The organism is Serratia sp. SSNIH1 (assembly GCF_002935055.1).
Lineage (GTDB): Bacteria > Pseudomonadota > Gammaproteobacteria > Enterobacterales > Enterobacteriaceae > Serratia > Serratia nevei.
The window spans coordinates 4031080-4953825 of record NZ_CP026383.1; the positions used below are offsets into that span (position 1 = coordinate 4031080).

Below are 922746 nucleotides of genomic sequence, written 5' to 3' on the forward strand. Positions count from 1 at the left end.
CTCGCAGAAGCTGCCGCAGCGCCTGCTGGACGCGGTGCGCTGGCATCTGCGGCACGGCGGTGACTATAGCGGGCTGGCGCTGGGCGTGGCGGGCTGGATGCGTTACGTCGGCGGCGTCGATGACGCCGGTCAGCCGATCGACATTCGCGATCCGCTGGCAGACGTGTTGCAACAGACGATCGCCGCCACGCCGGACGATCGGCGGCGCGTAACGGCGCTGCTGGCGCTGAAATCGGTGTTCGGCGAAACGCTGGCGGCGCATGCGGCGTTTACCGAAGCGGTAACGCAAGCCTATTTGTCGCTGCGCGATCGCGGGGCGCGTGAAACGGTGAAGGAGTGGGTGATGCGGTGAGGAGCCTGCAGGGCCGAGAATAACCATGCCGGCGTAACGTTACGCCGGCATGGCGGAACGACTTAACGATAAACGACCGTCATAACAGCGAGCTTCTTCTGTTGGTCTACCCACTTCATTTCGGTTGTGCCTAGATTTAGCGGAAGTTCTTTGCGTGTAGTATCAAAACCTGACAACGCTTGCTGGGCCTGATAACGCTGGCCGTTGCGGTAACATTGCGTATTCGCCTTAGAATCTGCAATATTGACCGTGCAAGGACTTTCAACGATAGAACCGACGAAGCGAATTACCCCGCCGGCCACTCCTGCATGACTCACTGCCGTCCATGAAAACAACATTCCTACGATCAAAAATAACCGAAAGGTATTCATGGCAACCTCATTTTTAGTTAAGCCAATTTAACCATAGAGGATCTTGTTAGGAATAATCGCAAGGAAAGGGACGCAATTTGATCGTTAATCGCGTCATTAACAATGTAAAAACAAGCTACTAACAAAAGTTAACCGCATCTAATACAGGGTTTTATCTAAGAATTTTCTTGCTTTGAAAAGTGGCTTTTGCCGGTTGAAAAGCGCAGGGTGACGTGCAAAATTTGCGAGATAGAGCACAAATTAAATTGCGGCCGCTTCATCGACAAGGCAGCGTAACTCATTTATTAAGCAAGTTAATTTTTACACCAGGAATTATTAATGACCAAAACCAATTTGATTACCGGCTTTCTCGGCAGCGGTAAAACCACCACCATCCGCCATTTGCTGGCTCATAAGCCCGACCAGGAACGCTGGGCGGTACTGGTCAACGAATTCGGCGAGATCGGCATCGACGGCGCGCTGCTGGCGGACAGCGGCGCGGTGCTCAAAGAGATCCCCGGCGGTTGCATGTGTTGCGTTAACGGCCTGCCGATGCAGGTGGGCTTGAATATGCTGCTGCAGCAGGCCAAACCGGACCGGCTGCTGATCGAGCCGACCGGGCTCGGGCATCCGAAACAAATCCTGTCGCTGCTGACCCAGGAGAGCTATGCCGGCTGGATCGATTTGCAGGCCACGCTGTGCCTGCTGGATGCCCGCCAGCTCAGCCAACCCCGTTACCGCGACAACGAAAACTTCCGCGATCAGCTGGCCGCGGCCGACGTTATTTTGGCCAGCAAAAACGATACCTATCAGCCGGAAGACAGGTGGGCGCTGGAAGCCTGGAGGGCGCAAGATCCGCTGCAGCGGCCCTGCTACACCATCGCGCAAGGCCAAGCGGATGTCGCGCTGTTGTCCCTCCCGCGCACGAATCGTGCAGAATTACCGGACGCGCAGCATCATCATGGTCAGGCGAAAACGCAGGGGCTGGCGGCGCTGCGATTGCCGGAGCACGCCCGCTGGCGGCGAGCGCTGAACGAGGGGCAAGGCTTCACCAGCTGCGGTTGGATTTTTGACGCCGACACCCAGTTCGACACCGTCGGCTTTATGGAGTGGGTACGACTCGCGCCGGTCGAACGCGCCAAAGGCGTGGTGCGCATTCCCGAAGGCACATTGCTGATCAATCGTCAGGGGCAGGATCTCAACATCGAAACCCGCCCGCTCGCGCCGCTCGACAGCCGGATTGAACTGATCCACAGCGAAAATACCGACTGGAACGCCCTGCAATCCGCCTTGTTTAAGATTCGTTTAAGTTAAACCCCGTACCGTTGCCCCCCGGTTGTCGCAGGGCGGCCGTGTTTTGTTTCGTTTTCATTTTTTCAACAGGTTATGTCATGACACGCCGCAATTTACCCTTCATTCTCTTCTTCAACTTACTGGGCGTTGCGCTGTTTCTGTCCTGGTTCCTGCCGGCCAATCACGGCGGCTGGTTTACCCTGGATTCGGCGATTTTTTTCTTCTTTAACCGCCATCTGGCCACCGACCCGGCATTTTTGCATCTGGTCGCCATCACCAATAACCGCGCGTTTGATGTCATTTCGCTGCTCGCCATGGGTCTGCTGTATCTGTACTTCTACCTGAAGCAGGACGCCGCCGGCCGCCGCCGCCTGGTGATCACCGGCGTGGTGATGCTGCTGACCGCCGTGGTGCTGAATCAGCTTGGCCATCTGCTGCCGGTGAAACATCCGAGCCCTACCCTGACCTTCGACAATATCCATCGCGTCAGCGAGCTGACCGGCATCCCGACCAAGGACGCTTCCGGCGACAGCTTCCCCGGCGACCACGGCATGATGCTGATTATTTTTTCCTGCTTTATGCTGCGCTATTTCGGCCGCGGTGCCTTCGCCGTCGCCCTGCTGATTACGCTGGTCTTTTCATTACCACGCGTGATGATTGGCGCCCACTGGTTTACCGATATCGCCGTCGGTTCGCTGTCCGTGGTGCTGGTAGGCGCCAGCTGGGTGCTGATGACGCCTTGCAGCGACTGGATTGTCGATCGGTTGAATCGCCTGTTGCCCGGCAAGCACCGCCCCGGCCAACCATAACTTGCGTCTATGACTCATGCCGGGAGGCCCACGCCTCCCGTGCTCTCCCCCCCGCAGCGCGCAAAATTTCACCGCCGTCCGTTAACCCTTTTGCAACCTGATTTCACGCCAGATTCATACATCGGACAATTGGCGTTTTTTATATGAAGATTTACATTATGTTACATCACAAATTCATATAAAAAAGACGGCAAAAAGGCTCGCAATCCCCTATTTGTTCCGGTAATCTCAGATGCGTTTGTGCCTGGTTTAAGTCGAATCAGTATGGAATCCGATAAAAATGTGCGTTCTCGCACGTTTTCAACGGTAACTGGTTGTCGATGCAACAGGTGCGGACTAGGCTCGTTCCGTTTGGCATTTTTCAGGTAGCGACTTTCGTCGTTAAGGACTTCAAGGGAAAACAACAACAATGGTCAAATCTCAACCGTTTCTGAGATATTTTTTGCGGGTAGTCCCTGCAATTGCCGCGGCGGTTATGCTGTCAGCGTGCAGCTCGACTCACACTTCGAACTTGAATAACGCACAAACTGAGATGCGTGCAGTTAATGACAAAGACGGTCTTTTACTGCAAGCCTCTCAGGATGAATTCGAAGCAATGGTCCGCAACGTTGACGTCAAGTCAAAGATTATGGATCAGTACGCGGACTGGAAAGGCGTTCGCTACCGCTTAGGCGGTGACACCAAGCGCGGCATCGATTGCTCGGCGTTTGTGCAGCGTACCTTCCGCGAACAGTTCGGCATGGATTTACCGCGCTCTACCTATGAACAGGAAGATCTCGGCAAGAAAATCCAGCGCACCAAGCTGCGCGCCGGCGATTTGGTGCTGTTCCGCGCCGGCTCTACCGGGCGCCATGTCGGCATCTATTTAGGCAACGATCAATTCGTTCACGCCTCCACCAGCAGTGGTGTCATGATTTCCAAGCTGACCGATAACTATTGGGACAAACGTTATCGAGAAGCGCGCCGGGTGCTGACCAGCGGCTGACGGCGCATCGCCTTGAAGATTCTGAATACCAAACGAGCGATAAGCGCCGCCTACGGGCGGCGTTTTTTTTGGCGGTTGAACAGGTTCCCTCGCGCCTGGTCCCTGGCTTATCGTCACCTATCCCCGCTTAACGCCGCCGCACGCCATTATTTTGATAAACTGTTGGCAGGAAATCACGCCCTCGAGGAAAAACTCGCCTATTATCGTCAGATGACGGTAACGGCGCCCCGGCGTTATTTAAAACGTTTCCGCTTAGAATAGGCGCATTATATTTCTGTCGGCGACGCCGCGTATTTAAACGGCGCCGCCGGTTGGTACGGGATAAAAAGGCAAAAATGAAAAAAAAGCCGTTGGTACAATCCATTAACTGGCTGTGCATCCCCCCTGACGCCCTGTTGCAGAGGACTCGGTTATGGGCTTGAAAAGGGCTTTCGCCCGCAGCGTCTCTCACCGACAGCGCAGCCTGGCTAAAAGCGGCGTCGCCGCTCTGGTATTTTTTACGCTATTCACCGCGGTCACGCTTTCTTTGATCAACCACCAGCGCACGCAATATCAACATAAAGTCGAAGCGCGTACGCAAAAGTTCACGCTGGGTTATATCTCGCACCTGACGGCCGTGATGCAGCAAATGATACCGCTGCTGGACAAGCCTTGCCTCTCCAGCCAGTCGGACATTACCTACCAGGCAGCCTTTACCAGCGGCGTGCGCACCTTCCTGTTGGTGAAAGACGGCTACGCCTATTGCTCCTCCGCCACCGGCGACATAATGCTGCCGATGAAAAACCTCTATCAGGACATCGACTGGGATCTGCCTTTGGATCTCAAGCTGCAGCAGGGCACGCCGATCGTGCCAAATAAGCCGGCGGTTGCGGTTTGGCTGCGGCATCCCGGCGAGCAGGCCACCGGCATCCTCGCTACGCTGGACATCGATCTGATGCCCTATCTGCTGTTCACCTCGCACGACGAACAGGCGCCGGGCATCGCCATCGTGATGGGCAATCGCGCGCTGACCACCTTCAGCCCGAACCTGATGCCGATCGATCAGCTGCCGAAAAGCAAGGCGGATAACCTGACGCTGCCCAATCTGCCGTTGACCATCATGTTCTACAACGAGAAGCTGACGCCCAACGACATTCGCCTGACGCTGTTGGGCAGCCTGGTGCTGTCATTGATGATCGGCGTACTCTGCTACTACATGCTGCTGCTGCGGCAAAGCCCGGAGCGCGCACTGCTGCGCGGCATCAAGCGCAACGAGTTCTTTATCGAATACCAGCCGGTGTTCCACACCGACAGCAACAGCATCGGCGGGCTGGAAGCGCTGATCCGCTGGCAGCATCCGATCGAGGGCCGCATCCCGCCCGATGTCTTTATCCCCTACGCCGAAAGCAACGGGCTGATCGTGCCGCTTACCCGCCAGCTGTTCAGGCTGATCGCCGAAGATGCGCCGCAGCTTGCCAAAGCGCTGCCACGGGGAGGTAAAGTCGGCCTCAACATCTCCCCTGCCCACCTTAGCGCACCGTCGTTCCACCAGGACGTGTATGAACTGTTGGCGCAGCTGCCGGGCGATTACTTCACGCTGGTGTTTGAAATCACCGAGCGCGGCATGGTGGAAGAAGAGAGCGCGCTGGCGGAGTTTGACTGGCTGCACAAACAGGGCATCGAGATCGCGGTAGACGATTTTGGCACCGGGCACAGCGCGTTGATCTATCTTGAGCGCTTCACCATGGATTACCTGAAGATCGACCGTGGCTTCGTCAACACCATCGGCCAGGACACGGTCACCGCGCCGGTGCTGGATGCGGTGATCTCGCTGGCGAAAAAGCTGAAAATGCTGACGGTGGCCGAAGGCGTCGAAACCGCCGAGCAGATGCAGTTCCTGCAAGAACACGGTGTCAACTTCATGCAGGGATACTACTTCAGCAAGCCGCTGAGCATCGACAATTTCGTCGCCTACTGCAATGCTCATCAGGTCTTTGATTATCAGGCAAAAAAATAGTTAATCTTTAAGCATCTTTACCCTGCGCTCACCCGAAGAATGTTATGCTGGGCGCAGGTTGTACTTTATTCCACAGCAGGAGCTTACCGTCCGATGTCCGTGCGCATTTTCGCTGCTCTGGTGCTCTCGGCACTGAGCTTCGGTCTGCAGGCCGAAGCCCTCAACGAAAGCTACGCTTTCGCCCTTCTCGGTGAACCGAAATACGCCACCGACTTCAGCCATTTCGACTACGTCAACCCGGCGGCGCCCAAGGGCGGCGACGTGCGCCTGGCGGCCATCGGCACCTACGATAACTTCAACCGCTTCGCTACTCGGGGCGTGCCCGGCGAGCGCACGGATCAACTTTACGACACGCTGTTCGCAACGTCCGACGACGAACCCGGCAGCTTTTATCCGCTGATTGCCGAATCGGCGCGCTTCCCGGCCGACATGCGTTGGGTGGAAGTGGATATCAACGCCCGCGCGCGTTTCCACGACGGCAGCCCGATCACCGCCGCCGACGTGGCCTTCACCTTCAGCAAATTCATGGCCGAGGGCGTGCCGCAGTTTCGCTCCTACTACAAAGGCGTCACGGTCAAAGCCATCTCTCGGTTGACGGTGCGCATTGAATTCCCGCAGCCGAACAAAGAAGCGATGCTGTCGTTATTCGGCAGCCTGCCTATTCTCCCGGCCGCCTTTTGGCAAAACCATAAGCTCAACGAGCCGCTCAACACGCCGCCGCTGGCCAGCGGCCCGTATAAAATCGGCGATTATCGCCTCGGCCAGTACATCACCTATCAACGGGTGCGCGACTACTGGGCCGCCAACCTGCCGGTGAACCGCGGCCGCTATAACTTCGACAGCATTCGCTACGATTATTATCTGGACGATAAAGTGGCGCTGGAAGCGTTCAAGGCCGGCGCTTACGATTTCCGCATCGAGCCGTCGCCCAAGAGCTGGGCCACTCAGTATCAGGGCGGCAACTTCGCGCGCAACTACATCATCAAACAGGACGAGACCAACCAGGCGGCGCAAAACACCCGCTGGCTGGCGTTCAACATCCAAAAACCGCTGTTTGCCGACCCGCGCGTGCGCGAGGCGATCACCCTGGCTTTCGACTTTAACTGGATGAACAAGGCGCTGTATTACAACGCCTATCAACGCGCCGACAGCTATTTCCAAAACACCGCCTACGCCGCCCGCGGCTATCCGGACGCCGCCGAACTGGCGCTGCTGGCGCCGCTCAAAGGCCAGGTGCCGCCGGAGGTGTTCACCAGCATCTATCAACCGCCCGCCTCCGACGGCAGCGGCAACGATCGGCAAAATCTGCTGAAGGCGACCCAACTGTTGAAAGAGGCCGGTTGGGTGGTCAAAAATCAAAAGTTGGTCAACGCCAAAACCGGCCAGCCGTTCGCCTTTGAGCTGATGCTGCTGAGCGGCAGCAACTTCCAGTACGTGTTGCCGTTCCGCCACAACCTGCAGCGGTTGGGCATCGATATGGCAATCCGCGAGATCGACGCCTCGCAATATACGCGCCGCATGCGCGAACGCGACTTCGATATGATGCCGACGGTGTACATGGCGATGCCGTTCCCCACCGCCAATTTACGCATCATTTGGGATTCGGAGTACATCAACTCCAGCTATAACACCCCCGGCGTCAAAGACCCGGCGGTCGACAGCCTGGTCAGGCAAATCGCTGAGCATCAGGGAGACGAAAAAGCGCTGCTGCCGCTCGGCCGCGCGTTGGATCGGGTGTTGACCTGGAACCGCTACATGCTGCCGATGTGGTACTCCAACCACGATCGCTACGCCTATTGGGACAAGTTCTCCACGCCGCCGATCCGCCCGGCCTATGCGATCGGCTTCGATAACTGGTGGTACGACGTCAACAAGGCGGCGCGTTTACCGGCTCAACGGCAATAAGGAGTCGGAATGGCGGCCTATCTGATACGCAGACTGTTACTGGTGATCCCCACGCTGTGGGCGATCATCACCATCAACTTTTTTATCGTGCAAGTTGCCCCCGGCGGCCCGGTCGATCAGGCCATCGCCGCCATTGAGCTGGGGCATGGCAGCGGTTTTGGCGGCGGCGGCGCAGGTGAGGGCCTGGGGCATGCCCGGGCGGGCATCGCGGCAGGCGACGGCCAATACCGCGGTTCACGCGGCCTGGATCCGGAGGTGATCGCCGAGATCACAAAACGCTACGGCTTCGACAAACCGCTGCACGAACGCTACTTCACCATGCTGTGGAACTATATGCGCTTCGACTTCGGCGACAGCCTGTTTCGCGGCGCTTCGGTGATGCAGCTGATCGGCCAGAGCCTGCCGGTCTCCATCACGCTGGGCCTTTGGAGCACGCTGATCATCTACCTGGTGTCGATCCCGCTCGGCATCCGCAAGGCCGTCCACAACGGCAGCGCGTTCGATACCTGGAGCAGCACGCTGATCATCATCGGCTACGCCATTCCGGCTTTCCTGTTCGCCATCCTGATGATTGTACTGTTCGCCGGCGGCAGCTACCTGGACTGGTTCCCGCTGCGCGGCCTGGTGTCCAGCAACTTCGACACCCTCTCGTGGCCGGCGAAGATCGCCGACTACCTGTGGCACATCACCCTGCCGGTGCTGGCGACGGTGATCGGCGGCTTCGCCACCCTGACCATGCTGACCAAGAACTCGTTCCTCGACGAGATCCGCAAGCAGTACGTCACCACCGCCCGCGCCAAAGGGCTGGATGAGAAAAAAATCCTCTACCGCCACGTGTTCCGCAACGCCATGCTGCTGGTGATCGCCGGTTTTCCGGCCACCTTTATCAGCATGTTCTTCACCGGCTCGCTGCTGATAGAAGTCATGTTCTCGCTCAACGGCCTGGGGCTGCTGGGCTACGACGCCACGCTGCAGCGCGACTACCCGGTGATGTTCGGCACGCTGTATATCTTCACCCTGATCGGCCTGCTGTTGAATATCCTCAGCGATATCACCTACACCCTGGTCGATCCGCGCATTGACTTCGAGGCCCGCCAATGAGCCGCCTTAGCCCGATCAACCAGGCGCGCTGGGCGCGTTTTCGCCGCAACCGCCGCGGCTACTGGTCGCTGTGGATCTTCTTGGTGCTGTTCACCCTGAGCCTGGCCGCCGATCTGATCGCCAACGACAAACCGCTGTTGGTGCGTTATGAAGGCCGGTTGTACCTGCCGTTTATGATTAACTACAGCGAAACCGCCTTCGGCGGCGAGCTGAACACCGAAGCCGACTATCAGGATCCGTTCGTACAGCAGCAGATCGAACGGCACGGCTGGGCGGTTTGGGCGCCGATCCGCTTCAGCTACGACACCATCAACTTCGCCACCGAGGTGCCCTTCCCCTCGCCGCCTTCGCGCCACAACCTGCTCGGCACCGACAGCAACGGCGGCGACGTGCTCGCTCGTGTTCTGTACGGTTTTCGCATCTCGATGCTGTTCGGCCTGGCGTTGACGCTGTTTTCCAGCCTGATCGGCGTGTGCGTCGGCGCAACCCAGGGGTATTACGGCGGGCGTTTAGATCTGTGGGGGCAACGCTTTATCGAAGTGTGGTCGGGCATGCCGACGCTGTTTCTGATCATTCTGCTGTCGAGTATCGTCCAGCCCAATTTCTGGTGGCTGCTCGGCATCACCATCCTGTTCGGCTGGATGAGCCTGGTGGGGGTGGTGCGCGCCGAATTCCTACGCACCCGCAATTTTGACTACATCCGCGCCGCGCGCGCCATGGGCGTACCGGATCGGGTGATCATGTCCCGCCATATGCTGCCCAACGCCATGGTGGCGACGCTGACCTTCCTGCCGTTTATCCTGTGCGGCTCGATCACCACCCTGACGTCGCTCGATTTCCTCGGTTTCGGTCTGCCGATCGGTTCGCCGTCGCTCGGCGAGCTGCTGCTGCAAGGCAAAAACAATCTGCAGGCGCCGTGGCTCGGCATCACCGCCTTCCTGGTCTTGGCGGTGCTGCTGTCGTTATTAATCTTTATCGGCGAAGCGGTGCGCGACGCCTTTGACCCCAGCAAGGCGCATTGATATGGCCACTCCTTTGCTCGCTATTCAGGATCTCAGCATCGCCTTCCGCCAGGGCGACACCGTCACGCCGGTGGTCAACGAACTCTCGCTGCAAATCGCGCCGGCGGAAACGCTGGCGCTGGTGGGGGAATCCGGCTCCGGCAAAAGCGTCACCGCCCTGTCGATACTGCGCCTGCTGCCCGCGCCGCCGGTGGTTTATCCTGCCGGCGATATCCTGTTCAACGGCGACTCGTTGCTGCATGCGCCGGAAGCGGCGCTGCGCAAGGTGCGCGGCAATCAGATCGCGATGATCTTTCAGGAACCGATGGTGTCGCTTAACCCGCTGCACACCATAGAAAAACAGCTCGCGGAAGTGCTGATGCTGCACCGCGGCCTGCGGCGCGAAGCCGCGCGCGCAGAGATCGTCGAATGCCTGGAGCGCGTCGGCATCCGTCAGGCCAAAAGCCGGCTGCAGGATTACCCGCATCAGCTGTCCGGCGGTGAACGCCAACGGGTGATGATCGCCATGGCGGTGTTGACCCGCCCGAAACTGCTGATCGCCGACGAGCCCACCACCGCGCTCGACGTCACTATCCAGGCGCAGATCCTGACGCTGCTGCAAGAGCTGAAGCAGGAGATGGGCATGGGGCTGTTGTTCATCACCCATAACCTGAATATCGTGCGCCGCCTGGCGGACAACGTGGCGGTGATGCGTCAGGGGCGCTGCATAGAGCAAAACGGCCGTGCGCAGCTGTTCAGCCGGCCGCAGCATCCTTACACGCAGCAGCTGCTGGCCGCCGAGGACGTCGGTGAACCGCTGCCGCTGCCTGCTGCGGCCAACGGGCGCCCCGGCGACGAGCGGCCGCTGCTCAAGGTGGAAAATCTGCAGGTGCGCTTCCCCATCCGCCGCGGCCTGCTGCGCCGCACGGTGGATTATCACTATGCATTGAAATCATTGAGTTTCGAGCTGCGCGCCGGGGAAAGCGTGGGGCTGGTGGGGGAATCCGGCTCGGGTAAAAGCACCACCGGGCTGGCGCTGCTGCGCCTGTTGGCCTCACAGGGCGCCATCTGGTTCGACGGCGAACCGCTGCACCCGCTCACGATGAAGCAGATGCTGCCCTACCGCAGCCGGATGCAAATCGTCTTCCAGGATCCCTACTCCGCCCTGAACCCGCGCCTGAACGTGCAGCAAATCATCGCCGAAGGGCTGGAAGTGCACCAGCGACTTAGCGCAGAGCAGCGGGAACAGCGCGTGATAGAAGTGTTGCAGGAAGTCGGCCTGGATCCACAGCTGCGCCATCGCTATCCCACCGAGTTTTCCGGCGGGCAGCGCCAGCGTATCGCCATCGCGCGCGCGCTGATCCTGCAGCCGCAGCTGCTGATCCTCGACGAGCCGACCTCTTCGCTGGATAAATCGGTGCAGGCGCAGATCCTGACGCTGCTGAAATCGCTGCAGCAACGCCACCGGCTGGCTTATCTGTTCATCAGCCATGACCTGCAGGTGGTGCGTTCGCTATGCCACCAGGTCATCGTGTTGCGACAGGGAGAAGTGGTTGAACAGGGAGACTGCCGGGCGATTTTCGCGGCGCCCGCCGCCGACTATACCCGTCAACTGCTGCAGTTGGCGGATTAGCGGCGAATGCTAGAAGGGGTATTGCGCGCTGAGCGGCTCGGCGATCGCGGCGCCGACGTTTTTCAGGCGGCACATGGTGGCGCTCTCGTCGCTGCGCTGCACGAACAGGCAAGGCTCCCCTTCCCATTCGACGATCGCGCAGTCGACCTGAATCTCCTGCAGCGACAGATTGAGCTGTTGCATTACCTGCCAGGCCTCGGCCCCTTCATGGCTGAGTAACTTCAGCCCTATCAGGTTGTTATCTTCGTCTATTCCGTTAAACGGAATCGGTTCTACCTTTACGCCGGTGAAACCGGATAGCCAACGATAACTTTGCGGCAAGCGATGCACTACCGAAAGTTGGATATTCTCCACATGAAATCCCTAGATTGAAAAGGTGAAACACTTTTACCTGACAGGGTTACTAAGTTATAGCCGCTGACTCCCGACTCTGCCGCGCACAAATGTTATTTAAATGTAAATTTTGCCGCTAGCCATTAACCAGACCCCGTGCTTGCCGATGCCGTGCCATTTTTTGGCGCGCCGTGCGGTGTTATTTCACGGCATTTTGCGACTCAGCTCGCATTTTTGCGTTATATGTAACCCTTTCGCGCAGCGATCTCAACTCTTTTTTCTTGCAATGCGACTACTTTTCCGTCGCCATATTTTTACAATGAAGAAACATTTGGCCCACCACGTTAGCGCAGCCTACCCTGCTAATGCCTTGATTTACATCAATCCTAATACAAACCACCCGCCGCGCTCAGCCGGCAGAACGCCGCGCCTCCCGGGGAATAATGGGTGGTGCGGCGACGGAGTTTTTTAACAAAAAGCACACAGATGAGAAAATGGCCAATTGATTAGCTTACGTATATTTAGCAACAAAATTTTCATTGCCAGTTGCACCCTGAAATGGCATGGCGCAACCCTATGACGATGCGGGGCGACACGCCCCGAATCGGGAGAACGTCAGGCCGCGCGATCGCGCGGCCGGCTGGCGTAAAGATAAAACAGCACCGCCACGATGCTGCACAGCGCCATTGAGGTAACCATGGGCCACGCGCTTTTACCCGGCGCCATCGACAGGACCGCCCCCACCAGCGCGCCGATGCTGAAGCGCAACGTGCCGGCCAGGGAAGACGCGGTGCCCGCCATATGCGGGAAGTCATCCAGGATCACCGCCATGGCGTTGGAGGAGATCATCGAGATGCACCCCAGATAGACCGCAACGCCGATCACCAGCGCCCAGAAGCCCAGGCCGACGGCGCTCACCGCCACCAGCCACAGCCCCATCGCCAGCTGTACCAACAGCCCCAGCTTGAACATCTTGACCGCGCCGAACCGCCGCACGTTGCGGCTGTTGATCAGCGTCGTCAGGAACAGGAAGACGATGTTCAGCGCAAAATAGTAACCGAAATGCTGCGGCGAAACGTGGTTCAGTTCGATGTAGACGAACGGCCCGGCGCTGAGGAACGAGAACATGCCCGCAAACGAGAAGGCGCTGGCGAGCATGTAGCTCAGCACCCGCTTATGGCGGAACAGCGAACCGAAGTTGCCCAGCGTGGTGCGCAGGTGGAACCGCTGTCGCCGCTCTTTCGGCAGCGTCTCCTTGATGAACAGGGCCACCAGCAGTGAACCGATCAACGCCGCGGCGCCCATGGTCCAAAAGATGGCGTGCCAGCTGAACCACAGCAACAGCGCACCGCCGATCATCGGCGCCAGCAGCGGCGCGATGGTCATCACCAGAATGACGAACGACATCATGCGCGAGAACTCATCCTTGGTGAACATATCGCGCATCAGGGCATTGATCACCACGCTGGCGGCCGCCGCCGCCAGGCCATGCAGGAAACGTAATCCGATCAGCTGATCGATCGACTGCGCCATGGCGCAGGCGCAACCGGCGATGGCGAAGATCAGCGTTCCCCACAGGATCACCGGCTTGCGGCCGAGGCTGTCCGACATTGGCCCATAGAACAGCTGCCCGAAGGCAAAGCCGAGCATATAGGCGCTGAGGGTCATCTGCACGCTGCCGGACTCGACGCCAAACTGGGCGGCGATCACCGGCATACTGGGCAGGTACATGTCGATGGCCAACGGCATCAACATGGACAACAGGCCCAGAATGAAAATCAAACCGAGATGAGAGGTTCGGTTCTGTTGCACGTTCCACGACTCCTTAATCGGCCGCAATCAATGATCGGTTTTCAGTCCTGCAGGTGCGGCGCGCCCACGCTGGCGATCTCTTCTTCGGTCAGTGGGCGGTATTCGCCCGGCGCCAGATCGTCATCCAGCACGATGGCGCCGATGCGCTCACGGTGCAACTCGATCACCCGGTTGCCGACGGCAGCGAACATCCGCTTCACCTGGTGGTAGCGCCCTTCGCTGAGGGTCAGGCGCACCACGCGCGCGTCAACCGGCTCCAGCGTCGCCGGGCGCGTCAGGTCTTTCTCGTTGTGCAGCTGCACCCCTTCGGCGAAACGCTGCGCGGTGTCTTCCGCCAACGGGTGCTCCAGCGTCACCAGATAGGTTTTCTCGCAGTGGTGGCGCGGCGACGTGACGCGGTGCGACCACTGGCCGTCGTCGGTCATCAACACCAGCCCAGTGGTGTCGATATCCAGCCGTCCGGCGGCGTGCAGCTTGTACGCGACCGGTTCATCGAGAAAATACAGCACCGTCGGATGATCGGGATCGTCGGTGGAGCAGACGTAGCCCTGCGGTTTGTTGAGCATGAAATAGCGCGGGCCGTTCTGCTGCTGCAGAGGATTGCCGTCGAACGCCACTTCTTGCTCCGGGGTCAGTTTGATCGCCCCGCTCTTCACTACCTCACCGTCCACGGTGACGCGTTTAGCCCGAAGTTCGCGCGCGACCAGCGCACGGCTGATGCCTAACTGCTGAGATAAAAACTTGTCCAATCGCATGGGATCTGCTTTGCCTGTCGTTGTTATGATCGCATTGATCGTATTGCCAAAATATGACGCCCGCCGTTGCACCGGGTGCAAATGGCAGGTTCAGGGGGGGAATCGCGTGGGGGAACAGCGATTGCTGTCACACGAGTATAGCGGCACAACGCGTTGCCCGACAGAGGTAATTTTCACGCTCCTCGCACCGCGCGCGCACAGAAGGCATAATAATAGAAATTTTTCGGCTGTCCGGGGAGTAGAATGTCACGGTTTCTGTGGGAGCAGCGGTGACAAAGCCGCTTCCCGACGGCCCATCCCAACCCACGGCGTTCATTTATGGCCTTTACCCTACGCCCCTACCAACTGGAAGCGGTCGAAGCCACCATCAATCATTTCCGGCGGCATCCCGAACCGGCGCTGATCGTGCTGCCGACCGGCGCCGGCAAAAGCCTGGTGATCGCCGAGCTGGCGAAGCGCGCCCGCGGGCGGGTGCTGGTGTTGGCGCACGTCAAGGAACTGGTGGCGCAAAACCACGCCAAATACTGCGCCTACGGCCTGGAAGCGGACATCTTCGCCGCCGGCCTGCAGCAGAAAGAGAGCGCCGGCAAGGTGGTGTTCGGCAGCGTGCAGTCGGTGGCGCGCAACCTGCCGCTGTTCGACGGCGCCTTTTCGCTGCTGATCGTCGATGAATGCCACCGCATCAGCGACGACGACGACAGCCAGTACCAGCAAATCATCCAGCATTTGCAGAAAACCAACCCGCAGCTGCGGCTGCTGGGGCTGACCGCCACGCCCTATCGCTTGGGCAAGGGCTGGATTTACCAGTATCACTACCACGGCTTCACCCGCGGCGACGGCGCCAGCCTGTTTCGCGACTGCATCTACGAGCTGCCGCTGCGCTATATGATTAAGAACGGCTTCCTGGTGCCGCCTGAGCGGCTGGACATGCCGATCGTGCAGTACGATTTCAGCCGGCTGGAAGCCAGAAGCAACGGCCTGTTCAGCGAAGCGGATCTGAACCGCGAGCTGAAGCGGCAAAACCGCGTCACGCCGCACATCATCAGCCAGATTGTGGAGTACGCCGAAGACCGCAAAGGGGTGATGATCTTCGCCGCCACCGTCGAGCACGCCCGCGAGATCCACGGCCTGCTGCCGACCGGCGAGGCCGCGCTGGTCAGCGCCGAAACGCCGGCCGCCGAGCGCGATGCGCTGATCGAGGCGTTCAAACAGCAGCGTCTGCGCTATCTGGTCAACGTCGCGGTATTGACCACCGGCTTCGACGCGCCGCACGTCGATCTGATCGCGATCCTGCGCCCGACCGAGTCCGTCAGCCTGTATCAGCAGATCGTCGGCCGCGGGCTGCGGCTGGCGCCCGGCAAGGAGGATTGCCTGATCCTCGACTACGCCGGCAACCCGCACGACCTGTTCACGCCGGAGGTCGGCGTCAGCAAGCCGCACGGCGACAGTCAACCGGTGCAGGTGTTCTGCCCGGCCTGCGGCTTCGCCAACCTGTTCTGGGGCAAGTGCACCGAAAACGGCGACATTATCGAGCACTACGGCCGCCGCTGTCAGGGCTGGCTGGAGGACGACGACGGCCACCGCGAGCAGTGCGATTACCGCTTCCGGTTCAAGAGCTGCCCGCACTGCGGCGCGGAGAACGACATCGCCGCGCGCCGCTGCCATCAGTGCCAGGAGGTTCTGGTCGATCCCGACGACATGCTGAAAGCGGCGCTGAAGCTGAAAGACGCGCTGGTGCTGCGCTGCGGCGGCATGGAGCTGCAAAGCGGCCGCGACGACAAGGGCGAATGGCTGAAAGCCACCTATTACGACGAGGACGGCACCAGCACCAGCGAGCGCTTCCGCCTGCAGACGCCGGCGCAGCGCAAAGCGTTCGAGATGCTGTTCCTGCGCCCGCATCAGCGCGCGCCGGGCGTGCCGTTCGCCTGGCACACCGCCGCCGACGTGCTGGCGCAACAGCAGGCGCTGCGCCATCCGGATTTCGTGGTGGCGCGCAAACGCGGGCAGTTTTGGCAGGTGCGCGAGAAAGTGTTCGATTATCAAGGCCGTTTCCGCCGCGCCAATCAATTGGCCTGAGCCAACTGTCCCCAACCTGGGCAGGTTTTCGTTGCCCTGCGGGCGGCTTTCCGTTAAAATGCCGCGCGCTTTACCTGGGCCTGCCCAGCGTTAAAGCGGGTTTCCGAACTTGCTACTTGGGTCGCCTGTAGCAGGGTAAATTTTCTTTTAAGAGAAAAAACAATGTTCACTATCAATGTAGAAGTACGTAAAGACCAGGGTAAAGGTGCGAGCCGCCGCCTGCGTGCAGCAAACAAATTCCCAGCTATCGTTTACGGTGGCAAAGAAGCTGCAGTTTCCATCGAATTGGACCATGATTCTGTTAAGAACATGGAAGCTAAACCAGAATTCTACAGCGAAGCAGTAACTCTGGTTATCGACGGTAAAGAAACCAAAGTTAAGGTTCAGGCTGTACAGCGTCACCCGTTCAAGCCAAAACTGGCTCACATCGACTTCGTTCGCGTTTAATCGCTACGTTTTCGAACCTTTCGGGACGCCGAAATAAAGAACGCCGCAATTGCGGCGTTTTTTATTGTCTGCGATTCGGCAAGCTTACTTGCCGCTGCCGGTCCGGCGCTGCAGCTGATCGCGCAGGTTCGGCGGCGTGCCTTTGATGGTCAGCGTGTCGGTGGCCGCATCCCAGAAAATGCGCTCGCCCAGCAGCATGGCGTCGAAGTTCAGGCTGATGCCGCCGCCGCTGCCGGCGAATTTGGTCAGCTGCCGCAGCGTGCCGCGATCCGCCGGGAAGCTCTCTTCCAGCTCATACCCTTGCTCGCTGGAGAACTGCATGAAGTCTTTCTCACCGACCGGCGACAGCTCCTGCGACAGCGCCTGCAGTTCAATCTCTTCGCCCGCCTGCAGCTGTTCGTTGCAATAGCTGTACACCTGCTGGCGCACCGACTGGCGCTCGTTCTTGTCCAGCTGCGCATCGGCGCAATAGTCGTCTACCGCCTGCAGCAGCCCGCGGTTTTGCGCCTTGGTGTCCAACCCTTCGGACGCCGCCAGGAAGTCCATGAAGAAGTCAGCGACCTTGCGGCCCACGCGCCCGCGCAGGAAGGTCAGGTAGCGGGTCGATTCCGGGTTGGTTTCCCACTCGGTCAGATCGATGCGCGCAACGATATCGGCGTTGTTGATGTCCAGATAGTGCGTGGTGTTGATATCCAGCTCTTCGTTGACGCGCATGCTGTTACGGCTGTTCAACACCGCGATCAGCAAGTACTCCACCGCCAGATAGCGGTATTGGCCGAACAGTACCACGCCGCCTTCGGCGAACGGATACTTCGCCAGTTCGTCGCGTAAGCGGCCGGTCGCCGCGCGGCTGAAGGCCAGAAAGTCTTTATCGTCCTTGCGGCAGGTGCGCAGCGCTTCCGCCAGTTCGCTGCCTTCGTTGAACAGGCCTAAGGCCTTGCTCTTGGCGCTGTAGACGCGATGCAGTTCCGCCATCATTTCTTCCACCGCCGCGTTGGTGGGAAGCAAGGAATCGCGCAGCACCACGTCCAGCGTTTGCTCGTCGCGTTTCACCAACTGATGCAGAGCGATCTGGTCGATATCCAGACTCATGGTAAATCCTCCTGTTCTTTAGGCGCGTATTCAAACACTGAAGGCCCCGCCCTGCAATACTAAAAAACCGCGGCAAACCGGAAAGGCGCAGCGAGGGGCCGCCCCGGCGCGGGCAAACGATTTCCCGAATGACAGGAAGTGATAAAAGAGCGGAAAATCACTGTCCTATACGGTAAGATAGGGCACTTTGCAGATTACTAAGCGCAATTTTATGCCACAATCATCCCGTTACAGTGACGAACACGTTGAACAACTGCTCTCAGAGCTGGTCAATGTTCTGGAAAAACACCATACCCCCACCGATCTTTCCCTGATGGTGCTGGGCAACATGGTCACTAATTTGATCAACACCAGCGTTGCCCCCGCGCAGCGGAAAACCCTGGCAAGATCGTTCGCGGAAGCCCTGCAGGCTTCTGTCCGTGAAGATAAAGCGCATTAATATTGACTTATGGTGACAAACCGTCAGCGTTATCGTGAAAAAGTCTCCCAGATGATCAGCTGGGGGCACTGGTTCGCCTTATTCAACATTCTGCTCGCCCTTGGGCTGGGTAGCCGCTACCTGTTTGTCACCGACTGGCCCGCTTCCCTGCTGGGCCGCGTCTATGCCCTGGTCAGCCTGCTGGGGCATTTCAGCTTTATCGTGTTCGCCGGCTATTTGCTGGTGATCTTCCCGCTCACCTTCGTGGTGATGTCGCAGCGGCTGCTGCGATTTATTTCCGCCACGCTGGCCACCGCCGGGCTCACGCTGTTGCTGGTCGACAGCGAAGTGTTCTCCCATTTCCACCTGCACCTCAATCCGGTGGTGTGGGATCTGGTGGTCAACCCGGACCAAAGCGAGCTTTCGCGCGACTGGCAGCTGATGTTTATCTGTGTGCCGGTGATCTTCCTGGTGGAGATGCTGTTCGGCACCTGGAGCTGGCAGAAGCTGCGCAGCCTGAATCGCCGCCGTTTCGGCAAGCCGCTGGCGGCGCTGTTTATCAGCGCCTTTTTCGCGTCGCACCTGATTTATATCTGGGCCGACGCCAACTTCTATCGCCCGATCACCATGCAGCGGGCCAACCTGCCGCTCTCGTACCCGATGACCGCGCGCAAGTTCCTCGAAAAACACGGCCTGCTTGACCAGCAAGAGTATGAGCGCCGCCTGGTGCAACAAGGCAACCCGGAAGCGGTGGCGGTGGAATATCCGCTCAGCGATCTCAGCTACGGCGATAAAGGCAGCGGCTATAACCTGCTGATGATCGTGGTAGACGGCATTCGCGCCAAAGACGTGGCGCAAGACATGCCGGCGCTGACGCGCTTCGCCCAGGAAAACGTGCGTTTCAGCGATCATTACAGTTCAGGCAACCATGCCGATACCGGGCTGTTCGGCCTGTTCTACGGCATTTCCCCGACCTATCTGGACAGCGTGCTCGCCGGGCGCAAGCCGTCGGCGCTGATCAATGCGCTCAGCGATCAGGGCTACCAGCTGGGGCTGTTCTCCTCCGACGGCTTCAACGCCAGCCTGTACCGTCAGGCCCTGTTGACCGACTTCTCGCTGCCGACGCCGGCGCCGCAAAGCGACGCGCAAACCACGCAGCAATGGCAGCGCTGGCTGACGGATCAGGGCGATAAAGAGCCGTGGTTCTCCTATATCAACTTCAGCGGCGCCGAGCCGGCCGAAGGTGCCAAAACCCCGGCGCCGGCCGACTTTATCCAGCGCTATCGTACCGGCGCGCAAGACGTGGACGCCCAGATAGCCCGGGTGCTGGACACCCTGAAACAGCGCAGCCTGCTGGACAAAACCGTGGTGGTGATCACCGCCGAGCACGGCGTCGAATTCAACGACAGCGGCAAAGGCCAATGGGGGGCCGGCAACGGCTTCAACCAGGCGCAGCTGCAGGTACCGTTGGTGATCCACTGGCCGGGCACCCCGGCCCAGACCATCAGCAAGCTGACCGGCCATAACGACGTGATGCGCACCCTGATGCAACGGTTGCTGCACGTGAAGACCGCGCCGAAAGATTATTCGCAGGGCGAAGATCTGTTCACCGCCCAGCGCCGCAACAACTGGATCGCCACCGGCGATGGCAATCAGCTGGTGATCACCACGCCGACGCAGACGCTGATGCTGGACAACAGCGGCAACTATCGCGTCTACGATCACAACGGCGATGAAATAAAAGACGAGAAACCGCAGCTTGCTCTGTTGCTGCAGGTGCTGACCGATGTAAAACGCTTTATCGCCAACTAACTGCTTAAAACTAAAGCAATCAAGTGGCGAGGCGCTTGCATTAACATCGGGAATCGGTAGTATGAATTTTCATAGCGTCGGCATGTAGCGCAGCCTGGTAGCGCACCGTCATGGGGTGTCGGGGGTCGGAGGTTCGAATCCTCTCATGCCGACCAAATTTAAGAAAACCTGCTGTTACAGCAGGTTTTTTTTCGTCTGCACACTGAGAGGATGAGAATCTCCGAAGGAGGTTTGAGCCGAGCGCAGTGAGACCACGTTGCTTTAGCAACGGCCCGCAGGGCAAGCATCGAAGATGCGCATAATCCTCTCATGCCGACCAAATTTAAGAAAACCTGCTGTTACAGCAGGTTTTTTTTCGTCTGCCGTTTACGCGGAAAGTTTGACGATCGCCGCTGGAATGCCCTGGCGCACCGCCGCACCGGTTACCCAATCCAGCCAGGTATTCGGCACTTCGCGCGTCGGATCGGCAAAGCCCAAATCGTTAAGGTTGATGCCGGCGGCGATGCGCTCATCCATCGCCAGCGGTTCGCCGTCCAGGTAGTGCCGGCTGGCCCCCATCTCCCGGTGGCCGTAGCCGTGTTCCACCGCGATCACACCGGGCATCACCCCCGCCAGCAAACTGATCTGCGCCTCCCGGCTGCCGCCCGGCGTACTGATGCTCACCCAGTCACCGTGTTGAATGCCGAAACGCACCCCGTCCGCCGGGTTCAGGGCCACCAGGTTCACCGGCTTCACGTCGTGCAGGCGCCGGATCACCGCGGTGGAGCTGCTCATCACATTGGATTTGAAGGACATCAGCCGCAGCGGCCACTGCCGCTCAGGGTAGAGCTCTTCCACCGCGCGGCCGTCCGACAAACGCGCCGGGTAACAGGTGGGACAGCCGCTGAAACGCTCGCCGGTGATCGCATGGCGATGCTTCGCCACTTCCGCATTCCAGATCTGCAGCGGCTTCTCCCAACGATTGCCCACGCTACCGTCGCGGCGGCCGCTGTCATGATCGGCGAAGCGGCCGCCGCGGCTGTAGATAAACGCCACGCGGTCGATTTCATCGGCGCGCAGCGTCTGCGCAAGCTGCGGCAACAAGCGATCGACGCCGCACAGCGCCAGCTCTTCCGCCCTCGCGGCCGGTACCGCCGCCTTGCCGGCAAACGCCACGTTGGCGGCGGCGCGCAGATAGTAATCCTCGGCGCGGTTGAGCGGCAGCAGCCCGCCCTGGCCGTCGCCGATCGCGCGATCGCCGAACCCCGGCAGCGCCAGGCGTTTGGCGACGGCGATGCAAAACGCCTCCATGGAAATCGGCTGCCCTTGCGCCGTTTTCGCGGTCGCCGGCGTCACTATCGGCCAGCGCGCGGTAGTGGCCTTGCTGGCGACGCCGCCCCAAGGGGCGCTGAATCCCCAGCTCTCAAAGTTATGGGTATCCGGGATGATATAGTCGGCCAGCGCCGTCGTTTCGTTGATAAACGCATCGATGGCGATAAACAGCGGCAAACGCGCCGGATCTTTCAATCCTTCCTCCGCCACGCCGCGCAACCCGGCGATACCGTACAAGGGGTTGGTCATGTTCGAGATCCAGGCCTTCAGCCCGTACGGATACCCCGCCAGCGCCGACGTCAGCAGCTCGGTCAACTGCCCGGCGACGAACGGATACCAGGGCGCCCTGGCCGGCCAGGGTGAAACGCCCGCCGCCACTTTTTCGCGGTATTCGTCGGAGGTTTCATAGGCGGCCTTGCTACGCGCGATATTCAGCCCTTTCGGTTTTACCAGGCCGGGAAAATCGACCAGGTTATAGCGCGGCCCCTCGGCGAAGCCGTTGAATTTACCGCCGCCGACGAACACTCCACCCTCCAGGCTAAGGTTACCGACCAACACATTGAGCATCATCACCGACCAGGTATTGTAAAACCCGTTTGCCGCCATCATCCCGCCATGGGCGACCACCGCCGCCTTGCGCCCATGGGCGGTAAAGACCTCGGCCAGCGCCGCGATGCGTGCCACCGGCACGCCGCATTCCCGGCTGTACGCCTCCGGCGACAGTTTATCGGCGGCCTCTTTCAGACACTGGAAACCACTTTTCACCGCCACCTGCGCGCCGTCGTGCAGCGTCACCGTGCGGGTTACCCACAGCTCGGCGCGGTCGCACGCCTCGGCCGGCACCAGTTCCCCCGCGCCGTTGACGACCACCGGCGACGCTGACTCGGCGCCGTTCAGATGGGCCAGCGTCAGATGCTGCCCCGCCAGCGGGTGCTCGCTCTCGGCGATCACCAGATGCGTGGCGTTGGTCCAGCTCTTCTCGCCGGCACGCTGCATGGCGGCCTCCGACGGGATGGCGAGATAGCCGGCCTGATAACGCCGGTTGTCGAGGATCCAACGGATCATCGCCATCGCCAGCGCCGAGTCGGTGCCCGGCAGCACCGGGATCCAATGGCCATGATCGTCCGCCAGCGTGGTGGTCAGCGGCAGCGCCGGCGCCACTACCGCGTAGCGGAACTCGCTGCGTAATCTGGCGCTGGCCAGCTGCCGGGCCTGCCGCTTGAACGGGTTGCCGGACTGCGCCGGCGAGGTGCCCATAAACAGCGCGAATTCGACCTGTTCCCAGTCCGGTTTCACGTGCGGGTTCTTGTCCAGATCGTTCATCAATGCACCGGAGCCGGCACGGTAGGCCAGCCCACAGTAAGCGCCGTGCGCGCTGAAGTTTTTGCTGCCGAAACTGTTCTGGGCGAAGCGCCGCAGGAAGCTGTCACGCCCGTCGTCACCGGCATTGGTCACCAGCAGCTGGTTGGCTTTCGGCCCCAGCCCCGGGCGCCGAACGTCGATCGGTGTTTCCAGATCGCGGATCGCTCGTAGACCGTCCACATGCCCCTCGCCGAACAGATCGCCCCCCTCCACCACTTCAGCGATAAGCTGCTCAAAGCTGATGCGCTGCCACTTGCCCTCGCCGCGCTTGCCGACGCGCTTCATCGGCTCCAGCACGCGCAGCGGGCTGTAAAGCCCCTCCAGCAGCGTGGCGCCGCGCGCGCAGGCGGTGGAACGGGCGTCGAGGCCGCTTTCGCCGCCCAGCTGCGCCAACGCGTCCTGCAGCGGCAACGCCGAATCGACGTGCCGTTCCTGAGACAGCGGATGATAAGGGTTGCCGGCAATGCGCAATACCCGATCGGTCTGCCTGTCCACCCGTACCCGCACGCCGCATTGCGTCCAGCAGCCGAAACACTGGGTCATCGAGATGGCCTGCTGCGGATTGCCTTGCCATTCCGGCACTGCCCGCCCTTCGGGCTGCAGCGAGTTGCCGTTGATGCGATCCAACGTCACCCGCCCTGAGGTGCCATGAATCAAGCCGTCGATCGCCCGTTTGGCGACCTCACGATAGCTCAGGCCAAAAGCGGACAGCCCGCCGAAGGCCAGGCCCACTTTCAACCACTGACGCCGGGTGAGTTTAGCCATGTTGTTTTCTCCGCAATAAAAACGCCTGTGCTTCACGCACCATGATCATTAACGCCAGCCACAGCCCGAAAGTGCCGACGATCGCCAGCAAACCGTCGGTACCAAGCGGCAGGCTATAGGGGGAATAAGACGCGTTGTATTTCGGCACGGTTTGCACTTCGATCAACAGCGTCCAGCGCATCAGCCAGCTTAGCCCCAGTGCGCCGGCCACCAGCAGCGGCGCGCCGCCGCGCGGCAAACGTCGATAGGCAGCCCAGGCGGCGCATGCCAGCGCCAGCCCCCACAGTGCGATCCATCCCGCGGCATACTGGCGCGCCGTCGCCTGCGTCTGCAGCCAGTGGCGTACCGCCGCGCCGGATAGCGTATCGCCGCACACCCACAGCAGGATCGCACCGCCGAGCAGCAACAGCGTCAGCAGTGTCCCGCGCGCCAGCAGCGCCTGCAGGCCGGGCCGTTTGCGCATCGCCAACAGCAACAGGGCCAAGACCGCCTGCAGCGCGCTGAGGAACATCACGATCGGAAATCCGTAGCTGAACCAGATGGGGCGGGCGCGCACGACGGAAACCTCACGCCCGGTGTACAACAGCAGACCGATAGCCACCAGCGCGCAGGCGGGCGCGATCCCACGCAGCAGCGCAACCGGTCTGCCCGTCAGCCGCGTAAATTCGATCGCGAGAAACCACAGGCCAAGCAGCAAGGTAAACAGCGGCAAGAACAGCGCGCCCCACGGCATCCACGACCAGGGCGTTGGGTAAGCGTAGAAATGCCAAAAGCGGGCGGTTTGATGCAGATCGGCGGTTAACGCCAGCGGCGCGGTGATGGCGCACGTCAGCCCGAGAAACAGCGCCATGCGCTCCAGATGCGCGGCGTTATCTCCACCGCGCCAGCGCCACACGCAGGCCAGCAACGCGGCGCAGGCGGCGATGCCGATAAAGAAGAAATATTGCACGGCCCACGGCAGCCAGCTCACCGCCTGCGGTTGGCTCAGTACTTCTGCGATCATTAGTTGGCGGCTCATCGTTCCTCCCCCCATAAGGCGACCTGCGCCCGCCCCGGCAGCGGCGTGACGAAGGCGTCATCCAACCCCAGATAAAAGACGTGGGGCGCGGTTTGGTTCTCCGGCTTGAGGACTTTGATCTCGGCCTCATGGCGCCGCAGCAGCTTGCTCAGCCTGCTGTGCGGATCGCGCATATCGCCGATGATCCGCGCCCCGCCCACGCACGACTCCACGCACGCCGGCAGCAATCCCGCTTCCAGCCGGTGCACGCAGAAGGTGCATTTGTCCGCCGTTTGGGTGGCGTGATTGATAAAACGGGCATCGTACGGACAGGCCTGCACGCAATAGGCGCACCCCACGCAGCGTTTGTTGTCGACCACCACGATCCCGTCCTCGCGCTGGAAGGTGGCCTGGACCGGGCATACCGGCACGCAGGGCGGGTTGTCGCAGTGGTTGCACAGCCTGGGCAGCAGCACGTTGGTCGCTACTTCTTCCCCTTCGAGGCTGACCTGGTACTGGTTTACCGTGGTGCGAAACTCCCCGTGCGGCGTCTGGTTTTCAATGGCGCAGCTCACGGTACAGGCCTGGCACCCGATACAGCGCCGCAGGTCGATCAGCATCGCATAGCGTCGGCGAACATCCCCCTCGCGCCGCGTCGGCGCCCACGTTAACCCGGCTTCCGCCATGGGGATCAGCGAAGCCCCCGCCGTCAACACGCCCAGCCGCTGCAAAAACTGCCGTTTACCGAAATCCATGCGCCTCTCCCACACCCTGGGCATCACCCCGATCACGCTATTGATGCCCGTTAGATGAATAAACAATGTCGATGATTTACAGTGTAAAAATGGCATTGGGCTCAGCTCTATTGTGGTTAACCACATACCGAACCTAACGTTGATCTAAAACAAGTGACGGCAGGCAGATTGCCCATCAGGAGGGGCCGTGAAGGTCGTGTTATTACTGCTGCTCAGTCTCGGCTGGGGGATGGCGGCACAGGCGGGCGAGTGGTCGGTCGGCGTGCTGGCGATGCGCGGCGATGCAGCGACCGCGCGTGAGTGGCAGCCGCTGATCGACAGGCTCAACGGCAGCGTCGGCGGTGAACACTTCCGCCTACGGCCGCTCGATCTGGCGCAGATGCGCGAGGCGGTCAATCGGGGCAGCGTGCAGTTCGTGGTCACCAATCCGGCGCAGTTTGTGCAGCTGAACAGCCACTATCATCTGCGCTGGCTGGCGTCGTTGCGCGCCGCCAACGGCGACCGGGCAACGGGCAACATCATCGGCAGCGTGATTCTGGTGCGGCGCGACAGCGGCATTACGACGCCGCAGGCGCTGATGGGCAAAACGGTGGGCGCCATCGATCCGCAGGCCTTCGGCGGCTATCTGACCGGTTATAAGGCGCTCAGCGACGCCGGCATACGGCCCGAGCGCGATTTTCACCTGCGCTTTACCGGTTTCCCTGCCGACGCCCTGCTCTATCTGTTGCGCGAACGCGCCATTCAGGCCGCCATCGTCCCGGTCTGCCTGCTGGAGAAAATGGATCAGGAAGGCCTGATCAATCCGGCGGATTTTCGCCCGCTGTTGCAACAGGCCGCGTCGGTTCCCTGCGTTACCAGCACGCCACTTTACCCCAACTGGTCGTTCGCCGCCCTGCCCGGCCTGGATAACTCACTGGTGGATGCGGTGGCAAGGGCCTTGCTGACCGCACCGCCGCAGTCGCCCTTCCTGTGGGGCGCACCGGCCTCGACCAGCGAGGTGGAAGCGCTGCTGCGCGCCGTCAATCAACACCCGGAACAGCGGCGGCTGTGGCTGGATATCAAGAGCTGGCTGATCCAGCATCAGACGGCCGTCGGCCTGTCGCTGGCGGTGCTGGCGCTGTTGATCGTCAACCATATCTGGATCGCGCTGCTGGTACGCCGGCGCGGGCGACAGCTGCTCCATGCCGGAGAGCAACTGCGGCGACAGGAGCAGGCACTGGAGAACGCCAGGCAGCTGAACGTGCTGGGGGAAATGGCCTCCGGCTTCGCACACGAGCTCAATCAACCGCTGGCGGCTATTCGCCACTATGCGCAAGGATGCCTGATCCAACTGCGCAAAACGGACGCCGGGCATCCGTTGCTGGGGCCGCTGGAAAATATCGACCGACAGGCGCAGCGCGGCGGCGAGACGATTCATAACCTGCGCCAGTGGGCACAGCCCACCGCAGAGGCGATAGACCAAACGCGCTGGCAGCCCGCTGCGGTAAGCGAAACCGCCGAGCGGGTGTGGGCGCTGCTGCGCCTGACGCAGCGCTACCCCGACCTGACGTTGTTCAACAACGTGGCGCCTTCGCTGACGCTAACCCTGCCGCCGGCGCTGCTGGAACAACTGCTGGCGAACCTGCTGCTGAATGCGGCGCAGGCCGGGGCCAATGCCGTCTGGCTTTCCGCCGCCCAGAGCGAACGGACGATCGAGTTGCATCTGCAGGACAACGCGGGCGGCATGACAACGCCCGGGCTGGAACAGGCTTTTCGCCCCTTCAACACCACCAAAGCCGGCGGCATGGGGCTGGGGTTAGCCATTTGCCGGCGCCTGGCCCGCTATGGCGGCGGCGAAATCCGCCTGGCTAACCGCCCCGCCCCCGACAGCCGCAATGGGCTGTGCGTAACGCTGCATTTCATATTGACCCATGAGGAAAACCATGTCGCTAATTCATCTGGTGGACGATGACGTCGCCGTCACCGACGCCTGCCATTTTTTGCTGACCAGCCTCGGCCACGACGTGCAGTGCTGGAATGACAGCACCGACTTTTTGGCGCAGGCCGACCTGTTTCAGACCGGGCTCGTCTTGCTGGACATGAGGATGCCGAAACTCGATGGGCACCAGGCCTATACTGAGCTGCGCCGCCTCGGCAGCACGCTGGCGGTGGTGTTCCTGTCCGGCCATGGCGACGTGCCGATGGCGGTGGAGCAGATGAAGTACGGCGCGGTGGACTTCCTGCAAAAACCGATCGCCGCTGAACCGCTGATCGCCGCCCTCGAACGCGCGCACCGGGTTTCGGCCGCAGCCTGGCAACGCCATGAAACCCTCGGCCGTTACCGCACGCTCACACCGAAAGAACGCGACATCGCACAGCTGGTAGGGCGAGGCATGATGAATCGGGAAATGGCGGAGCGGCTGAATATCGCCCTGCGCACCGTGGAGGTTCACCGGGCGAAAGTGATGGAGAAAATGCAGGCCGCCAGCCTGGCGGAATTGGTGATTCAGCTGCAGGCTCTGCCGCCCACGCCCCGGGAGTGAACGCATCAAGCCCTCATCAAGTTAACGTCCCGTATTCCTCTTCCCATGATTGACACAGCGCGATCCAGGCAATATATTCATTAGAAACATTAATGGATTACGGTAAAGTCATCTTTTCTCAATCAACAGGCCATCAGCATTCTTCGCAAAACCCAGCGTAGCGCTTTCGCCTTCAGGAACCCGTGAGGGAAAGGAGAGGCGTTGCCTTGAATAAAGAGAAACGATGGCCATGCGACATGGCTCAAGCATCATTGCGCCACTATCTGGCCGCTTGGTTGACGTTTTAAATAAGTATGGATTATGAATAACAGAAGAACACGGACTAAATAAGGAATAAAAATGCAAGGAAATCTCAAGCTCTATGGCCTTTTTGTTGGCCTGACGGTGACCATTATGATCACCTGCGACACGTTGGTTTATAAGGTCTTTGATATCTATGGTTTTAAAATAACGGCCAGCGGCATTGTATTCTCCCTGTGTTTCTTGATCTCCACATTGCTTACTGAGGTTTACGGCTATAAATTGTCGGTCAGAGCAATATGGATCATGGTCTTCTGTCAAAGCTTATATGTCATAATACTTAATCTCTCAGCCGCTATTCAGCCAGAAAACAACGATATCGCCACACACTATTATTCTTTGTACCACGAATTCTGGCGAGTCATGATCGGCACCTGGGTGTCCGTTCCGGTCGCTTATTTCGTCAATGGCTTCATTATTTCAAAGATGAAGATTATCTTCTCCGGCAAATACTTCTTTATCCGATATATTGTGGGCTCCATGTCTACACAGGCCGCCCTGTTGCTGACAGCCTATCCGATCAGTCTTTCAGGAAAATATACCTTCATGGAGTTGGTTAACATCATAAGTACAACCTGGTCTTATAAAGTTGTCGTCTCCATTGTCTTACTGCCGCTCGCCATCGCCTTAGTCGAGTGGGTGAAGAAGATAGAAAACACCGATCACTATGATTGGGGCACCTCATACAATCCATTTAAGTAATATCAACAGGGTCTCGCATGAAAGTAATTCAGATTAGCGACATACATATTATGCCTAATGAAAGCGCGCTGGCTTCGAAGCATCTTGCTAATTTCGACAGGGCCATTGACTTCATTAACGCCAATGCCGATAAAATCAATGCCGATTTAATCATTGTGACGGGTGACATCTCTCATGATGGCGATATCCCCTCTTATGAGCGCTTCTTTAAGATAATGAACCGCACTTCCTTACCTTTCTATTTTTTCCCAGGCAACCACGACAACAAAAAGAACCTGGACGATGTAGCCCGTAAACAGGGCGGCAGCTATGATATAAACTCGTTTGAAGATGACCAATGGCGCCTGCTCAGCATCGACTCGGTGGTTGATAACGAAGATTTCGGCAGGATCTCGACGCAATCGCTCGACATGCTTGAAAAAGCCATCGTCGCAAGTGGCAATAAAAAGGTCGCCGTCTTCTTGCATCATCACCCTATTCCTGTAGGCACCCCGATTGTTGATAGCTGTATGTTAAACAATGCTGAGGAGCTTTTGAGCCTCTGCCAACGATTGAACGTTAAGTTTATCGGCTCAGGCCATGCGCATACGTTATTCCAAAGAAAGCTGGGGGAAACCTTAATCTCTGTTTCCCCGGCAATTTGTTCGCAATGGAAAAACGGCACAAGCGATGTCAGCAGCATAGACAACTCGGCTTTCAGCGTAATTACGTTCGATGAGCATATTCACGTCGAACCCTGGTTTATTTAATCAACGTCAGTATTGTTTTTTTAGACTTGTCGCTTTTCTTTGCATTTTTCAAAGAGGCAGAGAGTGCTCTGCCTTCTTTTACCCCGGCATAAAAGGCTATTTTCGTCGCATCCAAGGACTCGGTTTTGTCGACAAGATCGCGATCCTTTAGGAAATCCGCCCCCGATATTGATATCGAGTCAACGTCGTTTTTCAACGTCCACATACAGTTTCTTTTTTCTTCATGAATCGACAGTTTGGCCGAGGCGATTTTTATTTTAGACTCAGTCTCGGCGATAAAAGCGATGTCTTTCGGGTTAACGTGCCTGAGAAAATCGCCCTCGATGAGTTGCCCCCAGTTTTTTTTCACGAAAGTATGGGTGCCAAACTCTTTGAAAAGCCAATATCCATCCGCCGTTCGGATCACGCTGCGATCTAACGTATAGAGGTAACTGGGAGAGTATATTTTTCTTAGCCTTCTCATTATGTTAAATAAACCCATTTATTTCAGCCTCTTTATCGTTTTCACCAGAACACCGACGATCGCATAATCGCTATAGGACTTCACGCTGCTATCTGAATCTAATGAGATATTTGTAAACAACAAGTCGTCGTCAGAAACAAAAACTCGCCTTAAGCATATTGGGTAATTTTTCAGCTTAACAAGGACGATGTCACCATCACAAAATGGCTCCTTGAGGGAGATCACACAATACGTTCCACGGTCTAATTCAGGCGACAGTGAATTATTCGTTATCTCTGCCACAAACAGCGAATCGTCCGTCATGTCATCGACTTCCGTCGTATAGGTATCTGCCGTTCTGACCCTGTTGGCCAGAAAACGCTCTACATCGCTGTAGCTAATGAGCGGCAGCGATCTCACATTGTGTTTGGCCTCCCCTGTGACGCTTAAATCCTTGTCAGTCAGCTCCCCTACTTTTACGCTGAAAAATTCACCAATGGACGCAAGCGTGGCGATCGTGGGATTCCCCACCCCTTTCCTCAGATTATTGATGGTGGCAATACCTATCCCTGTTTCGCTGCTCAACCGACTGGCGTCAATCCCGTGCATGCGCATGAGGTAAGTGAGGTTTTCGCCTATCATTTTCAATGACATACCATTTTCTTCTGATATTTTAATGTTGTTTGGTTGCATTATAATGTTTTAAACCTATACTTTAGCTTCGTTAAAGTGAATTAAAAACATTAAACCACTTACAAGGTGGCCATGACAATGATCCTGAGCGAGCGACGGACGAAAAACACAGAAAAATTATTGTAATAAAATGATCTTATTGCAAATCATCTTTCTTGATGAACGTGACTGGTTTTTATTGAAATGATTCATTTTACTTATAAAAAGCTATCTAAGCAGGCTAACTCATATCCCGTTCATCAAGCTTAAGAGGCGATTTACAACGCCCGGGATATCTTCATCGCATTCACGCCATAGCTGCCGCGGGAGGAACTAAAATACTGATCATTAACCTCGCAGCAATTTAGTGCAAGAAAGCCCACCTGGAGAGCAAACCGCATCCCGGTTTAATTTTAAACGAAATGAGATGAGTGCCTTATTCAGCGCTCATAGAGCGACTAGTGCCCAACACTCGGGATTTTTTCTCCGTCAGAACGCGAAGACGCTGCGTCAGCGCCCGTAGCGCCGAGTTCCGGCGCATACCTGCGTTGAGCAACATTATGCCAAGAACGGCGACCAGAAAGGTGGCGCCGGGCCTCCAACACCAGGGAGCCCCGGCCCGACGCCACCGCCTTACGTACTGATTTTTAAGGGAGAAAAATGCAGACTGCGGGAATGATCACGCCCTTTGAAGATTCACGCGCGAAGTGAGGAGGGAAAATGCAGGCCACTGGCCAGACGTAAGAAAATGATGCAGTGGGCAGGCTTGGCCGCCCGCTGCGCAAGCAAGAATGAATGAACGCCTCATACAAAATTGCGCCTCCCTCTTGCCAACCCGCCTTCCTCAGGCCAGAATACTGTACATTAAATCAGTATTTACAGGTGAGTCATGTTTGTAGAATTAGTGTACGACAAGCGCAACGTCGCTGGGCTACCCAACGCCGCCGAGATCATTCGCAACGAGCTGGAAAAACGCGTGCATGCGCTGTTTCCTGAAGCCGAAGTGCGCGTAAAACCGATGCAGGCCAACGGCCTGAACTCCGACGCCAGCAAAAGCGATCGTGAGAAGCTGAACCGAATGTTGGAAGAGATGTTCGAAGAAGTGGATCAGTGGCTGGTCACGGATATTTGACGGGCAGTAACGCTATTGACTCCCACTCAGCGGGAGTTTGCCGGGCGGAACGGGCCGCGTGTTTGCCCGAGCCTCTCGGTGATAATGCCGGCGCCGATGCAATAGGCGGCCAAAAACCTACTGCACCGGCATTTTACCTGGCATCCACTTTATTTATGAAACCGCGTTGGTTTCCGATGACACGTCATCGTTTGATACCAGCGCGTCCGGCGGCAACACTTCCACCTCTTCACGCGCCGGCATGGCGAGGCGCAGATCGATCCAGCGCCCTTCCGGGATATCCATCGGTTCACCAGCTACAATCGCAGCAGTGTCAATGTCAAAGCGGCGTTTGCTGACCTTCACATAGATAGTGCCATCCTTGCCGGTGTTAGCTGAGACAAAGCACAGGCGATTGCCGTTCACGTCCTGCGGCACTTCGATGTTCCAGCCCTCTTCCGCAAAACCTAACGCGCCGGTGACTTTGTAAACGCCAACTGAAACACGTTCAGCTGATACCCCCTCGGCTTCACCGTTAACAGCCGCATAGCCTGACAGCGTAAATCCATCCAGGTAATCATCAGCCATCTTTTCCGGCGCGCTGGAAAGTCTGATAATCGGCGAAGCTTTCTTGATAAAACCGTTTGAGTCTGTTGTCGTATTCTGATTAGTCCAGGCATCGATAAACAGCACGCGGGCATCAGATGCAGTCGCGGGAATATTCGCTGGCAACACCTGCACATTTGAAAATGAGACATCGCTGATATTGGCGTGTCGGCTTGGCAACAGGAATGCGCCGGTATCACTCGAAAACTGGTCTACTCGGCAATAAAGCTCAACAGTAAGCCCATCAGCTAACGTGTTCAACTTCGCTTCTTTAATTGTTCGATTATTTGCACCATACAGCGTATGAATAACAGCATTACTAAGGCCATCTTTATTCGTGTTACCTGTTTTAATGGTAACGAACTGAACGCCTTGCTGTAACGGACTTCCGTTATATAACGAGCCGCCAATGATAATAAAGCCAATGGTTTTGCCATTCGAAGTATCTGAAAATTTAACTGTGATTTTCATCCATGCATTATTACCAACAAATGCTGACGTGAATCTATCATAAATACTTGTTGACAGAACTCCTTGGGCAGCATCGGAGGCAACTTTTGCCCCCGTCCCCCCCTGCGAGATACTAAGCGCTGTTTTCAGGCCAGACAGTGATGTAATGTCTGAGTTAGCACCACTCTTTGCTGCATTCGCTAAAGTGGCCGACGCATTATTTTCACTGATTTTCGCGGCCGCGGCTGATGCTGCTGATTTATCTGCTGATAATGCAGCGTCAGCGCGCAAACGATCGACGGTTTGCACAATCTCCGGGGTAATGTCACTTTCACCTGGACGGCGAAGGAAATCATTGAGCGTGCCGGGCAGGGAATCGGTATAGACCTCTATGGTACCTACCCGTTCCGGCTGAGAGCCGTAAACAGACACAATGACTTCGTATGCACCAGGCTCCACAGATAAGGAGTATTTACCGCCGTCATCCGTCACCGATTGGGACTTTGCCAAATTCAACACCGTAGACGATGTTTTAATCGAGCGCATAGTGATAGTTACGCCAGAGCGGGGATCGCCATAAGGCCCCTTTAATAAACCGCTGATTAATGCCATCTTTTATTTCTCCAGTAATGATTTAATTAACTCGTCCTGATGGTCGATTCGCTCAGTTAACTTAGTGATTAGTTCTTGCTGTTCCTGCACCGCACCAGTTAGAACTGAAATTAACGGGAGGATATTTATACCCATTGGATTTGTTGGTGTTTCTTGATCACTGTCTTCTGGGAAAACCTCACCATACGCCCCCTCAGGAACAACCTCAGCTACCTCTTGCGCTATAAACCCACGCTGGGCAGTGGAATCGTTCCACACCCCAATATTTTTATAACGGAACGTTACTGGCCGTAACCTCATTGCCATGGCAAGGTTATCACTTGCCGTTTCAATTTCTTTTTTTATGCGCTCGTCAGATGCGTTAAATGCGACTGAACCTACCATAGTTGCATCTACCCACGCCTCTAATTGAGAATTGGCATTCCAGAAAAAGTTAAATTGATTTGAGTTATACCCGCCATTAACTCCATTCCTACAAGAATACGATCTTGCTCTAAATTGATGAGAGCATGTGAGTTTATCAGCAGAATCACAAATCAACCGAACGGAGTAGTCAGCTTCACTATTTTGGTAATGGAAATCAATAAACGGTAAAGCACTTGAAAGCTCCATGGCCGCATGCCAGACAGTATCTTTTTTTCCCAACTGCAAGTTATTTCTTGCAGTCTCTTTGTCTTTTAAATCACTCAAATTATCTGACTTCCCTAACTTACCATCCGTAGTCTTTGCTACGGTATTTACATCGGTCCTTAATTGCTCAAGCTGCCCCCCCGTAGCTGCTCCATGCCGGGCCGGTAAACGAGCTGCCATCCGGTAATGTCACCGTAATGTTTCCGGTGCCGCTGAATACCTGCTGCCAGTTGTTTTTATCAAGGTTCAATCCGCGTAACGCTTTCGCCGTCTCTGCGGCCAGCTGGGCGGTAATGGTGTTCATCGCGTCACGCGGTACGGCATACCACGCGGCTCCTGCCTGCGTTGGGCCATCATAGGCTTTGATCAGCGTCGCCTGTGTGGCGCTATCAACGGTTTTAACCGGTAGCGTATAGGTGACGCCGCCGACAACGCTCACGATGAAATCACCGGCTTTCAGTTCGGTATTGAATGCCGTCCCCGTGCCTTTCACTACGGCGGAGTTGTTCGTTAGGGTAAGAGTGCCTGCTGGCATAAAACCTCCTGATATCTTATTAATTGTTAGTCGTGAAACCTATTATTCCCTTTGCGAAAAACCATTACGGAAATAGGCCCATCATTTCCCCAAAATTGCCCTGAAGCGGCTCCGGTTATCCCAAATTCCATATCAACAGTTCCGTACGGTGGAACATCTACAACAATAGATGAATCATAGCGATTACCAGAAGAAGCCCTCCCTCTGTAATATGTTTTTCCATTAACATTTATATATACCCACCCACTGCTACCCGCTGTTGTTCCAGTATATAAAGCGGGGTTTGTAACAATCAAAACTGACTCATACGGTAAGCCACCGGTAAAATATCTGTGTTGTGCCCCATTAACGCCGAATACCTCTATCTTCCCCCAGGAGCCGGCTGAAACCACATCACCCACTATATTTTCAGCATAAACAGTACCTTTAACAGTACAATTTTCATTGATAATTACGTTATTCAACACACCGTAATTAGCATAAACATCCCCTCTAACGGTTACATTTTGGAACTCTGCGTAACCATCTTTTCGTATGGACCACCCCATCATCCCTGGAATGTAATTATTCGAGCTGATGTATTCTCCAATTTTTGAATTGGTTATCGACGCATCCTTAATAAAGGCATCGCTGATAAACACCTGGCCGTTAACCACAGCGAACGGCGAGTATTGCGTGTCGTCGCTGCCGCTCATCAGCACGAACTGATTGGCGTTAAAGCCCACGCGGGTGGTGACCGGCCTGCCGTTTTCCGCCAATACCGCGATCGACATGCCCGCGTTGTAGAAGGTGCCGTTCACCCGCACGCCCGCTTTCAGCGTATGGATGGCCGTGGCGCCGTCAGCGTCTACCGTCGCCGTCAGTTTGTCTTCCAGCACCGCCGCTACGTCGTCAATCTGCGCCTGCACCTGGGTTTTCATCTCGGCCAGCCCGCGATCGACCTCCGCGATGGTGGTTTTCACCACCATGATATCGGCGCGCACCGTGCCGTACTGCGCCCACTGGTGATCCACCGTCGCGTTGTTGGCCAGCGCATTCTGCAAGATGGCGTCGATGTTGGTGTCGATATCGCCCACCAGCCGCTCGCCGTCTTTCGCGGTCAGGAGATCGTCGCCGATGCTCTCCAGGTAGTCACCGGCGTCCGCGTTCGCCTGCCCGGCGGCCCAGCCCGTCCAGTCCCCCTGATTGCCGGTGCGGTCTTGCAGCCGCGCGCGGAACCAGAACTCTTGCCCCGCCTTAAGGCCGGTCATGGTATGGGTATGCAGCGGATACGGGATATCGGCCAGCAGCATCGCGTTATTCCCGGCGGCGTTGTCCGCATACTGAATTTCGGTTTTCAGCGTATCTTCAGCGCCGGACGGGAACGCCCAGTCGAGCTGAATGCCCCACAGCAAAGGCGATGCCTTGAAGCCGACCGGCATCGGCGGCTTACCCTCTTTGCCCTTGAGGTAGGTTTCCATCGAGGTCGCCCAGATGGACGACACATTGCTGGCATTGATGGCCCGCACCCGCACCCGATAACGGCCGGCGTAAATGCCCGGCACCTCGAAACCGAGCGCCGAGGTGCGCGACACCGACACCCAGTTGCCGTTATTTTTGCGCCATTCGGCCTCATAGGCGATGGCATTTTCAACCGCACCCCAGGCGGCGCGCAGGGTGGTAATGGCGATACCCTGGCTCACCGAGGAGTAGCTGTCGATGGTGATGTTTTTCGGCGGTGCCTGCACGCCGGGCGGAATGATGGAAATCGGCCGATCGTCGATACGCGCGCCGGTATCGATGCGGGCGTACTTGTTCGGATCGTGTTCCGCCGCGTTGACGGTATAGGTGTTGTCACCGTTATCGGCGATGCCCACCACGCGGTAAAGCTGCACCGCCAGATCGTCCGCGTCGATGGACCAGGCCGCCTCCGGCGCCGGCGCCTCGCTGTAGGCGGTGGTGACGGTCACTACGCGTTCATTCACCGCCTGCACGGTGCGCGCCTGCGCCCGGCCGGAAGGCAGGTTGACGATCAGGCGATCGCCGACTTTGGCGCCCGGCTTCCTGTCCAGCGTCAGTTTACGGCCGTCCACGCCGCTGAGGCGCCCACCAATCACCCGCCCGGCCAGCATCTGGTCCGCCACGCCGACGATATGCCCCGGCATGGGGATCATGCCGTCCAGCCCCACGGAGAAGCTGACCGTGCGATCCTTGCTGTTGGTCAACAGCGCCCAGCGGCCGCGGCGGTTCGCTTCGCTCGGCGTGGTGCAGCCGATGGCCGTCAACTCGGTCTGGTTCACGTCGTAGCGGCGCACCAGATCGCTGTCGAATACCGCCTCTATCGCATCGGCGTAATGGTTGCCCGGATCGGACCAGCTGACCATCGCGGTGCTGTAGCGGGTGCGCTCACTGGCGGACGAGTAGGTAAACTTGCCGTCGATGACGTTGGCGCGGGTGTAGGTGAAGTCCATATCACGCGGCATGTCCGCCAGGGCGACCATTTGGTTTTGCCCCCAATAGGTCATGCCGCGGAAAATGCCGGCTAAATCGCTCAGCACCGTCCAGGCCTCTTCCCGCGACTGCAGATAAACGTTGCAGGTAAAGCGCGGCTCCATGCCCTCGCCGCCGCGCCCATCCGGCACCGGCTGATCGCAATACTGCGCGATACGATACAGCTCGGACTCGGAAACCTGGGAAGCGTCGATGCGATCGCCCAGGCCAAAACGCTCGGCTAAAATAATGTCGTAAAACACCCACGCCGGGTTATCGCTGTAGGCCCACTTAAAGCCGCCGCTCCAGATACCGGTATAGCTGCGCGTTTGCGGATCGTAGTTGTCCGGTACGCGGATCAGGCGGCCGCGCGGTTTGCAGCTGATCTTCGGGATGTTGGGGAACTGCTTCGAGTCGAACTCCACGTAAAGCAGCGCGGTGTTCGGGTAGCGCAGCTTGGCGTCGATGATTTCGGTCAGCGCCTCGATATTCATACGGTCGGCGATCCGGGCGCTGTTGGCGTTAGGCGTCAACCGACGCACGCGCAGCTGCCATCCCGTGGTGGCCTTCGGCAAGTTGATGCGGTGCGAGCGTTCATACAGCGAGGTGGTTTTATCGTCGATCGCCGCCGTTAGCACCTCCTGGTAGCTGCCGCCGTCGGTCGCCACGTCGATGGCATACTCGATGCGATAGCCGTTGACGTCGCCGTTGTCCGCCTGCTTTTGCAGCATGGGCCACCCCAGACGCAGGCGGACGGCGGAAAGTTGCAGGTTCGCGACGGAACGCACCCACGGCGCGCCGCTTTTCAGTTCGCTGCCGACCGAGATCTCATTCTCAACGGCGGGAATGCCCTGGATATATTCCTGCGCCTGCGAACCGGGGCGGAATTCCCAGCGGAAACCGGGAAAGTTTTCCGTTCCGTCGCTGCTCAGCACCGGCGTACCGTCAACAAAAATGTTTGTGCCATCCAGCCCGCCGGCAAACTCCCCTTCGCCCAATGCGAACAACATCTTCGCTCTGGCGATCGACTGAATGCTGTCCGGCGATTCTACCGGCGTGTGGCCGCCACCGCCGCCGCCTTTTCGCCCACGGATCATGTTCTGTGCCATATTTCGCCCATAAAAAAAGCCGCTATTGCGGCTGTCTGTTCAAACGGATGATGGTTATTGCTGGTCTTCGGTATAAATGCCTGCGGAGATAATCGCCCCGCCAATTTCACGCGTGCCGTACAGCACGCCGACGGGGTTGCCCTGCGCCGTGGTATTGACCGGCCCGCCAAAGGCATAGCTCGGTTTATTTTCCGGGCCTTGCCGCATGCGCAGCCCGCCCATTTGCGGGGAAAGCATTTGGAGAATGCCACCGAGGGCCATGGAAGCACCAGCCATCGCCGCCATGCCCGTTCCCCCACCCGCCGCAAATGCCCCCATGGCACCTGCCGCACTCCCCGCTGAAACATACATAGCCACGGCAACCAGCGCCACACCCAGCACGGTCTGGAATAAGCCCGCGCGCTTGCTCCCAATCACGACGGGAACAAGGTGAATCTCTTCCGTCCCTTTGGTGAGCTCCAGCTCATCCTGCCCGACATTGCGTTTACCGACGAAAATAGAAAATGTCAGGCCGCGTTTGTGCGCCTCAAGCATGTAGCGTTCAAAGCCTGGAAGCAGATTTTTCATCGCATCGATCGCTTTTGGCACCGTTGGCGCCCGATATTTAAATTCACGGCCGAAAACCTTAATCATGGGACCATGAAAACGAATGGTTCTGAGAGGAATATCAATAAAATCCATACAGCCTCCAATAAAAAGCCCCACTAGAATGGGGCTATATATTTACTTGCGGGCGCTATTTATTATTATTTTACATTCGCGCTTATTAAGTTCAATACCACCTAGCGCTGTGGTTCCATTTTTACAGTCTGTTGAAAGTTTTCTAATACTCAACGCACCATATCTATCACCTTTTGCATCAAGTAGTTCGTTAATTTTTTTTGAGTCTGACGTATTATATTTTTGCTGAGCATCCATTAATGCCATAAACCAAGCCCACTTCCTTACATACTCACCAAGAATTGGATCTTCGTCTATTTCTTTATGATGACTAAGATATGCATCCAGTGTAGTTGCATTAGCAAAAAAAGAAGTCATAAAACACAAAGCCAGCGCAGAGATTATTTTCTTCATTACCCTTTTCCTTAAGTTGAAAAGTGGAATGATAGCATCACATCAGGGCTTTGTGGCGCAACACCTTCACCGTTCGCTCCTTCCAGTAACCGCCGTAAGGCACCCGCTGGCTGAGCATGCCGTACATATGGTGCAGCAACAGGCCATCTGCCAGCAGAATGCCGGCGTGGTTGGCCACCGGCGCCGAAACCTGCATGATCGCCATATCTCCTGGCTGCGGCGAGCCGCCAAACTCGCGAAAACCGCACGCGTGCCAGTTATCCAGATAGCGGTTTTCACCCCGTTCCCACCACGGATAATCAACCCGATAATCTGGCAACGCCAGGCCGTGCTCCTGCCGGTAGTAGCTCATGACCAGCCCCCAACAATCGGTATGCCCCAGCACGAACTGGCGGCCCACCAGCGGCAGTTCGCCGCGCGGCAAGAGGGTGCGCAAATCTCCCTCCGGCCAGCTGGCGATCGCCCAGGGCAACTCCATCGCGTCGCACTGCGCCTTGTCCAGTTCACTCGGCTGCGTGGTGGCGTCCGGGTGGCTGTGCACAATGAGGGTGATGGTGCCCCATTCGGCAGCGGCCACGTAGTCTTCCGGCGCCAGATGAAACTGCTCGGTGGGATTGTCCGCCAGGTTGCGGCACGGGAAATAGCGCTCCACGCGGGACTTTTGCGCCACCACGCCGCAACATTCGCGCGGATACTCGGCCCTGGCGTGCGCCATAATGGCCGCCGCGGTTTTTTCTTTCATGCTCGCCCCCTACTGCCGGATTAACGCCGCGCCGGGGAAGCCGCCGAACGGCAGCGGCTCGTGCTCGCCAAAGCGTTTTTGGCAGTCGCTCAGCAGCCCGCCGCAGCGATCTTGGCTCGGGTCATCCACCGGATTGCCCTTGTCGTCAAAGTAACGGCTACCGGCGTAATCGCAGCCCTTGCCGGTGCGATAGCCGCCGCGCGAGCACCAGGTGCACAGGCTGTGGATTTGCCGGGTCGGAATGCGCAATCCCCGCAGGTCCGCCGGGCTGGAGAGCTCGAATTCCACCGCCTCGTCGCTTTCCGTCGCCTTGCGATCGATGTAGAACACCTGCAGCTTTTCCTGCAGCGGATCGGCCGAAGAGTTCCCCTGCGGGAAGTTGCGGGCATCAAGGTAGTGCACCAGCGTGTCGTGGATCCGCACCTTGGCCTGCGCCATGTCCTCAAACTGCAGGCAGAGCGCGCTGATCAGGCCATTGATATTGGCGACCGACAGCTTGGGCGCATTGCCCTGGCTGTCGGCGGAGATCTCCAACCCTTCGACGCTAAACGGCCACGGGCCGTATTCCTGCCCCTGCCACCAGACCGATTTCGCCAGCAGTTTGGTTTCATCACCACCGGCGGCAGCCAGCTCTTGCGGCGTAAAAGGCAGGGTATCGCAATGAAAGCGCAGAATATCGGCGCCAAATCGGGTGCCGTCTACCTCAATCAGGCGGATGCGGTTGCCCGGCTCCAGCTTTTGCAAATCTGAATTCAGCATCATCTCCCCCCGGTTAAACGTGGAAGGCCTCGGTAAACGTGGCCGTCAGTGAATAGTTGTCCCCGCCCATGGCGACCGGCTTATAGCCCTCGCAGCGGTACAGGCCGGGAACCTGAGTTGGTGGCGTCCATTGGAAGGACTTCACCCCGTGATGGTTTTCCAGAAAGACGATGATCGGCGTGATGTAGTCATACTTGCCGACAAAGGTCAGATCCCAGGAGCGCACGATCGGGTTAATGCCGTCGCCGGAGACCTGCGCATAGCCGTCGCCAAACTGCGCCTTTCTGACGCGAAAACGCATATCGCCGGCGGCATTGACGCGCGCCGGAAATTCAAATGTCTGAATGCCCATTACATCCCCTTGATTGCTTTCCAAATCGGCTGGCCCGGCATCAGGTTGCGGTTGATCACCTTTTGGCTTTCCTGCGCGGCGATATTGCCCATCTGTTTACCGAACTCGCCCCATCCCGGATCGGCCTGCGAACTGACGTTGCCGCCGTTCTCGATGGTGATGTAGACATTCGGCGCCGCCGCAGGCTGCTGGCCGCCGCCGATCGCCCGCACGCCAAGCGAACCGTCCGCGCCGCGTTTGAGCGGCATGATGGCCTCCGGCCCGGCTTCGCCCATTAAACCGGCACCTCTGGCGAACGCGAACAACGTGGGATTGCTGACGATCTGGCCGCTGAATGCGCTCAGCGAGGGCGAGGCGTATACGCCGCCTTTGGCGTTGGGGACATAGCCTTGCCAACCGGTCGGCATGCCCATCGCGCCTGAACCGGCCGCGCCCGCGCCGGCGCTTGCAGCCCCGCCCAGCAAGCCGCTGCCGATATTCATAAAGGTGGAAAGAATGGTTCTGGTCAACAGCGCCTGCATCGCCAGATCGATCAGTTGCTGGATGATGGACTGCGTCATGGAGGTCATCAAACCGAGCATGCTTTGCTTAAAGTTTTGCGTCCCGGTCAGCAGATCGAACATCATGCCGGAGGTCCGTTCCCGCGTCATATCCACCAGCCCCAGCGCCATCTTGTGCACGCGGCTCTGCCCGCCGAACAGGCTCAGCGCCTGCTGATACTGAGCGTCCGACGATTCTTGCGTCGCCGCCTGCATCAGCTGTTCATAGCGCTGTTTATCCAGAATGCCTTGCTGGTAGTAAGCCTGGTATTGCGCCTGCTGCTGCACCAGTTGGTTGTTAAGGCGAGCGACCGGATCCACATCACCGGCAATGTTCATACGCGGCGCGGCAAGCGCATCGGTTTCAGCCTTCAACCGCTGGCGCGTCGTTTCTTGCTGCTGCATCCGGCTGGCGGTGTGGTACTCGCGTTCGGTCAACAGCCGCCCGTCATACAACGCCTTCAGCTCCTTGCCAACCTCTTGCTCTTTACGCACCGCCGCCTGCCCTGGCGCGTATTGTTCAGCGAGCTGTTGCCGCTGCCGCTGGTACTTCTCGGCGTTCAGCGCCATCGCACGCTGCACATCGGCCTGCCCGGCACCGGCCGCCTTGGCCGTTGACGCCAGCTTGGCCTGCGCACTTTGTTCATCCTGGGTGATTTTTTCGAGGCTGCTCAGATGCGCCTGCTCGATTTCCTGACGCAGTTGTTGGTACTGATCAAGAGCCTGCTGCTTGCCGTTATCGCTAAAAATACGACCGACAGGAGTGACGCTTGCTTGATGGCCCTTAGGCTTATCAGGTTTGGTCTCAACATGGCTGTCGTTGCCATTCTGTGCATTGACGGCGTTGTTTCGCCGGAGCCGGATCGCTTTCTCACCCTTAATGATATCTTCCAACTGCGCTTGCAAGGCGTTTCGTTCTTTCCTCACCTCTTTTGGATCAGAGTAGAGGAATCCCAACATCCCTTTGCTTCGGCGCTCTAAGAGAGCAAGTCGGATATCGCTACTACGCGCCAGCTGGTTCTCGATCTTGGCTTTTTCCTCACTGAGCGTCTTTAACTGATCGTCGAAGGTATCAATTTTGACGGCGAGCTTTGCCTTGGAGAGTTTACTGAGATCTTCGCCCGTCTCGGCCGCCACATCTTTCAATGCCAAAGCCGACTCGCGGGCCAATTTGTTTTGCTCATGGAAGTACAGCATCGCCAACCCCGCCTGGATGGCGACACCGATCGGGCCGCCAAGCGCACCCAGCGCGATGTTGGCGACGCGAGAGGCAGAACCGACGCCGGCCGTCGCCTGCGCCGCCCCGCGCGCCGCCGCCGCCTGATCGCGCCAGGCCGCCGCGCTGTCATTCAGGCCGCCGGCCAGTTTCAGCATCTCCTCCGCGCGGCTGCCGCCTTCGCCGGAAGCGCTGCTCGCCTGGCGGGCCGCGTCGTCCAGCTGCTTCATCTGCGCCGTCGCGGCGACGGTGATGGACGCAAGTTCGGTGAGCGCCTGTCCATACTGGCGCGAGGTGGCGGCGAGCCCCTGCAGCGATAGCTCGACGCCGGCCAGCCCCGCCAGTTTCCCCGCCAGGCCGCCAAGCGTGCCGCCGATGCGTTGATACGACTCGTCGGTCTTCTTCGCATCCTGCTGAGCCTGGCGGTTAAATTTGGCGGATTGTTCTCCGGCGGTACGGTAAGCCGCCGTCAGTTTGTTTTTAAAGTTGGTGTCATTCAGTTGCAACCCGACGACCAACTGTGCGGTATCAGCCATTTCCCAGCACTCGCATAACGTCAGCACACTGCATATCAATACTGCTTTGCGCGGGCTGACCGGATTGATGAACGGGGGCACTCTCCGCCGCATCGGCCGTCATGCCTTGCAGTTTGAAGTATGCCCGCCAGTGATTCAGAATGTGCGCCGGCAGCGCGGCGATCTTGCGAGGATCCGACTCACCCCAGCGATCGGCCAGTTGGAACACCAACATCAGCCAGGGCGAGTCAGTCAGTTTTTTTCCGCTTCCTCCAGGCTGCCGACCGCATGGCGCTTAACGGTGCCGATGGCTTCGACCAGCGTCGGGTTGTCGTGCGCCGCCAGCAGATCGTCTACGCTCGGCAGGGCGCCGGCCGGGATGCGTTTGCCGTCCGGCGTCATCAGGCAAGACAGCAGCAGCTGCACGTTGAGCTGCGCGGCTTTGTTCATGTCGCCGCTGTCGATGGCGGCCTTCATGCCGTCTTCGTTTTCCTGCAGTTCCGCCGCTTTCAGGCGGCGGATAAAGGCTTTGGCGCCAAAGATCTGCGTTTCGATCACGTGGTCGTCGGATTTCAGCAGCGCCGCTTTCAGCGCTTTCAGATCGTATTTCTCAGTCATCGGTTTTTCCTTGTTCATATCATGTGCTCTGCATGAAGAAAATTGCCGCAGGCCACATGGCCCGCGGCAGAAGCGATCGCGTCGAGCGCCCTCAGGCGTTAACCCAGCGCGATCGTCGGTTCGTCACACCTTCGGGGTAACCGAGCCCCAGGTGTTGCTGTTTTGCTTGCCCTGAACGGTAATCTGAATGACTTCACTCGCCGGGGCGGTGATCTCATTCATTTTCCAGCCGGACAGCGACAGGATGGAGGTGGAAGTGCGGCCGTTCGGCAGCTCGACGTAAAACTGTACCGTTTCGCGCTTGTCCGCCGCATTCAGCAGCGCCGCGAAATCGGCGTTGGACGGATCGTCGATGAAACCGATGGATTTCTCCGCGCCTTCCGGCAGGTCGGAAATAAACTGCTTGGCGGTATCCAGCAGCGTGGTGCAATCGACAAAACCGCCGGTTTGCCCCATTTCACCCACCGCTTTACAGTTGGTCAGCGCCTTCATGGCCGTGGGCGCAGCCCCAACGGTGCCCCATTTGACGATAGTGCCGGCAGGCAGCATGGCGTATTCTGGCGAAGTTTTATCAGCCATAGTTTTTCTCTCTCTTTTTTGATGAAGGATGGTAGCGGTCGCTACCGGTTTTCGATGCCATAGCGGACGTTAGCCGCCAGGATGCGTAACACTTGGTGCTTATGGTGATCCAACGCAGGGCGAATAAACGGGGCGGCGGCTTGCGTTGCCGTGCCGTACTCCTGCGCCAGGGCTCGGTGGTAATGCTGTTTACTGGGGCCGACGCGCAACGTCACCGCGTTCCATCCAGCAACGGCCGGGCGTATCGCGATGCCGGCGCTCAGCGAGGGTTCGCTGTTTGGCGCCCCCCGATCGGCACACTGCCGCATCGAGCCAAGGACCGGGGCCAACGCGGCGTGGCCGGCTTCCGGCAGAATGTGGCTGGTGACCTCGCGCCGAATCGTTTCCAACCGGCGAGTCAATTCCGCCATGCCGGAAACCTTCATGGCGATCACACCGCCACCTCGGAATGCGTGATGAGGTAATCGCGCGCCATCCGATACTGAACGCGGTTATCCGCCAGGGGCGTGGCGCTCTGCAAAAGGGTACTGCGCGTGACCGCCTGTACCGGCCATTGACCGATATGGCCATGCCGAACCCCTTCCCAGGCATTCAAAACCGCCTTATCCAGAGCGATCAGCCGGGAGTAATCGTCGATCACGTACAGCACGATCTGAAAACGGCTCTGCACCAGCGAGCTGTCAACCAGACCGGTGTTCACTTTCAGATCGCTGATCTTCTGATAGGTCACGCCTTCTTGCTGCGAATCCGGCAAGATCAGCGGGTAAGCCGCCAGATGGGTTAGCGCGGCCAGCGAGCGTTGGATTTCATCTTCAATCATTCGGGCAAGGTCTCCGTCGTTTTGAGGGGGGAATCGTTGTGCAGACGTATTCGGGCATCAGGACAGAAACAGCGCGCGTTCCGCCGCGCGCCGGGCAACCAACCCATCGAGCCGCACGCCGCCCGCATTGACCCATCGACCGAACTGGTCGGCCGCTCCCTGCCAATCGCCGGCGTTCAACCGGCGCAGCAGCGTCGAGTTCTCCAGCGCGCGCAGGCCCAGATTATAGGCAAAGCTCACCAGCGCATCGAACTGCCCCTGCGTGATCGTCACCGCCACCCGCCGTTCGACGCCCTGTTCGAATTGGGCGATGCCGCACAGCAGCAAATGCTCGGCCGTTGCGGCATCGATCGCCATGCCGGCACCCACTTTTCGTCCTGCGACCGGCTGGGTCCAACCGTAGCCGATGGTCCAAACGCCGACCGAGTCCTGATAAGCCTGCAATCGCAAACCTTCGAAACGCTTGATCAGCGCCATGCCATCGTCACTTATCTTCATGGTTTCCTCCTGACGCTTTATTGAGAAATCGGCGTTCCAATGCCTTGATCAGCGATGCTCCCGACCATCCCGCCATGCCACATACGCCGCCCATCACCTCCGAAGGCCAGTCGTAATGCAGCGCAATCATCACCATGGTCAAACCGGCGAAAATAGAGACGAACAGCTGCAAGAACAGCGTCCTCCAGCTAAAGGTTTCGCCGTTCAAGACCTTGAAGGAATAGCTGGCGATCGCCCCCAGCAGCGTCATGCCGAAAGCAAGCAGCATTGAAAGGATGTTTGGTTCATTTTTCCAAGGCATAATCATCACCCTCCCCTTGCCGGGGCATAGCCCGATCTTCGGGAGTCATGGAAAAGAGCCGCTAAATGCGGCGCTTCTCCCCGTCATTCCTGTTCCATTTAAAAAGCGGCCATTTACGCTGTTGAAGCTCTGCTGAGCCTGGGCAGATAAATAAGATTGCGCTGTTTTATAAAGAAGAGGGATTAGCCTCCCGTCGTGGTCATTCAACGACAGTCATTATTCAGTGAGTGATTGACCGTTTTGACAAGGAGGCTAAAAATGAAAAACCCCGCCAGAGCGAGGTTTATCTATCGTGCGGCGGCGCCGGCAACAATTCAGTTTTATCAGATTACCGGCTTATTTGCGTACGCGTGAGTCCTTTATGATAAAAAAATAAAACCCCGCCGGAGCGAAGTTTATCTATCGTGCGATGGCGCCGGCAACGACTCAGTTTTAGCAGATTACCGGCTTATTTGCGTACGCGTGAGTCCTTTATGATAAAAAAAATAAAACCCCGCCGGAGCGAAGTTTATCTATCGTGCGATGGCGCCGGCAACGACTCAGTTTTAGCAGATTACCGGCTTATTTGCGTACGCGTGAGCTTTTTATGATAAAAAAAATAAAACCCCGCCGGAGCGAGGTTTATCTATCGTGCGGCGGCGCCGGCAACGACTCAGTTTTAGCAGATTACCGGCTTATTTGCGTACGCGTGAGCTTTTTTTAATTATGGCGACGCGCAAGATATTTTACTCGCCCTTGCTATTCCTTATGTCATTAGGAGGCGAGAAATAAACTCTCTTCGATTTCAACGGCAGCCTTTTCAGCGATCCATACTCAACGTTATATCCAGCATCGCCAGGCATCCACCGATAAATCCCTCCGCCGTTTGCATCTCTTTACGTATCGTACCGTCTGAACATTTCCTTTTCAGGGCAATCTTGCGCAGAGATATGCCATAAACATGGTGGGCAATGATGAGATCGAACTCTTCGGGTTTGTATTTCTTCAATCTGCCCACGCAACCGTCGATCACCAGGCCGTCATCATCGCAGCAGGAGAGCTCGCCATTCGATTTATAGGACAACAGCCCTTTGAACCCGGCGGCAATGGGGGAATAATCAATGCCGCTGTTATCCCTGGCCCATACGCCCCATCGCTCCAACACTTCATTCATATCTCTCATGCTTCCACCTCCTTTGGGCGTTTGCCACATCGCCAGGGCTCCATGTCGCTTACCGACGTCGGTCGAGCCATTGTGCTGCTCGGCGTACTCGCCGAGGAATGCCGCACCAAATACTGTATAAATAAACAGTATCAAGTATACCCAGAGGTATCTTTTTTTCAATAGCGAAAAGCCATTTACCTGCAGCTAAATTTAGGTACGATGGCCTCATGAAAAACGAGCAAAAATTGCACCTGCAGGAGATGCGGCGAGAGCGCCTGATCATCCTGATCGACAACCTCGGCGTCGGGGGCCAAAAGCGCCTTGCCGAGGCGCTCGGCATTGCCGCTGACTATGTCTCTCGCCTGCTCTACCCGCCGGGCAAGAAAGGAAAAAAAGGCATCAGTGGCGATATGGCGCGAAGGATTGAGCAGTACTTCGCCGTGCAAATCGGCTGGCTGGACGGCCTGGAGCAAACCGGGCTACGCCCCGCCAGGAAGAAGGCCGCGCAGGCCCCAGGTAAAACGCTGCCGCTGTTGGCATGGACACTGCCGTTGTCTCACGAACAGCTGAACAAAGGGACGGTCGTCCACTACCCGGCGATGGTGCAGTGCAGCGCTCAGGCCTACTGGCTGCCCGTGCGGGATGACACGATGAGTGGCTCTACCGGTGCCAATTACCCGAAGGGCGCCTTGATACTTGTCGAACCCGCTGCGGCCGGGATTACCGAGCTCGTCTCCGGCGACAAGGTGATAGCGAAACGCTGCAACAATGCTGAGCTCACCTTTAGAAAGTATGTTGAGGAAGCAGGGCATCGATGGCTTAAGGGGAGCATGCCGGATTGCCCGGCGCTGAATGCCGATGAGTACGCGATTATCGGAGTGGTGCTTGGCGCCTGGCTGCCCTAGCCCCGTACACGCCGCGTTGGGAACGGCATAAAGCAAAAAACCGCCAACCTTGCGGCTGGCGGTTTTTTTGGCACTCAGGGTGCCGATACTGCTTTATCATGGTGCCGGCTACCGGAATCGAACTGGTGACCTACTGATTACAAGTCAGTTGCTCTACCTACTGAGCTAAGCCGGCTGAATTTGGCGGAAGGACAGAGATTCGAACTCTGGGAGCTGTTACACTCGACGGTTTTCAAGACCGTTGCCTTAAACCACTCGGCCATCCTTCCAATGGGCGCTGATATTAGCGATACCGTTATGAAATGTCTATCGTTTTCATGAAAAAAAATGGCACAACCGGTGCAGTTGCCTAAACTTCAGGCCTTAAACGCTTAAAAAATGAAAAGCCCCGCGCAAGCGAGGCTTTTTGGGTCGGCCGAAACGCGATTATTTCGGCTGAGAATCGTAGTCTGAACAGGTTTGATAGCCCTTGTTCATGACATGGCCCGTGTCGTTGTAGCTGACAAAGTACGTTTGCACTTTGCCGTCGCGCGGCGCCACCGCATAGGTGTCGCAAGTGCCCTGCGCATGAACCAGCGTGGCGGTGGTCGACGGCGGACCCGCGATAGCCCGCACCTGTTGCTTGGTCATCCCTACTTTGACATCGCTGACCACCGGCTCATTGACATAGCTGGCTGCACGATCATAGGTGGTACAGCCGGCAAGAATGGAAAATACCGCCGCAGTGCCGACGGCCAAAACCAACTTCTTCGTCATAGCTTGTCCTCTTGGAGTGCGTTTGTTGTCCCCTAAGTCTAGAAGTGGAAAGGCTTTTCTACAAATTCACCTTTGTCGATCGGTGCGCTTTTTCTCACTAGCGGCCATCGCGGGCGCGACGTCAGATTCAAAAACCGAAATCGCTCAGGGCCGGGACATCGTCCGGGCGCCGGCCGAGCGGCCAATGAAAACGCCGATCCTGTTCGCGGATCGGCATGTCGTTGATGCAAGCATGGCGGTTGATCATCAGCCCCTCCTGATTGAACTCCCAGTTTTCGTTGCCGAAACTGCGATACCAGTTGCCGGAATCGTCGCGCCATTCATAGGCGAAACGCACCGCGATGCGCGCGCCATCAAACGCCCACAGTTCCTTAATTAGCCGATACTCCAACTCTTTCGCCCATTTGCGTTGTAAAAAACCGACCACCGCTGCGCGGCCGTCGACAAACTCCGCGCGGTTACGCCAATGAGTATCGAGGGAATATACCTGCGATACGCGTTCGGGATCGCGACTGTTCCAGGCATCCTCCGCCAGCCGCACCTTCTCGATGGCGGATTCGCGGGTAAAAGGCGGCAATGGGGGTTTAATGCTCATGTTCATCTCCTGAGTGAAGGCATGTAGACAACTCTGTCTACAATATTACGCTAGCGCATGTAGACAGAGTTGTCTACAATCAGTCGGAAATAGCCCAGGAGAAAATGATGACCGCCGATCTCAACGCCTTGCCCGCCCGCCAGCGCATCCTGCTGACGGCGCACGATCTGTTTTATCAGGAGGGGATCCGCGCCACCGGCATCGATCGCATCATCAAGGAATCTGGCGTAACCAAGGTGACGTTTTACCGCCATTTTCCCAGCAAGAACGACTTGATTACGGCGTTTTTGGCCTATCGCCACCAGCAGTGGCTAGCTTGGTTCAGCACAGCGTTGGCCAGGCATGTGGCGCAAACCGGCGGGTTGCTGGCGGCGCTGGCGCCCTGCCTGGCGGAATGGTTCGACGATCCGCGCTTTCGTGGCTGCGCGTTTATCAATACGGCGGTGGAACTTGCCGACCTGCTGCCGGAAAGCCTGCACATCGCCAGCCAGCATAAGCGACAAATGGCGGACGAGCTGGCACGTCACCTGCCCGCCGGCCCACAGCGGGAACAGCACTCAGCGATGTTGGCAATGCTGATCGACGGCGCCATCGTCAGAGTGCAGATAGAGCGGCAACCGCAGGCCGCGCTGCAGGTGCTGAATGCCACGTTGGACATGTTGGCGCAAGGCGGGTTCGATCAGTAATTGGCCCAAATGCCCGGCGTCACCAACTCCAGCAGATGAGCGTCGGGATCGCGAAAATAAATGCTCTCTCCGCCGTGTTCCCAGCGCATCCGCCCCTCTATCTCCACGCCGTTGGCCATCAGATGCCGTTCCCAATGCGGCAGTTGGTCTTTCGCTACCGCCAGCCCGATATGCGCCGGCCCCACGCCATCGTGCGCGGGAATAAACCCGGTCGGATAGTGCGCCCCGCGCAGCGAATCGCCCTCAATAAACAGCAACAATACGCTTCGATCGCCGACGTTATAGGCGCGAAACCGTTCGTTGGCGACCATCGCCGGCAGTTGCAGCACCTCTCGATAAAAAGCGTCCGCGCGTTCAATATCGCTGACGTACAGCACCGTTTCGATCACCTTGTCGATCTTGAGTTCCATATCACCTCCGCTCTGTTTGCTGTTCTGACAGCGTAGGCCCAGCGGGGGAGATCCGAAGCGCTTCCCGTGCCGACAACGGATCAATCCGTGCTTTACAGGCAAAAAAAACGCGGCCCGAAGGCCGCGCGATGACGTTCACACTGAGGTGCTTAGAACTGGTAAACCAGGCCCACGGCCACCACGTTGTCGGTGTTGATACCGGCAGCTTGGGTGAAGTCGTTGTTATCCAGCAGGTTGATTTTGTAGTCAACATAGGTGGACATGTTTTTGTTGAAGAAGTAGGTCGCACCCAGGTCGACGAATTTGACCAGATCTTCATCACCGTAGTCCTTGCCGTTACCGGCGCGGCCCAGATCCTTACCTTTGGTTTGGTTATAACCCACGAACGGACGCAGACCGAAGTCGAACTGGTAGTGCGCGTAGGCTTCGAAGCTCTGCGCCTTGTTGGCGTAACCGAAAGCATCGCTGGTAGAGCTACCGAAGCGCGCCGCGTTGTAGGACTGGGTGAACATCACGGCCAGGTAGGTGTCGTTGGCGTCATATTTCAGGCCACCGGAGTAACCTTCCGCCTTGTCGCCGCGGCCCATGATGTTTTGATAGCCGCCACCGCCGTTCTGCTCGCTGGTACGACGAGAGTTGAAGAAGGCACCGGCGGCACTGATGCCGTAACCCATGTCATAGCTCATCGACATGCCGTAGCCTTCACCGTTTTGGCCCAGGACATCACGGCCGTTGTTGGTCTCTTCAGCGCTGCCGTTCTTACCCTGATACTGCAGGGCGAAGTTCAGGCCGTCAACCAAACCGAAGAAGCCGTTGTTACGGTAGGTTGCCAGGCCGCTGGAGCGCTGGAACATGAACTGGTCAGCGCCGTAGGTCGAGCCGTCGAACTCAGGCTGCAAGTCGGTGTAAGCCGCGACGTCGTACAGCACGCCGGTGTTACGACCATAGTCGAAGGAACCGTAGTCGCCGAATTTCAGACCGGCGAAGCCGTAACGGGTGAAGTTCTTGTTGTCCTGGTTTTCAGCATGGTTCAGGTTGGCCTGATATTCCCACTGGCCGTAACCGGTCAGCTGATCGCTGATTTGCGTTTCGCCACGCAGGCCAAAACGCATATAAGACTGATCGCCGTCCGCGCCATCATTGCTGGAGAAATAGTGAAGACCGTCGACTTTACCGTACAAATCCAGTTTATTACCGTCTTTGTTGTAGATTTCCGCCGCGCCTGCTGTGCCTGCAACCAGCAGTGCGGGTACCATCAGAGAGAGTACTCGAAGTTTCATCGTTATTATCCTCGTTAATTATGTCGAGCTACGGCCACTGCCCTTTTCGAGCATTATTAGCACGACTGTGCATTACCATTCTGGTAACAAGGGTTATATTAATCCAGAAAGAAAATGATACCAAGTATCCGATAGTGTTTCATTGTAATTAATAAAGGTTTCAAAATGTAAATACGCGCGAACTTTCACAAAACCTTACAGACAAACAAAATAAAGCACTTAAAGACAAAGAATAGATTAACTGATAAAAAATCATGTAGTTATACATATCTTTAAGAAAAAAAAGGCAACCATACAATTAGGCCGGGCAATAAGCACATTGTGCCAAAACGCTGTCCGCACGCAGCCGCTATAATCACCTCGCTATCATCATTATTTTCATTATTACCTTCATTATCCGAAGATAATTTCAGCATTCCTTTAACCGGCTTCTGGCCGGTTTTTTATTTCCCCCCACACTCTCCTCACAATTTCAGTTCGTACAAATAGCAAGCAAATAAATAACCTCATGATATAGTTTCACTAATTCACCTCCGCACTAATTGCTAATCTTTTCTGTTATTTTAGTCTATAAATTGAGCTTGCTTTTCATTTCGTGCTTTATCCCGTCCGTTATTTCTCGCCGCAGGCATAATTAGCCGCGGAGTTTCACTTCTGATAGCCTGAAAAAAAGCTCACCCTCAGCGAGTAAAGTTATGATGCCCTTTCAACCCGACGTGCTGTGGCAGCGGCTGCAAAGCTCCCCCTTCCGCGCCCGTTTCCGTTTAAATGCCAAAGACCAAACCTACCTCGACGACAAGGGATTGCCGCTGATCCTCAGCCATGCCCGCGATTTCATCGACCGTCGCCTGGCCGCCGCCCATCCTAAAAATGACGGTAAGCAAACGCCGATGCGCGGCCACCCGGTGTTTGTCGCCCAACACGCCACCGCCACCTGCTGCCGCGGCTGCCTGGAAAAGTGGCACGGCATACCGCAGGGTATCGCGCTCGACCAACGGCAAAAGGCGTATATAGTCCAGGCGATCGCCCTGTGGCTGGTGCGCAGAGGCGGTGCCAGAGAGGAACCAAACGCGAATCTTTTCGACCCGGATCGCGGATTGTGATAAAAACTGTCAGTAACTTTCGCCACTCTTTTGACCCAAGATCCTGACGCTTACATGACAGCCACCTTGTGCAATGAACAGCAAACGCCCGGCGTTCCTCAACAGATCGCCACCCGCCTGGCCTTTTTCGTCGCCGGTCTTGGCATGGCCGCCTGGGCGCCGCTGGTGCCCTTCGCCAAAACGCGCATCGGTATCGATGACGGCTCGCTCGGCCTGTTGCTGCTCTGTATCGGTGCCGGTTCCATGCTGGCGATGCCGCTGACCGGTTTCCTGACCGGCAAACTGGGCTGCCGCGCAGTGATCCTGATGGCGGGGCTCGGGTTATGTATCGATCTGCCGCTGCTGGCGCTGATGGATTCCCTCGGCGGCATGGCCGTGGCGCTGCTGCTGTTCGGGGCGGCGATCGGCATGATCGACGTGGCGATGAACGTTCAGGCGGTGATCGTCGAACGCGCCAGCGGCAAGGCGATGATGTCCGGTTTTCACGGTTTCTTCAGCATCGGCGGCATTGCCGGCGCCGGTGGCGTCAGCGCGCTGCTGTGGCTGGGCCTGACGCCGCTGCAATCCACCCTGCTTACCGTACTGGCGGTGATAGTGCTGCTGGCACTCGCCAGCCGCCATCTGCTGCGTGAGAGCGGCGCCGACGACGGCGGGCCGATGTTCGTCTTGCCGCGCGGCTGGGTGATGTTCATCGGCATCCTGTGCTTTATCATGTTTCTGGCGGAAGGATCGATGCTCGACTGGAGCGCGCTGTTCCTCACCACGCTGCGCGGCGTCGAGCATAGCCAGGCCGGCCTGGGCTATGCGCTGTTTTCCATCACCATGACGCTCGGCCGGCTCAATGGCGATCGGGTGGTGAACTCGCTGGGCCGCTACCGGGTGCTGCTGCTGGGCAGCCTGTGCGCCGCACTCGGTCTGAGCCTGGCCATCGCCTTCAATCACGCCACCGTGTCGCTGGTCGGTTTCATGCTGGTCGGCCTGGGCGCCTCGAACGTCGTGCCGATCCTGTTCAGCGCGGCGGGCAACCAGCGCGACATGCCGGCCAATTTGGCGATCGCCTCCGTCACCACCGTCGGCTATGCCGGTATTCTGGCCGGCCCGGCGCTGATCGGCTTTATCGCTCAGTTTTCCAGTCTGACGGTGGCTTTCGCCTGCGTAGCCGCCCTGCTGTTGGCGGTAACCGCCAGCGCCAAGGCCGTCACTCGCTGATTCAGGAATGCGCAGCCACTATGCAAAATAAACAACTGACCATCAGCTCCAGCAACATTACCCGCTGCTTCCTGCTGTTTATCGTGCTGCTGACGATCGGCATTGGCCTGTATGGTTACAACTACACCAACGCCTGGCTGGCGGAAAAGAAGTACACGCTGAACAGCATTGCCGGTTCGCTGCAAAAGCGTATCGATACCTACCGCTATATGACCTACCAGGTCTATGACAAATTCGGCAATGCGCCGGCACAGAACAGCGATCCCGGTTTGCAGGAAACCCGCCTGCGGCCCGACGTCTATTATGTCGAAAAGCCGCACAAGAAAACCGACGCGGTGATCTTCGGCAGCCATGACGAGAACACGCTGGCAATGATCGCCAACATCTCGGACTACCTGGACACCCGCTGGGGTGCCAAGACCGAGAACTACACCATGTATTACCTCAATGGCCAGGACAACAGCCTCAGTCTGATCACCACCCAGCCGCTCAAAGAGCTGGCTTCACGCTTTCGAGAGAGCTACCTGACCACCTCGGCGGACGAACGCCGCGCCGAGATGCTGCAACAGGCCAACATGCTCGACGAGCGCGAGAGCTTTTCCGATCTGCGCAAGCAGCGTTTCCAGAACGCCTATTCGTTCTCGATTCGCACCACCTTTAATCAGCCGGGACATCTGGCGACGGTGATCGCCTTCGACTTGCCGATCAACGACATCATTCCGGCCAATCTGGCCCGCGCCAATTTCCTGCTGCTGCCGGACGATGTCGATCTCGACGACAGCGCCATCCCGGCGGAAACGGCTCTCGGTACCCATGCGACGATGAGCGGTGGTTGGGTCGAGTTCAGCGCCGCCCTGCCCAATGCGCCGCTGAAGGTGGTGTATCGCGTTTCGGCCATCAATCTGGCCATCGATCTGCTGCGCAACAACATCTGGCTGATCGCGATCAACCTGCTGCTGCTGGCGCTGTCGATGCTGAGCATCTATTTTATCCGCCGCCAGTACATTCGCCCGAGCGAAAACATGGCGGTGGAGCTGGAAGCCGAGCGCGCGCTGAATCAGGAGATCGTCTCCAGCCTGCCTTCCGGCCTGCTGGTCTACAGCTTCGCCAACAATACGGTGATCGCCAGCAACAAAATCGCCGAACACCTGCTGCCGCACCTCAGCCTGCAAAAAATCGCCCATATGGCCGAACAGCATCACGGGGTGATCCAGGCGACGGTCAACAATGAAGTGTATGAAATCCGTATCTTCCGCAGCCAGCTGTCGCCGGACACCTACCTGTTCCTGATGCACGATCAGGATAAAGAGGTGATGGTGAACAAGCGGCTGCAGCAGGCGCGGCGCGAATACGACAAGAACGTTCAGGCACGCAAGCTGATGCTGCACAACCTGGGCATCGAGCTCAATCAGCCGGTACGCCAGATGCACGATCTGGTCGAGCGTCTGCGCGACCGGCCGGATGAGCAGCAGCAGCAGGCACTGCTGGGCCAGTTGACCGCGGAGTCGGCTTCGGTGCTGGGTTTGATCGATAACATTACCCTGCTGACCCGGCTGGAAACCCAGGACTGGCAGCCTACGCGCGAACCGTTCAACCCAGCGGCAATGGTCGACGAGTTGCTGCTGGAGGCCCTGCCTGCCCTCAATCAGAAGGGGCTGGCGCTGTTCAAACATTTCCAGCTGGACGTCGAGCAGAACTATATCGGCGACGCCAACGCGCTTCGCAAAGTGATCGCGCTGCTGGTGCATTACGCCATTATCACCACCGCCTGCGGCAAGATTTCGCTGGTTGTCGACCATGAGCCCGAGCACCCGGATCGCCTGATTTTCCAAATCAACGACACCGGCTCCGGCATCTCCAACGAAGAGATCAGCAACCTCAACTATCCCTTCCTCAGCCAGACGCTGGTGGACCGCTTCAACCACGGTTCCGGGCTCACCTTCTTCCTGTGCAACCAGCTGTGCAAAAAGCTTAATGGCCAGTTGGACATTCGCAGCAAGGTGGATATCGGCACTCGCTATACCATTCGCGTCGCCATGGAGATGGAGAAAAAAGAGCCGCAGGAGCAGGAAAAGCTGCTCGACGGCGTCACCGCCCTGCTGGACGTCACGTCGGATGAGGTGCGCGGCATCGTGACCCGCCTGCTGCAGGCCTACGGCGCCGACTGCCTTGTCGCCGAAGATCGCGCGGTCAACCGCGATTATGACGTGCTGCTGACCGATAACCCACAACGCGCCGATGACTACACCCTGTTGTTGGCGACCGATGAGCCGGGCTGGCAAGCGCTGGATAAACGCTACATTCGGGTGAACTATAATCTGAACGGCGCATTAATCGACGCCGTGATGATGCTGATCGAACAGCAAATGGCCGCGCTGGAACAGGAAGAAAGCCCTCTTTCATTGAGTTCAGAAGATATCCAACTCTATGAAAAACAATTGAAATCAAGTGATTACTATGGGCTGTTTGTCGATACAGTACCCGACGATGTCAAAAAACTGTATACTGAGGCGGGCAGCAGTGATTTCAATGCGCTGTCACAAACCGCACACCGCCTTAAAGGCGTGTTTGCCATGTTAAATCTGCTTCCCGGCAAGCAGCTGTGCGAATCGTTAGAACAGCGCATCGCAGAAGGTGATGCGCCCGAGATCGAGAATAACATCAGTCAGATTGATTTTTTCGTCAGCAGACTGCTGAAGCAAGGTAGCCAACAACATGAATAACCTGAACGTAATTATTGCTGATGACCATCCTATCGTACTGTTTGGCATCCGGAAGTCACTTGAGCAAATTGAATGGGTGAATGTCGTTGGGGAGTTCGAAGACTCAACCGCACTGATCAACAATCTGTCCAAGCTGGACGCCAACGTGCTGATCACCGATCTGTCGATGCCGGGTGACAAGTATGGCGACGGCATCACGCTGATTAAATACATCAAGCGCCACTATCCGCAGTTGTCGATCATCGTGCTGACCATGAACAATAACCCGGCGATCCTGAGCGCGGTATTGGATCTGGATATCGAAGGCATCGTGCTGAAACAAGGCGCGCCGACCGATCTGCCGAAGGCGCTGGCCGCCCTGCAGAAAGGCAAGAAATTCACGCCGGAAAGCGTCTCTAAACTGCTGGAGAAGATCAGCGCCAGCGGCTATGGCGACAAACGCCTGTCGCCGAAAGAGAGCGAAGTGCTGCGCCTGTTCGCCGAAGGTTTCCTGGTGACCGAAATCGCCAAGAAACTCAACCGCAGCATCAAAACCATCAGCAGCCAGAAGAAATCGGCGATGATGAAGCTGGGCGTCGAGAACGACATCGCCCTGCTAAACTACCTCTCCTCCGTCAGCATGACGCCGTTGGACAAAGACTAAAGCCCGCCTCGCGGCAGGTTAGCACCAAACAGGCACGGCACTCGCCGTGCCTGTTTGCTTTTCAAGCCTCGCTGCGGCTGTAGCGTACCCGTTGGCTGTAGTAAGCCAGCGTCTGTTCCAGCGTCTCCAGCGTGACCGGTTTCGACAGGCAGTTATCCATACCCGCCTCGAGGCAGCGCTGCTTCTCTTCCGCCAGCGCATTCGCCGTCACGCCGATCACCGGCGCGCTGAACTGCATCTGTCGCAGTTCCTGCGTCAGGCGATAGCCGTCCATATTCGGCATATTGACGTCAGTCAGCACAATATCGACGTGGTGCTGTTTCAGCACGCCGAGCGCGTCGACGCCGTCGTTGGCGGTCACCACCTGATACCCCAGCGATCCCAGCTGATCGGACAGCAGGCGACGGTTGATCGGATGATCGTCAACCACCAGCAGATGAATATCGCCGTTGTCCGCCGCGCTGGCCTTGGCGGGCACCGGCAGCTGCACCAGCGCCTCTGCCGCGCCGCTGCCGACGCCGAACAACCGGTTGAGCAAGCTTAGCGTTTCTCGCGGCGTGGAGGTGCTGTGCATCCAATAACCCGGCCGGGTTTCCAGCGATGGGCCGATATGTTCGGTAGAGAATTGGATCTGAGCCAGCAGCGGCGTGTCCAGCATCAGCGGATGATCGCTGAGCATCACCTCTCCGGCGGCGGTCTCTTGGCCGTCATAGCGCTGGATATCGGCGCCGTACCCCCCCAGAATCGCCATCAGGTAACTTTCCAGCCGCTGATTGCGGATATCCAGCCACAGCCGACGGCCCTGCCAGGTATCGCTGGCCTGCGGGATGGGGAACTGAGCGTTGAACAGCGGAATGCGGATGCTGAACAAGCTGCCCAGACCCGGTTCGGACTCGACGGCGATATCGCCGTCCATCAGGTTGATCAGTTTCTCACAGATAGCCAACCCCAGGCCGGTTCCCTGGAAATGGCGCTGCACGCCGGTGCCCACCTGGAAGAACGGATCGAACAGGCGCGAAATTTCCTTCTCCGGAATACCGACGCCGGTATCGCGTACGCTGAACTCCAGATAGCTGCCGCGGGTGCAGACCTGCAGCACGATACAGCCGGTATCGGTGAACTTGATGGCGTTGTTCACCAGGTTGGAGAGCACCTGCTGCAGCCGCACCGGATCGCCGAAAATGCGCTCCGGCACGTTCTGTTCGATAAAGCAGTACAGCCCCAGACGTTTCTTAACCACCAGCGGCAAATAGTTGCCGGCGATATGGGTGATCACCTCCAGGCAGGAGAACTCGCGCGGTTCTATCTTCAGCTGCTCGGACTCGATTTTGGAGAAATCGAGAATATCGCTGATGATTTTCAGCAGCAGGCCGGAAGAGTTGTTCATCGCATTGACCAGCCGATCGACCCCCTGCGGCAGCGCCTTGGTTTGCAGCAAATCGAGGTTGCCGATAATGCCGTACAGCGGCGTGCGCAGCTCATGGCTGACGGTGGCCAGGAACATCGATTTGGACTGGCTGGCCTGCTCCGCCGCCGCCGCCATCTCCTGCAGCGACTCTTCCATCTTCACGCGGGCGCTGACGTCCACCAGCACGCAAATCGCCACATCTTCGTTACGGTAGCGCGAGTGGACAAAGCTGATCTGCAGGTTGTTGTTGTTGCTGGTCATCACATCGACGAAATTCGCCTGCTGTTCGCAAATGATGCGCGTAATGCGATCGCGATCTTCGTGGGTCAACAGGTTGATGTAGTTGTGCGCCAGTTCGTTACTCAGGATATTGGTGCCGTCGCTGATGCGCAGGATACAGATGCCCACCGGTGCCGAAGCGACGATCTTGCGGTTGAACTGCTCGTGCTCTTCCAGGCGAAAGGCGTTGTCCTCCGCCGGCAGGAACATTTTACGCTCAAACAGCCACGCCAGCGTGAACAGCACGATGGCCGACAGCAGGTTCAACAACAGCGCGTTGAGGATCAGCATTTTGAAACGTTCTACTACGCTTTTCACCGGCAGCGCATAGACGATGCTCAGCGAAGAAGGCGGCAGCACTTTCTTCAGGATCAGATCGCGATAATTGTCGACATAGCCGAAGTAGGCGTGCTCTGCGGGATAGCTGTTGAGCGAAGCGGCATAGCGATCGCCGTCCGCCAGGCGCAGCACCGGCTCGTTGTTCTCATCCAGCAGCGTGACGCCGATCGGCAGGTTGCCGGCGGTAACGAAATCCTCCAGCCGAACGGTCTGTTCGATGCCCAGCAGCGCCTCCAGCTTGTTGCCGATATAAATCGGCGTCAGCACATACAGATAGCCGACGTCCGGCCGCTGCGCGCTGGGGCTGATCCAATACAGGTTGTTGTCTTTGTCCAGATTCTTGGCGTTGCGGTATTTCAGAATGCGCTCGTGCAGCGACTTCAGCACGTTTTCCCGATTGGCGCTCGCGTTGCCGCCGCCGAACTCCGCCATACACAGGCTGTCGCCGCCGATGAAGAACACCCGGTTGAGATCGTAGGCCGCCACGAAGTTCTCTTTCCAATACTGGATCAGGCCGCTCAGCGAATCGAGCGAACTGCGGTAGGTGGTGCTCAGCGTGCAGTTGGACTCCGGATACAGCGGAAAGAATTGCGGCGGGCTGCCCTTGCCGGGAAACACGCCGCTGAACATGTCAAGGCTGCTGACCGACCCGTTGAGACGGTTCTCCGCCATATACTTGATGTCGCGGATGATGTCGGCGGAATGGCGGATGTAGCCCTGCGCCTGATCGAAGTTGAGGTTGTAGTCCTGCCGGATATCCGACTCTTTCTGATGCAGGATATTCAGAATATAAAAGGTGGTGAGCAGCGCTCCCAACGACCACAGCAAAATCGCCAGCACCCGGAACAGATAGCGGGATATCTTCAGCGTAGTTCGAAAAGAGGCTAAGTATTTCAATCGGATACCATACGAAAGTCAGTGGCGGTGCACGCATTCGCCGGCGCGGCAGCCGGCGGCTCGGTGCGCCAATTAAACCATATAACTGAAAAAGGGCCTAGCATCGCTGCCAGGCCCTTCTGTCTCAGTGCATTAGGGTGTCGGCATGCCGACGCCCTCACCTTGCTTTAAACGTTGTCGTCGTCCATCGGCTCAGCCGCGTCGTCGCCATCGTCCAGCGGCGTGGTGTCTTCTTCCACCGCTTCCGCCCCCGGTTCCAGGCTGTCCAGCTCTTCGTCTTCCACCGGCTCGGCCACGCGCTGCAGGCCGACGACGTTTTCGTCTTCCGCCGTGCGGATCAGCGTCACGCCCTGGGTGTTACGGCCCACCACGCTGACTTCCGAAACGCGGGTACGCACCAGCGTACCGGCATCGGTGATCATCATGATCTGGTCGCTGGTTTCCACCTGTACGGCGCCGACCACCTGGCCGTTACGCTCGCTCACCTTGATGGAGATAACCCCCTGGGTGGCGCGTGACTTGGTCGGATATTCGGTCACGGCGGTGCGTTTACCGAAGCCGTTTTGCGTCACGGTCAGGATGTCGCCTTCACCGCGCGGCACGATCAGGGAGATCACGCTGTCGCCTTCGCCGAGGTTGATGCCGCGCACGCCGGTTGCGGTACGGCCCATCGAACGCACCTGCGTTTCCGGGAAGCGTACCACTTTACCGTTGGCGGAGAACAACATCACTTCATTGCTGCCGTCGGTCAGATCGACACCGATCAGTTCGTCGCCCTCGTTGAGGTTGACGGCGATGATGCCGGCGCTGCGCGGACGGCTAAACTCGGTCAGCGCGGTTTTCTTCACGGTACCGCTGGCGGTGGCCATGAACACGTGGCGCCCTTCTTCATACTCGCGCACCGGCAGGATAGCGGTGATACGCTCATCGGCTTCCAGCGGCAGCAGGTTGACGATTGGGCGACCGCGCGCGCCACGGCTGGCTTCAGGCAGTTGGTACACCTTCATCCAGTACAGGCGGCCACGGCTGGAGAAACACAGGATCGTATCGTGAGTGTTGGCCACCAGCAGGCGATCGATAAAGTCTTCTTCTTTAATACGCGCCGCAGATTTGCCTTTGCCGCCGCGGCGTTGAGCTTCATAGTCGGACAGCGGCTGATACTTCACGTAGCCCTGATGAGACAGGGTCACCACCACGTCTTCCTGGTTGATCAGGTCTTCGATGTTGATGTCGGAAGTATTGGCGGTGATCTCGGTGCGGCGGCCGTCGTTGTACAGCTCTTTGACTGCCACCAGCTCTTCGCGGATCACTTCCATCAGGCGCTCTGGGCTTTCCAGAATAAAGATCAGCTCGGCGATAAAGTTGAGCAGTTCTTTATATTCGTCCAGCAGCTTCTCGTGCTCCAGGCCGGTCAGTTTCTGCAGGCGCAGATCCAGAATCGCCTGAGCCTGCTGCTCGGTCAGGTAGTATTTGCCGTCGCGAATGCCGAACTCCGGCTCCAGCCACTCAGGGCGGGCGGCGTCGTCACCGGCGCGTTCCAGCATGGCGCTGACGTTGCCCAGATCCCACGGCTGCGCCACCAGCGCAACTTTCGCTTCGGCCGGGGTCGGCGCACGGCGAATCAGCTCGATGATCGGATCGATGTTGGCCAGCGCGATGGCCAGCGCTTCCAGAATATGGGCGCGGTCGCGGGCCTTGCGCAGTTCGAAGATGGTGCGGCGGGTAACCACTTCGCGGCGGTGACGCACGAAGGCTTCGAGGATGTCTTTCAGGTTCAGCAGCTTAGGCTGGCCCTGATGCAGCGCGACCATGTTGATGCCGAAGGTGACCTGCAGTTGCGTCAGCGCATACAGGTTGTTCAGCACCACTTCGCCGACCGCATCGCGTTTGACTTCGATCACGATGCGCATGCCGTCTTTATCGGACTCGTCGCGCAACGCGCTGATGCCTTCCACGCGCTTTTCTTTCACCAGCTCGGCGATCTTCTCGATCAGACGCGCCTTGTTCACCTGATACGGGATCTCGTGAACGATGATGGTTTCGCGCCCGGTCTTGGCGTCGGCTTCCACTTCCGCGCGCGCGCGCAGGTAGACTTTGCCGCGCCCGGTGCGGTAGGCCTCTTCAATGCCGCGGCGGCCGTTGATGATCGCCGCCGTCGGGAAGTCCGGACCCGGGATGTGTTCCATCAGCCCTTCGATGCTGATGTTTTCATCGTCGATATAGGCCAGGCAGCCGTTGACGACTTCTGTCAGGTTGTGCGGTGGAATATTGGTGGCCATGCCCACGGCGATGCCCGACGAGCCGTTGACCAGCAGGTTCGGGATCTTGGTCGGCATGACGGCCGGGATCTGCTCGGTGCCATCATAGTTAGGCACGAAGTCGACGGTTTCTTTTTCCAGGTCCGCCAACAGTTCGTGAGCAATCTTGGACATGCGCACTTCGGTATAACGCATTGCCGCGGCGGAGTCGCCGTCGACGGAACCGAAGTTACCCTGGCCGTCCACCAGCATGTAGCGCAGTGAAAACGGCTGGGCCATACGCACGATAGTGTCGTAAACCGCGCTGTCACCGTGTGGGTGATATTTACCGATCACGTCCCCGACGACACGGGCCGATTTCTTGTATGGTTTATTCCAGTCGTTACCCAGTACGCTCATCGCGTACAGAACGCGGCGGTGAACCGGCTTCAGTCCATCACGAACATCTGGCAGCGCACGTCCGACAATAACGGACATCGCATAATCCAGATACGAGTTTTTCAACTCGTCTTCGATGTTTACCGGTGTGATTTCTCTGGCAAGGTCGCTCATGGAGCTGCTATCCCTCTACTAATGATTCATCTGCCCGCTGCCATAGTGGCAAAGGTGTAAAACTATATCACAAAGCACGCTTTACGGGAAAATAACCGCCGCTGTTTCACGGAAATTGTGCAGATAAGTGCGCTAAAAACGCATCGGCGCAGACGATGCCGCGCCGGAACATGTATAATCCGCGCAACGAGAACAAGGAGCCAGACAAGCCCATGAACGCAGAATCATCCAGCCGAGTGCAAAACGTTGACCACCAGGAAATCGCCAAGTTCGAGGCCGTCGCCTCCCGCTGGTGGGATCTGGAAGGCGAGTTCAAACCGCTGCACCGCATCAACCCGCTGCGCCTGAACTACATCATGCAGCGCGCCGGCGGCATTTTTGACAAGCAGGTGCTCGACGTGGGCTGCGGCGGCGGCATTCTGGCGGAAAGCATGGCGCGCGAAGGCGCCAAGGTCACCGGCTTGGACATGGGCGCGGAGCCGCTGCAGGTCGCGCGGCTGCACGCGCTGGAAAGCGGCATGAACGTCACTTACGTGCAGGAGACGGTGGAAAGCCACGCTCAGGCCAACCCACAGCGCTATGACGTCGTCACCTGCATGGAGATGCTGGAGCACGTGCCGGATCCGGCCTCGGTGGTGCGCGCCTGCGCCCAGTTGGTGAAACCGGGCGGCCATGTGTTCTTCTCCACCATCAACCGCAACACCAAAGCCTGGCTGATGGCGGTGATCGGCGCGGAGTACGTGCTGAAGATGGTGCCGCAGGGCACCCACGATCATAAGAAGTTCATTCGCCCTTCCGAACTGATCGGCTGGGTCGACGGCACGCCGCTGCGCGAAAAGCACATGATCGGCCTGCATTACAACCCGATCACCGATCATTTCAAGCTTGGACGCAACGTTGACGTGAACTACATGGTGCACACCCAGCACGAAGGCTAAGCGTTGTAAACCGCGCCGGCCCTGCATTACCGGGGGGCGGCGCCGGCGGAGTATTCGGAAAAATACCTAATTTCCGCGACTTCGATCAAAATAGCCGTTGTAAACAGTTTTTTAGAATATTAAATCAGATCAATATGCCGTTTTTTTCTAACGTTTAATAAAGCGCCAAACGATCGGTTTTTTCAGTTTTTCAGTAAAATCTGATCGCGCTTATTGACAAGCTTGTCGCGCCAGTCACGGCGCGCGCTTCGCGCGGCAAGTTACATTTCACCCCCAAGTTATCCACAAATTAGGCCGGTTTTGTTCACTTGCAAACGCCGTTTTTTCTCACTATCTTGTTACCTCACCGACATACAACCCCTATATATAGTGTTTACATACTGAGCAGAGCGACTACACTTCTGCTTAGGGGCACCATACGGACAGGTAAAACACCACATGAACCAAAGTCTGCTTGTAACTAAACGCGATGGCCGTAAAGAGCGCATCAATCTCGACAAAATCCACCGGGTCATCGATTGGGCCGCGGAGGGATTACACAACGTCTCGGTTTCTCAAGTAGAGTTGCGTTCACACATTCAGTTTTATGACGGCATCAAAACCGCCGACATTCATGAAACCATCATCAAAGCCGCAGCCGATCTGATCTCCCGCGATGCGCCGGACTATCAGTACCTGGCCGCTCGCCTGGCGATCTTCCACCTGCGCAAAAAGGCTTATGGCCAGTTCGAACCGCCGAAGCTGCACGCCCACGTCACTCGCATGGTCGAGATGGGCAAATACGATAAGCATCTGCTGGAAGACTACAGCGCTGAAGAGTTCGAGCAGATGGATTCCTTTATCGATCACTGGCGCGACATGAACTTCTCCTATGCCGCCGTCAAGCAGCTGGAAGGCAAGTATCTGGTGCAGAACCGCGTCAGCGGCGAGATCTACGAAAGCGCCCAGTTCCTGTACATGCTGGTGTCCGCTTGCCTGTTCTCCAACTACCCGCGTGAAACTCGTCTGGATTACGTCAAACGTTTCTATGACGCGATTTCCACCTTCAAGATTTCGCTGCCTACGCCGATCATGTCCGGCGTGCGCACCCCAACCCGCCAGTTCAGCTCCTGCGTGCTGATCGAGTGCGGCGACAGCCTGGACTCCATCAACGCCACCTCCAGCGCCATTGTGAAATACGTCTCGCAGCGCGCCGGCATCGGTATCAACGCCGGCCGCATCCGCGCGCTGGGCAGCCCGATCCGTGGCGGTGAAGCCTTCCATACCGGCTGTATTCCGTTCTACAAACACTTCCAGACCGCCGTCAAATCCTGCTCGCAGGGCGGCGTGCGCGGTGGCGCGGCAACGCTGTTCTACCCGATGTGGCACCTGGAAGTGGAAAGCCTGCTGGTGTTGAAAAACAACCGTGGCGTTGAAGGCAACCGCGTGCGTCACATGGACTACGGCGTGCAGCTGAACCGCCTGATGTACCAGCGCCTGATCAAGGGCGAAGACATCACCCTGTTCAGCCCGTCCGACGTGCCGGGGTTGTATGACGCGTTCTTCGCCGATCAGGACGAATTCGAACGCCTGTATACCCAGTACGAGAAAGACGACAGCATTCGCCAGAAGCGCGTAAAAGCGGTTGAGCTGTTCTCGCTGATGATGCAAGAGCGCGCCTCTACCGGCCGCATCTACATCCAGAACGTCGACCACTGCAATACCCACAGCCCGTTCGATCCGCAGATCGCGCCGGTACGTCAGTCCAACCTGTGCCTGGAAATCGCCCTGCCGACCAAGCCGCTGGAAGACGTCAACGACGAAAACGGCGAGATTGCGCTGTGCACCCTGTCCGCCTTTAACCTGGGCGCGATCGACAGCCTGGACGATCTGGAAGAATTGGCAACCCTGGCGGTGCGCTCGCTCGACGCCCTGCTGGATTATCAGGATTATCCGATCAAGGCTGCGCACCGTGGCGCGATGGGCCGCCGCACCCTGGGCATCGGCGTCATCAACTTCGCCTATTACCTGGCGAAGAACGGCGTGCGCTACTCCGACGGCAGCGCCAACAACCTGACGCACAAAACGTTCGAAGCCATTCAGTACTACCTGCTGAAAGCCTCCAACCGTCTGGCTCAGGAACAAGGCGCTTGCCCGTGGTTCAAAGAGACCACTTATTCGCAGGGTATCCTGCCGATCGACACCTACAAGAAAGACCTGGATGCGGTCTGCAACGAGCCGCTGCACTACGACTGGGAAACCCTGCGTAAAGAGATCCAGGAAACCGGTCTGCGCAACTCGACGCTGTCTGCGCTGATGCCGTCGGAAACCTCTTCGCAGATTTCCAACGCCACCAACGGCATCGAGCCGCCGCGCGGCCACATCAGCATCAAGGCGTCGAAAGACGGCATCCTGCGCCAGGTGGTGCCGGAGTATGAGCGTCTGAAAGACAACTACGAGCTGCTGTGGGAAATGCCAAGCAACGACGGCTATCTGCAGCTGGTGGGGCTGATGCAGAAATTCATCGACCAGTCGATTTCGGCCAACACCAACTACGATCCGACCCGCTTCCCGGGCGGCAAGGTGCCGATGAAGCAGCTGTTGAAAGACCTGCTCACCACCTACAAGTTTGGCGTGAAAACGCTGTACTACCAAAACACCCGCGACGGTGCGGAAGACGCCCAGGAAGATTTGCAGCCTGCCAAGGCCGGCGATGACGACTGCGAAAGCGGCGCCTGCAAGATCTAAAGTTTGACCTAGCGGGCCGGAATTTTCCGGCCCCTTCATTTAGCCACGTTACGATGGATTCAGGCTTATGGCTTACACCACTTTTTCTCAGACCAAAAACGACCAGCTGCAAGAGCCGATGTTCTTCGGCCAGTCGGTAAACGTTGCGCGTTTCGACCAGCAAAAGCATGAAATCTTCGAAAAACTGATCGAAAAGCAGCTCTCCTTCTTCTGGCGCCCGGAAGAAGTTGACGTCTCCCGCGATCGCATCGATTACCAGGCGCTGCCGGAGCACGAGAAGCACATCTTCATCAGCAACCTGAAGTATCAGACGCTGCTGGATTCCATCCAGGGCCGCAGCCCGAACGTCGCGCTGCTGCCGCTGATCTCGATCCCTGAGCTGGAAACCTGGGTGGAAACCTGGTCGTTCTCCGAGACTATCCACTCCCGTTCCTACACTCACATCATCCGCAACATCGTCAACGATCCGGCGCTGGTGTTCGACGACATCGTCACCAACGAAGAGATCAAGAAGCGCGCGAAAGACATCTCCGGCTACTACGACGATCTGATCGAGATGACCAGCTACTATCACCTGCTGGGTGAAGGCACCCACCAGGTGAACGGTAAAACCGTCACCGTCAATCTGCGCGCGCTGAAAAAGCAGCTGTACCTGTGCCTGATGAGCGTGAACGCGCTGGAAGCGATCCGCTTCTACGTCAGCTTCGCCTGCTCCTTCGCATTCGCCGAGCGCGAACTGATGGAAGGCAACGCCAAAATCATCAAGCTGATCGCCCGCGACGAAGCGCTGCACCTGACCGGCACCCAGCACATGCTGAACCTGATGCGTTCCGGCGCCGACGATCCTGAAATGGCGGAGATCGCCGAGGAATGTCAGCAGCAGTGCTACGATCTGTTCGTGCTGGCCGCCCAGCAGGAGAAAGAGTGGGCGGAATACCTGTTCCGCGACGGCTCGATGATCGGCCTGAACAAAGACATCCTGTGCCAGTATGTGGAGTACATCACCAATATCCGCATGCAGGCGGTCGGCCTCGGTCTGCCGTTCGAAACCCGCTCCAACCCGATCCCGTGGATCAACGCCTGGTTGGTGTCCGACAACGTACAGGTAGCGCCGCAGGAAGTGGAAGTGAGCTCCTACCTGGTTGGCCAGATCGACTCGGAGATCAACGCCGACGACCTGAGCGACTTCGAACTGTAAGCAATGGCGACGCCAATCGTAACGCTGCGCGCCGCCGGCACGCAGCTCTCCTGCCCTAACAGTGAAAACTGCCTGCTCGACGTGCTGGAACTGCACGACGTGCAGGTGGAGTACCAATGCCGCTCCGGCTATTGCGGCGCCTGCCGCCTGAAGCTGGTGAAAGGCGAAGTGGCCTACCGCCAACAGCCGCTGGCGTTTATCAACGCCGGCGAAATCCTGCCCTGCTGCTGCATGCCGCTGACGGATATCGAGCTGGAAATGTAAAGTCGGGTGCCGGAAATCGCGCCTGGAGACCAGAAGGCGGGGTTGCCCCCGCCCTAGGATTACCCCTTCACCTCACACGCCAACCTGATCAGGATAGTGATATTTTCCTGGTAGATTTTCAGCTCGCACAGCGAGTCTCTTATCATCCAGATAAATAACAAAACCGTAATACATACAACGGCTAGCGAGTGAAACACATACCTTAAGCGCATGCTTGCCTCCTTGCTGTGAAGGGGCTACCATACCGGTGTCTAGGCGGTATGTGCAGCCCCATTCTGATTGAGAGTCAGTCTGGGGCTTTCATCTATCCGCCTTGTCACACAATGCCCAAGACGAACAGTCTCAAGCACCCGTCAAGAGAGTAACAGCATTCCCCCGGCGCGAATATCCCCTATAACATTATGATTAATCAGGGATATATAACCGTCACAAAAGCATCTCCTCCCTCATCCCCGGCCTGATTAGCGCCCCTTTCCCGCCAATGTGGAAAAATAACGCGCCGGGGAATCGCCGAAGGCTTTACGAAACATGGCGATAAAATTGCTCGGCGAGGCATACCCCAGCGCCTCCGCAATCTGCAGCACCGTTTCGCCTTCGGCCAGCTTCGCCAACGCATATGACAACCGAGCCTGCTGACGCCACTGGGCAAAACTCAGCCCCGTCTCGCCGATCATCAGCCGCCGCAGGGTACGCGGCGACATCGCCCCCCATTCAGCCCACGCCTCCAGTGAACGTTCGCTCCCCGGCTGCGCCAGCAAGGCCTGCAGAACGCCGGCCAGGCGCGGATGGGACGACATCGGTAAATACAGCGGCTCCGTCGGCGCCAGCCGTATCTCGTCACGCATCACCTGCGCCATACGCTCCTGCTCCAGGGTAAGCGCGCTGCGTTTGTCCCAGCCTTCCGCACGCTGAGCCAACGCCTGCAGCACTGCGCTGATGCCGATAACGCAAGGTGTATTCGACAGATCGTTGCAGGCCTCCGGCGCCAGCAGCAAACTCCAGCCGCTCAGCGCGCCGCAGACCTGCACCCGGTGCTGCGTCGCCGGCGGGATCCAACCCGCCCGCTGAGGCGGAAGCACCCAGTCGCCCTGCGCCGTGCGTACATGCAGCAAGCCGCTTTCAACGCACAGCAACTGCCCTCGCACATGCTGATGCCAGTCGTATTCGCGCGTGCCCAACCGATACTCCCGGCCTGCCGCGTCGCGGCCGCCAAGGGCGATCAGCCAGGGGCCCGCCGACCATTCGCTGCAGTCAGCGTCGAGGGCATGAAGGTTTGCATTCATATTGGCCACTAATCACTATTTTTAGTCCAGATACCGTTATACCAACCTTTTCCTGCGCCGACATAATGAAATGCTTCCGGCCGCGACCGTCTGTGGCCACTGACTCAAGAGGGAACATGATGACAACACTCAGCATTGGCATTATCGGCGCCGGGCCCGGCGGCCTGTGTCTGGCTCAGGGACTGCGCCGCTTCGGCATCCACGCCACGGTGTTTGAACGCGACACCACACCGCAAGCGCGCGATCAGGGCTACCGGCTGCGCATCGATCCGTCGGGCCAGCAGGCGCTGGCCGCCTGCCTGCCGCCGGCGCACTACCGGTTGCTCTGCGCCGGCAGCGCGCAAAACAGCGGCGAGAGCAATCTATGGGATCCGCAGCTTGCCCCGCTCACCGGCCGGCGCCCCGAGCACTGGTTGCCCTCCAGCCAGCGCCAAACGCAAGAACCGGGCGGCGATCTCGGCATTCATCGCCAAACGCTGCGCGAGATCCTGCTTGCCGGCCTGCAAGAGCGGGTGCGTTTCGGCCATACCTTGCGTGAATTTGCGCAGACGCCGCAGGGCGTGGAACTTCAGTTCGCCAACGGCGAACACGTGCGGGTCGATGTGCTGATCGCCGCCGACGGCGTCAACTCGCTGGTGCGGCGGCGCTGCCTGCCCAAGGCGGGCCCCGAAGACAGCGGCGCGGTCACCCTCTACGGCAAAACGCCGCTCGATGCGGCGACCCGTGCCCAATTGGCCCCCGAATTGCTGCGCGGCGTGTCGGTCGTCTTCGCCGACGGCTTGTCGCTGGTGATTGAACCGATGCGCTTTCAGGCGCCCATGGCGCAGCTGGCAGCCGACTATGCGCCGGATTGCCCCCTCACGCCGGTCGACGACTATCTTTATTGGGCCTGTATCGGAACGGCTGAACGGCTCGGCGGGCCGGCGCGGGCGGAAGGAAGCGCTGCGCTGCAGGCACGCGTAAGGCATATCTCGCAGGGATGGGCCCCCGCTTTGCAAACGGCGTTAGCGCTGGCGGATCCCCTGTCGCTCAGCGTGCGGGCGGTGCAGGTCACGAAGGCGATGCCGGTGTGGCACAGCGAACGCATCGCCTTTCTCGGCGACGCCGTGCATGTCATGAGCCCGGCGGGTGGGCTCGGCGCCAACACCGCGTTGGCGGACGCCGCCAGCCTGGCGACGCATCTGGCGCAGGCCGGCAGCGCCGCGCAGGCACTCAAGGACTATGGTGCAGATCTGCAAACGCGGGGCGCGGCGGCGATACGCCTTTCACGCCTGGCGTCCGAACGGCTGCAGCAAAACCGTGACGCCGGCGACTCAGCGCCATGACCGTCACTCGATAATTTCCACCACCTCCAGCCAGGCGTTTTTACCGCACGCCTGGCCCCCATTAAGCCAGCGGCGCAGCATATCCAGCGCCAGCATCGCCACCGACTCCTGCCGCAGCCGCAGGCCGTGGCGCGACGCCCGATAACGCACCGTCTGGCCAATGCCGCCGCGCGGCGTATGCAGCGCAATGCTCACCTGCTCGTCGCGCATGGCGCTGACCGCCAACGCCAACGGCGCACCGGTCAATTCCGCCAGCGAACGGGCGCGCGCCAGCGTCGTTTCCAGCGTTTCGATGCAGTGCGCCGGCAGCAGCTCGCCCCCCGCCAGCGGCGCCCCTTCGCTCTGCAGCTGCAGATTGATCAACCCGGCGCTGAACTGCTCGCTCAACGCCAGCTTCAGCCCTTGCTGATTCAGACGCTGCGTCAGCGTCGCCGGCAACCCGGCGGTGCCTTCAAAGATGCAGTTGTCCCCCGCCACCTCGCGCACGCGTCGCCAGGCCTGCTCCATTTCCACACGCCGGCTTTCCGGCCCGGTCAGCTTCAGCTCGATAATCGGGCTGGATGAGCGGTAGCCCAGCACCACTTCCGGCGGCAGCGGCATGCCATCCAGCTCGGCGGCCAGATCGCTCTCGGAGGTGCCGAAGGTGGTCAGGCGCAGGCACAGCGGCGGCGCCGGCAAGGTGAAGCGCTGGCGCAGGCGCGGCACGATCTGCTGTTCGACCATCACTTTGAATTCCGACGGCACGCCGGGGGTGAAGAACATCTGACATTTGTTCAGCTGCAGCGCAAACCCACAGGCGGTGCCTACCGGGTTATCCAGCATTTCCGCGTTGGCCGGGATCTGCGCCTGCTTGCGGTTGGAAGGGGCCATCGGCCGCCCGCGCTCGGCGAAATAGGCTTCCATGCGCGCCAGCCAGTCGGCCCGTTCGACCAGCTCTACGCCACAGGCTTTCGCGGCGGCCAGCGCGCTGAGATCGTCGCTGGTCGGCCCCAGGCCGCCGTTGACGATCAGCACATCGGCGATATGGCTTCGTTCCTGCAGGATCTCGATCAACGCAGAGAGGCTGTCCCCGACTGTTTCACGCCCGCTCATCGGCACTCCCTGCTGGAACAGGTAGTCCGCCAGCCAGGCGGCGTTGGTATCAATAATTTGCCCGTGCAGCACCTCATCGCCGGTGCTGAGCATCTCCACCCTTAACATTGATCTCTCCCACATTTTTTGGTCATTCCACTATAGAAGCCCGTAAATAACTTTTCACTAGCCGCCTGCGGATAATTTCAGCCATGGGCCCGTTCCTCATGCGCCATGCAGCTCGCCACAATGTAAACATTTCTGTACACCATGCGTAACGTCGGTTTGACACAAATTAGGGCTTCCACTATCCTGCCATCCTCATAAATCGTTACCTATAATTTTCAAAATCTTTCGGCTGGTAGAGAAAAAACGTGAAGAATCGCACTCTTGGCAGTGTTTTTATCGTGGCGGGCACCACCATTGGCGCCGGGATGCTGGCGATGCCGCTGGCGGCAGCCGGTGTCGGCTTCGGCGTCACGCTGGCCTTACTGGTCGGGCTGTGGCTGTTGATGTGTTACACCGCGCTGCTGCTGGTGGAGGTTTACCAGCATGAGCAGGCGGATACCGGTCTGGGCACGCTCGCCAAACGTTATCTCGGCGGCGGCGGCCAGTGGCTGACCAGCTTTAGCATGATGTTCCTGATGTACGCCCTCACCGCCGCCTATATCAGCGGCGCCGGCGAATTGCTCGCCACCAGCATCAGCCAATGGACGTCGCAGGACTTCCCGGTGTCGCTCGGCGTCCTGCTGTTCACCCTGGTGGCCGGCGGCGTGGTGTGCATCGGCACCCACTCGGTGGACTTGTTCAACCGCATCCTGTTCAGCGCCAAAGTGGTGTTTCTGGTGGTGATGCTCGGCCTGATGTTGCCGAATATCCACCAGACCAATCTGATGACGTTGCCGCTGGAGCAAGGCCTGGCGTTATCGGCCATTCCGGTGATCTTCACTTCATTTGGCTTCCACGGCAGCGTGCCGAGCATCGTCAACTACATGGGCGGCAACATTCGCAAACTGCGTTGGGTGTTTATCATCGGCAGCGCCATCCCGCTGATCGCCTATATCTTCTGGCAGCTGGCGACGCTGGGCAGCATCAGCTCCGACACCTTCGTCGGCATTCTGGCGCAGCAGGCCGGGCTGAACGGCCTGTTGCAGGCGGTGCGCGATGCGGTGGCTTCGCCGCACGTTGAACTGGCGGTGCACCTGTTCGCCGACCTGGCGCTGGCGACCTCGTTCCTCGGCGTGGCGCTCGGGCTGTTCGATTTCCTGGCCGACCTGTTCAAACGGCAAGACAACGTGCGTGGCCGCCTGCAAACCGGCGCCATCACCTTCCTGCCGCCGCTGGCCTTTGCGCTGTTCTACCCGCGCGGCTTCGTGCTGGCGTTGGGATTCGCCGCCATCGCCCTGTCGGTGCTGGCGCTGCTGTTGCCTTCACTGCTGGTGTGGAAAACCCGCCAAAAGCATCAGGCGCAGTATCGCGTCTGGGGCGGTACGCCGGCGCTGGCGCTGGTGTTTGTCTGTGGGGTAACGGTGATCGCCATCCAACTGGGCATCGCCAGCGGCATGCTGCCGGCGGTGGGGTAAGCCAGGCAGAAAAGATAAAGGGGCCTGAAGGCCCCTTTTTCGCAGCGTCAGAAGCTCAGACCGACACCGACATAAGGGCCATCGGCCAGGGTGTTGTCGCGACGCCCGTCTTTGCCTTCCATTTGCATGTAACGGTAGCCCACGTCCACGCTCAGCGGACGGAACTTCCAGCGCAGGCCGCCGCTGGCTTCGTTATAGGCCTTCACGCCGCTGGTGAAAGAGTCAGGGGCAAAGTAACCTTCGCCGTGCAGGCTGAAGTAACGGTTAATTTCCCACTCCAGGCCGCCGCCCAGCGCCACCGCCCCGCCGCTCTTCCCATCTTTCGGGCTGAGGTACAGCGCTTTGGCGCCCACAGTCGCCGTCAACGGCCCCAGCGGCACGCCGAAGTTCAACCCCACGCTGCCGACGTTACCGTCGTGGTCGCTGCGCGCCCAGTTGCCGGTCAGGCCCAGACCTGAAGAGCCGGTGCTCATGCCAACGCCCAGGTTGGTGTAGTGTTGCCCGGCTTCGCCCGACACGCTGATGGCGTTCGCCGCGCCGGTCACAAACAGCAATCCTGCCGCGCACGCGACCCAAGTCTTTTTCATCATCTTTCCCTCTGGTTTGTCATCCGTACCGAATGATCGAATCAACGCAAAATAATAACGTCATGAGTCTATACCAAAGCGCAATGAGTATTTAAGGGATAAAAGCGAAAAAATTCTTCAATAATCAAATAAATGTAAAAATTTGCAAACAAAAATCCTTATTCGTCAAGGCGATGCCAACGATAACCGAGACCTATTTGCCGGCGCTCGGCAATAGGGCTACAACTAGTAGTGGCTTTGACCAAGGTCAGGGGAAGAAGCCCCGCCAAAGGACTATGCTGATGAACGCTTAAACCGCCCGAGTCTTTACTTAACTGCACTACGATAAGGAGCAAGTGATGAGCAAGAAAGGACTGACCACCGCAGCCGGCGCCCCGGTTGTCGATAACAATAACGTGATCACCGCGGGCAAACGCGGCCCGATGCTGTTGCAGGACGTGTGGTTCCTGGAAAAACTGGCCCACTTCGACCGCGAGGTCATCCCCGAGCGCCGCATGCACGCCAAAGGATCCGGCGCCTACGGCACCTTTACCGTCACCCATGACATCACCCGCTACACGCGCGCCAAGATCTTCTCCGAAATCGGTAAGCAGACCGACATGTTTATCCGCTTCTCCACCGTCGCCGGTGAGCGCGGCGCGGCCGACGCCGAACGCGACATTCGCGGTTTCGCCATGAAGTTCTATACCGAAGAAGGCAACTGGGATTTGGTGGGCAACGATACGCCGGTGTTCTATCTGCGCGATCCGCTGAAATTCCCCGACCTTAACCACGTGGTGAAACGCGATCCGCATACCAACCTGCGCAACCCCGTCTACAAGTGGGACTTCTTCTCCCACCTGCCGGAATCGCTGCACCAGCTGACCATCGACTTCAGCGATCGCGGCATTCCGAAATCCTACCGTCACATGCACGGTTTCGGCAGCCACACCTTCAGCTTTATCAATGCCGCCAACGAACGTTTCTGGGTGAAATTCCACTTCCGCTGCGAGCAAGGCATTGAAAACCTGATGGATGAAGAAGCAGAAGCGATCATCGCCAAGGATCGCGAAAGCTCACAGCGCGATCTGTTCGACGCGATCAAACGCGGCGACTTCCCGCGCTGGAAGCTGCAAATTCAGATCATGCCGGAACACGAAGCCTCGCAGACGCCGTATAACCCGTTCGATCTGACCAAGGTGTGGCCACACGGCGACTATCCGCTGATCGACGTCGGCTATTTCGAGCTGAACCGCAACCCCGACAACTACTTCTCAGAGGTTGAGCAGGTAGCGATGAACCCCGCCAACGTGGTGCCGGGCATCAGTTTCTCACCGGATAAAATGCTGCAGGGCCGTCTGTTCTCCTATGGCGATGCGCACCGTTATCGCTTGGGCGTCAACCACCACCAGATCCCGGTGAACGGCGCCAAATGCCCGTTCCACAACTACCATCGCGACGGCGCGATGCGCGTGGACGGCAACAGCGGCAACGGCGCCACCTACGAACCGAACAGCTTCGGCCTGTTCCAGGAGCAGCCGGACTTCAGCGAGCCGCCGCTGAGCATTGAGGGCGCGGCCGACCACTGGAATCATCGTGAAGACGACGATTACTACAGCCAGCCGCGCGCGCTGTTCAACCTGCTGAGCGCCGAAGAGCACCAGCGCATGTTCACCCGCATCGCCGGCGAACTGTCGCAGGTGCCGGAACACATCCAGCGCCGTCAGGTCGAGCTGTTCACCAAGGTGCACCCGGACTACGGCGCCGGCGTCGCCAAGGCGCTGGGGCTGAAATAACCCCCTGCAGCCATCCGCTCAGCCGCCCTTTCGGGCGGCTTTTTTATGCCTGAGAGAGACGCTGCGCCACCCACTGCTGCAACTGGCGGCGCGAAATCTTGATGCCGCCGTTTTTCAGCTCGTCAGGCAGCGGAAGCAATGCCGTCGGGCGTTGGAAATTGGCGAGCTTATCCTGCGACCAGGCGAGCAGCGTCGCCAGCGACAGCGACGGATCGCCGTCGATCACCGCCACCGGCCGCTGGCCGAACTCGGCATCCGCCACCGGCACCACAAACGCCTGCGTGATCTGCGGATGCGCCGCCAGCACGCGTTCGATATCCTCCGGCTGCACCCCTTCACCGCCGCTGAAGAACAGGTTGTCCAACCGGCCGAGAATACGCAGTTCCCCCTCGGCCATCGCGCCGCGATCGCGGGTCGCAAACCAGCCCTGTTCATCGGCCAGCGGCTGCAGATGCCCATGACGCCAGTAGCCGAGCGCCAGGCTCTCGGCGCGGATCCAGACTTCTTCGTCCACCAGTTTGATCTCGCGGCCGCCGAGCGGCAGGCCAACGCCCGGCCGCGCATCGGCGCGCTTGGCGCACACCGTGGAAGCCAGTTCGGTCAAGCCGTAGCCGCACCAGCAGCGGATCCCCGCCTCCTCCGCCCGCTCGGTCAGTTCCACCGGGATCATCGCGCCGCCGAGCAGCACCGCCTTCAGCGTCATGCCCGCCAGCGGTTGCGCCAGCAGCCGCCACAGCTGGGTCGGCACCAACGAGGCATGCGTGCATCCCGCCAACGCCTCGTTCAGCGGGTGCATCTCGCGCACCGCCAACCGGGCGCCCGCCGCCAGCCAGCGCCAGACAATGCCCTGTCCGGAGACGTGAAACAGCGGCAATGACAGCAGCCAGCAATCCTCGCGCTGAAACGCCATCAGCTCCAACACCCCGGCGGCGCTGGCCAGATGGTTGGCGTAGCTGTGCGCGGCCGCTTTCGGCATGCCGCTGGAACCGGAGGTCAACGTCAGCGTCGCCAGACGCTGCGCATCCCACGTCGGCAGGTCTGGCCAACGCGGCTCGGTCGACGGCGGGGTCAATCGAATCACGTCTTCCGGCAGCGGCGGCAACGAGTCCGGGCCGAAGACAAAGGTCATATCCAATTCCGGCAACAGCTGCGCCAGCAGCGGCGTCGGCAGGGCGGGATTGAGCGGCAACAGACGTGCGCCGCACTGCAACAGCGCCAGATAGGCCAGCAGTAGTGGATAGCTGTTTTTACCGCACAGCGCCACGCCGCAGCCCGGTTCAACGCCCTGATGCTGGAAATCCGCCGCCAGCTCATCCACCTGGCTTTGCAACGCCAGCCAGCTCAGCGGTTGTTCGCCGAGCATCAGCGCCGTCACCTGCGGCTGAGTGCGCGCCCAGTGTCGCCACGGCCAATCGTTCAACGGCGCCATAGGCACTCCAACGCCGAGACATCCAACAGCGGCAACGCGCTGCCCGGCCACGGGCGCAGCACCTGCGCCTGCATCAACCCCAGCGTGTCCAGCCCCGGCACGGTGTCCGGCGTCAGCCAGCGGGCGATGCGCGCCAGCTGGGTTAACCCCAGGCTGGACTCGATGCTGGAACTGATCACCGCCGTCAGCCCCGCCGCATGCGCCTGCGCCACCAGCGCCTGGCAGCGCGCCAGGCTGCCGACCAGCGTCGGTTTGATCACGATGGCTGCCACGCCCGGCTCGGCCTGCACCACAAAGTCCGCCTCACGCACGCTCTCATCCCAGGCGATGGCAATGCCGGTCGCCCGGGCGAAATCGCGCGATTCATCACGGGTCTTGCAGGGCTCTTCCAAAAAGGCGATACGATCGCGCCACGCCGGGTTGACGTATTTGGCGAAGCCGTCGGCTTTGGCGCGGGTCCAGCTGCGGTTGGCATCCAGCCGCAGCCGAAGATCCGGCAGCGCCTCCAGCAGCACGTTGACGATCATGCCGTCGCGCACCGCTTCATACAGCCCCACCTTCACTTTCGCGACTTTCTCGCCCGGCAAGGCGCTCAATATCTCGAACAGCTCGTCCGGATCGCCGGTGCACAGCGGCGCCTTGCGGAAATCCGCCCGCATCGGCAAACGCTGCTCCAGCTCGGCCTGCGCGCAGCTAATCCCAAAGGCCACCGAGGGCAGCGTGCTGTCATCCGGTTCGTTGCCCGCCAACCAGGCCTGCAGCCAGTCCAACGCGGCCTGTTCGGCCTGCCCCGACGTTTCCCGGCTGAATTCCGGCAGCGGCGCGATCTCGCCCCAGCCTTCACGCTCGCCCTGACGCAGCTGCACCACCCATCCGTCACGCGTTTTCAACCGCTGATTGCGCAGCACCACGCCCGCCTCCATCGGCAGGCTGTAACGGTAAAGCGCCGCGCTGCGGTTTACCCCGCTCATTACGGGTTACGCTTGAATTTGCTGAAGTCCGGCTGACGCTTCTCGTTGAACGCGTTGCGCCCTTCCTGCCCTTCGTCGGTCATGTAGAACAGCATGGTGGCGTTGCCCGCCAGCTCCTGCAAACCGGCCTGGCCGTCGCAGTCGGCGTTCAGCGCCGCCTTCAGGCAGCGCAGCGCCATCGGGCTGTTCTGCAGCATTTCTCGGCACCAGCGCACCGTCTCTTTCTCCAGGTCGGCCAACGGCACCACGGTATTGACCAGGCCCATGTCCAACGCGGCAGCGGCATCGTACTGGCGGCACAGGAACCAGATTTCGCGCGCCTTCTTCTGGCCGACGATGCGCGCCATGTAAGACGCGCCCCAGCCGCCGTCGAACGAGCCCACTTTCGGGCCGGTCTGGCCGAAGATGGCGTTATCCGCCGCGATGGTCAGATCGCACATCATGTGCAGCACGTGTCCGCCGCCGATCGAATAACCGGCCACCATCGCCACCACCGGTTTCGGGCAGGTGCGGATCTGGCGCTAGAAGTCCAGCACGTTGAGGTGATGCACGCCGCTGTCGTCGCGATAGCCGCCGTAGTCGCCGCGCACTTTCTGATCGCCACCGGAGCAGAAGGCCTTATCGCCGGCGCCGGTCAGAATAATGACGCCGATGCCATCGTCGTAACGGGCGTTGGCCAGCGCGTCAATCATCTCTTTGACCGTTTGCGGACGAAACGCATTGCGCACCTGCGGCCGGTTAATGGTGATTTTGGCGATGCCGTCGGCGGACTTGTGATACAGAATGTCTTCGAAATCACCGGTGCAATCCTGCCAGACGATGGCGGCATACAGCTGTTCTTCATTCGGATAAAGCATGTTCGGTTCCTTTAACCAGGGTTAACGAGAAAGGTCTGCAGCTCGGCGACGAAATCCTGCGGATTGGCCAGATGCGCGTTGTGCCCGGCCTGCGGCACGATGCGCAACGGCAACCCGGCGTCGCGCGCCAGCCGTTGAAATTTGGGGTCGTTCTCACCGCACAGCACCTGCAGCGGCATGCTCAGTTGGCGCAGCTGCGGCGCCAGATAGGGCTGCCGCCCGAGCGACGTGGCTTCGAGCATGTCGGCGATCGCCGGGCCGCTGTTGACCGAGCGCGCGGCGATCAGCGCCTGACGGTGCACGTGGCTAAGCTCTTTGAACACCGGCTGCTGGTACCAATCCGCCAGGACCTCGGCGATCGGCTCACTGCGAAAACGCGCCGCCCACAGCGCATCCTGTTCGCAGCGCCGGCGGCGCTGCTCTTCGTCCTCCAGCCCCGGGTTGCCGCCCTCGACGATCACCCCCTGCAGGCCGGCATGGCGGCCGTGGCAGGCGTGATACATGGCGATGCGCCCGCCGAGCGAGTAGCCCACCAGCCAATAACGTTCGATATTGCGCAGCTGCAGCGTGGCGGCGATCTGCGCGCTGATGTCGTCGAAGCCGCGGCAACTCACCGCCACGGAATCGCCGTGGCCGGGCAGATCGATGGCCAGCGATGGCCATTCCGGGCAGCGTGCGGCGATCACCCGCCATTCATTGTTGTTGCCAAGCAGGCCATGCAGCCACACCAGCCACGGGCGGCCCGCTTCGCCCTGTTGCAAAATTCGCGTCGCCAGCATCATTGCACCGCCATCTGTTGCACCAGGTATTGCAGGCTTTCGGCCCCCGCGCTCGGCGTCACCTGCAGTTCGATAAGCGTGGCGCCGCCGCGCCGCCAGCCTTGTTCAACCGCCTGTTGCAGCTGGCTCCAGTTCTCCGGCCGCGCGTAACCCAGTTGGAACATCGCCGCCGCGTGGCTGAACTCGACGTTCTGCGGCATGCAGTAAAAGCGCTGACGATCCTCTTCCGGCGTCGGCAGCAGCGAGAAAATTTGGCCGCCGTTGTTGTTGACGACGATCAGCACCGTCGGCGCCGAGCTCTGGCGCAGCAGCGCCAGCGCATTGAGGTCATACAGAGCGGAAAGATCGCCCACCACCGCCAACGTCGGTCTGGCGGTGGCGCGCTGCACGCCGGCGGCGGTGGAGATCAGGCCGTCGATGCCGCTGGCGCCGCGGTTGCTGAATACCGGGTAGGCGACGGGCAATGGCGTTAACGCGTCGATCAGTCGCACCACCAGGCTGTTGCCGAGAAACAGCTGGCCGTTCACCGGCAGCAGTTCCGGCAGGCGGTGCGCCAGCTGCGCTTCGCCAAAGCTATCGTGCAGATGCGTGGATGCCGCCGTCAGCGCCTTATCCGCCAGCGCGGCCAGCCCGGCGGCCCACGGCGCGCGCGGCTGTGCCGGGTGCTGCGCCAACCACTGTGCCACGCCGGCGCGCAGGCGCCGCCCCCGGTGCTGGGCCGGATCGAGCCGCCCCGGCAGCTCGTCGATGACCCAATACTCTTCGGGCCGGCACTGCGCCTGCCACTGCAGCAGGCGTTTGCCGGTCAGGCTGCCGCCGAACTGCACCACCAGTTGCGCATCTTGCAGTACGCGCTGCGCCTGCGGATGAGCGAGCCACAAATCGGCGCAGGGCAGCGGTTGCCCGGTCTGCGACAGCACGTCGCCGATCAGCGGCCAGCCCAGCGTTGCGGCCCATTCGGCCACCTGAGCGCCCTCTTGCGCGCTCAGGCGCCCGGCCAGCACCACGCCGCGTTTCTGCCGCCAGAAGAACCAGTCCGGCTGCGGCAATGGCGCCGCATGCCTTTCGCTTTCCTGCAGCCACGGGCGATCGCTCTGCCACCAGTCGCCCAGCGCGGCGGACCAATCGGCATAGTGACGTTCGTCGCCGCCGTACAGCGGCTCGGCGAACGGGCAGTTGATGTGCAAAGCGCCGTGCTGCAGGCGCGCCATCGCGCTGTCGACGCTGGAGGCCAGCCACGCGGCCGGAATATCCGGGGTAGGACGCGGCAGCTCGATCGCCAGCGTCGGGTGGCTGCTGTAGAGGCCGTTTTGACGGATCGCCTGATTGGCGCCGCAGTCGATCAACTCCGGCGGCCGATCGGCGGTGAGAAACACCAGCCGCTCACCGGTCAGGCCGGCTTCGATCAACGCGGGATAAAGGTTCGCCGCCGCGGTGCCGGACGTGACGATCACCGCCACCGGCTCACGCGCCGCCTTCGCCAGCCCAAGCGCCAGATGGCCGAGCCCGCGCTCATCAAAATGGGTATGACAGATAAACGATCGGTTGGCCGCAGCGGCCAGCGTCAGCGGCGTAGAGCGCGATCCCGGAGCGATACAAACATGCCGTACCCCATGGCGGGCCAGCGCCTCGAGCAGCACAGCCGCCCACCGGCGATTAAAAACACTTGTCGACATAGTTCGCTCACAAGTCAGTTAGCAGAGATCGTCTCCGGCGCAGCCGACGGACGCCGCGCCTGTAGTTACGCTCTGTATTATATGAGGTGTTATTTTCACGGCTTTTGCGCCAGCGCAAGAACGCCGTATATCCCTGGGTGTTTACACCAGATAATTATTTGATTTAGAACAAAAAACAAACAATAAAAACACAAACACTTTACACTTGCGGCGGCGCCGGCTCAATCCGTCCATACAAAAACAAGGGAAATAGAGGCGCTCCGACGACGGCTAGCGGGAAGTATAGGCGGGATAAGGGAAAACCAGCGGGGAAACAGCGAGATGAACAACACAGTCTGCAGAAAAGCACGAGGCGACCTACGCCGCCCCGATGCCGTCATTTATTTACGGGCCAGCAGCAGCCCCAGCACCAGCCCGACGGTGGCGCCGATACCTACGCTGTGCCAGGGTTTATCCCGCACGTAGTCGTCGGTGCGGTGCACCGCTTCTTTGGCGCGCGCGTAGTAGGATTCACCGGTGTTCGCCCAGCGCGCCTTGACCTCACTCAGCGCCTGCTCGGCGTGCGACTTGATGTCGACGTAAGCCTGATCCGCGCGATCGCCGGTGTATTGCAGCACTTCTTCCAGCGTCTCGGTCAGCATTCTCAGATCGTCATCCAGCGTAGTTTGCTCAGCATCCGTATGTCTTGCCATCGTGAGATCTCCGTGGTTGAAAAATTAAGCGTTCCTACACTATAGACAAGGATCGCCGCCTGCGGCCATCAGACTTTTACCCTAAAACACCAATTGCACCTTGGCGGCCTGGCGCTTATCGCCGGCAAACTCCAGCGCCTGCGCCAGCTGCCCGCTGGCGAACTCCGCCGACAGCAACGGCAGCGGATCGACCACGCCGTCGGCCAGCCACGCCACCGCCAGCGCAAACTCCGCCACGAAGCGGAAGGATCCGAGCAGGTTCAACTCCTTGGCGATCAACAACATCAGCGGGAAATCGGGGAAGCTGCCGCCCATGCCCACCTGCACCACGGTGCCTTTGGCGCGAGTGATCTCCAGGCAGCGCTGCAGCGACTGCGGGTGCCCCGCCACTTCGAAGGCGACGTCGAAATACCCCTTGTCCTGCTGATAATCGCTAACATCGTCGTCCGCGGCATGCAGGCACCGATCGGCCCCCATTTGCCTGGCGATCGCCAGGCAGCGTGGGCTGAGATCGGCACAGACAATCTCGGCGGCGCCCAGCGCTTTCAGCGCCGCCACCAGCAGGCAGCCGATCGGGCCGACGCCGGACACGAAGACCTTTTTTCCCGTCACGTCGCCGGGCTGTTTCGCTGCGTGTATCGCCACCGCCAGCGGTTCGGCGAACACCATCACCCTGTCGTCGCAATCGGCGCCGTAAGGGACACACTGCGCGCTATCCACCACTTTGTATTGGGTAAAAGCGCCGTCAACGTGCGGAAAATACATCGCGCTGCCGAAAAAACGCATCTCGACGCATTGATTGCTTTGCTGCGCCAGACAGTATTTGCACTGCCCGCAGGGTTTGCTGGGATTGAGCGCCACCTTCTGCCCGACCGGCAGCTGCGGTGAATCGCTGGCGACCACCTCGCCGATCACCTCATGGCCCAGCACCATCGGCTGACGCACCTGAAAATTGCCGACCTTGCCTTCCTGAAAGTAATGCAGATCCGAGCCGCAGATACCGCCGCGGCTGATTTTCACCAGCGTTCCCTGCCCCCGGTAATCCACTTCTTGCGCGATCACCGCCACGTCTCGTTTGCCATTGACCACGCAGGACTGGGTTTGAATTTTCATCTCAAGACTCCACGAAAAAAGGTTACACCGCCGCCGACATGCCGCCATCGACAAACAGCAGCTGCCCGTTGACGAAGGCGGAGGCGTCGGCGGCCAGGAACACCGCCGCGCCGATCAGCTCCTGCGGATCGCCCCAGCGCGCGGCGGGCGTGCGTTGGGTCAGCCAGGCGGTGAAGGCCGGATCGTCGGCCAGCGCCTGCGTCATCTCGGTTTTGAAGTAGCCGGGGGCAATGCCGTTAACCTGAATGTTGTAGCGCGCCAGCTCCACGCACATGCCGCGCGTCAGCATTTTCACCGCCCCCTTGGACGCCGCATAAGGGGTGATGGTGTCGCGGCCCAGCTCGCTTTGCATCGAACCGATATTGACTATCTTGCCGCGCAGGCGCGGCACCATGTAACGCGCCACGGTCTGTGACACGATGAATACCGCTTTCTGGTTGACGGCGATGATGTCGTCCCAGTCTTGCTCCGGGAACTCGGTGAAGGGATGACGGCGCTGGATGCCGGCGTTGTTGATCAAGACGTCTATCGCGCCGATGTCCGCTTCGATGCGGTCGATGGCGGCATGCACCGCCTGGGAATCGGTGACGTCGAACGCCGCCGCATCGGCACGCAGCCCCTCTTCGCGCAGGCGATCGGCGGCGTGCCGGGCATGTTCTTCGGTGGTGGCGTTGACCAGAATATGTGCGCCTTGCTGCGCCAGGCCGCGCGCCAGCAGAAAACCGATGCCGCGCGAGGCGCCGGTGATCAAGACGATTTTATTATCCAGAGAAAACAGGTTGTTCATGGTGATTCCCGGCCTTCAGGCCTCCAATCGGACAGGCCTCTATCTCAGCCGATTGTTACCGGTAAAAACGTGATGGAAATCACTGAAAATCATGTTACGAAACCCTGTTACCCTTAACGTGATCTCACGCAGGCAGCACGCGGGTAAAAATCATCTATCCAATTGAAAAGTGGCTACTTTCAATAGAGGCGCATTCATTGTTATCGCCAAATCGATTTGTTAACATACCGCCATCCGCCCTTGCCGCACCGCCCGTGAAGGCCACCGAATGAAACACCCCCGCGTTACGCTACAGGACATCGCACAATTGGCCGGCGTGACCAAAATGACCGTCAGCCGTTTTCTGCGCACGCCGGAAAAAGTGGCGGCCGACACCGCCGAACGCATTGCGCAGGTCATGCGGGAGCTGAACGTCACAGATGCCGATACCGCACAGGCCGGCAGAAAACCGCGCATCGGCGTACTGATCCCCTCCTTCAACAACCAGATCTTCGCCGACCTGCTGGCCGGCATAGAATCCGTTACCCAAGCGCGGGGTTACCAAACGCTGGTGGTGAACTACGATTACAGCCCGCAGCGGGAAGAAGAACAGATCGCACAGCTGCTGAGCTACCCGATCGCCGGGCTTATCCTCACCGACTCTGCGCATACCTTGCGCACAGAGACCTACCTCGGCGCCGCCAAAATCCCCCTCGCGCAGGTGATGGATCTCGACGCGCCGCCGGGGCGGATTGCGGTGGGATTTGATAATGAACAGGCGGGGTATGACATGACCGAAGCGCTGCTCGCCAGCGGCAAACGCCATATCGTTTACTTTGGCGCCATGTCGGACGCACGCGACAATAAACGCTATCGGGGCTACTGCCGCGCCATGGCGTCTCAGGGGCAAACGCCGCGTCAGATCGCGCCGCATCGGGTCTCTTCGGTTTCGATCGGCGCCGACATGCTGGCGATGGCGCGCGAACGTTACCCGCAGCTCGACGGTATCCTGTGCACCAACGACGATCTGGCGGTGGGCGTGTTGCAGGCCTGCCTGCGCCTCGGCGTGCGCGTGCCGCAGGAGGTTGCGTTATCGGGATTTCACGGCCTGGATATTGGCCAGGCGACCACGCCGAGCATCGCCAGCGTGATCACGCCGCGCTTTGACATGGGGAAAACCGCCGCCGAAATGCTGCTGTTGCGGATCGCGGGCGAACCTTGCGCCGAGCGCCACGATCTGCATTACCGCCTCTCACTCGGCGGCACCGTTTGAGCCGGCATTCGGGCCGATCGGCGGCGTAGCGCGGGCTTTTTCGCTGCGCGCCGCCCACCACAGACCGCTGTTTTTCATCGCATAGCCGAACAGCAGGCCCACCAGCAGGGAAAGCGTCACCAGCGGCCAATCGCCGCCGCCGGCGAAGGTCGCGCAGGCGCCGATAAAGGTGCCGGGCACAAACCCCAGCCACTGCTGTTTGGCCTGAATGCACATCAGGAATGCCACGACGCCGGTCAGCAGATACCCCAAGAGATTCCACTGCGGCGCCAGTTCGCTGCCGTGGATGATCGCCATTGCCCAGAAGACGCCGCTGCAGCAGGTCAACGCGCCGATCACCAGCCCTTTCAACCCACCCTGCGGGCAGGCGAAATACGCCGTGCAGCCGAGAAAACCGGCCCAACCGATCAGCCCCAGGCTGACGGCAACCCAGCCCCACACGCCGGAGAGGATCCCGGTAGTAACGGCAATGGCGAAAAGAACGTTCATAAAGTGACCCGCGGCAAAAAGAAAGCGCGCAGTTTACCCGAAAACAGGCCAATTTATGCGATACAAATCACATCATAAATGTAATTAAAGAATTATTAATTATAAAAAATAGATATCCATCACAAAATAATTAGCGAGGGAATCCCACCCGGGACGTCTTCCATGCCAGCAACAGGCACACTGCGCTGCTGCTCAGGAACAGCAAATGAGTCGCCTGACGCAGATCGACGCGATCGACCACCACGCCCAGCAAGATAGGCACCCAGTTGGCGATATAAGCGATAACGTAAAACAGCGAAAGCAAACGCGCATGGCTGGTCGGCGGCGAAATCAGATTCACCAGGGTCGCGCTGCCGACGAAAATGGCGCCGTAAGCATAGCCGGCTACCACCAGCCCCGCCGCCGCCAGCCCCAGGGAATGCCACTGGATCGCCGCGGCGAATACCACCGCCGCCAGCACCTGCGCCAGGCAACCGAACAACAGCGAATGACGGGCGTTAAGACGGCGGCTCAGGATCTGGCTGATACCGGCGATCAACAGATACACCGCAATGGCATAGCCAAAGACGCCCCGCTGGTACATGCCTAACAGCGTTTCCGCCACGCTAGGGCCAATAGCCAAAATGCTGGCGGCCAGGGCCCAACAGATAAACAGCGCCCCGGCACAGACATAGAATTTACCGCCGGTGATACGCAGACCATCAAGCAGCGAGCTTTTTTCTGTCGCAGCCGGCGCAGCATGGGGCGGCGCCGTAACCACGCCACGCGGCCACGAGAACATCACGCCCAACGCAGCCACGGCGGCAATGACCATGATGAAAACGAACGGCAGCGTCGTGGGATGAAAACCGGTCTGCAAAGCGATGCCGCTGAAGATCGGGCCCAGCGCCAATCCTGTGGTAAAGGACAACGTGGCGATCAACGCGGCGTTTTTACCGCCGTCTCGTGGCCCAAAACGCACCAACGCGATGTTTGCCGCACCGGTCAATGCCCCGGTGCCCACCCCGGCCAACAGTCGCGCCATGAGCATCATGGCAAAGGTATCAGCCCGCGCGAACAGCAGCGCACCGCTCAATACCACCAGCAATGCCGGCACGATCATGCTGCGCAAATCCTTCACTTTTCCGGCCAGATTGCCGACGCCGAACAAAGCGATCAGCACGCCGGCGGCGTAGGCGCCGTAAACGACGGTCAGACTGACGGAGCTCAGTGCAAACTGCTGCTGATACAGCGGATAAAGCGGCGTCGGCGCACTGCTGTTCAGCAATGCCGACATCAAGGCCAGCGCCAGGAACAATAAAATGGTCCTGCGCGACGCCTGAGCATTTTGCGGTGCCGCGCTCTGGGCGGCGGTATTTTCTGACATGCTTCAACTCCCAAAGTCGGCAGGCGGCGGCCTGCCATCGATATCTTTTCTCACCCGGCCTGCCGGGAACGGCGCTTATCATAGCGTTGCGGCAAAGGGCGAAGTATCGTCAAGAATGAATCACCCTGATGCATTCTTGCATCACCGGAGAAATAACCGCCGATGAGCAGGCCGTTAACCGTCTTTCTCTCCCCACGGGCGGAACAACACTTTATGATAGAAACCGTTGTCGTTCGCCCGCACCGGCCCGAGCCCCACGGCGCCGACAAATCTGCAGAGAGGAAATGGCATGATGAATTGGGACGACGCGCGCTTCTTTTTGGCCGTTGCGCGCTGCGGCACGCTACGCAAAGCCGCCAGCCAGCTGCATGTCGATCAGGCGACCGTCGGTCGACGGCTGTCCGCTTTCGAAGACGCACTCGGCTCCAAGCTGTTTATCCGCACGCCGAAATCCTTCGCCCTCAGCCCGCTGGGGGAGGAAATGCTGGCGGACGTGATGAAGATGGAAAATGCGGTGCAGGCGATCAACCGTAAAGCCGCCAGCGGTGACGAAAGCCTGTGTGGCAACGTGCGCATCGCCACCACCGACACCCTGGCCGAAGCCTTCGTGATGCCGGCACTGCAAGATCTGCGGGAACGCTATCCGGCCATCACCGTCACGCTGCTGACGGCGGTCAACATCGCCGATATTTCTTACCACGGCGCAGATCTGGCGATCCGCGGTGCCCGTCCCGATGACGATGAGCTGATCATCAAACGGTTAGCCACCATCGAAATGGGCCTGTATGCCACCCAGCACTATTTGGCGCGGCGCGGCATGCCGGTCAGGGGCGAGCAGCTGCGCGGCCACGATCTGCTGATGTTCCCGCGCGAGCTGGTGCCGCGACACTGGAACAATTTCTGCGGCGAGGCCCTGCACGAGCCCAACGTCGTGCTGCAATGCAATTCGCAGCTGCTGCTGCGCTCCGCCACCCGCAGCGGACTGGGCATCGGTCTGCTCTCCGCGTTTTTGGCGGACAAAGACCCTGAGCTGGTGCGCCTGTTCCCCGAGAACAAAGACTGGGTGGATATCTGGCTGGTGCTGCATCCCGATTTGCAACGTGCCGCCCGCGTGCGCGCGGTGGTGCAGGCGCTGGAAACGTCGTTTAGCGCCCATTACGGCTGAGTGCCGTTTCCCCATAAAAAAAGGTCGCCGAAGCGACCTTTTTACCGTCTGAAGCGTTATCAGAACGTCGGCTGAGCCATCTGCACCAGCGAAATCAGCGGCTGCGGATAGACGCCCAACAGCAGCACCAGCGCGGCTGAAATCAGCACCACGACGCCACCGGCGGTCAACGCCCAGTTGTTCGGGGTATCGCGCTGCAGCGATTCCGGCGCGCTGAGGAACAGGCTGACGGTCACGCGCAGGTAGTAGTACAGGCCGATGGCGCTGCCTACCACGACTGCGCCGGTCAGCCACCACAGGTGTGCGCTGACGCCCATCGCGATCACGAAGAACTTACCGATAAAGCCCAGCGTCATCGGGATACCGGCCAGCGACAGCATCATCACCGTCATCACCGCGGACAAAATTGGCTTATGCCAGAACAGACCACGGTAAGAGAACAGCGAATCCGCATCCGGGCCGCGGTACGGGCTGGACATCAGGCTGACCACGCCGAAGGCGCCCAGGCTGCTGAACAGGTAACCGGCCAGGTAAACGCCGGCGGTTTCCAGCGACAGCTGGTGGGTTTGCACCGCAATCAGCGCCACCAGCAGGTAGCCCAGGTGAGCGATCGACGAGTAACCCAGCAGACGCTTGATGTTGGTCTGGCTGATGGCCATCAGGTTACCGAACAAGATAGAGCAGAACGCGATGATCGACAGCACCATGCGCAGCGCTTCGTTGTCGGCGGCCGGGGCATACAGGAACAGACGCATCACGACCGCGAAGATCGCGATCTTGCTGGCGGTCGCCAGGAAGGTCGAGACCGGCGCAGGCGCGCCCTGATACACGTCCGGCGTCCACAGTTGGAACGGCACCAGCGACAGTTTGAAGCCCAGACCGACGATCATCATGCCCATGCCGGCCAGGATCAGCGGCTGGTGCATCATGTTTTCCTGCAGGCTCTTGCCGAGGCCGGCCAGCGACAGATCGCCGGATTCGGCATACAGCAGCGCCATGCCGAACAGCAGGAACGACGACGCGGCGGCGGACAGCAGCATGTACTTGATGGCGGCTTCCAGCGGGCGCTTCTGGCGGTAGGCATAGCCCACCAGGCCGAACAGCGGCAGCGAGATCAACTCGATACCGATGAACAGCGAAGCCAGATGGTTGGCGCTCGCCAGCAGGATGCCGCCCATGGCGGCGATCAGCACCAGCAGGTAGAACTCTTCGCGGTTATCCGGATAGCCGACCAGCCACGGATACGCGAAGGTGCAGGTCGCCAGACTCGCCAGCAGCACCAGCCCGGTGTAGAACATCGAGTAACCGTCAACCCGCAGCAGCGGGGTGACGTCCATTGGGCCTGCCTGGCCGACAAAGTACAGCGAAAGCAGCGCCAGGTTGAGACCGATCACGGTCAGGGTGGCGTTGATAAAGTGGTCGCGTCGCCACGCAATGCCTAGCATCACAACCACCACCGTCAATCCGACGATCAACAGCGGCAGCAGTGCGATCAGTTGTTGAGGAGTTATTGTCATGGCGAATTACGGCCTTGTTGTTGAAATTGCTGAAACTGACGAACCAAACCAGTGTTGCACGTTGCTCATCGCCGCGTTGGAAGTATCCAGAATCGGCTGCGGGTAAACCCCCAGCAGAACCAGCAACACCACCAGCAGTAGAATGATGAACAGTTCGCGCGCGGTCATGCCCTGCAGCGGCTGGTCGGATTTAGGCGCACCGTAGTAAGCGCGCTGCATCATGATCAGCGAGTAAACCGAAGCGAACACCAGACCGAAGGTAGAAATCACGGTGATCACCGGCACCACCTGGTAGCTGCCGAACAGAATCATGAATTCGCCGACGAAGTTACCGGTACCCGGCATCCCCAGCGTGGCCACGGCGAAGAACAGCGACAGCGCAGGGATGAACTTGATACGCCCCCACAGGCCGCCCATCTGACGCATGTCGCGGGTATGCAGACGCTCATACAGCTGGCCGCAGATGATAAACATACCGGCGGCGGACAGACCGTGCGCGATCATCTGGATCACCGCGCCCTGGTAAGCCAGTTGGCTGCCGGTGTAGATGGCGATAAGCACGAAGCCCATGTGCGAGACCGAGGTATAGGCGATAAGACGCTTGATGTCGGTCTGCGCGAATGCCATCCAGGCACCGTAGAAGATGCCGATCACGCCCAGCCACATAGCGATTGGCGCAAACTCGTGCGAAGCCTCAGGGAACAGCGGCAGGCTGAAACGCAGCAGGCCGTAGGCCGCCGTTTTCAGCAAGATGCCCGCCAGGTCGACGGAACCTGCGGTCGGTGCCTGGCTGTGCGCGTCCGGCAACCAGCCGTGCAGCGGCACCACCGGCATTTTCACCGCGAAGGCGATGAAGAAGCCCAGCATCAACAGATATTGCACGTTGTGGGACATCGGCGTTTGCAGCAGGTCTTCGTAATCGAATGTCCACACGCCGGTCGCGTTGTAGTGCACAAACACCAGGCCCAGGATCGCAATCAGCATCACCAGACCGCTGGCCTGGGTGTAGATGAAGAACTTGGTCGCCGCGGTGATACGGGTTTTACCGTCCGACGCCTTGTGGCCCCACAGCGCGATCAGGAAGTACATCGGCACCAACATCATTTCCCAGAAGAAGAAGAACAGGAACATGTCGATGGCGAGGAACACGCCGATAACGCCGCCCAGGATCCACAGCAGGTTGAGGTGGAAGAAGCCCTGATACTTCTGGATTTCACGCCAGGAACAGAGGATCGCCAGCACGCCCAGCAGACCGGTCAACACCACCATCAGCAGCGACAGACCGTCCAGCGCAAGGTGGATGGAGATGCCGAAGCGCGGGATCCACGGCAGCAGGAATTCGCTCTGCCACTGCGGAATGCCTTTCGGCGTGGTCAAGGTATAGCCGCCCTGCATCCACAGCTGCAGAGAGAGCGCCAACGTCAGCCCCATTGCGATCAGCGCTATCCAGCGCGGCACCTTAGTACCGAAGCGCTCAAGCTGCCAGCACAGCAGACCGCCGATAAAGGGGATAAGAATTAGCCAAGGTAATAGCATGGCGTTTTGTGTCCCTTATACGAATAATTTCAAACTTTGTACGTAGCGCCTGCCCGGCGCTACGCCCGAAAAATGCGTCTGTTTAAATTATTCAATTAAACCAAAATCAACAGAGCCAATACGACCACTGCACCCACACCCATAGACGCTATATACCAACGCACCTGGCCGTTCTCGCTCACCGTCAGACCGCGGTTCCCCCAGCGGGAGAAGACGGCCGGCAGGTTCATCAGCGAGTTCAGCGGATCGCGCTGCAGCAGCTTCGCAATGCCCAGGTACGGCTTGACGAACACTTTGTCATACAGCCAGTCGAAGCCCCAGGCATGGAACCACCAGGTCGAGAAGAAACGTCCCGGCGCGCTGTTGGCGATGCTGTTGACCAGGCTGCGTTTGCCCAGCCACAGCGCGGCCGCCAGCAGAATGCCGACGATAGCTACCACGCCGGAGGTGATTTCAAGCGTCAGCACGCTGCCGTGCGCCAGCTCGGTCGTATCCGGCAGCACGCCCTGCAACGGCGGCACGATCATCGCGCCGACGAAGGTGGACAGCACCAGCAGAACCAGCAGCGGCAGGTGGTGAGTGATGCCTTTACCGGCATGCGCTTTGATTTTCTCTTCGCCATGGAACACGATGAAAATCATACGGAAGGTGTACAGCGAGGTCATGAACGCACCGACCAGGCCGGCCACCATCAGGTTGATGTGGCCGTTGGCCATCGCGCCCGCCAGGATCTCATCCTTACTGAAGAAGCCGGCCGTGACCAGCGGCAACGCAGACAGCGCCGCGCCACCCACCAGGAAGCAGACGTACACCAGCGGGATGCTCTTGCGCAGGCCGCCCATCTTGAAGATGTTTTGCTCGTGGTGGCAAGCCAGGATCACCGAACCGGACGACAGGAACAGCAGCGCCTTGAAGAACGCGTGGGTCATCAGGTGGAAGATCGCCGCGTCCCATGCCTGCACGCCCAGCGCCAGGAACATGTAACCGATCTGGCTCATGGTGGAGTAAGCGAGCACGCGCTTGATGTCGGTCTGCACCAGCGCGGCGAAGCCGGCCAGCAGCAGAGTGACCGCACCGACGATGCCCACCAGGTGCAGCACTTCCGGCGCCATCAGGAACAGGCCATGCGTACGGGCGATCAGATAGACGCCCGCGGTCACCATGGTCGCCGCGTGGATCAGTGCGGAAACCGGGGTTGGGCCCGCCATCGCGTCCGCCAACCAGGTTTGCAACGGCAGCTGCGCCGATTTACCGACCGCGCCGCCCAGCAGCATCAGGGTCGCCCAGGTGATGGCCGTATCGCCCACCGCCAGTTTCTGCGGTGCCAGGATCATCAGCTCGCGGATATTCAGCGTGCCCAGCTCGTTGTAGAGGATGAACAGTGCGAACGCCAGGAACACGTCGCCCACGCGGGTCACGATGAAGGCTTTCATCGCCGCCGCGCCGTTGGCCGGATCTTTGTAGTAGAAGCCGATCAACAGGTAGCTGCACAGGCCCACGCCTTCCCAACCCAGATACATCAGCAGCAGGTTGTCCGCCAGCACCAAGACCACCATGCTGGCGATAAACAGGTTGGTGTAAGCGAAGAAGCGCGAATAGCCCTCTTCACCGCGCATGTACCAGGAAGCGAACATGTGGATGAAGAAGCCGACGCCGGTGACCACCGACAGCATGGTCAGCGACAGGCCGTCCAGCACCAGGGTCACGCCGATATTGAAGTTGCCGACGGCCATCCAGGTCCACAGGCTTTGCTCGAACAGCTGCACGCCGGCGGCTTTCTGGGCGAAGAAATCCATCGCCACATACACCGTGACCAGCGCAGCCAGGCCGATAGAGCCCACGCCGACGGTAGCCGCCGTGTTCTCAGACCAACGGCCGCGGGAAAATGCCAACAGCAGGAACCCGATCAGCGGTAGCAGAATTGTTAAATATAATAGGTTCATCCGCGCATCTCACTGACAGTATCAATATTCAGGGTATGACGACGACGGTAGAGCTGCAGCAGCAGCGCCAGGCCGATACTGGCCTCGGCTGCCGCCAGGCTGATCGCCAGGATGTACATCACCTGACCGTCCGCCTGGCCCCAGTAGCTTCCCGCCACGATAAACACCAACGCCGCAGCGTTGATCATCACTTCCAGGCTGATCAGCATAAACAGCAGGTTGCGGCGCACCAGCAGCCCGGTCAGCCCGAGCACAAACAGGATAGCCGCCAGGATCAGGCCGCGTTGAAGAGGGATCATGCTTGCTCCTCCGATTTTCTTCTCGCCATTTCGCTACTCGCCGGCGCGTTGCTCAGCACCTCGCCAGGCTTGTGCTCGCGGCCGATATGGAAGGCGACAACCAGACCCGCCAACAGCAGCATTGAAGCCAGCTCAACCGCCAGTACGTAAGGCCCGAACAGGCTGATGCCCACCGCCTTCGCGTCGACCATCTCGCCGCTGACACCCTGGTCGGATACGCTGCGGATCGCGACGATCAATACCACCAGCAGCGCCAGCGACAACAGGCCAGGCCCGATCCACACCGTCGGCTTCATCCAGTCGCGCTCTTGCTGCTGCACGTTGCCGAGGTTCAGCATCATCACCACGAACACGAACAGCACCATGATGGCGCCCGCATAGACGATGATTTCCAACGCGGCGGCAAAGTAGGCGCCGAGCGAGAAGAAGACTGCCGAGATCGCCAATAACGAGACGATCAGATACAGCAGCGCATGCACAGGGTTGGTATGGGTGATCACGCGAATCGTCGCGGCCACCGCAATCAAACCTGCCAGGTAAAATGCAATTTCCATGCTTGCTGGCTCCTTAGGGCAACAGACCTTTGACGTCGATCGGTTTGGCTTCGTTTTCGGCTTCGCCTTTGGCTTTGCCGTCAATCGCCATACCGGCCATCCGGTAGAAGTTATATTCCGGATATTTACCCGGCCCCGAGATCAACAGATCTTCTTTTTCGTACACCAGATCCTGACGCTTGTACTCACCCAGTTCGAAATCCGGCGTCAGCTGGATAGCGGTAGTCGGGCAAGCCTCTTCGCACAGGCCACAGAAAATGCAGCGCGAGAAGTTGATGCGGAAGAACTCCGGATACCAACGGCCGTCTTTCTGCTCCGCTTTTTGCAGCGAGATACAGCCGACCGGGCAGGCCACCGCACACAGGTTACAGGCGACGCAGCGCTCTTCGCCGTCCGGATCGCGCGTCAGCACGATGCGGCCACGGTAGCGCGGCGGTAGGTAAACCGGTTCTTCCGGATACATCTGGGTTTCGCGCTTGGCGAAGGCATGCATGCCAATCATCCAAATGCTGCGCACCTGGGTGCCGAAACCAACCACTAACTCTTTCAATGTCATGGTTTATTCACCCCTTATTGAGCGTTGTACAAAATGACCGCGGCGGTTGCCAGCAGGTTCAGCAGCGTCAGCGGCAGGCACACTTTCCAGCCGAAAGACATCACCTGGTCATAACGCGGACGCGGCAGCGAGGCGCGGATCAGGATGAACATCATCATGAAGAAGGCCGTTTTCAACGCGAACCAGATGAATGGCGGCAGGAACGGACCCTGCCAGCCGCCGAAGAACAACGTCACAATCAGGGCGGACACGGTGACGATACCGATGTATTCCCCCACGAAGAACAGACCGAACTTCATGCCGGAGTATTCGATGTGGTAACCGTCAGCCAGTTCCTGCTCGGCTTCCGGCTGGTCAAACGGGTGACGGTGGCACACCGCCACGCCGGCGATCGCGAAGGTCACGAAGCCGAAGAACTGCGGAATGACGTTCCAGACGTGCGCCTGGGATTCAACGATGGCCTGCATGTTGAACGAACCCGCCTGCATCACCACGCCCATCAGCGACAGGCCGATGAACACTTCGTAGCTCAGGGTTTGCGCGGAGGCACGCATCGCGCCCAACAGCGAGTATTTGTTGTTGCTCGACCAGCCGGCGAACAGCACGGCGTACACCGCCAGGCCGGCCATCATCAGGAAGAACAGAATACCGATGTTGAGATCGGACACCGCCCAGGTCGGGCTGACCGGAACGATGGCAAATGCCAGCAACAGGGAAGTAAAGGCGATCATCGGCGCCAGGGTGAAGATCACCCGGTCGGAGAATCTCGGCACCCAGTCTTCCTTGAAGAACATTTTGATCATGTCGGCGACCAGCTGCAGCGAGCCGCCCCAGCCTACGCGGTTCGGTCCGTAACGGTTCTGGAACAGGCCGAGCAGGCGGCGTTCGCCGAAGCTCATTAACGCCCCGCACGCCACGACCACCAACAGGATCACGACCGCTTTAAGTACGGCGATCAGAATGTCGATCACCTCAGGGGTAAACCAGCTCATCGTGCCGCCTCCCGCAGATTGTCTACCTTAGCACCCACCAAGATCGGCGGGATCCCTGGCAAGCCGAGCGGCAAACCAACCTGGCCCTGGGTCAGGGTTTCACTCAGACGCACCGGCAGACGCAGGGTCTGGCCCGCACAGCTGAACTCCACCAGGCTGCCTGCGTTGACGCCAAGCGTCGCCGCGTCGGCCGGGTTGACCATCACGTAGGCTTCCGGCATGCGCTGCTGGATCACGTGAGAGCGCTGCGACATTTCATCGCTGCCGAACAGGTGGTAGTAAGGCGCGACACGCCAGCCGTCGTTCGGATTGAAGGCGGCTGGTACGCGGTCGAAGTAACCGAGGCTGCCCTCCCCCGCTTCGATCAGGCGCACGCCCGGATCGCCGTGGCGCAGTTTGCCGCCCACTTCGGCCTGGAACTTGTTCCATGCCTGCGGTGAGTTCCAGCCTGGCGCCCAGGCGAACGGGATCTGCTGACGATCGGCCAGCGGGCTGTTGTTCCCTTCCATCGAGAAGGCGAACATGGTGTCTTTATCCTGCGGCTGACGCGGCTCGTGCACGCTGATGTTGGCGCGCATGGCGGTACGGCCGCTGGAACGGTGCGGCGAACGCGCCAGCTTCTGACCGCGAATGCGGAAAGTCGCGTCCGGCGCGGCATCGACGATGCCCTGCAGCTGCGGCAACGCGGCGACGCAAGCGGCAATCACGTCATCGAGCTGGGTCCAGTCCACGTGGCGGCTGGTGTAGGTGGAGTGCAGCGAGTGCATCCAGCGCCAGCTTTCCAGCATCACGGTGAACTGATTCTTCTTGGCGTCGTCGTAGTAAGCCGGATCGTATACCTGGAAGAAGCGCTGCGCGCGGCCTTCCTGGTTGATCAGCGTACCGTCGCTCTCGGCGAAGCTGGCCGAGGAGAGGATCAGGTTGGCTTTGTCCATGATCGCGGTGCGCTGGTGGTCGGCGACGATCAGGTTGTTGACCTTGGCCAACGCTGCATCCACCTGCGCCGCCGGCGCATGACGATAGAGATCGTTTTCCATCACGATGGCGGTGTCGGCTGCGCCGCTCGCCAGCTGTTCCAGCGCCTGATCGAGCGAACCGCCGCCGATCATCGCCAGGCCCATGCTGTTGGCTGCGCCCGCCACGAAGGTGATGCCGACATCGGAACCGCGGCCCTTCAACGCTTTAGCGATGTTGGCCGCCGCTTCGATGATGGCTTCGCTGCCGGCGTTGCTGCCGGTCACGATCAGCGGTTTGCGTGCGCCGGTCAGCGCCTGCACGATGATATCGACTTTCTTGTTCAGGCCTTCAGCCAGATCGTTGACCGCCGGCGCCGCGCTGTCCAGCGCGTGAGCGATGGCGAAGCCGAAGCGCGCCTGCTCGTCCACCGGCGCGCGGTAGTTCCAGGCGGCGATGTCGTCCAGACGGGTGTTGTCGACGTTGGTGGTGAACAGCGGGTACTTGGCGTGCTGACCGATGTTCTGCACCGCCGCGATCTGCCAGTCGGCCACGCGTTGCGCCGCCGCCATCGCGCGGGCTTTCCCCTTGACGGCCTGGCGCACGGACAGCGCGATACGCGCACCGGTTTGCGTCAGGTCTTCGCCCAGCACCAGCACCGCGTCGTAATCTTCGATCTCACGCAGCGCCGGCGTATGGACGCCGCCGTTTTTCAGCACGTTCAGCATCAGCGCCAGGCGTGATTGCTCCGCCTGAGCGATACCGGTGTAGTAGTTCTCGGCGCCGACCAGCTCGCGCAGTGCGAAGTTGCTTTCCAGGCTGGCGCGCGGGGAGCCGATGCCGATGGTTTTCTTCGCCTGACGCAGGATGTCCGCCGCGCCCTGCATCGCCTGCTCGGCGTTCAGGGTGATCCAGTCATCGCCGCGCAGCTGCTGCGGTTGACGCGGACGATCTTTCTGGTTGACGTAGCCGTAACCGAAACGGCCGCGGTCGCACAGGAAGTAGTGGTTCACGCTGCCGTTGTAACGGTTTTCGATACGGCGCAGCTCGCCATAGCGTTCGCCCGGGCTGGTGTTACAGCCGATGCTGCACTGCTGGCAAATGCTCGGCGCGAACTGCATGTCCCATTTACGGTTGTAGCGTTCGGAGTGCGTTTTGTCGGTGAATACGCCGGTCGGGCACACTTCCACCAGGTTGCCGGAGAACTCGCTTTCCAGCGTGCCGCTTTCCGGGCGACCGAAGTAGACGTTGTCGTGCGCGCCGTACACGCCGAAGTCGGTGCCGTCCGCATAGTCTTTGTAGTAACGCACGCACCGGTAGCAGGCGATGCAGCGGTTCATCTCGTGCGAGATAAACGGCCCCAGCTCCTGATTATTGTGGGTGCGCTTGGTGAAGCGGTAGCGGCGGAAGCTGTGGCCGGTCATTACCGTCATATCCTGCAGGTGACAGTTACCGCCTTCTTCACAGACCGGGCAATCGTGCGGGTGGTTGGTCATCAACCACTCGACCACGCTTTCACGGAACTGCTTCGCTTCACCGTCATCGATGGAGATGAAGGTGCCGTCGGATGCCGGGGTCATACAGGACATCACCAAACGGCCGCGCGTATCTTCCGCGTTTTGGTATTGCTTTACCGCACATTGGCGGCAAGCGCCGACGCTTCCCAGCGCCGGATGCCAGCAAAAGTAAGGAATATCAAGGCCGAGGGAAAGACAAGCCTGCAGCAGGTTGTCCGCTCCGTCTACCTCATACTCTTTGCCGTCTACATGAATCGTAGCCATAGTCAGCATGCTTCCAAGTGGCCTGCCTTGCGGCAGGCGTTAATCAAAAATTCTGGCCGTGTTCGGGCGAGTCGGCTTACCAGCGCTGCTTCAGCAGATTGTTCGGCTGAATGCCGCCAATCGCATGGGCATTGCCGAAGTGCTGCACGGCGATGCCCGCCTCGAACTCTTCACGGAAATATTTAATCGCGCTTTGCAGTGGCTCTACGGCACCTGGCGCGTGGGCGCAGAAGGTTTTGCCCGGGCCGAGGGAACGGCACAGCTGTTCGAGGGTTTCGATATCCCCCGGCTGCCCTTCGCCGTTTTCCAACGCACGCAGGATCTTCACGCTCCACGGCAGGCCGTCTCGGCATGGCGTACACCAGCCGCAGGACTCGCGGGCGAAGAACTCTTCCAGGTTACGCACCAGCGGCACCATGCCGATCTCGTGGTCTACCGCCATCGCCAGCGCGGTGCCGAGACGGCTGCCGGCTTTGCCGATCGCGCCGTATTCCATTGGCAGATCGAGGTGATCGGCGGTCAGGAAGTCGGTCCCCGCGCCGCCCGGCTGCCAGGCTTTGAAGCGCAGACCGTCGCGCATGCCGCCGGCGTAGTCTTCCAGGATCTCGCGCGCGGTGGTGCCGAACGGCAGCTCCCAGACGCCCGGATTTTTCACCCGGCCGGAGAAGCCCATCAGCTTAGTGCCTTTGTCTTCACTGCCGGAGATGCCGGTGTACCACTCCACGCCGTTCGCCAAAATGGCCGGCACGTTGCACAGCGTTTCGACGTTGTTGACGCAGGTCGGCTTGCCCCACACGCCGGCGCTGGCCGGGAATGGCGGCTTGGAACGCGGGTTGGCGCGGCGGCCTTCCAGCGAGTTGATCAGCGCGGTTTCTTCGCCGCAGATGTAACGGCCGGCGCCGGTGTGCACGATCAGCTCGAAATCGAACCCGGTGCCGAGAATGTTCTTGCCCAGATAGCCGGCTTCGGTGGCTTCCGCGATGGCGCGACGCAGGTGCGCCGCCGCTTCGATGTACTCACCGCGAAGGAAGATGTACCCACGGTAGGCTTTCAGCGCGAACGCGGAGATCAGCATGCCTTCCACCAATAGGTGCGGCAGCTGCTCCATCAGCAGGCGGTCTTTATAAGTGCCCGGCTCCATTTCATCGGCGTTACACAGCAGGTAACGGATGTTCATGGATTCGTCCTTCGGCATCAGGCTCCACTTCAAACCGGTGGAGAAGCCCGCGCCGCCGCGTCCCTTCAGCCCGGAGTCTTTCACCAGGCTGACGATCTCGTCCGGTGCCAGGCCTTTGAGGGCCTTTTCTGCGCCGGCATAGCCGTTTTTGCTGCGGTACTCGTCCAGCCACAGCGGCTGCTTATCATCGCGCAGACGCCAGGTCAGCGGATGCGTTTCGGGAGTGCGTACAATGTGCTTGGTCATTGATACTGCTCCAGTAGCGTCTCGATATCTTCAGGCTTCAGCTGACTGTGAGTGTCCTCATCAATCATCATGGTCGGCCCTTTATCGCAGTTGCCCAGACAGCAGGTCGGCAACAGCGTGAAGCGGCCATCAAAGGTGGTTTGACCCGGCTTGATGTTCAGCTTCTTCTCGATAGCGGCCTGAATGCCCTGGTAACCGGTGATGTGACAGACAACGCTGTCACAATAACGGATTACGTGACGTCCTACTGGCTGACGGAAAATCTGGCTGTAGAACGTGGCCACGCCTTCTACGTCGCTGGCGGGGATGCCCAGCACTTCCGCGATGGCGTAAATCGCACCGTCCGGAACCCAGCCGCGCTGCTTCTGCACAATTTTCAGTGCTTCGATGGAAGCGGCGCGCGGATCCTCGTAATGGTGCTTTTCGTGCTCGATCGCATCACGTTCTTCCGCGCTCAGTACAAATGCATCAACGCCGCTCTGAGGAGCGGCTGCGTTGATGGGCTCGAGCGCATCATTGACTGCGTGATTGTCTTTTTGATCATGCATAGTTAGCGGTCCACATCTGACATTACAAAATCGATACTACCCAGATAGACGATCAGGTCGGAAACCAGGCTGCCACGGATGACCGATGGGATCTGCTGCAGGTGCGCAAAGCTCGGCGTACGTACCCGGGTGCGGTAGCTCATGGTGCTGCCGTCGCTGGTCAGGTAGTAGCTGTTGATCCCTTTGGTGGCTTCAATCATCTGGAATGATTCGTTGGCTGGCATCACCGGGCCCCAGGAAACCTGCAGGAAGTGGGTGATCAGCGTTTCAATATGCTGCAGCGTGCGCTCTTTCGGCGGCGGCGTGGTCAGCGGGTGATCGGCCTTGAACGGGCCTTCCGGCATGTTGTTCAGGCACTGCTCGAGGATGCGCAGGCTCTGGCGCAGCTCTTCCACCTTCAGCATCACGCGGGTGTAGCAGTCGCTGGTGCCGTCGCCGACCGGCACTTCGAAGTCGAAGTTCTCGTAGCCGGAGTACGGACGCCATTTACGCACGTCGAACTCGACGCCAGTGGCACGCAGGCCGGCGCCGGTTACGCCCCACTCCAGCGCTTCTTTGGCGTTGTAAGACGCTACGCCGATGGAACGGCCTTTCAGGATGCTGTTCTTCAGCGCCGCTTTCACGTAGGAGTCCAGACGCTTCGGCATCCAGTCGAGGAATTCACGCAGCAGGCGATCCCAGCCGCGCGGCAGATCGTGCGCGACGCCGCCGATGCGGAACCAGGCCGGGTGCATACGGAAACCGGTGATTGCTTCCACCAGATCGTAGATTTTCTGACGGTCGGTAAAGGCGAAGAACACCGGGGTCATCGCGCCGACGTCCTGAATGAAGGTGGAGATGTACAGCAGGTGGCTGTTGATGCGGAACAGCTCGGACAGCATCACGCGGATGGTGTCGACGCGCTCAGGCACCTTGATGCCGGCCAGCTTCTCGACCGCCAGCACATAAGGCATTTCGTTCACGCAGCCGCCGAGGTACTCGATACGGTCGGTGTACGGAATGTAGCTGTGCCAGGATTGACGCTCGCCCATCTTCTCGGCGCCGCGGTGGTGATAGCCGATATCCGGCACGCAGTCGACGATCTCTTCGCCGTCCAGCTGCAGAATGATGCGGAACGCACCGTGCGCGGACGGGTGGTTCGGGCCGAGGTTGAGGAACATGAAGTCTTCGTTCTCGGTACCGCGCTTCATGCCCCAGTCTTCCGGCTTGAAGGTCAGCGCTTCCATCTCCAGATCTTCTTTCTGCTTGGTCAGCACGAAAGGATCGAATTCGGTGGCGCGCGCCGGGTAGTCCTTGCGCAGCGGGTGCCCTTCCCAAGTCTGCGGCATCATGATGCGCGACAGGTGCGGGTGGCCGTCGAAGGTGATGCCGAACATTTCCCAGGTTTCGCGCTCGTACCAGTTGGCGTTCGGGAACACCTTGGTCGCCGTCGGCACGTGCAGGTCTTTTTCAGACAGCGCCACCTTCAGCATGATGTCGCGGTTGCGTTCGATGGAAATCAGATGGTAGAAAACGGAGAAATCCGCAGCGGGCAGGCCGTCGCGGTGGGTGCGAAGACGTTCGTCCACGCCATGCAGATCGAACAGCATGACATACGGCTTCGGCTGTTTTCTCAGGAACGTCATTACTTCCAGCAACTGGTCAGGTTTAACCCATACCACGGGCATGCCGGTACGGGTGGCCTGAACAGTAAAGGCTTCCGGCCCAAAACGGTTGCGCAGTTCGCCGATCACCGGGTCGTCAAGGTGATCTCGGGTCTGCCAGGCAGGCAAGGCGTCGTGCGTCGTCAAATCTGTCATAATTTTTTTTCACCACACTAAAGGGTTATTCGCCGCAAGTTTCACTTTTCGCTGTGTTAACCAATAGCGCACTAAGATGGACGTTAAATGAACGTCTTAAATCTCGTCAGGCGTCCGGAGGTTGGTCACCGCGATACGCTCGCCGTGTTTACGCTCTCTTTCAGACTGCATATTGGCGCGGTAAACGCCCTGATCGCCGACAACCCACGACAGCGGGCGACGTTCTTTGCCGATGGATTCCTGCAGCAGCATCAGCGCTTGCATGTAGGCTTCCGGACGCGGCGGGCAGCCGGGAATGTACACGTCGACCGGCAGGAACTTGTCCACGCCCTGCACCACGGAATAGATGTCGTACATGCCGCCGGAGTTGGCGCAGGCGCCCATCGAGATCACCCACTTAGGCTCCAGCATCTGCTCGTACAGGCGTTGGATGACCGGGGCCATCTTGGTGAAACAGGTACCGGCCACCACCATCAGGTCAGCCTGACGCGGGGAGGCGCGCAGTACTTCCGCACCGAAACGCGCCACGTCGTGAACGGCGGTAAACGACGTCACCATCTCCACGTAACAGCACGAAAGGCCGAAGTTATACGGCCAAATAGAGTTTTTACGCCCCCAGTTCACCATGTCATGCAGCGCATGTTCGAGTTTACCCATGTAAACCGTGCGGTGGACCTGTTGTTCCAGGGGATCGGCGACGATCTCCTGTTTTTGCAGGGGATAACGGTCGTTCTCACCGTTCGGGTCTATGCGGGTGAGCGTATAGTCCATCTTAATGCCTCGCTGTTACTGCGGATGACTGTTGGTGTTAGTGATCGTGCTCGGTTTGCTGCGGCGTTGGGAACGCGCCGGAGTCCAATCCAACGCGCCGATGCGCACCAGATAAACCAGACCGGCCAATAGCACCAAAATGAAAATGGCGGCTTCGATAAAGCCTACCCAACCGCTCTCGCGAACCGAGACCGACCAGGCATACAGGTATAAGGCTTCAACGTCGAAAATAACGAAGAACATGGCCACCAGGTAGAACTTGGCGGACAAGCGCATGCGCGCCGTACCGACCGAGTCGATGCCTGATTCAAACGGGGTGTGTTTGGCGCGCGCCCGGGCTCTCCCACCCAAGAAGAACGCACCCAGCAGCATTAAGCCGCAAAGCCCGATAGCCACGACGAGAAATACGGCGAGCGCCCAGTGATGAGCGATAACTTCAGTGGTTGTTGACATACTCTATGCTTACTCATCAAAAGTGGCGTCGATCGCGCTGCTCTTGTCACCGGCAGTTAGTGCGCCACATCGATTTAAGGGAAGGATAAATAACCACACAAACAAACTGCTTTTACAGCGAGTTAGGCAGCGTTTTTCTGTGGGCTTTTTACTCCTTTCTATAACCTTTTGTCAACTTTGACAAAAGTATCTACACACTAGTTTACATACGTATCATTTGATTAACATTTGATGCGCCAGGGGCTGGCTAAATCGTGTCAGTTAATTTTTGTGTAGAAACAGATAGATATAAACCAACGTGCACATTTCAGTTTTACTATACCATTGTCTCAGGAATTCCCTGTTCTTCCACTCACTACCTAGGGGTATTTTTTTGATCCAGGACACGTTTTCAGCATAAATCCTCAAAAAAAGTGTGGCCCTTTAACAATTTTCCTCAAATTAAGCCGCAAAAACGGCCGCTATAAGCTAACAAAATAACCCTGCTATTACCATGCCTTTAACCCATTCAATCTTATTGCTCAAAAAACAAACTCAGCGTCTTAAACCCGGCCAAACTCTCTTTTCAGTGACGCTTAAAAGTTAATAAAACAGCCAACTCATAACAAAATCTTCATTAAATCCCTATAACAGTAAAAATAGCCAAAAAAAGGGCAAAAAAAACCTCCGCCGAAGCAGAGGTTTTCATCAGAGCTAACGCCGCGGCGTTATTCTTCTTCGTCCACCAGGCTGGCGTCATCCTGATCGCCCTGGAGACCAGCTTCCGCGCCGTTGAAGCCATAACCGTCATTGCCGCCCTGCATTGCGCTGAAGATGGCCATCGCCAGCTCATTGCTGCACTGCGCGTTTTTGCACAGCGCATACTGGGTATCCGGCAGCGGCGGCAAACCTTCCACCGCCCCCAGCACCCGCAGATCGGGGCTCATCATCTCGATCGGCCGCGCGGTCACGCCCAAGCCGGCCTTACAGGCCGCCCGCACCGCGGACAGCGTGGAGGCGACGTAGGCGATACGCCACGGGATACCGGCTTCGTCCAGCTGCTTGATCGCCAGCGCACGGAACGGGCTTGGCTCATCCATCACCACCAACGGGATCGGTTCGCCCGCCTGATAGTGGTAATCGGCGGCGCAGTACCACAGCGTCGGCGATGTGCGCAGCACGATATGCGGATGTCCGGCCGGATCGGCCGTGGTCACCGCCAGCTCGATCTCGCCCTCTTCCAGCAGATCGACCATCGTCGTGCTGCGCTTTACGCGCACGTCAATGGCCAGCTTCGGATAGATGGCGGTCACGCGGTTCAACAGGAAAGGCAGAATGGTATCGGCGGTGTCGTCGGAAGCGCCGATGGTCAGAACACCTTTAATATTGTTGTACATCAGCGAGGTACAGGCTTCGTCGTTAAAGCGCAGGATCTTCCTGGCATAACCGAGAAGCTGAATACCATGCTCAGTCAGGAGTTTGTTACGCCCATGGCGGGCAAACAGTTCTTTGCCGACCAGTTGCTCTAATCGCTGCATTTGTTGACTGACGGCTGATTGAGTACGGCATACGGCAACCGCCGCCGCCGCAAAGGTATTCAAATCAGCAACCGCAACAAAGGTTCTTAGCAGATCGAGGTCGAGATTAAGTATCGGACGATTTGCAGTTGTCATAGTGTATTCTTCACTTTTTTAAATTCTAATTTACGAACTACTACCCTGGTGTGTTTCTCAGACGCCGTTGAAAAGGACGGAGCCTGTTATGACAGTACCCCACTCATAAGTGGAGGGCAAAAAAATTACTTATGATTCGTTACCTCTATCGCTTTTTAAAATGCGATCTATCGATGGTGCTTATAGAACGCGGGGAGCTGAATACCGGTGAAAAGGGAACCCCCCCACCGAACCTGAGATTTTACTCATTCATACTGCCTAATTTCCACTCCATTCGTGCTACTGAGAACCCTTATCAACCGGCGTTCAGACTGCATTACAGAGCAAAAAAGATAAATAATTAACGATACCGACTTCGTGTTACCACTCAATGAATTTAATAAATTCAATCAGTAAGATTTTTGCTTTAAATAATAATCCTATAACCACATAAACAATGCTTAAGATAAAATATAAAGTAAAGCTAATGTAAATATGTCATTTTTCTTAGTGTGGTGCGCTAACTGACTCCCCGCTATCAGACAACTCCGGTATTATCGTTCCTTTACAGTTTATTGAAGCCTATTCTCCCTTTCGGCTTATCAGTTCACTGCTGCCGGCCGCGATCGCCGGCACGTCGCGTTTATCGAGGCGGGATTTTACAGAACAAAACCCTAGTAAAATTATAGTTCATGAAATTATGAACCACAAAATAACTTTACCTTTGCTTATCATAACTAAAATCCCCCGTTACGACATGCATTTGCACCAAAGGCGTGCAAAACCCTTCAAAAGCAACTACGCCAGGAGTACATTGGGCGGGTTGCGGCGTCCCACGGTAGGAGCGCCCCTATCCCAGCAAAAGGCTCAACTTTTTATGTCCCCCATTGAGAAATCCAGCAAACTGGACAACGTCTGCTATGACATTCGCGGCCCGGTGCTTAAAGAAGCTAAACGTCTTGAAGAAGAAGGCAACAAAGTCCTGAAACTGAACATCGGCAACCCTGCCCCGTTCGGTTTCGACGCCCCGGACGAAATCCTGGTCGACGTGATCCGCAATCTGCCCACGGCGCAAGGCTACTCCGATTCCAAAGGCCTCTTCTCGGCGCGTAAAGCGATCATGCAGCACTATCAGGCGCGCAACATGCGTGACGTGACCGTTGAGGATATCTACATTGGCAACGGCGTCTCGGAGCTGATCGTCCAATCCATGCAGGCGCTGCTCAACAGCGGCGACGAAATGCTGGTGCCGGCGCCGGACTACCCGCTGTGGACCGCCGCGGTATCGCTGTCCGGCGGCAAGGCCGTGCACTACCTGTGCGATGAGCAGGCCGGCTGGTTCCCGGATCTGGACGACATCATCAGCAAGATCACCCCGCGCACCCGCGGCATCGTGATCATCAACCCGAACAACCCGACCGGCGCGGTTTACAGCAAAGCGCTGCTGGAACAGATCGTCGAGATCGCCCGTCAACACAACCTGATCATCTTCGCCGACGAGATCTACGACAAGATCCTGTATGACGAAGCCGAGCACCATTCGATCGCCGCGCTGGCGCCGGATCTGCTGACCGTGACCTTCAACGGCCTGTCGAAAACCTACCGAGTGGCGGGCTTCCGCCAGGGCTGGATGGTGCTGAACGGGCCGAAGAAGCACGCCAAAGGCTATATCGAAGGGCTGGAGATGCTGGCTTCGATGCGCCTGTGCGCCAACGTGCCGATGCAACACGCCATTCAAACCGCGCTGGGCGGTTATCAGAGCATCAGCGAATTCATTCAGCCCGGCGGCCGCCTGTACGAACAGCGCAACCGCACCTGGGAACTGCTCAACGACATTCCGGGCGTCTCTTGCGTAAAACCTCAGGGCGCGCTGTACATGTTCCCGCGCATCGACGCCAAGCGCTTCAACATCCACGACGACCAGAAACTGGTGCTGGACCTGCTGCTGCAGGAAAAAGTGCTGCTGGTGCAGGGCACCGCGTTCAACTGGCCTTACCCGGATCACGTGCGAATCGTCACCCTGCCGCGCGTAGACGAACTGGAAATGGCGGTCGGCAAGCTGGGCCGCTTCCTGGAAGGTTACCACCAGTAATCGCCTGGGGCGCAGCGCCTTGCTGCGCCCTTCTCTCATTGCCCGGTTGCAAAATTCGCCGTCACTGCTTCACAATGGGGCCCTCACTTGCCGTTAAAGAGAGCACCATGAGCCAGAGCCATTTCTTCGCCCATCTATCCCGCCTGAAACTGATCAACCGCTGGCCGCTGATGCGCAACGTGCGTACCGAGAACGTCTCCGAACACAGTCTGCAGGTAGCTTTCGTCGCCCACGCATTGGCGGTGATCAAGAACCGCAAATTCAACGGCAACCTCAACGCCGACCGCGTTGCGCTGCTGGCGATGTACCATGACGCCAGCGAAGTGATCACCGGCGACATGCCGACGCCGATCAAGTACTACAATCCGCAGATCGCCCATGAATACAAGAAGATCGAAAAGATCGCCCAGCAAAAGCTGCTGGACATGATCCCCGCGGAGCTGCGCAACGACTTCCGCACCATTCTCGATGAGCACTACTACAGCGAAGATGAAAAGCAGGTAGTGAAGCAGGCAGACGCACTGTGCGCCTACCTGAAATGCCTGGAGGAACTCTCTGCCGGCAACAACGAATTCACCCTGGCCAAGGCGCGGCTGGATAAAACTCTGGAACAGCGCCGCAGCCCGGAAATGGACTACTTCATGGACGTGTTCATTCCCAGCTTCAGCCTGTCATTGGACGAAATCAGCCTCGACAGTTCGCTGTAATCCCGCCGGCGCAGCCTCGCTGCGCCGTTAAAAGCCGTAGAGCCACGGCACCACAATCACGCTGACCGCCATCACCAGCAGAGTGAACGGCACGCCGAGACGCACGAAATCGCCGAACTTGTAATTGCCCGGCCCCAGCACCAGCGTGTTGACCGGTGAAGAGACCGGCGTCATAAAGGCGGCGGACGCGGCGATGGCGATAATCATCGCGAACGGGTATGGCGAGACGCCCATTTCGCGCGCGGCGGCGATGGCGATCGGCGCCATCAGCACCGCCGTCGCGGTGTTGGAAATAAACAGGCCGATGGTGGCGCACAAGACGAACAGGCACAGTAGCATCACGCGCGGCCCCGCACCGCCGGCGACGTCCATCAGCCCGCTGACGATCAGATCCACCCCGCCGGTCTTTTGCAGCGCCTGTGCAAACGGCATCATCCCGACGATCAAAATGATGCTCGGCCAATGAATCGATTTATAGGCGCTCTCCATATCGATACAGCGGAACTTGCCCATCAGCAGACAAGCGATCAGCGCCGCGATGGGGTTGGGGATTTCGTCGGTCAACATCATTGCCACCATCAGCGCCAGGCAAAACAGCGCGTGCGGCGCCTGCGTGATGGCCGGTGCCACTTCGTCCACCTCGGCCGGCAGGTTGAGCACGATAAAGTCGTGGGTTTTGGCCTGCAGCTGACGGATCGCCTTCCAGTCGCCGATCACCAGCAAAATGTCGCCCAGCTCCAGCGGCTCGTCCACCAGCTTGCCGCCCAGCGTCTCGCCGTGGCGGCGGATGCCCACCACGTTGAGATCGTAGCGGCTGCGGAACGCCGCTTCGCGCAGGCTTTTGCCCAGCAGCGCCGAGTCCGGGATCAGCGACACTTCCGCCATGCCGACGTTGCGCGACTGTTCAGAGAAGTAATCGCCACGCAGCACCATCGGCTCCAGCCGCTGTTCGCCGCAGAATTCGCGCAGATCGACCTGGCTGTCCGACATGTCGATCAAAAGAACGTCGCCCTCGCGCAGCTCGGTGCTGCCGGAAGCGCTGACCATCACCCGCCGGAAGCGTTTCCAGCGCTCGATGCCCACCACGTTGGCGCCATAGCGCGCACGCAGGTGCAATTCATCCAGCGAACGCCCGATCAGCGGCGAATCGCTGCGGACAGCCAGCCGCCGCGCGCGGCCGGTCAGCTTGTAGTCGCGGATCAAATCGCGGAAGGTGCGGCGCTGCCAGTCATCGCCGGCTTTGCCCGTTTCACCGCTGCCCAGCCAACGCCGGGCGATCAGCATGTAGCCGACGCCCAGCGCCAGCACCACCAGGCCAATGGGCGTCACGCTGAAGAAACCGAAACCATGGATGCCTTCACGCACCAGTTCGCTGTTGACCACCATGTTGGGTGGCGTGGCCACCAGCGTCATCATGCCGCTGATCAGCCCGGCGAAGCTGAGCGGCATCATCAGCCGCCCCGGTGCGATCTTCATTCTGGCCGTCACGCTGAGCACCACCGGGATAAAGATCGCCACCACGCCGGTCGAGCTCATGAACGCCCCCAGCCCGGCGACCGTGACCATCAGCAGCATCAACATTTTGGTTTCGCTGCTGCCGGCCACTTTCACCAGCCAGTCCCCCACCTGATAGGCCACGCCGGTGCGCACCAGCCCTTCACCGATCACGAACAGCGCCGCGATCAAAATCACGTTGGGATCGCTGAAACCGACCGTCGCCTCCTGCAGGCTGAGCGTGCCGCTCAGTACGAAGGCGATAATCACCAACAGCGCCACCACGTCCATGCGCAGCTTGTTGGTGGTAAACAGCACGATGGCAATCAGCAGTAAACTCAGCACCCACAGTAATTCGCTGTTCAAAACGGCCTCATCCGGCAAATGTCCAAGGGTCTAAAAAATAGCATAAAAAAACCCCGCCGAAGCGGGGTCTAATCAATTAGGGTGAAGATAATGCCGCTCAGGCCAGCCGGCGAACGATTGCGCCCTGCGCCGTTTTATCGACGGCGATCTGCGCCAGCGAATCCAGCCGCAGGTCGACCTGATCCAGCTTCGGCGCATCCGCCGGCGCGTTGACCGCAATCACCTGGCAGCCCGCCGCCAGGCCGGAGAGAATGCCGGCCGGCGCGTCTTCAACCACCACGCACTCGTGCGGCGCAAGCCCCAGGCGCTCGGCGCCCAGCAGATAGGCGTCGGGCTGTGGCTTACCGTGTTTAACCTGCTCGGCGGTGATGAACACCTCCGGCTGCGGCAAACCGCCGGCCTGGCGGCGAGCGCCGGCCACCGGCACCGAACCTGAGGTGACGATCGCCCAAGGGATACCGAGCGCGTTCAGGCGCTCCAGCAGCGCAATCGCGCCCGGCAGCGCGCGAACGCCGTCGGTATCCTGCGCTTCGGCCTGCTCCAGCAACTCGAACTCGCGCTGAATTTCCGCTTCGCTTTCGCCCGGCATAAAGTGGCGCAGAGAAGTAATGGCCTGTTTACCGTGAATGAAGTCCAGCACCGCTTGCGGGTTGACGCCGCGGCGCTCGGCCCAGTGCGTCCAGGCGCGCTCTACCGCCGGCAATGAATCCACCAGGGTGCCATCAAGATCGAACAGAAAACCCTTACACTCCACAGAAAACCTCTTCTTAATCAAGCATTGATGATTTGCGCTATCTCAACGGCGCTCAGGTGATACTGGCGCGGACAGGCCAGCCAGATCGCCAGCATACGCTGGTATTTTTCCCACATTTTGGTCTGGGCGTTGAAACCATGGCTGCCGGAATCGAAGTGAGTATAACGCCCCTCGGTGCTGACCAGGAAACGCACGTAGCTCAGGTAGCGCGCTTCGGTGGCGGCGTCGAAACCGAGAAACGCCAGGCGGCGCTCGTCCAGATCCTGCTTCTCTTTCAGGTTGCCCCAGGAAACCTGCAGCGCATGGTGCATCTCCATCACGTTGATGATGGTGCGGCACACCTCTTCGCTCAGTTCGCCGAAGTCGCGATCCAGTTCGCGCATTTGCAACCCGAAGCCGCGTTCGACGATGGTTTGCAACCGGCGATAACGGTCGCCGTTGTCCGGATCGAGCAGGGTCATCATCTTGTACTGGTTCGACAGGATCAGCCGCTGGGCGTTGGTCATTTCCATCAGGATTTCCTCATTTCTGTGTGATGGCGGGAGCATCGCACAGCGCAAGAACGCAGGAAATCACAACTCGACCGTTCTTTGATTTAAACCGGGGTTATTGACGCTTAGACGAAAAAGGCCGCATCAACGCGGCCTTTTCTCAGTTACAGATCGTCGAGGAAGGTTTTGTCCAGCTGCTTGAAAGCACGCTTGAGCAGATCGGCCAACGTCTGATAGGTCGGCGTGCCTTCGAGCGGCGCTACCGCCTGCCCGGCTTCCGTCAGCTTGTTGCGCACCTCATGGAACCATTGCAGCAGCGTCGGCGGCAGCGGCGTAACAGAACGGCGCCCCAGCCACCACAAGCCCTGCATCGGCAGACTGCAGGCGAACAGCGCGGTGGCGATCGCCGGGCCGAGCTGGCCGCCCAGCGCGATCTGCCAGGTCAGCGTGAAAATCGCCAACGGCGGCATGAAACGGATAGCGAAACGGGTGGCACGCGCAACGCGGTTCTCCGGAAAGACCGGTGCCAGACGTTTGTCTGACGGCCAGGTTTTCATATAATGCTGCCCGCGCTGGAAGACCTGAAACCAGCTTACGGAACCGGACGGTTTGCTCGTCATTGCGTACCTCAACGTCACGTAAAGAAACTAAAAGCGTGCTGCCAGAGCCCATACTAAAAAATTTGAAGCTTTAAATTTATTTTGTGTTTGCACCGGGCTATCGGTATCCTAAGCCGGCCTTGTGGCCGGTAGAAGATGACGTAAATTTTGTCAACTTTTAGCCCTATAAAAATCAAGATTATTTAAACCGCAGAGAAATCATCGGTTTTTCCATCATCCTGTGATTTGTGCACTTCACATGATGTTAATCATAAATGTCATCGGCACTATGCGCTACGCTTGTTGTCTGATTGACGATTAATTCACCACGTGTTTTCGATTTTCTTTTAACAACACGACTATTTAAGTAGGTACTTCCATGTCGAGTAAGCTAGTACTGGTTCTTAACTGCGGCAGTTCTTCTCTGAAATTCGCCATCATCGATGCCGTTAACGGCGACGAATTCCTCTCCGGTTTGGCCGAGTGTTTCCACCTGCCTGAAGCGCGCATCAAGTGGAAAATGGACGGCGCCAAACACGAAGCTGCCCTGGGGGCCGGCGCTGCACACAGCGAAGCGCTGAACTTCATTGTTAATACTATTCTGGCACAAAAACCAGAGCTTTCTGCGCAGCTGACCGCTATCGGCCACCGCATCGTGCACGGCGGCGAGAAGTTTACCGCTTCCGCCGTGATCAACGACGAAGTTCTGCAGGGTATCAAAGATTCCGTGCCGTTTGCACCACTGCACAACCCAGCTCACCTGATCGGCATCGCGGAAGCGCTGAAATCCTTCCCTAACCTGGCCGACAAGAACGTTGCCGTGTTCGACACCGCGTTCCACCAGACCATGCCGGAAGAATCTTACCTGTACGCCCTGCCGTACAGCCTGTACCGCGACCACGGCGTTCGCCGCTACGGCGCACACGGCACCAGCCACTTCTACGTGACTCAGGAAGCCGCGAAGATGCTGAACAAGCCGGTAGAAGAAGTGAACGTGATCACTTGCCACCTGGGCAACGGCGGTTCCGTTACCGCAGTGCGCAACGGCCAGTGCGTTGACACCTCCATGGGCCTGACCCCGCTGGAAGGCCTGGTGATGGGCACCCGCAGCGGTGACATCGATCCGGCTATCATCTTCCACCTGCATGATTCTCTGGGCATGAGCGTTGACCAGATCAACAAGATGCTGACCAAAGAATCCGGCCTGCTGGGCCTGACCGAAGTCACCAGCGACTGCCGTTACGTTGAAGACAACTACGACAGCAAAGCCGACGCCAAACGCGCCATGGACGTGTTCTGCCACCGTCTGGCCAAATACGTCGGCGCCTACAGCGCCCTGATGGAAGGCCGTCTGGACGCGGTGATCTTCACCGGCGGCATCGGCGAGAACGCCGGCATGGTGCGTGAGCTGACCCTGAACAAACTGGGCCTGCTGGGCTTCGAAATCGACCACGACCGCAACATGGCCGCTCGCTTCGGCAAATCCGGCGCCATCACCAAAGACGGCAGCCGCCTGGCGCTGGTGATCCCGACCAACGAAGAGTTGGTCATCGCGCAGGACGCATCCCGCCTGACCGCGTAATGCTCTCAAAACACCGTCAGCCCAGGCTGACGGTGTTGTTTTAGCCTCATGTTAATCGTGAAGAGGACTATTCTGTGTCACGTACTATTATGTTGATCCCCACCGGCACCAGCGTCGGCCTGACCAGCGTCAGCCTGGGTGTCATCCGCTCCATGGAGCAAAAAGGCGTTCGTCTGAGCGTGTTCAAGCCTATCGCTCAACCGCGCACCGGCGACAACGCGCTCGACCAGACCACCACCATCATCCGCAGCAACTCCACCATCCCGGCGGCCGAACCGCTACGCATGGACTACGTTGAGGGCCTGCTGAGCTCCAACCAGCAAGACGTGCTGATGGAAGAGATCGTGGCACGCTACCACGAGAACACCAAAGACGCGGAAGTGGTGCTGATCGAAGGCCTGGTGCCGACCCGCAAGCATCAGTTCGCCAACGCGCTGAACTACGAGATCGCCAAAACCCTGAATGCCGAGATCGTCTTCGTGCTGGCGCTGGGCAACGACTCCCCGGCGCAGCTGAAAGAGCGCATCGAACTGGCACGCACCAGCTTCGGCGGCAGCAAGAACAAAAACATCACCGGCGTGATCATCAACAAGCTGAACGCACCGGTCGACGATCAGGGCCGCACCCGTCCTGACCTGTCCGAAATCTTCGACGACTCCACCAAAGCCAGCATCGCCCACGTCGATCCTGCGCAGCTGTTCGCCAACAGCCCGCTGCCGGTTCTGGGCTGCGTGCCGTGGAGCTTCGATCTAATCGCCACCCGCGCCATCGACATGGCTCGCCACCTGAAGGCCCGCGTGGTCAATGAAGGCGACATCATGACTCGCCGCGTGAAGTCCGTGACCTTCTGCGCGCGCAGCATCCCGCACATGCTGGAACACTTCCGCCCGGGCTCTCTGCTGGTAACCTCCGCAGACCGTCCTGACGTGCTGGTCTCCGCCTGCCTGGCGGCGATGAACGGCGTGGAAATCGGCGCCATCCTGCTGACCGGCGGCTACGCCATCGACGAGCCGATCAAGAAGCTGTGTGAACGCGCCTTCCAGACCGGCCTGCCGGTGTTCATGGTCGACACCAACACCTGGCAGACCTCGCTGAGCCTGCAGAGCTTCAACCTCGAAGTGCCGGCGGACGACCACCAGCGCATCGAGAAAGTGCAGAACTACGTGGCCAGCCACATCAACACCGAGTGGATCGACTCGCTGACCGCCACCTCCGAGCGCTCACGCCGTCTGTCTCCACCGGCGTTCCGTTACGAGCTGACCGAGCTGGCGCGTAAAGCCGGCAAACGCATCGTGCTGCCTGAAGGCGACGAGCCGCGCACCGTGAAAGCGGCGGCCATCTGCGCCGAACGCGGCATCGCGGAATGCGTGCTGCTCGGCAACCCGGACGAGATCCAGCGCGTCGCGGCAGCGCAAGGCGTTGAGCTGGGCAAAGGCATCGAAATCGTCGATCCGGTCGCCGTGCGTGAAAACTACGTGCCGCGTCTGGTTGAGCTGCGCAAGAGCAAAGGCATGACCGAAGTGGTCGCGCGCGAGCAGCTGGAAGACAACGTGGTGCTCGGCACCCTGATGCTGGAACAAGGCGAAGTCGACGGTCTGGTCTCCGGCGCGGTTCACACCACCGCCAACACCATCCGTCCGCCGTTGCAGCTGATCAAAACCGCGCCGGGCAGCTCGCTGGTGTCCTCCGTGTTCTTCATGCTGCTGCCTGACCAGGTACTGGTCTACGGCGACTGCGCGATCAACCCGGATCCGACCGCCGAGCAGCTGTCTGAAATCGCCATCCAGTCTGCGGATTCCGCCGCGGCCTTCGGCATCGAGCCGCGCGTAGCGATGATCTCCTACTCCACCGGCAACTCCGGTGCGGGCAGCGACGTCGAGAAAGTGCGCGAAGCGACCCGTCTGGCGCAGGAAAAACGCCCGGACCTGATCATCGACGGCCCGCTGCAGTACGACGCCGCCATCATGGCCGACGTTGCCAAGTCCAAGGCGCCGAACTCACCGGTAGCCGGCCAGGCGACCGTGTTCATCTTCCCGGATCTGAACACCGGCAACACCACCTACAAAGCGGTACAGCGTTCCGCTGACCTGGTCTCCATCGGGCCGATGCTGCAAGGCATGCGCAAGCCGGTGAACGACCTGTCGCGCGGCGCACTGGTTGACGATATCGTCTACACCGTTGCGCTGACGGCGATCCAGTCTTCCCAGGCTGACGCTGCCGCCAAGGCGTAATTCATCGCCAAACGAAACAAGGGCCGGCATTGCCGGCCCTTGCTATTTCATTCATCCCTTCTCTCGCTTTATTACTCCGCGCTGGCAATAACCTGCAAAATCTGGCCGTCGCTGATTTTCAGCGAGAAACTGCGCTGCCAGAAACGTTTGGAATCTGCATCCTGAGGATCCACGGTACTGATTGCCACGGTGTATAGCGCATTGCTCTCAAATGCCTTGAACGAGTATGGGATACATTGGCCGGGCGTAATCGTCTCAACGGGCTTCGGTGGTAGAGTGGTCCTGCGCCAGAGCTCATGCGTTTGACTATCCAACCGTTGTTCAATAGCGATGCTGACCAGACTGAACCTGCCACTCTGTGTTGAGTAGGTTTGCGGTAAGATCATTTCCCCGCAGCGTAATGTCCGCAGCGTAAAAACGTTGCTTTTCAAGGATACAGCCACTGAGCAACATCATCATGATGAGGGTATAGATTCTTCTCATTTCAGGTTTCCCTGTCGGCAGGAGTATTAAGAAATCCTTTCAAAACATGCTCATAACGGCTTTTCAAATCAGGACCTATAATACCTTGCATCAGTTTCACCTCAAACCACCGTTCTTTGCCATAACGAGAAAGGATGAAGTAATCTGCAAGAAGGCTGGCTTATGCCTCCATACCATAATCAGCTAAGGAGTAGTAATCAGGCAGCGAGTATTTATAAGTTACCGCCCAGCTCATTATTCCCCGCAGCCGGACGTTCATCCCCATCTGATACTGCCATACGTGGGCCATTTCATGCATGAACCACCATAGGTAGCGCGTTGTTTCTGTGGAAAAATCTTCCCTGAAGTGTTTTTTAGGCCAATAAAGTTCACCATTAGGCGTAACGGCCGTTTCCTCATTCTGCAAACCAAACGGGAAATAGCTCGCGTTATGCACTTTAACAAGACTGTAGTCGATGGCATTTTTATAGAGAAAACGGGATAGCGTGATCTCGCCTGGCGTCAGCCTTCTGAACGAGCCTCTTGCTGTTATCATTATTCACACTATGAATATAACTTATTGTATTTATTAGACTGTTTTTATTATCTCTTTTTACCCAAGCATTGACTATCTATTATCCATTAAAAACAAAAAGCCCCCTAAGGGGCTTCTCAGTTGATAACGTATGAGTCATAACTCAGATACTGGGCAGGAAGGTATGTGCTTTATACATAGCACCAGACCTCATTCGTTACAGCAGTTGTTATTGACTCGAGAACTGCTTTTGCAGCAACTGCCCGGCGGCCTCCAGGATATGCTCGGCGGTCAGGCCGTACTCCTGCTGTAGAAATGCCTGGGTGCCCACCTGGCCGTAACGCTCCTTCACCCCCACGCGCCGCATCGGTGCCGGGCACTCTTCCGCCAGCACCTCCGCCACCGCCGATCCCAGCCCGTTATGAATGCTGTGGTTTTCACAGGTGACGATGCGCCCGGTCTTGGCCGCATAGGTTTTGATCAGTTCACGGTCGATAGGCTTGAGGGTGAACATATCGATCACCGCCGCGCTGACGCCCTGCTGCGCCAGCATCTGCGCCGCCTTCAGCGCCTCCGCCACCATGATGCCATTGGCAATCAGCGTAATGTCGTCGCCGTCGCGCAGCAGGTTGCCCTTGCCGATGGTAAAGCGCGAGCCCTCCTGGTAGATGCGCGTCGCCTGCTTGCGAATGGTGCGCACCCAGTAGAAGCCGCGCAGATCCATCAGCTGACGCAGAATATCGGCGAACATGGTGGCGTCGGTCACCTCCAGCACCACCGAATGCGCCAGCCCGCGCACAATGCCCATATCCTCGAACGACATGTGGGTGCCGCCGTTGTGGCAGGCGCTCACCCCGGCGTCGGAGGCGATCACCTTGACGTTGTTGCGCTGATAATCCAGCGACATGAACAGCTGATCGAAACAGCGGCGGCTGGCGAAGGCGGTAAAGGTATGCACAAACGGCACCCTGCCGGTGAGCGACAGCCCGGCGGCGACGCCGATCACGTTGGCCTCCATGATGCCGCAGTTGATCACGTGCTGCGGGTGATCCTTGTGCACGCCGTCCATCGCCATCGAGCTCATCAGATCCGCCTCCAGCGCGATGATCGGCGCGCCCGCCTCAATCTGCCGACGTACCGCGCCGGCGTAGACTTTGCGCATTTCGACGGCGTCGTTTTCCAACTGCGTCACTACGTTAAACATGGGCGGCCTCCAGTTCGGCGATGGCTTTTTCGATTTCCTGCTGCACGTCCGGCGTCAGGCGCAGGTGGTGAGAGTTCGACAGGTTTTCCAGATAGGCCACGCCCTGCCCTTTGATGCTGTCGAGCACGATCGCCAGCGGCCGCTGTTCGCCGCCGCGCGCCGGCGCCACCGCCGCCAGCAGCGCCGCGATGTCGTCGCCCTTGATGGTCTGCACCTCAAAGCCGAAGGCGCGGAACTTGGCGGCCAGATCGAACGGTTGGATCACCTCGTCCAGCGCGCCGTCCAGCTGTTGCTTGTTGTAATCGATGAACAGCGTCAGGTTGTTCAGATTGTGGTGGGCGATAAACTGGAACGCCTCCCAGCACTGCCCTTCGTTCAGTTCCCCGTCACCGAGGATGCTGAACACCCGATTGCGGCGCCTCGCCAGCCGATGGGACAACGCCATGCCGGCGGCGATCGACACGCCCTGCCCCAGCGAGCCGGTGGTGGCGTCCACGCCACGCGTGCGCAGCCGGTCCGGGTGGCTCGGCAGACGCGTGCCGTTCTGGTTAAGGGTCTTCAGCTCCGCCAGCGGGAAGTAGCCCTTGATCGCCAGCGTGCTGTACAGCGCCGGGCCGGCGTGCCCTTTCGACAGCACGAAGTCATCGCGCTCCGGCCAGTCCGGATCCGCCGGATCGATACGCATCACGCTGCCGTACAGCACCGCCAGCGTCTCCACCACCGACATGCAGCCGCCGTAGTGGCCGAAGCCCAGCCCGGTCAGCGCTTTCAGCGTTTCCAGGCGGATCGCCCGCGCCAGGGTATGCAGCTCTTCAATTTCCGTTTCGCTCGTTGTGTCGTTCATCAGTCTGCCCTCGTTATTTCTCGACGCGGTCAGCGGCCGGCGCGCCTTTGCGTTTTCCCAGGAAGTTATGCGCCACCAGCAGCGCGAACACGGCGACGATCGCCAGCATGATCATCTCCTTCGACATAAAGCGCGCCATATTGCCCAGCAGGATGCCGATCGCGCCGAAGTCGGCGTCGGAGAAGGTGGTGTTGGCAAAGCCCAGCGCCCCCAGCACCGGCAGCAGCAATACCGGCAGGAAGGTGATCAGCAGCCCGTTGGCAAAGGCGCCCAGCATCGCGCCGCGCCGCCCGCCGGTGGCGTTGCCGAACACCCCGGCGGTAGCGCCGGTGAAGAAGTGCGGCACCACGCCGGGCAGGATCAACACCATCTTCAGCTGCCCCAGCAGGAACAGCCCGGCCAATCCGCCAAGGAAGCTGAACAGGAAGCCGATCAGCACCGCGTTGGGGGCATAGGGATAGACCACCGGGCAATCCAGCGCCGGCCGCGCATTCGGCACCAGCTTTTCCGAGAAGCCGGTGAACGCCGGCACAATTTCCGCCAGAATCAAACGCACGCCCTGCAGGATGATGAACACCCCGGCGGCGAAGGTGATGGCCTGAATGATCGAATACACCAGGTAGTTCTGGCCGCCGCTGAGCTCGCTTTCCACATAGGCCCGCCCGGCGCAGATCGCCAGGATCAGGTAGATGACGATCATGGTCATCGAGATCGAAATGGAGCTGTCGCGCAGGAAGCTGAGGTTTTTCGGCAGGTTCATCTCCTCGGTCGAGCGCGAGTTTTTGCCCACCTTCGAGCCGATCCAGCCGGACAGCACGTAGCCCAGGGTACCGAAGTGACCGAAAGCGATATCGTCATTGCCGGTGATGCGGCGCATATAGCGCTGGGCGATCGCCGGGAAGAACGCCATCACCAGCCCCAGGATCAGCGCGCCGGTAAACACCAGCTGCACGCCCTCGAAGCCCGCCACCGTTAGGATGATGCCGATCATGCAGGCCATGTAGAAGGTGTGGTGGCCGGTCAGGAAGATGTATTTCAGCCGGGTGAAGCGTGCCACCACGATATTCGCCACCATGCCGAACGCCATGATCAGCGCGGTGGAGGCGCCGTATTTCTCCAGCGCGATGGAGACAATGGCTTCGTTATTCGGAATGATGCCCTGAATATTGAACGCGTGTTCGAACATGCCGCCCAGCGGATTGAGCGACCCGACCAATACCGTGGCGCCGCCGCCCAAAACGATAAAGCCGAGAATGGTTTTTACCGTGCCTTTCACCACGTCGGAAAACGATTTTTTTTGCGCCAGCAAACCGATCAGCGCAATAAGCCCGACCAGTACCGAAGGCACCTTTAATATATCCACCACAAACTTAAGCGTTTCCTGGATAAACATATCCACCTCGCCAATCGTTTTATTCAGATGATTGAGTGGGCTTCGAAGTAAGCGCGCAGCTTGGCTTCCAGCTCATTAATGTCGATGATGTTGCTGATCACCACCAGCTGCTCGGCCGGTACGCTGGCGCTGTCGGCGATGTCTTTCGCCATCACGAACACGTCGGCGGCGCCGGGGGTGGCGGACGACAGATCGGAGTGTTCGACCTCGGCCGCCACGCCCATCTTTTTCAGCACCTTTTTAATGTTCATTTCCACCATAAAACTGCTGCCGAGACCGGAACCGCAAATCGCCATGATTTTCATAATATCCACCTGTTGAATTTAGCGTATAGGGTAGCGCCGCCGGTCATATTCCCGGCGTTGTTAGCATTAATAGTGTTCCTGGTGATTAAGCGTTAATAGCGGGCGATAATATCCTCGATTTGCCGTTTATCTTTGGCGTGAAATAACGCCTCCATGGCCTGATTGTCTGAAAATAATTCCGCCAGTTGCGAAATCAATTCGATGTGGCTGTCGCCGTCGGGCGCCGAAAGCATCACCACCACCTGAACCGGATCGTTATCCGCGGAATGAAAGTTCACCCCCTGATGGATCTTCAGCAGCGATAATCCCAACGCGTTGGCGCCCTCCTCCGGCCGGGCGTGCGGCATGGCGATGCCCGGTGCCAGGACAAAGTAAGGCCCGAGCTTCTCCTGCTGATGAAAGATGGCCGTCAGGTAATTCGGCGTGATCACGCCGTCTTGCAGCAGCGGCTGCGCACTCAGCGTTACCGCCTGGCGCCAGTCCTCCACCCGTTCGCACAGCTGTATATGATCGGCGGTCAGCCACTCTTTCAGCACGTTACCCTCCTAAAGGTTGATGGTTTCGGCCGGTGATTAATTCACCGACGACGGTAAAACTTTAATCAACCCCTCCCGGCCACACAGTGATGGATATCACAAAGATAGCGCTACCAAAGCGCTATCATGCAGATCTGTGATAGCGCTATCAAAACGCCGCGCCGCGGCATGGCGTTAACCACAATTTTTTCTCGCTCTTTCGGGTAACGGGGTAGAATGTGCCGCATACGGGGATCGTCGAAGCCGCGCCGTCGGCTTCCCGCCCTCACCATTTTTATGCGCCGCGCGCGCATTTCAGTCGGGATTAGGCATGTCGATCGGTAAAAAACGACGCAGCACGGGCAGGGTGACGTTGGCTGACGTAGCGCAGCTGGCAGGCGTCGGCACCATGACGGTGTCGCGCGCGCTGCGCACGCCGGAGCAGGTTTCAGACAAACTGCGCGAGAAGATTGAAGCCGCGGTGAGCGAACTGGGGTATCTGCCCAACCTGGCCGCCAGTTCGCTGGCGTCGGCCTCGTCCTACACCATCGCCATGGTGGTGCCCAGCCTGTCCGAATCCGGCTGCGCCGAGATGTTCGCCGGCCTGCAGAAAGTGCTGCAGCCGGCCGGTTATCACATCATGCTGGCGGAATCGCAGCATCACCTCGAACGCGAAGAGAAGCTGCTGGAGACCCTGCTCTCTTACAACCTGGCGGCGGCGGTGCTGCTCAGCGTCGAGCATTCGCAAAACACCCGCAACGCGCTCATCGCCGCCAACATTCCGGTGGTGGAGATCGGCGCCGTGCGCGCCGATCCGATCGACATGAGCATCGGCATCGACTACGTGGCGGCCATGTATCAGCTGACGCAAACGGTGATCGCCAGCGGCTACCAGAACATCGGGCTGCTGTGTGCCAATCAGGAACAGTGGATCTTCCAGCAGCACCTGCAGGGCTGGCACAAGGCGCTGCTGCGCAACCATATGTCGCCGCATCGGGTGATCAACGCCGCGCAGCCCGCCAGCTTCAGCACCGGCGCGCAGCAGCTGCCGGAATTCCTGCTGGCCTGGCCGGAGCTGGACGCGCTGGTGTGCGCCTCGGACGAACTGGCCGGCGGCGCGCTGTATGAATGCCAGCGGCGGCGCATCAAGGTGCCGGACAATCTGGCGGTGGTGGGGTTCGGCAACAGCGAGTTCAGCCGAGTCTGCCAGCCGCCGCTGACCACCATGACCATTCCGCATCGTGACATCGGCATTCAGGCCGGCCAGGCGCTGCTGGCGCGCTTGAACGAGCAGCCCTGGCTGCCGGCAGGCTCCCTGCCCGCCACGCTGTGCCGCCGCGACAGCTGCTGAACCCGCGCCATAAAAAAGCCGGTCGATGACCGGCTTTCTCACGCGTTGGCGTCTCAGTGGTTGTCGAGCGGCTTACCGTAATCCTGTTCGTTGTTGCGCGTCAGCCACAGCGACAGCGCCTTCAGCGAATCCGGAGTAAACTCGTCGCAGCGCGCGGTGATCTCTTCCGGCGTCAGCCAGCACACCTCGGCCACTTCTTCTTCCTGCAGCGCGAACGGGCCGTGCGATACGCAGCTGAACAGCGCGCCCCACACCCGGCACTGCTCTTCTTCGAAGTAGAACAGACCGTGTTCGGCGAAAGGCACACCGGCGATGCCCAGCTCTTCTTCCGCCTCGCGGCGCGCCGAATCCAGCACGTTTTCACCGCTTTGCACTACGCCACCCGCCGTTGCGTCCAACCAGCCCGGGTAGAGGTCCTTGATCTCGGTGCGACGCTGCACCAGAATTTTTCCCATCCCATCATGCACCACAATATAGGTAGCACGATGACGCAGCCGCTCCGCCCGCATCTGTTGACGACTGGATTGCGCGATCACCTCGTTTTGCTCGTCGACGATATCAACCCATTCGGTATCTGCAGCCTGACCCTGTTCCGCCATCCTCTAAAACCTTCTATTTTGGCGCGATGCATCCCGCGCGCTGGTTAATCAATGAGTGTTTTTCAAAGATTTTTATTGTGTGTGTATAAATTAGTGCGTTTAGCGTGTTAACGCCACTTCCGCGACGACCTTGCCGTCGTCGAGCGTCAGCACGCGCAAAGTGCCCCGATCCAACATGCCGTAGCTGGCCGGAAAGCCCCCTTTGGGAATGCTGACCGAGCCCGGATTGAAGCAATAGATCTCACCCTGCCGCTCCGCCTGCGGCAGATGCGTATGGCCGTAGGCCAGGACGTCACCGCGGGATAACGGCGGCAGTGCCGAGGGATGATAAAGGTGACCGTGGGTCAAAAACAATCGTCTTTTTTGCAGTAAAACCTGTTGCCAGGGCGCCTCGATGGGAAACGTCAGCAGCATCTGATCGACCTCGCTGTCGCAATTGCCGCGAACGGCGATGATCTTGTCGCTATAGCGATTCAATCGTTCGGCAACCTGAGCGGGCTGATACCCGGCCGGCAGCGCGTTGCGCGGGCCGTGATTCAGCAAATCACCCAGAAGAATCAACCAGTCGGCGCCGTTTTGTTCGAACAATTCCAGCACGCGTTCGGTGGCCGGCAGCGAGCCGTGGATATCCGAGGCGAACATCAGCTTCATAACCTTGTCCTATAGAGGGAAATAAGCGCCATTTTACCGCGCCGGCGCCGTGCGGCAAACCGCCGCCCGCCCCGGTGGAGAATTGTGATCCAACCGCGCAGATAGCATCGGACGAATCCCACATAGCCTGCTATCCTTAGCTGCTATTGTTGGATCTCTGATATACCTTTGTGCGCGGCGAAGACCGCAGCAACGTGTAATGAATTACAGATCACCTTACCGCAGGAGGCAACATGATTGACCTGTATTACGCGCCTACTCCCAATGGTCACAAGATCACCTTGTTTTTGGAAGAGGTCGGCTTACCCTACCGTATCCATCGCGTAAACATCAGCGCCGGCGAGCAGTACAAACCGGACTTTCTGAGCATTTCTCCCAACAACAAAATCCCGGCGATCGTCGATCAGCAACCGGTGGACGGCGGCGCGCCAATCAGCCTGTTCGAGTCCGGGGAAATCCTGCTGTATCTGGCGGAGAAAACCGGCAAGCTGTTGAGCAAGGGCCTGCGCGAACGCGCCGCCACCCTGCAGTGGCTGTTCTGGCAGGTGGCCGGTTTCGGGCCGATGCTCGGGCAGAATCACCACTTCAACCACTACGCGCCGCAGCCGGTGCCTTACGCCATCGAGCGCTACCAGCTGGAGACCAAGCGGCTGTACGGCGTGCTGGAAGCCGAACTGCAAAAACACCCGTACCTGGGCGGCGACAACTACAGCATCGCCGATATCGCCACCTACCCGTGGGTGGTGTCGCATCCGCGCCAGCGCATCGATCTGGCGGATTACCCGGCGGTGCGCAACTGGTTCGAGCGCATCAGCAACCGCCCGGCGACCGAGCGCGCCTATAAGCTGGCCGAACAGGGCTAAGCCCGCCCCTCGACTCCCCGCCGCCGGGGAGTCACATCGCCCCTGCGTTATCATTTCCCTACTTTCCGTGTATTCTGAACGCCAATAATCAGACCTATGGAGAATCTCTGATGTCTTTCAGTCAACCCGACGCCGTTATTCGCATTAAAAATCTGCGGTTGCGCACGTTCATCGGTATCAAGGAAGAAGAAATCAACAACCGACAGGACGTCCTGATTAACGTGGTGATCCACTACCCGGCGGACAAGGCACGCAACAGCGAAGACATCGCCGACGCGCTCAACTACCGCACCATCACCAAAGCGATCATCCGCCATGTGGAAGATAACCGTTTCGCGCTGCTGGAAAAATTAACGCAGGATGTGCTCGATATCGTAAAAGAACACGCCTGGGTGACCTATGCTGAAGTGGAGATAGATAAACTTCTGGCCCTGCGCTACGCCGATTCGGTCTCCATGACCATGAGCTACCGCCGGGACTAACTCAGGGAGGTCGACCATGCGGATCCTGATCACCGGCGCAACGGGATTGATAGGCAGCAGCCTGACGGCCAGGCTGCTGGCGCTTTCTCACCACATTACGGTGCTGACGCGAGACGAACGGCGAGCCCGGGCCAGGCTGGGCGACCAGCCGAGCTATTGGCAAACGCTGGACGACAGGCAGTCGCTGGATGACTTCGATGCGGTGATCAATTTGGCCGGCGAACCTATCGCCGACAAGCGCTGGAGCGCACAGCAGAAACAGCGGCTGTGCCATAGCCGCTGGGATCTGACCGAGCGGTTGGCGCAGCTTATCAAGGCCGGCAGCACGCCGCCCGGCGTGCTGATTTCCGGTTCCGCCGTCGGCTACTACGGCGACCAGGGACAGGCGGTGGTCACCGAAGAGGAGCCGCCGCACGACGAATTCACCCACCAGCTGTGCCAACGCTGGGAAGCGCTGGCGCTGCAGGCGCAGAGCGGCGCAACCCGCGTCTGCCTGCTGCGCACCGGCGTGGTGCTGGCGCCACAGGGTGGCGCGCTGGCTAAAATGCTGCCGCCGTTCCGCTTCGGGCTGGGCGGCCCGATCGGCGACGGCCGCCAATACCTGCCGTGGATCCATCTCGAAGACATGGTCAACGGCATTATTTATTTGCTGGATCACGCCACTCTGACCGGCCCGTTCAACATGGTCGCTCCCTACCCGGTGCATAACGAGCAGTTCGCCGCCCAATTGGCCAACGTGCTCGATCGCCCGGCGTTTCTGCGGGTGCCGGCGTTCGTCATGCGTTTGTTGATGGGGGAAGCGGCGGTGCTGGTGCTCGGCGGCCAGCGGGCGGTGCCGAAGCGGCTGGAGGAGGCCGGCTTCCACTTCCGCTATCTGGAGCTGGAACAGGCGCTGGATGACGTGATTAATCAGCGGGCCGAAGCCCGCTGATCTGAAGTTACTTCAACGCGCCGGACAGGAACTGCTGCAGGCGCGGGCTTTTGGGGTTGCCGAACAGCTCGGCCGGCGGCCCCTGCTCTTCAATCAACCCTTTGTGCAGGAAGATCACGTGGTTGGAAACGTGGCGCGCAAACTCCATTTCGTGCGTCACCACCACCATGGTTTTCCCCTCCTCCGCCAGCTTCTGCATGATACGCAGCACCTCACCCACCAGCTCGGGATCCAGCGCCGACGTCGGTTCGTCAAACAGCAGCACTTCCGGCTCCATCGCCAACGCGCGGGCGATAGAAACACGCTGCTGCTGGCCGCCCGACAGGTGCACCGGGTATTTGCCGCGCGCCCGCTCATCGATGCCCACCTTATCCAGATAGCGCACCGCGCGCTCGTGCGCTTCGGCCTTGCTCAGCCCCAGCACCTGCACCGGCGCCTCCATCACGTTCTCGAGCACCGTCATGTGGCTCCACAGATTGAAATGCTGGAACACCATGGTCAGGCGGGTGCGCAGCAGCTGCAGCTGCTTCTTGTCGAACACCTTCAGCTGGCCGTCTTTGTCGCGCACCATGCGAATGTCTTCGTTGTTCAGGCTGATCGAGCCTTCGCTCGGCTTCTCGAGGAAGTTGATGCAGCGCAGAAAGGTGCTTTTGCCGGAGCCGGAGGAGCCGATGATGCTGATCACATCCCCGGCGTTGGCCGCCAGCGAGACGCCCTTCAGCACTTCGTGGTCGCCATAGCGTTTATGCAGTTCCGTGACGGCTAATTTATTCTCAGACATGGTTTTTCTTCCCGTCATTTATCAGTGACTAACGTGTGCCATCCAGCGTCTTTCAGCCTTGCGGAACAGGCTGATTAACACGTAGGAGATGATCAGGTACAGCACCGCCGCAATGCCGAAAGCGTAAAACGGCTGATAGGTCGCGGCGTTGATGTCGCGCGCGATCTTCAGCAGATCCGGCACGGTGGCGGTAAACGCCAGCGCGGTGGAGTGCAGCATCAGGATCACTTCGTTGCTGTAAGCCGGCAGCGCGGTGCGCAGCGCCGAAGGCAAAATGATGCAGCGATACATCTTGAAGCGCGAGAAACCGTAGGCGTTGGCGGCCTCGATTTCACCGTGCGGCACCGAGCGGATGGCCCCGGCGAAGATCTCGGTGGTATAGGCGCAGGTGTTGAGCGTCAGCGCCAGGATGGTGCAGTTGAGCCCGCTGCGGAAAAACGCGTTGAGAAACTCGCTGCCGCGCACGATCTCAAGGCTGTACATGCCGGAGTAGAACACCAGCAGCTGCACGTACAGCGGCGTACCGCGAAACACATAGGTGTAGAGCCACACCGGGAAACGCACCCAGCGGATGGAAGAGACGCGCGCCACCGCCATCGGGATCGCCAGCAGCCCGCCCATCACCACCGAGGCGATCAGCAGCCACAGCGTTACCGCCACGCCGGTGAAGCGGTAGCCGTCGCTCCACAGCAGCGACTGCCAATACTGTTGCAGGATCTCAATCATAGCTCGGCCCTCTTGACGCCCAGTGAGTAACGCCGTTCAAGCCACAGCAGCACGCCGTTGGAAACGGTAGTGAAGATCAGGTAAACCACGCCGGCCACGATGGCGAAGAAGAACGGCTGATAGGTGCCTTTCCCCGCCAACTGCGTGGCTTTCACCACGTCGTTCAGGCCGAGGATCGACACCAGCGCCGTCGCCTTCAGGATCACCTGCCAGTTGTTGCCGATGCCCGGCAAGGCGAAACGCATCATCGCCGGGAACAGAATGCGCCGGAAGATCTGCGCGCCGCTGAAGCCGTAGGCCGTCGCCGCTTCGATCTGCCCTTTCGGCACCGCCAGATAGGCGCCGCGGAAGGTCTCGGTAAAATAAGCGCCGTAGATAAAGCCGAGGGTAATGATGCCGGCGCCGAGCGGATCGATATCGATCTGCGCGAAGCCCAGCAGCATGGTGATGTTGTTCAGCGCGATCTGCAAACCGTAAAAGATCAGCAGCATCAGCACCAGATCGGGCACGCCGCGGATCAGCGTGGTATAAGCGCCGAACAGGCCGGAGATAAAGGGGTTATGAGACAGTTTGCCACCGGCGCCGATCAGACCGATCACCACCGCCAGCACCACGGAACTGAGGGCCAGCTCCAACGTCACCAGAGCCCCCTCGAAAATCAGTTGGGAATAGCCTTGCAGCATCTACTTCACCCTGTGGTCTAGGATCCGAACCATCGGGGCCGGCGCACCGGCCCCGCAGTCACAGCATGGAACGGGAAGCGGATTACCCGCCGTAGACGTCAAAGTCGAAGTACTTTTTCGCGTATTTGTCGTAGGTGCCGTCTTTACGCATCTCGGCGAAGGCTTTGTCCAGCGCCGCTTTCAGCTCGGTATCGGTCTTGCGCAGCCCCATGCCGGTGCCGACGCCGAAGAACTTGTCATCCTTCACCGATTCGCCGGCGAACGCATAGTCTTTGCCCGGCGGCTGTTTCAGGAAGCCGTCGCTGCCCGCCACTTCATCCTGGAAAGCAGCATCGATACGGCCGGAGGCCAGGTCGGCATAAGCCAGATCCTGATTCTGGTAAGGCACGACGGTCACCCCTTTCGGCTGCCACATGGCGTTGGCGTAGGCTTCCTGGGTGGTGCCCTGCAGCACGCCCACGCTCTTGCCTTTCAGCGCTTCGGCGGTCGGCAGCAGCTTGGAGCCCTTCGGCGCGATCAGACGCGCGTTGGCGGCATACAGCTTGTCGGTAAAGGCGATTTCCTGCTGGCGTTTTTCAGTGATGGACAGCGAAGAGATAATGGCGTCAATCTTCTTCGCCTTGAGGGATGGGATCAGCGCATCGAAGTCGCTCTCCACGAAGGTGCATTGGGTATTGATGCGTTTGCACAGCTCTTTGGCCAAATCGATGTCAAAGCCAACCAGCTCGCCTTTGGCGTTTTTGGATTCAAACGGCGCGTATGTCGGATCGGTGCCAATCTTCAGCGTGGAAGGAATGGCGGCAAAGGCGCTGCTGGCGGCGCTCAAAGCCAGAACTAACGGCAAAATCAAAACCCGCTTTTTCATAAATTACCCTCAAATTGATTTTTTTGATGCCACTACGGGCATTACTTTCCCCACCAAATCAATTTGCAGTAATCGTGCCACATTCGGTGCTACGGGCGGAGGGAACGGCTCCGGCCTTCACAATACTGTTTCCTGGGACGATAACCGCAAAATTAAATCGGCCGGTCGGGGCCGCGCCACTGGCAGCCGCGACAAGGCGGCGCCATGAAACAGTGAGCGTGATGAAGTGGGATCATTATGGTGCATACTCCGCCCTAATTCAGTGCGGTGTTGCACAAATGTACCAATTTAGGGACGAAACTGTTAATTAACACCCTGCCAGCGGGTGAACAGGTCGGTCGGCAGTTCGATATCAAACTGGTCGATCACCCGATTAACGGTCTGATCGATGATGTCTTCCACGCTTTTCGGCTGGTGGTAAAACGCCGGCACCGGCGGCATGATCACCGCCCCCATCTCCGCTGCCTGGGTCATCAACCGCAGGTGCCCCAAATGCAGCGGCGTTTCCCGCACGCACAGCACCAAACGGCGGCGCTCTTTGAGCACCACGTCGGCGGCCCGGGTCAGCAGCCCGTCGCTGTAGCTGTTGACGATGCCGGACAGGGTTTTGATCGAACAGGGCAGGATCGCCATGCCCAGGGTCTTGAAGGAGCCGGAGGAGATGCCGGCGGCGATGTCGCGCGCATCGTGCACCACATCGGCCAGCGCCTGCACTTCACGCAGGCTGTACGGCGTTTCCAGCGCCAGCGTCTGTCTTGCCGCGTTGCTCATCACCAAATGGGTTTCCACCTCTGCGACGTCGCGCAAAACCTGCAACAGGCGCACGCCGTAGATAGCGCCGCTGGCGCCGGAAATGCCGATGATGAGTCGTTTCATGGAAAATGGCCTCTGCCGTAAAAAGTAAGATCAGGCAGACTTTGCCGCAATGGCGAGGGATAAGCAAGTCAGAGGAGCAAGGTGCACCGCCGCAGACGCGGCGATGCACCCTGAGGGAGCAACGCAGGCGGTTAGCCTTCGTTATGCAGTTCCAGATTTTCCGCTTCGGTTTGCCCCCGCAGCGCCTTGGCGTCGTCGCTGCGCAGCGACTCCAGGTATTCCAGATAGCTTTGGTCGACGTCTTTGGTCACGTAGATGCCGTTGAACACCGAACATTCGAACTGGGTGATGTCCGGGTTCTCTTCGCGCACCGCTTCGATCAGATCGTCCAGGTCCTGGAAAATCAGCCCGTCGGCGCCGATGATCTGGCGGATTTCATCCACTTCACGCCCGTGGGCGATCAGTTCGTTGGCGCTCGGCATGTCGATGCCGTAGACGTTCGGGAAGCGCACTTCCGGCGCGGCGGAAGCCAGGTACACGCGCTTGGCGCCCGCTTCGCGCGCCATCTCGACGATCTGTTCCGACGTGGTGCCGCGCACGATGGAATCATCCACCAACAGCACGTTCTTGTCGCGGAACTCGGCGCGGTTGGCGTTCAGCTTGCGGCGCACCGACTGGCGCCGCGCCTGCTGGCCCGGCATGATGAAGGTGCGGCCGACGTAGCGGTTCTTCACAAAGCCCTGGCGGTATGGCTTCTCGAGAATGCGCGCGATCTCCAGCGCGATGTCGCAGGAGGTTTCCGGAATCGGGATCACCACGTCGATGTCCAGATCTTCCCACTCGCGGGCGATCTTCTCACCCAGCTTCTGGCCCATGCGCACGCGGGCGCTGTAGACCGAGATCTTGTCCATAAAGGAGTCCGGGCGCGCGAAATAAACGTATTCGAACAGGCACGGGTTGGTTTTCGGGTTCTCCGCGCACTGGCGGGTGAACAGCTGGCCCTTGGTGGTGATGTACACCGCTTCGCCCGGCGCCACGTCGCGCAGGAACTCAAAGCCCAGGGTATCCAGCGCCACGCTCTCGGAGGCCACCATGTACTCGCTGCGGCCATCCTCCAGCGTGCGCTTGCCGATCACCAGCGGGCGAATGCCGTTCGGGTCGCGGAACGCCAGCAGGCCGTGGCCGATGATCATCGCCACGCAGGCATAAGCGCCGCGCAGTTGCTGATGCATGGCGGCGACCGCGGTAAAGATGTTGTCGGCCTCCAGCGGGTAGTGCGGGAAGCGGTCCAGCTCGCTGGCCAGCACGTTCAGCAGGATTTCCGAGTCGGAGGTGGTGTTGACATGGCGGCGGCCGCTTTCGAACAGATTTTGGCGCAGCTCATGGGCGTTGGTCAGGTTGCCGTTGTGGGCCAGCGTAATGCCGAACGGCGAGTTGACGTAGAAAGGCTGGGCCTCAGAGGCGCTCGAGCTGCCGGCCGTCGGGTAACGCACATGGCCAATGCCCATGTTGCCCTGCAAGCGTTGCATATGGCGCGCCTCAAACACATCCTTCACCAGGCCGTTGGCTTTACGCAAACGGAACCCGTTGTGGGCGTCAATGGTGACGATGCCTGCGGCATCCTGGCCACGGTGCTGAAGCACCGTCAGCGCATCATAAATCGACTGGTTTACCGGCATGAAACCGGCGATACCGACAATACCGCACATGTTGTCTTTTCCTCATCAGCGCTACCGCCCCGGCAATTGGGTCGGCAAGAAACTCGACGTGCTCTGCAGGTAGTCAAAGAACCACCTGATGACGTAACTGAACTGGGGAATGAGCTGCGACTGTTTCCAGTCGGCGCTTTGTGAGAAGCCGGTAAAGGTGTCCAGGAAGAACAGGATCGCCGCGACGATCAACACTCCGCGCAGCGCGCCGAAGCAGATGCCCAACACGCGGTCGGTGCCCGACAACCCGGTTTTCTCTACCAGTGAGCTAATCACATAGTTAACAATAGCCCCTACGATCAAGGTCGCGATGAACAAAATCGCGATCGCGATGCCGTTTCGCACCAGTTCATCTTCAAAACGAGTGAAATAGACCGCAAGGTAAGAGTAGAAATGGCTGGCAACAAAAAACGCACATCCCCATGTCACAAGTGACAATGCTTCGCGAACAAACCCTCGGATCAGGCTCACCAGAGCCGAAAATCCAATCACCGCTATAATGACGTAATCAATCCAGACCATGAACTATTCCAATGATGAATCGCCCCTGCATCCAATTCGCGGCGAATTCTAACAGAAAAAGAAAACGTTTGCGTAGGGGATTTCCTACCACGTTACAAATAAAAAGCGGCGATCAAAAAATTCCCAATCGCCGCGCCTACATAGGTGATTTCGCCTGTAAAAGGCGCGGTTTTTCTCGCTTTCTCTCCACAACTCCTTAATTCAGGGGCGCATCGTGCTGCGCCCCTGCGGGGTTTAACGGCCGTACGGCTTCACCTGCCCGCTCAGCCCGCTGATCGAGTTCAGCGACGGCAGCGCCGCCTGCAGCTTCTGCTTGGAAGCGTCCGGGCCGACGTAGATGCGGGTGATCTGCCCCTGCACCGGCGTTGACGGCACGGTAAAGGCGCGATAGCCCGAGAGGCGCAGCGAGGCGACAATCTCGTTCGCCTTGGCGGCGTTTTTCAACGCCCCGAGCTGCACGACATAGGCTTGTCCAGCCGGCGCTTTTTCTTCCGCCGGTTTCGGCTGCGGTGCCGGTTCAGGCTTCGGCGTCGGTTCAGGTTTCGGCTCCGGCTTCGGCGCCGGCTTCACTTCCACCGGCTTCGGTTGCGGCGTCGGCTTCGGCTTCACTTCTACCGGTTTGGTTTCTACCGGTTTCGGCTTGGGCTGCGGCACCGGTTGAGGACGCGTTTCGACCGGCGGCGGTGCCACCTGCGTCGGCTGCTGAGCAGTCTGCCGCGCCGCCTGTTGCGCCGCCGCTTCGTTGGCCGCCTGCTGCTCGACCAGCGCGCCCGCCCCTTCCGGCGGCTGTGCCGGCAGTGGCTGCGTCACCGGCGGCAGCACGTCGTTCTCTTCGACATCGCCCGCCTTCGGCACCAACGGAATGGCCGCGAATTCATCCTCGTAATGCTTCTTTTTGCCGTCCAGCAGCCCTGGCAGGATGATTACCCCCAGCGCTACCAGAATCACGGTTCCGACCAGTCGGTTCTGAAATTTACTCGCCACTCACACTCCCCGCATCTCGTCTAACGCCGCCATCACCTGCGCCACGGTGTGGAACGATCCACAGACGATCACAATATCCTGTTTATCAGCATCCTGCATAGCCTGCCGCCAGGCAGTTTCGACATCATTAAAGCGGCGCGGTTCCGTCAGATGTTGCGCCAGCTGTTCGACGCTGGCGCCGCGCGGCCCGTCGAGCGGTGCGCAGTACCATTCATCCACCTGCTCGCTGAGGCAGGCCAGCGTGCCGGCGATGTCTTTGTCCGACAGCATGCCCACCACCGCGCGCACCTTGCCGCCGTCGCGCGGCAGTTTGGCCAGGCGCCCGGCCAGATAGCCGGCGGCGTGCGGGTTGTGCGCCACGTCGAGGATCAGCGTCGGCTCCCGCCGCACGATCTGGAAACGCCCCGGCAGTGTCGCCTGTTGCAGCCCGGTGAAGATCGCGCGTTCGTCGATTTCCAGTGGGGAGCAGTTCAGCGCCGCCAGCGCGGTAGCGGCGTTGGCCAGCGGTACATTCGGCGTCGGCAGATCGGTCAGCAGCGTGTCGCCGCCCTGCCACTGCCAGCGATCTCCCTGCTCGCTGAAGCTCCAGGCTTCGCCGCGGCGATACAGCGGCGCGCCCAGCGTTTCGGCAACCTGACGAATGCTGTTCGGCATGTCGGGTTCGCCCACCACCGCCGGCTTGCCGCTGCGGAAAATGCCGGCCTTCTCGCGGCCGATGCTTTCGCGATCGTTGCCCAGCCAGTCGGTGTGATCGAGCGCGATGCTGGTGATCACCGCCACGCTCGGATCGACGATGTTTGTGGCGTCGAGACGCCCGCCCAGCCCCACTTCCAGGATCACCACGTCGAGCCGCGCCTGTTTGAACAGCTGCAGCGCCGACAGGGTGCCGAATTCGAAATAGGTCAGCGACGTTTCGCCGCGGCCGGCTTCAATGGCGGCGAACGAGCGGCTGTGCTCCGCTTCGCTCAGCTCTTCCCCCTGAATGCGCACGCGTTCGGTATAGCGCACCAGATGCGGCGAACTGTAGACGCCGACGCGCAGGCCGGCGGCCAGCAGAATGGCTTCGAGGGTGCGACAGGTGGTGCCTTTGCCGTTGGTGCCGGCAACGGTGAACACCGTGGGAGCGGGGGTCAGTAAATCCAGATGTGCCGCGACGCGCTGTACGCGCTCAAGGCCGAGTTCGATCGCCTGGCTGTGCAGACGTTCCAGATAATAAAGCCACGAGCTCAATGGCGACGTGGCTTGGGGAATTCGGTGGTTTTGCATGAGTCCCATCACTGAACTTGGGTTCATTAATCCATCAGGGCACCACCCTCACCGCGGTAAAGGCGATGCGCTTCGTGACTGCCGCCAGCCTGCAAACCGCAGCGAGAAGGGCTGCGGCCGGCAGGGAACGGGCATCAGCCGTCACTTAGCCACAAAGTGGCGGCTGAACCCGGGCGGGATCCGTCTTTGCCTCAGGCGTCGGCCTGCTGCTCCGGCTCAATGACCGGCGCGGCCTCATCGAAATGCGGCTGCGGCTGGTTGGTCAGCTTGGACAGAATGCTCGCCAGCGTTTGGCGCATTTCCGGGCGGCGAACGATCATGTCGATCGCGCCTTTTTCGATCAGGAACTCGCTGCGCTGGAAGCCCGGCGGCAGTTTCTCGCGCACGGTCTGCTCGATCACGCGCGGGCCGGCAAAGCCGATCAGCGCTTTCGGCTCGGCGATGTTGATGTCGCCCAGCATCGCCAGGCTGGCGGAGACGCCGCCCATGGTCGGGTCGGTCAGCACGGAGATGTACGGCAAGCCGCGCTCCTGCATTTTGGCCAACGCCGCGCTGGTTTTCGCCATCTGCATCAGCGACATCAGCGCCTCCTGCATGCGCGCGCCGCCGCTGGCGGAGAAGCACACCAGCGGACAGTTGTCCTCCAGCGCCTGCTCAACCGCACGCACGAAACGCGCGCCAACCACGGAAGACATCGAACCGCCGATGAAGGCGAATTCAAAGGACGCCGCGACGATCGGCATGCCGTACAGCGTGCCCTTCATCACCACCAGCGCATCTTTCTCGCCGGTCGCTTTCTGTGCGGCGACCAGACGATCTTTATAGCGCTTGGAATCCTTGAATTTCAGAACGTCTTTCGGCTCCAGATCGCTGCCCAGCTCCACTTCGCTGCCTTCATCCAGCAGGGTATGCAGACGCGCGCGCGCGCTCATACGCATATGGTGGTCGCACTTCGGACACACTTCCAGATTACGCTCCAGCTCGGCGCGGTAGAGAACCTGGCCGCAGCTGTCGCATTTGGTCCAGACCCCTTCAGGAATGCTCGCCTTACGGGTTTGTGTGATATTGCTCTTGTTAAGAATTCGTTCAATCCAGCTCATCGATGACCTTTCTGTTTGAACCTGGCACACGCCAGTCCGCTGTTCATGCTTTAACAATCCCCCCGAAAACACCCCAATGAAAAAATGCCCGTTCGCGGCGCGGCAAGCGCGGCGACTGAGGCATCGGCTTCAGGGTTGTTCGCAGGAACAGACCATAATGTCGCTCATTAAACCATATCGGCCCGACGCTGTGGACAAAAAACTGGTCGAACCGACAGGTTGAGCGATGTTTTTATTGTTTTTGCTGGCGGGCGGCGGCGCGCTTGTGGCGCCAAATTTCAATCACGCCCGGCAGAATCGAAACGATGATGATCCCGACGATCAGCAGTTTCAGGTTCTCCTGCACCACCGGCAGATCGCCGAACAGGTAGCCAGCATAAGTGAAGAGCAGCACCCAAACCAGTGCGCCAATCACGTTGTAGGCGGCGAAGTGGCGATAGGACATATGCCCCATACCGGCGACGAACGGCGCAAAAGTACGCACGATCGGCACGAATCGCGCCAGAATAATCGTTTTCCCACCGTGTTTCTCATAGAACTGGTGCGTCTTGTCCAGATAGCTGCGGCGGAAAATTTTCGAATTCGGGTTGCTGAACAGCTTCTCGCCGAACAATCGCCCGATAGTGTAGTTCACCGCATCGCCGAGGATCGCCGCCACCACCATCAACGCCACCATGGTGTGCACGTTCAGATCGTTGGTCGGCAACGCCGCCAGCGCACCGGCGACAAACAGCAAAGAATCCCCCGGCAGGAACGGCGTCACCACCAGACCGGTTTCGCAAAACAGGATCAGGAACAGAATAGCGTAGACCCACATGCCGTATTGTGCGACCAGTTCGGCCAGGTGCACATCAATATGCAGAATGAAATCAATAATAAACTTGATGATGTCCATAAATTCTCTCATTGATGCCGGGTGTTTCAGTCACCCGGCAGAAGCACAAGGGAGCGACGCTTTCAGGCGTGCCGGCGTTTAATCGTCGGGCAAAAACAGCGGCCCCATCGGCGGTCGCGGTAGACCAAAGTGGTCAGGGTAATCCACGGCAACCAGATACAGCCCCTCGGCTCGCGCCGTCGCCGCCGCCAGGTTGCGATCTTTCAGCGCCAGCAACTCGGCCATCCAGTTCTCATCCTGATTGCCGCAGCCGATCTCCATCAGGCTGCCGACGATGTTGCGAACCATGTGATGCACGAAGGCATTCGCCTTGATATCTACCACAATATATTCGCCGTAGCGCGTAACCTTAACGTGTTTTACGCAGCGCCACGGGGTGCGCGACTGACATTGCACCGCGCGGAACGAAGTGAAGTCGTTTTCGCCCAGCAGCGCCTGCGCCGCCCGATGCATACGATCGGCGTCCAGCGGGTGATAAAAATGCGTCACCCCCTGTTGCAGCACCGCCGGCCGGTAGCGATGGTTGAAAATAATATAGCGGTAGCGGCGCGCGGTGGCGCTGAAACGCGCGTGAAAATCGTCGGCGACGGGGCTTACCCAACGCACCGCGATATCCGGCGGCAGATGGGTGTTTACCCCCATCGTCCAGGCGGCGTCCTTGCGGCGCGCGGTGGTTTCGAAATGCACCACCTGCCCGGTGGCGTGCACCCCGGCGTCGGTACGCCCGGCGCACAGCACGCTAATCGGCGCATCCGCCACCTTGCTCAACGCCTGCTCCAGGCGTTGCTGCACGCTGGCCACTTCTTGCTGCCGCTGCCAGCCGTAGTACCGGCTGCCGTCATATTCGATGCCCAGCGCAATTTTCAGCGTCGGCTGAACGGGCGAGACCACCTCAGACATCAGTACATCTGCTCCTGCACCAAACGCTCGGCGGTTTCGATAGCCATCAATGCGCCGCCGAAGCGCACATTGTCCGCGACCGTCCAGAACTGCAACAGCTCGGGGATGCCGTAATCGTTACGCAGACAACCGATGCTGAGCGCATCGCTGCCGGAGGCGTCGGTGACCTGAGTCGGGTAATCGTCCTCTTCGCTCAGCTGAATGTCCTCGACCTCTTCGAGCTCGCTGCGCGCCTCTTCGGCGGACAGCGGGCGCAGCGCTTCCAGGTGCACCACCTGCGCGTGGCCGTAAAACACCGGCGACTGAACGCAGCTCACCGAAATCGGCAGCCCTTCATCCTGCAGCACCTTGCGCACCTGATCGACGATCAGGCGTTCTTCGCGCACGCTGCCCTGCTCGTCGGCAATCAGCGGCAACAGGTTGAACGCCAGCTGCTTGCCGAAAACGCCTTCCTCGGCCGGGATGCCGTTCAGCAGGCGCGCGCTCTGGCCGGCCAAGTCGTCCACCGCCACCTTGCCGCGCGACGATACCGACATCAGCGTGGTGACGTGCAGACGCGACAGCCCCGCCTGTTCGGTCAGCGGTTTGATCGCCGTCAGCAGCTGACTGACCATGCTGTCGGCCACCGCCACGATATTGCGGTTGCGGTAATCCGCCAGCACCTGCGGGTTAACGCCCGGCACCACCAGCGGCACATCCGGCTCCATGGCGAACAGGCCGCTGGTGTCGATCACCAGGCAGCCCATGTTGCCGGCTTCTTCGGCATAGCGCGCGGAAGCTTCGCTGCCGGCAACGAAGAAGGCCAGCTGCGCCTGTGACCAGTCGAACTCTTCGGCGTTTTGCACCAGAAGAGACTTGCCGTTGAAGCGCACATTGGCGCCCGCGCTGCGTTCGCTTGCCAGAGGATAGAGCTCACCCACCGGGAACTGGCGTTCCTGCAACAATTCCAGCAACGCTTCACCTACCGCGCCAGTGGCGCCGAGCAGCGCGATATTCCAGCCGTCAGACATCGGGTTTTCTCCAGAGTATTTCATTCATAAAAGCAGACGGGCAGTGCAACCACCGCCCGATAATCTTTGCCGCTCACTGTAGCGGCGTTGGCTTAAGACAACCTTACGCGCTATGCCACGCTGAAACCCAGCTTGCCGAGCAGCTCGGCGCTGGCGCTGTCATCGCATTGCACGGCCAGCGACGACCACTCGCGGCGTTCCTGATAGTGCTTGCGCAGGCGATCGAATTCGCCCGGTTGCCCGGCGACTTTGCGCAGCGGCGCATCATCGCGGCGCACATCATACACCAAGTGCATCAATCGTTTTAACCGCGCTTCATCCAGCGGCCCGTTGAGGCGGATCTGGCTGAACTCCGGCACCGGCAGCAGCGAGGCCAGCGCCACCTGCTGCGGCTGCCCCAGATGGCGGCTGAACGCTTCGAACACCTGAGTGGTGCCGCGCGCCTTGCCTTCCAGCGTATACCCGGCGATGTGCGCAGTGCCGATATCCACCCGCGCCAGCAGCGGCAAGGAGAGATCCGGCTCCGGTTCCCACACGTCCAGCACCGTGCTCAGCTTTTTGCCCTTTTCCAGCACCTGCAACAACGCGGCGTTATCCACCACCGGCCCGCGGCAGGCGTTGATCAGAATGCGGTTGTCCGGCAGCGCCGCCAACAGGTCGGCGTCCGCCAGATGCAGCGAATGGTATGGGCCGGATTTATTCAGCGGCGTATGGAAGGTCAGCACGTCGGCCTCGGCCACCAGCTTCTCCAGCGGCCAAAACTCCCCGGCGTCGCCGCGATCGGCACGCGGCGGATCGCACAGCAGCGTGCGTACGCCCAGCGCTTTGAGGCGCGCGTCCAGGCGGGAACCGACGTTGCCCACGCCGATGATGCCGACGGTTTTATCCCGCAGATGGAAGCCATCGCGTTCGGCCAGCAGCATCAAGGCAGAGAACACATACTCGACCACCGCGATAGCGTTGCAGCCCGGCGCGGCGGAAAAGCCGATGCCCTGCCGTTGCAGCCAGGCGTCATCGACGTGATCGGTGCCAGCGGTGGCGGTACCGACAAAGCCGATGCGGCTGCCGGCCAGCAACGCTTCATTGACCTTGGTGACCGAACGCACCATCAGCGCATCGGCATCCGCCAGCGCCTCACGCGGGATCGGGCGGCCCGGCACAGCCTGCACGTCGCCCAGGCGGCTGAACAGCTCGGCCGCGTACGGCATATTTTCATCAACCAGAATTTTCACTGCGTTCTCCGACGGTTTACGGCTATTTGTCTGCGAAATAGTGTGCCACTGAATCAGGCACGGCGAAAGCGCTCAGGGGTGGTGCCGGCGATCTGCTGGAACATGACGATAAACGCCGACGCGGAGCTGTAGCCGACGTCCAGCGCCACGTCCTGCACGGTCTTGCCCTGCTCGAGCAGCGACACGGCATGCAGGAAACGCAGGCGCTGGCGCCATTCGCTGAACGACATGCCCAGATCATGCTGGCAGCGGCGCGACAGCGTGCGCTCGGTGGTGTAGACCCGAGCCGCCCACGCCGCCAGCGAGGTGTTGTCCGCCGGGCAGTGCTCCAGCGCTTCCAGCACCGGCGCCAAAAATTTGTCGTCCGACGACGGCAGATAGGTTTGCTGGCGCGGCGACAGGCGCAGCTGATCGATCAGCACCTGGCACAGGCGCAAATCCTCTTCCGTTTGCGGAATGTACTGCTTGCGCGCATAGAAATCCTCGGCGATAGCGCGGAATATCGGCGTCACGCTCACCAGGCAAGGGTCGGCCGGCATGCCGGCACACAGCGCCGGCGTGATGTCCACCATGCGGCACTGCGCCAGCCGCTGGTTATAGCAGGAGTGTTCGATGCCGGCCGGCGCCCACAGCACGAACTCCGGCGGCGCCAGAAAGCGCTGCCCGCCGATGCGCAGCACCATCACCCCGGCTTTGACCCACATCAACTGGCCCCAGGTGTGGCTGTGCGGCTGGAATTCGGTGCGCGCGTTGAACTCCTCGCAGCGGAACTGCACCGGCTTCGGCGCTGGGATCAGCGACTCGGGGAAATGGCGGATTTCTGGCATGGTTTCGTCCCGTGATTTGTCTTGTTTACGCCGATTTTTGTCTGGATATCGCTATATATGATAAACCGGACACGCGTAGACTAGCCAGCATGTTGGACGTCATTGAGAATAATTATCATGAATATGCTTTTCCCGCTGTTGGCCGTGCTGATTTGGTCGATTAACGCCGTCGTCAGCAAACTCTCCGCCACCGCCATCGATCCGGCGGCCATCTCGCTCTACCGCTGGCTGCTGGCGTTGATTGCCCTGACGCCGTTCGTGCTGCCGGGCGTGCTGCGCAACTGGGCGCAGGTGCGCGCCAACTGGTGGAAATTGATGATCCTCGGTTTGCTGGGCATGGTGCTGTACCAAAGCCTGGCCTATTACGCCGCACACAGCGTCAGCGCGCTGTTTATGGGCATCATCGTATCGCTGATCCCGCTGCTGACCATCCTGATTAGCATCGTACTGCTGCGCATTGCGCCAACCGTCGGCGTGCTGCTCGGCAGCATACTCTCCTTCTGCGGCCTGATCTGGCTGGTCAGCGGCGGTCAGCCCGGCGTGCTGCTGCAGCACGGTATCGGCAAGGGGGAATTGATGATGCTGCTCGCCACCGCCTCTTACGCGCTGTATGGCGTGTTGACCAAACGCTGGGCCATCGCGCTGCCGAACTGGCAATCGCTGTACGTGCAGATCCTGTTCGGCGTGCTGCTGCTGCTGCCTAATTTCCTGATGGCGCAGGATGTCGGCTTGAACGGCCATAACCTGCCGCTGGTGCTGTTCGCCGGCATTCCGGCTTCGATCATCGCTCCCTTCCTCTGGATCCAGGGCGTGATGCGCCTGGGCGCCAACACCGCCTCGATCTTTATGAACCTGGCGCCGGTGTTTACCGCCGCTATCGCCGTGCTGTTCCTGCATGAACAGCTGCACGGTTACCACCTGATCGGCGGCGGCATCACCCTGCTGGGCGTTATTCTGTCGCAGCGGCTGCGCACGCCGCTGACGCGTAAAGCCAAAGCCCCGGCGGCCGACGTCGAATCCTGCAAAGAACAGGCTTAAGGCAGCAGCCTGAAACGCACCCGCACCAACAGGCCGCCCAGCGCGGCGGAGCTCAGCAGCTCCGGGCGGGTGCCGTGATACGCGGTGATGTCCTTCACCAGCGCCAGCCCCAGGCCGGCGCCCGGCTGATCGCCCACGTTGTCCAGCCGATGAAACGGCTGCAGCGCCAGCGCCTTGTCCTGCAAGGCGATGCCGGGGCCGCTGTCTTCAATCTCCAGCACGCCTTCCCCTGACGCCTGATCCTGAGTGAGGCGCGCGGTCACCACGCCCTGGCGCGGCGTGTATTTCAGCGCGTTGTCCAGCAGGTTGGCGCACAGTTCGGCCAACAGCAGCGGTTCCCCCGCCACCTGGCACGCCGCCTCGCCTTCAAACCCGAGATCGATCTGTTTACTGCGCGCCTGCGGCAAGCGGGAAAAACAGGCGTCGCGCAGCACCTGCGCCAGATTGACCGGGTGCAGCTGGCGCTCGGCCTGGTGCTCGCTGGCCTTCAGGCGTGAGAGATGCAGCAGGCGGTCGGTCAGCGCCACGGTATTATCCAGCGTCGTGCTCATCGCCTGCAGGCTTTCGCGCCACTGCTGCGGCCGGTCGCTGGCCAGCGCCACCCCGACCTGAGTCTTCAACACCGCCAGCGGCGTGCGCAGTTGGTGCGAAGCATCGGCGCTGAAACGCTCCTGGCGCGCCACCATCAGCCGCAGCCGTTCGATATAGCGATTGAACGCCACCAGCAGCGGCTGCATCTCTGACCACGGCAATACCCGCGGCAGGGGCGTCAACTCGCCCGGATCGCGCCGCAGCATGATGCCGGAGAGCTTGCGCATCGGCTTCAACACCCGCTTGAGCAGCGCGAACGCCAGAATCAGGGTTAACACCACCACCGTGCCCTGGCTCAACAGCGCCGCGATCATCATCTGTCGCGCCAGGTAACGGCGCGACTCCAGGGTTTCCGCCACCAGAATGGTCGCCATGCCGCTCACGCCCGACTCGTTGATCGGTTGAAACAGCGCCGCCACGCGGATCGCCCGGCCTAGGTATTCCGCATCGTAAAAATGCACCAGCGCCGGGTAGAGCGTGGAGCGCGGGATATGGGGCGGCAAAGGCGGCAAATCGTCATAGCCCGAAATGCTTTTCCCCTGCGGCGAGATCACCTCGTAATAGAGCTGGTCGTTCATGTTGCGCTCGAAGCTGTCGAGCACCACATAGGGCACATCGACCGCCAGTTTGCCGTCGCGCACCACCAGCCGCTCCGCCACGGTGCGCGCCGACGCCAGAAGCGTGCGATCGTAAGCCAGGGTGGCGGCGCTCATGGCGCTGAAATAGTGGGTGTAGATCGAGATGCCGCCCAACGCCACCAGCGGCAGGCCAAAAAACAGCAGCAGTTGATAGAACAACGAACGCGGCGCGTTAAACCACCGCATTGCACCGCTCCAGGCTGTAACCCAGACCGCGCAGCGTGATGATTGCCACGTCGCTGCCCTGCAGCTTTTTCCGCAAACGGTGTACGTAAAGCTCAATGCTCTCCGGATTGGCCTCATCGGACAGCGTAAACACCTGCTCAAACAGCTGCTGCTTGGCCACCGGGCGGCCGCGGCGGTGCATCAACGCGGTCAACACCGCCAGTTCGCGCGGCGTCAGCGCCAGCGGCTTGCCCTCCAGCAGGAAATAGCCTTCGTCGTGATAGGTCAACGCGCCATACTGCAACGCCGGCTGCGCGGCGCCGACGCTGCGGCGCAGCAGCGCCCGAATGCGCGCTTCCAGCTCATCCAGTTCGAACGGCTTGGTGAGGTAATCGTCCGCCCCCAGATTCAGGCCCTTCACCCGATCGGCCACGTCGGTGCGCGCCGTCAGCAGCAGCACCGGCAGATCCTGCCCGCGCTTGCGCAGGCGCGCCAGCAAATCCAGGCCGTTCAAACGCGGCAGCGCCACATCCAACACCGCCAGCGCATAGCGTTCGTTGAGCAACAGATGATCGGCCGCCACGCCGTCCGGGGCGACGTCGACGGCAAAGCCGGCGCCGGTCAGCGCCTTTTGCAACCAGTGAGACAGCTCGGGGTGATCTTCAACCAATAACAGTCGCATGTTTCCATTCCATTGATTTACCTGAACAACCTGACGCCGATAGCGTGCTTGTTAACAGGTCGATAACAGAGAATGGCATGGAAAATAAGGGGATAAAAGAGTGCCGCGCCGCCAGTTTTGGGAGCTGGCACACAATTATGCATATGGAGCGCGATCGCAGGCCGGTATCAGCTCAGCGGAACGGGGCTGTCGGCAACGGCAATGTCCAGCACCGGGCGCAGCTTGTCGGCGGTAAACGGTGAAGACACCAGCACGGAGCGATTGTTGGCGGCAAACACCAGATCGATGCCGGTCACGCAGGCGGTCATCTGGCAGGCATACTTTTCACCGTAGGCATTGACGAAATGCAGCTCAAATACGCCAATATCGGCACGCAGCCGCTTTAAACGACACTGCCCGGTTTCACCGGTCATCTCTGCATAGACCTCCGGCAGCCGTTTAATCGCGCACACTTTGGCGCTGTCCCTGCCACCAAACAATTTCCCTAACGAAAACATATTACTGCGTCTCTATTCATTTTATTGCTCATGATTCTATCGCGAGAGCAGAACCGCAAACCTGATATTACGCAGGATTTTGGCCGGTTTTGCCCCCTGTTCTTCTCTTCCTTTCTATGGTAGTGCACCCGCTCTTCGCTCGCGACAAGCGACCCCAATCACAGACTGGAAACTTTTCCGGCCGCTGAAAGGTAAATGAAAGGTTGTTGTTTTAACAATCCTGCAACCGCACCCGGCGGGATTTCACAACCAGAACAATACCGAGGGCAAGTCACAATGAAAAAAATAATGACCCGTACCTTTACCGCCGCCGCCCTGCTGCTGGCGGCCAATCAGGCCTTTGCCGTGGAAGCGCCCAAACGCACCGAATGCATCGCGCCGGCCAAGCCCGGCGGCGGCTTCGATCTGACCTGCAAGCTGATTCAGGTGTCGCTGCAGGACACCAAGGCCATCGATAAGCCGATGCGCGTCACCTATATGCCCGGCGGCGTCGGCGCAGTGGCCTACAACGCCATCGTCGCGCAGCGCCCGGCGGAGTTCGGCACCGTGGTGGCCTTCTCCGGCGGCTCGCTGCTCAATCTGTCCCAGGGCAAGTTCGGCCGCTATAACGTGGAAGACGTGAAATGGCTGGCGGCGGTCGGTACCGACTACGGCATGATCGCGGTGCGCGCCGACTCGCCTTACAAAACCCTGAAAGATCTGATGGACGCCTTCCAAAAAGATCCCAACAGCGTGGTGTTCGGCGCCGGCGCCTCCATCGGCAGCCAGGACTGGATGAAAACCGCGCTGCTGGCGCGCGAAGTCGGCGTGGATCCGCGCAAGATGCGCTATGTGGCCTTCGAAGGCGGCGGCGAGCCGGTAACCGCGCTGCTCGGCAACCATATCCAGGCGGTCTCCGGTGACCTGAGCGAGATGGTGCCTTATCTGCAGGGCGACAAGATCCGCGTGCTGGCGGTGTATGCCGAGCAACGTCTGCCGGGCCAGCTGGCCGACATTCCAACCGCCAAAGAGCAGGGATACAGCCTGGTGTGGCCGATCATTCGCGGCTTCTACGTCGGGCCGAAAGTCAGCGATGAAGAGTATCAGTGGTGGATCGACACCTTCCAGAAAATGATGGCGACCGACGAATTCAAGCAGCAGCGCGATCTGCGCGGCCTGTTCGAATTCAACATGACCGGCAAAGAGCTGGACGCCTACGTGAAGAATCAGGTTGCCCAATACCGTGAGCAGGCAAAAGTATTCGGCCTGGCCAAATAACCGCAGGGGAAAACCATGAGCGATCGTATTTTTGCCGGTTTCTGGCTGCTGCTGTGTATCGGCGGGCTGTTCATCGGCTGGGGCATCCAAAGCGAATATAGCTATGAACCGCTGGGGCCGCGCCCGTTCCCGCTGGCGATCCTCAGCCTGATGGCGCTGTGCGCAGCCCTGCTGTTGCTGCGCCGCCCGCAGGCGGTGGAGTGGCCGCACAACAAGGTGCTGCAGCGGCTGCTGGTGCTGGTGATCACCCTGGTGCTGTATGCCTGGGGCTTTGAATGGCTGGGTTTCCCGCTGGCGACCGCGCTGCTGACGTTCAGCATCGGCCTGCTGTTTCAGGCCAGCCTGCCGGCGGCGGCCATTTCCGGCGTCGTCATGGGTGCAGCGCTGTATTACGCCTTTGACCAACTTCTCGATGTCACACTGCCGCTCGGCGCCTGGCTGAGCTAACGGGAGCGATGATGGATACCTGGATGTATTTGACCCAAGGGTTCGAAGTGGCGCTGGTGCCGCAGAACCTGATTATCGCCCTGATCGGCTGCTTCGTCGGCACCATCGTCGGCCTGCTGCCGGGCCTCGGGCCGATCAACGGCGTGGCGATCCTGCTGCCGCTGGCGTTTGCCCTCAAGCTGCCGGCTGAATCGGCGCTGATCCTGCTGGCGACGGTGTATATCGGCTGCGAGTACGGCGGGCGCATCTCGTCGATTCTGCTCAACGTGCCGGGCGACGCGGCGGCGATCATGACCGCGCTGGACGGCTACCCGATGGCGCAGCAGGGGCGCGCCGGCGTGGCGCTGTCCATCTCGGCGGTCAGCTCGTTCGTCGGATCGATGATCGCCATCGGCGGCATCATCCTGTTCGCGCCGCTGCTGGCCCGCTGGTCGCTGGCCTTCGGCCCGGCGGAGTATTTCGCCCTGATGGTGTTCGCCATCGCCTGCCTCGGTAGCATGATGAGCCAGAACCCGCTGAAATCGCTGCTGGCGGCGCTGATCGGCCTGGGACTGGCGACGGTGGGCGTTGACGCCAACACCGGCGTTTACCGCTTTACCTTCGACAGCGTGCACCTCTCCGACGGCGTACAGTTCATCGTCGTTGTAATCGGCCTGTTCTCGGTCAGTGAAATCCTGCTGATGCTGGAGAGCACCAGCGCCGGGCAAAAGCTGGTGCGTAAAACCGGCCGGTTGCTGTTCAACCGCAAAGAGGCGGCGCAGTGCGCAGGCCCTACCCTGCGTTCGTCGGTGATCGGCTTCTTCGTCGGCATTCTGCCGGGCGCCGGCGCTACCATCGCCAGTGCGCTGACCTACATGACCGAGAAGAAAATCAGCGGCAACAGCGACACCTTCGGCAAGGGCGACATCCGCGGCGTAGCGGCGCCGGAAGCGGCCAACAACGCCTCGGCGTGCGGCTCGTTCATTCCGATGCTGACGCTGGGGGTGCCGGGTTCCGGCACCACGGCGGTGATGATGGGCGCGCTGACGCTGTACAACATCACCCCCGGCCCGGCGATGTTCACCGAACAGCCGGATATCGTCTGGGGGCTGATCGCCGCGCTGCTGATCGCCAACGTCATTTTGCTGATCATGAACCTGCCGCTGGTCGGCCTGTTCACGCGCATGCTGACCATCCCGCTGTGGTTCCTGGTGCCGGCGATCGCCGCGGTGTCGGCGGTGGGGGTTTATGCGGTGCACAGCACCACCTTCGACCTGCTGCTGATGGTCGGATTGGGCGTGTTCGGCTACATCCTGCGGAAAATGCACTTCCCGATGTCGCCGCTGATTCTGGGCTTCGTGCTGGGTGAGATGCTGGAGCAAAATCTGCGTCGCGCGCTGTCGATCAGCAACGGCGAGTTCGGCATTCTGTGGAGCAGCAGCATCGCGCAAACGCTGCTGGTGCTGGCGGTCGCGGTACTGGCGCTGCCGCCGCTGCTGCGCCTGATGCGCAAACGCCGCCAACCTGCGGCCGAGGCCAAAGCCGAGTAACGCGAAACGGGCGGGGATCCCCCGCCCGTTGTGTTTAACGGCGTAGGGCCGCAATTCCCCTTTCCAACGCCTCGATATCGTCATCGGCGAGCAGGGGCAGAATCACCGCAAAGTCCGCCTCGGACAAGTCATAGAGGCGCAAGGCAAGCAACCGCACGATAACCTCCGGCGTGAACCGCCAACGGATAAACCGCGCGGGGTTACCGCCGACGATGGCATAAGGCTCAACATCGCCGGCCACCACGCTGCCGGCGGCGACGATCGCCCCCTCGCCTATCGAGATTCCCGGCATCAGCATCGCCCGCATGCCGATCCAGCAACCGTCGCCCAGCCGGGTATCGCCTTTGGGGCGGTACGCCTGTTTGATGGTTGCCATAAACGGATACAGGCTCAGCCAGTCGATGCGATGGGTATGGTTGCCGCCCATCAGGATCACCGCTTCGGCCGCGATGCACACGTAATCGCCGATCAGCAGGCGGTCTATGTCGCCCAGCGGCTGCCATTGCCGGCTGACCGCGTCGCCGTGCAGATAGCGCACCACCGAGCGCTCGAAGCTGTTATCCCAGCAGTCGCTGTAGTAGCTGTGGGTGCCTTTGACGATTATATTCGGGTTGGTCACCGTCTGATGCAGCAGCTCGGTTTTGGACCAGTGTTTTTCGGACATGGCGTATTCTCTTGTTACGGGAATAAAAGCCACGGAACGGAATGTCTGTGGCCGTGTTGTCGTTCACTCAACACGGCCATTCAAGCGATAAGCGCTCGTTTCAATCTCGGGTTATTCATCTTACGGTCTCTCTTGCGAGGCGTAATGGTAGCCTATCACGCCTCGGCGGTCTTGCTTTTCAACAGCAGCACCCCGCCCATCACCAGCGCGCTGCCCAGCAGCTGCAGCTGATTCATGCTTTCCCCCAGCAGGAAATAAGCGATCACCGCGGTGAACACCAACTCCAGCGACAGGATCAGGTTGGCCACCGCCAGCGGCAGCGTTTTCAGGCTGATGTTATACAACCCGAAGCCCAGCAGCGTCGGCCCGGCGGCCAGCGCCAGCAGCAACAGCCAGCCGCTCCACTGAATGCCCTGTGCGCCGTGCGACAGGAACCACAGGTCGCCGGCCATGCCGTGGAACGCCGCCAGCGGGAACGCCGTCAACGCCGCGTTGAACGCCAGCTGGTACAGCGCCGAAAAACCGAACACGTACAGAATAGTGTTCCACACCGGATAGCCGCGTTCGCTGGCCACCCGCCCGCCGAGGGTATACAGGGTATAGCCGATGCCCGACAGCATCCCGACCAGCAGCCCCAGCAGATCGAAGTGGCTGTTCCCCATGCTGTCGCCGTTGCTGACCAGGAAGCAGCCGCCCAGGCTGATGGCGATCACCAGCAATTGGCGCAGCGTCAGGCGTTCGCTGTACATCACCCAACCGAGGAACACGGTAAAGCCCACCGAGCAGTAAGTCAGAATGGTCGCCACCGACGCGCCGTTCAGCGCCACCGACAGCGTCCACAGGCTGTTGAACAGCGCCAGCAGCAGCCCGTAAAGCGCGTAGAACACCACCTGTTCACGGCGCAGGCGCGCCCACTGCGGTTTTACCAGCAACAGCAGCGGCAACAGCACCAGCGCCACCAGCGCCGCGCGCCAGAACGCCAGCACAAAGGTCGGCAGGTGATAGTACTCGGTCAGCGCGCGGATGATGATGGCGGTAAAGGCCAGCAGCATGGCGCTGATAATGGCGATGACGTAACCCTGGTGGCTGCCCTGAAAGAGGCGCGCGCCGGGCAGCGCCGGCCGGGCGGAAACGCCTGACGGTAATGACATGAGATCCTCGGAGAAATGGCGACGTAAATGCTCAGGCGGACAGTGTAACGCGGCCATTTTTTCTCACTATAGCCACTTTACGGCGTTGTCATGCAGGCCACTTTTCTGCGCTTGAAGCCCTGTTGACATGAGGTATAGTAAAAACCTCTCTCCATAACCGGGCCAATTTCGCATGCACATCCCGTTGGATCGCGAGCAGGACGTTCCGCTCTATTTACAGATCGAAGAAGCGCTGCGGCGCGCCATCCTCACCGGCGTGTTCGTCGATGGCGACAAACTGCCCTCGACGCGCACGCTGGCGGCCGAACTGGCGGTCAGCCGTTTAACGGTGGATAACGCCTACGCCGAACTGGCGGCCAAGGGCTTTTTGCATCAGCGGCGCGGCAGCGGCGCCTATGTCGCGCACCCGCAAGCGCAAGCGCGCCCGGCCCGGCCGAGCTGCGATGCTCCATTCCCGCTGGAGAGCTTCACCACCCTCACCTCACGGCTGGACGGCTACGCCGACGCCCCGCTGCCGGAGGGGCTGATCAACTTCGCCGCCGGCGTCGGCAGCCCTAAGGTGTTTCCGCTGGAGGCGTTTCGCAAAGTGCTGCTGTCGGTGCTCAGCCGCCATGCGGAAGAGGCCTTCAGCTACGGGGAATACTGCGGCTACTACCCGCTGCGCGATACGCTGAGCCGCATCCTCAGCGCGCAGGGCATCCCCACGCAGGCGGAACAGGTGCTGATCACCAACGGCTCGCAGCACGCCATCAGTCTGGTGGTGCAAAGCCTGCTGGCGCCGGGCGATACGGTGATCGTCGAAGAGCCGACCTACGCCGAAGCGCTGGGCCTGCTGCGCCAGCACCGCATCAATATCGTCACCGTACCGGGCGATCGCCACGGCATGCGGGTGGATTTGTTGCCGGAGTTGTTAGAACGCCACCGCCCTAAACTGATCTACACCATCCCCAATTTCCACAACCCGACCGGCCGCTGCCTGAGCGAGGCGCGGCGGCGACGCCTGCTGGCGATCGCCCAACAGGCCGGCGTGGTGATCCTGGAGGACGACTTCGTCGGCGATCTGCGTTACCAGGGCAAACAGCTGCCGTCACTGCGGGCGCTGGCGCAGCCGGGCGCGGTGATCTACGTCAGCACCTTCTCCAAAATGCTGCTGCCCAGCATGCGCATCGGCTATCTGGTGGCGGACAGCGAACACTATCAACGTTTCGCCAGGCTGAAACACGTCGACAGCTTCACCAGTTCCAGCCTGATCCAGCGGGCGCTGGACGCGTTCGTCACCGTCGGCCGTTACGACAAACAGCTGCGGCGCGCCGGGCGCGTCTACCGCCGCCATCTGGAGGTGATGATTGATACCTTGCAACGGCGGCTGCCGCCGGGGTGCCGCTTCGAAACGCCGCAAGGGGGCTTGTTTATCTGGCTGACGCTGCCGGCGGCGGTGACCACCGCCGAACTGATGCCGGTCGCCTGGCGGCACGGCGTGACCTTCGCACGCGGCGAATGCTTTTATGCGCAGGAACAGCTGGGCGCGCACGGCCTGCGGCTGAACTTCGCCGCCAACTCGCCGCCGCAGATTGAAGAAGGTATCGCCCGGCTGTGCCGGGCGATTGAGGAGGTGATAACGGAGAAAAACGCCGGTTAGACGGCGGCCCACCACAGCCGCAGCTTCATCCCCCAGTAGCTGGTCCAGCCGGTGGTACTCTGCACCACCTTGCCCTGCGAGACCACCACGAAGGTCGGCGTCACGCCAATCTGCCACTGCGCCGAGAGCGTACCAGCCGGATCGTTGACCACCGGCAGCGCCAGCCGTTTGCGCGCCAGCCAGTGTTTCACCTGGGTATCGTCGCCCGAGCGCAGCGCGACGGTCAGCACGTTGCCGCCCGCCGCCTGCAAACGGGCGACGTCCGGCGTAGTGAAGCGGCAGACGCCGCACCAGCTGGCCCAGAAGTAAACCAGCAGCGGCCGCTCATGGCTGAGCTGCGCCAACGACACGCGCTCGCCGTCCAGCGTGGTCAGGGTCTGAGCATCGAAGGCCGGCGGCGCCTGCGGCGCGTTCAGCCAATCCATCACCGTCACCACCGCCAGCGCTATCAGCGCCAGCAGCAGCAACTCGCGCCCCCAGCGCTTGAGCTTAGCCATGGTTGGCCTTCGCCAGCTGCTGCTTCACCATCGCTTCCAGCTCTTCATACGACACCGCCCCCGGCAGCATCCGATCGCCGATCAGCGTCGCCGGCGTCCCCTGCACGCCCAGCTGTTCCGCCAGCTCCATATTGGTGCGCAGCGTGGTCATGCTCTGTTCGCTGGGCGCCACCGCCTTGACGCCGGTTTTCTCTTGCGCGGCGGCGATGCTGGCGTTGTCGTGGAAGCCCTTTTTCGCCATCAACCGCTGGTGCAGGGCCCAGAATTGATCCGGGTGCTGTTGCCAGGTGGTGAGCGCCACGCGCGCCGAACTGACTGAGCTTTCGCCCTTGAACGGCAGCAGCTTCACCACCAGCGCCACGTCCGGGTATTGCTTGACGATCTTCTCCAGCATCGGATCAAAACGCTTGCAGTACGGGCAGTTATAGTCGGTAAAGGTCACCAGCGTCAGTTTGGCGTTGGCGGCGCCGAGGCGCGGGCTGGCCGGATCCTGGTACAGCGTTTTGGCGTTCTGCTTGATAGCCTGGCTGATTTGCTGGCCGGCGGTTTGCTGCTGCCAGGCGTCCACCGCCTGCGCCAGAATGTCCGGGTTGGACACCAGCGTTTCGCGGATCATCTCTTTGATACGCGCCTCTTGCGCCGGGGTGAAAGGCTCGACGGCCCACACCGGGGCGGCGATGATCATCAGTAAAATCAGTAGTTTTTTCATTGTTCGGTTCCTTTGGCATGGGAAAGGGTTTGCAGCACGGCGTCACGGATCAACAGCGGGGATAACACCTCGCCGTCCGGGCTGCCGGGGCCATAGATTTGGTTGAAAGGCACGGCGACGCTGCCGCGCTTTTGCAGGAAGGCGCTGATGTCGGCCGACGGGCGGCTCCAGTCGCCGCGCAGCGCAACCACGTCGTCGGCGCTCAGCGCGCGCTGTACGTCATCGCGCAGCAGCACATTGAATTTGTTGGCTTTACAGGTCACGCACCAGTCTGCAGTCACGTCGACGAACACCCGCTTATGCTGGGCGAGCGCCTCGGTAATCGCCTGTTCGCTCAGCGGTTGCCACTGCACCCGATCCTGCAACGGCTGGTGCCACAGGCCGGCGGTCAGCGATCCGGCCAGCAAGGCCACGCCCGCCAGCACCAACGTGCCCGCAGCCAGCTTGGTCGCCAACCGTGCGCCCTGCTGACGCCACACCGCCAGCAGCAACGCCAGCAGCGCCAACGCCCCCAGCCACAGCGTGGCCTGCACGCCGATATGATTGCTCAGCAGGCTCAGCAGCCACAGCGACGACGCCAGCATCAGCAGCCCCATTGCCAGCTTGACGGTATTCATCCAGCGGCCGGGGTGCGGCAAGCGCAGCGCCAGCGATGGCCAGGCGGCGATCAGCAGCCACGGCAGGCTCATGCCGATGCCGAGCGCGATGAACATGCCCCACAGCACCGGCAGCGACGCCGCCAGCGCGAAGGCCACCGCCGTGCCGAGAAACGGCGCCGAGCACGGCGTCGCCAGCAGCGTGGCGAACGCGCCCTGCCAGAAATGGCCGCTCAGACCGTGCCCATTATGGGTGGCCAGCGACGTATTCAGATCGGACGAGAGGCGCAGATGGAACAGGCCAAACAGGTTGGCGCTGAACAGCAGCGTCACCAGCACCATAAAACCGATAAACCATGGATTCTGGAACTGAATGCCCCAGCCGAGCGCATGGTTGCCGAGCCGCAGCAGCGTCATCAGTAAGGCCAACGCCATAAACGAGGCGACGATACCTAACGACGACGCCAGGAACTGCAAACGCACGCTGCGCCGATCGCGCCGTTCCACCTGCAGGATAGAGCCGAGCTTGATGCCCAGCACCGGCAGTACGCACGGCATCAGGTTGAGGATCAACCCGCCCGCCAGCGCCATCAATACCGCCTGCCATAGCGGGAATGCCGCACCGGCGGGCGCGGCCAGCGGATCGCCAATCGGCAGCGTAATCTGCTGCGCCATGCCGCCGTCGTCGATCACCAGCGTCAGCGTTTTGCCGCGCAGATCCGGCGCCGCATCGCCCCAGCCATCGCTGACCGGCACTCGCGCCAACAGCTGAGCGCCGTCGGTCTCGACCTGCGGCTTGCCGAGATCGGCATCCGCCAGCGTATCGAAGAACAGCGCGGGCTGCTGCCAGCCGGCGGCGCGTTGGGCGGAAATCTGCAGCTCGCCGTTGCGGTAACCGGCCTCGACGCTCTCCGCCACCCCGGCGGCGATCGGCACCTGCCCCATTGCCTGCGCGAAGTCGTGGTTAAACTGCGGATCGTTCGGCGTCGTCAGATCCAGGCTGAACGGGTAGTCGGTCAGAATGCAGACGTTGCTGCAGGTGGATAGCGTCAGGGTTCCCGCCAGCGGGCCGGATACCAGGCCTGACATCACGATCGGCAGCGTAACCCGATCGTGATAGCCCTGGGTGGAAATGCCGGCCACCTCGAAACGCTGCGGCGTCGGCCAGTGCCAGGTCGCCGGCGGCGGGTTGCCCTGCCAGACGATAGCCGGCGCGATGCCGCCTTCGCCTGGGGAACGCCAGTAGGTTTTCCAGCCCTTTTGCAGCTCGACCGACAGCAGCAGGCGGGTCTCCCCCGGCTGTGACGTGTCGGCACGCAGCCGCACCTTGGCATGATCGTTGGCCGGATTTTGCAGCCAGCCGCTGTCCGCCGCCTGCAAAGCAGGCAGCCACAGCATAAACAGGCAAGCGCAGGCCAGCCTGATAATTTTCAACATGTTAATTCTCCATAAATGATTAATTCACCGCGAAAAACGGGCGATTAACTCATTCACGGAAAACGCATAATCGAAGGTGCACCCTGAGGGTGGGCGGTGAAATGGCGCGAGGAGGAGGAACACGCAGGCGCGCGGCAATGGTCGGCGCCAACAGCGCCAGCAGCAGGCCCAGCCCGAACAGTACGGTTTCGAACATCACCGGCGGCGCGGCCAGCAATGACTTGGCGCTCAGTTCACAGGGCGTCGGCTGCGCTTCGGCGGCGGTATCACTGGACTGAACGGCGGTGGCCGCCGGGATCCCCAGCGTTTGCTGCAGCGCATGCAGGCCCGCCATGCGCTGGGTCATGCACGTCAGCACCACCAGGCAAGCCAGGCATAAAAACCATTTTGCAATCCGCTGCCGTTTAACCATGCCATCCTCATGTTCGGGTCTGGGGTTATCTTAGCGACGCGGGCGCGATTAGCAACGTTTTGTCGGTAAAGAAATGTCTGAGCGGCGGTATTGATGGCGGCGATTTACAGGTATTATAGAGGGTAAGCCTGCGCTTTTCGCCGGGTACGATGATGATTCTCTCCTCCAGGCATTCTGCGGGGATACACAGCGAAGGACTGGTGATATGCAACCTTTGAGTGGGCCGGGCACCCCAATCGCCGGCGAACGCCCTCCCTCCCCGGGCAAAACGGCGGCCACTGACGATCAACCCCTTTCTCCGGCACAGCGCACGACGCTGGAAAAGCTGATCGTGAAAATCATGACGCTCAGCCCGGCAAAATCGGCGGAGATCTGGGCGACTCTGCGCCACGATCTCGGCGCCGACAACGGCGGTGAACTGCTGGCGCGCCATTTTCAACCGGCGGAACAGCTGCTGCAAACGCGCCTGACGCAGGCGCAGCAAAACCACGCCGGGCGCCAGCTGTTGCAACAGCTGGCCGAATTACTGCCGCAGGGCAACAACCGCCAGGCGGTCAGCGACTTTATTCGCCAGCAGTTCGGCCACACGGTACTGAGCCAGCTGAGCCCACCACAGCTGCAGCAGGTGCTGAATCTGTTGCAGACCGGCGGCCTGACCATTCCTCAGCCGCAGCAAACCGCCACCAGCGATCGCCCGCTGCTGCCCGCAGAGCATCAAAGCCTGCAGCAGCAGGTCACCAAACTTAGCGCGGCCACCGGTGAAGCGCCGGCTAAAATCTGGCAAACGCTGTTTGATCTGGCGGGCGTGAAAACCAACGATCCGCTGCCGGCGCGCCACTTCCAGCTGTTAAACCAATTCTTGCAAGTGAAGGTGGCCCTCAGCCCGCAGAGCGCGCCGACGCTGAACAATCTGCTGGCGGCACTCAAGCAGCCGGCGGACGAGCAAGAGCTGCAGCAGATGAACGACTATTGCCAGGCGCGCTTCAACTGCGGCGCCAATGCGCCGCTGACGCATCCGCAAATGAGCGACGCCATTCATCAACTGTTTGCCCGACGCCTGGAAAAAGCCGGCCAGGCTCAGGCTATCGTCAGCCACCCTGTCGATCCGCAGCCGCTGCTCAACCCGCTGATCGCTGCCCTGCCGCTGCCGCTGCAAAAAGCGCTCAGCAAACCTGCCGTCGCGCTGATCCTGCTGCTGTTGGCGCTGGCCGTCGTGCTGGCGCTGGTGTTTTAACGCTTCAGGCGCAGCCGCAATCCTCAACAGCCGCCCGATTGCGCAACGATCCCGGCTGTTCGCCGATGGCCAACGGATGGCCGTCGCGCAGCCAGAAGTCCAGCCCGCCGATCAGCTCCTTCACCCGGAATCCCAGCTTCGCCAGCTTGTAAGCGCCCTTGGTGGAACCGTTGCAGCCGATGCCATCGCAGTAGGTCACATACACTTTTTCGCGATCCAGCTGCGCCGTGCCGGCTTCATCCATCAGGCGATGCGGCAAACTGAGCGCACCGGGAATATGCCCGGCGGCGTACATCGCCTCCGCGCGGGTGTCGATAACCACCACCCCGTCCACGCCATTGCGCAGATCCTCCGCCACGTCCCAGGCATCCGCATAGCGGCTCAGTTTGGCCGCCAGGTAGGCCAGGCTCTCTTCCGGCGCCGCCGGAGGAAAAGCCAGCACCAATGATTCTTTCGACATACCATTCACTCCCGTGCATCAAGACAGATGACAATAGTGCCCCATTTTGGTCTTATGATTGATACCCATTTCCCAACCGTGATAAGACCCATTATGCAGCACTCGCTGGTCACGTTGTTTCAGCAATCGCCCCACACCGCCGGCACGCTGCGCGATCGCCTGTGCGGCGCATTGCGGCAGGCCATCCACCAAGCTGCATTGAGCGTTGGGCAACGCCTGCCTTCCAGCCGGGTGCTGGCCAGCGATCTGGGCCTCTCGCGAGTGACCGTCGAAGCGGCCTACGGTCAGTTGGAGGCGGAGGGGTATTTGCAGCGCCGCGTCGGCCAGGGCACCTTTGTGGCGATTATCATCGCCAAATCACCGCCGCCGGCGACCGCTGCCGGCATACCGCGCCTTTCGCAGCGCGGCCAACAGATCGTACAAACCGGCGGCTGCCGCGAACCGCAGCAGCCACGGGCGTTTGCCGCCGGCTCGCCGGATCTGCGTGCGTTTCCGCTGGCCTTGTGGAAGCAACTGACCGCACAGCGCCTGCGGCTACAGGGAGAAAGCCTGCTGCGCTACGGCGACCCGCAGGGCTATTTGCCGCTGCGTGAAGCGATTGCCGCCCACGTCAATCAAACGCGCGGCGTGATCTGCGATGCACGGCAGGTTATCGTGCTGACCAGTTCGCAGCAGGCGCTGCAGCTGATCGCCACGCTGCTGCTGGACAGCGGCGACAGCGTCTGGATGGAAGAGCCGGGTTACACCGGGGCAAGAAACGCTTTTATCAGCGCCGGAGCCGCCCTGACGCCGGTCGCGGTGGACGGCGACGGCCTGCGTGCTGACCCCTCCTTGCCCGACCCTCGTTTGATTTATCTGACGCCCTCGCACCAATACCCAACCGGCGCAGCGCTCAGCCTGGCACGCCGCTTGGCGCTGCTGGCGCTGGCGGACAGGCAGCAGGCCTGGATCGTCGAGGACGATTACGACAGCGAGTTTCATTACGACGGCCTGCCGATACCGGCGATGCAGGGCCTGGATCGCCGTGGCCGGGTGCTGTACCTCGGCACCTTCTCCAAATCACTGTTCCCTTCGCTGCGGTTGGCGTACCTGATCGTCCCGCCTACGCTGGTTGACGCGTTCGTCACCGCGCGCACGGTGTATGACGGCCACAGCGCGCAGCTGATGCAGGCGGTCACCGCCGAATTCATCCGCCAGGGGTACTTTGCCGCGCATATCCGCTACATGCGCCAGCTCTACCGCAGCCGGCGCGATGCGTTGCTGGCGGAAGTTCACGAAAAACTCGGCCACTTCGCCACGCCCGCTCCCGCCGCCGGCGGCCTGCAGCTCAGCGTCTGGCTGCCGCCCGGCCAGGAGGCGGCGCTCAGCCGACAGGCGCAGCGGCTCGGCATCCTCACGCCCGGGCTGACGGCGCAATACCAGACGGCGCAGACGCAGCGCGACGGCTGGCTGCTGGGCTTTTCGGCCCTGACGCCGGGCGAGATCCGCAGCGCCGTCGAGCGGCTGGCGCAGATTGCCGTAGCTTAGCCCGGCCCCAACGGAATGCCGACCGGCTTATTGCTCGGTCAGGCGCATTTCCGCCACCAGCGGCAGGTGATCGCTCACCGCCGGCCAATGCACGCCGTTCCAGTCGCCGCTGGCGTTCGGTACCGTCAGGCTGTCCAGATGCCAGCGCTGCGCGTTGCCGGTGAAGAGGTAATCCACCTTGATCTCGGCATTTTCCGCCGGCCAGCTGCGGCCATCCTGCCCGTTAGGCATGATGTCGTTCCAATAGCGGCTCAATTCCAGCCAGGTCACGCTGCCCGGCACATCGTTCATGTCGCCGAACAGCAGCTTGATACCGCGCACTTCGATGGTGCGATCGTTCAGCTCCCGCACCTGATCCAAGCGCATTGTCGGATCTTCCTTGGTATCGAGATGAGTGTTGAACAGGGTGATCGGCGCCGGGAACTCCGGCACGTCGACCTTGGCGCTGAAGGCGATGCGCTGTTCGCGCTGGCCGGACGGCAGCGGATAGATCACGGCGTCGTGCAGCGGATACCTGGACAGAAACGCCAGGCCATATTCGCCGCCGTCGAAGTCGATCGCCCGGCCGAACACCGCCTGCATGCCGGTCAGCTTCGCCAGCTCAGCCGCCTGATCGACGCGGCCGCTGCGGGCGGTGAGCTTATCCACCTCTTGCAGCGCCACCACGTCGACGTTCATCGCGCGAATCGCCTTGGCGATGGCGGTCATGTCGCTGACCTTGCCGGCGGCGATATTGAAGCTGGCGACGCGGATCTTCGGCGCCTGTTCCAGTTCGTAGGTTTTGTTTTTCAGGCCGCCCAGCGCGCTGGCCACTTCGCGGCTGTTGGCGTTGCTGTTGGCATGCCCGGTGTCGGCAGAGGACCAGGCGCTGGGAGAGAGGCCAAGGGACAGTAAGGTGATAAGCAGAGCGTGACCGGTGTGCATGAATTCTCCTTGAGGAACAGATAAGTGTTATGTAGGCGCTTCCCGGCCCACAGCTAACACCGATTTTGCCGCAGAAACCTGCGACGATTTCCTAGTTTCACCGCTATTTTTTGTTTCTGCGCGATGCTTCGCATTCTGGCAGTTTACGCATTGCACCGTTGGACAAACGGCTGATTTCGTTTTAAAACCGGTAGATTGCCAACCGCGAGGAGTTCCGATGACCAGCCCGATTGCCGAACAGCTCACCGAACGTTTCTTCCGCTACCTGGCGGTGACCAGCCAGAGCGACGCCGCCGCAACCACCCTGCCCAGCACGCCGGGGCAGCATGAGATGGCGCAGCTGCTGGCGGAAGAGCTGCGCCGGCTCGGCCTGGCCGACGTGCAGATAGACGACCACGCCACCGTCACCGCCCGCAAGCCCGGCACCCAACCCGGCGCGCCGCGCATCGGCTTCATCACCCATATCGACACCGTGGACGTCGGCCTGTCGCCCGAAATTCGCCCGCAGCGCCTGCGCTTCACCGGCGAAGATTTATGCCTGAACGCCGAGCAAGATATCTGGCTGCGCACCGCCGAGCACCCGGAGATCCTGCCCTACCGGAACGAAGAGATCCTGTTCAGCGACGGCACCAGCGTGCTGGGCGCCGACAACAAGGCGGCGGTCACCGTGGTGATGACGCTGCTGGCCAACCTGACCGCCACCGATCGCCACGGCGATATCGTGGTGGCGTTCGTGCCGGATGAAGAGATCGGCCTGCGCGGTGCCAAGGCGCTGGATCTGCAGCGTTTCGCCGTCGATTTCGCCTACACCATCGATTGCTGCGAATTGGGTGAAGTGGTTTACGAGAATTTCAACGCGGCGGCGGCGGAGATCCGCATCGAAGGGGTAACCGCCCACCCGATGTCGGCGAAAAACGTGTTAATCAACCCGATACGCATCGCCAACGACATCATCAACCGATTCGACGTGCAGGATACCCCGGAACACACCGACGGACGCGAGGGCTATTTCTGGTTCACGGATCTGGCCGCCAATGCCAATCAGGCGACGCTGAAGGTGTCGATTCGCGACTTCGATCGCGCCACCTTCGAGGCACGCAAAGCCCGCCTTGAGGAGACGGTGCGCCAGGTGGCGGCCAGCTATCCACGCGCCAACGTCAGCTGCAGCATCAGCGACATCTACAGCAACATCAGCAACGCCATCGGCGAAGATCGGCGCGCCATCGATCTGATCTTTGGCGCCCTTGCCGCCCACGGCATCCCGCCGAAGGTGATCCCGATGCGCGGCGGCACCGACGGCGCGGCGCTCTCGAGCCGCGGCATCCTGACGCCCAATTACTTCACCGGCGCGCATAACTTCCACTCGCGCTTCGAGTTTTTACCCGTCAGCGCCTTCGTGAAATCCTACCAGGTGACCCGCAGCATTTGCCTGTTGGCCGCCCGGCAGAGCGGCAATCAGAGTTAGCTCAACAGCCAGCCGACCAGCGCGGCCCACGCCAGCAGCGGCAGCGAGTAATAGTGGAAGCGCAACCAGATCTTGCGCTCCCCCGCCATGCGCAGCGCAATCAGGTTGGCGAGCGAGCCGACCGCCAACCCAAAGCCGCCGGCATTAACCGCATAGGCCAACTGCGCGCTGGCGGGCACATAGTTGAGCAGCAAAATGGTGGCCGGCACGTTGCTGACGATCTGCGACAGCCCGACGCCCAGCGCGTACACCCCGCCGTCGCTGAGCCCGGCGATCGCGGCAAACGCCGGCTGGAGCGGCGGCAGGCGGGTAAACAGGCCAACATCGATAAACATGGCGGCGAACACGAAAATCAGGCTCCAGTCGATCTGCAACAGCACCCGGCGCGCCAGCAATAAAAAGCCGGCGAACACCGCCAGCAACCCATACAGCGGCAGACCGATATCCAGGCACAGCAGGAAGACCGCATACAGCCCCACGCAGCTCAGCAACAGCGGCCGTTGATAGGGGTAGCCCTCGGTATTCGGCGTTTTCACGATGTCGCGCGCCGGGAAGCTGAACCAGGTCAGCGCCAGCAGGCTCAGCATCATCGCGGCGCCAAACGGCGCCATCTGGCCGATGAAGCCGAGGAAAGAGAGGCCGGAGCGGCTCCACAGCAGGATATTTTGCGGGTTGCCGATCGGCGTCAGCAACGAACCGGCGTTCACCGCCAGCGCCTGAAAGATGATCAAACGGCCCACCGGCAGCGCCGACAGTTTTTTCAGCGTGATGGTGAGCGGAATGACGATAAACAGCGCCACGTCGTTGGTCAGAAACGACGACAACAGCGCGGCAGAGAACACCAGGAACAGCGCCAGCCGCCGTTCGCTATGCAGCCGGTTGATAATCTTGCGGCCAACGAAGTCGAAGTAGCCGCTGACCTCAACGCCTTTGGTCAGCAGCATCAGCCCCAACAGAGTAATGAGGGTGCGGCCGTCGATAAACCCGCCCAGCGCCGCCATCGGCTGCGGATGAAAGGCGAACATCGCTACGCCGGCCAACAACAGCGCATGCAGGAAACGGTCTTTGACAAAGGGATGGATAAGCCGGGAAATGGCGGTTGAACTCATGGTGGCAGCTTGAAACCTCAGCGAGAAGCATGAGCGAGACGTTAGCTCAGGCGCAGCCACAACGCCAGCAAAATGCTATTTTACCTTTATCCGCTTTCCATTTGCCGCGCTTTACTTTATTTGTAGCGGCTTTCTCGTTTTCAAAGGACATGTTATGGCTTCCCTGTTCGCCAAAGGGGCGTTGCTCAGCGCCTTATGCGCCCTGCTCGCCGCCTGCGACGATGCCTCCTCCCGCCCGCAAATCGATATCGACGGCAAGACCATGGGCACCTTCTACAGCGTTAAAGTCAGCGGTGACGTCGCGATCGGCAAGCAAGAACTGCAGCGGCAGATCGACGCGGTGCTCGAACGGGCCAACGACGATATCTCCACCTACCGCGCCGACTCGGTGCTGTCGCAATTTAACCGTAGCGCCAGCCTCGAACCGCAGCCGATCCCGCGCGGCATGGCGGACATCGTGCTGATGGCCCAGCGCATCGGCCGCGATACCGGTGGCGCCATGGACATCACCGTCGGCCCACTGGTGAACCTGTGGGGATTCGGCCCCGACAAGCATCCGGTCAAGGTGCCGGAACAGGCGCAGATCGACGCGGCGAAGCAGCGCATCGGCCTGCAGCACCTGAAGCTTATCAGCGACAATCGCGGGGAGTGGCTGCAAAAAGATCTGCCGGACATGTATGTCGATCTCTCAACGCTGGGCGAAGGCTACGGTGCCGATGAACTGGTGCGCCTGATGAACCGCAACGGCATTACCAACTACCTGGTATCGGTCGGCGGCGCGGTCTCTTCACGGGGCGTCAACGGCCAGGGCAAACCCTGGCGAGTGGCGATCCAAAAGCCGACCGACCGTGAAAACGCGGTGCAGGCGCTGGTGGATCTGCACGGTTACGGCATCAGCACCGCCGGCAGCTACCGCAACTACTTTGAACAAAACGGCCAGCGCTACTCCCATGTCATCGATCCGACCACCGGCAGGCCGATCAACCACCGACTGGTTTCCGCCACGGTGATCGCCCCTACCGCGCTCGAGGCCGACGGTTGGGATACCGGCCTGATGGTGCTGGGCACGGAGAAAGCGTTGAAACTTGCCGAAGAGAAAGGGCTGGCGGTCTACCTGATCAGCAAAACCGACGACGGCTTTAGCGCCGTGATGACGCCGCAGTTCAAGGCGTTTTTGGTGCAGTGAAATAAAAAAGGTTCATCGCGCTTTACCGGGGAACGCTGCTTTGATTTTCAGGAAGAAGTAAGCGTTATCCCGGTATCCATAGGCCATCCGCTTCATCACTTTTATCTTATTGTTCATCCCTTCCAGCACGCTGGTATTCAACCTGTGTCTGGCACTCGCGATGATGCCACCGGCATACCCTTTCAGTTTCTCGGCGAAGTGTTGCAACGCCTTGATTCCGCTTTCCTGAGACTGCCTGTACCAGCTTACCCAGCGTCTCTGCGCCTCTTGTTCACTCGGGGCGTACCACAGTTCTTTCAGCGCTGTTTTCATCAGCCAGACCACATTCAACGGCTGATTCGCCTCCAGCAACTCCGTGAGCTTTACCTCATGCCCTTCGGGCAGGTTTTCGGGGTTGCGCAGCAGCAGCCAGCGGCTGCGTTTGATGACCTGACGCGATTTTGGGTTATCACGGAGTTGATTGGCCTGGTCGACGCGGACCCGGTCGATAACCTCCCGGCCATACTTTGCCACCACATGGAACAAGTCATAGACCACTTCCGCCTGCGGGCAGTGATGCCTGACCTCCAGGTCTAACGCCGTATTCATATCCATGGCGACAGACTGGATAGCGGCACAGCCTTCAGCGCCCAGCCAGACGAAGAAGGGGCGGAAGGCCGCTCTGCTGCGGCCTTCGCCCACCCACAACACTTGTTGCGTATCCGCATCCATCACCACGGTGGCATAACGATGTCCTTTGAACAGGGCGAACTCATCCATCACCAGACGGCGGAGGGTATGGCGCTGCGGCTCTGTCCGTTCCCGCAGCAGACGCCGGTAGTCGATATTCTTGACCGTATGCCAGTGCAGGCCGGTGAGTTGTGCAACGTGCTTAATCGGCAGTAAACGGACCAGTGACTCAACCCATACGGATAGTGTCGTGGTATATCTCTGGCGTTCAGGCAACCAGCTGATTTTTTCGGTGGTGACCCCGCAATGGGGGCAACACAGGCGCCGGACGGGGACGTTGAGCCAGACGACCCAATCGAGCAGCTGGCGTTCACGCACTCGGCGGAAGGAAACATCATGCACAACAGGCACCCGCCGTTCACAGCGCCGGCAACAGGGCATGACGGCAGAATCAGGCTGGAGCTGGATAAGCAGGGAGTTGGCAGAAGGATGCGAGAAGGAATTGACGATAAAGCCTTCCCAGAACAGGGAGCAAAGGTTAGCATTCATAGTGACGGCAGTTTTGAAGGTTTAGGGTGTGTTTTGGCGAATACAAACCTAAACGTTCTGACTGCCGTTTTCTATTGGTTCACGCTAAAGCGCGATGAACCATAAAAAAGCCCGGCACGCAATGGCCGGGCTGGTTGCATGCGCCCGCAGGCGCCGCGCCGATCACTTGGTCAGCGCGATGATGCCGAGGGTCAGACCGGCCACTGCCGCCGCGCCGCCGGCGATCGCGCCCGCGGTTTCCCAGTTATCCTGAGTGGTGCCCTTCATGCAGGTGTTGGTGTGCACCAGACGCCCCTGGTCATCGTAGACCGGAACGCAGGGAGAATCGGTGGCGCATCCGGCCAACACGGCCGACAGTAACCCAACCGCAATTAACTTTTTCATACTTCTTGCCTCAATGTTCGATCACTTTAGAAAGCCACGCCGAGCGATAATCACGCTACCTGGCTATTGTATGCCCAACGCGTGTAATGGCGAGGTAATGATGTGTCAGGGGATGTGATTTGGGAAAACTCCGAGCGCTCGCCCGGCGGGCTTTGAACGGTAAAAAGCCCGCGAAAACGCGGGCTTGATGGAGAGATGAAGCTCAGGCGGAATTATTTTGCCAGTTTGCGCATCACCAGGGTGGCGTTGGTGCCGCCGAAGCCGAAGCTGTTGGACATCACGGTGGTCAGCTCGCGCTGAGTCGGCTGAGTCACGATGTTCATGCCGGCCGCCTGCTCATCCAGGGTTTCGATGTTAATGCTCGGCGCGATAAAGCCGTGCTCCAGCATCAGCAGGCTGTAGATCGCTTCCTGCACGCCTGCGGCGCCCAGCGAGTGACCGGTCATCGCCTTGGTGGAGGAGATAGCCGGGGTATTGTCGCCGAACACTTCACGAATCGCGCCCAGCTCTTTCACGTCGCCTACCGGCGTGGAGGTGCCGTGCACGTTGATGTAGTCGATAGGCGCATCCAGATCCTGCATCGCCATCTTCATGCAGCGCACCGCGCCTTCGCCCGATGGCGCAACCATGTCGGCGCCGTCGGACGTTGCGCCGTAGCCAACGATTTCTGCGTAGATGTGCGCACCGCGCGCCAGCGCGTGCTCCAGTTCTTCAACCACGACCATACCGCCGCCGCCGGCGATGACGAAACCGTCACGATCGGCGTCGTAGGTGCGGGAGGCTTTTTCCGGCGTGTCGTTGTACTTGGTGGACAGCGCGCCCATCGCGTCGAACTCGCAGGCCATTTCCCAGCACAGCTCTTCGCCGCCGCCGGCGAACACGATGTCCTGTTTGCCCAGCTGGATTTGCTCAACCGCGTTACCGATGCAGTGTGCAGAGGTCGCGCAAGCGGAGCTGATGGAGTAGTTTACGCCGTGGATTTTGAACGGCGTCGCCAGGCAGGCGGAAACACCGGAGGCCATGGCTTTGGTGACCACGTACGGGCCAACCGCTTTCAGGCCGCGCGGGCTGCGCATCGCATCGGCGCCGAATACCTGGAAACGCGGAGAACCGCCGCCGGAACCGGCGATCAGGCCCACGCGCGGGTTGTTTTGATACTCTTCTTCCTTCAGGCCGGAAGAAGCGATCGCTTCTTGCATCGCCAGGAAGGCATAGATGGAAGCATCGCTCATGAAACGCACCGCCTTGCGGTCGATCAGGCCGGTCGTGTCGAGCTTAACTTGCCCCCATACGTGACTACGCATGCCGGAATCTTTCAGTTCCTGGGAGAAAGTGATCCCAGAACGTCCTTCCTGCAGGCTCGCCAGGACCTCCTGCTGGTTATTACCAATGCTGGAGACAACTCCCAGGCCAGTAATCACTGCACGTTTCATTCAATACCTCTTCCACTATTTACCTACGGGATTTTGCATCGCACTTTAGCGTACAGATGTAAGCCGAACAAGTCCGATCAGCGTTTTTCAGCTTTATTGTTGTCCAGTTTGCGCCAGGGCGCCAGCGCCGTTAGAATTCGCGGCATCCCTTGAATTTCGAGCTATTGACCGTGAACCACGCCCCCATCCAAACCGCAACGCTAACCTGGAACGAACAGGGTACACCTGTTTCGAAACAGTTTGATGACGTCTATTTTTCCAATCAGGATGGGCTGGAAGAAACCCGCTATGTCTTCCTGCACGGCAACCGGCTGCCGCAGCGTTTCGCCACTCACCCGCGCCCGCTGTTAGTGGTGGCGGAAACCGGATTCGGCACCGGGCTCAATTTCCTTACGCTGTGGCAGGCCTTCGCGGGCTTCCGCCAGGCCGAGCCGGATGCTGCACTGCAACGCCTGCACTTTATCAGCTTTGAAAAATTCCCCCTGCAGCAGGCCGATTTGGCGGCGGCGCATGCGCGCTGGCCGGAGCTGGCCCCCTATGCCGACGAGCTGCGCGCCCAATGGCCGCTGCCGCTGCCGGGCTGCCATCGTCTGCTGTTGGCCGAAGGCCGCATTACGCTCGATCTGTGGTTCGGCGACGTCAACGAACTGCTGCCTCAGTTCGACGCCAGCATGAATAACCAGGTCGACGCCTGGTTTCTCGACGGCTTCGCACCGGCCAAAAATCCCGACATGTGGACCGAGCAACTGTTCGCCGCCATGGCGCGTTTCGCCCGGCCGGAAGGCAGCTTCGCCACCTTTACCGCCGCCGGCTTCGTGCGCCGCGGCTTGCAGCAGGCCGGGTTTCAGGTCAACCGTTGCAAAGGCTTCGGCCAAAAACGTGAGATGCTCGCCGGCGGTCTGCCGGCCGATACGCAGCCTACCCCCCACCCGGCGCCCTGGTATCGGCGTCCGGCGGCGGACAACACCGCCGACATCGCCCTGATCGGCGGTGGCGTCGCCAGCGCGCTCACCGCGTTGGCCTTATTGCGGCGCGGCGCCAGCGTCACGCTGTACTGCGCCGACGAGCAGGCGGCCGAGGGCGCTTCCGGCAACCGCCAGGGGGCGATTTATCCTCTGCTGAACGGCAGCGGCGACGCGCTGGAGAGTTTCTTCAGCGCCGCGTTTCCCTTCGCCCGTCGTCAATACGACACCCTCTTGCAACAAGGCGTCACCTTTGATCACCAGTGGTGCGGCGTCAGCCAGCTGGCCTACGACGAAAAGAGCGGGGCCAAGATCGCCAATATGCTGAAAACCGACTGGCCGCCGGCGATGGCGATGGCGGCCGACCGCAAGACGCTCAGCGAACTGTGCGGCGTCGATACCGGCTTTGGCGGCATCACCTACCCGCAGGGCGGCTGGCTCTGCCCGGCCGAGCTGACGCGCGGCGCTCTCGCGCTGGCGCAGCGGCAGGGTCTGGTCTGCCGCTACCGGCACGACGCGCAGGCGCTGGCGCGTGAAGAAAACGGCTGGCGTATCGACTTCACCCACGGCGAAAGCCACCGCCATGCGACGGTGATCCTGGCCAACGGGCACCGGTTGGCCGAGCTGGCGCCGACGCAAGTCCTGCCGCTGTACTCGGTGCGCGGGCAGGTGTCGCACATTCCAAGCTCGCCGGCCCTCGGTCAGTTGAAACAGGTCTTGTGCTACGACGGCTACCTGACGCCGGTCAATGCCAACAACGGCCAACACTGCATCGGCGCCAGCTACCAGCGTGGCGACACCGCCACCGACTACCGCGAGCAGGAGCAACAGGAAAACCGCGAGCGCCTGCTGCGCTGCCTGCCGGAACAGGCCTGGCCACAGCAGGTGGACGTCAGCGCTCATCAGGCGCGCTGCGGCGTGCGCAGCGCCACCCGCGATCATCTGCCGATGGTCGGCGCGCTGCCGGACTATCAGGCCACGGTGACGCAGTATCAGGATTTGCAGCGGCAGAACCAGCGTGGCGAAACCGTCGCCGAGGCGCCGGTCTATCCCGGCCTGTTCGCTATCGGCGGGTTGGGATCGCGCGGGCTGTGCTCGGCGCCGCTGGCGGCGGAAATTCTGGCGGCGCAGCTGTTCGGCGAACCGTTGCCGGGCGATGCACGCCTGCTGGCGGCGTTGAATCCGAATCGGATGTGGATACGAAAGCTGCTGAAAGGGCGTGCGGTTTAATTCATGAATGAGGGGCGCGGTGATGCGCCCCGGCATGGCGGTCAAGCGGCAGGCGTGGCGGCCTGATAGAGGTTTTCCCACATGCCGCGCACCAAGATCTGATCCGGCGGCGAGAGTTCCCCGGCGGCGATCGCCTTATGCAGGCTCTCTTCCACCCGCGCTTTCAGCGCTTCGGCAGTGTGCTCACCCTGCTCTTCCGCTTCGGCCACCGCCAGCGTCAGATGACCGCGCAGGTAGCCACCGGCAAACAGTTCATCATCGCTGGCGTGCTCTACCATGTCATCAATCAGCGCCAAAATGCGCGCTTCGAATTCTGCGATCATCAAATTTCCTCATTAAATAGCGGGCTGTGGCGTCAGTTGAGATCTTCCGGGTACGGAAAATGCTCGGCCGCCAACGGTGGCGTATTGTAGAACGATTGCAACGCCTGAATAAAGCGCGCAGGCCGTGTGGGTATTCCCTGCTCCAGCAGCGCCAATACCCGGGCGCGCACCTTGCGCTGGAACGCGATACGATCCGGCTCGCAGTCGCCGTTCAGGTTGTCGCAGCTGACGTTGAACGGGAAACCGGCCGCCACGCAGAACATCCATTCCAGCGCCTGCGGTTTGATCTCTACCGCTTCGAATTCACTCTGGGTTTGCGCGTCGCGCCCGTCCGGGCAATACCAGTAACCGAAGTCCACCAGCTGGCGGCGCGCTTCGCCGGCGATGCACCAGTGCGAGATTTCGTGCAGGCCGCTGGCGTAGAAGCCATGGGCAAACACGATGCGGTGATACGGCAGTTCGTCGTCGGCCGGCAGGTAGATAGGCTCGTCGTCGCCCTTCACCAGGCGGGTATTGTAGTCATCGCTGAAGCACTGATTGAAGATCTCGATCAGCTGTTCATAACGATGACGGGTCTGCATGTCTGACATAGAAACTCTATAACCACAAAAATAAAGAGGCCATTATACCCGATAAGACAGGGTGCGTAAGCAACGCCCCCTCTTCATCTTTAACCGTGCACCAAGGCGGTCAACCACTGCTGAATTTCCGGGCCGTGATTGTCGTACAGCAGCTTGAGGCTCATCACCAGCGAGACGATCACGATCATCGGCCGAATCAGCTTCTGCCCGCGGGTCAGCACCATGTGCGCGCCCAAACGCGCCCCCAGCACCTGCCCCACCAGCATCACCAGACCGATGCTCCACACCACCTTGCCGCCGATGATGAACAGCGCCAACCCGCCGACGTTGGAGGTGAAGTTCAGCACCTTGGCATGCGCCGTAGACTTGGCGAGGTTAAAACCGCACAGCGTCACATAGGCCAACGCGTAGAAAGACCCGGCGCCGGGGCCGAAGAAACCGTCGTAAAACCCGACGCAACCGCCGGCCACCAGCCCAAACGGCAAGGCCCCGAGGCGGCGTTGACGATCTTCCTCACCCAGCCGCGGCATCAGCAGGAAATAGAGGCCGATGCCGATCACCAGCAACGGCAACATCTGCCGCAGCAAATCGGCGCGCATATGCTGCACCAGAATGGCGCCGGCGATCGAACCGATCAGCGTCAGAAATATCGTCAGCTTTTGGTCGTTGAGGTTCACCGCGCGCCGACGAATAAAGTACAGGCTGGCGGAGAAGGAGCCGCCGACCGACTGCAGTTTGTTGGTGGCCAGCGCCTGCGCCGGGGGAACCCCCACCGCCAGCAGGGCCGGTACCGTCAGCAACCCACCGCCGCCGGCGATGGAGTCGATAAACCCCGCCAGCAGCGCTACCGCAAACAACACCCCGAGCATCTCGGGGCCAATGACAAACCAGTCCATGTGTTATTCCGCTGAGAAATGGTGATCCAGCAATGCCTGACAGGTCGGCGGTAACGGCGGCGGCACGGATTTGCCCGGCTTGGCGTTAGGCTGATGCGGCACGAACCAGCTCGCCAGTTCGGCGCCGCAGCCGTCACCCGGCGGCGGCGTATCCTGCTCCTGGCACTCCAGGCTGCCGGCCGGGCAGCGCAGGCGCACGTGCATGTGCGCACGATGGCCGAACCACGGGCGCACCTTGTGCAGCCAGGCGCGATCGGCGCCGGCATCCAGGCACAGGCGCTGCTTGATCGCCGGGTTGACGAAGATGCGCGTCACCTCCGCGTCCTGCGCCGCCAGCTTGATCAGCGACTCAATTTGCGGCTGCCATTGGCTGGCCACCACCTGTTTGCCGTCCCCTGATACCAGGTCGATCGGCTGTGGTTTCAGCAATTGCTGCGCGCTCCAGCGTTGGCGCGGCAGCTGCAGCCAGATGTCGACGTCGAGCCCCGACTGGTGGCTGGCGTGGCCGCTGCTGAAGCGGCCGCCGGCCGGCATCGCCATGTCGCCGATCAGCACCGTGCCCAGCGCTTTCTGGTTCGCCTGGCTGCTGAGGCGCTGAATAAACGCCAGCAGATCCGGGTGGCCGAAATAGCGGCGCTGGTCGGTACGCATCACCTGGTAGTTCGGTGAGTTCAGCGGCAACGGCTGCGCGCCGATGATGCAGCCGTTGGCGAAACCGCCCACCGCCTGTGGCGCGCCGGCCACCGGGTGATCGATTTTCTGCCACGGCGTCAGCGCCATGGCGGAGGCGGAGGCCGTCAGGGCCACCAGGCCCAACATCCAGTTTTTCATGGCGATTACCAGCGAGGCACGTCGGAAACCACATCACCGTTTTGCGCACGCTGGCGCAGCAGGTGATCCATCAGCACGATCGCCATCATCGCTTCGGCGATCGGCACGGCGCGGATACCCACGCACGGATCGTGGCGACCGCGGGTGACCATTTCCACCGCTTCGCCCTGGCGATTGATGGTGCGGCCCGGCACCATGATGCTGGAGGTCGGCTTCAGCGCCAGATGCGCCACCACCGGTTGGCCGCTGCTGATGCCGCCGAGAATGCCGCCGGCATGGTTGCTCTGGAAGCCTTCCGGGGTGATTTCATCGCGGTTTTCGCTGCCGCGTTTGGTCACCACGGCGAATCCGTCGCCGATCTCCACGCCTTTCACCGCGTTGATGCTCATCAGCGCGTGCGCCAGATCGGCGTCGAGGCGGTCAAATACCGGCTCGCCCAGGCCAACCGGCACGTTTTCTGCGATCACGCTGACCTTGGCGCCGATGGAGTCGCCCTCTTTTTTCAGCGCGCGCATCAGTTCGTCCAGCGCTTCCAGCTTGTCCGGATCCGGACAGAAGAACGGGTTCTGCTCGACCTGATCCCAGTCTTTCAGCTCGCAGGTCACGTCGCCGATCTGCGCCAGATAGCCGCGTACCTGTACGCCGAACTTCTGCTGCAGGTATTTCTTGGCGATAGCGCCCGCCGCGACGCGCATGGCGGTTTCACGCGCCGAAGAACGGCCACCGCCGCGATAGTCGCGCAGGCCGTATTTCTGTTCGTAGGTGTAGTCGGCATGCCCGGGACGGAACACGTCTTTGATGGCGCTGTAGTCTTGCGAGCGCTGATCGGTGTTCTCAATGATCAAACCGATGCTGGTGCCGGTGGTCACGCCTTCGAATACGCCGGAGAGAATGCGTACCTGATCCGGTTCGCGACGCTGGGTGGTGTAACGCGAGGTGCCCGGACGACGGCGGTCCAGATCGTGTTGCAAATCGGCTTCGGTGAGCGGAATGCCGGGCGGCACGCCGTCGACGATACAACCCAGCGCCACCCCGTGAGATTCACCGAAGGTGGTGACGCGGAAAATCTGCCCAATACTGTTTCCTGCCATCACGGCTCCTTACCGTTAGTCTTTTATTGTTATGAGGCCCGCCGTGCGGGCCCTGGAAATGCGGTTTAGCTGCGGTAGAGGCTGAAGTGTTCCTTGCAATCCACCAGCTGCTGTTTGGTCAGCATGAACACGCCGTCGCCGCCGTTTTCGAACTCCAGCCAGGTGAACGGAATGTCCGGATATTGATCCATCAGGTGCACCATGCTGTTACCCACTTCACAAATCAGCACGCCGTCGTCGGTCAGGTAGTCCGGCGCGCAGGCCAGGATGCGGCGCACCAGCTTCAGGCCGTCGCTGCCCGCCGCCAGGCCCAGCTCCGGCTCAAAGCGGAACTCCTGCGGCAGATCGGACATGTCTTCCGCATCGACGTACGGCGGGTTGGTGACGATCAGATCGTACTGGATCGCGGGAACGTCGCGGAACAGATCGGAACGGATCGGGATCACCTGGTGTTCGACGCCGTGCGCCTGAATGTTGCGCTCGGTCACCGCCAGCACCTCACTGGAGATGTCCACCGCGTCCACTTCCGCCTCCGGGAAAGCGTAGCCGCAGGCGATGGCGATACAGCCGCTGCCGGTGCACATGTCGAGGATATGGCGTGGCGGGTGTGGGATCAGCGCGCTGAAGCGATCGTTGATCAGCTCGCCGATCGGCGAACGCGGCACCAGCACGCGCTCGTCGACGTAGAATTCCATGCCGCAGAACCAGGCCTTGTTGGTCAGGTAGGCGACCGGGATGCGCTCGTTGACGCGGCGGATCACGCGCTCAACGATGCGATGGCGCTCGCTGGAGGTCAGACGGGCGGTGTGCATGTCCTCCGGAATATCCAACGGCAGGAACAGGCTTGGCAGCACCAATTGCACCGCTTCGTCCCACGGATTATCGGTTCCGTGACCATAGTAGATATTGGCGGCGTTGAAACGGCTTACCGTCCAGCGCAGCATATCTTGAATGGTGTGCAGTTCGTTCACTGCTTCGTCGACGAAAATTTTGTCCAATTTGCCCTCCGGCAGGCGCTGTGTTTCATGATTTAGCCGCATAGTTTGCCATGAAGCCCGCGACAAATCACGCTTGCCCCTCGCGCTTTTCACTCTGGCCCGAGTTTTGCGTCGACAGCGCTCATTCACAAGGTAAACTAGCGAAATAAACGATTTCCGGTGAATGAAGCATGAAGAACAAGCCCCCTCTGAGCAAAGACGAACAACAGCTCTTCAGAGAGTCGGTGGCGGGCGCGAAAAAGCTGCGCCAGGACACCATCGTCCACCGCCCGCCGAAACCCAAGGTCAAACAGATTGCCCCGCAGCGGCTGCTGCAGGAGCAGGTCGATGCCAGCTATTATTTTTCAGATGAATATCAGCCGCAGCTGGAAGAAGAAGGCCCGACGCGCTACGTGCGCCCCGGCAGCAGCCCGTATGAGCTGAAGAAGCTGCGACGCGGCGATTATTCGCCGGAGCTGTTTCTCGATTTGCACGGCCTGACCCAGCTGCAGGCCAAGCAGGAGCTGGGGGCGCTGATCGCCGCCTGCAAACGCGAACACGTGCACTGCGCCTGCGTGATGCACGGGCACGGCAAGCACATTCTCAAACAGCAAACGCCGCTGTGGCTGGCGCAGCATCCCGACGTGCTGGCGTTCCACCAGGCGCCGAAGGAATGGGGCGGCAACGCCGCCATCCTGCTGTTGGTGGAGCTGGCCGAGTAGACCCGCAGAAACGACTCAGGGCGATGTCAGACATCGCCCTGAGTTTATTCCGCACCGCATCCACGGCTCACACTTTGGCCATCACCTGCGACGGGCTGACCTGCCATTCAAACTTGCCGTAACTGCCGTCCGCCGGCAGATCGACGTTGGCAATCGCCGAGGTCGCAAACATCGGCGGGCACTCGCCCGGGCACAGTTCGGCCACCAGATAGCCCACCAGCGGCAGGTGCGACACGATCAGCACCGAGCTCACCCCTTGCATCGCCAGCGCCTGCAGATAGCTGCCGACCTGTTCGGCGTTGCCGCCCGGCGTCAGCTCAGGCAGCACTTCTTCGCCCTCCGGCAGCGTCAAGGCTTCACGCACCGTCGCCAGCGTCTGTTCGGCCCGCAGGTAGGGGCTGACCAGCACGCGTTCAATATCTACAGACTTGGTGTTCAACCAGGCCGCCATCTGACGGGACTCGTCGCGGCCGCATAGGGTAAGGGGCCTTACCGCATCGCTGGCTGCCTCGAGCGCCGCCTCTCCGTGACGCATAATCAAAACTTGCATATTGCACCGCTGTTGTTGACAAAGTAACGCTATACAGAAACGCCGTGCGTGCTGTACCGCCGAGTTTTACAACCCAAAGCCAAAGCTTTAAAACGATAACGCGCCGTCTCTTTATGGCGGCCGGGCATTTTGCCTGAAAGTTTGCGTAAAGAAAACGCTGTTTTTTACAGCAATCCTCCCCGGGCAAACCTAGATTGCTCACAGAACAATCAATTCAACGGGTTAAATTTTAACCTTGCCGCCATGAAATTTATTGATGGCGGTCAAGCTAACTTACCGCTGCCTCCGCCTCGCTGTACAGCCTCACCGGCTGACGCTGTTGCAAGGAGTGATGGCGATCACAACGCGGCCCTGTTGCAACTATAGTGCAAATCGGGCCGCCCTGCGTTCAGCTCCCCAGCGGGTAAAAGCGCTCGCCCTGCTGCGCCATGCGCTGCAAGCGTTCGCACGGGGCGAAGTGTTCGCCGTGCTGCTGACGCAGGTAGTCCAGCGTCTTTACCACTTTCTCGGCGCCGAGCTCGTCCATATAGCGGAACGGGCCACCGAGGAACGGCGGGAAGCCGATGCCGAACACTGCGCCGACGTCGCCGTCGCGCGCGCTGCGGATCACGCCTTCGTCCAGGCAGCGCGCCGCTTCGTTCAGCATCATCATCACGCAGCGTTGAGCGACGGTCGCCGGCAGCATGTGCGCCTTCGGCGTGACGCCGAGCAGCGTATACAATGAGGTATCCGCACGTTTGCGCCGCTGCCGCTGCTGCCCTTCGCTCGGGTAGAGATAGAAGCCGCGGCCGTTCTTGCGCCCTTTGCGCCCGTCTTTCAGCACCGCATCGAACGCAGCCGGCGCAGCGAAGCGCGGCCCCAGCGCCTCGACCAGTACCGGGATGATCTTGGTGCCGACGTCGATGCCCACTTCATCCAGCAGGGTGATCGGGCCGACCGGGAAACCGAAGTCCACCAGCGCCTTGTCCAGCGACTCAATCGGCTCGCCTTCCAGCAGGCAGCGCGCCGCTTCGTTGATGTACGGCGCCAGGATGCGGTTGACGTAAAAACCGGCGCTGTCGCCCACCACGATGGCGGTCTTGCCCTGCTTGTGCGCCAACGCCACGGTGGTGGCGATGGTCTCTTCACTGGTGCCGGCGTGCGGGATCACTTCCACCAGCGGCATCTTGTCCACCGGGCTGAAGTAGTGCAGGCCGATCACCTGCTGCGGCCGCTGGGCTTTTTCGGCGATGCGGCCGATAGGCAGCGAGGAGGTATTGGAGGCGAACACGGTATGCGTCGCGCAGTTTGCTTCGACCTCGGCCACCATCTGCTGCTTCAGCGCCAAATCTTCAAACACCGCCTCGACCACGATATCCACCTGTTCAAAGCCGGTGTAATCGGTAGAGCCGGAGATCAGCATCATCTGTTTTTGCCGCTCGGCCGGGCGCATGCGCTTGCTGCGCACCCGCTTGCCGAGCACGTCCCAGCTGTATTTCAGCGCGTGATTGATGCCGGTTTCATTGATGTCTTTGATACGAACCGGCAAACCGCCGCGGGTGGCGGTGACGCAGGCGATGCCGCCGCCCATCAGACCGCCGCCGAGAATGCCGACGCGGTGCAGGGCGCGCGGCTGAGCATTGCCGCCCCGCTCTTTTTTCAGCGCGGTGGAGGCGAAGAACAGGCTGCGCAGCGCCGCCGACTGCGGCGTCATCGCCAGTTCGCCGAAGGCGCGCGCTTCGGCCTCATAACCGCTGGCGCTGCCGTGATCCAGCCCGGAGCGCACCACCTGAATGATGCGCTCCGCCGCCGGGTAGTTGCCGTGGGTTTTCGCCAACGTTTTCTTGCGCACGATGCTGAACAGCAGATTTTTGCCCAGCGGGCCGTTGAGCAGGCGATCCTGCCACGGCAGCTCGCGCTGATGTTTCCAGCCCTGTTTCACCCGCTCGATAGCGGTCTGCAACAGAATCGACTGCGGCACGGCGTCGTCCACCAACCCCATGCGCAGCGCCTGGCGGGCGCGAATGTGCTTGCCGGTCAGGATCATGTCCAACGCCTTGGCGGCGCCGACCAGGCGCGGTAGGCGCTGCGTACCGCCGGAGCCCGGCAGCAGGCCCAGCTGCACTTCCGGCAGCCCGAGCGCGGTTTTGTCATCGAGCGAACAGACGCGGCCGTGGCAGGCCAGCGCCAGTTCCAGCCCACCGCCCAGGCAGGCGCCGTGAATGGCCGCCACCACCGGCACCGGGAACGCGGCGATCTGCGCCAGCGTGCTCTGCCCTTTCTTGGCCAGCGTTTCCGCCTCTTTGGCGCTGGTGCAGGCGGCGATCATGGTGATGTCGGCGCCGGCGATAAACGAGTCCGGCTTGCCGGAAACGATCACCAGCCCTTCCAGCGCGGTATGCTGTTGCGCCCGGATCAGCACGTCGTTCACCTGTTCGACGAACTCGGCCTTGAGCGTGTTCACCTTGTCGCCCGGTACGTCGATGGTGATCACGCCGATGTTGTCGGGGCGAATCGTCAGCTGAAAGGCCGACGGTTTGGCGCGCTGTTCATGCAATGCGTTTTCAAAGCTCATCATTCCACCTCCACGATCATCGCGGCCCCTAACCCGCCGGCGGCGCAGGCGGTGGTCAGGCCCAGCCCGCCGCCGCGGCGTTTCAGCTCATGCAGCGTCTGGGTGATCATGCGCGCGCCGGTGGCGGCGAACGGGTGGCCATAGGCGATGGAACCGCCCAGGACGTTGAATTTGTCCATGTCCACCTCGCCGATCGCCTGGCTGCGGCCAAGCTTCTCGCGGGCGAACTCTTCGCTGGCGAACATCTTCAGGTTAGCCAGCGTTTGCGCGGCGAAGGCTTCATGCATGTCGATGAGCGTCAGATCGGCCAGGCCGATACCGGCGCGATCCAGCGCCAGCGGCGTGGCGTAGGAAGGCCCCAGCAGCATGTCTTCCCACACGTCGATGGCGGCGAAGGCGAAGCTGCGCAAATAGCCCAGCGGCTGCAACCCCAGCTCTTTGGCGCGCGACTCGCTCATCATCAGCACCGCCGCCGCGCCGTCGGTCAGCGGCGTGCTGTTGGCCGCAGTAACGCTGCCGTGCTTGCGATCGAACGCCGGCTTCAGCTTGGCGTAGGACGCCAGGCTGGAGTCTTTACGGATGTTGTTGTCTTCAGAAAGCTGCGCGCGGTAAGGCGGTACGTAGGCGGTCATCACCTCATCGCGCAGCCACCCCTGCTGCCAGGCCTTGGCCGCCAGCTCGTGGGAACGGTGCGCCAGCGCATCCTGCGCCTCGCGGGTGATGCCGTGGCTCTTCGCCATCTGCTCGGCGGTATCGCCCATGCGCAGCCCGGTGGAATACTCCGCCACCGCAGGCGGCACCGGCATCAGATCGCGGAATTTCAGCCGGCTGAACAGCTTGAGACGCTGCGACAGCGTGCGCGCCTTGTTGACGTCCACCAACGTGCGCGCCAACGCCTTGCTGACGCCAATCGGCAAGACGGAAGAAGAGTCCGCCCCGCCGGCGATGCCGACGCTGATGCTGCCGGCCATGATGCTCTCCGCCACGTTGGCGATCGCCTGGAAGCTGGTGGCACAGGCGCGCGACACGCTGTAGGCGTCGGTATGGACGCTCATGCCGGTGCCCAGCACGATTTCACGCGCGATGTTCGGCGCCTCGGGCATTTGCACCACCTGGCCAAACACCAGCTGTTCGATAAGCTGCGGATCGATACCGCTGCGCGCCAACAGCTCGCTCACCGCCGTTTTCCCTAAATCCACCGCCGGAATGCCGTGATAGGCAGTCGCCTGTTTGGCAAAGGGGGTACGCAGTCCATTCACAATCGCAATGCGGTCACCATGACGGGTCACCAACGGCAGTGCCTTACTCATAAATGCTCCTGAAGAAAATAACGTCAGCGCAATGGGCAGAAAGAGGTCTGACCTGATGAGGTCATTGTTAACCAAACGGTTACATTTGGCAAACCGGCAGAGATCAAAACTGCGAGCAGGCGCACTTTCTATCGGGGGGCGATGTAGGGAAGGCAATCCCCGACGCGCGGCAGGCGGCGCCGGGGGTAAAGCGGGGATTAACGCAGGCCGAGCTGGAAGATCAGGGTTTCCGCCTGGCAGGCGAAGGTGAAATCGGCCTCCAACTGCACGCCGCCGTCAACCGGTTTAATGCTACTGCTGATGTCACAAGGGTCGGATTCTACCGCGCGCGCCTTTTCGCTCAGGGCGGCCAGCATGGCTTCTGCATCTTGTTGATTGCTGAACACCTGACTGTAGGATGCGGTGCAATCGGTGTTATCCATCACGGTGCCGACATCCACGCAGCAACACGCGGCGGTTTCCTGGGCGCTGCATTTATTAATTGCATCTGACATGATTGGTTCTCCTCAAGGGCCTCGGTTATCAGCCCAAATTGCCGTTTTACTCACCGGCACAAAGCCACAAAATTCTGCAGGTATTTTACGCTTCCGCGCCGGCAATCACTAGCACTTACTTTTACTGGGTGTTTTAAGTGATGGAAATCACAAATAAAAATGAGCGTCTGCTAAGGAATGGTAAGAATTTTGTTATTTACCGCCGGCTTTTTGTTAAGCAGATCTCTTTTTTGATATCAGGTTGGAAATATTTCAAAAACAAACTTGCAACAATTTCACAGGTCAGACCTATACTTCAGCCACTGGTCTGATTTGTCTGAACGATAACGGACCCTACAATCCCGCGCTCCTTGTTACCTTGTGTAACATAGTTTAAATAATAAACACATAATGAGGTTTTGGTCATGAGCCAGAAAAACCTATTGACTAAATCAGCTCTCGCAGCTGCAGTGGCAATTATTTCTTCAAACGTGTCTGCCGCAGGATTCCAGCTGAATGAGTTCTCATCAGCTGGTTTAGGACGTTCGTATTCTGGCGAAGGCGCCATGGCCGATACGGCGGCCTCCGCGAGCCGCAACCCGGCGTTGCTGATGATGTATACCCGCCCGGAACTCTCCATCGGCGCGGTCTTCATCGATCCGGACGTAGACATCACCGGAAAATCCCCTTCCGGCGCCAGTCTGGATGCGAAAAACATCGCGCCAACCGCCTGGGTGCCGAACCTGCATTATGTTCACCCGATTAACGATCAGTTCGCCGTAGGCGGCTCGGTCACCAGCAACTTCGGTTTAGCGACCGAATTCAATAACGGCTACACCGCGGGCGCTTACGGCGGTAAAACCGATCTGCAAACGCTGAACCTGAACCTGAGCGGCGCTTACCGCCTGGATCAACACTTCAGCTTCGGCCTGGGCTTTGATGCCGTCTACGCCAAAGCCAAACTGGAACGCTACGCCGGTGAGCTGCCGAAGCTGCTTGCCGGTCAAGGCCTGCAAACCGGTAAATTGACGCCTCAGCAAGCCGGGATGATCGCTCAGATCCCTGGCGATACCCAGATTTCTCACCTGAAAGGCGATAAGTGGGGCTTCGGCTGGAATGCCGGCCTGCTGTACGAAGTGGACGAAAACAACCGCTACGGCTTCACCTATCGTTCTGAAGTGAAAATCAAGTTCGACGGCGACTACAAGAGCAGCCTGCCGGCGCAGTACAACCCAATTACCCAGGCGCTGGGCGTTGGTTTGCCGTGGGGCACCAGCGGCAGCACCATCCCAGGCTCACTGGATCTGCACCTGCCGGAAATGTGGGAACTGTCCGGTTACAACAAAGTGGCGCCGCAGTGGGCCATCCACTACAGCCTGGCGTACACCAGCTGGAGCCAGTTCCAGGAGCTGAAAGCCACCGGCAGCAGCGGCCAGACCCTGTTCCAAAAGCATGAAGGCTTCCGCGATGCCTACCGCATTGCGCTGGGTACCACTTACTTCTACGACGACAACTGGACCTTCCGCGGCGGCGTCGCCTTCGATGACAGCCCGGTGCCGGCACAGAACCGTTCCATCTCCATTCCGGATCAGGACCGCTTCTGGGTCAGCGCAGGTACCTCTTACGCGTTCAACAAAGACGCGTCGGTCGACGTCGGTGTGTCCTACATGCACGGCCAGAAAGTCACCATCAACGAAGGCCCTTACACCTTCAACTCGGTGGGCAAGGCCTGGCTGTACGGTGCCAACTTCAACTACCGCTTCTAATCTCACTTGAGAAAGAAGCCAAAGCGCCCCACGGGGCGCTTTTTTTTGCCCGTCGCTTGCCGCCGGCATAAAAAAACCCGCCTGACGGCGGGTTTTCATTGGCGTAACGCCCGTGATTACTGCGAGTCGATGTCGTCCAGCTCGCCCTGAATCGCCTTGGCGTTCGGGTTCTCTTCCGGCTTGAGCGAGCCGCCGTTGGCGATGAAATCGTGGCGCTGGAAGTAAGCTTCGCGCACCATGATGTAAGGATCGGAAGAGTTGCGCAGCAGACCATCGGAATCCAGCAGCTGGGCGCGGGTTTCGATCCCCTCGACCACCCACTTGCCCGCCGACATCCAGAAGGTCAGGTAGCTCAGCATCGGATACAGCGTATCCGCAAAATCGCCGCCTTCGTCACGCAGCGTGAAGCTGCCGTAGCCCGGCAACATCACGTACGGGCCGTAACCCACATCGTAATGGCCCAGCGTGCTGCCGAAGCGGTTCGGTTCTTCGCGCGCCAGTTTCGGGTTGGCCATGCCGGCCACGTCGATAAGGCCGCCCATCCCGAGCAGGGTATTCAGGAAGAAACGGTTGAAGTGGATCATCCCGCGGTAAGGATCGCCCTTCAGGAAGGCGTTGACCATGCTGGCCGGCTCTTCCAGGTTGGAGGTGAAGTTGCTGATGCCGTTACGCGCCGGCATCGGCACGTAGTCGCGCCAGGCCACCGCGACCGGGCGCAGGATATAAGGATCCAGGACGTTGTAGTTGAAGTCGAACATCGTCCGGTTAAATCCTTCCAAAGGATCGGAACGCCCTTGCGGATCTTTGTCTGGCGCGCTGGCACAGCCCACCAGTAATACCGTTGCGAATGCCACCCCAGTCAGGCGAAAGTTCATATTTTTCTCCATAAAAACACGTTCGGTCTTATTTTTCAGGGACCTGCTTGTTTATCTGAACGCTAACCTGCTCTTTACCGCTGAATGTCTGCAGCGAGCTTTCGCCGAACCAGTCTCCCGGCTGCGGCGTGGCCAATCCGTCCTGTGAGAGGCGCACACGCACCTGCACCTGATGCTGTGCCGAGAGTAGACGCTCAGGCATCATGGCGTTGCTGTCATCCAGAGAGAAAGACAGCGGAAAACGGCTCAGCGGCAATTGTTTTACCGCCACCGGCACCGGGCTGACGCCGTCGGTAACCGAGATGACCAGCGTCCCCTGCGTCGGCAGGGCTTTCGCCGCCTGCGGTGACAGCGAAACGGTCACATTCAGTTTAACAGTTTCTCCGCCGGCCTGGGCTTTTGCTTGTGCAATGCTGCGCTTTATCACTTCCGCGCGCGGATCGTTGGCCGGCAGCAGCTGCAGCATCACCTGCCAGGCGCCTATCGCCTGCTTGAAGTCGCCCTGTTCGAAGGCATTGAATGCCAGCAGGCTCAGCACCCGCGGATCGCCGTGATTTTCCGCGATCATACGCCGCAACAGCTGCGTCGCCTGCTTGTTATCCTCCGGATCGTTGGAGCGCGTCAAGACCTCAGCATAGCCGAGCCGCACTTCCAGACTATTCGGATCCAATTGATAAGCATGGGCAAACGCCTGCGTAGCGGTGGTGGCGTTGTTCAGCGCCATACCGACCCGCCCCAGCATCATCCAGTCGTTGATGTTGCGATCGTCCTGCTGCAGCGCGGTGCGCAGCCCCAGCCCGAGGCGGGCGATCTCTTCCATGCTCAGCGGTTTGGCGCGCTCATTGGCGACGCGCTCGCGCAATTCCGGCATTTGCGCCTGCACCAGGCGCCAGTCCAGCACCTGCGCCAGTCCGCCGGTTTTCAGATAAAAGCCAACGGTCACCGCCAGCAATAACAGCACGCCCGGCACCAGCGCCCAGCGATTGATCGGCTTCGCCTGCGCCGCTTGCTCGACGGGAATGTCGTTCAACAGATTCTGTTGCAGCTCTTTCACCAGCTCCGGGCGCTCGGCCACCACGCCTTGCTGCTCGTCCTGCTCCAGCTCGCTGAGGCGATCCTGATAAAAAGCCTTGTTCAACGCATCGCGCGTGGCGGCGCTCTGCTTGCCGTGGCGCATCGCCGGCACCACCAGCAACGCGGCGGCGCCGGCCAGCAACACGCAAATAATCAGCCAAAAAGCCATTAGGGTTTCTTCCTGTCAGTCTCTTGCAACAGCGCCGCCAGGCGCTGCCGTTCCCGTTCGGAGAATTCATCGTCCACCGCCGCGCCAGGCCGGCGACGGGTGCGCAGGATCACCACCGCCCCGCCGATCAGCACGAACAGCAGCGGGCCGATCCACAAGATCAGCGTCGCCGGCGTTACCGGCGGCTCGTAGGTGACGAAGTTACCGTAGCGCGCCACCATGTAATCGATGATCTGCTGCTTGCTTTGCCCCTGCATCATCAGCTCGTACACCTTGGTGCGCATGTCGGCGGCGATGATGGCATTGGAATCGGCAATGCTGTTGTTTTGGCATTTCGGGCAGCGCAGCTGTTCGGTCAACTCGCGATACTGCTGCTCCTGCTCGACGGAGTTGAAGCGATAGGTATCGATCGCCGCGGCGGCGCTCCAGCTCAGCAGCGCGGCGCACAGCAGGACAATCAGCCTCATGCCTCACCCCCGTACTTTTTATACAGCGGCAGCACTTCCTGCTGCCAAACGCGCTCGTTCATGTCGCCGGCGTGGCGATAGCGAATAATCCCCTGTCCGTCGATAAGGAAGGTCTCAGGCGCGCCGTAGACCCCGAGATCCAACCCCAGCATACCGTCGCCGTCGTACAGGCTGAGGGCATAGGGATTGCCGAGGGAATTCAGCCAGGTCACAGCCTTGGCACGATCGTCTTTATAGTTCAGGCCAACCACCCGCACGCCGCGCGCCGCCAGCGTATTGAGATACTGGTGTTCCGCGCGGCAGGTCGGGCACCAGGTGGCCCAGACGTTGAGCAATATCGGCTTGCCGTCGCGCAGCACCGCCTGATCGTAGGTTTTGCCGGGCTGATCCAGCGATTCCAGCCTGAAGGTCGGCACCGGTTTGCCGATCAGCGCCGATTCCAGCATGGTCGGATCTTCGCCGCCGGCGTTGCGCGTCAGTTGCACCATCAGCGCCGCCACCAGCAGCAGGAAGAGGACCAACGGGATAAACAGCAGCTTACGATTCATGGTTGTGCCTCCAGCTTGCCTTCGCGCTTGAGTTTTTTGCTCATGCGGTAACGCGGGTCGAGGATGCACAGCAGGCCGCCGATCGCCATAAAGACGCCGCCGAACCAAATCCAGCGCACGAAGGGTTTGTAATACAGGCGTACCGCCCAGGAGCCGTCCTCCAGCTCCTCGCCCAGCGCCGCGTACAGATCGCGGCTGAAACCGCCGTCGATCGCCGCTTCGGTCATCATGCTGCGCGCCACGCTGTAGTAGCGTTTCTCCGCGTGCAGCGTCGCCTCCGGCTTGCCGTTGCGCGTGACGTCGATGATGCCGACGCCGCCGCTGTAGTTCGGGCCGCGAATGTCGTGCACGTCGCGGAACACGAAGTGATAGCTGTGAATATCCACGCTGTCGCCGGCCTTCATCCGCACGTCGCGCTCCACGCTGTAGTTCTGGCTGAAAGCGATGCCGATCACCGTCACCGCCACGCCGAGGTGGCCGAGCACCATGCCCCAGTGGCTACGGGACAGCTGGCGCAGGCCGCGCCAGAAACCGTGACGGTGGGTAGCGCGCTCATGCAGCTCCATCAGCGTCAGGATGATCACCCACAGCGCCATGATCAGGCCCACGACCGTCATGCCGGCGATGCTGTCCTGCAGCAGCCACGGCAGCAGGATTGACAGCACCAGCGTCGCCAACAGCGCCACGCCGAGGCGGCGCCACAGCTTGCTCGGCTCATCGCGGCGCCAGCGCACCAGAGGCCCGATGCCCAACAGCAGCGCCAACGGCGCCATCAGCCAGGTGAACATGGTGTTGAAGAACGGCTCGCCGATCGAGATGCTGCCCAGCCCCAGCTGTTTGTGCACCAACGGCAGCAGCGTACCCAACAGCACCACCAGCATGGCGGCGATCAGCAGCACGTTGTTGCCCAGCAGGAAGGTCTCGCGCGAGAAGGTCTCGTGCTGCACCCGGCTGCGCACCTGACCACCCTTGACCGCGTACAGCAGCAGCGAACCACCGATCACGATCACCAGATAGGCGAGGATAAACATGCCGCGCGCCGGATCGGAGGCGAAGGAGTGCACCGAGACCAGCACGCCGGAACGCACCAGGAAGGTGCCCAGCAGGCACAGCGAGAAGGCGGTGATCGCCAGCAATACCGTCCAGGCTTTGAACGTGCCGCGTTTCTCGGTCACCGCCAGCGAATGCATCAGCGCGGTGCCGGCCAACCACGGCATAAAGGAGGCGTTCTCCACCGGATCCCAGAACCACCAGCCGCCCCAGCCCAGCTCATAGTAAGCCCAGGCCGATCCGAGCACGATGCCGAGCGTGAGGAACACCCAGGCCGCGGTGGTCCACGGGCGTGACCAGCGTGCCCAGGCGGTGTCGAGCCGGCCGGCCATCAGCGAGGCGATGGCGAACGCAAAGGCGACCGAGAAGCCGACGTAGCCCATATACAGCAGCGGCGGGTGGAAGATCAGGCCGATATCCTGCAGCAGCGGGTTGAGATCGCTGCCGTCGATCGGGAAATTCGGCAGCGTGCGGGTGAACGGGTTGGAGGTCATGATAATGAACAGCAGGAAACCGGCGGTGATCATCCCCATCACCGACAGCACCCGCGCCACCGCATCCTGCGGCATCGCCCGGCTGCACAACGCCACCGCCAGCGACCAACAGCTCAGCAACAGCACCCACAGCAGCAGCGAACCTTCATGCGCCCCCCAGGTGGCGGCGATGCGGTAATACACCGGCAGTTGGGTATTGGAGTTGGTGGCCACGTAGGCGACGGTAAAATCGTTGACCACGAAGGCGTGCACCAGGCACAGGAACGCCAGCGCAATCGCGGCGAACATGCCGTAGGTCAGCGGGCGGGCGACCGCCATCATACGGCTGTCTTGCCGCGCCGCGCCCCACTGCGGGTAAATGCTCAGCAGCAGCGCGATCGCCAGCGCCAGGCACAGCAGAAAACTGCCCAGTTCCGGCATCATGACTTGGCGCCCTCCGCCTGCGGCGCGTTATACGCTTCCGCCGGGCCTTTGTGGTTCTCTTTCATCGCGTCGGCCACTTCCGGCGGCGTGTATTTCTCGTCGTGTTTGGCCAGCACTTCGCGCGCATTGACCACGTTGCCCTCGCCCAGCACGCCCTGCGCCACCACGCCCTGCCCTTCGCGGAACAGGTCCGGCAGAATGCCGGTGTAGGTCACGCCGATCGCGCCGCGCGCGTCGTAAATCTTGAAGCTGACCTGCAGCGTATTGGGATCGCGTTTCACCGAGCCCGGCATCACCATGCCGCCGATGCGCAGCCGCTGGCCGACCTCGGGCTTCTCATGATTTTCGCCCTTGCCCTGCAGGATTTCACCCGGGGTATAGAACAGATCGATGTTGGAGCGCAGCGCGTACAGCATCAGGGTCGCGGTCAGCGCGATGCCGATCAGCACAACGATCGCCAGATAAAGGCGGCTTTTACGACGTGGATTCACAATGATTTCTCCCGCGGTGCGGCGGATTTTTGTTTTGATTGTTGCGCATGGCGAATGCGCCGCTCGCGCGCCTGACGGCGGCCGATCTCGGCGAGCAACTGCCGCCGTTGCCAGACGGTGTGCGCCACCAGCCCCAACAGCGAAATCAGCGTGGCGGCGACCGCCAGCCAGACATAGAAGGCGTAACCGCCCATGGCGAAAAACGCCGACCAGGAATCGAACGCGGCATTCATGACTGACGCTCCTTATTCACCAGCCCGGCGACCCACGGGCGCTGGCGCTCCTGGAACAGGATCAGATTGCGCAGGCGCATCAGCGTCAGCGTGACGAACAGCAGCAGGTAACCGAGGATCGCCCAGCGCAGCGGGGTGCGCATGCTTGGCGCGATAGACTGCTGCATATTGGTCGAGCCCTGATGCAGCGTATTCCACCATTCGACCGAAAAATGGATGATCGGGATATTTACCACGCCCACCAGCACCAGAATCCCGGCGGCGCGGCCCGCCAGACGGCGGTCTTCAAAGGCGTTGTACAGCGCGATGACGCCCATATAAAGGAACAGCAGCACCAGCTCGGAGGTCAGACGCGCATCCCACACCCACCAGGTGCCCCACATCGGCTTGCCCCAGGCGGAGCCGGTCACCAGCGCGATAAAGGTGAACACCGCGCCGATCGGCGCCATCGCCGCCACCACGGTATCGGACATTTTCATCTGCCACACCAGGCCGATAAACGCCGCCACCGCCATCGAGGCGTAGATACCCATCGACCACATGGCCGCCGGCACGTGAATATAAATGATGCGGAAGCTGTCGCCTTGCTGATAATCCTTCGGCGCGAAACCAAAGCCCCATGCCCAGCCAAGCAGCAGGCAGGCCGCCGCCGCCAGCCCCAGCCAGGGGATAAAGCGGCCGCAGACGTGATACAGCCGTTCAGGCCGCGCCAGTTGATGTAACCATTTCCACATTGTCGTCAGTGCTCACGGTAATTTTTATGCGTCGGCCGCCCCGAGCGATCGAAACGGCGAAAATCTTCTGCGGGGTACGCTCTTGTCGGCCTTGCCCCGTCTGTTCATTCAATACGTTAGCTAGTGCACGCTCACTCGCAGCGCCGCCGCGGTGGCAAACGGTGCCAATGTCACGCTGCCCGCCAGCATCGCGCCGAGTATCGCCAGGTAACCGTCGATCGGCATGCCCATCGAGGCGGCGTCGATCGCGCCCGTGGCGAAGATCAGCACCGGGATATACAGCGGCAGCACCAGCAGGCTGAGCAGCACACCCCCTTTGCGCAGGCCGACCGTCAGCCCCACGCCGATAGCGCCGATCAGACTCAGCGTCGGCGTGCCGAGCAGCAGCGTCCCCGCCACCGCCAGCCAGGTCTGCATATCGAGCGACAGCAGCAGCGCCACCAGCGGCGACAGGATCAGCAGCGGCAGCCCCGTCACGACCCAGTGAGCACACACTTTGCCCAGCACCGTCATCGGCAGCGGCGTCGGCAGCAGCAACAGCTGCTCCAGCGAGCCGTCGAGGAAGTCGTCGCGAAACAGCCGCTCCAGCGACAGCAGCGAGGCCAGCAGCGCCGCCACCCACACGATGCCCGGCGCAATGCGCGCCAGCAGCTGCGGCTCCGGGCCAATCCCCAACGGAAACAGCGTGATCACAATCAGGAAAAACCACAGCGGGTTGACGATCTCCGAACCTTTACGGCAGGCGATCTTCAGTTCGCGGCGCACCAGGGTCAAAAACATCACAGGCCCCCCGCGTCATGTTCCGCCAAACGAACTTTACCTACCGTTTGGCTGACGCCGGCCAAATCCTGATGGGTGGTCAACAATACCATGCCGCCCCGCTGCGCATGTTGTTCAAAAAGGCTAATCAACTCAGCTACGCCCTGTTTGTCGATCGCCGTCAGCGGCTCATCGAGGATCCACAGCGGCGCCGCGCTGAGCCACAGCCGCGCCAATGCCACGCGCCGCTGCTGCCCGGCGGACAGCTGCGCCACCGGCAGATCCTCGTAACCCACCAGCCCCACCTGCTCCAGGGCGCGCCAGATGGCCGGATGATCGGTTGTGCCGCGCACCGCTTGATAAAACTGCAGATTTTCGAAGGGCGTCAATACGGCTTTGATGCCGGGCTGATGGCCGATAAACAGCAAATCTTGCTGGTAACCCGCACGATCGCGCAGCGTGCTGCGCCCGCGCCAGCACACCTCGCCGCCGTCCGGCCGCGCCAGGCCGGCGAGAATGCGCAGCAAACTGGTTTTGCCCGCGCCGTTCGGCCCTTCTACCTGAATGATATCGCCCGGCTGAACTGAAAAGCTTAGCTCGCTAAACAGGATGCGCTCATCGCGCACGCAACTCAGACTTTTGGCTTCCAGCATCGGGGAACTCATATTTTTCTTTGGGATAGCGAATCATAGCATAAGCCTTTCCCCGCACGCAGCCCGCGGCGGGCGCGCCGACGAGCCAATATGGCGAGCAGGATCAAGAATGCGTGGAAAAAATCGGCGGATTTTAACTCTTGTTACCTTTTTCTGTATTTCGCCGCATTTGGGCCGGGCAACTACGCTTAATGACGTGAACTCACCCTTAATGAGCAGGAGCGACAGCATGAGCGAGCAGCAGCGCCAGGAGCACGAGCCGGATGAGACGATGCAGGTAGAGAGCGAGGAGCAGGAACAGGGCAAGCGCGAAATCGAAGTCAGGGAAGAGAATCTGCCGTCGCGCGCGGCGGCGGTGCATGAACAGATCCGGATGGAAGGCGAAAAAGAGCTGGAGCGCGACGGGCTGGCGCTGCTGTGGTCGGCGATCGCCGCCGGGCTGTCGATGGGCGCCTCGCTGGCGGCAAAAGGCATTTTCCACGCCCGCCTGCCGGACGATCCCAGCCGCTTTTTCATCGAGAACCTCGGCTATACCTTCGGTTTCATCATTGTCATCATGGCGCGCCAGCAGTTGTTTACCGAAAACACCGTCACGCCGGTATTGCCAATCATGCATAAGCCCACGCCGCGCAACCTGCTGATCCTGCTGCGCCTGTGGGGTGTGGTGCTGCTCGGCAACCTGATTGGCACCGGGCTGGCGGCGCTGGCGTTTACCCATATGCCGCTGTTCGACGCCGAAACGCGCGGCGCTTTCGTCAGCCTGGGCGAAGAGGTGATGCGCCATACGCCGGGAGAAATGTTCGCCAACGGCGTCCTGGCCGGTTGGATCATCGCCACCATGGTGTGGATGTTCCCGGCCGCCGGCGCGGCGAAAATCTGGGTGATCGTGCTGATGACCTACCTGGTGGCAATTTGCGATTTGACCCATATCGTGGTCGGTTCGGTCGAGATCCTGTATCTGGTGTTCAACGGCGCGATTGGCTGGCAAGAATTCATTTACCCGTTCGCTCTGCCGACGCTGGCGGGCAACATCATCGGCGGCACCTTTATCTTTGCGCTGATAAGCCACGCGCAGATCCGCAACGATTTGTGCGCCAAAAACCAGGCCGCGCGTCGGCAAGAGGAAAAGCGGCGCCACGGCGGGGAAAAACCGTGATCGCGGTCGGTTAGCCGAGGAAATTTCGGCGTAAAATGGCGAGGTATTGAGCAAACGCGCCGCTAAGCGCTTATTCTGCGGGTAAAAAAAGGTATAATGCCCCGGCAGCTTCGGTTGCCGGTCCGCAGCGTCCCCGTAGTTAAACGGATATAACAAGCCCCTCCTAAGGGCTAGTTACTGGTTCGATTCCAGTCGGGGACACCATTCTTTCTTATCACGCTATTCCTCATCCTCTGCACCTGCAATCCGCCCCTTTTCCCTGTTCAGGTCCGATTGTCGCCGAGCGTTATAATTGGCATCAATTAAAAAACTTAATATCCGTCGGCGTTGAAATCGTCGCCGCCAGCCTTCTGGCCTGCAACTCGCCCTTTTCATCATCGAAATCGAACAGCGTCACGCTATTGGTGAATACATTCGTCACATAGAGATGGTTACCGCCAGCATCGAAAGCGAGCGCACGCGGTTCAATGCCGCCGGCCTCATAGCGCGTCGGCACGCCTGGCAGACCGTCCCTGCCTATTTTTAATACCAGCAGGTGGTTATCGGTGCCGCGATTGGTGGCAATAAGATATCTGCCGCTCGGGCTCAGGGTAATGGCCCCACCGCTTTTCGCCTCCGCCGAATCGAGGCCGCCGTTCAGTTTCACTTTCCCTTGCCGCGTCAATCGATTGTCGTTAACGGCAAACGCCTCTATCTCGCCCGCCATTTCGGTGATGACATAGGCATAGTCGCCTGCCGACGAGAACACCATGTGCCTTGGGCCGGCGCCGGGCGCAAAGGCGACATCGCGCGAAGCATCTGCCTGCAACGGCTGCGCGTTATCCGAACGATAGCGGTAGGCGTGCAGCTTATCGCCACCGAGATCCGCCGCGTACAGGTATTGGCCATCGCGACTGAAGGTGGTGGAGTGCGCATGCCCGCCTTCCTGGCGCCCCTGCACGATGCCGGAGCCGGGCGTAAACGGATAATGCTGTACGCGTTCCCCCAGCCTGCCGTCGCTGCCAATCGGCAATACCGTCACCCCCGCGCCGCCTTTGGCGACGGAGTAGTTGGCGACCAACAGAAACTTGCCGTCCGGGCTGAGGGTGGCATGCGTCGGCTGCCGACCCGCGCTGCTCACCGTATTCAGCACCCGCAGGCTGCCAGCCTGGTCTATCGCCAAGGCGGTCACCGTTCCCGCGTCCTCCTCATTGGTGGCATAGGCGAAGCGGCCATCGCGGGATGTGACGATCCACGACGGGCTTTTCATTTTAATGGCATCGAGCAGCGTTAACGTGCCGTCGCCATTAACCGCCAGACGATAGAGCCCTTCACTGCGGCGTATCGGCTTCTGCACGGCCGGCGCATCCGGAATATGGGTCCAGGTGCCGACTAACGCTATTTGATGCTGTTCCCGATTATTTGCCATCGCATTTCCTGAAAACATGGAGAGCGTTAATGCCAGCGCTAATTGAATAGCCTGCCTGCCCAAACCTTTAACGTTCACTCTGCCAAAGGCAGGCAACGTTAAAGGTAGCATAAAGAGCGCGCGGCGGTGTTTATTAATCGAGCCAGAGGATTTTTCTATACTCATGATGCCTCCTTTCCTCAACACTACGCCACAGGAATAAGTATATCGACATTGATGATCTTACTGTTTAAATGCTCGTGCCTGTATAATTCGATGAAAAAGCTCTCCCTCATTTTGACATTGATAGCCGGCAGATGGGCGTCATAGATACCCTCAAAAAAGGCAATATACTCAGGCAGCTCCCCTATAAAGGGAATGACAATATATTTTCCCATGGGTATATAGAAGTTAAATATGGAATGAAAAACCTCTTGCTCCTTGCCGTTGGCATGCGGCCGCCCCCCTTTTCTTTTTTCTACGCTATAAGCCCTCCCATTTTTACTGAGCCATTTATCATTCGTCTGGGTAATGTCACTGGCATCTCTGTACTTCCTGACGGAGTGGAAAATCAATGCCTTGTACTGCTTCAACATGTCGATATCATCCGGCAAGACCGTATGATAAAAATAGGGTTTATTGTCGCTGCCATACGGTGGGATCTGGGTGGAGAAATCCCATCCCCGGCTGTTCCTAAAGCTGTTGGGCGTTTCGCCAAAGAAACGTTTGAATGCCCGCGTGTAGCATTGCTGAGATGCAAACCCGGATGCCAGGGCGACATCCAATATGTTACCTTGATGCTGTTTGAGCAAGACAGCGGACCGGCTCAGCTTTCTATTCCTGATATAAGTCCCTAACGTAATGCCAAAATAATGTTTAAATAACCGCTGTAAATGCCATTTAGAGTAACCCGAGACAATGGAAACCTTCTCAACGGAAAGCCCCTCTATAATATTTTTCTCCATATACTCCAAGACCTGTACAAGAATATCCTTTCTATAATCCATGAGCGCTCCCTGCCTTTATAAAAATCGTGTCCTTTTTATTAAAATCGTTAACCTCTCAAATCAAGTCATTAAGATTAATCCTAAAAAAAATCACCCTGTCAATGCAATTTTTACGGCATAGGAAAAGTCATCATATAAATAACTGAAAATGATCATGTTATACAAATACGCTTGCGAAAAATCCGTGAATAAAAAATGCGCCAAGCAAAGTGCATCCATTAAAGATGCATTTGCCCCGCCAGGGTGAATCACACTTTATGTTAATTGTTTTATCTTAAAGTGTTTTTTTACGTTCCACGGGCATGGCCGAATAGGAATTTCATCATCAAAAATTAAATCGTGTTTTATTGTTTGGCCGGTTGATAAAACTATTGAGCCGAATACGAAAAAGTATGAACGGTGGCGAAGGAAGATGCGGCGGATAAGCGCAAGATCTTAACCTCGGGCCCGATAATCACAGATCGTCATTGCAAGTTTCTTTTTTATCTTCTCCCGCACGGTGAAGAATCGACGTTTCAACAAACCTTGTTCGATGCCCTATTTTCCCTCCATGTCAATTGGCTCGCCACTGGTGCCCCGCTGAACCGCCTCCCCTTCCCTCGTAACAGTACCGCGTCTGCTTGTGCCACGCTTTATTGACCAAGCGCAGCAAAAAGCCCGGCTCGCAAAGCCGGGCTTTTCATTCACGGACTGATCAATCAGCCAGGTTGTCGATCTCTGCGGACCTGTGCTTACGCAACAGATACAGCAGCAAAGACACCCGCCGCTCGGTGCGTTCCGGGGTATCCGGCGGCAGGTTGTAGCGCAGGGTATAGCGCTCGTTGTTCTCGTTGCAAAAATCGATAACGAGTACGGGCGCAGAGGCCCCGGCTACTTTTCGATAATTCAGCGAAATGCACGACAGGTTTTTTTTCATCTCAACTTACCGCGAGGGTGCGGCGGGTTGATTCGGCAATTCTCCCCACGCCGGCGCTCAGCGCGGCGCCCAACAGCAGCACCAACAGCGACCCCCATGCGGCGCGCGACAGCTGTTTAGCCGCTTCATCGGCCGCTTCACGCGCTTTCTGCTCGGCCTCAGCCTTGAGTTTCTCTACTTTCTGCACCGCCTGCTGATAAGCCTGAGCGTAGTTATCGACGATTTGGCTCGCTTCATCACGGCTCTTGCCGGTGCGCGCCGCAACGATATTCACCAACGCATCCTTATCGGCCGCGCTCAACGTCGGCTCGCCGGACTGCTTGACGCGGTCGAACCACTGCTTGAGCTCGGAGGCGGCCCGCGCCGGATCGGCCGCCGCGTCCATGGCCGATTGCTTGCCGTCGGCGGTCGCCCTATCGGCCTTCTGTTCCAACCGAGCCGGATCCAGTTCCGGCTTGCCGGTCTGCTTGAGCGTGGCGTTCAACTGGTTTTCCAGGCTTCCCCAGTCAAGGCTGATGCCCTTTTTATCCAGCTGTTGCTTGAGGCCTTCGCCCACGTTTGGCGCTGCCGCCGCCAGGCCGCTGCCCGCCAGCGAAAGCCCTTTGCCCACCGCGCTACCCGCCAGCCCCACCACGCCACTCGCCAATGAAACCACCAGCCAGGTGGTCAGCAAGGTGGTGATCGCCCAGCTCAGCAGGCCATGCAAGCCGCCGCGATTCGGTGCGGTGCGGCCGGCGACGAACGCGCCTGCGGCCAGCGAGGCCAGCGTTGAAACCAGCAGCCAGATCCCGGTGCCGGTGCCAAAGCCGCTCAGCGGGTTGCCCTTTTGCATCATATCCACGGCCTGGGCACCGACAGCCGTACCCAGCACGCTGAAGATCAGATAAGTCACCAGCGCCACGGCACTCCCGGCCAATATCGAGCCCCATGACACCTGAAACGCAAAGCGATTTGATTCATAGACAGTGGTCATCGTTGTTCCTTATATTTTCTGGACAAGTGATTGCACGCGCGGCGGATAACCGCGCAGACAAATCCAGTCTGCCGCGCGGCGCTGTCGGCCGTCCCGGTTCATTTGCGCCAGAATGACTAGTGCATTCACACCCTGCGAATACGCACGTTATGCACTAAGCTGCTCAGCGAGTAGCGTAACCCGCGGCCCCCGTGTCAGAGGCCGCTCCCCCTTCTGTCTAGCGGAGAGCACATGAACCCATCCGTCCTGGCCAGCGAAACCCACCGCGGCCACCTGCAGCAAATCATCTCCGGCTTGTCCGACGGCGTGATCCTGACGGATACCGATCAAACGCTGCTTTGGGCCAACGAAGCCGCGTTGGCCATGCATGGCGTGAGCCACCAGAAAGCCTTGGGGGCCAATGCCGCCGAGTACGCGGCGCGGTTTGCCCTGCGTTATCGCAACAATCACCCGCTGGCGCTGGAACAATACCCGCTGAACCGGGTTGCCGATGGCGAGACCTTCACCGATGTGGTGGTGGAAGTTCGGCAGGTCGACGATCCGGACAGCTTCTGGGTGCACCGCCTGCGGAGCCTGATTATCACCGATGCGCAGGGGCAGCCGGAGCTGCTGGCGCTGATCCTGAGCGACGCGACGGAGTGGGCCAGCGCCGAACAGCGCTTTGAAAAAACCTTCAACGCCAATCCGGCGCCGGCGGTCATTTGTCGGCTAAGCGACCTGCGTTACGTCAAGGTCAATCAGGGGTTCCTCGATATGACCGGTTACCAGCGTGAACAGGTTATGGGGCGTTCGGTCTATGAACTCGACGTATTGGAACAGGCTGAGCACAAAGAGCTGGCGATTCAGCGCCTGGGGGAAGGCGCAACCATTCCGCAAATGGAGGCCGAGCTGAAACTGCCCGGTGGCGGAAGCAAGCTGGTGGTGGTTGCCGGCCAACCGCTGGACATCAATGAAGACGACTGCATGCTGTTCACGTTTACCGATCTCGAACCCCGGCGTCAGGCGGAATCGGCGCTGCGGGAAAGTGAAGAGCGGTTCGCTAAGGCATTTCGCCTGAGCCCGGTGCCGACGTTGTTGTGTACGGCGCACGAGCGGCGCGTGCTGGACGTCAACGAAGCCTTCACCCGCACCACCGAGTACGACGCCGAAGCCTTGATCGGCAAAACGGTCGATGAGATCCAATTTATTGACGATCCCGAGGCGAACCGCCGTTTGTTTGCCGCGCTGGAAAAAAGCGGTAACGTCGAAGGGCTGGACATCCGGGTGCGCAAGAAAGGGAGCGAGTCGATCGACTGCGTGGCCTCGGCGGATGCCATCAGCATTCACAATGCGCCCTGCTACCTGCTGGTGCTCATGGACATTACCGAACGCAAACGCTCGGAGCTGGAGCTGGTGAGCGCCATCGAAGAAGTGATGCAGGACGCTTCCTGGTTCAGCCAAACCTTAATTGAAAAACTGGCCAACGTGAAAAGCATCAACCGGCCCGATCAGACCGGATTTAACGCCAGCGATCTCACGCCGCGCGAGCGCGATGTGCTGGAATTGATTTGCGAGGGGCTGCCGGACAAGAAAATCGCGGCGCGCCTCAATCTGGCGCTCAACACCATTCGCAATCATGTCGCGACGGTCTATTCCAAACTGGGCGTGCATAGCCGCAGCGAAGCCATCGTCTGGGCCAGGGAGCGCGGGCTGTTTACCGGCGGGCCGGCCACCAGGAACGGCAAGTAGCCTGCAAATGCACTATCCTTACCGATGCAAACGCCCCTTATAGGCACAAAGTGAAGTGCATAACATGGAGGTGCAAATGCAGGTTTTCGCCCTGTGCGGAAGCCAAACGGATCGAACCTTAGGAGCGCATCATAATGAACAGCGAAAAAGCCAATGGCATGATGGAAAAAGTGGCGGGCAAAGCGCAGGAAATGGCGGGCGACGTCACCGGAAACGAACGTTTGCAGGCTGAAGGCGCCACGCGCTATGCAGCAGGCGCGCTGCAAGAAAAATACGGTGACGCCCTGAGCTGCGCCGGCAGCATGATGAAGAAAAACCCCCTCGCCGCATTAGCCCTCATTGCCGGCGCTGGCCTGTTGGCCGGCCTGCTGCTGCGCCGCCGTTGATGCGCGCCGACCAGCACACAGTCTTTCCCTGAATGCCGCGCTCGGAGGGTCACCACCGGGCGCGGTTCTTCGCGGCCAGGAAATAAAGCCGGGTGAGATGAGCGACCTTATCGATTTATTCAATCAGTATTTATAGAAACCTATGGCTCGCCTTTGTTTCAACGCAGGAAAAATTTCTTCCATACCCTATCTATCACAACGTCCGAAAATTATGACCTCGGCCATTTCACCCCACGTTCGATCATCATTTTTTTGATGGTCAGACATTCGTCATTATACTCCCCGCCTTCTTTGCTGCTTTTTATTTCTTTACTGACCATCTCAACTAAGGAAACGCCTTTCTTATTTATGGGGTTAGGATTAGCGCCGTTATTAAGAAGATACTTAACATTATCAAATGATGAATACCTAAAAGCATCCATCACCACGGTTTGGCCAAGAATATCTCTTGCTTCTAAGTTCGCACCATGTGCAACCAGAACCTTCAGGGTTTCTGAGTTCCTGGCTTTTGACGTTTGAAATATGATAGGTAACTCGTCTACCTTGCCCCGAGCATCTGGAGACAATCCCCCATCAAGCAATGCCTTTAACCAAATACCGTTGTCTAATTTTGCCATCCATTCAGCAGGACTGGCACCGCCATTGGGGCGAGGTTGCAGTGGATCGGCTCCGGCCTTTACCAACTCGGTCGCAATCTGCAGCCGTTCCGGCGTGGCATTGTCATGAGTCGACGTCGCCAGGGCATAAAACAATAATGTCATATCGTGTTCACCGGAGCTGTTCAGATCCGTCTCTTTCGCCAACCGTTTGATGTCGCCGATATTCCCATCGCGGATAGCCTTAGCCAACACAAGCTGTTGACCTGTAAAGTAACCTTCTGGCGGCAAGTCCATTTCTTTCTCCTTACATCCGGTTGTAAGCATCAATCCAATCGCGATGAACAGCGCTGCGAACACGTTAAAAACTTGTCTCATTAAGCTACTATATCCTGTGACCGATTGTGGCGATATCATCGTCTTTTTCCTGTTCGATGCAGTCTATCACTTGTTGGATGCCATGTCGGTCACCCATATTGCCCACACCGCCATCAAGCGTGTGTTTAACACCAACGGCATCCGGCAAATGCGACGATAATTTTTCCTTCGCGGCCAATAACGCAAGGTTGCCATTAACGTCGATAAAATCTTGCCTGAGATCGACTTCCTGTAACCTCGTCAAAACTTCGCCCTTCACCCGGTAGGCGTTGATAATATCTTCACGGCCCACCAAGGAACCGCCATACTTTTCCACGGTACTCGAATTCAACCCCGCGGCATTAAATGTCCACCCTGGCTTACCGCTAGCAATGGATGCAGCAGAAGCCAAACCGCCCCCCAGAGAATGCCCTGAAATATCGATTTTTGTTGTAGAGCCATCTAATCTTTTACCTATAGCAACAGCCTTTTTATAATATTCAGAGTCAGCCCCCCGACCTTGATTGAAATTATTCGTCCAGTCTTCCAGATTTTTTATCTCCGGCAGTTCACGATCGATAAATAGCTTCTTCGCTGCATTCAATTTGCCATTAGGGAGCTCAGGCATTCTTGAACCGCGAAAGACGACTGTCGGATTCATATCATCGCCAAACACGGCTCTATCAGGTGCATAAATTCTCGACAAAAAGTTTGCTTCGATCTCATTATCAAAAAGCATGTCCCTGCGAAGTTCCAATTTTTCCAAAAAACCGCCGTCATTACTCACATCCCGCCATCCTTCCGGCACGCCAGGCGTAGCCGCCAACGGATTGGTCGTGTTATAGACATTCTGCGCCAGCTTGGCCTTTTCCACCGCGACGTTATTTTGCGCCAGGCGTTGCGCCGCAATCCGCGCATCCGGATAGATACTTCGCTCCCCCCGACCAATCAGATATTTTCTCGCCTGCCAACGCTCCTGTTTGCTCATTGGGCGAACGACCTCTTTGATGACGGTAAGGCTTGAGCCAACGGCGGCGGCCACCGCCTGCATCAGCGGCGGATTTTTAGCGGTGTTTTGTCTCGGGGGCAAGGAAGTTGGTTTAGGCCTGGCGGCGTATCGGCTGATCATCTCTTCATAACGTTGAATTATACGTTCGACTGGGTACTGCGGCGGCAATACACTGCCGGGATAGCGCTGCAGGCGCCCTTGCGCATTGATGAAAAACGGATATTTGACGGGGCTCCAGGCACCGATACTTGCATCGACGGCCAGCAAACTGCCGCGTTTTAGTTCATCAAACACGCCGCGCTTCATGCCGCTATCTTCCCGGTAACTCGATACGCCAATACCGGACTGCGTATTGCGCGTGATAGTGTGCCTGCTCGATATCGACGACATGGACGAACCGCCGAACAGGTAATGTCGCTCCAGCTCATAACGCGCATCGGCGGGATTGAGGATGCGGGCGAATTTCTCCGGCGCCAACGATTCCGACATAAAATAAATCAACTGCACAATGGCCTCCCTTCGGCTTGCTACTGGCTTTCCCTTCGTCTGTCAGTGAACGTCACTGGACGAGCCAGTTTTTCATCATACCTACTGATCTACTTGACCGATACGTGCGTAAGAAATAACGGCCTTATTTTTCACCGTTTCTCCTTCTACGTCACATTTATCTTTAACAGGTTTATGTCAGACCTCGTCAATTTCTAATTTCAGTCTGCCAGCAGACAAGTCATTTATCGGTTCATGTTATCTCATCATCTTAATCCTTAAAATCTATGACGGTAATCAGTAAACAGGGCCCTGATATATAACCTGAACATATTAATCAACTTGGGTTTATCACTCATACCATTAAGTGTTAATATTGGCGCATTGCGCGCACGGAGAAATAGCATGTTCCCCAGTAAAAAACATTCACAGCGGGCCACCCCGCTGACCAGCTATCAATTTTCCCGGCTGCATACTTTCGAATGCGTCGCACGTCATTTATCTTTTGCGCTGGCGGCGCAAGAATTGTCGATCACCCCCAGCGCCGTAAGCCACCGCATTAATCTGCTCGAAAAGGAGTTGGGCTTCCTGCTATTCCAGCGCTTTCATCGCAGAATTACCCTGACGCCGGAGGGCGAGCGCATGCAATGGGCGCTGGACAGCTCCTTCAACACGCTGAACCAGGAAATTCTGGACATCAAGAATCGCGAGCTGACGGGGACGTTGACCCTCTATTCGCACCCCTCTCTGGTGCAATGCCTGCTGCTGCCGCGCATCGGCGACTTTATCGCCCAGCACCCCACCATTCACCTCAACATTCTGACCGGGCAGGAGATCATCAACCTGGCCAACCGCGGCGTGGACTTGGCGATGTACTTCGGCAAACTGCCCTCGGGGCGGCATCTGGACGAGGCCTTTATGCAGGAATCGATGGTGCCGATCTGCACGCCACAGTATGCCGCCGCACATAGCCTGTACGATGCGCCGGAAAACCTGGCCCACTGCACGCTGCTGCACGATCGCTACAACTCCGGCGAAGACGAGTGGCAAACCTGGTCGCAACACTTTGCGCTGGGGCTGGATACCGACAGTAAAAGCATGGAGTTCGACCGCTCCGATCTCGCGGTGCTGGCCGCCACGCGGCACCTTGGCGTCGCCATGGGGCGGCTCAATCTGGTGCAGGACTGGATCAAAAGCGGCGAGCTGATCATTCCGTTCACCGACATGACCGTGCCCTGCGAGCATTGCTATTTTACCTCGACCATCTCCGAGCGGCAGTGGCCGAAAATCCTCGCGTTTAAGCAGTGGATCATGAAAATCGCCCCTCTGGTCTGATGGCCAGAGGGTTAGCGCTCTATTTTGGGGGAATAAGAAAAATGCAGCGCGCAGGCGTAGAGCCGACCGGCCTTTGAATAAGAGATATATTTGCGGTTTTTATCCCAGGTAAGCAGGGAATTATTGGCAAAATAATAAACTTCCAATCTCCTCCCATTAGCCAACCTCGACCAGCCTCGGCTTCTTATCACGGTAAAATCACCGTTATCGCTGAGCGTAATCAGCGGTACGCCCCAGGCATAGCGGGATATTTGCAGCTGAATAATGAATTGGCTTTCGCAGCTTATTTGGTAGTTCTGTACATCAACATCCATAATTTATATTTTTGGTGCCACCCTTCGGTCAAAATAAATAAGATAAGAACAACTCACCACGATTAATCCCAGCACGATCAGCACGGCCCCCAATACAAACTCAATTTGCAACGGCTCACCGAGAATGACGCTCCCCGCCAGGATACCGAATACCGGCGTCATAAAGGTGAGAATGCCCAGCGAGGAGGCCTGATAGCGACGCAGCAGCGAAAACCAGATCAGATAGCTGAAAAACGACACCACCACGGTCTGGAACAGCAGGCTGTACCAGGCCACCGGGCTCAGGGTGAAATGCAGGTTTCCCGTCGCCAGCGCCGGCAACGACAACAGCACACAGGCGCCCGTCAACTGGCACAGCAGCGTCTGTTTGGCCGGGCACTCCGCCAGGCGCGTGGTGCGGATCACCAGGGTAGAAGCTCCCCAGGCGATCCCCGCCAGCAGGCCGTAGAGATCGCCTTTCAGCCGTTCTGCCCCGCCGTTTTCCACGGCCATGCCCGATATGGCCAGCACCACGCCGCCAAAGGCGATGAGCATGCCCAGCCACTGCACCGGCGACAGGCGCTCTTGAGGAAGGAGAAAATGCAGGCCAAGGGCGGAAAACAGCGGCGCAGTGTACAAAAACACCGCCATATGTGAGGCGCTGGTGTAACGCAGCCCTGCGGAGACAAAAAAGAACTCCAGCGCGAACAATGCCCCCACGCTCAAACCGGCGCACAGCGTGGCGCGATCCCAGGTGAAGCGCTCGCCGCGGCCGCGCGCCAGCAGGTAAACCGCCAGCGCGGCGAGACCCGAGCGAATGGCGATTTGCAGCACCGCCGACACATCCGGCTCGGCGGCCTTGATTGCCACCTGTTGCATTCCCCAGATGGCGCATAGCATCACCATCGCGGCGGCAGCCCTGACGTCGATTCCGATTCTCGCATTCATAATAGGGTTCTCGCCACCGTGAGAATAATAACGGGCAACCGTCGTATTATTCTTTATAAACCACGATTTCCTGATAAAGCTTAATAACCTCACCATCGCTATCGACAGAGTCGGTATATTCCGTTTGCTGCGCCAAATGAATCACCTTCCATCCTTTGCGCGCTAATTCAGGGATCGTCAGGCGCCCCACGCCGCGGCAGGTGAACAGGGTGTCATCCGACAACCCAAGCTTACTAACCTCTGCGTAATCATAAGCTTGAGAATGACAAACGTGCGACTCCGCCGCCATCGCCGGCAGTGAAAACAGCCCCACTAACAACATTAACAGGTTTCTCATGGCGACCTCCCAATCGCTTATTCATGCCGGCCGATTACGCAGACAAAGGCTGACGTTAATACGCCGGTGAAAGGCTCAAATTAATTATCTCTTGCACGGATGAAATTACAGGCTGGCGCCGGTGACTGACAAATGAAAAATATAAACCTTGGCGTTAAATGAATTCATCCGAATCGAGAAACATGAACAGCGGCCCTTTGCACCGCACGGAATGGTCAAAAACCGGCCAATAATTAGCAAGAAAAGTAATTATTTATGCCCCTGTTTATGTTACAAATGCCGCCCGCCGCTAAAACACCAAAAAAAACCGTCAAAATGCGCATAAACGCAGCGTTATGCGCAAAACATCGGCATGGCGGCGCTGATGGGGCGGTCATACATAAAACAGGGATAACACATGGCAATGAAATTGCGCGTATTGACTCAAGCGGTGGCGCTGGGTCTGGCGATCGGCAGCGCGTCCTTCGCCGCTCAGGCGGAAATCACCCTGCTGAAGCAGGATCCGCAGGCCGGCGATCCGCTCAGCCGCCTGAACTTCACCGTTGGCGGCAGCATCCGTCCGCAGTTCAACAACATGACGGGCGACGGCGACAAGGGTTCCTACAAGCGTAACGGCTTCGACGGCGGCACCCGCTTCCGTTTCGCGGCGGACTACTACCTGTTCGACGATATCAGCTGGATCAGCTACTACGAGCTGGGCGTGAATATTCCGGCGCTGTTCGACTGGGATCATCACTATGCCGACGGCGCGAGAAACACCAGCCGCCGCATGCTGTACACCGGCCTGAAAAGCAACACCTGGGGCCAGATGACCTTCGGCCAGCAGAACAGCGTTTATTATGACGTGGTGGGCGCCAAGACCGATATCTGGGACTACGACATGTTGGCCCAGGCGCCGGGCAACGGCATCAACGGCGACTACGACGGCTCTTACCGTTCACGCAAAATGCTGAAGTACAAGAACCGCTTCGGCGATGCGGACGTTTATGCGTCGTACCTGTTCAGCGACAGCGACTACCTGCCGGGCAACGGCCTACGCTATAAGCGCAAAGGCGGCGGCTCACTGGGCGTGGATTACCACATCACGCAGGATCTGACCTGGGGCACCGCCTGGAACTACACCCGCGCCGAAATGCGCAACCCGTCCACCAGCGGCAGCAAGAGCTACGATCAGAACATCGTCGGCACCGCCCTCAGCTGGAAACCGGACAACTGGACCCTCACCTTCGGCGGCGGTTACTACCACGACTTCCTGACCACCAAGAAAGCCGACGTCAACAATTACTTCGCCGGCGATGCGTGGGGTATCGAATACCTGGCCGGTTATACCGTGCCGGTTGGCCAGTACGCGGTGAAATCGGTGATGCCGTACTTTATGGGCGATCGCCTGGAATACGTCACCGGTCGCAACTACCAGCGCATCGACAACGGCCTCGGGGTTACCGTACAGTTTGACTACGGCTTCCGCGTTGACGTTGAGCACGTGCTGACATCGAGCACCGACAACCTCGGCGATATGACCGTGGTGCGTCTGCGCTACGATTTCTGATGCTCAGAACGTAAAAAAGGCCGCGCAAGCGGCCTTTTTCGTTTATGGACGCAGCGTCAGAAACCGCCGCGCGCCGAGCGTCCTACCGCTTCGCCCAGCTGCCATACCGCCATGGCGTAATGGGTACTGTGGTTATAGCGGGTGATGGTGTAGAAGTTCGGCAGGCCGTACCAATACTGGTAGCCGGTGCCGACGTCCAGCCGCAGCAGGCTGGCTTCCTGGTTATCCCCGAGCGAACCCTGCGGGCTCAGGCCGGCTTCCGCCAGCGCGGTGACCGAGTAGCGGGTCTTGAAGCCATTTTCCAACCCCGGCGCCTGGCCGTTGGCCTGAATCGCGACCGGCTCGCCTTTGGACCAACCGTGCGCCTTGAAGTAATTGGCCACGCTGCCAATGGCATCGACCGGATCCCACAGGTTGATATGGCCATCGCCGTTGAAGTCGACCGCATAGCTCTTGAAGGAAGAAGGCATGAACTGCCCATAGCCCATCGCGCCGGCGAAGGAGCCGCGCAGTTCGAGCGGATCGTCGCCTTCGGTGCGCGACATCAGCAGGAAGGTTTCCAGCTCACCGGCAAAGTAATCGGCGCGGCGCGGGTAGTCGAAGGCCAGCGTCGCCAGCGCATCGATAATGCGGGTTTTACCCATTACGCGGCCCCAGCGGGTCTCCACGCCGATAATCCCCACGATGATCTCCGGCGGCACGCCGTACACCTGCCAGGCACGCTGCAGCGCATCCTGATATTGATTCCAGAACACCACGCCGTTTTGCACGTTATCCGGCGTGATGAACTTGTTGCGGTAGCGCAGCCAGGAGCCATTCGGCCCGGTTGGCCCCTGCGTCGACGGCGTCGGCGCCTGCCTGTCCATCAGCCGCAGTACCGAATCCAGGCGCCGTGCCTGCGCCAGCACGTCGTGCAGCTGCTGCCGATCAAAGCCGTGTTCCTGCACCATCTTATCGATAAAGCGCGCGGTATTCGGGTTATTGGCGAAATCACCACCCAGCGGCGCGCCGCTGTGCGCCGGGCTCAGCAAAAAGCCGCCCTTTACCGGGGTGCCCTGCGGCGTAGCGGTGGGACTGGGTTTCGGCGTGCTGCTACAGGCAGCAAGCAAGGTAATCAGCGGTAAAAGCGCAACCAGGTGACGCATCGGATATCCATATAACCATGCAAGAGATAAGTGGGAGTTATGTTAATGCATTGTTCGGCGCGAACAAACTGGATTATGTCGCCAATTACCGCGTCAGGTAGCCAAACGTGCCAAATTGTGACGTTTTGCACGGTGAAAGGACGCCCGGTGCGGCCGCGCGGAATCTCAACCGCGACTAAATGAGAAAAATTATCACCTTGACGCCCCCTTTTACCCCGATAAAATGCCCGGCTGCTTGCCATCCGGCTATCGCCGCAATGATCACGACAATGGACTGTAATGGAATCTCTCGGACAACTCGCCAAAGATCTTTACCGTGGGCGCATCTCGCGCAAACCCTTTGTTTTCTCGCTGGCGATCTTCGCCGTTGGCATCGTGTTGCTGTCGTTTCTGTCGACCTACCTGGATAAAAACCATTTTCGCGCCCATGCGCACGGTGATACCGAGGAATTCGTCTCGGTATTGCTGTACCTGCTGTGCATTATGGTTTGGGCGCTGTTCTGTTTCGGCCTGGTGACGTGGTTTATGGCCAAAACCGCGTTTCGGCTCAACGATATCGGCCTGCCGGGTTGGGCGCTGGCCGTGGCGTGCTATGTTTGCTCGGTGCTCAACAACTACTCCCCCGGCCCGGTGGCGCGCTGGCTGCCGCTGTTCAGCCTGGCCGTCATGATCTGCGCCCTGCTGTTGCCGCCGGGCGGGCTGCGCCGCAAGCCGGACGGCAACGCTGACGACTAACGCAGCTGCACCACCTTGTTCGCTGCCGGTTCGGCCGCCGTCAACCTGCCGCTGACCTGGCTGATGCCGCCGCCGCTGTTATGGGACACCACGGCGATCGGCAAACGCCGCAGCTGCCGGGTCAGCTCCGGCGTGATATAGCCGATGTGGGTGTTCTGTTGCTGTTTCCGCCAGCGGCCGGCCGCCCTGCGGCGGGAGAAATACTGGTTGTATTTGGCCCAGGCGATCAACGTGACGGCATTGAACAACGCCACAATGATATACAGCGAGATCACCTCCAGCAGCGACAGGGCAGAACCCACCCCGTGCTGATCCATCACCGATATCAGGCCGCGGCTGAACAGATAAAGGAAGCCGCACCAGGCGAAAAGCGTCAGCAGGCTGTCTACCACGCGCGGCAGCAGGCCGCGTTCGGAATAAATCAGGACGTCCGTCATTCTTTGATCCTCCCAATGCCCCGATCGGGGCTGATCCAGCGCGCACGCCCGCGCCGAGCTTTCAACATCACTTTGGAAAACGCCACCAGCGTGGTCAGCAGGCTGAGCAGCCAATACACCAACGGATACCAGATGATCCAGAACAGCGAGCGGCCGAAGCCCTTCTCATAGCGCTTCTCCAGCAGCAGGCTGACGGTGAACTGCAGCAGGCACACCACACCCAGCACCAGGCCGGTAAACGCCGGCGTCAGCAACGAGTGAATGCGGATGCCCTCCGGCAGCGGCACCGCCAGCCCGACCAGGAAAATCAGCACGCTGACCAGGTAAGTGAACGCCCACAACGTAGAGAGGCAATACTCGGCGAACAGCAGCCACATATGCCGGTGCTCCCAGGCCCACAGGTTGCGCAGATTCTTTAAAAACACCTCGGCGCCGCCCTGCGCCCAGCGCAGGCGCTGCTTCCACAGCCCGCGCAGGGTCTCCGGCATCAGGATCCAGCACAGCGCCCGCGGTTCGAAGAAGATAGCCCAGTGCTTGAGCTGCAGCTTCCAGCTGATGTCGATGTCTTCGGTGATCATGTCCTGGCTCCAGTAGCCGACATCGGTAAGCGCTTGCTTACGAAACGCGGCCACCACGCCGGAGATGGTGAACAGGCGGCCATAGACGCGCTGCGTGCGCTTGATAAGGCCGATGATCGACGAAAACTCACCGACCTGGATGCGGCCGATCAGCGTGGAGCGCGTGCGGATGCGCGGGTTGCCGGTCACCGCGCCGACGTGCGGATTGGCCAACAGCGGCGCCACCAAATAGGCCGCCGCATCGCGATCCAGCAGCGCATCGCCGTCGATGCACACCAGAAACTCGCTGCGCGCCGCCGCCGCACCCGCCTGCAGCGCGATCGCTTTGCCCTGATTTTGCGCCAGATGGATCACCCGCAGGCGGGGGAACTCCAGCGTCAACTGATCCAGCACCTCGGCGGTGTCATCGCTGGAGCCGTCGTTGATGGCGATCACTTCGATATTTTCATAGCGCTGCGCCATCGCCGCCGAAATGGTTTCACGCGCGTTCAACCCTTCGTTGAAACAGGGGATCAGCACGCTGATCGACGGATTGCCCGGCAGCACCGGCGCGGGCATGTCCGGGCTCCAGCGCCAATGGCGCTCGCGGTGCAGCCAGAAATAGATACCACCGGCGATCCAGATACCGGACATGAACAGCGGCCAGAAAAACACGAAGTTGAGCAGCACTTCGCCGGTAAACAGCAGGACGATGCCGAAAGGCACGCTCAACACCAGGCACAGGATAAATAAGGCAATTAAACGATCGGTCATGGCAGTGGGAACCAGGCTGAGGACAACACCGGGCGAACGGCATCCAGCTTAGGCCGATCGTCGAGGAAGTTGTCGGGGTAATAACCAAAGCTCTGAGCGCCATTGCGCTGCAGGCGACGCATCCATTCGGCCAGCAGTTGACCGTCATCCAGGCTGATCCGGCGCTCCTTGCGCCAGTCGACGGCCTGCAACTCAAACACCGTTTTATCGAGCGCGCCGGGGTAAGCGGCCACTTTGCCCACCAGTTGATCCAGCCAGCGGCCGCTGTCGGCGCGCGACACGTTTTCCATCAGCGGCATCGCCATCGGCGCCACCCAGTCGTAGGCCTGCAGGAAATCCGCCAGGTTCTGGCCGAACCAGGCTTCGCTGGCGGGATCGAGCACCGGCATCGCATAGATGTTGCGCGCGGTTTGCACCTGCGGGCCGCGGATCGCCCGCACCCGCTCGGTCAGCGACTGGGTAAACGCGATCAGCGCCCGGCTCTTGAAGCGCGTCCAGCGCGCCATCTGCTGCGGATCCTGGCGTATCGCCGCCACCGAATCGGCGAAGCCGGCCTGGCGGTAGGCCGCAACGGCGTCGGGGCCGGCATCTTCGAAGTCCGACAGCAGGGCATCGTCGTGGAACAGGATCCCTTTAAAGGTGGCGTGCGCCGCCAGATCCTCGTAGATCTCACCGATGCGCTGGCGCGCCACCGGGTTGAACGGCGACAGGCGGCGGTACTGCTTGTCGTCTACCGACAGCTGCCCGCTTTGCGGATCGAGGCGCTGCACGCGCGGCACGTCAGATCCCAGCTCGAACGCCAGCACCGGCATCCAGGCATACACGGCCACGCCGGTGCGCGAAGAGAGCTGCCAGGAGACCCGGTTGAACAGGTCAGCCTTCATCGGCAGCCAGCGGTTGGGGAAATAGAGCTCGCGCACGTTGCCGTCGCCTTTTGGATCGGCGAACGCCTGCAGGAAAACGGTATTGATGCGCAGGTCGTAGATGCGCTGGATCAGCTTGTCGAGATTTTTGGCCTGCTGCTGCGGATCGGGATCGTAGAGGTAGTCGAGATCGACGTGCGCCACCCGCATGATCTGCCGGTTCTGTATCTGCGTCAGCTGCTGGGCGAAGCTCGTCAGCGACGGGTTGCCGGCCACCAGCATGCGCGGCACGTTTGCAGGCGCGTTGACGTCTCCCAGCCCGTTCTCCAGCGTCAGCGCCATGCGGTAACCGTGCTTGCGCGCGATGTCCAGCGCCACGCCGCCGGCCGCGCCGTACGGCCAGACCCACACGCGCGGCGCCTTACCGGTGGCGGCGGTGATGCGCTGAGTGATCAACGCCACGTCCTTCTCGATGCGTTGGCGATATTCCGCCTCGCTTTCGTAGCGGCCCCGTTTGGCGTCATACAGCCGATTGGCGACCGCCGGTTCGGTATTGCCCTGCGGGTTGGCGATGCCGCCGTAATGCGACGCGTAGGTGTGCGCGCCGATCTCCACCAGCCCGGAGTCCGACACTTCCCGCACCTGCTGCCAGGTGAGGAAGCGATCGCGCGGCGTCATCAGGCCGCCGAAATCGACCGGCTTGCCGGCCGGCGCATCCAGCCAGACGCCAACCGGCGCCAGCACCGCCGGCCAGTTGTAGGCCTTCAGCAGCGGAAAGACCCGGCTGTAGAAGCTGCGGTAGCCGTCGTCGAAGGTCAGCAGCACCGCCTTGTTCGGCAACGCCGGGCCGCCGTTTTGCGCCTGCAGGATCTGCTCGACCGACACCGGCTGGTAGCCGTTTTGCTTCAGCCAGGCGAACTGTTCGTTGAGCGCGCTGGTGCGCACCGACATGTAGCGCTGGTCCGCCGCGCCGTCTTCCACGTCATGATACGCCAGCACCGCGTAACGGTTGGCCGGCCAAGGACGTTCCATCGGCCCCACGGGGCGCTCCGCCGGCGGCGTGAAGCGCGGCACGTCCGCCTGGCTGCAGGCGGTGGTCAGCAACACGGCCAACACGAAAAACGAGGATCGAATAAGCATGATTATTCCTTTAAAAACGATAATTCAGATCAAACGTCACGCCGATGTTCCGCTCGCGTTTGCCGTCGTACGGATGCTTCTCAAACTGCAGCATCGCGCCGGCGTCCAACACCCCGCTCCAGCTGATGCGCTGGCCGTAACCCAGCTGGGTGATCGGCTTGCGCGCATAGTCCCGCTGCCAATAGCTGCCGGCACCGGCCTGGAACTGCTGACTCCACTCGGTCTGATAATGGCGATACAGGGTGTGATCGAGCGTTAACGACGGCAGCAGCGTGAAGTCGCGCTTCGGGTTGTAATACGGCACGTTCTCCTGGCTGTTGCGGCTGCCGGACAGCGTCAGGTTCATGTCCAGCCGATAGCGGGCGCCGGCGAGCAGCCGTTGCCGCCCTTCCAGGCCGTATTCCAGCCGGTTGTTGCCGTCCGAGAAGTGCGAAGGCGCCACGCTGGCGCGCAGCTCGCGGCTTTCGTTCTGCAGCCAACGCAGCCACAGGTTGCCGCCGTTGGCGCTGATGCCGTTGGTCAACGCACGCAGCGGCGTCTCGGCCGACAGGCGCGCCACCGAACCGCCGAGGCGCCATTGATCATTCAGGTCATACCAGGATGAGAGGCGCAGGCCGAGCTCATTGCCATGGCCGTAGTTGCGATTGGCCACCTCGGCCTCCAGCCACAGATCGCGCGAGCGCCACTCGGCGCCGGCGCTGAGATCGCGGTTGATGCCTTTGCCCTCGTCGAACTGGCCGGTGTTGAATCCCCAGCCGGTGAACAGCCGCCAGTTGTCGTCGATCGGCGGCGAATAGAGCGCAGCGTGAATGCCAAAATCGTGGCTGCCGCTGACCGGCCCGTCGGAATCGATGCCCTGATTGCCGCTGATGCGCAATTCAGACATGTGGTGAATGCGGCGCGAACGCTCGAGCTGCTGAGCGGCGACGCTTTCCGGCGCGCGCTGGATGACATCGTCGGCCAGCAAATCCAGCTGGCGCCACTCCTGCAACTCCTGCGCGACATAGCCCTGCTGGATCTCCAACGGCAGGCTGCGCGGCTCCAACCCTTCCACCTGCTTCAGCTCATCCTCGGCGCGACGCGGCCAGCCGCGCGCCAAATAAACGCTGGCCAAGGAGATGCGCAGACCCTGATTGCCCGGCGCCGTTCGCGCCAGATGGGTCAGCTGCCGTTCGGCCTCGGCCAGATCGCGTTGATAAACCCGCGACTGCGCCAGCAGCGATTGGCCGACCAGCCAGTCATCGTTGTAGGCCAGCGTCGGCAGCTGGTAAAGGCGGGTCGCGTAGGGATAGCGCTGGCTGACGCGCTGTGCCAGCAACGCCGCCTGATCGATGCGTTCGTTCTCCGCCTGCGCGTAAAACAGATCGGTTTCGTCTTCGGCGGTCACCGCCTGCGGTGCGGCGGCGTTCAGGCGGCCGAAAATGGCCTGCGCCTTGTCCGGCTGCTGCAGATAGAGGTAGGCGGACGCCGCCCAGCGCTGGGCATAATCCGGCACCGTACGCCCTTCCGCCTGCAGGGTTTGATACTCGCTCACCACGTCGGCCATTCGATAACGCGCCAGCAGCGCACCCAGGCGATCGATACGCGCCTGTTGGCAGCTGTCCTGCGCCTCCGGCAGCGGCCGCCACTGCGTCAGCAGTTGGTCATAGCGCGCCAGCGCGCGGTCGGCGATGACGAAACGTTCCTGTTCGCCGCGAGCATCGATAAACGACAGCCGCACCAGTTCGGCGGCTTCATCCGCCTGCAGGCGCCGCTGCTGAGCGGGCGGCAATGCCAGCCCCTGGCTTTCACGCAGCGCCGGATCCGCGACCCGATTCGCCGCCAGCTGCGTCACGTAATAAGCCTGAATTCCGGTGTCGGACGGCGCCAGCGCACGAGCATGAGTGGCGTTTTCCAGCGCCGCCCAGCTGCGGCCGGCGGCCTGGTCCACATAGGCGCGCGTCAGATACCACGTCGCCGGCTCCAGCAGCTTCTCCGCTTTTGCCGCTTCCGTTTGCGCCTGCACATCCTGCCCGGCATCCGCCAGCGTCATCACATAGCCGCGCTGCAGACCGCCGTCGGCGGGAGCGAGCTGCAACGCCGCACGCCACAGGCGCAGCGATGGTTGCCACTGCTTCAGGTTGCGATAGGCGCGGGCCACCGTCGCCAGACTGGCGCTATCCCGCTGCAGCGCAGCGCCGTCGGCACGCCAAAGCGCGACCACCTCTTCATCGTGGCCGGCCCAGCCGGCCACCTGGATATAATCGGCTCGCTGCTGCAGGCTCAACCCCTCCTGAGCGCGCCGCTGTGATAAATACGCCAGCACCGGCGCGGTATCACCCGACCTGGCCTGACGGATCAGCGCGTCATAGCGTTCATCCGCCAGCGCGGCGGCCGGCAGGGATAAACCGATAAACAGCAATGACGCCGCATATTTGGTGGCGTGGCGTTCGGTAAAGCGTAATGAACGCGAGTTAACTTTAGGCACGAGGTATTCCTTTAATCCGTGAGCTGCTGTCCTGGCAAAGTGGAAATGCGAGCAGGCACCCGAAAAATCGGCTAAGGCCGTCGGGTAATAAGCATGGAGTAATGAATATTTCTGTCTGGCGCACGCTTAAATAGAATCGAATGCGCCTTTGCCTAAAAAGAGTATTTTATAAATCTGCCGATGAATACCGCAGCCAGGTGATATCTGAATGAAAATGGAATTTCACAATTGTTAAAAAGTGAAATAATAAAAATTAAAACCATAAAAATCATAAACATGAGATTTTGTCATGATCAATATTCTTATCTTCACCCTTTCGTGTGAAATTGTATAAAAACCGACGTGATATTTGATTTCAATTCTCATTATCAATCATTAATGGGGATATTAATCCAAGCACCTAATTAAATAATCTTTCTTCCCGCAAAAAATAATGAGAATATTGCTAACAATACAATTAAATTTGCCTGCTAATAATTATTGCTTTCAATTTAAATTCCCCCACGGCTACGTTCATGCTGGCTATCTCCCGGGCATGCCGTCACAATAGCGCCTCATTCAGGCTTCAATCAGGGATTGCCATGTACAGCCACTACCCCGCCCATTACACCTTCGATAGCGACAGCGACGCCTGGCAGATCGGTTTCCACGACTTCCCCGAGTGGCAATCGGCCTGCTATAAACGCGAAGACGTCGAGCTGGAAGCGCAGGAAAGCCTGCTGGCCGCCATTACCGCCGCGATGGACGAAGGGCTGCCCCTGCCTGCTCCTTCCCCGCTGCAAACCGATGACTTGAGGATACACCTGCCGGCGCTGGTGGCGCTGAAGATCGAACTGCACAACGCCATGCTGCGCAAAAACACCGGCAAAGCGGAGCTGGCACGCAAGCTGGGATTCAACGGCGGGCAAATGGAGCGGTTGCTGGATCTCGGCTACGCCTCGAAGGTTGAGGCGTTGGAGCAGGCGCTGTATCTGCTGGGCTACGAAGTGCGCGTGACAATAAGCGAAGTTTGCCAATAAGTTAGCGGCAGGTAAGCGAAATATTATCCGATGGGGCTAAATTTTCCCCATTGTGCGCCGATATGATCGTTACCTAATCACTTGTCGCAACAACGAAGGCTAAAAATGGAGTGGAGTCGCCGTCATATTTGGGCCGTTATTCTGCTGTCTTGTCTCGTTTTTTGGGCCATTTTGGTGACCGGCATCAACGCCGTCGCTTGAGCGCCTGCTACCGCATTGCAATACCTAACGCTTAACGTCGCCCATGACTGAGTGATATCAGCCATGGGCGATGAAACAAAACCCCGTGCAGGCCTAAAGACCTAATATAAAAATATGATTTAATATCAATCAATTATCAATTAACCCTAAGCCTTCTTTCAATAACACGAATGATTACCGGGCTGACTATAAACGTAATAACCAAGCAGCCGATAAGTAGCGCTATACCTACAAACCCCTCAATATCGCGTTCACCGAACAAGTTTGCTGCTTTTATCCAAAATGCACGCTCCCCCTGAGTCGAGGGGTCTGAAGGCCTCGCAAGCAAAAATGTCAGTATATAAATGCCAGCCCCTATCAGAAGTTTAATCCCTATTGGGACACGTCTGCTTTCCATTAAGAATGACCTCAATCGTTCCATAAGACATCAGGCCGTTAACTAACCTGACTGGCCGGGTAGAGACTAATGCCTGACGAATAGCTAAAAAGTCAGTCCGATGCTGCAATGTAATACAGCCCAAAGAAATACCTAAAGGGCCTGATGGATGCAAACGGTAATTTCCCCGTTTTACCCCATTGATCCATGTATAGTCGTCAATTTTGCCATCTTCACGATAGAGGGCAAACCACTCATATTTGATAACCGGTGTCGATGTCGGCCACGAATAGAAATCATGAAGATCGGTTCTCAACATTCCTTTCCAGCCGCCCGTTAGCCTGTTGACGATGTGATAACGGCCCTGAGGGATTGGGCCATTGTCAGGAACAGCCACGCAACCGGCTTGGTTACGATATATTCCATTGCCCGAGTAAGCCAGAAAAGTGCCAACACCGTATATGAGTAAAGGGGAGAACTGAGCATCATTAACGATAAACTCTCCATGTAGCGGCATAGGTAAAACTCCTTTTTACCGTTCATTAGTATAAAATTCGCACAAACACAAAAATCATCTACCGAAAAAGAATACCTGCGGCTATCGTGGGTCAGAAATTTGGCCTATCCCGACTTAAAAAGCGTTATAAAACAGTCTTCACTGTGCAAAAAACAGCCGAAAATTGTGATCAAAAACACAGTATTGAAATCAGACCAGTATTGAGAGTACATTAGCGCCGATCCTGTCGCGGTTCGGATTTTACCTCACGGAGCATGAGGCGCGACAACCGGACAACCCGTACGTGGGGCCGTTGTTCTTTCGCTTGGAAGAACCCGCCCGACAGGCAGGTTGCCCATAAAACACTCAGCACAACAATCGGGATCATTGCTGGCGAGGACTCCAGACAGGAGTTGTTCAGTGAAATATTTTTTGATGGGCGTGTCATTCATGCTGGTTGCCTGGGTTGGCACCTTCATGTTGATGGTTGCCTGACAGCAGCCTGACCAAGAACACAGCCAAAGGGACGCGCAAGCGTCCCTTTGTCGTTTCGGCTTGCGATCATTTGCCCGGCATCATGCGACGCAGGGTGTCGTCCTTGCGCAGATAATGGTGATACAGCGCCGCCAGCGCATGCGCGCCAATGATAAAGTAGCCGATGTTTGCCAGCGTCTCATGAACCGTTTTGACCAGCTTGCGCATCACCGGATCCGGCGTCACCCACTGCGGCATCGGCCAGCCCAGCAAAGACCACGATTTCCCGCCGTAGGCCAGGGTTAACATGCCCAACAGCGGCAACATCAGGAAGACCACGTACAGCAGCCAATGGAAAATCTTGGCGCCTACCTCCTGCCATTCCTCCAGCGGTGGCGTGGTCGGCGGCGCCGCGTGGAAAGAACGCACCGCCAACCGAATCAGCATCAGGGCAAAGACCGATACCCCAAAGTTGAAATGCAGATTTTTGACCATCGGCGCCCACGCCTCCGGCACCGAATCTTTCAACAACATCGCCGCATAGGTGAGGATCACCATCAACAGCGTCAGCCAATGTAAAACGATTTGCGATCGCGCGTAGCGGTTGCTCATACACTCTATCCAAAAAATAAAATTCAGCGTAGTTGAGCATAATGGGGAAATGATGAAGAAAACCTTGGGACGGAAAAAAATAAGGCCGGGCGAACGCCCGGCCTGACAGGATTATTTGCCGCTGCCGGCCTTGCCCGGCTTCAGCAACCCGTCCGCACGGAACATCGCCTTGATGCCGCGCACCGCCTGGCGGATACGGTCCTGATTCTCGATCAGCGCGAAGCGCACGTGGGTATCGCCGTAGTCGCCGAAGCCGATGCCCGGCGAGACGCAGACCTTGGCCTCCGCCAGCAGGCGTTTGGCGAACTCCAACGAACCGAGGTGGGCATAAGGCTCGGGAATTTTCGCCCACACGTACATCGACGCCTTCGGATTTTCCACCATCCAGCCGGCCTCGTGCAGCCCCTTCACCAACACGTTGCGGCGCTGCCGATACTGCTCGGCGATATCGCGCACGCACTGCTGATCGCCTTCCAGCGCGGCGATGGCCGCCACCTGCAGCGGCGTAAAGGTGCCGTAATCGTGATAACTCTTGATGCGCGCCAGCGCGCTGACCAGTTCAGGATTACCGACCATGAAACCGATGCGCCAGCCGGCCATGTTGTAGCTTTTCGACAGGGTGAAGAACTCCACCGCAATGTCTTTCGCCCCCGGCACCTGCATGATCGACGGCGCTTTCCAGCCGTCATAGACGATATCGGCATAGGCCAGATCGTGGATCACCAGCACGTTGTACTGCTTGGCCAGCGCCACCACCCGCTCGAAGAAATCCAGCTCCACGCACTGCGCAGTCGGGTTGGACGGGAAGCCGAGGATCATCATTTTCGGACGCGGAATGGTTTCCCGAATGGCGCGCTCCAGCTCACCGAAGAAATCCACGCCGTCCACCAGCGGCACCGAACGCACCTGGGCGCCGGCGATCACCGCGCCGTAAATGTGGATCGGGTAGCTGGGGTTCGGCACCAGCACGGTATCGCCGTGATCGAGGGTCGCCAGCATCAGATGCGCCAGCCCCTCTTTCGAACCGATGGTGACGATGGCTTCGCTTTCCGGATCGATATCCACCTGATAACGATCGGCATACCAGCGCGAAATGGCGCGGCGTAGGCGCGGAATGCCGCGCGAGGTGGAATAACCGTGGGTGTCGTCGCGCTGGGCGACGGCGCACAGTTTTTCCACGATGTGCGGTGGCGTCGGGCCGTCGGGGTTCCCCATGCTGAAATCGATAATATCCTCGCCGCGACGGCGTGCGGCCATCTTCAGTTCGGCGGTGATGTTGAATACGTAAGGGGGAAGGCGTTCAATGCGCGTGAAACGGCGCTGTGGACTGTTATCAGCCATAGGGGATTCCTCGATAGACGTTAGCGCCCGGACCGTCCGAGCGACGCAGGCCAGCGAACTGACCGAATATCGAACATAGCGCAGCGCCGACGAGCTTGTCGATACCCGGCGCGATATTTTTATTTGCCGCCCTGAAACTCCGCCGCCAGCAGCCCGAACAGCCAGTCGTCGCACCACTGCCCCGCCAGACGGAAGTTATCGCGCAGCGTGCCTTCCAGCTGAAAGCCGCACGATTCCAGCAGGCCGCGCGAAGCGAGGTTGCCCGCGGTCACGGTGGCGGTCAGCTTGTGAAAGCCGCAGGCGTTCACCGCAAAATCCAGCACCGCCCGCAGCGACTCCTTGCCATAGCCCTTGCCCTGCCCGGCAGGCAAACTCCCGTATCCCACTTCCGCCTGCCGATACGGCACCCACTGCGGGCGAAAACCGGTAATGCCCACCGCCTCTCCGCTGTGCTTCTCACGCATCACCAGGCACAGCCACTGCTCGCCGTGTTTGTCCCAGGCCGGCAGCCGCTCCTCGAACCGGGTGCGGATCTCCGCTTCGCTGCGCGGATCGGAGATGTAACGGATCACCTCGGGATCTTGGTACAGGCGCAAAAACAGCGGCCAATCCTCGACGGTTATCGACTGCAAACTCAGACGTTCAGTGACCAGCTTCATAAAATCTCCGAAAAACGAAAAGAGGAACTTACGAATGAAATATATCTCTTTATTTTCCCCGATTGGTTGCCGATAATCATTCACGTTAAAACTACAAAACCATAACGTCTTGCCCGATTCCCTACAACCGCTCGCCGCAGTCACTCACGCGGCACGAGGAGAACACCATGGCCTCTTTAGTCATCGACGATATTCCGCAGACGATCGTTAACGTCAAACGCCAGCTGCGCCAGGCATTGCCGAACTACCGCGACGTATTTCTGGCGCTGGAAGAGAACATCCGCAGCCAGGTCGAACAGATCCGCCGCGAGCTGGCCGCCGGCCACAATCCGGTGCCGCAGATCGACGCGGAAGATATCCTGCAGCAGCGCGTCAGCGAGCAGCAGATAGCGCTGATCAAACAGCGCGGCGCCTGCGCCATTCGCGGCGTGTTTCCCCGCGCCAAGGCCGAGGGCTGGAACCGGGAAATCGGCGACTACCTTGAGCGCAACAACTTCGTCGAGCGGTTGAAAAACGCCGCTGAAGACAACTATTTCGGCAAGCTGGCCGCCAGCAAACCGCAGATTTACGGCATCTATTGGTCGAAACCGCAGGTCGAGGCGCGGCAGGATGCGCGCATGCATGCGGTGCAGGTGTTCCTCAACAGCCTGTGGGCCACCGAGAGCAACGGCAAACAGCATTTCGATCCGACCCGCGTCGCCACTTACGCCGATCGCACCCGCCGCCGCCCGCCGAACTCCTCGTCGCTGGGCCTGTCGCCGCACGTCGACAGCGGCACCATCGAGCGCTGGCTGGACGAAAACTTCCGCTATGTGTATCGCTACGTTTTCTCCGGCGACTGGCAGCAGTACGATCCCTTCGCCGCCGACGGCCGCACCGAGGTGCGCGAGATAGCCTCCCCGGCGGTCTGCTCGATGTTCCGTACCTTCCAGGGCTGGACGGCGCTGACGCCGCAGCGCACCAACGCCGGCACGCTGAACCTGGTGCCGATCGCCAACGCCATGGCCTATGTGTTGCTGCGCGCGCTGCAGGACGACGTCGCCGACGACGATCTGTGCGATGCGGCGCCGGGCCGCGCGCTGTCGATCTCGGAAAAGTGGCATCCCCTTTTATTAAGTGGGATTTCCCCTATTCCCGATCTGGAGCCGGGCGACACGGTCTTTTGGCACTGCGATGTGATCCACGCGGTGGAGAACGAGCATAACGGCGAATTCGACAGCAACGTGATGTACATCGCCGCCGCGCCGGGCTGCGAGAAAAACGATGCCTATCTGCAGCGCCAGCTGCCGAGCTTTATCGACGGCAGAACGCCGCCGGACTTCGCCCCCGACGACTTCGAGGTGGATTTCGACGGCCGCGCCACCGCCGACCTGCTGACGCCGCTGGGCAAAACGCAGCTCGGCATGGGCTGATCCCCCCGCCCGTGGCGCGCGCCACGGGCCCCTTTCGCTGTGGTATACTGCCGCCATCCGTAGGCCGCAGCGAGAACCCGTCGTGCACCCTTTTTTTGAAATGCTGTTGGCGGTGTTTGATCGCGCCGCGCTGATGTTGATCTGTCTGTTTTTCCTGACCCGCACCCGGCTGTTCCGCCAACTGCTGCAAAAAGAAGACCATACGCCGCTCGAGCTCGGCATCGTCACGGCGATCTTCTCGCTGTTCGCGCTGTTCAGCACCTATTCCGGCATCAACGTCGAAGGATCGCTGGTTAACGTGCGCGTCATCGCCATTATGGCCGGCGGCATCCTGTTCGGCCCCTGGGTGGGGATCGTCACCGGCATTGTCGCCGGGGTGCACCGCTATCTGATCGACATCGGCGGCATCACCTCGGTGCCTTGTCTTATCACCAGCATCATCGCCGGCATCAGCGCCGGCTACATCAACCTCAAGGTGAAAAAAGAGCAGCGCTGGCGCGCCGGCATCGTCGGCGGCATGCTGTGCGAATCCCTCACCATGCTGTTGATCGTGCTGTGGGCCAAGCCGACCGAGCTTGGGTTGGACATCGTGTCGCAGATTGCCCTGCCGATGATCCTCGGCACGGTGTGCATCGGCCTGATCGTGCTGCTGGTGCAAAGCGTCGAGGATGAAAAAGAGGTGATCGCCGCGCGCCAGGCCAAGCTGGCGCTGGATATCGCCCACAAGACGCTGCCCTATTTCCGCAACATCAACAGCGAATCGCTGGCCACCATCTGCGATATCATCCGCCAGGACATCCGCGCCGACGCGGTGGCGATCACCGATACCCATCAGGTGCTGGCCTACGTGGGCGTAGGGCGCGAAGCCTATCCGATCGGCCGCGAAGGGCTGAGCCGCGTCACCCGCGAAAGCATTCGCCACGGCAAAATCATCATCAAGAACAACCTGGAAAACCCGGCGGCGCCGCAGATCCATTCGCAGCTGGTGGTGCCGCTGTGGGAAAAAGGCGAAGTGACCGGCGCGCTGAAAATTTACTACTGCCACGCCCACCAAATCACCAACACGCTGAAGGTGATGGCGGTCGGGCTGTCGCAGATCATCTCCACGCAGATGGAAGTGTCCCGCATCGAGCACCTGCGCCAGATGGCAGATAAAGCCGAAATGCGCGCGCTGCAGAGCAAGATTAACCCGCACTTCCTGTTCAACGCGCTGAACGCCATCTCTTCCTCTATCCGCCTGAATCCGGACACCGCGCGCCAACTGATCATTAACCTGTCGCGCTACCTGCGCTACAACCTGGAGCTGAACGACGAACTGATCGATATCCGCAAGGAGCTGCATCAGATTCAGGACTATATCGCCATCGAACAGGCGCGCTTCGGCGCCAAGCTGACGGTGATTTACGACATCGACGACGACGTCTCGGTGCGCATTCCGAGCCTGCTGATCCAGCCGCTGGTGGAGAACGCCATCGTGCACGGCATCCAGCCCTGCAAGGGGAAAGGGGTGGTGGTGATCGCGGTGAAAGATCAGGGCGATCGGGTGAAGATTTCGGTGAAGGATACCGGCCACGGCATCAATCAGGAAACCATCGATCGGGTAGCGCGCAACGAGATGCCGGGCCACAATATCGGCCTGCTCAACGTGCACCACCGCGTGTCGCTGCTGTACGGTGAAGGGCTGCATATCCACCGCCTGGAGCCAGGCACCGAAATCGCGTTCTACATCAGCAAAAACGGCGGCAAGCTGCATCAGGAAGCGAGCACGCCGCCGGTCGGGGAGGCCTCATGAAAGCCATTATCGTGGAAGACGAATTCCTCGCGCAGGAAGAACTCAGCTACCTGATCAAGAAACACAGCAATATCGATATCGTCGCCAGCTTCGAGGACGGCCTCGACGTCCTGAAATACCTGCAAACCCATCAGGTTGACGCCATTTTCCTCGACATCAACATCCCGTCGCTGGACGGCGTGCTGCTGGCGCAAAACATCAGCAAGTTCGCGCATCGCCCTTCGATCGTGTTCATCACCGCCTATAAAGAGCACGCGGTGGAAGCGTTCGAGATCGAGGCGTTCGACTACATCCTCAAGCCCTATCACGAGGCACGCATCGTCACCATGCTGCAAAAGCTGGAGGCGCTGCATCAGCGCCCCGCCGGCGCGGCGGAACCGACCAGCGCACCGAGCCGCGGCAGCCACAGCATCAACCTGATCAAAGACGAGCGGATCATCGTTACCGACATCAACGACATCTACTACGCCGCCGCCGATGAAAAGGTGACGCGGGTCTACACCCGCCGGGAAGAGTTCGTGATGCCGATGAACATCACCGAGTTTTATGGCCGGCTGCCGGAAGAACATTTTTTCCGCTGCCACCGCTCTTACTGCGTTAACCTGTCGAAGATCCGCGAGATCGTGCCCTGGTTCAACAATACCTACATTCTGCGGCTGAGCGATCTTGAGTTTGAAGTGCCGGTCAGCCGCAGCAAGGTGAAAGAGTTTCGCCAGCTGATGCGCCTGTAAGCGCTTACCAGCGCGGGCCGGGACGGTAGTAATAGCCGGGCGGTGGCGGCATGCGGTAATGCGGCCGGTCGCGCCAGTCGCGCGGCGGCGGCCCGTAGTAAATCACCCGTGGCGGCGGGCCATAATAGTACCCGCGCGGGCGTTCATACCGGTGGTGATCGGCCCACCAGCGCGGATCGCGCCAGCGATAGCCGTCCCAGTAGTGGCCGCGATTGTCGCGATCGCCGATATGCAACGACAGGCCCGGCACGTTCACGCCGATGGACACGTCGGCCTGGCTCGCCAGCGGCAGCGCCAGCAGCGCGGCCAGTAACAACAGCGTTTTTTTCATTTCATGGACTCCTGCAGAGCGGACCTCGTCCGATCGCAGATAACATAGTCCCGCGCTCATCGCCGCTCTATAGGCGCAATGCCGATTTACGCCTTTCAGACGCATCCTTCACAATTTCACCACAATCATTCACCGGCAGTTAACAATAAATCGTTGATATCTTTGATGTAGATCACGTGCCACCCACGGCATTTCACGCGCTTTTCGGTGCAAAAACGGCAGCTCACGCCGCATAACATGCATTTCATTCCTTCCGCCGTGCAACTCATTCCCGATCCGCCGCCCGCCGGGGGGGGCGGCCATATAATAAGCCCATACCGCGGGAACAAAGCTTCACCCCGCAAATTTCAGCCAGCGGCTCACGCCCGGCAACGCACACACAGGAAGGAGACCGGCCATGAACACCAAACCGGCAAATCGCAGCTTAATCGTTCTCGGCACCATCATCTGTCAGATGGGCCTGGGCACCATCTACACCTGGAGCCTGTTCAACCAGCCGCTGGTCGACAAGTTCCACTGGGGACTGGCGGACGTCGCCACCACCTTCTCCATCACCAGCTTCTTCCTGGCCTTCGCCACGCTGTTCGCCGGCAAGCTGCAAGAGCGCTTCGGCATCCGCAACCTGACGCTGTGTTCCGGCATCCTGGTCGGCCTGGGCCTGATCGCCAGCGCCCACGTCAGCTCGCTCGACATGATCTACCTGCTGGCCGGCGTGGTGGTGGGCTTTGCGGTCGGTATCGCCTATATCTCCACCCTGTCCAACCTGATTAAGTGGTTCCCGGCCAACAAAGGCCTGATTTCCGGCATCTCCGTCGGCGCCTTCGGCAGCGGCAGCCTGCTGTTCAAATACGTCAACGCCGCCCTGATCGCCGACGTCGGCGTTTCCGGTGCCTTCTTCTACTGGGGCGCCATCGTGATGGGCCTGATCGTCGTCGGTTCCCTGCTGCTGAAAGAGCCGGTGCTGGCGACCAACGCCGCGCAGCAAGGCGCCAACGGTCTGGGCAACGACTTCAGCGTGCGCCAGATGCTGGCCACCAAAGAAGCCTACCTGCTGTTCACCATCTTCTTCGCTGCCTGCATGAGCGGTCTGTACCTTATCGGCATCGTGAAAGACATGGGCGTTCAACTGGCCGGGATGGATTTGGCCACCGCCGCCAACACCGTGTCCGCCGTCGCCATCTTCAACACCGCCGGCCGCATCATCCTGGGTACGCTGTCCGATAAAGTAGGCCGTATGCGCGTCATCAGCTTCACCATGCTGGTTACCGTGCTGGCGATTGTCGCGCTGAGCTTCATGACCCTGAACCACACGCTGTTCTTCATCTGCGTCGGCGCGGTAGCCTTCTGCTTCGGCGGCAACATCACCGTGTTCCCGGCGATTGTCGGCGACTTCTTCGGCCTGAAGAACCACAGCAAAAACTACGGCATCATCTACCAGGGCTTCGGCCTGGGCGCGCTGGCCGGTTCGTTCGTCGCCAAATACTTCGGCGGTTTCCACGCCACCTTCATGGTGATTGGCGTTCTGTCCGCCGCTTCTCTGCTGATTACGCTGTTCATCAAAGCGCCGAAGGCAGTGGAAGCGGAAACGGCAGAAACCACCCAAACGGCGGAGCTGGCCAAAGCCTGATACCCCGCGAAAACGACAAGGGGCGCAACCTGTGGGTTGCGCCCCTTTTTTATGCCCCAATTCTGAGCTTACAGGTGCATGCCCAGCGTCTGGCGCAGATGCGCACCGGCACCCAGCAGGCCCGGCTGGCCGTGCGTTATCATGAACACCGGGATTTCGCGCACATAGTCGCGGAAGCGCCCCTTGTCTTCGAAAGCGGCGCGGAAGCCCGAGGCCTTGAAGAATTCCATAAAGCGCGGCACGATGCCACCGGCGATGTACACGCCGCCGAAGGTGCCCAGATTCAGCGCCAGGTTGCCACCGAAGCGCCCCATGATCACGCAAAACAGCGACAGCGCGCGGCGGCAGTCGATGCAGCTGTCTGCCAGCGCCCGCTCGGTGATGTCCTTCGGCTCCCATTTCTCCGGCAGGCGGTTGTCCGCCTTGACGATGGCGCGATACAGATTGACCAGGCCCGGCCCGGACAGCACACGCTCGGCGGAAACGTGCCCCACTTCCGCGCGCAGCACCTCCAGAATGATGTCCTCTTCTTCGCTGTTCGGCGCGAAATCGACATGGCCGCCCTCGCCCGGCAGGCTGACCCAACGGCGATCGACGTGCACCAGGTGAGCAACGCCCAGCCCGGTACCGGCGCCATACACCGCAATCGGTTTGCCCGGCTGCGCATCGCCGCCGCCAAACTGCAGCACGTCGTCCGACGAGAGCATCGGGATCGCCATCGAGACGGCGGTGAAATCGTTGATCACTTCCAGATGGCTCAGCCCCAGGCTGGCCTTCATTTCTTTGATCGAGAACGCCCAGCTGTGGTTGGTCATCGCCACCCAGTCTTCGGTCACCGGGCAGGCGATCGCGATACAGGCGTCCTGCACCTCGATATCGCACGCTTTCAGGTATTGGCGGATCACCGCCTCCAGGCTGTCGAACTCCAGGCCGGAATAGGTTTTCGCCTGGGTAATCTCACCCGTCGCAACAGTGCACAACGCCAGGCGGGCATTGGTGCCGCCAACATCACCTACGAGGGCATAGGTCATTGATTTCGTCTCCGCAAAATGAAAAATAAAAAGCTGCCCACACTGTAAAATCCTGCTGCAAAAACAACAATCACCCGCCTCGGATCTGCACCCCAATAGCGATCCGGATCACAAAAAACGTTTCAGCTGGCCTGCGGCGCCGCGTTTTGAAACAAATTGCGGCAAAAAACGCCCCCCGGCGACTGTTAACCGTCATCGACGCCGGGCAATATCAATGCGTGCCTGCGCGCCGATAGTCTGGCAAGCTGTGGCCACTGCTCAACCACCCGCTCTCCCTGCCCTGCCGGGAGGCATCGACAAGGGATTATCCATGCTGCATCCGCGCGCCAATGCCATGTTGGCCTTTGCTTTGCCTGCGCTGATTATCGGTTCCGCTTCCAGTCTGGTGCTGCTGTTGGTGATGAAAATTGCCGCCGCACTGCAGCAATTACTGTGGGTGACGCTGCCCGATGCGCTGAGCCTGGGCGCCCAGTCGCCCTGGTGGCCGGTCGCGATGCTGACGCTGACCGGCGTGGCGGTCGGCCTTATCGTGCGCTATATGCCGGGCCACGCCGGGCCGGACCCGGCGACGGAATCGCTGATCGGCATGCCCCTGCCGCTCTCCGCCCTGCCGGGACTGGGGTTGGCGCTGATCGTCGGCCTGGCCGGCGGCGTCAGCCTGGGGCCGGAGAACCCGATCACCGCCATCAATATCGCGCTGGTAGCGGCCGCCGGTGCGCGCCTGCTGCCGAAGGTGCCGCGCATGGACTGGATCATCCTGGCGGCTGCGGGCACCATCGGCGCGATGTTCGGCACGCCGGTCGCCGCCGCGCTGATCTTCTCGCAAACCCTGGCGGGCAATAACGAAACGCCGCTGTGGGATAGGCTGTTCGCCCCGCTGGTTGCCGCCGCCGCCGGCGCGGTCACCACCCAGATGTTCTTCGTGCCCAATTTCGCCCTGCAGCTCGACGCCTACAATGTAACGCGGCTGTCGGACATCTTCAGCGGCGCCATCGTGGCGCTGATCGCCATCGCGCTCGGCATGGTGGCCCTGTGGTGCTTCCCGCACGTTCACCGCCTGTTCCATTCGATGAAGAACCCGGTGTTGATGTTAGGGCTGGGGGGCTTTGTGCTGGGCCTGCTGGCGCTGGTGGGCGGAGAGATTACCCTGTTTAAAGGGCTGGATGAAATGAAGCGCCTCGCGGCAGACGGCAGCTATTCGGTGCCGGCGCTGTTGACCATTACCCTGACCAAGCTGGCGGCGCTGGTGATCGCCGCCGCCAGCGGCTTTCGCGGCGGGCGTATCTTCCCGGCGGTGTTCGTCGGCGTGGCGCTGGGGCTGATGCTGCACCAGCACGTTCCCGCAGTGCCGGCGGCGATCACCGTCTCCTGCGCCATCATGGGGCTGGTGCTGGTGGTCACGCGCGACGGCTGGCTCAGCCTGTTCATGGCGGTAGCGGTGGTGCCGGATCTGCAACTGCTGCCGGTCTTGTGCATCGTGATGCTGCCCGCCTGGCTGGCGCTGGCGGGCAAACCGCTGATGCTGGTGAATCGCCGGCAGCCGCCGCACGACGATTAGGCCAACGCGAACGCCGCGGCGGCGCGGGCGTGGATCGCGGCGGTGTCGAACACCGGCACCGACGCATCCCGCTCGCTCACCAGCAAGCCTATTTCGGTGCAGCCGAAAATAATCCCCTGCGCGCCCTGCTGCTCCAAATCGCTGATGATCCGGCGATACTCGTCGCGCGAGGCATCGCGAATTTTACCCAGGCACAGTTCGTCATAGATGATGCGGTGTACGATGTCGCGATCGGCGCTGACCGGCGTCACCACGTCGATGCCGTGCAATTCCTGCAGGCGGCCGCGATAGAAGGTCTGCTCCATGGTAAAGCGCGTGCCCAGCAGCCCGACGCGGCGAATGTTTTTTTCCCGCACCTGCAGCGCCGTGGCATCGGCGATGTGAATCAGCGGCAGGCCGCTGGCCTGCTCGACCGCCTCCGCCACCTTGTGCATGGTGTTGGTGCAGATCACGATAGCTTCGGCGCCGGCGGCGCGCAAAGCCACTGCGGCGGCGGCCAGCAGCCGGCCGGCGCCGCCCCAATCGCCCTGGTGCTGCAAGCGTTCAACCTCCTGAAAATCGACGCTGTAGAGCACGATTTTGGCCGAGTGCAGCCCGCCGAGGCGCGCCTTTACCTGCTCGTTGATGGTGCGGTAATAAGGAATGGTGGATTCCCAGCTCATACCACCCAGCAAGCCCAACACTTTCATCATTCGTTCCTCAGCATTTCCGACGATCCTCTGACCTTACCTGAGAATCGCCGGGCTGACGACGCCTTATTTGGCGCCGGAATTGATCGGCTGGCGCGCTTCGAACCAGCGCTGGCGCAGCGTGTCGTACAGCCAGTTATAGGCCATGGTGTACGGCAGGAAGAACAGGAAGAAACCGATTTCCAGCATAAACGCCTGTGCCCAGGAGATGCTCAGCATCCAGGCGGCGATCGGCACGCCGATCAGGATAAAACCGGCTTCAAAGCCGACGGCGTGCAGCGCACGCACTTTCAGGTTACGCACCACCCGGCCGACCGGCCACAGGCGGTCGAACACCGTGTTGTAAACCATGTTCCACAGCATCGCGACGGTGGAGAGCATCACCGCCAACGCACCGACCTGCACCATTGAGCGGTTCAGCAGCCACGCACCCAGCGGGGCGCAAACCATCACGGCGATGGCCTCGAAACCGACGGCGTGGACGATACGTTCAATGAGAGACTTGTTTTGCAGTTGCATACATCACCTTTTTTCAACAGTTGTTGCGAAAGCCAGGTGATTATCATCGTTTTTTCGGGTAGGTTAAAAATAGGTTCCATCGATAAAGTAGATAGGTTATGCACTATTCTCCGGAAGCGCTGCATGCGTTTGTCGAAGCCGCCGCCCTCGGCTCGTTTTCCGCCGCCGCGCGCAAGCTGCGCAAAAGCCAATCCACCGTCAGCACCGCCATCGCCAATCTGGAGGCCGACCTGGCGCTGACGCTGTTCGATCGCAGCGCGCGCCAACCGGTGCTCACCGCCGCCGGCCGCAAGGTACTGGGGCATGTGCAGGCGATCCTCGCGGCCAGCGAACGGCTCGATGCCCTGAGCATTCAGCTGGCGGGCGAGGTTGAACCGCGCCTGAGCATGGTGTTTTCCGATACCTACCAGCCCAAACATCACGATCGGTTGATGCAGCTGTTCGAACAGCGCTACCCGGAGATTGAGCTGGAATGGATGATCGCCGAGGAAGGCGACGTTATCGATCTGCTGCAAAGCGGCCGCGCGCATTTGGGCATGGTGGAAGTGCAAAAAAGTTATCCGCCGGATATCGCCTTCTCCCGGCTGCCTGAGCAGACCGGAATGGGGCTGTTCGTCGCCCATCAGCACCCGCTGGCCCAGGTCGCCGCGCCAACGCCGGAGCAGCTGTCCAGCATCCGCCAGCTGATCCTGAATACCTACACCGGCGCCGAAGCGGCCAGACAGGGTGGCCTGGTCTGGTCGGCGCCCAGCTATCTGCTGTTGCTGGAGATGGCGGAACAGGGGTTCGGTTGGGCGGTGCTGCCGCACTGGCTGGTGCAGCAATACGGCCACGGCAAACTCACCCAGCTGCGGCCGCGCGGCTGGCCAAAACTGATTTCGGTGGATGCGGTCTGGTCCAAACTGACCCCGCCGGGCCCGGCGGGGTTCTGGATGCTGGATCGCCTGCTGGGCGATACCCAGCCTTAAGCGGCGGCGTTGCGTGCCTGAATGGCGCGCGAGACGGTATCGAGCAGTTCCGGCATGTCCATCTTCGGCAGCATCACTTCGATGAAGGCCAGCCGATCGTCGTCCGCTACCTCGCGTAGCGCCTGGCGCAGTCCGTCCGGATCGCTGACCCGCAACGTCTTCACCGGCCGCTCGCCGGCCAGCGCCGGCGGCAGCTGCGTCCAGTTCCAGCGCGCGATGTCGTTATAACGTTGCTCCGGTCCGTGGATCGCGCGCTCGATCGTGTAACCCTGATTATTCAGCACGAAGATCACCGGCTTAAGCCCGTCGCGCAGCATCGATCCCAGTTCCTGTACGGTCAGCTGCGCGGCGCCGTCGCCGATCAGCAATATTGCCCGCCGCTGCGGTTCGGCGGTCTGTACGCCGAACGTCGCCGGCAGGGTATAGCCGATCGATCCCCATAGCGCCTGCACGATCAGGCGGCAGCCACGCGGCAACGTCAACGCCGCCGCGCCGAAACAGGCGGTGCCCTGATCGGCCAGCACGATATCCCCGGGCCGCAGGAAATCCTGTATCTGCCGCCAGAAGGCGTGCTGATCCAGCCCTTCCCCATCGGTTTCCGGCAGCGTCGGGCGGACGATCGGCGGCAACGGCCAGCGTGACGCCAGCGACAGGCTCAGGCGGTGCAGCGCCTGCACCGCCTCGCGCATCGGAATGCGGCTAAAGCGCTGCCGCCCGACCCAGGCTTCGAACGGTTGAATGTCGATGCATTTTTCCACCGGCAAATGATGCGTGAAACCGGCGGTAATGGTGTCGGTCAAACGCACGCCGACGTTGATCACCACATCGGCGTTTTCGATAAGCTGTTTCACCGCCGGATCGCTGGCGCCGCCGCAGTAGGTCCCGACAAACCCGGCTCGGTTCTCATCCAGCACGCCTTTGCCAAGCAGCAGCGTAGCGTGCGGAATGTCGACCGCCTGCAGCCACTCGTCCAGCGCCGCTTCGGCACCGAAGCGATCGGCCAGGAAGTCCGCCAGCAGCGATACCCGCCGCGCCGGCAGCAGCTTTTCGCGCGCTGCGGCGATAAATGCCTGCAATGCGCTGCGCGACAGTTTGGCCTGACGCAGCATCAGCGGCGCCGGTTTGGCCGACAGCGGCGCTTGTGCGACGTCGCTGGGCAACATCAGGTAAACCGGGCGATGCTCCAGCAAGGCGACGCCGATCAGGCGGTCTATCTCCACGGCGGCGTTGTCGGCGGTCAGGTCGGCCTGTGCGACGGTCACCTCTTTGGCTATCCGGGCGAAGTGGGTAAAGTCGCCATCCCCCAGCGAATGGTGCAGCAAATCACCGGCGCGCTGGGCGCGCTGCGCCGGCGTGCCGACCACGTGGATCACCGGCAGGTATTCGGCGTAACTGCCGGCCACCCCATTCAACGCGCTCAGCTCCCCCACACCAAAGGTGGTGAGCAGCGCCGCCGCCGGTTTGCAGCGAGCGTAGCCGTCGGCGGCATAGGCGGCGTTCAGCTCGTTGGCGCAGCCTACCCAGGTGATTTGCGGATGAGCGAGAACGTGATCGAGGAATTGCAGGTTGTAATCCCCCGGCACGCCGAAGAAATGACGGATGCCAATTTGGGCCAGACGATCGAGCAGATAATCGGCCACCGTATAGGTCTGAGTCATGATCATCACCTGTCTGCAGCTGGAGCGATTATCTTAAGTATCGAAGATACCGTTCAAATTTCGAACAAACGCTCCTGCCTCGATCGGCAACCTGGCGTTACATGCCGGCGCTGTGATCGCTCCCCCGGCAGCGCGGTGTGAAAGCGTATACACTCAAAGCACTTCACCTCCCGCCGACAAGGATAACCATGTCCTACCAAGCCTCCCCTACGCGTTATCAAGATATGGAATACCGGCGCTGCGGCCGCAGCGGGCTGAAGTTGCCCGCCGTCTCGCTCGGGCTGTGGCACAACTTCGGCGACGCCACGCTGTACGACAACGCCCGCGGCCTGATCCGCTGCGCCTTCGATCGCGGCATTACCCATTTCGATCTGGCCAACAACTACGGCCCGCCGCCCGGTGCCGCCGAGGAAAACTTTGGCCGTATTCTCAACGGCGATCTGCGGGCCTGGCGCGATGAGCTGATCGTCTCGTCCAAAGCCGGTTACACCATGTGGCCCGGCCCCTACGGCGATTGGGGCTCGAAAAAGTACCTGGTCGCCAGCCTCGATCAGAGTCTGAAGCGCATGGGGTTGGAGTATGTGGATATCTTTTATCACCACCGGCCGGATCCGGACACGCCGCTGGAAGAAACCATGGCGGCGCTGGATCTGCTGGTGCGCCAGGGCAAAGCGCTGTATGTCGGCCTGTCTAACTACCCGGCCGAACGCGCGCGGCAGGCATTCGACATTCTGCAACGGCTGGGCACGCCGTGCGTGATCCACCAGCCGAAGTATTCTATGTTGGAACGCACGCCGGAGGCGGGATTGCTGGGCACATTGGCGGAGCATGGCGTCGGATCGATCGCCTTCTCGCCGCTGGCGGGCGGCCTGCTGACCGACCGCTACCTGCACGGCATCCCGCAAGATTCCCGCGCCGCCAGCGGCAGCCGCTTCCTGCAGCCGGAGCAACTGACCGCCGAACGGCTGGACAAGGTGCGCCGCCTCGATGCGCTGGCGCGGCAACGCGGGCAGAAGCTGTCGCAAATGGCGCTGGCCTGGGTGCTGCGCGGCGATCGCATCACCTCGGTGCTGATCGGCGCCAGCAAGAATGCGCAGATAGAAGACGCGGTGGGCATGCTGGCCAATCGCCACTTCAGTGAAGAAGAGCTCGTACAGATCGAACAAATCCTATTGTAATCGCTTACAAACACCGCCGCTCCACCGAGCGGCGATCCCCCAGAAAAATCTCAAATCTCGGCCTGCGGCGCCGTTTTCAGAGTGGCTCTCAGATTCAACCCTACGCGCCGGCGCTATGATGCCGATATTGCAGCAAAAATAACGATAAGGCCGCTTTTTAAACTGATGAACGCGCTTCATAAAGTGATTAACGGCCAGGCCGCGCAAGCGGAAAGGAGAAGTCATGTTTAAACCTCTGCTCTTGGCTGCCATCTTGGCGGCGACGGTGTTGCCCGCCGTACAGCAGGCTCACGCCGAAGGGCTCAGCATCGATCTGATGCCGGGCGTTTCATTGCGCATCGGCGATCAGGACAATCGCGGCCGTTACTGGGACGGTTACGACTGGCGCGATCGCGACTGGTGGCAAGGCCATCAGGGACGCTATCTCGGCGATCGCAGCCCGCGCGGCTATTACTGGGATGGCTATCGCTGGCGCGACCGCGACTACTGGCGCAAATATTACTACTCGCGCGACGGGCGCTATTACAAATGCGACCATCATTGCGACAAGCATTACTGGAAGAAAGAGAAAAAACACCACCATGATCACGATCGCGATCGCTGGCGTCGCCACGGCGATGACGACCGCGATTAACGACAACGGGCCGGCGCAACGCCGGCCCGCACTGTTTTCGCCTACAGCACACTGCCGATCAGCAAGTAACCATTCAACCCCACCACCACCAACACGATCAGCTTGCCCAGGTTTTGCACCACGGGGCCGTTAACCATCTCCCCCATCAGCGCCCGATTGCCGGTGAAAGCCAGCAGCGGCACCAGCGCCAGCGCAATGCCGAAGCTGAGCAGCACCTGGCTCAGCACCAGAATGCGCGTGGCGTCCATCCCCAGCATGATGACGATAAACGATGGCAGCATGGTCACCGCGCGGCGCAGCCACAGCGGGATATGGAAATGCACGAACCCTTGCATCACCACCTGCCCCGCCAGCGTACCCACCACGGTGGAAGAAAGACCGGCGGCCACCAGGCTCAGGCCAAACACGGTGGCGGCAGCTTGCCCGAGCAGCGGTTGCAGCGTCAGATAGGCCACGTCGAGATCGGCGATGCCGCTGTGGCCGCTGAAATGAAACGCGGCGGCGGCAGTGGCCATCATCGCCAGGTTGACGAAACCGGCGATGGTCATGGCGACGGCGACGTCGACTTTGGTGGCGGCATAGCGCTCCGCCTTATCATGCTCACCGCCGACTTGGGTGAGCGACGAATGCAGATAGATCACGTGCGGCATGATGGTGGCGCCCAATACCCCGGCGGCCAGAAATACCGCATCGCCGTTAGGCAGATCGGGCAGCGCCATGCCTTTCAGTAGCGGCGCGAGCTGCGGCTGGGAGAACGCCAGCTCGACGATATAAGCGGCGGCGACGAACAGCAGCAGGCCGCCAATCACCAGCTCCAGCGGCTTTTGTCCGCGCTTTTGCAGCATCAGAATTAAAAAGGTGGCGATGCCGGTCAGCACCGCGCCCTGCAACAGGGAAACGCCGAGCAGCAGCTTGAAGCCGATCGCCGCGCCGATAAACTCGGCCAGATCGGTCGCCATGGCGATGATCTCCGCCTGCACCCAATAGGCCCACACCGCCGGCCGCGGAAAGCGATCGCGAATATGCTCGGCCAGGTTTTTCCCGGTGGCGATGCCCAGCTTGGCGGACAACAGCTGGATCAGCATCGCCATCACGTTGGCCCAGACCACCACCCACAACAGACTATAGCCGAACGAGGCGCCGGCCTGGATATTGGTGGCGAAGTTACCGGGATCGATATAGCCGATAGCGGCGATGAAGGCGGGCCCCATCAGCGAGAGTTTGATTTTTCTGGCGGAGCGACCGGAGGTGGTTTCAACCACGCGACTGTTCAGCATATGTTGAACCCTTACTGAAATTACGTTTATCTCCACTCTATATAAATGATAATAATTATCAAGCGCATTTAGAGTGGTAAAACTTATCTCTGCAATAGCCAACATTAACGGTTTTATCGAAGGGTTCAGCGCGGAGCTTGCCGATTTCCGTGCTTTTCTGATGGGGTTTGGGCTGCAATACCCCTGAAAGACAGGTTAGCACAAGAATACGAATTTCCTATTGCTGCTTTAACGTCTTGATTTTTTATGCTTTTGCGCAACACTTTAGGAGAACTCCCACTATGATTTTCCATATTTGCAATAGAAGTCTCGTTTTTAAACGTAGCGTTACATAAAATGACAGCCGAAATTCAGCCTGCCTCAAATTTGGAGCAAACATGTCCCATATTGCGCACTTTGCGTTGGCGATAGTGGTGGTGGCGATCCTGGCCCTGTTGGTGTGCCGCGATCGTAAAAGCATCCGCATTCGCTATGTTATTCAACTACTGGTTATCGAAGTACTGCTGGCCTACTTTTTCCTGCATTCGGAAGCGGGTTTGGGCTTCGTAAAAGGATTTGCCGCGCTGTTTGACAAACTGCTCGGGTTTGCGGGACAAGGGACTGATTTCGTATTCGGCGGCATGGGCGACAAAGGCCTGGCGTTCTTCTTCCTGAAGGTGCTGTGCCCGATCGTCTTCATTTCGGCGCTGATCGGTATTCTGCAGTACATCAAGGTGCTGCCGTTCATCATCCGTATTATCGGTACCGTGCTGTCGAAAGTGAACGGCATGGGCAAGCTGGAGTCGTTCAACGCCGTCAGCTCGCTGATCCTGGGCCAATCCGAAAACTTCATCGCCTACAAGGATATCCTGGGCAAGATGTCGGAAAAGCGCATGTACACCATGGCGGCGACCGCGATGTCTACGGTGTCCATGTCCATCGTCGGCGCCTACATGACCATGCTGGACGCCAAGTTCGTGGTGGCGGCGCTGGTATTGAACATGTTCAGCACCTTTATCGTGCTGTCGCTGGTCAACCCGTACGACACCAATAAAGAAGAAGAGCTGCACCTCGGCAACCTGCACGAAGGCCAGAGCTTCTTCGAAATGCTGGGTGAATATATCCTGGCCGGCTTCAAAGTAGCGATTATCGTTGCCGCGATGCTGATCGGCTTCATCGCCCTGATCGCCGCGCTCAACGGTGTGTTCAGCGCCATCTTCGGCCTGAGCTTCCAGGAAATCCTCGGCTACTTCTTCTATCCGTTCGCCTGGATCATGGGGATTCCTAAACACGAAGCCCTGCAGGTTGGCAGCATCATGGCCACCAAGCTGGTTTCCAACGAGTTCGTGGCAATGATGGAGCTGCAGAAAGTGTCTGCCGAACTGTCGCCGCGCAGCCTGGGGATCCTGTCGGTGTTCCTGGTGTCCTTCGCCAACTTCTCCTCCATCGGCATCGTGGCCGGTGCGATCAAGGGCCTGAACGAACACCAGGGCAACGTGGTGTCGCGCTTTGGCCTGAAGCTGGTGTACGGCTCTACGCTGGTCAGCATCCTTTCCGCTTCCATCGCGGGTCTGGTACTGGGCTAAGCCTCGAACCGACTGCGATAACAAGGCGCCTGCGGGCGCCTTTTTTATTATTTGCCGCGCCTCTCACCTCTGCGCTGGGAAGAAATAAATCTCAGCCCCTGTTGGCATGCCAAATCATAAAGCCTTACTTGCAGTTTGTATAAAAAGAAAACACGCTAAAAAACGAATACCTTAGTTTTTAGGGCGTACTTTCCATTATATCGGTAAAATTGAACGCACGTTATTGTGAAGAAGAATGTTCACTAGCGGCTAATGATAAGATGCATCCTTACTCTGAACCGACTTTTAAAAATAAAGGCTAGTTGCTCGAATCCGTTAAAAACGCTGTGATTTCCTCAGAAATAATCGGCGACGCATTATAGTAAGAATCAACACTTTCCACGACCACGATTTTCTTGTTATCTTCACTTGCAGTCCAACATGGAACCACCGCCAAAGTCCCTTCCACATAGGAAAATGAAGAGATAATGGTAAACAACGAATCCGAAATGATATCTAACTTTCTGCGGTCGATGTAGGCACCGATATCTAAGCTTCGCGTCAAAAACTCCGCAGACTGAGGGACATGAATATCTCCTCCTACTCTGACGATCTTGCCATCAACAGAAGGGACAATCCACAAATTGAACTCCCTTTCTGTAATCATCATAGGCGAAAGCAGATTACCCACAGAGTGGGAAAGATAATAATCTCTAAATACCCGATTAACGGCAGGGCACACCTCGAAGGGTGAAACTATCTCATTGATATTATAGCCATTTGTAAACTTTATGACCGTGTCGTACATGCGTTTATTTTCATCAAAAAAAATCACGCCACTCTCGATACTGTTCAAGTCGCCAATATTTTTGTTTCTAAACACATTGACACTGGTAAAGAAAGCCAGCTCATCCTGAAAGTAGGAAAAAATTTCTGCCGTATTTAGCAAAATGGAATCATAACTCACAAAAACAGATTTGTTTTTACAGTTAAGGAAAGAGGGAAAATTGATGGATTCATCATCTCCGCCGTTTTTCACTTCATAGGGTAGATCATGCTGTTCATAGAGTCTCGCGAGGTGAGGTATTTCAGATCTTTCGACGATGCGAACCATCTTTTCTTTTCTGCCGAACTCACCGCTGGAGGAAAGAATGAACTTTTCCCACATCCATTGCGACTGGGTACATAAACGGCTGAGGCGTTGGTTATTTTCATGAATGCGTCGCCACAGACAATGATTTCCAAATGAAGTTTTGAAGTCGTCATAATCTCTGTCATCAAGGAAGAAATCGACGGAAATTCCTTTTCTGGCGCAAGCCAGCGCCGTCATCGCCGCAGTTACCCCACCGCCACCCACAATTGCGATATTTTTATTTTTTTTCATGGATAACCTCATCCAGCCGTAATGAAATAATGACAATAGTTTCTTCAAGAAAACAGCACCAATGTCAATAGATACCAACAACAAACATTAATTAGCACATTAACTATTTCGCGATTAATCAGAGAATAAAACTATTAACATCGCTAAAATTTGATATAAATTCACACCATTACAGCATAAAAAACTATTTACATAGAATTATACACCAAAAACACAGCCATAGCCGCCCTTAACGACTGACAATTTTTTTTTCATGTAGACTGAATTTCATTAACAACAGCACACGAAATGCGCAACACAACTAGCACAAAACACCATTTAAAAAACTAAAATCAGTTTTTTAAAGAAATCTAACATTAAAATCATGGTATCAATCACCAGAAAAGGGGGGTATTTAACATCTATTTACACATGATGGCACAAGAGTTGAAAACGTATAATTTACATACAGTTATAACACAAGGATATTTATATGAATAAGTACATGCTGAACTCATTGCTGCTTGTCGGTGTTCCTTTGGCGATGACCACCATTACCAAGGCTGCCGCGGCGGACGGCACCATTAATTTCACCGGCAATGTCACCGATCAAACCTGCACCGTAGTCGCCGGCAGCGCCAACCAAACCATTCCGATGGGCAACATCAGCGCCAAAGCATTTAAAAGTGCTGGCGATACCGCCCTGCCGACAAAGTTCAGTATTGCTTTAACCAGCTGCCCTGAAACGGTGACAAAAGCGTCGGTAAAATTCGACGGGACATATGCACAAGGCAACTCGACATTGTTGTCACTCAATTCAGAAAGCGGTGTGGCAACGGGTCTTGGCGTAGCCCTCTATGAGGCTGACGGCACCACGCAAATTCCTATGGCTTCGTTTTCTAATGCGCAGAGCGTGCAGAAAGACATCAACAACGTCTTTACCTATGTCGCTAAATATATGGCGACATCGGATAAGGTCACGGTCGGGCCGGCTAATGCCACGACACAATTTAGCATTTCATATAACTGATAAAAACAGCCTGTCAGGTCAGCAAATATGGCTGGCCTGACGGCAAAAAACATCAAGGACGCCATAATAATGAAGCTAAGTAAATATTCTTTGCTGGCAATAGTCTTTTTTTCATGCGGCGCATCGGCAAGCGTGACGCTAGCCGGTACACGTATCGTTTATGAAGAAGATAAAAAAGAGGCAAACATTTCCGTCACCAACCAGGATCACAATAGCCCGGTACTTATTCAAACTTGGGTAGAAAGTTTCTCGCCTGAAGATAAAAAAGAGGTTCCATTTGTTGTCACCCCGCCATTATTTAGACTGGAACCAGAACAGGATAATATCATCAGAGTCATTTATTCTGGAGGAAATCTGCCACAACATAAGGAATCGATATATTGGCTGAGCGTAAGATCAATACCCTCAACCAAAAAATCAAAAGAAAACAAGTTGCTCATTACCGTACAAAATAAAATAAAGCTATTTTATCGCCCCAAAACCCTATCAAGAGATGAAGCCATAGATGCCTACAAAAAAATTCATTTCTCATTGAAAGGAAAGACCTTAGAGGCAAAAAATCCGTCACCGTTTTACGTCTCCTTTTACTCAGTAAGCATTGATGGAAAAGAGGTAAAGGAGGTCGATATGATCGCGCCACAAAGCACGAAAAAATGGCTATTGCCACAGGAAGCTCATGGTAAAGAAATAAAATGGCAAGCCATCAATGACTATGGGGGAGTGACCCGTGCGATAAGCGCACCATTATAGTATTTGCCAGGGGATGCGAAAATGACGATGAATAACAAGGCCACCAATAAAACATCGGTGCTGTTTTTTTGTGTTCTATCTTCACCTGCGGTTTTAGCTGAAGACTACTTTGAACCCTCAGCGCTGAACAGAGATTACCAGACCATAACTGACTTATCCCACTTTAATAGTGCGCGCAGTCAATTGCCTGGTGAGTATTGGGTTGATATCTATTTGAATAATGTATTTTTCGCTAATAAAAAAGTGTCTTTCTATTATGTGGATGGTACTTTGCAGCCCCGAGTCTGTCGCAGCGCTCTGGTTAACCTCGGTGTTCGCATGGACAAACTGGAAGTAAACAATGACACCGACCTTGCCTCAACGCCTATCAGCAAGATTATTCCCGGCAGTCAGGCCAAGTTTGATTTTAATCGACAACGATTGGATTTAAATATCCCGCAGGCTTATATCGAAAATCTTCCTCGAGACTGGGTTAACCCCGCACTTTGGGATGATGGCATTCGCGCATTTTTAATGGATTACAGTTTTAGTGGTACCGAGTCATGGAAAACGAAAAATAAAAAAGATAATGGAAATCAATATTTAAACTTGCGCAGTGGTTTTAACTATGATGCCTGGCGCTTCAGAAACTACTCTACCTATTCAAACCAAAGCAGTACTAAATGGAAAGGTATCAACACCTATGCCGAGCGCAGCTTTCGGGACAGCAAAAACACGCTGACCATTGGCGATAGTTCAACATCGGGCGACGTTTTTGACAGTTTTCAATTTCGCGGTCTGAAATTAGCAAGCGATCCCAGCATGTGGCCCGACAGCCAGAGAGGGTTTGCCCCAACGGTTAGAGGTATAGCGCAAAGCAATGCTGAGGTCACTATAAAACAAAATGGCTATATCATTTATCAAACACATGTACCTGCGGGAAGTTTTGAAATAACGGATATCTACCCCACCACCTCCAGCGGTGGGCTGCATGTGATCATCAAAGAAGCCGATGGCTCAGAAAGGAGTTTCTTCCAGCCTTTTTCCTCTGTCCCCATCATGCTCAGGGAGAACATGATAAGAAATGAATTCACAATGGGGGAATATCGCTCTGCGCGAAGCGCTAACCAAAAGTATAAGTTTCTACAGGCATCGACGATTTATGGCCTTAAAGATGATAAAACACTCTATGGTGGCGCCATTATTTCGGAAAAGCACCAGGGAATTTCTGCCGGCATTGGCAGCAGCCTGGGGCATTTCGGCTCCGTCTCTGCCGATGTCACTCACACCAAAAGCCGATTAGCCACAGGGCAAGATCGTAAAGGACAACAATACCGTATCCAGTACGCAAAAAATATTGAAGCAACGGGTACCAACTTTACGCTGGCCGGCTATCAATACTCGACGTCTGGCTACTTAAGTTTCTCGCAGCTCAGTGATATGAATGCCAACATTGAAAGAAACTGGCTGGCGCGCGGCGTGAAAAAAAATCGGCTGGTTCTCAATATTAATCAGCCTATCCGTGATTTCGGCAGTCTATACATCAATGGTTACCAACAAAACTATTGGCACAGCGATGCCGTTGAACGAAATTTTCTCATGGGATTTTCCACGAACCAATCTGGAGTGAGTTACAATATTGGATTGGGCTACAACAGCGGCCGCTATACGGACAAGCCCGACAAGATCGCCACGCTTAACGTCCAGATTCCGTTAAGCAAAGGGCAATCAAACAGCTGGATGAATTATACCTCGAGCAAGAGCAGCAAAGGCAAACTCAATCAGCAATTAGGGCTAAGCGGTACCGCACTGGAAAATAACCAGCTCAGTTATAACGTCTCTGCAGCTCAAAGCGGTACTCGTGACGGCTATTCTGGCAACAGTTCGGCTTATTATCGCAGTAGATATGGTGAAATAGGCGCCGGATACAGCTTTGATAAAGATGTGCAGCGAATAAACTACAGTTTACGAGGCGGCGCCGTGGTTCATCGAAACGGCATTACACTATCCCAATCGCTGGGTGACACTATTGCTTTAGTCGAAGTGCCAAATGCAGACAATGTTGAAATCATCAACAGTACCGGTGTCACCACAGATTCGCGAGGCTATGCCGTGGTGCCTTATATCAACAGTTATCATAAGAATCGAATTAATTTAAACCCGCAGTCCTTTGATGACTCAGTAGAAATAGAGAACAATAGCCAAACCGTCATCCCGACGAAAGGCGCCATTGTTGTCGCCAACTTTGCATCTAACATAGGAAACCGAATTATTTTCAAAGTACATCATCGTGGGACGGAAATTCCTTTCGGCGCCGTTGCCACATTGCGCGGCGACCCAGCGAAATCAGGTATCGTCGGCAATAATAACGCGGTCTATATGAGCGGCATGCCAGACGCTGGAACAATAACATTGCGTTGGGGAGCGGGAGGAAGCTGCCAGGGAAGTTACAGTATAGAGCCTAACGATTCTGCCTCAAGAGTTAAGCAGATTAGCTTGCAATGTGAATAAGATAAACACGACAAATCACTATCGCTTGCTTTATTAAATTTTTAGAGCATGGTAGCCCGTAATAAGCAGATTAATAAATCATTTTCGAGAGAATAATCGCCAAAGGACATCAGCATGACGACATCAAGGCTAATCACAGCCGCACATATCGCCAAAACAGTAAGCATTCTGATCTTATTATTTTCCTGTTCAGCCAGGGGAGATGGTGATTGCCGTGCAATATGGCACAATCCACTGCGCATCGAGCAATCCGGCATTACCGTCACGGCTGGCGCCAAAATAGGCGATCTTATCGGCCAGGGAGAATCTTACTTTTCAGTAAAATTACTGGAAAATAACACGGGATTCTCCTTGGGTGAGCGAGGCGACTTGGTTATGCAGCCCTTCTCCGATCTGACTGCGACAGATTTAAAGTACAATGGTATCACTGTCTATCAAACGAGTTGGAAGGGCGTCGGCATTGCCATGTCGCTTAATGACAAACCGGGCCTCATCGAGTTCTATGGTCCCCGCGAGACGCCTGTCGGCTATATCCTGGGCGCTAACTTTAAACATTATCTGATCAAGACAGGCGATATACAGCCTGGCACCATGCCCTCGTTTGCGCCTTTCTTTTTCAACTATACCTGCTTAAGAGCCTCAAATGCCAGGAGATTGGGCCACGTTTATTATCCTGCCGTCAATATTGCCGTCGAGGGCTGTCGCCTGAACACACCCTCGAAACAGGTTATTTTAGACAAGGTTAATCGGCGGGTATTTTCCGGTCCTGGCAGCGTGGCCGGGAATACTCCCTTCAACATCGCTCTGGAGTGTAATGCCAACACAAAAGTTGATTTGGAAATACGCGGGGAAACGGTTAATGGCCTTCATCAAGTCTTGGCGATTACCCCCTCAAAAGAGTCCGCCACCGGCGTGGGCCTACAGATTCTGCACAACGGCGTTCCCTTTGAACTGGGCTCCGCGGCCAACGTATTAAACGAAACATTAATAGGGATAAATGAAATCCCACTCAGTGCGCAATATTACCAAACTGAAGAGAAAATCACGCCGGGAGAAGTCAATGGCATCGCTCATTTCACCGTCTCATATCGCTGATTTTAGTATTGTTATGACGTGCCAAGACGAAACCGGACAGAATAGCGGCAACGTCTAGCGAGGGTATCAAGGAAAAATTTTGCGTAAAAGTAGCGGACAAAGGCAACTAAAAGGATATAAAGCAAAAAGCCGACCCTAAGGTCGGCTTTTTAAATGGTGGTGGAGCTAGACGGGATCGAACCGTCGACCTCTTGCATGCCATGCAAGCGCTCTCCCAGCTGAGCTATAGCCCCACAAAAGTGGTACGCGTTGACCGGCGTTACGGTATCCCCAACCTTGCTGAGAAGAAGGTTGGTGGAGCTAGACGGGATCGAACCGTCGACCTCTTGCATGCCATGCAAGCGCTCTCCCAGCTGAGCTATAGCCCCGTTCCACAATCACTTTGTGCTGTGAACGGGGCGCATAATATGAAACCCGCTCAAAGCTGTCAACGGCTAAATTGAATTCCTGAATCAAGCGTTGAAAAAGCCGCCAAATCAGCATGTTTGGCGCCAAAAAATCATCACTTTGTGCAGAGTTCATCCATTTTGCGCGCTACATCTCAAAATGGCAAAAGACCCTGTATATCACGTTGATTTTTAATTAACGGAATGTTAGCGAAATGCGCTTGAGTCGGGCTCCCGAGCGGCATAGACTGCCCGCGCCATAAACTTTATTACTATAAACCGAGTCCGTCATGTCTTTGCATTCACCAAAAGAAATCGCCGCCCTCGCCGTTCAGGCCGGGGTAAACAAAAGCCGCGCCCCTCTCGCTAATCTGCTGATTCTGGGCTTTCTCGCCGGCGCCTTTATCGCCACCGGCTTTCTGCTGGATATTCACGTCATCGGCACCCTGCCGGCCGAATGGGGCTCTTTCGGCGCCCTGTTGGGTGCCGCGGTGTTCCCTATCGGCCTGATCCTGACCATTCTGGCCGGCGGCGAACTGCTGACCGGCAACATGATGACCTTGCCGATGGCCTGGTTCGCCCGTGAAATCCCCGCCATCGCCGTGCTGCGTAACTGGTTTTGGGTCACCCTGGCCAACCTGGCCGGCAGCCTGGCCGTCGCCTACTTCTTCGGCCATTTGCTGGGTCTGACCGAAGGCGCGTTCTTGCATAAGACGCTGGCGATCGCGCAGGCCAAAGTGGATGCGGACTTCCTGCACGCCTTCATTTCCGGCGTCGGCTGCAACTGGCTGGTGTGCCTGGCGGTGTGGTTAGCCTTCGCCAGCAAGGATGTGCCGGGCAAAGTGATCGGCATGTGGTTCCCGGTCATGGCTTTTGTCGCCATCGGCTTCCAGCACGTCGTGGCGAATATGTTCATCATCCCGGCGGCCATCTTTGCCGGCGGCATGGGCTGGGAGCAGTATCTGCCCAATTTCGTCGCGGTATTTCTCGGCAACGCGCTGGGAGGCGCCGGCTTTGTCGGGCTGATGTATTTCCTCGCCTACCGCCCGGGGCTGCCGGCTAGCGAGCAAGCCTGACGCACCGCCATGAAAAAAGCCCCGGGATCGCTCCACGGGGCTTTTTCTTTAAGGCGTAACAGCGAATCAGGCTTGCGCTTCGCGCTCGGCAATGTAAGCCAGCGCCATGTCGATGCGCTGCAGTGAACGCTTCTGGCCGATCGCATGCACGGTCACGTCCATACCCGGCGACTGGCCGGCGCCGGTCACCGCGACGCGCAGCGGCATGCCGACTTTACCCATGCCGACACCCAGCTCATCCGCCGTGCCCTGAATGGCGTCGTGCACGTTTTCCGGCGTCCAGACGGTGATGGCGGCCAGCTTGGCGCGCACCGCTTCCAGCGGCTGACGCGCCACCGGGCGCAGGTGCTTCTTGGCCGCGTCGGCGTCGAACTCGCTGAAATCTTCGTAGAAGTAACGGCAAGACTCCGCCATCTCTTTCAGCGTCTTGCAGCGCTCGCCCAGCAGCTTGACGATGTCCTTCAGTTCCGGCCCGTTGCGGGTTTCAATGCCCAGTTGCTCAACGTGCCATGCCAGATGCACCGCCACTTCTTCCGCCGGCATATGGTTGATGTAGTGGTGGTTCAGCCACTGCAGCTTCTCGGTGTTGAACGCGCTGGCAGATTTGTTGATCGCTTCCAGCGTGAAGAACTCTTTCATCTCGTCGATGGAGAAGATCTCCTGATCGCCGTGGGACCAGCCCAGACGCACCAGGTAGTTCAGCAGCGCCTGCGGCAGATAGCCGTCGTCGCGGTACTGCATCACGCCCACGGCGCCGTGACGTTTTGACAGCTTTTTACCGTCGTCGCCGAGGATCATCGACACGTGCGCGTATTCCGGCACCGGCGCGCCCAGCGCTTTGAGAATGTTGATCTGGCGCGGGGTGTTGTTGATGTGGTCTTCGCCGCGGATCACATGGGTGATTTCCATGTCCCAGTCATCGACGACGACGCAGAAGTTATAGGTTGGCGAACCATCGGTGCGGCGGATGATCAGATCGTCCAGCTCCTGGTTGCTGAATTCGATCGGGCCGCGAATTTTGTCGTCGAAAATCACCGAGCCTTCCTGCGGGTTGCGGAAGCGCACCACGTGCGGCTCGTCGTCGGTGTGGCTGCACTGGCTGTCGCGGCAGTGGCCGTCGTAACGCGGCTTCTCGCCGTTTTCCATCTGCTTCTCGCGCAGCGCTTCCAGACGTTCCTTGGAGCAATAGCATTTATAGGCCGTGCCCTGCTCCAGCATTTCGTCGATGACCGCGTTGTAGCGATCGAAACGCTTGGTCTGGAAGTACGGGCCTTCATCCCAATCCAGGTTCAACCAGTTCATGCCATCCATAATTGCGTCGATCGCGTCCTGGGTAGAGCGTTCCAAATCGGTATCTTCGATACGCAGAACGAACTCACCGCCCGCATGGCGGCTGAACAACCAGGAATAAAGTGCGGTACGCGCGCCGCCGACGTGAAGATAGCCGGTCGGGCTCGGTGCAAAACGGGTTTTGATTTTCATTGGGTTCACTGCCTTATTACGCAACGCGTGTCGGCGATGGCCGACGATTGCTCGGAATTGAAAAAAGAGTGGACGACATTGTATCACCACGCGCTAATTCCTCAACGCCGACACGATATTGCGCCGGTCGATTTCGCGCGTTTTGCGGCGAGTTTCGCATAGCGTTGCGCAAAGAATCGGCGCCGTTGGCGATAATTATCGCGCCCTGCCTAAATTTGCGGCGAACGATTGAAATCATTTTAAAAACCGTTGACTCACTTTGAACTATCCCTATAATGCGACTCCAACAAGACGGGGCGATTAGCTCAGTTGGTAGAGCATCTCCTTTACACGGAGGGGGTCGGCGGTTCGAGCCCGTCATCGCCCACCATCTTGTTGAGTAAAAATGAGAACGAATGAGGGTGATTAGCTCAGTTGGTAGAGCATCTCCTTTACACGGAGGGGGTCGGCGGTTCGAGCCCGTCATCACCCACCATCATTCTCTCGTTTAGCAGTACTTGGAAGTCCTGAAGTGGGTGATTAGCTCAGTTGGTAGAGCATCTCCTTTACACGGAGGGGGTCGGCGGTTCGAGCCCGTCATCACCCACCACTTCTGCGGGTCGTTAGCTCAGTTGGTAGAGCAGTTGACTTTTAATCAATTGGTCGCAGGTTCGAATCCTGCACGACCCACCAATTCAGAAAAAAGCGCCTTTTGGCGCTTTTTTCGTTTCTGCCGTTCCCCCCTCTTCTTCTTTATCCAGCCACCGCGTGCTGAGATACGAATGGTTATCATTTTGCCGGCTTGAATGGTAAATTAGCGGGCATCCACCACGCAGCCAATCCGCCGCCGGATTGATACGCCTTAGTTCAAGGAAAGAAAGAGCCCGCTCATGACCCTATCCTTACGCCAGCTGTTCTTTGCATTTATCGCCACTTCCAGCCTGCTGCTCAGCGGCTGCGGTCCGGACGACAAGAGCGACGGGCAGAAACCGTCCGCCCCCGCTGCCGACAGCAGTTGGCCGCGCACCATCGACAGCGCCAAAGGGAAGTTCACGCTGGAAAAACCGCCGCAGCGCATCGTGTCCACCAGCGTCACCATCACCGGCACGCTGCTGGCTATCGACGCCCCGGTGGTCGCCAGCGGCGCCACCAGCCCGAACCCTCTGGTGGCCGATAAACAAGGCTTCTTTACCCAGTGGAGCGAGGTAGCCAAACAGCGCCACGTCGAACGGCTGTATCAGGTGGAGCCCAATGCCGAGGCCGTCGCCGCCGCCGCGCCGGATTTGATCGTCGTCGCCGCGACCGGCGGTGATTCGGCGTTGAAACTGTATGACCAGCTGTCGGCCATTGCGCCGACGCTGGTGCTCGATTATGGCGACAAAAGCTGGCAACAGCTGGCCAGCGAGCTCGGCAAGATCACCGGCCATGAAGCCGGCGCCAAACAGGCGGAAGATCGTTTCGAACAGCGCGTGGAGCAAGTGAAGCAGGCGATCGCGCTGCCGCCGCAGCCGACCACCCCGCTGGTGTATGCCGACAACGGCCGCGAGGCCATGCTGTGGACGCCGGGGTCAGCCCAGGGCAAGCTGCTGACCCAGCTCGGCTTCCAGCTGGCCACCCCGCCGGAAAGCGCCAAAGGCAATGCCAGCATGGGTAAACGCCATGACATCATCCAGATCTCCGGCGAAAAAATGGCCGAGGGACTGAACGGCAAAACGCTGATCCTGTTCGCCACCAACGAGCGTAAAGTGCAAGAGGTGCTGACCAACCCGTTCCTCAAACATCTGGAGCCGGTGGAACAGCGGCACGTCTACGCCGTCGGCAACGACACTTTCCGTCTCGATTACTACAGCGCCACCAACATGCTGAACCAAATCGAACGGCTGTTCAAAAAGCCCTGAACCACGCCGTCGGCAGGCCAGCCTCCTGCCGACACTTTCCGCAAGCGTGGCGATCCTTCACATCCAATCAATTGAAATATCAATAGTTATTAACATCATGAATGCAAAGTACCGCCGAACCGGCGGGTGCATTCAGACGCAAACTCGTGCTATATTAGCGCCCCTCGTGAACGCAAATAACAATGAGAATAAAAATCATAAAGGAGTTACCGGTGTGAACGTACCCACTCCGACTGAGCGGACGCTTTCGTCCGCACCGCACGCAGCTTACGCCAGTGGCTTCAAACGCATCGCCGGGTTCGGTATCGGCACGGCGCTGTTGCTGCTGTGCATCATTGCCAGCCTGATGCTGGGTTCCAAAGCCATCCCCTTCCATACCGTCTGGCTCAGCCTGCAAGGCGCCGCGAGCGGTTCCGACAGCACCATCATTCTCAACGCCCGGGTACCCCGCACGCTGGCGGGCATCTTGGCCGGCATGGCGCTCGGTGCCGCCGGCGCGCTGATTCAGGCGTTGACGCGCAATCCGCTGGCCGATCCCGGCGTGCTAGGCATCAACGCCGGCGCCAGCTTCGCCGTGGTCATCGGCATCATGTTTTTCGGCGCGGCCACCACCGAAAGCTATATGGCCTACGCCTTCGTCGGTGCCGCCCTCACCACCCTGCTGGTCTACCTGATCGGCACGCTGGCGGGCGGACGTATCAACCCGGTGCGGCTGACGCTGGCCGGCGTGGCGATCGGCGCGGTGTTGCTCGGCATCACCACCGGGCTGTCGCTGATCGATCCGCAAACCTTCGACCAACTGCGCTTCTGGCAGGCCGGTACGCTGGATATCCGCACGCTGTCCACGCTGCCGGTTACCGCCCCCGCCATTTTGCTCGGCTGCCTGCTGACGCTGCTCATCGCCCGGCCGCTGAATACCATCGGCATGGGGGAAGACCTGGCTATCGCGCTCGGCGCACGCGTGGTGCTGACTCAGGTCGTCGCGGTGATCGCCATCACGCTGCTGTGCGGTGCGGCGACCGCCACCGTCGGCCCAATCAGTTTCATCGGCCTGATGGTGCCGCATATCGCCCGCTGGTGGGTCGGCCCCGACCAGCGCTGGATCCTGCCCTACTCCATGCTGCTGGCGCCGATTTTACTGCTGTGCGCCGACGTGGTCGGCCGTTTGCTGGCGGCCGGTGAGCTGCGCGTTTCCATCGTGGCGGCCTTCATCGGCGCGCCGGTGCTGATCTGGCTGGTGCGCCGCAAGAAAACGCTGGGGGGGCTGTGATGAGTCTGCCCCACACATTGCATATCGGCCGCCCGGACGGCGTCATCAACGGGCGCATGCCGCTGCGCCTGCTGTTGGTCAATATTTCACTGCTGGCGTTGTGCCTGGCGATGGCCGTTGCCGCGCTGTGCTACGGCACGCTGCAGCTTTCTCTGGAACAGGTCTTTGCCGCGCTCAGCGGCGAGGCGCCGAAAAATCTGGTCACCGTGGTCACCCAATGGCGCTTGCCGCGTATCGCCATGGCGCTGCTGTTAGGCGGCGCACTCGGCATGAGCGGCGCCATCTTCCAGTCGATTATCCGCAACCCGCTCGGCAGCCCGGACGTGATTGGCTTTAACATGGGGGCTTACACCGGCGCGCTGATCGCCATCACCCTGTTCAACGGCGGCTATTACTACATCGCCGGCGGTGCGCTGGCCGGCGGCATTCTCTCCGCGCTGGCTATCTATCTGCTGGCCTGGCGGCAAGGCATCGCCGGCTTCCGGCTGATCATCGTCGGCATCGCCATCAGCGCGGTGCTGGTCTCTACCAATACCTGGCTGATCATCACCGCCTCGCTGGAGCGCGCCATGGACGCCGCCATGTGGCAGGCCGGTTCACTCAACGGCATGACCTGGCAGAAAGCCCAGCCCGCCACGGCGTTCATCGTGCTGGCGGCCGCGGCCGCGCTGCTGATGGGCAAACGGCTGCAGCTGCTGGAAATGGGCGACGACACGGCGCGCGCGCTGGGCGTGAACGCCGAAGGCAGCCGGCTGTGGCTGATGCTGTTCGGCGTCACCCTCACCGCCGCCGTCACCGCCACCGCCGGGCCGATTTCCTTTATCGCGCTGGCGGCGCCGCAGATCGCCCGCCGCCTGGCCGGACAATCCTCGGTCACCCTGACGTCCTCGGCGCTGATGGGCGCGACGCTGCTGCTCGGCGCCGACGTGGTGTCCCAACATCTTTTTGCGCCGATCCAACTGCCGGTCGGGGTCGTGACCGTCTGCATCGGCGGCCTGTACCTGATTTGGCTGCTCATCCGTGAGGCCCGCCGATAATGAAAAGTGATAACGCCATGAGCCACCGCCTGCACGCCTCGCACCTGAAGCTGGGCTACGACAATAAAATCATCGCTGACGATCTGAGCGTGGCGATCCCCGACGGCGCCTTCACGGTGATCGTCGGGCCGAACGCCTGCGGCAAATCGACGCTGCTGCGCGCCCTGTGCCGTCTGCTGAAACCCAGCGCCGGCGAGGTGATGCTGGACGGCAAAAACATCAGCAGTTTCGCCACCAAAGCGCTGGCGCGCGAGCTTGGCCTGCTGCCGCAAACCTCGATCGCACCGGACAGCATTACCGTGGCAGACCTGGTGTCGCGCGGCCGCTATCCGCACCAGAGCCTGCTGAAACAGTGGACGCAGGCCGACAAACAGGCGGTGGAAGCCGCCATGGCGGCCACCAACGTCAGCCAACTGGCGGATCGAAGCGTCGACGAGCTGTCCGGCGGGCAGCGTCAGCGCGTCTGGGTAGCGATGGCGTTGGCGCAGCAAACGCCGCTGCTGCTGCTGGATGAACCGACGACGTATCTGGACATCGCGCACCAGATCGAGCTGCTGGATCTGTTCCGCCAGCTCAACCGCGAGCGCGGTCAAACCTTGATCGCGGTGCTGCACGATCTCAACCACGCCTGCCGCTATGCCGATCACATCATCGCCATGCGCGACGGCAAGATCGTGGCGGAAGGGAAACCGGCGGAGATCATCACCGCCGAACTGGTCGAGCGGGTGTTCGGCATGCCGTGCATGATCATCGACGATCCGCTGTCCCACACGCCGCTGGTGATCCCGCGCGGCCGCTACCACTGCGACGCGCCGCAGGCATGAAAAAGGCCGGGTTAACCCGGCCTTTTCGTTACCTCTCCAGCGACACCTGTTTGAAGATGTGTTTGCCGAACGGGTCGATTTCGTAGCCTTTCACTTCCTTGCGCACCGGTTCGAAGATGGTCGAGTGCGCGATCATCAGCGCCGGCATCTGATCGTGCATCATCACCTGCGCCTGCTGGTACATCGCCACCCGCTTGGCGTGATCGTTCTCCTCGCGCGCCTGCAGGATCAGCTGGTCGAACGGTTTGTAGCACCATTTCGCCGAGTTGGAGCCGCCGAGCGAAGCGCAGGTGAACAGCGGGCCGAAGAAGTTGTCCGGATCGCCGTTGGCGGTGGTCCAGCCCATCAACGCCGTCTGGTGCTCGCCGTTTTTAATCCGCTGTAAATACTCGCCCCACTCGAAGGTGACGATTTTGGCGCGCACGCCGATTTTAGCCCAGTCGGCCTGGATCATCTCCGCCATGCGCTTGGCGTTGGGGTTGTAGGGCCGCTGCACCGGCATCGCCCACAGATCGATGTCGAACCCCTGCCCCAGCCCGGCTTCCTGCAACAGCTGCTTCGCCCGCTCCGGCGAATACGGGTAGTCTTCAAGCTGCGCGTTGCTGCCCCACTGGGTCGGCGGCAGCAGGTTCTTGGCAGGCTGGCCGGCGCCGTGGAACACCGCCTCGATGATCGCCGGCTTGTTGACCGCCAGCGCCAACGCCTGGCGCACCTTGACGTTATCCAACGGTTTTTGCTGGGTATTGAACGCCAGGAAGCCGATATTCAAGCCGGATTTTTCCATCACCTGAAGGTTGCCGTCCTGCCGCATGCGCGCCAGATCCGCCGGGTTGGGGAACGGCATCACCTGGCACTCGTTCTTTTGCAGCTTGGCGTAACGCACCGTCGCATCCGGCGTGATCGAAAACACCAGCCGGTCGATCTTCGGTTTGCCTTCCCAGTAGCGGTCGAACGCCTTGTAGAGGATTTTCGCGTCCTTCTGGTACTGCACCAGCTGGAACGGCCCGGTGCCTATCGGATCGTTGTCCACCCGCTGCGGCGTACCGGCCTTCAGCATCGCGTCGGCATATTCCGCCGAAAAAATAGTGGCGAAGTACATGCCCAGATCGGCGACGAACGGCGCCTCGGCGCGGGAGAGCTCAAAGCGCACGGTGTGATCGTCCACCTTGACGATCCGGTCGATCAGCGTGCCGAACTCCATCGACTCGAAGTTGGTGTAGGCGCCGTTGGAGACCTTGTGATACGGGTTGTTGGCATCCTTTTGCCGCATAAACGAGAAGATGACGTCATCGGCATTGAAATCGCGGGTGGGCGTGAAATATTTATTGCTCTGGAATGCCACCCCTTTGCGCAGGTGGAAGGTATAGCGCTTGCCGTCCTCGCTCACTTCCCAGCTTTCCGCCAGGCTGGGTTGCAGCTCGACGGTGCCGGGTTTGAAGTCCACCAGCCGGTTGTAAATCGCCGCCGAGCTGGCGTCCACCGTGGTGCCGGAGGTGAACAGCTGCGGGTTGAAGCCTTCCGGCGAGCCTTCGGAACAGTAGACCAGCGTATTGGCCCGCGCGCCACCGGCTATCGCCAACGCCAGCAGCCCGATCGTTATTGCTTTTCTTTTCATTGCGCTATCCCCAGTGGTGAAAAAACAGCCCAACGGATAGCAATAAATCATGCAGTTAGCGAAGTAAAGGACAAAATCCGCGCATAAAAACGGGCAGGCGCGCAAGCGGCCTGCCCCGGTGAAACCGCGCGATGATGAAATTAAATCATCTGGCTGAAGTTCATCTGCGCCATCAGCTTATAGTTGTCGGCATAGTCGACCGGAATGGCCACCACCACCGGCCCCTGGATCGCCATCGCCTTGCGCAGCATCGGCCGCAGATCGTCCACCGACTGCACGGCGAAACCGACCGCGCCGCAGGATTCCGCGTAAGCCTTGAAGTCAATCGGCCCAAACTCCACGCCGGATTTGCGCTGGTATTTGTTCACTTCCTGCATTTCCACCATGTTGTAGGCGTTATCGACCCAGATGACGTGCACGATGTTGTTTTTCAGCCGCACCGCGGTCTCCAGTTCCATGCTCGACTGCATGAATCCGCCGTCGCCGGAGATAGACACCACTTTATCGCCGGGGCGCACCAGCGCCGCGCCGATGGCCCACGGCAGCGCGACCCCCATGGTTTGCTGGCCGTTGGAGATCAACAGCTGGCGGGCGCGGAAGCTGTACAGGTAGCGGGCGATCCAGATATGGAAACTGCCCATGTCCACGCACAGGGTTACATCGTCGCTGACGATGTCCTGCAGCTCCTTGACGATGCGCAGCGGGTGGATCGGCATGCCGCCGCGGCGGGCGGCGCGCTCCGCCAGTTCAGTGCGCTGGCGGCCGAGATCGGTGAGGATCAGCTCCACCTCCGGCGGCACGTAGACCGCCTCAGTGAACGTTTCAGTCATCATGTTCAGCGTGGCGCTGATGTTGCCCACCAGCTCGACGTCCGGCCGATAGCAGGTATCGATATCCGCCGGCAGCACGTCGATGTGCACCAGTTTCAGCCGCCCGTGGCTGTTCCACATGCAGGGATCGTATTCGATCGGATCATAGCCGACGCTCACCACCAGGTCGGCCTTCTGCAACAGCTGATCGGCCGGCTGGTTGTTGAACAGGCCGACGCGGCCGGCGAAACGGGCGAAGTGGTTGACGTCGATCACTCCCGCCGCCTGATAGGTGCCGACCACCGGCATATGGGTGCGGTACAGCAGATGGCGCACCGCTTCGCTGTTCTCCGGCCGGCTGGCCTGCAGACCGAGCAGCAATACCGGGCATTTGGCCTGGCGGATCAGTTTCACCGCCGCCTGAATGTCGTCCGCCGCCGCGGCCCCCATGCGCGGCAAGCGGCAGCCGGCCAGCACCGGCGCGCTGACCGGTTCATTGACGATATCCATCGGCAGGCTGACGAACGATGCCCCCGGCCGGCCGAACTCGGCGCGGCGAAAGGCGTTGGCGATCACCTCGGAAATCGCCGAACCGGCATGCACTTCGGCGCAGTACTTGGTCACCGGCCGGAACATGCTGACGGTATCCATGCTCTGGTGCGTCTGCTTCAGGCTGTCGGCGCGCTTCACCGCCCCGCCGAAGGCCACCACTGCGTCCCCTTCCGAAGTGGCGGTGGCCAGCCCGGTGATCAGGTTGGAGCTGCCCGGCCCGGAGGTGACCAGCGCCACCCCGGCCTTGCCGGTCAGGCGGCCGACCGCCGCCGCCATAAAGGCCGCGTTGGCCTCATGCCGCACCACCACCGTTTCAATCGATGGCGCGTCCTCCAGCGAATCGAACACCCGGTCGATCTTGGCGCCCGGAATGCCGAAAACGTGTTTGACGCCCTGCGCTTCCAGGTTTTTCACCACCAAGTCGGCGCCGCATTGCCAGTCATTGCCTGTTTTTTCCTGTGCCATGGTTCCACCTCCTAAGAAAACGATCGCCGGGATTAGCCCTCGGCGGAACGAATCGCGCGATCCAAATCCTCTGGACAGAGGTTGGCGCGCAAGAAATCCGCATCATGCGGCAACTGAAGATTGAGACGGGTGATGACGCCGAACTGCAGGCGGCCATGATCGAGCTGGTAATCCAGCACGTGGCCGCCGCCGCTGCGGTCGTCGGTAACGAAGTGTTCGTGATAGCCGGCCACGCCGATGCCCTGCATGTAATCGGGCGAGCGGAAGCCGACCAGCGTGCCGCGCCGCTGATGGAACGAGAAGGTCGGCTGCTCTTCTATCGCTTCCAGCATTGGGCGGTAAGGCCGTTCCTGACGCGGCACGGTACGGGTTTCCACGTGGCTGAACTCGCCGTCGACCCGCACCGCGCAAAACAGGTTCGGCGAGGCGACCTGCTCGTCGATGCACTGGTGCAGCTGCGCCTTGATGATTGGCCGGTCGAATTGCTGGCTGACGCTGGGCTGGAAAAAGGTGACGACGGCGAAGGGGGTTTTCTGTTGCAGGCCGGCCGGCCGGGCGCTGCCGTCGGCGCGCAGCTGGTGTATTTCCTGATCGAAAGCGATCAGTTCGCCGTCCAGATGATTGAAGGTACCAAGGCCGAAATCGCCGTGCTTGAGCAGCTCGGCAATGGTGGTCTCCCCCTCGTAAACCCCGTCGATGAGCGCGCTCATCAGCGAGATTTGATAGATTTCGCCCTCCCCGGCATTGATCGACTGCCTGGCAAAACCCTGCGCCAAATGGCGCGCACAGGAACACCCGTGTTTTTCGTTCATGACTGACTCCTCCACCAGCGCGGGATCGCGGTTCCGCGCGTTCAAAAGGCCCACCGACGGTGAGCCAAGATGCCCCCAAGGCGCGTTCATCAGTTGGAACGATTCAGCCTAAGGCGACAAAAAAACCGGCACGGCTGGCCGGCCGATAACCAGGTATCAGATCAGAATGAGATAAAGTAAAGACTTACTAATCATTGAGACTGAACCGGTTATCAAATTGAACGGTTAATCTGGTGTTGGAGCGACAATCAACTCCGCAGGCGGCTCGCGCAGCCTGGGAAAAACATCTGTTATTTAGTGCTAAGCGCCGCAAGGCTTATACGTTTTCTCTCTATACGGCCGGGATGGGACGGCGTTGAAGCCCGTCGTCAACCCGCAGCCAGAGTAGCCGCCGCGCCGTCGGCAGAGAAGCGGGTATTCATAAGAAACGCTTTTGCATATAATGCAAAAATGAATGACGCCCGCTATGTAGAACATCTGCCAATTTTTCTCGACGTGGCCCGCCTGGGCAGCTTTTCCGCCGCCGCGCGCCGGCTGGGCATGGTGCCCTCCTCGCTGGTGCGCCACATCGATGCCCTGGAAAGCGCGCTCGGCGCCGCGCTGTTCGTGCGCTCCACCCGTGGCCTGCTGCTGACCGACGCCGGCGAGCTGCTGCTGACGCGCGCCGCCGCGCTGATGACGGACATTACCGGCCTTCGCGCCGAGCTAAGCGCGCTGAACGAAACGCCGCAGGGCACGCTGCGCATCAGCTGCCTGCCGACCTTCGGCAAAACCTATGTGCTGCCGCTGCTGCCGACGCTGGCGGAACGCTACCCACAGCTGTCGGTCGACCTCGATCTGACCGAACGTCTGACCGATCCGACGCAGGAACGGCTCGACGCCGCCATCCGCATCGGCGAACAGAAGGACAGCGCGCTGTACGCCAGCCGCATCGCCACCCAACGCTGGGTGATGTGCGCCAGCCCCGCCTACGTCGCCCACTATGGCCTGCCGGCCAATCTGGAAGCGCTGCCGCAGCATCGGCTGATCGCCCGCTACCACAAGCAGCAGCCGGCCTGCTGGGCGCAGATCCTCGACGCGGCGCTGATGAGCCGCTGCACCATGGCGCTGCGCTGCGACGACTTCACCGCGCAGCGCCAGGCCGCGCTGCTCGGGCTCGGCATCGCCTTCCTGCCCAACTGGGTGGTGGGGCCGGACGTGCAGCACGGGCAACTGGTGCAAATGCTGGAAGATCCGCGCCATGAGCAGCAAGGTATCTATCTGCTGCGCCCGATGGCGAAGGTGTCCGCCCGGCTGGCGGCCTTCACCGCCCTGCTGCAGCAAACCATCGGTCAACCGCCCAGCTGGGGATAAAGCGGCGTCACCCGGCCGTGCAGCGCCGGGTTGTCGCTCTCGTCCTTCAGCTCGATGCCGCTCAGCCGCCGCAGGAACGCCTGCTCCAGCAGCCAGGCCAGGCGGAACGCCGCCTGCGGATAATCCAACCCTTCGGGCCGCACGTTGGAGATACAGTTGCGCTCGGCGTCCGTTCTGCGCGCGTTCGGCCCCCAGGTCAAATAGACACCCAGGCTGTCCGGCGACGACAGCCCCGGCCGTTCGCCGATCAAAACCGCCACCGCCCGGGCCTGCAGGCATTCGCCGATCTCATCCCCCAGCGCCACCCGCGCCTGATGCGCCAGCACCACCGGCGCAACGGTCAGCCCCAGCGTATCGAGATAGGGGCGCAGCGCCTGCAGCAGCGGCAGCGCCTGGCGATGCACCGCCTTGGAGGAGAGGCCGTCCGCCACTATCAGCAGTAGATCGACGCGGCGCGATGGCGAACCGAGCAGCAGGCTGCGGCTGTCCGACGCCAACCGCCGCCCCAGATCCGGTCGGCGCAGATAGGCGGCGCGGTCGGCGGCCCCGCTGTGCACCGCCAGCGTGGGCCAACCGGCATCGTGCAGATCCGCCGCCAGCCGTTCGCTGTCGAAAGGCTGATGCACCGCGTCGCGCGCCTGGGCGTGAGCCAGGCCGAAGCGCAGCAGTTCGTCGGTCGGCAGGCTGGCGCCGGTGCGCCCCAGCGCGATGCGCGCATCGGTAAAGGCGCGCAGCGCGTCCCAGCTGTTGACGTGAACCGGTTTGCTCATGTGCGTTCTCCCTGCAGCGCCAGCAACAGCGGATGATTGGCGGCGGCGTCGCGCAGCCGCCCGCGTTCGTCGGTAATGTTCATCGCCGCCAGCCAGGCGGCGAACTCCGGCGCGTGCTTCAGCCCCAGCAGCTCGCGGATATAGAGCGCGTCATGGAACGACGTACTTTGGTAGTTGAGCATGATGTCGTCCGCGCCCGGTACGCCGATCAGGAACGTTAACCCGGCGGCAGCCAACAGCGTCAGCAGCGTGTCCATGTCGTCCTGATCGGCTTCGGCATGGTTGGTGTAGCAGACGTCGCAGCCCAGCGGCAGGCCGAGCAGCTTGCCGCAGAAGTGATCCTCCAGCCCGGCGCGGATAATTTGCTTGCCGTCATACAGGTATTCGGGGCCGATAAACCCTACCACGGTGTTGATCAGCAGCGGCGAGAAATGGCGCGCCACCGCATAGGCGCGCGCCTCGCAGGTTTGCTGATCGACGCCGTGATGGGCGTTGGCCGACAGGCAGCTGCCCTGCCCGGTTTCGAAGTACATCACGTTGTCGCCCAGCGTGCCGCGCCTGAGGCTCAGTGCCGCCTGCTGCGCTTCCGCCAGCAGCGCCAGACTGATGCCGAAGCCGCGATTGGCCGCTTCGGTACCGGCGATCGACTGAAACACCAGATCCACCGGTGCGCCGCGCTCTATCAGCCGCAGCGTGTTGGTCACGTGGGTCAGCACGCAGGATTGGGTGGGTATGGCGAAGCGCTGGATCACGTCGTCCAGCATGTAGTTGAGCTTTTCCAGCAGCGGCAGGCTGTCGCTGGCCGGGTTGATGCCGACCACCGCGTCGCCGCTGCCGTACAGCAGGCCGTCCAGCATGCTGGCGGCGATGCCCTGCAGGCTGTCGGTCGGGTGATTGGGCTGTAGCCGCACGCTGAGGTGGCCCGGCAGGCCAATCGTATTGCGAAAGCGCGTCACTACCCGACACTTCTTCGCCACCAGGATCAGATCCTGATTGCGCATGATCTTGCTCACCGCCGCCGCCATCTCCGGCGTGATGCCGGCCGCCACCTGCGCCAGCATGGCGCTGTCCGCCTGCTCGCTCAGCAGCCAATCGCGAAAATCACCGACCGTGAGGTGCGAGATGGGCTCAAAGGCGGCGGCATCGTGGCCGTCGATAATCAGGCGCGTCACCTCGTCCTGTTCGTACGGCACCAGCGCCTGCTGCAGGAACGCCTTGAGCGGCAAGTCCGCCAGCGCAATGCGCGCCGCCATACGCTCTTCGGCGCTTTGCGCCGCCACCTCCGCCAGATAATCGCCGGAACGCGCCGGCGAAGCCTTCGCCATCAGCTGACGCAGATCGCCAAAGCGATAGCCGCGTTGGCCCACTGTTGCCTGATACATAGCCCCCTCCCTTGCCCCGAGTGACGAGATAAAAGCCCTGCACCAAGTGTAGTCAGTGGGAAAAGAAAATTATTTTGCACGCGATCGCCGCCGTTGCGCTTTCCCCCATTTCACCCGCCGCCGCTTCGGGTTACAGTAGCCGCGAAAAAAGGAGGGGTGATGGATCCGCAACGGCAAATTATCGACTGGCTGCAACAAGATGACGCTCGCATGGCCGCCCTGCGCACCGTGCGCCGGCTCGGCCTGAATGACTGGTGCCTGGGCGCCGGCTTCGTACGCAATCTGGTGTGGGATCGGCGCCACGGCTACGTGGACGCCACGCCGCTCAACGATATCGACGTGATCCACTTCGATGCGGAGCGTGCGGACGCCGAGCGCGATCGCATGCTGGAGACGCGGCTGCACCAATGGCTGCCGCGGCCTTGGTCGGTCAAGAATCAGGCGCGCATGCACCTGCGCGGTGGCCGGGCGCCTTACCGCGACAGCGAAGAGGCCATCAGCTTTTGGACCGAAGTGGAAACGGCGATCGGCGCGCGTCTGAACGCCGACGACAGCATCACGCTGGTGGCCCCCTTCGGGCTCGCGGCGCTGTTCGACGACACCATCACCTTCAACGTGAAAAACGGCGATCGCGCGGCCTATGCCCAGCGCGTGCTCGACAAAGGCTGGCTGCAGCGCTGGCCGCACCTGCGGCAGGTAAAGATTTAATCGCCGCTGCCGATACCCTGAACAGCGATAGCCAGACTCAGGGAGAGCATCCATGTCGACCACCATCACCATGATCGTACCGATCAAAAATACCGTTCCCGGCGTCAGCAACGTCTTCAGCGCGCCGGGCCATCAGGGCGAATTGCTGATGGCCAAACCGGTCAACAACCAGCCGCAAGGCGGCAAGATGGAGAAAAACGAACGCGCCAACGGCAATGACGAACCGGCAAATCTCAACGAAAGCCGCGCCTCGGCGCGTATCAAGGCGCTGAACCGGCAGATTCAGGCTCTGCAGCAAAAGCTGGTGGAGCTGAAAGACTCCAGTGCCGATCCCAAAGAGATCGAGAAGCAAAAGCAGCTGATCGAAGCGCAGATCAAGATGTTGCAGGCCGAGATCGCGCGCATCCAGAAAGAAGAAATGGAAAAGCAGCAGCAGGAGCAAATGAAGAAAGCCGCGGCGCAAGCCGGCGACGGCGTAAACCGCCCGACGCCGCTCAACGCGGTGGACGTCTATATCTGAATCAATATTCCGCGTTTTCCTGCCGGCGCTGGTGCAGCAGCGCCGCCTGCTGACGCGCCACCTGCCAGATGGCCTCCGCTGCCGGCGTCAGCGAGCGGTTCTTGCGTCGCACCAGCATCAACGCGCGATTGATCTCCGGCACCAGCCGCCGCACCCGGAGCCGCCCCCCTTCCGGCAGCGGCAGCGCCAACGCCGGGAAGATGCTGATGCCAATCCCCTCCGCCACCATCGGGAACAGCGTGGCCGGATGGCCGATTTCCTGCACCACCTGCGCCTCGACGCCCTGCTGCCTCAGCGCGCTGTCGATCAGCGGTCGGCTGCCCGACGCATAATCCTGCAACACCAGGCGGCAGCCGTTTAACGCCGACCAACGCACCTCTTGCTGCGCAGCAAACGGGTGATCGTCGCGGCACAGCAGCAGGAACGGTTCATGCAGCACCGCTTCGCACTCCAGGTCCACCGCCTGCACCGGATCGACCACGATGCCGAAATCCACCTCGGCGTTGCGCACGCTGTGCAGTACCTGCTGCTGCGCCTGATCGCGCAGCATGATGCGGATCTCCGGGTATTCGCGCTCGCCGGCGGCGATGCACTGCGGCATCAGATGGGCGGAAATGGTCTGGCTGGTCGCCACCCGCACCGTGCCGCTGCGCTGTACGCCAAAGCTGCGCGCATCCAGCAACGCGGCCTGCAGCTCGTCCAGCAGCCGTTCGACCCGGTTGGCCAACCGCAGGCCGGCGTCGGTCAACACCACTTCACGCGTGGTGCGATCCAGCAGGCGCACGCCGGCCTCCGCCTCCAGCTCTTTCACGCTGTGGCTGACCGCCGATTGCGTCAGGCCGATCGCCTCGCCGGCGCGGCTGAAGCTGCCGTGGCGGGCGACAGCGACGAACACCCGCAGCTGTTTGAGTGAGTAATTCATGTGTTTTATTCATAGATGAATTAAATAAATCAATTTAATTATTATATGCCCACGCGGGAGAATAGCCCCATCGATTTTCTACCCGAGCGCATCGCCATGAGATTCCTGCCCGATCGTTTTACCCTGACGCTGATCGCCACCGTGCTGCTGGCTTCTTTCCTGCCGGTACGCGGCGAGTTCGTCGGCTGGCTCAACGCCCTGACCATCGCCGCCATCGCCCTGCTGTTCTTCATGCACGGCGCCAAGCTGTCGCGCGAGGCCATCCTGGCCGGCAGCAATAACTGGCGGCTGCATCTGTGGGTGATGTTCAGCACCTTCATCATTTTTCCGGCCCTGGGGATGCTGTTCGCCTGGTGGGCGCCGATCGACGTCAGCCCCGAGCTGTACGCCGGTTTCATCTACCTGTGCATTCTACCCGCCACCGTGCAGTCGGCCATCGCCTTCACCTCGCTGGCGGGCGGCAACGTGGCGGCGGCGGTGTGCAGCGCCTCCGCCTCCAGCCTGCTGGGGATCTTCGTGTCGCCGCTGTTGGTCGGCCTGCTGATGAACGTGCACGGCGATACCGGCAGCCTGCGGCAGGTGGGTTCGATCGTGCTGCAGCTGCTGGTGCCGTTCGTCGCCGGCCACCTGCTGCGGCCGCTTATCGGCGGCTGGATCGAGCGCCATCGCCCGCTGATCGGCAAAACCGACCAGACCTCGATTCTGCTGGTGGTGTACGCCGCCTTCAGCGAGGCGGTCACGCACGGCATCTGGCATCAGGTGGGGATCGGTTCGCTGGCGTTTATCGTTGGCGGTAGCATCGTGCTGCTGGCGATCGTGCTGGTGGTGAACACCTGCATGGCGCGCTGGTTGGGGTTCAGCAAGGCGGACGAGATCACCATCGTGTTCTGCGGTTCGAAGAAAAGCCTGGCGAACGGCATTCCAATGGCCAATATCCTGTTCCCGGCGGCGACGGTGGGGATCATGGTGCTGCCGCTAATGGTGTTCCATCAGGTGCAGCTGATGACCTGTGCGGTGCTGGCGAAAAGGTATCAGCGCAAGCAGCGGGCGCAACAGGCGGTGCCCAACGCCAACGCGCAGGCGTCGCGCGGGTAAAAAAGACGGGCCAAAGCCTAATGCTGGTCAGTTAGCGTTTTTCTGAACGTATTTGTGCAGTTTTCGGTCGATAAACGTGAGATGCCCCATGTGGCTCACGCACCTCGACCGAGCCAGGGGCCGAAGGCGCGGCCCCTGGCAACCCGCGCCTTTGCCCTATCAGACGGTTGGCTTTGCCAACTCCCCTCCCTCCGCCATACCGCATTGAGGCCGGTTGCGACAGGCGTCCCTGCCTGTCTCACCTGAAACCGCCGTCCATGGCGGCTTCTCCTAATGCGCTATGCCTGCGTTCGGCGTCTTCAAGGGCGCCCAACACCGTGCTCATCTCCAACTTCTCTACCACAACCTCATAAGCGACAGATTTCCCGGTAGCTGCCAGCTCAGGTGTTGACCCTGGGCGCGCATCACCGGCTGCCGAGCAAGACGGCGTTGTCAGGGGCAACCGGCCAGGGAAGGCCGGTTGAGGCGAGACTAACAGGGACGTTTGTCGCAGCCGACCCGCCCGACAATGCAGACGCGGCGAGGGTATCCGCACAGCGGACAGACGGTGTTAAGCGAAGGCGCGGGTGGAGGGGCCGCGCCTTCGGCCCCTCCAATTGCCGTTCATTGCAGTAACAGAGAAATTCTGGGCATTTACGGCAATTCGTCCTGCTCGTCACGTAAAGAGACTGGATAAAAAATACCAGTCAGGCTTAAGTGACCGGCATTAGGCCAAGGCCCGTCAGATCAGTTTTTTTTCAGCGGCTTGACCAGGTGGTCAAGCCCTTCGATTTTTATCGCCAACGTCATCTCCATCAGCATGCCGAGCTTGCCTTTGGGGAATTCGCCCTTGCGGGCGAACCACAGCAGGTACTCTTCGGGCAGGTCGATCAGTACCCGCCCCTGGTACTTGCCGAACGGCATCACGGTATTGGCGATCTCCAGCAGGTTTTCCTTTTCCATCAGTCACCCAGCAGGCGGATCATTTCCGCTTCGTCGATCACGGCGATACCCAGCTCCTGCGCCTTCGCCAGCTTGGAGCCGGCCGCTTCGCCGGCGATCACCAAATCGGTTTTCTTCGACACGCTGCCACTGACCTTGGCGCCCAGCGCCGTCAGGCGATCTTTGGCCTCGTCGCGCGACAGTTGGCTCAGCGAGCCGGTCAGCACCACGGTTTTGCCGGCGAACGGGCTGTCTATCTCTTCGGCGACCACCACCACCGGCGCCGGCCAGTGGATGCCGATCTCGGCGCCCACCAGCTCGTTGATCACCTGCTGATTGAGCGCTTCATCGAGGAAATTGCGGGTGTGTTTGGCCACCACTTCGCCGACGTCCGGCACCTCTTTCAGCGCCTCGATATCGGCGGCGAACAGCTTCTCGAGCGATCCGAAATGCGCCGCCAGGTTGGCGGCGGTCGCCTCGCCAACCTCGCGAATGCCCAGCGCATACAGGAAGCGAGCGAAGGTGGTCTGTTTGGATTTCTCCAGCGCATTGACCAGGTTCTGCGCCGATTTCGGCCCCATGCGATCCAGGCCGGTCAGAATGCCGGCGGACAAACGGAACAGATCGGCCGGGTTCTTAACGTACTCTTTGTCCACCAGCTGCTCGATGATCTTGTCGCCCATGCCTTCAACGTCCAGCGCGCGGCGGGAAACGAAGTGCTTCAACGCCTCTTTGCGCTGCGCGCCGCAGATAAGACCGCCGGTGCAGCGCGCGACGGCCTCGCCTTCCACGCGCTCAACGTCGGAGCCGCACACCGGGCAGTGCAGCGGGAACACCACTTCGCGCGCATCCTGTGGCCGACGATCTTCCAGCACCCCCACCACCTGCGGGATGACGTCGCCGGCGCGGCGCACGATCACCGTATCGCCGATGCGCAGCCCCAGACGCTCAATTTCATCGGCGTTGTGCAAGGTGGCGTTGCTGACGGTCACCCCGGCCACCAGCACCGGCTCAAGGCGCGCCACCGGCGTAATCGCGCCGGTGCGGCCAACCTGAAACTCCACTTCGCGCACTACGGTGATCTGCTCCTGCGCCGGGAATTTGAACGCCGTCGCCCAGCGCGGCGCACGCGCCACAAAGCCCAGCGTTTCCTGCAGATCGATATCGTCAATCTTGATCACCACGCCGTCGATGTCGAAACCGAGCTGCGCGCGGTCCTGCTCGACCTGGCGATAAAACGCCAGCACTTCCTCGCTGCCGGTGCGGCGTTGGGCGCGATCGCTGACCGGCAGGCCCCAGGCCTTGAACTGCATCAGGCGCTCAAAATGGCTGCGCGGCAGCTCGCCGCCCTCCAGCAGGCCGACGCCGTAGCAGAAGAAGGTCAGCGGGCGTTTGGCGGTAATGCGCGGATCGAGCTGGCGCAGCGAGCCGGCGGCGGCGTTGCGCGGGTTGGCGAACACCTTGCCGTCTTTGCGGCGGGCTTCTTCGTTCATCTGTTCAAAACCGGCCTGCGGCATGAACACTTCGCCGCGCACTTCCAGCCGGCGCGGAATGTTGTCGCCGGTCAGGCGCAGCGGGATGGCGCGAATGGTGCGCACGTTGGTGGTGATGTTCTCGCCGGTGGTGCCGTCGCCGCGCGTCGCCGCGCGCACCAGCTCACCGTCTTCGTACAGCAGGCTGACCGCCAGGCCGTCCAGCTTCAGCTCGCAGCAGAAGGTCAGCGGATCGCTACTTTTGAGCCTATCCTGCACGCGCTTGTAAAACGCCAGGAAGCTTTCTTCGTCGAACACGTTGTCCAGCGACAGCATCGGCACTTCATGACGCACCTGGTCGAATGCCGCCAGCGGCGCGGCGCCCACGCGCTGGGTCGGTGAATCGGCGGTGACCAACTCAGGATGCGCGCTCTCCAGTTCGCGCAGTTCGCGCATCAGGCGGTCATATTCCGCATCCGGCACTTCCGGCGCATCCAGTACATGATACTGGTATTCATGATGGCGCAGTGTGGCTCGTAGTTGATTGATTTGTTGGATTATCGATTCCATGGCTCACCATCAAAGATAAAAAACCCCCGGCTAGCGGGGGCTTTGTTGTTACGGATGTTCAGTGCGCGCGGCAACCCGGTCAGGCGTTGTTTTCCAACACTTCACGGATACGCGCTTTGTAGGTTTCCAGCTTCTGCGGCGTCATCATGCGGCGCTCGTCGTCCAGCACCACGCCGCCCACGTCGTCGGCGATGCGCTGTGCCGACTGCAGCATCAGCTTGAAGTTCTGATTGGCGTCGCCGTAAGACGGCACCATCATGAACATCGACACGCCCGGCGTAGAGAAGTCGGACATCATGTCAGGATCGAACGACCCCGGCTTGACCATGTTCGCCAGGCTGAACAGCACCGGGCCGCTACCGGCCGGGCTGATATGGCGGTGGAAGATGCCCATCTCGCCAAACTGGAAGCCCGCCTGCAACACGCTCTGCAGCAGCACTTCGCCGCCGATTACGCCGCCCTGATGGGCTGCGACGTGCAGCACCAGCACGGTCTCTTTCAGCTTGGCCTGAATGGGCGCAGCCGCCGGCTGTTGTGGCTGTGGCGCAGGCTCCTGCGCCGGCTTCACTTCCGGCGCCTGCTGCACAGGGGCCGGCTCGGCGTGGAATGCCGGTTCCGCCCCTTGCGGCGCCTCATGTTCATGCGGCAGATCGTCGACGCGCGGCTCACGGCGCGCGGCCGGTTGCGGTTGCTCGGCCTGTTCTTCGTCCGGCGCGTAGTTGTTCAGCAGGATGTCATCATACTCCGGCCGCTGAGACAGCGGAGGCGGCGTCTGATGGGCAGCCGGCTGTACGGCGCGGGGCGCAGGCGCCGAAGCGGGCTTCGGCGCGGCCACGGGTTCTTCGCGTGCGGCATCGAAATGGCCGAATGACGGCTCGTCTTGCGGGTGAGCGGCGCGTACGCGCACCTCACCGACGCCTTCTTCGAGATCGTCGATCGGAGTTTGTTCACGTTCCTTTTGGGAACGTTTGGCTGGGCGATCGCGGAAGAGCGCTGACCGTTCTTTGCGACTGGTCCACAGACCGTGCAATAACAGCGCTATTATGGCGATCGCGCCAACAACGATTAATATCAGACGCAAATCCTGCATCATTGCTATCTCTGTTGTTCCAATACATTGCCACCGCGGCAAACATTCACTCTTTAACTCTATTTGCCCGCGCACACAAGTGCAAGTCCGTGCTGAACTTTATGCCAATAAAGATGATTATACTGCCTTTTTCTGCTGGTTTTTCAGCCAACCCTACCCTAGCCAGTGGAAAATCATCCCTATATGATAATGATGCCTGTTCAGACAACGAGATAACTTAAGATATGTCCTATACGCAGCCCCCTGCCCGCTCAACCAGCGGCATTCACTATTTCGCCGAAGGCTGGCGCCTGATTTCGCGCCCGGGGATTAAACGCTATGTGGTCCTGCCGTTGCTGGTCAACGTGCTGCTGATGGGCTCCGCTTTCTGGTGGCTGTTCAGCCGGCTCGGCGACTGGATCCCGGCGATGATGAGCCACGTTCCCGACTGGCTGCAATGGTTGAGCTACCTGCTGTGGCCGCTGGCGGTCATTTCGGTGCTGCTGGTGTTCAGCTATCTGTTCAGCACCCTCACCAACCTGATCGCCGCGCCGTTCTGCGGCCTGCTGGCCGAACAGCTCGAAGGTAGCCTGACCGGCAAACCGCTGCCGGACACCGGTCTGCTCGGCATCGCCAAAGATCTGCCGCGCATCATGGCGCGCGAATGGCGCAAGCTGATGTATTACCTGCCGCGCGCGCTGCTGCTGCTGGCGCTGTACTTCGTGCCCGGCATCGGCCAGACGGTGGCGCCGGTGCTATGGTTCCTGTTCAGCGCCTGGATGCTGGCGATCCAGTATTGCGACTACCCATTCGACAACCACAAGGTGAGCTTTGCCGACATGCGCCGCGCCTTGCGCCAGCACAAAACCGACAATCTGCAGTTCGGCGCGCTGGTCAGCCTGTTCACCATGATCCCGATCCTCAACCTGGTGATCCTGCCGGTCGCCGTCTGCGGCGCCACCGCGATGTGGGTCGATCGCTACCGCTCGCAATTCGTCCGATAACCGCCGCTTTTTACCGCCGATAGCGCGGGAATTTTCGACAGGGCGCGCATTTCGCGCCCTTATCATTGTGCTTAAAACTTATTTCCTAATAACATATAGATATACCAATTCTTTACTTCCCTGCCGGTACTGTTAGCGTATGCTTTCGATGTTCCCCACATTTTCATAGAGTTAAAGGACGGGCTATGAGCAAGATATATGAAGACAACTCATTAACAATCGGCCATACGCCGCTGGTTCGTCTGAACCGTATCGGCAACGGACGCATTCTGGCCAAGGTTGAATCACGCAACCCGAGCTTCAGCGTCAAATGCCGCATCGGTGCCAATATGATTTGGGATGCGGAACAACGTGGCGTGCTGACCGCCGGTAAAGAGCTGGTGGAGCCGACCAGCGGCAACACCGGCATCGCGCTGGCCTTCGTGGCCGCCGCGCGCGGTTACAAGCTGACGCTGACCATGCCGGAAACCATGAGCATCGAGCGCCGCAAGCTGCTCAAGGCGCTCGGCGCCAATCTGGTGCTGACCGAAGGGGCGAAAGGCATGAAAGGCGCTATCGCCAAGGCCGAAGAGATCGTCGCCACCGATCCGAACCGTTACCTGATCCTGCAACAGTTCAGCAATCCGGCCAACCCGGCCATCCATGAAAAAACCACCGGCCCGGAAATCTGGGAAGACACCGACGGTGAAGTCGACGTGTTCATCTCCGGCGTCGGCACCGGCGGCACGCTGACCGGCGTCAGCCGCTACATCAAGAACACCAAAGGCAAGGCCATCACTACCGTGGCGGTCGAGCCGACCGACTCGCCAGTCATCAGCCAGGCGCTGGCCGGTGAAGAGCTGAAACCGGGCCCGCACAAGATCCAGGGCATCGGCGCCGGCTTCATTCCGGGCAACCTCGATCTGGACCTGGTGGATCGCGTCGAGAAGGTCTCCAACGACGAAGCCATCAGCATGGCGCGTCGCCTGATGGACGAAGAAGGCATCCTGGCGGGCATCTCCTCCGGCGCAGCGGTCGTGGCGGCGGTGAAACTGGCCGAAGAACCGGCGTTCGCCGACAAGACCATCGTGGTGATCCTGCCCTCTTCCGGCGAACGTTACCTGAGCACCGCGCTGTTTGCCGATCTGTTCACCGAGCAGGAATTGCAGCAGTAATTCCACCACTGCACAAATCGCTAAAAAAGCACCCTACGGGGTGCTTTTTTGTGGACTGGATCAAACTTTATAGCAGTCCAAGATTGCTTTTGCCCGTCGGCTTTAGTATTTAACGGTGCATTATTTCGATGCGCAAAATTAATCATCCCCCGAGCCCGGTCAAGGCTGAATCGATTTACTCATCTGTCGCCGACGCGTCGAATCGGGCATAATGGGGAGCGGATTGGAACGACGTCTAAAGCCGAGTTTTTTGATCTGAAGTGCCTAACGCGTCGTTTTCTGTTGCATCAACGTTCGCCCCTGTCCATAGTCAGGCGCTATAACCAGACAAGCTAAAGTCAGGCCCCTGGGCTAAACTTTAGCTCCACAACATTAATCCAATAAGTTGGGGAAACATCAATGTTCCAGCAAGAAGTTACTATTACCGCTCCGAATGGTCTGCATACTCGCCCTGCCGCTCAGTTCGTTAAAGAAGCCAAAGGCTTCACGTCTGACATCACCGTGACCTCCAACGGCAAAAGCGCCAGCGCTAAAAGCCTGTTCAAACTGCAAACTCTGGGGCTGACTCAAGGGACCGTAGTGACCATCTCCGCTGAAGGTGAAGACGAGCAGAAAGCCGTTGAGCACTTGGTAAAACTGATGGCAGAGCTTGAGTAATCGGCCCGTCTTTTTAGTTAACACCAGTCAAGAGTAAGGTAGGGTTATGATTTCAGGCATTTTAGTATCACCGGGCATCGCTTTTGGTAAGGCTCTCTTGCTGAAAGAAGACGACATCGTCATCAACCGGAAAAAAATCTCTGCTGATCAAGTAGAGCAGGAAGTCTCGCGTTTTCTGGCCGGCCGCGCGAAAGCGTCCGAACAGCTGGAAGCGATCAAGACCAAAGCTGGCGAAACCTTCGGCGAAGAGAAGGAAGCTATCTTCGAAGGCCACATCATGTTGCTGGAAGACGAAGAGCTTGAGCAGGAAATCATAGCCCTAATCAAAGACGATCTGGCCTCCGCAGACGCCGCCGCCTACACCGTGATCGAAGGTCAGGCGAAAGCGCTGGAAGAGCTGGACGACGAATACCTGAAAGAACGCGCCGCCGACGTGCGCGACATTGGTAAGCGCCTGCTGCAGAACATCCTGGGCATGCCGATCGTCGATCTGGGCTCCATTCAGGACGAAGTGATCCTGGTGGCCACCGATCTGACCCCGTCAGAGACCGCGCAGCTGAACCTGGACAAAGTGCTGGGCTTCATTACCGATCTCGGCGGCCGGACTTCCCACACCTCTATCATGGCGCGCTCCCTGGAGCTGCCGGCGATCGTCGGTACCAGCGACGTGACCAAGCAGGTGAAAAACGACGACTACCTGATTCTGGATGCGGTTAACAACAAAATTTACGTTAACCCGACCGCTGACGTTATCGATCAGCTGAAAGCCGCCCAGAACCAATACATCACCGAGAAAAACGATCTGGCCAAGCTGAAGGACCTGCCGGCGATTACGCTGGACGGCCATCAGGTTGAAGTGTGCGCCAACATCGGCACCGTGCGCGACGTCGCGGGTGCAGAGCGCAACGGCGCGGAAGGCGTCGGCCTGTATCGTACCGAGTTCCTGTTCATGGACCGCGACTCGCTGCCGACCGAAGACGAGCAGTTCCAGGCTTATAAAGCCGTGGCGGAAGCCATGGGCTCGCAGGCCGTGATCGTCCGCACCATGGACATCGGCGGCGACAAAGACCTGCCGTACATGAACCTGCCGAAGGAAGAGAACCCGTTCCTCGGCTGGCGCGCCATCCGCATCGCGATGGACCGCCGTGAAATCCTGCACGCCCAGCTGCGCGCCATCCTGCGCGCCTCGGCGTTCGGCAAACTGCGCATCATGTTCCCGATGATCATCTCAGTGGAAGAAGTGCGCGATCTGAAAGGCGAAATCGAGACGCTGAAAGCGCAGCTGCGCGAAGAAGGCAAGGCGTTTGACGAGAGCATCGAAGTGGGCGTGATGGTGGAAACACCGGCTGCGGCGGTCATTGCTCACCACCTGGCGAAAGAAGTCGACTTCTTTAGTATTGGGACAAACGATCTAACCCAGTATACTCTGGCGGTAGATCGCGGCAACGAGCTGATTTCTCATCTCTATAACCCGATGTCCCCATCAGTGCTTGGCCTGATCAAACAGGTTATTGATGCATCTCACGCGGAAGGCAAGTGGACCGGCATGTGCGGCGAACTGGCTGGCGATGAGCGTGCTACACTGTTGTTATTGGGCATGGGGCTGGATGAGTTCAGCATGAGTGCGATTTCAATCCCGCGCATCAAGAAAATTATTCGTAACACGAATTTCGAAGATGTGAAGGCGTTGGCAGCGCAGGCCTTGGCACAGCCAACGGCACAAGACCTGATGAATTGCGTCAATAAATTCATCGAAGAAAAAACGCTCTGCTAAACTTCCACGACACTGGAACGCCGCCCAATTTAATGCTTAGGAGAAGATCATGGGTTTGTTCGATAAACTGAAATCTCTGGTTTCTGATGACAAGAAAGACACGGGCACTATCGAGATCGTCGCTCCCCTTTCTGGCGAAATCGTCAATATCGAAGATGTGCCGGACGTAGTGTTTGCTGAAAAAATCGTTGGCGACGGTATCGCCATCAAACCGGCCGGCAACAAAATGGTTGCTCCGGTTGACGGCACCATCGGTAAGATTTTCGAAACCAACCATGCATTCTCTATCGAATCCGACAGCGGCATTGAGCTGTTCGTCCACTTCGGCATCGATACCGTAGAACTGAAAGGCGAAGGCTTCAAACGCATCGCCGAAGAAGGTCAGCGCGTCAAGAAAGGTGACGTGGTTATCGAGTTCAACCTGCCTCTGCTGGAAGAAAAAGCCAAGTCTACCCTGACGCCGGTCGTTATCTCCAACATGGACGAGATCAAAGAGCTGATCAAACTGTCCGGCAGCGTGACCGTTGGCGAAACCCCGATCATCCGCATCAAGAAGTAATCGCGAATGAGCAAGAAAAACGGCGCCCTCGGCGCCGTTTTTTTATCCCCTTCGTCTTTCGAACCGCAGCGTTGTTGCCCGCACGTGCTCACCCCGGTCACTTACCGGAACCGGAGTAAGCTCCCGGGGATTCCCCCGCTTGCCGCCTAGCTGCAATTCGAAATCCTTTGGGTATACCGCGGATAATAGACGTTATCGGCGCAGGCAGTTTGAACATGGACAGCGCGCAACCTTCGGAGCGTACACGCAGTACGTGACGAAGGCGAGCACTGCCCTGGTTCAAAATGGCAAGTAAGATAGTCTATTATTGCCAGCGCGGGATACGCAGGGTAATGACCAGCCCCTCTTTATCGCCGTTGCGCGCCTCAACCTGGCCGCCGTGCGCCAGCACCACCTTGCGGGTGATCGCCAGCCCCAGGCCGTAACCCTTGCCCGACAGCGCCGACTTCACGCGCACGAACGGATCGAAGATGCTCGACAGCTTCGCCTCCTCGACTCCCGGCCCCTGATCGCTGACCGCGATCTGGAACTGGTTATCGACGCGCGTCAGCGCCACCGTCACCCGTTGGCCGTGGCTGGAAAAGCGCAGCGCATTGCGCACGATGTTGTCCACCGCTCGCCGCATCAGCTCCGCATTGCCCTTGACGGTGTACTCCACGTCTGACTCGGCCTGCAGCACGATATCCACGCCGGGCACCTGCGCCTCGTAGCGTGCATCGCTCACCACCGCATCCACCAGGCCGTACAGATCGAAATACTCCTCGTCCGGCAGGCTGCTGTGTTCGGCGCGCGACAGCGCCAGCAGCTCGCCGATCATCTTATCCAGCCGCCCCGACTCGTGTTCGATGCGCTTAAGCGAGGTTTCGACGTTGCCGGCATTCTGTCGCGCCAGGCCGATTGCCAGCTGCAGGCGCGCCAGCGGCGAACGCAGCTCGTGCGAAACGTCGTGCAACAGCTGCTCGCGGGCGCTGACCAGCAGCTCCAGCCGCTCGGCCATGGTGTCGAAATCGCGCGCCACGTCGGACAGCTCGTCATGACGGCGGCGCATTTTCGGGAACAGCCGCACCGACAGATCGCCCTGCGCCACCCGATCCAGGCCGCCGCGCAGCTGACGCATCGGCCGGGTCAGGTTCCAGGCCAGCACGGCGCTGAACAGCAAACCGCCCAGCCCGCCGACCCACAGCATCGGCGCAGGAATGTTGAAGAAATGGGAACGCCGCTCCGGCCGATATTCTTCCCGCAGCCCGCGCACGTTATAACTCAGCCAGTATCCCTGCCCTTCCCCGGTTTGCACCCAGGCAGAGATTTCCTTCGGCATCCGCCGCCCTTCAAATACCGGTTCTTCCGGCGCGGGCGGCGGCGGTTGGGTCATCGGCGTCACCGACAGCAAACGCCTGTCGTCCTCGGGCCAATCGCGCATCAGGGCTTCCAGCGCCGGCATGCCGCCGCTGCGCAACTGGGTAGCCGCCGAGGTCAGCTGCAGGCCGATGACCCGCCGCGCCATGGCGTTTTCCGGCGGCACATAGCGATCGCCATACAAAGAAAACGCCACCCACAGGGCCTGCGTCATGATGAGGAAGGTCAGCCAAAAGCCGAGCAAGATTTTCCAGAACAGTCTTCCGCGCATGTCAGGTTACCGAATGCGATAGCCGATGCTGCGCACCGTCTCGATGCTCAGCGTATTGCCGGCCAGCGCGCTCAGCTTCTGGCGGATATTGCTGATATGCACGTCCACGCTGCGATCATAGGCCTCGCGCGGTCGCCCCAGCCCCTTCTCGGACAATTCATCCTTCGACACCACGCGATCCGGCGCGCGCAACAACAGCTCCAGCAGATTGAATTCCGAAGCCGTCAGATCAAACGCCTTACCGCGCCATTCGCTGCTGCGGGTTGAAGGGTTCAGCGTCAACTCGCCGAAGCTGATGGCGGCTTCGTCGTCCGCCTCCTGCGGCCGCTCTTCGAAACGGCGCAACACCGCACGCAGACGCGCCACCAATTCGCGCGGGTAGCAAGGTTTGGGCATGTAATCGTCGGCGCCCATCTCCAGGCCAATCACCCGATCGATGTTGTCGCCTTTGGCGGTCAGCATGATGATCGGCAGCCGGCTCTTCTTACGCACGTCGCGCAGCACGTCGATGCCGCTCATGTCCGGCAGCATGATATCGAGGATCATCGCGGTATAGTCGCCCGACAGCGCACCCTCTACCCCCGCCTTGCCGGTCAGCACCAGCGTGGCGTCGAAGCCTTCGCCCGTCAGGTATTCGCTCAGCATAGTGCCAAGCTCCAGGTCATCGTCGACCAGTAAAATTTTCATGCCTTGCTCCTTCACCGATTTTCGTTATTTTCCCGCCAATTCCGCCGGCCCGCAGCCGGTTTTACTCAATCCTTACACATCGCGGTTCGCGTCACGCCACCGTTATTGTGGCTGCTGTCGCGCGATTTCTCTACTTCTGTCAGGGTATTGGCGTGCAGACAGGCGCCGGCCACCGCGCAGGCGGGCCGGCTATGCCGTCGGTCAAAAGGGAAGTGAGAGGGGTTTTCCCGGCGGAACGCGCCGCCGGGAGGGCACATTCAGTCGAACACGCCGGTAGAGAGGTAACGGTCACCGCGATCGCAGACGATCGCCACCACGACGCTGCCCGGGTGGGCCGCCGCCACGCGCAGGGCGCCGGCCACCGCGCCGCCGGAGCTGACGCCGCAGAAGATGCCTTCACGCTGCGCCAGCTGGCGCATGGTCTGCTCGGCATCGCGCTGCTCGATATCCAGCACCTGATCCACCAGCTCAGGGCGGAAAATGCCCGGCAGGTAAGCGGGCGCCCAACGGCGAATGCCGGGGATGCTGCTGCCTTCTGCCGGCTGCAGGCCGATAATCTGCACCTGCGGATTCTGGCTCTTCAGGTAACCGCCCACGCCGGTAATGGTACCGGTGGTGCCCATGCTGGAAACGAAGTGCGTGATGCGTCCTTCGGTCTGGCGCCAAATCTCCGGGCCGGTGGTGGTGAAGTGGGCGTAGGGATTGTCGAGATTGTTGAACTGATCCAGCACCTTGCCCTGCCCCTGACGCTGCATCTCCAGCGCCAGATCGCGCGCCCCTTCCATCCCCTGCTCACGGCTGACCAGGATCAGCTCGGCGCCGTACGCGCGCATCGCCGCCTGCCGCTCCAGGCTCATGTTCTCCGGCATCAACAGCTTCAGCGTATAGCCTTTGAGCGCGGCGATCATCGCCAGCGCAATGCCGGTATTGCCGCTGGTGGCCTCGATCAGCACGTCGCCGGGCTTGATCTCGCCGCGCAGCTCCGCCTGCTGGATCATCGCCAACGCAGCGCGATCCTTCACCGATCCCGCCGGGTTATTACCTTCCAGTTTGACCCATACCTCGCTGCCCGCCTGGGCGGCCAGCCGTTGCAGTTGTACCAGCGGGGTGTTCCCGATGCATTGTTCGAGCGTTGTCACGATCTTTGCCTGTGTTGGTGTGCGTAAAGTAAAAAGGCAACCCGCGGGTTGCCTTGAAGAAAAGGGCAGCTAAAACCTATCAGGCGCTTTTGGCTAACGCAACAGGTTGCAGCAGTTGATCGCCGGCATACAGCCGCGCATTGAGGCTGCCGACGTAATAACGGCCGCCGCGTACCGGGGTTGGATTGCCTTCCGACAACACCACGCCGATCGGTTCCTGATGCCAGCCGATCGGCTGCACCGTCAGCTGCCAGAAGTGGCCACGCGGGCTGACTTCCAGCACCTGCACCGGCAGCGGGCAACGCTCGCTGCTTTCGGTCGCCACTTCCATTTCCCACGGGCGCAGAAACAGATCGACGCTGCCCTGGTGCATCGGCTGGAACGACAGCGGCCACTGGTGCGCGCCGACGAACAGCTGGGAACCGCGAATTTCGCCGTTCAGGCGGTTCACTTCCCCCATGAACTCCAGCACGAAGCGGCTGGCCGGTTCGCGCATAATCTCTTCCGGCGACCCGACCTGTTCGATATTGCCCTGGCTCATCACCACGATGCGGTCGGCCACTTCCATCGCCTCTTCCTGATCGTGGGTGACGAACACGCTGGTGAATTTCAGCTCTTCGTGCAGCTGACGCAGCCAGCGGCGCAGCTCTTTGCGCACCTGCGCATCCAGCGCGCCGAACGGTTCGTCCAGCAGCAGAATTTGCGGTTCCACCGCCAGGGCGCGCGCCAACGCCACGCGCTGTTTCTGGCCGCCGGACAGCTGAGACGGATAGCGGTTGGCCAGGTGGCCCAGCTGTACCATTTCCAGCAGCTGGGTGACTTTCTGTTTGATCGCCGCGGCGTTCGGCCGCTCGCGGCGCGGCAGCACGGTCAGGCCGAAGGCGATGTTGTCGAACACCGTCATGTGGCGGAACAGCGCATAGTGCTGAAACACGAAGCCCACGCGCCTGTCGCGCGCGTGCATGTGGCTGACGTCGGTGCCGTGGAAGCCCAGCTTGCCGCCGCTCTGGCTTTCCAGCCCGGCGATGATGCGCAGCAGCGTGGTCTTGCCGGAACCGGACGGCCCGAGCAGCGCCACCATCTCGCCGGAAGCAATATCGAGCGAGATATCGTTCAATACCTTGGTGCGACCGAAGGACTTGTTGATGCCGTTAATCTCAATGCTCATGATTTTCCTCCCGCTCGAGACGCGCGTTTTGACGTTCCAGACGCCACTGCAGCGCGCTCTTCAAAAATAGGGTAACGATCGCCATCAGGGTCAACAGGGCGGCGGCGGTAAAGGCGCCGACGGTGTTGTAATCCTGCTGCAACAGCTCGACCTGCAGCGGCAGGCTGTAGGTTTCGCCGCGAATCGAACCGGACACCACCGACACCGCGCCGAACTCGCCGATGGCGCGCGCGTTGGTCAGCACCACGCCGTACAGCAGCGCCCAGCGAATGTTGGGCAGCGTCACGCGGCGGAACATTTGCCAGCCGGACGCCCCCAGCAGAATGGCGGCCTCGTCTTCCTGGCTGCCCTGGCTGAGCATCATCGGCACCAGCTCGCGCACCACGAAGGGGCAGGTGACGAAAATGGTCACCAGCACCATGCCCGGCCAGGAGAACATGATCTGGATGTTATGCGCATCCAGCCAGCCGCCCAGCAAGCCGTTGCTGCCGTAAAACAGCAGGTAAATCAGCCCCGCCACCACCGGTGAAACGGCGAACGGGATATCGATCAGCGTCAGCAGCAGCTGGCGGCCGGGGAAGGTGAAGCGCGTCACCAGCCACGCCAGCAACGTGCCGAACACCAGGTTGAACGGCACGGTGATCAGCGCGATCAAGACCGTCAGCCAAATGGCGTGCAGCATGTCCGGATCGAGCAAGTTGCTCCACATCGCGCCGAACCCTTTGGAAAAGGCCTCGGCGAAAATCGACATCATCGGCACCACCAGCAGCAGCACCGAGAACAGCGCGCCGATGGCGATCAGCGTCCACTTGCCCCAGTTGACGCGCGGGCGCTCGGCGCCGTTGAAGGCGGAAACATCGGCCATCAGTGCCCTCCTCCCAAACGTCTGCCGAAGCGGCTTTGCAATACGTTAATGCTGAACAGCAGCAGCAGCGACGCCGCCAGGATCACCGAGGCGATGGCGCTGGCCGCCGGGTAATCAAACTCCTGCAAACGCACGAAAATCATCAGCGAGGTCACTTCCGTCTTCCAGGCGATGTTGCCGGCGATAAAAATCACCGCGCCGAACTCGCCCAGGCTGCGGGTAAAGGAGATGGCGGTGCCGGCCAGCAATGCCGGTGCCACCTCGGGCAACACCACGCGGCGGAAACTCTGCCAGCGCGTAGCGCCCAGCGTCTCGGCAGCCTCTTCGTATTCCGGCCCCAGCTCTTCCAGAACCGGCTGCACGGTGCGCACCACAAACGGCAGGCTGGTGAACGCCATCGCTACCGCGATCCCAAGCCAGGTAAAGGTGACCTTGATATCGAAGTGCGCCAGCCACTGACCGTACCAGCCGGTGGTGGAAAACAGGCCGGCCAGCGTCAGGCCGGCCACCGCGGTCGGCAGCGCGAACGGCAGATCGATCAGGCCGTCCAGCAGCGAACGGCCGGGAAAACGGTAGCGCGTCAGGATCCAGGCCATCAGCATGCCGAACACCGCGTTAAACAGGCTGGCGACGCCGGCCGCCAGCAGCGTCACTTTATACGCCGCCACCACCTGCGGGTTGGAAATCACTTCCCAGTATTGCGCCAGGCTCATCTGTGCCAGCTGCATCACCAGCGCGGTGAGCGGCAACAGCAGGATCAAACAGGTATAAAACAGGCTGCTGCCGAGGCTGAGGCCAAATCCGGGCAGCACCCGCTTACTGGACGACAACGCCAACATTTACTTGCGCCCTGCCGCTAACAGCTGATCCAACTCGCCGCCGGTGGCGAAGTGGGTTTTCATCACCTGCGGCCAGCCGCCGAACTGGTCTTCCACGCGGAACAGTTGGGTGTCCGGGAATTGCCCCTTCGCCGCCGCCATCGCTTTCTGGTCATACACGCGGTAGTAGAAGCTGGTGATCACCTGCTGCGCCGCCGGGCTGTAGAGATAGTTCAGATAGGCTTTGGCCGCCTGTTCGGTACCGTTGCGCTCTACGTTTTTGTCGACCCAGGCCACCGGGAACTCCGCCAGAATATCGACCGGCGGTACGATCACTTCGTATTTGTCTTCACCGTATTGCTTGCGAATGTTGTTCACTTCGGATTCGAAGCTGATCAGCACGTCGCCCAAGCCGCGCTCAACGAAGGTGGTGGTCGCGCCGCGACCGCCGGTATCGAACACCAGCACGTTTTTCAGGAAGCGAGTCATGAAGGCGCGGGTCTTGGCCGGATCGTTGCCGTCGGCCTGATTGGCGGCGCCCCAGGCGGCCAGATAGGTGTAACGGCCGTTACCGGAGGTTTTCGGGTTCGGGAACACCAGCTTCACGTCGTCGCGCACCAGATCGTTCCAGGTGTGGATGCCCTTCGGGTTGTCCTTGCGCACCAGAAACGCCATGGTGGAGTAGAACGGCGAACTGTTGTTCGGCAGGCGCGCCTGCCAGTCCGCCGGGATCAGCTGCCCGCGATCGTGCAGGATCTGCACGTCGGTGAACTGGTTGTACGTCACCACGTCGGCGCGCAGGCCCTGCAGGATCGCCAGCGCCTGCTTGGAGGAACCAGCGTGCGATTGTTTGATGGTCAGCTTGTCGTTCGGATGCTGTTGATTCCACTGCTGTTCAAAGCCGGGATTCAGCGCGACGAACAATTCACGGGAAACGTCATAAGAGCTGTTCAGCAATTCCGCCGCCGACGCGGCGCCGCTCGCCAACAGCGCAGCCGCCAGCCAACCTTTCAGCACGAGATTTTTAACCCGGTTTTGTTTCATTCTGCACCTTATCACTGAGTCATTCCTTCAGGCTTTCGCCTTATTGACGACCAGTGTATTTATAACTCGGCGCGGAGCTGTAACGCTTTTATATACCGTTTAGTGATTTACAAGCATCAAACGCTATAAGGCAGGGAATGCGAGGCGTTTTCGGGACGGGAAACGGGCCGAAGCCGGGCGCGCCGGCTTCGGCAACGGCGTCACAGTGACAGCAGGCGCGTCAGCGATGGCGCAAAGTAGTAGCTGCCGGTAACCGCACGGCTGAAACGCAGCATCGCGTCGCGTTTGCCGTCCAGATCGCCGAACATGCTCAGCAGCTGCTGCTCGATATTGTGCAGGCGTGCGCAATAGGCGATGAAGAACAGACCATGCTTGCCGCTGGCGGTGCCATAAGGCAGGCTCTGGCGCAGAATTTTCAGGCCTTTGCCGTTCTCTTTCAGATCGACGCGGCTGACGTGCGAGGTATCCGGGCGCTGATCGGCCGGCAGCTCTTCGCTGTCGCGCTTGGTGCGACCGATGATCTGCTCCTGCTGTTCGGTGGTAAAGCGCTGCCACTGGCGCAGGTTGTGCTCATAGCGCTGCACCAGCACGTAGCTGCCGCCTGCATCTTCTTCGCCTTCGGCAATCGTCGCCACTGCCGGGCGCTGCTCGCCCTGCGGGTTTTCGGTACCGTCGATGAAACCGCTCAGATCGCGCTCTTCCACCCAGCGGAAACCGTGGGTTTCTTCTTCAATCTTGATGGCGTTGCCGAACGCCGCCAGTGCCGCCTGCGCCAGCGTGAAGTTGACGTCGTGACGCAGCGACTGAATGTGGATCAGCATATCGCGCTGGGTGGCCGGTGCCAGCCCTTTGCCGAGCGGCGTGAACGGCTTCAGCTCTTTCGCACCCTGGCCGTTGGAAAGATCGTGCCAAACGTCATAGCCGAAAGCGATCACCGCGCCGAGACGCGCATCGGGAAACTGCTGCTGCAGCTCGCTCAGCGTCTGACAAAACTGTTTGCAGCCCTGGCGCAAGTCGGCGAATTCGCCCTGTACGGTGGCTTCCATAAAAATGGCGAAACGGCAGTGCTCCAGCAGAATGCCGCTCTGAACCTGTGTCATGTTGTTATCCTCAATACCAGAATCCGGCAACAGGTAAGGTATGGCGGTTGACGCGCGGGTTCCCTGTTACAAACGCGCGCTATCATACCGCAAGCACGGGCGATTGCCTTGCAGCAGCGCAAAGAAAATAGGGGTAATGGCTTGAAAAGGCAGGCGCCGTGAACCGGCGCCCGTTGAACATATTACTGCTGCGGCTTGGCGTGCCAGATGATTTTGCTGACCGTCCAGCTTTTCAGGGTGTCGTCCGGCGGGATGATGTCCTGCGCCCCGGCCCACTTGCCGCTAAAGATATAGGTAACGTACTTGCTCTGTTCCGCCACGCACTCCACTTTGCCGGCGTCTTCGCCGCTGCCCGGTTTACAGGAGCCGAACGCTTTGCTGTACATATCGCCGAACGGCGTGCCGAGCTTGTTGCCCCACTCCGTTGCCACTTTCTGATCCATTACGTCTACCCGCTGCACGTGCCCTTTCGGCTCGCCGGTGATCACCAGCTTCACTTCGTCGCCGGACAGCGCCTGGTAATAAGAGACGATCTGACCGTTGCTGGTCGCCATGCCGCCGCGCAGGCGGTAGTTGCCGTCCAACCCGTCGTTGATGGCGCTTTCCGACATCGGCGTGCCGGCGTTGAGCTTGCCGACGCCCTTGGCGCCGACCTCCAGGCTGCTGCCGAACCAGTTGAACGGCGACAGGCTGGACCAGGAGAAATTGGACATGCTCGAACAACCGGTCAGTAACAGCGGAAGCCCTAACAACAGGGGGCGAATATTCATCTCTAGCTCCTTAAACATCAATGGCACGGGGCGGTAACCCGCCGCTGCCGCACTCGGCGTTTTGCTGCGTGCCAGCCTCTCACAACGGCCCGCACTACGCCAACGGTTGCCAGCTTGGAGTGCGGAAAATGCGAAAAGTGCCGCACTTCTCGGCAATTAGTCGGCGTGCTCCGCCGGCGCAAAACAGGCTTTCAGGCGCGCATTCAACAGCAGATAGCTCAGCGCCAGCGCATCGAGCAGCACCAACGCCAGCTCCAACCCCGGCGCATCGCCGTCCTGGCGCCACAGGCTGAACAGCGAGCCACCGAACGACGCCAGCACGGAGATAACCAGCCCCCAGCGCCAGCCGCTCCACAGCCGCGGCCATTGGTGGCGACGGCCGCTCAGCAAAAACGCCAGCGCCGCCGGCAGGCCGAGCAGCATGCCGTACCAAAAGCGTTGGGTATCCGGATAAAACAGCGCCAGCAAGCTTTCGCCCTGCTCACGCGAAGCGCCGGCCATCACGAACAGCAGCCAGGTGCGCGCCTGCAGTATCAGCACGGCCCAAAATCCCAGCGGCAGCCGCAGCGCGCCGTGCTGGTCGTAATCGTCCGGGGAAAAACGGGGTGAGAATGGCTTCAACGATCGTTCCTTGCCAACAGAATAAAGACTATGGCTACAGATGGGCGCCGGCGGCGTGAATTTCAATGCGTCGGCTTAAGAAGCTCTTAAGATCGGCGTGTTTTAATCCTTATCACTGAGCAAGCAACCCGATATCAGCGGGATGTGATTTTCGATAACGATAAGGAAGCGCAACATGAAAAAACTGACTCTGGCCGCTCTGATCGCGCTGTGCAGCGCACCGGTACTGGCGCAACAAGGCGGGTTCCTCGATCCGGCCGCGCCGCAGGCCCAAACGCAAACCACCGCACAAGGCGGTTTCTCCGGCCCCAGCGCGGCGCTGACCACCGTGGACAAGGTGAAATCGATGAGCGACGACACCTGGGTGATGCTGCAGGGCAACATCGAGCAGCGCATCGGCGACGAAACCTATACCTTCCGCGACGCCACCGGCACCCTGACGGTCGATATCGATCGCAAACGCTGGAACGGCCAAACCGTTACGCCAAAAGACAAGGTGCAGTTGGAAGGCAAAGTGGATAAAGACTGGAACAGCGTCGAAGTGGACGTGAAAACCGTCAAAAAGCTGCCGTAATGAACTGTGGCGGGCGGTGCAACACCGCCGCCCGCCGCTCGATCAATATTCCTGATCTTCGATCAGCCGCTTGCCCAGGCTGGTGATGCCCTGGATCTCGTAGCCGAGCTTCTCGTACATCTCGACTACCGTGTCGTTGTCTTCGCGCACCATAATCTGGATCTTCGGGCAGCCGCGGGCGATCAACTTCTTCTCCAGACGATTGATCAACGCATTGGCGATGCCGCGCCCGCGATAGTCGGGATGCACCCCGAGGTAATACGCCGAGCCGCGGTGGCCGTCATAACCGCCCATCACCGAACCGACCACTTCGCCGCCGACTTCCGCCACCAGGAACAGCTCCGGATCGTGGTTCAGCTTGCGCTCGATGTCCATTTCCGGATCGTTCCAGGGCCGCAGCAGATCGCAGCGCTCCCACAGGGTAATGACCTCTTCAAAGTCGTCTTGTCGAAATACGCGAATTTCCATCGATGTTGGCCGCTGTTAATTAAGGTGTTTATCTGATTATCGCGTGATTATTCACTTACGCAATATCAAACTGCGATTTACCGCGCTATTTGCCCAGAAATCGCCGGTAACAGGCGTAATAAATGGAAATAGTTATCGGGTCGATTAATGATTATCAATACGATATAACGTCGCAAAATAGAAACGTCGATGGAGCGTTGCGTAATGAAAAAGCAGGGTAAACAATTCCTCAATTTTAAGCCGCTTGCCGTTTCCCCGACGCGACGCCAACTTTTGCTTTCCGGCCTGGCGGTGGCGCTGTTCGGCGTGAAAAACCGCAGCGCCAGGGCGGAAGGCCTGCTGCGCAATCAGCACAGCAAACCGGCGGCGAAACCGGCCGGCGGCAAAAAGCTGGTGATGATCGATCCCGGCCACGGCGGCATCGACTCCGGCGCGGTCGGCCACGAAGGCTCGCAGGAAAAACACATCGTGCTGGAAATCGCCAACCACGTGCGCCGTTTTCTGCATGAGCACGACCACGTCGAGGCGCGCCTGACGCGCGAAGAAGACGAGTTCATTCCGCTGTTCCAACGGGTGGAGATCGCCCACCAGCATCAGGCTGACCTGTTCATTTCGATTCACGCCGACGGCTTTACCAGCCCATCGGCCTCCGGCGCTTCGGTGTTCGCCCTCTCCAACCGCGGCGCCAGCAGCGCCATGGCGCGCTACCTGTCCAACCGTGAAAACGCCGCCGACGACGTGGCGGGCGGCAAGTACAAGGATCAGGACAACTACCTGCAGCAGGTGCTGTTCGATCTGGTGCAAACCGACACCATCAACAACAGCCTGACGCTCGGCCGCCACGTGCTCGGCCAAATTCGCCCGGTACACCACCTGCACAGCGACAGCACCGAACAGGCGGCGTTCGCGGTGTTAAAATCCCCGTCCATTCCCTCGGTGCTGGTGGAAACCTCGTTCATCACCAACCCAAACGAAGAGCGGCTGCTGGGCACCACCGCGTTTCGCGAGAAAATAGCCCGCGCCATCGCGGATGGCATCGTCAACTTCTTCGACTACTTCGACGCCCACCAGCGCAAACCCCGCTGATGCCGCGCGCGGCGAATAAGAGTATACTCAGCGCCTTGTTCAGCCAGACGCTATAAAGACCCCGCATGAGTTTACCTAACATCGCTGAAGTAAAATCCTTCCTGCTGGCGCTGCAGGATCATATCTGCGCGCAGCTCGCCCAGGCCGACGGCGGTGCCGTGTTCACCGAAGACCAATGGACGCGTGAAGAAGGCGGCGGTGGCCGCAGCCGCGTGCTGACCAACGGCGCGGTGTTTGAACAGGCGGGGGTCAACTTCTCGCACGTCTCCGGCGCCACCCTGCCGGCCTCGGCCACCGCGCACCGTCCGGAACTGGCCGGGCGCAGCTTCCAGGCGATGGGCGTCTCGTTGGTTATCCATCCGCTCAGCCCTTACGTGCCCACCAGCCACGCCAACGTGCGTTTCTTCATCGCCGAAAAACCGGGCGAAGCGCCGGTGTGGTGGTTCGGCGGCGGCTTTGATCTGACGCCGTTCTACGGCTTCGAAGAGGATGCCTTGCACTGGCACCGCACCGCGGCCGAGCTGTGCGCGCCGTTCGGCGACGAGGTCTACCCGAAATACAAGCAATGGTGCGACGATTACTTCTTCATTAAGCATCGCAACGAAGCACGCGGCATCGGCGGCCTGTTCTACGACGATCTGAACACCCCGGACTTCGACCACTGCTTCGCCTTCACCCGCGCGGTGGGCCAGGGCTTCCTCGACGCCTATCTGCCGATCGTCGAAAAACGCAAGGCCTTGACCTGGGGCGAGCGCGAGCGCCAGTTCCAGCTGTATCGCCGCGGCCGCTACGTGGAGTTCAACCTGGTGTGGGATCGCGGCACGCTGTTCGGGCTGCAAACCGGCGGGCGCACCGAGTCCATCCTGATGTCGATGCCGCCGCTGGTGCGTTGGGAATATAATTACCAGCCGGACGCCGACAGCCCGGAAGCGGCGCTGGCGCGCGATTTCCTGCCGGTGCGCGACTGGCTGCAGGAGCCGAAATGATGCAGATTTGGGTCGATGCGGACGCCTGTCCGAACGTGATCAAAGAGGTGCTGTTCCGCGCCGCCGATCGTACCGCCATCACCGTGACGCTGGTGGCGAATCAGCCATTGCGCACGCCGCCGTCTAAGTACATTCGTTCATTGCAAGTCGCGGCCGGCTTCGACGTGGCCGACAACGAGATCGTGCGCCGCTGCGAAGCAGGCGATCTGGTGATCACCGCCGATATCCCGCTGGCGGCAGAGGTGATAGAGAAAGGCGCGGTGGCGCTGAACCCGCGCGGCGAACGCTATACGCCGGACACCATCCGCGAGCGCCTCAACATGCGCGATTTTATGGATACCCTGCGCGCCAGCGGCATCCAGACCGGCGGCCCGAACGCGCTGAACCAGCGCGACCGCCAGCAGTTCGCCAACGAGCTGGACAAATGGCTGCTGCAGGCGAAACGGGCGCAGTGACTGCGCCCTGCTCTGCTGCGGTTTAGAAGCGCACCTCCCCGCCGAAGATATAGGTGCGCCCACGGGCGGTGTTGGTCGGCGTCTCATACTGCGACTGCGACGGCAGCGAGTTCATCTTGTTCAGCGCGTCCGAATAGTCTTTGTCCATCAGGTTTTGCACGCTGAGCTTCAGCAACAGATTGCGATTCACCTGATAGGTGCCGTATAGATCGATAATGGTCGGAATATGCGGCGCCGGCTCTTTCAGCAACTGCTCATTCTCATCGTAATCAGAGTCCGGCGACAGGCGCACCGATTTGCCGGTGTATTTCACCACCCCGCCCAGCGTCAGTTTCTCGTCCAGCAAGCGTACCCCGCTGTCCAGCGTGAAGTAGAATTCCGGCAGTTCGCTGACATCGCCCGCGCCGAACACGTTGCTGGCCTGGTTGGTCGGCTGCGAGGTATGCTCCTTGCTTAACGACAGCTTGGTGAAGGCGAAACCGGCGTCGTACAGCGCTTCAAGCTCCACCCCGCGCATTTTGACCGGATCGGGAGCATTGCTGTACATGGTCATGCTGACGTTGATGTCCGCGTTATCCCACTCTTCCTGCGTCGCCTGCGAACGGTTGCACTTCTGACGGTTTTTACACACCAGGTAGGTTTGGCTGGATATGTAGTTTTTGATCCTGGTTTCGAAATAGACCGCTTTCAGTTGGAAGCTGTCCTGCTTGAACAACAGATCGTGGGCATTGGCGTTGAACCCGCCCTGCCAGGTCTCCGCTTTTTCACCCTTCAGGAACGGGTTCATCGACTGGCCGCCGCTGTTGGCGAAGAACACTTCTTGGATATTCGGCCCGCGCATCGACTTGCTGTAGCTGACGAACGGCTGCAGCCACGGCGTCACCTGCGCCGACAGCATGACCGACGGGTTGAAGCCGTGTTCGTTGCGGTTGATATTGCCGGCGCCCTGCGGGAAGCACTCTACGCGCTCGTCACAGGCCGGCTTATAGCCGGAAAGGCGATAGGCGGTGTAGTTCAGATCGAAATTCCCCTGCCAGATACCGTAGTTGGCCTGCAACCCACTGTACAGGCTGGAGATATCCTGCTTGCCCGACATTCCCACCGGCATGCTTTCCGCCTGATTGTCATCCGTCACCAAACCGGAGGCCTTTTTCTTATACTCGTTGCGCACCAGCTTGCCGCCGTAGCTGAAGGCGAAATCGACGTCCTGCAGGCTGAAACGGCTGGTGTTGTTGATATCCAGCGCATCGGAGATGTTTTTCGCCGTGCTGTCGCTGAAGCCCGCCATGTTGTTGGACATGAATTTCTGCTCACCCCGGCTGGTGCTGGCGGTCAGGTTGAAATCGATCAGTTCCGAGAACGGCGCGTAGTGATATTTAAGGTAAAAATCGTCGCTGTCGATGTGGCGGCGGGTGATTTTATTCTGGTAGCTGCGCGCCGACAGTTCGATGCTGTTAAAGGCATCCGGCTTGATGTCCACCTTAAACAGCTGGGATTTCGGGTTCTGGCGGTAGGTTTTATCGACGTTGAACATCTCGCTGTCGAAACCGGCGCCGTTTTTGTAGTTGGAGGTGATGGAACTGCCGCTGATCGCTGCCATCGCGCCCAGGCTGCCGCCGTCGGCAAAGGCGGCGGTTTTGGCACCGACGGCGATCATGCCGCTGCGGCCGATGCCGTTATTGCCCACCGAGAATTTGGTGCGCACGCCGAACGGGTTATCGGAAAACACCACGTCGTCCACGCCGATAGTGCGGAAGTTGGCGCTGCCCGCCAGAGCGTTCACCCCAGCGGAGCCGGTGGCATTGCCGCGCGCCACGTCGACGCCGACGATAAAGTTAGGATCGATCAACGCCCCGAACTGGCTGGTGGGCAATCCCCCGTGCGCTGCGTCGCTCGGCGAGTTGCCGTAGTAGTTTTGCGTGATGCCGTCGACCATGGTGTTGACCCGGCCAAAGCCGCTCAGGCCGCGAATATTGACGCTGACCGATCCCTGGCCGGGATCGATCTGGGTATAGGTGCCCGGCATACTGCGCAGAATGCTGTCCACCGACTCCAGATTCTTGTTTTCATCGCGCGAGCTGAACGCGCCCGGCCGGGCCAATGCGTCTTTTTCGCTGCTCTTGCCGCTATCGGCGGCCGAGACGTTGAGCGGGCTGAACGCCACGCTGCCTTTATTGTTTTCCGCCTGTTCCTGCGCGGCCGCAGCCGGCCCGTACAGCGCCAGTCCCGCGCCGATCAGGCTCGCTATCATTTTGATTTTCATATATCCCCAGAAATAGCCAATAAGGTTTGATGGCCGACAATGCCCAGCAAAAAGCCCGCCGAAAGCGCGTTAAAAGGTTGTTATTGTTTTATTGCGCCGCAGCGTGCCGCGGCGCTGAAGGTTATTTCTGCACCTGCCGATCCGCCGCCAGAATAAAGGCGTACTCCAGCGCGCCGTTTTCCAGCCGCGCCAGGCGGCCCGATTTGCCGCCGTGGCCGGCGGTCATGTCGGTAGAGAGCAGCAGCAGCGAATCGCCCTGCTTGAAGCGCCGCAGCTTCGCCACCCATTTGGCCGGCTCCCAATACTGCACCTGCGAGTCGTACAAACCGCTGGTGACCAGCAGGTTCGGGTAACGCTGCTTGCGCACGTTGTCGTACGGGCTGTAGGACTTCATCAGCGCATAGGCGGCCGACTGGTGCGGGTTGCCCCACTCCTCGTATTCCCCGGTGGTGAGTGGAATGCTGTCGTCCAGCATGGTGGTCACCACGTCGACGAACGGCACCTGCGCCACCACCGCGTTGTACAGCTGCGGCGCCTGATTGATCACCGCCCCCATCAGCAAGCCGCCGGCGCTGCCGCCCATGGCGTAGATGCGCCCCGGTTGGCCGTAGCCGTCTTTGATCAGCGCCTGGGTGGCGTCGATGAAGTCGTTGAAGCTGTTCGGTTTATGCGTCAGCTTGCCCTGCTTGTACCAGCTCTGCCCCAGCTCGCCGCCGCCGCGCACGTGGATCAGCGCATAGACGAAGCCGCGATCCAGCAGGCTGATGCGGTTGGCGCTGAACGCCGGATCCATGCTCATGCCGTAAGCGCCGTAGCCGTACACCAGCAGCGGGTTATGCCCGTTTTTGAACAGCGATGTGCGGTACACCAGCGAGACCGGCACCTTCACGCCGTCGCGCGCCGTGACCCAGATGCGCTCGCTGTGATACAGGCTCGGATCGACACCTTTCACCTCCTGCTGCTTCAGCAGGGTGCGCTCGCCCTTGTTCAGATCCCACTCATAGGTGTGGGTCGGCGTGGTCATCGCCGAATAGCCGTAGCGCAAGCGATCGCTGTCCGGCTCAGGGTTATAGCCCAGCCAGGCCATGTAGCTGGCGTCGTCGAACGGGATGGCGCGCTCGGTTTTGCCGTCCCAGCTGATTTGCCGCAGCTGCACCAGTCCGTTGGCGCGCTCCTGCACCACCAGCCAGTCGCGGAACAGGCTGAAGTTCTCCACCTCGTGCTGCGCCTGCGGCGCGATCAGCGTCTGCCAGGGTTTGCCCGCCGCCGCCGTGCGGTACAGACCAAAGTTCGGATCCTGATGGTTGGAACGCAGGTAGAACTCACCGCGGTAGTGATCGAGGTAATACTCGCGGCCGTTCTGCCGGGCGGCGAACAGCTGCGGCTCGCGCTGCGGCTGGTTGGCGTCGATCAGGCGCACTTCGGAGGTGGTGTTGCCGCTGATGGTCAGAATCAGGTAATCGCGCGAGGACGAGCGGCCGAGGCTGAGGTAGAACGCCGGATCGTTTTCCTGGTACACCAGCTTATCTTCCGCCGTCGGCGTACCGTACTGATGGCGATAGACCTGGTATGGCAACAGCGTTTGTGGGTGGTTGCGCACGTAGAACAGGGTTTGGTTGTCGTTGGCCCACACCATGTTGCCGGAGGTGTTTTCCAGCGTTTCCGGCGACCAGCGTTCGCTGCCTATATCGCGCAGGGAGATGCGGTATTGGCGGCGGCCCTGCAGATCTTCGGCCACCGCCAGCCGGCGGTTGTCCTGGCTGACATCCATCGCCCCCAGGCGATAGTAGGCGTGGCCGGCCGCGCGCTGATTGGCGTCCAGCAGGGTTTGCCACGGCGCGTCGGCGGTGAGCGCCTGGCGCTGATACAACGCGAAATCTTTGCCGGCAGCGTAGCTTTCCTGATAGCGATAGCCGTTGAGCTGATACGGCACCGAACGATCGTCAGGGTTCATGCGGCCCAACATCTCCTGATAGAGCGTGGCGCGCAGCTTCTGGTACGGCGCCATCATCTGCTCGGTGTAGCGGTTCTCCGCCTTCAGGTAGTCCAGCACCTTCGGCTCTGTTCGGCTGTCGTCACGCAGCCAGTAGTAATCGTCGATGCGCGTCTCGCCGTGCGCCGTCAGCGCTTTCGGCGCGCGCTCCGCCAACGGCGGCTGCGGTTGCGCCAGCGCGGCGCCGGTGATGCCTAAAGAAAGCCAGAGCGCGGCCGCGATGCGACGGCGCGGGGTGAATAACAGCGGATTCATAATCCCTCACGAAGTTTGAAGAGGCGCACGACGGCGATGCGGCGCCTGCGGGCATTAACGGCGAGCATTCAGCTCCGCCAGATTGAAATCGATCGGCATCGTCACCTTGACGGCCCCCTGCTGCAGCATCTCCGGCGGCGGCGGCGGCAACGGCTGGGCGCGTGACACCACCGCCACCGCTTCCCGATCCAGCGACGCGGTGCCGGAACGCACCTGCAGCATGAGGTTCGAGACCCGCCCCTGCGCGTCGACGCTGAAGCTGACCTGCGGCATGCCGCTGCGCCGACGGCTGCGGGCATCCAAAGGGTAATCCTTGATGCGGTTCAGTTTGCCTTTCACCAGGCTCTCCCACGACAGTTTGGCCTGCGCGTTGCTGTTGGCGTCGCTGTTGATCGGTGCGGCGGTCTGATGGGAGAGCGTCTGCGCCTGCGGCGCGGCGGCGCTGGACGCGGCGGCATTGCGCGTCTCTTTGGCCTGTTCCTGCGGCTTCGGCTGCGATTTTTGCGGAGGGCGGTGTTTGGCGCGCTTCTTCTGCGCCGTCACGATTTTCGCTTTCTCGGCGCGCGCCAGCTTGGGCAGATCCGGCTGTTGCTGCTGCTCCGCAGGCTGCGCCGCGGCGGATTCCGCCTGCTGCACGCCCAGCGGCAGCGGCTTGCTTTCCGGCGCTTCAATCTGCGCCGCCCAGCTCATCATCACCGCCGGCGGTGGCAGTACCACCGGCTCCAGCGCCGTCTGCGGCCAGTAAAACAGCAGCACCAACGCCGCGTGCGCCGCCAGGGCGAGCAGCAGGCCGCGCGCCCAGCGCGGCTGCGGCAGTTCAAAGGCCGGGAGGGAGTAAGACTGACTTAACATAGGGGCATTAGCTTGCTTAATTGCGAATGATTGCAGATCACATTTACTAATGATAATCATTTGCAATTATAATTAACACCCCTTTTCACTGTCTTAACGTATTCATTTCACTGATGGTGTGATCCACAGGTAATCTGCGGTGTTCGCATCGACCTGTACGCCCGGCTCCGCCAACATCAGCACCGTCGGCGCCGCCGCCGGTTGCAGATCCCGCACGTGCAGCGGCACCCCCACCGATTTGGCGGCGTGATAGCCGCCGGCGATCAGCAGCGCGGGCGTCGGCGCCGCCAGCAGACGTTCCGCCATGCGCCGGTCGCGCTGCTGCTGGATCGCCAACATCGCCTGCAGCTGGTCGGCCTCAATCTGGCCGCCGTGCGAAGTGCGGATGGTCTCTTCCAGCGCCTTGCGCACCGCCGGCTGCGCCGATAGCTGCCCCGCCGGGAACTGCGGCTGCTGATAGAACGCCGTAATCTCGCTGCGATCCAGGTTGGCCGACCACAGCGGGTAAGGCGCGCGCATCGCCGCCATCGTCACCCCGCCATACAGCTCCCACTTCCAGCCCGGCTGCCAGGCGATCAGCTCCGCTACGCGGCCGTCACGCACCGTGGGATCGCTCTGCAACCACTGCTTGACCTTGTCGACCTGCGCCTGTTGGCTCGGGTTGATCATCTCCATCAGCACGCTGCCCTGCGGCCGCCGTAGCGGCAGCTGCTGCACCAGCCATTGCTCAATCTGATGGTGATAAGGATTATCATGCTTCTCCCCCAGGATCACCCGCAGCTGCCGCGCCAATCGCGTCAACAGCTGCTCCGGCGTCAGGGTCGCGCCGCTGTGCAGATCGGTGATGCTCCCCAAACTCGCGACGTCGTTGGCCGGCGCTTTCACCGGCGTTTGGCTGCAGGCGCCGAGCGCCAACGCCGCCAATAAAATCAGGTATCTCATCATGTTGCCCCATTATCGAAAATGGCGACATTATAGATAATAATTATCATTTGCATATAGATCCGACTTAACGATTTTTTTACGCGCCGATCGCCGGTTGCGCATTGCGTTGAAAAAGCATTGCGGGTATAACCAATAGCCATTCAGATATTTAGACGTCTATACGGATAGATTATTATGCAACCATCGGCACCCGCCGCAGGACAGTTCAAACGCAGCATGAAGGCCCGGCACCTGGTGATGCTGTCGCTGGGCGGCGTGATCGGCACCGGGCTGTTTTTCAACACCGGCTACATCATCTCCACCACCGGGGCGCTCGGCACACTGCTGGCCTACCTGATCGGCGCGCTGGTGGTGTATCTGGTGATGCTGTGCCTGGGCGAGCTGTCGGTGGCGATGCCGGAAACCGGCGCTTTTCACGTCTATGCTTCGCGCTATCTGGGGCCGGCCACCGGCTATGCCGTCGCCTGGCTGTATTGGCTCACCTGGACGGTGGCGCTCGGCTCCAGCCTGACCGCCGCCGGATTCTGCATGCAGTACTGGTTCCCGCAGTCGCCGGTGTGGCTGTGGTGCCTGATCTTCTGCGCGGCCATTTTCCTGCTTAACGTGGTGACCACCCGCTTTTTCGCCGAAAGCGAATTCTGGTTTTCGCTGATCAAAGTGGTGACCATTCTGGCGTTTATCATTCTGGGCGGCGCCGCCATGTTTGGCCTGCTGCCGATGAAAGACGGCACGCCGGCGCCGTTCCTGCATAACCTGACCGCTTCCGGCTGGCTGCCGCACGGCACGCTGCCGATCCTGATGACCATGGTGGCGGTGAACTTCGCCTTCTCCGGCACGGAATTGATCGGCATCGCCGCCGGTGAAACCGAGAACCCGGAAAAAGTCGTGCCGCTGGCGATCCGCACTACGGTGATCCGCCTGATGCTGTTCTTTATCGGCACGGTCTTCGTGCTGGCGGCGTTGATCCCGATGGATCAGGCGGGGATCGTCAAAAGCCCGTTTGTGCTGGTGTTTGAACGCATCGGCGTGCCTTACGCCGCCGATATCTTCAACTTCGTGATCCTGACCGCCATCCTGTCGGCGGCCAACTCCGGCCTGTACGCCTCGGGGCGCATGCTGTGGTCGCTGGCCCACCAGCGCACCCTGCCGGCCTACTTTGCGCGCGTCAATACACGCGGCATTCCGATCAACGCCCTGACCTTCAGCATGCTCGGCGGCGTGCTGGCGCTGTTGACCAGCGTGATCGCGCCGGACACGGTGTTCGTCGCCCTGTCGGCGATCTCCGGTTTTGCGGTGGTGGCGGTGTGGCTGAGCATCTGCGCGGCCCACTTTGCTTTCCGCCGCGCCTACCTGCGCAGCGGCCAGCCGATAAGCGGCCTGAAATACCGCGCGCCCGGCTACCCGCTGACGCCGATCCTCGGCTTTGCGCTGTGCCTGCTGGCCTGCATCGGGCTGGCGTTCGATCCGGAGCAGCGCATTGCGCCCTACTGCGGGCTGCCGTTCGTCGCCCTGTGTTACCTCACCTATTTCCTGACCCGGCGCGCCGGACAAAAAACCGCTTTGGGAGAACAACATGTCGGTTAACAACCCCGTCGCCCGCCTGCTGGCCGAACACCCCACGCTGATCCTGGACGGCGCGCTGGCCACCGAGCTGGAAGCGCGCGGCTGCGATCTGACCGATCCGCTGTGGTCGGCCAAGGTGCTGATTGAGAATCCCGAGCTTATCTATCAGGTGCATCTCGATTATTTCAACGCAGGCGCCCACTGCGCCATCACCGCCAGCTATCAGGCCACGCCGCAGGGCTTCTTGCGCCGCGGCCTGGATCAGGAGCAATCGCTGGCGCTGATCGCCAAAAGCGTGCAGCTGGCGCAACGCGCGCGCCGGGATTATCTGGCCGCGCACCCGCAGGCCGCGCCGCTGCTGATCGCCGGCTCGGTGGGCCCGTACGGCGCCTATCTGGCCGACGGCTCGGAATACCGCGGCGACTACCGGCTGGCGCAGGATGACATGATCGCCTTCCACCGCCCGCGCCTCGCCGCGCTGGCCGCCGCCGGCGTCGATCTGCTGGCCTGCGAAACACTGCCGTCGTTCGCCGAACTGCAGGCGCTGCTGACGCTGCTGCAGGAGTTCCCGACTCTCGGTGCCTGGTTCGCCTTCACCCTGCGCGACAGCCAACACCTCAGCGACGGCACGCCGCTGACGGAGATCCTGTCCGCGCTGCGCGGCAACCCGCAGGTGTTGGCCATCGGCATCAATTGCATCGCGTTGGACAAGGTTGCCCCGGCGCTGCGCCAACTGGGCGCGCTGGCCGACAAACCGCTGCTGGTTTACCCGAACTCCGGCGAGCACTACGATGCGGTGAGCAAAACCTGGCACGCCTGCGGCGGCGAGCACGGCAGCCTGGCCGATCAGGCGGTGGAGTGGCGCGCGCTCGGCGTACAATTGATCGGCGGCTGTTGCCGCACCACCCCGCAGGATATCCGCGCCATCGCCGCACGCTGCAAGAAATGAGAAAGGGGGGTTATTCGGTTAGCAGGCGTAAGTGTTCAGCGGCTTGTTCAACGTTGAGGCGGCCTTGAGCTGCTTCAACCGTAATTTCGACCAATTCTGCATCTTCCCGCAGTGCAATGCCATTAATACCGAGAAATAGCGCCATGCTTTGGAAGGCCGTACGTTTGTTGCCATCAAGAAAAATGTGACCGTGGCTGATGGCGATGAGATAGAGCGCGGCCAAACGATAAACGTCGGTGACGTTTTCGTAGTGGTAAGCATTGAGCACGCGGTTGGCTACAGCCTCAACTTTGCTGCCTTCCTGGCGGCCGTGAGGCACAATTTCAGCATTGAATTCCGCAATATCCTCTGCGGTCAAAAAGATCATCTATTCGCCAGCGCCTTAATCGTATCCGCGTGTTTAGCCTGAATGCGCGCTTTCACCTTGGCTTTGACCAAAACCTCATAGTCGGCCTTACTGATGATGTAAACCTCATCGTGTCCGCGGCGCGTCACTTCCACCGGCTGTTTTTGCGCTTCCAAAAGCACCTCGGCCAAATTGTTTCTCGCCGCCGTGTAGCTAATCGTAGTCATTTTCTTTACCTGTACATGTACATATTTGATGGTTATTTGTACCACGTCCTCTGGAAATAAAAAAGCCCCCGGCGCCAGCGGCGCAGGGGGCCAGTCACTCAACCCAGGCTCATAGCGGTTCGGTTTGGGCTTCCACCACCGCCAGCGCCACCATGTTGACGATGCGACGCACCGAGGCGATCGGCGTCAGGATGTGCACCGGCTTGGCGACCCCCATCAGCACCGGCCCGACGGTCACCCCTTCCGAGCAGGAGACGCGCAGCAGGTTGTAGCTGATGCGCGCCGCTTCCATGTTCGGCATGATCAGCAGGTTGGCCGAGCCTTTCAGCGGGCTGTCCGGCATCAGATCGTGACGGATGCTTTCCACCAATGCGGCGTCACCGTGCATTTCGCCGTCGATCTCCAGCTCCGGCGCCAGCTCGTTCACCAGCTCCAGCGTTTTGCGCATCTTGCGCGCCGCCGGGCAGTCGGAAGAGCCGAAGCTGGAGTGAGACAGCAGCGCCACCTTCGGCTCGATGCCGAAGCGGCGCACGGTTTCCGCCGCCATCAGGGTGATCTCCGCCAGCTGCTCCGGCGTCGGATCGTCGTTGACGTAGGTGTCGGCGATAAAGGTGTTGCCACTCGGCAGCAGCAGCGCGTTCATCGCGCCGGCGACGTGCGCGCCTTCACGGAAGCCGAACACGTTCTTCACCACGTCGTAATGCTCATGGTAGCTGCCGATGGTGCCGCAGATCATCGCATCCGCTTCGCCGCGGTGCAGCATGATGGCGGCGATCAGCGTCGGGTTGCCGATCACCGCACGACGCGCCTGTTCCTGCGAGACGCCGCGACGCTTCATGATCTGGTAGTACTCGCCCCAGTATTCGTTAAAGCGCGGATCCGACTCGTTGTTCACCACTTCGAAATCCTTGCCCGGCGTCAGCTGCAGACCCAATTTTTTCAGGCGCATCTCGATCACGCTCGGGCGGCCGACCAGGATCGGGAAGGCCAGCCCCTGCGACACCAGCTCCTGCGTGGCGTGCAGCACACGCTCTTCCTCGCCTTCCGCCAGCACCACCCGCTTCACCTCTTTGCGCGCCTGCGAGAAGATCGGCTTCATGAACAGGTTGGTTTTGTAGACGAACTCCGCCAGCTTCTCGACGTAGGCATCGAAGTCTTCGATTGGGCGCGTCGCCACGCCGGACTCCATCGCCGCCTTGGCCACCGCCGGCGCGATCTTGACAATCAGGCGCGGATCGAACGGTTTCGGAATGATGTATTCCGGCCCGAAGGAGAGATCCTGGTCGTCATAGGCGGAAGCCACCACGTCGCTCTGCTCCGCCAGCGCCAGATCGGCGATGGCATGCACGCAGGCCAGCTTCATCTCTTCGTTGATGGTGGTGGCGCCCACGTCCAGCGCGCCGCGGAAAATAAACGGGAAGCACAGGACGTTATTCACCTGGTTCGGGTAGTCGGAGCGGCCGGTGCAGATGATGGCGTCCGGGCGCACCGCTTTGGCCAGCGGCGGTAAAATTTCCGGTTCCGGGTTGGCCAGCGCCATGATCAGAGGATCGCGCGCCATGGTTTTCACCATATCCTGCGTCAGGACGCCCGGGCCGGAGCAGCCGAGGAAGATGTCGGCGTTCGGGATGGCGTCGCCCAGCGTGCGCTGGCCGTTATCCTCGATGGCGTAGGCGGCTTTGGTCTGCTCCATATTGGCGTCGCGGCCTTTATAGATGACGCCCTTGGAGTCGCAAACGGTGATGTTCTGTTGCCGCAGCCCCAGCGCCACCAGCAGGTTCAGGCAGGCGATGGAGGCCGCGCCGGCGCCGGACACCACCAGGCGTACGTCGGAGATATTCTTCTTCACCACGCGCAGGCCGTTGAGCACCGCCGCAGTGGTGATGATCGCCGTGCCGTGCTGGTCATCGTGGAACACCGGGATCTTCATGCGCTCGCGCAGTTTCTGTTCGATGTAGAAACACTCCGGCGCCTTGATGTCTTCCAGGTTGATGCCGCCGAAGGTCGGTTCCAGCGCGGCGATAATGTCGATTAACTTGTCAGGGTTATGCTCATCCACTTCGATATCAAACACATCAATACCGGAAAACTTCTTGAACAAAACGCCCTTGCCTTCCATCACCGGCTTACCGGCCAACGCGCCGATATTGCCCAGACCCAGTACCGCCGTGCCGTTGGAAATCACCGCGACCAGGTTGCCGCGCGCGGTGTATTTGTAGGCTGCCAACGGATCTTCGGCGATCTCGAGGCAAGGCGCGGCGACGCCCGGCGAATAGGCCAACGCCAGATCGCGCTGGGTCGCCAACGGTTTGGTGGGGGAAACCTGGATCTTCCCTGGGACAGGAAACTGATGGAAATCAAGGGCACTCTGTTTGAGCTGTTCGTCCATTATGGATTCCTTTGTTTTTTGCTTTTATGTTGAGGTAAGGCTTTGAGGCTGCGCCCTGCCGTGGGCCGTGGCGCCCAAGTACAATGACAGGGCGCAGCCTTGAAGTATAGTGAGAGAAACATCACAAACTTTGAAGCGGGCCATAACCTTGGCCGAAAGACCGTTTTAAAAGTAAAAAAAAGAAGGTCTGCGGGACGCGCACAGAAACGCCGCCGTCAGCGTGGCGGCAGCGTGGTGCGCCAGGCGTTGAGCGTCTCCACCTGGCCGGCGCAAATGTGTAACGAGGTTTGTAACGCCAGGGTATAGCTTACCGCATCGCCCCAGGTCTCCCCTTGCAGCTGCGGTTGCTCACAGGGCGCGAATACCGACTCAGGGGGCAACAGCGGCACGGCCTGCGGCGCCGGCGGCCGGGCGCAAGAGCTCAAGCACAGCGCCAGGCAGAGGCTGAGCGGCGCAGGGATCGTTTTTAATCGCTTCACGGTATTTCCTCTGATAAGCCTCGTGTTGTTGGCGCAGCTGCCGTTCCTGCCGCTGCTGCGCCGCCATCAGCGCACGGTTTTGCACATCCTGGGTCTGCAGGGTGGCGATCAGCCCGGCCTGCTGCGCCAGGCTTTTCCGCAGCTCTGCCGCCTGTTGCCGCGCGGACGCCAACTGGTGCGACAGCAGCGAGCTGTAGCCGCCGAGGCAGATGGCCGCCAGCAACAGCAGCAGCAACCCGCCCTGCAGCAGTTTTTGCAGCCAGTCGCTCATGCCGGGTAATCCCGGAACGCCAGCTGGAAATGCGGGCCATCCTTGAGGGTTTTCCACTCGCCGCCCCATTCGACGTTAACCCCGCATTCACGCGCCGCACGCCGCACCGCCACCGCAATCTGCGCGTAGTAATCCCACTCCCAGGAAACCACGCCCGCCGGCATCGCCACCACGTCCACCGCGTGGCCGGTCAGGTGGCGGCTGCGCAACGTTTGGCTGCTGCCGGCGCGCACCATTTCCCGCTGGCGCGCCATGCTGCGCAGCCCCTCACTGACGGAGAACGGCACCAGCGAATAACGCAGCGCCAAACGAATAACGCGCACCAGATCCGGGTGTACGCCGCGCAGGTTCTCTTCGCTGCGGGCGGTAAAACGAATATCTTCGATGTCATTTAACATTTTTAAACCCCGTTTTTTTGCCAATGAATTTCTTAATTAAGGCGTTGATGTAATCCGCCCCCATAAAGCCAATCAGCACGCTGGCTAAATTCGCCCACTTTAATTCCAGGCCCATCAGCGCCAGCGCATCGCGCACCGTCCAGGCCAATAACGCGCACATCGCCGCATTCAATAAACGCCGCCGAATACCCACGTTGCGGTAGGCGCCGTGCAATAGCGCCATTACGCCGGCCAAAATGGCGTTTAATACCGGCTGAAGATATTCACATACTCGCTGGACTATTAAGCCAACAGCGTCAGGCTCTATGCTGGACATAGCTCATCTCCTTTTTTATTTTTAATTAAATGCCAATCACGGCCGGTGGGACATCGGATAATCAGAATCTAGTTAAGGATGCTATGACAAAGCAAATGAATAAATACAGACCCTATGGTCGAATTCATTCATGCTGAGCGCTGGCACAACACCTAAACGCCAATGCAGGTGACGGTGAACAAAAATTCATTGTTATCGTGATTTATTTCGACTTTTGTTTTCACCAAAAATAAACATTAATGACTGCGGGAAATAGTTCCCCATCATAAAAACATCCACTCTGGAGAAATATCATGTCCACACGCAAAGCCGTTATTGGGTATTATTTTATTCCAACCAACCAAATCAATAATTACACCGAGTCCGATACGTCCGTCGTGCCGTTCCCGGTTTCCAACATCACGCCGGCCAAAGCCAAACAGCTGACGCACATCAACTTCTCGTTCCTGGATATCAACAGCAATCTGGAATGCGCCTGGGATCCGGCCACCAACGACGCCAAGGCGCGTGATGTGGTCAATCGCCTGACCGCGCTCAAAGCGCACAACCCCAGCCTGCGCATCATGTTCTCCATCGGCGGCTGGTACTACTCCAACGATCTGGGCGTGTCGCACGCCAACTACGTCAACGCGGTGAAAACCCCGGCGTCGCGCACCAAGTTTGCCAAATCCTGCGTGCGCATCATGAAGGATTACGGCTTCGACGGCGTGGACATCGACTGGGAGTACCCGCAGGCCTCAGAAGTGGATGGTTTCATCGCCGCGCTGCAAGAGATCCGCACCCTGCTGAACCAGCAAACCGTCACCGACGGCCGCCAGGCGCTGCCGTACCAGTTGACCATCGCCGGCGCCGGCGGCGCTTTCTTCCTGTCGCGCTATTACAGCAAGCTGGCGCAGATCGTCGCGCCACTCGATTACATCAACCTGATGACCTACGATCTGGCCGGCCCCTGGGAGAAGGTAACCAACCACTAGGCGGCGCTGTTCGGTGACGCGGCCGGGCCGACCTTCTACAACGCGCTGCGCGAAGCCAATCTGGGCTGGAGCTGGGAAGAGCTGACCCGCGCCTTCCCCAGCCCGTTCAGCCTGACGGTCGACGCCGCGGTGCAGCAACACCTGATGATGGAAGGCGTGCCGAGCGCCAAGATCGTGATGGGCGTCCCCTTCTACGGCCGCGCCTTCAAAGGCGTCAGCGGCAGCAACGGCGGCCAGTACAGCAGCCACAGCACGCCGGGCGAAGATCCGTATCCAAGCACCGACTACTGGTTGGTGGGCTGCGAAGAGTGCGTGCGCGACAAAGATCCGCGCATCGCCTCCTATCGCCAGCTGGAGCAGATGCTGCAGGGCAACTACGGCTATCAGCGGTTGTGGAACGACAAGACCAAAACCCCTTACCTGTATCATGCGCAGAACGGGCTGTTCGTCACCTATGACGATGCCGAAAGCTTCAAATACAAAGCGAAGTACATCAAGCAGCAGCAGCTGGGCGGCGTGATGTTCTGGCATCTGGGGCAAGACAACCGCAACGGCGATCTGCTGGCCGCGCTGGATCGCTATTTCAACGCCGCAGACTACGACGACAGCCAGCTGGATATGGGCACCGGCCTGCGCTACACCGGCGTCGGCCCCGGCAACCTGCCGATCATGACCGCGCCGGCCTACGTGCCGGGCACTATTTACGCGCAGGGCGCGCTGGTGTCCTATCAGGGTTACGTCTGGCAGACCAAGTGGGGCTATATCACCTCGGCGCCGGGTTCCGACAGCGCCTGGCTGAAAGTAGGCCGCGTGGCGTAAGCCATAAAAAAACCCCGTAGCCGAACGCTGCGGGGTTTTCATTGAGTTAACCGTTTGATTTTCGCGTCCCTTCGTCTCTATTCCTTCAGTTGTGGCACCAAGGATAGCCGCCATCCCGCACCACTTCCCGGCCCATCAGGCTGTAAACATCGCTTTTGCGCGTCAGCCGCTCATGCCACCAGCTAAACCCGGCGCCCTTGCTGGCCGGATGCCACGCCAGCCAAATCATTTCGTCGCCCTTTTGCATCTCCACCGGCACCGTCACCAGTTCGCCGCTGGCCAATTCCTTTTCGATCAGCGCAGGCGGCAGAAAAGCGTGGCCGATGCCGCGTTTGAGCAGCGCCAGGTTGCTTTCCACGTCGCACACCACCAGCTGACGCTGCAGAGGCAGCGTGCCGTGATTGCGTTTAGGCAGCTCATGGCTGCTGTCGGCGATCACCACCACGATGTCGTTCAAGCGCTGCTTCTTGCACACCGGCTTTCTCTGCGCCGCAAACGGGTGCGAAGGCGACACGCACAGCACGAAGTTGAGCTTGCCGAGCATCAGGGTTTTGGCCTGTACGCTGTCGGGAATTTGGCCGATGGCGATGATCAGGTCCGCCCGGTTGTTCTTCAGCGCATCCCAGGTGCCGTTCAGCGCTTCCCGCTGCACCGAGATATTGGCGTTCGGGCAATGCTGAATATAGTCACGGATATCCTGCGTCAGGGTCTCCAGCGGGAAGAAGGTGTCCACCGCCAGGCGGATATTATTGTCCAGCTTGGGGATGTTTCTTACCCGACTTTCCAGATCCTGCACCGCATTTAATATCCAGCTGCCCTCCTGCAGGAGAAATTCCCCTTCATCCGTCAGGGTAATCATGGGGCCATTGCGATGAAAAAGTTTCACGCAGAGTTTGCTTTCAATATTGGAAACCCGATAAGAGATCGCCGAAGGCGTTTTATGCAGCGCCTCCGCCGCCATAGAGAAAGAGCCGGTGCTCTTGATGGTGCTGATTATTTTAATCGCGTCCAGGGATAATCTAGTCATACAAATTCCTCTTTAAAATAAAATAAGAAAAATGACACTAAATTCCCGAGGTGGTGGCGCACAAAAATCGATCAAATCGAACAAGGGTACTCAAGGCAACAAGCAATATACTTCATAAATGAGAGCGCTATCTTAAATACTATTCATCACTACATGATATAAATTTCATCATAGCGCCGTGCTTTTACACTGTGACAGTTAAATAAATTCAACCTAACGATCAAAGATCGTCATCATAATAATTTTCGTTAATAGCCGTTAAAACATTCCGCTCTGCTGCACAACCAGAATGATAAAAATAAAACAAGCCGACAAGAAGGGTTATTTCTAATTGCGTTATTAGCCTCTCATTTTGTCGGTGAAATACGCTCAACTTACAACATAATTTCAGTCAGGAGTGACTTATGAACAAAACTTCCCGTACCCTGCTTTCTCTGGGCCTGCTGAGCGCGGCCATGTTCGGCGTTTCGCAACAGGCGAATGCTCACGGTTACGTCGAATCGCCGGCCAGCCGTGCCTATCAGTGCAAACTGCAGCTCAACACCCAGTGCGGCAGCGTGCAATATGAACCGCAGAGCGTCGAAGGCCTGAAAGGCTTCCCGCAGGCCGGCCCGGCTGACGGCCATATCGCCAGCGCCGACAAGTCCACCTTCTTCGAACTGGATCAGCAAACGCCGATGCGCTGGAACAAGCTCAACCTGAAAACCGGCCCAAACTCCTTTACCTGGAAGCTGACCGCGCGTCACAGCACCACCAGCTGGCGCTATTTCATCACCAAGCCGAACTGGGACGCTTCCCAGCCGCTGACCCGCGCCTCCTTTGAGCTGACGCCGTTCTGCCAGTTCAACGACGGCGGCGCCATCCCTGCCGCACAGGTGACCCACCAGTGCAATATACCGGCAGACCGCAGCGGTTCGCACGTGATCCTTGCCGTGTGGGATATAGCCGACACCGCCAACGCCTTCTACCAGGCAATCGATGTCAACCTGAGCAAATAATCGGCCAAATGAGGAGATCGTTGAGGGTTCAGCCTGGCGCTGAACCCTTCTTTTTTGCCTCTCACTTTACCGCCCCCTTCACCTCCCCCCGCTGCAAGCCGTGCCCCGCCTGGGTTTATTCGGCATTCATTGTTATTATCCATCGCAACAATCAGAAAAAGCGCATTTTCATTCCCGACCCGATGATGCAGTGTGTTCCCCCTATGATGAAAAAGGTTCTCATTTCCCTACGTTGAGCTTGGTCAAGGAGCTTATTAATGAATCAATTAGACGCACTCAAGCAGCTGACCACGGTGGTCGCCGACAGCGGCGATATCGAATCCATCCGCCAGTTCGAACCCCAGGACGCCACCACCAACCCTTCGCTGATCCTGAAAGCCGCCGCGCTGCCGCAGTATAAAGCGCTGATCGTCGAAGCGCTGGATTACGCCCGTCGTCAGGGCGGCAGCAAGGAAACCCAGCTGATCAACGCCAGCGATAAGCTGGCGGTCAATATCGGCGTCGAGATCCTCAAAAGCGTGCCGGGCCGCATCTCCACCGAAGTGGACGCCCGCCTGTCGTTCGATCGCGGCATGTGCGTCGCCAAAGCGCGCAAGCTGATCGCCATGTATCAAGAACAGGGCATCGACAAATCGCGCATCCTGATCAAACTGGCTTCCACCTGGGAAGGCATCAAAGCCGCCGAAGAGCTGGAAAAAGAAGGCATCAACACCAACCTGACGCTGCTGTTCTCTTTCGCCCAGGCCCGCGCCTGCGCCGAAGCAGGCGTGTATCTGATCTCACCGTTCGTCGGCCGCATCTATGACTGGTACCAGGCCAAACAGCCTGCCGCCGACTACGATGCCGATCAGGATCCGGGCGTGAAGTCGGTGCGTACCATCTATGAATACTACAAGCGTCATCGTTACCAGACGGTGATCATGGGCGCCAGCTTCCGTAAGGTTGAGCAGATTTTGGCGCTGGCCGGCTGCGATCGCCTGACCATCGCACCAAACCTTTTGGAACAGCTGAAAAACAGCGACCGGCCGGTCGAGCGTAAGCTGACCCCGTCTACCGAGGGCTTCCACCAACCTGCCCCGCTGGCCGAAGCGGAGTTCCGCTGGCTGCACAATCAGGACGCCATGGCGGTGGAAAAACTCGCCGAAGGCATTCGCCTGTTCGCCGTCGACCAGCAGAAGCTGGAAGACATGCTGGTCGCTCAACTGTAACCGTACTGGAGTTTCGTTATGTCTTCTCGTAAAGAGCTTGCCAACGCCATCCGCGCACTCAGCATGGACGCCGTACAAAAAGCAAATTCCGGCCACCCGGGTGCCCCTATGGGTATGGCGGACATCGCCGAAGTCCTGTGGCGTGACTACCTCAACCACAACCCGACTAACCCGCACTGGGCTGACCGCGACCGTTTCGTGATCTCCAACGGCCACGGCTCCATGTTGATTTACAGCCTCCTGCACCTCACCGGCTATGACTTGCCGATGCGCGAGCTGGAAAACTTCCGTCAGCTGCACTCCAAGACCCCAGGGCACCCGGAGTACGGCTACACCCCAGGCGTTGAAACCACCACCGGCCCGCTGGGCCAGGGCATCGCCAACGCCGTCGGCTTCGCCATCGCCGAGCGCACCCTGGCGGCGCAGTTCAACCGCCCGGGCCACGACATCGTTGACCACCACACCTACGCCTTCATGGGCGACGGCTGCATGATGGAAGGCATCTCGCACGAAGTCTGTTCTCTGGCCGGTACCCTCAAGCTCGGCAAGCTGACCGCTTTCTACGATGACAACGGCATCTCCATCGACGGCCACGTCGACGGCTGGTTCACCGACGACACCGCCCTGCGTTTCGAAGCCTACGGCTGGCACGTGGTGCGCAACGTTGACGGCCACAACCCGGACGCCATCAAGGCCGCGATTGAAGAAGCGCGCAAGGTGACCGACAAGCCGTCGCTGCTGATGTGCAAGACCGTTATCGGCTTCGGTTCGCCGAACAAGGCCGGCACCCATGACGTGCACGGCGCCGCGCTGGGCGCAGCCGAAGTGGCCGCCACCCGCGAGCGGCTTGGCTGGAAATACGCCGCCTTTGAAATCCCGCAGGACATCTACGCCCAGTGGGACGCCAAGGAAGCCGGTCAGGCCAAAGAAGCGGCCTGGAACGACAAGTTCGCCGCCTACGCCAGGGCCTTCCCGGAGCAGGCTGCCGAGTTCAAGCGCCGCATGAACGGCGAGCTGCCGGCCGACTGGAAAGCCGACGCCAAAGCGTTCGTGGAAAAACTGCAGGCCAACCCGGCCAACATCGCCAGCCGCAAGGCGTCGCAGAACGCGCTGGAAGCGTTCGGCAAGGTGCTGCCGGAGTTCCTGGGCGGCTCTGCCGACCTGGCACCGAGCAACCTGACGATGTGGTCCGGCTCGAAAGCGCTGAACGTTGACCCGGCGGGCAACTACATTCATTACGGCGTGCGCGAGTTCGGCATGACCGCCATCACCAACGGCATCGCGCTGCACGGCGGCTTCCTGCCGTACTCGGCGACCTTCCTGATGTTTGTAGAATACGCCCGCAACGCGGTGCGCATGGCGGCGCTGATGAAGCTGCGCAACGTGTTCGTCTACACCCACGACTCCATCGGTCTGGGCGAAGACGGCCCGACCCACCAGCCGGTGGAGCAGCTGGCGAGCCTGCGCGTGACCCCGAACATGAGCACCTGGCGCCCGTGTGACCAGGTGGAGTCGGCGGTGGCGTGGCAGTACGGCATCGAGCGCAACGACGGCCCGACCACGCTGGTGTTCTCGCGCCAGAATCTGACCCAGCAGCCGCGCAGCGCAGAGCAGCTGGCGAACGTGTACCGCGGCGGCTACGTGCTGAAAGACTGCGCGGGCACGCCGGACGTCATCCTGATTGCCACCGGCTCCGAAGTGGGCATCACGGTGGAAGCGGCGGACAAGCTGACCGCGGCGGGCCGCAAGGTGCGCGTGGTGTCGATGCCGTCGACCGACGCGTTCGACAAGCAGGATGCGGCGTACCGCGAGTCGGTGTTGCCGGCGGCGGTAACGGCGCGCGTGGCGGTGGAAGCGGGTATCGCGGACTACTGGTACAAGTACGTGGGCCTGAACGGCGCCATCGTGGGCATGACCACCTTCGGTGAGTCGGCGCCGGCGGAGCAGCTGTTCGCCGAGTTCGGCTTCACCGTGGACAACGTGGTGGCCAAGGCGCAGGCGCTGCTGAAGTAAGCGGCCTGGCGCAAGCCGATAAAAAAGCCGGTCATCGTGACCGGTTTTTTTTATGCCATCACCCGATGAATCTGCAAATATTGCAGCAGCATGATGGTCTTGCCGTCTTTAATGCGGCCGTCGGCGATCATCGCCACCGCTTCGCTGAACGGCAGTTCGATCACTTCGATATCTTCATCTTCAATGCCGCCGCCGGCCGCGCGCCGCTCATCGTCATGGTATTCGGCGATAAAGAAGTGCACGATCTCGGTCACGCCGCCCGGCGACATGTAGGCTTCGAAGATTTTCTTGACCTCGCTCACCTGGAAGCCGGTTTCCTCCACCGCTTCGCGGCGCGCGCACTGCTCCGGCGAATCGGCGTCCAGCAGGCCGGCGCAGGCCTCGAGCAGCATGCCGCTTTCGTTGCCGTTGACATAGGTCGGCATGCGGAACTGGTTGGTCAGCACCACCGTGCCCTTGGCGCGGTTGTACAGCAAAATGGTGGCGCCGTTGCCGCGATCGTAGACCTCGCGCATCTGTTGCACCGAACCGCCGTTTTTGCGTTTCAGATCGAACGTGTACTTGTGCAGCACATACCAGTTGTCCGACAGCAGCTCTTTCTTCACATTCTCAATTTTCGACGACATGCCCTTTTCCCTTGAGTAGTAACCTGAAGATCATACCGCGATTAGGCCGCGCCGCGGCAGACGATTTGCAACAAAAATCACACCGCGCCCGTCGGACAAGCCGGGACTTAACATTGCTTAAAATAATGAAAAATAAGTCGCGCTCAGGCGCATGACATTGCATAAAACCCAGTGCGATTCGCCCCCCAAAGACAAATCGCCGGAGGAAATCAGCCCGCCGCTGAACATCGACGAGCGTTTCGCTATTCATTTGATTACACAACCACAATTGTTCCCGTTTTGTTGACAACTTGATACAAATCGCGGTGCATTTTAGTTGCAAAAGTTATAGTTTTGCTTTCGAATGAAACTGGCGACGCGCCCTACCTGAGAGAAGGATCCTTGATTGCTTGTTAAACGTTCAGTGACCGGCAGCCTGGCCAAAGCGCTGTTCGGCATCGTGATACTGTCGGTGCTCGCCACCGGGTTGGCGTTGACCACCGTCGCCGGCAGCCAGAGCGACGCCGAAGCGATCAATATCGCCGGTTCGCTGCGCATGCAAAGCTACCGGCTGGCCTTCGATCTCGACCAGCAGAGCCCGGAGCTGGAGCTGCACCTGCAGCAGTACCGGCAATCTTTACAGGCGCCGGCGCTGCAAAAGCTGGCGCGGTTTTACGTACCGGCCGAGGTGCGGAATCACTATCTGGCGCTGCAACGGGCATGGCAAACGATGGAGCGCCAGATCCGCGGCGGGCAGGCGGCCGCCTACCGGGCGGAGGTCGCCGGCTACGTCAACCGCGTCGATCATTTCGTTTCTGCCCTGCAGCGCTATTCCGAGCTGAAACTCACCCTGGTGGCCGCCGTCAGCGTGATCGGTTACGCCGCCATCATCGGCCTGGTGCTGTTCTGCATTCGCTTTATGCGCCGCCAAGTGGTCACGCCGCTGCAGCATCTGGTCGACGCCAGCCAGCGCGTGCAGCAGCGCGACTTCAGCCACCCGCAGCTGGACGTGGCGCTGCCGAACGAGCTCGGCGTGCTGTCGCAAACCTTCAGCGCCATGTCGGACGAGCTGGCCCGGCTCTATCAGTCGCTGGAGCTGAAAGTACAGGAAAAGACCCGGCGCCTGCAGCAGGCCAACGAAACGCTGGAGGTGCTGTATCGCTGTTCGCAGGCGCTGAGCGTGCGCCAGATCGATCAGCAGGCGTTCGAGAATGTGCTGCGCATCGTGCGCCAAAGCGAACGGCTGCGCTGCATCCGGCTGAACGTGGCGGACGACCACGGCCAGTGGCAACTGAATGAAGGGGAACCAGCGCCGACGCAAGCCTGGAACACGCTGCCGATCACCCAGAGCGACAAACCGCTTGGCGAGCTGCGTTGGCAGCCCGAGGCGCACCCGCCGCATCCTCATCTGATGCAGAGCCTGGCCAATATGCTGGGCCGCGGCGTCTACTTCAACCGGGCGCAAAAGCAGCACCAATATTTGCTGTTGATGGAAGAGCGCGCGACCATCGCCCGCGAGCTGCACGATTCGCTGGCGCAGACGCTGTCGTTCCTGCGCATTCAGCTTACGCTGCTCAGGCGCGCCGCCGATACGCCGGCGGCAAAGGCGATTATCGACGATTTCGATCGCACGCTGGCCGATGCCTATCGCCAACTGAGAGAATTACTGGCCACCTTCCGTCTCAATATTCAGGAGGCGGACCTGAACGCCGCGCTGGAGCAGCTGTTGCAGCCATTAAAAGCGCTAACCCCCGCGCGGATTCAGTTACACTGTCGGCTGTCTTCGCAGGCGCTCAACGCCCAGCAGCAGGTGCACGCACTGCAGATCGTGCGCGAGGCGGTGCTCAATGCCGTCAAGCACGCCGGGGCGAACGAGATTACGGTGTGTTGCGAGGTCAACGCCGCAGGCGACAACGTTTTCAGCATTATCGACGACGGTTGCGGCATCGCCAGTCTGGAGGAACCGGAAGGGCATTATGGTTTGACCATCATGAGCGAACGCGCGGCGCGATTGGGAGGAACGCTGCACATTCAGCGCAGAAGCGGCGGCGGCACGGCGGTTTGCCTGACATTCTCGCCCTGACCTTGCGGCTGTTCATTCTGCGTTACGGTTGCCGCCGGGCGGAAGGCCGTCCGGGGAGGTTTACGGCGCTGATTGCCGCTATTTTTGAAGAGACAGTCCCACTGTGAAGCACGCCGCAGGGCGCGTTTGAGTGGCTTTACTTGCTACAGGGAGCATATTTCATGGTGATGAAGCAATACCGAGTCATGATCGTTGACGATCATCCGTTGATGCGGCGCGGCATCAAACAACTGCTGGGACTGGATGCGCGATTTAGCGTGGTGGCGGAGGCCGGCAACGGCAGCGAGGCGGTGGCGCTGGCACTGCAGCACACGCCGGACGTGATCTTGTTGGATCTGAACATGAAAGGCATGTCCGGGCTGGACACGCTGCGGGCCCTGCGCGACGAAGGCGTGGATGCGCGCATCATCGTGCTGACGGTTTCCGACGCGCGCAGCGATCTGTATGCGCTGATCGACACCGGCGCCGACGGCTACCTGCTGAAGGACAGCGAGCCGGAACAGCTGCTGGAACACATCAGCGCCGCCGCCGAAGGGCAGAACGTGATCAGCGACGCCATGGCCGACTATTTGCTGGCGCGCGGCGAGCAACGCGATCCCTTCGCCGCCTTGACCGAACGCGAGCTGGACGTCTTGCAAGAGGTGGCGCGCGGCCTGTCCAACAAGCAGGTGGCGGCGCAGTTGCATATCTCTGAAGAAACCGTGAAGGTGCACATCCGCAACATACTGCGCAAGCTGGACGTGCGTTCTCGCGTGGCGGCGACGGTGATGTACCTGGAGCACAAAAGTCAATGATCGCCCCGCCCCGGCCAATGCGCCGGGGCAGCTTACTCGATGGCGCTGAGCAGCGCCTGATGATGCTGGTGCACCCAGCTCTTGTTGAACGGCCCCCAGCTTTCCAACTGATAAAAACCGTCGTTGTTACGCACGCCCTGCTGCACGAACTGCAGCTCGACGCCCATGCCGGGCAGCGCCTTCAGCACATCCTGCAACGTGCGGCGCGGCCAGCCGGTCAGCGCCATCAACCGCGGCACATTGGGCCGCTCACTGTGGCTGATCAGCCAGCACAAATAAAGCCGACGGGCAAATACCGGGTTAATTCCCATGCCAAGCTCCTGCTGTAAGGTAAGTCCAGTTTTTACTTTCCGGTTCCCTGCGGCGAAGAGATGCGCAAGGCCTTTGATAGTAATAAAAATGTCTTAATAGCGTACAATTACCGCCGTCAGTGCACCCACGCCGTTTTCCGCTACCGTTATTTACACTATCTCCTTTTTTTCTCCACGCTTTCCTCGGCTATCCCGAGTACAGTGCAATAGCGCCGGGATCCCTCCCTGCCGCTGAAATGCATAATTCTGATGCGTTTTAAAGATAGAACAAGTCATAACGAGGTTCGCGCTGCATGGCCAATTTTTTTATTGATCGCCCGATTTTCGCCTGGGTGCTGGCAATTATTCTTTGCCTGACCGGGGCGTTGGCGATTTCTTCCCTACCGGTAGAACAATACCCGAATTTGGCGCCGCCGAACGTGCGCATCAGCGCAACTTACCCAGGTGCTTCGGCGCAAACGCTGGAAAACACCGTTACCCAAATCATTGAACAGAATATGACCGGCCTCGACAACATGATGTATATGTCGTCGCAGAGCACCAATACCGGCCAGGCCACCGTCACGCTGACGTTCGAAGCCGGCACCGATCCCAACGAGGCGATGCAGCAGGTGCAAAACCAGCTGCAGGCGGCGATCAAACGTCTGCCGCAGGCGGTGCAGAATCAGGGGGTCACGGTGTCGAAATCCGGCGACACCACGCTGATGATGGTGGCGTTCGTCTCCACCGACAACAGCATGGACAAGCAGGACATTGCCGATTACATCGTCTCCAACCTGCAGGATCCGCTCAGCCGTATCAACGGCGTCGGCAGCATGGACGTGTACGGCTCGCAATACGCCATGCGCATCTGGCTCGATCCCAACAAGCTCAACAGCTACCAGCTCACGACCCAGGACGTGGTCAAGGCCATTCAGTCGCAGAACGCCCAGGTGGCGGTCGGCCAGCTGGGCGGCACGCCGTCGGTCGATAAACAGGCGCTGAACGCCACCATCAATGCCCAGTCGCAGCTCCAGACGCCGGAACAGTTCCGCCAGATCACCCTGCGGGTCAATCAGGACGGTTCGCTGGTGACGCTGGGCAACGTCGCCACCGTTGAGTTGGGCGGCGAGAACTACAACTACCTCAGCCGCTACAACGGCATGCAGGCCGCAGGCATGAACATCAAGCTGGCCTCCGGCGCCAACGAACTGCAGACCGATCAGCTGGTGAAAGACAAGATCGCCGAGCTGTCGCAGTACTTCCCACACGGGCTGGAGGCCAAGGTGGCCTATGAAACCACCCCGTTCGTCAAAGCCTCGATCAAGGACGTGGTGAAAACGCTGCTGGAAGCCATCCTGCTGGTGTTCCTGGTGATGTACCTGTTCCTGCAGAACTTCCGTGCCACGCTGATCCCCACCATCGCCGTGCCGGTCGTGCTGATGGGCACCTTCGCCATCCTTTCCGCCTGCGGCTTCAGTATCAATACCCTCACCATGTTCGCCATGGTGCTGGCGATCGGCCTGCTGGTGGACGACGCCATCGTGGTGGTGGAAAACGTCGAACGCGTGATGAGCGAGGAAGGCCTGCCGCCGCGTGAGGCCACGCGCAAATCCATGGGGCAAATCCAGAGCGCGCTGGTCGGCATCGCGCTGGTGTTGTCGGCGGTGTTTGTGCCGATGGCGTTCTTCGGTGGCACCACCGGCGCCATCTATCGCCAGTTCTCCATTACCATCGTCTCCGCCATGGTGCTGTCGGTACTGGTGGCGATGATCCTGACCCCGGCCCTGTGCGCCACGCTGCTCAAACCGATCGCCAAGGGGCACCATCACGGCAAGCGCGGCTTCTTCGGCTGGTTCAACCGCATGTTCAACCGCAACGCCGAACGCTATGAGCGCGGCGTGGGGCGGATCCTGCACGCCAGCGGCCGCTACATGGTGATTTATCTGCTGTTGCTCGGCGGCATGGCGCTGCTGTTCATCAAGCTGCCAACCTCGTTCCTGCCGCAGGAAGACCGCGGTATCTTCACCGTACAGGTGCAGCTGCCGGCGGGCTCCACCCTGCAGCAAACCTCTAAGGTGGTGGAAAAGGTCGAGCAGTATTTCCTGACCGAAGAGAAACAGGATGTGGTGTCGGTGTTCGCCATCATCGGCTCCGGCCCCGGCGGCAACGGCCAGAACGTGGCGCGCCTGTTCGTGCGATTGAAAGACTGGGATCTGCGCACCTCGGGCGCCAACAGTTCGTTCGACATCATCGATCGCGCCACGCTGGCATTCAACAAGATTAACGAAGCGCGGGTGATCGCCAGCAGCCCGCCGGCGATCACCGGCCTCGGCAACTCCTCCGGCTTCGATATGGAGTTGGAAGACCACGCCGGGCTCGGCCACGCCAAGCTGATGGCGGCGCGCGATCAGCTGCTGCAGCTGGCCGGGCAAAACCCGCTGCTGTCGCGCGTGCGCCACAACGGCCTGGACGACAGCCCGCAGCTGCAAATCGATATCGATCAGCGCAAGGCCCAGGCGCTGGGCGTGTCTATCGACGACATCAACAATACCCTCTCCACCGCCTGGGGCTCGACCTACGTCAACGACTTCGTCGACCGCGGCCGGGTGAAAAAAGTCTACGTACAGGCCGCGGCGCCGTTCCGCATGCTGCCGGATGACATTAACAAATGGTATGTACGCAACAGCGCGGGCGGCATGGTGCCGTTCTCGGCCTTCGCCAGCTCGCACTGGGAGTACGGCTCGCCGCGGCTGGAGCGCTATAACGGCAGCTCGGCGCTGGAGATCGTCGGCGAGGCGGCCAACGGCGTCAGCACCGGCACCGCCATGGCGGAAATGGAGAAGCTGGTCAGCCAGCTGCCGACCGGCTTCGGCCTGGAATGGACCGCGATGTCCTATCAGGAACGGCTGTCCGGCTCGCAGGCGCCGGCGCTGTACGCCATCTCGCTGCTGGTGGTGTTCCTGTGCCTGGCGGCGCTGTATGAGAGCTGGTCGATCCCGTTCTCGGTGATGCTGGTGGTGCCGCTGGGGGTGATCGGCGCGGTCGCCGCCACCTGGCTGCGCGGCCTGGAGAACGACGTTTATTTCCAGGTTGGCCTGCTGACCATCATTGGGCTGTCGGCGAAAAACGCCATTCTGATCGTCGAGTTCGCCAATGAGCTGAATCATAAAGGGCAGGATCTGATGTCCGCCACGCTCGATGCGTCACGCATGCGTCTGCGGCCGATCCTGATGACCTCGCTGGCGTTTATCTTCGGCGTGCTGCCGATGACCACCAGCAGCGGCGCCGGTTCCGGCAGCCAGCATGCGGTCGGCACCGGGGTCATGGGCGGCATGATCTCCGCCACCCTGCTGGCCATTTTCTTCGTGCCGCTGTTCTTCGTGCTGGTGCGCCGCCGTTTCCCGGGTAAAGCGCATCCGGCAGGCAATACGACGGCCGCCGGGGACTGATCCGCGGGATATAAAAAAAGCAGCGTCGGGTGAACCGATGCTGCTTTATTTCGAACGATAATCTCGTTCCCAAGGTGTTTCAGTGACGCTCCAATGACTCAACCTTGCCATCTGCTTCAACGCTGTGTCAGTTGCCCAACATCTCATCAATGAAGTCTTTCCAGTTTCCTAATTCACGATCAACCATAATACTTTACAACCTCAATTATTTGACGAAGCGGATTCTACGCCTGTTTTTTGACCATGTGAAGGGAAACGGGAACGATGCCGGGCCCGGAAACCGGGGTTAGCGCACATTTTCGTATTTATCTGATCAATACTCAGTGCAGCTATTCCCTTGTGATATCAATTTCTCCACGATAGCGTGTAAAAGGTATAAAAATACGCCAATGGAGCGCCGATCATGCCCACCTCCTTGTCTCTTTCACAGCTGAAAACGCAGGGCCGCTATCAGGAAGCCACTGCTCTGGCGCTACGGCAGCTGGCGGCAGAGCCGGAAGCGGCGATGCTGCACTTTCAGCTGGCCTGCCTGTATGACGTACAGGGTCTGGAGCAACAGGCCATTCCCTGCTACCTCGCGGCGCTGGCCCGCGATTTGCCGCCCGCCCAGCGCCGCGAAGCCTGGCTGGGCCTCGGCAGCACCTACCGCGCCCTGGGAGAATACCCGGCTTCGCTACGGGCTTTCGACGACGGCCTGACCGAGTTCCCGCAGGCCAACGAGCTGATGCTGTTTCGCGCCATGACGCTGTACAACCTGGGCGAAAATAAACGGGCCGTGGCCGATCTGTTGTTGCTGTTGGCGGACACCTCGTCAGACCCCGACATCCGCGGCTATCAGCGCGCCATTCGGCACTATGCCGCCGATCTCAATCTTATTGGTTAGAGGAAAACGATGGAAATTGTCACCGATTTGAACCGCCGCGCCATCGACTGGCAGCGACTGTGCGAATTGCTGAAGGCAGCCGGACTGGGCAAGCGCGATCCGCACACCCTGCGGCGCGTTTACCAACACAGCCAGTTTTGCTATTGGGGGTTTATCGGCGACGAGCTGATCGCTACCGCGCACGCCATCAGCGATCTGACCTCGGTCGCTTACCTGGCCGACGTGGCGATCGATCCGCGCTTTCAGGGGCAGGGATTGGGGCGCCGGTTGATGGATCGGGTGATGCAAGACCTGGCGCCGCTCGGCAAGATTTTCATCTATTCCGTCCCGGAAAAGCTGGCCTTTTATAAAAAGTACGGCTTTCACGATTTGACCACCGGCATGGTGTATGCGGACGGCGCCTCCCTGCAGCGCCTGCAACAGGGAGGCTACGTGCGTTAAACGCGCTTCACAGGGTTTTGCTCATAAAGATGCGGCTAGTCCCCGGCGGCAAGCAAGGCACTTCGCCCATGCGTTGCCAGCCATGCCGTTGATAAAATTCCGGCGCCTGAAAGCTGATGGTGTACAAGACGGCGGAAAGGCAACCGCGCCGGCGGCCTTCCTGTTCGAAACGGCGCAACAGTTCGCTGCCCAGCCCCGTGCCGCGCAGCGCTTCCGGCAGATAAAAGAGATCGAGAAACAGCAGCCCTAATGATGAACGCCCGGTAATTCCCCCCAGAACGTCCCCACTGTCGGGATCTTTTACCACCACCGCCAGCGGCAGACGATCGCCGTAGCCGATCTGTTGATCATTAAAACGGTCCAACCCTTCCGCGATACAGGACGTTATTTCCGGTGTTACCCGATCGGAAATTTCGATATGACATTCTTTCACGCTAGCTCTCCGTATCAATCACCCACATTTATGCGATGTTTGTAGCTAAAAACATCGCATTTTCTTTGTTTAGATTTATCCTTACATCAATTTCCACGCTAATTTCCACACCGCTTCATAACCGGTTCTATCATCGATTGAAATAAAATCGCCGAACGTAACAAAACTAAGAAATATCTTAATAATTAATTCATTAGCCCCAAAACTCGCCAACAAATGATCGACAAAAACGATCGAAATTAAAAATTTAATAGTCACAAACTATGTTAATTCCTTTTAATAACCACGGTATTAATAGAGGATTTCTATTTTATCGATCTCACATTGCTTAGGCCGTCGGTTAAAAAAAATTTTACTCGTTATAAATCATGCTAGTATATGACTCCCCCGCGAAACTCGCGCCCAGCTACCGCTCATTAGTTTGCGGCGCAAGATAAGTTCAACATGAAATTATTTATATTATTTCTTTTTTTATGTTTTAAGATATCGATCCTCACCGGGAAATAGAAAGTAAAGGACTATAATAAAATGGAAATTGATATTTTCAGCGAGTGTGCCTATACCACCGTCGGCATCCGACAACTCATTAAGCAAACCTGGGCGGAAAAACGCGCACCGGCCGGCTTTAGCCGCAAAAGAGTCTGCTTCATCGATGTCACCATCGCCAATTTTGAAGCGCGTTACCGCGATGAATATGCCAACCCCAACACCTACAAAATAGTCATTATCACCGACTGCCCGCATGAAATGGTGATTGTCGACAGAAAGACCATTATATTATCAAACCTTATATCATTGAGCCGTTTTAGCCACCTGATCGGCGACTTATATAAACGTTACAGCCACTATACCGAGCCGCCGCAACTGTCCCAACGCGAGTCGCTTTTCCTCTCGGAATGGTCGACGGGAAAATCACTGGCTGATATCAGTAGTGCCATGAATATCAGAAATAAAACCGCCAATCATTACAAGTCACGAATAATGAAAAAACTCGGCGCCAGCCGGATAAAACCGCTATTGCACATTACCCGCGTGCGCTGTTTAACCGATCGTTTAAACATAAGAATAAATAAAGAGTAACGCCCTCTTCTTCAGATTCGCATTTGCGGCTGAACGCATTCGCCGGCATCTCTTCGAGAGCACCGCCGGCGAAGGCTGCCGCTCCGCCACGTTGCCTCTCCCTCTCCCAAGCACCCAATCGCACCTCGCCCGCATCGTTGTCTGGATCTCGCCGCCGCTTTACTGGCATTATCTCTGCTATCGCCGGGCGGCGAGAGGGCCAAAGATCGCGCCCGCCGCTCAGTATCGACTCGACGAGACAGGTAGCTTTACGCCATGGCAAACAAACCGCAACAGACAACGCTGACGATGTACGGCATCAAAAACTGCGACACCATCAAAAAAGCCCGCCGCTGGCTGGAAGATCAGGGCGTGGCCTATCATTTTCACGACTACCGCGCCGACGGCCTGACCGAACAGCAGTTGCGCGGTTTCATCGCGCAACTGGGTTGGGAGCCGCTGCTCAATACTCGCGGCACCACCTGGCGCAAGCTGGATGAAGCGCAACGCAACGCCTGCGATAACGCCGACGCCGCCATCACGCTGATGCTGGCGCAGCCGGCGATCATCAAACGCCCGCTGCTGGACGACGGCAACGGCCACGCCCTGCTCGGTTTCAACGCCGACGCTTACCAGCAATTTATCGCCGAGGTCGCCGTATGACTTGCCCGGTTATCGAACTGGCCCAGCAGCTGATTAAACGCCCTTCCCTCAGCCCAAATGACGAAGGCTGCCAGCAGTTGATGATAGATCGCCTGCAGGCGATCGGCTTCACCGTCGAGGCAATGGACTTCGAAGACACCCAAAACTTCTGGGCCTGGCGCGGCGAAGGGCAAACCCTGGCGTTTGCCGGGCATACCGACGTGGTGCCGACCGGCGATGAGAAGCGTTGGGATAACCCGCCGTTTGAACCGGCGATCCGCGACGGCATGCTGTATGGCCGAGGTGCGGCAGACATGAAAGGCTCGTTGGCCGCGATGGTGGTGGCCGCAGAGCGCTTTGTCGCCGCCAACCCGAATCACCAGGGCCGCCTGGCTTTTCTGATCACCTCAGACGAAGAGGCCAGCGCCACCCACGGCACGGTTAAAGTGGTCGAAACGCTGATGGCGCGCAATGAGCGCCTGGATTACTGCCTGGTCGGCGAGCCGTCCAGCACCGAGCGCGTCGGCGACGTGGTGAAAAACGGCCGACGCGGCTCCATCACCGCTAACCTGCACATTCACGGTGTGCAGGGGCACGTCGCCTATCCGCACCTGGCGGACAACCCGGTGCACCGTGCCATGCCGGCGCTGAATGAACTGGTGGCGATCGAATGGGATCGCGGCAACGAGTTCTTCCCGCCGACCAGCATGCAGATCGCCAACGTGCAGGCCGGTACCGGCAGCAACAACGTGATCCCGGGCGATCTTTACGTGCAGTTCAACTTCCGTTTCAGCACCGAACTCACCGATGCGATGATCAAGCAGCGCGTGGAAGAGCTGCTGGAACGCCACCAGTTGAATTACAGCATCGAGTGGCGGCTGTCCGGCCAGCCGTTCCTCACCTCGCGCGGCGCGCTGGTGGATGCGGTGGTCAACGCCGTCGAGCACTATTCTGAATTGACGCCGCAGCTGCTGACCACCGGCGGCACCTCCGACGGCCGCTTCATCGCGCAGATGGGCGCGCAGGTGGTGGAGCTGGGGCCGGTCAACGCCACCATCCACAAGGTCAACGAATGTGTCAACGCCGCGGATCTGCAGCTGCTGAGCCGCATGTATCAACGCATCATGGAGCAATTGGTCGCATGATCAACGCAGAGATGCTCACCGGCCGCTCAACCGAACACCTGGCGCCGTTGAGCGGGAACCATCGGCTGCAGCCGCAGGCGGTCAACGCCTTCCTGGCGATGCAGCAGGCGGCGCGTGAGGCGGGATTCGATCTCCAGCCCGCCAGCACCTTCCGCGATTTCGACCGGCAGTTAGCGATCTGGAATGGCAAATTCTGTGGTCAGCGGCCAGTATTAGATAAGGACAGCCGCCCGATAGACGTCGCGCCGCTGTCCGCCGCCGAGCGCTGTGAGGCGATCCTGCGCTGGTCGGCCCTGCCGGGTGCCAGCCGCCATCACTGGGGCAGCGATCTCGACGTGTATGACCCGTCGCTGCTGCCGGAAGGGCAAAAGCTTCAGCTGGAGCCGTGGGAATATGAAGAAGGCGGTTACTTTGCGCCGCTCAACCAGTGGCTGACGGCGCATATGGCCGAGTTCGGTTTCTATCGCCCCTTTACCGAAGACAGTGGCGGCGTGGCGGTAGAGCCGTGGCATCTGAGCTACCGGCCGCTGGCGCAAGAAGCCGAGCATTTGCTGACCCCGGCGCTGTTGCTGGCGGCCTGGCAAGATAAGGAGGTCGCCGGTGCCGAATGGCTCGAACGCCATCTGCCATCGATTTTTTCGCGTTTTATACGCAGTGAAGGAAAGGAGTAGCTATGCAATGGTTAGCTGATTACTGGTGGATTATCCTGCTGGTTCTGGTGGGAATGGTCGTCAGCGGCATTAAGGAACTGCGCCGCGTCGACGTGAAAAGCTATCTGGCCAACAAGCCGGAGATACCGCCGCACCGCGACAACAACGCCCAGTGGGATGACGAAGACGACTGGCCGAAAAAGAAATGACATCAGGGCGCTCATCGGCGCCCTGAATTTTTAGCGAAAGGCGATCAGCTCGCCGCGCTTACCGGACAATGCCTCGTCCCAGTAGCGCTGCGGCACATAATAATGCAGCCTTTCCAGCGCAGCGTTCATCATGCCCTGGTTGATTGCGTGCCCGACGTTTTCCTCCACGTCCAGCGTAAAATCGGCGCCGCCGGCCCGTAGCGCTTCTGCCGCCGCGTGAGCGTGTTGCACCGCGATCACCGCGTCCTCTTCACCGTGGATCAAATGCACCACGCTATCGCCGAAAGCCTGCTCAGGCAGCTGGGCGAAACGCCCGCTGAACGCGACCACGCGCCCGGCCAGCCGGTTTTCCGCTTTTAGCGCCTCAAGCGCCATGATCGCCCCCTGCGAGAACCCCACCAGCGCCGTGCCGGCATAGCCTACGCCGCTCAGCCGCTGCCAATGGCGCACCACCGCCACAAACTGCGGCATTACGTCTGCGATGCGGGCCGCGCGATTCTCTTCGGTCACGTCCTGCACCGAAAACCACTGGCGCCCGGCGCCGTTGCCGAACGCTTCGGGGCCACCGATGCTCACCACCTGTGCCTGAGGAAAGTCTTTGGCGAAGTAGCTGCCGATCTCCCCCATCGCCACCGGGTTGTCGCCGACACCGTGAAACAGCAAGATCAGCTGCGCCGCCGGGGTCGCCGGGCTTTGGACAACGAAATGCTCATGTTTCATCGATGACTCCTTAATAGTAACCAAACCTGGTGCGGCGACAGTCGCCACCTCACCGCTGACAGTGACTATACGCCGTTGAGAAATCGGGAAAATCGGGTTTTATTGAGCGAGTTATTCAATTTATTGCAACGACTGCGTCCAGTCGCGCCAGTAGCGGCAGTGCTGCGCATTCAGCTGTTCCAGCGCCTGCGCCGCTTCGTGCCGCCAGTGGCGCAGCAAGGCTTTCTGCCCGCTGACGCCCGCCAGCTCCGCGCAGGCCGCCGGGGATTGCCGCCGTTGCAGATGGCCGCGCAGCGTGGGCAGCGGCAGATTGCTGGCCAACAGCAAACGCTGCAGTGCCCCCAGGCTGGCCTCCAGCGGCCGATGGGCGAAAGCGAACCCGGCCAGCTCACGCCAATCCTCTTCGCCCAGCGGCGTGTCGCCGTCGTCGCCCGGGATCGCCAGCGCGAGTTCAATACGCTGCCGCAGCCAGGGCCAGTCGCGCGCCAGATGCTTGTGCGCCGCGTGCCGCAGCGCCTCTCCTTGCTCGCTCAGGGGCAAGATAGCCATCGCGGTATAGCAGCCGCTGCTGGCCTCCGGCTTGCTGCCGATGCGCACCAGCTCGAAACCGCAGGATTGCCAAAAGCGCCACAGCGGCTCGGTATAGCCAAAGCTGACCGACAGAAAATCCAGCCCCTGCGCCTGACGGCGTTGCCGCTCGACCAGCTGACGCGCGATACCCTGCCGCCGTAACGCCGGCAGCGTCGCGATGCGGGTAATGCGCCGTGACCGCAGCGTCGGCGCCCACCACTGGCCGCCATGCGCCGCCAGCGACTGCGCCACCAGGTTGCCGCGCGGCCGGCGGCGGCCAGCCCACACATCGTGCGCCAACTCGGCGCTCAAGCCGCCTTCGTCCACCAGCCACACGGCGCCGACCACCTCCTGCCCGGCCTGCGCCAGCCCGAAGTGCATGCCGGGCGCATCCATCAGCCTGCGCAAATCCAGCGGCGAAGTGCGGTAATGCGCGCTGCTCAGCAGAGCATAGAAACGCGCCAGCCGCTGCGGATCGGCGCACAGTTCGCGCTGCTCCGCCTGGCTGTAATCGATCGTCTGGCCATCCGCCGGCCAGGCGGGCAGCTCGTTGAACAACAGCGCATTGTCCGTTATCCGCTCCAGCGCATCCCCCTGTGCCCAGCGCATCGGCTGTTGCAGACTCAACGCCTGATAGGAAGGCAGCCCGGCGCAAAACTTCAGCAGAAAACCGCGGCCGGTGCCCTCATAGCCCTGCACCGTGGTGGTCAGCAGCACGCGCGGGAAATAACCGATCAGCTGCTGCAACAGCGGCGCAGGGATCGCCGCCGCTTCATCCACCAGCAGCCACCCCACGGCGCTGACGTCACCCTCCCGGCACTGCGCCAGCAAGGCATCGGGCGCCCAAAACTGCGCGCGCCCCTGCGCCCATTCCCCGGCCACCTCAGTGGCGGCGCGGCTCGGCCCGGTTATCCAGCAGGTCAGCGGCGACTGCGCTACCAGCATGCCGGCCAGCGTCGATTTGCCGCGGCCGCGGGCGGCGGTCAGCACCCACACGCCGGATTCGGCCTGCAGCAGCGCCGTCAAGATCGCCTGCTGTTCCTCGGTCGGCCGTCCATCCGGCGGTTGCCATCCTTCACGCGCCGGCAGCGCGGCCAGCGTCAGGGGCTCATCCTGCCGCCAGATCGTCACTTCTCGGTCGTCGACCAGATGCTGTTGCAGATGGTGGATGAAATGCGGGGTGGTAATTGGCTGCGGGCAATCGCTCCAGCGCAGGCTGTCGCCGTCCGGCTGCTGCGGCCATTGCCGCCAGGGCGGCGTCAGCAACAGCAGCCAGCTGCCGGCACGCAATGCGCCGCACAGCGCCGCCAACGCCTCCACGTCCAGCGACTGACCGGCGTCGAACACCGCGTGCAGCCGTTCCTGCCCCAGCAGTTGGCGCACTGCGCCGCTCGCCAACGCCGTCAGGCCGGGCGGCGGTTTTTCCCCCACCCACGGCCAGTCGCCGGGCAACGTCGCCGCCAGCCGCTGCGCCTGTTCGCGGCACCAGTCAGGTTCGCCGCTGAGCACCAGCAGGCGCCGGATGCCCTGCCGCCGCATGAGTTGTTGCGCTGCCTGTAGCATAAGGCTGTATCTCAATTCGAAAAAAATGCCGGAGTCAGGCTCCGGCACGTGAGGTGTTAACGGGATGCGAAGGTGTTGCAGGTATTGGGATCGCCGCTGTCGAAGCCCTGTTTAAACCAGGTGTAGCGCTGCTGCGAAGTGCCGTGGGTAAAGCTGTCCGGCACGACGCGGCCCTGGCTCTGCTGCTGCAACCGATCGTCGCCAATCGCCTGCGCGGCGTTCAGCGCCGCCTGCAGGTCGCCCTCTTCCAGCATCTGCTGCTTCTCGGCGTATTTGCCCCACACGCCGGCGAAGCAGTCCGCCTGCAGCTCCATTTTCACCGACAGACGGTTCACTTCCGCCTGGCTGGCGCCCTGCTGCATCTGGCGCACCTTGGGCTCGATGCCCAGCAGGTTCTGCACGTGGTGGCCGACTTCGTGCGCCACCACATAGGCCTGGGCGAAATCACCGCCGGCGCCCAGCTTGGTTTTCATGTCCTGATAGAAAGACAGATCGATATACACCGTTCTGTCACCCGGGCAGTAGAACGGCCCCATCGCCGCCTGGCCGGTGCCGCAGCTGGTGCGCGTGACGCCGCGATACATCACCAGCTTCGGCGGTTGATAGGTTTTGCCCATGCGCTGGAAAATCTCTTTCCAGTTATCCTCGGTGGAGGCCAGTACCACCGAAGTGAATTTGGCCAGCTCATCGTCTTTCGGACTGATGTTGGCGCTCTGCTGTTGACCCTGCGGTGCGACGTTACCGCCGTTCAATAGCGGCGACAGATCGATGCCGTAATAGCCGGCCACCAGCACCACCACCAAAATGACGATGCCGCCCTTGCCGCGCACCGGCACGCGGAAACCGCCGCCACCGCCGCCCAAACCTGAAGACTGCCCGCGACGATCCTCAACATTGTCACTTTCCCGACGCCCTTGCCAACGCATAAATATACTCCAGATATTTCCCCTGCTCGTTGAAGTTGCGCCGCGATCGTAAGCGCAAAGGCAGCTTCAAGCCTGAGTGGGATAGGTTTTAGTCATCTCGCATCCATCATTATAAATGGTCTGCCGCGGAGGAAATGTAGAAATTTTCTGGAAAAACGCAGAATAGCGGGACGATCCGGCCGGATCGCCCCGAATGGCGGTGCCAATGCTTAGTCGAGCTTCACGCCGATGCGGCGCGCCACTTCTTCATAGGCTTCGATCAGGCCGCCCAGGCTTTGACGGAAACGGTCTTTGTCCATCTTGTCCAGGGTGTTTTTGTCCCACAGGCGGCTGCCATCCGGCGAGAACTCATCGCCCAGCACCACTTCACCGTTGAACAGGCCGAACTCCAGCTTGAAGTCGACCAGGATCAGGCCCGCGTCGTCGAACAGCTGGGTCAACACGTCGTTGGCGCGGTAGCTCAGCTCGCGCATGCGCGCCAGATGCTCTTTGCTCACCCAGCCAAAGGTTTCGCAGTAGGATTCGTTGACCATCGGATCGTGCATGGCGTCGTTTTTCAGGAACAGATCGAACAGCGGCGGATTCAGCTCCAGGCCTTCTTCGATGCCCAGACGCTTCACCAGCGAACCGGCGGCGCGGTTGCGGATCACGCACTCCACCGGCACCATGTCCAGCTTCTTCACCAGCACTTCGTTGTCGGACAGCAGACGCTCCATCTGGGTCGGGATGCCGGCTTCTTCCAGTTTGCTCATGATGAAATGGTTGAACTTGTTGTTCACCATGCCTTTGCGATCGAACTGCTCAATGCGCTGACCATCCAGTGCTGACGTATCGTTGCGGAACTCCAACACCAACAGATCGGGATTCTCGGTGGTGTAAACGGTTTTTGCCTTTCCGCGATACAGCTCAGCTAGCTTTTGCATCTTACTTACTCCAGTGATGTATCCCCGTTGTCTCCCGAGCGCGGCCCGAAATTAGGGGGTATAGAATTGACCTAATGAATTCTTTGGCGTGCCGGACACTATTGTGCCAAACCTGCGACGCAAACGATACCGTATCGACAAAACAAAAAGGGGCCGAAGCCCCTTTTTGATTATTTAACGCTGGTTTTACTGAAGGCAGACTGGAATGCCGCCACCAGTGCGTCGTTTTTCGACTGGGTCAGCGGTTTGCCTTTCGGATCGATGAATTGCAGGCTGGTGCGGTTGTTGAGATCGCCGACCTGCAGTTTGTAATCGCCTTCCGCCAGTTCAGGATCCTTGACGCCCAACGCATCCCAATCGCTGCTGCTCAGGGACTTGTAGGTCACGGCAACGGTGCCCTGCGGACGGCTGCGGTCACCCACTTTCATCCCCAGTTTTTCGAGCGCCGCCGGCAGGCGATCCCACACCACGGTGTACGGGCCGCGCACCACCAGCATCGGCAGGCCGGTGTCATCGGCGCCGCTCTGCACGTCCAGCGCGCCGAAGCGGCTGGCGGTCTGGCTGCTCGCCAGGTTGTCCTGCTTGTCCAGGCCTTCGATCAGGGTGTTGATCATCATGCCATTGTAGCGCTGAATCTCAGACTGGTCGGTCACCTGCTCAGTCTTGCCCTGCTGCTGCAGGCCAACGCTTTTCACCACCAGCGCCTGCTGGTAGCCCTGCTGCTGCACGCTGATCTGATAACGGCCTTCGTACTGGTTGTCTTCGTCCAGACGGTTCCACTTCACCCAGTCGGTGGTCAGGGTCTGACCGGCGTCCTGGCGGGAAGCGATCGCGATGTTCTTCGCCTGCAGCAGGCTGACCACGCGCGACCACAGGTTCTGGTTCTGCGGGCTGTTTTCCAGCAGCAGCGTGCCGCTGTCGCCGGCGTATTGCGCGCGTGAACCGCTCAGCAGCGCCAACGGCTGCACCGGCGGACGAATGTCCAGTTGCTTGCCGACGTTGCCTTGCAGCGTCGTGGCGGGAACGTCATAGTTGCCGCTCTGCACCGGCAGGATCATGCCGGACGGCGCGTTCAGCGCCTTGAGCGGAGCCGCGTCGAGGTAAGCCTCGTCGCCGCTGACCTGGCGCTTGTAGCGCTGATCGCTGCTGCAGGCTGCCAGCATCATCACCAAGGAGATGCCCACTACTTTTGCTACCGTCGACTTTTGCAATGAATAAGCCATCAAATTTCCCTTAGAGTTACAGCAAACCGACGCTTTTCAGCGCGCGCTCCACCACCGGGCGGGCGGCTTCGCTCAACGGCGTCATCGGCAGACGCAGCGTATCGGTTGCCATCAATCCCAACGCCTTACAGGCCCACTTCACCGGAATTGGGTTTGCTTCTACAAATAGATCCTGATGCAACGGCATCAAGCGCTGATTTAAGCGGCGCGCTTCGGCAAATTTGCCCTGCGCCGCCAGCGCGCAAAGTTCCGCCATCTCGCGCGCGGCCACGTTGGCCGTCACGGAAATCACCCCTTTGCCGCCCAGTTGCATGAAGTCCAGCCCGCTGGCGTCGTCGCCGCTCAGCAAAATGAAGTCTTCATCGTCAACCAGCACTTGGATCTGACTAACGCGACTTAAGTTCCCCGTCGCTTCTTTTACAGCAACAATATTCTTGATTTTCGCCAGCCGAGCGATGGTCGGCGGCAGCATGTCGCAGCCGGTGCGCGAAGGCACGTTATACAGGATCTGCGGCAGCTCGGTGCTCTCGGCGATCGCCTTGAAGTGCTGGTACAGCCCTTCCTGCGTCGGCTTATTGTAGTACGGCGTCACCGTCAGGCAGCCCACTACGCCGGTATTGGCGAAGCGGGTGGTGAGCGCGATGGCTTCGGCGGTGGCGTTGGCGCCGGTGCCGGCGATCACCGGGATGCGGCCGTCGGCCAGCTCCAGCGTCTGCAGCACCACGTCAACGTGCTCGTCATGGGCAAGCGTTGCGGACTCGCCGGTGGTCCCTACGGAAACGATCGCCGCGGTGCCACTGGCTACATGATAATCGATCAATTTTTTTAGGCTCGCGCGATCGACAGCACCTTTGTCGTCCATCGGCGTAACCAGTGCAACAATACTTCCCGTAAACATTGGCCGTCCCCTCCACAAACAAGTCACTCATGGTACTTTTGCTGCCTATCCAAAAGCAAGCGCACAACCGCGTTGTAAGCGCTTGGCAGGCGGTTTTTTTTATGTTTACCATGGTAATCCCATTAAGCACGACAGGAAGCGCTATTTTGCCTCAGTCAGACGAACACTATCTCGTGATTACCGCGCTCGGCGCCGACCGCCCCGGAATCGTCAATACCATCACCCGCCACGTCAGCAGTTGCGGATGCAATATCGAAGATAGCCGTCTGGCCATGCTGGGAGAGGAGTTCACGTTCATCATGCTGCTGTCCGGCAGCTGGAACGCCATCACCCTGATCGAATCCACCCTGCCGCAAAAAGGCGCGGAGCTGGATCTGCTGATCGTGATGAAGCGCACAAACTCGCACGAAAGGCCGCCGATGCCGGCCACGGTGTGGGTGCAGGTGGAAGTGAAGGACTCGCCGCACATCATCGAACGCTTTACCGATCTGTTCGACTCCAGCCAGATGAATATCGCCGAACTGGTCTCACGCACGCAGCCGGCGGACGGCGATCTGCCGCCGCAGCTGTATATCCAAATCACCGCCCACAGCTCCGGCGATCGGGACGCCTCAAATATTGAGCAAGCCTTCCATCGCCTATGTACAGAATTGAACGCGCAAGGCAGTATTAGCGTGGTGAACTATCCACAGCATGACGAGAAAGATGGAGAGTAGTGATGAGCCCATTGAAAGCCGGTGACACAGCGCCGAAATTTAGTTTGCCTGACCAGGACGGTGAGGAAATTAATTTGGCCGACTTCCAGGGACAGCGAGTATTGGTCTATTTCTATCCGAAGGCGATGACGCCGGGCTGCACCGTGCAAGCCTGCGGCCTGCGGGACAACATGGACGAATTGAAAAAAGTCGGCGTCGAAGTGCTGGGCATCAGCACCGACAAACCGGAAAAACTGTCGCGCTTCGCCGAAAAGGAGCTGCTCAACTTCACGCTGTTGTCTGATGAAGATCATCAGGTAGCGCAACAGTTTGGCGTGTGGGGCGAGAAAACCTTCATGGGCAAGACCTACGACGGTATTCACCGCATCAGTTTCCTGATCGATGGCAAAGGCAAGATTGAAAAAGTGTTTGATGATTTCAAAACCACCAATCACCACGACATCGTTCTGAGCTACCTGCAGCAGTAATTCTCACGAAGCGCAGCGGCCTGCTGCGCTTCGTTTCTTCCCTGTCAGTCGGCCTTGTCTTCCACTTCGACCCGCAGTTCATCCGGCCAGGCATGGATCACCGCCTTCACCAGCGTCGCCAGCGGTATGGCGAAAAACACGCCCCAAAAGCCCCACATCCCGCCGAACACGATCACCGACAGGATAATCACCAGCGGATGCAGGTTGACCGCTTCGGAGAACAAAATGGGCACCAGCAGATTGCCGTCCAGCCCCTGCACCACCAGATAGGCGACGATCAGCGTCCAGAAATCGGCGCCGACGCCCCACTGGAACAGCGCCACCACCACCACCGGAATGGTGACCAGCACCGCGCCGATGTAGGGGATCAACACCGAGAAGCCCACCAGCACCGCCAGCAACAGCGAGTAGCGCATGTCCAGCACGGCGAACACCAGATAGGTCGCCACGCCGACAATCACCATCTCCAGCACCTTGCCGCGAATGTAGTTGGTGATCTGCTGATTCATCTCGTTCCAGACCTGCCCCGCCAGGCCGCGATTGCGCGGCAGCACGCGGCGCACCGCGTTCAGCAGCTGTTCTTTGTCCTTCAACAGGAAGAACATCATCATCGGCACCAGGATCAGGTAGATAGCCAGCGTCAGCAGGCCGACCAGCGACGCCAGCGAGAATTTCACCACCGACTCGCCCATGCCGGACAGCCGGCTGCGCAGGTTCTCCGCCATCATGTCGATGATGCCGGCATCCACCAGCGCCGGGTAACGCTTCGGCAGCGTCGCGGCATAGTTATAGAACTGATTGAGCATGCCCGGCAGATCGCTCATCAGATTGATGCCCTGCTGCCAGGCGGTTGGCGCAACGACGAACACCAGCAGCATGGCGACGCCCGCGAACACCAGCAGCATGATGCTCGCCGCCCAGGTGCGTGAACAGCCGATGCGCTGCAGGCGCGCGGTCGGCCACTCCAGCAGATAGGCCAGCACGATGGCGACCAGCAACGGGGTCAGAATACCGTGCAAAAAATAGAGAATAAGGAACCCGGCGACCAGGATCACCAGCAGCGCGATAGCCTGCGGATCGGTGAAGCGGCGGCGGTACCACTGTAATAACATCTCCAGCATCAGAGCGGGCTCCTCGAGATTTGGCGGGCGGGCATGGCGATTCCTGTGATGGGTCTGATTAAAGCATAGATGGAACGGGCGCACTCGAGGTGTGCAAAGCACTCAGAGTACTCAAAGTTGGCCATACATCAACAGCGATTTGGCTGATTTTATCGCGCGGGCAGGCAATCGGCGCAAAAATCCGCAGACGCGGCGACAGACTGGGTAAACGGCCCCGGACGGGGCCGCGGAAGATTACAGCGAGGTACCGATAGAAAGGGGCGAACCGACCGCCAGTGCGAACAACAATACACAGCCAATCGCGATCGCCGCCGCCAGATCATTTTTCATAGTCCCGTCCCCTGATACTTAAACTGGTTATCGTCACGAACTCTGTCGGTTCTACGTTGAAGGCCTTTTCCGATGCACGTCATTAAAAACCCCGCCTAAGCGGGGGAGAAAACGTTCTGGTGCATCAAGTGTTACAAGGAGGTCATGAGGGATTGCTAACCCTAAATGACTATTTCAAGCTAGGATTATTCCCAGAGCATGGCAAGCGATCGCATCGAGGTTATCCGCACTTTGAGATAAACCTCATAAAAAAATCCCGCACGGCAGCGGGATGAAGGGATGATAACGTCATGAATTTTTTATGCGGACAATGAGGCGGTATTGTCGTCATTTGGCGACAATACCGCGCAGACACGGTGGTCACAAGGGAAATTTGGCCACGACCAGGAAATCAGAATTTCGCCAATGCCCGCGATCGTGCGCCAGTCAGCATCAACGAAAAAATGGGATTTTTGTCAGACAGTCGCCGGCCAAAAATCGGTAGCATGGCCGATATAATCCCAAACGCCGTAGGGGAAAAAAGATGAACAGCAAACCGCGTGAATTTGATGAAGCCATCTGTCTGGCGATCGGACGTGGCGTTTGGGAAGTCGTGAAGATAGGAGACGAAATCAGCGTTTTCTCCCTGCTGGAAGCCATCGAGAGCTTTATCGAACGGCAGGCCCTCAGCGAGAGCGAAGTCGCGGCGGCGGACGACGCGCTGGATCTGATCACCGGTTTGGTCCGCCGCCAGTGCTGAGGCCGGTTACGAGGTGCAGCCGATGAGCCGTTGCTCTATCGCAACGCCGGGCATCATTTGCCGTAAACCGGCAATCAATTCGTCGCCCGCCGCATGCAGCGCCGCCAACGGCATTGCCGGCAGGCTCTCCAGGATGAACCACATCCGTTCGGCCTCGGCGCTCAGCCGGGTTCTGACGCCCTGACGCCAGTTCCAGCGGCGGCAGGTCACACCGCGATCGTCGCGCCAGATCACCTCCCCCGCCTCCGGCGATTCATGGATCACCGCGCCCTCCTTGACGGTATCGAACAGCTCGCTGCCTTCCGCGACGATCAGCCGCGGCTCGCCGACATAAGCCGCGATATTCTCGCCCCCCACCGGCACCGCATAACGAATGCTGACGGCGTTGTAGAGGTCGACCACCGGATCGATGCTGGGCATCGTGCCGTCGCGCAGCGCGCGCTTGCGCAAGGCATCGGCGGAACAGGGCGTACGCTTGGGTTTGGCGCCAAACCGCATGAAGACATCGCGCCAGGCCGAGAGATGCGCCTCAGCCCAGGGCGCGTCCTCCTCGCCGAGGGCGCGACAGGCCTGCGCCAACGCCAGCGCCCCTACGTCCGGGTTGGTTATGGGAGCCGCGGCCACGGTAATGCTTAACGCCCGGAAACCGGGCGCCAGCGCAGCGACGGCCGGATCGATTGACGGATCGACTAAAATCATCGAATAATCCTATATTGACCATTTTATTTCATGATATTGACCGATGAGCGAAAAAGTCAACAGACCGACCGAGTTCGGCGCCGACGTGCAAACCGTCAGCGAAGCGGTGTCGCACCGCATCAAACAACAGCGAAAAAGCCAAAAGCTGTCGCAGGACGAACTGTCGCGCCGGGCGGGCGTCAGCAAGGGCATGCTGGTGGAGATCGAGAAAGGCAGCGCCAATCCCAGCATTGCCATCCTGTGCAAGCTCGCGGCGGCGCTGGGCCTGTCGGTGGCGGACATCGTCAACGTGACCCGCGCCCCCGCCGCCTACCTGATTGAAAGCCAAGACATTCCCACGCTGTGGCACGGCGATCGCGGCGGCTCGGCCCGCTTGCTGGCAGGCACCCGCGGCCCAAACATGATAGAACTGTGGCGCTGGGAAATGGCGCCGGGGGAAGCCTATGCATCGAGCGGCCATCCGGCGGGCACCTTCGAACTGCTGCACGTTGAACAAGGCGTCTTGAGCCTTGCCGTCGAACAAACCGAGCTCAGGATTACGCCAGGCTGTTCGGCGGTCGCCAGAACGGACGGCCCGCACCGTTACACCAACGAGGGCGAAGACACGCTGATTTTCACCATGACGGTCGCCGAACTGCACGCCTGAACGGCGGCCCAGACCTTAACGCTTGCACAGGAGAAGAACCCTCATGACAATCCCTGCCCCACGTGAGTGGCGGCGTGCTGACTATCTCGTCAGCACCGAGCCCAGCCTGCTGGATATTGACGCCATTCATGCGTTTCTTACCCGTTCGTCATGGGCGGAGGGCATTGATAAAGAGACCGTTCGCCAGTCCCTCTCCCACAGCCTGTGCTTCGGCTTGTATCACGGCACCAGACAAATCGGTTTCGCCCGGCTGGTCACCGATTACGCCACCTTCGGCTATCTGTGCGACGTTTACGTGCTGGAGGCGCATCAAAAAGGCGGGTTGGGCCTGTGGCTGGCGGAATGCTGCCAGGCCCATCCACTGATGGCGACGCTGCGGCGAATCATGCTGGTCACCAGCACCGCCCCCTGGCTCTATGAAAAAGTGGGGTATAGCGCCATCAACTGCCCCGATTTTGTCTGGCAGATCGCCCGACCGGACATCTACCGACGGTAATTTTTCAGCAAGACCGCCCCAGTTCACACACTTCCCCCGCGACATTGGCAATCGCGGTGGTTAGGGCCCATGCTGGCGACAAATTTTACCTTTTGCCCCTTTCAAGGAGAATCTATGCCCGTTTCAGCCCGTAACCAGTTAGCCGGTACCGTGTCCGCCGTCGCTAAAGGCGCCGTCAATGACGAAGTGGAGATCACCCTGCAGGGCGGTGAAAAACTGGTGGCCATCGTCACGGTACAAAGCCAACAGTCGCTGGGGTTAACCATCGGTAAAGAGGCCGTCGCGCTGATTAAAGCGCCGTGGGTGATCCTGGCGACGGAGGATTGCGGTTTGCGTTTTTCCGCCCGCAACCAGTTTGCCGGGGAAGTGATTGCGGTTGAGCACGGCGCGGTCAACAGCACCGTGCACCTCAAAGCGGATGCCGGTTTTGTGCTGACGTCGGTGATCACCAATGAAAGCCTGCAGGAGATGGCGCTGAAGAACGGTTCGCGCGCCGTCGCCCTGATTAAAGCCTCATCGGTGCTGCTCGCCGTCAAAGCCTGATACCGCCAGGCCCGCACAGGCGGGCCTTTCAAGGCGCTATTTCAGCGCCTGCTCGGCCAGCAGCCCGAGGGCGATGACGATCATCGCCGCGCCGGAGATGCGCCCCACGACCTTCGCGGCCTGCGGGCGCGTGCGCAGCACCGACTGCGAACCGAATCCCACCAGCAGATACACCAGGCCGCAGCTGATCAAATGCACGACGCCCAACGCCAGCATCTGCATCGGCACCGACCATTCGGCCCGGGCGTCGGTAAACTGCGGCAGCAGCGCCAAAAACAGCAGAAACACCTTGGGATTCAGCCCGCTGACGCACACGCCCTTACCGGCCCAGCGCAGCCAGGAATCGGAACGCTGATCTTCACCGGCGCCGGGCACCGGCGGGTGCAGCAGCATGTTGAAACCGATCCACAACAGATAAGCCGCCCCCAGCAAGGTAAGCGCCGTCAGCGCCAGCGGGTTGCCGACCAGCAGCGCGCCGACGCCCGCCACCACGATCGCAATCATCAGCAGGTGGCCAAACAGCAAGCCGGCGACGGCGGGCACCACGACCCGCCCGCGAATGCCCGCCGAGATCACATAGGCCCAATCCATACCCGGCGTGATCACCAACAAAATCGACACCGCCCAAAAAGCGGCGAACAGCGCGAGCGTCATGCCGGCGCCCTCTCAAACGCGCCGCGCCATTCAGAACAAAGAACCATTGCGCTTTCCTCTTTGGAAGAAGAACGGCCTCCGCCTGCCGCGGCGGCCGTCAAAACCGTTCAATAGATGGCAAGAATATCCTCAAGGCGTTAAAATGTGCTTTCAATTACTTGCCTGAAACCGGCATAAGCGGGGAAATTTTTCCAAATGGATAAGATTGATCGCAAGATTCTTGCTGAACTACAGGCCGACGGGCGTTTGTCGGTGACCGAGCTGGCCGAGCGGATCGGGTTGAGCGTCTCTCCCTGCCACCGCCGGGTGCGGGCGTTAGAGGAGTCCAGGGTGATCAGGGGTTACCGCGCCCAGCTCGATCCCGGCAGCCTGGGCTATAACTTTTCCGCCCTGGTGTTCGTCACCATGCGCGAAGGCGATCGCCGCGCCGTTGAAACCTTCGAAAACGCCATGATGGACATTCCACAGGTGGTGCAGGCGCAGCGGCTGTTCGGCGATCCGGACTATCTGCTGCACGTGATCGCCCGCGATCTGCCCGCTTTCCAACAGCTTTACGACGAGAAACTCTCCGCTCTGCCGGGCGTGCAGCGCCTGAGCTCCACGCTGGTGATGAAAACCGTGGTGCCGGAGCGCTCGTTCCTGCCGCTGGGAAAATGACGACGGGAGCGTTGCCGCTCCCGTTTTGACTTCCTTAAGGCACAATCACGAAATCCGGATTGGCGACGGCAAACAGCGCCTCGCGATCCGCCGCCGGTGGATAAATCCACTGCGTGTTGATCTCCTGCTTCATCTTTTTGCCTTCCTGACGGGTAAAGCGCACCTGGCGCTCCCAGCCTTCGGTATACAGCGCGCCCCAGGGCCCCAGATCCAGGCAGGTCACATACTTCGGCTGGCTGTACGGGTGCGTCGGCAACCCCGCCAGCTCCGCCGCCGCATTGTGGCCGGCCACGCGGCCAAGGCTCATCGCATGCTGGCAGGTCATCAGGTTGTGGTTGCCGAGATCGTCGGTCGCCGCCTTCACCGTATCGCCGGTCACGAAAATGCCCGCCGCCGCCGGCGCGCGCAGGAAGGCGTCGCCGATCACCCGGCCGCTACCGTCGCGCTCGCCGGGGATCTGCTCAGTCAGCGGATGCGCCCGCACGCCCGCCGCCAGGATCACCGTGTTGGCGGCGATACGCTCACCGTTCGACAGCATCACCCCCTCAGCGTCGATAGCCGAGACGCGCAGGCCGGTTCGCGCTTCCACGCCGCACTCCGCCAGCGCCTGGCGAATCACCGCCCCCGGTTCCGCGCCCATTCCGGCGCCCACTTCCGGGGCGCTATCGACGATCACCACGCGCACGGTCTCGTCTTTGCCCAGCGCATCCCGCAGCCGCTGCGGCATCTCCGCCGCGCTCTCCAGCCCGGTCAGCCCCGCGCCCACCACCACGGCGGTGTTGCGCGCCGGCGTCGACGGTTTGGCTGCCAGCGCTTTGATATGGGCATCCAAACGCTGCGCGCTTTCCAGCGTATCGACGTTGAAACCGTATTCGGCAAAGCCCGGCACCGCAGGCACGGAAAGCCGACTGCCGGTGGCCCACACCAGGCGGTCGTAGGCCAATTCAAGGGATCCCCCCGTCGCCTGCGCCACCGTGAGCGTCTTGGCGTCGGCATCGATGCGCTCTACCGCCCCGGCCAGGTGGCACACGCCGACGGCGGCGAGCTGCGCGGAAATGTCCGGATTCATGTTTTCCAACACCGCTTCATACAGGCGCGGCCGGATGGTGACCGTTGGCGTCGGCGAAACCATGAGCACCTCGATATCGTCATGCTTACCGGCGAGGGTAATGGCGCGCATGGCGGACACGGCGGCCCAAAAACCGGCAAAACCGGAACCGGCAATCACTATTTTCTGCATCATGGGATGACTCCTTCATAAAGGGTTAACCGGGCGATAAGGCTGCCCGCAGTTTTTTCGGATGAACGATGCCGTTCCGCTCCCGTAACAGGGTGCAGAAAGCCCGCCCGCCCCTTCCGAAGAGGCGGGAAAAAGTCTGTTTGGCTTTAAGGAAAGGCGGTGGTTAGGTTTTGGCCCGCGCCGTTTTGCCGCTGCGCGCGGTGCGTTCCGTCATGCGTTCATCGAGCCAGAGGTTGACCTCACCGAAGAAGCCCTGCGGCGCCTTGCGGCCAAAGCGGGCCGCGACGGCGCCGAGGGTCTGCGCCGCCAGCGCATCGCGCATCGCCTTCTCCGCCTGCAGCATCACCGCGTGGATGGCGCATTTACCGGAGACCGCCCAATCCGGCGGAGAATCGTCGAACACTGCGCAGCGCCCGCGTACCTCCTGGCAATCGAACAGCGGCTTGTGCCCTTCGATGGCGTCGATGATCGCCAGAAAACTGATCTCATCCGCCGGGCGCGCCAGCCGGTAGCCGCCGCGCACCCCTTCGCTGGCGACGACGATCCCCGCCTTTTCCAGCTTGGGGAAAATCTTGGCCAGAAAGCTGGGGGAGATGCCCTGCAGCTCGGCGAGTTCGCGGCTGCTGAGCGCGCGCTGGTTATCGCCGACCAGCCACAGCAGGCAGTGGATGCCATATTCAACGCTGGTTGTGATGTACGCCATATGTCCGTTTTCGACCGTCAATGAACCTTCAATAACGCAGACTATATGAGTCTGCGTTTATCTTGTCAATAAAACACGGATCAACCTTGTCCGTGTTTTATTGACAATGCGCGCCGTCGGCGACGCAGAAAGCGCCCTTCAAAATGAAAAATAAAACTTTTTTGCCCGATCCGCGCCCGGCTAACGTTTCCTTGTCGGCTGCGGCTGACTATGATGTGATGGGTGCCGCCGCTGCAGTTTATGAGCCGCCGCACTTTCGCGCGGATTGCGCCGTGAGAATAAAGAACTCTTGTCTGCTGCTGACGTCTTAGAAATGATTATTTAAGGGAAACGCCTGACTATGACCAACCGGTTGACCAAAACCGCGTTAGCGGTGCTGCTGCTCGGCACGCTGAACGCCACCGCCCTGGCGCCAGCACAGGCGGAAAGCCAGGACCAGTTGCCGGATATGGGCACCTCCGCCGGCGGCACCCTGAGCATCGGACAAGAGCTGGCGATGGGCGATTTCTACGTGCGCCAACTGCGCGCCAGCGCCCCGCTGATCAACGATCCGCTGCTGAGCCAGTACATCAACCAGCTGGGCAACCGGCTGGTGGCCAGCGCTTATTCGGTGCGCACACCGTTCCATTTCTATCTGGTGCGCAACGACGAGATCAACGCCTTCGCCTTCTTCGGCGGCAACGTGGTGCTGCATTCCGCGCTGTTTCGCGTCAGCGACAACGAAAGCCAGCTGGCTTCGGTACTGGCGCACGAAATCTCGCACGTCACCCAGCGCCACCTGGCGCGCGCAATGGAAGATCAGCAGCGCAACGCCCCGCTGACCTGGGTGGGCGCACTCGGCTCCATCCTGCTGGCGATGGCCAACCCGACCATGGGCATGGCGGCGCTGAGCGGCACCCTGGCCGGTACCCAGCAGGGCATGATCAGCTTTACCCAGTCGAACGAACAGGAAGCCGACCGCATCGGCATTCAGGTGCTGCAGCGCGCCGGTTTCGATCCGGAAGCGATGCCCGACTTCCTGCAAAAACTCTCCGATCAGTCGCGCTACGCCTCCAAACCGCCGGAAATGCTGCTGACGCACCCGTTGCCGGACAGCCGCCTCTCCGACGCACGCAACCGCGCCAACCAGATGCCGAAACACATCGTACAGTCTTCGCAGGACTACCTGATGGCCAAAGTGCGCGCACTGGGTATGTACAGCTCGGAAGGCTATGGCCTGAACGAAGAGCTGCTCGGCTCACTCAGCAAGGGCAACGTGCGCGAACAGGCGGCCGCCAAATACGGTCGCGCCATCCTGTTCTATGAAGCGAAAAAATACGACGATGCGCGCAACATCATTCAACCGATGCTGGCGCAGGATGCGAAAAACGTCTGGCTGATCGACCTGATGACCGACATCGATCTCGGCCAGAAACGCGCGCCACAGGCCATCGCCCGCCTGCAGGCGGCCAACGCCGCCCAGAACAACAACCCGGTGCTGCAGCTCAACCTGGCCAATGCCTATGTCGAAGGCAACCAGCCGGCGCAGGCCTCAAAGATCCTGAACCGCTATACCTTTGCCCATCCGGACGATCCGAACGGCTGGGATCTGCTGGCGCAGGCCAGCGCCGCCCAGGGGCTGCGCGATGAAGAGCTGTCGGCCCGCGCCGAAAGCCTGGCGCTGACCGGCCGGCTCGATCAGGCCATCGGCCTGCTCAGCAATGCCAGCTCGCTGCAGAAACTCGGCAGCCTGAAACAGGCGCGCTACGATGCGCGCATCGACCAGCTGCGCCAACTGCAACAGCGCTTCCGCCAATACCAGCGCAGCTGATTCAACAAGGAATGAACGCCATGAAAAACGTCACGATTTACCACAATCCGCGCTGCTCCAAGAGCCGTGAAACCCTGGCGCTGCTGGAGCAGCACGGTGTCGATCCCAAGGTGGTGCTGTATCTTGAAACGCCCCCGTCGGCCGATGAGCTGAAAAAGCTGTTGGAAGAATTAGGCTTCACATCCGCGCGCGATCTGATGCGCAAAAAAGAAGATCTGTACAAGGAATTGAAGCTGGCGGACGACAGCCTGAGCGAAGAACAGCTGCTGGCAGCGATGACGGCGAACCCGAAACTGATCGAACGCCCGATCGTGGTGAAAGGCAGCAAGGCGCGTATCGGCCGGCCGCCGGAGCAGGTGCTGGAGATTTTGTAAATTCGAATTCGGGCGCGCACTGTCGCGCCCTTTCTTTTGCGGTCGCCGCTACAGCCCCAGGATCTCTTTAACGAACGGGATGGTCAGCTTGCGCTGGGCGGTGATCGAGGCGCGATCGAGCTGATCGAGGGTCATAAACAGCGTGCGCATCTCGCGATCCAGCCGTTTCAACAGGAAGCGGCCCACGTCTTCCGGCAGCTCGAAGCCGCGCAGTTTGCCGCGCAGCTGCAGCGCCAGCAGTTTTTCTTCGTCCGACAGCGGCTGCAGCTTGTAGATCTGCCCCCAGTCCAGGCGCGAAGCCAGATCCGGTAAGCGCAGGTTCAGCTGACGCGGCGGGCGATCCCCGGTGATGAACAAACGGGTGCGGCCGGTTTCCAGGATGCGGTTGTAGAGGTTGAAGATCGCCATCTCCCACTCTTCGTCGCCGGCGATGCATTCGATATTGTCGATGCAAACCAGCGCCAGCTGCTCCATGCCGTCCAACACTTCAGGCACGAAGTAAGCGCGTTTGTCGAGCGGCACATAGCCCACCGCTTCCCCCTTCTGCGAAAGCTCGGCGCAGGCCGCATGCAGCAGATGGCTGCGCCCGCCGCCTTCACGCGACCAAAAATAGATATAGCTGCCATGTTCCTGGCGGACGGCGGATTGGATCGCGGCTAATAGGGATGGGTTCTCGCCCGGATAAAAACTGGCGAAAGTTTCATCATCGGGAAGATAAAGTGGCAGTGAAAGCTGTGCCGGCGTATTCAGAGAAGCACCTCAACCAAAACTGGCAGAAAAACGCAGGCAGTTTAACACAGAAAACGGGCGCTGTTGAACCGGCAGGATCTTATGCCGCAATAGTGAGCAATGCCTTAGCGCCGTTTAATCGATTGCGGCTCCCTCACCGGCAAGAATAATCTGATATCAAACCCTAACTCCATGCCTAAGCAGGTTAAATTTGTAATTTAAGTAAAACCTGACCTAGTATAGGTAGGCAAAACGCAATCACCATCAACAAGGTTTCTGCAAGGATATAGACGATGAAAGTATGGAATAAAGTGCTGTTAGCCTCCTTTATCGGGTTGTTGGTTGCCGGCTGTGATGACTCTTCCAAGGTTGACGCCAACCTGGATAAAGCCAAAGACAGCGCCGAGCAGATGAAAGACGCCGCCCAGAAAAAAGCGGACGATCTGACGGACAAAGCGAAAGCGACGGCAGATGAAATCAAAAAAGAGGCCGCCACGCAGGCAGACCAGCTGAAGGACAAAGCCTCGGCGATTAAAGATGAAGCCGCCAAGCAGGCCGACGCCATCACCAACGACGCCAAGGCCAAGGCCGCCGCGATCAAGGATGACGCCGGCAAACAAAGCCAGCAGCTGGTGGATCAGGCCAAGGCCATCAAAAACGACGCCATCAACGGCGCTAACGATCTGACCGAGCAGGCCAAGGCGAAGACCGAAGCCATCAAGAACAGCGCCGAAAACAAAACGCAAGAGTTGAAACAAGAGACCGATGCGGCGGTGAACGGCAATACGCAGCCGGCCACCCAGCAGTAAGCCATTCTCAGCCACAAAAGAAAGGAGCAGTAAATGGGGATTATTTCCTGGATTATCTTCGGCCTGATCGCCGGTATTTTGGCTAAGTGGATCATGCCCGGCAAAGACGGCGGCGGCTTTATCCTGACCGTTGTGCTGGGGATCATCGGCGCCGTGGTCGGCGGCTATATCAGCACCTTCTTCGGCTACGGCAAGGTTGACGGCTTCAACTTCGGCAGCTTCGTGGTAGCGGTTATCGGCGCCATCGTGGTGCTGTTCGTGTACCGCAAAATTCGCAGCTAAGCCGCACACCCCAAGTCAAAAGGGCAGCCCCTGGGCTGCCCTTTTCGTTACTTCTGCTCCGCCGGTTCGTCCGGCGCGTCAAGCACCTCTTCTTCCTTGCGGAACAGGCTGATGACCTTGAACAGCAGGCTCAGGCCAATGCCGACGATGGTCGCCAGCGCCATGCCTTTCAGCTCCGCCGCGCCGATATGCACCTTGGCGCCGCTCACGCCGATGATCAGGATCACCGAGGTCAGAATCAGGTTTTGCGCCTTGTTGTAATCCACTTTGGACTCGATCAGCACGCGAATGCCCGAGGCGCCGATCACGCCGTACAGCAGCAGGGAAACGCCGCCCATCACCGGCACCGGCACCGCCTGGATCGCCGCCGCCAGCTTGCCGATGCAGGACAGCAGGATAGCCAGCACCGCCGCGCCGCCGATCACCCAGGTGCTGTAGACCTTGGTGATGGCCATCACGCCGATGTTCTCGCCGTAGGTGGTGTTCGGCGTGGAACCGAAGAAGCCGGAGAACACCGTCGAAATGCCGTTGGCGAACATCGAACGGTGCAGCCCCGGATCGCGGATCAGGTCTTTTTTCACGATGTTGGCGGTCACCACCAAGTGGCCGACGTGCTCGGCGATCACCACCAGCGCCGCCGGCAGAATGGTGAAGATGGCGAACCACTCAAAGCGCGGGGTGTAGAAGGTCGGCAGCGCAAACCAGTGCGCCTCGCGGATCGGGGTCAAATCCACCACGCCCATGAAGAACGACAGCGCATAGCCCACCAGCACGCCGATCAGGATCGGGATAATCGCCAGGAAGCCGCGGAACAACACCGAGCCGAGCACCGTGACCGCCAGCGTCACCAGCGAAATGGTGATGGTGGTCGAGTCGGCGCTGGTGCCTTCCGCCGGCAGCAGCCCCGCCATGTTGGCCGCCACGCCAGCCAGCTCCAGCCCGATGACGGCGACGATTGCTCCCATCGCCGCCGGCGGGAACATCACGTCCAGCCAGCCGGTGCCGGCCTTTTTCACGATCAGCGCCACCAGGCAGAACAGCACGCCGCACATGATGAAACCGCCCAACGCCACTTCATAACCGAGCGGCAACAGCAGCAGCACCGGCGAGATAAACGCGAAGCTGGAACCGAGGTAGGCCGGGATCTTGCCTTTACAGATGAACAGATACAGCAGCGTGCCGATGCCGTTGAACAACAGCACGGTCGCCGGGTTGATCTTGAACAGGATAGGCACCAGCACGGTGGCGCCGAACATGGCGAACAGGTGCTGGAAGCTGAGCGGAATGGTCTGGAGCAGCGGCGGGCGCTCGCTGACGCCGATGGCGCGACGGGTCATGTGTGCTTTTCCTCTGAGTCATTAATCGTTATGCAAGCTGAATTGTCTATGCTCAATGGATTTCAAGTTACAGCCAGGCGGCCAGGGCAATAATCCCCAGGAGCTTATATCAAATAAGTGACTGAGGTTACTGCCTGCAGCCAACAACGCTGTAGCTTGAAAGACGAAGAGCATAAAAAAGCCGACTCGTTAAGTCGGCTCAAATGTTTACTTAGTACCAAATATCTTGTCGCCCGCATCGCCCAGGCCAGGCACGATATAGCCCTTGTCGTTCAGGCACTGATCGATGGAGGCGGTGTACAGCTCAACGTCCGGATGCGCTTTCTCCAGCGCGGCGATGCCTTCCGGCGCCGCCACCAGGACCAGCACCTTGATGCTGTGGCAGCCGGCTTTCTTCAGCAGATCGATAGTGGCGATCATCGAACCGCCGGTGGCCAGCATCGGGTCGACGACCAGCGCCATGCGCTCTTCGATGTTGGAAACCAGCTTCTGGAAGTACGGCACCGGCTCCAGGGTTTCTTCGTCGCGGTAAACGCCCACCACGCTGATGCGCGCGCTCGGCACGTGCTCCAGCACCCCTTCCATCATGCCCAGGCCTGCGCGCAGGATAGGCACCACGGTAATCTTTTTCCCTTTGATCTGTTCCACTTCAACTGGCCCGCACCAGCCTTCGATGGTGACTTTTTCCGTCTCCAGATCGGCGGTCGCTTCATAGGTCAGTAAACTACCCACTTCTGAGGCCAGCTCACGGAAGCGTTTGGTGCTGATGTCATTTTCGCGCATCAGGCCAAGCTTGTGTTTTACCAGCGGGTGTTTCACCTCAACGATCTTCATCATTTTTCTCCTATTAAGGTGGTTGCGGCCAAAAAAATCGCGGGATTATACCTCCTTTTTTTCGCTGCGCCACCCACAATAGCCCGATCGGGATCAACAAAAGTTTGAATATCAGTATAGATGACGAAAAAGCGGAGCCGGTTCACAAGCCGCTCGCAAACGTTTGCCTGCGCTGTTAGAATTGCCGCGCCTTATTCCGGAATCAACATCGGAAGCACAGTTTTCAAACCGCAAACCGTCGTGGGGAATCGCGCAGTGACCGACAAAACCTCTCTCAGCTATAAAGACGCAGGTGTCGATATCGATGCAGGCAACGCATTGGTAGATCGCATCAAAGGTGTAGTTAAACAGACCCGTCGCCCGGAAGTGATGGGCGGTCTGGGCGGGTTTGGCGCCCTGTGTGCGTTGCCGCAGAAATACCGCGAGCCGGTGCTGGTTTCCGGTACCGACGGCGTGGGCACCAAGCTGCGTCTGGCGATGGATCTGAAACGCCACGACACCATCGGCATCGATCTGGTGGCGATGTGCGTCAACGATCTGGTGGTTCAGGGCGCCGAGCCGCTGTTCTTCCTCGACTACTACGCGACCGGCAAGCTGGATGTGGACACCGCGGCCAGCGTGATCACCGGCATCGCCGAAGGCTGCAAACAGTCCGGCTGTGCGCTGGTGGGCGGCGAAACCGCTGAAATGCCGGGCATGTACCACGGCGAAGATTACGACGTGGCCGGTTTCTGCGTCGGCGTGGTCGAAAAATCCGAGATCATCGACGGCAGTAAAGTGCAGTCCGGCGACGCGCTGATCGCCCTGGGCGCTTCCGGCCCGCACTCCAACGGCTACTCGCTGGTGCGCAAAATCCTGGAAGTGAGCAACACCGATCCGACCGCCACTCAGCTGGAAGGCAAACCGCTGGCCGACCACCTGCTGGCGCCGACCAAGATTTACGTGAAGTCCGTGCTGGAGCTGATCGAGAAGGCGGACGTCCACGCCATCGCTCACCTCACCGGCGGCGGCTTCTGGGAAAACATTCCGCGCGTGCTGCCGGAAGGCATGCAGGCGGTGATCGACGAAGCCAGCTGGCAGTGGCCGGCGGTGTTCACCTGGCTGCAGCAGGCCGGCAACGTCAGCCGTCATGAAATGTACCGCACCTTCAACTGCGGCGTAGGCATGGTCATCGCCCTGCCGGAAGCCGAAGTGGAAACGGCCATCGCGCTGCTGACCGCGGCAGGTGAAAAAGCGTGGAAAATCGGTAAACTGACCGCCTCTTCCGACGAACAACAAGTGGTCATCAACTGATGAAAAAGATCGTGGTGTTGGTCTCCGGCCAGGGGAGCAATCTCCAGGCGCTGATTGACGCCTGCCAGCAGGGCCGCATCGCCGCCGAGATCGTGGCGGTATTCAGCAACAAGGCGCAGGCTTACGGCCTGCAACGTGCAGAGGCGGCGGGCATCGCCGCCCAGGCGCTGGATGCCAAGGCTTACGCCGATCGCGCGGCGTTCGACGCCGCGTTGGCGGACGCCATCGACCAGTACCAGCCCGATCTGGTGGTGCTGGCCGGCTACATGCGTATCCTCAGCCCGCAGTTCGTGCAGCGCTATGCCGGCCGCCTGCTGAACATCCACCCTTCCCTGCTGCCGAAATACCCGGGGCTGCATACCCACCGTCAGGCCATCGACAACGGCGACAGCGAACACGGCACCTCGGTGCACTTCGTGACCGAACAGCTCGACGGCGGCCCGGTGATTTTGCAGGCCAAGGTGCCGATTTTCGCTGACGACGAGGAAGATGACGTGGTTGAACGGGTGCAAACCCAGGAACACACGATCTATCCACTGGTGGTGAGCTGGTTCGTCGACGGCCGCCTGGCGATGCGCGACGGCGCCGCCTGGCTGGACGGCGAACGCCTGCCGGCGCAGGGCCACGCCGCCGACTGAGGCGCGCAGCCTGAACCTTGCCTAAACGGCGCCCACGCGGCGCCGTTTTTTTTCGCCTTCATCCATTCTGTGAAGTTATACTTTGCACAATTTCACGGCACAGAGGAGCCCACATGTCCAGCACTGCCAGCGTCAGGTTACGCCCATTGGAACGGGACGATCTGTCGTTCGTCCACCAGATGGACAACAACGCCAGCGTCATGCGCTATTGGTTTGAAGAACCCTACGAAGCCTTTGTCGAGCTTTCCGATCTTTACGACAAACACATTCACGATCAGAGCGAGCGCCGCTTTATCATCGAGCACGAAGGCGCCAAGGTCGGCCTGGTGGAGCTGGTGGAGATCGATCACATCCACCGCCGCGCGGAATTCCAGATCATCATCGATCCCGCCCATCAGGGCAAAGGCTACGCCAGCACCGCCGCCCGTCTGGCGATGGACTACGGCTTCTCGGTGCTGAACCTGTACAAGCTGTACCTGATCGTCGACAAGGAGAACCCGAAAGCGATCCACATCTACAGCAAACTGGGCTTCAACGTGGAAGGCGAGCTGATCGACGAGTTCTTCGTCAACGGCGAATACCGCACCGTGCTGCGCATGTGCATCTTCCAGCCGCAATATCTGGCGAAGTTCAAAACGCCGGGCGATAAGCCGCTGGTGAAGTGACGGTCTGCGAGAAAAAAGAGAAAACCCGCGCTGGCGGGTTTTTTATTGGCGAATAACCGGCTAGTATTCGGTGATGCCATTTTTACCGGAAAATGAGCTGATAAAAAAGCCAAGAGCGTATTTAACCGGAATAGTGGATGAAACAGTAACGCACCGCAATAACAAGAACCTTTCCTCTGAATTTCTACGAAGGAGTAACGTAAATGGCTAAAGTTTCAAACCTGCTGCTTTTTATCGGCCTGGCGATGCTCGCCATCGCCGCCGGTCTAAATACCTATAGCGGCTACGCGCCTGCAGATCCCAACAGCACCCCGCTGTTTTCCCCGCTCTGGTGGACGCGCTGGTTCCCGCTCTATGCCTCGGGGGCTGCGTTGCTGTTGGTGGGGTTGGTATTGCGGGTTACGGCTAAAGGCCGCGCGCATTAAGGATTACCATTTCAGCACCGCCGAGCCCGCCACAGCCATTATCGACATTAGCAATTATATTGATCATCACCGACAACATAATTGTGGTTGATAATAAATTGCAGAGAATGGATTGAATTCCACATGATGAAAAATGAATAAAACAAACTCGCCGGCAATCAGACTTATGCCATGCATTAATTCATGCCGGCTTAATGCGCGGGTAAAATAAAACAGCAGACGCAGGCCGACTGCAACGGCCATTGCCGGCGACGGAGCGAAAACCTCCGTCGCTCTCCCCTCAACCATACCGCCCGGTAATATAATCTTCGGTGCGGCGCTGGCGCGGCGAGGTGAAGATGGCGTCGGTGTCGTTGTACTCCACCAGCCGCCCCTGGTGGATAAAGGCGGTGTAGTCGGAGACGCGCGCCGCCTGCTGCATGTTGTGCGTCACCAGCACCACGCTGTAACGCTGTTTCAGCGCGGAAATCAGCTCTTCGATAGTCAGCGTGGAGATCGGATCCAGCGCCGAGGTCGGCTCGTCGAGCAGCAATACCTCCGGCTCGATGGCGATGGCGCGCGCGATCACCAGGCGCTGCTGCTGGCCGCTGGACAAGCGGAACGCATTTTCGCGCAGCCGGTCCTTCACCTCATGCCACAGCGCGGCGGCGCGCAGCGAACGCTCCACCGCCTCATCCAGCAAGCGCCGGTCGCGCACGCCCTGCAGCCGCAGGCCGTACACCACGTTTTCATAGATCGATTTCGGGAACGGGTTCGGCCGCTGGAACACCATGCCCACCCGCCGCCGCAGCGCCGCCACGTCGATCTGTGCGCCGGAGATCGCCGCGCCGTTCAGCTGCAGCTCGCCCTCGATGCGGCAGTTGTCCACCAGATCGTTCATGCGGTTGAAACAGCGCAGCAGCGTCGATTTACCGCAGCCCGAGGGGCCGATCAGGGCCGTCACCCGGTGTTTCGGGATACGCAGCGAAATATCGTGCAGCACCTGTTTGTCGCCATAAAACAGGTTCAGGCCGTTGACCGCCAGCGCGGTCTGTTCATCGTCGAGATGCTGGACATCCAGCCGGGGCAAACTGCCTGGCGTCATCACACCCATTACGCACTCCCCAAAAATAGCGTCATTGTTACTGCGACCATGCTCGGTACCGCTCCCTCAACGAATGGCGGATACCCATCGCCGCCAGATTCAAACTCACCACGATCGTCACCAGCAGGAAGGCGGTGGCGAACACCAGCGGCCGCGCCGCCTCTACGCTCGGGCTTTGGAATGCCATATCGTAGATCTGGAAGCTCAGATGCATAAACTTCCGCTCCAGGTGCAGATACGGGAAAATCTCGTCCACCGGCAGCACCGGCACCGATTTCACGACCCCCACCAGCATCAGCGGCGCGGTCTCCCCGGCGGCGCGCGCCACCGCCAGAATCAGGCCGGTCATCATCGCCGGCGCCGCCATCGGCAGCACGATGCGCCACAGCGTCTCGGCCCGGCTGGCGCCCAGCGCCATCGAGCCCTGCCGCAGCGAGGTGGGAATGCGCGACAGCCCTTCCTCGGTGGCGACGATCACCACCGGCAGCGTCAGCAGCGCCAGCGTCAGCGCCGCCCACAGCACGCCGGGCGTGCCGAAGGTCGGGTTGGGCAAGGATTCAGGATAGAACAGCTGATCGAGCGTGCCGCCTATCATATAAACGAAAAAGCCGAGGCCGAAGACGCCATAGACGATCGAGGGCACGCCGGCCAGGTTGACCACCGCGATGCGGATCACCCGCGTCAGCAGATTGTTGCCGGCATACTCGTGCAGATATACCGCCGCGATCACGCCAAACGGCATCACCACGATCGACATCAGGATCACCATCAACACCGTGCCGAAAATGGCCGGGAACACCCCGCCTTCGGTATTCGCCTCACGCGGGCTGTCGGTGAGGAACTTCTTCACCTGCTCGCCCCAATGCGCCAGCTTCTCGGTGGTGTTCATGGCGTTCGGGTACCAGGCATCGCGCACCTGGCTGAGCGGAATGGTCAACGTCTGGCCATGCATGTCGCGCAGCAGCAGCGCATCGCGCTGGCGATCGCGGTTCAGCCCCGCCAGGCGTTCGGACAGCAGCTGGTATTGCCGCTGTAACTCCAGCCGCTCGGCCTTGATGGCGTCCTGCGCGCGGGCGTCCAGCTTATCGTCGCGCTGCAGGCGCTTTTCCCGCAGCCGCAGCGCGTCAAACTGCTGATTGATGCGCGCCATATCGCGGAATTGAATGTCGTGCGCCTGGCGCGAGAGCGCGGCGATTTGTGGCAGCCGCTGCTGCAACGCCTGCCCCAGATTGCGGCCGGTCAGCGGTTGCCCATCCTCCAGCAGCCCCGCCAGATAGCCGTAGGCGGTACCGTGGCTGTCGCGCTCCAGTACCAGCAGGCCGCGCGGCGTGCTTTGGCTGCGGATGTCGCTGGCCAGCAGCGTGCGAAAATCCTGCCCCTCGCGCTCGCGGTTGCCGACCTTGATCAGATAACGTTCGACGCTTTGCGCCTCGCCCGGCGGCGTCACGCCCGCTTCCGCCAGCTGGCGGCGCGAAATGCTTTGCTGCTGGTACAGCTCGCCGATCACCGTCACCGGCCCGGCGCCGTTCTGATTCAGCTCGAACTGATAAACCGGGCTCGGCCAGAAATAGCGCATCCCTTGTCCGGCCAGCAGCAACAAAATGCCGATCAGCGCCAACAGGCTGACGGCCACCGAACCGGCGGTCAGCCATATCCACGGCGACCCGCTCTTCACCCAGTTCTTCATGGCGCCTCCTGATTTGGCGTGTAACGCTTGCGCAGCCGCAGGCGCACCGCCTCCGCCAGCGTGTTGAACACGAAGGTGAAGACAAACAGCACCAGCGCGGTCAGGAACAGCACGCGGTAATGGCTGCTGCCGGAGACCGCCTCCGGCATCTCGATGGCGATATTGGCCGCCAGCGCCCGCAGCCCCTGGAACAGGCTGCCGTCGATAATTGGCGTATTGCCGGTGGCCATCAGCACGATCATGGTTTCCCCCACCGCGCGGCCAAAGCCGATCATCAGCGCGGAGAAAATACCGGCGCTGGCGGAAGGCAGCACCACCTTGATCACCGTCTGCCATTGGGTGGCGCCCAGCGCCAAAGAGCCCTGGCTCAGGGTGGCCGGCACGCTGAACAGCGCGTCCTCCGCCAGCGAGAAGATGATCGGCACCAGCGCGAAGCCCATCGCCACGCCCACCACCAGCGCATTGCGCTGATCGTAATTATCCCCCAGCCAGAAATGCAGCGGCTCACCGAACAGCGCCACCTCCAGCCGCGGCCCCAGGCTGAGCGCCAGCCACACCGTCAACGCCAGCAGCGGCAACAGCAACAGCAGATCGACGCCCGGCCGGCAACGCGGCATAAAGCGATGGGTCAACGCGCCGCACAGCAGCACCGCCGCCGCCAGCAGCAGCGGCAACGCCAGCACCGCCAACAGATACTGCTCGATGATCGGCGCCAGCCAAATGCCGGCCACCAGCCCGATCACCACCGTCGGCAGCGCGCCCATCACTTCGATAGCCGGTTTGATCACCCGCCGCAGCCCCGGCGTCATAAAGTAAGCGGTATAGATGGCGCCGGCCAGCGCCAGGGGAATGGCGAACAGCATCGCGTAAGCCGCCGCCTTGAAGGTGCCGAAGATCACCGGCATCAAACTGAATTTGGGTTGGTAACTGTCTTCGCCGGAGGTGGACTGCCAAACATAGGCCGGCTGTGGGTAGTTCTCATACCACACCTTGCCCCACAGCGAACGCCAGGTGACGTCCGGATACGGGTTGTCGAGCGCATAGCGCTGCCAGCCCTGCGCGCTCTCCAGCAACAGGCCATCGCCGCGCGGCGCGAACGCCATCTGCCGCACCTCAGCGCCCAAACGGGTATTCAGCAGCGGCTGCGGTTGAATGGTGGAGAACAGCGAGAAGCCGCCATCGGGCCGCAGGGTGGCGAACACCCGGCGATAGGGCTCAGCCACCGTCAGCTCCTGCCCGTCGGCGCCATGGTCGAAATGCTGCACCGGCGTCAGGCGCCAGCGCTGCTCTTTTTCTACTTCGAACCACTCGCGCAGATTGCCGTCGGCGCCCTTGATCAGCAGCGCACTGCCGCCGGGCAGCGCCGTCATCTGATACGGGGCATGTTCGCCAAGGGTACGCGTTTCACGCAGCTGCAGCTGCGCGCCGTCGATCTGATAACGCGCCAGCCGGTTGCCGGTCAGCAGGTAAAGCTGGCGGCCATCCGGCGTCAGCACCAGTTGCTCAGCATCGTGTTCCAGCGGCCGCTCGCTGAACTGCGGCGGCCGGTCAGGGCTGAAACGGCCGAACACCAGCCGCCGATCGTCAGTCACCCCAGCCAGCAGATACTGCCCGCGATGCGCATCCGCCAGCGACAGCAGTTTCAGCGGCTTGCGCTGCGGATCCAGCGCCAACGGCTGCTGCCCGAGCGGGAACAGCCACTGCGGCCGGCCGTTTTCCGCCGTCGCAAAATCCGCGCGCGCCACCACCAACCGGCCGTCGGCCTGCGCCAGCGCGAACAGATCGCGCTCTCCGGCGGCCTGGGCAAGCAGCGCCGGTTTGGCCAGCAGCGTCTGCTGCGCCAGCGGCGCCTGGGGCTGGCCGTTCGGTGCCGGCGTAAGGCGATAAAATTGCCCCGCGCCCTGCGCGTCGATGCGGTAACCGACGCGCTGCTGCACGTCCATGCCCAGCGCCAGCGCCGGGGCCGAAGCCGCGATCGGCAGCGGCTGCGCCTGGCCGAGCGAGGCCGGTTTGAACAGCGGCAGCACGGCAAACAGCAAATAGACGAAGATCAGCATCAACGTCATCAGCACCATCAGCCCGCAGGCGGTCACTGCCGCCTGCACGCCGCGGTCGATGCGCCCGCGCAGGCGATCTCGGGGATGTTGATTTGCCGTCGTCTGTGTCATGTGTCTCGCTGTCGCTGATGTAATCGGGCTTACGCCGTAAGATAACCGGGCATCTTATGTCAGTTTTATGACGTTTGCATGACAAAGTTACCCGCCACACTCCAGGTTTTTTACACTGCAAACAGACAATATGGCGTTGATATATTGCTGAAAAATGAACGTAAACACGCTTAATACCACCAAGAATAAGCCTGCTAACCTTCATTTCATGCTGCTCATTCCACCCCCCTGCGCCCTGCATCGACGAAAATTTATTGCCGCCAAAAAACGCCGCGCGCCAACGCAATGGATATGTTGGACTTTCCTGTCAATCTCTCGCAATAATGATGAAGGACACTAGAGCGGCATCCGGGCGCTGCGTCCCGGATCCTATTCTAAATTTGAACTGGAGTGGCAATGGGTCAGGAAAAGCTCTACATCGAAAAAGAACTAAGCTGGTTATCCTTTAATGAACGCGTGTTGCAGGAAGCCGCAGATAAGAGCAATCCCCTGATTGAACGTATGCGTTTTCTGGGCATTTACTCCAATAACCTCGACGAGTTCTATAAAGTCCGCTTCGCCGATCTCAAACGGCGCATCCTGATCAGCGAAGAGCAAGGCTCCGCCGGCGCCTCGCGCCACCTGCTGAAAAAGATCCAGGCCAAGGTGCTGAAAACCGATCAGGAGTTCGACGGCCTGTACAACGATCTGCTGCTGGAAATGGCGCGCAATCAGATCTTCCTGATCAACGAACGCCAGGTGTCCGAGAACCAGCAAATCTGGCTGCGGCAATATTTCAAACAGCATCTGCGCCAGCACATCACGCCGATCCTGATCAACCACGACACCAACCTGGTGCAGTTTCTGAAAGACGATTACACCTACCTGGCAGTGGAGATCATTCGCGGCGCGCGCATCGACTATGCGCTGCTGGAGATCCCGTCCGATAAGGTGCCGCGCTTCGTCAATCTGCCGCCGGAAGCGCCGCGCCGCCGTAAGCCGATGATCCTGCTGGACAACATTCTGCGCTACTGCCTGGACGATATCTTCAAGGGCTTCTTCGACTACGACGCGCTCAACGCCTACTCGATGAAAATGACCCGCGACGCGGAGTACGATCTGGTCACCGAAATGGAATCCAGCCTGCTGGAACTGATGTCCTCCAGCCTGAAACAGCGCCTGACCGCCGAGCCGGTGCGCTTCGTGTATCAGCGCGACATGCCGAACGAAATGGTGGAGCTGCTGCGCGGCAAGCTGGGCATCTCCAACTACGATTCGGTGATCGCCGGCGGCCGCTACCACAACTTCAAAGATTTCATCAGTTTCCCGAACGTCGGCAAGGCCAACCTGGTCAACAAGCCGCTGCCGCGCCTGCGCCACATCTGGTTCGACGGTTTCCGCAACGGCTTCGACGCCATTCGCGAAAAAGACGTGCTGCTCTACTACCCGTACCACACCTTCGAGCACGTGCTGGAGCTGCTGCGCCAGGCGTCGTTCGATCCGAGCGTGTTGGCTATCAAGATCAACATCTATCGGGTGGCGAAAGATTCGCGCATCATCGAATCGATGATCCACGCCGCGCACAACGGCAAGAAGGTCACGGTGGTGGTCGAGCTGCAGGCGCGCTTCGACGAAGAGGCCAACATTCACTGGGCGAAGCGCCTGACCGAAGCCGGCGTGCACGTGATCTTCTCCGCGCCGGGCCTGAAAATCCACGCCAAGCTGTTCCTGATTTCGCGCCGTGAAGGCGATGACATTGTGCGCTATGCTCATATCGGTACCGGCAACTTTAACGAAAAAACCGCGCGCATCTACACCGACTATTCGCTGTTGACCGCCGACTCACGCATCACCAACGAGGTGCGCCGGGTATTCAACTTTATCGAGAACCCCTACCGGCCGGTCACCTTCGACAACCTGATGGTGTCGCCGCAGAACTCGCGCCTGAAGCTGTATGAGCTGATCGACAACGAAATCGCCAACGCCCAGGCCGGGGAACAGGCCGGCATTATGTTGAAAATAAATAATCTGGTGGATAAAGGGCTGGTAGATCGGTTATATACCGCGTCCGGCGCCGGCGTGAAGATCCGCCTGCTGGTGCGGGGCATGTGTTCCCTGATTCCCAACCTGCCGGGGATCAGCGACAATATTCAGGTGATCAGCATCGTCGATCGCTTTTTGGAACACGATCGGGTTTACGTTTTCGACAATAAAGGTGACAAACGGGTGTATCTGTCCTCCGCCGACTGGATGACCCGCAACATAGATTACCGTATCGAAGTGGCGGTATCGCTGCTGGATCCGGCGCTGAAACAGCGCGTTCTGGACATTCTGGAGATCCTGTTCAGCGATACGGTCAAGGCCCGTTATGTGGATAAAGAACTGAGCAACCAGTACGTGCCGCGCGGCAACCGCCGCAAAGTGCGTGCCCAGGTAGCTATTTACGAGTATTTAAAAGCTCTGGAACAACCAGGACAGTAGGCCAGCAACTATGCCGCTAAAAAACACTGCAACGAACAAACCGCAGGAAATCGCCGCCATCGACCTCGGGTCGAACAGTTTCCACATGGTGATCGCCCGCGTCGTCAACGGCGCCTTACAGGTATTGGGCCGTTTAAAACAGCGGGTGCATCTCGCCGACGGATTGGACAGCAACAACGTACTCAGTGAAGAGGCGATAGAGCGCGGCCTGGCCTGCCTGGCCCTGTTTGCCGAACGGCTGCAGGGCTTCCCGGCGGATAACGTCACCATCGTCGGGACGCACACCCTGCGTCAGGCGGTGAACGCCGAAGTGTTCCTCAAGCGCGCCGCCAAAGTGATCCCCTACCCGATCGAAATCATCGCCGGTCAGGAAGAAGCGCGCCTGATCTTCATGGGCGTGGAGCACACTCAGCCGGAGAAAGGCCGCAAGCTGGTGATCGACATCGGCGGCGGATCCACCGAGCTGGTGATCGGCGAAGACTTCGAGCCGCTGCTGGCGGAAAGCCGCCGCATGGGCTGCGTCAGCTTCGCCCAGCTGTTCTTCCCGGGCGGCGAGATCAGCAAAAACAACTTCCGCCGCGCGCGGCTGGCGGCGGCGCAGAAGCTGGAAACGCTGGCCTGGCAGTACCGCATTCAAGGCTGGCAGTACGCGCTGGGCGCCTCGGGCACCATCAAGGCCGCCCACGAAGTGCTGGTGGCGATGGGGGAAAAAGACGGTCTCATCACCCTGGATCGCCTGGAAATGCTCGCCGAGCAGGTGCTGCAGTTCAAAAGCTTCGGCTCGCTGAGCCTGCCGGGGCTGTCGGAAGATCGCCAATCGGTGTTCGTGCCGGGGCTGGCTATCCTGTGCGGCGTGTTCGATGCGCTGGCGATCCGCGATCTGCGCCTGTCCGACGGCGCGCTGCGCGAAGGCGTGCTGTATGAAATGGAAGGCCGTTTCCGCCACCAGGACATCCGCAGCCGCACCGCCAAAAGCCTGGCCGATCACTACAACATCGATCGCGAGCAGGCCAAACGGGTGCTGGAAACCACCGAGCTGCTCTACTCGCAGTGGATGGCGCAGAACACCAAGCTGGCGCATCCGCAGCTGGAAGCGCTGCTGAAATGGGCCGCCATGCTGCACGAAGTGGGGCTGAGCATCAACCACAGCGGCATGCACCGCCATTCGGCCTACATTCTGCAAAACTCCAACCTGCCTGGCTTCAACCAGGAACAGCAGCTGCTGCTGGCGGCGCTGGTGCGTTTCCACCGCAAGGCGATCAAGCTGGAAGAGCTGCCGCGCCTCAACCTGTTCAAGAAGAAACACTACCTGCCGCTGATCCAGCTGCTGCGTCTGAGCACCCTGCTCAACAACCAGCGTCAGTCGACCACCACGCCGGAAACGCTGCGCCTGACCACCGACGACAACCACTGGACGCTGCGCTTCCCGGCCGGCTACCTGGCGCAGAACAACCTGGTGCAGCTCGATTTCGAACGCGAGCAGGCCTACTGGAACGACGTCGTCGGCTGGAAGCTGCTGATCGACGAAGAAGGCTCGCAAGACGAACAGCGCTCCGCCTGATCCCCCCGCCCCCTGCCTGTCAGGGGGTTTTTCTTTCCGCCCTCGCCCCGTCAACCTAAACGAAACCCTAATGCGCCGTCCCGCACGCCGGAAAAAAATGGACAACTTTTGTCATCAGCGCCTAAAATCCGGTTACAAATTCTCGAGCGAATCACACAGGACACCGGCATACCGGGTGATATATGCGCAAGAAAACCACCGGACAGATGACGAAGATAGTGTTGTTTATCAGCTTTATCATTTTAGTCGGCAGACTGCTGTACGCCGCCGTGGTGGCGGTGCCTCATCATCAGGAAAAAAAGCAGGCCGCTGCGCAAAACGCCGCCGAAGTCAGCGCGCCGCAACAGGACGCCTCCTCTGAATAACCGCCGCGCCCCGTCCGTTTCATAAAAATGACTCCGGCACTCGCTATGCTCTATCTTTTAATGAGCCTGCGTCAGGAACGCCGAGCGCCCGTTAAGGAACACCATGTCAGCCGCAACCCATAACGTCAAAAAAGTCGCTGAACACCGCCAGCGCATTCTCACTCTGCTGTTGAACAATAAGGAATTGGTCGACGGTATTCTCGGCCGGCCAGGGGATGAGCACGCCCTCAGCCAAAGCGAACTGCTGAACCAGACGGCGGAAATCACCGGCCTGTTGGACGACATGCACGCCGCCGACCTGGCGGACCTGCTGGAAGCGCTGCCGCAGGATGAACGTATGGCGCTGTGGCGGCTGGTGGGCAACAGCAAGCGCGGCCAGACGCTGGTGGAGGTCGCCGAGCCGGTCTGGGACAGCCTGATCGAGGAAATGAGCGACAAAGACCTGCTCAAAGCGATCAAAACGCTGGACGTCGACGAACAGGCCTACCTGGCGCAATACCTGCCGCGTAACCTGATGGGCCGGTTGCTGACCTCGCTGGAGCCGGAGCAGCGCGCCCAGGTGCGCGAGATGAGCCAGTACGCCAAAGACAGCGTCGGCTGGATGATGGATTTCGAACTGGTGACGGTGCGGCCGGACGTCACGCTCGGCGCGGTGCACCGCTTTTTGCGCATGCGCAAAACCATTCCCGACGCCACCGATAAACTGTTCGTCACCGACCGCAAAAACACCCTGCTGGGCGAGCTGCCGCTGACCGCGGTGCTGCTGAACGATCCGGAGATCCCGGTGCGCGAAGTGATGGACAGCGATCCCGCCACCTTTCAGCCCGAAGACAAGGCCGATGAAGCGGCCGGCGCGTTCGAACGTTACGACCTGATCAGCGCCCCGGTGGTTGACGCCAAGGGCAAACTGATGGGCCGCCTGACCATCGAAGAGATCGTCGACGCCGTCAACGAAGAGAGCGACACCAACCTGCGCCGCATGGGCGGTTTAAGCCCGGAAGAAGACGTGTTCGCCCCGGTCAGCAAGGCGGTCAAGACCCGCTGGGCCTGGCTGGCGATCAATCTCTGCACCGCGTTCGTCGCCTCGCGCGTGATCGGCCTGTTCGAACACACCATTTCCCAGCTGGTGGCACTGGCGGCGCTGATGCCGATCGTCGCCGGCATCGGCGGCAACACCGGCAACCAGACCATCACCATGATCGTGCGCGCGCTGGCGCTGCACCAGATCGAAGTCGGCAACATCTCACGCCTGATGCTCAGAGAGCTGGGAGTGGCCATCATCAACGGCGTGGTGTGGGGCGGCATCATGGGCGTGATCACCTGGCTGCTGTACGGCGACGCGGCGATGGGCGGCGTGATGACGCTGGCGATGCTGCTCAACCTGCTGCTGGCTGCGCTGATGGGCGTGGTGATCCCGATGACCATGCTCAAACTGGGCCGCGATCCGGCGGTCGGCTCGAGCGTGCTCATCACCGCGCTGACCGACACCGGCGGCTTTTTCATCTTCCTCGGCCTCGCCACCCTGTTCCTGCTGTAATACGCCAAAAGCCGGCCCCGCGCCGGCTTTTTCGTCATTCTGTCGCCGGGCTTGCGTGTAACGCAGTAAAGTCGGCCTTCCCGGTAGGTTTTCCTCTCGCGCTGTACTACCCTTTGCCAATAAATCGTCTTAATTCATCCACGTCATGAATCCAATCACTGACAGAGGCCATCGGTAAGGATGTCTATGGAGATCAGCGCGCCGAACACGTTCGGCACCCGCAAAGGCGTCATGCTGACGCATTCCCTGTTAGTGGCGTTGGCGACGTTTCTGCTCGCCTTGCTGAGCCTGTCGCTGTCCAGCGAAGCCCGCCACTTCACGCCGCTGTGGTTCCCGACCGCCGCCGCGATCGCCGTGCTGTACCGCCACGCCCCGCGCCACTGGGGCCTGCCGCTGCTGGCCAGCGGCCTCGGCATCGTGCTCGCCAGCTTCTTGCTGTTCGGCATCAGCATCATTCCCGTCAAGCTGGCCGCCATCAACCTGCTGGAAGCGGCGGTTTGCGCCCTGCTGCTGCGCCGCACGCTGCCGGCGAACGATCCGCTGAGCGATCTGGGCTGCTGGCTGCGCTTTGTGGTGTGCGCGGTGATCTTCACCCCGCTGTTCAGCGCGCTGCTGGCCGCCGGGCTCTCGCCCACGCCGGATCAAACGTTCTGGCAATCGTTCGGCATCTGGTTCATCTCCGAAGCAATAGGGGTGCTGTCGCTGGCGCCGCTTGGCCTCACCTATCACCGCCGCACCTTGGCGGCGCTGAACCCCTACCCGCTGCTGCTCACGCTGATGGGCTCCCTGGCCTTCAGCTACCTGGCGCTGACCTATCTGCCGTTCCCGTTCACCTTCGTCATCCTGCCGCTGCTGTGGGCCGCCATCGCGCTGCCGCGCTTCGAAGCCTTCGCCGTCTGTTTCTGCACCCTGCTGCTGATCACGGTGCTGATCTCGCTGGGCGTGCTGCACCTGCAGGCCTCTGCACACGTCTTCGGTGAGCTTGGCCTGTACTTGCCGATGCTGCTGATCCTGATCCCGGCACACGCGATGGCGATGGTGATGCACACCTTTCGGGTGGAGAAACAACACATCGTCGAGAGCGAAAGCCGCTTTCGCAGCGCGCTGGAGTATTCCGCCATCGGCATGGCGCTGGTGTCGCCGGAGGGCAAATGGCTGCAGGTTAACCAGGCGCTGTGCAAGCTGCTCGGCTATCCGCCCGAAAGACTCTATCGCCTGACCTTTCAAGAGATCACCCACCCGGACGACCTCAACGCCGATCTCAGCCAGTTGCACGATCTGCTCGACGGCCACATCAGCAGCTACACCATGGAGAAACGCTATATCCGCAGCGACGGCCAGACCGTTTGGGCGCTGTTGGCCGTCTCGCTGGTGCGCGACGCCGAAGGGCAACCGCTGTACTTCATCTCTCAGGTCGAGGACATCAGCGGCCTCAAACGCAGCGAGGCAGAGAACAACCGGCTGGTGGAGCGCATTACGCTGGCCAACCAAGTGGGCGGCGTCGGCATTTGGGAATGGGTGATGAGCCAGGAACACTTCACCTGGGATCAGCGCATGTTCGAACTCTACGATCTCAATCCCGACCAAACGCCGACGCTGGCGCTGTGGCGCACCCTGCTGGTGCCGGAAGATCGCGAGCGCACCGATCGCGAGCTGGCCGCGCTGCTGGCCAATCCCAAGCCTTTCGTCATGGAATTTCGCATTACCACGCGCGGCGGCAAGCTGCGCCATATTCGCGGCCAGGGCAACGTGATCCTCGACGACCAGGGCCGGCCGCTGCGCATGATCGGCACCAATATCGACATGACCGAGCTCAAGATCCTCGCCGAGGCGCTGCACGAAGAAAAAGAGCGCCTGCACATCACCCTCGACGCCATCGGCGAAGGGGTGATCTCCACCGACAGCCACCTGCGCATCACCTTTATGAACCCAGTGGCCGAGCAGATGTGCGGCTGGCCGCTCGACCTGGCGATCGGTATGCCCATCGCCGGCGTGGTGCGCCTGACCAACGGCAAAGACGGCCCGGAAATCGAAAACCTCACGCAATACCCGCGGCAAGGGCCGGCGGATTACGCGCTGGTGCTGCACAGCCGCGACGGACGTTATTTCGACGTGCAACAGTCGGTCTCACCGCTGAAAACGCTCGATGGCGAAACCATGGGCGCGGTGATGGTGCTGCAGGACGTCACCGCCTCGCGCGAACTGATGAAAAAGCTCAGCTACAGCGCCTCGCACGACGCGCTGACCGGCCTGCCGAACCGCACCCGCTTCGAGAAGCAGCTGAAGGCGGCGATCGCCGCCGGCGGGGAACCGTCGTCGTCGCATTCGCTGGTGTTCCTCGATCTGGATCGGTTCAAAGCGGTAAACGACACCGCCGGCCACGCGGCGGGTGATGCCTTGCTGCGAGACATCGCCCAGCTGATGCGGCACCAGCTGCGCAACAGCGACTGCCTGGCTCGGCTGGGCGGTGACGAGTTCGGTTTGATCCTGTTCGACTGCCGGCTGGAGCAGGCGAAATCGCTGATGCAGCAGGTAGTCAACCAAATCAGCCAGCATCCGTTCTACTGGGAAGGGAAAATTTATCGCGTCGGCGCCAGCGCCGGCATCACGCGCATCGGCGGCGACGCCAAAAGCAGCGAACTGCTGGCCCAGGCCGACATCGCCTGCTACACCGCCAAGCACCACGGCCGCGGCCAGGTTTATCTGTACGAAACGCGGCAAAAACAGCTGCTGGAACGGCAGCATGAATTGCTGACCCCACAGGAGGTACAGACGATCATCAGCGAGGGGCAGCTGCGGCTGCTGACCCACGCGGTCGCGCCGCCGGCGACGCCGCTGTCGGCCGCGTTCCATCAAGTGAAGCTGCAGGTTATGGCGCCGGACGGCAGGCCGCTGCCGCACGAGGCGTTCATCGCCGCGGCGCAGCTGTACGGCCTGATGCCGGACATCGACCGCTGGGCGGTGACGCAGCTGTTGGTATCGTACGCCGACGACATCAAGCGCAAGGGGCTGTCGCTCGCGTTGCCGCTGGCTACCGACAGCCTGCTGAACACCGACTTCCAGCGCGACCTGACGGAAACGGTGCGCGCCTCTTCGCTGCCGCCGCGGGCACTGCTGTTCAGCGTCGATGAAGCCGTGGTGCTGGAGCACGCCGCGCAGTGCCGAGCGTGTCTGCGCGAACTGCAGCAGCTGGGCTGCCGACTGATCGTCAACGGCTTTGGGCATAACATCAATGCCTTCGATGAGTTGGGCGATCAGAAGATAGACATCATTCGCATCGATGAACGCTTCATCACCAACGTGCACTGCAACCAGATGGATGAACTGATGGTCTCGATGCTCAACGGCGCGGCGCACCGGATCAAGGCGCAAACGCTCGCCGGGCCGGCCCACCAGCCGGTGACGCTGCAGGCGCTGCGCGATGTCGGCGTCGATCTGGCAGAAGGCGACCAAGTGGCGCTGGAGCAGCCGTTGGCGGTTCTGCTCAGCGACGGCTACTTCGGCATCCGCTAAGCCTTCCCTCGCCGGCGCCGTCTCACGGGCGGCGCCGCACCTCTCGTCTTTCACATTATGTTAACCAATACAAGATTAGTGATATAAATAACACCTGAAGCTTAAACGATTAAGTAAGATGAAGCTCCCATGCGGACATCGACGTATCCGTTGATTTTCCTCGACATGTGATAGCTCAGGGATAAGGGACTATGGAAAAGAAATGGTTTTCCGCCAGGGAACTGATGGGAAAAGCGGGGTTGCCCTCGACCCCGCAAGGGGTCAATCTGATGGCCCGACGCGAAGGCTGGGTCAGCCGCCGCCGCAGCGGCGTACAAGGTAAAGCGCTGGAATACCATATCGACAGCCTGCCGTTCGGCGCGAACAGCCTGTCGGCCTTGCGCGAGGCCGACCATCCGGACTACGACATCAAACGCCAGGATCCGGTTCGGGTCTGGATCGAATATTACTACCATCTGACGCCGGCCGAGCGGGAAAAGCTGCTGGCGTTCCTGATGCGCGAAGGCATGAGCCGCCTGCTGCAGCTGATCGACGCCCCGCGCTAGCCCGAATGCGCCTTACTCCTCCCCTTCCGGCGCCCAACCGTCGTTGTGCCACAGGTGCAACGTGGCGTAAGAGCGCCACGGGCGCCAACGTTCGGCATAGCGTTCGATCTGGCGCGGCGTCATGCCAGGGAAACGCTGTTTGATCAGGTAATCGCCGGCCAGGAACACGTCCGGCCACGACCAGGCGCGCATCGCGATATAGCTGGCGGTCCAGCTGCCGATGCCCGGCAGCGCGGTCAGCGCCTTGATGCCCTGTTCAATATCCAGCACGTTATCGAGCTGCAGCCGCCCTTCGCCCAGCGCGCGGGCGATCTCGATCAGCGCCGCCGCGCGCTTCAGCTGCACCCCGAGCGGGCGCAGGGCTTCGGGCTGCAGCTGCGCCACCCGTTCGGCGGCAGGAAAAACGTGGGTGATGCCCTCGTGCGGCGCCGCCAGCGCTTCGCCCCAACGTTCGGCCATCCGTCCGGCGAAGGTTGCCGCCATTTTCACGCTGACCAATTGCCCCAGCACCGCACGCGCCGCCTGTTCGAAGCTGTTTACGCAGCCCGGCAGGCGCAGCCCCGGCGCATCGGCCGCCAGCGAACCCAGCGCCTCATTGATGCGATCCGGCGCGGCGTCCAAATCGAACAGCAAGCGTACGCGGCGCAGCACCTCGGTCGTCACCAAACTGAGCGCCGGCGCGATCTCTACCCTGACCCGGTTGCGCGCTTCTTCCGGCTGCACGCTGAGCCAGCCGCAATACTCCGTACCGCCCTGGCTGACTGAGATCGAACGCAGATAGCGGCGGCCCTCGACCCGCTCTACGCCCTGCACGGCGCGCGCCTGCAAGAAGTTCAGCATGCGATCCCAGTCATAGGGCGGCCGATAGCCCAGGTGGAACACCAGGCCGCTGGCGGCGGCCCGTTCACCGCGCGCGCCGCCGCTGCGCAGCGCCGACGGAATCAGGCGATAGCGCGCCTTGAACAGCTCGTTGAAACGCCGCAGGCTGCCGAAACCGGCGGCGAATGCCACTTCGCTGAGCGGCAGATCGGTATCCGCCAACAGACGTTTGGCCTGCAGCAGCCGGTGCGACTGCGCGTAATCGATCGGCGAAGCGCCAAACTGTTCAGCGAAGATACGCCGCAGGTGGCGATCGGAAATGCCGAGCCGCGCCGCCAGCGCTTCGCAGCTGTGTTCGGACAGATAGCCCTGCTCGATGAGCTGCACCGCCACCTGCGCATAGCGGTTGCCCAGATCGATCAGCGCCAGACCGGGCGCCAGTTCCGGCCGGCATTTGAGACAGGGGCGAAAGCCCGCCAGCTCGGCCGCCGCCGCGCTCGGATAGAAGGTGCAGTTTTCCAGCTTCGGCGTGCGGGCGCTGCACACCGGGCGGCAATAAATGCCGGTGGAAGAGACGCCGACGAAAAAGCGGCCGTCGAATTTGCGGTCACGCGCGCGCAGCGCGTCGTACAACGCTTGCTGTTGGGTATTCATGGCAACGCTCGGGTTCGGTTTTTTCTGCATTATGGGGCTCGGCTGGCGCGCTGACGTGCGGAATTCGGACATTAAGTTAAGCATGCCGATGCCGCGCCCGCTAAATTTTTCGACACTCGCGCATCAGCGCATTGCCCACCGGCCCCGTCTCGGGTAAAGTCGCCCCCCTTCATTGGCATGGGGACAAAAAAGAGATGTTTATTGGATTCGACTATGGGACAGCCAACTGTTCCGTCGCGGTGATGCGCGACCACGGCCCCGAGCTGCTGACGCTGGAAAACAACGAGCCGTATCTGCCTTCAATGCTGTGCGCGCCGACCCGCGAAGCGGTGAGCGAGTGCCTGCACCGCCACTGGCAGGTGCCGACCGGCAGCGAAGAAAACCAGCAGCTGCTGCGCCGCGCCATCAGTTACAACCGCGAAGAGGACATTCCGGTCGGCGGCGACAGCGTGCTGTTCGGCCTGCAGGCGCTGGCGCACTACATGGAAGATCCGGAAGAGGTGTACTTCGTGCGCTCGCCGAAGTCCTTCCTCGGCGCCAACGGCCTGAAGCCGCAGCAGATCGCCCTGTTCGAAGACCTGGTTTGCGCCATGATGTTCCACATCAAACGCCAGGCGGAAAACGTGCTGCAGGCCGGTATCGATCAGGCGGTGATCGGCCGACCGATCAACTTCCAGGGCATCGGCGGCGAAGAGGCCAACCGGCAGGCGCAGGGCATTTTGCAGCGCGCCGCCGAACGCGCCGGTTTCAAAGAGATTGAATTCCAGTTCGAGCCGGTGGCGGCAGGGCTGGACTTCGAGGCGACGCTGAGCGAAGAGCAAACCGTGCTGGTGGTGGACATCGGCGGCGGCACCACCGACTGCTCGGTGCTGCTGATGGGCCCGCAGTGGCGCGACCGCGCCGATCGTCAGCAGAGCCTGCTGGGCCACAGCGGATGCCGGGTCGGCGGTAACGATCTGGACATCATGTTGGCCTTCAAACAGCTGATGCCGCTGTTCGGCCTGGGCGGCGAAACCGGGAAAGGCATCGCCCTGCCGGCGCTGCCTTACTGGAACGCGGTGGCGACCAACGACGTACCGGCGCAAAACGACTTCTACAGCGCCGCCAACGGCCGCGTGCTGCGCGATCTGATCCTCGACGCGGCGGAGCCGGAAAAGGTCAAACGCCTGCTGAAAGTGTACCAGCAGCGCCTGAGCTATCGGCTGGTGCGCGCGGCCGAAGAGAGTAAGATAGCCCTGTCCGGCCAAACCGCCATCAGCGCGCCGCTCAGCTTCGTGCAGGCCGATCTGGCGGAAAGCATCAGCCAGGATCAGCTCGCCGACGCCATCTCGCAGCCGTTGATGCGCATCCAGGAGCAGGTCAGCGCCGCGTTGGCCAGCAGCCAGACCGCGCCGCAGGTGATCTACCTGACCGGCGGCAGCGCACGTTCGCCGCTGCTGCGCGCCGCGCTGCAACAGCAGCTGCCTGGCATTCCGATCGTCGGCGGCAACGACTTCGGCTCGGTCACCGCCGGGCTGGCGCGCTGGGCGCAAACGCTGTTCCGTTGACGGCCCAAGGGCGCGGCTCGCCGCGCCCTTGCTCATTGGAGGCTATGCATCATGTCAACCATCCTTACCCTCGACAGCGACAGGCTGCGGCTGCGCCCCTGGCGCGACGACGATCTGCCGGCCTTCGCCGCGCTTAACGCCGATCCGCAGGTGATGCGCTATTTCCCGGCGGCGATGACGGCCGAAGAAAGCCGCACGCAGGCCGAACGCATCCGCGCCTTCATGCAGCAACATGGTTGGGGGCTATGGGCGGTGGAAGTGAAAGGCGGCACGCCCTTTATCGGTTTTGTCGGGCTGGCGCGGCCGGGCGACGACCTGCCTTGCTCCCCCTGCGTGGAGATCGGTTGGCGGCTGGCGGCGGCCCACTGGGGCAACGGCTACGCCGCTGAAGCGGCACGCGCTGCGCTGGCGTGTGCCTTCGACACGCTGCACTTGCCGGAAGTGGTGTCCTTCACCGCCGAAGATAACCAGCCGTCGCGCCGGGTGATGGAGCGCATCGGTATGCACTTTGACGGCGAAACCTTCCTGCACCCACGCCTGCCGGCGGGGCACCCGCTGCAAAAACATGTCTTGTACCGGCTGAACCGGCAAACGTGGCGCGAACGCCACGGCGATTAATACAGCGTATCCTTCAGCCGCTGCGGCAGCGCTTGGTCGTACTCCTCACCGTCGAAGCGCGTTTGGCTCACCGCGGCCAAAATATGGCCGGGGCTGGGCAGCGCCGAACGTTCGAGGCGGCTGCCCTCTTCCCAGAGTCCCGAACGCAAGATCGCCCGGCTGCACTGGAAGAACACCGCCTCCACCCGAATGCGCAACACCGAACGCGGCAGCTGATTGCGGTGGGCGAAGCGCTGCAGCACCGCCGGCGCCACCACGATCTCCGCCCGCCCGTTAATCCGCAGCGTTTCGCCGATGCCGGGGATCAGCAGCAGCAGCGCCACCCGGTTGTCGTGCAGAATATTGCGCAGGCTATCGATGCGGTTATTGCCACGCCGATCCGGCAGCAGCAGGGTTTTCTCGTCTTCGATGTGGATAAAACCGGCCGGATCGCCGCGCGGCGAGACATCCATGCCGTCCGGCCCGACCGTCGAGAGGGCGGCAAACGGCGCCGCCTCGATAAACGGGCGGTACGCCGGGTGGATATAGCTGACTTCTTTAAAAACCGAGGGGGCGCCGGGTTTGCCGTACAGCTGTTCCAGCGTCGCGAGGTCGTTGATGGTATCACCAGACATTGCGGTTTCCTGAATGGGCCATGTTGACCCCTTCAGCATAGAGCAAAATCGCCGCCGGGTAACGCGCCTTACCCGGCGCTGGCGTGGTTCAGCGCCTGGATGTCGTCCGCATCCAGCGTCAGGCGCGTGGCGCTGACCAACTCATCCAGCTGCGGCAACGAGGTGGCGCTGACGATCGGCGCGGTGATGCTCGGGCGCGCAATCAGCCAGGCCAGCGAGACCTGCGCCGGGGAGGTGCCGTGCTTGCCGGCCACCTGATCCAGCGCCGCCAGAATGCGGAAGCCGCGCGGGTTAAGGTAGCGTTCGACGATGCGATCGCCGCGCTGGCTTTTACCCTCATCCGCTTTGCTGCGGTATTTGCCGGTCAGGAAGCCGCTGGCCAGCGCGAAGAAGTTGATCACCCCGAGACCATGGCGCTGCGCCACGCCTTCCAGCTCGGCTTCATACTCTTCGCGCGCATACAGATTGTATTCCGGCTGCAGGGTTTCGTAGCGCGCCAATCCGTTGCTTTCGCTCACCCGCAGCGCTGCTTCCAGGCGATCCGCCTGATAGTTGGAGGCGCCAATCGCCCGCACCTTGCCGGCCTTGATCAGCGCATCGAACGCCGCCAGCGTCTCTTCCAACGGCGTATCGCGGTCATCGTCGTGCGATTGGTAAAGATCGATATAATCGGTTTGCAGGCGGCGCAGCGAGTCTTCCACCGCCTGCTGAATATAGCGCGGCGACAGCCCCTGTTTGCCTTCGCCCATCGGTTTGCCCACCTTGGTGGCGATGATCACCTGGTCGCGCTTGCCGCTCTTCTTGAGCCATTCGCCGATGACGGTTTCCGATTCCCCCCCCTGATTGCCCGGTGCCCAGCTGGAATAAACGTCGGCGGTGTCGATAAAGTTGAGCTGATTGTCCACCAGCGCATCCAACAGGCTGAAAGAGGTCGCTTGATCCGCCGTCCAGCCGAACACATTGCCGCCGAAGGTCAACGCCGGCACCTGAATGCCCGAACGGCCCAGTTGTTTTTTGCTCATTGATAGAGGCTCCATGGGTTAAATAATTCGCTTGTTAATTATTAGCGCAGAACACAGAAAGTCGTTAAAACGCATTGGCTATAAGTTAAAACCCAACGCTTATAAACAGAGTAGGCAACAATCGTTAACTTATTCGGAAAATGCTGACGGTTCCTCCTTATTTCCTTCATTTTTATGCCGTCTTCGCTGGCTAAACTAGTATCCTGTAAGGAGTGTCATTTTTGTGGCAATGAGTGCCCGCACCCCTGCCTTTTGGAGAGAGTTTTCACCACCATGAATGCAAAACCCCAACGTCGTTCCCTGCTGCTGCGCCTGCTGGTTGCGGCGATTGCGATCATCGTCGCCGTTCTGGCCTGGCGCCATTTCAGCGCCGCCCAACCGACCGCCGGGACGACGCCGGGCGCGCACCAGGCCGCGGGTAAAACGGGAGCGGGCCGCGCGGCGGGCGGCAGACGCGGCGCACCGATGTCGCCGGTGCAGGCGGCGACCGCCACCCGCCAGACGGTGCCGCGCTATCTTTCCGGCTTGGGCACCGCCACCGCCGCCAATACCGTGACCGTCACCAGCCGGGTCGATGGCCAGCTGATGGCGATCCACTTTACCGAAGGCCAGCAGGTCAAAGCCGGCGATCTGCTGGCGGAAATCGATCCCCGGCCGTTCCAGGTTCAGTTGACCCAGGCTCAGGGGCAGTTGGCAAAAGATCAGGCCACGCTGGCCAATGCCCGGCGCGATCTGGCGCGCTATCAGCAACTGGTGAAAACCAATCTGGTTTCACGTCAGGAGCTGGATACGCAGGCCTCGCTGGTGCAGCAGACCGAAGGCGCGATCAAGGCCGATCAGGGCGCGGTCGACAGCGCCAAACTGCAGATCACCTATAGCCGCATCACTGCGCCAATCGACGGCCGCGTCGGCCTGAAACTGGTCGACGTCGGCAACTATGTCACCAGCGGCAGCACCACCGGTCTGCTGGTGATCACGCAGACGCACCCGATCGACGTGGTGTTCACGCTGCCCGAAGGCAACATCGCCGATCTGCTCAAGGCGCAAAAAGCCGGGCCGGTGAGCGTCGAAGCCTGGGACCGCACCAACCAGAACAAGCTGACGACCGGTTCGCTGCTGAGCCTGGACAACCAAATTGATACCGCCACCGGCACCATCAAGCTGAAAGCGCGCTTCACCAACGAAGATGACGCGCTGTTCCCCAACCAGTTCGTCAACGCGCGGCTGCAGGTGGATACCCTGCACGATGCAGTGGTAATCCCGACCGCCGCGCTGCAGATGGGCAACGAGGGCAACTTCGTCTGGACGCTCGGTGAAGACAACAAGGTCAGCAAACATCGGGTCACCGCCGGCGTGCAGGACAGCCGGCAGGTGGTGATCAGCGCCGGCCTCAACGCCGGCGATCGGGTGGTGACCGACGGCATCGATCGCCTGACCGAAGGCATGCAGGTGGAAGTGCTCGCGCCGAGCGAAGCGTCGGCGGCGGCCAACGCCAAGCGCGAACCTGACGTTCAGAGGAAGTCCTGATGCAGGTGATGCCTCCCAACGCCGGCGGCGGTCCGTCCCGCCTGTTTATTCTGCGTCCGGTTGCCACCACGCTGCTGATGGTGGCGATATTGCTGGCGGGGATTATCGGCTACCGCGCGCTGCCGGTGTCCGCCCTGCCGGAGGTGGATTATCCCACCATCCAGGTGGTGACGCTGTACCCCGGCGCCAGCCCGGACGTGGTGACCTCCGCCATTACCGCGCCGCTGGAACGCCAGTTCGGCCAGATGTCCGGTCTGAAGCAAATGGCGTCGCAAAGTTCCGGCGGCGCCTCGGTGGTCACCCTGCAGTTCCAGTTGGCGCTGCCGCTCGACGTCGCGGAGCAGGAAGTGCAGGCGGCGATCAACGCCGCCACCAACCTGCTGCCGAGCGATCTGCCCTACCCGCCGATCTACAGCAAGGTAAACCCCGCCGATCCGCCGATCCTGACGCTGGCCGTGACCTCCACCGCCATGCCGATGACGCAGGTGGAAGACATGGTGGAAACCCGCGTGGCGCAAAAAATTTCTCAGGTGACCGGCGTCGGCCTGGTGACGCTTGCCGGCGGCCAACGTCCGGCGGTGCGCGTAAAATTGAACGCCGCGGCGGTCGCCGCCTATGGCCTGAACAGTGAAACCATCCGTGCCGCCATCAGCAACGCCAACGTCAACTCGGCGAAAGGCAGCCTGGACGGCCCGACCCGATCGGTCACCCTGTCCGCCAACGACCAAATGAAGTCTGCCGACGACTATCGCCAGCTGATCGTCGCCTACCAGAACGGCGCGGCGATCCGCCTGCAGGATATCGCCACCATCGAACAAGGGGCGGAAAACACCCGACTGGCGGCCTGGGCCAACAAGCAACAGGCGATCGTGCTGAACATTCAGCGCCAGCCCGGCGTCAACGTCATCACGACCGCCGACAGCATCCGCGAAATGCTGCCGACGCTGATTAAAAGCCTGCCCAAGTCGGTCGACGTCAAGGTGTTGACCGATCGCACCACCACCATCCGCGCCTCGGTCAGCGACGTGCAGTTCGAGCTGCTGTTGGCGATCGCGCTGGTGGTGATGGTGATCTACGTATTCCTGCGCAACGTGCCGGCGACCATTATCCCCAGCGTGGCGGTGCCGCTGTCGCTGGTCGGCACCTTCGCCGCCATGTACTTCCTCGGCTTCTCCATCAACAACCTGACGCTGATGGCGCTGACCATCGCCACCGGCTTCGTGGTGGACGACGCCATCGTGGTGATCGAGAACATCTCACGCTACATCGAGAAAGGGGAAAAACCGCTCGACGCCGCGTTGAAAGGGGCCGGCGAGATCGGCTTCACCATCATCTCGCTGACCTTCTCGCTGGTGGCGGTGCTGATCCCGCTGCTGTTCATGGGCGACATCGTCGGCCGCCTGTTCCGCGAGTTCGCCGTCACGCTGGCGGTGGCGATTTTGATCTCCGCCGTAGTGTCGCTGACGCTGACGCCGATGATGTGCGCACGCATGCTCAGCCACGAGTCGCTGCGCAAGCAGAACCGTTTTTCCGCCGCCTCCGAACGCTTTTTCGACCGGGTGATCGCGCAATACGGCAAGTGGCTGAAAACGGTGCTTAATCATCCCTGGCTGACGCTCGGCGTGGCCGTGGGCACCCTGGCGCTGACGGTATTGCTGTACCTGCTGATCCCGAAAGGTTTCTTCCCGGTGCAGGACAACGGCATCATTCAGGGCACGCTGGAGGCGCCGCAGAGCGTCTCGTTCAGCAATATGGCCGAGCGCCAGCAGCAGGTCGCGGCGCAGATCCTCAAAGATCCGGCGGTGGAGAGCCTGACGTCGTTCGTCGGCGTCGACGGCAGCAACGCCACGCTCAACAGCGGCCGGCTGCAGATCAACCTGAAGCCGCTGAGCGAACGCAGCGACCGCATTCCGGCGATCATCAGCCGCCTGCAGCAGCAGACGGCGCAGTTCCCCGGCGTGAAGCTGTATCTGCAGCCGGTGCAAGATCTGACCATCGATACCCAGGTCAGCCGCACCCAGTACCAGTTCACCCTGCAGGCGATGTCGCTGGACGATCTCAGCCTGTGGGTGCCGCAGCTGATGAATGAGCTGAAGCAAACCCCTCAGTTGGCGGACGTCACCAGCGACTGGCAGGATCAGGGGCTGGTCGCCTACGTCAACGTCGACCGCGATTCGGCCTCCCGCCTCGGCGTCACCATGAGCGACGTGGACAATGCGCTGTACAACGCGTTCGGCCAGCGCCTGATCTCCACCATCTACACCCAGGCCAACCAATACCGCGTGGTGCTGGAGCACGACGCCAGCGCGACGCCGGGGCTGGCGGCGCTCAATGAGATCCGTCTGAGCGGCAACGACGGCGCCGTGGTGCCGCTGAGCGCCATCGCCAAAATCGAAGAGCGCTTCGGCCCGCTGTCGGTCAACCATCTCGATCAGTTCCCGTCGGCCACCGTTTCGTTCAACGTCGCCGACGGCTACTCGCTCGGCGAGGCGGTGGACGCGGTCACCCAGGCAGAAAAAAATCTCAACATGCCAAGGGACATCACCACCCAATTCCAGGGGGCGACCCTGGCCTTCCAGGCGGCGCTCGGCAGCACGCTGTGGCTGATCCTGGCGGCGGTGGTGGCGATGTACATCGTGCTGGGCGTGCTGTATGAAAGCTTCATTCACCCGGTCACCATCCTCTCCACCCTGCCGACCGCCGGGGTCGGCGCGCTGCTCGCGCTGATGCTGGCCGGCAGCGAGCTGGACGTGATCGCCATCATCGGCATCATCCTGCTGATCGGCATCGTGAAGAAGAACGCCATCATGATGATCGACTTCGCGCTGGCGGCGGAACGCGAACAGGGTTTATCGGCGCGCGACGCCATCTATCAGGCCTGCCTGCTGCGTTTTAGGCCGATCCTGATGACCACGCTGGCGGCCTTGCTCGGCGCGCTGCCGCTGATGCTGAGCACCGGCGTCGGCGCGGAGCTGCGGCATCCGCTCGGCGTCTGTATGGTCGGCGGTTTGATCATGAGCCAGATCCTGACGCTGTTCACCACGCCGGTGATCTACCTGCTGTTTGACAAACTGGCGCGCAACACGCATCGCCAGCCGGATACGCAGGAGCTGCCGTGAAATTCTTCGCCCTGTTCATTCACCGGCCGGTGGCCACCACCCTGCTGACGCTGGCCATCGCCATCAGCGGCGCAATCGGCTTTCGCCTGCTGCCGGTGTCGCCGCTGCCGCAGGTGGACTTTCCGGTGATTTCGATCAGCGCGTCGCTGCCGGGCGCCTCGCCGGAAACCATGGCGTCCTCGGTGGCGACGCCGCTGGAGCGCGCGCTGGGCCGCATCGCCGGAGTTAACGAAATGACCTCGATGAGTTCGCTCGGCAGTACCCGGGTCATTTTGCAGTTCGATCTCAGCCGCGACATCAACGGCGCCGCGCGCGACGTGCAGGCGGCGATCAACGCCGCGCAAAGCCTGCTGCCGACCGGCATGCCGAGCCGCCCCAGTTACCGCAAGGTCAACCCTTCCGACGCGCCGATCATGATCCTGACGCTGACCTCGGACACCTACAGCCAGGGGCAGCTTTACGATTTCGCCTCCACCCAGCTGGCGCAGAAGATCAGCCAGACCGAGGGCGTCGGCGACGTTTCCGTGGGCGGCAGTTCGCTGCCGGCGGTGCGGGTCGAGCTGAACCCTTCGGCGCTGTTCAATCAGGGCGTGTCGCTGGATACCGTACGGCAAGCCATCGCCAATGCCAACGTGCGCCGCCCGCAGGGCGCCGTGGAAAACCCGCAGCAGCGCTGGCAGATCCAGGCCAACGATGCGCTGAAAACCGCCGATGCTTACCGTCCGCTGATCATTCATTACAACAACGGCTCGGCAGTGCGTTTAGCCGACGTGGCCGAGGTCAAAGACTCGGTGCAAGACGTGCGCAACGCCGGGATGACCGACGCCAAACCGGCGATCATTCTGGCCATCAGCCGTGCGCCGGACGCCAACATCATCGAAACCGTCGATCGCATTCGCGCCGAGCTGCCCGCCTTGCAGGAGAATATCCCGGCCTCGATTCAACTCAACGTCGCGCAGGATCGTTCGCCGACCATCCGTGCATCGCTGGCCGAGGTGGAACAGTCGCTGGCGATCGCCATCGGGTTGGTGATCCTGGTGGTGTTCATCTTCCTGCGCTCCGGGCGTGCCACGCTGATCCCAGCGGTCGCCGTGCCGGTGTCGCTGGTCGGCTCGTTCGCCGCCATGTATCTGTGCGGGTTCAGCCTCAATAACCTGTCGCTGATGGCGCTGACCATCGCCACCGGCTTTGTGGTGGACGACGCCATCGTGGTGCTGGAAAACATTTCCCGCCACGTCGAGGCCGGCATGAAACCGATCAACGCCGCGCTGCTGGGCGCGCGAGAAGTCGGCTTCACCGTGCTGTCGATGAGCGTTTCGCTGGTGGCGGTGTTTATCCCGCTGCTGCTGATGGAAGGCCTGCCGGGGCGCCTGTTCCGCGAGTTCGCCGTCACCCTGTCGGTGTCGATCGGGCTGTCGCTCATCGTCTCGCTCACGCTCACGCCGATGATGTGCGCCTACCTGCTGCGCCACCAGCCGCCGCGTTCGCAGCGGCGGGCGCGCGGCTTCGGCAAAATGCTGCTGGCGCTGCAGCAGGGCTACGGACGCTCGCTGAACTGGGTGCTCGGCCACTCGCGCTGGGTGCTGGCGGTGTTCCTCGCCACCCTTGCTCTCAACGTCTGGCTGTATATCAGCATCCCGAAAACCTTCTTCCCGGAACAGGATACCGGGCGCCTGATGGGCTTTATCCAAGCCGACCAAAGCATTTCGTTCCAGGCGATGCGCGGCAAACTGGAAGACTTCATGAAAATCGTGCGCGAAGATCCGGACGTGGAAAACGTCACCGGTTTTACCGGCGGCTCGCGTACCAACAGCGGTTCGATGTTCATCTCACTGAAACCGCTGTCGGTACGCAGCGACGACGCGCAGAAAGTGATCGCCCGCCTGCGCGCTCGCCTGGCCAAAGAACCGGGCGCCAGCCTGTTTCTGATGGCGGTGCAGGATATCCGCGTCGGCGGGCGGCAGGCCAACGCCAGCTACCAATATACGCTGCTGGCGGACGATCTCGCCGCGCTGCGCGAATGGGAACCGAAGATCCGCATCGCGCTGGCCGCATTGCCCGAGCTGGCGGACGTCAACTCGGATCAGCAGGATAAAGGTTCGGAAATGGATCTGGTCTACGATCGTGAAACCATGGCGCGCCTTGGCATTTCGGTGTCCGACGCCAACAACCTGCTGAACAACGCCTTCGGCCAGCGGCAGATTTCGACCATCTATCAGCCGCTCAATCAATACAAGGTGGTGATGGAAGTGGCGCCACCCTACACCCAGGACGTGAGTTCGCTGGACAAAATGTTCATCATCAACAACGAAGGCAAGGCGATACCGCTCTCCTACTTCGCCAGTTGGCGGCCGGCCAACGCGCCGCTGTCGGTCAACCATCAGGGGCTGTCCGCCACCTCGACCATCTCCTTTAACCTGCCGGACGGCGGCAGCCTGTCGGACGCCACCGCTGCGGTAGAGCGCACCATGACTCAGCTCGGCGTGCCGTCCACGGTGCGCGGCGCGTTCGCCGGCACCGCCCAGGTGTTCCAGGACACCCTGAAGTCGCAGCTCATCCTGATCCTGGCGGCGATCGCCACGGTGTACATCGTGCTCGGCGTGCTGTATGAGAGCTATATCCATCCGCTGACCATCCTTTCCACGCTGCCTTCCGCCGGCGTCGGGGCGCTGTTGGCGCTCGAGCTGTTCGGCGCGCCGTTCAGCCTGATCGCGCTGATCGGCATTATGCTGTTGATCGGCATCGTGAAGAAAAACGCCATCATGATGGTCGACTTCGCCCTCGAGGCGCAGCGCAACGGCGGCATCAGCGCCCGAGAGGCAATTTTCCAGGCCAGCCTGCTGCGTTTCCGGCCGATCATGATGACCACGCTGGCGGCGCTGTTCGGCGCGCTGCCGCTGATGCTGACCAGCGGCGACGGCGCGGAGCTGCGCCAGCCGCTCGGCATCACCATCGCCGGCGGCCTGGTGATGAGCCAGCTGCTGACGCTGTACACCACCCCGGTGGTCTACCTTTACTTCGACCGGCTGCAGGCGAAATTCCGCCGCAACAAGCAACTGGCCCCGCTGCCCCATTAATGGCCGACCGATGCTGATGAAACACGCCGCCACGGTACGCTGGCAACTCTGGATAGTGGCATTCGGCTTCTTTATGCAGACGCTGGATACTACTATCGTCAACACCGCCCTGCCCTCGATGGCCGCCAGCCTGGGGGAGAACCCGCTGCGCATGCAGTCGGTGATTGTCTCCTATGTGCTGACGGTAGCGGTGACGCTGCCGGCCAGCGGCTGGCTGGCGGACAAGGTCGGCGTACAGCGGGTGTTTTTCAGCGCCATCGTGCTGTTCACCCTCGGCTCCATTCTCTGCGCCCGCTCGGAAACCCTGAACGAGCTGATCGCCTCGCGCGTGATTCAGGGCATCGGCGGTGCGATGATGGTGCCGGTCGGCCGCCTGACGGTGATGAAGATCGTGCCGCGCGAGCAGTACATGGCGGCGATGACCTTCGTGACGCTGCCGGGCCAGATCGGCCCGCTGATGGGGCCGGCGCTGGGCGGCTTTCTGGTGCAATACGCCAGCTGGCACTGGATTTTCCTGATCAATATTCCGGTGGGGATCGTAGGCGCCATCGCCACGCTGCTGCTGATGCCCAACTACCAAATGCAAACCCGACGCTTCGACCTCAGCGGCTTTATCCTGCTGGCGATCGGCATGGCGTCGCTGACGCTGGCGCTCGACGGCCACAAGGGCATGGGGCTCTCCGGCAGCGCCATCGCCGGCCTGGTGGCGCTGGGCGTAGCGGCGCTGTTGGGGTATGTTTGGCATGCCTACGGCAATAGCCGCGCCCTGTTCTCGCTGCGGCTGCTGCGCACCCCGACTTACAAGATCGGGCTGCTGGCCAGCCTGCTGGGGCGCATCGGCAGCGGCATGTTGCCGTTCATGACGCCGCTGTTCCTGCAGGTGGGCATGGGTTTCACGCCGTTCCACGCCGGGCTGATGATGATCCCGATGATCATCGGCAGCATGGGCATGAAACGCATCGTGGTGCAGGTGGTCAACCGCTTTGGCTACCGCAACGTGCTGGTGGCCGCCACGCTGCTGCTGGCGCTGGTCAGCCTGAGCTTCCTGTTGGCGGCGATGCTCGGCTGGCTGTGGCTGCTGCCGGTGGTGCTGTTCTTCCAGGGGATGATCAACTCGCTGCGCTTCTCGGCGATGAACACCCTGACGCTGAAAGACCTGCCGGATCGGCTGGCCAGCAGCGGCAACAGCCTGTTGTCGATGGTCATGCAGCTGTCGATGAGCCTTGGCGTCAGCGTCGCCGGCATCTTGATCGGCAGCTTCGGCCATCACCAGGTGGTGGCCGACAGCCCGGCCATCCACAGCGCATTTATTTACAGCTACTGCTGTATGGCGTTGATTATCGCTCTGCCCGCACTGGCCTTCGCGCGCGTGCCGGCCGATAGCGCGCCCAACCGCACGCTGACCAAAGAGCCGGGTACCGGTTCAACGAGGTTGCAATGAAGATAGGTATTACCGGGAAACTGTTCCTGGCCATTTTCGCCACCTGCATGCTGGTGCTGATCACCATGCATTGGGGGGTGCGCGTCAGCTTTGAACGCGGCTTTATCGACTACATCAAACACAGCAACGAGCAGCGTATCAACATGCTGAGCGAAGCGCTGGAGGAACAGTACAGCCACCACGGTAACTGGGTGTTCCTGCGCAACAACGATCAGGTGATCTACCAGATCATGCGCTCGTTCGAACAGAACAGCGACAGTAGCCACAACCTGCCGCCCAAGGGCTGGCGCACCCAGTTTTGGGTGGTGGACAGCCAGTTCAACCGCCTGGTGGGCCACTCCGGGCCGGTGCCTAAAGAGGGCCCGCGCCACCCGATCCGCTACAACAACGAGATCGTCGGCTGGGTGATCACCACCCCGGTCGAGCGCCTGACGCGCAACACCGACATCAACTTCGATCGCCAGCAGCGGCGCACCAGCTGGATCATCGTCGCGCTCTCTACCTTGCTGGCGGCGGCGGTGACCTGGCTACTGTCGCGCGGCATGCTGGCCCCGGTCAAGCGCCTGGTGGCGGGCACCCATCGCCTGGCGGCGGGCGATTTCACCACCCGCGTGGCGGTCAGCAGCCAGGATGAACTGGGCCGGCTGGCGCACGACTTCAACCAGTTGGCCACCTCGCTGGAGAAAAACGAACAGATGCGCCGCGCTTTTATGGCCGACGTCTCGCACGAGCTGCGCACGCCGCTGGCGGTGCTGCGCGGCGAGCTGGAGGCGCTGCAGGACGGCGTGCGGCAGCCGACGCCGGCGTCGCTCAGTTCGCTGCAGGCCGAGGTGTCCACCCTGACCAAACTGGTCGACGATCTGCACCAGCTGTCGCTCTCCGATCTCGGCGCGCTGGCCTATCGCAAATCGTCGGTGGACTGCGTGCACCTGCTGCAGATCGCCGTCGCCGCCTTCCACGAACGCTTCCGCGCCAAAGGGCTGGAAATCGTCACCCATTTGCCGGCCCAGGCGCCGCTGTTCGGCGATCCCGACCGTTTGAACCAGCTGTTCAATAACCTGCTGGAAAACAGCCTGCGCTACACCGACGCCGGCGGCCGATTGGAAATCAGCGCCGAGCTGCAGCCGGGGCGACTGTTCCTCTACTGGCAGGACAGCGCGCCGGGCATCAGCGATCAGCAGCTGACGCGCATTTTCGAACGTTTCTACCGGGCGGAAGGTTCACGCAACCGCGCCAGCGGCGGTTCCGGGCTGGGGCTGGCGATCTGCCACAACATCGTGGAAGCCCACGACGGGAAAATCCGCGCCGAGCATTCGCCTTTAGGCGGCGTGCGCATTACAGTAGAATTTGCTACCCCGATAAAAAAGTAAGGCGCCCTGATGGACATTCAGAATCACCCCGTGCAGATCATGATTGTTGAAGATGAGCCCAAGCTGGGCCAGCTGCTGGTGGACTATCTGCAGGCGGCGGGTTACGCCACCCGCTGGCTGACCAACGGCAACGAGGTGGTGCCGACCGTGCACCAGCATCCGCCGGCGCTGATTTTGCTCGACCTGATGTTGCCGGGCGCCGACGGTCTGACGGTGTGCCGCGAGCTGCGCCGCTTCAGCGACGTGCCTATCGTGATGGTGACGGCGAAAATCGAAGAGATCGATCGCCTGTTGGGGCTGGAGATCGGCGCCGACGATTACATCTGCAAACCCTACAGCCCACGAGAGGTGGTGGCACGGGTGAAAACCATCCTGCGCCGCAGCTATCGGCCGCAGGAGAATGCGCGGGAAGATGACCTGCTGCACATCGATGAGCCGCGTTTCCAGGCCAGCTATCAGGGGCAGTTGCTGGATCTGACGCCGGCGGAATTCCGCCTGCTGAAAACGCTGGCCAGCCAGCCGGGCAACGTGTTTTCACGCGAGCAGCTGCTGAACAACCTGTATGACGACTATCGGGTGGTCACCGACCGCACCATCGACAGCCACATCAAAAACCTGCGCCGCAAGCTGGAGCTGATCGACGGGCAAAAATCCTTTATCCGCTCGGTATACGGCGTCGGTTACCGCTGGGAAGCCGAGCCCTGCCGGCTGGTGAATGGGATTTAGGGGATCAGCGCGTCCAGTCTTCAACCGCCAACCCGGGCACCATGGCGAATGCGCGATCGTTGGTCACCAGCGTCGCGCCACGGCTCTGCGCGTGAGCGGCGATCAGTTGATCCAGCGCGCCCATGATTTTGCCCTTTCTCTCCATGTTCGCGCGCATTTCACCGTAGCAGCGGGCGGCCTCGCTATCCCATGCATAGACCGTCACCGCGGCAAGAAAGGCCTCGACCATGCTTTGCAACGCCTTGTTCCGCCGTTTAGCCACACCGTAAAGCAGTTCCGCTTCCGTGACGCTGGAAATACATACGGCAGAAGGCGGGAGCTTTTCCATGACGTTAAGCACCTGCGGATGCTGCCGAAACAAGTGGCTGACGGTGTTGGTATCAAACATGTACATCGCCTACTCTTCCTCTGAGAATGGATCGCGGTCTGCAACCCCTTGCTGACGATCTTCCGCGCCAAGAAACTCTTGCGGCACCGGCGTTTGGGCGATAATGCTCAGCAGCGGTGCCCAGCTGTCCGGCTTTGCCGGATATTTGGATAAAATCACGTTGCCCTCCCGATCGCGACGGATATAGACACGATCCGTATCAAATTCAAATTCCACCGGTAACCTCACCGCCTGATTTCTGCCGTTTTTAAACAGCTTTGCGATTCTTTCCATCTCGACACCTCCACAGCAGGCATAGGCCAAAGCATATGCCTGTAGCGTGTCGATGCCAAGATGTATCGCTCATTTTTCATCCACATTGACGATACGGCCAAACCGTAACGCACAATCTCACGGGGTGAAACCCTGTTCCCCTTGTTATGCGGCGCACTGCGCAATCACCACGCCTTCCCTTAGCTTCCCGTGCGGCAGCGGGCTTCTCGGATGAAAACTCCGCGCCGGCGCAAGAAAGCTGCGCATTTTTTAGACTAAGCTGCTGTGAGGTTTAGCCGCCGATTTTCAAGCGATTGGCTACACTTACATCACGAATCGGAACCTACAGGAGAAGAACCATGGCAATCGGTCATTACGAGCTGAAAAAAGCAAAGAACGGACAGTACCACTTCAACCTGAAAGCCAGTAACGGCGAGATCATTCTGGCCAGCGAGATGTATGCCAGCAAAGCGTCGGCGGAGAACGGCATCGCCTCGGTGCAGACCAATGCGCCGCACGAAGCGCAGTTTGAACTGAAGCACAGCACCAGCAATCAGCCCTATTTTGTGCTGAAGGCCAAGAACCATCAGGTGATCGGCGTCAGCGAAATGTACAGCTCCGAAAGCGCAGCCAAAAACGGTATCCAGTCGGTGATGAAAAACGGCCCGACCACCGATATCCGCGATTTGAGCGCCTGATCCCCCGTGTCGCCCGCGCGGTGGCCGCCATCGCGCGTTTTCCGTTTGACCGGGATCAATCTCCCTTGAATAAATCCGGTTAACTGCTGATTTCTTGCTGCGCTGCGGCTACAATCCCCCGCTTTTACTGCGCCATCTGGGGCGCGATATACCCACTGGCTTTCACACGGCAGCTAGGCGGCAAGTTCGTGAGTCTCCAGGAGCTTGGTCAACCAAGTGACTGGAGTGAGCGAATGCAGCCAACAACGCTGCAGTTCGAAAGACAGAGGTATACTGACCTGAAATCAGACCGAGACACACTATGTTTACACCGGAACTTCTCTCCCCGGCCGGAACGCTGAAAAACATGCGTTACGCCTTCGCCTATGGCGCCGATGCGGTTTACGCCGGCCAGCCGCGCTACAGCCTGCGGGTGCGCAACAACGAATTCAACCACGAGAATCTGGCGCAGGGCATCAACGAAGCCCATGCGCTGGGCAAAAAATTCTACGTGGTGGTGAACATCGCTCCGCACAACGCCAAGTTGAAAACCTTCCTGCGCGATCTGAAGCCGGTTATCGATATGGGCCCGGATGCGCTGATCATGTCCGATCCCGGCCTTATCATGATGGTGCGCGAAGCCTTCCCGCAGATGGACATTCACCTGTCGGTGCAGGCCAACGCCGTTAACTGGGCAACGGTGAAGTTCTGGAAGCAAATGGGCCTGACCCGCGTGATCCTCTCGCGCGAGCTGTCGCTGGAAGAGATCGCCGAGATCCGCGCCGAAGTGCCGGACATGGAGCTGGAAATCTTCGTCCACGGCGCGCTGTGCATGGCCTACTCCGGCCGCTGCCTGCTGTCGGGCTATATCAACAAGCGCGATCCCAACCAGGGCACCTGCACCAACGCCTGTCGCTGGCAGTATAAGGCTGAAGAAGGCAAAGAGGATGACACCGGCAATATCGTGCACCTGCACGAGCCGATCCCGGTGCAAACCGTCGAGCCGACGCTGGGCATCGGCGCACCGACCGACAAGGTGTTCATGCTGTCTGAAGCGCAAAAACCAGGCGAATATATGAGCGCCTTCGAAGACGAGCACGGCACCTATATCATGAACTCCAAGGATCTGCGCGCCATCCAGCACGTGGAGCGTCTGACGCAGCTCGGCGTGCACTCGCTGAAGATCGAAGGCCGCACCAAGTCCTTCTACTACTGCGCCCGCACCGCCCAGGTCTACCGCCGCGCCATCGACGACGCGGCCGCCGGCAAACCCTTCGATCCGACCCTGCTTACCACGCTGGAAGGCCTGGCGCACCGCGGCTACACCGAAGGCTTCCTGCGCCGCCACGTGCACGAAGCGCAGCAGAATTACGACTACGGCTCCTCGCTCTCCGAGCGCCAGCAGTTTGTCGGCGAATTCACCGGCGTGCGCCGCGATGGCTGGGCAGAGGTCGACGTGAAGAATAAGTTCTCACTCGGCGACAGCGTCGAGATGATGACGCCGGGCGGCAACGTGGTCTTCACCCTCGAAAGCATGCAAAATAAGAAAGGCGAACCGATTGAGGTGGCGCCGGGCAACGGCCATATTGTTTATTTGCCGATCCCACAGGATATCGATCTCAATTATGCGTTGCTGATCCGCAATTTGGCGGAAGAAAATAGCGTCGGGGCATAACAATGAATCGCCGTCATTCGGCGGCGATTTTTAGCAAATATTAGAATTGGATCACATCAATGTGCGCGTAGCTTGGTTACTATCACGCTGCTTAAAACGAACAACGAAAATATTTGCATAGCAATACTAGGAACCACCTCCTTAGCCGGCCCAATCTCCCTTGGGCTGGCTTTTTCTTTTATGGGCACGCCTATTTTTTTCTCTGCGCTTATTTCCATAACTTATTCCCGTTATCCGTTTTAATAATAATAATCACGCCGCTTCGATATATAAATAACGCTACAGCGATTAATCCTCTCGTCTTTAAAACTTGGCTTATTTCCGCGTAAAATTCAGATAAATTCGCCTTGCTTCATATTCACTGAGCGCCGGGGAATAACCAGAATTAGCTGAATATTCTGATGGCTTGGTGGCGGCAGCTGGTTTATCTTGAAGCATTCTTGGTTTTCCGCCGGAGGAGATCGGCAATGCCTCAACACTCACATGCGCCCGCCCTGCTTATTCTCAACGGCAAAGGCGCCGGTAACGAAGAGCTGCGTCAGGCGGTCAAACGCCTGCGTGCAGAGCAAATCACGCTGTACGTGCGCGTGACCTGGGAGCACGGCGACGCCGCGCGCTACGTCGCGGAAGCCGCACAGCTCGGCGTCGGCACCGTCGTCGCCGGCGGCGGTGACGGCACCATCAACGAAGTGGCCGCCGCGCTGATGCAACTGCCGGCGCACAACCGGCCGGTATTGGGCATCCTGCCGCTCGGCACCGCCAACGATTTCGCCATGGCCTGCAATATTCCCCCGTCGCCGGAACAGGCGCTGCAGCTGGCGATCAAGGGCCGCTCGGTGCCGATCGATCTGGCCAAAGTCAACGGCGAACGCTACTTCATCAACATGGCCACCGGCGGCTTCGGCACCCGCATCACCACCGAAACGCCGGAGAAGCTGAAGGCGGCGTTGGGCGGCGTGTCCTACTTCGTGCACGGCTTGCTGCGCATGGATACGCTGCAGGCCGACCGCTGTGAAATTCGCGGGCCTGACTTCCGTTGGGCCGGCGAAGCACTGGTGATCGGCATCGGCAACGGCAAACAGGCCGGCGGCGGCCAGGAGCTGTGCCCCAGTGCGCTGATCAACGACGGCCTGCTGCAGCTGCGCCTGTTGATCGCCGATGAACTGCTGCCGGCGCTGGTCGCCGCCCTGTTCAACGACGAAGAGAGCAACAGCATCCTCAGCGCAGCGCTGCCGTGGCTCGAGATCGACGCGCCGCATGAAATGACCTTCAATCTCGACGGCGAACCGCTCAAAGGCCGTCATTTCCGCATTGAAGTGTTGCCGCAGGCCATCAAATGCCGCCTGCCGCCTAACTGCGCCCTGCTGGGCTGACCTTGTCGGGCGCAGCGTGTTCCTCCGATCGCCCTGCAGAACACCGAGTGGTTCGAGATCGAATAATCAATCGCTTAGCGCGCCGGGGGCGATCGCCCCCGCGTATTTGGCCTCGCAAATGGCATTTCCTCTCAATCGCATCTATTGTTTGTCCTTGCCGGATCCAGTTCGGTAGTATCGCTTTACAGCTTCAATCACCGCTTTTTTACTGCGCCGGTGGTCAAAAACCCTTGCATTGCCGGTGTATGAAGAAGCTTAATCGGGAGTGAATCATGACTGATATTGTGCAGTTGCTAGGAAAGGAAGCGGAAGATCTGCTGCAACACCGCTGTACCACTATCCCCGCCGAGAATCTCTACCTGCCGGGCGCCGACTTCGTCGACCGCGTAATGATCGATAACAACCGTCCCAACAGCGTGCTGCGTTCGATGCAAACCCTGTTCAACCACGGCCGCCTGGCCGGCACCGGCTACCTGTCGATCCTGCCGGTCGATCAGGGCATCGAGCACTCCGCCGCCGCCTCGTTCGCCGCCAACCCGCTGTATTTCGATCCGAAGAACATCGTCGAGCTGGCGATTGAAGCCGGCTGTAACTGCGTCGCCTCCACTTACGGCGTGCTGGCGTCGGTATCGCGCCGCTACGCGCATAAAATTCCGTTCCTGGTCAAACTCAACCACAACGAAACGCTGAGCTACCCGACCCAGTACGACCAGACCCTGTACGCCAGCGTCGAGCAGGCATTCAACATGGGTGCGGTGGCGGTCGGCGCCACCATTTACTTCGGCTCCGAGCAGTCGCGCCGCCAGATCGAAGAGATCTCGATCGCCTTCGAGCGCGCGCATGAGCTGGGCATGGTCACCGTGTTGTGGGCCTATCTGCGCAACCCGGCGTTCAACAAGGATGGCGTGGACTACCACTCCAGCGCCGATCTGACCGGCCAGGCCAACCACATCGCCGCCACCATCGGCGCCGACATCGTCAAACAGAAAATGGCGGAAAACAACGGCGGCTACCGCGCGGTGAAATTCGGCTATACCGACGATCGCGTCTACACCAAGCTGACCACCGATCACCCGATCGATCTGGTGCGCTACCAGCTGGCCAACTGCTACATGGGCCGCGCCGGGCTGATCAACTCCGGCGGCGCCGCCGGTGAGAACGACCTGCAGGAGTCGGTGCGCACCGCGGTGATCAACAAACGCGCCGGGGGCATGGGCCTGATCCTGGGGCGCAAGGCGTTCAAGAAATCGATGAAAGACGGCGTGGCGCTGATCAACGCCGTGCAAGACGCCTACCTGGACAAGAAGGTCACCATCGCCTGATGTGACGGACCACCTGTCCTCAAGCCCGGCTCGCCGGGCTTTTTTGTGCCCGCTTTCTCCCACTCATGCCACAGACCTTCTCTTTCTTTCACTTTAAGCTTTCAAAATAAAATATTTATCTTTCAAATTGTGATCTATTTAAAACAAATAGCCCAACAAAGTGACTACTGTAAGGCCCATGGCGACAGAGCCGCCGTTCGCTCCAGGCCATATCAGTCCATTACAGGAGAACATAATGATTGAGCTAATCACCCACGGCGCCGAGTGGTTTATCGGCCTGTTTCAGAAAGGCGGTGAAGTGTTTGTCGGCATGGTGACCGGCATTTTACCTTTGTTGATCAGCCTGTTGGTAATCATGAACGCGCTGATCAAATTTGTTGGCCAGGAACGTATCGAACGATTGGCGCAGCGCTGCGCGGGCAACCCCGTCTCGCGTTATCTGCTGCTGCCGCTGATCGGCACCTTTGTCTTCTGCAACCCGATGACCCTCAGCCTGGGGCGCTTCATGCCGGAGAAATACAAGCCGAGCTACTACGCGGCGGCCTCCTACAGCTGCCACTCGATGAACGGCCTGTTCCCGCACATCAATCCGGGCGAGCTGTTCGTTTACCTCGGTATCGCCAGCGGCCTGACCACCCTCGGCCTGCCGCTCGGCCCGCTGGCGGTGAGCTATTTCCTGGTGGGGCTGTTCACCAACTTCTTCCGCGGCTGGGTCACCGATCTGACCACCAGCCTGTTCGAACGCAAGATGGGCATCCGTCTGGATCGCCAGGTGCAACTTTAATTCGTGGAGTGCAGCATGAGTGCTTATATCCGTATTGAAAAAGGCGCCAGCGGCTGGGGTGGCCCCCTGGAGCTGCCGATAGAGCCCGGCAAGAAAGTGGTGTACATCACCGCCGGCACCCGGCCTTCGATCGTCGATCGCCTCAGCGAATTGACCGGCTGGCCGGCCGTCGACGGTTTCAAAGAGGGCGAGCCGCCGGCAGAAGAGATCGGCGTGGCGGTGATCGACTGCGGCGGCACCCTGCGCTGCGGCCTGTACCCGAAACGCCGTATTCCGACGGTCAACATCCACGCCACCGGCCAGTCCGGCCCGCTGGCGCAGTTTATCCTCGAAGACATCTATGTCTCCGGCGTGCGCGACCACAATATCAGCCGAATCGAAGCGGCAGATAGCCAACCCGCCGCCGTTGCAGCACCGCCCAAGACGCGCGACTACGACACCAGCAAGAAGATCACCGAGCAAAGCGACGGGCTGCTGGCGAAGGTCGGCATGGGCATGGGATCGGTGGTGGCGGTGTTCTTCCAGGCCGGGCGCGACACCATCGACACCGTGCTGAAGACCATCCTGCCGTTTATGGCGTTCGTCTCGGCCTTGATCGGCATCATCATGGCCTCCGGCCTCGGGGACTTTATCGCTCACGGCCTGACGCCGCTCGCCAACAGCCCGATCGGCCTGGTGACGCTGGCGCTGATCTGCTCATTCCCGCTGCTGTCGCCGTTCCTCGGCCCCGGCGCGGTCATCGCCCAGGTGATCGGCGTGCTGGTCGGAGTGCAGATCGGCCTCGGCCATATTCCGCCGCAGCTGGCGCTGCCCGCGCTGTTCGCCATCAACGCGCAGGCCGCCTGCGACTTCATTCCGGTCGGCCTGTCGCTGGCGGAAGCCAAGCAGGACACCGTGCGGGTCGGCGTGCCCTCGGTGCTGGTCGGCCGCTTCCTGACCGGCGCGCCGACGGTGTTGATCGCCTGGGCCGCCTCGGCCTTCATTTATCAATAAGCTGATTTCCAGGGAGACGTTTATGCACACCATTTTTCACACCACCATCACGCAGATCGGTGGCTGCGCCCGCGACGCGTTGCTGGACAACATGTTGATCACTTTCCGTGAAGGCGCGCCGGCGGATATCGAAGAGTTCTGCTTCATCCACCGCCACGGCGCGACCGCCGGTGAGCTGCAGGTCGGCGGCGTGATGGAGCTGGCGCAGCATCGCTACGCCATCACCGCCGTCGGCAGCGTCGCCACGCAGAACCTGCGCGAACTGGGCCACATCACCGTGCGCTTCGACGGCGAAGCCGAAGCCGAATTCCCCGGCTCGATCCACGTTTCCGGCCCGACGCCGACCGATATCCCGTTGGGCAGCACGCTGTCATTTATCGCATAAGGAGTAGACCATGTCTGAAGTAGCTGTAGTGATTGGCGGCGGCCAAACGTTAGGCGCCTTTTTGTCCCACGGGCTGGCGCAGGCCGGTTATCGGGTGGCGGTGGCCGATCTGAACGCCGACAGCGCCAATCAGGTGGCACAGCAGATCAACGAAGCGTTTGGCGCAGGCAGCGCCTGCGGTTTTCAGGCCGACGCCACCGACGAACAGAGCGTGATCGCGCTGGCGGCGGCGGTTGACCGGGCGTTCGGCCAGGCCAACCTGCTGGTGTACAGCGCCGGCATCGCCAAGGCGGCGCCGATCACCGACTTCCCGCTGGGCGACTTCGACCGCTCGCTGCAGGTGAACCTGGTGGGCTATTTCCTCTGCGCCCGCGAGTTCTCGCGCCTGATGATCCGCGACGGCATCGCCGGGCGCATCATTCAGATCAACTCCAAGTCCGGCAAGGTCGGCAGCAAGCACAACTCCGGCTACAGCGCCGCCAAGTTCGGCGGCGTGGGGCTGACGCAGTCGCTGGCGCTCGATCTGGCGGAGTACGGCATTACCGTGCATTCGCTGATGCTCGGCAACCTGCTGAAGTCGCCGATGTTCCAGTCGCTGCTGCCGCAGTACGCGCAAAAACTGGGCATCGCGCCGGACCAGGTGGAGCAGTACTACATCGACAAAGTGCCGCTGAAGCGCGGCTGCGACTACCAGGACGTGCTGAACACCCTGCTGTTCTACGCCAGCGACAAGGCCTCTTACTGCACCGGCCAATCGATCAACATCACCGGCGGCCAGGTGATGTTCTGACGCCATCGACGCCCCCTTCCACGGAAGGGGGCCTAAGGAGACCCCCATGACTCAAGCTCTGATCGCCTTCGCGCTGCTGGCCTGGCTGCTGCAAATCGCCTTCGGCTGGTGGCAACTGCAGCGCTTCAACCGCGCCTTCGACGGCCTGTGCCGGCTGGGCGCCGTCGGCGTCGGCCGTTCCGGCGGCCGCTTCCGCCCGCGAGTGGTGCTGGCGCTGGCCTTCGACGCCGATCGGCGGGTGTGCGGCAGCCTGTTACTGCGCGGCCTGACCGTTTTCGCCCGGCCCCGCCCGCTGCCTCGATTGCACGGTTTGCATCAGCGGGATTTACGCCCGGATGTGATCTTCCCCGAGGATCGCGCATGCCAGTCTGCACTATCGTTAGCGATTGCGCCCAAATCGTGATATTTTCACATTAAAAGACATTACCTTTCATAGTGAATTATTCAGCGAGAGGAAATGCCCAACTCTTGTGAACGGGAATCGCGATGAAACCAAAGCAGCGGCAGGCCGCTATCCTTGAATATCTGCAGCGGCATGGCAAAACGGCAGTGGACGCCCTGGCCGAGCATTTCTCCACCACCGGCACCACCATCCGCAAGGATCTCACCCTGCTGGAAGAAGAAGGTGAGGTGATCCGCACCTACGGCGGCGTGGTGCTCAGCCGCGACGATGGCGATCAGCCGATCGACCGCAAAACCCATATCAACACCGAGAAAAAACGCCACATCGCCAGCGCCGCCGTGGCGCTGATCGCCGACGGCGACTCGCTGATCTTCGACGCCGGCAGCACGGTGCTGCAGATGGTGCCGCACCTGGCGCAGTTCAATAACATCACGGTGATGACCAACAGCCTGACCATCGTCAACGCGCTGGTGGAGCTGGACAACGATCAGACCATCCTGATGCCCGGCGGCACCTACCGCAAAAAATCGGCCTCGTTCCACGGCAGCCTGGCCGAATCGGCGTTTCAGCAATTCAGCTTCGACAAGCTGTTTATCGGCGCGGACGGCGTCGATCTCAACGCCGGCGTCACCACCTTCAACGAAGTGCACAACGTCAGCAAAGCGATGTGCGAAGCCGCCGGCCGCATTATTCTGTTGGTAGACTCCTCGAAATTCGGCCGCAAGAGCCCGAACGTGGTGTGCGAACTCAGCGCCGTCGACACGCTGATCACCGACCGAGACATCAACCCCGATTACCTCGCCGCCCTGCAGGCGAAAGGCATCAATATCCTTCTGGTAGGAGACCCCGATGAGTAACGCCAATGCCCTGCTCGCCTTCGCCCGCGAAACGCTGGAGATCGAGCTGACCGAAGCGCAACGCCTGCTGGCGCGCCTGGACGACAACTTCGTCTGCGCCTGCGAACTGCTGCTCAACTGCCGTGGCAAAGCGGTGATTTCCGGCATCGGCAAATCCGGCCATATCGGCAAGAAGATCGCCGCGTCGCTGGCCAGCACCGGCACGCCGTCGTTCTTCGTGCACCCGGCCGAGGCGCTGCACGGCGATCTCGGCATGATCGGCGCCGACGACGTGGTGGTGTTCATCTCCTACTCCGGCCGCGCCAAAGAGCTGGATCTGATCCTGCCGCTGCTGGCGGAGAACGGCATTCCGGTGATCGCCATCACCGGCGGCAAAGAGTCGCCGCTGGCGCTGGCCGCGGCCTGCGTGTTGGATATCGGCGTCGAGCGCGAAGCCTGCCCGATGGGGCTGGCGCCGACCTCCAGCGCGGTCAACACCCTGATGATGGGCGATGCTCTGGCGATGGCGCTGATGCGCCAGCGCGGTTTCAACGCGGAAGATTTCGCCCGCTCGCACCCGGGCGGCAGCCTGGGGGCGCGCCTGTTGAACCGCGTGCATCACCTGATGCGCACCGGCGATCGCCTGCCGCGCGTGAGCGAAAGCGCCAACGTGATGGAAGCGATGCTGGAGCTGAGCCGCACCGGGCTCGGGTTAGTGGCGGTCTGCGACGCGCAGCAGCGGGTGGTGGGCGTGTTTACCGACGGCGACCTGCGCCGCTGGCTGGTGAAGGGCAACAGCCTGCAGGATCCGCTCAGCCCGGCGATCACCCGCCCCGGTTATCGGCTGCCGGAGCAGTGGCGCGCCGGCGAGGCGCTGGAAGCGCTGCACGAACAGCACATCAGCGCGGCCCCGGTGGTCGATATGAACGGCGTGCTGGTGGGGGCGCTCAACCTGCACGATCTGCATCAGGCCGGCATCGGCTGATCAACGCCGGGGGCGCCATCACCGGCGCCCCCGGTCAGATCATTTCCAGTCGGGATTGTTCTCGAACTGCTGCTTCAGCAGCGCTTTCATGTCGTCATTCGGCTTGCCGAGCCACTGGTACTTGGCATACTTCTTCGGATGATCGACGGCTTCCGGCCGATCTTCCACTTCCACCCGCACGCCCCAGGCCTGGGATTTGTCCGCGCTGAACGCCACGATCAAAAAGTTGTTGCCGCAGTCGTGCGGCTTGCACAGATTGCCGACCAGATACTCTTTGCCCTTCCAGTTCAGATTCTGCGCCGGCGTTGAGGTGCCGACGCCCTTACGCGCCCAGCCCGGCATCCGCGCCTGGCCTTTCACCATGTTTTGCCAGCTGGCCTGATACCCCGGCTGCTGAATCAAATCCGACGTGGTGACGATCTGCTGGGCAAAGCTGCCCGCGCTGAAGCTGAGCAGTGCGCCGAAGAGGGCGCAACGCAGCGCCTGGTGTCCCGTCATAGTCCTTCTCCCTAGGTTAAATCAGGTTTCGCCCATAAAACCGGGCCTGAACCAGTCAGACCACGGTTGTGGCAAAAAGTTGACTCACCACCAGGCATGGAAATGATGCACCGGCCCGATACCGTGCCCCACTTCCAGCGTGTCCGCCTGTTGCAGCGCTTGTTGCAGGTAGTCCTTGGCGGCGGCCACTGTAGCCGCCCAGTCGGCATGGCGCGGGCGCAGCGCCGCCAGCGCGGCCGAGAGCGTGCAACCGGTGCCGTGGGTGTGGCGGGTAGCGACGCGCGGCGCGGTAAAGCGCTGCTCGCCTTCTGCGCTAAACAGCCAGTCCGGGCTCTCGTTTTCGCTCAGGTGGCCGCCCTTCATCAGCACCGCCCGGCAGCCCATCGCCAGCAGCGCCCGCCCCTGCTCGCGCATCTGCGCTTCATCTTCCGCCGGCGCGCACGCCAGCAGCGCCGCCGCTTCCGGCAGGTTCGGCGTAATGATCGACACCAGCGGCAACAGCTCGCGCCGAATAGATGCCACCGCCTCCGGCGCCAGCAACGGATCGCCGCTTTTCGCCAGCATCACGGTGTCCAGCACCACGAACTCCGGCCGGTAATGGCGCAGCCGTTCGGCCACCGCCTGCACGATGTCGGCGTTGGCCAGCATGCCGATCTTGACGCTGTCGATGCGCACGTCGCTGAACACCGAGTCCAGCTGCGCGGCGACGAACGCCGGATCGATGTAATACACCGACTGCACGCCGCGGGTATTCTGCGCCACCAGCGCGGTGATCACCGAGGTGCCGTAGGCGCCAAGCGCCGAGAAAGCCTTCAAATCGGCCTGAATGCCGGCGCCGCCGCTGGGATCGGTGCCGGCGATGGTCAGGGCGTTAATGCGTTTCATCACAGATCCTCCCCGCGCAGCTGATACAAGGCATCGAGGAACGCCGGCGTAAAGCTGCCCGGCCCGCCGGCCTGTCTGGCCGCGAGGCCGCCGCAGTGGGACATCACCCGGCAGGCGGTCGCCGCGTTGTCCAGGCGATCGCCCGGCAGGGCGCAAAACGCCGCCACGACCGCCGACAGCGCGCAGCCGGTGCCCACCACCCGCGTCATCAGCGGGGAACCGCCTTCGATCGCCCAATCGCGTTGGCCGTCGGTGACGTAATCCACCGCGCCGGTGACCGCCACCACCGCGCCGCTGCGCTGTGCCAGCTCACGCGCGGCGGGCAAGGCCGCCAGCGAATCGTCGCCGCTGTCAACCCCGCGGCCGCTGGCCAACAACCCGCTGAGCGCCATAATTTCCGAGGCGTTGCCGCGTATCGCCGCCGGTTTCTCGTCCAGCAGCTGTTTGGCGAAGGCGGTGCGGTAGGAGAGCGCGCCGACCGCCACCGGATCCAGCGTCCAGGGCTTGCCGGCCTGATTGGCGGCGGCCACCGCCGCCCGCATCGATTCGGCGCGCAGCGCATTGAGGGTACCGACGTTGATCAGCAGGCCATCGGCCAGCGCGCTGAACTGCGCCGCCTCTTGCGGCTCCACCACCATCGCCGGGGAGGCGCCGAGCGCCAGCAGCACGTTGGCGGTCAGCGATTGCACCACTTCGTTGGTCAGGCAGTGGATCAGCGGAGGCCGCTGTTGGAATTGGGTCAGACAGGCCGCGGCGCGCGCGCCGGGTAGTGCATCAGGTCGAGCGATCATATTCCTCCCAACCGGCGTTCAAGAAGGCGGCGCCGGCTGGGCGGCCGTGACTTCCCTACGCTGGCATTATCCAGATCAGGTAATACGGGTATTTCTCAGCCTTCACGTAGAAGGGCACCCCGAGTCATGAAAATCAATAGGTTGTGATCAACGTTGCGTTAATCCCTGCAGGGGATCATGCCAGCGGCGGCGCGGACAAACAAGCGAATAAATCGGCTCGGCAGGCATACGCCGCGCAATGCGCTATAGTGAGCACAAACCACCGGGAGATGCCATGCAGATAAGACCCTACCAAGAGACCGATCGCCCCTTCCTGCGCACGCTGTACCTGGCGTCGCGCAAGGCGGCGTTCGGCTGGCGCGATACCTCAAACTATCAGTTGGAAGATTTCGACGGCGCGACGCTGGGCGAAGCGATTTGGGTAGCAGAAGACGGCGGCACGCTGCTGGGATTCGTCTCCGTCTATCGCGAAGACAACTTCATTCATAACCTGTATGTCGATCCCCATCAGCCGCCGCGCGGCGTCGGCAGTGCGCTGCTGCAGGCGGCGGAAGCCACCTTCACCGCCACTGGCTCGCTGAAATGCCTGGTGAAGAATGAAAAGGCGCTGGCGTTCTACCGCAAACACGGCTGGCGCATCATCTCTACCGGCAACGACGGCGAAGAAGATTATTACCTGATGCATTCGCTGGCCCGCTAGCCCTTACCCGCGGCATCCGGCATCCCGCACAGCGTCAGCCGCCAAAACAGCAGCGCGCTCAGGCTGACGCCCGCCCCCAGCCAGCAGACGCCGCTCCACCCCACCCAGGCATACATATGGGTGCCGGCAAAGGCGCCCAGCCCGCTGCCGACGGCGTAAAACAGCATGTAGCAGCCCACCAGCCGGCTGTGCGACTGCGGGTGGGCACTGAAGATCATGCTCTGGTTCAGCACGTGGATCGCCTGGCCCGCCAGATCCAGCAGCACGATGCCCGCCACCAGCCAAACCAGGCCGCTGCCGAGCAAACCGAGCGGCAGCCAGGCCAGCGTCAACAGCAGCAGACACACGCCGCTGGCCGCCTGCCCCAGCCCGCGATCCGCCAGATGCCCGGCGCGCACCGCCGCCAGCGCGCCCACCGCGCCGACCAGGCCGAACGCCCCCACCGCGGCATGGGTGAAGTTGAACGGCGCCTGGCTCAGCGGCAACACCAGCGAACTCCAAAAGAGGCTGAAAGCGCCGAACATCAGCAGCGCCAACATGCCGCGAATTTGCAGCGTGCGGTCATGCAGCAGCAGGGTCAGCATTGAACGCAGCAGCGCGAGATAGCTCAGCGTACTGGGAGCGGTGCGCGGCGCAGGCAGCAGGCGCGACAGGATCGGCAGCAATACCAGCGTCACCCCGGCAGAGAAGAAGTACACCGTGCGCCAGCCGCCGACGTCCGCCAGCGCGCCGGACAGGGTACGCGCCAGCAGCAACCCCAATACCACTCCGCCCTGCGCCGCACCAACCACCCGCCCGCGCTCCTGCGGCGCCGCCAGGGCTGCGGCGTAAGCGATCAGCCCCTGCGTCATGGCGGTGCCCAGTAGCCCCACCAGCAGCATCCCCGCCAGCAGCCAGGGCGCGCTGTGCGCCCAGCCCACCAGCAGCAGCGCGCCGATCAGCCCCAGCTGTTGCCCCGCCAGCAACCGATGCCGATTCAGCCGATCCCCCAGCGGCACCACCAACAGCAGCGCCAGCGCGCAGCCCAGTTGGGTCACGGTGATCACCATGCCGACCGCCGCCAGACTGATGGAAAAATCATGGGCGATGGCGTCCAGCAGCGGCTGCGCATAGTAAACGTTGGCCACGCTAAAGGCGCTGGCGGCGGCCAACAGCAGCACCAGAGTGGCCGGCAGGCGCCCCAGCGCCGCGCAGGGAGGATCCAACAGTTTGTCGCTCATCGCATACCTCAATCTGGTTTCATTATTAAACCCAATGCACTTTAGGCGTAGAGGTTTTATAATGCAACCAGAATGTGCAGCTGGAGATAAACGCCGTGAAACGTAAAAGCCTGGAAGACGCGCCGTGCCCGGTGGCGCGCACGCTGGATGTGATTGGCGACTGGTGGTCGCTGCTGATCGTGCGCGACGCCTTCGACGGCGTCACCCGCTTCAGCGAATTTCAAAAAGGGCTGGGGATGGCGAAGAATATCCTTGCCACCCGCCTGCGCGCCCTGGTGACGCACGGCGTGCTGGAGATCGTGCCCGCCGCAGACGGCAGCGCCTATCAGGAATATGTGCTGACCGAGAAAGGCCGCGCGCTGTTTCCGGTGATCGTCGGCCTGCGCCAGTGGGGGGAAGATCATCTGTTCGCCGAGGGAGAGGCGCACTCAACGCTGGTGGAAAGCGACAGCGGCCGCCCCGTCCCGCGCCTGACGCCGATCGGCAGCGCCGGGCAGACGCTCACCCCGCTGAATACCCGGGTGGTGAAGGTGGAGGAACGGTGATGAGAGTTAGTGGCGGTGCCCGCAGCTCACCCGCTGAAAAACCTGGCGGATAAAGAGCCATTCCAGACACCCAGCCAGCAGATAAACCGCGCCAAAAACGAGCGCACCAAACCATTCCGTATCGTTAAAATGGAAAAACCCACTGGCGTCAATCAGCCAAGCGGTTTGATTCTGGTTTAGCCTGGGTACAGGAAAAAGCTTTATTGTCAGCACAGCCAGCCCAACAACAGCCAATACGTTAGCGAGCAACAGGGCAAGTTTTTTCATAGCCTTTCACCTCGATAGTCCCATATGCCTGTAATGTCGTTCCCGGAACTCTGGCTGTTTTCGATTTCAGCAATGCAGCTCGCAGACGATTGAATTCGTTTTGGGAATAAAAGGTTACACATCCTTCGGATAATCCAAGTGGGCCGATTGGATGCAACCTGAATTGTCCACGCATAATGCCGTTAATCCATGTTCTATCGTTAACTGTTCCATCATCTCTGTATAAAGCAAACCAACTATTGTGATCTACATTGGTCACAATATCTTTTATGAAAGTAATAGTCTGCGACTTTAAACCACCGGACGGCCGATCCACAATCCAGTAAGTACCGGCTGGTATAGCCCCGTGATTGGGAACATCTGTGCATCCTGGTTGATTTGTATACTGTTTATTACCAGAAAACACAGAGAACATCCCAACCCCTTGACACAACAGAGTGTTTATTTTGTTTCCATTATGAACTAAAAAGCAGCGAAGCATTTTATTTCCCCCATCCTTTGGCTGAGCACCGATAATATCCAGCAAATAAAATTCTATCTATCTTATTGATTTTGTGAATATTGTTAACTCGTAATGATAGAATAAGCAATGAGTAAGGCCCAATCAGCATTGATGGCGCATGCATCACCTTGCGCTATTGCATCTATTCTCGAACAGCTTCCGTAATCCCCTGCGGGTAATGTATAGTCCGCGTTTTACGGAGATCCCATGCTGACTAACTCATCCATTCGTTTGAACAAATACATTAGCGAGAGCGGTATCTGCTCACGCCGCGACGCCGATCGATACATCGAACAGGGCAACGTTTTCATCAACGGTAAACGCGCCACCGTCGGCGCTCAGGTATTTGCCGGCGATGTGGTGAAGGTTAACGGTCAGTTGATCGAACCGCGCAATGAAGAAGATCTGGTGCTGATCGCGCTGAACAAACCGGTCGGCATCGTCACCACCACCGAAGACGGCGAGCGCGACAACATCGCCGACTTCGTCAACCACAGCAAACGCATCTTCCCGATCGGCCGTTTGGACAAGGATTCGCAGGGGCTGATCTTTCTGACCAACCACGGTGACCTGGTCAACAAGATCCTGCGCGCCGGCAACAATCACGAGAAAGAGTATCTGGTGACGGTCAACAAGCCAGTGACCGACGAGTTTATTCGCGGTATGGGCGCCGGCGTGCCGATGCTGGGCACGGTGACCAAAAAGTGCAAGGTGAAGAAAGAGGCGCCTTTCGTGTTCCGCATCACGCTGGTGCAGGGGCTGAACCGCCAGATCCGCCGCATGTGCGAACACTTCGGCTACGAGGTCACCAAGCTGGAACGCACGCGCATCATGAACGTCAGCCTGAAAGGCTTGCCGCTGGGCGAATGGCGCGATCTGACCGATGACGAGCTGATTGAACTGTTCAAACTGATTGAAGGCTCTTCGTCCGAGGCCAAGCCGGCGAAGAAGGCCCCGGCCAAATCCGCCGCGGCGAAAAAGCCGAGCACCGGCGGGCCGAAAGGCGCCGACAAAGCCGCTGCGCCGGCCGGCCGCAAACGCTTTGCCCAGCCAGGACGTAAGAAAAAAGGGCGTTAAACGCCCTTCGCCCTCGCCAAGCCCGCCGTTGTGCGGGCTTGGCGAGGGCGAAAGCCTAAGCACCACTTAGACGAGTCTGATTGAAAGCGAGGAAAAACTCAGAGGGTAAGAGTCACTATTTTTTTAACAGCGTGGTCTTACCGTCACGCTCTTGAGCGAAAGTCTTCCCATCCAGACTGATAAAAACTCTTTTATTAACATCACCATTAATAATCATCGCTATATCCTTATAGATACATTTATTCTTGGCATCACCCTCGCTAAGACAATGATAGTCATCAATACTTCCATCATTGCTGCCAGTCGGAGCGGCAACATAGCCGTCAAAATTCATTACGGCAACGGTAAAATGATTCTCGTCTTTGATAATATGATACTTATCCTGAAGTTTATCTTTATTATCATTCCACCAAGATATTTTACCTTCCGTGGTCAGCGGAAGGTATTGAACATAAACAGCAGCACCATCAACCCGCACAACATTAGCAGGTCTGACAAGCACCCAAACCAACCAAAGAGCCGCTACGGCGACCAAAGAAAAGAACGCAACCTTTTTTTTGTTAAGCATAGTTTTCACCTGTCACTATTATTTTCGCGCCAAAGTTGGTGAAAAAGGGTCTAAACGCGAACTCTTTATACCTTTGAAGTACAAACCAAATCCTGAAAAACCCAATAGAACTAAACTTTAATTTACTAATATCTTCTTTATCTAACCCAAAATGATCCTGAGCTTTATAGCTAATCACAGCAGTATATTTATTATCTTGAAAAAACAAAGAATCAATACTGATCTCTGTACTATTGACCTCATGTACACTGACTCCCATTCCATTTATGCAATCTTCCCAGCGAACATACTTTGGCAAACGGCTCTGTGATAACTGAAGAGTAAATGCATCTTTATTCAACTGATATGAGTTAAAATCAAAGGTATCGAGAACACTTTTAATTCGAATTAGCGTACTATTTTCTGATTTATCGCTCAGTATCAACCTTTTATAGGCTAAGTCCATTTGAACATCTTGAAAGTCAGTTCCGTTATTGTACTGCATATGATTGAAAAGTTTAACTATCAGCCCTTGATAAACGCCAGTAAAAGAAAAGTATCTCGATGCAGCTCTCAGCTCATCAAAAAGCATTGCAACCGCCTTTTCTTTTCCAGCTGCCGGAATATTTCGCGTTGCCGGATGATCATAAGGCGATTTATAAGTACTCCAATCGATAAACGTTGATACTTGCCCCAAACGGTACCGTTGCTTAAGTGTACGTTCATCCATATCGCCATATTGCATATCATCAGCAAAACGGTCGTTAAAAGGCTTCTTGCTGGTGAAAATCGTTAACGGCCTTGTCAAGTCACGCATTGGAAAATCAGTCCCTTGCCCATGCTAAGAAGAACATTAATCATACAGGCAATCCCGCCCTGCTCATATCGGGAAATGTCTTAGCGCCCCCTTACGCAGGCTCACGGGAAACTTAATGTTCACCATAAAAAAGGCCCGCATCAAGCGGGCCTGCAAGTACCAGAGAAGTCTAGAGGAAAAATCAGAACGACCAGCGCAGGTTGGCGTTGACCGAATTAACGCGGGTATCGGCGCCGAATTGCCCCTGATAGCCGACATCCAGCGTCGCGGCGCGCGACAGTTTCACGCTCACGCCGATATCGCCCACCATCACGTTGTCATCCACGGCCTGGCCCTGAGTGACGAACGCGTCACTGCCGGCAAACGCCATGCGCGATGAGGTGTTCTTATCGCCGTAGGCGTGCTGCCAGCCGAGCGAGCCGTAGAGGCTGACGTTCTTCGGCAGCTCGGTCACGCCGCGCACCCCGAGCGTGGAGTAGAAGGTGTTCATCGTTTCATTGCGCACGCTCAGCGCCGCCGCGCCACCCGACTCCTGGAAGCTGTCGGTATGCAGGCGGATGTAGCTCAGGTTAATGAACGGTTCGACGTTCATCTCCGGCTGGCCAAAACGGTAACCCGCTTCGGTGAACGCCAGCAGCGAGTTGGCGTCGTAATCCGACTTCAGCCGATCCGAGAAGCCGCTGAAATCGACGTTGCGCTTGCCTTCGATCTTGTGCCAGGTGTAACCCAGCGCGCCGCGCAGCGAGAACGCATCCTGTTGCCCCGCCGCATACAGGCCGAGGTGGTAGTTGTCGGTATCGGCCTTGGAACGGCGGCTGTCGACGTCGTAGTCACCGCGGCTGTAACCGAAGTAGCCGCCGATGCGCACGTTATGGTCCGCCAGCTTGCGATCCGCCCCCAACAGGAAGCCGGTGGTGTTACCATCCAGCTTGCCCACGTTGCCGTTGCCGCTGTTTCTGCCCCAGGAACTGAAGGTCTGCCCCCAGACGCCGCTGTTTTGCGCCTGCGCCGGTTGCACCAGCGACATCGCCAACGGCGGTATCGGCAGGCTGTCGTTGTCGAACAGGCGCAGCATGCGCTGGTTCAGCACGTTGAACAGCTGGGTGCTGCCGGCAATCAGGTTAGACTGCATCGACGGATAGACTTCGCCGGACAGCTGATTGAACGCCTCGCGCGCTTCCGGCGCACTCAGCAGCAGCAGCGAGTTGTACAGCGCCAGCGAAGGGCCGTTCTGCAACAACGTCGAGAGCGCACCGGCGGTATTCCACTGGTTGCCGCTCTCGGCCACCGTTTGGAAAATGCCCGGCTTGCCGCTGCCTGGGTTTTCCCCTCCCGGATTCTCGCCCCCCGGATTTTCACCGCCTGGGTTTTCCCCACCCGGATTCTCGCCCCCTGGATTCTCACCGCCTGGGTTTTCCCCACCCGGATTCTCGCCCCCTGGATTCTCACCGCCTGGGTTTTCCCCACCCGGATTCTCGCCGCCAGGGTTTTCACCGCCCGTGTCTTTCTGCGCGATGGTCAGATCCACGGCGTTGGGGCTGTGGTTTAACGCCACATCGAGGAAGGCAGACTTGGAGACCGCCGCCGCGAATTGGCCGTCAATGCCGCCGTCCGAGGTCAGAATGCGGTAGCTCTGGCCGGTTTTATAGCTGGTTTGCGGATCCAGCGCCGTGACCTGCACCTTGGCCCGATCGCTGATGGTGGTTTTGCCCGCCACCAGCAACTGATCGCTGCGGCCGTCGCCGGCGATATCGACGTCATAGAAGGATTCGCCGATAAAATTCAGGTAGCGTTTCAGCGTCAGCGTGCCGATATTGCCGTCGCCGGGCGAGATATGGCCGCCGGACTGGATCTCGGTCTGGCCCAGCGTGCCGTTGCCGCCCAATGTGCCACCGGCCTTGATCGACGCGGCGCTGCTGTAGCCCTGCCCGTTATTGACGTCGGAACCCGCCGTCGCGTTGAGGATCAGCGTGCCGCCGTTTTCGGCGCTGAGGGTTTGGATCTCGAAGATATCGTCTTCTTTCTGGGTATTGATATCGCTGGCGATGATGAGCTTACCGCCACGCGCGGTAACGTTGGCCTGCAGCCCAGTGAGATCGCCGTTTAGCGTCGTGTGCCCGGCGGTGTTGATCACCTCACCTTCGCCGCTCATCTTGTTGCTGAAGACGTAATTGCCGTCGGTATGGTTAAAGTACACATAGCTGCCGAACAGCCCGCCCCGCAGGGCGATCGCCGTCTGGGCATCGATAGTGCCTGCGGCGCCCGCCGCGCCGAGCGTCGGCTCGGTCAACCCGGTGCCGGTATCCATATTGCCGCGGCTGCCGATAATCAGCGCGCCGCGGTTCGAGCCGGAGCCGGTCTTGCCCAGCACCACTTCGTTGCCGCCGGCGGAGAATGTTCCGCCATCCATGACCGCCAACACGCCATTGCCGTAATCACCGACGTTGACGCTGCTGCCGCTGGTCACGCGCGAGCCGCTGCCGGCGATCGTCAGCTCGGCGGTTTTACGCGCGCCGGAGACGCCCGCCACCTGAATATTACCGACGTTGACCGCGCCGCCGTTCAGCACGTCCAGATCGCCGTAAAGCGTGAGCGCGCGGCCAACGTTCCATTGGGAATTGGCCCCTGTGACCGTGGCCTTCGGGCTCAGCGTATCGGTCTCGCCCGGCCCGCTGCCATTACCGATGCGCGCGTCAAAGGCGGTATTCAACACCGCGCCGTCTTCAATCGCCAGCGTGGATCGCGCCCCTAAGTCGGTGCCGACGCTGAGAAAATTGCTGGTGACGCGGGAACCGGCGCCGGTGGCGATCAGGTGGCTGTCATAGCCGCGCGTGGTGCCGACCACGATCTCTTTTGCGCTGGCCAGCGCGCCGTCTTCAACCCGCAGGGTGCCCCGCCCCAGATTCAGGCCGCCGCGCAGCACGAACTGATCGTTCACCGCGTTCAGCTCAGCGTTCGGCCCGCGAACCGTGACCAGGCTGTCATGAATTTGGCCGTTGAACATCCGGCCGATATTGATGTTATAGGCGCTGATCTTGCCATTCTCGATCAGCAGATTGCCGCTTTGATTGCGGCCGACGTAAACGTCCCCGGTGTAGGCCAATGATTCGGTAATTTTTGAGTCGCCGTCAAAAATAGCATCGTCTGCGCGAGCGATATCGGCGGGTGCCAGCATCAGCAGCGGCGCGGAAAATAGAGCGAGGTAAAGTTTGGAAAGCGGTGTTTTAACCGCTAAAGGGTGCGATGTCTTGTCATTCACGGGCTATCTCCGTACTCGTTGGCATGATGGCGCGAAATTTATTGTTATGGGTAAACTCACTGCGCTAGAGGAAATGTGAGGCGTTATTTCGCGCACGCCGGTTTAGTGATCGTCGAAGCAAAAGCTTATTGCCCCCCGGCGCTGACGCTCCGACGATGGAAAACCAGGAAGCGGAAATACCGCCCCCAAAGCAAATTATTTATGCGTGACCACCGGCGTACAGGTCGGCGCGCTCAACGACGGCGACGAACCTAAAATTCCCGGCATCATCAGCGACGAGCAATCGAAAATACGGCCCTTTTCCGTGGTGGCACGATATGAAAGTTTTTGGCCGCCCAGCGCATCCGGCTGCGCGCCATTGACGTTGGTCACGGTAATTTCGTCCGACGAGCCCAGGCCCAACATTTTGGCGGTTTCCGCCTGCAGCAATGGAATGGCCTGATCGGTTTTCAGGGTGGAACAACCGGCTATCATCATCGTCACGGTTAAAGCGATAAGTGGTTTCTTCATAAATTATCCTTTATAACCAATCAGTTAAAATTATCGATTGGCTTTATGTTTTCTCTTATCCAAATCCTCGAATAATATATTTCCCTTTCCTAAACGAAAAAACCCTCCTAAAGTAGGGAGGGTTGATAATAATTCATCAGACTTATCTGAACTGTGAAGGCGAAAGGAGAATCCTTTGGGGCAGGATTATGCGTTGGTCGTTGATGACCATCCATTGGTAGCAAGCGGCATCGCTAATTTTCTCAGCACGCATTGCCGATTCAAACAGGCGCATGTGGTGACCAATGAAGAGAATTGCTACCGTCATATTAGGGAAAATGGCCCACCGCGATTACTGGTGATCGATTTCTGGCTCTCCTCCGGTACCGCATTGATATTACTCAAAGAAGTAAAACAGCGTTATCCGCAGGTACGGATTTTAGTGGTCAGCGGCGACGAGAATAACGATATCTGGCAGAAAGTGCACACTGCCGGCGGGCACGGATTCGTATTAAAAAACGAGCCACCTGAATTATTCGCCAGGGCGGTTTTTGCGCTAAACAATAATCAGGAGTGGTTCCCGGAGGGAAATGAATGCGCTATTAAAAGCAGCCATGACCATTTAAATAAATTCAATTTAACGCCGAGACAAATCGACGTATTAACCATGATGTTGCGCGGCTTACCAAATAAAAGAATCGCGACGCAACTCTCTATTTCCGAACCTACCGTCAAAGAACATATCAGCAATATATTGAAAAAGATCGGCGTCAACAGCCGGGTAGAGGCCATCACGCTGTTGCACGGCAAACGGGATCCGTCGTCATGAGGTTTTTCCAGAATTTACAAAATGATGGTATCTCCCCACGCGCGCAGATCCGCCTGCTGGACAACACCTTCATGCGGCTGGTGTTCAGTTTCACCGCCGTGCCTTTCGTCGGCATCCCGTTCGCCATCTGGATTTATTTGCTGGGTGATGAACTCGGCCCAACCATTACCTGGATCATCGTTTACCTGCTATGCGCCGTGGCGATCCGAATATGGCACCGCCGCTACCTGCATGAGGCCAAAGAAAATGATGAAGACGCCGTGCTGCGCCGCTGGCTGCCGCGCATTAATAAGGTGGCGTTTATTCACGGGTTGGGGATCTCATCACTCTATTTAATTACGCCGCAGACCCATAACTTTGACTTTTTTCTGCTGCTCAATATCAGCATCGCCGCGATCGTCGCCGCCAACGCAACGCATCTGACGCCGGTTATCAGCACCTTTACCCGCTTTTTCTTCGCTTCCTGGGGGCTGCTGAACCTCGGCATCATCTGCCGGCTGGAAGACGTGATGTTCATCGTGCTGATGCTGAACTTGCTGTACGGCTTCGCCATTTACCGCCACGCGTTAACCTCACATGCGTTCTTTATTCAGCAGGCGTTGCTCGAGGAACAAAGCTCGCGCCTGGCGGAGCAGTTCCGCCAGGCTAAAGAGGAAGCGGAACAGGCGCTGCTGGACAAGAACCAGTTCCTGACCACCGCCAGCCACGATCTGCGCCAGCCGGTGCACGCCATGGGCTTTCTGATCGAAGCCATCATCCACAAAAACCGCGACGACAGCCTGACACCGCAGCTGCTGGATCTGCAGCAGAGCGTGCGTTCGGTGCATTTGATGTTCAATTCACTGCTCGATCTCAGCAAGATCGAATCCGGCAACGTGCGCACCGCCGCCACCCATGTGGATATCGGCGCCCTGCTCGACTCGGTGATCACCCTGTTCCGCGAAGAGGCCAACAGCCGCGCCCTGGCGCTGCGCACCTGGCGGCCCAAACGGCGCATCAGCGTGATGGGCGACCCGCTGCTGGTGCGGCAATCGTTGATTAACCTGATCCAAAACGCCCTGCGCTACACGCAACAGGGCGGCGTGCTGATCGCCATCCGCCCGCGCGGCGCCGAGTGCCTGGTGGAAGTGTGGGACACCGGCGTGGGCATCGCCGACGAAGAGAAAAGCAAAATCTTCTCCCCTTACTACCGCCCCGAGCTGGCGTGGAAAATCGACAGCGCCGGCCACGGGCTGGGGCTGGCGGTGGTGGCGCGCTGCGCCAAGCTGATGAAGGTGAAGTACGGCATGCACTCCGTCGAAGGCAAAGGCTCACGCTTCTGGATGCGCTTCACGCAATACATCGGCGAAGACAAAGCGCCGGAAACCGCGGCCGCCTACGACAACACCGCCACGCCCATCCGCTATGCGCCGCTGCGCGGCGCCTGCCTGGTGGTGGACGACGATCCCTTGGTGACCTCCGCCTGGGAGAGCCTGATGAGCACCTGGGGCATCACCGTGCGCTGCGCGGCCTCCGCCGAGGAAGCCTTCGCCATCGTCAACGACGGCTTTACGCCGTTCGCCGTGCTGTGCGACCAGCGCCTGCGTTCCGGCGAGAGCGGTTTCGACATCCTCAAAGCGCTGTTCGAACGCCTGCCGGACGTGAGCGGCGCCATGGTCAGCGGCGAGTTCAACTCGCAGATATTGCAAGAGGCCGAGCAGGAAGGCTATCTGGTGCTGCGCAAACCGCTGGAGCCGGCCAGGCTGCATGCGCTGCTGACGCAGTGGGGGGCAAGTTAACTACGCAGATAGCGCAGGTTATCCGCCAGCAATAAGGCAGGCTCAATGAATAAAACATTAAGCCTGCCGCATTTTACGTGGCGTTATCTAAATACGATTAATCGCATTTAGGCGGTTCTGGTTTGCAGACCGGCGGCTCAGGTTTACATACCGGCGGTTTTGGCGTGCAACCGCCCCAGGCATTATTCCACGCGTTTCCCCAGCTGTTAACAACCTTGCCGATAATAGCCAGACCCAGGCCAATCGTTGCGCCGTTCACCTGCTGAACTTCTGTTGAGTTTAATTCTCTCATTTTTCATCTCCATTCATTAAAAAGAATCAATTAAAAAAGACTGCTTTTTATGAACCGTTGGTTCACGCTTTAGGTATAAGACGCTCAATACATTAATTCAATAACGAAAATCTTAATTAAAGATGAAATAAATATAAAATTTTATCTTTCATCAAACAATTACACCATTGTATTTCCAGGTTGCAATGTAATTACCCGATCTGCCGATGAAATCGTCGATGGCCGATGAGCAATAATAACGCGGGTCATTTTCAACGAGGATATGGCTTCGCTCACTCTTTTTTCATTGTCCAGATCCAAATGACTGGTGGCTTCGTCCATAAACAGAATACTGGGCCTTCGATATAACGCGCGGGCGATAAGAACTCGCTGTTTTTGCCCGCCGGAAAGGCTGCCCCCCAATTCGCCCACCAACGTTTCATATCCCATCGGCATTTTCATAATATCGTCGTGAATATTGCAATGCTTGGCGCATTCAACGATAAATTCCGTATCGGGATGAGCATCAAAACTGCATATGTTCTCGGCAATTGAACCGGCAAGCAGTTTATCTTCTTGCAATACACATGCGATGCACTCCCGATAATTATTAATGCCGATATCATGAATGTTAATGCCGTTGATAAACAAGCGCCCTTCCGTCGGTTCCAACAGCCCGCACATCAGCTTCATCAACGTGGTTTTGCCGACGCCTGAAGGCCCGACGATCGCCACGCTTTCTCCCGCTGCGATCTGCAGGCTGAGCCCGGGGATCACTGGGCGCGAAAGGCTGTCATATTGATAAAGTAGATCGCGCACTTCAAAAGTCACCGCCTCGTTGGGATTGCATATCTTGCGATAGGGCTTTTCTTCCTCTGTCGTAGAAAGCACGATGTCCGCCAGCCTTTCATTATGCAAATTCAGCATTCGCAGCCGGATTACCATATCGATAAGATTTGACGCGCGATCGGAGAATTGCCCCCGATAGGCATTAAAGGCGACAAACATGCCTAATGTCATTTGACTGTCGATCACTAAAGACGCGCCTAACCACAAAATAACGATTTGATCGCAGGCCGCAAGAAACGCATTCACGCCGCCAAAGAACATATCGAGCTTCGTCACCCGAATATTAGCGTTTGCCGTATCGATATTTAAATTTAACCAGAACTGCGAACGCGTTCCCGCCAACCCCAACGACTTCAGCGTCGCGATGCTGTACAGCGTCTCCATAAAATGTGAGCTGGCTTTCGCCGACTTCACCAATTGCTCCTCGGAGGCTTGCCGATAATAGCGATAGGTCGAAAGGCGCAGCAGAACATATAACACCGTAAAGCCGGAGGCTACCCACACCAGCCAGCCACCGTACATGAACATCATGATAAATACGCCGACCGACATGATGCCATCAATGATGCTGGAAACGATACTGGTGGTAAACGTGGTGCGAATGGCGTCCAACGAGCCAAAGCGCGATTGAATATCACCCAGCTTGCGCTTTTCAAAATAGGCAAGCGGGAGCTTCATCAGATGATCAAACAACCCTGATTTCCACTGTATATCGATCAGCGCGCCCATCACGATGGAGATCCATGAGCGAAACATCGAAACGCAGGTGCGGAACAAGATAAAAAACAGTAAACCGACGCAAATAATGACCAATAAATTATGGTCACCGGCCTGGATGACGTGGTCCATCACCAACTGAGTCCCGACGGGCATCAGCAGGTTGACGGCCTCAATGACCAGCGACAGCGCGAAAATTTTTACCAGCGCGCTTTTAAGACCGGTGACATTGCTGAGCAGTTTTCTAAAGTGCAGGCGATTTTTCTGCACCACAGGCGTGAATTCACTGCTTGGCCATACCTCTAAAGCGATTCCGGTAAAATGAAGGGAAAACTCCTGCAGGCCGATAACCCGGCGGCCAAATGCCGGATCGTGCAGGGTTATCCGCCCACCGCGAATGTTGACCAGGACCACAAAGTGATTCATATCCCAGTGCAATATGCAGGGCCTTTTCACCTGATGAATCTCATCCAGGCTCAAGGATAAAGCCCGCGTTTTCAAATTGAGATTCTCGGCGATCGCGATCAGCGAGCTCAGGGTGGCACCGCGGGCCGAGATATCAAACTTCTGGCGCATCGACAGCATATCGATGTGCATGCCGTAATAGCCGCACACCATCGCTAAACTGGCCAGCCCGCATTCGGCGGCCTCCGTTTGCAAGACCTGCGGCACTTTTCTTCTGAGCGACAGGTTCAGCTTGCCAACGATATTCTCATAAACTTTATTCACGAAGTGGCCCCGACACACTGTTTTTCATGTCATAAAATGGCGCGAACATCCATTGGTAGATGGGTCTTTTCTCCAGGAAAAGCGTGGCTTGCGCCTTCATGCCGCTTGAAAGGTTCAGCTTCTTTCCCTGATAGCCAAACTGCGTGTTATCGATAGCCACCAGCACTTTGTAGTACGACTCAACCAGTTCAGCCGATTGTCGAGTTGGCGAACTGCTGTAAGTGGACATTTCCTGAATCGATGCGGGAACATAAGCGATGCTTTCGATCACGCCGGGAAACTGACCAAATTTTTCATACGGAAAGGCGTCATAGCGAACGTTGATGTGATCGCCTCGGTTCACGTAAGGCACGCTGCTGTTGGGCAACCATAAAACCAAATAATAGATGGCATGATTACTGGGGATTAATTGCGCCAGGCTGTCTCCCGTATTGACCATTTGCCCAGGCGTCACGCTGAGCGATTCAACGCGCCCGTCCGCCGGCGCATTGACAATCAACGAGCCACTGGCGTCCGCTTCGGCCAGCTGCCGCAGGAGATCATTGCGCTGAAATTGATATTGTGAGATTTGATTATCGAAATCGGACGCTCTTGTCGCGAGATCGCTATTCAGGTTAGTTATCTGCAAAGACTCTTGAATGCTTTGGTTATAGAGACTGTGGAACGTACTCTGCTGCTGATAGTAGAGGTAAACCTGGTTATTCAGCTGATCCCGATTAATGAGCCCCTTACTGCGATACTCATCGTAATTTTTCATGGTTTCGCGCATGAAGTTAACGCCGTTGCGTGAATTCTCGACCATCTGTTTGGACTGGCTGTGCGCCAGTTTATATTGGTCAATCTGCGCTTGCAGATTGACCAGGGTCGTTTTCTTGTTCGCCTCCAATTTGGCGATGATGCTATCGACCTGCGCCAGTTGATTTTCTATCGCCTGCCGCGTGCTTGCGCTGACGGTGCCGGAATCCGTCACCCTGCTGACGTCTATCTGATAAAGATGCTGCCCTTTTTTTACCTGATCGCCCACATTGACAAAGCGTTGCGCAATGAATCCCTGCTGAGTAGCAAATATGTTGACCGATCTTGGCAGCGTCGTGACCTCTCCGCCCACGCTGATACGCCGGGTATAACCGCCATAGGTCACGAAAATGATCAGTACAGAAACGAATGAAAGTGAAATGCCCGCGATGACCCAGGCCGGCAACCCTGCAATTAACAATGCTTTTCCTGCCCATTTAGAACGACTGTGCGATAAGGCCTCTTCCCTAAACAAATTCTGACCTCTCCATATATAGCGACACCGTTCATTTTTATCTTTTCCATGGCCCAATACGGCGCTTATTTAGATTTAGTCTTTGTTGGCAAAACCCACAAGTAATAATAATCTTAAAAAACCACAAAACTGCTGAAACGTCACAAAAAGTGCGACACCAATATTAACGACGGCGTTATGAGTTGCATATTTCAACGCCGACCTCTTTAATCTAAGCGTATTCTCATCAAGCTGTCATTCACAAAGGCTGCGAGAATTAAGCGGCGAAACGCTTTACGTTTCGTTCCTGAGGCATAGGGATAAAGTTGAAAGGATTTACTATGAAAGAGCTAAATACTGCAGAGATCGAAATCGTTTCTGGTGCGGGGATTATTTCCGATACGGCAAGCTTTGTATCAGGATTTGCCGGCGATGTTATCATTGATACCGTAAAATTGGCCAATGATGCGCTTAATACCCGATTGATCTCTTCCGTAGGCCAAGGGTTCAACGCGATCGGTTTTGGCTTGGGCGCCGTTCATAATGTCGCGGACTCGCTTGGCTATGCGGCATTTAAAAGCGTTGCAGCCGTAGGCTCCCTGCTGGGCGGGGATGCAAGCCGTATCGAATATCATTACGAGAAAGAATGGGGTGCTTGAAAACAAGCGGCTCCCTCTGAAAGGTTAATGATGCTAACCACCTGCCCAATCAGGTGGTTATTTCAATTACGCACTCACTAACTCTTCTGTTTGAAAACCGCTTTGGTCAATGGAGAGGAGAACACGTTGTGCGGATCGTACTTATTCAGCACGTTGCAGGCATGATTCCAACTGTCATTGTTCCCTGCCCCGGCATTAAAGCTGCGCGGAATGTTTACTTCGAGTACGGTTTTATCCTGCCACGCTGCCTGTGACGTATAACCCCAGCCTTTACTCCACTCTACGCGAACCGTCGCATAGTCGCCCGCATAGTGGCTAAAAATCCATTTTTCCATTTCACTGTAGAATTTATTGGCATCCGGCGTATCGGGCATGGTCAGAATATCCAACCAGATCGCGACATCCCATTCCGGATGGGATTCAACGGGACGAATAGCCGAAAGATCGGGAGCAATGGCATTGGCCACCGCGCTCTCTTTTGCACTGTCCAATCCGGTGACGCGAATTTCAATCGGGCCATTCATCGGAAATGAATTCTTGCGCTGGTAATCGGCCACCATTTCTTCATATTTTTTCGTGAAATCGTGCAATACGTTTTGAATATTGCTCCGCTTCGTGATTATCGCGTAACCATTGGCCGTCACGCGCAGCGTTGTCGGCTTCACATACAACAGCAGATCCTTGCTCCACCCCCACAGATCCGCCGACACGGTGGCCCCTAAACCAATGCTGACCAACTCCATCTGCGCCTTGCCGAGTGTCGGGGTCAGCTCCGGGTGGCCATTATTGATTTTTTTAATGATATCGGAAATTTTAACCGGCAAATTATCCGAGAACGGATAGTTAAATGGACCATTAACCGGTTTTGACACTTTTGGGAAGCTGTCTTCTTGCTTCCACACTTTCAGCCATGGTTTTTCCGTGAACGGGAACCAGATGACTTCAACGCGCCCGCACAGATCCAAGAAATGGCTGAAGGTATTTTTTGTCGTGCTCGCAGTGGAAAAAAGATCCGCCGCGGTGACATTAACATAACTTTGACAGCGTAAACGCCGGTTGCGCGGCACCTGCAGCGTCACTTCGCTGATAAAAGCCCGGCCGACATGCACCAGGAATGCCGAGCTCTCCGCATTATCACGCGTAAACTCCTTTAATTCATACTTCGACCGCGCCTGATCCCAGACGACAGCTTTTAGCGACACCACGCTATTGCTCACGGAACCAAAGCTGGCAAACTCAGCCAGAGGCTCATCTTTTGCCGGGACGCAGGTTCCATGGCCGCCGATGGCGAGCACGCCGCCCAGGGTCAGATCGCCAGGCGCCGGCGTCGCGTAAAAGCCGAGTTTCTTTTTTTCTAATTCAGTGAGCAAAGCCTGCATTGTCACCCCCGTTTGCGCGGTGACGTATCCATGCTCTCCCACTTTATTGATTGAGATGTTTTTGAATTTCCTGGTGAGGTCGATCAGCACGACATTGCTGTTATCCTCCCCGTTTGCAATAACGAGCGGGGACCAGTTGTGCTTGATGCCAACCGGACGCACGCAATATTTATTCTCATGCGCCCAGTTAATTACGGCCAAGAGCTCATCCGTATTTTGTGGATAGCAGGTCAGAATATGATTGCCGGAGATTTCTTTTGACCAATTAACAAAATTGACATACTCATAGCCCACAGGGAACGTGTTCAAACTAGAACCAGTCATAACTGACTTCCTTTTAAAATTAAAATCGATAGAGATAAAAACGGCAACAGCCCGAGCGCTAATTAATCACCCTGATAAGCACCTCCTTTTCCTTGGGATAATCCCTCTGTTTTACTGCCCGAATAGCGTCAAGACTTACCAATATAAATCAACACCTTGACGTTAATTTCCGCGTATTGAAAATTCTTTTCTTTATGCAACTCAATTAAAAAGCCGTTTCTTATTCGCACACCAAGCAAAGGAAGATAGGCGTCATAGATGCTGTCAAAAAAAACCAGGTATTCGTTCAACCTGCCGTTAAACTCGAACAATAAATACTGCCCCCTTATCAACGTCAGATTGCGTGTCTCGTAGTACCCTTTGCTGAGCGTTACTTCCCAACCGGATGAAGCCAACTTTACCGTGCGCATTAACGTATCGGTATTTTTCCCTGTGCGGCTGCCGTATTTCTGTCGTTCCTCTCCTCCAGAGCTGGAAGCATTCATCGAATGATAGAGAAAAAACTTATATCCCTTAAGCAGATATATGTTCTTGGGCATTTCGATAAAATGATATGCTGACGGATTTTGTATTAAAAAGGGAGGGAGATGTTTGGAAAAGTCCCATTCCTGGCTCGTTCTAAAGTCCTTTGGGCTTTCACCGAAAAAGCGTTGAAAGGCGCGGCTAAAAGCCTGCTGGGAGCTAAAGCCGATAGCAGTAGCCACTTCCAATACTTTTAAATCAGACTGTTTGAGCATGACGGCAGACTTGCTCAGACGCCTATTTCTGATATACGTCGCTATTTTCATTCCCGTATAACGCTGAAACATTCTTTGCAAGTGCCATTTCGAATAACCAGACAAATCCGATAACTTTTCTATCGAGAGATCATGCTGTATATTCATATCGATCAAATTAACTAGCTCGACCACAATACTATGCTGGTAACTCATAATGACATCCATGCCCTAACAAAACCCACCCTCAGACAACCTGCTCATTGGGCTGTTATCCATTAAAATGAAAAACAAAGCGCTGCCGCAATCATGCAATTAGGATTAGAATGTGAAAAACGATGAACCTTTTATAGTTGATTAACAAAGAGATACTTCTTTTTGGGTAGACACACTCCTTGTGACGTTATTGGTATAATTCTTATAAAGCTTTTCCCTAGTGAAGGCTTTTCCTGTCTCTTTCATCTTGACCAATATCCACCCTGACGTTGTGCAACTAAGCAGTCAAAAGAAAGCATATCCTGGCATCCGTTGATAAATCGCTTGCCTCCCTCTCGGCGGTGCATTTTAATACCCTTACATTTAGAGTAGCCTATGTAGATAGCTTAGAAAATATCAAATTCCAGATAATTACACAGTTCGCACTTTATGTTACGATAATAATTAAAAGATAAGAAAAATCATATAATTAGAATTTCAATTCCAAAAAATGAATGCCGATAAAACGTAGGAATCGCCCTTGAGCAGGGTTATTAAAAACAATGAAACCGCTGATTTCCCCAATAAAAACAGAAGGAAAGATTTATAAAATAAGAAATAGACTAATTCACCGCATCTTTCTGATATATTTATTCGTCAGACCAAGTCTTTCAGAAAAATCCCATAAAAGGGCGCACGGAGTCCTTTAATTTTCGCAGAGGATTAATTAGCTACGCCATCGCCCGATGCCGATGAGTTGACGCGCCTCAATACGGCAATTCATTTTAATGCCGCTGCCCGGCGGATACGGTGAATAAAGCCCCGTTATCCGACGACATCATCGCACCGGCGAAGTGCGCGTAGTTGCAGAATACCATTCTGCGGATAGGCGCAAAGCCGAGATGGAAAACGCCGCGCCTCAGGAAATGAGCCGTAAGCAAAGCGCAGGCAGCTCCGCGCGGGCTGTCCTCTCCATTCGCGCCTCTCTCAACCCAGCCCTCCTTTCGGATCGGAGGCCGTCTACGGCACAGGGCGCCAAACATCGGGCATAAAAAAACCCGCCGTTAAGCGGGTTTGGTTCTCATGTGCGGTTCACTGACGCCAGCCTACGCCGGACGCGGGATTACTCCCACTCGATCGTCGCCGGCGGCTTGCCGCTGATGTCGTACACCACGCGGGAGATGCCGTCCACTTCGTTGATGATGCGGTTGGAGACGCGGCCGAGGAAGTCATACGGCAGGTGCGCCCAGTGCGCGGTCATGAAGTCGATGGTTTCTACCGCACGCAGGGAGACCACCCAGTCGTATTTGCGGCCGTCGCCCATCACGCCGACCGAACGCACCGGCAGGAACACGGTGAACGCCTGGCTGACTTTGTTGTACAGGTCGGCTTTGTGCAGCTCTTCGATGAAGATGGCGTCGGCGCGGCGCAGCAGATCGCAGTACTCTTTCTTCACTTCGCCCAGCACGCGCACGCCCAGACCCGGGCCCGGGAACGGGTGACGGAACAGCATGTCGTACGGCAGGCCCAGCTCCAGGCCAATTTTGCGCACTTCGTCTTTGAACAGCTCTTTCAGCGGCTCGACCAGGCCCAGCTTCATCTCTTTCGGCAGGCCGCCCACGTTGTGGTGCGACTTGATCACGTGCGCTTTGCCGGTGGCGGAAGCGGCGGATTCGATCACGTCCGGATAGATGGTGCCCTGCGCCAGCCATTTCACCTGCTCTTGCTTGCAGGCTTCTTCGTCGAACACTTCAACGAACACGCGGCCGATGATTTTACGCTTGGCTTCCGGCTCGTCCACGCCCGCCAGTGCGGTCAGGAAGCGATTTTCCGCCTCGACGTGCACGATGTTCAGGCCGAAGTGGTCGCCGAACATTTCCATCACCTGCTTGGCTTCGTTCAGGCGCAGCAGGCCGTTGTCGACGAACACGCAGGTCAGGCGTTTGCCGATGGCGCGGTGCAGCAGCATCGCGGTCACGGAGGAGTCTACGCCGCCGGACAGGCCGAGGATCACGTGGTCTTCACCCACCTGCTCGCGGATGCGCTCGACCGCATCTTCGATGATGGTGGCCGGGGTCCACAGGGCTTCACACTGGCAGATGTCCAGTACGAAACGCTCCAGCATGCGCTGGCCCTGACGGGTGTGGGTCACTTCCGGGTGGAACTGCACGCCGTAGAAGCGTTTTTCTTCGTTGGCCATAATGGCGAACGGGCAGGTGTCGGTGCTGGCGACGGTCACGAAGTCGGACGGGATCGCGGTCACTTTGTCGCCGTGGCTCATCCACACGTCCAGCAGCGGTTTGCCGGCCGGGCTGATGGCGTCTTCGATGTCGCGCAGCAGCGCGCTCTCTTTGACGATTTCCACCTGCGCGTAGCCGAACTCACGTTCGTTGGAGCCCTGCACATGGCCACCCAGCTGCATCGCCATGGTCTGCATGCCGTAGCACACGCCCAGCACCGGCACGCCGGCGTTGAACACGTAGTCCGGGGCGCGCGGGCTGCCGGCTTCGGTGGTGCTTTCCGGGCCGCCGGAGAGGATAATGCCGCTTGGGTTGAATTCGCGGATCTGCTCTTCGCTAACGTCCCAGGCCCACAGTTCGCAGTAAACGCCGATTTCGCGCACGCGGCGGGCGACCAGTTGGGTGTATTGCGAACCGAAGTCCAGTATCAGGATGCGATGCTTATGGATATTTTGTGTCATTGAGGCGAATTCCAGCAACAAGAGAAAAAGAGCGAAAATGTGTGTTTCGGGATGGGGCTTAACGCCCCACCCCGGCCTCTCACTCAGGAGAGGTTAAGGCATTAGCCCATGCGGTAGTTCGGCGACTCTTTGGTGATGGTCACGTCGTGCACGTGGCTTTCCTGAATGCCGGCGCCGCTGATGCGCACGAACTCCGCCTTGGTGCGCAGATCGTCGATGGTGGCGCAGCCGGTCAGGCCCATGCAGGAGCGCAGGCCGCCCATCTGCTGGTGCACGATGGCTTTCAGCATGCCTTTATAGGCGACGCGGCCTTCGATACCTTCCGGCACCAGTTTGTCGGCGGCGTTATCGGTCTGGAAGTAACGATCGGAAGAGCCTTTGGACATCGCGCCCAGCGAGCCCATGCCGCGGTAAGATTTGAACGAACGGCCCTGATACAGCTCGATTTCGCCCGGGGATTCTTCGGTGCCCGCCAGCATGGAGCCGACCATCACGCAGGATGCGCCCGCGGCGATCGCTTTGGCGATGTCGCCGGAGAAGCGGATGCCGCCGTCGGCGATAACCGGGATGCCGGTGCCTTCCAGCGCTTCCACCGCGTCGGCGATGGCGGTGATCTGCGGTACGCCCACACCGGTCACGATGCGGGTGGTGCAGATAGAGCCAGGGCCGATACCGACTTTCACCGCGCTCACGCCGGCTTCAGCCAGCGCTTTGGCGCCCGCTGCGGTCGCGACGTTGCCGCCGACGATCTGCAGATCCGGGTATTTGGCGCGGGTTTCGCGGATGCGCTGCAACACGCCTTCGGAGTGGCCGTGCGAGGAGTCGATCAGCAGGACGTCAACGCCTGCCGCCACCAGCGCGTCAACGCGCTCTTCGTTGCCGGCGCCGGCGCCGACCGCCGCGCCTACGCGCAGACGGCCGTGCTCGTCTTTACAGGCGTTCGGTTTGCGTTCCGCTTTCTGGAAGTCTTTAACGGTAATCATGCCCAGCAGGTGGAAGCTGTCGTCCACCACCAGCGCTTTTTCTACGCGCTTTTCGTGCATCTTCTGCAGCACCACATCGCGCGCTTCACCTTCTTTCACGGTGACCAGGCGATCTTTCGGCGTCATGACTGCGGTGACCGGCTGGGTCAGATCGGTCACGAAGCGCACGTCGCGGCCGGTGATGATGCCGACCAGCTCGTTGTCTTCGGTGACGACCGGGTAACCGGCGAAGCCGTTGCGCGCGGTCAGCTCTTTCACTTCCTGCAGCGTGGTGGCCGGGGTAACGGTCTGCGGGTCGGTGACTACGCCGCTTTCATGCTTCTTCACGCGGCTGACTTCTTCAGCCTGGCGCTCGATGGACATGTTTTTGTGGATGAAGCCCAGGCCGCCTTCCTGCGCCAGCGCGATGGCCAGGCCGGATTCGGTAACGGTATCCATGGCTGCGGACAGCATAGGGATGTTCAGGCGGATGGTTTTGGTCAGTTGAGTGCCGAGCTCTGCGGTGTTAGGCAGAACCGTGGAGTGGGCTGGAACCAGGAGGACGTCGTCAAACGTCAGAGCTTCTTTAGCGATACGTAGCATGGGCAATATCTCACCAGGGTGGGCTGTGAAAAAGATAAAATATTGCCGCGGCATTATACAGAGCGGAATCGGTTGCCTCCAGCACTTTCTTACAAAAAGTCTTGATTACCTTTTTCAGCCATGTAGTATCGACCAATTAAGTGATTGTTTTGAAATTTGATCTGGGTCACATGTCGCTACCTGTTTCGCCTTCCATTTTTACCGTAAGCCGCCTCAATCAGACGGTTCGCCAACTGCTGGAAATGGAAATGGGGCAGATTTGGCTCTCCGCCGAGATCTCCAACCTCTCCCAGCCCGCCTCCGGCCACTGGTATTTCACGCTGAAAGACGACCGCGCCCAGGTGCGCTGCGCGATGTTCCGCAACAGCAACCGCCGCGTCACCTTCCGGCCGCAAAACGGCCAGCAGGTCCTGGTGCGCGCCAGCATCACGCTGTATGAACCGCGCGGCGACTACCAGCTGATCGCCGAGAGCATGCAGCCCGCCGGCGACGGCCTGCTGCAGCAACAGTTCGAGCAGTTGAAACAGCGCCTGAGCGCCGAAGGGCTGTTCGATCAGCAATTCAAGCAGCCGCTGCCCGCCCCGGCAAAACGCGTCGGGGTGATCACCTCCGCCAGCGGCGCGGCGCTGCACGATATTCTGCAGGTATTGCAGCGGCGCGATCCGTCGCTGCCGATCGTCATCTACCCCACCTCGGTGCAGGGCGCGGAAGCGCCGATGCAGATCGTGCGCGCCATCGAGACCGCCAACCGCCGCGACGAATGCGACGTGCTGATCGTCGGCCGCGGCGGCGGTTCGTTGGAGGATCTGTGGAGCTTCAACGACGAACGCGTGGCGCGGGCGATCTTCGCCAGCCGCATTCCGATCGTCAGCGCCGTCGGCCATGAAACCGACGTCACCATCGCCGATTTCGTCGCCGATCTGCGCGCGCCGACCCCTTCCGCCGCCGCCGAACTGGTCAGCCGCAATCAGCTTGAGCTGTTGCGCCAGCTGCAATCGCAGCAGCAGCGGCTGGAGATGGCGATGGATTACTACCTGGCACAGCGCCAGCAGCAGTTCACCCGCATTCACCACCGTTTACAGCAGCAGCATCCGCATCTGCGCCTGGCGCGCCAGCAGACGCTGCTGTTCAAGCTGCAGCGCCGGATGGAAGACGGCATGCAGCAACAGCTGCGCCTGGCCGCCCGCCGCAGTGAACGCGCCCAGCAGCGGCTGGCGCAGGTGCAGCCGCAGGGCCGCATTCACCGCTACCAACAGCGCGTACAGCAGCAGGAATACCGCCTGCAGCAGGCGATGGAGCGGCAGCTCAACGCCTACCGCCAGCGCTTCGGCGTGGCCTGCAGCCAGCTGGAGACCGTCAGCCCGCTGGCGACGCTGGCGCGCGGCTACAGCGTGACGCAAACCCCGCGCGGCGAGCTGCTGAAAACCACCAAACAGGCGCAGGTCGGCGAACTGCTGAAAACCCGCCTGCAGGATGGCTGGGTGGAAAGCGAGGTGAAAACCATCACCGTCGCCAAAAAGCCGCGCAAGAAACGCGCGGCCGAGTAACCCCTACTCCAGCGTAAAACGCTCGCCCGGTTCGCCGTTCACCCACAGTACGCGCGTTTCGCCTTCCGGCAGGCTGAGCGTCAGCGTGCGCCAGGCCGGGCGGAAACGCCCTTCCGTCGTGATATCCAGCATGATGCGCTGATTGTCGCAGCGCATTTCCCAGCGCAGCCACAGCGCATCGCCCTGCCGCCAGCCGTCGCTTTCACCGTCGTCCTCAAACAGCAGCCCGCTGCTTGCGCCGCAGCCCTTGAGCGGAAACAGCCGCAGCTCGCGCCGATCGTCGGCGGCCACGTCCACATGCGCCAGCCGCTGCGACAGCGGCAGCGCCGCCCCGGCGCGCACCAGCAGCGGCAGGCGCTCCAGCGGCGCCGCCAGCGTCACCGTTTGGCCGCCGCCGAACCATTGGCCGCTATAGAAGCAGTACCAACCTTCGCCGTTGTCCGGCAGATACACCGAACGCCGGCGCTGCCCCGGTTCCACCACGCTGGCCACCAGCAGATCGCGGCCGATCAGAAAATCGTCGTTCTCGCCGAAGGTGCGCGCATCCTGTTCATGATCGAGGAAGGTCGGGCGCAGCATCGGTTCATCGTCGGCGCAGGCCTGCCACAACAGGGTGTAGAAATACGGCAGCAGCCGGTAACGCAGGTTGATCGCCTCGCGCACCGCCGGGGTGGCGGCCGGGTACATCCAGGGCTCGTTGACCGTGGCGTCGTCGTTCCAGGAATGAATGGTGAAACGCGGATGCATCACGCCGTTTTGCACCCAGCGCACCAGCAGCTCCGCATCCGGTTTGTCGCCGGAGAAGCCGCCGACGTCGTGGCCGAGGTTATACAGCCCGGACAGGCTCATGCCCAGCCCCATGCGGATGTTGTAGCGCAGCGTCTGCCAGCTGGTGCGGTTGTCGCCGCTCCAGGTCTGCACATAGCGCTGCATGCCGGCGCAGCCGGAGCGCGAGATCAGGTACGGGCGCTTCTGCGGCGCGAAGCGCTGCTGGGCCTCCATCGAGGCCCGCATCATCAGCAGTGGCATCACCGGGCGGATGTGCTTGATGGCGATCGACCGCCCGAAGCCGTGGCAGCGCGCTTCGCCGTCCCACACTTCGTACTCGTTGTTGTCGTTCCAGGTCGAGTCGATGCCCATCTCCAGCAGCTGCTGCGTGACGCCCTGCTGCCACCAGCGCACCGCCGCCGGGTTGGTGAAGTCGAGGTGCGATCCCTCGTCGTCCCAGAAGCTGGAGCGCTCGGGCGCGTCACTTTGCGAATCGCGGATAAACAGCCCCTGCGCCGCCACCGCCTGATACTGCGGGTGATCCTGCAGCAGACACGGTTTGATGTTGGCCGCCAGCCTGAGGCCGGCGTCGTGAAACGCCTGGCTCAATTGCTTGGGCTGCGGCACCTTGTCGTAGTTCCAGTTGAACACGTAGCGCTTGTTGTTGATTGAGGTGTAGCCCGACGACAGCTGGAAGGAGTCGCAGGGGATGGCGTGTTGGCGGCACAGCGCGATGAACTGCTGCAGCTGCTGCTGGGCGTCCGGCGCGTCGGTGTAGTGCATGGTCGAGCCGCTGTAGCCGAGGCTCCACTTCGGCCCGAAGTGGGTGCGGCCGGTCAGGCGCACGAAGGCCTTGGTGACGTCCACTACCTTCGGCCCGAGGAACAGGTAGTAATCCAGATCGCCCGCTTCGGCCTGATAGCGGCGATAGGCCGTATGGTAGTTGTCGATCTCGTTGCCCAGATCCAGCCAGCAGCTGCTCAGGTTGTCGTAGAACAGGCCGAAGCTCGCCTCCGGCCCTCGGGTGATGGTAAACGGAATGTGCTTGTACAGCGGATCGGTGCTGGCGGCGTTGTAGCCCATGGCGTCCAGATTGCGCATCTCGAAGCGGCGGCCGGTGCGCTCCAGATCGCCGGCTTTCTCCCCCAGGCCGTAATAGCGTTCATCGGCGAAACGGCGCTGGTAGTGCGCCACGCCGTCGCCGTGCGCATTGAGCAGGTAGGCGCTGGTCGGCCGATCCGCCGCCAAGGGCCGCCACTCGCCGGCGGCGTTACAATACTCCCACGCCAACCACAGCGGCTGATGCACCGTTACGCGCAGCCGCGGCGTGCTGACCACCAGCCGCTCGCCCTCCTGGCGCAGCTGATAGCCCGGCAGGCTGAAGCCGGCGACGCTGAGCCGATCGCGCCCCTCCCAGGGCACATCCTCCTGCGGCGCGATGCTCCAGGTGCGATCCAGCGCCAGCTCGCCCTCACGTTTGATCAGCACGCGGAACAGATCGTTTTCCAGCACGTACAGGCAGAAACGGTGGCGTTCATCGACCAGCAGCTCAACGTGGTCGGCATGCTGCGCCGCCAGCGTCCAGTTTTTCAAGGTTTTCATAAGCATTCCACTTAGCTGTGTGAAGGTGTTTTCTTACCGCCGCGTTCGGCGATCAGGGCAATCAGGAACAGGGCGCCGATCAGGTCAAAGAAACCCATGGCGATGAACAGCGGGTTGAAGCCGACGGTGTCGGATACCGCGCCGATCAGCAGCGTGAACAGGAAGCTGGCGATCCAGGCGCTGGAGCCGCGCATGCCGTTGACCGTCGCCATCTGGTTTTTATCGAACGATTCCACCACCAAGGCGCTGAGCATGCAGGAGATCACCTGGTGGCCGAAGCCGCCGATCGAGATCAGCGCGATCGCCACATAGGGATCTTGGGTGATCGCCACGAACGCCAGCGACACCATCAGGAAAGCGCCGGTCACCGAGCTGGCGACCACCGAGTTGACGCGGCTGCAGCCGAACCATTTGCGGTACAGGGTGGTGAGATAGCCGCTGGCGACGCTGCCGATATCCGCCGCCAGGAACGGTAACCAGGCGAACATCGCAATCTGTTTCAGATCCATGCCGCGTTCGGTAGCCAGGTACAGCGGCACCCAGAAGCTGAAGACCGCCCAGGCCGGTTCGGCGAGAAAGGCCGGGATGGCGATGCCGTAGAACTTCTTGTTCTTGCACAGGCTGGCCAGCGAGGTGAGGAACGGCAGCTTCGGCAGCACCGGCTCGTTGTCTTCGCGGATCAGATCCAGCTCTTGCTGGCTGAGGTTCGGGTGCTGCTGCGGCGAGTGGTAGAACAGCCACCACAGCACCACCCAAATCAGCGCCAGCCCGCCGGAGAACAGGAAGGCGCCCTGCCAGCCGAAGGAGACGTGAGCGATAACGATGATCGGCGGCGCCAGCATGGCGCCGATGGAGAAACCGACGCCCGCCCAGCCGGCGGCGATCGGCCGCTCCCGCTTCGGGAACCAGTCGGAGATCGCCTTGGCGTTGGCCGGGGTGGCCGCCGCCTCCGCGCCCCCCATGAAGAAACGCAGAATGGCCAGTTGCAGCCAGCTGCCGGCGCCGGCGTGCAGCATGCATACCACAGCCCAAATGCCGGCGCAGATCAGAAAGCCCATCTTCAGGCCGATAACGTCGATCAGCCAGCCGCAGATCGGCTGAAACACCGTGTAGGCCAGCTGGAATGACGCCACCACCCAGGCATATTGCTCGGTGCTCATGTTCAGGCTGGTTTTCAGCTCCGGCGCCAAAATGCCCAGCGAGTTGCGGGTGATGTAGTTGACCGTGACGCCCAGCAAGAACAGCGCCAGCATCCACCAGCGCAGCGATTTGAACTTGCGCCGGCCGCTCTGCGCGACCGCCTGATTGATCTCCACACTCATCGGTTCTCTCCCCGCGGCCGCCGGCGACGGCGACGCGCGTTTTGGTAGGGTACGTTGTGCTATCAAACTCGGGACGGTGAAAACGGGTCGGCGCCGTAGCATTGGCCGACAGACAATCACAACCCCATGATTTATTTTTTGTTTTCTTTTTCGTACACCGATAAAATTGGACTGACAGGTCGCTAGAATTGGTGTACCAATGCAGACTACTCAGCGAGAGCGCGTAGCGAAACGGGGTTTTTTGCAAAGATTTTCACAGACGGGTGAAAAAATAGTCATAATGGGCATGAAAGCCTGTCAAGACGCTGAAAATCCGCGGTGAAAATATTCTCATGGACGAATTTGAAGGAGATCACAGAATGAACGGAAAGCTGAAAATTCAGGAGATCGCTCGCCAAACCGGGTTGTCGATCAGCACCGTTTCCCGCGTACTGGCGGGCAAGGCCAACACCAGCGCAGAGGCGCGCCGCAAGGTGCTGGACTGTGCGCAGCAAAACGGCATTCTGCAGGGTATTTCCAGCGGCCGGCTGATGCTGAACAACGTGATGGTGTTCGCGCCGCAGCGCGCGTTCGACGTGCGCACCGACATCTTCTACTACAAGGTCATTCAGGGTATCGCCGCCGCGCTGATGGAGCACGAGGTGCGCATCCGCTACTGCGGGTTGGAAGAGCAGCACAGCGACGGCGCGCTGTTTCTGGAAAAGATGAGCGACCCGCACACCGAAGCGGCGCTGATCATCGGCATCGACGACGAACACATCCACACCCTGGCCGCCGATCTGCACAAACCCTGCGTGCTGATCAACTGCAGCGATCGGCAAATGCGGCTGGACAGCGTCTCACCGGATCATCAGCTGATCGGCGACTATTCCGCCAGCTACCTGTTTCAGCAGGGGCACAGCCATATCCTCAATCTGCAGTGTCTGCGCCGCCACACCATGGAGCTGCGGCTGGCGGGCATCCGGCAGGCCTACGCCCGGCATCATTTGCCGTTCGACGACGGCCGCCATCTGGTCACCACCTCCGGCTTCGGCAGTGAAGAGGCCGAGCAGGCGCTGACCACCTATCTCGATGGCCTCCACGGCCACTCCCCGCTGCCGACGGCGATCCTGGCCGGCGGCGACTACATGGCGGTCGGGGCGGTCAAGGCGCTCAACAAGCGGGGGCTGAGCGTGCCGGGCGACGTCTCGGTGATGAGCACCGACGGCTTCAACCTGGCGGAAATCCACGATGTGCCGCTGACCTCGGTGCAGGTTCCGCGCGATGAGCTGGGCTACGAGGCGATCCAACTGCTGCAGCGGCGCATGCTGCGCGCCGACGCGCCGCCGTGCAATCTGCTGCTGCACGGCCGGCTGGCGGTGCGCGCCTCGGTGCGGCGTATCAGCCCGCACAAGACCGCGCCGGCGGTGAGCACGCATGACCACAGGCTTTATGACGAGTAGGCTACACTTAGGCACAGTGCATTCATTCGATGAGGTAAAATTTTTGCCTAAGGAGAGCCACTATGCCAGCCCAGCGCATGCGTTCCGTCATTCCTCCCTACATGCTGCGCCGCATCATTGAACACGGCAACGCCCCGCAGCGCGACTGCGCGCTGCACACGCTGAACCACGTGCAAAGCCTGCTCGGCAACAAGCCGCTGCGTTCGCCGACCGAGAAAAACGCCCGAGCCGGTGAAGCGCTCCGCGATATCTACGACGCCCAGAACGGCACCCAGCTGCCCGGCAAACAGGTGCGCAAAGAAGGCCAGCCCAGCAACCACGACGTGACGGTGGACGAAGCCTACGACTACCTCGGCGTCACCTACGATTTCTTCTGGCAGGCCTACCGCCGCAACTCACTGGATAACCAGGGGCTGCCGCTGGTCGGCAGCGTACATTACGGCAAGGAGTACCAAAACGCCTTCTGGAACGGCCAGCAGATGGTGTTCGGCGACGGCGACGGCGAAATCTTCAACCGTTTCACCATCGCCATCGACGTGGTCGGCCACGAGCTGGCGCACGGCGTGACCGAGAGCGAAGCCGGGCTGATCTACTACCAGCAGTCCGGAGCGCTCAATGAGTCGCTGTCCGACGTATTCGGCTCGTTGGTCAAGCAGTTCCACCTGCAGCAAACCGCCGATAAAGCCGACTGGCTGATCGGCGCCGGGCTGCTCGCCAAGGGCATCAAAGGCAAAGGGCTACGCTCGATGTCGGCACCCGGCACCGCCTACGACGATCCGCTGCTGGGCAAAGACCCGCAGCCCGCCAACATGAAAGATTATATCCAGACCAAGGAAGACAACGGCGGCGTGCATCTCAACTCTGGTATCCCCAACCGCGCCTTCTATCTGGCGGCGACGGCGCTGGGCGGATTCGCCTGGGAGAAAGCCGGCTACGTCTGGTATGACACGGTGTGCGACAAAGCGCTGCCGCAAAACGCCGACTTCGCCACCTTCGCCCGCACCACGGTGAAACATGCGCTAGCGCGTTTCGACCAGAGCGTGGCGGACAAGGTGCAGCAAGCCTGGCATCAGGTGGGGGTGGAATAATGAAACCGCTGCCGACGCTCAATCAGGATACGGTCATTGAGCTGGCGCGCGAGGGAGGCTTCGCCTACATTCCCAAACTGGCGGGCCAGCGCCGCATCGCGCTGGCCGATATCACGCCGGAGCAGCGGCAGCGCCTGAATCAGTTGCTGAACCAGACGCTGCCCTATGCGCAGGAAGAAGGCCAGCCCACCTCCCCCGGCTGCGGCGACCAGCGCTACTACCGCGTGCAAATCAACTACACCAGCCCCACCCTGAGCACTGAGATCGTGCTGTTAATCCCGGAAAGCAGCGCACCGCAGGCGCTGGTGGATCTGTGGAAAACCGGCCAGGTGGATGAGTGAGGGCTTACAGCGGCTGATAGCTGAAATTCACCCGTTTTTTGGAGATCAGCCCGTGCCCGTTCTGGCACAGGTAATCCACCGCCCCGCAGGCTTTCAATTCTTGCAGCGGCTGCCCGCACTCCGGGCAGCTCGCCAGCTGCCGATAATCGCGGAGGCAGGCTTCACAATGGTAGTGACCCGCTACCCACTTCATGGTCTGACGGCAGTGCGGACAGTGCGCTTCCATAACGACTCCAGGTTAAATCGCGCCCCATGAGCGCAAGAAATAGATCCCCAACGCGGTGGTGAAGAACGAACCGACGGTGGTGATGGCGATAATGTTGGCCGCCAGCGTGGCGTTGCCGCCCATGGCGCGCGTCATCACATAGCTGCCCGAAGCGGTCGGCGTGGCGGAGAACAGGAAGATAATACCCAACGCCGCCCCCTGAAACCCGCACAGCCAGCCGGCCAGCGTCATCAGGCACGGCACCAGAAACAGCTTGGCCGCCGACGACAGCGCCGCCACGTTGGACGAGCGGAACATGGCGCGAAAATCCAGGCTGGCGCCGGTGCACAGCAGCGCCAGCGGCAGCGACAGCGCGGAGATATAGCTGCCGGTCTGGCGGATCACGGTCGGGATGCCCAGCCCGGTTTGCGCATACAGCAACCCGCACACCAGGCCGATGATCAGCGGGTTGGTAACGATGCTGCGCAGCAGCGACAGGTGGCTGATTTTCTTGCCCTGCCCGCCCTGCAGGCTGCGCGTCAGAGTAATCACCGACAGCACGTTGAACAGGATCACCGTCACCGTCAGGTACAGCGAGGCGAGCGCAATCCCTTCGCTGCCATAGGCGGTCATGGCGTAGGCCAGGCCGACGATGGCGGTATTGGCACGGAAACCGCCCTGCACGAACACCCCGCGCTCACGCGGTTCTTTCACCAGCCACTTGGCCGCCAGCTCCAAGAGCAGGAAGGTCGCCAGCGTGCCGACCGCGCCGAACAGCACCAGCGGCAGGTTACCGAGCAGCTGCGGATGGTTGGTGGCGATGCTGAAAAACAGCAGACACGGCAGCGCCAGATTGAACACCAGGCGGGTCGCGCCGTCGACGAAGCGGTCATCCATCAGGCGCCAATGGCGCAGCAGGATCCCCAGCAGCATCATCAGCAGATTCGGCACGGTGACGTTGAACGCAAAACTCCAGGTTTCCCAGGACATGGTGTTCCTTCAGGCAGGCGAGGTAATCTTCAGATAATAAAACGATTTCGGGCCAATAAAAAAGGGGCGCGGCATCGCTGCCGCGCCCCTCATGAGCGATTACTTGCTCTTTTTCAGGTGGCTCATCAGACGCTTGCGCTTACGCATCTGGGTCGGCGTCAGCAGGTTGCGTTTGCCGGCGAACGGGTTGTCGCCCTCTTTGAACTGGATACGGATCGGCGTCCCCATCACGTTCAGCGAGCGGCGGAAGTAGTTCATCAGGTAGCGCTTGTACGAATCAGCCAGATCGCTGACCTGGTTGCCGTGGATCACCACGATCGGCGGGTTGTAACCGCCGGCGTGAGCGTATTTCAGCTTCACGCGGCGGCCGCGCACCAACGGCGGCTGGTGATCGTCAACCGCCATCTGCATGATTTTGGTCAGCATCGAGGTGTTTACGCGACGGGTTGCGCACTCGTAGGCTTCCTGCACCGATTCGAACAGGTTGCCGACGCCGCTGCCGTGCAGCGCGGAAATGAAGTGCACGCGCGCGAAGTCGACGAAGCCCAGACGCAGGTCGAGCATCTCTTTCACGTGCTCGCGATCTTCTTCGCTCATGCCGTCCCACTTGTTGACCGCAATCACCAGTGAGCGCCCACTATTGAGGATAAAGCCGAGCAGCGAAAGATCCTGATCGGAGATGCCTTCACGCGCGTCGATCACCAGCAGCACGACGTTGGCGTCTTCAATCGCCTGCAGGGTTTTGATCACCGAGAACTTCTCGACGGTTTCAGTCACCTTGCCGCGTTTACGCACCCCGGCGGTGTCGATCAGCACGTATTCGCGCTCGTCGCGCACCATCGGAATGTAGATGCTGTCGCGGGTGGTGCCCGGCATGTCATACACCACCACGCGCTCCTCGCCGAGGATGCGGTTAGTGAGCGTAGACTTACCGACGTTCGGGCGGCCGACGATCGCCAGCTTGATCGGCAGATCCTGCGGGTTGAACTCTTCTTCCGGCTCTTCGTCTTCTTCGCCTTCCAGCGTTTCGCCGTTTTGCTCGGCCCAGTAAGCGGCGTTGGCCTCTTCCTCGGTCAGCTCGACGTCTTCCGGTTTTTCCGGCACGAACGGCACCAGCACGTGTTCGATCAGCTGGGTCACGCCGCGGCCATGGGAAGCGGCGATAGCGAACACTTCACCCAGGCCGAGCGAGTAGAAATCGGCGGTGGCGGTATCCGGATCCAGCCCGTCGGTCTTGTTGGCCACCAGGAAGGTCGCCTTCTGGCGGCTGCGCAGGTGTTGGGCGATGCCCTGATCCGCCGGCATCAGGCCGGCGCGGGCGTCGACCATGAACAGCACGATGTCCGCTTCTTCGATCGCCAGCAGCGACTGACCGGCCATGCGCGTTTCAACGCCGTCTTCGGTGCCGTCGATACCGCCGGTATCGACGATGATGAATTCATTGCCTTCGATTTCAGCACGACCATACTTGCGGTCACGCGTCAGCCCCGGGAAATCCGCCACCAGCGCATCACGCGTATGGGTTAAACGGTTGAACAAGGTGGATTTACCCACATTCGGGCGCCCGACCAGCGCGACGACAGGTATCATTGTTGAAGCCTCATTACTTAATAATCAATGCGTTACTGCACTGTGGATAGACACCAGCGGTGCAGCTTATAAAATACGAAACGGCCCCTGAACATTCAGGAGCCGTTTTCCCCTTCATCTTTCGCGCCACAGCGACGTTGTCTGCGCACCTTCGCCTCGGTCACTTAGTTCACTAAGCTCCCGAGGGCTCATGCGCTTGCCACCTGGCTGCAACCCGAAATCTTTCGGGCGCAAGAAGGGTCACGACGAGCGGCGTTAGCGGGTGAAAGCGTAAACTTTCCCACCGCGAGCCTGGATGACCATCTTGTCGCCGGCCACCATCGGCGCAGACAGGAAGCCGGAGCTGTCCACTTCCTGCTGGGCGACAAAACGGCCATCGGTGGTGTTGATCCAGTGCAGATAGCCTTCGGCGTCACCGGTCACCAGATAACCATTATACATCACCGGCGGCGTCAGGTTGCGGTGCAGCAGATCGCTCTGCGTCCACACGGTCACGCCGCCTTCGGTGCTGAGCGCGACTACGCGATCGTTCTGGTCGATCAGGTAGATGCGGCCCGCGTCGACGATGAAATCGTTCACCGAACCCAGCTCGCGTTTCCAGATAATCTGGCCGGAACGCAGATCCAGCGCCGTCAGGTTGCCGTTGTAACCCAGCGCGTAGACCACGCCATCAACGATCACCGGCGTGGTATCCACGTCGTTCAGGCGATCGATTTCGGTTGCGCCGCTCGGCTGGGAAATGCGCTGTTGCCAGATAATCTGACCCTGCTGCATCAACACGGCGCTGACGCGGCCGTTGTCACCGCCGACGATGGCGGCGCCAAAGGCGACGGCCGGCGCGGATTCACCGCGCAGCGACAGCGAAGGCATGTCCAGGTTAACCGTCCACTTCACCGCGCCATCGGCTTCGTTCAGCGCCTGCAGCATGCCGTTGGAGGTGTGCACCAACACCATGCCGTCGCTGACAACCGGACGGGAGATCGCTTCACCGGCCACTTTGGTCTGCCAGGCGATGGCACCGTCGGCGGTGTTCAATGCGTAAACCACCGCTTTTTCGCTGCCGACGTAAACCTTGTCACCCGCGACCGTCAGGCCGCCCGACAGCAGCGCAGACAGGTTGCTGGAGAAGAAGCCGGTCTTCTCTGAGAGATTGACCTTCCACTTCTCGTTGCCGCTGTCGGCGTCCATCGCTTTCACGATGCCGAAGCGATCGGCGGCGTAAATGGTGCTGTCCTGATAGGCCGGACGCAGGTGGGAGTAATACTCACCGATACCGTCGCCCACCGAGGTGCTCCACGCCTTGTTCGGCGTAAACTGATTTTCAACTTTCGGCAACGGCGACATGGTAACCACGTCTTCTTCGCTGTTAAACAGCGAGCAACCACTCAGCAAGGCAGCGGAAACCAGTCCGACCAAGAGTGTTTTACGCAATTGCATGGGAATTCCCCTTAGCTGGACAAGTTATTCAATTTCATGCGCAGCAGAACCTGCAGCGCCTGAGAAGCGTTGGACTCAATGCCTTTGCTGTAAGCTTCGCGCGCGCCCTTGGCGTCGCCCTTGGCCAGCAGCACATCGCCGCGCACATCCTGCATCATCGCCGCCCAGCCTTCGCCTTTCACGCCATCCAGCGTTTTCAGCGCTTCATCCAGCTTTTTCTCCTGCAGCTGGACGCGCGCCAGACGCAGATCGATCATCGCCAACAGGTTGTCGTCTTTGGTCTGGCCCTGCGCCAGCGCCAGTTGTTGTTCCGCCTTGGCGAAATCATTCTGTTCGACAAAGTGCTTGGCCAACTGCAGCGCGGCCAATACGCCGTAGCTGTTGCCGTTAGCCTGGACAAATTTCTCCGCGGCAGCCACGTCATCCGGCTTGCCGGCCGCCAGACGATCGCTGGCTTCCTGATAGGATTGCGACGCAGCCATCATGTTGGAGTTTTCATGGCTCTGCCAGTAACGCCAGCCAACCAGGGCACCAATTCCGAGCACCACGCCCACCGCCAGCGCTTTGCCGTTCTCGGCAAAGAACCGACGCAGTGCGTCGACTTGTTCGTTTTCAGTGGTATAGACTTCCACGGTGTCCTTCTCCTTAACCTAACATCAAAGCCAGACGCGCAGCGACTTCGCTTTGCGCCAGCGTTTCTTGTTCACCACTGCGCAGGTCTTTTACCACCACCTGCTGCGCCGCCACTTCGCTCTCACCCAGGATCAGCGCGATGCGCGCGCCCCATTTGTCCGCACGGGTGATCTGCTTCTTGAAGTTGCCGCCGCCGTAATTGGTCATCAGCTTCAGCTGCGGCGCCGCATCGCGCACCTGTTCAGCCAGCTGCATCGCCGCGCTCTGGGTGCCCGCGCCGGAAGAGATGACGTACACGTCGATAGCCGACGGCGCCTTGAATTCCGGGTTAACCGCCTGCACCAGCAACACCAGGCGCTCGAGGCCCATGGCGAAACCGACCGCCGGGGTGGCACGGCCGCCCAATTGCTCGACCAGGCCGTCGTAACGGCCGCCCGCGCAGACGGTGCCCTGCGCGCCCAGGCTGGTGGTTACCCACTCAAACACGGTGCGGTTGTAGTAATCCAGACCGCGCACCAGACGCTCGTTAACGGTATATGGGATACCTGCCTGCGCCAAAAGTTCACACAGACCGGCGAAGTGAGCACGGGATTCTTCGTCCAGGTACTCGGACAGGCGCGGCGCGTCGTTCAACAGCGCCTGCACCTCAGGATTCTTGGAGTCCAGCACGCGCAGCGGGTTGCTGTACATGCGGCGTTTGCAGTCTTCGTCCAGCACCTCGACGTGCTGCTCCAGGAACGCCACCAGCGCGTCGCGGTAGTTGGCGCGTGCCTCCAGCGAACCGATGGAGTTCAGCTCCAGCTTGACGTGCTCGGCGATGCCCAGCGCTTTCCACCAGCGGGCCGTCAGCAAGATCAGCTCGGCGTCGATGTCCGGGCCTTGCAGGCCGAACACTTCCGCACCCAGCTGATGGAACTGACGGTAGCGGCCCTTCTGCGGGCGCTCGTAGCGGAACATCGGGCCGATGTACCACAGACGCTGTTCCTGATTGTACAGCAGACCATGTTCGATGCCGGCGCGCACGCAGCCAGCCGTCCCTTCCGGACGCAGCGTCAGGCTTTCGCCGTTGCGGTCTTCGAAGGTATACATCTCTTTTTCCACGACGTCGGTCACTTCGCCGATCGCGCGTTTGAATAACGGGGTCTGCTCTACAATCGGCAACCGGATTTCGCTGTAACCGTAGCTGCCCAGCACCTGCTTGAGGGTGCCTTCAATACGCTGCCATAATGCCGTTTCTTCCGGCAGGTAGTCGTTCATGCCGCGAATGGCTTGAATGTTCTTTGCCACGTGAGTTCTCTGTCCGTTGTCTGTAAAAATGAACCCGATTATAGGGACTTTGCCGCCCGGTATTCAACGCGGATGCGGTTTTCTGCCCTTCAGGTTCATAAACAAGCGGGCCAACAGGCCCGCCGCGTAGCGATAACGCTTATTTTTCCAGCAGGTTGACCGTGATGCGGTTGCTTTCGTCCATCATCGCGGCCTTGGCGCGAATTTTCGCTTCCAGCTGGTCGATCATCTGTTCGTTGTCGAAACGCTCTTTCTGGCGCACGCCGTCTTCATAGAAGCCGCTCTTCTTGTGGCCGCCGGTCACGCCCATGGTGGACACCAGCGCTTCGCCCGGGCCGTTCACCACGCAGCCGATGATCGAAACGTCCATCGGCGTGATGATGTCTTCCAGGCGCTGCTCCAGCGCGTTCACCGTGCCGATCACGTCGAACTCCTGACGCGAACAGGTCGGGCAGGCGATGAAGTTGATGCCGCGCGCGCGGATGCGCAGCGACTTCAGGATATCGAAACCGACCTTCACTTCTTCGACCGGATCCGCCGCCAGCGAGATGCGCAGGGTGTCGCCGATGCCTTCAGACAGCAGCATGCCCAGGCCGATGGCCGATTTGACCGACCCGCTGCGTGCGCCGCCGGCTTCGGTGATGCCCAGATGCAACGGCTGATCGATGCGCGAGGCCAGCAGGCGGTAAGATTGCACCGCCAGGAACACGTCCGACGCCTTGACGCTGACCTTGAACTGGTCGAAGTTGAGGCGATCGAGGATGTCCACGTGGCGCATGGCAGATTCCAGCAGCGCTTCCGGCGTCGGTTCGCCGTACTTTTCCTGCAGATCTTTCTCCAGCGAGCCGCCGTTGACGCCGATGCGAATCGGGATGTTCTTGTCGCGGGCGCAGTCCACCACCGAGCGAATGCGCGATTCGTTACCGATGTTGCCCGGGTTGATGCGCAGGCAGTCTACGCCGTATTCGGCAACCTGCAGCGCGATGCGATAATCGAAATGGATATCGGCGACCAGCGGCACGTTGACCTGCTGCTTGATCAGCTTGAACGCCTCGGCGGCGTCCATGGTAGGAACCGAAACGCGGACGATGTCGACGCCCACGCGCTCCAGCGCTTTGATCTGATTAACCGTTGCTTCAACATCGGTGGTACGGGTGTTGGTCATCGACTGCACGGCAATCGGCGCGCCATCACCAATAGGCACCTTGCCGACGTAAATGCGTGTAGATTTTCGACGGTTGATGGGCGCTTGGTTATGCATTACTTACTCTCCATTGCTGCTCTGACATCACGACCGGGGCCGCGCGATTACTGCGCGGCGACGGTCAGGCGAGCAACACGGTTTGACTTAACGAACCGGCTTAAATCAACCGGTTTACCCTGATACTGGATCTGTACTGCCGCCGGCGCGCCGATGGTCAGTTTATACGGCGCGGTGCCGGCCAGGTTCAGCTTGCCGCCCTTCTTCTGGGTGCCGCTGAACAGCGTTTTACCGCTCGCGTCGCTCACCTGCAGCCAGCAGTCGGCGGAGAAGTCCATTACCAGCGCATTTGGATCGGCTGCGGGCGCAGCCACGCCCGCATCGGCGGTCGGCAGCGGCGCTTGTGCCGCCGGGGTGGTTTCCGGCAGGGTAGTCTGGCTTGGCGACACCACGGCAGGCTGCTGCTGAGCCGTGCCCGGCACCTGAGCGGTAGCCGCCGGTGCCTGAGCCGCTGCGCCGGCATCGGCCGGCGCAGCGCTGTTGTCGGTCAACGGCACGTTGGTGCCGGCGTCGGCGTTGCCGTCGGTCAGCGGCACGGACTGCCCTTCGTTATTCTGTGAAAGCTGCGCGGAGGACTGATCGGCCATGGTGGCGATCTCTTCCTGCTGGGCCTTGTGGTTTTGCCACCACCAGGCGCCGGTCAGGCCGATCACCACGAACACGATAAGCCAGGTGAAGCTCATCAGCCAGCCGTCGCGTTTCTTGCGGCGCTTGCCCAGCGAGAAGCTTTGCATCGGCGCCACTTTCGCCATCTTCAACGGCGCCTGCTTGGCCAGCATCGGCAGCAGTTCGTCTTCCGGCAAATGCACCAGCTTGGCGTAGGAACGGATGTAGCCGCGCACGAAGGTGGACGCGAGGTCAGCAGACACGCTGTCTTCCTCGATATCGCGCACGGTGGACATTTTGAGACACAGGCGTTCTGCAACGGTCTGTTGGCTCAGCCCGAGTTGCTCACGGGCCTGACGCAGGCGCTGGCCCGTCGTCATGGATACGGTTTTATCTTGGGAGGCTTCAGTATTCATTAGCTAAGAACTGCTGGTACTGTTTGGATTGTGGAAAACTTCGCGCTAGCTGCTTGCCATAGCGTTGAACGCTATCCTGACGGCCGGCTAACGCGGCGAAACGAATCTGTAACCATAAGCTGCTGGCGCTGGCCGGCAGAACATGCTGATAAACATCCAATAAAAGTTGCGACTGGGCGCGCTTCCCTTCTCCAAATTGCTTTTCGGCCTCCGCCAACAGCGGAGTGCCTTTGTCCGGATCGACCTTCAGCGCGCGGCTTAACAGCGTGCGCGCCTCATCGTTTTGTCCGGCCTTGAGAAAACAGTAACCTGCGTTTTCCAGGCTGTCGGCGACCTGGCCATAATCGGGCGCCAGCGCCGCAGCGCTAAACTGCTGTTGCGCCGGTACATACTGCCCTAAACCGCAAAGAAACGCACCGTAATTATTCAATACGGTGCCATTGCCTGGCGCAAGTTTGAGCGCTTGTCGATAACGTTGTTCGGCTGCGGCATTTTCACCGATCCGCTGCTCATAGAGCGCCATGCCCAACTGCGTGCGGTAATCCTGCGGGGCCGCGTCCAGCGCCTTTTCCAGGTTCTGGCGCGCGGCGTCCATGTCGCCTTGCTGCAGGTACTCCAGGCCCAGTTGCAACCGCGTCTGGCCCGCCTCAGAGACTTGTGCTTCCTTTTCCGGCGCTGAACCGGAACACCCGGCCAACAACCCGGCCGCCAGCCACACACCCCACAGTTTCAGCTTCATGCCCGCATTCATTTCCTTATCGGCCGTCAGCTAACGCCCACCAGCGACATGCTTGCGCATAACAGGCTGTTAGATAACAAAAAATGGTGTTATAGGATTCAGACCGCCCGTACGTTGATAGGTTCCCCAGCCATTTTCTTCTTCAGGGTACGCTTGGTACGGTCGATCACTTCACCCGCCAGTTGCCCGCAGGCGGCGTCGATATCGTCACCACGGGTTTTACGAACAATAGTCGTAAAGCCGTATTCCATCAACACCTTGGAGAAACGATCCACCCGGCTGTTGGAGCTGCGGCCGTAGGGGGCGCCCGGGAACGGGTTCCATGGGATCAGGTTGATCTTGCACGGCGTGTCTTTCAGCACTTCCGCCAGTTGATGCGCATCGTCGGTGCTGTCGTTGATATGATCCAGCATCACGTACTCGACGGTCACGCGGCCCTGATTGGCGTTGGATTTCTCCAGATAGCGACGCACCGCGGACAGGAAGGTCTCGATGTTGTACTTGCGGTTGATCGGCACGATCTCATCGCGGATGGTGTCGTTCGGCGCGTGCAGCGAAATCGCCAGCGCCACGTCGATCATGTCGCCCAGCTTGTCCAGCGCCGGCACCACGCCGGAGGTAGACAGGGTCACGCGGCGTTTGGACAGGCCAAAGCCGAAGTCGTCCAGCATGATTTCCATCGCCGGCACCACGTTGTTCAGGTTGAGCAGCGGCTCGCCCATCCCCATCATCACCACGTTGGTGATCGGACGTTGGCCGGTCACCTTCAGCGCGCCGATGATTTTCGCCGCGCGCCACACCTGGCCAATGATTTCCGACACGCGCAGGTTGCGGTTGAAGCCCTGCTGCGCCGTCGAACAGAATTTACACTCCAGCGCGCAGCCTACCTGCGAGGAGACGCACAGCGTCGCGCGGTCGGCTTCCGGGATGTACACGGTTTCGACCTGCTGATCGCCGACTTTAATCGCCCACTTGATGGTGCCGTCGGCCGAACGCTGTTCTTCCGCCACTTCCGGCGCGCGGATTTCCGCCACGCGCTGCAGCTTGCCGCGCAGGACTTTGTTGATGTCGGTCATCTGCTCGAAATCGTCACAGCAGTAGTGGTAAATCCACTTCATCACCTGATCGGCGCGGAACGGTTTCTCGCCCATTTCGGCGAAGAACTCGCGCATTTGCTGGCGGTTCAGGTCCAGCAGGTTGATTTTGGCCGCAGCCGGTTGCTCCACGTTAACGGAGGGGGTAGTCAGCGAATTATTTTCAGACACGGTGTGCTCGGACGTGATGGGTTCTAACATAATGATCTCTGGCCTCGTTATTACACGTTATGGCGCTAAAGAATGGACAGTAAGTTGTGCATTTCAGCCCGCATGGTTCGGGTGGCGGCACTAAAAACACGCCCCTGACAAGTCGTCTTATCAGGGGCGCGGCATTGTACAAATTTTAGTAGCGGGTGGCTACGGCTGAAAGGCATTCAGGGCATTTTTATTGTTTCAGCCGGTGAATGCCTGGTTATCAGCTAAGAAACGGCACGATTAACGTGCGCAGATTTCGCTTTCGTTGAAGAAGTAAGCGATTTCGCGCTGTGCGGATTCAACGGAGTCGGAACCGTGAACGGCGTTAGCGGTGAAGCTGTCCGCGTAGTCGGCACGCAGGGTGCCGGCCAGGGCGTTGTCCGGGTTGGTTGCGCCCATGATGTCACGGTTGCGCTGCACGGCGTTTTCAGATTCCAGAACCTGCACCATGATTGGGCCGGAGGTCATGAACTCAACCAGACCGTCGAAGAATGGACGGCCTTTGTGCTCAGCGTAGAAGCCTTCAGCTTGTTCGCGAGTCAGACGCAGCATTTTAGCGGCGATGATTTTGAAACCGGCGCGCTCGAAACGAGCATAGATAGCGCCGATGTCGTTGTTGGCTACAGCGTTTGGTTTAACGATGGAAAAGGTACGTTCTACGGTCATGATGGCCTCTGTATGACTTCCAAAACAGGCCGGTCTGCAATGTTGCCGGCCTTCTCAAGTGGCGCAGATTATATGTGCGCCGTTAACGCTTGCCTACGGGAAAATCAACATTTCATTAAAAAAATATGATCTTCATGGGCCATTTTCGACAACGTGGTGGCGCTACTGGGTCTTGTCGGTAGACGGGATCAAATTGCGCAGCCAGCTGCCCCAGCGGCGCTGATAAAACGGCTGCGTATGGGAGATCAGATAGTGGCTGATGCCGCGCTCCTTCTCCGACACCAGGCAGAAATCCACCGGTTCGTCGTTCGGCGCCGTTTCGCTGGCGACGCTGCCGGCCTCGTTGATCAACGCCTCGATCTCCGCCGGCTCGGCGTCCACTTCCAGCCCGATCAGCAAATTCGGCTTCTCATCCGCCGCCTGGTCGTGCATCAGCGCCAGAAACGCGCGGCGCACCGGCTTGCGCTGGCTGAACAGCGTGGTCAACGCATCCACCATCGCCGACGGGTACTCTTCGGGCTGCCCCAGCAGGATTTGGGTCTCTTTGTCGACGTAATGCTCCACCGGTTTGACGACGCCGCCGGTCGCCAGCAGCATCGCCACCTCTTCCGGATAGAACTCCTTGCCGTACTCCGCCTTCGGGTTGAGGAACAGATCCGCGCCCTGGGTGATTTCGAACAGCACCCGCGCCGGCATGGCGATAAATGGCTGTTCGTCCTCAACGGCCTTCTGCAGCGATTCCAGCGAGGTGAAGAACGGAATGATGCTGCCGCCGTCCTGCTTCTCCCAATGCTGGATATTGACCGGCGTATCCGCGTTCAGCGCGATGTCGCCGTCCTGCTGCACCTGCTCGCTGTCGCCGAGGATTAGCACCGTGGCGTCGAGCAATTCACGGAAGAACGCCGGGCGGTGGGCCGGCTCCGTCACCGCCAGCTTCAGCAGGCGTTCAAGTTCGTTCTCGCTCGGGGCGGCATCGTGATGATGGGCACTCATGGCAAACTCCAGGGATCAAATAGCGAGGCCCAGCATGCTGGGCCCCGAAGATAATGCGCATTCTAGCGCCCGACGCAGCGGGCGTTCAATTATTTGGCTTTGCTCAGCAGCAGATTGGCCAGGGTACGCACGCCCAAACCGGTCGCGCCGGCCGACCACTGCTCCACCGCGCCTTTGCGGTAGGTGGCGGAACAGTCGATGTGCAGCCAGCCTTGCTGGTAATTCTTGACGAAGTGCGACAGGAAGGCCGCCGCGGTGCTGGCGCCGGCGGTGTAGGCCGGGCCGGCCACGTTGTTCAGCTCGGCGAAGTTGGACGGCAGCTGGCTGCGGTGGAACTCGGCCAGCGGCAGACGCCAGAACGGCTCTTGCTCGGCGGCGGCGCTGCTCAGCAGCTCCTGCGCCAGCGCGTCGTCGAAGCTGAACAGCGCATGGTAGTCGTTGCCGACTGCGGTTTTGGCCGCGCCGGTCAGGGTGGCGCAGTCGATAATCAGCTGCGGGTTCTGCTCAGAAGCGTCGATCAGGCCGTCGGCCAGCACCAGGCGCCCTTCCGCATCGGTGTTCATCACCTCAACGGTTTTGCCGTTGCGGTAGCGAATGATGTCGCCCAGTTTGAAAGCGTTGCCGCTGACCATGTTGTCGGCGCAGCACAGGTACAGCTTCACGCGCTGCTTCAGGCCGCGCGCCGCCGCCAGCGCCAGGGCGCCGGTGATGGTGGCCGCACCGCCCATGTCAGCCTTCATCGAATCCATAAAGGCGCTCTGCTTCAGGCTATAACCGCCGGTATCGAAGGTGATGCCCTTGCCGACCAGGCAGGCAAACACCGGCGCGTCCGGGTTACCGGTCGGGTTGAAGTCGAGCGCCAGCAGCACCGGTGGGCGCTCGGAGCCGCGGCCGACGGTGTGGATGCCGGCATAGTTCTGCTCGCGCAGATCTTCGCCCTTGGTGATGCGGTAGCTGACGGCATCGCAGCCGACGTCGCACATCAGATCAACGGCGCGGGTCGCCAGCTGCTCTGGCCCCAGCTCTTCCGCCGGCATGTTGATGGTGTCGCGCACCCAGTCTACGATCTTCAGGCGCTTATCCAACTCCTGACGCGCGGCTTCCGGCAGTTCGGCCCATTCGACGTTGCGTTTCCCTTTCGGCCCGCGGTAACCCTGCCAAAACGCCCAGCTGTTTTCCAAGTCCCAACCGTCGCCGGCGAGTTTGACATTTTTGATGCCCTGACCGTCAATTTTGCGGCCCGCGCGCTGGATCGCGCCCAGCTTGTCGGCCCCGGTCAGGTGGATGGTCATCCCTTCGCCGTTGGTGCTCAGCAGCGCTTTCTCGCCCCAGCGGGCGTCGGCAGGTTGTTGCGACAGCGTGACCTGCATGAATTCTGTTGTCATAGCCTTCTTACTCCGGATTATTCTTTTATTAATCTTGTCGGATACAAAATAAACGGGCCGCCCATGGCAGCCCGTTACGCTATTTACTCCGCTTCATCTAACCAGACCAGCAGGATCGCTTCCAGTATTTTTTCGTTGGAAGCCTGCGGATCGTCGTCGAACTCTTCCAGATCGCAGATCCACTGATGCATGTCGGTAAAACGCACGGTTTTCGGATCGGTGTCCGGGTATTGGTCGTACAGGGCTTCGCCGATTTCTCGGCTGTCGGTCCACTTCAGTCCCATTATGATCTCCGGATTGGCGCTGCGGCTAACAATTAATGCTCACGCGCGTGGTTGACGGTGTAGCGCGGCATTTCGACCACCAGATCTTCGTCGGCGACCAGCGCCTGGCAGCTCAGACGGCTTTCCGGCTCCAGCCCCTACGCTTTGTCCAGCATGTCGTCTTCCAGCTCGCTGCTCTCTTCCAGCGAATCGAAGCCTTCACGCACGATGCAGTGGCAGGTGGTGCAGGCGCAGGATTTCTCGCAGGCGTGCTCGATTTCAATGCCGTTGCGCAGCGCAACGTTGAGGATCGACTCCCCTTTTTCGGCTTCCAGAACCGCCCCTTCCGGGCAAAGATCTTGATGGGGCAGGAAAACAATTTTAGGCATGGTTAAACCTCATCCACAGAATGGCCAGCCAGCGCGCGGCGAATGGAAGCGTCCATGCGGCGCGCGGCAAAATCTTGCGTTTGTGCATCTAATGTTTTGATGGCGTCTTCGATAGCGGCGGGATTTTCCCCCTGCACCGCCTGCTGCAGCGCCTGGGTCGCGGCGGCGATCGCCTGGCTTTCCGCCTCGCTCAGCAGCGCGGCGTCGGTGGCCAGCGCGCCCTGCAGGCTTTCCAGCACCCGTGCGGCTTCCACGCGTTGCTCCGCCAGCTTGCGCGCGCCCACGTCGCTTTGCGCGTTGGCCATCGAATCCTTGATCATGCCGGCGATTTCGCTGTCCGACAGGCCGTACGACGGCTTGACCTGGATCGACGCTTCAACGCCGGTGGATTTCTCCATCGCGGTGACGCTCAGCAGACCGTCGGCATCCACCTGGAAGGTGACGCGAATGTGCGCCCCCCCGGCAGGCAGCGGCGGCAGGCCGCGCAGCGTGAAGCGCGCCAGCGAACGGCAATCCTGTACCAGCTCGCGCTCGCCCTGCAGCACGTGGATCATCATCGCGCTCTGGCCGTCTTTGAAGGTAGTGAACTCCTGCGCGCGCGCCACCGGAATGGTGGTGTTGCGCGGGATCACTTTCTCCACCAGGCCGCCCATGGTTTCGAGGCCCAGCGACAGCGGGATCACGTCCAGCAGCAGCATGTCGCTGTCCGGCTTGTTGCCCACCAGAATGTCGGCCTGGATCGCGGCGCCGATGGCGACCACTTTATCCGGATCAATAGACGTCAGCGGCGTACGGCCGAAGAAGGCGCCCACCTGCTCACGCACCAGCGGCACGCGGGTGGAACCGCCGACCATCACCGCTTCCAGCACCTCGTCGGCGGCGACGCCGGCGTCTTTCAGCGCGCGGCGGCAGGCCATCAGCGTACGTTTCACCAGCGGAGCGATCAGCGCTTCGAACTGGGCGCGGGTCACCTCGCCCTGCCAGCCGGCCACCTCGACGCGCACGCTGTCGGCATCGCTCAACGCGATTTTAGCGGCGATGGCGGCGTCCAGCAGCTGGCGCTGCACGCCGTGGTCGCTGCGATCGGCCACGCCGGCCTGCTCGCGCAGCCAGTCGGCCAGCAGGTGATCGAAGTCGTCGCCGCCCAGCGCGGAATCGCCGCCGGTGGCCAGCACTTCGAACACGCCGCGGCTGAGGCGCAGAATGGAGATATCAAAGGTGCCGCCGCCCAGATCGTAAACCGCGATCACCCCTTCCTGGCCGGAATCCAGCCCGTAGGCGATCGCCGCCGCGGTCGGTTCATTCAGCAGGCGCAGGACGTGCAGGCCGGCCAGACGCGCCGCGTCTTTGGTGCCCTGGCGCTGCGCGTCGTCGAAGTAGGCAGGAACGGTGATCACCACGCCATCCAGCTCCCCTTCCAGCGCCGCTTGCGCTCGTGCGGACAGGGCCCGCAAGATATCAGCGGAGACGCCGACCGGGTTAACCGGGCCGGCGGCGGTGACGATCAGCGGCAGGCCGTTGTCGCTGGCCTGGAATTGATAAGGCAGGTTCGGGTAACGTTGCTGCACGTCCGCCAACGAGCGGCCCATCATGCGTTTGATGGAGCTGACGGTATTGGCCGGATCCTGCGCCGCCTGTTGGCGCGCCTCCCAGCCGACGCGCTGCGCGTCCGCCTGATAATGCACCACCGAAGGCAGCAAATGGCGGCCCTGTTCGTCGGCCAGCGTTTCCGCTTGCCCACTGCGCACCGTGGCGACCAGCGAGTTGGTGGTGCCTAAGTCGATACCGGCGGCCAGACGTCGCTGGTGCGGCGCGGCGCTGAGGCCAGGCTCACTAATTTGTAATAAGGCCATCTTGAAGCTTCCACAATCAGAATCAGAAGGTGTTACTCAAAACCCAGCAGTTTTTCTTCGAGTTGTTCAACCTGTTGCTGGAGTTTGTCCAAAAAGCGCAGCTTGCGCACGGTGTCGGCGGCGTCCGCCCACTGTTCACTGTCCAACTGCTGCAGCATCAGCGCGCTGCTCTGCTTGATGGAGGAGGCCAGCCGCGCGCCGAAATCGGCCAGCAGGCGCTCGGCCTCCGGCTTGCGCTCAATGGCGTCGAGCTCTTCGCGCAGTTCCAGCTGTTCCATCAGGAACGCGGTGTCGCGCATCGTATGCTGTTCGTTGCCCAGATCGAAGCCGTGCAAAGATAGCATATACTCCGCGCGTTTTAACGGGTGCTTCAGCGCCTGGTAGGCTTCGTTGATGGTCGCCGCCTGCTGCAACGCCATCAGGCGTTCGCGCTCCGGCTGGTTGGCGAAACGATCGGGGTGAAATTGGCGCTGCAGATCCTGGAAGCGGGACGCAAGCAGGCTGCCGTCCACGGTGTAGCGAACTGGCAGCCCGAATAAAGTAAAGTAATCCATAGCGTGCTCTGGGCGTTAGCGGATGAAGTTCCCCCGCCGAAACGGGGGGGCACGATGGACTGTCAGACGTTGAAACTCTCGCCGCAGCCGCATTCGCTTGAGACGTTCGGGTTGTTGAACTTGAAGCCTTCGTTCAGGCCTTCCTTAACGAAATCAAGCTCGGTGCCGTCAAGGTAGACCAGGCTCTTGCCGTCGATGATCACCTTGATGCCTTTGTCTTCAAACACGATGTCGTCATCGTTGGCTTCGTCAACAAATTCCAGCACGTACGCCATCCCGGAGCAGCCGGAAGTTCGCACTCCCAGACGCAGGCCGAGACCTTTGCCGCGGTTCGTCAAAAACGCCTGAACACGCTGCGCAGCGCTGTCGCTCATGGTAATAGACATCACAACCTCACACTTCACATCAAAGCCCGGCGCGGCCGGGCCGACTCAGACAAATTACTTGGCGCTATGCTTGCTCTTATAGTCGGCAATCGCTGCTTTGATGGCGTCTTCAGCCAGGATCGAGCAGTGAATTTTGACCGGCGGCAATTCCAGCTCTTCGGCGATCTGGGTGTTTTTGATCGCTTCAGCCTGATCCAGCGACTTGCCTTTCATCCATTCGGTCACCAGCGAGCTGGAGGCGATGGCGGAACCGCAGCCGTAAGTTTTAAAGCGCGCGTCTTCGATGATGCCTTCATCGTTAACCTTGATTTGCAGCTTCATGACGTCGCCGCAGGCCGGCGCCCCTACCATGCCGCTGCCGACGGTAGGATCTTCGTTGTCGAAAGAACCCACGTTACGCGGGTTTTCATAATGATCGATTACTTTTTCGCTGTAAGCCATGACCTTGCTCCTGAAACCTGAGAATTAATGATGCGCCCATTCGATGCTGTTGATGTCCACGCCCTGCTTGAACATCTCCCACAGTGGGGACAGATCGCGCAGACGGCCGATGGATTTACGCACCAGTTGAATGGTGTAGTCGATCTCTTCTTCCGTGGTGAAACGCCCCAGAGAGAAACGGATCGAGCTGTGCGCCAATTCATCGCTCATGCCCAGCGCGCGCAGCACGTAGGACGGCTCGAGGCTGGCGGAGGTACAGGCTGAACCGGAGGAAACGGCCAGGTCTTTCAGCGCCATGATCAGCGACTCGCCTTCAACGTAGTTGAAGCTGACGTTCAGGATGTTCGGTGCGCCGTGCTCCAGATCGCCGTTCAGATACACTTCTTCCATATCTTTCACGCCGTTCCACAGACGATCGCGTAGGGTGCGCAGACGCGCCATCTCTTCGGTCATCTCTTCTTTGGCGATGCGGTAAGCTTCGCCCATGCCGACGATCTGGTGGACAGGCAGGGTGCCGGAACGCATGCCGCGCTCATGACCGCCGCCGTGTACCTGCGCTTCGATGCGGATGCGCGGCTTGCGGCGCACGTACAGCGCGCCGATGCCTTTCGGGCCATAGATTTTGTGGCCGGAGAACGACATCAGGTCGACTTTCAGCTTGCTCAGATCGATAGGCAGTTTGCCCACGCTCTGGGTGGCGTCAACGTGGTAGATGATACCGCGCGCACGGCACATTTCGCCGATCGCTTCGATATCCTGCACCACGCCGATTTCGTTATTGACGTGCATGATGGAGACCAGGATGGTGTCATCGCGCAGCGCCGCTTCGAGATCCTGCAGGCTGATGATGCCGTTGCTCTGTGGCGCCAGGTAGGTCACTTCAAACCCTTCGCGCTCCAGCTGACGGCAGGTGTCCAGCACGGCTTTGTGTTCGGTTTTGCTGGTGATGATGTGCTTGCCTTTTTTCTGGTAGAAATTGGCAGCGCCTTTGATCGCCAGGTTGTCGGATTCGGTCGCCCCGGAGGTGAAGACGATTTCGCGTGGGTCGGCGCCCACCAGTTCGGCGATTTGGTTACGGGCGATGTCTACCGCCTCTTCCGCCTGCCAACCGAAACGGTGGGAACGGGAAGCCGGGTTGCCGAAAGTGCCGTCCAGGGTCAAAAACTGCATCATCTTCTCAGCAACGCGCGGGTCGACCGGCGTCGTTGCTGAGTAATCCAGATAAATCGGTAATTTCATTGCTCTTGTGCTCCGTACATCACTTCCAAAAACTAAAAAAATTTCGCCAGCTGCTTATGCGCGCAGATTAACGTTGATAGTTTCTTGCGGACGACCGTTGGCCGTGCGGCGCGTATCGTTGTTTTGACGATCCGCCACCACCAGCACTTCCTGGTTGTTGACCAGTTCTGCCAGCGTAATGTTGTTCAGGAACCCGCTGATGCGCTCGCTCAGATCGCGCCACAGGGCGTGGGTCAAGCAGCGATCGCCGCCCTGACAGCCTTCTTTACCCTGGCAACGGGTTGCATCTACCGATTCATCGACGGCAGTGATGACAGCGCCAACGGCGATCTCACCCGCGTCTTTACCCAGCAGATAACCACCGCCCGGACCGCGCACGCTGGCCACCAGGCCATTCTTGCGCAGACGGGAAAATAATTGTTCCAGATAAGAGAGCGAAATACCCTGGCGTTCGGAAATGTCCGCCAGTGGCACCGGCCCTTCCTGGGAATGCAGCGCTACGTCGAGCATAGCGGTTACGGCATAACGGCCTTTGGATGTCAGTCTCATAGCTCAATGGTTACCTGTTGGTCAAATATGGCCGAAAGTCTGACATTCCTGAGTAAAACAGTCAACTATTTAACCTAGTAATTGACTCAAGTATTAGCACGTTTTGAACTTAGCAAGAACAAAGGTATATAAAATACATGTTATAACCTTTGGATAACTAATACTATTGTCGCCCACCGTTATGCCACATCAATTAATTACCTTGATGTTTATCCTGTTTCTCGATCGACGTCAGCATGCCGCGCAGGATATTCAGCTCCTGCCCTTCCGGGCGCGCACGGGTGAACAAACGACGCAGGCGGCTCATCACCTGGCCCGGATGGGACGGGCGAATAAAGCCGGTGCGCTGCAGCGTCTGCTCCAGGTGCTGATAGAAACGCTCGAGGTCGTCCACCAGCGGATACGGCGTCTCTTCCAGCTGCGGCGCGCCCGCCTGTTGGCGATCGAGGTAAGCCACGCGCACTTCATACGCCAGGATCTGCACCGCCATCGCCAGGTTCAGCGAGCTGTAGTCCGGGTTGGCCGGAATGGCGACGTGGTAGTGGCACTTCTGCAGTTCATCATTGGTCAGCCCGACGCGTTCGCGGCCGAACACCAGCGCCACCGGCGCGTGTTCGCCTTCGTGCACCGCGCGCACGCCGCATTCACGCGGCTCCAGCATCGGCCACGGCAAGGTGCGAGAACGTGCGCTGGTGCCCACCACCAGGCTACAACCGGCGATGGCGTCATCGAGGGTGTCGACAATAGTGGCGTTGCCGATCACGTCGCTGGCACCGGCGGCCAGGGCGATGGCCTGAGAATCGGGTTTGATCAGCGGATTAACCAGATAAAGGTTGGTTAAACCCATGGTTTTCATGGCTCTGGCGGTCGAGCCCATGTTGCCGGTATGTGAAGTCTCTACCAGAACAATGCGGATATTGTGCAGCATACAAACTCTGAGCGTGGCGGAAAATCGCAGCATCTTAACACAGCCATAGGCAATTTGCCGAACAGCTGCTATACTTCGCGCCGTTTCCTGTTCTTTAACATCCTAGTTGGAAGATACCCATGCATCCGATGCTGACTATCGCCGTGCGCGCTGCGCGCAAGGCCGGTAACCTGATTGCCAAAAACTACGAAACCCCGGACGCTGTAGAAGCGAGCCAGAAAGGGACCAATGACTTCGTCACCAACGTCGATCGCGATGCAGAGCATCTGATCATCGACGTCATCCGCAAGTCTTATCCGCAACACAGTATCGTGAGCGAAGAACGCGGTGAGCTGATCGGCGAAGATCGCGATGTGCAATGGGTGATTGATCCACTGGATGGCACTGCAAACTTCATCAAACGTTTCCCTCATTTCTCCGTTTCCATCGCCGTACGCATCAAAGGCCGTACTGAAGTGGCCGTGGTTTACGATCCGATGCGCAACGAACTGTTCACCGCCACTCGCGGCCAGGGCGCACAGCTCAACGGTTACCGCCTGCGCGGCACCAACGCCAAAGATCTGGATGGCACCATCCTGGCGACCGGCTTCCCGTTCAAGGTCAAGCAGCACGCAACGCCTTACATCAACATCGTCGGCAAGCTGTTCACCCAGTGCGCGGACTTCCGCCGCACCGGTTCCGCAGCGCTGGATCTGGCCTATGTGGCCGCCGGTCGCGTAGACGGGTTCTTCGAAATCGGCCTGAAGCCGTGGGATTTCGCCGCGGGCGAACTGCTGGTGCGTGAAGCCGGCGGCCTGGTGACCGACTTCGTCGGTGGCCACAACCACTTCAGCTCCGGCAACGTGGTTGCAGGCAACCCGCGCGTCGTGAAAGCCATGCTGGCCACCATGCGTGAAGAGCTGAGCGAAGCGCTGAAGCGTTAATCGCCAGAAGCGAATCGAAAAAAAGCGCTGCCGATGCAGCGCTTTTTTTATGCCCGTTAGCGGGAGAAGGGCCGGATGCCGCCGCCGAATTCCGGCTGCGCGCTGACGTACAGCAACAGCCCCGCAGCCAGCAGGATCAGGCCGCCGGCCAGCGCCAACGCCCCCCAGGCCACCGCGCTCCAGGCCGCGGGCGCGCGCGAACGGCTGAGGCGCACCGCCAGCCGGCGGCTGTAATGCACCAGCAGTGCCAGCATCGAGATGGTCAACGAGGTGCCGAACGCCATCGCCAGCGCGGAGATCACTCCCCAGCCGAACACGCCGATCACCTTGGAGAACAGCAGCACCAAAATCGCCCCCGAACAGGGGCGCATGCCCATCGCCAGCACGATGGCGGCCTGAGTGCGCCAGTCGCTTCCCGCCTGCAGCTCGCTGTCGCTCGGCAGATGCCGGTGGCCGCAGCCGCAGTGGGCGCTGTGCACATGATCCGCCGCCAGCGGCGTCAGGCTGTTGATGCGCAGCGCCGGTGCCGGGCGCATCGCCTTGATCGCCGCAAACAGGCGTTTCAGCGCGCGCCAACTCAGCAGCACGCCAAGCAGCATCACCAGAATAAAACTGCCCTTTTCCAGCCAGAAGCTGCTTTGGTGCAGCTGGCGCGAAGAGAGCTGCAATACCACCAGCATCAGCGTGACCAGCGCGATCGCTACCCCGCCTTGCACCAACGAGGCGGCGAAGGTCAGCTTCAGGCTGCTTTTCAACCGCGCCGGATGGGTAGCCAGGTAGGTGGCGATCACCACTTTGCCGTGGCCGGGGCCGAGCGCATGCAAGATGCCATAGCCGAGGCTGAACAGCATCAGCGCCAGCCCGGCCTGCTGCGGCGCAGCCTTCACCTGCTGTAACAGCCCCGCCATCTGCTGGTGCAGCGCTTTTTGCCATACCACGCTCTGCATCAGCAGCTGCGGCCAATAGTGCCACGCCAGCAGCGCGGCGGCCGCCAGCGCCAGCGTGAACGGCAGCAGCGGCCACAGACCGAAGACCCAGTGGCGTCGGCTCGTCGTCGGTGGTGAGAAATTTAACGACATTGCAGCGTCACCCGCTGGGCGAACTGCTGCCCCAGCGCCAGGTCCTCACCGGGCGAGTCGTTCTTGTCGAGCGACAGCGCATAGGCCTGCAGCGACGCATTCGGCTTCGGCGTCATCAGCTTGTAGCTGCACAGCTGCGCCATCTCCGGCGGCAGATGCAGCGCATTTTGGTCTTTATAGGTCATATCCACGAAATAAGTCGGATCGTAAGTAGAAAGTTCGAACGGCTTGCCCGCCAGCGGCTGCGGTTCGGCCAACGGCAGCACGAACTCCAGCACCGCCTGATTACCCTGGCGCGACAGGTGATATTCGCTGGGCAAGTTCAGGTATTTCACCGGCTTGCCGTCGCGGTAAAGATCGGTGAAATAGTGCTGCCCCAGCACGTTGGCCATCACTTCCGCCGCCAGCTTTTTCCACACTTCCGAATCGCTCTTGGCGTTTTTCGCATCGTAGAGCAAATCCGCCGAGGTGATTTCATCCATCACCCACACCATTTTCAGGCCGACCAGCCGCTGGTCTTTGGCGACGAAGGTGGTATTCATGTCGATAAAGCTGTGCGGATGCGCGATCGCACCGGCGCTGAACACGGCGCCGAAGGCAGCCAAAAGACGACGTAACTTCATCATTATCCTGTCTTACCTGCATTTGTTATAACGTAACACAAATAAATACCGAACGGCCCGCCTCTCCCGGCGATATTTGTGACGAAAGTTGTAAGCCGAAGTAAAAGCCGCGCAGTAACCCTGCCATTACAAAGCCTTTTGCTATGCTTAGGCATAATCGCAACCTTTTATGCCGGAAGGTGATAATGAGCCTGGACACCTCTCCCGTGCCCGAGCTCTCCGGACAACAACGGCGCTGCCATCTGCTGCTGATGCTGTACACGCCGGAGCCCGAGTTGCAGCTGGAGACCCTAAGCCGAATCAACGGCGTCGCCCCCCCGATAACCCGGCAAGATATAGCCGAGGTGGCCAGTGAAATCCAGCGTTTCCACCACCTGGAGATCGCCGTCGGTCCCGATCGCGGTTACCAGCTGCGGGGCAGCGCGCTCGACCAGCGCCTGTGCCTGATCCATTGGCTGCGGCGGGCCCTGCGCTGCAGCCCGCAATTCGTTGAAGGCGATTTCGCCCCGCGCCTGCGGCACGCACTGGCGGCCGATGCCGCCCCGGCGTCTGCGCTGGCAGAGGCGATCGATGCTTGCGAACCGCTGCTCAACCGCCGCTTCGATGCGCGCGACCGCCAATTCCTGCAGCATTATCTGCTCTACTGCGCCTGGCAAAATCGCCTGCGGCAGCATCCGCGTTTCGACGCCGTTCAGCGCGACTGGCTGCGGCAAAAGCCGGAGCAGCAGGCCGCCGCCTGGCTGCATCAGGCCTGCAACCGGCTGTTTAACCAGCCGCCGCAGGCAGACGAGCGCGATTTTTTGGCGCTGACGTTTACCATGTTGAAAAATCACAGCTACCACAGCAACGACTCCGCGCAGGAACAGCGGCTGATGGCGGCCATCGACAGCATGGTCGAGCGCTTCCAGCAGCTTTCCGGCATGGCCTTCAGCAGCAAGGCGGAGCTGGTCAGCCAGCTGTTCGCCCACCTGGCGCCGGCGCTGGAGCGCTGCCGTTTCGCCATCGGCATCGACAATATGCTGCTGGAAGAAGTGGTGCGCAAATACCCGCGGCTAATGCGCACCACGCAGGAAGCGTTGAAACCGCTGGAACAGGAGTACGGCGTGCATTTTTCCAACGAGGAGGCGGGCCTGGTGGCCATCAGCTTCGGCGCCTGGCTGATGCAGGACAACGCGCTGCAGGAAAAACAGGTGCTGCTACTGACGCTGGACAACCCGCAGTTGGAAGAAGAAGTGGAATACCAGATCCGCGAGCTCACGCTGCTGCCGCTGAACATCAAGTATCTGCCGCTGAGCGACTATCTGCGCGGCGGAGCACCGCAGGGCATCATGCTGGTGATCACCCCTTATGCGGCGGTGCACAGCGATCCGCACCCGCCGCTGATCTATACCGAACTGCCGCTGGAAACCCGGCAGCGCCAGGCGATCCGCGCGCTGCTGGAAGCCCCTTAATCAGCGGCTGACGCTGACCGCCGGCGGCCGGATGAACAAGGCCGGCACCGCGACCGCCGCCATCACCCAGAATACCCCGCCCTGCCAATGTTCGAACAGGAACCCGGCAATGACCGTCATGACGGCGATACCACCGCCCATCGCCAGCGCCGAATACACCGCCTGCAACCGGATCACCTCTTGCCCCTGGCGCGCAGCGATAAAGCGCATCGCCGCCAGATGGCAGACGGTGAAGGTGCCGCAGTGCAGGATCTGGATCAGCAGCAACCAGCCCAACTCGGTGCTGTAGGCCATCAGGCTCCAGCGCAACACGCCGCAGCAGGCGGAAAGCAGCAACAGGTTGCGCGCATTCCAGCGGCGAAACAGCACGTTGCTGCTGGCGAAAATAATCACCTCCGCTACCACGCCCAGCGACCACAGATAGCCGATAGTCGAGGCCGAATAGCCCGCCTCCTGCCAGTAAATGGAGCCGAAGCTGTAGTAGCCGGCATGCGCCCCCTGCAGCAGCGTGACGCACAGCAGGAAGCGCCAGACCGGCCCCTCTTTCAACAGTGCCCACAGCGAGCGCTCGGCTCCGCTGTGCGTGCGCGCTTCGCCCTGTGGCATGACGCTCGGCTTCAGCAACATGCCCAGCAGCATCGCCAACACGCTGAAGATCAGGCTGTAGAGAATCGCGTTATGGCCCCACACCGCCACCAGCTGCCCGGTCAGCGCCGAGCCGATGACGAACGCCAGCGAGCCCCACAGCCGCACCCGCCCGTAGTCCATGCGGATCTGCTTTTGCCAGGTGCCGGCCAGCGCGTCGGTCAGCGGCACCAGCGGCGAGAAGAACAGGTTGAAACCCGCTATCACCAGCATCAGCCAGCCCCAGCCGTTGCCGAAGCAAAAGCCGACCGCGAAGGCCAGGGTCAGCAGCGCCAGCAGGCGCAGGGCGGAGACTAAATGAGAGGGATCTTTAACGCGGGGTGCAATCAGTAAACTGCCGAGGAAGCGGGCCACCAAGCCGGCACCGAGCAACATGCCGATGGTTTCGGGCGCGATGCCCTCACCTTTCAGCCATACGCCCCAGAACGGTAAGAAGATGCCATAGGAAAAGAAGTAGGTGAAATAACTGAGAGCGAGCCAACGCGTTGATTGCAGAACCATGATCCCTCCGGAGTGAGGGCAATACTTTGACAGAGCTCACACCGCCCCGCAATCGTCATTCCACTTCAATACGTTAGAGTGCCATACAGTTCACAGTTTGCTGCTGGCGGGCATAAAAAAACCCGCCGCAGCGGGTTTTGTCAGGCGAAAGCGGGATTATGCGTAAACCGGCAGGCGGGCGCAGATATCCAGCACTTTCTTCTTGGTGCGTTCGATGGTGGCTTCATCGTTGATGTTGTCCAGCACATCGCAGATCCAACCGGCCAGTTCGCGCACGTCGGCCTCTTTGAAGCCGCGACGGGTCACGGCCGGGGTGCCGATACGCACGCCGGAGGTGACGAACGGGCTCTTCGGATCGTTCGGCACGCTGTTCTTGTTGACGGTGATGTTGGCGCGGCCCAGGGCAGCGTCCGCTTCTTTACCGGTCAGGTTTTTGTCGACCAGATCCAGCAGGAACAGGTGGTTATGGGTGCCGCCGGAGACCACTTTGTAGCCACGCTGCAGGAACACGTCCACCATCGCCTTGGCGTTGACCGCCACTTGCTGCTGGTAAACCTTGAACTCAGGCTCCATCGCTTCTTTCAGCGCCACCGCCTTGCCGGCGATCACGTGCATCAGCGGGCCGCCCTGGCCGCCAGGGAACACGGCGGAGTTCAGCTTTTTGTACAGCTCTTCGTCGCCGCCCTTCGCCAGGATCAGGCCGCCGCGCGGGCCCGCCAGGGTTTTGTGGGTGGTGGTGGTGACGATGTGCGCGTGCGGTACCGGGTTCGGGTACACGCCGGCGGCGATCAGGCCCGCCACGTGCGCCATGTCGACGAACAGGTAAGCGCCGATGCTGTCGGCGATTTCGCGCATTTTGGCCCAGTCAACCACGCCGGAGTAAGCGGAGAAGCCGCCGATGATCATTTTCGGCTTGTGGGTTTGCGCCTGCTTGGCCAGATCGTCATAGTCGATTTGGCCTTTGTCGTCGATGCCGTAAGGCACCACGTTATACAGTTTGCCGGACAGGTTGACCGGAGAACCGTGGGTCAGGTGGCCGCCGTGCGCCAGGTTCATGCCCAGAATGGTGTCGCCCGGCTGCAGCAGCGCGGTGTACACGGCGAAGTTAGCCTGGGAGCCGGAGTGCGGCTGCACGTTGGCGTAATCGGCGCCGAACAATTCTTTGGCGCGATCGATAGCCAGCTGTTCAACGATATCCACGTATTCGCAGCCGCCGTAGTAACGCTTGCCCGGATAGCCTTCAGCGTATTTGTTGGTCAGCTGGGAACCTTGAGCCTGCATCACGCGCGGGCTGGTGTAGTTCTCAGACGCGATCAGCTCGATGTGCTCTTCCTGACGCACCACTTCCTGCTCCATGGCACGCCACAGTTCCGCATCGTAATCGGCAATGTTCATTTCACGCTTTAACATCCGGCATCTCCTGACTTAAATCAGCTAACTAAAAAATCACCAAATAACTACCCGTTTGGGTTCTGGGCCACAGTGTAAACCGTTTCGCCCCACCGAAGATAGGTCTTGACAGAGGTTTTTACGCAAACGATTGGCATAAGGTGGCGCAAGGCTTTGATCCGCGAAACACCGCCGTTTATCAACGGACATTTCCTCATGCGAACAATGCGCTTTTTTCATGTTCTGTGAGCGCGATCGACGCCCGAAGAACACCGCAACGAAAACAAGGGTATTTACAAGCGACGCGGAACCCAATAAGATGCATTTAAAATACATCATTAAAACTCTCGTCAAGATCTCAACCCAAGGAGCGCTTCCATGCTGGATAGCCAAACCATCGCCACCGTGAAATCCACTATTCCCCTGCTGGCTGCGACCGGGCCGAAGCTGACCGCCCACTTTTACGATCGCATGTTCGCGCACAACCCGGAATTGAAAGACATTTTCAACATGAGCAACCAGCGCAACGGCGATCAGCGTCAGGCGCTGTTCGACGCCATCTGCGCCTATGCCGCCAACATCGAGAACCTGGCGGCGCTGTTGCCGGCGGTGGAGCGCATCGCGCAGAAACACACCAGCTTCAATATCCAGCCGGAGCAGTACAACATCGTCGGTGGTCATCTGCTGGCGACGCTGGACGAAATGTTCAGCCCAGGCCAGGAAGTCCTGGACGCCTGGGGCAAAGCCTACGGCGTGCTGGCCAACGTATTTATCCAGCGTGAAGAGCAGATTTATCAGCAGAGCGAAACCGACAACGGCGGCTGGCGCGATCTGCGCGCGTTCCGCATCCTGAAGAAACAGCCGCAGAGCGACGTGATCTGCAGCTTCGTGCTGGCACCGGTGGACGGCGGCCGGGTGGCGGACTTCAAACCGGGGCAATACCTGGCGGTCTACATCAAGCACGACAGCCTGGAGCATCAGGAAATTCGCCAGTACTCGCTGACCACCTCGCCGAACGGCGAGTTCTACCGCATCGCGGTGAAGCGCGAAGATCAGGGGAAAGTATCCAACTACCTGCACCAGCAGGCGCAGGAAGGCGACGTGATCTACATCGCCCCGCCGCACGGCGACTTCTTCCTCGACGTGGCACCGACCACGCCGGTGGCGCTGATCTCCGCCGGCGTCGGCCAAACCCCAATGCTCGGCATGCTCAACACCCTGCACGACAACCAGCATCAGGCGCAGGTCCACTGGCTGCACGCGGCGGAAAACGGCAGCGTGCACGCCTTTGCCGATGAGGTAGCGGATATTGCCGGGCGTATGCCGAATCTGAGCCGCCATGTGTGGTACCGCGAGCCGGGTGCCGATGACGTGGAAGGCCGCGACTACCACAGCCGCGGATTGATGGATTTGAGCGCGCTGCAAGGCAGCCTGGCCGATCCGCAGATGCACTATTACTTCTGCGGCCCGGTGGCCTTCATGCAGTTCGTGGGCAAACAGCTGCTGGAGATGGGCGTAGAGGCCGAACGCATCCACTACGAATGTTTCGGCCCGCATAAGGTGCTGTAATGCTTGCGGAGCGCGGTCGTCAGACCGCGCTCCCCTCTCATTTCGCCTGCAGTTGGCGCGCGTCCTGCACCTGCTGCACCGTCACCGGTGCCGCCTGGTTGCCCCAGCTTCCCCGCAGATAGCTCATCAGATCCGCCGCCTGCCGATCGTTCAACGCCCAGCCGTAAGCCGGCATATCGAACGCCATCGCGTGCTGCGTGGCTGGCGTATGCGCCCCCTCCAGCACCACCCGCAGCGCGGTCAGCGGATTGTCCGCCGTTACCGTGGCATTGCCCGCCAGCGCCGGAATGGCAAAATCGGTGCCTTCGCCCTTGTTGCCGTGGCAGGTCGAGCAGTACATCGCGTAGGTCGCCTTGCCGCCCGGATTATTCGCCTGCACGGCAGGCGCAGCGGCTTTGGCGGCGGTTTCCGGCGCCAGGCTGCGCAGGTACACCGCAATGGCGTTCAGATCGCCGTCGCTGAGATACTGCGTACTGTGGGTCACCACCTCGCTCATCGGCCCGGCGACCGCCGCATGGCGGCTGCGGCCGGTTTTCAGCAGCGCCGTCACCTCTTCCGGCGGCAGGCCGCGTAGATTGGAGGCATACCAGCCGTCCAGCTCGGCGCCGCTCAGGAATACCGGCGCCTTACCGTCCAGCCCCTTCTCCTGCATCGCCCAGCCGCGCGGCGTGTGGCAGCTGCCGCAATGGCCCGCGCCCTGCACCAGGTAGGCGCCGCGGTTCCACTCGGCGCTTTGCTGCGGATCTGCCTGATACGGCTGGTCGTCGTGGAACAGCTGGTTCCACACCGCCAGCGGCCAACGCATCGACAGCGGCCAGCTGATGTCGCTGTCCCGGTTGGCGACGTTCTGCGCCGGCACTTCATTCATCAGATAGTCATACAGCGCGCGCATGTCTTCCGCGCTCATTTTAGCGTACGAGGTGTACGGCATCGCCGGGTAAAGCCGGTGACCATCTTTGGCCACCCCCTGGCGCATGGCGCGATCGAACTCTTCGAACGAATAGGCGCCGATGCCGTGCAGCTTGTCCGGCGTGATGTTGGTGGCGTAGATAGCCCCGAGCGGCGTCGGGAACTTCATGCCTCCCGCCAGTTCAGCGCCGCCCGGCGCGGTGTGGCAGGCGGTGCAGTCGCCGGCTTTGGCGACATATTCCCCGGCCGACATCGCCTGGGCCGAGCCGCCGGCAGCCAGCAGGCTCAACAGGTACAGCGAACGCAGACTCATGCTCCCTCCTTGGCGGCAACCTTGCCGTAGGCCAGTTCGTTCACCGCGCGCCACGCCTGATCGATCGCCGAGTTGGCGTACGGGCTCCAGTCAGAATCGGAGTTGGCGATAACGATCTTACCGATCGGCTGCCGCGCCGTTTCGATGATTTTCTTGGCTTCTTCTTCATCGTCAAACAGCCCGTTGAGGAAGTAGGAATAACCGTGCGACCAGCGGTTGACGGTGATCGCCTGAATATCGCGCTGATGGTCGAAACCCGCCTCGCCCAGCATGCCCTGCAGCTGTTCGCGGATCATCTGCTCATGCACCTCGAACGGCGTGCCCAGCAGCAGCGCGCGCCCTTTGCGCGACTGCTCGCGCGGGCTGAGGCCGCTGCCCGGCAACGTCGGCACGTAGACCATATGCAGGCCGATTGGCCGGTCCGGATCGCGCGGGTGCTGATACCCGCCCATGCTCACCGGGTAGTCCAGCTTCACGCGGCTGTACGGCGCGGCCGGCGAATAAATTTCGTGCACGCCCAGCTTGATGAACGGCTGCCAGTTGCGGATCACCACTTTGCTGTACACCAACGGCGCCTTGACGTTCTGCTTGAGCGCCTCCTGCTGCTCGTGCGACATCTCCGGCACCAGGTACGGGATCATCATGTTGTAGCCGGCCATCACCACCTGCCCGGCACGCACCTTGGTCATCTTCTCGCCGGTCATATAGGTGACTTCCACCTTGTCGCCGACGTTGGCCGCGTGCAGCCCGGTGCTGTTCAAACGCAGCTTCACCGGCGACTCCGGCCGATCGAGCTGGCTGTAGTCGAATTTGGCCAGCACCACGTCATTCATGTCTTTGCCGGCCGGCGCCACCGCCGGGATCAGCTTGCGCACCATCAGGCGCGTCAGCGTGGCGTTGCCGTCCGGGAAGTGGAACACGTAAGGATCGTCGAGATCCGCCTGCGACTCTTCGTCCAGCGGCGGCAGATTCATGCCGCCGAGGCCCGGCAGATCGCAGATGCGCGCATCGCTGCACGACGTGCCGTCGATGCCCACCGCCTGGAAGTCGTTGGTGGTCTGCTGGAAATAACGGATCGCCAGCTCGCTCAGGCCCACTTTTTCACGCAGGAACTGGGTGTAGCTGTGGGTATCGAGCCACTCGATCTTCTGCTCCAGCGTCATCTCCGGCAGATAATCTTTCTCCACCGTATGCAGCGCGATCAGCGCCTGCCGATCGCTTTCCGGCAGCGGGAAATCACCGATGAACGCTTCATAAGAGCGGCCGTTGAGGCGATCGCGCGGAATGTCGTCCGCCACCGTGCGGCCCGGATCGCCGCTCACCACTTTGTCGACGCCGAAGTTCTTGCGATCGAAGTAAACCCCGCGGCTCAGGTTCAAATCCGGGTAGAAGGTGGTGTCAAACGCCTGCTCCAGCCGATCGATATCGACGCCGAGCTTGCGCAGCAGCCCCATCGCCACCGGGCTGAAGTTGGAGCGCGGCGACTGCAGCGATTCGCTGCCGCCGTAGCCGAGCAGCATGCCGTCGTCGGTGCTGAATTCGTTGCGCTTGGCGTGGCCGCCGAAGTCGTCATGGTTGTCGATCAGCAGAATGCGCTGCTGCTCGCCTTTCAGCTGCTGCCAGAAACAGGCGGCCGCCAGCCCGCTGATGCCGGCGCCGACCACCACCAGATCGAACTCTTCAACGGCGGGCACGCTGCCGAAATCAAAGGTTTTACCGTCGCGCCCCAGCTGGTGCGCATGCTCGAACGAGCCCGGATGGTTACCCCGCAGCCCGGTCAGCGCCGGCGGGTAGTACAGGGTTTGATTGGCGGTTTGCGGCGACGCGCGCAAGATTTGCAGCGGCGTCAACCCGGCGGCGATGGTGATCGCCACCCCGTTGAGAAAATCGCGTCTGGTGATACCCATATAGGCTTCCTTTTTTATTATCATCGGCCGGCCGGGGCCGGCCCGAAGGCCGCGCTATTGTGCGGATAATTATTGTAAAATCAATGTTTGAACATCACATGACGAATGGCGGTGTAATCCTCCAGCCCGTACATCGACATGTCCTTGCCGTAGCCGGACAGTTTCTGGCCGCCGTGCGGCATTTCGCTCACCAGCATGAAGTGGGTGTTCACCCAGGTGCAGCCGTATTGCAGGCGGGCGCTTAAGCGATGCGCGCGGCCCACGTCGCGGGTCCACACGGACGACGCCAGCCCGTAGTTGGATTCGTTCGCCCAGGCCAGCACCTGCTCTTCGTCGTCGAACGGCGTCACCGTCACCACCGGGCCGAACACCTCGCGCTGCACGATCTCATCCTCCTGGCGCGCGCCGGCCAACAGCGTCGGCTGGAAGTAGTAACCCGGCCCCTTCACCTTCTCGCCGCCGGTCACCACCTGCACGTGCGGCAACGCTTTGGCGCGCTCGACAAAACCGGCAACCCGCTCCAGATGCTGGGCGGTAATCAATGGCCCCAGCTCGGTGCTCTCGTCGTCCGGCGCACCGATCTTCAGGCTGGCCACCGCCTCGCCCAGCCGCTTCACCAGCTCGGGATAAATGCTTTTCTGCGCGTAGATGCGGCAGGCGGCGGTGCAATCCTGCCCGGCGTTGTAGAAACCGAAGCCGCGAATGCCGTCCACCACCTGCTGCAGATCGGCGTCGTCGAACACCAGCACCGGCGCCTTGCCGCCCAACTCCATATGGGTGCGCTTAATGCCGGCGGCGGTGTGGGCGATGATGTGCTCGCCGGTGGCGATCGAGCCGGTCAGCGACACCATGCGCACCTTGTCATGCCCGGTCAGCCGATCGCCGACGCCGGCGCCGCGGCCGAACAGCACGTTGAGCACGCCCGGCGGGAACAGCCCGACGGCCAGTTCGGCCAGTTTGAAAGTGGTCAGCGGCGTCTGCTCCGACGGCTTGATCACCACGCAGTTGCCCGCCGCCAACGCCGGCGCCAGTTTCCAGGCCGCCATCATCAGCGGGTAGTTCCACGGCGCGATCGAGGCCACCACGCCGAGTGGATCGCGGCGGATCATCGAGGTATGCCCGGCCAGATACTCGCCGGCCGCCATGCCGGTCAGGCAGCGGCTGGCCCCGGCGAAGAAGCGAAACACGTCGGCCACCGCCGGCAGTTCGTCGTTCAACACACAGTGATAAGGTTTGCCGCAGTTGAGCGACTCCAGCCTGGCGAAAGTCTCGGCATGCTCGTCGATCAGATCCGCCAGCTTGAGCAGATGCTCGGCGCGTTCCTTCGGCGTGGTTTGCCCCCAGGCGGCGAACGCGGCGTCCGCCGCCAGCACCGCGCGATCGACCTGCTCCGGGCTGGCCTCCGCCACCTGCGCAATCACTTCGCCGGTCGCCGGGTTATACACCGGCTGGGTCGCGCCCTGGCCATTCACCAGTTGGCCGTCAATCAACAGTTGGCTTTGCATAGGGTTATCCTTTTATCAGAGGTCGGGTAAGGAAATTATTTGCCGCTGCCGGCGACGCTTTCCCCACCTTTGGTCAGGTAGTAAGCGCCGAGGATCGGCAGCATGGTCAACAGCATTACCGACAGCGCCACCACGTTGGTGATCGGCACGTCGCGCGGGCGACCGAGCTGGTTCAGCAGCCACAGCGGCAGCGTGCGCTCGTGGCCGGCGGTAAAGGTGGTCACGATGATTTCATCGAACGACAGCGCGAACGCCAGCATGCCCCCGGCCAGCAGCGCCGAGCCGAGGTTCGGCAAGATCACGTAACGAAAGGTTTGCCAGCCGTCGGCGCCGAGATCCATCGACGCTTCGATCAGGCTGTACGAGGTGCGGCGGAACCGGGCGATGACGTTGTTGAACACGATCACCACACAGAACGTCGCATGGCCGACGACGATAGTCAGGATGCCCGGCTCGATGTTCAGCGCCTTGAACGCCGCCAGCAGCGCCAGACCGGTGACGATCCCCGGCAGCGCGATCGGCAGCAGCAACAGCAGCGAAATGCTGTCCTTGCCGAAGAAATCGCGCCGATACAGCGCCGCCGCCGCCAGGGTGCCGAGCACCAGCGCGATGGCGGTCGCCAGGCAGGCGATCTGCGCCGACAGCAGCACCGCATCGATGATGTCCTGCCGCCCGGCGGCAACGTTGAACCAGTGCAGCGTGAACCCCTTCGGCGGGAAGCTGAAGGCGGCATCCTCGGTGTTGAAGGCGTAGATGGCGATGATCGCCAACGGGAAATGCAGGAAGATCAGTCCACCCCAGGCGGCCAGCTTCAGCCCTAAGGGCGCGCGTTCAGAGTGCATCGAAAGCCCCCAGACGTTTGACGATGGAAAGGTAGATGGCGATCAGGACGATCGGCACCAGCGTAAAGGCCGCGGCCATCGGCATATTGCCGATCGCACCCTGCTGGGCGTACACCATGCTGCCGATGAAATAGCCCGGCGGCCCCACCAGCTGCGGCACGATAAAGTCGCCCAGCGTCAGCGAGAAGGTGAAGATCGATCCGGCGGCGATGCCCGGTACCGCCAGCGGCAAAATGACGTGGCGGAAGGTCTGCGCCGGTCGCGCGCCCAGATCCGCCGAGGCGTGCAGCAGCGAGGGAGGCAGGCGCTCCAGCGCCGCCTGGATCGGCAGGATCATGAACGGCAGCCAGATATAGACGAACACCAGAAAACGCCCCAGCCCCGAGGTCGACAGCGTGTTGCCGCCGACGCCGGGCACCGTCAGCAGCGAAGCCAACAGCGGCTCCAGCCCCAGGTGCTGCAGGAACCATTGCGCCACGCCGTCTTTCGCCAGCAGCAGGGTCCAGGCATAGGCTTTAACGATATAGCTGGCCCACATCGGCATCATCACCGCGATGTAAAAGAACGCCTTGACGCGGCCACTGGTGTAACGCGCCATGTAATAGGCGATCGGGAACGCCAGCGCCGCGCTGGCCAGCGACACCAGCACCGCCATGGTCAGCGTGCGCAGGATGATGTCGTAGTTGGCCGGGTTGAACAACGCCGCCAGGTTGGCGAAGGTCAGATCCGGCGTCACCGCCATGGTGAAATCGTCGAAGGTGTAAAACCCTTGCCACAGCAGCGTCAGCAGCGAACCGAGGTACACCGCGCCAAACCACAGCAGCGGCGGCACCAGCAGCAAAAGCAGATACAGCGTCGGCCGGCGATAAAGCCAGGTCGACAGCGCGCGCACGGTACCGCCGCGCGCCGAGGGGGAATCGATGCTCATGTCCATCTCACCTCTCCTCCAGCAGCGGTACCATCGCCGCGCGCGGCCAGCAGGCGACGATCGGCTGGCCAATCTGCCGCTGTTGCCCTTCGGCGATCCACTGCGGATTGGCCTGGCTGACCAGCAGCTTTTCGCCGCCGTTCAGCGCGATTTCATACCGCGTGGCCGCACCCTGGTAATGGATTTCCTGCAGCGTGCCCTGCACCTGGATCTCGTCCTGCGCCGCGCCGCCGTACTCCAGCAGGCGGATGTGTTCCGGCCGGATCGAGAAGGTTCGGCTTTCGCCGAGCAGGCGCTGCGCCAGCTCGCTGCGCACCACGTTGGAGGTGCCGACGAACTCGGCGACGAACGGCGTCTTCGGCCGCATGTAAAGCTCGCGCGGCGTATCCACCTGTTCAATGCGGCCGTTATTGAACACCGCGACCCGATCGGACATCGACAGCGCTTCGCTTTGATCGTGGGTGACGAAGATAAAGGTGATACCCAGCTGGCGCTGCAGCTTCTTCAGCTCGCCCTGCATCTGCTCGCGCAGCTTGAGATCCAGCGCGCCGAGCGGTTCGTCCAGCAGCAGCACCCGCGGCCGATTGACCAGCGCGCGCGCCAACGCCACGCGCTGCCGCTGGCCGCCCGACAGGTGCGCCGGCTTGCGTTCGGCAACGAAACCGAGCGCCACGCTCTCCAGCGCCTCTTGCGCCCGCGCCAGCCGCTCGCGTTTAGCGACGCCCTTCACCATCAGGCCGTAGGCGACATTTTCCAGCACCGACATGTGCGGGAACAGCGCGTAATCCTGAAACACGGTATTCACGTCGCGCTGATACGGCGGCAGGTTGGCGGCTTCCTGGCCGTGGATGCGAATCGAGCCGGAAGTGAGCTGTTCAAAGCCGGCGATCAGGCGCAGGCAGGTGGTTTTGCCCGAGCCGGACGGCCCGAGCATGGAGAAGAATTCCCCGTCCTGAATGTCGATAGATACCCGATCCACGGCGCGAACATCGCCGAAAGTCCGCGAAACATCGATGAATTGCACGGCAATGGTCATTTTCTGTGCTCCAAAAAATCAAATGACTTCGGCGGATTGGGCGACAACCCGTAACCTAACCAGACCTATCCGCAAAATAATTCGAGCTGCATCGAGGCGGCAACCAAACGCATCCCCGGGAGCGTACAAATCGTACGTGACCGGGGTAAGTGCGGGCAGCCAACAAAGAGGCGGCTTGAAGTATGAAGGGGATATTAGCGGCCGCCCATGATGGCGATGTAATCCTGGGTCCAGCGGCTGTACGGCACGAACTTGCCGCCCTGCGCCTGCGGCGTTTTCCAGAAGGCGATTTTGTCGAACTGGTTGAAGCCGTTGGTTTCGCAGCCCTTCTCACCCAGCAGCGCGCTGGCCTTGCAGCCCGCCGGTGAAGCCGGCACCGATCCGAACCAGGCCGCCACGTCGCCCTGCACCTTCGGCTCCAGCGACCAGTTCATCCACTGGTAGGCGCAGCTCGGGTGCTTGGCGTCGGCATGCAGCATGGTGGTGTCCGCCCAGCCGGTCACGCCCTCTTTCGGGAACACGGTGGCGATCGGCTGCCCCTCGCCCTTCAGGGCGTTGGCCTGATACGGCCAGGCGCTGGAGGCCACCACGCCTTCGTTTTTAAAGTCGCTCATCTGCACCGAGGTGTCATGCCAGTAGCGGTGGATCAGCGCGTGCTGGCTGCGCAGCAGCTTCAGCGCCGCCTGATACTGCTCTTCGTTGAGCTGGTAAGGATCGCTGATGCCGAGCTGCGGCTGGGTGGCCTTCAGGAACAGCGCCGCGTCGGCGATGTAGATCGGGCCGTCGTAAGCCTGCACCCGGCCCTGGTTGCTCTTGCCGTCCGGCAGGTTCTGCTGCTGGAAGATCACCGCCCAGCTGTCCGGCGGCGTCGGGAAGGTTTTGGTGTTGTACATCAGCAGGTTCGGCCCCCACTGGTACGGCGTGCCGTAGGTTTTGCCGTCCACGGTGTACCAGGCGCCGTTCAGCAGGCGCGGATCGATGTTCTTCCAGTTCGGGATCAGCGCGGTGTTGATCGGCTGCACCCGCTTGCCGAAGATCAGGCGCAGCGAGGCGTCGCCGGAGGCGGTCACCAGATCGTAGCCGCCCTTGGCCATCAGGCTGACCATTTCATCGGAGGTGGCGGCGGTCTTCACGTTCACCGCGCAGCCGGTTTGCTTTTCAAACTGGGTGACCCAGTCGTAGTTTTTGTCGGACTGGCCGCGTTCGATGTAGCCGGGCCAGGCGATGATATCCAGCCGGCCTTCGCCTTTGCCCAGCGACTGCGGCAGATCGGCCGCCTGAGCCAGGCCGCACAGCACGGTGAGACAAAGCGCGGAGACGGTGGTGGTGACTGCGGTAGTTTTTCTCATCGTAATTACCCCTGTGTTGCGTATCTGTGTGCGGCAGGGAACGGCTGCCGCCTGATTTTGCTTTATAGAACCGCTAGAAGCTGGCTTTGAACTTCGCCATTACGTGCCTGACAACGCTGTAATCCTGCAGCGAATCGCTGGACAGATCCTTGCCGTAGCCGGAGCGTTTCAGGCCGCCGTGCGGCATCTCGCTCGCCAAGGTGAAATGGGTGTTGATCCAGGTGCTGCCGTACTGCAGATGGGCGGCAATGTGCAGCGCCCGGTCGATATTTTGCGTCCACACCGACGAAGCCAGGCCGTATTCCGAATCGTTGGCCCACGCCACCGCCTGCTCCAGGTGTTCGAAGCGCGTGATGCTGACCACCGGGCCAAACACCTCGCGCTGCACGATTTCGTCGCTTTGCAGGCAGCCCGCCAGCAGGGTCGGCTGGTAGTAGAACCCCGGCCCGGAGTGGGCCGCGGCACCGGTGATCAATTCGATATGCGGTTGACTGAGCGCTCGCTCGACGAAGCTGGCGACGCGATCGCGCTGGCGGCTACTTATCAACGGGCCGATCTCGTTGTCCTGATCGCGCTTGCGGGCGAAACGCAGGCTGGCGACCGCCTCGCCCAGCGCGTCCACCAGCTTGGGATAGATACCCGCCTGCGCATAGATACGGCAGGCGGCGGTGCAGTCCTGGCCGGCGTTGTAATAGCCGTAGGTGCGAATGCCGTTGACCACCTCGTCGAGATCGGCGTCGTCGCAGACGATCACCGGCGCCTTGCCCCCCAGTTCCAGGTGGGTACGCTTGACGCTTTTGGCCGCCGCCTGAAGAATTTTTTGCCCGGTGACGATATCGCCGGTGACCGACACCAGCCGCACCTGCGGGTGCCCCACCAGCTGGCTGCCGACCCCTTCCCCACCGCCGTAGACGATATTCAGCACGCCCGGCGGCAGGATCTCCTGCAGCGCCGGCACCAGCGCCAGAATGGTCAGCGGCGTATGTTCGGAGGGTTTAAACACCACGGTATTGCCCGCCGCCAACGCCGGCGCAATCTTCCACGCCGCCATCATCAGCGGATAGTTCCAGGGGGCGATCGAGGCCACCACGCCGATCGGATCGCGGCGGATCATCGAGGTGTGGCCCGGCACATACTCGCCGGCCAGCTGCCCTTGCTGCGTGCGCACCGCGCCGGCGAAAAAGCGGAACACGTCGACCGCCGCCGGCAGATCGTCATTGAGCGCCTGATGCAGCGGTTTACCGCAGTTGAGGGCTTCCAGCTGCGCCAGCTGCGGCGCCTGCCGCTCAATGGCGTCGGCGATCCGCAGCAACAGAGCGGCGCGCTGGGCCGGCGTGGTGCGCGACCAGTGGCCGAACGCCTGCTGCGCGGCTTTCACCGCGCCGCCGACCTGCGCCGAAGAGGCTTCGGTCAGGGCGATCAGCGTCTCGCCGTTGGCCGGATTGACGATGCACTCCTGCTGGCCTTCGCCGTCGACCAACTGACCGTTAATGAACTGCTGACAGGACAAACCTGAGAGAACCTGCACATCTGCCATCGCCTGACGCCCCTAAGTGACAAAAACGTTAACCAAATGTGAATAAGTTAGTTTTAATCAGCCTAAGCGAGCCTCTGGCGGGCAACAAATTCTAAATACTGAACGCCGCGTTCGATTAAATCGAATGCTTAAGCCCGGCGGCGTGTTTGCTGCCGTTCTCGCGCGCGATGGTAAGGAACGGCGTTACCAGCTCCGGCCGCGCGCTGCCGCGCCGCCACGCCAGCCCGATATCCAGCGGCTCCAGCAGATCGTCCAGCTTACGCGCCTCGATCATGTTGCCCTCGAGCGACCAGGCGCGGTACGCCATGTCCGGCTGGATGGAGACCCCCATCCCCGCCGCCACCAGGCTGCGCACCGCCTCGGTCGAGGCGGTCTTCATGGCGATCTCCGGCTTCAGCCCGGCGCGCGACCAGATGCGCCGCGCGTGCACGTCCATTTCATCGGCGTTGAGCTGGATCAGCGGCTGTTTGGCCACGTCCGCCAGGCTGATGCTCTCGTGCTCCAGCAGCGGGTGCAACGGCGGCAGCCAAAGGCGATACGGCGAGTGCATCAGCACCTCGGTCTGCAGCGCGTCACGGTCTTCGATGTTCGACAGGATCAGCACGCCGATGTCGATCTCGCCGCTGACCAGCAGGTGCTCAATATACGGGCGCTCGTCTTCAACCACCTGCACGGTGACGTTGGGATAGGCCGATTTAAAGCGCGTGAGCAGCTCCACCAGGAAGTAGCCGGCCACCAGGCTGGTAACGCCGACGGTCAGCTTGCCGGTCAGGCTTTCGGTGCCGATCTGCAGGCTGCGCTTGGCGTTGTCCACCGTCGCCAGGATCAGATACGACTGGCGCAAAAACTGATGCCCCTGATGGGTCAGCGTCATGCCCTTGGCGTGGCGATCGAACAGCCGCACGCCGATCTCGGTTTCCAACTGCTGGATCGCCAGCGTCAGCGAAGACTGGGAGACAAACACCGCCTGGGCGCCGGCGGAGATCGACCCGGTTTCTGCCACCGCGATGAAGTGGCGGATTTGGCGTAACGTCATCATCCCCATCGCCTTTCAAGCCGCTGCGTTGTTGTCTGCGTTCTATTACGTGGCCCATCCGTAGGCCACGCCCTAACGGGCCGCTGCAAGCAGCGTTCAAATCTGCTCCCGGCAGATTTGTCCCCCCAGTCACTTACCTGAGTAAGCTCCTGGGGATGCACGCCCTTGCCGCCTAGCCGCAACTTGAAATTCATTGGGGATCACCTCAATCAAGATAGTTAGATTGATTGTAGATCCCGCGAGAAAAGCGATCGGGAAAAGTATCAAAAACGCGATAGCGTTCGCTTTTTTAGAATGCCGACGGGCAAAAAGAGGGAAACGGCGAGGCGAAGAAGCATGATGCGCGGGGAGCAGAAATGACAAGGGCGCAGCACGCTGCGCCCTGAATAGTCGATGATCCTGCGGAGGATCAGATCGCTTCTTCGTCCTGCTCGCCGGTACGGATGCGCACCACGCGCGCCACGTCGAAGACGAAGATTTTGCCGTCGCCGATCTTGCCGGTCTGCGCGGTTTGCATGATGGTTTCCACGCAGGTGTCGACGATATCGTCGGCAACCACGATCTCGATCTTCACCTTAGGCAAAAAGTCGACCATGTACTCGGCACCGCGGTACAGCTCGGTGTGGCCCTTCTGGCGGCCGAAGCCTTTCACTTCGGTGACCGTCATACCGGTGATGCCCACTTCGGCCAGCGCTTCGCGGACGTCATCCAGTTTGAACGGCTTGATAATCGCGTCGATCTTTTTCATCTTCTTTCCTTTTACCAATTTTTGCGGCCAAAACCGGATGTGATGGGGTAGCGGCGGTCTTTGCCGAAGTTACGGGCGGTGATACGCGGCCCGACGGCCGCCTGACGCCGCTTGTATTCGTTGATGTCCACCAGGCGGATCACCTTGCGCACGATCGCTTCGTCGAACCCTTCGGCCACCAGATCGGCAACCGACTTGTCGCGCTCAACGTAGCCTTCCAGGATCGCGTCCAGGATATCGTACGGCGGCAGGCTGTCCTGATCGACCTGATCCGGCGCCAGCTCGGCGGACGGCGGACGATCGATCACCCGCTGCGGGATCACGTAGGAGACGGTGTTACGGTATTCGGACAGCTTGAACACCAGCGTTTTCGGCACGTCCTTCAGCACGTCGAAACCGCCGGCCATATCGCCGTACAGCGTGGCGTAACCCACCGCCATTTCGCTCTTGTTGCCGGTGGTCAGCACGATGCTGCGGCGTTTGTTGGACAGCGCCATCAGCACCACCCCGCGGCAACGCGCCTGCAGGTTTTCTTCGGTGGTGTCGCGCTCGGTGCCGGCGAACATCGGCGACAGCTGGCCCATAAAGGCGTCGAACATCGGTTCGATGGAGACGATATCGAACTCCACGCCGAGGATTTCCGCCTCTTCCTTGGCGTCGGCGATGCTGATATCTGCGGTATAGCGGAACGGCATCATCAGCGCCTGCACCTTGTCTTTGCCCAGCGCATCCACGGCGATCGCCAGCGTCAGCGCCGAGTCAATGCCGCCGGACAGGCCCAGCACCGCGCCTTTAAAGCCGTTTTTGGTCACGTAGTCGCGCACCGCCAACACCAGCGCCTGGTACACCTGCGCCAGCTGCGGCAGCTCAGCGGCCGGATCGGCCATCGGCACCACGGCCAGCTCGTTGAATTCCAGACGAGTCACCTGCTCGTCGAAGGCCGCCAGACGGTGAGTCATGGTGCCGGCGGCGTCGAATACCTTGGAGCAGCCGTCGAAGATCAGCTCATCCTGGCCGCCGACCTGATTGAGGTACACCAGCGGCAGCTGGGTGCGCTGGCAGTGGCCGGCCATCAGCGTTTTGCGGATATACGGCTTTTCGCGGTTATACGGCGAGGCGTTGATCGACAAGATAATTTCCGCGCCGGCGGCCTTGGCGGCGTCGATCGGCTCAGGGAACCACAGATCTTCGCAAATCAGCAGACCCAGACGGTAGCCTTTCAGCTCCACCACGCAGGTGTCGTTGCCGGCGTGGAAATAGCGCTTCTCATCGAACACGCCGTAGTTCGGCAGCTGCTGCTTGAAGTAGCGGGTCAGCAGGCGGCCTTCGGCAAACAGCGACAGCGCGTTATACAGCTTGTCGCCTTCGCGCCACGGGTGGCCGACCAGGATCGCCGTCTCGGCGGAGGCCTGCTGCAGGCGCAGCAGCTGCGCGTCGCAGCGCTGATAGAAGTCATTGCGATACAGCAGATCTTCGGGCGGGTAGCCGGACAGCGCCAGTTCGCTGAACATGACCAGATCGGCTCCCGCCTTCTGCTGCTCCTGCACGATTTGCAACATGCGTTCGGTGTTGCCTTCAATGTCGCCGACCAGCAGGTTCAGCTGGGCCAGGGCGATGGAAAGTGATCTGCTCATTTGTGTACGATCCCGCTTAATACGTTCCATGGTGCTCTACGCCGGGGCGCGCCGCGGCAAAAGAGAACGGAGTGTAAATCATTCCGCCGGATTTGTTGAGAACCTGCGTGGCAGGCGCCGGCGGCAAACTGTCATTCTTTAAAATCGTTGGCGTCCAGTTCGTGGCGCGACAGCAATTTGTAAAACTCGGTGCGGTTGCGGCCCGCCATGCGCGCGGCCTGGGTCACGTTGCCCTTGGTGATCTGCAGCAGCTTGCGCAGGTAGTGCAACTCGAACTGGTTGCGCGCTTCGGCGAAGGTCGGCAGCGCGGTGTTTTCCCCTTCCAGCGCCTGCTCCACCAGCGCTTCGCTGATCACCGGTGCCGAAGTCAGCGCCACGCACTGCTCGATGACGTTGACCAGCTGACGCACGTTGCCCGGCCAGCTGGCGGTCATCAGCCGCTTCATGGCGTCGGTCGAGAAGCTGCGCACGAACGGCTTGTGCCGCTGAGCCGCTTCGCGCAACAGGTGATTGGCCAATAGCGGGATATCTTCGGCGCGTTCGTTGAGCGCCGGGATCTTCAGGTTCACCACGTTGAGGCGGTAGTAGAGATCCTCGCGGAACTCGTTCTTCGCCATCGCCTTTTGCAGATCGCGGTGGGTGGCGGAGATGATGCGCACGTCAATGTCCAGATCGCGGTTGCTGCCCAGCGGCCGCACCTTGCGCTCTTGCAGCACGCGCAGCAACTTCACCTGCAGCGACAGCGGCATATCGCCGATCTCGTCGAGGAACAGCGTGCCGCCCGCTGCCGCCTGGAACAGCCCTTCGCGGCTGCTGACCGCGCCGGTAAAGGCGCCCTTGGCATGGCCGAACAGTTCGGACTCCAGCAGCTGCTCCGGCAGCGCGCCACAGTTGATGGCGATGAACGCCTTGCCGGCGCGCGGGCTGGCCGCGTGGATCGCCTGCGCCACCACCTCTTTACCGGTGCCGCTCTGGCCGTTGATCAAGACGCTGACGTCGGACTGCGCCACCATTTTCACCTGCTCCAGCAGGCGCAGCATCAGCGGGCTGCGGGTGACGATGTCTTCGCGCCAGGCCTCGTCGCCGGCCGGGGTGGCCGACAGCGCGAGCGCCTCGTCGATGGCCTTATACAGCGCATCGCGATCCACCGGTTTGGTGAGGAAGCTGAACACCCCCTGCTGGGTGGCGGCCACCGCATCGGGAATCGAACCGTGCGCGGTGAGGATGATCACCGGCATGCCCGGCTGATGCTTTTGGATCTCGGCGAACAGCGCCATGCCGTCCATCTCGTCCATACGCAGATCGCTGATCACCAGATCGATCTGTTCGCGCGCCAGCAGGCGCAGCGCTTCCTGGCCGCTTTCGGCGGTGGTGACGTGAAAACCTTCGCTGGTCAGACGCATGCCCAGCAGCTTCAGCAGGCTGGGATCGTCGTCAACCAAGAGCAAATTGGCCGGTTTGCGTGCGGTCATTGCGCGTGGGACTCCTTATTGGCAGGGTGCGGCGTATAGGTGTCTTCCGGTTCAACCGGCAGCGCGGTGCCTTTTTCCGGTTCGTCCTGCGATTCAGCCCCTTTGGCGGCCGCGCCGTTTTTACCGGCGGATTCGCCCTTTTGCGAGCCTGCGCTGTTGTCCGGGATTTCCCCTTGCAGCTGCTTGCGCGAAGAGAGCTGGCGCTCGATATCGGTCAGGTTCTCCAGCTTGCGCGAGGTGTCCTGCAGCTGCGATTGCAGACGCGCCTGGCTCTGGCGCAGCGAATCGATCTGGCTGTCGCTGCTCTCCTGCAGATGCTGATAGCGTGCTTTCTCATCGAACAGCGTGATCTGCAGCAATTGCTGCTGGCGCCACAGCTGCGTCAGCGGACGCAGTGAACCAGGGAATTCCATCCGATAGCTGTTGATCCTGTCGATGATCTGGCGGCGTTCGCCGGAGGTCGGCTGTGCGCTGCCCAGCAGGATGCTCTGTTTGAAAACGCCGGACCAGCTGTCGCCAGGCACCGTTTTCGCCAGCGCGCGCGCCTGGGTCGAGCCGATACGATCGGCGCAGTCCATCGCGCGCAGCCAGTAGAGCGCGTTATCCAGCGCGTCCTTGTCGTCCAACTGCCACAGGGTATCGCAAGCCGCGGTGCGGTAATCAATCACCTTGGTATCCGGGATCGCCTCTTGCTGCTGAGGGTTCAGGCCACCGCTGACGGCGCGATCGACACAGCCCGCCAGCAACAGCGGCATAAAGAAGACGGCACCCAACCAGCTGATCGGGCGTTTGCCGAGCGGCGCTCTGTGCGTGGCACGCGGTGAACGTTCGGTCTGTGAAAGACGAAGGCGTTTAGACCATGTGTACATTATTTATTCATTCTCGGCGGTTAACGGCAGTTCAATGCGGAAGCAGACGTCTGCACCGGCGACCGTCGCCAGTTGCAGCTCACCGCGCATGCGACGGATACAGTCCTGAGCGATGCTCAACCCCAGTCCGCTTCCTTTTACCGCCCCTTTTCGCTGGTGACTACCCTGGAAAAAAGGCTCGAAAATCATGGCTCTTTCAGCCTCGGGGATCGGCGTGCCGCTATTGGCGACGTCGATTTGCACCCGTTGTCCAACCTGACGGCTGCGGATCCAAATGTTACCGGATTCCTTGCCGTAGTGCACCGCATTGGAGTAGAGATTATCCAGCACGCGCATTAATAGCGTAGGCTCTGCCCAGCAGATTTCCGCCTCCAGCGTAATTTCGGTGGAAATCATCTTCGCCCGCGCCGGCAAACTGTGCGCGGCGACCACCAAATCGACCATGTCGCGCAGCTCGACGTTCTCGTGTTCCGCCGGGCCATCGGCCAATTTGCGGTTGTAATCCAACAGCTGTTCAATCAGCTGCTGCAGATGGCGGCTGCTGTTGTCGAGGATCGCCACCACCTCTTTCTGATCGGAAGTCAGCGGCCCCGCCACCTCGTCGGCCAGCAGTTCGGTGCCTTCACGCATGCTGGCCAACGGCGTTTTCAGCTCGTGCGAAATATGGCGCAAAAACTCGTGGCGCTGCGACTCCAGCCACGCCAGCCGCTCGCTCAGCCAGATGATGCGCTGCGCCAGCGAACGCAGCTCGCGCGGCCCCTTGAACGACGCGGTGCTGCCCAGCGCGCGCCCTTCTCCCAGGCGGTTGATCATCCGCTCCACGGCCTTGACCGGCCCGATGATCATGCGGGTGAACAGCACCACCAGCAGCACGCTGACCAGGAACAGCAGCAGCGCCTGCCAGCCGAAGAACTGGCCGCGCTCGGCGATGGCCTGCTGCAGCTGCTGGCCGCGCGAGAACACCACCGCGCGCGTGGCCTGCACCATTTCGGCGTTGGAACGGGAGAACGACTCGAGCAAGGCGGAAGCCTCTTGGTCCGGCCCGCTGTTATGGCATTTGATCGCCGCCAGCTGGGTCAGCAACTGGCGCAGCGTTTGGTAGTAGCGCTCGTCCGGCAGGATCGGCGCGTGGGCGTCCAGCATCTGCGAATACTGCTTGCGCTGGTTCTGGTACAGCTTCTGCAGCGTAGGATCGACCAGCACACAGTACTGGCGATAGCTGCGCTCCATCTCCAGCGCCACGCTGGTCATCGCCTCGCTGCGCCGCGCGTCCACCAGCGTGGTGCGGTTGATGTCCGCTGCCTGCGCGCTGAGGTGATCCAGACTCTGGTAGGCCTGATAGGCCAGCACCAGCAGCGGCAACAGCACCAACAGGAACGCCAGCAGCACCAATTGCCGCAGCGAACGGGGGAATAAACGCCATTTTTTCAACGAAATCATCTCATTCTCTCAGCTCTGTCACGATGCTAACTGACTCGCCGGAAAGAGAAAAGCCCGGCAAGGGAGAATCCTGAACGCACAAGGAAAAAGCTGCGGGTTCGGTGAACCGCGCCCATAGGCCTGGCCTGCCGACGGCATGCGGCCTCGGTAACATCAACCGGTGTGAAAGCAAGAGTGTGGGGAAAGCGTCTGCGTTCGAGGGCATAGGCAACGAAACGGGAATAAGCGCAGCGTTGATAAATGACATCGGGGCAAGAAACTTGCCCCAACGCAAGGAAAGTGTGGATGCCCTTAAGTCTCGTCCCCAGGGTGATGTAGCGCAGCGGCTGGCATCGAACAGGACGAATAGCATCCGTAAGTATCCAGGATTGATGAACCCTTCATCACAGTTGGATACAGGCGGTGCCTCACTCCACGTGTCGCCCGATGCTTGATAAAGCCGTTTGCACGGTCTGTTATCGGTTTGGTTGGACGATAGGCACCATTTCTTTGGCATCATTCGGAGGCTTATGAGGCGATTTGCCGTCTATTTACGGCGCCGTCATAAAAAGTTGAATGAGCAACCGACTAGAATAATGCACGTTGCGTGCCAACTTTGCAATAAAAATAATAACAATATGATTTTATTGAAAAATAAAACCATATCAGCAAATTTCTTTGCGCATCACGCCCCGATGAGCGATGAAAAAAACGCCGCGCTGTCGCCAAATGCAGACAACCAAAGCCAAACCCACTTATGGCCAATAAAATCAAAAAGTTAAATGTCTCCATTTGGCGACACGAAAAATAGCGCCTGTCGCAAAATGCAGACACTGCCGCCAATCGCCGAACCTCGGCCATAAAAAAGGGCGCAATTGCTTGCGCCCTGTGTACGGTGGTGGCCGTATTTAGCCCAGTTGCTTACGGGCGTTGCGGAACATGCGCATCCACGGGCTGTCCTCGCCCCACTCTTCCGGGTGCCAGGAGTTGCTGACCGTTCGGAACACGCGTTCCGGGTGCGGCATCATTACCGTGGCACGCCCGCTGGCGCTGGTCACGGCGGTAATGCCGTTCGGCGATCCGTTCGGGTTAGCCGGGTAAGTTTCCGTTACCTGACCGGCGTTGTTGACGAAACGCAGCGCCACCAGGCCATGGCTTTCCAACGCCGCCAGATGCGCCGCATCGCGCACTTCGACATGCCCTTCACCGTGGGAAACGGCGATCGGCATGCGCGAGCCGGTCATGCCCTGCAGGAACAGCGACGGGCTGGCCGCCACTTCCACCAGGCTGAAGCGCGCCTCAAAGCGATCCGACAGGTTGCGCACGAAGCGCGGCCAGTGTTCGGCGCCCGGGATCAGCTCACGCAGGTTGGACATCATCTGGCAGCCGTTGCACACGCCCAGCGCCAGCGTCTGCGGACGGTGGAAGAACGCTTCGAACTCGTCGCGCACCCGCTCGTTGAACAAGATAGATTTCGCCCAACCTTCGCCGGCGCCCAGGACGTCGCCGTAAGAGAAGCCGCCGCAGGCCACCAGCGTGTGGAAGTCCTGTAGATCGCGGCGTCCTGCCAGCAGATCGCTCATGTGCACGTCCACCGCGTCAAAGCCGGCGCGGTGGAACGCCGCCGCCATTTCAACGTGGGAGTTCACCCCCTGCTCGCGCAGCACCGCCACTTTCGGGCGAGCGCCCTTGGCGATGTACGGCGCGGCGATGTCTTCCTCCGGTGCGAAGGTCAGCTTCACGTTCAGACCGGGATCTTGTTCATCCTGCTTGGCCTGATGTTCCTGATCGGCGCACGCCGGGTTGTCGCGCAGGCGCTGCATCTGCCAAGTGGTTTCCGCCCACCAGGTGCGCAGCGTATTGCGGCTTTCACTGTACAGCGCCTTGCCATGTTGGGTGATGACGAAACGATCGCCGGCCTGCACGCTGCCGATGTGATGCACGTTGTCGGTCAGTCCGTGCTGAGCGAACGCCTGCTTCACGTCGTCGAGACGTTCGGCGCTCACCTGGATCACCGCGCCCAGCTCTTCGTTGAACAGCACCGCCAGCGCATCGTCGCCGAGGCCGTCGAGATTGACGTCCACACCACAGTGACCGGCGAAGGCCATCTCCGCCAGCGTCACCAGCAGGCCGCCGTCGGCGCGGTCGTGGTAAGCCAGCAGCGCTTGCTCGGCCACCAGCTGCTGCATGGCGTTGAAGAAGCCCGCCAGCTGCGCAACGTTGCGCACGTCGGCCGGTTTGTCGCCCAGTTGGCGGTAAACCTGCGCCAGCGCGGTGGCACCCAGCGCGTTATGGCCGTTGCCCAGGTCGATCAACAGCAGCGCGCTGTCGCCCTTATCGGTGCGCAGCTGCGGCGTCACGGTGTGGCGCACGTCCTCCACGCGGGCGAAGGCGGTGATGACCAGCGACAGCGGCGACGTCATTTCGCGCTGTTCGTTGCCTTCCTGCCAGCGGGTTTTCATCGACATGGAGTCTTTGCCCACCGGGATGGTGATGCCCAGCGCCGGGCACAGCTCTTCGCCCACCGCTTTCACCGCTTCGTACAGCCCGGCGTCTTCGCCCGGGTGGCCAGCGGCGGCCATCCAGTTGGCGGACAGCTTCACGCGCTTCAGGCTGCCGATCTCGGTGGCAGCCAGGTTGGTCAGCGCTTCCCCGACCGCCAGGCGGCCGGAGGCGGCGAAGTCCAACAGCGCCACCGGCGCACGTTCGCCGAGCGACATCGCTTCGCCGTAGTAGCTGTCCAGGCTGGCGGTGGTGACCGCGCAGTCGGCCACCGGGATCTGCCACGGGCCGACCATCTGGTCACGCGCCACCATGCCGGTAACGGTGCGATCGCCGATGGTGATCAGGAAGGTTTTCTCCGCAACGGCCGGCAGATGCAGCACGCGTTTCACCGCGTCGGCCAGCGTGATGTTCTCACGCTGCACCGCCTGGCCACTTGCCTGCAGGCGGGTAACGTCGCGGGTCATTTTCGGCGTCTTGCCGAGCAGCACGTCCAGCGGCATGTCGATCGGCTGGTTGTCGAAGTGGCGGTCGTTCAGCGTCAGGTGCTGTTCTTCGGTCGCTTCGCCGATCACCGCATAAGGTGCGCGCTCGCGGCGGCAGATCTCGTCGAACTGCGCCATCTGTGCCGGGGCAATCGCCATCACGTAACGTTCCTGCGATTCGTTGCACCACACTTCCAGCGGGCTCATGCCCGGCTCGTCGTTGAGGATATCGCGCAGCTCGAAGCGGCCGCCGCGGCCGCCGTCGCTCACCAGCTCCGGCATGGCGTTGGACAGGCCGCCGGCGCCGACGTCATGGATAAACAGGATCGGGTTCTGGTCGCCCAGCTGCCAGCAGCGGTCGATCACTTCCTGACAGCGGCGCTCCATTTCCGGGTTGTCGCGCTGCACCGAAGCGAAGTCCAGATCGGCATCGGACTGGCCTGACGCCATCGACGAGGCCGCGCCGCCACCCAGGCCGATATTCATCGCCGGGCCGCCCAGCACCACCAGCTTGGCGCCGACGGTGATTTCCCCTTTCTGCACGTGATCGGCACGGATGTTGCCGATGCCGCCCGCCAGCATGATCGGTTTGTGATAGCCGCGCAGCTCAACGCCGTTGTGGCTGTTGACGCGCTCTTCATAGGTACGGAAGTAGCCCAGCAGCGCCGGACGACCGAATTCGTTGTTGAACGCCGCGCCGCCCAGCGGGCCTTCGGTCATGATATCCAGCGCGGTGACGATGCGTTCCGGCTTGCCGAAATCCTGCTCCCACGGCTGTTCAAAGCCGGGAATGCGCAGGTTGGACACCGAGAAGCCCACCAGGCCGGCTTTCGGCTTGGCGCCGCGGCCGGTAGCCCCCTCGTCGCGGATCTCGCCGCCGGAGCCGGTCGCGGCGCCCGGCCACGGCGAGATCGCCGTTGGGTGGTTGTGGGTTTCTACCTTCATCAGGATGTGCGCGTCTTCCTGATGGTAATCGTACTTGCCGTTCTCCGGCGCGGCGAAGAAGCGGCCGACCTGCGAGCCTTCCATCACCGCGGCGTTGTCTTTATACGCCGACAGCACGTAGTCCGGCGTCTGCTCATAGGTGTTCTTGATCATCTTGAACAGCGATTTAGGCTGCTGTTCGCCGTCGATGATCCAATCGGCGTTGAAAATCTTGTGGCGGCAGTGCTCGGAGTTGGCCTGTGCGAACATATAAAGTTCGATATCCGTCGGGTTGCGCCCCAAACCGGTAAAGGCATTCAGCAGGTAGTCGATCTCGTCCTGCGCCAGCGCCAGGCCGAGCCGGACGTTGGCCTGCTCCAGCGCGGTGCGCCCTGCGCCCAGCACGTCGACCGACTGATACGGCGCCGGCTGATGGTGCGCGAACAGCTGTTCGGCCTGTTGCAGTTCGCTGAAGACGGTTTCCATCATGCGATCGTGCAGCAGCGCGGCAAGCTGGCGCCACTGGGTTTCCGTCAGCTCGGGCGCCTTGACGTAGAACGCCAGGCCGCGCTCCAGGCGCAGCACCTGCTGCAGACCGCAGTTGTGGGCGATGTCGGTGGCTTTAGAAGACCAGGGAGAAATGGTGCCCGGACGCGGCGTGACCAGCAACAACCGGCCTTCGGGAGCGTGTTCGGCGAGAGAAGGACCGTACTTGAGCAGCCGCTGAAGTTTGGCGTGTTCTTCGGCACTGAGCGGTGCGCTAACATCGGCAAAGTGGACGTACTCGGCGTAGATATCACTGACGGGCAGGTGGGCGTCCTGGCAGCGGGACAGCAGTTTGGTAATGCGAAAAGCCGATAAAGCGGGCGAACCACGCAGAATTTCCATAATCAAAGTTCTCTCGTCTTCGAAGCGACGGATAAGACGCTTCATTGGGCGCAACAGGGGAAAACGCGCGCCATTATAGAGAATCCTCGCCGCCGACGAAACCGTTTGCGTAGGGATTATTGATAAAAGCGTGCCGCGCCGTCGAATTGTCATAACGTGTCAATAAAGTTGCACACTGGCGTTTTGTTGCGCAAAATGCCCCCGCACTGGTGATTTAACCATGAGAAAAGTCGCGGTTGTCGTCGCCGGTGTACCTGTGCCACCACTGGATAACTATTTGAAACGTCTTAAAATAAACTACATCCTCATCGGCGTTGTCACCCTGCTTCTGGCTCTCGCGCTGTGGCCCAATATCACCTGGCGCAGCGGCCAGGGCGGGCAACTCCAGGAGATCATCTCCCGCGGCGAGTTGCGTATCAGCACGCTGAATTCACCGCTGACCTATTTCAACACCAAGCAAGGGCCGGGTGGGCTCGACTACGAACTGGCGAAGCGCTTCGCCAACTACCTCGGGGTGAAGCTGGTGGTGATCCCCCATCAGAACATCAATGACCTGTTCGACGATCTGGACGACGACGACGCCGACCTGCTGGCGGCCGGCCTTATCTACAACCAGGAGCGCCTCAGCCGCGCGCGCACCGGCCCGGCCTACTACTCCGTTTCCCAACAGCTGGTGTACCGGCTGGGCACCCCGCGGCCAAAAGGCTTCGCCGACATTAAAGGCAAGCTGGCGGTCGCCTCCGGTTCCGCGCACGTCAGCACACTAAAGCAGCTCAAACAGGATAAATACCCGGATCTCGCCTGGGAGTCCTCCAGCGATCTCACCTCCAAAGAGCTGCTGGAGCGGGTGGCCGACGGCAAGCTGGACTACACCCTCGGCGATTCGGTGACCATCGCGCTGCTGCAGCGCATCCATCCGCAGCTGGCGGTGGCGTTCGACGTCACCGACGAAGAGCCGGTCACCTGGTATCTGAAACGCGACGGCGACGACAGCCTGTACGCGGCGATGCTGGACTTCTACAGCCAGATGGTGGACGACGGCACCCTGGCGCGGCTCGAAGAGAAATACCTCGGCCACGTCGGCAGCTTCGACTATGTGGACACCAAAACCTTCCTGTCGGCCATCGACTCGGTGCTGCCCAACTTCCGCCCGCTGTTCGAGAAGCACGCCAACGAGATCGACTGGAAGCTGCTGGCGGCCATCGCCTATCAGGAATCGCACTGGAATCCGCAGGCCACCTCACCCACCGGCGTGCGCGGCCTGATGATGCTGACCCGCGCCACCGCCGACGGCCTGGGGGTCAACGACCGCCTCGATCCGGAAGAGAGCATTCAGGGCGGCGCCCTTTACCTGCAACGGCTGATGGCCAAGGTGCCGGACAGCGTGCCGGAAGACGAGCGCATCTGGTTCTCGCTGGCGGCCTACAACATGGGCTGGGGCCACATGCTGGACGCGCGCAAGCTGACCAAGACGCAAAAAGGTAACCCCGACAGCTGGGTCGACGTCAAGCAGCGCCTGCCGATGCTCAGCCAGAAGCGCTACTACCCGCAGTTGACCTACGGCTATGCGCGCGGGCGTGAAGCCTACAACTATGTAGAGAACATCCGCCGCTACCAGGTCAGCCTGGTGGGCTATCTGCAGGAAAAAGAGAGAAAGGCGGCGCAAGCGGCCGCCGAGCAGGAGGCGTTGGGGAAAGGCTACCCGACGGTGATGCCGGAACTGGCGCTCAACTACTGATTATTCCGGCTTTTCCGCCGCCCGCTGCGCCAGCCTGAGAGCTTTTTTCTGTTCACGGCGCAGACGGAAGAAATTGCTCAGGGTGGCGGCGCATTCGTCCGCCAGCACGCCCGAGACGATCTCCACCTGATGGTTCATGCCCGGATGGCGCAGAATGTCCACCAGTGAACCGGCCGCGCCGGTTTTCTCGTCGGCGGCACCATACACCAGCCGGCGGATACGGCTGTGCACCATCGCACCGGCGCACATCACGCAGGGCTCCAGCGTGACGTACAGCGTGGCGTTCAGCAAACGGTAGTTTTGCAGCACCGCGCCGCCCTGGCGCAGCGCCATGATCTCGGCGTGTGCGGTAGGATCGTGTCGGCCGATCGGGCGGTTCCAGCCCTCGCCGATGACCTGATTGTCCAGCACCAGCAGCGCACCCACCGGCACCTCGCCCTCTTCCTGCGCGCGCAGGGCCAGCTGCAATGCCTGACGCATCCAGTACTCATCGTTATATTCAGTCATCGCATAATTCCTCGTGCGCTTTTGCGGCGGGCATTATACACACTAGCCTCCCTTTGTCGTAGCCGCCCGCCAATGGCTATACTGGCCAAATCAGCGTGTGATTCAGGGACAAGAAGCATGAAACTCAGTAAAAAGAACGCGGTCGTGGTGCGCAAGGCGCTGGACGGCTGGGTGGGAGAAGGAGCCTTGACGGCCGAACAACGGCAGCAACTGCTGCAGCATGTGGCCGTGCAGCCTTTCGACTGGCGGCGGCTGGCGCGCTATGCGTTTCTCGCCGCGCTGGCCTCGCTGCTGATCGCCGTCACCAGCCTGTTCGCCGACAGCGCACTGCTTGAATGGCTGAGCGAACTGTTCCGCTTCGACGCGCCGGTGCGCATGGCGATCGCCGGCATACTGGCGGCGCTGGCCTACGTCTGGGCGCTGCGTCGCCGCCGGCACCACCCGGAAAAACGCTACGGCAATGAGGCCGCGCTGTTTGTCGCCGTGTTGCTTACCGCCTGCGCCTTATGGCAGCTGGGGGTCTGGCTGGATAACGGCAGCGGCCGGGTTTCCGTGCTGCTGCTGTTCGCCGCGCTGCTGTACGGCGCGATCGGCTGGTTCAGCCGCTCCGGGCTGGTGTGGTGGTTCGCCCTGCTGTCGCTCGGCAACGCCTTCGGCGCCGAGACCGGCTACCTGTCCGGCTGGGGCGCCTACTGGCTCGGCATGAGCTACCCGATTCGCTTTATCGCCTTTGGTGCGGTACTGATCGCCGCCGCGCTGCTGTTGCGGCCGCTGTTGGCGCAACGCGGCCTGCAGCGGGTGTCGCTGGCGATGGGCCTGCTGTACCTGTTTATCGCCCTGTGGCTGCTGTCTATCTTCGGCAACTACGGCGATCTCGACAGCTGGTACAGCGCGCGCCAGATCGAGCTGTTCCACTGGAGCCTGCTGTTCGGGCTGGCTGCCCTCGCCGCCATCTGGCTGGGGTTGAAGCATGACGACGCCATGCTGCGCGGCTTCGGGCTGACCTTCCTCGGCATTAACCTTTATACCCGTCTGTTCGAGTTTTTCTGGGACAGCATACCGAAGGCGGTTTTCTTCGTGCTGCTCGGCCTGAGCCTGTGGGCACTGGGGCATTATGCGGAGAAGATTTGGCAGCTGGGGCGCAAGCCGCACGACGTGACCGACGACTGATCGCGCTGCAGATAGATAAAAGCAGAAAGGGCGGAATCTTCCGCCCTTGGTTTATTCCAGCTGCTGCAGCTCACCCTGCTTGCTTACCCGCCAGCGGTGCTCACAAAAGAACAGCAGCGGATTATCCTGCTTGCTGTCGCTGTAACCGCTGTACAGCTTCAGCGGCGCACCGAGCCGCTGCTCCAGCTGTACCACTTTCTGCGCTCCCAGGCAGCGCAGGGTCAAGACCCAGCCGCCGCAGCGGCGCGTGATGCGGCTGCCGATCAACCGTACCCGCGGCAGAAACGCCGAATCGCGATACACCTGCTCCACCAGCCGCTCCGGCGAGCCGGTAATCAGCCACACTTCGGCATCGTGCTCCTCCAGGTACTGCCGCAGCCGCATTTGCACCACCGGAAATGCGGTCACCTTCTGGCGAAAGACCTCGATAAACTGCCGCTCCAGCGCCTTTAGCGTCGCTTCGGAACGCCCGAAAGTGATCGCCCACAGCAGCAGGCTCATCGGCCAACGCGCGGCGCGCCCCAGCAGCAGCAGCGCCAGACCGATCGGCAGCAGCAGCGGTATCACCAGCAACAGGTTCAGCGGTAAGCGGCGCAGTAGAAAACGTAAGAAACTGCCGAACATATCCTCCTGATGCAGGGTGCCGTCCAGATCGAAAAAGACCACGCGGCGCCCCTCTGCGGCCGGTTGTTGCTGCTTGTCGCTCAAACGCTACTCCTCGGGATCGTTGAACCCCATCATCCAGGTGAAGAGAAAACCGGCGATAATCGTAATCAGCATCCCCGCCAGATACAACATCACCTTACCTGAGACGATGGTCAACGCCAAAGGCAGCCCCGAAATGCCGAAGGTGATCACCGTCGCCACCTTCCAGTAGCTGATAAGCGCTCCGCCGACCGCACCGCCGAGGCAGGCGCCGATAAACGGCCGGCCCAGCGGCAGCGTCACCCCGAAGATCAGCGGCTCGCCGATGCCGAGAATGCCGACCGGCAACGCCCCTTTGATCACCTTTTTCAGCCGCGCATTGCGGGTTTTCAACAGCACCGCCAGCGCCGCCCCCACCTGCCCGACGCCGGCCATCGCCAGGATCGGCAGCAGCGGGTTGGAACCGTGCGCCTGCACCAGCTCGACGTGGATCGGTACCAGCCCCTGATGCAGACCGGAGAGCACCAGCGGCAGGAACAGCCCCGAGAGCAGCGCTCCCACCAGCAGCCCGCCCTTGTCGATCGCCAGATTGGCGCCGTGGGCGATGGCGTCGGAGATAATGCCGCCGATCGGCTGCAGAATCAGGATCGCCAGCGAGGCGGTGACCAGCGTGGTCAGCAGTGGGTTAAGGATCAGTTCGACCGACTCCGGCAGCAGCGTGCGCAGGCGTTTCTCCACCCAGCACATCAACGCCACCACCAGCAGCACGGCGATCACCCCGCCGCGCCCCGGCTGCAACGCCTCGCCGAACAACGTGATCTGCGCCAGCGCCGGGCTGGAGAGAATGCCGGCCATGACGCCGCCCATCGCCTGAGAGCCGCCGAATACCCGCGCGGCGTTGACCCCGACCAAAATGTTCATGATGGCGAACACCGCGCTGCCGAAGATCGCCAACAGCCCCAGCACGTTCGGGTAGTCCACCGCCAGCTGGCCGGCGATGTCGGGCCGTTTCAGCAGGTTGATGATGCCGGTGATCAGGCCCGAGGCGATAAACGCCGGGATCAACGGAATAAAGACATCGGCCAGTTTTTTCAGCGCGCCGCTCATCGGCGCAGCGTATTTTTGCTTGGCCTGCACCTTGGTGCGGGCCGCGTCACCGACGGCGACGACGGGCTGCGCGCTACCGCCCAGCAATTCGCGCATGGCGTCCACCACCTTGGCGGCGGCGCCTGGGCCGACGATAAACTGATGCTGCTCACCCTGTTTGATATAGCCCTTCACGCCGGGCAGCTGCCTGAGGGCGGCCAGATCCAGGCGCTGCTCGTCGCTGACCTCGACGCGCACCCGCGTCATGCAGTTCTCCAGTTTGAGGATATTACCCTCGCCCCCCACGCCCGCCAGGATCTGTGTCGCCAATGCCGTTGTCTTGTCCATCGCCGCCCCCACCGTGAATTAACGCGCCAGCGCCGCGCGCAGGTAGCCGTCGTGCCGCTGCAGCCGCTGCTGCGCCTCTGCAGCGCTGACGCCGGCTAAAATCATCAGGATCGCCGGTTTGACTTCGAAGCCGGTCTGCGCCAGCGCTGCCTCCGCCTGAGCGCGTTCGGCGCCGGTCGCCTCCACCACGATGCGGCAAGCGCGATCCACCAGTTTGACGTTGGTGGCCTTCACGTCCACCATCAGGTTCTGGTAAACCTTGCCCAGCTTGACCATCGCGCCAGTCGACAGCATGTTGAGCACCAGCTTCTGCGCAGTGCCGGATTTCAGGCGCGTCGAGCCGGTCAGGGCCTCCGGCCCCACCACCGGCGAGATCGCCACCTGCGCTTCGTGCGCGATCGGCGAATCCGGGTTGCAGGAGATGGCCGCCGTCGGGCAGCCCAGCCCGCGCGCATAGCGCAGTGCGCCAATCACATAAGGCGTGCGCCCGGAGGCCGCCAACCCCACCACCATATCGACGGCGGTGAGGTTCAGCGCCCGGAGATCGGCTTCGCCCAAAGCTTCGTCGTCTTCCGCCCCTTCCACCGCTTTAAGCAACGCGCCCGGCCCGCCGGCGATCAGCCCCACCACCACGCCGTGCGGCACGCCGAAGGTCGGCGGGCACTCGGAGGCATCCAGCACGCCCAGGCGGCCGCTGGTGCCGGCGCCCAAATAAATCAGCCGCCCACCGGCCTTCAACGCCGCCGCGGCCAAATCGACCGCCTGCGCGATCGCCGGCAGCACCTTTTCGATCGCCTCCGGCACCTTGCGGTCTTCCTGGTTAAAGCAGCGGACCATCTCCAGCGTCGACATCTCATCCAGCCCCATGGTGGCCGGGTTGCGGGTTTCCGATACCAGTGCGCCTAAGTTCATCTGTTCACCTTTGAATTTTTAATTCACAAAATTAAATCAATATTTGAATATTTTATTCAACAAAGCGAGCGCTATTTGCTATTTTAACGGCGAGCTCACAAAAATTTTCACCGCGCGTTTTCGCCGCCTGCATGGCAAAATGGCCGCTGGTTTCCAGGGAAAGATCAATGAGTACCCTTCTGCGCATTCGCCAGATGTATCCGACACTGGCGCAAAACGACCGCAAGCTGGCGGATTTTTTGCTGAACAACGCCGAGCAGGCACGCCATCTCAGCTCGCAAAAGCTGGCACAGCTGGCCGGCATCAGCCAGTCGAGCGTGGTGAAGTTCGCCCAAAAGCTGGGCTATAAAGGTTTCCCGGCGCTGAAGCTGGCGCTGAGCGAGACGCTGGCCCAGCCGCAGGCCGAACCGGTAGTGACCGTTCACAACCACATCCTCAGCAGCGACACGCTGAAAACCGTCGGTGAAAAGCTATTGGCGGAAAAGCAGGCGGCGCTGCGCGCGACGCTGGACATCAACAGCGAAGAGCGACTGCATCAGGCGCTGGACATGCTGCGCCAGGCGCGCCGGGTGATGCTGATCGGCATCGGCGCTTCCGGGCTGGTGGCCAAGGATTTTTCCTTCAAGCTGCTGAAAATCGGCGTGATGGCGGTGGCCGAGGCGGACATGCACGTTCAGCTGGCGGCGGTGCAGGCGCTGGACAAACGCGATCTGCTGCTGGCTATCTCCTTCAGCGGCGAACGGCGTGAAATCAATCTGGCGGCGGAAGAGGCGCGCCAGGCCGGCGCCAGGGTGTTGGCGCTGACCAGCTTCTCTCCCAACGGCCTGCAGCAGCGCGCGGATCACTGCCTCTACACCATCGCCGAAGAGCCCCACACCCGCAGCGCGGCCATCTCTTCCAGCACGGCCCAGTACGCTCTCACCGATCTGCTGTTTATGGCGCTGATTCAACACGATCTCGATCATGCCCGCGACCGCATCAAGCACAGCGAACAGTTAATGAAAAAGTTGGTTTGAGGCGTATAATGGCGGCCGATAAAACGCCGCCAGCTCAATTATTTTCCTTCTCTGCATTCGAAAAATAATATGCGGACGGTGACTCGCTCAATTATCGATCAATAATTGAGCATGCATGGACAGCATTATTTAACGATACCATTATGAATACACACACTGTTATTTTAGATAAGTTGCGGCACTCCGTGGCTCACCCGACCCTGCGCACTTTTTTATTTTACGCCATTATTGCTTTGATATTGATCAAAGCGATGGGATACAGCGGTGGAAAAGGCATTGATATTCTTTTTATTGCACTTATCTTGCTATTATTATCTATCCATTCGCTTACCCGTTACGGCCTGATTATTCCGTTTATTCTGCTGTGCGCGCTGTATGCGCCGGTCGGGGCCATATACGGTTCCCCATCAGCCGTCGTGGTGTCAGCCCTGCTGCAATCCAACCCGATAGAGGCAAGGGAGTTTTTGCAAACCCTCCCGGTCAGCTGTTATCTGTTGCCTATCGCCATTCTGGTTACGCCGGTCATTCTCGGTCGATTTATTTGGCGATACCCCCTGTCAAAGAAAACAATATTGACCGCATTGGCCCTGCTTACGGTGATTATTATCGTCAGAGCATTCAGCGGTGGGGTGAGTAATCTTAGATTGTCTAACTTCTTTTTATCCACTTATTCGGCTTACCATCAATACCAACAGCAGATTGATGAATTAAACACCGACGTTTCAGCACCAAACCGCTGGTCGCTTTCCGCCGGCGCACCAACGAATGAGAACTATGTCATTATCGTCGGCGAAAGTATGCGCAGGGATCATATGTCCTTATTTGGTTATCCGGTGTCCACTACACCGTTTCTGGATAATGCCAAGGGACGGTTTTACAGTAATTATATTTCCACCGCGCCGAATACGTTCGAATCGCTCCCCCGCACGCTGGCTTTAAGCAACGGCCACAGCATTGCCCTCGGAGATAATATCATCACCCTGGCAAAAGCCGCAGGCCTCAATACCCACTGGCTGTCCAATCAGGGCCTGTTCGGGCAATTCGATACGCCGGTATCAAAAATCGCCATGTTCAGCGATAACCATTACTTCCTGAAGAAAGGCGACTATCAATCGCGCAACACCGATGATGATGCACTGCTGCCGATATTTGACCAATTATTGAGCCGCCAAGGGCAAGGCAACCTGTATGTGCTGCATCTGATGGGCTCGCACGCCGACTTTTGCGAGCGGCTTAACGGCGAACCGCCGAGCGTCGAGTCGCCGAATAAGGAGCTGGCCTGCTACCTCTCTACCTATCGCAAGACTGATCGTTTTATCGAGCAGGTTTATCAAAGTCTGAAACAGACCGGCGCGCCGTTTAAACTGTTCTATTTCTCCGATCACGGTCTTTCCCATAAGGATATCGGCGGCATACGTTCTCTGCGTCACAGCGGCGATACCCGGCAGAATTACCAGGTGCCGTTGCTGGTGCTGAGCGATCGCGACCAACAGCACCAGATCATTGATGATCCCTTGAGCGCGTTCGATTTTATCGGGTTGTTTGCTCAAGAGGCGGGAATACGGGTTGCCCATCCGGAGGTGATGCCTACGATGGCGGATACCGATAAGCGCTGGGTGTTTGACGGGCAGAGAAGGGTTGATTTCGATCAGTTGGCTGACGACCCACCTGAGTTACCCTAAGCGGTAAGATGACGAAAAAACGCCCGCCGCGCGGTGATTCTATGATAGATTGCGCGCCAGCCCGAGCACACCGATGGAAAGATAACTGACAATGGCACTGCTGATTACCAAGAAATGCATCAACTGCGACATGTGCGAGCCGGAATGCCCGAACCAGGCGATTTCGATGGGCGATGAGATTTATCAGATCGATACCGATCGCTGCACCGAGTGCGTCGGCCATTATGATACGCCGACCTGCCAGCAGGTTTGCCCGATCGACAACACCATCATCACCGATCCGCAGCATCGCGAGACTAACGAACAGCTGTGGGACAAGTTTGTGGTGCTGCACCACGCCGATCGCATTTAATCCGCCGCAGGACTGACAAGGGCGCCACAGGCGCCCTTTCTATTTTCAACTTTCGACGATCACCGTCGCGCAGGCATAGCGCCGTTCGTCGGCCAGCGAAACGTGGATCGCGGCGACCCCCATTTCCCCGGCGAGCTCGGCGGCACGGCCGTGCAAACGAATATTCGGCTTGCCCAACGCATCGTTGAACACTTCGAACTGATTGAACGCCAGGCCGTTGCGAATGCCGGTGCCGAACGCCTTGGCGGCGGCCTCTTTCACGGCGAAACGTTTGGCCAGAAAGCGAATCGGCTGCTGGTGCTGCTGATACAGCGCCCACTCGGCGTCGCTCAGCACGCGGCGCGCCAGACGATCGCCGCTGCGCTCCACCACCGCTTCGATACGCGCCATCTCAACGATGTCGGTACCCAGCCCGAGCACCGCCATTACCGGCGCGCTTCCCGCATCAGCACTTTCATGTCGGCAACCGCGGCCGGCAGCCCGCACATCACCGCCTGGCCGATAATCGCATGGCCGATGTTCAGCTCGTGCATTTCCGGCAGCGCGGCAATCGGCTGCACGTTGTGGTAGGTCAGGCCGTGGCCGGCGTTGACCTTCAGCCCCTTCTCGGCCGCGTAGGCGGCGGCTACCGCGATGCGGCGCAGCTCGGCCTGTACCGCCAGCTCGCCCTGCGCTTCGGCGTAGGCACCGGTGTGGATCTCGATATAGGGTGCGCCCACCGCCACCGCCGCGTCGATCTGGCGATGATCGGGATCGATGAACAGCGAGACCAAAATGCCCGCCTGCGCCAGGCGTTCAACCGCCACGCTCATTTTGTCCAGCTGGCCGGCGACGTCCAGGCCGCCTTCGGTGGTCACTTCTTCACGTTTTTCCGGCACCAGGCAGCAGAAGTGCGGCTTCAGCTCAATGGCGATGTCCAGCATCTCGTCGGTCACCGCCATCTCCAGATTCATGCGCGTCTGGATGGTCTGGCGCAGCAGGCGCACGTCGCGGTCGGTGATGTGGCGGCGATCTTCGCGCAGATGCACGGTAATGCCGTCGGCCCCCGCCTGTTCGGCAATGAATGCCGCCTGAACCGGATCCGGGTATTGGGTTCCGCGCGCGTTACGTAACGTGGCGATGTGATCGATATTGACGCCCAGCAGCAAATCAGCCATGACAACCTCTAAATACGATTTTCAGTGCCAGCAGTTTACACGCGGGCGCAGGGCGGCAAAAGGGGAAAAGGTCAGGCGTCGTCGACCGGCGTATTCGGCTGTTTGCGCACGAACTGGCGGAACAGTTCGCGGCTCTTCAACGGCTTGCCGCCGAGGTAGGGTTTCAGCGCCATACGGGTGAAACGCTTGGCGGCGCGCAGCGTCTCGGCATCGGGAAACTGCCGCTCCGCCAGCGCGCGCAGTTCGCGCCCGGTGAAGCTGTAGTGATCCACCACCAGGCTGGCGATAAAGCCTTTCTCTTCGCGATAGCGATAGGTCATGGCGTCATCCACCGGCAGGCCGCTGCCGGCGCAGTGCAGGAAATCGAGGCCGTAGCCCAGGTGGTGCAGCAAGGCCAGCTCGAACTGACGCAGCGCCTGTTCCGGCGAGCTGTCTTCCGCCGCCAGCGCCTGCAGGCATTGCAGATAGTCGAAGAACAGCACCGAGTAGTTGGTTTCCTGCTCCAGCACGCGCGCCAGCAGTTCGTTCACGTACAGGCCGCTGTAAAGCATCATGCCGCTGAGGGGTAAACCGAGGGAGACCGCTTCGGCGTTGCGCAGCGTTTTCACTTCGCCGCGGCCGCCCCAACGCACTAACAGAGGAGTAAAGGGCTGCAGGCAACCCTTCAGATTGGAGCGGCGGCTGCGCGCGCCTTTCGCCAGCAAGCGCACCCGCCCATGACCTTCGGTAAACAAATCCAGCATCAGACTGGTTTCACTGTACGGCCGCCCATGCAGGACGAAAGCGCGCTCCCAGCCGTCCACGGATCGTTACTTCAGATCGTCAACATAGCCCAGGCTGCGCAGCGCACGTTCGTCGTCCGCCCAACCGGATTTCACTTTCACCCACAGCTCGAGATGCACTTTGGCGTCGAACATCTGTTCCATGTCCTGGCGTGCTTCGATGCCGATGGTTTTGATCTTGGCGCCTTTGTTGCCGATGACCATTTTCTTCTGGCCTTCGCGCTCGACCAGGATCAGGCCGTGCACATCGTAGCCGCCGCGATCGTTAGCCACGAACTGTTCGATTTCTACCGTCACCGAATACGGCAGCTCTTCGCCCAGGAAACGCATCAGCTTCTCGCGGATGATCTCAGACGCCATAAAGCGCTGGGAGCGATCGGTGATGTAGTCTTCCGGGAAGTGGTGTTCCGCTTCCGGCAGCAGCTTGCGCACGATGCCGGCGATGGTGTCAACGTTCATCCCTTTCTCGGCGGAGATAGGCACCACGTCGAGGAAGTTCATCTGCTGGCTGAGGAACGCGATGTGCGGCAACAGCTTGGATTTGTCGGTGACGTTATCGACCTTGTTGATCGCCAGCAATACCGGGCAGCGCAGGCTGCGCAGCTTGTTGACCACCATTTCGTCGTCGGCGGTCCAGTTGGTGCCTTCGACCACGAAGATCACCAGTTCGACGTCGCCGATCGAGCTGCTGGCCGCGCGGTTCATCAAGCGGTTGATGGCGCGTTTTTCTTCGATGTGCAGCCCAGGGGTGTCGACGTAGATCGCCTGATAAGCGCCATCGGTGTCGATGCCCATGATGCGGTGACGGGTCGTCTGCGGCTTACGCGACGTAATGGAAACCTTCTGCCCCAGCAGTTGGTTCAGCAACGTCGATTTGCCCACGTTCGGGCGGCCGACGATGGCGATAAACCCGCAGTGTTGTTTTACTTCGCTCATTCAAGCTCCAGCTTTTTCAGCGCTTGTTCCGCTGCCGCCTGCTCGGCTTTACGGCGGCTCGAGCCGGTGCCCACCACGGGCTCGCTCAAACCACTCACCTGGCAGTGGATGGTAAACTCTTGGTCGTGCGCTTCACCGCGAACCTGCACAACCAAATAAGAAGGCAACGGCAGATGACGCCCCTGCAAAAATTCCTGCAAACGGGTTTTCGGGTCTTTCTGCTTATCACCGGGGCTGATTTCGTCCAACCGGCTGCGATACCAGTCCAAAATCAGACGCTCGACGGTCTGGATGTCGCTGTCCAGGAACACGCCGCCGATCAATGCCTCCACCGTATCAGCCAGGATTGACTCGCGGCGGAACCCACCACTTTTCAATTCGCCCGGCCCCAGCCGCAGACATTCGCCCAGGTCAAACTCGCGCGCCATCTCCGCCAGCGTGTTGCCGCGCACCAGCGTGGCGCGCATGCGGCTCATGTCGCCCTCGTCTACGCGAGGAAAGCGGTGATAGAGCGCATTGGCGATGACAAAGCTCAGAATCGAGTCACCCAGAAACTCAAGACGTTCATTGTGTTTACTGCTGGCGCTGCGGTGAGTCAAAGCCTGCAGTAAAAGCTCCTGCTGTTGAAAAGTGTAGCCCAGCTTCCGCTGCAGCCTGTTTATTACGATGGGGTTCATGAGTTACCAATAGATCAAGAATGCGTCAAAAACTTGCAGCATACGGAACAGGCCTGCTTCGCCGAAAGCCGATCCAAAGCTGTTTCGTTTGCAGTGGCTCCCAGCAGGAGCCAACTTTTTATCGCTCGAGGAACTATTCTACAACGAGTGGAAACATAATGCTGTGTTTATATCCCCTTAATCTTTCACGCCGCAGTAGGCTGCGGCGTGAAATAGACAGAGAATAAGTCAGCGATTAATGAATGCCGCCGATCCGGCTGAAACGCACGCCGGTAGGCCACTCGCCTTCCTGCTTTTCAAAGCTCATCCAGATGGCCGTGGCTTTACCCACCAGATTCTTCTCCGGCACAAAGCCCCAGTAGCGGCTGTCCGCGCTGTTGTCGCGGTTGTCGCCCATCATGAAGTAATGCCCGGCCGGCACCACCCACTCCGCCAGCGGTTTGCCCGGCTGTTGGTAGTAAGCGCCCACCTGATCCTGCGTGCCCGGCACGGTCAGGATGCGGTGGGTCACGTTGCCCAGGCTCTCCTGACGCTCGCGCAGACGAATGCCGCCCTGCGGCACGTTGTCGTTCAGCGGGATTTGGTAGAAGCCGTTGCTGGCCTCGCCCATGCCGCTGCGGCTGAACAGCTGCACGAAGTCGCTCGGCTGGGCGTCCGCGTAGGTCACCGCCAGCGCGGTATCGCAGGACTGCCCGCTGTTGCAGGACGGCTGCACCGTGACGCGCTTATTCACCGGATCGTAAGTAATACGATCGCCCGGCAGGCCAATTACGCGCTTGATATAATCGAGCTTCGGATCCAGCGGATATTTAAATACCGCAATATCGCCGCGCTTCGGATGGCCGGTTTCAATGAGCGTGGTCTGGGTAATCGGATCTTTAATGCCGTAGGCATATTTCTCCACCAGAATGAAATCGCCAATCAACAGCGTCGGCATCATTGAGCCGGACGGGATCTGGAACGGTTCGTAAATAAACGAACGCACCACAAAGACCAGCAACAGCACCGGGAACACCGATGCGCCAGTCTCTACCCAACCAGGCTGCTTCGCCACTTTCGCCAACGTTTTATCGTCTACGGCGCCCGCGGTCTGCTCGTTGACCGCCGCGATCTTCGCGCGGCGGGCCGGCGCCCATTTAAAGCGCTCGAAGCACCAGATGATCCCGGTGACCAGGGTGGCCAACGCCAGGATCAGGGCAAACATATTCGCCATGCAAACTCCCTCGTTTCGCGAACTCGTCGCGGTTACTTGCCGTCTTTACCGACGTGCAGAATGGCCAGGAACGCTTCCTGCGGCAGCTCGACGTTGCCGACCTGCTTCATGCGTTTCTTACCGTCTTTCTGTTTCTGCAGCAGCTTTTTCTTACGGCTGACGTCACCGCCGTAGCATTTTGCCAGCACGTTTTTACGCAACTGCTTCACGGTGGAACGCGCGATGATGTGGGTGCCGATCGCCGCCTGAATCGCGATGTCGAACTGCTGACGCGGGATCAGCTCTTTCATCTTCTCCACCAGTTCACGGCCGCGGTACTGCGAGTTGTCGCGGTGGGTGATCAGCGCCAGCGCATCCACGCGCTCGTTGTTGATCAGCACGTCCACGCGCACCATGTCGGAAGCCTGGAAGCGCTTGAAGTTGTAATCCAGCGACGCATAGCCGCGCGACGTGGACTTCAGGCGATCGAAGAAGTCGAGCACCACTTCCGCCATCGGGATTTCATAGGTCAATGCCACCTGGTTGCCGTGGTAGACCATGTTGGTCTGCACGCCGCGTTTCTCAACGCACAGGGTGATGACGTTGCCCAGGTATTCCTGCGGCATCAGCATGTGACATTCGGCGATCGGCTCGCGCAGTTCCTGGATATTGTTCAACGGCGGCAGCTTGGACGGGCTGTCGACGTAGATCACTTCTTTGCCGGTGGTTTCCACTTCGTAGACTACCGTCGGCGCGGTGGTGATCAGATCCAGATCGTATTCACGCTCCAGACGCTCCTGAATGATCTCCATGTGCAGCAGGCCGAGGAAGCCGCAGCGGAAGCCGAAGCCCAGCGCGGTGGAGCTTTCCGGTTCGTAGAACAGGGAGGCGTCGTTGAGGCTCAGTTTGCCCAGCGCATCGCGGAAGGATTCATAGTCGTCGGAGCTGATCGGGAACAGACCGGCGTATACCTGCGGCTTCACTTTCTTGAAGCCCGGCAGCGCTTTATCCGCCGGCTGACGCGCCTGCGTCAGGGTATCGCCCACCGGCGCGCCGAGGATGTCTTTGATCGCACAGACCAGCCAACCCACTTCGCCGCAGTTCAGCACATCGCGATCGACCTGCTTCGGCGTGAAGATGCCCAGGCGATCGGCGTTGTACACCTGGCCGGTGCTCATGACCTTGATCTTGTCGCCCTTGCGCAGCGTGCCGTTCTTGACGCGCACCAGAGACACGACGCCCAGGTAGTTATCGAACCAGGAGTCAATGATCAGCGCCTGCAGCGGCGCATCCGGATCGCCCTGCGGCGGCGGGATGTCGCGCACCAGGCGCTCCAGCACGTCAGGCACGCCGACGCCGGTTTTGGCCGAGCAGCGTACCGCATCGGTAGCGTCGATGCCGACAATGTCTTCGATTTCCTGCGCGGCGCGATCCGGATCGGCGGCCGGCAGGTCAATCTTGTTCAGTACCGGCACCACTTCCAGATCCATTTCGATCGCGGTGTAGCAGTTGGCCAGCGTCTGGGCTTCTACGCCCTGACCGGCATCCACCACCAGCAGCGCGCCTTCGCAGGCCGCCAGCGAGCGGGAAACTTCATAGGAGAAGTCAACGTGGCCGGGGGTGTCGATAAAGTTGAGTTGATAGGTCTGCCCATCCAGCGCCTTATAATCCAGCGTCACGCTCTGCGCTTTGATGGTGATGCCGCGCTCGCGCTCCAGATCCATGGAATCGAGCACCTGCGCGGCCATTTCACGGTCGGACAAGCCACCGCAGATTTGGATAATGCGGTCAGACAGCGTCGACTTACCGTGGTCAATATGGGCAATAATGGAGAAATTTCGTATATGCTTCATTATAAAAGTTTTTCTGCCTTGGTATTTCTGAATTACTCGCCTATAGAAACCCGCATGGACCTAAAGCGACAGTGAATGGGTTAGGCCGTCTTGCACCTGAATCGCTGCATTCTACATGCCACACCACTGAAAACCTAGCGATCGGTGCAGTGAAGGCATTCTATTATGCGCAGCTAAATGTTACAGGGCACCCCGGCGGGTGAAAACAGATGTTAACGCGGACGATACGGCCTGAACCCAAGGCTTGCAGGTGCTTCGTGGCCGTCAAACTCCGGCGCTAATACATAACCGGCCGCAGCGCAATAAACCCTCTCCGAAATTATAAGAAAAGAATATTTGGATCAACCTCTTAGAATTCCATTTCGCCCCTCTGCCTTTAGGAAAAACCCCATATACGCCACCACCGCCCCTCGGATAGAAAGGGCGTGAACTCCGCGACAAAACATTATTCCGGGCACGACATCGGCAGCCCACCGGGGTTCAGCAGCATATCTGCGTACGTTGATTGGAAGGTGCATATGATCGATAAAGGGCAAATGCTGAGCCGACACGATTTTTCGAAGGTCAACTGGGGCATTCTGGCGGCGGCGGCGCTGCTGTTTAGCGTGGGGGCCGCGCTGTTGGTGCTGCCGCTGCTGAGCAGCATTGATGAGAGCGAAGTCATCACGCTGTTGCAGGCCGGCGCGGGCACGGTTTTACTCGGCTGTACGCTGCTGGCGCTGCGGCATTATCTGCGCCCGGCGCTGACCTATCGCCTGTACGAGCATGGCGTGCGGGTCTTTGACGGCCACCATCACAAAGAGCGCTTCATTCCGTTTGAGAAGATCGGCGACATCTATCGCTTTCGCGGCGGCAAAGCTTTTGGCGGGCTGTTTGACGTCACGGCGTTCCGCGCCGGCGCGGATCAGCCCTGGTGTACGGTTTTCAGCAACGTCGCCCATTCGTGGCGGCTGGCGGACATGATCGTTGACCAACAGCTGCAGCAGCGCGGGCCGCTGGCATTGAATGCGCTCTATCAAGGGGAGGTGGTGCCGTTTCACACCGTTGAGGGCGACGCACGCTGGCTGTGGCAGCTGCTGCTGGGCAAACGGCAAGGTACGCCGACCGAAACGCTGCGGCTAAGCGCCACCTTGCTGGCCACGGAAAGGGGAAACGTGCCGCTCGAGCAGATCCGTGCGGTGGAAAACCATCCGCAGCGCGGCATCCGTTTGCTCGACGGCCAGGGAAATGTGCTGTTTGCGATTAACTACGATTCGCTGCTCAGCGCCGATCTGTTCATCGCGCTGTTGGAGCATATGATCCACAACCGCATCCCCGCCTATCACAACCCGGCGATGACGCGGCCGTCGGTTTAAATCAGCGGGGAGTTTTCCGCCTGCATGCGCATCGCGGTAGGCGGCAACCCAATCTGCAGCACCACCGGCTGGTACTCGGCCTGCTCGCCCAGACGCCGGGCCAACCGGCGCGCCAGCATAAAGGCCGCCCCGCCGCCCAGCACGGCGCCGACTGCCGCCGAAGCGTCGCTGCCGAAACAGTATTGCAGCAACGTGCCGCCCAACATCATGCCCAGCAGCGGCGTTAAGTAAACCAGCATGGCGGAGCGCAGCAAGCTGCCTTCCGCAATGCCGACCTCGACGCGCTGCCCCGGTTCAAGCGGCTGATCGATATGCACCTGCAGCTGATGCTCGGTTTCCGGCACCAGCTCGTTCAACGCGCGCGCGCCGCAGCCGGAGCGCGCGGTACAGCTGCCGCAGCCGGCCTTGGGTTCACAGCGCAGCAGCGCTACGCCCTGTTGCCACGAAACCACCGTGGCCCACTCTTTCATCATTACGGCGATACCTTGAAAGAAATGCTGTCGGCGATGCGCTTGGCCGTAGCCGGCGGCAATTCGCCCACGATAGTGATTTCGTTGCCCGAGCGTACTTCGGTCTGAATGGTGCGGCGCCCCTGACGGTAGTATTGCTGCCCGGCTCCGCTGCCCGCCGGGCTGACGTTGACCGAGAAGCTGAACAGACCGTCGCTGTAAAGCCGGGATTCGACCGGCACGGCAACGTTTGGCAATTTGCGACGATTGCGCGCCACCTCGTCCACCCCGGCCGGCAGCCAGCCGGTGCTCCAGCTGAGCTGGACGTTCTCCACCGCCGGCAGCGACAGCAGCGGCGGCAGGTTGGCCTTGAGCAGCCCCTGCATCGCGCCCTGCACCTCGGCGCCGACCGCGAAGGAGATCACCCGATATTGCTCCAGCGTTTCGCCGTCGCGATCGAGCAGATCCACCCGCAGCGGCAGCTTGGTGTCCTCGTCCATCCAGACGATGTAGCTGTAGCGGGAACCGTCGCGCGCCACCACGCGCAGCACTTCACACGGCCGATCGGCGATGCGGGTGCTGCCCACGGAGATGAAGTCGTAGTACTTGGCCAGACGGGTGAAATCGGCATAGACGATCGCCGGCAGCGCATCGACGATGTGATCGCCGGTGAGCGTGAACGGCTCCAGGCCAGGCTCGAAGTAGCTGATCCCGCCGCCGCGCTGCAATACTTCGCGGCGCGGGCCATCCATGTGCAACAGCTGACCGAGCGGCACGTTGCCGATCACCGCATGGCGATAGCGCAACGACTCGATTCCCTGCTTGCTGATGCTGATATAGGCGAGCTCGTAATTGAGAGAACGGCTGGCGCTGCTCATCTGTTGCAATAACGCCCCGGACGCAGTCGGCTGCGCCGGGGCGATGCTGGAATAGAGCAGGCTGCCCGTCAATAAACAAACGGAGAACCAGATTTGCTTCATTACTGCTGTTGCATTCCTAAAGACTGAGTTCCGGGAACCTGAATGGCAGCCTGTTGCGGATTGCTTTGTTCAAGCTGCAGCTGATCCGAATGCAGGCGACGTTGCAGTTCATAGTCCTGCAGCATGGCGTTGATACGCTTGCGCTGTTCCTGCACCTGCTGCTGTTGGCCGCTGCCGGTGGAGAAGCTGTCGGCCGGGACGCCCAGGCTGACCGGTGAAGCCTGGCCCATAATCGGCAGCGTGGTGAAGGCCGGCGATTCGGACGCGTTCGATGACGCAGCAGGTTGGTTATAGTGCTGTACGCCGACGATCACCGCCAGCGACACGCAGGCCGCCATACCGATTTGCGTAATCTGGCTCGCCCAAGGACGCACTTTGTCCCAGAACGGCATTTTCTGCCAGGTGTGAGGCTGCGGCTGAGATTCCTGAACGGCGGAAGGCACCAGCCGGGCAGGTTCTTTCTCAAGTGCAGCGGCGACGCGATCGGCGATATCGAAATGCATCACTTGTCCGATATCACCCCGCAGTGTGTCACGTATCAGGTGATAGCTCTGCCAGCTTTGCTGAAGCGTTCGATCTTGCGACAGAGAACTCAACAGCTCGCTGTCGAACGATTCACCATCCATCAGAGCGGAAAGCTTTTCTTTCTGCATGCCTAAGTACCCTTCCTGTGCCCGCCATTGCTAACGCTGGATCAGCGGTTGAACTTTATTATCGATAGCTTCCCGGGCGCGGAAAATACGCGAACGTACGGTTCCGACCGGGCAATCCATGATGGCGGCTATCTCTTCGTAGCTTAGACCATCCAACTCCCGCAGGGTAATCGCCATGCGAAGATCCTCAGGGAGAGACTCAATGGTACGGAAAACTATCTGTCTCAGCTCTTCTGACAACATTAAGTTCTCAGGGTTCGAAATTTCTTTCAGTGCGCCCGCACTTTCGTAATTTTCCGCATCGTTGGCGTCCACATCACTGGATGGCGGACGGCGCCCCTGAGCAACCAGATAATTCTTTGCCGTGTTCACGGCGATTCGATACAACCAGGTATAAAAAGCGCTGTCGCCACGGAACGACTCCAGTGCGCGATAGGCCTTGATAAACGACTCCTGCACCACATCGGGCACATCGCCCTGCGGCACATAGCGGGAAACGAGACTCGCCACCTTATGCTGATAGCGCACTACCAGTAGGTTAAACGATTTCTGATCGCCCTTTTGGACCCGCTCGACCAGAACTTGATCCGTTAACTGCTCGCTCATCCGAGGTAAACTCTCCCCAAATCCGTCTCCACGCGTAAAATTGTACTGCCAGCCATACATTATTTTCCTGAGCAAGCACTCGCTTGGAGTTCATATAGAACACGAAGTTCCATATCGCCATTGTTTTTTCTGTTGATGTCACCCTATCCGTGGCTTTTGCCCGGACAGTTAGGCTAACATGAAATTCACTCTTCTTCTGCACACATCATACGTTATGCAACCATCATCTGAACATGTTAGCGATGTACTGATCGTCGGCAGCGGCGCTGCGGGCCTGTCACTGGCGCTGCGCCTGGCGCAGCATTGCAAGGTTACCGTTCTCAGCAAGGGGCCGCTCAGCGAGGGCGCCACCTTTTACGCCCAAGGCGGGATCGCCGCGGTGTTCGATGAGACGGACAGCATTGCCTCACACGTTGATGACACTTTGATTGCCGGCGCCGGCCTGTGCGACAAAGAGGCCGTCGAATTCATCGCCGGCAACGCGCGCCACTGCGTGCAGTGGCTGATCGATCAGGGCGTGCTGTTCGACACCGAGGTCAACGCGCAGGGCGAGGCGCATTATCACCTCACGCGCGAAGGCGGCCACAGCCATCGCCGCATCCTGCACGCCGCGGACGCGACCGGTAAGGAAGTAGAGACCACGCTGGTGGGGAAAGCAAGCGCTCACCCCAATATTTGCGTGATGGAGCGCCGCAACGCGGTTGACCTCATCACCTCGAACAAAATCGGCCTGCCGGGCACCCGCCGAGTGGTGGGCGCTTACGTCTGGAACCGCGAGCTGGAGCGGGTGGAAACCTATCGCGCCAAAACGGTGGTGCTGGCGACCGGCGGCGCGGCCAAGGTATACCAATACACCACCAACCCGGACATCTCCTCCGGCGACGGCATCGCCATGGCCTGGCGCGCCGGTTGCCGGGTCGCCAACCTCGAGTTCAACCAGTTCCACCCGACCTGCCTGTTCCATCCGCAGGCGCGCAACTTCCTGCTGACCGAAGCGCTGCGCGGCGAAGGGGCTTACCTGAAGCGCCCGGACGGCAGCCGCTTTATGCCCGATTTTGACCCGCGCGGCGAACTGGCCCCGCGCGATATCGTCGCCCGCGCCATCGACCATGAAATGAAGCGTCTGGGCGCCGACTGCATGTACCTGGACATCAGCCACAAGCCGGCGGAGTTCATCACCCAGCACTTCCCGATGATCCACGAGAAGCTGCTGACGCTGGGCTTCGATCTGACCCGACAGCCGATCCCGATCGTCCCGGCGGCGCACTACACCTGCGGCGGCGTGATGGTCGATCAGCACGGCCGCACCGATCTCGACGGGCTGTACGCCATCGGTGAGGTCAGCTATACCGGTCTGCACGGTGCCAACCGCATGGCGTCGAATTCGCTGCTGGAGTGCCTGGTATACGGTTGGTCGGCGGCGGAAGACATTCTGCAGCGCCTGCCGTTTATTCAGCAGGCCAAACAGGTGCCGCACTGGGATGAAAGCCGGGTGGACGATGCGGACGAACGGGTGGTGATTCAGCACAACTGGCACGAGCTGCGGCTGTTCATGTGGGATTACGTCGGCATCGTGCGCACCACCAAGCGGCTGGAGCGCGCACTGCGCCGCATCAACACGCTGCAGGCGGAAATCGACGAGTACTACGCTCACTTCCGCATCTCCAACAACCTGCTGGAGCTGCGCAATTTGGTGCAGGTGGCCGAGCTTATCGTGCGCAGCGCCATGGCGCGCAAAGAGAGCCGCGGCCTACACTACACGCTGGACTATCCGGACCTGCTGCCGGAAGCGCTGCCGACCATTTTGCAGCCTTAACCTCTGCGACAGGGCGCCTAATCGGCGCCCTTTTCTTTTCAGTAGAACAGGTAGAAGTCGGCGATCAACCGACGGAAATCATCGGTGTAGCTGCCATCGGCCTGTTTGATCGCCAGCGCCTGCTCCCGCAGCGGCGTTTCCCGCCGCGTCAGCGCCAGCAGCACCCGATGCAACGGCGTATCGGCCCGATCGCTGACGTTCACCTTCGCCGCCGTCTGCCAGCCGTTTTGCTGCGCCAGACGTTCGAATTCGGCGCCGATGTCGTGCGGCAGCACCACGCAGAACGTTCCCTGTTCCGCCAGCAGCTGTGCCGCACAGGCCAACAGCGCATCGTGCGTCAGGGTTTCGGTGTAGCGCGCGTTGTGGCGCGCCTGGTCGCGGCAGGCCACCGCCGGCTCGAAATAAGGCGGATTGCTGACGATCAGATCATACTCAGCGGCATGCTGCTGCGCATAATGGTGAATATCCTGCGCATGCACGCGGATCCGCTGCGGCCACGGCGATTCCGCTGCGTTTTCGCGCGCCTGGCCGGCGGCGGCGTCATCCAGCTCCACCGCATCGACGGTCACCTCGTCGCCGCTGCGCTGCGCCAGCATCAGCGCGATCAGCCCGCTGCCGCTGCCGATGTCCAGCACCCGACGCGCTTGCCCCAGCGGCGCCCAGGCGCCGAGTAGCACCCCGTCGGTGCCCACTTTCATGGCGCAACGATCGTGGGCGACAAAGAATTGTTTAAAGGTAAAACCCCCGCGGCGCGGGGTAAAATCGGCTTTCGATCGCTTGCTCACACTCACCACCTGGCTATAAAACTGGCGTAGCATAAGGCAATCTGATCGGCGGGAAAAGAGCGGCTTTCCGCTTAAATAGGTGAAGATCGCGGCCAACCCGTCTATAATCGGCGCCCCAAGTAGAGGTAGACCATGACAGCAACCACTTTTTCCGAACTCGAACTCGATGAACGCCTGGTACTCGCACTGCGCGATAAAGGCTACGATCGCCCCACCGCTATTCAAGCCGAAGCGATCCCGCCGGCGATGGACGGGCGCGACGTCTTAGGTTCGGCTCCGACCGGCACCGGCAAAACCGCCGCCTTCTTGCTGCCCGTGTTGCAGCACCTGCTGGACTTCCCACGCAAGAAATCCGGTCCGCCACGCGTACTGATCCTTACCCCGACGCGTGAGTTAGCGATGCAAGTGGCCGATCAGGCGCGTGAGTTGGCTGCTCATACCTCGCTGGATATCGCCACCATCACCGGCGGCGTCGCTTACATGAACCACGCGGAAGTGTTCAGCGAAAACCAGGACGTGGTGGTCGCCACCACCGGCCGTTTGCTGCAATACATTAAAGAAGAGAACTTCGACTGCCGCGCGGTGGAAACCCTGATCCTCGACGAAGCCGACCGCATGCTCGACATGGGCTTCGCGCAGGACATCGAAACCATCTCCGCCGAAACCCGCTGGCGCAACCAGACGCTGCTGTTCTCCGCCACGCTGGAAGGCGAAGCGATCCGCGAATTCGCCGAGCGCATCCTGAAAGAGCCGGTGGAAGTGGAAGCCGATCCGTCGCGCCGCGAACGCAAAAAGATCCTGCAGTGGTACTACCGCGCTGATGACGTGCAGCACAAAACCGCGCTGCTGATCCACCTGCTGAAGCAGTCGGACGTGCAGAAATCGGTGATCTTCGTGCGCAAACGCGAGCGCGTGCACGAGCTGGCCACCTGGCTGCGCGAAGCGGGCATCAACACCTGCTATCTCGAAGGCGAAATGGTGCAAGCCAAACGCAACGAAGCGGTCAAACGCATGATGGATGGCCGGGTTAACGTGCTGGTCGCCACCGACGTTGCCGCACGCGGTCTGGATATCCTCGATATCACCCACGTGTTCAACTTCGACATGCCGCGCACGGCGGACACCTACCTACACCGCATCGGCCGTACCGGCCGTGCCGGGCGCAAAGGCACCGCCATTTCGCTGGTGGAAGCGCACGACCATCTGCTGCTGGGCAAAGTGGGCCGTTACCTGAACGAGCCGCTGAAAGCACGCGTGATCGACGAACTGCGGCCGAAAACCAAGGTGCCGAACGAGAAGAGCAACGGCAAGCCATCGAAGAAAGTGCTGGCCAAACGCGCGGAAGACAAGGCGAAGAACAAAGAAAAGGCCAAGGTAAAAGTGCGCCATCGCGACGCCAAAAACGTCGGCAAACGCCGTCAGGCGAAGGCCAAACCGGCCGGCGACGCGGAATAACCACCGCCGCCTAAGAAAAAACCGCCTTTACAGGCGGTTTTTTTATGGGCGTTTACGGCTGCCCGTAGTGCGTGGCCAGGCGGTGCCCCTGCAGCCATTTATCCAGCTCGCGGAACTGCGCCTTCAGCTCGTCATTCTGCAAATGCGCCGGCGTTTGCGAGAAATAAAACTGGAACGCGACGCCCTGCTGGTTGCGCGCCCGGGCATCGGCCCCGGCCTGCAACAGCAGCAGCGCCAGGTGCGGCGCGTTAATCTTCGCCGCCAGATGCAGCGGAGTATCTCCCAGCCGATCGCTCAACGTGGTGTCCGCCCCGGCCGCCAGCAACAGCCGCAGCTGCTCCTCACGCCCGGCCAGCACCGCCGCCGCGAGCGGCGTGGCGCCGGTAACGGCATTACGCACGTTCACCAGCGCCCCTTTGGCCAGCAACAACCGCAGGTACTGCGCGTCTTGCAGCATCGCCGCGGTGTGCAGCGCGCTGTTGCCGTCCAGCCCTGCCGCCGCCGGGTCGGCGCCGAGATCCAGCAACGCCTGCACGCTACCCGGCTGCTGCGAAAGCACCGCCCACTGCAACAGCGTGACCTGCCGATCGCCCCGTTCGCGTAAGCGATCCTGCGTGGCCTGCGCATGGATACCCTGTGTATCGCCGCGCGCCACCGCCTGAGCCAGCGCCAGATTGCTGTGGCCGTCAAACGGCGAAATCTCCTGCCCCATCTGTTGCTCCTTAGCCATCATCAGTAAACCGGTCACCGCGACCAGCGCCAGTAAGGCTATCGCCAGCGCCCACCGCAAGCGACGTCCTTCAGGCATTGGCCTTCGCCTCCCACGGCTTTTGTTCCGCCATCGAACTTATCACCTTGTCGATGCCGTGTGCCGTCAGGCTGCGATCCAGATGCTTGCTCGGCCGCCAGTCATCGATGCCGGTCAGAGTATCGTTATTGGCCAGGGTGATGTTGTGGCCAATGGCGTCCGGGATCAGCGAGGTCGATTCCTGGGTGCTGGTCAGCATGTCATATTGCTCGCTGTAGCGGCGAATGCCGCCGGCTTCGGCATCTTTCTTCGCCGCCGCCGGATCGATGCCCAGACGATTCAGGGTGTAATCCGACACCCCGGCCGCGTTGAAGGTGACCGCGACGGTGCCGGTCGCCAGCGCGGCGGTGGCCGCCAGACCACCGCCAAGCGAATGGCCGGCGATCACCAGCGCATCGCCGAAGGCCGCCTTGGCGCTTTTGGCTGCGGCAACCGCCTGATTGTACTGCACATCGTCATAGCCCGTCGCCTGCCGCACGTTGCTCAGCCAGTCGCGCCAGTCGTTGGTGCCGGCGAACGCCAACACATACTGCTTGTCGTTGCTGTAAATCCCAGCCTGGAAACCGCTGCCCGCGTCGTGCAGGCTGGCGGGATCGATGCCGAAACCGAGCAGCGCGCTATCGCTCAGGCGGTTGAACCCGGCAGCACCTTGGCCATTGAGTGAGTAAACGTCCTTGGCCAACAGCGCCAACGCATAATCGCCTTCCTGAGATTGCTGCCCCCGGGTCACGCCCGGCGCAACCGCCGTCGGCGCCGCCGCGGAGATATCGCCGACCAGCGTATTCAACAGGTTCTGCGCGTTCAGCGTATTCTGAGAAGGGGTGGCTACCGGCGCCGGATTTGCCGGCGCTGCCGCAGGCTGCGATGCCGTCGCCGTTTCGGCAGCGGCGCGAGGTGTAGGGATCGCGGCCACCGGGGATACTGCAGAGGTAAAACTTAAAGGCATACTCATGCCGACTCCTTGTCGATAGACTTTTTTATTTAGCACCTGAATAGGTGCTGATTTAGCTATCGGCAGGTCGGATGAGTTCTGTATCAGGAATGCTTATCTTTGTGCAGAATGTGATCCGCCTTCAGTTTTCGGCCATCAAGCACAAAAAAGGGAGCCGAAGCTCCCTGATTGACTGCGCCGCCGATTACAGGCTTTCGGTAAAGGTGCGGGCGATAACGTCGCGTTGCTGTTCCGGCGTCAGGGAATTGAAACGCACCGCATAGCCGGACACGCGGATGGTCAGCTGCGGGTATTTTTCCGGATGCTTGACCGCGTCTTCCAGTGTTTCGCGACGCAGCACGTTGACGTTCAGGTGCTGACCGCCTTCCACGCGCACGGTCGGCTGCATTTCCAGCGGCACTTCACGGTATTCGATCTGGCCCAGGTCGCTCACCGCGACAACCTGATCTTCCGCGTAGTTGGCCTTGGCGCACACGCAGCGAGCTTCCGCTTTTTCATCGTCCAGCAGCCAGAAAGAATTCACCAGCGCCTGGTCATTCGCTTTGGTAATTTGAATACCGGTAATCATTATGTTGCCTCCGTACAAGGGCGTAAAAATTCACGTCGTGAGAAAACCCAATTCTGGTTTCGGCCATTTGGTAAAACCATTGTTGTCTTGTTGTTCTGTATACCAGCCTGACCGGGCCAGTTCCTTGATTAAAGTCAATTTTTACCGGGTAGGCACAGAGCGTGAAGGGGCAAATTTATGTTTTATATCAATTTTCCCGCTGCGGAAAAAACCAATTATTTTTGTAAATTTTCAAAAATAATTGCATAAGACACGGCGGCGAGAAATGAAAAGCGGGTTTCGCTGCGCGTGCCGACACGGTAAGCTATAGCCCATGAATTGCTAAAGAAAACAAAGGAGAGCGTTTATGGCCACCTCCCTCACCTGGCATGACGTGATCGGCAAAGAGAAAGAGCAGCCCTATTTTGTTGAAACGCTCGCCTTTGTTGCCGCTGAACGCCAGGCCGGTAAGACCATTTATCCACCGCAGAAGGACGTGTTCAACGCTTTCCGCTATACCGAGCTGGCGGACGTCAAGGTCGTCATTCTCGGCCAGGATCCGTATCACGGCCCCAATCAGGCGCACGGCCTCTCTTTCTCGGTGCGCCCCGGCGTACCGGCGCCGCCGTCGCTGGTGAACATGTATAAAGAGCTGGCGGCCGACATTCCCGGTTTCGAGCGCCCGGATCACGGCTACCTGCAAAGCTGGGCCGAACAGGGGGTGCTGCTGCTCAACACCGTGCTGACGGTGGAAGGCGGCCGCGCGCACTCGCACGCCAACCTGGGCTGGGAAACCTTTACCGATAAGGTGATTGCCGCCCTGAACGAGAACCGCGAAGGCGTGGTGTTCCTGCTGTGGGGCTCGCACGCGCAGAAGAAAGGCAACTTTATCGACCGCAACCGCCACCATGTGCTGAAAGCGCCGCACCCGTCGCCGCTCTCCGCGCACCGCGGTTTCCTCGGCTGCCGCCACTTCTCGCAGGCCAATCAGCTGCTGGAGCAGCAAGGACTCACGCCGATCGACTGGATGCCGCGCCTGCCGCAGGCGTAGTCCGGAGACAAAAAAGGCACCCTCGGGTGCCTTTCTTTATGCCGTTGCCGGGGCGATTACGCCTTGGCTTTGGAGACCGCGACCATCGCCGGGCGCAGCAGGCGGCCGTTCAGCGTATAGCCTTTCTGCATCACCATCATCACGTGGTTCGGCTGGTGATCGGCAGATTCCATCATGCTCATCGCCTGATGCACTTCCGGGTTGAACGGCACGTTGACGTCGCCGACGATTTCGATGCCGTACTTACTCACCACGTCCAGCAGCGATTTCAGCGTCAGCTCGATGCCTTCGATCATTGCGGCCAGTTCCGGGTTGTTTTTATCCGCCAGATCCAACGCGCGCTCCAGGTTGTCGATCACCGGCAGCAGATCGCCGGAGAATTTCTCCAGGGCGAACTTGTGCGCTTTCTCGACGTCCAGTTCGGCGCGGCGGCGAATGTTTTCCGCTTCCGCTTTGGCGCGCAGCAGGCTGTCGCGCTCGTGCTGCTGAGCTTCCGCCAGTTGGGCTTCCAGTTCGGCGATACGCGCATCGCGCAGATCGACGCCTTCCGCCGCTTCCGGCAGCGTATCCTCGTGATGAGCGTGTTGTTCCATTTCTTCCGAGACTTGCTCGTTTGGCGTCTTCTGTTCTTTACTACTCATGAATATCTCCGCGTTTTAGCATTAATCTCGCAACTTGGCTTATTATGGGGATCAAAACCGGGGTTTCAAGTCAACCGGTCACAATGTGGGGCATAAACGGGTCCCGGTGAGGAAAATCACAACAAATGAATAAAAAATTCGCCTGTATTGGCATTGTTGGCCACCCGCGTCACCCTTCAGCGCTGGCAACCCACGAGATGCTGTTCCACTGGCTGGTCGCCCGCGGCTATTCGGTGATGGTCGAACGCCAGATCGCCCATGATTTGGGGCTGAAAGACGCCGTGACCGGCAGCCTGGCGGATATCGGCCAGCGGGCCGACCTGGCGGTGGTGGTCGGCGGCGACGGCAACATGCTCGGCGCCGCGCGCGTGCTGGCGCGCTACGACATCAAGGTGATCGGGGTCAACCGCGGCAACCTCGGCTTCCTCACCGATCTCGATCCCGACAACGCCCTGCAGCAGCTGGCGGACGTGCTGGAAGGCGAGTACATCGACGAACAGCGTTTCCTGCTGGAAACCATCGTGCATAAAGAGCACCAGCAGTGCCGCATCAGCACCGCCATCAATGAAGTGGTGCTGCACCCCGGCAAAGTGGCGCACATGATCGAATTCGAGGTGTACATCGACGATCGCTTCGCCTTCTCGCAGCGCTCCGACGGCCTGATCATCGCCACGCCGACCGGCTCCACCGCCTACTCGCTCTCCGCCGGCGGGCCGATCCTCACCCCGTCGCTGGAGGCGATCGCGCTGGTGCCGATGTTCCCGCACACTCTCTCCGCCCGGCCGCTGGTGATCAACGGCGACAGCACCATCCGCCTGAAGTTTTCGCAGATCGGCAGCGATCTGGAGATCAGCTGCGACAGCCAGATCGCACTGCCGATCCAGGAAGGCGAAGAAGTGCTGATCCGCCGCAGCGATTTCCACCTGAATCTGATTCACCCGAAGGACTACAGCTATTTCAACACGTTAAGCACCAAGCTGGGCTGGTCGAAAAAATTGTTCTAAAATCTGCGTCGGCCACTTTACTGTATATAAAACCAGTTTATACTGTATGAAACTACAGTTATGTGTTTATACACAGGAAGGTTCCCATGCTGGCGCAATTAACCATCAGCAACTTTGCTATCGTTCGTGAGTTGGAAATCGATTTTCAACCGGGTATGACGGCGATCACCGGTGAAACCGGCGCCGGCAAATCCATCGCCATCGATGCGCTGGGGCTGTGCCTCGGCAACCGCGCCGACGGCAACGTGGTGCGCCTGGGAGCCGCCCGCGCCGACATCTGCGCCCGCTTCTCGCTGGCGGACACCCCGTCCGCGCGCGAGTGGCTGGAACAGAACCAGCTGGACGACAGCAACGAATGCCTGCTGCGCCGGGTGATCAACGCCGACGGCCGTTCGCGCGGCTTTATCAACGGCACCGCCGTGCCCCTGTCGCAGCTGCGCGAGCTGGGGCAACGCCTGATCCAAATCCACGGCCAACACGCCCATCAGCTGCTGCTCAAACCGGAGCACCAAAAAGCGCTGCTCGACGCCTACGCCGACGAACCCGCCCTGCTGGCGGCGATGAGTCAGGCCTACCAACGCTGGCACCAGAGCTGCCGCGAGCTGGCGCACCATCAGCAGCAGTCCATCGAGCGCGAAGCGCGCAAGCAGTTGCTGCAATACCAACTGAAAGAGCTGAACGAATTCGCGCCGCAGGCCGGCGAGTTCGAGCAGACCGACGCCGAGTACAAGCGCCTGGCCAACAGCGGCCAGTTGCTGACCCTCAGCCAGCAGACGCTGCAGCTGCTGGCCGACAGCGACGAAAACAACATGCTCAGCCAGCTCTACAGCGCCAAACACCTGCTGCTTGAGCTGGCCGAGCTGGACGATAAGCTCAGCGGCCTGCTGGACATGCTGGAAGAGGCTTCTATCCAGATCAGCGAAGCCAGCGACGAGCTGCGCCACTACGCCGATCGCATGGATCTCGATCCCAACCGCCTGCACGAGCTGGAACAGCGCCTGTCGCGCCAAATCAGCCTGGCGCGCAAACACCAGGTTGCGCCGGAAGAGCTGCCGCAGCTGCATCAACAGTTGCTGGATGAACAACAGCTGCTTTCACAGCAGGAAAGCGACCATGAACACCTGAACGAGGCGGTCACCCTGCATCACCAGCAGGCGCTGGCGCTAGCGGAGCAGCTGCATCAGAAACGCCTGCACTACGCCGCCGAGCTGACCACACTCATCACCGACAGCATGCAGGCGCTCTCCATGCCGCACGGCAAGTTCAACATCGACGTGCGTTTCGAGCCGCAGCATCTGAGCGCCGAAGGGGCCAGCCGCTCCGAGTTCTGCGTCTCCACCAACCCGGGGCAACCGCTGCAGCCGCTGGCGAAGGTCGCCTCCGGCGGTGAGCTGTCGCGCATCGCGCTGGCGATTCAGGTAATCACCGCCCGCAAGATGGAAACCCCGGCGCTGATCTTCGATGAAGTGGACGTGGGCATCAGCGGCCCGACCGCCGCCATCGTCGGCCGCCTGCTGCGCCAGCTCGGCGAATCTACCCAGGTGATGTGCGTGACCCATCTACCGCAGGTGGCCGGATGCGGGCATCAGCACCTGTTCGTCAGCAAGCAGACTGACGGCACGGTCACCGAAACCCAGATGGCGCCGCTGGATAAGCGCGCCCGGCTGCAGGAGCTGGCGCGCCTGCTCGGCGGCAGCGAAGTCACCCGCAATACGCTGGCGAACGCCAAAGAACTGCTGGCGGCATAAAAAAGCTCAACTTTTTCACTTTCCTGCGGTCTGACAGTGACGCTGTTGACCCGAAAGATATCTAAAGTGCGGCGCGGCGGCGATTCGAAGCCTCCTCAACGGCCTGAAACAGGCCAAGCGCTTGAGGTGCTGAAAGAAAGCCAACGCGTCGCAACTTGAAAGATGAAGGGTATAAAGGTTTCCAACTGCCGCAAGGTCTATTATCATCGGCATCCTATGCCCTAAAGGAATGTGATTACTATGCGCTGTAAAACGCTGACTGCCGCCGCTGTAGTTCTTGTGATGCTGACTGCAGGCTGTTCTACTTTTGAAAAGGTGGTTTATCGTCCTGACATCAACCAGGGGAACTACCTGACGTCGACCGACGTGGCGAAAATTCAGAAAGGGATGACCCAACAACAGGTCGCTTACACATTGGGCACCCCAATGCTGCAAGACCCGTTCGGGACTCAGACGTGGTTCTATGTGTTCCGCCAGCAGCCTGGCCATGAAGACATCACCCAGCAGACGCTGACGCTGACCTTCGACAGCGCAGGCGTGTTGACCGACATCCAGAACAAACCGGCGCTGACCAAGTAATCGGCGCTGCCCGCTCTTCCGGCCCATGAGGGGGCATGATGTTCCTCATGACAGTCGCAGGCTGCAACGCGGAAGAGAAAATCAGTTTCAGATAAAAAATAAGGCGCTATAAGCGCCTTATTTTTTTGCCTTTTCTGCCCGTTGCCGGCGCAGCTCTTTCGGATCGGCTATCAGCGGCCGGTAGATCTCCACCCGGTCGCCGTCGTTCAGCGTATCGCCCAGCTTGGCCGGGCGGCTGTAGATGCCGATTTTGTTGCTCTTGAGATCGATATCCTGGCGCAGCTCCAGCAGGCCCGAAGCCTGGATCGCCTGCTCGACGCTGCTGCCCTCGGCCAGTTTCACCTTGCGCAGGTACTGACGCTCCGGCAAGGCGTACACCACCTCGACCTGGATGTCAGACACTGTAGACCTCTTTCGCCCGCTGGGTGAATGCCTGCACCATACTGCCCGCCAGCTCCTTGAACACCTTGCCGAACGCCAGCTCAATCAGTTTGTTGGTGAACTCGAAGTCCAGGTGCAGCTCCACCTTGCAGGCCTCTTCGCTCAGCGGCGTGAACTGCCAGCCGCCCATCAGCTTGCGGAACGGACCATCGACCAGCTGCATATTGATGCTTTGGTTATCCAGCAGCGTATTGCGCGTGGTGAAGGTCTTGCTGATACCGGCCTTGGCGACGTCCACCGCGGCGGTCATTTCGTTGGAGGTAGCGTTAAGCACCCGGCTGCCGGTGCAACCTGGCAGAAAATCGGGATAAGAATGAACATCGTTAACCAACTGATACATCTGCTCGGCGCTGAACGGCACTAATGCAGACCGACTGATCTGGGGCATATCATTTCCTGTGAGACATAAAACGTACAGATAATACCATTTATCTGGCGGCAAACAAAAAATCTGCTAAGGGATGGGGGCGCCAAAAATGCGAAAAATTGCGCAGGTGCTGAACGGGAAAGGATTTCTTTCGCTGAAGCATCCAGTATAATGAACGCACTATGACAAAGAAAAAAGCACACAAACCCGGTTCCGCCACCATTGCTCAAAACAAGCGCGCGCGTTTCGAATACTTCATTGAAGAAGAGTTCGAGGCGGGCCTGTCGCTGCAAGGGTGGGAAGTTAAATCGCTGCGTGCAGGCAAAGCCAACCTCAGCGACAGCTACGTGACGTTCCGTGACGGTGAAGCCTATCTGTTTGGCGCCACCATCACCCCGCTCAACGTGGCTTCGTCGCATGTGGTGTGCGATCCGACGCGTACCCGTAAACTGCTGCTGAACCGACGCGAGCTGGATACCCTGCTCGGCCGCGTCAACCGCGATGGCTACACCGTGGTGGCCTTGTCCCTGTATTGGAAAAATGCCTGGAGCAAGATCAAGATCGGCGTAGCCAAAGGCAAGAAAGAGCACGACAAACGCGATGACATCAAAGATCGCGAATGGCAGACGGCGAAAGCCCGTATCATGAAGCACGCCAATCGTTAAGCCGCTGGCTTATCGAGGTAAACTTCTGGTATACTGCACAAAGTTACTTGGGGCTGATTCTGGATTCGACGGGATTTGCGAAGCCCTAGGAGCATGCCGAGGGGCGGTTGGCCTCGTAAAAAGCCGCAAAAAAATAGTCGCAAACGACGAAAACTACGCTTTAGCAGCTTAATACCCTGCTTAGAGCCCTCTCTCCCTAGCCTCCGCTCTTAGGACGGGGATCAAGAGAGGTCAAACCCAAAAGAGATCGCGTGGATGTCCTGCCTGGGGCTGAAGCGTTAAACTCAATCAGGCTAGTCTGTCAGTAGCGTGTCCATCCGCAGCTGGCCGGCGAATGTAAAGATTGGACTAAGCATGTAGTGCCGACGGTGTAGTAATTTCGGACGGGGGTTCAAATCCCCCCAGCTCCACCAAATACGTCGCCAGTGAACCAGATAGACCCGGCGATAATAGCGAAAAAGCCCACAACTTCGGTTGCGGGCTTTTTTGTTTTTATCCGAGAACACCCAGTAAAATCCGGAGAAGAAGCGTCCGCTCGAACCAGTGGGGAATTGAATCGGTGGTTAAGAATATGCCTGCCTAATCGGGCTACCAACCCACTAACGACACAGTTTCCCAGGATGCTCCGCACAGAGCCAGTAAAAAAAATAGCCCCCCGAAAGCCTTGAGAATGCAGTAGGTGAAATAATTGGCACAGTGGAATCTTTGTAATGGCGACAAGAAAATTACGTCGCCACTTTGTTATCGCTCCCCACGCAGCCATGCAATCGCCAGGGTGATTAGATAGCCGGCAACGAAGAACCCAACAAAGCCAGCAACCTTCATCACTGCCCCATCAAGTAAGAACAGCGACATGAAAGCAGCAATCGCGCAAACGCCGGTTACTATCGCTTCCAAAGCATGCGAAGCACCTAACCCTATATACTTAGTGAGTTTTCTGGTTAGAGAGGATTTTGCAGAGTTCATTCTGAATACCTTTACAAAGCATAGGGTGGCTGTTAATGAATTGGAGATACGGCTCTAGTTGCTCCTCAACCAAGAAATATGCCATATCTAAATTTAACGCCGACACCTTCCGGTATGTTTGAGGAAACTTAACTTGCATTCGTCGGGATGCTTGGGCTGCCTCTTCGATAAGTCCCTGTAACATTACAAGGTTGAGAGTGAACGAAGCGCCAAAGCGTACAAATTGTTTATACGCTAATGCGGAGGTCGCTTTCCTTAGCATCATGTGAGCCGCAAATTGCGCCAATGCAAATTGGCCCCCAGTTCGTCCACCAAGACGACCGGCACCATAGGCTAGTTTATTATTGATGGACTCTTTGCCGCTAGCGTCTAATTTCTGATAGAAATCAGTGATCACAATAGTAATCAGGCGTCGTAAGGGTTCTTCACTGTTACCCATCGACTTGACCATACGGGCGAAACGTTCTGTTTCTTCTTGGTTTCTAGTCTTAAGGTTGCTACCAGCCAATCCAGCTCCTTGCCAAGTGCGAACGACACCATGATACATCCCGCTCGGAATGGTCGAAATTCCATCCAAAATTCCATGTGCAATTTGCTTTGCGTCCATTCACTTTCCTTAAGCAAAATGTGTCCAGCTCAGAGAATAACCAAACCAGGGAGCGATGACCAATTCACGCATTTTTCAGTTTGGGACTACGCCAAAGTCCCAGGCGTGGCACGGCCCGGGGGGGGATGTAGGAAATCAGAACTGAAAAAACTTTCTGAACCAAATTGCGTAGGTAGATGCAGCGCAGTGCCATTTCGATGACAATACATTGAGTTATATAAATTTATATCGCGCTGGCAGCACGCTGCTGCGGTGAACGAATTTATTCGAGTGAGGATTTTCACCGGCCTGAAAAGCGGCTCAGAATGGCGCACTGGCGCCCCGTATGTGGGCTGGTATTCTCTAGTGTTCGCTTTCTTTTCTGTTCAATTTCCACACGGTTATCGCCTTGTCCCTTCGTTGTTCAAACGCCATCGTTCGCTTCCTTTCAGTGGAGATTACCCTTTGGTGAGCTGATACGTGCTTAAGCCCCATTCCCAAATATCCGGCATGCCCGCAGGCATGCCGGACGCTACCTCACCGCCCCTCTTTTTCCCCCAGGAAGAAATACCACAGCGGAATGGAAAGCAGCAGGGTGAACACCAGCGTATACAGCAGCACCATCAGGCTCTGCATGATCACCATCTGTGCGCTCCAGTCACCGATCGGCAGCTGAAACTGTTCGACGGTGCCGCCGAGGATCGCTCGGCCCATCACGCAGCCGACCGCCACTGCCACTGTCGCCACCGCCGCGCGGAACTTGCGCACCTCGGCGCGGCGGGCGGCCGCTTCCGGCGTTTCGTCCCGGTGGCTTTGCCGCTGGCCGCGCCAGCGCCATACGTCCACCAGCAGCAACGCCGCGAGGCTCACGCCCATTACCGGCAGGCAATAACCCAGCGCCGCTGCTACCAGCAGCGTGCAGGCACGCGCCGGCAGGGAAAGCGCCAGCCAGGCGGCGACCAGCGTCTGCACCGGATGCTGCGCCCCCGCCGCCGGGCGGCGACTCCACCACATGCGGTAACCCAACGCGATCATCAAGCACAGCCCAAGGCCGAACGCCGCCAGCAGCAGCTGATTCGGCAAGCCAAAGAGAATGCCCATGTGGGCGTCGATGCCCCAGCGGGTCAGCTTGGCGATGAGCGGGAAGGTGTCGAACCGCACCTGGTCGACGACGGCGAAGCTTTGCGGCGCGATGGCAACCGCGTCCACCTGCGTTGGCCAGCTGCGATCCACTTCGGTTACCGTCCAAGCTTTGCCCTCGCCTTTCGGCTGGCGCAGCTCAACCTTGGCGGCGTCGATCCCGGCGGCGCGCGCAGCGTGTAGCGCCCGATCCCAGTCGCCGTTCAGCGCATTGCTCTGCGCGGCAGGCCCCATCTTCATGCCCGGCATCATCCCGCGGTGCTCGGCGTGCGGATCGGCCGGCGTCTGCGGCGCATCGGCCTGCAGGCTGGTGTTGACCTGCGGCGTCAGCCAGCCCAGGTTGGCCCGCAGCGCGTCGATGTTGCCGCCGGCCCACTGCGACCAGGTCAGCCCGGTGGCCGAGAAGAACAGCAGCCCGGCCAGCAGCGCCACGCCCAGCGTGATATGCCAATGGCGGTTAGCGGCGAAGCCCCCTTTCACCCTTTTCAGCTTGCGCTTCGGCCGCGTCGCCAGCCACAGCGCCACGCCGCCCAGCGCGGCCACCCACAGCCAGGAGGCCGCCAGCTCGCTGTAGTTGCGGCCCAGATCGCCAAGCAGCAGGCTGCTGTGCAGCTTGTCCAGCCAGGTGCGCAGCGGCAGTACGCCGGAGGTGCCGTACACCGTCATATCGCCCTTGATCGCCAGGGTATACGGATCGACAAACAGCGCACGTGACTCGGAAGCGCCCAGATCGGCACTCGCGAACTGTACGCGCGTGGTGTCCATTGCGCCGGGTGCCGGGCGCACGGCGTAAATGCGTGCCTCGTCACCCACCGCACGGCGGGCGGCGGCGATCTGGTCAGCCAGCGATCTCGCCTGCCCGTGCGGTTCGGTGAAAAGCGCATCGCGATACAGCGCCTCTTCAAGCTGCGGCGTCAACACATACAGCGTGCCGGTCAATGCAGCGACCAGAATAAAAGGAGCGACCAGCAGGCCGATATAAAAATGCAGCCGTCTGATCAGGTTCAGCATCGCGCCACGCGGCGATGCGGCAGGTGGAGTTTTGGTTATTGAAGACATGGCCTTTCTCGTTTTTCAAACTGTGCGCGCAGGCAAACCGTCCGCAGCGATACGGACAGCGTTACCCATGATCAAGCAATAGGGAAAAACGGTTGGCCGGGTGGCCCGCGCGGGCTCGGCCGCAGAGTAAGGCGCCGAATGGGCGGAGAAACGATGCGCGGCGCGCAAGGCAGGCGCGCGATGCGCGCCATCAGCCACAGCAGCGGGACGAATGTCCACAGCAGCAGCGGCACGTGGATCAGCAGCTCGCAATAGCCGCAGAAAATCATCTCCGCCGAATCCATGCCGGGGTAACCGGCATGCTCGGCGGCGGGCATCGCCATCGCGTGCATGTCGTGCGGCATGGCGGCTGCCGACTGCGCCATGCCGCCCATCATCGGGTGGTGCATCAGCGATTTCGACACCACCGGCGCAACAAACAGCAACAGCACCGCCATAATGGCGATGCAGGCGGTAAAGCGTTGCTGTAGCTGGCGTGGCACTCTCATCGCGGCGGCGAATTAACCTGGTCGGTGGCGAACAAGCGGCCAGTGTAACCCGCGATGCGCGATGAGGTGAACGAAAAGAAAAGTCAGGTTTGTCTTACGCGCCCCCGGCGAAGGCGATCACAGTACCCGCGAATAGACCCGCGAGGCTTCGCCCCAGGGGTGATACCCGAGCCCGTTATAAACGAAGCCGTTGCGCTCGTAATAGCCTTCCAGATCGGTGCACAGGTGCAGCTGCGGGAAGCCCAGCCGGCGGGTTTCCGCCGCCACATGCTCAATCAGTTTGGCGCCGTAGCCCCGGCCGCGCTGCGCTTCCTCTACGTAGAGCGCACACAGCCAGGGATACAACTCCCCACGGCTGATAAAGTCGTTGGTGATCAGCCCCGCACAGCCGAGGATCCGGTCATTTTCCACCAGCAGGTACCACTGCGGCAGCGGGTTGGCGGCGCCGAGGCTGCGGTTGATGGCGTCTTCATACATCATCAGCGTCTCTGCCGTGGCCCAGTGCCGCTGAAAATACGCAATGGCGCGCGGCGCCAGTTCGGGCACTTGCCGCACCGAAATCATGTCCATCGTCATTCCCGTTATTCATGTTGTCAGCGTAGAATTATGCAGCACTATGCACGGTATGGCAGCAGCATTCCGCCGCCGTCATTCACCACAAGGAGTCATCATGACGCAAAACATCTATGACAATCAGGCCTTTTTCGACGGCTATGCGCAGCTCAGCCGCTCGCAGCACGGCCTGGACGGCGCGCCGGAATGGCCCGCCATTCGCCGCATCCTGCCGGATTTACAGGGCAAAAGCGTGGTCGATCTCGGCTGCGGCTACGGCTGGTTTTGCCGCAGCGCGCGCGAACAGGGCGCCGCCGACGTGCTGGGGCTGGACGTCTCGGAAAAAATGCTGGCCAAGGCGCGGGAGATGACCGCCGACGCGGGCATCGAGTACCGTCGGCAGGATTTGGCGCAGCTGCAGCTGCCGCCGGAAAGTTACGATCTGGTCTACAGCTCGCTGACGCTGCACTACCTCGAGGATCTGGCCGCGCTGTTCACCACGGTTTACGCCGCGCTGAAACCCGGCGGGCAGTTCATCTTCACCGCCGAGCACCCGATCTACACCGCCCCGGCGCAGCAGGGCTGGCTGACCGACGGCAACGGGCAGAAATCCTGGCCGGTAAACGGCTACCAGCGAGAAGGCCAGCGCGTTTCCAACTGGCTGGCGGAAGGTGTCATCAAGCAGCACCGCACGCTCGGCAGCTATATCAACCCGCTGGCGCAGCAAGGGTTTATCATCCAGCATTTGAACGAATGGGGCCCCAGCGCGCAGCAAATCGCCGCTAATCCGGCGCTGGACGAAGAACAGGAGCGCCCGATGATCTTCATTCTCGCCGCCCGCAAACCCGCATGATCCTGATCTGAACCACCCGCAGTAAACTATTCACATCACCACAGTTGGGGAGGCTGCCTCCCCCCAACGGCTATTATGCCGGCAGCGCCGCCCCGTGCGCCGCGAAGTGCGTCAACGCCTCGCCCTCCATACGATAGCGCACCCACTCGCCCTGCGGCTGCGCGCCGATGCTGAGGTAGAAATCGATGGCCGGTTGGTTCCAGTCCAGCACGCTCCACTCCAGGCGGCCGCACTGCCGTTCGCACGCCAGCTGGGCGATGTGCCGCAGCAGCTTTTTACCGGCGCCCGCGCCGCGATGCTTCGGCGCCACGTACAGGTCTTCCAGATAGATGCCGTTTTTACCCAGCCAGGTGGAGTAACTCATAAAGAACACCGCATAACCCGCCGGCTCGCCGTTCACCGTACAAATCAGCGCTTCGGAACAGGCGCCCGGCCCAAACAGGCTGCGTTCGATATCTTCCACGCTGGCCAGCACCTGCTCGCGCGCCTTTTCGTACACCGCCAGCTCGATAATCATATCCAGAATCAGTTTGGCGTCGCTTTTTTGCGCCGGGTAAATCTCAATGTTCATGGCAAATCCTGAGCGTGTTGATGACTGTGCTTGCCAGCATATCGCGCCTCAAATACTGTATGAACTGCATTTTCATCAACAGGTAATGAATATCATGCATCTGGATTTGAAGCGTCTCGATCTCAACCTGCTGCTGGTGTTCGAAGCGGTCTATCGGCTGCGATCGGTGACGCGCGCCGCGGCGGAGCTGGCCCTCAGCGCGTCGGCGCTGAGCCACGCGCTGATCCGGCTGCGCAAGGCGCTGGCGGACGAGCTGTTCTACCGGGTCGGCAACGACATGCACCCGACCGTGTATGCCGACAGCCTGGCCCCGACCGTCAGCGAAAGTCTGGCGCTGCTGGCCAAAGGGCTGCATCCGCGCCCGCGTTTCGTTCCCGCCGAAAGCCGGGAGAGCTTCACCTTCGCCATTACCGATTACACCGCCTTCGCGGTGTTTCCCGCGCTGATGGCGCAAATGCAGCGCCTGGCGCCCGGGCTGTCGTTCCAGCTGCGCTATTCCGAGCGCAAGGTGGCATTGAACGATCTGTTGGCGGGGCGCATCGACTTCGCGCTGGGCTTTACCGAAACCGACGGCGAAAGCTACCTGGAGATCGATGAGGTGAGCTGGCTGGAGGATGAGTATGTGGCGATTTGTTCACCCGCCTTCAGCGTAAAATACGGCGAACTGACGCTGGAAAACTATCTGCGGGCGCGCCATCTGGTGGTGACGCCGTGGAACGAACAGCGCGGCGTCATTGACTACCAGCTCGATAAGCTGGGGCTGCAGCGCGATATCGCCATCCGCACGCCTTCGCTGTTGGGAGCGCCGTTCATCGTCGCCGACAGCGAACTGGTGATGAGCATGCCGCGCTACGCCGCGCAAAAATTGCGGCAGGCAGCGGCGCTGGATATTCACCCCCTGCCGTTTCCGGTGCCGCCGTATCAGATCAAAATCTACCTGCACCGCAAGAACGGCCGGCCGGAGGCCTGTCGCTGGTTGCGGCAACAGCTGCAGGCGCTGGCGGCGTTATAGCGCGGGTTCGCCGATCGGCAGATACCCCTGCCACAGCGGCCGGGCCGGTTTGCCGTGCGGGTTGGCCCTAAGATGCACGTGGTAGCCCTGCAGCGCCTGCAGCAGCAGGCAGTCGTCCACCTCGGTCAGGTCATCCTTGTGCTGCTGTGCGCTGTCCGTCAGCAGCACCCGTTTGGCTTTGTCCTTCGCCTCGTCGGCGGAACGCGCCACAAACAGGCCGAACTGGTGCAATTCCGCCAGCTCATCGCTGCGGTAGCCACCCACGTTGACGAAAAACAGCTTCTCTTCACCGGCGAACGGCGCAGGCTCCAGGCTCACGTCGTAACCGTCCGCCCAGTCGATGCGCGCATAGCCGTCGACATGCACCTTGCGCTTATCACCGAACCACTTTTCACGCAGCAGCGGATACGCCTCTTCCGGTCGATCCGCCGCCGCGAACTGTACGTCGTGCAGCTCAATATTGGCGCCCGGCGCCGTACCGCCCACATAAAACATCAATAATCCCGGCATGTTATTCTGCTCTCCTTGGTGATAATCGCTATATAAAATAATATATAACGAGACTCATGCCAACGGCAGCGCCATTCTGTGTTATCAATAGGTGAGGTTTAATCTGTTGTGGAGGAACGCATGGCATTCAATATCGGTGATTTTGTTCAACGCACCACCGGCGGCCCAAAGATGACCGTGGTGGCGATCGACGGCGAAACCCTGGTTTGCAGCTGGAATGAACTGGGCAAAGAGCAGCGCACAGAGGTGCAGGCCAGCGATGTGGCGCTGTACCACGAAGACGGCGATTTCGGCGTCTGCTGAATAACCGGGGCGCACCGCGCCCCGTTATCGCCTCAGGCGCGAATGTCCTGATAGGCCGGCGTGGTATCAAACTCATGCTTGGCGAACGGGCACAGCGGAATGATTTTACGCTGCTCCGCGCGCATCTTCTCTACCACCAGCGCCACCAGCTTTTTGCCGACGCCCTGCCCCTTCAATGACTCATCCACCCAGGTGTGATCGATAATGGTCAGCTTGTCGCCGCTCGGCACGAAAGAGATCTCGGCGATCAGCTTGCCCTGCTCGTCATTGATATAAAAACGCTTGTCGTCTGCCAGTATTTTATGTTCCATATTATTTCTCCCTATATTTAAGTGCGCCGCTGGGGCAGGTGTCGATAACGCGTTTCACCTCCGCCGTATCGGCATTGTCCGGCATAATCCACGGGCGGCGGTTCAGGGTAAAAATAGCCGCGTTGCCACGCACGCAGTTGGCGGAATGGCGGCATATCGCGCTGTTAAAATAAACGTCAATCTTGTCGCCGGAATAACGGCGGTAACCGGCAGCGGTCAATTCCTCATCCATTTTGACCTCACATTGCCTGTTTTATTGTTTTTGCTCCAGGCTCAAGTATAGGCAATGCCGCCGGCTTCACCACGCGTCTCACCCAACGAAAAAAGTGGCGCAACCGCCCGTCGCCGCTAGAAAAAAACGTAAATTGTTCTAATCTTTATTCAGTAAGACAACATCATTCCGACAGTGGCTAAGGAGTTCGAAATGGGTGATAGCTCAAAAGACGGCGTAATTCTGCTGTCCCGCATATTACTGATGGTTCTGTTTATCATTTTCGGCTGGATGAAACTGGTCAACTTCGGTGCGACCGTCACGGCAATGGAAGGCTACGGCACGCCGATGCCTTATTTAGCGGCGATCGTTGCCGTGGTGGTGGAGTTTATTTTCGGCATCGCGCTTATTCTCGGTCTGTTTACTCGCCCTATCGCGGTCATTTTCGCCCTGTATGTGTTGGGCACCGCGTTTATCGGCCATCCGTTCTGGAAAATGACCGGCATGGAAATGATGGGCAACGAAATCAACTTCTTTAAAAACATCAGCATCATTGGCGGATTGCTGTTGCTGGCGGTAACCGGCGCCGGCCGTTATTCGCTGGACTATAAAATATTTAATAAATAATTCATCGATGGCCGGCGATATTCGCCGGCCATTTTATTTCGGCTATCCCTTCAACGGCTGCGCTTGGCGTGGCGCTCAAAGTTTTCCGCCTTGGCCTGCGCCGATTTACGCAGCGTGACATAGCAGGCACCCTCGCCGCCGTCGCGCGGTAAGGCGCGGCAAAACGCCTGTACCTGTTCAAACTGCGCCAGCCATTTGGCGACGTAACTGCGCACGATATTCGGATGGCTTTCGTTCTGCCGCCCGCGGCCGTGCACGATCAGCAGCGAACGCAGGTTTTGCGCCTCCGCCTGCACGATAAAGCGAAACAGCGCCTGCCGGCTGGCTTCGACCGACTGACGCAGCAGGTTCAGCGACGCCTGCGGCGGATAACGCCCGTTACGCAGCTTGTCCAACACGCCCTGTTGAATGCCTTCCCCTTTGAACTCCAGCGGCTGTTCGCAGGGGATCACCTCGAGAAAATCGGTGCTGAGGAAGTTTTCCTGCATCAGCCGCTGCGCTTCGCGCCGCGCGCTTTTGTCCACCGCCTCCTGCGGCTTGAGGTACAGCGTCTGCCGTCCGCTCGCCAGCGGCACCACGTCCGCCATCGCCTGTTCAAAAAAGTCTTTTTCCTGCTCGCTCATCTTCCACCTCTCTTGAACGGCAGCCTTTACGGCCGGGAATGGGGTCGATTGTAAGACGCCTTGCCACGGTTGCAAGCCGGGAATTGTCAGCGGCATTTGTCTCATTTGTCGTCAACGGGTGAGCTTGCGAACAGTTTTCGCTATACTGCTAAGCCATCATTGAGTGCCGCAAAGGATCGAGCCCATGACAATGCGCGAGCTGGAAATCCAGTTTCAAAATGCGATGAATGAGTTGCAGAGCAGCTTCGAACGGCAACACCGCGAATGGCAGCAGAGCTACCAGGCGCTGCAGCAACTGCTGGAAGAAGCCAAACAGCGCGAAGCCGCGCTGCGGGCGCAGAATGAACAACTGGCGCGCAAGCTGAGCACCGCCAGCTCGGTACCGGAACAGCATGCGCTGGTGAAGCAGATCAAAATGCTCGGCGCTCATCTGGACGCGCTGGCCAAAGACGCGGCCACCTTCAATCACCACCTGCGCCAACAGAGCGCGGTCGGTAATTTCAGCGGCGAACAGCATTGATAGCGGGCGCTGTCGCACAGCGCCTCCCGCCCCTCTTCTGGCGTATTGAGAGTGTAATAAAGCCTAAATGACCTGGATCATCCTCGCCGCCCTGATCGTCGTATTCATTATCGGTTACCGCATCCTGACGTCCGACACCCGCAAAGCCATCGATTCGCTGGCCCATCTGCTGAGGGTCAAACCGATGCTGATCGAATCGATGATCCAGGAAATGGGCGGCCGCCAAAGCCAGACCTTTATCCGTATGCTGAACAACGGCTACACCGAAGAGATGCACCAGGCGGCTTATCTGCTGTTCATCTACCTGACGTTCATCAAACAGGCGGACGACGAACAGATTGCCCTGTGGCGCGACGTGCTGCTGCGCGCCGGGCTGTCGCCGGAGCTGCACGCCGAGCACACCGAAGCGGCGCTGTTTTACTTCGCCGAGCTGGATATCGATGCGTTTGAACTGGCGCAGTTCCGTCGCGCCTACAACGAGCGTTTCAACCGCGAAGCGTTGGCCCACGGCTGATCGCGTCCCCCAAGGCGGGGGACCGATTACAGGAACATGCTGAAGAGGTAGCGCGACAGCGCTTCGCGCGAGCTGAAGCCGTGTGCGATGCCGTAACGCAGGTTCGGGGCGTCACCGCTTAAATCCAGGGGAAATTCCAGATACTGCTCGCTGGTGCGCACCGGGGAGGTTGGCGTGGCGAAATGCACGCTTCTCTCTTTCAACGCCGGGTGGATCACCAACGCGGTTCTGCCCATCCGCGCTTCGCGATTCACATACACGTAGTGCGCACCCTTGCGGTAGCCATAGGCCTGATCGGTGACATAATCACGCTCAAAGCCGGTATTCTCCAACACTTTAGCCACTTCATCCGGCCGTAAATACATCGATTCCTCCTCTCATTCTGGACCGCTGAGCGACCTTACCGTAATCATTCACCGAAACAATGATTTTCTGGGGAGGAATCCGGGTTTCGGACTATTCCTGAATCAGCGCCGGCTGCGCTGCAGCAGGCGCAGAGTGAGCAACACCCCGAGCGCCACCAGCAGCGCCGCCGCCAGATAGATCGACCGCACGCCCGCTTGCCCAATCAGCAGCCCGGCCAGCGGGCCGGTGATGCCCAGCGCCAGGTCGAGGAACGCCGAATAGGTGCCGAGCGCCGTGCCCTGATTCTGCGGCGGCACCTGTTTCACCGCCTCGACGCCCAGCGCCGGGAACACCAGCGAGAAACCGGCGCCGGCCAGCAACGCGCCGGTTTGCACCATCCAGGGCTCACCGGCCTGCCAGATCAACAGCAGCCCGACGATCTCGACCAGAAACGACGCCAGCGTCACCTTCAGACCGCCGTGGCGGTTGATGACATTGCTGAAGATCAGGCGGATGCCGACGAAGGCGCAGCTGAACAGCGTCAGCGAAAACGCCGCGCCGCTCCAACCTTTGTCGGCATAGTAAAGCGTGATGAACGTGGCGATCACGCCGAAGCCGACGGTGCCCATCGCCAGCCCGAGACCATAGGCCCAAATGCGACCGAACACCGCGCGAAAGGCGATGCGCTGCCCGGCGGCGATCGAAACGTCCGGCTTGCCGCTCGCCAACAGCAGCGCCACCGCGACCGCCAGTACGATCAGCCCCGCCACCCCGGCCAACCCCCACTGCTGATTCAGGTACACGCCGAGCGGCGCCCCGGCCGCCATCGCCCCGTAAGTGGCAACGCCGTTCCAGGAAATCACCCGCGCGGTGTGCATCGCTCCGACCCGGCCGATACCCCACAGCGTGGAACCGGTGCTGGCGAAGCTTTCGCCGACGCCGAGAAACACCCTCCCCACGCACAGCAACAGCAGGCTGAGCCACGGGTAATCGTCAACGCCGAACGCCAGCGCGTAAAACAGGCCGCTGGCACCGCAGCACGCCAGGCCGAACAGCACCACCTTCTTCGGCCCCAGCTGATCGGCATAGCGCCCGGCGTGTGGGCGGCTGAACAGCGTGGCGAAGTACTGCGCGCTGATGATAAGGCCCGCCAGCACCGAGTTGTAACCCAGATGGTCATGCACAAATCCCGGCAGCACCGCCAGCGGCAGGCCGATGGTCAGGTAGCAGACGAAGGTGAACATCACCACGGACAGAATGCGTCGGTTCAGCTGGAGGTTATTTTCTGCGGTCATCGAAGGTGGCTCGCATCGGACGGGATAGACAGAGATTGCCAGCATACCCCGATGGGATCTGATGATAAATGAGAGAGTTATAACGAATTATTATTTAACTAAGTCTTTGCTGCCTGCGCCATTCGCTGGGATTGGCACCATATACGCGCAAGAATTCGCGGTTAAAATTCGACTTGGTGGTAAATCCCGACTCATGCATGATTTCGGTTATCGGGCGGTCGCCGACAAGCAGCCTTCGCGCCGCCTCACCGATGCGCAATTGGTTCACGTATTGCGAGACATTCATCCCGGCATGCTGATTGATGGCCTGCGACACCCGGCGCGCCGGCAATCCACTTTTGCGCGCCAACAGCGCCAAATTCAGCTCCGGTTGCAAATAAAGATCGTCTTTCAGCAATCGCTGTTGCACCTGAACAAACCAGTGGTGGATCTGGTCATCATTCACTGCGACGACTTTAACAGGCTCCGGCGTTTCCTCGACCGGTTGCTCCGCCGGCCGGGTGCGGGACAAGACCTGGTACACGCCCAACGTAAGCAGCAGAGTGTCGACCGTCACCAACAGGCCGGCATGTCGCCCGCCAAACCAGGCAAAATCGAGGGTAATGATCAGCTCCGCTATCGCGACGGTGAACAATAAAATGGCTAACCCACGCCACAGACGGCAGCAGAGCCAGCTTTCCGCCAACGCCACCTGCTTCAAACTATTCTCACCGCCGCGCAGTGCACACCACAAGGCCACGCCGTAACCCGCATCGGCGGCAATAATCAACGCATCCAACCAAACTGGCGCATACCAGCTGGCCAACAGCGTCAGGCATAAGGGCGCAAAATGCCAGACATCGGCAAGCCGCAATCGCCCCTGCGTGCTCACCCGGAAGGCCAGCCAGACCAGCACCGGGATCATGACGGCGCCAATTGGCTGCAACCGATTGAACTGCGTTAAGTCGTAACCGTAACGCAACCCCACCAGCAGGCTTTGCCATGCGCACAGCAGCAGTAACAGCTGGAAAACCCAACGCCGGGCGCTGGGCCGGCCAAGGCGAAGCAACAGCCCGCAGCACAGCAGGCTGAACAAAAAGGTAACGGGAATGAGCGGCATTCATTACGCCTTATCCAAAGAGACGAAGCGGAAAAGTGTATGGCGTGAAGTCTGTTAAAACAATAATTTAACGACCTTAATCGCGATCGAGGTCGCGGAGAGGCACAGCCGATGTCACCTTTGCGCTTTTGTCGTAATGAGGATGTGAAGATGAAAAAGTTACTGTCTCTGTGGCTGCTGTTGTGCACGACGGCCAGCGCATCGCCTTATCAGATCGCCATTCATGATGAAGCGTTTTCCCGGGATTCGCGCACGCTCGCCAGCCGTATTTATTATCCCACCGAGGCCGAAGGCCCACGACAAAACGTCGGTGCCAATCCGGTATTCACCGGTATTGCCGGCCAAATTGACGCACCACCGGCCAAGGGCACCTTTCCCTTGGTGGTGTTCAGTCACGGCAGCGGAGGGAACAATACCAGCCAGGCCTGGCTGGCGGCAGCGCTGGTTAGCCAGGGCGTGGTGGTGATTGCCGCCAACTCACCCGGCAGTACCACCGGCGACTCAGTCCCGGCGCAGTCCATCAATCTTTGGCGGCAAACCGAAGATATCTCCGCGCTGATTGACGCGATCGGCGCCTCCCCTCGCTGGGCTGCTCTCGTCAACCCTCACGCCATCGGCGTTGTCGGCCACTCCAAGGGCGGTTACAGCGCCATCGCGGCCATCGGCGGCAGAGTCAGACTGGCAGATTTCATCGCCGGTTGTCGGCAACGGCCGCAGTCACCCAATTGCCGGTTCTATACCCAGGCCAGGGTTGACCTGACGCAGGTCACCGCCGATCGGTTCGATGCCGATTATACCGACCCGCGCATCCGCTTTGCCGTCGCCCTCGATCCCGGCATGGTGCCCTATCTGCGGCCGGAGAGTTTGCATCACCTAAACGCACCCTTGTTGATTATCGAACCGCAAAACTATCTGCCAAGCGAGAAAGGCTCGCGTTTGGGTGGGGCGTCGCTGGCAGCTAACGGCGCTGAACAGCCTATCCGCGCACAGCGATTAACCCGCGGCAATCATTTCGATTTCTTACCCATTTGCCAACCCAACGGCCGCAAAATTTTGGCCTCTGAAGAACAGGAAGCAGAGGTACTATGCGCAACCACGCCTGCCCAACGTGCATGGGTACATCAGCAAACGGTGGCGGCAATATTGCCGTTCATTCGCCCCTGGCTACCCGCGCGCGCAGAAAATCGATAAACGCCCGCACCTTTTCCGGCACATGGCGGGTGTTCGGGTAGAGCGCATAGATGCTCTGCTCGGGGAAACGGTGATCCGGCAGCAACCGCTGCAGCCGGCCGGCGTCGATTTCGGGCTGTGCCAGCCACGCCGGCAGCAGCGCCACCCCGGTGCCATGCAGGGCGAACGCCAGCAATGCCGCGGCGCTGTCACCGGTGAGCGTGGCAGCATCCGCGACCTTGAACAGCACCGCTTCGCGCTGCGGCGTGGCCACCAGCCAGCTGAGCGGTGAACTGAGCCGGCTGTGGGCGATCCACTGCGCCTGCGCCAGATCCGTCAGCGAATGAATCGGCCGGTCGGCCAGATAACCCGGCGCCGCCACCGGAAAAATGGCGAAGCTGTCGATCAACGCCGCGCGGTGGCTGGAATCCGCCAGCTGGCCCAGGCGGATCGCCACGTCAAAGCGCTCCGAGATCAGATCGGCATGATAAGAAGAAGAGACATGCTGGATGCGCAGCCGCGGATGCTGCCGCGAAAAAGCCGCCAGCGCCGGCACCACCACCTGCGCGCCGTACTCCGGCGTGCTGGTGATGCGCAGCACGCCGCTCAGCCCGTGATGATCGCGGCGCACGTCGTCCAGCACGTTTTCCGCCTCCTGCAGCAGCTGCAGGCTGCGCTGGTAAAAGCGTTCGCCGGCGTCGGTCAGCGACAGCCGCCGGGTGCTGCGCGCCAGCAGTGACACCCCCAGCTCATTCTCCAGCTGTTTGACGTTAAAACTCACCACCGCCTTGGTTTGCCCCAGCGCCGCCGCCGCCGCGGTAAAGCTGCCCGCTTCCACCACAGCCGCGAAGATCGCCAGGCGCTGCAAATTCAGCATTTCGCCGCCCTTATTGTCAAAATAATTTTGACAGTGTAATCGCCCGCCGCCGATTTATCCGCACTTTTCCCCCCGATACACTGCTCGCCTTCAACCGGAGGCACCATGTCTTATCGCAGCAAAGTGGCAATCGTCTATCTGCTCGGCTTTTTCGTCGATCTGATCAATATGTTTATCGCCAACGTCGCCTACCCCGCCATCGGCCAGGCGATGCGGGCGTCGGTCAGCCAACTGGCGTGGGTTAGCAACGGCTATATTCTCGGCCTGACGCTGGTGATCCCCCTCAGCGCCTGGCTGGCGCAGCGCATCGGCGGGCGGCGGATGTTCCTGCTGTCGCTGGCGCTGTTCATGCTGGCGACCCTCGGCGCGGGCAACGCCGACAGCATCGGCGCGCTGATCGGCTGGCGCACCCTGCAGGGCATGGGCGGCGGCTTGCTGATCCCCATCGGCCAAACGCTGACCTACCAGCTGTACCGCAGCCATGAACGCGCCGGGCTGTCGGCGGCCATCATGCTGGTGGGGCTGCTGGCGCCGGCGCTGTCACCGGCGCTGGGTGGCTGGCTCGTCGATCGGCTGGACTGGCGCTGGGTCTTTTTCGCCAACCTGCCGCTGGCGGCCGTGGCCCTGGCGCTGGCGGCCCTGTGGCTACGCGCGGAAACGTCGACGGCGATGCGTAAACCGCTCGACGGCAAAGGACTGCTGAGCGCCTGCGCAGGGTTGACGCTGCTGCTGCTCGGCCTGACCCGGCTGAGCGAGGCCGGTCATCAGGCTTCCGGCGCGGCGCTGCTGGCCGCTGGCCTGCTGGTGCTGGCGTACTATCTGCGCCATAGCCTGTGCACCCCGCAGCCGCTGCTGAACCTGCGGCTGGTCGGCGATCCGCTGCTGCGCAACGCCATGGCGGTTTACTTGTGCATTCCCGGCCTGTTCATCGGCGTCAGCCTGGTGGCGATGCTGTATCTGCAAAACCAGCTGGGGATGGCCGCCGCCCAGGTCGGCGGCCTGATGCTGCCCTGGGCGCTGGCGTCGTTCCTGGCCATCACGCTGACCGGCAAAACCTTTAATCGCCTCGGCCCGCGGCCGCTGCTGATCGCCGGCTGCCTGTTGCAAGGCGCCGGCATGCTGACGCTGGCGCAGATCGATCAGGCCGGGCAGCACGCATTGCAGATCGCCGCCTTCGCACTGATGGGATTTGGCGGCAGCCTGTGCAGCAGCACCGCACAGAGCAGCGCGTTCCTGCAGATCCCCGACGCTCAGCTGGCGGACGCCAGCGCGCTGTGGAACATCAACCGCCAGATCAGTTTTTGCCTCGGCGTGGCGCTGCTCAGCCTGCTGCTGAATCTGCTGCTGACCGGGCTGCCGCCCGCGGCGGCCTACCGCACCTGCTTCATTCTGGCGGGCGCCAGCGTATTTATCCCGCTGCTGCTGTGCCTGCGCCTCGCCAACCGCGCCATCGTGCGCCAACTCAACGCTCAACAGGATGCTTTATGAACCCGTACTTTACCGAAGTGATCGACGCCCACATCGCCATTGAACGCTGGCTGGGCAAAGGGGCTGGCGAGGAACAGGCGCTGCTGGCGCGCTTTACGCCGGATTTCAGCATGATCGCGCTGAACGGCGCTCCGCTGGATTTTGCCGCGCTGTGCGCCTTTTTCCGCGCGCATCGCGCCGCCAAACCGGGATTGGAAATCGAGATAGAAGAGATGAAGCTGGTGGCCGAATGGCCGACGGGCGCGGTAGTCAGCTACCGGGAAAAACAGAGCCTGCCGGGGCAAAGCGCCACGCTGCGCTATTCCACGGTGGTCTTTGAACGTCAGCCCAACGTACTCGTCTGGCGGCATTTGCACGAAACCGCCGCAGCGCAATAATTACAGAAAGCTGCCGGCCAAAAACAGTTCCCAACCGACGATCACCCCGCACAGGGTTACCGCACTGAAAATGACTTCAAACAGATAGCGATTGATCATCGTTCGTCGCCTCAAAAGAAGACACCCGGAAGAACCGGGTGTCTGGAGTACGGGCTGGAGAGTGCGGAACCTTTCGGTTCCGCAAACATCACTTAATTAAGCTTTTTTACCGGCTTTTTTGTGGTGTTTTTTAGCGGCCTGAGCTTTCTGCACTGGCGCTTTTTTGTGGTGTTTTTTAGCAGCCTGGGCTTTCTGAGCTGGCGCTTTTTTGTGGTGCTTTTTAGCGGCCTGAGCTTTCTGGGCTGGCGCTTTTTTGTGGTGCTTAGCTTTCTTGTGGTGCGTTGCTTTAGCTGGCGCTTTTTCAGCAGCAGCCGCTGGCGCAGCGGTAGTGGTGGTCGCAGCTGGCGCGGTGGTGGTAGCCGGAGCAGTAGCTGCAGTATCAGCAGCGAAAGCAACAGAAGACAGACCCATAGTGGCAGCAACGATCAGCGCTAATACTTTTTTCATCTTTAAATCCTCAGAGTGTTGTTTCGGTAAGCTCCGGTGGAGCCGTTGAAACAGATACTAGTGGAATCAAACGGCCGTTTCCGTGAGTGATTGGTTTCGCCGAGTAACCAAATGTACAACGTTTGTGAACGGCGCTTGTGAACCGAATCGGCAGATATATGCTGAAGGAATCCCCCCCTCGGCACAGGGTTCACTCACGCAATGAAAACTGCCTCGCTGAAGTACATGCCAGGCCGCCTCACCGGTCTGGCACTCGCCGGTCTGTTGCTGGCGCTGCTCTATCTGTTCGTGCGTCACTGGGCGGACTTCGTGCAGTATTGCATTACCTTCCAGATTTACATGCACCGCTATCTGGTGCTCTATCTGCTGCAGCAGCGCAACCAGCAATACAGCGGCGGGCTGATGCTGACGCTGGCCAGTTTCGCTTACGGCTTCCTGCACTCCATCGGCCCCGGCCACGGCAAGTTCGTCATCACCACTTATCTGGCCACCCACCGCGAACGGCTGAACGCCAGCCGGGCGATCACCCTGCTGGGCAGCCTGATGCAAGGCGTGGTCGCCATTGTGTTCGTGGTGGTGCTGGCGGTGGCGCTCAACCTGTCGATGGGCGATCTCAGCCTCAGCCGTTACTGGGTGGAAAAAGGCAGCGCGGTCTTCATCGCCGCCTTCGGCCTGATGGTGATCCTGCGCGCCAGCGGCTGGCGCTGGCGCCGCGCATCGCCGTGCTGCTCGGCGGCGTGATCCTGATCCTGTTCGCGCTGGTGTTGTTCAATTCGGTGATCCCGGTCAGCGCCAACGGCGATTTTATCGCCGCCGGCTGCTAACGCCGGTGAAATCATCGTTTTTTTGCGTGATCGACCACACAAATCTCGGCATGGTCTACACTTAAAAGACATGTGTCGAAATGGAGAGCTGAATGTTTAAGAAAGCGGAAAGAACAGAACGCGATATCGATCAGGACGTCACTCTGTTGGCCGATACGCTGGATGAAGTGTTGCGTGAGTCCGGTGACAAGACCAAAGAGGAACTGAAAGAGCTGCACAGTAAGGCGAAAGGCGTACTGCGCGACGCCCGGGCGCGGTTCAATGGCTCTACCAGTCTGACACAGCATGCGCGCGACGCGGTCGATCAAGCCGACAGCTATGTGCGTGACAAACCTTGGCAGGGCGTAGGGATCGGTGCCGCCGTCGGCATCGTGCTCGGCGTACTGCTGGCCCGGCGTTAACACCCCTGCAGTCATAAAGATAAAACAGATGTGCGTCTGGCCCGCGGAAATCGCGGGCCGTTTAATTTAGACGTTTGAACAGCTGTGCCAGCCCCTGCACCGCCCGCTCCGTCTCCTCTTGCCGAGTGAAATTGGCGAACCCCAGCAGTAACCCCTGCCCCGCCGGATGGTCGATTCGCCAGTCCGACAACGCCTGCGCCGCCAACCCCTGTTGCCAGGCTTGCGCCGCCAACGGCGTATCCGCCACCCCGTCACGCAGCCGGGCCAACAGTTGAATGCCGCCCTGTTGCGGCACCGCTGTCAGCCACGTCCCCAGTTGCCGTTCCAGCGCCTGCGTCAGCCACTCGCGCCGCTGGCGGTACAGCGGCCGCATGCGTTTCAGGTGGCGGTAGAAATGCCCTTGCCGGATAAAATCCGCCACGCCGGCCTGCAGCAGCGGCGGACAGCCGCAGCCACGTAGCCGGCTGCTGCGTGCAAAGGCCTCCGTCAGGTCGGCGGGCACCACCAGGTAAGCCATGCGCAGCGCCGGGAACAGCGTTTTGCTGAAGGTGCCGGCGTACAACACCCTCCCCTGAACATCGAGGCTTTTCAGCGGCGGCAATGGCCGCCCGTGATAGCGAAACTCGCTGTCGTAGTCATCTTCCAGGATCCAGGCTTCGCGCTGCTGCGCCCAGTCGAGCAGCGCCATGCGCCGCGCCAGGCTGAGCGTGACGCCGAGCGGGCTTTGATGGGTCGGCGTCACCACCGCCAGCCGCGCCTCAGGCGCCGTCAGCATACCGGCGGCCACGTCCATGCCTTGTTCATCCACCGGCACGGCGACCGGCCTGACACCGGCGGCCCGCAGCAGCGGGCGCGTAACCGGATAGCCGGGATCTTCGATCCATACCGCGTCGCCGGCGTGCAACAGCGTCTCCACCACCCAGTCCAACAGCGCCGGATAGCCAGCGCAGAGGAAAACCTGCTCCGGCCTGCAGCTGATACCGCGCGACAAATGCAGATAATGGGCGATCGCCTCACGCAGCTCTGGCAGGCCGCCGGCCGGCGGCAGCGCCAGGGAAGCCACCGTGGAACCGCGCAGCTGGCGGGCGACAATGCGCTGCCACAGCGCCCTTGGAAACGCGTCCAGCGCCGGCACGCCCAGCTGGAAGGGCTGCAGCATGCCCTGCGGCTGCAGCGGATCGGGTGCCATCGCCGATAACGGCGGCGCAGCAGATACCGCACCCGGCGGCACGTGCGGCAGCTGCGGCGAGACATAGGTGCCCGCCTGCCCACGGCTCTGCAAGAAACCTTCGGCGATCAGCTGCGCGTAGGCGCTTTCCACCGTGGCGCGCGCCACGCCCAGATCGCTCGCCAACCCGCGCACCGAAGGTAACCGGCTGCCCGCCGCCAGGCTGCCCTGGGCGATGGCGTCTTTAATCCTCAGGTAAATCTGCCGGTACAGCGGTTCCGCAAGCCGGTTGTCCAGCCGCAGTGAGGTCAGGAAAGATGGCATCATGGTCCGGTTAAATAATCATTTTATGGCCCTATAGCATAGACCATAAGGCCGCTAAAGTAGCGCCATGATTTCGTTACTACCGATTGAGGTTGACCATGATTAAGCAACGTTTGAACTATGCCGAGCTGGCGCCCGCCCCGTACAAAAATATGGTAAGCGCGCTGATGGCGCTGGAGAAAGGTACCCTGGACAAGGCGACCATCGAGTTGATGTTTATGCGCGTTTCGCAGATCAACGGCTGCGCCTACTGCCTGGATATGCACGGCAAAGCGCTGCGCGAAAGCGGCTTCAGCCATGCCAAGCTGGATACGCTGGCGGGCTGGCGCGTCAGCCATGAGTTCAGCGAGCGCGAACGCGCCGCGCTGGAATGGGCCGAGTCGGTGACGCTGATCGCCGCCACCGGCGCACCGGACAGCGCTTTCGAGGCGCTGAAAGCGCACTTCAGCGATACCGAGATCGCCGATCTGACCTTCGCCATCAGCATCATGAACGCCTTCAATCGTCTGGCCGTCAGCATGCGTCAGTAATGCGCTCGATTCCCCCTCTTCACTGAGAGGGGGAATTTCTCACCCGCAAAAATTTTTTCCCTCGCCTTTTCCAGCCCCGACGCGGCCTGCACGCAAAACTTCACAAAACACCATATATAGCGTGGTTGATAAAACAAACATCAATATATAGTATTTTATGAGTCAGCCGCAGGGAATGTCGTTCGGTTGATAACGCCGTCAGAAACGCCAGGAACGATGCTCCGTTATCTGACTTGTCCGCCTTTCCTTCAGCCTAAAGGTAAATGCGAATCATGAGCATTATTATTTACAGTAAGCCGGACTGTGTCCAGTGCAACGCCACCTATCGTGCATTTGATAAACAGGGGATTGATTATCAGGTGATCGATCTCACCCAGGATCAGCAGGCGCTGAACCACGTTAAATCCTTAGGTTATCAGCAAGTTCCGGTGATTATCGCCGGTGACGATCACTGGTCCGGGTTCCGGCCGGACAAGATCGGCGCGCTGGCGCTCACCTGCTGAGGCCCGCCGATGAATCCGCTGGTCTATTTCTCCAGCAGCTCGGAGAACACCCATCGGTTCGTTGAGAAACTGGGCCTGCCGGCGATCCGCATTCCGATCGCCGGAGCCCGCAGCAAATTGCTGATGGAACAACCCTATATCTTGATCGTGCCCAGCTATGGCGGCGGCAGCGCCGTCGGCGCGGTGCCGATCCAGGTCATCCGCTTTCTCAACGTTCCGCAAAACCGTTCATACCTGCGCGGCGTCATCGCCGCCGGGAACACCAACTTCGGCGCAGCGTACGGCATCGCCGGCGACATCATCGCCAAAAAATGCCAGGTGCCTTTTTTGTACCGCTTCGAGCTGCTCGGCACCGCGCAAGACGTTGAAAACGTTCGACAGGGAGTAACCGCATTTTGGCAACGACAGAACTGACCAGGCCCGAGACGGGCGCGCTGGATTACCATTCGCTCAACGCGATGCTCAATCTTTACGATGCGGAAGGCCGGATCCAGTTCGATAAAGATCGGCTGGCGGCGCGGCACTACTTCCTGCAGCACGTCAACCAAAACACCGTGTTCTTCCATAACCTGGAGGAAAAGCTGCGCTATCTGGTGGAGGAAGGCTACTACGAGCCGCAGGTGCTGGCGCAGTACGAATTCCCGTTTATCAAGCAGCTGTTCCAGCAGGCCTACGCCAAAAAATTCCGCTTCGAGACCTTCCTCGGCGCCTTCAAGTACTACACCAGCTATACGCTGAAAACCTTCGACGGCAAACGCTATCTGGAGCGCTACGAAGATCGGGTATGCATGGTGGCGCTGCGGCTTGCGGCGGGCGACACCGGGCTGGCGCAGGATCTGGTGGAGGAGATGATTTCCGGCCGCTTCCAGCCGGCCACCCCAACCTTCCTCAACTGCGGCAAACGCCAGCGCGGCGAGCTGGTCTCCTGCTTCCTGCTGCGTATCGAAGACAATATGGAATCGATCGGGCGGGCGGTGAACTCCGCGCTGCAGCTGTCGAAACGCGGCGGCGGCGTGGCCTTCCTACTGAGCAATATTCGCGAGGTGGGCGCGCCAATCAAGCGCATCGAGAACCAGTCCTCGGGCGTCATTCCGATCATGAAAATGCTCGAAGACGCCTTCTCCTACGCCAACCAGCTCGGCGCGCGCCAGGGGGCCGGCGCGGTGTATCTCAACGCCCACCACCCGGACATTCTGCGTTTCCTCGACACCAAACGGGAAAACGCCGACGAGAAGATCCGCATCAAAACGCTGTCGCTGGGGGTGGTGATCCCGGATATCACCTTCGAGCTGGCGAAGAACAACGAAGAGATGTACCTGTTTTCGCCCTACGACGTCGAACGGGTGTATGGCGTGCCGTTTTCGGAGATTGCCGTCAGCGAGAAGTACCGCGAGATGGTGGACGACAAGCGCATCCGCAAGTCGCGCATCAACGCGCGCGAGTTCTTCCAGGTGCTGGCGGAGATCCAGTTCGAATCCGGCTACCCGTACGTGATGTTCGAGGACACGGTCAACCGGGAAAATCCGATCGCCGGGCGCATCAACATGAGCAACCTGTGTTCGGAGATCCTGCAGGTCAACCGCGCCAGCACGTATCACGAGGATCTGAGCTACGATCGCATCGGCAAGGACATCTCCTGCAACCTCGGCTCGCTGAACATCGCCAAAACCATGGACGCGCCGGACTTCGGCAAGGCGATCGAGACCGCGATCCGCGCGCTGACCGCGGTGGCCGACATGAGCGATATCCGCTCGGTGCCGTCGATCGCCGAGGGCAACCGCAGCGCCCGCGCCATCGGCCTGGGCCAGATGAACCTGCACGGTTACCTGGCGCGCGAGCGCATTTTCTACGGCTCGGAAGAAGGCATCGACTTCACCAACCTCTATTTCTATACCGTGGCCTATCACGCCATTCGCGCCTCGAACCGGCTGGCGATCGAGCGCGGCGGCGCCTTCGACGGTTTTGAACACTCCCGCTATGCCAGTGGCGAGTACTTCGACAAGTACACCGAACGCGACTGGCTGCCGCAGACCGAGCGGGTGCGCGAGCTGTTCGCCGCCGCCGGCATCGCCATTCCTGGCCGCGACGACTGGCGCGCGCTGCGCCAGTCGGTGATGCTGCACGGGCTGTACAATCAGAACCTGCAGGCGGTGCCGCCGACCGGTTCCATCTCGTACATCAACAACGCCACCTCCAGCATCCACCCGATCGTTTCGCGCATCGAGATCCGCAAGGAAGGCAAGATCGGCCGCGTTTACTACCCGGCGCCCTACATGACCAACGACAACCTGGCGTATTACCAGGATGCCTACGAGATTGGCCCGGAAAAGATCATCGATACCTACGCCGCCGCCACGCAGCACGTCGATCAGGGGCTGTCGCTGACGCTGTTCTTCCGCGATACGGCCACCACCCGCGATATCAACCGCGCGCAGATCTACGCCTGGCGCAAAGGCATCAAGACCATTTACTACATCCGCCTGCGCCAGATGGCGCTGGAAGGCACCGAGGTGCAGGGCTGCGTGTCCTGCTCGCTGTGAGGCAACTTATGACGACCCTAACATCGGCGCCGCTGGTACGCGCCATCAACTGGAACATCATCGAAGACGACAAGGATCTGGAGGTATGGAACCGCCTGACCTCCAACTTCTGGCTGCCGGAGAAGGTGCCGCTGTCCAACGATATCCCCTCCTGGGCCACGCTGACGCCGAAGGAGCAGCAGCTGACCATTCGGGTGTTTACCGGGCTGACGCTGCTGGACACCATCCAGAACACCGTCGGCGCGCCGGCCCTGATCGCCGATGCGCTGACGCCGCACGAAGAGGCGGTGTACTCCAACATCAGCTTTATGGAGGCGGTACACGCCCGCTCGTACAGCTCAATCTTCTCCACCCTGTGCCAAACGCCGGACGTGGACGACGCCTACCGCTGGAGCGAGGAAAACCGCGCGCTGCAGAAAAAGGCCGGCATCATTCTGGCCCACTACCGCAGCGACGATCCGCTGCTGAAAAAGGTCGCCAGCGTGTTCCTCGAGTCGTTCCTGTTCTATTCGGGCTTTTATCTGCCGATGTACTGGTCGAGCCGCGCCAAGCTGACCAACACCGCCGATCTGATCCGCCTGATCATTCGCGACGAGGCGGTGCACGGTTACTACATCGGCTATAAGTTCCAGAAAGGGCTGGAGAAAGTGGACGCCGCGCGGCGCCGGCAGGTGAAAAACTTTGCCTTCGACCTGATGCAGGATTTGTACGACAACGAGGTGCGTTACACCGAGGAGCTGTACGACGGCGTCGGGTGGACGGAAGACGTGAAGACCTTCCTGCACTACAACGCCAACAAGGCGCTGATGAATCTGGGGTATGAAGCGCTGTTCCCACCGGCGATGGCGGAGGTCAACCCGGCGATCTTATCGGCATTGTCGCCGAACGCCGATGAAAACCACGACTTCTTCTCCGGCTCCGGTTCGTCTTACGTCATCGGCAAGGCGGTCAACACCGAGGATGAGGACTGGGATTTCTGACGGCATGACAACGATACCGGTCTTTCAGGCCGGTATCGTGCATTCAATACCCTTGTTCTTTCTGACTACGGATCGCCAGAACAAACGCCGTATCGATATCAGGGATATATTTGTAGAGCGCCAAATAACCGCGAGCTTGCTGCCCAATAATCAATTCACGCAGCCCTGCGCCAAGGGCTCGTCCGATCAATGGGTTATGTTCCAATACCGCAATCGCCTGGATGATTTCCTGAATGCGCCGCCCTGAATCCGCGGCACCATGCTGAGCCAAATGAGCGAGAATACGTTCGATATCATCCCTGACCTCTGGCGCCAACTCGACGTTTGCCATCAGCGCCCCAATTTTTTAACCGGAGGTTTAACAGCGTCAGTGTTACCCGCTGCGTAATTTTCCAAATAACCGCGCATCTCTTTCCAAGAGACAGTCTCTCCCGTCGCAATGATCTTGGCATAGCGTTTTTCCGCTTCATTCTCAAAGTCGCGGCGCAACTCTTCTTGCTGCGTTTTCTCCGCTATGGCCTGCAAAATAAAGCTGTGAGACGTCACGCCAGCCTGCTCGGCGACGGCGGCGACTCGGGCTTTAAGCTCATCTGGAATACGGATGGTCGTCGTCGACATAATCGCTCCCAACGTCGGTCAATCACATGTAGCTCAATAGTGCTACATGGAGTCTGGCAGCGCAATCGCAATAATGCTGGGGATTATTTCACCCACTGACGCAGCTCAAGCCGCCGCCAAATAGCGCGTTTCTCCGCGTCACTGGCGGTCGGCCAAGCGGCGATCTCCGCCCGCGTGCGCCGGCATCCGCGGCACTGCTGAGTTTCGTCGTCGATCCGGCACAGGCTGACGCAGGGCGACCTGACGCCGGGATGAAACTGCTGATTGTCGCCCGCCATAAATCGCCCTTGATGTGATGTGTGCCGCCACAGGATACCCGATCCTGCGGCGGCGCGTCGCCAATCAGATGATGCCGCCGTTGGCGCGCAGGGTTTGGCCGTTGATCCAGCCGCCGTCGGCCCCCGCGAGGAAGGCCACCGCCGCGGCGATATCTTCCGGCGTGCCCAGGCGCTCCAGCGGCGCCATCTTCGCCAGCCGCTCGATAAGCTCCGGGGTTTTACCGTCGAGGAACAGCCCGGTCGCGGTCGGCCCCGGCGCAACGGCGTTCACCGTGATATTGCGGCCGCGCAGCTCTTTTGCCAGCACGCTGGTCAGCGCCTCGATCGCCGCCTTGCTGGCGGCATACATGCCGTACCCCGGCTGCAGCAGCCCCACCACGCTGGAGGAGAAGTTGATGATGCGGCCGCTGTCGCGCAGGCGCTTCGCCGCCTCGCGCATCGTGTTGAAGCTGCCTTTCAGATTGATGTCGATCAGGCGATCCGCGTCTTCATCGCGCATGTCCGCCACCGGTGCCAGCACCATCACCCCGGCGTTGTTGACCAGCACGTCGACACCGCCAAACGCCTGTTCGGCGCTGTCGAACAATCGGGAAACCGCAGCCGCATCGCTGACGTCGGCTTTGGCGCCGAGCGCGCGGCCGCCCGCCAGTTCTATCTTGCGCACCAGTTCATCGGCCGGCACTGGGTTGCCTGAATAGTTGATGATGACGGTAAAACCGTCGGCGGCCAGACGCTCGGCAATGGCGGCGCCGATGCCGCGCGATGCGCCGGTGACGATGGCGACGCGTTGAGTGGCGTGCTGCATAAGTCTCTCCTCCTGGGTCAGTGAGTTGTCATCATGCACCTTTCGATACGACGAATAATCCCCTATTCTTCGTTATCACTATCCGAAATAAACGAACAATTATGGACAGAATCGACGCCATGCGCCTGTTCACCCGCGTGGTAGAACAACGTAGCTTTACCCAGGCGGCGCAGGATCTGAACCTGCCGCGCTCCACCGTGACCGACGCCATCAAACAGCTCGAAGCCCGGCTGCAGGTCAGGCTGCTGCAGCGCACCACCCGCCACGTCAGCCCGACGCTGGACGGCGAAGCCTACTATCAGCGCTGTCTGAGCATTCTGGCGGACATCGAAGAGGCGGAGATGGCGTTCGCCGGCGCCAAACCGCGCGGGCTGCTGCGCATCGAGGTGCACGGCACGCTGGCGCGCCATTTTCTGTTGCCCGACTTGCCTGATTTTTTGGCGCAATACCCGGATATCGAGCTCTATATGAGCGAAGGCGATCGGCTGGTGGACGCGCTGCGGGAAGGCATCGACTGCGTGGTGCGCGTCGGCAAACCGCGGGACAGCGACATGGTGGCGCGCCGCCTGGGCGAGCTGGAAGAAGTGACCTGTGCCGCCCCGGCCTACCTGCAGCGCTTCGGCACGCCGCAAAACCTGGACGATCTGCGCCATCACCGCATGGTGGGCTTTCGCTCTTCGGCGACCGGTGCGCTGATGCCGCTGGCGTTCACAGTGGCGGGGCAAGCGCAGCCCATCACGCTGCCGGCGACGGTGTCGGTCAGCGCGGCGGAGAGCCTGGTCGCCGCCGCCCGCGCCGGGTTGGGCATCATTCAGGTGCCGCGCTATCACCTGCGCGGCGATCTGGCCGACGGCAGCCTGTTGCCGCTGCTGCCGGATTGGCCTTCTCCACCGATGCCGGTCTCGCTGCTTTATCCGCGCAACCGCCAGCTGTCGCCGCGGGTGCGCGTGTTTCTCGATTGGTTCAGCCGGGTATTCGCCGAGCGCAATCGGTAGTGACCGAGTGCGTTACAGCGCGCCGTAATTCAGCGGCACCCAGTTGTACCCTTCGCCCTGGCGGTTCAGGTAGCCCAACCCCGGGAACGACAGGTGCGCACCACCCACCAGCTCGCTCTGCCGCGCGCTGTCGCCGAACACCCGCAGCCGTTGAGCGACCGCCGCCTTAGCGTCGCTGTCAAAGCTGATAGCCACCTTCGGATGCGGCATCTGCACCGCCGCTACGTGGATCAGATCCCCCAGCAACAGCAGCTTTTTGCCCTGGCTCGTCACCTGATAGACGCTGTGGCCCGGCGTATGCCCGTGGGCGGCAAAGGCGGCGATGCCCGGCGAAAGCTCGCCGTCGCCGTTGAATGGCTTAAAGTGCCCGGCCGCCTGATAAGGCTTGATCGCCGCCTGGGCTCTTTCGAAGTTGCTTTTATTTTCCGCATTGGCCCTTTTCAGCTGGTCGGCGCTCAGCCAGAAGTCCGCGTCCTGGCTGGCGGCGCGCACCACCGCATTGGGGAATACCGCCTTGCCGTCGTGCGCCAGGCCGCCGAGGTGATCCGGGTGCATGTGGGTCAGGTAGATCTCATCCACCTGCTCCGGCTGGTAGCCCGCCGCGCGCAGGTTATCCACCAGCTTGCCCAGGCCGTCGCCCAGCAGCTGGCCGGCACCGCTGTCGATCATCACCAGCTTGTCGCCGGTATTGATCAGATAGGCATTGACCGAGGTGACCACCGGCAGGCTTTGATGCCGCTCGGCCAACCCGGCGGCGATCTGCTGCGGCGTGGTGTTCAGCAACAGCTTGTCCGCCGGCAGGCGAATGACGCCGTCGGACAACGCGGTCACTTCAACGCTGCCCAGCATGATGCGGTAAAATCCCGGCGTCGGGGTTTTGGCCTGCGGCGCGGCGGCCCCGGCCTGTAATGACATAACGGCCAGCGCCGCGCCCAGCAGACAACGTTTCCAGAACATGATGACTCCTTGCGAGAATTGGACAGCGCTAAGTATTGACGCAAAAGGCCCGATGCGCCTGTTTAATAAATGCCTTTGATAAATATATAAATAATATATTTATTATGAATAATTCTGTTTGCCGAGCCACACAACCCCAATCCATGTTTTCTCGCTCGCCACTTGGTTATTTTCCTTACTCCCTAAACCAAGAGTGAGGAAATATCATGAACTATCAATTCGAAAATCTGGTCTTTGAAGGCGGCGGCGTAAAAGGCATCGCCTATGGCGGCGCGCTGGAATTGCTGGAAGCCAAAGGCATCATGCCGCAGATCAAGCAAACCTCCGGCGCCTCGGCGGGCGCCATCGCCGCGCTGCTGGTCGGCCTGGGCTGCAGCTCGGCGGACGTCACCAAAATTCTGTCGGCGATGGATTTTAAAAAATTCCTCGATTATAACGGCGGCTTTTTCGGTACGCTCCAGGACGCCTACCGCCTGTTCAATCAATACGGCATCGCGCCCGGCGATTATTTCTATCAATGGTCGCGCGATATTATCAAGCAATATACCGGCAAGCCGGATATTACCTTCGAGCAGTTCGAAGCGATGAAGGCGGCGAAAGGGTTCAAGTCGATTTACTTTATCGGCGCCAACCTCAACAGCGGCCAGCGCGAGGTCTATTCGCATCGCACCACGCCGCGCATGAACGTGGCGGACGGCCTGCGCATTTCGATGTCGTTCCCGTTCGCCTTCGTGGCCAAGAACAATACCCTGGGCGATCTGTGCATCGACGGCGGCATGATCGACAACTACCCGGTGCGGCTGTTCGACTATGACTTTTCCGCCACGCCGCCTTATATCGACAGTTCCAGCCAGCGCATCAACACCCGCACCCTGGGCCTTCGCCTGGACTCCGCCGGCGCAATCGCCCAGGCCGCCGGGCAGGCCGGCCCGCGCACGCCGGTCAACAACCTGTTTGATTTCACCCTGGCGGTGGCCAACGTGATGCTGGACATCCAAACCAAGGTGCACCTGGACAGCGACGACTGGAAGCGCACCGTGTATGTCGACACGCTCGACGTCGGCACGCTGGAGTTCGGCATCAGCGAGGAGAAGAAACGCGCGCTGATCGAATCCGGCCGCCGCGGCGTAGAGCGCTACTTCGCCTGGTACGACGCCGCCATGAAACAGGCAGCGTAACCGGTATTATCTCTGCCCGCGCGTACGGCCGGCGCGCGGGCAAAAAAATCCCCGCGGGGGCGGGGAAAGGCAAAGTAACGCTAAGGATTTATAGGAGTTATACGAAGAACTTGGCCAACACCAGCAGCGACAGCGAGACGTTGATAGCGCCCCCGATACGCGTAGCGATCTGGGCGAACGGCATCAGCGACATGCGGTTGCCGGCGGTGAGGATCGCGACGTCGCCGGTGCCGCCCTGCCCGCTCTGGCAACAGGAGACAATCGCCACGTCGATAGGGTGCATGCCGATTTTCTTGCCGACGAAGAAACCGGTCGCCACCAGCGCGCTGACGGTTGTGACGATCACGATCAGATTCTGTACGGTGAACGCGTCCACCAGCTCCTGCCACGGCGTGATGGCCACGCCGACCGCGAACAGGATCGGATAAGTCACGGCGGTGCGGAAGAATTTGTACACCACCTGCGAACCTTCCTGAATACGCGGCGACACCCCGTGCGCCAGCTTCACCGCCACGGCGGCGAACAGCATGCCCACCGGCGCCGGCAGACCGATCAGGCGGTGCAGCAGCATGCCTACCATATACAGCAGGATGGCCAGCAGTGCGCCGCAGGCGATGGTGCTGACGTCCACCTTGCCGCTGATTTTTTCCACCGCGTTCATGTCGCTGTCGCCCTGCTTGCTCGGCATCAGGCTGCCTTCGCCGGTCAGGTGCGGATAACGCTTGCCCAGTTGGTTGAGCAGGCCGGCGATGACGATGGCAGTCAGGCTGCCGAGCATCACGATCGGCAGAATGCGCCCCAACGCCACGCCCTGCTCCATGTGCAGGATCGCCGCGTAACCCATCGACAGCGGGATCGCCCCTTCACCCACGCCGCCGGCCATGATCGGCAGGATCAGGAAGAAGAAGATCTGGAACGGCTCCAGGCCCAGCGCCATGCCGACGCCCATCCCCACCAGCATGCCGACGATCTCGCCGCACAGCATCGGAATGAAGATGCGCAGGAAGCCCTGGATCAGCACCTGGCGGTTCATGCTCATGATGCTGCCGACGATGATGCAACAGATGTAGAGATAAAGAATGTTGGTCGATTTGTAGAACTTGGTGGTCGACTCCACCACCACGTCCGGCAGCAGGCCGTAGTGCACCAGCGCGGAAGGAATGAAGGTGGCGCAGATCGCCGCCGCGCCCATTTTGCCGATCAGCGGCAGGCGCTTGCCGAATTCGCCGCAGGCGAAACCGAAGAACGCCAGGGTGGCCACCATCACCACGATATCGCTCGGCAATTTGCCTTCCAGGCAGTCGAGCAGAATCAATACGCCGGCCAGAATAAAGAACGGTAACGGAATAATCCCTACTTTATAATTGTCCAGTATCCGCCACCATTTCTCACGCAGAGGAATATCGGCGGCCTTGTCTTTGGCTACGAGGTAAGAATCATCTGTTGTGCTCATAATCTGGCCTCTTATTAGTTTGTTCAGCCATCATAGAGAAGCGCACGGATTATCTGCTGTGATTATGTTCAAAGTTAAAAAGGGTTTTTAATGGTGGTTATGGTTTCTATGGGGTTAATTAAGATTATGTAAAAACCGGCGTGGTTTTAATGGTGTTAATACCGCTTTTATTTTAAAGCTTATCAACTTTATCGCAGACGAACAATTCTCGTCCGGTTCACTCTAATCCCGTGTGAGGGATCACAAGTTGATCGGGCGCAATATTACAGACCCCGCTTCTCGTGATAGGGTAAGGCTTCAGGATCTCTTTACGGTGAAGCACCGCCATGCGCCTCAAACTCTCATTTCAAATCAAGCTGTTTCTGTGCCTGGTGGCCTTCTCCTGCCTGCTGCTGACCTGTATCGGCGCCTATACCTATTACCAGCTGGATGCGCAGCTGCACCGCGATCTCGGCGCCCGCGCCCAGGTACAGGCGCGGGAAATTGCCCTCATTCCTTCGCTGGTCGACGCAGTGGAGAACAACGACGCCGTCCGGATCGCCGCGCTGATGAAAAAAATCCGCGCCAGCAGCGACGCCAGCTATATCGTCATCGGCGATAATCATGCCCGCCACCTTTATCATTCCGAATATGAAGGCCGCCTGGGCACGCCGATGATCGGCGGCGATAATAAAGAGGTGCTGGAAGGAAAAAGTATTATTTCCATTCGCAAGGGCGGCATTGGCGTTTCATTGCGCAGCAAGGCGCCGATCGTGGATGAAAATAATCGCGTGATCGGCATCGTTTCCGTCGGCTATTTGAAATCGCATATCGATAATTTAAATGCCAGGACGTTGACGCAAATTATCGGCTCCATCGTCCTGCTGCTGATCGCCCTGTTCGTCTTTTCCTGGCTGCTGTCGAAAAACCTCAAGCGCCAGATGTTCTGGCTGGAGCCGAAAGAGATCGCGCTGCTGGTTCGCCAGCAAAAAGCGTTGCTGGAAGCCATCTATGAAGGGGTGATCGCCATCGATCCGCAGATGCGGATCATCACCATCAACCATGCGGCGCGCGAGCTGCTGGATCTGCACCAGCCCGCCGCCGGCTTGCTGGGCCGGCCGATCGGCGACGTGATCCAGGCGCAGCCGAACTTCTTCGCCGCCGCGCAGCTGGGCCAGGATACGCATGACGAGGTGTGCCGCTTTAACCACGTGCGGGTGATCGCCAGCCGGGTGCGCATCATGCAGGAACAGGAACTGCAAGGCTGGGTGATCAGTTTCCGCGACAAGAACGATATCAATACCCTGAGCAGCCAGCTCAGCCAGGTGAAACGCTATGCCGACAACCTGCGCATCATGCGCCACGAGCAGCTGAACTGGACCGCGACGCTGGCCGGGCTGCTGCATATGCAGCGCTACGACGAGGCTATCCGCTACGTGGAGGCCCAGTCGGAGGGCGCACAGGAAATCCTCGATTTCATCTCGCAGCGCTTCAGCTCGGCGGCGCTGTGCGGCCTGCTGCTGGGCAAATACTCCAGCGCCAGAGAAAAAGGTATTGAACTGCGCTTCGATCCGGCCTGCCAGCTGCGGCAGATCCCGGCGGCGCTGAATGAGACCGAACTGATGTCGATCGTCGGTAACCTGTTGGATAATGCCGTGGAGGCGACGCTGCACTGCCCGGCCCCGCACGAAGCGATCGAGCTTTATATCAGCGACGGCAGCGACGAGCTGGTGATCGAGGTGGCGGATCGCGGCACCGGCATCGCCGAGGAGATTCGTGATACGCTGTTTGAACAGGGCGTGACCACCAAAGCGGATAAAAGCGACCACGGCATCGGCCTGCATCTGGTCGCCAGCCACGTGGCGCAGGCGCACGGCAGCATAGAAGTGTCGGACAACGAGCCGCACGGCGCGATATTCTCTATATTTATCCCTAAATAAAACCCATAACCCGATTTTTTTTGAGCACCCGATTATGTCACACCAAACACTGGACGTTCTGATCGTGGAAGATGAGCCGCAACTGGCGACGCTGCACGCAGAGTTCATCGAGAAAAATTTCAACCTGCGGGTGGTGGCCTACGCCGCCACGCTGGCCGAAGCGCGGGCCAAAGCCAACGAGCATCAGCCGCGGCTGATCCTGCTGGACAACTTTCTGCCGGACGGCCAGGGCATCGAGCTGATGGAAGAACCGGCGGTGAAGAACCCCGCCTGCTCGGTGATCTTCATCACCGCCGCCAGCGACATGCATACCTGCAGCCAGGCGATCCGCAACGGCGCCTTCGACTACATCATCAAGCCGGTATCCTACAAGCGGCTGCGCAATTCGCTCGAACGCTTCATGCAGTTTGTGCAGACCCAGCGCACCTTCAAGATCATCGATCAGGACAACGTCGATGCGCTGTACAACCTGCAGTCGAAGCAGTTCTCCAGCGAGCCGAGCGCCAAAGGCATCGAAACCAATACCCTCGAGCTGGTGCAGGCGCTGTTTATCGCCCAGCCGGCGGTGGCGCATGCGGTGGAAGACGTGGTGGAACAGGTCGGCATCAGCAAGACCACCGCCCGCCGTTATCTGGAATATTGCGTCGCCACCCAGTTCGTGCGGGTGGAGATGCTGTACGGCAATATCGGCCACCCGCGGCGGCTGTATCGCAAGGCCTGAGGCTGCCATCTGGCTGTCATATTACGGCGGTAACATAGCGCCCGACGATATCCCCCTCGATATCGGCACCTGTCGTTAAAACTGATGAAATACTGATGACTTTTGCCCGACCTCTGGTCGGGTTTTTTATTATCCAAACGGCAAGCGCAGAAGCGAAATATCCCCCTGCTTCACACCGCGTTATTTCCCCCAAAACCAATCCATTATGGCGAATAACGGCCGTCAATTTTGAGTCACGGGCCAAATTACCATAACTAATTAAAACCTTGATGTAAACCACTAATACCCCATTTAAACGACATTCAGGGTTGTCTCAGATATTCACTGTGTTAGGGTAAAAAGCTCTTTTATTTTGCTAAGGACAGCTCATATCGTTTTAATTAAACCAGAGGAAACAGCAAATTGCATGGCAATTAAACTCGAAGTAAAGAACCTGTATAAGATATTTGGCGAACACCCGGAACGCGCATTCAAACTGCTGGATAAAGGTCTGACAAAAGATCGGCTGTTTGAAAAAACCGGCTTATCGCTCGGCGTAAAAGACGCCACTCTGGCCATTGAAGAAGGCGAGATATTTGTCATCATGGGGCTCTCCGGTTCCGGCAAGTCCACCCTGGTACGCCTTCTCAATCGTCTGATAGAACCCACCCGCGGTCAGGTGCTGATCGACGGTGAGGACATCGCCAAAATATCCGACACCGCGCTGCGTACCGTGCGGCGAAATAAGATCAGCATGGTATTTCAGTCATTCGCGCTGATGCCGCACATGAATGTCCTGAATAATACCGCCTTCGGTATGGAATTAGCCGGCATACCGCTGCAGGAGCGCCAGGAAAAAGCGCTGGACGCCCTGCGTCAGATCGGGCTGGAGAATTATGCGCTGTCTTATCCGGATGAATTATCCGGCGGTATGCGCCAGCGCGTGGGATTAGCCCGCGCCCTGGCCAATAACCCGGATATATTATTGATGGACGAGGCCTTCTCGGCGCTCGATCCGTTAATTCGTACCGAAATGCAGGATGAGCTGGTGAAATTACAGGCCCAGCATCAACGCACCATCGTGTTTATTTCCCACGATCTGGACGAAGCGATGCGCATCGGCGATCGCATCGCCATCATGCAGGGCGGTGAGGTGATCCAGGTCGGTACGCCGGACGAGATCCTCAATAATCCGGCCAACGACTATGTACGCACCTTCTTCCGCGGCGTGGACATCAGTCATGTGTTCAGCGCCAAGGATATCGCCCAACGGCGCCCGGTGACGCTGATCCGCAAAACCCCCGGTTTTGGCCCCCGTTCGGCGCTGCAGCTGCTGCGCGATGAGGACCGGGACTATGGTTATGTTGTTGAACGCGGGAAGAAATTTATCGGCGTAGTGTCGATAGAGTCGCTGAAAAAGGCGCTGTCCGCCAATCAAACGCTGGACGATGCCCTGCTCGAGGCCCCCGCCGCCGTGCCGGCCGACACGCCGCTCAGCGATCTGATCTCCCTGGTCGCCCAGGCGCCGTGCGCGGTGCCGGTGGTGTGCGAAGAACATAACTATCTCGGCATCATCTCCAAGGCCATGCTGCTGCAGGCGTTGGACAAGGAGGGCTCCGCCAATGAGTGATACCACGCAAACCCAAGATCCCTGGGCTACCGCACCGGTCGATGCCGGCGCCGCACCCGCAAACGATGCCACCGCCAACGCCGGCGACGCCTGGTCCAGCGCGCCGCCGCCGGCCGCCCATGACGCCGCCGCGTCAGGCGCCGATTGGCTCAGCGGCGCCCCGGCGCATCCGGAGCACTTCAGCCTGCTCGATCCGTTCCACAAAGCCTGGGTGCCGTTCGATGCCTGGGTTACGCAAGGCATCGACTGGCTGGTGCTGCACTTCCGCCCGCTGTTCCAGGGTATCCGCGTGCCGGTGGACATGATCCTGAGCGGCTTCCAGCAATTGCTGCTGGGCATGCCGGCGCCGATCGCCATTTTGGTGTTCTCGCTGCTCGCCTGGCAGATCGCGGGTCTCGGCATGGGCGCCGCCACGCTGCTCTCCCTGGTCGCCATCGGCGCCATCGGTGCCTGGTCGCAGGCGATGGTCACGCTGGCGCTGGTGCTGACCGCGCTGTTCTTCTGCATTCTTATCGGCCTGCCGCTCGGCATCTGGCTGGCACGCAGCAAGCATGCCGCCAAGGTGATTAGACCGCTGCTCGACGCCATGCAGACCACCCCGGCCTTCGTCTATCTGGTGCCGATCGTCATGCTGTTCGGCATCGGCAACGTGCCGGGCGTGGTGGTGACCATCATCTTCGCGCTGCCGCCGATCGTGCGCCTGACCATTCTGGGCATCAAGCAGGTGCCGGAGGATCTGATCGAGGCCGCCGAATCCTTCGGCGCCAGCCCGCGTCAGCTGCTGTTCAAGGTGCAGCTGCCGCTGGCGATGCCGACCATCATGGCCGGCGTTAACCAGACGCTGATGTTGGCGCTGTCGATGGTCGTCATTGCCTCGATGATCGCCGTCGGCGGCTTGGGCCAGATGGTGCTGCGCGGCATCGGCCGGCTGGACATGGGCCTGGCCGCCGTCGGCGGCGTCGGCATCGTGATCCTGGCGATCATTCTCGATCGCCTCACCCAATCGCTGGGGCGCGATCGCCGCAGCAAAGGCATCGGCCGCTGGTATCGCCGCGGCCCCATCGGGCTGCTGACTCGCCCGTTCACCAAACAAGCCTGACGCTTTTCCCGCCGGCGGCTGCGGCCCCGGCGGGCTATGACACCACCACATCGAAAAAAGGGGAAACACTATGCGCACTATGGGCATCTGGGCTCTCGCCCTGACGACGCTGATTGGCTCACAGAGCGTGAGCGCGGCAGATTTACCCGGCAAGGGGATCGCGGTACAGCCGGTGCAAAGCACCATTTCCGAAGAGACGTTCCAGACGCTGCTGGTCAGCAAGGCGCTGGAAAAATTGGGTTACGACGTGAAGGAACCGCGTGAAGTGGATTACAACGTCGCCTACACCTCGATCGCCTCCGGCGACGCGACCTTTATCGCGGTCAACTGGGATCCGCTGCACGCCGATCAGTACAAGGCCGCCGGCGGCGACGCCAAGTTCTACCGCGAAGGCGTCTACGTCAACGGCGCCGCGCAGGGCTACCTGATCGACAAGAAAACCGCCGAGCAGTACCACATCACCAACGTCGAGCAGCTGAAAGATCCCAAGATCGCCAAGCTGTTCGACACCAACGGCGACGGCAAGGCCGATCTGACCGGCTGCACTCCGGGCTGGGGCTGCGAAGCGGTGATTAACCACCACATCAAGGCCTACGGCCTGAGCAATACCGTCGAACACAATCAGGGCAACTACGCGGCGATGATCGCCGACACCATCACCCGCTACAAAGAGGGCAAACCGGTGCTGTATTACACCTGGACGCCGTACTGGGTCAGCGATGTGATGGTGCCGGGGCGCGACGTGGTCTGGCTGCAGGTGCCGTTCTCCTCCCTGCCGGGCGAGCAGAAGAACGTCGACACCACGCTGCCTAACGGCGCCAACTACGGCTTCCCGGTGAACACCATGCGCATCGCCGCCAACAAGCAGTGGGCCGAAGCCAATCCGGCGGCCGCCAAGCTGTTCGCCATCATGAAGCTGCCGATCGCCGACATCAACGCGCAAAACCTGCGCATGCATGAAGGCCAGGCTTCGGAAGCCGACATCCAGAACCACGTCAACGGCTGGATCAAGGCGCACCAGGCCACCTTCGACGGCTGGGTGAAAACCGCCGCCGAAGCGGCGAAGCCGTAACCGTTCAGGGGCGCCGCCAGTGCCGCGCCCCTACCCCGCCATATCGATGCCGCTGAAATGCAAAAAGCGCTCGGCGATAGTCGACATGGGCTGCGGCCAAATGCAATACACCTGGCGCCGCGGCCCGTCTTCAATCGGAATCGACACCAGCGCACTCAAGCGTTGCGCGGTCGAGATCGGTACGATGCCCGCCGCCAGCCCGCGCCGCACCAAATTCTCCAGCCATTCGATATGATCGATTTCAAAACTGACGTGCCGACGAATGCCCGCCGCCTGAAAGGCGCGATCGGTTTGGCGCCGCGCGCCGGTGCCGCTGTAGAAATCCACCAGCGGCACTTCCGCCAGCGCCTGCAGGTTCACCCGCTCGCGGCCGGCCAGCGGATGCTGCGGTGCCACCAGCGCCACCAGCGGCTCATCGGCCAACTGCCGGTGCGACATCGGCAGCAGATCGGCATCGCCCGGCCAGATGCCGACGAACGCCATATCGCATTTTTGCTGGCGTACGTCCTCCAGCAGCGCTTCGCTCATGCCGACGTACAGGCGGATATTCACCGCCGGATAGTGGCGGTGAAACTTGTCGAGCCTTTCGGTCAGAGCCATCACGTTTATCGTTGAAATGGTGCCGATGGTCAGGGTGCCGGACACCGCGCCGTCGGCCGCCGTCACCTCCTCCACCAGCGCCTGCTGCGCCGCCAGCAGGCGCTGCGCAGGGGCCACGAAAGCCTGGCCGGCGGGGGTCAACCGCACCCGACGCGAAGTGCGTTCAAACAGCGTACAGCCCAGCTCTTCTTCCAGTTTGGCGATCTGGTGGCTCAGCGCCGACTGCACCGTATGGCAGCGCTGCGCCGCCCGGGTAAAGTTCAGCTCTTCCGCCACCGCCAGCGCATAGCGGATCTGTTTCAGGTTCATGGCATCTATCTTGAAATGAGATAAATAAAATGAAAATTATACATTGGTTTCCCGGCGTGCGTTGCCGGATACTGCGCGCCATCTTCTTCCCGTGATGAAAAAACCATGAGCCAACAAAACGCCCACCCGGGCCTCAGCCCGGCGCTGACCGTGCTGATCGCCATCGCTACCGGTCTGGCGGTCGCCAGCAACTATTACGCGCAGCCGCTGCTGGAAACCATCGCCACCGGTTTCAACCTGTCGGTCAATCAGGCCGGCTTTATCGTTACCGCCGCGCAGCTCGGTTACGCCACCGGGCTGCTGCTGCTGGTGCCGCTCGGCGATATGTTCGAGCGCCGCGGGCTGATCGTGTTCATGACGCTGCTGGCCGCCGGGGGCATGCTGATCACCGCCACCTCCGCCACGCTGCCGATGATGATCCTCGGCACCGCGCTTACCGGGCTGTTCTCGGTGGTAGCGCAGATCCTGGTGCCGCTGGCCGCCACGCTGGCCCACCCGGAAAAGCGCGGCAAGACCGTCGGCATCATCATGAGCGGCCTGCTGCTCGGCATCCTGCTGGCGCGCACCGTCGCGGGCGCGCTGGCGTCGTTCGGCGGCTGGCGCACCATCTACTGGGTCGCCAGCGTGCTGATGATCCTGATGGCGCTGATCCTGTGGCGCGCGCTGCCGCGCTATAAGCAACACTCCGGGCTGAACTATCCGCAGCTGCTGGCCTCGATCTTCAGCCTGTTCTGCCGCACGCCGCTGCTGCGCACCCGCGCCATCCTCGGCGCCCTGTCGTTCGCCAACTTCAGCGTGCTCTGGACCTCCATGGCCTTTCTGCTCGCCGCGCCGCCGTTCAACTATTCCGAAGGGGTGATCGGGCTGTTCGGCCTGGTGGGCGCCGCCGGGGCGCTGGCCGCTTCACGTGCCGGGCATCTGGCAGACAAGGGCAAAGCCGGATTGACCACCACCGTCGGCCTGGTGCTGCTGCTGCTGTCCTGGATACCTATCGCGTTCGCCAAACAATCGCTGTGGGCGCTGATCGCCGGCATCCTGATCCTCGATCTGGCGGTGCAGGCGGTACACGTCACCAACCAGAGCGTGATGTACCGCATCATGCCGGACGCGCGCAACCGCCTGACCGCCGGCTACATGACCAGCTACTTTATCGGCGGCGCCCTCGGCTCACTGCTCTCCGCCTCGGCCTATCAGCATGCCGGCTGGTACGGCGTGGCCGCCGCCGGCGGGGTGTTATGCCTGCTCAACCTGCTGACCTGGTGGCTCGGCAAGCACCACGATCCGCAGGGGCCGGCGACAATCTGATTATCGTGCAAATAGTCACTTAAGAAATTTATTAGCGGTGCAGGGTATAAACATTACTTACTCTCTGGTAATGTTCTGGACATAAACTATTGAAGTCCTATCTACCCTGCGACCCACAACCATGCAAAGCCAAGCTGCAGACAGCCTCAATCCGCCCGCCGTCAGCGCCACCTTCGCCAACGGCGTCGTCGACAGTTTGCCGATCGTCATCGGGTATGTCCCGGTGGCGTTCGCCTTCGGCCTCAGCGCCGTCAAACTGGGCTTTTCCCCGCTGGAAAGCATTTTTTTCTCCTGCATCATCTACGCCGGCGCCAGCCAGTTCGTGATCACCGCCCTGCTGAGCGCCGGGATGTCGCTGTGGGTCTCCGCGTTGACGGTGATGGCGATGGATGTGCGCCACCTGCTGTACGGCCCGGCGCTGCGCCACCGCATCGTCTCGCGCATGTCGCCCGGTAAAACGGCGATGTGGGCCTTTGGCCTGACCGATGAGGTCTTCGCCGCCGCTACCGCCAGGCTGATGCGCAATAACCGCAGCTGGAGCGAAAACTGGATGCTGGGCATCGCGCTCTGTTCCTGGCTTTCCTGGGTGGCCGGCACCGCGCTCGGCGCGCTGTTCGGCAACGGCCCGCTGGAGCAGTTCCCGGTGATCGAAGCCTCGCTGGCCTTCATGCTACCGGCGCTGTTTCTCAGTTTCCTGCTGGCCGCCTTCCGGCGCCCGCAGAGCCTGACCATTGCTGCCGCATTGGCCGGCGCGCTGCTCGGCGTGGTGCTGTTCTCCATCCCGGTCGCCATTTTGGCCGGCATCGGCGCCGGCTGCGTCGCCGCCCTGTTCCAGCCCGCCCCTGCGGAGGCCAACCATGAACACTGATGTGCTGGTGATCGGCCTGGTGGTGGGCTGCGCCAATTACCTGTTCCGTTATCTGCCGCTGCGGCTGGCGCCGGCGCGCGCCCAGCCCGGCCTCAAGCGCGGTAAAGCCGCCCTGTTGCTCGACAGCATCGGCATCGCCTCGATCTGCGCCCTGCTGGTGGTCTCCAGCACGCCGGTCGTCATGCGCGAGCCGGCCAAGCTGCTGCCGACGTTGGTGGGGTTCGCCGCGCTGGCGTTGTGCTTCTACCGCAGCAAAAGCATCATTCTGTCGACGCTGCTCGGCGCGACGACCTTTGGCGTCACATTAAAGCTGTTAATGCTTTTCGGTCTGGGCTGACGCCGCTCCCGATCGTTTGGCTTCACTTTGGCGTTTTCATGCGCCACATCTTTACAAACACTGACAAATGACACGAATTGCTAAATTATCCGCACGGCTGAACATTTACATTATTTGTCACCGTCGTTACTATCTCGAACGAAATTAATGAGGCCCTAAATTATGGAAAGCTCGTTTGCCCCCATAGAACAAATGCTGAATTTCCGCGCCACCCGGCAGAAAGATTTCCCTTATCAGGAAATCCTGCTGACCCGCCTGTGTATGCACATGCAAGGCAAGCTGCTGGAAAACCGCAATAAGATGCTGAAGGCGCAGGGGATTAACGAAACACTGTTTATGGCGCTGATCACCCTGGATGCGCAGGAAAGCCACAGCATCCAACCTTCTGAGCTAAGCTCTGCCTTAGGCTCCTCGCGCACCAATGCGACCCGCATCGCCGACGAGCTTGAGAAACGCGGCTGGATCGAGCGCCGGGAAAGCGACAACGATCGCCGCTGCCTGCATCTGCATCTGACGCCGCAGGGGGAAGAATTTCTCAGTCAACTGCTGCCGCCGCAGCACCAATGTCTGCATTTCCTGTGGTCCACGCTGACCGACGATGAGCAAAAACAGCTGGAACAGCTGACGCGCAAATTGCTGGCACGTCTGGATCAAATGGAAATCACAGAACAGTTATCCTAATTCACAATTTCTGTTCAGGTACCTACTTATGCGATCCCCATTTAACTGGAGATTCACCCCGCTGTTCGCCGTGTTGCTGCTGGTCGGGTGTGCTTCGACCGATAATATTGCCCCGCAATCCACGCTGATGGATCCGCAGAGCCTGCAGTTGGCTCAGCCGAAAGTCAGTTCGCTGGCCGTCAGCCCGCAGTGGTGGCGCGCCCTCAAGGATCCGCAGCTGGACGCCTTGATGACGCAGACGCTGCAAAGCTCGCCGACCCTGCGGCAGGCCGCCGCCCGCGTGCGCGAAGCGCAGAGCGTGGTGGGTGAAGCCAGCGCCGCCAACGGGCCGAACCTGGATCTGAACGCCAGCACCCAACGCCAGCGCGTGCCGCAAAACGTCAATATGGGGCTGGGGTATCCGCATAAGCCGATCTACGAAAGCTCCAATTCGCTGGGGCTGAACCTGGCGTACGAGTTCGACTGGTGGGGCAAATACCGCAATCAGGTGAACGCCGCCAAGGCGCAGGTCAACGCCGCGCGCGCCGAGCAGGAACAGGCGGCGCTGACGCTGACCAGTTCGGTGGCGTCCGCCTACTATCTGCTGCAGAGCAATTTGGCACTCGAAAAGCTGCTGCAGCAGGAAGTGAACAACAATGAGCGCCTGACCGCGCTGCGCCAACAGCGCTATCAGGCCGGCCTGACCGGCGTCGACGTGCCGCAACAAACCCAGGCGCAGTCCGACGTCGCCAAGCAGCAGATCCTGCAGCTGCAATCGCAGATCGAGCAGCTCAGACACCAGCTCGCTGCGCTGGCCGGCCAGGGGCCGAACGCCATGCAGCACCTGCGTCAGGTGCCGTTGCCCGCAGACAATCTGATGGCGCCGCAGGGCGAGCTGACGGCGGATCTGCTGGGCAAACGCCCGGACATCGCCGCGCAACGTCAGCTGGTGGAGTCTTACAGCCAGCGCGTCAGCGCCGCGCGTAAAGAGTTTTACCCCAGCCTGACCATTTCAGCCTTCGCCGGCCTGATGACCACCAATACCAGTGGCACCAGCCCGAATCTGTTTGAAGCGGCCAGCCAGGCCTGGAACGTGATGCCGGCGATTTCACTGCCGATCTTCCACGCCGGGGCGCTGCGCAGCAAGCTGGGCGAGGAATCCGCGCTGTATGACGAAGCGGTGGAATCCTACAACCAAACCATCCTGAATGCGGTACAGGAAACCGCCGACGCCATCACCATCCAGCAGAGCTCTGCGCAACAGCAGCTGCAGGCGGCGTCCGCGGCCCAGTCGATGCAACAGGTGTATCAGGTCGCCAACGCCCGTTACCAGGCAGGGATTATCGGGCGCGACGATCTGTTGACCAGCCAGACGCAGCTATTGCAGCAGCAACAGGCGGAGTTGAATGCCAGCAGCAATTTACTGCAGGCGAAGATAGGACTGATCCGCGCGCTGGGCGGTGGCTATCAGGCCCCGGCCGCAGCGGATTCGAAAGCATAATAATATAAGGCTTGGAGAACACCATGAGCGCAAGCGCGGAAATCCAAAACCCGCAGCAGCCGAACGGCAAAAAGAAGCAGCGTAAATTTTGGCTGCTGTTGCTGACGGTTATTTTCATTGTTATAGGGGTGGCTTACTTAGTGTATTGGTTCCTGGTGCTGCGTCATCACCAGGAAACCGACGACGCCTACGTCTCCGGCAACCAGGTGCAGATCATGGCCCAGGTGTCCGGCAGCGTGAACAGCGTCAATTTCGACAACACCGACTACGTCAAGCAGGGCGACGTGCTGCTGACGCTCGATCCGACCGATGCCGAGCAGGCGTTTGAACGCGCCAAGACCGGCCTGGCCAACAGCGTGCGTCAGACCCACCAGTTGATCATCAACAGCAAGCAATATCAGGCCAACATCGCCCTGCGCAAGACCGATCTGAGCAAGGCCGAGAACGATCTGAAGCGCCGCGTGGTGCTGGGCAGCGTTGACGCCATCGGCCGCGAAGAGCTGCAACACGCTCGCGATGCGGTCGACAGCGCCAAGGCCGCGCTGGAAGTGGCGGTGCAGCAATACAACGCCAATCAGGCGATGGTACTGAACACCCCGCTGGAACAGCAGCCGGCGATCCAACAGGCCGCCGCGCAGATGCGCGATGCCTGGCTGGCGCTGCAGCGTACCAAAGTGATCAGCCCGATCACCGGCTATGTCTCGCGCCGCAGCGTGCAGGTCGGCGCGCAGATCGCCGCCGGTTCGCCGCTGATGGCGGTGGTGCCGGCCGATCACATTTGGGTCGACGCCAACTTCAAGGAAACCCAGATCGCCAACATGCGTATCGGCCAACCGGCGACGGTGGTCAGCGACGTCTACGGCGACGACGTGGTGTATCAAGGCAAAGTGGCCGGTATCGACATGGGCACCGGTAGCGCCTTCTCCCTGCTGCCGGCGCAAAACGCCACCGGCAACTGGATCAAAGTGGTGCAACGTCTGCCGGTGCGTATTGAGCTCGACGCCAAGCAGGTGGCCGATCATCCGCTGCGCATCGGTCTTTCTACGCTGGTGACCGTCGACACCGCCAACCTGGACGGCCGCGTGCTGGCCGACGTGGTGCGCGACAAACCGCTGTACCAGAGCGACGCGCTGGCGTTGAATCTGGCACCGGTTAACCAGCTGATCGCCGACGTGATCCATGCGAACGCCGGCTAAGCGCGCGGGAGGCCATCTTGCCACAGAAACCGCTTGAAGGCGCCCAGCTTGCCTGGATGACGGTCGCGCTCGCCATGGCGACCTTCATGCAGGTGCTGGACTCCACCATCGCCAACGTGGCGATCCCCACCATTTCCGGTAACCTCGGGTCTTCCAACTCGCAGGGCACCTGGGTGATCACCTCGTTCGGCGTGGCGAACGCCATCTCGATTCCGATCACCGGCTGGCTGGCGAAGCGCTTCGGCGAAGTGCGGCTGTTCCTTTGGTCCACCGCGCTGTTCGCCCTCGCCTCCTGGCTGTGCGGCATCTCCAACAGCCTCGGCATGCTGATCTTCTTCCGCGTGATCCAGGGCGTGGTGGCCGGGCCGCTGATCCCGCTGTCGCAGAGCCTGTTGCTGAACAACTATCCGCCCGCCAAGCGAGCGATGGCCCTGGCGCTCTGGTCGATGACCGTTATCGTCGCGCCGATCTTTGGGCCGATCCTCGGCGGCTACATCAGCGACAACTACCATTGGGGCTGGATCTTCTTCATCAACATCCCGATCGGCGTCTTCGTGATCGTGGCGGCGATGGCGACGTTGAAGGGGCGAGAAACCAAAACCGAGATCAAACCGATCGACACCGTCGGCCTGGTATTGCTGATCGTCGGCATCGGTTCGCTGCAGATCATGCTCGATCAGGGCAAGGAGCTGGACTGGTTCAACTCGACCGAGATCATCATGCTCACCGTCGTCGCGGTGGTGGCGCTGCTGTTCCTGGTGGTGTGGGAGCTGACGGACGACCATCCGGTGGTGGATCTGTCGCTGTTCAAGTCGCGCAACTTCACCATCGGCTGCCTGTGTATCAGCCTCGCCTACATGCTGTACTTCGGCGCCATCGTGCTGTTGCCGCAGCTGCTGCAAGAGGTGTACGGCTATACCGCCACCTGGGCGGGGCTGGCGTCGGCGCCGGTTGGGCTGATCCCGGTGCTGCTGTCGCCGATCATCGGCAAGTTCGGCAACCGGCTCGACATGCGCCGGCTGGTCACCTTCAGCTTCATCATGTATGCCGTGTGCTTCTACTGGCGTGCCTATACGTTTGAACCGGGCATGGACTTCGGCGCTTCCGCCTGGCCGCAGTTTGTCCAGGGCTTCGCCATCGCCTGCTTCTTCATGCCGTTGACCACCATCACGCTGTCCGGCCTGCCGCCGGAACGCATGGCGGCGGCGTCGAGCCTGTCGAACTTCACGCGAACGCTGGCGGGGTCGATCGGTACCTCGATCACCACCACCCTGTGGACGCAGCGCGAATCGCAACACCATTCGCAGCTGACGGAGTTCGTCAACCCGTACAACCCGCAGTCGCAGGAGATGTACCGGCAGTTGGAGCAGCTCGGCATGAGCAAACAACAGGCGTCGGCGTATATCGCCAACGAGATCACCGCGCAGGGCCTGATCATCTCCGCCAACGAGATCTTCTGGCTGTCGGCCGGGGTATTCCTGGTGCTGCTGGTGCTGGTGTGGGTGGCGAAACCGCCGTTCAGCTCCGGCGGCGGTGGGGGCGGCGGCGCTCACTAAGCTTCAATAAACGAAACGGGCGCCCTGCGGCGCCCGTTTTTTTATCCGACGTAGAACAGATTACGCCTGATTCTGACGCCACCAGTCCGCCAGCAGAATGCCGGTCGCCACGGAAACGTTCAGGCTTTCCACCTTGCCGGTGCCGCCGATAGACACGTTCATGTCGCCCTGCTGCCAGGCGCTGTCGCTCAGACCGTCACGTTCCTGGCCCAGCACCAGCACCATCTTGGCCGGCAGCTTGGCCTGCGCCAGCGCGGTGCCTTTGTGGCTGGAGGTGGTAACGATGGTGTAACCCGCCTTGCGGAAGGTGTCCAGCACCGACAGGAAATCGTCGGCGTTGATCGCCTTGATATGCTCAGCGCCGCCCTCTGCGGTACGCACCGCCGCACCGGATTCCAGCAGCGCCGGATCCTGCAGCAGCACGCCGTTGACGCCGAAGTGAGCGCAAGAACGGACGATAGCGCCCAGGTTATGCGGATTACCCACTTCTTCCAGCGCCAGCACGCAGTCGGTCGCCGGTGCGCTTTTCAGGTAGGTCTGCGCATCCAGGCCCTGACGCTTTTTGATCAGGAAGCAGACGCCGCCGTGGTGCTCGGTGCCGGAAGCCTTGGCCAGCTCTTCCTCATCCACCACGTGGTAAGCCTTGCGGTTAGCCGCCATCCAGCGCAGCGCTTCGCGGAAACGCGGGGTGACCGACTGCACGAACCAGGCGCGCACGATCGCTTCCGGACGGCTGGCGAACAGCGCCTGACAGGCGTTTTCACCGTAAACGCGGGTTTCTTCCGCGCGCTGGCGGCGCAGCTGCTCCGGATCGATAAAGCTTTTGCCGCTGATACCGCCGTGATCGAACGCCGGCTCTTCATTCGGCGCGCGCGAGACGGTTCTCCACGGCGACTCGTTGCCACCGCGATCTTCAGTGCGCGCCGGACGGCGAGGACGATCGCTTTCACTGCGGCGGGAGTCGGCACCGCGGCGATCGTTGCCGCCGCGCGCCTTGTCTTGACCGGTGCGGCCGGAGCGCGCACCGTCAGCCGGACGGCCTTTGCCGGCCGGACGTTTATTCTTGTTGCGGTCGTCGCCGTTGTCGTCGTCACTGCGGACGTACATCACTTTGACCTTACCGTTCTTGCCACTAAATGAATCGTTCATTGTCTTCTCCACCAACGCGCAGGGCGCGAAGATTACCTGATGTTGGTGCACGAAGCCACCAACTTGCGCTAAAAGCTCCCAACTATCACATCCATTGAACAAACCTCATTGTTCATGCGCCGGGTTTTGCCGATAATTGTCAGCATTAAAGAAACATCTCCGCAACCGCGTTGCGGGGACCATGCTTTCTCTGTACCCGAGGTCAACATGAATACAGTTTGTGCAGCTTGCAATGCCACCAACCGCGTGCCGGAAGAACGTCTGGCGGACAACGCGAAATGCGGCCGCTGCGGCCATGAGCTCTTCGACGGTGAAGTGATCAACGCCACCGCCGCCACGCTGGACCAGCTGCTGCAGGACGATCTGCCGGTCGTGGTCGATTTCTGGGCGCCGTGGTGCGGCCCGTGCCGCAGCTTTGCGCCGATCTTTGAAGACGTGGCCGAAGAGCGCGCCGGCAAAGTGCGCTTCGTGAAAGTGAACACCGAAGCCGAGCCGGAGCTGAGCGCCCGTTTCCGCATCCGCAGCATCCCAACCATCATGGTGTTCCGTCAGGGCAAGATGGTCGACATGCTCAACGGCGCGATGCCAAAAGCGCCGTTTGACAACTGGCTCAACGAGTTAGTGTGATTCGGCAAGTATAGGCCGTATCCCGCCATCGCGCGCGAACGCGCCCCGATCGAGCCCGCCCCTCCCGGCGGGCTTTTTTCTGCGTTACAATAGCGGTTTTTCCCCAGGATCGTTATGACCGACAACGCCGTACTTCGCCTGCGCCAATTCCGTTTAGACCGCGCCACCCGCCCTTTTCTGGCGCGCGGTTGCCGGGTGGCGCGTTGTCAGGGTTGCCTGCTGCCGCATAAAAACTGCCTGTGCGACACCATTCGTCCGCAGCAGGCCGGCAGCCGTTTCTGCCTGATCATGTTCGGCGCCGAGCCGCTCAAGCCCAGCAACACCGGCCGCCTGATCGCCGATATCCTGCCGGACACCCAGGCGTTCCTCTGGTCGCGCACCGAGATCGATCCGGCCCTGCTGGCGGCCATCAACGATCCGGCGCGGCAGCCTTATGTGGTGTTCCCCGCTTCCTACGCCGACGCCGAACGGCCGGTGTTCAGCCAGCTGCCCGCCGGCGGCAAACCGCCGCTGTTCATTATGCTGGACGGCACCTGGGCGGAAGCGCGCAAAATGTTCCGTAAAAGCCCGTACCTCAATCAATTCCCGGTGTTTTCCCTCAACGTCGACGCGGCATCGGACTACCAGCTGCGCGAAGCCAGCCGCGCCGAGCAACACTGCACGGCGGAAGTGGCCGCCGCCCTGCTGCAACAGGCGGGCGATCTGCCGGCCGCCGACGGATTGAATCAGCATTTCCGCTATTTCCGTCAACAGTATCTGGCGGGAAAACCGACCCGGCCGGAGGCACCGGTCACAGCAATGTAGCCAGAAAGCGCCTAAAATCAGGCGTAACGTCGCCAAAAGGAGCCGTGCATGAGCCAGCGAGGGTTAGAAGCGCTACTACGTCCCAAATCGATCGCCGTGCTGGGCGCTTCGCAGCAGCCCGGCCGCGCCGGCAACCTGATGATGAGCAACCTGCTGGCCGGCGGATTCGGCGGGCCCATCTTGCCGGTCACGCCGCGCTACAAGGCGGTATGCGGCGTCATGGCCTACCCCGACGTCGCCAGCCTGCCGCTGACGCCGGATCTGGCGATCATCTGCACCCACGCCAAACGCAATCTGGCGCTGATTGAAGCGCTGGGCCAACGCGGCTGTAAAACCGCCATCGTACTCTCTTCGCCGCCGGAACAGTTTGCCGAGCTGAAGGCCTGCGCGCAGCGCTACGCCATGCGGCTATTGGGCCCCAACAGCCTGGGGCTGCTGGCGCCGTGGCAGGGTATCAACGCCAGCTTCTCGCCGGTGCCGATCCAAAAGGGCAAGCTGGCGTTTATTTCGCAGTCCGCCGCCGTGGCCAACACCATTCTCGACTGGGCACAGCAGCGCGAAGTCGGTTTCTCTTACTTTATCGCGCTGGGCGACAGCCTGGACATCGACGTCGACGACCTGCTCGACTTTTTGGCGCGCGACAGCAAGACCAGCGCCATTTTGCTGTATCTGGAAAACATCAGCGACGCGCGGCGCTTTCTCTCCGCCTCGCGCAGCGCCTCGCGCAACAAGCCCATTCTGGTGATCAAAAGCGGCCGCAGCCAACAGGCGCAGCTGCTGCTCAACAGCCAGCTGGGGCTGGATGCCGCCTATGACGCCGCCATCCAGCGCGCCGGCCTGCTGCGCGTGCAGGATACCCATGAGCTGTTCTCGGCGGTGGAAACCCTCAGCCATATGCATCCGCTGCGCGGCGAGCGGCTGATGATCGTCAGCAACGGGGCGGCGCCGGCGGCGATGGCGCTGGACGAACTGATCGGACGCAACGGCAAGCTGGCCACGCTGAGCGATGAGAGCCTGGCGACATTGAGCGACGCGCTGCCGGATTTCATCCGCGCCAGCAACCCGCTCGACCTGCGCGACGATGCCACGCCGCAGCGCTTCCTGGCGGCAATCGAAGCGCTGCTCGATAGCCACGACTATGACGCGCTGCTGTTAATCCACGCGCCGAGCGCGGCGGCGCCGGGCACCGCCACGGCGGAACGGCTGATCGAGGCGCTGCACCGCCATCCGCGCGGCAAACGCATCACGCTGCTGACCAACTGGTGCGGCGAATACTCTTCGCAAGAGGCGCGCCGGTTATTTACCGAGGCCGCCATTCCCACCTACCGCACGCCGGAAGGCGCGGTGACCGCCTTTATGCATATGGTGGAATATCGCCGCAACCAGAAGCAGTTGAAAGAGACGCCGGCGCTGCCGGTCGGCCTCACCGCCAACACCGCCGACGCCCACCGCCTTATCCATCAGGCGCTGGCCGAAGGCGCCACCCAGTTGGATACCCACGAGGTGCAATCCATCCTGCAGGCCTACGATCTGAGCACCCTGCCGACCTGGATTGCCGAGGACAGCGCCGAAGCGGTACACATTGCCGAACAGATCGGCTACCCGGTGGCGCTGAAGCTGCGTTCGCCGGATATCCCGCACAAATCGGAAGTTCAGGGCGTCATGCTCTACCTGCGCACCGCGACCGAAGTGCAGCGCGCGGCGGAGGCGATCATCGATCGCGTGAAGCGCACCTACCCCCAGGCACGCATCCATGGCCTGTTGGTGCAGAGCATGGCCAACCGCGCAGGCGCCCAGGAGCTGCGCATCGCGGTAGAGCAGGATGCGATTTTCGGCCCGCTGATCATGCTGGGCGAAGGCGGCGTAGAGTGGCGCCAGGAAAATCAGGTGGCGGTCGCGCTGCCGCCGCTGAACATGGCGCTGGCGCGTTATCTGGTGCTGCAGGCGGTGAAAGGCGGCAAGATCCGCGGGCGCAGCGCGCTGCGGCCTTTGGATATCCCTGGGCTGAGCCGCCTGCTGGTTCAGGTATCCAACCTGATCCTCGACTGCCCGGAGATCGCCCGGCTGGATATTCACCCGGTGCTGGCCTCCGGCAGCGAGTTCACCCTGCTGGACGTTTCGATGCAGCTCGCGCCGTTCAGCGGCGATCCGCAGGCGCGACTGGCGATCCGCCCTTATCCGCATGAGCTGGAAGAGACCATCGCGCTGAAAGACGGCAGCCAATGCCTGTTCCGCCCAATCCTGCCGGAAGACGAGCCGGCGCTGAAGCATTTCATCGATAGAGTGACCAAGGAAGATCTCTATTATCGCTACTTCAGCGAGATCAACGAGTTTACCCATGACGATTTGGCCAACATGACGCAGATCGACTACGATCGTGAAATGGCCTTTGTGGCGGTGCGCGCAGACGAGATCATCGGCGTGACCCGCGCGCTGTCCGATCCGGACAACACCGACGCCGAATTCGCCGTGCTGGTGCGTTCCGATCTGAAAGGCGTGGGCCTGGGCCGTCAGCTGCTGGAGAAAATGATCGCCTATGCGCGCGCTCATGGCCTGACTCGTCTGAGCGGCATCACCATGCCGAATAACCGCGGCATGATCGCACTGGCGCAGCGGCTGGGCTTTGGCATCGAGGTGCAGCTTGAGGACGGCATCGTCAATCTGACGCTGCCGCTGCAGGCCGCCGACGCGCAGTGACCTGCGTCGCAATGCGCTACGAATCCACCACTTAACGCCAAAACATACGCACAATCGAGGCAACTAATGGTATTATCGCCCGATTATTCGGTTTATTGTTTTTAAGCCTGTGGCGTTCCGGCCATCAATCATGAGAGAAGAAACGCACTGTGATGTTGTCAAAATTTAAACGTAGCAAACATCAACAACACCTTGCACAACTGCCCAAACTCCCCCAGACGGTTGCTGATGTTCGTACGCTGTACGCGCCGTCCGACTTTCGCACCACGCTGCTGGACGCCATCGCCAACGCCACCCAACGTATCTATCTGGTGGCCCTGTATCTGGAGCATGACGACGCCGGGCGCGAGATCCTCAACGCGCTGTATCAAGCCAAGCAGCAGCGGCCCGAGCTGGAAATCTACGTGCTGGTCGACTGGCACCGCGCACAGCGCGGGCGCATCGGCGCCGCCGCCGCCAATACCAACGCCGACTGGTACTGCGCCATGGCCAGCCAACATCCAGAGCAATCGGTGCCTATCTACGGCGTGCCGGTCAATACCCGCGAAGCGCTGGGCGTACTGCACCTGAAGGGCTTCGTGGTCGATGATACCGTGATCTACAGCGGCGCCAGCATCAATGACGTCTATCTGCATCAGCATGAGAAATACCGTTACGATCGCTACCAGCTGATTACCAACGAGGCGTTGGCCGATACCCTGATCGATTACATCAAGCAGCATCTGCTCACCGCCGGCGCCGTACAGCGCCTCGATCGCAGCGATCGGCCGAAAAGCCCGGAGATCAAAAACGAGACCCGTTTGTTCCGTTTCGCCCTGCGCCGCGCCGGTTACCACTTCCGCGGTAAAGCCGGTAACGATGAGCTGGCGGTGACGCCGCTGGTTGGGCTTGGCAAGCAAAGCGTGCTGAATAAAACCATTCATCACCTGATGTCGTGCGCCGACCAGAAACTGACGCTGTGTACCCCCTATTTCAACCTGCCGGCGCTGCTGGTGCGCAACATCATTTATCTGCTGCGCCAGGGCAAACAGGTGGAGATCATCGTCGGCGACAAAACCGCCAACGACTTCTATATTCCGGAAGACCAGCCGTTCAAAATCATCGGCGCGCTGCCCTACCTGTACGAGATCAACCTGCGCCGCTTCCTGAGCCGCTTGCAGCGTTACGTCGACACCGGCCAGCTGATCGTGCGCCTGTGGAAAGATGGCGATAACAGCTATCACCTGAAAGGCATGTGGGTAGACGAAGAGTGGCAGCTGGTCACCGGCAATAACCTCAACCCGCGCGCCTGGCGGCTGGATCTGGAAAACGCCATTCTGATCCACGATCCCAAGCAGGAAATGCGCGAGCAGCGGCAAAAAGAGCTGGAATGCATCCGCACCCACACCACCGTGGTCGGCCATTATCAGGAGCTACAAAGCATTCAGCAGTACCCGATCAAGGTGCGCAAGCTGATTCGCCGTCTGCGGCGCATCCGCATCGATCGGCTGATTAGCCGTATCCTGTAAGATGTACTCTGACCCCGGCCAAGGCCGGGGTTTTTATTACAGCTGTATCTCCTTGCCTTTGCGATGCAGCCGGAGCGAGACCAGCAACGCCAGCAGGCACATGCCGGAAACGTACCAGAAGAAAGCGTTCTCCACGCCGAACGATTTCAGCGACAGCGCGACATATTCCGCCGAACCGCCGAACAGGGCATTCGCTACCGCATAAGACAAGCCTACCCCTAACGCACGCACCTCCGGCGGGAACATCTCGGCTTTAAGCAGCCCGCTGATCGCGGTGTAGAAGCTGACGACGAACAACGCCAGCACGATCAGGCCGAACGCCATAAAGGGGTTGGTCACCTCTTTCAGGGCAAGCAGGATTGGCACCGTCAACACCGTGGCCAATGCCGAAAAGATCAGCATCGAGCTGCGTCGGCCGATTTTATCCGAGAACGCGCCGACCACCGGCTGCAGCAGCATAAAGACGAACAGCGCGACGGTCATGATGGCGCTGGCCAGCTTGGCGTCCATACCGGCGGTGTTCACCAGATATTTCTGCATGTAGGTGGTGAAGGTGTAGAAGGTCAGCGAACCGGCGGCGGTAAAGCCCAGCACCATCAGAAACGCTTTGCGGTTTTTCCACAGCCCCGTCAGCGAACCGGCATCCTTATGGTTACGCGTCTTCGCATCGGAGGTTTCATTCAGCGAACGGCGCAGGTACAGCGCCACTACCGCCAACACCGCCCCCAGGGCAAACGGAATACGCCATCCCCAGGCCTTCAGCTCTTCGCCGGACAATATTTGCTGCAGGATCACCAATACCAGCAGCGCCAGCAGTTGCCCGCCGATCAGCGTGACATACTGGAACGAGGCATAAAAGCCACGGCGGCCCTTGATCGCCACCTCGCTCATGTAGGTGGCGCTGGTGCCATACTCGCCGCCCACAGACAGCCCCTGGAACAGGCGCGCAAGCAGCAGCAGCGCCGGTGCCCAGCTGCCGATCGCCTCATACGTCGGCAGACAGGCGATCACCAGCGATCCGGCGCACATCATGCAGACCGAAAGCAGCATTGAGTTTTTTCGACCATGTTTGTCGGCAATATAGCCGAACAGCCAGCCGCCGATAGGTCGCATAAAGAAGCCGGCGGCGAATACCCCGGCGGTTTGCAGCAGCTGCGTGGTGCTGTTGCCCGCCGGAAAAAATGAGGCGGCAAAGTAGATTGAGCAGAAGGAGTAAACGTAAAAATCAAACCACTCCACCAGATTGCCTGACGAAGCCCCAACGATAGCGAAAATGCGTTTTTTGTTATCCAGCACCCCCTGTTCGACGCCGCGATCACCCTCAAGAGCCGAGGTTGTTTCTGTCATGATGTTTTCTCCGAGCCATAGCAATGATGAAGTTCGGCTTCCTGCCGCCCTGGTTGTTACTTTATTGTTATTTATAAGTTAACAGCCAAACTTAATAGCGGACGAAGAATATCTGGAGTTCATTCAAAAAATGGATTGGTTTTGTGATGAATATAGAATCGTGAGATGAAAGATGAAGCGGGTTACAACCGGGATTATCCATTTTACGCATAGCAAAAAGCCCTGAACTGACGTTCAGGGCTTTCGGCTTGGTTTGATGCCTGGCAGTGTCCTACTCTCGCATGGGGAGACCCCACACTACCATCGGCGCTACGGCGTTTCACTTCTGAGTTCGGCATGGGGTCAGGTGGGACCACCGCGCTATTGCCGCCAGGCAAATTCGTTTTATTCCAACCGCTTCACTCTCCTGAAGCCATCAGAACCAATCTGTAAACAAGCTGAATATTGTCTTGGTCTCACCAAAACACCTTCGGTGTTGTAAGGTTAAGCCTCACGGATCATTAGTACTGGTTAGCTCAATGCATCGCTGCACTTACACACCCAGCCTATCAACGTCTTAGTCTTAAACGTTCCTTCAGGGACCTTAAAGGTCCAGGGAAGACTCATCTTGAGGCAAGTTTCGCGCTTAGATGCTTTCAGCGCTTATCTTTTCCGCACTTAGCTACCGGGCAATGCCATTGGCATGACAACCCGAACACCAGTGGTGCGTTCACTCCGGTCCTCTCGTACTAGGAGCAACCCCTCTCAATCTTCCAACGCCCACGGCAGATAGGGACCGAACTGTCTCACGACGTTCTAAACCCAGCTCGCGTACCACTTTAAATGGCGAACAGCCATACCCTTGGGACCTACTTCAGCCCCAGGATGTGATGAGCCGACATCGAGGTGCCAAACACCGCCGTCGATATGAACTCTTGGGCGGTATCAGCCTGTTATCCCCGGAGTACCTTTTATCCGTTGAGCGATGGCCCTTCCATTCAGAACCACCGGATCACTAAGACCTACTTTCGTACCTGCTCGAGCCGTCACTCTCGCAGTCAAGCTAGCTTATGCCTTTGCACTAACCTCACGATGTCCGACCGTGATTAGCTAACCTTCGTGCTCCTCCGTTACTCTTTGGGAGGAGACCGCCCCAGTCAAACTACCCACCAGACACTGTCCTCACCCCAGATTATGGGGCCGAGTTAGAACATCAAACATTAAAGGGTGGTATTTCAAGGATGGCTCCACGCAGACTGGCGTCCACGCTTCAAAGCCTCCCACCTATCCTACACATCAAGGCTCAATGTTCAGTGTCAAGCTATAGTAAAGGTTCACGGGGTCTTTCCGTCTTGCCGCGGGTACACTGCATCTTCACAGCGAGTTCAATTTCACTGAGTCTCGGGTGGAGACAGCCTGGCCATCATTACGCCATTCGTGCAGGTCGGAACTTACCCGACAAGGAATTTCGCTACCTTAGGACCGTTATAGTTACGGCCGCCGTTTACTGGGGCTTCGATCAAGAGCTTCGCCTTGCGGCTGACCCCATCAATTAACCTTCCAGCACCGGGCAGGCGTCACACCGTATACGTCCACTTTCGTGTTTGCACAGTGCTGTGTTTTTATTAAACAGTTGCAGCCAGCTGGTATCTTCGACTGGCTTCAGCTCCATCCGCGAAGGACTTCACCTACATGCCAGCGTGCCTTCTCCCGAAGTTACGGCACCATTTTGCCTAGTTCCTTCACCCGAGTTCTCTCAAGCGCCTTGGTATTCTCTACCTGACCACCTGTGTCGGTTTGGGGTACGATTCAATGTTACCTGGAGCTTAGAGGCTTTTCCTGGAAGCAGGGCATCAACTACTTCTGCACCGTAGTGCATCGTCATCACGCCTCAGGGTTGATATGTAACCGGATTTACCAGGTCACACCCCCTACACGCTTAAACCGGGACAACCGTCGCCCGGCTAGCCTAGCCTTCTCCGTCCCCCCTTCGCAGTAACACCAAGTACAGGAATATTAACCTGTTTCCCATCGACTACGCTTTTCAGCCTCGCCTTAGGGGTCGACTCACCCTGCCCCGATTAACGTTGGACAGGAACCCTTGGTCTTCCGGCGAGCGGGCTTTTCACCCGCTTTATCGTTACTTATGTCAGCATTCGCACTTCTGATACCTCCAGCAACCCTCACAGGCCACCTTCAACGGCTTACAGAACGCTCCCCTACCCAACAACGCTAAGCGTCGCTGCCGCAGCTTCGGTGCATGGTTTAGCCCCGTTACATCTTCCGCGCAGGCCGACTCGACCAGTGAGCTATTACGCTTTCTTTAAATGATGGCTGCTTCTAAGCCAACATCCTGGCTGTCTATGCCTTCCCACATCGTTTCCCACTTAACCATGACTTTGGGACCTTAGCTGGCGGTCTGGGTTGTTTCCCTCTTCACGACGGACGTTAGCACCCGCCGTGTGTCTCCCGTGATAACATTCTTCGGTATTCGGAGTTTGCATCGGTTTGGTAAGCCGGGATGGCCCCCTAGCCGAAACAGTGCTCTACCCCCGAAGATGAGTTCACGAGGCGCTACCTAAATAGCTTTCGGGGAGAACCAGCTATCTCCCGGTTTGATTGGCCTTTCACCCCCAGCCACAAGTCATCCGCTAATTTTTCAACATTAGTCGGTTCGGTCCTCCAGTTAGTGTTACCCAACCTTCAACCTGCCCATGGCTAGATCACCGGGTTTCGGGTCTATACCTTGCAACTATTCGCCCAGTTAAGACTCGGTTTCCCTACGGCTCCCCTATACGGTTAACCTTGCTACAAAATATAAGTCGCTGACCCATTATACAAAAGGTACGCAGTCACACCACGAAGGTGCTCCCACTGCTTGTACGTACACGGTTTCAGGTTCTATTTCACTCCCCTCGCCGGGGTTCTTTTCGCCTTTCCCTCACGGTACTGGTTCACTATCGGTCAGTCAGGAGTATTTAGCCTTGGAGGATGGTCCCCCCATATTCAGACAGGATGTCACGTGTCCCGCCCTACTCATCGAACTCACGACCTGTGCATTTTAGTGTACGGGGCTATCACCCTTTGCTGCGCGACTTTCCAGACGCTTCCACTAACACACAAGCCGATTCAGGTTCTGGGCTCCTCCCCGTTCGCTCGCCGCTACTGGGGGAATCTCGGTTGATTTCTTTTCCTCGGGGTACTTAGATGTTTCAGTTCCCCCGGTTCGCCTCATGCCACTATGTATTCATGACATGATAGTGTGTCGAAACACACTGGGTTTCCCCATTCGGGTATCGCCGGTTGTAACGGTTCATATCACCTTACCGACGCTTTTCGCAGATTAGCACGCCCTTCATCGCCTCTGACTGCCTAGGCATCCACCGTGTACGCTTAGTCACTTAACCTCACAACCCGAAGATGTTTCCATCGTTCGTGCTGCAAACATTTGAGAGACTCTATGACAGGTTACTCTTTACCCCAGTACTTCTACGGAGGGATAAATTTCAGCCGTCATGTTTCAATTTTCAGCTTGTTCCAGATTGTTAAAGAGCAAAATACTTCGCAGCATACTGTCGCCAATATACTCTGAAGTATTGAAATACCGGACTATATGGTGGAGCTAAGCGGGATCGAACCGCTGACCTCCTGCGTGCAAGGCAGGCGCTCTCCCAGCTGAGCTATAGCCCCATACAGTCACGCGCAGTACCTTTTCCACTTCCGAGAAGTGGTAGGCCTGAGTGGACTTGAACCACCGACCTCACCCTTATCAGGGGTGCGCTCTAACCACCTGAGCTACAAGCCTATAAAGGTATTTCTGCTCGTTACTTTCTATCAGACAATCTGTGTGAGCACGCCACTCGAACTAATATCTTTAGGTAAGGAGGTGATCCAACCGCAGGTTCCCCTACGGTTACCTTGTTACGACTTCACCCCAGTCATGAATCACAAAGTGGTAAGCGCCCTCCCGAAGGTTAAGCTACCTACTTCTTTTGCAACCCACTCCCATGGTGTGACGGGCGGTGTGTACAAGGCCCGGGAACGTATTCACCGTAGCATTCTGATCTACGATTACTAGCGATTCCGACTTCATGGAGTCGAGTTGCAGACTCCAATCCGGACTACGACATACTTTATGAGGTCCGCTTGCTCTCGCGAGGTCGCTTCTCTTTGTATATGCCATTGTAGCACGTGTGTAGCCCTACTCGTAAGGGCCATGATGACTTGACGTCATCCCCACCTTCCTCCAGTTTATCACTGGCAGTCTCCTTTGAGTTCCCGGCCGAACCGCTGGCAACAAAGGATAAGGGTTGCGCTCGTTGCGGGACTTAACCCAACATTTCACAACACGAGCTGACGACAGCCATGCAGCACCTGTCTCAGAGTTCCCGAAGGCACCAATCCATCTCTGGAAAGTTCTCTGGATGTCAAGAGTAGGTAAGGTTCTTCGCGTTGCATCGAATTAAACCACATGCTCCACCGCTTGTGCGGGCCCCCGTCAATTCATTTGAGTTTTAACCTTGCGGCCGTACTCCCCAGGCGGTCGATTTAACGCGTTAGCTCCGGAAGCCACGCCTCAAGGGCACAACCTCCAAATCGACATCGTTTACAGCGTGGACTACCAGGGTATCTAATCCTGTTTGCTCCCCACGCTTTCGCACCTGAGCGTCAGTCTTCGTCCAGGGGGCCGCCTTCGCCACCGGTATTCCTCCAGATCTCTACGCATTTCACCGCTACACCTGGAATTCTACCCCCCTCTACGAGACTCTAGCTTGCCAGTTTCAAATGCAGTTCCCAGGTTGAGCCCGGGGATTTCACATCTGACTTAACAAACCGCCTGCGTGCGCTTTACGCCCAGTAATTCCGATTAACGCTTGCACCCTCCGTATTACCGCGGCTGCTGGCACGGAGTTAGCCGGTGCTTCTTCTGCGAGTAACGTCAATTGGTGAACGTATTAAGTTCACCACCTTCCTCCTCGCTGAAAGTGCTTTACAACCCGAAGGCCTTCTTCACACACGCGGCATGGCTGCATCAGGCTTGCGCCCATTGTGCAATATTCCCCACTGCTGCCTCCCGTAGGAGTCTGGACCGTGTCTCAGTTCCAGTGTGGCTGGTCATCCTCTCAGACCAGCTAGGGATCGTCGCCTAGGTGAGCCATTACCCCACCTACTAGCTAATCCCATCTGGGCACATCTGATGGCAAGAGGCCCGAAGGTCCCCCTCTTTGGTCTTGCGACGTTATGCGGTATTAGCTACCGTTTCCAGTAGTTATCCCCCTCCATCAGGCAGTTTCCCAGACATTACTCACCCGTCCGCCGCTCGTCACCCAGGGAGCAAGCTCCCCCGTGCTACCGCTCGACTTGCATGTGTTAAGCCTGCCGCCAGCGTTCAATCTGAGCCATGATCAAACTCTTCAATTAAAAGCTTGATTTGCTTCCACTCGAGAAGCGATGCTCAAAGATTTACTGCATGAATTTTACTTCAGTTAGTCACTCTTCAAGACTTGATATTTTTTTGCATCCGAAGATGCTGGATATCGTCTTGTGGAGTGCCCACACAGATTGTCTGATAAATTGTTAAAGAGCAGTGAGTTAGGCGCTTTCGCTTGCTAACTCGAGGTGGCGTATATTACGCTTTCCTCTTTCAGAGTCAACCCTAATTTTCAGGATTTTTTCTCTGCGACCCCCGGATACTCTGTGAAGTTGTTCACATGTTCCGTGTCGATGGAGGCGCATTATAGGGAGCCGGTTCAGAATGACAAGCGATAATATGCATTTTTTATCTGACCGCTCACTATTCATTCGTAACGCCTATTAAACCCGCTTTTTGATGGCTGCCGGCAGGTCCGCCAGGCTATTTAGCACCCAATCGGCCAGCTGTTCGCCCTGCTCGGTCACCGGCTTGCCGGTGCGCACCAACACCTTGGTGCCAACGCCGGCCGCGATCGCCGCCTGCATATCTTCCGGTTTATCGCCCACCATATAAGAAGCGGCCATATCGATGTTCAATTCCTGCTGCGCTTGCAGCAGCATACCCGGCTGCGGTTTGCGGCAGTCACACACCTGACGATACTCTTCTATTGCTGCCTCCGGATGATGCGGGCAGAAATAGATGCCGTCGAAGTCGACGTCGCGATCGGCCAGCGACCAGTCCATCCACTCGGTCAGGTACATAAATTGGTCTTCGCTGAACTTGCCGCGCGCAATGCCGGACTGGTTGGTCACCATCACCAACGCGAAGCCCATCTTTTTGAGTTCGCGACAGGCGTCAATCACGCCGTCAATAAAGTGGAAGTTGTCGATTTCATGGACATAGCCATGGTCAACGTTAATCGTACCGTCACGATCGAGAAAAATTGCTGGAACGCTTTGTGTCACCGCTTTGCTCCTGAGGGCCTGTATACGCTGACAGTATCGCATGTTTTACCCCGCACTGAGAACGCCGGAGAACGTCGTTGGCCGTTGACTTAGACGTCTAGACGCCTTAACATCTGATCCATACCTTGGTTCCGCGCCGAGGTTTACTTTTATCTAGCCACGGGCAACCACGCTAAAATAAGAAGAATATGATTAAACTTTCTAACATCACTAAAGTGTTCCAGCAGGGTTCGCGCACTATTACCGCGCTCTCTGACGTGACCCTTCACGTCCCTGCAGGGCAAATCTATGGCGTTATCGGGTCTTCCGGTGCCGGCAAAAGCACGCTGATCCGCTGCGCCAACATGCTGGAGCGCCCAACGTCCGGCCAGGTCCTGGTCGATGGTCAGGATCTGACCTCGCTGTCTGAAAGCGAACTGACGCGCGCCCGTCGCCAAATCGGCATGATCTTCCAGCACTTCAATCTGCTCTCTTCCCGCACGGTGTTCGGCAACGTGGCGCTGCCGCTGGAGCTGGACAATACGCCGCGCGCCGAGATCAAAAAGCGCGTGACCGAACTGCTGGAGCTGGTCGGCCTGGCGGACAAGCACGACGCCTACCCGGCCAACCTGTCCGGCGGCCAGAAACAGCGCGTGGCGATCGCCCGTGCGCTGGCCAGCAATCCCAAAGTGCTGCTGTGCGACGAAGCCACCAGCGCGTTGGATCCGGCCACCACCCGTTCCATCCTGGAACTGCTGAAAGACATCAACCGCCGTCTGGGCCTGACCATTCTACTCATCACCCACGAAATGGACGTGGTGAAACGCATCTGCGACCAGGTCGCGGTCATCAGCCAGGGGCAGTTGATCGAAAAAGACAGCGTCAGCGAAGTGTTCTCGCACCCGAAAACCCCGCTGGCCCAACAGTTCATTCAGTCCACGCTGCATCTGGATATTCCGGACGACTACGCCGCACGCCTGTCGCCGGAACGTCAGGGCGACCGCCAGCCGCTGCTGCGCCTGGAATTCACCGGCCAGTCGGTCGATGCGCCGCTGCTGTCTGAAGCCGCTCGCCGCTTCAACGTGAACAACAACATTATCAGCGCCCAGATGGATTATGCCGGCGGCGTGAAATTCGGCGTGATGCTGGCGGAGCTGCACGGCAGCGACGAAGACGCGCTGGCGACGATTAAGTTCCTGCAAGAAAATCAGGTAAAAGTAGAGGTTCTGGGTTATGTCTGAGGCAATGATGTGGTTGATGGCGCGTGGCGTGTGGGAAACCGTCATGATGACCTTTGTCTCCGGCTTCTTCGGTTTCGTGCTCGGCCTGCCAGTCGGCGTGCTGCTGTATGTCACCCGCCCGGGGCAGATCATCGCCAATAACTCGCTGTATAAAATCCTGTCCGGGCTGGTGAACATCTTCCGTTCCATCCCGTTCATTATCCTGCTGGTTTGGATGATTCCGTTTACCCGCATGATCGTCGGCACCTCTATCGGTCTGCAGGCGGCCATCGTGCCGTTGACCGTGGGCGCCGCACCGTTCATCGCGCGCATGGTGGAAAACGCCCTGCTGGAGATCCCGTCCGGTCTGGTGGAAGCGGCGCGCGCCATGGGCGCCACGCCGATGCAGATCATCAAGAAAGTGTTGCTGCCGGAAGCCCTGCCGGGCCTGGTCAACGCCGCAACCATCACGCTGATCACCCTGGTAGGCTACTCCGCCATGGGCGGCGCGGTCGGCGCCGGTGGTCTGGGACAAATCGGTTACCAATACGGTTATATCGGTTATAACGCCACAGTGATGAATACCGTATTAGTATTACTGGTAGTTTTGGTTTATCTGATCCAGTTCTGCGGCGATCGCATCGTCAAAGCCGTTACCCATAAATAGTTTCACAGCATGTTAATGCGAGTCTAATGAGGAAGGGATATGTCGTTAAAATTTAAATCCATCGCGGCAATTGGCGCACTGATCGGTACTCTGGCTCTGGCGGGCTGCGGCCAGGATGAAAAGAATCCAAACCACATCAAGGTCGGCGTGATCGTCGGCGCTGAGCAGCAAGTGGCTGAAGTCGCTCAGAAAGTGGCGAAAGAGAAATACGGTCTGGACGTTGAACTGGTGACCTTCAACGACTACGTGTTGCCTAACGAAGCGCTGAGCAAAGGCGATATCGATCTGAACGCCTTCCAGCACAAGCCATACCTGGATCAGCAAATCAAAGATCGCGGCTACAAGCTGGTGCCGGTCGGCAGCACCTTTGTTTACCCGATTGCCGGTTACTCCAAGAAAATCAAATCGCTGGACGAGCTGAAAGACGGCTCTCAGATCGCACTGCCTAACGATCCGACCAACCTGGGCCGTTCGCTGCTGCTGCTGCAGAAAGTCGGCCTGATCAAACTGAAAGACGGCGTTGGCCTGCTGCCAACCGTGCTGGACGTGACCGAGAACTCGAAAAACCTGAAGCTGGTTGAGCTGGAAGCGCCTCAGCTGCCACGTTCCCTGGACGATCAGCAGATCGCGCTGGCAGTGATCAACACCACCTACGCCAGCCAGATCGGCCTGACGCCGGCGAAAGACGGTCTGTTCGTGGAAGATAAAGACTCGCCTTACGTCAACCTGCTGGTTGCGCGCGAAGATAACAAAGATGCGGAAAACGTGAAGAAATTCGTGCAGGCCTATCAGTCTGACGAAGTTGACGCCGCCGCCAACAAAATCTTCAACGGCGGTGCGGTGAAAGGCTGGTAAGCGCTTATTCGCCAATTTTATTCCTATAATTGCAAGACGGGCCAAGGCCCGTCTTGTTATTTCCGCCATAGATTGCTTCAATAGCGCCACTTTCATTAAGGCAGAGGAATCTCAATGCGTGTTTTACCTCTCTGTTTGTTAGCGCTCGCGCTGGCCGGATGTTCATCGCAACGTATCGCGCCGTCCTCAACAAACAGCACCAGCAAGCCGACCACCACCAGCCCGGCCAAGGCCACGCCGGCCGCCCGCCCTGCTCCGGTAAAACTGTACAAAAGTGCAGAAGAGCTCGTGGGCAAACCGTTCCGCGATCTGGGTGAAGTGTCCGGCGAATCGTGCCAAACCACCGTACAAGACTCCCCACCGAATCTGGCCACCGCCCGTAAGCGCATGCAAATCCGCGCGTCTTACATGAAGGCCAACGCCGTGCTGCTGCACGACTGCCAGATTGTCAGCGGCGTCGCCGGTTGTTACCAGCAGGCCGTCTGCCAGGGCTCGGCGCTTAACGTCTCGTCCAAATGACCGAATTCGTTTTCGAGCAGATCGGCGTGATCCGCTCGCCGTATAAAGAAAAATTCGCCGTTCCCCGCCAGCCGGGGCTGGTCGAAGACGGTGGCGGCGAACTGCTGCTGCTGCCGCCCTACAACCAGGCGGAGGCGGTACGCGGCCTCAGCGATTTCAGCCATCTGTGGGTGATGTTCATTTTCCATCAAACCCTGGAAGGCGGCTGGCGGCCGACGGTGCGACCGCCGCGTTTAGGCGGCAATGCCCGCATGGGCGTGTTCGCCACCCGCTCCACCTTCCGCCCCAACCCGCTAGGTATGTCCCTCATTGAGCTGAAAGGTGTGCGGATAAAAAACGGCGACGTGGTGCTGGAGCTGGGCAGCCTCGATCTGGTCGACGGCACCCCGGTGGTGGACATCAAGCCTTATCTGCCGTTCGCCGAGAGCCAGCCGCAGGCCCGCGCCGGCTTTGCCCAGGCCGCGCCCGCCGGCGATATGCCGGTGCGTTTCGCGCCGCAGGCCGAGCAGCAGCTGCAGCAACATCAGGCGCGTTACCCGCAATTAAGGCGTTTTATCAGCCAGGTGCTGGCGCAAGACCCCCGTCCCGCCTATCGTAAAGGAGAGGACGTCGAACGGGATTACGCCGTCTGGCTGCTGGATTTCAACGTGCGCTGGCGCGTCGTGGACGGTCATACCGAAGTGTTGGCGCTCGACCCGCGTTAAAATTCCGCCGCCTCTCTTTTGGCGACCCGCTCGCGCTGGTAAACTAAACCACTTTTGTCACTTTTGGCCGCCACTCTGGCAGCCCGATGCAATTTGCAGTTCTAACGGAACCAAAACACCATGCGTACTAGCCAATATCTGCTCTCCACACTGAAGGAGACACCTGCCGACGCCGAAGTGATCAGCCACCAGCTGATGCTGCGCGCCGGGATGATCCGCAAGCTGGCCTCCGGTCTTTACACCTGGCTGCCGACCGGCCTGCGCGTTCTGAAAAAGGTTGAAAACATCGTTCGCGAAGAAATGAACAATGCTAACGCGATCGAAGTGTCTATGCCGGTGGTTCAGCCTGCCGACCTGTGGCAGGAAAGCGGCCGTTGGGAGCAATACGGCCCCGAGCTGCTGCGTTTCGTCGATCGCGGCGATCGTCCGTTCGTGCTGGGCCCGACGCATGAAGAAGTGATCACCGATCTGATCCGCAACGAGATCAGCTCGTACAAACAGCTGCCGCTGAACTTCTTCCAGATCCAGACCAAGTTCCGTGATGAAGTGCGCCCGCGTTTCGGCGTGATGCGTTCCCGTGAGTTCCTGATGAAGGATTCCTACTCCTTCCATACCTCACAGGAGTCTCTGCAGGAGACTTACGACGCGATGTACGAAGCGTACAGCAAAATCTTCAGCCGCATGGGCCTGGATTTCCGCCCGGTGCAGGCCGATACCGGCTCGATCGGCGGCAGCGCCTCGCACGAATTCCAGGTGCTGGCAGACAGCGGTGAAGACGATATCGTGTTCTCCACCGGTTCCGATTTCGCCGCCAACATCGAGCTGGCAGAAGCGGTCGCGCCGGCAGAGCCGCGCGCCGCGGCCAGCGAAGCGCTGCGCCTGGTGGATACGCCGAACGCCAAAACCATCGTTGAACTGGTCGAGCAGTTCCGGCTGCCGGTGGAAAAAACCGTGAAGACGCTGATGGTGCGCGCCACCGAAGAGAGCGGCCACAAGCTGGTTGCCCTGCTGGTGCGCGGCGATCACGAGCTGAACGAAGTCAAGGCCGAGAAGCTGGCACAGGTTGCCGCGCCGCTGACCTTCGCCACCGAAGAAGAAATTCGCGCCATCGTCGGCGCCGGCCCGGGTTCACTCGGCCCGGTCAACCTGCCGATGCCGGTGGTTGCTGACCGCAGCGTAGCGGCGATGAGCGACTTTGGCGCCGGTGCCAACGTTGACGGCAAACACTACTTCGGCATCAACTGGGAGCGCGATTTGCCGCTGCCGCAGGTGGCCGATATCCGTAACGTGGTGGAAGGCGACGCCAGCCCGGACGGTCAGGGCACGCTGCTGATCAAACGCGGCATCGAAGTGGGCCATATCTTCCAGCTCGGCACCAAGTACTCGGAAGCGATGAAAGCGACCGTGCAGGGCGAAGATGGCCGTAATCAGGTGCTGACCATGGGTTGCTACGGCATCGGGGTCACGCGCGTCGTGGCCGCTGCCATCGAGCAGAACCATGACGAACGCGGCATCATCTGGCCGGACGCCATCGCGCCGTTCCAGGTAGCGATCCTGCCGATGAATATGCACAAGTCGTTCCGCGTGCAGGCGCTGGCCGAAGAGCTGTACAACACCCTCCGTTCCCACGGCATCGACGTGATCCTCGATGACCGCAAAGAGCGCCCGGGCGTGATGTTCGCAGATATGGAGCTGATCGGCGTGCCGCACTCTATCGTTATCGGCGACCGCAACCTCGACAACGAAGAGATCGAGTACAAGAACCGCCGCGTCGGCGAGAAGCAAATGATCAAAACCGGCGAAATCGTTGATTTCCTGCTGGGCCAGATCAAACGCTAAGCGACGAACGTCAGAAAATAAAAAACCCGCTCAGGCGGGTTTTTTTATATCCGAAATCGCTTATTTGCTGCTGCAGTTCTTGCTGCGGTCGAACGCGATTTTGCCGTCCGGCACCAGCGCCTTTTCGGTCAGACCTTCCTCCATCGACGGCTGCACGCTGAAGTGCGCGCTGAACGTCAGGAATACCGGCTCACCGGCGGTCTTGTATGCTTTGGCGTAACCTTGCTCCAGCGCGATGTTGTTGTCCACCGGGAAGGTTTTGCCGGTCGCGCAGTCCTTGAAGACGGCCGCGTCCGCCATATAGGTGTAGCTGCCTTTCAACGTCATCGGCGTTTTAGGCAACGGCTTCTCAACCGGATCCAGGCGGTAATTCAGTTTGGACTCGATCGGCACGCCGCTGCGATCCAGCATTTCCAGGCTCTTGCCCACCGGGCGGAAGTAGCGTTTTTCGCCGTTGCTGTCGGTCAGCACCAGTTTATCCGCCGTGCGCGCCCATTTACCGTAATCGGCAAAGGTCTGATCGCCGTCTTTGGTGCCGCGATAGGTTTCCTGCAGCACGAAGGTGCCGTCCTCATCCAGGAACAGCGCCGTATCCAGACCGCCGCAATCGGCGCAAGGCAACACCCCTTGATAGCTCTGCGGCATCGGCTGCAGCGGTTGTTCCTTCGGTTGATAATGATTGTTGCATCCCAACAACGAGAGTGCGCCTGCCGCGAGGAACAGGGCTACCGTAATTTTTTTCACAGTTATTCTCCTACTGTGTTCATGTATTCCTAAGTGCGAACCTTGCCACGCAGCGCCTTGGTGGCGCCTTTACGCGCCTTGCCTTCCAGGCGACGCAGTTTGGCCCCTTTCGTGGGCTTGGTCGCCTTGCGGGTTTTTTCCACCACCATCGCCTGCCGAATCAGCGCGGCCAGCCTGGCCAACGCCGCTTCGCGATTCAATTCCTGGCTGCGATACTCTTGCGCCTTGATAATCACCACGCCATCAGCGGTAATAAGATGATGATTCAGCGCCAGCAGCCGTTCCTTATAATACTCTGGCAGGCTGGATGCCCGGATGTCAAAGCGCAAATGGATCGCCGTTGAGGTTTTGTTCACGTGCTGGCCGCCCGCGCCCTGCGCGCGGATCGCCGTCAATTCCAACTCATTATCCGGTATGGCTACGTTTCTTGACAGTTCCAGCACCGGTCACACCTGTGCCTGCTGCCACTCGGCAAACTGGATTTCCAGACTATTCTGAGCATCGGACAGCCAAATAGTTCCCTCTTGCAACGTCGCCTGCAGCGTCATGGTGCGGCTGGCCAATGCCGTCAGGCGCGCCAGCTGTTCGTCGTCGAGAAAACGCACGCTCAGGTTCTTGTGGCCGGCCACCTTGCCCTGCATTCCCTGCCACCATACGTGCGCGGCGCGCTCGCCGTAAGCGTACAGCACCACGCGCGGCGACTGGTTGCAGGCCTTGCGAATGCGCTTCTCGTCGGGCAATCCCATCTCGATCCACATTTCCAGCCCATTGTGGTCGTTGCGCTGCCAGATCTCCGGCTCGTCGTCGGCGCTCAGCCCTTTGGTGAACACCAGCCGTTCGTCCGCATGGCAGATCCAGGCCAGCAAGCGCAGCATCATGCGCTGCTCGTTTTCGGACGGGTGTTGCGCCAGCGTCAGCGTGGCGTCGTGGTAGAAGTGACGATCCATATCAGCAATATTGACCGCGGCTTTATAAATGGTTGCTTTCAGCGCCATGGGTGACCTCGTTATTATCCGGCGACAGTGTACTTGATCAGGGCCAAACCCCGCCAGCGCGGCCAGGCCGCGGCAGTGCGAAAGGCGTGCCAGGGTGCTGATAACTCCATAACAGCTGTGCTATAGTCGTCTAGGATAGGATAAAACTCCGAGAGCCTGCGCCTCATCGCGAGAGCGGTCTTGATGATGCAGAGGTTCTTAAGGGAGGAAACTGTGCAACAATACTGTGAGTTAGTACGCCGTACTTACGCCGAGATTGGCAGTGGAGATCTTGGCTACGTGCCTGATGCGCTGGCTTGTGCGTTAAAGGCATTGGACGATGTCGCAGCGAACGACGCGCTACCGTCCTCCGTTAGGGAACAGGCGGCCTTTGCCGCCGCTAACTTATTGGTGAGCGACTATGTTGATGAATGATGAGTACCAACCCATCAATTGCGATGACTACGACAACCTGGAACTCGCCTGTCAGCATAAACTTATTCTGAAGCTGGAGTTACGCGACGGAGAAGTGATCGAGGCCAAGGCGATCGACCTGCTGCAAAAGAAACGCGTTGAGTATCTGACCATCGAACAGAACGGCCAACAGCGCGACCTGCGCCTTGACCATATCAGCAGTTTCAGTCATCCGGAAATCGGTACCGTGGTCGTCAGTCTGTCGGACTGAGTAGCGGTAACCCCATCCCAACAGGGCAGCCCAACGGCTGCCCTCGTCATTTAAGGCTTCAGGCTGGCGTAAAAGGCCGCCAGATCGGCGATATCGTCATCCGACAGCCCCGACACATAGGCCTTCATCACCTCGGCTTGGCCGCCGTTGCGCTCCCCTTTCTTATACGCCTGCAGCGCGTGCTGCAGGTACATGGCATTCTGCCCGGCCAGATTCGGGTACATCGGCACCGTCACCTTGCCCTGCGCGCCGTGGCACGCCGCGCAGGCGGCGGCTTTCGCCTGACCGGCGGCCGCATCCCCCGCCGCCAACGCCGGCAGGCTGAACAGGCCGGTGGCCAACAGCGTGATCCCCACAAACTTCATCATTGCTCCTCGCTATTATGATTTTTTTCCCAGCGCAGCCGCCATGGGCGTTCGCCTTCCGGCACCAGCCCCGCTTCACAGACGAATACGCCCAGCGCGGCGATCAGCTGCTCATCATAATAAATCAACGGGATGCGTTCACGCTGCCAGGGCGGAATACCCAGCTCCTGCCACAGTTTTTTTATCGGCCGCGAATGGGTGCGCCCCACGATGCGTACCGTGCCCTGCACGCCGCCGAAACGAATGCTGATCCGCTGCGATGGCTGCGGCGCACGCAGCGCCAGCTCGCCCTCACCGGCGACAAGCCGCCCCAGCCCATCCGGCAGCGCCAGCGGCTCGTCAGGCTGCCAGGGCAGATGCACATCGCGCAGCGCCGCCAACGGCGGCAACAGGTGCAACCGGCCGCGGAAACGGCGAATCTGATAGGTGCCGAGCTGCAGCTGCGGTTCGGCATCCTCCCGGCTGAGCGCCACCTCCTCCCACAGGCGTTGCAGCTGCTCACGCGCCGGCATGGCGACGTTAAACAACGCGATCCAGCGCCGCAGCAAGGCGAAGCGCCGCACCGGCGAACAGTCCGTCAGGCCGTCAATCGCCAATGAGCGATCCGCCGCCAACAGGTTTTGCAGCGGTTCCGCCAGCAGTTCGTCCAGCAGTTGCTCCTGCTCGGCGCACAGGCCGGCGCTGCGCGCCACCGCCGAGGCGAAGTGCGGCCAGCGTTGATTGAGCTGCGGCAGCACCTGCAACCGCAGGAAATTGCGATCGAAGCGCGTGTCCTGATTGCTGTCGTCATCGATCCAGGTTAAGGCGTGGCGTTGCGCGTAGCTTTCCAGCGTCTGACGCGAACAGCCCAACAGCGGCCGCAACAGCAGGTGCTCACCCAACGCCGCGCGCGCCGCCATCGCCGACAGCCCCGCCGGCCCGCTGCCGCGCTTGAGCGCCAACAGGAAGGTTTCGCTTTGATCGTCGAGGTGTTGAGCGGTGAGCAGCGCTTCGCCCTCCGTCAGCGCGGTGCTGAAGGCGGCATAGCGCGCCGCACGCGCCGCCGCTTCGATACCGCCCTGGCGGGCGTCCACCTGCACGTGCGTCACCGTCAGCGGGATCTGCCAGTCGGCACAGCGGCTGCGGCAATGCTCAACCCAGCGGTCGGCAAAGGCGCTCAGGCCGTGATGCACGTGCAGCGCACGCAGCTGCAGCGCCGGACGCTGGCGGCGCAACGCCGCCAGCGCATGCAGCAGTACGCTGGAATCCAGGCCGCCGCTGAACGCCACCAGCAGCCGCTGCTGCGCGCCCAACTGGTCCGCCACCCGCGTCGTTAATTGATCAGTATTCATCGGTAGGCTTTGTCACTTCTACATAGCTGCACGTTAACCCCGCCTACCGTCATCAATCAAGCATTAACCGTCCGGGCCTGGCGCCGCGTCAGCAACCACCAGCCGCCCAGCACCGCGATCACCGCCAGCGAGCATCCGGCCGCTCCCCAGCCGATCTGAGCGAAAATGCGGCCATACGCCTGCATCGCCGCCCCCTCGATGTGATCCTCGGCGGTCTGATTAGCGATAATGCCCGCCAGGTAGTTGGCGATCGAGCCGGTCGCCAGCATATAGATACCGGTCAGCACGCCGGTGGCGCCGGGGATATTCAGCCGGGTGATCTGCGCCATCGCCACCGGATCGATAAACAGTTCGGCGAAGCCCATCACCGCCAGGCCGGCGATCATCAGCCCCATCGATCCCGGCCCGTGCAGCCGCGTATTGAGCGCCATCAGCGTAAAGCCGACGCCGATCAACAGCAGACCGAAGGCGAACTTGCACCAGATGCGCAGCGTGCGATCGCCCGTACCGTCGCCGCTCGCAAGCCATGCCAACGCCACGCCGCCCAGCATCACCGCGCAGGCGTTAACCGACTGGAACAGCGCGGTCGGCACCGTCCAGCCGAACCAGCGCCGATCGACGAAGTGATCGATAAACAGGCTGATGGAGCTGCCGCCCTGCTGGGCGAAAGCCCAGAACAGCGTGCCCAGCAGCATCAGCACAACGATCTGCCACAGCCCCCGGCGCTGGCCGGCGTCCGCACGCAGCATAATGCGCGCCACCAGCACCACCGCCGCCACGCATACCAGCCCGAGCAAATAGCCGGCCCAGTCGTGCACAAACAGCAGCGTGAAGAACAGCGGCGATGCCAGCAGCGCCGCCAACAGCCAACCCCAGTGCGGCAAACCCAGGCTTTTGGCGCGCATCAGCGGTGCATTCACGCCGCGGGTATGGCGGAAGTGGCGCCCGCCAAGCAGGAAGATCGCCAGGCCGGCGAACATGCCGATCCCGGCCAACGCAAAGCCGACGTGCCAGCCATAGCGCTCGGCCGCCAACCCGCAGGCGATCGGCGCCAAAATGGAACCGACGTTGCCGGCGGCGTACAGCAGCGAGAAGCCCCCTTCGCGGCGCGAGTCCTGCGCCGGATACAGCTCGCCCAGCAGGCAGCTGATATTGGATTTGAACAGACCGTAGCCGCAGATGATGATGGCCAGCGCCAGATAGAGCGACTGGGCGGAGACCGCACTCAGGCCGAGCACGATATGCCCCAGCGTCATCAGCGCCGCGCCGGCAATCACCGCGACGCGATTGCCCAGCAGGCGGTCGGCGAGCCAGCCGCCCAAAATAGGAGTGACATAAACTAACGAAGCGTAAGCGCTGTAGAGATCGATGGCGTGACTGTCGGTATAGCCGAGTTGGTGGGTCAGATAGAGAATCAGTAACGCACGCATGCCGTAAAAGCTGAAATATTCCCAAATTTGTATGGCTACGACATAGTAGATTGCGCGCGGCTGTGAGGGTGTTTTCATGGAGGTCTCCCATCAGTCGGTGAACGACAAAGGGGAAGCGCGAGCGCCTCCCCTGTTATTGGCTGCGGTTATTTCGCCTTCAGCACTTTCACCCGATAACGTCCGTCCGCCTGACGATAGGCGCCGTGAATGTCGGTTTCAAAGCCCGGATAATGCGCGCCGATTTCGCACAGCATCTGCAGGAACTCCAGCACCGGCCGGCTCTCCTCGGTCAGCATTTCGCCCGGCATCACCAGCGGCACGCCCGGTGGGTATGGGAGGATCATATTGGCGTTGACCTTGCCGACCATATCTTCCAGATAGACTTCTTCCACTTCGCCGTGCAGCTCTTTCTGGAACGCCTGATACGGGTTCATCACCATGGTTGGCAGCACTTCGAACGCGCGATACATCAGATCCGGCAGGTTGTGTTGCTCCACCAGGCGGTGAATGTTCTGCGCCAGATCCTGAATGCGCATGTTTTCATAGAAATCAGGCGCTTCCTGATACAGCGAAGGCAGCATGTTTTTCACCCGCAGGTTCAGATCGAACGAGCGTTTGAAGTCGGTCATCGCGCGCAGCAGGCTGAGCGCCTTGGTTTTGTCGATGCCGATGCTGAACAGGAACAGCAGGTTGTACGGCCCGGTTTTCTCGACGATGATGCCGCGTTCGTCGAGGTATTTCGCCACGATGCTGGCCGGGATACCGAACGGCTGCATCTCGCCTTCCTTGCTCATCCCCGGCGTCAGAATGGTGACCTTGATCGGGTCGAGATACATGTGTTCGTTATCGATATTCTTGAAGCCGTGCCAGGCGCTGTCGGAACGCAGCGGCCAGCATTCCGGCTCATCGATATGCTCCGGCTGCCAGACGTCGAAGAACCAGCCGTCGGATTCAACTTTCAGGCGTTTGATCTCTTTGCGGAACTTGATCGCGCGCTCGATAGAGCCGTTGATCAGGCGCTTGCCGGCGTTGCCTTTCATCATCGCCGCGGCGGTTTCGGTCGACGCCACGATGCCGTAGTGCGGCGAGGTGGTGGTGTGCATCATGTAGGCTTCGTTGAAGGTTTCTTCGTTGATGTCACCCTTCACGTGAATCATCGAAGCCTGCGAGAAGGCCGCCAGCAGTTTGTGGGTGGACTGGGTTTCATAGATCACCTTGCCCTCCACGCGGCCGCCGCTCATGCCACACTTGCCTTTGTAGATCGGGTGGAAGTTGGTGTAAGGCACCCAGGCGGAATCGAAGTGGATCGACTTCACGTCCAGGGTGTTCTTGATAAAGTCGGTGTTGTACAGCAGGCCGTCATAGGTGGAGTTGGTGATCACCGCGTGTACCGGCCAGGTGGCGTTCGGGGTGTCCTTCACGCGTTTGGCGATGGTGGCGCGCTGGAACTCGCTCTGCGGAATGCCGCCGAGGATGCCGTAGGCGTTGCGGGTCGGGCGGAAGTAGATCGGCGTGATGTCACTCATCATCATCAGGTGAGTCAGCGACTTGTGGCAGTTACGGTCAATCAGCACCGTGCTGCCCGCCGGCGCCGAGTACATGCCGACGATCTTGTTGGCGGTGGAGGTGCCGTTGGTGACCATGTAGCTGCGTTCGGCGTTGAACACGCGGGAAATGTACTCTTCCGCCTCTTTGTGCGGGCCGGAGTGATCCAGCAACGATCCCAGTTCGGACACCGAAATCGAGATATCCGACTTCATGGTGTTCGGGCCGAAGAAATCGTAGAACAGGCTGCCCACCGGGCTCTTCTGGAACGCGGTGCCGCCCATGTGGCCCGGCGTACAGAAGGTGTATTTGCCTTCGCGCACGTATTTGAACAGCGCCTTGGTCAACGGCGGCAGGATGGTGTCGATATACTCGTCGGTATTCTGTTTGATCTTGGCGGCGATGTCGGTTGCCGCGCCGAGCGCATATTCGAAGAAGCGCACCTGCATGCGCAGATCGTTCAGGCTGACGTCCAGCGTCGAATAGGTGTTGGCGAACGCGTACAGCGGCATGTACTCGTTCAGCTGGCTGATCTCTTCGCACAGCTCCAGGTTGTATTTGTCCCAGTCGAAGATCACCCCGCACAGACGGGCGTTGTTCTCGATCAGTTTCAGCAGGTCTTCGCGATCGTTAGGGTAAACGATGCGGAAATCCAGACTTTCCAGCGCCTGATGCAGTTCACGGATAGGCTCTTCTTTGAAGTAGACACCCATGTGATTCATGATGGCGATAACGTTCATATGCATTTCTCCTGGCAAAGCAAGCCCCTTCCCGTCGCGGCTGACAGGTCGGAAAGAAAGGGGCTGGGTAAATTCAGTCGGTCAGCGGACGCGAATCAGTGCGCTTTGGCCGTGGTGTTTTCATCGACCGCCGCTGCGTTGGCAGCCTGGCGGGTATTCATTTTCCGGGCGTAGAACATCAGGATAATCAGGCTGATGATAAAGGTGCCGGACAGTTCGAATGAGTTGGCGCCCATCAGCGCGATGAAGCAGAAGCCACAGCCGCACACCGAAGCGATCAGGCTCAGCAGGTTGCGCACGTTGACCCCTTCGAAGCGGATCAGGTCTACGCAGGAGTAGAAGTAAGGCAGCATGGTCAGCAGCACCGCGATGCCGGTCAGTTCGCCGAACAGGTCGGACGCTTTGCCGCCGGCGGAGCTCATCAGGGTGATCAGCACCATCAGCGCGGTCATTTTGCAACCGGCCAGCAGCAGGCCTTTCTTCGGAATGCCGTTTTTATCCAGCTCGCCGTACACTTTCGGGAAGTTGCCGTCGTTGGCGGCACGTACCCCGGCCTGGCCGACCAGCATCATCCACGAACCCAGTGACGTCAGGCAGGCGAAGGCGGTGAAGGCGGAAACCATCGGTGCGGCCCAGTTGCCCATAATCGCCGAGGCGCTGATGGCGAACGGCGCGCCGCTGGCGGCCATTTCAGACGCCGGGAACATACCGCTGATCACCTGGGTGGCAGCGATGTAGATAATGCCAGCCAGGCCGGTGCCGAGCATGGTTGCCAGCGGCACGGTACGTTTCGGGTTTTTCACCATGCCGGTGCTGACCGCTGCGGATTCCACGCCGATAAACGCCCACAGGCACAGCAGGATACTCTTGATGACCGCATGGCTGTCGGTGGTGCCGGAGGTATTCCAGTTAGCCTGATAGGTGGCGACGTCAAACCAGTGCCAGCCGATGGTGGCAGTCACGATCACCGGGATCAGCACCAGCACCAGGCCCAGGGTGGTCAAACGGCTGACCCAGGTTCCGCCCAGCATGTTCACGAAGGTGAAGACCCACACGATAGCGATACAGGCGATGCCGGCAGGTACCGGGTTGTTCAGAGCCGGGAAGAAGGTGGAGAGATAAGAAACGGCGGTAATGCCGATGGCCAGGTTACCGATCCAGTTGGCATGGTAATAAAGCACGCCGGTCTGGAAACCGAAGGCCGGGGAGATTTCACCCGCGTAGGCGATAGGGCCGCCCTGCTGCGGGTTTTTGGTGGCGAGGCGGGCATACACATAGGCCAGCGACATCGCCCCGATAATCGAGATCACCCATCCCCAGATGGCGATAGATCCGAGACTCGCCAGATTGGCGGGCAATAAGGCAATCCCGCTCCCCATCATATTACCGGCGACGACGCCGGTGCAGGCAATAAGCCCTATTTTCTTGGGTGAAGCCATGGTCAGTTTCTCCTGATTTACGTTTCTTATAAGCCACACCCATAAATAAAAGATTTTAATGAGCCGGCTTGATAGTCAGGATGCTAACCATCGGGGGGAATAAAGTCCTAAAGATAAAGTGAGATTACGCTCATGATCATACAAATGATAACCTGAGGTTTTTCATTAACACATCAAGATAAAAAGGTAAGCTAAAGAAAAGATAAACATCATTTTAAAACAACAATATAGAAAGGTTAAAAACAAATAACAAACGGCAGAAAAGAAATAATATCGCGCAGCAAAATAATACATTCACGCAACATACCTTCACCAATAAATAACGCCACCATGATTCCCGGAGAATAATGGCGGCGTGATATCGGTTAATTATTGGCGCTGATAGTTATTTAAATAAGGCACCACGTTGGTCAATGACGTCTGGAATACGCCATTGGTTATCCAATGCAATGTGTCTTCGCCGGGGCGAAGATTGAATGCGGTAATATAAGAATCCGCTGCCAAATGGTTCTGCCCCTGCATTTCATACACCTTGCCCAGCAGCACATAATTCAGCCACGACATTTGCAATTCAATCCCCAGATCGATCGCCCGGTGCGCCTCGTCAATGCGCCCCTGCGTCAATGCATCTACCGCCAGAACTTGCTGCATGATTGGCGTGTTTTTCAATTCGGGGATCGTCGCCAGATGGCTGATATCGGCGCGCAATTGCGCCAGGGCCTGGCTGTCGAACGGTTGATAAGAATTACGCAGCAGATCCACCAGCGCCTTTTCGGCCAGCAGGTAGTGGAAGTTCGGCGCGCTTTTAATCAGCTCGCTCAGCTGGGCGCTGGCGCGGGTCAACGAATCGGCGTCGCCGTGGATCAGCAACTGATGCGCCTGGTAGAAACGCTGCAGCAACGGCCCGTTGTCGGGCAGCAGCTGCGCCAGGCGCTGCGCCAGCTGTGGCGGCCAAGGCTGCTTCAGCGCAGCGGACAGGCTGGAGAGGAAGTCGGTCTGGATCTTCAGCTGGTTATCGGCAGTAATAAAGTAACGCTTGTCCAGCATGACTGAGCTGTCGGCGTTATCCACCAGCCGCACGGACAGGAAACACTGCTGGGCGCGGTAGTGGCGCTGATTGACGAACTCGATATACAGCGACTTGCCCGAGTTGCTGGGGCCGGAATAGTTGTAGTTGGTCTGGTCGTGCACCAGGAAGGTCGAGTAGGTGTTCAGCGAATCGGTGATCAGCTCGCTGACGCCCACCACATAAGAGAGCTGCGGCATCCAGTTACTGCAGCTCTCGCCGCCCTGGATGCGAATATCGATATCGCGCGGGTTGAGCAACACCGGCATGGTGGATACCGGCACGCGCTGCGACAGCGTGGCGATGCCGACAAACGCCACGCAGACGCTGAGCGCCGCCAGAAACGCCAGCCACACCCAGAAGGTCGAGCGACGATAAAAACGCGGCTTCTTTTCGCCGGGCGTGGCAGGCGGTGCGCTTGCCCGGCGCGGCGGCACATACGGCGTCTCGTCTTCCTCGCTGCCGTCTTCCGGCTCATGCATGATCACCGCGATCTGCGGCGCCAGTGCGGGAGCGGGTTGCGTCTCCCCTTCTTCACACCAGATCACCGACGTCGCCAGCTTATACCCGCGCTTGGGCACGGTGATAATGTATTCCGGGCTGTCGCTGTCGCCGTCTTTCAGGTATTTGCGCAGCTCTGAAATACATTGGGTCACCACGTGGTTGGTGACGATATTGCGCTTCCAGACGTTGTCGATCAGCTCGTCGCGGCTCAGCACCACGTCGGGATGCCGGGCGAAATAGCACAGCATGTCGATCAGGCGCGGTTCCAGCGTTTTTTGGCGTCCGTCGCGGCTGATGGTGTTGTCGGCAGGGGTCACCAGCCACTCCCCGACGCGAAAAGCAGGCTCTTGCATGGCGGAAATAACTCTGTAGGCATGTAGGGCAAGGGCGCGATCATAGCATAACCGCCCCCGGCTGTGGCCGCCGGGAGGCGATTAAGCCGTTAACTCTCGTATAATTCTAACGGTAAACCATCGGGATCGCTGAAAAAGGTAAAACGGGATTGGGTATAAGGATCGACGCGGACCGGTTCGCAGGCGACGCCGGCCGCCTGCAGATGGGCGATGGCCTGGTCAATGTCGTCAACGCTGAACGCCAGATGGCGCAGGCCGCAGGCCTCCGGGCGGCTGACGCGGGCCGGCGGCGAAGGGAAAGAAAACAGCTCGATAGTGTATTGCCCGTTGAGCGCCAGATCGGCTTTCCAGGAGCCGCGCTCCTCGCGGTAGACTTCGCTCAGCAGGGTAAATCCGAGAATGTCGCAGTAAAAATGCTTACTGGCGGCGTAGTCCGCGCCAATGATCGCGATATGGTGTACCTGACGTAACGCCAGCATGGCGGCCTCTCCTGTTCGGTTTGATGAGGCAAGGTATCCGGCGGCGGCGATGACGTCAATGAGAACGCCCGGCATATCTTTCCAAACCGCCGGGCGTGTAATGCATTACGGCTGCGGGGCTTTCAACACCTTCACCAGATAGCGTCCGTCCTCCGTCAGTTTGGCGCCGTGGATGTCGGTTTCAAAGCCGGGGTAGCGTTCGCCGATCGAGCACAGCATCAGCAGAAAATCGAGCACTGCCCGGCTCTCTTCGGTGATCATTTCTCCCGGCATCACCAGCGGCACGCCCGGCGGATACGGCAGGATCATATTGGCCGCCACCTTGCCCACCAGCTGATCCAGCTCACAGGTTTCCACGTTGCCGCGCACCTGCTCCTGGAACATCTGGTGCGGCGTCAGCTTCATTTCCGGCAGCACATCGAACGCCCGCTGCATCAGGCGCGGCAGCTCGTGCTGGCAGATCAGGCGGTGAATGCCGGCGGCCAGATCCTGAATGCGCATGTTGCGATAGAAATCCGGATCCTCGGCGTACAGATCCGGCAGCATGTTCTTCACCCGCAGGTTGAGATCGTAGGCGCGTTTGAAGTCGGTCAGGCCGCGCAGCAGGCTCATCGCCTTGGTTTTATCGATGCCGATACTGAACAGGAACAGCAGGTTGTACGGCCCGGTCTTCTCCACCACGATGCCGCGCTCGTCGAGGTACTTCGCCACCAGCGCCGCCGGGATCCCCTCCTCCTCCAGCGTGCCCAGCTCGTTCATGCCCGGCGTCAGGATCGTCACCTTGATCGGATCGAGGTACATGTGATCGCGATCGGTCTGGCCAAAACCGTGCCAGTTGTCGTCCGGATCCAGTGGCCAGCATTGCGCTTCATCGATCTCTTCCGGCTGCCAAATGTCGAAGAACCAACTGTCGCTCTCCTCGCGCAGCCGCTGCACTTCACGGCGAAAATGCAGCGCACGCTCCACCGAGCGGTTGATCAAGCGGCGCCCCGGGTTGCCGCGCAGCATGGCGGCAGCGGTCTCCATCGATGCCACGATGCCATAGTGCGGTGAGGTGGTGGTGTGCATCATGTAGGCTTCGTTGAAGGTGCTCTCGTCGTAGTCGCCCTTGATATGAATCATCGAAGCCTGCGAGAAAGCCGCCAGCAGCTTGTGCGTCGACTGGGTTTCGTAGAAAACCTTACCGGGCACCCGCTCGCCGCTCATGCCGCTTTTGCCGTCGTAAATCGGATGGAAGTTGGTGTAAGGCACCCAGGCGGAGTCGAAGTGGATCGATGGCACCTCCAGCGTCTGCTTGATGTAGTCGGTGTTGTACAGCAGCCCGTCATAGGTGGAATTGGTGATCACCGCGTGCACCGGCCAGGTGGCGTTCTGGGTCTCCTGCACCCGGGCGGCGATGCTTTCGCGGGTAAACTCGCGCTGCGGAATGCCGCCGAGGATGCCATAGGCGTTGCGCAGCGGGCGCAGATAGATCGGCACGATATCGCTCATCATCAACAGGTGACACAGCGATTTGTGGCAGTTGCGGTCGATCAGCACCGTGCTGCCGGCCGGCGCCGAATACATGCCGACGATCTTGTTGGCGGTGGAGGTGCCGTTGGTGACCAGATAACTCTGCTCGGCGTTGAAGGTACGCGCGATATACTCTTCGGCCTCCAGGTGCGGCCCGGTGTGATCCAGCAGCGAACCGAGCTCGGTAACCGAAATCGAGATGTCGGCCTTCAGGGTATTGGCGCCGAAGAAATCGTAGAACAGGCAGCCCACCGGGCTTTTTTGAAACGCGGTGCCGGCCATGTGGCCCGGCGTGCAGAAGGTGTACTTCCCTTCGCGCACGTAGTTGAACAGCGCCTTGGTGAGCGGCGGCGTAATGGTATCGATGTATTCCGCGGTGTACTGCTGGATGCGCTGCGCGATATCGTCGGCCGCATTTAGGCCATACTCGAAGAAATAGAGCACCATGCGCATTTCATGCAGGCTGACGTCGAAAGTGGAGTGGGTATTGATAAAGGCGTACAGCGGCAGGTATTCGTTCAGCTCGTTGATCTCGCTGCACAGCTCCAGGCTGTAGTCGTCCCAGTCGAAGATCACCCCGCAGATGCGGGCGTTGGCTTCGATCAGCTTCAGCAGGTCGCCGCTGTTTTTGGGGTACACCAGCTGGAATCCCATAGCAGCCAGCGCAGCATGGAGCTCGCGGATCGGCTCATCTTTGTAGTAGACGCCCGTCGGGCCCATGATGGCGATGATATTCATCGGCAGCTCCTGTCAGTTAACGGCCAAGTCTCTATAACACCACGAAAATCCGGCGGTGTGTAGCCAAAAAAAAACCGCCCGGAGGCGGTTTCTTGCAACGAAGCACAGAACTCAGCAGTAGCCGTAGTTCATCAGACGCTGGTAGCGACGGTTGAGTAACTCTTCGTCGTTCAGACCGTCCAGATCTTTCAGATCGGCCAACAGCTGCGCTTTCAGCGCGGCCGCCATCGCCGGCACGTCGCGGTGTGCGGAACCGAGCGGCTCCGGGATCACCGAGTCAATCAGCTTCAGCTCTTTCAGGCGCGGCGCGGTGATGCCCATCGCTTCTGCGGCCAGCGGCGCCTTGTCGGCACTCTTCCACAGGATGGAGGCACAGCCTTCCGGCGAAATCACCGAGTAGGTGCTGTACTGCAGCATGTTCACCTTATCGCCCACGCCGATCGCCAGCGCGCCGCCGGAGCCGCCTTCGCCGATGACGGTGCAGATGACCGGTACGTTCAGACGCGACATCTCACGCAGGTTGCGCGCGATGGCTTCAGACTGGCCACGCTCTTCCGCGCCCACGCCCGGATAAGCGCCCGGGGTGTCGATAAAGGTGATGATCGGCATCTTGAAGCGGGCGGCCATTTCCATCAGGCGCAAAGCCTTGCGGTAGCCTTCCGGCGCCGGCATACCGAAGTTGCGGCGGATCTTCTCTTTGGTTTCACGGCCTTTCTGGTGCCCGATGATCATCACCGGGCGACCATCCAGGCGCGCAATACCGCCGACGATCGCTTTGTCATCGGCGTAAGCGCGATCGCCCGCCAACTCTTCGAAGTCGGTAAAGATGTGTTTGATATAATCCAGGGTATAAGGACGGCGCGGGTGGCGTGCCAATTGGGCAATCTGCCAAGCCCCAAGATCGGCAAAAATCTTGCGCGTCAGCTCAACGCTCTTTTCACGCAGGCGCTGAACCTCTTCGTCCAGATTAATATCTAATTTTTCGTCTTGACGGCTGACTGCAGTCAGCGAGTCAATTTTCGCTTCCAGCTCTGCAATCGGCTGTTCAAAATCAAGAAAATTCAGACTCATAGCATTCCTATTTTAGTCAAATTCCAAGTCCACCTGCTCATTGCCTACCAACGTCCGCAAGTCTATCAACAAGCGGTCGGTGGGCGTCACGCGCCAGGTTGCGCCAAAACGCAGCTTGGCTCGCGCATCTTCCCGTTGATAGTAGAGATGCACTGGAATCGTCCCCGATCGATGGGGTTCCAACGACTGACGGAGACGGTTCAAAAGCTGGTCATCAATTTGCCTGTCAGTCAGCGAGATAGCAAGCCCGCGAGCGTATTTTTCCCGGGCTTCACTGATGTCCATTACCTCGCGGGCCATCATTTTAAGCCCGCCGCTAAAGTCATCAAAGCTGACCTGTCCACTGGCGATAAGGATACGGTCTTTTTCCAACAAATGCTGGTATTTTTCTAACGCTTCGGTGAATAACATCACTTCCAGACGGCCCGAACGGTCATCCAATGTACAGATACCGATGCGGTTGCCGCGCTTGGTCACCATCACCCGCGCGGCGACCACCAGCCCGACGGCGGTGGTCATTTTGCCCCGATCCGTCGGGTGCATGTCTTTCAAACGCTGGCCACCGGCGTAACGTTCGATCTCCTTCAGGTACTGGGTGATCGGGTGGCCGGTCAGGTACAGCCCCAGCGTCTCCCGTTCACCGTCCAGCACCACCTGCTCCGGCCAGGGGGCGATATTGGCATAGGATTGCTCCACCTGCTCCGGCGCCTCCGCCAGCACGCCGAACATATCTACCTGGCCAATAGCTTCGGCTTTCGCATGCTGATCCGCCGCTTTCAACGCGTCGCCGAGCGAATTCATCAGCGCGGCGCGGTGCGGCCCGAGGCGATCGAACGCGCCGGACATGATCAGTTTTTCCAGAATGCGGCGATTCAGTTTCTTGATGTCGGAGCGCGCACACAGGTCAAACAGGTCTTTGAAGTAACCTTGTTCGCCGCTGTTGCGCGCCTCGATAATGGCCTCGATCGGCCCTTCGCCCACGCCCTTGATGGCGCCGATGCCGTAAACGATCTCGCCGTCGTCGTTGACGTGGAAGTGATACAAACCGCTGTTGATGTCCGGCGGCAGGATCTTCAGCCCCATGCGCCAGCATTCGTCCACCAGCCCCACCACTTTGTCGGTGTTGTCCATATCGGCGGTCATCACCGCCGCCATAAACTCGGCCGGATAGTGCGCCTTCAGCCACAGCGTCTGATACGAAACCAGCGCATAGGCGGCGGAGTGCGATTTGTTGAAGCCGTAACCGGCGAACTTCTCCACCAGGTCGAAGATTTTCACCGACAGTTCGCCGTCGATACCGCGCGCTTTCGCGCCGTCTTCAAAGCCGCCGCGCTGCTTGGCCATTTCGACCGGGTTCTTTTTACCCATCGCACGGCGCAGCATGTCCGCGCCGCCCAGGGTATAGCCGGCCAGCACCTGGGCAATCTGCATCACCTGTTCCTGATACAGGATGATGCCGTAGGTCGGTTCCAGCACCGGCTTGAGCGACTCATGCTGCCACTGAATGTCCGGGTAGGAGATCTCTTCGCGGCCGTGTTTGCGGTCGATGAAGTTATCCACCATGCCCGACTGCAGCGGCCCCGGGCGGAACAGCGCCACCAGTGCGATCATGTCTTCGAAGCAGTCGGGCTTCAGACGTTTGATCAGGTCTTTCATGCCGCGCGATTCAAGCTGGAACACCGCCGTGGTTTCCGAGCGCTGCAGCATGTCGAAGCTTTTCTTGTCGTCGAGCGGAATGGCGGCGATGTCGATCGGTTCCAGCCCGGTTTTGGCGCGCCGGGCGTTGATCATCTCCAGCGCCCAGTCGATGATGGTCAGGGTACGCAGACCGAGGAAGTCGAACTTCACCAGCCCGGCGTATTCCACGTCGTTCTTGTCGAACTGGGTCACCGGATGGTGCCCTTCGGCGTCGCAGTACAGCGGCGCGAAGTCGGTGATTTTGGTCGGCGCGATCACCACGCCCCCGGCGTGTTTACCGGCGTTGCGCGTCACCCCTTCCAGCTTGCGCGCCATGTCGATCAGCGCCTTGACCTCTTCGTCGGCCTCGTAAATTTCCGGCAGCTGCGGTTCGGCGGCGAAGGCTTTTTCCAGCGTCATGCCCGGATCCGGCGGCACCAGCTTGGAGATGCGATCGACGAAGCCGTACGGATGCCCCAGCACGCGGCCCACGTCGCGGATAACCGCTTTCGCCGCCATAGTACCGAAGGTGATGATCTGCGATACCGCTTCGCGGCCGTACATCTCCGCCACGTGCTCAATTACCTGGTCGCGCTTCTCCATGCAGAAGTCGACGTCGAAGTCGGGCATCGAGACACGTTCCGGGTTCAGGAAGCGTTCGAACAGCAGGTCGAATTCCAACGGATCGAGGTCGGTGATTTTCAACGCATAGGCCACCAGCGAACCGGCACCGGAGCCGCGCCCCGGTCCCACCGGTACGTTGTTGTCCTTCGACCACTGGATAAACTCCATCACGATCAGGAAGTAGCCGGGGAACCCCATCTGGTTGATCACCTTCAGCTCGACGTCCAGACGCTCGTCGTATTCCGGGCGGCGCTGCGCGCGCACTTCAGGATCGGGGAACAGGAACTCGAGACGCTCTTCCAGCCCCTCTTTCGATTTGAGTACCAGGAAGTCCTCGGTGCTCATGTCGCCGGTCGGGAACTGCGGCAGGAAGTATTCGCCGAGGCGAATGGTGACGTTGCAGCGCTTGGCGATCTCGACGCTGTTCAGCAGCGCTTCCGGAATGTCGGCGAACAGCTCGCACATCTCGTCTTCGCTGCGCATGTATTGCTGCGGGCTGTAGTTGCGCGGCCGCTTGGGATCGTCCAGCGTAAAGCCGTCGTGGATGGCGACGCGAATCTCATGGGCATCGAAGTCGTCTTCCACCAGGAAGCGCACGTCGTTGGTGGCCACCACCGGCAAACCGCGTTCGGTGGCCAGCGCCACCGCCGCATGCAGGTAGTTCTCTTCGTCCGGGCGGCCGGTGCGGATCAGTTCCAGGTAGTAACAGTCCGGGAAGTGCTGCTGGTAGAAGTCCAGGCACTGATCCACCTGCGCCTGGTTGCCGCGCAGCAGAAACTTGCCGACGTCGCCCTGACGCGCGCCGGAGAGCAGAATCAGCCCTTCACGATGTTCAATCAGCCAGTCGCGATCGATGGTCGGGCCGGCGGCCCCGTAGCCACGCTGATAGGCGCGGGAAATCAGCAGCGTCAGGTTCTGGTAGCCTTCGTTGTTGCTGGCCAGCACCGTCAGCTGAGCCAGCTCGTCGCCCAGCTCTTCGCTTTGCACATGAAAATCCGCGCCGATGATCGGTTTGATCCCGGCGCCGTGCGCGCTGCCGTAGAACTTCACCAGCCCGCACAGGTTGGTGAAATCGGTGATTGCCAGAGCAGGCATGGCTAACGCGGCGGCTCTTTTCACCAGCGGCGCCGTCTTGGCCAATCCATCAATCATGGAGTAGTCACTGTGGACGCGCAGGTGAATAAAACGAGGTTCGGCCATCTCCAGATACCTGATTGAAGGGGCTCAGCAGGCTGAGCCCGGGTTAATGCTATCGTCGAGCCTGGTCAACCAGGCCCGCAGACTACAGCGCCAGCGCCCTTTTCACCGGCGCGAAGCTGCGGCGGTGGTGCTCGGTGGCGCCCAGCGCGGCCAGCCGCTCCAGGTGGAGGGCGGTCGGGTAGCCTTTATGCTGCGCGAAACCGTAGTTCGGGAACTCGCTGTCCAGCTCGGCCATTTCGCGATCGCGCGTGACCTTTGCCAGAATGGACGCCGCGCTGATCTCCGCCACGCGGCTGTCGCCCTTCACCACCGCCTGCGAACGCATCGGCAAGTGCGGGCAACGGTTACCGTCGATTAAAACCATGTCCGGCGCGATATGCAACCCGGCCACCGCGCGCTGCATCGCCAGCATGGTGGCGTGCAAAATGTTCAGCTGGTCGATTTCCGCCGGCTCGGCGCGCCCCAGGCTCCAGGAGAGCGCCTTGGCGACGATTTCGTCATACAGCGCCAGGCGGCGTTTTTCACTGAGTTTCTTGGAGTCCGCCAGCCCGACGATCGGCTGCGCCGGATCGAGGATCACGGCGGCGGTGACCACCGCGCCAACCAACGGGCCGCGGCCCACTTCGTCCACACCGGCAATCAGCGTGGCAGCGGGATAGATAAAGGGTTCAATCATGCTTTCGCCAGCTCCAACACAGCCTGAGCGGCCTGTTCGTCCGCACCGCAACGGATGCTTTGGTGCAAGGTAAGGAAAGTCTGTTTCAGCGCTTCGGTTTGCGGGCTCTCTTCCAGCAGCGGCATCACGGCGGCGGCCAGTTTGTCCGGCACGCAGTCATGCTGCAGCAGCTCGGTGACGATCTCGCGCCCCGCCAGCAGGTTCGGCAGCGAAACGTAAGGCGTTTTCACCAGCTTCTGCGCCAGCCAGAAAGTGAACGGCTTCATGCGATAGCCCACCACCATCGGGCACTTGGCCAGCATGCACTCCAGCGCAGCCGTGCCGGACGCCAGCAGCGCCGCGTCGCTGGCGATCATCGCCTCGCGCCCCTGGCCGTTCAGCAGGTGTACGGTCAGATCCGGCGCCACTTCCGCCTTGATGCGCTCAAACTGCTCGCGCCGTTTGGCGTTAACCAGCGGCACCACCACTTCAAGCTCGGGATAACGCATGCACAGCAGCTGCGCTGTTTTGAGGAAGTCGGCGCTCAGCATCTCAACTTCGGCGCCGCGGCTGCCCGGCAGCAAGGCCAGACAGCGCGCCTGCGGATCGATGCCAAGCTGAGCGCGCGCCGCCAGCCGATCGGGCTGTAACGGCATGGCATCTGCCATGGTATGGCCGATAAACCGGCAAGGCACGTTGAAACGATCGTAAAACGCTTTTTCGAAAGGGAGAAAGGCCAGCACCAGATCGGTGGCTTTGCCAATTTTGAAAACGCGCTTTTGCCGCCAGGCCCACACGGAAGGGCTGACGTAGTGAATGGTGCGGATGCCGCGCTGCTTGAGGCGGCCTTCCAGCGTGATGTTGAAGTCCGGCGCGTCGATGCCGACAAACACGTCCGGCCGCAGCTCGCCGAAGCGGCGGGTGAGATCCTTGCGGATCTTCAACAGGCGTGGCAAACGCTCAAGCACTTCCACCACGCCCATGACCGCCAGCTCTTCCATTTCGTACCAGGCTTCGCACCCTTCGGCCTGCATCAGCGGGCCGGCGACGCCAACGAAACGCGCGTCGGGGATCTGCGCCTTGAGCGCGCGGATCAAACCGGCGCCGAGAATGTCACCGGAGGTTTCTCCGGCGACCAATCCGATAGTCAATGGACGATTCGACATAACTCAGCGAATGATGCCACGGGTGGAACGGGTGAAGAAATCGAGGTACAGCTGCACCACCGGTTGCTCTTTGGCCAGGGCTTCGATTTCCGCTTTCGCTTCATCCAGCGTTTTCTCGCTGCGATACAGGATCTTGTAGGCATTGCGAATCGCCTGCATTTCATCCTTGTCAAAACCGCGACGCTTCAGGCCAATCGCATTGACGCCGAACGGCGTCGCGTGGTTGCCCTGAGCGATGACGAAAGGAGGCACGTCCTGAGCGACGCCGGAACAACCGCCTACCATCACATGCGCACCGATAACGCAGAATTGGTGGATCGCCGTCATGCCGCCGATGATGGCGTGATCGTCGATTTCCACGTGTCCGCCGAGCGTAGCGTTGTTGGCCAGCACACAGAAATTGCCGACCACGCAGTCATGCCCGATATGCGTATTGACCATCAGCAGGTTATCGTTGCCCACTTTGGTCAGGCCGGTGCCCTGCGCGGTGCCGCGATGAATGGTGACGCTTTCGCGGATGCGGTTGCGATCGCCCACTTCAACGCGCGTCGGTTCGCCCGCGTATTTCAGATCCTGGTTCACTTCACCGATGGAGGCGAACTGATAAATCTGGTTATCGCAGCCGATCTTGGTAATGCCGTTCACCACCACGTGGGATTTCAGCACCGTGCCGGCGCCGATTTCCACCTGGGAGCCGACGTAGCAGAAAGGGCCGATATGCACGTTGGCGCCGATCACGGCGCCTTCTTCGACTATCGCGCTAGGATGGATAAAGGCGGTTTGGTCAATCACGGATTAAGCCTCCCGGCTGCGGGCACACATCATGGTTGCTTCGCAGACAATCTTACCGTCAACGGTCGCCACGCCTTTGAAGCGAGTCAGGCCGCGGCGAGTTTTCTCGAAGGTGACTTCCATGACCATCTGATCCCCTGGCACCACAGGACGCTTGAAGCGTGCTTCGTCGATACCGGCGAAGTAATACAGCTCGCCCGGCTCCAGTTTGCCGACGCTTTTAAACGCCAGGATACCGGTGGCCTGCGCCATGGCTTCCAGGATCAATACGCCTGGGAAAATCGGTTTGCCAGGGAAGTGGCCCTGGAAAAACGGTTCGTTCACCGATACGTTCTTCACCGCACGCAGATATTTGTGCTCTTCAAACTCGAGGACGCGGTCGACCAGCAAGAACGGGTAACGGTGAGGAAGCAGATCCAAAATTTCTGCAATATCCAGAGTATGAGTGTCAGTAGTCAAAATACTCTTCCTGTCTCTAAAAACTGATGGCATCAACAACACGGCCTGCGCTGACCCCAAAAGGAGATCATCATGCAGGCCGCAAATTAACATCTCTTTGCGCTTTTGGTCTCACGACCAACGCGTTTCGTTTTGTCCCCGCCAAGGCGGGCGGCAATGATTAGTCTTTTCCGACTTTACGTTCGACAGCTTTCAAGCGCTTGCTGATCTCATCGATATTCATCACCAACGCAGCGGTTTTACGCCAAACCTTGTTAGGCTGCAACGGAATGCCCGAAGAGTATACCCCAGGTTCGGTGATTGGTCGCATAACCATTCCCATTCCGGTAACAACAACCTTGTCGGCAATCTCCATGTGACCGTTGATCACGCTGGCACCGCCGATCTGGCAGTAGCGGCCGATTTTCAGGCTGCCGGCCATGATCACGCCGCCGGCGACGGCGGTATTGTCGCCAATCACGACGTTATGTGCAATCTGACATTGGTTGTCGATGATAACACCATTCCCGATTTGGGTGTTATCCAAAGCGCCGCGGTCAATGGTGGTGCAAGCGCCGATTTCGACGCGATCGCCGATAATCACCGTGCCCAACTGAGGGATTTTGATCCACTCGCCGCGCTCATTCGCATAGCCGAAACCGTCCGCGCCGATCACGGTGCCGGACTGGATCAGGCAGCGCTGGCCAATTTCAACCGCATGATAAATTGTGACGTTCGCCCACAGACGCGTTCCCGCGCCGATGCGTGCGTGTTTGCCAATGAAGCAGCCCGGGCCGATAACCACGTTATCGCCCAGCACCGCACCCGACTCGATCACCGCGTTCGCCCCAATGGCGACGTTGTGCCCCAGCTGCGCCTCAGGCGAGATCACCGCGCTTGGCGCGATATCCTGCGCCGGTGCCGGCGTGGTGTCCATCAGCTGCGCCATGCGCGCGTAGGTCAGGTAAGGGTTCTTAACCACCAGCGCCGCAGCACGGCAGTGTGGTAAATCCGCTTCGGTAAGCACCACGGCGCTTGCCTGGCAGGAAGACAGCTGCTCTTGATAGCGGCTGTTTGACAAAAACGTGATTTGGCCAGGCTGTGCCGAATGCATAGAAGCAATGCCGGTGATGACGAGATCGCCATCACCGTGCAATTGTGCATCCAACTGCTGCGCTAAATCAGCCAGTCGAATTGAAAGCATGTGTTATTTAACCTGTTTCAGCACGTCAGCAGTGATATCTTTGGAAGAGTCTGCATAGGCAACGGCGTTGGCGTCGATCACCACGTCATAACCGCCTTTGCTGGCAACAGATTTCACAGCGTCCTGGATGCGGCTCAGGATCTTGTTACGCTCTTCCATCTGGCGACGACGGTTGTCCTGCTCGAAAGCCTGCGCTTTCTGAGAGAACTGCTCGCGCTGTGCCATCACGTCTTTTTCCAACTTGCTGCGGTCACTGGCTTTCATGGTAGCGCCGTCACGCTGCAGACGTTGCATTTTGGTCTGCAGGCTACGTTCCATGTTCTGGAGTTCGCTTGCACGGCCCTTAAACTCGTTTTCCAGCTGTTTAGCGACCGCTTCGCGGGCCGGCAGCTGTTGGAAAATGCTGGAGACGTTAACGACAGCGATCTTATCTGCTGCCTGAACGCCAGCTGAAGCAGCCATTGCTAAACCGAGGCCTGCGGCACACAACCACTTTTTCACTATAAACTCCTTACCATCACCCATTTGTGTCATATGACACTGAAGTACACAATTTGCCAGACTTATCCCACCAAACAATGAGAATCATCTCCCTCTGCCGGCGGGCGCCTGGCCATTGCGATTCTTAATAACTGTTATGCCCAGAGGCGAGACCCGTTACCAGGTCTTACCGATGTTAAACTGGAACTGTTCGGACTTGTCGCCTTCGTATTTCTTAATCGGGTTGGCGTAAGAGAACACCAACGGCCCCAGCGGTGACATCCACTGCAGCGCGATACCGGCGGAGGAACGAATATTGCCCGCTTTACTGTAGTCCGGCACGCCGTACATCAGCGTCTCGTTGGTATTCTTCCACTTGGTATCCCACACGGTACCGGCATCGATGAACAGCGACGTCCGCACGGAGTTGGCGTATTTATCGCTGATGAACGGCGTCGGGGTAATCAACTCCAGGCTGGCAACCGCCATGGCGTTACCGCCCACCGCGTCATTCGAGCTGCAGATGTTCTGACGATCGGTCGTGCTGCCGGCTTTGAACTGGCACCGGTACGAGTTGGAGTTGTAGTACACCGCCTTCGGACCGATGGTGTTGGACTGGAAGCCACGCACGGTGCTCGAACCACCGGCATAGAAGTTCTCATAGAACGGCATTTCCTTGCCGCCCAGCCCATCCGCGTAACCCAGACGGCCACGGCCCAACAGCACCCAGGTGCGATCGTCGTTGATCGGCACGTACTGAACGCTGTCCAGCGTCACCTTATAGTATTCGTTGTCCGAGCCCGGAATGGTGACCTTGCCGTTCAACGTGGTGCGGTTACCCGACGTCGGGAAGTAGCCGCGGTCCAGGTTGTTGTAGGTCCAGCCCAGGTTCAAGGTAAAGTCGTCCGTCGAGTAGCTGGCGCGATCGGTTTTGTTCGCATTCACGCCCATCGAGTCGAGATAACGCCACATGGCGATCTGCGGCTGCATTTTCGACAGGCCGTTGTGGACGTAGCCCAGACCGGTGCGCAACGAGTTGTTTTCGTTGATCGGGAAGCCCAGCGTGCCGTCAACACCGTAACTCTTGTTGGTGTAGTCCGACAGATCCGCGTTATCCGCTTTAAAGTCGTTGTAGAACACGCGGCCGCCCAGGCTCACACCGTCAACGGTGAAGTACGGGTTGGTGACCGACAGTTCGGTATAGGTTTGGTAGTCGTTTTTGGTGCCGCTGATGCCGACCGAGTAGCCGGTACCCAACCAGTTGTCCTGCTGCACGCCGGCCTGGAAGCTGACGCCGCTCTCGGTGCCGTAACCAACGCCGAAGTTGAAGGTACCGGTGTTGCGTTCTTTCACCTTGTAGGTCACGTCGACCTGATCGGCGGTACCCGGCACGCGCTGGGTTTCCACGTCAACCGTTTCGAAGTAGCCCAGACGGTTCAAACGCTCCTTGCCCTGCTCGACCTGTTCGTTGCCGAGCCAGGCGCCTTCCATCTGGCGCATTTCGCGACGCAGTACGGAATCCTTGCTGGTGTCGTTGCCTTCGAACTTGATGCGGCGCACGTAGAAGCGGTTGCCCGCGTCGACGTTGACGTGCAGCTTGACGGTTTTATCCGCGTCGTTGATCTCCGGCTGAGTGCCGACGCGCGGGTAGGCGTAACCATAACGGCCCAACATCGTTTTGATGTTGTCTTCCATTTTGGTCACCTTGCTGCCGTTATACAGCTCGCCCGGTTCGATCTTGGTGATCTGAGCGACTTCCGCCGAGTGGCCGGCCAGGTTGCCGTTCACGACAACATCGGAAAGCTTGTACTGATCGCCTTCGGTGATGTTGATGGTGATGTAGATGCCTTTTTTATCCGGCGTCAGGCTCACCTGGGTAGAATCGATGTTGAAGCGGGCATAGCCGCGATCCAGATAGAAGCTGCGCAGGGTTTCGAGATCGCCCGCCAGTTTTTGCTTCTGGTATTTGCGATCGCCGACGAGGTTCCACCACGGCACCTCGTCACGCAGCTGGAAGCGCGAGATCAGTTCGTCGTTGGTGAAGGCATGGTTGCCGACGATGTTGATTTGTTGAATCTTGGCGGAGACCCCTTCCGTGAACACCAGCTTCAGGTCGACACGGTTGCGCGGCAGCGGCGTGACCACGGCTTTCACCGAGGCGCTGTATTTACCGACGCTGTAGTAGAAGTCTTCCAGCCCTTTTTCAATGCTGGAGATCGTGGTGCGGTCGAGCGCCTCGCCCACCCGGACGCCGGAGGCTTCCAGGTTCTGCTTGAGCATGTCATCCTTCACCGACTTGTTGCCGGAGAAAGTGATGCTGGCGATGGTAGGACGTTCCTTCACCTGCACGATCAGGGTATTACCATCGCGCAGTACGCGCACGTCCTCGAAGTTGCCGGTGGCAAACAAGGCACGGATGGTATTACTGATGTCATCGTCAGTGACGGTATCGCCTACGCGAACCGGCATGTTGAGTAACGCCGCACCGACGGCGACTCGCTGCAGGCCTTCGAAATGAATGTCTTTCACTACGAACCCGTCTGCACCGTATACGGTGGCGCTGCCAAACAGCAGCGACGCTATGAGCAACTTTTTCATCGCCATCGTTGTTATGCGTTCTTCCTAACCTATCCCCGCCCCTAGAGGCGGGAAAAATCATTGAAAAGTGCAAGACCCATCAACAACACCAGCACGATCGAACCTATGCGGTAGCTGTAGTCCTGTACTCGCTCGGAAACCGGCCCACCCTTCAGCTTTTCTATCGCCAGGAAGAGGAGATGCCCACCATCTAACACCGGTAATGGGAACAGGTTGATGATCCCCAGGTTGACGCTAATCAACGCCAGGAACATCAGATAATACACGAACCCGACTCCGGCTGACGCCCCTGCTCCCTGTGCAATCGAGATCGGGCCACTCAGGTTGTTCAGCTTTACATCACCGGTTATTAATTTGCCCAGCATGTTAACCGTCAGCCGCATCAGCTGCCAGGTCTTGTCGCCGGCCTGATACAGCGCCGGGAACGGTCCATACTGGCGAATCGTCTTATACTCGTCCGGCAGCGGCAGCACCTTTGGAATGATGCCTGCAAAACCCACCGATTTGTCTTTTCCCACCGGCTTTGTATCCGGTATCAGCGTCAAAGACAAGGGGGCGCCGTTTCTTTCAATCTCCAAAGCCAGCGGTTGCCCCGGGCCATCGTGGATACGCTTCACCAGCGTCTGCCAACGACCCAACGGCTGACCATCGACTTTAACGATCCTGTCCCCCGCTTGTAAACCCGCCTTTTGCGCCGCCGAGTCAGGCTGCACTTCCGCCAACACGGATTCAATCTGCGGGCCGCGCGGCATAATGCCCAGCGCGACAACGGGATCCTGCTTGTCCGGCTCAAAGTTCCACTGGCGTAAATCCAGGGTTTTGGTCACTACCTGCGAAGAGCCGAATGGGGCAACGCCGACTTCGGTTTGCGCATCGCCAATCTTCGCCACCAGCGCCAGACGAACTGACTCCCAATCAGGCGTTTCGATGCCGTCAACCGACTTTAGTTCCATGCCAGACGAAATTTCGGCCCTGGCGGCGATGGATTGCGGCGCGATTTCGCCGATCACCGGGCGGAAACTCGGCACGCCGATGATGAACACCAGCCAGTAGGCAAGGATAGCAAACAGGAAGTTGGCGATGGGGCCGGCGCTGATGATGGCCGCGCGCTGCCAGACGGTTTTGTTGTTGAAGGCCTGATGGCGCATTTCCGGCGCCACCGACTCCACGCGCTCGTCCAGCATCTTCACGTAGCCACCGAGCGGAATCAAGGCGATGACGTACTCGGTGCCCTGGCGATCGGTGCGGCGCCACAGCGCGCGACCGAAGCCGATGGAGAAACGTTCAACGCGCACGCCGCAACGGCGGGCAACCCAAAAGTGTCCGAACTCGTGCACGGTTATCAAGATACCGAGCGCAATCAGAAACGCCACCAGGTTCCAAAGCACGCTGACCATCATCCCTCACTTTCCGTCATCGACGGATTAAAACACCAACAGCATCAGGCAGGCAAACACCGGTACCGCCGCGGTCAGGCTGTCGATACGATCCAGTATGCCACCATGACCGGGGATCAAATGACCGCTGTCCTTGATACCCGCTTCGCGTTTGAACATGCTTTCGGTCAAATCGCCCAGCACCGAAGCCAGCGCGGCGAGCACCGAACAGGCCAACAGGGTGGTCGGCACCACGTTCAGTGGCGCATAGCGGCCGAACAGCCAGGAGATTACCGCCGACGTCAACAACCCGCCGATCAGCCCTTCCCAGGTTTTGCCCGGCGAGACCTTCGGCGCCAGCTTATGCTTGCCGAACAGCTTGCCGAACATGTAGGCGCCGGAATCCGCGCCCCACACCAGCAACATCACGTACAGCAGCCACCAGGCGCCGGTAAACGGGTTTTGCTCGTAGCCGTACTGGCGCAGCGCCAGCATGCCCCAGAAGAACGGCACGATGGTCAGCAGGCCGAACAGCAGGCGCAGCGGGCGCGAGTTGCGCCAGATGGCGGCCGAGCCGGGGTAGAACAGCACCAGCAGCAGCGCCGCCAGCCACCAGACCAGCGACAGCCACAGCGAGCCGCTCACCTGCGGCACGGATTGATGGTACGCGGGAACGCTGAGCATCATCAGCGCCAGCAGAAAACCGCACAGTATCGCCAGCCAGATGCGCTGCGAACGGGAGGTAAAACCGGCCAGTTGGCCCCACTCCCAGGCTGCTAACATGCACACGACGAGCGTTACCAGAGCAAAGGCCAGCGGCGGCAACAGGAACAGCGCCGCGATAACGATCGGGATTAAAATCAGAGCAGTTATGAGGCGATACTTCAGCAAAAGTTCTCCCTAGGACGCATCGGCGCCGATAGGTGTTGTTCCCCCGAAGCGGCGCTCACGTTGTGCAAATGCATTCAGCGCACCTTCAAAGACAAGTTCATCGAAATCAGGCCAGAGCACATCCGTAAAGTAAAGTTCAGCATAGGCTATTTGCCACAGCAGGAAGTTACTGATGCGATGCTCGCCACCGGTGCGGATAACCAGATCCACCGGCGCCAGGTCGCTCATGCAAACCCGCTCACTCAATAATTCCTCGCTGATCTGATCCGGGTGCAACTCTCCCACCCGTACCCGTTCGGCCAGCTCCCTTACTCCCTGAATGATATCCCAACGGCCGCCGTAGTTGGCAGCGATATTGAGCGTCAGGCCATCGTTATTTTCCGTCAGCGCTTCAGAGCGGCGGATCCGCTCCTGCAAACGCGAGCTGAACCGGCTGATATCGCCGATCACCCGCAACCTGACGTTATGTTTATGCAGGCTTTTTACTTCACTATCCAGAGCACGGACAAAAAGCTCCATCAGGGCGGAGACTTCCTGCACCGGACGGTTCCAGTTTTCGCTGCTGAAGGCATAAAGCGTGAGCGCATCTAAATGGTGGCTGGCGGCAAAACTGACCGCGCGGCGAACCGATTTCACCCCTGCTTTATGACCGAAGACACGTAACTTGCCCTGACGTTTGGCCCAGCGTCCGTTACCGTCCATGATGATGGCAACATGGCGCGGCCCCGGGGAAGATAGATTAGCCTCTTGTTGGTTTGCGGACGACATAACTCGTACTTATTTCCTCAATAGAAATATAACTGCCTTTCCGGAACATCAGGCCCTTACGCGCAAAAAAAGCCGTGTGCCCGACACGGCTTTCAGCCTGCCCTCGCGATGCCCGGCGCAGCCGGGTCGCCATTGACGCTCATGGCGCCAATCGGGCCATAATTCAACGGTATAACCGCTGACAGGTGGCGCAGACTATACCACCTCAGCGGAACATGAACAAACGGCCCCGCTGCGGCATACGCGAATTACGAACAAAATCGGATAATCACCGTGCTCAACCGCGCAACGCGCGAACGCGCTCCTCGGCGGCGGCGCGCGCCTGGCGGTCAATGTCTAAGACCGCTTCGATGCACGTCGGTTCCTGCAGCGCAAGGCGCTCGACGACCTGCCGGTTGACCGCGGCAATGTCGGTAAAGCGAATCTGCTGCTGCAAAAATGCCGCCACGGCGATTTCATTCGCCGCGTTCAGTGCGGTGGTCGCCGCCTGGCCGGCGTCGAACGCTTCGATTGCCAAATACAGGCAAGGATAGCGCTCGCGCTCCGGTTCGGCGAAGGTCAGCGAACCGATGCGGCAGAAGTCCAGCGCTTCCACGCCGGAGTTTACGCGCTGCGGATACGCCATCGCATGGGCGATCGGCGTGCGCATATCCGGCGTACCCAGCTGCGCCAGCACGCTGCCGTCGGCATAGCGCACCATCGAGTGAATCACCGACTGTGGGTGCAGGATCACTTCCATTTGCTCGGCCGAAGCGTTAAACAGCCAGCGTGCCTCAATATATTCCAGACCTTTGTTCATCATGGTGGCGGAGTCCACCGAGATCTTGCGGCCCATCGACCAGTTCGGGTGGGCGCAGGCTTGATCCGGCGTCATTGCGGCGAACTGCTCCAGCGGGGTGGTGCGGAACGGGCCGCCTGAGCCGGTAAGCACGATGCGCGAAACGCCATGACTTTCCAGGGAAGAGTACCCCAACTGACGCTGAATGCTCTCAGGCAAACTCTGAAAAATCGCGTTGTGCTCGCTGTCGAGCGGCAGCAGCTGCGCCTGGCTTTGCCGCACTGCGTCCATAAACAGACGGCCGCAGGTGACCAGCGACTCCTTGTTGGCCAGCAGCACCTGCTTGCCTGCGCGGATCGCCGCCAGCGTCGGCAACAGCCCTGCGGCGCCGACGATGGCCGCCGTCACTTGATCGACGTCATCCAACGCCGCCAGTTCGCAGGCCGCTTGTTCCCCGGCCAAGACCTCGGTAGCGACACCGTTTTCCGCCAGAATGGCGCGCAGCTCGCGAGCGGCGCTTTCCTCAGCCATCGCGGCGAAGGCGGGCCGGAATTCCATGCATTGCTGCGCCATGACCGCGACGTTGAGGCCGGCCACCAGTGCTTTGATCGCAAAACGGTCGGGATTCGCCCTGACCACGGCCAGGGTGCTGGTCCCTACCGAGCCGGTCGAGCCAAGAATGGTCAGTTGCTTCATGAGTTCACTCTGAATAACTGTCTGATGAGATCGGAGGTGCTCCAGTGTGGAACCTTGGACACCGCTTGTCCATGATCTTTCAGTACGATGAAACGGGATCTGCGCCACAAAAAACAAAGCGCCGCCCAGGCGACGCTTTGTTTCTGCGCGATGCTGATTAGAAATCCATCAGCTCTTTTTCTTTCTCTGCCAGCGCGGCATCGACCAGCTTGATGTAAGCGTCGGTCATTTTCTGAATCTCGTCTTGTGAACGACGTTCTTCGTCTTCGCTGATCTCTTTGTCTTTCAGCAGCGCCTTGACCTTGTCGTTAGCGTCGCGACGCACGTTACGCACCGCTACGCGGCCCTGCTCGGCTTCGCCGCGTACGATCTTGATCAGATCCTTACGACGTTCTTCGGTCAGCGGAGGCAGCGGAACGCGAATGTCAGAGCCGGCGGAAGACGGGTTGAGGCCCAGATCGGAGCTCATGATCGCTTTCTCAACGGCCTGGCTCAGGCTGCGGTCGAACACGTTGATTTTCAGCGTGCGGGAGTCTTCCACGGTCACGTTGGCCAGCTGGCGCAGCGGCGTAGCGGCGCCGTAGTATTCCACCATGATGCCGTCCAGAATGCTTGGAGAAGCGCGGCCGGTGCGGATCTTGCTGATTTGGTTTTTGAATGCTTCTACGCTTTTTTCCATGCGTGAATCAGCATCTTTTCTGATTTCATTAGTCACGTTGCAAACCCTTGGAAGCTGGTTACTTGGCAGGCGATACTCAAGTATAGCCCGTAATCGTACTCGGAGAGCGCGCGGCGCCTGGCGTCACGCGCACCGAAAAAGGGGTGTGAACAGCCTTATTTGCTGATCAGCGTACCTTCGTTCTCACCCATCACCACGCGGCGCAGCGCGCCAGGCTTGTTCATGTTGAACACGCGGATCGGCAAGCCGTGATCGCGGGCCAGCGTAAACGCCGCCAGATCCATCACTTTCAGCTCGCGCTCCAACACGTCCTGATAGGTTAATTGTTCATACAGCGTCGCATCCGGGTTTTTCACCGGATCGGCGGAGTATACGCCATCCACTTTGGTGGCTTTCAGCACCACGTCCGCTTCGATCTCGATACCGCGCAGGCAAGCGGCGGAATCGGTGGTGAAGAACGGGTTGCCGGTACCGGCGGAGAAGATCACCACGCGGTTGTTGCGCAGCAGGCTGATAGCCTCTGCCCAGCTGTAATTGTCACATACGCCGTTCAGCGGGATCGCCGACATCAGGCGGGCGTTCACATAGGCACGGTGCAGTGCATCACGCATAGCCAGGCCGTTCATCACGGTAGCCAGCATTCCCATGTGGTCGCCCACTACGCGGTTCATGCCGGCTTGCGCCAGGCCCGCGCCGCGGAACAGGTTCCCGCCGCCAATAACTACACCGACCTGAATTCCCAGTTCGACCAGCTCTTTCACTTCCTGAGCCATGCGATCCAAAACGCTGGCGTCGATACCAAAACCTTCTGCACCTTGCAGGGCTTCGCCACTCAGTTTAAGCAGAATACGCTGATATACGGGTTTTGCATTGGTTGCCATGGTGTTCTGTCCTAAGAAGCAGTATTAGTATTGGGGATTTCAGCCGATGAAACGCGCCTGAGGTGAGAATCACGCTGCAGGGCCTGCCACCGGTGTAATTCTGGCTGGATAGTATGGAACCGCCAGACGGCGGTTCCATCGACAGTCATTAAGACTGTTTGCTCATCGCGGCAACTTCAGCAGCGAAGTCGGTTTCGACTTTCTCGATGCCTTCGCCCACTTCGAAGCGAATGAAGTTGGTCACGTCAGCGTTGTGCTCTTTCAGCACCTGAGCAACGGATTTGCTCGGATCCATAACGAAAGGCTGACCGGTCAGAGAAACTTCGCCGGTGAATTTCTTCATGCGGCCTTCAACCATTTTCTCTGCGATTTCTTTCGGCTTGCCGGACTGCATGGCGATGTCCAGCTGAACCTGGTACTCTTTTTCTACCACTTCAGCAGACACGTCTTCTGGCTTCACGAACTCTGGCTTGCTTGCCGCAATGTGCATTGCGATTTGCTTAACCAGCTCTTCGTCAGCGCCTTTAGCCGCAACCAGTACGCCGATACGCGCGCCGTGCAGGTAGCTGCCCAGCACTTCGCCTTCCAGGGAAGCAACGCGACGAATGTTGATGTTTTCGCCGATTTTTGCCACCAGCGCTACGCGCTCTTCTTCGAACTGTGCTTTCAGCACGTCAACGTCAGTGATTTTGCCGGCCATAGCGGCATCCAGCACTTTGTCGGCGAACGCCTGGAAACCGGCGTCTTTTGCTACGAAGTCAGTCTGGCAGTTAACTTCCAGAATGATGCCGTAGTTGCCTTCGATCTTGGTTTTGATCACGCCGTCAGCAGCCACGTTGCCTGCTTTTTTAGCGGCTTTGATCGCACCGGACTTACGCATGTTTTCGATTGCCAGTTCGATGTCGCCGTTGGATTCAACCAGCGCCTTCTTGCAATCCATCATGCCAGCGCCGGTACGCTCGCGCAGTTCTTTTACCAGGGCAGCGGTAATATCAGCCATTTATTTTTCCTCGGTTATCTCGCGTGGAGACAGTTCTCATTCAGATAAGCAAAGGGGGCCTTTACAGGCCCCCCTAACCAACATATGTCAATACCTGGTTAATAAGGGCTCAGTGATGAGCTTGCCTTATTATTCAGCTTCTACGAAGCCTTCTTCCGCCTGAACGGCCAGATCTTGAGAACGACCTTCACGCACAGCGGCAGCAACGGCAGTCAGGTACAGGTTTACTGCACGGATTGCGTCGTCGTTACCAGGGATGATGAAGTCAACGCCGTCTGGGTTGGAGTTGGTATCAACGATAGAGAATACCGGGATACCCAGGTTGTTGGCTTCTTTGATCGCGATGTGCTCGTGATCGGCATCGATAACGAACAGTGCGTCTGGCAGACCGCCCATATCTTTGATACCGCCCAGGGAGTTTTCCAGCTTGGCCAGTTCACGAGTGCGCATCAGCGCTTCTTTCTTGGTCAGCTTGTCCAGGGTGCCGTCTTGAGACTGGATTTCCAGATCTTTCAAACGCTTGATGGACTGACGAACGGTTTTCCAGTTAGTCAGCATGCCGCCCAACCAGCGGTGGTTCACGAAGAACTGGTCACAGCTGTTAGCAGCGTCTTTTACCGCTTCGCTTGCTGCGCGCTTGGTACCAACGAACAGGATCTTGCCTTTACGGGAAGAGATCTTGCTCAGTTCAGCCAGAGCGGCGTTGAACATTGGTACGGTCTGCTCCAGGTTGATGATGTGAACCTTGTTACGAGCGCCGAAGATGAAAGGCTTCATTTTCGGGTTCCAGTAACGGGTCTGGTGACCGAAGTGAACACCAGCCTTGAGCATGTCGCGCATGGAAACAGTTGCCATGATTAAACCTCTATAGATTAATTGGGGTTATGCCTCCACGTATCCCATAACGCCGACCCTGGCGGCGACAAGTCACCTCAGGGCACCCCGGCGGATGTGCCGATACGTGTGTGTTATTTACACAAAATGAGTGCAGTTAAAGTATTTTCGGCCAATTCCTGCCAGGTCACAAGAACCAAGTCGCGGATCGCCGGCGCGCTTTATACCATAAACCCGCCGCCGACACCAACTTTTGTTGCTTTACGCCGGGCATCGGGAAATGAAATTTGGCAGCCTCCGGCCGGGCTGATACCATAAGTCACTGCTTCTTATTGTCGACGATAACGACACCTGCGGACGAATTTCATGGCAATCTCAATTAAAACACCTGATGACATCCAAAAAATGCGCGTGGCCGGCCGCCTGGCCGCCGAAGTGCTGGAAATCATCGAGCCGCACGTCAAACCTGGCGTGACCACCGGCGAACTGGACCGTATCTGTCACGAGTACATCACCAACGAGCAACAGGCCATTTCCGCCTGCCTCGGCTACCACGGCTTCCCGAAATCCGTGTGCATCTCGGTGAACGAAGTGGTGTGCCACGGCATCCCAAGCGATGACAAAACGCTGAAGGACGGCGACATCGTCAATATCGACGTGACCGTAATTAAAGACGGCTTCCACGGCGACACCTCGAAGATGTTCATCGTCGGCAAACCGACAATTCTGGGCGAGCGCCTGTGCCGCGTCACTCAGGAAAGCCTGTATCTGGCGCTGAAGATGGTCAAACCGGGTATCCGCCTGCGCACCCTGGGCAAGGCTATCCAGCAATTCGTCGAGGCCGAGAAGTTCTCTGTGGTGCGCGAGTACTGCGGCCACGGCATCGGCGAAGTGTTCCACGAAGAGCCGCAGGTGCTGCACTATGATGCCGATGACGGCGGTGTGGTACTGCAGGCGGGCATGGCCTTCACCATCGAACCGATGGTCAACGCCGGTGACTACCGCATCCGCACCATGAAAGACGGCTGGACGGTAAAAACCAAAGATCGCAGCTTGTCGGCGCAGTATGAGCATACTATTGTGGTCACTGATAACGGCTGCGAGATAATGACGTTGCGCAAGGATGACACCATCCCCAACATCATTACGCACGAGATGTAAGCACCGCGGCGAACGCCGCGTGCAGAATATCACCAGGCCGGCTTTTGCCGGCCTTTTTTATGGGCTGCGCACTATGTCTGACAATCTCCTTCAACAAGCGGCCCCGGCCGCGCCGATGCCGCCCGCCTCCCCCAGCACCTACGGCAACGACGAGCTCACCTGTCCGGTGCTGAAACAGCGGCTGGAGCAGTTCCAGCTGTGGCTGGCGGCAGCGTTCGACGCCGGCGCCAGCGCCGAAAGCCTGGTGGCGGCGCGCAGCGACTTCATCGATCGCCTGCTGCGCCGGCTGTGGACCTTCTACGGCTTCGAAGATATCCCGGAAACCGCATTGGTGGCGGTCGGCGGCTACGGCCGCGGCGAGCTGCACCCGCTGTCGGACATCGACGTGCTGGTGCTCAGCCAGCGCCGGCTGACGGAACAGCAGTCGCAGCGGGTCGGCGAATTCATCACCCTGCTGTGGGATCTCAAGCTGGAAGTGGGCCACAGCGTGCGCACCCTGGAAGAATGTCTGCTGGAGGGATTGGCGGATCTGACCGTGGCCACCAACCTGATCGAATCGCGCATGATCTGTGGCGACGTCGCGCTGTTCCTGCAGATGCAAAAACATATCTTCAGCGACGGCTTCTGGCCCTCGCCGCAGTTTTTCCACGCCAAGGTCAACGAACAGCAGGAGCGCCACCAGCGCTACCACGGCACCAGCTATAACCTGGAGCCGGATATCAAAAGCAGCCCCGGCGGCCTGCGCGACATCCACACCCTGCTGTGGGTGGCGCGGCGCCACTTCGGCGCCACCTCGCTGGACGAAATGGTCGGCTTCGGTTTCCTCACCCAGGCCGAGCGCAACGAGCTGAACGAGTGCCAGAGCTTCCTGTGGCGCATCCGTTTCGCATTGCACCTGGTGCTGCCGCGTTACGACAACCGCCTGCTGTTCGATCGCCAGCTCAGCGTGGCGCAGCTGCTGCGCTATGAAGGCGAAGGCAACGAGCCGGTCGAGCGCATGATGAAAGACTTCTACCGCATGACGCGGCGCGTCAGCGAGCTGAACCACATGCTGCTGCAGCTGTTCGACGAGGCCATCCTGGCGCTGGATGCCACCGAGAAGCCGCGCCCGCTGAACGACGATTTCCAGCTGCGCGGCGATCTGATCGATCTGCGCGACGAAACGCTGTTCATCCGCGAGCCGCAGGCCATCATGCGCATGTTCTACCTGATGGTGCGCAACCGCGAGATCAAGGGCATTTATTCCACCACCGTGCGCCAGCTGCGCCACGCCCGTCGCCATCTGAAACAGCCGCTGTGCACCATTCCGGAAGCGCGCGATCTGTTTATGGCCATTCTGCGCCACCCCGGCGCGGTCTCGCGCGCGCTGGTGCCGATGCACCGTCATAGCGTGCTGTGGGCCTATATGCCACAGTGGGGCAAGATCGTCGGCCAGATGCAATTCGACCTGTTCCACGCTTATACCGTCGATGAACACACCATCCGCGTGCTGCAAAAGCTGGAGAGCTTCGCCGATGCGCAAACCCGGCCGCGCCATCCGCTGTGCGTGGAGCTGTACCCGCGCCTGCCGCATCCGGAACTGCTGCTGCTGGCGGCGCTGTTCCACGACATCGCCAAAGGGCGCGGCGGCGATCACTCGATCCTCGGCGCGGAAGACGTGGTGGAGTTCGCCGAACTGCACGGCCTCAACTCGCGCGAAACCCAACTGGTGGCGTGGCTGGTTCGCTGGCACCTGCTGATGTCGGTCACCGCGCAGCGCCGCGATATCCAGGATCCGACGGTGATCCAGCAGTTCAGCAGCGAAGTGCAGAGCGAAACCCGCCTGCGTTACCTGGTGTGCCTGACGGTGGCGGATATCTGCGCCACCAACGAAACCCTGTGGAACAGCTGGAAGCAGAGCCTGTTGCGCGAGCTGTACTTCGCCACCGAGAAGCAGCTGCGCCGCGGCATGCAGAACAGCCCGGATCTACGCGAACGCGTGCGCCATCACCGCCTGCAGGCGCTGGCGCTGCTGCGCATGGACAACATCGACGAAGAGGCGCTGCACCGCATCTGGAGCCGCTGCCGCGCCGACTATTTCCTGCGCCACTCGCCGAACCAGCTGGCCTGGCACGCCCGTCACCTGCTGGCCCACGACTCCACCCAGCCGCTGGTGCTGGTCAGCCGCCAGGCGACGCGCGGCGGCACCGAGATCTTTATCTGGAGCCCGGATCGCCCCTACCTGTTCGCCGCCGTCGCCGGCGAGATGGATCGCCGCAACCTGAGCGTGCACGACGCGCAGATCTTCACCAACCGCGACGGCATGGCGATGGACACCTTTATCGTGCTGGAGCCGGACGGCAGCCCGCTGGCGCAGGATCGCCACGCGGCGATCCGCCAGGCGCTGCTGCAGGCCATCACCCAGCGGGAGTACCAGCCGCCGCGCGTGCGTCGGCCTTCTTCCAAGCTGCGTCACTTCAGCGTGCCGACCGAGGTGACCTTCCTGCCGACCCACACCGATCGCCGCAGCTACCTGGAGCTGATCGCACTCGACCAGCCCGGCCTGCTGGCGCGGGTGGGCGAAGTGTTCGCCGACCTGGGGCTGTCGCTGCACGGCGCGCGCATTACCACCATCGGCGAGCGGGTCGAGGACTTGTTTATCCTGGCCGACGGCGAGCGACGCGCGCTCGATCAGGAAACGCGCAGAAAGTTGGAACAACGGTTGACAGAGGCCCTCACCCCAAACGATAAAATGTGATACAAGTAACTTTTTACCGACAACATCAGGAAAGAGAACAGCATGCAGCAATTACAGAACGTTATTGAAAGCGCCTTCGAGCGCCGTGCGGACATCACCCCGGCGAACGTAGACACCGTAACGCGCGAAGCGGTAAACCAGGTGATCGGCCTGCTGGACAGCGGCGCCCTGCGCGTCGCCGAGAAGATCGACGGTCAATGGATCACCCATCAGTGGCTGAAGAAAGCCGTGCTGCTCTCTTTCCGCATCAACGACAACAAGGTGATGGACGGCGCGGAAACCCGCTACTACGACAAGGTGCCGATGAAGTTTGCCGACTACGACGAAGCGCGCTTCCAGAAGGAAGGCTTCCGCGTCGTGCCGCCGGCCACCGTGCGCCAGGGCGCGTTCATCGCTCGCAACACCGTGCTGATGCCGTCTTACGTTAACATCGGCGCCTACGTCGACGAAGGCACCATGGTCGACACCTGGGCCACCGTCGGTTCTTGCGCGCAGATCGGCAAAAACGTTCACCTGTCCGGCGGCGTCGGCATCGGCGGCGTGCTGGAGCCGCTGCAGGCCAACCCGACCATCATCGAAGACAACTGCTTCATCGGCGCGCGCTCCGAAGTGGTGGAAGGCGTGATCGTGGAAGAAGGCTCGGTGATTTCGATGGGCGTATACCTCGGCCAGAGCACCCGCATCTATGACCGCGAGACCGGCGAAATCCATTACGGCCGCGTGCCGGCGGGTTCGGTGGTGGTTTCCGGTAACCTGCCGTCGAAAGACGGTTCTTACAGCCTGTACTGCGCGGTGATCGTCAAGAAGGTCGACGCTAAAACGCGCGGTAAAGTCGGTATTAATGAGTTATTGCGCACTATCGACTAAATTGAAATAGCGGGTGATTCACCCGCTATTTTTTTGTCTGCGTTTCGCTGGCAGTCACAGTCGCAGATCTCGCTTTCCGCCATAATCGCAGTCGTGGAATATAACGATCACATCTAAAGAGGGCGCAGTATGTACGATAACTTGAAGAGTTTGGGCATCAATCAACCGGAAGACGTCGATCGCTATAGCCTGCGTCAAGAGGCCAACAACGACATCCTCAAGATCTATTTCCGCAAAGATAAGGGCGAGTTCTTCGCCAAGAGCGTGAAGTTCAAGTACCCGCGCCAGCGTAAAACCGTGGTGGCGGACAACGCCGGCCAGGGCTACAAGGAAATTCACGAGATCAACCCGAACCTGCGCTACGTGATCGACGAACTGGATCAGCTGTGCCAGCGCGATCAGGTGGAAGTGGATCTGAAGCGTAAAATCCTCGACGACCTGCGCCATCTCGAAGGCGTGGTGTCGCACAAGATTGCCGAGATCGAAGCCGATCTGGAAAAACTCACCCGCGGCAAATAATGCGGATCGGTTGACCCGCATCATCGCCAAGGCGCCCTTTCGCGGCGCCTTTTTACTTTACGATTGCAGCAGCGTGCCCCACTGCTCGACCCACGGGCAGGCAGCCACTTCCGGCTCCGGCTGTTCCATCGCATCGATCTCCAGCACTTCGCCAACGCGGGTGGCGCCCTGCTCTTGCAGCAACGCGTCGAATGCGCGCCCCGCGCCGCAGAAGTTGTCATAGCTGCTGTCGCCGAGGGCGATCAGCCCATAGCGCAGCTCCGGCTGGTAGCCGACCCGATCGCGAATGGCGTGGAACAGAGGCGCGATGCTGTCCGGCAGATCGCCCTGCCCGGTGGTGGAGGTGATCACCAGCGCGTAGTGCTGACGATAAAACTGCCAGGCCTCCAGCGTGCCCTCTTCGAACAGTTTGACCTCATGGCCCTGCTCGCTGAGGATGTTTTGCGCTTCTTCCGCCACCAGCAGCGAATTGCCGTAGACCGTTCCCACGAAGATACCAACCTGAGCCATGGCTCCTACTCCCTTCATTACCTTTAAAAATTGTCAGCTATCCTGACCGTTAGCCGCGCTAAACTCAACCCCGGCAAGTTCAGGGAATACCCCCGCCCAGCCGAACTGCGCCATCACCCCTTGCCAGTCTTCGTCCCAGCGCGCCGTCACCCGCAGCGGCTCGCCGGTCACCGGGTGCGTCAGCTGCAGATGGCTGGCGTGCAGCATCAGGCGCGGGCAGCCGAAATGCTGCGCCATACCGCGGTTCTGCCGCAGATCGCCGTGCTTGCTGTCGCCGATGATCGGATGGCGAAGATGCGCCATGTGGCGCCGCAGCTGGTGCTTGCGGCCGGTTTCCGGCTGCAGCTCCACCAGGCTGTACCGCGCGCTGTCGTAGCGGCCGACGGCCACCGGCATCTCTACCTGTGCCAGCGGCCGGTAGTGTGTCACCGCCGGCTGCGGCCCCTTATCGGCATCGGCATGTTTATCAGCGATTTTGTCCAGCTCCGCCGTCAGCGGGTAGTCGAGGGTCGCCCCCTCCTGCACGTAGCCGCGCACCACCGCATGGTAGGTTTTCTGCACCTGATGCTGCTCGAACTGCTGCGACAGCAGGCGCGCCACCTCGCTGGAGAGCGCCATCAGCAATACGCCGGAAGTCGGGCGATCGAGACGGTGCACGGTAAAGACGTGCTGCCCGAGCTGATCGCGCACCGTCTGCATCATAAAGCGAGTTTCATGACGGTCCAGCCAACTGCGGTGCACCAACCAGCCCGACGGCTTGTTCACCGCCACCAGGTGTTCATCCTGATACAAAATCTCTATCACATCGCTTTCCCAGGTAAATAGCCGTTTCGGGCGCGAGTATAACAGGCGTGCGGCTCAGCGCTAGTTCACCCATTCGATGGTCACCAGACGCGTATCGGCGCGGCCGCGATCGTCCACTGCCCGAATGCGGTAGCGCCCGTTGTTGATCGGCCGCCAGTCGATCGGCTTTTTGCTGGCGCTGCTGCCGAGATAGATATCGTCGACGAACCAGTACACCGTCTTGCTGTCGGCGTCCGTCACCGCGTTGAAGGCGATTTTATCCCGCCCCTGCTGCGACTGGCGCAGGGTATAGGTGGTATTTTTCAGCGGCGAAGTGATGCGCGGCGCGTTGCCGCCGACGGCGACACCGTTGTCCTTGCAGCGGTTGACCGGCGGCGCCCGCTTCGGCAGCCCGGCCTGGGCGAATACGTTGGCCAAATCGGAAGGCCAGAACTCAAAAATTTCGGTGCGGGTCTGCGCTGCGTCATACGGCGGGCAGACGACCTCGCCGCTGTGAATATCCAGCACCACCGGCCGGTAAACGCTGTCGACCTTGATCGGTGACTTGCCGGGAATAAACCAGGTCTTGCCCTTCTGCTGGCACCACGGCGTTGGCAGATCGCCGCTGGCGAGGCAAATGTCCACCCTCCGCAGCCGTTGGGGGAACGGGTGCTTCGGTTCCCGCAGGCCTGGGTAGCTGGCGTTGACGCTGTCGATGATATTGAAGAACAGCGGCGCGGCCGCCTCGGCGCCGACCAACGCATTGTTGCCGCGCCCGTCGAAGTTGCCTTCCCACACCACCAGCACGTAAGGGCCGAAAATCCCGACGCTCCAGGCGTCGCGAAAGCCCCAGGAGGTGCCGGTCTTCCAGTACACCGGCAGCGAAGAAGAACGCTGTGCCAGCGTATCCCCCGGCCGCCGATGCTGGCGCAGCATATCCAGCGTGATGAAACTGGCCTCCTCGCTCAGCAGCCGAACCGGCGTCGATTCAGTCTCGTTCAGCTGCATACGAAGCGGCCGCAGCTCGCCACGGTTCGCCAACAGCGCATACAGCTTCGCCAATTCCTGCGCCGTCACCTCGCCACCGCCCAGCACCAGCGACAGCCCGTAGTGGCTCTCACTGGCCATATTGGCCACGCCGGTCAGACGCAAAAACTGATAAAAGGTCGGCTGGCGCAGCTGCGAGGCGACATACACTGCCGGGATGTTGCGGCTGAAATTCAGCGCATCGGTGGCGGTCACCGGGCCGAGAAAGCGCCGGTCGAAGTTTTCCGGCGCATAGGCGCCGAACGACGAAGGCACGTCTTTCAGGATGGTCATCGGATGCAGCACGCCCTGCTCCATGCCCAGCGCGTAGATGAACGGCTTCAGCGTCGAACCCGGCGAGCGCTTGGCGTTGGTACCGTTCACCTGCCCCTGGATCGGCCGATTGTAATAGTCCGCCGATCCCACCAGCGCACGCACCCCCATATCGCGGCTGTCCACCAGCAGCACCGCGGCGTTTTGGATGCCGCGGCTGCGGTTGCGGGCGATAAACGCGTTGACCTGCCGCTCGACCAGCCGCTGCAACCCGGCGTCCAACGTGGTATCGACGCGCGTATCGCGCTGCACCAGTTGCTGCGTCTGCTGGCGCAGCTGTTCGATAAAGTGCGGCGCGATATAGGGCACTTGCTCAGGCTGCCGCAGCGCCAGCGGCAGGCGGAACAGCGTTTGCTGGCTGGTGTCGGTGGGGTAAACCCGCTGCCAGCGCTGGAACAGACGGTTGCGCGCCTGCGTCAATGCAGCGCCGAGCACGCCGGTTTTCGGCTCCAGACGGTAGCTGGGCGACTGCGGCAGCACCGCCAGCGTCAGCGCCTCCGGCAGGGTCAAATCCTTCGGCGACTTGGCGAAATAGATCAGGCTGGCAGCGCCGATGCTTTCGATGTTGCGGCCGTAGGGGGCATAATTCAGGTAGGCTTCCAGGATATCGTGCTTGGAGTAGCTGAGCTCCAGCTGCACCGCGCGCAGCACCTGCAGCAGCTTGCCGCCCGGCGTGCGGGTGTTGAGATGCCAGCGCATGCGCGCCAGCTGCATGCTGATGGTCGACCCGCCCTGCATTTTTCCGCCGGCGACATAGCTGCGCCAGAAGCCACGCATCAGGCTGACGGGGTTAAAGCCGGGGTTATAGTAGAACCAGCGGTCTTCGTGCAGCAGCAGCCCGCGCACCGCCAGCGGCGACACCTGCTCCAGCAGGGTCCACAGGCGGTAGCGGTCGTCGTTGGCCAACGTGATGCGCAGCAGCGCGCCGTGCCTGTCGTAATAGACGGAAGACTGCGGCAGCCCCTGCCACAGGGGCGGATGCGGCCACAGCCGAATCGCGGTCAGCAGCAGCGCCAGTAAAAACGCCGCCATCAAGCCGTTTTGCAGCACGCGCCCGGTCAGGATCTTCATACGTTCTCACCACCCCGGCGCCAGACGCTGGCCTGGCGCCGGATCCGGCCTAGTCGTTGCCCGCCGGCACCACCACCAGCTTGCCGCCGCCGGCCGACATCGCCTGTACTTCACGGTCGTACATGGCTTCGCCGTAGGCCGGTGGAACAATAAAGCTGCCGGTATTGGTGGCCTTGATCTGATAGACGAACTCCTGCACCTCGGTGCCGGCGCTGCCGTAGATAATCACCCGATCTTCACGGATATCGCTGTAATCCGGCGCCCAGGTGGAGCCGGTAGCGGCCAGAGGCGACTGCCAACCGCCGCGGTCTTCGCTCTCCTCGCCGGCGTCGGCCGGTTCCGGCGGCGTCTGCTGCACCACTTCGAACCCGCCCGGCAGCAGATCGACGATCGCCAGGTTGCTCTGCCCCTCTTTCGAGTTGGCGCGCACCTTCAGATGGACGTTGATCTTCTGCCCCAGCGTCACCTGCGTCACCGGTTTGCCCTGTTCGTCGGTGTAATCGCGAACGATCTCAATCCCGCGCGACAGCGCTTTTTGCGGCGCATTCAGGTCGTAACCGGCCTGCGTCACCACATACCAGGCCGGCGCATTGCCGCCGTTGGTGAAGCGCACGGTGGTAGCATCGGCGTTGAACTGCCCCTGCACGAACAACCCCTGCAGCTCACTGATGCGCTGCGGCTCGCCGCCGGCTTTGCCTACCTGCACGATGCCCAAGGCATCCGCATTGGCGGATTGCGCCGCCACCTGGGTCGAGTAGCTTTCCAGCGCCAGAATGCTCATTGCGGAGGAGTAGGTGGTGTAACGCTCTTCTTTCAGCGCCTTGACCATATTCTCCAGCGCCTGCGGCGGGATCGACGCCACCTTCTCAGGGAAGTGACGGGTAATCAGATACAGCCGCGTCGCATCCTGCACCAGCGGATCGAAATAGTTCTGCGTCCACCAGGCGCTGTCATACGCCTTGCTCAGCTGCTGCCAGCTGGGTTGCAACAGCGCGGCGGCTTCGTCGTCCATCTTCAACAACCGATAAGAAGAGGCCAGATACAGCGCGCTCAGATCGGTTTTCCACCCTTCGCCATAGCGTTTTTGCAGCGTATCCTGCACCGCCGCCAGCGAGTTGGTGGTCACTTCGCCCTGCAGCGTCAGCAGGTAAACCGCCCAGCTGCGCAGGCGCAGCAGATACAGATCGTCGAATCCGCTGGCCGCCAGCTCGCGCAACGCGCCGTTGGCCTCGTCCAGCATGCCTTCCGGCAGGGCGTAGCCCGCCGCTTTGGCTTCGAGCAGATACTGCACCACATAAGGCGTGACGAAAGGATCGGCATCCGGCGACGAACGCCAGGCGCCGATCGCCCCGCTGTCGTTCTGGCGCGCGCGCAGCACGCCAAGCAGGTTGCGCAGCTGCTTGCTGACTTCCGCCTGGCTCAGGCTGCTTTTCATCTCTGGGTGGCGGCTCTGCAGCATCAGCGGAATGGAGCGGCTGACGATCTGCTCGGAACAGTAATACGGATAATCCGCCAGGTATTGCGCCAGCCCGCGGGTCAGCACCAGCGGCGAATTCGACACCGCCGCCCGGCGCTGCGCGAAAGCGTCGAACATCTGGCGCAGGCCATCGACGTTCTGGCTGCTGCCGCTCATACGCCCCATCACCGACTGGGTGCGGTACGGCGCCGCCGGCCGCACCGAGGTGCTGACGGTGCGGCGGCTGGCCTGGTCGCCGTAACGGGCGTCGAACACCAGCGGTGCATCGCCCAGCGCGGATTTGGCGCGCAGACGGAAAGCGATCACACCCTCGCGTTTTTCCGCCAGCGTCAGGCTTTGCGTCGCGTTGCCCACCACTTCCAACTGCGGCGGCGGCGTCAACAGAACGTTGATGGCCACCGACTGGCCGTTCAGCCCTTCGAGGTTGTTGCTGACGCCCACGCTGACGTCGAACTCGTCGCCCGGCGCTACCATCGCCGGCACGTTCGGCGTCATAATGAAGTTGTCGCGCACCGTGGCGGCGGTTTGCGCCTTGCCGATTTTCTCCGGCGTCACCGAAATCGCCATCACGCGGATCTTGCCGTTAAAGTAGTCCGGCACCGGGTAGACGAACTGCTTCTCGCCGCTGACCTCGGTAATGCCGGACCAATAGGCCACCGGCTTGTCGCGTTTGCGCTTGAACGGGTTGAGGTTGAGATCCAGCCCTTCGCCCGCATCGCCGCCCGGCGCCGCGGTCAGCGCCATCAGCTTGCTGAACTCCGGCAGGATCAGGTCGAGGATCTGCGAGCTGCTCACGTTCAGTTCACGCTTGCTGAAAAAGAACTCCAGCGGATCCTTCAGGCGGTAGCGCGCCACCTGCAGAATGCCCTCATCGACGGCAAACAGCGCCACCTGCTGCGGCGCGTCGGTCTTGACCGTCATCGTCAGGTTTTCACCCGGCTTGATGACCTCCGGCGCCGTCACCTCAAGGCTGTTTTGGCGCGCCTGTGTGCTGATCTTGAACGGCATCACGCCATAGCTCAGCGGGCTCATGAAGATTTCGCTGGAGTTGATGTCGCGCACGAACTGCACGTTGATGTAGCCGTTGCCCTCCATGCCGGCCGGCACGCGGATCTTCTGCACCGAGCTGGTAGTGTCGCTGTGGAACCACTGCCAAGCGTAAACCTTGTCCTTCTCGATGGTGATCAAGCCGCTACCGGTATAAGGCGCGTTGATCGCCACCTCGATCTCCTCGCCCGGCTGATATTCCGCCTGGTTCAGTTTCAGCTTCAGTTCGGCGTTGCGATCCAGCGAACGGCTCAGGTTGGCGTTACCGGCCACGCTGTAGGCGACGCGGTTGAGCGTCTTGCCCTGCGCATCTTCAATCACCAGCACGAAGTCGCCCGGCTTATCGGTCGCCAGCCGCAGATCCGCGCCCTGCTCGCTCAGCGCCAGCGGCTGTTCCGACAGCTGCACTTCCTTCATCTTCGACTGGTATTTGTAAACGCCCGAATCCTGTTTGGTCAGCACCGAAATGTATTTCTGCTCGATCAACACCTGCTTCAGGTTCGGCATGGCGATCTGTTTCAGGTCCGGATCGATGGCGATCACGTTCAGATACCGCTCCGCGTCGCGGTTGATGTAGCCCAGATCGCCGTCCGCCTTCACCCCAATCAGGTAATCGTAAGGCGAGACCAGCGTGCGGGCGGTAGCTGCCACCGAGCGCCCGCCGCCGGCGACGAACGCCTCCGACAGCAGCTGCAGCTGATAGGTCGCGTCGGCATAGGATTTCAGATCGAGCGGAATATCGGCCACACCATGCTCATCGGTGGTGCGATCTTCCAGCTCGGTTTCGAACCCGTCGCTGTTTTGCCGGTTTTCATAGAACGCATAATCCGGGAAGCGATCGAAGCTCGGATACATCGGCCGCAGCGTCAGCCTGGTGGTCACGCGGCGATCCTGCGCCGGGGTACCGAACAGGTTCTGCACATCGATGCTGGCCTTCAGCTCGGACGGTTTGACCCAGCCTTGCTGGCGATTCGGCGTCAGCGCCAGCTTCACTTTCAGCTGATCCGGCTCGAACTCCTTCACATTGACCGCGGTATGGCCGAGCAGCGTGGAGGTATCGTTGTTTTTGCCGATCAGATACAGATAGACGTTCCACTCGCCGGTGGGCGAGTTTTCATCGGTGGTATAGCTCAGCTCGTTGAAACCGCTGGCGCCCAGCGTCAGCGGCACGGTGGTCATCAGCTTGTCGCGCGGATCGCGGACTTCGGCGCGCACCGGCACGCCGGCCAGGCCAACGCGCCAGTCGGCGGCGCGGGTGATCAGGCCAATATTGAAAGTATCCCCCGGTCGATAAACGCCGCGATCGGAGAACAGGTAGCTGCCGAGCGTGCGCGGATCGGTCGGCGTTTGTTCACCGGCGACATCGAAGCGCGAGAAGTCCAGCCCGCGATCGTTATAGCTGCCGGTCGGCAGGAAGGAAACATCCCCTTCCTTTTCCACCAGGAACATCACCGGCTGGCGCTCGTTGGTGTACACGTCGAGCGCCGGGAAACGCACGTGGCCGTCGGCCCCGGTGGTTTGGCTGAGCAGCGTCACGCCGTTTTTGGCCACTACCGACACGTTGGCGCCGCTGACCGGCGCGCCGCTTTGAATCGACTGCACGAAGACGTCGCGCGTCTTATCCTGCGAGCTCTTGGCGACAATGCCCAGATCGGTCACCACCACAAAGCGCGAATCGCCGACGTCGGGCTGATCATCCCCGGTGCTCTCGTCCGGTTCCTGTTCTGGTTCGGCGCCCGCCTCTTCCGCCGCCGGTTTCCGGTTCGGCTGCCATTCAGACAGCGTCAGCAGGAACACCCCGCGATGGGAACTGGCGTTGGTGGAGAGATAACGGGAAAGATCGATGCCCTGATAGTTCACTTCCCCCGGCCGCTCGTTATTGAGCGCCGTCTGGTATTTGAAATGCTCGGTGAAATACTCATCGTTGAGCCGGTTGAATTCCGTGGACGAATATTCCCGGCTTTTGAAGGAGACGATGTGCTGCAGCTGGCTCGGGATCACCCGCTTGATGTCCAGCCGCAGGCCCGCCACGTTGCGCGCCGCCACGCTGATCTGTTTGTCGCCGTTGACCGACAGCAGCGAGCCTGCGGACATGAACTGCAGCGATTTCGGGAACTCCGGCACTTCGACCACCCGATAAACCTTCTTCGGCATTTTGTAACCGCCGACGGAGACCAGCTGGTTGTCTATCTCGATCAGCACGAAGCGGTGCGCCGGAGCTTCAAAGCGGAAGCTGAACTGCGGTTGATAGGCCTCTTCCGCCTCGTTAAGCGTCAATGGCAATGCCGTCGCCTGCGCCAGCACGTTTTTACCGACGCTGTCGACCGTCCATTGATAGAAGTCTTCGGCATCGTTGGCGGTCTCGGCATCGCTCGGATCGTGCTGCGGCAGCAGCCAGGCTTTGGTGGCTCGCGCCAGCTCTTTATCCTTCACCGCATCGCTGAAGCCGACCACCAGCGCACGCTGCCCTTGGCCGCCGTCGGTATCCACAACCTGTGCACTGGCGTCGCTCAGCGCCAGGCTGTACAGCGTCGGGACTTTAACCCAGTTGCTTTTCGCCTCTTCGACCGCATTGCCGGCCGCCGTCGATTTGACGCCCTTGCCGACGGTCAGATGCACAGCGCCGCCCTGATCCAGCGCCTGCAGCGGTTCGGAATGCACCCAGGCGTTCAGTTTTTTCTCGTCATAGACCAGAGAGAAGTTCAGCTTTTTCTCGGAGGAAGTGCTGCCTTCTTTCAACCCCAGCGAAATCTGTTTTTCAAAGCTGGCGACGTCGACCGGCGCGTTGAACTGCAGATTGAAAATCGCGCTGCGTTTCTGCGCATCTTGCGGATCGCGGTAATACTCGGCCTGCCCCAGGCGGTAATCGAACGCGGGCACGGTGAAGGCATAGCGGGTTTTGGCCAGTTTGATCTGCGGCGCCAGCAAGGTGGCGGGCTCAAGGGTCACGTCATACTTCGCGCCCATCGGCAGCGGCTTTTTCGGCGTGAACAGCAGCGTCGACTCATTGATCCATGCCCACTGCCCTTCCGCCGTCGGCTTCAGAATGATGCCGGCGCTCACGGTTTTACCCACTGCGGCGATCGGCGCGACCGACCCGCTGAAGGTCAGGCTCACCGTTTGCGGCACCTGCCGGGCGGCGGCGTAATCTATCGGCTCGGGGTTGGCAAGCGATGCACTGACCTCCTGAACCACCATCGGCGCAGGCTCGATAGGCTGAGGTCGGTTTTGCCACCAGTGCCAGCCGTAAAATGCGCCGCCTGCGGCGCCAGCCAACAGCAACAGGCCTAAACCGATCGCTTTCGGGTGTTTATCCACGCCGCTTTCGAGCCGCAAGAAACCGCGCGGCAGCGCAGCCCACCAGGCCGGCGCACGCCAGCTGAGGTTGCCGACCAGCGGTCTCAGCAGCCGCCCCAACAGCGACAACGCCCCACCCAGCAGGCGACAGACGCCCTTAACCAGGGTAAAAGGCAAACGCAGGATAAACCTTAATAAATCCATTATTGCAGCACCTCATCATCCTAATGCAGCCCCCGGTCAACCGCCGTGGTTCAACCGAGCCGAAAGACGCCGTCGGCTCTCCTGCCCGGCATCCGCGCGAGTACTCTACACTGCCGGGCGGCAAAAATCTGCGCGCCGCCGGCGAATTACGGCTCTTTATTCAACATCAAATCCAGCTGTTGCAGCAGCACCAACAGCGGCAGGCTGCTCGGTTCACGATCTTTCAACGCCTCTTCGAAATAAGGCGTGATGGCGAAGCGCGTCGGCAGCGGCGCTTCGGCGTCCAGCAACGCATACATGCGCGGCAAGAACACCCACTGCAGCCAGGCTTCGGCCGACATGCTGTCGATGCAGAACGGCTCGGTGCTGGAGAAAGCCTCATGATCAGGCGGCGCGGCCTGCCACAGCGCCAGATCGCGCATGGATTGTTCAATCGCCTGCAAACTGCGGCGCACCTGGTTATGTATACTCATCTGCATTCCCGATCTCTTTTCATCATGGTATTCAGCGCGCTGGCTGAAAGGCGGCAAAGCATAGCATTTTTATAGCCCAAATTCGGCGCGCCTGAGACAGTCCGCCGTTTTTATCTGGTGGCGTTCGCCGCCGCGCGGCACAATAGGCCCACCGAGTTCACCACACAGATAAAGATTCATGTCCGTAATAACAGAGAAAAAAAACCACGCGACGCCCGGTAAAGCCATGCTGGCTTCGGTCACCGGTTATGCCATGGACGGGTTTGACCTGCTGATCCTCGGCTTTATGCTGCCGGCCATCAGCATCGAATTGGGATTAACCTCATCGGCCGCCGGTTCTCTGGTCACCTGGACGCTGATCGGCGCGGTGCTGGGCGGCGTGATTTTCGGCCACCTCAGCGATCGTTTCGGCCGTATCCGGGTGCTGACGATCACCATTCTGATGTTCTCCCTGTTCACCGGCCTGTGCGCCGTGGCGCAAGGGTATTGGGATCTGCTGGCCTATCGCACCCTGGCGGGCATCGGGCTGGGCGGCGAATTCGGCATCGGCATGGCGCTGATCGCCGAAGCCTGGCCGGCGGAGAAGCGCAACCGCGCTTCGGCTTACGTCGGCATGGGCTGGCAATTGGGCGTGCTGGCGGCCGCCTTCCTGACGCCGCTGCTGCTGGAACACATCGGCTGGCGCGGCATGTTTTTGGTTGGCCTGCTGCCGGCGCTGGCGTCATTCCTGATCCGCCGTACCCTGGGCGAGCCGGAGGCGTTCGTGCGGCAGAAAGAGGCCGGGCAACCGCTCTCCTTCCTGCAGCGTTTGCGCCTGCTGTTTAAGGATCGCGCCACCAGCAGGGCCAGCATCGGCATCTTCATTCTCTGTTCGGTGCAGAACTTCGGTTACTACGGCCTGATGATCTGGATGCCGACTTACCTGGCGAAAAACTTTGGCTTCTCGCTCACCAAGTCCGGCCTGTGGACGGCGGTGACGGTGGTCGGCATGACGTTCGGCATCTGGCTGTTTGGCATGCTGGCCGACCGCTTCGCCCGCTGGAAGATCTTCGTGCTTTATCAGATCGGTGCCGTGGTGATGGTGATCGGCTACGCCCAGTTGAGCGACCCGACGCTGATGCTGTTCGCCGGCGCCGTGATGGGCATGTTCGTCAACGGCATGATAGGCGGCTACGGCGCGTTGATTTCCGATACCTATCCGGTGCAGGCGCGCGCCACCGCGCAGAACATCCTGTTCAATCTGGGGCGCGGCGTCGGCGGCCTGGGGCCATTGGTGATCGGTGCGCTGGTGACGCAGGTGTCGTTTACCGCGGCCATCAGCCTGCTGGCGGCGATTTACCTGCTGGATATCTACGCCACGCTGTTCCTGCTGCCGAAAAAACAGGGCGCAGGCGATACGCTGGGCGCGATTGGTTAACGCTGAAGAGGGATTAAGGCGGGGCGCACGCGCAGCGGGATAAAACAAAAAGTTGGGGGCACTGCGTTAACAGTGCCCCCGGTTCGTTTTATAGCTATCCCGCTACACAGCGTGCTCCCTGCTCAATCCTTGAAAACTTTTCCTGCGGCCATCCTGACCAAGTGGTCCTTGCATCATCCTGCAGCATCATCCTGACGCGGTTCCTCAGCCTTCCTGACCCGCCGACAGTCCTGTGCCGGCTCTCAATCTCCGTCCTGGAGGTGTCCCTGGTTTCTATCCTGAAACATCCTGGGCATCTCCTGACGCCATCCTTCGCTCTTGCCTGAGCGCATCCCTTTCTTCTTCCTGAAGCTGCATCATCCTGATGCTTTCCTGCTCCGCCGGTTCCGTTCCGGTAACGATAAGATCGCTTAAATTCCCCGGAATCACAAGGGTTTGGGAGGTGTCTCACACTAAATTAAGACTAAGAGTTATCCTAAAGAAATTCTAACCAATTGATCTGGATAACAATAATCTCATAGCCTGGAGAAAGGCGGGAAAAATTAAGAGCGATCTCTCACAGGCCGTGTGAGAGATCTCTCACACGGGCGACGGCGAATCCGTCGCGATTCAGTCCAACACCGGGCGCAGCGCATCGAGGAAATTCCCCAGCGTCGCCGCCAGCAGGGTGCGTTTATCGCTGCCGAACTGTTCCAGCACCACGTTGCCGCTGACGTTGCACAACGACACCATCGTCATCTCGGATTCGGTGGTCGCCAGGAACAGCGTTGGCGACAGCTTGAGACGTTTTTGCGTCACCAGATGGCCGATCAGGTTCTCCTGCAGGCGGATAAAATCCTCTTCGCTCCAGACCTGCAGCAGGCTCAGGCGATGCTCGCCGAACTGCGCGCTCATGTCGCCGGCGTATTGCTGCGTGTAGAAGCGGTGCGCATCCGGCTGCAAACGCAGCTCCAGCGCGGTTTCTACCTTTTCCAGCGTCGCCGCCGGTTCGAAAGGCCGCGGCAACCACAGCACTTCGTCCTCGCGGTTCTCCACGATGCAGGGCGACGGCACGCCGTACAGCGCCTGGCTGGCCGGCGCGTGGCCGCGCTCTTGCTGCCACAACTCGACATAGCGTTGAGTGAATTCACGCAGAGCGTGCGATACATCATGGTCCATATTCTTTCTCGCATACGTTAAACTGACGGCCATTGTACCTATCTCTGACCGAGGTGACAGCAGATGTCCTCATATCAAGACCACCAGGCCCTGTCGGGGCTGACGCTGGGCAAACCCACCGCCTACCGCGATCGCTACGACGCCACGCTGCTGCAGGCGGTGCCGCGCAGCATGAACCGCGAGCCGCTGGGCCTGTATCCCGATAACCTGCCCTTCCACGGCGCGGACATCTGGACGCTGTACGAGCTCTCCTGGCTGAACGCCAACGGCTTGCCGCAGGTAGCGGTTGGTGAAATCAGCCTCAACGCCGACAGCCTGAACCTGATCGAATCGAAAAGCTTCAAGCTGTACCTCAACAGCTTCAACCAAACCCCGTTCGCCGATTGGGAAACGGTGCGCAGCACCCTGCAGCGCGATCTGTCCGCCTGCGCCCAGGGCGAGGTCAGCGCCACCCTGTTCAGCGTCGAGCAGCTGGAAGACACGCCGATCGCCCGCCTGGCCGGCGATTGCATCGACCAGCAGGATATCCGCATCGACAATTATGAGTTCAACGCCGACTACCTGCTGAACGCCGCCGGTGAAGAGGTGGTGGAAGAGCGCTTGGTCAGTCACCTGCTGAAGTCCAATTGCCTGATCACCCATCAACCGGACTGGGGCTCCGTGCAGATAAGCTACCGCGGCGGCAAGATCGATCGCGAAGCGCTGCTGCGCTACCTGGTTTCCTTCCGCCACCACAACGAATTCCACGAGCAGTGCGTCGAGCGCATCTTCAACGATCTGATACGCTATTGCCGGCCGCAAAGCCTGACGGTCTACGCTCGCTATACCCGCCGCGGCGGGCTGGATATCAACCCGTGGCGCAGCAACGTCGCGTTCGCCCCCGAGCACGGCCGCCTGGCGCGCCAATAAGTGCGAAACATTGCTCAACAACTGAGCTAACGAGCGGTTTGTGTTGGTAAAAGCACAGGGACGGCGGTAAGGTTAAAACGAGGCTGCGGCCGGGCAGAGCGCCCGCTTCGCCGCAGCACGCCAACCATAACGAGATGCTGTTTTGCTGCGTATGGATTACTACCGCCCCACACCGGGTGCAAAGGAGTTACCTTGATTACACACATCAGCCCGCTTGGCTCTATGGATTTATTGTCGCAGCTGGAAGTAGACATGCTGAAGCGCACCGCCAGCAGCGACCTGTACCGCCTGTTCCGCAACTGTTCGCTGGCCGTGTTGAACTCCGGCAGCCAAACCGACAACAGCAAGCAGCTGCTGTCGCGCTATGAAACCTTCGACATCAACGTGCTGCGCCGCGAGCGCGGGGTGAAGCTGGAGCTGGTCAATCCGCCGGAAGAGGCGTTCGTCGACGGCCGCATCATCCGCTCGCTGCAGGCCAACCTGTTCGCCGTGCTGCGCGACATCCTGTTCGTGCATGGCCAAATCGCCAGCGCCGGCCGCTTCCAGCACCTGAACCTGGAAAACTCGGCCCACATCACCAACCTGGTGTTCTCGATCCTGCGCAATGCACGCACGCTGCATCTGGATGAAGATCCCAATATGGTGGTGTGCTGGGGCGGCCACTCGATCAACGAAAACGAATACCTGTACGCGCGCAAGGTCGGCAGCCAGCTGGGCCTGCGCGAGCTGAACATCTGCACCGGCTGCGGGCCGGGCGCCATGGAAGCGCCGATGAAAGGCGCGGCGGTCGGTCACGCGCAGCAGCGCTACCGCAACAGCCGCTTCATCGGCATGACCGAGCCGTCGATCATCGCCGCCGAGCCGCCTAACCCGCTGGTCAACGAGCTGGTGATCATGCCGGACATCGAAAAACGCCTGGAAGCCTTCGTGCGTATCGCACACGGCATCATCATCTTCCCGGGCGGCGTCGGCACCGCCGAAGAGCTGCTGTACCTGCTGGGTATCCTGATGAACCCGGAGAACAGCGAACAGGTGCTGCCGCTGATCCTGACCGGGCCGAAAGAGAGCGCCGACTACTTCCGCGTGCTGGACGAGTTCATCATGAACACGCTGGGCGACGAAGCACGCCGCCATTACACCATCATCATCGACGATCCGGCGGAAGTGGCGCGGCAGATGAAGCAAGCCATGCCGCTGGTGAAGGAAAACCGCCGCAACACCGGCGACGCCTACAGCTTCAACTGGTCGATCCGCATCGCGCCGGATCTGCAGCTGCCGTTCGAGCCGACCCATGAGAACATGGCGAACCTCAATCTGTATCCGAACCAGCCGCCGGAGCAATTGGCCGCCGCGCTGCGCCGCGCGTTCTCCGGCATTGTGGCCGGCAACGTGAAGGAAAACGGCATCCATGCCATCGAGCAGTTCGGCCCGTACAAGCTGCACGGCGAACCGCAGATGATGAAGCAGATGGACAGCCTGCTGCAGGGCTTTGTCGCCCAGCACCGCATGAAGCTGCCGGGCAGCGCCTATGTGCCCTGCTACGAAATCGTAGCCTGACCCTCAATCCCGGGCGGCGTAACGGCCGCCCTGTTTTTTCTGACCTTGCCGCCCATGATGATACACCTACTGATTGTCGACGCCCTGAACCTCATCCGCCGCATTCACGCCGTGCAGGGCTCCCCTTGCGTCAACGCCTGCCGCCACGCGCTGCAGCAGCTGATCCAACACAGCCGCCCGACCCACGCGGTGGCGGTCTTCGACGAGGACGATCGCCGCGACAGCTGGCGCCACCAAATTCTGCCGGACTACAAGGCCGGGCGCTCGCCGATGCCGGAAAACCTGCAGCAGGAGATGCCGCAGCTGCGCGAGGCCTTCGCCGAATTGGGCGTCGCCAGCTGGCATTCTCCCGGCAACGAGGCGGACGATCTGGCGGCTACGCTGGCGGCCAAGGTCGCCGGCGGCGGCCATCAGGTGACCATCGTCTCCACCGACAAAGGCTACTGTCAGCTTTTGGCGCCGAACGTGCAGATCCGCGATTACTTCCAGAAACGCTGGCTGGATATGCCTTTCGTGCAACAGGAATTCGGCGTACAGCCGCAGCAGCTGCCGGACTATTGGGGGCTGGCGGGGATCGGCAGCAGCAAGATCCCCGGCGTGGCGGGTATCGGGCCAAAAACCGCCGTGCTGCTGTTGCAGCAGTCGGGCAGCCTGGACCGGCTCTATCAGCACCTGGAGCAGGTGCCGGAGAAATGGCGCGGCAAGCTGGAGCAGCACCGCGAGCTGGCCTACGTCAGCAAACAGGTGGCCACGCTGCGCACCGATCTGTCGTTGGACGGTAACCTGCAGCAGCTGCGCCTGCCGATACAATAAGGGCGCTGCAAGCAGCGCCCTTTATCAGGCTTAACGCGATTAATCGCGCTCGTCGCGCCGGCCCGGCACCGCCGACCACATGCGGCGCACGTGTACGGTGATCTCTTCGCGGTCGTGATACAGCTGCTTGGCGTGCACTTCGACGCTGATACCGGCGGCGCCCAGCGCTTCGCGGATGCTCGTCAGGTTTTGCGACACTTCCTCATAGCGCTTTTTCATCGGCAGCTTGAGGTTAAAGATCGCTTCGCGGCACCAGCCTTTCACCAGCCACTGAATCATCAGGCTGGTCACCTTCGCCGGTTTCTCCACCATGTCGCACACCAGCCAGTAGATCTTGCTGCTGTTCGGCTCGAACTTGAAGCCGTCGGCGCGGTGGTGCGTCACCTGGCCGGTTTCCATCAGGCTCGGCGCCATCGGGCCGTTATCCACCGAATGCACCATCATACTGCGTTTCACCAGCTGATAGGTCCAGCCGCCCGGGCAAGCGCCCAGATCGACCGCGTGCATGCCGCTGGCCAGGCGTTCGTCCCACTCGTCGGCGGGGATGAATACGTGGAACGCTTCTTCCAGCTTCAGCGTCGAACGGCTCGGCGCATCGGCCGGGAAGCGCAGACGCGGAATGCCCATGTAGAACGGCGAGTTGTTGTTGCTGTAGGAGTAACCAACGTAGCAGCAGCCCGGCGCGATGAAGAACACGTGCACCACCGGGCGAGTCGGGTTCTCGCGCGCCATCAGCACCTTCTGCTCGCGCATCGCGCCGCGCAGCGGCACCGTCAGCTTGCGGCAGAACTTCATCAGCTCTTTGCTTTCGTTGGTGTCCGGCACTTCCACCCTCAGCTCACCGCCACGGTCAACCACGCCGATCAGCATGCCGACGATCGGCGATACCCGATCTTCCGGCGGCAGATCGCGCAGCAGCTCACCCACCACGATCATCTGGCGGGCGAAAATCAGTTCGCGGAACGGAATTTCCCGCGCCAGGCGGTCGGCATCGTCCGGCTGATAGCATTCGAACAGCACGTAACCGCTGTGCTCTTTTACCCGTGCAAAGCCGTAAATCTCCAGCTGTGCGGCTTTGTCGGTGATCTCCGCCGCACACTCTTTTTCAAAGCCGGGGCGGCAGTACAACGCAATCTTATTCATGGCGCTCGGCCTTTTTCCTCAGACGCAAAGCGCCAATCAACATCAATATCCAGCCGATCAGGAAGCACACGCCGCCAACCGGCGTGATATAAACCCAGACCTTCAGGTGCGACAGCGCCAGGCAATAGAGGCTGCCGCTGAACAACACGGTGCCGAACGCCAACAGCGCTCCGCTCCAGTAAAACCACAGGCTCACGCGGCGCTGCATCGCGACCGCCAGCGCCAGGATGGCCAGGGTGTGGAATCCCTGATATTCCAGCCCGGTGCGGATCCAGGCCATTTCGTTGGCGCCGAGCGTACCGCTTAGCACATGCGCGCCGAATGCGCCCAACGCGACAAACACAAAGCCGCTGATAGCGGCGAAAACCAGCATGGAACGGCTGCTCATCGTGATCTATCCCATTAAAAATCACCGGCCGCGGCAAGGCGGCGGCCGGCCTTATTGTTCGTAGCGGAAGCGGAACTTCTCTTGTTCGCTGGCGGCACGCGCCAGGATCCACTGCCGGAAGGCGGCTATTTTACCCAGTTCTGCCTGGCTGTCATGACATACCAGATAAAAAGCGTTTTTACTGACCAGCACATCGTTGAACGGGCACACCAGGCGACCGGCTTCAATCTCGGTTTGCGCCATCACGTTGTTCACCAGCGCCACGCCCTGGCCGTGTACCGCCGCCTGCACCACCATGGCGCTGTGGCTGAAGATCGGCCCCTGCTGCACGTTGATGTGCTGCAGCCCCAGCTGGCGCGTATAGGCCAGCCAGTCGCGGCGTGAAACGTCGTGCAGCAGCGTATGATAAGCCAGATCCTCTGCGGTTTTCAGCGGATGATCGCCGGTCAGCAGGCTCGGCGAACATACCGGCAGCAGATATTCCGCATACAGGCGCTCGGCGCGCAGCCCCGGCCAGTTGCCGCGGCCGTAGAAAATCGCCACGTCGACGTCGTCCGCCAGCTTGTCTTCTTCGCGGTCCACCGCCTGGATGCGCACGTCGATCCCCGGATAAGCTGAGTTAAAACCGGACAGGCGCGGCACCAGCCACTGAATGGCGAAGCTCGGCGGCAGGCTGACGGTCAATGCCCCCTTGGCGCTGCGCGCCTGCAGCTTGCGCGTCGCCTCGTTGATCGAAGAGAAGATCTCCTTGATATCAAGGTAGTAACTTTGCCCCTCTTCGGTCAGCAACAGCGAGCGGTTGCGCCGGCGAAACAGCTTCAGCCCGAGGAAGTCCTCCAGCGACTTGATCTGGTGGCTCACCGCGGCCTGGGTCACGAACAGCTCTTCCGCCGCCTTGGTGAAACTCAGGTGGCGAGCGGCCGCATCGAACACGCGCAGCGCATTGAGGGGAGGTAAGCGTTTAGACATTAAATTAGCTACTTTTGTGTAACATTAATCCGAATGATTCGGCGCCGAAAATCGGGCGGCTTTGCGTGGCAAGCCATCGGTAAACGCTAACGGCGTATTGCCATTAGTTTTTTTAATCCGAGCCATTATAATTTGTCCGTTGAGGATGCGCCAGCAAATACCTATAGTGGCGGCACTTCCCGGGCCGGAACGAAAAGGGAGTGGGTGTCGAGGACGCCGATGAACTTTTGGCTTGTGGTTGTGATGTTGTGTTTGCAAATTGTCCGGCGATTCCGGACATGGTAGCTAGGCTACTGTTTTTTCACTTCCTGTACATTTACCCTGTCTGTCCATAGTGATTTTATGCAGCACCGCAAAACTTGCGGTGCTTTTTTTTGCCTGACGGTTACTGGTTGCTTTCAACCATCTCTTTCACATCGGCGCGGTTGATCTGCTGCTCGACGCCGTTGGCGTCTTTATAGCTGATCATGCCGGTATCGTTGTCCACTTTAGGCTTGCCGTCAGCGACAATGGTGCGTCCGTCATTGGTATGCATCACGTAGTTGCTGGAACAGGCGGCCAGGGTGAACGTAAGCATCAGGGCAGAGAGAACTGCGGCTGTTTTCTTCATTGAGGACTCCTTTGTAGTTTTAAATGCTGATAAATACCTTTTATCTGTATAGATGCGATTAATTAGCGCACATTTAATAGCATAACAAACTTTCCAAATTTTTCCAGGCGATAAGTCCTAATAGGCAGGATCGCTTGTCTCCGGCGGCAAAATAGGACAGGATCACCCATCGACTCAAGCCAGTGATAATCAGGGTATGACGCCTTTTAACCCCAGCCTTTTTCGCCAACAGTTTCCCGCGCTCGCGCAGGACGGCATCTATCTGGACAGCGCCGCCACCGCGTTGAAACCGCAGGCGGTGATCGACGCCACGCAGCAATTTTATCGCGATGACGCCGCCACCGTGCACCGCAGCCAGCATCGGGCGGCGCAGGATCTGACCGCCCGTTTCGAACGAGCGCGCGGCCAGGTGGCGCAGCTGATCAATGCACCGTCGGCCGACGACATCGTCTGGACGCGCGGCACCACCGAGGCGATCAACCTGGTGGCGCAGAGCTACCTGCGTCCGCGCCTGCAGCCGGGCGATGAAATCCTGGTGAGCGAAGCGGAACACCACGCCAACCTGATCCCCTGGCTGATGGTGGCGGAGCAAACCGGCGCGCGGGTGGTGAAACTGCCGATCGGCGCCGATCGGTTGCCGGATTTGACGCAGCTGCCCACCCTGCTCAACGACAAAACCCGCCTGTTGGCGCTGGGGCAAATGTCCAACGTCACCGGCGGCTGCCCGGATCTGGCGCCGGCTATCGCGCTGGCGCATGCCGCCGGCGCACGCGTGATGATCGACGGCGCTCAGGGCGTGGTTCACGGCCCGGCCGACGTACAGCGGCTCGACATCGATTTCTACGCCTTCTCCGGCCACAAGCTGTATGGCCCGACCGGCATCGGCGCGCTGTACGGCAAAGCCGAGCTGCTGGCGCAGATGGCGCCGTGGCAAGGCGGCGGCAAGATGCTGACCCAGGCGTCGTTCGACGGTTTTACCCCGCAAAAACCGCCGCACTGCTTCGAAGCCGGCACGCCGAACATCGCCGGCGTGCTGGGGTTGGCCGCGGCGCTCACCTGGCTCAACGAGCAGGACATGGCGGCGGCGGAGCGCTACAGCCGCGAGCTGGCGGACCAGGCGGAACAGCGGTTGGCGCAGCTGCCGGGCTTTCGCAGCTTCCGCAGCTCCGGCTCCAGCCTGCTGGCGTTCGATATCGCCGGCGTACACCACAGCGACATCGTCACGCTGTTGGCGGAGCAAGGCATTGCGCTGCGCGCCGGCCAACACTGCGCGCAGCCGCTGATGGCGGCGTTAGGCGTCAGCGGCACGCTGCGCGCATCGTTCGCCCCCTACAATACGCAACAGGACGTCGATACGCTGGTCAGCGCGTTGACTCACGCTCTCAATCTGCTGGCCGACTGACTTGACTCCCGGAGACGCTATGCTCGCCCCCCATCCTTTTGGCCGAGAGGTCACCGCCGAAGCGTTGATCGCCACCTTCAGCACGCTGAAACAGTGGGAAGACCGCTACCGCCAGCTGATTATGCTCGCGAAACGGCTGCCGCCGCTGCCGGAGGCCTTGCGCAGTGAAGAAATAGCGTTGAGCGGGTGTGAAAACCGCGTCTGGTTGGGGCACCAGTTGCTGGAAGACGGCACGCTGCACTTCTATGGCGACAGCGAAGGCCGCATCGTGCGCGGCCTGTTGGCGGTGCTGCTGACCGAAGTGGAAGGGAAAACGCCGCAGCAGATCGCCGCATTGGATCCGCTGGCGCTGTTCGACCGCCTGGCATTGCGCGCGCAGCTGAGCGCCACCCGCGCCAGCGGCCTGGCGGCGCTGGCCGCCGCCGTAAAGGCGATCGCCGCCCGTTACGCCTGACGCGCCGCCTTCGCCACCATCTTTTTCAGCGCGTGCGACACGGCGACGAAGCCGAAGGTCGCGGTGACCATGGTCGCCGCGCCGAATCCCGCGCTGCAATCCATTCTTTTCGGCCCTTCCGCCGTGCTGCGCGAAGCGCACACCGAACCGTCCGGCTGCGGGTAAACCAGCGGCTCGCTGGAGAAGACGCAGTCGATGCCCAGCTTGCCCTTGCCGTTTTTCACCACGTTGAAATCGTGCTTCAACCGCTCACGCAGCTTGGCGGCCAGCGGATCCTGGATGGTTTTCGCCAGATCGGCCACTTCGATCTTGGTCGGGTCAATCTGCCCGCCGGCGCCGCCGGTAGTCACCACCGGGATCTTGAAGCGGCGGCAGTATGACAGCAACGCCGCCTTCGGCCGCACGCTGTCGATCGCGTCGATGACGTAGCTGAAGTTATGGTCCAGCAGCTCGGCGACGTTGTCCGGGGTGATGAAATCGTCGATGCAGGTCACCCGGCATTCCGGGTTAATCGCCAGGATACGCTCCGCCATCACCTCGGTTTTCGACTGTCCGACGTGTTGGCGCAACGCGTGGATCTGGCGGTTGGTATTGGTGACGCAAACATCATCCATGTCGATCAGGGTGATGGCGCCGATGCCGGTGCGCGCCAGTGCCTCAGCCGCCCAGGAACCCACGCCGCCGATGCCGATCACGCAGACGTGCGCCTGCGCGAACACCGCCAGCGCCTGCTGGCCGTACAACCGCGCCGTGCCGCCGAAACGCTGCAGATAGGCTTCCGAATAAGCTGTGCTCATAACGCTTTAATTACCTTCGTAATGCAAATGATAAGGGCCGGAAAATCCGGCCCTTGCGGGTCACTCTTTTCACGCCGTATGCGTTTAGCGGGTGGCCAGCAACGAACCGCCGCCGTTTGACTGATTGGCGCTGAACAGCTGGCCACCGCCGTTGTTCTTCAGCACCCAGACGCGGCCATAGTGGTTGTAGTATCCCGCCGAGTGGCCGGCTTCCGGCCCGATGCCCTGATACATGTCAAAATGCTGGCCCTTGATGGCGCCGCCCACGTCGAGCGCGACCATCAGGCGCATCTCGTATTTTCCCGTGAATTTGCCCTTGTTGTCCAGCAGCGGCACTTCGGCCAGCAGCGTGGTGCCCGCCGGGATCAGCGAACGGTCGGAGGCCACCGAGGCTTTGGCGATCAGCGGCACCGCGCTGGCGCCCTTCACCGGCGCAAAAGCCTCCGGGCGGAAGAACACGAACGACGGATTCTGCTCCAGCAGCTCACGCACCTCTGCGGCGCTGTGGGTATCCGCCCACTGACGGATCGCCTGCATCGACATGTCAGCCTTGGCCACTTCGCCGCGATCGATCAGCACCTTGCCGATGCTGCGATAGGCGTGGCCGTTCTTGCCGCCGTAGCCGAAGAACACCAGCGGCTGGCCGTTGCCGTAGTCGACGTAGCCACTGCCCTGGACTTCCATCATGAAGTTGTCCATCAGCGAGTTGGTGTAAGCGATGATATAGCGATCGTCGAGCGCGCCGGAATAGATGCCCGCGCGATCCGGCAAGCGGCCTCTGCCCTTCGGCGGCATGCGGTACAGCGGATAGCGGAACTCGCCCTGTTGGGTATAGCGCGCCTGCACCACCGGCGTGTAGTAGCCGGTAAACTGCACGTTGCCGTAATTGTCGACGCCTTCCATCTGGTAAGCGCTGAGGCCGTACTGGCTCAGCATGCGCGTGTCGGCGCCGGACGCCATCCAGCTTTGCACCGCCTGATAGGTGCTGCTGTTGCGGTTAAACAGCGAAGGCGACGCGTACTTGATCTCCATCAGCTGATCCGAGTAGTCCTTGGCGTTGACCGGCGAACCTTTGGCGTTGGGCTGATTGACCAGCTCCAGCGATTGATCCAGACGGCCGTCTTTATATTGCTGACCCCGATCGGTCGGCTTGGACGAACAGCCCGCCAACACCGCCACCATCAACCCGCCCAGCAGGTATTTGCCCCAACGTCCTTTCATCGCGCACACTCTCAAACTGATATGATCTACCGGCTGAACGATAACAAACGCTCATTGATAAAGGAATCGCTGCAAATAAAAAAAGCCGCATGGAGGATGGTGATGAAAAAGAAGGCAAATTGCGGGCAAATCCAGCAGAAAAACGGGTTTAGGCCAATAAAATGCAAAAAGGGTTTGCAACAAAACGCATGGAGAGTATAGTGCGCATCCATCGGACGCGGGGTGGAGCAGCCTGGTAGCTCGTCGGGCTCATAACCCGAAGGTCGTCGGTTCAAATCCGGCCCCCGCAACCAACCGATGCCGCATTAGCGGTATTTGTGTTTGGCTTCGATAACAAAGTATTATACGGACGCGGGGTGGAGCAGCCTGGTAGCTCGTCGGGCTCATAACCCGAAGGTCGTCGGTTCAAATCCGGCCCCCGCAACCAACCGAATGCCGTACCAGCGGCATACCATGAAACGGTGGTTTCGTAGTAATACAGCATCAAGACGGACGCGGGGTGGAGCAGCCTGGTAGCTCGTCGGGCTCATAACCCGAAGGTCGTCGGTTCAAATCCGGCCTCCGCAACCAACTCTTGATGACAACAGACAAGCACCCTGAGGGGTGTTTTTTTGTATCTGCAATCCGCAAAAATAGCCGGACTCGCGCCCGGCCCGGCTTCTATCGGCTCGCCAGCGCGCCGCCGTTGGCGAAATAAGCCTTGATGCCCGCCAGAATCGACTCTGCCACCTGCTGCTGGAAATGGCTGGTGCGCAGCTTGCGCTCCTCCTCAATGTTGCTGATAAACGCCGTTTCCACCAGGATCGACGGGATATCCGGCGCTTTCAACACCGCAAAACCGGCCTGATCGACGCGATTCTTGTGCAACCGGTTGATTTTCCCCATCCGATTCAACACTTCCTTGCCGAACTTCAGGCTGTCGTTGATGGTCGCGGTCTGGATCAGATCAAACATGGTGTGGTCGAGATAGCGGTCGCCGCTCTTGCTGACGCCGCCAATTTGGTCCGAAGCATTCTGCGTCTGCGCCAGGAACTTGGCCGCCGAGCTGGTGGCGCCCTTGGTGGACAGCGCGAACACCGATGAACCGCGCGCTGCGCGGCTGGTAAAGGCGTCGGCGTGAATCGAAACGAACAGATCCGCGCGCTGCTTGCGCGCCTTGGCGACGCGCACCTTGAGCGGGATAAACACGTCTTCGTTGCGCGTCATGAACACCTTCATGTTCGGCTCGCGCTTGATCATGGCGCTCAGCTTGCGGGCAATCTGCAATACGATGTCTTTCTCGCGCGTCTTGTACTTGCCGATAGCGCCGGGATCTTCACCACCGTGGCCGGGATCCAGCATGATAACGATCGGCCGATCGCGCCCCGCCTTGCCGGCCTGCGGCGCCTCCGGCGGCAGCGTGCGCTCCAGATCGCCCTTATTGTAATCTTCCAGTAACGCCAGTAGCGGATCATACTCCTCGCCGCCGCTGCCGGCCTTGGTCGGGTAGAGATCCATTACCAGGCGGTTGCGATACTCCGGCACCGGCGCCAGCGTGAAAATATGCGGGCTGACGCTCTGCTTGAGCTCCAGCACCAGCCGCACGGTATTCTGATCGAACTGGCCGACGCGCGCCTGCTTGAGATAAGGGTCGTCGGCACGTACCTGCCCGGCGATGCCTTTCAGCACGCTGTTAAGGTGAACGCCTTCGATGTCCACCACCACGCGATCGGGATTGGTCAGGGCAAACTGCTTGTATTTCAGCTCGACGTTGGATTCCAGCGTGACGCGGGTATAGGTGGAGGATGGCCAGACGCGCACGGCGATCACGTGCGATGACGCGGCGAAGCCTGTACGACTCACACTCAGCAACCAGCTGGCGGCAACGCCCTGTAATAAACGACGGCGGCCCAGATTGTGATTAGAGTTTGGCATGCGGCTCCGGCAGTAATAGCTGTTTACAACAGATGAAAAAAACACCAATAAAATGGGGATGCCGAAAACTTTAACCAATCATTCCAGCCCTGTCATCAGAAAATCTTTTTATGGTTTTTCAATTTATTAACCATTTAGCACCCTTAGCACACTCTTCATGACGATTTCCCGCTTGCCATCGGCGCAATAAAAGAATAAAAATACAAAAATACCGTATAAATATGCAAAAGAGGTTTGTCGTGAAGGAACGTAGTACAGAGCTGGTGCAAGGATTCCGTCACTCAGTCCCCTATATCAATGCCCACCGCGGCAAGACGTTTGTCATCATGCTCGGTGGGGAAGCCATCGAACACGAGAATTTCTCCAACATCGTCAACGATATCGGGCTGCTGCATAGTCTGGGCATTCGCCTGGTGGTGGTTTACGGCGCACGGCCGCAGATCGACGCCAATCTGGCGCAGCACAACTATGAGCCGATCTACCACAAACACACCCGCGTGACCGACGCCCATACGCTCGAGCTGGTCAAGCAGGCCGCCGGTTTGTTGCAGCTCGATATCACCGCCCGGCTGTCGATGAGCCTCAACAACACGCCGCTGCAAGGTGCGCATATCAACGTGGTCAGCGGCAACTTCATCATCGCGCAGCCGCTGGGCGTCGATGACGGCATCGACTACTGTCACAGCGGCCGCATTCGCCGCATCGATGAAGACGCGATCCACCGCCAGCTCGACAGCAACGCCATCGTGCTGATCGGCCCGGTCGCGGTTTCGGTCACCGGCGAGAGCTTCAACCTGACTTCGGAAGAAGTGGCTACCCAATTGGCGATCAAGCTGAAAGCGGAAAAAATGATCGGTTTCTGCTCCTCGCAGGGCGTGACCGACGCGGAGGGGAACATCCTTTCCGAGCTGTTCCCCAACGACGCGCAAAAGCGCCTTGAAGAGCTCGAGGAAGGCGGCGACTACCATTCCGGCACCGTGCGCTTCCTGCGCGGCGCGGTAAAAGGCTGCCGCAGCGGCGTACGCCGCAGCCACCTGATCAGCTACCAGGAGGACGGCGCGCTGGTGCAGGAGCTGTTCTCGCGCGACGGCATCGGCACCCAAATCGTGATGGAGAGCGCCGAACAGGTGCGCCGGGCGACGATCAACGACATCGGCGGCATCCTGGAGCTGATTCGGCCGCTCGAGCAGCAGGGTATTCTGGTGCGCCGTTCGCGTGAACAGCTGGAGATGGAGATCGACAAGTTCACCATTATCGAACGCGACAACCTGACCATCGCCTGCGCGGCGCTGTACCCGTTCTTAGAGGAAAAAATCGGTGAGATGGCCTGTGTCGCGGTACATCCCGATTACCGCAGTTCTTCGCGCGGCGAGATGCTGCTGCAGCGGGTGGAAAACCAGGCGCGGCAGATGGGGCTGAAGAAGCTGTTCGTGCTGACCACCCGCAGCATCCATTGGTTCCAGGAGCGCGGATTCACCCCGGCGGAAGTCGACGTGCTGCCGATGCAAAAGCAGGCGCTGTATAACTACCAGCGTCGTTCCAAAATCCTGCTGGCCGATCTGTAATCCCCACGGCGCGGCCGTTGCCGCGCCCCTTCAACGCTTATTCCGTCGCCTGCAGCCGTTCAGCCAATCCGCTGCGACGCTGAGTCGGCATGCGAATGGCCCGCAGCAACACCGCCTCCGTGGCATACATCGAGAGCTGCTTACGCGCGCGAGTGATCGCGGTATAGACCAGCTCACGCGTCAGCACCGGCAGGAAGTGATTCGGCAACACCAGGACCGTATGGTCAAACTCCGATCCCTGAGATTTGTGCACCGTCATGGCATAGGCGGTTTCATGCGCCGGCAAACGGCTCGGCTGCACCGACTTGATGCTGCCGTCCGGCAGTTGGAAATGCACGCGCAGATCGCCGTGCTCATCCGGCAGCGTGATGCCGATATCCCCATTGAACAGCCCCAGCGCGCTGTCGTTGCGGCCGATCATCACCGGCCGGCCCCGGTACCAGCGGCCGAGCACGCCCGGTTTGCGGTCGATCAGACCGGCACGCTGCAGCCCGAGCTCAATACGATCATTCAAGCCGGCGACGCCGAACGGCCCTTCACGCAGCGCGCACAGCACCTGAAAACGGCCAAAGGCCGCCAGCACCGCCGCCGCGTCCGCGCCTTCGGCGGTCAGCCGCAAATAGTCGCGATAGCCCGCCACGCAGGCATCCAACAGCGCCTGATACTCTTCGCTCGTCGCCAGCGCATAGCCCGTGACATCGCCGAAACTGCCGTTTAATGCCGCCAGCGCGCGATCCCCCGCACCGGCGTTGACCGCCAACGCCAACTGACCGATACCGGAACGGGCATCGAAACGGTAGCTCTTGCGCAGCAGACACAGGCTGTCGCGCACCGCCGCTTCCGCATCGGCCTGCTGCCCTGCGAGCGAACAGCCGGTCAGGCGGCTCAGCTCTGCGGCACGCGCGTCGCTGTATCCCTGCTCGGCAAAGCGGCAAATATCTCCCAGCACCGCGCCGGCCTCTACCGAGGCCAGCTGATCGCGGTCGCCGAGGAAAATCACCCGCGCCCGATCGGGCAACGCGGCAATCAGGCGTGCCATCATCGGCAGATCGACCATCGAGGCCTCATCCACCACCAGCACATCCAAATGCAGCCGGTTGCCACGGTGATAGCGCATGCGCTGACTGTTCGGTTGCGCCCCCAACAGACGGTGCAACGTCGCCGCCTCCGTCGGGAACAGCGCCTGCTGCGCCGGGGTCAGCGCCAGTTGACGGCTGGCGCTGCCAAGCGACTCCGTCAGGCGCGCCGCCGCCTTGCCGGTCGGTGCCGCCAGCTGAATGCGCAAGCGCGCGCCTTCATCCAGCTGCACCAGCGCCGCCAACAGCTTGGCGACGGTGGTGGTTTTACCGGTGCCAGGCCCGCCGGAAATGACCGCGATACGCCGCGTAGCGGCCACTGCGGCGGCGATCTTCTGCCAATCGGGCTCGTCACTCGCCGCGCCGAACAAGCGGTCGAGAATAATGCGCAGCTCAGCCTCCGGTACCGCCAACGACTCGCCTTCACCGCCGATAAACGCCGCCACTTCACCTTCGTTTTGCCACATGCGCTGCAGATACAGGCGCGGCCCGCGCAGCACCAGTGGCGTAGCGCTACTGCCGTCCCCGACCGCTGCGCTGGCCGCCAAACGCTGCTGCCAACGCGCGCTATCCGGTCGCCCGGCCGCCTCCCACACCGCCAGCGCCAACGCCGGCTGGCGCCCTTCAAACAGCGTGTCTGCCTGCAGCTGTTCCAGCATCAGACAGACGTGACCGGCCCCCGCCTCTGCGCTCAGGCAGGCGGCGGCCAGCAAAATATCGGGCTCGTCTTCGTTCGCCACCACGCGGGCGAACTGCACGTCCAGCGGGCGCAGCACGCCAAGCGCTACCGCCTGCTCCAGCAGTGCGATCATGATCCTTCCTCCGTCGCCGCAGCTTCGCCGCTGAACAAGCGATCCATCCCCTCCACCAACTCAAACTCGGGGAGACAGGTGAAAATGCCGTTGCCCGGGTGCGCCGCATCCACGCCGCGCAGGAACAGATAAATCACCCCGCCAAAATGGCGCCGATAATCGTAATCCGGCAACCGATGACGCAGATAACGATGCAGCGCCAGCGTATACAGCTGGTATTGCAGATCGTAACGATGCTCCGCCATCGCCTGCTCCATCGCCGGCCGGGTATAGGCGCTACTGTCTTCCCCCAGCCAGTTGGACTTGTAGTCCAGCAGGTAGTATTTGCCCTGCCAGCAGAACACCAGGTCGATAAAGCCTTTCAGCATGCCCTGCACCTGATGAAAATCCAGCGCCGGACAGCGGGCGGAAAGCGGATCGTAACGCTTCACCAGGGCATCGAGCTCCTTCGCCTGCAACAACCGGTTAATCGGCAAATAGAACTGCAGCTCGGCCTGCTTGTGCTGCGGCGTCAGCGCCGCCAGCGTCACACCGCTGTCGGCGAGCGGCGTGTTGAGCAATACCCGCATCCACGCCAGCAAAATCGGCTGCCAATGTTCGGCGAACCCGTGCTGTTGCAGCTGTGCCAGCAGCCACTGTTCGTCCAACGGCTGAGTGAAATCCAATGTTTCGAACAGGCTGTGCAAGAAGGTGCCGGGCGTTGCGCCGCGCGGGAAGGTATGCGGTGTGAGCGCTGGCTCACTTTCTTCCCCGCGCTCGCCCGCGGCGTCAACATCCAGACGCGGCAGCAGATCCTGCATCAGACTCGCGCCGTGCTGTTGCAAACCGGTATAGCTGGTCACCCGCCAAAAATCCTGGATCCGCCGGGTAAAGTTTTTCGCCGCCAGCGCTTCGGCCAGCGCCGCCTGGGGCTGCCAGGGCGCCTCGTCCGGCGGTTCCACCAGCGACAGCGCAATGCCGCCGCCCGCCAATTGCTGCAGCCGCTCCTGCAGATACGCCGCGTCGCCGGCCTGCCCCCCCTGCACCAGATAACCCAATGCGCTGCGGTGCAGATCGGTCTCGCCCTGTTTCTTGCGCGTGCCCTGGAACAACGGCGCGATGCCGATGCTGCAGTGATACACCGAGCGGGTCAGCGCCACGTACAGCAGACGCAGGTCTTCCGCCAACCGCTCCTCCTCTGCCCAGGCCTGGCTCTCTTCATTGGCGTCGAGATCCAGCAATGCCTGGAAGCTATGGCGATCGTGATACAGCGCCTGTTGCTGCTGGCGGAAATTGCCGACGAACGGCAGCCACACCAGATCGAATTCCAGCCCCTTAGACTTGTGGATGGTGATCACCTGCACCAGATGCCGGTCGCTCTCCAGCCGCAGCTGTTGATTGTCGGACTGGCGATTAGGCTGGGCAATCTGCTGCGCCAACCAGCGAACCAGCGCATGCTCGCTGTCGAGCTGCGCCGCCGCCTCTTGCAACAGCTCCCCCAGGTGCAGCACGTCGGTCAAGCGACGCTCGCCGCCGGCGCTGGCCAGCAGGTTCTCCGCCAGCTGGCGCGCTTTCATCACCTCGCTCAGCATCGGCAACACGCCGCGGCGCAGCCAGAGCGTGCGGTAATCGTCGAATTCATTAACCAACGCGTCCCAGGCGCGCTCATCGCGGCTCAGGCCGTCCAGCGTCGGCGCGTCCAGCCCCATCAGCCCGGTGGCCATGGCGCTGCGCAGCGTGCGCTCCTGTTCCGGCGCCAACACCGCCTGCAACAACCACAGCAGGTCTTTGGCCTCCGGGGTGTCGAACACGCTGTCGCGGTTGGATAGATACACCGATGGAATGGACAGCGCGCTCAGCGCATCGCGCACCAACGCAGCCTCATTGCGGCTGCGCACCAGCACCGTGATATCGGAAGCTTGTACCGGCCTTGGCTCTTTGCCGCCCTGCAGCCACGCCTGGCCCTGCTGCCCGGCGCTGAGCCAGTCACGAATTTGCGTGGCGCACAGGCGCGCCATCAACTGTTGGTAATCACTTACACCGGCGCCTTCCCCCTGCTGCAGCCAGAACTGCATCGCCGGTTGCGGCTTGCCGTGCAGGTCAAACGCCAACCCTTGGTTCTTTTCTGCCGCGCTGACCTCGATAAAGGGGATTTGGCCGAACAGGAAAGGCTTTTCTACCTGAGAAAACAGGTGATTAACGCTGGCGACCATCGACGGCGACGAGCGCCAGTTAGTCTCCAGCGTATAGTGGGCGCTCACCTCTGAACGCGCCCGCATGTAGGTAAAAATGTCGGCGCCACGAAAGGCGTAAATCGCCTGCTTGGGATCGCCGATCAGCAGCAAGCCGCAATCGGGCCGGCCGACGTAAAGCTTTTGGAAAATACGGTATTGCTGCGGATCGGTATCCTGGAATTCATCGATCATCGCCACCGGGTAGCGCTGACGGATCGCCTGCGCCAGCTGTTCGCCGCCGCCGCTTTGCAGGGCGCCGTCCAGCCGGCTGAGCAGGTCGTCAAACCCCAGCTCGGCGCGCTGGCGCTTTTCCTGCTGAATGGAAGTGCGGATCTCGCTGAGCGCGCGCGCCATGATCAGGTCGCGCAGCGTCAAGGGTTCATCGAACAGTTCATCTATCGCCGTGAACAGCGCATGCCGCGGCGGCTCGCCTTTCTTGGTCTTCTCCAGCAGCACCGACTGGCGAAATTTATCCAGTTCCTTCGGCAGCTGGTAGTCCTGAGTCTCCTGCCCGCTCCATTCGCCGACCTTGTTCAGCCAGTTCGGCAGGTGCTTGCTGCTGTAACTACGCTTATCGACGCCTGACTGGGCGATCAGCGCCTCCAGCTCGCCCGCCGCCGCCCGCCATTGCGCCTTGATGGCGTCGATGCGTGCGACGATCTGCTCGTGGCGCATCAGGACGGTTTCTTCCTCCTTCGGCGGCCGACGCAGCGCCGGCGCTTCACCGTGCAGATAACCGGAGAGATCGGCCAGCAACGCTTCCGGGCCGCTCCACTCCTGGCTGACCGCACGCGCCACGCCCAGCGGCAACGGATAGCAGTGGCGACGCCAAAAGTCGGCACAGGCCTGCCGCCGCAGCGGCAGCTCGTCCTGCACCAGCGTTTGTTCAAACAGCATGCCGGACTCGAAGGCGTTGTGCGTCAGCATTCGTTGGCAAAAGCCGTGAATGGTGTAGATCGCCGCTTCGTCCATCTGCCGCTCCGCCGCCAGCAGCTGCGAAGCGGCGTCGGTCAAATCGTCAATTTCAGCCATTAGCGCCGAAAACAGCGGGTTGGCGCTGACGCCCCGTACACAGGCGATGCGTAATCCGTGAATATTGTCGCGGATACGCCCGCGCAGCTCCTCGGTGGCGGCCTCGGTAAAGGTCACCACCAGGATTTCTTCTACCGTCAGCGGGCGAGGAAACGCCGCTTCACCGCCCAACCCCAGCAGCAGACGCAGATACAGCGCGCCGATGGTAAAGGTTTTGCCGGTGCCCGCCGACGCCTCGATCAGGCGTTCGCCGAACAGCGGCAGCGTCAGCGGCTCCAGCCTCTGCGGGGCAGTTTCCGTCATGGCGTCGCCACTTTGCGCGGCAGGATCTGCTGCAATGCAGACGCGTTCGGATAGGTGACCCAGTCCTTAGGCGCCGCGTAATCCGCCTTGTCTTGCCCGCTGCCACTCACCTGTGACAGCACCGCCAGCCCCTGTGGCTGGATCACCGCCTGGTGGAAATAATCCGCCAGTTTGGCCGGCGTCAGCTGTTGCACCTGCGCAATCAGCTTCTGACGGGTATCGAAGGCAAAATTGCCGCGATCGAAATCGTTGGCGAACCGACTGGCCTCTTCGCTCAGGGTTTGCGGCCGCTGCTTCAGCTCATTGATGAGCGCCTGTTTGTACTGCTCAAAGTCCGCCTCGCTCATGTCGCGCAAGCGCTTCTCGGTTTTCGGGTAGAAATCCTGATAGCGCTGGTACAGGTAGGCCGGCTGCTTGCTGTTGCTCTGCAACAGGAAGCCCACGCCCCACTGGCGCCCCACCGACATCGGGAAGGCAAAGACCGCATACCCCAATTGCTCCTGAGTGCGCAGTTGGCTATAGAACCACGGCTGAATAATCTGCCCCAGCAGCGAGCTGTAGGCCATGCCGGTCACTTCATCGTAGCCGGTCGGCACATAGACCGCCGCCAGCGCCGAGTCGGTGCTGCTGCCCACCTGTTGCAGGTTGGCCAGCTGATTCTTGTCCACCACCACATCTTCGCCGTGCCACCATTCAATGCCGGTACAACCCAGGCGATGCTTCAGCGTCGACGCCAGCGTGTCGACCTGCTGCTTGCTCATGTTGCCCACCACCAACAGCTCTGGCGTGGCCTCGGCCAGCAGGCTCTCGCGATAGGCCAGCACGTCTTTCAGCGTCAGCGTCTTCAGCACTTCGCGGCGCTCGCGGCGTTCGGAATACGGCACGCGGGAAACCATCTGCACCGGCTGAATGGCCAGCTCAAACGCCTTGCCCTTCTCGGCGGCGTCCAACTGTTCCAGATACCAGGATTTGGCCTGCGCCAGCTGATCTTCCGTCGGCGTGAAGCTGGAATAGCCCTCGATCAGCGCCGTCAGCAACTGCGGCAAACGCTGGGTAAAACCGTTGGCGTTAAACATCAGGCCGTTGTTCGGCGAGGTCGAGAAGCTCAGTCCGCCGACCGATGCCTGATAGCTCAGCTGATCCAGCGCGAGGCCGGCCAGATAATCCGTCAGCGAGAACAGCACCTGGTTACGCGCGGAATCCATGGTCTTGGCGTTGCGGAAAGCGACGGTGACGTCGGCCTTCGGCTCGTCGGCGAAGTAACGGCTCGGCATGTACAGCACGCGCAGGCCAGGTTTATCCACCACCATTTCCGGCTTTTTGAACTCGTGCGACGGCTTGGTCAGGGTAAAGTCATCCGGGATGTACGGGTTGAGCGCCGGCAACGACAGGGAAATGCCGCTGCCCAGCTGCTGCCACTGCGTAAAGCGCTGCGGCGTGATTTTGTCGACCTGGTAAGGCGCGTTGACGAAATAGGCCGTCTTGTTGTGCGGCTCATCCGGGCTGACGAACCAGATGCGCGCGTTTTGCGGCGTCATGGCATCCAGACGTTCGGCGATCGCCTTAGGATCATAACGATCGGCCAGGTAAGGCGCGTCCAGCGCATGCTCAACCGGCACGCGCAGCATCGTGTCCACCAGCCATTCGATGTAGTCCATGTCGCGCGTGATCGACGGATAACGGAAATCCAGGTTCAGAACATGCGAGATTTCATCGAAGTAGCTCTGCTTGATGCCTTCGCTGCGCAGCATTTTCAGGTAGTTGAAAATGGCGGCGACGACTTCGTCGCGCTGGGCCAGGCCTTTGTCGGTCAGGGAGACGCTGATGGCGAAGACGCCGCCGTTGCGATCGACCATCGGATCGGCGCCGGCATTGATGGCGTCCGCCAGCCCCTGCTTCTGCAACCAGTCAGACAGCGTGTTCTTGCTGCGGTTGCCGATCAGGTAGCTGATGTAGGTATCGGTTTTGCTGCGAAACGCGGCGCTGTTGTTATCGATGCGGAACTCGACCTTCAGCTGCTTGCGCGGCTGCGCCGGCACATAGTGAATGATGATGCCCTGCTGTTCCGGCGTCACGGCCGGCACGGTGATCGGCGGCACGCTGGCGTCGTGATTCGGCACGCGGCCGAAGGTTTTCGCCGCAATATCAGCCAGCTGCGGCAACGGCTGATTGCCGTACAAAACGCCCATCATCAGGTTGGCGGAGTAGTAGCGTTTATAGAAGCCGGTCAGCTCATCGTGCAACTTGCTGTCCGGCTTGTCTTTCAGCGTATCGAGATTACCGCCGGAGAAGCGCGCGCTCGGATGCGCCGGGTTAAGGGTTTCCGCGCCGACCTGCGCCATACGCATGCCGTCGCGCGAACGCGCCATCGTCAATTCGGCGTTCACCGCGTTGCGCTCGCGATCGGCATTGCCCGGATCCAGCAGCGGCTCGGCAATGGCGTCGGCCATGCGATCGACCGCCTGCTCCAGCGCGTCATTTTCCACTTCCAGATAGAAGGCAGTGCGATAAGAGGCCGTGCTGGCGTTGTGGCTGCCGCCGTGCTTTTTCAGGAATTCGGACAGGTTCTCCGGCTCTGGGTAACGTTTGGAGCCCATCAGTACCATATGCTCCAGATAGTGCGCCAAGCCCAGTTGGCTGTTCGGATCTTCGAGTGACCCAACCGGCAATGCCAGCGCCGCCAGCGATTTCGGTGCCCGGGCATCGGACACCAGCAACACCGTCATGCCGTTAGCCAACTTGATCGCTTCATACTGACGTGGATCGTGTTCGCTCTTGTTGATCTTCTCCGCCAGCGGTTGCCATCCTTGCGCGGCCCAACTCAACGGTGCCCAACACATAGCCAATAATACCAGCCCGGCGATACGGGCCAACTGTCTGCGCATATCCAAAATAAACCCCTATTCTGACGTCGCTACGCCCACTCCCTGACGTTGGCGACGTGCATCAAAACCACATAACCAAATCGGTACTCGCCGGGTTCTTCGCCAATGTGGCGGCCCGAAACACGGCGGGTATATGCCTGTTCGTTATGTAAGACCGGGAATTACCCCAATGGTTGAATATAACCTTCGTTATTTTTACCACCTCCCGCCGCACAGCACCACCGGGGGATTGTTACCCCAGGTTATGCCGCGCCACCGGCAACAGATAACGCTCTGTTTCGGCCAGTATTTGCGCCAAGTATTCATTATCCAATTGGCGGAACACCCGCTGCACGTAGGGATCTTCCCCTTCTCCGGAAATGCGCTGATCGCCCTGCCAGGCCTGCAGCAGTTTGGCGCGTGCCTTAATTTGCGCTTCTTCCTCCCAGTCGATTTCCTGCGTTTCCGGCAGATAGCACTGACTTAGCCACGCCCAGCCGCTCTTGTTCAGCAACAGCAGCGGCTGACTCAGACCGCGCTGATAGCCCGCCAGCAGTTCCGCCAGCTGCGCCTGTGCCTCTTCTGGCGCCAGCGCGGCAAAGCGCCAGGCGGAATTCTTGCGGCCATACATGCGGCTCTCGCCGGTGCCGCCGGCGCAGCAGTACACCAGGTGCTCCAGCCACAGCAATATGCCGTCCACCGCCGACAGCGTAGCGGGCCGCCAGCGCAGCAGGCCGTCATCCTGCACCTGATGCAGCCAGCCGCTGAGGCGCACGCCGGCGATATCGATATCCAGCTCCAGGCTATGGCTCTCTGCGCGTTCCGCACGCACCTGCTCGGCCAGTTCGCTCATCTCTTCCTGCTGCTTTTGCCAATAGATTTCGCCGAAGGCGCCATAGGGCAAGCCGCCGGCGGCGCGCACCCGCAGGAACAACCGTTCGGGATCGTCGCCGTCTATCAGCGTATTCAGCAGCTGGCTGTTGAACTGGTAGCGGCTGAGGTTATCCAGCGTGAAGGGTTCTTCGTCGGGCAGCTCGGTCTCTTCCAGGATAAAACTGACGCCCAGCCGCAGTTGGAAAAATGCGCGAATCGGATGGCGGTAAAATCGCAGCAGCTCATCCAACGATATTTGCTGCAGCGCTTCGGCAGGCAGCGGCTGGTTGAACGCCGGATGCGCCGCACCGCGCCCATCGGCGGCGGGCAGCCACTCGGCGGCATAGCTTTGCGCCTCCGAGCCCGGCAAGAAATTCTCGGCGGCGAACGGCATGCGCGCGTGCCACTTCAGCAAGTGCTCACCAACCCGCCGGGCGCTGGCGTCTGCGCTGAGTTCCTCATCTCCCGGCAGACAATAGCTTTGCTCCAGGTACTCCAGCAGCTCGGTGACCAGCACCGAAGGGTAGCGCAGGCTGTTGTCCTGAATGGAACGGCCGATGAAACTGATATACAGCCGCTGCTGAGCGGACAAAATCGCTTCCAGGAACAGATAGCGGTCGTCATCGCGACGGCTACGGTCACCGCGCTTAACCTGCTGCGCCATCAGATCGAACCCCAGCGGCGGCAGCGTGCGCGGATACACGCCGTCATTCATGCCCAGCAGGCACACCACCTTGAACGGAATGGAACGCATCGGCATCAGCGTACAGAAGTTGATTTGTCCGGCGAGGAAGCGCTGGCTGATGCGCTCCTGATCGAGGCGCGCCGCCAGATCGTCACGCAGAATGGTCAACGGCACCTCATCGGGATAGCGCGCCGCCAGGCCAAAATTGATGGCCTGCTGCCACTGCTGTTCGATCAGCGCCAACACAACTTCGGTGTCGCTGTCCGCAGCGAAGAAGGCATCCAGCAGTTGCCGGCACAGCGGCAGCCACGCTTCGAGCGGGCGCGCTTCGCTCAAGATTTGCCGCCAGTGGCTGAGCTGCGCCAGCAGATCTGCCAACTGCCCCGCCAACTCGGCGACCAATCCGCTCGATTCGTCGTAAGGTAAAATGCCCTGCCAATCGCCGGCATTGCTGTCCATCGCGTAGCCGAGCAGCATACGCGTAATGCCGAAGCGCCAGGTATGCTGGCCGGTGGCGGGCAGATCCAGTTCGCGCACGTTATCGTCGTCCAGGCCCCAGCGCACGCCGGATTCACCGACCCAATGACGTAACAGGCGCAGCCCCTCTTCGCCAATGGCGAAACGGGCGGCCAGGGCCGGCACCTCCAGCAGCGCCAGTACCTGTTCCGAGGTAAAGCGACTTTGCGGCAGATCGAGCAGTGAAATGAACGCCTGCAGCGCCGGATGTGCCTGGCGCGCTTTACGGTCGGAAATGGCGAACGGCAGGTAGCGCTCGGCGGGGGCATTGCCGAACACCGCCTGAATGTAAGGCGTGTAGCTGTCGATATCCGCCACCATCACGATGATATCGCGCGGCGTCAACGACGGATCCTGCGCCAGCATGCTCAGCAGTTGATCGTGCAAAACCTCCACTTCTCGCTGCGGGCTGTGGCAGGCATGCAGGCTGAGGGAGCGGTCGTTCTCATCAAGCGGACGTTTGCTGAAGCTGCTTTCCAGCGTTTCCGCGGTAATACCGATTACCGCATGGTCTTCCAGCTCCAGCATATCGCGCTGAACGGCGTGCAGCATGGTATCGGCCGGGATGTCGACAAAGGCGTCGACCTCTTGCACCCCTTCCATCTGCGACAGCAGATAGAGGTGATCGCGCCCCAGCTTGCCCCAGGAGGCCAGCAGCGGGTTACTGAGCTGCTGCTGGCCTTCGGCGTCAAACAGGCGCGCCGCGTCATCCGGCTCGCGGAACAGCCCCTGCTCACGAACCTGGTGGTAGTGACGGCGCTTGCGGCTCTGCAAGCGAGCCAGGAAAGCGTAATCCTGAATGTCGCCCCAGTAATAGCGACAGGGGTTGGTAAACATCAGGTGGATATCGATATGCCGCCCCAGCGCCTGCAGCGCCTCCAAATAGACCGGCGGCAACGCCGAGATGCCGCAGATAAACACCCGCGGCGGCAAACCGGGCGGGCACGTTTTTGCCTGCTCCAGCGCGTGGATAAAGCGGCTGTACAGATTGGCGCGGTGCCATTCCGGCTGCCCCAGCTCTTGCGTGTACTCCACCAATCGCGCCCAGAGCGGCGCCTGCCATTGCTGAGCCTCCGCCAGACCGTCGATACGCTCACCGCGCTGCCAGCTCTCCAGCCACTGCGGGCGATAAACCAAATACTGGTCGAACAGGTCGGCGACCCGGCCGGCCAACTGGTGGATCTTGCGCTTGTCGCCGTCATCGGTCAGATAGTGCTGCAGTGGCGCAAACGCCGGCTGGGTCAGCATCTCCGGCAACAACCACATCAGCTTCCAGGTCATGGCGTCCTTGCTGAAGGCGCTCTCTTTCGGGATATCCGGCAACACCCGGGTGAACATGTCCCAAATAAAGGTCGCCGGCAGCGGAAACGCGACATTGGCGGCGATGCCGAACTGTTCCGCCAGCTGCATCTGCAGCCATTGCGCCATGCCGGGGCTCTGCACCAGCACCACTTCCTGTTGAAAAGGATCGGCCAACGGATCTCTGGCTATCAGCGCGCTGGTCAGCGTTTTCAACAAATCCAGCTGATTGGAATGATAAACCGTGAACATCAAGGCTCCTTTAAAACAAAAGACATACCGGCTTAAAAGCGGGTGCAATACCAGCGGCTCAGCGTTGCCCACTGCCGCTGCGGCGTTTGGATCCTGACCGTCAATCGGCGGCAATCACTCTCCGCATCGTCAAGCGCCGTCTCGCGTCGCCACCCTTCCGGCAGCGGTTCAGCCTCGAGCCGTCCGGTGACGGCAAACGCCTCCAGCTGCTGATGCGCCAGCCCCCAGGCTTGCCGGTAGTGCCACTGGCGCTGAAACGACTGCAACAGCACCTGATGATACTGTAACAAGCCCAGCAGCGACACCGAGAACAGCAAGGCCGCCACCAACACTTCCGGCAGGCTGAAGCCGTTGCGGGATAGCCGCCCAGCCCGAGCGTTAGCCGTCACAGTCGGTCAGCCTTTTCTCGGGGCAAAAATCCAGCCGACCGCCCGGCTGTGCTTGCACCTTGCCAGCGCCCTCCGCGCCGTTAAAAGTGCCCCATTGATACAACCATAGCGGTTCACCGCCGCGCATTTCGCCAAGGCCGCGTACCGTCACAACGCCCGCTCTGGCAGACAGCCGAGCGCAGGCCGTCAGCTCCGCGCGCTGCCTGCATAACCAGGCCGCCGCACTCAGCTCAGCGCGTGGCCAGCGCTGGCTCATGCCCCAACTCAGCGCCGAAGCGGCCTGATTGTAAGCCTGAAGGTAACGCTGCTGATCGGCAGCCAGTAACAGCGCGTTATCCAACTGCCGATGCTGAGCGTTAAGCAACATCAGCCCCAGCGCCAACAGCAACATCACCGCCGCCAGGGTGCTACCGCCTCGCTGGGTGCGCCGGTTCATGGCAGCGCCGCCATTTCGACGCTCCCGCTCAGGTTGCGCCCGATACGCGCATCGCTGGCGGAGCGCCCCGCCAGCGTCAGACGGGCCAGCGCCCCGCCGTGCTCCCCGCGCTCAATCGCCACATGAAACCGCTCAATGCGCACCTCGTCATGGTCGAGTAGCCGCTCCCAGCCACCGCCATCGCATTGGCTCACGCCGCGCTGCCCTTCCAAGGCGCCATTGCGCAGCCGGTAACCGAAATAGCCTGCATCCTCGCCCGAAGTGAGCCATTGCCCGCTGCGAGTAATGTCGTAGGCGACGATAACGCAGCTGCCCGCCGCCTCTCCCGCAGCCTGGCCGATCAGCAGCGGCCGGCCGGCGCACTGCCCGGCGCAAAAACCGGCGCGGCGCAGATCTTTCTCAATGCCGAACGCCAACTGCCGCAGCGTTGACTCCAGCCGAAAGTGCTGGCCGACGGCCACGCTTTGCTGGCGCAACAGCGGGTACGTTTTCGCCGCGCCAAGCGCGATTACGCTGCCGAAGACCAACGCCAACATCACCTCCGGCAAGGTAAAACCGCGTTCTAAAGTCAACATAGCGCCATGCCCCTGAGCCGCTGCCCTTCGTTGCACAAACGCAGTCGCCCACGGGCAGACAGCACCAACCGCAGGCTGCCTGCGTCGTTGCTGAGAAGGATGTGCCCCGCCTGCGCGGTATTGCGCAAACCGTAAAACCCAATCTCTTTGCCGGTGTAGCCGCTCAAAGCGACGTCGCGATAAGACGGTGAGAAAACGGAACCCTCGGCGGAAGCGCAATCCGGCGGCGGCACACCCCCGCCCAGGCACCAGGGCGTGCCGTTCTTGAACCACAGCAGCGTCGTGCGGTTGCGCCAGTTGGCGTCCGCCTGCAACCGCAGCAGAAACGCCAGCAGCTGCTGGGCAGTATGTTCCAGGCGCAGCGTTTGCTGATGGTGGCGCCATTGCCCGACGCCCCAGCCGGTCAGCATGCCGGCGATCAGAAGCGCCGCCAACAGCTCAATCAGCGTCATGCCACGCTGGCAGTCATCGATGTTCGATAGCGTATTTTCTTTCATGCGGCCAGTGTAAGGGCCGTAACAAGGCGGTAAAGCCGCATGCGCAAGCCTTGCGGCAAGCTATGCAATGTTTTCCCTATAGCGACAAGTGGCGACAATAAAATGCGGCGCGGTGCGCAATGCGGATAAAAAAAGGTTCATCGCGCTTTAGCGTGAACCAATAGAAAACGGCAGTCAGAACGTTTAGGTTTGTATTCGCCAAAACACACCCTAAACCTTCAAAACTGCCGTCACTATGAATGCTAACCTTTGCTCCCTGTTCTGGGAAGGCTTTATCGTCAATTCCTTCTCGCATCCTTCTGCCAACTCCTTGCTTATCCAGCTCCAGCCTGACGCTGCCGTCATGCCCTGTTGTCGGCGTTGTGAGCGGCGGGTGCCTGTTGTGCATGATGTTTCCTTCCGCCGAGTGCGTGAACGCCAGCTGCTCGATTGGGTCGTCTGGCTCAACGTCCCCGTCCGGCGCCTGTGTTGCCCCCATTGCGGGGTCACCACCGAAAAAATCAGCTGGTTGCCTGAACGCCAGAGATATACCACGACGCTATCCGTATGGGTTGAGTCACTGGTCCGTTTACTGCCGATTAAACATGTTGCACAACTCACCGGCCTGCACTGGCATACGGTCAAGAATATCGACTACCGGCGTCTGCTGCGGGAACGGACAGAGCCGCAGCGCCATACCCTCCGCCGTCTGGTGATGGATGAGTTCGCCCTGTTCAAAGGACATCGTTATGCCACCGTGGTGATGGATGCGGATACGCAACAGGTGTTGTGGGTGGGCGAAGGCCGCAGCAGAGCGGCCTTCCGCCCCTTCTTCGTCTGGCTGGGCGCTGAAGGCTGTGCCGCTATCCAGTCTGTCGCCATGGATATGAATACGGCGTTAGACCTGGAGGTCAGGCATCACTGCCCGCAGGCGGAAGTGGTCTATGACTTGTTCCATGTGGTGGCAAAGTATGGCCGGGAGGTTATCGACCGGGTCCGCGTCGACCAGGCCAATCAACTCCGTGATAACCCAAAATCGCGTCAGGTCATCAAACGCAGCCGCTGGCTGCTGCTGCGCAACCCCGAAAACCTGCCCGAAGGGCATGAGGTAAAGCTCACGGAGTTGCTGGAGGCGAATCAGCCGTTGAATGTGGTCTGGCTGATGAAAACAGCGCTGAAAGAACTGTGGTACGCCCCGAGTGAACAAGAGGCGCAGAGACGCTGGATAAGCTGGTACAGGCAGTCTCAGGAAAGCGGAATCAAGGCGTTGCAACACTTCGCCGAGAAACTGAAAGGGTATGCCGGTGGCATCATCGCGAGTGCCAGACACAGGTTGAATACCAGCGTGCTGGAAGGGATGAACAATAAGATAAAAGTGATGAAGCGGATGGCCTATGGATACCGGGATAACGCTTACTTCTTCCTGAAAATCAAAGCAGCGTTCCCCGGTAAAGCGCGATGAACCTAAAAAAAGGGGCACAATCGCTGCGCCCCTGATGTGATGCGGTTAAGGTCAGATCGCGACCGGTGCCTTGATGGCCGGATGCGGATCGTAACCTTCGATCTCGAAGTCTTCGAAACGGTAATCGAACAGCGAAGCCGGCTTGCGTTTGATCACCAGTTTCGGCAACGGACGCGGTTCACGCGTCAGCTGCAGCTGAGTCTGTTCCATGTGGTTGCTGTACAAGTGGGTATCGCCGCCGGTCCAGACGAAATCGCCCACTTCCAGATCGCACTGCTGCGCCATCATGTGCACCAACAGCGCGTAGCTGGCGATGTTGAACGGCAGGCCGAGGAAGACGTCGCAGGAACGCTGGTACAGCTGGCAAGAGAGCTTGCCGTCCGCTACGTAGAACTGGAAGAACGCGTGGCACGGCGCCAACGCCATCTGATCCAGCTCGCCGACGTTCCAGGCGGAAACGATGATGCGGCGCGAATCCGGATCCTGCTTCAGCTGTTGGAGCACGTTGCTCAGTTGATCGATCTGACGGCCGTCCGCTGCGCCCCAGGCGCGCCACTGTTTGCCGTACACCGGGCCGAGATCGCCGTTTTCATCGGCCCACTCGTCCCAAATGGTGACCTTGTTGTCACGCAGGTAGGCGATGTTGGTATCGCCGTTCAGGAACCATAACAGCTCATGAATGATCGAACGCAGATGACATTTCTTGGTGGTCACCAACGGGAAACCTTCCTGCAAGTTGAAACGCATCTGGTGGCCGAAAATCGACAACGTGCCAGTGCCGGTACGGTCGGCTTTAGGGGTGCCCTCGGCGAGCACCTTGTTCATCAAATCCAGATACTGTTTCATTTGTCCCTCACGACAGTTGTTGCTGCGGGCGACGACGGTACGCCCAAATCATCATAATAACACCGGCCACCACCATCGGGATGGACAGGATCTGCCCCATGCTGATAACGCCGTCGAACAGGCCAAGCTGGGCATCCGGCTGGCGGAACGCCTCAACGATGATGCGGAATGTGCCATAACCGATCAGGAACAGGCCCGATACGGCGCCCATCGGCCGCGGCTTGCGAATAAACAGGTTCAGAATGATAAACAGCACCACACCTTCCAGCAGCAGTTCATACAGCTGCGACGGGTGGCGCGGCAGTACGCCGTACTGGTTCAGCAGCGGCAGCAGAGAAGGATCGGCGGCGGCGAGGGCCACGTCTTCGCTGCGCGAGCTTGGGAACAGCATTGCCCAGGGGGTATCGGTGGTCACGCGGCCCCACAGTTCACCGTTGATGAAGTTGCCGAGACGGCCGGCCCCCAGACCAAATGGGATCAGTGGCGCGATAAAATCGGAAACCTGGAAGAAGGTGCGTTTGGTGCGGCGAGCGAACCAGAACATCACCAGAATCACCCCCATCAAGCCGCCGTGGAACGACATGCCGCCATCCCAGACCTTGAACAGATAGAGCGGGTTATCCAGGAACAGCGGCAAGTTGTAGAACAGCACATAGCCCACGCGGCCGCCGACGAATACGCCCAGGAAACCGGCGTAGAGCAGGTTTTCAACTTCGTCTTTGGTCCAGCCGCTGCCCGGCTTGTTGGCGCGGCGCACCGCCAGCCACATGGCAAAAACGAAGCCGACCAGGTACATCAGGCCGTACCAATGCAAAGAAACCGGGCCAATGGAGAAAATGACCGGATCAAATTTAGGAAACGCCAGATAGCTATTGCTCATCTATCACCACAACATGTCTGTTATTTTTCCCCATGCGGGGGCGGCAGGTGCCAAGCGGCGACGAAGATTATCCCGCGCCTTGCAAACGGCAGCGTTAGCCGCTGTGGTGTGCAAGGCGACGAGCATGCGCCGCGCTGAGGTTGCGCATCATAACATAGGCTTAGCGCGGTCCGGTCCGGCAGGGCGGGAAAAGTTCTGTAAAAAAATCACACCGCGCGGCGGCTATCGGCCCCCGCGGATCAGCCCGCCCATGCCGCGCCGCTCCATAAACGCCGCCACCAGATGGCGCACTTCGGTGGTCATCTGAGTGTTCAACACCCGCTGTGCCAGCACTTCGGCGTCGGCAAGGTCGATATGCCGCAGCAGGTATTTGATGCGCGCCACGCTGCGGCCGTTCATGCTCAGATTACGATAGCCCATACCCACCAGCAACAGCGCGCCCATGGGATCGCCGGCCAGTTCACCGCAGAGGCTAAGCTGCAACCCGGCTGCTTTCCCCTGCTCGGCGATCAGTCTCAGCACCTGCAACATCGCGGGATGCAAACTGTCGTATAACGAGGCGACCCGGGTGTTGTTGCGATCCACCGCCAGCAGGTACTGCGTCAAGTCATTAGTGCCGACCGAGATGAAATCAACGCGCCCGGCCAGATGCGGGATCAGGAAAATCATCGACGGCACTTCCAGCATCACGCCGATCTTCGGTTTCGGGATCGTGTAGCCGAGCACTTCTTCCACCTCGCGCCCGGCGCGGTCAATCAGGCGTTTAGCCTCGTCGACCTCCTCCAGGCTGGTGACCATCGGCAGCAGAATGCCCAGGTTGCCGGTGCCGGCGTTAGCACGCAGCATCGCGCGCACCTGAATCAAAAAGATCTCCGGCTGATCCAGGGTAATACGGATGCCGCGCCAGCCCAGGCAAGGGTTCTCTTCGCTGATCGGCATATAGGGCAGCTGTTTGTCGGCGCCGATGTCCAGGGTGCGCAGCGTGACCGGCTTGCTCGGGTAAAGCTGCAGCATGCCCTGGTACTGCGCGACCTGCTCCTCTTCAGAAGGGAAGCCGCTTTGCAGCATGAACGGGATTTCGGTGCGGTATAGCCCCACGCCATCCACCCGGCCGCCCAACAGCTGTTCATGTTCCGGGCTGAGGCCGGCATTCAGCATCACCTGAATGCGCTCGCCGCTTTTCAACTGCGCAGGCTGCTCGACGTCGTCTTCCGCCAGCTTGCTCAGCTCCAGCTCTTCGCTGATCAGCCGTTGATATTCCTGCACCAGTACCGGCTCAGGATCGACCAGCAGTTCACCGCGATAACCGTCGACGATCAGCAGCCGCTGGCTGAGCAGAGAAGGCTGGATGTCGGCGCCCATCACCGTCGGTACCCCCATCGCCCGCACCAGAATTGCCGCATGCGAGTTGGCGGCACCGTCGCGCACCACCACGCCGGCCAGACGATCCTGCGGCACTTCGGCCAGCAATGTCGCGGTCAGTTCATCCGCCACCAGCACAAAACGCGCCGGCCACTGGGTGGCGCCCTGGGTGGTGTCGTCGAGGTGGAACAGCAGGCGCTGGCCCAGCGCGCGCAGATCGCTGCCGCGCTCGCGCATGTAGGTGTCCTGCAGTTTGGCGAACTGCTCGGCAAAGGTTTCTATCACCTGTTTCACCGCCCACTCCGCCACCGAACCGTTGTCGATTTCGGCGAACAGTTCGCGCTTGAGACGGGCGTCGTTTAACAGGTGAGAATAAAGATCGAAGATCGCCGCGCTCTCTTTTTGCGAACTGGCGGCAAAACGCTTGCTGAAGCGGCGAAATTCCGCGCCGGCCTCTTCCAGCGCCAGGGTCAGGCGCTCGCGCTCGCTGGCGGTGTCCAGCGTCGACGCGCGGTAAACCTGATCGAGAGAAGGCTGGCTGCTGTCCTGCCACCCTTCCGCCACCGCCACGCCGGGCGAAGCCGCCAGCGCGCGCACGCGCGTTTGGCGATACTGGCCGAAAATGGCGTTGAGCTGCGACTGTGACAGGATCCCAGCCATCTGCGTGGCCAGGGTGACCATGAAAGACTCTTCGCTTTCGTCGAACTGGCGCAGTTCGCGCTGCTGCACCACCAGCACGCCCAGCAGCTGGCGCCGATGAATGATCGGCACCCCGAGGAAGGATCGGAAACGATCCTCTTTCACCTGCGGAACGTATTTGAAACTGGGGTGGCTTTGGGCATCGGCCAGGTTGATAGGCTCGGCCCGGCGGCCGACCAACCCGACGACGCCCTCGTCAAACGCCAATGCGATAGTGCGCCCGCGCGGCTTTTTCAGCCCGCGCGTGGCCATCAGGTAGTAACAGCGGCGATCGTTGTCCGCCAGGTAGATGGAACACACTTCGGTGTCCATCGCCAGACAGGTTTCATTGACCAGCAGATCCAGCGCATCCGTCAGACTGGCCGCCGCGGCCACCTTCTCTACAATTTCTCGCAAGCGCGTGAGCATAGTCGGCTTAACTTAACCTCTCTTTCGGCGATAAGCGGGGGCCTGCCGCGGCGCCGCCTGCTCTTGCATCGGCATCACGGTCACAGCGAATTCTTTCATCACCCGGCGGTAGACGTCGCGTTTGAACGACACCACCTGGCGCACCGGATACCAGAAGCTCACCCAGCGCCAACCGTCGAACTCCGGCGTGCTGCTGCGCTGCATGTTGATATCAGCGTCATTGCACAGTAGCTGCAACAAAAACCATTTTTGCTTTTGGCCGATACAAACCGGCTTTGTGTCCCAACGCACCAAACGTTTCGGCAATTTATAGCGCAACCAGTTGCGGGTCGAAGCCAGGATGCGCACATCCTTTTTACTCAGCCCCACTTCTTCGAACAGCTCACGGTACATCGCCTGCTCCGCAGTTTCGCCAGGGTTAATCCCACCTTGGGGAAACTGCCAGGAGTGCTGACCGTAACGGCGGGCCCATAAGACCTGCCCCTGACGATTACAGATTACGATACCAACATTCGGGCGGTAGCCATCATCATCGATCACCGGACTACCTCGATAAGCTTAAATTCGCATAGATGTCCTGATTGTTTCACACAAGCTACAGGCGGTAAACCACTGCTTTACGGCGCTGCGGGCCGGATAACATTGAGATAACTCACAGATATAGGCAAAGTTATAAACATACCCCAGCCTATCTGGCCGGTTTTATTCACTTTTTCTGTGGATAGGTGTGTGCAGAACTCGAGGGATAAGCCGGTACAACTCTTAAACCCCAAAATCCCCCATTGCCCCCTAAAACACATATTTACTTTAAAAATATATATTTAACTAATGCCCCATCATTATGTACAGGGTAAAAATGTGATCTATGCACGGTAAGGATCTTACCCTGGCGAAAGATCCACCAACGCCGTTTTTATCCACAGATTATCCGAGCAAGTTACGCACAAAACGGACAAATTCGTAAAAAACTGCCCGAGTCAAGGCTGTAAATTGAACCAGTGATCGGTAAAAATTTGGGTTATCCCATAAATCTGTGGATAAATAGGTGTAAGATCCTGTTTATTGTCGGTGGCTTCAGGTGAACAAGCCCCGCCAGTGCATTGCCTACCCCGCAAGGAAATGAAAAAAGTCATGTAAAATCATGCTACTATTATTCTTTTCCCCAGGCGATGATGGTTATTGTTCGTCGTGCATAATTGCAGTACGTTTTTCAACCAAATTCGACAGGCTTGATTTATGGCGTTTTTATCCCCTTTGCCGCCCCCGCCGGAAAATGAACGGCAGCTGTTCGAGCGTGCTCAGGCGCTGGCCGGCGCCAGCTTTGGCGAGCTGGCCGCCCGCGCGCAGCTGCCGATCCCCAAGGATCTGAAGCGCGATAAGGGCTGGGTGGGCATGCTGCTGGAGCTGTACCTCGGCGCCATGGCCGGCAGCAAACCGGAGCAGGACTTTCCCGAACTGGGCATCGAGCTGAAAACCATTCCTGTCGACGCCGCCGGCAAACCGCTGGAAACCACTTTTGTCTGCGTCGCCCCGCTTACCGGTAACAGCGGCGTCACCTGGGCCAGCAGCCACGTTCGCCACAAGTTGGCGCGCGTCTTGTGGATACCGGTAGAAGGCGAACGGCAGATCCCGCTGGCCGAACGCCGCGTCGGCTCGCCGCTGCTGTGGAGCCCGAGCGCCGCAGAAGAAGAGAGTCTGCGCCGCGATTGGGAAGAGTTGATGGATCTGATCGTACTCGGCCACGTAGAGCGCATCACCGCGCGCCACGGCGAAGTGTTGCAGCTGCGCCCCAAAGCCGCCAACAGCAAGGCGCTCACCGAAGCCATCGGCGAACAGGGGCAACCTATCATGACGCTGCCGCGCGGTTTCTATCTGAAAAAGAGTTTTACCGGCGCGCTGCTGGCAAGACATTTCTCAATCTAAGCAATTTCGTTTAACTCTGGTTTAGCTAACCCTGTCAGCGCCACGATAAACGCGTATAATTCACGTTTTGCATTTATTAAGTATTAAGGTGTGCCGGGCAATGTTCGAATGGATTATGGATCCCAATGCCTGGTTAGCGTTAGGTACGCTAACCATTCTTGAGATCGTACTGGGTATTGATAACATCATTTTTCTGTCGCTGGTGGTGGCCAAGCTGCCCAAAGCGCAACAGAACAAAGCTCGCCGGCTCGGTCTGGCCGCCGCCATGATTATGCGCCTGGCGCTGTTGGCCTCTATCGCCTGGGTGATCCGCTTGACGCACCCGCTGTTTACCGTGCTGGATCACGCCGTTTCCGCCCGCGATCTGATCCTGCTTCTGGGGGGGCTGTTCCTGATCTGGAAAGCCAGCAAAGAGATCCACGAAACCATCGAGGGCACGGAAGAAGAGCACCACACCAAGGTGCACAGCTTCTTCGGCGCGATCGTGCAGATCATGCTGCTCGATATTATCTTCAGTCTGGACTCGGTGATTACCGCCGTGGGCCTTTCCGACCATCTGTTCATCATGATGGCGGCAGTAGTGATCGCCGTCGGTGTGATGATGTTCGCCGCCCGGCCGATCGGTGAGTTCGTCAATCGCCATCCGTCGGTGAAAATGCTGGCGCTGGCGTTCCTGATCCTGGTGGGCTTCACGCTGATGCTGGAAAGTTTCCAGGTGCACGTGCCGAAAGGCTACATCTACTTCGCCATGTTCTTCTCGATGTCGGTAGAAGCGCTCAATCTGATGCGCAGCAAGAAAAACCGCTCGCCGGAATAACCCTACCCGGAAGCCGCCATCGGCGGCTTCCATCGCTTCGTTGACCTCTCATTTCACTTTTTCTTATCAGATAAAGACTTATCTGAGACGCCCTTCGCCGAGAGTTTGCTAATCTTGAAATAACAACCTTTTCTGCATAATTGAGGATCCGCAGGATGAAAAAGTGGGTAATGGCAGTGTCGGCGCTGGTGATGGTGGCCGGCCTGGCGGGATGTTCCAGCGACTACGTCATGGCGACCAAAGACGGCAACATGATCCTGACGCAAGGCAAGCCAGAGATCGACAAAGACACTGGCCTCATCAGCTATAAAGACGAGAAAGGCAACCACCGCCAGATTAACGGCGATCAGGTTTCCCAGGTTATCGAACGCTAATCACCACCCGCCGGCTATCGCCCGCGCGAGCACGGTAGCCCTCATTCGTGTCCGCACGGAATCCGCTTCCCCCATCTTCACCGCTTGGTTATAGTCAGGAAAGGCGACATCGCCGCCCGACGGACTTTGCGCCGTCTTCTGACATTGGGCTCCTGTTTCACCGGGCCGCGCGGCCCGTCAGCGCTAACAAGAAAGGAAGGCCGTTAATGCAATACCACCGTATTCCCCACAGTTCTTTAGAAGTGAGCGTGCTGGGACTGGGCACCATGACCTTTGGCGAACAGAACAGCGAAGCCGACGCCCATGCGCAACTGGACTATGCATTGGCCGCAGGCGTGAACCTGATAGACACCGCCGAACTGTACCCGGTGCCGCCCCGCCCGGAAACCCAGGGCCTGACCGAGAGCTATATCGGCAGCTGGCTCAAGGCGCGCGGCAATCGTGAAAAAATCGTCCTGGCCAGCAAAGTCTCGGGCCCGGTGCGCGGCACCGACAGCAGCATCCGCCCGCAGCAGGCGCTCGATCGCAAAAACATCCGCGCCGCTTTGGACGCCAGCCTCAAGCGGCTGAACACCGATTATCTCGATCTTTATCAATTGCACTGGCCGCAGCGCGCCACCAACTGCTTTGGCAAACTCAACTATCAATACACCGATGACAAAGCTACGGTTACGCTGTTGGAAACGCTGGAGGCGCTGACCGAGCAGGTGCGCGCCGGCAAGATTCGCTATATCGGGGTATCCAATGAAACGCCCTGGGGCGTGATGCGCTACCTGCAGCTGGCGGAGAAACACGAGCTGCCGCGCATCGTGTCGATTCAAAACCCTTACAGCCTGCTGAACCGCAGCTTTGAGATTGGCCTGGCCGAGATCAGCCAGCACGAAGGGGTAGAACTGCTGGCCTATTCCAGCCTGGCGTTCGGTACTCTGAGCGGCAAATACCTCAACGGCGCTAAACCGGCCGGTGCGCGCAATACGCTGTTCACCCGCTTCAACCGTTATTCAGGGCAGCAAACCCAGCTGGCGATCGCCGAGTACGTGGCGCTGGCCAAAAAACACGGGCTGGATCCTTCGCAGATGGCCTTGGCCTTCGTGCGTCAGCAGCCGTTCGTCGCCAGCACCCTGCTGGGCGCCACTACGGTGGAGCAGTTGAAAATCAACATCGACAGCCTCGATGTGGTATTGGATGAGGACGTGCTGCAGGCGCTTGAAGAAATCCATACCCGGTTTACCATTCCGGCGCCTTAATACAGCCGGGGCGCAGCCAGGCTGCGCCCCGTTTTTTACCGCCGCTGCGACCACCACAGCACGCTAATCGCCAGCGCAAACACCACGCCAAACCCTACGCCGACCCCCACCACCGGCACGCCCAGCTTCACCACCAGCGAATACAGCGCCAGCATCAGCAACATGGCGGCGTTTTCACCCAGGTTTTGCACCGCGATCGCATTGCCGGCACCGACCGAATGCTTGCCCCGCTCCTGCAGCAACGCATTGAGCGGCACCACGAAGAAGCCCCCCAGCATGCCGATGATCGCCAACAAGACATAGGCATTGAGCATGGTGGTTTGCAGCGCGAACACCGCGACCGCGACGCCGATCAGGATCCCGGCCGGCATGCAGCGTTTTACCGTCTTCAGCGTGACGAAGCGCGCGGCAGCGCCGGCCCCCACCACGATACCGACGGCCACCATGGCGTTCAGCAGCGTCGGCGTGGCGTTATCGGCGATGCCGAGCGCCAGCGGCACCCACAGCACCAGCAGAAAACGCAGCGTCACGCCGGCCCCCCAGAACAGGCTGGTGCCGATCAAGGAGAAACGCGTCTGCCCATCGCGCCATAACGTGACGCAGGCGGTAAAGAAGCTGTTCGTCATAGCCCGCGGGCGCCAGGAGGCCCCCGGGCGCGCCGCCGCCAGACGCGGAATATACAGGTTGGCGACCACCGCTCCCGCGTAAACCAAGGCGCAGGCCGCCAGCGCCGCGACCACATGCCAGTCCGCCAGAATACCGCCGGCCACCGACCCGGTCAGAATGGCGGCGATGGTCGAGGCCTCCATCAGGCCGTTAGCCTTGACCAGCTTCTCACCGCTGGTGATCTCGCCCAGAATGCCGTATTTGGCCGGCGAATACGCGGCGGCCCCCACGCCGACCAGGCTGTAACCGAGAAACGGGTTGAACCCAAAGCAGATCACCAACGCCCCCGCCAGCTTCAGGGCGTTGGCGAACATCATCACCCGCCCTTTGGCGAAGCTGTCGGCCACCTGGCCGACAAACGGCGCCAGAATGATGTAGGTGGCGACAAAGGCCATCTGCAGGATCGGCTGGCTCCAGTCCGGATACAGCTGCTGCTTGATCAACGCCAGCGTGGCGAACAGCAACGCATTGTCGCCGAACGCCGAGAGAAACTGCGCGCTGATGACGGCGATCATACCGCGTGACAACAAAGGGGATTCGGTCGAAGGATTCATCAGGCACTCTCCGGCTGTTCGGCCATATGACGCAGGGTGACGAAATCGGGTTTGCCGCTGCCGAGCACAGGCAGCGTTTTCAACAGGCGAATATCGCGCGGCACCGCCAGCTCCGGGCTGCCCAGCTCGCGCGCCACCCGCAGCAATGCCTCGCGGGTAATGGCGGGATCGGTGGTGAACAGCACCAGCGCCTCGCCTTTGCTGCTGTCGCTTTTGACGGTGGCGGCATGCAGTTTTTCCGGCGACAGCCGCTGCGCCAGCAATTCGACGCTCTCGAGCGACACCATCTCCCCCGCCAGCTTGGCGAAGCGCTTCACGCGGCCGCGAATGGTGCAGTAACCCTGCTCATCCAGGCTGACGATATCGCCGGTGTCGTACCAGCCCGGCTGCAGCACGCCGTTCGCATCTTCCGCCGCCGGCGGCTCCAGCTCGCCGGGGCGCTCAACCCGCAAATAGCCTTTCATGATATTCGGCCCCTTCAGCTGCAGGCGGCCGCCGTTATCGATGCCTGGCACCGCGATCAGGCGCGCCTCCATCTGCGGCATGATGCGGCCAACGGTGCCTACTTTCGTCGCCAGTGGCACGTTAATGGAGACCACCGGCGCGCACTCGGTCACGCCATAGCCTTCCAGAATGCGAATGCCGTATTTATCCTGGTAGATCTGTTTGGTGCTGTCCGCCAGTTTCTCCGCGCCGGCCACCACGTAGCGCAGGCGGGCGAAATCATACGGATGCGCGAAGCGCGCATAGTTGTTGAGGAAGGTCGCCGTGCCGAACAGCACCGTACAGTTGCGGTCATACACCAGCTCCGGCACCACGCGATAGTGCAGCGGACTGGGGTAGAGGAAAATGCGGCTGCCGGTGATCAGCGGCGTGAGTAGCCCCACCGTCAGGCCGAACGAGTGGAACAGCGGCAGCGACGACATGAAGCGGTCGCGCGGCGTGAAGTCGGCGATGGTGCGAATTTGTTCTACGTTGGCCAGCAGGCTGGCGTGGGAATGCACCACGCCCTTGGGGTGGCCTTCGGAACCGGAAGTGAACAGGATCAGCGCCGCGTCTTCCGGGCGTTGCGGCAACGCCGCGCGCTGCGGCTGCAGCAAATGCCGCAAAATCCACAGCTTGTCCGCCAGCGTGACGGTATCCTTCAGATCTTCCAGATACACCCAGTTAGCCTGCGGCACCTGCTCCGGCAGGTGGGTCAGCTTGCCCTTTTCCAGAAACTGGCGCGAGGTGACGATGGTCTTGATGCCGGCGGCGAGCATCGCGCTGTTCAGGCCGTTGGCGCCGGCGGTGTAGTTGAGCATCGCCGGGATGCGGTTACGCAGCGAAGCGCCAAAGATCGCCGCCGCGGTGATGGTGGCGTTCGGCAACAGCAGCCCAACGTGTTCCCCTTCGGCGGTAAAGCGCTGCAGAATGCGGCTGACACCCAGCGATTTCTTGATCAACGTCTGATAACTGTCTTCTTTGAAAGCAATGTCTTCGATACAGGGCTTGCGGCGCCCGTAGCGGTGCTGCGCCGCCAGCAAAGCATGGAACAGCGTCTGCGGTTCACGCGTATCCATCCGCGCCCGCATCATGATCTGCATCAGCCGATCGCCCGCCAGCGCCCGGCGTTCACGCGCGCGCGGCGCTTCCGGCATCGGCAGCGTGGTCGGCGGCAAGATGCGGATGCTGATTCGCGGGAACCAGCGGATCTTGAATACCCCGGCCATGCGGCCGAACGGGCTGAATTCGGGGCCGTCGATCCGCACCGGCACTACCGTGGCACCCGATTTGGCGGCGATAAACGCCGCGCCGTCGTAGATTTTCATCAGCGCGCCGGTCACGGTGATGCGCCCTTCAGGGAACACCACGATCGGCCGCCCCTGCTCGACCATCCGCACCAGCTGTTTGATGGCCATCGGCTTGGTGGGATCGAGCGAAACGAAATCGATGTAGGGCCGCAGCCAGCGCATAAACCAGCTCTCGCCGATGCTGGCGTAAACCGCAAACACCGGTTTAATCGGCAGGAACAGCGCCAGCAGCACGCCGTCGAGGAAAGAGACGTGGTTCGGCGTAATCAGCAGTTTTTGCCGCTCGAAGTGCTGAACATCCCCTTCGACCCGAACCCGAAACAGCAGGCGAAACAGCGCGCGCAGCAGTGAAAAAATCATGCCCTTCTCCCTTGGCCATGGAGGTGTAAATCGTTGTAGGAAAAAGAATACTATATGGCAGGCAAAAAAAAACCTACGCATCCGCGTAGGTTGGTGCAATTGAAAATGGCTTCAACATACAGAGTATGCTGATTTCTCACCAATCAATACCTCTGGGATCACCTACTCTAGAGAGATGGCGAGCAGGAAACTACCGGCGAATCGCAAGAGTTCTGCTCCAAATGCAACCAGCTGTAAATTTCCCGCGATCTGCTGTAATAACTCAATGAAACTTAAACCTTCCCGCAGCGGCGAAAAAATAAATATAACAACGACGGCGAGCCGGTTATCCCGACGTGAAATCGTCATTCATCGCGCGCTGACCTCCACCAGACAGCTCATGGCGTTCGGCCCCTGCGTCAGCGGCGAGGTGCCGATATCCAGCGTCAGCACGTTCGGGTTGCCCGCCTGTTCGACCGGCCGGCGCTGCGCGTCGTAACCCGGCTCGAACCAGGCGCCGGTCGCCATCAACACCACGCCACGCATCACGCCGTCGGTGAGGGTCGCCCCCGCCAGGCAGCTGCCGCGCGCATTGCTGACCAGCACTTCGCTACCCTCTGCCACGCCGCGCTGCGCCGCGTCTTCGGGATGCATATACAGGGTTTCGCGCCCGGCGGTCTTATTGCCCTGCGCCAGCGGCGCCGGATCCATCTGGCTGTGCAGACGATCGCTCGGTTGGATGGAGATCAGATGCAGCGGCCAGGTTTCGGTCTGCGGCGCGCCCAGCCACTCCACCGGCGGCCGCCACTGCGGATGCGGCGCGAAATCTTCGTAGCGATAACCGGCGATCCGCTCGCTGAACAGTTCGATCTTGCCGCTGGGCGTCTGCAGCGGATTAGCCTGCGGATCGGCGCGGAACGCGTCAAAAAAGACGAACTCCTTGGCCGGCGCGGGCAGCTCGACATAGCCCCGGCGCCAAAAATCCTCAAACTCGGGCCAGGCGACGCCGGCACGCTGCTGCGCCGCGCCGCATTGCCGATAAATCTCTTCGATCCAGGCCCGCTCGTCGCGGTTTTCGGTAAAGCGTTCGCGATAGCCCAGGCGCTCCGCCAGATCGGCGAAGATATCAAAATCGTTGCGCGCCTGATGCTGCGGCGCAATCGCCTGATGCATCGCCAGCACGTAGCGATCGCGCGAGGAGCCGCCGATGTCGTTGCGCTCCAGCGAACTGGTGACCGGCAACACGATATCCGCCATTTTGGCCGCCGCCGTCCACCAGATATCTTGTACGATCACCGTATCCGGCTTCTGCCAGCCTTCCACCAGCCGGTTCAGCTGCTGATGATGATGGAACGGGTTGCCGCCGGCCCAGTGCACCAGGTGAACATCCGGGTACTGGCGCGTCTCGCCGCAAAATTGATAGGCTTCGCCGGGATGCAGCAGCATGTCGCAGATGCGCGCCACCGGGATCGCCAGCCCGGCCGGGTTATCCCCTACCGGCATGGTCGGCGCGGGGGTGTCCACGCGCGGGTTGCCGACGCCGTTCATCGAGCCATGACCGAAGGAAAAGCCGCCGCCCGGCAGCCCCACCTGGCCCAGCATCGCCGACAGCGCGATCATCATCCAATACGGTTGCTCGCCGCGGTGCGCGCGCTGCACGGAGTAGGAACAGGTGATAAAACTGCGCACGCCGATCAGCTGCCGCGCCAGCCGCGCGATGCGCGCCGCCGGAATGCCGGTAATGGCGCTGGCCCAGGCCGGCGTTTTCGCCACGCCGTCGCTCACGCCGTTCAGGTAATCCGCCAGCTGTTGATAGCCTACGCAGTGGCTGTGCAGGAAGGCTTCATCCTGCGCGCCCAGCTGCTGGATTTCGTAAGCCAGCGCCAGCATCAGCGCCACGTCGGTATTCGGCCGGATCGGGATCCACTCCGCGTTGACGAACCCGGGGCAGTCGTCACGCATCGGGCTGATGTTGACAACCGGCGTGCCCTTCTGCGCCAGCTTTTGCAGCCAAGGCTTGAGCGCATGCTCCGCCGCGCCGCCGGAAGAGACCTGGGCGTTTTTCAGCGCCAGCCCGCCAAACGCCACAAACAGCTCGCAATGCTCCACCACGCTCGGCCAACTTGTGACGCGCCCGGTCAACGGCGAGAAAGTGCCGATCACATACGGCAGGAAAAACTGCGCCGCGCCCCAGCTGTAGTTGCCCTGCTGATCGACCCCGCCGCCGCCGCTGAAATAGAACCGTCGCACCAGCGAACGCGCATGATGCAAGCGCCCGGCCGATGACCAGCCATAAGAGCCGGTAAACAGCCCGGAGGCACCGTAGCGATCGCGCACCCGGCGGTTCTCCTGCGCCACCAAATCGAGCGCCAGCTCCCAGTCCACCTCGACGAAGTCTTCCCTGCCGCGCAGCGTACGGTCGCTGCCCTCGCGCTTTTGCAGCCACGAACGGCGCACCGCCGGCTTGCGGATACGTTTGTCGGAGTAAACCATCGGGACGATGGAATCGAGCAGCGGCGAAGGATCGGGATCGTCGGCGAAGGGTTCACAGCGGATAAGCCGGCCGTCTTCAACCACGGCGGTATAAGCGCCCCAATGGGCGAGCTGCGGATAGCGTTTAATGGACATGGCGTTCTCGGCGCAAATCGGAATGCACAGACGTTACCTCAGCCCGCCGCCAGAGCCAACGTACAAATTGCGCTATCGTTCGGCAGCCGACGGTTATGCGCGCAGACGCGAAGAGATTCTGCAACGGCCGCCACAAGTTGCGCACGAGACCGCTTGCAGCCCCGGTTTTTTTCCGCAAAACTGAGGGATGTAAGCGATTACCCAGGATGTGTTGACTGATATGGCTACGATAAAGGATGTTGCCAGGCTGGCGGGTGTTTCCGTGGCCACGGTATCCCGCGTGATAAATAATTCCCCCAAGGCCAGCGAAGGGTCGCGCACCGCGGTGCTGGCCGCCATGGAACAGCTGCAGTATCACCCTAACGCCAACGCTCGGGCGCTGGCGCAGCAATCCACCGAGACGCTGGGCCTGATCGTCTCCGACGTTTCCGATCCCTTCTTCGGCGCGATGGTCAAAGCGGTCGAGCAGGTGGCCTACGCCACCCACAATTTTCTGCTGATTGGCAACGGTTACCACGACGCCGAAAAAGAGCGTCAGGCGATTGAACAGCTGGTGCGGCACCGCTGCGAGGCGCTGGTGGTGCACGCCAAGAGACTGAGCGATCGGGAACTTTGCGGCTGGATGCAACAGATCCCGGGCATGGTGCTGATCAACCGCACGCTGCCGGGTTTTGAAACGCGCTGCGTGGCGCTCGACGATCGCTACGGCGCCTGGCTGGCGACCCGTCATCTGATCCAGCAAGGGCATCAGCGCATCGCCATCATCTGCTCCACCCACCAGATTTCCGACGCCACCGATCGCCTGCAGGGCTATCTCGACGCGCTGCAGGAGCACGGCATTGCCGTGGATGAAAAGCTGATCGCCTACGGCGAGCCGGACGAGATCGGCGGCGAACAGGCGATGACTGAATTGCTCGGCCGCGGCCGTTCGTTCTCCGCCGTTACCTGCTACAACGATCCGATGGCCGCCGGCGCACTTTCGGTGCTGAGCGACAACAGCGTCGACGTGCCGGGACACATTTCGCTGATCGGTTTCGACGACGTGCTGATTTCACGCTATCTGCGGCCGCGCCTGACCACCATTCGCTACCCGATCGTGGCGATGGCAACCCAGGCGGCGGAACTGGCCCTGGCCTTGGCCAATCGCCAACCGCTGCCGGAAATCACCAACATGTTCAGCCCGACGCTGGTGCGCCGCCACTCGGTCGCCACCCTCAACAACGCGCACGAACAGCCGTAATTCGCGCCGCCGCATGGGTGAGCCGTCACCCATGCGCTCAGATTGCGCAGCCCGCCGCATTTCCCACTTTTGGATTTTTTCCGCTCCCAGCGTTCGTGCATATTGTTGGCACAATAACCTTTACACTATATAGCGCAAACGCTATATTCGGAGCGCATCATGTGGCAAGTGGTGACCGTCGAACGGTTCGACGACTGGTTTTTAGCGCTGAACAACGCCCAGCAAACAAGCATCCTGGCGGCGATCTTCAAATTACAGACGTTCGGCCCGCAATTGGCACGGCCGCATGCCGATACGCTGCATTTTTCCGACGCGGTCCGGCAGTTGAAGGAGCTGCGCATTCAACATCGCGGGCGCCCTTTCAGGGTATTTTTCGCCTTTGACCCACAGCGGCAGCGGTATTGCTGTGCGGCGGCGATAAAACCGGCGACCAACGCTTTTACCAGCGCATGTTGCCCATCGCCGCCATGGAGTTTTCACATTATCTGGCAACCCGGAGGTAGTGCAGATGGCCAAACCTTTATCCCAACTGATCGACAAGCTCGATCCCGCCGTCGTTGCCACAGCCAGGCAAAAAGCGGACAAGGAAATTTTCGAGCTGCGGCTGGCGATGCTGAGGGAAGAGCTGGCGGTCTCTCAGGTTGAATTGGCGAAGCGGCTCGGCATCAGCCAACCCTCCGTCGCCAATTTGGAAAAGCGCGGCAGCGAAATCAAACTGTCATCGCTCAAACGCTATATCGAGGCGATGGGTGGCACGCTGTCGCTGGATGTGCAATTGCCCAATGGCCAGCACCGCCGCATGACGCTGTAAAGCGGGCGCAGCACGCCCGCCCGCTTATCAGATAATCTCCAGCGCGAGCAGTTCTTCGATGGTTTGGCGGCGGCGGATCAGGCGCGGCTCACCGTTTTCGAACAGCACTTCAGGCAACAGCGGACGGCTGTTGTAGTTGGAGGACATCGATGCACCGTAGGCGCCGGTGTCGTGGAACACCAGATAATCGCCGATCTGGGCCGGCGGCAGTTCGCGGGTTTCCACGCCGCCGCCCGCCTGCTGGGTGAACACGTCGCCGGATTCGCACAGTGGCCCGGCGATCACCGTTTCGCGCAGCGGTTGCCCCGAGGTATCGCGCCCATCGGCCGGCAAAAGCGAAATATGGTGATAGCTGCCGTACATTGCCGGGCGCATCAGATCGTTAAAACCGGCGTCCACCAGCACGAAGTGACGGCTGCCCATGTCCTTTACCGCCCGCACCTCGGCCACCAAGACGCCCGCTTCCGCCATCAGGAAACGCCCCGGTTCGATCTCCAGCTGCACCGGATGCCCCAGATGCGCGGCGATGCGTTCACGCGCCCGGTTCCACAAACCGAAATAGTGTTCGGTATCGATCGCCTCTTCGCCGTACTGGTACGGGATAGACAGGCCGCCGCCGGCGGAAATGGCGCTGATGTCATGACCGAGATCGATCACCTGCTGCACCATCGCATCGCAGACCCGTTCCAGATGCTGGTAATCGACGCCGGAACCGATGTGCATGTGCACGCCGATCAACTTCAGGCCGTAGCGGCGGATCTTCTCCACCGCCTGCGGCAGGTCGGCATACCAGATACCGTGCTTGCTGTTCTCGCCGCCGGTGTTGGTTTTCTGGCTATGGCCGTGGCCAAATCCCGGGTTAATGCGCAGCCACACCGGGTGCCCTGCGGAAACCTGGCCGAGCTGATCCAGCATGTCGATGGAACCCGCGTTGACCGGGATCTTCAATTCGCTGACGCGCGCCAGCGTAGCGTGATCCAACACGTCCGCGGTAAACACGATCTCGCTCGGTTCGCCGCCCGGCTGAAAACCGGCCCGCAGCGCCCGCTCGATCTCGCCCAGCGACACCGAATCCACCTTCACGCCCTGCTCGCGCATCAAGCGCAAAATATGAATGTTCGAACAGGCCTTCTGTGCGAAACGGACAGTATCGAAATGGCGCAGCTGAGCGATGCGCTGGCTGATGATGTCCGCATCATAGGCCCAGACCGGGCAGCCGAAACGCTGCGGCAAGGCCAACAGGTTAGCGGCGTTCAACGCGGTGGAGGTGTCGTGCAACGGGCGTGGCATGGCGATATTCCCAATTCGAAAATGACGGCAGATAACGCCATAGTGCCGCACGCTGAATTGGGTGGAAAATATCTATTTAGCCGTAGTCTATTCATTTATGATATGGCTTTCCCCTTAACCGAGCGGCCTCGCCATGCACAGCATCTCTTTGCGGCAGATCGAAATCTTTCGGGCGGTAATGACCACCGGCAACCTGACCGAGGCGGCGGCCCTGCTGCAAACCTCGCAACCGACCGTCAGCCGCGAGCTGGCGCGCTTTGAGAAGCTGATCCGGCTGCAGCTGTTCGACCGGGTGCGCGGTCGCTTGTCCCCCACGGTGCAGGGCCTACGGTTGTTCGAAGAGGTGCAGCGCTCCTATTACGGCCTCGATCGCATCGTCAACGCCGCCGCCGGCATTCGCCAGTTTCAGCAGGCGCAGCTGTCGATCGTGTGCCTGCCGGTATTTTCCCAATCACTGCTGCCGGCGGTGTGTCGGCCCTTTATCGAACGTTACCCGGAAGTCAGCTTCAGCGTCATCCCGCAAGAGTCGCCGCTGCTGGAAGAGTGGCTGTCTGCCCAGCGTCACGATCTCGGGCTGACGGAAACCACCCTGACGCCGGCGGGCACCGAGCGGGTGACGTTGATGACGTTGAACGAAGTCTGCGTGCTGCCGACAGGCCACCCGCTGCTGGTGAAAGATCGGCTGACGCCGCAGGACTTCGCCGGGCATAACTTTATCAGCCTGTCGAGCACCGACAGCTATCGCCACCTGCTGGATGCGTTGTTCGGCGAACAGCGCGTCGAGCGCCGCATGGTGATGGAAACGCACAGCGCAGCGTCGGTGTGTGCCATGGTGAGGGCGGGCGTGGGGGTGTCGATCGTCAACCCGCTGACGGCGCTCGACTATGCCGGTAACGGTGTGCACGTGCGGCCGTTCAGCGTCGACGTGCCGTTCACCGTCAGCCTGATCCGGCCGCTGCACCGCCCTTCATCGGCGCTGGTCACCGCCTTTATCGACCACCTTCATCAGCAGGCCGCCGCCTTTGCCGCCCGGCTGGCCGCCGCCGTCAGGCGCTGAAAGCGGCGTGGGAATATTGCCGAAGCATCAGCGCAGCGTGGCCTGCCACTGCGGATCGGTGGCGAACCACTCCACCAAAAAGTCCAGCATGGTGCGCAAGGTGGCGGGCATCTGGCGGCGTGAGGTATAGATGCCGTAGATGCCCATCGACTGCGGCCGGTAATCCGGTAACAGTTCGACCAGTTCGCCGCTGGCCAGCAGCGGCGCCGCCGAATAATAGGGCTGCATGGAAATGCCCGCCCCCTGCACCGTGCCGGCCATCAGCACCACCGACTCGTTGGCACTCAGGTTGCCGCTGACCGCTACCGCCGATTTCACGCCCTGAGCATCGAAGTGCCACAGGCTTTTGCCGAAATAGGAGTAGGTCAGGCAGTTGTGCAACGCCAGATCCTGCGGTTGACGCGGGGTGCCGTGCGCCGCCAGATATGCCGGCGCAGCGCACACCACCGATGCGCAGGTGGACAGCGGGCGGGCGATCAGGTTGGGATCCAGCTCGTTGGTGATACGCAGCGCCAGATCGATGCGCTCTTCCACCAGGTTCACCGCCCGGTTGTTCATCTGCAGATCGACCGCCACCTGCGGGTGACGCTTCAGATACTGAGCGACGGCCCCCACCAGCGCCGTTTGCCCGAGCGACTGCGAACAGGTGATGCGCAGCAGGCCGCGCAGCTCATCGCTCTGCCCTTCCTCCACCAGGTCGATCTCCCCCGCCAGCGCCAGCATTTGCCGGCAGCGTTCCAGAGTACGCTCCCCGGCGTCGGTCAGACTAAGCTTACGGGTAGTGCGGTGCAGTAAACGCGCCCCGGCCCATTGCTCCATCTGCGCCAGGTAGCGCGTCACCATCGCGCGCGACATCTCCAGCGTTTCCGCGGCGGCGATCATGCTGCCGCGATCGACGATGGTGACAAAAACCTCAGCGGCGGTAATGCGATCCATAATTAGTCCGATTTATGCAACGAATAATTGCTTATTATCCGGTTTTTCTATCGCTTTATGCAACCTAACATCATTACAACATTAACCGATACCTAAGGACCTCTGCCCATGTTTAAGAAATCACTGTTAACTCTGGCCTTCACCGGCGTCGCCACCCTCAGCACCTACGCCACCGCGGCCGATACCCTAACCATGGAAGTGTATAACCCGGGCGAGAAAAGCGTGTTCCCGGTGTCTTCCGAAATCATCAGCGGCAAACACGAAGTGGCGCTGATCGACGCTCAGTTCCAGCGTAACGATGCCGAAGCGCTGGTGAAAAAGATCAAGGCGACCGGCAAGAAACTGACCACCGTTTATATCAGCCACTCAGACCCGGATTTCTATTTCGGTCTGGACGTGATTAAAGCGGCCTTCCCGGAGGCGAAAATCATCGCTTCGCCAGGCACCATCAAGGACATCAACGCCACCAAAGACGGCAAAGTCGCCTATTGGGGCCCGATCCTGAAAGACAACGCGCCGAAAACCGTGATCGTGCCGCAGCCGCTGCAGGGCGACAGCTTCACCATCGACGGCCAGAAAGTGGAAGTGAAAGGCCTGAACGGCCCGACCCCCGATCGCACCTTCGTGTGGATCCCGGCGTTGAAGGCGGTCGTTGGCGGTGTCGCGGTCGCCGGTGACAACATCCATCCGTGGATCGCCGACAACCAGAGCGTGGAATCGCGCCAGCACTGGCAGCAGACGCTGAAAAACATCGAAGCGCTGAAGCCGCAGGTCGTCGTGCCGGGCCACTTCCTGCCGGGCGCAGCGCAAACGCTGGCATCGGTTCACTTTACCCAGAAATACCTGACCACGCTGGAAGCCGAACTGCCGAAAGCCAAGGATTCCGCCGCGCTGATTGAAGCGATGAAAAAGCACTACCCGACGCTGAAAGACGAGTCGAGCCTGGAACTGAGCGCGAAAGTGCTGAAAGGCGAGATGAAGTGGCCGCAATAAGCGCCCGTGCGTGATTGAACCAGCCCTGGCGCCGCGGTGAACTGCCGCGCGCCAGGCGAGGAGTAAAGATGACCGAAACCACTCTGCATTACATTTTCGATCCGCTGTGCGGCTGGTGCTACGGCGCCGCGCCGCTGGTGAAAGCGGCTCAGAGCCTCCCCGGGCTGAAGGTCGTGCCGCACGCCGGCGGCATGATGACCGGCAACAACCGCCGCCAAATCACCGACGAATGGCGCAACTACGTCATTCCGCACGACAAACGCATCGCCGAGATGACGGGCCAGCCTTTTGGCGAAGCCTATTTCAACGGCCTGCTGCGCGACACCACGGCGGTGATGGATTCCGAGCCGCCGATTACCGCTATCCTGGCGGCGGAAAAGCTGGCGGGACGCGGGCTGGACATGCTGCACCGCATTCAGCAGGCACACTATCAGGAAGGCCGGCGCATCGCCGACACGCCGGTGCTGGAAGCGTTGGCGAAAGAGCTGGGGTTGCCCTCGGCGGCATTTATCGCCGAAATGCGTTTCAGCAGCGGCGCGCCGACCGCGCAACACATCGCGGAAAGCCGGGCGCTGCTGGCCAAAGTGCAAGGCCAGGGCTTCCCGACCTTTGCGCTACAGGACAGCGAAGGCCGCCTGCGTCTGCTGCCGGCCGGCAACTATCTGGGTAATGTAGAAGCCTGGAAAAACCTGCTGGGCGCCGCCGCGCTAGCGTAACCACCCTTTCTCGCCCCGGCTGCCGGGGCGGGTCATTCGACCCGCACGAACCGCCCTTCCGCCCGCACGTTGTGACCGAACCCGCAATCCCCCCGCGTGTGCATCTCCAACGTTTGCTCACCAAACTCCAGCGTGACGTCGCAGACCTGCGCGCTTTCCGAGTCATGCTGATGATAAACAGCTTTGCCGTGCTCGATCGGCAGCTCGGCGGTGAAATCACCCATGTTCGGGCCGTAATACAGCCCCATCTGCGGCATGGCGTAGCCGGAGAAATCGATCAGCCAGCGCTCGCCCTGCGGCTTCACCACCACCTCGCTCCACACGCCGCGCCCGGCGTATTGCCAATACACGCCGCCCGGCCCCTGCGGCTGCGGCCGCTGCGCCAGCCGTTGGCGCAACAGGCTCATGTTGTGCTGCGATTTGTCATCGTGCGGCGCCAGCGCCAGATAGGCCTGCGCCTTGAGCAATTCGCCGGCGTGCATCAGCGACAGCGCCACGTTGTTGTAGGCCGTGGCGACGGCCTGCTCGCTCAGGCCGCAAAACTCGCTCCAGGCCGCCTGATCGCGAAAGATGTCGGCAGCGTTGGCGTAATCCTGCCGCTGATAGGCCTTTTTTCCCAGCTCGGCGTAGCTCGCCACCTTTTGGCAGTCGGCGGCGATGTCCGGCTCGTCAATGTGCGCCCAGGCCCGGGCGCTGGCGAAGACGCCGCAGGTCAGCAACAGGGGAACCCAAGCCTTCATCGTTTATCCTTTCTGCAAAAATTCGGCGCCAGTATAACCGCCCGGCGGCGGAGTGTATGCCGCAATTGCGCCCATCTGCGCACCGCTGACGATTCAACCGCCTTATTTCAAACGGTTAGCGAGGTCAAAACTGCTTACAGTCGCGGTTTGTTTGTTACCGGCCCGCGGCCCATGCTGAACAAAATGCCGCAATTAACGAGTCGCTATGAACGCAACCCCCTTGCAGAAACACGCCGTTTGGCAGCTGATCAAACCCTTTTGGGTGTCGGAGGAGCGATGGCGCGCCTGGATGATGCTGATCGCCATCGTCGTCCTGTCGCTCGGTCTGGTCTATATCAGCGTGCAGATCAACCAATGGAACCAGGTGTTCTACGATGCGCTGCAGAACAAAAACTACCCGGTATTCAAGGCGCAGCTGTGGCGCTTTACCTATCTGGCGCTGATCTTCATCGTGCTGGCGGTCTACAAGATCTACCTGACTCAGGGGCTGCAGATGCGCTGGCGGCGCTGGATGACGGAAAAGTTCATGGAAAAATGGCTGGCGCACCAGGCGTATTACCACACCGAGCAGCAGCAGATCGTCGATAACCCCGATCAGCGTATCGCCGAAGATCTCAACGTGCTGACCCAATATACCCTGTCGCTGTCGCTCGGGCTGCTCTCCAGCCTGGTGACGCTGTTTTCCTTTATCGACATCTTGTGGCACGTCAGCGGGCCGATGACCTTCGCGCTCGGCCAGCACGCCATCACGCTGCCCGGTTATATGGTGTGGTTTGCGCTGCTGTATGCGGTGCTGGGATCGCTGCTGATCTGGTGGGTCGGCAAACCGCTGGTCATGCTGGGCTTCAATCAGGAACGGTACGAGGCGAACTTCCGTTTCGGCCTGATCCGCATCCGCGAAAACAACGACGCCATCGCGCTGTACCACGGCGAACCGCGCGAGGCGCAGCAGCTGGGCGATCGTTTCGACACCATTCGCAGCAACTGGTGGGCAATTATGCGCATCACCCGGCGGCTGAACATCGCCACCAACTTCTATGGCCAGTTCGCCATCGTGTTTCCCCTGCTGGTGGCAGCGCCGCGCTACTTCTCCGGCGCCATTCAGATGGGCGGCCTGATGCAGATCGCCTCGGCCTTCGGCCAGGTGCAGGGTGCGCTGTCATGGTTTATCGACGCGTTTAACGATTTGGCGACCTGGAAAGCCTGCGTCAACCGTTTGGCCGGCTTCAACGCCGCCGTCGATCAGGTGCATCATCAGCCGCGCGGCATTCAGCTGCGGGAAGAGACCGCCCATCCGTTAACGCTGGATAACCTCAGCCTGAGTTTGCCCGACGGCCAGCCGCTGCTGGCCGGCGCCGAGATGACGCTGCAACGCGGCGATCGCCTGCTGATCGTCGGCCCTTCCGGCTGCGGCAAGTCGACGCTGCTGCGGGCCATCGCCGGTATCTGGCCTTACGGCGCGGGGGCTATCGGGGTAGCGGCCAATGCCAACACGCTGTTCCTGCCGCAGCGCAGCTACATTCCGATCGGCACGCTGCGCGAAGCGTTGAACTACCCGAGCCTGGCGTCGGAATACAGCGATCCGCAGCTGATGCGGGTGCTGGAAAACTGCCGCCTGAAGCACCTGCAGCGCTGGCTGGATACCTCCGCCAACTGGAGCCACCGCCTGTCGCCGGGCGAGCAACAGCGGCTGGCGTTCGCCCGCGCCCTGTTGATTCGCCCGAGCATCCTGTTCCTCGACGAGGCCACCAGCGCGCTGGACGACGAAACCGAACAGTTGATGTACTGCCTGCTGGTGGATGAACTGCCGGACGTGACGCTGATCAGCGTGGCGCACCGCAACAGCGTGGCGAAGTACCACCAGACCTGCTGGCGCTTCAGCCGCAGCGAAGATCAACCGGCGCGCCTGGCGCTGAGCCCGCTGCCGGTATAACCCGCAGACCGACGGCGTTCGTTCAGATGCCGTCGGTCTGCACGTCTTCGCATTTCACCCGGCGGCGCTCATGCCACAGGCTCGTCAGGCCGCGTTTGCCGCATGCCAGCGCCACCTCGCGAAACTCATCCAGGCTCAACCCGTCGCGCTCCAGCATCATTTCCGCCGCCAGCTGCATATTGACGCCGGTCAGCACTTCGCAATCGCCCTGCGCATCCGCCAGTTCGCAGGCGCTGCGAAACGGCGAGCCGCCGAGCATGTCGGTGAGAAACACCACGCCGTCCGGCTGCGCCACCGCCGCCAGCGCCGAGCGCAAGGCGTCGTTGAGCTGCGCGGTGCTCATCTGTTCGGGGAAATCGACCGCCGCGCAGTGCGGCTGCGGCCCCACCACCTGCTCCACCGCCTGCAACAGCCCGGTGGCGAAGCCGCCGTGGCCGGTAATCACAATGCCTGGCATAGCCCACTCCTCACAAAATACCGATAAATTTGCCCGCCACGCCGATCGCTACGGTGACGCCAATCAGCTTCACCGGCGAGAAACCGCGCTTCATCAGGAAGAAAATGAGCAGCGTGAAGCACAGCGGCAACAGGTTGGGCATCAGCTTGTCCAACACGTCTGTCTGCAGCGCCACGCTGGCCTTGCCGGCATGCATGACCAGCGGCGTGGACAGGTGCACATACGAGGCCACCAGTGCGCCGATCACCGTCATGCCGACGATCGACGCGGCGTGAGAAATGCGCCGGGTGTGGGTCTTCAACAGCGCCAGCGCGCTGGTGCCGGCCTGATAGCCGTAGTGCGCCAGCCCAAAGCGCAGGCCTAAGTGAAACAGGTTGAACAGCAGCAGGAAGACGATCGGCCCGAACAGGCTGCCCTCCAGCGCCAGCGAAGCGCCTATCCCGGCGCAAATCGGCAACAGCGTCAGCCAAAACAGCGCGTCGCCGATGCCGCCGAGCGGCCCCATCAGCGCCACTTTCACCGCGCGAATGGTGGAGATCTTCTCCTTGTTCTGTTCCATCGCCAGCACCAGGCCGGACAGGAAGGTGACGTCGAACGGGTGCACGTTGATAAATTCCATGTGCATCTTCATCGAGTTGGCCAGATCCTGTGGGTTGCGGTGGATCTTGCGCAGCCCGGGGAGCAGCTGATACAGCCAGCCGCCGGCCTGCATACGTTCATAGTTGAACGACGCCTGCAGCAGCAGCGAACGCCAGGCCATGCGGTTGATGTCGCCGCGCGTCAGCGCTTCGGCGGGCTGGCTGTCCAGATAGTCGTCCTGCTCCACCTGACTGGTGGCCAGCGCCTGCGCCATGCGTTGCTCGGCCTTTTGCGCCAGCATATCGTCGGAATCGTTAAATGCCATCTTCGGCATCCTCCTGCGGAGCGGGCCGGGCCGTCGCCTCTGCCGCGCCACGTTGCGTGTTGAAGAAGTCGATCAGGGCGATCGCCAGGGCACCCAGCGCCACCGCCAGAATCGGCAGCTTGAGGAACGTGACCGAGATGAAGCCAAGGATAAAATAGGCCACGTAGGTTTTTTTCATCATCACCTTCATCAGCAGCGAGAAGCCGATCGCCGGCATCATGCCACCCGCCACCGCCAGACCGTCCAGCAGCCAGCCCGGCGCCTTCTGCACCATGGCGCTGGCCGCATCGGCGCCGAAGTAAATCGGCAGGAATGCCACCACGAAATAGAAGATGAACAGGATGCTGATGCCGAGATAGTTCACCCGTTCGATGCCGCGCCAGTTCAGCTCCTTCACCATGCGATCGCAGCGGTGCATCATCGGCGAGAACAGCGTAAACAGCAGCGTAATGCAGCCCTGCACCGCAATCGAGAACGGTACCGCCACGCCGATCGCCACTTTAGGGTCGGCCTTGGTCAGAATGGCGAATGCGGTGCCGATCACACCGCCGATCACCACGTTCGGCGGTTGGGCGCCCGCCAGCGGCACCATCCCCATCCACACCAGCTCCAGCGTGCCGCCCACCAGCAACCCGGTGTAGACGTCGCCCAAAATCAGCCCCACCAGCGGCCCCATCACCACCGGCCGGTGGAAGTGGGTCAGGCCGTCGAACAGGTCAACCCCCGCCAACCCGGCCAACAGCGCAATCAATAACGCATCCGTCAACATGCTTTCCCCCTGGCTCAAAAGAGCAGTTTGCCGATCGCCTCGCCCGCCTCATCCGGCACCCGGCGCACTTCGCACTCCACGCCCAGCGCCGCCAGCGCGCGAAACGCGGCCACGTCGCCGTCGTCCAGCGACACCGTTTTGTGCACCTGCCGCTTCCCCTCGGCGAAGTGCATGTTGCCGACGTTGACGAACCGGATCGGCACCCCGCCGCGCACCAGCGTCAACACGTCCTGCGGCGTTTTGCACACCAGAAAAATCTTCTGCCGATCCGCCGCCTTGTGGATCACGTCGATGGTTTTCTGCAGCGTGAAGTAGCGAGTCTGCACCCCTTCCGCCACCACCATGTCCATCAGGTTCTGCTGCACCGGATCGGCGGCCGCCTCGTCGTTGGCCACCACCACCAGGTTGGCGCCGAGGGTGTTGGTCCAGGTCACGCCCACCTGGCCGTGCACCAGGCGATTGTCGATACGGGTCATTAAAATGTTCGGCATGTCAGCGGCCCTCCGGGTAGCAGGCGGCGTGATAATCGTCGAGCACCTGCGTCACTTTATGCAGCACCCACTCCTGCGGATCGGCGCTCAATTCGCCGGCGTTCAGCGCCCGCGCCTGATCCGGCAGGTACTGGCTGAGCAGCGCCAACGGCGCCGGGCTGCGGCGCAGGTTGTCCAGCAAACCGTCGACCGCCTGCTGCACCTGCGGCTGCGGCCAGTAGTAACGCACCCGATCGCTCAGGCTGTAGTGGCGATCGAGATACTGCTGGTGCGGCGTACCGTGGTAGTAGCGGCTCCACTGCTGCGGCTGCTCGCGCATCACCTGCTCCAGCGTGGCGCACAGCTGCGCCGACTGGCGTTCCCCCAGCCATTCACGCTCGATGCGATCGAGGGCGAACAGCGCTTCGCGCAGCGCGAAGGTCAGCGCCGGCCCCACCTTCAGGATGGCGAAGTGATCGCGCACCAGTTGGCGGTAGGCCTGCGGTGGTTGGTAGTCCGTAGAGTGCGCTTCATAGATCATGCCCGGCTGCCGTTCGATGAAATGGCTCAATGCGTCGGCGCGCTGCGGTTGGTAATGCTCAACGCTGTGGTGATCGAACTCGACGCCCGGCTGTACCACCAGCGCGATAGTTCTCTGCCAGGCATCGTTCAGCTCGGCTTTTTGCCAGGCGATACGGTGCGTTTCCAGCGTTTGCGCCACCGCCTGCGGCGTGGTGACCTGCAGACCCGCCAGCGCCTCCTGCGCGCCGCCCGGCACCGGCACTTCGGTACCGATCACATAAACCGGCGCTTCGCCGCCGCTCTGCGCCCAGGCCCGCTCCGCCACCGCGCACAGGCGCGCCGCACGCTCGGCAACCGTGGCATCCCCCAGTGGAGCAGGATCGCCGGCGCATGACATGGAGCAATCGAGGTGAATTTTGCGAAAGCCGGCGCGAACGTAATCGTCGATCAAGGTTTCCGCCAGCGCCATCGCCTCCTGAGCCGGGCGATCTTGCCAGGCGTTGGGCCCCAGATGATCGCCGCCCAGCCACACGCGATCGCGTGCCAGGCCAACCTCATCCGCCAGGCGCCACAGCGCATCGCGGAACTGGGCCGCCGTTTGGCCGGTATAGCCGCCGAACTGATTGACCTGGTTGGACGTCGCCTCCACCAACACCGGTGTGCCGCGCGCTTTGGCCTGCCGCAGCGCGGCCTTCAGAACCCAGGGATGGGCGGAACAGACAGAAAAGATCCCGACCGGCATACCGGCCTTGTGCTGCTCGACAAGCTGTAACAACTGCTGCATGAAGCCCCCATGCAGGCGCCCTGCTACCGATCGGCGATGATGACCTCCACGCCCAGCTCGGTTAACGCCCGCTCGTAATCGTCCGGAAGACGGCTGTCGGTGATCAGCCGATGGATTTGTCCGGCTTCGCGAATCATGCAAAAGCTCTTGCGACCAAATTTGCTGGCATCCGCCACCGCGATAATCTCGCGCGCCACCTCGCACATCACGCGATTGAGGTGCGCCTCACCGGGGTGAGGCGTGGTGATGCCGGCGCTCAGATCGAACCCGTCGACGCCCAAAAACAGCTTGTCGAAGCGGTACTGACGCAATTGCTGCTCGGCAGCCGGACCGTAGAGCGAGTAAGAGTTGCGGCGCACGCTGCCCCCCAGCACCATCACCTCCACCCCGTCGTTTCCCGAAAGCTCGTAGGCAATGTTCAGCGCATTGGTCATCACCACCAGATCGCGCCGCCCCTTCAGGAACGGCACGATCTGCGCAGTGGTGGAGCCGGAATCGAGGATCAGCGCATCGCCGTCGCGCACATAGCCGGCCGCCGCGTTGGCGATCAGCGTTTTGACATCGCGATTCAACCGCCCTTTGTCCCGCAGCGGCCGATCGAAAGCGAATTGCTGATTGAGCATCGCGCCGCCGTAAGCGCGCAGCGCACACCCTTTTCGTTCCAGAAAGCGCAGATCGTTGCGGATCGTCACCGTGGATACCGCAAACTGTTTGCTGAGCTGCTCCACGCGCACGCTGCCGTGCTCGCATAACAGATCGATGATGTTTTCACGTCGCTTTGCGGTATTCACTGGCATGAGCTGCGGTCCTCAGGTTTCCGGCCTCGCCGGGGAGAAGATGGCTTTCGCTCTACTGCGCTGGCATTACAGCAAAGCGAAAGCAATGAAATTGTGATCGGGCTTACAGCCCCGTTTTAGCAAAAAAATCGCCAAAAAACCTTTCGAATCGAAACAGATCGAAAAGCCAAAAAGCGGAAAGGGGGAAAAGTGAAATGCCATGACGGGCGCGAACGCCGGGGGGCCACAGCGCCGGCGGTGAGGAAAGCGAAAGCGACGCATGGCGCGCCCCGCGCCATGACTTTTAGTTCACTCAGTGACCAGGATCACATAATGGCAATTATCCTGCGGCCGGCAGGGGTTAACCGCCATCATCCCGCCGGCCCGTCCCCTTGTCAGCGTGAGCCATCTTCCCTACACTTGCGATCGGATACCGCCAATTTGTCGGTACGTAAGCGTTAACGTCAATCAACGCATCACGCCATGCAGCACTGATTGACTGCATGCCCTGGTGCGAGGAACCCATGCCGCAACCCGCTTCATCCCCAGCGTCCACCGCGACCCCGCGTCGCCGTTTACACCGCCCTGTCCTGCTGATCGTCGGCATTATGCTGATCGCGGCCAACCTGCGCGCTGCCCTGACCAGCGTCGGCCCGCTGTTGGAGCAGATCCAGCAACAGCTGGCGTTGTCCGCCACCGCCGCCGGCCTGATCAACTCGTTGCCGCTGATCCTGTTCGCCGTTCTCTCGCCGCTGACTCCGGCGCTGGCGAAACGCATCGGCATCGAGCGCACCCTGGGCCTCGCCCTCGCGCTGCTGGTCTGCGGCATCGCGCTACGTTCCCTGCCGCAAGACGCCATGCTCTGGCCGGGCAGCATCCTGATCGGCGCCGCCATTGCCTTCGCCAACGTGGTGCTGCCGACGCTGGTGAAAAGAGATTTCCCGCATCGCGCCGCCGCGATGATCGCCGCCTATGCGGCGGTGATGTCACTGGTTGCCGCCATCGCCTCAGGTCTGGCGGTGCCGCTGGCTGCCCTGGCCGACCTCGGCTGGCGGTTCTCTTTGCTGTGCTGGGGTTTGCCCGCCTTGCTAGCGCTGCTGGTGTGGCTGCCGCAGCTGCGGCGCTCGGCCACTCCCGCCACCAAAGAACCGCAGCCGACGGAGCCACAGCGCTATCGTTCTCCCTGGGGCAGCGCGTTGGGTTGGCAAGTGGCGATGTTCATGGGGCTGCAATCGATCGCCTTCTACACCATCATCGGCTGGTTCAGCGCCTTTGCCGCCAGCCACGGCACTTCCGCCCAGCAGGCAGGATTCGAGCTGTTCGTTTACCAGGTGGTCGCGATCGTCGCCAACTTTGTCATGGTGGTGATTTTGCCGCGGGCGCGCGATCAGCGGGCAATCGCGCTGGGCAGTTCCCTGCTGATCTTTATCGGCGTCGGAGGATTATTGGTGCAACCCGCCAGTTCACTGGTGTGGCTGACGTTTGCCGGGTTGGGGGCGGGGAGTTCGCTGGTGCTGGCACTGTCGTTCTTTGGCTTACGCAGCCAGCATCATCATCAGGCGACGCTGCTGTCGGGTATGGCGCAATCCGTCGGCTATTTGTTGGCGGCGCTGGGGCCCACGTTGTTCGGCCTGCTGCACGATCTGACGGATGGCTGGCGCTGGCCGCTGATCGTCCTGCTGTGCCTGACCGTTCTGCAAATGCTGTTCGGTGCGCTGGCCGGCCGCAGCCGCGTGATCAGCTAGCGCCGTTGGGCGAGGGGCCGTACCGGCTCAGGCGCGCTATCCTGCCACAAGTCTTCAATGAAGGCGCGTTGCTCATCGCTCAACACCCACGAAGGCGGAATTTTGGACTGCGCACGACGCTGTGCGCCCTCACGGTTTTTAGCCTGCTTTTTGTTCACAAGTCGCCTTCCTGCTTAACTTACTTAATTCAGTAACCAATAAATCACGGCGGCGGTGAACAGCCAGAACAACCCGCTACCGATAAATACACACAGCCATGCTCTACGTTTGATATCTGATCCATCCTTGCTCACCACAGCGCCCTCAACCAATAGATTAAACCATTTAAATGGTGATTATTGATCTGTTTTAACGATCGATAAAGTCGTTTTTTCCTATGGAAATTAAAAAAACAGCTGCTAGCCATAGACCTGCATCACCGCCTCAGTAAGAACGGCACCGTGGATATCACTGTTATCGGCAGGCGATAACTTGTATTGATAGGCGAACGAACGTGCAGTGTGCCACACCTTGAGAGGTCAAAATTAAACCACTGGTAAATGATTCAGCAGTCAATTATTTGACTGGCCGTAAGCCAAATCGGCAACAGACCGCGCTGAAGGCGGGGGAGAAAATGAAGCGACGTACTGGGATCATACGGAGAGAAGCACCGGCCCGTTTGGTTTCGCTCGGGCCGGCGTGAATTAACCGATTCTGCTGACGGAATCCCGGCTGGCGTGTTCACGCTCGCTGCCGATCAGCTCACGCAGGTGACCTGAACGCATCTCCAGCAACCGATCGGCGTGTTCGAAGTAGTGATCGTCATGGCTGATGGCAAACACCGTTTTGCCCAGCGCGCGCAATTCAGGCAACAGCTCGCGATAGAAAATCCGCCGGAACTGCGGATCCTGATCTGCGGCCCATTCATCCAACAGCAGGATATCGCGCTGCTCTGCCACCGCCAACAGCAGAGCCAGGCGTTTACGCTGCCCCTGCGACAGCTGCGGGTTGGTCACCCTGGTGCCGTCGAACTGCAGTTTGCTTTTCATATTCAACCGCTCGAGCCAGCCGGAGACCAATTTCGCATCGGGTTCACCGCCTTCCGGCCCTTGCAAGCGATCGAACTGATGAAAATCGGTGAAAATCGCCGAAAACAGCCGACGGTAGTCCGGCATATCCGCCGCGGTCTGTGCGACGCCATCCAGAACGATGTGCCCGCTCACCGGTTGGTACAACCCGGTCAACAACATCGCCAGCGTTGACTTGCCACTGCCGTTGCCGCCGATCAGAAAGACCAACTCACCACGGCGCAGCGTCAGATTGAGCGGCCCGACGGCAAAACCGGGCTGCTGTTCGGTATCCGCATAGTGAAAAACCACGTCGCGTAGCTCCAGCGTCTGCCAGGAACGGCTGACGGCGGCAGGAAACGCCGCTTGATACTCGGCCAGGCGCAGCGTCTTCAGCTTGTTAAAGGCCACTTCGGCGCTGACCAGCGTCGGAAACGCCCCGACCGCCTGCAGTAATGGCGTGCGCAAGAACAGCAGCGTCAGTGAATAGGTAGCGGCCACCGCCGAGTCCGCCCATCCCAGACTGTTGGCCATAAAGAACACCAGCCCAATCGCGCCTAACATCATGATATTTGACCAGTTGAGCGCGCTCAAATGGAAGGTGTCGGCGCGAATGATATGGTAGCGATAAGCTTGCGCATCGGGCTGATAGGCCTGTTCGTACAGCGCCTGCGCCCGCTTGCGGTTCAACGTCAGCTCCTTACGACCGTCAATCACCGACTCATAACGATGATAGAGACGCTCCTCCGACTCACGCAAACTGGCCATATGACGATAAACCCGTGACACCAGGCAGCCGCTGCCCACGACGGTCACCGCCACCCAGACTGCCGTGACCGCCAGCATTTTCGGTGATAGCCACCCCAGATAGGCCGCCGCCCCCAGGGTTAAAATCACCCCTTGAACCAGTTCAGGCAAGCGCACGAAGGCGACGGTAATATTGCGAATATCGCTGGACAGGCTGGCCAACAATGAGGCGCTGCCCAATTGTTCAAGGCGTTCAATATCGGTATCCAAAATGCGCTTCACCAGCTGCCCACGCAGGCGATAGACGAAGTAATGGCCCAATGTCGTCAGCGCCAATTGCGAGCCCAGCGTGACCGCCATCAGCAATGCCAGCAGGGCGAGAAACATCGGCAGCACGGCCAGTGCATTGCCGCCGGCCTCCATCAAGTATTGATTGATAAATGCAATGATACCGATGCCTAAACCGGCGCTGGCCAGGGTCAGCGCCATGACAGCCAGAAATGGCCAACGGTACTGGTGATAAACCACCCGTAGCAGTTCCATGAAAAAACCTCTGAAGTCGCGATCTGGCAGGCATTGTAAGCGGCGTGAGAATGAGATCAAGACGAATTCTCATCACAATTTATCAAGCATCGACCAGAGAGAGAGGGTATCTCGTAGTTGCCTGACGGATGCAAACTCTCCATGGAGCTCTTACAGAGATACTAAATATTCTCTAATTAAATAGCCTCATGAAATAAATTAAATAACCATATAAAACAAAAAATACATTCACTTAAAAAATGAAAAAACAGAAAAGATAAAAAAACCATCTATTAACAAATGAAATTATTTATTTCCTTTGCTGCCCATTATGCTCCAATGCTTTAATAAAACTTCATGATAGAAATCGCCAACATCAAAGACGTAGGAAAGAAAAATGAAAAAAAGGAAATTTCTCAGTCAAGTTGAAATTGAGCAACTGATTGCTGCCGTGCATGAGGGGAAAAATAGCATTCGAGATCGTTGTCTACTATTAATGTGCTTTATTCACGGTTTACGGGTTAGCGAACTGCGTGCTTTACGCCTGGAGGATATTGATCTTACCTCCAATCGGATCCATATATCTCGGCTGAAAAACGGGTTTTCCGTTCAGCATCCGATCCAACCGCGAGAACGGCAGGCGCTGTTACATTGGTTGGCCCAGCGGACGAGCTATCCTGACGCAGAGGCTCCATGGTTATTCCTGTCGCGCCACGGCGGACAAATATCACGTCAGCAGCTGTATCGATTAATGAGAATGTATGGCGAAATGGCCGGTATTAGCGTTCAGGTCCATCCTCACATGTTGCGACACTCCTGCGGCTACGCCCTTGCGGATAAGGGGATCGATACGCGTTTGATTCAAGATTATTTAGGACACAAAAACATCCAGAATACGGTGATCTACACCGCGACCAACGTAGAACGATTCCGCGCAATCAGCATTTAATCTCACAATGAGAATAACTACGCGGGATCTCGTCCTTTGTTAAACAGCGCATCGAGTTTGGTACAAACATCAGATGGGAAGATGCAGCCCGGCACGTCATCAACGGCCTACTCCAGCACGACTTTAACGCCGAGCTGCTTTTCATGCCTCAGCGCCCAGGGGCATGCCGCACTGGTTATGCTAGCGGTAAACCTGCCGATAAATCATAACGCCATCCCCTTTCATTAAAGGCTAGGTCCCCTTTGACCATTCCCCCCCCAATTGCCGCGTAATATTGCCGTGCAAAGAAAACAGTTCGCTGTCATTCTTTACCTGCAGTTTACGCATGGCGCTGCATTTATGCGCGCTGATCGTCTTGATGCTGCGGCGTTGCAACTCGGCAATTTGCCGCAGGCTCATACCGTTAAACAAAAAGGCCAAAACGTCGCTCTCACAGCGGGTCAATTTTCGCGTGCTAACCTCCTCTCCACTCACGGAAGGCGCCAGAAAAGCCCCAATCTGCGGACTCAACACACGTTCCCCCAGCAACACGCGATTAAAAAACTCCGCCACCAGCGGCAAAGCGTCATCTCTGGCTACGATGCTGACATTAGTCTGGTTCAACAGGCGCCCTAACTCTTCTGCATTCTGGCTGCGGGTATAGACGATTACCCGCAAGTCGGGCAGCTGCGTGCTCAGGGCCAGTAATGTTTCTCTGCCCTGAGCCACCGTCTCATCTTCGCCGTCCATTTCGGTAATCAGCACGTCGGCCTGCTGATAGACCACGCTGTCCGCCACCGCGCGGACGCTGGTTTCCTTTACAACGACTTTTGCCTGGGTTGGCAGCGTTTTTAAAAAACTCGCCAACCCTTCCAACGTTAATGGACATCTGTCCATTATCGCTATGTTCAGCGGTTGCTGACGCCATAAATGCATAATCTGCTCCTGTGCTTGCTTAGCCGAAAGGCATTTCGCGCATGCCTAGCGAACAAAGGATGAACCTTGCGCAACCATCCATTTCCCCTGAAGGTACAACTCCCCATCGCTGTGAAATCCCAACTTCAACATCGCATTGCGTTTATGGGTGCTGACGGTGCGTATATCACGGCACATCGTTAACGCCACGTTGGTTACGCTTTTACCGGAAAACAGCTGGGTCAGCACATCCAACTCCTTCGTCGTCAGGGGCTTGTCGGCCGTCGCGTCATGCAACTGACGTTGACGCACTCGATGGCTGAAACTGCTGCAGCCCGTCAAAACCTGTTGGACGCAGTGAGTCAACGCAATGGCCGGCTCCTGCTTCAACATCAGGCCGCTGATGCCGGAGGCGATCAGTTGCCGTAACAGCTTCGGTTCATCCAACGCCGTACAAATGACTATCGCGGTGTCCGGCGAGTTTTCGCGGACTTCAGCGATCAACCGGAAACCGTCCAATACCGACTCCGATTTACCGCACAAATCCATCACCAATAAGCGGTGCACATGCTGCGTGAATAAGGTTCTCAATGCCACCAGGTTCGTCACCTGCCGAACGTTGTCGGGCTGCAGGCCGCAGGACTCAATCAAGCGATTTCTCATCCCCAACGCCGTGATGAGGCAGGGCTCCATGATGGCCACGGCCCCCGTCGTTGACTGACCGGCCGCCAAAGTCGTTCCCGATGGATAATTACTATTCATATCATCACCTTAAATCTGTCGTTAGCATTCCACTTAGGACGGTATTTTTGTCTACTGATAGACAAAAGTGACCTGCAGGACACCCTCTATCGAGCCAGGTGTAGAACCGCCATTGGTGCTGTATGCCCGCGCCCGCAAATTGAATTTGGCTTCATGCGTCGCCTGGTTAACTGACTGGGTCATGCTCTTGCCATTGCCCAGGTTTGCTCCCTGGTTGTTTTGCAATTCAATTTGGACCCGACGAGAACCGCCGGTACTTTTATATAAGCGGGTGCTTTCCTCAGCGGCCGTCCCGCTGAAGGTCGCGACAACCGACGTGGTGGTGCTCGGGCAGTTTTTTAGCGTCAAAGGGAATTCCACCCAAGGGCTGGAAGCCCCGGAGGTCGCCAGAACGGCGGCGGAAATGTCATCCCCCAGATTGACCGAAATCGTGCCGTTTGCGCCGTCGATTTCGCAGGGCGCCGCTTTGATGTTGCCGGTAATGACTAGTTTTGATGTGGCTTGCGCTGTCGGCATGGCCAAGAGCAACAGGCCAGCCAGCGCCAATTTGCAGCTGATACCGCTAATAACTTTCCCCATACTTTATTCCTTCTCGTTAAACGCCGGGCACGGCCCGCACCGTTGAAATATCCGTTTATTGAATTTCTGCCTGAATGGTCGCCGTTGCATTGAACTGCCCGACGGCAGGGAGCTGGCCGGTGGTGTTGATCGGATAGATGCTGATCCGTGAACTGCCACTCTGGTTGGGATATTGGAAGTTATCGATTGGCAAGCGCCCGCTCTGAGGCCGAATAACATTGCCCTGCATATCCTTAATCATCACGCCAATGTCGCGATTGCTGGTTTTCAGCGCCTCAGGCATGCTGCCGTCAGCCTCGCCGCGGAATGACAGGCTGACCTTGACGCCGGCGGAAATATTGCGGCAGGCCAGCGTCAGCGTTCTCTCTTCTGGAGTAAAACGGGGCGGCATCGCGCCTTTGGTTTGGATATTCGAGGTCAAGATGTCGCCAAAATCGACCGTGACCGTTTGCGGGCTGATTTCACAACTTTGCGGCACGGTGACGGTGCCGCTCATTGATATCGTGGAGACCGGCACATCGCTTTTCACGCCACTCACCACCGAGACATAGGTGTCCACCAGGCGGGTGCTGGGGATTGTGGTCACGCCAACGAAAGGGCGGCGGAAATACAGATGAATTCGCCCGCGAGCGCCGCTGTTGTAGGGCGTGCTGGCACAGGATTCGTCATCGCCATCCATATCGGTCTTAAAGTTAGACTCATTGGTGAACGGTGCGGCAATAAACTCATTGCGATATCCCGCCACGAAAACTTCGCTCGCGACCCCCAGGTATTCATTCAACGCGTAATACGTTACCCCCCCGCTGCTGAATACCGGCTCGCTCAGCAGCATTTTGGCGGTGACATAAGACGCCGTACGCGTCTGGCATTCGCACTTCACCCGAAAAGAACCGGGCAAATTCCAGTTGCCGCCGTCAGCATTCTTAATAATCCGCCCCACCACGTTTTGCGACGGGTCGGTTAAAACCGGGGAAAAGAGGAATGAAAACCCGTGAGTCCCCGAAATAGGAGCACACTGCCCGAAAGCCGCCTTTACTTGTGGTGCGCCGAACGTTGCGCACGCCAATAGCCCGCCGACGATGATCCCTCGTTGAATCGATATTCCTGTCGCCATCATATGCACCTTATAAACACTGCCCGTTAACGAGACGAATCCCACCGCTCTCGAGCTGATTAGCCAATTGATAGTTGACCTGACATTGCTGAGCCGCGTCATTGCCCCACTTCACCCGCAGCTGCCCGCTCTCCGCCAGGCCGGCCAGATAAACCTGGCCACCGTCGCCGACGATGCCGGCATTGTCAGAGGGGCTGTTGAGATTGCTGACGGTGGCGCCGAACGGCACCGGGTCACCGCTGCGCGTCAGCAAGGTCAACAACACGCGGGCACCGACGTCCGGATTGAAGCGGGCGCGCACCACGGCGCCGCGGGTTGGGATTACCGTTTGGCTGCTCAGCGTCATGTCGACATCTTCGGCAAAAGATTCACCGTCCAATCCGACGATATTGCGCCGGTAAGGCGTCAGATAAGGCACGACTGCATAGCCGCGCCAATCGGTGCTGACCCCGGTTTGGTTCAGGACATCCACCCCAGACGCGCCGGGCGCCTGCACCAACGCCACCGTATCGCCCAGCGGCTGGGACAGCGTGACGCCGTTTTGGTGCACCAGAACGCCCCCCTGCACGCCGTAATTCACCTGCCGGCGATGGCGATCGTAGCCATACCCCAGATTCCATTCGGCGAGGGCGCCTTTGTAGTCCGCCTGAATATTGCCGTTCGCCCCCACGCCCCTGCCGGTATAGCCCTGGTTGATGCTGTAGTTGAGGTTATTGCCCGGCAAGGCGGTACCGCTCAACCCAAGGTTATTGCTGGTGGCGCCATTGCGGCTGGCGTTCATGCTGTAGGTGGCATAGCTGCCCGGCAGCCATTTGCTGAGCGGTACGCTGACGTTGAACGCTACGATATGGTCACGAATACTGCTGCGATTGCCGTTACTGTCGTAGCCGTTCTGGTTGAAGGTGTAATTCAGCCCGTAACTGACGGCCTCCCAGCTGTTGTTGTAGCTGAGGCTGACAGACTGCGAACGGCGGTTATCGTCCCAGTAGTCTTCGTTAAACAGGCTGAGCGACAGCGTTCCCCCCTGCTCCCACAGGCTTTGGCTCATCGTCAGCTCGGCGCGACTCTTCTTGTGATCGTTATAGATAGCGCTGTTGCCGCCGTAGCTCTCCAGCGCCTCTTGCAGGTTATAAAAACCGCGCGTGGAATAGCGGTAGCTGGCCAGACTAAAGTTGGTGCCGGTTTCAATAAAGTTCTTGCCGTAACGCAAACGCCATGACTGCCCCTGCTCCTTCGGCCGGGTTTCCTGCTTGGTCCAGGCCTGGGTGACATCGGCAGACAGCGCGCCCACCGCCCCCAGGTTCTGCCCCCAACCCAGCGCCAGGGACTGATACTTACTGGCCGCCTGCACGCCGCCATACAGCGTGGCCCCCCACGGCAGACCGTAGATCCCGGTCGCCTGGCTGAACGGGCGTTCATCAACGCCACCGCCGTATGAACGGTATTTCCCGCTGGTCAGGCTGTATTTAAAACGCCCTTCGCGCTGCAATACCGGCACCACGGCGTACGGCACCACAAAATGCTGCTCCTGGCCGTCAGCCTCACGCACGTTCACATTCAAGTCGCCGCTGCCGCCCGTGGGATACAGATCGGTAATTTCAAATGCCCCCGGCGGCACATAGCTTTGATAGATCACATAGCCGTTTTGCCGGATTATGATCTGTGCATTCGTGCGTGCGATCCCGCGTACTACCGGCGAGTACCCTTTCATGCTGTCCGGCAGGATGTCGTCCTCAGAGGCCAGTTGCCCCCCACGGAACTGCACGCTATCGAACACATCACTGGGCGTTGTGCTGTCCCCCAGGGTCAGGCGACTTTGCAGTGCAACGATATCGCGCTGCAGGTAGGTGTTGATTGAGCGCCAGGAAGAAGCACCGCCGGTGTAATGGTTCCAGATCGAATAGTTACGCAGGCGCCAGGCGCCCCAGTTGATACCCGAGCGCAGATTGAGGTAATAGTTATTGTTGTTTTGCCGTTCGCTGTCGCGCATCTGGTTATTGGCGCCGCTGAAGTTGTAATTGACCAACAGCGCCGGTATGCCGGAGTCCCATTTATCCGGGGAAACGTAGTCACGCGCATTCAAGCGCAGTGCCGCTTGCGGGATGCTCAAATTCAGCCTCAGCTGATTGAACAGGAATACCGCAGAGGCCTGTGGAATGGCCTGTGCCAGGTTGACGCAGCTATCCCCGGGCACCATCGCCGGAAACATGGCCACCCTCACGCCCAGTTCCGCCAATTTTTCCGTGCTGAAACAAGGCTGCAGCGCTTGCTTCCCGTCGGCTCCCGGCATAAGCCGAAACTCGACGTCAAGGCTGTCGATCTGTTCGCCGTTAAGGTAAAGATCGGCCCGGTAGTTCCCGGGCGCCTGGCTGCTGTTCTCCTCAAACACCGAGAGATCGGCGCCGCGCAGCGCCGGATTATCAATTTCCAGCAGCGCCGGGTTGAAATAATCGCGCGCATGAGCCGTGCCGATCGAGCTCAGCAGCGCCATTTGGCAAGATATCAGGCCGGCCAGAACCGATCGCACCCCTGGTAAACCAATGCAATTCGGGTTATTCATCCTTTTAACTCCCTGTCCCGATTGGCTCGGCCCGACGAAGAATCAGGTAAGCCGAACGCCTGCTCCAGCGTTATCCCGGAGCAAAAAAACACGCACCGCGGCCGGTTATAACGTGCTGGTGAAGGTCTGGCCGGTGCCGCCATAGTCGTTGATGATTTGCCAGCTCAGGCTGCCACCTGCGCCACTCGCCGTCGGCAACGGGAAACTGGCGCTCGCCTGCGGCGCCACCATGGTGTTGCCGGTAATGGCGCGGCCATTCAGCTTCAAATTGAAAAAGGTGAGGTAGTAGGGAGAAGGGTTGGTCACCTGCAAACGATCGCCGCTACGCCGCCACGTCAATTTACCGGCCGCCTCTTCCAGATTGCCGACGAGCCCCTGCGGGCGATAGATCAGCTTGATGCGGGTCTTGATCGCAATTTGCAGCGTATTCTCTTTCTTTTCCACCGAAGGAATAGCCTTCACATTCAGCCAATACAGCGACTCTCTGTCCGTCGGTAAATTGCCGCCCGCACGTACCACGCGCAGCAGGTTATTTTGGCCCCCGTCCAAACGAAATAGCGGCGGCGTGATAATAAAAGGTGCTTTCGCGCTATCGCCCTCTTGCGCATCGACCCAGGATTGGATCAGATAAGGCACCGTATCCGGATTGTTGATATTCAGAGCAGACTCTTTTTTACCACCGTCGTAGATGAGGCGCGTTCCACCCACTACTACGCCGGCCTGTACCGGAGCCCAAAGCGTCATCAACAACGCCGCCGTCAGCGCAAAGTATCCAGCTTTCATCTCTTTCTTCCCGTTCCCATCACCGATGAACAAGAGCCAGAGAACACGCCCTCTGGCTCATTTTTCTAACTGTTTCGCCGCCGTGGCGGCATAGCCTTACTGATAAACGATGGTGAAGTTGGCCGTAGCGTTGGCGCTACCGACGGAAACGACGTCATAAGCGAAATAGCGCGCGACAAAGCCCAGGGTGTTGTCTTTATTCTCTGCGAGCGCATACACGCGGGAATCGTTGCCGATATTGAGCACGTTGCTGCCGTCGTCCAGCAGCTGAACACCAATACCGCCCGCAACCCCAGCGGTGCCGGCGCCGGTCAGTTGCAACAGCCCGGACTGCCCCTGCACCTGAGTGCCGTCAAAACGCACGGTGGCGCCGGTCACAGTTTTCGGGCAGTTTTTCAGCACCAGGTTGAAGGCTTTGGCGCCGGCGGTTTTAGACAGGGTGAATGCATCTTTGGCAATCTTACCCAGAGCGACCTGCTTGTTCTTGGAGTCCGGATCGACGGTGCAAGACTGATCGGTAATGGAGCCAGTGATATTCAGCGCGCCGTCAGCAGCAAATGCAGAGGGGATAAATGCGGACGCAGTCAAGACAGCTACAGCCAACAGATTCTTTTTCATCCTACTTTCCTTAAAATTATGCAAAATATGCATGGGGTTTATTTCCGACATATCCTTAATGTCATTCCTTTTATTTAGCTCCATGAATGTGAAGGGCCGTAGCCAGACTGATTAATGGCTTCGGGCTTATTCACCCAAACGATTCATTTTGAACTAAAGTGACTCCTTTGGTTTTTCAAACCAATAAAAACTCATTTAACAGGATTTAAAACCAAGCGAGTAACAAAGTGATGTTAAATCAGACTAAAAAACCAAGGCGTAAACTCACTAATTTAAATCTGCGGATTTTTGATTAGGATTTTGCTTAGATAAAGAGGAGAGAGGGGACACGAGGAAAAATCACAACACACTGTTTTAAAAAAGAATTAATCTTTAAGCAGGAAAGAGGGTATGGGAATATTGACATTGTTTTTACGCGTCCTTACAGTATGTTTCAGTTTAGTTCAAAGTGACTCCTTATCGTTATTAACTTAAATCACACTTACCAAATTTCCTTAAAGCGCTGTGCATTGCTGGCGGTATAAATCACCGTATTCTGGATATTTCGGTGCCCGAGGTAATCCTGAATTAAACGGGTGTCGATACCGCGATCTGCCAATGCAAATCCGCAGCCATGCCGCAGCATATGTGGATGAGCGTTGACCTCCAATTTGGCCACCTTGCTGTAATGGCGAATCAGCCCGTAAATACGTTGGCGCGACAGACGGCCACCGCGGTTGGACAGGAACAGCCACTCTTGATCGGCCCAGCGGTGCCGTTGACGCTTATCCAACCAGCGCCGCAGACATTGCCTTTCGCGCAGATAGAGCGGATGGACGGTGGAAAAGCCATTTTTCAACCGATGTACATAAATATTACCGCCTTCCAGATCGATATCCGATAAGCGCCATCCCCCTATTTCGCTGGCGCGACACCCATGAATAAAACACATATAAATCAAACAATAATCGCGTTCTGGATTCTTTCCCTGCAGCGTGACCTCAAGCAGTCTCTCCACTTCGGAAGGCGTCAGATGTTTACGATTAGACATACAACCTCATTACTTTGCTCGGAAAAATGTGGCTGCCATTTTCCTTTTACGTCACCACAATGGACACTCAGGGTAGCCCCTGGCTTATGGATAGGTTCCTGCATCCAGCGCGGAGTATAGCGGATTTGCCGAATGCGAACAGCGCGACAGGCGTTATTATCACGGGCATCAACCGCCCCTGTGAGTCGCACTTGTGAATGGGTTCCGCAGATTCCCGGCACTATCACCACACGGCATCCTGTTTGCTTTAGCTTGCGTTATCACTGCCTGGCACGATGTAGCGTAAGATTGATAAATTAACCGGCAAAACAAAGAATATTCCTAAAAAATATTGCCATGTCATTAACACTCGCCATTAATAACGCCGCCAAAATGAGAATAAAAAACCGCCACCACGGGTTCATATTAACCTGACGGATAAGCATTAATAATTATGGATATCGATAACAGAGTGAAACTGGAAGGGTAAGGGATGAAATGGCAGTCACAACAGACAAAAAAACCCAGGCTTGACCTCAACAAACGATCGCCTGGGGGCGATGAAATTATTGACGGATTATCACGTGGCACAATTCACCGAGCGTCAACTCAGGGTGATCGATAAGCATTTCCGCAGTGAGCGTAATGCCGAATTCTCGCCGAACCACCAGCATCAGCTCCATATAATCCAGGCTGTCCAGCCCAAGCTGTTGCAGCGGCATATCTGCCGACAGCTGCGCTCTCTCCAACCCTCTGGCTTCATACAACATGCCGCAAATCGTCTCATATAACCGATGATACTTTTCCATAGGCCCTACCGTTATTCATTGTGATAACCAAATACCAGCGCCGCATTAGCGCCGCCGAAACCGAAGCTGAGGCTCATGACATTACGCAGACGGCCATGCCGATGCCCTTCGCGAATATAATCAAGATCGCATTCGGGATCGGTCTCGTGCAAATGGCAGGTTGCCGGCATCATTTGTTGCTGTAACGCTTGCAGGCAGACGATGGCCTCAAAACTGCCGGATGCGCCAAGCAGGTGCCCGGTATAGGATTTCGTGCTGGAAATCGGCGTGCGATAAGCATCGCGCCCCAGAGCCGCCTTGATCGCCTCGGTTTCGCTCACATCGTTTTGCCGCGTAGAGGTGCCATGCGCATTGATATAGTCGATTTTATGACTGTCGAGCTGCGCCTGCTCTAAAGCCCGTCGTATGGTTTTCACTTTCGCCTGCTGATCCTCCGCCGGCGCGGTAAGATCGAAAGCGTCTGAAAAATTGCCGTACCCTTTGATCTCCCCCAGGATCGTCGCACCGCGCGCTAAAGCCGCTTCCCGTTCCTCAAGGCATAACACGGCGGCCCCTTCCGCCAGGACGAAACCGTTGCGATCCCGGCTGAACGGGCAGCTGGCTTTGGTGATATCTTTCTGCTCCCGGCTCAACAAACGCAACGCATCCATATTCCAGATCGCACCGTTGCCGCTCAGCGATTCCGACGCGCCGGCCAGCATCATTGCGGCACGGCCGCTGCGAATCGCCTCAAACGCATCGCCAATCGCGATGCCGCCGGTCGCACAGGCCGCCGCCGGCGAGCCTTGATAACCCCGTAGCAGCCAATGCTGGCCGCATATGGCGGTCGCGATATTGGGCATCGCGTGAAAACAGCCAAACAACTGCCCCAATCCGGATTGCAGATAGTCCGCATTGTTCTGCATGATCTCATCCTGCCCTCCCCAGCCGCTGCCGATAATCGCCCCGCACTCCAACGACGAATAAAAGTGCGCAGGCCCCCTGTAAGAGGATGAAAACGCCATTTCGATCGCCTCTGCGGCGGCGGCAAGCGCCAACCTGGCGAATCTGGGTAGCCGGCGACTTACCCGCGCAGCAACGCCCTCCAGCGGCGGTTCAGACTCCAGCAAAGCAAAAAAGCGCGCGTGGATCCCCGCCGCCGATTTATCGTGATAGCGATAGGCCAGGCGGCTGGCCATGATAGCCTGCCAGTTTTGCTGCGCGTTGCCGCCCAGCGCGGTGACGGCACCGTAACCGGTGACCACCACTCGTCTTATTTTCTCCATGCTTATTCTCCTTGCCCCGATGCGAAAGCCTCGTTGCCGCCCAGCGCCAGCCAGAGCTGCATCGTGGCGTTCAGGTAGCGGTATTGCAGCGCCGACAGCGAATTTTCGCTGGTCAACACCGCCTCTTGGGCATCCAGTAGCGTTTGCAGCGCGACGGAACCGGCCTGATATTGATGCCGCGCCAACGCCACGGCTTGCCGGCTCATCGCCAGATGCCGCCGCTGGTTGCCGATTTGCCGCTGTGCTTCCAGGCGTTGTCGCATGGCGTTGTCCACATCGGCCAGCGCGCGGTAGACCGCATCGCGAAATTGAATCTCCGCCCGCTGCGCCTGCAACGCCGCTTTGTCACTGGACAAGCGCATCTTGCGCCATTCGATAAACGGCAGCGTCAACGTGGCCCCCAGCGAACGCGAAGGTTCACTGAACCACCGGCGGAAAAGCCCACTGCCGGCATCCAACCCGGCTTCCAGGCTCAGCGCCGGATAAAAACTCAACCTGGCCGCCTCGGCACCGGCCAGCGCCGCTCTCAGGCGGCGCTCTGCCGCCTGAACATCCGGCCTGCGTGCAATCACCGCCGCCGGCAGGCGCTGCGCGATAGCCACCTCTTCAAGCGGCAATGAACGCCGTTCGCTATAGCGCAGCAGCGGCGATCGCCCAAACAATAACGCCAGCGAGTTACGTGCGTCTTCCCGCTGCCGCTCCAGCTCATGCAGTTGATTCTCTCTCGCCAGCAGGTTCTGTTCCGCCTGCAACAGCTCGAATCGGCCAACGTCGCCCGCGGTGTGACGTGCCGCCACCAGCCGCAAAGTTTCACGCGCGATCGTCACCATCCGTTGCTGATGGATGACTTGCTGATTCAAATCGGCAATCTGCCAATACCCGCGCGCGGTAGCACCTATCAAGGTCAACGCGGTATTGCGCCGGTCCAACGCCGAGGCGACGGCCTGCCATTCGGCCTGTTCGCGAATGCGCGCCAGCTTGCCCCATAAATCCAGTTCATAGCTCAGAGAGAGCCCTGCACGGTAGCTTTCCAGCGGCGTAGTCGCGCCCCGCAGCGCCCGGGTATTGCGGCCACTCAGGTTGGCGGCCAGATCCGGCGTCAAATTGCCCTGCGCTAACCCGGCCTCCAACATGGCCTCACGCCACTGCAATCCGGCCAGCGCCAGATCCTGATTCGCGATCAGCATGCCGTCGATCAGCGCCGACAGTTGCGGATCGTTGAAGTTTTCCCACCAGGCGATGCCCGCGCGCAGTGAACCGGAGCGCTCATCGACCACGCGCCACTGCGGCGGCAACGACGGTGGCGCCGTGGCGTCGATCGGCCGCCATCCGCAGGCGCTCAGCGACAGCATCACCAGCCCACAAACCCAAAGTCGGCTCATTCTCGCGCCAGCGCCTCCACCGGCTGCAGGCGCGCGGCGGTGCGGGCGGGAAAGAACCCGAACCCGACACCGATCAACGCCGAGAATCCGCAGGCCAGCAACAGCGGCGGCCAGGTAAAGATCATCGTCACCTGCGGCGCCAATCCGCTCAGAGCCCCTTTAACCAACGCGGCGCAGGCGATCCCCAACACGCCCCCCAGGCTGCAGATCACCACCGCCTCGATCAGGAACTGCCGCATAATGTCCCTCTCAGCGGCGCCCACCGCCAATCGAATGCCGATCTCATGGGTCCGTTCCGTCACCGAGACCAGCATGATGTTCATTACCCCCACACCGCCCACCAGCAGCGAGATGGCGGCAATCGCGGTAATCAGCAGCTGCATGGAGTCTGAGGCGCGCTGAATGGATTGCGTCAGCTGATCGTCGGTCAGGGTGAAGAAATCCCGCCGCCCGTGTTCTACGATCAAACGCCGGGTCACATCCCGCCCCGCCTCTTCCAGCGTCCGTTTTTCATTCACTCGCATCACAATGGATTCCAGCGGCATATCGCCGGCGATGCGGCCGGTGAGGGAGGTATAGGGCAGCCAGGCAAGCGGTTGAGAACCGGCGTATTGAGCGCCGCGACGCTGCGCGACGCCAATCACCCGATAAGGCACGCCCGCTATCAGCAATACCGCGCCTATCGGGTCTTGCCGGGAAGAAAACAGCGCCTGCTTTAACAAGGGATCAATCACCGCTACCGGTGCACGCTCACTCAGATCCTGCGCGGTTAACAGGCCGCCGGAAAGCAGGCGAATGCCCTGCGTGCGGAAATACCCTTCGCCGACGCCCATCACGGCGAGTGGCACCTGTTTGCCTTCGCGAACGGCCAGCAGTTGGGTGCCGATCACCGGCGAGACGCTGTCGACGTAAGGCTGCGCCGCCAACAGTGCAGCATCGCGCGCGCTCAGCGAACGCGCGAAATCAGGGCGCGACTTTTCCCACCCGAGGCCAGGGCGAATCTCCAACGTGCTGGTACCAAGCTGGCTGATTTCCTTGAGAATATTACGCCGTGTGCCCTCCCCGATGGCGATGGCGGAGACCACCGCCGCAATGCCGATAATGATGCCGAGCATCGACAACACAGCCCGGATCCGATGCCCCAGCAATGCCCGCCAGGCCATGCCGACAGCCTCTTTCAGCGCCACACCCGGTGCCATGCGCTTCAGGGGGGCCACCGGCGATAGCGGCCGTTCGAACGTAGCAGGCTGTCGGGAGGCCTCATGGCGACGATCCGCCACGATCTCGCCGTCGCCGATCTCAATGATCCGCCGTGCCTGCTCGGCGATCCGCCGATCGTGCGTCACGATAACGACGGTGTGCCCGACCGCGTTCAGCTCGTGCAAAATGGCCATCAACGCCTGACCGCTGGCGCTATCCAGCGCGCCGGTCGGTTCATCGGCCAAAATGATTTCCGCACCGTTCATCAGAGCACGGGCAATACTGACCCGCTGCTGTTGCCCACCGGAAAGCTGCGCCGGGCGATGACCGCCGCGCTGCGCCAACCCGAGCCGAGCCAACAAATACGCTGCCCGCTGGCGGCGCTCTGCGGCCGGCATGGCGGTATACAACGCCGGGATCGCCACATTCTCGCCGGCGGTCAGATAGGGCATCAGATGATAACGCTGGAAGATAAAGCCGATATGCCGGCTGCGAAGCTGCGCCAGGCGATCGCCGTCGGCTTGCCCAATAGCCACCCCGTTGATGTACACATCGCCCTGAGAAGGCTTGTCCAGACAGCCGATGATGTTCATCAGCGTCGATTTTCCAGAACCGGAAGCGCCAACGATAGCGACCATTTCCCCCCGCTGAATGCTCAGGGATACGCGCTTGAGGACCGCAATTTTCTGCTCCCCGGCCTGAAACTCGCGCGAGACGTTTTCCAATGCAATAATGGGCTCGGCGTTAGCTGACATGGCCTTCCTCCGCATCAGGCTGCTGCTCCAGCAGCACCCGTTCCCCTGCGCTCAGCCCTTCCAGCACTTCGGCATAGCGACGATCGCGGGTACCGATACGCACTCGGCGTACCACGGTCTGCTCGCCTTCCAACACCTTGACCTGGTAATCCCCTTCATCCAATGCCTCGCCCAGCGCAGCCATCGGCACCCGCACCACTCCCTGCGCGCGTTCGGTAATGATAAATACCTGCGCCGTCATCGAGGTGCGCAGTCGGCGTTCATCGTTGGCGACGGCAAACACGCCGTTGTAATACACCGCCGCCGTTTGCTGGCTTGAATTCCTGCCCAGCGGGTCGGTTTCCAGCGCCTCCGCCGGCGCCTGCTGTATCGCGCCCATGGCCCCCTCATATCGGCGACTGGGATCGGCGGCGACGTAAAACCACAGCGGCTGCCCCGTCTTCACCTGCAAGATGTCATTTTCCGATATGCGGGTATGCACCATCATGGTATCCACGTCTGCCATCACCAAAATGGTCGGCGCGGTTTGCGACGAGACGATGGTTTGCCCTTCCTGGGTGACGATGCCCAGCACCTCGCCGTCGATAGGGGCGGTAATACGGGTAAAAGCCAAATTGGCCCTGGCGTTTTCCTGCGCCACTTCGGCCTGGACGATCTGCGACTCGTTCACTTTCAACTGCGCCAGTTGCGCGTCGTGCTGCGCCTGCGCTTTTTCCAAATCGCTGGCCACGCCGGCGCGGTCGCGCGCCAGCGCCCTTTGCCGCTTCAGCTCCAGCTGGTACTGCTTCAGCTGTGCCTGGCTCGCCAGTTTCTGCGCCTGCGCGCTGCGTAATTCAGCCTGTGATTTGCGCAGCTCGTTAAGCTGCAGCGTCGGATCTATCTCGGCCAACAGCTGCCCCTGGATCACCCTGTCACCCTGTTTGACATACAGTTTTTTCAACTGCCCGTTGACCTGTGCGCCCACGTTAACCTGCCGAAACGGTTTCAGAATCCCGGTCGCCAACACGCTTTTTTCGATGTCCCCGCGCTCGACGCGCGCCGTTTGCGGCGGTTGACTGTCAGGAGGCCGATTCAGCAACGACAGTCCGCCAGCCAACGCCACCAAAATACCCATCGCCAACGCCACTCGCCGCCAGCGTTTCTTTCCGGGCACGTCACTCCACCTCTGCACAATCATTCATCCTGGCGTCGTCGGAGCACTCAGCCACCAGCCGCCCCTGCGACATGCGCAAGATCCGATCGAACAACGGCAACAGCCGCGGGTTATGGGTGACCGTCACCAGGGTTTTACGGTTTTCACGGCAATGCGCCACCAGAGCCGACATCACCGCCGCAGCGGTCTTTTCATCCAGATTCGCCGTCGGCTCGTCCAGCACCAACACCGGGCAACGGCTGTACATCGCACGCGCCAGCAACAGACGCTGGCGTTGCCCCAGCGACAGCCCGGCATGGCTCTCCCGCACCAGGGCATTCACGCCCCCCGGCAGCTGTGCCACTGCATCCGCCAGCCCCAAACTGCGCAGCGCCTGTTCCACCTGCCGTTGCTGGCCCGGCACCGACGGCGCGAACAGCGTGATGTTTTGCAACACTGAGGCATTGAACAGAATGTCCTCCTGGCTTTGCAGGAAGAACAGCCGCTGCGCGGCGGCGCTTGCCAGTACGCGCCCATCCAGCGTCAGCGCCCCCTGCTGCGGCGTCAGCAGGCAGGCGAGCACCTTCAACAACGTGCTCTTGCCCGCGCCGGAACCGCCGCAGATGGCAATACACTCCCCCCGTTCCAACGTCAGCGACAAATCACGCAACACCGGCTGGCCGGCGTCGTAAGCGAAGGTCACCCCCCGATACGCCAACCGCGCGTCAAAATGGCTCGCGCCTTCGCCCTCAGGCAGGGCACGAACGGATACCGCAGGAAACAGATCCCGCGCGCGTTCATCGATGACGTGCAGCTGGTTTTTCTGCAGCACGGCGAAAAAGATCTTGCTGCTGTACGAGGTAAAGATTTCGCGCAGAAAGCTGTAGGCGAAGAATGCCCCCAGGCTGAGCTCGCCCTCCTTGAGCAGCGGCAACGCCAGCAGCATGAACAACACCATCTCCAGACTGCCGATCAGTTGGTAAATGCTGCCCTTTATCTGCTCATAGATCTTTTGCTGCTGCAGGCAATTGAACAGCGAGCGGGCATGTTCGGCGAACCCTTCCTGCCGCTGGCCGGCCAGGCCGGCAGATTTGATGGTCGAAAACCCCTGGATGGTTTCCAGGATGAAGTCATTTTGCACCGCGCCTCGCACCTGCAGCTGCTGGGTGTAATGCCGATCGCGGTAGATGGCCCACACGCTGACCGCCCCCATCAGCAGCACGCCGACAACCGGCACCAGCGCCAACATCGGGCTCAGGTAGCACATCACCGCCAGCGCGATGGCGCCGATGACCCAGTCGGTGCGCAGGCCGTTATCCAGTTCGATCTTCTGGCCGGCGGCCATCTGCCAACTGGTGAAACGGCTGAAGATCTCGCCGGGCGCGCGCTTGCTGAAGAAATTGAGCGAGTTTTCCAGCAGGCGAGAAAACCCGGCGGCGCCGTGCAACAACACGAAATTTTTGATGAAGCGTTCGGTGAGGGTGCGCGCAATCAGCGCCAATGCCGTGGAGGCCACGAACGCCAACAGATAGTAGGCATAGGGGAACGCGACCCCGCCGGCCATGGCGAACACCTGATTGATCGCGCTGGCGACCATCATCGGCATGATGAACAGCGTCAGCGAGATAAAAAACGTCATCGCCGCCAGGCGATAAATGCCGGCGATGCCGGCGGTGTCCTTCAGGCTTAAACTGGCGAAAGCGCGCCGGCGGCCGCTGCGCGGGGCCGGTGCACCAGCCGGTATCTCATCGCGATCCAACACCAACGCATAGCCGCTGATTTCCGCTTTCAGGGCAGCGTACGGCAACAGTTGCTGCCCCAATGCCGGATTCATTACGCATACGTACCCCCCCTGGCGATACGCCAGCAACACATAGTGGCCCGCGCCGTAATGCAAAATGGCCGGTAAAGGCAGCGACGCCAGATCCCGATGTTCGAACGCCACCGGATAAGCCGGCAGCGCCAGCTCTCCCAAAATGGCGCACAGCGTCGCCAGCGAAGTGCCGTGCTGCGAAGCGGGATAACGCTCCCGCAGCTCCGTCAACGGTGCGCGAATGCCCTGAGTTTCCGCCAGCATGGCGATACAGGCCAGCCCGCACTCGTTGATTTCGCTCTGCAAGACCGGCGTAGGAAGGGTGTTGTCCATGCGTAGTGATATCCCTGACTTATTCGTTGATGAAAAATAAAGAGTGCGAATGCCATAACAGCCAATCATCCGCATGCCGCCGCAGGGTACGTTCGACGATCGCCGGCACGGCGCGGCCGACCCGGTCTGCAGCGACCGGCTCTTCGATGTGAATGCGGATGCCGCGATCGAAATAAAGCGAATAGCACACCACCTGAGCCCGTAGCGCCCGGGACAGCCGAACGATGCCGCTGTGCAGATGCGCCGGCCGGCCGAACAGATGGCAGGCCAGCTTGGCCGCTGGGTCCTGATTGCTGTGCAGGGTGTAATCCGGCGTGATGTCCGGGAAGAGGATGATGTTGCGCCGATGTTCCGCCGCTTCCAGCATCGCCTGCGATAAGGTACCGGCGATGTGCCGCGGATCGTCGTGAATCGAGCAATAGTCGAGCCGCTGCCGCCATTCGCCTTCCGGCGCTCGCCGCGCAAACGCCTGCACATCGCCGGAAACGATCACCGTGGCTCGTCTGGGATAAACATTCGCACCGACCAGCGTCGCCAACACGTCGGAGACCGTATGCATCGGCGCCAACAGCACCGGCACGCCCGCGCGATGCAACGGTTCCACGACCCGATCGAGCTGTGCGGAACAGTGCGCCAAATGCTTCATCAACGCCGCATTGCGGGCATAGACCGCCGCGATATCCAGCCACTGCCGCCGCTGCATCAGCCAGGCGAAGTCCAGCTTGCCCTCACCCAACAGGCTCTGGCGGTTCGCCAGCGCTACCGCATGCCGGTGGCGAAAGCGACGCTGCGGTCTGCTTCCCCTCAACCGCCGGCGCACCTCCAGCCACAGGCGATAATCCACGCGCCGCAGCACAGCACACGTCAGGCGGTTACCCATCCCGGCACCCGTTGCCGATAAGCGGGCCATCGCGTCCAGGCCGTTGCGCCAGGCCAAATACCCCCGAACCGCGAGCAGGCGCATCACGGGGCCAGCGGTTTATCGTGCTGCAACAGCGACAGCAGCTGCCGGCTGAAAGCGGAAAACTCACGATCTTGCAGCGCCAGCCATTTGCGATTGACGATAAAACTGGGGGTCGCGTTGACCTGGTAATAGCGGCTGACCGCCGTCATATACGCCAACAGCTCTTTGACCCGCTCTGACTCTCTGGCCTGCTGATAGGCAGCCTCATCGATACCGTTGGCCGTCAGCCAGGCGCTGAGCTGTTTGTCGTCCGCCAGGTTGAGGTTTTCTTTGATAATGGCGCGGTAAGCGGCGGGGCGATGCTGCGCTTCGATCCCCATGACCGTCAGCGTGGCGAACAGGGGCGCAAAGGCCGCCATGCCGGCTTGACTGTCGTCACTGAGGTGCAAGCGCACCAATTTGGCCCCCGCCGGTAAACTTTTTTCCAGCTCGGCCACGCCGCTTTCGTTGACTTCACAATAGTGGCAGGCATAAGAGAAGACTTCGACAATGGTATTATCGTCTTGCAACGGGCTTTGTTCGATTTTTTCCGGGGCGATAAAGCTCAGGCTTTCTGCCACCGGCGGTTGCATGACGTAATGTTTAAAATAAAAGGCGGTCAAAAAAGAAGAGGCAAAAATAATAACGAGCGTATAGCTGATAAAAAGCAAGGGACGTTTATACATAACGGACGCATCCTGCGCATATATTAATACTCACCCGGCAGGGTGAATGCGTGAAAAAGAGTTAATACCGTAAATAATGAGAACGTAAAGATGACTTCTCGCCCGGTATCAGGCGAGCCAGCGTGAACGCCGCCCGCCTGCCCACCGCTAATCTAAATGCAGGTGGTCAACCCGCATCAGCTTGGCGTAGTTGGGTTAGACGGGCAGCTTGCTACCGGCGCTGGGTAATAGAACTTCTGAACACCACCGAATTTGTTCGCACAGGTTTTCACCAGCTGGCAGGTACGGTTGTTGCCACTGCCCACCCAGGCAAATTCCTTGGTACAAACAAAAGTACCGCCGACGATGTTTTCCGCTTCTGACAGATTGATTTTTTTCATTACAATATCCTTATATATATTAAAATATAAACACACTACCCATTGCTCTGTCGGCAGACAGAGCAATTCTTCAATACATTTCAAAACCATCTAATCAATAACAATGAGCGCACTGCGGGAAAAAGCATAGCCATCCCAAACGAGCAGATCAATACAATTATTTACACTGCAAGTTAAAGTTAATCAAATAAGTAACTCTCGATTGTGGGACTATTCCAATTTAAATAAGACTAAAAACAAGAAAGTCAGAATAATTCCTGGTACAGCAAGGAAAATAAAAAAGGATAATTCTCAAAAAAATGAAAAAACAAATAAGAAAAATTCAGGTCTGACCAGATTAAGGCGACGTGCAACACGCTGAAAAGATTGCTTCCTGCCGCGCCGGATTTACACTGGGCAGCAGGACTCTCACTCTACAGGATGCCCATGCTCGCCACTCACGAATACGCCAACGACCTGATTCTGTTCGCCCTGATTGTCGACTGCGGCTCGTTCAGCAAGGCCGCGGAGAGCGCCGGCATCACCAGCTCGGTGGTCAGTAAACGCATCGGGCGGCTGGAAAAATCGCTGGGTGCCCGGCTGTTGTACCGCACCACCCGCAGCCTGACACTGACCGAAAGCGGCCAGGCGCTCTACCAGCAGGCCAAAGAGATCGGCGCCAAAGTGCAGGCGGCGCTGTATGCCGTCAGCGAAAAGAGCGAAGAATTGACCGGCGCCATTCGCATGTCGGTGCCGACCATCTCGGGCGAGCTGCTGCTGAGCGAGAGCGTGGCGGAATTTTGCGCTCTGCACCCCAACCTGAAGGTCGAGATGCGGCTGGAAAACCGCTTCGTCGATTTGGTGGAAGAAGGCATCGATCTGGCGATCCGCACCGGCACCATGCCGGATTCGAGCCTGATTGCCCGGCCGATCTTCGATTCCCGCTGGGTGATCGTCTGCTCGCCGGGCTATCTGGAAAGCCACCCGGAACCGCGCAGCGCCGAAGATCTGCTCGGCCACAACTGCCTGACCTACACCTACCAGGAGAGTGGCACCGCCAACTGGCTGATGAAGCGGCCGGGACGCAACGAAATCTACGAGCTGCAGGTTAACGGCAACCTGTCGGCCAACAATGCGCGGGCGATCCGCAAAGCGGTGATCGGCGGCCACGGTATCGCCATGGTGCCGCGCTGCATGGTGTATGAGGATTTGCAGGACGGCAAACTGACGGAGATCCTGGCCGGCCACTGCGGCAAAGTATTGGGCATTTACGCCGTCTATCCTTACACCCGCAATCTGCCGTTAAAAACCCGTCTGCTGATCGAACATATCATCGGTTCCTACCAAAATATCAGCCATTATTTTTGAGTTCCCCCGCTCTGATTATTTCCCCGCGGCCGTAAAAAGCCGCGGGGATTACCGCATTTTTGGACATAATCTATTGAACATTCCCGCCTAATTAATGTGAGCTCGCGCATTCATCACACAAAAAAGCCTCTTATCAATATGATTTTTAAGCAGTTAATTTAGTCCCTCCTATCGACCATTTTCCCACCGCCGGCGCTGTTCGCCGATGTTAAAAAATTACCGCATGGCATCGTCGCCAACGTTGTGATTAGAATGAAAATGTTGCGGCAATTAACCTTTCAGCTACATATCTCTGCCCATAAAAATAATAACCCTGAGGATCTTATGCCCCTGCTTTTCAGTATTGCGCCCATCGTCCTGCTGATTTGGATGATGACCAAAAGGAATGGCGTGCCCTCTTACCTCGCCCTGCCGCTGACGGCCGCCGTGGTGTATGCCGTACAGCTCCTGTGGTTCGATGCCTCGCTGCGGCTGCTGCATGCCAATATCATCACCGCGCTGGTGTCGACGCTGACGCCGATCACCATCATCGCCGGCGCCATCCTGCTCAACAAACTGATGCAGGTAAGCGGCGCGGAAAACGCGGTGCGCCGCTGGCTGGAAACCATCAGCCCCAATCCCGTGGCCCAGCTGATGATTATCGGCTGGGCCTTCGCCTTTATGATTGAGGGCGCCAGCGGCTTTGGCACACCGGCCGCCATCGCCGCGCCGATTCTGGTCGGGCTGGGCTTCAACCCGCTGCGCGTCGCCCTGTTGACGCTGGTGATGAACTCGGTACCGGTTTCCTTCGGCGCCGTGGGTACCCCCACCTGGTTCGGCTTTGCCAACCTCGGCCTGTCGGACGCCAGCCTGCTGGAAATTGGCCGGCAGACCGCGCTGATCCACTTTGTCGCCGGCTTCGTCATTCCTCTGCTGGCGCTGCGCTTTATCGTTTCCTGGCAGGATATCCGCCGCAACCTGCCGTTTATCCTGCTCAGCGTGCTGAGCTGCACCGTGCCCTATCTGCTGCTGGCTCAGGTGAACTATGAATTCCCGGCGCTGGTCGGCGGCGCGATCGGCCTGGCGCTCTCGGTGCTGTTGGCGCGCGGCGGCATCGGCCTCACCCGCAGCGACAAATCGCAGAGCGCCGGTCAGGCGGTGCCGTTCTTACAGGTGGTCAAGGCCATGACCCCGACCCTGCTGCTGATTGCTATTCTGATAGTGACGCGCGTCCATCAGCTGGGCCTGAAGGCGCTGCTCAACAACACCACGCTGCTGTGGCAGGAAAATCTCGGCTGGCTCGGGGAGCTGCGCATCAGCCGGGCGCTGATCGTCGAACTGCAGCAGGTGCTGGGCACCTCCGCCGCCGCCGGCTACAAAACGCTGTATGTCCCGGCGCTGATCCCGTTCCTGCTGGTGGTGCTGCTGTGTATTCCTCTGTTCCGTCTGAATGGCGGCCAGGTGCGGCAAATGTTCAGCGAAACCAGCGGGCGCATCGCGCGGCCCTTTATCGCGCTGTTCGGCGCGCTGGTGATGGTCAACCTGATGATGCAAGGCGGCGACAACGCGCCGGTGATCCTGATCGGTAAAGCGCTGGCGGCGCTGACCGGCGAGAGCTGGCTGCTGTTCTCGTCGTTCCTCGGCGCGCTGGGCTCGTTCTTCTCCGGTTCCAATACCGTCTCGAACCTGACCTTCGGCGGCATTCAGCAGTCGATCGCCCAGAGCAGCGGCCTTGACGTCAATCTGACGCTGGCCTTGCAGTCCGTCGGCGGCGCCATGGGCAACATGGTGTGCCTGAACAACATTATCGCCGTCTGCTCGATCCTCGGGATCGGCAACGCCGAAGGCAAAATCATCAGAAAGACCGTGCTGCCGATGCTGGCGTACGGCGGGATTGCGGCCGGCATGGCAGCGCTCCTCACGCTCTGACTGAACACTCGTTATCGCAAGCAAGACAAGAAGGTAAACACTATGATCATCTCCGCGTCAACCGACTACCGGGCCGCCGCCCAGGCCAAACTGCCACCGTTTCTGTTTCACTACATCGACGGCGGGGCCTACGCGGAGCATACGCTGAAGCGCAATACCGCAGATCTGGCCGATATTGCCTTGCGCCAGCGCGTGCTGCGCAATATGTCCGAACTCAGCCTGCAGACCACGCTGTTCGGCGAGCAGCTGACGATGCCGGTGGCGCTGGGGCCGGTGGGGTTGACCGGCATGTACGCCCGCCGCGGCGAAGTGCAGGCCGCGCGCGCCGCGGCTAAAAAAGGCATTCCGTTCACGCTGTCCACCGTGTCGGTCTGCCCGATCGAAGAGGTGGCGCCGGCGATCGATCGGCCGATGTGGTTCCAGCTTTACGTGCTGAAAGATCGCGGCTTTATGCGCAATGCGCTGGAGCGCGCCAAGGCCGCCGGCGTGAAAACGCTGGTGTTTACCGTCGACATGCCGGTGCCGGGCGCCCGTTACCGCGACGCCCACTCGGGGATGAGCGGCCCTAACGCCGCGCTGCGCCGCGTGCTGCAGGCGTTTGCCCATCCGCAGTGGGCCTGGGATGTCGGCCTGCTCGGCAAGCCGCACGATCTGGGCAACGTCTCGGCCTACCGCGGCAAACCCACCAGCCTGGAAGACTACATCGGCTGGCTGGGCGCCAACTTCGATCCGTCGATTTCCTGGCAAGATCTGGAGTGGATCCGCGAATTCTGGGACGGCCCGATGATCATCAAAGGCATTCTGGATCCGGAGGACGCCAAAGACGCGGTGCGCTTCGGCGCCGACGGCATCATCGTCTCCAACCACGGCGGCCGCCAGCTGGACGGCGTGCTGTCGACCGCGCGCGCCATGCCGGCGATCGCCGACGCGGTGAAAGGCGACATCACCCTGCTGGCCGACTCCGGCATCCGCAGCGGCCTGGACGTGGTGCGCATGATCGCCCTGGGGGCCGACAGCGTGCTGCTGGGGCGCGCCTTCGTCTATGCGCTGGCGGCGGCCGGCGAAGCCGGGGTGGCTAACTTGCTGGATCTGATCGACAAGGAAATGCGCGTCGCCATGACGCTCACCGGCGCGAAAACCATTGCGGAGATCAACGCCGGATCGCTGGTCAGAAACGCCTGAATCAAAGCGGCTGCACGCCTTCCGGGTAGGCGTTGTAGCTCATCTTGCTGATGAAGGCCCCGGCCGGTGACACCAACACCCGGCCGGCGGCGTCCAGCCCGAGGAAAGTGCCGGTGCAGCGCCCGGAAATAAAGTCGAAGAAGAACACCGAGCACACCGGGATAATCTTTTCCCGGAAGGTGAACAGGAACATCTCGTCCTCAAACTTGTAGTAGGTGGCATAGTCCATATCGCCGTGGCCGAATTGCTCGCCGCGCAGGTTTTGCCAGGCATAGCGCTCGGTGTTGACGTAGAAGTGTTCGTAATAGTGGTTGGGGCTGTAGACATTCAGCGTACGATAGCCGATCAGCTCGCGGGTCAGATGCGGCGCGACGCCACTCGGCGTGACGCCGACAATCCGGCCGACGTGGAAGCTTTGCTTGAGGCGCGAGCCCTTTTCCACCGTCTGTTCCGGCAACAGCGTGCTGCGCACCAGCAGCGCTCGGCCGCTGTCACGATTGAGTACCAGCGTCAGGCACTCGTTTCCCGGCGACTGCAGCGGAATATTGAAGAAATAGCGTGCGGCGGAGGTTTGCACCTCTTCGTAAGCGTCCTCACCGCTCTCCCCTCCCCAGGCCCACAGCACCCGTTGCCGATCGGCACTGAAACGCAGCGTGATTTCCCCGTCGTTGTCAAAGGCGATCTGCAGCGTTTTGCCCCGCCACTCCTGGGTGCCCGGCAGGCGGTTAGTGTCGATACCGCGCGCGAAATCGTCGTAATTCTTCCAGTCCGGCTCGGCATTTTGATTCAGTACGGATTGTTCTGCTGACATCTTCGTTCTCCTTGATCGAATGGGATGAAAACCGCCTCAAACGTCGGCGACGCTCGCCGGTTTCACCGCTCTGCGGCTCACCACCGCGGGGGCAGTTTCATCGAGAAAACAACTCAGTACGCCTGCGCACACGGCGCCGGCGGCCGCCAGCCACATCACGCTGACCAGCCCGTAGCGATCGGCGATCAGCCCGGCGATAAACGGCGCCAGACAGCCGCCAATCACCTCACCAATCCCCATCACCAGCCCCAACGCGGTCGCGATGCGGGCCGGCGATACCGTTTCCGACGGGATGGTGGCCATAAACAGCGTGAAGCAGCCAAGGCCGGTATAAGACAGGAACACCAGCACGCCCAGCAGCCACGGGTTATCGACGTAGCTCAGGAACAGCGGGCAGCACACCGCCAGCAGCGAAAAGAAGATCAGCGTCGGCTTGCGGCCGAGGCGATCGGAAATCGCCGGCACCGCCACACCCCAGAACACCCAGGCGGCGCCGATGGCGCTCATGATGCCGCCCATCGTGCCTTCGCCGAAGCCGCGGTCGGTCACCAAAAAGTTGGGGGTGAAGGTAATGATGATCATGAACCAGGTGACGAACACGCAGGAAATCAGAATGCACAGCGCCACATTCTTGATTTTAAACAGCTCGCCGTAAGCGGCTTTGTTCGCCGCCTTGCCGGCCGCCGGCGCGGCGCTGAAAGCGGGATCCTTCTTGCCGTTCACATAGCGATAGATCTGCCACGCCAGAATGATGCCCGGCACGGCGGTCAGATGAAACGCCATGCTCCAGCCCCATTTCTGCGCCAGATAGATGATCAACGGCGGCGCGATAATGCCGCCCAGCAGCCCCGGCGCCGCCCCCTGGATCAGCCCCATGTTGAAGCCACGGCGCTGCGGCTGCGATTTTTCCACCATCAGCGATTGCGCGATCGGCAGCACCGGCCCTTCGGCGATCCCCATCAGCGCGCGGAAGATCAATAACATGGCAAAGCCGCTGACTAGCCCTGACAGCGCGGAGAACAGCGAAAACACCAGGATCGACAGGATCAGCATCGGTTTACGGATATTGAAGCGATCGGCAATCGCCCCCAGCCCCGCCCCGGACAGCGCCCAGGTCAATGCCAGCACCGCCGACAGCGTGCCAAGATGCACGTTGCTCAGTTTCAAATCGGCGGCGATCATCGGAAACAGGAAAGAGATAGTCAGGCGATCGACGAACACGCAGCCGAACACGAAGAATAAAATAATCAGCAATCGGTTCTCTTCGCTCAATCGCGAGCGCTGCCCTGGCGAATTATTCATAGCGTCATTGGTCCATAAGTTAACTTATGAATGGCGAGCGGCCATGGCATAAGTCGATTAAGCGCGCGGCCAAGAGAAACATTGGCCATCGGTCACGATAACAACTCATTAACATGTTAACGATATAAACTTATCTCAAGTAACGGGCATGTCAAACGGCCGTTGAAAACGACGACGGGGTGGCAAATCAGGTATTTTTCACAGAGCACGAATGACATGAAAATAAATCAACATTATGTTTTTACTGATTTAAATAAAATTATCCTGCACTTTTTACTTTTATCGAAAAAACCAAAATGCCGTGATTTATAAACGGGTTAATAAATAAAAGTTAATCCCCCCTTATGAATGGACGGTATTTCCCTTTTCATCGGCCGCATTGCCCCACCCGCTTTATTATTTGAATCCGTTTGCTTTATAGCGGTTATGGCGCGAACGATTAACTCCATTGTGTTAATCAATAATCACGTCATGACATTATCAATGCTGAATAATAATAAAAGCGTAGGCCGTGACAGGAATCACAAACAGAACGCCCTTTAACGCCCTGTGAGCGGGTTATTACCGGCGCGGCTAGCTTATGCCAACTCGATCCAACCCCGGATGGAAAAACAGCGGCATGATAAGCGGCAGGTAACCAGCAAGGAGATGAACATGACGACAGCACTGACAAAAGCCGGTTTCTGGCGCAAAACCGCCGACTCTTCATCGCTGCGTGAGCCACGCGTGCTGATTCGGGTCTACGTTGGCGAAGGCGAAATCGATCGCACCATCGCGTTTTACGAGCAGCTGCACGGCGTAACAGCGGACATGCGCTTCGATTTTCCCGAGCATCGGCTGGTATTGGCGGCGGTGGGGCCATTTCTGATCCTGGAGGGGGCGGAAGAGCAGTTGCGCCCTTTCCGCAGCACCGTCGGCACGCTACTGGTCGATGACATTTATCCCTATCACCAGCGGCTGCTGGCCGCCGGAACAGAGATTTTCTTCGGCCCGGTGGAGGTGCCCACCGGCGCCTGTTTCAATGCGCGCCTGCCGGACGGCACGACTGTCGAGTACGTGCATCACCGGCCGCGTGCAGACGAATAAACCACCTCAGGGCAGCACCGGCTTCATGGCGTAACGGCACAGATCCTTGCGCAGGCTGACCATGTACAGCACGATCACCGCCGAGAACGGCAGGCCGCACAGCACCACCGCCGTCTGCATCGCGCTGAAACTGCCGGCATACAGCAGGCCGGCGCATACCAGCGTAGTCACCGCCGCCCAGAATACCCGCAGCCAGGCCGGCGCGTCATCATGGGCGGAACCGCCCTGGCAGGAGAGGTTCGCTATCATCAGCGTGCCTGAATCGACCGGCGTCAGGAACAGCACGAAGCTTATCACCACCACAAAGCCGGCGGTCAGCTGGGTATAGGGCAAGTATTCGAACAGCTTGAACACCGCCATCGGCGGATCGCTTTGCGCCACCTGCCCCAGGATCGCCTGCCCGCCTTCCAGCACCAGGCTGATGGCGGTATTGCCGAAGATGGACAGCCAGGCCAGCGTGAAGCCCAGCGGGATCAGCAGCACGCCGAAAATCAGTTCGCGAATGCTGCGCCCTTTGGAAATGCGCGCGATGAACAGCCCGACGAACGGCGCCCACGCCACCCACCAGGCCCAGTAGAACAGCGTCCAGGCGCCCTGCCACTGGCGCGCCTTGCCGTACAGATACATATCGAAGCTGCGGCTGACCAGCGAGGTCAGATAATCACCGAGGTTTTGCAACATGCCGTTCAGCAGATTCAGCGTCGGCCCGGCCAGAAACACGAACAGCAGCAGCAGGCACAGGAAGCCAACGTTGATGTTCGACAGCATGGCGATGCCCTTCTCGACGCCGGTGACCGCCGCCAGCGTGGCCACCACCATCATCACCACGATCAGGGCCAGCAGCACGCCGGTGCTTTGCGGAATATCGAACAGATAAAACAGCCCCGAGTTCACCAGCAGCGCGCCGATCCCCAGGTTGGTTACCATCGAGATCACCGTCACCAGAATGCCGAAACTGTCCACCAAATGACCGACGCCGCCGTGGATGCGTTCACCGAAGATCGGGTATAACGCAGAGCGCAGCGCCAGCGGCAGGCCGCGGCAATAGGCGAAATAGGCCAGCGCGGTGGCGATCAGCGCATACAGCGCCCAGCCGTGCAGCCCCCAGTGCAAAAAGGTCAGCGCCATCGCCTGTCGCGCCGCCTGCACGGTGCCGCCGCTGCCTTCCGGTGGCGACAGGAAGTGATCCAGCGGTTCATAAGCGCCGTAGTACACCAGCGCAATGCCGATGCCCGACGAGAACAGCATCGCCACCCACGAGGGATAGCTGAACTGCGGCGGTTCGTCATCCTGGCTGAGGCGAATATGGCCGAAGCGCGACAGCGCCAGCCAGAAGACGAATGCCATACAGGCGACCATCAACAGCATGTAGTACCAACCGAACACGTCGGCGACCCAGCTTTGCGCGGCGTTCAGCCACAGTTTGCTGGCGGCGGGAAACAGCACGACCAGCGATCCCAGCAGCAGGATCACCGCCGCCGAGCCGAAAAATACCGGAGCATTCAATCTGACAGGTTCTTCGTCAAGCGATGGAGGAGTTTTTGTTGTCATTGGCAGGCTTCCATGGTGCGAAAGACAGACGATTTCAATGCAACCCTCAGTTAACATTTTATCGTCATTTATTTGACATTTTTGCAGCATATAGAGTATTGATTGACCGTTCAATCAATCAAATCCAAAGTGTGATTGGCCTATCAGTTGGGGAAAATATGTACCGCAGAGATATTCCGGAGCAGCGTAAGGAGCAGCTGATTAACGCCGCCTTCGAGACCATTAACGTCGTCGGGCTGGCCGGCGTCACCCTGTCTCAGGTGGCGAAAGAAGCCGGGCTGTCGACCGGCATCGTCAGCCACTATTTTGGCGATAAAGAGGGGTTGCTGAGCGCCACCATGCGCAAAATCCTGCGCGATCTGCGCGACGCGGTGGCCGAATGCCGCGCGCAGGCGGCGAGCGACAGCCAGTCACAGCTGTTCGCCATTATCCAGGGCAACTTCCACCCCAGCCAAACCAACGCCGTGTCCATGCGCGCCTGGCTCGATTTCTGGGCCGCCAGCATGCACCAGCCGGTGCTGCGCCGCCTGCAGCGCGCCAACGATCGGCGACTCTATTCCAACATTTGCTGCCAGTTCCGCCGCGAGCTGCCGCTGCGGCAGGCGCGTGATGCCGCGCGCGGGCTGGCGGCAATGATCGATGGGCTCTGGCTGCGCGGCAGCCTGGCCGGCGACGAGACAGACCTGAAGCAGGACTGCCGCATCGCCTGCGACTACGTTGCACGGCGGCTCAATGCCGCGCAGCCGCTGGGGTAAACACCCTCGTCAGCGCGATTCCTGCTCTTCGCTGTACTGGGTTTGCCACATCGCGGCGTAGCGGCCGTTCGCGGCCAGCAGCGCCTCGTGCCCCCCACGCTCGACGATCTCCCCCGCCTCCAGCACGATGATCTCATCGGCCTCCACCACGGTGGAGAGCCGGTGGGCGATCACCAGCGTGGTGTGGTTGCGGCTCACCTCGCGCAGGTGCCCCTGGATTTCGCGTTCGGTCTGGGTATCCAGCGCGCTGGTCGCCTCGTCGAACACCAGGATGGCCGGATTTTTCAGAATGGTGCGTGCGATCGCCACCCGCTGCTTTTCACCGCCCGACAGCTTCAGCCCGCGCTCGCCCACCCGGGTGTCGTAACCGTCGGGCAGACCGACGATAAAATCATGGATATGCGCCAGCCGCGCCGCCCGTTCGATTTCTTCATCGCTGGAGCCGGTTTTGCCGTAGCCGATGTTGTAGCGCAGCGTATCGTTGAACAGCACCGTATCCTGCGGCACGATGCCGATCGCCTGCCGCAGGCTGGCCTGGGTCAGTTGGCGAATGTCCTGGCCGTCGAGGGTAATGGCGCCGCTCTGCACATCGTAGAAGCGAAACAGCAGGCGCGACAGCGTGGACTTGCCCGCGCCGGAGGCGCCGACCACCGCCACCGTGTGGCCCGCCGGAATGGTAAAACTCACCTGTTTGAGGATCGGCCGGCGCGTGTCGTAACCGAAGCTGACCGCATCGAACCGCACTTCGCCGCGATCGAGGCGCAGCGGCTGGGCATCCGGGCTATCGACGATTTCACGCTTTTCCTGCAGCAGATCGAACATGTTCTCCATGTCGATCAGCGCCTGGCGCACCTCGGAATAAATAAAGCCGAAGAAGTTCAGCGGCTGATACAGCTGCAGCAGGTAGGCGTTGACCAGCACGAAGTCGCCGACCGTCATCGTCCCCTGCGTAATGCCCTGCGCCGCCATGGCCATCATCACGATCAGCCCGATCGAAATAATGGCGGTTTGCCCCAGGTTGATCGCCGTAAAACTGAATTGGTTCTTGATGGCGGCGTATTCGTACAGCCGGCGCGACAGGTCGAAACGCTCGGCCTCGAACTCTTCATTGCCGAAGTACTTCACGGTCTCATAGTTCAGCAGGCTGTCGATGGATTTGCTGTTGGCGTCGGCGTTGGCCTTGTTGAGCTCGCGGCGAAAGCGGGTGCGCCAGCTGACCGCCAGCACGGTAAACAGGATGTAGCAGCCGACCGTCGTCAGGATCGCCAGCGCGAACCAGCCGTTCAGCATATGCCACATGATCACCGTGACCAGCGTCAGCTCGAACAGGATCGGCACGATGGAGAACAGCAGCCGCGACAGCACCGTGGACACCGCCTGGGTGCCGCGCTCGATGGACAACGACAGCCCGCCGGTCTGGCGCTCCAGATGGAAGCGCAGGCTCAGCGCATGCAGCTGGCGAAACACCCGCACGCCCAGCAGGCGCGTGGCGTTCTGGCTGACGTGGATAAACATCACGTTGCGCAGCTCCTCAAACAGCGCGCCGCCCACCCGCGCCACGCCGTAGGCGACGATCAGCCCCAGCGGCACCGCCAGCATTTTCGCCGTCTCGCCGCTCAGCGCATCGACCATCGCTTTGTAGGCCAGCGGCACCAGCGTGGTGGTGACCTTGGCCGCCACCATGAACACGAAGGCCACCACCAGATACCCCCGCAGGCGCGGGTTGTCTTTCGGCCACAGGTAGGGCAGCAGGAATTTCAGCAAACGGGAACGATCCATCATGTAATATTCATCTTCTCGGTCGGGATCGCGGCACACGGCCGCGCGGGGGTTATGAGTTTGGCCTGGCCGGCGGCAAACGCCGCAGCCATCCCGTTGTCCTGCGGCGGCAACTCAGCATCATCCGTCAGGAGAAGCGGCGGCGGCTCGGGCAAAGTTCAGGCATGGAGGAGACAATCACATGACCCAGACGTATGCAAAGCGCTTTGCGCAGGTCTTTGACTATATCGACCGCCACCTGGACGAGGCGCTCACCGTCGAAAAACTGAGCGAAGTGGCCCACTTTTCGCGCTTTCACTTTCAACGCCAGTTTAGCGCGTATTGCGGCATCTCGGTGTGGCGTTATATCCAGTGGATGAGGCTCAAACGCGCCTCGTACCGCCTGGCGTATAACCCGCCGGAGCCGATGATTGACATCGCGCTGGACGCCGGTTTTCAAAACCCGGAGTCCGTCAGCCGCGCCTTCAAACAGGCGTTCAGCCAAACGCCAAGCCAGTTTCGCAAACGGCCGGCCTGGATCGATTGGCAGCAGCGCTTTCCCGAGCCGAAACACAAAAGGAAACAACCCATGAAGGTAGACATTGTCGACTTCCCGGCCACGCCGGTGGCGATGATCGAACATCGCGGCCCGTCCGCGCTGGTCAACGAAACCGCCGCGCGCTTTATCGAGTGGCGCAAAACCAGCGGCCTGTCGCCGGTCAGAAGCAGCCGTACTTTCGGCATCGCACCGCACGATCCGGCCACCACCGAAGCGCAGGACTTCCGCTTCTTCATCTGCGGCGAGGTTACTGCGCCGATCCCCGAGGACAACGCCTTCGGCGTGGTGAACAGCACGCTGCCGGCCGGGCGCTGCGCGCTGCTGCGCCATCACGGCTCACTGGATGGGCTCTCGGAAAGTGCCCATTATCTGTACCGCGAGTGGTTGCCGGCCAGCGGCGAGGAGCTGCGCGATTTTCCGCTCTATTTCCACTACCACAACTTCGTGCACGAAGTGGCGGAATATGAACTGGTGACCGATCTTTACCTGCCGCTGAAGTAACTGACATCTGGCTCCGCAAGGAGCCAGATTGACGTTAACAGGACGGCGACGAACCTTGCGGCGGCAGATAGCGCTGCGGATCGAGCGCGGTAGCGCGGTAGCGGATCTGGAAGTGCAGGAACACCGAATCGGTGCCGGTGCTGCCCATGGTGCCGATCTTCTGCCCCGCCTTCACATCCTGGCCGTTGCGCACCAGCGTGGTGTCGTTGTGCGCATAGGCGGTAATAAAGTCTTCGCCGTGCTTAATCATGATCAGGTTGCCGTAGCCGCGCAGCTGGTTGCCGACGTACACCACTTTGCCCTTGGCGGAAGCGTAGATCGGCTGGCCGCGTTTGCCGGCGATGTCGATGCCCTTGTTGCCACCATCTGAATTGGAGTAGGCCTGCACGATCCGGCCGCTGGTCGGCCAACGCCAACAGCGGGCAGCGCCCGGCGGCGGCGTTTGTTTGGCGATCGCGGCGGAAGAAGAAGAGGTTTTACGGCGCGTGGCGGCGGTTTTGGTCGGTGCGCTGCCGCTCAGCCGCAGTTTCTGCCCCACTTCCAGGCTATAAGGCGGGCGTATCTTGTTGATTCTGGCCAGATCGCTGACTTCGCTGTCGGTGATCCAGGCAATGTAGTACAGCGTATCGCCCCGTTTGACGGTGTAGGACTTGCCGGTGTAGCTGCCCTTCGGCAGTTTGTCGTAGTCGCGGTTGTAGGTGTTTTTACCCGAACATCCGGCCAACAACAGCCCCAATGTCAGACACACCGCGATGCGGCGCCACCCAGCCCATTTGCTTCCTGTGCTCAAGTCCAGTCCTCAGTCGTCGTTTCGGTTCTGATACGCGTCAGCCGCACAGTGTAACATTTGCGCCGGGTCAGTCAAAAACCCCCAGACGGTCTATGCTAAACAGGTAAGGATGACTGATTAATTACCCAACGACGATATGGAGTACTGTCATGTTGAACCTCGACCGCAATAATCTGCCCCTCCTGAGCGAAGAACTGCTCAAAAAGCAACGCACCACCCTGCTGATCATCGCCTTCCTGCTGCTGGCGGGCGGGATACTGTGCCTGGTCAATCCTTTCGCCTCCGGCGCAGCGCTGAGCATCGTGGTCGGCATCCTGCTGCTGTTGAGCGGCGCCGGGCTGATTATCGCCATGATCGCTAACCGGGCGCAGAATACCTGGCCGATGATCGGCGGCATTTTGCTGGGCGTGGCCTACCTGATTATCGGCTATGTGTTCATCACCAGCCCGCTGGCGGGCATTCTGGCGCTGGCGGTGTACCTCGCCGTGCTGTTCGCGCTCGGCGGCATCGCGCGCCTGGCGGCGGGCTACATGCGCCGCGGGCTGCCGGGCAACTGGCTGCAGTTCGTTATCGGCGTGCTCGATTTGATCATCGCCTGGATGCTGATCGGCTCAGGCCCGGCGGCATCGGTCACGCTGGTGACGGCCATCGTCGGCATCGAGATGCTGGTCAGCTCCTTTGCGCTGTTCCAGGCGGCGAATCTGTTTAAACGCGCCTGACGCTCCCGGCCCGCCACCGCGGGCCTCATCGCTTTCGTTGTTTCCAGACAAAACAAGGCGATACCCCCTCTGCTTGTCCGTGGTTATCTTCATCGGTAAGTGCCAATATAGGCGCAGACAAGGGAGCTGAAACCGATGACAACCCATTCCAACCCGTTGAACTCGCGGGAAGTCTGCCTGCAATTACGCCACTTCAATCAGGTAATCGGGCAACAATGCCGCAATATGGCGCGCCAAAAAACCACCTGCCCATGCTGCCTGACGGACATTGCCACCGGCTGCGACGCCGGTATCAAACTGTGCGGGCAACAGTTAGCCAAACCCAGCCCGCAAACCCCGTTATTCCAGCAGATTCGCAACTTGCTGCTCGATCTGCGCGCCGAAGCGAAAGGGGTTCGCCGAATCGAGACGCTTAATCGCACCAACAACGAAATATCCTGGCTGTTGCGCGAGCTGTATTTCGAGACGTTCTGAACATAAGGGCCGCGCGCCCATCGCTTAACGTCAATCGGCGCGGCTATCATCCGCGCCGAATCATGGCGACACCATTCTCATCTCCCCCTTATTCTCCCCCTTTTAGCGCGGGCGTTCATCCAGCTTTACGACCGCCGTCACACCTCGCCACCACCAAATTGCGTTGGTTATAGAGTCGTCTACAATTCAATCGAATTACCCCCTACAACATCAGAAATTATTATTATTAGAGGTGATTATGTTACAGAAACACGAAAACGTAATAAGTATGACTGTACTAAGCCCACAAGCCACCCAACAACTGATGCCTTCGTTTTCCTCCTTGCCCCACACGCAACACGCCGACGGCAAATATCGCCTGCGCCGTTATTCGGTCGTCAAATACCTCAACCCCAACGTCGCCGAAGTGGGGCCGCGCACCTTCATGCAGTCCGATCAGATCAACCACTTCCAGGGCAACGTGGTGCGCCGCTTCGAGCCTATCGACAGCGCCGTGCTGCAGAGCGCCGGCATGGCGGAGATGTGCAACCTGTTTGCCGAAAATAACGAACTGCCGGAGGGTGCCGAGATAGAGATCCACCAAATGCGCGTGGTCGCCATCCAGAAAGATACGCTGGTGGCGCCGGAAGGCATTCACCAGGACGGTTTCGACCATATCGCCATGATCGCCATTCACCGGCACAACATCGTCGGCGGTGAAATCATGCTGTACGACGACAGCCACCACGATCCCTTCTTTAAAAAAGCGCTGGCGGACGGTGAAGCCGTGCTGCTGGCAGACAGCAAACTGTGGCACAACGCCACGCCGATCAACGCCGTAAGCCCGAAAGAAGAAGGCTATCTGGATCTCTTCGTCCTCACTGCGCGGGGAGAGAAAGCATGACCTTTACGCCCGAGCTCGCCCGACGCCAGTTCAGCGCCCTGTCCCAGCACATCGACGGCAAACCGGCGATCTTTTTCGACGGCCCCGGCGGCGCACAGGTTTCACGGGGCGTGCTGGAAAAAATGACGGACTACCTGGGGAAATACAACGCCAACCTGGGCGGCCACTACTTCTCCAGCCGGGTCACCGGCGAGGTGATGAGCCAGGCGCGAGAATCGGTGCGCGCCTTGTTAAATGCGCCTTCGCCCGACAACATCGTTTTCGGCATGAATATGACCACGCTGACTTTCCATCTCAGCCGCATCATCAGCCGCGACTGGCAGGCCGGCGATGAGGTCATCGTCACCGCGCTCGATCACTACGCCAACGTCTCCAGCTGGCAGCAAGCCGCCGCAGACCAAGGGGCCGTGGTGCATCAGATACCGCTGGAGGGCGCCGACTGCGCATTGGACGCCGCAAAGGTGTGTGAGCGCATCAACGCCAATACCCGCCTGGTGGCGGTCAGCTACGCTTCCAACGTCACCGGCAGCATCGTCGATATCAAAACCATCGTCGAAGCTGCGCATCGGGTCGGCGCGCAGGTGTATGTCGACGCCGTGCACTATGCACCGCACAACCTGATTGACGTGCAGGCGCTGGGCTGTGATTTCCTGGTGTGCTCCGCCTACAAGTTCTTTGGCCCGCACGTCGGCATGGCCTATATCGCGCCGCAGTGGCTGCAACGCCTGCGGCCGTACAAAGTCGAGCCGGCCACCGATGTCGGCCCCGGCCGTTTCGAGACCGGCACGCAAAGCTTCGAGGCGCTGGCCGGCGTTGCGGCAGCGATCGACTATCTGGCGCAGTGGGGGACGCCGGGCGCGCCGTTAAGGCAGCGTTTGCAGGAGAGTTTCGCCGCCTACCACCGGCATGAAGAGGCGCTGTGCCGCCACTTTTTGCAACGGCTGCAGCAACTCGACGGCGTGCGGCTCTACGGCCATTCACAGGCGGACAGCACGCGCCGCACGCCAACCTTCGCCCTGACCTTCAGCGGCCAGACGCCTGACGCGATCGCCCGCCGCCTGGGGCAGCACAACATCTGCGCCGGCAGCGGGCATTTCTATGCGCTGGGCCTGATCCAGCAGCTGGGGTTGCAGGACGGCGGCGTGCTGCGCATCGGCATGATGCACTACAATACCCTGGGCGAAATAGACACGCTGTTTAAGGTGATCGCCGAAGATATCCTCAGTTAACTCGTCACATCGGCCTGCTCACCTTATTGAGCGGGCCATCGCCGCACGCTGGGGGTAGAATCAAGGGGATTTTATTTTAGAAATGGATTTTTACTTTGCGAAAATATGCAGTTATCACCGCCGCATTGATGATGTCTTCCTGTGCCACGCCGGAGAAATGGGAAGCGCAAACGGCAACCCCAACGCCCCTTGAAGCGGCCAGAACCCACTGCCGGCAAGAAGCCGAACAGCGCTATCCCGTGAACCTGTCTTTGCACGCCAGCTCGCCGACCTTCTCCTCCATGACGATCAACGGCACGGAGATCCCCAACGCCGGTGGCGGCGCTTTCCCCTCGGACAGCAATGAAATGCGCAGAACAGAATTCGTTAATGCCTGCATGAAATTGGAAGGATGGGAAAATAAAAATAAGGTGACCGGACTATTGGCATTTTTATTTAACTAACGGCAACACGGAATAACTCGGAATTACCGCACTCAGGCAGCGGTAATTCCGCCCTATTGACCGGCACCGACAGCCTGACTATTTTGCTACGATATAACAGGTTACACCTCTCCTCCATTCAGGGCGATAATCAAACAAATGGAATAAATTAATTTATGAGTGAGAAAGACACCCCCCTAAAAAAGCCGCAAAGCCATATCAACAAAGCGGTATTTTTCACCTCTGCAGTCCTCATTTTTCTTTTGGTCGCGTTCGCCGCCTTTTTCCCCGACGTCGCTGACAAGAACTTCAAGCTTCTGCAGCAACAAATTTTCACCAACGCCAGCTGGTTTTATATTTTGGCCGTGGCGCTGATTTTGCTCAGCGTGACGTTTCTGGGGCTTTCCCGCTACGGCGACATCAAACTTGGCCCCGATCATGCGCAACCCGATTTTCGCTACCACTCATGGTTTGCCATGCTGTTTTCAGCGGGGATGGGCATCGGCCTGATGTTCTTCGGCGTGGCAGAACCGGTGATGCACTATCTCTCGCCACCGGTCGGCACGCCCGAGAGCGTCGAGGCGGCCAAACAGGCCATGCGCCTGACCTTTTTCCACTGGGGGCTGCACGCCTGGGCGATCTACGCCATCGTGGCGTTGATTCTGGCCTTCTTCAGCTATCGGCATGGCCTGCCGTTGACTCTGCGCTCTGCGCTTTATCCGATCATCGGCGAACGTATTTATGGCCCTATCGGCCACGCCGTCGATATCTTCGCCGTCATCGGCACCGTGTTCGGGGTCGCAACCTCGCTGGGTTATGGCGTGTTGCAGGTCAACGCCGGGCTTAACCACCTGTTTGGCGTGCCGATCAACGAAACCGTTCAGGTGATCTTGATCGTGGTAATTACCGGGCTGGCCACCATTTCGGTGGTTTCAGGGCTGGAGAAAGGCATACGCTTTCTGTCAGAGCTGAACCTCGGCCTGGCGCTGTTGCTCCTGGCCTTGGTCTTGCTGTTGGGGCCAACCGTCCTGCTGTTGAAATCCTTTGTGGAAAATACCGGCGGCTACCTGTCCGAGCTGGTCAGCAAGACGTTCAACCTGTATGCCTACGAGCCAAAATCCAGCAACTGGTTAGGCGGATGGACGCTGCTCTACTGGGGGTGGTGGCTCTCCTGGTCGCCTTTCGTCGGTATGTTCATCGCTCGGGTTTCCCGCGGCCGAACCATCCGCGAATTTGTCACGGGCGTGCTGTTCGTCCCGGCCGGCTTCACCCTCATGTGGATGACGGTGTTCGGCAACAGCGCCATTTACCTCATTATGGAACAGGGTGCGACAGACCTCGCCACTACGGTGCAGCAAGACGTGGCGTTGGCGTTGTTTAACTTCCTGGAGCATTTCCCGTTCTCCAGCGTGCTTTCGTTTATCGCCATGGCGATGGTTATCGTCTTTTTTGTCACGTCCGCCGATTCCGGCGCCATGGTCGTAGATACGCTGGCTTCGGGCGGCTCCAGCAACACGCCGGTTTGGCAACGCATTTTCTGGGCGTCGCTGATGGGCATCGTCGCCATCGCCTTGCTGATCGCCGGGGGGCTCAGCGCGCTGCAAACCGTCACCATCGCCAGCGCATTGCCGTTCTCGGCCATCTTGCTGATATCCATTTACGGCTTGCTTAAAGCGCTGCGCCGCGACCTGACGAAACGCGACAGCCAAAATATGGCCACCATCGCCCCCACCGCCGCCCGCAACCCCATTCCCTGGCAGCGCAGGCTGCGCAATATCGCCTATCTGCCAAAACGCTCGCTGGTTAAGCGCTTTATGGATGAGGTTATCCAACCGGCCATGACGCTGGTGCAGGAAGAGCTGAGTAAACAAAACACGCTCAGCAGCATCAACGCCACTGCGGAAGACCGCATTCGTTTCGAGGTCGATTTGGGCGATGAGCTTAACTTTATCTATGAAGTCAGACTGCGCGGCTACAGTTCGCCGACGTTCGCTCTGGCCGGGCTGGATAACGATGAACAGCAAGCCGAGCAGCACAAGTATTATCGCGCGGAGATCTACCTGAAAGAAGGCGGCCAGAACTACGATGTCATGGGCTGGAATCAGGAGCAGTTGATCAACGATATTCTCGACCAGTACGAAAAGCACCTGCATTTCTTGCATCTGGTGCGCTAAAGAGCGACATGCCGTCCCCAGGGGCGGCATTTTTTTGCCCCGCTTTCCTCACCACGGCGCTGATGATGCTGGTGGGATGGCGGACAACCAGTGATAACGCTTACAGGGGCAAAGGATTGGGTTGGGGTAATCTTTCGGAGAATCAGGATGTTTTCAGGAGGAAGTACTGGAGCGGGTGAAGGGAATCGAACCCTCGTATGCAGCTTGGGAAGCTGCCGTTCTACCATTGAACTACACCCGCATCGGTGTGCGACAGGCATTATAACCGGTTATCGGCGGCGGGCAAGCGGAGATGGCGCGTAACTGTCGATGTTTTAAGCGGTTAAGTCCGGTGGGCGAAAAAAAACCGGCGCAGTTGCCTGCACCGGTGGTTTCACGCTAAACGGAATTATTTCTGTGGGCGCATCGCCGGGAACAGAATCACATCGCGGATGGTATGGCTGTTGGTGAACAGCATCACCATGCGGTCGATACCGATGCCCAGACCGGCGGTCGGCGGCAGGCCGTGCTCCAGCGCGGTGACGTAGTCTTCGTCGTAGAACATCGCTTCGTCGTCGCCGGCGTCTTTGGCGTTCACCTGATCGGCAAAGCGCTGTGCCTGGTCTTCGGCGTCGTTCAGCTCGGAGAAGCCGTTGCCGATTTCACGGCCGCCGATGAAGAACTCGAAGCGGTCGGTGATTTCCGGGTTAACGTCGTTGCGGCGCGCCAGCGGCGACACTTCAGCCGGGTACTCGGTGATGAAGGTCGGCTGAATCAGATGGCTTTCCGCCACTTCTTCGAAGATCTCGGTCACGACGCGGCCCAGGCCCCAGCTCTTCTCAACCTTGATGCCGATGGATTCGGCGATGGCCACCGCTTTGCCCATGTCGGCCAGGTCAGCCAGATCGGTTTCCGGGCGGTATTTCTTGATCGCCTCGGTCATGGTCAGCTTCTCGAACGGCTTGCCGAAGTCGAACACTTCGTCACCGTACTGCACCTGAGAGGTGCCCAGCACTTTCTCGGTCAGGGTGCGGAACAGCGTCTCGGTCAGCTCGATCAAGTCTTTGTAATCCGCGTAAGCCATGTAGAGTTCCATCATGGTGAACTCTGGGTTGTGACGCGGAGAAACGCCTTCGTTACGGAAGTTGCGGTTGATTTCGAACACGCGCTCAAAGCCGCCGACCACCAGACGCTTCAGATACAGTTCCGGCGCGATGCGCAGGTACATGTCGATGTCCAGCGCATTGTGGTGCGTGATGAACGGACGCGCGGACGCGCCGCCCGGGATCACCTGCATCATCGGGGTTTCGACTTCCATGAAGCCGCGTTCCACCATGAAGTTGCGGATAGCCGACATCACCTGAGAACGCACCTTGAAGGTGTTGCGCGATTCTTCGTTGGCGATCAGGTCCAGGTAACGCTGGCGGTAACGGGTTTCCTGATCCGCCAGGCCGTGGAATTTGTCCGGCAGCGGGCGCAGCGCTTTGGTCAGCAGACGCAGCTCGGTGCAGTGGATCGACAGTTCGCCGGTCTTGGTTTTGAACAGCTTGCCGCGTGCGCCGAGGATATCGCCCAGGTCCCACTTCTTGAACTGGTCGTTGTATACGCCTTCAGCCAGATCGTCGCGCGCGACGTACAGCTGAATGCGGCCGCCCACGTCCTGCAGCGTGACGAAGGATGCCTTGCCCATAATACGGCGGGTCATCATGCGGCCGGCGACGGTCACTTCTACGCCCAGCGCTTCCAGCTCTTCGTTGTCTTTATCGCCGTACGCGGCGTGCAGTTTGTCGGAGGTGGAGTCACGACGGAAGTCGTTCGGGAACGCAATGCCGTTCTCGCGCAGGCCGGCCAGTTTCTCGCGGCGGGACTGCAGTTCGTTATTGAGATCCAGCGCCTGATCGGCGCCCTGTACTTGTTGTTCAGACATTTCTATTCCTCATAACCCGGCTTTCAAACTTGCCTCAATGAATTTATCCAGGTCGCCATCCAGTACGGCCTGCGTGTTACGCGTTTCGACGTTGGTGCGCAAATCCTTGATGCGGGAGTCATCCAGCACGTAAGAACGGATTTGGCTGCCCCAGCCGATGTCTGACTTGTTGTCTTCCATCGTCTGCTTATCAGCATTTTTCTTTTGCATCTCAAACTCGTACAGCTTGGCTCGCAGCTGTTTAAACGCTTGATCCTTGTTCTTATGCTGAGAACGATCGTTCTGGCACTGCACCACGATGTTGGTTGGCAGGTGAGTAATACGTACGGCGGATTCGGTTTTGTTGACGTGCTGACCGCCCGCACCGGAGGCGCGGTACACGTCGATACGCAGATCCGCCGGGTTGATTTCGATATCGATATCGTCGTCAACTTCCGGGTAGATGAACACCGAGCTGAACGAGGTGTGGCGACGGCCGCCGGAGTCGAACGGGCTCTTGCGCACCAGGCGGTGAACGCCGGTTTCAGTGCGCAACCAGCCGAACGCGTAGTCGCCGATGATCTTGATGGTGGCAGACTTCAGGCCCGCGACGTCGCCGTCGGACTCTTCGATCACTTCGGTCTTGAAGCCCTTGGCTTCAGCCCAGCGAAGGTACATGCGCAGCAGCATGCTGGCCCAGTCCTGCGCTTCGGTGCCGCCGGAGCCGGCCTGGATATCCAGGTAGCAGTCGGCGCTGTCGTATTCGCCGGAGAACATGCGGCGGAATTCCAACTGATCCAGCTTGCTCATCAGTTGATCCAGCTCGGCGACCGCTTCGTTGAAGGTCTCTTCATCGTCGGCTTCCACCGCCAGTTCCAGCAGCCCGCCGACGTCTTCGCCGCCCTGCTCCAGCTGATCGATGGTTTCAACGATGGCTTCCAGCGCGGCGCGCTCTTTGCCGAGCGCCTGCGCGCGCTCCGGCTCGTTCCAAACGTCCGGCTGCTCCAGCTCGGCGTTGACCTCTTCTAGGCGTTCCTTCTTGGCATCATAGTCAAAGATACCCCCTAAGAACCGCAGTCCGCTCGGACAGGTCCTGAATTCGGTTTTTTACCGGGTTAATTTCAAACATGGTTTCGTTCTTTTACGTTGATGTCGTCGATGGCGGAATGCCATTGGAACCGCTAATTCTAACGGATCCGGGCGGCAGTTTATAGCGAGTTGGTCAGTTTTTGTGGCGATCGGGAAGGATGCAGGGGATTGGAGAGCCCAATCCCCGAATTGTGTTCAATTTCGCCTCAGCGCGGCCAAAGATGCTGGATCAGCAGCTGCACGTTGCGGTTGCCGCGAAACTCGTTGACGTCGAGCTTGTAGGCCAGTTCGACCTCGCGCACGCTGCTGTCCGGCCACAGCGTGGTGTCCACGTTGAACGCGATGCCGTCGAGCAGCGGGCCGCCGCCGAGCGGTTCCACCATCAGCTTCAGGTGTTTCTCGCCCACCAGCCGCTGCTGCAGGATGCGGAATTTGCCGTCAAAGGTCGGTTCCGGGAACGCCTGGCCCCACGGGCCGCCCTCGCGCAGCAGCTCCGCCGTCGTCAGCGACAGCTCCTGCATCGCCAGTTCGCCGTCGGACCAGATCACCCCTTCCAGCATCGCCGGATCGAGCCATTCCCCCACCAACTCGCCGAAGCGCTGGCGGAACTCGTCGAACCTGGCCTCTTCCAGCGACAGCCCGGCCGCCATCGCGTGGCCGCCGAACTTCATCATCAGGCCGGGGTTCAGCATATCCAGCCGCTCCAGGGCGTCGCGCATGTGCAGGCCGGGCACCGAACGGCCGGAGCCTTTCAGGATGCCGTCACCCGCCGGCGCGAACGCGATCACCGGACGGTGGAAACGCTCTTTGATACGTGAAGCGAGGATACCCACCACGCCCTGGTGCCATTCCGGGTGATACATCGCCAGCCCGTAAGGCAGCTCGGTGCTGGTGCGCTCCAACTGGTCGCACAGCTGCAGGGCTTCCACCTGCATGCCCTGCTCTATCTCGCGTCGCGTCTGGTTCAACGCGTCGAGATCGTTGGCCAGCATACGCGCCTGCGCGATGTCGTCGCTCAGCAGCAGCGCCACGCCGATCGACATGTCGTCAAGCCTGCCGGCGGCATTGAGACGCGGGCCGAGGGCGAAACCGAGATCGTTGGCCGCCAGCTGGCGGGCGTCGCGGTTGGCTACCTCAAGCAGCGCGCGGATGCCCGGACGGCATTTGCCGGCGCGGATGCGGTTTAACCCTTGATACACCAGAATGCGGTTGTTGGCGTCCAGCGGCACCACGTCGGCCACGGTGCCGAGCGCCACCAGATCCAGCAGTTCCGCCAGATTGGGCATCGCCAGCGCGCGCTGTTCGAACCAGCCGCTGTCCCGCAGCCGGGCGCGCAGCGCCAACATCAGGTAGAACGCGACGCCCACTCCGGCCAGCGATTTGGACGGGAAGGCGCAGCCGCGCAGGTTGGGATTGACGATCGCTTCGGCCGCCGGCAGGGTCTCGCCCGGCAGGTGGTGATCGGTCACCAGCACCTGCATGCCCTTGGCGTGCGCCACGTCGACGCCGGCGTGCGAGGAGATGCCGTTATCGACGGTGACGATCAGCTCCGCGCCGCGCGCCGCCGCCTGCTCCACCACTTCGGGGCTCAGGCCGTAGCCGTCTTCAAAGCGGTTCGGCACCAGATAGTCGACGGTTGCGCCGCCCATGCTGCGCAGCGCCAGCACCGCCAGCGCAGTGCTGGTGGCGCCGTCGGCGTCGAAATCGCCCACCACCATGATGCGGCGACCGTCGGCCAGCGCCTGTTGCAGCAGGCTGACGGCGTCGTCGATGCCGTCCAGCTGTTGCCAGGGCAGCATGCCCTTGACGCCGCGCTCCAGCTCCTGCTCACCCTGCACGCCGCGCAGGGCGTAAAGCCGGCGCAGCAGCGGCGGCAAACTGGCGGGCAGATGCGTGTCGTCCGCCGCCGGACGGCGGCGTAGTTGCGTTTTAATACTCACCGGCGATTAACCACCGGCTTTGGTGGCGGCCTGGTGCGCATCCAGCATGGCGGCCATCTCTTTTGGCCCCTGATAGCCCGGGATCATCATGCCGTTTTCCAGAATGATCGCCGGCGTGCCCTGAATGCCGAACTGCACGCCCAGCTCGTAATGCTTGCTGATGTCAGTTTTGCAAGTGGCCGGAGAGATGGCGTCGCCCTTCATGGCGGCGTCGAACGCCTTGGCCTTGTCGGCGGTACACCAGATAGACTTCATGTCTTTCTCAGCCTGGGAAGCCAGCCCCTGACGCGGGAACGCCAGGTAACGCACGGTGATGCCCAGATCGTTGTACTCTTTCATCTGCTGGTGCAGCTTATGGCAGTAACCGCAGGTGATATCGGTGAACACGGTGATCACGTGTTTCTCTTTCGGCGCTTTGTAGACGATCATCTGATCTTTCAGCGCGTCCATCTTGCTGCTCAGCAGTTGGTTGGTCACGTTGACCGGCTCTTTGCCGCTGACGTCGAACAGCGGGCCCTGCAGGATGTGCTTGCCGTCTTCGGAGGCGTACAGCACGCCGCTGTCGGTCAGCACGGTTTTCAGGCCGTTAACCGGCGAAGGCTGCACGTCCGCCTGCTGGATGCCCAGGCTGGCGAGCGCTTTTTTGATCGCCGCGTCATCGGCATGGGCGGCACCAGTCACCGAAGCCACCAGCAGAGAGAGCAGCATTAAACCTTTTTTCATTGTTCCAATCCTTTCGAACCCGCCGCTCAGGCGCGCGGGTGATGCTGTTGATGTAGCTGTTTCAGTCGTTCGGTCGCTACATGAGTATAAATTTGCGTGGTCGAGAGATCGCTGTGCCCTAACAACATCTGTACGACACGGAGATCGGCCCCATGGTTCAGCAAATGGGTGGCGAACGCGTGCCGCAACACGTGCGGCGACAGACGTTCGCTGTCGATGCCCGCAAGGATGGCATAGTGTTTGATGCGATGCCAGAACGTCTGTCGGGTCATTTGCTGGCAACGGGTGCTGGGGAACAACACATCCAGCGTCTGGCCGTTGACCAGCCACGGGCGGCCGTGTTCCAGATAATTTTCGATCCAGTAGACCGCCTCTTCGCCCAGCGGCACCAGCCGCTCCTTGTTGCCCTTGCCGATCACCCGCACCACGCCCTGGCGCAGGCTGACGTCGCTGATGCTCAGCCCCACCAGTTCGGAAACCCGCAGCCCGGTGGCGTACAACACTTCGAGCATCGCCTTGTCGCGCAGCTCCAGCGGTTGATCGACGCAGGGCGCCTGCAACAGCGCATCGACCTGCGCCTCGCTCAGATCCTTCGGCAAACGCTGCGGCAGTTTGGGAGAGGCCAGCTGCGCGGTGGGATCGTCGGCGCGCAGTTTTTCGCGATACAGGTACTGAAACAGGCGGCGCATGGCGCTCAGCAAACGCGCCGAGCTGGTGGCCTTGTAGCCGCCCTCCACCCGCTCGGCGAGAAAGGCCTGCAGATCCAACGCCTGCGCCTGCAGCAAGGCGGTGTTTTGATGGCCAAGCCAGGTGCCCAGGGCCTGCAAATCCAGCCGGTAGGAGGCCAGCGTATTTTCCGCCAGATTGCGCTCAAGCCACAGCGCATCCAGGAATTGTTCAATCAGCGCATTGTCTTGCTGTTGCACGCGGTCCTCTCTTTGTTGCATTTCCACCCGCGCCATTATGCCTTAAGCCGACGCAAATCAGGTATACTCGCTGCAATTCTCTAAACAGCAACGTAACGGTTTACACATGAAGATTGGTCTGTTTTACGGCTCCAGCACCTGCTACACCGAGATGGCGGCAGAAAAAATCCGTGAGATTCTGGGTGAAGACCTGGTCGACCTGCACAACCTGAAAGACGTCTCTCCCAAGCTGATGGAGGACTATTCCATTCTGATCCTCGGTATCCCGACCTGGGATTTCGGCGAACTGCAGGAAGACTGGGAAGCGATCTGGCCGCAGCTGCCGGCGCTGGATCTGAAAGGCAAGATCGTCGCCATGTACGGCATGGGCGATCAACTCGGTTACGGTGAGTGGTTCCTCGACGCGCTGGGCATGCTGCACGATCAGATCGCGCCGCTGGGCGTACAGTTCGTCGGCTTCTGGCCGACCGACGGCTTCGAGTTCACCAGCCCCAAGCCGCTGAGCGCCGACGGCAAACACTTCGTTGGCCTGGCGCTCGATGAGGTCAACCAATACGATCTGAGCGAAGAGCGCCTGCAGCAATGGTGCGAACAGATCCTGTTGGAGATGGAGCCGCTGCTGTAGCCGCTGTCGGGCGCTGAGCGCGCCCGATTTCCCCGCTTATTTCCACAGACGAAAGCGTGGCTCGTCTTCTCCGGCCGGCGTCTCCTTGGCCAACCGCGCCGGATCCGCCACCTGATACCAGTCCAGCTTGCGCGTCAACAGCATAATGCCCGCCAGAATGGCGAACAGCAGCCCTGCCCCCAGCACCAACGCGTTGTCCTCCGACTGCAACAGCAAATAGAGCACGCCGTACAACAGCAATAGGCTCGCGGCGAACAGCGCACCGCGCAGCTTGCCGCGCAGTACGGCGCTCAGATAGAAGCCGATCAGACCGCTGCAGGCGATGCTGGCCGCCAGGTAAGCGAGAGCGAATCCCAGGTGTTCGGAGAAGGCCAGCAGAATCAGGTAGAACAACACCAGCGCCGCGCCGACCAGCAGATACTGAATCGGGTGCACCCGCAGCCCGGTCAGGGTTTCGAACAGGAAAAACGCCATAAACGTCAGCCCGATAAACAGCAGCGCGTATTTGACCGCGCGCTCGGCCAGCTGATAGTGATCGACCGGTTCGACCAGGCTGGCGCTGAAGGCCGGCAGCTTGTCCTCGTCGATAATGCCATCGTCGTAATGGAACGCACTGTTGATATTGTTGGCGAACCAGGTGCTGCGCCAGCGAGCGCTAAACCCCTGCTCCGTCACCCTGCGTTCGTCCGGCAGGAAGTTGCCGAGGAAATTCGGGTGCGGCCAGTTGCTTTGCAGCTGCAATTCGCTGCTGCGCCCCAGCGGCACCAGCGACAGGCTGCTGGTGCCCGCCAGCGTCAGGGTGAAGTCGGCGTTCAGCCCCTCTTTTTGTTGCAGCGCCGCCAGCGTCAACGGTGCGTGGATCCCTTGGCGCAACGATCCCACGCCGGTGCCCGGTTCAAACGCCACCGGCTGCGGTATTTCCAGAGGAGAAATGCTCTTGATGCCGCGAGAGTCGCTCAGCGCCACCAGCAGGAACGGCTGGCCGAGGGTCACGTTGGCACGTTGCAAATCCGCCAGTTCCGGCTGGCCGAAACGCACCTTGAAGTTCAGCGGCCCCTGGTAAACCTGCGTCTGATAAATGCCCAGTTTACGCACCTCTACTTTCGGCGCCCCCAGCACCTGAAGCGACTCCGGCAGCAAATAGCGGTAATGCTGCACCCGCTGCACTACCGTTTGTCCTTTCTCGTCTTTCTTCTCTTCTCGTTCGACGTAGGGAATGACAATCAACGGGCCGAGCACGCGCTGCGCCCCGCTGGTGCTTTCGCTTACCTGCCCGACCACGTTTTGCCGATAGCCGCTGCGTTCGTCGATCACGCTCATCAGTTGGGCGATGGGGATCAACATCACCACCATCAATCCCAGCAGCGTGGTTATTTTCCAGAAAAGTACCGATTTCATCATGCTCGCTCCTCATAGGTAATGAGGCCACGATAAAACCCGCAGGTGAAATCAGAATGTGGTTATGTGAAGGGAAGGTGAAGTCACAGCGATAACATCAACGTCGCTTCCACCCCGTGCGGCCGACGGTTGCGCAGGTGAATGCCGCCATGATGCAGACGGGCGACCTCCTGCACGAAGTTCAGCCCCAGCCCGCTGCTTTTCGGCCGTTCGGCGCGCGGCAGCGAATAAAAGCGTTCGAACACCTTATCGAGCGCATAGTTCGGAATGCCGCTGCCGTCATCGCAAACGCTGATGCAGTAATGCTGTTCCCGCCGTTCGCCTCGCACGCTGACGCAACCGCCCGGCGGGGTAAAGTCGATCGCATTGTCCAGCAGGTTGGTCAGCGCCTGGCTGATCAGCAACGCATCGCCGTTCAGCGTCACCTCTGCCAGCGCCTCCAATTGTAACCTGACGCCGCGCTGCGTCGCCTGTGCCTCTTTGCCCGCCATCGTCTGGCTGATCAGCGCCGCGATCGCGATGGGCGCGGTCTCCATATCTGGCCGACTCTCCAGCCGCGCCTGCACCAGCAGTTTGTCCACCAGTTGCTGGATGCGTGCGCTTTGCTGCTCGATATTGGTGAGAAAACGCCGGGCGGTCTCCGGCGGCGGCAACTCTTGCAACAGCTCTGCCGCGCCCCTGATCGCCGCCAACGGGCTTTTCAGCTCATGCGTCAGGGTATGTGCATACTGTTCGATATAGGCTTTGCCTTCCAGCTTCAGTCGCATGCTCTCCAGCGCCTGCGCCAGCTGCGTCAGTTCCCGGCCGCCCACTTTGGGCAGCGGCGCGTTTTCTCCCTGCGCCACCCCGTCGGCATAGCGTACCAGCCGGCCTATCGAACGGGTGATCCACCAGACGAATACCGCCCCGATCAGCAGCGCGATCCCCAGCAGCAATGCGCCGGCCCACAGAATGCGCCGTTCACTGCGTTTGATCACCGGCGCCATGGTGCTGTTGGGTTTGCCCACGGTGAGCACGCCGATAATACGCCCTTGTTCTATCACCGGCGCGGCCACATACATCACCGAACTGTTTTCATCCTGCGGGTCGCTGCGGGTACTGCGGGCGCCGTACTGGCCGCGCAGTGTCCGATAAACGTCATTCCAGCGCGAATAGTCCTGCCCCTGCGCGCGGCCGGCAGAATCGAAGATAACTCGCCCCTGGGCATCGGTAAGATAGACGTGGTATTCGCTGCGATCCTTGCGGATGCCGGAGATATTGGCGCCGATCGGCCGCTGGTTCAGCTGCGTAAACGCCTGCGCCAGTTGACCATGCGCCGCATCGCCGCGCTGCATGTCCTGACGGGCGATCTGCGCCAGCAGGTTAGCGGTGTCCACCAGCGTGCCTTCGGTAGCGCGCCGCACGCCGGGCTTCACTTCCTGGACGAAAATGCTCAGCACGAAATACCCGGCCACCGCCACGATCAGAAAATACCCCAGCAGCAGGCGCAGGCCAATTTTCATGGCTGGCGGCTCACGCTGTAGCCCAATCCGCGGTGGGTGTGGATGGGCGGTTCACCGGGCTCCACCGCACGCAGCTTGGCGCGCAGCGTTTTGATGTGGGTATCGACGGTGCGATCCAGGCTTTCTTCCGCCTGCGCCCAAACGCTTTCCATCAGTTGCTGCCGCGAGAACACCCGTCCGGGCGCCAACAGCAGCGTTTTCAGCAGCAGGTATTCGTAACGGGTCAGCGGCAGCGGCCGCTGATGGTAGGAGATGGTGGCCGCGTCTTCGTCGAGCGTGAAAGCGCCGAAATGGTAGCGCGTGCTCTGTTGCAGGCGCTGCTGCTTATGCAGGCGGCGCAAAATGGTGCGCACCCGGGCGCTAACCTCGCGAGGGGAGAACGGCTTGGCGACATAGTCGTCGGCGCCGATCTCCAGCCCGATCAGGCGATCCACTTCATCACTGCGGGCGGTAAGAAACAGAATCGGCAGGTCGGCCGCCTGAGCCAGCAGGCGGCGACACAATTCAAAGCCGTTGATATCCGGCAAACCGACATCGAGGATAGCGAGCGCGGGCGCGCCTTGCGCCAGCGCCTGCAGCGCCGGTTCCGCGCGTTCGAACCAGCGGACTTCGAAGCCTTCGCTCTCCAGCGTGTAAACCAGCGTATCGGCAATGCTGGGTTCATCCTCCACCAACCAGAGTACGGGTTTCATCAGGCCTCCTCGCCGTCACCCACCGGCGGATACAGCAACAGCTGCCGCAGGTGGCGCCACTCCTCTTTGCTCATGCAGTCGGAAGCCAGCCACAGCCGGCGGCGCTTTTTGCCCTCCGTCGGCTGCAGCGTCAGCAGCATGCCGTAACCCGGCATCCACGGTTTTTTCGCCAGCCGCCACTCGCGGCCGTGCCAGCTGAAGCGCCGGTCCGCCAACAGCCGCAGCTCGCCCTGCACCGCGGCGATGCGCTTCTGGCTGCGAATGCACTGAAACACCACCAGCGTCAGCAGCACCAGCCAGAGCGGACCAAAGCCTTCCGGCCAGGGCGAAATCAGGATCAGCAGGATCAGAACGCCGTGGGTCAACAGGGAAAACAGCTGAGTGCGCCAGGAAATGCGGATATCACATCGCCACTGGGCCACGGTCTTTATTTCGCGTTTGGATCAGGGTCACCATTCTCTGCAGCTCGCTGTCCTGCGGCGCGCCATGATTCATCAGCCAGTTGAACAAATCGGGATCGTCGCACTCCAGCAGGCGGATGAACAACGCCTTGTCCGCGTCATTCAGGCTGTCGTATTCGTATTCGAAGAACGGCATGATGGAGATGTCCAGCTCGCGCATGCCACGGCGGCAAGCCCAGTGAATACGTGCTTTGTTGTTAATATCCATGTTGTTATGACTCACCTCTTTTCAGCGCGGCAGCGCCAGCGCAGGGTTCAAATGACACACTGTATGGCAACGCCGTCGCAATATAATTCCATCAGCCGGGGATCTGTCTGCAAGGGTGCCCAGGCCGCAAGCCTATAGAGTAACAATTTGACATACACGCCGGGAAGGCGCTTTGCTGCGGAAAACGTAATAAAGCGCAAAATGCCAAAAAAAGCGCACCCCGGCGCCACGGCGCGAATAACAGTTTGCAAAGCCCGCCGCCTCTTTTACCATGGGTTCAATACCCTTCAGGTAAGCTAAACGTTGAGCAGGAACTTACTATGGCGCATAACATTCCATTCCCACCCCGTCAGCCCTCCGCTTCCACCCATCTGCCCCTGACGCTGATCTCGCTGGAAGATTGGGCGCTGGTGACGTTAAACGGGCCGGACACGGTGAAGTATCTCCAGGGCCAGGTGACGGCGGACATCGACGCGCTGGCGGCCGATCGGCACGTGCTGTGCGCCCACTGCGACGCCAAGGGCAAAATGTGGAGCAACCTGCGTCTGTTCCACCGTGGTGAAGGCTTCGCCTATCTGGAACGCCGCAGCGTGCTGGACAGCCAACTGGCTGAAATCAAAAAATACGCGGTGTTCTCCAAAGTCACCATCGCCGCCGATAACGATGCGGTGTTGCTGGGCGTCGCCGGTTTCCAGGCGCGCGCCGCGTTGGCGGGCCGGTTCGCTACGCTGCCGGATGCCGAACACCCGGTGGTGCAGGACGGCGAGACCACGATTCTGCACTTCAATGCGCCGGCGGAACGTTTTCTGCTGGTGACCCGCCCTGCCGTGGCCGAACAGCTGATCGGCAAGCTGCATGACCAGGCGGAGCTGAATGACAGCGGCCAATGGCTGGCGCTGGAGATCGAAGCCGGCTATCCGGTTATCGACGCCGCCAACAGCGCGCAGCTGATCCCGCAGGCCACCAACCTGCAGGCGCTGGAAGGCATCAGCTTCAGCAAGGGCTGCTATACCGGTCAGGAGATGGTGGCGCGCGCCAAATTCCGCGGCGCCAACAAGCGTGCGCTCTACTGGCTGGAAGGTAAGGCGGCCCGCGCCCCGCAGGCGGCGGAAGATCTGGAGCTGCAGCTGGGTGAAAACTGGCGCCGCACCGGCACCGTACTGGCGTCGAGCCAACTGGCCGACGGCACGCTGTGGGTACAGGTGGTGATGAACAACGATTTGGACGCCGACAGCAAGCTGCGGGTGCGCGACGATGCCGCCAGCCAGCTGGCGATCAAACCCTTGCCGTACTCGCTGGCCGAAGAGAAATAATCCATCGGCCGCAGGCGCCCTGCCTGCGGCCGTCTTCGTTACTCGTCCAACTCCCCGTCGCGCTGCACCAGATAGATCAGCACCAGGATGATGGTGATGAAAAAGCGAAACGCATCGGGCACGCCGTTCCATTGTTTCGACATCCACATGCCGAACCACTCTCCCCCAATCGACATAAAGCCGACCTGCCAGGTGAGGAAACCCAGCGTCAGCCCCACTACCGCCAGTTTTTTCCGGCCGTTGAAGGCTTTAGCGGGCAGTTTCAGGCCGCTCAACAGACGCAGACCGCCGATCCAGCACAGCAGCGCGGTCAGGCTCTCCAGCGCAATGATGAAAATATAGCCGGCGTGATGCAGCCACGGCGTTTGTATAGAACGGTAGCCGATGGTGGCGTCGGGGAAAATGGTGTCCATCATAAAGACGTGGCGCACGAAGGCGAAGTTGGAGCCGTAATCGGTGATATTGCCGAAGGCCACCAGCGAAGCGAACAAAGCGATAGCGCAGACCAGCAGCGCTTTGGATAAGCGAACGATCATCGTGATGAGTCCTGAACAAAGTTAAGAGAAAGAGTATGCGGGCTCAGAAATGAAAGAACGGGCTTGCTGGATACCCGAAAGAAGCAAGCGCCTCTTTTTTAAAACAAAAGAGGCGCCTGTTCAATACGCATTCAGACGTAGCGGCAACGCTTAGACGTACAGGTAGATCGCCATGAAATGGCAGGCGCTGCCGCCGAGCACAAAGGCGTGCCAGATGGCGTGGCCAAAGCGGATGCGCTTGGAGGCGTAGAAAATCACCCCCAGGGTATAGACCACCCCGCCTATCGCCAGCAGCGTGACGCCGCCGGCCTCCAGCCGCGTAACCAGCTGATAAATCACGATCAGCGACAGCCAGCCCATCGTCAGGTAGGTCACCAGCGACAGGGCTTCAAAACGGTGGGCGAAGGCCAGCTTGAACAGCACGCCCAGCAGCGCCAACCCCCAGATTACCGCCATCAGGCCCTTCGCCAGCGGCGAATCCAGCCCCACCAGCAAAAACGGGGTATAAGTCCCGGCAATCAGGAGATAAATGGCGCAGTGGTCAAATTTTTTCAGCCAATGCTTGGCCTTCTGATGCGGAATCGCATGGTACAACGTGGAAGCGAGAAACAGCAGGATCATGCTGCCGCCGTACAGGCTGTAACTGGTGATGGCCGTCGCATCCGCGCCGGTATTCACCGCCTGCACCAGCAGCAACACCAGGCCGACGATACCGAACACCAGCCCGATGCCGTGGCTGATGCTGTTGGCGATCTCTTCCGCCCACGGATAAGCCGCGGCGACAATCTTATTGTTCCCGGCTTTCACTACGTCCGTTTTCCCCATAACGCGTAACCCCTCAAAATGCCCTGCTTTGTGCGAAATTAACGCAAAGCAGCTTAACTGAGAATAATTCCAGTGTACACGTGTACGCTAAAATAAAAATGTGAACGCGTGTAACCATCGAAATCGCCCGTCCGGTGGTCTACAATCGTCAGGCTTCAACCCACCCACCTTGAGGTTTACACCATGTCATCCGCTGTACCCGCGTTAGATTTCGGCTCAATGACCCAGGTCATCCAGTTCCTGATGGAAATCGATAAGTTGAAAGGCGTGCAACGCCGCACCAAAGTGCTGGGTACCCAGCGCCAGGAAAACTCCGCCGAACACAGTTGGCATTTCGCCATCGCCGCCATGAGCCTGGCGCCCTACGCCGGTGATGACGTAGACATTCAGCGCGTGATCCAGATGGCGCTGCTGCATGACATCGTGGAAATCGACGCCGGCGACGTGCTGGTCTACGATCTGGCGGCCCGCGCGGCAATCCACGATCAGGAAGTGGCGGCGGCGCGCCGTCTGTTCGGCATGTTGCCGGAGGCTCAGCGCGAGTATTTCACCGCTTTATGGCAGGAATATGAAGATGGCGAAAGCGCCGATGCGCGCTTCGCTTTGCTGCTGGATCGCACCATGCCGATGCTGATGAACCTGCACAATGAAGGCCAGAGCTGGGTAGAGAACGGCATCAGCCTGGAGCAGGTGCTGGCGCGCAATGCATCGATCGCCGACGTGCACCCCGAGCTGTGGCACCACATGGAGCAACACCTGCGGGATGCGCAGCGCAAAGGCTGGTTGAAGTAAGTGAACCGGGCTGCCGCAGCAGCCCTTCAACGTCAAGCGAACGCCCGCTGGCGTTCCAACGCCTCCTCATAGCTCGGCATCGATCCCGCCGCCCCGGCGCGCTCCACGCAGACCGCCGCATAGGCGGCGGCGAAGCGCACCGCATCGGCTAACGGCACCTGATTCGCCAGCTGCGCCGCCAGGGCGCCGTTAAACGCATCGCCCGCGCCGGTGGTGTCTTTCGGCTGCGCTGGAAACGCCGGGATCAGCTCGCTGTTTTCCCCGTCCGAGAACAACGCCCCCTGCGTGCCCAAGGTCACGATCAGTAAGCGAATGCCTTTGGCATGCAGCACCTGCGCCGCCTGGCGCGCCGAAGCCACATCCCGCACCGGCACGCCGGTCAGCAACGTACACTCGGTGGCGTTGGGCGTCAGCATATCGACCTGTGCCAGCAGGCTGTCCGGCACCGGCTGAAACGGCGCCGGGTTGAGGATGATGAACGTCTGCGCCTCGCGGGCGATGGCGATCACCTGCTCAATCGCCGGCAGATTGTTCTCCAGCTGGGTCAACAGAATGTCCGCCGCGGCGATCGCCGGGCGGCACTGGCGCACCTCGTCTTCGCTGACCGTCAGGTTGGCGCCGGGATCGACGGCGATCATGTTCTCCGCCTCCTCGCCGGCAACGTAGATAAGCGCATTGCCGGTCGGGCAATCGCCGGTCGAGAACAGCGTCACCGCATCGAAACCGGCGGTGGCGAGGTGGCGCCGGGCGAAGGTGCCGAAGTCATCGCGCCCCACCTTGCCGATATAATGCACCCTTGCCCCGGCGCGCAGCGCAGCGGTGGCCTGGTTGGCGCCCTTACCGCCCGCGCCCATCATGCTGTTGCGGGCGATCAGCGATTCACCGGGCTGCGGAAAGCGCGCCATGCCGGCGACGATATCCAGGTTGAACGAACCGAACACGCAGACTTTGCCTTTCATTGCGGGTACTCCCTGCTCAATTGGAGGTGGCGCCGGGCGGCCAGGCAGGCGCCTTTGCTGCCGGTTTCATCGGTCAGGCGGCTGATGGAGATCGCCAGCCCCTGCGCCGGCTGCGGCCCGCGCAAATGGCGGCGGATCGCTTGCTCAAGGCGCGCCAACGGGAAACCGCTCATGGCGATCACGCCGCCGCCCAGGATCAGCTGCTGGGGATCGAGCACGTTCATTTCGATGGCGATGGTCTGCGCCAATCGTTCGACGAAGCGCCGCAGATCCGGATGTTCGCCGTGGCGTTCGAACAGCCGTTCGAACGGCGTTTGCGCCGCGTTGGCGCGCGCCCAGCCGGTCAGCCAGTGACCGGAGGTCAGGCTCTCGACGCAGCCCCGTTTACCGCACGGGCACTCGCCCTGATGGCCCGGCCAGGGAATGTGCCCCAGCTCACCGGCGGCACCGTGCGCCCCGTGATAAAAGTCGCCGTTCAGCCACAGGCTGTTGCCCATGCCGGTGCCCAGATACAGCCCCACCGCCACCTGCGGCAGCGCCGGCAGCTGCTGCAAGTCCCACCACAGCAGGTGATTGACGTCTTTATCCATCCGCACCGGCAGCGCCAGCGCATCGGCCAACAGCGCCGCCACCGGCTGGGCGTCCAGCGCCGGAATGAACGGCAGCGACAGCACCCGCGAACGATCGCGGCTGAGGATCCCCGGCAGCCCGAGCATCACCTGCGCCACCTGACGATCCTTGCAATGCCCGGCGATCAGGCGGCCCAACGCCACCAACGGATCGGCCTGCCGTGCCCAATCGGCGGTCGCTACCTTGCGGTACCCGCTGAACTCGCCGTCATCATCCATCAACAGCAGGCGGGTATTGGTGCCGCCGACGTCTACGCCAAGAAAATGCCGCATCATGTCCCCCGCCTCAGGCCGCCTGCCGCATCTGATCCAGCATTTTTTCCCATGCCGTCTCCAGATCCGGATCGAGGTTGAACAGCCCGGAGCTGCCGACGATCAAGACTTCCGCGCCGGCGCCCATCAGATCGCGGTAGGTGCGCTGATTACAGGATCCGTCGATCTCGATCAGATAGCTCAGGTTTTGTTGGCGTTTCAGATCGCGCAACTGGCGGATCTTTTCCAGCATTTCGGGAATGAACGGCTGCCCGGCATAGCCCGGATCGACGGTCATCACGGTGATCTTGTCCAGCAGATGAAGGTAGTGGCGGATAAACTCCACCGGCGTGGCCGGGTTCAGCACCACCCCCACTTTTTTGCCCAGCGCGCGGATCTGGTTGATCACGCGGAACGCATCGCGGTTGATGGTTTCGGCGTGCGGGCAGATAAAGTCCGCGCCGGCGCGGGCGATCGGGTCGATAAAATCGGTCGGGTTCTCCACCATCAGATGCACGTCCAGCAGCAACGAGGTGTGCGGGCGGATCTGTTCGATAAAGAACGGCGACAGCGTGATGTTTTTCACGTAGTGCCCGTCCATGATGTCGATATGCAGCATATCGGCGCGGCGGTTCAGCACCGCCAATTGCTGCCGGATATCCATCAGGTTCATGCACATCAGTGAAGGCGAAATCTGGTATTTCATTAGCGTTATCCTGCGCAAAAGGGAAAAGGATCAGTGGCCCGCTGCGGCTCTGGCCTGGGCCGCGCTGCGGCGCATCGCCCGCCGCTGCCGATAGCGATGGCGGAAAAACTTCAGCGCCAGCACGGCGATCAGCACCGCGCCCCACATCGCCAGGCTGAAATGCGGGCTGACGTTCATCAGGTTCAAACCGGTGGCGATCACCTGCAGCACCACCAGCGCCAGGACCACGCCGCTGACCCGGCCAAAACCGCCGAACGGATCGGTACCGCCCAAAATGATCGCCAGCACCGTCAGCAGCAGATAAGAGTCGCCGTAGCCCATGCGCGCCGAGTTGAAGCGCGCCATCATCACCAGCCCGGCGATCACGCACAGCAGGCTGGAGAGGGTGTAAATGGCGATTAGCACCCGATGGGTATTCACGCCGCTGAAGTGGGTGGCGTTGATGTTGCTGCCACTCATGTAGATGCATTTGCCGAGCCGGGTTTTCTGCAAGAACAGCGCCAGCAGCACGGCAACCGCCAGGAAGATCCACAGCGGTACCGGCACGCCCAGCACGCGCTCGGCGCCGATAAACCGCACGATCTCCGGCATGCCGCTCAGGGCCGCACCGCGCGTCAGGTAGATGCCGATGCCGTTAACCGTGGTCATGGTCGCCAGCGTCACCAGAATCGGATGCGCGCCGACGTAGGCCACCAACGCGCCGGTCACTGCGCCGATCATCACGGCCAGCAGCATCGCCGCCGCCAGCGCCAACACCAGCCACAGCGCCTGCAGCCCCAGCCCGGCGTCCGGCGGCAGATAGCTGATGAACAGCCAGGCCATCAGCAGGCTGGTCAGGTTGGCGCTGGCGATAATGCACAGGTTCAGGCCGCCGCTGAGGATCGGAATGAACATCGCCAGGGTCAGCAGGCCCAGCTCCGGCAGCTGGAACGCCACGCTGGTGAAGGTGGCGCCGCTGAAGAAGCGCCCCGGCATCAGCAGGCTGAAGGCCAGCACCACCGCCACCAGCAGCGCCAACAGGCCGACGGCGGTGCCGTCCGGACGAAATTTCAGGTAGTTGCCCATCAGGCGCTCCTCAGGCGAAACCGACGTCGGTTTCTTTGCGTTTCTTGTAGTGGGTGACGGTAATCGCCGCGACGATCACCAGGCCGATCACCACGTTCATGAAGTAGCTGGACACGCCGATCAGGTTGAGGCCGTTTTTCAGTACGCCGATCAGGAATACGCCCATCAGCGTGCCGATCACGCTGCCCTTGCCGCCGTTCAGGCTGGCGCCGCCCAGCACCGCCGCCGCCAGTACGTCGAGCTCACCGCCCACCAGCGCGTTGGGCACCACCTCCCCCATGCGGTACACCTGCACCAGGCCGCCGATCGCCGCCATCACGCCCAGATAGCCATAGGCGAACAGGTGCAGCAGGCCGACGCGGATGCCGATGCGCCGCGCCGACTCCGCATCGCCGCCGACGGCAAACAGCTGACGCCCGAGGTGCGTCTTGTTCAGCAGCAGCCAGGTCAGCAGCGCCACCGCCAGCATCACCAGCGTCGGCAAACCGAGCTGATAGCTCTGTTCACCCAGCTGGAACGGCAGCACGCTGCGCGGCAGCGTCCACCAATCCGGCAGCGCGTACAGGCTGCGGCCGTTGGTCAGCCACATCAGCATGCCGAACAACAACGCCTGCATACTGATGGTGACGATGATCGAGACGATGCGCAGGCAGTAGATCAACAGCGCGTTGACCATGCCCAGCGCGGCGCCGATCGCCAACGCCAGCAGAATGCAGCCCGCCGGGCTGCCCAGCCCGTAGTGGGCCGCCAGCGTGGCGATCAGGTACTGCACCACCGAGGCCACCGCCGCGAAAGAGATATCGATACCGCCGGTCACCAGCACCACGAACAGGCCGAGGGCGAAAATGCCGCTCACCGCATAGCTTTCGCTGAGATCGAGCAGGTTTTGCACCGTCAAAAACCGATCGCTGAGCAGCGAAAAAACGATGACCGTCAGCAACAGTACCCAGGCCAGGTAGCCTTCGTTGCCGCGCGGTTTCAGGTTGAATCTACGCATTGACCGCCTCCGCCAGCTGTTGCTGGCTCACCTGCCCCGGCAGGTATTCGCCGATCACGCTGCCGCCGCTGAAGTGCAGCACCCGATCGCAGTTGTAATACACCTCCGGCACCTCGTCGGAGATCAGTAAAATGGCGATCCCCTCCTGCGCCAGCAGATGGATCAGTTGGTAAATGCTGGCCTTGGCGCCAACGTCGACGCCGACGGTCGGCGAGTCGAGGATCAGGATCCGCGGCTGAGTCAGCACCCACTTGGCTAACACGATCTTTTGCTGGTTGCCGCCGGACAGCGTCGAAACCGCCTGGTCCGGATCCGCCACCCGCACGCCGAGTTTGGCGATCCACTCCGCGACGATGCGATTCTTGCGGTAGTCGTCAATCAGGCGAAAACGCCCGCGCAGCTTATCGAGAATGGTCAGCACCGCGTTGTCCGCCACCGACTGTTGCTGCACCAGGCCGAGCGTCAGGCGATCCTCCGAGACGTAGCCGATGCCGGCCTTGATCGCGTCCTCATGGCCGCGAAAGCGCACCGGTTTGCTGTCGAGGTAGAGCTTGCCGCTATCCGGTCGGGTCATACCGAACAGGCTCAGCGCCAGCTCGGTGCGCCCGGAGCCGAGCAGCCCGCATAGACCGAGCACCTCGCCCTGATGCAGCCGGAAGCTCACGTCCTGATACTGCCCGGTGCGGCAGAGGCGATCCGCCTCCAACATCACCCGATCCTTATTCATGCTCGGCGACTTCAGGCGATAGTCCAGCTTCAGACCGGTCATCAGCTCGGTCAGACGATCGCCGGTGATCTCCGCCGCCGGCCAGGTGCCGATCTTGTTGCCGTCGCGGATCACCGTGACGCGATCCGAAATCTCCAGCACCTCGTCCAGACGGTGGCTGACGAACACCACGCAGATGCCTTTCGCTTTCAGGTAATCCACCGTGCGCAGCAGCTGATTAACCTCGGTGCGGGTCAGCGAGGCGGTCGGTTCATCCATGATCACCAGCCGCGCCTCCGCCACCAGCGCGCGGCAGATCGCCACCTGCTGGCGCTGGGCGATCGGCAGCTCCGCCACCCGTTTGTCGAGATCCAGATGGAAACTCAGCTCCTGCAGCAGCCGCTCGGCGGTGCGCCGCAGCCGGGCCGGGCGGTACCATCCCAGCAGCCCATGCAGGTTGTGCTCGAAGGCGATGTTTTCCGCCACCGTCAGGTTGGGAAACAGCGACAAATCCTGGTAGATCACCTGAATGCCGAAGGCGCGCGCCTGATCCGGCGACAGCCGACCGAAGGTTTGCCCGTCGATGGTGATGCGGCTGCCGTCGTCCGGTTGATACACGCCGGCGATCGCTTTGATCAACGTACTCTTGCCGCAGCCGTTGGTACCCGCCAGGCAGTGCACTTCCCCCGGCATCAGCGCCAGCGAGATAGCGTTCAGCGCTCGCTGGCCGCCAAAGGTCATCGACAGCTGCTGCAGCGCGATCAGCGGCGCGCCCTGCGTTGCCGTATTGCCGGAAATCGCCATGATTACAGCCCCATCTTCACCAGCTTCGGCAGGTTTTGCTTATCCAGGCTTTCGGTGACATTGCCGAGAATGGTGTGCTGCTGCGCATCCACCTGCACCTTGCCCATGCCTTCGATGGTCATGCCGTCGGTGATTTTTTCTCCCTTATGCATCATGTCGGCGATGCGCACGAACACTTCGCCCGCCACCAGCGGATTCCAGATATAGCCACCCTTGATGGCGCCACGGTTGACCAGCGAAGCGCCCTGGCCCGGGCTGAACGGCCCGATGACGCAAATATCGTTGCTTTTGCCGCGGTTGAGCACCGCGCGTCCGGCGCCGATCGGCCCCTGTGAACCAAAGGCCAGCACGCCTTTCAGATCGGGATATTTGGCCATCAGATCGTTGGTAGTGCGCACGCTGTCATCCAGCGATTCGCCCACGCCGAACTTGTCGCCCACCAGCTGCATGTTCGGGTAGTGCTGCTTCTGGTAGTTGATCGCCGAGTCTGACCAGGTGATGTGCAGCGGCACCGTCAGGCTGCCGACGTACACCGCGTACTTGCCCTGCTCTTTCATGCAGGCGGCCAGCGCTTTCATGTGGTTGACGCCGTGCTGCGAGGCGTCCACCAGCTCAAAGTCCCAGTCGGCGTACTTTTGGCCGGGGGATTCGTGCACGATCACCTTGATGCCCGCTTCCTGAGCGCGCTTGAGCACCGGCTCCAGCACCCGGGCGTCGTTCGGCACCACGCCGATGATGTCCACCTTCTGCGCGATCAGATCTTCGATGGCGCGCACCTGCAGCGCCGGATCCGCCGCCGTCGGTCCGACCATCCAGGCATCGATGCCGCGTTTGGCGCCCTCGCTTTTGATGCCGGCCTCCATGGCGTTGAACCAGGGAATGCCGCCGATCTTCACCACCACGCCCATTTTCAGCTTGTCCGCCGCCTGCGCGGAGACCGAAAGCAGCAGCGAGGCAAACAGACCGACCAGTACGGATTTTTTCATTGTTCTCTCTCCACAAGTGTTGGCTGTAATAAGGGTTTTCGTTGTTGTTATCGCGCCGCCCTTTTCGCGGCGGGTAAAACTTCAATCACGTCGACATTGTTCCAGGCCAGTTCCTGACGAAATTCGTCGTCGCTGAGCCGATCGGTGATTAAGGTATCTATCTCCCGGTAGTGGCAGATGCGCGCGAACGAGCGGCGGCCGAACTTGTTGCTGTCTACCAGCAGGAACTTGCGCTCCGACGCCAGCAGCATCTGCTGCTTCAACCGCGCATGGTGCTCGTTGCTCTCGCGGATGCCGCCGTCCTGGCAGATGCCGTGGCAGGAGAAGAACAGCTTGTTGATCACAAACTCCTTCAACATCTGCTCCGCCAGCACGCCGATAAAATCCTCGTACTTGGCGGAATACTCGCCCCCCAGTCCGATGGTGCGCACGTTGGCCTTGCAGGCCAGCGTCTGGATGATGTGCAGCGAGTTGGTCAATACCACCAGCGAGATATCCGGCAGTTGGCGCGCCAAAAACCAGCTGGTGGAGCTGCTGTCCAGCAGCAGACAATCCCCCGGCGCGATAAATTCCAGCGCGCGTTTGGCGATGCGTGTTTTCTGCTCCGGCGCCTCGTTGCTGCGCTGGCGGAAAGATTCCCCCTGGTCTATCTCGGCGGGCACATAGGTTTTCTCCACCGCCGGCGGCTCGACGAACACCGCGCCGCCGTGGCTGCGCAGCAGCAGGCCGCGCCGTTCCAGCAAGGCCAGATCACGCCGCGCCGTCTCGATAGAGATGTGGCACAGCTGCGCCACCTCCTGCACCATCACGCGGCCGCGCTGGCTCAAGACTTCGGTGATAAAGCGATGACGTTCTACAGGCAGCATGTTTCTTTTCTCCTCCAGGACGATGATTACGATATCGATTTGCCGCGCCGCGTTTTGCGCGCAGACGCAAAGCGCATCGCCCCGCGATCGGTCAACGATGGCGGTGTGATAGTTGTCAAAAAAATCGGGCAGGAAATGAAATGAATAATTACGAAATTGTGGAGTAACAGGCAGTTATGATGCGTGTGCGTCTTAGACAGACAGGAGAGAAACGGTAAACGGTCACAATTCCACGCTCCGCGACCTGACCGTTAATGACCGTTTTTGTGGTTTTGACCGAACGCCGGACCCCAAATAGCCCGGCGTTCTATTTACAGCGGCTTATGCGCCGTTTCCCGCGCCGCCCACACCGCCCAAAGCGTGATAAGCAGAGCCAACGCAACATAGGCGGAAATCGCCAGCGTGCTGTCGTAAGATTTAAACAAAGAAGTGATGATCAGCGGGGCAAAGCCGCCACCGATAATCCCCGCCAAGGTATAGGCTAACGAAGATCCCGCATAACGCACCCGTGTCGGGAACTGTTCCGTGATGAATGCCGCCTGTGGCCCATACATCGCCGCATGGATCAACAGCCCAATCACCACAGCCATGCAGATCAACACCGGTTGACTGCTGTCGAGCAGGACGAAGAACGCAAACGCCCACACTATCGCCGCCAATGCACCGCCGATATACACCGGACGACGGCCGAAGCGATCCGACAACGAGCCAAACAACGGTACTGCGACGGCGTTGCCTATCGCCCCCAACATGGTGGCTCCCAGCGCCAGCGGGCGCGGCAGATTAAGCACGGTGGTGACGTAGGTCAACGTGAACACAACCACCAACGCATAGAGCACGTCAGAACCAATACGCGATCCGCCTGCGATCAGCAGTGGACGCATGTGCTGCGTGAAGACTTCGCGGATCGGCGACTGCGTAACATCTTTCGACGCCTCCAGTTGTAAAAATGCCGGCGTCTCACCCACACCCCGGCGCAGCCACAAACCGAAGATGACCAGCACCAGACTCAACAGGAACGGAATCCGCCAGCCCCATTGCTGAAAATCGTCCGCCGACATCGCCAACGTTACCAGCGTAATGAGGCCTGTGCCGATCAACGAACCGCAGGACGGCCCTACCTGAGCAAAAGACGCGTTGCGCCCGCGCTGATGCGGCTTACCGTGTTCCATCGACAACAGTACCGCACCAGCCCATTCTCCGCCCAGCGCAATGCCCTGAATAAAGCGCAACGTCACCAGCAGCAGTGGGCTCCAAATCCCCCAGCTGGCGTAGCCGGGCAGTAATCCCATCAGCGCCGTGGTCACGCCCATGATCACCAGCGTGGTGACCAGTACAAAGCGCCGCCCCAACACATCGCCAAGGTGGCCGAATACGATGCCACCGATCGGCCGGGAAACATAACCCACCGCGTAAGTGGAGAAAGCCAGAATCGTGCCCACCAGCGGATCAAACGATGGGAAGAATACATGGTTGAAAATCAACGCGGCCATGATGTTGTAGACGGTGAAATCGTACCATTCCAACGCCGTGCCGATCGAGCTGGCCGCCGCCAGTTTGCCGGTATTGGGCGGTGCGGCGGCACTTTCTGCGGCCGGTGTGGCAGCCTGTGCCGTTTCAGTAGTGTATGCATTCATGATGTCAACTCCTGTGCGGTCAGTTGCCAGCCAAGGACATAGTGCCAGGCATCGGCGGCGGACATGTTCAGCGCTTCAGCGGCCTGCTCGCTTAAACGCAGGCCGGCTTCGGCGTCGCTGCTTTCGATCAATAGCATCGGCAGCATTCGGCGGTTTTCTCGCGATTCTTTCGGCAGCGGGGAACTGAGTTCGGCATCCGGCGTCAATAGGCTGCTGCGCACGAATCCGTGCTGTTCAGCCAGCTGCGCGCCCAGTTGCAAAATGCGGGCATGCAGCGCTTCCGATACCGCCGACGGCAGCACGAAGATACAGAGATGGCTGCCGCACCCTTGGCCAGTGACCGCCTCCACCGCACACACTCGGCGTATTGGATCACGCATTTTCTCCAGACTGGCCACCGACCATGGCGTTTGGTGTTGAAACGCGGCGCGATAGGCTTCGGAAGTGAAACTGGCCAACGATTCGGTTTTATACAACCCCAAATATTGACGCCCCCCCTGCAATGCCCGATAGCGTGTGCCGGATAAAAAGCCGGGCACCCGCACTCGCTCCTCCACATGTTCGCGGTCATACCAGCGATTGAAATCCGCATCATCCTGCGTGGCGACATCCGTCGCGACAAACAGCATTCCGTTCTGGGAATCATTCATGGATATTCTCCTGGTCATCTCAAAAGGCAGGCCTGCGCCCACCGGAAAATCACGCGTCGGCGAGGCAGCGCTCGATCGCCAGCGCCCACCCTAACAACGCCTCATCACGCATCGGCAAGCCCGCCAGCATCAGACCGACCGGCGCCTCTCCTGGCTGTTGGCAAGGCAAGGACAGCGCGCAACCGTCGAGGAAATTGATGATCGCGGGATTGCGCAGCATCAGTCCGTTGCAACGGAAGTAGGCATCATCCGCCGCCAGCTCGCCGATAGTTGGCGCAATCATCGGCACGGCCGGCATCAGCACAGCGTCAAACCTCTGCAGCTCCGCCGTAACTCGCCGCTGCCAGTCGGCGCGTTGTCGCTGCAACAGCTGCAGATCGGCGTCGCCCAAGGATGCGCCGCGACGAATGCGCGACAGTACCCTTGGGTCATAGCCATCAGCCCGTTCAGCGATCAACGCTTGATGCCAACGCCAGGACTCCAGCGCGGTGAAACCGCCATCGGCATTGATCGCCGCCAGCTCGGCGAACGCCGTGGCGGGGATAAATTCAATACGTGCGCCAGCCTGACTCAGGCATTGCAGGCTGCGCTGGAACGCCCCGGCGACTTCCGGCTGCAGTTCATCCAGCACCACCGCTTGCGGCACGGCAAAATGCGCCTGCGCCAACGTTTTTTGCGGCACCCGTAGCGGACAGTCGGCAATCAGTGCATCCAGCGCAATACAGCTGGCGACGTCATGAGCAATCACGCCTATCGAATCCAGCGAAGGCGACAGCGGCAGTAAGCCAGCGTCATTGATACGCCGTGCAGTGGGTTTATAACCGGTCAACCCGCACAGCGCGGCGGGAATACGTACCGACCCGCCGGTATCGCTGCCAATCGCGCCCAGGCACATGCCGTCGGCCACCGCCACCGCCGCACCGGAAGAGGAGCCGCCGGGAATACGCGCCGCCTGGCGCTCCCAAGGATTGGCCGGCGTCCCGTAATGCGGATTGATGCCCAGACCGGAATAGGCGAACTCCGTCATCGTCGTTTTGCCAACCACCACCGCGCCGGCTTGCAACAGCCGTTCCACTACCGCAGCGTGTTTTTCAGCGGCTGGCGCGTCCGCCAATACGCGGGAACCGGCCGTGGTCACCTCACCGGCCACGTCAAACAGATCCTTGACCGAGATCGGCACGCCATCCAGCGCCGACAGAGGCGAGCCGGCGGCGCGTCGCCTATCGGAGGCCTGCGCTTGCCGTTGCGCCCACTCGGTGTATGTTCGCGTAAACGCGCGTCCCCCCTCCCCCCGCTCATCGACGATCTGCGCCAAAGCGGCGGCGGTGAGTTGCACTGCGGTGAACTCACCGCTAGCCAGTCCGGCGGTGGCCTGCATCAAAGTCAGCTTTTTCATTACGCCACCACCGGTAATTCGATGCTGCGGTAGCAATGACTGATGGTTCGCCCAAGCACCTCGTCTACCAGTTCCATACGAAACTCGCCGGCCGGTCGAATGCCGCCGATCGCCGCCACCGTGCCGCAAGTCATCGCCAACCCATCGGGCGTTTGCGGCTGCGCCAACCCGCACTCCGGCGGCTGCATACCGGTGAAGTAACGTTCCAGCAAATCACCGGGCGTACGCAACGCGGCAAGGCAGCCCTGTTGATACAATCGCCATTCGCTCTCTTCCCTGATCCACGAACGCAAGATCAAACTGTCCCAATGTTCCAGTACCTCCTGCAGCGGCCAGGCGGCTCGTGCCACCGGTTTAACGCAGATCTGTTTCGACAGCGCTACGCTGTGCGCTTCGAGTTGACGATCGGTGTGATCGGACGCCAATGACACGAACAGTTCGCCGCGGTGGGCAAAAATCAGCGGCTCCACTTCGCCGGACGTCGCGTTGCCAATGACTTCAATGGTCTCTTGCTGGCTCAACTGATTGGCCGCAACGCGGTAAAACAGGGGGATTGCACTGGGCTGGGGCACACCCAGCTCGGCCAATTCACGAATATGGTGCAAGATCGCTTCGCGATCGCGTCCGGTCCAACCGGCGATCACTAGATGATCAATCTCAACATTCAACGTCGCCGCGCCGCAGGATTCAGGTAAAGTGAAGGTCAGTCTCATGGTCGTTTCGCCCCTTTTGTTAAAACACTGTGAAATTTCACTATATCTTTAGTTACCAAATAAGCGATTTCCATGCCATGTTTTTGTGTACTATGTCTAAAAACTTTCTTCTTGCAGGAGCAAAACGTGAAGACTGTTGACGCAGAAAGCCCGCAGCGCCCGATGACGGAAGAAGCCGGCGTGTCACTGAACGAGCTGGCCTACCGGCGTTTCAAACAGGCGCTGGTCACACTCAGCTACAAGCCGGGCGAATATCTCAATACCGCGCAGGTGATGAACGATCTGGATATGGGCAGAACGCCGATCAATCAGGCAATTCACCGCTTGGCCAACGAGGGGTTATTGCAGATCATCCCGCGCAAAGGCGTGATGGTTTCACCGTTGTCGATGGACGATGCGTTGGAATTGATCGAAGTAAGGCTGGCTAACGAGATGCTGTGTATGCGGCTGGCAAGCCAGAAGATTACCGAGAGGCAAATCGCGATGCTGACCGAACTCAATCGGCAAATCGAAGCCGCGAGCCAGGAGCGAGATAGAGTGCGCATGATGACACTCGATCATGAATTTCACCAGGAACTGGCGCAGATCGCCGGCAATAACATGCTGGCGGATATCCTGAGTGTACTGCACGCCAGAGCGCAGCGTTTTTGGGCTAGCACCCTGTCGCGAGAAGGGCATATGCGCGAAGTGATCGACGAACACCGGGCAATTATCGCCGCGCTGGCCGCACAAGACAGCGCCGCCGCCGCCGCCGCCGCGCAGGCGCATATCCTGTCGTTCCGCAGCGCGCTGCTGCACGACGGGTAACCCCGCGGCGCATGATATTACCGGGAATAGCTATGATGACCCTGTTCTGCCGATGGGCAGGAGATAAACGGTAAACGGTCACATTTCACGCTCCGCGGAATGACCGTTTTTATAGTTTTGACCGAGCTCCGTCGAGAGGTGGCCGACGTTGGTAGGCGTTGCCCTAAAAAAACTGCAAAAAAATCCGGTGAGAACCTCACCGGACCGTTACCCGTCTGACACGACTTATTCCTCGTGCTCATGCTCTTTCAACATGCCTCACGCAACACGGCGTTCAGGCGTTTCTGATAGCCTTTGCCTGGCCGCTGAAGCCAGGCCAACACATCCGCATCGATTCGGATGGTTTTCGATACTTTCATCGGTTTATAAAAACGCGCCTGCACCGCAGTCTGCCACTTTTCCTCACCCAGGGCCGGGGCATCGGCATAATCGATATCCTCATCCGGCAGCGCGCTCAACGAAGCAATTTGCGCTTTCTGCTCCTCCGTCAACGGAGGGAGTACGCTATGCGCCAGATTTTTGGCTGAATTTTTGCGCTTCATATCTTCCCCTCTCTTTGGCATCGGCCTTGCGTGCTGAAATGATACGCACGATCTCTACTGTATCGCCTTCGACATCCGTTTCGATCGTCGTGCAGCAACAAACAGGAGCCGACCGTACCGAGCGTTTGCCAGCGTTCTTCTCCGCCCTCGATCCTCTCCAGCACGGCCAAATGGTTGGGATCCAGAAAAATCCGTTGCGCAATCTCAAAACTGACGCGGTGTTTGCGCTGGTTGCTGTGATTTTTATCCTGATTCCATTCAAAATAAACATACATTTTTGTAACTACATTTTGATTGTTATTTAATCAAAACACACTCCGCACGACGGGATGTCAACCCCCCCTCATGCATTCAACGCCCGCCTGCGGCCTCGATAAAAGTGCCGGTCACGTAAGACGCGGCGTCAGACAGCAGCCAAGCGATCGCCTCCGCCACTTCCTGCGGCTGCCCGCCGCGCTGCATCGGCAAACTGCCCTTCACGCGATCCACCCGGCCGGGCTCGCCGCCGCTGGCGTGCATCTCGGTATAGATGAATCCGGGCCGCACGCCGTTGACGCGGATGCCCTGCGCCGCCACCTCGCGCGATAACCCGATGGTCAGGGTATCGACGGCGCCTTTCGAGGCGGCGTAATCGACGTATTCCCCGGCAGCCCCCAACCGGGACGCCGCGGAGGAAACGTTGACGATAGCGCCGCCCTGCCCGCCATGGCGCAGCGCCATGCGCTTCACCGCCTCGCGGCAACACAGGAAGTAACCGGTCACGTTGGTGCCGAGCACCTGATTGATGCGCTCGGCGGTCAACTGTTCAATGTTCGCCTGCTGGAACAGAATCCCGGCATTGTTGACCAGCGCGCTGAGCGTGCCCAGCCCGGCGTCCAGCGCAGCGAACATCGCCATCACCTGTGCTTCATCGGCCACGTCGGCCTGCAGCGCCAGCGCCTTACCGCCCTGCGCCTCAATCTCCGCCACCACCTGCCGCGCCGCGCTTTCGTCGCGCAGGTAATTCACCCCCACCGCATAGCCCTGGCGGGCCAGCAGCAAAGCGACCGCACGACCAATTCCCCGGCTCGCGCCTGTGACCAATGCCACTTTCGTCATATTGTTTTTCTCTGGTTGGCGATATCAACACAGCGGCCTGCGCACAGGCGCCCCATTTGCCCGTCAGAGTATAGAGACGCGCTCTAAAAAACGCTTTAAAGCTGAGCCAGGCGGCGCAGCTGCTTTTTAATGCGCGCTTTGACACAGCCGTAGGCGTCCGGCGTGGTCACCTGATGCACCCGTTGCAAGCCGGCAGCATGCAGGCCGCTATGGCCATGGCTCTGGGCGTCGCCGCGAAAAGACAGCATCAACAGAACGAGCACGGCCGCCACGCCTGAATATATCAGCCGCCGCGAGGTGCCCGCGAGCGGGGAACCGTCAGTCTGCATGTTTCGCTCCTTCTGTTGTGATATCGAATGGCAGCAAAATAACTGAAATTCCCCCGCGTTCCCTTAACGCGAGATTAAAGCCAGATTAAGGTTTGCTTAAGAACGCGCAGGCAAAGCGATTTTCCCCGTTGTCTTCCCGGCAGGGTTATAGTTAGATAATCGCGACTTGAGGATCTCAACGGAACAAACGTGAACATACTGTTGGTGGAAGACGACCTGCAATTAGGCAAGGCGCTATGCCGCGCATTGGAGCTCACCGGCTTTAATTTGTGCTGGGTGCGCCTGCTCTCGGACGCAGAAAATAAACTTTCACCCGGCGGGTTCGACCTGATGCTGTTGGATCTTACGCTGCCGGACGGCGACGGTTTGCAAAAGCTGATCGCCTGGCGCGCCGCCGGGCAAAATATCCCCATCATCATCCTGACCGCCCGCGACCGCATCGAAAGCCTGGTGAACAGCCTGGATTCCGGCGCGGACGACTTTCTGGCCAAACCCTTTGCGCTGCCCGAGCTCATCTCGCGCGTCAAGGCGGTCAACCGGCGCATGGCGGGCTTCGCTTCGCAAACCTGGAGCCTCGGCACGCTGTATCTCGACCCGGTCAACCATCAGGTGACGCTGGATAACGAACTGCTGATGCTGTCGAAAAAAGAGTATCACCTGCTGCACGAGCTGATGCGCTGTGCCGGCACCGTGGTGCGCAAAGCGGTGTTGGAACAGCGGCTGTTCGGCCACGGCGACAGCGTGGAAAGCAACTCGCTGGAAGTGCACATGCATAATTTACGGCGCAAGATCGGTAAAGAAAGAATTATTACCGTACGCGGCATTGGTTATTTGCTGAAGAAAGAGTAGCAGGATGATCGGTTTCAAGTCCTTCTTTATGCGCACCATTATTTTCCAGGTCCTGGCCATTTTATTATTGTGGGGGCTCCTCGTCGCCTGGGTGAAATATTGGTATTACCCCGACATGGAAAAATACTTCGATAACCAGCAACGCATCGTCGCCGTGGGTATCGCCAATATTCTCGATGAAACCGGCACCGACAATATCGATTACCGCGGCATCATCAAAACCATTGAAGGCATGTACATTGATTCCATCAATAACGGCATGCAGGATCAAATCGATTACCGCCCGCTGTTTGTGGTTTACGACCGGGACAACCGGGTGCTTTACAGTTCGCAAACGCAGGGAGAACCGCTGCGCCTGCCGCCTTCGGTGCTGTCCGGTTCCGTTAAGTACGCCGGCGCCAACTGGCATCTTGCCGGCAGCTGGAGCGAAAAGCGGCAGTATCGGGTGATTGTCGGCGAATCCTTCGCCGATCGTTCCACGCTGTTCGGCAACCCGGCGGAAAGCACCGCCGTGCCGCTGCTGGGCATTCTGGCGGCGATCATCATCACCTTGCTGTTTACCGCCTACTTCAGCCTGCGGCCGCTGCGCCAGATCGCCCGCACCATCTCAGATCGCCAGCCGGGTAACCTGTCGCCGATCAACGTCAGCGAGCAGTATCAGGAAATCCGGCCGGTGGTGGTGGAGGTCAACAAGCTGATGGCGCGCATCGACGCCGCCAACCAGCGCGAAAAACGCTTTATGGCCGATGCGGCGCACGAACTGCGTACGCCGATCGCCGCTGTGCTGGCGCAGCTGCATCTGCTGACCCAGGTCAGCGAGCAGCAGGAGCGCCGGGAAATCATCGGCGACATGCAGCAGGGGCTGGATCGTGCGGCGTCGCTGTCGCGCCAGCTGATCAACCTGGCCAAGCTGGAGGCGGAGGATTTTCCGCTGAAAATCGAGGCGGTGGACATCTACGCCGACATTGGCAAATGCATCGCGCAGCACGTCCCCTATGCGTTGGAAAAGGATGTGGAACTCTCGCTCGACGGCAGCGAGGACGTGGTGATAAACACCGATCGCCAAGCGCTGATCGCCATCTTCACCAACCTGCTGGACAACGCGCTCAAGTATGCGCCGCCCGGCAGCCGCATCGAAGCCAATGTCCGTTCGCTGGCGCCGCTCGGCTGCTATATTACGTTGCGCGACAACGGCCCCGGAGTGAGCGAAGAGCACCTTCCGCGCCTGTTTGAACGCTTTTACCGCGTGCCCGGCACGCAGCAGACCGGCAGCGGGCTGGGTTTGGCCATCGCCCGGAACCTGGCCGACAAAATCGGCGCGCAGCTGCGCGTTACCGAAGGCCTCGACGATCGCGGCATCGGTTTTATTATCGATTTGCCGGAAAGTTACCGGCCACAGACGGAGAGTGAACAACGATCATGAGCGCCCCTGTTCTGCTGCAACGGCAGCAACTCGACCGCCTATGGGATATCGACCGCAGTGAAATCATCGACACCCTGTATCGCCTGCAGGACGGCAAGCTGCAAGCCTACCCGGATTACTACGACGTGCGCGGTTGGGATCCGCACGACCGGGAAACCTATACGCCGATCCACGAAGCCTGCTTCGATCGCGGCGGCGCGTTCTTCGCGCGGTTCGAAGGCGAGGAGATCGTCGCGGCAGCGGCGCTGGACACAGAGCCGCGCGGCCCGCAGCGGGATCTGCGCCAGCTGCTGTTCTTTTACGTCAGCGCGCGCAAACGCGGCCAGGGGCTGGGCAAGCAACTGTTTCAACTCTGCCTGCGTCAGGCGGCACAAGAAGGCGCTGCTGGGCTATACGTCTCCTCCATCCCCAACAAAAGCACCGTAGACTTCTATCTGGCGCAGGGCTGCCGGCTCATCGAGCGCCCTGATGCCGAGCTGTTCGCCCGCGAGCCGGAGGATATTCACCTGGTCTGCCCTTGCCGTTAAAGACAAGGGCCTAACGGGCGATGCGTATCACCGAACGCACGTCGCTTTTCTTGTTCAGATCCCACACTTCGGCTATCTCCGCCAACGCATGCTCCTGCGTCTCGATAGTGAGCGCGCCCGTCGCCGCCAGCGCCAGAATGTCGGTCGCGTAGCGCTGCATCTCCGGAATCGGCGGGAAGTTGCCGGTGCCGCTGCCGAGGATCTGCAGCTGATTGCTGCGCAATACCGCCGCCGGCAACCGAATATCCGCCGCGGCCATCGAGCCGACGTTGACCAGGCGAATACCGCGCCCGCCGGCGTAAGACGAGAGATCGTGATTATTGAGCGTCGCGAGCAGCGCTTCGGTCGCCGGGCCCCAGATATAATCGACGATCACCTGATAACCGCCCGGCCCCGCCGCCGCCGCGAAGGCCTGCGTCAGCGCCTCGCCCTGCAGGCTCAGATCCACCGTGGCATCCACGCCCAACGCCTCCAGTACGCTCAGCCGACGGCCGGCGGCAACGATGCGCCCGGCTCCCGCCTGACGCGCCGCCGCAACCGCCAGTTTGCCCGAGGTGCCGGTAGCGCCGATGATCAGCACCGTTTCACCGGGCTGCAGATCCGCTCGCCAGCGCAGCGGCAGCCAGGCGGCGAAGGCCGGGTTGATCAGCGCCGCCGCCGTGGCGTCGTCTACCGCCTCCGGCACCGGCACCGTCCATGACGCGACGCTGCGCTCAGCCATCGCGCCGTAAGGACGGCGGAAGGAGGCGAAATAGACCCGTTGCCCGTCGGCCGTCCGGCCCACGCCGTCGGTGCCGGGCACGATCGGCAGCTGCTTGGGGCTGGAGTAATGGGTACCGGCGACGGTAGCGCGATCCAGCTGTTTGATGCCGGCCGCCAGAACCTCGATCGGCACTTCATTCGCCTGCGCCAGGGGCTCCTCAAAGGTGCCGAAAACCGGAGCTTGCCCCAGCGCTGTTACGATTGCCGCTTGCATGGTGACTCCTCAAATCGTGGGAACGTACAGGAAAGAATAGGCCGTAATAAAATAAAAAGGGACACCGCATGATGCGGTGTCCCCCGAACACAAACTTTGCCGAACGTGTTATTCGTAATCGCTCATCGGCACGCAAGAGCAGAACAGGTTACGGTCGCCGTACACGTCGTCCAGACGCTTAACGCTCGGCCAGTACTTGTTCTCGCGCACGCCGGCCACCGGGAACACCGCCAGCTCGCGGCTGTACGGGTGCTGCCAGTCGCTGACCAGCTCCGCCTGCACGTGCGGCGCATTCACCAGCGGGTTGTCTTCCAACGGCCATTCGCCTTTGGCGACGCGGTCGATCTCACTGCGGATCGCCAGCATCGCATCGATAAAGCGATCCAGTTCCACCTTGCTTTCCGACTCGGTCGGCTCGACCATCAGCGTGCCCGCCACCGGGAACGACATGGTCGGCGCGTGGAAGCCGAAGTCGATCAGGCGCTTGGCGATGTCCATTTCGCTGATGCCGGTCTCTTCCTTCAGCGGACGAATATCGAGGATACATTCGTGCGCCACGCGGTGATCGCGGCCGGTATACAGAATCGGGTATGCGCCTTTCAGGCGGGTAGCGATGTAGTTGGCGTTCAGGATCGCCATCTGGCTGGCCTGCTTCAGGCCTTCCGCGCCCATCATGCGGATGTACATCCAGCTGATAGGCAGGATGGAGGCGCTGCCGAACGGCGCCGCGGAAACCGCGCCCTGCTGGGTGGTTACGCCGTCGATCTGCACGACGCTGTGGCCCGGCACGAACGGCGCCAGGTGCGCTTTCACGCCGATCGGGCCCATGCCCGGGCCGCCGCCGCCGTGCGGGATGCAGAAGGTTTTATGCAGGTTGAGGTGCGAAACGTCCGCGCCGATGTAACCTGGCGTGGTGATGCCCACCTGGGCGTTCATGTTGGCGCCGTCCAGATACACCTGACCGCCGAACTGATGCACGATCTGGCACACTTCGCGAATGGTTTCTTCATACACGCCGTGGGTCGACGGGTAGGTCACCATGATGCAAGAGAGTTCTTCGCCCGCCTGCTCTGCCTTGACGCGCAGATCGTGCAGATCGATGTTGCCGTTCTTGTCGCAGGCGACCACCACCACGCTCATGCCCGCCATTTGGGCGGAGGCCGGGTTGGTGCCATGCGCGGAGCTCGGGATCAGGCAGACGTGGCGGCCCGCTTCGTTACGGCTTTCGTGGTAGCGACGGATCGCCAGCAGGCCGGCGTATTCGCCCTGCGCGCCGGAGTTCGGCTGCATGCACACCGCGTCATAACCAGTCAGCTGTACCAGCCACTGAGACAGTTGGCCGATCATCTGCTGGTAGCCGGCAGCCTGCTCCGGCGGGCAGAACGGATGCAGCTCGGAGAATTCAGGCCAGGTGATCGGGATCATCTCCGCTGCAGCGTTCAATTTCATGGTGCAAGAGCCCAGCGGGATCATCGCCTGGTTCAGCGCCAGATCCTTACGTTCCAGACGGTGCATGTAACGCATCATCTCGGTTTCGCTGTGATAGCGATTGAATACCGGATGGGTCAGGATCGGATCCTGGCGCAGCATGGCGGCCGGGATCGATTGGCTGTTCTTGCTCACCGCCGCGTCCAGCGCGTCGATGTCCAGGCCGTGGTTGTCGCCGGCCAGCAGTGCGAACAGCGTTTGCACGTCTTCACGCGAGGTGGCTTCATCCAGCGTGATGCCCACGGCGCCGTGGATATCGGTGCGCAGGTTGATGCCGAAGCTCAGCGCGCGTTCCAGCACCGCCGCCTTGTCTTTCACTTCAACGGTCAGGGTGTCAAACCAGGTGTTGTGACGCAGCGTCAGGCCGGCCTTCTGCAGCCCGGCGGCCAGAATGTCGGTCAGGCGATGGATACGCCCGGCGATGCGCTGCAGCCCCTGCGGGCCGTGGTACACCGCGTACAGGCTGGCGATGTTGGCCAGCAGCACCTGCGAGGTACAGATATTCGAGTTGGCCTTCTCGCGGCGGATATGCTGCTCGCGGGTCTGCATCGCCATGCGCAGCGCGGTGTTGCCGGCGGCATCGCGGGAAACGCCGATGATGCGGCCCGGCATCGAGCGCTTGAACTCGTCGCGGCAGGCGAAGAAAGCGGCGTGCGGGCCGCCGTAGCCCATCGGCACGCCGAAGCGCTGCGCGGAGCCGAACACCACGTCGGCGCCCTGCTTGCCCGGCGCGGTCAGCAGCACCAGGGCCATGATGTCGGCGGCCACGCTGGTGATGATTTTGCGCGATTTCAATTCGGCCAGCAGCGCGCTGTAGTCGTGCAGCTCGCCGGTGGTGCCCACCTGTTGCAGCAGCACGCCGAACACGCCGTCCAGCTCCAGCACTTTTTCCGCTTTATCGACGATGACGTCGAAGCCGAAGGTTTCGGCGCGGGTCCGCACCACGTCCAGCGTCTGCGGATGCACGTCGTCAGCCACGAAGAAGCGATTGGCGTCTTTCAGCTTGCTGGCGCGTTTGGCCAAGGCCATCGCTTCGGCGGCGGCGGTGGCTTCATCCAGCAGCGAAGCGGAAGCCAGATCCAGGCCGGTCAGATCGAGGGTCACGGTCTGGAAGTTCAGCAGCGCTTCCAGGCGGCCCTGCGACACCTCCGGCTGATAAGGGGTATAAGCGGTGTACCAACCCGGATTTTCCAGCATGTTGCGCAGGATCACCGGCGGCGTCAGCACGGCGCTGTAGCCCATGCCGATATAGGATTTGTAGCGCTGATTTTGCGAGGCGATCGCCTTCAGCTCAGCCAGCGCCTGGTGTTCGGTCGCCGCGTCGCCGACCGGCGGCGGCCCCGGCAGCTGAATGTCCGCCGGCACGATCTGTTGGATCAGCGCGCTGAGCGAGCGAGCGCCCACCGCTGCCAGCAACTCCTGGCGTTGTTCCGCAGAAGAGCCGATGTGGCGTTCAATGAACGCTTCGCTGTGTTCGAGTTGGCTGAGTGTCTGAGTCATTGCTACAAATTCCTGAATGCTTGCGTGATACGGGATATAGCTTGAGCGGTAACTAAAACGCCCCGGCCAACAGGCCTGGGGCGTGGTCACGATTACTCGTCGATCGAGGCCTGATAAGCCGCGGCGTCCAGCAGGTTCGCCAGCTCGCCTTCGTCGGCGGCTTTAATCTGGAACAGGAAGCCGTCACCGTAGGGCTCGCTGTTCACCAGCTCCGGAGAGCTTTCCAGCTCGCCGTTCACCGCCACGATTTCGCCGCTGATCGGCGCGTAAATGTCCGACGCCGCCTTGACGGACTCCGCCACGGCGCAATCTTCACCGGCGGCGACGTTGCGGCCCACTTCCGGCAGATCGACAAACACCATATCGCCCAGCAGTCCCTGCGCGTGTTCGGTGATGCCTACGGTGTAAACGCCGTTACCTTCTGAACGAACCCACTCGTGGGAGGATGCGTATTTCAATTCTGTTGGCACATTGCTCATAGCCGATTACTCCTTCGAAGAAATAATTTCCCGTCATCTTTCACACTGCAGCGTTGTTGGCTGCGTACGTTCACCTCGGTCACTTACCGCAGTAAGCTCCCGAAGACTCGCGCACTTGCCGCCTAGCCGCAGCGCGAAATCCCTAGGGAAGAATCAATAAAAATCAATTTGTCAGCGGCTTGCCGGCGCGAACGAAACCGGGCTTGGTCACTTTGACCGGCATTTCACGGTTGCGGATCTGCACGATGGCCTGCTCGCCGATACCTGCCGGCACGCGCGCCAGCGCGATGCTGAAGCCCAGCGTCGGAGAGAACGAACCGCTGGTGATCACGCCTTCGTGAGTTTGCCCCGCCGCGTCGGTGAAACGCACCGGCAGCTCATTACGTAATACGCCTTTTTCCGTCATGATCAAGCCGACCAGTTGCTCGGTGCCCTGCTCGCGCTGTTGTTCCAGCGCTTCGCGGCCGATGAAACGGCGATCTTCCGGCTGCCAGGCGATGGTCCAGCCCATGTTGGCGGCCAGCGGTGAAACACCTTCGTCCATCTCTTGCCCGTAGAGGTTCATGCCCGCTTCCAGACGCAGTGTGTCGCGCGCGCCCAGACCGGCCGGCTTGACGCCCGCGGCCAGCAATTTTTGCCAGAAATCCGCCGCCTGCTCTTTCGGCAGCGCGATCTCGTAGCCGGCCTCGCCGGTGTAACCGGTGGTGGCGATGAACAGCTCGCCGGCCTGCACGCCGAAGAACGGCTTCATGCCTTCGACCGCACTTTTTTGTTCCGGGGTGAACAGCGTGCCGGCACGCTCTTTGGCCTGCGGGCCCTGGACCGCGATCAGCGCCAGATCGTCGCGCACCGTCAGCGCAACGCCATACGGCGCGGCGTGCTCTTCAATCCAGGCCAGGTCTTTGTCGCGCGTGGCGGAGTTCACCACCAGGCGGAAATAGTCTTCAGTGAGGAAATAAACGATCAGGTCGTCGATCACGCCGCCGGAGGCATTCAGCATGCCGGTGTACAGCGCCTTGCCGGGTTGGGTCAGTTTGGCGACGTCGTTCGCCAGCAGGTAGCGCAGGAACTCGCGGGTGCGGGCGCCGTGCAGATCCACGATGGTCATATGAGACACGTCGAACATGCCGGCATCCTGACGCACCGCGTGGTGCTCATCGAGCTGCGAGCCGTAGTGCAGCGGCATCATCCAGCCGTGAAAGTCTACCATGCGCGCACCGCACGCCACGTGCTGGTCGTACAGTGGGGTTTGCTTTGCCATCTTTTCCCTCTTTCCACTCGTCGCTAGAAGTTAGGGTGCTGCCACGCAATGCGGCGGAGCCTGGCTCGCGGCCCGATCGCCATGGCGCACTGACTGCTCAACACAAATGCTGCGCCGGGACGGGCGGAAACTGCGTGCAACCGCCGTGACGCAAACGATACCTTTCCCTCGAACTTATCACCGAACGACCACATTAACCATAAGTTAAAATAGGCTCATCGCCGTTCCAGGGCGGTAAAATGCCGGGCTAGTGTGCAGAGTTTTTCACTGGAAAAATGCGCTTTAAGGCACAAAATTAACAATTAAAGCGGCAAAACTCCGAAGTTATATAACAAACCGACGGCCGCACATGAGATTCCGACTTTTGATAACCGAACATGGAATTAGAAAAAGTAATGATAAAAAGCGGCTGAAATTAGATTATTTCAAATGAAGGGTTATATAAGGAAAGACGATGGCATAAGGCGAGAAGCGCGAGCCCGCTGGGGGCTCGCAGAAGGCAGGTGTCAGGCAAGCCACTCGGGCAGATCGTTCAGGCCCATTGCCTGACGCACCAGCTTTGGCTTGACGCCCGGCAGGCTGTCCGCCAGCCGCAGCCCCACGTCGCGCAGCAGCTTTTTGGCCGGGTGGTTGCCGTCGAACAGTTCGCGGAAACCCTGCATGCTGGCCAGCATCACCGCCGCGCCATGTTTGCGGCGGCGCTCATAGCGGCGCAGATAGAGGTGCTGGCCGATATCCTTGCCCTGCCGCTGCAGGCGGCGCAGTTCGGCAATCAGCTCGGCGGCGTCCATAAAGCCCAGGTTCACGCCCTGCCCGGCCAGCGGATGCACGGTATGCGCCGCATCGCCCACCAGCGCCAGGCGGTGCGCGGCGAAGCTGCGCGCATAGCGGCCGGTCAGCGGGAACGTCAACCGCTCGCTTTCCAGGCTGCAGGCGCCCAGACGCATATCGAAGGCCATCGCCAGCTCGCGGTTGAACTGCTCCGGCTCAAGCTGTTTGAGCCGCTCGGCGTCTTCCGGCGTCACCGACCAGACGATGGAACTCAAATGCGGATCGCTGAACGGCAGGAACGCCAGAATGCCGTCGCCGTGGAAAATTTGCCGCGCCGTCGCCTGATGCGGTTCTTCGGTGCGAATGGTGGCAACCAGCGCATGGTGGCGGTAATCCCAGAAAGTGAGCGGGATATCGGCATGCTGGCGCAGCCACGACTGGGCGCCGTCGGCGCCGATCACCAGACGGGCGGTCAGCATGCGCCCGTCCTCCAGCGTGACAAAGGCATCGTTCTCGCCCCACGCCACCTGCTTGAGCGCGGCCGGGGTAATCAGCGTGATGTCCGACAGGCTTTCGGCGCGTTTCCACAGCGCCTGTTGGATCACCGCGTTTTCGATGATGTGGCCGAGATGGCTGAAGCCGCACTCGTCGCCGCGGAAGGCGATTTTGCCGAAGCTGTCGCGCTCCCACACTTCCATCGCGTTGTAAGCGCTGGCGCGCAGCTGGAGAATGTCGTCCCACACGCCGATGTGCTGCAGCAAACGCTCGCTGGCGGCATTGATGGCGGAGACGCGCAGCGCAGGCTGCTCCGACGGCGGCACCATGTCCGGCTGACGCTGCTCCAGCACCGCCACGCGCAGCCCGCTGCCCTGCAGGCCGCAGGCCAACGCCAGCCCCACCATACCGCCACCGGCGATAATCACGTCAAATGATTGCATGCTGCTCGATTTCCTTAAATAACGCGCGACGCCTTGCCGCGCCGCGTTTTGGGCGCGCCACAGGGCGCCCGATTCTGTGTCTAACGTTCTACCCAGCCCAGCGTGCGCTTGGCGAAGGCGTCGCGCACCGCCGGCAAACGCTCCATCGCCATCAGCCCCAGATTACGGCCGACCACCAGCGGGGCATAACGGTTGGCGAACAGGCGGATCAATCCGTCGGTCACGCCGATCGTCGCCTGCTGATCGTTTTGCCGCCGCTGCTGATAGCGACTCAGCAGCGCATAACCGCCGGCGTCTTCGCCGCTGTCTACCGCTTCCGCCAGCGTTTCCGCCAGCGACATCACGTCGCGCAGGCCGAGGTTGAACCCCTGCCCGGCGATCGGGTGCAGCGTCTGCGCCGCGTTGCCCACCAGCGCCAGACGATGGCTGACATGGCGATCGGCGGTCAGCAGGCTGAGCGGATAACTGTGCCGTTTACCGGCCTTGAGGATACGCCCCAGCCGCCAGCCGAAGGCCTGTTGCAGCTCGGCGATAAAACGCTCGTCGTCCCAGGCATCCACCCGGGCGCGATCTTCGCGCGCATGGCACCACACCAGCGAACTGCGCCCCTGCGACATCGGCAGCAGCGCCAGCGGCCCGTAGCGGGTAAAACGCTCGAAGGCGCGCCCCTGCGGATCTTCCGCCGTGGTGACATTGGCGATGGTGGCGAACTGCGGATACTCCTCTTGCCGCCACTGCACGTTGCAGGCCTGCGCCAGCGCCGAACGTGAACCGTCGGCCGCCACCAGCAGCTGCCCGCACAGGCGCTGACCGTTGTCCAGCAGCACCTCTGCCCGCTCTGCGGTGCGAATCACGTCCACCACCCGCGCGGGGCAATGCAGCGTAACGCCCGGCGCCTTCGCCAGCAGCGCGAACAGCCGCTGCCCGGCGTCGTGCAGTTCGATCACCTGGCCAAGCGCATCGACCTGATAATCCTGCGCCTGCAGATTCACGAAACCGGCGTGGCCGCGATCGCTGACGTGCACCTGAGTGATCGGCGTGGCGCAGTCGCGCAGCGCCGGCCAAACGCCGATGCGCGCCAGCTGTTGACAGGTGCCCTGCGCCAATGCGATGGCGCGGGCGTCAAAGCCTGGGTGGCTGCGGTCATCCGGCCGAGTCGCCTCGACCAGATCTACGGCCATTCTTCCCTGAGTAAGCGACGAGATAGCCAGCGCAAGCGTCGCGCCCGCCATACCGCCACCAACGATAATTACGCTCATTCCGTTACCTTGCCGCCGCCATCAAAGCCTCGATGGCATCGGCGTCTTTCACCACGGCGGCGGTCAGGTTTTCGTTGCCGTCGGCGGTGATCACGATGTCGTCCTCGATGCGGATGCCGATGCCGCGGTATTCCGCCGGCACGTCCGCATCCGGCGCAATATACAGCCCCGGTTCCACGGTCAGCACCATGCCCGGCTCCAGCAGCCGATCGCGGCTCGGCGTGCCGTAGTGGCCGACGTCGTGCACGTCGAGACCCAGCCAGTGGCTCAGCCCGTGCATGAAGAACTGCCGGTGCGCCTGTTCGGCGAGCAGCTGGTCGACTTCACCTTTCAAGACGCCCAGTTCCACCAGCCCGACCACCATGATGCGCACCACTTCGTCGTTGACTTCACGGATGCTGGTGCCGGGTTTGAACAATGCCAAAGCGCGCAGCAGCGACGCCAGCACAATGTCGTACACCGCGCGCTGCGGCTTGCTGAACTTGCCGTTAACCGGGAAGGTGCGGGTAATATCGCCGGCGTACCCCTGATACTCGCAGCCGGCGTCGATCAGCACCAAATCGCCGTCGCGCATCTGACTCTCGTTCTCGGTGTAGTGCAAGATGCAGCCGTTTTCGCCGCTGCCGACGATGGTGTTGTAAGACGGGTAGCGGGCGCCGAGGCGGGTGAATTCATGGTGAATTTCCGCTTCCAGCTGGTATTCGAACATGCCAGGGCGGCATTTTTCCATCGCGCGGGTATGCGCCAACGCGCTGATCTCACCGGCGCGGCGCATCACAGCCAGCTCTTCCGGCGATTTGAACAGGCGCATGTCGTGCAGCCACGGCCGCCAGTCGGTCACGGTGGCCGGCGCCTGCAGATTCTGGCGGAACCCCTTGCGCAGCTTGTCCAACGCGCCGAACAGGATCTGATCGGCATACGCGTATTCGCCCTGCGCGTGGTAGACCACGTCCAGGCCGTTGAGCAGCAGGTGCAGCTGGTCATTGATTTCATTGAACGGCAGCGCGCGATCCACGCCCAGCTTCGCCGGCGCGGCGTCTTGCCCCAGGCGGCGGCCAAACCAGATTTCCGCCGTCAGATCGCGCACCCGGTTGAACAGCACGCTGTGATTGTGCGTTTCATCGCTTTTGATCAGCACCAGCACCGCTTCCGGTTCATTGAAGCCGGTCAGGTACCAAAAGTCGCTGTTCTGCCGATAGGGATAGTCTGAATCTGCACTGCGCGTCGTTTCCGGCGCAGAGAAAATAACCGCCGCGCTGGCCGGCGCCATTTTCGCCAACAGCGCCTGACGGCGGTTGGTGAATTCCTGCTGAGTCATTACCTTCTCCTGAAATCATGCCATCCGCACCGCCGGCGGAGGGGCGATAGAACGTTTAGTGCAACGTCGGTTTGATGTTTTCCGGCGCCGTTGGCTTGTGACGGGTGAATTCGCCGTGGCACATGATGGCGGCGACCCGCACATACTCCGCCACTTCTTCCAGCGACTGCTCCAATTCTTCCTGATCTTCGTCTTCGTCGTAGCCCAGCTGCGCGATGTTGCGCAGATCGTCGATCGCTTCCCCGACTTCGTCTTTCACCTGGGCCAGCTTCGGCTGCATCATCCCCAGCCCGAGCAGGAAGTGGTTGACCCAACCGGCCAGCGCATCGGCGCGATCGAACACGCTGACGATCTCCCCTTCCGGCAGCATCAGTTGGAACAGGAATTCGTCGTCTTCGAGCGTTTCGCGCGTCACTTCATACAGCTGTTGCAGCGGTTGGCTGAGCGCCTGCGGGAAGGCGACGCCTTCGTTGGTCAGATCGTGCACCAGCGCCTGCCAGCCGGCATCACGGCTGCCGCCGCACAACAGGCCGCTGATCAGGCCATGCATTTCTGCCGCGGTCAGCGCCACCGACTGCTGGTTGAGGGCCACGGTCAAAGATTGGTAACTTGGAAATGTATTCTGTATAGACATGCGCATTCGTCATCGTTGGCAGGATAAGTTCGTGTTATGCTACCACCAAGGTCCGTCGCTATACCAGATAAGCGCGACACCTCAGTGGCTAGTTATAATCGCGATGTGGCAGGTTTCACACGGCGCCGTCGGGTGGCAAAAGTGCGGTAAATACGCATTTTGAAACCCTTTTTTGACTGGCAATGTGCGCCACAGTAGATTACAACCAGGTACTGAAAAAGGGGTTGTATCTTGGTACCGAGGTATATATAGTGGCGCCCGCTTTGACGGCCCGGCCAGGGCGGACAAGGCTGGCGCGAAATTTAGGCAGGAAGGTGGCATGTCTGCACAACCGGTAGATATTCAAATTTTTGGCCGCTCGTTAAGAGTCAATTGCCCGCCAGAACAACAAGATGCGTTGAATATGGCGGCGGACGATCTTAACCAACGGTTGCAAGATCTTAAAGTTCGCACTAGAGTCTCCAATACTGAGCAACTGGTTTTCATCGCGGCATTGAACGTCTGTCACGAACTTGCTCAAGAACGGTTGAAAACCCGTGACTATGCGTCCAATATGGAACAACGCATACGGATGCTGCAGCAGACCATTGAACAAGCGCTGCTTGAACAAGGTCGCATCTCTGAACGTCAGGATGCACAATTCGAATAACTTAAGTTGTTGAAATCAAAGTTTCGGCAACGAGTACAAAATTTCTCTGAGATGTTCGCCAGCGGGCCAGTCCCCTGAGCCGATATTTAGTACAAACAGAATGTGTTGCTCCGCGATCGGTGAGCACGCTCGGTGCGCCGAGAAGCCTTAAGATTGCGACGGCACGTTCACCTTGAACCATGGGTTCAAGGGTTACAGCCTGCGACGGCATCTCGGAGATTCCCCCTTCTCAGCGGTTTATGTGTGCCGAACGCCACACTGAGCAAGCCTGATACGATGCCTTTTCAACCCCAATTCGCGCAGCAGCGCCAAGCCATTCGTCAACTCATTCGCCAACGTCGGCGCGAGCTTACGCTGAGCCAGCAACGCTTTGCCGCAGAAAAAATAGCCGAGCGCGTCGTCGCGCATGCGCACATTAAGGCGGCGCACAGCATCGCGGTATTCCTGTCGTTTGACGGTGAACTCGACACCGGGCCGCTGATCGAGCAGCTGTGGACGCTCGGAAAACGGGTTTACCTGCCGGTGCTGCACCCGTTCAACCCGGGCCACCTGCTGTTCCTGCGCTATGCGCCGGAAACGCCGCTGGTGCGCAATCGCTTCAATATTCTCGAACCGCGCCTCGATGTGCGCCAGGTGTTGCCGCTGGGCGAGCTGGACGTCGTGCTGACGCCGCTGGTGGCATTCGATCATACCGGGCAGCGTCTGGGTATGGGGGGCGGTTTTTACGATCGCACCCTGCAAAACTGGCGCAGCGGCGGCCCCTATCCCATCGGGCTGGCCCATGATTGCCAGCAGGTGGAGCACCTGCCGACCGAGCACTGGGATATCCCGCTGCCGGAAATCCTCACCCCGCTCTGCAACTGGGCCTGGCACGAACCTAAATAGCAAAAGGCCGGATCGCTCCGGCCTTTTTCGTTGCGGCATGCCGCCTAATCAGAACAGCAGACGGGCGCGAATGGTGCCGTCGATGGCCTTCATACGCTGCAGCGCGGCATCGGCGCGCGCGGTTTCCGCTTCGATGTCGATCACCACGTAGCCGATTTCCGGGCCGGTTTGCAGATACTGCGCGGCGATGTTAACCCCCTCTTCAGCGAAGATCTGGTTAATCTGCGTCAGCACGCCCGGGCGGTTTTCGTGGATGTGCAGCAGGCGGCTGGCATTCGGGCCATGCGCCGGCAGCGACACTTCCGGGAAGTTGACGGCGGACAGGGTCGAGCCGTTGTCGGAATATTTCGCCAGCTTGCCGGCCACTTCATCGCCGATGTTCTCCTGCGCTTCCTGAGTGGAGCCGCCGATGTGCGGCGTCAGCAGCACGTTGTCGAACTCACACAGCGGCGAGTTGAACGGATCGCTGTTGGTTGCCGGCTCTTCCGGGAAGACGTCGATCGCCGCGCCCGCCAGGTGATTGCTGGCCAGCGTATCGCACAGCGCGGGAATATCCACCACGGTGCCGCGCGAGGCGTTGATCAGAATGGCACCTGGCTTCATCAGCGCCAGCTCTTCCGCCCCCATCATGTTCTTGGTGGCCGGCGTTTCCGGCACGTGCAGCGTCACCACGTCGCTCATATTGAGCAGATCGGACAGATGGCGCACCTGCTGCGCGTTGCCCAGCGGCAGCTTGTTCTCGATATCGTAGAAGAACACCTTCATGCCCAGCCCTTCGGCCAGAATGCCCAGCTGGGTGCCAATGTGGCCGTAGCCGATGATGCCCAGCTTTTTACCGCGCGCCTCATAGGAGCCCACGGCCAATTTGTGCCACACGCCGCGGTGCGCCTTGGCGTTGGCGGCCGGAATGCCGCGCAGCATCAACAGCAGCTCGCCCAGCACCATTTCGGCCACGGATCGGGTATTGGAGAAGGGGGCGTTGAAGACCGGAATACCGCGTTTGGTCGCCGCTTTCAGATCAACCTGGTTGGTGCCGATGCAGAAGCAGCCCACCGCCACCAGTTTTTCTGCGGCGGCGAACACCTCTTCGGTCAGGTGCGTACGCGATCGGATGCCGACGAAATGCGCATCGCGGATGGATGCCTTCAGCGATTCGGTGTCTAACGCACCCTTGTGGTATTCGATGTTGGTATAACCGGCGGCACGTAAATTATCGACCGTGCTCTGATGAACCCCTTCCACCAACAGGAATTTAATCCTGTCTTTCTCCAATGATACTTTTGCCATTTACCCGACCCTATGTTCAGACTTCAGAAGCGGCTGTGACGACACAGCTCCCATCCAACATAACAAAAATAACGCGGGCGGCAATACAAACGATTGCCTGCCCGGCAGGACAAGGCGCAGCGTTGATGGCGGTTTACGGCAGAAAATGCCATAGGGAAAGTTTTCGGCAGAAGCTTTGGGGAGTCAGGTTTCACAATGTGACATAAGTCACCAAATTTGCCGTTTTTCAGAAAAGATATTTTAACCGAAGAATTATGCGGCCCGGCGCTACCGGGCCACAGACGGCGGAGGCTTATTTGACCACTTTCACGCCTTCCGGGGTGCCGACCAGCGCCACGTCCGCGCCGCGGTTGGCGAACAGCCCCACGGTCACCACGCCGGCGATGCCGTTGATCTTGTTCTCCAGCGCGATGGCGTCGGTGATACTCAGGTTATGCACATCGAGGATCACGTTGCCGTTGTCGGTCACCACGTTCTGACGATACTCCGGCAGGCCACCGAGTTTCACCAGCTCGCGCGCCACGTAAGAGCGGGCCATCGGGATCACTTCCACCGGCAGCGGGAACTTGCCCAGCACGTCCACCTGCTTGCTGGCGTCGACGATGCAGATGAATTTCTTGGCGATGGCGGCGATGATCTTCTCGCGCGTCAGCGCAGCGCCGCCGCCCTTGATCATCTGCATATGGCCGTTGATTTCGTCCGCGCCGTCCACGTAGATATCGAGCGAGTCCACTTCGTTGCTGTCGAACACGTGGATGCCGAGGCTTTTCAGCTTGGCGGTGGAGGCGTCGGAGCTGGACACCGCGCCTTCGATCTGGTGCTTGATGGAGCCCAGCGCGTCAATAAAGTGGGCGGCGGTAGAGCCGGTGCCGACCCCGACGATGGTGCCCGGCGTCACGTATTCCAGCGCCGCCCAGCCCACCGCTTTTTTCAGTTCATCCTGCGTCATAATATGTCCCTTGCCTCTGTACGAAAACGTGTGCGTATTATAGGGTAAAACGCTGTTTTTCACGCCGGCAGGATCACACTTATTTACCGCAGCCCGCATTTTTACCCGCTTGGCGGCGAGGTGGGGGCGTGATTTTCCACCTGCGCCGTGCGCAAAATGTGGCATAGTGCCGGTATCATTCTAATTTAAGGGATATCTTTCCGATGAAACGCCCAGACTATCGTACGCTGCAAGCGCTGGACGCGGTGATCCGTGAGCGCGGCTTCGAGCGCGCCGCTCAAAAACTCTGTATCACGCAATCGGCGGTATCCCAACGCATCAAACAGCTGGAAAACCTGTTCGGCCAACCGTTGCTGGTTCGTACCGTGCCGCCGCGCCCGACCGAACAAGGGCAAAAGCTGCTGGCGCTGCTGCATCAGGTGGAGTTGCTGGAAGAAGAGTGGCTGGGCAACGACACCGGCGTCGATACGCCGCTGCTGCTGTCGCTGGCGGTCAACGCCGACAGTCTGGCAACCTGGCTGCTGCCGGCGCTGAAACCGGTGCTGGCGGACTCCCCCATTCGCCTGAATCTGCAGGTGGAAGATGAAACCCGCACCCAGGAGCGGCTGCGCCGCGGTGAGGTGGTGGGCGCGGTGAGTATTCAGCCGCAGCCGCTGCCGAGCTGCCTGGTGGATCGGCTGGGGGCACTGGACTATCTGTTCGTGGCCTCCAGCGGCTTCGCCGAGCGCTACTTCCCGAGCGGCGTCACCCGCTCCGCGCTGCTGAAAGCGCCGGCGGTGGCCTTCGATCATCTCGACGACATGCACCAGGCGTTCCTGCAGCAGAACTTCGATCTGTCGCCGGGCAGCGTGCCCTGCCACATCGTGAACTCGTCGGAAGCCTTCGTGCAGCTGGCACGCCAGGGCACCACCTGCTGTATGATCCCTCACCTGCAGATCGAAAAGGAGCTGGCATCCGGTGAACTGATCGATCTGACGCCGGGGCTGTACCAGCGCCGCATGCTGTACTGGCACCGCTTCGCGCCGGAAAGCCGCATGATGCGCAAAGTGACCGACGCGCTGCTGGAACACGGCCACCAGGTGCTGCGTCAGGATTAAAACGAAAAAAGGTTCGCCGCAGCGAACCTTTTCTTCAATACGAACACCTTACTGCGCGGCGTTGCGCTGCAGCTCGAACACCACATCCACCTGATCGTCGAAGTGAATGCTTTGCTGTTCATAGGTTTGCGCCGCGTCGCTTTCCGCCGCCGCACCGGCCGCCTTATACATCCGCGCCACCGGCATCGGCTGGTAGTTGGCAACCCGGTAGCGAATGCTGTACACCGGCCCCAGCTTGGCGTGGAAGCCTTTGGCCAGGGATTCGGCCTGCTGAGTCGCGTTCTCGATCGCTTTTTGCCGCGCCTGCTCGCGATACACATCCGGTTTGGCGACACCCAGCTCCACCGCGCGGATCTCGTTCAGGCCAGATTTCAGCGCGCCGTCCAGCAGCTCGTTCAGCTTGTCCAACTGACGCAGGGTCACCTGCACCTGGCGCACCGCCCGGTAGCCCTTCAGCACCGACTCGCCGGTTTTCAGGTAGTCATATTCCGGCTGGGTGCGCAGGTTGGCGGCGCTGATGTCTTTCTTCTCGATGTTGTTTTTCTGCAGGAAATCAAAGTACTGCGCCACGCGCTCGTCCACCTGCTTCTTCGCCTGGGCGGCGTCTTTGGAGGAAACGCTCACTTCGATCGCCAGGGTGGCGATATCCGGCGTGGCGTCCACGCTGGCGGTGCCGGAGGTGACGACGTGCGGCCCTTCAGGCACTTCAGCCGCCTGCAGCGCCATCGGTAACGTCCCTAATCCGACCATTGCGGCCATAGCCAATGCTTTTAGCTTCACAGTGTCTCCTTAATGACAGGCTGTCTCTGATCGCCGGCTTTTCCCTGTGAGAACCGCCGGATTCCTGGCATCAAACGTAGCATATCGCGCGGCGTTTTGAATTCGGATTAGTGACAAATTCTTATAAATTTGCCCCCTGCCAGGCCAGCTGCAGCGCGATGCCCCACATCACCAGCCCGACCAGCGCGTTGATGATGCGCTGCGCCCGCTGCGTGTTCAGCCACGGCGCCAGCCAGGAGGCCAGCAGCGCCAGCCCGAAGAACCACACCGCCGACGCGCTGACCGCCCCGAGCGCGAACCAGGAGCGCACGTCCGCCGTCAGCTGCCCGCCCAAACTGCCGAGCACCACAAAGGTATCCAGATAAACGTGCGGGTTCAGCCAGGTGACCGCCAGCATGGTGACCACGATGCGCCAGCGGCTCTGCGCCAGCTCCTGCGCCGCGGCCTGCGCCGGTTGCGGGCTGAAGGCGGAACGGAACGCGCCCCACCCGTACCACAGCAGAAACGCCACCCCGCCCCAGGTGACCAGCGCCAGTAGCAGCGGTGAGCGGGTCAGCAAGGCGCTGCCGCCGAAAATTCCGGCGCAGATCAGCACGATATCGCTCAAGGCGCACAGCGAAGCAATCATCAAATGGTACTGGCGGCGAATGCCCTGATTCATCACGAATACGTTCTGCGGGCCCAACGGCAGGATCATGGCGGCGCTCAGGGCAAAACCCTGCAGGAAGACGGCTAACATGGGGATTCCTCGAATGATAGAAGGCGCCGGACGAGGGCGCGTGTCGGTCAACACGCGCATCATACGAGGAAGCGATCATTAGGTGAAATTGATGTTTCTAATCCAGCATCAGCGGGACTAATACTCAAATCAGTGAGGGAGGATCCACGCTATGAACGCCGTCAAATTCGCCCCTCGGTGAAAAATTCGCTATCATCCGCACCCACCTTCCAGCCGGCCGCCCGATGTCTACGATTACCGATACCTTTATCGCCCCGCCATGCCATGACCAGATAGAGATCCTCTATCAGGACGACCATCTGGTGCTGATCAATAAGCCGGCCGGGCTGCTCAGCCTGTCGGGCAAGAATCCGCAGAATCTCGACTCGGTACACCACCGTCTGGTACAGATCTTCCCCGGCTGCGCGCTGGTGCACCGCCTGGATTTCGGCACGTCCGGGTTGATGGTGGTGGCCCGCAACAAAGCCGCCAACGCCGCGCTCTGCCGGCAGTTCAGCGAACGCACCGTCAGCAAAGTGTACAGCGCGTTGCTTTGCGGCCATCTGGCGGATAACGAAGGGGTCATAGACGCGGCGATCGCCAAAGATCCGGCGCTGTTCCCGCTGATGTCAATTTGCGCCCTCCACGGCAAGCCCGCCCGCTCCCGCTATCGGGTCGTCGAGCGTTTTTATCGTGAAGCGGAGGACGGGATCTCGCTGCCGCTGACGCGGGTGCAGCTCACCCCAGAGACCGGGCGCACCCACCAGCTGCGTATTCACAGCCGGCAGTTGGGCCACCCTATTTTAGGTTGCGATCTGTATGGCGGGCGCCTGCTGCCGGGTACCGAAAAGACGCCGCGGCTGATGCTGCACGCCAGCGAGCTGGACTTTGTGCACCCCGTCAGTGGAGCGCGGATCGCCGCTCGTCACGCTGCGCCGTTCTGAACGCGGCTTACCACATCAAATCGTCGGGCACTTTAAAGTCGGCGTACGGATCGTCTTCATCCTGCTCTTCCTGACTCAGCGCGCTGTGCAGCACAATGCTGGCCGCATCGCGCTGCGCGATTTTATCGGCGACGCTCGCGGGGATAATCGCGTATTCACACTCTTCGCGGTTCTCGACCACCAAGCGGGCAATGGCGAGACGGCCATTGATCAGCTGGGTCTGCGTCGCCTTATCCACCAGGATTTTCTTGATCAGGTTACCGTCGGTGAAGTTGAAACCGATATCACCTTTCGCCAGGACGATGCGGTTCATCTCGATCAGCTGCTTCACCTGCGCCTTGTATTCTTTGGACAGCGCGGCCTGCTTTTGCTGCTCGCTCAGCTGCTTATCGCGCTCAAGCTGCGCCTTTTTATTCTCTTCCACCGCCTCTCTGGCCTCACGGGCCTGAACGCGTGATTTTTTAGCCGTTCTTTGGACTTTGGCCATTTTCTTGCTGGTTACCAAGCCCGCTTTGAGCATCTGCTCTTGTAAGGTGAGTTTTGTCATGTTCGTGTCTGAAGCCGTGGGGTCATGGGGGGATTATACCCGTAATTTTTCAGGCTGCACCAGGTTGCCGGCCCGTACGTTGGCGGTTTGCGCCGCAGGGCAACGGCGGCCAACCGGCCCGAACGCCAGATCATGAATACCGCTCATGTAGTAATGAAATTAAGTCTCTTTCACTCCCTTCGGGACTCTGGCAAAAATAGACCTCATTAACGACAGACAATATGAAATCGGCTGAATAAAAAAAGAGAAAAACAACCCATTGAAATAAATGGATAAATCCAGCCTTCATATCATATAACAGGATACTATAAGACCATGAATAGAGACTTTGCCTTTACGATTAAGAGCAGTTCTTTCGATGAAGATTATAACCCTTCTGAAAGTACGCGTATCACCACCAACTTCGCCAATTTGGCCAGAGGGGAAAACCGCCGGGAGAACCTGCGCAACACGCTGGTGATGATTAACAATCGCTTCAATTCGTTGGCGCATTGGGATAATCCCAAGGCCGACCGCTATTCGGTCGAGCTTGAAATCATTTCGGTTGAGATGCGCGTTGAAGATCAGGGGGCCAGCTTCCCGGTGATCGAAATCCTGAAAACCAACATCATTGATAAAAAAACGCAAAAGCGTCTTGAGGGCATCGTCGGGAATAACTTCTCGTCTTACGTGCGCGATTACGATTTTAGCGTCTTGCTGCCGGCGCACAATAAAAACACGGCGGAGTTCAACATTCCGGATGATTTCGGCGATTTGCACGGCAATATCTTTAAGCACTTCGTCAATTCAAACGCATACCATGAGAATTTCAGCAAACCGCCGGTGATCTGCCTCAGCGTGTCCAGCAAAGACACCTATCATCGGACGGGCAATCAACATCCGGTGTTGGGCGACGAGTATCGGCAAGACGGCGCGTCGCTGACCGACCGGTATTTTAAAAAAATGGGCCTGCAGGTGCGCTACTTCATGCCGAAAAATAGCGTTGCGCCCCTGGCGTTTTATTTCCCCGGCGATTTGCTGAGCGATTACACCGATCTGGAACTGATCGGCACCATCAGCACGATGGAGACCTTCCAGAAAATCTATCGGCCTGAAATTTACAATGCCAACTCGGCGGCGGGGCAATGCTATCAGCCAAGCCTGAATAACCAGGATCATTCATTAACCAAGATTGTTTACGATCGCGAAGAGCGTAGCCGGTTAGCGATTGAGCAGGGGAAATTTACGGAAGAGCAATTTATCAAGCCCTACAAGCCCATTCTTGAACAATGGTCTGCTCACTACGCGCTTTGATTCACTTAAATACAGGTCATCTATTATGAAAATATTGCTCCCTACCTCGACCGCCGGCAGCTTGCCTAAACCTTCCTGGCTGGCCCAGCCTGAAACCCTGTGGTCGCCCTGGAAATTGCAGAATGAAGAATTAATCGAAGGGAAACAGGACGCCTTGCGTTTGTCGCTGGCTGAACAACAACAGGCCGGCATCGATATCGTCAGCGATGGCGAGCAAACGCGCCAGCACTTCGTCACGACGTTTATCGAGCACCTCAGCGGCGTCGACTTCGAGAAACGCGAAGTGGTTAAAATTCGCAATCGCTATGAGGCGAGCGTGCCAACCGTCGTGGGTGCGGTCGCGCGCCAAAAGCCCGTTTTCGTTGAAGACGCCAAATTTTTACGCCAGCTGACCAAGCAGCCGATTAAATGGGCCCTGCCGGGGCCGATGACCATGATCGACACGCTCTATGACAACCACTATAAAAGCCGCGAAAAATTGGCCTGGGAATTCGCCAAGATCCTCAATCAGGAAGCCAAAGAGCTCGAGGCCGCCGGCGTCGACATTATTCAGTTTGATGAGCCCGCATTTAACGTGTTCTTTGACGAGGTGAATGACTGGGGCATCGCCGCCCTGGAAAGGGCCATTGAGGGGCTTAAGTGTGAAACGGCCGTACATATCTGCTATGGATACGGCATTAAGGCCAACACCGACTGGAAAAAGACGCTGGGCTCTGAGTGGCGGCAATATGAAGAGGCGTTCCCCAAGCTGCAAACGTCTACTATCGATATTATCTCGCTGGAGTGCCATAACTCGCACGTGCCGATGGATCTGCTTGAACTGATTCGCGGTAAGAAAGTGATGGTCGGCGCCATTGACGTGGCGAATCATACCATTGAGACGCCGGAGGAAGTGGCCGCTACGCTGCGCAAAGCGCTGCAGTTTGTCGATGCCGACAAGCTCTATCCGTCGACCAACTGCGGCATGGCTCCCCTGCCTCGTCAGGTCGCCAGCGGCAAGCTGAATGCCTTGAGTGCGGGCGCCGAGATCGTGCGCCGGGAACTGCTGGCCAAATAACCTCACCATCGCCCGCCACAGGAGCCTCCTGTGGCGGGCGATTATCATCGACTCCCTCTCCCCGCAACGCCCCCCCTCTGGTGTATACTCGGGTTTCTACGCGATGCCAGCCACAGCGGCCTGAACGGCCCCTCAGCCAGCCCACAACAGCTTAATAACAGTGGAACCCTCATGAGCCCAGATACCGCTCGCATCAGCGAAATCATCGATCGCGCCAGGATCTCGCCTTATCAAATCCTCATCCTAACCCTGTGTTTCCTGATCGCCCTGCTGGACGGCTTCGATACCGCCATCATCGGCTATATCGCCCCGGCGCTGCGTGAAGAGTGGGGCCTGCACCCCGCGCAGCTCTCTCCCGCCTTCGGCGCGGGGCTGTTCGGCCTGCTGCTCGGCAGCCTGCTGTTCGGGCCGATCGCCGACGCCATCGGCCGCAAACGTGTACTGCTCGTCGCGGTGCTGGTGTTTGGCGGCTGCACCCTGGCTTCGGCCTATACGCAATCGATAGAATCCCTGACCTTGCTGCGCTTCATCACCGGCATTGGCCTCGGGGGCGCGATACCGACCTGCATTACTCTCAGCTCGGAGTACTCACCGGCGCGCCGCCGCATGCTGATGGTCACCCTGAGCTGGAGCGGCTTTACCGCCGGGTTGGCCCTGGGCGGGCTGCTGGCCGGGCAGATCATCCCGGCATTCGGCTGGCGCGGCGTGCTGCTGGTCGGCGGCATTGCGCCATTGGCGCTGCTGCCGCTGCTGGCCTGGCAGATGCCCGAGTCGGTACGCTTTATGGCCGCCAACGCCAAACATGCCGATCGGCTACGCCGGGTGGTCGAGCGTATCACCGGCCGGCGTTGGACGGGGGGCACCATCGTCGATGACGAGCGCCCGGCACAGGCCAAGTCGCCGATCTCGCACCTGTTTATCGAAGGGCGCGCCGTGCGCACCCTGCTGCTGTGGGCGGCGTTCTTCTGCTCGCTGTTCGTGTTCTACCTGCTTACCAGCTGGCTGCCGACGATCCTCAAAGACGCCGGTTACGATATCGCCCACGCCTCGCGCATCGGAGCGATGGTGCCGCTCGGCGGCACCCTGGGCGCCATCCTGATGGCGCTGCTGATGGATCGCGTCGGCCCCTACCGCGTGCTGGCCGTCTCCTACCTGGGCGCCGCGCTGGTGATCGGCGCGACCGGTTACCTGATGGGCGAAGTCTATACGCTGGCCGCCGTTGTGTTCCTCATCGGTTTCGGCGTGGCCGGCGCGCAAAACGGCCTGAATCTGGTCTCCGCCACCCTTTACCCGACCGCGGCCCGCGTGACCGGCGTCAGCTGGGCCATGGCCAATGGCCGTTTCGGTTCGATCGTCGGCTCGATGCTCGGCGCCTGGATGATGACCGCCGCCGGTTCGGCGGAAGCGTTTTTCCTCTGGCTGGCGCTGCCGGCGTTGCTGGGCGCGGTCGCCATCTTCCTGCTCTATCGCCTCAGCCTGCGCGGCCGTGCGCCGCTCGCCGAGCCGGCCGCCGGCGCCTGAACTCGCGGAAAAGAAAAGGCCGAGACGCCATCGGTGACGTCCCGGCCTCTCATGAAAAATCCTTAACCTATCGGTTATTTTTCAAAAGCGCTTGCCGCTATAGCACACTGTTTTCCTTGTCATTGGCTTCCTTTATGCACTCATCGACATTTTTAAAATCATATTGCAGATAAACGCTCCCAATCCCACTATTGACGGCGGTCGCTTCAAGCATAATCCCCTGCAAATCGTTCTTGAACGGTTTATCTTTTTTCTCTTCCCAGTCAAAACCGAAATAGCGTTCTTTTTTAAGCAGCCCAATCATCCAATCACCAGGCTCTTTCCATAACGACCCCGGCAGCAGCACATCAGTGGCTTTTCCTTTGCCATAATTAGCGGTCAATGATTCAGCAATGTCCTTCACCTTGGACTTTAACGCCAACCCATAACTGTCTGTATTGATATCACCGCTAAGCGCACGAATTCGGCATAAACCAACCTTGGGAGAGATGAGCAAAATGTAGGTTTCAAAGGCGTAATGCGTTTTGGGGACGACCTTCGTAGTATAAATATTAAGACTATTCGGTATTGCCGTTAAGGTAACGCCTGTCATGTCCTCGACGTTCTGTTTCGTTAACCCCATTTGCAGGCCAAACGGCCCAATGCCGGGCGGAAGCAACGCGTCTTTCGCCACCGGATCTTCCTGCTGATTGGATTTTGAAGCGGTTGATGTTGCATGGTGGGCTATCGTCGGGACGGCCAGGCCATATTTCGCCGACAGCAATTTTTGCTGCAACATCGCCAGACTTTGCTCTTGAGTGGCTATCGTTGCCTTTTTTATCGACCCCACCAGACCACCATCGTATTGTGCGGCCTCTTGTTTAGCGGTCGATATTTCCCGAGTCAGCGTTGCCAATTCAGCGGTGACTTTTTCCGCCAGCTTCAGATCTGGCGAGGTCTGGTTCGTGACAACCTCAACCTTTGCTCCAGACTCGATCGCATTGATTCGTTGCTGAATAAGCGCCTTGTTCGTTTTCAGAATTTCCAGTCGCGCCATCACCAGAGATTTAATCAAGCCGCCGCTTAACATGTCCTGCTGTTTAGCTGCGTTTTCAATCTCGGCATCCGTACTCATCAGCTCTGACTTTAAATCGGCTACCTGCTGTATTTGTTCAGGCGACAATGCTTTTGGCCCGCATCCAGAGATCAAGACGCTCAACAATGCGGCAATAACAGCCCTTTTCATTTCATCCTTTTCCTATCGACAATCCACAAGGAAGCTATGGTATCAGAGGAGGAAACAGTAACAACGAAAAGTCGTTTTTACCGCGACTTATTGAGCTTCTCGCTATTACGCCCGCATCTGTTTGTCACAGGCTGCAATTTCCGAAAGCGCATATCGGCTTGGCGCCAATATCGATACAGCGGAGACAGAGTGAATGGCTGCCTGACTAATACGGGGAAAATGGCAATAAAAAAAGGGGCCAAGGCCCCCTTCTCTGTTATTCCGCCTTGGCGGAAGCGTCTTCGGTGCGATACAGGTGCACGTCCATCTGCGGGAACGGAATGCCGATATTGTTGGCATCTAGCGCGCGCTTGAAGTTTTCCATCAGATCGAAGTACACGTTCCAGTATTCCGCGTTGGTGGTCCAGGAGCGGGTGACGAAGTTCAGGGAAGACGGCGCCATCTCGTTCAGACGCACGGTCACGCCTTTGGCGTGCATGATGCGCTTGTCGGCGGCGATCACGTCGCCCAGCACCTTCTTCACCACGTCAATATCAGCGTTGTAGGCCACGCCCACGACGATATCCACGCGGCGATTCGGCTCGCGGGAGTAGTTGATGATGTTGCCGGCGATGATTTTACCGTTCGGCACCACGATGGTTTTGTTGTCTGCGGTACGCAGGGAGGTGGAGAAAATCTGCACCTGATCGACGGTACCGGCCACGCCACCCAGATCGACATATTCACCCACGCGCAGCGGGCGGAAGATCACCAGCAGCACGCCGGCGGCGAAGTTGGACAGCGACCCTTGCAGCGCCAGACCGACGGCCAAACCGGCGGCACCCAGCACGGCGATCACCGAGGTGGTCTGCACGCCGACGCGCCCCAGCACCGCGATGAAGGTGAACGCCAGCACGCCGTAGCGCACGATCGCCGACAGGAAATCTGCCACCGTGGCGTCGATGCCGCGCAGCTTCATCACGCGGTTCAGCGCATTGCCGACCACGCGGGCCACGATCGAACCAATGATCAGGATAACGATGGCGGCGACGATATTCACCGCGTACTGGATCAACAGATCCTGGTTCTTCACCAACCAGTCGCTGGCACCGTTGATGCCGTCTACTACATTCAAATCTTTCATTCGTGTCGTCCTAACTCAGTCCCTAACGGGAGAAACTCGCAAAAATACACTGGCCTCGGCGGCCAGTAGGAAACCACCGCCTAAGGGTAACCAACATTAAAGGCTCATGCCAACCGTCAGCGTTAAAAATAGCCGAAACCGCCCGCCGCTTCTTCTATGCTGAGAACAGCGCGTTGGCCATTTCACGACAAGGGATCCGTTAATCATGCACATTCGCTCTTCGCTCAAACACTATTGGCAAGTGCGGCCCAGGCTGCTGTTTTCCGTCGGCGCCGGGCTGCTGTGCTTTCTGCTGCTGCCCGCCCAACTTTCGCTGCTGCAGCGCCTGATGATCGGCTGGAATACGCTGGCCTGGCTCTACCTGCTGTTTCTCTGGCGGCTGATGCTGATCAGCACGCCGCAGCACATTCGCCAGATCGCCCGGCGGCAGGATGAAAGCGCCAGTATGGTGCTGACGCTGGTCAGCCTTGGTTGCCTGGTCAGTTTACTCGCGATCCTGTTTGAACTGAGCAGCGCCAAACAGGTGGCCGGCTCTCTGAAGACGCTGCATTTGCTGCTGACCGGTGCCACGCTGGTGGTCTCTTGGCTGCTGCTGCCGACCGCCTTCACCATGCACTATGCCCACCAGTTTTATCGCCAGGGCGCACAGCAGGATCCCTTGCCGCTGCTGTTCCCCGGCAACCTCACCGAGCCGACCTATCTGGATTTCGCCTACTTCTCCTTCACCATTGCGGTGGCGTCGCAAACCGCCGATGTGGCGGTCGGGGCGGCGGAGGTACGAAAGGTCACCCTGCTGCAGTCGGTGATCTCCTTCGCGTTCAACATGCTGATCCTGGGCTTGTCTATCAACGTCGGCGCCGGCCTGCTGGGCTGAAAACGAAAAAGGCTCCCCGCAGGGAGCCTTTTGCATCGTGCAACAGGTGCCGAAGATTACAGAACGTCTACCGCGTTCAGATCTTTGAAGGCCTGCTCCAGACGCGTCACCATGCTGGTCTGCGCTGCGCGCAGCCATACGCGTGGATCGTAGTATTTCTTGTTCGGCTGATCGGCGCCTTTCGGGTTGCCCAGCTGGCCCTGCAGGTAAGCTTCGTTCGCTTTGTAGTACTGCAGGATGCCGTCCCAGGTCGCCCATTGAGTGTCGGTGTCGATGTTCATCTTGATCACGCCGTAACCCACAGACTCTTTGATCTCTGCGTCGGTAGAACCGGAACCGCCGTGGAACACGAAGTTCAGGCTGTTGTGCGGCAGGTTGAATTTCTTGGACACGTAGTCCTGAGAATCACGCAGGATGGTCGGGGTCAGCTTGACGTTGCCTGGCTTGTACACGCCGTGCACGTTACCGAAGGAGGCAGCGATGGTGAAGCGCGGGCTGATGGCGTTCAGTTTTTCGTACGCGTAAGCCACGTCTTCCGGCTGGGTGTACAGAGCGGATGCATCCATATGGCTGTTGTCCACGCCATCTTCTTCACCGCCGGTGCAGCCCAGTTCGATTTCCAGCGTCATGCCGATTTTGGCCATGCGCTTCAGGTAGGCGCTGCAGATCTCGATGTTTTCTTCCAGAGACTCTTCAGACAGATCGATCATGTGGGAAGAGAACAGCGGTTTGCCGGTAGCGGCGAAGTGCTTCTCGCCGGCGTCCAGCAGGCCGTCCAACCATGGCAGCAGTTTCTTCGCGCAGTGGTCGGTGTGCAGGATCACCGGCACGCCGTAGTGTTCAGCCATCTGGTGAACGTGGTGCGCACCAGAGATGGCGCCCAGAATCGCTGCGCCCTGAGGCACATCGGTCTTCACGCCTTTGCCGGCGATAAACGCTGCGCCGCCGTTGGAGAACTGAACGATGACCGGCGCGCGCACTTTAGCCGCGGCTTCCAGCACTGCGTTGATGGAGTCGGTACCCACGCAGTTTACCGCTGGCAGCGCAAAGTTGTTCTCTTTAGCAACTGCGAAGACTTTCTGAACGTCATCACCCGTGATGACACCCGGTTTTACGAAATCAAAAATTTTAGACATGTTACTTTGTCCTGTTTCGTCGGCCGTAGATGGATGTAAATCGATGTTTTCACGCCGCGCAGCGTTAGCCGCGCGGTATAAAACAAACGGGCGGCTTTCGCCTCCCGTTGTCTGAATTACTGCTTAGCGCGCTCTTCCAGCATCACGACTGCAGGCAGCGGTTTCCCTTCAACGAATTCCAGGAATGCGCCACCGCCGGTGGAGATGTAGGAGATTTTGTCAGCGATACCGAACAGATCGATGGCTGCCAGAGTGTCGCCGCCGCCAGCGATAGAGAAAGCGTCGCTATCGGCGATCGCGCGGGCGACAATTTCGGTGCCCTTACGGAAGTTAGGGAACTCGAATACGCCAACCGGGCCATTCCACAGAATGGTTTTGGCGTTCTTCAGGATAACGGCCAGACGCTCGGCAGAGACGTCGCCCATATCCAGAATTTGCTCGTTGTCCTGGATCTCGTTGGCCTGCTTCACGGTTGCGGTCGCGGTTTCGGAGAACTCGGTCGCGACGCGCACGTCGGTCGGAACCGGGATGTCGCAGGTTTCCAGCAGTTTCTGCGCGTTCGGGATCAGGTCAGGCTCGTACAGGGACTGGCCCACGTTGTTGCCCTGCGCCGCCACGAAGGTGTTGGCGATGCCGCCGCCGACGATCAGCTGATCGGCGATTTTGGACAGGGAATCCAGCACGGTCAGTTTGGTGGACACTTTAGAACCGCCCACGATGGCGACCATCGGACGGGCCGGGTTGCCCAGGGCCTTGCCCAGCGCTTCCAGCTCGGCGGACAGCAGCGGGCCGGCACAGGCGACAGGCGCAAACTTGCCCACGCCATGGGTGGAAGCCTGCGCGCGGTGCGCGGTGCCGAACGCGTCCATCACGTACACGTCGCACAGCGCCGCGTATTTCTTGGACAGGGTTTCGTCGTCTTTCTTCTCGCCCTTGTTGAAACGGACGTTTTCCAGCACCACCAGTTCGCCTTCGGCGACGTCGACGCCATCCAGATAATCCTTCGCCAGACGCACTGGGGATTTCAGGTGATCTTTCAGGTAGTTGACCACAGGCAGCAGGGAGAATTCTTCGTTGTACTCGCCTTCGGTCGGACGACCCAGGTGGGAGGTTACCATCACGCGGGCGCCTTGCTTCAGCGCAGCTTCGATAGTCGGCAGGGAAGCGCGGATACGCGCGTCGGAAGTCACTTTACCGTCTTTTACCGGCACGTTCAGATCGGAGCGGATCAGTACGCGTTTACCCGCCAGATCCAGATCGGTCATCTTAATTACAGACATGGTGAACCCTCTTTATTGAATCTCTATAAAATTGCCTGAGCAGCGCGCCCGTCACGCCGGCGCCGCCGTACTAGAAACCGCTGGCGGCCATTGCCCGTGTGGTATCCAACATCCGATTGGCAAAGCCCCATTCATTGTCGCACCAGACCAAGGTCTTTATCAGGTGCTGCCCGCTGACCCGGGTCTGCGTACCGTCGACGATAGCGCTGTGCGGGTCATGGTTAAAATCGATCGAGACCAATGGTAATTCCGTGTAGTCAACTATACCACGAAATGATTCCCGTGCGGCCTTTTGCAACAGCTGGTTGACCTCCGCCACCTTCACCGCGGCGCTCACGCTGACGCTGAGATCGATAGCCGTCACGTTGATGGTCGGCACGCGCACCGAGATCGCCTCGAAGCGATCGCAAAACTGCGGGAAGATACGGGTGATGCCCGCGGCCAGCTTGGTGTCGACCGGAATGATCGACTGGCTCGCCGCGCGGGTGCGCCGCAAATCCGCGTGATACGCGTCGATCACCGGCTGATCGTTCATCGCCGAGTGAATGGTGGTCACGGTGCCGGATTCGATGCTGTAGGCGTCGTCCAGCAGCTTGATCACCGGAATAATGCAGTTGGTGGTGCACGAAGCGTTGGACACGATGCGATGTTCCGCCAACAGCGTCTGATGGTTGACGCCGAACACGATGGTAGCGTCCAGATCGTTGCCGCCCGGATGGGCGAACAGCACTTTCTTCGCCCCCGCCGCCAGATGGGCTTCGCCATCCGCCCGGCTGCCGTACACGCCGCTGCAATCCAGCACCACGTCGACGCCCAGCTCGCCCCAGGGCAACTGCTCCATCGCCGGCTGATGCAACAGGCGAATCGCGTCGTCTCCAACGCTCAGCGTGTCGCACTCTTGCCGCACATCCCAGGCGAAGCGACCGTGGCTGGAATCGTACTTCAGCAGATGGGCCATGCCCTCGGCATTCGCCAGCTCGTTGATCGCCACCACGGAGATTTCCGCCCGTCGTCCCGATTCGTACAGTGCGCGCAATACGCTGCGGCCGATGCGGCCAAAGCCGTTTATCGCTATGCGGATGGTCATGCTGCTCCTGAAAAAGGGCCGTCCCCGCCGGGCTGACTCACCGGCGCCGGGCCGGCGCTGACTGGTTGTCTCACTAACCCGCATAGAGTAGTGGATCGCACCGCCCGCTGTGAATCGCCGCGTTTGCATTATTCCCGCGCTTCAGCGGCTTTTCGCCGCCGTCACATCGGCATTTCTGTCGAAGAGTGTCTCAACTGAAACGCTTCAGCTGAGCATAAACCAAAGTTTTGGCAAAAGGAACAGGTGCAACAGTTCCACAAGTAACGGAGGGGAGTTTTACGAGCATAAGATGATCTGGCGCACATTTTTGGCCTCAGGGCCGCGGCGGATTTTCACTCGCCGCCCCCGTTTCGCCGTAGTGCTCACGGAAATAGTCGCGCAAAAATTCGACCGTCACCCGCACTTTCGCCGACGTTGCCAGCCGGGAAACGTACACCGCCCAGATGTTGGCCGGCTGAAAATACTCCGGCAGAATGTGCACCAATCTGCCGCTGTCGATGTTCTCTTTCACGTCCCAGGCGGAACGCAGCGCAACGCCCTGCCCGTCCAGGCACCACTGGTGCAGGATTTCGCCGTGGTTCGACGCCAGCGCCCCCGTCACTTTCACCGTCTCTTCGCCGCCCGGCCCCTGCAGCCGCCACAGCCCGAACGGGTGATCGCGCTCCTTGATCACCAGGCAAGCGCGGCCCGCCAGCTCCGCCACGCTTTTCGGCACGCCGTGGCGCTGCAGATACGCCGGCGAAGCGCACAGGATGCGCTGGTTGTCCGCCAGCTTGCGCGCGATCAGATTAGGGGCGATATCGTCGCCGATGCGGATATCCAGATCGAACCCTTCGCTGACCAGATCCACCAACCGATCGGACACGTCAAGTCGCAGCTCCAGCTGCGGATACTCCCGCGCCAGCGCCGACAGCGCCGGGGCCACGAAGCGCCGGCCGAAGCCGAAGCTGCTGACCACGCGCAGCATGCCCTGCGGCGCCTGGCGCACCTCGGACAGCTCGTCCATCATCTGATCGACGTCGTTGAGAATGCGCTGCGCCCATTCGTAGATGCGTTCGCCGTCCTCGGTGATCGCCACCCGCCGCGTGGTGCGGTGCAGCAGCGACACGTCCAGCGCCTTTTCCAGCAACGCGATACGTTTGCTGATAAAGGCCGGCGACACGCCCAGCTCTTCGGCGGCGGCGGCAAACCCGGCGCGGCGCGCCACCAGCACGAACACCCGCAGGTCACTCAGGATCGGCATATTGTTCATGATTCGTGTTTTATGTTTCACCGTTTTCGAGATTGATTAACAGTTAGTCAATTATAGGATAAGAGTGTTGTCAATCTCCCCTACCTACAAATGAGACCTCTGTATGAGCAAAACTTACAAGATTGCCGCTATCCCCGGGGACGGTATCGGGCGGGAAGTGTTGCCGGAAGGCATACGGGTATTGCAGGCGGCGGCGGCGCGCTGGGATCTGTCGCTGGAATTCGACACCTTCGAGTGGGCCAGCTGCGACTACTACCAGCACCACGGCCAGATGATGCCGGGCGATTGGTTTGAGCAGCTCAAGGGCTTCGACGCCATCTACTTCGGCGCCGTCGGCTGGCCGGATACGGTGCCCGATCACATTTCGCTGTGGGGTTCGCTGCTGAAATTCCGCCGCGACTTCGAGCAGTACGTCAACCTGCGCCCGGTGCGGCTGTTTCCCGGCGTGCCCTGCCCGCTGGCGAACAAACAGCCGGGCGACATCGATTTCTACGTGGTGCGCGAAAATACCGAAGGGGAATACTCCTCGCTCGGCGGGCGGATGTTCGAAGGCACCGAACGCGAGATGGTGATCCAGGAATCGGTTTTCACCCGCCAGGGCGTGGACCGCATCCTGAAATACGCCTTCGAGCTGGCGCAGCAGCGCCCGCGCAAACGCCTGACCGCCGCCACCAAGTCCAACGGCATGGCCATCAGCATGCCGTACTGGGATGAGCGCGTGGCAGAGATGGCGCGCCAGTACCCCGATATCGCCTGGGACAAACAGCACATCGATATTCTGTGCGCGCGCTTCGTGCTGAACCCCGAACGCTTTGACGTGGTGGTCGCCTCCAACCTGTTCGGCGATATTTTGTCGGATCTCGGCCCGGCCTGCACCGGCACCATCGGCATTGCGCCGTCGGCCAACCTGAACCCGGAGCGCAACTTCCCGTCGCTGTTCGAACCGGTGCACGGCTCGGCGCCGGACATTTTCGGCAAGAACATCGCCAACCCGATCGCCATGATCTGGAGCGGCGCGATGATGCTGGACTTCCTGGGCGACGGCGATGCCCGTTACCGCCAGGCGCATGACGGCATCCTGCAGGCGATCGAGCGCATCATCGCCGACGGGCCGCGCACGCCGGACATGCGCGGCGATGCCTCCACCCAGCAAGTCGGCCAGGCGATCGCCGCCCTGCTGCAACGCTAAGCATCACCGATTTTCCTGTGCGGGGCGCCCTTTCGCGCCCTGCTTTGCCACGTCCGTTTTTCCGCTTCGATCGCCGCCGCAAATCCGCTGAAAACCACCGCAGAAAGCACGCCAATACCCCGGCCAAGATCACAACAAATTGTTTACATACTGTGTTTTATCCTTTTACAGATGCCCCAATTGTGGCCCTCCTGTAATTTGTGCACACTCGAAAATGTTAATGAAGAGTAAATACTGCCGGCGGCGTTCTGCCGGGGCGTTTGCTCCTCGCGGTGTAACAAAACAAAGGGTTCAAACCAATAAGGCCCGGGCGCACCCTACGCTTCGCGCACCGGCCCACCACCGATAACAGGAGTTCACTCCCATGCAGAGCAACCCTAAAAAGGATGTCACGCTCATCGCCATCAGCCTGTGCAGTATTGCGCTGATCGCCATTTGCCTGATGCTCTTTCCGGCTCAATCCGCGCTTATCGCCAACACCATTTTCAACGGCGTCACCCGGCTGTTCGGTTCAACCATTCAAATCCTGGTGCTGATCGCCCTGCTGGTGGTGCTGTATCTGGCGTTGAGCAAATACGGCAACATCCGCCTCGGCGAAGGCAAACCGCAATACTCCACGCTGGCCTGGCTGTTCATGTTCATCTGCGCCGGCCTGGGCTCGTCCACCCTGTACTGGGGGGTGATGGAATGGGCGTATTACTACCAGACGCCGGGGCTGAACATCGCGCCGCGCACCCCGAAGGCGCTGGAATACAGCATCAGCTACTCCTTCTTCCACTGGGGCCTGAGCGCCTGGGCAACCTATGCCCTCGCCTCGCTGATCATGGCCTACCACTTCCACGTGCGTAAGAACAAAGGGCTCAGCCTGTCGGGGATCATTTCCGCCATCACCGGCGTGCGCGCCAACGGCCCGATTGGGCGGATGGTGGATCTGATTTTCCTGGTCGCCACCGTCGGCGCCCTCACCATTTCGCTGGTGCTGACCGCCTCCACCTTTACTCGCGGGCTGACGGCGCTGACCGGCATCCCCGACAATTTCGTGGTGCAGGCGACGGTGATCCTGCTGGCGGCGGTGATCTTCTGTCTCAGCTCCTACATCGGCATCGACGGCGGCATGCAGCGCCTGAGCAAAATGGTCGGCTGGGGTGCTTTCGTCTTCGCCGGGCTGGTGCTGCTGGTCGGCCCCACCGAATTCACCATCAACAACACCATCAACGCCATCGGCCTGACGGCGCAAAACTTCCTGCAGATGAGTCTGTTTACCGATCCGATGGGCGACGGCAGCTTCAGCCGCAGCTGGACGGTGTTCTACTGGCTGTGGTGGATTTCTTACACCCCGGGCGTGGCGATGTTCGTCACCCGCGTCTCGCGCGGCCGCAAGATTAAAGAGGTGATCTGGGCGCTGCTGCTCGGCAGCACCCTCGGCTGCTGGTTCTTCTTCGGCTCGCTGGAAAGCTACGCCATGCATCAGTTCATCAGCGGGCAGCTCAACGTGCCGGAGATCCTCAACACCCAGGGCGGCGAAACCGCCGTGCAGATGCTGCTGACGGCGCTGCCGCTCGGCAAACTGTTCCTGGCCGCCTATCTGTTCATCATGATCATTTTCCTGGCCTCGCACATGGACGCCGTGGCCTACACCATGGCCGCCACCAGCACCCGCAACCTGCAGGAGGGGCAAGATCCCAGCCCGATGCTGCGCCTGTTCTGGTGCGTGGTGATCACCCTGATCCCGCTGTCGATCCTGTTCACCGGCGCCTCGCTGGACACCATGAAAACCACGGTGATCCTGACCGCGCTGCCGTTCCTGCTGGTGCTGCTGGTGAAAACCTACGGCTTTGCCCGCTGGCTGAAGCAGGACTACGCGGCCATTCCGGCTCACCTGATCGAAAGCAGCGCGCCGGCGCTGCCCGAGGCGCCGCCGGCCGCCGAACTCTCTGCTCCATCGTCGTATCAACCGCGCCCTATGGCGAAATGACAATAAGGAAAGAGGAAGGTTAACTTATGAGCACTCTGATCCCTGAATTTACCTTACCGAAAGATTTCTGCGCCGACGCCCGCGAGGCCTACACCATTCCGGCCCGGTTCTATACCCACCAGGCGGCGTTCGAGCACGAAAAAGAGCAGGTGTTCGCCACCAGCTGGATTTGCGTGGCGCACCGCAGCGAGCTTGCCCAACCGAACGACTACATCACCCGCGAGATCATCGGTGAAAACATTCTGGTGGTGCGTGGCCGCGACAACGTGCTGCGCGCCTTTTACAACGTCTGCCCGCACCGCGGCCACCAGCTGCTGGCGGGCGACGGCCGGGCGAAAAACGTCATCACCTGCCCTTATCACGCCTGGGCGTTCAAGCTGGACGGCGAACTGGCGCACGCGCGCAACTGCGAAAACGTGCAGAACTTCGATAAGGAAAACTCGCACCTGATGCCGGTGCGGGTCGAAGAGTACGCCGGGTTTATCTACGTTAATCTGGACTCGCAGGCCGGCACGGTGGAAGACCAGCTGCCGGGCCTCGGCGCCAAAGTGCGCGAAGCCTGCCCACAGGTAGACGATCTCAAGCTGGCGGCGCGCTTCGTCACCCGAACCCCGGCCAACTGGAAGAACATCGTCGACAACTACCTCGAGTGCTACCACTGCGGCCCGGCACACCCCGGCTTCGCCGACTCGGTGCAGGTCGACCGCTACTGGCACACCCTGCACGGCAACTGGACGCTGCAGTTCGGCTACGCCCGCCCTTCCGAGCAGTCGTTCAAGTTTGAAGAGGGTAAAGAAGCCAGCTTCCACGGCATCTGGCTGTGGCCGTGCACCATGTTCAACATGCCGCCGCTGGAAGGCATGATGACGGTGATCTATGAGTTCCCGGTCGATGCGGAAACCACCCTGCAGCACTACGACATCTACTTCACCAACGCCGATTTGAGCGACGAACAGCTCAAACTGATCGACTGGTACCGCGACGTGTTCCGCCCGGAAGATTTGCGGCTGGTGGAGAGCGTGCAAAAAGGCCTCAAATCGCGCGGCTATCGCGGCCAGGGGCGCATCATGGCCGACGGCGCCGGCAGCGGCGTCAGCGAACACGGCATCGCCCACTTCCACAATCTGCTGGCGCAGGTTTATCAACCCTGATGCGACGGGGCCCACGGGCCCCCTCCCCCTGACTTGTGAGGTTCTTTGTGAATATTTCCGATCGGGCGCTATTCCGCCAACAAGCCTACATCAACGGGCAATGGCGCGATGCCGACAACCAGGAAACCCTGCCGGTGAGCGATCCCGCCACCGGCCAACTCATCGGCAGCGTGCCCAACATGGCGACGGCAGAAACCCAACGGGCGATCGACGCCGCCCAGCAGGCGCTGGAAGGCTGGCGCGCGCTGCCGGCACAGCAACGCGCGCAGCTGCTGCGCCGCTGGTTCGAACTGATGCTGGAGCACCAGCAGGATCTGGCCAGCCTGATGACGCTGGAGCAAGGCAAGCCGCTGGCGGAGTCGCTGGGCGAGATCCGCTACGCCGCCTCCTTTATCGAATGGTTCGCCGAACAGGCCAAGCGCACCAATGGCGACATCATTCCCTCGCCGAGCGGCGATAAACGCCTGATGGTGCTGAAGCAGGGCATCGGCGTGTGCGCGGCGATCACGCCCTGGAACTTCCCGGCGGCGATGATCACCCGCAAGGCCGCGCCGGCGCTGGCGGCCGGCTGCACGCTGGTGGTCAAACCCGCCAACGAAACCCCTTACTCGGCGCTGGCGATGGCCGAGCTGGCCGAGCGCGCCGGCATTCCCGCCGGGGTATTCAACGTGGTGACCGGCAACTCGCAGGCGATCGGCGCCGAGCTGACCCGCCACCCGCAGGTGCGCAAGCTGAGCTTTACCGGCTCCACGCCGGTGGGCAGGCTGCTGATGCGCCAGAGCGCGGACACCATCAAGAAAGTGTCGCTGGAGCTGGGCGGCAACGCGCCGTTCATCGTGTTTGACGATGCGGACATCGATGCCGCGGTGGAAGGCGCGCTGATCGCCAAATACCGCAACGCCGGGCAGACCTGCGTCTGCGTCAATCGGTTCTACGTGCAGCGCGGCGTTTACCCGCAGTTCGCCGAGAAGTTTGTCGCCCGCGTGGCGGCGCTGCAGGTCGGCAACGGCTTCGAACCCGGCGTGCAGATCGGCCCGCTGATCAACCGCAAGGCGCGCGACAAGGTGCTGGAGCTGCTCGATGACGCGCTGAACAAAGGCGCTCAGGTGCTGACCGGCGCCACGCCGCACGCGCTGGGCGGCAATTTCTTCACGCCGACGGTGCTGGGCGACGTGCAGCCCGGCTCGCTGTTGCTGGAAGAAGAGATCTTTGGCCCGGTCGCGCCGCTGGTGGTGTTCGATGACGAAGCCGAGGCGATCCGCCAGGCCAACGACACCATCTACGGCTTGGCCGCCTACTTCTACACCCGCGATGCGGCGCGCATCTGGCGCGTTTCGGAGCGGCTGGAGTACGGCATGGTCGGCATCAATACCGGCCTTATCTCCAACGAGGTGGCGCCGTTCGGCGGGGTGAAGCAGTCGGGCCTGGGGCGTGAAGGCTCCGAATACGGCATCGAAGACTATCTGGAGCTCAAATACCTGTGCCAGGCGGTATAACTTTTTCATGCGCGGGGACGCCCGCGCTTTGGAGCCAATGAATGACCAGCTATCAGATGCTTGATGTTCGCGTCGTCGACATCGAACCCGTCACCGCGCAGGTCAAGCGCTTTACCCTGGCGGATCCGCAAGGCCGGCCGCTGCCCGCCTTCAGCGGCGGCAGCCACATCATCGTGCAAATGCAGGACGGCGAGCAGCGTTACAGCAACGCCTATTCGCTGCTGAGCTCACCGTTCGAGCTCGACCGTTACCAGATCGCCGTGCGCCGCGAGTCCCCTTCCAAAGGCGGTTCCGACTTCATGCACGATCGGCTGGCGATCGGCGATACGCTGACCATCAGCACCCCCAATAACCTGTTCGCGCTGGCGCCGGAGGCGCAGCATCACGTGCTGATCGCCGGCGGCATCGGCATCACGCCGTTTATGGCTCATCTGCACGAGCTGCAGCGCAGCGGGCAACGCTATCATCTGCACTACTGCTTCCACAGCGAGGAACACAACGCCTTCCAGCAGCAGCTGACGCAAGCGCCGTTCACCGACAACGTCAGTTGCCATGTCTCCAGTCTTAACGGCCGGTTGGATCTGGCGCGCACGCTGGCCGACGTGGAGCCCGGCGCACATATCTACGTCTGCGGCCCGGCGGCGCTGAACGAGGCGGTTTACCGAACCGCCGCCGAACTGGGCATCGCCCCCGGTCGCTTGCACAGCGAAGCCTTCGCCGCCGAAGACACGGCGGGCGGCGCCTTTACGCTGGTGCTGGCCCGGTCAGGTATTGAGCTTGAAGTGGCGGAAGACATGACCATCCTGCAGGCGCTGGAAAACAGCAAAGCGGCCAAGGTCGAGTGCCTGTGCCGCGAAGGCATTTGCGGCACCTGCGAAACCCGCATCGTCGAAGGGGAAGCCGATCACCGCGATCAGTATCTCAGTGACGAAGAGCGCGCGGCGCAGCAAACTCTGTTGATCTGCTGCTCGCGCGCCAAAGGCAATCGGCTGGTGCTGGATCTGTAAACGGAGCGCTCGCGCCTGCGGGCGTCCTGACTAGGCTTTCGGGAATATCCACAGATGATCGGCCGGCAGGGAGAGCCGGCACAGCGCCCGATCGCGCGCTTCGTGGCCATAGGCGCGCACCACGAAATCCTCGGCCACGGTGCGGAACAGGTACTCCCAGCGATCGCCGAGATACATGCTGGTCAACAGCGGCAGCTCAAGCTGGTTGCCCTGCGGATCTTCGCCCAACCGCACGCGCTCCACGCGGATCACCGCCGAGCCCTCCTGGCCAACCTGCACGCCTTCGCCCGCTTTGCCCCACAGCGCCCAGTCCTTGCCTTCGATGCGCGCCCGATCGCCTTCCAGCGCCACGATCTTGCCCGGCAAGCGGTTGTTGCTGCCCATGAACTCGGCGGTGAACAGCGTGGTGGGTGAACCGTACATCTCCTGCGGCGTACCCTGCTGTTCGATTTTGCCGTTATTGAGCAGCAAGATGCGATCGGAGATGGCCATCGCCTCATTCTGATCGTGGGTCACCATCAGCGCCGACAGACCGAGCTTGATGATCAACTCGCGCAGGAATACCCGCGCCTCTTCGCGCAGCTTGGCGTCAAGGTTGGACAGCGGCTCGTCCAGCAGGATCACCGGCGGGTTGTAGACCAGCGCACGCCCAATCGCCACGCGCTGCTGCTGGCCGCCGGAAAGCTGATGCGAATGGCGCTTGGCCAGATGCCCCAACCCGAGCTGATCCAGCACCGCCTGCACCCGCTGGGCGATTTCCGCCGAGGCGATCTTACGCAGCTTCAGCGGGTAAGCGACGTTCTCAAACACCGTTTTATGCGGCCACAGCGCGTAGGACTGAAACACCAGCCCCAGGTTGCGCTCTTCGGCGGGAATTTCGCTGCGCGCGCTGCCGTTGTACACCGCGCTGTTGCCGATGACGATCCGCCCCTGGCTTGGTTTCTCCAGCCCGGCCACCGCCCGCAGCAGCGTGGTTTTTCCGCTGCCCGACGGGCCCAGCAGCGAGACCACTTCGCCCCGTTTCAGCTCCATCGACACCCCTTTCAGCACCGGGTTGTCGCCATAGGTCAAATGCAGATTCTCTACCGAAAGTTCAATCATGTAGTTTCACTCCAAAGCGCAAGGCGATCCCCAACCCCAGCACCACCAGCAGGATATTGATGAACGACAGCGCGGCGACGATATCGATAGCGCCCGCGGCCCACAGGGAAACCAGCATCGAGCCGATGGTTTCCGTGCCCGGAGACAGCAGATACACCCCGGTAGAATATTCGCGCTCAAAGATCAGGAACATCAGCAGCCAAGAGCCGATAAGACCGTAACGCGACAGCGGAATGGTGACGTGGCGGGTGATCTGGCCGCGGCTGGCGCCGGCGCTGCGCGCCGCCTCCTCCAGCTCCGGCCCCACCTGCAGCAGCGTGGAAGAGATCAGCCGCAGGCCGTAAGCCATCCACACCACGGTATACGCCAGCCAGACGCTGAAGATGGTGCTGCGCAGCGAACGCAGCCAGACAATCCAGTTAGCACGCAGCCACTCGGCCATCGGCAGCGCCGACAGCCAGCCCTCCTTGAGCGATTTGTCCAGCCACATCGGCAGGAACAGAAACACCCACAGGAATGCCAGACCGGCCAGCAGCCCCGGCACCGCGCGCGGTACCAGCACGCTGTAGTCGAGGAAGCGCGTGGCGCCATCCGGCTTGCGGTGCATGGCGATGCCGATAAACAGGTAGCACGCCACCGCCAACGCCCCGCCGATCACCCCAATCGCCATTGAGTTGACGATGGCGCGCAGCAGGTTGGGCTGCGCCCAGATGGTGCGGAAGGTGTTGATCGACAGCTCGTCCCAAACAGACACGCCCACGCCCCAGTTGGAGATAAAGGCGCGCAGCACCACGCCGATCAGCGGCACGCCGATGGTGACGGTCAGCCAAAACACCACCACCGCGCCGGCCACCCAGCGCCATTTGCCCAGCGGCAGCGCACGGGCCTGCGAGGCTTTGCCCTTGACGGTGACGAAGCGGTTGGCGGTACGCATCAGCCGGCGCTGCAGCATCACCAGCGGAATGGTGATGCAGATCAGCACCACCGCCACCGCCGCCATCAGGTGGTAAGACGGCGTGCCCAGCTTGTTGGTCAACTGGTACAGGTAGGTCGCCAGCACCAGGTTGCCCTCCGGATCCCCCAGCACCAGCATCAGGCCGAACACTTCCAGCCCGAGGAAGAACAGCAGCACTCCGGCATACAGGATAGACGGCCGCACCATCGGCAGACTGACGGCGGTCATGACCTGCAGCGGCGTGGCGCCGGCGGTGCGCGCCGCTTCTTCAACGTCGGAGCCCACGCTGCGCAGCGCCGAGGAGATATACAGATACGCGTGGGGTACGTGCGTCAATCCGGCAATCACCACGATGCTGGCCATCGAATAGATATTCCACGGCACGAAGCCCAGCAGCGCCTCCGCCCACAGCGAGAAGAAACCCACCGGCCCCGCCGCCACCACGTAGCCGAAGCCCAGCACCATCGGCGACACGAAGATCGGCACCAGAATCAGCGGCTCGATGATCCGCCGCCCCGGCAGATCGGTGCGCACCATCAGGAAGGCCAAAATGCCGCCGAGCGGGATGGCGATGATCACCAGCCCGAATGCCAGAATAAAGCCGCTCTTCAGCGCCTTGTAGAAATCAGGATCGGTAAAGATGAACTCGAAGGCCTCCAGGCTGAAGACCTTGGAGGGAGAGAAGAACGGTGCCGAGAGGAAGCTTTGAATGATGATAAACGACAGGGGGACATAGATAACCAGTGCGGTTATCAACACCACCAGGCCGCGCGGCAGGCTCTGCCACTTTCTGCGCCATGCTTGCATAAATGCTCCCTATGGTTGTAAACGCCGACCAAAGGGCGCGCGCCGCTAAGGCAGGCGCGCGTCCGAATGCAGTCCCTGTTATTTCGCCGCGGCGGCGCGCCATTGTTTGATGTAGTCGAGGCGTTTGGCCGGCTGCAGGTATTCCAGCAGGCTGTCATCGACCGGAATCGGCTTGAGCGCGTTGCCCAGCAGCTTGGTCATGCCGTCAATGTCGTTCTTGCCTTCGATGTCGTTGCGGATCGAGGGGATATCCGCCTGATTGGCGAGAATATTTTGCCCTTTCTCCGACAGCACGTAGTCGAACCACAGCTTGGCGGCGTTAGGGTTGCCGGCCTCTTTGCTGATGAAGCTCACGCGCGACAGCACCAGGGTATAGTCTTTCGGATAGACGATGCCGAGCGACGGATCGCTCTTGGCGCGGGCCTCGGCGTACGAACCGAGGATATTGAAGCCGATCAGGTTTTCACCGGAGGAGACGCGCTCCATCATGGTGCCGGTGGAGGATTGTACCGCCAGCCCACCCTTGGCCACGTCGGCCAGCGTTTTGAAGTAGTTAGGATCGGCCTTGAAGTCCTGCACCGACAGCATGAAGCCGACGCCGGATTTTTCGATGTCGTACGTGGTGACTTTCTTCTTGAATTTGTCCGTCTGGCCGGCGATCAGTTTAGCCAGCGCCGCGTGCGAATCCGGCACATCGCCTTGCGGGATCAGGCGTTTGTTATAGATAAACACCACCGGCTCATAGGTGGTGCCATACACCTTATCTTGCCATACCGCCCATTTCGGCAGCTTAGCCTGCTCGGGGGAGGCGTATTCCTGTGCGTAATCGCCCGCCAGTTTCAAAATGGTGTCCATCGACGAGCTCCACACCACGTCGCCGCTGGTGCCGCCGGCCGCCTGCTCGCTGATGAAGCGGTTATACAGTTCGGTACTGTTCATGTCGTTGTATTCCACCTTGATGCCCGGATACAACGCCTCGAACCCCTGGATCAGCGGCGCCGCCGCCTTGGTGTCGGTGGTCGAGTAAATCACCACCTTGCCTTCTTTCTTCGCGCCGTCGACCCGTTTCTGATAGTCGGCGGGGTAGCCCGCCGGGAAGGCCGCATAGGCGGAAACGGAGCCCAGTAAGGTGATTGCAGCTACGGTAGCGCTGATTTTTTTCATCATCATCCATCCCCTGATCACATTTAATAAACCAAAAATTAACATATAGTTAATAAGTGTGACGAGGCAACGGCGTTGCTTTGTCACATTTAATAAACCAAAAATTAACATATAGTTAATAAGTGTGACGAGGCAACGGCGTTGCTTTGTTATCTTTCGGTTTTGTGATGTTGGCCATTTTTCAGCCAATAAAAAAGGTTCATCGCGCTTTAGCGTGAACCAATAGAAAACGGCAGTCAGAACGTTTAGGTTTGTATTCGCCAAAACACACCCTAAACCTTCAAAACTGCCGTCACTATGAATGCTAACCTTTGCTCCCTGTTCTGGGAAGGCTTTATCGTCAATTCCTTCTCGCATCCTTCTGCCAACTCCCTGCTTATCCAGCTCCAGCCTGATTCTGCCGTCATGCCCTGTTGCCGGCGCTGTGAACGGCGGGTGCCTGTTGTGCATGATGTTTCCTTCCGCCGAGTGCGTGAACGCCAGCTGCTCGATTGGGTCGTCTGGCTCAACGTCCCCGTCCGGCGCCTGTGTTGCCCCCATTGCGGGGTCACCACCGAAAAAATCAGCTGGTTGCCTGAACGCCAGAGATATACCACGACGCTATCCGTATGGGTTGAGTCACTGGTCCGTTTACTGCCGATTAAGCACGTTGCACAACTCACCGGCCTGCACTGGCATACGGTCAAGAATATCGACTACCGGCGTCTGCTGCGGGAACGGACAGAGCCGCAGCGCCATACCCTCCGCCGTCTGGTGATGGATGAGTTCGCCCTGTTCAAAGGACATCGTTATGCCACCGTGGTGATGGATGCGGATACGCAACAGGTGTTGTGGGTGGGCGAAGGCCGCAGCAGAGCGGCCTTCCGCCCCTTCTTCGTCTGGCTGGGCGCTGAAGGCTGTGCCGCTATCCAGTCTGTCGCCATGGATATGAATACGGCGTTAGACCTGGAGGTCAGGCATCACTGCCCGCAGGCGGAAGTGATCTATGACTTGTTCCATGTGGTGGCAAAGTATGGCCGGGAGGTTATCGACCGGGTCCGCGTCGACCAGGCCAATCAACTCCGTGATAACCCAAAATCGCGTCAGGTCATCAAACGCAGCCGCTGGCTGCTGCTGCGCAACCCCGAAAACCTGCCCGAAGGGCATGAGGTAAAGCTCACGGAGTTGCTGGAGGCGAATCAGCCGTTGAATGTGGTCTGGCTGATGAAAACAGCGCTGAAAGAACTGTGGTACGCCCCGAGTGAACAAGAGGCGCAGAGACGCTGGGTAAGCTGGTACAGGCAGTCTCAGGAAAGCGGAATCAAGGCGTTGCAACACTTCGCCGAGAAACTGAAAGGGTATGCCGGTGGCATCATCGCGAGTGCCAGACACAGGTTGAATACCAGCGTGCTGGAAGGGATGAACAATAAGATAAAAGTGATGAAGCGGATGGCCTATGGATACCGGGATAACGCTTACTTCTTCCTGAAAATCAAAGCAGCGTTCCCCGGTAAAGCGCGATGAACCATAAAAAAGCCCGGCAGCGCGGGCTCTACGGCACTTCCTGTTGCAGACTATTCGGCCAGGCGAGAGCGCCGCAGCAGGCGAATTCGCTGTACGATGGCGACCCCCAGCAGCGTCAGCACAAATCCCGCCAACTGCAGTAGCGACAGCGCCTCGCCAAACAGCATGTACGCCTGCAGCGCCGCCGCCGGCGGCACCAGCAGCATCAGCGCGGTAATGCGAGTCAAATCGCCGTGGCGCACCATCCAGATAAACAGCGCGGTGCCGCCCAGCGACAACACGCCGGCCGACCACAGCAGCGAGAACCACAGCGTCGGCGAATTGTCCCAGGCGCCGGAGCCCATCACGGCCGCCAGCACGCCGGTCACGATCGCGGCGCCGAGGTGCTGAATGGCGCCTGCCGCCCGCAGATCGGCCGCCGCCAGCGAAGACTTCTGCACCATGATGCCGATCGTCAGCGCGACGATGCTGCCAAAGCCCATCAGGATCGGCAACAGCGCCATATTGCCGACGTCGATACCGGTCAGCCGAGGGGAGAGCACCAGCGCAACGCCGATAAAACCGACCGCCAGCCCGGCCCAGGAACGCAACCCTATCGATTTGCGCAGCACCAGCGCGAAAATCAGCGCGGTGAACAGCGGCTGCAATCCGCCAATGAGCGACATCACCCCGGCCGCCAGGCCGTTCGCCACCGCCCACCAGCTTGCGGCGAGGTAAACGCCGTTCATCAGCATGCCGGTCAGCAGGTGCATCACGAACTGTCGCCCCTTGGGCCAGGCGCAATGCAGCGCCAGCAGGGCGAATACCGCAGCGGCGATCAAAAAGCGAAAAGTCAGGAAAAGGTTGGGATCGGCATGATCCGCCACCGCCCGCGCGGCAATAAAGCCGGTCGACCATATTAATATCAGGAAAAACGGCGCGATAAATGCCTTTCGCCGATCGCGTTTTTCGCGCTGAGTTATTTCCATATCACTACCTGAAAAATGCGGCTGATGAGTTAATGCGGAACATACTAACCAATTTAACACTGGCTTAACAGCACCGACACCGGCCCCCCAAGCCTGCGTAATGAACACACTTGCGGGAAATAATGACGTTTCAATTTTATATAATTCACCAAGCTTATAATTAATCTCACCCCGTTACGACAATGTAAATTAATTGCTACATCCGGTATAACTATTCCCCTCCTGGCGGCGTTGTCGGAATAATTCCCCTTTGCTAGCCTTCCTGAAGCCACTTAATTAACTGGACTGACTTATGGCCGAAATCACTGATTTTATGAAACTGGATATGCGTATTGGCGAAATTATTTCCGTGGAATATAACGACAAGGCGTTAAAGCCCGCCTATAAGCTGCGCATTGATTTCGGCGAAGAAATTGGCATTAAAAACAGCTCGGCGCAATTATGCGAAAACTATCAGAAAGATGATCTGCTCGGCAAAAAAGTCATCTCCGTCGTTAATTTCCCCGCCAGGCGGGTTGCTGGATTTAAATCCGAAGTGCTGGTACTTGCTGCGGTCACCCGGGATCAAGGCACCGTCTTGCTGAAAACCGATTTCGACGTGGAGATCGGCAGCAAGATTTTATAATCGCCACATCATTCGTGAGGCCCCCGAGAAATGCGACAGTTATCCCTGCTTGATGAAGTTAAGAAGGCGTATCAGGAACACCGTTCAGCCTTTATCCCCGGCGCCACCATGCAAGCGATCCTGCTGGCGCTGGGTGCGCGGCCGGAAGATTTCGCCAAGCTGCAGCAGGTCAGCGGCAATCTGGCGGACGATCCCACGCTGCCTTTCCGCAAGTCCAGAAACGGCCGCTTCTGTTTCGACTTCGATCGCGCCCAGATTGAGCGGCTGGAGTTCCAGCCCTTCGTGCTCTCAGTCGAGGAAGACTTCATCCGTTACGATTCGGGAAAGGTGCGCCACTTTCGCGGCATCAACGACGATCTGCAGTTGAATACGGCATTCCAGGCGCTGATGAAATTCAAAGCCTACGTGATCGATGGCGTGAGCGTGACGCCGCGCGCTCGGCTTAATCAGGAGATCAACAAGTTCGTCTGCACGGTGTTCAACCTGCGCACCGTCACCACGCCGCAGATGCTGGGCGAACCGGCGCTGGAAGGCGTGCACAGCGACGGCGTCGACCACACCATGACGACCTTCCTCGGCTGCGACAACATGACCGACGACAGCGCCAAGACCTTTATTCACGATATGCGCGAAACCAGCGGGATCAAATTCGATCGGGCCCGGCCAGAATGGATTTTGGGCGAAATACAGCATCGGCATTTCCTCGATACCCTGCTGATTGTCGATCATGAACGCAAACACAGCCTCTCACCGGTGGAAGCGCAGGACAAACGCCGGCATTCGACCCGCGATATGCTGATCTTTTTCACCCGCAAACCGGTCGAAGACGGCCACGTCTCTTTCGCGTATGACTCTTTCAAACCGCATATCGAAATCCCGCTGTCGATAGACATGGTGGCGCGCGCGAGCTAACGCGCCGCCGGGCCGGCCGCCATGATCCCTCTGTGCGGCCGGTTCACGCCAGGATAAACAGCGCTGGATTAATCAGGTTTTTGTCGCCGAATTATTATATCCTGCCGGACGAAAATTTTGCGGGCGCTCGCTGCCCTCTGCGCCTGCCCTCTGCAGTTATCCATTCCGCAGCAGGCCGTTTATTTCATGAATACAGGCAGTGCCATACCGTTATGACCAAGAATTTATCCCCGAAAGACATTATCGCCCTGGGCTTTATGACCTTCGCCCTGTTTGTCGGCGCCGGCAACATCATTTTCCCCCCGCTGGTGGGGCTGCAGTCCGGCGAGCATCTGTGGCCGGCCGCCCTCGGGTTTATGGTGACCGCCGTCGCCTTGCCGGTGATCGCCGTGATCGCGCTGGCGCGCGTCGGCGGCAGCATCAGCCTGCTGACCGGCCCCATCGGCCGCACCGCCGGTCTGCTGTTGGCGACCGTCTGCTATCTGGCGCTCGGCCCGCTGTTCGCCACGCCGCGAACCGCCAATGTCTCTTTCGCCCTCGGCATCGCGCCCTTCACCGGCGACGGCGCCCTACCGCAGTTCATCTACAGCCTGCTGTTCTTTAGCCTGGCGATGATCGTCTCGCTGTATCCCGGCCGGTTGCTTGATAACGTCGGCCATATTCTGGCGCCGCTGAAAATCCTGGCGCTGGCCGCGCTCGGCATCGCCGCCCTGGTTTGGCCCGCCGGTGAACCGGTCTCCGCCGTTGGCAGCTATCAGGCATCGGCGTTTTCCACCGGCTTCGTGCAGGGTTATCAAACCATGGACACGCTGTCGGCGCTGATGTTCGGCTCGATTATCGTCACCGCCGCCCGCTCGCGTGGCGTCAGCGACAGCGGCCTGCTGCTGCGCTACACCCTGTGGGCCAGCCTGATCGCCGGCGTCGGCCTGACGCTGGTCTATATCTGCATGTTCAAACTCGGCGCCGGCAGCGGCAGCCTGGTCGAGAGTGGCGCTCAGGATGGCGCGGCAATCCTGCACGCTTATGTGCAACACACCTTCGGCGATCTGGGCAGCGTCTTTATGGCGGTGCTGATGTTCATCGCCTGCCTGGTGACGGCGGTCGGCATGACCTGCGCCTGCGCGGACTTCTTCTCTCGCTACCTGCCGCTCTCTTACCGCACGCTGGTGGTTATCCTCGCCCTCTTCGCCATGCTGGTCTCCAACATGGGGCTGACCAACCTAATCCGCGTCTCGCTGCCGGTGCTGACGGCGATCTATCCACCTTGCATCGCGCTGGTGTTGCTCAGCTTCAGCCAGAACCGCTGGCGCAGCGCCAAGCGCGTCTTCGCGCCGGTGATCGCCACCAGCCTGGTGTTTGGCCTCGCCGACGGCCTGAAGGCCTCCAGCTTCAGCGGCCTGCTGCCCGTCTGGTTCGATAAGCTGCCGCTGGCCGAACAGGGTCTGGTCTGGCTGCAGCCTACGCTGCTGGTGCTGTTGCTGGCGGCGGCTTATGACCGGTTGCGCAGCGTCGAAAGCGCCAACGCCGCGTCGTAAGCGCGGGTTACGCCCATAAAAAAAGCCGGTCACGATGACCGGCTTTTTTATCGGCTTGCGCCAGGCCGCTTACTTCAGCAGCGCCTGCGCCTTGGCCACCACGTTGTCCACGGTGAAGCCGAACTCGGCGAACAGCTGCTCCGCCGGCGCCGACTCACCGAAGGTGGTCATGCCCACGATGGCGCCGTTCAGGCCCACGTACTTGTACCAGTAGTCCGCGATACCCGCTTCCACCGCCACGCGCGCCGTTACCGCCGCCGGCAACACCGACTCCCGGTACGCCGCATCCTGCTTGTCGAACGCGTCGGTCGACGGCATCGACACCACGCGCACCTTGCGGCCCGCCGCGGTCAGCTTGTCCGCCGCTTCCACCGTGATGCCCACTTCGGAGCCGGTGGCAATCAGGATGACGTCCGGCGTGCCCGCGCAGTCTTTCAGCACGTAGCCGCCGCGGTACACGTTCGCCAGCTGCTCTGCAGTGCGCGGCTGCTGGGTCAGATTCTGGCGCGAGAACACCAGCGTGGTCGGGCCGTCGTTGCGCTCGATGCCGTACTGCCACGCCACCGCCGACTCCACCTGGTCACACGGGCGCCAGGTGCTCATGTTCGGGGTCACGCGCAGGCTCGCCAGCTGCTCCACCGGCTGGTGGGTCGGGCCGTCTTCGCCCAGACCGATGGAGTCGTGGGTGTAGACGAACACGTTGCGCAGCTTCATCAGCGCCGCCATGCGCACCGCGTTGCGGGCGTATTCTACAAACATCAGGAAGGTCGCCGAGTACGGCAGGAAGCCGCCGTGCAGCGCGATGCCGTTGGTGATGGCGGTCATGCCGAACTCGCGCACGCCGTAATGAATGTAGTTGCCCGCCGGGTCAACGTTCAGCGCTTTCGAGCCGGACCACATCGTCAGGTTGCTCGGTGCCAGGTCGGCAGAGCCGCCCAGGAACTCCGGCAGCACCTTGCCGAACGCTTCCAGCGCGTTCTGCGACGCCTTGCGGCTGGCGATGTTGGCCGGGTTGGCCTGCAGTTTTTCCACGAACGCTTTGGCGTCGGCTTTCCAGTCGGCCGGCAGCTCGCCGTTCATGCGGCGCTTGAACTCGGCAGCCTGCTCCGGGAAGGCCTTGGCGTAGGCGGCGAACTTGTCGTTCCAGGCCGCTTCTTTAGCCTGACCGGCTTCTTTGGCGTCCCACTGGGCGTAGATGTCCTGCGGGATTTCAAAGGCGGCGTATTTCCAGCCCAGCGCTTCGCGGGTGGCGGCCACTTCGGCTGCGCCCAGCGCGGCGCCGTGCACGTCATGGGTGCCGGCCTTGTTCGGCGAACCGAAGCCGATAACGGTCTTGCACATCAGCAGCGACGGCTTGTCGGTCACCTTGCGCGCTTCTTCAATCGCGGCCTTGATGGCATCCGGGTTGTGGCCGTCAACGTTGCGCACCACGTGCCAGCCGTAGGCTTCGAAACGCAGGGCGGTGTCGTCGGTGAACCAGCCGTCGACGTGGCCGTCGATGGAGATGCCGTTGTCATCGTAGAAAGCGGTCAGCTTGCCGAGCTTGAGGGTACCGGCCAGAGAGCAGACTTCGTGCGAGATGCCTTCCATCATGCAGCCGTCGCCCATGAAGGCGTAGGTGTGGTGGTCAACGATGTCGTGGCCCGGGCGGTTGAACTGCGCCGCCAGGGTGCGTTCGGCGATGGCGAAGCCGACGGCGTTGGCGATGCCCTGGCCCAGCGGGCCGGTGGTGGTTTCAACGCCTGGGGTGTAGCCGTACTCCGGGTGCCCTGGGGTCTTGGAGTGCAGCTGACGGAAGTTTTCCAGCTCGCGCATCGGCAAGTCATAGCCGGTGAGGTGCAGGAGGCTGTAAATCAACATGGAGCCGTGGCCGTTGGAGAGCACGAAACGGTCGCGGTCAGCCCAGTGCGGGTTAGTCGGGTTGTGGTTGAGGTAGTCACGCCACAGGACTTCGGCGATGTCCGCCATGCCCATAGGGGCACCCGGGTGGCCGGAATTTGCTTTTTGTACGGCGTCCATGCTGAGTGCGCGGATGGCGTTGGCAAGCTCTTTACGAGAGGACATGTTTTACTCCAGGTCGGATAAAAAAAGCAGTCAAGTTCCCTATTTTCTCAGACTCCACATCACAACGGCAATCCCTAATGCCAAATGAGAGCGAGTTCACCACTTATTAGCACGATTGGACGCTTTTTCGGAATAACACTATTCTCGCCCCGTCTGACGTACACTAGGCTCTTGCGACAAGATTTCCTCCAAGCAAAATGATTCTTTTACCTTGTTACCTTCACAGGAAGATGGCGTTATGAAGATCCGTACCTCTTTGATTGCGTTGGGCATTGCCACCTTGGCAACCGGCTGTCAAAACCTGAATACCGAAACCTTGATGCAGTCCGGCGCCCAGGCGTTCCAGGCGGCGACCCTGAGCAACAACGACGTTAAGGCCCTGAGTGATAAATCCTGTGCCGAGATGGACAGCAAGGCACAAATCGCGCCGGCCGACAGCACCTACGCCAAGCGTCTCAACAAAATCGCCGCGGCGCTGGGCGACAACATCAACGGCACCCCGGCCAACTACAAGGTCTACGTGACCAAAGACGTCAACGCCTGGGCGATGGCCAACGGCTGCATCCGCGTCTACAGCGGCCTGATGGACATGATGAACGACAACGAAGTGGAAGGCGTGCTGGGCCATGAAATGGGCCACGTGGCGCTGGGCCACACCCGCAAGGCGATGCAGGTAGCTTACGGCACCGTGGCGCTGCGCACCGCGGCGTCCTCCGCCGGCGGCGTCATCGGCTCGCTGTCGCAGTCGCAGCTGGCGGACATCGGCGAGAAGCTGGTCAGCGCCCAGTTTTCACAGAAGCAGGAAAGCGAAGCGGATGATTACTCGTTCGATCTGCTGAAAAAGCGCGGCATCGATCCGAACGGCCTGGCCACCAGCTTCGAGAAGCTGGCCCAGATGGAAGCCGGCCGCCAGAGCAGCCTGTTCGACGACCACCCTTCTTCCCAAGCGCGTGCGCAGCACATCCGCGATCGCATCGCGGCAGAGAAATAACCACGAAAACGCCCGGCAATCGCCGGGCGTTTTTTATCGTATTAATACAGCGTTTTCTGCGGCGGCCCGGCGAAAGTCAGCGGCCCAACCTGTTTCATGTCCACCTCGACCACCGACGGCCCCGGGTAGTTGATCGCTTCGGCCAGCACGCCGTTGAACTGTGCCGCTGCGTCCACCTTCCAGGCTTTCAGCCCCATCGCTTCGGCGATCTGGGTGAAAGCCGGCGTGTGCAGCTCGTTGTAATACTGGCGCCCGGCGAAGTACTTGTCCTGAATGCCGCGCATCACGCCATAACCGCCGTCGTTCATGATCAGCAGGGTGATATTCACCTGTTCCTGCGCCATGGTCGCCAACTCGCCCAGGCCCAGCGCCAGACCACCGTCGCCCACCAGCCCCACCACCTTGCGCTGCGGGTTGGCAATCGCGGTGCCGATGGCCATCGGCAGCCCCATACCGATGGCGCCCGCCAGCGAGTGAATGTTGCACAGCGGCGAGATCGCCCGGAACAGCCGGCTGCCCCAGACGCTGCCGGAAACGGTGATATCGCGTACCAACAGCCCGTCCTGCGGCAGCGCGGCGTCGATGGCGTCGTTGAGTTTGGCGTATTCACCGGACTGCTGGCGCAGCGCGCTCTCCGCCTGCCGCACCGCCCCCGCGATCTCGGTATCCCACTCGGCATTGACCTTCTCGCCGGGGGCCAGCCGCGCCGCCAGCGCCGCCAGCAGCGCCGCACAGTCGCCGTTGATCTGTTCATCGGCCAGATAGTTGCGGTTGGCCGCCGCCGGATCGATGTCAATCTGCACCAGCGGGCGCGGCAGCGGCAGCGTCCAGGTACGGGTTTCATTGCTGCGCAGGCGCGAACCGGCCACCAGCGTCAGATCGCACTGCGTCAGGATCGCTTCGATGCTCGGTGAGTTATGGAACGCCCGCAGGCTGCGCGGATGGCTGTCCGGCAGAATGCCGCGCCCGTGGGTGCTGGAGATCACCGCCACGCCGGCGTCTGCCAGCTTGCGCACCGCGTCGCCGCAGGCCAAGGCGCCGCCGCCCAACCACAGCAGCGGACGCTTAGCCTGTTTCAGCCGCTGATGCAGCCGTTCCACCGCCGCATCGTCCGCCTTCGGCAGCGGCGCCGGCGCCAACGGTTCGGTCAGCACCGAACGGGAAACCAGGCTGCTTTGAATATCGATCGGGATCTCGACCGCCACCGGGCCGCACGGCACGGTTTGCGCATCCAGGATCGCCCGTTGGATCACCGCCACCGCCTGCTCCGGCGAATTGACCCGGTAAGCGCGCTTGGAGCAGGCGCGCAGGAAGCCGAGCTGATCGCGGGTTTCATGAATAAAACCGGCGTCGGCGTCCAGATAGGCTTTCTCCACCTGGCCGGTGATATGCAGCAGCGGCGTGTTGGCGTTGAGCGCCTCAATCATCGCCCCCACCGCGTTGCCGGCGCCGGCGCCGGTGCTGGTCAACGCTACGCCCAGGCCAGAGAAACGCCCGTGCGCGTCGGCCATGGTGACCGCCCCCGCTTCGCCGCGCGCCGGCACGAAGCGAATTTTATCGCGCTGCCCCACCGCATCGGCGATCGGCAGATTATGAATCGAAATGATGCCGTACATCGCCGACACCGCATACTGTTCCAGAGTCCGGGCTATCGCCTCGCCAACCGTGATTTTATCGCTCATCATCTGCCTTCTTAGGGTATTCGTTATTAGGGTTATGCGTAGAGGTGTCGGCCTAGTCGCTCCAGCGGTTCACCTGATGGCTCAGCGCCAGATACACGCTTTTCTGCTGCATGTAGGCCTTGATGCCGTTCAGGCCCTTTTCGCGACCCAGCCCGCTTTCCTTGAAACCACCGAACGGCGTGGAAATCGAGAACGTTTTGTAGGTATTGACCCAGACGGTGCCGGTTTCCAGCCGCTCCGCCAGCGCCATCGCGCGAGGGAAGTCACGGCTCCAGATGCCGGCCGCCAGGCCGTACACCGAGTCATTGGCCTGTTCGATCAGCTGTTGCTCATCGTCAAACGGCAGCGCCACCAGCACCGGGCCGAAGATCTCTTCCTGGCAGACGCGGGCGTCGTTGTTCAAGCCTTCAATAATGGTCGGCAGGTAATAGCTACCGCTCGCCAGTTGCGGATCGGCCGGCGCTTCGCCGCCGATGACCACCCGGCCGCCCTCCTGCCGCGCCAGCGCCACGTAGTCCGCCACGCTTTGCCGATGTTTGGCGCTGATCAGCGGGCCGAGATGCACGCCCGGCACCAGCGGGTTGCCGATGCGCAGCCCCGCCGTCAGTTCGGTCAAGCGCGCCAGCAGCGGCTGATACAGCGAACGATGCACGAACAGCCGCGAACCGGCGATGCACGCCTGGCCGGCGGAACTGAAAATGCCGTAGCAGATGCCGCGCGCCGCCTGCTCCAGATCCGCGTCCTCCAGCACGATGGTCGGCGACTTACCGCCCAATTCCAGCGAAGTGGGGATCAGCTTGTCGGCGGCGATGTGCGCCAAATGGCGCCCGGTGCTGGTCCCGCCGGTAAAGGAGATCTTTTTCACCCGCGGATGGCGCGCCAACGCCTCGCCGATCACCGAACCTTTGCCCGGCAACACGCTGAGCAGCCCGGCCGGCAGGCCCGCCTGTTCGAACAGTTCGGCCAGCTTCAGCGCCATCAGCGGCGTGGCTTCGGCCGGTTTGAGCACCACCGCGTTGCCCGCCGCCAGCGCCGGCGCCACCTTCTGCATTTCGCTGGCGATCGGCGAGTTCCACGGCGTAATGGCGGCGATCACCCCCATCGGTTGATACTGGCTTAGCGTCATCACCTCGGCGCTGCGCGGGGTCGGCAGCTCGCCTTCCAACACCTCGCAGGCGGCCGCGAAGTAGCGCGCGGTCGCCGCCGCGCTGGCCACCAGCCCGCGGGTTTCCGCCAGCGGCTTGCCGTTGTCGCGGGTCTGCAGCTCGGCCAACTGTTCCTGCTGCGCCAGGATCAGGTTGCTGACGCGGTAGAGGATCGAGGCGCGCTGGTGCGGCACCAGCCCTCGCCATTCCGGCGCGCGCCAAGCGCGTTCCGCCGCTTCTACCGCCTCGTTCACGTCCTCGACGTTAGCGGCACGCAGCCGCGCGTTGACGCTGCCGTCGGCCGGGAATACCGAAGCCATCTCTTCGCCGCGCCCTTCACGCCAGCGCCCAGCGACAAAAATATTCAATCGTTCCATGCTCCGCTCCTGCCGTTCAGGCAATAAAACCGCCGTCCACCAGACGGCGACAGGCTTGTACCGCGCTCAGCGCCGCCAGGGTTGATGTTTTGGGATTGCTCGCCAGCGGGGTGCCGCTCAGCTCGATGTGAAATTCGCCAAAGTCGCCGCACACCTGCAGACGATGGGTATTGCGCCGGGTGGCGGGATCGACCTGCAGGCGTACCCGGGTGGCGTCCATCCCCAGGCCGTTGAGCGCAATGGTGGCCGCCACGTTGGCATTGGCCGGGAACAAACGCGCCGCTTCGCGCGCCGACCCTTCAAAAAATACCTGCGCTTCGCTCACCGCATCGAGGTCGATCAGCTGCTCCGCCGGGCTGCCGCGCCAGCTGGCCGGGCTTTTGCTGGCCTGATAGGTCACGCTTTCCAGCCCGCCTTCGCGCGCCGACGCCAGCCCATCCATCCCCGCCACCGCACCGGACAACACGATCAGCTGCCCGTGATGGCGGCGGCAAACCTGCTGCAGCCGCTGTTGCAATGTGGCGTCCGCCAGCGCGCCGGTCGAAATCAGCGCCAGCGGCCAGCCGCGCTGCAGCACCGCTTCACCGAACTCCGCCACCGCCTGCTGGCTGGCGCATTCCAGCACCAGATCCGGCCGCTGCAAACACTGCTCGGGATGGGTCAACGCCTGCACCCGCCCGCCAAAGGCCTCGGCGATCGCCGCATGATGAGCCGCGCGCGCCAGGATCCAACCGACCTCCACGCCTTCCGGCAAACGGGCGATCACTTCCTTCGCCATCGCGCCGTAGCCAATCATCATGATCTTCTTCATCTTTATCGCCCCCTGCTACACATGGCGGTTAAAGCCGCCGGATACGTCCAGCGCCGCGCCGGTGGTAAAGGAAGCCAGCGGCGAAGCGAGGAACAGCAGCGCCTGCGCCGGCTCCTGCGGCTTGCCGAGGCGCTTCATCGGGATGCCGCGGCGTTCGGCGATCGCCGCCGTCCACTGCTCCCAGCTTTGATCTTTATCGCTGCGCTCGTCGAAACGGCGGCGCCATTGGCCCGACTCCACCATCCCCAGCAAGATCGAGTTAACGCGAATGCCTTTGCCCACCAGCTCTTTCGACAGCGTCAGCGTCATGTTGAGCAGCGCGGCGCGCGCCGCCGAGGTGGCGATCATGTGTTCTTCCGGCTGCAGCGCCAGCAGCGAGTTCACGCAAGTGATCGACGCGATCGTCGATCGTTCCAGCGCCGGTAAAAACGCCTGCACCGGGTTGATCACGCCGAACAGCTTCAGCTCGGCCTCATGCAGCCAGGCTTCGCGCGGCGTTTGGTCAAAATGGGCGACGAAGCCCTGACCGGCGTTGTTGATAAGCAGATCCACGCCGCCGAAATGCGCCGTCACCTGGTCAGCGAACTGCGCCACCTGCTGCGCGTCCAGTACGTCGCAGCGCAGCGCCAGCATCTCCGCCTGCGGAAACTCCGCGCGCAGGCTGGCTGCTGCGCCGGCCAGTTTGTCCGGATCGCGGCCGCAGAACGCCACCCTCGCCCCTTCGGCCAGCAGCAGCTTCAGGGTTTCGAAACCGATGCCCGACGAGCCGCCGGTCACCACCGCCACCCGATTCTCAAGCTGAAAATTCATCGTTGGATTGCTCCCGTAAAGTCCCGCAGATAGCGGTTGAAACACGCCGCCGCGTCGAGGTAGCTGGCATGGCCGGCGGCGGCGATCAAACGCAGCGTCGCGTCCTGCTCACGCGCCAACTCGGCCGCCTTCTCCGGCGGCGTAATGCGATCCTGTTCACCACACCAGACTTCCAGCGGGCCGCGATAGCGCGCCAGATAGCGGCCGATATCGTCGTTGGCCAGCATCCAGGCGGCACTCAGAAAACCGTCGGGATCGAGCTGCTGCATGCCGTTGCGCACCCAGGCGATATCCTGCGGATCCGCCCCTTCACGCAGCAAGGCCGCCGCCCGCTGCTCGCCGTAGCCCACCGGCCCCAGCGTCTCTATCATCTGTTGGCGCTGGCCATAGACCTGCCGACGTTTTTCCTCCGGCGCCGTGGCATAGCCCTGCGCCGGATCCGCCAACACCAATCCACATAACCCGTCCGGATAGCCGGCGGCATAGGCGCTGCCGATCAGCGCCCCCAGCGAATGGCCGACGATCAGCGGCTGCGCCAGCTGCAGCTCATCAATCAGCGCCGCCAACGCCGCCGCATAACCGGCGGCATCGGCCTGAGGATCCGCCAACGGCAGGCTGCCGCCGTAGCCCGGCGCATCCCACGCCAACAGACGGTGGCCGTCCGTCAGGCCGCTATCGTTGAGCTGCTTGATCCACGAGGCCGATCCGGAGCTGATGCCGTGCAGCAACACCACCGGCCGTCCCTGCCCGGCCTCGCGCCAGCTCAGGGTGTACGCCCCGCAGCGCGCCCGTTGGCGTTGCGCCAGGCCGTTCATCAGTTGCGCTTCACTTTGGACAGCGGGTGATCCGCCGGATAGGTCGGGATCTCCGGCTTGGCGGTGCCGAGCATCACGCACATCAGCGCCTCTTCCTCGCCGTGGTTGAACAGGCCGCGATACACCCCCGCCGGCACCGAGATCAGATCGCGCTCTTTCAGCCTGGTTTCGTAATACTCTTCCCCATCCTGAATCATCAGCGTGATGCTGCCTTTCAGCATGAAGAACACTTCTTCCACGTCGTCGTGCAGGTGCAGCGGGCCCTCGCACTTCGACGGCAGCACCATGGTGGAGAAGGTGAAATTGCCCGCCGGAATGGTGTTGGCGTCGCTGGCCACGCCGGTAGCGCCGGTACCGATGTAGCGCATCTGCGCACGGCGGTATTTCGGGTCAAAGTCGGCCTGGAATTTCAGCGCGTTCCAGTCGTATTTACGGCCTTCGAAACGGGCGATGCGCGACTCCACCCAATTTTCCATCGACAGATCCTGCGGCTTGACGCCGGCTTTGTTCTCAACCTGAGACATGTTGTCACTCCTCTGTTGAATCAAATGGTTATCCCCTTCGTCTTTCACGCTGTGGCGTTGTTGACTGCATTCGTTCGCACCGGTCACTTACCGCAGTAAGCTCCTGGAGACTCACGAACTTGCCGCCTAGCCACAGCATGAAATCCATTGGGCTTAGCAATTGTTAATTCAGTACTTTCTCAGTAACGGCAGCAGAATGAGGCAGCCGACGAAAGCCATCACCACCAGGAACAGCAGGCCGTTATCCATATTGCCGGTGGCGGCGATCAACGCCCCCATCAGCACCGGCGCCAGCGCGCCGGCAAAATTGCCCAACCCGTTAAAGATGCCACCGGCGGTAGCGCTGACCTTGCTGCTGGTCGCCTTCGCCAACAGCGCGAAAATATTCGGCGCGCCGGCGCCCCACATAAAGGTGCTGAAGGCCATGGCGGCGATCACGCTGTAGGTGCCCTGCAGGTGCAGCACCACCGCCAGACCGAGGCCGGCGCCGCACAGCGACAGGAAGCAAGCCAGCGCGCGCCGATCCAGCTTGTCCGACAGCCAGGCACCCAGCACTTCGCCGAGCAGCATGGCGATGAACGGCAGCGAAGAGAGGTAACCGGCATGCTCCAGATGAATGCCTTTCCCCTTGATCAGGTAGCTCGGCAACCAGCCGTTCATGCCCCACAGGTAGGTCAGGAAGGCGATGTTGAACAGGCAGATCATCCAAAAGTGCGGGCTGCGCAGCAGCTCGCGGCGATGCTGTTGGCGTTCGGACACCGCCGGCTTGGTCGCCGCCGCCGGGCGCGCGACGTTCAGGTGGCGCATGCCGAACAGCACCAGCAACATCACCGGCAACGTCAGAAACGCCATAAAGAAGAAGGTGGCCTGCCAGTCGAAGGTATTGAGGATGTACAGGGTGACCGGGAAGCCAAGCGCGGCGCCCAGCGGCGTGCCGAGCAGCCACAGCATGGTGGCGCGCGCCTGCAGCTGCGGCGGGAAGGCCTGACGAATAATGGCGTAGGCCATCGGCAGCAGCGGCCCTTCGGCGATGCCGAGCAGAATGCGCAGCGTCATCATGCCGTGATAGGAACGCACCATCCCCATCAACACCATCAGCACGCCCCACACCACCATCATGCCAATCAATACCTTGACCGGATTAAGCCGATCGCCGATGCCGCTGAGCAGCATCGAGGAAATGCCGTAGGAGAACAGAAACGCGCTCATCAGCAAGCCCAGCCGCGCCGGGTCAAAACCGATCCCTAACGCCTGCTGGAACTCACTATCGGAAAACAGCGCCGCGATGCTGATCTTGTCGAAAAACGCCAACAGCACGCAGGCAAACAGCGCAATCGGCACCGACCAGCGCACCCGCTGCTGCGGATTTTCGGCAACGGCTTCCCCCGCCCGTCCAGCGCGGGCGTCAATGTCTTGCGTAGTCATAAAACGCTCCCGAGGTTCGGGCGTTATTTCAACGCCATCAAAGAAAACTCCGCATCCGCCAGCTGCTGCGGATCCAGCACCCGGCCGCTCGCCAACCAACGCTTGCCGAGCTTGATGGTGCGCGCGTCGTTGAACGCCACCATCTGCACCAGCTGCCGATCGGCGTTCAGCGTGAAGAACACCTGCGACTGCGGCGTGCGGCGCACCACATGGTGCACGCCGCCGCTCGGCACGCCGAGGATCTGGATATTGGCGTCGTATTGATCCGACCAAAGCCAGGCCACGTCGTCATACGGGGCGGCGAAGGCGTCGAGCATCGCGCAGGCGGTGCTGATGGCCTGATTTTGCGCGTAGGCCCAGGACTGCAGGCACAGGCCGAGCGTCGGGTGGCGCGCCACATCGCCGGCGGCGAAGATCGCCGGATGGCTGGTGCGCCCCTGGCCGTCGACCACGATGCCGGACTCGATCGCCAGCCCGGCGCTGCGCGCCAGTTCGAGATTCAGCTCGACGCCGATCCCCACCACCACCAGATCGAAGGCCTGCGGATCGCTGACTTCGCTGCCGATCCAGGCGGCGCCGTCGCGATCTTCCAGCGAGATCTCGCCGCAGCCGCACAGCACCGTGACGCCCTGCTGGCGATGCAGTTCGAGCAACGCCTGTGAGACGTCGGCGCCGACGCTGCGCATGCACAGCGCAGGCTGGCGTTCAAACACCGTCACCTCGATGCCGAGACGGCGCGCGGAAGCGGCGATCTCCAGCCCGATCCAACCGCCGCCGACGATCGCCAGGCGACGGCAGCCCTGCAGGCCCTGCCGCAACCGGGCCGCATCGTCCCAGGAACGCAGCGTCATCACGCGCGGGTGCTGCGCCCAGGCGGCGCTCGGCACACGCGGCCGCCCGCCGGTGGCGATCAGCAACTGCTCGAACTGCAGCCGTTGCCCGTCGCTGAGCGTGACGATTTGCTGTTCTGCATCAATGGACTCGGCGTGCAGCGGGCGACGCCAGTCGATATTCAGCTCCGCCACCGTCTGTTCGCTGAACAGCCGGCTGAGGGGAGCTGCGGCATCCAGCAGCGCCGCTTTCGACAGCGGCGGCCGCTCGTAAAAATCGTAGGGTTCGTCGCTGACAACCGTCAGCCGGCCGCTGTAACCGCGATCGCGCAGCGTCTTGGCCGCCCAGCCGCCGGCCTGGCCGCCGCCGACGATAACGATGCCCGCGTGTTCCGGCCGTTTCATAACGCCTCCGCCTTTTTATGCTGGCGGCGCGTGTCGTGATCGATGCCGCCCTCTACCGCCCATTCGGTGAAGGAGACCAATGAATGCTCCAGCTCGCGCGGCTGCCAGTTTTCCGTCAGATAATCGTCGTTGGTGTAGTACTCGAACGCGCCGCCGGTCGGGCTGTTGACGTACCAGAAATAGGCCGAGGAGATCGGGTGGCGGCCGGGGCCGATAAAGGTGCTCCACTTCTCTTTGTTCATGGCGATGCCGCCGCCGATCACTTCGTGGATATCGCGCACGGTGAATGCCACGTGGTTCAGGCCCCGTGGGCGATTCGGCAGCTTCAGCAGGAACAGGTTATGGTGGCCGCCGCGCGCCTGGGTGCGCAGGAAGACGGCGCGATCGATATAGCGATCGGAAACCTGGAAATCCAACAGCTCGCGATAGAAACGCTCGGTCGCCGCCAGATCCTCAACGAAGAACACCACGTGGCCAATGTTGATCGGCTGCGCCTGCGAATAAACCGGGCTGGGTTGATCGATGCGGCGCACGTCGCCCCATTGGTTGATCGGCGTGACCGGCACCTCGACCGCCTGCTGCCGGCTGACGACGAAGCGCAGCGTCATGCCGTTGGGATCGAGGCATTCCAGCTCTTCTCCCACCTGACGGAAGCCGGGCATCAGCGCCAAACGCGGCTGCAGACGCGCCAGATCGGCGGGCGAGGCCACGCCCCAGGTCATGCGGCGCAGGGTTGAACCGCCCTCAAACGCCGCAGGCAGCGCCGCGCTTTGCAACGGGTGCAGGACAACCCGCGCCCCGCTCAGGGTAGTGAATTCGCGCTGCGGTTCGCCCCAATGTTGCGTGGCGGGCTGCAGGCCGAAGTCTTGCATGAATTTTTCGCAGGTTGGCAGATCTTCGACGCCAAACTCCAGTTTTTCGATTCCGATTACGCTCATTGTTCAGCCTCACGTTCTCGCTGCATACGGTTTTCAGGCATGAGTGAACCCCGGCCCCTGTTTGCTACGGGCCTTATCCCTGCCTGAGTAAAAGAGTCGGTCCTGTCGGTTAGCCGACGTTGGCCTGCGGCGGCGCGCCGAGGAAGCCGGAAATTTTCTCCGCCGCGTCGCGCACTTCCATGCGCAGCCGCTCGCGATCCGCTTTCGGGATCTCATCGGACGGCACCATGATGCTGACCACCGCCTCGACCCGCTGCTCGCGGTTGAAGATCGGGTAGACGATCGAGGAGATGCCGTGGCGGAAGAACGATTCGCCGATCACATAGCCGCGCGCTTTGTCTTGCTGCACCATCTGCCACAGCGTTTCGCGATCCGCCGGGGTGCCCGGCGCATTGCCCGGCAGCTGCGCGTCCGGATAAAGTTGTTCGAACTCGCTGCGGGTGGCGCTGGTCAACAGCATGCGACCCAGAGAGGTTTGGTGTACCGGCAAGCGTGTGCCGACGCTGACCTGATTGATCTGCGAACCGGCGGCGCTGACGCGGGCGATGTAGATAACGTCGCGCCCATCGCGGATCGCCAGATGGCTGCTGCACTGGCTGCGATCGCGCAGCTGCTCGATCACCGGCTGGCCGGCCTGCGCCACGTCCAGCGACGCGATGTATTCGAAGCCAAGGCGCAGCACCTTGATGCCGAGCGCAAAGGTGTTGGTGCGCGGATTGCGCTCCAAAAAGCCCAGGTGCTCGAGCGTCTGCACCACGCGGTAAGCGGTGGCCTTCGGCATATCGACCAGGCGATGCAACTCGGCGAAAGTCATTTCCTTATGCTGCTCGCCAAACGCCAGCAGCAACTGCAACCCGCGATCCAGTCCCGGGATCAGATACTTACATGCTTGCTCGTCCGCCATCTCTCGCTCCTGCGCTGTGCGCCTGCCCTGCGGGCCTCAGTTGAATACGAAGCCGCCGTTGACCGGCAGCAGTTGGCCGGTGACGAAATCCGCCAGCGACGACAGCAGATAAAGCACCGTACCGTTCACATCGTCCGGATGCTGCGCCCCGGCCAGCGCGCGCCCCTGCTCGTAAAGCTGATGGCGCTCGGCGGGCACATACTCGGTGGCTTCCACCCGCGTCAGGCCTGGTGCGATGGCGTTGACGCAGATCCCCTGCGGACCCAGCTCGCGCGCCATCGAGCGGGTCATCGCGATCAGCGCGCCTTTGCTGGCGACATAGGCCATCAGGCGCGGCGCGCCCCACAGCGCAGTGTCCGACGCCACGTTGACGATTTTGGCGTGCGGGTTGCGTGCCAGCAGCGGCACCGCCGCCTGACTCACAAGCCAAGTGCCGCGCACGTTGACCTGCATCACCCGATCCCACAGGTCGATATCGTATTCCATCATGGTTTTGCCACCGACGCCGGTCGCCAACGCCGCGTTGTTCACCAGGCCGTCGATCCCGCCGCCTGCGGCGATCTTCTCGAACGCCGAACGGATCGAGTCCGGTGACGCCAGATCGATCGTCTGCGTTTCCACCTGAGCGCCCTGCTCGCGCAGCGCAGCGCCGCTCGCCGCCAGCTCATCCGCCAGAATGTCGCACATCACCACCTGTGCGCCGGCAGCGGCGATAGCGGCAGCGAAGCTGTAGCCCAGGCCGCGCGCCGCCCCGGTGACCACGATGCGTTTACCGTTCAGCAGGCCGTTCACTGCGCCGCCTCCCACTCGCGCAGCGTCGCCAGCTGTTTCTGCGCCTCTTTCTGCATCAGGCGGCGCAGGCGCGAAAGACCAACGTCGTGCTGGTACAGGTATTCGCGGCCGCGGGCGTTAGGCGCCATGTTCTCAAGCACGATGCGATCCTGCTCGAGCACGTCCCAATGCAATGATTCCAGGCGGTTGCGGTACATGAAGCGCCACATGTCGCGCTGCCAGTCTTTGACCTTACGGATACGCCAGAAGAAGACCCGGCAGTGATCCTTGTCTTCCGGCACCACCATGCCGATGATCCAAAAGTGACCACCCGGCCCGAAACGCTTCTTGTATGGGATCGACAGGCGCATCCAATAGGCGCCGCTGCTGCCGAACTCCACCCAATCGAAGTTGACGCCGATCTGGCCGTTCTTCTTGAAGATAAACCCGCTGTCGGTCGGTTCCAGCCCCATGTCCGCCTTGCGATCCCCTTCCGCCATCGAGTGCGAGGAGGAGTGCAGGTAGGTGCCGTGCATCGGATCCATCACGTTTTCCAGGGCGTATTGGTAGTTGCAGTTCCAGCTGGCGGTGCACAGGAAGTTGCTGTACGAGGCTTCGTCCGCCAGCTCTTGCGGGAAAGTCAGCGCCGCCGGCGCTTCATCCGCCGTCACGCCGAAATAGAGGAACACGGCGCCGTAGGCTTCTTTGGCCGGGTAAGACCGCAGGCATTTTTGCCCTACCAGCGGGCAGCGATCCACTGCCGGCACGTCTTTCACCGTCCCGTCGCCGCCGACCTCTACCCCGTGATACCAGCAGGCGATGCGATCGCCGAGGTTCCACCCCATGGAAAGCCGCGCGCCGCGGTGCGGGCAGCGGTCTTCCAGCGCGTGGATCTGGCCTTCGCCGTCGCGCCATACCACGATTTGCTGCTCCAGACGGGTGATGCCGACCGGGTTGTTGCCCACTTCCCAGCTGGCCAGCACCGGATACCACATGCCGCGCAACCCCTGGTCAAGATAGTCCTGCAAGCTCTGTTCGGAGGATGTTGTGTTTGCTGTCATTGTCTTCTCCCGGATGTGGCTCAGAAACCGTTAACGTGAAGGAATTCGCGGAACGTCGCCTCATTCCACGGCTGGCCGCTGCGATCGAACAGGCGGCGCTGATTCAACGCGCTGACGATCTGCTCCAGCTCTTCCGCACCCTGATCGAAGATCGTTTCCAGCGCCGCCACCAGGGCGGCTTCGAAACCGTCCGGCACACGAGCACGGTTTTGCCAGATGACATTGCGGAACTGGCCCGGCTGATGGATTTGACCGTTGCCGCCTTCGCGGGCCGGCGTCACCTGTTGGGTGTCCGGCAGCCAGGGATTGAAATCGGTAATGTGCTGCATGATTACTCCTCCGCGATAAAGGTGATCTGGATTTGGTTGTCGACCACCCGGGTGGGATAGGTTTGCAGATCGCGACCGCCCGGCTCGCGCAGGCACTGGCCGGTGCGCACGTCAAACAGCGCTTCGTGCAGCGGGCACTCAACCTTGCCGTCGTCTACAAACCCCTGGCTGAGCAAGGCATAAGCATGCGGGCAAACGTCTTCCAGCGCGTAGTAGTTACCGTCGAGCAGGTACACCCCGATCTCTTTTCCTTCCACTTTGCCGGAGAAAGGAAAATCTTCTTTCACCTGAGACACTTCGCACACATTCTTCCAGCTCATTGCTTTTGTCCTCTATCTGATTGTTTCATATATGAAACTCAGTTTCTTATTTAATACAGCCACTATAGGTCTGGCGAAACTTTCGTCAAGCGAGCGGAACGGCAAATGTTAATGAAAGGTTGTTTAAAAATGACAAATGCGGGAAGGATCACGAAATCATGCACCGATATGAAAAACCTATGTCAGTTGTGCGCTCTCCCGCTAATTTATGGCAAAAAATGCGTTGATTCCGACGACGCATTGCGCGTAAAAGTGTTTTCTCACTGTCTTTCACACCCTATTTGATAACAATAAATTTACATCAATCAGCCTCATCCCCCGCATTTGCGCGAAATGGCATCCGCGGGTGAGTTTACTGCTGCCTGAATTCGTCAACCGCTCGCATTGAGGAACGTAACGTGCAACAACGTCAACGCTGGTTTGGGGTGATCGCCCTGCTGTTTCTGATCGTTATCGCCTATGCGGATCGGGTCAATATCGCCGTGATGCTGGTCAATCCCGACTTCCTGCAACACTTCCAACTCGGCGGCGACCGCGCCCACCAGGGCACGCTGATGACGGTTTTTTTGCTCGGCTACGGCCTGTCCGCCATGTTGCTGACGCCGTTTCTGGAAACGCTGATGGGTTACCGCCGCGCGCTGACGCTGAGCGTGGTGCTGTGGGCGCTGCTCACCGCCGCCTCGCCGCTGGCGGGATCGCTGATGCTGCTGTGCGTGGTGCGCGCGCTGCTTGGCGTCAGCGAGGGGCCGCTGTTCTCGCTCAAGACCATGTACATCAGCGACCATTTCGCCGCCGACGAGCGCGGCAAGCCCAACGCGGTCAGCGCGCTGGGCGTTTCATTGGGGCTGGTGCTCGGCTTTCCGCTGGTGAGTTTTCTGATGGCGCATTTCGGCTGGGCGATGTCGTTTCACCTGCTGGCGCTGCTCAACCTGCTGCTGGGGCTGGCGCTGGTGCGGCTGTTCGTTCATCCCCTCGCCCTGTCTTCCCCCTCGCGCCCTGCTGCTCCGCAACCGGTGCTGAGCCGCGTCTGGCACACCTTTTCGCTGGCCTGGCGCACGCCGATGCTCGGCTGGATCCTGCTGATCGAGATCGCCACGCTCAGCTATCTGTGGGGCTCCAGCGCCTGGCTGCCGGCGTATCTGACCGATGAAAAGGGGTTCTCCATCAAGCAGATGGGCTGGATGGCCGCGCTGCCTTTCATCGTCAGCATCGCCTCCAAATACCTCGGCGGCGTGTTGCTCGATCGTATCCGCCCTTATCAAGCGCCGCTGATCTTCGTCTGCGGCGGCGCAGCGACCGCGCTGTGCATCTATGGCGTGATGAACAGCCATCAGCTTGGCTGGATCGCCTTCTTCCTGCTGGCGGCCAATGCCTGTTGGGGCGCGCAGGGTGCGGCGATCCCTACCCTGCTGCAACATTATGCGCGGCCGGAGGCGGTCGGCAGCGCCTATGGGCTGATCAACGGCATCGGCAATCTGTTTTCGGCGTTTGTGCCGATGGCGATGGGCATGGTGATGGCCAGCCAGGGCAAGGTGTCTTCAGGCTTTGCGGTGCTGATCGCCTCGCAGCTGCTGACATTACTGGCGGGCGGCGCACTGTTTGGCCGCATGTTGCTGGCGCGGCAGGTGAAGCGGGCATAGACCCGTTTCTCTGTCCTGCGCGGCGGAAAACCGACAGCGTTGAGAGGGTGCTCATGGATCTGGACGCCAACAATCAGCAGACGGGGGACATCCCCCGTCGCCGAGTTGCCTTACCGTTCGGATTCGTAAGCCAAAATGGCCGCAACCTCCGTGTTGCCCGATCGGATCCGCAGCTCACACAGCGTGCTGCGAGTTATCCATGCCAGTGATATTACCGTGGCACAAATAACCACCAATTTTAACAGGCTCCGTTTGTTCGGCATCATGCCTTCTTCTCCTTGCCTCGCGGCGGGTAAGAGGCTAACTTAACGTTGTCTGGCGTTAGAGTTGGCCTCGGGTTGATGGATATCGACTCGGGGCTTTTCTCTTTGTACCTTTCACGCAGGCTCCAGATACAAAGATCCAGAGCACCCGCGCGCAGTATATGCATCCTCCCCGCAATCCCGGTTCCTTTTCTCTGACTCAGTTTCATTTCTGCGCAGAATTGCGCAAAGGCGTTGCAACAGGCTGAAAATCGCAGCGCGGATGGCGACAAATGAAATAAAAAAAGCGGCCCCATACGATGGGAGCCGCTTTTTCAGCGAGGCGTGGCCTGGCGTCAGGCGTGTTTCTTCGCCGCCTGCAGGTACAGCATCTCCAGGCCCAGGGTCGCCGCGGCCAGCGCAGTGATCTCGGACTGATCATAGGCCGGCGCCACTTCTACCACGTCCATGCCGACGATGTTCAGCGACTGCATGCCGCGCACCAGTTTCAGCGCACGATCGGAAGTCAGGCCGCCGATCACCGGCGTGCCGGTGCCCGGTGCGAACGCCGGATCCAGGCAGTCGATGTCGAAGGTCAGGTACACCGGCATATCGCCGACGATGCCTTTGATCTGGGTCAGCAGGTCGTCCACGCTGCGATCGTTCACCTGCGCGGCGTCCAGCACGGTAAAGCCGTTGTCATGATCGAACTCGGTGCGAATACCGATCTGCACCGAGTGGTGCGGATCGATCAGGCCTTCGTTCGGAGCATGGTAGAACATGGTGCCGTGGTCGAACTTGCTGCCGTTGGCGTAGGTATCGGTATGGGCGTCGAAGTGCACCAGCGCCAGCTTGCCGAAATGCTTGGCGTGCGCGCGCAGCAGCGGCAGGGTCACGAAGTGGTCGCCGCCGAACGAGAGCATACGCTTACCGGCCTTCAGCAGTTTCTCCGCGTGCGCCTGCAGCTTGTCGCTCATGTCCTGCGCATCGCCGAAATTGAACACGATGTCGCCGCAGTCAACCACGTTCAGCCGATCGCGCAGATCGAAGCTCCACGGCCAACGGTTGCCTTCCCAGGCCAGGTTGGTGGATACCTGACGAATAGCCGCCGGGCCGTGACGGCCACCGGCGCGACCGGAGGTCGCCATGTCAAACGGAATGCCGGTGATGACCCACTCTGCATCGCTGTCGTAAGGCATGAAGTTCAGCGGAAAGCGCAGGAAACCAAAGGCGTTGGACACTAATGAATTATCGGACTGATGGCCTAAGGTGCTCATAGTAAACCCTCGTAGTTCAACAAGTTGCCGGGCGCAGACGCCGGGCCGTTACAAAAAAAAATCCCTCCCGCGTCGTTAGCCCGACGAGAAAGGGATTGATACCCTGGATAATTGGAGTTGCATCAAGACGGCCAGGGCGGGAATCTCCAGGAGCTTACTCAAGTAAGTAACTGGGGTGAACGCACGCAGCCAACACAGAAGCAACTTCAAGTATGACGGGTAATTCGATGTTTGTTTCGGTGCTACCGATACGGCAGATTATGGCCGCATTTTATCCATGCTTCAAGGGGGCCGACATCGCCCCCCTGAAGAGGGCGGTTACTCGTCTTCCAGATACGTGTAGCCGTACAGACCGGCCTCAAACTCTTCCAGGAACTGCGCCTGCAGCTCGCTGTCCAGATCGGTTTCTTTGACCTGATCGCGGAATTTGGCCAGCAGCGCACTCGGATCGAGCTGCACGTACTCCAGCATATCCGCCACGGTGTCGCCCTCGTCGGACAGTTCGGTCTCGACGCTGCCGTCCGGGAACACGTACACGTCAACCGAGGCGGTGTCGCCAAACAGGTTGTGCATGTTGCCGAGGATTTCCTGGTACGCGCCGACCATGAAGAAGCCCAACGCCGGCGGATTCTCCGGATCGTACGGCGGCATCGGCATGGTGGTCGCCACGCCGTCGCCGTCGACATAGTGGTCGATGGTGCCGTCGGAGTCGCAGGTGATGTCGAGCAGCACCGCGCGGCCTTCCGGCGGCTTATCCAACCCTTCCAGCGGCAGCACCGGGAACAGCTGGTCGATACCCCAGGCATCCGGCATCGACTGGAACAGTGAGAAGTTGACGTAGAACTTGTCCGCCATGCGTTCTTGCAGTTCGTCGATGATTGGGCGGTGCGCGCGGTTGCTCGGATCGAGCTGCTGCTGGATCTTGTTGCAGATGTTCAGATACAGCTGCTCGGCCCAGGCGCGCTTGGTCAAGTCCAGCATGCCGTGCGCGTATTGGGTATGCACGTCGTGCAGATCCATCTGGCTGTCGTGCAGCCATTCGCGCAGCGAGCGGCGGTTCTCCGGCTCGTTCATTTCCAGCCAGGTTTCCCACATGCTTTCCAGCGCGCGCGGCGCGTCGGCTTCCGGCGGCAGCGGTTCGCTGAATTCGTTGCGTTCTACGCCGATCACGTTGGAGACCAGCACCGTGTGGTGCGCGGTCACGGCGCGGCCGGACTCGGTGATCACCGTCGGGTGCGGCAGGCCGTGTTCGTTACAGGCGTCGCCGATGCCCCAAATCACGTTGTTGGCATATTCGTTCAGGCCGTAGTTCACCGAGCAGTCGGACTGCGAGCGGGTGCCTTCGTAGTCGACGCCCAAGCCGCCGCCCACATCGAAGCACTGAATGTTGACGCCCAGCTTGTGCAGTTCAACGTAGAAACGCGCCGATTCGCGCACGCCGGTGGCGATATCACGAATGTTGGCCAGCTGCGAACCCAGGTGGAAGTGCAGCAGTTGCAGGCTGTCAAGGCGGCCCGCTTCACGCAGGGTTTCCACCAGCTTCAGCACCTGCACCGCCGCCAGACCGAACTTGGATTTTTCGCCGCCGCTCGACTGCCATTTGCCGGAGCCCTGCGAAGCCAGACGCGCACGCACGCCCAGGCGTGGTATGACGTTCAACCGTTCGGCTTCTTCCAGCACCAGGTTGATCTCGGACATCTTCTCGATCACCAGGTACACCTTGTGCCCCAGTTTTTCCCCGATCAGCGCCAGGCGAATGTATTCACGATCTTTATAGCCGTTACAGACGATCACCGAACGGGTCATGCCGGCATGCGCCAGCACCGCCATCAGTTCGGCCTTGGAGCCGGCTTCCAGCCCCAGCGGTTCGCCGGAGTTCACCAGCGATTCAATCACGCGGCGATGCTGGTTCACCTTGATCGGATACACCAGGAAATAACCGCCCTGGTAACCGAAGGACTCGCGCGCGCGTTTGAACGCGGCGTTGATCGAACGCAGGCGATGCTGAAGGATCTGCGGGAAGCAGAACAGCGCCGGCAGACGTTGGCCGTCTTGCTGGCGCGTTTTCACCAGTTCTGCCAGATCGACGCGCGCCTGCGGGACATCCGGATCCGGGCACACGCTGATATGGCCCAGCTCGTTGACGTCATAGTAATTGTTGCCCCAGTAGGCGACGTTATAAGTACGCAGCATCTTGCTGGCATTACGATCATTCATGGCAACCTCCTGCATGGAGCGCAAAGATAAAGACTCGCCCGCAACCGGCGGACGGTGAATCAACAGATCATCAGACATGGTTCGCCTCACATTCCGCACTGACGAAACCGTCAGCCACTATCGCAGCTACAACCCGCGAGAACAACCCAACAAGCCGCGCCGGCGGCAGCGAAGAGAACTGCCGTTCGCGGTCAGCGATCGGTTTATCACTCATATAATTGTAAGACACCCTGTTCAAACCTCGTGAATCGGGCCAAGAAACATCCCACAGGAAGGCTGCAGGCTACCCTTGTTCAGTTCTTCAGACGACCGTTAGCCGGCCCGAGAATCCTGAGTAGCGGCCAAGTGTTTATCGCACCTGGTAAGTGACAGAGAGACAAGACGGGAAATAGCAGAAGAATGTGCGCCAGAACGGCACTGCTGTTGAGAACCAACAACCGGTAGACAACGGATCATTAATCCAACCACCTCCACGCGCGCCGTTCGGAGTGAACGACCCAGCCTCTAAAATAGTGTAAGAACGTGACCGTTCGATGAAGCGGCGGCGCTTACGGCGAACGCCCGCGACGGATAATAGCGCAACGCCGGCGAATGCAAAGCGGAAGTTAATCGCACCTTCCACCACGCCAGACCGCCGTACTGTGCAGCAAATGAACCGCGCGCGCAGTTTATACCGGTAAGCAGGTGAAAAAGCAAAATGAAAATTCGCCGAAAACTGTTTCAAGCGATGAAAATGGCGCCAACCCGTTTGCGCAAAAGAGCGAAAGCGCAAAAAATTACTGGCAATCTGGCTAAACCCTGACCTAAAATAGACGTCCAGATGTTAATCCATCTATACTGGTTAACTGATAAACTGCTTAACGGCTTTGCCTGAGGGGCGTTGCAGGATGCATCTCGCGCCATCAGCGGAAGACCCTTCGCTTTGATGCCGGATCTCCAGCGCTGTGCAGTAATTTCTAACCCGTCTTATGCAAGGTAAAGAACACAATGGCTAAACACCTATTCACGTCCGAATCCGTCTCCGAAGGACATCCTGATAAAATCGCCGATCAGATCTCCGATGCCGTCCTCGACGCCATCCTGGAACAAGATCCGAAGGCGCGCGTCGCCTGCGAAACCTACGTGAAAACCGGCATGGTGCTGGTCGGCGGTGAAATCACCACCAGCGCCTGGGTCGATATCGAAGAGATCACCCGCAAGACCGTGCGCGAAATCGGCTACGTTCATTCGGACATGGGCTTTGACGCCAACTCCTGCGCAGTATTGAGCGCCATCGGCAAGCAATCCCCGGATATCAATCAGGGCGTTGACCGTACCGATCCTCTCGAGCAGGGCGCCGGCGATCAGGGCTTGATGTTTGGCTACGCCACCAACGAAACCGACGTGCTGATGCCGGCCCCGGTGACCTACGCGCACCGTCTGGTGCAGCGCCAGTCCGAAGTGCGCAAAAACGGCACCCTGCCGTGGCTGCGTCCGGACGCGAAGAGCCAGGTGACCTTCCAGTACGACGACGGCAAAATCGTCGGCATCGACGCCGTGGTGCTGTCCACTCAGCATTCCGAAGACATCGCGCTGAAAGATCTGCAAGAAGCGGTGATGGAAGAGATCATCAAACCGGTCCTGCCGGCAGAATGGCTGACGGCGGGCACCAAATACCACATCAACCCGACCGGCCGTTTCGTTATCGGCGGCCCGATGGGCGACTGCGGCCTGACCGGCCGTAAGATCATCGTCGACACCTACGGCGGCATGGCGCGCCACGGCGGCGGCGCCTTCTCCGGTAAGGATCCGTCCAAGGTTGACCGTTCCGCGGCTTACGCGGCGCGCTACGTGGCGAAAAACATCGTCGCCGCCGGCCTGGCCGATCGCTGCGAGATCCAGGTGTCTTACGCTATCGGCGTAGCGGAACCGACCTCCATCATGGTGGAAACCTTCGGTACCGAGAAAGTGCCGACCGAGCAGCTGACGCTGCTGGTGCGTGAATTCTTCGATCTGCGCCCATACGGCCTGATCCAGATGATGGATCTGCTGCAGCCGATCTACCGCGAAACCGCTGCCTACGGCCACTTCGGCCGCGAGCACTTCCCGTGGGAAGCGACCGACAAAGCCGCGCTGCTGCGCGATGCCGCCGGCCTGAAATAAGCCCCGACATCAACATGAAAACGGCGAGCCTCAGCTCGCCGTTTTTTTTGAGCGGATGGGTGCTCATGGATCAACGCATCGACTGCCGGCCGGCGGAGGCAAAGCCCCCGCCGCCGGGTTGCCTTACCGTTCGGATTCGTAAGCCAAAATGGCCGCAACCTCCGTAGTGCCCGATCGGATCCGCAGCTCACACAGCGCGCTGTGAGTTATCCATGCCAGTGATATTACCGTGGCACAAATAACCACCAATTTTAACAGGCTCCGTTTGTTCGGCATCATGCCTTCTTCTCCTTGCCTCGCGGCGGGTAAGAGACTAACTTAACGTTGTGATGCGTTAGAGTAGGCCTCGGGTTGATGGATATCGACTCGGGGCTTTTCTCTTTGTATCTTTCACGCAGGCTCCAGAGACAAAGATCCAGAGCACCCGCCCGCAGTATATTCATCTCACCACCACGTCTCGTGTTCCTTTTCGCACGCAATATCGTTTTTGCGCAATCGCTCGCAGCTCCTTGCAACACCCTGAAAAATAAAAAAAGGCTCAGCGACGCTGAACCTTTGAGGGCAGAAAAAGCACGGCCGAGATGCCGATTACGACGTCTGCTTACGCAACAGATAAACGAAGTACGGCGCACCGATAAAGGTCGCCAATAACCCGGCGGGGATCTGGTACGGGAACAGCAGCATCCGCCCGCACCAGTCGGCAAACACCATCAGCAAGCCGCCCAGCAGCGCGGCGATCACCATCTGCGGCAGCGCACGGCGGAAGCCCAGCATGCGTGCCATATGCGGTGCCATCAGCCCGACAAAGCTCAACGGCCCTACGGTCAGGGTCGCCATCGCGGTCAGCACGGCAGCCAATAAAAGAATGGTCAACCGCGCCGGCGTCAGCGCAATGCCCACCGAACGGGCGGTGGCGCCGCCGAGCGGCAGGATGGTCAACCAACGGCGGCACAGCGGCGCCAATACCATCAGGCCGGCGGCCACCAGCGCGGTACGCAGCGCCTGCGCCGGCTCCACCGAATAGGTCGAGCCGGAGAGCCAGGTCAGCAAGCCCCCCATACGCGGATCGCCGCTGGCCAACAGCAGGAAGATGACGGTGGTAAAGGCGGTGCTGAGCGCGATACCGGCGAGCAGCATGCGTTCCGTCGAGAAACCGCCGCGGCCTGCGGCGATCATGATGATCAGCAGCGTTGCGGCCGCCCCCAGGCTGCCGGCGGGCAGCAGCCAAACGAAGGCGTCGCCCGGCACCATAAACAGCATCATCACGACGCCAAAAGCGGCGCCGGAACTGATGCCCAACACTTCCGGGCTGGCCATCGGATTGCCGGTCAATTTCTGGATCAGCGTGCCGGCGACCGCCAGCATCATGCCCGCCGCCAGCGCCGACAGCACCCGCGGCCAGCGCCACGGCAGCAAGGAATCCAGTTCCGCGCCCAGGCTCCAGTGCCAGCCGCCGGCATTTTTGCCCAGCATCAGCGCCAGCGTCAGGCCGATCAGCAGTACGAGGCCACCCACCAGGATCCAGGCAGGCAGATTCCCGCGTTCGGCAGGCACCTTGTCGCCGAGGTTCATCGGCGGCGGCGTGGCGGCGCTGCGCAAACGCGGCAACAGCCACAGCAGCAGCGGTGCGCCGAACAGCGCGGTGGCCGCGCCGGTCGGGATCTCGCGCCACACCTGCGTTACCCCGAGCATCACCTGATCGGTCAACCACAGCAGCAGCGCCCCCAGCAACGGCGCCAGCATCATGCGGTGCGCCAGGCGGCGCGCGCCCAACATCTTCGCCATCAGCGGTGCAAACAGGCCGATAAAGCCGATAACGCCCACCGCACTCACCAACATGGCGCTGAAGATAATGGCCAGCCCCAGGGTGCAGAAGCGCGCCATCGATAGCCCCAGCCCCAGGTTACGCGCCACGCCGTCGTCCAGCCCCAGCAGCGTCAGCGGGCGCAGCAACAGCGCCGCCAGCAGGCCTGCCACCAGCAAACGCGGCAGGAGGAACTGTACGGCGCTCCAGTCCTGTTGGTTCAGCGCACCGGTTCCCCACAGGAACATGCCCTGCAGCTGATCGTAATGAAACAGCGCCAACAGGCTGTTGACCGCGCCGCAGTACAGCCCCAGCACCAGCCCGGCCAAAATCAGCGTCACCGGCGACATCCGCTTGCCCCAGGCGACGCCAAACACCAGCCCGCCGACCACAATCGCGCCCACCATAGCGGCCAGCTGGCGAGTGAATTCGCCCCCCGGCAGCACCCACAGCGTGGCGATGGTCAGGCCGAGCTGCGCGCCGGCGGCAACGCCGAGCGTCGACGGCTCCGCCAACGGATTGCGCAACACCTGCTGGAACAGCACGCCGACCAATCCCAGGCCGGCGCCGGCCAACAGCGACACCGTTAACCGCGGCAGCAGGCTGTAATGGAACAGCATTTGCCGCACGTCGTCGATGTCCGGCGCGCTGAGCGCCCGCAACCATTGCGCCGGCGGCAGCTGCTGCGCCAGGTTGTATATCGTCAGGCCGCCTGCCGCCGCCAGCAACAGCAGGATCAGCGTCAGTGGTAATCTCCGAATGCCCGCATTCATGCCGCGCTCTCCTGGGCCTGCGCCAACAGGCGGCAAAATCGCATCGTCGACAGCGTAGCGCCATAGAACCACACCGCCGGCACCTGCCGCAGCTGGTTTTGCCGCACAAAGGGCAACGACTGCCACAGCGGCGTCGCGCTGACCTTGTCCATCATCGCCTGATTACCGTGATCGAGATAGATGACCCGGGCGTTACGCACCGCGGCCAACCGTTCAATGCCCACCACCGCCGTGCCCCAAAAGTCGGTTTGCTCCTGCCAGGCATTGCGGATGCCCAATTGATCCATCGCCTCCTGAAACAGGCTTTTCTGGCCGATGATCAACGCATGGCGCGTATCGATCAGTGAAAACAGCAGCAACGGTTGCCGGGTGTAGCTTTGCAGGCGCTGACGCGCATCCTGCATAAAGCGGTCGAACTGCGCCAGGTGGTTTACCGCCCGGCTTTCTATGCCCAACCGCTGGCCCAGCGCCATCAGCGACTGGCGGGCAACGGTCAGCGGTTTGCCGCTGCCGTCGTTGAAGCCGAAGCTCATGGTTGGCGCGATGGGTTGGATTTTCCGCGGCGTCGGGCCATAGCCTTGCGACAGCAACACCAGCGAAGGCTGGAGCTGCTGCAGCAGTTCAAGATTGGGTTCGGTGCGCTGGCCGACATCGACCACCGCCGCCGGCAGCTTCGGCTCCGCCACCCACAGGTTGTAGTTATGGACATCGGCCACCGCCAGCGGCGTCACGCCCAATGCCAACAGCAGCTCGATCGGCAGCCATTCCAGCGCCGCAACGCGCGCGATATCCGGCGGCACATCCGCCGCTCGGCCGGGCAACGAGCCCAACAGCGGCGACAACGCCAGCGCCATCAATAAACGGCGGCGCAGCGGATCGTGAGAAGAAGTGAATGCAGAAGACATCAGTAGACAAAACTCACCGGCGCGCCGCCGCTCGGGTGCGGCAAGGTGCCCATAGGAATACCGTAAATTTGCTCCAGCACCGGCCCCTGCATCAGTTCCAGCGGGCCGCCCTGGGCGATCATTTCACCGCCGCGCAGCGCCACCAGATGGTCGCAGTAGCGCGCCGCCATGTTGATGTCGTGCAGTACGGCGATCACCGTGAGATCGCGTTCGCGGCTCAAGCGCTGGATGAGCGCCAGCACCTCGACCTGGTGCGCGATGTCCAGCGCCGACGTCGGTTCGTCGAGCAGCAGGCAGCGGCTGTCCTGCGCCACCATCATCGCCAGCCAGGCGCGTTGGCGCTCGCCGCCGGACAGGCTGTCCACCAGGCGGTTGGCGAACGGCTTCAGCCCCACCAGTGAAATGGCCTCTTCCACCAATTGGCGATCGTTGGCGCCAAAACGCCCCAGCGCGCCGTGCCACGGATAGCGGCCGACGGCCACCAGCTCGCGTACCGTCATGCCTTCCGCCGCCGGCAACTGCTGCGGCAGGTAAGCCACCTGGCGGGCGAAGGATTTGCTGTCCCACTGCGCCAACGGCTGCCGATTGAGCAGTACCTGGCCACCGCTGGGGGCATGATGCCGCCCGAGCAATTTCAACAGGGTGGATTTACCGGACCCGTTATGGCCGATCAAGCCGCAGACGTTGCCCTGGGGAAAACTGAGCGACAGCGGTTGCAACAGCACCCGGCCGGGGACGGCGAAGCTGGCGTTATCCAGCGCGAAAGTTGCGCCGGGATTAAGATGTTTGTCCTGCATAGATCCTGCTTTGTCCAGGGCGGCGCGGCGCCGCCCCGGCTATCCGGTTAGAAACGGAAGGTTGCGGTGGCGACCACCTGGCGTTCTGCGCCCCAGTAGCAGCCATAGGTAGCAAAGCAGCTGGAGACATATTCCTTGTCAAACAGGTTGTTCACATTAATGCCAATTGAAGAACCCGGCAAATTGAAACGCGCCAGATCATATTTTATCGCGGCATCAAACACCGTGTAATCCTTCACTTTAAACGTATTGGCTTCATCACCATAGCTGGAGCCGACATAGCGAACGCCGGAACCCAAGGTCAAGCCGCTGATCGCGGTTTCATGGAAGGTGTAATCCGCCCACAAAGAAGCCATGTGTTTAGGGATAGCGGAAGGTGTATTTCCCTGTAGCGAAGTATCTTTAGTATATTCAGCATCCGTGTAGGTGTAAGAGCCCAACAGATTGAGGTTAGCCGACAAGGCCGCCTTCGCCTCCAACTCAATCCCACGAGAACGGACCTCCCCACCCTGGACGCTAAAGAACGGGTGTTCTAAGTCAGCCACTTTATTGTTGGTTTTAGTCAACTGGTAAAGCGCCAAACTGGCGGTGATCGGACGATCCTTAGGTGCGTATTTAACCCCTGCCTCATACTGTTCGCCCTTAGAGGCAGCAAACGTATTACCTGAAAAATCAGTGCCCGAGGTTGGCTCAAACGATTCGCTGTAGCTGACATAAGGCGCGATGCCGTTTTCGAAAACATAGTTCAAGCCAGCACGGCCGGTAAACTGGTTATCCTGCTGCTTAGAGACGGAATTCTGGTTCAGGCGATTGGTGCTGTTGGTATAGCTCCAGTCATAGCGCCCCCCCATCGTCAGAACCCAGTTGTTCCATTCAGCCTGATCTTGCACATACAGGCCGGTCTGCTCCTGACGATTAACCTGACTGGCGCCACCGGTAATGGTATAGCTTCGATTGCCATATTGTGGGGCGATGACATTCAGATCGGATGCGCTGCCATATTGATAAACGACATCATTGCGCATACGCATATAATCAACGCCCATCAACAAGGTGTGGTCAACCAACCCCGTCGCAAATTTAGCCTGCGCCTGCGTGTCTACCGCAAAGCTGGACATATGCTCTTTGGAGTTCATCACGCCACGCTTCAGCACAGCAGAATTATCGGGATCGATGCCAAGGCCATAAATAGAGCGGTAGTCCACATCCATCTTCGAATAACGCAAGTTTTGGCGTACGGTCCAAACATCATCGAAGGCATGTTCAAAGGCATACCCGACCATCTGCTGCTTACGCGAAATGTTGTTATAACCAGGCTCTCCATCGTTGAAGCTGGTCGGCAGCTTACCGTTGATGCCATTTTGCACCGTCCCCTCTTTCGGCAGCCAGCCATAGAAACCGACGCTAGGATCGTCCTGGAAACTGCTGAGGAAAGTCAGGGAGGTACGATCATCTGGCCGCCAACTGAAGGAAGGGGCAATGGCATAACGTTTGCTCTTCTCACCAACCTGCTGCTGATCTTCATCACGCGCCACACCGGTCAGACGATATGAGTAAACCCCCGCATCATCCAAGGCATCACTGAAGTCAAAGCCGGTCTGGAACAGATTATCTGTCCCCATCTTGAACTGCACTTCATGCAACGTCTCTGTCGTCGGTCGTTTACTGACCAGAGCGACAACCCCGCCAGGGTTGCTTTTACCGTACAATACCGAAGACGGCCCGCGCAGCACTTCCGCTCGCTCAAGGAAATAAGGATCGATCTGATAGATCGAATAGTTATCATCCTGCAGTTTCAAGCCATCCAGGTACATATTGGTACCTACCGAGCTGAAACCACGAATGTTTACGGCGTCATAGGCGGTGGAAGCACCACGATTCCCAATCATCACACCTGGCGTATAAGCCAGCGCGCCCTTCACCGTATCCGGCTGGCGCATGTCCATCTCTTCACGCGTCACCACGGAAACGGACTGCGGGTTCTTCTCGATCGGCGTATCGGTTTTGGTGCCGGTGGCGCTGCGTTTGGCGACATAGGTGCCGACCGGCCCCCAGGCGCTTTCCTGCTGGGCGGTATTGCTGCCGCCCACAACGGTAATCGTGTCTTCCTTGGCGGCCGGCTTGGCGTCGGCGGAAAAAGCCGGCATCGCCAGCGTGCCCAACGCCGCGGCGACGGTGATCGCTAACGCGCTGACGGAGGTACGGCCCTGCTTGGCCGCGGATGATGAAAGGCGCTTGGTCGGCATAGTTGATTTCTCTGATGAATAATTAAATGACGAATCTAAACGATAATAATTATTATAAGCGTCGCATTTTATGCAGAAGCCAAATTAAACTGCAAGCCGAATTCATAAGGCAAATAGGTTAAGGATTAGGCGCTTAGCCATGCGGTTAACAGGGAAATAAAACGAGCGGAAAAATAAAAAAGCCCGCAACCAAGGTTACGGGCTTAATAACAAAGAAAAAATTTTCACCGGGGCCGACGCCCCGGTAGCGATTACTGGCCGAACATATCCTTGATCCAGCCGGCGACGCCATCGCCATCTTTTTGCTCACCCGCCGCCGGTTGCTGCTGTTGCTGCACCGCCGCCTGGCTGGCCTGGCACAATCCCTGCGGATTGTCGGTCCAGACCGGGATGGTGCGCCAGCTGCCGCCGCCGCAGATAAAGTTACCGGCAGAGTCGATGCTCATCTGGTTAATGCCTTCCGGCGGCTGCAGCATCAGCGGCAGCGGCGTCTGGTTTTCCAGATAACGGCGATACAGGGTCAACGCGCCATTGGCGCCGGTCAGTTTGGCCGGGCCGTTGTTGTCGCGCCCCACCCAGGCGATCGCCACTTCCTTGCCGTCGATACCGGCGAACCAGCTGTCGCGCAGATCGTTGGTGGTACCGGTTTTCGCCGCCAGGTTGTAGTTCGGGAACTTCACCGACAGCGAGCGAGAAGTCCCGCGTGCCACGCCCTGCTGCATCGCGTACAGCGTCAGATAAGCGGCCTGCGCCGGCACCATGCGTTCCGCCTGCGGGAAGCTCTGGTACAGCACCGTGCCGTCTTCGGCGATCACCGACCGCACCGCCGACAGCGGCGCACGGTTACCGCCGCTGGCGATGGTCTGGTACTCCTGCGCGACTTCCATCGGCGTCAGGCCGATCGCCCCCAACAGCATCGATGGCACCGGGTTGATCTCCGCTTTCGGGATACCCAGGCGTTGCAGCGTAGCGCTGATCTGATCCAGCCCGACCGACAGGCCGAGGTTCACCGTCGGCACGTTCAGCGAGTTGGCCAACGCATCCACCAGCATCACCTGACCGCGGAATTTACGGTCATAGTTGTTCGGCTGCCAGACGGCGCCGTTAGGCTGTTTCAGCGACAGCGGCGCATCCGCCAGCCAGGTGTTGAGGCGGTATTTATCCGGTTCGGACAGCGCGGTCAGGTACGTCGGCGGCTTGGCCAGCGAGCCGACCAGACGGCGCGCCTGCATGGCGCGGTTGAAGCCGGCGAACTGCGGGTTGGCGCCGCCGACCATGGCGCGCACTTCACCGCTGAAGCGATCGACGATCACCATCGCCGCTTCCAGATCCTGCAGGTGACGCGCGGCGCGCAGCGCCGGGATGCCGTCTTCGACCGCTTTTTCCGCCGCGTCTTGCGACACCGGATCCAGCGTGGTGAAGATCTTCACGCCAGACAGGTCATTGACCTTCTCGCCCAGCTTGGTCTGCAGTTCCTGACGCACCATCTGCATAAACGCCGGCTGTGGCGTAATGACGCCGCCTTTCGGCTGCACGCCCAGCGGACGCGCGCTCAGCATGTCATACAGCTCGCCGTCGATCACACCCTGGTTCTGCAGCAGTTTGAGCACCAGGTTGCGGCGCTCCAGCGCCAGTTTCGGGTTACGCCACGGGTTGTACAGCGACGCGCCCTTGACCATGCCGACCAGCAGCGCCTGCTGATCGAGGCTCAGCTCATCCACCGGACGGCCGAAGTAGTACAGGCTGGCCAGCGGGAAACCGCGGATCTGGTCGCTGCCGCTCTGGCCGAGGTACACCTCGTTCAGATACAGCTCCAGAATGCGGTCCTTGCTGTAACGGTAATCCACCAGCAGCGCCATATAGGCTTCGTTAGCCTTACGCCACAGCGAACGTTCGTTGCTCAGGAACAGGTTCTTCACCAGCTGCTGCGTCAGCGTACTGCCGCCCTGCACCGCACGCCCGGCGGTCAGGTTGGCCAGCACCGCACGGCCGATGGAGTACGGGCTGATGCCGTCATGCTCATAGAAGTGGCGGTCTTCCGTGGCGATCAGCGTATCCACCAACAAATCCGGGAAACCGGAGCGCGGCACGAACAGACGCTGTTCACCGTTCGGCGACTGCAGCATGGTGATAAGACGCGGATCGAGGCGGAAGAAGCCGAAGCTGCGGCCGCTGTCCAGGTTTTCGATCTTCGCCAGGCGGTTGTTCTGGAAGTCGAGACGGGCGCGGATCTGCCCTTCTTTCCCATCCGGGAAATCGAACGGGCGGCGCAGCATCTCGATGCTGTTGGCCTGCACGGTAAACTCGCCCGGACGCGTCATGCGGCTGACCTGGCGATACTGCATGCCTTCCAGCAGGTTGACCATCTCCTTCTTGCTGTACGGCATGCCCGGCTCCAGGTTGACCATGCGGCCGTACACCGCCGCCGGCAGCTGCCAGACTTTGCCGTCGATGCGGCTTCGGATCTGCGAGTCCAGATAGACGCCATAGATCGCCAACAGGACGGCGATCACCAGGATCAGTTTGATAAACAGGCCAAGCCAACGGCGTTTTTTACGCGGCGGAGTCGCTTTTACCTTACGCGGCATGCGTTCCTCCTCCTCTTCATACTCATCATCGTCATACTCGTCTTCTTCGTAATCGTCATAATCGTCGTCTCGGCGACGGCGCGGCGGCTTGCGCGACGCGGTGCTTTTTGGTTGTTTTCCTTTGCGCCCGATGGGCTCGCGGTCATCCCCAGCCATGGCTGTTGTTCTCCGAGCTTGCCGACACTGCCGGCCATGATTAGTCGCTTAATCTGTGCCTACGCCGCAGCGCTGACCAGAAGAAACATCTGAATTCCAAACCTTAAATGATCGCGACCTACTGATATTTCTTCGTTCGGCGCGTCGGTACCGCCGTGGCCGGATCGTCCGGCCAAACGTGTTTCGGGTAGCGGCCCTTCATCTCTTTTTGCACCTCGCGATAGGCGCCTTGCCAGAAGGCCGCCAGATCGCCGGTGATTTGCAACGGCCGGTGCGCCGGTGAGAGTAACTCAAGCACCACCGGGATGCGACCCTCCGCCAACATCGGGCTGCGCTGCTCGCCGAACACCTCCTGCAAACGCACCGCCAGCGCCGGCGGTTTGCCGGCCTCATAACGGATCGGCAGGCGGCTGCCGGTCGGCACAGTGTAATGAGTGGGTAGCGCATTATCCAGCCGCTGCTTTTGCTGCCAGTCCAGCAGACGGGACAGCGCCTCGGCGATGTTGACCTGCTTCAAACCGCGCAGATCGCGCACGCCGTTCAGCGACGGCAACAGCCACTGCTCCAGCGCCGCCAGCAGCGGTTCTTCGTCCATCGCCGGCCATACCGCCTCCGGCAGCCAGGCTTGCGCGCACTGCAGGCGCACCCGCAATTGTTCGGCGGCGCCCTCCCAGTTGAGCACCGCCAGCCCCTGTGCGCGCACCCAATCGAGCAGCGCCTGCTGCAGCTCTTCATCCGCCGGTTTGGCCAGCGGCTGGGCGCGCAGCGTCAGACGGCCGATCTGCTGACGCTTCCAGGCGCGCAGCGTGCCCTTCTCGTCATCCCACTCCACCGCCGTGCGCTGCGTGACGATCGCCGGCAGCTGCGCCGCCAGCGCGTCGATATCCACCGGCAACGCCAACAGGATACGCGCATCGGGGCTGTTGTGGCCCTGCAACAAACTGGGGACGATGAGCCAAGGCGCGCGCGACAGCGCCTCGTCCTGGTTCATCGCCGCCCCCAGGCCGTTGGCCAGCAGGTAGCGGCCGTCCTGGCCTCGCCGCTGGGCGATACGATCGGTAAATGCCTGCGCCAACAGGCGCGGCGCCAGATCGACGTCGATTTGCCCCGCACGTTGCGGCAGGCGTTTGGTCAACTGCGCGGCACGCTGCCGCCAGTTCGGTTGCGGGCGGCTCAGCCAGTAGCCGATATCCATCTGCCCGCCGCGCGGCGGTTCTTCCAGCAATGCCGCCAGCAACGCCGCCGTCGCCAGGCCGTCGGCACTCAGCGCCGCGCCGGCGACCAGCATCGCCGCCAGCCGCGGCTCGCACCCCAGCGCGGCCATCTGGCGCCCCGGGGCGGTAAGTTTGCCGCCGTCATCCGTGGCCCCCAACCGGTGCAGCAACGCCCTGGCCGCCGCCAATGCCGCCGCCGGAGGCGCATCCAGCCAGATCAGCTGCGCCGGATCATGGCATCCCCACTGCAGCAGTTCGAGCCAGAAGCCGGTGAGATCGCTCTGTAAAATGTCCGGTTCGGCGTGTTCCGCCGCGCGCTCCGCCTGTTCTTTGGCGAACAGATGCCAGCAAATGCCCGGCTCCAGGCGCCCGGCGCGCCCGGCGCGCTGCACCATCGACGCCTGACTGATGCGCTGCGTCGCCAGCCGCGTCAAACCATTGCGCACGTCGTAGCGCGCCACACGCTCCAGGCCGCTGTCCACCACCAGCCGAATGCCCTCGATCGTCAGGCTGGTTTCGGCGATGTTGGTCGCCAGCACCACCTTGCGGCGGCCAGACGCCGCCGGTTGAATCGCTTTTTGCTGCTGGGCCAGAGGCAGCGCCCCATACAGTGGGCAAAGATCGGTATCGCTCGCCACCTCGCCGGTCAATCGCTCCAGCACCCGATTGATCTCCGCCACGCCCGGCAGGAACAGCAGCAAAGATCCCGGCTGCTCGGCCAGCAACCGCTTCACCGCCGCCGCTACGCCATCTTCCAGCCGCTGATGGCTGGCCAACGGCTGATACAGACGCTCAACCGGGAAGCTGCGCCCCTCGGACACCACTACCGGCGCTTCCGGCAGCACTTGCGACAGGCGAGCGTTGTCCAGGGTGGCAGACATGATCAGCAGTTTCAGATCGTCGCGCAGCCCTTGCTGCACGTCGAGCAGCAGCGCCAGCGCCAGATCGGCCTGCAGGCTGCGTTCGTGGAACTCATCGAGGATCACCAGCGACACACCCTGCAGTTCGGCGTCCTGCTGCAGCATGCGGGTGAGAATGCCTTCCGTCACCACTTCCAGCCGGGTTTGCGGCCCGCTTTTACTTTCGGCGCGCATGCGGTAGCCCACGGTCTGGCCGGGTTCCTCCCCCAGTTGCTGCGCCAGGCGATAGGCGACGTTTTTCGCCGCCAGCCGCCGCGGCTCCAGCATGATAATGCGCCCCGGCAACCCGGCCTTAGCCAGGATCTGCAGCGGCAGCCAGGTGGATTTACCGGCGCCGGTCGGGGCGTGCAACAGCACCTGAGGAGCGGACTGCAACGCAGCCAACAACTCATCAAGCACCGCGCTGACGGGCAATGAAGACACTGAACTCTCCGTGGTGATTAACGTTAAACGGCGTACAGTGTAGCATTAGCTTTGTCCCCGTAGCCTTTCAAACTGCGGCGGCGTTAGCTATAGTACGGAGCTCGTCCATGCGTCCCGCTTCGCGCGGGACCGTTGCAAGCCGCATTCATCTCTGTCCCGACGGATTTGTCATTATTTACCGAGCCCCCATGTCCAATTCGCGCCGCCTGTTTTTCGCTCTGTCCTTGCCTGATGCCCTGCAACAGCAGGTGATCCGCTGGCGCGCCGAGGCGTTTGCGCCGGAGGCCGGCCGACCGGTGGTGGCGGCTAATTTGCACCTGACGCTGGCGTTTCTCGGCGAGGTCACCGCGCAGAAAGAGCTGGCGCTGCGCAAACTGGCCGGCCGCATCGTGCAACCCGGCTTCAGCATGCGGCTCGACGATCTCGGCCATTGGCCGCGCCCCGGCGTGGTCTGGCTCGGCACCCGCCGCGCGCCGCGCGGGCTGCTGCAGCTGGCCGAGCTGCTGCGTTCGCAGGCCGCCCGCAACGGCTGCCATCAAAGCGCGCTGCCGTTCCATCCGCACATCACGCTGTTGCGCGCCGCCACCCAGCCGGTGGCGATCCCGCCGGCGACGCCGGGCTGGGCGTTCAGCGCCGACGCCTTTTCCTTATATGAGTCGGTGTTCGAAAACGGCCGCACCCGCTATCAACACCTCGAGCAGTGGCCGCTGGCCAAGCAGGCATCCGCATGATTTTCTCTCCACCGCTGCGTTCCGCCACGCTGATCAAACGTTACAAACGCTTTCTGGCGGACGTGATCACCCCGGAAGGGGAAACCTTTACGCTGCACTGCGCCAATACCGGCGCCATGACCGGCTGCGCCACGCCCGGCGACACCGTTTGGTACTCCACCTCGGATAATCCCAAGCGCAAATACGCCCACAGCTGGGAGTTGACCCATACCCGACAGGGGCACTGGATCTGCGTCAACACCCTGCGCGCCAACACGCTGGTGCGCGAGGCAATTGAACACAATTTAATCAATGAATTATCCGGTTACAGTAAAATCAGCGGCGAAGTGAAATACGGCGGTGAAAACAGCCGTATCGATTTGTTATTACAGGCAGAAAATCGGGTTAACTGCTATATTGAAGTTAAGTCAGTCACATTACTGCAACAACAACGTGGTTACTTTCCTGATGCGGTAACGCTCAGAGGGCAAAAGCACCTGCGTGAGTTGCTCAGCGTGGTTGAAAGCGGGCAACGGGCGGTGTTGTTCTTTGCCGTGTTACACAGCGGTATTGAGCAGGTCGCACCGGCACATCATATAGATGAGCGCTATGCGGCGCTGTTGGCACAGGTCCGGCAGTTGGGAGTGGAAGTGGTTTGTTACGGGGCAAAGTTATCACCTGACGGTATTTATCTCTGCGATAAGCTGCCGTTTTTTATCGATTAGCGCAGTCGGGTCCCTATAAATAGACAACCGGCCAGCACGATCGCCAAATACGCCCTCCTTCACACGATTGTCAAGCGGGCGACAGGAATAATTGCCAACCTACCTTCCTTCTGTTATTTATAGCGGCCTGTTTTTCCCCCGCATTGGGGATTCGATAGTGCGTGTGTATGTAGGAGAAGCAACATGCAAGAAGGGCAAAACCGTAAAACCTCGTCCTTGAGCATTCTCGCCATCGCTGGGGTGGAGCCGTACCAAGAGAAGCCGGGCGAAGAGTACATGAACGACGCCCAGTTGTCGCATTTCAAGCGCATTCTTGAAGCGTGGCGCAACCAGCTCAGGGACGAAGTGGACCGTACTGTATCGCATATGCAAGAAGAGGCAGCCAACTTCCCTGATCCGGCCGACCGTGCTACCCAGGAAGAAGAGTTCAGCCTTGAACTGCGTAACCGTGACCGTGAACGCAAACTGATCAAAAAGATCGAGAAAACGCTGAAGAAAGTGGAAGACGATGATTTCGGCTACTGCGAATCTTGCGGCGTGGAGATCGGCATTCGTCGCCTCGAAGCGCGTCCGACCGCCGATCTGTGCATCGACTGCAAGACGCTGGCTGAGATCCGCGAAAAGCAGATGGCCGGCTAATACCGTTGTTACCGCTGCGGCGTGCGCACCTGCGTGCGCCGCACAGAGAAAAGGGAACCTCTCCCCTCTGATATGCAAGAAAGTCATTATGTGGGGCGCTTTGCCCCATCGCCTTCCGGGGATCTGCATTTCGGTTCGCTGATTGCCGCTCTGGGAAGCTACCTTCAGGCTCGCGCCCAACGCGGGCAGTGGCTGGTTCGCATCGAAGATATCGACCCGCCGCGCGAAGTCCCCGGCGCCGCCGCTCGCATCCTGTCCGCGCTGGAACATTATGGTCTCCACTGGGACGGCCAGGTCATCTATCAATCCCAACGTCACGACGCCTATCGCGCCGCGCTGGATCTGTTGCAGCGCCAGGGGCTCAGCTATTACTGCACCTGCACCCGCAGCCGCATCCAGCAGATCGGCGGATTGTACGACGGCCACTGCCGCGATTTGCAGCTCGGCCCGCAGGGCGCCGCCATCCGCTTGCGCCAGACCGCGCCCGTTTACGGGTTCCACGATCGCCTGCAGGGAGAATTGCACGCCGATCCGGCGCTGGCGGGGGAAGACTTTATCATTCGCCGCCGCGACGGGCTGTTCGCCTACAACCTGGCGGTGGTGATCGACGACCATTTTCAGGGCGTGACCGAGATTGTGCGCGGCGCCGATCTGATCGAACCGACGGTGCGCCAAATTGCCCTCTATCGCCAGCTGCAGGCGCCGGTGCCCGCCTATGTGCATCTGCCGCTGGCGCTGGGCGCCAACGGCATCAAGCTGTCGAAGCAAAACCATGCGCCGGCGTTGCCCGCCGGCGATCCGCGCCCGGTGCTGATCGCCGCGCTGAAATTTCTGCGTCAACCGCTGCCGGAAAGCTGGCAAGATCTTGACCTGCCATTATTATTGAGCTGGGCGGTCGCACATTGGCGGTTGGAAAACGTGCCGCGTCAGGAGGCTATCCCTCTGGATGAAAACACGCCGGCATTCTCAAAGGAGCCATGGTGAGCTATGATTAGCCGCTATTTTTTGTTAGCTCCATTTTTATCAGTCACTATCGAGGTGTACCATTTTTACCCGAGTAGCCAACTTCTGTCGTAAGGTACTGACCCGCGATGACAAGCTGCCCCGCGACGACGCGGCGGCCGGCGATAAAAACGTAGTCCGCGAAGAGCGTGCCGCGGCGCCAAGCCGCCCTGCGCCGCAGCCCCGCGCCGCCGATAACGGCAGCAACGCCCCTACCCGCCGCTCAACGCCGCGCAAGCGTCCGCCTTTTCCTATCGCCGAGAGCAACGACTCGATGACCGTGATCCCGCGCGAACAGCACTCGATCTCCCGCAAAGACATCAGCGAAAATGCGCTGAAAGTGCTTTACCGCCTGAACAAGTCAGGCTACGAAGCCTATCTGGTCGGCGGCGGCGTGCGCGATCTGTTGCTCGGCAAAAAGCCGAAAGACTTCGACATCACCACCAACGCCACGCCGGAGCAAGTGCGCAAGCTGTTCCGCAACTGCCGCCTGGTCGGCCGCCGCTTCCGCTTGGCGCACGTGATGTTCGGGCCGGAGATCATCGAAGTGGCCACTTTCCGCGGCCACCACGAACAGAATCAGGAATCCGACAAAAACTCGTCCCAGCAGGCGCAAAACGGCATGCTGCTGCGCGACAACATCTTCGGCTCGATCGAGGAAGACGCCCAGCGCCGTGATTTCACCATCAACAGCCTGTACTACGGCGTGGCGGATTTCACCCTGCGCGATTACGTCGGCGGCCTGAACGACCTGAAACAGGGCGTGATTCGCCTGATTGGCGATCCGGAAACCCGCTACCGCGAAGATCCGGTGCGCATGCTGCGCGCGGTGCGCTTCGCCGCCAAGCTGGATATGCGCATCAGCGAAGAGACCGCCGAGCCGATCCCGCGCCTGGCCTCGCTGCTGCATGAGATCCCGCCGGCGCGCCTGTTCGAAGAATCCCTCAAGCTGCTGCAGGCGGGTTACGGTTTCCAGACCTACCTGAAGCTGTGCGAATACCAGCTGTTCCAACCGCTGTTCCCGCTGATCGCCCGCAACTTCACGCCGAACCACGATACGCCGATGGAGCGCATTCTGGTGCAGGTGCTGAAGAACACCGATCACCGTCTGCAGAACGACATGCGCGTCAACCCGGCCTTCCTGTTTGCCGCCATGCTGTGGTACCCGCTGCTGGAGCATGCGCAGAAGCTGGCGCAGGAAAGCGGCCTGGCCTACTACGACGCCTTCGCGCTGGCGATGAACGACGTACTCGACGAGCAGTGCCGTTCGCTGGCCATCCCGAAACGCATCACCACGCTGGTGCGCGATATCTGGCAGCTGCAGCTGCGCCTGTCCCGCCGCCAGGGCAAACGCGCGCACAAGCTGATGGAGCACCCGAAATTCCGCGCCGCCTATGATCTGCTGGCGCTGCGTGCGGAAGTGGAAGACAATCAGGAGATGCTGCGTTTGGCCGAGTGGTGGGGCGAATTCCAGGACGCCACGCCGGCGCGGCAGAAAGCCATGCTGAGCACCCTGGGGGACGATCCGGCGCCGCGCCGCGCGCGTCAACGCCGCCCTCGCCGCCGGGCACCGCGTAAAGAAGGGGCATAATGATCCGCGTTTATATCGCGCTGGGCAGCAACCTGGCGCAGCCACTGCAACAGGTTAAAGCCGCACTGGAGGCGCTGGAGCATCTCCCGCGCACCCGGCTGGTCACCTGTTCTTCGTTTTACCGCACCAAGCCGCTGGGGCCGCAAAACCAGCCGGACTTTCTCAACGCGGTGGTGGCGCTGGATACCCTGTTGCCGCCCGAACAGCTGCTCGACCATACCCAGGCGATAGAACGCAATCAGGGGCGTGTGCGCAAGGATGAACGCTGGGGGCCGCGCACGCTCGATCTGGACATCATGCTGTACGGCGACAAGGTGATCCATACCGAGCGCCTGACGGTGCCGCATTACGGCCTGAAAGAGCGCGAATTCATGCTCTACCCGCTGGCGGAAATCGCCCCCGACCTGATTTTCCCCGATGGCGAGCCGCTCGCCAGCTGCCTCAAGCGCGTGCCGGAAAACGGCATGGCGCTGTGGCACCAGCCAAAACCCAAGTCCTGACCCTCCTACAGCGCCAACCGCGCAACAAACCCGCCCGCCGGGCGATTGGCGAAACTGACCTGTAGACCATGCAAGCCGGCGATACGCTGTACGATCGAGAGCCCCAGCCCGCTGCCGGTTTGCTCCTGTCCCGGCGGGCGATAGAAGCGTTCTCCGAGCCGCGCCAGATGTTCCGTGGTGACCCCCGGACCGTCGTCCTCCACCGTCAGCGAGCGTTCGCTCAGCGTCACGGTGACGACGCCGCCCTGCGGGGTGTAGCGCACCGCGTTATCCAGCAGGTTGCGCAATAGCAGCGACAGCAGCAAGGTTTCCCCCTGACGCGGCGGCGGCGTTCCCCGATGTTCATAGCGTAGCGTCACGCCCGCCGCATGGGCCTGCCGATCCTGCTCCGCCAGGGTCATCGTCACCAGATCGTTCCAGTCGATCGGCGCCAGTTCGGCCAGATCGGACAGCGAATCCAGCCGCGACAGCGTCAGCAGCTGATCCACCAGTCGGGTCGCGCGATCGATGCCGAGCGTCAGATTGTCCAGCGCGTGCTCGCGCATCGGCGCATCGTCCCCCGCCAGTTGCACCACTTCGGTCTGCACCCGCAGCGCCGCCAGCGGGCTGCGCAACTCGTGCGCGGCATCGGAGGTGAAGCGCCGCTCCCGCACCAGCAGAGCGTTGATGCGGGCGAACAGCGCATTGAGCGCATCCACCAGCGGGCGCACCTCGGTCGGCACCTGGCGCGCGTCCAGCGGCGTCGCGTCATCGGGTGCGCGCCGGCGCAAACCGGCCGCCACAGTGCGCAGCGGCCGCAGCTCGCGCCCGACCATCAGCGCGATCAGCAGCATCAGCACCGGCAGCGTCGCCAGCCAGGGCACCAGTTGGCCGGTCACCATGCCCAGCGCCATATCGCGCCGGTAATCCCACTCCTGGCCGACCACGATGCGGTAGCGCCCGTCCGGGCTGGTCAACCATACCAGGCGCCAACTGTCGTCATCGCCTTTGCGCTCGCCGTCGGTAAAACCTTCACGCTCCCCGTCAAACAGGAAGTCGGCACCGTTCTCGCCGTCGTTGAGCAGCATCTTGCCTTGGCGATCGAAGATGGCGAACGCCAGCGCGTCGTCGTCCTGCTCGCCGCGCTTGCCGTGATGCACCAGCTTCTTGGTTTTCGGCAGGCTGCGCGCACTTTCATCGGCCAGCAGATCGCCGAGGTTGGCGGTCGCCAGCCGTTTGGCGAACAGCATCTGTTGGGTGTCGAACACTTCGTTGATGGTGTTGCGCGACATCACCCAGGCCACCACGCTGGCGGTGCTCCAGGTCAGCAGCGCCAGCAGGCTGAAGATCAGGATCAGGCGCAGCCGCAGGCTGAGACGCTTCACGGCGCATCCCCCAGCGTGTAACCCACGCCGTGGATGGTACGGATGAAGCCGTTGCCCAGCTTGCGCCGCAGGTGGTGAATATGTACCTCCACCGCGTTGCTGCTCACCTCGTCATCCCAGTTGTACAGCTTCTCCTGAATCAACGGCCGCGCCAGCACCCGCCCCTTGTTGTGCAGAAACAGTTCCAGCACCGCCAATTCGCGCGGCGTCAGCGTCACCGGCTCGCCGTTGCAGCTCACGCTGCGGGTGGCGCTGTCGAACACCACGTTGCCGTGCGTCAGCTGCGGCATCAGTTGGCCGTGGCGACGGCGGATCAGCGCCTGCAGGCGCGCCGCCACTTCGGCCAGCGCGAACGGCTTGCACAGATAATCGTCGGCGCCGCTTTGCAGCCCGCTGACTCGCTGCTCCAGCGCGTCGCGGGCGGTGAGGATCAGGACCGGCACGTCTTGCCCGGCCTGGCGCCACTGGCGCAGCAGATCCAGACCGTCGAGGCCCGGCAGGCTGAGATCGAGGATCACCGCGTCGTACGGCGCACTGTCCAGCGCATTTTTGCCGACGACGCCGTCGGTGAACCAGTCCAGATTGAAGCCGAGTTTGGTCAGCCCGGCCTTGATGCCGTCCCCGATCAGTTTGTCATCTTCGATCAGCAAGATTCGCATGAGTATCCCTTTTGAGTCTTGGCGCCATTGCACCACAAGGTTCTTAAGAACCGCTTAAGCATGGCGATCCGCGCTACCCACCCCGATCGGGTTACAGTAGAATGGCTGCACTTTTTTGCAGCCTGGGCCTGCGTAAGCCGCACGGCCCGTTTCAGGAGACGTTGTGATGAAACCCACCACCGTGACCCACTTGCGCCAGTGGAAACAGGAGCAGCGCAAGTTTGCTACCCTTACCGCCTACGATGCCAGCTTTGCCAAACTGTTTGAAGAGCAAGGCATCAAAGTCCTGTTGGTGGGCGATTCGCTGGGCATGACGCTGCAGGGCCACGACTCCACGCTGCCGGTCACCGTCGCCGACGTGGCCTACCACACTCGCGCCGTGCGCCGCGGCGCGCCGGCCTGCCTGCTGTTGGCCGATCTGCCGTTCATGAGTTACGCCACCCCGGAACAGACCTTCGCCAACGCCGCCGAGCTGATGCGCGCCGGCGCCAACATGGTGAAACTGGAAGGCGGCAGCTGGCTGTGCGACACGGTGAAAATGCTCGCCGAGCGCGCAGTGCCGGTGTGCGGCCACCTGGGCCTGACGCCGCAGTCGGTCAACGTGTTCGGCGGCTATAAGGTACAAGGACGTGACGAACTGGCCGCCAAACAGCTGTTGCAGGACGCGCAGAATCTGGAACTGGCCGGCATTCAGCTGCTGGTGCTGGAATGCGTGCCGACCGAGCTGGCGCGCCAGATCACCGAAGCGTTGTCCATTCCGGTCATCGGCATCGGCGCCGGCAACGGCACCGACGGCCAGATCCTGGTGATGCACGACGCCTTCGGCATCACCGGCGGCCATACGCCGAAGTTCGCCAAGAACTTCCTGGCGCAGAGCGGCGATATCCGCACGGCAGTGCAGCACTACATTCAGGAAGTGGAGCAAGGCCTCTACCCGGCGGCTGAACACTCTTTTAACTAAGCGATGGTTCCAGGAGTCACCCAATGATTATTATCGAAACCCTGCCGATGCTGCGTCAACAGATCCGCCGCTGGCGCCAGGAAGGCAAACGCATCGCGCTGGTGCCGACCATGGGCAACCTGCACGACGGCCATATGACGCTGGTCGATGAAGCGCGCGCCCGCGCCGACGTGGTGGTGGTGAGCATCTTCGTCAACCCGATGCAGTTCGATCGGCCGGACGATCTGGCGCGCTACCCGCGCACGCTGCAGGAAGACAGCGAGAAGCTGACCCGCCGCAGCGTCGACCTGGTGTTCGCGCCGGCTCCGGCCGCGGTCTATCCGCAGGGGCTGGAGCAGCAGACTTACGTCGACGTGCCGGGCATCTCCAGCATCCTGGAAGGCGCAAGCCGGCCGGGCCACTTCCGCGGCGTTTCCACCATCGTCAGCAAGCTGTTCAACCTGGTGCAGCCTGATTTAGCCTGCTTCGGCGAAAAGGATTACCAACAGCTGGCGCTGATCCGCAAAATGGTGGCGGACATGGGTTACGACATCGACATCGTCGGCGTGCCGACCGTGCGCGCCAAAGACGGCCTGGCCCTCAGCTCGCGCAACGGCTACCTGACCGCCGAAGAGCGCAAGGTCGCTCCGCAGCTGAGCAAGATCATGAACGCGCTGGCGCAGCAGTTGGCCAATGGCGAACGCCATGTCGAAGAGCTTCTGGAGCAGACCGCCGAGCAGCTGCGCGCCGCCGGCTTTACGCCGGATGAGCTGTTTATTCGCGACGCCGACAGCCTGCAGCCGCTGACGGTGGACAGCCAGCGGGCGGTGGTGCTGATGGCCGCCTGGCTGGGCAAGGCACGTCTTATCGACAATCAGCAGGTCGACCTGACGCTGTAAGCCATTTTTTATACTGTCGTCACCCTGAAACCCAGACCATTGGTAGACAACGGCGGGGCAATCGGTGACGATAGAGATTGCAGGGATGCAGGAGAGATGTTCAACCCCAGCGCCTGTGAAGGCCGATATTCAGTTAGGTAAAGCTATGATACGTACTATGCTGCAAGGCAAGCTGCATCGCGTCAAAGTCACTCAGGCTGACTTGCACTATGAAGGGTCCTGCGCCATCGACCAGGATTTCCTGGAGGCCGCCGGCATTCTGGAATATGAAGCGATCGATATTTACAACGTGGATAACGGCCAGCGCTTCTCCACCTACGCCATCGCCGCCGAGCGCGGTTCGCGCATCATTTCGGTCAACGGCGCCGCCGCGCGCTGCGCCTGCGTGGGCGACAAGCTGATCATCTGCTCCTATGTGCAAATGACCGACGCCGACGCCCGCCAACACCATCCGAAAGTCGCCTATTTCGAAGGTGACAATAACCTGCAGCGCAAGGCGAAAGCCGTGCCGGTTCAGGTCGCCTGACGCTAAAACGGGCGCCTTGCGCGCCCGTTCTCCCTTACTGCACCACCACCGTGCCCGGCTTGTTGGCTACTCGATCCGCCATGGTCTGGATCGAGTCGGTGCGCAGAATATACAGCCGCTTCAGCGTATAGGGGTTATCCCCCGGTTTCACCTTGCCCTGCACCGTGGTCACCGCCAGATGGAAACCGGCATCCTGCGCCGCCTGGATCGCCCGCTGGTTATAGCCGCCGAACGGGTAGGACAGATACAGCACGTGCGGGTTGAACTGCGACAGCGCGCGGCGCGAGCGCTCAAAATCGAACTCGATATTGTGCAGCGAACGGCTTAGCAAAATCGGCTGGCGGTTGCCGTCGGTGCGGTGCAGGAAGTGGGTGTGCGACTGCACGTCGAACACGTCCTGAATCTGCTTCAGCTCCGAGACGCTCATAAACTGCAGCGAGTCCGGGTTCCATTTCTGCGGGTGGCGCTTGATGCGCGAAGAGATGATGAACGCCGTCGCGCGGAAACCGTAATCCTTCAGCACCGGATAAGCGTAGCGATAAACCGACTTCAGCCCGTCGTCGAAGGTCAGCACGATCGCCTTGCCCGGCAGGTTGATCTGGTTCTTCAGGTAGGCTTCCAGCTGGTACAGCGAAATGGTGTCGTAACCCGCCTGTTTCAGGTAGGTCATCTGGTTGCTGAACGCCACGTCAGAGGTGGTAGTCGAGGTGTGGCGGAAGCGTTTGTTCTCTTCGTTTTTCAGCAGGTGGTGGTAAGTCAGCACCGGGATGCCGTTATCGATCTCGCAGTCCAACTCACTGACGAACCCCAGCCGATCGCCGATGTTGACCTCGTACCAGGTGTTGTTCAACCGGTCCTTCAGTTTGCCGATGATCGGGTAGCGCAGGTTGCCTTCCAGCGTGCCGAAGACCTCGCTGTCCTTGTCCGCCGCGGTGTAAACGTCGATCGTTTTTTGGGTGATCAGGTTCTGGTTGGTCAGCGGTTTGTTCAGCTCGCCCAGATCGTCTTGCACCTTGCGCGACTTCTTCAGCTCACGCACGTCGTCTTTATCGATAAAGCCGGTACCGTGCCCGAATTTGAATTCGTAGTATTCCGCATCCGCCGGGAACACCTGGATCAGCTGCCCGCGCTTCACTTCCCCGACCGGGATCACATGCTCGCCTACCAACGCATAGACTTCGCTGTCGCGCTGCGCTTCCATGTATTCAGATTTAACCGCGCTGTCTTCCGACAGCAGATTCGCCAGGCTCACAGGGGAAACCAACGACATCAGAATGCCGAGTAACCCAGCCGCTAACTTGTATTGAGGCCGCATGATGATGTTCTGCTTACGAGTGCGTAATGACAAAAGTGAAGGAAATGTGGAGCGCCAGCATAGCACGATTTGAACAGCGGGGAACTAGCGGTTATCTGAGCAATTCTATTGATTTACGTGCCGCCTGCGCCAAATCAAGAAAAGTGCCCCCGCCGGGAAAGCGGGGGCGCGATACGATCAGCTGCGCAGGCCGCGGCCGCGCTCGATCAGGTACCAGGACAGCAGGTAGAACACCGCGATAAACGCCACCAGCACCGCCATGGTGAACGCCAGCGGCACATCGTTGATGCCGAGGAAACCGTAGCGGAACCCGCTGATCATATAGACGATGGGATTCAGCTTGGACACCGCCTGCCAGAATGGCGGCAGCAGCGACAGCGAGTAAAACACCCCGCCCAGGTAGGTCAGCGGCGTCAGGACGAAGGTCGGGATCAGGCTGATGTCGTCGAAGGTGGTGGCGAACACCGCGTTGATCAGCCCCGCCAGCGAGAACAGGATCGCCGTCAACAACAGCGTCAGCGCAATCACCCACCAGGCGTGTACCTGCAGCGGTACGAAGAACAGCGAGATGATGGTCACCAGCACGCCGACGCAGATGCCGCGCGCCACGCCGCCGCCGACATAGCCGGCGATCACCACATGGGTCGGCACCGGCGCCACCAGCAGTTCTTCAATGTTGCGCTGGAACTTGGCGCTGAAGAACGACGAAGCGACGTTGGCGTAAGAGTTGGTGATCACCGCCATCATGATCAGGCCGGGCACGATGAACTGCATGTAGCTGAAGCCGTGCATATCGCCGATGCGCGAGCCGATCAGATTACCGAAGATGATGAAGTACAGCGTCATGGTGATCACCGGCGGCACCAGGGTCTGGATCCAGATGCGCGCGAAGCGGTTCACCTCTTTGGCCCAGATGCTCTGTAAGGCCACCCAATACAAACGCGTCATGCTTTTTCTCCATTGCCGTTAACCAGGGTGACAAACAGCTCTTCCAGGCGGTTCGCCTTATTGCGCATGCTCAGCACCTGCACGCCCTGCGCGCTCAGCTGGGCGAATAAGCCGTTCAGCCCCTGCTCGCGCATCACCTCCACTTCCAGCGTGGAGGTATCCGTCAGGCGGCTGCGGTAACCGTCCAGCTTCGGCAGCGGGCTCTTCGCCGCCAGATCGAGGATAAAGGTTTCCGACTTCAGCTTGGCCAGCAGCCCCTTCATCGAGGTGTTTTCCACCAGCTCCCCGTTCTGGATGATACCGATGTTGCGGCACAGCATCTCCGCCTCTTCCAGATAGTGGGTGGTAAGGATAATGGTGGTACCCTGGGCATTCAGCTCTTTCAGGAAGCCCCACATCGAACGGCGCAGCTCGATATCCACCCCGGCGGTCGGCTCATCGAGGATCAGCAGCTTCGGCTGATGCATCAACGCGCGGGCGATCATCAGGCGGCGCTTCATGCCGCCGGACAGCATGCGGGCGCGCTCGTTGCGCTTGCCCCACAGATCCAGCTGGTTGAGGTATTTTTCGGCGCGCGCCATCGCTTCACGCCGCGTGACGCCGTAGTAACCCGCCTGGTTCACCACGATCTGCAACACGGTCTCGAACGGGTTGAAGTTGAACTCCTGCGGCACCAGGCCGAGCTGGCGCTTGGCGTTGACGATGTCTTTATCGATGTCGTAACCGAACACCCGCACGCTGCCGGCGGTTTTGTTCACCAGCGAGCTGATGATGCCGATGGTGGTGGATTTACCGGCGCCGTTTGGCCCCAAAAGGGCATAAAAGTCCCCCGCCTCGACGCTCAGGTCGATGCCGCGCAGCGCCTTGACGCCACCGGCGTAAGTCTTGGTCAGCTGCGCTAATTCCAGTGCATAATTCATATGTAAAATAGTACCTTATGACGATGAGTATGCCGCCGCGCCCCTGTCTGCGAGGCTTGAAACAATAACGATAATCCTAGCATCGGCGACGTTTCCACTGAGTCGAATCCGTGCGGAAAATGAGGTTGCACCACTGTTCCGATTTCCAAATTGTGACGCTTACCCTATATTACCCCAACGCAATCTGTTCGTTACGAGTCAATAACCTCCATGAAAGAAATCGAAGAGCTTATCGCCAACAACCATGCCTGGTCGGCCAATATCAGTCAGGAAGACCCGGAATTTTTTGAACGTTTAGCCCAGGCGCAAAAGCCCCGTTTCTTATGGATTGGTTGCTCTGACAGCCGCGTTCCCGCCGAACGCCTGACCGGCCTCGAGCCGGGTGAACTGTTCGTCCATCGCAACGTGGCGAACCTCGTTATCCATACCGATCTTAACTGCCTGTCGGTGGTGCAGTATGCGGTAGATGTGCTGGAAGTCGAACACATCATCATCTGCGGCCACCTGGGCTGCGGCGGCGTGCAGGCGGCGGTGGAAAACCCGGAGCTGGGGTTGATCGACAACTGGCTGCTGCACATTCGCGACCTGTGGTACAAGCACAGCTCGCTGCTGGGCGAACTGCCGCCGGAGCAGCGTTTCGACATGCTGTGCAAGATCAACGTCATTGAGCAGGTGTACAACCTGGGCCACTCCACCATCATGCAGTCCGCCTGGAAGCGCGGCCAGAAGGTGATGATCCACGGTTGGGTCTACGGCATTCAGGACGGCCGCCTGCGCGATATGGAAGTGCTGGCGACCAGCCGCGAGAGCCTGGAGATGGGCTACCGCAAAGCGATAGCCAAACTGAAGCAGGATAAGGGCGTATAATCCCGCCGCGGGCGCGGCTGGCCGCGCCCCACATCAATTACTCGTCCAGCAGCACCACTTTACCGACGTACGGCAGGTGACGGTAGCGCTGAGCGTAGTCGATGCCATACCCCACCACGAACTCATCCGGGATCGAGAAGCCGACATATTCGACCGGCACCTGTACTTCACGGCGCTCAGGCTTGTCCAGCAAGGTGCAAATCGCCAGCGATTTCGGCCCGCGCAGCGCCAAAATCTCGCGCACTTTGTTCAGCGTGTTGCCGGAATCGATGATGTCTTCCACGATCAGCACGTCTTTGCCGCGAATGTCTTCGTCCAGATCCTTGAGGATCTTTACGTCGCGGGTGGTGGACATGCCGCTGCCGTAGCTGGAGGCCGTCATAAAGTCGACTTCGTGCGGCACGTCGATCGCGCGGCAGAGATCGGCCATGAACATGAAGGAGCCGCGCAGCAGCCCGACCAGCACCATGTCGCTGCCGCTGTCGCGGTAATGTTCGGTGATCTGGCGGCCAAGTTCGGCGATACGGGTCTTAACTTCCTGCTCGGAAATCATTACGTCTACAGTGTGTTTCATAGTATTCAGGTCAGTTGCCGGAAGAAAGGCGCAGAGTTTAACATAGGCCGTTACGACTTGCCTCTCTCCCGGACAGGGGAGTTTTCTTTATTAAGGGTATTCCTGACGAGCGTGCAGGACACTCACTATTTCAATATGTGCAGCCAGCACGCGGTAAACCACAATGTAATTAGGATGAACAACCATTTCACGAGTCCCGTTCACCCTGCCTGGCCTGAATAGATAAGGATGTTCCGCTAACGGGATAACCGACTCTTCAATGCGTTGCAACAAAGCCTCAGCGGCAAGTGGATTTCGCTCAGCGATAAAAGCCAGCGGCGTATATAACCCGTTTTTGCTTCGTCAGTCCATTTGACGGTTAACATAAGGGTCAGGCCGATTTTCTTTTGGCTTTCGCCTGCTCGATAATGAGACGAGCGCCGGCCATGACTTCGTCATGGGGAATACGGGGGGAGTCGCTATTGATGGAAGATTCCGCGGTGCTTCTGAACCAACGATCGTAGCTATCAGCCTGCTCTTGAGTCTCAAACTCAGAAACGATGGGATCCAATTTTGTCGGCATGACGCACTCCTCGGCAGCTTATATTTTAATCAGCATAACGGCTTCCTTTCATTGAACCAAGCGATGGCGACGCGAGCGCGCCACCGCTTGAGCACCGGGCCGCCATCAATCGGCGACGGTGAAGCCCATCATCATGCCGGTATCTTCATGTTCCAACAGGTGGCAGTGGGCCATGTACGCATGTTCGCTGCTGGCCGGATGGTCAAAACGCACCAGCACTTCACTGCGCCACCCTTCGACGCGCACCGTGTCCTTCCAGCCGCTGCGATGCGCCGCCGGCGGTTTGCCGTTTTCCGACAAGATGCGGAACTGGGTGCCGTGAATGTGGAACGGGTGCAACATCATGTCGCCCTCGCCGGAAATGGTCCACTTTTCATACTGGCCCCGTTTGGTGGCGAACATCGGCTTGGTCATATCGAAGGCCTTGCCGTTGATCATGTTGCCGTGGCTGAAATCGAACGGTTTGGCTTTGCCCTGCGCGCCACCATGCTCCATCCCGGCCATATTGCCATGATCCATGCCCTTCATGTTGCCCATGTTGCCATGGTCCATGCCCTGCATGCCGCCCTTCTCCATGCCTTTCATATCTGCGCCACCCGTCGCGCCATGATTCATGCTCATGCCGGCCATCGCCTGGTGACCATAGCGATCCATCAGCGCCTGCATTCCGAGCATATCCAGCTGCGGATCCATCATCAGCTGCAGCCAACGCTCCTGGATGCCGGTGGTGGCAGGCAACGTCGGCAGCTTCACCAGGCTGTCCGGCATGGTTTTGATGCCCTGCGCCAGCGACGGCTGAATGCGCAACACCGGTAGCGTTTGATCGAACGGCGCCAGCGTCATGCCCATCTGCTTCACCGGCAGCGTCACGATATCGAACGCTTTCCCATCCGAGGCATCGACCAGCACTTCAAAGCGTTCGCCCATCAGCATCGGCAGCTCGGTCAGTTTCACCGGCTCCGCCAGGAAACCGCCATCGCTGGCGATGACATACAGCGGACGGTTGTCACTGGCCGCCAGATTCAGCGAGCGGGCGTTGCAGCCGTTGAGGAAACGCAGGCGCAGCCAACCGCGCGGCGCCAGATGTTGTGGATACTGCGCACCGTTGGTGAACATGCGGTCGCCAAACCAGCCCACCGCCGCACTCATCACGTCCAGGCGGTATTCGATCTGCGCGTCTTTGCCCAGCCGCTTATCCTGCAGGATCACCGGAATATCATCCTGTCCCCAGGTTTTCGGCAGCGGCAGTTTGGCGCTCTCTTCGTCTTCCAGCAGCACCAGCCCCGCCAGCCCCATCATGACCTGGCTGCCGGTTTTACCGTGCGTATGCGGGTGGAACCAGCAGGTGGCCGCCGGTTGATCGACGGTGAAATTCACCGTGCGCGTCGCGCCGGGATGAATCAATGCCTGCGGGCCACCATCGACGTCACCGGGAATCTCCAGGCCGTGCCAGTGGACGGTGCTGGCCTCCGCCAGGCTGTTTTTGATATCAACCGTTACCGGCTGGCCACGCTGCAGTTTCACCGCCGGCCCGAGCAGCGCGCCGTTGAATCCCCAGGTTTTGGTGGCGGCGCCGGGCAACCAGCGGGTTTCCCCCGCCTGCAGCGCCAGCGCAATCTTTCCCTGCGCGTCCGGCATCAACAGCGGCGGTACCGGCAGGGCCGGCCGATCGGCCGCCCAGGCGGTCCGGCTCCATAACGGCAATGCGCTCGCGGCGCCCAGCGCGGCGGTTAATTTAATAAAATCACGGCGTAACATCGCTGACTCCCTTTTCTCAGTGACATAACTCAATGCCGCCAGCCTAAACCTTCCCCCTGGCGGAAGGTCAAGCCTTTCCTGGCGGTATTTTAAGCTATGCCTCACAATCAAGAGAGCGCCATTGACGAACGCGAGGCCGCGCCCAGCGGCAATAAAATTTGGTGCCTTTACAGGCAAGTGTGGTAACGTCTGCAAACGACAAACAGGCCTATTTCATGATGAAAAAAACAACGTTATCGATGCTGTTGCTGGCGATGCTGGGCTTCTCCAACGCCAGTCTGGCGCTGAATGAATCCGAGGCGGAAGATCTGGCCGATCTGACGGCGGTATTTATTTATTTGAAAAATGATTGCGGCTACAACGATTTGCCAAATGCGCAAATCAAACGCGCCATCGTCTATTTCGCGCAACAAAACCGCTGGGATTTGAGCAACTACAACAGCTTCAATATGAAGGCGTTGGGCGAAGACAGCTACCGCGATCTCAGCGGCATCGCCATTCCAACGCCTAAAAAATGCAAATCGCTGGCGCGCGACTCTTTGAGCCTGCTGGCCTACGCCAACTAATTTCCCCCCTTCTCCCGCCCGCCTAACGCTCTCTCTGTCTGAAATTCAACCGTGCATCGCCAGGCAGAGTTAGCTATGATGTTGCGCCGATTTTTCATGGCTGTTATTACGGAGTTTCCCGCACATGACCCAGAAAGAAATTTGGTACGAAACGCTGCATACGGGCTTCGGCCAGTACTTCTCGGTAGAGAAGGTGCTGTACCGCGAGAAGACCGATCATCAGGATCTGGTGATCTTCGAGAACCCGGTGCTGGGGCGCGTGATGGCGCTCGACGGCGTGGTGCAAACCACCGAGCGTGACGAGTTCATCTATCACGAAATGCTGACTCACGTGCCGCTGCTGGCGCACGGCGCGGCGAAGAAAGTGCTGATCATCGGCGGCGGCGACGGCGGTATGCTGCGCGAAGTCAGCCGGCATCCTGGCGTGGAACAGATCACCATGGTCGAAATCGACGCCGGCGTCGTCGAGTTCTGCCGCCAATACCTGCCCAACCACAGCGCCGGCGCCTATGACGATCCGCGCTTCAAGCTGGTGATCGACGACGGCGTCAACTTCGTGAACCAAACCGACGAAACCTTCGATGTGATCATCTCCGACTGCACCGATCCGATCGGCCCCGGTGAAAGCCTGTTCACCTCAGCGTTTTATGAAGGCTGCGCCCGCTGCCTGAATGAGGGCGGTATTTTCGTCGCGCAAAACGGCGTCTGTTTCCTGCAGCAGGACGAAGCGGTCAACAGCCACGCCAAACTGAGCGGCTACTTTAGCGACGTCAGCTTCTATCAGGCAGCGATCCCGACCTATTACGGCGGCATCATGACCTTTGCTTGGGCAAGCCAGAACCCGGCGCTGCGCCAGATCGATCTGCCTACTCTGCAACAGCGCTTTAACCAAAGCGGCCTACACTGCCGTTATTACAACCCGGCAATTCACGTCGGCAGCTTTGCCCTGCCGCAATATTTGCTCAATGCCCTGAACGTAACACGTTAAGCGAGAAGATAAAGGAGGTGGCCCAAATTGCATAAGCTAAAACTACACGGCTTCAATAACCTGACCAAGAGCCTGAGTTTTTGTATTTACGATATTTGTTACGCCAAGACTGCGGACGATCGCGACGGCTATATCGCCTACATTGACGAACAATATAATGCCAATCGGCTGACCGAGATCCTGAGCGAGACCTGCTCAATCATCGGCGCCAATATTCTGAACATCGCGCGTCAGGACTACGAGCCGCAGGGCGCCAGCGTCACCATCCTGGTCAGCGAAGAGCCGATCGATCCAAAAGACGTCGATACGTCGGAACACCCCGGCCCGCTGCCGAACACGGTCGTCGCGCACCTGGACAAGAGCCACATCTGCGTACACACCTACCCGGAAAGCCATCCGGAAGGCGGACTGTGCACCTTTCGCGCCGATATCGAAGTCTCGACCTGCGGCGTCATTTCGCCCCTCAAGGCGCTGAACTACTTAATTCACCAGCTGGAATCCGACATCGTCACCATGGACTACCGCGTGCGCGGTTTCACCCGCGACGTGAACGGCGTGAAACATTACATCGATCATGAGATCAATTCGATCCAGAACTTTATGTCGGAAGACATCAAGACGCTGTACCACATGATGGACGTGAACGTTTACCAGGAAAATATCTTCCATACCAAGATGTTGCTGAAGGATTTCGATCTGAAGCACTACCTGTTCAACGCGGCACCGGAAGCGCTGAGCGCCGTCGAACGCAAACAGATCACCGATCTGTTATGGAAAGAGATGCAGGAAATCTATTACGGCCGCAATATCCCGCCTCTGTGATGGAAAGGGCGCGGCACGCCGCGCCCTGATGCTTAGTATTTCAGCATGAAAGAACGATAGGCCTTCAACACCAGCAGGAAGTCCTCAACGCCGCAGAATGAGAGGCTTTCTTCGTCGTAGTAGTTCATCCCCTCTTCCATTTCATCGCCTTCGAACTCCAGCTGATTGGCGCGGATCATCACTTCTTCACCATCCATCAACAGCGTATATTCATGGCCTTCCAGCTGCCATTGACGTTCGCTGCCTTTGACCTCGGCCGCACCGGCTTCTATGCGGTCCAGCAGGTTGAAATCGCCTTTGACTTCTTCGTTGATCCAGTGGCCAATCGCTTCATGCCCCATCGAAAATCTGACGATCACCTGACCGGTAACGTCACGCAGAAATTCGTAATCCATAGCATGCCCTCCTGAGCCCTTTTTCTTAGTGTAAACATAAATTGATTGCTAACTCAGTGAGCGCTCGCAAAGTTGGCAACTCGGCAAAATAAAACCTTGGCGGCGCGCAATATAGCGGCTTGCGGCGGCGATGGGAAGACGCCGGTCGCGATCCCTTAAGGAAAGCGAAGCGGTGCCTCGTCGCCGCGCGGCGCATGCCCGCCATGCGAAAAGTCTGCCGATAATCCGCCGCTCGTAGGTTATTTATTTGAATCATGTAGATACCGTGGAGATGTATGTCACGATTTTATCGGGATTATAATTTCCTTTTAAAATTAATAAGTTAATTATTTCTGGCGCGACGCGGCTTTATTGACATCCCCTCAATATCGATTAGCTTTTAAATAAAGGAGCTCTAATTATGTTCACCAGCGGCCAGTGGTGTTCTCACCTTATTCATACCTATCACCACGATCAGGATGTGTGCCATAAAATACATAACCTCCATTGTCGCATTGAACATGATGTTCTCTGCATCGGCGTTCGCCGCCAAACAAATCACCCTTGAAGAATCCGCCAGCTACACCAAACTCGGCGATCTCTCCATTCAGCAGACCGGCGTGCCTACCGTCGGCCATAAATATATTTCCGCAGAGGTTGATAAGAAATGTAATGAACTCAGCGGGTTGGATGGGAAATACTGCTTCTATCGCATCATCTCCGCCACCGGGCAAGAGAGCGATCACAAAGATATCCACGTAGAAATATTCAAAAAATAGCGGGCAGGCTTTGAACGTAAAATAAAAAAACGGGGCCCTGGAAAGGGCCCCGCAGCTTGGGATTGACGCTGAATTAAACCGCGGTCTGGAAGATCACGCCGTCGGCTTTTTCGGTGTACTGCCCCAGTTGGTCAAAGTTCAGATAGCGGTAGGTATCCGCCGCCGTCTTGTCGACCTGCGCCATATAGGTCTGGTACTCGTCCGGCGTCGGCAGGCGGCCCAGCAGGGACGCAACCGCAGCCAGTTCAGCAGACGCCAGATAGACGTTGGCACCGGTACCCAGACGGTTCGGGAAGTTACGGGTCGAGGTGGAGACCACCGTCGCACCGTCCGCCACGCGCGCCTGGTTGCCCATGCACAGCGAGCAGCCCGGGATCTCGATACGCGCCCCGCTCTTGCCGAAGACGCTGTAGTAGCCTTCTTCGGTCAGCTGAGCCGCGTCCATCTTGGTTGGCGGCGCCACCCACAGACGGGTTGGCAGCTGGCCCTTGTGCTGATCCAGCAGCTTGCCGGCCGCGCGGAAGTGGCCGATGTTGGTCATGCAAGAACCGATGAACACTTCATCGATTTTGCTGTTGGCCACGTCAGACAGCAGGCGTGCATCGTCAGGATCGTTCGGCGCGCACAGGATCGGCTCTTTGATCTCGTTCAGATCGATGTCGATCACCGCCGCGTATTCCGCATCCGCATCGCCTTCCAGCAGCTGCGGATCCGCCAGCCATTTTTCCATGCCCTGAATACGGCGCTCCAGCGTACGGCGATCGCCGTAGCCTTCGGAGATCATCCACTTCAGCAACACGATGTTGGAGTTCAGGTACTCTTCGATCGGCGCCTTGTCCAGCTTGATGGTACAACCGGCGGCGGAACGTTCGGCGGACGCATCGGTCAGCTCAAACGCCTGCTCGACCTTCAGGTCCGGCAGGCCTTCGATCTCCAGAATACGGCCGGAGAAGATGTTTTTCTTGCCCTTCTTCTCGACGGTCAGCAAGCCTTGCTGGATCGCGTAGTAAGGGATGGCGTGCACCAGATCGCGCAGGGTGATGCCCGGCTGCATTTTGCCTTTGAAGCGCACCAGCACCGACTCAGGCATATCCAGCGGCATCACGCCGGTCGCGGCGGCAAACGCCACCAGGCCGGAACCGGCCGGGAAGGAGATGCCGATCGGGAAGCGGGTGTGGGAATCGCCGCCGGTGCCGACGGTGTCAGGCAGCAGCATACGGTTCAACCAGGAGTGGATCACGCCGTCGCCCGGACGCAGCGAGACGCCGCCGCGGTTCATGATGAAGTCAGGCAGCGTGTGGTGCGTGGTCACGTCGACCGGTTTCGGGTACGCGGCGGTGTGGCAGAACGACTGCATGACCAGATCGGCGGAGAAGCCGAGGCAGGCCAGGTCTTTCAGCTCATCGCGGGTCATCGGGCCGGTGGTGTCCTGAGAACCGACGGAGGTCATCTTCGGTTCGCAGTACTCGCCAGGGCGAATGCCGGCGACGCCGCAGGCGCGGCCGACCATTTTCTGCGCCAGCGAGAAGCCTTTGCTGCTGGCGGCAACCGGCTTGGCGATACGGAACACGTCGCTGTGCGGCAGACCCAGCGCTTCGCGCGCCTTGGTGGTCAGGCCGCGGCCGATGATCAGCGGGATACGGCCGCCGGCGCGCACTTCATCCAGCAGCACGTCGGTTTTCAGCTCGAAGTTGGCGATCAGCGCGCCGGTCTCGTGGTTGCGTACTTCACCTTTGTACGGGTAAACGTCGATCACGTCGCCCATGTTCAGCTCGGACACGTCCACTTCGATTGGCAAGGCGCCGGCATCTTCCATGGTGTTGAAGAAGATAGGCGCAATCTTGCCGCCCAGCACCACGCCGCCGCCGCGCTTGTTCGGCACGTGCGGGATGTCGTCGCCCATAAACCACAGCACGGAGTTGGTGGCAGATTTACGGGAAGAACCGGTGCCGACCACGTCGCCGACGTAGGCCAGCGGGAAGCCTTTCTTGTTCAGCAGCTCGATCTGTTTGATCGGGCCGACGCTGCCCGGCTGATCCGGCACGATGCCTTCACGTTCGTTTTTCAGCATCGCCAGCGCGTGCAGCGGGATGTCCGGGCGCGACCAGGCGTCCGGCGCCGGAGAAAGGTCATCGGTGTTGGTTTCGCCGGTGACTTTGAACACGGTGACGGTGATCTTTTCCGCCAGCTCAGGGCGTGACAGGTACCATTCGGCATCGGCCCAGGACTGCATGATCTGCTTGGCGTGCGGGTTACCGGCCTTGGCCTTCTCTTCCACGTCGTAGAAGTTGTCGAACATCAGCAGCGTGTGGGACAGCGCTTTCGCGGCGATGGGCGCCAGCGTTTCGTTGTCCAGCGCTTCGATCAGCGGATGAATGTTATAGCCGCCCTGCATGGTGCCTAACAGTTCAATGGCTTTCTCGGGGGTAACCAGGGGGGATGTCGCTTCGCCTTTGGCGATGGCCGCCAGGAAACCTGCTTTGACGTAGGCGGCTTCATCGACGCCCGGTGGAACACGGTTAATCAGCAGGTCTAACAGGAATTCTTCTTCGCCTTTTGGCGGATTCTTCAGTAGTTCGACCAGCGCGGCCATTTGGGTGGCGTCTAGCGGCTTAGGGGCGATGCCCTCAGCAGCACGCTCGGCTACGTGCTTACGGTATTCTTCTAGCACGACGTTCTCCTCGCTCTCATTGTCATTTATTGTGCCTGGCGTATATGCAAACCGGGTTTATACCCTTGGGGTTTCACTCTGCGGCTAGGCGATCGGCCCGTAAAGGCCCCGAAACGGTGATTGGGGCAAACAAGCACGGTCAAACAGCGTTACAGCATGAAAGACTGATGGGTAGAGCGCACGGCGATATAGATGCCATCTATCCTGACGGGGCACTGCTGTCGATGTCCTGGACTGTAAGGTACAGTGCCCGGTTCCGCTCAGCCAGCATATCAGGATTTGAAACGGTTGTTAATTCGTTCACATAAAAGCAACATTAAATCTTTGCTGAATCGTTGAGCGCAGCGTAATCGGCTGCCGGACTAGCAGGGCATTATATCCATATAGTTAGAATGGATATAAGCAGGAGGATCGGAATTTGGCGCAGCGGCCACAAAAATACCGCTTTCTGAGTTTGAGCAAAAAAAACGGCCCCTTTTCAGGAGCCGCTGGTTAACCGGTCAAGCCAGCAGAATTACTTCTTCTTGGCTTTCGGGTTAGGCAGGTCGGTGATGCTGCCTTCGTAGATTTCCGCCGCCAGGCCCACGGATTCGTGCAGGGTCGGGTGAGCGTGGATGGTCAGCGCGATGTCTTCCGCGTCGCAGCCCATCTCGATAGCCAGACCGATTTCACCCAGCAGTTCGCCGCCGTTGGTGCCGACAATCGCGCCACCGATGATGCGGTGAGTTTCTTTGTCGAAGATCAGTTTGGTCATGCCGTCTGCACAGTCGGAAGCGATCGCACGGCCGGAAGCCGCCCACGGGAAGGTGGAGGTTTCGTAGCTGATGCCTTTCTCTTTCGCTTCTTTCTCGGTCAGACCCACCCATGCCACTTCCGGCTCGGTGTAAGCGATGGATGGGATCACTTTCGGATCGAAGTAATGCTTCATGCCGGCGATAACTTCTGCGGCAACGTGGCCTTCGTGCACGCCTTTGTGCGCCAGCATCGGCTGACCGACGATGTCGCCGATAGCGAAGATGTGCGGCACGTTGGTGCGCAGCTGTTTGTCGACGTTGATGAAGCCACGCTCGTCAACTTCAACACCGGCTTTGCCGGCATCCAGCAGTTTGCCGTTCGGCACGCGGCCGATCGCCACCAGCACCGCGTCATAACGCTGTGGTTCTGCCGGCGCTTTTTTACCTTCCATCGTGACGTAGATGCCGTCTTCTTTGGCTTCTACCGCGGTCACTTTGGTTTCCAGCATCAGGTTGAACTGCTTGCTGATACGTTTGGTGAAGACTTTCACCACGTCTTTATCTGCCGCCGGGATGACCTGATCGAACATTTCAACGACGTCGATCTGTGAACCCAGCGCATGGTATACGGTGCCCATTTCCAGGCCGATGATGCCGCCGCCCATAACCAGCAGACGCTCTGGGACGGTTTTCAGTTCCAGCGCATCGGTAGAATCCCACACGCGTGGATCTTCATGAGGAATGAATGGCAGTTGGATCGGACGAGAACCTGCAGCGATGATGGCGTTGTCGAAGTTGATGGTGGTTGGGCCGTTTTCGCCTTCCACAACCAGGGTGTTAGCGCCGGTGAACTTGCCCAGGCCGTTGACCACTTTCACTTTACGGCCTTTCGCCATGCCAGCCAGACCGCCGGTCAGCTGAGTGATGACTTTTTCTTTCCAGACGCGCACTTTGTCGATGTCGGTTTTCGGCTCGCCGAAAACGATGCCGTGTTCGGCCAGCGCTTTGGCTTCTTCGATCACTTTGGCAACGTGCAGCAGTGCTTTGGAAGGGATACATCCCACGTTCAGGCAAACCCCGCCCAGAGTGGAATAACGTTCAACCAGAACGGTTTCAAGACCTAAGTCAGCGCAACGAAAGGCTGCAGAGTAACCTGCCGGGCCCGCCCCAAGTACCACGACCTGAGTTTTAATTTCAGTACTCATCATGACCTCTTAATTGATTGTCCGGCGGGTCAGACGTCATTTTTATTGCTAATCGATCTCATAACGCCCTTCATCCACCGGGACGCTTACACCGCGAGCAGTTTACAGAATTGTTAATAATCTGCAAAGCGTGTTCGAGTGACCCGTGTCTCAACAATTTTGTCGAGTTGTGCAAAATCCGACAAAACTGCTACAGAATCGTCAGGGGCGCAGCATGCTGCGCCCCTTTTGCATTACATCACCAGACGGCGAATGTCGGACAACATGTTGTTGATGATGGTGATGAAGCGCGCACCATCGGCACCGTCGATAACGCGGTGGTCGAAGGACAGCGACATCGGCATCATCAGGCGCGGCATGAACTCTTTACCGTTCCAGACCGGCTCCATCGCAGACTTGGAGACGCCCAGGATAGCCACTTCCGGCGCGTTGACGATCGGCGCGAAGTGAGTCGTCCCGATGCCACCCAGGCTGGAGATGGTGAAACAGCCGCCCTGCATCTCGCCCGCGGTCAGCTTGCCGTCGCGCGCTTTCTTGGAGATGGCCATCAGTTCGCGAGACAGCTCGGTGATGCTCTTCTTGTTCACGTCCTTGAACACCGGAACCACCAGGCCGTTCGGGGTATCTACCGCCACGCCGATGTTGATGTATTTCTTCAGCGTCAGCTTCTGACCGTCTTCGGACAGCGAGCTGTTAAAGCGCGGCATCTGCTCCAGAGCGGCAGCCACGGCTTTCATGATGAACACGACAGGCGTGAACTTCACGTCCAGCTTGCGCTTGGCCGCTTCTTCGTTCTGCTGCTTGCGGAACGCTTCCAGATCGGTGATGTCGGTTTTGTCGAAGTGAGTCACATGCGGGATCATCACCCAGTTGCGGCTCAGGTTCGCGCCAGAGATCTTCTGGATGCGGCCCATTTCGACTTCTTCGATCTCGCCGAACTTGCTGAAGTCCACTTTCGGCCATGGCAGCATGCCTGGCAGACCGCCGCCGGCAGCCGCCGGTGCCGCTTCAGCGCGTTTCACCGCGTCTTTCACGTAAGTCTGAACGTCTTCGCGCAGGATGCGGCCTTTACGACCGGTGCCCTTCACTTTCGCCAGGTTAACGCCGAATTCACGCGCCAGACGACGAATGACCGGGGTCGCGTGCACGTATGCCGCGTTCTCGGCGAACTCGCCTTTGTCGTCAGCTTTCGCAGCCGGAGCGGCGGCTTTAGCGGCGGCCGGAGCCGGCGCAGCTTCCGCTTTAGCGGCTGGAGCGGCGGCAGCGGCAGGCGCAGCGCCTTCCACTTCGAACACCATGATCAGGGAGCCGGTTTTCACTTTGTCGCCGGTCGCGATCTTGATCTCTTTCACGGTACCCGCGAACGGTGCAGGCACTTCCATAGAGGCCTTGTCGCCTTCCACGGTGATCAGAGACTGCTCGGCGGCAACCTTGTCGCCCACCTTAACCATCACTTCGGTCACTTCGACTTCGTCGCCGCCGATATCCGGCACGGCGACGTCTTTGGCCGCAGAGGCCGCAGGCGCTGCAGCGGCGGCAGGGGCTTGCGCCGCAGCCGGGGCCGCAGCGGAAGCGGCGCCGGCCACTTCGAACACCATGATCAGGGAACCGGTTTTCACTTTGTCGCCGGTCGCGATCTTGATCTCTTTCACGGTGCCCGCGAACGGCGCAGGGACTTCCATGGAAGCCTTGTCGCCTTCCACGGTGATCAGGGACTGCTCGGCTTCCACCTTGTCGCCCACTTTCACCAGGATCTCGGTCACTTCGACTTCGTCGGCGCCGATGTCCGGCACGGCAACGTCTTTGGCCGCAGCGGCGGCCGGGGCAGCAGCTGCCGCCGGTTTTTCTTCCGCTTTCGCCGCCGGTGCAGCTTCCGCTGCGCCTGCCGCTTCGAAGATCATGATCAGTTTGCCGGTTTCGGTTTTATCGCCGACCGCCACTTTGATCTCTTTCACCACGCCCGCCTGCGGGGAGGGCACTTCCATGGAAGCCTTGTCGCCTTCCACGGTGATCAGCGATTGTTCCGCTTCAACTTTATCGCCGACCTTCACCAGAATCTCGGTGATTTCGACTTCATCTGCACCGATGTCCGGTACGTTGATTTCGATAGACATTATTCAGTACCTCTTAGGCCAGACGCGGGTTAACTTTTTCCGGGTTGATGTCGAATTTCTTGATTGCATCGGCAACCACAGAAGCTTCGATCTCACCGCGTTTAGCCAGTTCACCCAGTGCAGCAACCACCACGTAGGATGCATCGACTTCGAAGTGGTGACGCAGGTTTTCGCGACTGTCCGAACGACCGAAGCCGTCGGTGCCCAGTACGCGATAGTCGCTGGCCGGCACATAAGTACGAACCTGTTCGGCGAACAGTTTCATGTAGTCGGTAGAAGCTACCGCCGGCGCGTCGCTCATCACCTGAGCAATGTAAGGCACGCGTGGCGTTTCGGTTGGGTGCAGCATGTTCCAGCGCTCGCAATCCTGGCCGTCGCGCGCCAGTTCGGTGAACGAGGTCACGCTGTAGGTGTCGGAACCCACGCCGTAGTCCTTCGCCAGGATCTGCGCAGCTTCGCGCACGTGGCGCAGGATGGCACCGGAGCCCAGCAGCTGTACCTTGCCTTTGCTGCCTTCCAGCGTTTCCAGCTTGTAGATACCCTTGCGGATACCTTCTTCCGCACCCTGCGGCATCGCAGGCATGTGGTAGTTTTCGTTCAGCGTGGTCAGGTAGTAGTACACGTTTTCCGGGTTGTCGCCATACATGCGCACCAGACCGTCGTGCATGATCACCGCCACTTCGTACGCGTAAGCCGGATCGTAAGAGATGCAGTTAGGGATGGTCAGAGACTGAATGTGGCTGTGGCCATCTTCGTGCTGCAGACCTTCGCCGTTCAGGGTAGTACGACCCGAGGTCCCGCCGATCAGGAAGCCGCGCGCCTGTTGGTCGCCCGCTGCCCAGCACAGGTCGCCGATACGTTGGAAACCGAACATCGAGTAGTAGATGTAGAACGGAATCATCGGCAGATCGTTGGTGCTGTAGGAAGTCGCTGCGGCCAGCCAGGAAGAGGCTGCGCCCAGTTCGTTGATGCCTTCCTGCAGGATTTGGCCTTTCTCGTCTTCTTTGTAGTAAGCAACCTGCTCACGGTCCTGCGGAGTGTACTGCTGGCCGTTCGGGCTGTAGATACCGATCTGACGGAACAGACCTTCCATACCGAAAGTACGCGCTTCGTCGGCGATGATTGGCACCAGGCGATCTTTGATCGACTTGTTCTTCAGCATCACGTTCAGGGCACGCACGAAGGCGATAGTGGTGGAGATCTCTTTGTTCTGCTCTTCCAGCAGCGAGCTGAAATCTTCCAGCGCCGGCATTTCCAGCTTCTGGGTGAATTCCGGCAGACGCGTCGGCACGTAGCCTTTCAGCGCCTGGCGACGTTCGTGCAGGTATTTGTACTCTTCGGACTCTTTGTCGAAGGTGATGTACGGCAGTTTTTCGATGTCAGCATCGGCAACCGGCACGTTGAAACGATCGCGGAAGTGGTGAACCCCTTCCATGTTCATTTTCTTCACCTGGTGAGCGATGTTTTTACCTTCCGCGGTTTCACCCATGCCGTAACCTTTGATGGTGTGGGCCAGGATAACGGTCGGTTTGCCTTTGGTGTCCTGCGCTTTTTTCAGTGCAGCGAAGATTTTCTTCGGATCGTGACCACCACGGTTCAGCGCCCAGATTTCGTCGTCGGTCATGTCTTTGACCAGCGCCGCGGTTTCCGGATAACGGCCGAAGAAGTGCTCGCGCACGTAAGCGCCGTCTTTGGATTTGAAGGTCTGGTAGTCGCCGTCCAGGGTCTCGTTCATCAGCTGAACCAGTTTACCGCTGGTGTCTTTACGCAGCAGCTCGTCCCAACGGCCGCCCCAGATCACTTTCAGCACCTGCCAGCCTGCGCCGGAGAAGATGCCTTCCAGTTCGTTGATGATCTTGCCGTTGCCGGTGACCGGGCCGTCCAGGCGCTGCAGGTTGCAGTTGATGACGAACACCAGGTTGTCCAGCTTCTCGCGGGTCGCGATGGTGATGGCGCCTTTGGATTCCGGCTCATCCATCTCGCCGTCGCCCAGGAAGGCGTAAACGGTCTGCTCAGAGGTGTCTTTCAGGCCGCGATGTTCCAGGTATTTCAGGAACTTCGCCTGATAGATGGCGCTGATTGGGCCCAGGCCCATGGATACGGTCGGGAACTGCCAGAATTCCGGCATCAGCTTAGGATGCGGGTAAGAGGACAGGCCATTGCCGTGCACTTCCTGACGGAAGTTGTTCATTTGTTCTTCGGTCAGGCGGCCTTCAAGGAAGGCACGCGCGTAAACGCCCGGAGAGATGTGGCCCTGGAAGTACACCAGGTCGCCGCCGTCTTTCTCGTTGCGTGCGCGGAAGAAGTGGTTAAAGCAGACTTCATAGAAGGTCGCGGAAGACTGGAAGGAAGCCATGTGGCCGCCCAGCTCCAGGTCTTTTTTGGATGCACGCAGAACGGTCATGATCGCGTTCCAACGGATCGCTGAGCGAATGCGGCGTTCCAGATCCAGGTTGCCTGGGTAGGCCGGTTCGTCTTCTACCGCGATGGTGTTGACGTAGTTGTGCGCTGCAGCACCGGCCGCAACGTTAACGCCGCCTTTGCGGGCTTCTCCCAATACCTGATCAATCAGAAACTGAGCTCGCTCAACACCCTCTTCACGGATGACCGATTCGATCGCCTGCAGCCAGTCGCGGGTTTCGATCGGATCCACGTCATTGTTTAAACGTTCTGACATGGTGGTATTCCTTATCTGTCTAATGGTTTGTTTGGAGCCTGTCTTCCTGTGCTCTGTGCAAAAAACACACGAAGACAGGCCCATCAGTTTAGTTGCCGCTTAAGTACTTAACTAAGTACCTCGAACTTAACCCCCGCAGGCTGGTGTACCCTGAAGAGGACAGCTCTTAATCCTTGCGTTGCTGGAGACGCCGTAGCGATCTCTCGCGCCGAGTATGCTCCCGGCTGAGATCCAGCAAGATTTCCTCGATAAACGCCAAGTGGCGATGCGAGGCTTCACGGGCCTTTTCCGGCTCGCGTGCCACAATCGCCTCAAAAATTCCGGCGCGGTGGCTGCTCACTTTTGCCAACATCTCACGGCGCGAGTAGAGCAATTCAAAGTTCTGACGCACGTTCTGTTCCAGCATCGGCCCCATGCAGCGTAGCAGGTGAAGTAACACAACGTTGTGGGCAGCTTCGGTCACGGCGATTTGATACTGCATGACCGCATCGGCTTCGGCGTCGAGATCGCCGCTGTCTTGAGCCTGTTGAATCACGATATGGCAGTCGCGGATGCGCGCCAGATCTTCATCGGTGCCGCGCAGCGCCGCGTAATAGGCGGCAATGCCTTCCAGCGCGTGACGGGTTTCCAGCAGATCGAACTGTGATTCGGGATGGTCGGCCAGCAGCTCGGCCAGCGGATCGCTGAAGCTCTGCCACAGATTAGTTTGCACGAAGGTGCCGCCGCCCTGACGGCGCAGGAGCAGCCCTTTCGCTTCCAGGCGCTGAATGGCCTCTCTCAGAGAAGGACGGGAGACATCAAATTGTTTCGCCAGCTCGCGCTCCGGAGGCAGTTTTTCGCCTGGGCGCAGTGTCCCCTCGAGGATCAGGTATTCGAGCTGTTGCTCGATAACATCTGACAACTTGGGTTGGCGGATTTTGCTGTAGGCCATGAGTGAATTCTTCTCTGCGAATGGCGCGGAGTCAATTGGTAATACCAATTTCAAAAACGTGACGGTAAAGTAACAAAGTATTCACCTCCTGTCCATACGGGCCTTGATCGAAATCAGGTTACCCGCACATTTTAACACCCCGCTGAAAACCCCGCTGCAAACCGGTAACGCCGTGATGGTATTACCATTTACGCGCCGGGTTGGGGATTTAACTTTTACCAAACCTTACGCAAGGCAGAGTGCAAACTTTTTGCCCGAGTTTTATTGCATGGTTATGACGCTTTAATGAATGGCTATTTGGCGAGCAGCGCAACGGGATTTCGTTCATTATTTGAACGCACGCCACCGCTCGGATCTACGTTATTTTTGCGCATTATGTGATTTGTTGCTTATTTCATGCACTGAATCCCCCCCGCCGTCACACAACCCGCATTTTGTTTCCTAAACTGCTGCAATCTTAATCACTCACACGACAAAGCAGGTGCAAACTGACGCACATAACATTATTCTCTGCCAAACGGTAGCGGCGCCGTGGAATTAATAGCTATAACGCCGTAAATAAAACAAAACACACATCGTAACCACTGCTTTACAGGTATGTGGTCATTCGCAACGACAGAGGGTTAGATTGATGGATGGTCAACAGCATGGTGACCAGCTGAAACGCGGCCTGAAAAACCGCCATATTCAGCTCATCGCCTTAGGTGGCGCAATCGGCACCGGGTTATTCCTCGGTATCGCTCAAACAATAAAAATGGCCGGCCCGTCAGTGCTCCTCGGCTACGCCATCGGCGGCTTCATCGCGTTTCTGATCATGCGCCAGCTGGGGGAAATGGTGGTGGAAGAACCGGTTGCCGGTTCCTTCAGCCATTTCGCCTACAAATACTGGGGCAACTTCGCCGGCTTCGCTTCCGGCTGGAACTACTGGGTGCTGTATGTCCTGGTGGCGATGGCGGAGCTGACCGCGGTCGGCATCTACGTGCAGTACTGGTGGCCGGAGATCCCCACCTGGGTCTCCGCCGCGGTGTTCTTCTTGGCGATCAACGCCATCAACCTGGCCAACGTTAAAGTTTACGGCGAGATGGAGTTCTGGTTCGCCATCATCAAGGTGGTGGCGATTATCGGCATGATCGTGTTCGGCGCCTACCTGTTGTTCAGCGGCATGGGCGGCCCGGAGGCCACCGTCACCAACCTGTGGGCGCAGGGCGGGTTCTTCCCGAACGGCGTCATGGGCCTGGTGATGGCGATGGCGGTGATTATGTTCTCCTTCGGCGGCCTCGAGCTGGTCGGCATCACCGCCGCCGAAGCCGACAACCCGCAAAAGAGCATTCCGAAAGCCACCAATCAGGTGATCTACCGCATCCTGATCTTCTATATCGGTTCGCTGGCCATTCTGCTGTCGCTGTACCCGTGGGGCAAAGTGGTCGAAGGCGGCAGCCCGTTCGTGCTGATCTTCCACGCGCTGAACAGCAACCTGGTGGCAACCGTGCTGAACATCGTGGTGCTCACCGCCGCGCTGTCGGTGTACAACAGCTGCGTCTACTGCAACAGCCGCATGCTGTACGGCCTGGCGCAGCAGGGCAACGGCCCGAAAAGCCTGCTGAAGGTCGACGGCCGCGGCGTGCCGGTGGTAGCCATCGGTATCTCCGCCCTCGCCACCGCGCTGTGCGTACTGATTAACTACCTGATTCCGGGGCGGGCCTTCGAACTGCTGATGGCGTTGGTGGTGTCGGCGCTGGTGATCAACTGGGCGATGATCAGCCTGGCGCACCTGAAGTTCCGCGCCGCCAAAAACCGCGAAGGCGTCGTGCCGAAGTTCAAAGCCTTCTGGTACCCGTTCAGCAACTATCTGTGCCTGCTGTTCATGGCCGGCATCCTGGTGATTATGTACCTGACGCCGGGCATTCAAATCTCGGTGCTGCTGATCCCGGTGTGGGTGGCGATCCTGGCCGTCGGTTACGCCATCAAACAGCGCAGCCAACGCGTCGACGGCGTCACCAGCCGTTGAATCCCGTGACCGCACAATAAATAAAATGGCCCGCAGATGCGGGCCATTTTTTTCGCCTGAACGCCGCTTACTTGCGCAGCGCTTTCACCTGCTCGGCGGTGATGTCCGCCGGCAAGCCGCCCCAGGTCACGCGCAGGTAATTCACCAGCTCCGCCACTTCGGCATCGCTCAGCCGCTCGCCGAAGCCCGGCATGCTCTGCATGCTTTCATCGTTCGGGAACTGCTGGGCCGGCAGGCCGTCCAGCACCGACACGATCAGGTTCTTGCCGTCCGCCTGGCGCAGCGTGGCATTATCGCGCATCGCCGGTGCCACGTGCGGTTTGCCCTCGCCTTCACGCGCGTGGCAGCCAGCGCACTGATCCAGATAGGCCATGCGCCCGGCATCGCTGCCCTGGCCCATTTTCACCGGCACCGCCGCCGGCGGCTGCTCGCCCATCAGATACAGCGCCAGCGCCTGATGGTCTTCCGGCGTCAAATGACGGGTGCTGAGATCCACCACCATGTGCATCTCGCTGAAGGCGGAACCCTGCGGCGCGAGGCCGGTGCTGAGGAAGCGGCTGACGTCCTGCGGCGTCCAGCCGCGCTGCGCCAGACCGTGCGGCGTAATGTCCGGCGCCATGAAGCGGCCGAGATCGCCGCCCTGCATCGGCTTAGCGAGATCCATCTGCCCCAGCGCGCCGCGCGGCGTGTGGCATTCGCCACAGTGCCCCAGCACGTCGGCCAGATAGCGGCCGCGCTGCCATTGCGGCGAACTGCCCTGTGAACTGGCCGGCAGCGGATCCTGGCTGCGGAACAGCAGATTCCAGCCGATCAGCGCCATGCGCTGGTTGAACGGGAACGGCATCTCGTTGGCCGGAATGGCCACGTCCACCGCCGGGCGCGTCATCAGGTAAGCGTAGATGTCGTCGGCGTCCTGACGCGACATGCCCTTGTACGAGGTGTAAGGCATCGCCGGGTACAGGTGTCGCCCGCCCGGCGCCACGCCCTGCGTCAGCGCCAGGAAGAAGTCGTCCTTAGTCCAGCGCCCGATGCCGTGGTCGGCCGACGGCGTCAGATTGCTGCCGTAAATCGTGCCGAACGGCGTTTCCAGCGGATAGCCCCCGGCCAACGGCGCCCCGCCGCTGGCGGTATGACAGGCGGCGCAGTCGGCGGCCTGCGCCAGATAGCGGCCGCGGGCGATCTGTTCGGCGCCGGCGCTCACCTGCTGCACCGGGCCGTCGTAACGGCGGTTTTCCCGCCACCACAGCAGCGCAATCACCACGATCGCCACCAGCAAAATCAATACTGCGAGACGTTTTTTCATTGCGCCGTCTCCTTCAGCAGGCCCGGCGTTTTCAGCACCACGTCGCGCACCGCTTCGTAGTAACGCACATAGCCGGTGCAGCGGCAGATGTGGCTGTCCAGCGCCTGCTCGATGGCGCTTTCCAGCTGCTCGCGAGCGATAGGTTCACGCTTGAGCTTTTCCACGAAAATGGTGGCAGCATTGACGAAGCCCGGCGTGCAATAGCCGCACTGGAAGCTGTAGTGCTCCAGAAACGCCTGCTGGATCGGCGACAGTTCAACCACCTCGCCCTGCTCGTCCACCTTGGCGTGGCCTTCGACGGTACGCACTTTCTTGCCGTTAAAGAAATGCGCGCCGGTGATGCAGGTGCGCACCTCTTCACTGGTGCCGCTCGGGTGATCGACGATTGCCACGCAAGCGTGGCAAATGCCCTGCCCGCAGCCGAGGCGCGAACCGGTCAGGTCAAGGTACTCGTGCAGGAAATCGATCATCATCAAGCCTTCCGGCACCTCTATCGGGCCGTACTGCTTCTCGTTGATGGTCAGGGAGATCGGCTGGGTTTTAATGCTCATTGTAATACCTCACGAATATTTTCTGCACGAACGGGCAAATCACGGAAACGGTGGCCGGTGGCGTCGGCGATGGCGTTGACCAACGCGGCCACGATCGGGATCATCACCACCTCCGCCATGCCTTTCGGCGGATCGGTTTCCGACAGCGCCGGCAGGATGTCGCCGCTCTGTTTCCACACCGCCACGTCGCTGGCGCGCGGCAGGTGGTAACGGTTGAAGTTCCAGGTGCCGTTGCCCGGGCCGTCTTCGTACAGCGGTAAATATTCGTGCAGCGCATGGCCGATCCCCATCGCTAGCCCGCCCTGCAGCTGGCCGGAAACCAGTTCCGGCACGATCAGGTTGCCGCACTCCATGATCGAATGGTGATTCAGCAATTCCACCTGGCCGGTGGCGATATCCACCGCCACTTCCGCCAGCGTGCCGACGGCGCTGTAGTAGGTCACCGCCGCATTGTTGCGCTGGGTTGGCGGGTAGTAGACCTGCCCACGCGCCAGAGGTTTGAATTCGCCGCCGGCGTTGCGCAGCGCCATGCCGTCGATCGGCAGGCGTTCGCTTTTGCCGTTCAGCGTGAAATCGGCCTCCGCCCACTGCCAGCGGTTGAAAACGTGCACCGCCGCGCCGGTGACGCCGCCCATCTGATAGGCCGTCTTGGCCAGCAGCTCGAGGCTCAGCACCGACATGCCCGCCGCCGTCAGGCCGCCCTCGACCCAACGCGCATCTTCACGCCGCACCACCAGCGGCGCCGCCTGGCCGCCGCCGATACCGGCCTGCCACAACGCCATCGCCGCCGGCCACAGGCCGCGATCGAAAATCAGGCGCGCCGCTTCGCGGGTGCTGTGCGAGAAGTAATAGGCCGAGTTGCTGGCGCTGGACGGCGAGCAGTAGCTCGGCGTCCAGTTGGGGTTGGTTTGCAGCTTATCCTGCTCCTCTTGCGACATCAGGTAAGGATCGCCGCTGGTGACCATCGGCAGCACCGACCAGTCGGTGACCGAGAAATGCGCTTCGTCGGCCGGTTTGCCCAACCACTGCGCGCACAGCACCGACTGCGAGGTCGACATGCCGGTGCCCATCTCCGCGCCGCTGTGATGCAGCGTAATGCGGCCGTCTTCGCTCAGCTCCACCCGGGCGAACGAGGTTTCCGCCCCGGTACCGAAGTCTTTTTGCACGCAGCCGAAGCCAACGCCATAGCGCTTGCCGGGATGGCGACTCTCAAACTCGGCCTTGCGTTCGGCGCGCTTGAGCCACATCTCATGCTTCGCCGCCTTCTCCAGCACTTCATCGGCGCGGATCGCACCGGCAGGGATCGCCCCCTGGGTGTTTTTCATGCCGGATTTCAGCACGTTGCGCAGGCGGAACTCGATCGGGTCGATCTTCAGTTCGGCGGCCAGCTCGTCCACCATCATCTCGGTGGCGGCCATGCTCTGCAGCGTGCCGTAACCGCGCGCCGAGCCGGCGTCGATGGCGCGCGAGGCCAGCCCGACCGAGGACAGATCGCTTTTCGGGAAGTAGTAAATCGACTGGGCGGCGGTCGCGCCGACCATCACCACCGAAGGGGTAAAGTTGCTGCGGCCGCCGCCGTCCGCGGTCATGTCGCCGAGGAACGACTGCATAACGCCGGTCTGGCGATTCACCGCGATGCGGTAATTCATATCGAACGCGTGGCGCTTCAGCGCCGTCTGGAACTGCTCGAAGCGGTCGTTGGCCAGGCGCACCGGGTGGCCGTCGCCGTACATCGCCGCCACCGCGCCGTAATACGGGAAGTTGTAGTGATCTTTCGAACCATAGCCCACGGTGTAGCACGGGTGCAGGATCAGCTGTTTCACCGGCGGATTGCGCTTGGCCAGCATGCGCGGCATCTCGTCAGCCACTTCCTGCGGCGACTGGGTCGGCACCACCAGATGCAGCGTTTGCGTCTCGGCGTCGAACCAGCCGTTGGCGTTGTCCGGCTCCAGCGCCGAGGTGTCGATCGACTGCGTGGTGTAGCGGCGCGACATCACCAGCCAATCGGCCGGCGGATTGGCCATCTCGTCGGCGATCAGGCCCGCATAGCGCATGCCTTCCTGATCCAGCTTGCCGCCCTCGCGCCCTTCCGGCCACACCGGCAGGTGTTTTTTCATCGATACCGGGAAGATTGGCGTGTCCTTCAGGCTGGAGAAGCGATCGTCGTCGAACGGTTGATCGCCCCCCACCCGCACATAGCGGAAGCTGCCCCAGGGATCGCGCTCCAGCGGGCCGGTGACCGCGCCGTATTTGATGGTCTCTTCGCGGAATTTCAGCTTGTCCTTGGCGAAGCGGAAACGGGCGAAGTCGTGATAGATCAGGATCGCCACCGCCTGGCCAAGGTAGGCCGGGGTTTTGCCGCTCGGCAGCAGCATGTCGTCACCGTAGAACGCCGGGAAGGCCAGGCCGTCGCGCGCCAGATCTTCCGCCGTCACCAGGCGATCCGGCTGCAGGTCGTCCCCCAACAGCGACAGATCGACCCCTTCGAACAGCCGGTCGGCTTTGGTGACGCGCAGAATGAAGGCGTGCGCTTGTTTCTGTGGCCAGTGCGGCATGTCCACCGCGCGGATATCGCGCGCGAACACCTTCTGCCCCATGACCTTGGCGCGGCCATCGATACGGAAACGGACGCGTTTGGTCTGCGGATCCCAGTTGGGTGACTGGAGGATTTTTTGCTCGAACAGCGCGGCGTAGGCGCGGCTGTACAGGGGCGCGAGATACACAGACACCCCCGCAATCACGGCGCTTTTGATAAAGCGGCGCCGCGACGGGTTGAAATTGCTCATAAATAAGTCCTTCACGTCTTTCTTGTAATTGGTTTTTGTTCGCGGTGTTGTTGCGCAAACGCTGACGACCTTGCCGTAGACGTCATAAGCATATGCTTATAACTAAAATTATGTGATGATTAACAGGCCGTTTTCAACAAAAAAACATTTGCAAAACACAGGTAGTTTGTAGGCTAATAAATAATTTGCGCAAACGCGGACTTCAACCATGACCACGGGCATTGTCATTACCGCCGCCGGACGCGGGGAGCGCTTTATTCAGGCCGGCGGCCAAGGCAACAAATTGAACGCCGGATTTGCCGACGCGGCGGGCGAGCGGCGCTCGCTGTTCGAACACACCCTGCGCCAGGCATTGGCTTCCGGCCTGCCGATACAGGTGGTGACCCGGCCGGATAATCTGCCGGTGCTGGCAGCCTGCGCCACCAATCAGGTGCCGGTCACCCTGCTCGCCAGTTCGGGCCTCGGCGACTCGATCGCCGCGGGCGTTGCCGCCACACCGCACTGGCAGGGCTGGCTGATCCACCTGGCCGATATGCCGTTCGTCGGCGCCGAGGTTTTCCGGCAGGTGGCGGATGCCTTACGGCAGCACGCGATCGTGCGCCCCAGCTATGCGCAACAGCCCGGTCACCCGGTCGGCTTTTCCGCCCTATTGCGCAACCCCCTTTGCCAACTGCGTGGCGATAACGGCGCGCGTGAACTGCTGCAAGGCGCGGCAGTGCACCTGCTGCCGCTTGAGCACCCCGGCGTCGTGCAGGATATTGATCTTCCATCGCAACTCCCGGCCAGCGAGTAAATTCACCTATGCAACATCTTGATGTCACCGTGGTCAGCCAGGCGATAAGCTGGCTGCAGCAACAACCGGTCTGGTTATGCACCGTGCTCAGTACCTACGGCTCTTCGCCGCGGTCGCCGGGCGCGCTGATGGCGGCGACCCGCGACGGCTGCTACAGCGGTTCGCTGTCGGGCGGCTGCGTGGAGGAGGATTTTTTGCGCCGCGTGGCCGCCGGGGAGTACCAGGCGGCCAGCCAGGTGATCCGTTACGGCGAAGGCGGCATGACGCCCAACGTGGCGCTGCCCTGCGGCGGCGTGCTGGACGTGCTGATCGAATACCTGCCGGCGGGTGAAGACAGCATCGCTTACCTGCAACGCATCGCCGGCGCGCTGGAAGGGCATCACGCGTTGATCAAACGCCTGACGCTGCCCAACGCCTGCCACAGCCTCGAGCAAAGCCACTTCACCAGCGCCACGCAGGTCGAACGCCGGCTCGAGCAGATCACCCTGCACATCGCTGCCGCGCCGCGCCTGCTGATCGCCGGGCTTTCCAGCGTGGCGCTGTACTGCGCCGATTTCGCCGTGGCGCTGGGGTTTGAGGTGCTGGTGTGCGAGAACCGCCCGGAGGTGCTGGATAACTTTGCCGCCGAGCTGAAACCGGGCGTGACGTTGCTGCGCCAGTTTCCGGCCAAATTTATTGAAGAAGGGGGATGCCACGCCAATACCGCCGTCGTGGCGCTGACCCACGATCCGCGCATGGACGACCTGACACTGATGGAAGCGATCCACACTCCGGCGTTTTACATCGGGGCCATGGGATCGCTCAGAAACAGCGCGCGGCGGCGCCAGCGTTTGCAGCAGATTGCCGAATTCACGCCGCAGGAGCTGGAACGCATCCATGCGCCGATCGGCCTGCCGCTGAGCAGCAAAACCCCGGCGGAGATCGCCCTGGCGGTGATGGCGGCGATCGTGCAGCAAAAAAACCGGCTGCCGGCCGCCGACGGGATCAATGCAGCGGCACCACCGGCACCAGATGCTGCAGCTCCAGATGCAGTTCCTCTTTCCCGCTCAGCGAATAGCTGAACACCGTAATGTCCGGCCCGTCACCGCGGGCCAGCCCCATTTCGGGCAACACCTGCGTGTAGATCTGAATGATGTGGTCGTTGAGCGCCACCGGCTTGCCGGAATAGCGAAAACGGCAAAACTCGCCGTGGATCTCCGGCAGCGGCTCCAGCACCACGCCTTCGCGCAGCGGGTATTCCGTCGTCACGCCCAGGGTATAATCGACCCTGACCCGCTCGCCGTCCGGCACCAGCTGGGTAAACGAATAGGTTTGCGTCGGGCGCTCGCCCAACAAGGTGTAGAACTGCCCCCGCAGCGCGCTGCGCTGCGGCAGGTGCGACTTGTCCAGCTTCTCGATATCCAGGTGATAAGCGTACCGCTTGCCGTGAAAGGCGTATTGCCCTCGGGCGATGCTGACGCGTTCAACCTGAATATCGCCGGGCTGGCTGGCCGCCAGCGAACGCACCAGATTGCTGAAGTCCTGCTTGCGGGCATGGCGATACACGCTGGGCGATTCGGCGAAGTGTTTCTTGAAACAGCGCGAGAACGTCTGCTGGTTATCGAATTGGTATTCGACCGAGATATCGAGAATGCTCTTCTGCGTGAAACGCAAGGCGAAGGCGGCGAGGTAGAGGCGGCGAGCGCGGATGTACGAGGCTAACGATAACCCGGTCTGCTTCTTGAACATGCGCTGCAGGTACCATTTCGTATAGCCTGACTTGGCGGAAACGATATCCAACGACAGCGGATTGGTCAGGTTATCTTCAATCCAGACCAGCAATTCCTTGATATGACTTTCCTGCGTACCCATGTGCTTGCCGAACCTTCTGTTGCCGATATTCCATTAGTCGAATTTTAGTGCTATCCGCGTAGGGTATACAGGTTAAAACTCGACGTCCAGCAAGCTACAGGACTTTACACACTCCCCTTCACCGCCCGCAGGCGGCGAAGGGGGGCGCGCTTATTTCAGGCAGCTGGAGCATTGACCGGCCTGGATCTTCTGGAAGAAGTCATTGCCTTTGTCATCCACCAGGATAAACGCCGGGAAATCCTCCACTTCGATTTTCCAGATCGCTTCCATGCCCAGCTCAGGATACTCCACGCACTCCAGGCTCTTGATGCTCTGCTGCGCCAGCACCGCCGCCGGGCCGCCGATGCTGCCGAGATAGAAACCACCGTGCTTGTGGCAGGCATCCGTCACCTGCTGGCTGCGGTTGCCTTTCGCCAGCATGATCATGCTGCCGCCGTGGGATTGCAGCAGATCGACGTAAGAGTCCATACGCCCGGCGGTGGTTGGCCCCAGCGAACCGGACGCGTAGCCCTCCGGCGTTTTGGCCGGGCCAGCGTAGTAGATCGGGTGATCCTTGACGTACTGCGGCAGGCCTTCACCGCGATCCAGACGCTCTTTCAGCTTGGCGTGCGCGATATCGCGGCCGACGATGATGGTGCCGCTCAGCGACAGGCGGGTGGAAACCGGGTACTGCGACAGCTGTTTAAGGATCTCGGCCATTGGGCGGTTGAGATCGACTTTGATCGCCTCGCCTTCCCCGGCCTGACGCAGTTCCTGGGGAATGAATTTACCCGGGTTGTGCTCCAGTTTTTCCAGCCAGATGCCGTCGCGGTTGATCTTACCTTTGATGTTGCGGTCCGCCGAGCACGAGACGCCCATGCCGACCGGGCAGGACGCGCCGTGGCGCGGCAGGCGCACCACGCGAATATCGTGCGCGAAGTATTTGCCGCCGAACTGCGCGCCCAGACCCAGGTTCTGCGCTTCTTGCAGCAGTTCCGCTTCGAGTTCCAGATCGCGGAACGCCTGGCCATGCTCGTTGCCTTCGGTCGGCAGGCCATCGTAATACTTGGTCGAGGCCAGCTTGACGGTTTTCAGCGTCGCTTCCGCCGAGGTGCCGCCGATGACGAACGCCACGTGGTACGGCGGGCAAGCCGCGGTGCCCAACGTGCGCATCTTGTCGACCAGGTAGTTTTTCAGTTTGCCCGGCGACAGCAGCGCCTTGGTTTCCTGATACAGATAGGTTTTGTTGGCGGAACCGCCACCCTTGGCGATGCACAGGAACTTGTACTCTTCGCCGTCCACGCTGTAGAGATCGATCTGCGCCGGCAGGTTGCTGCCGGTATTGACCTCTTTGTACATATCCAGCGCGGCGTTCTGCGAATAGCGCAGGTTCTCTTCGATGTAGGTGTTGTACACCCCGCGCGACAACGCCGCTTCATCGCCGCCGCCGGTCCAGACGCGCTGGCCCTTTTTGCCGACGATGATCGCCGTGCCGGTGTCCTGGCAGGTCGGTAAAATACCCTTGGCGGCGATTTCTGAGTTACGCAGAAATTGCAGCGCAACGTACTTGTCGTTTTCGCTGGCTTCCGGATCGTCGAGGATATCGGCCACCTGCTGTTGGTGCGCCGGGCGCAGCATGAACGAGGCGTCGTGGAATGCATGCTGGGCAAGCAGGGTTAACGCTTCAGGGGCAACTTTCAGAATTTCCTGGCCTTCAAATTCGCTCACGGAAACGTGGTCGCGGCTCAGCAGGTAGTATTCGGTATCGTCTTTCTTCAGCGGGAACGGATCTTGATAGTGGAACGGTTTATTCGACATTGATCTCTCACTTGCAACATCAGCTGCGTTAAATTCACACTTGCGGCGCACGGCTCGGCGCCTTGTCAAAAAACTGCCTCCACCTTACGTATTTTTAATCAGTCAGTTATTGCGCCAAATCGCAAAATAACCGCTCTTTGCGTAAGGGATTACCACAGGCGGCGTTTCAACCTTGCTCGGTGAGAACTGCGGGTACAGGCTCATCATGCACGCTTTATTATCCCGCAGTTAACACATTGATTACAATCCATCGGCGGCGATCGTCTTATCAATGTGGCGAAAAACCGGCGCACAGCGCCAAGAAAGCGTCGGATGCGGATTTAAGCCGGGGCATATTGTCAGCCGCCGCGCCATTGCTTAAGCTAGGCCGCAATGAACAAACCAAGAATCCCCATCGCGCTGCAACAAGCGGTGATGCGCTGCCTGCGAGAAAAGCTGCAGTTGGCACGCCGGCATTTTGCCGTCGAGTTCCCCGAACCCAGCATCATCTATCAGCAACGCGGCACCAGCGCGGGCACCGCCTGGCTGCAAAGCTGGGAAATCCGTCTGAACCCGGTGCTGCTGCTGGAAAACCAACAGCCGTTTATCGATGAAGTGGTGCCGCACGAGCTGGCGCACCTGCTGGTGTTTCGCCAATTCGGCCGGGTGGCGCCGCACGGCCGCGAATGGCGCTGGATGATGGAAAGCGTACTGCTGACCCCCGCCAGCCGCACTCACCGTTTCGAAACCGCCTCGGTGCAAAGCAAAACCTTCCCCTACCGCTGCGGCTGCGGACAGCACCAGCTCACCATTCGCCGCCATAACCGCGTGCTGCGCGGCGAAAGCGAATACCGCTGCCGCCGGTGCGGCGAAAAACTGAAATTTCTTGCTAGCGAGAACCTTTAGTTAAACGATTTATACGTTAAAACAAGCAAATATCGCCATTTGCCACTGCCGGCAAGTTCCGTTACCCTGCCTGCTTTTCCAATTTTGAGCTGTTTTGGAATATGCTTCGCAGAATTTTGTTTATGGCGGTTTTCGCCGCAGGCACCGTACAGGCGCACGGCATCAATAATTTTTCTCAGGCCAAGGCGGCGGCGGCCAAGATTAACCAGGATGCGCCGGGCAGTTTTTACTGCGGCTGCCGCATCGACTGGCAAGGCAAGAAGGGCATCCCGGATCTCGCCGGCTGCGGCTATCAGGTGCGTAAAAACGCCCAACGCGCGCAGCGTATCGAGTGGGAACACGTGGTGCCGGCCTGGCAGTTCGGCCACCAGCTGCAGTGCTGGCAGGACGGCGGGCGCAAGAACTGCAACAAAGACGCCACCTATCGCCAGATAGAAACCGATCTGCACAACCTGCAGCCGGCGATCGGCGAAGTGAACGGCGATCGCAATAACTTCATGTACAGCCAATGGAACGGCGGTGAAGGCCAATACGGGCAATGCCCGATGAAGGTGGACTTCAAGAATAAACAGGCGGAGCCGCCCGCCCGCGCCCGCGGCGCCATTGCCCGCACCTACTTCTACATGCGCGATCGCTACCAGCTGCGGCTGTCACGCCAGCAAACCCAGCTGTTCGAGGTGTGGAACCGGCAATATCCGGTGAGCCAATGGGAATGTCAGCGTGAAGCACGTATCGCCAAGGTGCAGGGCAACCACAACCCCTATATTCAACAGGCTTGTCAGCAGCGGAAAAGCTAACCTACTATAGCCTTTATCTTTCATGGCGCCGCCAACCCGCGGCGCCGTTTCGTCAGGATCAGACTACCCATGCGCATACCCCGCATTTACCATCCGCAACCGTTGACCGATCGGGCGGAGATCGCCCTCAGCGAGGACGCCGCCAACCACGTCGGCCGCGTGCTGCGCATGAGCGCCGGCCAGGCGCTGCAGCTGTTCGACGGCAGCAACCAGGTGTTCGACGCCGAGATAGTTCGGGTGGACAAAAAGAGCGTGCTGGTGCGCCTCGGCGACGGCCGCGTGGATAACATCGAATCGCCGCTCAACCTGCATCTGGGCCAGGTGATCTCGCGCGGCGAGAAGATGGAGTTCACCATTCAGAAGTCCATCGAGCTGGGCGTCAACGTCATTACCCCGCTGTTTTCCGAGCGCTGCGGCGTCAAGTTGGACGGCGAGCGTCTGGCGAAGAAAATCCAGCAATGGCAAAAGATCGCCATCGCCGCCTGCGAACAGTGCGGCCGCAACCGCATTCCCGAAATCCGCGAGGCGATGTCGCTGGAAGCGTGGTGCGCCGAGCAGGACGGCAGCCTGAAGCTCAACCTGCATCCGCGCGCCAGCCACAGCATCAACACGCTGCCGCAGCCGGTAGACCGCGTCCGCCTGTTGATCGGCCCGGAAGGCGGTTTGTCCGCCGACGAAATCGCCATGACCACCAACCACGGATTTACTGATATTCTGCTGGGGCCACGCGTGCTGCGTACCGAAACCACAGCGCTCACCGCCATTACCGCTCTGCAGGTCCGCTTCGGCGACCTGGGTTAAAGGAGAAAAGATGATTAAGCTCGGCATCGTGATGGACCCTATCGACTCCATCAACATCAAGAAAGACACCAGCTTCGCCATGCTGCTCGAAGCGCAGCGCCGCGGTTACGAATTGCACTACATGGAGATGAACGATCTCTATCTGCACGCCGGTGACGGGCGCGCCCGCACTCGCCTGCTGAGCGTGAAGGAAGACAAGGAGAACTGGTTCAGCTTCGGCAGCGAGCAGGATCTGGCGCTGCACGATCTGGACGTGATCCTGATGCGCAAGGATCCGCCGTTCGATACCGAATACATCTACGCGACCTATATTCTGGAGCGCGCCGAAGTCAAAGGCACGCTGGTGGTCAACAAACCGCAAAGCCTGCGCGACTGCAACGAGAAGCTGTTCACCGCCTGGTTCCCGGAACTGACGCCGGACACGCTGGTCAGCCGCAGCGCCGCGCACATCCGCAAATTCCACCAGCAGCACGGCGACGTCATCCTGAAACCGCTGGACGGCATGGGCGGCGCGTCTATCTTCCGCGTGAAGCAGGACGATCCTAACCTGTCGGTGATCATCGAAACCCTGACCGAACACGGCAGCCGTTTCTGCATGGCGCAGAACTTCCTGCCGGCGATCAAGGACGGCGACAAACGCATTCTGGTCGTTGACGGCGAGCCGGTGCCTTACTGCCTGGCGCGCATTCCGGCGCAGGGTGAGACCCGTGGCAACCTGGCGGCCGGCGGCCGCGGCGAAGCGCGTCCGCTGAGCGAGAGCGACTGGAAAATCGCCCGCGCCGTCGCGCCGACGCTGAAAGAGAAAGGGCTGATCTTCGTCGGCCTGGACGTGATCGGCGATCGCCTGACCGAAATCAACGTGACCAGCCCAACCTGCGCGCGCGAAATTGAGGCGGCATTCCCGATCTCGATTACCGGCATGCTGATGGACGCGATTGAAAAGCGCCTGGCAGCGAAGTAATGCGTCATGCGGGCGGCCTGCCGCCCGCTATCCTGCATCGCGCCCACCAAAGCGCGCCTTTGCACGCGGCTTGAAAGGCGGCGGGTATAGCCGCATACTGGCGGCTGTTTATTTTCTCACCCATTGATTACCTGATACTAACGCCATGAATTTACAGCACCATTTTCTGATCGCCATGCCCACCCTGCAGGATCCTCGCTTCAAGCGCTCGGTGATTTACGTCTGTGAGCACAACGAAGAAGGCGCCATGGGTTTGGTGATCAATAAACCGGTGGAGCAGTTCACGGTAGCCACGGTACTGAGCAAGCTGAAGATCATGCCGCCTGCGCGCGATCCGGCCATCAGCCTGGACAAGCCGGTGTTCGCCGGCGGCCCGCTGGCGGACGATCGCGGATTTATCCTGCATACGCCGCGCCACGGCTTCGGTGCCAGCATTCAAATTTCCCCCAACACCATGATCACCACCTCGAAAGACGTGCTGGAAACGCTCGGCACCCCGGAACAACCGGACGACGTGCTGGTGGCGCTGGGTTATGCGGGTTGGGAAAAGGGCCAGCTGGAGCAGGAGGTGTTGGAGAACGCCTGGCTGACCATCGAGGCCAACACCGACATTCTGTTCCGCACGCCGATCGCCAGCCGTTGGCGCGAGGCGGGGAACCTTCTGGGTATCGACATTCGCAGCATCGCCAACCACGCAGGACACGCCTGATGAGCAACCGTACCATTATCGCCTTCGACTTCGGCACCAAAAGCATCGGCGCGGCCGTCGGCCAGGAGTTGACCGGCAGCGCCCGCGCCCTGCCGGCTTTCAAAGCGCAGGACGGCTCGCCAGACTGGCTGAAAATCGAAAAGCTGCTGAAGGAGTGGCAGCCGGATCTGGTGGTGGTCGGCCTGCCGCTGAACATGGACGGCACCGAACAACCGGTGACCGCCCAGGCGCGCAAGTTCGCCAACCGGCTGCACGGCCGCTTCGGCATCCAGATCGATCTGCATGACGAGCGCCTGAGCACCGTGGAGGCGCGCGCCAACCTGTTCGATCGCGGCGGCTTCCGTGCGCTCGACAAAGGCAGCGTGGATTCCGCCTCTGCGGTGGTGATCCTCGAAAGCTGGTTCGAACGGCAGCTGGGTTAACTCCCCGCCCCTTCGCCAACACAATCCCCCAACACGCCGGCGTCGATCCGCTGCTGCAAACCTTGCTCAAAGGTTTGCATGCCGGACTGCGCGCCGGTTTGCAACACGCTCGCCAACTGATGGGTTTTCCCTTCGCGGATCAGGTTGCTGACCGCCGCCGTCGCCGTCAGCACCTCAAAGATCGCCACTCGCCCGCCGCCGGGCCGCCTCATCAGCTTTTGCGCGATCACCGCCTGCAGGCTGCCGGCCAGCTGGGCGCGCACATAGGGTTTCTCTTCCGCCGGAAACACATCCACCAGCCGTTCCACCGCCTGCGGCGCGCTGCGGGTGTGCAACGTCGCCAGCACCAGATGGCCAGTCTCCGCCGCGGTGAGCGCCAGCCGAATGGTGGCAACATCGCGCAGCTCGCCCAGCAGGATCACATCCGGATCTTCGCGCAGCGCAGCGCGCAACGCCGTATCGAAGCTGTGACTGTCGCGGCCGATCTCCCGCTGCTGGATCAGCGAACGTCGGCTACGGTGCAGGAATTCGATCGGATCCTCCAGCGTCAAAATGTGCCGCGGCTGGTGCCGGTTGATCTCGTCGATCATCGCCGCCAGCGTGGTGGATTTGCCGCTGCCGGTGGCGCCGGTGACCAGAAGAAGCCCGTCGTCGCGCCGCAGCAGCGCCGGGACGATGGCCGGCGCCGCCAGCTCGGCAAGCGAAGGCGCCTGCCCGGCGATGCGCCGCAATGCGAGAGACATCCCCGCGCTTTGCTGAAAAACGTTGGCTCGCAGCCGCTCCCCACCCGGCCTGTGCAGCGCCAGATCGATCTGCCCCAGCCGCCGCAGGCTCTCGCGCTGCTGCGCACTCAGCAATCCGTCGCAGAGGGCCTGCACGCCTTGCGCCGTCAGCGTTGACGCCGCCGCCAGCGGCTGCAGTTCACCGTCGATGCGCAACATCGGCGGATGACCGGCACAAAGGTGCAGATCGGAAGCATTATGCTTTACACTAAGGGCCACGAATTCATCGATATCCATATCACTCTCCCGGGTCAATAATGAGCACTATCCAACAGAACCTGCAGGATGTCAGAAACCGCATCGCGGCCGCCGCGCAAAACTGCGCGCGGGCGCCAGAACAAGTTGCTCTGCTTGCAGTCAGCAAAACCAAACCTGTGGCGGCGATCGAAGAAGCCATCGCCGCGGGCCAGCGCGCCTTCGGCGAGAACTACGTGCAGGAAGGGGTAGACAAGATCCGGCATTTCGCCGAGTCGCCGCAGAACGGCGAGTTGGTGTGGCACTTTATCGGCCCGCTGCAATCCAATAAGAGTCGGCTGGTGGCGGAACACTTCGCCTGGTGCCATACCGTAGATCGGCTGCGCATCGCCCAGCGCCTGAGCGATCAGCGCCCGGCCGGCATGCCGCCGCTCAACGTGCTGATTCAAATCAACATCAGCGATGAGCAGAGTAAATCCGGCATCGCGCTGGCCGAGCTGCCGGCGTTAGCCGAAGCGATCGCCGCGCTGCCGAACCTGGCGCTGCGCGGCCTGATGGCCATCCCGGCGCCGGAAGCGGATTACCAGCGGCAGCTGGCGGTATTCAGCCGGATGAACGACGCCTTTCTCGCCCTGCGTCAGCGTTATCCGCAGGCCGATACGCTGTCGATGGGCATGACGGACGACATGGCGGCGGCGATCGCCGCTGGCAGCACCCTGGTGCGCATCGGCACCGCAATTTTTGGCGCCCGCGACTACTCGCAGGCCTGACAAACAGACGAGGGATTTGATGCAACATCGCAAGATTACCTTTATCGGCGCCGGCAACATGGCGCGTGCAATCATCGCCGGCCTGGTGGCGGGCGGCTATCCGGCCAAATCCATCAGCGTCTGCGCCCCTTCGCCGAAAAACCGTGACGCGCTGGCGGCAGACTACGGCATCGTCAGCAGCGGCGACAACGTCGCCTGCGCGCGCGCGGCCGACGTGGTGGTGCTGGCAGTCAAACCGCAGATGATGGCCGACGTTTGCCAACCGCTGCGCGAGCAGGTCGATTTCAGCGGCAAACTGGTGCTGTCGATCGCCGCCGGCATTCAGGTCAGCCGTTTCTATCAGCTGCTCGGCGACAAGCTGAACATCGTGCGCATCATGCCCAACACCCCGTCGCTGGTCGGCAAGGGCATGAGCGGATTGTACGCGCCGGCGCAGGTCAGCCGGCAGGATCGCGACTACACCGGCGATTTAATGGCGTCGGTCGGTAAAGTTTGCTGGGTCGATGACGAAAATGGCATCAACGGCGTGATCGCCGCCGCAGGCAGCGCCCCGGCCTATTTCTTCCTGTTTATGGAGGCGATGCAAAAAGAGGCCGAACGCATGGGCTTCGACAGCCAGACCGCGCGCGATCTGGTGCAGCAGGCCGCTTCCGGCGCCGCCGCCTTGGTGGAAGCCAACCCGGATACGCCGCTGGGCACGCTGCGCGAGCAGGTGACCTCCAAAGGCGGCACCACCGCCGAAGCGCTGCGGGTGTTCAACGAACGCCAACTGCCGGAAACCGTGGCGCAAGCGATGCAGGCCGCCGTTTCCCGCGCGCAAGAGATGGAAAAATTATTTTAAATAACCATGAGTTAAGGAGAAGGACCACTTCATGCTAACGCTGACTTTCCTGGTCAAGACCGTTATTGATCTGTACGTGATGGTGCTGTTGCTGCGCATTTGGATGCAATGGACGCGCACCGATTTTTATAACCCGTTCTCGCAGTTTGTGGTGAAGATCACCCAGCCGGTCGTCGGCCCACTGCGCCGTATTATCCCGTCGCTGGGGCCTATCGACAGCGCTTCGCTGTTGCTGGCGTTCCTGCTGATGACCATCAAGTATCCGCTGCTGCTGCTGATCCAGGGCGGCGCGATGTCGCTCAGCCCGTATAACCTGCTGTTCGGCCTGATCTCGCTGGTGAAATCCGCCGGCTACCTGATCTTCTGGGTGATGATCATTCGTGCGCTGATGAGCTGGATCAGTCAGGGCCGCAGCCCGATCGACTACGTGATGTACCAGCTGACCGAACCCTTGATGGCGCCGATCCGTCGCATCCTCCCGGCGATGGGCGGCATCGACTTTTCCGCCATGGTGGTGATCCTGATCCTCTATCTGATCAACTACCTGGGCATGGATCTGTTCGGCGAGATCTGGTTCCTGCTGTGAGTGCAGTCACTCCGGCGCTGGACGGGCTGGCGATCAGGCTATATATTCAGCCGAAAGCCAGCCGCGACCAAATTATCGGCTTGCATGGCGACGAAGTGAAAGTCGCCATCACCGCCCCGCCGGTCGACGGCCAAGCCAACGCCCATTTGATCAAGTTTATCGCCAAGCAGTTCAAAGTGGCGAAAAGCAACGTCACCATCGAGAAAGGCGAACTGGGGCGGCATAAACAGTTACGCATCGTGAATCCGCAACAGATCCCCGCCGTGGTCGCGGCGCTCATCGAATAATTTTCAAGGTAGTCATTATGCAAAAAGTCGTTCTTGCCACCGGTAACCCGGGCAAAGTGCGCGAACTTGCCGACCTGTTGGCCGATTTCGGCCTGGACGTGGTCGCGCAAACCGATCTGGGCGTGGAATCCGCCGAAGAGACCGGGCTGACGTTTATCGAAAACGCCATTCTGAAAGCGCGCCATGCGGCACAGGTCACCGGCCTGCCGGCGATCGCCGACGATTCCGGCCTGGCGGTCGACGCGCTGGGCGGCGCGCCGGGCATCTACTCCGCACGCTATGCCGGTGAAGACGCCGACGATCGGCAGAACCTCGACAAGCTGCTGGCGGCGCTGAAAGGCGTAGCGCCGGGCCGGCGCGGCGCGCAATTCCACTGCGTGCTGGTCTATCTGCGCCATGCAGAAGATCCGACGCCGCTGGTGTTCCACGGCAGCTGGGCCGGTGAGATCACCGAGCAGGCCGCCGGCGAAGGCGGCTTCGGTTACGATCCTGTCTTCTACGTGCCGGAGCTGGGCCGCACCGCCGCCGAGCTGAGCCGCGACGAGAAGCGGGCGATTTCGCACCGCGGCAAGGCGCTGACGCTGATGTTGGAAGCCATGCGCAATGCTTAAGCTGCCCCCGCTGAGTCTCTACATTCACATCCCGTGGTGCGTGCAGAAATGCCCGTACTGCGACTTCAACTCCCATGCGCTGAAGGGTGACGTGCCGCATCAGGAGTATGTCGATCATCTGTTGGCGGATCTGGATGCCGACCTGCCGCTGGCCGGCGGCCGGGAGATAAGCACCATCTTCATCGGCGGCGGCACCCCCAGCCTGCTGAGCGCCGAGGCGATGCAAGCCTTGCTGGACGGCGTGCGGGCGCGCATTCGCGTCGCCGACGATGCTGAAATCACCATGGAGGCCAACCCCGGCACCGTGGAGGCCGATCGCTTCAGCGGCTACCAGCGCGCCGGCGTCAACCGCATCTCCATCGGGGTGCAAAGCTTCAGCGCCGAGAAGCTGACCCGCTTAGGGCGCATCCACGGCCCGAAAGAGGCCAAGCGCGCGGCAACGCTGGCGACCGGCCTCGGCCTGCGCAGCTTCAACCTCGATCTGATGCACGGCCTGCCGGATCAGTCGCTGGAAGAGGCGCTGGACGATCTGCGCCAGGCTATTGCCCTGAACCCGCCGCACCTGTCGTGGTATCAGCTGACCATCGAGCCGAACACCCTGTTCAGCTCGCGCCCGCCGGTTTTGCCGGACGACGACGCGCTGTGGGACATCTTCGAACGCGGCCACCAGCTGCTGAGCGCCGCCGGCTATCAGCAGTATGAAACCTCGGCCTACGCCAAGCCGGGCTATCAATGCCAGCACAACCTCAACTACTGGCGCTTCGGCGACTACCTGGGGATCGGCTGCGGCGCGCACGGCAAGGTGACCTTCAGCGACGGGCGCATCCTGCGCACCGCCAAGACCAAGCACCCGCGCGGCTTTATGCGCGGCGACTACATGGACAAGCAGCATGAGGTAACGGCGGCGGATCGGCCGTTCGAGTTCTTCATGAACCGCTTCCGCCTGCTGGAAGCTGCGCCGCGCGCCGACTTCGTCAACTACACCGGGCTGGCGGAAAGCGTCATTCGCCCGCAGCTGGACGAAGCGCTGGCCAAAGGCTATCTGGAAGAAACCGCGGAGCACTGGCAGATCACCGAGAAGGGCAAACTGTTCCTCAACTCGCTGCTGGAACTGTTCCTGGCGGACGACGAGTAAAAAAAAGCGCTGAATGATCAGCGCTTTTTTTCATGTTCAGGCGGCATTATGAGGGCGATGCGTCACGTCGCCACGCCCCTTCAGCAATCCCTCAACGGAAACATCCTCGTCCAACGCGTCTCAAAGCTGACGCGTTTAGCCGAAATACTCATGCCAAGCCGCCAAAAACAATGCCTGATAGGTATCAACCAGAATTTCGCTTCGCCTCAGCGTCTCTGATATGGATATGCGATATCTATCCGTCACTTCAACGCTTTAAGCAGATCCTTGCGCTGGGTTTCCAGTGCGGTGACGCGGTTGCACACGTCATGACCGAAGTTCTGGAAGTCCTGCTCCTGGTTGTTCCATTCGTTCTGGATCGCCTTCTGCAAGCCGCCCAAATTGCCCATGATCGCCTGCAGCGGGTTGCCGCCGCTGTTGGCAGCCTGTTTGACGCCCATCTCGTTCAGGCTGTCCTGCAGCACGCCGCCCATGCTCTGCTGCACGATGTTGCGGCCGTCCTGTTCCACCTGGTCGATCGCCTTGTGGTGGAAGGTCAGGCCGTCGCTGCGGTGCTCGATGATGCGGTTCATCTGCTGCTTCAGCTGGCCGTTCAGGGTGGTCAGCCGGTTGCGCACGTTGCTGTTGCTGCCCAGCTCTTTGACGATCACTTTATCCAGCGCTGCGCGGGCTTTCTCCAGGTGCTTCTGCGCGCCGTCGTCGATCCACGGCAGCTGCTTGCGCAGCGCGCTCTGGTAACTGAAGGCTTTCTGCCGCTGGCTGTCGCTCAGGCTCAGCGCCTGACCGTTGCGGATCACGTCGCCATCCGGCGATATTTGCAGGTCGCCGCTGGCGCCTTTCACCTGCACGCTCTGCGGGCTGATGATCACATCGTCCTGGGGTTTAACGCTGCATTGGTACTCGGCGTGGGCCTGTGCGGCAGTCGCCGCCAGCAGCAGTAAGGCTAACCCGGTTTTCTTCAACATAGCTTCTCCTGACTCCCATCCTGATTGGGATTAAAAAATCGAACGACCGATACGTTGAGACAACAGTTCCAGCGCCGCAGTTCCCGCCAGCGAGTTGCCGGAAGCATCCAGCTCCGGCGACCAGACGACGATCGACAGCTCGCCCGGCACGATGGCCACGATGCCGCCGCCCACGCCGGACTTGCCCGGCATCCCCACCCGATAGGCGAATTCGCCGGCGCCGTCGTACATGCCGCTGGTCATCATCAGGGCGTTGATCTGTCGGGCCTGCAGCGGGCTGATCACCGCCTCGCCGTTGAGATCGCGGCCGTGATTGGCCAGATAGACGAAGCTGCGCGCCAGCTCCACGCAGCTCATGCGCAGCGCGCAGTAGTGGAAATAGGTTTGCAGCACGGTGATCACGTCGTTTTCGAAGTTGCCGAACGACTTCATCAGATAGGCGATGGCCGCATTGCGATCGGAATGTTCGAACTCGGAGCGCGCCACCCGCAGGTCATAGGCCAGGTCGTCTTCACCGGCCAGCTGGCGCACCACCTCCAGCATGCGCTGTTTGGGGGCGCTGAGCCGGGTTTGCAGCATGTCGCACACCACCAGCGCGCCGGGGTTGATAAACGGATTGCGCGGTTTGCCCTGCTCCATCTCCAGCTGCAGCAGCGAGTTGAACGGCAGGCCGGAAGGCTCTTTGCCGACGCGCCGCCAGATCTCAGGCTCCTGATAGCGCGTCAGCGCCAGCGTCAGGCTCAGCACTTTGGAGATCGACTGAATGGAGAAGCGCTCCGCGGCGTCGCCGGCCTGGAACAGTTCGCCGTCCACCGTGCAGACGGCGATCGCCAGCCGATCGGCGGGCACTTCCGCCAACGCCGGGATGTAGTCGGCCACTTTCCCCTGGCCAATCAGCGGGCGCACCTGTTGCAGGATCGCCTCCAGCAACGCGTTATCCAATGTTGTTACCACCTCGGTCACACTCCGGGCAAAACAAAGGCGCCGTTAAGGCACCTTAAATCCATCCCCGTCATACTTGAATCCGCATCTGTGTTGGCTGCGCAGTTACTCGGCCCATCCGTGGGCCTCACCCCTTCGGGGCCGCTGCAAACAGCGTTTAAATCTGCTCCCGGCTGATTTTTCACCCCAGTCACTTACTGAAGTAAGCTCCTGGGGACTCACCCTCTTGCCGCCGTGATGCGAATCCAATTATTTAGGGGGAAATAAGCGGCGCGAAGCCGCGCTCATCGGGCAAGCGCGATCAATCCCACCAGATATCGAACAGATCGCTGACCTTAACGTCGGTCAGTTTGCGCGCTTCCAGCCAGTTTTTCACCAGCTCGCGCTGCTCGTCGGTGCAGTGGCCGATCTTCTGCAGGCAGATCAGACCTTCCCACTGCAGGTAGCCGCTGCCGTCAAACGCCAGGCCGTTCGGCTCGATCACTTCATCGATGAAGGTATCCAGCGTGCTGTCGATGTCTTCCACCGACGTGCCTTCGGCGAAGCGCCAGGCTACGGAGAAACCCAGCTCCTGAAATTCTTCAATGTGCAACTTTTTACGTAAACGACGACTGCGGTTCTTAGCCATTATTCTTTCCTCTCAAACATCAAGTCCCAAACGCCATGTCCCAGGCGCTGGCCGCGTAATTCAAACTTCGTCAGTGGGCGCGAATCCGGACGCGGCACGTAATCATTATCGCTGGAAAGATTACGGTAGCCTGCGACCCCGTTCATAACCTCTAACATATGTTCCGCATAAGGTTGCCAATCGGTGGCCATGTGGAAGACGCCGCCGGTCTTCAGCTTGCGCAGCACCAGTTCGACAAACGGCGTTTGCACGATGCGGCGCTTGTTGTGGCGCGCCTTGTGCCACGGATCGGGGAAGAACAGCTGCACCATGTCCAGCGAGCCGTCCGGGATCATGTTTTCCAGCACCTCAACCGCGTCGTGGCACATCACGCGCAGGTTGCTCAGCTTCGCCTCGTGGGCGTCGGCCAGGCAGGCGCCCACGCCCGGCGAGTGCACTTCGATCCCTAAAAAGTTCTGCTGCGGGTTGTTGCCCGCCATGGTCACCAGTGAGGCGCCCATGCCAAAACCGATCTCCAGCACCGTCGGCGCGTCGCGGCCGAACAGCGCGGCGAGATCGACAGCGTCAGCCTGATACTCCACGCCCATCACCGGCCAATAGTTCTCCAGCGCGTGCTGCTGGCCTTTGGTCAGCCGCCCCTGGCGGCGGACAAAACTGCGGATACGGCGCATCGCGCGGCCGTTCTCATCAAATTCCGGGGAGATGACGTCATTAATCATAGTGCTTTCTGTCTGTTTGGCTGCCAATTAGGGAAACGCGCATTATGCAAAGATACATTGGTTTAGCAAGTGTTCATCTTCTGTACCCGCCGTGCGGCGTCGGAAAGTTCCGGTTTACAGCACCATGACTCTATGCTGCAATCTCGCTTCATTTTCTGCCGGATAACGACGCTGCTCATGATGCAAGCACAACAATTCGCACAGGTGGTGCTTGACTGGTATCAGCGCTACGGTCGCAAGACCCTGCCGTGGCAGCTGGAAAAAACCGCCTATCAAGTATGGCTCTCCGAGGTGATGTTGCAACAGACCCAGGTTGCCACCGTCATTCCTTATTTTCAGCGCTTTATGGCCCGTTTTCCCAACGTGCGCGCGCTGGCGGAAGCCCCGCTCGACGAAGTGCTGCATCTGTGGACCGGCCTCGGCTATTACGCCCGCGCCCGCAACCTGCACAAGGCGGCGCAGACCATTGTCGCACAGCACGGCGGCGAGTTCCCGACAACCTTCGCAGAAATTGCCGATTTACCGGGCGTCGGCCGCTCTACCGCCGGCGCGGTGCTGTCGTTGGCGCTGGGTCAACACTATCCGATCCTCGACGGCAACGTGAAGCGCGTGCTGGCCCGCTGCTACGCGGTGGAGGGCTGGCCGGGCAAGAAAGAAGTCGAAAACCGGCTGTGGAAAATCAGCGAAGAGGTCACCCCGGCACAGGGCGTCGGCCAGTTCAACCAGGCAATGATGGATCTGGGCGCCATGGTCTGCACCCGCTCCAAGCCCAAGTGCGAACTCTGCCCGCTCAACGTCGGCTGCCTGTCTTACGCCAACCACAGCTGGGCCAACTACCCCGGCAAGAAACCCAAGCAGACCCTGCCGGAAAAAACCGCCTACTTCTTATTGCTGCAGCACGGCGACCGGGTGTGGCTGGAGCAGCGCCCGGCGGTGGGCCTGTGGGGTGGCCTGTTCTGCTTCCCGCAGTTCAGCGCGCGCGTGGATTTGGAACTCTGGCTGCAGCAGCGCGGTCTGAAAGGCAAGCGCCTGGAGCAGCTGACCGCGTTTCGCCACACGTTCAGCCATTTCCACCTCGATATCGTGCCGATGTGGCTGTCGCTCGACGCGGCGGGCAGCGGCATGGATGAGGGCGCGGGTCTCTGGTATAACTTAGCGCAGCCGCCGTCGGTCGGGCTGGCAGCGCCGGTGGATCGCCTGTTGCAACAGCTGGCGAAGCAGCCCCCGATCCAACAAAACTTATATGGCGATAGCGCCATCGATGAGGAATTAGCATGAGCCGCACCATTTTTTGTACTTTCCTGCAGCGCGACGCCGAAGGCCAGGACTTCCAGCTTTATCCCGGTGACGTCGGCAAGCGCATCTACAACGAGATCTCCAAGGAAGCCTGGGGCGAGTGGATGAAGAAGCAGACCATGCTGATCAACGAGAAGAAGCTGAACATGATGAACGTGGACGACCGCAAGCTGCTGGAAGAGGAAATGATCAAGTTCCTGTTCGAAGGGCACGACGTGCACATCGAAGGCTATACGCCGCCGAGCGAATAACGCTGTTGGGGCCAGGCGCTGGCCCGCTTCAATCCTCTTATACTTCTTCCAAACGGCTTTAAGATGAAGAAAATTTTAGCTTTGCTCGTAATAGCGCCTTTGCTGATCTCCTGTTCCGGCAAAAAAAGTGAAGAAATCAACGAAGCCTGGATTAAAGATACCAACGGCTTCGACATTCTGATGGGCCAATTCGCCCACAACATCGAGAACATCTGGGGTCTGAACGAAGTTCTGATCGCCGGGCCGAAAGACTACGTCAAATATACCGACCAGTACCAAACCCGCAGCCACATCAACTTCGACACCGGCGCCATTACCATCGAGACCATCGCCACCACCGATCCGGCCGCGCACCTGCGCCAGGCGATCATCAGCACGCTGCTGATGGGTGACGATCCGGGGTCCATCGATCTCTATTCCGACGCCAACGATATCCAGATCAGCAAAGAGCCATTCCTGTACGGTCAGGTGCTGGATAACAAGGGCGCGCCGATCCGCTGGGAATGGCGCGCGGCGCACTTCGCCGATTACCTGCTGCAGACCAAGCTGCAAAAACGCACCTCCGGCCTGCACGTGATCTACTCGGTCACCATCCAGCTGGTGCCGAACCACCTGGACAAACGTGCACACAAATACCTGCCGATGGTGCGCAAGGCGTCGGAAAAATACGGCGTGGACGAGTCGCTGATCCTGGCGATCATGCAGACCGAATCGAGCTTCAACCCGTATGCGGTGAGCGGTTCGGACGCGCTGGGCCTGATGCAGGTGGTGCAGCATACCGCCGGTAAAGATGTGTTCCAGATGCGCGGCAAATGGGGCACCCCGAGCCGCAGCTACCTGTTCGATCCGGAGAACAACATCGACACTGGCACCGCCTATCTGGCGATCCTGCAGAACAACTACCTGGGCGGCATTCAGAACCCGACCTCGCGCCGCTATGCGGTGATCACCGCCTACAACGGCGGCGCCGGTAGCGTGCTGCGGGTGTTCTCCAGCGACAGAACGCGCGCGGTGGGCATCATCAACGGCATGCAGCCGGGCGACGTGTACCAGACGCTGACCACCAAGCACCCGGCCGCCGAGTCGCGCCGCTATCTGGTGAAAGTGAATACCGCGCAGAAGAGCTACCGCAGAAAGTAACGCGTTCCGCGTGGATAAATGAGAAGGGCCGGTGCGAACCGGCCCTTTTTCTATGGCTTGATCATATAGCCGAAGATGCGCTTCCAGCCGTGATCTTTTTTCTCGATGTAGACCCCCTGCAGCTCCGGCGAGAAGCCCGGCAGGCGGTTGATGCCCTCTTCCAGCGCCAGGAAGTAGCGCTGCACCGCGCCGCCCCACACTTCGCCCGGTACCACGCACAGCACGCCCGGCGGGTACGGCAAGGCCCCTTCCGCCGCGATGCGCCCTTCCGCCTGGCCGATCGGCACCAGCTCGACGTTATCGCGGATAAACGCCACGTTGGCGTCCTGCGGGTTCATCACCGCCGGCGGGAAATGATCCTGGCGGAACATCTCCTTTTGCAGCTGTTTGACGTCGAAGCTGACGTACAGATCGTGCATCTCCTGGCACAGCCGGCGAATGCTGTAGCCGCGGTAGCGCTGCTCGTTCTTGCGGTACACCGTCGGCAGCACCACGCTCAGCGGCGCGTCCTCTGCAACATAGCGCTCGAACTGCACCAGCATCTCCACCAGTTGCTCCATCTTGGCCGGGTTTTCCGCCGGGGTCAGCAGAAATAGGATCGAGTTGAGATCGCACTTCTCCGGCACGATGCCGTTCTCGCGCAGGAAGTTGGCCAGAATGGTGGCCGGCACGCCGAACTCGGTGTATTGGCCGGTCGCGGCGTCGATGCCCGGCGTGGTCAGCAGCAGCTTGCACGGATCCACCAAATACTGATCCTGGGCATAGCCTTCGAAGCCGTGCCACGTTTCCCCCGGCACGAAGGTGAAGAAGCGCGCGTCGTTGGCGATAAGGTCAGTATCGTGATCCTGCCAGTCTTTGCCCGCCACCTGCTGCGGAATAAACGGCTTCAGCTGTGAGCAGCGCTTGAGCAGCTGTTTGCGGGTCTCGATGCCCAGCTTGACGCAGTCCATCCACATGCGGCGCCCGGCGGGGCCGGCATGCATCTTGGCGTTGACGTCCAGCGCGGCGAACAGCGGATAGAACGGACTGGTCGAGGCATGCAGCATGAACGCGTTGTTCAGGTGCTTGTGGTTGCAGTGGCGCTTTTGCCCTTTGATATGGTCGTCTTTCTTGTGGATCTGCGAGGTCTGCGAGAACCCCGCCTGCTGTTTATGCACCGACTGGGTGACGAAAATGCCCGGATCGTGTTCGTCCAGCTCCAGCAGCAACGGCGAGCACTCTTTCAGCATCGGGATAAAGCCTTCATAGCCCACCCAGGCGGAGTCGAACAGGATGTAGTCGCACAGGTGACCGATAGTGTCGATCACCTGACGCGCGTTGTAAATCGTGCCGTCGTAGGTGCCGAGCTGAATGATCGCCAACCTGAACGGCCTTGCCGCCGCGGCCTTCTCCGGCGCCACTTCGCGGATCTGCTCGCGCAGGTAGCGTTCGTCGAAGCAGTGCGCATCGATGCCGCCGATAAAGCCGAACGGGTTGCGGGCGGTTTCCAGATAGACCGGCGTGGCGCCGGCCTGGATCAGCGCCCCGTGGTGGTTGGATTTGTGGTTGTTGCGATCGAACAGCACCAGATCGCCACGGGTCAGCAGCGCGTTGGTCACCACCTTGTTGGCCGCCGAGGTGCCGTTGAGCACAAAGTAGGTTTTATCGGCGTTGAACACCCGCGCCGCGTGCTTTTGCGCATCCTTGGCCGACCCTTCGTGGATCAGCAGATCGCCCAGCTTGACGTCGGCGTTGCACATATCGGAACGGAACAGGGTCTCACCGTAGAAATCGAAGAACTGCCGGCCGGCCGGGTGTTTGCGGAAGAACTCGCCGCCCTGATGCCCCGGGCAGGCGAAGGTCGAATTTTCCATCTCGACGTAGGTCTTCAGCGTTTTGAAGAACGGCGGCAGCAGCGCCTGCTCGTAGGCGTCGGCGGCGGCCTCCAGCTGTGCCATGTAGAACGGCTTGCTGGCGCCGGCCAGCAGCGCGAAAACCCCACTGACGAACGGCAGATAGTCCGGCGAGAGATGCTCGTCCCCTTCCACCGCCACGAAGGTCGGAATGTCGAACCCCGTCGCCTGCAAGCGCGCCAAAATGCCGGCGTTAACGTCGGCGACCGACACCACCACCGCCGCCACGTCGGTGTAGTCCGTCTGCTCTACGCGCACGATTTGGCGCAGCGTCTCAATGGTGGCGACCAGGCTGGCGCTGGTCGCGATTTTCAATTCTTTCATCATGCGGACTCTCAAACGGTGAAGGATGAGGGTGTGCCACCGGCACGGTAATGAGATAACGCGGTTATCCCGGTAAAGCGATACCCGGGCACGGCAGCATAAGCGGCGTGCGTGACCGGCTCATGATCGGGGATCATCAGGCGGCTATCGGGGGAACTGGTCTTGGCAGCGTCCGACAGGCATCAGTAAAATCAGGGCCGCAGCGCTGGCTTTACACATGCCTAACAGCGAGCATCAGGTGGCCTTACCGCATGGCCGGCAGGCGTATTCGGGCGGATGACGTGCAAAGGAGACAACGGCGGAACGGTGGCGGCGTCAGATGTCTGGTGCGCAGCAGCGCTTGAGCAACAAAACCAGTCATGCCAATAACCCTCTGGCTTATAAGAAGCGGGAACACCGTCAGGGAACGGAGAGTGCTAAAATTTGCGCAATGATTGCATGATTCGTTGCGGGGTTCAAGCAAGAATCGCTCTGGTTTAACGCGCATTGATTTTACAATAACGCATTGTTATTTAATTAAAAAATAATAAAAAACCATCTTGACGACGGTATAAATACACGTTTTATATGCATATTTATTGAGTTGAAATACCCCCCCATCCCCCACTCCGCCGGGTTCGCTGCCTGAAAATAGAGCAACCGATCGGCTTTGTGACAGAAAGCGATTGACGCCACCCGGCCAATACGGTTTAATGCGCCCCGTTGCCCGGATAGCTCAGTCGGTAGAGCAGGGGATTGAAAATCCCCGTGTCCTTGGTTCGATTCCGAGTCCGGGCACCACTTATTCATACACGGACGTCCATTGACGTCCGTTTTTCTTTTTAAAGTCAACAAACTATCTACTTTACCCCCCTCGCTGACGTTCACTAACATTCATCAACATCCACATTGCCTTGATGGTATATCTGTTGGTATTGTTAGTTCGATACGTTTTGTACCATCACAGGGAGGGGTAAACGATGGCTCTCACTGATGTCAAGGTAAGAAATGCCAAGCCCGCCGACAAGCCTGTAAAGCTCACTGACGGCAACGGCATGCATCTTCTTATTCATCCCAATGGCTCCAAATACTGGCGTCTACAATACCGCTTTGCAGGAAAACAAAAGCTACTGGCTCTTGGGGTCTACCCTGCTGTCTCTCTTGCTGATGCCCGTAACCGTAGAGATGATGCCAGAAGATTAATTGCTGCTGGTATCGACCCCTCCGAAAAGAAAAAAACAGAAAAGGTAGAGCAAAGCGGCGCTCATGCTTTTGAGTCCGTTGCCAGAGACTGGCATGCAAGCAACATCAAATGGTCAGAAACACATGCTGAAAGGGTAATGAACAGCCTTATCAATCATGTGTTCCCTGTTATTGGTAAACGAAACATTACCGACCTCAAAACCCGTGACCTACTCCAACCAATTAAGGCGGCTGAAAAGTCCGGGCATCTTGAGATTGCTGCTCGTCTCCAGCAACGTATCACCGCTATCATGCGATATGCTGTCCATAACAGTATTATCGATAGTAATCCTGCACAGGACTTAGCAGGTGCCATTGCAACAGCAAAACGAGTCCATCGCCCGGCTCTTCCGTTTGAACGCATTACAGAGCTTCTCAGCCGTATTGAGAGCTATAGAGGAAGACAGTTAACCCGCCTTGCTGTGCGACTCACTTTACTGACTTTTGTTCGTTCAAGTGAGATGCGTTTTGCCCGTTGGTCTGAAATTGATTTCAAAAATGCGCTCTGGACGATACCTGCAAAACGTGAAGAACTACAACGAGTGAAACACTCCAGCCGTGGCTCTAAGATGAAAACCCCTCACCTTGTTCCATTAAGCAAGCAGGCAATAGCAACCCTGAGAGAAATTCAGAAGCTCAGTGGCGATCAGGAAATCATCTTCATTGGCGATCACTATGCCTATAAACCAATGAGTGAAAACACCGTCAACAATGCGCTTCGTAAAATGGGCTATGACACCAAAACAGAAGTTTGTGGTCATGGTTTCCGCTCAATGGCCTGTAGTGCCTTGATCGAATCCGGCTTATGGTCAAAAGATGCAGTGGAACGCCAGATGAGCCATCAAGAGCGTAATAACGTTCGCGCTGCTTACATCCATCTTGCTGAGCATCTCGATGAGCGTAGGCTAATGCTACAGTGGTGGGCTGATTATCTAGATGCTAACCGGAAAGGGATATTACGGCCATACGATTTTAAAAACTGAGGGACGTTATAAAAAAGTTGGCTGAGAAGATAATGCCAATCACTTAAGCATTTTGAAGAATATAAACTCATAATAATGCTTAAAAGTGAAACGAAGAAATCAGGATTCATCCCTATTTTTCTTGCTTAGAGGCCCGTATTCTTGGGCCTTATTACTTTAGTCAACAGCATTCGGCTGAGAATGCTCTATTTAAAAAAACGTTTTTATCAGCGTCAATAATTTATGTTATTTTTTATGCTTGTTATTGTGATAAAAATATTTGCCTCCTTTTAATGATACAAAATCCTCATGTAAAAATTTTTTGAACATTAACTAGTTAATGTTCAAAATTCGCGAATAGATAATAATGAAATTTCTTTAGAAAAAAATCACTAATAAAAATGTAATAAACCTTGTGCAGCGGATGGAATTTTAATATAAATATGTAGACTACACTACATGGAGATACGTACAATGCCATTCAACTTATGCTGGAGAAAGCCAAACCTCCCAGAGGGGGATCTGCAACTGCTGGTTCAAGGACATGCTTCTGGCGTGTTACGCCTTACACAGGCTGGCTATACTGACAATGGTAAAGTTATTGATCAAACGGAATATTTCCGGTATCAGGTATTCTCTGGATTGCTATGGTATGAAATTGATGGAAAGGAAATGGCTGAGGCAACCTTCCATTTACAAATAAAAGGTACATCGGTAGGTACGTTTAAGCTTAAATTAAGTCATAAACCTTCATGGGAAGCAGGCCAGAATAATTATACAACCGGATTGCACTGGGATGACGCCAAATATTTGATTCAGCGTCGTGATTTAGTAGGGTGTGATCTCGAACTATACAAGGCCATCGATGAAAACTTCGATTTTTTAATTTCAATACATTGACACTTAGAGTTTTCAGGGAGAACTCTATAGTTCTTCCCTGTTGGACGATACAGCATATTATAAAATAGAGTTAATGCAGATGACTTTAAAAAATATACTACTACAGGGTTTGGTTTTAGGAGATGAACATATTCATTCAGTAAAGAATGTGTTATCAGATGAAAAAAATAATAAGATTATAATTAGCGTGGCATTTGCAAGAAAAAATGGAGTGCATCTGCTCAAAGAGACTCTCTCCAAGTTCAAAGATAAAATTGAACTATTCGTTGGTATTGCTAATGGTGTAACCTCAAAGCAAGCGGTAGAGGAGATCATTAGATGTGGTATTTCTCCATATTTAATAAATATGGGAACAGTATCGAGAATATTTCACCCTAAAATATATCTCGCTTTTCAGAACGAAGGCATACATATTATCACTGGCAGTGCCAATTTAACATATTCCGGGCTTAGTGAAAATATAGAAATTAGCACACATGTTTTTTTAGAAAAGGGAACATCAAATTATGATATTTTAACTGATAAGATTGAATCAAGTTTTGAATTATTAAAAAACAACCATCCTAACAATGTAAAAAAAATTAATAGCAAGGAAGAATTAAATGTTTTACATGAAGATGGTTTTTTAGAAAATGAGGATATTAAAGACTCAGCATTAATACTAAGTAAAACAAAAACTAAAAACCCTAAATTTATTCCTGCATTCCCAAAGGTTATTAAAACAAAACAATTAACCAGCATTGCTAGCCACATATCACATAATGAAAATCATGTGGGCGAGGTCTGGAAAAGTAAACCTTTAACAAGAAGAGATTTAAATATACCGACAGCTATAAAAACAAATCCAACAGGATCAATGTTTTTCAAAAAAGGATTGTTCAGCAACATTGACCAACGACATTATTTCAGAAATGAATTATTTAGCGAACTAACATGGGTTATAGATACCAATCCTAATAAAAAACATTTGGAAAGAGCCGAAGCCATTTTTGAAATAATAGTCAATGGGATTTCTTATGGTGATTTTAAATTAAAGTTAACACATGACAGCAGAACGGATAGTAAAACATATAAACAAAATAATAGTGTTACTCAGATCCATTGGGGAGAAGCTAAAAATTATATTTCAAGAGAAGAATTATTAGGAAAAACAATGATTTTATATCATATTGGTGGTAATAAATATCAAATTTCTGTTGAGTAATTATCGAAGCCCTATCAATTTTGATTTAATGATAGGGCCACTCTTAAAACTTCTAACTTCGCTGCCTTCTATTTTTTAACTTATTCCAAACATGTATTAACTTTTCAACTACTTCGTCATCATATCCCATGTGAGAGAATATTTTCTTCCCTTGCTCTGCAAGAATTTGCTCCATGGATCTGTTCATCATAGAGTTATTTAACTCAGATAAATCGAACTCAATTTTTTCCGGTAGAGGGATAAACAGCTTCCTTATCTCAGAAGGGACAAGCTCCATTACGCCACCACCATAAGAACGACCCTCTAGTTCTGCGAATATAGCAGTTAAAGGATTGAGGAAACAATAGGACAATTTTTCCTCATTAATATTAGATTTAGGTTTAATTCTATAGGCTGTATCGGTTGTATAAGCTTGATATTGATTATAAATTAATCTTGGAGCATCATGAGATCGTTTAAGCATAGCTAATTTTGTGCTAAATACAGAGGGAACCTTATACCAAGGTTTTCGAATTCTGCACTTATATCGCTTGTGAAAGCCCTGTAATTCACCATTGAAAATGTATTCTTGCGTTTTTTTAGGTAGTTCATGAAATTCTTTATCCAAATATAAAAAATAAACTGGAAGCTTATTCTCTATATTAGCTAAATGTTGAACCTCATCGTATATAACACCTTGGCAATGTTGACTTCTTCCAAACATTGGATGGGTGAACTCACTTAAATCAAATGCGTCAACTACATCTTTATTTACGAGGAAAAACTCATTGGCACCTGTGACCATTCCCACTTCAACATTTGCTATAGTATCAAAAGAGTGTACGTTTGGATGTTTAATAATCTCATTAAGAAGGTTAACTTCATTTTTATCTAGGACGGCTTTTGTCCACTTACCTTTTACGGTATCACCATTGATTGTATTTGTTTCGTTGAATATATCTTCGGGATTTTTTTGTAAAAAATCGAAGCCACTGACCCCTTTAATTCCGACACCTTGTGATGCACAATCCAGATTAATTTTCTTTTCAACTAATAGAATGACCGCGCCTTGTAAGGTTTCACTGAACCATATTTCTTTTGGATCAATAATTACAATTTTAGAGCAATGCTCACCCAAGAATGTCCTCAAGGATTGTGCATGCATTACATTTATAATTTCTGATGGAATTACCATGCCAAGACGTCCTCCGGGATTGAGGAGCGAAACGCCAGACAAAATAAAAGGCACCCATGCATTTGTATGTTTAGTAAACTTTAAGTCAAGCAATTTGAAAATTGCTTCAGTATTTTCTTGGAAATCCTTTTCTAAGAATTGATAACGTATAAAGGGAGGGTTGCCAATAATAGCATCGAAAGAAGTATTTTTTTTCTGAATTGCAACTTTTGCCCATTCCAGAAAATCACCTTCTGTGATTTCAACGTCTGAAAAACCTAAGGATTTGCACAACTCCATAGATTTTTTAGCTTCTATATCGAAAAGTTCATAACCTTGTACTTTAGTGTTTTTGTCAAATTTATTATTGTATAGAGACTGAAAGAATACACCATCACCGCAACTCGGTTCTAGAATACTTTTAGGTTTGTTATTAAGAACCCATTTGGTTGTAAAGTCAGCGATGTTTTGTGGTGTATAATAACCACCACGTAGTTTTTGAGCTGTCTGATCTGCTTTAAATTTCATTTCGCATTCTCTTTATTCTTATTTTCAATTTGCTCTTTCGCTTTTAAAGTAAACCAATCTTTAAGGGTTATAGACTCCATAGCTAAGATAGAGTAAAGCTTCTTTTTTAACTCAGGGTCTACTTGTAACACGATCCTTCCAGATCTTCCGATAGCCATATATATATCTTAAATTCATTCACACCTATGTTACCTATGTGACATAGGCATTTCAAGTTATTTTTTTAAAGAATATATGGCAGAATTAATCTTTAAGAGACTACTAAGCATGGCGCAAATAAACATTCAAAATAAATTTATTAATTAAACACCATTGAATATATAAAGGTGATATAACTGTGAATATAGGCATTTATTATTGCCTGCCAATCAATTCATCAAGAAACCTTTTTCCTCGCAATTTGAACCTTGCCTTATCATCAGCACCAAGGTTTTTAAAATGAATTAATATGCCTAATACAAACTCCTTATCAACATCTTCTACTTTACAGCCAACAGCTTTAGCCACCTCTGCCCCAAGAATAATCTTCAGGCGTGTCTCAGCACTCTTGGACAAAGATTTCTCTTTAGTCTTGAGACGATTCAAACGCATCTGCGCTGATGCTATTTTTTGCTTAATGGTTTTTTCTGATCTTGGCTTTCTGCTTTTATCATTACCTTCAAGAACATCTCCCTGTTTACTCATCAGAACTCTTCTCCTTTTTCCATTCATTCATATAAAATGAAAGAAGTATATAAAAAACATCATCATTTCCATTATCAACAGTATGCCAGAACAGTTTGCCGGGGAAGAAACCGATTAAGTTCGTCATTGAGATGTTTTCTTCGAGATACATGAGTGAATACAGGTAAGCATCCAGAGAAACGCAAAATTTATAATAAGCAGGGAAAGATACGTTGTCATGGCGCTCAAGAAAGTAATCCATAAAACAGCAAAAATAAAATAGTTCATCGTCAAATTTATCATTGTTGATTTGTATTCGGTTATCAAACCCAGAAAACGATTTTTTCATCTCCGCTACCTTATTGAAATCCAACCCCATGAAGTTAATGTATTTATGTGTCATTTGTTTTTCCTTTTGTTATTTAATGATTACTCCTTGCAATACAATTAAAAAATGAAAAGGTCAAATAATATGGTAACGTTATGTTATATATATTGAAGCAGCACTGTATGATTGTTTCAAACAATCAACCTGCTGACAGGCTTGTCCTGTTAATGATGGGATTCATCCAGAAATAATGGTATTTTGGTTTTAAACATGAGATGTCAGTAAGCTCAAAATAAAATCATGCAACATAAGCGAGTGCGATCACTAACGTTAAATAGCTGATACTCTCCCCGTTACTTATTTTATCAAATCAATGAAAAAATTTATCTCTTGTTTTTAAACTCTGGTTTTTGGTCTCAACCTGTGAATTGTGCAACACGTAAAATATTTTTTATTTTCACTATTCTATCTTAATTCAGCTTTCCCGCCTTACGGCGGGAGACTAATTTAACTACTTTTGCCCTTACGGGCGCTATCTAAAACCCAACTATTCAATATTATTACTCTACCTCAACCGTTTATCCGATTCTAGCCCTGTTAATTTCACAGACATTAAAACTAGCGTTATTATTTAACTATAGAAAAACTTTTTACATTGTCGTTATTTTTAGCTCCTTTAGGAGATATAAAAATAAAGCAATGCCCACCTATACACTCACTTCGTGAGCGTGTGGGGTCTACCGACAGTTGCCTGCCGCAGGCTAACACCGTTTCCTTCGGAAACAAGGTCAACGTCAACACCAGAGTTTTTCTTACGAAAAACTAAAACCAACTGAGTCGTATTGGAGATTTATATTTTGGTTTGATATTTAAATTTATTTTGAGGTTGTTTTTATTATATGGCTATTTTTCATCTTGATTTTAAAATTGTGAAACGTTCTGAAGGTAGATCTTCCGTTGCGAAAGCTGCCTATCATGCTCGTACACGTATAACAGATGAAAGAACAGGTGATACCTATGATTATAGTCGCCGTACTGATTTATACGGGCATTTCATATTAGCACCTGTTAATGCTCCAGAACATATTGTTAAAGATTCTACAGCATTGTGGAATGAAGTTGAACGGGTCGAGCGTCAGCAAAATGGTCAAACAGCTCGTTATTTCGATGTTGCGATCCCCTCTGAGCTAACCAATGATGATAAGAAAAAACTTGTCCTTGAGTATTGCCAGAAAAATTTCGTTGATAAAGGCATGATTGCCGACATCGCTTTCCACGATCTCGATAGTGATAATCCTCATGCTCACGTTATGTTGACGTTAAAAGCCATAGGCCCGGAAGGTTTTGGTAAAAAAGAAAGAAGCTGGAACGACAGAAAAATGTCTGTTTTATGGCGTGAATCATGGTCAGCTATGGCTAACAGCTACCTCGCTGCCGCTGGCTCGTCAGAACGTATTGACCATCGCTCTCTCCAAGCCCAGCATGAGGAAGCATTAGAGAAAGCAGCGGTTGCTCTGGACAATGAAGAACAAGTGCTATGGCTTGCTAAAGCCGCTGAAACAAACCGCCCTGCCATGAAGCGTATTCATAGTGGTAAATGGCGAACTAAATTTGCTCAAGAGCAAAGAACCGTAGAACAAGCTGTTCGTGATGCTGCCAAGCAAGAAGCCGTTGAAGTCTACAAGACCTTCAGTGAACTTGATCTTGAAATCGTCGTTGATGCCAGAAGCTTCACTGTAGCTGCTCTTGCTGAACCAGAAGAGATCGTATTACCAGAAACGCGTTCCGGCTCTTCTGCCAATGAAACGCAAAGACCTGTACTTGTAGCACCACCTCATCATACTCGTATGCGAGGTGTTAAATCCTATCGTGATAAAACAAAAGTCAGTAAGGTCGTTGCAGGTAAGAAACCATCAGTCAGTATTTCTGATTCTGGAACAAATACTATCCTGAAAACATCCTCCTCTCAAAACCAAAACAGGGCATCCAGAAGCGCCCCTGAACGTGTTAAGAGGGAACAGGCTATTCCACGTCAGGATAATATTTTTAAACGCCTCACAACTCTTGTCATAGATTTTTTCAAGCAGAAGTTTGTATGGGCTAAAACAGAGAAATCCCAAATTGATCTTGTCAGTAAAGAACATGATAAACGTATTGCAGAAAACTACGTCTTTGACGAGGTGTTAGGCCATCATTTCTCTCGCACTGAATATGAGAAAAAAGCCAAGTTTAACCAAGATGACTTTAAACCAACACCGGATGAGATCAGCCGTTTCCCAAGCCGTCAGAAAAACGAAAAACCGGAAGTGGAACACAGTATGAATTTCGATCCATCTATGTCACATTCCAACAAAGCCCTAAGAATGAGGCCACCAAGACAGCGCGGTTGAGTCCCTAGTAGGGGTTTTGTCATATAGGTTTTTATTGACACTTCAAATTATATATAATTTAATTCTACTGATATGGGTACAGTCCTACTTAGAAAGGAATGAGTATATGGGAAAGGGGTCATTTCAGATATATCAACATTATTTACCAGCAACTTATCTTAGATCTTTCACTTCCAAAGATGCTGGTGGAAAAGAAACGGTATGGGGTTTTGTTAAAAAAGAGGCATCAAAGGCTCAAGTTTTAAAACGCTATGTTCCTTTAAATATTAAGAAAATTTGCGGTGCCGATTTCAGACACACAATATGGTTGCAAGGTGAACGAGATAATGTGATTGAAGATTTATTTGGAATGCTAGAAAAAATTTACCCATCCATAAAATCTATACTAAACTATTATTCACTTAAAAAAGATCTTTACATGAAATTATGTCCAAGAGGATACTTTTTATTTAATTTCACTCCGCCTAATGTTTTTTTCAAAACAAATATAAAACCATATAAATTATTATCTGGATTTTCTGAAATCGATGATTGCGAGATAAAAAACCTGACAATGTTCTTATCTCAGTTTTTATGCAGAAGATTAAAAAAGATTGACAATGAAATTTCACAAATTTTAACTTCCAAAATAAAAGATCTGCCTAATATAATAAAAAAAACCATCAAGTCCAACAATGAGTTAATCCCAGAACATTATGAAATAATAAACAAAAATGATTGGAAAGAGTTATTAAGGACTATCAATGATGGTTCAAAATATCTTCCATTAAGTGAAAGAAAGGCAATGAGAGAAATCAGGAATACATTCTCTAAATTTAATAGGTATTTATTGTATCCATTTTTATCACCTGAATATCTTTATAAAAAAGTAAATGTATTCATTTTCAGACCACCTATAAATCATTCATTAATCTCATGTGATTTCCCGTTTTTTCAGTTGAAAAATAAAACAGGTGAAATAGATTTTACTGCGGATTGCATATTTACTCTATCCCCATATATGGCTATATTATTTACTTCAAAAAAGAGACCACACATCAAAAACCCTAAAAATTTCTCCGATCTAATTTGTAAGAATAATGTCGAAAATGCTGAAAAATACATTTTTTCTAATGAATTAGAAAGATTGAATTTGTTTACCAAACATTTAACTCCTATTGCAAAGAAAATGCCTCCGAAAAAAAAGATCTAACGTAGAGTGTATTAGCTCAGTCCTGAGCTAATACAATCAAATATCTATGGAAAACTTTCAATTTATCGTAGTAATACTTCCATAATAAATTTCTGAGCAATATCCTGTATCACCTTATATTTACCATCCTTCAATGCTGTATGTATCTTCTCTCCCCAGCTTACTTTTCTTTCGACATCTATTTTTCCAAGAGCAGCCAGTCCTTTCGAAGTTAAAACACAATCATAAAATTTACGCAGTCCCGGTCCTAAATCAGGTTCTGAGCAGCGTATATAGCCTTCGTCATAAAGAAACTTGATTGTATTTTTGTATACGATAATAGTTTCTTTCACAGGATTATTTTCAGACGTATGTCCGTTTTTGTTCCATGAACTTACTTCATCGTCATAATTGACCAGAACTCTCTTTTCCTTTTTTAGACCTTCACCTTCAATGAAGAAAGTATCGATTTCTACTGGATTGGGAAAATTTTGATAAAGTATACTCAATACAACAGCAGTACAATTTCTGAACTGGTTAATGTTATCTTCTGTTTGTATCATTTCGGTTCCTTGTAAAATTCGATTTAAAAGTAAGATCAAGTCTCTGTACTTACTTATCCCGATAGCCATTTCCTCAGTAGAGAGATCTTTCATTATATACGAAATACAACCTGATTCTAGTATTATTATTTGACTGATTTTGTTATTAGACTTTGCAATAGCTTTAAATCTTATGATTACACCTGTTCTCTTATGAATAGCAAACGAATAATCATCTTTTTTATGTATTATAATTTCCCCGGCATACACCAGTGGTGACAAAAAATCATCTTCACATAGCTGGTTATAGAGTTCACATTTATCTTTTTTTATTGAGCGTTTATTCATTTCTTAATCCTTCTTGTAATTTAACCTTCTGCAACTCCATTTAATAAATAGAAAAGTAAAGTATACATTCATATATCATGCACAAATATCATATGCAAATTTCATTATCACCATATAAATAAACCACATTTCATGTCAAAATGTGGTTTAAATTTAAAGGTTAATTTACGTTCTTCTTCTGAAAACAACATTATCAGAGAAGATTGCCTTACCAGCTACAAACCCAACAGCCGCGATGATTGGTAGGCTGATAGTAGCTCCCGCCATTCCTGTAGACATTCCGATCAGTATAGACAGGCCGAAGGTCAATAATATAACCACGAAAGCATACCAGCCGGGGTAGACTCCATATAAAACAGTTGCCATGCAACCAGTGCAAACGTGGACGCCCCTCTGACTTTCCTTTAAGCAAAACGGGCATTTGATGATATTGTTTTCCATATTGGCTTCCTTAATTGGCTCTCCAGCCATTGCTGGTTTTAACAAGATTCATGGCACCATCAGCAGGTCCGTTCATCCCTTTCACACCAGAGAATGCGCTTTTGTCCACCCATGATGGAACATCAGTTAATTTCCACGTATAGGTGACGCGAACAACTTTCTGATTACCGTTGCCCGGCTCGGTCCATTCTTTGACTTCATCAACAATACGGCGACCAACACAAACACCTTCTTTGGCATCCCAGATTTTGGCTTGTTTACCTTCCTCTGTTATCCCAACCGTATTGTTATCCCAACCTTTGACAAAGGCCATTAAGCCCTGTTCTACGAGGCCGTCGAGGATCACAGACCCTGTTCCAGTGCCTGTTTCATCAAATCGCGGTTTGGGGAGCTGGACAGGGAATGTGACATTGTTGTTTCTCAGTGAGAAACAGGTTTTCGATTGACCAATCTTCGCGTTGATCGATTTCTCAAAGTCACCTTTTTCGCCACATCCTGATAACAGTGAAGCAAGGCTAATAGCGAATAAAATTTTGCGCATTGTTTTTTCCTTTGATTAATGGCTGATGGTGCCATTGCTCAACACAACCAGACGAACTGGCATATCGGCGTTGTTGACGGTAGCGAACCCACGGACTTCGAAATTGTTTACTGTTCCGGTAACGCTGACTTTCTGGCCGTTCTTATAGGTAAGAACTGCATCATCAATACCAGAGTAGTAATCCAGCCAGACCATCCCGCCGCAGTAGCTGGTATCTGCTGTTTTGAAGAGCAGATAATAGTTAGGGTTAGATTTGGGCATTCCCGTCATCATATCGCTGGCACTTCTGCCCTTCGTAACTTCCAGAACAGTGGCATTGGTGATAGAGATCCTTTTGCCTGTCCATTTCTTTTCTGCTGCCATCGCATTTTCTTCATAGTCTTTGCAGACAGCACCAAGACCAGATACTGGCGATACCGGGCCAAGGCTTTGAGTGGTGGCAATTCCCCCCAGCGCTTTACCTACTGAAGACAACGAAGAACTGATTGCTCCATTAACTGTATTCACGCCATCGTTGAGCTGCTGGCAGCCAGAAAGAAACACCAGAGAGACCGCCAGTGGTAATAAGTTATGTCCTTTCATTTATTCCTCAAGGATTTAGTCAGATTCGTATACCCCAATCCCGGCACACTGACCTACAGATCAGGAGTTATCGTCTAATCAATTGATAGAATTGAATTATTTTTAGTGTTCGTCACATCGTTTAAATCGATCAATACAAAACAAATGATAGCTATAGACTATCATATATAATTTATCGATCGATTATACCAATTAGAAAACCGATCGATAAATCCTTTTTAATCGCCTATACCTATCAATATGAATTTATCGATCGATCTTACAGATCATTTTGCTTGAGTATGTTGGCACTGGCGACTATGCAGGGATGAGATAAAGCAGTAAAACAGCAAGAAGAGAAACAGGCCAAGCTGGAAGCATTCCGTCAGAAGTTGCTGGAAGATGTCATAGACCCAGCAGAGTTGCTTTCAACTGTCAGCCCATCTTCTTCCAAGACCGGAGCGAAACGCGCCCCACGTCCAGCTAATTATAAATACACCGATACCGATGGTTCTGAAAAGACATGGACAGGTCAGGGCCGAAGTCCTCGTGCTATCGCTGCTGCGCTCGAAGCCGGTAAGACGCTTGAAGATTTTGAGAATAAATAGCATTATATGGAAAGCCCCTCCGGGCTTTTCAATATTTATCTATTATAATTAGGAGATTTATATGTTGGGACAAGAACCACACACCACTGATGCAGAAGCCGTTATTGAGATTTTGAAAATATTTTATATGTCTCTTCCTGCCGATGTGAAAAGTACAATCAATTATGAAATTCAAAAAAAAATTAAGGATGAAGACAAGCAGCTTCCCTATAAAGATAAGGGCAGGGCTATTTATCGGGTAGCATCCAAGATCATTCCTGTAGCTAATCTTATTTAGTTATAAGATCCTCAAGCGCTGCTAAGGTTTTAAGTATTTCAGTTCTTATTTTCTCTCTAAGTCTATTTTCAAGGTCTGTAATCGCATCAACTCTCATATGAAAATAGACTTGATACAACTTTTCTAATTTAGTACATATAAATATTAATTCATCATCTTCATTCATTTCACTAATCCTTTATCTAGTTAAACTTTATAAATATCACTTTATAAAGTTATGTCAATGGGTTGAAACCTCGATAATTTCTTATTATTATCTAATATTAAACAATTCATTTATATATTATTTTGTTGCCTGAGTCGATCTTGTTGCATTTGTTTTTAAATTAATTACTAAATATTATCCCAATCTAACGGTTCTTCTGGTGGCACAAGACTTGTGTTCTCCACAGAAGGGATTTCGTTTATACTTTCACTCTTCACTAACCCTTGAGACTTTTTAGCCTGCAATCTTGCGATTATCAAATCTATGTCATCTTGGTTATTAACTTCTTGTATAACTGCTTCAATTGACCTGTTTTTATCTTTAAGTGTGCTATTGCCGCCGGCATTGACGACTATGCTTTCGGATTGTTCTACCATTGCTTCTTTCTTTTTTATAATCTCTGAAACAAAGCGAGCACGATCACCATTGAAGACAATAGCAGGGTTTATGAAATACCAGTTTTTCTCATTGGTTTTAGCAATAATACGTTTTTCGATGAGTTCTTTGATCCCTCTGTAAAAGATAGATTCAGACAAGACAAAGTGATCTATCTTTTCCGCAAGAGACATTGCCTTTTTACAGCTCAGGTAGAAATGATCTTTGCCTATCGCATCCTGATATATTCTTAAAAATATGAAAAACACTTTGTATGCTGTTTTCGTGAGATCAAAGTATGCTTTTATCTGAGAGGTATAGAGTTTAATGAACTCTTCTTTATCGACCTCTTGCGTATGCACGATATTGGCGAAGTAGCTTTTACCTGTATCTTTCTTTTCAATAAGCTCTGTTCCTCTTGAAACAGTAAGATTTTTCTTTCGTGTTTCAATCTTTAGCTCTGTTTCAAAACAAAAAGGATTTAAGCCTAAATCCAAGTCAACTTCCATTTCATTCATCATGTTATTACCTCTTGTTATTTTATTTATAATAAATTAAATACCATGCACAAAATAGATATCAAGTTTTTTTGCATATTTTTTTGCGAAAATATTTCAAAAATCGCAAATAATCCAGTGACGATAATTTAAAGCACTGTCGTTTTTAAGTTAAAAAATGACATAGAAACTGACTGCAAAGTCAGGAAAGCTCACCGTGCAGTCAGGAATACTGACTATAGAGTCAGGAACACTGACCGTACAGTCAGTCGCATATTTTCACTCTAAACCTTATACCGCAAGGGCTACAGGCCGGTTTTTCCTTAATTTAATTTTGCAAGAAGCAAGAGATAATACTTAAGAGGATTAAAAGAAACCGGGCGATTTTATGATCGCCTTGTGGGGTTTCAATATTAAAAATGATTAGTTTTTTCGAGCACAATTTTTATTGCGAAGCATTTCTTTCTATTTCACTAACACCTTTTTTTTGAAAATCACCACCATCTATGAGCTGAAGCTCATGTGCTGACGCACGGCTACGCCCTAACTCTGAAATATGTATTTCTATCTTGATGAGGGCTTTATTGATATCGATTTAAAAGGAGGAAATATCTTTTCCAGAACATTTCATCATCCAGTTATAAATTTGATCCTATGTTTAAACATAGCATTTTATCTTCAAAATATAGCATTTACTCTTAAACGCATAGGAAAACTATATTTAAAGAAGCAGCACCCAGTGATTGTTCAAAACAATCACATTGCTGAAACAGGGCTTGCCCCTGTTAATGATGGATTTATCCATAAAGAATTGCGGCGGAGCCGCTACAACGTAGAGGAAAAACAATTGTACATTTACTAAAAAATCAGCAGCGCTTCTGGATTGTATAAAACAATCACTTGCTGTCCATAACATCAAGTAAAAACATAGCAGAAAAATAGACGGTGCCTTTTAACCGGCACACTCCCCGTTATGGTTATTAAACATATTATAGTATTAAGGAGGTGTAACCTATTATATTTAAATGAGATTTGACGAAAAAAGTTTCCTGTACGGAAATTTAATTTTCTTCTGTGGAAACCGAAGTTTCTTATACGGAAACCAAAGTTTCTTCTGTGGAAACTTTTATATAGTTAAAATCCCCAGAAAGAAGTGAACACTATTTCGCAAAAGTGTAATATTTTTCCTTTTTTCACATTTATTTTTGACAAAATTATATCCTGCATTCAATAGAATAAACATAGTAACAATAAAAGGATAACCGATGAGCATTGATTACAATACTATAATGACCTCCAACAGTGAAGAAGTTGAAGAATATATAAACAGAAATCATTTTACAGACAAGCAGAAACTGGAGATTTACAGTTTTTATAACAGAAACAGAAAAGATAAAATAACCGTAAATGTAAAAAAAGAGAGAAGTTCTGATATTCAACCGGGAATAGCCTATGTTCATGCTTTTCTTGATAATCTGGAAAAGCTAGGAAAAAATATGTCTGGTGCAGAATACACAATAATGATCCGCTTATGTAAGCTCATGCAGCATGGAAACTTCATTGCCAGTATATCTCAGTCGGCACTCGCAGAAGTGCTTAATATGAGTAAGTCGAACGTGTGTAAATGCTGGAAGAAGCTTATAAATAAAGGTATTCTGGTCCTAGAAGGGAAACATACTATGATAAACGCAAATCTCTTCCTGAAAGGCCAGTACAGAACATTAAATGCCACAAGGAAAGAATATGTTAAGAAGTCGCTGAAGACGACCAGTGAAGGCATAGAAGACGTATTCGTCACCGTTTATAAAGATACGATACTTACAAACAAGGCAAAAGAGACAGCACCTAAAGAAGATGATAAACCGTTACTTTCTACTCCAGACGAAGATATTGATTGGGATCCTGTTTCAGAAAATGACCTTTTTGTTGATTATCCTTAATATGTTGGTCAGGAAGAATAAATATAGTTTTCTTCTGAATATTATCATTCCTATTTCTCGGTTATATTTGACACTTACACTATATCTCGTAATATAAATATATCCACTATTTTATTAACGAGGTATATATGAGAAAAGTAAAATTTGACAATGATGATTTAATTCAGTATCTGGACACCATCAAAGCATTAAAACAATATCCAACGATGTCTGAATACAGAGATGAATATCGCAGATTAAGAACCAATGGCTCACCCTTAATTGAAGCAAAACAGTTTAAATCTGCGCACACTGATCTCTTTAGATTAGACCGAAAGAAAAAATCACTGCTCGGAAAATTTATTGAAGAACTTAATCCTATCTGCCATGCATCGGCTATTGCATCCAAGAGCCTTGAGAAGGTTCAGGAATCCATGCTCTACAGAAAAACACTAATAGAAAAAACACCTGATGAACTATTCGCTCTTATCATCAAACAACGTACAGAAGCTGCTCTTGAGTTCCAACGTTCTGTTGAACAGAGTCTTGAGCAACTCTCTAACATTTCGTCAGAGTTCGAACCATCAAGTCAACTACGACGAAAAATGGCCCTATAAATCGGTCCTTCGCTTTTCGTTTGAAATGGTTCTAATAGATTGCACTAATGCTAATATTTACTATATTATTAATATGTTGGTGTGTTTTTAATCGATCATCAGACAATACTGCACACCCTTTCAATCCCCCATTTTAAACGCAGGATGGCATAGTATGAGTGAAGCATTAAAGGTACTGAACAATATTCGTACACTTCGCGCACAGGCTCGTGAAACTGATCTGGAAACGCTGGAAGAGATGCTGGAAAAACTCTCTGTTATCGTGGATGAGCGCCATGAGGAAGAACATGCAGTACTCAAGGAACAAGAACAACGTCAGGCCAAGCTTGAAGCCTTCCGCCAGAAACTGTTAGAAGATGGTATCGATCCTGCGGAGCTACTTTCAGCGGTAGGTTCCACTAAGCCTAAAACCAAATCGACACGCACTCCACGCCCTGCTAAATATAAATATACAGATGATAACGGTAATGAGCAGACTTGGACTGGTCAGGGCCGTACTCCGAAAGCAATAGTGGCTGCTATTGAAGCAGGTAAAACACTGGAAGATTTCCAGATTTAATCTCATTACATTTTTTATTAAAAGCCGCCAATGTAATATTGTCGGCTATGCTTTTCACTTTAATTCTTACGATACGAATATGAGAAAGATATGACTGTCCTATTCGATATAATCTATTCAGATCACCCAAAATCTGCAATTTTTTTTCTGTTTTTCATAGTAGTAAATTTAATCCTATGGGGTTTGAACAAAAAGCACCCGAACAGAAAAGGTGAAAATGATGCTCTCAAAAAACCACTAGTTTTCTTTCTTATTGTTGCTGGAGTCATTTACTTTATTCTGGTTGGTATTTCTGTAGTAGATTATTCCAAGAATAAAAACCCAGTCAGTGATGTTCAGTATAACACTATTAAATAATAGTCTGCCTCCCTCAAGGGAGGTTTTAAGCATAAAAGTAGATGTTCCATACAATGACAAATATGACACTAATGCATGTAATAACGTTAAAGTGTTCATCAAAGTATCGATATAATTTATTATCTTTGAGTGATGACAAGAATCTTACTGTTCTTTTTTTCATTGAAACCTCCTTTCTTATATAGTTACTAATTGAAAACCTCTCACAAGCGCCCTTCAGTCTTCTACTAAAAAGAGTAAGTCTTTTTATATGAACCTCATTTATTTTTTATCAGACTTTATTATTTACATATAACATTGTTCATTAATATGTCAATCAAGTTAAAAATCGAATATAGGTTTCAAAAATTTCAATGCGAGTAGTTTTTAATATAAAAAAATATTTTATCAACTGGCTATTAACTTTTAAGTGTGTTCCGAAAATTCACTTACGTATTCGCTAATAGGTCACTTCATCAGAAACTAGTTTCACCTCATATAGTCAGAGTACGTATTACCGGAATCCATTCCGGTAACACATTTTAGATATACTCATGTATCCCTCTGAATAACATTACTGATATTATCTATTTATGTCCATATCCCAGTCCAACACACTATAATCATCAAAAGATCGTCCCGACTTTATATTTCTTATCAACATATCCTTGACATATAAATCATGAAAAAACATCACCCTTTTTAATAGCTCTGTTATATTTATATATTCATACTTTTCCTTTCCTGTCCCATAAGCAGCCTTGTAATACTCAAACTCAGTTAATACTTCCTTCATGTGAATTCGTAGTGCAAACTCAACAACATCTTCATCATTTACATAAATCATTGCATCATCTTTGTTTACACTTGCCATGCTGTATATCCTGTCCACATACAACATTAGCGTTGCTGAAATGGCGAATATCATTGTTTCATCTTTTTTACACAGATTATCTTTCTTCATCTATATCCTCTTTTCGATTTTTAGTATTTAATAAAAAACAGTTAGTATTAACAAAACACCCAAGCATTACGCACAAGCCGTTCTGCAACCTCTTCAAAGTTGACCTCTGTAAGGTTTCCTTGATTTCCTTCTTGTGTAGTAAACTTCTCAAAGTTATGACAAATATGATTAATAGTGAGCCGTATAAATGCGCTCATAAAATCAGCGTCATCAACAAGGTGCGAAATGCTGTCACTACACATATCTTGCATTGTTTTCCAGCTTGCTTCGAAAGAACGCTTTGCCAGATCATAGAACAGCTCAGTAGATGTATTTTTAATTTCAATATTTTTAGACATAATGATTCCTCATTTTAAAATGATATTTATTGGTTTATTATTTCCAGCCCCATATGCGGGGCTAAACAGGACTATATTTTTGAAACTTATATGCTCATCTTCTTTTATGATTAACACGCAGTGTTATCAATACCACCTCCTTATCAACCATTTTTACTGAATGCCCTTGCTCACAATACTCAGCCCTGACTACTTTTTTAAAAGCTGCACCTGCATTTTTAATGCTCTCTTTATAAATGCCTTCCATGAATGCATCATCTTCCATTAACACATCAACTTCATCGGGACGAATTTCCTTAAGCGTATTTATTTTCATTTCATAGAATAAACTTGCCATATGCATGAAAACCTTCCGGGATTCTTTTATCAGTTTTTCACTCATTTCTCTACCTCTTGATTTATATTACACGCTGTTTATTTGCGCTGATTTCTATTCTTTTGTAATAAAGAACGTAACCATCCCCACTAAAACATTTAATCAAAAACTCATGATAGCTACTTAGTATAGTTTTAACCTCCGGGACTGATATGTGTTTAATCTTTATCTCTTCAGGACTTTCAAACCATTCCTGTAACGTGAGATTCATAATATCCATTATGAATATCTCCCTGTAAAATCCATCCTTCAATTTTTTCAGAAAAGCATCCTCCCTTAGATTGTAATATAAGTAATGTATAAACTCATTGTAGACATTTACAACATCAGTAGCAAAGTTTGCTGTCTCAGCATTACTTGCGGATATTTTAACGGGTATTTCATTCCAGCCTAAACATTTTTCGTTCATATTCACCTCTCTCATTAATAGTTAGTACGATACGCAGAATAAATAACTCTCAGATTCCTTCTCACCTCATCCAAGAACAGATAATATTCTTTCCCTTTATTATCTTTCATTGATTCAGCAAACTCTTGTTTTGTTCGCTCAATCACTTTAGCAATCACTTCTTCAATATAACGTCTGTCTTTAAAATGGCGCTCATAATCATTCCCCATACAATCAATCATGACCTGAAGATGTTTTCTAAAGTTATTTATTGCCATTTCCATAAATACTTCTGTCTCATCATTCGTAACAGTCACCACACAAGGCAGTACGTTTTTACTTTTCATATATTCCCCTTTTGTTTAAAATGTTTGCATTCAGATACGCAGCGAGATTTCGCAATCATTTTTTCAATCCACTCATCAATCTCACTTTCGATAAAGGCAATAGACCTTTCACTTATCTTTACTTGCTTTGGAAATCTTCCAGCCTTTATAAGCTCATAAATCCATGTCCTGCCAAATCCAGTTTTTCTTATTACTTCCGGCAACCGTATAAGTTTCGGGTGTTTTTCTTTATTGGTTTGAATCATATTTACCTCCATTATTTTTCCCGTAATACCTATGATATTTCGTTTTATGGTGTGTTGTTCGATGAGATAATTGTATGGATTTTTCTTGTGATTTAGGAGGGACGTTCAGGGATAAGTTTTTTACGCAGATTTTTGGAATGGGAAAAATAGGGTATGTTCAGTCTTAGTGAATATAGGCGATATTTACATTGCGCAAAACACCGCCTTTTGGAAGATCAGTCCTGATCGGATTGCTCATCCTTACCAAGTTCCGCTCTGATTAGATCCTGAATATTCCAGTGTCTTCTGTCGTCGTATCTATATGTAAAATCGACAAAAGAGCGATAGTGAGCAAGGTTTGTCAGATACTTAACTGCTAGAGGATGATCTGTTGACTTCACCTTATCTACATCACGGATACCGTCTTTAAACTCATCAGGGTATAAAAAGCTGGTCAGTTGTGGCATACCAATCCTGACCTCTTCATCCTGCGCCCAGTACAGCAGGTCCATGATAGGGATAATGTTGTAATCGAGTATTTTTTTAAGGTTGCTGACCCCAAAGCGAAAATCTCTGGCTGGAGGCTCAGGAGCCTGTAGCTGCTGTTTCCACTCAGGAACCATGACTTTCAGGTGATTGATGATTTCTTCGGGTGATGTTTCTGCCAGATTAATTTGAACCAGCATCAGCCCTTCGTTGTTTACCTCGGCTTCCTTCAGGTGGTGCGAGACTTCCATATGAGGTAGGGGTTTTCCTTCCGGGTTAACGTATTTATCGAAAGCCGCAACATAACCCGCCACTTCCCATAGCCCTTGGTGTGTTACAGGCTTGATGGCATAGCTGGAAGATAGTCTTTTTTCTGGTCCACCGAAAACATCACCAAAGACGACTTTACCTTCAATCAACTCTTCGTAATATTTCTGATGCCTATTAAGGTTTTCGGGAGACAACTCAGCCCGATTTTGTTCCATACGATAGGCGACAATCCTGTTCTCTATCTCTTGGAAAAGCTGTTCTACTGTCAAATTTTGCAGGACGCTGTAGTTTTCAATATTGAACCATTCATTAACAGCGCTGGCGATCTCCGCTTTGGTCATGAGGTATCTATCCTTCTGGCTTTACTTATCGCTTTGATATGTTATGAGTAAACATATCGGATTTGGTGGCGGTAATCTATTGAATAGAGCAGGGAAAAGCAGCTGAACAATCAGTCCAGACTTGACAATTGTTCAGTGAGGTTTGGCAGAGTATGTTGTCATAACCAATTGAATATAATTGACTTTATTTGCAATCATGCTTATAAATTGATGGTACATTTGTTGGTATTTTTAAGGTAATTATGATTATTTTACATATTTTTCATATAGTTAATAAAAACTACGATTCCGAGTCCGGGCACCACTAATTCTGCATCAATGCACACTGGTTAAAGGATGAGAACTTTAACGGGTGGTTAATATGGAATCGACTTGTCAAAGCGATAACAGAGTAACTGTTTACTACCGCGACGTTGTAAGTTGAATTCCTCAAAAAGGATGCCTGTGTGACCGCACAGGCGTCCTTTTCTCGATAGCTGGTGGTATTCACAGCAAATCATGCCTGTGTCAAGCTTTGTAAGCTTTTCGTAGCGGTGATATCCGTATGTAAAACAAGCTCCTGTTCTAGTGCTCTTCCTGCTACTCCCATATCCCATTCGATATACTCCATTGTGGTACTGACGTTACGGTGACCCAGCAAATCCTTCACCAGTTTTAGATTTCTGTCCGGGGATTTCATCAACTCCGTGGCAAGTGTGTGACGGAAACGGTGTGAGGAAATATCGAAGCCACTCTCCCTGGACAACCGACGATAGAAGTTACGAAATGACTGCAGAACGTTTTTCTCGTCATAGATGTAATGAGTATTCCGTGGATTGGTGAACCGTTTGACATCAAAAAGCAGGTCATGCTGACCCGCACCTCGCTCGATTGCACGCTTCATGAGCAGCTCTATTCGCTCCCTTAATTGACGAACCACCGGTACTTTCCACTCTCGATGTGTTTTGCTACCTTCAAGTCGAAGTTCGATCCAACCTTGCTCAATGTTCACATCTCTCAGGCGGATGTGGATCATCTGATTGTTACGCATACCGGTATATCGAAATGTGTCTAATACCGTCATCCAGAACCAGGTAGGATAGAGTGCGCACTTTCCCCCCTTCACTGGTTTTCTCTCCTTCTCCCGCTGTTCATACTGTTGCATCACGAGGTAAAGACGGGTCAATTGAGACTTCGTCAATATTCGTTTTTTCTTAGTGTCAGATCGAACTACCGTTCCATTAAAAGGGTTCTCACCGTGCTGAACCAACGCTTTTTTAATACCCAAATTAAATATTGCCCGCAGATGGGCCACCTTATTGTTCCATGTATGTACCGAACGGTTTTTCTCCTTTAACAGATGCCGACGCCAAAGCAACACATCCCTTTGCGTCACCATAGCGGGTGTTATAGTTCCGCCAATAAAACGCGTAAATGTCAGTGCTACTTTCCTATAACTCCATTCCGTTGCTGAACGAAGCTGTTTGGTAAAAAAATATTCCTCGAGCAAGAACTCCCACTCGTCATGCATCTTTTCTTCACTTTTCATTTCATAACCTCGAATGAGTTAATTTATCCACTCACAATCCGTCAGTTTTACCCAACACTTATGAGATTCTCCCTGCATCAAAAAACCACGGGATCACGAGTAACTGACTGTCCTCTGGCACGCGTGTCCCACCATACAAACTATTTGCCTTAATCAGGTAACCATTGATACGGCGATATGTGCCCACCCCCTCAGGCTTTTCATAAAGATGGCCAATAAAGAATCGCTGCCCCTTACGGATCCGATGTCTACCCAGTTTTTCAAATGCTTTTTGGATAGCATTTCGGTCACTACGCTCCAAATTATTTTCTTTGATATACAGATGAAAAATATCTGGAACGCAGAGAAACACGAAACCACTAACAATATGTGCCCTGGAACCTATAGTATTAACAGATATATCACCTTTTTTTATCCCAAGACTCAACCACTGTAGAAAGGCGTTCCCAACATTACTCTCTGCATTCAAAATACCTTCCACGCTATTTTCTTCCAACCCTGGAGCCTTTGATAAATGTTGAGCGTCTAAAATAGTCGTTGTTTCCGTGCTATTTAATAGTTCCGGTTCTATTACGCCTGGTAAAACACAGTCATCTTCAATTACAGTAGTTATGTCATGTACCGACCCCTGCTTTTCTTCAGGAAGGAGGCTCTCTTTCTGAGGGGCGTTTCCCTCTTCTTGGTTATCCAGGCAAGTCGGTACTGACACCTCTACCGCCATTAATGACAACAGAGCCTGCATATCCTCTTCCACACCAGCCACTGTTTCTGGTGCCAGGACCATCTCAGCCAAAGGCTTATCGATGGCCGGCGCATCCAGGGCCGAGCTAAGTAACACTTCCGTGACTAACAGTGTATTTTTGTTGGGCTGATCTAATGTCTCTGCCAGCAGTTGCTCCTGAGCAAGAGGAGGATGGGTACTGCTGACTGCGCTTTGCAAATCAGTCTCGAGTACTGAAGAGGTGGTATTTTCTGTCACCGGTGCCACTGACGGTAAGGCTATTGCCAATGTGTCGGGGTTGGATATCGGCAAAAGCGATACGGCCAAACCATCGCCACGAGCTAGTTTGGCCGCCTCCAGAGTAATATCGTCAATTGCAGGTAATGTGCTCGGTTGCCTGGACGCTATCGTCATCAACGAATGTATCGCTGCCGGTAGTGTTGACAGCCATTCGATAAGCTCTTCAGGCAGCAGCCGTGCCGCAATCATTGCGCTCTGACTTGTGGCCAGGGGCGGGGCTGACGGGGCTGCCCTGAAGCGGAAACGGTAAGATTCACCCGGCACCGTCAAGCCAGGTAACCAGGTGCGGCCACTTTGGAACTCGCCCTGCAGCTGGCTCAACAGCGGCAGGTAGTGCCATAGCGCTGCATAAAACACCACGACATTCCACTGCACATTCTGGGCAGATTGTTCTTCGGGCGCGGCCCCTGGGGGCAACATGTGCCCCTTGGCCAGTCGAACCGCATATGTCGTCGTCTGCAGGGTAACATCGACCAACCCTCCTTCCCTGGCATACTCCCCCTGGGACGCGGCCGGAAGTACCTGCATCAGCGTAACAAGCTGCTTCAAGGGTTGCAGATAGAAATGTTCATAGAGATCTTTGGGCAGTGCGCTGTTCTCCCACAGCTGCTGTAAACACTGCTGACGAGAGGCCGTGCTCAAAAGCTGCTCTGCGGATGCCGGCATAAAATAACCTACAGGATGTTGAGAGGCTGAAATGCTTGCCGTTGGATTTGCCGACATAGCCCGGGTTCCAACCAGCAGTTCTTTGATGGCCTTCAGCATGCCAGACCTCCGGCGAGGTCATTACTCGCGCTGTCCATCAACATCTGCAGCAATTCATTCAGTACCAACATTTGCCGGGCACGAGTCACCGCGACATACAGCAGGTTGGTTTCATCGGTACGTTCGCAGTCGGCCATCAGAGGATCTGTGATATCGGCAAAATCATGATTCAACACCACCACAGGCCACTCCAGCCCTTTGCTTCGATGCGCCGTCGAAACGGTTACCTGAGCCTGGCGTTCATCAGTCACTGCATGCTCGCGCATCACCTGCAGCTTTTGTGGCAGCGGGAAGTACTGCTCAAGCAACCGAAGCCCTTGGTTCATCTCAACATCCCTGGTTGCTCTGGCAACCGACTCAAATTCCTCAAAGTTGCGGTATTCTCGCGCCAGCCGCGAAGATTGCATCCGCTCAGGCATGTCAGCCGAAAAGCAGTAGAGGTCTTCCGGCTCCTCGGTCTTGTAGCCGGCGATACCGCCGACCCAATACACCGTCTTGCCGGCCAGACTGGCATCCAGCGCAGCGCCGATGACTCCGGCCACCGTTCGGCTCAATATGGCAACAGGCTGTCCCTTCACGTCATCAGGTATGCACTCTACAACCCTGTCGTTTCCCCCCTCCCCGACCACAGATAGCGTTTCGCCTTGTCGGGCAAGCAGCATATTGGCCACCTGGGCCACGGCCGGACCAAAGCGGAAGCTGTGAGTCAGGTAAAGTTGATCCGCATCGACCAGCTGCGGGGCATCGAGGGCATTTTCCGCGCCACGGAATCGGTAAATTTGTTGATGCCGGTCGCCGACCAACACCACATCACAGCACTGCGCCAGCACCAGTGACTGCGTCACCGGATTCGCGTCTTGCCCCTCATCAAAAAGGACAGTCTGCCAGCGCCTGGAAAGGTCGGGCTGCGAGAGCTGATACAGCTTGAGGTAAACGTCATGGGTGACAGGGAAAATGCCGTCCTGGCGTGCAGACTCACGCCAGAGCAGTTGCGCCGCTGCCAGGATTTTATCGGGCGACAAACCACTGCGGGCGTCTTCCTCAGGCAAGTGTTGCAGACCCAATTCGCCATCCCCGCTGCAGAGGAAGGCGTTAAAGGTCGTGATGGACGTGCGAGCCAGCGGCCAATGGCGGGTATTGAGTTGACGGGCCACGTCAGTGATCCGCAGGTTGGCCGTCAACCGCTGCTGATAATGGCGCCCGAAGTTAGGCCACGCCAGTTGATGCGACGTCTTACATTCGACGTTGAACGGGAATTTCTGCTCGGCCTCATCCCTGACTGCACGGTTATAGGCCAAATAGAGCATCTTGCAGTTCGGGTTAGCCTGCGCAAAGCGGACCAATGTTGACGTTTTGCCGGTGCCGGCAAACGCTCTGACCACCAGGCGATGGCCGGACCAACCAATGATGGCGGCCTGTTCAGGCGTATCACAATAAGACATAAGCAGCACTCCGTAAACTTGACCGGCGCTTATCCTGCGCAGGTCAGTACGGCAAGCACCACAGAAAAACCTTTTCCCGAAGTCAGCCGTTTTCAGGTTGATAGACAGTTATCAACCCCTCATTGCTGGAGTCTCTTAGGGCAAAAACAATGGGAAAGCCTATACCTCCGAAGGCAATCCCAAAGCCAACAACTCATTATTTTATGGTGTTTTTATCAGGTTTCCCTGGTGCCAAGAACAACGAATATCAGGTGATTTTATTACGGGGCGTTCCGACAATTCACAAAATGCATCCACAAATGAAAAGTCCACCCTCAAGATTATTGCGCATCCCTCCGCATCGTATGGATTACTCCCCAAACGTTGGGTGGGCGCTTTCTCTGGTGTTGTGCGCTATAGCATCACCTGAGCGTTATGCTCTTCCGAAAGAAGATGAACATAACGCTTAGAAGTCTCAGTCAAGCACCGCGAGCCTCCACACTCAGATTCCTTTTTAACAACCACACTGACCCCATGTCAACATAAATGATACTTTTATGATTATATAAATCGTTTTACGATATACAAGGGTGCGATTTTCTTGAATTAAACAACCTGGAGTGTAGAATGATGCCTGTTTTTTAAACCGAAACAGGCTGAAGGTGGGAGATGGTAATCAACAATAAAACTGCCCTGGGGGAAGTCATTGCCAAAGCGATGACGATGAAAGGTATTCCAAAGCAAAAACACATCAGCCATACGAGCCACGTACTGGACATCACAACAGCTGCAGCACAAAAAAAGATGAGTGGCGCCTCAAATTGGGAGGTATCCCAGCTGGTTAAAGTCATTGATTCAATCGATATGAGGATGAGTGACTTCTTTGATATATATAGTTATTCAATAAATGAAGTGCATGATGCTATCTGGAATGATGGCAAGACCAATATTAAATGCAAGATATATCTATCTAATGTGATCGCTAATGATGCAACTGAATATTCTGCCTTAAAAATTAATGATGAATGGGTTGTTTTTCATACTAGCGATATAAAAGATGATGTTTTATTTGATTCGAAACGCAACATTGAAATGATTCAATTATATCCTCAGAAGCAAAATGAGGAAAAACACCGAATCGCAATTCTTGATGATGACAAAAATATCGTTGACAGCCTCAAAGAAATCATCGTAAACAATGAGTATCTGGTTGATGCCTTTTATGATATTGAGTCATTAGAGGAGAGCCTGAGAAATAACCCATATGATGCCTATATTTTGGATTGGGTTGTTGGGACAAAAACCGTTTTCAACACAATTAAAGAGATAAGAAAAGCGGAAAATAATAACGCCATGATACTAGTACTTACTGGGCAACTATCAGGGATCGTAGATAGCGAAATCGCAAGTGCTATAAATGATTATGATATAACAGGCCCTCACGAGAAACCTATAAGGGCCAGTGTGATAAAATCATTGGTAGATAAACACTTTCCCATGTGAATCATTATGAATGATAATTTACTGACCTATACAGGAAGTCTATTGCTTGATGGAAGATACATAGTGTCTCCCTATGGGGTGGGTAAAGAGAATCCGTGTGGGGAAATCTCCCCTTTGAAAGACTCTATTATTCATAATAATGCAATCAGTAAAATATCAGTTGACTATTCAAAAGTAAAAAACCTCACCATTATCAACGGACTAGGGGTAACCCTGGGTGATTCCGTTGTAGGTATATCAGCACTACATGTAATAAAGAAAATCAATCCAAACATCGTCATCAAAATCATACGCCCTGAAAACTGCCCTGACTATGTTAACGAAGTTTATACGCTCGCAAAGCATATAATAGATGACATTTCCTACATGCCGTTTGAAATTACCAGGGCTACCGATGCAGATCTAGTCATAGATATCGGAAATCAACTATATTGGAAAGATTTCAATACACTGGAAATGCATGACTTCTTTTTAAGGAGTCTAGGTATAGAACACAGCCAAGTGTCAGCCTGTTTAAAAATTAACTCATGGCTGAAAAAGGCACCTCTTGAAAATTTAAATTTGGGCGAGTATGTTCTTTTCTGCCCATACGCTAGTACAAAAATAAGAAGCATACCCAAGAAATATCATAAAAAAATAATATCTTATCTAAGTGATAAATTTAGGGTTAAAGTTTTAGGATTCAGTGACGTCAATCATGATAATTACGAAGACATCACTGAATTATCTAAAAACACAACTTGCTTTACGTCCATCATTAAAAATGCGAAACACCTTTACACTTGTGATTCTGCAGCTTTGCATATTGGCGCGGGGTTTAGAATACCCACCACCAGTATTTTCACAACAGTGAGACCTGAACTCCGTAGCTTATACTATGATAACTGTACCTCTATATATATAGGAAATAATAAAACCGAGGGGATACATAACAGTGAGAATGTATTCTTACTCAACTTGATCGATAAGGAATTTGAGGATTATTATGCGTAAATTAACATCACTAATCTTATCTCTTTTTGTTTTTTTATTTATTAACGCCCCCTCTTTCGCAAAAACAGGAGATATCTACATTGATGGAGACATAACTCAAAAAAACTATGGGGGTGGATACATTTTATCAGCAAAAGAGTTCAACACGCTGGAAAAAAACCACATAAAGACGACAACTTCCTGGACTGTTCCGGGACGCGTTGTTGATTTTGAAGGCGTAAAATTCAAAGACTTGCTGAAACTTGTTGGTGCTCGTGGGAAAACGTTAAGAATGAGGGCATTAAATGATTACTGGGTCGATATCCCAGTCTCAGACATAGAACAATTCGACATTCTGCTGGCAAACAAAATGGATGGTAACCCTCTGAAAGTTAGAGACTTTGGGCCATACTTCGTCATTTACCCGATGGACAAATTTTACGATAAGCTTAATAGTCCTACTTTTCAAGCCCGTCATATTTGGCAGGTCAGCGGCATAACGGTATTAGAAAAATGAAACTGAAAAGGCTTATTATTCAATACTTATTAGTTTTCCTGGTGCTAACGGGTGGATTTGTGTGGATGTATGAACAGTACTTCTCCACAAGCCATAATATGAACTCAGCGGGACCTCAAGAGAACTACGCCTGGGCAATCGCTAAATTCACGATCAGGCTAGCAGGATTTAATGCAAAAGTTGAGCGCCAGCTTCGGTTAGGTAACAGCGATAAAGAAGAATTACAAACCGAACTTGACCTCCTATTCTCAAGCTCAAATGTGCTGTTGCTTAAAAGCGTTTCAACTAGATATTTATATGAAGAAGCTGGCTATGCCAAAACGGTAGAGCAAATAAATGCCAACCTTGAAAATATCGACACTGAACTAAATAAACCAACCCCTGACTATTCGATCATACTTAAAAACATTGAATTAATAGGTCAAGAAAACAAAGATCTAGTGGTAATATCTGACCATGCAGAGGTCAGGCAAAGAAACATAATTCAGCAGGACTACATCGACAAAGCTAACTCAATGAAGTTTCCAATTGCCACACTGTACTTCCTATTTTTGCTGATGCTTTTTATTTCATATCGACAAGTAAAGTCAATTAACAATCAATTAGAGTCCGAAAAGAAATCATTCAACAACAAAAACGCGTTTCTTGGCGTG

At 59.3% G+C, this 922746-nt stretch carries 851 protein-coding genes, 17 tRNA genes, 3 rRNA genes, 3 other RNA genes, 8 pseudogenes and 1 riboswitch (2 of these 883 cut by a window edge); of the genes and pseudogenes, 341 read left to right on the plus strand and 541 right to left on the minus strand.

Going from position 1 to position 922746, the window contains the following annotated elements; genetic code table 11:
* On the plus strand, window positions 1-352 hold the end of the coding sequence (locus C3F38_RS19440) for a mannitol dehydrogenase family protein (protein ID WP_057523691.1). Its footprint begins 1121 nt before the window's first position; 352 of the gene's 1473 nt are visible here — the last part of the coding sequence; its start codon lies off the left edge, out of view; its stop codon occupies window positions 350-352.
* 62 nt (window positions 353-414) lie between these two features.
* Here C3F38_RS19440 and C3F38_RS19445 read toward each other — a convergent pair whose 3' ends face one another.
* Entirely contained in the window at window positions 415-723 is a 309-nt protein-coding gene (locus C3F38_RS19445; protein ID WP_033635274.1) for a type 1 fimbrial protein, read from the minus strand.
* Between the two features lie 318 nt (window positions 724-1041).
* On the opposite strand from C3F38_RS19445, the gene C3F38_RS19450 reads away from it, so the two are divergent.
* The 8 genes from C3F38_RS19450 to yejF all read left to right on the plus strand — a co-directional run bounded on the left by C3F38_RS19450 (window position 1042) and on the right by yejF (window position 11425).
* On the plus strand, window positions 1042-2016 hold the full coding sequence (locus C3F38_RS19450) for a GTP-binding protein (protein WP_038876297.1): 975 nt from the start codon (window positions 1042-1044) through the stop codon (window positions 2014-2016).
* A gap of 77 nt (window positions 2017-2093) precedes the next feature.
* Window positions 2094-2804 (plus strand): phosphatase PAP2 family protein, encoded by a 711-nt coding sequence (locus C3F38_RS19455; RefSeq protein WP_038876299.1) that lies wholly within the window; start codon window positions 2094-2096, stop codon window positions 2802-2804.
* A 409-nt stretch (window positions 2805-3213) separates the two neighbouring features.
* A complete protein-coding gene (gene mepS / locus C3F38_RS19465; protein WP_038876300.1) occupies window positions 3214-3789 on the plus strand; it encodes a bifunctional murein DD-endopeptidase/murein LD-carboxypeptidase in 576 nt (191 codons plus the stop codon).
* Window positions 3790-4201: 412 nt separating this feature from the next.
* Entirely contained in the window at window positions 4202-5785 is a 1584-nt protein-coding gene (locus tag C3F38_RS19470; RefSeq protein ID WP_038876302.1) for a cyclic di-GMP phosphodiesterase, read from the plus strand.
* Window positions 5786-5878: 93 nt separating this feature from the next.
* Window positions 5879-7690: an extracellular solute-binding protein gene (locus tag C3F38_RS19475; protein ID WP_055316180.1), complete on the plus strand. Its 1812-nt coding sequence runs from the start codon at window positions 5879-5881 to the stop codon at window positions 7688-7690.
* A gap of 9 nt (window positions 7691-7699) precedes the next feature.
* Entirely contained in the window at window positions 7700-8791 is a 1092-nt protein-coding gene (locus tag C3F38_RS19480) for a microcin C ABC transporter permease YejB (protein ID WP_048234471.1), read from the plus strand.
* A complete protein-coding gene (locus C3F38_RS19485) occupies window positions 8788-9813 on the plus strand; it encodes an ABC transporter permease (RefSeq protein WP_055316178.1) in 1026 nt (341 codons plus the stop codon). The genes C3F38_RS19480 and C3F38_RS19485 overlap by 4 nt, the downstream gene beginning before the upstream one ends.
* A gap of 1 nt (window position 9814) precedes the next feature.
* Window positions 9815-11425 carry a microcin C ABC transporter ATP-binding protein YejF gene (gene yejF, locus C3F38_RS19490; protein WP_047730238.1) on the plus strand — a complete coding sequence of 537 codons (1611 nt, stop codon included), beginning with the start codon at window positions 9815-9817 and terminating at the stop codon, window positions 11423-11425.
* Window positions 11426-11434: 9 nt separating this feature from the next.
* Here the strand turns inward: yejF and C3F38_RS19495 are convergent, their stop codons facing one another.
* The 3 genes from C3F38_RS19495 to rsuA form a co-directional block, all read right to left on the minus strand.
* Window positions 11435-11779 carry a YejG family protein gene (locus C3F38_RS19495; RefSeq protein WP_047730237.1) on the minus strand — a complete coding sequence of 115 codons (345 nt, stop codon included), beginning with the start codon at window positions 11777-11779 and terminating at the stop codon, window positions 11435-11437.
* A 594-nt stretch (window positions 11780-12373) separates the two neighbouring features.
* Complete coding sequence (locus tag C3F38_RS19500; RefSeq protein WP_055316175.1) at window positions 12374-13570, minus strand: Bcr/CflA family multidrug efflux MFS transporter; 1197 nt, start codon at window positions 13568-13570, stop codon at window positions 12374-12376.
* Between the two features lie 41 nt (window positions 13571-13611).
* Window positions 13612-14325, minus strand: a complete 714-nt coding sequence (gene rsuA, locus C3F38_RS19505) for a 16S rRNA pseudouridine(516) synthase RsuA (protein WP_055316172.1) — start codon at window positions 14323-14325, stop codon at window positions 13612-13614.
* Between the two features lie 318 nt (window positions 14326-14643).
* Between rsuA and C3F38_RS19510 the strand changes: the two genes are divergently transcribed.
* Complete coding sequence (locus C3F38_RS19510; protein WP_047730234.1) at window positions 14644-16401, plus strand: DEAD/DEAH box helicase; 1758 nt, start codon at window positions 14644-14646, stop codon at window positions 16399-16401.
* 162 nt (window positions 16402-16563) lie between these two features.
* Complete coding sequence (gene rplY, locus C3F38_RS19515) at window positions 16564-16848, plus strand: 50S ribosomal protein L25 (protein ID WP_019453645.1); 285 nt, start codon at window positions 16564-16566, stop codon at window positions 16846-16848.
* Window positions 16849-16932: 84 nt separating this feature from the next.
* Here rplY and yejK read toward each other — a convergent pair whose 3' ends face one another.
* Window positions 16933-17940 (minus strand): nucleoid-associated protein YejK, encoded by a 1008-nt coding sequence (gene yejK, locus C3F38_RS19520; RefSeq protein WP_047730233.1) that lies wholly within the window; start codon window positions 17938-17940, stop codon window positions 16933-16935.
* A gap of 211 nt (window positions 17941-18151) precedes the next feature.
* Here yejK and C3F38_RS19525 point away from each other — a divergent pair, with 211 nt between their 5' ends.
* The 4 genes from C3F38_RS19525 (at window position 18152) to C3F38_RS19540 (ending at window position 20489) form a co-directional block, all read left to right on the plus strand.
* Entirely contained in the window at window positions 18152-18379 is a 228-nt protein-coding gene (locus C3F38_RS19525) for a YejL family protein (protein ID WP_004935782.1), read from the plus strand.
* 9 nt (window positions 18380-18388) lie between these two features.
* The gene (gene yejM / locus C3F38_RS19530; RefSeq protein ID WP_047730232.1) at window positions 18389-20170 is read left to right on the plus strand and encodes an LPS biosynthesis-modulating metalloenzyme YejM; all 1782 of its coding nucleotides are present in this window, start codon (window positions 18389-18391) and stop codon (window positions 20168-20170) included.
* 78 nt (window positions 20171-20248) lie between these two features.
* Window positions 20249-20325 (plus strand) — tRNA-Pro (locus C3F38_RS19535).
* 34 nt (window positions 20326-20359) lie between these two features.
* Window positions 20360-20489, plus strand: a non-coding RNA gene (locus tag C3F38_RS19540) — RtT sRNA.
* 47 nt (window positions 20490-20536) lie between these two features.
* Here the strand turns inward: C3F38_RS19540 and ttrA are convergent.
* The 3 genes from ttrA to ttrB are packed head-to-tail and all read right to left on the minus strand — an operon-like array spanning window position 20537 to window position 25360.
* On the minus strand, window positions 20537-23608 hold the full coding sequence (gene ttrA, locus C3F38_RS19545; RefSeq protein ID WP_055317203.1) for a tetrathionate reductase subunit TtrA: 3072 nt from the start codon (window positions 23606-23608) through the stop codon (window positions 20537-20539).
* Complete coding sequence (gene ttrC, locus C3F38_RS19550) at window positions 23601-24626, minus strand: tetrathionate reductase subunit TtrC (RefSeq protein ID WP_047730217.1); 1026 nt, start codon at window positions 24624-24626, stop codon at window positions 23601-23603. The genes ttrA and ttrC overlap by 8 nt, the downstream gene beginning before the upstream one ends.
* Window positions 24623-25360, minus strand: a complete 738-nt coding sequence (ttrB, locus tag C3F38_RS19555) for a tetrathionate reductase subunit TtrB (protein ID WP_038876332.1) — start codon at window positions 25358-25360, stop codon at window positions 24623-24625. The genes ttrC and ttrB overlap by 4 nt, the downstream gene beginning before the upstream one ends.
* Before the next feature lie 229 nt (window positions 25361-25589).
* Here ttrB and ttrS point away from each other — a divergent pair, with 229 nt between their 5' ends.
* The 4 genes from ttrS to C3F38_RS19575 all read left to right on the plus strand — a co-directional run bounded on the left by ttrS (window position 25590) and on the right by C3F38_RS19575 (window position 29633).
* Window positions 25590-27311, plus strand: a complete 1722-nt coding sequence (ttrS, locus tag C3F38_RS19560) for a tetrathionate respiration histidine kinase TtrS (RefSeq protein WP_233211715.1) — start codon at window positions 25590-25592, stop codon at window positions 27309-27311.
* Complete coding sequence (gene ttrR / locus C3F38_RS19565) at window positions 27283-27882, plus strand: tetrathionate respiration response regulator TtrR (protein WP_055317202.1); 600 nt, start codon at window positions 27283-27285, stop codon at window positions 27880-27882. The genes ttrS and ttrR overlap by 29 nt, the downstream gene beginning before the upstream one ends.
* A 339-nt stretch (window positions 27883-28221) precedes the next feature.
* Window positions 28222-28884, plus strand: a complete 663-nt coding sequence (locus C3F38_RS19570; protein WP_038876336.1) for a VUT family protein — start codon at window positions 28222-28224, stop codon at window positions 28882-28884.
* A 17-nt stretch (window positions 28885-28901) separates the two neighbouring features.
* On the plus strand, window positions 28902-29633 hold the full coding sequence (locus C3F38_RS19575; RefSeq protein WP_055317201.1) for a metallophosphoesterase: 732 nt from the start codon (window positions 28902-28904) through the stop codon (window positions 29631-29633).
* On the opposite strand, the gene C3F38_RS19580 is transcribed toward C3F38_RS19575, so the two are convergent.
* A complete protein-coding gene (locus C3F38_RS19580; protein ID WP_038876340.1) occupies window positions 29626-30114 on the minus strand; it encodes a hypothetical protein in 489 nt (162 codons plus the stop codon). The two genes, C3F38_RS19575 and C3F38_RS19580, sit on opposite strands and share 8 nt — an antisense overlap.
* Window positions 30115-30729: a helix-turn-helix domain-containing protein gene (locus C3F38_RS19585; RefSeq protein ID WP_049193614.1), complete on the minus strand. Its 615-nt coding sequence runs from the start codon at window positions 30727-30729 to the stop codon at window positions 30115-30117.
* Between the two features lie 907 nt (window positions 30730-31636).
* Between C3F38_RS19585 and C3F38_RS19590 the strand changes: the two genes are divergently transcribed.
* On the plus strand, window positions 31637-31879 hold the full coding sequence (locus C3F38_RS19590; RefSeq protein ID WP_055317200.1) for a DinI family protein: 243 nt from the start codon (window positions 31637-31639) through the stop codon (window positions 31877-31879).
* A gap of 153 nt (window positions 31880-32032) precedes the next feature.
* On the opposite strand, the gene C3F38_RS26665 is transcribed toward C3F38_RS19590, so the two are convergent.
* From C3F38_RS26665 to C3F38_RS19685, 18 genes and pseudogenes are all read right to left on the minus strand, one after another.
* Entirely contained in the window at window positions 32033-33526 is a 1494-nt protein-coding gene (locus C3F38_RS26665; RefSeq protein WP_233211712.1) for a prophage tail fiber N-terminal domain-containing protein, read from the minus strand.
* Between the two features lie 3 nt (window positions 33527-33529).
* On the minus strand, window positions 33530-34336 hold the full coding sequence (locus C3F38_RS26900) for a tail fiber domain-containing protein (protein ID WP_103767475.1): 807 nt from the start codon (window positions 34334-34336) through the stop codon (window positions 33530-33532).
* Window positions 34302-34691, minus strand: a pseudogene (locus C3F38_RS19610) (tail fiber domain-containing protein); the annotation flags it as partial. The gene C3F38_RS26900 and the pseudogene C3F38_RS19610, both read right to left, overlap by 35 nt.
* Window positions 34692-34717: 26 nt before the next feature.
* Window positions 34718-38269 (minus strand): DUF1983 domain-containing protein, encoded by a 3552-nt coding sequence (locus C3F38_RS19615; protein WP_103767476.1) that lies wholly within the window; start codon window positions 38267-38269, stop codon window positions 34718-34720.
* 54 nt (window positions 38270-38323) lie between these two features.
* On the minus strand, window positions 38324-38950 hold the full coding sequence (locus tag C3F38_RS19620; protein WP_055317197.1) for a tail assembly protein: 627 nt from the start codon (window positions 38948-38950) through the stop codon (window positions 38324-38326).
* 42 nt (window positions 38951-38992) lie between these two features.
* Window positions 38993-39343 (minus strand): hypothetical protein, encoded by a 351-nt coding sequence (locus tag C3F38_RS19625; protein WP_019453668.1) that lies wholly within the window; start codon window positions 39341-39343, stop codon window positions 38993-38995.
* Between the two features lie 37 nt (window positions 39344-39380).
* Window positions 39381-40085 (minus strand): C40 family peptidase, encoded by a 705-nt coding sequence (locus tag C3F38_RS19630; protein ID WP_055317196.1) that lies wholly within the window; start codon window positions 40083-40085, stop codon window positions 39381-39383.
* A 9-nt stretch (window positions 40086-40094) separates the two neighbouring features.
* Entirely contained in the window at window positions 40095-40847 is a 753-nt protein-coding gene (locus tag C3F38_RS19635) for a phage minor tail protein L (protein ID WP_164491948.1), read from the minus strand.
* A gap of 10 nt (window positions 40848-40857) precedes the next feature.
* Window positions 40858-41196: a phage tail protein gene (locus C3F38_RS19640; protein WP_004935824.1), complete on the minus strand. Its 339-nt coding sequence runs from the start codon at window positions 41194-41196 to the stop codon at window positions 40858-40860.
* Window positions 41196-43487 (minus strand): phage tail tape measure protein, encoded by a 2292-nt coding sequence (locus tag C3F38_RS19645; protein WP_055317195.1) that lies wholly within the window; start codon window positions 43485-43487, stop codon window positions 41196-41198. Before C3F38_RS19645 ends, C3F38_RS19640 begins: the two co-directional genes overlap by 1 nt.
* Window positions 43480-43701, minus strand: a complete 222-nt coding sequence (locus C3F38_RS19650; protein ID WP_019453673.1) for a hypothetical protein — start codon at window positions 43699-43701, stop codon at window positions 43480-43482. Before C3F38_RS19650 ends, C3F38_RS19645 begins: the two co-directional genes overlap by 8 nt.
* Window positions 43702-43718: 17 nt before the next feature.
* Window positions 43719-44084, minus strand: coding sequence for a phage tail protein (locus C3F38_RS19655; RefSeq protein WP_055317208.1), 366 nt, complete (start codon window positions 44082-44084; stop codon window positions 43719-43721).
* A gap of 123 nt (window positions 44085-44207) precedes the next feature.
* Window positions 44208-44663: a major tail shaft subunit gene (locus tag C3F38_RS19660; RefSeq protein ID WP_016926946.1), complete on the minus strand. Its 456-nt coding sequence runs from the start codon at window positions 44661-44663 to the stop codon at window positions 44208-44210.
* A gap of 41 nt (window positions 44664-44704) precedes the next feature.
* A complete protein-coding gene (locus C3F38_RS19665; RefSeq protein ID WP_217354345.1) occupies window positions 44705-45088 on the minus strand; it encodes an HK97-gp10 family putative phage morphogenesis protein in 384 nt (127 codons plus the stop codon).
* Between the two features lie 5 nt (window positions 45089-45093).
* A complete protein-coding gene (locus C3F38_RS19670) occupies window positions 45094-45483 on the minus strand; it encodes a hypothetical protein (RefSeq protein ID WP_055317193.1) in 390 nt (129 codons plus the stop codon).
* Window positions 45484-45540: 57 nt separating this feature from the next.
* Complete coding sequence (locus C3F38_RS19675; RefSeq protein WP_047730205.1) at window positions 45541-45981, minus strand: lysozyme; 441 nt, start codon at window positions 45979-45981, stop codon at window positions 45541-45543.
* Entirely contained in the window at window positions 45968-46288 is a 321-nt protein-coding gene (locus C3F38_RS19680; protein WP_019453678.1) for a phage holin family protein, read from the minus strand. The genes C3F38_RS19675 and C3F38_RS19680 overlap by 14 nt, the downstream gene beginning before the upstream one ends.
* 793 nt (window positions 46289-47081) lie before the next feature.
* The gene (locus C3F38_RS19685; RefSeq protein WP_047730873.1) at window positions 47082-47444 is read right to left on the minus strand and encodes an antiterminator Q family protein; all 363 of its coding nucleotides are present in this window, start codon (window positions 47442-47444) and stop codon (window positions 47082-47084) included.
* A gap of 209 nt (window positions 47445-47653) precedes the next feature.
* Between C3F38_RS19685 and C3F38_RS19690 the strand changes: the two genes are divergently transcribed.
* The gene (locus tag C3F38_RS19690; protein ID WP_047730204.1) at window positions 47654-48331 is read left to right on the plus strand and encodes a LexA family transcriptional regulator; all 678 of its coding nucleotides are present in this window, start codon (window positions 47654-47656) and stop codon (window positions 48329-48331) included.
* Window positions 48332-48430: 99 nt separating this feature from the next.
* Here C3F38_RS19690 and C3F38_RS19695 read toward each other — a convergent pair.
* The 4 genes from C3F38_RS19695 to C3F38_RS19710 all read right to left on the minus strand — a co-directional run bounded on the left by C3F38_RS19695 (window position 48431) and on the right by C3F38_RS19710 (window position 49682).
* Window positions 48431-48506: transfer RNA gene (locus C3F38_RS19695), tRNA-Thr, on the minus strand.
* Window positions 48507-48512: 6 nt separating this feature from the next.
* A tRNA-Ser gene (locus tag C3F38_RS19700) sits at window positions 48513-48600 on the minus strand.
* 157 nt (window positions 48601-48757) lie between these two features.
* Window positions 48758-49087 carry an osmotically-inducible lipoprotein OsmE gene (gene osmE, locus C3F38_RS19705; protein ID WP_025303630.1) on the minus strand — a complete coding sequence of 110 codons (330 nt, stop codon included), beginning with the start codon at window positions 49085-49087 and terminating at the stop codon, window positions 48758-48760.
* Window positions 49088-49214: 127 nt separating this feature from the next.
* Window positions 49215-49682: a nuclear transport factor 2 family protein gene (locus C3F38_RS19710; RefSeq protein WP_025303631.1), complete on the minus strand. Its 468-nt coding sequence runs from the start codon at window positions 49680-49682 to the stop codon at window positions 49215-49217.
* Window positions 49683-49789: 107 nt separating this feature from the next.
* On the opposite strand from C3F38_RS19710, the gene C3F38_RS19715 reads away from it, so the two are divergent.
* Window positions 49790-50368, plus strand: coding sequence for a TetR/AcrR family transcriptional regulator (locus tag C3F38_RS19715; RefSeq protein ID WP_055317192.1), 579 nt, complete (start codon window positions 49790-49792; stop codon window positions 50366-50368).
* On the opposite strand, the gene C3F38_RS19720 is transcribed toward C3F38_RS19715, so the two are convergent.
* Together C3F38_RS19720 and ompC are read right to left on the minus strand one after the other, a co-directional pair.
* Entirely contained in the window at window positions 50362-50778 is a 417-nt protein-coding gene (locus C3F38_RS19720; protein ID WP_047730203.1) for a VOC family protein, read from the minus strand. The genes C3F38_RS19715 and C3F38_RS19720 overlap by 7 nt on opposite strands.
* Before the next feature lie 149 nt (window positions 50779-50927).
* On the minus strand, window positions 50928-52058 hold the full coding sequence (ompC, locus tag C3F38_RS19725; RefSeq protein ID WP_038876356.1) for a porin OmpC: 1131 nt from the start codon (window positions 52056-52058) through the stop codon (window positions 50928-50930).
* A 698-nt stretch (window positions 52059-52756) separates the two neighbouring features.
* On the opposite strand from ompC, the gene C3F38_RS19730 reads away from it, so the two are divergent.
* Genes C3F38_RS19730 through rcsB form a run of 4 tightly spaced genes read left to right on the plus strand, consistent with a single transcriptional unit; the run spans window position 52757 to window position 57736 of the window.
* Window positions 52757-53161 carry a DUF4186 domain-containing protein gene (locus C3F38_RS19730; protein WP_047730872.1) on the plus strand — a complete coding sequence of 135 codons (405 nt, stop codon included), beginning with the start codon at window positions 52757-52759 and terminating at the stop codon, window positions 53159-53161.
* A gap of 54 nt (window positions 53162-53215) precedes the next feature.
* Window positions 53216-54370, plus strand: a complete 1155-nt coding sequence (locus tag C3F38_RS19735; protein ID WP_047730202.1) for an MFS transporter — start codon at window positions 53216-53218, stop codon at window positions 54368-54370.
* Between the two features lie 20 nt (window positions 54371-54390).
* Window positions 54391-57093, plus strand: a complete 2703-nt coding sequence (rcsD, locus tag C3F38_RS19740) for a phosphotransferase RcsD (RefSeq protein WP_055317191.1) — start codon at window positions 54391-54393, stop codon at window positions 57091-57093.
* Complete coding sequence (rcsB, locus tag C3F38_RS19745; protein WP_004935900.1) at window positions 57086-57736, plus strand: response regulator transcription factor RcsB; 651 nt, start codon at window positions 57086-57088, stop codon at window positions 57734-57736. The genes rcsD and rcsB overlap by 8 nt, the downstream gene beginning before the upstream one ends.
* Before the next feature lie 61 nt (window positions 57737-57797).
* On the opposite strand, the gene rcsC is transcribed toward rcsB, so the two are convergent.
* Window positions 57798-60659, minus strand: a complete 2862-nt coding sequence (gene rcsC, locus C3F38_RS19750; protein WP_038883664.1) for a two-component system sensor histidine kinase RcsC — start codon at window positions 60657-60659, stop codon at window positions 57798-57800.
* A gap of 167 nt (window positions 60660-60826) precedes the next feature.
* Window positions 60827-63469: a DNA topoisomerase (ATP-hydrolyzing) subunit A gene (gyrA, locus tag C3F38_RS19755; protein ID WP_103767478.1), complete on the minus strand. Its 2643-nt coding sequence runs from the start codon at window positions 63467-63469 to the stop codon at window positions 60827-60829.
* Window positions 63470-63681: 212 nt separating this feature from the next.
* Here gyrA and ubiG point away from each other — a divergent pair, with 212 nt between their 5' ends.
* The 4 genes from ubiG to yfaE all read left to right on the plus strand — a co-directional run bounded on the left by ubiG (window position 63682) and on the right by yfaE (window position 68596).
* A complete protein-coding gene (ubiG, locus tag C3F38_RS19760) occupies window positions 63682-64407 on the plus strand; it encodes a bifunctional 2-polyprenyl-6-hydroxyphenol methylase/3-demethylubiquinol 3-O-methyltransferase UbiG (RefSeq protein ID WP_033641383.1) in 726 nt (241 codons plus the stop codon).
* A 438-nt stretch (window positions 64408-64845) separates the two neighbouring features.
* Window positions 64846-67134 carry a class 1a ribonucleoside-diphosphate reductase subunit alpha gene (nrdA, locus tag C3F38_RS19765; RefSeq protein WP_033648028.1) on the plus strand — a complete coding sequence of 763 codons (2289 nt, stop codon included), beginning with the start codon at window positions 64846-64848 and terminating at the stop codon, window positions 67132-67134.
* A gap of 67 nt (window positions 67135-67201) precedes the next feature.
* The gene (nrdB, locus tag C3F38_RS19770; RefSeq protein WP_019453694.1) at window positions 67202-68332 is read left to right on the plus strand and encodes a class Ia ribonucleoside-diphosphate reductase subunit beta; all 1131 of its coding nucleotides are present in this window, start codon (window positions 67202-67204) and stop codon (window positions 68330-68332) included.
* A gap of 3 nt (window positions 68333-68335) precedes the next feature.
* The gene (gene yfaE / locus C3F38_RS19775; protein WP_033653779.1) at window positions 68336-68596 is read left to right on the plus strand and encodes a class I ribonucleotide reductase maintenance protein YfaE; all 261 of its coding nucleotides are present in this window, start codon (window positions 68336-68338) and stop codon (window positions 68594-68596) included.
* Between the two features lie 59 nt (window positions 68597-68655).
* Here the strand turns inward: yfaE and C3F38_RS26905 are convergent, their stop codons facing one another.
* Window positions 68656-68808 carry a Hok/Gef family protein gene (locus tag C3F38_RS26905; protein WP_055311787.1) on the minus strand — a complete coding sequence of 51 codons (153 nt, stop codon included), beginning with the start codon at window positions 68806-68808 and terminating at the stop codon, window positions 68656-68658.
* Window positions 68809-69057: 249 nt separating this feature from the next.
* Window positions 69058-69879 carry a helix-turn-helix domain-containing protein gene (locus C3F38_RS19785; RefSeq protein WP_055317189.1) on the minus strand — a complete coding sequence of 274 codons (822 nt, stop codon included), beginning with the start codon at window positions 69877-69879 and terminating at the stop codon, window positions 69058-69060.
* A 116-nt stretch (window positions 69880-69995) separates the two neighbouring features.
* Here C3F38_RS19785 and C3F38_RS19790 point away from each other — a divergent pair, with 116 nt between their 5' ends.
* Complete coding sequence (locus C3F38_RS19790; RefSeq protein ID WP_233211714.1) at window positions 69996-71204, plus strand: NAD(P)/FAD-dependent oxidoreductase; 1209 nt, start codon at window positions 69996-69998, stop codon at window positions 71202-71204.
* 3 nt (window positions 71205-71207) lie between these two features.
* Here the strand turns inward: C3F38_RS19790 and C3F38_RS19795 are convergent, their stop codons facing one another.
* Window positions 71208-72404: a nicotinamide mononucleotide deamidase-related protein YfaY gene (locus C3F38_RS19795; protein WP_038881933.1), complete on the minus strand. Its 1197-nt coding sequence runs from the start codon at window positions 72402-72404 to the stop codon at window positions 71208-71210.
* 245 nt (window positions 72405-72649) lie between these two features.
* On the opposite strand from C3F38_RS19795, the gene tyrP reads away from it, so the two are divergent.
* Window positions 72650-73858, plus strand: a complete 1209-nt coding sequence (gene tyrP, locus C3F38_RS19800; RefSeq protein WP_004935940.1) for a tyrosine transporter TyrP — start codon at window positions 72650-72652, stop codon at window positions 73856-73858.
* A gap of 47 nt (window positions 73859-73905) precedes the next feature.
* Here tyrP and C3F38_RS19805 read toward each other — a convergent pair whose 3' ends face one another.
* Window positions 73906-74445, minus strand: a complete 540-nt coding sequence (locus tag C3F38_RS19805) for a YfaZ family outer membrane protein (RefSeq protein WP_038876374.1) — start codon at window positions 74443-74445, stop codon at window positions 73906-73908.
* A 338-nt stretch (window positions 74446-74783) separates the two neighbouring features.
* On the opposite strand from C3F38_RS19805, the gene katA reads away from it, so the two are divergent.
* The gene (gene katA / locus C3F38_RS19810; protein WP_025303647.1) at window positions 74784-76220 is read left to right on the plus strand and encodes a catalase KatA; all 1437 of its coding nucleotides are present in this window, start codon (window positions 74784-74786) and stop codon (window positions 76218-76220) included.
* Window positions 76221-76263: 43 nt separating this feature from the next.
* Here the strand turns inward: katA and menE are convergent, their stop codons facing one another.
* The 8 genes and pseudogenes from menE to idnO form a co-directional block, all read right to left on the minus strand.
* Window positions 76264-77649 (minus strand): o-succinylbenzoate--CoA ligase, encoded by a 1386-nt coding sequence (menE, locus tag C3F38_RS19815; RefSeq protein ID WP_055317188.1) that lies wholly within the window; start codon window positions 77647-77649, stop codon window positions 76264-76266.
* Window positions 77637-78620, minus strand: coding sequence for an o-succinylbenzoate synthase (gene menC / locus C3F38_RS19820; protein WP_038876380.1), 984 nt, complete (start codon window positions 78618-78620; stop codon window positions 77637-77639). The genes menE and menC overlap by 13 nt, the downstream gene beginning before the upstream one ends.
* Window positions 78620-79477, minus strand: a pseudogene (gene menB / locus C3F38_RS19825) (1,4-dihydroxy-2-naphthoyl-CoA synthase). Before menB ends, menC begins: the two are co-directional and overlap by 1 nt.
* An 11-nt stretch (window positions 79478-79488) precedes the next feature.
* Window positions 79489-80259, minus strand: coding sequence for a 2-succinyl-6-hydroxy-2,4-cyclohexadiene-1-carboxylate synthase (gene menH / locus C3F38_RS19830; protein ID WP_055317187.1), 771 nt, complete (start codon window positions 80257-80259; stop codon window positions 79489-79491).
* The gene (menD, locus tag C3F38_RS19835) at window positions 80256-81932 is read right to left on the minus strand and encodes a 2-succinyl-5-enolpyruvyl-6-hydroxy-3-cyclohexene-1-carboxylic-acid synthase (protein ID WP_055317186.1); all 1677 of its coding nucleotides are present in this window, start codon (window positions 81930-81932) and stop codon (window positions 80256-80258) included. The genes menH and menD overlap by 4 nt, the downstream gene beginning before the upstream one ends.
* A gap of 380 nt (window positions 81933-82312) precedes the next feature.
* The gene (elaB, locus tag C3F38_RS19840) at window positions 82313-82624 is read right to left on the minus strand and encodes a stress response protein ElaB (RefSeq protein ID WP_025160172.1); all 312 of its coding nucleotides are present in this window, start codon (window positions 82622-82624) and stop codon (window positions 82313-82315) included.
* 81 nt (window positions 82625-82705) lie between these two features.
* Entirely contained in the window at window positions 82706-83737 is a 1032-nt protein-coding gene (gene idnD / locus C3F38_RS19845; RefSeq protein WP_047730196.1) for an L-idonate 5-dehydrogenase, read from the minus strand.
* A gap of 22 nt (window positions 83738-83759) precedes the next feature.
* Entirely contained in the window at window positions 83760-84524 is a 765-nt protein-coding gene (gene idnO / locus C3F38_RS19850; RefSeq protein ID WP_055317185.1) for a gluconate 5-dehydrogenase, read from the minus strand.
* A gap of 268 nt (window positions 84525-84792) precedes the next feature.
* Between idnO and C3F38_RS19855 the strand changes: the two genes are divergently transcribed.
* Window positions 84793-85776 (plus strand): LacI family DNA-binding transcriptional regulator, encoded by a 984-nt coding sequence (locus C3F38_RS19855; protein ID WP_038876391.1) that lies wholly within the window; start codon window positions 84793-84795, stop codon window positions 85774-85776.
* Here C3F38_RS19855 and C3F38_RS19860 read toward each other — a convergent pair.
* Together C3F38_RS19860 and C3F38_RS19865 are read right to left on the minus strand one after the other, a co-directional pair.
* Complete coding sequence (locus C3F38_RS19860; RefSeq protein WP_038876393.1) at window positions 85756-86265, minus strand: DUF1097 domain-containing protein; 510 nt, start codon at window positions 86263-86265, stop codon at window positions 85756-85758. The genes C3F38_RS19855 and C3F38_RS19860 overlap by 21 nt on opposite strands.
* A gap of 130 nt (window positions 86266-86395) precedes the next feature.
* Window positions 86396-87631 carry an MFS transporter gene (locus tag C3F38_RS19865; protein WP_055317184.1) on the minus strand — a complete coding sequence of 412 codons (1236 nt, stop codon included), beginning with the start codon at window positions 87629-87631 and terminating at the stop codon, window positions 86396-86398.
* A gap of 289 nt (window positions 87632-87920) precedes the next feature.
* Here C3F38_RS19865 and C3F38_RS19870 point away from each other — a divergent pair, with 289 nt between their 5' ends.
* On the plus strand, window positions 87921-88796 hold the full coding sequence (locus C3F38_RS19870) for a LysR family transcriptional regulator (RefSeq protein WP_038876397.1): 876 nt from the start codon (window positions 87921-87923) through the stop codon (window positions 88794-88796).
* A 59-nt stretch (window positions 88797-88855) separates the two neighbouring features.
* Here the strand turns inward: C3F38_RS19870 and nuoN are convergent, their stop codons facing one another.
* The 14 genes from nuoN to lrhA all read right to left on the minus strand — a co-directional run bounded on the left by nuoN (window position 88856) and on the right by lrhA (window position 105574).
* Window positions 88856-90313: an NADH-quinone oxidoreductase subunit NuoN gene (gene nuoN / locus C3F38_RS19875; protein ID WP_033635324.1), complete on the minus strand. Its 1458-nt coding sequence runs from the start codon at window positions 90311-90313 to the stop codon at window positions 88856-88858.
* A 6-nt stretch (window positions 90314-90319) separates the two neighbouring features.
* Window positions 90320-91849, minus strand: coding sequence for an NADH-quinone oxidoreductase subunit M (gene nuoM, locus C3F38_RS19880; protein ID WP_025303660.1), 1530 nt, complete (start codon window positions 91847-91849; stop codon window positions 90320-90322).
* Window positions 91850-91944: 95 nt separating this feature from the next.
* The gene (gene nuoL / locus C3F38_RS19885) at window positions 91945-93792 is read right to left on the minus strand and encodes an NADH-quinone oxidoreductase subunit L (RefSeq protein WP_019453716.1); all 1848 of its coding nucleotides are present in this window, start codon (window positions 93790-93792) and stop codon (window positions 91945-91947) included.
* Window positions 93789-94091, minus strand: a complete 303-nt coding sequence (gene nuoK / locus C3F38_RS19890; RefSeq protein WP_103767479.1) for an NADH-quinone oxidoreductase subunit NuoK — start codon at window positions 94089-94091, stop codon at window positions 93789-93791. Before nuoK ends, nuoL begins: the two co-directional genes overlap by 4 nt.
* Window positions 94088-94645 carry an NADH-quinone oxidoreductase subunit J gene (gene nuoJ, locus C3F38_RS19895; RefSeq protein ID WP_055317182.1) on the minus strand — a complete coding sequence of 186 codons (558 nt, stop codon included), beginning with the start codon at window positions 94643-94645 and terminating at the stop codon, window positions 94088-94090. The genes nuoK and nuoJ overlap by 4 nt, the downstream gene beginning before the upstream one ends.
* A gap of 13 nt (window positions 94646-94658) precedes the next feature.
* The gene (nuoI, locus tag C3F38_RS19900) at window positions 94659-95201 is read right to left on the minus strand and encodes an NADH-quinone oxidoreductase subunit NuoI (protein WP_025160170.1); all 543 of its coding nucleotides are present in this window, start codon (window positions 95199-95201) and stop codon (window positions 94659-94661) included.
* A gap of 14 nt (window positions 95202-95215) precedes the next feature.
* On the minus strand, window positions 95216-96193 hold the full coding sequence (gene nuoH, locus C3F38_RS19905) for an NADH-quinone oxidoreductase subunit NuoH (protein WP_038876403.1): 978 nt from the start codon (window positions 96191-96193) through the stop codon (window positions 95216-95218).
* Window positions 96190-98928, minus strand: a complete 2739-nt coding sequence (gene nuoG / locus C3F38_RS19910) for an NADH-quinone oxidoreductase subunit NuoG (RefSeq protein ID WP_048234759.1) — start codon at window positions 98926-98928, stop codon at window positions 96190-96192. Before nuoG ends, nuoH begins: the two co-directional genes overlap by 4 nt.
* 76 nt (window positions 98929-99004) lie before the next feature.
* The gene (nuoF, locus tag C3F38_RS19915; protein ID WP_004936030.1) at window positions 99005-100351 is read right to left on the minus strand and encodes an NADH-quinone oxidoreductase subunit NuoF; all 1347 of its coding nucleotides are present in this window, start codon (window positions 100349-100351) and stop codon (window positions 99005-99007) included.
* Complete coding sequence (nuoE, locus tag C3F38_RS19920) at window positions 100348-100899, minus strand: NADH-quinone oxidoreductase subunit NuoE (protein WP_004936034.1); 552 nt, start codon at window positions 100897-100899, stop codon at window positions 100348-100350. The genes nuoF and nuoE overlap by 4 nt, the downstream gene beginning before the upstream one ends.
* 2 nt (window positions 100900-100901) lie before the next feature.
* Entirely contained in the window at window positions 100902-102698 is a 1797-nt protein-coding gene (gene nuoC / locus C3F38_RS19925) for an NADH-quinone oxidoreductase subunit C/D (RefSeq protein ID WP_004936036.1), read from the minus strand.
* A gap of 96 nt (window positions 102699-102794) precedes the next feature.
* The gene (locus tag C3F38_RS19930; protein WP_004936039.1) at window positions 102795-103469 is read right to left on the minus strand and encodes an NADH-quinone oxidoreductase subunit B family protein; all 675 of its coding nucleotides are present in this window, start codon (window positions 103467-103469) and stop codon (window positions 102795-102797) included.
* Between the two features lie 15 nt (window positions 103470-103484).
* A complete protein-coding gene (gene nuoA / locus C3F38_RS19935) occupies window positions 103485-103922 on the minus strand; it encodes an NADH-quinone oxidoreductase subunit NuoA (RefSeq protein ID WP_025303663.1) in 438 nt (145 codons plus the stop codon).
* Window positions 103923-104629: 707 nt separating this feature from the next.
* The gene (gene lrhA, locus C3F38_RS19940) at window positions 104630-105574 is read right to left on the minus strand and encodes a transcriptional regulator LrhA (protein WP_038876408.1); all 945 of its coding nucleotides are present in this window, start codon (window positions 105572-105574) and stop codon (window positions 104630-104632) included.
* An 856-nt stretch (window positions 105575-106430) separates the two neighbouring features.
* On the opposite strand from lrhA, the gene C3F38_RS19945 reads away from it, so the two are divergent.
* The gene (locus C3F38_RS19945; RefSeq protein ID WP_004936047.1) at window positions 106431-107645 is read left to right on the plus strand and encodes a pyridoxal phosphate-dependent aminotransferase; all 1215 of its coding nucleotides are present in this window, start codon (window positions 106431-106433) and stop codon (window positions 107643-107645) included.
* 107 nt (window positions 107646-107752) lie between these two features.
* On the plus strand, window positions 107753-108352 hold the full coding sequence (gene yfbR / locus C3F38_RS19950; RefSeq protein ID WP_025303666.1) for a 5'-deoxynucleotidase: 600 nt from the start codon (window positions 107753-107755) through the stop codon (window positions 108350-108352).
* A 27-nt stretch (window positions 108353-108379) separates the two neighbouring features.
* Here yfbR and C3F38_RS19955 read toward each other — a convergent pair whose 3' ends face one another.
* The 4 genes from C3F38_RS19955 to yfbV form a co-directional block, all read right to left on the minus strand.
* Window positions 108380-110212: an SLC13 family permease gene (locus C3F38_RS19955; RefSeq protein ID WP_038876411.1), complete on the minus strand. Its 1833-nt coding sequence runs from the start codon at window positions 110210-110212 to the stop codon at window positions 108380-108382.
* A gap of 97 nt (window positions 110213-110309) precedes the next feature.
* Window positions 110310-110966 (minus strand): sugar phosphatase, encoded by a 657-nt coding sequence (locus tag C3F38_RS19960; protein ID WP_055312510.1) that lies wholly within the window; start codon window positions 110964-110966, stop codon window positions 110310-110312.
* A 17-nt stretch (window positions 110967-110983) separates the two neighbouring features.
* Window positions 110984-111478, minus strand: a complete 495-nt coding sequence (locus C3F38_RS19965) for a YfbU family protein (protein ID WP_016926898.1) — start codon at window positions 111476-111478, stop codon at window positions 110984-110986.
* Window positions 111479-111621: 143 nt separating this feature from the next.
* Complete coding sequence (yfbV, locus tag C3F38_RS19970) at window positions 111622-112077, minus strand: terminus macrodomain insulation protein YfbV (RefSeq protein WP_004936061.1); 456 nt, start codon at window positions 112075-112077, stop codon at window positions 111622-111624.
* 358 nt (window positions 112078-112435) lie between these two features.
* Between yfbV and ackA the strand changes: the two genes are divergently transcribed.
* Together ackA and pta are read left to right on the plus strand one after the other, a co-directional pair.
* Window positions 112436-113638 (plus strand): acetate kinase, encoded by a 1203-nt coding sequence (gene ackA / locus C3F38_RS19975; protein ID WP_025303669.1) that lies wholly within the window; start codon window positions 112436-112438, stop codon window positions 113636-113638.
* Window positions 113639-113712: 74 nt separating this feature from the next.
* Window positions 113713-115869 carry a phosphate acetyltransferase gene (pta, locus tag C3F38_RS19980; protein WP_033648050.1) on the plus strand — a complete coding sequence of 719 codons (2157 nt, stop codon included), beginning with the start codon at window positions 113713-113715 and terminating at the stop codon, window positions 115867-115869.
* Window positions 115870-115940: 71 nt separating this feature from the next.
* On the opposite strand, the gene C3F38_RS19985 is transcribed toward pta, so the two are convergent.
* From C3F38_RS19985 to C3F38_RS20015, 7 genes are all read right to left on the minus strand, one after another.
* Window positions 115941-116300 (minus strand): hypothetical protein, encoded by a 360-nt coding sequence (locus C3F38_RS19985; RefSeq protein WP_223294913.1) that lies wholly within the window; start codon window positions 116298-116300, stop codon window positions 115941-115943.
* Between the two features lie 212 nt (window positions 116301-116512).
* Window positions 116513-116887 carry a hypothetical protein gene (locus tag C3F38_RS19990; protein WP_223294912.1) on the minus strand — a complete coding sequence of 125 codons (375 nt, stop codon included), beginning with the start codon at window positions 116885-116887 and terminating at the stop codon, window positions 116513-116515.
* A gap of 208 nt (window positions 116888-117095) precedes the next feature.
* Window positions 117096-118070, minus strand: coding sequence for a transketolase family protein (locus tag C3F38_RS19995; protein ID WP_038876416.1), 975 nt, complete (start codon window positions 118068-118070; stop codon window positions 117096-117098).
* Window positions 118063-118914 carry a transketolase gene (locus tag C3F38_RS20000; protein ID WP_055317048.1) on the minus strand — a complete coding sequence of 284 codons (852 nt, stop codon included), beginning with the start codon at window positions 118912-118914 and terminating at the stop codon, window positions 118063-118065. Before C3F38_RS20000 ends, C3F38_RS19995 begins: the two co-directional genes overlap by 8 nt.
* 13 nt (window positions 118915-118927) lie before the next feature.
* A complete protein-coding gene (locus tag C3F38_RS20005; RefSeq protein WP_055317047.1) occupies window positions 118928-120307 on the minus strand; it encodes a PTS ascorbate transporter subunit IIC in 1380 nt (459 codons plus the stop codon).
* A 23-nt stretch (window positions 120308-120330) separates the two neighbouring features.
* Window positions 120331-120612: a PTS sugar transporter subunit IIB gene (locus tag C3F38_RS20010; protein ID WP_038876420.1), complete on the minus strand. Its 282-nt coding sequence runs from the start codon at window positions 120610-120612 to the stop codon at window positions 120331-120333.
* 92 nt (window positions 120613-120704) lie between these two features.
* Entirely contained in the window at window positions 120705-121148 is a 444-nt protein-coding gene (locus C3F38_RS20015; protein WP_038876423.1) for a PTS sugar transporter subunit IIA, read from the minus strand.
* A gap of 310 nt (window positions 121149-121458) precedes the next feature.
* On the opposite strand from C3F38_RS20015, the gene C3F38_RS20020 reads away from it, so the two are divergent.
* Entirely contained in the window at window positions 121459-122478 is a 1020-nt protein-coding gene (locus C3F38_RS20020) for a LacI family DNA-binding transcriptional regulator (protein ID WP_055317046.1), read from the plus strand.
* 53 nt (window positions 122479-122531) lie between these two features.
* On the opposite strand, the gene yfcD is transcribed toward C3F38_RS20020, so the two are convergent.
* Both yfcD and yfcE read right to left on the minus strand, forming a co-directional pair.
* The gene (gene yfcD, locus C3F38_RS20025; RefSeq protein WP_038876427.1) at window positions 122532-123077 is read right to left on the minus strand and encodes an NUDIX hydrolase YfcD; all 546 of its coding nucleotides are present in this window, start codon (window positions 123075-123077) and stop codon (window positions 122532-122534) included.
* A 99-nt stretch (window positions 123078-123176) separates the two neighbouring features.
* Window positions 123177-123728, minus strand: a complete 552-nt coding sequence (yfcE, locus tag C3F38_RS20030; protein ID WP_038876428.1) for a phosphodiesterase — start codon at window positions 123726-123728, stop codon at window positions 123177-123179.
* Between the two features lie 233 nt (window positions 123729-123961).
* Between yfcE and yfcG the strand changes: the two genes are divergently transcribed.
* From yfcG to C3F38_RS20045, 3 genes are all read left to right on the plus strand, one after another.
* Window positions 123962-124591, plus strand: a complete 630-nt coding sequence (yfcG, locus tag C3F38_RS20035) for a GSH-dependent disulfide bond oxidoreductase (protein ID WP_055317045.1) — start codon at window positions 123962-123964, stop codon at window positions 124589-124591.
* Between the two features lie 110 nt (window positions 124592-124701).
* Complete coding sequence (gene folX / locus C3F38_RS20040; RefSeq protein WP_025303682.1) at window positions 124702-125073, plus strand: dihydroneopterin triphosphate 2'-epimerase; 372 nt, start codon at window positions 124702-124704, stop codon at window positions 125071-125073.
* A gap of 16 nt (window positions 125074-125089) precedes the next feature.
* On the plus strand, window positions 125090-126004 hold the full coding sequence (locus C3F38_RS20045; RefSeq protein WP_047730187.1) for a TIGR01777 family oxidoreductase: 915 nt from the start codon (window positions 125090-125092) through the stop codon (window positions 126002-126004).
* A gap of 7 nt (window positions 126005-126011) precedes the next feature.
* Here the strand turns inward: C3F38_RS20045 and hisP are convergent, their stop codons facing one another.
* The 15 genes from hisP to C3F38_RS20120 form a co-directional block, all read right to left on the minus strand.
* Window positions 126012-126785, minus strand: a complete 774-nt coding sequence (hisP, locus tag C3F38_RS20050; protein ID WP_038876434.1) for a histidine ABC transporter ATP-binding protein HisP — start codon at window positions 126783-126785, stop codon at window positions 126012-126014.
* A 21-nt stretch (window positions 126786-126806) separates the two neighbouring features.
* Window positions 126807-127511, minus strand: a complete 705-nt coding sequence (locus C3F38_RS20055; protein WP_038876436.1) for an ABC transporter permease — start codon at window positions 127509-127511, stop codon at window positions 126807-126809.
* The gene (locus C3F38_RS20060; RefSeq protein ID WP_038876438.1) at window positions 127508-128194 is read right to left on the minus strand and encodes a histidine ABC transporter permease HisQ; all 687 of its coding nucleotides are present in this window, start codon (window positions 128192-128194) and stop codon (window positions 127508-127510) included. The genes C3F38_RS20055 and C3F38_RS20060 overlap by 4 nt, the downstream gene beginning before the upstream one ends.
* An 82-nt stretch (window positions 128195-128276) precedes the next feature.
* Window positions 128277-129059, minus strand: a complete 783-nt coding sequence (hisJ, locus tag C3F38_RS20065) for a histidine ABC transporter substrate-binding protein HisJ (RefSeq protein WP_019453740.1) — start codon at window positions 129057-129059, stop codon at window positions 128277-128279.
* Between the two features lie 303 nt (window positions 129060-129362).
* Window positions 129363-129935, minus strand: coding sequence for a UbiX family flavin prenyltransferase (locus C3F38_RS20070; protein WP_038876440.1), 573 nt, complete (start codon window positions 129933-129935; stop codon window positions 129363-129365).
* A 131-nt stretch (window positions 129936-130066) separates the two neighbouring features.
* Window positions 130067-131584, minus strand: a complete 1518-nt coding sequence (purF, locus tag C3F38_RS20075; RefSeq protein ID WP_038876443.1) for an amidophosphoribosyltransferase — start codon at window positions 131582-131584, stop codon at window positions 130067-130069.
* 21 nt (window positions 131585-131605) lie between these two features.
* Entirely contained in the window at window positions 131606-132106 is a 501-nt protein-coding gene (gene cvpA, locus C3F38_RS20080) for a colicin V production protein (RefSeq protein WP_004936119.1), read from the minus strand.
* 234 nt (window positions 132107-132340) lie between these two features.
* Window positions 132341-133090 carry a cell division protein DedD gene (gene dedD / locus C3F38_RS20085; protein WP_038876445.1) on the minus strand — a complete coding sequence of 250 codons (750 nt, stop codon included), beginning with the start codon at window positions 133088-133090 and terminating at the stop codon, window positions 132341-132343.
* The gene (folC, locus tag C3F38_RS20090; RefSeq protein WP_048234484.1) at window positions 133091-134356 is read right to left on the minus strand and encodes a bifunctional tetrahydrofolate synthase/dihydrofolate synthase; all 1266 of its coding nucleotides are present in this window, start codon (window positions 134354-134356) and stop codon (window positions 133091-133093) included. It lies immediately after the preceding gene.
* Window positions 134357-134547: 191 nt separating this feature from the next.
* On the minus strand, window positions 134548-135456 hold the full coding sequence (gene accD, locus C3F38_RS20095) for an acetyl-CoA carboxylase, carboxyltransferase subunit beta (protein WP_033643880.1): 909 nt from the start codon (window positions 135454-135456) through the stop codon (window positions 134548-134550).
* Between the two features lie 232 nt (window positions 135457-135688).
* A complete protein-coding gene (locus tag C3F38_RS20100; RefSeq protein WP_019453745.1) occupies window positions 135689-136351 on the minus strand; it encodes a DedA family protein in 663 nt (220 codons plus the stop codon).
* 78 nt (window positions 136352-136429) lie between these two features.
* On the minus strand, window positions 136430-137251 hold the full coding sequence (gene truA / locus C3F38_RS20105; RefSeq protein ID WP_055311861.1) for a tRNA pseudouridine(38-40) synthase TruA: 822 nt from the start codon (window positions 137249-137251) through the stop codon (window positions 136430-136432).
* Window positions 137251-138261, minus strand: a complete 1011-nt coding sequence (locus C3F38_RS20110; protein ID WP_038876452.1) for an aspartate-semialdehyde dehydrogenase — start codon at window positions 138259-138261, stop codon at window positions 137251-137253. The genes truA and C3F38_RS20110 overlap by 1 nt, the downstream gene beginning before the upstream one ends.
* 110 nt (window positions 138262-138371) lie before the next feature.
* The gene (gene pdxB, locus C3F38_RS20115) at window positions 138372-139493 is read right to left on the minus strand and encodes a 4-phosphoerythronate dehydrogenase PdxB (RefSeq protein ID WP_038876454.1); all 1122 of its coding nucleotides are present in this window, start codon (window positions 139491-139493) and stop codon (window positions 138372-138374) included.
* A 53-nt stretch (window positions 139494-139546) separates the two neighbouring features.
* A complete protein-coding gene (locus tag C3F38_RS20120) occupies window positions 139547-140320 on the minus strand; it encodes a helix-turn-helix domain-containing protein (protein ID WP_047730183.1) in 774 nt (257 codons plus the stop codon).
* 117 nt (window positions 140321-140437) lie between these two features.
* Here C3F38_RS20120 and C3F38_RS20125 point away from each other — a divergent pair, with 117 nt between their 5' ends.
* Window positions 140438-141358 (plus strand): DMT family transporter, encoded by a 921-nt coding sequence (locus C3F38_RS20125; protein ID WP_055311859.1) that lies wholly within the window; start codon window positions 140438-140440, stop codon window positions 141356-141358.
* Here the strand turns inward: C3F38_RS20125 and C3F38_RS20130 are convergent.
* From C3F38_RS20130 to C3F38_RS20140, 3 genes are all read right to left on the minus strand, one after another.
* The gene (locus C3F38_RS20130) at window positions 141355-142773 is read right to left on the minus strand and encodes a sensor histidine kinase (RefSeq protein ID WP_038876460.1); all 1419 of its coding nucleotides are present in this window, start codon (window positions 142771-142773) and stop codon (window positions 141355-141357) included. The two genes, C3F38_RS20125 and C3F38_RS20130, sit on opposite strands and share 4 nt — an antisense overlap.
* A complete protein-coding gene (gene tctD, locus C3F38_RS20135) occupies window positions 142760-143434 on the minus strand; it encodes a transcriptional regulator TctD (protein WP_038876462.1) in 675 nt (224 codons plus the stop codon). The genes C3F38_RS20130 and tctD overlap by 14 nt, the downstream gene beginning before the upstream one ends.
* Before the next feature lie 167 nt (window positions 143435-143601).
* Window positions 143602-143931: a hypothetical protein gene (locus C3F38_RS20140; RefSeq protein ID WP_047730181.1), complete on the minus strand. Its 330-nt coding sequence runs from the start codon at window positions 143929-143931 to the stop codon at window positions 143602-143604.
* 276 nt (window positions 143932-144207) lie between these two features.
* Between C3F38_RS20140 and C3F38_RS20145 the strand changes: the two genes are divergently transcribed.
* From C3F38_RS20145 to C3F38_RS20155, 3 genes are read left to right on the plus strand one after another with little or no spacing between them, the layout of a single operon-like run.
* Window positions 144208-145188 carry a tripartite tricarboxylate transporter substrate binding protein gene (locus C3F38_RS20145; protein WP_038876466.1) on the plus strand — a complete coding sequence of 327 codons (981 nt, stop codon included), beginning with the start codon at window positions 144208-144210 and terminating at the stop codon, window positions 145186-145188.
* A 15-nt stretch (window positions 145189-145203) separates the two neighbouring features.
* Entirely contained in the window at window positions 145204-145635 is a 432-nt protein-coding gene (locus C3F38_RS20150; RefSeq protein WP_019453755.1) for a tripartite tricarboxylate transporter TctB family protein, read from the plus strand.
* Window positions 145636-145646: 11 nt separating this feature from the next.
* Entirely contained in the window at window positions 145647-147164 is a 1518-nt protein-coding gene (locus tag C3F38_RS20155) for a tripartite tricarboxylate transporter permease (protein WP_016926872.1), read from the plus strand.
* A gap of 34 nt (window positions 147165-147198) precedes the next feature.
* Here C3F38_RS20155 and C3F38_RS20160 read toward each other — a convergent pair whose 3' ends face one another.
* Together C3F38_RS20160 and C3F38_RS20165 are read right to left on the minus strand one after the other, a co-directional pair.
* The gene (locus C3F38_RS20160; protein ID WP_055313974.1) at window positions 147199-147828 is read right to left on the minus strand and encodes a CatB-related O-acetyltransferase; all 630 of its coding nucleotides are present in this window, start codon (window positions 147826-147828) and stop codon (window positions 147199-147201) included.
* A gap of 155 nt (window positions 147829-147983) precedes the next feature.
* The gene (locus C3F38_RS20165) at window positions 147984-148979 is read right to left on the minus strand and encodes a DMT family transporter (protein ID WP_038876475.1); all 996 of its coding nucleotides are present in this window, start codon (window positions 148977-148979) and stop codon (window positions 147984-147986) included.
* Window positions 148980-149151: 172 nt separating this feature from the next.
* Here C3F38_RS20165 and C3F38_RS20170 point away from each other — a divergent pair, with 172 nt between their 5' ends.
* A complete protein-coding gene (locus C3F38_RS20170; RefSeq protein WP_047730178.1) occupies window positions 149152-150618 on the plus strand; it encodes a PLP-dependent aminotransferase family protein in 1467 nt (488 codons plus the stop codon).
* Here the strand turns inward: C3F38_RS20170 and C3F38_RS20175 are convergent.
* Genes C3F38_RS20175 through C3F38_RS20190 form a run of 4 tightly spaced genes read right to left on the minus strand, consistent with a single transcriptional unit; the run spans window position 150615 to window position 154269 of the window.
* A complete protein-coding gene (locus tag C3F38_RS20175) occupies window positions 150615-151115 on the minus strand; it encodes a protein disulfide oxidoreductase (RefSeq protein ID WP_047730177.1) in 501 nt (166 codons plus the stop codon). The two genes, C3F38_RS20170 and C3F38_RS20175, sit on opposite strands and share 4 nt — an antisense overlap.
* A complete protein-coding gene (locus C3F38_RS20180; RefSeq protein ID WP_055317044.1) occupies window positions 151108-151824 on the minus strand; it encodes a DsbA family protein in 717 nt (238 codons plus the stop codon). The genes C3F38_RS20175 and C3F38_RS20180 overlap by 8 nt, the downstream gene beginning before the upstream one ends.
* Window positions 151821-153857: a protein-disulfide reductase DsbD gene (locus tag C3F38_RS20185; protein WP_055317043.1), complete on the minus strand. Its 2037-nt coding sequence runs from the start codon at window positions 153855-153857 to the stop codon at window positions 151821-151823. Before C3F38_RS20185 ends, C3F38_RS20180 begins: the two co-directional genes overlap by 4 nt.
* A gap of 49 nt (window positions 153858-153906) precedes the next feature.
* On the minus strand, window positions 153907-154269 hold the full coding sequence (locus C3F38_RS20190) for a hypothetical protein (protein WP_038876488.1): 363 nt from the start codon (window positions 154267-154269) through the stop codon (window positions 153907-153909).
* Between the two features lie 205 nt (window positions 154270-154474).
* Here C3F38_RS20190 and flk point away from each other — a divergent pair, with 205 nt between their 5' ends.
* Entirely contained in the window at window positions 154475-155503 is a 1029-nt protein-coding gene (gene flk, locus C3F38_RS20195; protein WP_047730174.1) for a flagella biosynthesis regulator Flk, read from the plus strand.
* 4 nt (window positions 155504-155507) lie between these two features.
* On the opposite strand, the gene C3F38_RS20200 is transcribed toward flk, so the two are convergent.
* Window positions 155508-155963 carry a rhodanese-like domain-containing protein gene (locus C3F38_RS20200; protein WP_055317042.1) on the minus strand — a complete coding sequence of 152 codons (456 nt, stop codon included), beginning with the start codon at window positions 155961-155963 and terminating at the stop codon, window positions 155508-155510.
* A gap of 93 nt (window positions 155964-156056) precedes the next feature.
* Here C3F38_RS20200 and C3F38_RS20205 point away from each other — a divergent pair, with 93 nt between their 5' ends.
* Window positions 156057-157490, plus strand: coding sequence for a PLP-dependent aminotransferase family protein (locus C3F38_RS20205; RefSeq protein WP_170310531.1), 1434 nt, complete (start codon window positions 156057-156059; stop codon window positions 157488-157490).
* A 27-nt stretch (window positions 157491-157517) separates the two neighbouring features.
* Here C3F38_RS20205 and C3F38_RS20210 read toward each other — a convergent pair whose 3' ends face one another.
* On the minus strand, window positions 157518-158414 hold the full coding sequence (locus tag C3F38_RS20210; protein ID WP_038876498.1) for an endonuclease/exonuclease/phosphatase family protein: 897 nt from the start codon (window positions 158412-158414) through the stop codon (window positions 157518-157520).
* Between the two features lie 217 nt (window positions 158415-158631).
* Here C3F38_RS20210 and pepT point away from each other — a divergent pair, with 217 nt between their 5' ends.
* Entirely contained in the window at window positions 158632-159879 is a 1248-nt protein-coding gene (pepT, locus tag C3F38_RS20215) for a peptidase T (RefSeq protein WP_055312075.1), read from the plus strand.
* Here the strand turns inward: pepT and C3F38_RS20220 are convergent.
* Window positions 159876-160988: an SLC13 family permease gene (locus C3F38_RS20220; RefSeq protein WP_038876503.1), complete on the minus strand. Its 1113-nt coding sequence runs from the start codon at window positions 160986-160988 to the stop codon at window positions 159876-159878. The genes pepT and C3F38_RS20220 overlap by 4 nt on opposite strands.
* 154 nt (window positions 160989-161142) lie before the next feature.
* Here C3F38_RS20220 and apbE point away from each other — a divergent pair, with 154 nt between their 5' ends.
* A complete protein-coding gene (gene apbE / locus C3F38_RS20225; RefSeq protein WP_047730171.1) occupies window positions 161143-162174 on the plus strand; it encodes an FAD:protein FMN transferase ApbE in 1032 nt (343 codons plus the stop codon).
* A 12-nt stretch (window positions 162175-162186) separates the two neighbouring features.
* Here apbE and C3F38_RS20230 read toward each other — a convergent pair whose 3' ends face one another.
* Window positions 162187-163353: an ISL3 family transposase gene (locus tag C3F38_RS20230; protein WP_233211751.1), complete on the minus strand. Its 1167-nt coding sequence runs from the start codon at window positions 163351-163353 to the stop codon at window positions 162187-162189.
* On the opposite strand from C3F38_RS20230, the gene C3F38_RS26675 reads away from it, so the two are divergent.
* Complete coding sequence (locus tag C3F38_RS26675; protein WP_055317868.1) at window positions 163240-163497, plus strand: hypothetical protein; 258 nt, start codon at window positions 163240-163242, stop codon at window positions 163495-163497. The genes C3F38_RS20230 and C3F38_RS26675 overlap by 114 nt on opposite strands.
* A 57-nt stretch (window positions 163498-163554) precedes the next feature.
* On the opposite strand, the gene C3F38_RS20235 is transcribed toward C3F38_RS26675, so the two are convergent.
* Both C3F38_RS20235 and fabB read right to left on the minus strand, forming a co-directional pair.
* Window positions 163555-163776: a hypothetical protein gene (locus tag C3F38_RS20235; protein ID WP_004936201.1), complete on the minus strand. Its 222-nt coding sequence runs from the start codon at window positions 163774-163776 to the stop codon at window positions 163555-163557.
* A gap of 212 nt (window positions 163777-163988) precedes the next feature.
* On the minus strand, window positions 163989-165209 hold the full coding sequence (fabB, locus tag C3F38_RS20240; protein WP_016926857.1) for a beta-ketoacyl-ACP synthase I: 1221 nt from the start codon (window positions 165207-165209) through the stop codon (window positions 163989-163991).
* A gap of 170 nt (window positions 165210-165379) precedes the next feature.
* On the opposite strand from fabB, the gene mnmC reads away from it, so the two are divergent.
* Window positions 165380-167401 (plus strand): bifunctional tRNA (5-methylaminomethyl-2-thiouridine)(34)-methyltransferase MnmD/FAD-dependent 5-carboxymethylaminomethyl-2-thiouridine(34) oxidoreductase MnmC, encoded by a 2022-nt coding sequence (gene mnmC / locus C3F38_RS20245; RefSeq protein ID WP_047730869.1) that lies wholly within the window; start codon window positions 165380-165382, stop codon window positions 167399-167401.
* Window positions 167402-167442: 41 nt separating this feature from the next.
* Here mnmC and C3F38_RS20250 read toward each other — a convergent pair whose 3' ends face one another.
* From C3F38_RS20250 to prmB, 6 genes are all read right to left on the minus strand, one after another.
* Entirely contained in the window at window positions 167443-167724 is a 282-nt protein-coding gene (locus C3F38_RS20250; RefSeq protein ID WP_016926855.1) for a YfcL family protein, read from the minus strand.
* 32 nt (window positions 167725-167756) lie between these two features.
* Window positions 167757-168305, minus strand: coding sequence for an elongation factor P hydroxylase (locus tag C3F38_RS20255; RefSeq protein ID WP_162215436.1), 549 nt, complete (start codon window positions 168303-168305; stop codon window positions 167757-167759).
* Window positions 168306-168394: 89 nt separating this feature from the next.
* A complete protein-coding gene (locus tag C3F38_RS20260) occupies window positions 168395-169201 on the minus strand; it encodes a sulfite exporter TauE/SafE family protein (RefSeq protein ID WP_038876510.1) in 807 nt (268 codons plus the stop codon).
* A gap of 3 nt (window positions 169202-169204) precedes the next feature.
* Complete coding sequence (gene mepA, locus C3F38_RS20265) at window positions 169205-170032, minus strand: penicillin-insensitive murein endopeptidase (RefSeq protein ID WP_038876512.1); 828 nt, start codon at window positions 170030-170032, stop codon at window positions 169205-169207.
* Between the two features lie 5 nt (window positions 170033-170037).
* The gene (gene aroC / locus C3F38_RS20270) at window positions 170038-171123 is read right to left on the minus strand and encodes a chorismate synthase (protein WP_033635387.1); all 1086 of its coding nucleotides are present in this window, start codon (window positions 171121-171123) and stop codon (window positions 170038-170040) included.
* A gap of 65 nt (window positions 171124-171188) precedes the next feature.
* Window positions 171189-172121: a 50S ribosomal protein L3 N(5)-glutamine methyltransferase gene (gene prmB / locus C3F38_RS20275; RefSeq protein ID WP_033648158.1), complete on the minus strand. Its 933-nt coding sequence runs from the start codon at window positions 172119-172121 to the stop codon at window positions 171189-171191.
* Window positions 172122-172291: 170 nt separating this feature from the next.
* On the opposite strand from prmB, the gene smrB reads away from it, so the two are divergent.
* A complete protein-coding gene (gene smrB, locus C3F38_RS20280) occupies window positions 172292-172822 on the plus strand; it encodes an endonuclease SmrB (protein ID WP_004936226.1) in 531 nt (176 codons plus the stop codon).
* A 67-nt stretch (window positions 172823-172889) separates the two neighbouring features.
* On the opposite strand, the gene sixA is transcribed toward smrB, so the two are convergent.
* From sixA to C3F38_RS20300, 4 genes are all read right to left on the minus strand, one after another.
* A complete protein-coding gene (gene sixA, locus C3F38_RS20285) occupies window positions 172890-173372 on the minus strand; it encodes a phosphohistidine phosphatase SixA (protein ID WP_004936230.1) in 483 nt (160 codons plus the stop codon).
* Between the two features lie 388 nt (window positions 173373-173760).
* Window positions 173761-175926, minus strand: coding sequence for a fatty acid oxidation complex subunit alpha FadJ (gene fadJ / locus C3F38_RS20290; RefSeq protein ID WP_038876516.1), 2166 nt, complete (start codon window positions 175924-175926; stop codon window positions 173761-173763).
* Complete coding sequence (fadI, locus tag C3F38_RS20295; RefSeq protein WP_033653729.1) at window positions 175926-177236, minus strand: acetyl-CoA C-acyltransferase FadI; 1311 nt, start codon at window positions 177234-177236, stop codon at window positions 175926-175928. The genes fadJ and fadI overlap by 1 nt, the downstream gene beginning before the upstream one ends.
* Window positions 177237-177433: 197 nt before the next feature.
* Window positions 177434-177730: a YfcZ/YiiS family protein gene (locus tag C3F38_RS20300; protein WP_072145088.1), complete on the minus strand. Its 297-nt coding sequence runs from the start codon at window positions 177728-177730 to the stop codon at window positions 177434-177436.
* Between the two features lie 404 nt (window positions 177731-178134).
* On the opposite strand from C3F38_RS20300, the gene fadL reads away from it, so the two are divergent.
* Window positions 178135-179475 (plus strand): long-chain fatty acid transporter FadL, encoded by a 1341-nt coding sequence (gene fadL / locus C3F38_RS20305; protein WP_038876518.1) that lies wholly within the window; start codon window positions 178135-178137, stop codon window positions 179473-179475.
* 116 nt (window positions 179476-179591) lie between these two features.
* Here fadL and mlaA read toward each other — a convergent pair whose 3' ends face one another.
* The 10 genes from mlaA to ccmA form a co-directional block, all read right to left on the minus strand.
* Entirely contained in the window at window positions 179592-180350 is a 759-nt protein-coding gene (mlaA, locus tag C3F38_RS20310; RefSeq protein WP_038876519.1) for a phospholipid-binding lipoprotein MlaA, read from the minus strand.
* 28 nt (window positions 180351-180378) lie between these two features.
* Window positions 180379-181593 carry a c-type cytochrome biogenesis protein CcmI gene (ccmI, locus tag C3F38_RS20315; RefSeq protein ID WP_055317287.1) on the minus strand — a complete coding sequence of 405 codons (1215 nt, stop codon included), beginning with the start codon at window positions 181591-181593 and terminating at the stop codon, window positions 180379-180381.
* Entirely contained in the window at window positions 181593-182060 is a 468-nt protein-coding gene (locus C3F38_RS20320) for a cytochrome c-type biogenesis protein (protein ID WP_038876524.1), read from the minus strand. The genes ccmI and C3F38_RS20320 overlap by 1 nt, the downstream gene beginning before the upstream one ends.
* Window positions 182057-182608, minus strand: a complete 552-nt coding sequence (locus C3F38_RS20325; RefSeq protein ID WP_033653726.1) for a DsbE family thiol:disulfide interchange protein — start codon at window positions 182606-182608, stop codon at window positions 182057-182059. Before C3F38_RS20325 ends, C3F38_RS20320 begins: the two co-directional genes overlap by 4 nt.
* Window positions 182605-184575 (minus strand): heme lyase CcmF/NrfE family subunit, encoded by a 1971-nt coding sequence (locus tag C3F38_RS20330; RefSeq protein ID WP_038876528.1) that lies wholly within the window; start codon window positions 184573-184575, stop codon window positions 182605-182607. Before C3F38_RS20330 ends, C3F38_RS20325 begins: the two co-directional genes overlap by 4 nt.
* A complete protein-coding gene (ccmE, locus tag C3F38_RS20335) occupies window positions 184572-185066 on the minus strand; it encodes a cytochrome c maturation protein CcmE (RefSeq protein WP_004936264.1) in 495 nt (164 codons plus the stop codon). The genes C3F38_RS20330 and ccmE overlap by 4 nt, the downstream gene beginning before the upstream one ends.
* Window positions 185063-185299, minus strand: a complete 237-nt coding sequence (ccmD, locus tag C3F38_RS20340) for a heme exporter protein CcmD (RefSeq protein ID WP_004936267.1) — start codon at window positions 185297-185299, stop codon at window positions 185063-185065. The genes ccmE and ccmD overlap by 4 nt, the downstream gene beginning before the upstream one ends.
* The gene (locus C3F38_RS20345) at window positions 185296-186033 is read right to left on the minus strand and encodes a heme ABC transporter permease (protein WP_004936270.1); all 738 of its coding nucleotides are present in this window, start codon (window positions 186031-186033) and stop codon (window positions 185296-185298) included. Before C3F38_RS20345 ends, ccmD begins: the two co-directional genes overlap by 4 nt.
* A gap of 120 nt (window positions 186034-186153) precedes the next feature.
* A complete protein-coding gene (ccmB, locus tag C3F38_RS20350) occupies window positions 186154-186813 on the minus strand; it encodes a heme exporter protein CcmB (protein WP_025303731.1) in 660 nt (219 codons plus the stop codon).
* Window positions 186813-187445 (minus strand): cytochrome c biogenesis heme-transporting ATPase CcmA, encoded by a 633-nt coding sequence (gene ccmA / locus C3F38_RS20355; protein WP_047730165.1) that lies wholly within the window; start codon window positions 187443-187445, stop codon window positions 186813-186815. The genes ccmB and ccmA overlap by 1 nt, the downstream gene beginning before the upstream one ends.
* Window positions 187446-187674: 229 nt before the next feature.
* Between ccmA and C3F38_RS20360 the strand changes: the two genes are divergently transcribed.
* The gene (locus tag C3F38_RS20360) at window positions 187675-188601 is read left to right on the plus strand and encodes a formate/nitrite transporter family protein (RefSeq protein WP_055317286.1); all 927 of its coding nucleotides are present in this window, start codon (window positions 187675-187677) and stop codon (window positions 188599-188601) included.
* Window positions 188602-188730: 129 nt separating this feature from the next.
* A tRNA-Arg gene (locus C3F38_RS20365) sits at window positions 188731-188805 on the plus strand.
* 94 nt (window positions 188806-188899) lie between these two features.
* Here C3F38_RS20365 and C3F38_RS20370 read toward each other — a convergent pair.
* From C3F38_RS20370 to C3F38_RS20385, 4 genes are all read right to left on the minus strand, one after another.
* Window positions 188900-190174 (minus strand): lactonase family protein, encoded by a 1275-nt coding sequence (locus tag C3F38_RS20370; RefSeq protein ID WP_223294910.1) that lies wholly within the window; start codon window positions 190172-190174, stop codon window positions 188900-188902.
* A gap of 20 nt (window positions 190175-190194) precedes the next feature.
* Entirely contained in the window at window positions 190195-190995 is an 801-nt protein-coding gene (locus C3F38_RS20375; RefSeq protein WP_055317285.1) for a helix-turn-helix domain-containing protein, read from the minus strand.
* 694 nt (window positions 190996-191689) lie between these two features.
* Complete coding sequence (locus tag C3F38_RS20380; RefSeq protein ID WP_004936288.1) at window positions 191690-191911, minus strand: hypothetical protein; 222 nt, start codon at window positions 191909-191911, stop codon at window positions 191690-191692.
* Between the two features lies 1 nt (window position 191912).
* A complete protein-coding gene (locus C3F38_RS20385) occupies window positions 191913-192884 on the minus strand; it encodes a YrzE family protein (protein WP_038876539.1) in 972 nt (323 codons plus the stop codon).
* Between the two features lie 231 nt (window positions 192885-193115).
* Here C3F38_RS20385 and C3F38_RS20390 point away from each other — a divergent pair, with 231 nt between their 5' ends.
* Both C3F38_RS20390 and C3F38_RS20395 read left to right on the plus strand, forming a co-directional pair.
* Window positions 193116-194612 (plus strand): helix-turn-helix transcriptional regulator, encoded by a 1497-nt coding sequence (locus tag C3F38_RS20390; protein ID WP_055317284.1) that lies wholly within the window; start codon window positions 193116-193118, stop codon window positions 194610-194612.
* 134 nt (window positions 194613-194746) lie between these two features.
* A complete protein-coding gene (locus C3F38_RS20395; RefSeq protein WP_047730161.1) occupies window positions 194747-194998 on the plus strand; it encodes a CsbD family protein in 252 nt (83 codons plus the stop codon).
* A gap of 209 nt (window positions 194999-195207) precedes the next feature.
* On the opposite strand, the gene C3F38_RS20400 is transcribed toward C3F38_RS20395, so the two are convergent.
* Together C3F38_RS20400 and C3F38_RS20405 are read right to left on the minus strand one after the other, a co-directional pair.
* Window positions 195208-195972: an ankyrin repeat domain-containing protein gene (locus C3F38_RS20400; RefSeq protein ID WP_065772169.1), complete on the minus strand. Its 765-nt coding sequence runs from the start codon at window positions 195970-195972 to the stop codon at window positions 195208-195210.
* Between the two features lie 7 nt (window positions 195973-195979).
* Window positions 195980-197467: a hypothetical protein gene (locus tag C3F38_RS20405; protein WP_053056855.1), complete on the minus strand. Its 1488-nt coding sequence runs from the start codon at window positions 197465-197467 to the stop codon at window positions 195980-195982.
* Between the two features lie 384 nt (window positions 197468-197851).
* Here C3F38_RS20405 and dsdC point away from each other — a divergent pair, with 384 nt between their 5' ends.
* Window positions 197852-198781 carry a DNA-binding transcriptional regulator DsdC gene (gene dsdC, locus C3F38_RS20410; RefSeq protein WP_033648097.1) on the plus strand — a complete coding sequence of 310 codons (930 nt, stop codon included), beginning with the start codon at window positions 197852-197854 and terminating at the stop codon, window positions 198779-198781.
* Between the two features lie 11 nt (window positions 198782-198792).
* Here the strand turns inward: dsdC and C3F38_RS20415 are convergent, their stop codons facing one another.
* From C3F38_RS20415 to C3F38_RS20425, 3 genes are read right to left on the minus strand one after another with little or no spacing between them, the layout of a single operon-like run.
* Entirely contained in the window at window positions 198793-199095 is a 303-nt protein-coding gene (locus tag C3F38_RS20415; protein WP_060442068.1) for a hypothetical protein, read from the minus strand.
* A 3-nt stretch (window positions 199096-199098) separates the two neighbouring features.
* The gene (locus C3F38_RS20420) at window positions 199099-200022 is read right to left on the minus strand and encodes a DMT family transporter (protein WP_055317283.1); all 924 of its coding nucleotides are present in this window, start codon (window positions 200020-200022) and stop codon (window positions 199099-199101) included.
* A gap of 46 nt (window positions 200023-200068) precedes the next feature.
* Window positions 200069-200359: a hypothetical protein gene (locus tag C3F38_RS20425; RefSeq protein ID WP_055317282.1), complete on the minus strand. Its 291-nt coding sequence runs from the start codon at window positions 200357-200359 to the stop codon at window positions 200069-200071.
* Window positions 200360-200756: 397 nt separating this feature from the next.
* Between C3F38_RS20425 and C3F38_RS20430 the strand changes: the two genes are divergently transcribed.
* Complete coding sequence (locus C3F38_RS20430; RefSeq protein WP_038876548.1) at window positions 200757-201908, plus strand: porin; 1152 nt, start codon at window positions 200757-200759, stop codon at window positions 201906-201908.
* A gap of 56 nt (window positions 201909-201964) precedes the next feature.
* Here C3F38_RS20430 and mltB read toward each other — a convergent pair whose 3' ends face one another.
* Window positions 201965-203053, minus strand: coding sequence for a lytic murein transglycosylase B (gene mltB, locus C3F38_RS20435; protein WP_038876549.1), 1089 nt, complete (start codon window positions 203051-203053; stop codon window positions 201965-201967).
* A gap of 279 nt (window positions 203054-203332) precedes the next feature.
* Between mltB and C3F38_RS20440 the strand changes: the two genes are divergently transcribed.
* Window positions 203333-203788: a DUF805 domain-containing protein gene (locus tag C3F38_RS20440; RefSeq protein WP_038876550.1), complete on the plus strand. Its 456-nt coding sequence runs from the start codon at window positions 203333-203335 to the stop codon at window positions 203786-203788.
* On the opposite strand, the gene pgaD is transcribed toward C3F38_RS20440, so the two are convergent.
* The 4 genes from pgaD to pgaA are packed head-to-tail and all read right to left on the minus strand — an operon-like array spanning window position 203785 to window position 210026.
* Complete coding sequence (pgaD, locus tag C3F38_RS20445; protein ID WP_038876551.1) at window positions 203785-204225, minus strand: poly-beta-1,6-N-acetyl-D-glucosamine biosynthesis protein PgaD; 441 nt, start codon at window positions 204223-204225, stop codon at window positions 203785-203787. The two genes, C3F38_RS20440 and pgaD, sit on opposite strands and share 4 nt — an antisense overlap.
* Window positions 204222-205556, minus strand: coding sequence for a poly-beta-1,6-N-acetyl-D-glucosamine synthase (pgaC, locus tag C3F38_RS20450; RefSeq protein ID WP_038876552.1), 1335 nt, complete (start codon window positions 205554-205556; stop codon window positions 204222-204224). Before pgaC ends, pgaD begins: the two co-directional genes overlap by 4 nt.
* Window positions 205553-207559 carry a poly-beta-1,6-N-acetyl-D-glucosamine N-deacetylase PgaB gene (gene pgaB, locus C3F38_RS20455; protein ID WP_047730156.1) on the minus strand — a complete coding sequence of 669 codons (2007 nt, stop codon included), beginning with the start codon at window positions 207557-207559 and terminating at the stop codon, window positions 205553-205555. The genes pgaC and pgaB overlap by 4 nt, the downstream gene beginning before the upstream one ends.
* A gap of 10 nt (window positions 207560-207569) precedes the next feature.
* Window positions 207570-210026, minus strand: coding sequence for a poly-beta-1,6 N-acetyl-D-glucosamine export porin PgaA (gene pgaA / locus C3F38_RS20460; protein ID WP_071934048.1), 2457 nt, complete (start codon window positions 210024-210026; stop codon window positions 207570-207572).
* A 581-nt stretch (window positions 210027-210607) separates the two neighbouring features.
* Between pgaA and C3F38_RS20465 the strand changes: the two genes are divergently transcribed.
* Entirely contained in the window at window positions 210608-211045 is a 438-nt protein-coding gene (locus C3F38_RS20465) for an antitoxin HicB (RefSeq protein ID WP_047730155.1), read from the plus strand.
* A gap of 566 nt (window positions 211046-211611) precedes the next feature.
* Here C3F38_RS20465 and C3F38_RS20475 read toward each other — a convergent pair.
* Window positions 211612-212139: a DUF2778 domain-containing protein gene (locus C3F38_RS20475; RefSeq protein ID WP_071934047.1), complete on the minus strand. Its 528-nt coding sequence runs from the start codon at window positions 212137-212139 to the stop codon at window positions 211612-211614.
* 399 nt (window positions 212140-212538) lie between these two features.
* Between C3F38_RS20475 and ypdK the strand changes: the two genes are divergently transcribed.
* The gene (ypdK, locus tag C3F38_RS20480; protein WP_099782600.1) at window positions 212539-212613 is read left to right on the plus strand and encodes a membrane protein YpdK; all 75 of its coding nucleotides are present in this window, start codon (window positions 212539-212541) and stop codon (window positions 212611-212613) included.
* Between the two features lie 66 nt (window positions 212614-212679).
* Here ypdK and C3F38_RS20485 read toward each other — a convergent pair whose 3' ends face one another.
* From C3F38_RS20485 to C3F38_RS20495, 3 genes are all read right to left on the minus strand, one after another.
* Window positions 212680-213204, minus strand: a complete 525-nt coding sequence (locus C3F38_RS20485; RefSeq protein WP_055317365.1) for a cytochrome b — start codon at window positions 213202-213204, stop codon at window positions 212680-212682.
* A gap of 111 nt (window positions 213205-213315) precedes the next feature.
* Entirely contained in the window at window positions 213316-214545 is a 1230-nt protein-coding gene (gene alaC / locus C3F38_RS20490; protein WP_047730153.1) for an alanine transaminase, read from the minus strand.
* A 119-nt stretch (window positions 214546-214664) separates the two neighbouring features.
* Entirely contained in the window at window positions 214665-215204 is a 540-nt protein-coding gene (locus C3F38_RS20495) for a GNAT family N-acetyltransferase (RefSeq protein ID WP_038876560.1), read from the minus strand.
* Between the two features lie 167 nt (window positions 215205-215371).
* Here C3F38_RS20495 and C3F38_RS20500 point away from each other — a divergent pair, with 167 nt between their 5' ends.
* The 3 genes from C3F38_RS20500 to C3F38_RS20510 all read left to right on the plus strand — a co-directional run bounded on the left by C3F38_RS20500 (window position 215372) and on the right by C3F38_RS20510 (window position 219139).
* Entirely contained in the window at window positions 215372-216616 is a 1245-nt protein-coding gene (locus C3F38_RS20500) for a DUF1479 domain-containing protein (RefSeq protein ID WP_055317364.1), read from the plus strand.
* A gap of 100 nt (window positions 216617-216716) precedes the next feature.
* A complete protein-coding gene (locus C3F38_RS20505; protein WP_048234500.1) occupies window positions 216717-218408 on the plus strand; it encodes a sensor histidine kinase in 1692 nt (563 codons plus the stop codon).
* A complete protein-coding gene (locus tag C3F38_RS20510) occupies window positions 218405-219139 on the plus strand; it encodes a LytTR family DNA-binding domain-containing protein (RefSeq protein ID WP_038876567.1) in 735 nt (244 codons plus the stop codon). Before C3F38_RS20505 ends, C3F38_RS20510 begins: the two co-directional genes overlap by 4 nt.
* A 4-nt stretch (window positions 219140-219143) precedes the next feature.
* Here C3F38_RS20510 and C3F38_RS20515 read toward each other — a convergent pair whose 3' ends face one another.
* Window positions 219144-219470 (minus strand): DUF2502 domain-containing protein, encoded by a 327-nt coding sequence (locus tag C3F38_RS20515; protein ID WP_048234501.1) that lies wholly within the window; start codon window positions 219468-219470, stop codon window positions 219144-219146.
* A gap of 397 nt (window positions 219471-219867) precedes the next feature.
* On the opposite strand from C3F38_RS20515, the gene C3F38_RS20520 reads away from it, so the two are divergent.
* Window positions 219868-221097 carry an OFA family MFS transporter gene (locus tag C3F38_RS20520; RefSeq protein ID WP_033635420.1) on the plus strand — a complete coding sequence of 410 codons (1230 nt, stop codon included), beginning with the start codon at window positions 219868-219870 and terminating at the stop codon, window positions 221095-221097.
* 68 nt (window positions 221098-221165) lie between these two features.
* Here C3F38_RS20520 and glk read toward each other — a convergent pair whose 3' ends face one another.
* Window positions 221166-222128 carry a glucokinase gene (gene glk, locus C3F38_RS20525; RefSeq protein ID WP_038876571.1) on the minus strand — a complete coding sequence of 321 codons (963 nt, stop codon included), beginning with the start codon at window positions 222126-222128 and terminating at the stop codon, window positions 221166-221168.
* 310 nt (window positions 222129-222438) lie between these two features.
* Between glk and C3F38_RS20530 the strand changes: the two genes are divergently transcribed.
* Window positions 222439-223686, plus strand: a complete 1248-nt coding sequence (locus C3F38_RS20530; RefSeq protein ID WP_055317363.1) for an ion channel protein — start codon at window positions 222439-222441, stop codon at window positions 223684-223686.
* On the opposite strand, the gene C3F38_RS20535 is transcribed toward C3F38_RS20530, so the two are convergent.
* Window positions 223683-224375, minus strand: coding sequence for an aspartate/glutamate racemase family protein (locus tag C3F38_RS20535; protein WP_055317362.1), 693 nt, complete (start codon window positions 224373-224375; stop codon window positions 223683-223685). The genes C3F38_RS20530 and C3F38_RS20535 overlap by 4 nt on opposite strands.
* A gap of 66 nt (window positions 224376-224441) precedes the next feature.
* On the minus strand, window positions 224442-224894 hold the full coding sequence (locus C3F38_RS20540; RefSeq protein ID WP_038876577.1) for a multidrug/biocide efflux PACE transporter: 453 nt from the start codon (window positions 224892-224894) through the stop codon (window positions 224442-224444).
* A gap of 98 nt (window positions 224895-224992) precedes the next feature.
* On the opposite strand from C3F38_RS20540, the gene C3F38_RS20545 reads away from it, so the two are divergent.
* Window positions 224993-225862 (plus strand): LysR family transcriptional regulator, encoded by an 870-nt coding sequence (locus C3F38_RS20545; RefSeq protein WP_038876579.1) that lies wholly within the window; start codon window positions 224993-224995, stop codon window positions 225860-225862.
* Here the strand turns inward: C3F38_RS20545 and C3F38_RS20550 are convergent.
* Window positions 225859-227520 carry an alpha-keto acid decarboxylase family protein gene (locus tag C3F38_RS20550; protein WP_055317369.1) on the minus strand — a complete coding sequence of 554 codons (1662 nt, stop codon included), beginning with the start codon at window positions 227518-227520 and terminating at the stop codon, window positions 225859-225861. The two genes, C3F38_RS20545 and C3F38_RS20550, sit on opposite strands and share 4 nt — an antisense overlap.
* A 188-nt stretch (window positions 227521-227708) precedes the next feature.
* Between C3F38_RS20550 and mgrA the strand changes: the two genes are divergently transcribed.
* The gene (gene mgrA / locus C3F38_RS20555; RefSeq protein ID WP_038876581.1) at window positions 227709-228698 is read left to right on the plus strand and encodes an L-glyceraldehyde 3-phosphate reductase; all 990 of its coding nucleotides are present in this window, start codon (window positions 227709-227711) and stop codon (window positions 228696-228698) included.
* A 223-nt stretch (window positions 228699-228921) separates the two neighbouring features.
* A complete protein-coding gene (locus C3F38_RS20560; RefSeq protein WP_047730148.1) occupies window positions 228922-229332 on the plus strand; it encodes a DUF2502 domain-containing protein in 411 nt (136 codons plus the stop codon).
* A 41-nt stretch (window positions 229333-229373) separates the two neighbouring features.
* Here C3F38_RS20560 and C3F38_RS20565 read toward each other — a convergent pair whose 3' ends face one another.
* On the minus strand, window positions 229374-230609 hold the full coding sequence (locus C3F38_RS20565) for an Nramp family divalent metal transporter (RefSeq protein ID WP_038876583.1): 1236 nt from the start codon (window positions 230607-230609) through the stop codon (window positions 229374-229376).
* 377 nt (window positions 230610-230986) lie between these two features.
* On the opposite strand from C3F38_RS20565, the gene C3F38_RS20570 reads away from it, so the two are divergent.
* Window positions 230987-232174, plus strand: coding sequence for a NupC/NupG family nucleoside CNT transporter (locus C3F38_RS20570; RefSeq protein ID WP_004936373.1), 1188 nt, complete (start codon window positions 230987-230989; stop codon window positions 232172-232174).
* Between the two features lie 298 nt (window positions 232175-232472).
* Here C3F38_RS20570 and C3F38_RS20575 read toward each other — a convergent pair whose 3' ends face one another.
* The gene (locus C3F38_RS20575; RefSeq protein ID WP_055317361.1) at window positions 232473-233537 is read right to left on the minus strand and encodes an FAD-dependent oxidoreductase; all 1065 of its coding nucleotides are present in this window, start codon (window positions 233535-233537) and stop codon (window positions 232473-232475) included.
* A gap of 472 nt (window positions 233538-234009) precedes the next feature.
* Between C3F38_RS20575 and C3F38_RS20580 the strand changes: the two genes are divergently transcribed.
* The 4 genes from C3F38_RS20580 (at window position 234010) to C3F38_RS20595 (ending at window position 238881) form a co-directional block, all read left to right on the plus strand.
* Window positions 234010-234546, plus strand: coding sequence for a fimbrial protein (locus C3F38_RS20580; protein ID WP_033648118.1), 537 nt, complete (start codon window positions 234010-234012; stop codon window positions 234544-234546).
* Between the two features lie 27 nt (window positions 234547-234573).
* On the plus strand, window positions 234574-235296 hold the full coding sequence (locus C3F38_RS20585) for a molecular chaperone (protein WP_053056854.1): 723 nt from the start codon (window positions 234574-234576) through the stop codon (window positions 235294-235296).
* Window positions 235297-235317: 21 nt separating this feature from the next.
* On the plus strand, window positions 235318-237786 hold the full coding sequence (locus C3F38_RS20590) for a fimbria/pilus outer membrane usher protein (RefSeq protein ID WP_055317360.1): 2469 nt from the start codon (window positions 235318-235320) through the stop codon (window positions 237784-237786).
* Between the two features lie 114 nt (window positions 237787-237900).
* The gene (locus C3F38_RS20595) at window positions 237901-238881 is read left to right on the plus strand and encodes a fimbrial protein (RefSeq protein WP_047730145.1); all 981 of its coding nucleotides are present in this window, start codon (window positions 237901-237903) and stop codon (window positions 238879-238881) included.
* Window positions 238882-239038: 157 nt separating this feature from the next.
* Here the strand turns inward: C3F38_RS20595 and C3F38_RS20600 are convergent.
* Window positions 239039-239114, minus strand: a tRNA-Ala gene (locus tag C3F38_RS20600).
* 59 nt (window positions 239115-239173) lie between these two features.
* Window positions 239174-239249, minus strand: a tRNA-Ala gene (locus tag C3F38_RS20605).
* Between the two features lie 308 nt (window positions 239250-239557).
* On the opposite strand from C3F38_RS20605, the gene C3F38_RS20610 reads away from it, so the two are divergent.
* Complete coding sequence (locus C3F38_RS20610; protein WP_047730144.1) at window positions 239558-240343, plus strand: formate/nitrite transporter family protein; 786 nt, start codon at window positions 239558-239560, stop codon at window positions 240341-240343.
* A gap of 66 nt (window positions 240344-240409) precedes the next feature.
* Here C3F38_RS20610 and gltX read toward each other — a convergent pair whose 3' ends face one another.
* On the minus strand, window positions 240410-241825 hold the full coding sequence (gene gltX, locus C3F38_RS20615; RefSeq protein ID WP_033643946.1) for a glutamate--tRNA ligase: 1416 nt from the start codon (window positions 241823-241825) through the stop codon (window positions 240410-240412).
* Between the two features lie 294 nt (window positions 241826-242119).
* Here gltX and C3F38_RS20620 point away from each other — a divergent pair.
* The 8 genes from C3F38_RS20620 (at window position 242120) to C3F38_RS20655 (ending at window position 246833) form a co-directional block, all read left to right on the plus strand.
* Window positions 242120-242195, plus strand: a tRNA-Val gene (locus C3F38_RS20620).
* Between the two features lie 29 nt (window positions 242196-242224).
* Window positions 242225-242300, plus strand: a tRNA-Val gene (locus tag C3F38_RS20625).
* 38 nt (window positions 242301-242338) lie between these two features.
* A tRNA-Val gene (locus C3F38_RS20630) sits at window positions 242339-242414 on the plus strand.
* A gap of 7 nt (window positions 242415-242421) precedes the next feature.
* Window positions 242422-242497: transfer RNA gene (locus C3F38_RS20635), tRNA-Lys, on the plus strand.
* A 197-nt stretch (window positions 242498-242694) separates the two neighbouring features.
* Window positions 242695-243702 carry a Fe2+-enterobactin ABC transporter substrate-binding protein gene (gene fepB / locus C3F38_RS20640; RefSeq protein WP_038876589.1) on the plus strand — a complete coding sequence of 336 codons (1008 nt, stop codon included), beginning with the start codon at window positions 242695-242697 and terminating at the stop codon, window positions 243700-243702.
* A 214-nt stretch (window positions 243703-243916) separates the two neighbouring features.
* Window positions 243917-244972, plus strand: a complete 1056-nt coding sequence (fepD, locus tag C3F38_RS20645) for a Fe(3+)-siderophore ABC transporter permease (protein ID WP_038876591.1) — start codon at window positions 243917-243919, stop codon at window positions 244970-244972.
* Entirely contained in the window at window positions 244972-246009 is a 1038-nt protein-coding gene (fepG, locus tag C3F38_RS20650) for an iron-enterobactin ABC transporter permease (RefSeq protein WP_038876593.1), read from the plus strand. The genes fepD and fepG overlap by 1 nt, the downstream gene beginning before the upstream one ends.
* A 17-nt stretch (window positions 246010-246026) precedes the next feature.
* On the plus strand, window positions 246027-246833 hold the full coding sequence (locus tag C3F38_RS20655) for an ABC transporter ATP-binding protein (protein ID WP_004936408.1): 807 nt from the start codon (window positions 246027-246029) through the stop codon (window positions 246831-246833).
* A 28-nt stretch (window positions 246834-246861) separates the two neighbouring features.
* On the opposite strand, the gene C3F38_RS20660 is transcribed toward C3F38_RS20655, so the two are convergent.
* The 3 genes from C3F38_RS20660 to budA all read right to left on the minus strand — a co-directional run bounded on the left by C3F38_RS20660 (window position 246862) and on the right by budA (window position 251086).
* Window positions 246862-248448, minus strand: coding sequence for an ABC transporter substrate-binding protein (locus C3F38_RS20660; protein ID WP_055317359.1), 1587 nt, complete (start codon window positions 248446-248448; stop codon window positions 246862-246864).
* A gap of 140 nt (window positions 248449-248588) precedes the next feature.
* Window positions 248589-250274, minus strand: coding sequence for an acetolactate synthase AlsS (gene alsS / locus C3F38_RS20665; RefSeq protein ID WP_038876597.1), 1686 nt, complete (start codon window positions 250272-250274; stop codon window positions 248589-248591).
* Between the two features lie 32 nt (window positions 250275-250306).
* Window positions 250307-251086, minus strand: coding sequence for an acetolactate decarboxylase (budA, locus tag C3F38_RS20670; RefSeq protein WP_055317358.1), 780 nt, complete (start codon window positions 251084-251086; stop codon window positions 250307-250309).
* A gap of 450 nt (window positions 251087-251536) precedes the next feature.
* On the opposite strand from budA, the gene C3F38_RS20675 reads away from it, so the two are divergent.
* Entirely contained in the window at window positions 251537-252439 is a 903-nt protein-coding gene (locus C3F38_RS20675) for a LysR family transcriptional regulator (protein WP_038876599.1), read from the plus strand.
* On the opposite strand, the gene eutC is transcribed toward C3F38_RS20675, so the two are convergent.
* Together eutC and C3F38_RS20685 are read right to left on the minus strand one after the other, a co-directional pair.
* Window positions 252418-253209: an ethanolamine ammonia-lyase subunit EutC gene (gene eutC, locus C3F38_RS20680; RefSeq protein ID WP_038876601.1), complete on the minus strand. Its 792-nt coding sequence runs from the start codon at window positions 253207-253209 to the stop codon at window positions 252418-252420. The two genes, C3F38_RS20675 and eutC, sit on opposite strands and share 22 nt — an antisense overlap.
* The gene (locus tag C3F38_RS20685; protein ID WP_038876603.1) at window positions 253206-254591 is read right to left on the minus strand and encodes an ethanolamine ammonia-lyase subunit EutB; all 1386 of its coding nucleotides are present in this window, start codon (window positions 254589-254591) and stop codon (window positions 253206-253208) included. The genes eutC and C3F38_RS20685 overlap by 4 nt, the downstream gene beginning before the upstream one ends.
* A 159-nt stretch (window positions 254592-254750) precedes the next feature.
* On the opposite strand from C3F38_RS20685, the gene C3F38_RS20690 reads away from it, so the two are divergent.
* Window positions 254751-255299, plus strand: coding sequence for a nucleotidyltransferase family protein (locus tag C3F38_RS20690; protein WP_038876604.1), 549 nt, complete (start codon window positions 254751-254753; stop codon window positions 255297-255299).
* 52 nt (window positions 255300-255351) lie between these two features.
* Window positions 255352-255819, plus strand: a complete 468-nt coding sequence (locus tag C3F38_RS20695) for a FlxA-like family protein (protein WP_038876607.1) — start codon at window positions 255352-255354, stop codon at window positions 255817-255819.
* Window position 255820: 1 nt separating this feature from the next.
* Here the strand turns inward: C3F38_RS20695 and C3F38_RS20700 are convergent, their stop codons facing one another.
* A complete protein-coding gene (locus tag C3F38_RS20700) occupies window positions 255821-256741 on the minus strand; it encodes a LysR family transcriptional regulator (RefSeq protein ID WP_055317357.1) in 921 nt (306 codons plus the stop codon).
* Between the two features lie 96 nt (window positions 256742-256837).
* Between C3F38_RS20700 and C3F38_RS20705 the strand changes: the two genes are divergently transcribed.
* On the plus strand, window positions 256838-257836 hold the full coding sequence (locus tag C3F38_RS20705; RefSeq protein ID WP_055317356.1) for a bile acid:sodium symporter family protein: 999 nt from the start codon (window positions 256838-256840) through the stop codon (window positions 257834-257836).
* 726 nt (window positions 257837-258562) lie between these two features.
* Here the strand turns inward: C3F38_RS20705 and C3F38_RS20710 are convergent.
* From C3F38_RS20710 to zipA, 3 genes are all read right to left on the minus strand, one after another.
* On the minus strand, window positions 258563-258778 hold the full coding sequence (locus C3F38_RS20710; protein ID WP_033654988.1) for a DUF3820 family protein: 216 nt from the start codon (window positions 258776-258778) through the stop codon (window positions 258563-258565).
* On the minus strand, window positions 258778-260799 hold the full coding sequence (gene ligA, locus C3F38_RS20715; RefSeq protein ID WP_038881314.1) for an NAD-dependent DNA ligase LigA: 2022 nt from the start codon (window positions 260797-260799) through the stop codon (window positions 258778-258780). Before ligA ends, C3F38_RS20710 begins: the two co-directional genes overlap by 1 nt.
* Window positions 260800-260878: 79 nt before the next feature.
* On the minus strand, window positions 260879-261892 hold the full coding sequence (gene zipA, locus C3F38_RS20720; RefSeq protein WP_038881310.1) for a cell division protein ZipA: 1014 nt from the start codon (window positions 261890-261892) through the stop codon (window positions 260879-260881).
* A gap of 221 nt (window positions 261893-262113) precedes the next feature.
* On the opposite strand from zipA, the gene cysZ reads away from it, so the two are divergent.
* From cysZ to crr, 5 genes are all read left to right on the plus strand, one after another.
* A complete protein-coding gene (cysZ, locus tag C3F38_RS20725) occupies window positions 262114-262872 on the plus strand; it encodes a sulfate transporter CysZ (protein WP_038881306.1) in 759 nt (252 codons plus the stop codon).
* A 185-nt stretch (window positions 262873-263057) separates the two neighbouring features.
* Window positions 263058-264026 (plus strand): cysteine synthase A, encoded by a 969-nt coding sequence (gene cysK, locus C3F38_RS20730; protein WP_038881303.1) that lies wholly within the window; start codon window positions 263058-263060, stop codon window positions 264024-264026.
* Between the two features lie 399 nt (window positions 264027-264425).
* Window positions 264426-264683 carry a phosphocarrier protein Hpr gene (gene ptsH, locus C3F38_RS20735; protein WP_004936458.1) on the plus strand — a complete coding sequence of 86 codons (258 nt, stop codon included), beginning with the start codon at window positions 264426-264428 and terminating at the stop codon, window positions 264681-264683.
* 46 nt (window positions 264684-264729) lie between these two features.
* Window positions 264730-266457, plus strand: coding sequence for a phosphoenolpyruvate-protein phosphotransferase PtsI (gene ptsI / locus C3F38_RS20740; protein ID WP_015378671.1), 1728 nt, complete (start codon window positions 264730-264732; stop codon window positions 266455-266457).
* Between the two features lie 49 nt (window positions 266458-266506).
* Entirely contained in the window at window positions 266507-267016 is a 510-nt protein-coding gene (crr, locus tag C3F38_RS20745; RefSeq protein ID WP_004936467.1) for a PTS glucose transporter subunit IIA, read from the plus strand.
* Window positions 267017-267320: 304 nt separating this feature from the next.
* Here the strand turns inward: crr and C3F38_RS20750 are convergent, their stop codons facing one another.
* From C3F38_RS20750 to C3F38_RS20795, 10 genes are all read right to left on the minus strand, one after another.
* Entirely contained in the window at window positions 267321-268643 is a 1323-nt protein-coding gene (locus tag C3F38_RS20750; RefSeq protein WP_055317355.1) for an ATP-binding protein, read from the minus strand.
* Between the two features lie 6 nt (window positions 268644-268649).
* A complete protein-coding gene (locus tag C3F38_RS20755) occupies window positions 268650-269330 on the minus strand; it encodes a response regulator transcription factor (protein WP_038881296.1) in 681 nt (226 codons plus the stop codon).
* A gap of 257 nt (window positions 269331-269587) precedes the next feature.
* Window positions 269588-270469 (minus strand): cysteine synthase CysM, encoded by an 882-nt coding sequence (gene cysM / locus C3F38_RS20760; RefSeq protein WP_033638551.1) that lies wholly within the window; start codon window positions 270467-270469, stop codon window positions 269588-269590.
* A gap of 79 nt (window positions 270470-270548) precedes the next feature.
* Window positions 270549-271637 carry a sulfate/thiosulfate ABC transporter ATP-binding protein CysA gene (gene cysA, locus C3F38_RS20765; protein ID WP_055313216.1) on the minus strand — a complete coding sequence of 363 codons (1089 nt, stop codon included), beginning with the start codon at window positions 271635-271637 and terminating at the stop codon, window positions 270549-270551.
* Window positions 271627-272502: a sulfate/thiosulfate ABC transporter permease CysW gene (gene cysW, locus C3F38_RS20770; RefSeq protein ID WP_038881290.1), complete on the minus strand. Its 876-nt coding sequence runs from the start codon at window positions 272500-272502 to the stop codon at window positions 271627-271629. The genes cysA and cysW overlap by 11 nt, the downstream gene beginning before the upstream one ends.
* A complete protein-coding gene (gene cysT / locus C3F38_RS20775; protein WP_019453852.1) occupies window positions 272502-273341 on the minus strand; it encodes a sulfate/thiosulfate ABC transporter permease CysT in 840 nt (279 codons plus the stop codon). The genes cysW and cysT overlap by 1 nt, the downstream gene beginning before the upstream one ends.
* The gene (locus C3F38_RS20780) at window positions 273342-274364 is read right to left on the minus strand and encodes a sulfate ABC transporter substrate-binding protein (protein WP_055317354.1); all 1023 of its coding nucleotides are present in this window, start codon (window positions 274362-274364) and stop codon (window positions 273342-273344) included.
* A 200-nt stretch (window positions 274365-274564) separates the two neighbouring features.
* Window positions 274565-275464 (minus strand): Dyp-type peroxidase, encoded by a 900-nt coding sequence (locus C3F38_RS20785; RefSeq protein ID WP_038881282.1) that lies wholly within the window; start codon window positions 275462-275464, stop codon window positions 274565-274567.
* Between the two features lie 182 nt (window positions 275465-275646).
* Window positions 275647-276234 (minus strand): RpoE-regulated lipoprotein, encoded by a 588-nt coding sequence (locus C3F38_RS20790; RefSeq protein ID WP_038881279.1) that lies wholly within the window; start codon window positions 276232-276234, stop codon window positions 275647-275649.
* Window positions 276235-276390: 156 nt separating this feature from the next.
* On the minus strand, window positions 276391-276855 hold the full coding sequence (locus tag C3F38_RS20795; protein WP_038881274.1) for a DUF2919 domain-containing protein: 465 nt from the start codon (window positions 276853-276855) through the stop codon (window positions 276391-276393).
* 175 nt (window positions 276856-277030) lie between these two features.
* On the opposite strand from C3F38_RS20795, the gene C3F38_RS20800 reads away from it, so the two are divergent.
* A complete protein-coding gene (locus C3F38_RS20800) occupies window positions 277031-277429 on the plus strand; it encodes a YgiW/YdeI family stress tolerance OB fold protein (protein ID WP_038881272.1) in 399 nt (132 codons plus the stop codon).
* Window positions 277430-277471: 42 nt separating this feature from the next.
* On the opposite strand, the gene C3F38_RS20805 is transcribed toward C3F38_RS20800, so the two are convergent.
* On the minus strand, window positions 277472-277897 hold the full coding sequence (locus C3F38_RS20805; RefSeq protein WP_004936504.1) for a GNAT family acetyltransferase: 426 nt from the start codon (window positions 277895-277897) through the stop codon (window positions 277472-277474).
* Between the two features lie 204 nt (window positions 277898-278101).
* On the opposite strand from C3F38_RS20805, the gene amiA reads away from it, so the two are divergent.
* From amiA to C3F38_RS20820, 3 genes are all read left to right on the plus strand, one after another.
* Window positions 278102-278983 carry an N-acetylmuramoyl-L-alanine amidase AmiA gene (gene amiA, locus C3F38_RS20810; protein ID WP_047730137.1) on the plus strand — a complete coding sequence of 294 codons (882 nt, stop codon included), beginning with the start codon at window positions 278102-278104 and terminating at the stop codon, window positions 278981-278983.
* A gap of 65 nt (window positions 278984-279048) precedes the next feature.
* Window positions 279049-279969, plus strand: a complete 921-nt coding sequence (gene hemF, locus C3F38_RS20815) for an oxygen-dependent coproporphyrinogen oxidase (RefSeq protein WP_055317353.1) — start codon at window positions 279049-279051, stop codon at window positions 279967-279969.
* Window positions 279969-280424, plus strand: a complete 456-nt coding sequence (locus tag C3F38_RS20820; RefSeq protein ID WP_004936514.1) for a YaiI/YqxD family protein — start codon at window positions 279969-279971, stop codon at window positions 280422-280424. The genes hemF and C3F38_RS20820 overlap by 1 nt, the downstream gene beginning before the upstream one ends.
* A gap of 22 nt (window positions 280425-280446) precedes the next feature.
* On the opposite strand, the gene C3F38_RS20825 is transcribed toward C3F38_RS20820, so the two are convergent.
* The 4 genes from C3F38_RS20825 to C3F38_RS20840 form a co-directional block, all read right to left on the minus strand.
* On the minus strand, window positions 280447-282687 hold the full coding sequence (locus C3F38_RS20825; protein WP_055317352.1) for a TonB-dependent receptor domain-containing protein: 2241 nt from the start codon (window positions 282685-282687) through the stop codon (window positions 280447-280449).
* 121 nt (window positions 282688-282808) lie between these two features.
* Window positions 282809-284935 (minus strand): S9 family peptidase, encoded by a 2127-nt coding sequence (locus C3F38_RS20830; protein ID WP_080479002.1) that lies wholly within the window; start codon window positions 284933-284935, stop codon window positions 282809-282811.
* A 54-nt stretch (window positions 284936-284989) separates the two neighbouring features.
* Window positions 284990-285787, minus strand: a complete 798-nt coding sequence (locus C3F38_RS20835) for an energy transducer TonB (protein ID WP_055317351.1) — start codon at window positions 285785-285787, stop codon at window positions 284990-284992.
* 102 nt (window positions 285788-285889) lie between these two features.
* Complete coding sequence (locus tag C3F38_RS20840; RefSeq protein ID WP_057523627.1) at window positions 285890-286729, minus strand: ChaN family lipoprotein; 840 nt, start codon at window positions 286727-286729, stop codon at window positions 285890-285892.
* 177 nt (window positions 286730-286906) lie between these two features.
* On the opposite strand from C3F38_RS20840, the gene mmuP reads away from it, so the two are divergent.
* Together mmuP and mmuM are read left to right on the plus strand one after the other, a co-directional pair.
* Complete coding sequence (gene mmuP, locus C3F38_RS20845) at window positions 286907-288316, plus strand: S-methylmethionine permease (protein WP_104456925.1); 1410 nt, start codon at window positions 286907-286909, stop codon at window positions 288314-288316.
* Complete coding sequence (gene mmuM / locus C3F38_RS20850; RefSeq protein ID WP_055317650.1) at window positions 288306-289244, plus strand: homocysteine S-methyltransferase; 939 nt, start codon at window positions 288306-288308, stop codon at window positions 289242-289244. The genes mmuP and mmuM overlap by 11 nt, the downstream gene beginning before the upstream one ends.
* A gap of 10 nt (window positions 289245-289254) precedes the next feature.
* On the opposite strand, the gene C3F38_RS20855 is transcribed toward mmuM, so the two are convergent.
* The 7 genes from C3F38_RS20855 to C3F38_RS20880 form a co-directional block, all read right to left on the minus strand.
* Window positions 289255-289611 (minus strand): type II toxin-antitoxin system death-on-curing family toxin, encoded by a 357-nt coding sequence (locus tag C3F38_RS20855; RefSeq protein ID WP_033635474.1) that lies wholly within the window; start codon window positions 289609-289611, stop codon window positions 289255-289257.
* The gene (locus tag C3F38_RS20860; protein ID WP_226909014.1) at window positions 289608-289919 is read right to left on the minus strand and encodes a type II toxin-antitoxin system Phd/YefM family antitoxin; all 312 of its coding nucleotides are present in this window, start codon (window positions 289917-289919) and stop codon (window positions 289608-289610) included. Before C3F38_RS20860 ends, C3F38_RS20855 begins: the two co-directional genes overlap by 4 nt.
* Window positions 289920-289926: 7 nt before the next feature.
* Window positions 289927-292206 (minus strand): NADP-dependent oxaloacetate-decarboxylating malate dehydrogenase, encoded by a 2280-nt coding sequence (maeB, locus tag C3F38_RS20865; protein ID WP_038881248.1) that lies wholly within the window; start codon window positions 292204-292206, stop codon window positions 289927-289929.
* A gap of 215 nt (window positions 292207-292421) precedes the next feature.
* Window positions 292422-292595 carry a hypothetical protein gene (locus C3F38_RS26445; RefSeq protein ID WP_038881246.1) on the minus strand — a complete coding sequence of 58 codons (174 nt, stop codon included), beginning with the start codon at window positions 292593-292595 and terminating at the stop codon, window positions 292422-292424.
* Window positions 292576-292956 (minus strand): DUF2570 family protein, encoded by a 381-nt coding sequence (locus C3F38_RS20870; protein ID WP_055317467.1) that lies wholly within the window; start codon window positions 292954-292956, stop codon window positions 292576-292578. Before C3F38_RS20870 ends, C3F38_RS26445 begins: the two co-directional genes overlap by 20 nt.
* Entirely contained in the window at window positions 292953-293354 is a 402-nt protein-coding gene (locus C3F38_RS20875) for a M15 family metallopeptidase (RefSeq protein WP_038881240.1), read from the minus strand. The genes C3F38_RS20870 and C3F38_RS20875 overlap by 4 nt, the downstream gene beginning before the upstream one ends.
* Window positions 293344-293670: a phage holin, lambda family gene (locus tag C3F38_RS20880; RefSeq protein WP_004936551.1), complete on the minus strand. Its 327-nt coding sequence runs from the start codon at window positions 293668-293670 to the stop codon at window positions 293344-293346. The genes C3F38_RS20875 and C3F38_RS20880 overlap by 11 nt, the downstream gene beginning before the upstream one ends.
* A gap of 293 nt (window positions 293671-293963) precedes the next feature.
* Here C3F38_RS20880 and C3F38_RS20885 point away from each other — a divergent pair.
* A pseudogene (locus C3F38_RS20885) lies at window positions 293964-295463 on the plus strand (glycosyl hydrolase family 18 protein).
* 85 nt (window positions 295464-295548) lie between these two features.
* Here the strand turns inward: C3F38_RS20885 and C3F38_RS20890 are convergent.
* Entirely contained in the window at window positions 295549-296490 is a 942-nt protein-coding gene (locus C3F38_RS20890) for a LysR family transcriptional regulator (protein ID WP_038881234.1), read from the minus strand.
* Window positions 296491-296894: 404 nt separating this feature from the next.
* Here C3F38_RS20890 and C3F38_RS20895 point away from each other — a divergent pair, with 404 nt between their 5' ends.
* The 3 genes from C3F38_RS20895 to tkt (C3F38_RS20910) all read left to right on the plus strand — a co-directional run bounded on the left by C3F38_RS20895 (window position 296895) and on the right by tkt (C3F38_RS20910) (window position 300709).
* A complete protein-coding gene (locus tag C3F38_RS20895) occupies window positions 296895-297488 on the plus strand; it encodes a lytic polysaccharide monooxygenase (protein WP_055317466.1) in 594 nt (197 codons plus the stop codon).
* A 257-nt stretch (window positions 297489-297745) separates the two neighbouring features.
* Complete coding sequence (gene tal, locus C3F38_RS20905) at window positions 297746-298696, plus strand: transaldolase (protein ID WP_038881229.1); 951 nt, start codon at window positions 297746-297748, stop codon at window positions 298694-298696.
* 18 nt (window positions 298697-298714) lie between these two features.
* Window positions 298715-300709, plus strand: coding sequence for a transketolase (tkt, locus tag C3F38_RS20910; protein ID WP_104456926.1), 1995 nt, complete (start codon window positions 298715-298717; stop codon window positions 300707-300709).
* A gap of 50 nt (window positions 300710-300759) precedes the next feature.
* Here tkt (C3F38_RS20910) and nudK read toward each other — a convergent pair whose 3' ends face one another.
* Window positions 300760-301335 carry a GDP-mannose pyrophosphatase NudK gene (gene nudK / locus C3F38_RS20915; protein ID WP_047730125.1) on the minus strand — a complete coding sequence of 192 codons (576 nt, stop codon included), beginning with the start codon at window positions 301333-301335 and terminating at the stop codon, window positions 300760-300762.
* A gap of 385 nt (window positions 301336-301720) precedes the next feature.
* Between nudK and narQ the strand changes: the two genes are divergently transcribed.
* Window positions 301721-303397, plus strand: a complete 1677-nt coding sequence (gene narQ, locus C3F38_RS20920) for a nitrate/nitrite two-component system sensor histidine kinase NarQ (RefSeq protein WP_047730124.1) — start codon at window positions 301721-301723, stop codon at window positions 303395-303397.
* 161 nt (window positions 303398-303558) lie between these two features.
* The gene (locus C3F38_RS20925) at window positions 303559-304191 is read left to right on the plus strand and encodes a response regulator (RefSeq protein ID WP_038873634.1); all 633 of its coding nucleotides are present in this window, start codon (window positions 303559-303561) and stop codon (window positions 304189-304191) included.
* Window positions 304192-304223: 32 nt separating this feature from the next.
* Here the strand turns inward: C3F38_RS20925 and C3F38_RS20930 are convergent, their stop codons facing one another.
* The gene (locus tag C3F38_RS20930) at window positions 304224-304502 is read right to left on the minus strand and encodes a helix-turn-helix domain-containing protein (protein ID WP_004941750.1); all 279 of its coding nucleotides are present in this window, start codon (window positions 304500-304502) and stop codon (window positions 304224-304226) included.
* A gap of 293 nt (window positions 304503-304795) precedes the next feature.
* Here C3F38_RS20930 and acrD point away from each other — a divergent pair, with 293 nt between their 5' ends.
* The gene (acrD, locus tag C3F38_RS20935; RefSeq protein WP_038873638.1) at window positions 304796-307933 is read left to right on the plus strand and encodes a multidrug efflux RND transporter permease AcrD; all 3138 of its coding nucleotides are present in this window, start codon (window positions 304796-304798) and stop codon (window positions 307931-307933) included.
* 127 nt (window positions 307934-308060) lie between these two features.
* On the opposite strand, the gene ypfM is transcribed toward acrD, so the two are convergent.
* On the minus strand, window positions 308061-308120 hold the full coding sequence (ypfM, locus tag C3F38_RS26910; protein WP_100396732.1) for a protein YpfM: 60 nt from the start codon (window positions 308118-308120) through the stop codon (window positions 308061-308063).
* A 216-nt stretch (window positions 308121-308336) separates the two neighbouring features.
* Between ypfM and C3F38_RS20945 the strand changes: the two genes are divergently transcribed.
* Window positions 308337-308816 (plus strand): tetratricopeptide repeat protein, encoded by a 480-nt coding sequence (locus tag C3F38_RS20945; RefSeq protein WP_038873642.1) that lies wholly within the window; start codon window positions 308337-308339, stop codon window positions 308814-308816.
* A 9-nt stretch (window positions 308817-308825) separates the two neighbouring features.
* Complete coding sequence (locus C3F38_RS20950; protein WP_060434476.1) at window positions 308826-309257, plus strand: GNAT family N-acetyltransferase; 432 nt, start codon at window positions 308826-308828, stop codon at window positions 309255-309257.
* A 7-nt stretch (window positions 309258-309264) separates the two neighbouring features.
* On the opposite strand, the gene C3F38_RS20955 is transcribed toward C3F38_RS20950, so the two are convergent.
* Window positions 309265-309690 carry an N-acetyltransferase gene (locus C3F38_RS20955; RefSeq protein ID WP_048234515.1) on the minus strand — a complete coding sequence of 142 codons (426 nt, stop codon included), beginning with the start codon at window positions 309688-309690 and terminating at the stop codon, window positions 309265-309267.
* A gap of 528 nt (window positions 309691-310218) precedes the next feature.
* Here C3F38_RS20955 and C3F38_RS20960 point away from each other — a divergent pair.
* The 5 genes from C3F38_RS20960 (at window position 310219) to C3F38_RS20980 (ending at window position 313395) form a co-directional block, all read left to right on the plus strand.
* Window positions 310219-310770 carry a LuxR C-terminal-related transcriptional regulator gene (locus C3F38_RS20960; protein WP_038873648.1) on the plus strand — a complete coding sequence of 184 codons (552 nt, stop codon included), beginning with the start codon at window positions 310219-310221 and terminating at the stop codon, window positions 310768-310770.
* A gap of 255 nt (window positions 310771-311025) precedes the next feature.
* Window positions 311026-311412: an ArsC family reductase gene (locus C3F38_RS20965; protein WP_048234516.1), complete on the plus strand. Its 387-nt coding sequence runs from the start codon at window positions 311026-311028 to the stop codon at window positions 311410-311412.
* Entirely contained in the window at window positions 311409-312536 is a 1128-nt protein-coding gene (gene dapE / locus C3F38_RS20970) for a succinyl-diaminopimelate desuccinylase (RefSeq protein ID WP_047730121.1), read from the plus strand. The genes C3F38_RS20965 and dapE overlap by 4 nt, the downstream gene beginning before the upstream one ends.
* Window positions 312533-313207 carry a M15 family metallopeptidase gene (locus tag C3F38_RS20975; RefSeq protein ID WP_048234517.1) on the plus strand — a complete coding sequence of 225 codons (675 nt, stop codon included), beginning with the start codon at window positions 312533-312535 and terminating at the stop codon, window positions 313205-313207. Before dapE ends, C3F38_RS20975 begins: the two co-directional genes overlap by 4 nt.
* A 2-nt stretch (window positions 313208-313209) precedes the next feature.
* Window positions 313210-313395, plus strand: a complete 186-nt coding sequence (locus C3F38_RS20980) for a YpfN family protein (RefSeq protein ID WP_004941720.1) — start codon at window positions 313210-313212, stop codon at window positions 313393-313395.
* Window positions 313396-313425: 30 nt separating this feature from the next.
* Here C3F38_RS20980 and ypfH read toward each other — a convergent pair whose 3' ends face one another.
* From ypfH to dapA, 6 genes are all read right to left on the minus strand, one after another.
* The gene (gene ypfH / locus C3F38_RS20985) at window positions 313426-314115 is read right to left on the minus strand and encodes an esterase (RefSeq protein WP_038873661.1); all 690 of its coding nucleotides are present in this window, start codon (window positions 314113-314115) and stop codon (window positions 313426-313428) included.
* A 120-nt stretch (window positions 314116-314235) separates the two neighbouring features.
* Complete coding sequence (locus tag C3F38_RS20990) at window positions 314236-316248, minus strand: tRNA(Met) cytidine acetyltransferase TmcA (RefSeq protein ID WP_048234518.1); 2013 nt, start codon at window positions 316246-316248, stop codon at window positions 314236-314238.
* 56 nt (window positions 316249-316304) lie between these two features.
* Window positions 316305-317174 carry a neutral zinc metallopeptidase gene (locus tag C3F38_RS20995; RefSeq protein ID WP_047730119.1) on the minus strand — a complete coding sequence of 290 codons (870 nt, stop codon included), beginning with the start codon at window positions 317172-317174 and terminating at the stop codon, window positions 316305-316307.
* A 209-nt stretch (window positions 317175-317383) separates the two neighbouring features.
* A complete protein-coding gene (gene purC / locus C3F38_RS21000) occupies window positions 317384-318097 on the minus strand; it encodes a phosphoribosylaminoimidazolesuccinocarboxamide synthase (RefSeq protein ID WP_038873669.1) in 714 nt (237 codons plus the stop codon).
* A 170-nt stretch (window positions 318098-318267) separates the two neighbouring features.
* Entirely contained in the window at window positions 318268-319320 is a 1053-nt protein-coding gene (gene bamC / locus C3F38_RS21005; protein WP_019453890.1) for an outer membrane protein assembly factor BamC, read from the minus strand.
* A 16-nt stretch (window positions 319321-319336) separates the two neighbouring features.
* Complete coding sequence (gene dapA, locus C3F38_RS21010) at window positions 319337-320218, minus strand: 4-hydroxy-tetrahydrodipicolinate synthase (protein ID WP_004941701.1); 882 nt, start codon at window positions 320216-320218, stop codon at window positions 319337-319339.
* A gap of 110 nt (window positions 320219-320328) precedes the next feature.
* On the opposite strand from dapA, the gene C3F38_RS21015 reads away from it, so the two are divergent.
* Both C3F38_RS21015 and bcp read left to right on the plus strand, forming a co-directional pair.
* Window positions 320329-320934: a glycine cleavage system transcriptional repressor gene (locus tag C3F38_RS21015; protein WP_369916764.1), complete on the plus strand. Its 606-nt coding sequence runs from the start codon at window positions 320329-320331 to the stop codon at window positions 320932-320934.
* A 2-nt stretch (window positions 320935-320936) separates the two neighbouring features.
* On the plus strand, window positions 320937-321401 hold the full coding sequence (bcp, locus tag C3F38_RS21020; protein ID WP_038873672.1) for a thioredoxin-dependent thiol peroxidase: 465 nt from the start codon (window positions 320937-320939) through the stop codon (window positions 321399-321401).
* 44 nt (window positions 321402-321445) lie between these two features.
* On the opposite strand, the gene C3F38_RS21025 is transcribed toward bcp, so the two are convergent.
* Window positions 321446-322522, minus strand: coding sequence for an AI-2E family transporter (locus C3F38_RS21025; protein WP_038873675.1), 1077 nt, complete (start codon window positions 322520-322522; stop codon window positions 321446-321448).
* Between the two features lie 853 nt (window positions 322523-323375).
* Here C3F38_RS21025 and C3F38_RS21030 point away from each other — a divergent pair.
* Window positions 323376-323591: a hypothetical protein gene (locus C3F38_RS21030; protein WP_038873678.1), complete on the plus strand. Its 216-nt coding sequence runs from the start codon at window positions 323376-323378 to the stop codon at window positions 323589-323591.
* A 6-nt stretch (window positions 323592-323597) separates the two neighbouring features.
* Here the strand turns inward: C3F38_RS21030 and C3F38_RS21035 are convergent, their stop codons facing one another.
* The gene (locus C3F38_RS21035; RefSeq protein ID WP_047730118.1) at window positions 323598-324290 is read right to left on the minus strand and encodes a B3/4 domain-containing protein; all 693 of its coding nucleotides are present in this window, start codon (window positions 324288-324290) and stop codon (window positions 323598-323600) included.
* Window positions 324291-324333: 43 nt separating this feature from the next.
* Here C3F38_RS21035 and C3F38_RS21040 point away from each other — a divergent pair, with 43 nt between their 5' ends.
* The 3 genes from C3F38_RS21040 to C3F38_RS21050 all read left to right on the plus strand — a co-directional run bounded on the left by C3F38_RS21040 (window position 324334) and on the right by C3F38_RS21050 (window position 325975).
* A complete protein-coding gene (locus tag C3F38_RS21040) occupies window positions 324334-324936 on the plus strand; it encodes a helix-turn-helix transcriptional regulator (protein WP_055312260.1) in 603 nt (200 codons plus the stop codon).
* Window positions 324937-324979: 43 nt separating this feature from the next.
* Window positions 324980-325432 carry a GNAT family N-acetyltransferase gene (locus C3F38_RS21045; protein ID WP_047730116.1) on the plus strand — a complete coding sequence of 151 codons (453 nt, stop codon included), beginning with the start codon at window positions 324980-324982 and terminating at the stop codon, window positions 325430-325432.
* Between the two features lie 114 nt (window positions 325433-325546).
* Entirely contained in the window at window positions 325547-325975 is a 429-nt protein-coding gene (locus tag C3F38_RS21050) for a molybdopterin-binding protein (protein WP_047730115.1), read from the plus strand.
* A 36-nt stretch (window positions 325976-326011) separates the two neighbouring features.
* On the opposite strand, the gene C3F38_RS21055 is transcribed toward C3F38_RS21050, so the two are convergent.
* A complete protein-coding gene (locus C3F38_RS21055) occupies window positions 326012-326629 on the minus strand; it encodes a LysE family translocator (RefSeq protein WP_004941674.1) in 618 nt (205 codons plus the stop codon).
* A gap of 195 nt (window positions 326630-326824) precedes the next feature.
* On the opposite strand from C3F38_RS21055, the gene C3F38_RS21060 reads away from it, so the two are divergent.
* On the plus strand, window positions 326825-327286 hold the full coding sequence (locus C3F38_RS21060; protein ID WP_103767452.1) for an Lrp/AsnC family transcriptional regulator: 462 nt from the start codon (window positions 326825-326827) through the stop codon (window positions 327284-327286).
* Window positions 327287-327320: 34 nt separating this feature from the next.
* Here the strand turns inward: C3F38_RS21060 and C3F38_RS21065 are convergent, their stop codons facing one another.
* Complete coding sequence (locus tag C3F38_RS21065; RefSeq protein WP_047730114.1) at window positions 327321-328529, minus strand: NAD(P)/FAD-dependent oxidoreductase; 1209 nt, start codon at window positions 328527-328529, stop codon at window positions 327321-327323.
* Between the two features lie 160 nt (window positions 328530-328689).
* Window positions 328690-329229 (minus strand): Rrf2 family transcriptional regulator, encoded by a 540-nt coding sequence (locus tag C3F38_RS21070; RefSeq protein WP_038873797.1) that lies wholly within the window; start codon window positions 329227-329229, stop codon window positions 328690-328692.
* Window positions 329230-329569: 340 nt separating this feature from the next.
* Here C3F38_RS21070 and C3F38_RS21075 point away from each other — a divergent pair, with 340 nt between their 5' ends.
* Window positions 329570-331039 carry a M48 family metallopeptidase gene (locus tag C3F38_RS21075; RefSeq protein WP_038873698.1) on the plus strand — a complete coding sequence of 490 codons (1470 nt, stop codon included), beginning with the start codon at window positions 329570-329572 and terminating at the stop codon, window positions 331037-331039.
* Between the two features lie 20 nt (window positions 331040-331059).
* Complete coding sequence (gene arsC / locus C3F38_RS21080) at window positions 331060-331413, plus strand: arsenate reductase (glutaredoxin) (protein ID WP_103767453.1); 354 nt, start codon at window positions 331060-331062, stop codon at window positions 331411-331413.
* Window positions 331414-331461: 48 nt separating this feature from the next.
* Here arsC and hda read toward each other — a convergent pair whose 3' ends face one another.
* A complete protein-coding gene (hda, locus tag C3F38_RS21085; protein ID WP_025159568.1) occupies window positions 331462-332163 on the minus strand; it encodes a DnaA inactivator Hda in 702 nt (233 codons plus the stop codon).
* A gap of 272 nt (window positions 332164-332435) precedes the next feature.
* Here hda and C3F38_RS21090 point away from each other — a divergent pair, with 272 nt between their 5' ends.
* Both C3F38_RS21090 and C3F38_RS21095 read left to right on the plus strand, forming a co-directional pair.
* Window positions 332436-332951: a hypothetical protein gene (locus C3F38_RS21090; RefSeq protein ID WP_047730113.1), complete on the plus strand. Its 516-nt coding sequence runs from the start codon at window positions 332436-332438 to the stop codon at window positions 332949-332951.
* Between the two features lie 33 nt (window positions 332952-332984).
* Window positions 332985-333233 carry a GlsB/YeaQ/YmgE family stress response membrane protein gene (locus C3F38_RS21095; protein WP_016926728.1) on the plus strand — a complete coding sequence of 83 codons (249 nt, stop codon included), beginning with the start codon at window positions 332985-332987 and terminating at the stop codon, window positions 333231-333233.
* A 47-nt stretch (window positions 333234-333280) separates the two neighbouring features.
* Here the strand turns inward: C3F38_RS21095 and uraA are convergent, their stop codons facing one another.
* Window positions 333281-334570, minus strand: coding sequence for a uracil permease (uraA, locus tag C3F38_RS21100; protein WP_021504398.1), 1290 nt, complete (start codon window positions 334568-334570; stop codon window positions 333281-333283).
* Window positions 334571-334777: 207 nt separating this feature from the next.
* Complete coding sequence (gene upp / locus C3F38_RS21105; RefSeq protein ID WP_038873707.1) at window positions 334778-335404, minus strand: uracil phosphoribosyltransferase; 627 nt, start codon at window positions 335402-335404, stop codon at window positions 334778-334780.
* 255 nt (window positions 335405-335659) lie between these two features.
* Here upp and purM point away from each other — a divergent pair, with 255 nt between their 5' ends.
* From purM to C3F38_RS21125, 4 genes are all read left to right on the plus strand, one after another.
* The gene (gene purM, locus C3F38_RS21110) at window positions 335660-336697 is read left to right on the plus strand and encodes a phosphoribosylformylglycinamidine cyclo-ligase (protein ID WP_033632401.1); all 1038 of its coding nucleotides are present in this window, start codon (window positions 335660-335662) and stop codon (window positions 336695-336697) included.
* A complete protein-coding gene (purN, locus tag C3F38_RS21115) occupies window positions 336697-337335 on the plus strand; it encodes a phosphoribosylglycinamide formyltransferase (protein WP_080490817.1) in 639 nt (212 codons plus the stop codon). Before purM ends, purN begins: the two co-directional genes overlap by 1 nt.
* A gap of 113 nt (window positions 337336-337448) precedes the next feature.
* Entirely contained in the window at window positions 337449-338000 is a 552-nt protein-coding gene (gene speG / locus C3F38_RS21120; RefSeq protein WP_033644040.1) for a spermidine N1-acetyltransferase, read from the plus strand.
* 203 nt (window positions 338001-338203) lie between these two features.
* Window positions 338204-338425 (plus strand): hypothetical protein, encoded by a 222-nt coding sequence (locus tag C3F38_RS21125; RefSeq protein ID WP_033644041.1) that lies wholly within the window; start codon window positions 338204-338206, stop codon window positions 338423-338425.
* Between the two features lie 280 nt (window positions 338426-338705).
* Here the strand turns inward: C3F38_RS21125 and pstB are convergent, their stop codons facing one another.
* Genes pstB through C3F38_RS21140 form a run of 3 tightly spaced genes read right to left on the minus strand, consistent with a single transcriptional unit; the run spans window position 338706 to window position 343364 of the window.
* Complete coding sequence (gene pstB, locus C3F38_RS21130; RefSeq protein ID WP_103767454.1) at window positions 338706-339518, minus strand: phosphate ABC transporter ATP-binding protein PstB; 813 nt, start codon at window positions 339516-339518, stop codon at window positions 338706-338708.
* Window positions 339519-339546: 28 nt separating this feature from the next.
* The gene (gene pstA, locus C3F38_RS21135; protein ID WP_038873714.1) at window positions 339547-341196 is read right to left on the minus strand and encodes a phosphate ABC transporter permease PstA; all 1650 of its coding nucleotides are present in this window, start codon (window positions 341194-341196) and stop codon (window positions 339547-339549) included.
* Window positions 341193-343364, minus strand: coding sequence for an ABC transporter permease subunit (locus tag C3F38_RS21140; protein WP_055317141.1), 2172 nt, complete (start codon window positions 343362-343364; stop codon window positions 341193-341195). Before C3F38_RS21140 ends, pstA begins: the two co-directional genes overlap by 4 nt.
* A gap of 396 nt (window positions 343365-343760) precedes the next feature.
* Between C3F38_RS21140 and ppk1 the strand changes: the two genes are divergently transcribed.
* The 6 genes from ppk1 (at window position 343761) to C3F38_RS21170 (ending at window position 353345) form a co-directional block, all read left to right on the plus strand.
* Window positions 343761-345824, plus strand: a complete 2064-nt coding sequence (gene ppk1, locus C3F38_RS21145) for a polyphosphate kinase 1 (protein WP_048234529.1) — start codon at window positions 343761-343763, stop codon at window positions 345822-345824.
* Between the two features lie 10 nt (window positions 345825-345834).
* Entirely contained in the window at window positions 345835-347385 is a 1551-nt protein-coding gene (gene ppx / locus C3F38_RS21150) for an exopolyphosphatase (RefSeq protein WP_038873722.1), read from the plus strand.
* 182 nt (window positions 347386-347567) lie between these two features.
* Window positions 347568-347750 carry a YfgG family protein gene (locus C3F38_RS21155; protein ID WP_004941600.1) on the plus strand — a complete coding sequence of 61 codons (183 nt, stop codon included), beginning with the start codon at window positions 347568-347570 and terminating at the stop codon, window positions 347748-347750.
* A 103-nt stretch (window positions 347751-347853) separates the two neighbouring features.
* Window positions 347854-349287 carry a magnesium transporter gene (mgtE, locus tag C3F38_RS21160; protein WP_015378729.1) on the plus strand — a complete coding sequence of 478 codons (1434 nt, stop codon included), beginning with the start codon at window positions 347854-347856 and terminating at the stop codon, window positions 349285-349287.
* Window positions 349288-349473: 186 nt separating this feature from the next.
* A complete protein-coding gene (locus tag C3F38_RS21165) occupies window positions 349474-352800 on the plus strand; it encodes a diguanylate cyclase (RefSeq protein WP_102779393.1) in 3327 nt (1108 codons plus the stop codon).
* 191 nt (window positions 352801-352991) lie between these two features.
* Window positions 352992-353345 (plus strand): DNA-binding protein, encoded by a 354-nt coding sequence (locus C3F38_RS21170; protein WP_047730103.1) that lies wholly within the window; start codon window positions 352992-352994, stop codon window positions 353343-353345.
* 12 nt (window positions 353346-353357) lie between these two features.
* Here C3F38_RS21170 and alkA read toward each other — a convergent pair whose 3' ends face one another.
* Entirely contained in the window at window positions 353358-354848 is a 1491-nt protein-coding gene (gene alkA / locus C3F38_RS21175) for a DNA-3-methyladenine glycosylase 2 (protein ID WP_047730102.1), read from the minus strand.
* 164 nt (window positions 354849-355012) lie between these two features.
* On the opposite strand from alkA, the gene yegD reads away from it, so the two are divergent.
* Both yegD and C3F38_RS21185 read left to right on the plus strand, forming a co-directional pair.
* Complete coding sequence (gene yegD / locus C3F38_RS21180; RefSeq protein WP_048234531.1) at window positions 355013-356365, plus strand: molecular chaperone; 1353 nt, start codon at window positions 355013-355015, stop codon at window positions 356363-356365.
* Between the two features lie 51 nt (window positions 356366-356416).
* The gene (locus C3F38_RS21185; RefSeq protein ID WP_055317463.1) at window positions 356417-356983 is read left to right on the plus strand and encodes a GNAT family N-acetyltransferase; all 567 of its coding nucleotides are present in this window, start codon (window positions 356417-356419) and stop codon (window positions 356981-356983) included.
* Here C3F38_RS21185 and C3F38_RS21190 read toward each other — a convergent pair.
* Window positions 356980-357597, minus strand: a complete 618-nt coding sequence (locus C3F38_RS21190; RefSeq protein WP_047730099.1) for a pyridoxamine 5'-phosphate oxidase family protein — start codon at window positions 357595-357597, stop codon at window positions 356980-356982. The two genes, C3F38_RS21185 and C3F38_RS21190, sit on opposite strands and share 4 nt — an antisense overlap.
* A gap of 68 nt (window positions 357598-357665) precedes the next feature.
* On the minus strand, window positions 357666-358619 hold the full coding sequence (locus C3F38_RS21195) for an aldo/keto reductase (protein WP_055317464.1): 954 nt from the start codon (window positions 358617-358619) through the stop codon (window positions 357666-357668).
* Between the two features lie 273 nt (window positions 358620-358892).
* Here C3F38_RS21195 and C3F38_RS21200 point away from each other — a divergent pair, with 273 nt between their 5' ends.
* Genes C3F38_RS21200 through baeR form a run of 6 tightly spaced genes read left to right on the plus strand, consistent with a single transcriptional unit; the run spans window position 358893 to window position 369879 of the window.
* Entirely contained in the window at window positions 358893-360146 is a 1254-nt protein-coding gene (locus C3F38_RS21200; protein ID WP_038873741.1) for an MdtA/MuxA family multidrug efflux RND transporter periplasmic adaptor subunit, read from the plus strand.
* The gene (locus tag C3F38_RS21205) at window positions 360146-363265 is read left to right on the plus strand and encodes an MdtB/MuxB family multidrug efflux RND transporter permease subunit (RefSeq protein ID WP_103767455.1); all 3120 of its coding nucleotides are present in this window, start codon (window positions 360146-360148) and stop codon (window positions 363263-363265) included. The genes C3F38_RS21200 and C3F38_RS21205 overlap by 1 nt, the downstream gene beginning before the upstream one ends.
* Window positions 363262-366342: a multidrug efflux RND transporter permease subunit MdtC gene (gene mdtC, locus C3F38_RS21210; RefSeq protein WP_103791739.1), complete on the plus strand. Its 3081-nt coding sequence runs from the start codon at window positions 363262-363264 to the stop codon at window positions 366340-366342. The genes C3F38_RS21205 and mdtC overlap by 4 nt, the downstream gene beginning before the upstream one ends.
* Window positions 366343-366352: 10 nt before the next feature.
* Window positions 366353-367783: an MFS transporter gene (locus C3F38_RS21215; RefSeq protein ID WP_060434507.1), complete on the plus strand. Its 1431-nt coding sequence runs from the start codon at window positions 366353-366355 to the stop codon at window positions 367781-367783.
* Complete coding sequence (gene baeS, locus C3F38_RS21220) at window positions 367780-369153, plus strand: two-component system sensor histidine kinase BaeS (protein ID WP_060434510.1); 1374 nt, start codon at window positions 367780-367782, stop codon at window positions 369151-369153. The genes C3F38_RS21215 and baeS overlap by 4 nt, the downstream gene beginning before the upstream one ends.
* A gap of 9 nt (window positions 369154-369162) precedes the next feature.
* Window positions 369163-369879 (plus strand): two-component system response regulator BaeR, encoded by a 717-nt coding sequence (baeR, locus tag C3F38_RS21225; RefSeq protein WP_047730092.1) that lies wholly within the window; start codon window positions 369163-369165, stop codon window positions 369877-369879.
* A 4-nt stretch (window positions 369880-369883) separates the two neighbouring features.
* On the opposite strand, the gene C3F38_RS21230 is transcribed toward baeR, so the two are convergent.
* A complete protein-coding gene (locus C3F38_RS21230; protein ID WP_047730091.1) occupies window positions 369884-370273 on the minus strand; it encodes a type II toxin-antitoxin system VapC family toxin in 390 nt (129 codons plus the stop codon).
* Between the two features lie 3 nt (window positions 370274-370276).
* Window positions 370277-370540, minus strand: coding sequence for an antitoxin (locus C3F38_RS21235; protein WP_004941563.1), 264 nt, complete (start codon window positions 370538-370540; stop codon window positions 370277-370279).
* 338 nt (window positions 370541-370878) lie between these two features.
* Between C3F38_RS21235 and C3F38_RS21240 the strand changes: the two genes are divergently transcribed.
* From C3F38_RS21240 to gutQ, 11 genes are all read left to right on the plus strand, one after another.
* On the plus strand, window positions 370879-371217 hold the full coding sequence (locus tag C3F38_RS21240; RefSeq protein WP_038873760.1) for a YegP family protein: 339 nt from the start codon (window positions 370879-370881) through the stop codon (window positions 371215-371217).
* 301 nt (window positions 371218-371518) lie between these two features.
* The gene (gene yegQ / locus C3F38_RS21245; RefSeq protein ID WP_038873761.1) at window positions 371519-372871 is read left to right on the plus strand and encodes a tRNA 5-hydroxyuridine modification protein YegQ; all 1353 of its coding nucleotides are present in this window, start codon (window positions 371519-371521) and stop codon (window positions 372869-372871) included.
* A 467-nt stretch (window positions 372872-373338) separates the two neighbouring features.
* Window positions 373339-374244 (plus strand): lipid kinase YegS, encoded by a 906-nt coding sequence (gene yegS, locus C3F38_RS21250; RefSeq protein ID WP_038873764.1) that lies wholly within the window; start codon window positions 373339-373341, stop codon window positions 374242-374244.
* A gap of 272 nt (window positions 374245-374516) precedes the next feature.
* Complete coding sequence (gene fbaB, locus C3F38_RS21255) at window positions 374517-375566, plus strand: class I fructose-bisphosphate aldolase (protein ID WP_033644067.1); 1050 nt, start codon at window positions 374517-374519, stop codon at window positions 375564-375566.
* Between the two features lie 235 nt (window positions 375567-375801).
* Window positions 375802-376350, plus strand: a complete 549-nt coding sequence (locus C3F38_RS21260) for a PTS glucitol/sorbitol transporter subunit IIC (RefSeq protein WP_004941528.1) — start codon at window positions 375802-375804, stop codon at window positions 376348-376350.
* Window positions 376351-376365: 15 nt separating this feature from the next.
* Window positions 376366-377343: a PTS glucitol/sorbitol transporter subunit IIB gene (locus C3F38_RS21265; protein WP_047730090.1), complete on the plus strand. Its 978-nt coding sequence runs from the start codon at window positions 376366-376368 to the stop codon at window positions 377341-377343.
* A gap of 22 nt (window positions 377344-377365) precedes the next feature.
* Entirely contained in the window at window positions 377366-377728 is a 363-nt protein-coding gene (gene srlB, locus C3F38_RS21270; protein ID WP_038873767.1) for a PTS glucitol/sorbitol transporter subunit IIA, read from the plus strand.
* A gap of 10 nt (window positions 377729-377738) precedes the next feature.
* Complete coding sequence (gene srlD / locus C3F38_RS21275; RefSeq protein WP_047730089.1) at window positions 377739-378518, plus strand: sorbitol-6-phosphate dehydrogenase; 780 nt, start codon at window positions 377739-377741, stop codon at window positions 378516-378518.
* A gap of 46 nt (window positions 378519-378564) precedes the next feature.
* A complete protein-coding gene (gene gutM / locus C3F38_RS21280) occupies window positions 378565-378921 on the plus strand; it encodes a transcriptional regulator GutM (RefSeq protein ID WP_038873770.1) in 357 nt (118 codons plus the stop codon).
* Between the two features lie 83 nt (window positions 378922-379004).
* Window positions 379005-379778: a DNA-binding transcriptional repressor gene (locus C3F38_RS21285; RefSeq protein WP_033635559.1), complete on the plus strand. Its 774-nt coding sequence runs from the start codon at window positions 379005-379007 to the stop codon at window positions 379776-379778.
* The gene (gene gutQ / locus C3F38_RS21290) at window positions 379771-380742 is read left to right on the plus strand and encodes an arabinose-5-phosphate isomerase GutQ (RefSeq protein ID WP_038873772.1); all 972 of its coding nucleotides are present in this window, start codon (window positions 379771-379773) and stop codon (window positions 380740-380742) included. The genes C3F38_RS21285 and gutQ overlap by 8 nt, the downstream gene beginning before the upstream one ends.
* Window positions 380743-380781: 39 nt before the next feature.
* Here the strand turns inward: gutQ and C3F38_RS21295 are convergent, their stop codons facing one another.
* The 3 genes from C3F38_RS21295 to thiM form a co-directional block, all read right to left on the minus strand.
* On the minus strand, window positions 380782-381240 hold the full coding sequence (locus C3F38_RS21295) for an inhibitor of vertebrate lysozyme family protein (protein WP_033639640.1): 459 nt from the start codon (window positions 381238-381240) through the stop codon (window positions 380782-380784).
* An 84-nt stretch (window positions 381241-381324) separates the two neighbouring features.
* On the minus strand, window positions 381325-382125 hold the full coding sequence (gene thiD / locus C3F38_RS21300) for a bifunctional hydroxymethylpyrimidine kinase/phosphomethylpyrimidine kinase (RefSeq protein WP_055313797.1): 801 nt from the start codon (window positions 382123-382125) through the stop codon (window positions 381325-381327).
* The gene (gene thiM, locus C3F38_RS21305) at window positions 382125-382916 is read right to left on the minus strand and encodes a hydroxyethylthiazole kinase (RefSeq protein WP_038873781.1); all 792 of its coding nucleotides are present in this window, start codon (window positions 382914-382916) and stop codon (window positions 382125-382127) included. Before thiM ends, thiD begins: the two co-directional genes overlap by 1 nt.
* Window positions 382917-382951: 35 nt before the next feature.
* Window positions 382952-383048, minus strand: a riboswitch (TPP riboswitch).
* A gap of 142 nt (window positions 383049-383190) precedes the next feature.
* Between thiM and C3F38_RS21310 the strand changes: the two genes are divergently transcribed.
* On the plus strand, window positions 383191-383616 hold the full coding sequence (locus C3F38_RS21310; RefSeq protein ID WP_055316300.1) for a GNAT family N-acetyltransferase: 426 nt from the start codon (window positions 383191-383193) through the stop codon (window positions 383614-383616).
* Here C3F38_RS21310 and C3F38_RS21315 read toward each other — a convergent pair.
* Window positions 383613-384836: an MFS transporter gene (locus C3F38_RS21315; RefSeq protein WP_047730086.1), complete on the minus strand. Its 1224-nt coding sequence runs from the start codon at window positions 384834-384836 to the stop codon at window positions 383613-383615. The two genes, C3F38_RS21310 and C3F38_RS21315, sit on opposite strands and share 4 nt — an antisense overlap.
* Window positions 384837-384931: 95 nt before the next feature.
* Here C3F38_RS21315 and C3F38_RS21320 point away from each other — a divergent pair, with 95 nt between their 5' ends.
* Complete coding sequence (locus tag C3F38_RS21320; RefSeq protein WP_033648951.1) at window positions 384932-385381, plus strand: helix-turn-helix domain-containing protein; 450 nt, start codon at window positions 384932-384934, stop codon at window positions 385379-385381.
* Between the two features lie 6 nt (window positions 385382-385387).
* On the opposite strand, the gene C3F38_RS21325 is transcribed toward C3F38_RS21320, so the two are convergent.
* Complete coding sequence (locus tag C3F38_RS21325) at window positions 385388-385648, minus strand: DUF1158 family protein (RefSeq protein WP_038873791.1); 261 nt, start codon at window positions 385646-385648, stop codon at window positions 385388-385390.
* On the minus strand, window positions 385620-386174 hold the full coding sequence (locus tag C3F38_RS21330) for a DUF2778 domain-containing protein (protein WP_223182026.1): 555 nt from the start codon (window positions 386172-386174) through the stop codon (window positions 385620-385622). Before C3F38_RS21330 ends, C3F38_RS21325 begins: the two co-directional genes overlap by 29 nt.
* Before the next feature lie 183 nt (window positions 386175-386357).
* On the opposite strand from C3F38_RS21330, the gene rluF reads away from it, so the two are divergent.
* On the plus strand, window positions 386358-387227 hold the full coding sequence (gene rluF / locus C3F38_RS21335) for a 23S rRNA pseudouridine(2604) synthase RluF (protein WP_038873794.1): 870 nt from the start codon (window positions 386358-386360) through the stop codon (window positions 387225-387227).
* 115 nt (window positions 387228-387342) lie between these two features.
* Here the strand turns inward: rluF and C3F38_RS21340 are convergent, their stop codons facing one another.
* From C3F38_RS21340 to C3F38_RS21355, 4 genes are all read right to left on the minus strand, one after another.
* Window positions 387343-387795: a DUF943 family protein gene (locus C3F38_RS21340; protein WP_038872474.1), complete on the minus strand. Its 453-nt coding sequence runs from the start codon at window positions 387793-387795 to the stop codon at window positions 387343-387345.
* Window positions 387788-388591 carry a DUF3289 family protein gene (locus C3F38_RS21345; RefSeq protein ID WP_033655342.1) on the minus strand — a complete coding sequence of 268 codons (804 nt, stop codon included), beginning with the start codon at window positions 388589-388591 and terminating at the stop codon, window positions 387788-387790. The genes C3F38_RS21340 and C3F38_RS21345 overlap by 8 nt, the downstream gene beginning before the upstream one ends.
* A 181-nt stretch (window positions 388592-388772) precedes the next feature.
* Complete coding sequence (locus C3F38_RS21350; protein WP_103767457.1) at window positions 388773-391850, minus strand: autotransporter domain-containing protein; 3078 nt, start codon at window positions 391848-391850, stop codon at window positions 388773-388775.
* Window positions 391851-392045: 195 nt separating this feature from the next.
* On the minus strand, window positions 392046-392360 hold the full coding sequence (locus tag C3F38_RS21355) for a hypothetical protein (RefSeq protein WP_025303891.1): 315 nt from the start codon (window positions 392358-392360) through the stop codon (window positions 392046-392048).
* 175 nt (window positions 392361-392535) lie between these two features.
* On the opposite strand from C3F38_RS21355, the gene C3F38_RS21360 reads away from it, so the two are divergent.
* Both C3F38_RS21360 and C3F38_RS21365 read left to right on the plus strand, forming a co-directional pair.
* Complete coding sequence (locus tag C3F38_RS21360; RefSeq protein ID WP_055316295.1) at window positions 392536-393168, plus strand: response regulator transcription factor; 633 nt, start codon at window positions 392536-392538, stop codon at window positions 393166-393168.
* Window positions 393165-394946 (plus strand): hybrid sensor histidine kinase/response regulator, encoded by a 1782-nt coding sequence (locus tag C3F38_RS21365; RefSeq protein ID WP_055316293.1) that lies wholly within the window; start codon window positions 393165-393167, stop codon window positions 394944-394946. Before C3F38_RS21360 ends, C3F38_RS21365 begins: the two co-directional genes overlap by 4 nt.
* Window positions 394947-395043: 97 nt before the next feature.
* Here C3F38_RS21365 and C3F38_RS26285 read toward each other — a convergent pair whose 3' ends face one another.
* From C3F38_RS26285 to C3F38_RS21375, 3 genes are all read right to left on the minus strand, one after another.
* Complete coding sequence (locus tag C3F38_RS26285) at window positions 395044-395238, minus strand: hypothetical protein (protein ID WP_127897174.1); 195 nt, start codon at window positions 395236-395238, stop codon at window positions 395044-395046.
* Between the two features lie 159 nt (window positions 395239-395397).
* Window positions 395398-397512 (minus strand): peptidase domain-containing ABC transporter, encoded by a 2115-nt coding sequence (locus C3F38_RS21370; RefSeq protein ID WP_047730082.1) that lies wholly within the window; start codon window positions 397510-397512, stop codon window positions 395398-395400.
* Entirely contained in the window at window positions 397505-398782 is a 1278-nt protein-coding gene (locus C3F38_RS21375) for an HlyD family secretion protein (protein ID WP_055316291.1), read from the minus strand. Before C3F38_RS21375 ends, C3F38_RS21370 begins: the two co-directional genes overlap by 8 nt.
* 320 nt (window positions 398783-399102) lie before the next feature.
* Here C3F38_RS21375 and C3F38_RS21380 point away from each other — a divergent pair, with 320 nt between their 5' ends.
* Window positions 399103-399420 carry a hypothetical protein gene (locus tag C3F38_RS21380; protein WP_079007635.1) on the plus strand — a complete coding sequence of 106 codons (318 nt, stop codon included), beginning with the start codon at window positions 399103-399105 and terminating at the stop codon, window positions 399418-399420.
* Window positions 399421-399497: 77 nt separating this feature from the next.
* On the opposite strand, the gene C3F38_RS21385 is transcribed toward C3F38_RS21380, so the two are convergent.
* The 4 genes from C3F38_RS21385 to guaB form a co-directional block, all read right to left on the minus strand.
* Window positions 399498-401123 carry a cholesterol oxidase substrate-binding domain-containing protein gene (locus C3F38_RS21385; protein WP_055316289.1) on the minus strand — a complete coding sequence of 542 codons (1626 nt, stop codon included), beginning with the start codon at window positions 401121-401123 and terminating at the stop codon, window positions 399498-399500.
* Window positions 401124-401251: 128 nt separating this feature from the next.
* On the minus strand, window positions 401252-402055 hold the full coding sequence (locus tag C3F38_RS21390) for a helix-turn-helix domain-containing protein (protein ID WP_065772192.1): 804 nt from the start codon (window positions 402053-402055) through the stop codon (window positions 401252-401254).
* A 1102-nt stretch (window positions 402056-403157) separates the two neighbouring features.
* The gene (gene guaA, locus C3F38_RS21395) at window positions 403158-404735 is read right to left on the minus strand and encodes a glutamine-hydrolyzing GMP synthase (protein ID WP_016929743.1); all 1578 of its coding nucleotides are present in this window, start codon (window positions 404733-404735) and stop codon (window positions 403158-403160) included.
* A 101-nt stretch (window positions 404736-404836) separates the two neighbouring features.
* Complete coding sequence (gene guaB / locus C3F38_RS21400; protein WP_004941460.1) at window positions 404837-406300, minus strand: IMP dehydrogenase; 1464 nt, start codon at window positions 406298-406300, stop codon at window positions 404837-404839.
* Window positions 406301-406470: 170 nt separating this feature from the next.
* Between guaB and xseA the strand changes: the two genes are divergently transcribed.
* The gene (gene xseA, locus C3F38_RS21410) at window positions 406471-407847 is read left to right on the plus strand and encodes an exodeoxyribonuclease VII large subunit (RefSeq protein WP_055312720.1); all 1377 of its coding nucleotides are present in this window, start codon (window positions 406471-406473) and stop codon (window positions 407845-407847) included.
* A gap of 3 nt (window positions 407848-407850) precedes the next feature.
* Here xseA and C3F38_RS21415 read toward each other — a convergent pair whose 3' ends face one another.
* On the minus strand, window positions 407851-410217 hold the full coding sequence (locus C3F38_RS21415; RefSeq protein WP_055316285.1) for a TIM-barrel domain-containing protein: 2367 nt from the start codon (window positions 410215-410217) through the stop codon (window positions 407851-407853).
* 11 nt (window positions 410218-410228) lie between these two features.
* Window positions 410229-411539 carry an MFS transporter gene (locus C3F38_RS21420; RefSeq protein WP_047730079.1) on the minus strand — a complete coding sequence of 437 codons (1311 nt, stop codon included), beginning with the start codon at window positions 411537-411539 and terminating at the stop codon, window positions 410229-410231.
* 359 nt (window positions 411540-411898) lie between these two features.
* Between C3F38_RS21420 and C3F38_RS21425 the strand changes: the two genes are divergently transcribed.
* The 3 genes from C3F38_RS21425 (at window position 411899) to C3F38_RS21435 (ending at window position 414410) form a co-directional block, all read left to right on the plus strand.
* Window positions 411899-412981 carry a LacI family DNA-binding transcriptional regulator gene (locus C3F38_RS21425; RefSeq protein WP_047730078.1) on the plus strand — a complete coding sequence of 361 codons (1083 nt, stop codon included), beginning with the start codon at window positions 411899-411901 and terminating at the stop codon, window positions 412979-412981.
* A 62-nt stretch (window positions 412982-413043) separates the two neighbouring features.
* On the plus strand, window positions 413044-414069 hold the full coding sequence (locus C3F38_RS21430) for a M4 family metallopeptidase (RefSeq protein ID WP_055316284.1): 1026 nt from the start codon (window positions 413044-413046) through the stop codon (window positions 414067-414069).
* Complete coding sequence (locus C3F38_RS21435; protein WP_033635587.1) at window positions 414069-414410, plus strand: protealysin inhibitor emfourin; 342 nt, start codon at window positions 414069-414071, stop codon at window positions 414408-414410. The genes C3F38_RS21430 and C3F38_RS21435 overlap by 1 nt, the downstream gene beginning before the upstream one ends.
* A 4-nt stretch (window positions 414411-414414) precedes the next feature.
* Here C3F38_RS21435 and C3F38_RS21440 read toward each other — a convergent pair whose 3' ends face one another.
* The 22 genes and pseudogenes from C3F38_RS21440 to trmJ form a co-directional block, all read right to left on the minus strand.
* On the minus strand, window positions 414415-414636 hold the full coding sequence (locus C3F38_RS21440) for a zinc ribbon domain-containing protein (protein WP_055316281.1): 222 nt from the start codon (window positions 414634-414636) through the stop codon (window positions 414415-414417).
* A gap of 12 nt (window positions 414637-414648) precedes the next feature.
* Window positions 414649-415605, minus strand: coding sequence for an AEC family transporter (locus C3F38_RS21445; RefSeq protein WP_047730075.1), 957 nt, complete (start codon window positions 415603-415605; stop codon window positions 414649-414651).
* Window positions 415606-415704: 99 nt separating this feature from the next.
* Window positions 415705-417195, minus strand: a complete 1491-nt coding sequence (der, locus tag C3F38_RS21450; protein WP_019452357.1) for a ribosome biogenesis GTPase Der — start codon at window positions 417193-417195, stop codon at window positions 415705-415707.
* A gap of 255 nt (window positions 417196-417450) precedes the next feature.
* On the minus strand, window positions 417451-418632 hold the full coding sequence (gene bamB / locus C3F38_RS21455; protein ID WP_055316279.1) for an outer membrane protein assembly factor BamB: 1182 nt from the start codon (window positions 418630-418632) through the stop codon (window positions 417451-417453).
* Window positions 418633-418643: 11 nt separating this feature from the next.
* Window positions 418644-419264 carry a YfgM family protein gene (locus tag C3F38_RS21460; RefSeq protein ID WP_033635592.1) on the minus strand — a complete coding sequence of 207 codons (621 nt, stop codon included), beginning with the start codon at window positions 419262-419264 and terminating at the stop codon, window positions 418644-418646.
* 13 nt (window positions 419265-419277) lie between these two features.
* Window positions 419278-420552, minus strand: coding sequence for a histidine--tRNA ligase (gene hisS, locus C3F38_RS21465; protein ID WP_025159556.1), 1275 nt, complete (start codon window positions 420550-420552; stop codon window positions 419278-419280).
* Window positions 420553-420691: 139 nt separating this feature from the next.
* Complete coding sequence (gene ispG, locus C3F38_RS21470; RefSeq protein ID WP_016929756.1) at window positions 420692-421813, minus strand: flavodoxin-dependent (E)-4-hydroxy-3-methylbut-2-enyl-diphosphate synthase; 1122 nt, start codon at window positions 421811-421813, stop codon at window positions 420692-420694.
* Window positions 421814-421860: 47 nt separating this feature from the next.
* Window positions 421861-422835: a cytoskeleton protein RodZ gene (rodZ, locus tag C3F38_RS21475; RefSeq protein ID WP_038874539.1), complete on the minus strand. Its 975-nt coding sequence runs from the start codon at window positions 422833-422835 to the stop codon at window positions 421861-421863.
* A complete protein-coding gene (gene pilW, locus C3F38_RS21480) occupies window positions 422825-423574 on the minus strand; it encodes a type IV pilus biogenesis/stability protein PilW (RefSeq protein ID WP_033638557.1) in 750 nt (249 codons plus the stop codon). Before pilW ends, rodZ begins: the two co-directional genes overlap by 11 nt.
* A 98-nt stretch (window positions 423575-423672) precedes the next feature.
* A complete protein-coding gene (locus C3F38_RS21485; protein ID WP_004941426.1) occupies window positions 423673-424869 on the minus strand; it encodes a bifunctional tRNA (adenosine(37)-C2)-methyltransferase TrmG/ribosomal RNA large subunit methyltransferase RlmN in 1197 nt (398 codons plus the stop codon).
* A 237-nt stretch (window positions 424870-425106) separates the two neighbouring features.
* Entirely contained in the window at window positions 425107-425532 is a 426-nt protein-coding gene (gene ndk / locus C3F38_RS21490; RefSeq protein ID WP_004941424.1) for a nucleoside-diphosphate kinase, read from the minus strand.
* Window positions 425533-425694: 162 nt separating this feature from the next.
* Window positions 425695-426525, minus strand: coding sequence for an enhanced serine sensitivity protein SseB (gene sseB / locus C3F38_RS21495; protein WP_055316277.1), 831 nt, complete (start codon window positions 426523-426525; stop codon window positions 425695-425697).
* A gap of 89 nt (window positions 426526-426614) precedes the next feature.
* Window positions 426615-427910, minus strand: a complete 1296-nt coding sequence (pepB, locus tag C3F38_RS21500; RefSeq protein ID WP_038874535.1) for an aminopeptidase PepB — start codon at window positions 427908-427910, stop codon at window positions 426615-426617.
* Between the two features lie 83 nt (window positions 427911-427993).
* Entirely contained in the window at window positions 427994-428194 is a 201-nt protein-coding gene (iscX, locus tag C3F38_RS21505; protein ID WP_006327336.1) for a Fe-S cluster assembly protein IscX, read from the minus strand.
* A 32-nt stretch (window positions 428195-428226) separates the two neighbouring features.
* Window positions 428227-428562 (minus strand): annotated as a pseudogene (gene fdx / locus C3F38_RS21510) (ISC system 2Fe-2S type ferredoxin).
* Window positions 428563-428564: 2 nt separating this feature from the next.
* On the minus strand, window positions 428565-430415 hold the full coding sequence (gene hscA, locus C3F38_RS21515; protein ID WP_055316276.1) for a Fe-S protein assembly chaperone HscA: 1851 nt from the start codon (window positions 430413-430415) through the stop codon (window positions 428565-428567).
* 32 nt (window positions 430416-430447) lie between these two features.
* Window positions 430448-430969, minus strand: coding sequence for a co-chaperone HscB (gene hscB, locus C3F38_RS21520; RefSeq protein ID WP_055316274.1), 522 nt, complete (start codon window positions 430967-430969; stop codon window positions 430448-430450).
* Between the two features lie 62 nt (window positions 430970-431031).
* Window positions 431032-431355 (minus strand): iron-sulfur cluster assembly protein IscA, encoded by a 324-nt coding sequence (gene iscA, locus C3F38_RS21525; RefSeq protein WP_004941410.1) that lies wholly within the window; start codon window positions 431353-431355, stop codon window positions 431032-431034.
* A 54-nt stretch (window positions 431356-431409) separates the two neighbouring features.
* The gene (gene iscU / locus C3F38_RS21530) at window positions 431410-431796 is read right to left on the minus strand and encodes a Fe-S cluster assembly scaffold IscU (RefSeq protein ID WP_004941408.1); all 387 of its coding nucleotides are present in this window, start codon (window positions 431794-431796) and stop codon (window positions 431410-431412) included.
* 24 nt (window positions 431797-431820) lie between these two features.
* Complete coding sequence (gene iscS / locus C3F38_RS21535; RefSeq protein ID WP_016929764.1) at window positions 431821-433035, minus strand: cysteine desulfurase; 1215 nt, start codon at window positions 433033-433035, stop codon at window positions 431821-431823.
* A 54-nt stretch (window positions 433036-433089) separates the two neighbouring features.
* On the minus strand, window positions 433090-433584 hold the full coding sequence (gene iscR, locus C3F38_RS21540; protein WP_004941404.1) for a Fe-S cluster assembly transcriptional regulator IscR: 495 nt from the start codon (window positions 433582-433584) through the stop codon (window positions 433090-433092).
* Between the two features lie 193 nt (window positions 433585-433777).
* Window positions 433778-434512, minus strand: a complete 735-nt coding sequence (trmJ, locus tag C3F38_RS21545; protein ID WP_025303916.1) for a tRNA (cytosine(32)/uridine(32)-2'-O)-methyltransferase TrmJ — start codon at window positions 434510-434512, stop codon at window positions 433778-433780.
* Between the two features lie 119 nt (window positions 434513-434631).
* On the opposite strand from trmJ, the gene suhB reads away from it, so the two are divergent.
* On the plus strand, window positions 434632-435435 hold the full coding sequence (gene suhB / locus C3F38_RS21550) for an inositol-1-monophosphatase (protein WP_004941400.1): 804 nt from the start codon (window positions 434632-434634) through the stop codon (window positions 435433-435435).
* 56 nt (window positions 435436-435491) lie between these two features.
* Here the strand turns inward: suhB and C3F38_RS21555 are convergent, their stop codons facing one another.
* Both C3F38_RS21555 and C3F38_RS21560 read right to left on the minus strand, forming a co-directional pair.
* On the minus strand, window positions 435492-436514 hold the full coding sequence (locus C3F38_RS21555; RefSeq protein ID WP_038874527.1) for a nickel/cobalt transporter: 1023 nt from the start codon (window positions 436512-436514) through the stop codon (window positions 435492-435494).
* A complete protein-coding gene (locus C3F38_RS21560) occupies window positions 436505-437140 on the minus strand; it encodes a DUF1007 family protein (RefSeq protein ID WP_033651572.1) in 636 nt (211 codons plus the stop codon). Before C3F38_RS21560 ends, C3F38_RS21555 begins: the two co-directional genes overlap by 10 nt.
* A 182-nt stretch (window positions 437141-437322) precedes the next feature.
* On the opposite strand from C3F38_RS21560, the gene csiE reads away from it, so the two are divergent.
* Window positions 437323-438588 carry a stationary phase inducible protein CsiE gene (gene csiE / locus C3F38_RS21565; protein WP_038874525.1) on the plus strand — a complete coding sequence of 422 codons (1266 nt, stop codon included), beginning with the start codon at window positions 437323-437325 and terminating at the stop codon, window positions 438586-438588.
* Here csiE and C3F38_RS21570 read toward each other — a convergent pair whose 3' ends face one another.
* Both C3F38_RS21570 and glyA read right to left on the minus strand, forming a co-directional pair.
* Window positions 438589-439734: a 3-phenylpropionate MFS transporter gene (locus tag C3F38_RS21570; protein WP_038874523.1), complete on the minus strand. Its 1146-nt coding sequence runs from the start codon at window positions 439732-439734 to the stop codon at window positions 438589-438591.
* A 156-nt stretch (window positions 439735-439890) separates the two neighbouring features.
* Window positions 439891-441144, minus strand: coding sequence for a serine hydroxymethyltransferase (gene glyA, locus C3F38_RS21575; RefSeq protein ID WP_025303922.1), 1254 nt, complete (start codon window positions 441142-441144; stop codon window positions 439891-439893).
* A gap of 357 nt (window positions 441145-441501) precedes the next feature.
* Between glyA and hmpA the strand changes: the two genes are divergently transcribed.
* On the plus strand, window positions 441502-442692 hold the full coding sequence (hmpA, locus tag C3F38_RS21585; protein ID WP_047730069.1) for an NO-inducible flavohemoprotein: 1191 nt from the start codon (window positions 441502-441504) through the stop codon (window positions 442690-442692).
* 37 nt (window positions 442693-442729) lie between these two features.
* On the opposite strand, the gene C3F38_RS21590 is transcribed toward hmpA, so the two are convergent.
* The 15 genes from C3F38_RS21590 to purL all read right to left on the minus strand — a co-directional run bounded on the left by C3F38_RS21590 (window position 442730) and on the right by purL (window position 464998).
* The gene (locus tag C3F38_RS21590) at window positions 442730-443914 is read right to left on the minus strand and encodes a cytochrome c (RefSeq protein ID WP_048234562.1); all 1185 of its coding nucleotides are present in this window, start codon (window positions 443912-443914) and stop codon (window positions 442730-442732) included.
* On the minus strand, window positions 443911-445821 hold the full coding sequence (locus C3F38_RS21595; RefSeq protein WP_047730067.1) for an FAD/NAD(P)-binding protein: 1911 nt from the start codon (window positions 445819-445821) through the stop codon (window positions 443911-443913). The genes C3F38_RS21590 and C3F38_RS21595 overlap by 4 nt, the downstream gene beginning before the upstream one ends.
* An 80-nt stretch (window positions 445822-445901) precedes the next feature.
* On the minus strand, window positions 445902-447326 hold the full coding sequence (gene patD / locus C3F38_RS21600) for an aminobutyraldehyde dehydrogenase (protein ID WP_047730066.1): 1425 nt from the start codon (window positions 447324-447326) through the stop codon (window positions 445902-445904).
* A 35-nt stretch (window positions 447327-447361) separates the two neighbouring features.
* Entirely contained in the window at window positions 447362-448168 is an 807-nt protein-coding gene (locus tag C3F38_RS21605) for an ABC transporter permease (protein WP_038874514.1), read from the minus strand.
* Window positions 448158-449102, minus strand: a complete 945-nt coding sequence (locus tag C3F38_RS21610; RefSeq protein ID WP_033644105.1) for an ABC transporter permease — start codon at window positions 449100-449102, stop codon at window positions 448158-448160. Before C3F38_RS21610 ends, C3F38_RS21605 begins: the two co-directional genes overlap by 11 nt.
* A 1-nt stretch (window position 449103) precedes the next feature.
* Window positions 449104-450132 (minus strand): ABC transporter ATP-binding protein, encoded by a 1029-nt coding sequence (locus C3F38_RS21615; RefSeq protein ID WP_047730065.1) that lies wholly within the window; start codon window positions 450130-450132, stop codon window positions 449104-449106.
* 194 nt (window positions 450133-450326) lie between these two features.
* Complete coding sequence (ydcS, locus tag C3F38_RS21620; RefSeq protein WP_033635611.1) at window positions 450327-451481, minus strand: putative ABC transporter substrate-binding protein YdcS; 1155 nt, start codon at window positions 451479-451481, stop codon at window positions 450327-450329.
* 73 nt (window positions 451482-451554) lie between these two features.
* Window positions 451555-453018 carry a gamma-aminobutyraldehyde dehydrogenase gene (locus C3F38_RS21625; RefSeq protein WP_055316270.1) on the minus strand — a complete coding sequence of 488 codons (1464 nt, stop codon included), beginning with the start codon at window positions 453016-453018 and terminating at the stop codon, window positions 451555-451557.
* Window positions 453019-453133: 115 nt separating this feature from the next.
* The gene (locus C3F38_RS21630; RefSeq protein WP_038874511.1) at window positions 453134-454057 is read right to left on the minus strand and encodes a LysR substrate-binding domain-containing protein; all 924 of its coding nucleotides are present in this window, start codon (window positions 454055-454057) and stop codon (window positions 453134-453136) included.
* Window positions 454058-454463: 406 nt separating this feature from the next.
* Window positions 454464-454802 (minus strand): nitrogen regulatory protein P-II, encoded by a 339-nt coding sequence (glnB, locus tag C3F38_RS21640; RefSeq protein ID WP_004847623.1) that lies wholly within the window; start codon window positions 454800-454802, stop codon window positions 454464-454466.
* 11 nt (window positions 454803-454813) lie between these two features.
* Entirely contained in the window at window positions 454814-456436 is a 1623-nt protein-coding gene (locus C3F38_RS21645; protein WP_025303930.1) for an NAD+ synthase, read from the minus strand.
* A 131-nt stretch (window positions 456437-456567) separates the two neighbouring features.
* Window positions 456568-457908: a two-component system response regulator GlrR gene (gene glrR, locus C3F38_RS21650; RefSeq protein WP_025303931.1), complete on the minus strand. Its 1341-nt coding sequence runs from the start codon at window positions 457906-457908 to the stop codon at window positions 456568-456570.
* Window positions 457905-458777, minus strand: a complete 873-nt coding sequence (qseG, locus tag C3F38_RS21655) for a two-component system QseEF-associated lipoprotein QseG (RefSeq protein ID WP_047730860.1) — start codon at window positions 458775-458777, stop codon at window positions 457905-457907. The genes glrR and qseG overlap by 4 nt, the downstream gene beginning before the upstream one ends.
* A 3-nt stretch (window positions 458778-458780) precedes the next feature.
* On the minus strand, window positions 458781-460217 hold the full coding sequence (locus tag C3F38_RS21660; protein ID WP_038874219.1) for a HAMP domain-containing sensor histidine kinase: 1437 nt from the start codon (window positions 460215-460217) through the stop codon (window positions 458781-458783).
* A gap of 887 nt (window positions 460218-461104) precedes the next feature.
* Window positions 461105-464998: a phosphoribosylformylglycinamidine synthase gene (purL, locus tag C3F38_RS21665; RefSeq protein ID WP_170310540.1), complete on the minus strand. Its 3894-nt coding sequence runs from the start codon at window positions 464996-464998 to the stop codon at window positions 461105-461107.
* Between the two features lie 274 nt (window positions 464999-465272).
* Between purL and mltF the strand changes: the two genes are divergently transcribed.
* Window positions 465273-466733, plus strand: coding sequence for a membrane-bound lytic murein transglycosylase MltF (gene mltF / locus C3F38_RS21670; RefSeq protein WP_033644113.1), 1461 nt, complete (start codon window positions 465273-465275; stop codon window positions 466731-466733).
* On the opposite strand, the gene tadA is transcribed toward mltF, so the two are convergent.
* Entirely contained in the window at window positions 466734-467240 is a 507-nt protein-coding gene (gene tadA / locus C3F38_RS21675) for a tRNA adenosine(34) deaminase TadA (protein ID WP_055311833.1), read from the minus strand.
* Between the two features lie 117 nt (window positions 467241-467357).
* On the opposite strand from tadA, the gene C3F38_RS21680 reads away from it, so the two are divergent.
* Window positions 467358-468410, plus strand: coding sequence for a DUF2157 domain-containing protein (locus C3F38_RS21680; RefSeq protein ID WP_047730063.1), 1053 nt, complete (start codon window positions 467358-467360; stop codon window positions 468408-468410).
* Window positions 468411-468461: 51 nt separating this feature from the next.
* Here C3F38_RS21680 and yfhb read toward each other — a convergent pair whose 3' ends face one another.
* Genes yfhb through murQ form a run of 3 tightly spaced genes read right to left on the minus strand, consistent with a single transcriptional unit; the run spans window position 468462 to window position 471401 of the window.
* Window positions 468462-469118, minus strand: a complete 657-nt coding sequence (yfhb, locus tag C3F38_RS21685) for a phosphatidylglycerophosphatase C (protein WP_055311834.1) — start codon at window positions 469116-469118, stop codon at window positions 468462-468464.
* Between the two features lie 3 nt (window positions 469119-469121).
* Complete coding sequence (locus C3F38_RS21690) at window positions 469122-470489, minus strand: PTS transporter subunit EIIC (RefSeq protein ID WP_038870853.1); 1368 nt, start codon at window positions 470487-470489, stop codon at window positions 469122-469124.
* A gap of 18 nt (window positions 470490-470507) precedes the next feature.
* Window positions 470508-471401, minus strand: coding sequence for an N-acetylmuramic acid 6-phosphate etherase (murQ, locus tag C3F38_RS21695; protein WP_055316268.1), 894 nt, complete (start codon window positions 471399-471401; stop codon window positions 470508-470510).
* Window positions 471402-471568: 167 nt separating this feature from the next.
* Here murQ and C3F38_RS21700 point away from each other — a divergent pair, with 167 nt between their 5' ends.
* The 3 genes from C3F38_RS21700 (at window position 471569) to C3F38_RS21710 (ending at window position 474451) form a co-directional block, all read left to right on the plus strand.
* The gene (locus tag C3F38_RS21700; RefSeq protein ID WP_033654299.1) at window positions 471569-472417 is read left to right on the plus strand and encodes a MurR/RpiR family transcriptional regulator; all 849 of its coding nucleotides are present in this window, start codon (window positions 471569-471571) and stop codon (window positions 472415-472417) included.
* A gap of 143 nt (window positions 472418-472560) precedes the next feature.
* A complete protein-coding gene (locus C3F38_RS21705; RefSeq protein WP_190272378.1) occupies window positions 472561-474099 on the plus strand; it encodes a phosphoethanolamine transferase in 1539 nt (512 codons plus the stop codon).
* A 91-nt stretch (window positions 474100-474190) separates the two neighbouring features.
* Complete coding sequence (locus tag C3F38_RS21710; protein WP_033635622.1) at window positions 474191-474451, plus strand: YfhL family 4Fe-4S dicluster ferredoxin; 261 nt, start codon at window positions 474191-474193, stop codon at window positions 474449-474451.
* Between the two features lie 45 nt (window positions 474452-474496).
* On the opposite strand, the gene acpS is transcribed toward C3F38_RS21710, so the two are convergent.
* The 7 genes from acpS to lepA all read right to left on the minus strand — a co-directional run bounded on the left by acpS (window position 474497) and on the right by lepA (window position 481048).
* On the minus strand, window positions 474497-474877 hold the full coding sequence (acpS, locus tag C3F38_RS21715; RefSeq protein ID WP_019452319.1) for a holo-ACP synthase: 381 nt from the start codon (window positions 474875-474877) through the stop codon (window positions 474497-474499).
* The gene (pdxJ, locus tag C3F38_RS21720; RefSeq protein WP_047730060.1) at window positions 474877-475608 is read right to left on the minus strand and encodes a pyridoxine 5'-phosphate synthase; all 732 of its coding nucleotides are present in this window, start codon (window positions 475606-475608) and stop codon (window positions 474877-474879) included. The genes acpS and pdxJ overlap by 1 nt, the downstream gene beginning before the upstream one ends.
* Before the next feature lie 71 nt (window positions 475609-475679).
* Window positions 475680-476411, minus strand: a complete 732-nt coding sequence (gene recO, locus C3F38_RS21725) for a DNA repair protein RecO (protein WP_004929165.1) — start codon at window positions 476409-476411, stop codon at window positions 475680-475682.
* A 6-nt stretch (window positions 476412-476417) separates the two neighbouring features.
* Window positions 476418-477326: a GTPase Era gene (gene era, locus C3F38_RS21730; RefSeq protein ID WP_004929162.1), complete on the minus strand. Its 909-nt coding sequence runs from the start codon at window positions 477324-477326 to the stop codon at window positions 476418-476420.
* Entirely contained in the window at window positions 477323-478003 is a 681-nt protein-coding gene (rnc, locus tag C3F38_RS21735) for a ribonuclease III (protein WP_004929158.1), read from the minus strand. Before rnc ends, era begins: the two co-directional genes overlap by 4 nt.
* A gap of 235 nt (window positions 478004-478238) precedes the next feature.
* On the minus strand, window positions 478239-479216 hold the full coding sequence (lepB, locus tag C3F38_RS21740) for a signal peptidase I (protein WP_033644122.1): 978 nt from the start codon (window positions 479214-479216) through the stop codon (window positions 478239-478241).
* Between the two features lie 32 nt (window positions 479217-479248).
* Window positions 479249-481048, minus strand: a complete 1800-nt coding sequence (gene lepA, locus C3F38_RS21745; protein WP_038870842.1) for a translation elongation factor 4 — start codon at window positions 481046-481048, stop codon at window positions 479249-479251.
* 518 nt (window positions 481049-481566) lie between these two features.
* Between lepA and C3F38_RS21750 the strand changes: the two genes are divergently transcribed.
* Entirely contained in the window at window positions 481567-482403 is an 837-nt protein-coding gene (locus C3F38_RS21750; RefSeq protein ID WP_055316267.1) for a hypothetical protein, read from the plus strand.
* On the opposite strand, the gene rseC is transcribed toward C3F38_RS21750, so the two are convergent.
* Genes rseC through rpoE form a run of 4 tightly spaced genes read right to left on the minus strand, consistent with a single transcriptional unit; the run spans window position 482400 to window position 485091 of the window.
* On the minus strand, window positions 482400-482876 hold the full coding sequence (gene rseC, locus C3F38_RS21755) for a SoxR-reducing system protein RseC (protein WP_038870836.1): 477 nt from the start codon (window positions 482874-482876) through the stop codon (window positions 482400-482402). The two genes, C3F38_RS21750 and rseC, sit on opposite strands and share 4 nt — an antisense overlap.
* A complete protein-coding gene (rseB, locus tag C3F38_RS21760) occupies window positions 482876-483832 on the minus strand; it encodes a sigma-E factor regulatory protein RseB (RefSeq protein ID WP_038870833.1) in 957 nt (318 codons plus the stop codon). The genes rseC and rseB overlap by 1 nt, the downstream gene beginning before the upstream one ends.
* Window positions 483832-484485: an anti-sigma-E factor RseA gene (rseA, locus tag C3F38_RS21765; RefSeq protein ID WP_038870829.1), complete on the minus strand. Its 654-nt coding sequence runs from the start codon at window positions 484483-484485 to the stop codon at window positions 483832-483834. Before rseA ends, rseB begins: the two co-directional genes overlap by 1 nt.
* Window positions 484486-484515: 30 nt before the next feature.
* On the minus strand, window positions 484516-485091 hold the full coding sequence (gene rpoE, locus C3F38_RS21770; protein ID WP_004929136.1) for an RNA polymerase sigma factor RpoE: 576 nt from the start codon (window positions 485089-485091) through the stop codon (window positions 484516-484518).
* Window positions 485092-485305: 214 nt separating this feature from the next.
* On the opposite strand from rpoE, the gene nadB reads away from it, so the two are divergent.
* The gene (gene nadB, locus C3F38_RS21775; RefSeq protein WP_016929796.1) at window positions 485306-486907 is read left to right on the plus strand and encodes an L-aspartate oxidase; all 1602 of its coding nucleotides are present in this window, start codon (window positions 485306-485308) and stop codon (window positions 486905-486907) included.
* Between the two features lie 38 nt (window positions 486908-486945).
* On the opposite strand, the gene C3F38_RS21780 is transcribed toward nadB, so the two are convergent.
* Window positions 486946-487725: a tRNA1(Val) (adenine(37)-N6)-methyltransferase gene (locus C3F38_RS21780; protein ID WP_038870825.1), complete on the minus strand. Its 780-nt coding sequence runs from the start codon at window positions 487723-487725 to the stop codon at window positions 486946-486948.
* A gap of 99 nt (window positions 487726-487824) precedes the next feature.
* On the opposite strand from C3F38_RS21780, the gene srmB reads away from it, so the two are divergent.
* Entirely contained in the window at window positions 487825-489147 is a 1323-nt protein-coding gene (gene srmB, locus C3F38_RS21785) for an ATP-dependent RNA helicase SrmB (protein ID WP_038870822.1), read from the plus strand.
* Between the two features lie 52 nt (window positions 489148-489199).
* On the opposite strand, the gene C3F38_RS21790 is transcribed toward srmB, so the two are convergent.
* From C3F38_RS21790 to grcA, 3 genes are all read right to left on the minus strand, one after another.
* Entirely contained in the window at window positions 489200-489955 is a 756-nt protein-coding gene (locus C3F38_RS21790) for an ankyrin repeat domain-containing protein (RefSeq protein WP_047730057.1), read from the minus strand.
* On the minus strand, window positions 489948-490907 hold the full coding sequence (locus C3F38_RS21795; RefSeq protein WP_033644128.1) for a DUF2974 domain-containing protein: 960 nt from the start codon (window positions 490905-490907) through the stop codon (window positions 489948-489950). The genes C3F38_RS21790 and C3F38_RS21795 overlap by 8 nt, the downstream gene beginning before the upstream one ends.
* Before the next feature lie 184 nt (window positions 490908-491091).
* Complete coding sequence (gene grcA, locus C3F38_RS21800; protein WP_004929114.1) at window positions 491092-491475, minus strand: autonomous glycyl radical cofactor GrcA; 384 nt, start codon at window positions 491473-491475, stop codon at window positions 491092-491094.
* Window positions 491476-491821: 346 nt separating this feature from the next.
* Here grcA and ung point away from each other — a divergent pair, with 346 nt between their 5' ends.
* Window positions 491822-492505, plus strand: a complete 684-nt coding sequence (gene ung / locus C3F38_RS21805) for a uracil-DNA glycosylase (protein WP_055317291.1) — start codon at window positions 491822-491824, stop codon at window positions 492503-492505.
* A gap of 56 nt (window positions 492506-492561) precedes the next feature.
* Here the strand turns inward: ung and grpE are convergent, their stop codons facing one another.
* Complete coding sequence (grpE, locus tag C3F38_RS21810; RefSeq protein WP_055317292.1) at window positions 492562-493146, minus strand: nucleotide exchange factor GrpE; 585 nt, start codon at window positions 493144-493146, stop codon at window positions 492562-492564.
* Between the two features lie 125 nt (window positions 493147-493271).
* On the opposite strand from grpE, the gene nadK reads away from it, so the two are divergent.
* The 3 genes from nadK (at window position 493272) to bamE (ending at window position 496477) form a co-directional block, all read left to right on the plus strand.
* Window positions 493272-494150 carry an NAD(+) kinase gene (gene nadK, locus C3F38_RS21815; RefSeq protein ID WP_019452304.1) on the plus strand — a complete coding sequence of 293 codons (879 nt, stop codon included), beginning with the start codon at window positions 493272-493274 and terminating at the stop codon, window positions 494148-494150.
* 86 nt (window positions 494151-494236) lie between these two features.
* Window positions 494237-495898 carry a DNA repair protein RecN gene (gene recN / locus C3F38_RS21820; RefSeq protein ID WP_055317293.1) on the plus strand — a complete coding sequence of 554 codons (1662 nt, stop codon included), beginning with the start codon at window positions 494237-494239 and terminating at the stop codon, window positions 495896-495898.
* Window positions 495899-496138: 240 nt separating this feature from the next.
* Complete coding sequence (gene bamE / locus C3F38_RS21825) at window positions 496139-496477, plus strand: outer membrane protein assembly factor BamE (RefSeq protein WP_004929101.1); 339 nt, start codon at window positions 496139-496141, stop codon at window positions 496475-496477.
* Between the two features lie 117 nt (window positions 496478-496594).
* On the opposite strand, the gene C3F38_RS21830 is transcribed toward bamE, so the two are convergent.
* Together C3F38_RS21830 and C3F38_RS21835 are read right to left on the minus strand one after the other, a co-directional pair.
* A complete protein-coding gene (locus C3F38_RS21830; RefSeq protein WP_004929098.1) occupies window positions 496595-496879 on the minus strand; it encodes an RnfH family protein in 285 nt (94 codons plus the stop codon).
* Entirely contained in the window at window positions 496872-497306 is a 435-nt protein-coding gene (locus C3F38_RS21835) for a type II toxin-antitoxin system RatA family toxin (protein ID WP_004929096.1), read from the minus strand. The genes C3F38_RS21830 and C3F38_RS21835 overlap by 8 nt, the downstream gene beginning before the upstream one ends.
* 161 nt (window positions 497307-497467) lie before the next feature.
* Between C3F38_RS21835 and smpB the strand changes: the two genes are divergently transcribed.
* Entirely contained in the window at window positions 497468-497950 is a 483-nt protein-coding gene (gene smpB / locus C3F38_RS21840) for an SsrA-binding protein SmpB (protein ID WP_016929804.1), read from the plus strand.
* 49 nt (window positions 497951-497999) lie between these two features.
* Window positions 498000-498363: a transfer-messenger RNA gene (gene ssrA / locus C3F38_RS21845) on the plus strand.
* 328 nt (window positions 498364-498691) lie between these two features.
* Here ssrA and C3F38_RS21850 read toward each other — a convergent pair.
* The 5 genes from C3F38_RS21850 to C3F38_RS21870 form a co-directional block, all read right to left on the minus strand.
* Window positions 498692-498916, minus strand: coding sequence for a hypothetical protein (locus C3F38_RS21850; RefSeq protein WP_055317294.1), 225 nt, complete (start codon window positions 498914-498916; stop codon window positions 498692-498694).
* On the minus strand, window positions 498876-499523 hold the full coding sequence (locus tag C3F38_RS26450) for a hypothetical protein (protein WP_071845367.1): 648 nt from the start codon (window positions 499521-499523) through the stop codon (window positions 498876-498878). The genes C3F38_RS21850 and C3F38_RS26450 overlap by 41 nt, the downstream gene beginning before the upstream one ends.
* A gap of 516 nt (window positions 499524-500039) precedes the next feature.
* A complete protein-coding gene (locus C3F38_RS21860; RefSeq protein ID WP_055317106.1) occupies window positions 500040-501701 on the minus strand; it encodes a DUF2534 family protein in 1662 nt (553 codons plus the stop codon).
* A 71-nt stretch (window positions 501702-501772) separates the two neighbouring features.
* A complete protein-coding gene (locus tag C3F38_RS21865; RefSeq protein WP_176603058.1) occupies window positions 501773-502189 on the minus strand; it encodes a DUF2946 domain-containing protein in 417 nt (138 codons plus the stop codon).
* Window positions 502190-502306: 117 nt separating this feature from the next.
* Window positions 502307-502759: a GNAT family N-acetyltransferase gene (locus C3F38_RS21870; RefSeq protein ID WP_080479026.1), complete on the minus strand. Its 453-nt coding sequence runs from the start codon at window positions 502757-502759 to the stop codon at window positions 502307-502309.
* Between the two features lie 100 nt (window positions 502760-502859).
* Here C3F38_RS21870 and C3F38_RS21875 point away from each other — a divergent pair, with 100 nt between their 5' ends.
* Complete coding sequence (locus C3F38_RS21875) at window positions 502860-503594, plus strand: bifunctional 2-polyprenyl-6-hydroxyphenol methylase/3-demethylubiquinol 3-O-methyltransferase UbiG (RefSeq protein ID WP_055312230.1); 735 nt, start codon at window positions 502860-502862, stop codon at window positions 503592-503594.
* Window positions 503595-503667: 73 nt separating this feature from the next.
* Here C3F38_RS21875 and C3F38_RS21880 read toward each other — a convergent pair whose 3' ends face one another.
* Window positions 503668-504165 carry a GNAT family N-acetyltransferase gene (locus tag C3F38_RS21880; RefSeq protein ID WP_055312229.1) on the minus strand — a complete coding sequence of 166 codons (498 nt, stop codon included), beginning with the start codon at window positions 504163-504165 and terminating at the stop codon, window positions 503668-503670.
* An 85-nt stretch (window positions 504166-504250) separates the two neighbouring features.
* On the opposite strand from C3F38_RS21880, the gene C3F38_RS21885 reads away from it, so the two are divergent.
* The gene (locus C3F38_RS21885) at window positions 504251-505177 is read left to right on the plus strand and encodes a LysR substrate-binding domain-containing protein (protein ID WP_103767459.1); all 927 of its coding nucleotides are present in this window, start codon (window positions 504251-504253) and stop codon (window positions 505175-505177) included.
* Here the strand turns inward: C3F38_RS21885 and C3F38_RS21890 are convergent.
* Window positions 505172-505687, minus strand: a complete 516-nt coding sequence (locus C3F38_RS21890) for a DUF1543 domain-containing protein (protein ID WP_047730015.1) — start codon at window positions 505685-505687, stop codon at window positions 505172-505174. The two genes, C3F38_RS21885 and C3F38_RS21890, sit on opposite strands and share 6 nt — an antisense overlap.
* Window positions 505688-505807: 120 nt before the next feature.
* On the opposite strand from C3F38_RS21890, the gene C3F38_RS21895 reads away from it, so the two are divergent.
* On the plus strand, window positions 505808-505990 hold the full coding sequence (locus C3F38_RS21895; RefSeq protein WP_025303973.1) for a YodC family protein: 183 nt from the start codon (window positions 505808-505810) through the stop codon (window positions 505988-505990).
* Between the two features lie 32 nt (window positions 505991-506022).
* On the opposite strand, the gene C3F38_RS21900 is transcribed toward C3F38_RS21895, so the two are convergent.
* Window positions 506023-506301: a GNAT family N-acetyltransferase gene (locus C3F38_RS21900; protein ID WP_047730014.1), complete on the minus strand. Its 279-nt coding sequence runs from the start codon at window positions 506299-506301 to the stop codon at window positions 506023-506025.
* A gap of 1 nt (window position 506302) precedes the next feature.
* Window positions 506303-506533: a (4Fe-4S)-binding protein gene (locus tag C3F38_RS21905; protein ID WP_038872781.1), complete on the minus strand. Its 231-nt coding sequence runs from the start codon at window positions 506531-506533 to the stop codon at window positions 506303-506305.
* Window positions 506534-506725: 192 nt separating this feature from the next.
* Between C3F38_RS21905 and C3F38_RS21910 the strand changes: the two genes are divergently transcribed.
* Window positions 506726-507139: a DoxX family protein gene (locus C3F38_RS21910; RefSeq protein WP_016929826.1), complete on the plus strand. Its 414-nt coding sequence runs from the start codon at window positions 506726-506728 to the stop codon at window positions 507137-507139.
* Between the two features lie 50 nt (window positions 507140-507189).
* On the opposite strand, the gene smrA is transcribed toward C3F38_RS21910, so the two are convergent.
* Entirely contained in the window at window positions 507190-507762 is a 573-nt protein-coding gene (gene smrA, locus C3F38_RS21915) for a DNA endonuclease SmrA (protein WP_038872783.1), read from the minus strand.
* Between the two features lie 184 nt (window positions 507763-507946).
* Between smrA and C3F38_RS21920 the strand changes: the two genes are divergently transcribed.
* Window positions 507947-508282, plus strand: a complete 336-nt coding sequence (locus C3F38_RS21920; protein WP_004928976.1) for an MbeD/MobD family mobilization/exclusion protein — start codon at window positions 507947-507949, stop codon at window positions 508280-508282.
* Between the two features lie 67 nt (window positions 508283-508349).
* Entirely contained in the window at window positions 508350-508796 is a 447-nt protein-coding gene (locus tag C3F38_RS21925) for a DUF1198 family protein (RefSeq protein ID WP_025303978.1), read from the plus strand.
* Between the two features lie 26 nt (window positions 508797-508822).
* Here C3F38_RS21925 and C3F38_RS21930 read toward each other — a convergent pair whose 3' ends face one another.
* From C3F38_RS21930 to C3F38_RS21940, 3 genes are all read right to left on the minus strand, one after another.
* Complete coding sequence (locus C3F38_RS21930) at window positions 508823-509161, minus strand: DUF2002 family protein (protein WP_038872785.1); 339 nt, start codon at window positions 509159-509161, stop codon at window positions 508823-508825.
* Between the two features lie 102 nt (window positions 509162-509263).
* Window positions 509264-510436, minus strand: a complete 1173-nt coding sequence (locus C3F38_RS21935; RefSeq protein WP_038872787.1) for an MFS transporter — start codon at window positions 510434-510436, stop codon at window positions 509264-509266.
* Window positions 510437-510530: 94 nt separating this feature from the next.
* A complete protein-coding gene (locus tag C3F38_RS21940; RefSeq protein ID WP_223294854.1) occupies window positions 510531-511511 on the minus strand; it encodes an AraC family transcriptional regulator in 981 nt (326 codons plus the stop codon).
* Between the two features lie 174 nt (window positions 511512-511685).
* Between C3F38_RS21940 and C3F38_RS21945 the strand changes: the two genes are divergently transcribed.
* Window positions 511686-512726 (plus strand): prolyl oligopeptidase family serine peptidase, encoded by a 1041-nt coding sequence (locus C3F38_RS21945; RefSeq protein ID WP_038872790.1) that lies wholly within the window; start codon window positions 511686-511688, stop codon window positions 512724-512726.
* Here C3F38_RS21945 and C3F38_RS21950 read toward each other — a convergent pair.
* Window positions 512686-513582, minus strand: a complete 897-nt coding sequence (locus C3F38_RS21950) for a LysR family transcriptional regulator (protein ID WP_038872792.1) — start codon at window positions 513580-513582, stop codon at window positions 512686-512688. The genes C3F38_RS21945 and C3F38_RS21950 overlap by 41 nt on opposite strands.
* Window positions 513583-513687: 105 nt before the next feature.
* On the opposite strand from C3F38_RS21950, the gene C3F38_RS21955 reads away from it, so the two are divergent.
* Together C3F38_RS21955 and C3F38_RS21960 are read left to right on the plus strand one after the other, a co-directional pair.
* Complete coding sequence (locus tag C3F38_RS21955; RefSeq protein ID WP_055312226.1) at window positions 513688-515070, plus strand: MFS transporter; 1383 nt, start codon at window positions 513688-513690, stop codon at window positions 515068-515070.
* On the plus strand, window positions 515067-515447 hold the full coding sequence (locus tag C3F38_RS21960) for a DUF4440 domain-containing protein (RefSeq protein ID WP_038872797.1): 381 nt from the start codon (window positions 515067-515069) through the stop codon (window positions 515445-515447). The genes C3F38_RS21955 and C3F38_RS21960 overlap by 4 nt, the downstream gene beginning before the upstream one ends.
* A gap of 195 nt (window positions 515448-515642) precedes the next feature.
* On the opposite strand, the gene asr is transcribed toward C3F38_RS21960, so the two are convergent.
* Window positions 515643-515993, minus strand: a complete 351-nt coding sequence (asr, locus tag C3F38_RS21965) for an acid resistance repetitive basic protein Asr (protein ID WP_004928953.1) — start codon at window positions 515991-515993, stop codon at window positions 515643-515645.
* A gap of 201 nt (window positions 515994-516194) precedes the next feature.
* On the opposite strand from asr, the gene C3F38_RS21970 reads away from it, so the two are divergent.
* Both C3F38_RS21970 and C3F38_RS21975 read left to right on the plus strand, forming a co-directional pair.
* A complete protein-coding gene (locus tag C3F38_RS21970) occupies window positions 516195-516734 on the plus strand; it encodes a nickel/cobalt transporter (protein WP_055317107.1) in 540 nt (179 codons plus the stop codon).
* A 175-nt stretch (window positions 516735-516909) separates the two neighbouring features.
* On the plus strand, window positions 516910-517218 hold the full coding sequence (locus C3F38_RS21975) for a YqjD family protein (protein WP_004928950.1): 309 nt from the start codon (window positions 516910-516912) through the stop codon (window positions 517216-517218).
* Between the two features lie 61 nt (window positions 517219-517279).
* Here C3F38_RS21975 and C3F38_RS21980 read toward each other — a convergent pair whose 3' ends face one another.
* Window positions 517280-518713 carry a PLP-dependent aminotransferase family protein gene (locus C3F38_RS21980; RefSeq protein WP_055317108.1) on the minus strand — a complete coding sequence of 478 codons (1434 nt, stop codon included), beginning with the start codon at window positions 518711-518713 and terminating at the stop codon, window positions 517280-517282.
* A 95-nt stretch (window positions 518714-518808) separates the two neighbouring features.
* Between C3F38_RS21980 and C3F38_RS21985 the strand changes: the two genes are divergently transcribed.
* The 5 genes from C3F38_RS21985 (at window position 518809) to nrdF (ending at window position 523263) form a co-directional block, all read left to right on the plus strand.
* Window positions 518809-519240, plus strand: coding sequence for a carboxymuconolactone decarboxylase family protein (locus tag C3F38_RS21985; RefSeq protein WP_038872802.1), 432 nt, complete (start codon window positions 518809-518811; stop codon window positions 519238-519240).
* A gap of 272 nt (window positions 519241-519512) precedes the next feature.
* The gene (nrdH, locus tag C3F38_RS21990; RefSeq protein ID WP_004928934.1) at window positions 519513-519743 is read left to right on the plus strand and encodes a glutaredoxin-like protein NrdH; all 231 of its coding nucleotides are present in this window, start codon (window positions 519513-519515) and stop codon (window positions 519741-519743) included.
* Between the two features lie 9 nt (window positions 519744-519752).
* Window positions 519753-520157: a class Ib ribonucleoside-diphosphate reductase assembly flavoprotein NrdI gene (gene nrdI / locus C3F38_RS21995; protein ID WP_015378865.1), complete on the plus strand. Its 405-nt coding sequence runs from the start codon at window positions 519753-519755 to the stop codon at window positions 520155-520157.
* Window positions 520139-522283: a class 1b ribonucleoside-diphosphate reductase subunit alpha gene (gene nrdE / locus C3F38_RS22000; protein WP_071845366.1), complete on the plus strand. Its 2145-nt coding sequence runs from the start codon at window positions 520139-520141 to the stop codon at window positions 522281-522283. The genes nrdI and nrdE overlap by 19 nt, the downstream gene beginning before the upstream one ends.
* Before the next feature lie 8 nt (window positions 522284-522291).
* Window positions 522292-523263: a class 1b ribonucleoside-diphosphate reductase subunit beta gene (nrdF, locus tag C3F38_RS22005; protein ID WP_038872807.1), complete on the plus strand. Its 972-nt coding sequence runs from the start codon at window positions 522292-522294 to the stop codon at window positions 523261-523263.
* A 43-nt stretch (window positions 523264-523306) separates the two neighbouring features.
* Here nrdF and C3F38_RS22010 read toward each other — a convergent pair whose 3' ends face one another.
* From C3F38_RS22010 to C3F38_RS22025, 4 genes are all read right to left on the minus strand, one after another.
* The gene (locus C3F38_RS22010) at window positions 523307-523594 is read right to left on the minus strand and encodes a type II toxin-antitoxin system RelE/ParE family toxin (RefSeq protein WP_055317109.1); all 288 of its coding nucleotides are present in this window, start codon (window positions 523592-523594) and stop codon (window positions 523307-523309) included.
* Window positions 523594-523881 carry a CopG family ribbon-helix-helix protein gene (locus tag C3F38_RS22015; RefSeq protein WP_038872812.1) on the minus strand — a complete coding sequence of 96 codons (288 nt, stop codon included), beginning with the start codon at window positions 523879-523881 and terminating at the stop codon, window positions 523594-523596. Before C3F38_RS22015 ends, C3F38_RS22010 begins: the two co-directional genes overlap by 1 nt.
* A gap of 83 nt (window positions 523882-523964) precedes the next feature.
* The gene (locus C3F38_RS22020; RefSeq protein WP_038872815.1) at window positions 523965-524159 is read right to left on the minus strand and encodes a DUF1289 domain-containing protein; all 195 of its coding nucleotides are present in this window, start codon (window positions 524157-524159) and stop codon (window positions 523965-523967) included.
* Between the two features lie 64 nt (window positions 524160-524223).
* Window positions 524224-524964 carry an SDR family oxidoreductase gene (locus C3F38_RS22025; protein WP_038872817.1) on the minus strand — a complete coding sequence of 247 codons (741 nt, stop codon included), beginning with the start codon at window positions 524962-524964 and terminating at the stop codon, window positions 524224-524226.
* Window positions 524965-525065: 101 nt separating this feature from the next.
* Between C3F38_RS22025 and C3F38_RS22030 the strand changes: the two genes are divergently transcribed.
* Window positions 525066-525959, plus strand: a complete 894-nt coding sequence (locus tag C3F38_RS22030) for a LysR family transcriptional regulator (protein WP_055317110.1) — start codon at window positions 525066-525068, stop codon at window positions 525957-525959.
* A 12-nt stretch (window positions 525960-525971) separates the two neighbouring features.
* Here C3F38_RS22030 and C3F38_RS22035 read toward each other — a convergent pair whose 3' ends face one another.
* The gene (locus tag C3F38_RS22035; RefSeq protein WP_038872823.1) at window positions 525972-526916 is read right to left on the minus strand and encodes an MBL fold metallo-hydrolase; all 945 of its coding nucleotides are present in this window, start codon (window positions 526914-526916) and stop codon (window positions 525972-525974) included.
* A gap of 206 nt (window positions 526917-527122) precedes the next feature.
* Between C3F38_RS22035 and C3F38_RS22040 the strand changes: the two genes are divergently transcribed.
* The gene (locus C3F38_RS22040; RefSeq protein WP_055317111.1) at window positions 527123-528094 is read left to right on the plus strand and encodes a patatin-like phospholipase family protein; all 972 of its coding nucleotides are present in this window, start codon (window positions 527123-527125) and stop codon (window positions 528092-528094) included.
* A gap of 97 nt (window positions 528095-528191) precedes the next feature.
* On the opposite strand, the gene C3F38_RS22045 is transcribed toward C3F38_RS22040, so the two are convergent.
* A complete protein-coding gene (locus tag C3F38_RS22045; protein ID WP_033635692.1) occupies window positions 528192-529547 on the minus strand; it encodes a 2-hydroxycarboxylate transporter family protein in 1356 nt (451 codons plus the stop codon).
* A 326-nt stretch (window positions 529548-529873) separates the two neighbouring features.
* Here C3F38_RS22045 and C3F38_RS22050 point away from each other — a divergent pair, with 326 nt between their 5' ends.
* Both C3F38_RS22050 and C3F38_RS22055 read left to right on the plus strand, forming a co-directional pair.
* Window positions 529874-531466: a sensor histidine kinase gene (locus tag C3F38_RS22050; RefSeq protein WP_038872834.1), complete on the plus strand. Its 1593-nt coding sequence runs from the start codon at window positions 529874-529876 to the stop codon at window positions 531464-531466.
* Between the two features lie 34 nt (window positions 531467-531500).
* Window positions 531501-532187, plus strand: a complete 687-nt coding sequence (locus C3F38_RS22055) for a response regulator (protein WP_033644157.1) — start codon at window positions 531501-531503, stop codon at window positions 532185-532187.
* A 16-nt stretch (window positions 532188-532203) separates the two neighbouring features.
* Here C3F38_RS22055 and C3F38_RS26290 read toward each other — a convergent pair whose 3' ends face one another.
* Window positions 532204-532467 (minus strand): hypothetical protein, encoded by a 264-nt coding sequence (locus tag C3F38_RS26290; protein ID WP_139108037.1) that lies wholly within the window; start codon window positions 532465-532467, stop codon window positions 532204-532206.
* 126 nt (window positions 532468-532593) lie between these two features.
* On the opposite strand from C3F38_RS26290, the gene proV reads away from it, so the two are divergent.
* The 3 genes from proV to proX all read left to right on the plus strand — a co-directional run bounded on the left by proV (window position 532594) and on the right by proX (window position 535967).
* Window positions 532594-533796 (plus strand): glycine betaine/L-proline ABC transporter ATP-binding protein ProV, encoded by a 1203-nt coding sequence (proV, locus tag C3F38_RS22060; RefSeq protein ID WP_055317112.1) that lies wholly within the window; start codon window positions 532594-532596, stop codon window positions 533794-533796.
* Window positions 533789-534895, plus strand: a complete 1107-nt coding sequence (gene proW, locus C3F38_RS22065) for a glycine betaine/L-proline ABC transporter permease ProW (RefSeq protein WP_055317113.1) — start codon at window positions 533789-533791, stop codon at window positions 534893-534895. Before proV ends, proW begins: the two co-directional genes overlap by 8 nt.
* Window positions 534896-534965: 70 nt before the next feature.
* On the plus strand, window positions 534966-535967 hold the full coding sequence (proX, locus tag C3F38_RS22070) for a glycine betaine/L-proline ABC transporter substrate-binding protein ProX (RefSeq protein ID WP_038872844.1): 1002 nt from the start codon (window positions 534966-534968) through the stop codon (window positions 535965-535967).
* A gap of 30 nt (window positions 535968-535997) precedes the next feature.
* Here the strand turns inward: proX and C3F38_RS22075 are convergent, their stop codons facing one another.
* A complete protein-coding gene (locus tag C3F38_RS22075) occupies window positions 535998-536876 on the minus strand; it encodes a LysR family transcriptional regulator (RefSeq protein WP_038872847.1) in 879 nt (292 codons plus the stop codon).
* Window positions 536877-536981: 105 nt separating this feature from the next.
* On the opposite strand from C3F38_RS22075, the gene C3F38_RS22080 reads away from it, so the two are divergent.
* The 7 genes from C3F38_RS22080 (at window position 536982) to emrB (ending at window position 544299) form a co-directional block, all read left to right on the plus strand.
* Window positions 536982-538181: an MFS transporter gene (locus tag C3F38_RS22080; protein ID WP_033632267.1), complete on the plus strand. Its 1200-nt coding sequence runs from the start codon at window positions 536982-536984 to the stop codon at window positions 538179-538181.
* 121 nt (window positions 538182-538302) lie between these two features.
* Window positions 538303-539049 carry an AzlC family ABC transporter permease gene (locus tag C3F38_RS22085; RefSeq protein ID WP_038872849.1) on the plus strand — a complete coding sequence of 249 codons (747 nt, stop codon included), beginning with the start codon at window positions 538303-538305 and terminating at the stop codon, window positions 539047-539049.
* On the plus strand, window positions 539039-539386 hold the full coding sequence (ygaH, locus tag C3F38_RS22090) for an L-valine transporter subunit YgaH (protein WP_038872852.1): 348 nt from the start codon (window positions 539039-539041) through the stop codon (window positions 539384-539386). The genes C3F38_RS22085 and ygaH overlap by 11 nt, the downstream gene beginning before the upstream one ends.
* Window positions 539387-539548: 162 nt before the next feature.
* Entirely contained in the window at window positions 539549-540067 is a 519-nt protein-coding gene (gene mprA / locus C3F38_RS22095; RefSeq protein WP_025160249.1) for a transcriptional repressor MprA, read from the plus strand.
* Between the two features lie 28 nt (window positions 540068-540095).
* Window positions 540096-541547, plus strand: a complete 1452-nt coding sequence (locus C3F38_RS22100; protein WP_038872855.1) for an efflux transporter outer membrane subunit — start codon at window positions 540096-540098, stop codon at window positions 541545-541547.
* 23 nt (window positions 541548-541570) lie between these two features.
* Window positions 541571-542743, plus strand: a complete 1173-nt coding sequence (emrA, locus tag C3F38_RS22105) for a multidrug efflux MFS transporter periplasmic adaptor subunit EmrA (protein ID WP_033635707.1) — start codon at window positions 541571-541573, stop codon at window positions 542741-542743.
* A gap of 17 nt (window positions 542744-542760) precedes the next feature.
* Window positions 542761-544299 (plus strand): multidrug efflux MFS transporter permease subunit EmrB, encoded by a 1539-nt coding sequence (emrB, locus tag C3F38_RS22110; RefSeq protein WP_055317114.1) that lies wholly within the window; start codon window positions 542761-542763, stop codon window positions 544297-544299.
* 60 nt (window positions 544300-544359) lie between these two features.
* Here emrB and C3F38_RS22115 read toward each other — a convergent pair whose 3' ends face one another.
* Entirely contained in the window at window positions 544360-545448 is a 1089-nt protein-coding gene (locus C3F38_RS22115) for a tRNA/rRNA methyltransferase (protein ID WP_038872863.1), read from the minus strand.
* Window positions 545449-545655: 207 nt separating this feature from the next.
* On the opposite strand from C3F38_RS22115, the gene trxC reads away from it, so the two are divergent.
* The 4 genes from trxC (at window position 545656) to pssA (ending at window position 551084) form a co-directional block, all read left to right on the plus strand.
* Entirely contained in the window at window positions 545656-546075 is a 420-nt protein-coding gene (trxC, locus tag C3F38_RS22120; protein WP_004928868.1) for a thioredoxin TrxC, read from the plus strand.
* 114 nt (window positions 546076-546189) lie between these two features.
* Window positions 546190-546879 carry a tRNA-uridine aminocarboxypropyltransferase gene (locus C3F38_RS22125; protein WP_047730003.1) on the plus strand — a complete coding sequence of 230 codons (690 nt, stop codon included), beginning with the start codon at window positions 546190-546192 and terminating at the stop codon, window positions 546877-546879.
* Between the two features lie 48 nt (window positions 546880-546927).
* A complete protein-coding gene (locus C3F38_RS22130) occupies window positions 546928-549576 on the plus strand; it encodes a bifunctional acetate--CoA ligase family protein/GNAT family N-acetyltransferase (RefSeq protein ID WP_055317115.1) in 2649 nt (882 codons plus the stop codon).
* A 152-nt stretch (window positions 549577-549728) separates the two neighbouring features.
* The gene (gene pssA, locus C3F38_RS22135; RefSeq protein ID WP_047730001.1) at window positions 549729-551084 is read left to right on the plus strand and encodes a CDP-diacylglycerol--serine O-phosphatidyltransferase; all 1356 of its coding nucleotides are present in this window, start codon (window positions 549729-549731) and stop codon (window positions 551082-551084) included.
* A gap of 36 nt (window positions 551085-551120) precedes the next feature.
* On the opposite strand, the gene C3F38_RS22140 is transcribed toward pssA, so the two are convergent.
* The 7 genes from C3F38_RS22140 to gmhB all read right to left on the minus strand — a co-directional run bounded on the left by C3F38_RS22140 (window position 551121) and on the right by gmhB (window position 558788).
* Window positions 551121-552431, minus strand: coding sequence for an MFS family transporter (locus C3F38_RS22140; RefSeq protein ID WP_055317116.1), 1311 nt, complete (start codon window positions 552429-552431; stop codon window positions 551121-551123).
* Between the two features lie 258 nt (window positions 552432-552689).
* A 5S ribosomal RNA gene (rrf, locus tag C3F38_RS22145) occupies window positions 552690-552805 on the minus strand.
* Window positions 552806-552910: 105 nt separating this feature from the next.
* A 23S ribosomal RNA gene (locus tag C3F38_RS22150) occupies window positions 552911-555817 on the minus strand.
* Between the two features lie 207 nt (window positions 555818-556024).
* Window positions 556025-556100, minus strand: a tRNA-Ala gene (locus tag C3F38_RS22155).
* Between the two features lie 38 nt (window positions 556101-556138).
* A tRNA-Ile gene (locus C3F38_RS22160) sits at window positions 556139-556215 on the minus strand.
* Window positions 556216-556289: 74 nt separating this feature from the next.
* Window positions 556290-557831: ribosomal RNA gene (locus C3F38_RS22165) — 16S ribosomal RNA — on the minus strand.
* The 16S, 23S and 5S rRNA genes sit together here with 2 tRNA genes alongside, the layout of an rRNA operon.
* Before the next feature lie 393 nt (window positions 557832-558224).
* The gene (gene gmhB / locus C3F38_RS22170) at window positions 558225-558788 is read right to left on the minus strand and encodes a D-glycero-beta-D-manno-heptose 1,7-bisphosphate 7-phosphatase (protein WP_047729999.1); all 564 of its coding nucleotides are present in this window, start codon (window positions 558786-558788) and stop codon (window positions 558225-558227) included.
* Window positions 558789-558976: 188 nt separating this feature from the next.
* Between gmhB and metN the strand changes: the two genes are divergently transcribed.
* The 6 genes from metN to proS all read left to right on the plus strand — a co-directional run bounded on the left by metN (window position 558977) and on the right by proS (window position 564571).
* Window positions 558977-560008 (plus strand): methionine ABC transporter ATP-binding protein MetN, encoded by a 1032-nt coding sequence (gene metN, locus C3F38_RS22175; RefSeq protein WP_004932012.1) that lies wholly within the window; start codon window positions 558977-558979, stop codon window positions 560006-560008.
* Entirely contained in the window at window positions 560001-560654 is a 654-nt protein-coding gene (locus C3F38_RS22180; protein ID WP_004932010.1) for a methionine ABC transporter permease MetI, read from the plus strand. The genes metN and C3F38_RS22180 overlap by 8 nt, the downstream gene beginning before the upstream one ends.
* A gap of 39 nt (window positions 560655-560693) precedes the next feature.
* Window positions 560694-561509: a MetQ/NlpA family lipoprotein gene (locus C3F38_RS22185; RefSeq protein ID WP_038874476.1), complete on the plus strand. Its 816-nt coding sequence runs from the start codon at window positions 560694-560696 to the stop codon at window positions 561507-561509.
* A gap of 114 nt (window positions 561510-561623) precedes the next feature.
* Entirely contained in the window at window positions 561624-562028 is a 405-nt protein-coding gene (rcsF, locus tag C3F38_RS22190) for an Rcs stress response system protein RcsF (protein WP_038874474.1), read from the plus strand.
* Window positions 562025-562732, plus strand: a complete 708-nt coding sequence (gene tsaA, locus C3F38_RS22195; RefSeq protein ID WP_038874472.1) for a tRNA (N6-threonylcarbamoyladenosine(37)-N6)-methyltransferase TrmO — start codon at window positions 562025-562027, stop codon at window positions 562730-562732. Before rcsF ends, tsaA begins: the two co-directional genes overlap by 4 nt.
* A gap of 120 nt (window positions 562733-562852) precedes the next feature.
* On the plus strand, window positions 562853-564571 hold the full coding sequence (gene proS, locus C3F38_RS22200) for a proline--tRNA ligase (protein ID WP_038874470.1): 1719 nt from the start codon (window positions 562853-562855) through the stop codon (window positions 564569-564571).
* A gap of 60 nt (window positions 564572-564631) precedes the next feature.
* Here proS and nlpE read toward each other — a convergent pair whose 3' ends face one another.
* Genes nlpE through C3F38_RS22215 form a run of 3 tightly spaced genes read right to left on the minus strand, consistent with a single transcriptional unit; the run spans window position 564632 to window position 566310 of the window.
* Window positions 564632-565315 carry an envelope stress response activation lipoprotein NlpE gene (nlpE, locus tag C3F38_RS22205; protein WP_033649820.1) on the minus strand — a complete coding sequence of 228 codons (684 nt, stop codon included), beginning with the start codon at window positions 565313-565315 and terminating at the stop codon, window positions 564632-564634.
* Window positions 565316-565344: 29 nt separating this feature from the next.
* Window positions 565345-565758 carry an alternative ribosome rescue aminoacyl-tRNA hydrolase ArfB gene (gene arfB / locus C3F38_RS22210; protein ID WP_028127523.1) on the minus strand — a complete coding sequence of 138 codons (414 nt, stop codon included), beginning with the start codon at window positions 565756-565758 and terminating at the stop codon, window positions 565345-565347.
* Between the two features lie 3 nt (window positions 565759-565761).
* On the minus strand, window positions 565762-566310 hold the full coding sequence (locus tag C3F38_RS22215; RefSeq protein ID WP_033649819.1) for a YaeQ family protein: 549 nt from the start codon (window positions 566308-566310) through the stop codon (window positions 565762-565764).
* A 213-nt stretch (window positions 566311-566523) separates the two neighbouring features.
* On the opposite strand from C3F38_RS22215, the gene C3F38_RS22220 reads away from it, so the two are divergent.
* On the plus strand, window positions 566524-566724 hold the full coding sequence (locus C3F38_RS22220; protein WP_004931993.1) for a YaeP family protein: 201 nt from the start codon (window positions 566524-566526) through the stop codon (window positions 566722-566724).
* Window positions 566711-566974 carry a Rho-binding antiterminator gene (gene rof / locus C3F38_RS22225; protein WP_004931991.1) on the plus strand — a complete coding sequence of 88 codons (264 nt, stop codon included), beginning with the start codon at window positions 566711-566713 and terminating at the stop codon, window positions 566972-566974. The genes C3F38_RS22220 and rof overlap by 14 nt, the downstream gene beginning before the upstream one ends.
* A gap of 50 nt (window positions 566975-567024) precedes the next feature.
* On the opposite strand, the gene C3F38_RS22230 is transcribed toward rof, so the two are convergent.
* The 25 genes from C3F38_RS22230 to rpsB all read right to left on the minus strand — a co-directional run bounded on the left by C3F38_RS22230 (window position 567025) and on the right by rpsB (window position 598305).
* Window positions 567025-567339, minus strand: a complete 315-nt coding sequence (locus tag C3F38_RS22230; RefSeq protein ID WP_033649818.1) for a cytochrome c — start codon at window positions 567337-567339, stop codon at window positions 567025-567027.
* Window positions 567339-568670, minus strand: coding sequence for a tRNA lysidine(34) synthetase TilS (gene tilS / locus C3F38_RS22235; RefSeq protein WP_055312357.1), 1332 nt, complete (start codon window positions 568668-568670; stop codon window positions 567339-567341). Before tilS ends, C3F38_RS22230 begins: the two co-directional genes overlap by 1 nt.
* 56 nt (window positions 568671-568726) lie before the next feature.
* Window positions 568727-570178: a dipeptide permease DtpD gene (gene dtpD, locus C3F38_RS22240; protein ID WP_047729995.1), complete on the minus strand. Its 1452-nt coding sequence runs from the start codon at window positions 570176-570178 to the stop codon at window positions 568727-568729.
* 68 nt (window positions 570179-570246) lie between these two features.
* A complete protein-coding gene (cadA, locus tag C3F38_RS22245; RefSeq protein ID WP_103767514.1) occupies window positions 570247-572385 on the minus strand; it encodes a lysine decarboxylase CadA in 2139 nt (712 codons plus the stop codon).
* A gap of 95 nt (window positions 572386-572480) precedes the next feature.
* On the minus strand, window positions 572481-573824 hold the full coding sequence (gene cadB / locus C3F38_RS22250) for a cadaverine/lysine antiporter (RefSeq protein ID WP_038878801.1): 1344 nt from the start codon (window positions 573822-573824) through the stop codon (window positions 572481-572483).
* A 369-nt stretch (window positions 573825-574193) separates the two neighbouring features.
* Window positions 574194-575747 (minus strand): lysine decarboxylation/transport transcriptional activator CadC, encoded by a 1554-nt coding sequence (cadC, locus tag C3F38_RS22255; protein ID WP_038878798.1) that lies wholly within the window; start codon window positions 575745-575747, stop codon window positions 574194-574196.
* An 89-nt stretch (window positions 575748-575836) separates the two neighbouring features.
* On the minus strand, window positions 575837-576226 hold the full coding sequence (locus C3F38_RS22260; RefSeq protein WP_038878796.1) for a VOC family protein: 390 nt from the start codon (window positions 576224-576226) through the stop codon (window positions 575837-575839).
* A gap of 105 nt (window positions 576227-576331) precedes the next feature.
* Window positions 576332-578476 carry a lysine decarboxylase LdcC gene (locus tag C3F38_RS22265; protein ID WP_047729992.1) on the minus strand — a complete coding sequence of 715 codons (2145 nt, stop codon included), beginning with the start codon at window positions 578474-578476 and terminating at the stop codon, window positions 576332-576334.
* A gap of 111 nt (window positions 578477-578587) precedes the next feature.
* Window positions 578588-579547 carry an acetyl-CoA carboxylase carboxyl transferase subunit alpha gene (gene accA, locus C3F38_RS22270; RefSeq protein ID WP_004931972.1) on the minus strand — a complete coding sequence of 320 codons (960 nt, stop codon included), beginning with the start codon at window positions 579545-579547 and terminating at the stop codon, window positions 578588-578590.
* A gap of 12 nt (window positions 579548-579559) precedes the next feature.
* The gene (gene dnaE / locus C3F38_RS22275) at window positions 579560-583048 is read right to left on the minus strand and encodes a DNA polymerase III subunit alpha (protein ID WP_047729991.1); all 3489 of its coding nucleotides are present in this window, start codon (window positions 583046-583048) and stop codon (window positions 579560-579562) included.
* Between the two features lie 82 nt (window positions 583049-583130).
* A complete protein-coding gene (rnhB, locus tag C3F38_RS22280) occupies window positions 583131-583724 on the minus strand; it encodes a ribonuclease HII (protein WP_047729990.1) in 594 nt (197 codons plus the stop codon).
* Window positions 583721-584869, minus strand: a complete 1149-nt coding sequence (lpxB, locus tag C3F38_RS22285) for a lipid-A-disaccharide synthase (RefSeq protein ID WP_055317565.1) — start codon at window positions 584867-584869, stop codon at window positions 583721-583723. Before lpxB ends, rnhB begins: the two co-directional genes overlap by 4 nt.
* Before the next feature lie 3 nt (window positions 584870-584872).
* Window positions 584873-585661 carry an acyl-ACP--UDP-N-acetylglucosamine O-acyltransferase gene (lpxA, locus tag C3F38_RS22290; protein WP_047729988.1) on the minus strand — a complete coding sequence of 263 codons (789 nt, stop codon included), beginning with the start codon at window positions 585659-585661 and terminating at the stop codon, window positions 584873-584875.
* A 3-nt stretch (window positions 585662-585664) separates the two neighbouring features.
* Window positions 585665-586120, minus strand: coding sequence for a 3-hydroxyacyl-ACP dehydratase FabZ (fabZ, locus tag C3F38_RS22295; protein WP_004931962.1), 456 nt, complete (start codon window positions 586118-586120; stop codon window positions 585665-585667).
* Between the two features lie 160 nt (window positions 586121-586280).
* A complete protein-coding gene (gene lpxD, locus C3F38_RS22300; protein ID WP_048234602.1) occupies window positions 586281-587303 on the minus strand; it encodes a UDP-3-O-(3-hydroxymyristoyl)glucosamine N-acyltransferase in 1023 nt (340 codons plus the stop codon).
* A 3-nt stretch (window positions 587304-587306) separates the two neighbouring features.
* Window positions 587307-587804 carry a molecular chaperone Skp gene (gene skp, locus C3F38_RS22305; protein WP_004931958.1) on the minus strand — a complete coding sequence of 166 codons (498 nt, stop codon included), beginning with the start codon at window positions 587802-587804 and terminating at the stop codon, window positions 587307-587309.
* Window positions 587805-587960: 156 nt separating this feature from the next.
* Entirely contained in the window at window positions 587961-590387 is a 2427-nt protein-coding gene (gene bamA / locus C3F38_RS22310; RefSeq protein ID WP_038878782.1) for an outer membrane protein assembly factor BamA, read from the minus strand.
* A 35-nt stretch (window positions 590388-590422) separates the two neighbouring features.
* Window positions 590423-591778: a sigma E protease regulator RseP gene (rseP, locus tag C3F38_RS22315; RefSeq protein ID WP_038878816.1), complete on the minus strand. Its 1356-nt coding sequence runs from the start codon at window positions 591776-591778 to the stop codon at window positions 590423-590425.
* A 27-nt stretch (window positions 591779-591805) separates the two neighbouring features.
* A complete protein-coding gene (gene cdsA / locus C3F38_RS22320) occupies window positions 591806-592648 on the minus strand; it encodes a phosphatidate cytidylyltransferase (protein ID WP_047729987.1) in 843 nt (280 codons plus the stop codon).
* A 9-nt stretch (window positions 592649-592657) separates the two neighbouring features.
* Window positions 592658-593416: a (2E,6E)-farnesyl-diphosphate-specific ditrans,polycis-undecaprenyl-diphosphate synthase gene (gene ispU, locus C3F38_RS22325; protein WP_047729986.1), complete on the minus strand. Its 759-nt coding sequence runs from the start codon at window positions 593414-593416 to the stop codon at window positions 592658-592660.
* A gap of 277 nt (window positions 593417-593693) precedes the next feature.
* Window positions 593694-594890 (minus strand): 1-deoxy-D-xylulose-5-phosphate reductoisomerase, encoded by a 1197-nt coding sequence (gene ispC / locus C3F38_RS22330; RefSeq protein WP_055312355.1) that lies wholly within the window; start codon window positions 594888-594890, stop codon window positions 593694-593696.
* A 157-nt stretch (window positions 594891-595047) separates the two neighbouring features.
* Window positions 595048-595605 (minus strand): ribosome recycling factor, encoded by a 558-nt coding sequence (gene frr / locus C3F38_RS22335; protein ID WP_004931943.1) that lies wholly within the window; start codon window positions 595603-595605, stop codon window positions 595048-595050.
* Window positions 595606-595724: 119 nt separating this feature from the next.
* On the minus strand, window positions 595725-596450 hold the full coding sequence (pyrH, locus tag C3F38_RS22340) for a UMP kinase (RefSeq protein ID WP_004931940.1): 726 nt from the start codon (window positions 596448-596450) through the stop codon (window positions 595725-595727).
* A gap of 148 nt (window positions 596451-596598) precedes the next feature.
* Entirely contained in the window at window positions 596599-597450 is an 852-nt protein-coding gene (gene tsf, locus C3F38_RS22345; protein WP_033635739.1) for a translation elongation factor Ts, read from the minus strand.
* 129 nt (window positions 597451-597579) lie between these two features.
* The gene (gene rpsB, locus C3F38_RS22350; protein ID WP_016929891.1) at window positions 597580-598305 is read right to left on the minus strand and encodes a 30S ribosomal protein S2; all 726 of its coding nucleotides are present in this window, start codon (window positions 598303-598305) and stop codon (window positions 597580-597582) included.
* A gap of 345 nt (window positions 598306-598650) precedes the next feature.
* On the opposite strand from rpsB, the gene map reads away from it, so the two are divergent.
* The 4 genes from map to C3F38_RS22370 all read left to right on the plus strand — a co-directional run bounded on the left by map (window position 598651) and on the right by C3F38_RS22370 (window position 603568).
* Entirely contained in the window at window positions 598651-599445 is a 795-nt protein-coding gene (gene map, locus C3F38_RS22355; RefSeq protein WP_004931936.1) for a type I methionyl aminopeptidase, read from the plus strand.
* A gap of 73 nt (window positions 599446-599518) precedes the next feature.
* The gene (gene glnD, locus C3F38_RS22360) at window positions 599519-602182 is read left to right on the plus strand and encodes a bifunctional uridylyltransferase/uridylyl-removing protein GlnD (protein ID WP_055317071.1); all 2664 of its coding nucleotides are present in this window, start codon (window positions 599519-599521) and stop codon (window positions 602180-602182) included.
* A 42-nt stretch (window positions 602183-602224) separates the two neighbouring features.
* Window positions 602225-603049: a 2,3,4,5-tetrahydropyridine-2,6-dicarboxylate N-succinyltransferase gene (gene dapD / locus C3F38_RS22365; RefSeq protein ID WP_047729984.1), complete on the plus strand. Its 825-nt coding sequence runs from the start codon at window positions 602225-602227 to the stop codon at window positions 603047-603049.
* A 129-nt stretch (window positions 603050-603178) separates the two neighbouring features.
* On the plus strand, window positions 603179-603568 hold the full coding sequence (locus C3F38_RS22370) for a DUF3461 family protein (protein WP_004931929.1): 390 nt from the start codon (window positions 603179-603181) through the stop codon (window positions 603566-603568).
* A 57-nt stretch (window positions 603569-603625) separates the two neighbouring features.
* Here the strand turns inward: C3F38_RS22370 and C3F38_RS22375 are convergent, their stop codons facing one another.
* From C3F38_RS22375 to C3F38_RS22395, 5 genes are all read right to left on the minus strand, one after another.
* A complete protein-coding gene (locus tag C3F38_RS22375) occupies window positions 603626-604078 on the minus strand; it encodes a flavodoxin (protein ID WP_047729983.1) in 453 nt (150 codons plus the stop codon).
* Window positions 604079-604111: 33 nt separating this feature from the next.
* Complete coding sequence (gene truC / locus C3F38_RS22380; protein ID WP_033654120.1) at window positions 604112-604882, minus strand: tRNA pseudouridine(65) synthase TruC; 771 nt, start codon at window positions 604880-604882, stop codon at window positions 604112-604114.
* 60 nt (window positions 604883-604942) lie between these two features.
* Entirely contained in the window at window positions 604943-607291 is a 2349-nt protein-coding gene (gene pbpC, locus C3F38_RS22385; protein WP_055317069.1) for a penicillin-binding protein 1C, read from the minus strand.
* Window positions 607292-607340: 49 nt separating this feature from the next.
* Window positions 607341-613316: an MG2 domain-containing protein gene (locus tag C3F38_RS22390; protein WP_055317068.1), complete on the minus strand. Its 5976-nt coding sequence runs from the start codon at window positions 613314-613316 to the stop codon at window positions 607341-607343.
* A 146-nt stretch (window positions 613317-613462) separates the two neighbouring features.
* Complete coding sequence (locus C3F38_RS22395) at window positions 613463-613789, minus strand: YqcC family protein (protein ID WP_033638567.1); 327 nt, start codon at window positions 613787-613789, stop codon at window positions 613463-613465.
* A 178-nt stretch (window positions 613790-613967) separates the two neighbouring features.
* On the opposite strand from C3F38_RS22395, the gene C3F38_RS22400 reads away from it, so the two are divergent.
* A complete protein-coding gene (locus C3F38_RS22400; protein WP_038878764.1) occupies window positions 613968-615206 on the plus strand; it encodes an MFS transporter in 1239 nt (412 codons plus the stop codon).
* Between the two features lie 609 nt (window positions 615207-615815).
* Here C3F38_RS22400 and syd read toward each other — a convergent pair.
* Window positions 615816-616364, minus strand: coding sequence for a SecY-interacting protein (gene syd, locus C3F38_RS22405; protein ID WP_038878762.1), 549 nt, complete (start codon window positions 616362-616364; stop codon window positions 615816-615818).
* A 63-nt stretch (window positions 616365-616427) separates the two neighbouring features.
* Between syd and queF the strand changes: the two genes are divergently transcribed.
* From queF to xni, 3 genes are all read left to right on the plus strand, one after another.
* A complete protein-coding gene (gene queF / locus C3F38_RS22410; protein WP_055317067.1) occupies window positions 616428-617273 on the plus strand; it encodes an NADPH-dependent 7-cyano-7-deazaguanine reductase QueF in 846 nt (281 codons plus the stop codon).
* A gap of 192 nt (window positions 617274-617465) precedes the next feature.
* Entirely contained in the window at window positions 617466-618830 is a 1365-nt protein-coding gene (gene ppnN / locus C3F38_RS22415) for a nucleotide 5'-monophosphate nucleosidase PpnN (protein WP_038878760.1), read from the plus strand.
* Between the two features lie 54 nt (window positions 618831-618884).
* Window positions 618885-619643 carry a flap endonuclease Xni gene (xni, locus tag C3F38_RS22420; protein WP_055312361.1) on the plus strand — a complete coding sequence of 253 codons (759 nt, stop codon included), beginning with the start codon at window positions 618885-618887 and terminating at the stop codon, window positions 619641-619643.
* 39 nt (window positions 619644-619682) lie between these two features.
* On the opposite strand, the gene rlmM is transcribed toward xni, so the two are convergent.
* The 4 genes from rlmM to C3F38_RS22440 form a co-directional block, all read right to left on the minus strand.
* Window positions 619683-620786, minus strand: a complete 1104-nt coding sequence (gene rlmM / locus C3F38_RS22425) for a 23S rRNA (cytidine(2498)-2'-O)-methyltransferase RlmM (RefSeq protein ID WP_047729979.1) — start codon at window positions 620784-620786, stop codon at window positions 619683-619685.
* Window positions 620779-621174, minus strand: a complete 396-nt coding sequence (locus tag C3F38_RS22430; protein WP_004931896.1) for a DUF423 domain-containing protein — start codon at window positions 621172-621174, stop codon at window positions 620779-620781. The genes rlmM and C3F38_RS22430 overlap by 8 nt, the downstream gene beginning before the upstream one ends.
* A 51-nt stretch (window positions 621175-621225) precedes the next feature.
* Window positions 621226-622143 carry a transcriptional regulator GcvA gene (locus C3F38_RS22435; RefSeq protein WP_025304049.1) on the minus strand — a complete coding sequence of 306 codons (918 nt, stop codon included), beginning with the start codon at window positions 622141-622143 and terminating at the stop codon, window positions 621226-621228.
* A 385-nt stretch (window positions 622144-622528) separates the two neighbouring features.
* On the minus strand, window positions 622529-622753 hold the full coding sequence (locus C3F38_RS22440) for a YgdI/YgdR family lipoprotein (protein ID WP_025304050.1): 225 nt from the start codon (window positions 622751-622753) through the stop codon (window positions 622529-622531).
* Window positions 622754-622949: 196 nt separating this feature from the next.
* Between C3F38_RS22440 and csdA the strand changes: the two genes are divergently transcribed.
* A complete protein-coding gene (csdA, locus tag C3F38_RS22445; protein ID WP_048234609.1) occupies window positions 622950-624155 on the plus strand; it encodes a cysteine desulfurase CsdA in 1206 nt (401 codons plus the stop codon).
* A gap of 19 nt (window positions 624156-624174) precedes the next feature.
* Complete coding sequence (gene csdE / locus C3F38_RS22450; protein WP_038878734.1) at window positions 624175-624609, plus strand: cysteine desulfurase sulfur acceptor subunit CsdE; 435 nt, start codon at window positions 624175-624177, stop codon at window positions 624607-624609.
* Here the strand turns inward: csdE and tcdA are convergent.
* Window positions 624600-625406: a tRNA cyclic N6-threonylcarbamoyladenosine(37) synthase TcdA gene (tcdA, locus tag C3F38_RS22455; protein ID WP_004931886.1), complete on the minus strand. Its 807-nt coding sequence runs from the start codon at window positions 625404-625406 to the stop codon at window positions 624600-624602. The two genes, csdE and tcdA, sit on opposite strands and share 10 nt — an antisense overlap.
* Before the next feature lie 84 nt (window positions 625407-625490).
* Window positions 625491-626627, minus strand: coding sequence for a murein transglycosylase A (mltA, locus tag C3F38_RS22460; protein WP_038878731.1), 1137 nt, complete (start codon window positions 626625-626627; stop codon window positions 625491-625493).
* A gap of 216 nt (window positions 626628-626843) precedes the next feature.
* Between mltA and C3F38_RS22470 the strand changes: the two genes are divergently transcribed.
* From C3F38_RS22470 to C3F38_RS22480, 3 genes are all read left to right on the plus strand, one after another.
* A tRNA-Met gene (locus tag C3F38_RS22470) sits at window positions 626844-626920 on the plus strand.
* A gap of 57 nt (window positions 626921-626977) precedes the next feature.
* Window positions 626978-627054: transfer RNA gene (locus C3F38_RS22475), tRNA-Met, on the plus strand.
* Between the two features lie 66 nt (window positions 627055-627120).
* Window positions 627121-627197 (plus strand) — tRNA-Met (locus C3F38_RS22480).
* A gap of 90 nt (window positions 627198-627287) precedes the next feature.
* Here the strand turns inward: C3F38_RS22480 and amiC are convergent.
* On the minus strand, window positions 627288-628541 hold the full coding sequence (amiC, locus tag C3F38_RS22485; protein WP_047729977.1) for an N-acetylmuramoyl-L-alanine amidase AmiC: 1254 nt from the start codon (window positions 628539-628541) through the stop codon (window positions 627288-627290).
* A 221-nt stretch (window positions 628542-628762) separates the two neighbouring features.
* Here amiC and argA point away from each other — a divergent pair, with 221 nt between their 5' ends.
* Window positions 628763-630106 carry an amino-acid N-acetyltransferase gene (gene argA, locus C3F38_RS22490; protein ID WP_048234611.1) on the plus strand — a complete coding sequence of 448 codons (1344 nt, stop codon included), beginning with the start codon at window positions 628763-628765 and terminating at the stop codon, window positions 630104-630106.
* A 37-nt stretch (window positions 630107-630143) separates the two neighbouring features.
* On the opposite strand, the gene recD is transcribed toward argA, so the two are convergent.
* The 9 genes from recD to C3F38_RS26680 all read right to left on the minus strand — a co-directional run bounded on the left by recD (window position 630144) and on the right by C3F38_RS26680 (window position 644316).
* Entirely contained in the window at window positions 630144-631994 is a 1851-nt protein-coding gene (gene recD / locus C3F38_RS22495) for an exodeoxyribonuclease V subunit alpha (RefSeq protein WP_055317066.1), read from the minus strand.
* Window positions 631991-635542, minus strand: a complete 3552-nt coding sequence (recB, locus tag C3F38_RS22500) for an exodeoxyribonuclease V subunit beta (protein WP_055317065.1) — start codon at window positions 635540-635542, stop codon at window positions 631991-631993. The genes recD and recB overlap by 4 nt, the downstream gene beginning before the upstream one ends.
* The gene (ptrA, locus tag C3F38_RS22505; protein ID WP_055317070.1) at window positions 635539-638427 is read right to left on the minus strand and encodes a pitrilysin; all 2889 of its coding nucleotides are present in this window, start codon (window positions 638425-638427) and stop codon (window positions 635539-635541) included. Before ptrA ends, recB begins: the two co-directional genes overlap by 4 nt.
* A 232-nt stretch (window positions 638428-638659) precedes the next feature.
* The gene (recC, locus tag C3F38_RS22510) at window positions 638660-642031 is read right to left on the minus strand and encodes an exodeoxyribonuclease V subunit gamma (RefSeq protein WP_055317064.1); all 3372 of its coding nucleotides are present in this window, start codon (window positions 642029-642031) and stop codon (window positions 638660-638662) included.
* Window positions 642032-642063: 32 nt separating this feature from the next.
* Window positions 642064-642420 carry a prepilin-type N-terminal cleavage/methylation domain-containing protein gene (locus tag C3F38_RS22515; RefSeq protein ID WP_047729974.1) on the minus strand — a complete coding sequence of 119 codons (357 nt, stop codon included), beginning with the start codon at window positions 642418-642420 and terminating at the stop codon, window positions 642064-642066.
* Window positions 642410-642856, minus strand: a complete 447-nt coding sequence (locus tag C3F38_RS22520) for a YgdB family protein (RefSeq protein WP_055317063.1) — start codon at window positions 642854-642856, stop codon at window positions 642410-642412. The genes C3F38_RS22515 and C3F38_RS22520 overlap by 11 nt, the downstream gene beginning before the upstream one ends.
* On the minus strand, window positions 642853-643431 hold the full coding sequence (locus C3F38_RS22525; RefSeq protein ID WP_047729972.1) for a prepilin peptidase-dependent protein: 579 nt from the start codon (window positions 643429-643431) through the stop codon (window positions 642853-642855). The genes C3F38_RS22520 and C3F38_RS22525 overlap by 4 nt, the downstream gene beginning before the upstream one ends.
* The gene (locus C3F38_RS22530; protein WP_055312346.1) at window positions 643425-643928 is read right to left on the minus strand and encodes a prepilin peptidase-dependent protein; all 504 of its coding nucleotides are present in this window, start codon (window positions 643926-643928) and stop codon (window positions 643425-643427) included. The genes C3F38_RS22525 and C3F38_RS22530 overlap by 7 nt, the downstream gene beginning before the upstream one ends.
* 76 nt (window positions 643929-644004) lie before the next feature.
* Window positions 644005-644316 (minus strand): hypothetical protein, encoded by a 312-nt coding sequence (locus C3F38_RS26680; RefSeq protein WP_233790581.1) that lies wholly within the window; start codon window positions 644314-644316, stop codon window positions 644005-644007.
* Here C3F38_RS26680 and C3F38_RS22535 point away from each other — a divergent pair.
* Window positions 644203-645369 carry an ISL3 family transposase gene (locus C3F38_RS22535; protein ID WP_233790579.1) on the plus strand — a complete coding sequence of 389 codons (1167 nt, stop codon included), beginning with the start codon at window positions 644203-644205 and terminating at the stop codon, window positions 645367-645369. The genes C3F38_RS26680 and C3F38_RS22535 overlap by 114 nt on opposite strands.
* Window positions 645370-645420: 51 nt before the next feature.
* On the opposite strand, the gene thyA is transcribed toward C3F38_RS22535, so the two are convergent.
* The 4 genes from thyA to rppH form a co-directional block, all read right to left on the minus strand.
* Window positions 645421-646215, minus strand: coding sequence for a thymidylate synthase (gene thyA / locus C3F38_RS22540; RefSeq protein ID WP_016929918.1), 795 nt, complete (start codon window positions 646213-646215; stop codon window positions 645421-645423).
* Between the two features lie 7 nt (window positions 646216-646222).
* Window positions 646223-647095, minus strand: coding sequence for a prolipoprotein diacylglyceryl transferase (gene lgt / locus C3F38_RS22545; protein ID WP_055312345.1), 873 nt, complete (start codon window positions 647093-647095; stop codon window positions 646223-646225).
* A gap of 222 nt (window positions 647096-647317) precedes the next feature.
* Window positions 647318-649564: a phosphoenolpyruvate--protein phosphotransferase gene (ptsP, locus tag C3F38_RS22550; RefSeq protein ID WP_047729970.1), complete on the minus strand. Its 2247-nt coding sequence runs from the start codon at window positions 649562-649564 to the stop codon at window positions 647318-647320.
* Window positions 649565-649576: 12 nt separating this feature from the next.
* A complete protein-coding gene (rppH, locus tag C3F38_RS22555; protein ID WP_004931849.1) occupies window positions 649577-650104 on the minus strand; it encodes an RNA pyrophosphohydrolase in 528 nt (175 codons plus the stop codon).
* A gap of 696 nt (window positions 650105-650800) precedes the next feature.
* On the opposite strand from rppH, the gene mutH reads away from it, so the two are divergent.
* From mutH to C3F38_RS22580, 4 genes are all read left to right on the plus strand, one after another.
* Window positions 650801-651487 (plus strand): DNA mismatch repair endonuclease MutH, encoded by a 687-nt coding sequence (mutH, locus tag C3F38_RS22565; RefSeq protein ID WP_038878695.1) that lies wholly within the window; start codon window positions 650801-650803, stop codon window positions 651485-651487.
* A gap of 100 nt (window positions 651488-651587) precedes the next feature.
* A complete protein-coding gene (locus C3F38_RS22570) occupies window positions 651588-652304 on the plus strand; it encodes a TerC family protein (RefSeq protein ID WP_038878693.1) in 717 nt (238 codons plus the stop codon).
* Between the two features lie 155 nt (window positions 652305-652459).
* On the plus strand, window positions 652460-652678 hold the full coding sequence (locus C3F38_RS22575; protein ID WP_038878690.1) for a YgdI/YgdR family lipoprotein: 219 nt from the start codon (window positions 652460-652462) through the stop codon (window positions 652676-652678).
* 206 nt (window positions 652679-652884) lie between these two features.
* On the plus strand, window positions 652885-653925 hold the full coding sequence (locus C3F38_RS22580) for an NADP(H)-dependent aldo-keto reductase (RefSeq protein WP_038878687.1): 1041 nt from the start codon (window positions 652885-652887) through the stop codon (window positions 653923-653925).
* A 35-nt stretch (window positions 653926-653960) separates the two neighbouring features.
* Here the strand turns inward: C3F38_RS22580 and lplT are convergent, their stop codons facing one another.
* The 3 genes from lplT to C3F38_RS22600 form a co-directional block, all read right to left on the minus strand.
* Window positions 653961-655145: a lysophospholipid transporter LplT gene (gene lplT, locus C3F38_RS22585; RefSeq protein WP_038878684.1), complete on the minus strand. Its 1185-nt coding sequence runs from the start codon at window positions 655143-655145 to the stop codon at window positions 653961-653963.
* Entirely contained in the window at window positions 655145-657298 is a 2154-nt protein-coding gene (aas, locus tag C3F38_RS22590) for a bifunctional acyl-ACP--phospholipid O-acyltransferase/long-chain-fatty-acid--ACP ligase (protein ID WP_055312344.1), read from the minus strand. Before aas ends, lplT begins: the two co-directional genes overlap by 1 nt.
* 348 nt (window positions 657299-657646) lie before the next feature.
* Window positions 657647-659905 carry a molybdopterin guanine dinucleotide-containing S/N-oxide reductase gene (locus C3F38_RS22600; RefSeq protein ID WP_055317040.1) on the minus strand — a complete coding sequence of 753 codons (2259 nt, stop codon included), beginning with the start codon at window positions 659903-659905 and terminating at the stop codon, window positions 657647-657649.
* 220 nt (window positions 659906-660125) lie between these two features.
* Here C3F38_RS22600 and galR point away from each other — a divergent pair, with 220 nt between their 5' ends.
* The 3 genes and pseudogenes from galR (at window position 660126) to C3F38_RS22615 (ending at window position 661956) form a co-directional block, all read left to right on the plus strand.
* Entirely contained in the window at window positions 660126-661145 is a 1020-nt protein-coding gene (galR, locus tag C3F38_RS22605; RefSeq protein ID WP_038878671.1) for an HTH-type transcriptional regulator GalR, read from the plus strand.
* A gap of 159 nt (window positions 661146-661304) precedes the next feature.
* Window positions 661305-661648: pseudogene (locus C3F38_RS22610) on the plus strand (type II toxin-antitoxin system RelE/ParE family toxin).
* Between the two features lie 5 nt (window positions 661649-661653).
* The gene (locus C3F38_RS22615; RefSeq protein WP_038878665.1) at window positions 661654-661956 is read left to right on the plus strand and encodes a helix-turn-helix domain-containing protein; all 303 of its coding nucleotides are present in this window, start codon (window positions 661654-661656) and stop codon (window positions 661954-661956) included.
* 27 nt (window positions 661957-661983) lie between these two features.
* On the opposite strand, the gene lysA is transcribed toward C3F38_RS22615, so the two are convergent.
* Window positions 661984-663246: a diaminopimelate decarboxylase gene (lysA, locus tag C3F38_RS22620; protein WP_055317041.1), complete on the minus strand. Its 1263-nt coding sequence runs from the start codon at window positions 663244-663246 to the stop codon at window positions 661984-661986.
* A 133-nt stretch (window positions 663247-663379) separates the two neighbouring features.
* Here lysA and C3F38_RS22625 point away from each other — a divergent pair, with 133 nt between their 5' ends.
* On the plus strand, window positions 663380-664303 hold the full coding sequence (locus C3F38_RS22625) for a LysR family transcriptional regulator (protein WP_038878659.1): 924 nt from the start codon (window positions 663380-663382) through the stop codon (window positions 664301-664303).
* Window positions 664304-664330: 27 nt separating this feature from the next.
* On the opposite strand, the gene C3F38_RS22630 is transcribed toward C3F38_RS22625, so the two are convergent.
* Window positions 664331-665239 carry a LysR family transcriptional regulator gene (locus tag C3F38_RS22630; protein WP_015378928.1) on the minus strand — a complete coding sequence of 303 codons (909 nt, stop codon included), beginning with the start codon at window positions 665237-665239 and terminating at the stop codon, window positions 664331-664333.
* A 108-nt stretch (window positions 665240-665347) separates the two neighbouring features.
* Here C3F38_RS22630 and C3F38_RS22635 point away from each other — a divergent pair, with 108 nt between their 5' ends.
* Together C3F38_RS22635 and C3F38_RS22640 are read left to right on the plus strand one after the other, a co-directional pair.
* Entirely contained in the window at window positions 665348-666232 is an 885-nt protein-coding gene (locus C3F38_RS22635) for an MBL fold metallo-hydrolase (protein ID WP_033635778.1), read from the plus strand.
* Window positions 666233-666300: 68 nt separating this feature from the next.
* The gene (locus tag C3F38_RS22640) at window positions 666301-666948 is read left to right on the plus strand and encodes a DsbA family protein (protein ID WP_047729966.1); all 648 of its coding nucleotides are present in this window, start codon (window positions 666301-666303) and stop codon (window positions 666946-666948) included.
* Between the two features lie 32 nt (window positions 666949-666980).
* Here C3F38_RS22640 and C3F38_RS22645 read toward each other — a convergent pair whose 3' ends face one another.
* Window positions 666981-667688 (minus strand): hypothetical protein, encoded by a 708-nt coding sequence (locus C3F38_RS22645; protein WP_047729965.1) that lies wholly within the window; start codon window positions 667686-667688, stop codon window positions 666981-666983.
* A gap of 205 nt (window positions 667689-667893) precedes the next feature.
* Between C3F38_RS22645 and C3F38_RS22650 the strand changes: the two genes are divergently transcribed.
* Complete coding sequence (locus tag C3F38_RS22650; RefSeq protein WP_055312340.1) at window positions 667894-669621, plus strand: ABC transporter ATP-binding protein/permease; 1728 nt, start codon at window positions 667894-667896, stop codon at window positions 669619-669621.
* 22 nt (window positions 669622-669643) lie between these two features.
* Here the strand turns inward: C3F38_RS22650 and agaF are convergent, their stop codons facing one another.
* Genes agaF through agaR form a run of 6 tightly spaced genes read right to left on the minus strand, consistent with a single transcriptional unit; the run spans window position 669644 to window position 674324 of the window.
* Window positions 669644-670078, minus strand: a complete 435-nt coding sequence (agaF, locus tag C3F38_RS22655; RefSeq protein WP_033635782.1) for a PTS galactosamine/N-acetylgalactosamine transporter subunit IIA — start codon at window positions 670076-670078, stop codon at window positions 669644-669646.
* Between the two features lie 10 nt (window positions 670079-670088).
* Entirely contained in the window at window positions 670089-670982 is an 894-nt protein-coding gene (locus tag C3F38_RS22660; RefSeq protein WP_055317449.1) for a PTS system mannose/fructose/sorbose family transporter subunit IID, read from the minus strand.
* A complete protein-coding gene (gene agaW, locus C3F38_RS22665) occupies window positions 670972-671751 on the minus strand; it encodes a PTS N-acetylgalactosamine transporter subunit IIC (protein WP_019455697.1) in 780 nt (259 codons plus the stop codon). The genes C3F38_RS22660 and agaW overlap by 11 nt, the downstream gene beginning before the upstream one ends.
* A gap of 14 nt (window positions 671752-671765) precedes the next feature.
* A complete protein-coding gene (gene agaV, locus C3F38_RS22670; RefSeq protein ID WP_019455696.1) occupies window positions 671766-672242 on the minus strand; it encodes a PTS N-acetylgalactosamine transporter subunit IIB in 477 nt (158 codons plus the stop codon).
* 1 nt (window position 672243) lies between these two features.
* Window positions 672244-673527 carry a D-tagatose-bisphosphate aldolase, class II, non-catalytic subunit gene (locus C3F38_RS22675; RefSeq protein ID WP_055317448.1) on the minus strand — a complete coding sequence of 428 codons (1284 nt, stop codon included), beginning with the start codon at window positions 673525-673527 and terminating at the stop codon, window positions 672244-672246.
* 23 nt (window positions 673528-673550) lie between these two features.
* Window positions 673551-674324: a transcriptional repressor AgaR gene (gene agaR / locus C3F38_RS22680; RefSeq protein WP_047729961.1), complete on the minus strand. Its 774-nt coding sequence runs from the start codon at window positions 674322-674324 to the stop codon at window positions 673551-673553.
* Between the two features lie 503 nt (window positions 674325-674827).
* Between agaR and C3F38_RS22685 the strand changes: the two genes are divergently transcribed.
* Entirely contained in the window at window positions 674828-676048 is a 1221-nt protein-coding gene (locus tag C3F38_RS22685; RefSeq protein ID WP_055317447.1) for an MFS transporter, read from the plus strand.
* Window positions 676049-676230: 182 nt separating this feature from the next.
* On the opposite strand, the gene C3F38_RS22690 is transcribed toward C3F38_RS22685, so the two are convergent.
* Together C3F38_RS22690 and C3F38_RS22695 are read right to left on the minus strand one after the other, a co-directional pair.
* Window positions 676231-676344 (minus strand): YmiA family putative membrane protein, encoded by a 114-nt coding sequence (locus C3F38_RS22690; protein ID WP_048234622.1) that lies wholly within the window; start codon window positions 676342-676344, stop codon window positions 676231-676233.
* 387 nt (window positions 676345-676731) lie between these two features.
* Complete coding sequence (locus C3F38_RS22695; protein ID WP_047729959.1) at window positions 676732-678384, minus strand: multidrug ABC transporter permease/ATP-binding protein; 1653 nt, start codon at window positions 678382-678384, stop codon at window positions 676732-676734.
* Window positions 678385-678760: 376 nt separating this feature from the next.
* Here C3F38_RS22695 and C3F38_RS22700 point away from each other — a divergent pair, with 376 nt between their 5' ends.
* Entirely contained in the window at window positions 678761-679312 is a 552-nt protein-coding gene (locus tag C3F38_RS22700; RefSeq protein WP_055317266.1) for a tyrosine-type DNA invertase, read from the plus strand.
* Between the two features lie 231 nt (window positions 679313-679543).
* Here the strand turns inward: C3F38_RS22700 and C3F38_RS22705 are convergent, their stop codons facing one another.
* From C3F38_RS22705 to C3F38_RS22785, 17 genes are all read right to left on the minus strand, one after another.
* Complete coding sequence (locus C3F38_RS22705; RefSeq protein ID WP_055317267.1) at window positions 679544-680227, minus strand: response regulator transcription factor; 684 nt, start codon at window positions 680225-680227, stop codon at window positions 679544-679546.
* 45 nt (window positions 680228-680272) lie between these two features.
* A complete protein-coding gene (locus tag C3F38_RS22710) occupies window positions 680273-680968 on the minus strand; it encodes a response regulator transcription factor (protein WP_055317268.1) in 696 nt (231 codons plus the stop codon).
* A gap of 51 nt (window positions 680969-681019) precedes the next feature.
* Window positions 681020-681547, minus strand: a complete 528-nt coding sequence (locus tag C3F38_RS22715) for a fimbrial protein (protein WP_055317269.1) — start codon at window positions 681545-681547, stop codon at window positions 681020-681022.
* A 55-nt stretch (window positions 681548-681602) separates the two neighbouring features.
* Window positions 681603-682664, minus strand: a complete 1062-nt coding sequence (locus tag C3F38_RS22720; protein WP_080479016.1) for a fimbrial protein — start codon at window positions 682662-682664, stop codon at window positions 681603-681605.
* 7 nt (window positions 682665-682671) lie between these two features.
* A complete protein-coding gene (locus tag C3F38_RS22725) occupies window positions 682672-685221 on the minus strand; it encodes a fimbria/pilus outer membrane usher protein (protein ID WP_055317271.1) in 2550 nt (849 codons plus the stop codon).
* 105 nt (window positions 685222-685326) lie between these two features.
* Window positions 685327-686004, minus strand: coding sequence for a molecular chaperone (locus tag C3F38_RS22730; protein WP_055317272.1), 678 nt, complete (start codon window positions 686002-686004; stop codon window positions 685327-685329).
* A 96-nt stretch (window positions 686005-686100) separates the two neighbouring features.
* On the minus strand, window positions 686101-686622 hold the full coding sequence (locus tag C3F38_RS22735) for a fimbrial protein (RefSeq protein WP_055317273.1): 522 nt from the start codon (window positions 686620-686622) through the stop codon (window positions 686101-686103).
* 481 nt (window positions 686623-687103) lie between these two features.
* A complete protein-coding gene (locus tag C3F38_RS22740; protein ID WP_044030581.1) occupies window positions 687104-687652 on the minus strand; it encodes a tyrosine-type DNA invertase in 549 nt (182 codons plus the stop codon).
* Window positions 687653-688197: 545 nt separating this feature from the next.
* Window positions 688198-688440, minus strand: a complete 243-nt coding sequence (locus tag C3F38_RS22745) for an acyl carrier protein (protein WP_055317274.1) — start codon at window positions 688438-688440, stop codon at window positions 688198-688200.
* An 11-nt stretch (window positions 688441-688451) separates the two neighbouring features.
* On the minus strand, window positions 688452-689705 hold the full coding sequence (locus C3F38_RS22750) for a beta-ketoacyl-[acyl-carrier-protein] synthase family protein (protein WP_055312454.1): 1254 nt from the start codon (window positions 689703-689705) through the stop codon (window positions 688452-688454).
* Window positions 689706-689707: 2 nt separating this feature from the next.
* Entirely contained in the window at window positions 689708-691087 is a 1380-nt protein-coding gene (locus C3F38_RS22755; RefSeq protein ID WP_055312453.1) for an efflux transporter outer membrane subunit, read from the minus strand.
* A complete protein-coding gene (locus tag C3F38_RS22760; RefSeq protein WP_055317275.1) occupies window positions 691084-693042 on the minus strand; it encodes an ABC transporter permease in 1959 nt (652 codons plus the stop codon). The genes C3F38_RS22755 and C3F38_RS22760 overlap by 4 nt, the downstream gene beginning before the upstream one ends.
* Window positions 693032-694156, minus strand: a complete 1125-nt coding sequence (locus C3F38_RS22765; RefSeq protein ID WP_055312451.1) for an efflux RND transporter periplasmic adaptor subunit — start codon at window positions 694154-694156, stop codon at window positions 693032-693034. The genes C3F38_RS22760 and C3F38_RS22765 overlap by 11 nt, the downstream gene beginning before the upstream one ends.
* Window positions 694157-694196: 40 nt before the next feature.
* Window positions 694197-696320: a peptidase domain-containing ABC transporter gene (locus C3F38_RS22770; RefSeq protein WP_055317276.1), complete on the minus strand. Its 2124-nt coding sequence runs from the start codon at window positions 696318-696320 to the stop codon at window positions 694197-694199.
* A 19-nt stretch (window positions 696321-696339) separates the two neighbouring features.
* Window positions 696340-697284 (minus strand): hypothetical protein, encoded by a 945-nt coding sequence (locus C3F38_RS22775; protein ID WP_055317277.1) that lies wholly within the window; start codon window positions 697282-697284, stop codon window positions 696340-696342.
* Window positions 697284-697949: a DsbA family protein gene (locus C3F38_RS22780; RefSeq protein WP_055313390.1), complete on the minus strand. Its 666-nt coding sequence runs from the start codon at window positions 697947-697949 to the stop codon at window positions 697284-697286. The genes C3F38_RS22775 and C3F38_RS22780 overlap by 1 nt, the downstream gene beginning before the upstream one ends.
* 176 nt (window positions 697950-698125) lie before the next feature.
* On the minus strand, window positions 698126-698329 hold the full coding sequence (locus tag C3F38_RS22785; protein WP_055313389.1) for a DUF4762 family protein: 204 nt from the start codon (window positions 698327-698329) through the stop codon (window positions 698126-698128).
* A 426-nt stretch (window positions 698330-698755) separates the two neighbouring features.
* On the opposite strand from C3F38_RS22785, the gene C3F38_RS22790 reads away from it, so the two are divergent.
* The 3 genes from C3F38_RS22790 to lldD all read left to right on the plus strand — a co-directional run bounded on the left by C3F38_RS22790 (window position 698756) and on the right by lldD (window position 702766).
* A complete protein-coding gene (locus C3F38_RS22790; RefSeq protein ID WP_055313387.1) occupies window positions 698756-699676 on the plus strand; it encodes a LysR family transcriptional regulator in 921 nt (306 codons plus the stop codon).
* A 324-nt stretch (window positions 699677-700000) separates the two neighbouring features.
* Window positions 700001-701584, plus strand: coding sequence for an L-lactate permease (locus tag C3F38_RS22795; RefSeq protein ID WP_055317402.1), 1584 nt, complete (start codon window positions 700001-700003; stop codon window positions 701582-701584).
* A 42-nt stretch (window positions 701585-701626) separates the two neighbouring features.
* The gene (gene lldD, locus C3F38_RS22800) at window positions 701627-702766 is read left to right on the plus strand and encodes an FMN-dependent L-lactate dehydrogenase LldD (protein ID WP_055317403.1); all 1140 of its coding nucleotides are present in this window, start codon (window positions 701627-701629) and stop codon (window positions 702764-702766) included.
* A 1-nt stretch (window position 702767) separates the two neighbouring features.
* Here the strand turns inward: lldD and C3F38_RS22805 are convergent, their stop codons facing one another.
* Window positions 702768-703577, minus strand: a complete 810-nt coding sequence (locus C3F38_RS22805) for a MoaF C-terminal domain-containing protein (protein ID WP_047729955.1) — start codon at window positions 703575-703577, stop codon at window positions 702768-702770.
* 36 nt (window positions 703578-703613) lie between these two features.
* Window positions 703614-704831 carry an MFS transporter gene (locus tag C3F38_RS22810; RefSeq protein ID WP_080479017.1) on the minus strand — a complete coding sequence of 406 codons (1218 nt, stop codon included), beginning with the start codon at window positions 704829-704831 and terminating at the stop codon, window positions 703614-703616.
* A gap of 702 nt (window positions 704832-705533) precedes the next feature.
* On the opposite strand from C3F38_RS22810, the gene C3F38_RS22815 reads away from it, so the two are divergent.
* Window positions 705534-705965, plus strand: a complete 432-nt coding sequence (locus tag C3F38_RS22815; protein ID WP_047730852.1) for a VOC family protein — start codon at window positions 705534-705536, stop codon at window positions 705963-705965.
* Window positions 705966-705971: 6 nt separating this feature from the next.
* On the opposite strand, the gene C3F38_RS22820 is transcribed toward C3F38_RS22815, so the two are convergent.
* Window positions 705972-707516: a BCCT family transporter gene (locus C3F38_RS22820; protein WP_049193869.1), complete on the minus strand. Its 1545-nt coding sequence runs from the start codon at window positions 707514-707516 to the stop codon at window positions 705972-705974.
* Window positions 707517-707674: 158 nt separating this feature from the next.
* On the opposite strand from C3F38_RS22820, the gene betI reads away from it, so the two are divergent.
* Entirely contained in the window at window positions 707675-708271 is a 597-nt protein-coding gene (gene betI / locus C3F38_RS22825) for a transcriptional regulator BetI (RefSeq protein WP_047729952.1), read from the plus strand.
* 9 nt (window positions 708272-708280) lie between these two features.
* On the opposite strand, the gene C3F38_RS22830 is transcribed toward betI, so the two are convergent.
* Window positions 708281-710050 carry an ABC transporter ATP-binding protein/permease gene (locus C3F38_RS22830; RefSeq protein WP_055317408.1) on the minus strand — a complete coding sequence of 590 codons (1770 nt, stop codon included), beginning with the start codon at window positions 710048-710050 and terminating at the stop codon, window positions 708281-708283.
* 181 nt (window positions 710051-710231) lie between these two features.
* On the opposite strand from C3F38_RS22830, the gene C3F38_RS22835 reads away from it, so the two are divergent.
* Complete coding sequence (locus C3F38_RS22835) at window positions 710232-711089, plus strand: GyrI-like domain-containing protein (RefSeq protein ID WP_103767503.1); 858 nt, start codon at window positions 710232-710234, stop codon at window positions 711087-711089.
* A 34-nt stretch (window positions 711090-711123) separates the two neighbouring features.
* On the opposite strand, the gene actS is transcribed toward C3F38_RS22835, so the two are convergent.
* The gene (gene actS, locus C3F38_RS22840; RefSeq protein WP_048234629.1) at window positions 711124-711879 is read right to left on the minus strand and encodes an amidase activator ActS; all 756 of its coding nucleotides are present in this window, start codon (window positions 711877-711879) and stop codon (window positions 711124-711126) included.
* Window positions 711880-712028: 149 nt separating this feature from the next.
* On the opposite strand from actS, the gene C3F38_RS22845 reads away from it, so the two are divergent.
* From C3F38_RS22845 to C3F38_RS22870, 6 genes are all read left to right on the plus strand, one after another.
* Entirely contained in the window at window positions 712029-712598 is a 570-nt protein-coding gene (locus tag C3F38_RS22845) for an HdeD family acid-resistance protein (protein ID WP_033644791.1), read from the plus strand.
* Window positions 712599-712733: 135 nt separating this feature from the next.
* Window positions 712734-713072 (plus strand): hypothetical protein, encoded by a 339-nt coding sequence (locus tag C3F38_RS22850; protein WP_049194795.1) that lies wholly within the window; start codon window positions 712734-712736, stop codon window positions 713070-713072.
* A gap of 268 nt (window positions 713073-713340) precedes the next feature.
* Window positions 713341-713955 carry a 2OG-Fe dioxygenase family protein gene (locus tag C3F38_RS22855; protein ID WP_224217742.1) on the plus strand — a complete coding sequence of 205 codons (615 nt, stop codon included), beginning with the start codon at window positions 713341-713343 and terminating at the stop codon, window positions 713953-713955.
* Window positions 713952-715184 carry a cysteine desulfurase-like protein gene (locus C3F38_RS22860; protein WP_055317406.1) on the plus strand — a complete coding sequence of 411 codons (1233 nt, stop codon included), beginning with the start codon at window positions 713952-713954 and terminating at the stop codon, window positions 715182-715184. The genes C3F38_RS22855 and C3F38_RS22860 overlap by 4 nt, the downstream gene beginning before the upstream one ends.
* A gap of 128 nt (window positions 715185-715312) precedes the next feature.
* Window positions 715313-715627: a hypothetical protein gene (locus C3F38_RS22865; protein ID WP_047730850.1), complete on the plus strand. Its 315-nt coding sequence runs from the start codon at window positions 715313-715315 to the stop codon at window positions 715625-715627.
* Between the two features lie 155 nt (window positions 715628-715782).
* Entirely contained in the window at window positions 715783-717780 is a 1998-nt protein-coding gene (locus C3F38_RS22870) for a choline BCCT transporter BetT (protein WP_047729946.1), read from the plus strand.
* A gap of 167 nt (window positions 717781-717947) precedes the next feature.
* On the opposite strand, the gene C3F38_RS22875 is transcribed toward C3F38_RS22870, so the two are convergent.
* The 6 genes from C3F38_RS22875 to xerD all read right to left on the minus strand — a co-directional run bounded on the left by C3F38_RS22875 (window position 717948) and on the right by xerD (window position 724343).
* Window positions 717948-718021, minus strand: a tRNA-Gly gene (locus C3F38_RS22875).
* A gap of 147 nt (window positions 718022-718168) precedes the next feature.
* Window positions 718169-719686 carry a lysine--tRNA ligase gene (gene lysS / locus C3F38_RS22880; RefSeq protein ID WP_033649459.1) on the minus strand — a complete coding sequence of 506 codons (1518 nt, stop codon included), beginning with the start codon at window positions 719684-719686 and terminating at the stop codon, window positions 718169-718171.
* Between the two features lie 9 nt (window positions 719687-719695).
* Window positions 719696-720794 (minus strand): peptide chain release factor 2 gene (gene prfB / locus C3F38_RS22885; protein WP_096242572.1). Its coding sequence is split into 2 segments (ribosomal slippage): window positions 719696-720718 and window positions 720720-720794, totalling 1098 coding nucleotides; the frame shifts between segments, so codons are not numbered across the junction.
* A 166-nt stretch (window positions 720795-720960) separates the two neighbouring features.
* A complete protein-coding gene (gene recJ / locus C3F38_RS22890) occupies window positions 720961-722694 on the minus strand; it encodes a single-stranded-DNA-specific exonuclease RecJ (protein ID WP_055316664.1) in 1734 nt (577 codons plus the stop codon).
* A 6-nt stretch (window positions 722695-722700) separates the two neighbouring features.
* A complete protein-coding gene (gene dsbC, locus C3F38_RS22895) occupies window positions 722701-723417 on the minus strand; it encodes a bifunctional protein-disulfide isomerase/oxidoreductase DsbC (RefSeq protein ID WP_038871236.1) in 717 nt (238 codons plus the stop codon).
* Window positions 723418-723443: 26 nt separating this feature from the next.
* Window positions 723444-724343: a site-specific tyrosine recombinase XerD gene (xerD, locus tag C3F38_RS22900; protein ID WP_038871248.1), complete on the minus strand. Its 900-nt coding sequence runs from the start codon at window positions 724341-724343 to the stop codon at window positions 723444-723446.
* Window positions 724344-724449: 106 nt separating this feature from the next.
* On the opposite strand from xerD, the gene fldB reads away from it, so the two are divergent.
* Entirely contained in the window at window positions 724450-724968 is a 519-nt protein-coding gene (fldB, locus tag C3F38_RS22905) for a flavodoxin FldB (protein ID WP_038871234.1), read from the plus strand.
* 36 nt (window positions 724969-725004) lie between these two features.
* Here fldB and creD read toward each other — a convergent pair whose 3' ends face one another.
* From creD to sdhE, 5 genes are all read right to left on the minus strand, one after another.
* Complete coding sequence (gene creD / locus C3F38_RS22910; protein ID WP_047729926.1) at window positions 725005-726369, minus strand: cell envelope integrity protein CreD; 1365 nt, start codon at window positions 726367-726369, stop codon at window positions 725005-725007.
* Between the two features lie 80 nt (window positions 726370-726449).
* Complete coding sequence (creC, locus tag C3F38_RS22915) at window positions 726450-727868, minus strand: two-component system sensor histidine kinase CreC (RefSeq protein ID WP_055316662.1); 1419 nt, start codon at window positions 727866-727868, stop codon at window positions 726450-726452.
* Window positions 727865-728560 carry a two-component system response regulator CreB gene (gene creB, locus C3F38_RS22920; RefSeq protein WP_055316660.1) on the minus strand — a complete coding sequence of 232 codons (696 nt, stop codon included), beginning with the start codon at window positions 728558-728560 and terminating at the stop codon, window positions 727865-727867. The genes creC and creB overlap by 4 nt, the downstream gene beginning before the upstream one ends.
* Complete coding sequence (locus tag C3F38_RS22925; protein ID WP_047729923.1) at window positions 728560-728982, minus strand: protein YgfX; 423 nt, start codon at window positions 728980-728982, stop codon at window positions 728560-728562. Before C3F38_RS22925 ends, creB begins: the two co-directional genes overlap by 1 nt.
* Entirely contained in the window at window positions 728963-729229 is a 267-nt protein-coding gene (gene sdhE, locus C3F38_RS22930) for an FAD assembly factor SdhE (RefSeq protein ID WP_019455657.1), read from the minus strand. Before sdhE ends, C3F38_RS22925 begins: the two co-directional genes overlap by 20 nt.
* A 320-nt stretch (window positions 729230-729549) precedes the next feature.
* On the opposite strand from sdhE, the gene ygfZ reads away from it, so the two are divergent.
* Window positions 729550-730542 (plus strand): tRNA-modifying protein YgfZ, encoded by a 993-nt coding sequence (ygfZ, locus tag C3F38_RS22935; RefSeq protein ID WP_047729922.1) that lies wholly within the window; start codon window positions 729550-729552, stop codon window positions 730540-730542.
* A 38-nt stretch (window positions 730543-730580) separates the two neighbouring features.
* On the opposite strand, the gene C3F38_RS22940 is transcribed toward ygfZ, so the two are convergent.
* Both C3F38_RS22940 and C3F38_RS22945 read right to left on the minus strand, forming a co-directional pair.
* Entirely contained in the window at window positions 730581-731078 is a 498-nt protein-coding gene (locus C3F38_RS22940; RefSeq protein ID WP_038871226.1) for a DUF2165 family protein, read from the minus strand.
* A gap of 150 nt (window positions 731079-731228) precedes the next feature.
* Complete coding sequence (locus tag C3F38_RS22945) at window positions 731229-731903, minus strand: hemolysin III family protein (protein ID WP_038871224.1); 675 nt, start codon at window positions 731901-731903, stop codon at window positions 731229-731231.
* Window positions 731904-732086: 183 nt separating this feature from the next.
* Between C3F38_RS22945 and C3F38_RS22950 the strand changes: the two genes are divergently transcribed.
* Complete coding sequence (locus tag C3F38_RS22950) at window positions 732087-732695, plus strand: HD family hydrolase (protein ID WP_025304127.1); 609 nt, start codon at window positions 732087-732089, stop codon at window positions 732693-732695.
* 32 nt (window positions 732696-732727) lie between these two features.
* On the opposite strand, the gene rbsK is transcribed toward C3F38_RS22950, so the two are convergent.
* The 12 genes from rbsK to C3F38_RS23010 form a co-directional block, all read right to left on the minus strand.
* On the minus strand, window positions 732728-733654 hold the full coding sequence (gene rbsK, locus C3F38_RS22955; protein WP_047729921.1) for a ribokinase: 927 nt from the start codon (window positions 733652-733654) through the stop codon (window positions 732728-732730).
* A complete protein-coding gene (gene alsK, locus C3F38_RS22960; RefSeq protein WP_047729920.1) occupies window positions 733651-734559 on the minus strand; it encodes an allose kinase in 909 nt (302 codons plus the stop codon). The genes rbsK and alsK overlap by 4 nt, the downstream gene beginning before the upstream one ends.
* Before the next feature lie 10 nt (window positions 734560-734569).
* Window positions 734570-735241, minus strand: a complete 672-nt coding sequence (gene alsE / locus C3F38_RS22965; RefSeq protein ID WP_033635837.1) for a D-allulose 6-phosphate 3-epimerase — start codon at window positions 735239-735241, stop codon at window positions 734570-734572.
* A 30-nt stretch (window positions 735242-735271) separates the two neighbouring features.
* Window positions 735272-736306 carry an ABC transporter permease gene (locus C3F38_RS22970; protein ID WP_047729918.1) on the minus strand — a complete coding sequence of 345 codons (1035 nt, stop codon included), beginning with the start codon at window positions 736304-736306 and terminating at the stop codon, window positions 735272-735274.
* A gap of 10 nt (window positions 736307-736316) precedes the next feature.
* Window positions 736317-737303, minus strand: a complete 987-nt coding sequence (locus C3F38_RS22975) for an ABC transporter permease (RefSeq protein ID WP_055316658.1) — start codon at window positions 737301-737303, stop codon at window positions 736317-736319.
* Complete coding sequence (locus tag C3F38_RS22980; RefSeq protein WP_047729916.1) at window positions 737296-738813, minus strand: sugar ABC transporter ATP-binding protein; 1518 nt, start codon at window positions 738811-738813, stop codon at window positions 737296-737298. Before C3F38_RS22980 ends, C3F38_RS22975 begins: the two co-directional genes overlap by 8 nt.
* Before the next feature lie 2 nt (window positions 738814-738815).
* Complete coding sequence (locus tag C3F38_RS22985; protein WP_047729915.1) at window positions 738816-739799, minus strand: substrate-binding domain-containing protein; 984 nt, start codon at window positions 739797-739799, stop codon at window positions 738816-738818.
* Between the two features lie 47 nt (window positions 739800-739846).
* Window positions 739847-740665: a DeoR/GlpR family DNA-binding transcription regulator gene (locus C3F38_RS22990; protein WP_047729914.1), complete on the minus strand. Its 819-nt coding sequence runs from the start codon at window positions 740663-740665 to the stop codon at window positions 739847-739849.
* 311 nt (window positions 740666-740976) lie between these two features.
* Window positions 740977-742302: an MFS transporter gene (locus tag C3F38_RS22995; RefSeq protein WP_047729913.1), complete on the minus strand. Its 1326-nt coding sequence runs from the start codon at window positions 742300-742302 to the stop codon at window positions 740977-740979.
* Entirely contained in the window at window positions 742299-742952 is a 654-nt protein-coding gene (locus C3F38_RS23000; RefSeq protein ID WP_055316657.1) for a DUF4286 family protein, read from the minus strand. Before C3F38_RS23000 ends, C3F38_RS22995 begins: the two co-directional genes overlap by 4 nt.
* Before the next feature lie 49 nt (window positions 742953-743001).
* On the minus strand, window positions 743002-744348 hold the full coding sequence (locus C3F38_RS23005; protein ID WP_055316655.1) for an amidase: 1347 nt from the start codon (window positions 744346-744348) through the stop codon (window positions 743002-743004).
* On the minus strand, window positions 744348-745061 hold the full coding sequence (locus C3F38_RS23010) for a DUF2848 domain-containing protein (protein WP_047729910.1): 714 nt from the start codon (window positions 745059-745061) through the stop codon (window positions 744348-744350). The genes C3F38_RS23005 and C3F38_RS23010 overlap by 1 nt, the downstream gene beginning before the upstream one ends.
* Window positions 745062-745223: 162 nt before the next feature.
* Between C3F38_RS23010 and C3F38_RS23015 the strand changes: the two genes are divergently transcribed.
* Window positions 745224-745868 (plus strand): GntR family transcriptional regulator, encoded by a 645-nt coding sequence (locus C3F38_RS23015; RefSeq protein ID WP_170310519.1) that lies wholly within the window; start codon window positions 745224-745226, stop codon window positions 745866-745868.
* A gap of 248 nt (window positions 745869-746116) precedes the next feature.
* Here C3F38_RS23015 and C3F38_RS23020 read toward each other — a convergent pair whose 3' ends face one another.
* From C3F38_RS23020 to C3F38_RS23035, 4 genes and pseudogenes are all read right to left on the minus strand, one after another.
* The gene (locus tag C3F38_RS23020) at window positions 746117-746410 is read right to left on the minus strand and encodes a BrnA antitoxin family protein (protein ID WP_055316653.1); all 294 of its coding nucleotides are present in this window, start codon (window positions 746408-746410) and stop codon (window positions 746117-746119) included.
* Window positions 746373-746685: pseudogene (locus tag C3F38_RS23025) on the minus strand (BrnT family toxin). Before C3F38_RS23025 ends, C3F38_RS23020 begins: the two are co-directional and overlap by 38 nt.
* Before the next feature lie 76 nt (window positions 746686-746761).
* Window positions 746762-747508, minus strand: a complete 747-nt coding sequence (locus C3F38_RS23030) for an SDR family oxidoreductase (RefSeq protein ID WP_047729906.1) — start codon at window positions 747506-747508, stop codon at window positions 746762-746764.
* A gap of 95 nt (window positions 747509-747603) precedes the next feature.
* On the minus strand, window positions 747604-747837 hold the full coding sequence (locus C3F38_RS23035) for a hypothetical protein (RefSeq protein WP_047729905.1): 234 nt from the start codon (window positions 747835-747837) through the stop codon (window positions 747604-747606).
* Between the two features lie 189 nt (window positions 747838-748026).
* Between C3F38_RS23035 and C3F38_RS23040 the strand changes: the two genes are divergently transcribed.
* From C3F38_RS23040 to C3F38_RS23050, 3 genes are read left to right on the plus strand one after another with little or no spacing between them, the layout of a single operon-like run.
* Complete coding sequence (locus tag C3F38_RS23040; protein WP_047729904.1) at window positions 748027-748686, plus strand: response regulator; 660 nt, start codon at window positions 748027-748029, stop codon at window positions 748684-748686.
* A gap of 4 nt (window positions 748687-748690) precedes the next feature.
* The gene (locus C3F38_RS23045) at window positions 748691-750109 is read left to right on the plus strand and encodes an ATP-binding protein (RefSeq protein ID WP_047729903.1); all 1419 of its coding nucleotides are present in this window, start codon (window positions 748691-748693) and stop codon (window positions 750107-750109) included.
* Window positions 750106-750636, plus strand: a complete 531-nt coding sequence (locus tag C3F38_RS23050) for a GNAT family N-acetyltransferase (RefSeq protein ID WP_038871183.1) — start codon at window positions 750106-750108, stop codon at window positions 750634-750636. Before C3F38_RS23045 ends, C3F38_RS23050 begins: the two co-directional genes overlap by 4 nt.
* Before the next feature lie 10 nt (window positions 750637-750646).
* On the opposite strand, the gene C3F38_RS23055 is transcribed toward C3F38_RS23050, so the two are convergent.
* From C3F38_RS23055 to C3F38_RS23090, 8 genes are all read right to left on the minus strand, one after another.
* Window positions 750647-751612, minus strand: coding sequence for a zinc-binding alcohol dehydrogenase family protein (locus C3F38_RS23055; protein WP_047729902.1), 966 nt, complete (start codon window positions 751610-751612; stop codon window positions 750647-750649).
* 108 nt (window positions 751613-751720) lie between these two features.
* Window positions 751721-754600, minus strand: a complete 2880-nt coding sequence (gene gcvP, locus C3F38_RS23060) for an aminomethyl-transferring glycine dehydrogenase (RefSeq protein ID WP_047729901.1) — start codon at window positions 754598-754600, stop codon at window positions 751721-751723.
* A gap of 92 nt (window positions 754601-754692) precedes the next feature.
* Window positions 754693-755079 carry a glycine cleavage system protein GcvH gene (gcvH, locus tag C3F38_RS23065; protein WP_038871176.1) on the minus strand — a complete coding sequence of 129 codons (387 nt, stop codon included), beginning with the start codon at window positions 755077-755079 and terminating at the stop codon, window positions 754693-754695.
* Window positions 755080-755242: 163 nt separating this feature from the next.
* Entirely contained in the window at window positions 755243-756340 is a 1098-nt protein-coding gene (gene gcvT, locus C3F38_RS23070) for a glycine cleavage system aminomethyltransferase GcvT (RefSeq protein WP_004931631.1), read from the minus strand.
* 506 nt (window positions 756341-756846) lie between these two features.
* The gene (gene ubiI / locus C3F38_RS23075) at window positions 756847-758049 is read right to left on the minus strand and encodes an FAD-dependent 2-octaprenylphenol hydroxylase (protein ID WP_048234641.1); all 1203 of its coding nucleotides are present in this window, start codon (window positions 758047-758049) and stop codon (window positions 756847-756849) included.
* 80 nt (window positions 758050-758129) lie between these two features.
* Window positions 758130-759308: a 2-octaprenyl-6-methoxyphenyl hydroxylase gene (gene ubiH, locus C3F38_RS23080; RefSeq protein ID WP_038871170.1), complete on the minus strand. Its 1179-nt coding sequence runs from the start codon at window positions 759306-759308 to the stop codon at window positions 758130-758132.
* A 4-nt stretch (window positions 759309-759312) separates the two neighbouring features.
* Window positions 759313-760626 carry a Xaa-Pro aminopeptidase gene (pepP, locus tag C3F38_RS23085; protein ID WP_055316651.1) on the minus strand — a complete coding sequence of 438 codons (1314 nt, stop codon included), beginning with the start codon at window positions 760624-760626 and terminating at the stop codon, window positions 759313-759315.
* Window positions 760627-760681: 55 nt separating this feature from the next.
* A complete protein-coding gene (locus C3F38_RS23090) occupies window positions 760682-761260 on the minus strand; it encodes a YecA family protein (protein ID WP_038871164.1) in 579 nt (192 codons plus the stop codon).
* 319 nt (window positions 761261-761579) lie between these two features.
* Between C3F38_RS23090 and zapA the strand changes: the two genes are divergently transcribed.
* From zapA to C3F38_RS23105, 3 genes are all read left to right on the plus strand, one after another.
* The gene (zapA, locus tag C3F38_RS23095) at window positions 761580-761909 is read left to right on the plus strand and encodes a cell division protein ZapA (RefSeq protein WP_004931621.1); all 330 of its coding nucleotides are present in this window, start codon (window positions 761580-761582) and stop codon (window positions 761907-761909) included.
* Between the two features lie 40 nt (window positions 761910-761949).
* Window positions 761950-762132, plus strand: a non-coding RNA gene (ssrS, locus tag C3F38_RS23100) — 6S RNA.
* 53 nt (window positions 762133-762185) lie between these two features.
* On the plus strand, window positions 762186-762794 hold the full coding sequence (locus C3F38_RS23105) for a 5-formyltetrahydrofolate cyclo-ligase (protein WP_038871160.1): 609 nt from the start codon (window positions 762186-762188) through the stop codon (window positions 762792-762794).
* Between the two features lie 48 nt (window positions 762795-762842).
* Here C3F38_RS23105 and serA read toward each other — a convergent pair whose 3' ends face one another.
* Together serA and rpiA are read right to left on the minus strand one after the other, a co-directional pair.
* Window positions 762843-764081: a phosphoglycerate dehydrogenase gene (gene serA, locus C3F38_RS23110; RefSeq protein WP_038871155.1), complete on the minus strand. Its 1239-nt coding sequence runs from the start codon at window positions 764079-764081 to the stop codon at window positions 762843-762845.
* Window positions 764082-764373: 292 nt separating this feature from the next.
* Window positions 764374-765030: a ribose-5-phosphate isomerase RpiA gene (gene rpiA / locus C3F38_RS23115; RefSeq protein ID WP_025304157.1), complete on the minus strand. Its 657-nt coding sequence runs from the start codon at window positions 765028-765030 to the stop codon at window positions 764374-764376.
* Between the two features lie 203 nt (window positions 765031-765233).
* On the opposite strand from rpiA, the gene C3F38_RS23120 reads away from it, so the two are divergent.
* Window positions 765234-766127 (plus strand): LysR family transcriptional regulator ArgP, encoded by an 894-nt coding sequence (locus tag C3F38_RS23120; protein WP_038871151.1) that lies wholly within the window; start codon window positions 765234-765236, stop codon window positions 766125-766127.
* 48 nt (window positions 766128-766175) lie between these two features.
* Here C3F38_RS23120 and C3F38_RS23125 read toward each other — a convergent pair whose 3' ends face one another.
* Together C3F38_RS23125 and argO are read right to left on the minus strand one after the other, a co-directional pair.
* On the minus strand, window positions 766176-766907 hold the full coding sequence (locus C3F38_RS23125) for an oxidative stress defense protein (RefSeq protein ID WP_025160209.1): 732 nt from the start codon (window positions 766905-766907) through the stop codon (window positions 766176-766178).
* A gap of 121 nt (window positions 766908-767028) precedes the next feature.
* The gene (gene argO, locus C3F38_RS23130) at window positions 767029-767646 is read right to left on the minus strand and encodes an arginine exporter ArgO (protein WP_004931603.1); all 618 of its coding nucleotides are present in this window, start codon (window positions 767644-767646) and stop codon (window positions 767029-767031) included.
* A 224-nt stretch (window positions 767647-767870) separates the two neighbouring features.
* On the opposite strand from argO, the gene C3F38_RS23135 reads away from it, so the two are divergent.
* Window positions 767871-768569, plus strand: a complete 699-nt coding sequence (locus tag C3F38_RS23135) for an RluA family pseudouridine synthase (RefSeq protein ID WP_038871145.1) — start codon at window positions 767871-767873, stop codon at window positions 768567-768569.
* 7 nt (window positions 768570-768576) lie between these two features.
* Here C3F38_RS23135 and C3F38_RS23140 read toward each other — a convergent pair whose 3' ends face one another.
* Window positions 768577-769116, minus strand: coding sequence for a DUF2058 domain-containing protein (locus C3F38_RS23140; protein WP_025160208.1), 540 nt, complete (start codon window positions 769114-769116; stop codon window positions 768577-768579).
* A gap of 315 nt (window positions 769117-769431) precedes the next feature.
* Here C3F38_RS23140 and C3F38_RS23145 point away from each other — a divergent pair, with 315 nt between their 5' ends.
* From C3F38_RS23145 to C3F38_RS23155, 3 genes are all read left to right on the plus strand, one after another.
* On the plus strand, window positions 769432-770409 hold the full coding sequence (locus C3F38_RS23145) for a DUF1852 domain-containing protein (RefSeq protein WP_047729897.1): 978 nt from the start codon (window positions 769432-769434) through the stop codon (window positions 770407-770409).
* A gap of 25 nt (window positions 770410-770434) precedes the next feature.
* A complete protein-coding gene (locus C3F38_RS23150; RefSeq protein ID WP_055316649.1) occupies window positions 770435-771466 on the plus strand; it encodes a methionine synthase in 1032 nt (343 codons plus the stop codon).
* A gap of 171 nt (window positions 771467-771637) precedes the next feature.
* Complete coding sequence (locus C3F38_RS23155; RefSeq protein WP_055316647.1) at window positions 771638-772987, plus strand: aromatic acid/H+ symport family MFS transporter; 1350 nt, start codon at window positions 771638-771640, stop codon at window positions 772985-772987.
* Between the two features lie 97 nt (window positions 772988-773084).
* Here C3F38_RS23155 and C3F38_RS23160 read toward each other — a convergent pair whose 3' ends face one another.
* Together C3F38_RS23160 and mscS are read right to left on the minus strand one after the other, a co-directional pair.
* Window positions 773085-774212 carry a hypothetical protein gene (locus C3F38_RS23160; protein ID WP_055316645.1) on the minus strand — a complete coding sequence of 376 codons (1128 nt, stop codon included), beginning with the start codon at window positions 774210-774212 and terminating at the stop codon, window positions 773085-773087.
* A 256-nt stretch (window positions 774213-774468) separates the two neighbouring features.
* Window positions 774469-775335, minus strand: coding sequence for a small-conductance mechanosensitive channel MscS (gene mscS / locus C3F38_RS23165; RefSeq protein ID WP_047729894.1), 867 nt, complete (start codon window positions 775333-775335; stop codon window positions 774469-774471).
* Window positions 775336-775540: 205 nt separating this feature from the next.
* On the opposite strand from mscS, the gene C3F38_RS23170 reads away from it, so the two are divergent.
* Window positions 775541-776209, plus strand: coding sequence for a DUF1345 domain-containing protein (locus C3F38_RS23170; RefSeq protein ID WP_048234646.1), 669 nt, complete (start codon window positions 775541-775543; stop codon window positions 776207-776209).
* A 56-nt stretch (window positions 776210-776265) separates the two neighbouring features.
* Here C3F38_RS23170 and fbaA read toward each other — a convergent pair whose 3' ends face one another.
* The 4 genes from fbaA to C3F38_RS23190 all read right to left on the minus strand — a co-directional run bounded on the left by fbaA (window position 776266) and on the right by C3F38_RS23190 (window position 780985).
* Window positions 776266-777345 carry a class II fructose-bisphosphate aldolase gene (gene fbaA / locus C3F38_RS23175; RefSeq protein ID WP_025304179.1) on the minus strand — a complete coding sequence of 360 codons (1080 nt, stop codon included), beginning with the start codon at window positions 777343-777345 and terminating at the stop codon, window positions 776266-776268.
* A gap of 116 nt (window positions 777346-777461) precedes the next feature.
* Window positions 777462-778625 carry a phosphoglycerate kinase gene (gene pgk / locus C3F38_RS23180; RefSeq protein WP_025160206.1) on the minus strand — a complete coding sequence of 388 codons (1164 nt, stop codon included), beginning with the start codon at window positions 778623-778625 and terminating at the stop codon, window positions 777462-777464.
* A 70-nt stretch (window positions 778626-778695) separates the two neighbouring features.
* Entirely contained in the window at window positions 778696-779712 is a 1017-nt protein-coding gene (gene epd, locus C3F38_RS23185) for an erythrose-4-phosphate dehydrogenase (RefSeq protein ID WP_047729892.1), read from the minus strand.
* A 313-nt stretch (window positions 779713-780025) separates the two neighbouring features.
* Entirely contained in the window at window positions 780026-780985 is a 960-nt protein-coding gene (locus C3F38_RS23190; RefSeq protein ID WP_275078747.1) for a LysR substrate-binding domain-containing protein, read from the minus strand.
* A gap of 82 nt (window positions 780986-781067) precedes the next feature.
* Between C3F38_RS23190 and C3F38_RS23195 the strand changes: the two genes are divergently transcribed.
* From C3F38_RS23195 to C3F38_RS23215, 5 genes are all read left to right on the plus strand, one after another.
* Window positions 781068-782153, plus strand: coding sequence for a tartrate dehydrogenase (locus C3F38_RS23195; protein WP_038871125.1), 1086 nt, complete (start codon window positions 781068-781070; stop codon window positions 782151-782153).
* Window positions 782154-782517: 364 nt separating this feature from the next.
* Window positions 782518-784128, plus strand: a complete 1611-nt coding sequence (locus C3F38_RS23200) for a BCCT family transporter (RefSeq protein WP_038871123.1) — start codon at window positions 782518-782520, stop codon at window positions 784126-784128.
* Between the two features lie 26 nt (window positions 784129-784154).
* A complete protein-coding gene (locus C3F38_RS23205; RefSeq protein ID WP_038871122.1) occupies window positions 784155-785279 on the plus strand; it encodes an aromatic ring-hydroxylating dioxygenase subunit alpha in 1125 nt (374 codons plus the stop codon).
* A 47-nt stretch (window positions 785280-785326) separates the two neighbouring features.
* The gene (locus tag C3F38_RS23210; RefSeq protein WP_047729891.1) at window positions 785327-786775 is read left to right on the plus strand and encodes an NAD-dependent succinate-semialdehyde dehydrogenase; all 1449 of its coding nucleotides are present in this window, start codon (window positions 785327-785329) and stop codon (window positions 786773-786775) included.
* A 41-nt stretch (window positions 786776-786816) separates the two neighbouring features.
* Window positions 786817-787782 carry a PDR/VanB family oxidoreductase gene (locus C3F38_RS23215; RefSeq protein ID WP_038871117.1) on the plus strand — a complete coding sequence of 322 codons (966 nt, stop codon included), beginning with the start codon at window positions 786817-786819 and terminating at the stop codon, window positions 787780-787782.
* A gap of 30 nt (window positions 787783-787812) precedes the next feature.
* Here the strand turns inward: C3F38_RS23215 and C3F38_RS23220 are convergent, their stop codons facing one another.
* The 3 genes from C3F38_RS23220 to C3F38_RS23230 form a co-directional block, all read right to left on the minus strand.
* A complete protein-coding gene (locus C3F38_RS23220; protein ID WP_103767500.1) occupies window positions 787813-788883 on the minus strand; it encodes an ABC transporter ATP-binding protein in 1071 nt (356 codons plus the stop codon).
* On the minus strand, window positions 788876-790645 hold the full coding sequence (locus C3F38_RS23225) for an iron ABC transporter permease (RefSeq protein WP_004931567.1): 1770 nt from the start codon (window positions 790643-790645) through the stop codon (window positions 788876-788878). Before C3F38_RS23225 ends, C3F38_RS23220 begins: the two co-directional genes overlap by 8 nt.
* 78 nt (window positions 790646-790723) lie before the next feature.
* Window positions 790724-791812, minus strand: a complete 1089-nt coding sequence (locus C3F38_RS23230; RefSeq protein ID WP_055317703.1) for an ABC transporter substrate-binding protein — start codon at window positions 791810-791812, stop codon at window positions 790724-790726.
* Window positions 791813-792106: 294 nt separating this feature from the next.
* On the opposite strand from C3F38_RS23230, the gene C3F38_RS23235 reads away from it, so the two are divergent.
* Window positions 792107-793312, plus strand: a complete 1206-nt coding sequence (locus tag C3F38_RS23235; RefSeq protein WP_104456927.1) for an ISL3 family transposase — start codon at window positions 792107-792109, stop codon at window positions 793310-793312.
* 50 nt (window positions 793313-793362) lie between these two features.
* Here the strand turns inward: C3F38_RS23235 and C3F38_RS23240 are convergent, their stop codons facing one another.
* Window positions 793363-794280 (minus strand): DMT family transporter, encoded by a 918-nt coding sequence (locus C3F38_RS23240; RefSeq protein WP_047729886.1) that lies wholly within the window; start codon window positions 794278-794280, stop codon window positions 793363-793365.
* 292 nt (window positions 794281-794572) lie between these two features.
* On the opposite strand from C3F38_RS23240, the gene C3F38_RS23245 reads away from it, so the two are divergent.
* The 3 genes from C3F38_RS23245 to brnQ all read left to right on the plus strand — a co-directional run bounded on the left by C3F38_RS23245 (window position 794573) and on the right by brnQ (window position 797352).
* On the plus strand, window positions 794573-794905 hold the full coding sequence (locus tag C3F38_RS23245; RefSeq protein WP_038871108.1) for a tRNA-binding protein: 333 nt from the start codon (window positions 794573-794575) through the stop codon (window positions 794903-794905).
* 30 nt (window positions 794906-794935) lie between these two features.
* Window positions 794936-795817, plus strand: a complete 882-nt coding sequence (locus tag C3F38_RS23250) for a 2OG-Fe dioxygenase family protein (RefSeq protein WP_038871106.1) — start codon at window positions 794936-794938, stop codon at window positions 795815-795817.
* 212 nt (window positions 795818-796029) lie between these two features.
* A complete protein-coding gene (gene brnQ / locus C3F38_RS23255) occupies window positions 796030-797352 on the plus strand; it encodes a branched-chain amino acid transport system II carrier protein (RefSeq protein ID WP_055317619.1) in 1323 nt (440 codons plus the stop codon).
* Between the two features lie 69 nt (window positions 797353-797421).
* Here brnQ and tkt (C3F38_RS23260) read toward each other — a convergent pair whose 3' ends face one another.
* A complete protein-coding gene (gene tkt / locus C3F38_RS23260; protein ID WP_049274185.1) occupies window positions 797422-799416 on the minus strand; it encodes a transketolase in 1995 nt (664 codons plus the stop codon).
* A 238-nt stretch (window positions 799417-799654) separates the two neighbouring features.
* Here tkt (C3F38_RS23260) and C3F38_RS23265 point away from each other — a divergent pair, with 238 nt between their 5' ends.
* A complete protein-coding gene (locus tag C3F38_RS23265; protein ID WP_019456034.1) occupies window positions 799655-800407 on the plus strand; it encodes a M48 family metallopeptidase in 753 nt (250 codons plus the stop codon).
* 41 nt (window positions 800408-800448) lie between these two features.
* On the opposite strand, the gene C3F38_RS23270 is transcribed toward C3F38_RS23265, so the two are convergent.
* The 14 genes from C3F38_RS23270 to C3F38_RS23335 all read right to left on the minus strand — a co-directional run bounded on the left by C3F38_RS23270 (window position 800449) and on the right by C3F38_RS23335 (window position 813554).
* The gene (locus C3F38_RS23270; RefSeq protein ID WP_038874268.1) at window positions 800449-802089 is read right to left on the minus strand and encodes a thiamine pyrophosphate-binding protein; all 1641 of its coding nucleotides are present in this window, start codon (window positions 802087-802089) and stop codon (window positions 800449-800451) included.
* 52 nt (window positions 802090-802141) lie between these two features.
* Complete coding sequence (locus C3F38_RS23275) at window positions 802142-803611, minus strand: aldehyde dehydrogenase (protein ID WP_038874270.1); 1470 nt, start codon at window positions 803609-803611, stop codon at window positions 802142-802144.
* A 16-nt stretch (window positions 803612-803627) separates the two neighbouring features.
* Entirely contained in the window at window positions 803628-804422 is a 795-nt protein-coding gene (locus tag C3F38_RS23280) for an aspartate dehydrogenase (protein ID WP_038874271.1), read from the minus strand.
* 15 nt (window positions 804423-804437) lie between these two features.
* Window positions 804438-805232 (minus strand): SDR family oxidoreductase, encoded by a 795-nt coding sequence (locus C3F38_RS23285; protein WP_038874274.1) that lies wholly within the window; start codon window positions 805230-805232, stop codon window positions 804438-804440.
* Window positions 805229-806047 (minus strand): alpha/beta fold hydrolase, encoded by an 819-nt coding sequence (locus C3F38_RS23290; RefSeq protein ID WP_055317620.1) that lies wholly within the window; start codon window positions 806045-806047, stop codon window positions 805229-805231. The genes C3F38_RS23285 and C3F38_RS23290 overlap by 4 nt, the downstream gene beginning before the upstream one ends.
* Window positions 806047-806571 (minus strand): cupin domain-containing protein, encoded by a 525-nt coding sequence (locus C3F38_RS23295; protein WP_004937634.1) that lies wholly within the window; start codon window positions 806569-806571, stop codon window positions 806047-806049. Before C3F38_RS23295 ends, C3F38_RS23290 begins: the two co-directional genes overlap by 1 nt.
* 168 nt (window positions 806572-806739) lie before the next feature.
* Window positions 806740-807996, minus strand: a complete 1257-nt coding sequence (locus C3F38_RS23300) for an MFS transporter (RefSeq protein ID WP_055317621.1) — start codon at window positions 807994-807996, stop codon at window positions 806740-806742.
* A 23-nt stretch (window positions 807997-808019) separates the two neighbouring features.
* Window positions 808020-809231, minus strand: a complete 1212-nt coding sequence (locus C3F38_RS23305) for an NAD(P)/FAD-dependent oxidoreductase (protein ID WP_055317622.1) — start codon at window positions 809229-809231, stop codon at window positions 808020-808022.
* Window positions 809228-810169: a VOC family protein gene (locus C3F38_RS23310; protein ID WP_047729878.1), complete on the minus strand. Its 942-nt coding sequence runs from the start codon at window positions 810167-810169 to the stop codon at window positions 809228-809230. Before C3F38_RS23310 ends, C3F38_RS23305 begins: the two co-directional genes overlap by 4 nt.
* 109 nt (window positions 810170-810278) lie before the next feature.
* On the minus strand, window positions 810279-811073 hold the full coding sequence (locus C3F38_RS23315) for an IclR family transcriptional regulator (RefSeq protein ID WP_004937625.1): 795 nt from the start codon (window positions 811071-811073) through the stop codon (window positions 810279-810281).
* Between the two features lie 36 nt (window positions 811074-811109).
* Window positions 811110-811865: an SDR family oxidoreductase gene (locus C3F38_RS23320; RefSeq protein ID WP_047729877.1), complete on the minus strand. Its 756-nt coding sequence runs from the start codon at window positions 811863-811865 to the stop codon at window positions 811110-811112.
* The gene (locus C3F38_RS23325; protein WP_055311967.1) at window positions 811862-812905 is read right to left on the minus strand and encodes an aromatic ring-hydroxylating dioxygenase subunit alpha; all 1044 of its coding nucleotides are present in this window, start codon (window positions 812903-812905) and stop codon (window positions 811862-811864) included. Before C3F38_RS23325 ends, C3F38_RS23320 begins: the two co-directional genes overlap by 4 nt.
* 20 nt (window positions 812906-812925) lie before the next feature.
* The gene (locus tag C3F38_RS23330; protein ID WP_047729876.1) at window positions 812926-813234 is read right to left on the minus strand and encodes a recombinase-like helix-turn-helix domain-containing protein; all 309 of its coding nucleotides are present in this window, start codon (window positions 813232-813234) and stop codon (window positions 812926-812928) included.
* 2 nt (window positions 813235-813236) lie between these two features.
* The gene (locus tag C3F38_RS23335; protein WP_004937614.1) at window positions 813237-813554 is read right to left on the minus strand and encodes a non-heme iron oxygenase ferredoxin subunit; all 318 of its coding nucleotides are present in this window, start codon (window positions 813552-813554) and stop codon (window positions 813237-813239) included.
* Window positions 813555-813952: 398 nt separating this feature from the next.
* On the opposite strand from C3F38_RS23335, the gene C3F38_RS23340 reads away from it, so the two are divergent.
* Complete coding sequence (locus C3F38_RS23340) at window positions 813953-815194, plus strand: MFS transporter (protein ID WP_055317662.1); 1242 nt, start codon at window positions 813953-813955, stop codon at window positions 815192-815194.
* Window positions 815195-815304: 110 nt separating this feature from the next.
* Here the strand turns inward: C3F38_RS23340 and C3F38_RS23345 are convergent, their stop codons facing one another.
* The 3 genes from C3F38_RS23345 to speA all read right to left on the minus strand — a co-directional run bounded on the left by C3F38_RS23345 (window position 815305) and on the right by speA (window position 819008).
* Window positions 815305-815457, minus strand: a complete 153-nt coding sequence (locus C3F38_RS23345; RefSeq protein ID WP_033638576.1) for a Hok/Gef family protein — start codon at window positions 815455-815457, stop codon at window positions 815305-815307.
* 335 nt (window positions 815458-815792) lie between these two features.
* On the minus strand, window positions 815793-816713 hold the full coding sequence (speB, locus tag C3F38_RS23350; protein ID WP_004937606.1) for an agmatinase: 921 nt from the start codon (window positions 816711-816713) through the stop codon (window positions 815793-815795).
* Between the two features lie 318 nt (window positions 816714-817031).
* Window positions 817032-819008 carry a biosynthetic arginine decarboxylase gene (gene speA, locus C3F38_RS23355; protein WP_055311965.1) on the minus strand — a complete coding sequence of 659 codons (1977 nt, stop codon included), beginning with the start codon at window positions 819006-819008 and terminating at the stop codon, window positions 817032-817034.
* A gap of 909 nt (window positions 819009-819917) precedes the next feature.
* Between speA and metK the strand changes: the two genes are divergently transcribed.
* Window positions 819918-821072: a methionine adenosyltransferase gene (gene metK / locus C3F38_RS23360; RefSeq protein ID WP_033654692.1), complete on the plus strand. Its 1155-nt coding sequence runs from the start codon at window positions 819918-819920 to the stop codon at window positions 821070-821072.
* Between the two features lie 123 nt (window positions 821073-821195).
* Here metK and C3F38_RS23365 read toward each other — a convergent pair whose 3' ends face one another.
* The 7 genes from C3F38_RS23365 to hrpB form a co-directional block, all read right to left on the minus strand.
* Window positions 821196-821348 carry a Hok/Gef family protein gene (locus C3F38_RS23365; protein WP_055317663.1) on the minus strand — a complete coding sequence of 51 codons (153 nt, stop codon included), beginning with the start codon at window positions 821346-821348 and terminating at the stop codon, window positions 821196-821198.
* A gap of 312 nt (window positions 821349-821660) precedes the next feature.
* Window positions 821661-823649, minus strand: coding sequence for a Fe(3+)-hydroxamate ABC transporter permease FhuB (gene fhuB / locus C3F38_RS23370; RefSeq protein ID WP_055317661.1), 1989 nt, complete (start codon window positions 823647-823649; stop codon window positions 821661-821663).
* Complete coding sequence (fhuD, locus tag C3F38_RS23375) at window positions 823646-824554, minus strand: Fe(3+)-hydroxamate ABC transporter substrate-binding protein FhuD (protein ID WP_055317660.1); 909 nt, start codon at window positions 824552-824554, stop codon at window positions 823646-823648. The genes fhuB and fhuD overlap by 4 nt, the downstream gene beginning before the upstream one ends.
* Window positions 824554-825351, minus strand: coding sequence for a Fe3+-hydroxamate ABC transporter ATP-binding protein FhuC (fhuC, locus tag C3F38_RS23380; RefSeq protein WP_055311954.1), 798 nt, complete (start codon window positions 825349-825351; stop codon window positions 824554-824556). The genes fhuD and fhuC overlap by 1 nt, the downstream gene beginning before the upstream one ends.
* A gap of 47 nt (window positions 825352-825398) precedes the next feature.
* Window positions 825399-827597: a ferrichrome porin FhuA gene (gene fhuA, locus C3F38_RS23385; RefSeq protein WP_103767417.1), complete on the minus strand. Its 2199-nt coding sequence runs from the start codon at window positions 827595-827597 to the stop codon at window positions 825399-825401.
* 251 nt (window positions 827598-827848) lie between these two features.
* The gene (gene mrcB, locus C3F38_RS23390) at window positions 827849-830341 is read right to left on the minus strand and encodes a bifunctional glycosyl transferase/transpeptidase (protein WP_055311951.1); all 2493 of its coding nucleotides are present in this window, start codon (window positions 830339-830341) and stop codon (window positions 827849-827851) included.
* A 118-nt stretch (window positions 830342-830459) separates the two neighbouring features.
* Window positions 830460-832898 carry an ATP-dependent helicase HrpB gene (gene hrpB / locus C3F38_RS23395; RefSeq protein ID WP_170310533.1) on the minus strand — a complete coding sequence of 813 codons (2439 nt, stop codon included), beginning with the start codon at window positions 832896-832898 and terminating at the stop codon, window positions 830460-830462.
* Between the two features lie 188 nt (window positions 832899-833086).
* Between hrpB and thpR the strand changes: the two genes are divergently transcribed.
* The 6 genes from thpR (at window position 833087) to folK (ending at window position 838065) form a co-directional block, all read left to right on the plus strand.
* Complete coding sequence (gene thpR / locus C3F38_RS23400; protein ID WP_038872406.1) at window positions 833087-833629, plus strand: RNA 2',3'-cyclic phosphodiesterase; 543 nt, start codon at window positions 833087-833089, stop codon at window positions 833627-833629.
* On the plus strand, window positions 833626-834333 hold the full coding sequence (gene sfsA, locus C3F38_RS23405; protein ID WP_038872409.1) for a DNA/RNA nuclease SfsA: 708 nt from the start codon (window positions 833626-833628) through the stop codon (window positions 834331-834333). Before thpR ends, sfsA begins: the two co-directional genes overlap by 4 nt.
* 183 nt (window positions 834334-834516) lie before the next feature.
* On the plus strand, window positions 834517-834972 hold the full coding sequence (dksA, locus tag C3F38_RS23415) for an RNA polymerase-binding protein DksA (protein WP_004937569.1): 456 nt from the start codon (window positions 834517-834519) through the stop codon (window positions 834970-834972).
* 72 nt (window positions 834973-835044) lie between these two features.
* Window positions 835045-835956, plus strand: a complete 912-nt coding sequence (gene gluQRS, locus C3F38_RS23420; RefSeq protein WP_047729869.1) for a tRNA glutamyl-Q(34) synthetase GluQRS — start codon at window positions 835045-835047, stop codon at window positions 835954-835956.
* Window positions 835957-836017: 61 nt separating this feature from the next.
* On the plus strand, window positions 836018-837565 hold the full coding sequence (gene pcnB, locus C3F38_RS23425) for a polynucleotide adenylyltransferase PcnB (protein WP_071934090.1): 1548 nt from the start codon (window positions 836018-836020) through the stop codon (window positions 837563-837565).
* Window positions 837565-838065, plus strand: a complete 501-nt coding sequence (folK, locus tag C3F38_RS23430; protein WP_019456064.1) for a 2-amino-4-hydroxy-6-hydroxymethyldihydropteridine diphosphokinase — start codon at window positions 837565-837567, stop codon at window positions 838063-838065. Before pcnB ends, folK begins: the two co-directional genes overlap by 1 nt.
* Before the next feature lie 5 nt (window positions 838066-838070).
* On the opposite strand, the gene qseC is transcribed toward folK, so the two are convergent.
* The gene (gene qseC / locus C3F38_RS23435; RefSeq protein ID WP_038872422.1) at window positions 838071-839429 is read right to left on the minus strand and encodes a quorum sensing histidine kinase QseC; all 1359 of its coding nucleotides are present in this window, start codon (window positions 839427-839429) and stop codon (window positions 838071-838073) included.
* A complete protein-coding gene (qseB, locus tag C3F38_RS23440) occupies window positions 839426-840088 on the minus strand; it encodes a quorum sensing response regulator transcription factor QseB (protein ID WP_038872425.1) in 663 nt (220 codons plus the stop codon). The genes qseC and qseB overlap by 4 nt, the downstream gene beginning before the upstream one ends.
* A gap of 166 nt (window positions 840089-840254) precedes the next feature.
* Between qseB and panB the strand changes: the two genes are divergently transcribed.
* The 3 genes from panB to panD all read left to right on the plus strand — a co-directional run bounded on the left by panB (window position 840255) and on the right by panD (window position 842453).
* Window positions 840255-841049: a 3-methyl-2-oxobutanoate hydroxymethyltransferase gene (gene panB / locus C3F38_RS23445; RefSeq protein ID WP_004937548.1), complete on the plus strand. Its 795-nt coding sequence runs from the start codon at window positions 840255-840257 to the stop codon at window positions 841047-841049.
* A gap of 23 nt (window positions 841050-841072) precedes the next feature.
* Window positions 841073-841927, plus strand: a complete 855-nt coding sequence (gene panC / locus C3F38_RS23450) for a pantoate--beta-alanine ligase (RefSeq protein ID WP_038872428.1) — start codon at window positions 841073-841075, stop codon at window positions 841925-841927.
* 145 nt (window positions 841928-842072) lie between these two features.
* A complete protein-coding gene (gene panD, locus C3F38_RS23455; protein WP_004937544.1) occupies window positions 842073-842453 on the plus strand; it encodes an aspartate 1-decarboxylase in 381 nt (126 codons plus the stop codon).
* A gap of 34 nt (window positions 842454-842487) precedes the next feature.
* Here panD and C3F38_RS23460 read toward each other — a convergent pair whose 3' ends face one another.
* The 3 genes from C3F38_RS23460 to C3F38_RS23470 all read right to left on the minus strand — a co-directional run bounded on the left by C3F38_RS23460 (window position 842488) and on the right by C3F38_RS23470 (window position 845636).
* On the minus strand, window positions 842488-843768 hold the full coding sequence (locus tag C3F38_RS23460; RefSeq protein WP_038872431.1) for a polysaccharide deacetylase family protein: 1281 nt from the start codon (window positions 843766-843768) through the stop codon (window positions 842488-842490).
* Between the two features lie 177 nt (window positions 843769-843945).
* Window positions 843946-844716 (minus strand): ABC transporter permease, encoded by a 771-nt coding sequence (locus tag C3F38_RS23465; protein ID WP_004937535.1) that lies wholly within the window; start codon window positions 844714-844716, stop codon window positions 843946-843948.
* Window positions 844713-845636 carry an ABC transporter ATP-binding protein gene (locus C3F38_RS23470; RefSeq protein ID WP_033644695.1) on the minus strand — a complete coding sequence of 308 codons (924 nt, stop codon included), beginning with the start codon at window positions 845634-845636 and terminating at the stop codon, window positions 844713-844715. The genes C3F38_RS23465 and C3F38_RS23470 overlap by 4 nt, the downstream gene beginning before the upstream one ends.
* 210 nt (window positions 845637-845846) lie before the next feature.
* On the opposite strand from C3F38_RS23470, the gene can reads away from it, so the two are divergent.
* Window positions 845847-846503, plus strand: coding sequence for a carbonate dehydratase (gene can, locus C3F38_RS23475; RefSeq protein WP_038872439.1), 657 nt, complete (start codon window positions 845847-845849; stop codon window positions 846501-846503).
* 37 nt (window positions 846504-846540) lie between these two features.
* Here the strand turns inward: can and hpt are convergent, their stop codons facing one another.
* The 4 genes from hpt to cueO form a co-directional block, all read right to left on the minus strand.
* A complete protein-coding gene (hpt, locus tag C3F38_RS23480; protein WP_048234659.1) occupies window positions 846541-847077 on the minus strand; it encodes a hypoxanthine phosphoribosyltransferase in 537 nt (178 codons plus the stop codon).
* A gap of 90 nt (window positions 847078-847167) precedes the next feature.
* Window positions 847168-847350 carry a type II toxin-antitoxin system RelE/ParE family toxin gene (locus C3F38_RS23485; protein WP_369916753.1) on the minus strand — a complete coding sequence of 61 codons (183 nt, stop codon included), beginning with the start codon at window positions 847348-847350 and terminating at the stop codon, window positions 847168-847170.
* A 97-nt stretch (window positions 847351-847447) separates the two neighbouring features.
* The gene (locus tag C3F38_RS23490; RefSeq protein ID WP_055316107.1) at window positions 847448-847639 is read right to left on the minus strand and encodes a hypothetical protein; all 192 of its coding nucleotides are present in this window, start codon (window positions 847637-847639) and stop codon (window positions 847448-847450) included.
* Between the two features lie 105 nt (window positions 847640-847744).
* The gene (cueO, locus tag C3F38_RS23495) at window positions 847745-849397 is read right to left on the minus strand and encodes a multicopper oxidase CueO (RefSeq protein WP_055316108.1); all 1653 of its coding nucleotides are present in this window, start codon (window positions 849395-849397) and stop codon (window positions 847745-847747) included.
* 218 nt (window positions 849398-849615) lie between these two features.
* Here cueO and C3F38_RS23500 point away from each other — a divergent pair, with 218 nt between their 5' ends.
* From C3F38_RS23500 to speD, 3 genes are all read left to right on the plus strand, one after another.
* Window positions 849616-849963 (plus strand): YacC family pilotin-like protein, encoded by a 348-nt coding sequence (locus C3F38_RS23500; RefSeq protein ID WP_004937515.1) that lies wholly within the window; start codon window positions 849616-849618, stop codon window positions 849961-849963.
* Between the two features lie 124 nt (window positions 849964-850087).
* On the plus strand, window positions 850088-850951 hold the full coding sequence (gene speE, locus C3F38_RS23505) for a polyamine aminopropyltransferase (protein WP_049200099.1): 864 nt from the start codon (window positions 850088-850090) through the stop codon (window positions 850949-850951).
* Window positions 850952-850978: 27 nt separating this feature from the next.
* A complete protein-coding gene (speD, locus tag C3F38_RS23510) occupies window positions 850979-851773 on the plus strand; it encodes an adenosylmethionine decarboxylase (RefSeq protein ID WP_038872451.1) in 795 nt (264 codons plus the stop codon).
* Window positions 851774-851805: 32 nt separating this feature from the next.
* Here speD and yacL read toward each other — a convergent pair whose 3' ends face one another.
* Window positions 851806-852168 (minus strand): protein YacL, encoded by a 363-nt coding sequence (yacL, locus tag C3F38_RS23515; protein WP_004937507.1) that lies wholly within the window; start codon window positions 852166-852168, stop codon window positions 851806-851808.
* A gap of 500 nt (window positions 852169-852668) precedes the next feature.
* Between yacL and C3F38_RS23520 the strand changes: the two genes are divergently transcribed.
* Window positions 852669-852926, plus strand: coding sequence for a hypothetical protein (locus C3F38_RS23520; RefSeq protein WP_223294896.1), 258 nt, complete (start codon window positions 852669-852671; stop codon window positions 852924-852926).
* Window positions 852927-852999: 73 nt separating this feature from the next.
* Here C3F38_RS23520 and acnB read toward each other — a convergent pair whose 3' ends face one another.
* The 5 genes from acnB to pdhR form a co-directional block, all read right to left on the minus strand.
* Complete coding sequence (acnB, locus tag C3F38_RS23525; RefSeq protein ID WP_033635927.1) at window positions 853000-855597, minus strand: bifunctional aconitate hydratase 2/2-methylisocitrate dehydratase; 2598 nt, start codon at window positions 855595-855597, stop codon at window positions 853000-853002.
* A gap of 514 nt (window positions 855598-856111) precedes the next feature.
* Window positions 856112-857536, minus strand: a complete 1425-nt coding sequence (lpdA, locus tag C3F38_RS23530; protein WP_004937500.1) for a dihydrolipoyl dehydrogenase — start codon at window positions 857534-857536, stop codon at window positions 856112-856114.
* Between the two features lie 233 nt (window positions 857537-857769).
* Window positions 857770-859650 (minus strand): pyruvate dehydrogenase complex dihydrolipoyllysine-residue acetyltransferase, encoded by a 1881-nt coding sequence (gene aceF / locus C3F38_RS23535; protein WP_047729863.1) that lies wholly within the window; start codon window positions 859648-859650, stop codon window positions 857770-857772.
* A gap of 13 nt (window positions 859651-859663) precedes the next feature.
* Window positions 859664-862327 carry a pyruvate dehydrogenase (acetyl-transferring), homodimeric type gene (gene aceE, locus C3F38_RS23540; RefSeq protein WP_047729862.1) on the minus strand — a complete coding sequence of 888 codons (2664 nt, stop codon included), beginning with the start codon at window positions 862325-862327 and terminating at the stop codon, window positions 859664-859666.
* Window positions 862328-862493: 166 nt separating this feature from the next.
* The gene (gene pdhR / locus C3F38_RS23545; protein WP_004937490.1) at window positions 862494-863258 is read right to left on the minus strand and encodes a pyruvate dehydrogenase complex transcriptional repressor PdhR; all 765 of its coding nucleotides are present in this window, start codon (window positions 863256-863258) and stop codon (window positions 862494-862496) included.
* A 631-nt stretch (window positions 863259-863889) separates the two neighbouring features.
* Here pdhR and C3F38_RS23550 point away from each other — a divergent pair.
* On the plus strand, window positions 863890-865266 hold the full coding sequence (locus tag C3F38_RS23550; RefSeq protein WP_004937488.1) for an amino acid permease: 1377 nt from the start codon (window positions 863890-863892) through the stop codon (window positions 865264-865266).
* A 67-nt stretch (window positions 865267-865333) separates the two neighbouring features.
* Here the strand turns inward: C3F38_RS23550 and C3F38_RS23555 are convergent, their stop codons facing one another.
* From C3F38_RS23555 to C3F38_RS23565, 3 genes are read right to left on the minus strand one after another with little or no spacing between them, the layout of a single operon-like run.
* Window positions 865334-866569, minus strand: a complete 1236-nt coding sequence (locus C3F38_RS23555) for a cytochrome c (protein ID WP_047729861.1) — start codon at window positions 866567-866569, stop codon at window positions 865334-865336.
* Complete coding sequence (locus tag C3F38_RS23560; RefSeq protein ID WP_038879260.1) at window positions 866566-867120, minus strand: (2Fe-2S)-binding protein; 555 nt, start codon at window positions 867118-867120, stop codon at window positions 866566-866568. Before C3F38_RS23560 ends, C3F38_RS23555 begins: the two co-directional genes overlap by 4 nt.
* Entirely contained in the window at window positions 867117-869906 is a 2790-nt protein-coding gene (locus C3F38_RS23565) for a xanthine dehydrogenase family protein molybdopterin-binding subunit (protein WP_070913722.1), read from the minus strand. The genes C3F38_RS23560 and C3F38_RS23565 overlap by 4 nt, the downstream gene beginning before the upstream one ends.
* A 208-nt stretch (window positions 869907-870114) precedes the next feature.
* Here C3F38_RS23565 and C3F38_RS23570 point away from each other — a divergent pair, with 208 nt between their 5' ends.
* Both C3F38_RS23570 and C3F38_RS23575 read left to right on the plus strand, forming a co-directional pair.
* The gene (locus C3F38_RS23570) at window positions 870115-870699 is read left to right on the plus strand and encodes an NTP transferase domain-containing protein (RefSeq protein WP_055316109.1); all 585 of its coding nucleotides are present in this window, start codon (window positions 870115-870117) and stop codon (window positions 870697-870699) included.
* A gap of 8 nt (window positions 870700-870707) precedes the next feature.
* On the plus strand, window positions 870708-871760 hold the full coding sequence (locus tag C3F38_RS23575; RefSeq protein ID WP_103767418.1) for an XdhC family protein: 1053 nt from the start codon (window positions 870708-870710) through the stop codon (window positions 871758-871760).
* Here the strand turns inward: C3F38_RS23575 and C3F38_RS23580 are convergent.
* Both C3F38_RS23580 and fumA read right to left on the minus strand, forming a co-directional pair.
* A complete protein-coding gene (locus tag C3F38_RS23580) occupies window positions 871684-872550 on the minus strand; it encodes a helix-turn-helix domain-containing protein (RefSeq protein ID WP_048234664.1) in 867 nt (288 codons plus the stop codon). The genes C3F38_RS23575 and C3F38_RS23580 overlap by 77 nt on opposite strands.
* A 150-nt stretch (window positions 872551-872700) precedes the next feature.
* Window positions 872701-874347, minus strand: coding sequence for a class I fumarate hydratase FumA (gene fumA, locus C3F38_RS23585; RefSeq protein ID WP_047729856.1), 1647 nt, complete (start codon window positions 874345-874347; stop codon window positions 872701-872703).
* Between the two features lie 372 nt (window positions 874348-874719).
* Here fumA and C3F38_RS23590 point away from each other — a divergent pair, with 372 nt between their 5' ends.
* The 6 genes from C3F38_RS23590 to ruvX all read left to right on the plus strand — a co-directional run bounded on the left by C3F38_RS23590 (window position 874720) and on the right by ruvX (window position 878922).
* Window positions 874720-875232 carry a SprT family zinc-dependent metalloprotease gene (locus C3F38_RS23590; protein WP_055316110.1) on the plus strand — a complete coding sequence of 171 codons (513 nt, stop codon included), beginning with the start codon at window positions 874720-874722 and terminating at the stop codon, window positions 875230-875232.
* 101 nt (window positions 875233-875333) lie between these two features.
* Window positions 875334-876029, plus strand: a complete 696-nt coding sequence (endA, locus tag C3F38_RS23595) for a deoxyribonuclease I (protein ID WP_047729855.1) — start codon at window positions 875334-875336, stop codon at window positions 876027-876029.
* 69 nt (window positions 876030-876098) lie between these two features.
* On the plus strand, window positions 876099-876830 hold the full coding sequence (gene rsmE / locus C3F38_RS23600; RefSeq protein ID WP_055316111.1) for a 16S rRNA (uracil(1498)-N(3))-methyltransferase: 732 nt from the start codon (window positions 876099-876101) through the stop codon (window positions 876828-876830).
* Window positions 876831-876840: 10 nt separating this feature from the next.
* Window positions 876841-877791: a glutathione synthase gene (gene gshB / locus C3F38_RS23605; RefSeq protein ID WP_047729854.1), complete on the plus strand. Its 951-nt coding sequence runs from the start codon at window positions 876841-876843 to the stop codon at window positions 877789-877791.
* Between the two features lie 145 nt (window positions 877792-877936).
* Window positions 877937-878500, plus strand: a complete 564-nt coding sequence (locus C3F38_RS23610; protein ID WP_033635940.1) for a YqgE/AlgH family protein — start codon at window positions 877937-877939, stop codon at window positions 878498-878500.
* A complete protein-coding gene (gene ruvX, locus C3F38_RS23615; RefSeq protein ID WP_015379046.1) occupies window positions 878500-878922 on the plus strand; it encodes a Holliday junction resolvase RuvX in 423 nt (140 codons plus the stop codon). Before C3F38_RS23610 ends, ruvX begins: the two co-directional genes overlap by 1 nt.
* Here ruvX and C3F38_RS23620 read toward each other — a convergent pair.
* Complete coding sequence (locus C3F38_RS23620; RefSeq protein WP_055316112.1) at window positions 878919-879941, minus strand: type IV pilus twitching motility protein PilT; 1023 nt, start codon at window positions 879939-879941, stop codon at window positions 878919-878921. The two genes, ruvX and C3F38_RS23620, sit on opposite strands and share 4 nt — an antisense overlap.
* Before the next feature lie 20 nt (window positions 879942-879961).
* Between C3F38_RS23620 and C3F38_RS23625 the strand changes: the two genes are divergently transcribed.
* Genes C3F38_RS23625 through hemW form a run of 6 tightly spaced genes read left to right on the plus strand, consistent with a single transcriptional unit; the run spans window position 879962 to window position 884129 of the window.
* Window positions 879962-880669, plus strand: coding sequence for a YggS family pyridoxal phosphate-dependent enzyme (locus C3F38_RS23625; RefSeq protein ID WP_048234668.1), 708 nt, complete (start codon window positions 879962-879964; stop codon window positions 880667-880669).
* A gap of 19 nt (window positions 880670-880688) precedes the next feature.
* Complete coding sequence (proC, locus tag C3F38_RS23630; RefSeq protein WP_055316113.1) at window positions 880689-881510, plus strand: pyrroline-5-carboxylate reductase; 822 nt, start codon at window positions 880689-880691, stop codon at window positions 881508-881510.
* A 31-nt stretch (window positions 881511-881541) separates the two neighbouring features.
* Complete coding sequence (locus C3F38_RS23635; protein WP_047729850.1) at window positions 881542-882096, plus strand: YggT family protein; 555 nt, start codon at window positions 881542-881544, stop codon at window positions 882094-882096.
* Window positions 882093-882383, plus strand: a complete 291-nt coding sequence (yggU, locus tag C3F38_RS23640; RefSeq protein WP_047729849.1) for a DUF167 family protein YggU — start codon at window positions 882093-882095, stop codon at window positions 882381-882383. The genes C3F38_RS23635 and yggU overlap by 4 nt, the downstream gene beginning before the upstream one ends.
* Window positions 882384-882400: 17 nt before the next feature.
* A complete protein-coding gene (locus C3F38_RS23645; protein ID WP_047729848.1) occupies window positions 882401-882994 on the plus strand; it encodes an XTP/dITP diphosphatase in 594 nt (197 codons plus the stop codon).
* On the plus strand, window positions 882987-884129 hold the full coding sequence (gene hemW, locus C3F38_RS23650) for a radical SAM family heme chaperone HemW (RefSeq protein ID WP_055316114.1): 1143 nt from the start codon (window positions 882987-882989) through the stop codon (window positions 884127-884129). The genes C3F38_RS23645 and hemW overlap by 8 nt, the downstream gene beginning before the upstream one ends.
* A 36-nt stretch (window positions 884130-884165) precedes the next feature.
* Here hemW and C3F38_RS26685 read toward each other — a convergent pair.
* The 5 genes and pseudogenes from C3F38_RS26685 to trmB form a co-directional block, all read right to left on the minus strand.
* Window positions 884166-884249: pseudogene (locus tag C3F38_RS26685) on the minus strand (DUF2442 domain-containing protein); the annotation flags it as partial.
* 122 nt (window positions 884250-884371) lie between these two features.
* Entirely contained in the window at window positions 884372-885094 is a 723-nt protein-coding gene (locus C3F38_RS23660; protein ID WP_038879295.1) for a DUF2884 domain-containing protein, read from the minus strand.
* Window positions 885095-885124: 30 nt separating this feature from the next.
* Window positions 885125-886048 (minus strand): glutaminase B, encoded by a 924-nt coding sequence (gene glsB, locus C3F38_RS23665; RefSeq protein ID WP_055316117.1) that lies wholly within the window; start codon window positions 886046-886048, stop codon window positions 885125-885127.
* Window positions 886049-886337: 289 nt separating this feature from the next.
* Entirely contained in the window at window positions 886338-886664 is a 327-nt protein-coding gene (locus C3F38_RS23670; protein WP_019456098.1) for a YggL family protein, read from the minus strand.
* A complete protein-coding gene (gene trmB / locus C3F38_RS23675; protein WP_033654659.1) occupies window positions 886664-887383 on the minus strand; it encodes a tRNA (guanosine(46)-N7)-methyltransferase TrmB in 720 nt (239 codons plus the stop codon). The genes C3F38_RS23670 and trmB overlap by 1 nt, the downstream gene beginning before the upstream one ends.
* A 177-nt stretch (window positions 887384-887560) precedes the next feature.
* Here trmB and mutY point away from each other — a divergent pair, with 177 nt between their 5' ends.
* From mutY to mltC, 3 genes are all read left to right on the plus strand, one after another.
* A complete protein-coding gene (gene mutY / locus C3F38_RS23680) occupies window positions 887561-888661 on the plus strand; it encodes an A/G-specific adenine glycosylase (RefSeq protein ID WP_004937408.1) in 1101 nt (366 codons plus the stop codon).
* Window positions 888658-888930, plus strand: a complete 273-nt coding sequence (locus C3F38_RS23685; RefSeq protein WP_004937404.1) for an oxidative damage protection protein — start codon at window positions 888658-888660, stop codon at window positions 888928-888930. The genes mutY and C3F38_RS23685 overlap by 4 nt, the downstream gene beginning before the upstream one ends.
* A gap of 63 nt (window positions 888931-888993) precedes the next feature.
* Window positions 888994-890070, plus strand: a complete 1077-nt coding sequence (gene mltC / locus C3F38_RS23690) for a membrane-bound lytic murein transglycosylase MltC (protein WP_004937402.1) — start codon at window positions 888994-888996, stop codon at window positions 890068-890070.
* A gap of 50 nt (window positions 890071-890120) precedes the next feature.
* Here the strand turns inward: mltC and speF are convergent, their stop codons facing one another.
* Window positions 890121-892286, minus strand: coding sequence for an ornithine decarboxylase SpeF (gene speF / locus C3F38_RS23695; RefSeq protein WP_055316118.1), 2166 nt, complete (start codon window positions 892284-892286; stop codon window positions 890121-890123).
* Between the two features lie 704 nt (window positions 892287-892990).
* On the opposite strand from speF, the gene C3F38_RS23700 reads away from it, so the two are divergent.
* From C3F38_RS23700 to C3F38_RS26690, 4 genes are all read left to right on the plus strand, one after another.
* A tRNA-Phe gene (locus C3F38_RS23700) sits at window positions 892991-893066 on the plus strand.
* A 179-nt stretch (window positions 893067-893245) separates the two neighbouring features.
* Window positions 893246-894490, plus strand: coding sequence for an integrase arm-type DNA-binding domain-containing protein (locus tag C3F38_RS23705; protein ID WP_103767419.1), 1245 nt, complete (start codon window positions 893246-893248; stop codon window positions 894488-894490).
* Between the two features lie 453 nt (window positions 894491-894943).
* Entirely contained in the window at window positions 894944-895369 is a 426-nt protein-coding gene (locus tag C3F38_RS23710; RefSeq protein WP_223349716.1) for a hypothetical protein, read from the plus strand.
* A 79-nt stretch (window positions 895370-895448) separates the two neighbouring features.
* Window positions 895449-896573 (plus strand): hypothetical protein, encoded by a 1125-nt coding sequence (locus C3F38_RS26690; protein WP_223349717.1) that lies wholly within the window; start codon window positions 895449-895451, stop codon window positions 896571-896573.
* A gap of 52 nt (window positions 896574-896625) precedes the next feature.
* Here the strand turns inward: C3F38_RS26690 and C3F38_RS23720 are convergent, their stop codons facing one another.
* The 4 genes from C3F38_RS23720 to C3F38_RS23730 all read right to left on the minus strand — a co-directional run bounded on the left by C3F38_RS23720 (window position 896626) and on the right by C3F38_RS23730 (window position 899320).
* Window positions 896626-898254, minus strand: coding sequence for an N-6 DNA methylase (locus C3F38_RS23720; protein WP_103767420.1), 1629 nt, complete (start codon window positions 898252-898254; stop codon window positions 896626-896628).
* A complete protein-coding gene (locus C3F38_RS26770) occupies window positions 898251-898385 on the minus strand; it encodes a hypothetical protein (RefSeq protein ID WP_001440510.1) in 135 nt (44 codons plus the stop codon). The genes C3F38_RS23720 and C3F38_RS26770 overlap by 4 nt, the downstream gene beginning before the upstream one ends.
* Window positions 898386-898608: 223 nt before the next feature.
* Complete coding sequence (locus tag C3F38_RS23725; protein ID WP_103767421.1) at window positions 898609-898938, minus strand: conjugal transfer protein TraD; 330 nt, start codon at window positions 898936-898938, stop codon at window positions 898609-898611.
* Window positions 898931-899320: a hypothetical protein gene (locus tag C3F38_RS23730; RefSeq protein ID WP_103767422.1), complete on the minus strand. Its 390-nt coding sequence runs from the start codon at window positions 899318-899320 to the stop codon at window positions 898931-898933. The genes C3F38_RS23725 and C3F38_RS23730 overlap by 8 nt, the downstream gene beginning before the upstream one ends.
* 824 nt (window positions 899321-900144) lie before the next feature.
* Between C3F38_RS23730 and mobQ the strand changes: the two genes are divergently transcribed.
* On the plus strand, window positions 900145-901635 hold the full coding sequence (gene mobQ / locus C3F38_RS23735) for a MobQ family relaxase (RefSeq protein WP_103767423.1): 1491 nt from the start codon (window positions 900145-900147) through the stop codon (window positions 901633-901635).
* Between the two features lie 106 nt (window positions 901636-901741).
* Window positions 901742-902827: a DUF4238 domain-containing protein gene (locus C3F38_RS23740; RefSeq protein WP_103767424.1), complete on the plus strand. Its 1086-nt coding sequence runs from the start codon at window positions 901742-901744 to the stop codon at window positions 902825-902827.
* Between the two features lie 62 nt (window positions 902828-902889).
* Here the strand turns inward: C3F38_RS23740 and C3F38_RS23745 are convergent, their stop codons facing one another.
* The 4 genes from C3F38_RS23745 to C3F38_RS23760 all read right to left on the minus strand — a co-directional run bounded on the left by C3F38_RS23745 (window position 902890) and on the right by C3F38_RS23760 (window position 905260).
* Window positions 902890-903696 (minus strand): hypothetical protein, encoded by an 807-nt coding sequence (locus C3F38_RS23745; protein ID WP_103767425.1) that lies wholly within the window; start codon window positions 903694-903696, stop codon window positions 902890-902892.
* A 165-nt stretch (window positions 903697-903861) separates the two neighbouring features.
* Window positions 903862-904137, minus strand: coding sequence for a hypothetical protein (locus tag C3F38_RS23750; protein ID WP_103767426.1), 276 nt, complete (start codon window positions 904135-904137; stop codon window positions 903862-903864).
* Between the two features lie 10 nt (window positions 904138-904147).
* Entirely contained in the window at window positions 904148-904678 is a 531-nt protein-coding gene (locus tag C3F38_RS23755) for a membrane lipoprotein lipid attachment site-containing protein (RefSeq protein WP_047406832.1), read from the minus strand.
* A gap of 15 nt (window positions 904679-904693) precedes the next feature.
* Window positions 904694-905260: a hypothetical protein gene (locus C3F38_RS23760; protein ID WP_103767427.1), complete on the minus strand. Its 567-nt coding sequence runs from the start codon at window positions 905258-905260 to the stop codon at window positions 904694-904696.
* Window positions 905261-905577: 317 nt separating this feature from the next.
* Between C3F38_RS23760 and C3F38_RS23765 the strand changes: the two are divergent.
* Both C3F38_RS23765 and C3F38_RS23770 read left to right on the plus strand, forming a co-directional pair.
* Window positions 905578-905847, plus strand: a pseudogene (locus tag C3F38_RS23765) (H-NS family nucleoid-associated regulatory protein); the annotation flags it as partial.
* Window positions 905848-905908: 61 nt separating this feature from the next.
* Window positions 905909-906124, plus strand: a complete 216-nt coding sequence (locus tag C3F38_RS23770) for a hypothetical protein (RefSeq protein WP_103767428.1) — start codon at window positions 905909-905911, stop codon at window positions 906122-906124.
* On the opposite strand, the gene C3F38_RS26300 is transcribed toward C3F38_RS23770, so the two are convergent.
* Together C3F38_RS26300 and C3F38_RS23775 are read right to left on the minus strand one after the other, a co-directional pair.
* Complete coding sequence (locus C3F38_RS26300; protein WP_158251921.1) at window positions 906117-906290, minus strand: hypothetical protein; 174 nt, start codon at window positions 906288-906290, stop codon at window positions 906117-906119. The genes C3F38_RS23770 and C3F38_RS26300 overlap by 8 nt on opposite strands.
* A gap of 167 nt (window positions 906291-906457) precedes the next feature.
* Window positions 906458-907222 (minus strand): hypothetical protein, encoded by a 765-nt coding sequence (locus tag C3F38_RS23775; RefSeq protein ID WP_047413302.1) that lies wholly within the window; start codon window positions 907220-907222, stop codon window positions 906458-906460.
* 535 nt (window positions 907223-907757) lie between these two features.
* Between C3F38_RS23775 and C3F38_RS23780 the strand changes: the two genes are divergently transcribed.
* From C3F38_RS23780 to C3F38_RS23800, 4 genes are all read left to right on the plus strand, one after another.
* Window positions 907758-908063 carry a hypothetical protein gene (locus C3F38_RS23780; protein ID WP_103767429.1) on the plus strand — a complete coding sequence of 102 codons (306 nt, stop codon included), beginning with the start codon at window positions 907758-907760 and terminating at the stop codon, window positions 908061-908063.
* 403 nt (window positions 908064-908466) lie between these two features.
* Entirely contained in the window at window positions 908467-909141 is a 675-nt protein-coding gene (locus tag C3F38_RS23790) for a hypothetical protein (RefSeq protein ID WP_103767430.1), read from the plus strand.
* A gap of 128 nt (window positions 909142-909269) precedes the next feature.
* A complete protein-coding gene (locus tag C3F38_RS23795; RefSeq protein ID WP_103767431.1) occupies window positions 909270-909737 on the plus strand; it encodes a DUF4756 family protein in 468 nt (155 codons plus the stop codon).
* Window positions 909738-909891: 154 nt separating this feature from the next.
* Window positions 909892-910296 carry an H-NS family nucleoid-associated regulatory protein gene (locus tag C3F38_RS23800; RefSeq protein ID WP_103767432.1) on the plus strand — a complete coding sequence of 135 codons (405 nt, stop codon included), beginning with the start codon at window positions 909892-909894 and terminating at the stop codon, window positions 910294-910296.
* Window positions 910297-911215: 919 nt separating this feature from the next.
* Here the strand turns inward: C3F38_RS23800 and C3F38_RS23810 are convergent.
* From C3F38_RS23810 to C3F38_RS23855, 10 genes are all read right to left on the minus strand, one after another.
* Window positions 911216-911596, minus strand: coding sequence for a hypothetical protein (locus C3F38_RS23810; protein WP_103767434.1), 381 nt, complete (start codon window positions 911594-911596; stop codon window positions 911216-911218).
* A gap of 47 nt (window positions 911597-911643) precedes the next feature.
* The gene (locus C3F38_RS23815) at window positions 911644-911934 is read right to left on the minus strand and encodes a hypothetical protein (protein WP_000041809.1); all 291 of its coding nucleotides are present in this window, start codon (window positions 911932-911934) and stop codon (window positions 911644-911646) included.
* Window positions 911935-912028: 94 nt separating this feature from the next.
* A complete protein-coding gene (locus tag C3F38_RS23820) occupies window positions 912029-912316 on the minus strand; it encodes a hypothetical protein (RefSeq protein WP_103767435.1) in 288 nt (95 codons plus the stop codon).
* A 16-nt stretch (window positions 912317-912332) separates the two neighbouring features.
* Window positions 912333-912719 carry a hypothetical protein gene (locus C3F38_RS23825; RefSeq protein ID WP_103767436.1) on the minus strand — a complete coding sequence of 129 codons (387 nt, stop codon included), beginning with the start codon at window positions 912717-912719 and terminating at the stop codon, window positions 912333-912335.
* Window positions 912720-912733: 14 nt separating this feature from the next.
* Complete coding sequence (locus tag C3F38_RS23830) at window positions 912734-913045, minus strand: hypothetical protein (RefSeq protein WP_049101087.1); 312 nt, start codon at window positions 913043-913045, stop codon at window positions 912734-912736.
* Window positions 913042-913290, minus strand: a complete 249-nt coding sequence (locus C3F38_RS23835; RefSeq protein WP_000616796.1) for an AlpA family transcriptional regulator — start codon at window positions 913288-913290, stop codon at window positions 913042-913044. Before C3F38_RS23835 ends, C3F38_RS23830 begins: the two co-directional genes overlap by 4 nt.
* A gap of 215 nt (window positions 913291-913505) precedes the next feature.
* On the minus strand, window positions 913506-914366 hold the full coding sequence (locus C3F38_RS23840; protein WP_104456928.1) for a DUF6387 family protein: 861 nt from the start codon (window positions 914364-914366) through the stop codon (window positions 913506-913508).
* Window positions 914367-914862: 496 nt separating this feature from the next.
* Window positions 914863-915894 carry a site-specific integrase gene (locus C3F38_RS23845; RefSeq protein ID WP_080479032.1) on the minus strand — a complete coding sequence of 344 codons (1032 nt, stop codon included), beginning with the start codon at window positions 915892-915894 and terminating at the stop codon, window positions 914863-914865.
* A 58-nt stretch (window positions 915895-915952) separates the two neighbouring features.
* Window positions 915953-917680, minus strand: coding sequence for a TraI domain-containing protein (locus C3F38_RS23850; RefSeq protein WP_055316115.1), 1728 nt, complete (start codon window positions 917678-917680; stop codon window positions 915953-915955).
* Window positions 917674-919122 carry a UvrD-helicase domain-containing protein gene (locus C3F38_RS23855; RefSeq protein ID WP_055316116.1) on the minus strand — a complete coding sequence of 483 codons (1449 nt, stop codon included), beginning with the start codon at window positions 919120-919122 and terminating at the stop codon, window positions 917674-917676. The genes C3F38_RS23850 and C3F38_RS23855 overlap by 7 nt, the downstream gene beginning before the upstream one ends.
* A 648-nt stretch (window positions 919123-919770) precedes the next feature.
* On the opposite strand from C3F38_RS23855, the gene C3F38_RS23860 reads away from it, so the two are divergent.
* The 4 genes in view from C3F38_RS23860 to C3F38_RS23875 are tightly spaced (at most 6 nt apart) and all read left to right on the plus strand, a layout consistent with a single transcriptional unit that may run on beyond the window.
* A complete protein-coding gene (locus C3F38_RS23860; RefSeq protein ID WP_103767438.1) occupies window positions 919771-920604 on the plus strand; it encodes a helix-turn-helix domain-containing protein in 834 nt (277 codons plus the stop codon).
* Between the two features lie 6 nt (window positions 920605-920610).
* On the plus strand, window positions 920611-921597 hold the full coding sequence (locus C3F38_RS23865) for a glycosyltransferase family 9 protein (protein ID WP_192802297.1): 987 nt from the start codon (window positions 920611-920613) through the stop codon (window positions 921595-921597).
* Complete coding sequence (locus tag C3F38_RS23870) at window positions 921590-922093, plus strand: molybdopterin-dependent oxidoreductase (protein ID WP_055317715.1); 504 nt, start codon at window positions 921590-921592, stop codon at window positions 922091-922093. The genes C3F38_RS23865 and C3F38_RS23870 overlap by 8 nt, the downstream gene beginning before the upstream one ends.
* Window positions 922090-922746, plus strand: partial view of a hybrid sensor histidine kinase/response regulator gene (locus tag C3F38_RS23875; RefSeq protein ID WP_103767439.1) — the beginning only. It continues 1056 nt past the right edge of the window; the window shows 657 of its 1713 coding nt (coding positions 1-657); its start codon is at window positions 922090-922092; its stop codon lies off the right edge, out of view. Before C3F38_RS23870 ends, C3F38_RS23875 begins: the two co-directional genes overlap by 4 nt.

Bases quoted from the DNA above. Each gene is read 5' to 3' on its own strand.
- C3F38_RS19445 (WP_033635274.1), bottom strand. From the start codon at position 723: ATGAATACCTTTCGGTTATTTTTGATCGTAGGAATGTTGTTTTCATGG.
- C3F38_RS19450 (WP_038876297.1), top strand. From the start codon at position 1,042: ATGACCAAAACCAATTTGATTACCGGCTTTCTCGGCAGCGGTAAAACC.
- C3F38_RS19455 (WP_038876299.1), top strand. From the start codon at position 2,094: ATGACACGCCGCAATTTACCCTTCATTCTCTTCTTCAACTTACTGGGC.
- mepS (WP_038876300.1), top strand. From the start codon at position 3,214: ATGGTCAAATCTCAACCGTTTCTGAGATATTTTTTGCGGGTAGTCCCT.
- C3F38_RS19470 (WP_038876302.1), top strand. From the start codon at position 4,202: ATGGGCTTGAAAAGGGCTTTCGCCCGCAGCGTCTCTCACCGACAGCGC.
- C3F38_RS19475 (WP_055316180.1), top strand. From the start codon at position 5,879: ATGTCCGTGCGCATTTTCGCTGCTCTGGTGCTCTCGGCACTGAGCTTC.
- C3F38_RS19480 (WP_048234471.1), top strand. From the start codon at position 7,700: ATGGCGGCCTATCTGATACGCAGACTGTTACTGGTGATCCCCACGCTG.
- C3F38_RS19485 (WP_055316178.1), top strand. From the start codon at position 8,788: ATGAGCCGCCTTAGCCCGATCAACCAGGCGCGCTGGGCGCGTTTTCGC.
- yejF (WP_047730238.1), top strand. From the start codon at position 9,815: ATGGCCACTCCTTTGCTCGCTATTCAGGATCTCAGCATCGCCTTCCGC.
- rsuA (WP_055316172.1), bottom strand. From the start codon at position 14,325: ATGCGATTGGACAAGTTTTTATCTCAGCAGTTAGGCATCAGCCGTGCG.
- C3F38_RS19510 (WP_047730234.1), top strand. From the start codon at position 14,644: ATGGCCTTTACCCTACGCCCCTACCAACTGGAAGCGGTCGAAGCCACC.
- rplY (WP_019453645.1), top strand. From the start codon at position 16,564: ATGTTCACTATCAATGTAGAAGTACGTAAAGACCAGGGTAAAGGTGCG.
- yejK (WP_047730233.1), bottom strand. From the start codon at position 17,940: ATGAGTCTGGATATCGACCAGATCGCTCTGCATCAGTTGGTGAAACGC.
- C3F38_RS19525 (WP_004935782.1), top strand. From the start codon at position 18,152: ATGCCACAATCATCCCGTTACAGTGACGAACACGTTGAACAACTGCTC.
- yejM (WP_047730232.1), top strand. From the start codon at position 18,389: ATGGTGACAAACCGTCAGCGTTATCGTGAAAAAGTCTCCCAGATGATC.
- ttrA (WP_055317203.1), bottom strand. From the start codon at position 23,608: ATGGCTAAACTCACCCGGCGTCAGTGGTTGAAAGTGGGCCTGGCCTTC.
- ttrC (WP_047730217.1), bottom strand. From the start codon at position 24,626: ATGAGCCGCCAACTAATGATCGCAGAAGTACTGAGCCAACCGCAGGCG.
- ttrB (WP_038876332.1), bottom strand. From the start codon at position 25,360: ATGGATTTCGGTAAACGGCAGTTTTTGCAGCGGCTGGGCGTGTTGACG.
- ttrS (WP_233211715.1), top strand. From the start codon at position 25,590: ATGGCGGCACAGGCGGGCGAGTGGTCGGTCGGCGTGCTGGCGATGCGC.
- ttrR (WP_055317202.1), top strand. From the start codon at position 27,283: ATGTCGCTAATTCATCTGGTGGACGATGACGTCGCCGTCACCGACGCC.
- C3F38_RS19570 (WP_038876336.1), top strand. From the start codon at position 28,222: ATGCAAGGAAATCTCAAGCTCTATGGCCTTTTTGTTGGCCTGACGGTG.
- C3F38_RS19575 (WP_055317201.1), top strand. From the start codon at position 28,902: ATGAAAGTAATTCAGATTAGCGACATACATATTATGCCTAATGAAAGC.
- C3F38_RS19580 (WP_038876340.1), bottom strand. From the start codon at position 30,114: ATGGGTTTATTTAACATAATGAGAAGGCTAAGAAAAATATACTCTCCC.
- C3F38_RS19585 (WP_049193614.1), bottom strand. From the start codon at position 30,729: ATGTCATTGAAAATGATAGGCGAAAACCTCACTTACCTCATGCGCATG.
- C3F38_RS19590 (WP_055317200.1), top strand. From the start codon at position 31,637: ATGTTTGTAGAATTAGTGTACGACAAGCGCAACGTCGCTGGGCTACCC.
- C3F38_RS26665 (WP_233211712.1), bottom strand. From the start codon at position 33,526: ATGGCATTAATCAGCGGTTTATTAAAGGGGCCTTATGGCGATCCCCGC.
- C3F38_RS26900 (WP_103767475.1), bottom strand. From the start codon at position 34,336: ATGGCAGCTCGTTTACCGGCCCGGCATGGAGCAGCTACGGGGGGGCAG.
- C3F38_RS19615 (WP_103767476.1), bottom strand. From the start codon at position 38,269: ATGGCACAGAACATGATCCGTGGGCGAAAAGGCGGCGGCGGTGGCGGC.
- C3F38_RS19620 (WP_055317197.1), bottom strand. From the start codon at position 38,950: ATGGATTTTATTGATATTCCTCTCAGAACCATTCGTTTTCATGGTCCC.
- C3F38_RS19625 (WP_019453668.1), bottom strand. From the start codon at position 39,343: ATGAAGAAAATAATCTCTGCGCTGGCTTTGTGTTTTATGACTTCTTTT.
- C3F38_RS19630 (WP_055317196.1), bottom strand. From the start codon at position 40,085: ATGAAAGAAAAAACCGCGGCGGCCATTATGGCGCACGCCAGGGCCGAG.
- C3F38_RS19635 (WP_164491948.1), bottom strand. From the start codon at position 40,847: ATGATGCTGAATTCAGATTTGCAAAAGCTGGAGCCGGGCAACCGCATC.
- C3F38_RS19640 (WP_004935824.1), bottom strand. From the start codon at position 41,196: ATGGGCATTCAGACATTTGAATTTCCGGCGCGCGTCAATGCCGCCGGC.
- C3F38_RS19645 (WP_055317195.1), bottom strand. From the start codon at position 43,487: ATGGCTGATACCGCACAGTTGGTCGTCGGGTTGCAACTGAATGACACC.
- C3F38_RS19650 (WP_019453673.1), bottom strand. From the start codon at position 43,701: ATGTTGGTGTTCCAACTGGCCGATCGCTGGGGTGAGTCGGATCCTCGC.
- C3F38_RS19655 (WP_055317208.1), bottom strand. From the start codon at position 44,084: ATGACTGAGAAATACGATCTGAAAGCGCTGAAAGCGGCGCTGCTGAAA.
- C3F38_RS19660 (WP_016926946.1), bottom strand. From the start codon at position 44,663: ATGGCTGATAAAACTTCGCCAGAATACGCCATGCTGCCTGCCGGCACT.
- C3F38_RS19665 (WP_217354345.1), bottom strand. From the start codon at position 45,088: ATGAAGGTTTCCGGCATGGCGGAATTGACTCGCCGGTTGGAAACGATT.
- C3F38_RS19670 (WP_055317193.1), bottom strand. From the start codon at position 45,483: ATGATTGAAGATGAAATCCAACGCTCGCTGGCCGCGCTAACCCATCTG.
- C3F38_RS19675 (WP_047730205.1), bottom strand. From the start codon at position 45,981: ATGAAGATAAGTGACGATGGCATGGCGCTGATCAAGCGTTTCGAAGGT.
- C3F38_RS19680 (WP_019453678.1), bottom strand. From the start codon at position 46,288: ATGATTATGCCTTGGAAAAATGAACCAAACATCCTTTCAATGCTGCTT.
- C3F38_RS19685 (WP_047730873.1), bottom strand. From the start codon at position 47,444: ATGAGAGATATGAATGAAGTGTTGGAGCGATGGGGCGTATGGGCCAGG.
- C3F38_RS19690 (WP_047730204.1), top strand. From the start codon at position 47,654: ATGAAAAACGAGCAAAAATTGCACCTGCAGGAGATGCGGCGAGAGCGC.
- osmE (WP_025303630.1), bottom strand. From the start codon at position 49,087: ATGACGAAGAAGTTGGTTTTGGCCGTCGGCACTGCGGCGGTATTTTCC.
- C3F38_RS19710 (WP_025303631.1), bottom strand. From the start codon at position 49,682: ATGAGCATTAAACCCCCATTGCCGCCTTTTACCCGCGAATCCGCCATC.
- C3F38_RS19715 (WP_055317192.1), top strand. From the start codon at position 49,790: ATGACCGCCGATCTCAACGCCTTGCCCGCCCGCCAGCGCATCCTGCTG.
- C3F38_RS19720 (WP_047730203.1), bottom strand. From the start codon at position 50,778: ATGGAACTCAAGATCGACAAGGTGATCGAAACGGTGCTGTACGTCAGC.
- ompC (WP_038876356.1), bottom strand. From the start codon at position 52,058: ATGAAACTTCGAGTACTCTCTCTGATGGTACCCGCACTGCTGGTTGCA.
- C3F38_RS19730 (WP_047730872.1), top strand. From the start codon at position 52,757: ATGCCCTTTCAACCCGACGTGCTGTGGCAGCGGCTGCAAAGCTCCCCC.
- C3F38_RS19735 (WP_047730202.1), top strand. From the start codon at position 53,216: ATGACAGCCACCTTGTGCAATGAACAGCAAACGCCCGGCGTTCCTCAA.
- rcsD (WP_055317191.1), top strand. From the start codon at position 54,391: ATGCAAAATAAACAACTGACCATCAGCTCCAGCAACATTACCCGCTGC.
- rcsB (WP_004935900.1), top strand. From the start codon at position 57,086: ATGAATAACCTGAACGTAATTATTGCTGATGACCATCCTATCGTACTG.
- gyrA (WP_103767478.1), bottom strand. From the start codon at position 63,469: ATGAGCGACCTTGCCAGAGAAATCACACCGGTAAACATCGAAGACGAG.
- ubiG (WP_033641383.1), top strand. From the start codon at position 63,682: ATGAACGCAGAATCATCCAGCCGAGTGCAAAACGTTGACCACCAGGAA.
- nrdA (WP_033648028.1), top strand. From the start codon at position 64,846: ATGAACCAAAGTCTGCTTGTAACTAAACGCGATGGCCGTAAAGAGCGC.
- nrdB (WP_019453694.1), top strand. From the start codon at position 67,202: ATGGCTTACACCACTTTTTCTCAGACCAAAAACGACCAGCTGCAAGAG.
- yfaE (WP_033653779.1), top strand. From the start codon at position 68,336: ATGGCGACGCCAATCGTAACGCTGCGCGCCGCCGGCACGCAGCTCTCC.
- C3F38_RS26905 (WP_055311787.1), bottom strand. From the start codon at position 68,808: ATGCGCTTAAGGTATGTGTTTCACTCGCTAGCCGTTGTATGTATTACG.
- C3F38_RS19785 (WP_055317189.1), bottom strand. From the start codon at position 69,879: ATGAATGCAAACCTTCATGCCCTCGACGCTGACTGCAGCGAATGGTCG.
- C3F38_RS19790 (WP_233211714.1), top strand. From the start codon at position 69,996: ATGATGACAACACTCAGCATTGGCATTATCGGCGCCGGGCCCGGCGGC.
- C3F38_RS19795 (WP_038881933.1), bottom strand. From the start codon at position 72,404: ATGTTAAGGGTGGAGATGCTCAGCACCGGCGATGAGGTGCTGCACGGG.
- C3F38_RS19805 (WP_038876374.1), bottom strand. From the start codon at position 74,445: ATGAAAAAGACTTGGGTCGCGTGCGCGGCAGGATTGCTGTTTGTGACC.
- katA (WP_025303647.1), top strand. From the start codon at position 74,784: ATGAGCAAGAAAGGACTGACCACCGCAGCCGGCGCCCCGGTTGTCGAT.
- menE (WP_055317188.1), bottom strand. From the start codon at position 77,649: ATGGCGCCGTTGAACGATTGGCCGTGGCGACACTGGGCGCGCACTCAG.
- menC (WP_038876380.1), bottom strand. From the start codon at position 78,620: ATGAGCGGGGTAAACCGCAGCGCGGCGCTTTACCGTTACAGCCTGCCG.
- menH (WP_055317187.1), bottom strand. From the start codon at position 80,259: ATGATGCTGGCGACGCGAATTTTGCAACAGGGCGAAGCGGGCCGCCCG.
- menD (WP_055317186.1), bottom strand. From the start codon at position 81,932: ATGTCGACAAGTGTTTTTAATCGCCGGTGGGCGGCTGTGCTGCTCGAG.
- elaB (WP_025160172.1), bottom strand. From the start codon at position 82,624: ATGGCAAGACATACGGATGCTGAGCAAACTACGCTGGATGACGATCTG.
- idnD (WP_047730196.1), bottom strand. From the start codon at position 83,737: ATGAAAATTCAAACCCAGTCCTGCGTGGTCAATGGCAAACGAGACGTG.
- idnO (WP_055317185.1), bottom strand. From the start codon at position 84,524: ATGAACAACCTGTTTTCTCTGGATAATAAAATCGTCTTGATCACCGGC.
- C3F38_RS19855 (WP_038876391.1), top strand. From the start codon at position 84,793: ATGAAACACCCCCGCGTTACGCTACAGGACATCGCACAATTGGCCGGC.
- C3F38_RS19860 (WP_038876393.1), bottom strand. From the start codon at position 86,265: ATGAACGTTCTTTTCGCCATTGCCGTTACTACCGGGATCCTCTCCGGC.
- C3F38_RS19865 (WP_055317184.1), bottom strand. From the start codon at position 87,631: ATGTCAGAAAATACCGCCGCCCAGAGCGCGGCACCGCAAAATGCTCAG.
- C3F38_RS19870 (WP_038876397.1), top strand. From the start codon at position 87,921: ATGATGAATTGGGACGACGCGCGCTTCTTTTTGGCCGTTGCGCGCTGC.
- nuoN (WP_033635324.1), bottom strand. From the start codon at position 90,313: ATGACAATAACTCCTCAACAACTGATCGCACTGCTGCCGCTGTTGATC.
- nuoM (WP_025303660.1), bottom strand. From the start codon at position 91,849: ATGCTATTACCTTGGCTAATTCTTATCCCCTTTATCGGCGGTCTGCTG.
- nuoL (WP_019453716.1), bottom strand. From the start codon at position 93,792: ATGAACCTATTATATTTAACAATTCTGCTACCGCTGATCGGGTTCCTG.
- nuoK (WP_103767479.1), bottom strand. From the start codon at position 94,091: ATGATCCCTCTTCAACGCGGCCTGATCCTGGCGGCTATCCTGTTTGTG.
- nuoJ (WP_055317182.1), bottom strand. From the start codon at position 94,645: ATGGAAATTGCATTTTACCTGGCAGGTTTGATTGCGGTGGCCGCGACG.
- nuoI (WP_025160170.1), bottom strand. From the start codon at position 95,201: ATGACATTGAAAGAGTTAGTGGTTGGTTTCGGCACCCAGGTGCGCAGC.
- nuoH (WP_038876403.1), bottom strand. From the start codon at position 96,193: ATGAGCTGGTTTACCCCTGAGGTGATCGACATTCTGATCGCCGTACTT.
- nuoG (WP_048234759.1), bottom strand. From the start codon at position 98,928: ATGGCTACGATTCATGTAGACGGCAAAGAGTATGAGGTAGACGGAGCG.
- nuoF (WP_004936030.1), bottom strand. From the start codon at position 100,351: ATGACCAAGCACATTGTACGCACTCCCGAAACGCATCCGCTGACCTGG.
- nuoE (WP_004936034.1), bottom strand. From the start codon at position 100,899: ATGCATGATCAAAAAGACAATCACGCAGTCAATGATGCGCTCGAGCCC.
- nuoC (WP_004936036.1), bottom strand. From the start codon at position 102,698: ATGACAGATTTGACGACGCACGACGCCTTGCCTGCCTGGCAGACCCGA.
- C3F38_RS19930 (WP_004936039.1), bottom strand. From the start codon at position 103,469: ATGGACTATACGCTCACCCGCATAGACCCGAACGGTGAGAACGACCGT.
- nuoA (WP_025303663.1), bottom strand. From the start codon at position 103,922: ATGTCAACAACCACTGAAGTTATCGCTCATCACTGGGCGCTCGCCGTA.
- lrhA (WP_038876408.1), bottom strand. From the start codon at position 105,574: ATGACAACTGCAAATCGTCCGATACTTAATCTCGACCTCGATCTGCTA.
- C3F38_RS19945 (WP_004936047.1), top strand. From the start codon at position 106,431: ATGTCCCCCATTGAGAAATCCAGCAAACTGGACAACGTCTGCTATGAC.
- yfbR (WP_025303666.1), top strand. From the start codon at position 107,753: ATGAGCCAGAGCCATTTCTTCGCCCATCTATCCCGCCTGAAACTGATC.
- C3F38_RS19965 (WP_016926898.1), bottom strand. From the start codon at position 111,478: ATGGAAATGACCAACGCCCAGCGGCTGATCCTGTCGAACCAGTACAAG.
- yfbV (WP_004936061.1), bottom strand. From the start codon at position 112,077: ATGACGAGCAAACCGTCCGGTTCCGTAAGCTGGTTTCAGGTCTTCCAG.
- ackA (WP_025303669.1), top strand. From the start codon at position 112,436: ATGTCGAGTAAGCTAGTACTGGTTCTTAACTGCGGCAGTTCTTCTCTG.
- C3F38_RS19990 (WP_223294912.1), bottom strand. From the start codon at position 116,887: ATGATAACAGCAAGAGGCTCGTTCAGAAGGCTGACGCCAGGCGAGATC.
- C3F38_RS19995 (WP_038876416.1), bottom strand. From the start codon at position 118,070: ATGTTTAACGTAGTGACGCAGTTGGAAAACGACGCCGTCGAAATGCGC.
- C3F38_RS20000 (WP_055317048.1), bottom strand. From the start codon at position 118,914: ATGAACGACACAACGAGCGAAACGGAAATTGAAGAGCTGCATACCCTG.
- C3F38_RS20005 (WP_055317047.1), bottom strand. From the start codon at position 120,307: ATGTTTATCCAGGAAACGCTTAAGTTTGTGGTGGATATATTAAAGGTG.
- C3F38_RS20010 (WP_038876420.1), bottom strand. From the start codon at position 120,612: ATGAAAATCATGGCGATTTGCGGTTCCGGTCTCGGCAGCAGTTTTATG.
- C3F38_RS20020 (WP_055317046.1), top strand. From the start codon at position 121,459: ATGTCGATCGGTAAAAAACGACGCAGCACGGGCAGGGTGACGTTGGCT.
- yfcD (WP_038876427.1), bottom strand. From the start codon at position 123,077: ATGGCGGAACAGGGTCAGGCTGCAGATACCGAATGGGTTGATATCGTC.
- yfcE (WP_038876428.1), bottom strand. From the start codon at position 123,728: ATGAAGCTGATGTTCGCCTCGGATATCCACGGCTCGCTGCCGGCCACC.
- yfcG (WP_055317045.1), top strand. From the start codon at position 123,962: ATGATTGACCTGTATTACGCGCCTACTCCCAATGGTCACAAGATCACC.
- folX (WP_025303682.1), top strand. From the start codon at position 124,702: ATGTCTTTCAGTCAACCCGACGCCGTTATTCGCATTAAAAATCTGCGG.
- C3F38_RS20045 (WP_047730187.1), top strand. From the start codon at position 125,090: ATGCGGATCCTGATCACCGGCGCAACGGGATTGATAGGCAGCAGCCTG.
- hisP (WP_038876434.1), bottom strand. From the start codon at position 126,785: ATGTCTGAGAATAAATTAGCCGTCACGGAACTGCATAAACGCTATGGC.
- C3F38_RS20055 (WP_038876436.1), bottom strand. From the start codon at position 127,511: ATGATTGAGATCCTGCAACAGTATTGGCAGTCGCTGCTGTGGAGCGAC.
- C3F38_RS20060 (WP_038876438.1), bottom strand. From the start codon at position 128,194: ATGCTGCAAGGCTATTCCCAACTGATTTTCGAGGGGGCTCTGGTGACG.
- hisJ (WP_019453740.1), bottom strand. From the start codon at position 129,059: ATGAAAAAGCGGGTTTTGATTTTGCCGTTAGTTCTGGCTTTGAGCGCC.
- C3F38_RS20070 (WP_038876440.1), bottom strand. From the start codon at position 129,935: ATGAAACGACTCATCATCGGCATTTCCGGCGCCAGCGGCGCTATCTAC.
- purF (WP_038876443.1), bottom strand. From the start codon at position 131,584: ATGTGCGGTATTGTCGGTATCGCCGGTTTCATGCCGGTAAACCAGTCG.
- cvpA (WP_004936119.1), bottom strand. From the start codon at position 132,106: ATGGTCTGGATTGATTACGTCATTATAGCGGTGATTGGATTTTCGGCT.
- folC (WP_048234484.1), bottom strand. From the start codon at position 134,356: ATGCAAAACCACCGAATTCCCCAAGCCACGTCGCCATTGAGCTCGTGG.
- accD (WP_033643880.1), bottom strand. From the start codon at position 135,456: ATGAGCTGGATTGAACGAATTCTTAACAAGAGCAATATCACACAAACC.
- C3F38_RS20100 (WP_019453745.1), bottom strand. From the start codon at position 136,351: ATGGACATCATCAAGTTTATTATTGATTTCATTCTGCATATTGATGTG.
- truA (WP_055311861.1), bottom strand. From the start codon at position 137,251: ATGTCTGAGGTGGTCTCGCCCGTTCAGCCGACGCTGAAAATTGCGCTG.
- C3F38_RS20110 (WP_038876452.1), bottom strand. From the start codon at position 138,261: ATGTCTGACGGCTGGAATATCGCGCTGCTCGGCGCCACTGGCGCGGTA.
- C3F38_RS20120 (WP_047730183.1), bottom strand. From the start codon at position 140,320: ATGCCAGAAATCCGCCATTTCCCCGAGTCGCTGATCCCAGCGCCGAAG.
- C3F38_RS20125 (WP_055311859.1), top strand. From the start codon at position 140,438: ATGAATATGCTTTTCCCGCTGTTGGCCGTGCTGATTTGGTCGATTAAC.
- C3F38_RS20130 (WP_038876460.1), bottom strand. From the start codon at position 142,773: ATGCGGTGGTTTAACGCGCCGCGTTCGTTGTTCTATCAACTGCTGCTG.
- tctD (WP_038876462.1), bottom strand. From the start codon at position 143,434: ATGCGACTGTTATTGGTTGAAGATCACCCCGAGCTGTCTCACTGGTTG.
- C3F38_RS20140 (WP_047730181.1), bottom strand. From the start codon at position 143,931: ATGTTTTCGTTAGGGAAATTGTTTGGTGGCAGGGACAGCGCCAAAGTG.
- C3F38_RS20145 (WP_038876466.1), top strand. From the start codon at position 144,208: ATGAAAAAAATAATGACCCGTACCTTTACCGCCGCCGCCCTGCTGCTG.
- C3F38_RS20150 (WP_019453755.1), top strand. From the start codon at position 145,204: ATGAGCGATCGTATTTTTGCCGGTTTCTGGCTGCTGCTGTGTATCGGC.
- C3F38_RS20155 (WP_016926872.1), top strand. From the start codon at position 145,647: ATGGATACCTGGATGTATTTGACCCAAGGGTTCGAAGTGGCGCTGGTG.
- C3F38_RS20160 (WP_055313974.1), bottom strand. From the start codon at position 147,828: ATGTCCGAAAAACACTGGTCCAAAACCGAGCTGCTGCATCAGACGGTG.
- C3F38_RS20165 (WP_038876475.1), bottom strand. From the start codon at position 148,979: ATGTCATTACCGTCAGGCGTTTCCGCCCGGCCGGCGCTGCCCGGCGCG.
- C3F38_RS20170 (WP_047730178.1), top strand. From the start codon at position 149,152: ATGCACATCCCGTTGGATCGCGAGCAGGACGTTCCGCTCTATTTACAG.
- C3F38_RS20175 (WP_047730177.1), bottom strand. From the start codon at position 151,115: ATGGCTAAGCTCAAGCGCTGGGGGCGCGAGTTGCTGCTGCTGGCGCTG.
- C3F38_RS20180 (WP_055317044.1), bottom strand. From the start codon at position 151,824: ATGAAAAAACTACTGATTTTACTGATGATCATCGCCGCCCCGGTGTGG.
- C3F38_RS20185 (WP_055317043.1), bottom strand. From the start codon at position 153,857: ATGTTGAAAATTATCAGGCTGGCCTGCGCTTGCCTGTTTATGCTGTGG.
- C3F38_RS20190 (WP_038876488.1), bottom strand. From the start codon at position 154,269: ATGGTTAAACGGCAGCGGATTGCAAAATGGTTTTTATGCCTGGCTTGC.
- flk (WP_047730174.1), top strand. From the start codon at position 154,475: ATGCAACCTTTGAGTGGGCCGGGCACCCCAATCGCCGGCGAACGCCCT.
- C3F38_RS20200 (WP_055317042.1), bottom strand. From the start codon at position 155,963: ATGTCGAAAGAATCATTGGTGCTGGCTTTTCCTCCGGCGGCGCCGGAA.
- C3F38_RS20205 (WP_170310531.1), top strand. From the start codon at position 156,057: ATGCAGCACTCGCTGGTCACGTTGTTTCAGCAATCGCCCCACACCGCC.
- C3F38_RS20210 (WP_038876498.1), bottom strand. From the start codon at position 158,414: ATGCACACCGGTCACGCTCTGCTTATCACCTTACTGTCCCTTGGCCTC.
- pepT (WP_055312075.1), top strand. From the start codon at position 158,632: ATGACCAGCCCGATTGCCGAACAGCTCACCGAACGTTTCTTCCGCTAC.
- C3F38_RS20220 (WP_038876503.1), bottom strand. From the start codon at position 160,988: ATGAGTTCAACCGCCATTTCCCGGCTTATCCATCCCTTTGTCAAAGAC.
- apbE (WP_047730171.1), top strand. From the start codon at position 161,143: ATGGCTTCCCTGTTCGCCAAAGGGGCGTTGCTCAGCGCCTTATGCGCC.
- C3F38_RS26675 (WP_055317868.1), top strand. From the start codon at position 163,240: ATGCACAACAGGCACCCGCCGTTCACAGCGCCGGCAACAGGGCATGAC.
- C3F38_RS20235 (WP_004936201.1), bottom strand. From the start codon at position 163,776: ATGAAAAAGTTAATTGCGGTTGGGTTACTGTCGGCCGTGTTGGCCGGA.
- fabB (WP_016926857.1), bottom strand. From the start codon at position 165,209: ATGAAACGTGCAGTGATTACTGGCCTGGGAGTTGTCTCCAGCATTGGT.
- C3F38_RS20250 (WP_016926855.1), bottom strand. From the start codon at position 167,724: ATGATCGCAGAATTCGAAGCGCGCATTTTGGCGCTGATTGATGACATG.
- C3F38_RS20255 (WP_162215436.1), bottom strand. From the start codon at position 168,305: ATGCAGACCCGTCATCGTTATGAACAGCTGATCGAGATCTTCAATCAG.
- C3F38_RS20260 (WP_038876510.1), bottom strand. From the start codon at position 169,201: ATGGACTGGTTTGTCATTGGCCCCGAGATGCTCGGGGTGTTGTTTGCG.
- mepA (WP_038876512.1), bottom strand. From the start codon at position 170,032: ATGAAAAACTGGATGTTGGGCCTGGTGGCCCTGACGGCCTCCGCCTCC.
- aroC (WP_033635387.1), bottom strand. From the start codon at position 171,123: ATGGCAGGAAACAGTATTGGGCAGATTTTCCGCGTCACCACCTTCGGT.
- smrB (WP_004936226.1), top strand. From the start codon at position 172,292: ATGAAGAACAAGCCCCCTCTGAGCAAAGACGAACAACAGCTCTTCAGA.
- sixA (WP_004936230.1), bottom strand. From the start codon at position 173,372: ATGCAAGTTTTGATTATGCGTCACGGAGAGGCGGCGCTCGAGGCAGCC.
- fadJ (WP_038876516.1), bottom strand. From the start codon at position 175,926: ATGAGCTTTGAAAACGCATTGCATGAACAGCGCGCCAAACCGTCGGCC.
- fadI (WP_033653729.1), bottom strand. From the start codon at position 177,236: ATGAGTAAGGCACTGCCGTTGGTGACCCGTCATGGTGACCGCATTGCG.
- C3F38_RS20300 (WP_072145088.1), bottom strand. From the start codon at position 177,730: ATGTCAGATGCAATTAATAAATGCAGCGCCCAGGAAACCGCCGCGTGT.
- fadL (WP_038876518.1), top strand. From the start codon at position 178,135: ATGAGCCAGAAAAACCTATTGACTAAATCAGCTCTCGCAGCTGCAGTG.
- mlaA (WP_038876519.1), bottom strand. From the start codon at position 180,350: ATGAACTTTCGCCTGACTGGGGTGGCATTCGCAACGGTATTACTGGTG.
- ccmI (WP_055317287.1), bottom strand. From the start codon at position 181,593: ATGGCTTTTTGGCTGATTATTTGCGTGTTGCTGGCCGGCGCCGCCGCG.
- C3F38_RS20320 (WP_038876524.1), bottom strand. From the start codon at position 182,060: ATGAGGCTGATTGTCCTGCTGTGCGCCGCGCTGCTGAGCTGGAGCGCC.
- C3F38_RS20325 (WP_033653726.1), bottom strand. From the start codon at position 182,608: ATGAATCGTAAGCTGCTGTTTATCCCGTTGGTCCTCTTCCTGCTGCTG.
- C3F38_RS20330 (WP_038876528.1), bottom strand. From the start codon at position 184,575: ATGATGCCGGAACTGGGCAGTTTTCTGCTGTGCCTGGCGCTGGCGATC.
- ccmD (WP_004936267.1), bottom strand. From the start codon at position 185,299: ATGAATGCCGCGTTCGATTCCTGGTCGGCGTTTTTCGCCATGGGCGGT.
- C3F38_RS20345 (WP_004936270.1), bottom strand. From the start codon at position 186,033: ATGTGGAAATGGTTACATCAACTGGCGCGGCCTGAACGGCTGTATCAC.
- ccmB (WP_025303731.1), bottom strand. From the start codon at position 186,813: ATGTTTTTGACCCTGGTGCGCCGCGAACTGAAGATCGCCTGCCGTAAA.
- ccmA (WP_047730165.1), bottom strand. From the start codon at position 187,445: ATGCTGGAAGCCAAAAGTCTGAGTTGCGTGCGCGATGAGCGCATCCTG.
- C3F38_RS20360 (WP_055317286.1), top strand. From the start codon at position 187,675: ATGAGCGAGCAGCAGCGCCAGGAGCACGAGCCGGATGAGACGATGCAG.
- C3F38_RS20370 (WP_223294910.1), bottom strand. From the start codon at position 190,174: ATGAGTATAGAAAAATCCTCTGGCTCGATTAATAAACACCGCCGCGCG.
- C3F38_RS20375 (WP_055317285.1), bottom strand. From the start codon at position 190,995: ATGGATTATAGAAAGGATATTCTTGTACAGGTCTTGGAGTATATGGAG.
- C3F38_RS20380 (WP_004936288.1), bottom strand. From the start codon at position 191,911: ATGAAAAAAAACCTGTCGTGCATTTCGCTGAATTATCGAAAAGTAGCC.
- C3F38_RS20385 (WP_038876539.1), bottom strand. From the start codon at position 192,884: ATGACCACTGTCTATGAATCAAATCGCTTTGCGTTTCAGGTGTCATGG.
- C3F38_RS20390 (WP_055317284.1), top strand. From the start codon at position 193,116: ATGAACCCATCCGTCCTGGCCAGCGAAACCCACCGCGGCCACCTGCAG.
- C3F38_RS20395 (WP_047730161.1), top strand. From the start codon at position 194,747: ATGAACAGCGAAAAAGCCAATGGCATGATGGAAAAAGTGGCGGGCAAA.
- C3F38_RS20400 (WP_065772169.1), bottom strand. From the start codon at position 195,972: ATGAGACAAGTTTTTAACGTGTTCGCAGCGCTGTTCATCGCGATTGGA.
- dsdC (WP_033648097.1), top strand. From the start codon at position 197,852: ATGTTCCCCAGTAAAAAACATTCACAGCGGGCCACCCCGCTGACCAGC.
- C3F38_RS20415 (WP_060442068.1), bottom strand. From the start codon at position 199,095: ATGGATGTTGATGTACAGAACTACCAAATAAGCTGCGAAAGCCAATTC.
- C3F38_RS20420 (WP_055317283.1), bottom strand. From the start codon at position 200,022: ATGAATGCGAGAATCGGAATCGACGTCAGGGCTGCCGCCGCGATGGTG.
- C3F38_RS20425 (WP_055317282.1), bottom strand. From the start codon at position 200,359: ATGAGAAACCTGTTAATGTTGTTAGTGGGGCTGTTTTCACTGCCGGCG.
- C3F38_RS20430 (WP_038876548.1), top strand. From the start codon at position 200,757: ATGGCAATGAAATTGCGCGTATTGACTCAAGCGGTGGCGCTGGGTCTG.
- mltB (WP_038876549.1), bottom strand. From the start codon at position 203,053: ATGCGTCACCTGGTTGCGCTTTTACCGCTGATTACCTTGCTTGCTGCC.
- C3F38_RS20440 (WP_038876550.1), top strand. From the start codon at position 203,333: ATGGAATCTCTCGGACAACTCGCCAAAGATCTTTACCGTGGGCGCATC.
- pgaD (WP_038876551.1), bottom strand. From the start codon at position 204,225: ATGACGGACGTCCTGATTTATTCCGAACGCGGCCTGCTGCCGCGCGTG.
- pgaC (WP_038876552.1), bottom strand. From the start codon at position 205,556: ATGACCGATCGTTTAATTGCCTTATTTATCCTGTGCCTGGTGTTGAGC.
- pgaB (WP_047730156.1), bottom strand. From the start codon at position 207,559: ATGCTTATTCGATCCTCGTTTTTCGTGTTGGCCGTGTTGCTGACCACC.
- C3F38_RS20465 (WP_047730155.1), top strand. From the start codon at position 210,608: ATGTACAGCCACTACCCCGCCCATTACACCTTCGATAGCGACAGCGAC.
- C3F38_RS20475 (WP_071934047.1), bottom strand. From the start codon at position 212,139: ATGCCGCTACATGGAGAGTTTATCGTTAATGATGCTCAGTTCTCCCCT.
- C3F38_RS20485 (WP_055317365.1), bottom strand. From the start codon at position 213,204: ATGAGCAACCGCTACGCGCGATCGCAAATCGTTTTACATTGGCTGACG.
- alaC (WP_047730153.1), bottom strand. From the start codon at position 214,545: ATGGCTGATAACAGTCCACAGCGCCGTTTCACGCGCATTGAACGCCTT.
- C3F38_RS20495 (WP_038876560.1), bottom strand. From the start codon at position 215,204: ATGAAGCTGGTCACTGAACGTCTGAGTTTGCAGTCGATAACCGTCGAG.
- C3F38_RS20500 (WP_055317364.1), top strand. From the start codon at position 215,372: ATGGCCTCTTTAGTCATCGACGATATTCCGCAGACGATCGTTAACGTC.
- C3F38_RS20505 (WP_048234500.1), top strand. From the start codon at position 216,717: ATGCTGTTGGCGGTGTTTGATCGCGCCGCGCTGATGTTGATCTGTCTG.
- C3F38_RS20510 (WP_038876567.1), top strand. From the start codon at position 218,405: ATGAAAGCCATTATCGTGGAAGACGAATTCCTCGCGCAGGAAGAACTC.
- C3F38_RS20515 (WP_048234501.1), bottom strand. From the start codon at position 219,470: ATGAAAAAAACGCTGTTGTTACTGGCCGCGCTGCTGGCGCTGCCGCTG.
- C3F38_RS20520 (WP_033635420.1), top strand. From the start codon at position 219,868: ATGAACACCAAACCGGCAAATCGCAGCTTAATCGTTCTCGGCACCATC.
- glk (WP_038876571.1), bottom strand. From the start codon at position 222,128: ATGACCTATGCCCTCGTAGGTGATGTTGGCGGCACCAATGCCCGCCTG.
- C3F38_RS20530 (WP_055317363.1), top strand. From the start codon at position 222,439: ATGCTGCATCCGCGCGCCAATGCCATGTTGGCCTTTGCTTTGCCTGCG.
- C3F38_RS20535 (WP_055317362.1), bottom strand. From the start codon at position 224,375: ATGAAAGTGTTGGGCTTGCTGGGTGGTATGAGCTGGGAATCCACCATT.
- C3F38_RS20540 (WP_038876577.1), bottom strand. From the start codon at position 224,894: ATGCAACTGCAAAACAAGTCTCTCATTGAACGTATCGTCCACGCCGTC.
- C3F38_RS20545 (WP_038876579.1), top strand. From the start codon at position 224,993: ATGCACTATTCTCCGGAAGCGCTGCATGCGTTTGTCGAAGCCGCCGCC.
- C3F38_RS20550 (WP_055317369.1), bottom strand. From the start codon at position 227,520: ATGACTCAGACCTATACGGTGGCCGATTATCTGCTCGATCGTCTGGCC.
- mgrA (WP_038876581.1), top strand. From the start codon at position 227,709: ATGTCCTACCAAGCCTCCCCTACGCGTTATCAAGATATGGAATACCGG.
- C3F38_RS20560 (WP_047730148.1), top strand. From the start codon at position 228,922: ATGTTTAAACCTCTGCTCTTGGCTGCCATCTTGGCGGCGACGGTGTTG.
- C3F38_RS20565 (WP_038876583.1), bottom strand. From the start codon at position 230,609: ATGCTGAACAGTCGCGTGGTTGAAACCACCTCCGGTCGCTCCGCCAGA.
- C3F38_RS20570 (WP_004936373.1), top strand. From the start codon at position 230,987: ATGTCCCATATTGCGCACTTTGCGTTGGCGATAGTGGTGGTGGCGATC.
- C3F38_RS20575 (WP_055317361.1), bottom strand. From the start codon at position 233,537: ATGAAAAAAAATAAAAATATCGCAATTGTGGGTGGCGGTGGGGTAACT.
- C3F38_RS20580 (WP_033648118.1), top strand. From the start codon at position 234,010: ATGAATAAGTACATGCTGAACTCATTGCTGCTTGTCGGTGTTCCTTTG.
- C3F38_RS20585 (WP_053056854.1), top strand. From the start codon at position 234,574: ATGGCTGGCCTGACGGCAAAAAACATCAAGGACGCCATAATAATGAAG.
- C3F38_RS20590 (WP_055317360.1), top strand. From the start codon at position 235,318: ATGACGATGAATAACAAGGCCACCAATAAAACATCGGTGCTGTTTTTT.
- C3F38_RS20595 (WP_047730145.1), top strand. From the start codon at position 237,901: ATGACGACATCAAGGCTAATCACAGCCGCACATATCGCCAAAACAGTA.
- C3F38_RS20610 (WP_047730144.1), top strand. From the start codon at position 239,558: ATGTCTTTGCATTCACCAAAAGAAATCGCCGCCCTCGCCGTTCAGGCC.
- gltX (WP_033643946.1), bottom strand. From the start codon at position 241,825: ATGAAAATCAAAACCCGTTTTGCACCGAGCCCGACCGGCTATCTTCAC.
- fepB (WP_038876589.1), top strand. From the start codon at position 242,695: ATGACCCTATCCTTACGCCAGCTGTTCTTTGCATTTATCGCCACTTCC.
- fepG (WP_038876593.1), top strand. From the start codon at position 244,972: ATGAGTCTGCCCCACACATTGCATATCGGCCGCCCGGACGGCGTCATC.
- C3F38_RS20655 (WP_004936408.1), top strand. From the start codon at position 246,027: ATGAGCCACCGCCTGCACGCCTCGCACCTGAAGCTGGGCTACGACAAT.
- C3F38_RS20660 (WP_055317359.1), bottom strand. From the start codon at position 248,448: ATGAAAAGAAAAGCAATAACGATCGGGCTGCTGGCGTTGGCGATAGCC.
- alsS (WP_038876597.1), bottom strand. From the start codon at position 250,274: ATGGCACAGGAAAAAACAGGCAATGACTGGCAATGCGGCGCCGACTTG.
- budA (WP_055317358.1), bottom strand. From the start codon at position 251,086: ATGAACGAAAAACACGGGTGTTCCTGTGCGCGCCATTTGGCGCAGGGT.
- C3F38_RS20675 (WP_038876599.1), top strand. From the start codon at position 251,537: ATGAATGACGCCCGCTATGTAGAACATCTGCCAATTTTTCTCGACGTG.
- eutC (WP_038876601.1), bottom strand. From the start codon at position 253,209: ATGAGCAAACCGGTTCACGTCAACAGCTGGGACGCGCTGCGCGCCTTT.
- C3F38_RS20685 (WP_038876603.1), bottom strand. From the start codon at position 254,591: ATGTATCAGGCAACAGTGGGCCAACGCGGCTATCGCTTTGGCGATCTG.
- C3F38_RS20690 (WP_038876604.1), top strand. From the start codon at position 254,751: ATGGATCCGCAACGGCAAATTATCGACTGGCTGCAACAAGATGACGCT.
- C3F38_RS20695 (WP_038876607.1), top strand. From the start codon at position 255,352: ATGTCGACCACCATCACCATGATCGTACCGATCAAAAATACCGTTCCC.
- C3F38_RS20700 (WP_055317357.1), bottom strand. From the start codon at position 256,741: ATGAATTACTCACTCAAACAGCTGCGGGTGTTCGTCGCTGTCGCCCGC.
- C3F38_RS20705 (WP_055317356.1), top strand. From the start codon at position 256,838: ATGAGATTCCTGCCCGATCGTTTTACCCTGACGCTGATCGCCACCGTG.
- C3F38_RS20710 (WP_033654988.1), bottom strand. From the start codon at position 258,778: ATGGAAAAGGAAAACCTGCTGGAGATCGCCAATACCGTGATGCCGTTC.
- ligA (WP_038881314.1), bottom strand. From the start codon at position 260,799: ATGGAATCGATAATCCAACAAATCAATCAACTACGAGCCACACTGCGC.
- zipA (WP_038881310.1), bottom strand. From the start codon at position 261,892: ATGATGCAGGATTTGCGTCTGATATTAATCGTTGTTGGCGCGATCGCC.
- cysZ (WP_038881306.1), top strand. From the start codon at position 262,114: ATGTCCTATACGCAGCCCCCTGCCCGCTCAACCAGCGGCATTCACTAT.
- cysK (WP_038881303.1), top strand. From the start codon at position 263,058: ATGAGCAAGATATATGAAGACAACTCATTAACAATCGGCCATACGCCG.
- ptsH (WP_004936458.1), top strand. From the start codon at position 264,426: ATGTTCCAGCAAGAAGTTACTATTACCGCTCCGAATGGTCTGCATACT.
- ptsI (WP_015378671.1), top strand. From the start codon at position 264,730: ATGATTTCAGGCATTTTAGTATCACCGGGCATCGCTTTTGGTAAGGCT.
- crr (WP_004936467.1), top strand. From the start codon at position 266,507: ATGGGTTTGTTCGATAAACTGAAATCTCTGGTTTCTGATGACAAGAAA.
- C3F38_RS20750 (WP_055317355.1), bottom strand. From the start codon at position 268,643: ATGCGCGGAAGACTGTTCTGGAAAATCTTGCTCGGCTTTTGGCTGACC.
- C3F38_RS20755 (WP_038881296.1), bottom strand. From the start codon at position 269,330: ATGAAAATTTTACTGGTCGACGATGACCTGGAGCTTGGCACTATGCTG.
- cysA (WP_055313216.1), bottom strand. From the start codon at position 271,637: ATGAGCATTGAGATTAACGGCATCAACAAGTCCTTCGGTCGCACCAAG.
- cysW (WP_038881290.1), bottom strand. From the start codon at position 272,502: ATGGCCGATGTTTCCGCCTTCAACGGCGCCGAGCGCCCGCGCGTCAAC.
- cysT (WP_019453852.1), bottom strand. From the start codon at position 273,341: ATGTTGGCGTTGTCGTCCAGTAAGCGGGTGCTGCCCGGATTTGGCCTC.
- C3F38_RS20780 (WP_055317354.1), bottom strand. From the start codon at position 274,364: ATGAAACAAAACCGGGTTAAAAATCTCGTGCTGAAAGGTTGGCTGGCG.
- C3F38_RS20785 (WP_038881282.1), bottom strand. From the start codon at position 275,464: ATGACACAGGTTCAGAGCGGCATTCTGCTGGAGCACTGCCGTTTCGCC.
- C3F38_RS20790 (WP_038881279.1), bottom strand. From the start codon at position 276,234: ATGAATATTCGCCCCCTGTTGTTAGGGCTTCCGCTGTTACTGACCGGT.
- C3F38_RS20800 (WP_038881272.1), top strand. From the start codon at position 277,031: ATGAAAAAACTGACTCTGGCCGCTCTGATCGCGCTGTGCAGCGCACCG.
- C3F38_RS20805 (WP_004936504.1), bottom strand. From the start codon at position 277,897: ATGGAAATTCGCGTATTTCGACAAGACGACTTTGAAGAGGTCATTACC.
- amiA (WP_047730137.1), top strand. From the start codon at position 278,102: ATGAAAAAGCAGGGTAAACAATTCCTCAATTTTAAGCCGCTTGCCGTT.
- hemF (WP_055317353.1), top strand. From the start codon at position 279,049: ATGAGTTTACCTAACATCGCTGAAGTAAAATCCTTCCTGCTGGCGCTG.
- C3F38_RS20820 (WP_004936514.1), top strand. From the start codon at position 279,969: ATGCAGATTTGGGTCGATGCGGACGCCTGTCCGAACGTGATCAAAGAG.
- C3F38_RS20825 (WP_055317352.1), bottom strand. From the start codon at position 282,687: ATGAAAATCAAAATGATAGCGAGCCTGATCGGCGCGGGACTGGCGCTG.
- C3F38_RS20830 (WP_080479002.1), bottom strand. From the start codon at position 284,935: ATGAATCCGCTGTTATTCACCCCGCGCCGTCGCATCGCGGCCGCGCTC.
- C3F38_RS20835 (WP_055317351.1), bottom strand. From the start codon at position 285,787: ATGTTAAGTCAGTCTTACTCCCTCCCGGCCTTTGAACTGCCGCAGCCG.
- C3F38_RS20840 (WP_057523627.1), bottom strand. From the start codon at position 286,729: ATGAGATACCTGATTTTATTGGCGGCGTTGGCGCTCGGCGCCTGCAGC.
- mmuP (WP_104456925.1), top strand. From the start codon at position 286,907: ATGCAACCATCGGCACCCGCCGCAGGACAGTTCAAACGCAGCATGAAG.
- mmuM (WP_055317650.1), top strand. From the start codon at position 288,306: ATGTCGGTTAACAACCCCGTCGCCCGCCTGCTGGCCGAACACCCCACG.
- C3F38_RS20855 (WP_033635474.1), bottom strand. From the start codon at position 289,611: ATGATCTTTTTGACCGCAGAGGATATTGCGGAATTCAATGCTGAAATT.
- maeB (WP_038881248.1), bottom strand. From the start codon at position 292,206: ATGGACGAACAGCTCAAACAGAGTGCCCTTGATTTCCATCAGTTTCCT.
- C3F38_RS20870 (WP_055317467.1), bottom strand. From the start codon at position 292,956: ATGAGCGACTGGCTGCAAAAACTGCTGCAGGGCGGGTTGCTGCTGCTG.
- C3F38_RS20875 (WP_038881240.1), bottom strand. From the start codon at position 293,354: ATGTTAAATGACATCGAAGATATTCGTTTTACCGCCCGCAGCGAAGAG.
- C3F38_RS20880 (WP_004936551.1), bottom strand. From the start codon at position 293,670: ATGTCCAGCATAGAGCCTGACGCTGTTGGCTTAATAGTCCAGCGAGTA.
- C3F38_RS20890 (WP_038881234.1), bottom strand. From the start codon at position 296,490: ATGACTAGATTATCCCTGGACGCGATTAAAATAATCAGCACCATCAAG.
- C3F38_RS20895 (WP_055317466.1), top strand. From the start codon at position 296,895: ATGAACAAAACTTCCCGTACCCTGCTTTCTCTGGGCCTGCTGAGCGCG.
- tal (WP_038881229.1), top strand. From the start codon at position 297,746: ATGAATCAATTAGACGCACTCAAGCAGCTGACCACGGTGGTCGCCGAC.
- tkt (WP_104456926.1), top strand. From the start codon at position 298,715: ATGTCTTCTCGTAAAGAGCTTGCCAACGCCATCCGCGCACTCAGCATG.
- nudK (WP_047730125.1), bottom strand. From the start codon at position 301,335: ATGTCGTCGAAAATTGAGAATGTGAAGAAAGAGCTGCTGTCGGACAAC.
- C3F38_RS20925 (WP_038873634.1), top strand. From the start codon at position 303,559: ATGGTGATGAAGCAATACCGAGTCATGATCGTTGACGATCATCCGTTG.
- C3F38_RS20930 (WP_004941750.1), bottom strand. From the start codon at position 304,502: ATGGGAATTAACCCGGTATTTGCCCGTCGGCTTTATTTGTGCTGGCTG.
- acrD (WP_038873638.1), top strand. From the start codon at position 304,796: ATGGCCAATTTTTTTATTGATCGCCCGATTTTCGCCTGGGTGCTGGCA.
- C3F38_RS20945 (WP_038873642.1), top strand. From the start codon at position 308,337: ATGCCCACCTCCTTGTCTCTTTCACAGCTGAAAACGCAGGGCCGCTAT.
- C3F38_RS20950 (WP_060434476.1), top strand. From the start codon at position 308,826: ATGGAAATTGTCACCGATTTGAACCGCCGCGCCATCGACTGGCAGCGA.
- C3F38_RS20960 (WP_038873648.1), top strand. From the start codon at position 310,219: ATGGAAATTGATATTTTCAGCGAGTGTGCCTATACCACCGTCGGCATC.
- C3F38_RS20965 (WP_048234516.1), top strand. From the start codon at position 311,026: ATGGCAAACAAACCGCAACAGACAACGCTGACGATGTACGGCATCAAA.
- dapE (WP_047730121.1), top strand. From the start codon at position 311,409: ATGACTTGCCCGGTTATCGAACTGGCCCAGCAGCTGATTAAACGCCCT.
- C3F38_RS20975 (WP_048234517.1), top strand. From the start codon at position 312,533: ATGATCAACGCAGAGATGCTCACCGGCCGCTCAACCGAACACCTGGCG.
- C3F38_RS20980 (WP_004941720.1), top strand. From the start codon at position 313,210: ATGCAATGGTTAGCTGATTACTGGTGGATTATCCTGCTGGTTCTGGTG.
- ypfH (WP_038873661.1), bottom strand. From the start codon at position 314,115: ATGAAACATGAGCATTTCGTTGTCCAAAGCCCGGCGACCCCGGCGGCG.
- C3F38_RS20990 (WP_048234518.1), bottom strand. From the start codon at position 316,248: ATGCTACAGGCAGCGCAACAACTCATGCGGCGGCAGGGCATCCGGCGC.
- C3F38_RS20995 (WP_047730119.1), bottom strand. From the start codon at position 317,174: ATGCGTTGGCAAGGGCGTCGGGAAAGTGACAATGTTGAGGATCGTCGC.
- purC (WP_038873669.1), bottom strand. From the start codon at position 318,097: ATGCAAAAGCTAGCTGAGCTGTATCGCGGAAAGGCAAAAACCGTTTAC.
- bamC (WP_019453890.1), bottom strand. From the start codon at position 319,320: ATGGCTTATTCATTGCAAAAGTCGACGGTAGCAAAAGTAGTGGGCATC.
- dapA (WP_004941701.1), bottom strand. From the start codon at position 320,218: ATGTTTACGGGAAGTATTGTTGCACTGGTTACGCCGATGGACGACAAA.
- C3F38_RS21015 (WP_369916764.1), top strand. From the start codon at position 320,329: ATGGTAATCCCATTAAGCACGACAGGAAGCGCTATTTTGCCTCAGTCA.
- bcp (WP_038873672.1), top strand. From the start codon at position 320,937: ATGAGCCCATTGAAAGCCGGTGACACAGCGCCGAAATTTAGTTTGCCT.
- C3F38_RS21025 (WP_038873675.1), bottom strand. From the start codon at position 322,522: ATGCTGGAGATGTTATTACAGTGGTACCGCCGCCGCTTCACCGATCCG.
- C3F38_RS21030 (WP_038873678.1), top strand. From the start codon at position 323,376: ATGAACAGCAAACCGCGTGAATTTGATGAAGCCATCTGTCTGGCGATC.
- C3F38_RS21035 (WP_047730118.1), bottom strand. From the start codon at position 324,290: ATGATTTTAGTCGATCCGTCAATCGATCCGGCCGTCGCTGCGCTGGCG.
- C3F38_RS21040 (WP_055312260.1), top strand. From the start codon at position 324,334: ATGAGCGAAAAAGTCAACAGACCGACCGAGTTCGGCGCCGACGTGCAA.
- C3F38_RS21045 (WP_047730116.1), top strand. From the start codon at position 324,980: ATGACAATCCCTGCCCCACGTGAGTGGCGGCGTGCTGACTATCTCGTC.
- C3F38_RS21050 (WP_047730115.1), top strand. From the start codon at position 325,547: ATGCCCGTTTCAGCCCGTAACCAGTTAGCCGGTACCGTGTCCGCCGTC.
- C3F38_RS21055 (WP_004941674.1), bottom strand. From the start codon at position 326,629: ATGACGCTCGCGCTGTTCGCCGCTTTTTGGGCGGTGTCGATTTTGTTG.
- C3F38_RS21060 (WP_103767452.1), top strand. From the start codon at position 326,825: ATGGATAAGATTGATCGCAAGATTCTTGCTGAACTACAGGCCGACGGG.
- C3F38_RS21065 (WP_047730114.1), bottom strand. From the start codon at position 328,529: ATGATGCAGAAAATAGTGATTGCCGGTTCCGGTTTTGCCGGTTTTTGG.
- C3F38_RS21070 (WP_038873797.1), bottom strand. From the start codon at position 329,229: ATGGCGTACATCACAACCAGCGTTGAATATGGCATCCACTGCCTGCTG.
- C3F38_RS21075 (WP_038873698.1), top strand. From the start codon at position 329,570: ATGACCAACCGGTTGACCAAAACCGCGTTAGCGGTGCTGCTGCTCGGC.
- arsC (WP_103767453.1), top strand. From the start codon at position 331,060: ATGAAAAACGTCACGATTTACCACAATCCGCGCTGCTCCAAGAGCCGT.
- C3F38_RS21090 (WP_047730113.1), top strand. From the start codon at position 332,436: ATGAAAGTATGGAATAAAGTGCTGTTAGCCTCCTTTATCGGGTTGTTG.
- C3F38_RS21095 (WP_016926728.1), top strand. From the start codon at position 332,985: ATGGGGATTATTTCCTGGATTATCTTCGGCCTGATCGCCGGTATTTTG.
- uraA (WP_021504398.1), bottom strand. From the start codon at position 334,570: ATGACCCGTCGCGCCATCGGCGTCAGCGAGCGCCCGCCGCTGCTCCAG.
- upp (WP_038873707.1), bottom strand. From the start codon at position 335,404: ATGAAGATCGTTGAGGTGAAACACCCGCTGGTAAAACACAAGCTTGGC.
- purN (WP_080490817.1), top strand. From the start codon at position 336,697: ATGAAAAAGATCGTGGTGTTGGTCTCCGGCCAGGGGAGCAATCTCCAG.
- speG (WP_033644040.1), top strand. From the start codon at position 337,449: ATGTCCAGCACTGCCAGCGTCAGGTTACGCCCATTGGAACGGGACGAT.
- C3F38_RS21125 (WP_033644041.1), top strand. From the start codon at position 338,204: ATGGCTAAAGTTTCAAACCTGCTGCTTTTTATCGGCCTGGCGATGCTC.
- pstB (WP_103767454.1), bottom strand. From the start codon at position 339,518: ATGGGTGTGATGACGCCAGGCAGTTTGCCCCGGCTGGATGTCCAGCAT.
- pstA (WP_038873714.1), bottom strand. From the start codon at position 341,196: ATGAAGAACTGGGTGAAGAGCGGGTCGCCGTGGATATGGCTGACCGCC.
- C3F38_RS21140 (WP_055317141.1), bottom strand. From the start codon at position 343,364: ATGACACAGACGACGGCAAATCAACATCCCCGAGATCGCCTGCGCGGG.
- ppk1 (WP_048234529.1), top strand. From the start codon at position 343,761: ATGGGTCAGGAAAAGCTCTACATCGAAAAAGAACTAAGCTGGTTATCC.
- ppx (WP_038873722.1), top strand. From the start codon at position 345,835: ATGCCGCTAAAAAACACTGCAACGAACAAACCGCAGGAAATCGCCGCC.
- C3F38_RS21155 (WP_004941600.1), top strand. From the start codon at position 347,568: ATGCGCAAGAAAACCACCGGACAGATGACGAAGATAGTGTTGTTTATC.
- mgtE (WP_015378729.1), top strand. From the start codon at position 347,854: ATGTCAGCCGCAACCCATAACGTCAAAAAAGTCGCTGAACACCGCCAG.
- C3F38_RS21165 (WP_102779393.1), top strand. From the start codon at position 349,474: ATGGAGATCAGCGCGCCGAACACGTTCGGCACCCGCAAAGGCGTCATG.
- C3F38_RS21170 (WP_047730103.1), top strand. From the start codon at position 352,992: ATGGAAAAGAAATGGTTTTCCGCCAGGGAACTGATGGGAAAAGCGGGG.
- alkA (WP_047730102.1), bottom strand. From the start codon at position 354,848: ATGCAGAAAAAACCGAACCCGAGCGTTGCCATGAATACCCAACAGCAA.
- yegD (WP_048234531.1), top strand. From the start codon at position 355,013: ATGTTTATTGGATTCGACTATGGGACAGCCAACTGTTCCGTCGCGGTG.
- C3F38_RS21185 (WP_055317463.1), top strand. From the start codon at position 356,417: ATGTCAACCATCCTTACCCTCGACAGCGACAGGCTGCGGCTGCGCCCC.
- C3F38_RS21190 (WP_047730099.1), bottom strand. From the start codon at position 357,597: ATGTCTGGTGATACCATCAACGACCTCGCGACGCTGGAACAGCTGTAC.
- C3F38_RS21195 (WP_055317464.1), bottom strand. From the start codon at position 358,619: ATGAGCAAAAAACAACTGGGCCGTTCGGGCATTCAGGTGCCGGCGTTG.
- C3F38_RS21200 (WP_038873741.1), top strand. From the start codon at position 358,893: ATGAATGCAAAACCCCAACGTCGTTCCCTGCTGCTGCGCCTGCTGGTT.
- C3F38_RS21205 (WP_103767455.1), top strand. From the start codon at position 360,146: ATGCAGGTGATGCCTCCCAACGCCGGCGGCGGTCCGTCCCGCCTGTTT.
- C3F38_RS21215 (WP_060434507.1), top strand. From the start codon at position 366,353: ATGCTGATGAAACACGCCGCCACGGTACGCTGGCAACTCTGGATAGTG.
- baeS (WP_060434510.1), top strand. From the start codon at position 367,780: ATGAAGATAGGTATTACCGGGAAACTGTTCCTGGCCATTTTCGCCACC.
- baeR (WP_047730092.1), top strand. From the start codon at position 369,163: ATGGACATTCAGAATCACCCCGTGCAGATCATGATTGTTGAAGATGAG.
- C3F38_RS21230 (WP_047730091.1), bottom strand. From the start codon at position 370,273: ATGTACATGTTTGATACCAACACCGTCAGCCACTTGTTTCGGCAGCAT.
- C3F38_RS21235 (WP_004941563.1), bottom strand. From the start codon at position 370,540: ATGGAAAGAATCGCAAAGCTGTTTAAAAACGGCAGAAATCAGGCGGTG.
- C3F38_RS21240 (WP_038873760.1), top strand. From the start codon at position 370,879: ATGGCAATCGGTCATTACGAGCTGAAAAAAGCAAAGAACGGACAGTAC.
- yegQ (WP_038873761.1), top strand. From the start codon at position 371,519: ATGTTTACACCGGAACTTCTCTCCCCGGCCGGAACGCTGAAAAACATG.
- yegS (WP_038873764.1), top strand. From the start codon at position 373,339: ATGCCTCAACACTCACATGCGCCCGCCCTGCTTATTCTCAACGGCAAA.
- fbaB (WP_033644067.1), top strand. From the start codon at position 374,517: ATGACTGATATTGTGCAGTTGCTAGGAAAGGAAGCGGAAGATCTGCTG.
- C3F38_RS21260 (WP_004941528.1), top strand. From the start codon at position 375,802: ATGATTGAGCTAATCACCCACGGCGCCGAGTGGTTTATCGGCCTGTTT.
- C3F38_RS21265 (WP_047730090.1), top strand. From the start codon at position 376,366: ATGAGTGCTTATATCCGTATTGAAAAAGGCGCCAGCGGCTGGGGTGGC.
- srlB (WP_038873767.1), top strand. From the start codon at position 377,366: ATGCACACCATTTTTCACACCACCATCACGCAGATCGGTGGCTGCGCC.
- srlD (WP_047730089.1), top strand. From the start codon at position 377,739: ATGTCTGAAGTAGCTGTAGTGATTGGCGGCGGCCAAACGTTAGGCGCC.
- gutM (WP_038873770.1), top strand. From the start codon at position 378,565: ATGACTCAAGCTCTGATCGCCTTCGCGCTGCTGGCCTGGCTGCTGCAA.
- C3F38_RS21285 (WP_033635559.1), top strand. From the start codon at position 379,005: ATGAAACCAAAGCAGCGGCAGGCCGCTATCCTTGAATATCTGCAGCGG.
- gutQ (WP_038873772.1), top strand. From the start codon at position 379,771: ATGAGTAACGCCAATGCCCTGCTCGCCTTCGCCCGCGAAACGCTGGAG.
- C3F38_RS21295 (WP_033639640.1), bottom strand. From the start codon at position 381,240: ATGACGGGACACCAGGCGCTGCGTTGCGCCCTCTTCGGCGCACTGCTC.
- thiD (WP_055313797.1), bottom strand. From the start codon at position 382,125: ATGAAACGCATTAACGCCCTGACCATCGCCGGCACCGATCCCAGCGGC.
- thiM (WP_038873781.1), bottom strand. From the start codon at position 382,916: ATGATCGCTCGACCTGATGCACTACCCGGCGCGCGCGCCGCGGCCTGT.
- C3F38_RS21310 (WP_055316300.1), top strand. From the start codon at position 383,191: ATGCAGATAAGACCCTACCAAGAGACCGATCGCCCCTTCCTGCGCACG.
- C3F38_RS21315 (WP_047730086.1), bottom strand. From the start codon at position 384,836: ATGAGCGACAAACTGTTGGATCCTCCCTGCGCGGCGCTGGGGCGCCTG.
- C3F38_RS21325 (WP_038873791.1), bottom strand. From the start codon at position 385,648: ATGAAAAAACTTGCCCTGTTGCTCGCTAACGTATTGGCTGTTGTTGGG.
- rluF (WP_038873794.1), top strand. From the start codon at position 386,358: ATGCTGACTAACTCATCCATTCGTTTGAACAAATACATTAGCGAGAGC.
- C3F38_RS21340 (WP_038872474.1), bottom strand. From the start codon at position 387,795: ATGCTTAACAAAAAAAAGGTTGCGTTCTTTTCTTTGGTCGCCGTAGCG.
- C3F38_RS21345 (WP_033655342.1), bottom strand. From the start codon at position 388,591: ATGCGTGACTTGACAAGGCCGTTAACGATTTTCACCAGCAAGAAGCCT.
- C3F38_RS21355 (WP_025303891.1), bottom strand. From the start codon at position 392,360: ATGAAGAAACCACTTATCGCTTTAACCGTGACGATGATGATAGCCGGT.
- C3F38_RS21365 (WP_055316293.1), top strand. From the start codon at position 393,165: ATGAGGTTTTTCCAGAATTTACAAAATGATGGTATCTCCCCACGCGCG.
- C3F38_RS26285 (WP_127897174.1), bottom strand. From the start codon at position 395,238: ATGAGAGAATTAAACTCAACAGAAGTTCAGCAGGTGAACGGCGCAACG.
- C3F38_RS21380 (WP_079007635.1), top strand. From the start codon at position 399,103: ATGAAAGAGCTAAATACTGCAGAGATCGAAATCGTTTCTGGTGCGGGG.
- C3F38_RS21385 (WP_055316289.1), bottom strand. From the start codon at position 401,123: ATGACTGGTTCTAGTTTGAACACGTTCCCTGTGGGCTATGAGTATGTC.
- C3F38_RS21390 (WP_065772192.1), bottom strand. From the start codon at position 402,055: ATGAGTTACCAGCATAGTATTGTGGTCGAGCTAGTTAATTTGATCGAT.
- guaA (WP_016929743.1), bottom strand. From the start codon at position 404,735: ATGACACAAAATATCCATAAGCATCGCATCCTGATACTGGACTTCGGT.
- guaB (WP_004941460.1), bottom strand. From the start codon at position 406,300: ATGCTACGTATCGCTAAAGAAGCTCTGACGTTTGACGACGTCCTCCTG.
- xseA (WP_055312720.1), top strand. From the start codon at position 406,471: ATGTCGCTACCTGTTTCGCCTTCCATTTTTACCGTAAGCCGCCTCAAT.
- C3F38_RS21415 (WP_055316285.1), bottom strand. From the start codon at position 410,217: ATGAAAACCTTGAAAAACTGGACGCTGGCGGCGCAGCATGCCGACCAC.
- C3F38_RS21420 (WP_047730079.1), bottom strand. From the start codon at position 411,539: ATGAGTGTGGAGATCAATCAGGCGGTCGCGCAGAGCGGCCGGCGCAAG.
- C3F38_RS21425 (WP_047730078.1), top strand. From the start codon at position 411,899: ATGAACGGAAAGCTGAAAATTCAGGAGATCGCTCGCCAAACCGGGTTG.
- C3F38_RS21430 (WP_055316284.1), top strand. From the start codon at position 413,044: ATGCCAGCCCAGCGCATGCGTTCCGTCATTCCTCCCTACATGCTGCGC.
- C3F38_RS21435 (WP_033635587.1), top strand. From the start codon at position 414,069: ATGAAACCGCTGCCGACGCTCAATCAGGATACGGTCATTGAGCTGGCG.
- C3F38_RS21440 (WP_055316281.1), bottom strand. From the start codon at position 414,636: ATGGAAGCGCACTGTCCGCACTGCCGTCAGACCATGAAGTGGGTAGCG.
- C3F38_RS21445 (WP_047730075.1), bottom strand. From the start codon at position 415,605: ATGTCCTGGGAAACCTGGAGTTTTGCGTTCAACGTCACCGTGCCGAAT.
- der (WP_019452357.1), bottom strand. From the start codon at position 417,195: ATGATACCTGTCGTCGCGCTGGTCGGGCGCCCGAATGTGGGTAAATCC.
- bamB (WP_055316279.1), bottom strand. From the start codon at position 418,632: ATGCAATTGCGTAAAACACTCTTGGTCGGACTGGTTTCCGCTGCCTTG.
- ispG (WP_016929756.1), bottom strand. From the start codon at position 421,813: ATGCATAACCAAGCGCCCATCAACCGTCGAAAATCTACACGCATTTAC.
- rodZ (WP_038874539.1), bottom strand. From the start codon at position 422,835: ATGAATACTGAAGCCTCCCAAGATAAAACCGTATCCATGACGACGGGC.
- pilW (WP_033638557.1), bottom strand. From the start codon at position 423,574: ATGAAGCTGAAACTGTGGGGTGTGTGGCTGGCGGCCGGGTTGTTGGCC.
- C3F38_RS21485 (WP_004941426.1), bottom strand. From the start codon at position 424,869: ATGTTAGAACCCATCACGTCCGAGCACACCGTGTCTGAAAATAATTCG.
- ndk (WP_004941424.1), bottom strand. From the start codon at position 425,532: ATGACCGTAGAACGTACCTTTTCCATCGTTAAACCAAACGCTGTAGCC.
- sseB (WP_055316277.1), bottom strand. From the start codon at position 426,525: ATGAGTGCCCATCATCACGATGCCGCCCCGAGCGAGAACGAACTTGAA.
- pepB (WP_038874535.1), bottom strand. From the start codon at position 427,910: ATGACAACAGAATTCATGCAGGTCACGCTGTCGCAACAACCTGCCGAC.
- iscX (WP_006327336.1), bottom strand. From the start codon at position 428,194: ATGGGACTGAAGTGGACCGACAGCCGAGAAATCGGCGAAGCCCTGTAC.
- hscA (WP_055316276.1), bottom strand. From the start codon at position 430,415: ATGGCCTTATTACAAATTAGTGAGCCTGGCCTCAGCGCCGCGCCGCAC.
- hscB (WP_055316274.1), bottom strand. From the start codon at position 430,969: ATGGATTACTTTACTTTATTCGGGCTGCCAGTTCGCTACACCGTGGAC.
- iscA (WP_004941410.1), bottom strand. From the start codon at position 431,355: ATGTCTATTACCATGAGCGACAGCGCTGCGCAGCGTGTTCAGGCGTTT.
- iscU (WP_004941408.1), bottom strand. From the start codon at position 431,796: ATGGCTTACAGCGAAAAAGTAATCGATCATTATGAAAACCCGCGTAAC.
- iscS (WP_016929764.1), bottom strand. From the start codon at position 433,035: ATGAAATTACCGATTTATCTGGATTACTCAGCAACGACGCCGGTCGAC.
- iscR (WP_004941404.1), bottom strand. From the start codon at position 433,584: ATGAGACTGACATCCAAAGGCCGTTATGCCGTAACCGCTATGCTCGAC.
- trmJ (WP_025303916.1), bottom strand. From the start codon at position 434,512: ATGCTGCACAATATCCGCATTGTTCTGGTAGAGACTTCACATACCGGC.
- suhB (WP_004941400.1), top strand. From the start codon at position 434,632: ATGCATCCGATGCTGACTATCGCCGTGCGCGCTGCGCGCAAGGCCGGT.
- C3F38_RS21555 (WP_038874527.1), bottom strand. From the start codon at position 436,514: ATGTCGTTAAATTTCTCACCACCGACGACGAGCCGACGCCACTGGGTC.
- C3F38_RS21560 (WP_033651572.1), bottom strand. From the start codon at position 437,140: ATGATGAAGTTACGTCGTCTTTTGGCTGCCTTCGGCGCCGTGTTCAGC.
- csiE (WP_038874525.1), top strand. From the start codon at position 437,323: ATGAGCCTGGACACCTCTCCCGTGCCCGAGCTCTCCGGACAACAACGG.
- C3F38_RS21570 (WP_038874523.1), bottom strand. From the start codon at position 439,734: ATGGTTCTGCAATCAACGCGTTGGCTCGCTCTCAGTTATTTCACCTAC.
- glyA (WP_025303922.1), bottom strand. From the start codon at position 441,144: ATGTTAAAGCGTGAAATGAACATTGCCGATTACGATGCGGAACTGTGG.
- hmpA (WP_047730069.1), top strand. From the start codon at position 441,502: ATGCTGGATAGCCAAACCATCGCCACCGTGAAATCCACTATTCCCCTG.
- C3F38_RS21590 (WP_048234562.1), bottom strand. From the start codon at position 443,914: ATGAGTCTGCGTTCGCTGTACCTGTTGAGCCTGCTGGCTGCCGGCGGC.
- C3F38_RS21595 (WP_047730067.1), bottom strand. From the start codon at position 445,821: ATGGGTATCACCAGACGCGATTTTCTCAACGGGGTGGCGATCACCATC.
- patD (WP_047730066.1), bottom strand. From the start codon at position 447,326: ATGCAAAGCCAACTGTTGATTGACGGCCAACTGGTGAATGGCCAGGGC.
- C3F38_RS21605 (WP_038874514.1), bottom strand. From the start codon at position 448,168: ATGCACTCTGAACGCGCGCCCTTAGGGCTGAAGCTGGCCGCCTGGGGT.
- C3F38_RS21610 (WP_033644105.1), bottom strand. From the start codon at position 449,102: ATGGACATGAGCATCGATTCCCCCTCGGCGCGCGGCGGTACCGTGCGC.
- C3F38_RS21615 (WP_047730065.1), bottom strand. From the start codon at position 450,132: ATGACCATTGCCGTGCAATTCATCGATGTTTCGCGGACTTTCGGCGAT.
- ydcS (WP_033635611.1), bottom strand. From the start codon at position 451,481: ATGAGAAAAACTACCGCAGTCACCACCACCGTCTCCGCGCTTTGTCTC.
- C3F38_RS21625 (WP_055316270.1), bottom strand. From the start codon at position 453,018: ATGGCAGATGTGCAGGTTCTCTCAGGTTTGTCCTGTCAGCAGTTCATT.
- C3F38_RS21630 (WP_038874511.1), bottom strand. From the start codon at position 454,057: ATGATGACGTTACGCCAAATCCGCCACTTCATCGCGGTGGCAGAAACC.
- glnB (WP_004847623.1), bottom strand. From the start codon at position 454,802: ATGAAAAAGATCGACGCGATTATCAAGCCGTTCAAACTGGATGACGTC.
- C3F38_RS21645 (WP_025303930.1), bottom strand. From the start codon at position 456,436: ATGAGCAGATCACTTTCCATCGCCCTGGCCCAGCTGAACCTGCTGGTC.
- glrR (WP_025303931.1), bottom strand. From the start codon at position 457,908: ATGACCGCACGCAAACCGGCCAATTTGCTCTTGGTTGACGACGATCCC.
- qseG (WP_047730860.1), bottom strand. From the start codon at position 458,777: ATGTACACATGGTCTAAACGCCTTCGTCTTTCACAGACCGAACGTTCA.
- C3F38_RS21660 (WP_038874219.1), bottom strand. From the start codon at position 460,217: ATGATTTCGTTGAAAAAATGGCGTTTATTCCCCCGTTCGCTGCGGCAA.
- tadA (WP_055311833.1), bottom strand. From the start codon at position 467,240: ATGACTGAATATAACGATGAGTACTGGATGCGTCAGGCATTGCAGCTG.
- C3F38_RS21680 (WP_047730063.1), top strand. From the start codon at position 467,358: ATGAAACTCAGTAAAAAGAACGCGGTCGTGGTGCGCAAGGCGCTGGAC.
- C3F38_RS21690 (WP_038870853.1), bottom strand. From the start codon at position 470,489: ATGGACAAGACAACGGCATTGGCGACACAGATCCTGGCGGGCGTGGGG.
- murQ (WP_055316268.1), bottom strand. From the start codon at position 471,401: ATGAACTTAGGCGCACTGGTATCGGAAACCCGCAACCCGGCCACCATG.
- C3F38_RS21700 (WP_033654299.1), top strand. From the start codon at position 471,569: ATGAGTACCCTTCTGCGCATTCGCCAGATGTATCCGACACTGGCGCAA.
- C3F38_RS21705 (WP_190272378.1), top strand. From the start codon at position 472,561: ATGAATACACACACTGTTATTTTAGATAAGTTGCGGCACTCCGTGGCT.
- C3F38_RS21710 (WP_033635622.1), top strand. From the start codon at position 474,191: ATGGCACTGCTGATTACCAAGAAATGCATCAACTGCGACATGTGCGAG.
- acpS (WP_019452319.1), bottom strand. From the start codon at position 474,877: ATGGCGGTGCTCGGGCTGGGTACCGACATCGTTGAGATGGCGCGTATC.
- pdxJ (WP_047730060.1), bottom strand. From the start codon at position 475,608: ATGGCTGATTTGCTGCTGGGCGTCAATATCGATCACATCGCCACGTTA.
- era (WP_004929162.1), bottom strand. From the start codon at position 477,326: ATGAGCGAAGTAAAACAACACTGCGGGTTTATCGCCATCGTCGGCCGC.
- rnc (WP_004929158.1), bottom strand. From the start codon at position 478,003: ATGAACCCCATCGTAATAAACAGGCTGCAGCGGAAGCTGGGCTACACT.
- lepB (WP_033644122.1), bottom strand. From the start codon at position 479,216: ATGGCGAATATGTTTGCCCTGATCCTGGCGTTGGCCACCCTGGTCACC.
- lepA (WP_038870842.1), bottom strand. From the start codon at position 481,048: ATGAAGCATATACGAAATTTCTCCATTATTGCCCATATTGACCACGGT.
- C3F38_RS21750 (WP_055316267.1), top strand. From the start codon at position 481,567: ATGATCGATAAAGGGCAAATGCTGAGCCGACACGATTTTTCGAAGGTC.
- rseC (WP_038870836.1), bottom strand. From the start codon at position 482,876: ATGATGAAAGAGTGGGCCACGGTGGTTTCGTGGCAACAGGGCGTAGCG.
- rseB (WP_038870833.1), bottom strand. From the start codon at position 483,832: ATGAAGCAAATCTGGTTCTCCGTTTGTTTATTGACGGGCAGCCTGCTC.
- rseA (WP_038870829.1), bottom strand. From the start codon at position 484,485: ATGCAGAAAGAAAAGCTTTCCGCTCTGATGGATGGTGAATCGTTCGAC.
- rpoE (WP_004929136.1), bottom strand. From the start codon at position 485,091: ATGAGCGAGCAGTTAACGGATCAAGTTCTGGTCGAGCGGGTCCAAAAG.
- nadB (WP_016929796.1), top strand. From the start codon at position 485,306: ATGCAACCATCATCTGAACATGTTAGCGATGTACTGATCGTCGGCAGC.
- C3F38_RS21780 (WP_038870825.1), bottom strand. From the start codon at position 487,725: ATGCTACGCCAGTTTTATAGCCAGGTGGTGAGTGTGAGCAAGCGATCG.
- srmB (WP_038870822.1), top strand. From the start codon at position 487,825: ATGACAGCAACCACTTTTTCCGAACTCGAACTCGATGAACGCCTGGTA.
- C3F38_RS21790 (WP_047730057.1), bottom strand. From the start codon at position 489,955: ATGCCTGAAGGACGTCGCTTGCGGTGGGCGCTGGCGATAGCCTTACTG.
- C3F38_RS21795 (WP_033644128.1), bottom strand. From the start codon at position 490,907: ATGAGTATGCCTTTAAGTTTTACCTCTGCAGTATCCCCGGTGGCCGCG.
- grcA (WP_004929114.1), bottom strand. From the start codon at position 491,475: ATGATTACCGGTATTCAAATTACCAAAGCGAATGACCAGGCGCTGGTG.
- ung (WP_055317291.1), top strand. From the start codon at position 491,822: ATGGCCACCTCCCTCACCTGGCATGACGTGATCGGCAAAGAGAAAGAG.
- grpE (WP_055317292.1), bottom strand. From the start codon at position 493,146: ATGAGTAGTAAAGAACAGAAGACGCCAAACGAGCAAGTCTCGGAAGAA.
- nadK (WP_019452304.1), top strand. From the start codon at position 493,272: ATGAATAAAAAATTCGCCTGTATTGGCATTGTTGGCCACCCGCGTCAC.
- recN (WP_055317293.1), top strand. From the start codon at position 494,237: ATGCTGGCGCAATTAACCATCAGCAACTTTGCTATCGTTCGTGAGTTG.
- bamE (WP_004929101.1), top strand. From the start codon at position 496,139: ATGCGCTGTAAAACGCTGACTGCCGCCGCTGTAGTTCTTGTGATGCTG.
- C3F38_RS21835 (WP_004929096.1), bottom strand. From the start codon at position 497,306: ATGCCCCAGATCAGTCGGTCTGCATTAGTGCCGTTCAGCGCCGAGCAG.
- smpB (WP_016929804.1), top strand. From the start codon at position 497,468: ATGACAAAGAAAAAAGCACACAAACCCGGTTCCGCCACCATTGCTCAA.
- C3F38_RS21850 (WP_055317294.1), bottom strand. From the start codon at position 498,916: ATGAACTCTGCAAAATCCTCTCTAACCAGAAAACTCACTAAGTATATA.
- C3F38_RS26450 (WP_071845367.1), bottom strand. From the start codon at position 499,523: ATGGACGCAAAGCAAATTGCACATGGAATTTTGGATGGAATTTCGACC.
- C3F38_RS21860 (WP_055317106.1), bottom strand. From the start codon at position 501,701: ATGTCTTCAATAACCAAAACTCCACCTGCCGCATCGCCGCGTGGCGCG.
- C3F38_RS21865 (WP_176603058.1), bottom strand. From the start codon at position 502,189: ATGAGAGTGCCACGCCAGCTACAGCAACGCTTTACCGCCTGCATCGCC.
- C3F38_RS21870 (WP_080479026.1), bottom strand. From the start codon at position 502,759: ATGGACATGATTTCGGTGCGGCAAGTGCCCGAACTGGCGCCGCGCGCC.
- C3F38_RS21875 (WP_055312230.1), top strand. From the start codon at position 502,860: ATGACGCAAAACATCTATGACAATCAGGCCTTTTTCGACGGCTATGCG.
- C3F38_RS21880 (WP_055312229.1), bottom strand. From the start codon at position 504,165: ATGAACATTGAGATTTACCCGGCGCAAAAAAGCGACGCCAAACTGATT.
- C3F38_RS21885 (WP_103767459.1), top strand. From the start codon at position 504,251: ATGAATATCATGCATCTGGATTTGAAGCGTCTCGATCTCAACCTGCTG.
- C3F38_RS21890 (WP_047730015.1), bottom strand. From the start codon at position 505,687: ATGCCGGGATTATTGATGTTTTATGTGGGCGGTACGGCGCCGGGCGCC.
- C3F38_RS21895 (WP_025303973.1), top strand. From the start codon at position 505,808: ATGGCATTCAATATCGGTGATTTTGTTCAACGCACCACCGGCGGCCCA.
- C3F38_RS21900 (WP_047730014.1), bottom strand. From the start codon at position 506,301: ATGGAACATAAAATACTGGCAGACGACAAGCGTTTTTATATCAATGAC.
- C3F38_RS21905 (WP_038872781.1), bottom strand. From the start codon at position 506,533: ATGGATGAGGAATTGACCGCTGCCGGTTACCGCCGTTATTCCGGCGAC.
- C3F38_RS21910 (WP_016929826.1), top strand. From the start codon at position 506,726: ATGGGTGATAGCTCAAAAGACGGCGTAATTCTGCTGTCCCGCATATTA.
- smrA (WP_038872783.1), bottom strand. From the start codon at position 507,762: ATGAGCGAGCAGGAAAAAGACTTTTTTGAACAGGCGATGGCGGACGTG.
- C3F38_RS21920 (WP_004928976.1), top strand. From the start codon at position 507,947: ATGACAATGCGCGAGCTGGAAATCCAGTTTCAAAATGCGATGAATGAG.
- C3F38_RS21925 (WP_025303978.1), top strand. From the start codon at position 508,350: ATGACCTGGATCATCCTCGCCGCCCTGATCGTCGTATTCATTATCGGT.
- C3F38_RS21930 (WP_038872785.1), bottom strand. From the start codon at position 509,161: ATGTATTTACGGCCGGATGAAGTGGCTAAAGTGTTGGAGAATACCGGC.
- C3F38_RS21935 (WP_038872787.1), bottom strand. From the start codon at position 510,436: ATGACCGCAGAAAATAACCTCCAGCTGAACCGACGCATTCTGTCCGTG.
- C3F38_RS21945 (WP_038872790.1), top strand. From the start codon at position 511,686: ATGAAAAAGTTACTGTCTCTGTGGCTGCTGTTGTGCACGACGGCCAGC.
- C3F38_RS21950 (WP_038872792.1), bottom strand. From the start codon at position 513,582: ATGCTGAATTTGCAGCGCCTGGCGATCTTCGCGGCTGTGGTGGAAGCG.
- C3F38_RS21955 (WP_055312226.1), top strand. From the start codon at position 513,688: ATGTCTTATCGCAGCAAAGTGGCAATCGTCTATCTGCTCGGCTTTTTC.
- C3F38_RS21960 (WP_038872797.1), top strand. From the start codon at position 515,067: ATGAACCCGTACTTTACCGAAGTGATCGACGCCCACATCGCCATTGAA.
- asr (WP_004928953.1), bottom strand. From the start codon at position 515,993: ATGAAAAAAGTATTAGCGCTGATCGTTGCTGCCACTATGGGTCTGTCT.
- C3F38_RS21970 (WP_055317107.1), top strand. From the start codon at position 516,195: ATGAAAACTGCCTCGCTGAAGTACATGCCAGGCCGCCTCACCGGTCTG.
- C3F38_RS21975 (WP_004928950.1), top strand. From the start codon at position 516,910: ATGTTTAAGAAAGCGGAAAGAACAGAACGCGATATCGATCAGGACGTC.
- C3F38_RS21980 (WP_055317108.1), bottom strand. From the start codon at position 518,713: ATGATGCCATCTTTCCTGACCTCACTGCGGCTGGACAACCGGCTTGCG.
- C3F38_RS21985 (WP_038872802.1), top strand. From the start codon at position 518,809: ATGATTAAGCAACGTTTGAACTATGCCGAGCTGGCGCCCGCCCCGTAC.
- nrdH (WP_004928934.1), top strand. From the start codon at position 519,513: ATGAGCATTATTATTTACAGTAAGCCGGACTGTGTCCAGTGCAACGCC.
- nrdI (WP_015378865.1), top strand. From the start codon at position 519,753: ATGAATCCGCTGGTCTATTTCTCCAGCAGCTCGGAGAACACCCATCGG.
- nrdF (WP_038872807.1), top strand. From the start codon at position 522,292: ATGACGACCCTAACATCGGCGCCGCTGGTACGCGCCATCAACTGGAAC.
- C3F38_RS22010 (WP_055317109.1), bottom strand. From the start codon at position 523,594: ATGGCAAACGTCGAGTTGGCGCCAGAGGTCAGGGATGATATCGAACGT.
- C3F38_RS22015 (WP_038872812.1), bottom strand. From the start codon at position 523,881: ATGTCGACGACGACCATCCGTATTCCAGATGAGCTTAAAGCCCGAGTC.
- C3F38_RS22020 (WP_038872815.1), bottom strand. From the start codon at position 524,159: ATGGCGGGCGACAATCAGCAGTTTCATCCCGGCGTCAGGTCGCCCTGC.
- C3F38_RS22025 (WP_038872817.1), bottom strand. From the start codon at position 524,964: ATGCAGCACGCCACTCAACGCGTCGCCATCGTCACCGGCGCATCGCGC.
- C3F38_RS22030 (WP_055317110.1), top strand. From the start codon at position 525,066: ATGGACAGAATCGACGCCATGCGCCTGTTCACCCGCGTGGTAGAACAA.
- C3F38_RS22035 (WP_038872823.1), bottom strand. From the start codon at position 526,916: ATGTTCTGGAAACGTTGTCTGCTGGGCGCGGCGCTGGCCGTTATGTCA.
- C3F38_RS22040 (WP_055317111.1), top strand. From the start codon at position 527,123: ATGAACTATCAATTCGAAAATCTGGTCTTTGAAGGCGGCGGCGTAAAA.
- C3F38_RS22045 (WP_033635692.1), bottom strand. From the start codon at position 529,547: ATGAGCACAACAGATGATTCTTACCTCGTAGCCAAAGACAAGGCCGCC.
- C3F38_RS22050 (WP_038872834.1), top strand. From the start codon at position 529,874: ATGCGCCTCAAACTCTCATTTCAAATCAAGCTGTTTCTGTGCCTGGTG.
- C3F38_RS22055 (WP_033644157.1), top strand. From the start codon at position 531,501: ATGTCACACCAAACACTGGACGTTCTGATCGTGGAAGATGAGCCGCAA.
- proV (WP_055317112.1), top strand. From the start codon at position 532,594: ATGGCAATTAAACTCGAAGTAAAGAACCTGTATAAGATATTTGGCGAA.
- proW (WP_055317113.1), top strand. From the start codon at position 533,789: ATGAGTGATACCACGCAAACCCAAGATCCCTGGGCTACCGCACCGGTC.
- proX (WP_038872844.1), top strand. From the start codon at position 534,966: ATGCGCACTATGGGCATCTGGGCTCTCGCCCTGACGACGCTGATTGGC.
- C3F38_RS22075 (WP_038872847.1), bottom strand. From the start codon at position 536,876: ATGAACCTGAAACAGATCCGCTATGCGCTGGCGGTGGCGGAAGAGCTG.
- C3F38_RS22080 (WP_033632267.1), top strand. From the start codon at position 536,982: ATGAGCCAACAAAACGCCCACCCGGGCCTCAGCCCGGCGCTGACCGTG.
- C3F38_RS22085 (WP_038872849.1), top strand. From the start codon at position 538,303: ATGCAAAGCCAAGCTGCAGACAGCCTCAATCCGCCCGCCGTCAGCGCC.
- ygaH (WP_038872852.1), top strand. From the start codon at position 539,039: ATGAACACTGATGTGCTGGTGATCGGCCTGGTGGTGGGCTGCGCCAAT.
- mprA (WP_025160249.1), top strand. From the start codon at position 539,549: ATGGAAAGCTCGTTTGCCCCCATAGAACAAATGCTGAATTTCCGCGCC.
- C3F38_RS22100 (WP_038872855.1), top strand. From the start codon at position 540,096: ATGCGATCCCCATTTAACTGGAGATTCACCCCGCTGTTCGCCGTGTTG.
- emrA (WP_033635707.1), top strand. From the start codon at position 541,571: ATGAGCGCAAGCGCGGAAATCCAAAACCCGCAGCAGCCGAACGGCAAA.
- C3F38_RS22115 (WP_038872863.1), bottom strand. From the start codon at position 545,448: ATGAACGATTCATTTAGTGGCAAGAACGGTAAGGTCAAAGTGATGTAC.
- trxC (WP_004928868.1), top strand. From the start codon at position 545,656: ATGAATACAGTTTGTGCAGCTTGCAATGCCACCAACCGCGTGCCGGAA.
- C3F38_RS22125 (WP_047730003.1), top strand. From the start codon at position 546,190: ATGACCGACAACGCCGTACTTCGCCTGCGCCAATTCCGTTTAGACCGC.
- C3F38_RS22130 (WP_055317115.1), top strand. From the start codon at position 546,928: ATGAGCCAGCGAGGGTTAGAAGCGCTACTACGTCCCAAATCGATCGCC.
- pssA (WP_047730001.1), top strand. From the start codon at position 549,729: ATGTTGTCAAAATTTAAACGTAGCAAACATCAACAACACCTTGCACAA.
- C3F38_RS22140 (WP_055317116.1), bottom strand. From the start codon at position 552,431: ATGACAGAAACAACCTCGGCTCTTGAGGGTGATCGCGGCGTCGAACAG.
- metN (WP_004932012.1), top strand. From the start codon at position 558,977: ATGATTAAACTTTCTAACATCACTAAAGTGTTCCAGCAGGGTTCGCGC.
- C3F38_RS22180 (WP_004932010.1), top strand. From the start codon at position 560,001: ATGTCTGAGGCAATGATGTGGTTGATGGCGCGTGGCGTGTGGGAAACC.
- C3F38_RS22185 (WP_038874476.1), top strand. From the start codon at position 560,694: ATGTCGTTAAAATTTAAATCCATCGCGGCAATTGGCGCACTGATCGGT.
- rcsF (WP_038874474.1), top strand. From the start codon at position 561,624: ATGCGTGTTTTACCTCTCTGTTTGTTAGCGCTCGCGCTGGCCGGATGT.
- tsaA (WP_038874472.1), top strand. From the start codon at position 562,025: ATGACCGAATTCGTTTTCGAGCAGATCGGCGTGATCCGCTCGCCGTAT.
- proS (WP_038874470.1), top strand. From the start codon at position 562,853: ATGCGTACTAGCCAATATCTGCTCTCCACACTGAAGGAGACACCTGCC.
- C3F38_RS22215 (WP_033649819.1), bottom strand. From the start codon at position 566,310: ATGGCGCTGAAAGCAACCATTTATAAAGCCGCGGTCAATATTGCTGAT.
- rof (WP_004931991.1), top strand. From the start codon at position 566,711: ATGTTGATGAATGATGAGTACCAACCCATCAATTGCGATGACTACGAC.
- C3F38_RS22230 (WP_033649818.1), bottom strand. From the start codon at position 567,339: ATGAAGTTTGTGGGGATCACGCTGTTGGCCACCGGCCTGTTCAGCCTG.
- tilS (WP_055312357.1), bottom strand. From the start codon at position 568,670: ATGAATACTGATCAATTAACGACGCGGGTGGCGGACCAGTTGGGCGCG.
- dtpD (WP_047729995.1), bottom strand. From the start codon at position 570,178: ATGAAAACACCCTCACAGCCGCGCGCAATCTACTATGTCGTAGCCATA.
- cadA (WP_103767514.1), bottom strand. From the start codon at position 572,385: ATGAACGTTATCGCCATCATGAATCACATGGGTGTCTACTTCAAAGAA.
- cadB (WP_038878801.1), bottom strand. From the start codon at position 573,824: ATGGCTTCACCCAAGAAAATAGGGCTTATTGCCTGCACCGGCGTCGTC.
- cadC (WP_038878798.1), bottom strand. From the start codon at position 575,747: ATGCAAGAGCCTGCTTTTCGCGTCGGGGAGTGGCTGGTGACCCCTGCC.
- C3F38_RS22260 (WP_038878796.1), bottom strand. From the start codon at position 576,226: ATGCTGGCGTTACGTCAGGTACACCATATCGCGATCATTGGCGCGGAC.
- C3F38_RS22265 (WP_047729992.1), bottom strand. From the start codon at position 578,476: ATGAATATCATCGCCATCATGGGCCCGACGGGCGTCTACTACAAAGAT.
- accA (WP_004931972.1), bottom strand. From the start codon at position 579,547: ATGAGTCTGAATTTTCTTGATTTTGAACAGCCGATTGCAGAGCTGGAA.
- dnaE (WP_047729991.1), bottom strand. From the start codon at position 583,048: ATGGCCGAACCTCGTTTTATTCACCTGCGCGTCCACAGTGACTACTCC.
- rnhB (WP_047729990.1), bottom strand. From the start codon at position 583,724: ATGATTGAACCCTTTATCTATCCCGCTGCCACGCTGATTGCCGGTGTG.
- lpxB (WP_055317565.1), bottom strand. From the start codon at position 584,869: ATGTCGAATCGTCCATTGACTATCGGATTGGTCGCCGGAGAAACCTCC.
- lpxD (WP_048234602.1), bottom strand. From the start codon at position 587,303: ATGCTTTCAATTCGACTGGCTGATTTAGCGCAGCAGTTGGATGCACAA.
- bamA (WP_038878782.1), bottom strand. From the start codon at position 590,387: ATGGCGATGAAAAAGTTGCTCATAGCGTCGCTGCTGTTTGGCAGCGCC.
- rseP (WP_038878816.1), bottom strand. From the start codon at position 591,778: ATGGTCAGCGTGCTTTGGAACCTGGTGGCGTTTCTGATTGCGCTCGGT.
- ispU (WP_047729986.1), bottom strand. From the start codon at position 593,416: ATGTCGTCCGCAAACCAACAAGAGGCTAATCTATCTTCCCCGGGGCCG.
- ispC (WP_055312355.1), bottom strand. From the start codon at position 594,890: ATGAAGCAACTGACCATTCTTGGCTCGACCGGCTCGGTAGGGACCAGC.
- pyrH (WP_004931940.1), bottom strand. From the start codon at position 596,450: ATGGCAACCAATGCAAAACCCGTATATCAGCGTATTCTGCTTAAACTG.
- tsf (WP_033635739.1), bottom strand. From the start codon at position 597,450: ATGGCTGATATTACCGCTGCCCTGGTAAAAGAACTGCGCGAGCGTACC.
- rpsB (WP_016929891.1), bottom strand. From the start codon at position 598,305: ATGGCAACTGTTTCCATGCGCGACATGCTCAAGGCTGGTGTTCACTTC.
- map (WP_004931936.1), top strand. From the start codon at position 598,651: ATGGCAATCTCAATTAAAACACCTGATGACATCCAAAAAATGCGCGTG.
- glnD (WP_055317071.1), top strand. From the start codon at position 599,519: ATGTCTGACAATCTCCTTCAACAAGCGGCCCCGGCCGCGCCGATGCCG.
- dapD (WP_047729984.1), top strand. From the start codon at position 602,225: ATGCAGCAATTACAGAACGTTATTGAAAGCGCCTTCGAGCGCCGTGCG.
- C3F38_RS22370 (WP_004931929.1), top strand. From the start codon at position 603,179: ATGTACGATAACTTGAAGAGTTTGGGCATCAATCAACCGGAAGACGTC.
- C3F38_RS22375 (WP_047729983.1), bottom strand. From the start codon at position 604,078: ATGGCTCAGGTTGGTATCTTCGTGGGAACGGTCTACGGCAATTCGCTG.
- pbpC (WP_055317069.1), bottom strand. From the start codon at position 607,291: ATGAAGATCCTGACCGGGCGCGTGCTGCAAAACGGCTTGATGGCGGCG.
- C3F38_RS22390 (WP_055317068.1), bottom strand. From the start codon at position 613,316: ATGGATTTATTAAGGTTTATCCTGCGTTTGCCTTTTACCCTGGTTAAG.
- C3F38_RS22395 (WP_033638567.1), bottom strand. From the start codon at position 613,789: ATGAGTATACATAACCAGGTGCGCCGCAGTTTGCAGGCGATTGAACAA.
- C3F38_RS22400 (WP_038878764.1), top strand. From the start codon at position 613,968: ATGTCCGTAATAACAGAGAAAAAAAACCACGCGACGCCCGGTAAAGCC.
- syd (WP_038878762.1), bottom strand. From the start codon at position 616,364: ATGGACCATGATGTATCGCACGCTCTGCGTGAATTCACTCAACGCTAT.
- queF (WP_055317067.1), top strand. From the start codon at position 616,428: ATGTCCTCATATCAAGACCACCAGGCCCTGTCGGGGCTGACGCTGGGC.
- xni (WP_055312361.1), top strand. From the start codon at position 618,885: ATGATGATACACCTACTGATTGTCGACGCCCTGAACCTCATCCGCCGC.
- rlmM (WP_047729979.1), bottom strand. From the start codon at position 620,786: ATGAATAAGATTGCGTTGTACTGCCGCCCCGGCTTTGAAAAAGAGTGT.
- C3F38_RS22430 (WP_004931896.1), bottom strand. From the start codon at position 621,174: ATGAGCAGCCGTTCCATGCTGGTTTTCGCCGCTATCAGCGGCTTTGTG.
- C3F38_RS22435 (WP_025304049.1), bottom strand. From the start codon at position 622,143: ATGTCTAAACGCTTACCTCCCCTCAATGCGCTGCGCGTGTTCGATGCG.
- C3F38_RS22440 (WP_025304050.1), bottom strand. From the start codon at position 622,753: ATGAAGAAAACAGCCGCAGTTCTCTCTGCCCTGATGCTTACGTTCACC.
- csdA (WP_048234609.1), top strand. From the start codon at position 622,950: ATGACGCCTTTTAACCCCAGCCTTTTTCGCCAACAGTTTCCCGCGCTC.
- csdE (WP_038878734.1), top strand. From the start codon at position 624,175: ATGCTCGCCCCCCATCCTTTTGGCCGAGAGGTCACCGCCGAAGCGTTG.
- tcdA (WP_004931886.1), bottom strand. From the start codon at position 625,406: ATGAGCACAGCTTATTCGGAAGCCTATCTGCAGCGTTTCGGCGGCACG.
- mltA (WP_038878731.1), bottom strand. From the start codon at position 626,627: ATGAAAGGACGTTGGGGCAAATACCTGCTGGGCGGGTTGATGGTGGCG.
- amiC (WP_047729977.1), bottom strand. From the start codon at position 628,541: ATGCCAAACTCTAATCACAATCTGGGCCGCCGTCGTTTATTACAGGGC.
- argA (WP_048234611.1), top strand. From the start codon at position 628,763: ATGCAAAAGAGGTTTGTCGTGAAGGAACGTAGTACAGAGCTGGTGCAA.
- recD (WP_055317066.1), bottom strand. From the start codon at position 631,994: ATGATCGCACTGCTGGAGCAGGCGGTAGCGCTTGGCGTGCTGCGCCCG.
- recB (WP_055317065.1), bottom strand. From the start codon at position 635,542: ATGACGGAAACTGCCCCGCAGAGGCTGGAGCCGCTGACGCTGCCGCTG.
- ptrA (WP_055317070.1), bottom strand. From the start codon at position 638,427: ATGCGCAGACAGTTGGCCCGTATCGCCGGGCTGGTATTATTGGCTATG.
- recC (WP_055317064.1), bottom strand. From the start codon at position 642,031: ATGTTCACGGTTTATCATTCCAATCAGCTGGATTTGTTGAAAACGCTG.
- C3F38_RS22520 (WP_055317063.1), bottom strand. From the start codon at position 642,856: ATGAACCGGCGCACCCAGCGAGGCGGTAGCACCCTGGCGGCGGTGATG.
- C3F38_RS22525 (WP_047729972.1), bottom strand. From the start codon at position 643,431: ATGTTGACTTTAGAACGCGGTTTTACCTTGCCGGAGGTGATGTTGGCG.
- C3F38_RS22530 (WP_055312346.1), bottom strand. From the start codon at position 643,928: ATGAAAGAAAATACGCTATCGAACATCGATGACTGCCAGCGTGGCATG.
- C3F38_RS26680 (WP_233790581.1), bottom strand. From the start codon at position 644,316: ATGCACAACAGGCACCCGCCGCTCACAACGCCGACAACAGGGCATGAC.
- thyA (WP_016929918.1), bottom strand. From the start codon at position 646,215: ATGAAACAGTATCTGGATTTGATGAACAAGGTGCTCGCCGAGGGCACC.
- lgt (WP_055312345.1), bottom strand. From the start codon at position 647,095: ATGAGCAATAGCTATCTGGCGTTTCCTAAATTTGATCCGGTCATTTTC.
- ptsP (WP_047729970.1), bottom strand. From the start codon at position 649,564: ATGCTCACGCGCTTGCGAGAAATTGTAGAGAAGGTGGCCGCGGCGGCC.
- mutH (WP_038878695.1), top strand. From the start codon at position 650,801: ATGGCGTTTTTATCCCCTTTGCCGCCCCCGCCGGAAAATGAACGGCAG.
- C3F38_RS22570 (WP_038878693.1), top strand. From the start codon at position 651,588: ATGTTCGAATGGATTATGGATCCCAATGCCTGGTTAGCGTTAGGTACG.
- C3F38_RS22575 (WP_038878690.1), top strand. From the start codon at position 652,460: ATGAAAAAGTGGGTAATGGCAGTGTCGGCGCTGGTGATGGTGGCCGGC.
- C3F38_RS22580 (WP_038878687.1), top strand. From the start codon at position 652,885: ATGCAATACCACCGTATTCCCCACAGTTCTTTAGAAGTGAGCGTGCTG.
- lplT (WP_038878684.1), bottom strand. From the start codon at position 655,145: ATGAATCCTTCGACCGAATCCCCTTTGTTGTCACGCGGTATGATCGCC.
- aas (WP_055312344.1), bottom strand. From the start codon at position 657,298: ATGATTTTTTCACTGCTGCGCGCGCTGTTTCGCCTGCTGTTTCGGGTT.
- C3F38_RS22600 (WP_055317040.1), bottom strand. From the start codon at position 659,905: ATGTCCATTAAACGCTATCCGCAGCTCGCCCATTGGGGCGCTTATACC.
- galR (WP_038878671.1), top strand. From the start codon at position 660,126: ATGGCTACGATAAAGGATGTTGCCAGGCTGGCGGGTGTTTCCGTGGCC.
- C3F38_RS22615 (WP_038878665.1), top strand. From the start codon at position 661,654: ATGGCCAAACCTTTATCCCAACTGATCGACAAGCTCGATCCCGCCGTC.
- lysA (WP_055317041.1), bottom strand. From the start codon at position 663,246: ATGCCACGCCCGTTGCACGACACCTCCACCGCGTTGAACGCCGCTAAC.
- C3F38_RS22625 (WP_038878659.1), top strand. From the start codon at position 663,380: ATGCACAGCATCTCTTTGCGGCAGATCGAAATCTTTCGGGCGGTAATG.
- C3F38_RS22630 (WP_015378928.1), bottom strand. From the start codon at position 665,239: ATGGATCGCATTACCGCCGCTGAGGTTTTTGTCACCATCGTCGATCGC.
- C3F38_RS22635 (WP_033635778.1), top strand. From the start codon at position 665,348: ATGTTTAAGAAATCACTGTTAACTCTGGCCTTCACCGGCGTCGCCACC.
- C3F38_RS22640 (WP_047729966.1), top strand. From the start codon at position 666,301: ATGACCGAAACCACTCTGCATTACATTTTCGATCCGCTGTGCGGCTGG.
- C3F38_RS22645 (WP_047729965.1), bottom strand. From the start codon at position 667,688: ATGAAGGCTTGGGTTCCCCTGTTGCTGACCTGCGGCGTCTTCGCCAGC.
- C3F38_RS22650 (WP_055312340.1), top strand. From the start codon at position 667,894: ATGAACGCAACCCCCTTGCAGAAACACGCCGTTTGGCAGCTGATCAAA.
- agaF (WP_033635782.1), bottom strand. From the start codon at position 670,078: ATGCCAGGCATTGTGATTACCGGCCACGGCGGCTTCGCCACCGGGCTG.
- C3F38_RS22660 (WP_055317449.1), bottom strand. From the start codon at position 670,982: ATGGCATTTAACGATTCCGACGATATGCTGGCGCAAAAGGCCGAGCAA.
- agaW (WP_019455697.1), bottom strand. From the start codon at position 671,751: ATGTTGACGGATGCGTTATTGATTGCGCTGTTGGCCGGGTTGGCGGGG.
- agaV (WP_019455696.1), bottom strand. From the start codon at position 672,242: ATGCCGAACATTTTAATGACCCGTATCGACAATCGCCTGGTGCACGGC.
- C3F38_RS22675 (WP_055317448.1), bottom strand. From the start codon at position 673,527: ATGCAGCAGTTGTTACAGCTTGTCGAGCAGCACAAGGCCGGTATGCCG.
- agaR (WP_047729961.1), bottom strand. From the start codon at position 674,324: ATGCCAGTGAATACCGCAAAGCGACGTGAAAACATCATCGATCTGTTA.
- C3F38_RS22685 (WP_055317447.1), top strand. From the start codon at position 674,828: ATGCCGCAACCCGCTTCATCCCCAGCGTCCACCGCGACCCCGCGTCGC.
- C3F38_RS22695 (WP_047729959.1), bottom strand. From the start codon at position 678,384: ATGGAACTGCTACGGGTGGTTTATCACCAGTACCGTTGGCCATTTCTG.
- C3F38_RS22700 (WP_055317266.1), top strand. From the start codon at position 678,761: ATGAAAAAAAGGAAATTTCTCAGTCAAGTTGAAATTGAGCAACTGATT.
- C3F38_RS22705 (WP_055317267.1), bottom strand. From the start codon at position 680,227: ATGCATTTATGGCGTCAGCAACCGCTGAACATAGCGATAATGGACAGA.
- C3F38_RS22710 (WP_055317268.1), bottom strand. From the start codon at position 680,968: ATGAATAGTAATTATCCATCGGGAACGACTTTGGCGGCCGGTCAGTCA.
- C3F38_RS22715 (WP_055317269.1), bottom strand. From the start codon at position 681,547: ATGGGGAAAGTTATTAGCGGTATCAGCTGCAAATTGGCGCTGGCTGGC.
- C3F38_RS22720 (WP_080479016.1), bottom strand. From the start codon at position 682,664: ATGATGGCGACAGGAATATCGATTCAACGAGGGATCATCGTCGGCGGG.
- C3F38_RS22725 (WP_055317271.1), bottom strand. From the start codon at position 685,221: ATGAATAACCCGAATTGCATTGGTTTACCAGGGGTGCGATCGGTTCTG.
- C3F38_RS22730 (WP_055317272.1), bottom strand. From the start codon at position 686,004: ATGAAAGCTGGATACTTTGCGCTGACGGCGGCGTTGTTGATGACGCTT.
- C3F38_RS22735 (WP_055317273.1), bottom strand. From the start codon at position 686,622: ATGAAAAAGAATCTGTTGGCTGTAGCTGTCTTGACTGCGTCCGCATTT.
- C3F38_RS22740 (WP_044030581.1), bottom strand. From the start codon at position 687,652: ATGTCTAATCGTAAACATCTGACGCCTTCCGAAGTGGAGAGACTGCTT.
- C3F38_RS22745 (WP_055317274.1), bottom strand. From the start codon at position 688,440: ATGGAAAAGTATCATCGGTTATATGAGACGATTTGCGGCATGTTGTAT.
- C3F38_RS22750 (WP_055312454.1), bottom strand. From the start codon at position 689,705: ATGGAGAAAATAAGACGAGTGGTGGTCACCGGTTACGGTGCCGTCACC.
- C3F38_RS22755 (WP_055312453.1), bottom strand. From the start codon at position 691,087: ATGAGCCGACTTTGGGTTTGTGGGCTGGTGATGCTGTCGCTGAGCGCC.
- C3F38_RS22760 (WP_055317275.1), bottom strand. From the start codon at position 693,042: ATGTCAGCTAACGCCGAGCCCATTATTGCATTGGAAAACGTCTCGCGC.
- C3F38_RS22765 (WP_055312451.1), bottom strand. From the start codon at position 694,156: ATGGGTATTTTGGTGGCGTTGGCTGGCGGACTGTCGTTGCTGAATCGG.
- C3F38_RS22770 (WP_055317276.1), bottom strand. From the start codon at position 696,320: ATGGACAACACCCTTCCTACGCCGGTCTTGCAGAGCGAAATCAACGAG.
- C3F38_RS22775 (WP_055317277.1), bottom strand. From the start codon at position 697,284: ATGCGCCTGCTCGCGGTTCGGGGGTATTTGGCCTGGCGCAACGGCCTG.
- C3F38_RS22780 (WP_055313390.1), bottom strand. From the start codon at position 697,949: ATGTATAAACGTCCCTTGCTTTTTATCAGCTATACGCTCGTTATTATT.
- C3F38_RS22785 (WP_055313389.1), bottom strand. From the start codon at position 698,329: ATGAAAAAAATCAATCTGTCAGAAGCGGAAAACATCGTCGGCGGTACT.
- C3F38_RS22790 (WP_055313387.1), top strand. From the start codon at position 698,756: ATGCTCGCCACTCACGAATACGCCAACGACCTGATTCTGTTCGCCCTG.
- C3F38_RS22795 (WP_055317402.1), top strand. From the start codon at position 700,001: ATGCCCCTGCTTTTCAGTATTGCGCCCATCGTCCTGCTGATTTGGATG.
- lldD (WP_055317403.1), top strand. From the start codon at position 701,627: ATGATCATCTCCGCGTCAACCGACTACCGGGCCGCCGCCCAGGCCAAA.
- C3F38_RS22805 (WP_047729955.1), bottom strand. From the start codon at position 703,577: ATGTCAGCAGAACAATCCGTACTGAATCAAAATGCCGAGCCGGACTGG.
- C3F38_RS22815 (WP_047730852.1), top strand. From the start codon at position 705,534: ATGACGACAGCACTGACAAAAGCCGGTTTCTGGCGCAAAACCGCCGAC.
- C3F38_RS22820 (WP_049193869.1), bottom strand. From the start codon at position 707,516: ATGACAACAAAAACTCCTCCATCGCTTGACGAAGAACCTGTCAGATTG.
- betI (WP_047729952.1), top strand. From the start codon at position 707,675: ATGTACCGCAGAGATATTCCGGAGCAGCGTAAGGAGCAGCTGATTAAC.
- C3F38_RS22830 (WP_055317408.1), bottom strand. From the start codon at position 710,050: ATGGATCGTTCCCGTTTGCTGAAATTCCTGCTGCCCTACCTGTGGCCG.
- C3F38_RS22835 (WP_103767503.1), top strand. From the start codon at position 710,232: ATGACCCAGACGTATGCAAAGCGCTTTGCGCAGGTCTTTGACTATATC.
- C3F38_RS22845 (WP_033644791.1), top strand. From the start codon at position 712,029: ATGTTGAACCTCGACCGCAATAATCTGCCCCTCCTGAGCGAAGAACTG.
- C3F38_RS22850 (WP_049194795.1), top strand. From the start codon at position 712,734: ATGACAACCCATTCCAACCCGTTGAACTCGCGGGAAGTCTGCCTGCAA.
- C3F38_RS22855 (WP_224217742.1), top strand. From the start codon at position 713,341: ATGACTGTACTAAGCCCACAAGCCACCCAACAACTGATGCCTTCGTTT.
- C3F38_RS22860 (WP_055317406.1), top strand. From the start codon at position 713,952: ATGACCTTTACGCCCGAGCTCGCCCGACGCCAGTTCAGCGCCCTGTCC.
- C3F38_RS22865 (WP_047730850.1), top strand. From the start codon at position 715,313: ATGATGTCTTCCTGTGCCACGCCGGAGAAATGGGAAGCGCAAACGGCA.
- C3F38_RS22870 (WP_047729946.1), top strand. From the start codon at position 715,783: ATGAGTGAGAAAGACACCCCCCTAAAAAAGCCGCAAAGCCATATCAAC.
- lysS (WP_033649459.1), bottom strand. From the start codon at position 719,686: ATGTCTGAACAACAAGTACAGGGCGCCGATCAGGCGCTGGATCTCAAT.
- dsbC (WP_038871236.1), bottom strand. From the start codon at position 723,417: ATGAAAAAAGGTTTAATGCTGCTCTCTCTGCTGGTGGCTTCGGTGACT.
- fldB (WP_038871234.1), top strand. From the start codon at position 724,450: ATGAAGATTGGTCTGTTTTACGGCTCCAGCACCTGCTACACCGAGATG.
- creD (WP_047729926.1), bottom strand. From the start codon at position 726,369: ATGATGAAATCGGTACTTTTCTGGAAAATAACCACGCTGCTGGGATTG.
- creC (WP_055316662.1), bottom strand. From the start codon at position 727,868: ATGAAAATTGGCCTGCGCCTGCTGCTGGGGTATTTTCTGATCGTGGCG.
- creB (WP_055316660.1), bottom strand. From the start codon at position 728,560: ATGAAACCCGTACTCTGGTTGGTGGAGGATGAACCCAGCATTGCCGAT.
- sdhE (WP_019455657.1), bottom strand. From the start codon at position 729,229: ATGGATATTAACAACAAAGCACGTATTCACTGGGCTTGCCGCCGTGGC.
- ygfZ (WP_047729922.1), top strand. From the start codon at position 729,550: ATGGCGCATAACATTCCATTCCCACCCCGTCAGCCCTCCGCTTCCACC.
- C3F38_RS22940 (WP_038871226.1), bottom strand. From the start codon at position 731,078: ATGATCGTTCGCTTATCCAAAGCGCTGCTGGTCTGCGCTATCGCTTTG.
- C3F38_RS22945 (WP_038871224.1), bottom strand. From the start codon at position 731,903: ATGGGGAAAACGGACGTAGTGAAAGCCGGGAACAATAAGATTGTCGCC.
- C3F38_RS22950 (WP_025304127.1), top strand. From the start codon at position 732,087: ATGTCATCCGCTGTACCCGCGTTAGATTTCGGCTCAATGACCCAGGTC.
- rbsK (WP_047729921.1), bottom strand. From the start codon at position 733,654: ATGAAAGGCAAAGTCTGCGTGTTCGGTTCGTTCAACCTGGATATCGTC.
- alsK (WP_047729920.1), bottom strand. From the start codon at position 734,559: ATGATGCGGCATTTTCTTGGCGTAGACGTCGGCGGCACCAATACCCGC.
- alsE (WP_033635837.1), bottom strand. From the start codon at position 735,241: ATGAAATACCAGATTTCGCCTTCACTGATGTGCATGAACCTGATGGAT.
- C3F38_RS22970 (WP_047729918.1), bottom strand. From the start codon at position 736,306: ATGGGCAACTACCTGAAATTTCGTCCGGACGGCACCGCCGTCGGCCTG.
- C3F38_RS22975 (WP_055316658.1), bottom strand. From the start codon at position 737,303: ATGCGTAGATTCAACCTGAAACCGCGCGGCAACGAAGGCTACCTGGCC.
- C3F38_RS22980 (WP_047729916.1), bottom strand. From the start codon at position 738,813: ATGGCGATTTCCGGCAATACGGCAACGCAGGGCGCGCCGCTGATCGCG.
- C3F38_RS22985 (WP_047729915.1), bottom strand. From the start codon at position 739,799: ATGAAAAAATCCGTACTGGTCGGTCTGTTTGCCTCGCTGCTGCTTTCG.
- C3F38_RS22990 (WP_047729914.1), bottom strand. From the start codon at position 740,665: ATGCTGCCTGTAGAACGTCATCGCTTTATCACCGAAGTCTTGAGCCAG.
- C3F38_RS22995 (WP_047729913.1), bottom strand. From the start codon at position 742,302: ATGAATGCATACACTACTGAAACGGCACAGGCTGCCACACCGGCCGCA.
- C3F38_RS23000 (WP_055316657.1), bottom strand. From the start codon at position 742,952: ATGAATGATTCCCAGAACGGAATGCTGTTTGTCGCGACGGATGTCGCC.
- C3F38_RS23005 (WP_055316655.1), bottom strand. From the start codon at position 744,348: ATGAAAAAGCTGACTTTGATGCAGGCCACCGCCGGACTGGCTAGCGGT.
- C3F38_RS23010 (WP_047729910.1), bottom strand. From the start codon at position 745,061: ATGAGACTGACCTTCACTTTACCTGAATCCTGCGGCGCGGCGACGTTG.
- C3F38_RS23015 (WP_170310519.1), top strand. From the start codon at position 745,224: ATGACGGAAGAAGCCGGCGTGTCACTGAACGAGCTGGCCTACCGGCGT.
- C3F38_RS23020 (WP_055316653.1), bottom strand. From the start codon at position 746,410: ATGAAGCGCAAAAATTCAGCCAAAAATCTGGCGCATAGCGTACTCCCT.
- C3F38_RS23030 (WP_047729906.1), bottom strand. From the start codon at position 747,508: ATGACGAAAGTGGCATTGGTCACAGGCGCGAGCCGGGGAATTGGTCGT.
- C3F38_RS23035 (WP_047729905.1), bottom strand. From the start codon at position 747,837: ATGCAGACTGACGGTTCCCCGCTCGCGGGCACCTCGCGGCGGCTGATA.
- C3F38_RS23045 (WP_047729903.1), top strand. From the start codon at position 748,691: ATGATCGGTTTCAAGTCCTTCTTTATGCGCACCATTATTTTCCAGGTC.
- C3F38_RS23050 (WP_038871183.1), top strand. From the start codon at position 750,106: ATGAGCGCCCCTGTTCTGCTGCAACGGCAGCAACTCGACCGCCTATGG.
- C3F38_RS23055 (WP_047729902.1), bottom strand. From the start codon at position 751,612: ATGCAAGCGGCAATCGTAACAGCGCTGGGGCAAGCTCCGGTTTTCGGC.
- gcvP (WP_047729901.1), bottom strand. From the start codon at position 754,600: ATGACTCAGACACTCAGCCAACTCGAACACAGCGAAGCGTTCATTGAA.
- gcvH (WP_038871176.1), bottom strand. From the start codon at position 755,079: ATGAGCAATGTGCCAACAGAATTGAAATACGCATCCTCCCACGAGTGG.
- gcvT (WP_004931631.1), bottom strand. From the start codon at position 756,340: ATGGCAAAGCAAACCCCACTGTACGACCAGCACGTGGCGTGCGGTGCG.
- ubiI (WP_048234641.1), bottom strand. From the start codon at position 758,049: ATGCAATCATTTGACGTGATTATCGCCGGTGGCGGTATGGTGGGGCTG.
- ubiH (WP_038871170.1), bottom strand. From the start codon at position 759,308: ATGAGCGTAATTATCGTTGGTGGCGGTATGGCGGGCGCGACGCTTGCG.
- pepP (WP_055316651.1), bottom strand. From the start codon at position 760,626: ATGACTCAGCAGGAATTCACCAACCGCCGTCAGGCGCTGTTGGCGAAA.
- C3F38_RS23090 (WP_038871164.1), bottom strand. From the start codon at position 761,260: ATGTCTATACAGAATACATTTCCAAGTTACCAATCTTTGACCGTGGCC.
- zapA (WP_004931621.1), top strand. From the start codon at position 761,580: ATGTCTGCACAACCGGTAGATATTCAAATTTTTGGCCGCTCGTTAAGA.
- C3F38_RS23105 (WP_038871160.1), top strand. From the start codon at position 762,186: ATGCCTTTTCAACCCCAATTCGCGCAGCAGCGCCAAGCCATTCGTCAA.
- serA (WP_038871155.1), bottom strand. From the start codon at position 764,081: ATGGCAAAAGTATCATTGGAGAAAGACAGGATTAAATTCCTGTTGGTG.
- rpiA (WP_025304157.1), bottom strand. From the start codon at position 765,030: ATGACGCAGGATGAACTGAAAAAAGCGGTGGGCTGGGCGGCGCTGGAA.
- C3F38_RS23120 (WP_038871151.1), top strand. From the start codon at position 765,234: ATGAAACGCCCAGACTATCGTACGCTGCAAGCGCTGGACGCGGTGATC.
- argO (WP_004931603.1), bottom strand. From the start codon at position 767,646: ATGTTAGCCGTCTTCCTGCAGGGTTTTGCCCTGAGCGCCGCCATGATC.
- C3F38_RS23135 (WP_038871145.1), top strand. From the start codon at position 767,871: ATGTCTACGATTACCGATACCTTTATCGCCCCGCCATGCCATGACCAG.
- C3F38_RS23140 (WP_025160208.1), bottom strand. From the start codon at position 769,116: ATGACAAAACTCACCTTACAAGAGCAGATGCTCAAAGCGGGCTTGGTA.
- C3F38_RS23145 (WP_047729897.1), top strand. From the start codon at position 769,432: ATGAATAGAGACTTTGCCTTTACGATTAAGAGCAGTTCTTTCGATGAA.
- C3F38_RS23150 (WP_055316649.1), top strand. From the start codon at position 770,435: ATGAAAATATTGCTCCCTACCTCGACCGCCGGCAGCTTGCCTAAACCT.
- C3F38_RS23155 (WP_055316647.1), top strand. From the start codon at position 771,638: ATGAGCCCAGATACCGCTCGCATCAGCGAAATCATCGATCGCGCCAGG.
- C3F38_RS23160 (WP_055316645.1), bottom strand. From the start codon at position 774,212: ATGAAAAGGGCTGTTATTGCCGCATTGTTGAGCGTCTTGATCTCTGGA.
- mscS (WP_047729894.1), bottom strand. From the start codon at position 775,335: ATGAAAGATTTGAATGTAGTAGACGGCATCAACGGTGCCAGCGACTGG.
- C3F38_RS23170 (WP_048234646.1), top strand. From the start codon at position 775,541: ATGCACATTCGCTCTTCGCTCAAACACTATTGGCAAGTGCGGCCCAGG.
- fbaA (WP_025304179.1), bottom strand. From the start codon at position 777,345: ATGTCTAAAATTTTTGATTTCGTAAAACCGGGTGTCATCACGGGTGAT.
- pgk (WP_025160206.1), bottom strand. From the start codon at position 778,625: ATGTCTGTAATTAAGATGACCGATCTGGATCTGGCGGGTAAACGCGTA.
- epd (WP_047729892.1), bottom strand. From the start codon at position 779,712: ATGACCATCCGCATAGCGATAAACGGCTTTGGCCGCATCGGCCGCAGC.
- C3F38_RS23195 (WP_038871125.1), top strand. From the start codon at position 781,068: ATGAGCAAAACTTACAAGATTGCCGCTATCCCCGGGGACGGTATCGGG.
- C3F38_RS23200 (WP_038871123.1), top strand. From the start codon at position 782,518: ATGCAGAGCAACCCTAAAAAGGATGTCACGCTCATCGCCATCAGCCTG.
- C3F38_RS23205 (WP_038871122.1), top strand. From the start codon at position 784,155: ATGAGCACTCTGATCCCTGAATTTACCTTACCGAAAGATTTCTGCGCC.
- C3F38_RS23215 (WP_038871117.1), top strand. From the start codon at position 786,817: ATGACCAGCTATCAGATGCTTGATGTTCGCGTCGTCGACATCGAACCC.
- C3F38_RS23220 (WP_103767500.1), bottom strand. From the start codon at position 788,883: ATGATTGAACTTTCGGTAGAGAATCTGCATTTGACCTATGGCGACAAC.
- C3F38_RS23225 (WP_004931567.1), bottom strand. From the start codon at position 790,645: ATGCAAGCATGGCGCAGAAAGTGGCAGAGCCTGCCGCGCGGCCTGGTG.
- C3F38_RS23230 (WP_055317703.1), bottom strand. From the start codon at position 791,812: ATGATGAAAAAAATCAGCGCTACCGTAGCTGCAATCACCTTACTGGGC.
- C3F38_RS23235 (WP_104456927.1), top strand. From the start codon at position 792,107: ATGAATGCTAACCTTTGCTCCCTGTTCTGGGAAGGCTTTATCGTCAAT.
- C3F38_RS23240 (WP_047729886.1), bottom strand. From the start codon at position 794,280: ATGGAAATAACTCAGCGCGAAAAACGCGATCGGCGAAAGGCATTTATC.
- C3F38_RS23245 (WP_038871108.1), top strand. From the start codon at position 794,573: ATGGCCGAAATCACTGATTTTATGAAACTGGATATGCGTATTGGCGAA.
- C3F38_RS23250 (WP_038871106.1), top strand. From the start codon at position 794,936: ATGCGACAGTTATCCCTGCTTGATGAAGTTAAGAAGGCGTATCAGGAA.
- brnQ (WP_055317619.1), top strand. From the start codon at position 796,030: ATGACCAAGAATTTATCCCCGAAAGACATTATCGCCCTGGGCTTTATG.
- tkt (WP_049274185.1), bottom strand. From the start codon at position 799,416: ATGTCCTCTCGTAAAGAGCTTGCCAACGCCATCCGCGCACTCAGCATG.
- C3F38_RS23265 (WP_019456034.1), top strand. From the start codon at position 799,655: ATGAAGATCCGTACCTCTTTGATTGCGTTGGGCATTGCCACCTTGGCA.
- C3F38_RS23270 (WP_038874268.1), bottom strand. From the start codon at position 802,089: ATGAGCGATAAAATCACGGTTGGCGAGGCGATAGCCCGGACTCTGGAA.
- C3F38_RS23275 (WP_038874270.1), bottom strand. From the start codon at position 803,611: ATGGAACGATTGAATATTTTTGTCGCTGGGCGCTGGCGTGAAGGGCGC.
- C3F38_RS23280 (WP_038874271.1), bottom strand. From the start codon at position 804,422: ATGAAGAAGATCATGATGATTGGCTACGGCGCGATGGCGAAGGAAGTG.
- C3F38_RS23285 (WP_038874274.1), bottom strand. From the start codon at position 805,232: ATGAATTTTCAGCTTGAGAATCGGGTGGCGGTGGTGACCGGCGGCTCG.
- C3F38_RS23290 (WP_055317620.1), bottom strand. From the start codon at position 806,047: ATGAACGGCCTGGCGCAACGCCAACGGGCGCGCTGCGGGGCGTACACC.
- C3F38_RS23295 (WP_004937634.1), bottom strand. From the start codon at position 806,571: ATGTCTCAGGTTGAGAACAAAGCCGGCGTCAAGCCGCAGGATCTGTCG.
- C3F38_RS23300 (WP_055317621.1), bottom strand. From the start codon at position 807,996: ATGACTACGCAAGACATTGACGCCCGCGCTGGACGGGCGGGGGAAGCC.
- C3F38_RS23305 (WP_055317622.1), bottom strand. From the start codon at position 809,231: ATGAAACGGCCGGAACACGCGGGCATCGTTATCGTCGGCGGCGGCCAG.
- C3F38_RS23310 (WP_047729878.1), bottom strand. From the start codon at position 810,169: ATGAGCGTAATCGGAATCGAAAAACTGGAGTTTGGCGTCGAAGATCTG.
- C3F38_RS23315 (WP_004937625.1), bottom strand. From the start codon at position 811,073: ATGGCGGACGAGCAAGCATGTAAGTATCTGATCCCGGGACTGGATCGC.
- C3F38_RS23325 (WP_055311967.1), bottom strand. From the start codon at position 812,905: ATGACAGCAAACACAACATCCTCCGAACAGAGCTTGCAGGACTATCTT.
- C3F38_RS23330 (WP_047729876.1), bottom strand. From the start codon at position 813,234: ATGCAGCACATTACCGATTTCAATCCCTGGCTGCCGGACACCCAACAG.
- C3F38_RS23335 (WP_004937614.1), bottom strand. From the start codon at position 813,554: ATGAGCTGGAAGAATGTGTGCGAAGTGTCTCAGGTGAAAGAAGATTTT.
- C3F38_RS23345 (WP_033638576.1), bottom strand. From the start codon at position 815,457: ATGCCGAACAAACGGAGCCTGTTAAAATTGGTGGTTATTTGTGCCACG.
- speB (WP_004937606.1), bottom strand. From the start codon at position 816,713: ATGAGCACCTTAGGCCATCAGTCCGATAATTCATTAGTGTCCAACGCC.
- speA (WP_055311965.1), bottom strand. From the start codon at position 819,008: ATGTCTGATGATCTGTTGATTCACCGTCCGCCGGTTGCGGGCGAGTCT.
- metK (WP_033654692.1), top strand. From the start codon at position 819,918: ATGGCTAAACACCTATTCACGTCCGAATCCGTCTCCGAAGGACATCCT.
- C3F38_RS23365 (WP_055317663.1), bottom strand. From the start codon at position 821,348: ATGCCGAACAAACGGAGCCTGTTAAAATTGGTGGTTATTTGTGCCACG.
- fhuB (WP_055317661.1), bottom strand. From the start codon at position 823,649: ATGAATGCGGGCATTCGGAGATTACCACTGACGCTGATCCTGCTGTTG.
- fhuD (WP_055317660.1), bottom strand. From the start codon at position 824,554: ATGTCTTCTGCATTCACTTCTTCTCACGATCCGCTGCGCCGCCGTTTA.
- fhuC (WP_055311954.1), bottom strand. From the start codon at position 825,351: ATGCAGGACAAACATCTTAATCCCGGCGCAACTTTCGCGCTGGATAAC.
- fhuA (WP_103767417.1), bottom strand. From the start codon at position 827,597: ATGCCGACCAAGCGCCTTTCATCATCCGCGGCCAAGCAGGGCCGTACC.
- mrcB (WP_055311951.1), bottom strand. From the start codon at position 830,341: ATGGCTGGGGATGACCGCGAGCCCATCGGGCGCAAAGGAAAACAACCA.
- thpR (WP_038872406.1), top strand. From the start codon at position 833,087: ATGTCCAATTCGCGCCGCCTGTTTTTCGCTCTGTCCTTGCCTGATGCC.
- sfsA (WP_038872409.1), top strand. From the start codon at position 833,626: ATGATTTTCTCTCCACCGCTGCGTTCCGCCACGCTGATCAAACGTTAC.
- dksA (WP_004937569.1), top strand. From the start codon at position 834,517: ATGCAAGAAGGGCAAAACCGTAAAACCTCGTCCTTGAGCATTCTCGCC.
- gluQRS (WP_047729869.1), top strand. From the start codon at position 835,045: ATGCAAGAAAGTCATTATGTGGGGCGCTTTGCCCCATCGCCTTCCGGG.
- folK (WP_019456064.1), top strand. From the start codon at position 837,565: ATGATCCGCGTTTATATCGCGCTGGGCAGCAACCTGGCGCAGCCACTG.
- qseB (WP_038872425.1), bottom strand. From the start codon at position 840,088: ATGCGAATCTTGCTGATCGAAGATGACAAACTGATCGGGGACGGCATC.
- panB (WP_004937548.1), top strand. From the start codon at position 840,255: ATGAAACCCACCACCGTGACCCACTTGCGCCAGTGGAAACAGGAGCAG.
- panC (WP_038872428.1), top strand. From the start codon at position 841,073: ATGATTATTATCGAAACCCTGCCGATGCTGCGTCAACAGATCCGCCGC.
- panD (WP_004937544.1), top strand. From the start codon at position 842,073: ATGATACGTACTATGCTGCAAGGCAAGCTGCATCGCGTCAAAGTCACT.
- C3F38_RS23460 (WP_038872431.1), bottom strand. From the start codon at position 843,768: ATGCGGCCTCAATACAAGTTAGCGGCTGGGTTACTCGGCATTCTGATG.
- C3F38_RS23465 (WP_004937535.1), bottom strand. From the start codon at position 844,716: ATGACGCGTTTGTATTGGGTGGCCTTACAGAGCATCTGGGCCAAAGAG.
- C3F38_RS23470 (WP_033644695.1), bottom strand. From the start codon at position 845,636: ATGAATTATGCACTGGAATTAGCGCAGCTGACCAAGACTTACGCCGGT.
- can (WP_038872439.1), top strand. From the start codon at position 845,847: ATGAAAGAAATCGAAGAGCTTATCGCCAACAACCATGCCTGGTCGGCC.
- hpt (WP_048234659.1), bottom strand. From the start codon at position 847,077: ATGAAACACACTGTAGACGTAATGATTTCCGAGCAGGAAGTTAAGACC.
- C3F38_RS23490 (WP_055316107.1), bottom strand. From the start codon at position 847,639: ATGCCGACAAAATTGGATCCCATCGTTTCTGAGTTTGAGACTCAAGAG.
- cueO (WP_055316108.1), bottom strand. From the start codon at position 849,397: ATGTTACGCCGTGATTTTATTAAATTAACCGCCGCGCTGGGCGCCGCG.
- C3F38_RS23500 (WP_004937515.1), top strand. From the start codon at position 849,616: ATGAAAAAAACAACGTTATCGATGCTGTTGCTGGCGATGCTGGGCTTC.
- speE (WP_049200099.1), top strand. From the start codon at position 850,088: ATGACCCAGAAAGAAATTTGGTACGAAACGCTGCATACGGGCTTCGGC.
- yacL (WP_004937507.1), bottom strand. From the start codon at position 852,168: ATGGATTACGAATTTCTGCGTGACGTTACCGGTCAGGTGATCGTCAGA.
- C3F38_RS23520 (WP_223294896.1), top strand. From the start codon at position 852,669: ATGATGTTCTCTGCATCGGCGTTCGCCGCCAAACAAATCACCCTTGAA.
- lpdA (WP_004937500.1), bottom strand. From the start codon at position 857,536: ATGAGTACTGAAATTAAAACTCAGGTCGTGGTACTTGGGGCGGGCCCG.
- aceF (WP_047729863.1), bottom strand. From the start codon at position 859,650: ATGTCTATCGAAATCAACGTACCGGACATCGGTGCAGATGAAGTCGAA.
- aceE (WP_047729862.1), bottom strand. From the start codon at position 862,327: ATGTCAGAACGTTTAAACAATGACGTGGATCCGATCGAAACCCGCGAC.
- pdhR (WP_004937490.1), bottom strand. From the start codon at position 863,258: ATGGCCTACAGCAAAATCCGCCAACCCAAGTTGTCAGATGTTATCGAG.
- C3F38_RS23550 (WP_004937488.1), top strand. From the start codon at position 863,890: ATGGATGGTCAACAGCATGGTGACCAGCTGAAACGCGGCCTGAAAAAC.
- C3F38_RS23555 (WP_047729861.1), bottom strand. From the start codon at position 866,569: ATGAAAAAACGTCTCGCAGTATTGATTTTGCTGGTGGCGATCGTGGTG.
- C3F38_RS23560 (WP_038879260.1), bottom strand. From the start codon at position 867,120: ATGAGCATTAAAACCCAGCCGATCTCCCTGACCATCAACGAGAAGCAG.
- C3F38_RS23565 (WP_070913722.1), bottom strand. From the start codon at position 869,906: ATGAGCAATTTCAACCCGTCGCGGCGCCGCTTTATCAAAAGCGCCGTG.
- C3F38_RS23570 (WP_055316109.1), top strand. From the start codon at position 870,115: ATGACCACGGGCATTGTCATTACCGCCGCCGGACGCGGGGAGCGCTTT.
- C3F38_RS23575 (WP_103767418.1), top strand. From the start codon at position 870,708: ATGCAACATCTTGATGTCACCGTGGTCAGCCAGGCGATAAGCTGGCTG.
- C3F38_RS23580 (WP_048234664.1), bottom strand. From the start codon at position 872,550: ATGGGTACGCAGGAAAGTCATATCAAGGAATTGCTGGTCTGGATTGAA.
- fumA (WP_047729856.1), bottom strand. From the start codon at position 874,347: ATGTCGAATAAACCGTTCCACTATCAAGATCCGTTCCCGCTGAAGAAA.
- C3F38_RS23590 (WP_055316110.1), top strand. From the start codon at position 874,720: ATGAACAAACCAAGAATCCCCATCGCGCTGCAACAAGCGGTGATGCGC.
- endA (WP_047729855.1), top strand. From the start codon at position 875,334: ATGCTTCGCAGAATTTTGTTTATGGCGGTTTTCGCCGCAGGCACCGTA.
- rsmE (WP_055316111.1), top strand. From the start codon at position 876,099: ATGCGCATACCCCGCATTTACCATCCGCAACCGTTGACCGATCGGGCG.
- gshB (WP_047729854.1), top strand. From the start codon at position 876,841: ATGATTAAGCTCGGCATCGTGATGGACCCTATCGACTCCATCAACATC.
- C3F38_RS23610 (WP_033635940.1), top strand. From the start codon at position 877,937: ATGAATTTACAGCACCATTTTCTGATCGCCATGCCCACCCTGCAGGAT.
- ruvX (WP_015379046.1), top strand. From the start codon at position 878,500: ATGAGCAACCGTACCATTATCGCCTTCGACTTCGGCACCAAAAGCATC.
- C3F38_RS23620 (WP_055316112.1), bottom strand. From the start codon at position 879,941: ATGGATATCGATGAATTCGTGGCCCTTAGTGTAAAGCATAATGCTTCC.
- C3F38_RS23625 (WP_048234668.1), top strand. From the start codon at position 879,962: ATGAGCACTATCCAACAGAACCTGCAGGATGTCAGAAACCGCATCGCG.
- proC (WP_055316113.1), top strand. From the start codon at position 880,689: ATGCAACATCGCAAGATTACCTTTATCGGCGCCGGCAACATGGCGCGT.
- C3F38_RS23635 (WP_047729850.1), top strand. From the start codon at position 881,542: ATGCTAACGCTGACTTTCCTGGTCAAGACCGTTATTGATCTGTACGTG.
- C3F38_RS23645 (WP_047729848.1), top strand. From the start codon at position 882,401: ATGCAAAAAGTCGTTCTTGCCACCGGTAACCCGGGCAAAGTGCGCGAA.
- hemW (WP_055316114.1), top strand. From the start codon at position 882,987: ATGCTTAAGCTGCCCCCGCTGAGTCTCTACATTCACATCCCGTGGTGC.
- C3F38_RS23660 (WP_038879295.1), bottom strand. From the start codon at position 885,094: ATGTTGAAGAAAACCGGGTTAGCCTTACTGCTGCTGGCGGCGACTGCC.
- C3F38_RS23670 (WP_019456098.1), bottom strand. From the start codon at position 886,664: ATGGCTAAGAACCGCAGTCGTCGTTTACGTAAAAAGTTGCACATTGAA.
- trmB (WP_033654659.1), bottom strand. From the start codon at position 887,383: ATGATTAATGACGTCATCTCCCCGGAATTTGATGAGAACGGCCGCGCG.
- mutY (WP_004937408.1), top strand. From the start codon at position 887,561: ATGATGCAAGCACAACAATTCGCACAGGTGGTGCTTGACTGGTATCAG.
- C3F38_RS23685 (WP_004937404.1), top strand. From the start codon at position 888,658: ATGAGCCGCACCATTTTTTGTACTTTCCTGCAGCGCGACGCCGAAGGC.
- mltC (WP_004937402.1), top strand. From the start codon at position 888,994: ATGAAGAAAATTTTAGCTTTGCTCGTAATAGCGCCTTTGCTGATCTCC.
- speF (WP_055316118.1), bottom strand. From the start codon at position 892,286: ATGAAAGAATTGAAAATCGCGACCAGCGCCAGCCTGGTCGCCACCATT.
- C3F38_RS23705 (WP_103767419.1), top strand. From the start codon at position 893,246: ATGGCTCTCACTGATGTCAAGGTAAGAAATGCCAAGCCCGCCGACAAG.
- C3F38_RS23710 (WP_223349716.1), top strand. From the start codon at position 894,944: ATGCCATTCAACTTATGCTGGAGAAAGCCAAACCTCCCAGAGGGGGAT.
- C3F38_RS26690 (WP_223349717.1), top strand. From the start codon at position 895,449: ATGACTTTAAAAAATATACTACTACAGGGTTTGGTTTTAGGAGATGAA.
- C3F38_RS23720 (WP_103767420.1), bottom strand. From the start codon at position 898,254: ATGAAATTTAAAGCAGATCAGACAGCTCAAAAACTACGTGGTGGTTAT.
- C3F38_RS23725 (WP_103767421.1), bottom strand. From the start codon at position 898,938: ATGAGTAAACAGGGAGATGTTCTTGAAGGTAATGATAAAAGCAGAAAG.
- C3F38_RS23730 (WP_103767422.1), bottom strand. From the start codon at position 899,320: ATGACACATAAATACATTAACTTCATGGGGTTGGATTTCAATAAGGTA.
- mobQ (WP_103767423.1), top strand. From the start codon at position 900,145: ATGGCTATTTTTCATCTTGATTTTAAAATTGTGAAACGTTCTGAAGGT.
- C3F38_RS23740 (WP_103767424.1), top strand. From the start codon at position 901,742: ATGGGAAAGGGGTCATTTCAGATATATCAACATTATTTACCAGCAACT.
- C3F38_RS23745 (WP_103767425.1), bottom strand. From the start codon at position 903,696: ATGAATAAACGCTCAATAAAAAAAGATAAATGTGAACTCTATAACCAG.
- C3F38_RS23750 (WP_103767426.1), bottom strand. From the start codon at position 904,137: ATGGAAAACAATATCATCAAATGCCCGTTTTGCTTAAAGGAAAGTCAG.
- C3F38_RS23755 (WP_047406832.1), bottom strand. From the start codon at position 904,678: ATGCGCAAAATTTTATTCGCTATTAGCCTTGCTTCACTGTTATCAGGA.
- C3F38_RS23760 (WP_103767427.1), bottom strand. From the start codon at position 905,260: ATGAAAGGACATAACTTATTACCACTGGCGGTCTCTCTGGTGTTTCTT.
- C3F38_RS23770 (WP_103767428.1), top strand. From the start codon at position 905,909: ATGTTGGGACAAGAACCACACACCACTGATGCAGAAGCCGTTATTGAG.
- C3F38_RS26300 (WP_158251921.1), bottom strand. From the start codon at position 906,290: ATGAATGAAGATGATGAATTAATATTTATATGTACTAAATTAGAAAAG.
- C3F38_RS23775 (WP_047413302.1), bottom strand. From the start codon at position 907,222: ATGAATGAAATGGAAGTTGACTTGGATTTAGGCTTAAATCCTTTTTGT.
- C3F38_RS23780 (WP_103767429.1), top strand. From the start codon at position 907,758: ATGTATTTCTATCTTGATGAGGGCTTTATTGATATCGATTTAAAAGGA.
- C3F38_RS23790 (WP_103767430.1), top strand. From the start codon at position 908,467: ATGAGCATTGATTACAATACTATAATGACCTCCAACAGTGAAGAAGTT.
- C3F38_RS23795 (WP_103767431.1), top strand. From the start codon at position 909,270: ATGAGAAAAGTAAAATTTGACAATGATGATTTAATTCAGTATCTGGAC.
- C3F38_RS23800 (WP_103767432.1), top strand. From the start codon at position 909,892: ATGAGTGAAGCATTAAAGGTACTGAACAATATTCGTACACTTCGCGCA.
- C3F38_RS23810 (WP_103767434.1), bottom strand. From the start codon at position 911,596: ATGAAGAAAGATAATCTGTGTAAAAAAGATGAAACAATGATATTCGCC.
- C3F38_RS23815 (WP_000041809.1), bottom strand. From the start codon at position 911,934: ATGTCTAAAAATATTGAAATTAAAAATACATCTACTGAGCTGTTCTAT.
- C3F38_RS23820 (WP_103767435.1), bottom strand. From the start codon at position 912,316: ATGAGTGAAAAACTGATAAAAGAATCCCGGAAGGTTTTCATGCATATG.
- C3F38_RS23825 (WP_103767436.1), bottom strand. From the start codon at position 912,719: ATGAACGAAAAATGTTTAGGCTGGAATGAAATACCCGTTAAAATATCC.
- C3F38_RS23830 (WP_049101087.1), bottom strand. From the start codon at position 913,045: ATGAAAAGTAAAAACGTACTGCCTTGTGTGGTGACTGTTACGAATGAT.
- C3F38_RS23835 (WP_000616796.1), bottom strand. From the start codon at position 913,290: ATGATTCAAACCAATAAAGAAAAACACCCGAAACTTATACGGTTGCCG.
- C3F38_RS23840 (WP_104456928.1), bottom strand. From the start codon at position 914,366: ATGACCAAAGCGGAGATCGCCAGCGCTGTTAATGAATGGTTCAATATT.
- C3F38_RS23845 (WP_080479032.1), bottom strand. From the start codon at position 915,894: ATGAAAAGTGAAGAAAAGATGCATGACGAGTGGGAGTTCTTGCTCGAG.
- C3F38_RS23850 (WP_055316115.1), bottom strand. From the start codon at position 917,680: ATGCTGAAGGCCATCAAAGAACTGCTGGTTGGAACCCGGGCTATGTCG.
- C3F38_RS23855 (WP_055316116.1), bottom strand. From the start codon at position 919,122: ATGTCTTATTGTGATACGCCTGAACAGGCCGCCATCATTGGTTGGTCC.
- C3F38_RS23860 (WP_103767438.1), top strand. From the start codon at position 919,771: ATGGTAATCAACAATAAAACTGCCCTGGGGGAAGTCATTGCCAAAGCG.
- C3F38_RS23865 (WP_192802297.1), top strand. From the start codon at position 920,611: ATGAATGATAATTTACTGACCTATACAGGAAGTCTATTGCTTGATGGA.
- C3F38_RS23870 (WP_055317715.1), top strand. From the start codon at position 921,590: ATGCGTAAATTAACATCACTAATCTTATCTCTTTTTGTTTTTTTATTT.